Source organism: Stieleria marina, from assembly GCA_007741555.1.
Taxonomy (GTDB): domain Bacteria; phylum Planctomycetota; class Planctomycetia; order Pirellulales; family Pirellulaceae; genus K23-9.
Genome location: CP036526.1, coordinates 4,613,716 through 5,536,461 on the forward strand (window position 1 = coordinate 4,613,716; position 922,746 = coordinate 5,536,461).

At 54.7% G+C, this 922,746-nt stretch carries 647 protein-coding genes, 8 tRNA genes, 1 other RNA gene and 2 pseudogenes (1 of these 658 only partly in view); 333 read left to right on the forward strand and 325 right to left on the reverse strand.

The window, feature by feature from the left end; genetic code table 11:
• The 3 genes from K239x_RS16385 to K239x_RS16395 form a co-directional block, all read right to left on the reverse strand.
• A protein-coding gene (locus tag K239x_RS16385) for an efflux RND transporter permease subunit (RefSeq protein ID WP_419189042.1) crosses the window boundary here: on the reverse strand, positions 1-161 show its beginning. Its footprint begins 2,188 nt before the window's first position; the window shows 161 of its 2,349 coding nt (coding positions 1-161); the start codon lies at positions 159-161; its stop codon lies off the left edge, out of view.
• Between the two features lie 132 nt (positions 162-293).
• The gene (locus K239x_RS16390; RefSeq protein ID WP_145419314.1) at positions 294-902 is read right to left on the reverse strand and encodes a lysophospholipid acyltransferase family protein; all 609 of its coding nucleotides are present in this window, start codon (positions 900-902) and stop codon (positions 294-296) included.
• A gap of 115 nt (positions 903-1,017) precedes the next feature.
• Positions 1,018-1,893, reverse strand: coding sequence for a polysaccharide deacetylase family protein (locus K239x_RS16395; protein ID WP_419189043.1), 876 nt, complete (start codon positions 1,891-1,893; stop codon positions 1,018-1,020).
• A 230-nt stretch (positions 1,894-2,123) separates the two neighbouring features.
• On the opposite strand from K239x_RS16395, the gene K239x_RS16400 reads away from it, so the two are divergent.
• A complete protein-coding gene (locus K239x_RS16400) occupies positions 2,124-3,611 on the forward strand; it encodes a sulfatase (protein ID WP_145419315.1) in 1,488 nt (495 codons plus the stop codon).
• 22 nt (positions 3,612-3,633) lie between these two features.
• On the opposite strand, the gene K239x_RS16405 is transcribed toward K239x_RS16400, so the two are convergent.
• From K239x_RS16405 to K239x_RS16435, 7 genes are all read right to left on the reverse strand, one after another.
• A complete protein-coding gene (locus tag K239x_RS16405) occupies positions 3,634-4,308 on the reverse strand; it encodes a hypothetical protein (protein WP_145419316.1) in 675 nt (224 codons plus the stop codon).
• Positions 4,309-4,432: 124 nt separating this feature from the next.
• Entirely contained in the window at positions 4,433-5,077 is a 645-nt protein-coding gene (locus K239x_RS16410; RefSeq protein WP_419189044.1) for a DUF4254 domain-containing protein, read from the reverse strand.
• A 51-nt stretch (positions 5,078-5,128) separates the two neighbouring features.
• Positions 5,129-8,224 carry a valine--tRNA ligase gene (locus K239x_RS16415; protein WP_145419317.1) on the reverse strand — a complete coding sequence of 1,032 codons (3,096 nt, stop codon included), beginning with the start codon at positions 8,222-8,224 and terminating at the stop codon, positions 5,129-5,131.
• Between the two features lie 207 nt (positions 8,225-8,431).
• Positions 8,432-10,051 (reverse strand): citramalate synthase, encoded by a 1,620-nt coding sequence (cimA, locus tag K239x_RS16420; protein ID WP_145419318.1) that lies wholly within the window; start codon positions 10,049-10,051, stop codon positions 8,432-8,434.
• Between the two features lie 402 nt (positions 10,052-10,453).
• Positions 10,454-10,825, reverse strand: coding sequence for a hypothetical protein (locus K239x_RS16425; RefSeq protein WP_145419319.1), 372 nt, complete (start codon positions 10,823-10,825; stop codon positions 10,454-10,456).
• 344 nt (positions 10,826-11,169) lie between these two features.
• Complete coding sequence (locus K239x_RS16430; protein WP_419189045.1) at positions 11,170-12,447, reverse strand: aminotransferase class I/II-fold pyridoxal phosphate-dependent enzyme; 1,278 nt, start codon at positions 12,445-12,447, stop codon at positions 11,170-11,172.
• Between the two features lie 231 nt (positions 12,448-12,678).
• Positions 12,679-14,520 carry a peptidylprolyl isomerase gene (locus K239x_RS16435; protein ID WP_419189046.1) on the reverse strand — a complete coding sequence of 614 codons (1,842 nt, stop codon included), beginning with the start codon at positions 14,518-14,520 and terminating at the stop codon, positions 12,679-12,681.
• Between the two features lie 477 nt (positions 14,521-14,997).
• Between K239x_RS16435 and K239x_RS16440 the strand changes: the two genes are divergently transcribed.
• On the forward strand, positions 14,998-15,423 hold the full coding sequence (locus tag K239x_RS16440) for a carbon storage regulator (protein ID WP_145419320.1): 426 nt from the start codon (positions 14,998-15,000) through the stop codon (positions 15,421-15,423).
• A gap of 103 nt (positions 15,424-15,526) precedes the next feature.
• On the opposite strand, the gene K239x_RS16445 is transcribed toward K239x_RS16440, so the two are convergent.
• Positions 15,527-17,512: an esterase/lipase family protein gene (locus tag K239x_RS16445; RefSeq protein WP_419189047.1), complete on the reverse strand. Its 1,986-nt coding sequence runs from the start codon at positions 17,510-17,512 to the stop codon at positions 15,527-15,529.
• A gap of 150 nt (positions 17,513-17,662) precedes the next feature.
• The gene (locus tag K239x_RS28745; RefSeq protein WP_419189048.1) at positions 17,663-17,809 is read right to left on the reverse strand and encodes a hypothetical protein; all 147 of its coding nucleotides are present in this window, start codon (positions 17,807-17,809) and stop codon (positions 17,663-17,665) included.
• A gap of 373 nt (positions 17,810-18,182) precedes the next feature.
• Between K239x_RS28745 and K239x_RS16450 the strand changes: the two genes are divergently transcribed.
• A complete protein-coding gene (locus K239x_RS16450) occupies positions 18,183-19,883 on the forward strand; it encodes a S41 family peptidase (RefSeq protein ID WP_419189049.1) in 1,701 nt (566 codons plus the stop codon).
• Between the two features lie 132 nt (positions 19,884-20,015).
• Here K239x_RS16450 and K239x_RS16455 read toward each other — a convergent pair whose 3' ends face one another.
• The 3 genes from K239x_RS16455 to K239x_RS16465 are packed head-to-tail and all read right to left on the reverse strand — an operon-like array spanning position 20,016 to position 23,865.
• Positions 20,016-21,137: an ABC transporter ATP-binding protein gene (locus K239x_RS16455; RefSeq protein ID WP_145419323.1), complete on the reverse strand. Its 1,122-nt coding sequence runs from the start codon at positions 21,135-21,137 to the stop codon at positions 20,016-20,018.
• A complete protein-coding gene (locus tag K239x_RS16460; protein ID WP_145419324.1) occupies positions 21,134-23,344 on the reverse strand; it encodes a hypothetical protein in 2,211 nt (736 codons plus the stop codon). The genes K239x_RS16455 and K239x_RS16460 overlap by 4 nt, the downstream gene beginning before the upstream one ends.
• A gap of 56 nt (positions 23,345-23,400) precedes the next feature.
• Entirely contained in the window at positions 23,401-23,865 is a 465-nt protein-coding gene (locus K239x_RS16465) for a hypothetical protein (RefSeq protein ID WP_419189050.1), read from the reverse strand.
• A gap of 407 nt (positions 23,866-24,272) precedes the next feature.
• On the opposite strand from K239x_RS16465, the gene K239x_RS16470 reads away from it, so the two are divergent.
• Positions 24,273-25,436, forward strand: a complete 1,164-nt coding sequence (locus K239x_RS16470) for a hypothetical protein (RefSeq protein ID WP_145419326.1) — start codon at positions 24,273-24,275, stop codon at positions 25,434-25,436.
• Positions 25,437-25,587: 151 nt separating this feature from the next.
• The gene (locus K239x_RS16475; protein WP_145419327.1) at positions 25,588-26,358 is read left to right on the forward strand and encodes a hypothetical protein; all 771 of its coding nucleotides are present in this window, start codon (positions 25,588-25,590) and stop codon (positions 26,356-26,358) included.
• A gap of 68 nt (positions 26,359-26,426) precedes the next feature.
• Here K239x_RS16475 and K239x_RS16480 read toward each other — a convergent pair whose 3' ends face one another.
• Together K239x_RS16480 and K239x_RS16485 are read right to left on the reverse strand one after the other, a co-directional pair.
• On the reverse strand, positions 26,427-27,164 hold the full coding sequence (locus tag K239x_RS16480; RefSeq protein ID WP_145419328.1) for an LON peptidase substrate-binding domain-containing protein: 738 nt from the start codon (positions 27,162-27,164) through the stop codon (positions 26,427-26,429).
• 116 nt (positions 27,165-27,280) lie between these two features.
• Positions 27,281-28,000 (reverse strand): Bax inhibitor-1/YccA family protein, encoded by a 720-nt coding sequence (locus tag K239x_RS16485; protein ID WP_145419329.1) that lies wholly within the window; start codon positions 27,998-28,000, stop codon positions 27,281-27,283.
• Between the two features lie 411 nt (positions 28,001-28,411).
• Here K239x_RS16485 and dcd point away from each other — a divergent pair, with 411 nt between their 5' ends.
• Entirely contained in the window at positions 28,412-28,990 is a 579-nt protein-coding gene (gene dcd, locus K239x_RS16490; protein ID WP_145419330.1) for a dCTP deaminase, read from the forward strand.
• Positions 28,991-29,029: 39 nt separating this feature from the next.
• On the opposite strand, the gene K239x_RS16495 is transcribed toward dcd, so the two are convergent.
• Positions 29,030-29,995, reverse strand: coding sequence for an RluA family pseudouridine synthase (locus K239x_RS16495; protein WP_419190094.1), 966 nt, complete (start codon positions 29,993-29,995; stop codon positions 29,030-29,032).
• 300 nt (positions 29,996-30,295) lie between these two features.
• Positions 30,296-31,228 carry a tetratricopeptide repeat protein gene (locus K239x_RS16500; RefSeq protein ID WP_145419331.1) on the reverse strand — a complete coding sequence of 311 codons (933 nt, stop codon included), beginning with the start codon at positions 31,226-31,228 and terminating at the stop codon, positions 30,296-30,298.
• A 627-nt stretch (positions 31,229-31,855) separates the two neighbouring features.
• On the opposite strand from K239x_RS16500, the gene K239x_RS16505 reads away from it, so the two are divergent.
• From K239x_RS16505 to K239x_RS16530, 6 genes are all read left to right on the forward strand, one after another.
• Positions 31,856-34,678 (forward strand): DNA translocase FtsK, encoded by a 2,823-nt coding sequence (locus tag K239x_RS16505; protein WP_145419332.1) that lies wholly within the window; start codon positions 31,856-31,858, stop codon positions 34,676-34,678.
• Between the two features lie 170 nt (positions 34,679-34,848).
• Entirely contained in the window at positions 34,849-35,562 is a 714-nt protein-coding gene (locus K239x_RS16510) for a methyltransferase domain-containing protein (RefSeq protein WP_145419333.1), read from the forward strand.
• Positions 35,559-36,713 (forward strand): NAD(P)/FAD-dependent oxidoreductase, encoded by a 1,155-nt coding sequence (locus K239x_RS16515; protein WP_419189051.1) that lies wholly within the window; start codon positions 35,559-35,561, stop codon positions 36,711-36,713. The genes K239x_RS16510 and K239x_RS16515 overlap by 4 nt, the downstream gene beginning before the upstream one ends.
• A 110-nt stretch (positions 36,714-36,823) precedes the next feature.
• Positions 36,824-37,921 (forward strand): type III polyketide synthase, encoded by a 1,098-nt coding sequence (locus K239x_RS16520; RefSeq protein WP_145419335.1) that lies wholly within the window; start codon positions 36,824-36,826, stop codon positions 37,919-37,921.
• Between the two features lie 184 nt (positions 37,922-38,105).
• Positions 38,106-40,634 (forward strand): sulfatase-like hydrolase/transferase, encoded by a 2,529-nt coding sequence (locus K239x_RS16525; RefSeq protein ID WP_145419336.1) that lies wholly within the window; start codon positions 38,106-38,108, stop codon positions 40,632-40,634.
• Positions 40,631-42,061: a polysaccharide lyase 6 family protein gene (locus K239x_RS16530; protein WP_145419337.1), complete on the forward strand. Its 1,431-nt coding sequence runs from the start codon at positions 40,631-40,633 to the stop codon at positions 42,059-42,061. The genes K239x_RS16525 and K239x_RS16530 overlap by 4 nt, the downstream gene beginning before the upstream one ends.
• A gap of 30 nt (positions 42,062-42,091) precedes the next feature.
• On the opposite strand, the gene K239x_RS16535 is transcribed toward K239x_RS16530, so the two are convergent.
• The 3 genes from K239x_RS16535 to K239x_RS16545 form a co-directional block, all read right to left on the reverse strand.
• Positions 42,092-42,604, reverse strand: coding sequence for a hypothetical protein (locus tag K239x_RS16535; RefSeq protein WP_145419338.1), 513 nt, complete (start codon positions 42,602-42,604; stop codon positions 42,092-42,094).
• A gap of 110 nt (positions 42,605-42,714) precedes the next feature.
• Positions 42,715-43,689 (reverse strand): hypothetical protein, encoded by a 975-nt coding sequence (locus K239x_RS16540; RefSeq protein WP_145419339.1) that lies wholly within the window; start codon positions 43,687-43,689, stop codon positions 42,715-42,717.
• 93 nt (positions 43,690-43,782) lie between these two features.
• Complete coding sequence (locus tag K239x_RS16545; protein WP_145419340.1) at positions 43,783-44,664, reverse strand: SDR family NAD(P)-dependent oxidoreductase; 882 nt, start codon at positions 44,662-44,664, stop codon at positions 43,783-43,785.
• 436 nt (positions 44,665-45,100) lie between these two features.
• Here K239x_RS16545 and lepA point away from each other — a divergent pair, with 436 nt between their 5' ends.
• Positions 45,101-46,897 (forward strand): translation elongation factor 4, encoded by a 1,797-nt coding sequence (gene lepA, locus K239x_RS16550; protein ID WP_145419341.1) that lies wholly within the window; start codon positions 45,101-45,103, stop codon positions 46,895-46,897.
• Positions 46,898-47,132: 235 nt separating this feature from the next.
• On the opposite strand, the gene K239x_RS16555 is transcribed toward lepA, so the two are convergent.
• Positions 47,133-47,519 carry a globin domain-containing protein gene (locus tag K239x_RS16555; RefSeq protein WP_419189052.1) on the reverse strand — a complete coding sequence of 129 codons (387 nt, stop codon included), beginning with the start codon at positions 47,517-47,519 and terminating at the stop codon, positions 47,133-47,135.
• A 7-nt stretch (positions 47,520-47,526) separates the two neighbouring features.
• On the reverse strand, positions 47,527-47,964 hold the full coding sequence (locus K239x_RS16560) for a hypothetical protein (RefSeq protein ID WP_145419342.1): 438 nt from the start codon (positions 47,962-47,964) through the stop codon (positions 47,527-47,529).
• A gap of 139 nt (positions 47,965-48,103) precedes the next feature.
• Here K239x_RS16560 and K239x_RS16565 point away from each other — a divergent pair, with 139 nt between their 5' ends.
• A complete protein-coding gene (locus tag K239x_RS16565) occupies positions 48,104-49,000 on the forward strand; it encodes a rhomboid family intramembrane serine protease (protein ID WP_145419343.1) in 897 nt (298 codons plus the stop codon).
• Positions 49,001-49,228: 228 nt separating this feature from the next.
• On the opposite strand, the gene K239x_RS16570 is transcribed toward K239x_RS16565, so the two are convergent.
• A complete protein-coding gene (locus tag K239x_RS16570) occupies positions 49,229-54,103 on the reverse strand; it encodes a DUF4332 domain-containing protein (protein ID WP_419189053.1) in 4,875 nt (1,624 codons plus the stop codon).
• 445 nt (positions 54,104-54,548) lie between these two features.
• Here K239x_RS16570 and K239x_RS16575 point away from each other — a divergent pair, with 445 nt between their 5' ends.
• The 8 genes from K239x_RS16575 to purB all read left to right on the forward strand — a co-directional run bounded on the left by K239x_RS16575 (position 54,549) and on the right by purB (position 63,198).
• A complete protein-coding gene (locus K239x_RS16575; RefSeq protein ID WP_145419345.1) occupies positions 54,549-55,445 on the forward strand; it encodes a hypothetical protein in 897 nt (298 codons plus the stop codon).
• An 87-nt stretch (positions 55,446-55,532) separates the two neighbouring features.
• Positions 55,533-56,516, forward strand: coding sequence for an NAD-dependent epimerase/dehydratase family protein (locus K239x_RS16580; protein WP_145419346.1), 984 nt, complete (start codon positions 55,533-55,535; stop codon positions 56,514-56,516).
• Positions 56,517-56,788: 272 nt separating this feature from the next.
• Positions 56,789-58,048, forward strand: a complete 1,260-nt coding sequence (locus K239x_RS16585; protein WP_145419347.1) for a beta-ketoacyl-[acyl-carrier-protein] synthase family protein — start codon at positions 56,789-56,791, stop codon at positions 58,046-58,048.
• Positions 58,049-58,089: 41 nt separating this feature from the next.
• Positions 58,090-58,350, forward strand: coding sequence for an acyl carrier protein (locus tag K239x_RS16590; protein WP_145419348.1), 261 nt, complete (start codon positions 58,090-58,092; stop codon positions 58,348-58,350).
• 87 nt (positions 58,351-58,437) lie between these two features.
• Positions 58,438-59,841, forward strand: coding sequence for a phytoene desaturase family protein (locus tag K239x_RS16595; RefSeq protein ID WP_145419349.1), 1,404 nt, complete (start codon positions 58,438-58,440; stop codon positions 59,839-59,841).
• Positions 59,842-60,108: 267 nt separating this feature from the next.
• Complete coding sequence (locus tag K239x_RS16600; RefSeq protein WP_419189054.1) at positions 60,109-60,594, forward strand: RNA polymerase sigma factor; 486 nt, start codon at positions 60,109-60,111, stop codon at positions 60,592-60,594.
• Entirely contained in the window at positions 60,587-61,498 is a 912-nt protein-coding gene (locus K239x_RS16605; RefSeq protein WP_145419351.1) for a hypothetical protein, read from the forward strand. Before K239x_RS16600 ends, K239x_RS16605 begins: the two co-directional genes overlap by 8 nt.
• A 338-nt stretch (positions 61,499-61,836) precedes the next feature.
• Positions 61,837-63,198, forward strand: a complete 1,362-nt coding sequence (gene purB / locus K239x_RS16610) for an adenylosuccinate lyase (RefSeq protein WP_145419352.1) — start codon at positions 61,837-61,839, stop codon at positions 63,196-63,198.
• Positions 63,199-63,312: 114 nt separating this feature from the next.
• Here the strand turns inward: purB and K239x_RS16615 are convergent, their stop codons facing one another.
• Positions 63,313-63,537: an FmdB family zinc ribbon protein gene (locus K239x_RS16615; protein ID WP_145419353.1), complete on the reverse strand. Its 225-nt coding sequence runs from the start codon at positions 63,535-63,537 to the stop codon at positions 63,313-63,315.
• Between the two features lie 78 nt (positions 63,538-63,615).
• Between K239x_RS16615 and K239x_RS16620 the strand changes: the two genes are divergently transcribed.
• On the forward strand, positions 63,616-64,278 hold the full coding sequence (locus tag K239x_RS16620; protein WP_145419354.1) for an NAD(P)H-hydrate epimerase: 663 nt from the start codon (positions 63,616-63,618) through the stop codon (positions 64,276-64,278).
• Between the two features lie 16 nt (positions 64,279-64,294).
• Here the strand turns inward: K239x_RS16620 and K239x_RS16625 are convergent, their stop codons facing one another.
• The 4 genes from K239x_RS16625 to K239x_RS16640 all read right to left on the reverse strand — a co-directional run bounded on the left by K239x_RS16625 (position 64,295) and on the right by K239x_RS16640 (position 74,562).
• On the reverse strand, positions 64,295-66,517 hold the full coding sequence (locus tag K239x_RS16625; RefSeq protein ID WP_145419355.1) for a right-handed parallel beta-helix repeat-containing protein: 2,223 nt from the start codon (positions 66,515-66,517) through the stop codon (positions 64,295-64,297).
• Between the two features lie 247 nt (positions 66,518-66,764).
• Complete coding sequence (locus K239x_RS16630; protein WP_419189055.1) at positions 66,765-69,692, reverse strand: sulfatase-like hydrolase/transferase; 2,928 nt, start codon at positions 69,690-69,692, stop codon at positions 66,765-66,767.
• A gap of 402 nt (positions 69,693-70,094) precedes the next feature.
• Positions 70,095-73,805 (reverse strand): S8 family serine peptidase, encoded by a 3,711-nt coding sequence (locus K239x_RS16635; protein WP_145419357.1) that lies wholly within the window; start codon positions 73,803-73,805, stop codon positions 70,095-70,097.
• 184 nt (positions 73,806-73,989) lie between these two features.
• A complete protein-coding gene (locus K239x_RS16640) occupies positions 73,990-74,562 on the reverse strand; it encodes a DinB family protein (protein WP_419189056.1) in 573 nt (190 codons plus the stop codon).
• Between the two features lie 106 nt (positions 74,563-74,668).
• Here K239x_RS16640 and K239x_RS16645 point away from each other — a divergent pair, with 106 nt between their 5' ends.
• From K239x_RS16645 to K239x_RS16655, 3 genes are all read left to right on the forward strand, one after another.
• Positions 74,669-75,079, forward strand: coding sequence for a winged helix-turn-helix transcriptional regulator (locus tag K239x_RS16645; RefSeq protein ID WP_145419359.1), 411 nt, complete (start codon positions 74,669-74,671; stop codon positions 75,077-75,079).
• Between the two features lie 82 nt (positions 75,080-75,161).
• Positions 75,162-75,671, forward strand: a complete 510-nt coding sequence (locus K239x_RS16650) for an LURP-one-related/scramblase family protein (RefSeq protein ID WP_145419360.1) — start codon at positions 75,162-75,164, stop codon at positions 75,669-75,671.
• Positions 75,672-76,176: 505 nt separating this feature from the next.
• Entirely contained in the window at positions 76,177-78,429 is a 2,253-nt protein-coding gene (locus K239x_RS16655; protein ID WP_145419361.1) for a protein kinase domain-containing protein, read from the forward strand.
• Between the two features lie 122 nt (positions 78,430-78,551).
• Here the strand turns inward: K239x_RS16655 and K239x_RS16660 are convergent, their stop codons facing one another.
• Positions 78,552-79,130 carry an anthranilate synthase component II gene (locus K239x_RS16660; RefSeq protein ID WP_145419362.1) on the reverse strand — a complete coding sequence of 193 codons (579 nt, stop codon included), beginning with the start codon at positions 79,128-79,130 and terminating at the stop codon, positions 78,552-78,554.
• A gap of 426 nt (positions 79,131-79,556) precedes the next feature.
• On the opposite strand from K239x_RS16660, the gene K239x_RS16665 reads away from it, so the two are divergent.
• Positions 79,557-80,135, forward strand: coding sequence for a DUF2617 family protein (locus K239x_RS16665; protein ID WP_145419363.1), 579 nt, complete (start codon positions 79,557-79,559; stop codon positions 80,133-80,135).
• The gene (locus K239x_RS16670; protein ID WP_145419364.1) at positions 80,132-80,905 is read left to right on the forward strand and encodes a HisA/HisF-related TIM barrel protein; all 774 of its coding nucleotides are present in this window, start codon (positions 80,132-80,134) and stop codon (positions 80,903-80,905) included. The genes K239x_RS16665 and K239x_RS16670 overlap by 4 nt, the downstream gene beginning before the upstream one ends.
• Positions 80,906-80,959: 54 nt before the next feature.
• Here K239x_RS16670 and K239x_RS16675 read toward each other — a convergent pair whose 3' ends face one another.
• Entirely contained in the window at positions 80,960-82,057 is a 1,098-nt protein-coding gene (locus tag K239x_RS16675) for a GNAT family N-acetyltransferase (protein WP_419189057.1), read from the reverse strand.
• 733 nt (positions 82,058-82,790) lie between these two features.
• Between K239x_RS16675 and K239x_RS16680 the strand changes: the two genes are divergently transcribed.
• Positions 82,791-83,297 carry an iron-sulfur cluster assembly scaffold protein gene (locus K239x_RS16680; RefSeq protein ID WP_145419366.1) on the forward strand — a complete coding sequence of 169 codons (507 nt, stop codon included), beginning with the start codon at positions 82,791-82,793 and terminating at the stop codon, positions 83,295-83,297.
• 50 nt (positions 83,298-83,347) lie between these two features.
• Positions 83,348-85,045, forward strand: a complete 1,698-nt coding sequence (locus K239x_RS16685; RefSeq protein ID WP_419189058.1) for a SufS family cysteine desulfurase — start codon at positions 83,348-83,350, stop codon at positions 85,043-85,045.
• Positions 85,046-85,135: 90 nt separating this feature from the next.
• Here the strand turns inward: K239x_RS16685 and K239x_RS16690 are convergent, their stop codons facing one another.
• The gene (locus K239x_RS16690; RefSeq protein ID WP_145419368.1) at positions 85,136-87,676 is read right to left on the reverse strand and encodes a hybrid sensor histidine kinase/response regulator; all 2,541 of its coding nucleotides are present in this window, start codon (positions 87,674-87,676) and stop codon (positions 85,136-85,138) included.
• 314 nt (positions 87,677-87,990) lie between these two features.
• Here K239x_RS16690 and ssrA point away from each other — a divergent pair.
• Positions 87,991-88,378, forward strand: a transfer-messenger RNA (tmRNA) gene (gene ssrA / locus K239x_RS16695).
• A gap of 489 nt (positions 88,379-88,867) precedes the next feature.
• Positions 88,868-89,836 (forward strand): DUF4886 domain-containing protein, encoded by a 969-nt coding sequence (locus K239x_RS16700; protein WP_145419369.1) that lies wholly within the window; start codon positions 88,868-88,870, stop codon positions 89,834-89,836.
• 221 nt (positions 89,837-90,057) lie between these two features.
• Here K239x_RS16700 and K239x_RS16705 read toward each other — a convergent pair whose 3' ends face one another.
• The 3 genes from K239x_RS16705 to K239x_RS16715 all read right to left on the reverse strand — a co-directional run bounded on the left by K239x_RS16705 (position 90,058) and on the right by K239x_RS16715 (position 92,702).
• Entirely contained in the window at positions 90,058-90,231 is a 174-nt protein-coding gene (locus tag K239x_RS16705; RefSeq protein ID WP_419189059.1) for a biotin/lipoyl-containing protein, read from the reverse strand.
• A 146-nt stretch (positions 90,232-90,377) separates the two neighbouring features.
• Positions 90,378-91,640: a sulfatase-like hydrolase/transferase gene (locus K239x_RS16710; protein ID WP_419189060.1), complete on the reverse strand. Its 1,263-nt coding sequence runs from the start codon at positions 91,638-91,640 to the stop codon at positions 90,378-90,380.
• Positions 91,641-92,075: 435 nt separating this feature from the next.
• Entirely contained in the window at positions 92,076-92,702 is a 627-nt protein-coding gene (locus K239x_RS16715; RefSeq protein WP_145419372.1) for a chemotaxis protein CheB, read from the reverse strand.
• 734 nt (positions 92,703-93,436) lie between these two features.
• On the opposite strand from K239x_RS16715, the gene K239x_RS16720 reads away from it, so the two are divergent.
• From K239x_RS16720 to K239x_RS28750, 5 genes and pseudogenes are all read left to right on the forward strand, one after another.
• Complete coding sequence (locus K239x_RS16720; RefSeq protein ID WP_145419373.1) at positions 93,437-95,623, forward strand: sulfatase-like hydrolase/transferase; 2,187 nt, start codon at positions 93,437-93,439, stop codon at positions 95,621-95,623.
• 273 nt (positions 95,624-95,896) lie between these two features.
• Positions 95,897-96,430: a hypothetical protein gene (locus tag K239x_RS16725; protein ID WP_145419374.1), complete on the forward strand. Its 534-nt coding sequence runs from the start codon at positions 95,897-95,899 to the stop codon at positions 96,428-96,430.
• Positions 96,431-96,877: 447 nt separating this feature from the next.
• Complete coding sequence (locus K239x_RS16730) at positions 96,878-97,783, forward strand: leucine-rich repeat domain-containing protein (protein WP_145419375.1); 906 nt, start codon at positions 96,878-96,880, stop codon at positions 97,781-97,783.
• Between the two features lie 471 nt (positions 97,784-98,254).
• Positions 98,255-98,530, forward strand: coding sequence for a hypothetical protein (locus K239x_RS16735; protein ID WP_145419376.1), 276 nt, complete (start codon positions 98,255-98,257; stop codon positions 98,528-98,530).
• Between the two features lie 66 nt (positions 98,531-98,596).
• Positions 98,597-99,756 (forward strand): annotated as a pseudogene (locus K239x_RS28750) (M60 family metallopeptidase).
• 127 nt (positions 99,757-99,883) lie between these two features.
• Here the strand turns inward: K239x_RS28750 and K239x_RS28755 are convergent.
• Entirely contained in the window at positions 99,884-100,021 is a 138-nt protein-coding gene (locus tag K239x_RS28755; RefSeq protein WP_419189061.1) for a hypothetical protein, read from the reverse strand.
• 546 nt (positions 100,022-100,567) lie between these two features.
• Between K239x_RS28755 and K239x_RS16750 the strand changes: the two genes are divergently transcribed.
• A complete protein-coding gene (locus K239x_RS16750) occupies positions 100,568-101,179 on the forward strand; it encodes a calcium-binding protein (protein WP_145419379.1) in 612 nt (203 codons plus the stop codon).
• 462 nt (positions 101,180-101,641) lie between these two features.
• Here K239x_RS16750 and K239x_RS16755 read toward each other — a convergent pair whose 3' ends face one another.
• Together K239x_RS16755 and K239x_RS16760 are read right to left on the reverse strand one after the other, a co-directional pair.
• Positions 101,642-102,322, reverse strand: a complete 681-nt coding sequence (locus K239x_RS16755; RefSeq protein WP_145419380.1) for a DUF2293 domain-containing protein — start codon at positions 102,320-102,322, stop codon at positions 101,642-101,644.
• 415 nt (positions 102,323-102,737) lie between these two features.
• Positions 102,738-103,301, reverse strand: coding sequence for a nuclear transport factor 2 family protein (locus K239x_RS16760; protein ID WP_145419381.1), 564 nt, complete (start codon positions 103,299-103,301; stop codon positions 102,738-102,740).
• 502 nt (positions 103,302-103,803) lie between these two features.
• On the opposite strand from K239x_RS16760, the gene K239x_RS16765 reads away from it, so the two are divergent.
• A complete protein-coding gene (locus K239x_RS16765) occupies positions 103,804-104,637 on the forward strand; it encodes a DUF4159 domain-containing protein (RefSeq protein WP_145419382.1) in 834 nt (277 codons plus the stop codon).
• Between the two features lie 200 nt (positions 104,638-104,837).
• Here the strand turns inward: K239x_RS16765 and K239x_RS16770 are convergent, their stop codons facing one another.
• From K239x_RS16770 to K239x_RS16780, 3 genes are all read right to left on the reverse strand, one after another.
• A complete protein-coding gene (locus tag K239x_RS16770) occupies positions 104,838-105,488 on the reverse strand; it encodes a PepSY-associated TM helix domain-containing protein (RefSeq protein WP_145419383.1) in 651 nt (216 codons plus the stop codon).
• A 4-nt stretch (positions 105,489-105,492) separates the two neighbouring features.
• Positions 105,493-106,056 carry a DUF2271 domain-containing protein gene (locus K239x_RS16775; RefSeq protein ID WP_145419384.1) on the reverse strand — a complete coding sequence of 188 codons (564 nt, stop codon included), beginning with the start codon at positions 106,054-106,056 and terminating at the stop codon, positions 105,493-105,495.
• Positions 106,057-106,357: 301 nt separating this feature from the next.
• Complete coding sequence (locus K239x_RS16780; RefSeq protein WP_145419385.1) at positions 106,358-109,564, reverse strand: carbohydrate-binding domain-containing protein; 3,207 nt, start codon at positions 109,562-109,564, stop codon at positions 106,358-106,360.
• A gap of 410 nt (positions 109,565-109,974) precedes the next feature.
• Between K239x_RS16780 and K239x_RS16785 the strand changes: the two genes are divergently transcribed.
• Entirely contained in the window at positions 109,975-110,721 is a 747-nt protein-coding gene (locus tag K239x_RS16785; RefSeq protein ID WP_419189062.1) for an alpha/beta hydrolase, read from the forward strand.
• Positions 110,722-111,470: 749 nt separating this feature from the next.
• Positions 111,471-112,892: an NAD-dependent malic enzyme gene (locus K239x_RS16790; RefSeq protein WP_145419387.1), complete on the forward strand. Its 1,422-nt coding sequence runs from the start codon at positions 111,471-111,473 to the stop codon at positions 112,890-112,892.
• 141 nt (positions 112,893-113,033) lie between these two features.
• Here the strand turns inward: K239x_RS16790 and K239x_RS16795 are convergent, their stop codons facing one another.
• Positions 113,034-115,232: a hypothetical protein gene (locus tag K239x_RS16795; RefSeq protein WP_145419388.1), complete on the reverse strand. Its 2,199-nt coding sequence runs from the start codon at positions 115,230-115,232 to the stop codon at positions 113,034-113,036.
• Between the two features lie 366 nt (positions 115,233-115,598).
• Here K239x_RS16795 and K239x_RS16800 point away from each other — a divergent pair, with 366 nt between their 5' ends.
• A complete protein-coding gene (locus K239x_RS16800) occupies positions 115,599-116,987 on the forward strand; it encodes a pectate lyase family protein (RefSeq protein ID WP_145419389.1) in 1,389 nt (462 codons plus the stop codon).
• Here the strand turns inward: K239x_RS16800 and K239x_RS16805 are convergent.
• Positions 116,973-117,248 (reverse strand): hypothetical protein, encoded by a 276-nt coding sequence (locus tag K239x_RS16805; RefSeq protein WP_419189063.1) that lies wholly within the window; start codon positions 117,246-117,248, stop codon positions 116,973-116,975. The two genes, K239x_RS16800 and K239x_RS16805, sit on opposite strands and share 15 nt — an antisense overlap.
• 151 nt (positions 117,249-117,399) lie before the next feature.
• Between K239x_RS16805 and K239x_RS28760 the strand changes: the two genes are divergently transcribed.
• Complete coding sequence (locus K239x_RS28760) at positions 117,400-117,768, forward strand: ABC transporter substrate-binding protein (protein WP_419189064.1); 369 nt, start codon at positions 117,400-117,402, stop codon at positions 117,766-117,768.
• A 227-nt stretch (positions 117,769-117,995) separates the two neighbouring features.
• Here the strand turns inward: K239x_RS28760 and K239x_RS16815 are convergent, their stop codons facing one another.
• Positions 117,996-119,444, reverse strand: a complete 1,449-nt coding sequence (locus K239x_RS16815) for an NAD(P)/FAD-dependent oxidoreductase (RefSeq protein WP_419189065.1) — start codon at positions 119,442-119,444, stop codon at positions 117,996-117,998.
• Between the two features lie 448 nt (positions 119,445-119,892).
• On the opposite strand from K239x_RS16815, the gene K239x_RS16820 reads away from it, so the two are divergent.
• The 3 genes from K239x_RS16820 (at position 119,893) to K239x_RS16830 (ending at position 126,382) form a co-directional block, all read left to right on the forward strand.
• Positions 119,893-122,316 (forward strand): ATP-dependent helicase, encoded by a 2,424-nt coding sequence (locus tag K239x_RS16820; RefSeq protein ID WP_145419391.1) that lies wholly within the window; start codon positions 119,893-119,895, stop codon positions 122,314-122,316.
• Between the two features lie 151 nt (positions 122,317-122,467).
• Positions 122,468-125,623 (forward strand): carboxypeptidase-like regulatory domain-containing protein, encoded by a 3,156-nt coding sequence (locus K239x_RS16825; RefSeq protein WP_145419392.1) that lies wholly within the window; start codon positions 122,468-122,470, stop codon positions 125,621-125,623.
• 126 nt (positions 125,624-125,749) lie between these two features.
• Positions 125,750-126,382, forward strand: a complete 633-nt coding sequence (locus K239x_RS16830; RefSeq protein WP_145419393.1) for a sigma-70 family RNA polymerase sigma factor — start codon at positions 125,750-125,752, stop codon at positions 126,380-126,382.
• Positions 126,383-126,396: 14 nt separating this feature from the next.
• On the opposite strand, the gene K239x_RS16835 is transcribed toward K239x_RS16830, so the two are convergent.
• Together K239x_RS16835 and K239x_RS16840 are read right to left on the reverse strand one after the other, a co-directional pair.
• Complete coding sequence (locus K239x_RS16835; protein WP_145419394.1) at positions 126,397-127,683, reverse strand: DUF1501 domain-containing protein; 1,287 nt, start codon at positions 127,681-127,683, stop codon at positions 126,397-126,399.
• A 22-nt stretch (positions 127,684-127,705) separates the two neighbouring features.
• The gene (locus K239x_RS16840; protein WP_419189066.1) at positions 127,706-131,338 is read right to left on the reverse strand and encodes a DUF1553 domain-containing protein; all 3,633 of its coding nucleotides are present in this window, start codon (positions 131,336-131,338) and stop codon (positions 127,706-127,708) included.
• Positions 131,339-131,760: 422 nt separating this feature from the next.
• Between K239x_RS16840 and K239x_RS16845 the strand changes: the two genes are divergently transcribed.
• From K239x_RS16845 to hflX, 3 genes are all read left to right on the forward strand, one after another.
• On the forward strand, positions 131,761-132,768 hold the full coding sequence (locus K239x_RS16845) for an NADPH:quinone reductase (protein ID WP_145419396.1): 1,008 nt from the start codon (positions 131,761-131,763) through the stop codon (positions 132,766-132,768).
• A 40-nt stretch (positions 132,769-132,808) separates the two neighbouring features.
• On the forward strand, positions 132,809-133,600 hold the full coding sequence (locus K239x_RS16850; protein ID WP_145419397.1) for a hypothetical protein: 792 nt from the start codon (positions 132,809-132,811) through the stop codon (positions 133,598-133,600).
• A gap of 299 nt (positions 133,601-133,899) precedes the next feature.
• Positions 133,900-135,270, forward strand: a complete 1,371-nt coding sequence (gene hflX, locus K239x_RS16855; protein ID WP_419190095.1) for a GTPase HflX — start codon at positions 133,900-133,902, stop codon at positions 135,268-135,270.
• A gap of 43 nt (positions 135,271-135,313) precedes the next feature.
• Here the strand turns inward: hflX and K239x_RS16860 are convergent, their stop codons facing one another.
• From K239x_RS16860 to K239x_RS16920, 13 genes are all read right to left on the reverse strand, one after another.
• Complete coding sequence (locus K239x_RS16860; protein WP_145419398.1) at positions 135,314-136,069, reverse strand: response regulator; 756 nt, start codon at positions 136,067-136,069, stop codon at positions 135,314-135,316.
• Positions 136,070-136,241: 172 nt separating this feature from the next.
• Positions 136,242-140,258 carry a chemotaxis protein CheB gene (locus K239x_RS16865; RefSeq protein ID WP_145419399.1) on the reverse strand — a complete coding sequence of 1,339 codons (4,017 nt, stop codon included), beginning with the start codon at positions 140,256-140,258 and terminating at the stop codon, positions 136,242-136,244.
• A 24-nt stretch (positions 140,259-140,282) separates the two neighbouring features.
• A complete protein-coding gene (locus K239x_RS16870; RefSeq protein WP_145419400.1) occupies positions 140,283-142,922 on the reverse strand; it encodes a chemotaxis protein CheB in 2,640 nt (879 codons plus the stop codon).
• Positions 142,923-143,028: 106 nt separating this feature from the next.
• Positions 143,029-146,268: a CheR family methyltransferase gene (locus K239x_RS16875; protein ID WP_419189067.1), complete on the reverse strand. Its 3,240-nt coding sequence runs from the start codon at positions 146,266-146,268 to the stop codon at positions 143,029-143,031.
• An 882-nt stretch (positions 146,269-147,150) separates the two neighbouring features.
• Complete coding sequence (locus K239x_RS16880; protein ID WP_419189068.1) at positions 147,151-147,921, reverse strand: response regulator; 771 nt, start codon at positions 147,919-147,921, stop codon at positions 147,151-147,153.
• 499 nt (positions 147,922-148,420) lie between these two features.
• A complete protein-coding gene (locus tag K239x_RS16885) occupies positions 148,421-148,897 on the reverse strand; it encodes a YkgJ family cysteine cluster protein (RefSeq protein ID WP_145419402.1) in 477 nt (158 codons plus the stop codon).
• Between the two features lie 38 nt (positions 148,898-148,935).
• Positions 148,936-150,105, reverse strand: a complete 1,170-nt coding sequence (locus K239x_RS16890) for an aminotransferase class V-fold PLP-dependent enzyme (RefSeq protein ID WP_145419403.1) — start codon at positions 150,103-150,105, stop codon at positions 148,936-148,938.
• Complete coding sequence (locus K239x_RS16895) at positions 150,102-150,578, reverse strand: molybdenum cofactor biosynthesis protein MoaE (RefSeq protein ID WP_419189069.1); 477 nt, start codon at positions 150,576-150,578, stop codon at positions 150,102-150,104. The genes K239x_RS16890 and K239x_RS16895 overlap by 4 nt, the downstream gene beginning before the upstream one ends.
• A 3-nt stretch (positions 150,579-150,581) precedes the next feature.
• Positions 150,582-150,827, reverse strand: coding sequence for a MoaD/ThiS family protein (locus K239x_RS28765; protein ID WP_419189070.1), 246 nt, complete (start codon positions 150,825-150,827; stop codon positions 150,582-150,584).
• Between the two features lie 23 nt (positions 150,828-150,850).
• The gene (locus K239x_RS16905; RefSeq protein ID WP_145419405.1) at positions 150,851-153,823 is read right to left on the reverse strand and encodes an anaerobic glycerol-3-phosphate dehydrogenase subunit C; all 2,973 of its coding nucleotides are present in this window, start codon (positions 153,821-153,823) and stop codon (positions 150,851-150,853) included.
• A gap of 82 nt (positions 153,824-153,905) precedes the next feature.
• Positions 153,906-154,565 (reverse strand): GTP cyclohydrolase I FolE, encoded by a 660-nt coding sequence (gene folE / locus K239x_RS16910; protein ID WP_419189071.1) that lies wholly within the window; start codon positions 154,563-154,565, stop codon positions 153,906-153,908.
• 310 nt (positions 154,566-154,875) lie between these two features.
• Positions 154,876-155,436, reverse strand: coding sequence for an RNA 2'-phosphotransferase (locus tag K239x_RS16915; RefSeq protein WP_145419407.1), 561 nt, complete (start codon positions 155,434-155,436; stop codon positions 154,876-154,878).
• A gap of 21 nt (positions 155,437-155,457) precedes the next feature.
• Positions 155,458-156,228, reverse strand: coding sequence for an MBL fold metallo-hydrolase (locus K239x_RS16920; protein ID WP_419189072.1), 771 nt, complete (start codon positions 156,226-156,228; stop codon positions 155,458-155,460).
• Between the two features lie 108 nt (positions 156,229-156,336).
• On the opposite strand from K239x_RS16920, the gene K239x_RS16925 reads away from it, so the two are divergent.
• Complete coding sequence (locus tag K239x_RS16925) at positions 156,337-157,212, forward strand: hypothetical protein (RefSeq protein ID WP_145419409.1); 876 nt, start codon at positions 156,337-156,339, stop codon at positions 157,210-157,212.
• A gap of 100 nt (positions 157,213-157,312) precedes the next feature.
• A complete protein-coding gene (locus K239x_RS16930; RefSeq protein WP_145419410.1) occupies positions 157,313-157,552 on the forward strand; it encodes a hypothetical protein in 240 nt (79 codons plus the stop codon).
• 71 nt (positions 157,553-157,623) lie between these two features.
• On the opposite strand, the gene ndk is transcribed toward K239x_RS16930, so the two are convergent.
• Both ndk and K239x_RS16940 read right to left on the reverse strand, forming a co-directional pair.
• On the reverse strand, positions 157,624-158,082 hold the full coding sequence (gene ndk, locus K239x_RS16935) for a nucleoside-diphosphate kinase (protein ID WP_145422409.1): 459 nt from the start codon (positions 158,080-158,082) through the stop codon (positions 157,624-157,626).
• A gap of 325 nt (positions 158,083-158,407) precedes the next feature.
• Entirely contained in the window at positions 158,408-159,931 is a 1,524-nt protein-coding gene (locus tag K239x_RS16940; RefSeq protein WP_145419411.1) for a hypothetical protein, read from the reverse strand.
• Between the two features lie 457 nt (positions 159,932-160,388).
• Here K239x_RS16940 and K239x_RS16945 point away from each other — a divergent pair, with 457 nt between their 5' ends.
• The 4 genes from K239x_RS16945 to nagB all read left to right on the forward strand — a co-directional run bounded on the left by K239x_RS16945 (position 160,389) and on the right by nagB (position 166,141).
• Positions 160,389-160,853: a hypothetical protein gene (locus K239x_RS16945; RefSeq protein ID WP_145419412.1), complete on the forward strand. Its 465-nt coding sequence runs from the start codon at positions 160,389-160,391 to the stop codon at positions 160,851-160,853.
• A gap of 359 nt (positions 160,854-161,212) precedes the next feature.
• A complete protein-coding gene (locus K239x_RS16950; RefSeq protein ID WP_145419413.1) occupies positions 161,213-163,060 on the forward strand; it encodes a tetratricopeptide repeat protein in 1,848 nt (615 codons plus the stop codon).
• Between the two features lie 130 nt (positions 163,061-163,190).
• Entirely contained in the window at positions 163,191-164,192 is a 1,002-nt protein-coding gene (locus tag K239x_RS16955) for an ROK family protein (RefSeq protein WP_419189073.1), read from the forward strand.
• Between the two features lie 20 nt (positions 164,193-164,212).
• The gene (nagB, locus tag K239x_RS16960) at positions 164,213-166,141 is read left to right on the forward strand and encodes a glucosamine-6-phosphate deaminase (protein WP_145419415.1); all 1,929 of its coding nucleotides are present in this window, start codon (positions 164,213-164,215) and stop codon (positions 166,139-166,141) included.
• 126 nt (positions 166,142-166,267) lie between these two features.
• Here the strand turns inward: nagB and K239x_RS16965 are convergent, their stop codons facing one another.
• A complete protein-coding gene (locus K239x_RS16965) occupies positions 166,268-166,897 on the reverse strand; it encodes a response regulator (protein WP_145419416.1) in 630 nt (209 codons plus the stop codon).
• A gap of 568 nt (positions 166,898-167,465) precedes the next feature.
• A complete protein-coding gene (locus K239x_RS16970; protein ID WP_145419417.1) occupies positions 167,466-167,681 on the reverse strand; it encodes a hypothetical protein in 216 nt (71 codons plus the stop codon).
• 302 nt (positions 167,682-167,983) lie between these two features.
• On the opposite strand from K239x_RS16970, the gene K239x_RS16975 reads away from it, so the two are divergent.
• The 3 genes from K239x_RS16975 (at position 167,984) to K239x_RS16985 (ending at position 173,024) form a co-directional block, all read left to right on the forward strand.
• Positions 167,984-168,496 carry an RNA polymerase sigma factor gene (locus K239x_RS16975; RefSeq protein WP_145419418.1) on the forward strand — a complete coding sequence of 171 codons (513 nt, stop codon included), beginning with the start codon at positions 167,984-167,986 and terminating at the stop codon, positions 168,494-168,496.
• A gap of 64 nt (positions 168,497-168,560) precedes the next feature.
• Positions 168,561-171,269, forward strand: a complete 2,709-nt coding sequence (locus tag K239x_RS16980) for a VWA domain-containing protein (RefSeq protein ID WP_419189074.1) — start codon at positions 168,561-168,563, stop codon at positions 171,267-171,269.
• 516 nt (positions 171,270-171,785) lie between these two features.
• A complete protein-coding gene (locus tag K239x_RS16985) occupies positions 171,786-173,024 on the forward strand; it encodes a hypothetical protein (protein WP_145419419.1) in 1,239 nt (412 codons plus the stop codon).
• Between the two features lie 92 nt (positions 173,025-173,116).
• Here the strand turns inward: K239x_RS16985 and K239x_RS16990 are convergent, their stop codons facing one another.
• From K239x_RS16990 to K239x_RS17000, 3 genes are all read right to left on the reverse strand, one after another.
• The gene (locus tag K239x_RS16990) at positions 173,117-173,302 is read right to left on the reverse strand and encodes a hypothetical protein (protein WP_145419420.1); all 186 of its coding nucleotides are present in this window, start codon (positions 173,300-173,302) and stop codon (positions 173,117-173,119) included.
• A 231-nt stretch (positions 173,303-173,533) separates the two neighbouring features.
• Positions 173,534-174,016, reverse strand: a complete 483-nt coding sequence (locus K239x_RS16995) for a DUF2203 domain-containing protein (RefSeq protein ID WP_145419421.1) — start codon at positions 174,014-174,016, stop codon at positions 173,534-173,536.
• A gap of 432 nt (positions 174,017-174,448) precedes the next feature.
• Positions 174,449-174,652, reverse strand: coding sequence for a hypothetical protein (locus tag K239x_RS17000; RefSeq protein WP_145419422.1), 204 nt, complete (start codon positions 174,650-174,652; stop codon positions 174,449-174,451).
• Positions 174,653-175,490: 838 nt separating this feature from the next.
• On the opposite strand from K239x_RS17000, the gene K239x_RS17005 reads away from it, so the two are divergent.
• The 4 genes from K239x_RS17005 (at position 175,491) to K239x_RS17020 (ending at position 181,349) form a co-directional block, all read left to right on the forward strand.
• On the forward strand, positions 175,491-175,907 hold the full coding sequence (locus K239x_RS17005; RefSeq protein ID WP_145419423.1) for a bifunctional nuclease family protein: 417 nt from the start codon (positions 175,491-175,493) through the stop codon (positions 175,905-175,907).
• A 191-nt stretch (positions 175,908-176,098) separates the two neighbouring features.
• Complete coding sequence (gene panC / locus K239x_RS17010; protein ID WP_145419424.1) at positions 176,099-176,974, forward strand: pantoate--beta-alanine ligase; 876 nt, start codon at positions 176,099-176,101, stop codon at positions 176,972-176,974.
• 221 nt (positions 176,975-177,195) lie between these two features.
• The gene (locus K239x_RS17015) at positions 177,196-180,276 is read left to right on the forward strand and encodes a hybrid sensor histidine kinase/response regulator (protein WP_145419425.1); all 3,081 of its coding nucleotides are present in this window, start codon (positions 177,196-177,198) and stop codon (positions 180,274-180,276) included.
• A gap of 101 nt (positions 180,277-180,377) precedes the next feature.
• Positions 180,378-181,349 carry a UDP-glucuronic acid decarboxylase family protein gene (locus K239x_RS17020; protein ID WP_145419426.1) on the forward strand — a complete coding sequence of 324 codons (972 nt, stop codon included), beginning with the start codon at positions 180,378-180,380 and terminating at the stop codon, positions 181,347-181,349.
• Between the two features lie 6 nt (positions 181,350-181,355).
• Here K239x_RS17020 and K239x_RS17025 read toward each other — a convergent pair whose 3' ends face one another.
• From K239x_RS17025 to K239x_RS17040, 4 genes are all read right to left on the reverse strand, one after another.
• The gene (locus tag K239x_RS17025; protein WP_145419427.1) at positions 181,356-182,651 is read right to left on the reverse strand and encodes an outer membrane protein; all 1,296 of its coding nucleotides are present in this window, start codon (positions 182,649-182,651) and stop codon (positions 181,356-181,358) included.
• A 384-nt stretch (positions 182,652-183,035) separates the two neighbouring features.
• Positions 183,036-184,802 (reverse strand): cytochrome c peroxidase, encoded by a 1,767-nt coding sequence (locus K239x_RS17030; RefSeq protein WP_145419428.1) that lies wholly within the window; start codon positions 184,800-184,802, stop codon positions 183,036-183,038.
• A 262-nt stretch (positions 184,803-185,064) separates the two neighbouring features.
• Positions 185,065-186,102, reverse strand: coding sequence for an A/G-specific adenine glycosylase (locus K239x_RS17035; protein ID WP_419189075.1), 1,038 nt, complete (start codon positions 186,100-186,102; stop codon positions 185,065-185,067).
• Positions 186,103-186,242: 140 nt separating this feature from the next.
• Entirely contained in the window at positions 186,243-187,514 is a 1,272-nt protein-coding gene (locus K239x_RS17040; protein WP_419189076.1) for a PDZ domain-containing protein, read from the reverse strand.
• Positions 187,515-187,796: 282 nt separating this feature from the next.
• Here K239x_RS17040 and K239x_RS17045 point away from each other — a divergent pair, with 282 nt between their 5' ends.
• Positions 187,797-188,486 (forward strand): HEAT repeat domain-containing protein, encoded by a 690-nt coding sequence (locus K239x_RS17045; RefSeq protein ID WP_145419430.1) that lies wholly within the window; start codon positions 187,797-187,799, stop codon positions 188,484-188,486.
• Between the two features lie 127 nt (positions 188,487-188,613).
• Here the strand turns inward: K239x_RS17045 and K239x_RS17050 are convergent, their stop codons facing one another.
• Entirely contained in the window at positions 188,614-189,648 is a 1,035-nt protein-coding gene (locus tag K239x_RS17050) for a hypothetical protein (RefSeq protein WP_145419431.1), read from the reverse strand.
• A 376-nt stretch (positions 189,649-190,024) separates the two neighbouring features.
• Here K239x_RS17050 and K239x_RS17055 point away from each other — a divergent pair, with 376 nt between their 5' ends.
• From K239x_RS17055 to K239x_RS17065, 3 genes are all read left to right on the forward strand, one after another.
• Entirely contained in the window at positions 190,025-193,891 is a 3,867-nt protein-coding gene (locus tag K239x_RS17055) for a secretin N-terminal domain-containing protein (protein ID WP_145419432.1), read from the forward strand.
• Between the two features lie 74 nt (positions 193,892-193,965).
• Positions 193,966-194,790 carry a hypothetical protein gene (locus tag K239x_RS17060; RefSeq protein ID WP_419189077.1) on the forward strand — a complete coding sequence of 275 codons (825 nt, stop codon included), beginning with the start codon at positions 193,966-193,968 and terminating at the stop codon, positions 194,788-194,790.
• 239 nt (positions 194,791-195,029) lie between these two features.
• Positions 195,030-195,971: an ion transporter gene (locus tag K239x_RS17065; protein WP_145419434.1), complete on the forward strand. Its 942-nt coding sequence runs from the start codon at positions 195,030-195,032 to the stop codon at positions 195,969-195,971.
• 71 nt (positions 195,972-196,042) lie between these two features.
• Here the strand turns inward: K239x_RS17065 and K239x_RS28775 are convergent, their stop codons facing one another.
• Positions 196,043-196,213: a hypothetical protein gene (locus K239x_RS28775; RefSeq protein ID WP_419189078.1), complete on the reverse strand. Its 171-nt coding sequence runs from the start codon at positions 196,211-196,213 to the stop codon at positions 196,043-196,045.
• A gap of 115 nt (positions 196,214-196,328) precedes the next feature.
• Between K239x_RS28775 and K239x_RS17070 the strand changes: the two genes are divergently transcribed.
• Complete coding sequence (locus K239x_RS17070) at positions 196,329-199,193, forward strand: COG1361 family protein (RefSeq protein ID WP_145419435.1); 2,865 nt, start codon at positions 196,329-196,331, stop codon at positions 199,191-199,193.
• 85 nt (positions 199,194-199,278) lie between these two features.
• Here the strand turns inward: K239x_RS17070 and K239x_RS17075 are convergent, their stop codons facing one another.
• Together K239x_RS17075 and K239x_RS17080 are read right to left on the reverse strand one after the other, a co-directional pair.
• Positions 199,279-200,640, reverse strand: coding sequence for a DUF1552 domain-containing protein (locus K239x_RS17075; protein ID WP_145419436.1), 1,362 nt, complete (start codon positions 200,638-200,640; stop codon positions 199,279-199,281).
• The gene (locus K239x_RS17080; protein WP_145419437.1) at positions 200,637-202,727 is read right to left on the reverse strand and encodes a DUF1592 domain-containing protein; all 2,091 of its coding nucleotides are present in this window, start codon (positions 202,725-202,727) and stop codon (positions 200,637-200,639) included. The genes K239x_RS17075 and K239x_RS17080 overlap by 4 nt, the downstream gene beginning before the upstream one ends.
• Before the next feature lie 228 nt (positions 202,728-202,955).
• Here K239x_RS17080 and K239x_RS17085 point away from each other — a divergent pair, with 228 nt between their 5' ends.
• The gene (locus K239x_RS17085) at positions 202,956-203,660 is read left to right on the forward strand and encodes an SDR family NAD(P)-dependent oxidoreductase (protein WP_419189079.1); all 705 of its coding nucleotides are present in this window, start codon (positions 202,956-202,958) and stop codon (positions 203,658-203,660) included.
• 105 nt (positions 203,661-203,765) lie between these two features.
• Here K239x_RS17085 and K239x_RS17090 read toward each other — a convergent pair whose 3' ends face one another.
• Both K239x_RS17090 and K239x_RS17095 read right to left on the reverse strand, forming a co-directional pair.
• Positions 203,766-205,253 (reverse strand): sulfatase family protein, encoded by a 1,488-nt coding sequence (locus K239x_RS17090; protein WP_145419438.1) that lies wholly within the window; start codon positions 205,251-205,253, stop codon positions 203,766-203,768.
• Positions 205,254-205,347: 94 nt separating this feature from the next.
• The gene (locus tag K239x_RS17095) at positions 205,348-205,980 is read right to left on the reverse strand and encodes a 3-keto-alpha-glucoside-1,2-lyase-like domain-containing protein (protein WP_145419439.1); all 633 of its coding nucleotides are present in this window, start codon (positions 205,978-205,980) and stop codon (positions 205,348-205,350) included.
• A 191-nt stretch (positions 205,981-206,171) separates the two neighbouring features.
• On the opposite strand from K239x_RS17095, the gene K239x_RS17100 reads away from it, so the two are divergent.
• Positions 206,172-206,378 carry a hypothetical protein gene (locus tag K239x_RS17100; protein WP_145419440.1) on the forward strand — a complete coding sequence of 69 codons (207 nt, stop codon included), beginning with the start codon at positions 206,172-206,174 and terminating at the stop codon, positions 206,376-206,378.
• 28 nt (positions 206,379-206,406) lie between these two features.
• Here the strand turns inward: K239x_RS17100 and K239x_RS17105 are convergent, their stop codons facing one another.
• Both K239x_RS17105 and deoC read right to left on the reverse strand, forming a co-directional pair.
• On the reverse strand, positions 206,407-207,762 hold the full coding sequence (locus K239x_RS17105; protein ID WP_145419441.1) for a hypothetical protein: 1,356 nt from the start codon (positions 207,760-207,762) through the stop codon (positions 206,407-206,409).
• Between the two features lie 77 nt (positions 207,763-207,839).
• Entirely contained in the window at positions 207,840-208,565 is a 726-nt protein-coding gene (gene deoC / locus K239x_RS17110) for a deoxyribose-phosphate aldolase (RefSeq protein ID WP_145419442.1), read from the reverse strand.
• Between the two features lie 37 nt (positions 208,566-208,602).
• Here deoC and K239x_RS17115 point away from each other — a divergent pair, with 37 nt between their 5' ends.
• From K239x_RS17115 to K239x_RS17130, 4 genes are all read left to right on the forward strand, one after another.
• Complete coding sequence (locus K239x_RS17115; RefSeq protein ID WP_419189080.1) at positions 208,603-210,318, forward strand: CehA/McbA family metallohydrolase domain-containing protein; 1,716 nt, start codon at positions 208,603-208,605, stop codon at positions 210,316-210,318.
• A gap of 58 nt (positions 210,319-210,376) precedes the next feature.
• Positions 210,377-211,261: an alpha/beta fold hydrolase gene (locus K239x_RS17120; protein WP_145419443.1), complete on the forward strand. Its 885-nt coding sequence runs from the start codon at positions 210,377-210,379 to the stop codon at positions 211,259-211,261.
• Between the two features lie 39 nt (positions 211,262-211,300).
• The gene (locus K239x_RS17125; protein WP_145419444.1) at positions 211,301-212,161 is read left to right on the forward strand and encodes a triphosphoribosyl-dephospho-CoA synthase; all 861 of its coding nucleotides are present in this window, start codon (positions 211,301-211,303) and stop codon (positions 212,159-212,161) included.
• A gap of 69 nt (positions 212,162-212,230) precedes the next feature.
• Complete coding sequence (locus K239x_RS17130) at positions 212,231-212,725, forward strand: 6-pyruvoyl trahydropterin synthase family protein (RefSeq protein ID WP_145419445.1); 495 nt, start codon at positions 212,231-212,233, stop codon at positions 212,723-212,725.
• Positions 212,726-212,924: 199 nt separating this feature from the next.
• On the opposite strand, the gene K239x_RS17135 is transcribed toward K239x_RS17130, so the two are convergent.
• Positions 212,925-213,341 (reverse strand): hypothetical protein, encoded by a 417-nt coding sequence (locus K239x_RS17135; RefSeq protein ID WP_145419446.1) that lies wholly within the window; start codon positions 213,339-213,341, stop codon positions 212,925-212,927.
• A gap of 230 nt (positions 213,342-213,571) precedes the next feature.
• On the opposite strand from K239x_RS17135, the gene K239x_RS17140 reads away from it, so the two are divergent.
• Positions 213,572-214,195, forward strand: a complete 624-nt coding sequence (locus K239x_RS17140) for a transglutaminase-like domain-containing protein (protein ID WP_145419447.1) — start codon at positions 213,572-213,574, stop codon at positions 214,193-214,195.
• A gap of 23 nt (positions 214,196-214,218) precedes the next feature.
• Here K239x_RS17140 and K239x_RS17145 read toward each other — a convergent pair whose 3' ends face one another.
• The 5 genes from K239x_RS17145 to K239x_RS17165 all read right to left on the reverse strand — a co-directional run bounded on the left by K239x_RS17145 (position 214,219) and on the right by K239x_RS17165 (position 219,158).
• Positions 214,219-215,637, reverse strand: a complete 1,419-nt coding sequence (locus K239x_RS17145; protein WP_145419448.1) for a protein kinase domain-containing protein — start codon at positions 215,635-215,637, stop codon at positions 214,219-214,221.
• A gap of 430 nt (positions 215,638-216,067) precedes the next feature.
• Complete coding sequence (locus K239x_RS17150) at positions 216,068-216,538, reverse strand: quercetin 2,3-dioxygenase (RefSeq protein WP_419189081.1); 471 nt, start codon at positions 216,536-216,538, stop codon at positions 216,068-216,070.
• Between the two features lie 109 nt (positions 216,539-216,647).
• Entirely contained in the window at positions 216,648-217,076 is a 429-nt protein-coding gene (locus tag K239x_RS17155; protein ID WP_419189082.1) for a 6-pyruvoyl trahydropterin synthase family protein, read from the reverse strand.
• Positions 217,077-217,188: 112 nt separating this feature from the next.
• Positions 217,189-218,514, reverse strand: coding sequence for an outer membrane protein assembly factor BamB family protein (locus tag K239x_RS17160; protein WP_145419450.1), 1,326 nt, complete (start codon positions 218,512-218,514; stop codon positions 217,189-217,191).
• A 104-nt stretch (positions 218,515-218,618) separates the two neighbouring features.
• Positions 218,619-219,158, reverse strand: a complete 540-nt coding sequence (locus K239x_RS17165; RefSeq protein ID WP_145419451.1) for an NUDIX hydrolase — start codon at positions 219,156-219,158, stop codon at positions 218,619-218,621.
• Between K239x_RS17165 and truB the strand changes: the two genes are divergently transcribed.
• Positions 219,157-220,179, forward strand: coding sequence for a tRNA pseudouridine(55) synthase TruB (gene truB, locus K239x_RS17170; protein ID WP_419189083.1), 1,023 nt, complete (start codon positions 219,157-219,159; stop codon positions 220,177-220,179). The genes K239x_RS17165 and truB overlap by 2 nt on opposite strands.
• A 14-nt stretch (positions 220,180-220,193) precedes the next feature.
• Here the strand turns inward: truB and K239x_RS17175 are convergent, their stop codons facing one another.
• A complete protein-coding gene (locus K239x_RS17175; RefSeq protein ID WP_145419453.1) occupies positions 220,194-220,802 on the reverse strand; it encodes a MarC family protein in 609 nt (202 codons plus the stop codon).
• Positions 220,803-221,086: 284 nt separating this feature from the next.
• On the opposite strand from K239x_RS17175, the gene K239x_RS17180 reads away from it, so the two are divergent.
• A complete protein-coding gene (locus K239x_RS17180; RefSeq protein WP_419189084.1) occupies positions 221,087-222,070 on the forward strand; it encodes a CBS domain-containing protein in 984 nt (327 codons plus the stop codon).
• Positions 222,071-222,111: 41 nt separating this feature from the next.
• The gene (locus tag K239x_RS17185) at positions 222,112-223,575 is read left to right on the forward strand and encodes a sensor domain-containing diguanylate cyclase (RefSeq protein WP_419189085.1); all 1,464 of its coding nucleotides are present in this window, start codon (positions 222,112-222,114) and stop codon (positions 223,573-223,575) included.
• Between the two features lie 48 nt (positions 223,576-223,623).
• On the opposite strand, the gene K239x_RS17190 is transcribed toward K239x_RS17185, so the two are convergent.
• Positions 223,624-225,411, reverse strand: a complete 1,788-nt coding sequence (locus K239x_RS17190; RefSeq protein WP_145419456.1) for an ATP-binding protein — start codon at positions 225,409-225,411, stop codon at positions 223,624-223,626.
• 438 nt (positions 225,412-225,849) lie between these two features.
• Here K239x_RS17190 and K239x_RS17195 point away from each other — a divergent pair, with 438 nt between their 5' ends.
• On the forward strand, positions 225,850-226,875 hold the full coding sequence (locus K239x_RS17195; protein ID WP_145419457.1) for an AAA family ATPase: 1,026 nt from the start codon (positions 225,850-225,852) through the stop codon (positions 226,873-226,875).
• A 62-nt stretch (positions 226,876-226,937) separates the two neighbouring features.
• Here the strand turns inward: K239x_RS17195 and K239x_RS17200 are convergent, their stop codons facing one another.
• The 4 genes from K239x_RS17200 to K239x_RS17215 form a co-directional block, all read right to left on the reverse strand.
• Positions 226,938-229,115 carry a hypothetical protein gene (locus K239x_RS17200; RefSeq protein WP_145419458.1) on the reverse strand — a complete coding sequence of 726 codons (2,178 nt, stop codon included), beginning with the start codon at positions 229,113-229,115 and terminating at the stop codon, positions 226,938-226,940.
• The gene (gene guaB / locus K239x_RS17205) at positions 229,048-230,532 is read right to left on the reverse strand and encodes an IMP dehydrogenase (protein WP_145419459.1); all 1,485 of its coding nucleotides are present in this window, start codon (positions 230,530-230,532) and stop codon (positions 229,048-229,050) included. The genes K239x_RS17200 and guaB overlap by 68 nt, the downstream gene beginning before the upstream one ends.
• Positions 230,533-230,762: 230 nt before the next feature.
• Complete coding sequence (locus K239x_RS17210) at positions 230,763-231,848, reverse strand: RluA family pseudouridine synthase (RefSeq protein WP_145419460.1); 1,086 nt, start codon at positions 231,846-231,848, stop codon at positions 230,763-230,765.
• Positions 231,849-231,859: 11 nt separating this feature from the next.
• The gene (locus tag K239x_RS17215) at positions 231,860-232,354 is read right to left on the reverse strand and encodes a fasciclin domain-containing protein (RefSeq protein ID WP_145419461.1); all 495 of its coding nucleotides are present in this window, start codon (positions 232,352-232,354) and stop codon (positions 231,860-231,862) included.
• A 267-nt stretch (positions 232,355-232,621) separates the two neighbouring features.
• Here K239x_RS17215 and K239x_RS17220 point away from each other — a divergent pair, with 267 nt between their 5' ends.
• Positions 232,622-233,479, forward strand: coding sequence for a cysteine peptidase family C39 domain-containing protein (locus K239x_RS17220; RefSeq protein WP_145419462.1), 858 nt, complete (start codon positions 232,622-232,624; stop codon positions 233,477-233,479).
• A gap of 25 nt (positions 233,480-233,504) precedes the next feature.
• On the opposite strand, the gene K239x_RS17225 is transcribed toward K239x_RS17220, so the two are convergent.
• Complete coding sequence (locus K239x_RS17225; protein WP_145419463.1) at positions 233,505-233,960, reverse strand: hypothetical protein; 456 nt, start codon at positions 233,958-233,960, stop codon at positions 233,505-233,507.
• A 213-nt stretch (positions 233,961-234,173) separates the two neighbouring features.
• On the opposite strand from K239x_RS17225, the gene K239x_RS17230 reads away from it, so the two are divergent.
• Positions 234,174-235,184, forward strand: coding sequence for a hypothetical protein (locus K239x_RS17230; protein WP_419189086.1), 1,011 nt, complete (start codon positions 234,174-234,176; stop codon positions 235,182-235,184).
• Positions 235,185-235,365: 181 nt separating this feature from the next.
• Here K239x_RS17230 and K239x_RS17235 read toward each other — a convergent pair whose 3' ends face one another.
• The 5 genes from K239x_RS17235 to K239x_RS17255 all read right to left on the reverse strand — a co-directional run bounded on the left by K239x_RS17235 (position 235,366) and on the right by K239x_RS17255 (position 243,162).
• Entirely contained in the window at positions 235,366-236,154 is a 789-nt protein-coding gene (locus K239x_RS17235; protein ID WP_145419464.1) for a TIGR00282 family metallophosphoesterase, read from the reverse strand.
• Between the two features lie 133 nt (positions 236,155-236,287).
• Entirely contained in the window at positions 236,288-237,520 is a 1,233-nt protein-coding gene (locus tag K239x_RS17240) for a carboxypeptidase regulatory-like domain-containing protein (RefSeq protein WP_145419465.1), read from the reverse strand.
• Between the two features lie 23 nt (positions 237,521-237,543).
• Positions 237,544-241,248, reverse strand: coding sequence for a M56 family metallopeptidase (locus K239x_RS17245; protein ID WP_145419466.1), 3,705 nt, complete (start codon positions 241,246-241,248; stop codon positions 237,544-237,546).
• On the reverse strand, positions 241,245-241,634 hold the full coding sequence (locus K239x_RS17250; RefSeq protein ID WP_145419467.1) for a BlaI/MecI/CopY family transcriptional regulator: 390 nt from the start codon (positions 241,632-241,634) through the stop codon (positions 241,245-241,247). The genes K239x_RS17245 and K239x_RS17250 overlap by 4 nt, the downstream gene beginning before the upstream one ends.
• Before the next feature lie 226 nt (positions 241,635-241,860).
• Complete coding sequence (locus K239x_RS17255; RefSeq protein ID WP_145419468.1) at positions 241,861-243,162, reverse strand: S1C family serine protease; 1,302 nt, start codon at positions 243,160-243,162, stop codon at positions 241,861-241,863.
• A gap of 216 nt (positions 243,163-243,378) precedes the next feature.
• Here K239x_RS17255 and K239x_RS17260 point away from each other — a divergent pair, with 216 nt between their 5' ends.
• Both K239x_RS17260 and K239x_RS17265 read left to right on the forward strand, forming a co-directional pair.
• Positions 243,379-244,752 carry a thymidine phosphorylase gene (locus K239x_RS17260; protein ID WP_145419469.1) on the forward strand — a complete coding sequence of 458 codons (1,374 nt, stop codon included), beginning with the start codon at positions 243,379-243,381 and terminating at the stop codon, positions 244,750-244,752.
• Positions 244,753-244,864: 112 nt separating this feature from the next.
• Positions 244,865-245,281 carry a cytidine deaminase gene (locus K239x_RS17265; RefSeq protein WP_145419470.1) on the forward strand — a complete coding sequence of 139 codons (417 nt, stop codon included), beginning with the start codon at positions 244,865-244,867 and terminating at the stop codon, positions 245,279-245,281.
• Positions 245,282-245,333: 52 nt separating this feature from the next.
• Here K239x_RS17265 and K239x_RS17270 read toward each other — a convergent pair whose 3' ends face one another.
• From K239x_RS17270 to K239x_RS17285, 4 genes are read right to left on the reverse strand one after another with little or no spacing between them, the layout of a single operon-like run.
• A complete protein-coding gene (locus K239x_RS17270; RefSeq protein ID WP_145419471.1) occupies positions 245,334-247,616 on the reverse strand; it encodes a site-2 protease family protein in 2,283 nt (760 codons plus the stop codon).
• Positions 247,583-249,025 carry an efflux RND transporter periplasmic adaptor subunit gene (locus K239x_RS17275; RefSeq protein ID WP_145419472.1) on the reverse strand — a complete coding sequence of 481 codons (1,443 nt, stop codon included), beginning with the start codon at positions 249,023-249,025 and terminating at the stop codon, positions 247,583-247,585. The genes K239x_RS17270 and K239x_RS17275 overlap by 34 nt, the downstream gene beginning before the upstream one ends.
• 2 nt (positions 249,026-249,027) lie before the next feature.
• The gene (locus K239x_RS17280) at positions 249,028-249,987 is read right to left on the reverse strand and encodes an efflux RND transporter periplasmic adaptor subunit (protein ID WP_145419473.1); all 960 of its coding nucleotides are present in this window, start codon (positions 249,985-249,987) and stop codon (positions 249,028-249,030) included.
• 2 nt (positions 249,988-249,989) lie between these two features.
• Positions 249,990-252,560 (reverse strand): TolC family protein, encoded by a 2,571-nt coding sequence (locus K239x_RS17285; RefSeq protein WP_145419474.1) that lies wholly within the window; start codon positions 252,558-252,560, stop codon positions 249,990-249,992.
• Positions 252,561-253,085: 525 nt separating this feature from the next.
• On the opposite strand from K239x_RS17285, the gene K239x_RS17290 reads away from it, so the two are divergent.
• Positions 253,086-280,733 (forward strand): VCBS domain-containing protein, encoded by a 27,648-nt coding sequence (locus tag K239x_RS17290; RefSeq protein ID WP_145419475.1) that lies wholly within the window; start codon positions 253,086-253,088, stop codon positions 280,731-280,733.
• A 340-nt stretch (positions 280,734-281,073) separates the two neighbouring features.
• Positions 281,074-283,518, forward strand: coding sequence for a diguanylate cyclase (locus tag K239x_RS17295; RefSeq protein WP_419189087.1), 2,445 nt, complete (start codon positions 281,074-281,076; stop codon positions 283,516-283,518).
• Positions 283,519-283,611: 93 nt separating this feature from the next.
• Here the strand turns inward: K239x_RS17295 and K239x_RS17300 are convergent, their stop codons facing one another.
• On the reverse strand, positions 283,612-284,673 hold the full coding sequence (locus K239x_RS17300) for a transaldolase family protein (RefSeq protein WP_145419476.1): 1,062 nt from the start codon (positions 284,671-284,673) through the stop codon (positions 283,612-283,614).
• 435 nt (positions 284,674-285,108) lie between these two features.
• On the opposite strand from K239x_RS17300, the gene K239x_RS17305 reads away from it, so the two are divergent.
• The 4 genes from K239x_RS17305 to K239x_RS17320 all read left to right on the forward strand — a co-directional run bounded on the left by K239x_RS17305 (position 285,109) and on the right by K239x_RS17320 (position 293,061).
• Entirely contained in the window at positions 285,109-288,864 is a 3,756-nt protein-coding gene (locus K239x_RS17305) for an efflux RND transporter permease subunit (protein ID WP_145419477.1), read from the forward strand.
• A 78-nt stretch (positions 288,865-288,942) separates the two neighbouring features.
• Positions 288,943-289,359 (forward strand): hypothetical protein, encoded by a 417-nt coding sequence (locus K239x_RS17310; RefSeq protein WP_145419478.1) that lies wholly within the window; start codon positions 288,943-288,945, stop codon positions 289,357-289,359.
• A gap of 222 nt (positions 289,360-289,581) precedes the next feature.
• Positions 289,582-290,712 (forward strand): DUF1559 family PulG-like putative transporter, encoded by a 1,131-nt coding sequence (locus K239x_RS17315; RefSeq protein WP_419189088.1) that lies wholly within the window; start codon positions 289,582-289,584, stop codon positions 290,710-290,712.
• Between the two features lie 345 nt (positions 290,713-291,057).
• Entirely contained in the window at positions 291,058-293,061 is a 2,004-nt protein-coding gene (locus tag K239x_RS17320) for an alpha/beta hydrolase family protein (protein ID WP_145419480.1), read from the forward strand.
• Between the two features lie 195 nt (positions 293,062-293,256).
• Here K239x_RS17320 and sdhB read toward each other — a convergent pair whose 3' ends face one another.
• From sdhB to K239x_RS17335, 3 genes are all read right to left on the reverse strand, one after another.
• Positions 293,257-294,108 carry a succinate dehydrogenase iron-sulfur subunit gene (gene sdhB, locus K239x_RS17325; RefSeq protein WP_145419481.1) on the reverse strand — a complete coding sequence of 284 codons (852 nt, stop codon included), beginning with the start codon at positions 294,106-294,108 and terminating at the stop codon, positions 293,257-293,259.
• A gap of 137 nt (positions 294,109-294,245) precedes the next feature.
• Positions 294,246-296,219: a succinate dehydrogenase flavoprotein subunit gene (sdhA, locus tag K239x_RS17330; RefSeq protein WP_145419482.1), complete on the reverse strand. Its 1,974-nt coding sequence runs from the start codon at positions 296,217-296,219 to the stop codon at positions 294,246-294,248.
• A gap of 80 nt (positions 296,220-296,299) precedes the next feature.
• Positions 296,300-297,217: a succinate dehydrogenase cytochrome b558 subunit gene (locus K239x_RS17335; RefSeq protein WP_145419483.1), complete on the reverse strand. Its 918-nt coding sequence runs from the start codon at positions 297,215-297,217 to the stop codon at positions 296,300-296,302.
• A 306-nt stretch (positions 297,218-297,523) separates the two neighbouring features.
• Between K239x_RS17335 and K239x_RS17340 the strand changes: the two genes are divergently transcribed.
• Both K239x_RS17340 and K239x_RS17345 read left to right on the forward strand, forming a co-directional pair.
• Entirely contained in the window at positions 297,524-298,963 is a 1,440-nt protein-coding gene (locus K239x_RS17340) for a GntP family permease (protein ID WP_145419484.1), read from the forward strand.
• Between the two features lie 353 nt (positions 298,964-299,316).
• Entirely contained in the window at positions 299,317-302,415 is a 3,099-nt protein-coding gene (locus tag K239x_RS17345) for a right-handed parallel beta-helix repeat-containing protein (RefSeq protein ID WP_419189089.1), read from the forward strand.
• Between the two features lie 126 nt (positions 302,416-302,541).
• On the opposite strand, the gene K239x_RS17350 is transcribed toward K239x_RS17345, so the two are convergent.
• Positions 302,542-303,675 (reverse strand): M24 family metallopeptidase, encoded by a 1,134-nt coding sequence (locus tag K239x_RS17350; protein WP_145419486.1) that lies wholly within the window; start codon positions 303,673-303,675, stop codon positions 302,542-302,544.
• A 43-nt stretch (positions 303,676-303,718) separates the two neighbouring features.
• A complete protein-coding gene (locus tag K239x_RS17355) occupies positions 303,719-304,141 on the reverse strand; it encodes a secondary thiamine-phosphate synthase enzyme YjbQ (RefSeq protein WP_145419487.1) in 423 nt (140 codons plus the stop codon).
• A 507-nt stretch (positions 304,142-304,648) separates the two neighbouring features.
• On the opposite strand from K239x_RS17355, the gene K239x_RS17360 reads away from it, so the two are divergent.
• A complete protein-coding gene (locus K239x_RS17360) occupies positions 304,649-304,873 on the forward strand; it encodes a hypothetical protein (RefSeq protein WP_145419488.1) in 225 nt (74 codons plus the stop codon).
• A gap of 386 nt (positions 304,874-305,259) precedes the next feature.
• Positions 305,260-306,648: a reverse transcriptase family protein gene (locus K239x_RS17365; protein ID WP_145419489.1), complete on the forward strand. Its 1,389-nt coding sequence runs from the start codon at positions 305,260-305,262 to the stop codon at positions 306,646-306,648.
• A gap of 41 nt (positions 306,649-306,689) precedes the next feature.
• Here K239x_RS17365 and K239x_RS17370 read toward each other — a convergent pair whose 3' ends face one another.
• Both K239x_RS17370 and K239x_RS17375 read right to left on the reverse strand, forming a co-directional pair.
• Positions 306,690-307,589: an aldo/keto reductase gene (locus tag K239x_RS17370; RefSeq protein WP_145419490.1), complete on the reverse strand. Its 900-nt coding sequence runs from the start codon at positions 307,587-307,589 to the stop codon at positions 306,690-306,692.
• Between the two features lie 11 nt (positions 307,590-307,600).
• Positions 307,601-308,797 carry a hypothetical protein gene (locus K239x_RS17375; RefSeq protein WP_419189090.1) on the reverse strand — a complete coding sequence of 399 codons (1,197 nt, stop codon included), beginning with the start codon at positions 308,795-308,797 and terminating at the stop codon, positions 307,601-307,603.
• Between the two features lie 87 nt (positions 308,798-308,884).
• On the opposite strand from K239x_RS17375, the gene K239x_RS17380 reads away from it, so the two are divergent.
• The 8 genes from K239x_RS17380 (at position 308,885) to K239x_RS17415 (ending at position 323,733) form a co-directional block, all read left to right on the forward strand.
• Complete coding sequence (locus K239x_RS17380) at positions 308,885-312,676, forward strand: PVC-type heme-binding CxxCH protein (protein WP_145419492.1); 3,792 nt, start codon at positions 308,885-308,887, stop codon at positions 312,674-312,676.
• Between the two features lie 86 nt (positions 312,677-312,762).
• Entirely contained in the window at positions 312,763-318,861 is a 6,099-nt protein-coding gene (locus K239x_RS17385) for a serine/threonine-protein kinase (RefSeq protein WP_145419493.1), read from the forward strand.
• Positions 318,851-320,212, forward strand: a complete 1,362-nt coding sequence (locus K239x_RS17390; RefSeq protein ID WP_145419494.1) for a hypothetical protein — start codon at positions 318,851-318,853, stop codon at positions 320,210-320,212. The genes K239x_RS17385 and K239x_RS17390 overlap by 11 nt, the downstream gene beginning before the upstream one ends.
• A 229-nt stretch (positions 320,213-320,441) precedes the next feature.
• On the forward strand, positions 320,442-321,305 hold the full coding sequence (gene accD, locus K239x_RS17395) for an acetyl-CoA carboxylase, carboxyltransferase subunit beta (protein WP_145419495.1): 864 nt from the start codon (positions 320,442-320,444) through the stop codon (positions 321,303-321,305).
• A gap of 56 nt (positions 321,306-321,361) precedes the next feature.
• Complete coding sequence (locus K239x_RS17400; RefSeq protein WP_145419496.1) at positions 321,362-322,258, forward strand: serine/threonine protein kinase; 897 nt, start codon at positions 321,362-321,364, stop codon at positions 322,256-322,258.
• A 50-nt stretch (positions 322,259-322,308) separates the two neighbouring features.
• Positions 322,309-322,497 (forward strand): hypothetical protein, encoded by a 189-nt coding sequence (locus K239x_RS17405; protein WP_145419497.1) that lies wholly within the window; start codon positions 322,309-322,311, stop codon positions 322,495-322,497.
• 224 nt (positions 322,498-322,721) lie between these two features.
• Entirely contained in the window at positions 322,722-323,558 is an 837-nt protein-coding gene (locus tag K239x_RS17410) for a hypothetical protein (RefSeq protein WP_145419498.1), read from the forward strand.
• Positions 323,536-323,733 carry a hypothetical protein gene (locus K239x_RS17415; protein ID WP_145419499.1) on the forward strand — a complete coding sequence of 66 codons (198 nt, stop codon included), beginning with the start codon at positions 323,536-323,538 and terminating at the stop codon, positions 323,731-323,733. The genes K239x_RS17410 and K239x_RS17415 overlap by 23 nt, the downstream gene beginning before the upstream one ends.
• A gap of 20 nt (positions 323,734-323,753) precedes the next feature.
• Here the strand turns inward: K239x_RS17415 and K239x_RS17420 are convergent, their stop codons facing one another.
• A complete protein-coding gene (locus K239x_RS17420; protein WP_419189091.1) occupies positions 323,754-324,581 on the reverse strand; it encodes a polysaccharide biosynthesis/export family protein in 828 nt (275 codons plus the stop codon).
• A gap of 344 nt (positions 324,582-324,925) precedes the next feature.
• Between K239x_RS17420 and K239x_RS17425 the strand changes: the two genes are divergently transcribed.
• Positions 324,926-326,995 carry an AAA family ATPase gene (locus tag K239x_RS17425; protein ID WP_419189092.1) on the forward strand — a complete coding sequence of 690 codons (2,070 nt, stop codon included), beginning with the start codon at positions 324,926-324,928 and terminating at the stop codon, positions 326,993-326,995.
• A 3-nt stretch (positions 326,996-326,998) separates the two neighbouring features.
• Positions 326,999-328,477, forward strand: coding sequence for a hypothetical protein (locus K239x_RS17430; RefSeq protein ID WP_145419502.1), 1,479 nt, complete (start codon positions 326,999-327,001; stop codon positions 328,475-328,477).
• A gap of 10 nt (positions 328,478-328,487) precedes the next feature.
• On the opposite strand, the gene K239x_RS17435 is transcribed toward K239x_RS17430, so the two are convergent.
• Positions 328,488-329,669 carry a hypothetical protein gene (locus tag K239x_RS17435; RefSeq protein ID WP_145419503.1) on the reverse strand — a complete coding sequence of 394 codons (1,182 nt, stop codon included), beginning with the start codon at positions 329,667-329,669 and terminating at the stop codon, positions 328,488-328,490.
• A gap of 336 nt (positions 329,670-330,005) precedes the next feature.
• On the opposite strand from K239x_RS17435, the gene K239x_RS17440 reads away from it, so the two are divergent.
• Positions 330,006-330,674, forward strand: coding sequence for a HEAT repeat domain-containing protein (locus K239x_RS17440; protein WP_145419504.1), 669 nt, complete (start codon positions 330,006-330,008; stop codon positions 330,672-330,674).
• Positions 330,675-330,710: 36 nt separating this feature from the next.
• Entirely contained in the window at positions 330,711-330,968 is a 258-nt protein-coding gene (locus K239x_RS17445) for a hypothetical protein (protein WP_145419505.1), read from the forward strand.
• A 58-nt stretch (positions 330,969-331,026) separates the two neighbouring features.
• Here K239x_RS17445 and K239x_RS17450 read toward each other — a convergent pair whose 3' ends face one another.
• The gene (locus K239x_RS17450) at positions 331,027-332,679 is read right to left on the reverse strand and encodes a DUF1559 domain-containing protein (RefSeq protein ID WP_145419506.1); all 1,653 of its coding nucleotides are present in this window, start codon (positions 332,677-332,679) and stop codon (positions 331,027-331,029) included.
• A gap of 260 nt (positions 332,680-332,939) precedes the next feature.
• Here K239x_RS17450 and K239x_RS17455 point away from each other — a divergent pair, with 260 nt between their 5' ends.
• The 4 genes from K239x_RS17455 (at position 332,940) to K239x_RS17470 (ending at position 337,325) form a co-directional block, all read left to right on the forward strand.
• The gene (locus K239x_RS17455) at positions 332,940-334,424 is read left to right on the forward strand and encodes a PQQ-binding-like beta-propeller repeat protein (RefSeq protein WP_145419507.1); all 1,485 of its coding nucleotides are present in this window, start codon (positions 332,940-332,942) and stop codon (positions 334,422-334,424) included.
• Positions 334,425-334,755: 331 nt separating this feature from the next.
• Positions 334,756-335,877 carry a serine/threonine protein kinase gene (locus tag K239x_RS17460; RefSeq protein WP_145419508.1) on the forward strand — a complete coding sequence of 374 codons (1,122 nt, stop codon included), beginning with the start codon at positions 334,756-334,758 and terminating at the stop codon, positions 335,875-335,877.
• Positions 335,870-336,670 (forward strand): inositol monophosphatase family protein, encoded by an 801-nt coding sequence (locus K239x_RS17465; RefSeq protein ID WP_145419509.1) that lies wholly within the window; start codon positions 335,870-335,872, stop codon positions 336,668-336,670. Before K239x_RS17460 ends, K239x_RS17465 begins: the two co-directional genes overlap by 8 nt.
• 10 nt (positions 336,671-336,680) lie before the next feature.
• Positions 336,681-337,325, forward strand: coding sequence for a flavin reductase family protein (locus K239x_RS17470; protein ID WP_145419510.1), 645 nt, complete (start codon positions 336,681-336,683; stop codon positions 337,323-337,325).
• A 67-nt stretch (positions 337,326-337,392) separates the two neighbouring features.
• On the opposite strand, the gene K239x_RS17475 is transcribed toward K239x_RS17470, so the two are convergent.
• A complete protein-coding gene (locus K239x_RS17475; RefSeq protein ID WP_145419511.1) occupies positions 337,393-338,274 on the reverse strand; it encodes a DUF1571 domain-containing protein in 882 nt (293 codons plus the stop codon).
• Positions 338,275-338,924: 650 nt separating this feature from the next.
• On the opposite strand from K239x_RS17475, the gene hemQ reads away from it, so the two are divergent.
• A complete protein-coding gene (gene hemQ, locus K239x_RS17480; protein ID WP_419189093.1) occupies positions 338,925-339,764 on the forward strand; it encodes a hydrogen peroxide-dependent heme synthase in 840 nt (279 codons plus the stop codon).
• A 6-nt stretch (positions 339,765-339,770) separates the two neighbouring features.
• Here hemQ and K239x_RS17485 read toward each other — a convergent pair whose 3' ends face one another.
• A complete protein-coding gene (locus K239x_RS17485; RefSeq protein ID WP_145419512.1) occupies positions 339,771-340,700 on the reverse strand; it encodes a phosphoribosylaminoimidazolesuccinocarboxamide synthase in 930 nt (309 codons plus the stop codon).
• Positions 340,701-341,023: 323 nt separating this feature from the next.
• Between K239x_RS17485 and K239x_RS17490 the strand changes: the two genes are divergently transcribed.
• Both K239x_RS17490 and K239x_RS17495 read left to right on the forward strand, forming a co-directional pair.
• A complete protein-coding gene (locus K239x_RS17490; protein ID WP_145419513.1) occupies positions 341,024-342,520 on the forward strand; it encodes a glycoside hydrolase family 10 in 1,497 nt (498 codons plus the stop codon).
• A gap of 283 nt (positions 342,521-342,803) precedes the next feature.
• Complete coding sequence (locus tag K239x_RS17495; RefSeq protein WP_145422418.1) at positions 342,804-346,247, forward strand: PVC-type heme-binding CxxCH protein; 3,444 nt, start codon at positions 342,804-342,806, stop codon at positions 346,245-346,247.
• 129 nt (positions 346,248-346,376) lie between these two features.
• Here K239x_RS17495 and K239x_RS17500 read toward each other — a convergent pair whose 3' ends face one another.
• The 3 genes from K239x_RS17500 to ade all read right to left on the reverse strand — a co-directional run bounded on the left by K239x_RS17500 (position 346,377) and on the right by ade (position 350,221).
• Entirely contained in the window at positions 346,377-347,444 is a 1,068-nt protein-coding gene (locus tag K239x_RS17500; RefSeq protein WP_145419514.1) for a glycoside hydrolase family 16 protein, read from the reverse strand.
• A gap of 152 nt (positions 347,445-347,596) precedes the next feature.
• On the reverse strand, positions 347,597-348,274 hold the full coding sequence (locus K239x_RS17505) for a PEP-CTERM sorting domain-containing protein (RefSeq protein ID WP_145419515.1): 678 nt from the start codon (positions 348,272-348,274) through the stop codon (positions 347,597-347,599).
• Positions 348,275-348,568: 294 nt separating this feature from the next.
• Positions 348,569-350,221 carry an adenine deaminase gene (gene ade / locus K239x_RS17510; protein ID WP_419189094.1) on the reverse strand — a complete coding sequence of 551 codons (1,653 nt, stop codon included), beginning with the start codon at positions 350,219-350,221 and terminating at the stop codon, positions 348,569-348,571.
• A gap of 72 nt (positions 350,222-350,293) precedes the next feature.
• On the opposite strand from ade, the gene K239x_RS17515 reads away from it, so the two are divergent.
• Together K239x_RS17515 and K239x_RS17520 are read left to right on the forward strand one after the other, a co-directional pair.
• Positions 350,294-351,520: an amidohydrolase family protein gene (locus K239x_RS17515; RefSeq protein WP_419189095.1), complete on the forward strand. Its 1,227-nt coding sequence runs from the start codon at positions 350,294-350,296 to the stop codon at positions 351,518-351,520.
• Positions 351,521-351,843: 323 nt separating this feature from the next.
• Positions 351,844-352,446, forward strand: a complete 603-nt coding sequence (locus K239x_RS17520) for a LamG domain-containing protein (RefSeq protein ID WP_145422419.1) — start codon at positions 351,844-351,846, stop codon at positions 352,444-352,446.
• A 3-nt stretch (positions 352,447-352,449) separates the two neighbouring features.
• On the opposite strand, the gene ilvE is transcribed toward K239x_RS17520, so the two are convergent.
• The 4 genes from ilvE to bioA all read right to left on the reverse strand — a co-directional run bounded on the left by ilvE (position 352,450) and on the right by bioA (position 356,955).
• The gene (gene ilvE, locus K239x_RS17525) at positions 352,450-353,484 is read right to left on the reverse strand and encodes a branched-chain-amino-acid transaminase (protein WP_145419518.1); all 1,035 of its coding nucleotides are present in this window, start codon (positions 353,482-353,484) and stop codon (positions 352,450-352,452) included.
• Positions 353,485-353,677: 193 nt separating this feature from the next.
• Positions 353,678-354,844, reverse strand: coding sequence for a 5-(carboxyamino)imidazole ribonucleotide synthase (locus tag K239x_RS17530; RefSeq protein WP_145419519.1), 1,167 nt, complete (start codon positions 354,842-354,844; stop codon positions 353,678-353,680).
• 48 nt (positions 354,845-354,892) lie between these two features.
• Positions 354,893-355,408 carry a 5-(carboxyamino)imidazole ribonucleotide mutase gene (gene purE, locus K239x_RS17535; protein WP_419189096.1) on the reverse strand — a complete coding sequence of 172 codons (516 nt, stop codon included), beginning with the start codon at positions 355,406-355,408 and terminating at the stop codon, positions 354,893-354,895.
• Positions 355,409-355,563: 155 nt separating this feature from the next.
• A complete protein-coding gene (bioA, locus tag K239x_RS17540) occupies positions 355,564-356,955 on the reverse strand; it encodes an adenosylmethionine--8-amino-7-oxononanoate transaminase (RefSeq protein WP_145419520.1) in 1,392 nt (463 codons plus the stop codon).
• A gap of 164 nt (positions 356,956-357,119) precedes the next feature.
• On the opposite strand from bioA, the gene ruvB reads away from it, so the two are divergent.
• The 3 genes from ruvB to K239x_RS17555 all read left to right on the forward strand — a co-directional run bounded on the left by ruvB (position 357,120) and on the right by K239x_RS17555 (position 360,267).
• The gene (gene ruvB, locus K239x_RS17545; RefSeq protein WP_419190097.1) at positions 357,120-358,094 is read left to right on the forward strand and encodes a Holliday junction branch migration DNA helicase RuvB; all 975 of its coding nucleotides are present in this window, start codon (positions 357,120-357,122) and stop codon (positions 358,092-358,094) included.
• 207 nt (positions 358,095-358,301) lie between these two features.
• A complete protein-coding gene (gene queA, locus K239x_RS17550) occupies positions 358,302-359,384 on the forward strand; it encodes a tRNA preQ1(34) S-adenosylmethionine ribosyltransferase-isomerase QueA (protein WP_145419522.1) in 1,083 nt (360 codons plus the stop codon).
• Between the two features lie 181 nt (positions 359,385-359,565).
• Entirely contained in the window at positions 359,566-360,267 is a 702-nt protein-coding gene (locus tag K239x_RS17555) for a hypothetical protein (protein ID WP_145419523.1), read from the forward strand.
• Positions 360,268-360,653: 386 nt separating this feature from the next.
• On the opposite strand, the gene K239x_RS17560 is transcribed toward K239x_RS17555, so the two are convergent.
• Positions 360,654-363,185: an alpha/beta hydrolase-fold protein gene (locus tag K239x_RS17560; protein WP_419189097.1), complete on the reverse strand. Its 2,532-nt coding sequence runs from the start codon at positions 363,183-363,185 to the stop codon at positions 360,654-360,656.
• 272 nt (positions 363,186-363,457) lie between these two features.
• Between K239x_RS17560 and K239x_RS17565 the strand changes: the two genes are divergently transcribed.
• Positions 363,458-364,585, forward strand: coding sequence for a DUF5658 family protein (locus tag K239x_RS17565; RefSeq protein WP_145419525.1), 1,128 nt, complete (start codon positions 363,458-363,460; stop codon positions 364,583-364,585).
• Between the two features lie 89 nt (positions 364,586-364,674).
• On the opposite strand, the gene K239x_RS17570 is transcribed toward K239x_RS17565, so the two are convergent.
• Both K239x_RS17570 and K239x_RS17575 read right to left on the reverse strand, forming a co-directional pair.
• Entirely contained in the window at positions 364,675-366,387 is a 1,713-nt protein-coding gene (locus tag K239x_RS17570; protein ID WP_473163540.1) for an arylsulfatase, read from the reverse strand.
• Between the two features lie 205 nt (positions 366,388-366,592).
• Entirely contained in the window at positions 366,593-367,399 is an 807-nt protein-coding gene (locus K239x_RS17575; protein WP_145419526.1) for a hypothetical protein, read from the reverse strand.
• 142 nt (positions 367,400-367,541) lie between these two features.
• On the opposite strand from K239x_RS17575, the gene K239x_RS17580 reads away from it, so the two are divergent.
• From K239x_RS17580 to K239x_RS17590, 3 genes are all read left to right on the forward strand, one after another.
• A complete protein-coding gene (locus K239x_RS17580; protein WP_145419527.1) occupies positions 367,542-368,483 on the forward strand; it encodes an outer membrane protein assembly factor BamB family protein in 942 nt (313 codons plus the stop codon).
• A 90-nt stretch (positions 368,484-368,573) separates the two neighbouring features.
• On the forward strand, positions 368,574-368,777 hold the full coding sequence (locus K239x_RS17585) for a dodecin family protein (RefSeq protein WP_145419528.1): 204 nt from the start codon (positions 368,574-368,576) through the stop codon (positions 368,775-368,777).
• A 53-nt stretch (positions 368,778-368,830) separates the two neighbouring features.
• Positions 368,831-372,727 (forward strand): DUF6797 domain-containing protein, encoded by a 3,897-nt coding sequence (locus K239x_RS17590; RefSeq protein ID WP_419189098.1) that lies wholly within the window; start codon positions 368,831-368,833, stop codon positions 372,725-372,727.
• Positions 372,728-372,778: 51 nt separating this feature from the next.
• On the opposite strand, the gene K239x_RS17595 is transcribed toward K239x_RS17590, so the two are convergent.
• Entirely contained in the window at positions 372,779-373,738 is a 960-nt protein-coding gene (locus tag K239x_RS17595; protein ID WP_145419530.1) for an AEC family transporter, read from the reverse strand.
• Positions 373,739-374,174: 436 nt separating this feature from the next.
• On the opposite strand from K239x_RS17595, the gene tatA reads away from it, so the two are divergent.
• Both tatA and K239x_RS17605 read left to right on the forward strand, forming a co-directional pair.
• Positions 374,175-374,384, forward strand: coding sequence for a twin-arginine translocase TatA/TatE family subunit (gene tatA, locus K239x_RS17600; protein WP_145419531.1), 210 nt, complete (start codon positions 374,175-374,177; stop codon positions 374,382-374,384).
• A 2-nt stretch (positions 374,385-374,386) separates the two neighbouring features.
• Complete coding sequence (locus K239x_RS17605) at positions 374,387-374,659, forward strand: Sec-independent protein translocase subunit TatA/TatB (RefSeq protein ID WP_145419532.1); 273 nt, start codon at positions 374,387-374,389, stop codon at positions 374,657-374,659.
• Between the two features lie 236 nt (positions 374,660-374,895).
• Here K239x_RS17605 and K239x_RS17610 read toward each other — a convergent pair whose 3' ends face one another.
• From K239x_RS17610 to K239x_RS17620, 3 genes are all read right to left on the reverse strand, one after another.
• Complete coding sequence (locus K239x_RS17610; protein ID WP_145419533.1) at positions 374,896-376,092, reverse strand: Gfo/Idh/MocA family protein; 1,197 nt, start codon at positions 376,090-376,092, stop codon at positions 374,896-374,898.
• A gap of 198 nt (positions 376,093-376,290) precedes the next feature.
• Positions 376,291-377,421 (reverse strand): cellulase family glycosylhydrolase, encoded by a 1,131-nt coding sequence (locus K239x_RS17615; RefSeq protein ID WP_145419534.1) that lies wholly within the window; start codon positions 377,419-377,421, stop codon positions 376,291-376,293.
• Positions 377,418-378,440 carry an exo-alpha-sialidase gene (locus K239x_RS17620; RefSeq protein ID WP_419189099.1) on the reverse strand — a complete coding sequence of 341 codons (1,023 nt, stop codon included), beginning with the start codon at positions 378,438-378,440 and terminating at the stop codon, positions 377,418-377,420. Before K239x_RS17620 ends, K239x_RS17615 begins: the two co-directional genes overlap by 4 nt.
• 248 nt (positions 378,441-378,688) lie before the next feature.
• On the opposite strand from K239x_RS17620, the gene K239x_RS17625 reads away from it, so the two are divergent.
• The gene (locus K239x_RS17625) at positions 378,689-380,191 is read left to right on the forward strand and encodes a sulfatase family protein (protein WP_419189100.1); all 1,503 of its coding nucleotides are present in this window, start codon (positions 378,689-378,691) and stop codon (positions 380,189-380,191) included.
• 55 nt (positions 380,192-380,246) lie between these two features.
• Entirely contained in the window at positions 380,247-381,743 is a 1,497-nt protein-coding gene (locus tag K239x_RS17630; RefSeq protein WP_145422424.1) for a sulfatase, read from the forward strand.
• Between the two features lie 106 nt (positions 381,744-381,849).
• On the opposite strand, the gene K239x_RS17635 is transcribed toward K239x_RS17630, so the two are convergent.
• The 3 genes from K239x_RS17635 to K239x_RS17645 all read right to left on the reverse strand — a co-directional run bounded on the left by K239x_RS17635 (position 381,850) and on the right by K239x_RS17645 (position 386,611).
• Positions 381,850-383,322, reverse strand: a complete 1,473-nt coding sequence (locus K239x_RS17635) for a sulfatase family protein (RefSeq protein ID WP_419189101.1) — start codon at positions 383,320-383,322, stop codon at positions 381,850-381,852.
• A 192-nt stretch (positions 383,323-383,514) separates the two neighbouring features.
• On the reverse strand, positions 383,515-384,549 hold the full coding sequence (locus tag K239x_RS17640; RefSeq protein ID WP_145419535.1) for a hypothetical protein: 1,035 nt from the start codon (positions 384,547-384,549) through the stop codon (positions 383,515-383,517).
• 334 nt (positions 384,550-384,883) lie between these two features.
• Positions 384,884-386,611: a DUF1559 domain-containing protein gene (locus K239x_RS17645; RefSeq protein WP_145419536.1), complete on the reverse strand. Its 1,728-nt coding sequence runs from the start codon at positions 386,609-386,611 to the stop codon at positions 384,884-384,886.
• A gap of 322 nt (positions 386,612-386,933) precedes the next feature.
• Here K239x_RS17645 and K239x_RS17650 point away from each other — a divergent pair, with 322 nt between their 5' ends.
• Positions 386,934-387,848: a beta-propeller domain-containing protein gene (locus tag K239x_RS17650; protein ID WP_145419537.1), complete on the forward strand. Its 915-nt coding sequence runs from the start codon at positions 386,934-386,936 to the stop codon at positions 387,846-387,848.
• Positions 387,849-387,979: 131 nt separating this feature from the next.
• A complete protein-coding gene (locus K239x_RS17655; RefSeq protein ID WP_145419538.1) occupies positions 387,980-388,633 on the forward strand; it encodes a DUF533 domain-containing protein in 654 nt (217 codons plus the stop codon).
• A gap of 78 nt (positions 388,634-388,711) precedes the next feature.
• On the opposite strand, the gene K239x_RS17660 is transcribed toward K239x_RS17655, so the two are convergent.
• The 3 genes from K239x_RS17660 to K239x_RS17670 all read right to left on the reverse strand — a co-directional run bounded on the left by K239x_RS17660 (position 388,712) and on the right by K239x_RS17670 (position 393,585).
• Complete coding sequence (locus tag K239x_RS17660; RefSeq protein WP_419189102.1) at positions 388,712-390,016, reverse strand: polysaccharide biosynthesis/export family protein; 1,305 nt, start codon at positions 390,014-390,016, stop codon at positions 388,712-388,714.
• A 62-nt stretch (positions 390,017-390,078) separates the two neighbouring features.
• Positions 390,079-392,172, reverse strand: coding sequence for a hypothetical protein (locus K239x_RS17665; protein ID WP_145419539.1), 2,094 nt, complete (start codon positions 392,170-392,172; stop codon positions 390,079-390,081).
• A 288-nt stretch (positions 392,173-392,460) separates the two neighbouring features.
• The gene (locus tag K239x_RS17670) at positions 392,461-393,585 is read right to left on the reverse strand and encodes an EAL domain-containing protein (protein ID WP_145419540.1); all 1,125 of its coding nucleotides are present in this window, start codon (positions 393,583-393,585) and stop codon (positions 392,461-392,463) included.
• 305 nt (positions 393,586-393,890) lie between these two features.
• Between K239x_RS17670 and K239x_RS17675 the strand changes: the two genes are divergently transcribed.
• Entirely contained in the window at positions 393,891-395,216 is a 1,326-nt protein-coding gene (locus tag K239x_RS17675; protein WP_145419541.1) for a P-loop NTPase family protein, read from the forward strand.
• A gap of 23 nt (positions 395,217-395,239) precedes the next feature.
• Positions 395,240-398,500, forward strand: coding sequence for a protein kinase domain-containing protein (locus K239x_RS17680; protein WP_419189103.1), 3,261 nt, complete (start codon positions 395,240-395,242; stop codon positions 398,498-398,500).
• 53 nt (positions 398,501-398,553) lie between these two features.
• Here K239x_RS17680 and K239x_RS17685 read toward each other — a convergent pair whose 3' ends face one another.
• Positions 398,554-398,811, reverse strand: coding sequence for a DUF4404 family protein (locus K239x_RS17685; protein WP_145419543.1), 258 nt, complete (start codon positions 398,809-398,811; stop codon positions 398,554-398,556).
• A gap of 209 nt (positions 398,812-399,020) precedes the next feature.
• Here K239x_RS17685 and K239x_RS17690 point away from each other — a divergent pair, with 209 nt between their 5' ends.
• The 4 genes from K239x_RS17690 (at position 399,021) to K239x_RS17705 (ending at position 404,454) form a co-directional block, all read left to right on the forward strand.
• Positions 399,021-399,821 (forward strand): ABC transporter ATP-binding protein, encoded by an 801-nt coding sequence (locus K239x_RS17690; protein WP_473163541.1) that lies wholly within the window; start codon positions 399,021-399,023, stop codon positions 399,819-399,821.
• On the forward strand, positions 399,818-402,175 hold the full coding sequence (locus K239x_RS17695) for an ABC transporter permease (protein WP_145419544.1): 2,358 nt from the start codon (positions 399,818-399,820) through the stop codon (positions 402,173-402,175). Before K239x_RS17690 ends, K239x_RS17695 begins: the two co-directional genes overlap by 4 nt.
• Entirely contained in the window at positions 402,172-403,377 is a 1,206-nt protein-coding gene (locus K239x_RS17700) for an efflux RND transporter periplasmic adaptor subunit (protein WP_145419545.1), read from the forward strand. Before K239x_RS17695 ends, K239x_RS17700 begins: the two co-directional genes overlap by 4 nt.
• A gap of 144 nt (positions 403,378-403,521) precedes the next feature.
• The gene (locus K239x_RS17705) at positions 403,522-404,454 is read left to right on the forward strand and encodes a universal stress protein (RefSeq protein WP_145419546.1); all 933 of its coding nucleotides are present in this window, start codon (positions 403,522-403,524) and stop codon (positions 404,452-404,454) included.
• 1,040 nt (positions 404,455-405,494) lie between these two features.
• Here the strand turns inward: K239x_RS17705 and K239x_RS17710 are convergent.
• On the reverse strand, positions 405,495-407,534 hold the full coding sequence (locus K239x_RS17710) for an alpha/beta hydrolase fold domain-containing protein (protein ID WP_145419547.1): 2,040 nt from the start codon (positions 407,532-407,534) through the stop codon (positions 405,495-405,497).
• A 388-nt stretch (positions 407,535-407,922) separates the two neighbouring features.
• Between K239x_RS17710 and K239x_RS17715 the strand changes: the two genes are divergently transcribed.
• The 3 genes from K239x_RS17715 to K239x_RS17725 all read left to right on the forward strand — a co-directional run bounded on the left by K239x_RS17715 (position 407,923) and on the right by K239x_RS17725 (position 412,421).
• Positions 407,923-408,300: a TMEM14 family protein gene (locus tag K239x_RS17715; protein WP_145419548.1), complete on the forward strand. Its 378-nt coding sequence runs from the start codon at positions 407,923-407,925 to the stop codon at positions 408,298-408,300.
• A gap of 255 nt (positions 408,301-408,555) precedes the next feature.
• Positions 408,556-409,809, forward strand: coding sequence for a DUF1552 domain-containing protein (locus K239x_RS17720; protein ID WP_145419549.1), 1,254 nt, complete (start codon positions 408,556-408,558; stop codon positions 409,807-409,809).
• Positions 409,806-412,421, forward strand: a complete 2,616-nt coding sequence (locus K239x_RS17725; protein WP_145419550.1) for a DUF1592 domain-containing protein — start codon at positions 409,806-409,808, stop codon at positions 412,419-412,421. The genes K239x_RS17720 and K239x_RS17725 overlap by 4 nt, the downstream gene beginning before the upstream one ends.
• A gap of 22 nt (positions 412,422-412,443) precedes the next feature.
• Here the strand turns inward: K239x_RS17725 and K239x_RS17730 are convergent, their stop codons facing one another.
• From K239x_RS17730 to K239x_RS17750, 5 genes are all read right to left on the reverse strand, one after another.
• Positions 412,444-413,427, reverse strand: a complete 984-nt coding sequence (locus K239x_RS17730) for a hypothetical protein (RefSeq protein WP_419189104.1) — start codon at positions 413,425-413,427, stop codon at positions 412,444-412,446.
• Positions 413,428-413,503: 76 nt separating this feature from the next.
• Complete coding sequence (locus tag K239x_RS17735) at positions 413,504-415,312, reverse strand: sulfatase family protein (RefSeq protein WP_145419551.1); 1,809 nt, start codon at positions 415,310-415,312, stop codon at positions 413,504-413,506.
• 105 nt (positions 415,313-415,417) lie between these two features.
• Entirely contained in the window at positions 415,418-416,953 is a 1,536-nt protein-coding gene (locus tag K239x_RS17740; RefSeq protein ID WP_145419552.1) for a sulfatase family protein, read from the reverse strand.
• Between the two features lie 10 nt (positions 416,954-416,963).
• Positions 416,964-418,223, reverse strand: a complete 1,260-nt coding sequence (locus K239x_RS17745) for a beta-galactosidase (RefSeq protein ID WP_145419553.1) — start codon at positions 418,221-418,223, stop codon at positions 416,964-416,966.
• 139 nt (positions 418,224-418,362) lie between these two features.
• Positions 418,363-419,790: an SGNH/GDSL hydrolase family protein gene (locus K239x_RS17750; protein ID WP_145419554.1), complete on the reverse strand. Its 1,428-nt coding sequence runs from the start codon at positions 419,788-419,790 to the stop codon at positions 418,363-418,365.
• Positions 419,791-420,151: 361 nt separating this feature from the next.
• On the opposite strand from K239x_RS17750, the gene K239x_RS17755 reads away from it, so the two are divergent.
• From K239x_RS17755 to K239x_RS17765, 3 genes are all read left to right on the forward strand, one after another.
• Positions 420,152-421,792 (forward strand): TolC family protein, encoded by a 1,641-nt coding sequence (locus tag K239x_RS17755; protein ID WP_145419555.1) that lies wholly within the window; start codon positions 420,152-420,154, stop codon positions 421,790-421,792.
• Entirely contained in the window at positions 421,785-423,011 is a 1,227-nt protein-coding gene (locus tag K239x_RS17760; protein WP_145419556.1) for an efflux RND transporter periplasmic adaptor subunit, read from the forward strand. The genes K239x_RS17755 and K239x_RS17760 overlap by 8 nt, the downstream gene beginning before the upstream one ends.
• Positions 423,012-423,082: 71 nt before the next feature.
• The gene (locus K239x_RS17765) at positions 423,083-426,142 is read left to right on the forward strand and encodes an efflux RND transporter permease subunit (protein WP_145422429.1); all 3,060 of its coding nucleotides are present in this window, start codon (positions 423,083-423,085) and stop codon (positions 426,140-426,142) included.
• 112 nt (positions 426,143-426,254) lie between these two features.
• On the opposite strand, the gene K239x_RS17770 is transcribed toward K239x_RS17765, so the two are convergent.
• The 4 genes from K239x_RS17770 to K239x_RS17785 form a co-directional block, all read right to left on the reverse strand.
• Positions 426,255-427,955: an acyltransferase family protein gene (locus K239x_RS17770; RefSeq protein WP_145419557.1), complete on the reverse strand. Its 1,701-nt coding sequence runs from the start codon at positions 427,953-427,955 to the stop codon at positions 426,255-426,257.
• Between the two features lie 86 nt (positions 427,956-428,041).
• The gene (locus K239x_RS17775) at positions 428,042-429,835 is read right to left on the reverse strand and encodes a serine/threonine-protein kinase (RefSeq protein WP_419189105.1); all 1,794 of its coding nucleotides are present in this window, start codon (positions 429,833-429,835) and stop codon (positions 428,042-428,044) included.
• Positions 429,783-430,433: an ECF-type sigma factor gene (locus K239x_RS17780; RefSeq protein WP_145419558.1), complete on the reverse strand. Its 651-nt coding sequence runs from the start codon at positions 430,431-430,433 to the stop codon at positions 429,783-429,785. Before K239x_RS17780 ends, K239x_RS17775 begins: the two co-directional genes overlap by 53 nt.
• 243 nt (positions 430,434-430,676) lie before the next feature.
• Positions 430,677-431,474, reverse strand: a complete 798-nt coding sequence (locus K239x_RS17785) for a hypothetical protein (RefSeq protein ID WP_419189106.1) — start codon at positions 431,472-431,474, stop codon at positions 430,677-430,679.
• Between the two features lie 315 nt (positions 431,475-431,789).
• Here K239x_RS17785 and K239x_RS17790 point away from each other — a divergent pair, with 315 nt between their 5' ends.
• Together K239x_RS17790 and can are read left to right on the forward strand one after the other, a co-directional pair.
• The gene (locus K239x_RS17790; RefSeq protein WP_145419559.1) at positions 431,790-433,751 is read left to right on the forward strand and encodes a sulfatase-like hydrolase/transferase; all 1,962 of its coding nucleotides are present in this window, start codon (positions 431,790-431,792) and stop codon (positions 433,749-433,751) included.
• A gap of 324 nt (positions 433,752-434,075) precedes the next feature.
• A complete protein-coding gene (gene can, locus K239x_RS17795; protein WP_145419560.1) occupies positions 434,076-434,720 on the forward strand; it encodes a carbonate dehydratase in 645 nt (214 codons plus the stop codon).
• 90 nt (positions 434,721-434,810) lie between these two features.
• Here can and K239x_RS17800 read toward each other — a convergent pair whose 3' ends face one another.
• Complete coding sequence (locus tag K239x_RS17800) at positions 434,811-436,637, reverse strand: NPCBM/NEW2 domain-containing protein (RefSeq protein WP_145419561.1); 1,827 nt, start codon at positions 436,635-436,637, stop codon at positions 434,811-434,813.
• Positions 436,638-436,885: 248 nt separating this feature from the next.
• Between K239x_RS17800 and K239x_RS17805 the strand changes: the two genes are divergently transcribed.
• On the forward strand, positions 436,886-437,941 hold the full coding sequence (locus K239x_RS17805; protein ID WP_145419562.1) for a tetratricopeptide repeat protein: 1,056 nt from the start codon (positions 436,886-436,888) through the stop codon (positions 437,939-437,941).
• Between the two features lie 17 nt (positions 437,942-437,958).
• On the opposite strand, the gene K239x_RS17810 is transcribed toward K239x_RS17805, so the two are convergent.
• Complete coding sequence (locus K239x_RS17810; RefSeq protein WP_419189107.1) at positions 437,959-439,149, reverse strand: flavin monoamine oxidase family protein; 1,191 nt, start codon at positions 439,147-439,149, stop codon at positions 437,959-437,961.
• Between the two features lie 181 nt (positions 439,150-439,330).
• Here K239x_RS17810 and K239x_RS17815 point away from each other — a divergent pair, with 181 nt between their 5' ends.
• Positions 439,331-440,764: an arylsulfatase gene (locus K239x_RS17815; protein WP_419189108.1), complete on the forward strand. Its 1,434-nt coding sequence runs from the start codon at positions 439,331-439,333 to the stop codon at positions 440,762-440,764.
• Between the two features lie 39 nt (positions 440,765-440,803).
• Positions 440,804-442,444, forward strand: coding sequence for an SBBP repeat-containing protein (locus tag K239x_RS17820; protein ID WP_145419565.1), 1,641 nt, complete (start codon positions 440,804-440,806; stop codon positions 442,442-442,444).
• A gap of 59 nt (positions 442,445-442,503) precedes the next feature.
• On the opposite strand, the gene K239x_RS17825 is transcribed toward K239x_RS17820, so the two are convergent.
• The 4 genes from K239x_RS17825 to K239x_RS17840 are packed head-to-tail and all read right to left on the reverse strand — an operon-like array spanning position 442,504 to position 447,547.
• On the reverse strand, positions 442,504-443,640 hold the full coding sequence (locus tag K239x_RS17825) for a glycosyltransferase family 2 protein (RefSeq protein ID WP_419189109.1): 1,137 nt from the start codon (positions 443,638-443,640) through the stop codon (positions 442,504-442,506).
• Positions 443,637-444,482 carry a lysophospholipid acyltransferase family protein gene (locus K239x_RS17830; protein WP_145419566.1) on the reverse strand — a complete coding sequence of 282 codons (846 nt, stop codon included), beginning with the start codon at positions 444,480-444,482 and terminating at the stop codon, positions 443,637-443,639. The genes K239x_RS17825 and K239x_RS17830 overlap by 4 nt, the downstream gene beginning before the upstream one ends.
• Before the next feature lie 7 nt (positions 444,483-444,489).
• Positions 444,490-446,067 carry a phytoene desaturase family protein gene (locus tag K239x_RS17835; protein WP_145419567.1) on the reverse strand — a complete coding sequence of 526 codons (1,578 nt, stop codon included), beginning with the start codon at positions 446,065-446,067 and terminating at the stop codon, positions 444,490-444,492.
• A gap of 52 nt (positions 446,068-446,119) precedes the next feature.
• Complete coding sequence (locus K239x_RS17840; RefSeq protein WP_419189110.1) at positions 446,120-447,547, reverse strand: aldehyde dehydrogenase family protein; 1,428 nt, start codon at positions 447,545-447,547, stop codon at positions 446,120-446,122.
• Positions 447,548-447,647: 100 nt separating this feature from the next.
• On the opposite strand from K239x_RS17840, the gene K239x_RS17845 reads away from it, so the two are divergent.
• The 4 genes from K239x_RS17845 to K239x_RS17860 all read left to right on the forward strand — a co-directional run bounded on the left by K239x_RS17845 (position 447,648) and on the right by K239x_RS17860 (position 452,614).
• On the forward strand, positions 447,648-448,256 hold the full coding sequence (locus K239x_RS17845; RefSeq protein WP_145419568.1) for a nitroreductase family protein: 609 nt from the start codon (positions 447,648-447,650) through the stop codon (positions 448,254-448,256).
• Between the two features lie 402 nt (positions 448,257-448,658).
• Positions 448,659-449,975: a PP2C family protein-serine/threonine phosphatase gene (locus K239x_RS17850; protein ID WP_419189111.1), complete on the forward strand. Its 1,317-nt coding sequence runs from the start codon at positions 448,659-448,661 to the stop codon at positions 449,973-449,975.
• 158 nt (positions 449,976-450,133) lie between these two features.
• A complete protein-coding gene (locus K239x_RS17855; RefSeq protein ID WP_145419569.1) occupies positions 450,134-451,327 on the forward strand; it encodes an LptF/LptG family permease in 1,194 nt (397 codons plus the stop codon).
• Positions 451,328-451,381: 54 nt separating this feature from the next.
• Positions 451,382-452,614 carry a tRNA-queuosine alpha-mannosyltransferase domain-containing protein gene (locus tag K239x_RS17860; RefSeq protein WP_145419570.1) on the forward strand — a complete coding sequence of 411 codons (1,233 nt, stop codon included), beginning with the start codon at positions 451,382-451,384 and terminating at the stop codon, positions 452,612-452,614.
• Here K239x_RS17860 and K239x_RS17865 read toward each other — a convergent pair whose 3' ends face one another.
• Positions 452,615-453,112 (reverse strand): low molecular weight protein-tyrosine-phosphatase, encoded by a 498-nt coding sequence (locus K239x_RS17865; protein WP_419189112.1) that lies wholly within the window; start codon positions 453,110-453,112, stop codon positions 452,615-452,617.
• 746 nt (positions 453,113-453,858) lie between these two features.
• On the opposite strand from K239x_RS17865, the gene K239x_RS17870 reads away from it, so the two are divergent.
• Positions 453,859-454,023 (forward strand): hypothetical protein, encoded by a 165-nt coding sequence (locus tag K239x_RS17870; protein ID WP_419189113.1) that lies wholly within the window; start codon positions 453,859-453,861, stop codon positions 454,021-454,023.
• Positions 454,024-454,284: 261 nt separating this feature from the next.
• Here K239x_RS17870 and K239x_RS17875 read toward each other — a convergent pair whose 3' ends face one another.
• Positions 454,285-455,388 carry a 3-oxoacyl-ACP synthase III gene (locus K239x_RS17875; protein WP_145419572.1) on the reverse strand — a complete coding sequence of 368 codons (1,104 nt, stop codon included), beginning with the start codon at positions 455,386-455,388 and terminating at the stop codon, positions 454,285-454,287.
• Between the two features lie 435 nt (positions 455,389-455,823).
• Between K239x_RS17875 and K239x_RS17880 the strand changes: the two genes are divergently transcribed.
• Positions 455,824-456,573: a gamma-glutamyl-gamma-aminobutyrate hydrolase family protein gene (locus K239x_RS17880; RefSeq protein ID WP_145419573.1), complete on the forward strand. Its 750-nt coding sequence runs from the start codon at positions 455,824-455,826 to the stop codon at positions 456,571-456,573.
• A gap of 418 nt (positions 456,574-456,991) precedes the next feature.
• Here K239x_RS17880 and K239x_RS17885 read toward each other — a convergent pair whose 3' ends face one another.
• Positions 456,992-457,474, reverse strand: a complete 483-nt coding sequence (locus tag K239x_RS17885) for a hypothetical protein (RefSeq protein ID WP_145419574.1) — start codon at positions 457,472-457,474, stop codon at positions 456,992-456,994.
• A gap of 230 nt (positions 457,475-457,704) precedes the next feature.
• Between K239x_RS17885 and K239x_RS17890 the strand changes: the two genes are divergently transcribed.
• Both K239x_RS17890 and K239x_RS17895 read left to right on the forward strand, forming a co-directional pair.
• Complete coding sequence (locus K239x_RS17890; protein WP_419189114.1) at positions 457,705-460,950, forward strand: DUF6797 domain-containing protein; 3,246 nt, start codon at positions 457,705-457,707, stop codon at positions 460,948-460,950.
• A complete protein-coding gene (locus K239x_RS17895) occupies positions 460,947-462,656 on the forward strand; it encodes a hypothetical protein (protein WP_145419576.1) in 1,710 nt (569 codons plus the stop codon). The genes K239x_RS17890 and K239x_RS17895 overlap by 4 nt, the downstream gene beginning before the upstream one ends.
• A 44-nt stretch (positions 462,657-462,700) precedes the next feature.
• Here K239x_RS17895 and rpmA read toward each other — a convergent pair whose 3' ends face one another.
• The 3 genes from rpmA to K239x_RS17910 form a co-directional block, all read right to left on the reverse strand.
• Positions 462,701-462,955, reverse strand: coding sequence for a 50S ribosomal protein L27 (gene rpmA / locus K239x_RS17900; RefSeq protein WP_145419577.1), 255 nt, complete (start codon positions 462,953-462,955; stop codon positions 462,701-462,703).
• Positions 462,956-463,075: 120 nt separating this feature from the next.
• Complete coding sequence (locus K239x_RS17905) at positions 463,076-467,617, reverse strand: hypothetical protein (protein WP_145419578.1); 4,542 nt, start codon at positions 467,615-467,617, stop codon at positions 463,076-463,078.
• 18 nt (positions 467,618-467,635) lie between these two features.
• The gene (locus K239x_RS17910) at positions 467,636-473,317 is read right to left on the reverse strand and encodes a tetratricopeptide repeat protein (protein WP_145419579.1); all 5,682 of its coding nucleotides are present in this window, start codon (positions 473,315-473,317) and stop codon (positions 467,636-467,638) included.
• A gap of 726 nt (positions 473,318-474,043) precedes the next feature.
• Here K239x_RS17910 and corA point away from each other — a divergent pair.
• From corA to K239x_RS17935, 5 genes are all read left to right on the forward strand, one after another.
• Positions 474,044-475,129 (forward strand): magnesium/cobalt transporter CorA, encoded by a 1,086-nt coding sequence (gene corA, locus K239x_RS17915; protein ID WP_145419580.1) that lies wholly within the window; start codon positions 474,044-474,046, stop codon positions 475,127-475,129.
• A 79-nt stretch (positions 475,130-475,208) separates the two neighbouring features.
• Positions 475,209-475,574: a TerB family tellurite resistance protein gene (locus tag K239x_RS17920; RefSeq protein WP_145419581.1), complete on the forward strand. Its 366-nt coding sequence runs from the start codon at positions 475,209-475,211 to the stop codon at positions 475,572-475,574.
• Between the two features lie 93 nt (positions 475,575-475,667).
• On the forward strand, positions 475,668-476,303 hold the full coding sequence (locus tag K239x_RS17925; RefSeq protein ID WP_419189115.1) for a phosphopantothenoylcysteine decarboxylase domain-containing protein: 636 nt from the start codon (positions 475,668-475,670) through the stop codon (positions 476,301-476,303).
• Positions 476,304-476,357: 54 nt separating this feature from the next.
• On the forward strand, positions 476,358-477,266 hold the full coding sequence (locus K239x_RS17930; RefSeq protein WP_145419582.1) for a dihydroorotate dehydrogenase: 909 nt from the start codon (positions 476,358-476,360) through the stop codon (positions 477,264-477,266).
• A 491-nt stretch (positions 477,267-477,757) separates the two neighbouring features.
• Positions 477,758-478,138: a hypothetical protein gene (locus K239x_RS17935; RefSeq protein WP_145419583.1), complete on the forward strand. Its 381-nt coding sequence runs from the start codon at positions 477,758-477,760 to the stop codon at positions 478,136-478,138.
• Positions 478,139-478,172: 34 nt separating this feature from the next.
• Here the strand turns inward: K239x_RS17935 and pepN are convergent, their stop codons facing one another.
• Positions 478,173-480,800, reverse strand: a complete 2,628-nt coding sequence (gene pepN / locus K239x_RS17940) for an aminopeptidase N (RefSeq protein ID WP_145419584.1) — start codon at positions 480,798-480,800, stop codon at positions 478,173-478,175.
• Between the two features lie 110 nt (positions 480,801-480,910).
• Complete coding sequence (locus tag K239x_RS17945; RefSeq protein WP_145419585.1) at positions 480,911-481,963, reverse strand: alkaline phosphatase D family protein; 1,053 nt, start codon at positions 481,961-481,963, stop codon at positions 480,911-480,913.
• A gap of 20 nt (positions 481,964-481,983) precedes the next feature.
• Between K239x_RS17945 and K239x_RS17950 the strand changes: the two genes are divergently transcribed.
• Complete coding sequence (locus tag K239x_RS17950; protein ID WP_145419586.1) at positions 481,984-483,234, forward strand: 3-hydroxyacyl-CoA dehydrogenase family protein; 1,251 nt, start codon at positions 481,984-481,986, stop codon at positions 483,232-483,234.
• Positions 483,235-483,313: 79 nt separating this feature from the next.
• Positions 483,314-484,153 (forward strand): phytanoyl-CoA dioxygenase family protein, encoded by an 840-nt coding sequence (locus K239x_RS17955; protein ID WP_145419587.1) that lies wholly within the window; start codon positions 483,314-483,316, stop codon positions 484,151-484,153.
• A gap of 30 nt (positions 484,154-484,183) precedes the next feature.
• On the opposite strand, the gene K239x_RS17960 is transcribed toward K239x_RS17955, so the two are convergent.
• The 7 genes from K239x_RS17960 to K239x_RS17990 all read right to left on the reverse strand — a co-directional run bounded on the left by K239x_RS17960 (position 484,184) and on the right by K239x_RS17990 (position 495,469).
• Positions 484,184-484,735: a hypothetical protein gene (locus tag K239x_RS17960; RefSeq protein ID WP_419189116.1), complete on the reverse strand. Its 552-nt coding sequence runs from the start codon at positions 484,733-484,735 to the stop codon at positions 484,184-484,186.
• A gap of 338 nt (positions 484,736-485,073) precedes the next feature.
• A complete protein-coding gene (locus K239x_RS17965; RefSeq protein WP_419189117.1) occupies positions 485,074-487,314 on the reverse strand; it encodes an efflux RND transporter periplasmic adaptor subunit in 2,241 nt (746 codons plus the stop codon).
• Positions 487,314-489,398: an efflux RND transporter periplasmic adaptor subunit gene (locus K239x_RS17970; protein WP_145419590.1), complete on the reverse strand. Its 2,085-nt coding sequence runs from the start codon at positions 489,396-489,398 to the stop codon at positions 487,314-487,316. Before K239x_RS17970 ends, K239x_RS17965 begins: the two co-directional genes overlap by 1 nt.
• Positions 489,399-489,956: 558 nt before the next feature.
• Positions 489,957-491,573: a chaperonin GroEL gene (groL, locus tag K239x_RS17975; RefSeq protein ID WP_145419591.1), complete on the reverse strand. Its 1,617-nt coding sequence runs from the start codon at positions 491,571-491,573 to the stop codon at positions 489,957-489,959.
• 87 nt (positions 491,574-491,660) lie between these two features.
• On the reverse strand, positions 491,661-491,978 hold the full coding sequence (locus K239x_RS17980) for a co-chaperone GroES (protein ID WP_145419592.1): 318 nt from the start codon (positions 491,976-491,978) through the stop codon (positions 491,661-491,663).
• A gap of 318 nt (positions 491,979-492,296) precedes the next feature.
• Positions 492,297-493,424 (reverse strand): patatin-like phospholipase family protein, encoded by a 1,128-nt coding sequence (locus K239x_RS17985; RefSeq protein ID WP_145419593.1) that lies wholly within the window; start codon positions 493,422-493,424, stop codon positions 492,297-492,299.
• A 437-nt stretch (positions 493,425-493,861) separates the two neighbouring features.
• Entirely contained in the window at positions 493,862-495,469 is a 1,608-nt protein-coding gene (locus K239x_RS17990) for a CRTAC1 family protein (RefSeq protein ID WP_419189118.1), read from the reverse strand.
• A 267-nt stretch (positions 495,470-495,736) separates the two neighbouring features.
• Between K239x_RS17990 and K239x_RS28780 the strand changes: the two genes are divergently transcribed.
• On the forward strand, positions 495,737-496,039 hold the full coding sequence (locus K239x_RS28780; protein ID WP_419189119.1) for a hypothetical protein: 303 nt from the start codon (positions 495,737-495,739) through the stop codon (positions 496,037-496,039).
• 876 nt (positions 496,040-496,915) lie between these two features.
• On the opposite strand, the gene K239x_RS17995 is transcribed toward K239x_RS28780, so the two are convergent.
• The 4 genes from K239x_RS17995 to K239x_RS18010 form a co-directional block, all read right to left on the reverse strand.
• On the reverse strand, positions 496,916-497,413 hold the full coding sequence (locus K239x_RS17995; protein WP_473163593.1) for a transposase: 498 nt from the start codon (positions 497,411-497,413) through the stop codon (positions 496,916-496,918).
• Between the two features lie 288 nt (positions 497,414-497,701).
• On the reverse strand, positions 497,702-498,040 hold the full coding sequence (locus tag K239x_RS18000; protein WP_145419595.1) for a recombinase family protein: 339 nt from the start codon (positions 498,038-498,040) through the stop codon (positions 497,702-497,704).
• 182 nt (positions 498,041-498,222) lie between these two features.
• On the reverse strand, positions 498,223-499,662 hold the full coding sequence (gene dnaB, locus K239x_RS18005) for a replicative DNA helicase (protein ID WP_145419596.1): 1,440 nt from the start codon (positions 499,660-499,662) through the stop codon (positions 498,223-498,225).
• Between the two features lie 305 nt (positions 499,663-499,967).
• On the reverse strand, positions 499,968-501,836 hold the full coding sequence (locus K239x_RS18010) for a DnaA/Hda family protein (protein WP_145419597.1): 1,869 nt from the start codon (positions 501,834-501,836) through the stop codon (positions 499,968-499,970).
• 1,016 nt (positions 501,837-502,852) lie between these two features.
• Here K239x_RS18010 and K239x_RS18015 point away from each other — a divergent pair.
• The 3 genes from K239x_RS18015 (at position 502,853) to K239x_RS28785 (ending at position 505,388) form a co-directional block, all read left to right on the forward strand.
• Positions 502,853-504,724 (forward strand): PDZ domain-containing protein, encoded by a 1,872-nt coding sequence (locus K239x_RS18015; protein ID WP_419189120.1) that lies wholly within the window; start codon positions 502,853-502,855, stop codon positions 504,722-504,724.
• A gap of 257 nt (positions 504,725-504,981) precedes the next feature.
• Entirely contained in the window at positions 504,982-505,197 is a 216-nt protein-coding gene (locus tag K239x_RS18020) for a hypothetical protein (protein WP_145419599.1), read from the forward strand.
• A 62-nt stretch (positions 505,198-505,259) separates the two neighbouring features.
• A complete protein-coding gene (locus K239x_RS28785) occupies positions 505,260-505,388 on the forward strand; it encodes a PIN domain-containing protein (RefSeq protein ID WP_419190099.1) in 129 nt (42 codons plus the stop codon).
• Positions 505,389-505,724: 336 nt separating this feature from the next.
• Here the strand turns inward: K239x_RS28785 and K239x_RS18030 are convergent, their stop codons facing one another.
• Both K239x_RS18030 and K239x_RS18035 read right to left on the reverse strand, forming a co-directional pair.
• On the reverse strand, positions 505,725-512,798 hold the full coding sequence (locus K239x_RS18030) for a hypothetical protein (protein ID WP_145419600.1): 7,074 nt from the start codon (positions 512,796-512,798) through the stop codon (positions 505,725-505,727).
• A gap of 41 nt (positions 512,799-512,839) precedes the next feature.
• A complete protein-coding gene (locus K239x_RS18035) occupies positions 512,840-516,430 on the reverse strand; it encodes a hypothetical protein (protein WP_145419601.1) in 3,591 nt (1,196 codons plus the stop codon).
• 173 nt (positions 516,431-516,603) lie between these two features.
• Between K239x_RS18035 and K239x_RS28790 the strand changes: the two genes are divergently transcribed.
• From K239x_RS28790 to K239x_RS18055, 5 genes are all read left to right on the forward strand, one after another.
• Positions 516,604-516,726 carry a hypothetical protein gene (locus tag K239x_RS28790; RefSeq protein ID WP_419189121.1) on the forward strand — a complete coding sequence of 41 codons (123 nt, stop codon included), beginning with the start codon at positions 516,604-516,606 and terminating at the stop codon, positions 516,724-516,726.
• An 18-nt stretch (positions 516,727-516,744) separates the two neighbouring features.
• The gene (gene ygfZ, locus K239x_RS18040; protein WP_145419602.1) at positions 516,745-517,689 is read left to right on the forward strand and encodes a CAF17-like 4Fe-4S cluster assembly/insertion protein YgfZ; all 945 of its coding nucleotides are present in this window, start codon (positions 516,745-516,747) and stop codon (positions 517,687-517,689) included.
• A 164-nt stretch (positions 517,690-517,853) separates the two neighbouring features.
• On the forward strand, positions 517,854-518,480 hold the full coding sequence (locus K239x_RS18045; RefSeq protein ID WP_145419603.1) for an ECF-type sigma factor: 627 nt from the start codon (positions 517,854-517,856) through the stop codon (positions 518,478-518,480).
• A gap of 31 nt (positions 518,481-518,511) precedes the next feature.
• On the forward strand, positions 518,512-521,487 hold the full coding sequence (locus K239x_RS18050) for a protein kinase domain-containing protein (protein ID WP_145419604.1): 2,976 nt from the start codon (positions 518,512-518,514) through the stop codon (positions 521,485-521,487).
• Between the two features lie 108 nt (positions 521,488-521,595).
• Complete coding sequence (locus tag K239x_RS18055) at positions 521,596-523,938, forward strand: S9 family peptidase (RefSeq protein WP_145419605.1); 2,343 nt, start codon at positions 521,596-521,598, stop codon at positions 523,936-523,938.
• 22 nt (positions 523,939-523,960) lie between these two features.
• Here the strand turns inward: K239x_RS18055 and K239x_RS18060 are convergent, their stop codons facing one another.
• The 9 genes from K239x_RS18060 to K239x_RS18095 form a co-directional block, all read right to left on the reverse strand.
• Positions 523,961-524,932, reverse strand: a complete 972-nt coding sequence (locus K239x_RS18060; RefSeq protein ID WP_145422436.1) for a zinc-dependent peptidase — start codon at positions 524,930-524,932, stop codon at positions 523,961-523,963.
• A 69-nt stretch (positions 524,933-525,001) separates the two neighbouring features.
• Positions 525,002-525,095: transfer RNA gene (locus K239x_RS28795), tRNA-Sec, on the reverse strand.
• A gap of 56 nt (positions 525,096-525,151) precedes the next feature.
• Positions 525,152-525,235 (reverse strand) — tRNA-Leu (locus tag K239x_RS18065).
• Between the two features lie 84 nt (positions 525,236-525,319).
• A complete protein-coding gene (locus K239x_RS18070; RefSeq protein WP_145419606.1) occupies positions 525,320-525,994 on the reverse strand; it encodes a helix-turn-helix transcriptional regulator in 675 nt (224 codons plus the stop codon).
• A gap of 518 nt (positions 525,995-526,512) precedes the next feature.
• Positions 526,513-527,061 carry a 50S ribosomal protein L9 gene (rplI, locus tag K239x_RS18075; RefSeq protein WP_145419607.1) on the reverse strand — a complete coding sequence of 183 codons (549 nt, stop codon included), beginning with the start codon at positions 527,059-527,061 and terminating at the stop codon, positions 526,513-526,515.
• Positions 527,062-527,150: 89 nt separating this feature from the next.
• Entirely contained in the window at positions 527,151-527,657 is a 507-nt protein-coding gene (ssb, locus tag K239x_RS18080) for a single-stranded DNA-binding protein (RefSeq protein ID WP_145419608.1), read from the reverse strand.
• A 199-nt stretch (positions 527,658-527,856) separates the two neighbouring features.
• Positions 527,857-528,258 (reverse strand): 30S ribosomal protein S6, encoded by a 402-nt coding sequence (gene rpsF, locus K239x_RS18085; protein ID WP_419190100.1) that lies wholly within the window; start codon positions 528,256-528,258, stop codon positions 527,857-527,859.
• Between the two features lie 61 nt (positions 528,259-528,319).
• Positions 528,320-528,985 carry an aminoacyl-tRNA hydrolase gene (gene pth, locus K239x_RS18090; RefSeq protein WP_145419610.1) on the reverse strand — a complete coding sequence of 222 codons (666 nt, stop codon included), beginning with the start codon at positions 528,983-528,985 and terminating at the stop codon, positions 528,320-528,322.
• Positions 528,986-529,082: 97 nt separating this feature from the next.
• A complete protein-coding gene (locus K239x_RS18095) occupies positions 529,083-529,712 on the reverse strand; it encodes a 50S ribosomal protein L25 (protein ID WP_145419611.1) in 630 nt (209 codons plus the stop codon).
• A 545-nt stretch (positions 529,713-530,257) separates the two neighbouring features.
• Here K239x_RS18095 and K239x_RS18100 point away from each other — a divergent pair.
• Together K239x_RS18100 and K239x_RS18105 are read left to right on the forward strand one after the other, a co-directional pair.
• Positions 530,258-532,525, forward strand: coding sequence for a DUF1588 domain-containing protein (locus K239x_RS18100; RefSeq protein WP_419189122.1), 2,268 nt, complete (start codon positions 530,258-530,260; stop codon positions 532,523-532,525).
• Between the two features lie 23 nt (positions 532,526-532,548).
• Positions 532,549-533,898, forward strand: coding sequence for a DUF1552 domain-containing protein (locus tag K239x_RS18105; protein ID WP_145419613.1), 1,350 nt, complete (start codon positions 532,549-532,551; stop codon positions 533,896-533,898).
• A gap of 47 nt (positions 533,899-533,945) precedes the next feature.
• Here the strand turns inward: K239x_RS18105 and K239x_RS18110 are convergent, their stop codons facing one another.
• A complete protein-coding gene (locus K239x_RS18110) occupies positions 533,946-534,131 on the reverse strand; it encodes a hypothetical protein (protein ID WP_145419614.1) in 186 nt (61 codons plus the stop codon).
• Complete coding sequence (locus K239x_RS18115; protein ID WP_145419615.1) at positions 534,128-535,111, reverse strand: D-2-hydroxyacid dehydrogenase; 984 nt, start codon at positions 535,109-535,111, stop codon at positions 534,128-534,130. The genes K239x_RS18110 and K239x_RS18115 overlap by 4 nt, the downstream gene beginning before the upstream one ends.
• A 68-nt stretch (positions 535,112-535,179) precedes the next feature.
• Here K239x_RS18115 and K239x_RS18120 point away from each other — a divergent pair, with 68 nt between their 5' ends.
• Complete coding sequence (locus K239x_RS18120) at positions 535,180-536,088, forward strand: GIY-YIG nuclease family protein (protein WP_145419616.1); 909 nt, start codon at positions 535,180-535,182, stop codon at positions 536,086-536,088.
• A 6-nt stretch (positions 536,089-536,094) separates the two neighbouring features.
• Here the strand turns inward: K239x_RS18120 and K239x_RS18125 are convergent, their stop codons facing one another.
• The 3 genes from K239x_RS18125 to K239x_RS18135 are packed head-to-tail and all read right to left on the reverse strand — an operon-like array spanning position 536,095 to position 538,814.
• The gene (locus tag K239x_RS18125; protein ID WP_145419617.1) at positions 536,095-536,802 is read right to left on the reverse strand and encodes a polysaccharide biosynthesis/export family protein; all 708 of its coding nucleotides are present in this window, start codon (positions 536,800-536,802) and stop codon (positions 536,095-536,097) included.
• Between the two features lie 39 nt (positions 536,803-536,841).
• Positions 536,842-538,227 carry a serine/threonine-protein kinase gene (locus K239x_RS18130; RefSeq protein ID WP_145419618.1) on the reverse strand — a complete coding sequence of 462 codons (1,386 nt, stop codon included), beginning with the start codon at positions 538,225-538,227 and terminating at the stop codon, positions 536,842-536,844.
• Entirely contained in the window at positions 538,227-538,814 is a 588-nt protein-coding gene (locus K239x_RS18135; RefSeq protein WP_145419619.1) for a sigma-70 family RNA polymerase sigma factor, read from the reverse strand. The genes K239x_RS18130 and K239x_RS18135 overlap by 1 nt, the downstream gene beginning before the upstream one ends.
• A gap of 453 nt (positions 538,815-539,267) precedes the next feature.
• Between K239x_RS18135 and K239x_RS18140 the strand changes: the two genes are divergently transcribed.
• From K239x_RS18140 to K239x_RS18150, 3 genes are all read left to right on the forward strand, one after another.
• Positions 539,268-540,617, forward strand: a complete 1,350-nt coding sequence (locus K239x_RS18140) for an HlyD family secretion protein (RefSeq protein WP_145419620.1) — start codon at positions 539,268-539,270, stop codon at positions 540,615-540,617.
• A gap of 86 nt (positions 540,618-540,703) precedes the next feature.
• A complete protein-coding gene (locus tag K239x_RS18145; RefSeq protein WP_145419621.1) occupies positions 540,704-541,831 on the forward strand; it encodes a TackOD1 domain-containing metal-binding protein in 1,128 nt (375 codons plus the stop codon).
• Positions 541,776-543,068: a glycosyltransferase family 2 protein gene (locus K239x_RS18150; protein ID WP_145419622.1), complete on the forward strand. Its 1,293-nt coding sequence runs from the start codon at positions 541,776-541,778 to the stop codon at positions 543,066-543,068. The genes K239x_RS18145 and K239x_RS18150 overlap by 56 nt, the downstream gene beginning before the upstream one ends.
• On the opposite strand, the gene K239x_RS18155 is transcribed toward K239x_RS18150, so the two are convergent.
• From K239x_RS18155 to K239x_RS18165, 3 genes are all read right to left on the reverse strand, one after another.
• Positions 543,052-545,208 (reverse strand): hypothetical protein, encoded by a 2,157-nt coding sequence (locus K239x_RS18155; protein ID WP_419189123.1) that lies wholly within the window; start codon positions 545,206-545,208, stop codon positions 543,052-543,054. The two genes, K239x_RS18150 and K239x_RS18155, sit on opposite strands and share 17 nt — an antisense overlap.
• Positions 545,209-545,265: 57 nt before the next feature.
• Positions 545,266-546,099, reverse strand: a complete 834-nt coding sequence (locus K239x_RS18160) for a hypothetical protein (protein WP_145419624.1) — start codon at positions 546,097-546,099, stop codon at positions 545,266-545,268.
• A gap of 513 nt (positions 546,100-546,612) precedes the next feature.
• Entirely contained in the window at positions 546,613-546,930 is a 318-nt protein-coding gene (locus tag K239x_RS18165) for a hypothetical protein (RefSeq protein ID WP_419189124.1), read from the reverse strand.
• 481 nt (positions 546,931-547,411) lie between these two features.
• Between K239x_RS18165 and K239x_RS18170 the strand changes: the two genes are divergently transcribed.
• Positions 547,412-548,401, forward strand: a complete 990-nt coding sequence (locus tag K239x_RS18170; protein ID WP_145419626.1) for a sensor histidine kinase — start codon at positions 547,412-547,414, stop codon at positions 548,399-548,401.
• A gap of 90 nt (positions 548,402-548,491) precedes the next feature.
• Entirely contained in the window at positions 548,492-549,310 is an 819-nt protein-coding gene (locus tag K239x_RS18175; RefSeq protein WP_145419627.1) for a response regulator transcription factor, read from the forward strand.
• 170 nt (positions 549,311-549,480) lie between these two features.
• On the opposite strand, the gene K239x_RS18180 is transcribed toward K239x_RS18175, so the two are convergent.
• Positions 549,481-550,884, reverse strand: coding sequence for a DUF1598 domain-containing protein (locus K239x_RS18180; protein WP_419189125.1), 1,404 nt, complete (start codon positions 550,882-550,884; stop codon positions 549,481-549,483).
• Between the two features lie 137 nt (positions 550,885-551,021).
• On the opposite strand from K239x_RS18180, the gene K239x_RS18185 reads away from it, so the two are divergent.
• Complete coding sequence (locus tag K239x_RS18185; RefSeq protein WP_419189126.1) at positions 551,022-553,217, forward strand: sigma 54-interacting transcriptional regulator; 2,196 nt, start codon at positions 551,022-551,024, stop codon at positions 553,215-553,217.
• A 123-nt stretch (positions 553,218-553,340) separates the two neighbouring features.
• On the forward strand, positions 553,341-553,715 hold the full coding sequence (locus K239x_RS18190) for a DUF2237 family protein (RefSeq protein WP_145419629.1): 375 nt from the start codon (positions 553,341-553,343) through the stop codon (positions 553,713-553,715).
• A 113-nt stretch (positions 553,716-553,828) separates the two neighbouring features.
• On the opposite strand, the gene mnmL is transcribed toward K239x_RS18190, so the two are convergent.
• Positions 553,829-554,851, reverse strand: coding sequence for a tRNA modification radical SAM protein MnmL/YtqA (gene mnmL, locus K239x_RS18195; protein WP_145422438.1), 1,023 nt, complete (start codon positions 554,849-554,851; stop codon positions 553,829-553,831).
• Positions 554,852-555,035: 184 nt separating this feature from the next.
• On the opposite strand from mnmL, the gene K239x_RS18200 reads away from it, so the two are divergent.
• The gene (locus K239x_RS18200) at positions 555,036-555,494 is read left to right on the forward strand and encodes an FHA domain-containing protein (RefSeq protein WP_145419630.1); all 459 of its coding nucleotides are present in this window, start codon (positions 555,036-555,038) and stop codon (positions 555,492-555,494) included.
• Between the two features lie 114 nt (positions 555,495-555,608).
• Positions 555,609-555,917 (forward strand): Dabb family protein, encoded by a 309-nt coding sequence (locus K239x_RS18205; protein WP_145419631.1) that lies wholly within the window; start codon positions 555,609-555,611, stop codon positions 555,915-555,917.
• A gap of 18 nt (positions 555,918-555,935) precedes the next feature.
• On the opposite strand, the gene K239x_RS18210 is transcribed toward K239x_RS18205, so the two are convergent.
• On the reverse strand, positions 555,936-556,280 hold the full coding sequence (locus tag K239x_RS18210) for a DUF952 domain-containing protein (RefSeq protein ID WP_145419632.1): 345 nt from the start codon (positions 556,278-556,280) through the stop codon (positions 555,936-555,938).
• Positions 556,281-556,497: 217 nt separating this feature from the next.
• Between K239x_RS18210 and K239x_RS18215 the strand changes: the two genes are divergently transcribed.
• The 4 genes from K239x_RS18215 (at position 556,498) to K239x_RS18230 (ending at position 560,976) form a co-directional block, all read left to right on the forward strand.
• On the forward strand, positions 556,498-557,031 hold the full coding sequence (locus tag K239x_RS18215) for an RNA polymerase sigma factor (RefSeq protein WP_419189127.1): 534 nt from the start codon (positions 556,498-556,500) through the stop codon (positions 557,029-557,031).
• Positions 557,032-557,061: 30 nt separating this feature from the next.
• A complete protein-coding gene (locus K239x_RS18220; protein WP_145419634.1) occupies positions 557,062-557,721 on the forward strand; it encodes a hypothetical protein in 660 nt (219 codons plus the stop codon).
• A 133-nt stretch (positions 557,722-557,854) separates the two neighbouring features.
• The gene (locus tag K239x_RS18225) at positions 557,855-559,402 is read left to right on the forward strand and encodes a hypothetical protein (RefSeq protein WP_145419635.1); all 1,548 of its coding nucleotides are present in this window, start codon (positions 557,855-557,857) and stop codon (positions 559,400-559,402) included.
• Positions 559,399-560,976 (forward strand): DUF1559 family PulG-like putative transporter, encoded by a 1,578-nt coding sequence (locus K239x_RS18230; RefSeq protein ID WP_145419636.1) that lies wholly within the window; start codon positions 559,399-559,401, stop codon positions 560,974-560,976. The genes K239x_RS18225 and K239x_RS18230 overlap by 4 nt, the downstream gene beginning before the upstream one ends.
• 31 nt (positions 560,977-561,007) lie before the next feature.
• Here K239x_RS18230 and K239x_RS18235 read toward each other — a convergent pair whose 3' ends face one another.
• Entirely contained in the window at positions 561,008-563,626 is a 2,619-nt protein-coding gene (locus tag K239x_RS18235) for a DPP IV N-terminal domain-containing protein (RefSeq protein WP_419189128.1), read from the reverse strand.
• 127 nt (positions 563,627-563,753) lie between these two features.
• On the opposite strand from K239x_RS18235, the gene K239x_RS18240 reads away from it, so the two are divergent.
• Positions 563,754-564,290 (forward strand): hypothetical protein, encoded by a 537-nt coding sequence (locus K239x_RS18240; protein ID WP_145419637.1) that lies wholly within the window; start codon positions 563,754-563,756, stop codon positions 564,288-564,290.
• 120 nt (positions 564,291-564,410) lie between these two features.
• On the opposite strand, the gene K239x_RS18245 is transcribed toward K239x_RS18240, so the two are convergent.
• The 5 genes from K239x_RS18245 to K239x_RS18265 all read right to left on the reverse strand — a co-directional run bounded on the left by K239x_RS18245 (position 564,411) and on the right by K239x_RS18265 (position 569,785).
• Positions 564,411-564,926 carry a hypothetical protein gene (locus K239x_RS18245; protein WP_419189129.1) on the reverse strand — a complete coding sequence of 172 codons (516 nt, stop codon included), beginning with the start codon at positions 564,924-564,926 and terminating at the stop codon, positions 564,411-564,413.
• 206 nt (positions 564,927-565,132) lie between these two features.
• Positions 565,133-566,131: a sigma-54 interaction domain-containing protein gene (locus tag K239x_RS18250; protein WP_419189130.1), complete on the reverse strand. Its 999-nt coding sequence runs from the start codon at positions 566,129-566,131 to the stop codon at positions 565,133-565,135.
• A gap of 111 nt (positions 566,132-566,242) precedes the next feature.
• Positions 566,243-566,632 carry a hypothetical protein gene (locus K239x_RS18255; protein ID WP_145419639.1) on the reverse strand — a complete coding sequence of 130 codons (390 nt, stop codon included), beginning with the start codon at positions 566,630-566,632 and terminating at the stop codon, positions 566,243-566,245.
• Positions 566,622-567,599 (reverse strand): hypothetical protein, encoded by a 978-nt coding sequence (locus tag K239x_RS18260; protein ID WP_145419640.1) that lies wholly within the window; start codon positions 567,597-567,599, stop codon positions 566,622-566,624. The genes K239x_RS18255 and K239x_RS18260 overlap by 11 nt, the downstream gene beginning before the upstream one ends.
• Entirely contained in the window at positions 567,599-569,785 is a 2,187-nt protein-coding gene (locus tag K239x_RS18265) for a tetratricopeptide repeat protein (RefSeq protein WP_145419641.1), read from the reverse strand. Before K239x_RS18265 ends, K239x_RS18260 begins: the two co-directional genes overlap by 1 nt.
• 232 nt (positions 569,786-570,017) lie before the next feature.
• On the opposite strand from K239x_RS18265, the gene K239x_RS18270 reads away from it, so the two are divergent.
• The 4 genes from K239x_RS18270 to K239x_RS18285 all read left to right on the forward strand — a co-directional run bounded on the left by K239x_RS18270 (position 570,018) and on the right by K239x_RS18285 (position 574,383).
• Positions 570,018-570,290, forward strand: coding sequence for a flagellar biosynthesis anti-sigma factor FlgM (locus K239x_RS18270; RefSeq protein ID WP_145419642.1), 273 nt, complete (start codon positions 570,018-570,020; stop codon positions 570,288-570,290).
• Positions 570,291-570,381: 91 nt separating this feature from the next.
• Positions 570,382-571,800: a flagellin N-terminal helical domain-containing protein gene (locus K239x_RS18275; protein ID WP_145419643.1), complete on the forward strand. Its 1,419-nt coding sequence runs from the start codon at positions 570,382-570,384 to the stop codon at positions 571,798-571,800.
• 114 nt (positions 571,801-571,914) lie between these two features.
• A complete protein-coding gene (gene fliD, locus K239x_RS18280) occupies positions 571,915-573,903 on the forward strand; it encodes a flagellar filament capping protein FliD (protein WP_145419644.1) in 1,989 nt (662 codons plus the stop codon).
• A 72-nt stretch (positions 573,904-573,975) separates the two neighbouring features.
• Complete coding sequence (locus K239x_RS18285) at positions 573,976-574,383, forward strand: hypothetical protein (RefSeq protein WP_145419645.1); 408 nt, start codon at positions 573,976-573,978, stop codon at positions 574,381-574,383.
• Between the two features lie 63 nt (positions 574,384-574,446).
• On the opposite strand, the gene bioB is transcribed toward K239x_RS18285, so the two are convergent.
• A complete protein-coding gene (gene bioB / locus K239x_RS18290) occupies positions 574,447-575,487 on the reverse strand; it encodes a biotin synthase BioB (RefSeq protein ID WP_145419646.1) in 1,041 nt (346 codons plus the stop codon).
• 208 nt (positions 575,488-575,695) lie between these two features.
• On the opposite strand from bioB, the gene K239x_RS18295 reads away from it, so the two are divergent.
• On the forward strand, positions 575,696-576,265 hold the full coding sequence (locus K239x_RS18295; RefSeq protein ID WP_145419647.1) for a hypothetical protein: 570 nt from the start codon (positions 575,696-575,698) through the stop codon (positions 576,263-576,265).
• Positions 576,266-576,388: 123 nt separating this feature from the next.
• On the opposite strand, the gene K239x_RS18300 is transcribed toward K239x_RS18295, so the two are convergent.
• Positions 576,389-576,667: a BON domain-containing protein gene (locus tag K239x_RS18300; protein WP_145419648.1), complete on the reverse strand. Its 279-nt coding sequence runs from the start codon at positions 576,665-576,667 to the stop codon at positions 576,389-576,391.
• A gap of 194 nt (positions 576,668-576,861) precedes the next feature.
• Here K239x_RS18300 and K239x_RS18305 point away from each other — a divergent pair, with 194 nt between their 5' ends.
• The 3 genes from K239x_RS18305 to K239x_RS18315 all read left to right on the forward strand — a co-directional run bounded on the left by K239x_RS18305 (position 576,862) and on the right by K239x_RS18315 (position 581,083).
• Positions 576,862-577,968 carry a sensor histidine kinase gene (locus K239x_RS18305; RefSeq protein ID WP_145419649.1) on the forward strand — a complete coding sequence of 369 codons (1,107 nt, stop codon included), beginning with the start codon at positions 576,862-576,864 and terminating at the stop codon, positions 577,966-577,968.
• Between the two features lie 326 nt (positions 577,969-578,294).
• Positions 578,295-579,758, forward strand: a complete 1,464-nt coding sequence (locus K239x_RS18310) for a sigma-54-dependent transcriptional regulator (protein WP_145419650.1) — start codon at positions 578,295-578,297, stop codon at positions 579,756-579,758.
• 281 nt (positions 579,759-580,039) lie between these two features.
• Complete coding sequence (locus K239x_RS18315) at positions 580,040-581,083, forward strand: dihydroorotate dehydrogenase-like protein (RefSeq protein ID WP_145419651.1); 1,044 nt, start codon at positions 580,040-580,042, stop codon at positions 581,081-581,083.
• Positions 581,084-581,206: 123 nt separating this feature from the next.
• On the opposite strand, the gene K239x_RS18320 is transcribed toward K239x_RS18315, so the two are convergent.
• Entirely contained in the window at positions 581,207-581,785 is a 579-nt protein-coding gene (locus tag K239x_RS18320; RefSeq protein WP_419189131.1) for a hypothetical protein, read from the reverse strand.
• A gap of 241 nt (positions 581,786-582,026) precedes the next feature.
• Here K239x_RS18320 and K239x_RS18325 point away from each other — a divergent pair, with 241 nt between their 5' ends.
• Genes K239x_RS18325 through K239x_RS18340 form a run of 4 tightly spaced genes read left to right on the forward strand, consistent with a single transcriptional unit; the run spans position 582,027 to position 586,053 of the window.
• Positions 582,027-582,923, forward strand: coding sequence for a universal stress protein (locus K239x_RS18325; RefSeq protein WP_145419653.1), 897 nt, complete (start codon positions 582,027-582,029; stop codon positions 582,921-582,923).
• 32 nt (positions 582,924-582,955) lie between these two features.
• A complete protein-coding gene (locus K239x_RS18330; protein WP_145419654.1) occupies positions 582,956-583,930 on the forward strand; it encodes a universal stress protein in 975 nt (324 codons plus the stop codon).
• Positions 583,931-583,938: 8 nt separating this feature from the next.
• Positions 583,939-584,466: a hypothetical protein gene (locus K239x_RS18335; RefSeq protein ID WP_419189132.1), complete on the forward strand. Its 528-nt coding sequence runs from the start codon at positions 583,939-583,941 to the stop codon at positions 584,464-584,466.
• 9 nt (positions 584,467-584,475) lie between these two features.
• A complete protein-coding gene (locus tag K239x_RS18340) occupies positions 584,476-586,053 on the forward strand; it encodes a bifunctional aminoglycoside phosphotransferase/ATP-binding protein (protein ID WP_145419655.1) in 1,578 nt (525 codons plus the stop codon).
• Between the two features lie 42 nt (positions 586,054-586,095).
• Here K239x_RS18340 and K239x_RS18345 read toward each other — a convergent pair whose 3' ends face one another.
• Both K239x_RS18345 and K239x_RS28800 read right to left on the reverse strand, forming a co-directional pair.
• The gene (locus tag K239x_RS18345; protein ID WP_145419656.1) at positions 586,096-587,148 is read right to left on the reverse strand and encodes a class I fructose-bisphosphate aldolase; all 1,053 of its coding nucleotides are present in this window, start codon (positions 587,146-587,148) and stop codon (positions 586,096-586,098) included.
• Positions 587,149-587,313: 165 nt separating this feature from the next.
• Positions 587,314-587,442: a hypothetical protein gene (locus tag K239x_RS28800; RefSeq protein WP_419189133.1), complete on the reverse strand. Its 129-nt coding sequence runs from the start codon at positions 587,440-587,442 to the stop codon at positions 587,314-587,316.
• A 27-nt stretch (positions 587,443-587,469) separates the two neighbouring features.
• Here K239x_RS28800 and K239x_RS18350 point away from each other — a divergent pair, with 27 nt between their 5' ends.
• On the forward strand, positions 587,470-587,958 hold the full coding sequence (locus K239x_RS18350) for a hypothetical protein (RefSeq protein WP_419189134.1): 489 nt from the start codon (positions 587,470-587,472) through the stop codon (positions 587,956-587,958).
• A 99-nt stretch (positions 587,959-588,057) separates the two neighbouring features.
• On the opposite strand, the gene K239x_RS18355 is transcribed toward K239x_RS18350, so the two are convergent.
• The 4 genes from K239x_RS18355 to K239x_RS18370 all read right to left on the reverse strand — a co-directional run bounded on the left by K239x_RS18355 (position 588,058) and on the right by K239x_RS18370 (position 591,290).
• A complete protein-coding gene (locus K239x_RS18355) occupies positions 588,058-588,495 on the reverse strand; it encodes a methyltransferase family protein (protein ID WP_145419657.1) in 438 nt (145 codons plus the stop codon).
• A gap of 209 nt (positions 588,496-588,704) precedes the next feature.
• Entirely contained in the window at positions 588,705-589,670 is a 966-nt protein-coding gene (locus K239x_RS18360) for a universal stress protein (protein ID WP_145419658.1), read from the reverse strand.
• A gap of 226 nt (positions 589,671-589,896) precedes the next feature.
• On the reverse strand, positions 589,897-590,655 hold the full coding sequence (locus K239x_RS18365; RefSeq protein ID WP_145419659.1) for a VIT1/CCC1 transporter family protein: 759 nt from the start codon (positions 590,653-590,655) through the stop codon (positions 589,897-589,899).
• Between the two features lie 68 nt (positions 590,656-590,723).
• A complete protein-coding gene (locus K239x_RS18370) occupies positions 590,724-591,290 on the reverse strand; it encodes a hypothetical protein (RefSeq protein WP_145419660.1) in 567 nt (188 codons plus the stop codon).
• A gap of 365 nt (positions 591,291-591,655) precedes the next feature.
• Here K239x_RS18370 and K239x_RS18375 point away from each other — a divergent pair, with 365 nt between their 5' ends.
• The gene (locus K239x_RS18375; RefSeq protein WP_145419661.1) at positions 591,656-593,113 is read left to right on the forward strand and encodes a calcium-binding protein; all 1,458 of its coding nucleotides are present in this window, start codon (positions 591,656-591,658) and stop codon (positions 593,111-593,113) included.
• 138 nt (positions 593,114-593,251) lie between these two features.
• Here the strand turns inward: K239x_RS18375 and K239x_RS18380 are convergent, their stop codons facing one another.
• A complete protein-coding gene (locus K239x_RS18380) occupies positions 593,252-594,268 on the reverse strand; it encodes a WD40 repeat domain-containing protein (protein ID WP_419189135.1) in 1,017 nt (338 codons plus the stop codon).
• Between the two features lie 53 nt (positions 594,269-594,321).
• A complete protein-coding gene (locus K239x_RS18385; protein ID WP_145419663.1) occupies positions 594,322-595,098 on the reverse strand; it encodes a YdjY domain-containing protein in 777 nt (258 codons plus the stop codon).
• A 447-nt stretch (positions 595,099-595,545) separates the two neighbouring features.
• Between K239x_RS18385 and K239x_RS18390 the strand changes: the two genes are divergently transcribed.
• Together K239x_RS18390 and K239x_RS18395 are read left to right on the forward strand one after the other, a co-directional pair.
• Positions 595,546-596,757, forward strand: coding sequence for an FAD-dependent oxidoreductase (locus K239x_RS18390; RefSeq protein WP_145419664.1), 1,212 nt, complete (start codon positions 595,546-595,548; stop codon positions 596,755-596,757).
• A 406-nt stretch (positions 596,758-597,163) separates the two neighbouring features.
• Positions 597,164-598,441, forward strand: coding sequence for a glycosyltransferase family 4 protein (locus K239x_RS18395; RefSeq protein ID WP_419189136.1), 1,278 nt, complete (start codon positions 597,164-597,166; stop codon positions 598,439-598,441).
• 119 nt (positions 598,442-598,560) lie between these two features.
• On the opposite strand, the gene K239x_RS18400 is transcribed toward K239x_RS18395, so the two are convergent.
• The 3 genes from K239x_RS18400 to K239x_RS18405 form a co-directional block, all read right to left on the reverse strand.
• Positions 598,561-599,226, reverse strand: coding sequence for a hypothetical protein (locus K239x_RS18400; protein WP_145419665.1), 666 nt, complete (start codon positions 599,224-599,226; stop codon positions 598,561-598,563).
• Between the two features lie 733 nt (positions 599,227-599,959).
• Entirely contained in the window at positions 599,960-600,130 is a 171-nt protein-coding gene (locus K239x_RS28805) for a hypothetical protein (RefSeq protein WP_419189137.1), read from the reverse strand.
• Between the two features lie 99 nt (positions 600,131-600,229).
• On the reverse strand, positions 600,230-600,673 hold the full coding sequence (locus K239x_RS18405) for a PIN domain-containing protein (RefSeq protein ID WP_145419666.1): 444 nt from the start codon (positions 600,671-600,673) through the stop codon (positions 600,230-600,232).
• Positions 600,674-601,431: 758 nt separating this feature from the next.
• On the opposite strand from K239x_RS18405, the gene K239x_RS18410 reads away from it, so the two are divergent.
• Together K239x_RS18410 and K239x_RS18415 are read left to right on the forward strand one after the other, a co-directional pair.
• A complete protein-coding gene (locus K239x_RS18410) occupies positions 601,432-601,866 on the forward strand; it encodes a hypothetical protein (RefSeq protein ID WP_145419667.1) in 435 nt (144 codons plus the stop codon).
• Positions 601,867-602,778: 912 nt separating this feature from the next.
• A complete protein-coding gene (locus tag K239x_RS18415) occupies positions 602,779-603,750 on the forward strand; it encodes a DUF1353 domain-containing protein (RefSeq protein WP_145419668.1) in 972 nt (323 codons plus the stop codon).
• Positions 603,751-603,786: 36 nt separating this feature from the next.
• Here the strand turns inward: K239x_RS18415 and K239x_RS18420 are convergent, their stop codons facing one another.
• Both K239x_RS18420 and K239x_RS18425 read right to left on the reverse strand, forming a co-directional pair.
• The gene (locus tag K239x_RS18420; RefSeq protein WP_145419669.1) at positions 603,787-604,443 is read right to left on the reverse strand and encodes a class I SAM-dependent methyltransferase; all 657 of its coding nucleotides are present in this window, start codon (positions 604,441-604,443) and stop codon (positions 603,787-603,789) included.
• 373 nt (positions 604,444-604,816) lie between these two features.
• On the reverse strand, positions 604,817-606,181 hold the full coding sequence (locus tag K239x_RS18425) for an RNA polymerase sigma factor RpoD/SigA (RefSeq protein ID WP_145419670.1): 1,365 nt from the start codon (positions 606,179-606,181) through the stop codon (positions 604,817-604,819).
• A gap of 741 nt (positions 606,182-606,922) precedes the next feature.
• Here K239x_RS18425 and K239x_RS18430 point away from each other — a divergent pair.
• From K239x_RS18430 to K239x_RS29055, 4 genes are all read left to right on the forward strand, one after another.
• Positions 606,923-608,452, forward strand: a complete 1,530-nt coding sequence (locus K239x_RS18430) for a Do family serine endopeptidase (RefSeq protein WP_145419671.1) — start codon at positions 606,923-606,925, stop codon at positions 608,450-608,452.
• Between the two features lie 202 nt (positions 608,453-608,654).
• Positions 608,655-610,010 carry a sensor histidine kinase gene (locus K239x_RS18435; RefSeq protein ID WP_145419672.1) on the forward strand — a complete coding sequence of 452 codons (1,356 nt, stop codon included), beginning with the start codon at positions 608,655-608,657 and terminating at the stop codon, positions 610,008-610,010.
• Between the two features lie 92 nt (positions 610,011-610,102).
• The gene (locus K239x_RS18440) at positions 610,103-611,473 is read left to right on the forward strand and encodes a sigma-54-dependent transcriptional regulator (RefSeq protein ID WP_145419673.1); all 1,371 of its coding nucleotides are present in this window, start codon (positions 610,103-610,105) and stop codon (positions 611,471-611,473) included.
• A gap of 363 nt (positions 611,474-611,836) precedes the next feature.
• Positions 611,837-612,001 carry a hypothetical protein gene (locus K239x_RS29055; protein ID WP_473163542.1) on the forward strand — a complete coding sequence of 55 codons (165 nt, stop codon included), beginning with the start codon at positions 611,837-611,839 and terminating at the stop codon, positions 611,999-612,001.
• Positions 612,002-612,219: 218 nt separating this feature from the next.
• On the opposite strand, the gene K239x_RS18450 is transcribed toward K239x_RS29055, so the two are convergent.
• Both K239x_RS18450 and sbnA read right to left on the reverse strand, forming a co-directional pair.
• Positions 612,220-613,911, reverse strand: a complete 1,692-nt coding sequence (locus tag K239x_RS18450; RefSeq protein ID WP_145419674.1) for an FAD/NAD(P)-binding protein — start codon at positions 613,909-613,911, stop codon at positions 612,220-612,222.
• A complete protein-coding gene (gene sbnA / locus K239x_RS18455; protein WP_145419675.1) occupies positions 613,908-614,978 on the reverse strand; it encodes a 2,3-diaminopropionate biosynthesis protein SbnA in 1,071 nt (356 codons plus the stop codon). Before sbnA ends, K239x_RS18450 begins: the two co-directional genes overlap by 4 nt.
• Positions 614,979-615,266: 288 nt before the next feature.
• On the opposite strand from sbnA, the gene K239x_RS18460 reads away from it, so the two are divergent.
• The 4 genes from K239x_RS18460 (at position 615,267) to K239x_RS18475 (ending at position 620,379) form a co-directional block, all read left to right on the forward strand.
• Positions 615,267-616,907 carry an ABC1 kinase family protein gene (locus K239x_RS18460; protein ID WP_145419676.1) on the forward strand — a complete coding sequence of 547 codons (1,641 nt, stop codon included), beginning with the start codon at positions 615,267-615,269 and terminating at the stop codon, positions 616,905-616,907.
• Positions 616,907-618,136: an AI-2E family transporter gene (locus K239x_RS18465; protein ID WP_145419677.1), complete on the forward strand. Its 1,230-nt coding sequence runs from the start codon at positions 616,907-616,909 to the stop codon at positions 618,134-618,136. Before K239x_RS18460 ends, K239x_RS18465 begins: the two co-directional genes overlap by 1 nt.
• A 22-nt stretch (positions 618,137-618,158) precedes the next feature.
• A complete protein-coding gene (locus K239x_RS18470) occupies positions 618,159-619,640 on the forward strand; it encodes a catalase (RefSeq protein ID WP_145419678.1) in 1,482 nt (493 codons plus the stop codon).
• Positions 619,641-619,938: 298 nt separating this feature from the next.
• Entirely contained in the window at positions 619,939-620,379 is a 441-nt protein-coding gene (locus tag K239x_RS18475) for a hypothetical protein (protein WP_145419679.1), read from the forward strand.
• A gap of 131 nt (positions 620,380-620,510) precedes the next feature.
• Here K239x_RS18475 and K239x_RS18480 read toward each other — a convergent pair whose 3' ends face one another.
• On the reverse strand, positions 620,511-620,840 hold the full coding sequence (locus tag K239x_RS18480; RefSeq protein WP_145419680.1) for a hypothetical protein: 330 nt from the start codon (positions 620,838-620,840) through the stop codon (positions 620,511-620,513).
• A gap of 12 nt (positions 620,841-620,852) precedes the next feature.
• Complete coding sequence (locus K239x_RS28810) at positions 620,853-621,020, reverse strand: hypothetical protein (RefSeq protein ID WP_419189138.1); 168 nt, start codon at positions 621,018-621,020, stop codon at positions 620,853-620,855.
• 422 nt (positions 621,021-621,442) lie between these two features.
• Between K239x_RS28810 and K239x_RS18485 the strand changes: the two genes are divergently transcribed.
• Positions 621,443-622,645 carry an endonuclease/exonuclease/phosphatase family protein gene (locus K239x_RS18485; RefSeq protein WP_145419681.1) on the forward strand — a complete coding sequence of 401 codons (1,203 nt, stop codon included), beginning with the start codon at positions 621,443-621,445 and terminating at the stop codon, positions 622,643-622,645.
• A 16-nt stretch (positions 622,646-622,661) separates the two neighbouring features.
• Here the strand turns inward: K239x_RS18485 and K239x_RS18490 are convergent, their stop codons facing one another.
• Entirely contained in the window at positions 622,662-624,614 is a 1,953-nt protein-coding gene (locus K239x_RS18490; protein ID WP_145419682.1) for an ATP-binding protein, read from the reverse strand.
• Between the two features lie 583 nt (positions 624,615-625,197).
• On the opposite strand from K239x_RS18490, the gene K239x_RS18495 reads away from it, so the two are divergent.
• The 3 genes from K239x_RS18495 to K239x_RS18505 all read left to right on the forward strand — a co-directional run bounded on the left by K239x_RS18495 (position 625,198) and on the right by K239x_RS18505 (position 631,843).
• Positions 625,198-630,429: a PAS domain S-box protein gene (locus tag K239x_RS18495; RefSeq protein ID WP_145419683.1), complete on the forward strand. Its 5,232-nt coding sequence runs from the start codon at positions 625,198-625,200 to the stop codon at positions 630,427-630,429.
• Positions 630,430-630,709: 280 nt separating this feature from the next.
• The gene (locus K239x_RS18500; protein WP_145419684.1) at positions 630,710-631,201 is read left to right on the forward strand and encodes a response regulator; all 492 of its coding nucleotides are present in this window, start codon (positions 630,710-630,712) and stop codon (positions 631,199-631,201) included.
• Positions 631,202-631,249: 48 nt separating this feature from the next.
• Positions 631,250-631,843 carry an esterase/lipase family protein gene (locus K239x_RS18505; RefSeq protein ID WP_419189139.1) on the forward strand — a complete coding sequence of 198 codons (594 nt, stop codon included), beginning with the start codon at positions 631,250-631,252 and terminating at the stop codon, positions 631,841-631,843.
• Between the two features lie 65 nt (positions 631,844-631,908).
• Here K239x_RS18505 and K239x_RS18510 read toward each other — a convergent pair whose 3' ends face one another.
• From K239x_RS18510 to K239x_RS18520, 3 genes are all read right to left on the reverse strand, one after another.
• The gene (locus K239x_RS18510) at positions 631,909-633,090 is read right to left on the reverse strand and encodes an App1 family protein (RefSeq protein WP_145419686.1); all 1,182 of its coding nucleotides are present in this window, start codon (positions 633,088-633,090) and stop codon (positions 631,909-631,911) included.
• Positions 633,091-633,299: 209 nt separating this feature from the next.
• A complete protein-coding gene (locus tag K239x_RS18515) occupies positions 633,300-633,770 on the reverse strand; it encodes a PA2169 family four-helix-bundle protein (protein WP_145419687.1) in 471 nt (156 codons plus the stop codon).
• Positions 633,771-633,852: 82 nt separating this feature from the next.
• Positions 633,853-634,020 carry a DUF1328 family protein gene (locus K239x_RS18520; protein WP_145419688.1) on the reverse strand — a complete coding sequence of 56 codons (168 nt, stop codon included), beginning with the start codon at positions 634,018-634,020 and terminating at the stop codon, positions 633,853-633,855.
• Between the two features lie 320 nt (positions 634,021-634,340).
• Here K239x_RS18520 and K239x_RS18525 point away from each other — a divergent pair, with 320 nt between their 5' ends.
• From K239x_RS18525 to K239x_RS18545, 5 genes are all read left to right on the forward strand, one after another.
• Positions 634,341-634,559, forward strand: coding sequence for a hypervirulence associated TUDOR domain-containing protein (locus K239x_RS18525; RefSeq protein WP_145419689.1), 219 nt, complete (start codon positions 634,341-634,343; stop codon positions 634,557-634,559).
• Between the two features lie 62 nt (positions 634,560-634,621).
• Positions 634,622-635,428 (forward strand): SDR family oxidoreductase, encoded by an 807-nt coding sequence (locus K239x_RS18530; RefSeq protein WP_145419690.1) that lies wholly within the window; start codon positions 634,622-634,624, stop codon positions 635,426-635,428.
• 206 nt (positions 635,429-635,634) lie between these two features.
• The gene (locus K239x_RS18535; protein WP_145419691.1) at positions 635,635-635,886 is read left to right on the forward strand and encodes a GlsB/YeaQ/YmgE family stress response membrane protein; all 252 of its coding nucleotides are present in this window, start codon (positions 635,635-635,637) and stop codon (positions 635,884-635,886) included.
• 147 nt (positions 635,887-636,033) lie between these two features.
• Positions 636,034-636,516, forward strand: coding sequence for a pyridoxamine 5'-phosphate oxidase family protein (locus K239x_RS18540; RefSeq protein ID WP_145419692.1), 483 nt, complete (start codon positions 636,034-636,036; stop codon positions 636,514-636,516).
• A 49-nt stretch (positions 636,517-636,565) separates the two neighbouring features.
• Complete coding sequence (locus tag K239x_RS18545) at positions 636,566-636,898, forward strand: cupin domain-containing protein (RefSeq protein WP_145419693.1); 333 nt, start codon at positions 636,566-636,568, stop codon at positions 636,896-636,898.
• A gap of 198 nt (positions 636,899-637,096) precedes the next feature.
• Here K239x_RS18545 and K239x_RS28815 read toward each other — a convergent pair whose 3' ends face one another.
• From K239x_RS28815 to K239x_RS18560, 3 genes are all read right to left on the reverse strand, one after another.
• Entirely contained in the window at positions 637,097-637,417 is a 321-nt protein-coding gene (locus K239x_RS28815) for a chemotaxis protein CheB (RefSeq protein ID WP_419189140.1), read from the reverse strand.
• Positions 637,418-637,709: 292 nt separating this feature from the next.
• The gene (locus tag K239x_RS18555; RefSeq protein ID WP_145419695.1) at positions 637,710-639,170 is read right to left on the reverse strand and encodes a mechanosensitive ion channel domain-containing protein; all 1,461 of its coding nucleotides are present in this window, start codon (positions 639,168-639,170) and stop codon (positions 637,710-637,712) included.
• 108 nt (positions 639,171-639,278) lie between these two features.
• Complete coding sequence (locus K239x_RS18560) at positions 639,279-639,806, reverse strand: TIGR03067 domain-containing protein (RefSeq protein ID WP_419189141.1); 528 nt, start codon at positions 639,804-639,806, stop codon at positions 639,279-639,281.
• A 291-nt stretch (positions 639,807-640,097) separates the two neighbouring features.
• Here K239x_RS18560 and K239x_RS18565 point away from each other — a divergent pair, with 291 nt between their 5' ends.
• The 8 genes from K239x_RS18565 (at position 640,098) to K239x_RS18600 (ending at position 644,392) form a co-directional block, all read left to right on the forward strand.
• Positions 640,098-640,532 (forward strand): CsbD family protein, encoded by a 435-nt coding sequence (locus tag K239x_RS18565; RefSeq protein WP_145419697.1) that lies wholly within the window; start codon positions 640,098-640,100, stop codon positions 640,530-640,532.
• A 2-nt stretch (positions 640,533-640,534) separates the two neighbouring features.
• The gene (locus K239x_RS18570) at positions 640,535-640,927 is read left to right on the forward strand and encodes a hypothetical protein (RefSeq protein WP_145419698.1); all 393 of its coding nucleotides are present in this window, start codon (positions 640,535-640,537) and stop codon (positions 640,925-640,927) included.
• Positions 640,927-641,169, forward strand: coding sequence for a hypothetical protein (locus K239x_RS18575; RefSeq protein WP_145419699.1), 243 nt, complete (start codon positions 640,927-640,929; stop codon positions 641,167-641,169). Before K239x_RS18570 ends, K239x_RS18575 begins: the two co-directional genes overlap by 1 nt.
• A gap of 11 nt (positions 641,170-641,180) precedes the next feature.
• Complete coding sequence (locus tag K239x_RS18580) at positions 641,181-641,702, forward strand: phage holin family protein (RefSeq protein WP_145419700.1); 522 nt, start codon at positions 641,181-641,183, stop codon at positions 641,700-641,702.
• Positions 641,703-641,707: 5 nt separating this feature from the next.
• Entirely contained in the window at positions 641,708-641,956 is a 249-nt protein-coding gene (locus K239x_RS18585) for a hypothetical protein (RefSeq protein ID WP_145419701.1), read from the forward strand.
• Between the two features lie 64 nt (positions 641,957-642,020).
• Positions 642,021-642,365, forward strand: a complete 345-nt coding sequence (locus tag K239x_RS18590) for a DUF4235 domain-containing protein (RefSeq protein ID WP_145419702.1) — start codon at positions 642,021-642,023, stop codon at positions 642,363-642,365.
• Between the two features lie 214 nt (positions 642,366-642,579).
• Positions 642,580-644,046, forward strand: coding sequence for a sigma-54-dependent transcriptional regulator (locus tag K239x_RS18595; protein WP_145419703.1), 1,467 nt, complete (start codon positions 642,580-642,582; stop codon positions 644,044-644,046).
• A gap of 4 nt (positions 644,047-644,050) precedes the next feature.
• Positions 644,051-644,392 carry a hypothetical protein gene (locus K239x_RS18600; protein WP_145419704.1) on the forward strand — a complete coding sequence of 114 codons (342 nt, stop codon included), beginning with the start codon at positions 644,051-644,053 and terminating at the stop codon, positions 644,390-644,392.
• Positions 644,393-644,405: 13 nt separating this feature from the next.
• On the opposite strand, the gene K239x_RS18605 is transcribed toward K239x_RS18600, so the two are convergent.
• On the reverse strand, positions 644,406-645,005 hold the full coding sequence (locus tag K239x_RS18605; RefSeq protein WP_145419705.1) for an ANTAR domain-containing response regulator: 600 nt from the start codon (positions 645,003-645,005) through the stop codon (positions 644,406-644,408).
• Positions 645,002-645,460, reverse strand: a complete 459-nt coding sequence (locus K239x_RS18610) for an ANTAR domain-containing response regulator (protein WP_145419706.1) — start codon at positions 645,458-645,460, stop codon at positions 645,002-645,004. Before K239x_RS18610 ends, K239x_RS18605 begins: the two co-directional genes overlap by 4 nt.
• A 450-nt stretch (positions 645,461-645,910) precedes the next feature.
• Here K239x_RS18610 and K239x_RS18615 point away from each other — a divergent pair, with 450 nt between their 5' ends.
• Together K239x_RS18615 and K239x_RS18620 are read left to right on the forward strand one after the other, a co-directional pair.
• On the forward strand, positions 645,911-646,141 hold the full coding sequence (locus K239x_RS18615; protein WP_145419707.1) for a carbon storage regulator: 231 nt from the start codon (positions 645,911-645,913) through the stop codon (positions 646,139-646,141).
• Between the two features lie 76 nt (positions 646,142-646,217).
• Positions 646,218-647,783, forward strand: coding sequence for a glycoside hydrolase family protein (locus K239x_RS18620; RefSeq protein ID WP_145419708.1), 1,566 nt, complete (start codon positions 646,218-646,220; stop codon positions 647,781-647,783).
• 43 nt (positions 647,784-647,826) lie between these two features.
• Here the strand turns inward: K239x_RS18620 and K239x_RS18625 are convergent, their stop codons facing one another.
• Positions 647,827-648,270 carry a response regulator gene (locus K239x_RS18625; RefSeq protein ID WP_145419709.1) on the reverse strand — a complete coding sequence of 148 codons (444 nt, stop codon included), beginning with the start codon at positions 648,268-648,270 and terminating at the stop codon, positions 647,827-647,829.
• A gap of 553 nt (positions 648,271-648,823) precedes the next feature.
• Here K239x_RS18625 and K239x_RS18630 point away from each other — a divergent pair.
• The 4 genes from K239x_RS18630 to K239x_RS18645 all read left to right on the forward strand — a co-directional run bounded on the left by K239x_RS18630 (position 648,824) and on the right by K239x_RS18645 (position 652,126).
• Positions 648,824-649,987: a DUF1559 family PulG-like putative transporter gene (locus K239x_RS18630; protein WP_145419710.1), complete on the forward strand. Its 1,164-nt coding sequence runs from the start codon at positions 648,824-648,826 to the stop codon at positions 649,985-649,987.
• Positions 649,987-650,649 carry a PepSY-associated TM helix domain-containing protein gene (locus K239x_RS18635; RefSeq protein ID WP_145419711.1) on the forward strand — a complete coding sequence of 221 codons (663 nt, stop codon included), beginning with the start codon at positions 649,987-649,989 and terminating at the stop codon, positions 650,647-650,649. Before K239x_RS18630 ends, K239x_RS18635 begins: the two co-directional genes overlap by 1 nt.
• A 198-nt stretch (positions 650,650-650,847) precedes the next feature.
• Entirely contained in the window at positions 650,848-651,228 is a 381-nt protein-coding gene (locus tag K239x_RS18640) for a DUF2271 domain-containing protein (protein ID WP_473163594.1), read from the forward strand.
• Between the two features lie 94 nt (positions 651,229-651,322).
• Positions 651,323-652,126, forward strand: coding sequence for a DUF4198 domain-containing protein (locus K239x_RS18645; protein ID WP_145419712.1), 804 nt, complete (start codon positions 651,323-651,325; stop codon positions 652,124-652,126).
• Between the two features lie 203 nt (positions 652,127-652,329).
• Here K239x_RS18645 and K239x_RS18650 read toward each other — a convergent pair whose 3' ends face one another.
• A complete protein-coding gene (locus tag K239x_RS18650) occupies positions 652,330-652,614 on the reverse strand; it encodes a (2Fe-2S) ferredoxin domain-containing protein (protein ID WP_419189142.1) in 285 nt (94 codons plus the stop codon).
• Positions 652,615-652,804: 190 nt separating this feature from the next.
• On the opposite strand from K239x_RS18650, the gene K239x_RS18655 reads away from it, so the two are divergent.
• Positions 652,805-653,122, forward strand: coding sequence for a hypothetical protein (locus K239x_RS18655; protein ID WP_145419714.1), 318 nt, complete (start codon positions 652,805-652,807; stop codon positions 653,120-653,122).
• 247 nt (positions 653,123-653,369) lie between these two features.
• Here the strand turns inward: K239x_RS18655 and K239x_RS18660 are convergent, their stop codons facing one another.
• The 6 genes from K239x_RS18660 to K239x_RS18685 all read right to left on the reverse strand — a co-directional run bounded on the left by K239x_RS18660 (position 653,370) and on the right by K239x_RS18685 (position 658,740).
• Positions 653,370-653,825 (reverse strand): ferritin-like domain-containing protein, encoded by a 456-nt coding sequence (locus K239x_RS18660; protein ID WP_145419715.1) that lies wholly within the window; start codon positions 653,823-653,825, stop codon positions 653,370-653,372.
• Positions 653,826-654,107: 282 nt separating this feature from the next.
• The gene (locus K239x_RS18665) at positions 654,108-654,431 is read right to left on the reverse strand and encodes a hypothetical protein (protein WP_145419716.1); all 324 of its coding nucleotides are present in this window, start codon (positions 654,429-654,431) and stop codon (positions 654,108-654,110) included.
• Positions 654,428-655,252: a 4Fe-4S dicluster domain-containing protein gene (locus K239x_RS18670; RefSeq protein WP_419189143.1), complete on the reverse strand. Its 825-nt coding sequence runs from the start codon at positions 655,250-655,252 to the stop codon at positions 654,428-654,430. The genes K239x_RS18665 and K239x_RS18670 overlap by 4 nt, the downstream gene beginning before the upstream one ends.
• A 13-nt stretch (positions 655,253-655,265) precedes the next feature.
• Positions 655,266-656,057, reverse strand: coding sequence for a diheme cytochrome c precursor (locus K239x_RS18675; RefSeq protein ID WP_145419717.1), 792 nt, complete (start codon positions 656,055-656,057; stop codon positions 655,266-655,268).
• Positions 656,054-658,474: a molybdopterin-dependent oxidoreductase gene (locus K239x_RS18680; protein WP_145419718.1), complete on the reverse strand. Its 2,421-nt coding sequence runs from the start codon at positions 658,472-658,474 to the stop codon at positions 656,054-656,056. The genes K239x_RS18675 and K239x_RS18680 overlap by 4 nt, the downstream gene beginning before the upstream one ends.
• Positions 658,471-658,740 (reverse strand): chaperone NapD, encoded by a 270-nt coding sequence (locus tag K239x_RS18685; protein WP_145419719.1) that lies wholly within the window; start codon positions 658,738-658,740, stop codon positions 658,471-658,473. Before K239x_RS18685 ends, K239x_RS18680 begins: the two co-directional genes overlap by 4 nt.
• 114 nt (positions 658,741-658,854) lie before the next feature.
• Between K239x_RS18685 and K239x_RS18690 the strand changes: the two genes are divergently transcribed.
• From K239x_RS18690 to dsrP, 3 genes are all read left to right on the forward strand, one after another.
• Positions 658,855-659,610, forward strand: a complete 756-nt coding sequence (locus tag K239x_RS18690; RefSeq protein WP_145419720.1) for a cytochrome c3 family protein — start codon at positions 658,855-658,857, stop codon at positions 659,608-659,610.
• Positions 659,597-660,538 carry a 4Fe-4S dicluster domain-containing protein gene (locus K239x_RS18695; RefSeq protein WP_145419721.1) on the forward strand — a complete coding sequence of 314 codons (942 nt, stop codon included), beginning with the start codon at positions 659,597-659,599 and terminating at the stop codon, positions 660,536-660,538. Before K239x_RS18690 ends, K239x_RS18695 begins: the two co-directional genes overlap by 14 nt.
• Before the next feature lie 89 nt (positions 660,539-660,627).
• Positions 660,628-661,866: a sulfate reduction electron transfer complex DsrMKJOP subunit DsrP gene (gene dsrP, locus K239x_RS18700; protein WP_145419722.1), complete on the forward strand. Its 1,239-nt coding sequence runs from the start codon at positions 660,628-660,630 to the stop codon at positions 661,864-661,866.
• 46 nt (positions 661,867-661,912) lie between these two features.
• Here dsrP and K239x_RS18705 read toward each other — a convergent pair whose 3' ends face one another.
• Positions 661,913-662,431, reverse strand: a complete 519-nt coding sequence (locus K239x_RS18705) for a DDE-type integrase/transposase/recombinase (protein ID WP_145419723.1) — start codon at positions 662,429-662,431, stop codon at positions 661,913-661,915.
• On the opposite strand from K239x_RS18705, the pseudogene K239x_RS18710 reads away from it, so the two are divergent.
• The 3 genes and pseudogenes from K239x_RS18710 to K239x_RS18720 all read left to right on the forward strand — a co-directional run.
• Positions 662,355-662,606, forward strand: a pseudogene (locus K239x_RS18710) (integrase core domain-containing protein); the annotation flags it as partial. The gene K239x_RS18705 and the pseudogene K239x_RS18710 sit on opposite strands and share 77 nt — an antisense overlap.
• A gap of 913 nt (positions 662,607-663,519) precedes the next feature.
• On the forward strand, positions 663,520-664,158 hold the full coding sequence (locus tag K239x_RS18715; RefSeq protein WP_145419724.1) for a hypothetical protein: 639 nt from the start codon (positions 663,520-663,522) through the stop codon (positions 664,156-664,158).
• A complete protein-coding gene (locus K239x_RS18720; protein ID WP_145419725.1) occupies positions 664,155-664,898 on the forward strand; it encodes a hypothetical protein in 744 nt (247 codons plus the stop codon). Before K239x_RS18715 ends, K239x_RS18720 begins: the two co-directional genes overlap by 4 nt.
• Positions 664,899-665,101: 203 nt before the next feature.
• Here the strand turns inward: K239x_RS18720 and K239x_RS18725 are convergent, their stop codons facing one another.
• From K239x_RS18725 to K239x_RS18780, 11 genes are all read right to left on the reverse strand, one after another.
• Entirely contained in the window at positions 665,102-666,598 is a 1,497-nt protein-coding gene (locus K239x_RS18725; RefSeq protein ID WP_145419726.1) for a sensor histidine kinase, read from the reverse strand.
• A complete protein-coding gene (locus K239x_RS18730; protein ID WP_419189144.1) occupies positions 666,576-667,184 on the reverse strand; it encodes a response regulator transcription factor in 609 nt (202 codons plus the stop codon). Before K239x_RS18730 ends, K239x_RS18725 begins: the two co-directional genes overlap by 23 nt.
• A gap of 63 nt (positions 667,185-667,247) precedes the next feature.
• Positions 667,248-668,714, reverse strand: coding sequence for a YHYH protein (locus tag K239x_RS18735; RefSeq protein WP_419189145.1), 1,467 nt, complete (start codon positions 668,712-668,714; stop codon positions 667,248-667,250).
• A complete protein-coding gene (locus tag K239x_RS18740) occupies positions 668,663-670,063 on the reverse strand; it encodes a PQQ-binding-like beta-propeller repeat protein (protein ID WP_145419728.1) in 1,401 nt (466 codons plus the stop codon). The genes K239x_RS18735 and K239x_RS18740 overlap by 52 nt, the downstream gene beginning before the upstream one ends.
• A 48-nt stretch (positions 670,064-670,111) precedes the next feature.
• Positions 670,112-670,828 carry a hypothetical protein gene (locus K239x_RS18745; protein ID WP_145419729.1) on the reverse strand — a complete coding sequence of 239 codons (717 nt, stop codon included), beginning with the start codon at positions 670,826-670,828 and terminating at the stop codon, positions 670,112-670,114.
• A 605-nt stretch (positions 670,829-671,433) separates the two neighbouring features.
• Positions 671,434-675,225 carry a tetratricopeptide repeat protein gene (locus K239x_RS18755; protein ID WP_419189146.1) on the reverse strand — a complete coding sequence of 1,264 codons (3,792 nt, stop codon included), beginning with the start codon at positions 675,223-675,225 and terminating at the stop codon, positions 671,434-671,436.
• Positions 675,226-675,737: 512 nt separating this feature from the next.
• Positions 675,738-676,298 (reverse strand): ECF-type sigma factor, encoded by a 561-nt coding sequence (locus tag K239x_RS18760; protein ID WP_145419731.1) that lies wholly within the window; start codon positions 676,296-676,298, stop codon positions 675,738-675,740.
• A gap of 721 nt (positions 676,299-677,019) precedes the next feature.
• Positions 677,020-680,250 carry an efflux RND transporter permease subunit gene (locus K239x_RS18765; RefSeq protein ID WP_145419732.1) on the reverse strand — a complete coding sequence of 1,077 codons (3,231 nt, stop codon included), beginning with the start codon at positions 680,248-680,250 and terminating at the stop codon, positions 677,020-677,022.
• Positions 680,247-681,662 carry an efflux RND transporter periplasmic adaptor subunit gene (locus K239x_RS18770; protein WP_145419733.1) on the reverse strand — a complete coding sequence of 472 codons (1,416 nt, stop codon included), beginning with the start codon at positions 681,660-681,662 and terminating at the stop codon, positions 680,247-680,249. The genes K239x_RS18765 and K239x_RS18770 overlap by 4 nt, the downstream gene beginning before the upstream one ends.
• 151 nt (positions 681,663-681,813) lie before the next feature.
• Positions 681,814-684,618 carry a sulfatase-like hydrolase/transferase gene (locus K239x_RS18775; RefSeq protein ID WP_145419734.1) on the reverse strand — a complete coding sequence of 935 codons (2,805 nt, stop codon included), beginning with the start codon at positions 684,616-684,618 and terminating at the stop codon, positions 681,814-681,816.
• A gap of 104 nt (positions 684,619-684,722) precedes the next feature.
• Entirely contained in the window at positions 684,723-686,078 is a 1,356-nt protein-coding gene (locus K239x_RS18780) for an Lcl C-terminal domain-containing protein (protein WP_145419735.1), read from the reverse strand.
• 109 nt (positions 686,079-686,187) lie between these two features.
• Here K239x_RS18780 and K239x_RS18785 point away from each other — a divergent pair, with 109 nt between their 5' ends.
• From K239x_RS18785 to K239x_RS18795, 3 genes are all read left to right on the forward strand, one after another.
• Positions 686,188-686,799: a sigma-70 family RNA polymerase sigma factor gene (locus K239x_RS18785; protein WP_145419736.1), complete on the forward strand. Its 612-nt coding sequence runs from the start codon at positions 686,188-686,190 to the stop codon at positions 686,797-686,799.
• Positions 686,800-686,965: 166 nt separating this feature from the next.
• Positions 686,966-689,080, forward strand: coding sequence for a hypothetical protein (locus K239x_RS28820; protein WP_419189147.1), 2,115 nt, complete (start codon positions 686,966-686,968; stop codon positions 689,078-689,080).
• Positions 689,081-689,278: 198 nt separating this feature from the next.
• Entirely contained in the window at positions 689,279-691,816 is a 2,538-nt protein-coding gene (locus tag K239x_RS18795; protein ID WP_145419737.1) for a serine/threonine-protein kinase, read from the forward strand.
• Positions 691,817-692,048: 232 nt separating this feature from the next.
• On the opposite strand, the gene K239x_RS18800 is transcribed toward K239x_RS18795, so the two are convergent.
• Positions 692,049-692,567 carry a hypothetical protein gene (locus tag K239x_RS18800; protein WP_145419738.1) on the reverse strand — a complete coding sequence of 173 codons (519 nt, stop codon included), beginning with the start codon at positions 692,565-692,567 and terminating at the stop codon, positions 692,049-692,051.
• Between the two features lie 474 nt (positions 692,568-693,041).
• On the opposite strand from K239x_RS18800, the gene K239x_RS18805 reads away from it, so the two are divergent.
• From K239x_RS18805 to K239x_RS18825, 4 genes are read left to right on the forward strand one after another with little or no spacing between them, the layout of a single operon-like run.
• Entirely contained in the window at positions 693,042-693,482 is a 441-nt protein-coding gene (locus K239x_RS18805; protein WP_145419739.1) for a MarR family winged helix-turn-helix transcriptional regulator, read from the forward strand.
• Between the two features lie 42 nt (positions 693,483-693,524).
• Positions 693,525-700,016: a PVC-type heme-binding CxxCH protein gene (locus K239x_RS18810; RefSeq protein ID WP_419189148.1), complete on the forward strand. Its 6,492-nt coding sequence runs from the start codon at positions 693,525-693,527 to the stop codon at positions 700,014-700,016.
• A 30-nt stretch (positions 700,017-700,046) separates the two neighbouring features.
• Entirely contained in the window at positions 700,047-700,385 is a 339-nt protein-coding gene (locus tag K239x_RS28825) for an endo-1,4-beta-xylanase (protein WP_419189149.1), read from the forward strand.
• 11 nt (positions 700,386-700,396) lie between these two features.
• Positions 700,397-701,602, forward strand: coding sequence for an alpha/beta hydrolase (locus K239x_RS18825; RefSeq protein ID WP_145419740.1), 1,206 nt, complete (start codon positions 700,397-700,399; stop codon positions 701,600-701,602).
• Positions 701,603-701,924: 322 nt separating this feature from the next.
• Here K239x_RS18825 and K239x_RS18830 read toward each other — a convergent pair whose 3' ends face one another.
• Positions 701,925-702,662, reverse strand: a complete 738-nt coding sequence (locus tag K239x_RS18830) for a hypothetical protein (RefSeq protein WP_145419741.1) — start codon at positions 702,660-702,662, stop codon at positions 701,925-701,927.
• A gap of 171 nt (positions 702,663-702,833) precedes the next feature.
• A tRNA-Leu gene (locus K239x_RS18835) sits at positions 702,834-702,917 on the reverse strand.
• Between the two features lie 423 nt (positions 702,918-703,340).
• Between K239x_RS18835 and K239x_RS18840 the strand changes: the two genes are divergently transcribed.
• The 14 genes from K239x_RS18840 to rplK all read left to right on the forward strand — a co-directional run bounded on the left by K239x_RS18840 (position 703,341) and on the right by rplK (position 714,865).
• The gene (locus K239x_RS18840) at positions 703,341-703,760 is read left to right on the forward strand and encodes a GntR family transcriptional regulator (protein WP_145419742.1); all 420 of its coding nucleotides are present in this window, start codon (positions 703,341-703,343) and stop codon (positions 703,758-703,760) included.
• A 113-nt stretch (positions 703,761-703,873) separates the two neighbouring features.
• Positions 703,874-705,001 (forward strand): ABC transporter ATP-binding protein, encoded by a 1,128-nt coding sequence (locus K239x_RS18845; protein ID WP_145419743.1) that lies wholly within the window; start codon positions 703,874-703,876, stop codon positions 704,999-705,001.
• Positions 705,001-707,625, forward strand: coding sequence for a hypothetical protein (locus tag K239x_RS18850; RefSeq protein WP_145419744.1), 2,625 nt, complete (start codon positions 705,001-705,003; stop codon positions 707,623-707,625). The genes K239x_RS18845 and K239x_RS18850 overlap by 1 nt, the downstream gene beginning before the upstream one ends.
• On the forward strand, positions 707,615-708,949 hold the full coding sequence (locus K239x_RS18855; RefSeq protein WP_145419745.1) for a hypothetical protein: 1,335 nt from the start codon (positions 707,615-707,617) through the stop codon (positions 708,947-708,949). The genes K239x_RS18850 and K239x_RS18855 overlap by 11 nt, the downstream gene beginning before the upstream one ends.
• A gap of 211 nt (positions 708,950-709,160) precedes the next feature.
• A complete protein-coding gene (locus K239x_RS18860) occupies positions 709,161-710,024 on the forward strand; it encodes an MBL fold metallo-hydrolase (RefSeq protein ID WP_145419746.1) in 864 nt (287 codons plus the stop codon).
• Positions 710,025-710,330: 306 nt separating this feature from the next.
• A tRNA-Thr gene (locus K239x_RS18865) sits at positions 710,331-710,403 on the forward strand.
• A 94-nt stretch (positions 710,404-710,497) separates the two neighbouring features.
• A tRNA-Tyr gene (locus K239x_RS18870) sits at positions 710,498-710,579 on the forward strand.
• Positions 710,580-710,661: 82 nt separating this feature from the next.
• Positions 710,662-710,732 (forward strand) — tRNA-Gly (locus K239x_RS18875).
• A gap of 2 nt (positions 710,733-710,734) precedes the next feature.
• A tRNA-Thr gene (locus K239x_RS18880) sits at positions 710,735-710,806 on the forward strand.
• A 560-nt stretch (positions 710,807-711,366) separates the two neighbouring features.
• Positions 711,367-712,563, forward strand: a complete 1,197-nt coding sequence (gene tuf / locus K239x_RS18885; protein WP_145419747.1) for an elongation factor Tu — start codon at positions 711,367-711,369, stop codon at positions 712,561-712,563.
• A 212-nt stretch (positions 712,564-712,775) separates the two neighbouring features.
• Positions 712,776-712,848 (forward strand) — tRNA-Trp (locus tag K239x_RS18890).
• Between the two features lie 170 nt (positions 712,849-713,018).
• Complete coding sequence (gene secE / locus K239x_RS18895; protein WP_145419748.1) at positions 713,019-713,462, forward strand: preprotein translocase subunit SecE; 444 nt, start codon at positions 713,019-713,021, stop codon at positions 713,460-713,462.
• A 94-nt stretch (positions 713,463-713,556) separates the two neighbouring features.
• Positions 713,557-714,324: a transcription termination/antitermination protein NusG gene (nusG, locus tag K239x_RS18900; protein ID WP_419189150.1), complete on the forward strand. Its 768-nt coding sequence runs from the start codon at positions 713,557-713,559 to the stop codon at positions 714,322-714,324.
• Positions 714,325-714,439: 115 nt separating this feature from the next.
• Positions 714,440-714,865: a 50S ribosomal protein L11 gene (gene rplK / locus K239x_RS18905; RefSeq protein WP_145419749.1), complete on the forward strand. Its 426-nt coding sequence runs from the start codon at positions 714,440-714,442 to the stop codon at positions 714,863-714,865.
• A gap of 353 nt (positions 714,866-715,218) precedes the next feature.
• On the opposite strand, the gene K239x_RS18910 is transcribed toward rplK, so the two are convergent.
• The 6 genes from K239x_RS18910 to K239x_RS18935 all read right to left on the reverse strand — a co-directional run bounded on the left by K239x_RS18910 (position 715,219) and on the right by K239x_RS18935 (position 735,523).
• Positions 715,219-719,064: a serine/threonine-protein kinase gene (locus K239x_RS18910; protein WP_145419750.1), complete on the reverse strand. Its 3,846-nt coding sequence runs from the start codon at positions 719,062-719,064 to the stop codon at positions 715,219-715,221.
• A gap of 132 nt (positions 719,065-719,196) precedes the next feature.
• Complete coding sequence (locus tag K239x_RS18915; RefSeq protein WP_145419751.1) at positions 719,197-720,867, reverse strand: solute:sodium symporter family transporter; 1,671 nt, start codon at positions 720,865-720,867, stop codon at positions 719,197-719,199.
• A 45-nt stretch (positions 720,868-720,912) separates the two neighbouring features.
• Positions 720,913-722,016: a Gfo/Idh/MocA family protein gene (locus K239x_RS18920; protein WP_145419752.1), complete on the reverse strand. Its 1,104-nt coding sequence runs from the start codon at positions 722,014-722,016 to the stop codon at positions 720,913-720,915.
• Between the two features lie 267 nt (positions 722,017-722,283).
• The gene (locus K239x_RS18925; RefSeq protein WP_145419753.1) at positions 722,284-723,558 is read right to left on the reverse strand and encodes an HD domain-containing phosphohydrolase; all 1,275 of its coding nucleotides are present in this window, start codon (positions 723,556-723,558) and stop codon (positions 722,284-722,286) included.
• A 236-nt stretch (positions 723,559-723,794) separates the two neighbouring features.
• Positions 723,795-726,668 carry a response regulator gene (locus K239x_RS18930; RefSeq protein WP_145419754.1) on the reverse strand — a complete coding sequence of 958 codons (2,874 nt, stop codon included), beginning with the start codon at positions 726,666-726,668 and terminating at the stop codon, positions 723,795-723,797.
• A 44-nt stretch (positions 726,669-726,712) separates the two neighbouring features.
• On the reverse strand, positions 726,713-735,523 hold the full coding sequence (locus tag K239x_RS18935) for a DUF2341 domain-containing protein (protein WP_419189151.1): 8,811 nt from the start codon (positions 735,521-735,523) through the stop codon (positions 726,713-726,715).
• A gap of 271 nt (positions 735,524-735,794) precedes the next feature.
• On the opposite strand from K239x_RS18935, the gene K239x_RS28830 reads away from it, so the two are divergent.
• The 6 genes from K239x_RS28830 (at position 735,795) to K239x_RS18965 (ending at position 747,241) form a co-directional block, all read left to right on the forward strand.
• Positions 735,795-738,911, forward strand: coding sequence for a TolC family protein (locus K239x_RS28830; RefSeq protein ID WP_419189152.1), 3,117 nt, complete (start codon positions 735,795-735,797; stop codon positions 738,909-738,911).
• Complete coding sequence (locus tag K239x_RS18945; protein WP_145419756.1) at positions 738,908-740,956, forward strand: preprotein translocase subunit SecA; 2,049 nt, start codon at positions 738,908-738,910, stop codon at positions 740,954-740,956. The genes K239x_RS28830 and K239x_RS18945 overlap by 4 nt, the downstream gene beginning before the upstream one ends.
• A gap of 63 nt (positions 740,957-741,019) precedes the next feature.
• Positions 741,020-741,883 (forward strand): efflux RND transporter periplasmic adaptor subunit, encoded by an 864-nt coding sequence (locus tag K239x_RS18950; protein ID WP_145419757.1) that lies wholly within the window; start codon positions 741,020-741,022, stop codon positions 741,881-741,883.
• 13 nt (positions 741,884-741,896) lie between these two features.
• On the forward strand, positions 741,897-743,366 hold the full coding sequence (locus K239x_RS18955) for an efflux RND transporter periplasmic adaptor subunit (protein ID WP_145419758.1): 1,470 nt from the start codon (positions 741,897-741,899) through the stop codon (positions 743,364-743,366).
• Positions 743,367-743,369: 3 nt separating this feature from the next.
• Positions 743,370-745,559, forward strand: coding sequence for a site-2 protease family protein (locus K239x_RS18960; protein ID WP_145419759.1), 2,190 nt, complete (start codon positions 743,370-743,372; stop codon positions 745,557-745,559).
• Between the two features lie 221 nt (positions 745,560-745,780).
• Positions 745,781-747,241 (forward strand): rhomboid family intramembrane serine protease, encoded by a 1,461-nt coding sequence (locus K239x_RS18965; protein WP_419189153.1) that lies wholly within the window; start codon positions 745,781-745,783, stop codon positions 747,239-747,241.
• Positions 747,242-747,311: 70 nt separating this feature from the next.
• Here K239x_RS18965 and K239x_RS18970 read toward each other — a convergent pair whose 3' ends face one another.
• Positions 747,312-748,547 carry a DUF1559 domain-containing protein gene (locus K239x_RS18970; RefSeq protein ID WP_145422448.1) on the reverse strand — a complete coding sequence of 412 codons (1,236 nt, stop codon included), beginning with the start codon at positions 748,545-748,547 and terminating at the stop codon, positions 747,312-747,314.
• A 33-nt stretch (positions 748,548-748,580) separates the two neighbouring features.
• Positions 748,581-748,751 (reverse strand): hypothetical protein, encoded by a 171-nt coding sequence (locus tag K239x_RS28835; RefSeq protein ID WP_419189154.1) that lies wholly within the window; start codon positions 748,749-748,751, stop codon positions 748,581-748,583.
• 375 nt (positions 748,752-749,126) lie between these two features.
• Here K239x_RS28835 and K239x_RS18975 point away from each other — a divergent pair, with 375 nt between their 5' ends.
• Positions 749,127-750,392, forward strand: coding sequence for a nickel-dependent putative hexonate epimerase (locus tag K239x_RS18975; RefSeq protein ID WP_145419760.1), 1,266 nt, complete (start codon positions 749,127-749,129; stop codon positions 750,390-750,392).
• 322 nt (positions 750,393-750,714) lie between these two features.
• Positions 750,715-751,191, forward strand: coding sequence for a ribosomal protein S18-alanine N-acetyltransferase (gene rimI / locus K239x_RS18980; RefSeq protein WP_145422449.1), 477 nt, complete (start codon positions 750,715-750,717; stop codon positions 751,189-751,191).
• A gap of 141 nt (positions 751,192-751,332) precedes the next feature.
• Here the strand turns inward: rimI and K239x_RS18985 are convergent, their stop codons facing one another.
• From K239x_RS18985 to K239x_RS18995, 3 genes are all read right to left on the reverse strand, one after another.
• Positions 751,333-752,523, reverse strand: coding sequence for a TMEM43 family protein (locus tag K239x_RS18985; protein ID WP_145419761.1), 1,191 nt, complete (start codon positions 752,521-752,523; stop codon positions 751,333-751,335).
• A 126-nt stretch (positions 752,524-752,649) separates the two neighbouring features.
• Positions 752,650-753,777 carry an exo-alpha-sialidase gene (locus tag K239x_RS18990; protein WP_419189155.1) on the reverse strand — a complete coding sequence of 376 codons (1,128 nt, stop codon included), beginning with the start codon at positions 753,775-753,777 and terminating at the stop codon, positions 752,650-752,652.
• A gap of 66 nt (positions 753,778-753,843) precedes the next feature.
• Positions 753,844-755,328, reverse strand: coding sequence for a Gfo/Idh/MocA family protein (locus K239x_RS18995; protein ID WP_145419762.1), 1,485 nt, complete (start codon positions 755,326-755,328; stop codon positions 753,844-753,846).
• Between the two features lie 896 nt (positions 755,329-756,224).
• On the opposite strand from K239x_RS18995, the gene K239x_RS19000 reads away from it, so the two are divergent.
• A complete protein-coding gene (locus K239x_RS19000; protein WP_145419763.1) occupies positions 756,225-756,812 on the forward strand; it encodes an RrF2 family transcriptional regulator in 588 nt (195 codons plus the stop codon).
• 316 nt (positions 756,813-757,128) lie between these two features.
• On the forward strand, positions 757,129-757,611 hold the full coding sequence (locus K239x_RS19005; protein ID WP_145419764.1) for a hypothetical protein: 483 nt from the start codon (positions 757,129-757,131) through the stop codon (positions 757,609-757,611).
• 102 nt (positions 757,612-757,713) lie between these two features.
• Here the strand turns inward: K239x_RS19005 and K239x_RS19010 are convergent, their stop codons facing one another.
• From K239x_RS19010 to K239x_RS19020, 3 genes are all read right to left on the reverse strand, one after another.
• Complete coding sequence (locus K239x_RS19010) at positions 757,714-759,216, reverse strand: DUF1501 domain-containing protein (RefSeq protein WP_145419765.1); 1,503 nt, start codon at positions 759,214-759,216, stop codon at positions 757,714-757,716.
• A gap of 54 nt (positions 759,217-759,270) precedes the next feature.
• On the reverse strand, positions 759,271-762,153 hold the full coding sequence (locus K239x_RS19015; protein WP_419189156.1) for a PSD1 and planctomycete cytochrome C domain-containing protein: 2,883 nt from the start codon (positions 762,151-762,153) through the stop codon (positions 759,271-759,273).
• 97 nt (positions 762,154-762,250) lie between these two features.
• The gene (locus tag K239x_RS19020) at positions 762,251-763,264 is read right to left on the reverse strand and encodes a DUF6807 family protein (RefSeq protein ID WP_145419766.1); all 1,014 of its coding nucleotides are present in this window, start codon (positions 763,262-763,264) and stop codon (positions 762,251-762,253) included.
• Positions 763,265-763,371: 107 nt separating this feature from the next.
• On the opposite strand from K239x_RS19020, the gene K239x_RS19025 reads away from it, so the two are divergent.
• Complete coding sequence (locus tag K239x_RS19025; protein ID WP_145419767.1) at positions 763,372-764,607, forward strand: PQQ-binding-like beta-propeller repeat protein; 1,236 nt, start codon at positions 763,372-763,374, stop codon at positions 764,605-764,607.
• Positions 764,608-764,702: 95 nt separating this feature from the next.
• The gene (locus tag K239x_RS19030) at positions 764,703-765,746 is read left to right on the forward strand and encodes a ferrochelatase (protein WP_145419768.1); all 1,044 of its coding nucleotides are present in this window, start codon (positions 764,703-764,705) and stop codon (positions 765,744-765,746) included.
• Positions 765,747-765,892: 146 nt separating this feature from the next.
• On the opposite strand, the gene K239x_RS19035 is transcribed toward K239x_RS19030, so the two are convergent.
• The 4 genes from K239x_RS19035 to K239x_RS19050 form a co-directional block, all read right to left on the reverse strand.
• Positions 765,893-767,005 carry a tetratricopeptide repeat protein gene (locus K239x_RS19035; RefSeq protein ID WP_145419769.1) on the reverse strand — a complete coding sequence of 371 codons (1,113 nt, stop codon included), beginning with the start codon at positions 767,003-767,005 and terminating at the stop codon, positions 765,893-765,895.
• A 269-nt stretch (positions 767,006-767,274) separates the two neighbouring features.
• Positions 767,275-767,838 carry a hypothetical protein gene (locus K239x_RS19040; protein ID WP_419189157.1) on the reverse strand — a complete coding sequence of 188 codons (564 nt, stop codon included), beginning with the start codon at positions 767,836-767,838 and terminating at the stop codon, positions 767,275-767,277.
• A gap of 383 nt (positions 767,839-768,221) precedes the next feature.
• Positions 768,222-769,184, reverse strand: coding sequence for a 16S rRNA (adenine(1518)-N(6)/adenine(1519)-N(6))-dimethyltransferase RsmA (gene rsmA / locus K239x_RS19045; protein WP_145422452.1), 963 nt, complete (start codon positions 769,182-769,184; stop codon positions 768,222-768,224).
• 77 nt (positions 769,185-769,261) lie between these two features.
• Entirely contained in the window at positions 769,262-769,861 is a 600-nt protein-coding gene (locus K239x_RS19050) for a riboflavin synthase (protein ID WP_145419771.1), read from the reverse strand.
• A 219-nt stretch (positions 769,862-770,080) separates the two neighbouring features.
• Here K239x_RS19050 and eno point away from each other — a divergent pair, with 219 nt between their 5' ends.
• Both eno and K239x_RS19060 read left to right on the forward strand, forming a co-directional pair.
• On the forward strand, positions 770,081-771,364 hold the full coding sequence (gene eno / locus K239x_RS19055) for a phosphopyruvate hydratase (RefSeq protein WP_145419772.1): 1,284 nt from the start codon (positions 770,081-770,083) through the stop codon (positions 771,362-771,364).
• Between the two features lie 206 nt (positions 771,365-771,570).
• On the forward strand, positions 771,571-772,140 hold the full coding sequence (locus K239x_RS19060) for a hypothetical protein (RefSeq protein WP_145419773.1): 570 nt from the start codon (positions 771,571-771,573) through the stop codon (positions 772,138-772,140).
• 33 nt (positions 772,141-772,173) lie between these two features.
• Here the strand turns inward: K239x_RS19060 and K239x_RS19065 are convergent, their stop codons facing one another.
• Entirely contained in the window at positions 772,174-773,385 is a 1,212-nt protein-coding gene (locus K239x_RS19065; protein ID WP_419189158.1) for a hypothetical protein, read from the reverse strand.
• A 183-nt stretch (positions 773,386-773,568) separates the two neighbouring features.
• Between K239x_RS19065 and tmk the strand changes: the two genes are divergently transcribed.
• Positions 773,569-774,183 carry a dTMP kinase gene (tmk, locus tag K239x_RS19070; RefSeq protein WP_145419775.1) on the forward strand — a complete coding sequence of 205 codons (615 nt, stop codon included), beginning with the start codon at positions 773,569-773,571 and terminating at the stop codon, positions 774,181-774,183.
• A gap of 46 nt (positions 774,184-774,229) precedes the next feature.
• Here the strand turns inward: tmk and K239x_RS19075 are convergent, their stop codons facing one another.
• Positions 774,230-776,128: a sulfatase-like hydrolase/transferase gene (locus K239x_RS19075; protein ID WP_145419776.1), complete on the reverse strand. Its 1,899-nt coding sequence runs from the start codon at positions 776,126-776,128 to the stop codon at positions 774,230-774,232.
• 263 nt (positions 776,129-776,391) lie between these two features.
• Positions 776,392-779,283, reverse strand: coding sequence for a M16 family metallopeptidase (locus tag K239x_RS19080; protein ID WP_145419777.1), 2,892 nt, complete (start codon positions 779,281-779,283; stop codon positions 776,392-776,394).
• A gap of 130 nt (positions 779,284-779,413) precedes the next feature.
• Here K239x_RS19080 and K239x_RS19085 point away from each other — a divergent pair, with 130 nt between their 5' ends.
• On the forward strand, positions 779,414-779,722 hold the full coding sequence (locus tag K239x_RS19085) for a Rieske (2Fe-2S) protein (RefSeq protein WP_145419778.1): 309 nt from the start codon (positions 779,414-779,416) through the stop codon (positions 779,720-779,722).
• A gap of 121 nt (positions 779,723-779,843) precedes the next feature.
• Here the strand turns inward: K239x_RS19085 and K239x_RS19090 are convergent, their stop codons facing one another.
• From K239x_RS19090 to K239x_RS19125, 9 genes are all read right to left on the reverse strand, one after another.
• A complete protein-coding gene (locus K239x_RS19090; protein ID WP_145419779.1) occupies positions 779,844-780,569 on the reverse strand; it encodes a 3-keto-disaccharide hydrolase in 726 nt (241 codons plus the stop codon).
• A 132-nt stretch (positions 780,570-780,701) separates the two neighbouring features.
• Positions 780,702-781,790 (reverse strand): DUF1559 family PulG-like putative transporter, encoded by a 1,089-nt coding sequence (locus K239x_RS19095; protein ID WP_145419780.1) that lies wholly within the window; start codon positions 781,788-781,790, stop codon positions 780,702-780,704.
• Positions 781,787-782,191, reverse strand: coding sequence for a hypothetical protein (locus K239x_RS19100; RefSeq protein WP_145419781.1), 405 nt, complete (start codon positions 782,189-782,191; stop codon positions 781,787-781,789). The genes K239x_RS19095 and K239x_RS19100 overlap by 4 nt, the downstream gene beginning before the upstream one ends.
• Positions 782,188-782,676: a hypothetical protein gene (locus K239x_RS19105; RefSeq protein ID WP_419189159.1), complete on the reverse strand. Its 489-nt coding sequence runs from the start codon at positions 782,674-782,676 to the stop codon at positions 782,188-782,190. The genes K239x_RS19100 and K239x_RS19105 overlap by 4 nt, the downstream gene beginning before the upstream one ends.
• A complete protein-coding gene (locus K239x_RS28840) occupies positions 782,669-783,178 on the reverse strand; it encodes a hypothetical protein (protein ID WP_419189160.1) in 510 nt (169 codons plus the stop codon). The genes K239x_RS19105 and K239x_RS28840 overlap by 8 nt, the downstream gene beginning before the upstream one ends.
• Before the next feature lie 91 nt (positions 783,179-783,269).
• Positions 783,270-784,418, reverse strand: a complete 1,149-nt coding sequence (locus K239x_RS19110; RefSeq protein ID WP_145419783.1) for a type II secretion system F family protein — start codon at positions 784,416-784,418, stop codon at positions 783,270-783,272.
• Positions 784,415-785,191, reverse strand: coding sequence for a hypothetical protein (locus K239x_RS19115; RefSeq protein WP_145419784.1), 777 nt, complete (start codon positions 785,189-785,191; stop codon positions 784,415-784,417). Before K239x_RS19115 ends, K239x_RS19110 begins: the two co-directional genes overlap by 4 nt.
• An 11-nt stretch (positions 785,192-785,202) precedes the next feature.
• Entirely contained in the window at positions 785,203-786,144 is a 942-nt protein-coding gene (locus tag K239x_RS19120) for a type II secretion system F family protein (RefSeq protein WP_419189161.1), read from the reverse strand.
• A gap of 85 nt (positions 786,145-786,229) precedes the next feature.
• Positions 786,230-787,546: a GspE/PulE family protein gene (locus tag K239x_RS19125; protein ID WP_419189162.1), complete on the reverse strand. Its 1,317-nt coding sequence runs from the start codon at positions 787,544-787,546 to the stop codon at positions 786,230-786,232.
• 205 nt (positions 787,547-787,751) lie between these two features.
• On the opposite strand from K239x_RS19125, the gene K239x_RS19130 reads away from it, so the two are divergent.
• Together K239x_RS19130 and K239x_RS19135 are read left to right on the forward strand one after the other, a co-directional pair.
• The gene (locus K239x_RS19130) at positions 787,752-788,837 is read left to right on the forward strand and encodes an endonuclease/exonuclease/phosphatase family protein (RefSeq protein ID WP_145419787.1); all 1,086 of its coding nucleotides are present in this window, start codon (positions 787,752-787,754) and stop codon (positions 788,835-788,837) included.
• Positions 788,834-789,100: an RNA-binding S4 domain-containing protein gene (locus K239x_RS19135; protein WP_145419788.1), complete on the forward strand. Its 267-nt coding sequence runs from the start codon at positions 788,834-788,836 to the stop codon at positions 789,098-789,100. The genes K239x_RS19130 and K239x_RS19135 overlap by 4 nt, the downstream gene beginning before the upstream one ends.
• 105 nt (positions 789,101-789,205) lie before the next feature.
• Here K239x_RS19135 and K239x_RS19140 read toward each other — a convergent pair whose 3' ends face one another.
• From K239x_RS19140 to K239x_RS19150, 3 genes are all read right to left on the reverse strand, one after another.
• Complete coding sequence (locus K239x_RS19140) at positions 789,206-789,898, reverse strand: hypothetical protein (protein WP_145419789.1); 693 nt, start codon at positions 789,896-789,898, stop codon at positions 789,206-789,208.
• A gap of 194 nt (positions 789,899-790,092) precedes the next feature.
• Entirely contained in the window at positions 790,093-790,602 is a 510-nt protein-coding gene (locus tag K239x_RS19145) for a hypothetical protein (protein WP_145419790.1), read from the reverse strand.
• Between the two features lie 185 nt (positions 790,603-790,787).
• Positions 790,788-792,416, reverse strand: coding sequence for a S1C family serine protease (locus K239x_RS19150; RefSeq protein WP_145419791.1), 1,629 nt, complete (start codon positions 792,414-792,416; stop codon positions 790,788-790,790).
• Between the two features lie 264 nt (positions 792,417-792,680).
• Here K239x_RS19150 and K239x_RS19155 point away from each other — a divergent pair, with 264 nt between their 5' ends.
• The 4 genes from K239x_RS19155 (at position 792,681) to K239x_RS19170 (ending at position 796,292) form a co-directional block, all read left to right on the forward strand.
• Complete coding sequence (locus tag K239x_RS19155) at positions 792,681-793,571, forward strand: hypothetical protein (RefSeq protein WP_145419792.1); 891 nt, start codon at positions 792,681-792,683, stop codon at positions 793,569-793,571.
• A gap of 73 nt (positions 793,572-793,644) precedes the next feature.
• Positions 793,645-793,992, forward strand: a complete 348-nt coding sequence (locus tag K239x_RS19160) for a hypothetical protein (RefSeq protein WP_145419793.1) — start codon at positions 793,645-793,647, stop codon at positions 793,990-793,992.
• 10 nt (positions 793,993-794,002) lie between these two features.
• Positions 794,003-794,617 carry a class I SAM-dependent methyltransferase gene (locus K239x_RS19165; protein ID WP_145419794.1) on the forward strand — a complete coding sequence of 205 codons (615 nt, stop codon included), beginning with the start codon at positions 794,003-794,005 and terminating at the stop codon, positions 794,615-794,617.
• Between the two features lie 382 nt (positions 794,618-794,999).
• Positions 795,000-796,292 carry a DUF1559 domain-containing protein gene (locus K239x_RS19170; RefSeq protein WP_145419795.1) on the forward strand — a complete coding sequence of 431 codons (1,293 nt, stop codon included), beginning with the start codon at positions 795,000-795,002 and terminating at the stop codon, positions 796,290-796,292.
• Positions 796,293-796,385: 93 nt separating this feature from the next.
• Here the strand turns inward: K239x_RS19170 and K239x_RS19175 are convergent, their stop codons facing one another.
• From K239x_RS19175 to hisI, 3 genes are all read right to left on the reverse strand, one after another.
• The gene (locus K239x_RS19175) at positions 796,386-796,565 is read right to left on the reverse strand and encodes a hypothetical protein (protein WP_145419796.1); all 180 of its coding nucleotides are present in this window, start codon (positions 796,563-796,565) and stop codon (positions 796,386-796,388) included.
• Positions 796,566-796,751: 186 nt separating this feature from the next.
• Positions 796,752-797,216: a RidA family protein gene (locus tag K239x_RS19180; protein WP_145419797.1), complete on the reverse strand. Its 465-nt coding sequence runs from the start codon at positions 797,214-797,216 to the stop codon at positions 796,752-796,754.
• A 121-nt stretch (positions 797,217-797,337) separates the two neighbouring features.
• The gene (gene hisI / locus K239x_RS19185) at positions 797,338-797,742 is read right to left on the reverse strand and encodes a phosphoribosyl-AMP cyclohydrolase (RefSeq protein WP_145419798.1); all 405 of its coding nucleotides are present in this window, start codon (positions 797,740-797,742) and stop codon (positions 797,338-797,340) included.
• 237 nt (positions 797,743-797,979) lie between these two features.
• Here hisI and K239x_RS19190 point away from each other — a divergent pair, with 237 nt between their 5' ends.
• A complete protein-coding gene (locus K239x_RS19190; RefSeq protein WP_419189163.1) occupies positions 797,980-798,639 on the forward strand; it encodes a glycosyltransferase family 2 protein in 660 nt (219 codons plus the stop codon).
• Here K239x_RS19190 and K239x_RS19195 read toward each other — a convergent pair.
• Positions 798,633-799,730: an extracellular solute-binding protein gene (locus tag K239x_RS19195; RefSeq protein WP_419189164.1), complete on the reverse strand. Its 1,098-nt coding sequence runs from the start codon at positions 799,728-799,730 to the stop codon at positions 798,633-798,635. The genes K239x_RS19190 and K239x_RS19195 overlap by 7 nt on opposite strands.
• Between K239x_RS19195 and K239x_RS19200 the strand changes: the two genes are divergently transcribed.
• The gene (locus K239x_RS19200; RefSeq protein WP_419189165.1) at positions 799,715-801,010 is read left to right on the forward strand and encodes a hypothetical protein; all 1,296 of its coding nucleotides are present in this window, start codon (positions 799,715-799,717) and stop codon (positions 801,008-801,010) included. The two genes, K239x_RS19195 and K239x_RS19200, sit on opposite strands and share 16 nt — an antisense overlap.
• A gap of 7 nt (positions 801,011-801,017) precedes the next feature.
• On the opposite strand, the gene K239x_RS19205 is transcribed toward K239x_RS19200, so the two are convergent.
• From K239x_RS19205 to K239x_RS19235, 7 genes are all read right to left on the reverse strand, one after another.
• Entirely contained in the window at positions 801,018-803,216 is a 2,199-nt protein-coding gene (locus K239x_RS19205) for an APC family permease (RefSeq protein WP_419189166.1), read from the reverse strand.
• A 99-nt stretch (positions 803,217-803,315) separates the two neighbouring features.
• Entirely contained in the window at positions 803,316-804,128 is an 813-nt protein-coding gene (locus K239x_RS19210; RefSeq protein ID WP_145419802.1) for a TatD family hydrolase, read from the reverse strand.
• A gap of 57 nt (positions 804,129-804,185) precedes the next feature.
• Positions 804,186-804,449: a hypothetical protein gene (locus K239x_RS19215; RefSeq protein WP_145419803.1), complete on the reverse strand. Its 264-nt coding sequence runs from the start codon at positions 804,447-804,449 to the stop codon at positions 804,186-804,188.
• A 201-nt stretch (positions 804,450-804,650) separates the two neighbouring features.
• Complete coding sequence (locus K239x_RS19220) at positions 804,651-805,763, reverse strand: GTP-binding protein (RefSeq protein ID WP_145419804.1); 1,113 nt, start codon at positions 805,761-805,763, stop codon at positions 804,651-804,653.
• A gap of 46 nt (positions 805,764-805,809) precedes the next feature.
• Entirely contained in the window at positions 805,810-806,103 is a 294-nt protein-coding gene (locus K239x_RS19225) for a DUF167 domain-containing protein (protein ID WP_145419805.1), read from the reverse strand.
• Positions 806,100-806,807, reverse strand: a complete 708-nt coding sequence (locus K239x_RS19230; protein ID WP_145419806.1) for a YggS family pyridoxal phosphate-dependent enzyme — start codon at positions 806,805-806,807, stop codon at positions 806,100-806,102. Before K239x_RS19230 ends, K239x_RS19225 begins: the two co-directional genes overlap by 4 nt.
• A 76-nt stretch (positions 806,808-806,883) precedes the next feature.
• Positions 806,884-808,935 (reverse strand): hypothetical protein, encoded by a 2,052-nt coding sequence (locus K239x_RS19235; RefSeq protein ID WP_145419807.1) that lies wholly within the window; start codon positions 808,933-808,935, stop codon positions 806,884-806,886.
• A gap of 255 nt (positions 808,936-809,190) precedes the next feature.
• Here K239x_RS19235 and K239x_RS19240 point away from each other — a divergent pair, with 255 nt between their 5' ends.
• From K239x_RS19240 to K239x_RS19260, 5 genes are all read left to right on the forward strand, one after another.
• Positions 809,191-810,309 (forward strand): YdjY domain-containing protein, encoded by a 1,119-nt coding sequence (locus K239x_RS19240; RefSeq protein ID WP_145419808.1) that lies wholly within the window; start codon positions 809,191-809,193, stop codon positions 810,307-810,309.
• Positions 810,310-810,964: 655 nt separating this feature from the next.
• The gene (locus tag K239x_RS19245; RefSeq protein ID WP_145419809.1) at positions 810,965-812,137 is read left to right on the forward strand and encodes a sensor histidine kinase; all 1,173 of its coding nucleotides are present in this window, start codon (positions 810,965-810,967) and stop codon (positions 812,135-812,137) included.
• Between the two features lie 113 nt (positions 812,138-812,250).
• Positions 812,251-813,384: a response regulator gene (locus K239x_RS19250; RefSeq protein WP_145419810.1), complete on the forward strand. Its 1,134-nt coding sequence runs from the start codon at positions 812,251-812,253 to the stop codon at positions 813,382-813,384.
• A 112-nt stretch (positions 813,385-813,496) separates the two neighbouring features.
• The gene (locus tag K239x_RS19255; protein WP_419189167.1) at positions 813,497-813,880 is read left to right on the forward strand and encodes a response regulator; all 384 of its coding nucleotides are present in this window, start codon (positions 813,497-813,499) and stop codon (positions 813,878-813,880) included.
• The gene (locus K239x_RS19260) at positions 813,877-815,427 is read left to right on the forward strand and encodes an HD-GYP domain-containing protein (protein WP_145419812.1); all 1,551 of its coding nucleotides are present in this window, start codon (positions 813,877-813,879) and stop codon (positions 815,425-815,427) included. Before K239x_RS19255 ends, K239x_RS19260 begins: the two co-directional genes overlap by 4 nt.
• A 48-nt stretch (positions 815,428-815,475) precedes the next feature.
• Here K239x_RS19260 and K239x_RS19265 read toward each other — a convergent pair whose 3' ends face one another.
• Positions 815,476-816,909, reverse strand: a complete 1,434-nt coding sequence (locus K239x_RS19265; RefSeq protein WP_145419813.1) for a sulfatase family protein — start codon at positions 816,907-816,909, stop codon at positions 815,476-815,478.
• A gap of 239 nt (positions 816,910-817,148) precedes the next feature.
• Positions 817,149-817,847, reverse strand: coding sequence for an apolipoprotein acyltransferase (locus K239x_RS19270; RefSeq protein WP_145419814.1), 699 nt, complete (start codon positions 817,845-817,847; stop codon positions 817,149-817,151).
• An 898-nt stretch (positions 817,848-818,745) separates the two neighbouring features.
• Between K239x_RS19270 and K239x_RS19275 the strand changes: the two genes are divergently transcribed.
• The 4 genes from K239x_RS19275 to K239x_RS19290 all read left to right on the forward strand — a co-directional run bounded on the left by K239x_RS19275 (position 818,746) and on the right by K239x_RS19290 (position 823,583).
• A complete protein-coding gene (locus K239x_RS19275) occupies positions 818,746-819,945 on the forward strand; it encodes a glycosyltransferase family protein (RefSeq protein WP_145419815.1) in 1,200 nt (399 codons plus the stop codon).
• A gap of 102 nt (positions 819,946-820,047) precedes the next feature.
• Positions 820,048-820,887, forward strand: a complete 840-nt coding sequence (locus K239x_RS19280; RefSeq protein WP_145419816.1) for a polyphosphate kinase 2 family protein — start codon at positions 820,048-820,050, stop codon at positions 820,885-820,887.
• 116 nt (positions 820,888-821,003) lie between these two features.
• Positions 821,004-821,567, forward strand: a complete 564-nt coding sequence (locus tag K239x_RS19285; protein WP_419189168.1) for a hypothetical protein — start codon at positions 821,004-821,006, stop codon at positions 821,565-821,567.
• A 123-nt stretch (positions 821,568-821,690) separates the two neighbouring features.
• Complete coding sequence (locus K239x_RS19290; RefSeq protein ID WP_145419818.1) at positions 821,691-823,583, forward strand: adenylate/guanylate cyclase domain-containing protein; 1,893 nt, start codon at positions 821,691-821,693, stop codon at positions 823,581-823,583.
• Positions 823,584-823,615: 32 nt separating this feature from the next.
• Here the strand turns inward: K239x_RS19290 and K239x_RS19295 are convergent, their stop codons facing one another.
• Entirely contained in the window at positions 823,616-824,155 is a 540-nt protein-coding gene (locus K239x_RS19295; RefSeq protein ID WP_145419819.1) for a hypothetical protein, read from the reverse strand.
• 219 nt (positions 824,156-824,374) lie between these two features.
• Here K239x_RS19295 and K239x_RS19300 point away from each other — a divergent pair, with 219 nt between their 5' ends.
• From K239x_RS19300 to K239x_RS19325, 6 genes are all read left to right on the forward strand, one after another.
• Entirely contained in the window at positions 824,375-825,565 is a 1,191-nt protein-coding gene (locus K239x_RS19300) for a hypothetical protein (protein WP_419189169.1), read from the forward strand.
• A 224-nt stretch (positions 825,566-825,789) separates the two neighbouring features.
• Entirely contained in the window at positions 825,790-827,112 is a 1,323-nt protein-coding gene (locus K239x_RS19305; protein WP_145419820.1) for a beta-ketoacyl-[acyl-carrier-protein] synthase family protein, read from the forward strand.
• Between the two features lie 387 nt (positions 827,113-827,499).
• Positions 827,500-828,561 (forward strand): sensor histidine kinase, encoded by a 1,062-nt coding sequence (locus tag K239x_RS19310; RefSeq protein ID WP_145419821.1) that lies wholly within the window; start codon positions 827,500-827,502, stop codon positions 828,559-828,561.
• Positions 828,543-829,019: a response regulator gene (locus K239x_RS19315; RefSeq protein ID WP_145419822.1), complete on the forward strand. Its 477-nt coding sequence runs from the start codon at positions 828,543-828,545 to the stop codon at positions 829,017-829,019. Before K239x_RS19310 ends, K239x_RS19315 begins: the two co-directional genes overlap by 19 nt.
• Positions 829,016-830,287 (forward strand): ATP-binding response regulator, encoded by a 1,272-nt coding sequence (locus K239x_RS19320; RefSeq protein ID WP_145419823.1) that lies wholly within the window; start codon positions 829,016-829,018, stop codon positions 830,285-830,287. Before K239x_RS19315 ends, K239x_RS19320 begins: the two co-directional genes overlap by 4 nt.
• A 16-nt stretch (positions 830,288-830,303) precedes the next feature.
• On the forward strand, positions 830,304-831,422 hold the full coding sequence (locus K239x_RS19325) for a hybrid sensor histidine kinase/response regulator (RefSeq protein ID WP_145419824.1): 1,119 nt from the start codon (positions 830,304-830,306) through the stop codon (positions 831,420-831,422).
• A 64-nt stretch (positions 831,423-831,486) separates the two neighbouring features.
• On the opposite strand, the gene K239x_RS19330 is transcribed toward K239x_RS19325, so the two are convergent.
• The 3 genes from K239x_RS19330 to K239x_RS19340 form a co-directional block, all read right to left on the reverse strand.
• Positions 831,487-832,371: a polysaccharide lyase gene (locus K239x_RS19330; protein WP_145419825.1), complete on the reverse strand. Its 885-nt coding sequence runs from the start codon at positions 832,369-832,371 to the stop codon at positions 831,487-831,489.
• Positions 832,372-832,534: 163 nt separating this feature from the next.
• On the reverse strand, positions 832,535-833,788 hold the full coding sequence (gene hemL / locus K239x_RS19335) for a glutamate-1-semialdehyde 2,1-aminomutase (protein ID WP_145422454.1): 1,254 nt from the start codon (positions 833,786-833,788) through the stop codon (positions 832,535-832,537).
• A gap of 256 nt (positions 833,789-834,044) precedes the next feature.
• Complete coding sequence (locus K239x_RS19340; protein WP_145419826.1) at positions 834,045-839,645, reverse strand: cadherin domain-containing protein; 5,601 nt, start codon at positions 839,643-839,645, stop codon at positions 834,045-834,047.
• A 467-nt stretch (positions 839,646-840,112) separates the two neighbouring features.
• Between K239x_RS19340 and K239x_RS19345 the strand changes: the two genes are divergently transcribed.
• The 4 genes from K239x_RS19345 to K239x_RS19360 all read left to right on the forward strand — a co-directional run bounded on the left by K239x_RS19345 (position 840,113) and on the right by K239x_RS19360 (position 843,541).
• Positions 840,113-841,132: an exonuclease domain-containing protein gene (locus K239x_RS19345; protein WP_145419827.1), complete on the forward strand. Its 1,020-nt coding sequence runs from the start codon at positions 840,113-840,115 to the stop codon at positions 841,130-841,132.
• Between the two features lie 90 nt (positions 841,133-841,222).
• On the forward strand, positions 841,223-842,257 hold the full coding sequence (locus K239x_RS19350) for an esterase/lipase family protein (RefSeq protein WP_145419828.1): 1,035 nt from the start codon (positions 841,223-841,225) through the stop codon (positions 842,255-842,257).
• A gap of 32 nt (positions 842,258-842,289) precedes the next feature.
• Entirely contained in the window at positions 842,290-843,045 is a 756-nt protein-coding gene (locus K239x_RS19355) for a sulfite exporter TauE/SafE family protein (protein WP_419189170.1), read from the forward strand.
• A gap of 295 nt (positions 843,046-843,340) precedes the next feature.
• The gene (locus K239x_RS19360) at positions 843,341-843,541 is read left to right on the forward strand and encodes a cold-shock protein (protein WP_145419829.1); all 201 of its coding nucleotides are present in this window, start codon (positions 843,341-843,343) and stop codon (positions 843,539-843,541) included.
• A gap of 724 nt (positions 843,542-844,265) precedes the next feature.
• Here the strand turns inward: K239x_RS19360 and K239x_RS19365 are convergent.
• From K239x_RS19365 to K239x_RS19390, 6 genes are all read right to left on the reverse strand, one after another.
• Positions 844,266-846,563 (reverse strand): polyribonucleotide nucleotidyltransferase, encoded by a 2,298-nt coding sequence (locus K239x_RS19365; protein WP_145422456.1) that lies wholly within the window; start codon positions 846,561-846,563, stop codon positions 844,266-844,268.
• 347 nt (positions 846,564-846,910) lie between these two features.
• Positions 846,911-847,180: a 30S ribosomal protein S15 gene (gene rpsO, locus K239x_RS19370; protein ID WP_145419830.1), complete on the reverse strand. Its 270-nt coding sequence runs from the start codon at positions 847,178-847,180 to the stop codon at positions 846,911-846,913.
• A 212-nt stretch (positions 847,181-847,392) separates the two neighbouring features.
• Positions 847,393-848,061 carry an adenylyl-sulfate kinase gene (cysC, locus tag K239x_RS19375; RefSeq protein ID WP_145419831.1) on the reverse strand — a complete coding sequence of 223 codons (669 nt, stop codon included), beginning with the start codon at positions 848,059-848,061 and terminating at the stop codon, positions 847,393-847,395.
• Positions 848,058-848,777 (reverse strand): hypothetical protein, encoded by a 720-nt coding sequence (locus K239x_RS19380; RefSeq protein ID WP_145419832.1) that lies wholly within the window; start codon positions 848,775-848,777, stop codon positions 848,058-848,060. The genes cysC and K239x_RS19380 overlap by 4 nt, the downstream gene beginning before the upstream one ends.
• 227 nt (positions 848,778-849,004) lie before the next feature.
• Positions 849,005-850,267, reverse strand: coding sequence for an autotransporter outer membrane beta-barrel domain-containing protein (locus tag K239x_RS19385; protein WP_419189171.1), 1,263 nt, complete (start codon positions 850,265-850,267; stop codon positions 849,005-849,007).
• 569 nt (positions 850,268-850,836) lie between these two features.
• Positions 850,837-851,949: a Gfo/Idh/MocA family protein gene (locus K239x_RS19390; RefSeq protein WP_145419834.1), complete on the reverse strand. Its 1,113-nt coding sequence runs from the start codon at positions 851,947-851,949 to the stop codon at positions 850,837-850,839.
• 102 nt (positions 851,950-852,051) lie between these two features.
• Between K239x_RS19390 and K239x_RS19395 the strand changes: the two genes are divergently transcribed.
• The 4 genes from K239x_RS19395 to K239x_RS19410 all read left to right on the forward strand — a co-directional run bounded on the left by K239x_RS19395 (position 852,052) and on the right by K239x_RS19410 (position 860,203).
• A complete protein-coding gene (locus K239x_RS19395) occupies positions 852,052-856,749 on the forward strand; it encodes a PVC-type heme-binding CxxCH protein (protein WP_145419835.1) in 4,698 nt (1,565 codons plus the stop codon).
• Between the two features lie 58 nt (positions 856,750-856,807).
• Entirely contained in the window at positions 856,808-857,479 is a 672-nt protein-coding gene (locus K239x_RS19400) for a type II restriction-modification system restriction endonuclease (protein ID WP_145419836.1), read from the forward strand.
• 15 nt (positions 857,480-857,494) lie between these two features.
• Positions 857,495-859,003, forward strand: a complete 1,509-nt coding sequence (locus K239x_RS19405; protein WP_145419837.1) for a DNA methyltransferase family protein — start codon at positions 857,495-857,497, stop codon at positions 859,001-859,003.
• A 99-nt stretch (positions 859,004-859,102) separates the two neighbouring features.
• Entirely contained in the window at positions 859,103-860,203 is a 1,101-nt protein-coding gene (locus K239x_RS19410) for a hypothetical protein (protein ID WP_145419838.1), read from the forward strand.
• 21 nt (positions 860,204-860,224) lie between these two features.
• Here K239x_RS19410 and K239x_RS19415 read toward each other — a convergent pair whose 3' ends face one another.
• On the reverse strand, positions 860,225-861,922 hold the full coding sequence (locus K239x_RS19415; RefSeq protein WP_145419839.1) for a vWA domain-containing protein: 1,698 nt from the start codon (positions 861,920-861,922) through the stop codon (positions 860,225-860,227).
• A gap of 143 nt (positions 861,923-862,065) precedes the next feature.
• Positions 862,066-862,677, reverse strand: a complete 612-nt coding sequence (locus K239x_RS28845; RefSeq protein ID WP_419189172.1) for a BON domain-containing protein — start codon at positions 862,675-862,677, stop codon at positions 862,066-862,068.
• 283 nt (positions 862,678-862,960) lie between these two features.
• On the opposite strand from K239x_RS28845, the gene K239x_RS19425 reads away from it, so the two are divergent.
• On the forward strand, positions 862,961-864,871 hold the full coding sequence (locus K239x_RS19425; RefSeq protein ID WP_145419840.1) for a DUF3352 domain-containing protein: 1,911 nt from the start codon (positions 862,961-862,963) through the stop codon (positions 864,869-864,871).
• Between the two features lie 77 nt (positions 864,872-864,948).
• On the opposite strand, the gene K239x_RS19430 is transcribed toward K239x_RS19425, so the two are convergent.
• The 6 genes from K239x_RS19430 to K239x_RS19455 all read right to left on the reverse strand — a co-directional run bounded on the left by K239x_RS19430 (position 864,949) and on the right by K239x_RS19455 (position 871,013).
• On the reverse strand, positions 864,949-866,061 hold the full coding sequence (locus K239x_RS19430) for a CPBP family intramembrane glutamic endopeptidase (RefSeq protein WP_419189173.1): 1,113 nt from the start codon (positions 866,059-866,061) through the stop codon (positions 864,949-864,951).
• Between the two features lie 171 nt (positions 866,062-866,232).
• On the reverse strand, positions 866,233-866,820 hold the full coding sequence (pgsA, locus tag K239x_RS19435) for a CDP-diacylglycerol--glycerol-3-phosphate 3-phosphatidyltransferase (RefSeq protein ID WP_145419842.1): 588 nt from the start codon (positions 866,818-866,820) through the stop codon (positions 866,233-866,235).
• 136 nt (positions 866,821-866,956) lie between these two features.
• A complete protein-coding gene (gene rimO, locus K239x_RS19440; RefSeq protein WP_145419843.1) occupies positions 866,957-868,375 on the reverse strand; it encodes a 30S ribosomal protein S12 methylthiotransferase RimO in 1,419 nt (472 codons plus the stop codon).
• 270 nt (positions 868,376-868,645) lie between these two features.
• A complete protein-coding gene (locus tag K239x_RS19445) occupies positions 868,646-869,113 on the reverse strand; it encodes a type IV pilin protein (RefSeq protein ID WP_145419844.1) in 468 nt (155 codons plus the stop codon).
• Between the two features lie 273 nt (positions 869,114-869,386).
• Entirely contained in the window at positions 869,387-869,806 is a 420-nt protein-coding gene (locus K239x_RS19450; protein ID WP_145419845.1) for an OsmC family protein, read from the reverse strand.
• 121 nt (positions 869,807-869,927) lie between these two features.
• Complete coding sequence (locus tag K239x_RS19455) at positions 869,928-871,013, reverse strand: lysylphosphatidylglycerol synthase transmembrane domain-containing protein (protein ID WP_145419846.1); 1,086 nt, start codon at positions 871,011-871,013, stop codon at positions 869,928-869,930.
• 327 nt (positions 871,014-871,340) lie between these two features.
• On the opposite strand from K239x_RS19455, the gene K239x_RS19460 reads away from it, so the two are divergent.
• The 5 genes from K239x_RS19460 to K239x_RS19480 all read left to right on the forward strand — a co-directional run bounded on the left by K239x_RS19460 (position 871,341) and on the right by K239x_RS19480 (position 877,475).
• Complete coding sequence (locus tag K239x_RS19460) at positions 871,341-871,544, forward strand: small basic protein (RefSeq protein WP_145419847.1); 204 nt, start codon at positions 871,341-871,343, stop codon at positions 871,542-871,544.
• 408 nt (positions 871,545-871,952) lie between these two features.
• A complete protein-coding gene (locus tag K239x_RS19465; protein ID WP_145419848.1) occupies positions 871,953-872,966 on the forward strand; it encodes an acyl-CoA desaturase in 1,014 nt (337 codons plus the stop codon).
• Positions 872,967-873,050: 84 nt separating this feature from the next.
• Positions 873,051-874,079, forward strand: coding sequence for a hypothetical protein (locus tag K239x_RS19470; protein ID WP_145419849.1), 1,029 nt, complete (start codon positions 873,051-873,053; stop codon positions 874,077-874,079).
• Between the two features lie 200 nt (positions 874,080-874,279).
• Complete coding sequence (locus K239x_RS19475) at positions 874,280-875,518, forward strand: NAD(P)/FAD-dependent oxidoreductase (RefSeq protein ID WP_145419850.1); 1,239 nt, start codon at positions 874,280-874,282, stop codon at positions 875,516-875,518.
• 259 nt (positions 875,519-875,777) lie between these two features.
• Entirely contained in the window at positions 875,778-877,475 is a 1,698-nt protein-coding gene (locus K239x_RS19480) for a PQQ-binding-like beta-propeller repeat protein (protein ID WP_145419851.1), read from the forward strand.
• Here the strand turns inward: K239x_RS19480 and K239x_RS19485 are convergent.
• Positions 877,472-880,522 carry a hypothetical protein gene (locus K239x_RS19485; RefSeq protein WP_145419852.1) on the reverse strand — a complete coding sequence of 1,017 codons (3,051 nt, stop codon included), beginning with the start codon at positions 880,520-880,522 and terminating at the stop codon, positions 877,472-877,474. The two genes, K239x_RS19480 and K239x_RS19485, sit on opposite strands and share 4 nt — an antisense overlap.
• A 304-nt stretch (positions 880,523-880,826) precedes the next feature.
• On the opposite strand from K239x_RS19485, the gene K239x_RS19490 reads away from it, so the two are divergent.
• The 4 genes from K239x_RS19490 to K239x_RS19505 all read left to right on the forward strand — a co-directional run bounded on the left by K239x_RS19490 (position 880,827) and on the right by K239x_RS19505 (position 886,225).
• A complete protein-coding gene (locus tag K239x_RS19490) occupies positions 880,827-881,777 on the forward strand; it encodes a GDP-L-fucose synthase family protein (RefSeq protein WP_145419853.1) in 951 nt (316 codons plus the stop codon).
• A gap of 82 nt (positions 881,778-881,859) precedes the next feature.
• Positions 881,860-882,876, forward strand: coding sequence for a GDP-mannose 4,6-dehydratase (gene gmd / locus K239x_RS19495; RefSeq protein WP_145419854.1), 1,017 nt, complete (start codon positions 881,860-881,862; stop codon positions 882,874-882,876).
• Positions 882,877-883,023: 147 nt separating this feature from the next.
• Positions 883,024-883,350: a co-chaperone GroES gene (locus tag K239x_RS19500; protein ID WP_145419855.1), complete on the forward strand. Its 327-nt coding sequence runs from the start codon at positions 883,024-883,026 to the stop codon at positions 883,348-883,350.
• 391 nt (positions 883,351-883,741) lie between these two features.
• The gene (locus tag K239x_RS19505) at positions 883,742-886,225 is read left to right on the forward strand and encodes a PKD domain-containing protein (protein WP_145419856.1); all 2,484 of its coding nucleotides are present in this window, start codon (positions 883,742-883,744) and stop codon (positions 886,223-886,225) included.
• 34 nt (positions 886,226-886,259) lie between these two features.
• Here the strand turns inward: K239x_RS19505 and K239x_RS19510 are convergent, their stop codons facing one another.
• Entirely contained in the window at positions 886,260-886,526 is a 267-nt protein-coding gene (locus K239x_RS19510) for a DUF1289 domain-containing protein (protein WP_145419857.1), read from the reverse strand.
• 107 nt (positions 886,527-886,633) lie between these two features.
• Between K239x_RS19510 and K239x_RS19515 the strand changes: the two genes are divergently transcribed.
• The 4 genes from K239x_RS19515 (at position 886,634) to K239x_RS19530 (ending at position 890,062) form a co-directional block, all read left to right on the forward strand.
• Positions 886,634-887,938 (forward strand): PQQ-like beta-propeller repeat protein, encoded by a 1,305-nt coding sequence (locus K239x_RS19515; RefSeq protein WP_145419858.1) that lies wholly within the window; start codon positions 886,634-886,636, stop codon positions 887,936-887,938.
• Positions 887,939-887,994: 56 nt separating this feature from the next.
• Positions 887,995-888,471, forward strand: a complete 477-nt coding sequence (locus tag K239x_RS19520) for a YaiI/YqxD family protein (RefSeq protein WP_145419859.1) — start codon at positions 887,995-887,997, stop codon at positions 888,469-888,471.
• A complete protein-coding gene (locus tag K239x_RS19525; RefSeq protein ID WP_145419860.1) occupies positions 888,468-888,812 on the forward strand; it encodes a translation initiation factor in 345 nt (114 codons plus the stop codon). Before K239x_RS19520 ends, K239x_RS19525 begins: the two co-directional genes overlap by 4 nt.
• 233 nt (positions 888,813-889,045) lie before the next feature.
• On the forward strand, positions 889,046-890,062 hold the full coding sequence (locus K239x_RS19530) for an ion transporter (RefSeq protein WP_145419861.1): 1,017 nt from the start codon (positions 889,046-889,048) through the stop codon (positions 890,060-890,062).
• 27 nt (positions 890,063-890,089) lie between these two features.
• Here the strand turns inward: K239x_RS19530 and K239x_RS19535 are convergent, their stop codons facing one another.
• Complete coding sequence (locus tag K239x_RS19535; RefSeq protein ID WP_145419862.1) at positions 890,090-890,575, reverse strand: response regulator; 486 nt, start codon at positions 890,573-890,575, stop codon at positions 890,090-890,092.
• A gap of 243 nt (positions 890,576-890,818) precedes the next feature.
• On the opposite strand from K239x_RS19535, the gene K239x_RS19540 reads away from it, so the two are divergent.
• From K239x_RS19540 to K239x_RS19550, 3 genes are all read left to right on the forward strand, one after another.
• Positions 890,819-891,484 carry a response regulator transcription factor gene (locus tag K239x_RS19540; RefSeq protein ID WP_145419863.1) on the forward strand — a complete coding sequence of 222 codons (666 nt, stop codon included), beginning with the start codon at positions 890,819-890,821 and terminating at the stop codon, positions 891,482-891,484.
• 360 nt (positions 891,485-891,844) lie between these two features.
• Entirely contained in the window at positions 891,845-893,425 is a 1,581-nt protein-coding gene (locus K239x_RS19545; RefSeq protein WP_145419864.1) for an ATP-binding response regulator, read from the forward strand.
• The gene (locus K239x_RS19550; RefSeq protein WP_419189174.1) at positions 893,418-893,822 is read left to right on the forward strand and encodes a response regulator transcription factor; all 405 of its coding nucleotides are present in this window, start codon (positions 893,418-893,420) and stop codon (positions 893,820-893,822) included. The genes K239x_RS19545 and K239x_RS19550 overlap by 8 nt, the downstream gene beginning before the upstream one ends.
• Here the strand turns inward: K239x_RS19550 and K239x_RS19555 are convergent, their stop codons facing one another.
• The 4 genes from K239x_RS19555 to K239x_RS19570 are packed head-to-tail and all read right to left on the reverse strand — an operon-like array spanning position 893,823 to position 903,615.
• Entirely contained in the window at positions 893,823-894,854 is a 1,032-nt protein-coding gene (locus tag K239x_RS19555) for a hypothetical protein (RefSeq protein WP_145419866.1), read from the reverse strand.
• The gene (locus K239x_RS19560; protein WP_145419867.1) at positions 894,844-897,420 is read right to left on the reverse strand and encodes a hypothetical protein; all 2,577 of its coding nucleotides are present in this window, start codon (positions 897,418-897,420) and stop codon (positions 894,844-894,846) included. Before K239x_RS19560 ends, K239x_RS19555 begins: the two co-directional genes overlap by 11 nt.
• Entirely contained in the window at positions 897,417-900,812 is a 3,396-nt protein-coding gene (locus K239x_RS19565; protein WP_145419868.1) for a poly-gamma-glutamate biosynthesis protein PgsC/CapC, read from the reverse strand. Before K239x_RS19565 ends, K239x_RS19560 begins: the two co-directional genes overlap by 4 nt.
• A gap of 43 nt (positions 900,813-900,855) precedes the next feature.
• On the reverse strand, positions 900,856-903,615 hold the full coding sequence (locus K239x_RS19570) for a CHASE2 domain-containing protein (RefSeq protein ID WP_419189175.1): 2,760 nt from the start codon (positions 903,613-903,615) through the stop codon (positions 900,856-900,858).
• Between the two features lie 472 nt (positions 903,616-904,087).
• Here K239x_RS19570 and K239x_RS19575 point away from each other — a divergent pair, with 472 nt between their 5' ends.
• Positions 904,088-904,477 carry a hypothetical protein gene (locus K239x_RS19575; RefSeq protein ID WP_145419870.1) on the forward strand — a complete coding sequence of 130 codons (390 nt, stop codon included), beginning with the start codon at positions 904,088-904,090 and terminating at the stop codon, positions 904,475-904,477.
• A gap of 170 nt (positions 904,478-904,647) precedes the next feature.
• Here K239x_RS19575 and K239x_RS19580 read toward each other — a convergent pair whose 3' ends face one another.
• The gene (locus tag K239x_RS19580) at positions 904,648-905,457 is read right to left on the reverse strand and encodes a CBS domain-containing protein (RefSeq protein ID WP_145419871.1); all 810 of its coding nucleotides are present in this window, start codon (positions 905,455-905,457) and stop codon (positions 904,648-904,650) included.
• Between the two features lie 298 nt (positions 905,458-905,755).
• Between K239x_RS19580 and tdh the strand changes: the two genes are divergently transcribed.
• The 3 genes from tdh (at position 905,756) to K239x_RS19595 (ending at position 909,708) form a co-directional block, all read left to right on the forward strand.
• Positions 905,756-906,784: an L-threonine 3-dehydrogenase gene (tdh, locus tag K239x_RS19585; protein WP_145419872.1), complete on the forward strand. Its 1,029-nt coding sequence runs from the start codon at positions 905,756-905,758 to the stop codon at positions 906,782-906,784.
• A 75-nt stretch (positions 906,785-906,859) separates the two neighbouring features.
• Positions 906,860-908,044, forward strand: a complete 1,185-nt coding sequence (locus K239x_RS19590) for a glycine C-acetyltransferase (RefSeq protein ID WP_145419873.1) — start codon at positions 906,860-906,862, stop codon at positions 908,042-908,044.
• 242 nt (positions 908,045-908,286) lie between these two features.
• A complete protein-coding gene (locus tag K239x_RS19595; protein ID WP_145419874.1) occupies positions 908,287-909,708 on the forward strand; it encodes an O-antigen ligase family protein in 1,422 nt (473 codons plus the stop codon).
• 266 nt (positions 909,709-909,974) lie between these two features.
• Here K239x_RS19595 and K239x_RS19600 read toward each other — a convergent pair whose 3' ends face one another.
• Positions 909,975-910,901, reverse strand: coding sequence for a putative 2-dehydropantoate 2-reductase (locus tag K239x_RS19600; protein ID WP_145419875.1), 927 nt, complete (start codon positions 910,899-910,901; stop codon positions 909,975-909,977).
• A 315-nt stretch (positions 910,902-911,216) separates the two neighbouring features.
• Between K239x_RS19600 and K239x_RS19605 the strand changes: the two genes are divergently transcribed.
• From K239x_RS19605 to K239x_RS19615, 3 genes are read left to right on the forward strand one after another with little or no spacing between them, the layout of a single operon-like run.
• Entirely contained in the window at positions 911,217-912,461 is a 1,245-nt protein-coding gene (locus tag K239x_RS19605; RefSeq protein WP_419189176.1) for a DUF1552 domain-containing protein, read from the forward strand.
• A complete protein-coding gene (locus K239x_RS19610) occupies positions 912,458-914,863 on the forward strand; it encodes an SUMF1/EgtB/PvdO family nonheme iron enzyme (RefSeq protein WP_419189177.1) in 2,406 nt (801 codons plus the stop codon). Before K239x_RS19605 ends, K239x_RS19610 begins: the two co-directional genes overlap by 4 nt.
• Entirely contained in the window at positions 914,863-918,003 is a 3,141-nt protein-coding gene (locus K239x_RS19615) for a DUF1592 domain-containing protein (protein WP_145419878.1), read from the forward strand. Before K239x_RS19610 ends, K239x_RS19615 begins: the two co-directional genes overlap by 1 nt.
• Positions 918,004-918,041: 38 nt before the next feature.
• Here the strand turns inward: K239x_RS19615 and K239x_RS19620 are convergent, their stop codons facing one another.
• Positions 918,042-920,000: a YjhG/YagF family D-xylonate dehydratase gene (locus tag K239x_RS19620; RefSeq protein WP_145419879.1), complete on the reverse strand. Its 1,959-nt coding sequence runs from the start codon at positions 919,998-920,000 to the stop codon at positions 918,042-918,044.
• 233 nt (positions 920,001-920,233) lie between these two features.
• Here K239x_RS19620 and K239x_RS19625 point away from each other — a divergent pair, with 233 nt between their 5' ends.
• A complete protein-coding gene (locus K239x_RS19625; protein ID WP_145419880.1) occupies positions 920,234-921,112 on the forward strand; it encodes an RAD55 family ATPase in 879 nt (292 codons plus the stop codon).
• A gap of 9 nt (positions 921,113-921,121) precedes the next feature.
• On the opposite strand, the gene K239x_RS19630 is transcribed toward K239x_RS19625, so the two are convergent.
• Positions 921,122-922,549, reverse strand: coding sequence for a sulfatase-like hydrolase/transferase (locus K239x_RS19630; protein WP_419189178.1), 1,428 nt, complete (start codon positions 922,547-922,549; stop codon positions 921,122-921,124).
• Positions 922,550-922,746 lie beyond the last annotated feature (197 nt).

Genomic DNA, 922,746 nt, shown 5'->3' on the forward strand with positions numbered 1-922,746 from the left:
TGCCGATTCGGTTGGCTTACTTCGGCCGTTGGCTCAGGCAGCAGCAGATAGGGATCGTAGTGACCGATCCCTGTTACAACGGTGACGACGACAATCAAAAAGCAAGTTACCCACCGATGATCGACGATCCAATCTGCCAAGAAGCCGAACTGATTACGCACAACGATAGATTCCAGTGGAAAAGTGATTTAGCGTATCGGGACTGCGATCGCCAGCGACCGGTTGGCCAATTCCAATGCGGCGGGCCCATTGTCTTTTTTCAATGCACGGGAGATGGGGAAACCGCCGTGAGTTTAAACTTCCTTGAGTGCTCGAACGGCGTTGCGTGCTCGTTCCAAAAAATCCTTCTTCGGTTCGCCGGCTTCCAAAAAGATGGGTGCACCAATCGTAATACAGCTTAGCAGTGGCACAGGAAGGATTTCGCCGCGCGGCAAGATGCGGTTCACGTTGTCGATGTACACAGGCACCAACTCCAGGTCAGGCCGTTTCTTTCCCATGTAATACAGCCCGCTCTTGAACTTGCCCATTTCTTCTTCGCCCGACGAACGACCGCCCTCAGGAAAAACGATCAGCGAGTACACGTCGCCCATCTGTTCCAGCATGATGTCAATCGGACTGCGATGGACTTTGATCTCCTTGCGGTCAATCAACAGCGCATTGAAACTCTTTGCCATGTGCGGTTTCAGCCAGCCCTTGGTCCAGTAATCTTTGGCGGCAACGGGTCGCGTGATATTGCGCAGCGCGCGCGGCAAGGCAGACCACAAGACGACGGCGTCCAAATGGCTGGTGTGGTTGGCAAAGTAGATGCGTTGGCAGGTTTCTGGCTGGCAATCGACCCAACGCACAGTGAACCCGCTAAACAACTTTGCCAAGATAACGATGAACTGGCTAGTAACTGTCATGCAGACATTCTACGCGGCAGCTGAGTTCCTGCGAAGAAGGCAGCGGGATAACACAGGGCCAACGTCATGCCCGGTATGCAGCCATGCCGGCAACCGAACCTAGTAACGCCGAATTCTAAACCGTCATCGACGCCATGGTTTCGGCGAACGAAGTCGCAGGAGGCAAGAAATAGCGGACCGTCGGTTCGCCGTCGACTTTTCGCGGATCAAAACTGGTCCAGTTCAAGAAGCGATTGAATTCGCCATCGCCGTGAAACCGTCGGATATGAAAAGCATCGCGACCGGGCAGGTTGTAGGCGCCATAAGCGCTGCAAAACCCGCTCAACCCAGCTTCGTAGACGGTTTCGATCGCCGCTTGAGTCAACTGCGCGGGCATTCCAAATGGAAACGCAAAGTAGCGAACCTTGCGGCCGATGATCTGCTCCAGTTCGATCTTGGCATCGATGATTTCACTATGGATCTCGGCGGCCGAGTGAACATTGGCAAAATCGACGTGGCTACGAGTGTGCAATCCGATTTCGATTCCCAGGTCGGAGAACTCACGAATCTGTGACACCGTGTTGACCGCCAGAGACACGCCGCTTTCGCAATCATGCGGAAAACTTTCTTGCTGACGAATGCAGTTGACCGTCACGAAATAAACGGTTGGCATTTTCTTTTCGACCAACAACGGCAATGCGAATTCGCAATTCTCTGCATAGCCGTCATCGAAGGTAAACGTGATCGTCGGGCGTTGTGATTCGTTGACTCGGACCCGACGTTGAACTTCATCCAGCCCGACCGGGTCAAAATGTTCCAAGCAATAGTCGACTTGCTTGGCAAACGTATCGCGAGAAATCGTCCAGTCGTTGGGCGAATTGTTTGCGACGCGGTGATAGAACGGGACGTACATCGGAGCTTTGCCTTTACGACAGAGCTCTTCCATTCGCGCACGACGGAGCGACGATGTGGCCGCGACGCGTGCGCGGAGTGCGATATCCCTCAATCCCATCAAGTCGTGTATCCGCCAAACAGTAGGTACAATTGTGTCTCCTTCTTGATTTATCACACTCTTAAGCGACAGGCCCCCACGCTCTGCCACACCTACTGGGGTATCCAGAGAGCCTTTGTTGCTGGGGCAGGTCGTGACGGTATTAGCGACGCACGCAGGCGCCCGGATTGAGTAAACTGACGCTTGATAAGCCAACGTTTTTCCCGGTCGCATCGAGGCATGCTAACACGATGATCAAAACCTGTACCTTCTTTTGCGCGTTCACGTTACTGATTGGAGCCTCGATCGCTCGGTCAGCCGATCGCCCCAATGTCTTGATGATCGCCATCGACGATTTGAACGATTGGGTCGAACCACTCGGTGGACACCCCGATGTGCAAACGCCGCACATGAAAAAACTAGCGCAGCGAGGGCTAACGTTTACCAACGCGCATTGCCAAGCACCGCTTTGCAATCCTAGCCGCACTTCGCTGATGACCGGCCGTCGACCAACTTCGACCGGCGTCTACGGATTGTCGCCTTGGATTCGCACGGTCCCGGAGCTGAAGAACCTAGTGACAATGCCGCAGTACTTTCAAAAAGCAGGCTATCGCACGCTGATTGGTGGCAAGATCTACCACGGTGGGAACGGTCGTCGGAAAAACAGCCAAGCCGAATGCGATGTCTGGGGGCCCAACGCACAAGTAGGCGCAAAGCCGGACAAGAAAATCATCCCTCCCACCCCCGGCGGAAATCATCCGCTGATGGACTGGGGCACGTTTGATCATCGTGACGAAGACAAAGGAGACTGGAAAGTCGCGTCTTGGGCCGTCGATGAAATTGGCAAGATGTCCGACGAAAAGCCGTTCTTTTTGTCCGTCGGCTTCTTTCTTCCTCACGTGCCCTGCTACGCCACTCAGAAATGGTTTGACCTGTATCCCAACGAAACACTGACGATGCCGCCCATCGTCAAAGGCGATCGCGATGACACGCCCGAGTCGTCTTGGTACATCCACTGGGATCTTCCTGAGCCTCGCCAAAGTTGGCTAGAAGCAAACGATCAAAGCAAACCTCTGGTCCGCGCGTATCTGGCGTCCATCAGTTTTGTCGATAGCCAAGTAGGACGTGTGATCGACGCGCTGGAAGCATCGCCGTACGCGGACAATACGATCGTGGTGCTATGGAGCGATCACGGATACCACCTGGGTGAAAAACTGATCTCGGGCAAAAACACCCTGTGGACTCATTCGACTCGTGTCCCCCTGATCTTTGCTGGCCCAGGAATCCCCAGTAGTAAAAAATGCAACCAGCCTGCCGAACTGCTGGACCTGTATCCGACGTTGTCCGAACTGGTTGGATTGGCGGCACCCGACGACGGCGAAGGGCTCAGTCTACTGCCGCAGATCAATGCCCCGACGACCCCTCGCGATCGTCCCGCCATCTGTACTCACAACGCTGGCAACCACAGCGTCTGCGACACTCGCTGGAGGTACATCGTGTACGCCGATGGTGCCGAAGAACTTTACGACCGCGATGCTGATCCAAATGAACTTCAAAACTTAGTGGCACCAGGAAAGAACCGGGATGCATTTGAAGAAACCATTGCGAATCTAAAAAAGTGGCTGCCCAAGAATGAAGCACCGTTGGCGCCCGGCAGTGCGCATCGCATTTTGGAAAAACGCGACGACGGTTTCTATTGGCAAGAAAAGAAGATCGATCCCGCCGCTGCAGTGAAGTAGCGGTTCACCGGGGAGCCAAATCTTACCAACCGCGGCTAAGCATCTTTTGCTGAACCGCGTAGCGCAATTGGCCCTGGGCACTTGCAAGTGCCCGCCGGTAGTTTGCTCGGGCCATCTTCAGGTTGCCTTCCTCTTCCGCTCGCTGTCCGCGGTTGAAATACTCCAAGGCCTTCTTTTGCGTCCGCTCAACATTCCCCTGCAGCCGACGCTGCACGTCTGCGTTTTGAGCGGCTTGATAAGATTGCAAAAAAGGATCCGGTCCGGGCACCGGAGTCGGCAGCAAGACATGGCCACCGACCACCGGAGTAATGCCGGTCACAAACGGTCGCATCGTCTGATCGACAATCGAACCAGGCACACCGTTCATCGTGGTCAATGACGGCACCGTCGTGACGTTGCTGCGATTGCTTCCTTGGCTGAAATTGAACCCGATGTTGCCCGACACTCCGCCGGATCGAAATGCGGCACCGGTACGCAGGCCCGCATTGGGGTCGGGGTTTCCAAACGGAACCGCTGCATTGTTGCCGCCAAAGTTGGCAAAGAACCCTGGCCCCTGCAGGTTCCAGTTGACACCATTCTGTTCGTTGAATGACGAACCCAGGTTTTGAAATGGGACCGACTGAGTGATCATCGGCTGCGCGAACGCGGACGATGTTGCGACGACGACACTGGAACAAAAAAAGATGAGAGATCGCATCACAGAGGGTTCCTCAAACGCAGTACCACATTGCTTGCCCAAGCGACAAGCCACACGAATTGTAGCGGATTGGGCCGGCGAAAAGCGAAAGAAGACTTCGGCGTCCGTTAGACAAGAGCCCCTATCAGCAATCGCCCGACGAATCGTAGATGGCGGGATTAAGCGACGGATCGTTGTACATTTTCATTTGCCGGTACGTCCGATGCTGCTTTCGCCCTGCAAAAAGATCGTCCAACAATTCTTGCAGTGACGTGGACAGATCGGATTGCTGCTGCTGGCAAATCGCAATTCGGTCGACAATGGTCGATCGCAAGTCATCTTTCAACCCATCGCGATCCGCTTGCTCCAAATAGTGGAACAGACGCAGTGCCATGATCGAAAGTCGGTCAATCACGCTTCCAGGTGTTTCCGTGTTTAACCGCACTTCCACGCTTCGTTTGACATGCTGCAACTGATCGGCCAACGCGTCGTCAATTGCTTCGATCAAATCGTTTCGTTGCTGATTGAGCTTGTCGATGGCTCGTTTGACGTCGGCGATCTGCGAATCCGTCGCCGTAGGACTTCTCGCAATGTCTTCCTGATGCCAGAGTCGAAAGTTTGCTGCGTGCTGCTGGCAGATCACCCCCATCAACCCTTGGTAAGCATTGTCGATGTCGACGTGATGCCAGCTTGCAACCGAGGCAGTCTGCATCTGCACGATTTGGTCAGCACAAAGCTGATCGTCAGAAGGCTGATCAGCAGGAGGCTGGGACGGTTCAAATTGCGACATGCATCTTCATCGCGTTTCAGGGGGCAACACTGAGCAAACGAACTTGCTGGATTACGACTTCGTTTTTGATTCAAGACGCTCCAGGTCGCCGCCCACCGATTGGAGCTGACGCACCAATTCATCGAGCGATTCGCGTTCGCGTGCGACCACATCTTCTGGCGCTCGCGCCACAAAACTTTCGTTCGACAATTTCTGTTGCTTGCCAGTGATTTGCTTCTCGAGCTGTCCTTGCAACTTTTGCAAACGCGCCAGTTCCGCTTCCACATCGATGAACTTTTCCAAGTCCACATGAACATCGATATCCAACGACGTCAATGCCAGCGGAGCGTCGGTTTCAAATGGCTTGGCATCGGGACCGATCGCGGTAATGTCGGCGCCAGCGAGCTGTCCAAAGTAAGTCGTCATCGGTTGTAGCAGTGCGAGCGACGCCTCGCTGCATCGAATCGCCACCGGCACGGTTTCGCGCGGCGGAATACTTTGGCTAGCACGAATTTTACGGATCGCACCGACCACTTCCTGGAATTCGCTGAATTGGTGCTCGATGGCTTCGTCATTGTGCTGGGCGTTGGCGATCGGCCACGCGGCTTTCATCACAAACGGGCCCGGATCCGTCGGAGCCGGAACTCCGCGACTGGCGGCCGCATCATTCAAGAATGCCCAAATCGATTCGGTCACAAACGGCATTGTCGGATGCAGCAAACGCAGCAGTTGGTCCAACCCATGTGCCATGACGGCTTGAGTGGTACCACGCAACTTTTCGTCGTTCAGGCGAGGCTTCGCGATTTCGACATAGAAGCTACAAAATTCGTCCCAGGCGAAATCGTAAAGAATCCGAGAACATTCGGCGTACTTGTACGATTCGATTCCTTCCGTCACTTCGCGAGTCACCGTCGACAATCGGCTCAGGAGCCAGCGATCTTCCAGTGGCAACGTATCAACGTCGACACTTTGCGGCTGGTAGTCTTCCAGATTCATCAGCACGAAACGCGCCGCGTTCCAGAGCTTGTTGACAAAGTTTCTGGCGGTCTCGAAACGTTCGCTAACGACGGCCCCGCGAGGGTGCGCCTTGTCGGCTTCGGATTCCGCCCACTGAGTCGAAAAGACTGCTTTGCAAGCGGGACACTGCACGGTCGGAACCGATCGATTCTTTTTGGTTTGATCAATCAGTTTCTCGCAAGCAGGGCACTCGTACTGAACCGGCATGCGAACGTCTTGAGTGTCCGTCGCAATTCTCGCGAGACCGAAACGCAACGCGTCTGGTCCGAATTTGTCGATGACATCGATCGGGTCGACTCCGTTCCCCTTGCTCTTGCTCATCGTTTCCCCCAACCCGTCTAAGATTTTGGGGTGGATGAAGACTTCGCGGAACGGGATCTTGCCCAAGTTATTCCAGCTCATCAGCACCATACGTGCGACCCACAGCGTGATGATGTCACGCGAAGTGATCAGCGTCGCAGTGGGATAGAAGTATTCCAGTTCTGCACTCGCGTCCGGCCAACCAAGCGTGCTGTGTGGCCAGAGCGCGGACGAAAACCAGGTATCCAACACGTCAGGATCACGCTGGAATCCGAGTTCCTCGAAATCCTTCTCCAATGGATCGTCTTCGGTGCGTAGACAAACAAAGATACCGAACAAACCGTCGTCAGACTCGTCCACTCGGTAGCTGGCCATGTCGTTGGCTTGGCCGATGATAGCGACGACTTTCGATTCCAGTTCGTCTTTGGTGGCTGCGTCCAAACGGCTCACCGACCAGATCGGAATTTGATGTCCCCACCAAAGCTGTCGACTGACCGGCCAATCACGTTTTTCGCCCAACCAATCCAGATAACCTTTGCGGTAGCGTTCGGGAAAGATTTTGACTTCCTCGTCCGCGACCAGATCAATGGCTGACTGCGCCAACGTATCCATTTTGACAAACCACTGGTCCGCCAAATACGGTTCGATCGGAAACTTGCTGCGATCACTGATCGGCAAATCGACTTCGCGATCTTCGACGTCTCCGAGCAACTCCAGTTCGTCCAAGTCGGCAACGACTTTCTTGCGAGCCTCTTTCATCGTCATCCCGGCGTACGCGCCGCCTTCGGCATTGATCGTGCCGTTGGGATTCATGATGTTGATCATCGGCAGATCTGCCCGCATGCCGACTTCGTAATCGTTTGGATCGTGCGCGGGTGTGATCTTGACACATCCGCTGCCCAGCTCAGGCTTTGCCCAGCGATCGGCGACCAATGGAATCTCGCGATTCATCAGCGGCAACATCAATTTGCGCCCATCCGCAGCCATGTCTCGCAATTGAATCAACTGCGGCAACATTGTCTTTCGCCGCTCGGCCAATTGTTCAAGCTGCGTTTTGATCTCGGCGGACTCCTTTTCGTTCGCTTCTGCCAGCTTGGCTTGGAGTTCCTTTTCGACCTTATCGAGTGCCGATTCGGGATTGGGGTGCACTGCAACGGCGGTATCGCCCAACATTGTTTCGGGCCGCGTCGTTGCAATCTCAACGCGGTTCGGCTCGCCCGGTTTGGGATCGATGACAGGATAATAGAAGTGCCAAAAGTGTCCCTTCTTTTTCACATTGTTGACTTCGTCGTTGCTGACGGCCGTCTCCAAATGCGAATCCCAGTTGACCAATCGCTTGCCGCGGTAGATCAACTGTTTTGTAAAGAGATCAAAGAAGGTGACGCGAACGGCTTTGGCGCACTGATCGTCCAGCGTGAATCGCGTTCGCTGCCAATCGCAACTAGCGCCCATCCGTTTGAGCTGGTTCAGAATTCGTTTTTCGTATTGATCCTTCCAAGCCCAAATGCGCTGGACCAACGCTTCGCGCCCCAGGTCGTGCCGAGTCTTGTTTTCTTGTTCAACCAACCGGCGTTCCACGACCGCTTGCGTCGCGATCCCCGCATGGTCGGTGCCGGGCATCCACAGGGTCTCGAATCCCTGCATCCGTTTCATGCGGATGACGATGTCCTGCAGCGTGTTGTTTAGCCCGTGCCCCAAGTGCAACGCACCAGTGACGTTGGGCGGCGGGATCACGATCATGAACGGCTCGCGGTCCGGGTTGACCGTGGCGTGAGCGCACTGAGCATCGTCCCAGATCTTCAGGATTTTGGCCGCTGCATCAGCGTGGTCGAATCGATTCGGTATCGTCATGTCGGAAGAGGGTTGGGGTGTTTTGAATGAGCCCTAGATTGCTCACATAAAATAGCTATCACGCGGGATTTGAAGAAGCCCGATCGTTTCCCCCCGCCGGCAGTCCTCACAGCCGTTAGTTGACTCGGCTGTCAGTCAGCGCAGCGGGGGTAGTGAACAAGTAGGACGCCGCGATCAAACGCAAAGTCGCTGCTGCCATGGAACCGTCTAAGCCGTCGCGTTTTCGACCGGCACATTTCCTTCGGCCGGCTGGTTTTCTTTGTGCAACTTGTATTCGACGGAATCGACCAAGGCACGCCAGCTGGCTTCGATGATATTTTCGCTGACACCGATCGTGCCCCAAGTTTCATCCTGGTCACCACTTTCGATGTTCACGCGAATCGACGCCGCCGTGCCAGCACCGGAATCAACGACGCGGACTTTGTAGTCAATCAGTCGCATGTCGCTCAAACAGGGGTAGGTCCCTAGCAGTGTCTTGCGAAGCGCCGAATCCAATGCGTTGACAGGACCGTTTCCTTCGGCTGCATCAAACCAGAGCGTTTCACCGACCTTTAGCTTGATGATGGCTTCTGCAAAAACGGTGGTCTCTTCGCTGTTTCGATCCCCCGCGACGATGCGATACTTGATCGGATGGAAATGCGGTGTGAAGGTTCCCGCGATTCTTTTGATCAACAGATTGAACGACGCGGTGGCGTTCTCGAACTGGTAACCCTTGTTTTCCAAGCGAACGACCTCGGCCAAAATCTTGTCCATCAGTTCGCGATCATCTTGCAAATTGTGCTCGGCCGCGACCGCCACGATATTGCTGCGACCGGACAATTCACTGACCAAGATCCGACGCTCATTGCCGACCATTTCGGGGTCGATGTGTTCGTAAGTTTTGGCCGCTTTGTTGATCGCGTGAACGTGCATGCCGCCTTTGTGCGCAAACGCACTTTGCCCGACAAACGCTTGCCCGTTTCGCCATTGCAGATTGGCCGTTTCGTAGACAAAGCGACTCAGTTCAGTCAGATGCTTAAGCGAATTTCCGCCCAACACCGTGTAGCCCTTTTTCTTGAGCGCCAAGTTGGCGATCACGGAGATCAGATCGACGTTGCCACAGCGTTCGCCGATTCCGTTGATGGTGCCTTGGACCTGAGTCGCACCAGCATCGACGGCTGCTAGCGAATTCGCGACAGCCAACTCACTATCGTTGTGACAGTGAATCCCTATTTCCACGTTGTGATCAGCCAGCGACTGAATCGTGTGCTCCGTGATCGCAGCGATTTCTTCGGGCAGAGAACCGCCGTTGGTATCGCACAACGACATCCACGTCGCACCAGCCGATGCGGCTGCCTTGAGCGTCTCGATAGCGTATTCAGGATTGGCTTTGAATCCGTCAAAGAAATGCTCTGCGTCGTAAATGACTTCGCTGTGCTTGGCCAGAAACTCAGCACTTTCGCCGATCATTTGAACGTTCTCGTCCAGCGTGACTCGCAAGACTTCTGTCGCGTGGTAATCCCAAGTTTTGCCGACCAACGTGATCACAGGAGTCTGCGCGGCAACCAGAGCTTGCATGCCGGGATCGTCGGCCGCTTTCATGCTTTTGCGACGCGTCATTCCGAACGCGCAGACTTTGGTTTTGCCTAGGTCACGTTTACGGATCTCTTGAAAGAACGCCACGTCTTTTTCATTGGACAGTGGGTAACCACCCTCGATGAAATCCACTCCGACTTCCGCCAACCGAATAGCAATGTTCAGTTTGTCATTGAGAGAAAAACTGACGCCTTCGCCCTGCGAACCGTCACGCAGAGTCGTATCGTAGATCAAGATCGGTTTGGAATTCATAGTTCGGAATTCAGTTGGAGCCGTCAAACCGCACCGAAGCAAATTGGTTGGTTTGACGTGATGTGAAGATACAAAAAAACCCCCGACGGCAAAAAATCGCCTCGGGGGTGAACATTACGGGTCGCATGTCTTTTCTAGAACCAAATCAGCCGGTTTGCCAACCGACCAACTGCAGGATTCACCCCGCGTCAAATCCGGCAAATGAGGCCGGCGACGCGGTTGGTAATCGATACGAAAATTGGCGAATGAGACATCATTTTTGTGCAAAGAGTGCGACCGTCAGTGGCATTAAGGATACGCACTGCGTCGAAGTTGTCAATTCCAGACCGAAACCACGTCACCGCAGCAGCAAGCGTTGGCCGGCCCGTGGTTTTTCGTGATTTTCGAGCATCGCGAATTCGCCTACTCTTGGACGCGAGCACGCGACTGTAGAAACGAGACCACGTAGCTGGCGACAAAGACCAGGCACAACCCGGCGAGCGACAATCCCAGCCGAATGACGTACCGCCGGATATCAGCGTCATCGACCACCGACATTCCCGCACGCACCACCAGCCCTGCGCCCACCATAAACCCCACGGTTCCGACCGCGACGGCGTTGAACATGGCGTATTTGCGTCGATGCGGGTTCAAACCAACGATCCCACAAAACAGGATCGGAATCCCAAACATCATGGGCACAAATAGCGATGGCATTTTATGCGTCGTACACAGCAACGCGACCAACGTGAGGCCGCAAAGCAACAAGCCAAAAATGATTCCGACTCGAGCCATGAAAGTTGTATTCCGCCAGAAAGATGCGTTTGAAAGCCCGCGTTAAATCAATGCTGACGGAGCATTGTAATCGCCTTTTCAAAATTCAACAGCGGACTTTGGGTTGATCCAACTTGGCATTTCGACACAAGACCTGAAAAACCGGTCAGGCGAAGGGCGGACGTTCACAGCACCGTGCGGTTGGCCTTGTTCGCTGATGCGAACTGGCAGTTGATGGACGGCGGGTCTGTGCCGTTTAGGCCACTGGAGAAATGCATCTCTCGCGAAATGACCGACTCGCGAAATAACTTACTCGCAATATGCCCGTGGCTAGCGCCAGCGGCTGATGGGACCGCTGTCCTGTTTTAGCTTGCCGACGTTGCTGCGGATTGGTTGAGGCATTTTCCGATCTGGCGAACCGCTTGGCGAAGACGATGTTCGTTTTCGACCAACGACATTCGCAGGAAGCCTTCGCCGGCGGCTCCGAAACCACTGCCTGGGCTGACCGCGACGTTGCCTTCTTCTAACAGACGCATCGCAAAATCCATCGTGCTCATTTCATTACAAAACGGCTCGGGAACTTTGGCCCAAACAAACATGCCTGCTTTGGGCGGATCAACCGTCCAACCCAGACGTCGCAATCCGCGGACCAACACATCGCGGCGACCTTGATAGATCATCGACTGTTTTTCAACCGTTGCTTCGGTTTCGCGCAGTGCGACGATAGCTGCAATCTGAATCGCTTGGAACATGCCGTAGTCGTAATAGCCTTTGATTGTTCCCAGCCCACGAATCATTTCGGCGTTGCCGGCGCAAAAACCAACTCGCCATCCAGCCATGTTGTAGCCCTTGCTCATTGTCGTGAACTCGACGCCGACATCTTTAGCGCCCGGAGCCGACAAAAAGCTTGGTGGTTGGTAGCCATCAAACGCCACGTCGGCATAGGCAAAGTCATGGATGACCAAGAATCCATACTTCTTCGCAAGCCGGACGACTTCGACAAAAAACGAAGGTTCGATGACTGCCGACGAAGGATTGTGCGGATAGTTGACGATCAAAATTTTGGGCGACGGCGTCAGGTTTTCGCACGTGTAAGCCACGTTGCTCAGAAATTTGTCCGGATCCGCGACGTCCAACGCCACGACATTGCCTGACGCCAGAATGACACCGTACATATGAACAGGAAAATACGGCGAAGGAATCATGGCGGTGTCGCCAGGTCCCATCAACGCCAGACACATGTGCGAAAAACCTTCCTTGCTGCCTAAGCAAGAAATGATCTCGGCATCCGGGTCCACTCGGACGCCATACTTGCGGTGATACTTACTAGCGACTTCACGCCGCAGATTGACGATGCCGTTGGATTTGCTGTAGCCGTGGTTGCCTTCGTCTTTGGCCGCATCGATCAATTTCTGCACGACGACGGGATCGGGCGGATCCGATGGATTGCCCATGCCCAGATCGATCACGTCATCACCGTCACGACGCTTTTGATACAACGAATTGTTGATTCGCCCGAACATGTACGGCGGCAGTCGCTCGACTCTCGATGCAAATTTCACCTCGAATGGCTCCGGAGTTGGATCCGTCGTCGGTGGGGAAATGGAAGGGCCGTCGATGTCGAAAGGTTCGTTTGTATTCATGATGAATTCGGTAGAGGAATTCGCTGAGGTCAAAGTTCGCGTGTTTTGCGTCACAGACGTCCTATTGTCGGATACCTGTGGAAAAAGCCCAGGGGTGATGCGCGTTGGGACCGGCTCGAATTTGTAGCTAGCTCGTCAGCTAAGTAAAAAAGCCGACCACTGAAGGAAAAAGCCCAGTCAGAAGCCTGACTGGGCTGGAGATTTTTGTCGATCGCAGTTGTAACGCGAAGGTTACTTTCGCTGCTGCCGGGAATCGCCAGCCTGGGCTACCCGCGGAGTCGCTTCGGGCTGCAGGTTCTTGGCCGCTTCGAGAAAGTTGTCGATTTCGGCTCGTGCCTTCAACGAATCGAATTTCTCAGCCATCGCTAGCGAGAGTTTCTTTTCGCGAAGGTCGCGGACCAATTCGCTTTGGACAGCCGCCATGTCTTTGACCACCGGTTCGGTGCGTCCCTGACATCGCATCACAATGTACTTGTCGCCCGTCGCGACGATCCCGCTCAGATCGCCAGCGTTCAAACCAAACACCTCGCGTTCGATCGCAGGCTGGCCGCCAAATTTGCGGACCGGCGGAACCTTCCCACGGTTGCTCGATGAAACGGGTTCGATACTGTACTGCTCCGCCAGCTGGCCAAAGAACTCTTCGGTCGGATTATCGCGAGCCATTTCCCAAACCTTTTGAGCCGTTCGCTGATCTGCCAAAACGCAAGCCAGAATCTCAACACGCGGTCCGTACGAAGATTCGTATCCACGCTGCAGATCGTCCTTTGAAATTGTGATCTCATCTTCGACCAACTTCTTCAGTGCGACGCTGGGCCAGACTGAATCAGTTTCGTAAATTTCGGCGGTCGTGTTGCCGTCGCTCGTTACGTTCTGCATCCAAGAGACGAGGTCAGCTGAACCGTCACCGTTGACGATGCCCATGCTTTTGGCAGCACGCGAGATTTCGGCCGTGATGTCTTCGCGAGTGACTTTGATGTTCGACTTACGCATCGCTTGAGTCAGCAGTTTGCGATTGATCTCGCCTTGCAGCACATCGACACCATGTCGTTTCACGCATTCAGCACCGACGGCGCTCAGCGTGACTTGTTGACCGTTGATGACGGCTGCAACGCCGGGATACTGAGCCTGCAGCTTTTCGTCGCCAAGTACTTTTGTGACTTTGGCATCTTTTTGCAGCTGAGCAAACAATCGCGACGCGGCTCCTCGCATCTTCTGATCACGGATGCGATCTTTGATTTGTTCTTTAATCGCCGGTAGCGCGGTCGGCGGTGGCGTGCTAGCGGGGATTCGTCGGACGGCTTGCAAAACCAGGAATTGGTCGCCCATCGTGATGACCGGCGAGACTTCTTTGTCTTGCAATTCAAACACAGCATTTTCCAAAGCCGGGTCACCGGTGTGGCGACGAATCGGCGCCATCAATCCGCCAACGCTGGCGGTAGCTTCGTCCTTGCTGTACTTCTTTGCCAAACCCGAAAATTCATCCGGGTTGGCTGCAGCTTGCGCACGCAATGATTCAGCAGTGTCCTTGTTGGGTACCACAATGACGCGGCACTTGACGGCTTCGCCAAACTGAGACAAGTACGCTTGGTTAAACTCTGCCTGAGTCGGTTCGACTTGGCCAGCGACTAGTTTGCGAAGTGCCAGCATGGGCCAAACGATTTCGCGGCTGTACTGAGCCGGAGTGATGTCGCGCTCCTCTTCCAACAACTGCATGTAGCTTTGGACATTGAGTCCGAACTTGGCAGCCAGACGTTCGATCTCGCCGCGGACTTCGTCGTTGGTCACTTCGATGCCATTTTTTTGGCATGCTTGCAGGATCAAATGACGGTTGATCATGTTGTCCAGCACGTCGACGCCATAACGCATCAAGCTGGCGTCCGAAAGTGCTTTGCGTGTGATCGGTTCCGCATTAACGACGGCGACCACACTATTGGATTGATCTTGTGCAGTAGCGTGACTGCACAACCAGCTACTGCCGATCAGCGAGAACACGGTAGCGATGACTAGTGGCAGGACTACAAATCGCTTGAGCAGCGCTAAGGTTGGCATCAAGCGGGCGGGTTGTAGTGGCATCTCGGTCACTCCTTTGAACCGGGCACGAAACGTCTTGCGATTCTGCGTGGAAGATCAACATCCCTGACTTCCACATCGCCGTGATGGGCGGACCGTAGGAAAATGCCAAGTTTGACTCAAGTCGAATCGATGCTTGGCCGACACGTTTGATCAACTTTTGTTCGATCACCGGTCTGCTTCACCCGTCAGGCTCGCCGCGACAGCAAGATTGCAAGCAAAAACATTTCGCGACATCGCTCCCGGTAGCTGCTTCAATGCTTTGTAAGAACTTCCATTCAAACCGAATCACGTCATCCGCCGAAACCCCCGACGCGACGTCTAAGTCCCTTACTGCAAACCACTTACCGGCTTTCGCGACAAAATCCTTTGCCGATTGGCACGCTGGATGCTTTACAGGTTCTCTCGTTGCCAAGTCACTTGCCTGACTCCGGCGACGACCTTTTCAAACACTCCAAACTTTAGGCGAAGGAAACTGCCATGTTAGTTCTTACACGAAAACTTGACGAGCAAATCATGATCGGCAACGACATCAAAGTCACGCTGATCCGAGTGCGTGGAAACACAGTCCGTATCGGCATCGAAGCTCCCAAGGACATCCGCATCGTCCGCGGCGAACTGGAGCCGCTGGCTGAGGCAAACGACGAAGGCGAAGCTCTGCACGAACGCGAAATGGCGTTTGCCCATCCGCAACTGAGCAAACCGGCTGCCAAGCAACGGCCCGCCAACAAACGGACCAACAGCAAACCGAAAACGAAAACGCAGGCTCCCTCACGCATGCCCGAAACCGTCAGCCGCATCGCTGCGGAAGCGAACGCGGAAGTGTTTGTCGGCACGGTCAAAGCGTCCGGCGGTCAAGCTCAGATCAAACGAGCTCCCTTGGCAAACTTCGTGTCCGCTAGCTAGTTCACTGGCAGCTAGTTCACCACTGGCTCATTGGCAGCTGGCTACTGCTGGCTCGTCAAATCGCTCGCCAATCGACTCATCGACCGAGCAGTCGTCATGCGATTTACCGCGTGAGCGTGACAGGAACCAAGCCTTCCGACGAGGGACCTTCGGAAGCTCCTTGCCCCCAATCATCAAGCCTGGTCGCAATACGATCTTGCGAATCGTACGCCTGCATGTGCTCCAGCAAAATTCGCCGCACTTCATAGATCGCTTTGCCCGTCATGTGGACGGAAGTGTGTTCAGAATCGACGATCAGTTCGCTTTCGACATCATCCATCTTGGCACTCGCGTACGCCACGATCCCGTCTCCGGGGCCGATCCGTCGCTGCAAGAAACTAGGGTCTTCGATCACACCGATGATGTTATGAAATTTGACGTCACGCGAATATTTTGCGCGTTGCATCACGGGAAAGATCGGTGATTCGGGCGCGAGCGAATCGATTGCATTGGCAGTCGTTAGCAGCGAAGTATCTTTGAATAATCGCGGGTTGGCACGTGCCAAGCGATCGCCCGTGGACGTCGCCATCGTGGGCAATTTGATGATCTTTCGCGCCAGCCAACGAGTGTAGTCGTTGGCAAAATCACTGCCACGATGCGGCGTACCGATCGTGATGACTCGCTTGACGCTCTGATTGGGTTTAAAGAACAACGTGCTGACCAGTTTGTTGCGTTCAAACTCGGGGCCGCTCAGACGTTCGACCGGTTGATCGCTAACGATTTTCCAGAAATCGTCGCCGCTATCGATGGTTTGCATTCGGCTGACTAATCCGCCCATGCTGTGCCCAACCAAAACCATGTTGTCTACCGCGCGATGCCGGTGTCCCGGGTCGACGACGTTTCGCATGGCCAACAAATCGCCGCGAAGCTGGTTGGCACTGATCCAAAACGGCTGGCCAGAAGGATAGATGTAAAACCAAAACTGATACCGTTCGCGAATTTCTGGAAAGCTGCGCAGATCATTGAACATGTCCATCCATGTCCGTGGACTGGACCACAAACCGTGGACCATCAACACGGGAATCCGGTTGGGATCGTAGGGTTCCAACATAAAGAGACCGCGATCGTTCTGCGTTTCGGCAGGATTCAATAGACCTTCGGTTTCGATGTCTCGTTCGCGAAAACGCGGGCTATCCAGCAGATAGGCCAAAGGCGTCGTCAAATCAGTTTCAAGCGGCACCCAGTGATCCGAAAGTTGAACTTGGTTCGATGTCAGCGGGTCAAAAAACTCCAGCACACACTGAGTCGAATTATCGACGCGTTTGTCTTTGGCATGTTCGCAGCGGATCATTGCCGTCACCGCATAACTCAGATCCGGCGGATAGTACTTTTCGCGAGTGTCTTCGTCGTCCAATTGCCGACGGACAGCGATGAGCGGCACGCCCAGACCGTAGGTGGTGTGTTTGTTGCGAAGCGTTTCGATCTCGTAGTCACTGACGAATTCGTAGCGATCAAACTCTTCCGGATCCCATTTGCCACGCATTTTGGTGTTGATCACAAATTCGCGATCGTTGGCTTGGATGCGATAAGTTTTGCCGGGCACCAACTTGTTGTCTTTGCAAAGCAATCGCAGGGCGTCTTCGAGTGATTCGTTGTACAAATCACAAACCGCTCGAAACTGAGGGTCATATCGGTTGCGGACCGGATCCAATTCGTCACTGAACAAGTAGTCATAGCTGCTGGTCAGTGCGAGCCCGTACTGATTCAGGGCATCGGCCGCGCGTCCGTCTTGTTCGGCCTTTTTGCCTTCGACGTAAGACAGTTCGATCAGAGCGTACATCAGCTCCGGATCGGGATTCTCGTCGACGACGTTGCGCATCTTGTCGACGCAGGTCCGGCAATCATCATCGTACTGCGCTTTCAGACCGTACCGACGCAGGGTCGACCAAGTCCGTTCACTAATCTGCGGACCGCTGCGGTTGATCAACTGCAGCGTTTGCGTCAGCGGATTGTCGCGCACACTGCGAGTAGAAAGATAGCGAACCGAGCGACAGCCTGTGAAACCTACCAGGAAACACGACAGCACACCTGCAACGATGATGGCATGCATCCGCGGCGCTTGGCGTTTGAGCCCAAGCAATGCGGTGAAAGCGTCGTTACGATTTGCGGCAGGTATCATGTCCCAGCGGCGTTTCCTGCTTTCCACAACGGCAACCAGAGCGCGCGTACGTGCGCGCAGTTTCTGCGGATCGTGCCGACGCTACGACGTGTCGGTGGTTGATGTCAACGTGTGTGTGCAAAAGTCGGCGATCAGTTCGTTGCCCGCCACATGGACAGCGCCTATCGTGACATTGAAGCCAAGACGAATTGCCGCTTCGATCGACTTTTGGAAGTCATCGCAAGCCATGCAATTTCTATCGCGCCGGGATGCGCAGCGGCGGGAAACCGCGTGAAACACAATGACGCTTGATTGTTTTTGAAAAGACTTTCTCGTCATTATCCGAACGACCCAGCTGATCGCCTTGTCGGCGTTTGGGTCGCAACGGTCACGCGATCTTTCCCTGCTTAACGCCGCAACGGTTTTTTGACCAGGCACCTTTTGTGACCTATATTCCGTTGGCCGCCTGTTCTGGGTGTCATTTTGCGGCCACGCTTCTTTGTCGCCTCCCTCGGCATCGAAGTCCTCCCCTCGGCACTCAGTGGACGTTCGCATGCTTCTCAATGCACGGGTAAATTTGCGCGCAACTTGTGGAACGGCATCACGCTCTTTGCGAGCCGCGATGATCGCATCCAGCTTGTTCGCTGCTCAGCTGACATTTTCGACGGCGACGCTTTCGGCTCAAGAAAGCGGTGCGTATCAGGGCACCACACAAGTCCTGAAACCGCTCGTGCCTGTCAAAGCCGACAAGCTTGCGACCGCTGATGCCCTTGCCGAAGCTGAAAACGCCGCCCTGGAAACTGGTTTTGCACTCGAAAGCCAATCGAACTGGGCCGAGGCCATCCAGCACTACGAAAAGCACTCGCGAGCCAATCCCGAAAGCAAGACTCTTTACCAGCGTCTGATCATCTGCCGGCTTCACTATGATGTGAACCGCCGGTTCGTCGACAGCAGCTACAACGACTCGCTGAAAAAGCTCAGCCTGACACAGTCGCTGGATTTGTATTCCGAAATCCTGGCCAACCTGGAGACACACTATGTTGAACAGGTCGAATGGTCGCGGATCTTGCTGCACGGCACAGCGGCTTTGGAAGTTGCGTTGACCGAAGACAAATTCATCCAATCCACTTTGTCAGGCGCTGACCCGGCCGCGATCGAACGATTTCGCCAAGGCGTCCACCGTCGACTTTCCAACCGCAGTTCGCAAACGCGATTTGATGTTCGCGCCAGTGTGGCACACGTCGCCGACTTGGCTCAAAAAGAACTCGGGCTGTCGCCAACCGCGACCGTACTGGAGTACGTCAGCGGAGCCGTTTCGACCCTGGACACGTACACTCGTTTGCTTTCGGGCGACCAGTTGAAAGAGATGTTCTCCAACATCGAAGGCAATTTCGTCGGCTTGGGCGTGGAATTGAAATCCGACGACAACAGCTTGCAGATTCTATCCGTCATCCCCGGCGGACCGGCCGAAGAATCGGGCGTCAAAGCGGGTGACCGAATTGTGCGTGTTGAATCGTCGCGAACGACCGTTGTCGATCCGGACTACGCAGCCGACTTGCTGCGGGGACCTGAGCACACTTATGTTTCGATCGGAGTCGTATCACCCAACGGACAAGAACGGGACATGCGGATCCAACGACGCCGTGTCGATGTTCCTTGTGTCGAAAACGTTCGCTTCGTCGAACCGAATCAAAAAATCGGCTACCTGCGACTGACGAATTTCCAGAAAACGACAACCCGTGATATCGAACGAGCTCTGTGGGACTTGCAGCGACAAGGCATGCGATCGCTGGTGCTAGACGTTCGCGGCAACCCCGGCGGACTACTGTCGGCAGCCGTCGAAGTCGCTGATCGATTCTTGGACAAAGGCCGCATCGTGACGACGCGAGGCCGCAATGCTCGTGAGAACTTTGACTATGTCGCCCACCGGCCCAACACTTGGAACATCCCTCTGGCGGTCTTGATCGACAGTGACAGTGCGAGTGCCAGCGAGATTTTTGCTGGTGCGATTTCCGACACTGGCCGCGGAATCATCGTCGGCGAAACCAGCTACGGCAAAGGCAGCGTTCAGGGGATCTTTCGGATGCAGGCAGCCAACTTTGGACTGTGCCTGACCACTGCAAAGTTCTACTCGCCCAGCGGTCGCGAAATCAGCCGAAACGGTGTCGAGCCGAAGTTCCCCGTCGATTCGCCTGACTCGCCGTACATTGCTCTTCGACCAGACAACACCGGTCACGTCGTCGAAGATCACGAGGACAATGTATTGCAAAAAGCAATCGAACAATTGGTGCAGCGAAGCCAAACGATCAGCCAACGACCGTAATCGATTGCCGCACTGATGTTCTATCGGCTCACGGGTCAGGTAAGTGCCCCCGTGAGCTATCAGTAACCGTTCGCCCCAGACGCGTTGGGCAAAGAATCAATCCGGGCGACCTGCGTACTGCACTGAGCTTACTTACTGCACAAGTCCTTCGGTGACTTGCAGGAAAACGTCTTCCAGGCTCTTTTGATGAGCCGTGATTTCGGCGACCGCATAACCTTGCCCGACCAACCACGTCACCAGATCGGCTTGGCCCGTCTCATCTCCGTCAAATTCAAACCGGATCAAATCACCGTCCACCAACGGTGGCGCACATCCGATCTTGACGGCCAATTCGTTGGACGCCTTCGCTGCGTCATTCAGAATACGAATTGTCAGCTCACGCTGGTTCTGTCGCTGTTGTTGAATTTCATTGACGGTGCCGGTCGCCAGTAGTTGGCCTTGTTCGATGATGCCGACCGAATCGCATATTTCGGCCAGCTCCGTCAAAATATGGCTGCTGATCAAGACCGTTTTGCCCTGCTGTGCTAGTTCGCGAATCATTTTGCGAAGCTGAATTCTGGCTCGCGGATCCAGGCCGGCCGCGGGTTCATCCAAAATGATGACCGAAGGGTTGTGCACTAACGCTCGCCCCAAACACAAACGCTGCTTCATGCCTTTGCTAAGGCCACGGATGGGTTTGTCGGCCATTTTCTCGGTGCCGGTGAAACCCAACACCCACTTCAAACGTTCGTTTCGTTCGCTGCCTGTCAGACCGTAGGCGCGAGCAAAGAAGTCCAGGTATTCGACACAATTCACATCGCGGTACGTTCCAAACGAATCAGGCATAAACCCTAATCGTCGACGCACCAATTCTGGATCATTGACGACAGACAAACCATCAATGAACGCGTCGCCGTAAGATGGCAAATCCAAAGTCGCCAGGATTCGCATCGACGTGGTTTTGCCAGCCCCGTTGGGCCCGATGTAACCAAAGACGTGGCCGCGTTGAACACCGAACGAGATATCGCTGACCGCACGCGTCTTGCCAAAAAAGCGATGCAACCGACGCAGTTCAATGCAATCGTTGTTCCCCGTGTGAACTCCAGGCAACCGCGTTGCCGACTGGGCAATCACTGCTGGACTGGCTGCTGGGCTGGCTACTGGGCTGGCTACTGGGCTGGCCGCATCAGTGCCTAAAATCTGTGCCGCATTCTGGCTCAGGCCTTCATTTGGCAGTTCGCTGGATTCCTGATTCGGTTCGTTTTCAAAGTTCATGGCAATGTCCCAAACACGAACCGAACGCTGGCGACCGACTGCGCCTCGGGCACCCAGATGGCGTCCGCACTGATGTCAGCCAACGCGATGAAATAGCCTTTGGGCAATTCGCCCGACACCTGCAAATTCTGCTGCAACCAAAACTCAAACACTCCATCGGTCACGATACGGCTCGGATCACCGGTGCGGCGGTTGGTAATCGAAATCAGGTCCCGTGTTCGGCTGCTGTAACTGCGACGGTTCACTTCGCGGGTCGATGAGATCGGCCGATGGTCGTTGTAAAGACCGCCCAACATTTCCGAAGCGATGTTTTGGGTCGCACGATCACAAGTCACATCCGTCTGATTGGCCGACATTTCCTGGATCGACCAGTAGACACCTTTGCGATCACGCATCACCACGTTGCGAAGATCAAAATCAAATTCGTTGGATGCCGTCGGCGTTTTGTCCGCGGACTTGCGTGGAATCATACGCAGTCGGCCGAGATTCAGTCGCGGATGATGAACGACAAATTGCTTTTGCGCCCGCGACGGCAAAAACTTTTTATCAAACTGTTGCCCGCCGCCGGTCACCACAACGCGTCCCATCGAAGCATCATTTCGTCGATTCAAAGTCTCCCAACTTTGGTCATCTAAGTCCGGGTAGACCATGACTTCGTCATCCGCTGCAAACGCAATCCCGTCGACAGGGCGAACACCCGAAAAATACGTCCCGCGAATTCGCTCTCCGGCATCTCCCGACGCACCATCAACCCAGGTGACTTGCCGGACTCGCGTCTGCGTGCCAAATCCATCTGCCAGCACCCCGTAGATCAACATCATTGCCGTCGTGACCAACGCCAACACCGGTGCGATCGCAAACATCAAGTAGCCGCGACCTGATTTTGTGGTTTGTCGATAAGCGACCGGCCCCACCAGAACTACAAACAGCGTTAGCAGCCCCATGAACGTGTAAACGGGCGGCTGGGCAACACCGGGGATCAACCAGCGACGAACTCGCTGATCGCCCAACAGCGGATCGACCCCGCGTCGCAACATCGGCGACTGTCGGAAACCAAACGTACGGGCAACCACTGAAAGATCGTGTTCACTCAGATCGCTTGCTTGGTCGATTCCGATCAACTGTCCCGCCGCGACATTTGTCAGCCAAATCCGCTGGGTCTGACTTGGGTCAGGTCGCTTGAGCAGCATCTTATCAATGCGTTGTTGCAATTCGGCCGGTTTGGTCGACATCATTCCGGGCGGCAAAGAAGCCGCCACGCCATCGTAGGCTCGAAAGAAACCATTGGCCGACTGTCGCTTTTGCTCAAGCTTGATTTCGCGGATCGCGTCTTCCAATTGACGCAGCGCATCGCGGTAGTTCGCATGCACGGTATCCGAAGCGTTTTTGACTAGCCATGCATTCGCCGCACTAACCGTCGGCGTGACATCCAAGTCCTCTGCAAGTGAGGCGATCGATTCGGCATCAAAGACGATGATCGTGCCTCCGCAAAGCAACCATTTTCGCAAAGCCGAATATTGCCGCGAGCGGACTGCCTTGAACGTGCGAAGCTGACTCTGCTGAAACACGACCGCATCAAACGCTTGATAACCTCGCCAATCGGTCGGCAGTTCATCGGGCGACACTACCTTGCGGGTCACTTCCGATGGATTCTGTTGCGGAGCTCGCCCCGTCACCGCGGAGTTTCTTATCGGGTAAAGCTGATCCACAAACGAATCGACCTGAGAACGTTTGTCGGCTTCGCAAACGATTAGCCAATCAATCACGTTCTCGTTTTCCAACGCTTTTAAATTGGAACGAAACGAGCGACGTAGCAGTTCACCGATTTCGGCGGAGTAGTCTTCACGTTCGACATTGGAATCGAACAATCGAATCTTGTAACCGTTGCCGGTCGACCATTTGGGTAGCAATCGCGAAACCGTTGCGACTTTTGTTCCCTGGTCGATTGAGATGGGGATATCCAGCGTCATCCCACTTTGCGGCGGCGAGTGTCCCCCTTCGACAGGCTCCAATCGCAACACCAATCGCCGATCAGCCGCAAAAGTGCTGATCGCTTTGACGCGGATGTCGACCGCCATGTACCCCGGTGACTTGGGCTGATTCCATGTAAACAGGACCGTGTAGCCTTTGGTCTTGGCCGGATCGGTCGGCAACACCAGTGACTGCGTGTCCGGGGTCGTCAACACTGCCAAGCATTCGGGCGCCACGAAGAAAAATATCGCAGCGAACGACGCTAGTCTCAACCATCCAAGCCCGCGAGGGTTCATAAAGGCCTCTCACGGGGGGACATGATTTGCGGCGGCAGCTGCCCATCGGCAAACGGATTGTCGCTGCGCAAATCGGGGTCGCGATGCGGAACCAGCAAAATACAACCGCCCGACGCGAGCAGAAAGGCGATGACCGGGAACAACGAAAATCCGGCAAAGCGAACGCCTGCCAGCTCCGCGATCGCCAGCGCGATGGCCAGCAAAATGTCTGCCATGCCGACGATCCGCCGAAAAACCGCCGCTCGCCAAGCCAGCAGAAACAGCACCAAAAAAACGACAAAGCAAGCGACCAAAAACACGGCCGCGGTCAACAACGCTCCGGCGAACTGCCCGCCGTTACCAGCCATCCGAGCGATCGCGGCCAAAACGGCGCACACCGACGTGATGACAAACATCATCCGAAAGGACACGCGGGGCAGCAATCGGCTGCGCAACAGGGGTTCGACCGACGGTGAGTTCACAATGGATCGCGGGTTGTGAATTTTTTTAACAGATCATGGGGCTTCCTGACAAACGCTTGCCAGCGTGTGTGTGCAAGACGCCAAATTTCAGGAATCGCAATTCTAACGTGTATTGCGATTCATGGTTGACACTTTGTTCATCTTCGCCCGAACGTGGACAAACTTTCCACACGTCAAACTTCGCCTAGGCAGAGCGTCCCGACACGGAAATCGCCGGACATTCAGCGATTACACCCCCAGCATCTTCACCTTTGGCTCGCCTGACTTTACCGTACTAGTGATCACTGCTGAGCGACGTTTTTACTTCGTTGGCACAGGAGCGATTCGGACTTTGACCGGTGTTGGTCGAGTCCTCCTATCAATTGCCTGCGACTTCCACGACGGCCCTCCAAACGCGACGGATGCACATGACACCTGACGAATCTTACCAAGCACCTTTTGATACAGACGAAACGGCGACCGACACGGCTCCACAAAGCAGTGAGAGCGTCACCAGCGAAACAACTGACGTCGACCCATCCGATCACGAACCGCTTGACCCGGAAGCAGCGGAAGCCAAGGAAGCTTGGGAATCGGACGCTCCCGAAGCCGACACCTCAAGCACAGAAAGCACCGTGGCAGAAAACACCACCGCAGAGGCTTTGGATACCGAAGCCCAAGAAACCGAAAGCTCGGATACCCAGGCTGCTGCCAGCGAAACCAGCACCGACAGTGCCTCAGTGATCGATAGTGATTCTGCGGCTGACAGTGTTTCTGTGGCTGACAGTGTTTCCGTGGCTGACAGTGACATCGACGACAACCCGGAACTTTCGGAACTGGCCAGCCCGTTTGTCGGTCAATGGAACAATTTGATCAGCACGACCAACTGGGAAAAGGGACGCATCATCGGCCAGTGGCGCGAAGCACTGATCGAATCCGGTGTCGACGCGACTCAGTATTCCGACGAAGCTTGGGCACGACGTGTCGGCGGCGTGACCGCGCCGCACGTGGGACGTCTTCGCCGCGTCTACGATCGCTTTGGTTCGACGTACGCGACGTACGATGACGTTTTCTGGAGCCACTTTCTGGCAGCGATTGATTGGGATGACGCACCGTTGTGGCTCGAAGGAGCATCCAAGGAACGGTGGAGTGTCAGCATCATGCGTGAAAAACGCTGGCAGGCGACGGGCGCGGTCGAATCGAAACGTCCGACTAACAGTGAGATCATCGAAGTCGAACTCGACGAAGACGTTACGCTGCCGGCCCAGGGTGGCGGACGCGAAAAAGAGTACGACGGCGATTCCGGTGGCGTCGCCAGCGGACCGGTTTACGAAGCACCGGATTTTGGTGACGAAGAAGAATTGGCACCGATGAATCAGAACGGCGAAGGTGCCGATGGCGAAGCGGTCGAACCGCCCAAGCCAACGGTGCAGCCCTTTGTAGGGCTCCCCAAGTTGCCTGACGATCTTGCCGACGCTGTCGAATCGCTCAAGTTATCCCTCCTTCGTCACAAGACAGCCGGCTGGAATGATGTCAGCGAAGAGGATGTGCAGAAGTACCTCGATGCGATTGGCGTCATGCTGCGAGCGTAAAATACGCACGCGCGGATTTGCATCAAGCTACCTTTTAGGCAAACTTTGTCGTTCATAACGACGATTCAAAGTGACATCCAAGTTGACGAACTGAAATCCAGCGAGCGAACGCCTGTTCGCTCGGATTTGGTTTAATTCCGGAGGCCACTTGATGAAACGTTGGATCATCGCAGTCGCGTTTGTCGCCTTCTGCCACTATCCGCTGTTCGCACAATCTGCATCCCGACTTGCTAGCCCCTCAGCGATTCCGCTGAGCTTGCCGCTGGGTCTGCCGCCCAGCTTGCCTCAATTTGCACTGGCACAAATAATCGGCGATGAGACGGTGCACGTCGACTTTGTCCGCGCGGAGGCTAATTCCGCCTCACGCGCAGCTGTCCCCGTCCGTCTCGCGGACCACTTTGACACGCCTGCCAGCAAAGCGTCAGCACATGGCCGTTCCACCACGACGGAACTGCAATCTTACGAAGCGCAGGTGCCGTATGTTGTCAAGAAAAAACAGCAGTACACGGTGCAGGTTCCTTACCAGCAAGAGATCACCGACGACGATGGCCGTCAACGCAGCGTCACTCGAACTCGTTCGGAAATCCGCCATCGCATCGTATCGACGACGCTGATGAGAACAGAAAAACGAACGCGCACCGCCGTGGTACACAGCGATGGATCGACCACTCGATCCGCTAGCGAATCGCAAACCTCAAAGTCGTTTGCCAAAACACAATGGAAACCCGCACCGCATAGTATGGCATTGAACTTGGCCGATATCGTGTTTTCGTCACCGCGAGGCGAAGCGGTGCCTGCCAACGTAGCGGCCAAACAATTGCTGGTTCGCCAGCCCGTCGTTTTCCTAGACAATGACGATCGATTGTCGCCGTACTTTCAACAGCTAGTGTGCCCCGAGACGCTAGTGGTGCGGCGGAAATAGATCGTGAGAGATCGCCGGATGCCGCGGGAACGCAAACCGCTGTTTTGGCCGCTATTTTGGCCGAACGTTCAATTCAAGCTAAATGGCGGCGGGAATCGCTTCTCACCTTCGCTGACGTTCTCCAACGATTGCTCTTCGGCCGACACGCTGTGCAGCTTGATGTCGCCCGACTTGAGCAGTTTGATCAGCGTCTGAGCACGTTGGTCCACGTCGGGCTGGGCTAATAGATCCAACTTTTGCTCGATTCCAAATGGCAACGTGTAGCCGATGATGTCGGTGATCGGACCGAGCCCCATTTGTCCCGCCATCAATTCGCACAAATTCTGTTGAACTGTGTTGGACTGCGGGATGATGCCGCCAAAGGTTTCTAAGAGCGAAGATTTCAGAGCCACTCGAAACTCCGATCCCGACGGCGGGTATACGTCGTCTTGAACATCGACTTCGGCCATCCGGAACGGTCGGCCGGTATCCAACTCGCGAATAATTTTTGCTCGTCGCGATCCAACCAGCAAAATATTGTGACGTTGTTCGTCAGTTTCGACGTGCGAAATGATTTTGCCAATGCAGACCGTCGATGCGATCGGAGGCTGATTGTCCACGATCGATGTGGGACCGCCAGTCAGCGTGGTCATCGCGATCAATTGGTCACCGGCCAACGAATCGGCAAGCATCTCGCAGTACCGTGGTTCAAAAATATGCAACGGTTGCATCGCATGCGGAAACAGCACCGTTTCGGGCAACGGGAAAAGTCGCACACGACCATCAAAGTCGTCCGGCAGTCGAGTGGCTGCGTCAATATCGGCCATGAAAAGTGCGCCTGCGAGGAACCGTCTTCACCACTCCGCCAACCAGGTCATTGGCCGTTCGGAGCGACGCGGCCATTTGATTAGGGTTGCTTGATGGGGTAGCTGTCGCCATCTGATCAGTCGTCTGATGCAAACATCATTGCGATCCGCAGCACGTACCAGAAAAGCAATACGAGCGACGCGAACAAGGCGAGCGACGCGGCTACGTGTTGGTCGGTGTTGTAGTGGTGAATGACGTTGGAAGTGTCGTAGAGGATGTAGCCGCATGCCAAGGCGATCATGGCTCCACAGAAAAACAGCCCCAGCGAAAATCCGCAGATCATTCCTGCGACAATGGCTGCCAGGGCAGCAAATCCGGCGATGGCTAAGTACTTGCCCCACGATGACAGATCAACATTGGTCATCATCACAAACGCGGTCAGACAACCAAAACACATCACCGAAATGATGCCAGCCATCAGCGGCAGATTCGGGTCCATCAGCATGGACACATACAGCAGCGGCAGCAAAATCACGGACTCGGCCACCACATAAAGCCCCAGTCCAGCGTACTGGCCGCCTTTGGAAACGCTGCTGGTCGCCCAGGATCGAGCCATCCAGCTGACGCCCATGTAGGCACCCAGGACTAGCAGCCACCCCATCCCGCTCATTTTCTGAACCAGGCCCCGCATCATGTCTTCGGGAACGACCGTAAAAATCACGGTCTCCAGAGCAACCAGAGCCAATACGGCACCGGCGACGTGCAAATACGTGCGGCGAATGAAAGCCGCCCTCGCGGATTCTTCCGCAAAGGCGACCGGGACTGCTGCCGAAGCGTAAGGGTTGACGTTGCTCATGCTATTTCTCTTCGTTGCCCAGATATTCGGTTCGCAATCGCGAAACGGCAGATGGTTTGGATTAAGGTACGCAGGTGGCCAGTTGAACGTTCGCGTCGGTAAATCTTCCGTGACGTGACTATTTTTCGCAAAAGTGCAATTCGTCATGTCCCGGTCGACGTTTTAAATATAGCAAGCCGTCCACTAAAAGTGTCAGAGCAAATGATTGACAGCCCTACGGCCTGTGCCGGACAATCAGTGGCGACCAAGTCGGTCAGAATCGGAGCCGTGAAGGCCCGAGGGTGATTTCCTCTGCAGTCTCTGTCCGCGGGGGGAGAGAATCGAAGAGGAAATCACTCCCGGGCTTTCCCAGCTCGACCAGTTTTGACCGAACATTCCATCACGCTTGCTGCTACAGGATGATTTCAAGCAATGCTTCTCTCGGGTGAAGAAATCAAGCGGCGTCTGGGTGGTGACCTTGGCATCGAACCATTCGACGAAAGTCGTCTGAATCCCAACAGCTACAACCTTTCGTTGCACAACGAGCTGTTGGTCTACGAAGAAGTCGTCTTGGACGCGGCGGTTCCCAACCGGTACCGCCGGCTGGAGATCCCCGTTGAAGGCCTCACGCTGCAGCCCAATTTTTTGTACTTGGGTCGCACGGTCGAAACGACCGAGACGCACCACTTGGTGCCAATGATCCAAGGCCGCAGTTCGCTCGGACGACTGGGACTTTTTATCAATCCAGGCGGCAGTATCGGTGATGTCGGCTACTGCGGGACATGGACGCTGGAAATGCACTGCGTCCAACCGGTGCGAATTTATCCTGGAATGCAGATCTGTCAGATCTATTATTCGCCGCTGATTGGCGAAGGGACAGAGTATTGCAGCGAAAAGTACCAGCACAGCGCCGATATCAAACCTAGCAAGATGTACCAAGAGCTAGGCGGCGACACGGGCGATACGCAAATGGAGCTCAAATTTGAAGAGCTCGCTCGAGCGGCGAAATAAGCTTGCAGCTGCGGAGTCAGTGCAAGTGATCGGCGTTGCCTAGTTCAACAAATCGATCACGCGCTGAATGTCAGCCGGCAACGGAGCTTCAAACGTCATGTCTTTGCCGCTTTGCGGATGACGGATCGTTAGCACCCGCGCGTGCAACGCTTGCCGCGACAACACCACTGCACCAGGGTTGTCTTTGATCCCAGGCTGCAACTGTTCTGCCGTGATCTGAGCGTGCCCGGCATACATTCGGTCGCAAATGATCGGCGCACCGATGTGACTCAAGTGGACGCGAATCTGATGCGTTCGCCCCGTCTTGGGCCGGACTCTGACCTGAGTGTATCGGCCGTGTCGCGAGATCACTTCGTAAAACGTCGATGCGGCTTTGCTGGTCGCGTGGCCTTCGCGAATCGCCTGCTTGTCGCGCTGATAAGGATGCCGGCCGATCGACGCTTCGACCACATCGCGGTCCCGGTCAATTGGTCCGTTCGTGATCGCGAAATACTCTTTGGCAACCGTCCGAGCGGCAAACTGTTCGCACAGACTCAAATGAACGGCGTTGGTTTTGGCGACCACAATCGCGCCGCTAGTGTCACGGTCGAGCCGATGGACAATGCCTGGCCGGGTCGGTCCGCCGACGTCCGAAAGCGACTGGAATCGAAACGCCAGCGCGCTGGTCAGCGTTCCTTGCCAATTCCCTCGCGCTGGATGCACGACCATCCCTGGCGGTTTATTGACGACGACCAATCCGTCATCTTCGTACAACACATCCAGTGGAATGTTCTCGGGAATCGTGTCGTCACTGACTGGCTCGGGCATCCGGAACCGAATCGATTGGCCCGCTTTTAACTTAAAGCTAGGACGAATAATCTTTCCGTCGACATGCGCTCCGTCAGCCTGGACCGCGTGGCGAATCTGGGTGCGACTAAAACCATCGCACGCCGAAGTCAAAAAGAGATCGATTCGCTGACCGCGAGCCGAATCGGGAACCACAAAATCGCGATACACCGTTGGAATATCACGTTCGACCTGCTCATCAGCCGATTCACGATCGGCAGCCGAAGGCTCACTGGGTTCGTCAGAAATTGAATTGCGATTGATTGACGTAAACCAAGCGTCGGCTTGGCGAAATGAAAACAGCCCCCGCCGGCCAAATAAAAACAGCACCGGCGGCAGAGCATTGGCTCGACCGGGGAGTATAGCCGCAATGCACTCGCACCGGTTACCAGCAGCAACCGGGCTCGACGGCCAGCGGCTGATTAGAGCGTTTCAGCCGATAGGTAATTTGAATCATTGCGGCGTGAGGCCGGCAAACGACTACTCGTCGTCAGCAGCTTCGGTCTCTTCAGCAGTTGGCTTCTCGGTCGCTTCTTTGGCAGGCTCTGCCTTCTCTGCTGCGGGTTTGTCCTCGACTGCAGGCTTTTCCTCAGCAGCAGGCTTGTCTTCAGCTGCAGGCTTGTCCTCTGCTGCAGAATTCTCTTCAGCTGCGGGCTTGTCTTCAGCGGCCGCGGCGGGTGGCATTTCCAGACCCGACTTGCCCTCTAGCTCCATGACATCTCCGTCGCCTTCTTTGTCATCACCGGTACCAAGCGTCGGCAATTTCAAATCCGGAATGCTCGGCAGTGAACTTCCCGAGGGAAGCTCGGGTGGCAACGATGGGTCGGCCGGAGTGAAGTCTTGCTCCTTGAACCAAGCGACGAAGTCTTTGGTGTCTGGGCTGGACAATTCTTCGATTCGCGAATTGGCTTTGGCAACCATCTGATCGGATTCTGCCATTTTAACGACATCACGATAGGATTCGATTGCTTTATCCAACTCGCCCAGCGATTCGGCCGTCATGGCCAATCCCAAGTAGGCTCGCGAGCGAAGCAATTCATCGTCGCTGCTGTTCAACGCATCGTTGAATGTATCGCGTGCTTGAGCGAGCATTGTTTCGCCATCGTCACGATTTTGATACAGCGATGCGATGCCGGATTCTAAATCATCGTTGGCGGAATACAGCAACGACCAAGCAGCCGCGGGAGTATCCGGATATTTGTCTGCTACTTCGGGATCCATCATCAGCAGTTGCAATGTTGCGTCACTGCGGTCGCCCGAGACTTTGCTGTTGTATAGTCCCCAACCGATGGCGGCCGCGATGAGAGCGAACACGACCACTGCGATCAATTTGGTGTACGGCTCAACGGACGTGTTCAGCTTGCCCAGCCAACTCGCTAGTTCGTTTTCTTGAAACTCTGTTTGCTTATTCATCGCAGAACTGATCGGAATGTTGGGAGCTAGAGTGATTGGCTGAATGGATCGCTGGCGTCCGCTGCACTCGCAGTCCGGTTCGCACCACAAGGCGCTCCGAATCGAGTCCAGGGGACGTCAATCGTAGACGTTGTCGCGTACGCCCGGGGCGGTACAGGACGTCTACCAAGCACGGGAGTATAGAAATCACGTGTTCTAAGCGTCAATAGATGCGTGGCGCCGGAATGTCTCCCGCATCCGCCCTTAACACCAAGCTCGACTCCGCCGCGACCGATTGGTTGCGGCGCGCAGGCCGGGTTCAGCAAACGAGCCCAAAATCGAACCCGACTTGGCAGGAAAACCTCGCCCCGAATCTCGATCGACGCCTGCTTTACGGGTCGTTTGGGTGATAACGACCCAAACGACACGGCAGTCCACTCGTGCTGCCCCGGTCGCAACGGTCGCGATCGATTGCGTCATTTTCGACCTTCCAAGCGTCGATACCGATTGATGACTCGTGCCTCGGGCGGATTTTTGCCTGCGCGATTTGGCTAGGCGTCCCTTTGACGGCCTGTCTTTTCAAAATTTCGAGTCACGGCACACCAAAGGCCCCCAGAGTGCCGGAACCTCCCCTGTTAATGGCTTGTCATGTCCAGCGAAATCGCCGACTTTGAAACGATCGAACGCCAACCGGACTTCGTCCGCGACGTGTCGGCGATCATTCTGGTCGCGATCACGTTGATGACGACGGTCTCGGTCGTGACTCGCAATCCGGCCGATCCGGTCGAAAGCCCGGTCTGGCCGATCAGTGCGTTTTACACTCCTGACCAAGTCGTCTATCCCGCCAGCGAAACGATCACCAATGGCTGCGGCTACTGGGGAGCCCTGCTTTCGTCGGCCTTGTTCGATGCGTTTGGAATGTCGACCGCACTGCTGATCGCCGCTGGTGGCGGAATCGCGACGGCATTGCTGATCCGCGGACAGATCAATGCTCCTGTCCTGCGGTCATTGGGCGGCACGATTGTCGTCTTGGCATTTTCAACTGCATCCGGCATGTTCCCCGCTGCCATCGAAGGGATGCCCGTGGTCGGCGCCGGCGGATACTTGGGCGCAATGTCGTCGACGTTCTTGCTGGACCATTTTGCGCCCGTCGGCGCGTGGATCTTGACCGCCATGACCATGACGGTGGGCCTGCTTTTGACGACCGACTACGCGATGCTGTACGCCGGACGCAAACTGTTTGCCGGCAGCGCTCGTGTCACCCGAGGAAGCCTGCAACGGGCCGGGCTGTCGCTTCCGGGTGCATCACGTCGCCGACGCCAGCCCTTTACTGATTTGGAAGAACCAATCCAAATCGACGGCGACGCGATCGAAACAGACGACGCAGCGCAAGATGAGAACGAACTGGACGAAGAATTTGTGCCCAGCGAGCCCAAAATCAGTTTCCGCAAACCAAAACGTTCCAAGCTAGTTAGCTTGGCCGCTGCCGGTGCTGCGGGCGTTGCTGCTGCGACGGGTCTGGCCAGCGGAACGGCGGAGGACGAAGAAGACGGCGAGTATGAGACCGAAGAAGAATACGAAGACGGCGAAGAAGATGAAGAGCCGGATGCCGTCGTTCGCGAGATCGAAGTCGACGACGAAGTGATTTCCGTACGCGGCGACGAAGCCCACGACGAAACGCCCCAGCCCAAGATCCGATTGCCTCGTAAGAACCGCAAAAAAGAACAGCAACTGGACGAACGACAGCAACTGTTTGCCAGCTTGAAAGACAGCGCGCCGATGGGTGTCGAAGATTACCATTTGCCCAACATCGAATTGCTGGAAGCCAGCGACGACATCAGCTACGACGATCAGCTGGTCGAAGTCCGTCGCAAGGCGCGGATTCTGGAAGCGACGTTCAAGGATTTTGGTTTCAACATTCGCGTCGTCGAAATCGAAACCGGCCCCGTGATCGCACAGTACGAGATCGAACTGGAAGCCGGCCTGCGGCTCAGTAAGATCACGGGACTGTCCGAAGACATTGCGATCGCCTTGCGTGTCCCGAGTGTCCGCATCGTAGCGCCAATTCCCGGCAAGAACACCGTCGGAATCGAAATCCCCAACGAGACTCGTCAGGTCGTACGACTGCGTGATGTGATCGAAGAATCGGATACTAAAACGGCCAAGATGAACATTCCTGTGTTCCTGGGCAAAGACGTTTCGGGCAACCCGATGGTCGTCGACTTGGCGAAGATGCCGCACCTCCTGATCGCGGGTCGAACCGGTACGGGTAAGAGTGTCTGTCTCAACGCGATCATCAGTTCGATCTTGATGTGCTGCCGTCCCGACGAAGTTCGCATGTTGATGATTGACCCCAAAATGGTCGAACTGAGCGGCTATGGGCGACTGCCGCACTTGATGCACCCCGTCATCGTGGACATGAAAAAGGCCGAAGCGATTCTTGCGTGGGCTGTCGAAAAGATGGAAGAACGCTATTCGCTGCTGGCCAAAGTCGGCGTGCGTCACATCAATAGTTTCAACGCACTCGGTCGCGAAGAAATCCTAAAACGGATGGAGATCGAACCCGAAGACGATCCCAAGGATGTGCCGGACAAGCTTCCGTTCATCGTGATCATCGCCGACGAAATGGCGGACTTGATGATGACGGCTGGCAAAGATGTGGAGCAGCACATCATTCGTATCGCACAAAAAAGTCGTGCGGTCGGCATTCACTTGATCTTGGCGACGCAAAAACCAACGGTCGATGTCATCACCGGTCTGATCAAGAGTAACTTGCCCGCGCGTTTGAGTTTCCAAGTCGCAAGTAAGACGGACAGCCGCGTTGTGTTGGATGAAAACGGTGCCGACAAACTCCTCGGCAACGGTGACATGTTGTTTCTGTGGCCAGGAACCAGCACGCTGATTCGTGGGCAGGGAACGTATTTGTCTGACGATGAAATCGACACCGTGTGCGCTCACTGCAGTCTTAGCGAACAGAATTTCGTCGGTGAATTGATGAACTTGAAGGTCGCCGAAGAAGGCGGAGATGAACCTTCGATGGAAAACATCAAGAGCCGAGACGAACTGTACGACAGCGCGATCGAAGTCGTTATTCGTGAAGGCCGCGGATCCTGCTCCCTGCTGCAGCGTTGCCTTGGGATTGGTTATGGTCGCGCGGCAAAGCTGATCGACTTCATGGCCGAAGACAAAATCGTCGGCGACTACAACGGCAGCAAAGCCCGTGAAGTGCTGATGACGATGCCCCAGTGGCAAGCACTGCAGGGGCTGGATGTCGAGGACGACGAAGAGGAAGACGAGGAAGAGCAAGACGCCGTCGCCGAAGCGGAGGAGGAAGAGTACGAAGACGACGAGTCGTACGAAGAGGTCGAAGAAGAAGAGGAGGAAGCCGGCGAAGAAGAGTATGAGGACGAAGAAGAAGAGGAAGAGTATGAAGAATACGAGGAAGAAGAGTACGAAGACGAAACGGCCTGATTCTTTGCCAATGGCTCGACAGGCGGGCTGCCCAAAGTCTTGACCAGCCCGCATACTACTTTCGTCTCGGTAGTCCAAAATCGGATCTCCGCAGCAATCTTCTCGAACGACCTCCCCCCGGCAAGCGGCCTTCAATCAGCACCGGTCAACTTGGACCAGACGCCACTTCAATGCCATTCCTTTCTCCGCTTCCGCAAAACCGATCCGCTGAATTGATGGATCAGCCGGATTTGCCCGAAGCCGATCATCGGCTGGCGTTGCGTGGGCTGGCAAGAATCAATCGATTCACTGGCGTCGCCAAGAAGATGTTTGCTTGGATCCGAACGTTGGCCAACGAGCAACCCAATCGCACGCTGCGACTGTTGGATGTGGCGTCAGGCAGCGGCGACTTGCCGATCGAATGGGCGGTGTTGGCGGCCCGCGAAGGCCTGTCGATCGACATCACCACGTTGGACATCAGTGCCGTCGCCGCGCAGACGCAGCAGCGAAACGCCGAACAAGCCGGCGTCAACATCACGCCCCTGCGAGCCGACTGCCTGAATTCAGCTTTGCCCAGCGGATACGACCTGTTGACCAATTCGTTGTTCATGCATCACTTGGATCGCCCGGATGTGATTAAGCTGATTGGATCGATGCACGCCGCGGCCAATCAGCAAGTGTTGATCTGCGACTTGGATCGATCGCGAACTAATTTGGCACTGGTATCCGTCGGAGCCCATTTGCTGTCGCGTTCGCCGGTCGTCCACACGGATGCAAAACTGAGCGTTCACGGGGCCTACACGGCCGACGAGTTCCGCGACTGTTGCAGGCAAGCGATTCCGATACCGGTTTCGGTGCGAAAAGTGTTTCCCTGCCGATTTATTTCCACATGGAGAACTTCGTGACCCAAGTTCACGATTCAAAAGTTCTGGTGATCGGTGCCGGCGTGGCAGGCGCCAGTTGTGCATTGATGCTGGCGCGTGTGGGTGTCGCTGTCGATCTGGTGGAACAACGACAATTTCCGCGTGCCAAAGTATGCGGTTGCTGCATCGGCCCGGCCGGACTTGAAATGCTTGATCGTCTTTCGCTTCGACAAGCAGCGATCGCCGAGTCCCAGAAAACAACTCGTTGGCTTGGTTCGTTTAACGGCCGACAAGTTGACATGCCGATTCCGGACGGCATCGCGATCTCACGCAAAACACTGGACCCGATGATTGTCTCCGCCGCAGAAACGGCGGGCGCGAATGTGACAATGCAGTGCACCGCTGAATTGCAGTTCAGCAAATTGCAGTCCGACGATCTTCCTTCCGCCGACGACAAATTGGTGGATGTCACTTTGAAGACAAACGCATCGAATGAAAATCGAACATACAGCGCCGTCGTCGTCGCTGCAGGCCTGTCTGCAAACCGGTTAGACAAATGGTTGCCGTGGCAGCAAGTTCCCCACGGTCCGTTTGGAGTTTCGCTGACGGTCGCGAATCAGCCCGACACGACCGTCCTGCCCGGAGTGATTTACATGGCCTGCGACGACGATGGGTACGTCGGCCTGGTTCGGCTGAACGAATCGGAACTGGACGTGGCTGCTGCGCTGTGCAGTGGATCCGCCGCCAGCAAACGCGGAACGCCGCTGCAGCGAATCCAACGCATTGTCGACCGAAGCTGTTTCGAGGGCATCGATTTGCAAACCTCATCACCAATGATGACTACACCGATGCTGCGAAGAAAACGATTGGCAGGCAAAGGCCGCATCATCGCGATTGGTGACGCGGCGGGCTATGTCGAACCGTTTACCGGCGAAGGAATGACGTGGGCCATGCAAAGCGGTGTCGACGCAGCAAAGCTGATTGCCCACGTGATTGACCAGCGGGACGAATGGTGTTCATTGGGCGCGAAGTGGACGGTCGCAATCGACCAGCAACTCCAACACAAAAAACGATTGTGCCGTTTGGTCACCAACGCCTGCCGCAGCCACCTGATGCGCGAAGCCGCCGGCATCACACTCGCTCGCTTTCCTTCGCTCGCCACCCCACTGCTTTCCAGCATCAACCGAATTTAGTTTTCGATTCTATTACTTGCCGATTCACTTGGCTCCCACAGCGATCATCGCCGAATCAGTTGCTTTCCGTTTTCTAAAGAACCTTCTCACACCCCAAGAATCCTTTTCGGATGACCGTCTTTATCAACGGAATTGGCACCCACACGCCGCGCGGTTCGATTCTTCAATCCGACGCTGGAAAACTAGCCGAGCGGTACTGCTGCCCGACGCCGGAGCAATCGCGACTGCTGCCCGTTTTATATCGACGCACACGAGTGCGCCGCCGACATAGTGTTTTACTGGATGGCGACTTTTCATGGGACAATGTGCCAAGTCTCTATCACCAAAGCGTGGACGAAAACGACCGCGGACCGACCACGCAAACGCGCATGGCTATTTACCGGGACACCGCCGCTATCCTGGGAGCCACCGCCTGTGTTCAAGCGATCGAGCAAAGTTCGTTTGCGGCGGACACGATCACCCACTTGATCACGACGTCGTGCACCGGTTTCTACGCCCCCGGATTTGACATCGAATTGGTCGCCCAGCTCGGGCTGTCGCCAGACGTGTCGCGGAACCACCTTGGTTTTATGGGTTGCCACGCTGCGATGAACGCGATGCGAATGGCTCAGGGATACGTACTTGCCGATCCGTCGTGCCGGGTGCTGATATGCGCTGTCGAAACTTGCACCCTGCATCATCAATACGGATGGGATCCGCAGAGCATCGTCGCCAACGCTTTGTTTGCCGACGGCGCTGCAGCCTTGATTGTTTCCGCCGAACCGCCCACCGATCCAGCGGACGGATTGCATCATGTCGCGTCGCGTTCTTTTATCGTCCCGGATACCACTGACGCGATGTCCTGGCAGATTGGTGACCACGGATACCGCATGACGCTGGAGTCGACCGTGCCGGAGACGATCCGAAAACAGCTGGGACCTTGGATGTCGGAATTTCTGGACCAGCACGGGCTCAGCCAATCGGACATCGGCGGCTGGCTGGTGCATCCCGGCGGCCCACGAATTCTGGATGCAACGTCCGAAGCACTCGGCTTGCCCGACGATGCCTTGGCCGAATCAATGTCGGTGCTGGAAAACTACGGCAACATGTCTTCGCCCACCGTGCTGTTCGTACTGCAACAAGCACTCAAAGCAAAGCGACCGGGCCCTTACGTGATGCTAGGGTTCGGCCCGGGCTTAACGATCGAAGCGGCCTTGTTGAATCAGTAGTCTGGTCGCACGCAGAAGACACGCCTAAGAATCGCTTGCGGTACTCCATCCGACTGAACGCAGGGCATTTGCACCAGTTAAATCTCCCGTCCGGCTCTCACCGCGATTTGACTTGTCGGTTGCGAGAGATGACACTTTTTGGCGAAAGCCCCTTCAAAGCTCCCTGCCAACGCCAGGCATCTGAATGATCGCTATCCAACGAGCATCCGCCAAACCTATGCGATTGAAATACTTCGGGACAAACGTTACCCAACAAGACATTTGGACGAGCGCGATTTCATTTATCCTGCTGGCGACGATGATGCAGCAGACAGGCTCGGCAGCCCAACCCGGCGCCTCCGCTGCCGAAACCAACAGCCGACCCAACGTGCTGCTGATCCTTGCCGACGACCTGGGATATTCGGATTTGGGATGCTACGGAAGCGAGATCGCCACGCCTCATCTGGATGCAGTCGCAGCCAAAGGCCTGCGTTTCACCCAGTTCTACAACACCGCCCGATGCTGGCCGACTCGCGGATCCCTGATGACGGGTTACTACGCCCAGCAAATCCGCCGCGACAGTCTTCCTGGCGTTCCAAGTGGCAATGGCGGCAAGCGTCCTGACTGGGCCGTGCTGTTGCCTACGATGCTTCGGCCCGCCGGATACCGCAGCTACCACACCGGCAAATGGCACATCGATTCGACGCCGATCGCGAGTGGGTTTGATCGTTCGTATTACTTGAAAGACCAAGGTCGTTTCTTTAATCCGACCAAACACTGGAAAGACGATGTTCCGCTGCCACCGGTCGCCAAGGGAACGGAGTTTTACGCGACCACGGCACTGGCAGACCACGCTATCGAAGTCCTGCAAGAACACCAACGCGATCACGATGACAAGCCTTTCTTTCAGTACCTTGCTTTCGCCGCACCGCATTTTCCGCTGCACGCACTGCCCCAAGACATCGCGGTCTACCAAGACACCTATGTAGCCGGCTGGGACGTTGCGCGAGCCAATCGCTGGCAGCGCATCAAGCAGCTTGGTCTGGTCGGCGATTCCACTCAAGGTCAGCTGTCGCGAATCGAAACGGATCTGGGGCCGCCGTATCATTTCCCCGATGTGCTGCCAATCGTGGGCGAAGGCGAAGTCGACAAACCGCTCGCGTGGAAAGCTCTCAGCCCGCAGCAGCAGACTTTTCAGGCTGCCAAGATGTCCATTCACGCGGCGATGATTCATCGCATGGATATCGAAATCGGACGCGTGTTTGACCAGATCAAGGCCATGGACCGATGGGATGACACCATCGTCGTCTTTTTGTCCGACAATGGCGCCAGCGCCGAAATGATGGTTCGCGATGACGGCCATGACCCCGGTCTGCCCGCAGGTTCGGCCGGTACGTACCTTTGCCTGGGGCCGGGTTGGTCAACAGTCGCCAACACTCCGTTTCGCCGTCACAAAACCTGGACTCACGAAGGCGGAATTTCGACGCCGCTGATCATGTCGTGGCCCAATGGCATTAGTGCTGCCGGTCAATTGCGACATACGCCAGGGCACGTGATCGACCTTGTTCCGACGCTGCTGGATTTGACCGGAGGCAAGCACGCCGACGACGCTCCGACGCTGCCAGGCAAGAGTCTGACAAACATACTGAGTGATGACGTATTGAGTGATGACACGGGAAACCGGGCAGAATCGCTTTGGTGGTTTCACGATGGGCATCGTGCGATTCGCATCGGTGACTGGAAAGCCGTCTCGCCAATCGGCGAACCGTGGGAACTGTACAACGTCGCGGTCGATCGCGACGAATCCACGGACCTTGCGATTCCTGCCGCCGACAAACTGCATGATCTGATCGCGGCCTGGCAATCCAAGACCGATGAGTTTACCGAATTGGCGACTCGTGACTTGGATGCGAAATCACTGCAGAAAGCGAAACGCTTCCAAGGTCGCTCGGGCAAGATGGGAAAGGCGCAAGCCGACGCCAAACCAAAACGCAAACAAAACCTTCTGCAAGCCGACACGTTCTTGCTGAACGATCGCCACGCGTTTGTCATGCAACCCAAGTCAGACGGCTCAGCAAAATCCCAGACGCCCAAGCCCTGGATTTTTTACGGCCCAACCTTGAATCGCTACCCTGACAACGCCGAACGCTGGATGCACCAAAAGTTCCTGGATGCCGGCGTCGCGATCGCGGGCATCGATGTGGGCGAAGCCTACGGGAGCCCTCACGCACTGCCGTTTTTTGATGCTCTATACGACGAAATGGTTCGCCGCGGCTATTCAAAAACACCTGCACTACTGGGGCGTAGTCGCGGCGGACTCTGGGTCAGCAGCTGGGCGATTTCGCATCCCGATCGGGTCGCTGGCATCGGTGGAATCTACCCCGTCTACGACTACACGACTTACCCAGGTGTCGCGAGAGCAGCGGTGGCCTACGGCGAAACCGCAGCAGATCTCCAGTCGAAGCAGGCGACTCTCAATCCGATCAAACGAATCGGTGTCTTGGTCGACGCCAAAATCCCCGTCTGCATTATCCACGGAACGGATGACAAGGTGGTCCCGATCGAAGCGAATTCGATGGCACTACAATCAGCCTACGCGGCAGCCGGACAGGCGGACCTGGTTCAATTGATCCAATCCCAAGGCCAGGGACATAGCTTTTGGGAAGGCTTTTTCCATTGCCAAGAACTGGTGGACTTTTTAATCCAACGTGCAAAAAACCAGGAGCAGCCATGAGACATTCGACACGCCCCATCGCGTTCTTTGTCGCCGCGGTCTTCCTGGTCACCTGCCAGGAATCCAACGCGGCCGACTACGCCATCCAACCGAATTCGGACATCAAAAAGCTAGTCAAGAAGGTCGTCGCGGGTGACAGAATCGTTTTGGACGCGGGAGTTTGGAACGACTGCCAATTGACGTTCGACCGACTCGCGGGCGAAGCTCAAAATCCAATCACCATCTGTGCCTCGCAGCCTGGCAAAGTCGTATTCATGGGCAAAAGTCAGCTGCGTTTCTCCGGCCAATACGTTGTGTTGAGTGGGCTAGTCTTTCGCGACACGGATTTCAGCGACGTGTTGACAGCCAGAACTCATAGCCAACGGCATGCGCATCACTGCCGAATCACAGACTGCGATTTTGTCCAAACAGGATCGGCCCCCGCCGGCTCCGAATCACGATGGCTATCGCTGTACGGCACACACAATCGCGTGGATCACTGCCGGTTTGCAGGAAAACGCAGTCGCGGCACGACGTTGGTTGTTTGGGTCGATGACAGCGCCAATCATCATCAGATCGACCACAACTATTTTGGGCATCGTCCCAAACTGGGCCGAAACGGCGGCGAAACCATTCGCATCGGCACCAGCGAAGTTGCTGAGAAAGAATCCAGCACCACCGTCATTGACAACTATTTCTACCGCTGCAACGGCGAATCAGAAGTCGTGTCGAACAAATCGTGTGGCAACCTCTACCGGCACAACGTGTTTGACGAATGCAGCGGAGCACTGACCCTTCGCCACGGCCATCGCTGCACGGTGGACGCAAATGTGTTTCGTGGCAACAAACAATCCGGCACAGGCGGTGTTCGCATCATTGGAAGTTCCCATGTGGTGACAAACAACTATTTCGCAAACTTACGGGGTGACGAAATGCGAGCCGCGCTGAGCATGATGAACGCGCCGCCAAATGACAAAGTCAACGGCTACTCGGCTGTGCGCAACGCGCTGGTGGCTCACAACACGTTCGTCGATTGCAAAGTGTCGATGGAGATTGGCGTCGAAGCCAGCGAAAAGCAAAACGTAGCCCCCGCCGATTGTCGAATCGAATCCAACTTATTCCACAGCGGCAAATGGAAACCGTTTCGCATCCATGCCCAGCCATCAGGTTTTCAGTGGTCCAATAATTTCGCGCGAACAGATGATCGAAGCGTCGAAGGATTCGACGCCCTTACGCTGGTTGACTTTGACTTGGACACTGCCATGTCATCGCCGCAGCCGCCTGTGCCCAGTGATCGGTTACGCGTGCCGAATCTGGCTGAATGCCCGACCGATATCAACTCGCAACAACGAAGCGATCAAACGATAGTTGGTTGCGTCGACTCGTCGTCAAAGCCGCGTGACTGGGTTGACGCTCAACACGCGGGTCCGACTTGGATTGCACGCTAAGACGCGGAGAATCCGCTGATAAGGCGAAAGCTATCCGTCGCCTTTAATTCCCAAGGATCTGATCTCGCGTCGGGTTCGACGGCTGATCGATTCCAGCAGGCCCTGGTTGGTATGGTAGGTGGGCAGTGGATAGGTCTTTGTTTTTCCACTACGCAAAGTGATCTCTAGGTAGTGGATCAAAATTGGTCGCGTTTTGGTCCCCGAGTGTGTCCGCCTTGCTTTTGTCCACTCTTGGTAATCACTCAGCGATTCGATATCAGAATACAAAAACTTTCTCGTCCCCAACCATTTGCGAATGATCAGTTCGTCTTGAGTTAACGAAAACGAAGGCCAGCATGCAATTTGGTACAGACGCATCGCCAAAAGCAGCACCATCACCCCCATGATCAATAAAAACCAATCGTCGGCGTCTCGGAAATTCCGAGTCAATGCCGCCAACGTGGCCATCGCGCCAAAGCCACCGATGACAAACAGGATGAAGTACAGACCGAATTTGGATGGGATCTCTTGATAAAAGTCTTCGCGGTCACTGGCATTCTTCAAATGACGGCATCCTCCTGGTTGAATATTGCTGATTCGAACGCAGTGCGATGCCACAGAAATCTTCCTGAGCGACGGCGAGCGACTTTAGCGAGACAGCGGCTGAAACGTCGCTACTTCTTCTGCCTCGATCGCAACCACCGACCATACTCGTTGACCGTCACCAATCGATCTCCGTTGTAGTCCGCGCTCATGGGAGACATCAACATCTTTGCACCTTCTTGTTCACTCAGATTGCCATCCTTGTTCAAATCGTATCGCGAGATGATTCGCTCCGCGTACTTCAGCATCTTTTCGTCGACGTCGGCCTTCGCGTTTTCATCAGCAATTGCTTTTGCCTGATCTGGCTGCATCCGTTTGAAACACGCATCGGCCGCCAACAGCGCTGCACTGGCTTCGTCTGGCTGCTCGCTTCCTGCGGCGTCGATCACCAACGGTAAAAGCGTCTGCTCCAGGTCGCCCAAATACCCCAGCAGTTTGTAACCGAAAACTGGCAAATCGCGTGTCTTTAACCGAGCCCTCAACACCTCAGTCAACTCAGAGGGATGCATTGCCAAGTAACGTTCAGCCTTCTCCGCAATGATCTCTTCCGCTCGCGAATTGACTCGCCCCTTCTTTAGGGCGGCGGCCTGCTGACGCGCCGTGACAAAGCACTCATACGTCAATTTGATCTGAACTTTTAGTTCCAGAGTGCTGTGTGGCAAAAGCGACAACCCATTGGTCGCTTGCAGCATATTCAGTTTGCCCGGCTCACAAACCTCTCGCAAAATGCGGTACACGACCGCATCAAAGCGTTCATCGCGATACCCGCGCTCACGAACAATTCGGATCGCTTCGGACTGCGCGGTGCTAGAAAAATTCGCCGCCTGCATGCAGGTTACATCGCGAAACTTGTCCTCCAGTTCGCTGACGCCCACCTCAGTCGCCGACACCTCGGCCTTTTGCTTGTCGGCGGAAATTTTCTGAGCGGACAGGGTTCCAGTACCTAAAACGCCAGTGGCAAGAATTCCCGTGGCAAACACCCGTAAAAGAAAAAGCGTCTTGGCCCCACTTACTTTCGGTCGCTTTACTTGTGTCAATCGGTTCATCTCGGATCCTTTTGGCAGTGAACACTTCAGTGTGTCTACTTTAACACGCCAGCCACCACACAAGTTTCGGTTTGCCTCTCTCTCTCAATCGTCCTACGCTCGCTTTCCCCACTGACGAACTCGCGGCAAATTGCGATACAGAACCCATGTATACACACGCCGCGGTAAAAGACGTCTCAACCAGGCAAATGCGATCGCATCAAGGCTGCCGTAAACTCTTAACGGCGGTGCTTTGGATCTCGCTACACGAGCCACTTTGGCAGCCACCGAATCGGATGTCGCCAGTGCCCGGCCCATCGATTTGGCAATGAACTTTTCCATGTGCTGATAGTGTTCATGATAAGGATGTTCAGCATCGGCCGTCGCTCGTGCGCTCATCGCGGTGTACGGGACTTTCTCGAACGCATCGGATCGCATGAACCCAGGCTGGATCAAAGTAACGTTCACGTTCCAAGGTTTCAGCTCGTAGAACAACGCTTCGCTGGCACCCTCGAGTGCAAACTTTGATGCTGAGTAAACCGACATTGTCGGCATGGCCATCATCCCGCCGACCGACGAGATATTGATGATCTTGCCACGCCGTTTCTTTCGCATACCAGGCAACACACATCGGGCCAGTTCAATCGGCGAACGAAAATTGATGTTCATCTGATGCAAACGTTCTGATTCGGTCACCTGCTCGACGCACGAACGGTACGCAACACCGGCGTTGTTGATCAAGATATCGACTCCGCCTAGTTTCTCATTGATCTCGCGAACCAGCGTGCAACGCTGATTGGCGTCGGTCACATCCAAGGGTCGAATCCAGACGCCATCTCGCGCGGCCATTCCTGCTCGTTCGAGCCGACTCAGCGAACTGGCTCGAGCAGTCAGCACCAAGTGGTATCCCTGCCGTTGCTGATCCAGCAATAGGCGCCGCGCAATCGCAAGCCCCAGACCAACCGAAGCGCCCGTGATCAGAACGACTTGTTTCAACGCGGGCCACTAAATGGTAGAGAGAAGACGGTGGAGACGATTTCGCAAACAAAAACGCGGTAGCGAATGGCGATTGACCAGCCATCGATCCGGTGCACTTCGCGTACCGTTGCTTGCCCAAGCCACCGCCAGATCCATCGCCAACTCCATCAGTGGTTGGTGCCTGATGAATCGTCAGCCCCTAAATTGCCGAACAATTTGGCACTTCCGCCCCCCACGAAACAGACTGCATTGCCGAAACGAATCTGGCGAATCACATCGCGACTGCCCCGTAACCTGCCCTCAATCAATGCAGCGACGTGCCTTTGGTTTGTGCATCGAATTTCGATCGGAACACCAGTTGTCGCCGTTGGCTATTCGATTTTGGCTTGATTCACTACGATGCACGGTCCCGCAAAACCGCATCCTACGTGCCAATTCAAAGCACCCCGCTCGCATGAAACATATTCGCAACTTCTGTATCATCGCCCACATCGATCATGGCAAATCGACTTTGGCCGACCGCCTGATTCAGTCGTGTGGTGGCGTCACACAACGCGAATTCCACGACCAGATGCTCGATTCGATGGACATCGAACGCGAACGCGGCATCACGATCAAAAGCAATACGGTAACACTGACTTACACTGCCAAAGACGGCGTCGAATACCAACTGAACTTGATCGACACTCCCGGCCACGTCGACTTTTCGCATGAAGTGCGGCGATCGCTGATGGCGTGCGAAGGCGCGTTGATGGTGGTCGATGCATCGCAGGGCGTGGAAGCTCAAACGGTCGCGAACCTTTTCTTGGCCATGGAATACGATCTAGAACTGTTGCCGGTCATCAACAAGATTGACTTGCCGGCGGCCGACGTGGACCGTGTTCGCGAAGAAATCGACGCCGACTTAGGTTTGGATCCATTCCAAGCAATCCCTGTTTCCGCCAAGACCGGCGAGGGCATTGAGGATGTGTTGGAAGGAATCGTCAAGCACTTGCCGCCGCCCGAAGGAGATCCCGCCGCGCCGCTAAAGGCACTGGTGTTTGATGCGTTCTTTGACAAGTACCGCGGTGTGATCTTGCAAGTCCGCGTGATGGAAGGAACGATGAAACCGCGCGACACGATCCACTTCATGCACGCCGGCCGCGATTACAAAATCGACGAACTCGGCTACAACCAGTTCAAACTGATCCCCAAAGAAAAACTCTGCGCCGGCGAAGTGGGCTACATCGTTGCGGGCGTCAAAAGCGTTCAAGATATCGAAATCGGCGACACGCTGACACTGCTGGACCGCCAAGCCGACGAACCGATCCCAGGCTACCAACCGGCCAAGCAAGTGGTGTTTTCGTCGGTCTACCCCATGAGCACCGACGAGTACCAGGACCTGACCAAGGCGCTGGAAAAGCTATCGATCAACGATGCGGCACTGACCTACGAAAAAGACAGCTCCGCTGCACTGGGGTTTGGTTTCCGCTGTGGCTTTTTGGGCCTATTGCACTTGGACGTCATCCAAGAGCGGCTACAACGCGAATTTGATCTTGGCTTGGTGATTTCGGCACCGTCGGTCAAATACAAATTGGATCTGCACGATGGCACCACGATCGAAGTCGATAATCCAAGCTACTGGCCGGACCCGACTAACATCGCATCGTCCAGCGAACCGTACATCAAAGCCCAGATCCTGACGCCCGAAGAATTCGTCGGACCGGTCATGGAACTCTGCCGCGAGCACCGCAGCGAAAGCCAAACGATGAACTATCTGTCCGCCGGACGGGTGGAAGTGGTCAGCGAGATGCCGCTGGGCGAAGTGCTGTTTGATTTTTACGGCAAGCTGAAGATGATCACGCGTGGTTACGGATCGTTTGATTACGAACCGATCGAGTACCGCAAAACGGACGTGGTGAAGGTCGACATCTTGGTCAACAAAGAACCCGTCGATGCACTGTCGTACTTGGTCCACCGCGACAAGGCCCGCGCAAGAGCACTTCACTACTGCGAACAACTGGCCGAAGCGATCCCACGGCACCAATTCAAGATCCCGATCCAAGGTGCAATCGGTGGAACGATCATCGCGCGAGCCACGATCGCGCCGTTCCGCAAAGACGTGACGGCCAAGCTTTACGGCGGTGACGTGACGCGAAAGAAAAAGTTGCTTGAAAAGCAGAAGAAGGGCAAAGCCAAGATGAAACAATTTGGCAGTGTCAATATTCCGCAAAAAGCGTTCGTGTCCGTGCTGAGAGCCGACAAGGATTAGGCCGCGTCAACGACAGCAGCGAGACGCAAACCGCATCACGCCGGCAGCTTCACGTACACCGTGGCCCGTCAGATCGCGGCCAGTGAACAATGGGCAGCGGCCAGTCGGCAGCGGCCAGTCGGCAATGGAAGCGGCCAGTCGGCAGTGGCAGTGGACGAAATCCCCGGCCGATGGCGTTCCACGACTCCAGTCCTACGGTCTTACCTACCAGCGACACTCGACTCTACTCGAACGTCTATTCGTCGACGTTTCGCATGAAGTCGGCGACGTTTGTGAAGAACGCTATTAGGTGCTGCTGTGCCAGCGGATCGAGTGGCACGTCCTCCATCGCCTCGTTCATCAATTTCAACCAACGATCTCGCTCGGCCTGCCCGATTTTGAAAGGGGCGTGCCGCATCCTTAACCTGGGATGGCCGCGTTTTTGGAGGTAGCGATCGGATCCGCCGAACCGAAAAATCAAGAACTCGCGCAAACGCTCTTCGCTGCCGGCCCAATCGTCTTGCGGATACATCGCCCCGATCAGGTCATCGGTTTTGACCTTTTGATAGAACGCAGCCACCATCTTGGTGAAGCCTTCTTCGCCGATCAACTGTCCGATTTCGTGTTCATCCATATTGGACATTTCTGAGCTATTTCAATTCGTTTGCGAGTGATTCGGTCCGCCGCGTCAAATCCAGAATCTGTTCTCGAATCGCTGCATAAGCCGCCTCGCGGTCCGATTCGGTCAATCCAGTGCTAGTAGCCAACTCGTGCAATCGATGTTCGAGGTCGGCTTCCTGCTGCTCCAAATGCTGGCAGTCTTCCAAACATTCGTGATCCGATTGGGATGCGCGGTCCTTTTCGATCCCGATCGCCGATTTCAACTTGGCCAGTGCCGCATCGTATTTGCCATCGTCGAACTTGTCTTTCTCATTCCGAAGCAAATCAAAAACACTGGCACTTAGATCGCGAACTTGGGCGACGACTTGCCGAGACGATTCCTTTTCCTCGGCCGTCCCGAACAAAAAGTTGTAGCCCACCAGCAAGATGGCCAGCAGTATGACGAATTTAAAGAGTGTCTTGATCATTTTGATTTCAATCCTAACTGGAGCACGCACGCGATCGCCGCTGCTTTGCAATGATCGCCGATGTGACCAGAAGTTCAATAGGCGGGCTCCCATCACAGTGCGTATTGCCAATCCCGTGCTGACATCCGACGATAGCATCATGAATCTGGATGACAGCCACCACGAAATCGTTTTTCGATCGCACCACCGCGGTGCCTGCATGGAATTGCGTTTGGTATTGGAATCGGCCGAGATCACCAACCAAGTGTCGCATCAAGCCGGCGAGTGGTTCTTGATCGTTGCCGAATCCGATGCGACCGCCGCCTTTGCCGAACTTGCCGCGTACCGCAAAGACAATCCGCTGAAGCAACCCATACGCACCGAACGGGTGCGAGTCTACGGAGGTGCGATCGCGGGTGCGTTTATCTACGCTGCGTTGCTGATCGCCTTTGGCCGCGTCACGTTGCCGGAATCATCACAGGAAACGTGGAATGCGATCGGGCGAATGAACTCGGGGCAAGTCATGGACGGCCAAGTGTGGCGCATCGTCACTGCGTTGACACTGCACGCCGACGCGGAGCACTTGATGTCCAACGTCGCGTTTGGATCGGTGTTTGGATTGATGGCGGGCCGCATTTTAGGCGGCGGCGTCGGCTGGCTGACAATCTTGCTGGCCGGAGCGATCGGCAATGGCTTGAACGCTTTGATGCGTGAACCAGATCATTCATCGATCGGGGCATCAACGGCGGTGTTCGCTGCCATCGGCGTCATGGTCGCCCATGCACTGCATCCTCGGTTTGCCACGGCGGACCGATTGCTAAAACGATGGAGTCCGCTGATCGGAGGCGTGCTGCTGCTGGCCATGATTGGAGTCGGTGGCGAACGCACGGACGTGGGCGCGCACGTAACCGGATTTGTCGGCGGCGTCATGCTGGGATGGCTGGCCGCTCGATTGCCGCATCATTGGCTAACAAACAATCGCGTCCAAGTTCTTGCAGGCGTCGCCGCGATTGCGATTGTTGCAGTCGCGTGGGCAATCGCCATCGGCACCGTTTAGTTGGCCGACGTCCTTGCGAAGGTGAATGTCGCAAGTTTCGAGCGTCGCAAGTTTCGATCAACCAAGTGCGAGATCGCTGCCGGAACAATCACTGTCGAAACTCCGGCCGCTGGAAGTTGTCCCGCCTACAGTTTGGCGGGACAACGTTTGGCCAGAACGCTGTCAAAACGATGACAGAAGTATGCCGACTGGTCGCCGACGATTCTCACGCTAGCTTCGACTTGGCGACTAGGCTGCCACCAATTCGCGGTTCAAAGCAGCGTACTTGATCCAGTCGTTCATCTCTTCCAAGTCGGGCATTTTTCCGCCACGGAGAATTCGCTTTCCTTCGCTGCTTTTTGCAATCGGCAGGATCACGCCAAGCAGTTCGTCCGCGTCGTACGCAGCGACTTCCTCGGGCGTCGTTACCTCGGCTGCCACCAACAACTGTGCATCATGGCCGCGAAGCATGGGAATGCGACACACCAAAGTCGACTGTTGCTGCCAAGTCAAAACCGTGCTAGCGTCAATTCGTCGATGATCCAGATCGCTGGCGATTGTTTCCGGATCGGCCGAAAGCAAATCATCGACCGTGTGAATCCCAACGGCTTCCAACCGAGCAGCCATGCGAGCTCCAATCGACGGTGCATCGACGACCGGGCTGCTGCGATCCAAGTAGAACCGCAGCTCTTGATCGCTGTCACGTTCGACACGCGATTCGTGTTCGCGACGTTCACGCGGCTCACGATCTTCGCGAGGCTCACGATCGCTGCGATCGTACTGACGTGGCTCACGCTGCGAACGAGTGTATTCACGTGGTTCGCGTTCGGTTCGTGTGTATTCGCGTGGCTGACGATCCGTCGATTCACGCTGCATGCGGACGACGTCACGCTCGCTGCGATTTCGGTTGCGAACTCGACGACCGGTTCGGCCCGAGGATCGGTTGGCACGGCCTGAACCTGAACCACTACCGTTGCTAGCCCCGGAACCGCTTCCTAAACCGCTTCCCGAACCACTACCAACGCCACTGCCAGATCGATTGCTGCGGCCCCGGCCTGAGCCGTTGCCTGATCCGTTGCCTGATCCGTTTCCGGTGCCATTATCATTGCCATATCCAACGCCACTGCCGTTTCGACCAGTGCCATTTGCATAGCCATTGGTTCCGGCCCCTAGCACGCGGCCGCCATCATCACTGGCATTAATCCCGTATCGATTTCGTCCGGCGACGTACGCTCGATCGTAGTCATCGCGCGAATTCTGATTTTGGTCAACGCTGCGTCCCAGAGTGACGCGCCCTTCATCGCGATCATGTCCCAGGGTGCGGACGGATCGACGGCGGTTTACTCGGCGGCGACGACGCCCGTCGGCCGATCGACCATTTTCGCCGACGACTTCGTACTCGTAGCGATCACTGTCAAACTGAAAATTGGCATCCACATCGCGAACAACGCGTCCGTCAACCGTACGAATCTTGTTGGACCGCGGGCTTCCAAAGCCAACGTGACCATCGTCCGAAGCGTTCGCTGCGGCAATCCAGCTAGTGATTCGCGACAATTCTTGACTGCTGCCGCTTAATAGGATTCGCTGTCCCATTCCCGTTGCCAGGAACGATTCGACACGCTGCAGCAGATCAACCGGATGGATCGCTGCCAGTTGTGCTGGGTCACTGATTCCGCATCCGACCAACACGCGAGAATCGAATCCGCGAAGCTGGGGAACGCGGCAGACCAAACGACATTCCGATTGCCATTGCCGAATCGTGCTGGCGTCGACATTGGCCAACCCCAACGAATCAGCCAATCGATTGGGATCTTGGCTCATCAAGTGATTGATGTGCGTGACGTCCAAGCCACGTAGACGAGCCGCTGCGACTGCATCGACCGACGGAGCTTGATCAATGGGGCTGTCGACGGACAGAAAAAACGGTGTCTTTACTTTACGAATCGGTGCGATCTGATTGCCCGCAGCCATTTGTCCGGCAACGACTTGGCCGGCAGCAACTTGTCCGGCAGCCGATGAATAAAACGCTGGATGCGCTGCGGCACCATAGCCCGCATCGGCGATCGGATAGCCTGCATACTGACGATTTAGATCGTGCAATGGAGCGGAAACGACCGCGCCACTGGCCACGTGTTCGCTGCCAGCCGTCGTGTACGAATCGGCAAAGTAATAGCCGTCGCGAAACGCAATGCCGTCGGTCGCAAATTCGGTCGGTGGCAACTGGTGATTTCGGAACTCACGCGGATTGTCGTACACGCCGTACGCTTCACGCCACGCGGTATCAAAATCACGATTGATGTCGACAGGCGTTGAATGGGCTACCGGTCGAAACGATCGTCGGTCAGCTGCTTGCGGCGCATTGCTCGCTGAATAGCTCGGGAAACCGCTGCGAGTGTAGTCCATCGCTCCGTACGCCGGTGGCGTGTAGGAAGCGGTGTTTGGATTGACGGTGCCATCTGGCCGTGCATGATTCCCCGCGACACCATGGCCGACGGAGCGATAATCGGCAGCCGTTTTGTTGCCGTACGTGTGGGCGTGTGGCCCCACGTACTTTTCGCTTTGGTACTGTGGTCGCCAAAGAGGACGATGTGGATGAACGGTTCGCTCGGCATGCAGATTGAATGCGCGGCCGCCGACTTGTTGAACTTGTCGTGACAATTCGTGACTGCTGGTCAGCAAAACGACTTGTCGGCCCGACCGAGCGTAATCGTGCAGTGCCGCGGCAATCGGATGACTTGCTTGTCCGTTGAAACTGTAGTCGCGGTAAACAGCAAGATGCGGATCAAATCCAGCCTCGTAGGTCACCGCGTGAGGCTGAACGAACTGTAGCAATTCACGTTGTGTTTCAAACACAAGCGGGATACTGCGTCCGGTGCGAGCCAGCAGATCGCCAGCGGCCATTCGGACGGCCATGGATGCCAACGCACGATCCGCGGCGGAAACTTGACTTTCGTCGACACCATTAATGCGAACGGATCCGGATGCATCTTGACCGGTGGCCACTAGATGGGCGTTGGGATGGTGACCAACATAGTGCCCATCCACCGCCCGCGTTGGACGAAACGATGCTGCCGACCAATCGACTCGGCTCAATCGGCCCGCCGACAAACGAACCAGCCAACGACTGGCTGCTTCGGAAAGTGGCGATTGACTGTGTGTGTGTCGAACTGCACCAAGCTGACGCATCAAATCAGTCCGTCGCAATCGCAACCACTGGACGCGCGACTGGGAAGCCAACTGATCGTCGATTCGACGTAGTTCGGCGACAATGGCATCGCGATCGATCCAGTTGTGCTCGGATGTGGCCGACGAACGACTGGCATCGTGTGTTTCGTACCATTGATTCAGAACGGGCAGTTCACGCATCTCACGGCGGATCTGAGCGGCTTCGGAAAGACAACGCCCCAGGTCAGCTTCGATGCTGCGTAATTCGGCGATGCGATCGTTGCGTTCACGTTCGCTGCGTGCGCGATTCCACTGCGACCAATCAAACGATTCACGACGCGGCGAATCGACGGGTACGCCCGGTACGCTGCGGCCGCGCGAATCTCGAAGCGGATCGCTTCGGAGCAGGCTCTCGCGGTGGTCGACCAATTGTGCGATCGCGGTCGTCAACCAGCGTTCGCTGCGCGTCAACTCTTCGACTTCATCCAACCGAGAGTTCGTCACGTAGTTACGTTGGACGTCGCCAGCGTAACGAGCTGTGCGGGACTGAACGGCGTCCAGGTCGGCACGAATGGCGGCCAAAGTTTCGGCCAAAGTTGAATTTGCCAGCGGCGTTTCGGGATGTGTCGACGCAGAACGTGTCGTGCGATAATCGCTGTTGGCACGGTACCAATTCGACGCCAAGTTGTCGCCTTTGACGTAACGGTCCAGCAACCAATCGATCTGACGCGTTGCCGAATCGATTCGCAATTCGATGTCTTCCAGTGGAACACCGACTCGCGACGTGTCTCCGTAAACTTGCTCCCAACTGCCGACGCGGTCATAGCGATCCACGGAGCGAACAAATTCGTCCATGTAGCTGTGCCGAATCGAATCGCCCGCACCTTGCCGCGTGGACAAGTGTTGGCGTGCACCGACGATCGCGTCACGAAGCCCTCGAACTTCGATCAACGTGCGGCGCCAGTGGATCATCTGCGCGTCCAGATCTTCCAAGCGACTGCGAAGGTCGTCGTCGATCGTCGCGGCGTGTGTTTCGTAGTTGTAGCTGGAATAGGCCGTGGAGTAGGACGCAGCATGGCGTGCGACGTCGTGATCCAAATCAGCGATCCAACGCTGCAGTTCGCTGCGACGCGCACGCAGGTTGCGCGTTTGGTTGTAAATCGATTCCAATCGTGATTCGTGAGCCCGATGATCGCGGGTACCGTAGCTAGCCACGACAGGACGTGCGTAAGGACGACGGGCTCCCGACGCCAATCTTGCGTTAAGCTCATTGCGGCGGCTGACCAAGTTTTCGTAGTCAAACGTCGTGTGCTGCAAACGTGCCAATTCCGCTTCGACGTCCGCCAGTTCGCTTCGCAAGTGACGGCGTTGATCGTTTTCACGGACATCCGCGTGGGTTCCATGCAGCTGGTCGCCAGCGTAGACACCACGATCGTGGTATGCGGCATCGGTAGCGATCGGCAACGATTGATAAGTCCGCGGATCATCCAACCCGCTTCGCACACAAGCCGAAACAACTCGGGCGACACTGGTCACGGCGGAATCCGTGATCACGCCGTCGACGATGGATTCGGGAAGCGACAACGACGCTGCGCTGTGCATCGCATCGTTGCTGCGGCCGACATTGGCGATCCACGAATGACGCAGGGCACCGTAGCTGTGCACCGATTCGCCGCGAGATTCAAAGTCGATGGTCCGGCGTCCGGTATTGGTACCGTCAAGTTCGCGGCGGCAGTGAACTTTGCCATACTGATCCGCCCAAACAACGCGGCCAGCCGAGGAGCTCATCATTCCCAGCGGATACTCGCGTGAGATCAGCGAGTCGCGGATAAATCGTGAGATAGCGGTTTTGCCAGAACCTTCGGGACCGCAGATCACATTCAAGTGTTCTGCGAAAGGTCCTAGTTCGACACGATTGAGAGGTCCGTGTGCATCAATGTCAATCCGGTCCAACAACATGGTCTGGCTCCTCCATAAGCCACGTGAATCAATGTTGCGATCAGTCATCAGGTTTCGGCGATCCTGCCAAAATCTTTCGTCAACAACTGACCACCTTTTGCGGGTAGGTTGCGAACTTTAGTCGAGTTGCAGTTTCACGGAAAGAGCGAAACGTGATCAGACGTCCCTTGGTAGAGAATTTTGATCACTCCTTCGTCGACGCTATCACTTGCAATCTACGGTCGTTGAAAGTCACAGTCGCCAAATGACAGTCGCTGCCCCCCGGAAACCCGCGTTACGGCGGATCGCAGAGTGATCCGATGAAAGCAAATCCAACGTGATACGACAAAAACCCCGTCGTCTGGAACAGATCCGCCGACAACGAACTTGACGTCGCCGCGCCATCGTTCGTACTTTCGCGGCAATTCCGGTTCATCCCACCGTTCCACGCGTCACCCATTCTGCCGTGCACGCCATTCGCAACGCCCGCTGTTTTTTCCCTGCACTCGCTTTGCTAGCGTTGTGTGTTTGCGGCTGCGCGACTTGGACCGACCGCACGACCGGCATTTTGGAAGCGGCAACAACGGGCAAAACCGGACACGGCGAATCACCACTTTCGAAGCTGAAAGAAAACAGCAAAAACATTGTTCTGAACGTGGAATTCGTGCCCATCAAAGTCGACGAAACATCACTGGATGAAATTCAATCGATTTGGCAGTGGACCGATGAAACCGTCGTCGATCCAGGCTTGCGCCGCGAACTATCGCTCAATGGAATCCGCGCAGGGCGAGTCATTCGCCGCGATCGACTGATCCAGCGACTCGATCAAATGCGTTCGACCGACGGCGTGCTCGATCAGTTTTTGTCGCAAGCCGACATCGCCAGCGAAGTTTCTCATGGCGGCCAACGAATTCCGATGCGGGTTGGTCGACGTTACGAATTGCCGGTACGTCAACCGATCGAAGGCACCCACGTTTCGATGGTGCGTCTTGACGGGGAGCTTTTCGGACGCACCCTCCAAGATCCGCAATTTTTGTTCGCCGTCAAAGCCACGACCGGAAACACGACTCGCGAAATCAATCTGCAGCTGCGTCCGGAAATTCAACACGGTTCGATGCGTCAACGGTGGATCAGCAGCGATACCGCTTTGCGAATCAATACGCGGCGAGAAACCTGGTCACTCGAGTCACTGGACTTAAATCTGACGGGCGTCGAAGGCGACACGTTCTTTATCGGCGGCACGACACCTCGCGTCGGCCTGGGAAAACAAATGCTTAGCGGTCACCGCAGCGACAACAGCCAACATCAAGTCGTTATGCTGATCACGTTTGACCAAATCCCAACGGCCGCTGAACAGCTCTAGTTGCCAGTTGTCCGCTTGGCTTTTCCGGCAGGAACTTACCAGGGCGACTTCCAGCCGCCAGATCCGCAACTCTCTTATCACCCCAACATGCGAATACTCGTTACCGGCTGCGGTGGATTCTTAGGCTCCGAAATCACTCGACAATTGCTCGATCGTGGCGACGAAGTCATTGGCGTTTCACGCGGCGCTTACCCGCAACTGATCAACGCAGGCATGACCGCCCGGCGCGGTGATCTTTCGGACTCCGATTTTACATCGCAAGCGATCGCGGGGGTCGACGCCGTCGTCCACACCGCCGCCGTTGCCGGAGTCTGGGGGCCTTGGGAACATTTTTATCGCAACAATGTAGTGGCAACGCAAAACGTGGTCGCTGCCTGCCAGACAAACGGCATTGGCGATCTGATTTTCACCAGTAGTCCCAGCGTCACTTTCGGCGGCGACCACCAACGCGGCGTAGACGAATCGGAGCCCTATCCGGCCCAATGGTTGTGCCACTACCCCCACACAAAAGCCCTAGCCGAACAACATGTTCTATCCGCAGACGACCGCGGCCGGCTCAACACCTGCGCCCTGCGTCCTCATTTGATCTGGGGAAACGGCGACCCACACCTGATCCCACGCGTGCTGGATCGAGCCCGCCGCGGACGACTGCGGATTGTCGGCAACGGCCAAACTCGGGTCGACACGGTCCACGTGATCAATGCCGCCGCCGCACACTTGGATGCGATCGACGCATTGCAGAACCGGCCCGAAGCAGCCGGCGGACGCGCGTATTTCATCGCCCAAGACGAACCGGTCAACTGCTGGCATTGGATCGGACAACTTTGCGAAATCGGCGGCGTTGCTGCTCCGACCAAACGAGTCGGATTCCGCGCCGCGTACACCATCGGTGCTGCTTTGGAAGCAACGTATCGAGCGATCGGCAAGAAAGGCGAACCACCCATGACGCGATTCGTTGCCGCCCAACTGGCCCACGACCATTACTTTGACATCACGGCCGCCAAAGACCGATTGGGTTACCGAGTTCGCGTCACAATGGACGACGGTTTGCAGCGGTTGCGCAATTCTTGACGCTCGAATTTTGGCATCCAATCCATAATGCCTAGCGGACTCAGAATCTCCCTACGACTTCGCGATGGCATCCCACCACGCCCGGACGAGCCAGGCAACGGACACCGACAGCTTCAAAAAGTCCGTAAACAACGGTCAAACGAACTCAGGCCGTTGTCAGTTTTCGCGTGAATTGTTAGCTTTTGAGTCTCGAGAACGGTCGTCCTGACGGCTGCTTCCGGCGCACGCGCTGCGTCCCCACCCAAGTTTCAGCCCAACCCGCGTTAAACTCCGTGATTGCACCTCATCGCGCTTCGCAAATGCCCGACGATCAACGCATCGTCATCACCGGAATCGGCCTGACAGCCCCTAACGGAAACGATTGGGCAACGTACCGGGAATCCCTGCTGGCAAAAAAGAGTGGCGTGCAGCCTTACGAAATCCGTTACTTCGGTAAAACACTCGCCGGCGTCTGTGACTTCGAAGCGACTCGCTACCAGAAGAAAAAAGAGATTCGCCGCGGCACCCGCGCGGGCAGCGTCGGCGTTTATGCTGCCAACGAAGCCATCAAGCACAGCGGAATCGACTGGGAAAATACCGACCGCAGCCGAGTCGGGATCTATGTCGGCGTGACCGAGCATGGCAATGTCGAAACCGAAAACGAAATTTTCATCATCAAAGGCTTCGACTACGACACCAGCTGCTGGTCACACCACCACAACCCTCGCACGGTGGCCAACAACCCGGCCGGCGAAATCGCCTTGAACATGGGCATCACGGGGCCACACTACACCATCGGCGCCGCGTGTGCGGCTGGAAACGCCGGCATCATCCAGGGCGCCCAGATGCTACGGCTGCACGAATGTGACTTGGCCATCGCGGGCGGCACCAGCGAAAGCATCCACACGTTCGGGATTTTTGCCAGCTTCAATAGCCAAAACGCTCTGGCCACGCACGACGACCCCACCCAAGCATCGCGGCCGTTCGACAAAGAGCGAAACGGAATCGTGGTTGCCGAAGGCGGCTGCCTTTACACGCTCGAGCGACTCAGCGACGCCAAAGCACGCAGCGCGAACATCATCGGCGAACTGGTCGGCTACGCGATGAACACGGACGCAACCGATTTTGTCCTGCCCAACCCCGAACGCCAAGCTCAGTGTGTGAATGCGGCACTGCAACGTGCGGGACTTAATGCAGAAGACATCGACATTGTCAGCACGCACGCCACGGGCACCTCCAGCGGCGACACACAGGAGTGCAAAGCCCTTCGCGAAGTCTTTGGCAATTGTAAGACGGTTCGCATCAACAACACAAAAAGCTACATTGGCCATGCGATGGGAGCTGCCGGCGCGTTGGAATTGGCCGGCAACCTTTCGTCTTTCCAAGACGGTGTCGTGCATCCAACCATTAATGTGGACGACCTGGATCCGGATTGCGATTTACCAGGATTGGTTCTCAATGAACCTCAAGAAACCAAACAGGTCGATTACGTGCTAAACAATTCCTTTGGCATGCTCGGCATCAACTCGGTCGTCATCATCGGCCGCGTCTAAACACCACTCATCACCCCACCAACCCCTGCGATAGAAGATCGATGACACCTGCAGAAATTCGCGTAGAAATCCTGGATATCCTGGACGACATTTCACCAGACGAAGATCTGGATAACCTCAAGGACGATGTCGCGTTTCGCGAGCAGCTGGAACTCGACAGCATGGATTTTCTGGACATCGTGATGGAACTTCGCAAGCGTCACCGCGTGCAGATTCCTGAGGAAGATTACGGCCACCTGGCTTCGATGGCATCGACGGTCAGCTATCTCGAACCCAAAATGGTCGACATTGTGAAGTCGTAGTTTCGACTTCCGATCCACTCCTACGGGAGAGCCATTCGCGTACCCTCTCTCGCCTGCCTTTACCGTTCGCCGTCACTGATCACTCCGATGTCCAAATACGACACGATCATTATCGGCGCGGGAATGAGCGGGCTCGCCGCCGGAATTCGCTTGGCACACTTTGACCAGCGTGTCTGCATCCTCGAAAAACACTACACCATCGGCGGACTCAATTCGTTCTACCGAATGGGTGGACGTGACTACGACGTCGGATTGCACGCGATGACCAACTACGCGGTCAAAGGCAGCGACAAACGAGGCCCGTTGGCCAAACTGATCCGCCAACTTCGCTTTCGCTGGGAAGATTTCAAACTGGCCGAACAGGTCGGCTCGTCGATCCGTTTTCCCGATGTTTCGCTGGACTTCAACAACGACATCGCGATGTTGGAAGCCGAAATCGCAAGAGATTTCCCCAGTCAGATCGACGGTTTCCAATCGTTGTGCGGTGCCCTGCTGGACTACAGCGACATGGACGGCGGCGCCCCCGACTTCATGCGGTCGGCTCGCGAAGTCATGGCCCGGCACATCTCTGAACCTTTGTTGATCGAAATGCTGCTCTGCCCCCTGATGTGGTATGGCAACGCTCGTGAAAACGACATGGACTACGGGCAATTCTGCATCATGTTCCGTGCCTGCTACCTGGAAGGCTTCGGGCGGCCCTACAAAGGCGTGCGGATGATCCTGAAAAATCTAGTGCGAAAATTCCGCGGACTCGGTGGCGAACTCAAACTCCGTAGCGGCGTCTCGCGAATCGAAGTCGACAACGGAAAAGCCGTCGGCGTGGTCTTGGACGACGGCACCGAACTGCAAGCCGACCGAATTTTGTCATCCGCCGGCAGTGTCGAAACGATGCGAATGTGCGACGACGTCACCGAAGTCGATGTGGCGAAAGCGGGCCAACTATCGTTCATCGAATCGATCTCCATCTTGGATCGAATGCCGCAAGACTTTGGATTCGACCGCACGATTGTTTTCTACAACGACAGCGAAAACTTTCACTGGGAACGTCCCGACACCCAGCTTTGCGATTCGCGAACCGGCGTGATCTGTTCGCCCAACAACTACCTGTACGATGCCGACGAAGGCGAATTGCCCGATGGCGTGATCCGCATCACGACCTTGGCAAACCATGATCGCTGGTGCGAATTGCCCGACGAAAAATACGCCGCCCAAAAGATGCAGCAGTACGACGAAGCCGTCGAATCATCGGTACGCTTCATGCCCGATTTTCGACGTTACGTCGTCGACACCGATGTATTCACGCCAAAAACCATTCGTCGTTTTACTTGGCATGACAACGGAGCCGTCTACGGAGCTCCAGACAAACAACTCGACGGCACCACGCACCTGCCCAATGTCTTTCTCTGTGGCACCGACCAAGGTTTTGTCGGCATCGTAGGCGCGATCGTCAGTGGCATCAGCATGGCCAACCGCCACTGCCTACAGGCATAAAACGCTCGCCCAAACCATTTCAGCCGCTGGCGCTAGCCACGGGCCCGGCACAAACACACCCCGGCGCTACCGGCAACAACCTCGGCCCCCCATCAATCGTAAGATGACGGCACCTCCCCAAGCCGCGCCCCCTCAGCGCCAAAGTTCCGAATCCCGGCATCTCCCCAAAAAGTTTGCAATTTCCTTGCGTAAATTCGGCTAGCACGAACGTCTAGTTGTTTGAAGGCAAGTGATTCTTCGCGACAAACTCAAAATGAAAAGCAACCGTTGAATTGGCTTGAAGAGCTTTATCGACTTCATCGCGAAAGCCTCTTTCGGCTGGCATGGCTGATTTTACGCGACCAAGGACTGGCCGAAGACGCCCTGCAGGCTGCCTTTCTGAAACTCAGTCGCATCGCTCTACCGCCGAACAACTCTCTCAGCTACGCAAGGCAAACGGTGCGGCATTGTGCGATCGATCTGCGCCGCACGCGAAACGTTCAACGAACCGAGCCACTTCAGCACGATCCCGAGCAACCCCGCCTCCCCAATGACAACCTTGACATCGAAGCACTACTGCTTGCTTTGACCGACCCTCAACGCGAAGTCGTCGAATTTCGGCTGCGTCTTGGAATGTCATTCAAGGAAATCGCTTCGCTGCTGAACGAACCGCTCTCGACGGTCAGTTCACGGTACCAACGAGCAATCGATTCAATCAAACAGAATCTAGCGGCAGTCGGCGCAACCACCATAGACGAGGCCCGTGATGGATGACCTAGAAAAAAAGATCGCCACTCTGCCGTTTCCTGAGATCAGCAAGAGTGCTTGTCAGCGAATCGAAACCCTACTGCCCGTCGACTCCTCGAATTCACTCACGCCAGGAAGTCGGATGTTCAAGAGAATCACGCGTCCTTTAATCGCCGTTGCCGGGCTGCTTTTGATCGGATTCGCAGCGGACTTCTTAATTTCTTCGGCAACGCAAACCGACCGGCTGTTTGCAGATGTGCAAAAAGCCATGAAGAAAGTCCACACAATGGAGTACACGTTCAAGTCCGTGTGGCACAAGGGGCTCGATTCGATTCCCGTTCGACAACCAGACTACAGCTACCGACAAGTCACTGATATTCCACAGCACGCTCAAACGGTAACGAGATCGCTTCGCGCAATACTTGCTGCAGAAAAATCCCCGAAGACCCGTCGTGAGCTACAAAACCAGATCGAAATCACTAAGCACCACAGCGACAAAGCCAACGGGCGTCTGCAGTGGGCATTCCTGGGGCGATTAAGCAAGGGGCGCAAACGCTATGAGCAGTTCTTTCCCTTCGATCAAGTATCACTCGACACTTTCAACTCGTCCGATGAAATCAAACGCATGACAACTGTCCCGCCCGACGCCACCAAGCCACTGGGGGAATCAACCATCGATCAACACAGAGCGATTGGATTTCGACTGATAGAGTCCATGAATGACGGCATCGTCTATCGCGACTATTGGGTAGACGCCCAGACGCTGCTACCCATTCGTATCGAACATAGCTGGCGAAAGTCGGAGACAACCGAACCGACGGAAATAAGCGTGTACAACAATTTCGTCTTCAACGTTCCAATCAAAGAGACTTTGTTTGACAAGTCTTCACTCGGCCGCGGCGATACGAGTTCTTTGCCCTCACTTGATTGACCACACGCCGATCACGGCGTGCCAAGTCAGTGGCAAGCCGCCATCCGCCTAGCCAGCTTCCAGCACATCGCCGCCAGCTTATCACACCAGCACTTTACACCAGCACAGACCAGCGCACATCCGTTTCTGGGAATGGGCGGTCCGGATTGACGTCGATTGCTCCGCAGTCCAACGCAAGCCACGCATTGAATCGGCTGTACCAACACGACAATCGACGGGCATCTTGCAACCGTAGTTTGCCCAGTGAAAAGCCGTGCCCTCTGTGATATCGTTGATCAAATCGATACTCTTTCGGTTGTCGCCTTTTGATTACTGACCGTGTTTTTTGAGCCTCCGCCATGCAACTTTCTGAATTGACTGCCGTTTCCCCCATCGACGGACGCTATGCATCAAAAACAGAATTCCTGCGCGAGATCTTCAGCGAATACGGACTGATCCAACGTCGCGTCGAAGTCGAAGTGCGATGGTTGGAAACCCTGGCGGCGCACCCCGGCATTCCCGAAGTAAATCCGCTCAGCACCGCGGCAATTGAGTGCCTGAACCAGCTGGTCGACGACTTTACGGTGGATCATGCCGTCAGAGTCAAAGAGATCGAGCGGACGACCAATCACGACGTCAAAGCAGTCGAGTATCTGATCAAAGAACACGCTGCGGGTAACGACGAACTGGAAGCCGCCAAGGAGTTTGTTCATTTCGCTTGCACATCCGAAGACATCAACAACCTCTCACACGCGATGATGCTCCGCGATGGCCGCGCGGTTCTGGCCGAACAGATGGACATCGTCGTTGCGGCCATTGACGACTTGGCCAAACGACATGCCGATGTTCCCATGCTTGCGCGAACGCACGGCCAAACGGCTTCCCCGACCACGGTTGGCAAAGAAATGGCCAACGTCGTCGCCCGCCTTCGTCGCGAACTGAAATACGTGCGAAACGTCGATTTGCTCGGCAAAATCAACGGCGCGGTTGGCAATTACAACGCCCATCTTTCCGCCTATCCCGACGTCGACTGGCCGGCCAATGCCAAAGACTTTGTCGAAACCCTGCGTTTGACCTGGAATCCCCGCACCACCCAGATCGAACCACACGACTACATCGCCGAACTGTTCGACGCGATCAAACGATTCAACGTTGTCCTAATCGACTTCGATCGTGATCTCTGGGGTTACATTTCGCTGGGCTATTTCAAACAGAAAACCATCGCGGGCGAAGTCGGATCGTCGACGATGCCCCACAAAGTCAATCCAATCGACTTCGAAAACTCCGAAGGTAATCTCGGCTTGGCCAACGCAGTCTTTGGTCACATGGCCGAAAAGCTACCGATCTCGCGTTGGCAACGCGACCTGACCGACTCCACGGTTCTTCGCAACATGGGCGTCGGTTTCGCCTACAGCGCGATCGCGTACGCATCGGTACTCAAAGGCATCAGCAAACTGGAGATCAACGAAACGCGCTTGTCCGAAGATTTGGACAATAGCTGGGAAGTACTCGCCGAGCCGATTCAAACAATCATGCGTCGCTACGGAGTCGATGAACCTTACGAAAAACTAAAAGCCCTGACACGCGGCCAAAAAATCACGGCAGAAGTGTTAGCCGAGTTCGTCGAAACACTTGATATCCCCGAACACGCCAAACAAACGATGCGAGATCTAACGCCAGCCAACTACATCGGCAACGCGATCCATCAAGCCAGTTCATAAGAAAAGCCCACCACCATTCAGCGGCTGGCGCTAGCCAAAGGCACACATCCATTACCGGACCCCGTCAGCCGCTAGCGCTAGCCACGGGCACTCACCCCCACACCCGCCACTAACCTACTGGCACCCGCCACCACAACACCGCGGCGCCCCACACGCTTCACCGCCCGAAGCCATCGGCAAAGTCCCGCCGAATTTCATCGCAGGGCTAGCAGTTGCGCTCATCAATCGCGTCAATTTCTTGCCGCCGCAATCGGGGCACTCAGCTTGCTCGTCACGTGAACGGACAAGAACTTCGACCGTCGAGTCACATTTTTTGCACTCATACTCGTAAAGCGGCATCGCGTAAAATCACCCAAGTGGAAAAGAAACAATCTCGGTCCGTATTATGGCACGAATACCTCGCAAGGGAATACGATCATGGAAATCCGACCGCTCAGCCGCGATGAAGTCCGTCAAATCGACAACGTCGCTATCGAACAATATGGCATCACCGGGTTGATGTTGATGGAAAACGCCGGCTCCGGCGCAGCAAGACTGGTCAACGAAATCGCCCCTGCGGGGAAAGTTGCCATTTTGTGTGGCAAAGGCAACAATGCAGGGGACGGCTATGTCATCGCAAGACACATGGAGCTACTCGATCGCGAGGTCAAACTGATCTCGATCGTCGATACTGAGTCACTGACCGGCGACGCTAAGGCAAACTTTCAGATCGCCGATCGCAGCAAGCTACCAATCATCGCTGCGGCCGACCGAGTTCGCTTGGCACAAGAACTAACCAGCGCCGACATCATCGTCGATTGCCTGCTGGGCACCGGAGCGACCGGCTCGCTGAGAGGATTGTTTGCTGATGCCGTCGCGATCGCCAATCAAACCGACGCGATCCGCATTGCCATCGACGTCCCCACCGGAATCGACTGCGACACTGGCCAAATCATGGGCGAAGCATTCTGCGCCCACGAAACCATCACCTTTGTGGCCCATAAACTTGCGATGCAGATTCCCGAATGCCACCAAACGTTCGGCCGCATTCATGTCGTGGGAATCGGTGCTTCAAAAACAATCCTGCAGCGGTTTGCCTAGTCGGTTCGCCGCCGAACTAATTGCCGATCGAAAACTCCGAAGTATTCCGATCTGCGTCCGTCGCAGTCGCGACCACGACGCTTTCTCCCAGACGCGCTACACCATTGAAAATGGTGGTGGACGCTTCTCCCGCCGTGAAATCACTCTCCAGGAACACGGCCCGTTTCACATAGCGTTTTTCGCTGCCATCATCAAAGTAAACTTCAACCCAGATCGGATAAGCCACGGCAGTTGGGTCCGCGTCGACACAATAGGAAACCTCCAAATCACCGTTTCCCAGCCCCATCACTTCCGTAATTTCAGGTGAATTTTGCAGCTCATTGGCTCCCGTGTCACCGTCGCCCACGTCGTTTGCGTTGACCCCCGCAGCTCCCAGATCAATGTCCAATCCTCCATTACCGGCGACATTGGAGCGAAAGACCGAGTTGCGTTTCGATGCATCGCCACGGACTGCGATGCCTGGACCAATCTGCCCGCGAATCGTCGACGAAAGTACCCGGTTCAGCGTCGCATCGCCGGTGATCAACACTCCGTACACCTGCCTGGGAGTCAGCAAATCGCCCGCCTCATCGACGCCGATGCGGTTGTGGCTCAACAGATTTTGCCTCGCCGCTGCCCCCGAGATGACGACGCCCTGACGATTGCCGGTGATAAAGTTCCCCAGTCCATCCGCCGGACCACCAACATCATTGTACCTCCCTGTCAGATGTACCCCGTAATCACGGTTCCCTTGAATGACAAGATTGCCAAGACGGTTACGTGCGACACCGATCAAATTGGACTCGACCAAATTATCTGCTCCGTAAATTTTCAAACCGGACTCCTGACTATTGCAAACCCAATTGCCTTGGATCGTCGCGCCCACGCACTGGTCAGTTAGAAAGATCCCTGTGCCGCGATTGCCCGCAGCTTTGTCAGGCACACCGCTAAAACCAATGTCATTTCCGCGGATCGCAACACCGCCGGGCAGTCCACCCGTGACGCGAACCCCATCGCCTGCGTTGCCACAAATTTCATTTCCAAAGACGGCACGATAGCCTTGCCCCTCAGGAACTAGGGACTGCCCAACCTCCGCGACCGTGGATGTCACCGCGGAGAAAGCCTCGTCAATCAAGACACCGTCTCCTCCATTGCCCAAATCAAGCATGACGCCCAACTCAGGATCGTAGTGCGAACCGATCGAGTTTTCGAACACATACGTAAACCGACTTTCACTGCCAGTCACGTAGATTCCAGCGCCTTCATTCCCACCAATTTTACAGGCCTCGACTTCGACGCCGCTGGTATTTTGCAAATGAATTCCGTGCCCCGTATTGGGCATCTTGGTAAGCCCCAGCCCGTCCAACCCAATGATGTTGTCGCGAATGACAGTCTCTCGGGGCGCAAAGCGAAACCCGTCTTGAGCAACCCGAATCCCATCGCCGCCGTTGTTGCAAACTAGGTTGAAAACGCAGTTTGTTTGCCGGCAAATTCCGCGCAGATGAATTCCGGTTCCGGCGTTCCCCAAGTCCAAATTGTTTGCCGGATCCGTGCCGATCGTATTGCCGTAAACCGTCAACGTGCGACTAGCAAAATCGTAATCCAAATCGCAAGCGATTCCGTCTCCCGCATTCTGCCCGACCACACAACGTTCGATTCGATTCGATGTTCCCGCATGACGAACATGGATTCCGTGTTCACCGTTGCCGATCCCTGCATCAAAAGCTCCGTTCACACCTACGTAGCACCCGCGCACTTTCGCTGACGATCCATAACTGATCACAATGCCACTCCCCGAAAAACGATAGACAGCCAAATCATGGATTTCACCGCGAGAGAGAACCAGGCCATCCATTCCACCGAGCATCAAATCGACACCGTCGATTTCGACGACCGGCACACCCTGAAATCCCGGCTGCGTTGCTCCGTGAACCGAAATTTCGGACCGGAAGATCGGCGGGAGCGCTGACTGAGGACGAATTCGATACGGCGCAGAACCGGGAAGGTCGAATTCGATACGAACCTCTTCACCCAGATACAGCTGGTACTGAAAGTTGCCCTGCTCAATCGCAGCACGCAAAGTCACCTCGCTCTGCCCATTCGGCAGAAGCTGGCCAGTGCCTGCGACGCCATCATTCAAGTCATGGTCGCCCAAGTCGCCGGTTGAATTGACCGTAAAAACATGCTGAGCAACCGCGTCCTTGGATACACCAATCGTGAATCCAAGAAAGACCAGAAAGGTAATAGAAAGGGACTTCAAGATGCACCTCGGGATGAGAATGAATTGGCTTGCCCCAAATAAACCCCGCACCGCCACAAAATCCCCGCACCGCCACGCACTATCGTCAAGAATCGAAATGCCCGCGAATCCCCCAAGTTACCAGTCGCCGGACGCGATTGGCAATCCCCGCAGCACAACCAACGCCAGCTCATAGCATAACTTCAGCCCACAAAAACCAGTCTGCAGCGAGTCCAATCAGACTACTCACTCTGACCGCACAAAAAACCTATTGACGATCGAATCGCCCTAACAAATCGTTCGGCTCAGTATCGCGAACTATTAACTGACGATTGGCGTCGGAAATAGTTGTGTGCTGGCCATCAAACGAACAATGCCTCGTCACCACATCGGTGTCATTCAAACGGTGAAGCGTCGATCCAGCAGCAAAGACGATGCGGTCATCGAAACGATTAAAGTCCATGATTTCGTTGTGGCCAAAGAATCTGGAAAACCAAAACCGGTCTCGCCCGATTCCACCTGTCATCCGGTCCGCACCTGGTCCTCCCAATAAATTGTCGTCGCCGGAATGTCCTACCAATACGTCGTTTCCAGCGCCGCCCTCTATCCAATCGTTACCACGCCCACCAGAGCACTCGTCTTGCCCCCCCTGACCAAACAAAATGTCATCCGAGGCGTTCCCATGCAGTACATCGTTGCCAGTGCCACCACGAATTACGTCGCTGCCATCGCCGCCGAAACAGATATCGTTACCGCCTTGGCATCGGATCATGTCATCTCCATCTCGGCCCAGAATTAAATCATCGCCTGCCCCGCTGGTCACTTCATCGTCCTCGCTTCCAGCATCGATCCAGTCTTCTCCGCCTCGCGTGAGTACCTTGTCTGATCCTGGCCCCGCGATGACTCGGTTGTCGCCAAGACCACCGTTCACATCATCGTCGCCTTCACCACTCCAAATCTGATCATTTCCGATTCCGCCGCGGATCGTATCATCGCCGCCTAGGCTCTGCACATAGTTTCGTCCGCCGCCTAGTCGAATAAGGTCATTTCCGGATTGCGTGAACACCACATCGTTCCCGTCGCCGCACGACACGTCATCACCGTCCCCTTCGGCGATCAAGAACAGATCGCCCGAAGTGATATTCCTTAATGCAGCATCGACCTGGGGCAAGTCCAAGAATACTTCCTGAGTAGGACCATCCACCTTAAGTTCTTGTCCGAAAGCAAAGTACTTGCCGCTATGCCGAACAAACGGCAAATCATCGATCGTCAACTCAGTGAGCGCGCCGTTACGAACGTATTGGCCGGTTGGTAGAAATGCGTCGGTCGCTGTCAGCACATAGATGTCACCGCTTAGAACAAAGTCACCTTGCATATCCGGCACTTCGCCGGATTGGATTTGCGAATCAGAGAGACCACCAAAGATCACATCCCGTTTTTCTGCGCCAACGATGACGTCCAGTCCATGACCGCCAATGATTAAGTTTCGAAAACCTCCGGTAGTCCAAATCACGTCATTGCCCGATCCGCCATCCAAAATGTCTCGAGCATTTCCGCTAAACAAGACATCGTTGCCTGCCATGCCGCTAATGTTTGCCCTCGCTGACGTGATGAACACTCGATTGGATTCTTCGTTTCCTTCGACATCAAAAACCCTGTTGTTGGAATACAACGTTGTGCGGACATATTCGACGCCGTTGGGAATCTTGACATCAAAATCTGCGTACACCGCGGTGTCGTAACCCCCGCCTTCATTCTCGGAAATGCTCCCGCCATCTGCAACGAAATACACATCGTCGCCGGCACCCCCTGCGGCGACTTGATTTCCGATTACAAAAATCGTGTCGTCTGCCTCCGTGCCTCCAATCGTCGACGCTCCCGGCAACACAACACCTCCTTGCTGAACGATCACGCTGCCAATCTGAGCAACCAACTGTTCAGCGACCGCCTGATGTGAGCCCAGAGGAATCAGATTGGTTACCTCACGAGGGTCCGCAATCACGTCGTAAAGCTCCGTACTGCCATCGTTGTACAGTTTCAAACGATACTGTTTTGAGCGGACCGATAAGCTACCAATCATCGAAGTGATCGCAACTCTCGCCTTATGATCATCAGGGTTCAAAGCGATCTCAACTAGATCTTGACCATCAAACAAAGGCGAAGGTGTCGCGTTGCCGACACTGCAAATCGTGGGTGCAATATCCAGCAACGAAACAGGTACATCGCACTGCGTGCCTGGGGCCAATCGTGGATCGGCGACGTAAAGCGGCACTTTCGCAGAGTCCTCCCAAAGTGTGAACTTGTTCCAAGTTGACTTTTCACCCAGCTGATAGCCATTGTCCGACGTAATGATGATCAGTGCGTCTGACAGATGATCGTTTGCTTCGATCGCATCCAACAATTTACCAAGCAATGAATCGGCATAGCTGAGACATGCGAGATAGCCTTGGGTGAATTCGGCCGCTTGACCCAATGAAACCAATCGTTTGTGATAATTCGACTGCAACCGAAATGTCTTGTAAAATTCTGACACATCGTCCAAGTCCGCCTCATCCGATGCAAGCGAAGTGATCGTGTTGATGGACTCGATCGGATAAAGATCAAAAAACGCTTGCGGTGCTATAAACGGGCGGTGGGGACGGATAATCCCGACTGAGAGAAACATCGGATCATCGTGTCGAAACTGATCCGTGTTCTTATCACGAGTCCTTTCGTACTGGCTGATTTTTTCAATCGCCCAGTCGACGTGAACACCGTCGGCTTGGCGTTCTTCGCTGACACTGGCGATCTCCCCTGGTGGCAGTGCCAGTCGCAACTGCGTTGGGTGTTGAAAATTTTGATCGAACAGCTGATCGTAGTACGCTTGTTCGTTTGGTCTGGTTTGGTTGTGAAAGACTTTGCCACTACTCAAGGAACGGTATCCCGCTTCTTTCATGTTGGAGACGAACGATGCTTCAGGCGGGAGCACTTCGTTCCACTGGACAGGTTCGGGAACATGAATCGTTGTCCGAAAAGGTGACTGGCCAGTCAAAAACGAACTACGTGATGCATTGCAGACCGCAATAGACGCGAATGCATTTTCGAAACGCACTGCTTTTGCAGCCAACCGATCGAAATTGGGAGAATGAATCTCAGGGCCATGTGAGTTGCGTTCATCTACCAAATCAAAAAGATCATCGAAAACGATCAATATCACTGGTCGATTCTCGAGATCAACCTCCACCCCGTTCGCAACTGCACACAAGCAGCTTGCAATCAAAACGCACACTAAGGTCAACGATCGAAAACGCCAGAACAAATTCACTATTAGCCTCAGCAGCATTTGGACACATCAAACTAGACGCGTAAGCAAACGCTGGCGTCAACGCATTATCCTAGCGAACGGTGCGTTCGATGCCAAAAGCCTTGAAAACTTTCATCCAGCAACGCGAGCCCCCCCGTCTCCGGTTCTATCTTCCTCCAACCGCGTTTGCGTAGCACTGACTGAGCAAACTGCCTGGCTCGGAGTTGCTTTACGAGAGTGCCGCTTCTGTGTTCGCAATCGACCTTCGTCACCAATCGTTCTGCGAACATCTTTACTTCAGCTTGCACCTTCAGCTTAGAACAACAGACTCTCTTCGAGACGTGTCTCTTCGTCAATCGCTGATCGGAATACTTCGTCGACGCTTTCCGTTGGCACGTCGCTCATCCGAGATTGATTGGTGTCGTCGCTCAGCCAGTTCAGGATGGCCAAGGCATCGGCGGGGGAAACTTGACCGTCACCATTGACGTCGGTATTGACGTCATTGGGTAAACCTATCGTTTCGCCGTTGGCTTGGTTGCTCAAATCGTTCAAGACCAACAACGCATCAAGTGGTGTTACCGTCCCACTACCGTCGACATCGACTTCAAAACGGATTGGCACAGCGGCCAACGCGACTGGCGAAAACGACTCGCCCACATTGCTGATTGCGGCAGCGGCATTGGACGAATTACCGGATGCATTAGACGAATTGCCTGCTGCACCGGCAGATACAATGGGGAAGATGTCTTTGGGAATGCCCGAAGACGACCCGTTCAGATTCCGCGCCACCCCAGTTCCCGCGGGCGTCAAATCGCTGATGTGAAGCTCGCGTTGACCAAGCGAAGTGATGGCCGAGAAAACCACTTGGTCGCCCACTGCCCTCAGTTCGACCGGACTTGCGCTGGTAGCGCCGGATAGATTTCTGACAATTCCAGTATTTGCCGCGGTGCCATCAGATTTGTAAAGTTCACGCTGGCTGCTGTTGATGCGAGCCGAGAACACAATCTGGTCACCTACCAACGTCAATTCGGACGGACTGGAGCTCAGCGTTCCTGCAAGATTCTCAACCAAAACCGTGCCAGCGAGCGTCCCGTTGGATTTGTAAAGTTCACGCTGCCCAATCCCCAACGCTGCAACAAAGAACAGCTCATTGCCGCGCGCAGTCAGCCATTGAGGGCTGGACGAACGAGTGCCGCCCAAATTCCGCACCATGCGAGTATTCGCGGCAGTGCCCTGACTGATATGCAGCTCTCGTTCGCCGCTTCCTAGGATGGCTGTAAAATACAATCGATTTCCGACGGCGGTCAAATCTTGAGGTGAACTGCTGTGAGTACCGTACAGATTTTCGACTTGACGTGTACTCGCACTGCTGCCGGTCGACGTGAACAACTCACGCTCGCCCGATGGCAATTGGGCAGTGAAGTACAAGCGGTTTGCCACGGCCGTGAGTTCTTCGGGACGCGATGACAGGGAACCAAACAAGTCTCGCACTAAAACGGTTCCACTGGCCGTTCCATCGGTGACATGCAATTCACGATTGCCTTGTTCAGTCGTGGCGACAAAGAAAAGCTTATCGCCGACGACCGTCAAATCAGTTGGGTTTGAACTCCGGCTACCCGACAAATTTCGCACCAAGGTCGTCGATGCGGCGGAACCACGTGTGCGATAAAGTTCGCGCTGACCATTGCTTAACGCAGCCGAAAAGATCACATCATTGCCGAACAACGTCAGGTCTCGCGGTGCCGAACTGAGCGCCCCCGCCAGATTCCGAACCATAAACGTACTGGCCGATGTCCCACGCGAACGATGCAGTTCGCGTTGGCCGGTCTCTGTTACCGCACTGAACACCAAGGTGCCGTTGATCATTGCCAAATCAGAAACCGCCGCCGTGTTGGATCCGTTCAAATTGCGAACCATTTTGGTCCCGGCTGTCGTCCCGTCCGAAATGTGCAACTCGCGTTGATTGCCACCGACCAGTGCGGTGAAATAATAGTCGGTGTCCGTCGTATCTTGAGCAACTGCCGCAATAGCGGCTTCGGCGTCAACGAATCCGGCTCCGGTGTCAAAGTCAAAGCCAGGAGTCAACATGTCCAGCGCGGTTTGGGACAGAACGGTATTGATCTGCGCCGGCGTCAAGGATCCGGGACCACCGGCGGCTTCCATCATCAGGGCCGCGACGGCCGCGATGTGAGGAGCGGCAGCCGACGTGCCGGAGAAATTCGGATTGCCATCGCCGTCTGTATCTCGACCAACCGTAAAGAAAGTAGTGTTGGTATTGTCCGGCCCAGTCAGGACAGGCTGCTGACGAACCACCGGCTGCGGCAACCTGTTGCCGGCGGTATCGAATAGGATCGGTACACCTCCAGCCGACGTGGACGGTTGCGGCTGAGCGGGCGAGGTTCCAAACTCGGGCGTTTTCCGGTAGTCAGCCGCTGCGATACCCGCGCTACCAGCCGCCTGATGATGACCGTACAGCGTGCCGCTAAACGTATTCCACTCAAACGCGTCAAAGGTCTGCGGGCTGCCTGTACCGTAGTACTTGATGCGCCCCGGCTGTGGCCCACCGACCGATATATTCTGAGCCATTGCCAGTTCATAAATCTGGGATTGCGCGGTGGGATTGGCGATACGAATAATTTCAACAGCATCGCCGCCAATGTTCGAATCCGCGCTTGCAGCGACAATCGTCCCCGATGAATCGAACACGAAGATGTCCATGTCATTAGCTGAACCGGCGCCACCCGATGACGCGAACGGCTGGTCCCATTGAAACGACAGCGTCGCAGTCTGTCCCGCCGCGACGGCGATGGTTTGAAAATTGTCCAGACCTGGTCCAGGATCAAAATCATGCACGATGTACGTTTTGCCTCCGAGAACGGCTTGCGCACCATTGGATCGGAAATCGCTCTCGTAAGATTCGCGACCTTGGTTACCCGCCGATGAAAAGAACGGAATCCCTTGGTTGACGACTTGCTCTGCCGCCTGTGCGATAACACCATCTTGAAAAAACGGCTGCGAAAAATACGTGATATCATCCACGATGATGTCCGAACCAGCGTTTGCAAGTTCCAAAATCCCCGCGGCGAAATCAACGGGCCCTTCAAATGCGGTTCGAAACGCCAGCGACGCTTCCGGTGCCACATCGTGGATCAATTCCAACATCGCGCGCCCTTCATCGATGCCATCGCGTGACAGATCTTGCAGAATCTGGATCGGCGCGGTGCGTCCAAACGGATTGCCTGGTCCAGGCAAATCACCGCTCGCGATTCCACCCGCGGCACCTCCCCCAGCAGCAATGGTGTCATAGCTGTCCGACAACACGCCGATCTTGATGCCACCGCCATCCAAACCATAAGTCGTTTTGGCGATGTCGGTTCGCATCGCTTTATCGGCTTCGTTGTCGACCGATCCCACATTGGTTTGCGGTAGATGGATCGGGCGAACAAAATTAACCGACGGCAGACTTGCCAGTTCGTCCAGCAAACCTGCATCAATCGATCCGCTGATCATCTTGCCAAACGATGCGCGTTCTTCAAATCCTGCGAACTCGATCGACTCCAAATCAGATCGCACATTGTCAATCGAAACACTCGCAACAATTTCGACAGCCACCTGATTGTTTGGAGCCATCAAAATTCCCGCACTTGCTGCGGCCAGCGCGACCGCATCCTGATCGCTGTTGGTCGAACGCGAAGACGCCTGCTCAGCCGCTGTAAAAACATCAAACAGACGCTGGCCGATTTTTTGAGCGACCGGTTCATACTTCGTGGGGAGGTCGACTTGAAATGCAGGGATCGTTGCGGAACGCCCCGCCTGAGAATTTGCCGACACATTTGGCTCGGCAGCCGTGGCCGAGTTAGTCACCGTCGGAGGCTGCAGAAACTGTGAACCTGCAAAGAAGCTGACGTCAAACGCATCGGCTGCCAACAACTCCCTTTTTTCGAGTCGCTCAGTAGCCAATCTCCGGATTCGCTGTCCACGGCGTGATTGATTCGAGGCGACCGGCTTTCTTCGTCGGATAGTCATCGTGATGCAGCTCTAAAGTGGACAAACAGGGCGGGCACAGATTTTCTTCCCGCCGAGTGCAAAATTCAACGACAAGTTGCTCCACATCGCTCAAATTCTGTCAATCAATGACCTGCATCCATCTTTCGGCACTGAACAGATGCCTCGTAGCCGTTCATATGCAAGGCAGTCTCCCATTCATCGCTCAAAGCGACCGTAATCCTTCGCCAATGCGGTGCAGCTGCTTCAGATGCAGCCGCATGTGAAATGCAGCGAGCACCAACCAACGCGAACCATCAAGCGGTCCAAACCAAGGATGCTTGAACCGTACGTTCGTTTTCAAGTTGTCGATCGACGAAAGCGTTTCGACAAAAAGAGTGCACGACTGATCAAACGCCGTGACGACTTCCCTCCCAACCTTCGGGCTCGGTTTCACATCGGCCGTTCCGACTTCACGAGGCAGTTCGCCGCCGTCGGCGAGTCGCGAACAAACATTCGCAATCGCATCGTTCACGATTCGCAAATGCTCGACCGTCATGTAGATCGACCAGTCACGGCTCGAATCCTCCAAGCCTCTCAGGCGATCAATCAACACTTGTTTGCTCGCCTGCGACGGGTCATACGCAGCGCAGATCGCAGTGACTGCTTCCCAATCCTGCTGAAACTGGACCAGAGCTTCTTCCGGGCTGGTCCTCCAACATTTCAGTCGAAAAATGGCCCGAGCCAATACTAATTCGGGCTTCGGCAGACCTGCGCCCGGCCGTGCTAAGTTGGTCATCCTAAATCTCCTTGACGGGTTACTTGCATTTTGCAAGCGTTTTTGCGAGATCGCATTGAATACCATTCACTTGCAATTTGCAAGCCTCTTTGGTTATCTTTCCCCAATGGCAAAAAAGAAGAAAGCGGCGCGTCCCGCATCAAAGCGTGCAACGAAACCGGCATCCAAACCGTGCCCAACACGGCGTTCCCCCTGTCCGATCGCCTGCACCCTGGACGTCATCGGCGACCGGTGGACGCTGCTCGTCGTCCGCGACCTTTTCCTTGGACGCACACGATTCAAAGAGTTCACAGCGTCGCCGGAGAGTATTCCTACCAACATTCTCTCCGAACGACTTCAGCGGCTTCTGCAATCGGGTGTGATCAAACAAGTCCCCGCGTCGGACGGCAGCAAGCGACTTGCGTACGAATTGACCGACAAAGGAGACGCACTGCGGCCGTTGATCAAGGCAGTCACCAAGTGGGGACTGCAGTGGGAAGAAGGCACCAGGATCGGCATGACTCCCTTAGAAAAGTAAATCAGATCTTCAGAAAGCGCGCCCAAAAACCTGGCCGTTGCAGCCTTGATGATTCACTACCAACAACCCCCAAGGAGACGGCATGGTTTTTCGCATCAAGGAAAAGTTCTGGTCTTGGGGAAACGATTTTGCAATCACGGATTCAGTCGGCAACGAAGTCTACTATGTTGATGGCAAAGCGTTTTCGTGGGGAGACAAATTGTCGTTCCAAAATGCTGACCGTGAGGAGCTCGCGCTGATCAGCCAAAAAATGATGTCTTGGAAACCTCGCTACCAGATCATCATGGATGGAAACGTGTTTGCCGAAGTCATCAAAGAATGGAGCTGGTGGCATAAAACATTCACATTGGACGTTCCCGGCCCCAATGACTACACGATCGAAGGCACTTTCTGGTCGCATGAATTCGACTTTGTCCGGCAGAACAAATCCGTCGCCCGCATTAGCAAAAAGCACTGGTCGTGGACCGACAGCTACGGTGTCGATGTCGCAGACGACGAAGACAGCGTTTCGATTCTGTGCGCATGCATCGTCATCGACCAAGTCCTGCACAACGAATCCAACAGTCATCTTTCAAATAACCTGACGGACTAATCGCAGCGTTTGGAAAAGCCCTCGCGATTGCTCCACCCCACCGTCAGCAAGTGCCTAACCGTACAGCACCGATTGAATTCGCAGTCGACACACGACTTCATAGAACCGCGCGTCGGTTCGCCCGCGCACGACCAAGCTGTCATTTCCCAATGTTAGTTTTTATTAAGCAAACATCGCGCAACGAGAGTGTTAGATTGAAACATCGGCACGGTTTATCACTTCTAAAACGATTCAAACTGGACTCAGAACTTCCGCTCGGCAGAGTGTCACACAAAGAGTGTCACACAAAGAGTGTTATCGCACTCATTGATCGCTGGAGTTGTCGTTGAAGACGACACGTTGACTGACTAGAATCTGACTGCGTCAATAGACGCAGCGTCAGCGGCTCAAGCCTGACGGCCGGGAAAATGGAAGTGGGCTCCCCGGGTCGTTAGCCGCTCCAGCGCTGATCAGGAGGCTCCGTTGCTTTGCCATCGCACCATCAGATCGATCGATTGCCCCAGCCTTGATTCGCCCGAAATCATCAGAAACCGATCCGACCGACGAGCCAACGACTGTCGAAGAGGCATCGGATCGACTCGCAGACGCCTGGAGCTGTGATTCGCTCCAAATCACAGCGGCCCCGGACTTTGTCGGCAAACAGATAGGCCGCTATTCGATCAAGCGAATTGTCGGCAGCGGCGGACACGGCGTCGTTTACCTGGCCCATGACCAAACGCTTGACCGAGACGTTGCGTTAAAGATTCCCCGTCCAGAAGTTTTGCTCAACGATGACCGCAGACGTCGTTTCGATGACGAGGCGCGAACGGCGGCAAGACTGGACCATCCGGCAATCGTAAAGGTCTACGAAGCTGAACTCACCGGCGCAATCCCTTACATCGCATCCGCCTTCTGCACCGGTACAAGTCTAGCGAGATGGATCGGAGAACAAGGTAAACAATGCGATTGCCTAGACAGCGCCTTTTTCATGAATCAACTCGCACTGGCAGTCCAGTATGCACATGAACAAGGCGTCGTCCATCGAGACTTAAAACCTGGCAACGTCCTCTTAGCAACGAACGAAGAGGGCGACTTTGCGAAAGATTCACTTCGCTCTTTTGAACCAAGGCTAACTGATTTTGGACTCGCGCGGCTGGCCGAAAATTGCGTCGAGGACACTCGATCAAGCTTGGTCGTCGGAACCCCGCTGTACATGTCCCCCGAACAGGCCAGCGATCAAAGGACTGATGTTGGTCCTGCCTCGGATATTTTTTCTTTGGGCGCCATTCTCTATCACTTGTTAACAGGAGCTCCGCCGTTTGAAGCTGAAACCTATTTCGCGGTTCTGACACGAGTTCGTGAAGGAAAAGCCACTCCTATCGCAGACATTCGACCGGACGTAGATCGTGACCTAGCAACCATCTGCATGAAGTGCTTGCAAAACGATCCAAGGGATCGCTACGCGTCCTGCAAAGACCTAGCCGATGACTTGCATCGCTATGCCAACGGCGAAAGCATTCTTGCGCGACCATTAAACGCTTGGCAGTCCGTTTTACGCTGGAGCCGGCAAAAGGCTCGTATTGGCGAAGCCACCGGGGCGATGATCTTGATCTCAATCACGCGTGCCGTGTTTGGCTTGATCAGCCTAGGGATGATCCACTTCGCAAGTGGCTTCAGTTTGACAGACACTGAGTTAAGCGAAGTGTTGCTCGCTCACGCAATGATTACAGCCCCCACTGAAGCGTGGCTCATCTGGGTGTCTCGGATGAACTACAAACGCAAACTCCCAAACTATCTGTACTGGATCACATGGGTCTTTATTCTTGCGTGGGGTTTAACGGTGCTTTTGATCGGCGCGGGAGTGATCCAAGCACCGCTCTGGTACCAACGTTCTCCTGGCGCTCGCGCCATGGTGTTCTCAATCATTGGAATGCTATTCGCAGCTCAGGCAGTTTGCTGGTATGTCGCCGACTGGAATCGTACGCAGGAATTTGCCAATCAACGCAGACATCAGGTCGGGGCTTCTTGGGGCAAGCTATCCAGCTTAGCTGCTGCCGTCGTCATCTTTTCGGCAACATTGATCTACAAGTACGCTGCTCCGACAGCGAAACACTTCGACGGGCCAACCAACGCGATCTCGCTGGACGGCAAAAACGATTGCCTGACCATCCAGTCAGTAGGTTTCGGCGAATCAGAGCCGTTCACATTGGAAGCTTGGGTGCGTGCAGATGACTCGCGAAAAGCAATCGTTGTTCAGCACGGCCCAGTGGCAATTGGCACGGTCGCGACGTCAAACGGCAATCGCTTTCATATGGAGCTGGCCCAACCAAACGATGAGATTCTGCTGTTGGATACCGTTGCGAACTTCAAAAACGGCCAATGGGTTCATCTGGCGATTACATACGACCAATCGTCGCTGGTTTGTTTCATAAATGGCGAACCTCAAACGATTGATATCAGCATTTACGAAGACACTGAATCGGGATCCGTCCGTCACGAAGATTCGTTGCCAACTCCGCTGAAGCTCCGCGATATCTGGCCGGGTGCGATGACATTCATCGGAAGCAATCACGATTCAACGCAGCCCACAGGTTATTTCTTTGCCGGCCAAATCGGTGAAGTGCGGCTTTCACGCAGTGTGTTTTATCGAGAACCGTTTGTTCCCTCTCCGACACTGTCAAAAAACAAAGACACCGCGTTTTTGTTTCACCTGAACAATCAAAACGATTCGCATTTCATCGACGAAACGGGGCAGTTTATCGCAGAAGTAGAGCGATAGGCGCACCCTTTAGAAGTCGGCTGTTTCATTGACAGGTGTGGGTGGCCGATGTTTCTATCAAGCGCTTCGCAAATCGAAATGACGAAACGTCATGATGACGATGCGCAAGCCATTATCCGCGGCTACCACTTCAAGAATCGCGTTAATAATTCCACCCCCGGCTGCGTTAAAAAGCTTTCCGGGTGAAACTGCCAACCTTCGACTTTAAACGACTTGTGTCGAACGCCCATGATCTGACGCACTCCGCCGGTGTCGGTCCAAGCTGTAACGACCAAATCGTCCGGCACCGAATCAGGCTGAATCACCAACGAGTGGTAACGTGTCGCGATGAATGGATTGGGCAGACCGGCGAAAAGCCCCTGGTCATCGTGAGTGATTTCGTCGGTCTTGCCGTGCATCAATTCAGGCGCGCGAACAATCTTACCGCCCATCGCTTGCCCAATCGATTGATGCCCAAGACACACTCCTAAAACGGGAATCCGACCACCGAAGTGCTTGACACAGTCGATGCTGACACCGGCTTCGGTTGGAGTACACGGGCCTGGCGAAACAAGAATGCGTGACGGAGACAATTCGTCAATTTGGTCAATCGACAACTCGTCGTTGCGAAAGACTCGCACATCGACGTCGGGATCGATCTCGCCCAGCCGTTGGACCAGGTTGTAGGTAAAGGAATCGTAGTTGTCGATCACGACGACCATGGGACAATTCGCGTTGCTTGTGTCAATGGTAAATTAAGGCGAGAACAAAAAACATATTCTTTGTTTCCTCCCGCGTAAACGCTCTTTGGTTGCTGCTGGGCGCCTGCGTATAATGCGGTCGTGCAAGGCACAGGCGACGTTGCTTTGAAAGCACGCGTGACCTCTGTTTCGCATGTTTGTTTTGCAATCGTAGGATGCAATGCAATCTAATACACGATGCTGCAAAAACGAATCAGGGACACAAAAGGAATGCAGGTTCCTACAAAAGAATGTACCTTGATGGGGTTGGTTCTGGCAGGACGCTAGATTCACATCAGACGCCTGACTTTTTGTCAGCCGTTTGTCGCGAAAGACCGACCTGCTTTTCATCGAGCAGACGACGGATGGCTCGTTTGATTTTATTTTTTTCTCCAGTCGGATATTGCTGTGCTTTCGGTTCGCCCCAAAGTCGCCGAGTTAGCGTTTCACGTTTTCTCTCGAACACTTCACCCGGAGTTGTACACGGTTCACAAAACACGGCGAATTGAGCGAACCGATTACCAGGCCAGGATCGACATCACCAATTGTGGCCACGTGATCACATGGAATGGCAGAGCCAACCCAACATCCGACGGTGAAAAACCTGCGTCGGTGACCGTTTGCGAAGTCGCGACCAGCGCCCACCAACCGTTGCCCAAAAAACGCTGCTTGCTCAGCCATTGCCTGAAAGGCAGCCGCACGGAAAAATCGCAATGCTACGGCGGCATCGAATACCGAACGCATTTCCAGTTGGAATCGGTTCAGCCCGATATGTTCTGGATGGTTCAGCAGCAACTGGGCAAGCAGCCTACCGAAGGCTTGCTACATAACTTTGATGCCAGTGGTCGCATGGCTCTAGGTGCACTTAGCTTTGTCAGCATCGAACTTCGTCAACGATCGATGCGGATCCAAGCGATCCACACGTTTCCCGACGACTATGCGATCGTCAAAGTCGAATCGCTGTTCTCACTGCCCACTAAAGCGTGACACAGGCAACCGACCACCAATTAAATCGATTCGCCCCCGTCATCGATCGCTTGGTGGGTGTCATCGACTTCAAAGGCGACCGAGCAGTCCACGCGGTCGCCGGCCAACGAGACCAATACCGAGGTGTCGTGCTGGGCAACCAAGTTCCCTGCGACGATCCAGTGGATCTCGCCAACTACTATTTCGGACTTGGTATTCGGCGACTCTATATCGCCGACTTAGATGGCATCGTTCATGGCAACGTGCAAGCCAAGACGCTCCATCGCTTACTATCCAGCGGGCCTGACTGGGACGCCGTCTTACTGGATTTTGGCTTTCAGGCTGACCGGCACCGATCGGTTGCCGAACATCTCCAGGCAGGCAATCCGAATTTGCACTGCGTCGTGGCGACCGAAGCGGCACCCGACACGTCGGAACTGAACGCACTGACGCAGATTTTCGGTCGCAAACGAACCGTGCTTGGAATGGACTACCGCGGCGGTGAATTTGTCAGTCGCAGCCGAGCCAGTTCTACGCAGTGGATTTCGACTGCCAAACAGGAAGGCGTCGGATCTGTCATCTCGCTGGACGTGGCAACCGTCGGAACCGAAGACGCCAGCCGTTCGCTCGCGTGCTGCCGCCAGACCAACTCTGCGTTGCCCGATTGCACGGCATACGGCGGCGGTGGAATTGCGTCGTGCAACGACGTCCAAGCGTTTCTGGATGCGGGCTGCGACTACTGTTTGGCTGCCACCTGCCTGCTTTCGATTGAGAAACAGCCCGAAAATTAGCCTCCGTTTCATCAGGACCACCACTGCGTGCGGCACCTAAGGCACAACGCACGACTAACGCAATTTAGAAATTCCAGCGTTTGGCTGAATGGTGCGCCAGATGCGTTTTAGAGATTCTTTCATCGGGGCTTTTTTGATCGCCGTGATGGCTGCGGTTTCAACACTTCGCCAGCGGCGGTACAGCGACGATCGCGAAACGCATCCAAATGCGACTTCGCCCGTTTGATCAGTTTGCTTCAACTTGTACGGCTGCTCGCCATACCCCATGTCGATGCAGTGGATTCCGTAGTCGGATGCCTGCGCGGTGATCCCTGTGAACAAAGCCGTGCCCGGTGAATAGCGTCCGTAAGCCGGGTCGTAGGCCGGAAACCAATAGTGAAGCAGACCATTTTCTAAGATGCCGTAGTGAGCAGCAACAATGCTGTCACCGGCTCGCAACACCGACAACATTCCGCGGGCGTCACCGGGGACGTCTGATTGCCCGTCGCCGTTGAATAGTTCCATCAACAACCCGCGTGTCCAATCGGGCGTGAACAAATCCAAGATATCGGTACGTTGGTATTGCTCGCGTTTCCAGCGAATCGTGTGCTCCAACAACGATGGATCGCGACAATCAATCTCCAATTCGACGGGACCGATCTCGCGGCCCATCTTGCGTGTCTTTTGTGGCTGTCGCCCAACCGTCTTATGTTCTCTGCCCAATTTTTTCAAGAACGCCCGCGAGTCGTTCCCAAGTTCAGCACGAAACGATTGAATCGTGCCGATGTAGTTTTGACGGCCGAGCTCAGACAAGTCGGCTCCCATCATCGCGTGAAAATCAAAGGCTTTGACTCCGATCTGCTCCAGCAACCAAATCCAATCAACGTGCTTGTCAGATCGCGCGATGATGTTGTGGGCGTCATTGAAACAGCGACCAGCTGGAAATGCTACATTTCCGATTCGATGGAACGGCAGAAAGCCAATCGTTCGGTTCGCTGCTTGAATGACAGCAACATCGACATCTTGGCGAACTCGGTGAACGGCTGCGTTGAAGCGAGCCGAAAAGAACGGTGTCGCAAACTCCGGCCGCGTCGCTCGGATCTGTTCCCACAGCACCAGGTCGTCATGGGTAAGGTCATCAAACGCGACAACTTTCACTCGATCGGGGCTCACAGGACGCTCGGAAATTCTGTCAATCTGCGTGTCTCGATTCCCCGCCGTCATTGCGACCTCGGGCGGATTGGCGTCACAGGGATCTTGTAAATTGGACGCTTGCACGTTCACTGGCAAAAAATCAGAGGAAGCATTTGCATGGGGCCGACAATTGCAAACCAGCGGCATCATGCCGCTTTTGACCAACCGTCTTCAAAGCCTCAATCCTGTCAGGGACTAATCGCACCATGGACGCGATCGAAAAAGTCCGTTCGCGGTGACTCAAATCCCTTCTTATAGCCTACTTAATGCGGCAAAAACATGCTGCCGCTAAACCCTTGTTCCGGCGTTTTTACGCGGCGATGCCGGCACAACAACGGCGAGCTACCTAACCAGTACAATCCCAACGCCAATTCGAGCCATACCGCACATAGCGATGTTCCCAAAATGTCGGCCCTTAAGGACTGGGTTTGGGGCAGCATCCCACCCTGTGCCCTCCAGGGTGCTTTCTCAATTCCGTAGACTGGTGAGCCGTGTCAGCATGTGCCCCGGGCAAATTCTTCCTTCCATTCCAGCTACTCGCCGTAAATGAGCGTCGTGCGTAAACTGCTTGATCCGGCCCGACGCCAATTGATCCGGCCCGACGCCAAGTTCCATGCCACCGAATACTGAGGCTGAAACATTGTGGCGAACCCCGATCAGTTCGAACCGCCCCCCCTGCTGAGCTTGTCTTTCTCCCACAGTTACCTGCCCGATGCCACACCGACCAAGCTCCGACAAAGGCCCCCCAGGCGACGAAACGGAATCCCACGAAGTGACACTTCAATCCCAATACGATGAACATGTCCTGGACCACTACCAGGATCCCTATCATCGGGAAGACATCGAACAGCCGACCCATGCCGCGGAAGGCGAAAACCAACTGTGTGGCGATTCGCTTCGCATCGAATTGCAGTTGGGTCCAGACGCCGATGTGGTGGAAGCGGGATTCGATGGAGACGGCTGTGTGATCAGCCAAGCTTCGGCGTCGATGCTGATGGAGCGAATCGAAGGTATGTCGGCCAGCGAGATCGCTGATTTCACGGCCGGTGACATGCTGGCCCTATTCGGTCCATCATTGATGCCGAACCGCCAACGATGCTGCCTGCTGCCTTGGCGAGTGCTTCAGACAGCCAGACAGACGCCGCTAGGCGAAGGCGAGCCCGATGACGAAGCCGACGGACAGAACTTCGGTGGCCCCAGTTTGAGTGAAGAGTGCTGAGCTTCGAGACAGTTTTTTTAATTTAGTGGATGGTGCAAAGGATAATTTTTGTGAGCGTTGTTGAGGATCTTATCGAAGAGTTTGCTGAACTGGACGAGCGTGAAGCAAACCAATTGCTGGACGAACTGGGGCGAGAATTGCCCAAGCTTGACGATGCGCTCTACAGCAAAGAGAACTTGGTTGCTGGTTGCCAAAGTCGCGTTTGGATCGTGCAATCGTTTGACGAAAATGCTCCGCATCCCTTGCAGATTCAAGCAGACAGCGACGCCATCGTGGTGAAAGGCTTGGTCTATCTGTTGCTGCAGATCTACCGTGGCAAAACGGCTGATGAAATTTTGGCCGTCGACTATGTGGAGATTTTCGACCGACTGCAGCTGTCGCGTTTGATCACTCCGCAGCGCAAGAACGGTTTGTTCTCGATGGTCAATACAATCCGCGATCACGCGGCCAAACAACTGGGACAAACATCCGCACCGGTGATTTCGCCCACCGTCGACTTAGACGCGGGACGTCCGGCCATTCGTCTCAGCATTGATGGTGTTGCGTCCCATTTCCCGATTCTAAACCGGCCACTGCCAAACGGGAAACGGACTATTTTTCTAGACAGCGGCGCCTCAGCTCAAAAGCCAAAAGTGGTCATCGACAAAGAACGCGAGGTGCAAGAAGAGTACTACGCCAATGCGTTTCGAGGGCGATACTACTTTGGACAGCGAATCGATGACGCTATTGAATCGACACGGCAAGCTACCGCGAATCTGGTGGGAGCAGGCCGACCCGATGAAATTGTATTTACTGCCGGTACCACGATGTCCATCAACATGGTCGCATCGGCGTACGGCGACAAGAATGTGCGACCTGGTGACGAAATCGTCATCACTGAGCTAGAACACCACGCTAATTTTGTTCCCTGGCAAGCGCTCGCTAAACGTCGTGGTGCCAAACTGCGAATCTTACCGATAACCAATGATGGACTGCTCAGCAATGAAGCAATCGAATCGACAATCAACGAAAAGACGGCGATCGTTGCAGTAACCAGCATGTCCAACGTGCTGGGGACGTTGCCGCCCATCGAAAAGATCACACACTTGGCGCACCAGTGCGGCGCAGTGGTGTTGGTTGATGCGGCGCAAAGTATTCCGCATCAACGTATCGATGTAGTAAAGTCAGAGATTGATTTCCTGACATTCTCCGGTCACAAACTGTATGGCCCAACCGGCGTGGGCGTGTTGTACGGACGCTACGATTTATTGACCGAGATGGATCCGTTCATGTACGGCGGACACATGATTTCGCAAGTCGGTCGCGAAGAATCGAATTGGGCATTGCCACCGGCAAAGTTTGAAGCAGGCACGATGCCGATCGTACAAATCGTCTCACTGGGAGCAGCGATCGAATTTGTAAACGCGGTCGGGCTTGATGTCATCGGCAAACACGAACACAGCTTGCTGCAACTCGCACATCAACGTTTAACAGAAATTGATGGGCTAACCATCTACGGCCCCCAGCCCGACAATAAGGGTTCCATCGTTAGCTTTTCGATCCAAGGCGTTTCATCGGAAGACTTGGCGATCCGACTGGACGAAGCCGGCATCTTTACTCGGCACGGCCACCACTGTGCGATGGTTTTACACGAACGTTTGGGGGTTCCCGCGACCACACGCGCGTCAATCGGAATGTACAACACCACCGAGGACATCGACGAACTGGCTCGCACGGTCAAGAGTGCCGTCAAGCAACTTCGCGTTTAGTGGCCTACCTCCCACCACCAATGGATCGCAAATTTCCGCCGCGACAGATTACAGTCGCGCGTTGAACGATCTGCAGGCCTCTTTCTGGTATCAAGCCTTCGACGCCAGCCGACTTGCGTGCCGTTGAAAAACCGTTTTCAGCTCATCCAACCCGAGTGGTTTTCGGACCAAAGTAGTAGTCGCATCTAAACGATTCACCGCCTCCAATTCGCTGGTCGCGGCAAAGCCCGTCATGAAGCAAACTGGAGTATCGTCGCCCGAAGCACGCATGCGACGATACGTTTCTAAACCGCTTAGGCCTGGCATTTGCTGATCCAAAAAAACCAGACCAAAACGCTGCGACTTGACGCTCACCAGCGCTTCTTCCCCCGATTCGACGCCGATCGTTCGGATGCCCTGGCTTTCCAACAAAAGTTGAACCGACGTCCGAATATCGTCGCGGTCATCAACAATCAGTACGGGACGGCCGACCCTGCCAATACTGCAAGGAGTGTCTTTTTCAGTCCCAGATGACGTTCTAGACGCAAGCGGAAAAACGACCTCGAAACGCGTTCCCTGCTTCGGTTTTGATTCGGCCGAAATCGCAGCGCCGAGGTTTTCGATAATTCCGATCACCGTGGCGAGCCCCAGCCCGCGTCCAGATTGCTTAGTTGAAAAGAACGGATCAAACAGATGCTTTTTCGCGTCTTCACTCAGTCCGCATCCGTTGTCGGTCACCGAAAGACAAACATACTGGCCTTCGCCGAGAGCTTTCCCAAACATGTACTGCGCCGCCGATTCGCGGTCCAGTGTTTTCTTTCCGATCGCAACACTAATTTGGCCGACATCATCGATCGCCTCGGACGCATTGGTAAGCAAATTCAAGACGACTTGCGAAACAGCGCCGTCGTCACCCAGCACACTGGGCACATCACGGTCGCTGGATACATCCAACAGAATCCGAGGTGATATTGAGGGATGAATTAACGACACCATTCGTTCGGCCAGCTCGACTAAATTGATAGGGCGTTGGATTGCTTCGACCTGTCCTGCATACGTCAGCATTTGCCGGCAGAGCGATGCGGCAACCTCCGACGCTTGCAAGATTCGGGACGTTGCGCCGGATACCTTGGCGGGATCCGTCCGCTGAATTTCACAGAGCTGGGCATTTGAAATAATCGCGGTCAGTAGATTGTTAAAATCGTGAGCAATACCACCGGCCAGTCGTCCTAAACTTGCAAAACGTAGGCGATTCTGTGACTGCAAATCCAAAAGTCGCTGGGTGTTTTCCTGACGACGTTCCTGAATCACCAACGCAACAAGGCGCGAAAGTCGCTTCAGATCATCCAGCCCATGCGATACGCGATCATTCGGCCACTCTGACACCAGGCAGATGGCACCGATCACTTGGTTATCACGGGTCATGATCGGCATGGCTCCTACACTTTTGACGCCGCAGTTGGAAAACGCTCGCGTAGCGTCGGTGTTATCGTGCTCGCCAAGGACATTCGGGACAAAAGTAAACATCTTTTTCCCGATGCAATCGACAAACAAATGGGGAAAGTCAGTCGCCGATTTTTCACGCGCCGCGGCAGCACAATCCGCCAATTTCTCATTTCCCGCAGCGGACGCAATGATCCGGTGCTGTTGGTCAAAGAGCACGGCAATGCAACCGTGGTTCAACACGGCATGATCCACTCCTCGAGCGAGCGAATGAAGAACCTGATTTTCTTCAGCACCCTCCATGGATGCCTCCAAAATCGACTTCTCGACTTCATGCAACCTCTGTTGCTGGCTGGCCTGGGTTACGTCGCGAATGGTTCCTGCAAACACGACCGGCTTGCCTTCAGAATCGTATCTGGTAGCACTTCCCACCTCGTGAACCAGGATCGATCGCCCGTCAGATCGGCAAACCCGAAACTCGCGATCGATGTGGCCGTCGATCGCTAGCGTGGACAGGAGACGACGATCGTCTGCGTGGACGAACTGAAGCACTTCCGACGTCGACAATTTTTTGCAAAGCGGATCAACCCCAACCAGAGTCCCGTACTCACGGTCGACGACGTATTCGTCACACCGGATATCTAATTCCCAAGCAGCCAGCTTGGTTCCCATCAGTGCGTTCCCACGCAAGTTGAGCAAGTCCGCCAACGTCCTCTGATCGCGGTACCACTTAATGTCCGTAAACGTGCAAATTGAAACCAAGCGATCTTGCAGCGTCGTCATGTGGCTGGTGACACAAAGATCAACCGACTTGCCCGAGGGCAATGGCTGCTCAAACTCCGCTTGAAAGTAGGTCTCCCCCAGGAACAGAGCTTCCAAGAAGTCAACAAACGGAGACGGCGTCGTGACGTAAGCATGTGGCAAGATATCACGAAGAGCCTGCTCCGAGTCCACCTCGAAAATCTCGACCGACAGCGGATTCAGCCAAAGCGTTTCGATCCGATCAAGCACCTTGTCCAAAACACTCGAGTCATCCTTCCAAGCCGTCAGAAAGGAATTGACGCCAGCTTTGCGCAAACTGGCAAAATACTGCTCTACATTCTCCATGTCATCGATAATGACTGCTGAATTGATCGAATTGAGCAGCGCCGATACAGAGTCAAACGTCGGTAGGGGCGCATCATCGATTTCATATTTACCTTGTTTCAAAAATCACCCGACCCATCAGAGAAAATTCATCGCAAATGACGCTCGCAACCGCCTGGACACTGATTTCCGCACGTTACCGAATAGGTTAACAGGCTTCCAGTTGGCTGGTATTCCCACCCGACAGAAATACCAGCCAAAATCTTGGTGTCGATGTGATCTTGGTTTCGATGTGAAACGTGCAAGCCATTCGAACTGTCCATGCCAATGCTTGGGCGTCTGACGGACGATTGGACCCTCTGCTTGACTTTCACGATCACGAGACCGATATTTAGTGACAGATGGATGTTTTGCTTTCCTTCGCAGAGTTTTCCCGAGGGGGTGATCTGGATTCGACCGGATGTCAAGAAGCAAGCGTTGCGTGTCGTGGTTGATCAGTTGGCCACGTAAAAAGCTGATCACAAACTTTTAGTTGCAAATGAAAATTTGTCACTGGCTGCCTAATTAAAGGTGCCCGGACTGAGGGGGATCGTTAGAGTCGCCCGACTGTCCGTCACAATTCTAAATCGCTTGCCGTCCTACTCGAGACGCGGTGAGTTAAACAAGATTCGAGTTAGTGAGTGGCGGAGCCTGTCGTACAGCGCCGTCGCGAGCGAATAGGTGTCCTGGGGTAACTCAGAGACGCCACAAATAGTTCGACTACACACGTAGAAGCAATTGTGGATGCATCGCGGGACGCGGGTTCAATTCCCGCCGCCTCCATCCAAAGCCGAGTTGTGAGAAATCGCAACTCGGCTTTTTTTGTTGGCTTGGCATCAATTGCTATCGAGTTCCAAATACCCAACATTGTCCATGCGTGCCTTGTCGGGTACCGCTGAAAGTTGATCGGGATTCATTCTGCGATGATCACGGCCGAGAACGACTCTGCGTCTCTAGAGAGAGTGCTGAGCAAATGCCTAAGAAGACAAAACGTTGGTAACAACAGGGACGAGAATCAATTCAGACACGAACCTCGTCGCCTGTGCCTCTCCTCGTTCTTCACAGATCACACGGTGATTCGGATCGGCTATTATGTCTGGATGCCTCCATCGTCGTCACCACCTTTTGCGTCGCACCGGGAGTCGTTTACAGCAAGCACCTCGACGCCATTGACCGGCCTGTCCCGTCGACGAATAAAGGACCAACTTCATTGCGAAGTGGTTTGCTTCCTGATCTGACTTTGCAACACACGCTATATCCAAATAGAAAAACACTATGAGTCACCGTTACCGCGCAAGCCTGCATAGCGCCAGCACTAGCGTCATTGCTGCGTCATGCGTTCTGTTTCTCGGCTCCGTGGCAGAGGCAGCTCCGACGGAAAGAACCGTTCGCGTGCTGACAATCGGCAATAGTTTTGCGAACAACGCCCTGACGTTTCTTCCCCAGATCGTGGAAGCGGCCGGTCACAAAGTCATTGTTGGACGCGCCAATTTGGGTGGTTGTACGTTTGAACGTCACTGGAAACACGTCGCTCAGCACGAGGCGAACCCCGATAGCAAGGAAGGTTCTCCGTACGAGGGAGGACGTCACTCACTCGAGGCGATGCTGACGTCCGAGCAGTGGGACTTCATCACCCTTCAACAAGTCAGCTACAAAAGTCATGACCTGAAGACTTACCAACCTTACGCCGACAACCTAGTCCGCTATGTAAAAAAGCTTGCCCCCGAAGCAAAGATTCTCGTTCACCAGATCTGGGCCTATCGCATGGATGATGCCCGATTTCGACCTTCCAACAAAGGCAAAGAACCTCACACGCATGCCGTGATGTACCAGCAAGTTCGAGAAGCCTATCACCAATTTGCCGACAGTCACGGCCTGGAAGTGATTCCAAGTGGCGATGCAATGTTCCTGGCCGACACGGATCAACGATGGGGATTTCGCCCGGACATCAATTTCGATTTCGACAATGCAACCTATCCCAATCTCCCCGTTCAAACCCATTCACTGCACACCGGGTGGGCATGGAAGAAGACCAAGGATGGATCCCATCGCCTGAACCTAGATGGGCACCACGCCAATCGCTCCGGCCAGTACCTGCTTGGCTGTGTCTGGTTCGAAACGTTTTTTGATGAAAGCGTGGTTGAGAACCCATTCGTCCCCAAAGGAATCGACCCTATCTACGGGAAGTTCCTTCGTCAAACCGCCCATGCTGTTACCACAGCAAAACTCCAAGGTGTGCAGTGACGTCAACCCAGTTCCTACGGGCCGCAAGCTCGGGATGACTGGCCGATGAACCAGCTCCACGCGTCCGCTAACAATCTAAGTCAACAAGGGCGATCGACGAAGAAATTAGCAGGCTTAGTCTTCCCTTACTCAACCGCCTTCCCAACCGACCATCAGACTTGGCCTCTTTGCCCAGTCGGTATTACGAATAGAAACGCACAACCGCTTGCAATATTTCCTGATCACACAACCACAGTCAATCCATTGCCCGTCCCGACTTGAGCCTCGGGCTTGAGCAGAATTTCGGAAAACGTGCTGTGCTGTTCGGCATGCAAAATGGCTTCCATCTTCATCGCTTCGAGCGGGAGCCACGGTTGGCCGTTCTTAATTCCGTTGCCTAGTTTTGCGCCGACCACCAGTACCACGCTGAGCAGGGTGCTGCCGACGTAGATTGGTTGGCTGTGTCTGTTTGGACAGCTTTGACCACGCCCGATTCCAACCTGTTGCCAGTGATGGCTACTTCACGCGGCCAACCATTGAGCTCGAATTGCTAGAAAGGATTTCACTTGCCCTCGATGATTCGAATATGATTCTTTGAGTGCGTTTTGAACCACTGCTCGGCTTCACCCCAACGCGGTTCTTGCATGCCTTCCTTCCACGTCACCATGCGGTTTTTCATGGAATTCAAACGATCGGGATGAGCGTCCGCCAGGTTCTTCGATTCCGCCAAATCGTCGTCCAAGTTGTAGAGCGCGTAGCCGTAGCCTTGCACATAAATCAACTTCCACGGACCATCACGCATCGCCGAAAACCAGAGTTTGTGCCAATACAATTCTTCGTGGGGTGATTCGCTCCGCTTGCCTTCCAAAAAAGGCAACAAATCAACTCCGTCCAGCTTCGCTGCCTCAACATCCCCGCCAGCAGCTGCAAGCGATGTGGCAAAGATATCCAGTGATGACACCATCGGATTAAAAAGGCGTCCGTTGGCGAAACGGTTCGTCCAACGCATCAAGAAAGGAACTCGTATGCCCCCTTCGAACTTAATTCCCTTGTGTCCCGCCAGTGGCAAATTGATCGATCCATTGTTGGTTGCACCACCGTTGTCGCTCAGGAACCAGACGATCGTGTCGTCGGCTTGGCCGGAGGAATCGAGTTGGTCGAGTACTCGACCGATGGCGCGATCCATCGCCCAGATCATCGCGGCGTAAGTTCGTCGCTTCTTGTTTTCGATGTGCGAGAACTTTGCCAAATCGGTTTCGGTTGCATGCATCGGCCCATGGGGTGCGGTGAACGACAAGAATAAAAAGAACGGATCAGCTGAGTCGTCCTTCAAAAATTCGACAGCCTTGTCCCCCAGTACATCGGTCAAGTATCCGTCAAAGACAACGTGCTGCCCGTTGTGTTCAATGCGGCGATTGCTGTTCGGCTTGTCGTCTTTCTTGGCGTTGTAGAAATAGCTACGCGATCCTTCACGAAGTCCGTAGAAATAATCAAACCCACGCCCGGTCGGGTAATACTGCTCTTCATCGCCCAAGTGCCATTTGCCGATCACTCCGGTGCGATAACCCTGTTTTCTTAGCGAATCGGCCATCGTGACTTGCTCGACATCCATGCCTTTGTCCGCCGGTGGCGTATTCGCTTCGTGTCCGAATCTCTGTTGATATTTTCCCGTCATCAATCCCGCGCGGGATGGACTGCACACCGACGCGGTCACGTGGCCATCCGTGAATCGAACGCTGCGAGTTGCCAAGCGATCCAAGTTTGGCGAAAGAATATCTTTGGAACCTTGGAAACCCAAATCGGCCCAACCAAGATCATCGGCCATGATGATCAACACATTGGGACGGTCTGCTCCGCAAGAGAGGGTTCCGATGAATATGAAACAAACAAGTGACACCAATAAACGCATGAAACCGAACCGTGTAGAAAGAAGAACCAGGCATCAAGCAAACATTGTAACGAGCGCAAAGTCCCGCGGACGGCGGGGAATCCAAAGTCGCTTGCCTTGTTACAACGCTCTGCGAAACGACGAAATCCGGGCCGCTCCGCGGGCGAAGACTGTTGCAATGCCGACGGTCGAAATTCGCAGCGTCAGAATAGCGCACAACTTTTGTCGGCAGAACGGCCAGATCGGCAGGCCGCAGGAGTAGTCGGAGGGTACCAATCTCTGAACTCGACACCTGGCACCTTCTTCTTCACCAAACCAAGATCAACCAGCACGCCGGACATTTCCCGCTAGTACCATCGGATTGGGCGACGATTAATCTCGACACCGCCGGCCAATTGAAATCTCCATCAGTTTGCTGGAGATGGCTTGAGTGGTTCCCACGAAGGCAATCGGCACAGCATCGAGGGCGTTGTCAGGCATGGAGCGGAAGTCGGCATCACCAGGGTCTTGGACCATGCAAAAGCCACCCGCTTTGTGAATCGCTCTCAATCCTTCTTTGCCGTCCTCCAGCATGCCCGAAAGAATAATGCCCACTGCGTTCTTGCCTGCGCTTTCCGCAACTGATTTGAACAAGTCGTCGATGCGGTGAATCCGCGCGTGCCGCGAACGATCATCTTCGACGTCAAACTCTTCGCCTTCGACTTCGACCCGCTCGTTAGGTGCTCCAACATAGATGGTCGTACATTCCATGCATTCTTCATCGACCGGTTCGTCGACTTCGACACGAGCGAGATGACCGAGAATAGTGGCGAGCGTGTTCGGCTTGTCTGGCTGTCGGTGAGTTGCGATCAACAGTGTGCCGGCGAACTGAGTCGGAAGTTGTTCGACGATCAAGCAGATTTCCTGAAATCCGCCTGCAGAAGCGCCAATCGCGACGACTAAACCGTTATCTGGATCTTGTTTGCTTTCTAAATCACTGGACTGATCATGGTCGTTCATTTCAACAATATAACATCGTTATCGGAGGTCGGCGCGATGAAGGGTCAATTGTGATGCAGTGAGGTCAACAAACGTTTGCGTCCAGCACAAGTCCGCGGCTGATGGTTTCATAAACCGAAAGCGTACGCCACCTTTCTGGCACCGGCGATCCAACGGCGCCGGCGGCGCGACGATTAAGGGACAAGACGCATTTTTGGACTTCCTTACCAGAACCGAAGTTTCGGTCGACCGCGAGGTCTCATGGTCGACTCGAGTTTGACGCGTCTGCCGATCGAATCGCCCTAGCCATCATTTGCCAAAGGCCACCTTGCTGCGTGATTCGCCGGACGACATTTGCGAACACACCGTCCTGGCCGTCAGCAGATCCGGGCACCTTGGGATTGGCAAAGGCAAGCGGATGTATTTCAGCAGTCGACGCAGCTGCCGTTTTGCCGGCTACGAACGAGACCGACACGACTTTGGCGGTCCTGTAGCAATTTACTAGGCGGAATACACGAACAGCGCGATAGAAAACGGTAAACTCAAGCGGTGTAACTCAAGCAGGGTTCAGCCCCGCCAGCTCTACGATTTGAATAGCGATCCGGAAACAGACCCGCAGTCAATCCAACGAGCATCCCGAAATTGTGGGCAAAATGCAGGCCTTACTGAACGCCTTTCGATCTACACCTTCGCCAGCTCCAAACAAGAGACTAGAGAAAGTATGCCACTTGTTGAATTTTTACAACCGAATGAAAATGTTTGCACCGAAAAGTATCGCTTTCTTTGTCGCCTCTTCGCTTGCACTAATGGTTGGAATCACCGCTGTTCCACTGAATGCGGGACCGCCGAAACCAAATGTGGTTTTGATCCTTACCGATGACCTTGGCTGGCAGGATGTGAAGTGCTACGACGTCGATGACCCCTCGCCGATGGAGACGCCGAACATTGACGCGCTGGCAGAACGTGGCGTGATGTTTTGGCAGGCGTATTCGCCCGCCCCAACTTGTGCGCCAAGCCGATGCGCAATCATGAGCGGCAATCATCCCGCACGAGCACAGAAAACGCATGTCGTCGGCGGTGCGCCTCCCTCTGCCAGAAATTCGCATGCTCGAATGATGGATCCGTGGTACAGCGGGCGGATCCCCAAAGACGAGATGACTTTGGCGAAAGCATTGAAGCAAAACGGCTATGTCACCGGACATGCCGGAAAGTGGCACATGGCGATTGATCATAACGCCTTCCCCCAACCCAAAGATGTCGGCTTCGATTCCACGCAATCCAATCGGGGAGCTCATTCAAGGATGAAAGATCGCTTGTCTGGATTTGCGACCAATTCAGCCGACGATCCGTTTCGTTTGGATGCCGACGGGTTTCCGCATCATCAAAAAAGCGAAGACGCGTTCACGTTTCTGCGCCAGAATAAAGACAAGCCATTCTTTTTGTATTATGCCACTTGGCTTGTACATTCGCCGATTCATACGCGATCCAAAGCGCTTCTCGACAAGTACGTGAAAAGACTGGGCGTCGACCCACGCCATCCCAACACAAAGGAAACGCCTGGGCAGTTAAACCCGTTCTACTGTGCCATGGTGGAAATGCTCGATCACTACGTCGGCGGAGTCTTTGATTACTTGGACCAGACCGAAGACCCGCGTTGGCCCGGTCACATGTTGAGCGAGAACACTTACGTGATCTTCACATCAGACAACGGCGGCATGGAAGGCGGTCCCCAAGAACGGTACACCGACAACAACCCGTTGGATCGAGGGAAGATATCGGCCAAAGAAGGCGGCACTCGAGTGCCACTGATCATTGCCGGCCCTGGAATCGCAAAAGGCCAACAGACCGACGTGATGGCAAATGGACTGGATTTCTATCCGACGATTCTCAGTCTGACCGGTTCGGCAACGCCGCGTGATAAGCATCTTGATGGATGCGATTTGGCACCGTTGTTATTGGGCGACCCGACAGACCCCACCCTGGTCAAAGATCCCGGCGGAGCGGTTCGCGACACGATGACTTGGCATTTCCCGCATGGAGTGGCATTGGAAAGCACGATTCGCAAAGGCGACTACAAACTGATCCGCAACTACGACCACGTGGCAAACGCGGGAACGCCTGAACTGGAACTGTTTCAACTCTACGAGACAAAGGGAGACCAACAGTCTCGCGTTGACATCGAAGAGGCCAAGAACCTCGCATCCAAAATGCCGGAAAGAACGGAGTCAATGAACCGTGAGCTGACGCGGCGGCTGACCGAAATGAACGCCAGCTACCCCAGCTACAATCCGGATTGCAAAGAGGAGCTTCCTGGGAAGCATGCGGTTTGCACGGTGCTCTCACACCAAAAGACTGGCAACAAAGTCGCTTTCACTTATCGCGAGAACGGTGCCAAGGTGCTCCGGGCTGATTTGTTGTACACGCTTAACGGCGGGGATCGCTACGAGGAATGGTTTCGCAAACCCGCGGCGTTAACTCCAGGCATGAAGGCCTCCGCCGATCTCCCCGATGGCACCACGCATTACCTGATCAACCTGATCGACGAGAACAATTTCCTTCGCAGTTACCCCACCATAAACGGAAAAGAAAAAGGCTCGGCTAGTGCCTTGTCGGTCACCGGCGACGCAGAAATGAAATCCAAGACGACGACCATGCCTCCAACCAAGAGACGGGTTTCCCCTTCTGACAAAGATACGAACCAAGACGGCACGATCTCCCGAACCGAATACGTTTCCCACTTCATGGCAGGCTTTAAACGCAAGGACAAAAACAAAGATGGAATGCTAGGCCCCACTGAACATGCCCACCCATCGTTTGCTACAGCGGATCGAGACAAAAACGACCAGCTCACCCGCAAAGAATTCCAATCGATTTTTGAACGCCAGTTCACACGCCAAGACAAAGACGAAAGCGGATTCCTTTCCCAGGATGAACTCAACTAGCGTTTCCCGATGGCGCCGACCACCTCGAAACTCAAGTACTACTCATTGCTTAGCTTGCCTACAGTGAGCGTGTCATGGCAGCAAAAACGATTACGCCTGTCTGGCCTCAGTGCACAACAAAACCCAACTGCCCCCGACGAAGTTTTTTCAGTCCAGACAATGCGTCTGGACATGTAACAAGATACGATGAAACGCGTCCAACAGTGTCGCCATCGACCGAGTATTCTCTTAATCCTTCCCCTCCACCAACCAGACCTTTCCCAAAGATCATTCATGCTTATTCGCGCAATCCTGATCACCACATTCGCTTTTATGGCAACGAGTGCCGGCATTCAAAATGCGATCGCTCAAGATGCTACTGTGAAATCCCTAGAGAAAACGAAACCGGCGCCCCGTCCAAAGTCCATGGACGCGATCAAAGAAGCCGTCAAGGATTTGACAGACGAGCAAAAGGAGAAACTCGAAGCCCTTCGAAAGAAAGCGGTCGCTCAGCAAACGGCTTTACGAAAATCCGCAAGCATCAGCTGGAGATTGTCAGAGCAACGCCGCGAAGCCTATGAGAAATTGAAAGCCAAGGGACTCAAGGGAAAAAAACTCTCTGCTCAAGCCAACAAGGAGGTCGGCTACACCAAAGAGCAAACCGTGGCCCAGACCAAGGTCGGTAAAGTCTGGAACGACTATCGATACGCGATCGTCAACGTGTTGTCTGCCGAGCAAAAACGCCAACTTCCAACGTGGTTGACCGACGGACATGCCGCCCGTGCGAAAGCAGAGAAAGTGAAAGCTGCCGCGAAGAAAAAGTCGTAGACTGGGTTGCCGATCCAATTTTAGGCACGGGCTCTACGCGAGATCGACCAGGTATCGATGTACCAGGCAATCCCGATCGATTCCGTTGCAGCACGACCGGTCAACTCGATTTTAGTAAAACGCACTTCGCAACTGCTGGAAATCGCATTTCCTGATTTAGATTGGCTTCACAACTGTGGCAGCGTACTGTTGGTCGATCGAGGCAATGAACACCCTGAGTGGGCATTGATTACAGGCCGCATTGCGGCCAAGCAAACGGTTGCGTGGCAAGCGCTCCTGCGGCTAGTGGGTGCCCGAAATTCCAGGACCGGAAAACAACGGGTTCATTGGTGCGCCCCTGTGTTTTGATATTGTAGCTACCTTCCTCCGATTAATGATCGCGAGAAGATAGCGTTGCACCAAACTTCGATGCCAGATCCCCCATTTCCGCGTTTCGAGACTAAGTCGATGAACCCCCGTGCAAAGTCGTGCTTCGTGATTCCAATTCTGGCAGCTTGCTTTCTCGTTTGGGTTCCTGCCGCGGCTGAGGTTCCCGGCTTGAAGCGACTGGAGGAGCTCGGCGCGACCGTGAAGCAGTCAGGGGGTGTGCTGATTGATTTGCGAATTGACTGCACCGACCTGACAGACGCCGACTACAAGTTGATTGGTGGTTTGACGACCTTGAAATCGATCTCCATCAGTGGCAAGCCGATGATGGACCGGCACCTTGCTTTGCTTTCGGGGCTTTCGCAGTTGGAAACGTTTCAGATCAATGGAACTCAGCTGACAGACGACGGCTATCGGCATTTTGCCGCTTTTGAAAAGCTGCGTCGGTTGTCATTGTTTCATCCATCTCGAGACGTCAAAGAATTCACAGGCAAGGGGTTGGCTCACCTGAAACCGCTTGCCAACTTGCGTCGGTTGACATTTGCCGGCGCCACAGCCGGTGACGAAGCATTCAAAGCAGTCGGAAAATTGACGCAACTGGAGGAGTTCAGCCAATGGCACAATTGGGAGTCGCCCGACGCGATCAAACAGTTGGTCGATTTGCGATTGAAAAAACTGAAAATGGGGCAGCGACTTCCAAGCCGGAGTTCGGAGCGGCTAGTAAGTTTGAACGATAACACGCTTGATACGATCGCCAAGATGAAATCTCTGGAGTCCGTCGATTTGCAGGAAGCGAGATTAACCTACACAGGTCTTCAACAATTGAAAAAGTTGAAACACCTGACGACTGTCAAACTCAAATGGGTCGATGTCTCGGACGCCGACATCGCGAAACTGCGACACGAACTCTCCGACGTGTCGATCGAGTGGGAGCCGCTTTCCGACCAGGACGAACAGAGTCTACTGGTCAAGAAATTAAAGCTCTGAATCGCGGCAGCACACGACTTGGCCTTCATCACCAACGGCTCGTTCAATGGTTTTGCGGGAGATCGTAGCGACGTGCGCATGTTGAAAAAGCGAGGCAACGCCTAGAAAAAAGACAGCGTCCACAATTCGGAAAGAGACGCCAACGAGAGGCAAAACAAAGTGAGTGATCTCGAGCCAGTAATCTTGCGTGCAAATCTTTTCGCGATAGAGTTTTTTACGCGATAGAGGAAACGGACCTCCCCTCATTCCCATTTGATGTCCTGTTGCCACCGATTCGCATCGATGAACTGCGTCACAACGTGCAGATGGTGACTGTCGTAGAATGGCGCGACACCCTGTCCGTCCGCCCGAATCAGTCACAGATAAAATGAAACCTCTCTTTGCCACCTTCTTAGCTACCTGCTTGACTTGCCTGCCCGCGGTTGCTCAGAACAAATAACGGCAGCTGCAGCGGAAAGCCCAGCCTCGCTGGTGAATCGTTGCGCGGAACTGAGTGCGGCTGAGAAAATAGCGTTGTCGGATGCGATTCAGGGAAAAGCGTGGAGGCGGCTCAATCCTGAACGACGACTCGAATTGCAAAAAGCGGCAGTCAGTTATTCGGAACAAGTTTTGGGACTTGGCGCAAATGGCGATCTCAAAGTCGTGAAGAATGAAGTTGGCAAACAGCTTTTGAAAATCGCGGGGGACTACCTGCACAATCTTCCGCCCGGAGAGGTGCCCGCCCACGCAGCGGCACAGGATCTTTAAGGCGCGATCCCCGCGTCTGCGGAGCGGCGCACCGGCGTGGCGGAGATCAACCCGCGACGAGTGCGAATGCACTCGACGGGATACTATGCGGCTCCCGGCGAGGTTGTAGTGGTCGAAGTGCCCGAGACATGGACGGACCGAGGGTTAAAGATCTGGATATCCCGACATCGTGACACCATTCCAATGAAAAGAACAGTGTCACGCACTCCGCGCAGTCCTGCCCGCGACTTTTCTGTGAACACGTCTCGCACCGAAGTGGCTGCGACATACGGCGGAGCTGTTTACATCGACACCGGCAACGAACCAATCGACGCCGATCCTTTCCGTGTTAAGTTTAACAATGCGCTGCCTGCCCCCATTTGCGTGCACGGCAACACAACACTGGATGAATGGCAAAACACACAGCGCAAACACCCGGCTCCCTACGCCGAATATCTCGGCCGAAACGTGGCGATTTCGTCTTCTGCGGATTGGATTCGGGATCTTGAAGACACGGATTCGCTGACGGACTACTGGGATGGAGTCGTTGAACTGCATGACCAACTGGGCGGGTACACGGAGATGCGAAAAATGCCGGAGCGCATCAATGTGGACTGTCAGGTATCCGTCGGGCTTTTCATGCTGGATATCCAACCCAAGGTCCTCAGAGCCAGTGCCGTGGAGTGGTTGATCTGCCCCAGCTGACTCCGACAGGCAATTGGGGATGGTTTCACGAACTGGGCCACGAAGCGCAACGTCGGCCCGACAAATCGTGGAGCTGGAACAATCCCTACACCTTCGACGGATCAATCGAGGTCACCGTGAATCTGTATTCCGCGCACGCTTTCGATCAACTCGGAATGCGGGACAGAAAAGGCTGGACCTGGACAGCCAGTTCCGAGGCCGTCGAGGAAAAAGCCACCACGTTTCTCGACAAGGGGAAGACTTACGCAGAAGGAAATGCTGGCGAAAAACTGGCGATGCATCTCCAGGTTCGTCATGCCTTTGGATGGGACGTCTATCGAGAAGTCCTGCCGGGCTACAGTAAGCAGCAAGACGACGACCCAAGCCAGCTTCCCAAGAGCGAACAAGCCGAGCGCGACGCTTGGCTGGTCCGTATGTCAAAAGCCACCGGACACAACTTGAGTTCATTCTACGGCGAGGCCTGGTGCATTCCGCTCAGCCCAGAAGCCATCAAAGAGGTCGAAGATCTTCCTAAGTGGAGCAGCGTGGAATCGAAAGACTGACACGGTGCTGACAGGGGAAGATCAGCTTTGCAGAAGGAGCTGCAGGAAAATTCAAGCGCGAAGCAACCATTGGCTTGGTGCTCCAGAACGCTTGCTCGCGAAAATGCTGCGGCAATTTCGCGGCATCTTAATCTACGATTGGCAGGTCGGCGTACAGGCCTGTGATTCGCCGAGGGATGATGGACTCTTCTGGGCTTTGACACTCCGACGCAAGTTCGCTCAACAGCTCTTCGCGTCGACTGATTTCTCGTTTCGTACGTACCATTAGGTTGCTCCTTCAGATTCAAATAGAATCCATCGCAACCAGTTACACAAATCTTCATACAGGCCCGTCAGAACCCAGAATAGTCACAGAGAATTGCATTCGACTTGGCCGATGAATGCGATAACATTTGCCTCAACATTCTCCCCCAGGGCGCAAACTGCATTTCGCTCAATGCAATCAAGTCGAGTCAGGCCGGTTCCCTCTGGCCGCCATTGCGGGGCGAATCGTCTTGTACATGACAACCGCTGGTCACAACCGATTTATTTCGTCGTGAGCACATTCCGCCCGGTGGGAACCGGCACCACGACTGACCTGATCACCGAATCTGTACCCAGCCAAGCGTTGCAAAGAAGGAATTCATCCGGCCGAATGCGTGGGGAAAGAAATCCGATCAACACGAGTTTGTCTTTGGGAGCATTTGGACCAAGACCGGATATTGTCGTTCGCTGACGAAGATTTGGTTTTTCTCTGTCACATTTTTCTGACGAGTTCGCTTACAGAGGTATGAGCCTAACCACCCCCTTCAAAAGTCGAAAGCTAAGTCAAATGTTCAAGAAACTCACCGCTACCGTGGCACTCGCAGCCATCTTCGTCTGCTCGGCAAATACCTATGCGGTCGACTTTGAATTTGTCGGCAAAAGGCAGGACGTCTTGAAGATTCACAGCAGCGAAGTCGGGACAGAACGCTTTGAACTCTCAATCTCAGGCGGAGTTCTTACCATCGATCATTCGTTCAATAAACAGTCGACGCAGACGCATCTGTCTGCCAACCTGCTTGTCTCTATCGTTTTTGAGGGCGACGACGATCGAGACGAGTTCTTTAACTGGACCGAAAAGCGATTGGTCGCGTTTGGAAATGCTGGGAACGACGAGATCTGGGGCGGTAGCGCCGGCGACTCGATTTCAGGTGGCCCTGGCAAAGACTATCTTTTTGGCCGTGGCGGAGATGATGACCTGTTCCCCGGACTGGACTGGAATGAGGGGACGATCGACGGTGGTGACGGATACGACTATGCCGAAGTCAATACAGTTGAGCTGCATGTCATGTTCTATGTCTATCGATACATCCCGAATTATGATCGAGCTCCCCGCGATATCGAAGTGCTCGATCAAAAAGACGTTCCGATGTCAATCGACGAATTCCTTGCTATTCAATAAACGGGAATTTGGGAATCCGGATATGCATTGAAACGGTACGATTTCCCGACGCCTCCATCTAAACGCAATAGCCCTGTCACTTGACTGGGCTCTTGTTTTGCGTTCCATGGCTTTGCAGATTCGAGACAAAGCCTTAGGAGAAAGAAACTTGGTCCGGTACTGCTTCCGAAAACAGCCAGCATCACCGAAGGAGAACCTGACTGGGATTCAGCAACGTGCCCCAGAGGACGCCTAAACGAAATCGGTTAGCAAGAAAACGGTGCCTGAACAGAGAATCGATTCTCGTAGATCCTAACAAACAGCCATCAAAATTCCGACAAGGCTTCGGTGATATCAGCAACGTTCCCGTCGTTGTCCATGGTTTGCGTGATGTGCAGGAATGCGTTCGACAATGGCGTTCACTCGGGGTAGCGATGCGACTCGCCCGATGAGACCATGAATCGATCGGAGTTGAACCGGACATCATTGCTTGACAATCGCTTTGGCTAGCGGGCAGGTCGCGCAATCGACTTCGGTTCCACGTCGATACTTTTCCAGCAATCGACGCGATTCCTCCGCCAGCATTCGGCGAACCTCGCGGCGCTTTCCTTTAACTCTTGCGATCGTCATATGATCGTAGGCGGTGGTTTGATGACGCATCCAGGCGATTACTGCGGACTCGGCGCGACGCTCGAGGGGAATTCGCTGCGTTCGCGCGACGGTTCCGCTTCCGACGGGCGTTGCGTGATCAGTGACGGCGGTTGCCAAGTGCTTTGCTAAGTCGTCATAGCATGAATCAAAACGCAGAAACGCGACGACCGCTCCATGAAAGTCTTCGACGTAGGCGGCTTGCTTCTTTTGCCGACGATCCGCGTCGGCAGCTTTTCGTTTGGCGTATTGTGGCTTGTCGCGGTCGGCGGCGACGGAAGACTTGGCAATCTGTATTTGATCGGCAGGTGCCCAAACACCTTTGGAAAAACTTCGGCGCCCCTTTTTCTCTTTGACCGTCCACGTTGGCCCAAGTGATTTCAGTCGGCGCGTCAAACCCGCGTCACCGGGTGGCAACAATTCCCAGCTGGCGGGAACAGTTCGAATCTGTCCGTCAGACATTTTCACCGAACGATCATCGGGACCGGGGGAAACGTCCAATTTTTCATGCGCCATCTTTGTTTACCTAACTAATCCCATGCCGCTGACTTTCAAACACCATCCCGCCAGAGTTACGTACCAAAGAAACTCTCGGCAATTTCCCACCCGGGCTTCAGTCCGATAAAGGAAATCCTTTTCCTGCCCCCTTTTGGCGGCGCGATCCCAAGAACCTGGAAAGGTTTCGTCGCGGACAGGCGTGGTTCTCCGTTTTCGGCACAGCGCATTGCATGCTGTCTGTCACCAGATGTTTGCAGGACTGCCCCTGCAGTCCCATGATTCTCATTCGTGCATTTCCCTATCGTTGGGAAACCAAGAAAGGTATCAGACACACGTCAAGTACGATTGGCAATAGAGCACCTGTCTGCTTCATGCATTGCTCGGCAGTGCGAAAATGATTCGGAATCGATCGTCGCCGACAAAAGAAGAGGGGTTAGGGCGTCGCTTCAAACGGAACCCACTGAATGTCTGTCGGGTGTTCGTCTGATTCCAAACGCGTCGAGTGCATCAGTTGGATTTTCCAGCGGTCGTCCTCTTTGACCATCACGGCGCTTTCGAGCCAAACCAGGGTCCGCAGCTTACTTTCACGACGAATCTCGGCCTTGTTCCAATAGCTCACCCAAGCCACGCCGCCGTTCTGCCGAGCTCGAATCTGCTTGAAGAAGTTCTTCCGCTGGTACGGTTTGCCCTTGGGTTGGACCGCATCGATGAGTTTCTGCATCGTCCAGTCTTCGCCATGCTCGAGTAATTGGAAGTCCTCGGTGGCAGTCTCCTGCATCGCCTTGCCATCGTGCCGCGACATCGCGTCAAACATTTCTTTCACCGGCGCAAATGCGGGATGGTCCGCAGCTTCCGCCATCCCCCTAGCAAATAGAACTCCCCCAAGGCAAAACCCAACACACAAACTCTGCCGCAACAAAACACTGACATTCACAACTTCCACTCCAGCTACGTAAACGAATCCGGGACGATCTCCCCATTCTACCTGGAGACTCAATCTTGTTTCGATCCGTTGTAGCCAAAGATTCTTTTGGGCACTGACGCGTTTGTTGCCGCTCCCAAATCGATGTCGTTTGCACCTGTCGCAGCAAGCCACCGACAAAGCTTTGAATCGTCGAACGGTCCAACTCCAGCGGTTTCGCACGCGTTGTTCACTGCCGGGTGTATTTCTGATTTCGTTACCGGATTACGATGCCCCGCTGCCCACCAAACTGTTGGCTGCCGACATGGATTCCATCAATCTCTTCGTTCTGGTTCAGACTCTCCGCTCCCCATCAAGCTTCATAGAATAGGAGGAAGCAGTGGGACCGAAGAAAGTTTGCAAGTGAGATTTCGGCACTGTCATCTACCGTGCGATTGACGACGAGGCTCTCGGATGGCGGTTGAACACTGTGCAAACTGCTAAACTGAGCCAAACTGAACGCCGTGATTGCTGCCACGCCTGCTAAGATGAGTGGCCGTTTCACATTGCCGTCGCAAATTGACAGGAGGCCGTTGCCTTGAAGTTCAGATGGGTATCCCGATTAGTGGTTGCGACGCTACTGGTTTCGAGCGTCAGCTTTGCGCAGCGGGGTCGCTGGCGCGGAGGCGACCGGCTTCCGCCAGATCGAAGCGAATATCCAACTTGGGAAGTCGCCCCTGCCTTTCCCAACGACGTGTTTACGTTTGTGCGAGTGCAGTATGACTCTGTCCGCGGCTACGGTCGTGGTCGAGGGGGAAGTTCTTGGGACAATGACTACCCCCACAGCGAATGGAACTTCTCGATTCGTCTGCACCAACTGACATCCATGAAGGTAGACCCCAATGGCAAGGTGCTTCGGCTAACCGCCCCCGAACTATTGGACTATCCCTTCATCTACATGAACGGCGTCGGCAGCATGGAGCTGCACGAAGCAGAAGTCGTTGCGTTGCGACGTTACTTGGCCAACGGCGGTTTCTTGATGCTGGACGACTTCTGGGGCGACCGCGAATGGCAAGTCGTCACCGAGCAGTTGGCGCGGGCCGTTCCGAATTGGAAGCCACAGGAGCTGCCGCTTCGCCACGAAATTTTCCACACCGTCTACGATCTAAAAAAGAAGCCGCAGGTGCTTGGCATTCGTCATTGGCGAGTGGGACAGACTTTCGAGGACCACGGCCCCGGTAGCGACACAGGGCCAAACTTTCAGGGAATCTTTGACGACAAAGGTCGCCTTGCAGTACTGCTTTGTCACAACAACGATCTTGGTGACGGATGGGAACGCGAGGGAGAAAACATCGACTTCTTCAACGAATACGCGGTCAAATACTCCTACCCCATGGGGATCAACATCATCACCTACGTGATGACGCACTGAGTATCCTACGATTTGCACCACCGTGTTTTTTCAAACTCAACACCGGATTGACCGCAGGCATTGATCTCCAGGGCTACCAAGCTGTTGAATATGGAACGCTCCTACTGACAATGCCGTCGCGGGGACATGCCCAACGCGAAACTACAGCTGTTTTGCGTGGCATATGGTCCTGCAAAGCTTGGTTGCTTTCTACGTGAACTCTATGGTACAGCCAGCCAAATCAGAACCGCGATCAACACGGTGCCGGCAATCATCGTCACGATTCCTTTGTTGCGTCGCAGTCGCAGCCAAAACACTAGCATCATGCCGGACACGGAGATCAAGCACAGAACAACCGCAGATACATCGATCACCAATGACCAAATCGGCCCAGTGTCGCGTCCCTTGTGTAGATCATTGATGACTGCAATGAATCCTTGTTTAATCTCGGTGATCTCGTAGTCGCCACTTTCATTGTCGACAAAAACATCGGCGGAATAGCCGGGCCCAGCAAACGCTACGACGCTTTGAAATTCGTCGATCGAAAACTCTTTCACCTCACCGCTCAGGTGATGCTTGGCCCGCAGATATTCTGCAACATTGAGGCGTGCGGTGGTTGAATCAGGGTCGCGTAACTGCGAGATCAGTGACTCGTCGAGACGCCCCTTGATCGTGAACGCACTTTCGCTGTCGCCGAAAAACCAGCCAGCGTGATTCAACGTGATTCCAGTCACACTAAAAAACAAGGTGGCGGCCAGCCCGAAGAGCGAAACATAGATATGCAGCCAACGGACAAAAGCAGCAAACTTATTCTTGCGTTTCTTGGATGGCTTTGCGTTGGCCCTGTTTGGTTTCAAGTCAGACTCGGGCACGGCACTACTTCGACGCTCCGGTTTGGTAGTCCAACCGGACCGATTTGATCTCGTTGTTTCCCGAAAGCGATTTCTTGAACGGCTTGCCCAGTTCGATCGATTCCTTAATCAACTGATACGTACCGTGCTCGCGTGCCGATTCGACGTAGAACATGTACTCGCCTGGTGGCAAAACCTTTCCATCGTTGTCCGTGCCATCCCACGCGAACTTGTACTTACCGGGCGACCGTGTTGCCCCCGACATTCCGTCGATCAAACTTTCGTCTTCTACCAATAGACGCATTCGATCGGATTTGTACCACTGACGCAAATCAGGATGCCAGCGTGGTCCAGGATTGTTCTTCATCAGCCACAACGCAATCGTTTTGACTGGAAACCTATCTTTGTCTTCCACCCATACGGCCACGTAGGGCTTGCGGTAACGTCGCGATGCATCGGGCCGATTGATTTCGACTTCGACCACCATCCGGCCCGACGTCTTAGTTGCCTTCGCAGCCCTGGTTTCAGCGATACTGGGGGTTGGCAAAACGAGCAACAAAAAGCCCACGACGGCGAATACAGAGCGCATGATGATCAATCAACACAGTTCGAGCGAACAAGAAAGAGAAGAGTACTTGGCTTTGTAACACCAGAGTTGGGCAAGAGTTTCGCTTGGAAATTCGTTGTTAGCAATGACGAGCAGATTCGCAGTAACGTTTCAAAACCTCCGATCCAATTGCAGCGTCGCCAACGATATGGCGTGGCGAATAGAAACATCGTCCACGAGCAACTAAGGGATCAAGTCGCCTTGATCTAAACAAACAAAGCGTCTGAATTCACTCCCTAGATTCGCGTTGATTCCAGCGGCCGTCTCCCCAACTTTCGTTTCATCATCCCAGCAGATGGGGTGTGTCGACGATGTTGGCCATAGAAACGCCTAGCATGGCTGCTTCGGACGGCGTGCCGTCTGCATCCAGCGCGAACAGCATCCAGGTTCCGGGGACCATCATGTTGGCGTTCAGGGTGGTGACTTCGATTGTGTTGCTATCGATACGAGTGAAAGCAAGTTCGACGAACCGATTGTCGCTGTTGACGGCATGAGTCAGTGCACCACTGCGGACTGCCGTGATTCGATCAATCGCATTGGCATCTTCCACATCAATCGTAAACGTGTCGCTATTGCTAACGTTGGAAGGAGCGTCGGTGATTACTGGGCGATCCGCCAAGGTGCCATCGGCATTGTACAGATAGCCGGGCGCATAAAACTCAGCGTTCAAGTTTTTTAGGGGCCCCGGAGCACCACCACCCGCTGCCCAGATTGTTCCATTGGGCAACAGCAGATGCGTTGAGTGATAGAGCCGCCCGAGTTCGATGTCTTCGACCACTTCGACTTCGTTCGTCGCCGGATCCCAGATCTCGGTGGCGTAAACCGCCGTGCTCAGCACATTGAACTGCGTGCTCCCGCCGGTGATGATGACGCGGCCGTCCGGCAGCATGCTCATGCCGCCATCGCGTCGTGCTGATTGCACATCCGCAACCGCAGTGAACGTCGGGTTTGCGTCACTGAGGTCTCCGACGTAGATCTTTGCGTTCGTACCGACGAACGCAATTTTGTCGACGTCGTACATCACGCCAGGCGATGCGTTGGAGTGAGGCACGCCAGCGGTTCCGATCTGCTGGGAAGTTCCCGAGCCAGCGGTGTTGATCCGATACATTGATCCGCTGTTGGACATTACTACGACGCTGCCGTCACTGGTCACCCACATCTTGGGATAGTAGTAATTGATGTTCATGTTGACGCCGGTCAGCGTTCGCCAGCCAGTCGTCGCGTTGAATACTTCGGGGATGTCTTCACCGCCGCCAGTTCCGCCCAGAACAAGGATTTCGCCATTGGGCAGTCCGATACTGCTGCCATACCAGCGGTCGTATTCCATCTCGCCTTGGGTTGCATCGCGGATCGTCATGTCCGTGTAGTCAAACACCAGCACATCGTTGACCGCACCGTTGACCGGTCCGCCTTCGCCACGCGCGTCGCCGCCGAAGATCATGACGTTGCCGGTGACCGGATCGATCGACATGTTCGAGCAGAAAATGTCGGTGTCAGTCGTATTGGGTAGAACCACTTCTTCACCAGTTTCTGGATCGTAGATGCTGTAGATGAACTGACCACTTTGCATTCCCAAAGCAGTTGTGCCAAAGCTAAAAACTTTCCCGTCGGGCAAAACGATCGCGTGAATCGGAATTAGGCCCAACGGTTCCACGTCGCTCCATTCGCCGTCGCCTTCGGCATCGATGTCGGCTAAGTAGCTTGAATTGGCAAACTGAAAGTATCCGTTGCTGTGAAGGACTTCGGACTCACGGAAACCAGGTGAGACACCGTCGGCAGCTGTCCAAGTACCCGTCGAGAAAACAGCGGGGCTTTCGGTTTGATAAGCCTTTGAGTCAACGGAGATGTAGTCGACTTCCAGATTGGTATCGATGCCCTGCGCCGGATCGTAAATATCGCCGATGAATTCGACTCGAATGTCTTCCGCCTCGACCGTGTTGGCATGCGTGTAGACAAAGGTTTGGAAAGAGCCAATGTTTCTTGTGTTGAACGTCCGAACAACGTCCCCATCAATCACCAAGTTGAATTGTTCGAATCCTTGCTGTCCGCGAGCACGCACCAGGATCTGGGAGCCGTCATTTTGGCTGCCGAATTGGAAATAGCCCCGGGTGTGCAACGTCTCGCCGCGTCCGAATCCTGGCACGATGCCATCTTCAGCAGTCCACGTGCCGGTTGAGTAGACCGTCGAACCTTCCGTTTGAAAGGTTTGACCATCGATGGTGATGTAATCAACGGTTAAGTTTTCATCAATGCCGTTGGCGGGATCCCAACGGTTGCTGGTCAATTCGATTCGCACGTCATCTGGGACCACGCTTTCGTTGTGCGTATAAGTAAACGATTGAAACTGCGCCGTCGCTTGATACGAGGCCGCAAATTCACCGTTGATCAGCAAAGTAAACTGCTCGGTCCCCTCGTCACCGCGAACGAACAATTCAATCTCAGACGCTGGACCACTATTGACAGTGGGAAACTGAAAGTAGCCGTCGGAGTGCAGCGTTTCGCTTTCGCGAAAACCGGCAACGATTCCATCTTCAGATTTCCAGGTTCCGGTCGAAAAGACGTTCGGTGATTCAGTCTGAATCACAGTCCCTTCGACGACAATGCTGTCGACGATCAGATTGCGATCGATGCCCGCCGCTTCATCGTACAGGTCGTTCGTGAAGACAACGCGTATCTCGCTCGAACGAGCGTCGGCGGTTGTCTGATAGGTGAAGTCTTGCAATTCGGTGCCGATGCCTTCAAAGGTCGCAACGGTAGCCCCATCAATTTGCAATGCCATATCTTCATCGCCAGTTGTTCCCTGAGCGCGAATCGTGATGGGCATCACAGCAGTGTAGTTCTGCCGTGTACGGGCATCGAAGGCCAGTCCGGATTCGATCGTGCCGACACTCCGTTCCAAAATCCAGTTTCCATCCAGAGATGCAGCACCGGTATTGTCAGTCGATGCGGCAACGTCGGCGCCAGTCAATTTGGCGATCTGGTCGATCAAGTTCAGACCGCTAGCGTCGGCACCTGTTTCACATCCGTAGATCAGGATGTCTGCCGAATCAGTCAGTGAATGCGACCAGCCCCGCAAACTGTCCTGTCGCTGTTGGATCGTGTCGGCGTCCACCAACTGATTGCCTAGTTGAACTTGACCGGCTTGGCCATGGGCAACAATGTGCACACTTTGAACATGAGTGCGTCGCGCAAGAACTTCAGTGATTTGATTCAAACCGTCTTGATTGGGTTGCAGCAAAACCAATTCGTGATTCGCCGACAAACCGTCCACCAACGAGCTGATGTCATCGATGCTGGAATCAACGAAAACAATCTGAGCCGTTTTGGAATCGGACACACTCACCGCCGAGACTTCGGGCGTTTGGCTGACCGCCACGCCACAATCAGCCGCCAACATCAAGCGTTGCTCCAAAGCGGAAACACTCCAGCTTGGGAATTGGCGTGCGCGACCAGATGATTTGCTGGAAAACGTGCGTGGCGATCGAATCATTGGTTGTCAGACTTGTCGGCGAAAAATTTGGCAAGGTCTACGAGGCCACCGATGGAAGAGAGATTCGGCGGCATTCGCCCACCCCGGCCCGAGCCACCTTGATTTCGCAAAACCTTGCGATGCAGTAAACTAGGGGAGATAAGCTGTTTGCCATGATACACAGGTTGTTTTGGCATGAGAATCTAACCGCCAAAAAAGTCTGAAACCTTAGCATCGGCGCTAGAGGTGGTGACCCGAAAGTAATTAATGCGTGACCAATTGATCTGAACTCAAGAAGATCACAAAGAGTTCCGCGCCTCTGGTGGATGCACTATTTTGTCAGCGAAATGCTGGTAAGAAAGGAGCCAACTAGCTCTGATCAATCCCCTCCCATCGAAGGTTTTCGCCAAGTGAAGCATTCCTCGATTGCAATGCTATTTGTCTTTCTTGCTTTCAGTTCAGACGCTAGTGCAAAAACCGCGAACGATGTCGAACCTCCCGCGGTTGTGATCATTCACGGAGCCTGGGGTGGTTCTCATCACTGGAAGCAAACGGCCGATCGGATCGCAGCAGAATACGAAGGCACTGTCCAACGTGCTTCTCTGACTGGCCTTGGCCCTCGCGTGCATCTGGCAACGAAAGAGACCGACCTGTCCACACACATTCAGGACGTCGTCAACCTGATCGAGTTCAACGATCTTCCGTCCGTGATATTGATCGCCCACAGTTACGGTGGCGTAGTTGCTTCCGGAGTCGCCGATGCCATCCCCGATCGCATCAAGCGAGTTGTTTATCTGGACGCGCACTTGTTAGACGATGGAGAATCCTACTTCAGTCATCATCCGGAAATGCAGTCGCAATTGACGAAGCGAGCGAACGAAGACGGTGATGGCTGGCTGATCCCGGTTGACTGGAAGAACAACGTCCGTGACGTGCCGCACCCATTGGCCACACTGACTCAGCCAATCAAACTCAAAGATCAATCGGCAAAAACGATTCGCTCGACTTACTGGTTGTTCACTGATGGTGGAAAAGCGGAAACCGATTCGCGTTACATGTACTTCCAACGAGCGCAGCAGCGCGGATGGCCAGTGCGAACTTTCACCTGGGGCCATAATCCTCAGCGTTCAATTCCGAATGAAGTTGCAGCGGAATTGCTGAATTCGATCACAGAGTGATTTGAAAGTGGAACAGTGCCGAATCTTTTGTTGAACGGCAGACATGGGTGACAAAGAGCGGTCAAATAGCCGGGAAAGTACCACCCGTAGGGCCAACGAGCTGAGACTCTTTTAGTCCGCCATGAAGGTATGTATCACTTAAAACACGCTGAACCATAGCTTTGTGTTCTAGCTGCAAATCGCTGTATCAAGTCCATTGACTCAGCAAAGAAGTCCTTTCAACGCAACATCGAAAACGGCAACGCGTTTTCAGATCTGAGAGCAGAGAATGCGCGGAACTGAATTCCCAAAAGGACCAATGGGAACACAACTGATTTGTGACGCTGGCTTCTCCTATGGCTTTGGGAAAGCTCAGCCCCACACTGTCGCTGGCGTGAACCGTCGAGCTCTAAACCGTTGAGCAATGGAACTGCCGAGCGTTGTTCACAAAGAAACAGGCACACGAAATTTGGTTCGCTCTCCGTTGCAGCGGCCTCCGGCGTTTCTCCTGGTAACCAGCGATTCAATTGCTGACCCCAGCTTTTCAATGGGAGGAAGGTTTACTTGGATGCGAACAAGCGGAAAAGTTTGCTTTGGCTTAGGCGCATCCAGTCCCCCTTGCTTGGTTGGTTGGTCGCTGAAACCGTCGCTGGGCAGCCTTGCGCGAGGGCTGTGTTTGCTGATCGCGACCAGCCGATAAGATCCCGAGGCGGTTTCGTCCGCACTTTTTTTTACTGCGTCGTTACTGCCTCGCTTCAGCGGATCTTTTGATGAGCCACCACAGTCCTGGTTACAGCATTGTTGTTCGACTTCGATATCCGGACTTGCCCAGCTATCTTGGACGCATCACATCGGTTATCGGAAAAGTCAACGGACTGATTGGCGCGATCGATGTGGTGGACGCCAGCGAAAAACAAATCGTCCGTGACTTCACCATTAATGCGACCGATGTCGAGCACGGTGAAGCGATCGTCGAAAAGCTACGCGAAGATTCGGAGATCGAAATCATCCACGTGTCCGATCGGGTGTTCCTGATGCACTTGGGCGGAAAACTGGAAGTCAATTCGCGTGTCCCGATTAAGAACCGCGACGATCTATCGATGGCCTACACACCCGGCGTTGCCCGCATCTGCAAAGCGATCGCCGATGATCCCGATGCGGCATTCGCGCTGACAATTCGCCGCAATACGGTGGCAGTTGTCACTGACGGGTCAGCTGTTTTGGGATTGGGAAACATTGGCCCCAAAGCCGCAATGCCGGTCATGGAAGGCAAGGCCGTGCTATTCAAAGAGTTTGGCGATGTCGACGCGTTTCCCATTTGCTTGGACACACAAGACGTGGACGAAATCGTTTTGATCGTCAAAGCCATCGCACCAACCTTTGGCGGCATCAACCTGGAAGACATCTCGGCGCCGCGCTGTGCGGAAATCGAGCGACGACTGATCGAAGACCTGGACATTCCTGTCTTCCACGATGACCAGCATGGCACAGCGATTGTGGTGCTTGCGGCACTGGTCAATGCTTTGAAGGTCGTCAAAAAATCGATTGACTCAATTCGCATTGTGATCAACGGAGCCGGCGCGGCAGGTGCCGCGATTGCAAAACTGTTGATTTCTGCAGGGGCAAAGAGCATCATCGTCTGTGACCGGACCGGTGCCATCCACGTCGGACGCGAAGCACTGAATTCGGAAAAACAATGGTTGGCCGAAAACACCAACGCGGTCAAGGACTCCGGCAGCCTTTCGGACGTCATTGCAGCGGCAGATGTCTTCATCGGCGTGTCCGCCAAGGGTGCCCTGTCGGTCGAAAATGTCAAGAAGATGAACACCGATGCCATCGTGTTCGCCTTGGCCAATCCTGACCCCGAAATCACGCCTCGCGAAGCCGGCGAACACGTACGCGTGATGGCGACCGGTCGCAGCGACTACCCCAACCAAATCAACAACGTCCTTTGTTTTCCAGGACTATTCCGCGGCCTCCTAAACGTGCGTGCGCGAGAAATCACCGAAGACATGAAGCTGGCGACGGCGTATGCAATCGCGAACATCATCACCGAAAATGAACTTCACCCCGAGTACGTTATCCCAAGCGTTTTTGACCGCCGCGTCTGCACCGCGGTTACCGACGCGGTTGCAAAATCAGCGATCCAGTCCGGTCAGTGCCGCCGAGACATTCCTCGCAAAACAACTTAGGTCGTTCGCTTTAGCTTCGTTGTCGATCGTCTTTGGCTCACGCGTTTTGAAATTACGTTCTTACGTTCCGTGGACTTTCAAAATTTCAACCGAAGGTCTTAGTTCAGTTGCGTTGATCGAAGCAGCGTTATCCCCATCGCATCAGTAAGCGAGATATACAGGAAATTCGCTGAGCGTGATTTCATCGGAATCACTGCTTTCAATCGAATGACCGAATGCATCGACGATTGATTTCGGAGCTTGGCCAGCGATCACGTCGCTGACCTTTAACTTTGATTCGGCGCCGATGGTCCACGCGGCCACAACCGACTGGTCGCCTTCGATCCAGCGCAGTATCCAAGTATCGCTGCGGTCATGCTGGATGCGTTCGCCACGGCCTTGAAATCCCGCGAGCTGCCGAATCATCGTCGCCATCGTGAACCAGGATGGCCTGAGTGTCCCGTCATCGCGAACCAGTCCGGCGCCAGCGTGCATGGTCGGTTTTGATCCGCTTTCGCGATAGATAAAAACCTTATCGATTCCGCGTGCCAACGTAATCATTGTCACGCGAGGCAACTTGGCTGCCTGTTTTCGTTCGGAAAGGCCAATTGGTCCGCCAACGTCGTTGCCTGTTTCTGTCATCCAAATCTTGGCGGATGGCTTGTGCTGGTCACGCCAACGAATCAATTCGTCCAACTGATCAAGATAGCTCGCGTCAGGCTGATCGGACTTTTCCTTGCGAATATTCGGGTCCTCCTTGGCGACTTCCGGCTCCTGCACTCCGGAATAGAAATGAACATTGATCACGTCGATCAAGTCCAGCGGACACTTGCCATCCGCATACCGAAAGCGGGTCATTTGTTGAATCGTCTCAGGTTCGATGCCCGCCCATCCACAAGACGTCACCGTCAGATTCGGATCCGCTTTTCTTGCCCCGTCAACGCCGGCCCGCATGACTTCAAAATACTGTTCGATCGATCCGACAAACGGAGCCCAGGACGGCCCGACCAAATTCGGCTCGTTCCACAGCTCGATGGCATCGATCAAATCCGCGCCGCTCAAACGATCATCTGTCTTCAGGGAATCGTCGGGGCGTTTCTGCGTGCCAAAACGAGCGACGAATTGGTACACCGCATCGCCGTAGTCCGACATTTGCTTGGGCGGATAGCCTGCCCGGTTCTTCGTTACTTTCGTCCCAGCAGAAGTGGCCCATTCGGGCGTCTGAAAAACGTAAGGCATGACTTTCATCTTGCGACTGCGATAAGCACGGTAGATCGCGTCTTGATCGACGTGCCATGGCGCGATCTTGCCGCTGAAACTGTAGTGGTCGCGTGCATCGGACGACATGCTCCATTTTCCGTTCTCGAATCGGACCCAGCCAAAACCGCATTGCGACATCAGATCGGCGAGCTGAACGTCAGAAGAGTTGATGCCAAAACGTCGAGTCGCATTTTTGTTGGGAACATCAGTCGGTTTGACAAAGATCTCGGACCAACCAGATTGAGACGGATCTGTGCTGAGAGTCCACGTCAGCAGATACGCCCCCGGAGAAAGCGGCTGCTTCAACGCGATCGGCAACGACCGAATTTGCCCAGGCTTCAACGCGATTTCAAGTTGGCCGGAATCGATTCGCTTGCCAGCGACCGGCATTTTTACAACATCGTTCTGCGGACCGTCGAAGATTTCGATCGATTTGGGAAGCCGCACGATATTCATTGGGCCGTCAGCGTTGTAGAAACGCAGACGTAGAAATCTTGCCTTGACGGGTGCTGGAAGCGGAAACACCTGCTGCCCCCATTTTTTGTGCATGCTGAATGCCTGCAACGATTCGATGGGCCAATACGACTCGCCATCAATGCTCGATTCCACATCGACTTGCCAGATCCAGTTCGCGTCGGCGGCTTGCCAACGCATCACGTTGATATCACGCGTCTGCGTCAATTCGATCAGCACAACCGCTTCGCGATGGCCCTTTGTCCAAGGCGACTCAAATGCCGTGAATGGATTGCCGTCGGTCAGCAAGGCGTCGCCATAGTCTTTGTCGTCAATGCGAACGGTCGACTTAGCTCCAATCGCGTGATCGTACCCTAGCGTTGGGTGCGGTTTTGTCATTTCAACCAAGGATGAATTTAGCTGCAAGGTGTAAGACACTGCCGCGGACATGGCTTGATCCGATACATTCTCGAATCGCAACGTTGCTGACGGATCGTCATTCGCCTCCAGGACGTTGGGAGTTTCTAACGACACTCGAACTGACTGCCCCACCGCTGATTCGCCCACCGCGAACGGCATCATCATCAATACGAGCGCGAAGCAACATAGTCGGCAACTGCGATCACAGTTGGTCACAAATTGAAACATAGGTTCTTAAAGGCGAGATATTGAGGGGGATCCGGTGAGACTGCACATCATAGCTTGGCAGCGCGTCGGAGTTTCCAAGCTTCGATTTCACGCACGCCCAATTCGGACAGTGCGTAAATGAGTTGATACGCGAAAAACCATCAACAGCAACTGCTCTCTGTTTTGCTTCGAACGGCTATTCACCAACGATTCCCCTTTGCTTACTGGCCCGTCGAATCCACCCAAGCGTGCTTTGGTATATTCATTGCGTTGCACGCGCCCCAATCGAATCCCACGTCGACCAGTTAAGAAAGCGACCACAAGATTCGTCGTCAACCGCTCCGGTTACGACTGCTCACTCACCCATCAATTTGCAGACCTCGCTCGATGAAAGACCTGTTCACTTCGCTATTCGCGGTCATCGTGCTTGGTGGTTCGATCGGTGCCGCGGCGGACGCCGAACTAAATACCATGCCACGTCATGTCGCGAAGGCATTTCCGGGTGCTCAGGGTTTCGGCACCCAGACGGTCGGCGGACGTGGGGGCACCGTGATTGCAGTCGAAAACTTAAACGATTCCGGCCCCGGTTCACTTCGCGCTGCCATCGAAACCAAGGGGCCGCGTTTTGTCGTCTTCTCAGTAGCCGGAACCATCGAACTCCAGACCTCCCTGAAGATCAAAAGTCCTCGCATCACCATCGCGGGGCACTCGGCACCGGGCGGTGGTATCGCTCTGAAAAACAGCGATACCAATACTGGCCCATCGCTTATCGTTAGCGCCAGCGAAGTGATCATTCGACACTTACGCGTACGACCAGGCTTGTCTGCCCCCAGCACTTCGATCGATGCAATTTCGATCTTGGGCGGAAAGAACATCGTCATTGCAAACAACTCATTCAGTTGGGCCGTCGACGAAAACGTCAATCTTTGGTTTGACGCCAGCGACGTCACGATCCAAAACAACATTATCTCCGAGGGAATCTGGGAGGGAAACCACACCCAGCGCGGTCGACACAGTAAAGGTCTGTTGAGCGGTGCAAAGAACGTCAACGTTTCGGTGCATCACAATCTGTTTGCACACAATGACGATCGCAATCCTCGACTGAATGGTTTGGGGAAGAACGAAATCGTCAACAATGTCATCTACAACTACTACCAAGTCGGAGCGTGTTTTACGATTGCCGAAGGGTTCCAAGCGAACTTGATCGGCAACGTCTTCATTCCTGGCACACAACATCGCGCGCACCGCTATCCGATCGTTGTTGGCGGCGAGCTTGTCGACAACGTTCTTTATGTCAAAGACAACTTAAGTCCCCGTCGCGCAAGCGGGACCGAAGACGACTGGGCCAACGTTGGTTTCAACGGTGTGATTGACGACGAAGAGTACAACGGAAGCCTGCTTGACCAAGCCGTTCGATCGAACACTCCGTTTGACATGAGTGCAAATCCGGTAACCCCAGAACCGGCCAAAACGCTAGCCGCAAATTTGTTGCCGACCGTCGGAGCAACGCTTCCCAAACGCGACAGAGTCGATGTCCGAATCGTCGACGATGTCCGAAACCGAACCGGTGCCATGATCAACGATCCAGCAGAAGTCGGCGGGTGGCCGTCGCTTGAGCCCGGCAACGTGAGCGACCGCGACAAGGACGGGATGCCTGACGCGTGGGAGGTCCAGCATGGACTCAATCCCAACGACTCCGCTGACGCCATGCAGGACAGGGATGGCGACGGGTACGTAAACCTGGAGCAGTACCTTGAAGGCTTACAACCCAAATAGTGGATCGCCCCAAACCTCGGGAGTGTGTTTCATCGCCATCTGGGCGAGCTTGTGCGCGTCGTCGCGATCGGTCTTTCGCTTGATGTTTTTCCAGGACCACGCCTCGTCATTGGTACTGCAAACGATCGTCTTGATTCCTCGGGCCCGGCACACATCGCTGATCCAACCCGACGGCCCACAGGCTTGCATCACAATCAAATCCGCCGGATGCGTCTCGACGCAGATGCTCCACGTGCGACCGTTTCTTCGCGATCGTCTCAAAGGAATGACGGCGATTCGGGCATCGCAGAGACAGCAAACGCATTTTCAAGGCAGCAGGCGCTGTTGAACTTGCCCAGGTCCATCGAAAGGATCATCATGGCAGCGTTCCGTGCATTTGAGGTGTCAGTGTTTTGAAGAACAAACTGAAATTGTGACGAACCGTCAAACGCAAGGCGAACAGTTACCAGCCAAACTGAATCAACGTGTCAGGGCGATCGCATCGCGCTGCGAAAAATTCACCGCGTCACGTCGCCCAAGCGTGGTACTGCTGGAATGGATTGACCCTCCGTTTTCGGCTGGCCATTGGAATCCGGAACTCGTTCGCTTGGCTGGCGGCGACGATGCGATAGGCGTCGCAGGGCAACACTCCGTCGGTGTGACTTGGGATCAGATCGTGGCCGCCGATCCGGATGTGATCGTGCTGGCTTGCTGTGGATTTGACGTGGATCGAATTCAGCAAGACATTCCGATTCTGGAATCGTCTGCAAATTGGAACAGCCTGTCCGCAGTAATAAACTAGCGAGTTTTTATCTTTGACGGTTCCGCTAATTTCAATCGACCTGGTCCGCGCTTAGTCGAAAGTCTGGAGATCCTAACCCACGCGTTGCATCCCGACATTCACCCACTGCCGGACGACTTGCCGTGGGGTCGACTTGATCGAAGTCGCCCCAGCAGTGCTGAACCAGAGTAGTGCTGAATCAGAGTAGATTGCCAACGTTTAGCCAGCTGAAACGTCGACGCAATCATTTACTTGGTCGCCGTGTAGCGATAACGATTGTTGACCGACGGATCGAACAAGCCCGCATGGTTGTAGGGTGCCATCAATTCGCGAATGGGATCTGCAATTTCACTGGTCCGCGCATTACTAGCGATCAAGCCGACACACTTCTGAATGCTGTCGCGAAACGAAGCATCGTCGGAATTGAACAGCTGCGACGGCGTATCACCGCGTTGATACTGTTCTTCACACGCGATCGCAGCGACGAAGTACACCAAGCAAGCTTGCGTGAATCGCGGGAAGTCGTTGATTGCCCCGTAGGCCGCGCCGACAAGCTTGTCCAAAAAGAGCGATTCTTGACGAACATGATGCGCATATTTTTCCGCGGCAATCGCCTGTGCACCGTTGCTCTCTCCTTCGTCCGTTTGCGAAAGCAACAGATCAGCGAGCCGATCGATTCCTGCTAAAGCGTGCGCAATTCCAGTGCTGTGAAGCGGATCAATCGCGACCGCAGCAGTGGGCAGCATCCAACAATTCGGTGCCGCGATCGGGTCATAGAATCGCTGCAATCGTGGCGTCGTGATCGGCCCCCGAGCGGAATCAGGTTCGACTTGCTCGGCATCCGCAAACATCTGATCGATCAAGGGGTATTCGCCTTGGGGTGGCAACATGGGCTGTCCGCTGCCGCACGTCGTCGTCCCAACACTGGTGATGCCGTTGTTAAACCGCAGCATCCAAATCCAGCCACTTTGAATCAAATGGTGCTGGGCGGCATCGTCGCCGTCAAACGGATCGTTGCTGCGGCCGAATCGCTTGGACCACGAACCGACTCCCGTGAAATGGGCAAACGTACTGCGAGTATGCGTGTGAATTTTGTCGATCAGGTTTGTCGCTCCCAATAGCCGAGCCATTACGCTGGACGGGCCCGACGCATCGATTGCGATCCGCGATTGAATCGTTCCCTGGTCATTCAACATGATCGTGATCCAGTCATCCGGTTCGATCGACGTCACGCGATGATTCGACAGCGGCGTGACTCCTGCGGCGGCCGCCTGATCGAATAAGAATTCGTCCACTTCGCTGCGAAACCAATGCGTATCGGACACTTGATCATTTTCGCTGGCAGCCACCAACAAACTATTGCGCGTACTCAAGTCGTACGGTTGCATCGGCGTGTGTGCGTAGTAGCTAGTTCCCCGCTTGAGCCCGCAAGCAAGTTCGCTGTGGTTTTCTTGCCATGAACCGTACGTTGACAATTGCGCGAACGGGTCGATGCCATGCTTGTCAGCAAGACGCTGGAGCAATTTGTCGGCAATTGGAATCGACGATTCCCCGATAGCAAAACGCGGGTGTTCGACCGCATCGATCAGCGCAACGCTGCGTCCGTGTTGAGCCATGATGTGAGCAAGAATCGATCCGGAAAATCCAGCTCCGATAATCGCGATGTCGTAACGGCTTTGGGAGGAAGCGTTTGGCATCGAACCAGGCTCAGGGGTGTTCAGAAAAACAAAGGGACTCCAACGCGAACACTTACGATACGTGCAGAACACCGAACAAGAAACGGGCATTCCAATCGGATTACCAAGTACGGCGGTTGGCTGATCTGCCTAGCCTGCCACAATCACTGCCGCAAACAATCGGTAGCGAGCAAAAACCGGCAAGCCGCATCGCTGCCCAACCAAACCATCGTTGCAGCGAGCCAAACGCTGTGTCGTCGAAATTGACACGGTAGGTCACCTGCACTCAATCTCCCGCAATCAATCGCTCGCATTCAATTGCCCGTACTCAAAATTTCGCTTGGTCCCCCATTCTGAATGACACGGTTGGTCCTCCGGACGGGCGGTACCGGTGATTCGCAGGCTACCCATCGAATGTTAGACTGGGCGCCAGTTTTCGACCGTCGCACCGCTGCTTGTGAATTGAATCATGGATGCAATTTTAAAAGACCTGACCGATGCCCAAGCATCGGCGGTGACGCATATCGACGGGCCGCTTCTGATTCTGGCGGGTCCCGGTAGTGGAAAGACCCGCGTGGTGACTCATCGCATCGCCAATCTCCTGAAACACGGGGTGCAACCGTGGCAGATCGCAGCTCTGACGTTTACCAACAAAGCCGCCGACGAAATGCGTTCGCGAGTGCAGAAACTTGCGCCGCAGCAAGATGTCTGGATGGGGACGTTTCACCGGTTCTGCGCCCAGCGACTGCGCCGTTACGCTCCGATGGTGGGATTGTCCGAAAACTATTCCATCTACGACACTTCGGATTCGAAGCAAGCGATGAAGCGGGCGATTGCAGCGGCCGGCATCAGCACCTCGCATGCGTCGCCCGAACAAATCGCGTCGACCATCAGCAGTGCTAAGAATCGCTTGGTAACGCCCGAGATGATGGAGGGCCAAGCGCTTCGTCACGGCGACGCGATTGCTGCCAAAGTCTATCCGGTTTATCAAAAGCAGTTGCTCACTGCAAACGCCGTCGACTTTGACGATCTTCTGCTGCACATCGCGATCTTGCTGCGAGAGAACCCCGAAGTACGAGCCGAACTGGATGCCAAACTGAAGTACATCATGGTCGACGAGTACCAAGACACGAACTTGGCTCAGTATGCGATCGTCCGGGCGCTCTCGATCGATCATCCTAACTTGTCGGTGACCGGAGATCCCGATCAATCCATTTACGGTTGGCGCGGCGCCGACTTGAACAACATCTTGGATTTTGAAAAAGACTATCCCGATGTAACTACCGTGCGATTGGAACAAAACTATCGCAGCACGCCCAACATCCTGCGTGTGGCCGATCAATTGATTCGGCACAATCGTCGTCGCAAACAAAAGGGGCTGTTCACCGACAACGAAGAAGGCGAACAGGTCGTGCTGCGTTTCTTTGAAGACGGTTACAAAGAGGCCGATAGCATCGCTAGTGAGATCGCCAATGCGATGGCGACCGAAGGAATGCGGCCGCGTGATTTTGCAATCTTTGTGCGGATGAATGCTTTGACGCGTTCTCTGGAGCACGCCCTGCGCAACAGCGCGATCCCGTACCAGATCGTCAACGGACTGGCTTTCTACCAACGTAAAGAGATCAAAGACCTGCTGGCGTATTTAAATCTGATCAACAATCCCAGCCACGATGTCGCGTTGCAACGAGTCATCAACACACCGACTCGCGGAATTGGCGCAACCACGATCACACGACTGCGTGATTATGCGGATTCCAATGGCATCCCGTTGTTAGAAGCGGCACGTCGCGCCGACGAAATCGATACGCTGGCAAAACGCGCCAAAGCAATGATTTGGAAGTTCGTACAGATCTACGATCGACTGGTTAAAAAATCGACGGCACCGCTAGAAGATTTACTCCGATTTTTGATCGAAGAGACTCACTACGAAGACTATCTGGAAAAGACCGCTGTCGAACAGCAAGACAGCAATCCCATGGCCAACGTCGACGAGCTTGTCACGGCCGCCGTCGAATTTGATCGCCAGCATCCCGATGACGGTTCACTGGAAGCCTTCTTGGAACAGGTCGCGTTGGTTTCCGACATGGATGCGTTCGAGGATTCCACCGACCGCGTGACCTTGATGACATTGCACGCAGCGAAAGGCCTGGAATTTCCCAGGGTCTACGTCATCGGCGTCGAAGACGATCTTTTGCCTCACGCCAGGTCCAAAGAGACCGAGGCTCAATTCGAGGAAGAACGTCGCCTGTTGTTTGTCGGTATCACTCGCGCGATGCAGTGGCTGCAGCTTAGCTGTTGCAAACGTCGGACGGTTCGCGGCGACATGCGACCAGTGATTCCGAGTCCATTTTTGAACGAATTGCCGATGGACGAACTGCGCCGAGTCGAGAGCGCGGTCGAACGAGACTTCTTTGACGAAGAAGACGACCTAGATCAAAGCTATCCCGATTCCTGGGACTTGCCCGATGTGACGGATGATTCCCCCGCGAATGATTCGGCGAATGATTCCAACACATCGGATGATTCGATCGCCTCGGACGACAGCGATTTTGTCCACGATCCAGGCCCCTCCATCGACGATGAAGTTTGTCAGTTGCCCGATGACGACCTGCGCGACGCAAAGCAGGCACAAAAACGGGCAGCAAAATCCGCAAAAGCGAAAGCCGCTGCTGCGATCAAAAGCGAATTGAAAACCGGCGCGGCAATGCTGACCAGCGGAAGCACTCCGCTAACTGCTTACCGCGAGGGAGCTGTGGTGCGACACGCCGACTACGGAGAAGGACTGATCATTTCCGTGACCGGTCGCGGTCCTAAACGCATGGCGAAAGTTGCATTCAGCGATGGCGAACACAGTTTTCGAGTCGCGTTTGCGCCGCTGGAAGTCGTCGGCTAGGTGCCCACGTCGCATGATCCCAAACATGCCGTCGTAGTTTCCCCCATAGGTGCAATTGTTCAGCTGTAGAGTAACTTGCAATCGGAGTCCCAGGTTGCCTTACAATCAGGCAACACAGACTTCTTTCACCACCTGATTGGGGACATCGAAAATGTCGGTTCTTCGCCTGTTCTTTGCGACGACACTCCTATCAATTGGCTTCAACGGGATCCCACACTCCGGACTCGGTCAAGAAAAAAAGCCTGAGCGTGCCATTACGCGTATCCCACTTTCCGGGACGCTGACGGACGAGAACGGCGATCCGGTCGTGGACGCAAAGATCACGATTCGCGGAGAGGAGAGCTACCAAAGAGCAATTACGGACCCGAACGGCCGTTACGAATTTGTCGAGATTGACAAGCCCGGCGAGTTTCGCATCAGCATTGAATCGACAGGGCATGTCGGCGTCACTGACTACGCGTCGATGCCCAAAGTCATGTTGATGGCGAACAAAGCGATCACCAAGGATTTTGTCCTCAAGCGTGCCGGCCAGCTGCACGTCACCGTCAAAGACACGGACGGCAAGCCAATCAAGGGTGTGCGACTCTATTGCCGGTCGGTTGTTGACGCTCGTCGCATTCGCGTCAACAAATCAACCAACGCGGCTGGAGTAGCGACAGTCAGCGGGCTCGAGCCTCTTCAGACGAACTACATCATCGGTGCGATGGGCAAGTCACATTCGATCGAGCAAGCACTTGTAAAGGTCACCGATCCCGACGAAGTCGCGAAGCTGGAGATCATCCTCCATTCAGGAAGGACGATTAAGGGAAAGCTGCTGTGCAGCGATGGCAAACCTGCTGCCGGCTGGGCACTGAGAGCCCTGCCGTCCTGGTGGAAATTCAACTCGTATCCGCGGGGCGTGCCAATTGCGGAAGACGGTTCCTTCGAGCTGATTCACATCACGAACCAGCCGTACAACTTGAGTGTGTCGATCCCCAAGGGAGGCACCATCAGCATGTCCCGAAACATCATGGCCGATGCAAATCTGACGGACATACAGCAGCCGCTTCAGCTAACCGTCGATCATCCGTCGCCTTCTTCCATGAATTACTTGAAGGGAAAAATTCGCTGGATCGGAAAACCGCTCGAGCGCGGAATCAGATTATCTGGCTACAGTGCTCAGACTCAGCACCATATCCACGAATCGATCGATTCTAAAACCACGGAATTCAAAGTCGGACCAGTGCCTCCGGGCGTGTATCGCATTCGTCCCGAAAATCCAGAACTGGAGGTAATGAACTTACGAAAGATCAAGAACCTGGATGATTTGGACAGCGTCAAGATCCCCAATGATGAACCGCTCCAAATCGTCTTGCGAGTTCGCGGAAAACCGCACGTTCAAGGTATCGTGACAGACGCTGAAACAAAAAAACCGATCAAAACATTTCAGTACAGAATCACAAAGCTGCGGACACTGGAGGGTCCCAACTACGTTCAGGATGACGATTGGAAAGTCGGGTCCAGCGACGCAGGAGACTTTCAAAGTGAGGTCGTTGGCCCGGGCATCTACACCGTCTCGGTCGTCGCGGACGGGTACGCTGTCGCCAAGAGTGAGCAAGTCGACACGATCAAAGAGATTGATCGTGAATTGAAAATCGAGTTGCAACGCGGCATTGCGTTCAAAGGAATGGTGGTCGACGAGGCTGGTGAACCAATCGAAAACGCGATAGTTCGCGCACTGTCTTTAGCGTCCGGAGCAATGCCACGTGTAGCGTCTCGGTTCGTGACCGACATGCACGCCCAGCACACCAAAGCTGGGAAGTTTTCATTCGACAATTTGCTAGACACAGAGACGTTTCGCGTCGATCACCCAGACTATGCCTTTCGCGAAATCAGTGGCGTTCAGATTGTTAAAGACGCACCTGAATCGAAAATCACACTGTCCAAAGGAGCGACCGTTTATGGCCGCGTCTACGATCAGAATGGAGATCCCCAAATAGGCGAAACGCTGCATTTCCAGGACGCAAGTGGCTACGGTGGCGGCGATCGCGAAGCGGGCCGGTTTGGAATTGCAACGACTGACAGGAACGGCGAGTACAAGATTCAGCATTTGCCGGCGACAACGATCTATGTCAGCCGTGCCGAAGAATGGAGTGCCATGGGCGTCGTACGTCACGTGATCATTACCGAAGCAAACAAAGAGCACCGCCTGGATTTTGGCGGGAAAGCAAACCTGTCAGGTCGCTTGATCGCGAACGATGAACCCCAAGAAAATGTCAAACTGCAATTGGGAGGCCCGGATTCGACGTTTGGCGGCATGAAAATGTTTGCGCGAACCGGCGACGACGGTCACTTCACGTTCCACGGAGCTCCTCCGGGTGATTGGTATCTCTACCGCGAAATCGTTGGTTCACGTGGCGATTGGTCACTCTTAGACAGAGTTGCAGTTCCGGCCAATGGCAGCGTGGAACTGGGCGATCGAAGCATTCGCATAGCACGTATGACCATTCTGCCAAAACTGGAAACAGGCGAGATTCCCGACGAACTTGTTCTGCGATTGCAACAATACAACGAAGAATTATTCTTTGGTCGTGACGCGGCCAAGTTTATTCCGCGAGCGACCCAAGACGCCCCATTTGCATTCGACATGGTGTCGTCGGGCACGTACGACCTGATTTGCTACGGCTTAGGTGATTTTGGGATGCGGCAAAAGATTGTCATCAGCGACGACGAAATCGATCAGCCCATTGCATTGGAGATTCCCGCAGCAACGGCATCCCTGACGACGACTGCAAAAGGAAGCAACGGAGAATCGCTACGAACAACCATGTCTCTGCGAAGCCAAGACGGTCGAATCCACGCGATGCTCTCGCCCAATACCGTCGACGTGAAAAACCCCTACCCGACGCTCCAATTGCCGCCCGGAAAATACACTGTCACCAACGGCCCATCTTTTAACCGACGCGAGTCCGCCATTGCCGACGTCGAGTTGGTCGCTGGCGAAGAGCAACAGCTGGAGATTTCATTCGGAAAACTAAAACAATCAACCCTTCGCCGCGCCACCGTGCGCGTCTGCGACAAACAGGGTGTTCTGATTCCTTGCCGAATCGAAGTCTTGGGAGCAGGTAGCGAAGACGTGCTCGTGCGGACGCGGCTTCCCACCATGACGCTCTCGGGTCCCGCGGGAGACTACCGCATTCGCATTAAACTTTCAGGCTTCGAGCCAATCGAAGTGCCACTGCGACTGAAATCGCTGGTATTGCAGAAATCAAACGATAACAAAATCGAACTGAAGCTAAAGCGGATTGACCAGCAGATCGGCGACTAAAAGTCGTTGTCGTCTGTAGGAGTGGTCGTCTCTGAGCGTTGCCTTCTGTGGGATAGGCTCATCCACCAGCATCGCTGATAATCGACCACTGTCCGTAATGCCGTTTTCACAAAGCAGTGAATCAAGATGACCGAGAACGCCAACCGCAAAGACGATGTAAGCAACGACCCAATTGACGTCAGTCAGCCGTTACCACCCAGCGAACTAATTGATGTCAGCGATCCCGCGATCGTCGCCAAATACGAACCTTACCTGCGAATGTTGGCACGTAGCCAGGCACGCAAAGCCTACCAAGCCAAGATTGGTGCATCGGACATGGTCCAACAAGCGATGTTGCAGGCCGTGCAGGGGCTGGACGGTTTTCGCGGCCAAACGGAGGCCGAATTTAGAGGCTGGCTGCGACAAATCCTGGCTCGACACATTTGCCACCTGGACCGTGACCTTCATCGCGACAAACGGGACATTCGACGCGAGCAATCGATGGAGCAAAAGCTGGCGCAGTCATCGATGCGACTGGAGGGACTGCTGGCCGGCGAAGGTCCCACAGCAAGCCAGAACGTGGCGTTTGGCGAAAACGTCTTGAAAGTTGCCGATGCAGTGCATCGGTTGCCGGATTCACAAAGCGAAGCAATCCGCAGGCACTACCTGGACGGCATGAAGTTAGCCGAAGTTGCCGAGGCGATGGGCAAGACTACCGGAGCTATAGCAGGGTTGCTGCACCGCGGCATGAAAACACTTCGCGACCAACTGGACGAATAGCGTCGCCCACGACCCTACGACAACAACGCTTTGATCGGGGTTCCGTCATCAGTGATTGGAACGGGGCGATCACCGTCGTAGAGATTTTTGGTCGGATCAATTCCCATCGTCGCCATGATCGTGGCAAATAAGTCTGGCACCGACACCGGTTTGTCGACGGCCTCCATCGCCAGTTCATCGCTGGTTCCGTAGGCACCACAGTGCCGTAAACCGCCGCCCGCCAACACGACGGTGAAATTCTTGCTGTGATGACCGCGACCACCACCGGCATCGAACTGCGCCGGCCGACCAAATTCGCTGTTGATGACAATGAGCGTCTTGTCCAACATTTTTCGCTCTTCCAAGTCAGCCATCAGCGTCGACATTGACCGGTCCAACTCTTGGATCAGCAGGTGCTGATTCAGCTGCCCATCATTGTGCGTGTCCCATCCCGTGCCATTGCGGAAATTCATGTTGTGCGAAAGTTCAACAAAACGAACTCCCGATTCAAACAACCGCCGAGTCAACAGACACCGTTGCCCAAACCCGTCGCCGTATTGGTTTCGCAAATCGTCAGGCTCGTTCTTCAAATCAAACGCACTCATGAACTCCGGTCCGCTCAGCCGCAAACTCTCTGCAACCGCCGAATCGTATTCGTTGATCATGTGATCGTCTTTGAAACGTTGTCCCGTCGCGGCACGTACCGTCGACAACAACTCCTGGCGTCGTGACTGACGTTGATCAGTGATTCCAGCTGGCCTCGCAAGCCCCGCGGGACCTGTCGAGACATCCGTCAAATACACATAGCCAGAGGATTGTCCAAGAAACCCTGGGCCGCGTGTCAGATTGGGATACCCGACCAACATGTACGCCGGCGCACCGTCGTTTGCAGCACCTCGCTGATTGGCAATGATCGATCCGATCGACGGATACTGAACCGTTCCCGTCGTCGGGCGACCGGTATGCATTCGATTGGTTGCCGCGGCGTGTTCGTCGACGACATCATGGTGCACGGTACGGACGGCCGTCACTCGGTCCATGATCTTTGCCGTTTCCGTAAGATGTTCGCAGACCTGAACCCCGGGAACCGCCGTGTCGATGGACCGGTAGTACGCGCCCGCTTTTCTGGCTTTGGCATCGCCCATCTTCTTGGGGTCGAACGTATCGATTTGCGCCATTCCGCCGCCGAGCCAGATCATCACACAGTGCTCAGCTTTTCCAAGCGGTGTTTGTCCGACTTCTAATTCGGTGGGATCGTTAGCCAACAGCGGAGACGCCAAAGCGGCCGATGCGCTGGCCGCCAAAAAGTTTCGTCGTTTCATAATCGTTTTCGTAGCACAGTTTTTAGGGAATGACGATCATCTCGGGACTATTGATCAACGCCCAAACCGCATCTTCGGCACGGGCACGCCAATCGGGATCAAGTCGCTTGGTAAGGGGATCCCCTTTGCGAGCCAATTCCGTCATCTGGACTTTGATCACGTTGGCATCACCATTAAGGTGATTGGACCACGACACGTAGCGAAACCGCTTGGGCGTGGGCGCTAACAGGTCCGCCATACTCAGTTCTTTTACGCGTTGGTCGAACCCGTCGCGAAGCAACCCAGTGAACTTCTCTCGCTCCGCATCCGTTGGGTAACGAGTCAGCAACTGCAGAAAGAGATCGTCGACTAGCGACGTGACGTCCTGTGGTTGGGTCATCAACGAAGTCAGACCGCTACGGTCGCTAAGTCCAGTCAGCCAAACGCCTAGGGTTCCATTGGCCAGAGCCCCCGGCTGGACAAGGTTCGGTGCTTCTTCGCGATCACTGGTCGGCTCGGGCCGAGAATTCCGCCAACCAAATGCTCGCAGCACATCGGCGATCGCTTGGATCCGTGGCAAAGCCAGGCTCGGACGATCGCGTTCATTGGCAAGCGTGGTGAACTCCCATGAACGTTGCGGGAAACCAAAATTCAAAAAGCTCTTTGCCGGCAACGTGCCTTCGACATCCATGGTCAGCTGTTCGGTTTGCATCGATTGACCGACCACGTGAAACGCTGAATCAACAATTTGCTCGGCACTCATCCGTCGCCGGTAGGGCCCGGCAAAGAAACGTCCCTCATCAACCGATGCCGATGCGGAGCGCTGATACGCTTGGCTCTTGAAAATGGATTTTGCCAGTTTCTTCAGGTCGTAGTCACTTTCGATCAGCGTGTCGGCCAAGTGAGCCAACAATCGCGGGTCGCTGGGCGGGTTGCCTTCCCAATCGTCGACCGGTGCGACGATGGCTGCTCCCATCAGTCGCTTCCAAACCCGATTCGCGATCACTTCGGCGAACCGTCGTGATGCCGTCACTTGCAACGCCAATCGATCCCGCGAATCAGAATCCGCCGGCAACAAACTTGCTTCGATCTCGGGAGCAAATTCCGCAAACGGCCATTCGCCGTGGATCGTCTCGCCTGGTTTCAATGTGACTTGGATCAATGACTTTCGTTCTTGTTTTTCAAAGAACGCTGCCGGCACGGTACTGGTCGCGGGCAGCTTGATCGGCTTGCGTTCCAACATCGCAGCCAGGTTAAATAGATCGCCTTGTTTCCACGAGTGATACGGAGCGTCATGGCAGCGTGCACATTTCATCTCGACCCCCATAAACGCGGTCGCGATCACGTGAGCCTTGGCAGCCATCGGCACATCATTTTGCGACGCAATCGCAAAACCGCCAGCACCGCCCGACCACTTGCTGCCTCGCATCTGAATCAGCTCAGTTGCGAATCGATCGATCGGCTTGTTGTCGACCAGCGCCTCGTGAATCCAATATCGAAACGGCCCGGTGTTGTTGAGCGTCGGTTTCAACAGATTCGGATTCTCGGCCAACACGTCCTGCCAATACCCCACCCAGTTGTCTGCCCAACGAACGTCGTCCAGCATTCGGTCGATCAGCTCGTTTCGTCGATCGGCCGATGAACCGGCCGAATTGGCTAGATACGCTTTGGCTTCGCTCAGCGTCGGCGGCACACCGACGGTGTCTACAAACAGCCGGCGCAGGAACGTCGCTTCATCGACCACCGGCGTTTCGACGATCGCTGGTTCAACCGCGACCGACATTGCCGCCCCGTCGCGAATCCATTTTTTGATGACAGCAAGTTCTTGTTTGCTTAACCCATCACCTTTGGGTGGCATGCGGTAGTCGTCGGCACCGGCTGACACCAGTTCCCACAAGTAACTGGCATCCAAGTCTCCGGGAGCGATAGCGGATTCTCCAGATTCGCCACCAACCAACAAGTTCTCGCGATCAAAAACCGACAACTCTCCCTGTCGCTTATCACCGTGGCAGCGCGAGCAATGCGAGCTCAAAATCGGCTGCACGGATTTGGCATAAAAATCGTTTGCGTCCGGCCTGGCACCGTTCGCTTCGGCGACGCTGGATCGACGGGCGTTTTCTTGTTCAATTCGATCACGGATCAAGGAATCGATGGTGTGTCCCTTCGTTGATCCCGAGATCAGATTCGACTTGGCGAATTGATGTCGTTTCTGCCACTGCGGTTCGCTCTTCGCAACTCGTTGCTGACGGTTTTCCTGATCGATACGGGCGAGTGAACCGCTCTGTTGTTTGGAAAACCTCGCCCATCCATCATCGGTCAGCGGATAGTCGCCTTGATGCGATATCAATGAGAACATCTCTCCCTCGCGTGCGATCGCCACGCAGGTTTCGCCGAATTCCAGACGATAGGTTTTACCGCCAACGATCACGTCGAACCGTAATTCGTGGACGCCACCGTCACTGTGAAAGGCGACTATCTTTTCGTGATCGTTCATCGCATGAGGACGCATTCCAGGCACGGAAACGGCTGGCAAAGGATCCACGACATGGTGAGCTCCCGAACGATTGACTTGCGCCGGCGTCGTTGCGACTCGATCACCATCGACAAAGAGCTCGCTGTATCCGCGAGACCGAACCAGCAACTGGTAGTCACCCGGTTCCAAGTTGATCTCGGTCCAGGCACGAGCCAACATTGTTTTTTTGTCGTCAGTCGTCCAATCATCGCGAACACCCCAGGCATCGTAACGAAACGGCAGACGCGTCATTGCCAATGTGTCTTGAAGCCACAACGTTTTGCGTGGTTCAAGCATAACGGGGACTCGCCCGTGACCATTGAACGGCCCAAGAAGTTCGACCGCGACTTTTGATTGCAGATTCACATCGCTGGGAAGATCGGAGCGATCGATTTTGGGCGGCGAGAAACGGAACCGTTTGCCAAGCACATCGTCCGAAACGCGATCACGATAGATCGCGAGATTGTCAATCTGTCCGTCGAACGAATTTCCTTTGCTCCCGCCCATCGCAGAACCGATCCAAACGGGCGACTGCGTTTTCATTGGCGGGCGAGTTGTTTTTCCGCCCAGATCCCAAGAGCCGCTGGTCCGCTGTCCGTCGATAAAACCGACGATACTGTCTGGGTTACCAAACTGGTACGCGACCGCCACATGATGCCAGCCGACTCCGATGCCGAAACCATTTTTGCTGGTCCAACGGTGAAACTGACCTTTGGCATCCTCGCTGTCTTGTGAATGAAACAAAAAGTTCAAACTGGCTTGCCCGTTTCGTTTCCGCAGTCGGAAGGCCCAGTTTTGATCACGGCCTTTGGATCCGCTCAACTTCGTGCGCCCCTTGCCAGCGATGTAAGCATTGTCGGCAAGCGAGTTGACTTTGACCCAAGCCTCGGCGGTGATCCAATCGCCATCACCAAAATCAAACTTTTCATCGGAGTCGTCTGACAACACCACATATGCCGGCGATTTCAGTGACAGAGCGTGGTTGTCCGAATCAAAATCGGGATACAGCGGCAAAGCGGGGCCTTGCGAATCCACGGTGACTTGCCCGGAAAGATCGCCAACTGGCAGTTTGTCAAATTCCCAACGCGCGATCGGTTGGACGTCATTGGCAGATCCGGTGTCGGCGTCGGCTGCGGTTGTCAGCGAAACAAAAAAACAACCCATCAGAGCTGTCAGCGCGGAACATCGCGACAGGCTTTGGCGGGGACACAAAAATAGCATGTTGGATACCGGCAGGTGGGAAGAAGCGGTATGGAGGTGGGCGTCTGATCCAGCACTCAAATCAGCGAGCGGATCAAAAGGGGGAGTAATAGTATAGCAGGCCCATAGCACGACAACTCGATAGAATGGGTGTTCACCAGGGCAAGCCACTTTCGGCGCCGGGGTCAACTGTCAGCGGAACGGCGCGAGCCGTCCGGTGTAGGCCATTGAACGAGAGCCATTTAGTGCGCCAAAGACCCGATGGTTTGCGGTATTCCGCTAAAAACAAATCTCGTAGCTTAAAAAAAGTGATTCCCCCTGGGGTTTTCACCTCAAGGCCAGCGTGATCCCTTTGCCTGATCCACCCCCTTTCTCTAATCCAAACGATGGTCGTGACCGAAAATTTAGCCGCATTCATTACTCAGACCGGATCCGCCGACGTCATCCAAATTGGCAACTTGCCTGTTCCCGAAGTGGGACCGCGACAAGTTTTGATTCGCAATCACGCAGTGGCCGTCAATCCGGTCGACACCTACATTCGCAGCGGGCTGGTGGCATTTGACCTGCCCAATCCCTTCGTCGTCGGCTGCGACAGTGCGGGCGAGATCGAAGCGGTGGGATCCGAAGTGAGTCGTTTTAAAATCGGTGATCGCGTCTGGTGCACCAACCAAGGACTACTCGGCAGGCAAGGAACGTTTGCGACACGCATCGCCGTCGACGAAGGCTGGTGCTTTGCATTGCCCGACAACGTCCAGCCGACCGACGCAGCCGCTTTGTCGCTGGTTGCGGTGACGGCGCACTTGGGACTCTTTCGCGAAGCAAAATTGCAAGCCGGAGAAACGATTTTGGTGATCGGTGGAACCGGAGGCGTCGGATCGACCGTCGTGCAGATTGCCAAAGCTGCTGGGGCCAGAGTGATTGCGACCGGCCGCAGCGATGCAAAATGTCAGCGGGCCCTGCAACTGGGAGCCGACGAAGCGATCAACTATCAAAACGAATCGATCACCGAAGCCACCAAACGACTCGCTCCGGACGGCGTCAATGTGTTTTGGGAGACACGCCGCGAGCCAGATTTTGACACGGCGGTCGATGTGCTTGCCCAACGCGGGCGAATGGTGCTGATGGCCGGCCGAGATGCGCGGCCCGTTTTCCCAGTCGGTCCGTTCTATGTCAAAGAATTGTCATTGCATGGCTTTGCGATGTTTAAAGCAGCGCCCCAAGAGATGCTGGCTTGTGCCCAGGACATCAACCAATGGATGGCGAGCGGAAAATTGAAAGCGAATATCGCCGCCACGTTGCCACTGAGCGAAACCGCGGAAGCCCATCGCATGCAAGAATCGGCGACGACTGGTTGCGACGGCAGCTTGAGCGGCAAGATTGTGCTAACCGTGTAGCGTCCCACGCCCCCAAATCAAATTTCCAAAGCCAAGCCAAATGAAAAACGCCCGCTCCTGTTTTGCCATTGTCGTCGCGTTTGTCTTGCTTGCCTGCTTGGTTTTGCCGATCACGTTTTATCTGATCAACCGGCCGCGAATTCCAAACGCACCGTTGCCGTCACCCAATGCTTACGACACAGTCGATCAAGCATCGCAGGCGACCACCGCGATTCCGCTGGACTTTGCCGAGACAAATGACACTGATGCCCTCATTGCTTTTGTCAATCGTAATCAAACAGCATTGAAACTGATCGATCAATCGCTGGACCAACCTTGCGTCGTGAGGGTGGATTACGAATCCGGATTGGACGAGATCCTCGAGCGAGCCGCCTACAATCGGCCTGCAACGCGACTGCTGATCGCCAAAGCCCGACTCGGAGCATTGACTGGTGACGATTCCGCTGCCGCAATGGACTATGCGAAAGTCGTGCTTCTCAATAGCAAGCTGACCAACGGCGGAGTCCTGGTCCACGTCGGCGGTGCGTTGGCCTGCGAAGCGTATGGATTGGAAGGGCTGGTCGAAACCACTCCGCGATTGACTTCTGATGAACGCAAACCAATCCAAGCCATGTTTAATCGGGCGAAACGCAAAGCAATCGATTTGGATGCGCTAGTCGCTCGCGAAAGCACCTTACTGAAAGTGCACCACGGCACGATCCGCGGAACCATCATTTCGTCATCGCTGAACACCACGTCGCCCTTTGTTCAACAAACCAAACAGGCAGACGATCAAAATCAACAGCTCTATCTGGACGTCCAATCCGCCTTGGACTTGCCGCCTTCGTCCTAATGCGGTTTTGGCCTGACCACCCCACACGTCTGACTTCCAAAGAAACACCGCCGATTTGCTCCAGTTCGTTCGCACTTGATGCATGGCTAGAGTTCCCCGTTGGTGAACCTTCGCATCGCAGGAACTGTCCCACTGGCTGCCAAGGCACGAAATTTCTCATTACTTGCGACGAAATCAGACGGCGCAGGGGTTTTTGATGCCTCACTGCGTTTTTGCGATACGGGACTATGAACTATAATTTGATGCAGGAAGTTTCTGCGGTAGTAGCACGCAATCATTTACGGAGAACCCCCAAACACGTGCGTGAACAACATCAAGTAGTCGATGACGGACCCGAACGCAGTATCTTGGCACGGCTGATCTTGCCCGGGCATCAGGTTGAAGAGGACCCGCTCGAAGAACTGCATGGACTGGCGACGACGGCAGGCACCCAAGTCGTTGGCGAATTGATCCAACGACGCGCCACCGCCAGCCACGGCACTTACCTGGGCAAAGGTAAAGTCGAAGAGCTACGGCTGATGGTCGAAAAACACAAAGCCGATGTGGTGGTGTTTGACAATGAACTGAGCGCCGGCCAGATTCGCAACCTGGAACAATCCATTGGCGTAAAAGTCGTCGATCGCACCGAGCTCATTTTGGACATCTTTGCCGCCGGTGCTAGTTCATACGAATCGCGACTGGCCATCGAACTGGCCCAACTGGAGTATTCGCTCCCCAGGCTCAAACGCATGTGGACTCACCTTTCGCGTCAAGCGATGGGCGTGGGAATGCGAGGACCGGGCGAGAAACAGATCGAAGTTGACCGCCGCTTGGCCCAACGCCGCATCCACGAATTGAAACAAGATCTGGCCAAAGTCGAACGCCGCCGCGCACGACAAGTCGCCGCACGCAAAGAAGCTCCCACGGTTTCGCTGGTCGGCTACACCAACGCTGGCAAAAGCACGCTAATGAACGCGATGACCGACGCCAACGTCGAAGCTGCGGACAAGTTATTTGCGACACTCGACACGCGAACTCGGCGATGGCAGTTGCCCAATTGGGGCATGGTTCTGCTCAGCGACACGGTTGGATTCATCCGCGACCTGCCTCACTCGTTGGTGGCAAGTTTTCGATCAACGTTGGAAGAAACTCGGCAAGCCGATTTGTTGCTGCACGTCGCAGATGCCAGCAGCCCCAATGTGTTCGAACAGATCAGCGCGGTCTACACGGTCTTGCAAGAATTGGAGATCGAGGAGAAAGACACGCTGTTGGTGTTGAACAAGATCGATGCCATTCGTTCACCGGCCGTGCTGAACCGAGTTTTGGATCGTTACCCCAACGCGATTCCGGTGAGTGCGAAAAGCCGCAAAGGAATTTCGCTGCTGGTCGAATCCGTCGGGGAAGCACTTGGACGAGAATTCTTGGACTTGGTCGTCGAGCTTGATCCAAGCGACGGAAAAATGATGGCTTACCTGGCAGCCAAAGGCGAAGTGCTGTCGACCGACTATGACGAACATTCGGTCCACATTCACGTACGAATGCCTGCCGGAGCCATGGGGCCGTTGCAGAAATCCGCTAAATCAATTCGTCCCGCTGGCGTAGACCGATTCGACGACGCGTCTGAATCAGCCGAATCCGATTCGCCTCAATCAGCTTCGCCCGCCGTCGATGCTCCTACTGAGGTCGCTTAGACGACGTGATCGCCGCGTCGGCAACGCGGCGATTGCGACCGCGTTACGAAACCGGACAATCGATGGCTTCTAGCAGCAAGCTGGGATCCACTGGTTTGGCGAACCAGCGATCGACGCCTTCACTATTGATCGAAATCCCAAAGGCTTCGGGCGAAGTTCCGCTGACGGCGAACACGCGGGTATCGTCCAGCTTGCCTTCGGCGCGAAGCTGCGTGATCGCAGTAGGCCCATCACACTCTGGCATCTTCATATCGATCAGCAGATAACCGGGAGCCGGATTTTCGTGAAAGTAGTTGATCGCCTGATTTCCATCCTCCAGCGTGACGACCGGCACACTCTGCAGTCGTAACAACGACGCGAGCATTTCACGTTCGTTCAACTGGTCTTCTACCAGAACAACCGTTTCGGATGCTGGTTTGGGTGGGGTCGTTGCGGGAGAATTCAAAGCCTCCGTCTTATCCAGACGCTCAAGTGCGGCTTGAATGTCATCGAACGTTTCAGACGCTTCGTCCATTAACGATGCGGCGACCAATTCTTTGTAGAGATACAGACCGACACTGATCTGATGCAGTTCGTTGCGGATGCCATGCCGAACGTCTTTGGGCAAGTAACTCAGCTGGCGATCACAAAGCGTCGAAGCTTGTTCCGGTGCAAAAAGCTCGTCACGCAACACACGGATATCACGAGGAGCGTCAACGCCCACTTTTACTTGCCCGGATTGGACGCGAATGAAGTGCAACGTGATTCCCACCTGGGGAAAGACAATCTTGTCCTTGGACCGGCGTGTCAAAACAAGCATAGCTGAGCTCGAACCTAATGGAGTATTGACAATCGGCGCTGGAATTCGCACCAAGCGGACGAACAACTATCACCAAGATCAGACGGCAATTTACAAATAAAGTCAATGATGTGATGACGCAAAAAGTTAGTCGTCATCGGGCCCGCGTCACTTCTTGCGGATGCCCGCAAGTTCATACAGACTCGCCCACCCCGTCGCGTTGAGCACAAAGCATGCCCAGGTTCTCGACCAATTCGTTGGGGTCGACCGGCTTGACCATGTGAGCATTGAATCCGGATGCAAGCGCTTTTTCACGATCTTCGGCTCGACCGTAACCGGTAACGGCAACCAAAAGAATGTCTTTGCCGACCTCGCTCTTACGAACCAACTTTGCGACTTCGTAGCCATCGATGTCCGGCAACCCGATGTCGACCACTGCGATCTCCGGTTTGAATTCACGCAATTTTTCCAACCCTTCTTTGGCGTCCGCCGCATCGGCTATTTCCAGTCCTTTCAGCTGCAACGAACGCGCCAGCATGCGTCGAATTCCGGCATTGTCCTCGATCAACAACAACCTTCTGCCATCAAGCAAATGGGGCTGAGGGACTTTTGCAACCGCCGGGGTATCGCTACTCAACGGAAGGCGCAGTTTGAACGTGCTGCCACAATCCTGGCCTTCGCTCGATAGCGAGACCGATCCATTGTGCGCCTCGGCGATCATTTTGACCAACGGCAGCCCAAGCCCCATTCCGCCTTGCGAACGATCCAACGCCTGCTCAGATTGCACAAACAAATCAAATATCGACTGTGACAATTCAGTGGAGACGCCAATCCCATCGTCGACGACGGTTAACAAAGCGTGATCGCCATCCTTAGCCAGCGTGTAATGCACCTTGCCACCGACGGGAGTGTACTTCGACGCGTTGACCAACAGGTTGACCTGAGCCTGCTGCAGTCGACCAATATCACCATCCACATACATGGGCTCATCGGGCGCGTCGACATACAGTTGCTGGGATTTTTCGTCCAATCGATGCTGAACGCATTCGGTCGCTTCCATCATGGATTTACGTAAATCCATGACCTCACAATGAAGCGTCATTTTGTCGTTTGTGATTCTGGCAACATCCAGCAAATCGTCCAACAACCCGGTAAGGTGACGCAATTGAGTCTCAGCCACTTCGCGTGCCTCGCTGGCAGTTTCGTTGTCGATACCGGTTTCACGAAGCAAGCTGTCTGCATTCAAGATCGCTGCCAGCGGGTTTCGCAATTCGTGCGACAGCATCGCCAAGAACTCGTCACGACGCTGCACAGCTTTCTGCACCTCTTCTTGTGCTCTTTTTTGTGTCGAAATATCGCGAATCACAATCGATGCCCCGTTGGATTCGCCAGCTAATGTCACAATTGGTGAAACCGTAATCGCAACGTCAATCGCTTTGGAATTGCGGTGCGAATGTTTCATGTACAAGTGACAAAGCGGGCTTTCGGAAGTCGACTGGCGAATCGTCTCCTCCAGAACTTCGTTGCGATCGTCCGGGTGCAGAAGCGTGTTGATGCTTTTGCCTAGCACTTGATCGGCATCGTAACCGTAGATCGCGCGGGCTCCGCGGTTCCAAGTTCGGATGATGGCATCATTGTCGACGCGGAAAATTGCATCGTCCGATACATCCACGATCTCGGAGAGTTCAGCCAGTTTTTGCTCTGTCGCTTTGATGGGCGAAATATCGATCAGAGTCAGCAATACGCCATCCACGCGGCCGCGTGAAGTGTAGGGTAGCAAACGCATCAGGAACCATCCGTCGCTCGTGTTTTGGACTTCCTTTTCGAGCACCTCTTCCGAATCTAAAACCGACTGGATGTCACTGACCAAATCGTCGTGCATCAAATCGTGATTAAAGGAATCAATCTTTCGACCGACGTCTTGCGGAATCAACCGAAATGTCCGCGCGATACCCAAAGTAAACTTTCGGAGCTTGAGGTGCCGATCCAAAAAGATCGTGTCGACGCGGATACTGTCCAACAGGTTTTCCATGTCGTCAGTCAACTCGGTCAGCTCCGTGATCTTCCGCTGGTGCTCCGAATTGACGGTGTAGAGTTCCTCATTGACGCTATGCAGTTCCTCGTTGGTGCTCTGCAATTCTTCGTTGGAGGCAATTAACTCCTCATTCGTGCTTTGCATCTCCTCGTTGGCGGACTTTAGTTCCCCGATCGATGCATGCAGACTTTGCCGCGTATCACGCAGTTCTTCTTCCAACGTCGACACTCGTTCGACACTCGCCATATCGCTATCGAGCACGGTCACCTCGGGATCCGGCAACGTGATATCGGAATCGTCGAAGGAAATCAAAAAATTCATTCTCCCTGATTTCCGCCCCGCAATCGGATGAATCGTGACGCGATAAACTTTCGCTTCACCGGCAATTTCACATTGCAGACCTGCGTAAACAATCTGCTCCTTTTCGTCTTTGCATCGCTTCATGCCATTGGCCACTGCGATTCGAAAAGAATCGGGCAGCATTTGCAAAACATCTTTCGTCGGACGACCTTCCCGAATGGACAGGAACTTGCTTGCCCCGGCGAAAACATGAACAATCTCTGACAATTCATTCACCAACAAACTGGGCCCAATGAATTGGTCAATCAATTGGGCATAGGTATCAACCAACACATTGCTGTCATCGCGTTCAAACTCTACTCGCGGACGAGCCAAGTTCCGCGGCGTGCTCATTTGTATATTTAGATGAGACGGTTTTGCATTTCCTATTTTTCGATAGAAACGCCATTTTTCGTTGGTCACCTGAAACTCATTTGCCAAGTCTCCAATCGTTTCGCTGGGACCTAGAAACAACACGCCGGCGTCGTTCAACGCAAAATTGAACAGCGATAGAATTTTCTTCTGTGCGGGTGGTTTTAAGTAAATCAACAAGTTACGACAGCAGACCAAATCCAACGCGGTAAAGGGCGCGTCGAGCAAAACGTTGTGCTCGGCAAAGACAACCATCTTTCGGATGTGGCGACAAACATGAAAGCCGTCACCACTTTCGCGAAAATAATGTTTCACTCGATCCGCCGTGACGTTCGCGATGCTAGACGGCGGGTATTCGCCGCGGCTAGCGACATCGATCGAACGCTTGTGCGCATCGGTCGCAAAAATCTTTACTTCTAATTCCAGTCCGAATTCTTGCATACACTCGTCGACCAACATGGCAAGAGAATACGCCTCTTCACCCGTCGCGGTAGGCGCGACCCAAGCACGAAAAACACCCGATTCCGCTTTTGCCATCAGCAGATCCGGCAACACCGATTGACGCAAAACTTCGAACGCACTTGCATCGCGAAAGAACTCTGTCACACCAATCAGCAGGTCCGAAAAAAGTCGGTTCAGTTCATCTGGATTCTGATCTAAACCATTGAGATAGTCTTTGATGTTGGCATGGTTGTCTCCCGACAGCATTAGCCGACGTTCGATCCGTCGCTTGATCATCGAACCTTTGTACTGCGAAAAATCGATGGCAAATCGTTTTCGCAACTGCGACAGAATCTGGCCGACGTGATCATCGAATTCTTCAACGACCACGTTCTGAGAATCAGTCGTCCGCAGATAGTTATTCAAACGTTCTAAGACGTCCGGAATTTCATCGACGGCAACGACCGCATCGGCAATCCCGGAGTCCGTGGCGGCTCGCGGCATCCCGTTGAACTTAGCGGAATTCTCGCTCTGTACGATGACGTAGCCACCGGCTTCATGGACGTCCATCACGCCGGTCGAACCATCGCTGCCAGTCCCAGAGAGCACCACGGCGACAGCCCGGTGCCGAAAGTCTTGCGCAAGCGACCGAAAGAACTGATCGATCGTCGAAGTCCCGGAACTCTTCGCGGGACGATCTTTCAGTCGGAGCGTACTGCCCGACAGAATGATTTCCTTTCCGGCCGGAAGCACATAAATATGATTCGGCTTGATCACGTCCCCATCAACGGCGCTGGATACCGGAATTTCCGTTCGCCGAGCGATAATCTGAGGCATCAAGCTTTCGAAGTTGGGAGCGAGATGCTGCACCACGACGATCGCTAGATTAGGACGCGGCGGCAGCACCGAGAAAAACGCTTCGAGCGCCTCGACGCCTCCCGCGGACGCTCCCATGCCGACCACCAGAAACTCGTCCTGAGTAAGTAGCTTGGTCTTTGAACTGCTAGTGCTAGAGCCATCCATAATTGATTTCAGTTAGAGTTTTTCTCAAGCGGATGCAGAAGGTTTCGATTGAACATTTTCACCGCTGACCTTGCCATCGTTCTTCGCTGCTTCGGCTTTCATCTGCGTATCAGTCACATCGATAATACTGATGATCACGCCGCTGACCTTGTCGCGTTTGCGAAATGGCGACACTTCAATCGAAATCAGATGGTCATCCTGATGACGAGTGTTCACGTGATACAGCACACCGCTACTCATCACTTCGCGCACGTGTCCAAAGAAGTTATCCATTTTGACCCGCGGCGCAAAATTGGAAAGCTGCCGGCCCACGTCATGTTCAAGTAGATTGAAGTAGCGATCTGACGCCCTGGTAAATTTGCGAATTCGCAAATTGTCGTCCAACAGGATCAATCCAACTCGTGTGCTATTGAACAGGTTATCGAAATCTTCGGTCACCTCCTGCAACTCTAACACTTTGCGTTGGTGTTCAATGTTAACGGTGTGCAATTCTTCGTTAACGCTTTGCAACTCTTCGTTGGTTGCTTGCAATTCCTCGTTCGACGCAATCATTTCCTCATTTGTCGATTGCATCTCCTCATTGTTTGCTTCCAATTCATGGATTGACGCGCCCAATGTTTCGCGTGTCATCGCAAGTTCGCGCCGCAGGGTCGCGATCAATTTTCTGTCGTCATCGACTTCGGACGGCTGCTCCCTGCTGCCATCGCCTGCTGAGTCGCCAGCCGGCGTGTCAGTCTTGTCCGACAAATTCTCGAACTGCAGTAGAACCACAGGTCCCAATGCCGACGTCGTGTGGTATCCGGTAGCGGTAATGGTCGTCAGCCGCTGCTTTCCAAGTACATTCAGCATCAGATCATTCGCGACAAACGGGACCTGCATCGTATCGCGTGCTTGGGCAATCACGGTATAGATCGCGGCTTGCTCGGCACCATGAAAAGCGTCGACCAGATTCACACCTTCGCGACGATGACTTAACGGCAAATAATCGCCTGCTTGGCCGTAAATTTCCAAGATTGCGTGACTGCCGTCCACCATGATCGTGCATTGCATCATGCCACTAAGCACTTCGCTTGAAATGCTTGGCCCAACCATCCCCTTGGACTCAGCTTTCACCAAATCATAGGTCGCCGACGATGGCGTCGGCGGCGGCGATGAGGTAGTCGCCGACGCACGCGATATCGATGAACTGGGACGGTGCGTAAGTCGCACGCGGGCATTCTTTCGGAACAGCCGCCAGCCTTTGTGCAGAACGTCAAAACCGTCCGATAGTCTTCCCAATGTCTCGCTGGGCCCCAGCATCATCAATCCGTTCGACTTGAGCGCGAACCGAAAGCTGGAAATCGCCGCAAACTGAGCTTCATCTTGAAGATAAATCAACAAGTTTCGGCATGTCACCAAATCCATATTGGTAAATGGTGGATCATGCACCACGTTTTGACGGGCAAACACCAAATGATTTCTCAGTTCAGGCCGCACTCTGAAACTGCTGCCGCCGACTTTTTCAAAAAACTGCTGCTTTTGCTCACCCGAGAGGGCGTCCAAAACGCCTTCTTCGTACAGACCGCGCGCAGCGTGGTCCAAACTGAGATCATGGACATCCGTCGCAAACACTTTAAAACGCGCCGGTAGCCTTCTTTCGTTGTACAACTCCGTCAGAACAATGGCGATCGAGTAGGCTTCTTCGCCCGACGCACAACCGGCACACCAAATCCGCAAGGACTCTCCGTCTTCATTTGCTCCGATCAGGTTCCCTAATTCTTCTTTGAGCAATTCGTAGGCATCACGATCGCGAAAGAAAGAGGTCACACCAATCAAGAGATCGTGGTACAGATTCGACAGTTCTTGCTGATCTGCCTGAAGCACTTCGACATACTCTCGCAGCCCCCGGTACCGGCTCAATGCGAGTCGTCGGTCGATTCGTCGCGAAACGGTAGTCGGTTTGTAATGCGAAAAGTCAATCTCGTAGGCTTCCGCCAGCAAGGAAAAAATCACTTGCACCAGATTGTCATCGACCAGCTCGACCTCCCTCGCTTTAACCGGAGCTTCGACCGGCACCGATCCGTGTTCACGTATCAAATGTGCGATCGCGGGCGGGCTTAGGATGTAGTCCACCATGCCAGTGGCGATGGCGTTTTTTGGCATTCCATCGAACTGGGCTGTATCGACTGACTGCACGATGGTCAGGCCCATGTGATCGCGAACCGCCTTGATGCCTTCGGCTCCATCACTCCCGGTGCCTGACAAGACGACAGCGACCACGTCGGCCCCATATTCATTCGCCACCGATCGAAACATCGCATTAATCGGCAGTCGCAACGCCGACGGATCAAACGGCCGCAACACAAATTCGTGATCTACGACTTCGACGTCCATCCGGGCAGGATTCAGATAAACCGTATTTGGCTGCAGCTCCATGCCGTCATCGGCAACTTTGATCTCCATTTCCGTGTGGCGTGCCAGCAGTTCGTCCATCACGCTGTCAAAATCCGGCGACAGGTGTTGGACAACGACAAAGGTCATGCCGGCATCGGTCGGCAGCAGTCCAAAGAGTTCCTGCAACGGACTCAGCCCACCTGCAGACGCACCAACGACCACGATGACTCGGCGCTCGCGATCGGCTTTGGCGTCTTCGTATCCGGAGGGATTGTCGGTGACTGATTTCATTTCACTGGAACTTACTGACCTTGAGTGGCTACGTTCTTAACTTCAATCTCATCAGACTTTGATCCACGGAGGGATCGAATTGGTCGCGACCTATGGCAGCAATTCCTTAATCTTCGCGGTGCACCGGTAGCGTAAATGAAACCGTCGTCCCGACACCGACATCCGATGTCAGCCAAATTCGGCCGCCATGGCGAGTGACGATACGTCGCGCGATCGCTAACCCGATCCCGCGCCCTGCGACGTTTGGCTTAAAACCTAGACGCCGAAAAATCGTAAACACACTATCTCGGTGGTCATCGTCGATCCCGATGCCATTGTCAGCGACGGAGAACTCCCAGAATTCACCCTGGCGACTGCAGACGACTTTGATATGAGGTCGTCGCGAACTGCAATATTGAATCGCATTGTCGACCAAGTTGAACAACAGCCGATGCAGTTGCTTTTTGTCGCCAAAAACATTGGGCAATTCGCTATGTTCGATGACGGCACGATGCCGCTGGATCGCGTCGCGCTGTTTATCCAAAACGTCATTTACGATCGTCGACATATCCACGACGTCGTATTCGATTGTCTCGGTGTTGACTCGGGAATACTCAAGTAAACACTCGATCAACCGGCGGACCGACAGCGAACTGCTTTGCAGGACATCGAGCGATTTCTGAATCAATTCGGAATTGTGGCCACCTAGTTCCTCGGAAATGATTTCGCAGTAGTCGTAGATGTGACGTAGCGGCGTCTGTAAATCGTGCGACACCGCGTAGGCAAACGATGGCAATTCTTCTGTGATCGTCGTCAGAGAAACCATCGCCTCGGCTTCGCGAAGCGCCGTGATATCCGTCAGCGTCAACACGATTCCATCGACACGACCATCGTCACATCGATACGGTTGGATCCGCTGAAGGAAGACTCGCCCCCCTTTCGCTTTGACTTCCACCGAAACCGGGTTTTCCGATGCAAGGACGCTTGCGACCTCTGTCAACAAATTGGGGTTATCCAATTTGTAAGCGATGTGGTCGATCGGTCGCCCGATATCTTGCTGCATCACATTAAAGGCGGACGAAATCGCTGGCGTGAACATGCGGATGTGAAAGTTCCGATCCAAAAAGATCGTTCCGATCTGCGTGCTCTTAAGCAGATTGTCCATGTCACTGGTCAATTGCGTCAGTTCTTCGATCTTCTGCTTGTGTTCTGCGTTGACCGTGTATAGCTCTTCGTTGACGCTATGCAATTCTTCGTTGGTCGACTGCAATTCTTCGTTGGACGCAACCAGTTCTTCGTTCGTCGACTGCAGCTCTTCGTTGCTAGACTCCAACTCTTCGACAGTCGTCTGCAACGTTTCGCGGGTGTACGCCAATTCGCGTTCCAAGTGCGAAATTTGGTCCGACGAGTCATCCGAAACGACAAACACGGTTCCTTCATCCGCCGCCGACGGGAGGATCTCGGTCTCCTCCATGCAGATCAGAAACACTTCTTCGCGAGACTTTTTGTACGGCTCGACGACCACCGTGTACATGCGATCTTCTTCGCCCTCGACGCGTGCTCGAACTCCTTTGTAAACGATCCGATCCAATTCTTGGGTGGCCTTGTGAAGTGCCGCGCTTACAGCCACTCGCAAATCACCCTGAATCAATTTCAGCACATCCAGCGTCGGTTTGCCTTCGGGCTGGACCAGCAACTTTCGAGCATCCCCAAATGAGTGCAGCAATTCAAAGAAGCGATTGACCAACAAGCTGGGTGGAACGTACTTGCGAAGCAAATCTTCGTGGACATTCGAAACCACCAAACCGCCCGCTGTCGCAGGAGCGGTGGCAACGAACGGAGGCGATTTGTCGTGAACAATTTTCGACAGCACCGGCGTCAGCGGCATGCGTGACGCATCGGGCAATCGAATGTCGCGGCGTTTTTGATAGATCCTCCAGTGACGATCGATGGGCTCAAATTCGCTCTCCAGATCCGAAAGCGTCTCGCTTGGCCCCAGCATCAATGTGCCGCCGGTTCGCAAGCCAAAGTGGAACAGCGACAGAATTCGTTTTTGAATCTTCTGCTCCAAGTAGATCAGCACGTTTCGGCAACTGATCATGTCGATCTTGGTAAACGGAGGATCTTTGGTCAAATCGTTGGCGGCAAAAATGACGTTCAATCGCAAGTCGCGTTTGATGTGCGCAAGACCATTGCCAACATTGAAATACCGTGATCGAAATTCTTCCGGAACGTGCATCAACGCGGCTTCGGGATACACAGCCGTGCTGGCGGTTTCCAACGATTGCGTGTGCACGTCCGTGGCAAACACCTTGAAACCCTGGCTGCTTTTCGCATTCAACAGCGCGTCGTGAAAAAGCATGGCCAACGAAAACGCTTCTTCGCCCGTCGCACAACCAGCCACCCAAACCCGTAACTCGCGTTCGCCTTTGGAGTCCGCGACGATCTTGGGAACAATTTCGTCTCGCAGTACCTGGAACGCATCTGGATCACGAAAAAACTGTGTCACTTCGACCAGCAAGTCACGATACAACGATTCCATTTCCTCCCGGTCCGTTTCGATCAACCGGGCATATTCGCCGACATCCTTCAACTGCAACATGGTCATCCGACGTTCGATGCGTCGGTTGATCGTGGCCGCTTTGTAAAGTGAAAAATCGATTCCGAACTCATGCCGAAACAGACGAAAAATCGCGCTGATCGCATTCTCGCTGGTCGTCGGGTCGATCTCTTCTTCGGTCGACAGCGTATCGCGATCCGGGTTGGTCACGTACTCCAAGATTTTTGATGGCATCGATTCCGGAGCACAAATCAGGTGAGCGCGCCCGGTCGCGACCGCGGCTCGTGGCATTCCATCAAATCCTGACGTGTCGGTGCTCTGGGCAATGACCAGTCCGCCCGCATCACTGACGTCAATCAGCCCGCGTGATCCGTCGCTGCCCGTTCCGGAAAGGACAATGCAAACCGATTTTTCAGCCGCCTCCATCCCCAACGAGCGAAAGAAAATATCGATCGGCAAATTAAGTCCGCGATGCGTGTCTTGGTCGCTCAACAACAGCTTGCCGTTTGACAAAGCCATGTTCTGTTCCGGCGGAATCAGATAGATCGAATTCCGCTCGACTTGCAATCGGTCGGTGACCTTGTGAATCGCCATCGTCGTGTGACGCGCCAGTAGCTCGTCCATCAACGATTTGAAGTCTGGCGACAGATGCTGGACGATTACAAACGCCAATCCGCTATCGGGCGGCATATGATCAAAGAACGTTTCAATCGCCTGAAGCCCACCCGCCGAAGCACCAATTCCAACGATATAACTTGGCGTCAAGTCATCGTCTGACTTTTCTGAAGATTCGGGTGTTTGATTCACGATAAATTGATCAACGAAGGACAGTTCGCTGACGCTTTTAAAAAAGGGACAAGATAAGTCGCGAGCAAACGATTAATCGCGTCGGCCTGCTAGCCGCCAGTTGCCAATCGAAAATTCATTATTAACATCTTACCAAGCCGCCAACACCCATCATCGGTGCAGAGTTTCTGCCGAAAGTGTTGCACCGTTTTCTTAGCGGGCGACTTGGAAATCGTACGTTTTGGTAGTCTGCAATTTGACCGGACGGTTTCGCTGCGTGATTTAGTTGGCGTAGTGATAAGACTGACGATGTCTTTGGTGTGACACCACAACGACCTCGCGGTGAAACCGTATTCTGCATCGTCGATCAAACCGATCCATTCCAACCAAATGCAGCACCACACAGGTGCTGACCGAGTGACCGGAGATGTCTAAAGACAGAAGAATTATTCAGTCGCTTTTCGCCCCCGGAATCACCCGCACAAAGCAGACCACTTTGCTGTCAAAGCTTAGCAAATTGCGAAAGGAAATGCGAGAAGGCGAAACGTCATCCGACGGCGATTGCACCATGCCAATTCAGATCGCTTCGCATGGCGAACTTGATTTCGATCGCGCTGCTTTTTGCTTGTCTTGGCTGGGAATAGAATATCCAACCTGCCACTCAAAATGGCTCCCTAAAACCGGCCTAAACGCACAGCCCGCACGCAAAAGCAGTGCTTCGCGACACGCTAAGAAAACACGATGCGATGACGCGGGCGCCGGCAAACCGAACCGATCGGCTTCGGTTTCTTCAATGTCACGGTTGCTAGGGTAAAACCCTCACCAACGGAAAAGCGACCGTCTCGCTTGCCGCCGTTGACGGATCGCGGATTCGCTCTGCTGTGTTTTCAATTCGATAAAAAGCTACGCAGCAACCGTTCGGCAATTGCTTTGGATGGCTGTGGCCAATTCTTCCGGGTTCAGCGGCTTTTGAAACCATGCGTTGACGCCATTTGGTCCGACTTCGACATCCGATTCTGCTTCACCGATCCCGCTGACCGCAAACACCGTCAAGTCATCCAACCGATTGGTTTCGCGGATTTGGCCGATCGTCCAACGTCCGTCAAACTCAGGCATTGTCATGTCTAACAAAACGACATCTGGATCGCAGAAAGACATTTTCGAGAGCGCCTCTTGGCCGTTGCTAGCCGTCGTCACTTCAAAGCCCCGGATCTTCAAATAGCTAGCCAGCAGCCGAGCCTCGTTGTCATTGTCGTCGACCAACAAGGCACGCAGTTGAGCGTCGCTGCTCGGGCCACCTTCAAGTTTTTTGGTGTGCGAATCGATTTCCTTCAGTCGTCCAATCAGTTCGCCCACAACCGCTTCCTGAGCGGGACAACCATTTTCCTGAGTCAGGGCCTGCAGCTGGTTGAGGGTTCCCGCTGCGTCCATGAACTGAGCTCGCAGTTGCGCCGACATTTCCGCCAATGTGGGTGTCGGTGGCACGAGCGTTTGAAAACGTCGATAACTGGCAGCTGGATTCTGCTGCGAAATTTCGCCGCGAAGAACTTGGATATCGCGTGGTGCGTTGATTCCGATTCGCACTGTCTTGGAGGAACATCGAAGAACCTCAACACAAATTCCTAAAGCAGGAAATTCGACTGTTTCACTGGCGCGGCGTGATAGAACTAACATGTTTCTCGGTCTCCATACTGAGTAAATCCGGCCCAATGCTTTTCCGAAGCATCTTGGCCTATTGAACTGGACAGACGAACCTTCCCCTTGGGCCATTTTTTCCAAAGAGGGCGGTTCGCAGCTAAGAACGCGCGACGTCCAGCCGAACAATGCACTTTGCATTGCTAAAGATTCATTCCTACACGAGAATCACTGCGAGCCTTTACATTGAGCCAAAATTGGTCTTGCGACAATACAGATTCACTGCACGCAGAAATTGTTTCGAATAATTTTTCCCATACGCCACACTAGACCTGCGGGTTACCGCACCTGAGTGCGTGGTGCATGCAGTCAGTCATCGATCCAGAGTGCCTAACCGCTAAATGCAGCAGCACGCGATCCCGAAAAAGCTTCAGCGAGTGCCTCAGCGCCCCCTCGCCAGAAACAGAGCCAAACAAAAACCGCACCCCCCCGCCAGCGTTTCCCAACCAGCGACTTACAGCCGCCCTGAGCCAGTCCTTTAAACACTTTTCTTGAGTCGCTGTGACTCGATTTCCTCAAACGTATAGACGCGTCCTTTGCCGGCACCGGGACATACCTCGCAGGTTTCTTTCCAGGTTTTCTTTTTCAGGACGGTCGAGTCCCAAAACGGCCAAGTGCGGCATTGAATCGGCCGAGCTTGATAGACGCTGCATTTGCGAGTCTCGCGATCGAGCAAGATACAGTCCCCATCGTCGTACTCCATCAAGCTCCTGTCGCGGCCGACTTGGCGAATGTACTTGCTCTCGAAAACCGGTTGCTCCAAACCCATTTCATTCGCCATCGCTTGGATCTCTTCTTCGTTGACCCAAACGTAGCCTGGTTCGCCACTGCAACACTGACCGCACTGCGTGCATTCAAACGCTAACCCATCACGGTACCAAGGTCCCTCGTCTGACTTGGTCGCCTTGTCCGACTTCTTTTTAGACGATTGCTTTTTCTTTTCGGGCTTTGACATTTTGGTTTGTAAACGGAGACGATGAAAGGCGACGAGTTTTAGGTACCCGCGATTTCGCGAATCGCTTTTGTGGCAGCTTCGATTTCGCCATCGGGCGTGTGCGACGACGCGCTAATGCGAAGTGTACCACCAGTTGGATTGCCCAAGAAATCCTGGATCTTGGCCGCGCAATGAAAACCGGCTCGCGTTTCGATTCCAAACTCGGCATCCAATATCGCTGCGACATCGCTCGCCGGCAGACCATCGATCGACAAGCTTGCCACCGGCAATGGCCCGGCGATGGAATGGACGGTCACCATGCCGGCAGACGAGATGCCGTCAGATGAAATGCCTTCGTGCAGCAACTGAGAAAGAGCCGACAAACGCGATCGCTGTTGCTGCTGATCGGATTCCAACGTCGACTGCGCCGCGACGGCCAGTCCAGCGATCGCAGGCACATTCAGATTGCCGGCTTCGAGTTTGTCGGGATACCGGGATGGCATTTCCAGCGATTCACTGTGGCTGCCGGTGCCGCCAAAGATGGTCGGACGAATCGCAGCGTGCAAATCGCTAGCCAAATACAGCAGCCCCGTGCCGAGTGGTCCACCGATCGCCTTATGTCCGGGACTGGCCAGTGCGTCACACTGGACGTCCATCACATCGATCGGCAAGTGCCCCAGCGTCTGCGCCGCATCGACGACAAACAGGGTTGACGTCTCGGCAAGCGTTTGGCCGATCGTTTCGATGGGTTGCACGGCGCCGGTCACGTTACTGGCGTGCGACAAAATCACCATTCGCGTCTGCTTGCGAACCAAATCCAACACGGCGCCGGCCGATACTTGACCGTGCGCGTCGCACTCTGCGATCGACAATTCGACGCCAGCGGTTTCGCACAGGTGCTGTAGCGGACGCAGCACGCTGTTGTGATCCGTGGCCGTCGTCACGACATGGTCGCCGGGGGAAACCAATCCAAAGATCACTGCATTCAGGGCGGCGGTTCCACTGGTGTGCAAGGAAACACAATCGCTGGACGGAACATTCAACAATTTGGCCAACGAACGCCGCGCCGACTGAATGTGCGTGCTAGCCTGCATCGACGAACGATAAGCGCCGCGGCCTGCCGACGCTCCCACGTTTCGCGCGTAGGCATCCACGGCATCCAAGACGCTTGCCTGTTTGGGCCACGACGTTGCCGCATGATCGAGATAAATTCTTGGACGATCACTCATGATGTGGGGCCATCACTTTCGATCGGATGCACCCACTGGGTTGAACCATCACTGTAGGTTTCGCGTTTCCAGATCGGTACGTCTTGTTTCAGCGTATTCATAATCCATTCGTTGGCACGAAAGGTAGCCACGCGGTGCGCGCTGCTGCATCCCAACACCACACTGGCCTGGCCGACCGGCACGTCTCCCAAACGATGCACAATGACGATGTGTTTGAGCTGGAAATCAGCCAGAGCCTTGGCAGCGAGTTTTTCGAGTTCGGATATCGCCATCGGACGATGCGCTTCGTAGGAAAGCGACTGTGTGATCTTGGTCGTGTCGCCTCGAGTCGTCTTGCGACGCGTCACACCAAAGAACCATCCGTGTGCGCCGACGTCTGGATCGCCGACATCGGTCAACAATGATTCGATATTGATCGGGCCATCCGTGATACGGACGATCATTTTACTTGATTCGGTTTCTGCAACACTCATCGATTATCCTCCGCTGACGGGCGGGATCAAAGCGATTTCGTGGCCGGCTGACACAATCGTGTCGCGCCCCACGTATTCGTTATCGATTGCCAAACGGCACGATGGCATCAAGTCGACAATGCTGGGGAGAACGCCGGCCAACGCATCCGCGACTTCACCTGCCGATGCGTCATCGGGCACTTCCACCGAGATCGAATCGCACCCGGCAGCCTCTTTGGCTGCGGCGAACAACAGAACTTTGACTTGCATAATAGACACGCAGCGAAAACGAATCAGGAAATCCCTAGTTCTTCCTGAACCTTTGGTAGACGACCATAAGCATACGCTAACACTTTCAGTGGGTGCAGGGTCTTGAATCCAGTGCCGTGTTCGATCTGCATCTTGCATGCACTGCACTCGGTTGTCGCCATCGAAACGCGGGCCGACCGCATGGCCGAAATCATCGGCCAACCGATTCGCAGACTGTTGCGATAGTTCTTTTGCTGCAATCCCCACGTCCCCGCCATGCCGGTGCAACCACCTTCGACACGCTCGATCTGCAATTCGGGAACCAAATCCATCAGCCGTGGTCCAGCCTGTTTGGGATCCAAAACTCGCAAATGACACGGTTGGTGATACGCCAATTGCAACGGCACCGGATTGAATTCGGTATTGAGCCGTTCGCCTTCGTGAAGCGACAGCAGATACTCGCACGCCTCCATCGAATTCCGAGCCACCAAGTGCGCGTCTTCGTCGTCCAACAAATTCGGGTACTCGTGGCGCAAACAAAGGGCTGCCGCCGGTTCGGTGGCAACCACGGTGTAGCCCTGACGAACCGCATCAGCCAATAGACGCACATTCTTTCTGGCGATACGGCGTGCCCCCTTCAAGTCGCCCGACGCGATGCGTGGCATGCCGCTGGAATACTGCGCCGTTGGCACATAAAGTCCGATACTGTTTTGCTGCAAAATTTCCGCCAACGCTCGGCCGATATCCGGGGCGTGATAATTGGCGTAGTGGTCCACAAAGTAAACGACTTTTAATCCTCCCTGCGGATTCAGTTTGGTCCATCGTCGCCGCGCGGCGTAACGCATGAACGACGTCCCCGCGATCGGAGGCAATTCACGAGCCTGAGACAGGCCAAAAAGTCGTTCGCCAAACCAGCGGGCGACCGGACTCCGCATCAGCACGTTTGCGAACCAAGGAACTCGCGACGCGATCGCCGCAAGCGTATCGATCCGGCAAAGCAAGATGTCCGAAAGCGGCAAGCCGTTGGTCGCGACGTACTGGGCTTTCAGCTCGCCTGCGATTTTTGGGATGTCCACCGACGCAGGACACTCGACGCGGCATTGGTGACAGTTAAAACACAAGTCCGCGATGGCTTTGGCACGATCGCCGGCCAAGTCGTCCACGGTCAACGCACCGCTAAGTACGCCGCGCAGGAGATTGGCTTTCGCGCGCGGAGAAGCTTCTTCTGCCGGATGAGCCCGAAAAACAGGACACTGACGTTCTCGCGGATCCGACGCACGGCAACGTCCGCAACCGTTGCACGCACGCGTGACTTCGCTGACCGTTGCGTTGGGCGGCCAGTGCTGCAAAACTTGCAACTGGGGAACAGACTGCCCGGCATCGTGCGCTCGTTGAACAATCTGTTTGTCAGCCGCCAATAAAACGCGGTTGTCCGAAACAATCTCGATCGTCTGGTTTGCAGGTCGCAGATTTTCGTTGGGCTTTTGCAAAACCGCGCCGAACAATTTCCCGGGATTCATGCGATGATGCGGGTCAAACAATCGTTTTGCTTGGCCCATCGCTTGCCAGATTTCGCCAAACTGTTCTCGCAGCAAATAACTGCGACTGAGTCCCGCCGCGCGTAACGCACCAATCTGGCCACCGTGCTGCATGACGACTTCGGCAATCTGCTGCGACAAGTCCAACAAACGCCCACGATCCGCGGTGTCGCCTAAATTCAAGAACGGCAAGACTTGCAAATGCCCGTGTCCGGCGTGAGCGAAAAACGTCGCTGTCGATTGGTTTTTCTGCAACGTTTCCTGGATCGCCACCAACGCGGTCGGCAATTGCTCAGGTGGCAGCCACAAGTCTTCTGTAAATGGCAACGGCGAATCGGTACCGGGAATGCGAGCCAACCGCAGCATCACTCGGCGGCTAATCGACCAGTACAGGTCTCGCTGGTTTTGGTCGACGGTAGTGACCGATGCAAACGCTCCCATCGGTCCATCGGTGACGTGATCCTTGACGACCTTCAATCGGTCATTTAATTCGTCAACCGATTCTCCCTGCAGTTCCAACAACAGCATCGCTTCGGCTTCACGCGGAAGCACGTCGGCGAGTTCGCTTTCAGTTTCTCGAGCAATCTGAAGCAACCGGCGGTCCATCAGATCGCAAGCGACTAGCCCATGGCGATTGAGTTCGACGGAGGTTCGAGCGGCCGAATCCAAACGTCTGAAAAACGCCAAGACCACGCCACGATGCGTCGGGATGGATTCGGTACGTAGCGTCGCGCTGAGAACAATGCCCAGCGTTCCTTGCGTGCCCACCATGAACTTTGCCAAATCGACTTGGCCGCGTGCGTCGACCACGTCATCCAACCGAATGCCGCCGCGAGACGCGGGCAGATTGGGCTGCTTGTCGAGTTCACTTTGAAAGCGTTTCTTGATCTCGACGATTCCAAGTGCCAACTTTCCCTCGGCCGTGTCATCACTGGGGCGGTGACGCGATAGCTCCAGCAACTGGCCATCGATCGTGACGACTCGCATCGACACGATGGTGTCGCGAGCCGAACCGCTTCGCAGGTAGTGGCTGCCCGACGCGTTGGTCGCCAAAACACTGCCCATCGTGGTGATGCTGCGGGTCACTGGATCAGGTCCATACCAGCGACCACGTGGGCGAAGCATTCGATTGACTTCCGCCAAAATCGCGCCGCTTTGCACGGTGATCTCTGAGGCATCGTGGTTCAGTTCGATCCGCCGCATGTAACGCGAAAAATCCAGAATGATGCCACGGCCAAGCGATTCGCCTGCGATTCCGCTACCGCTGCCGCGCGGGTGCAACGACAAATCATGCTCGCCGGCATACTTCACCGTCGCGACCACATCCGCTGCGGTCCGCGGTCGAACGATGCCAACCGGCGAAAGCTGGTAGATGCTGGCGTCTGATGCGAACAGCTGAATCGATTCGCGATCGCAAAGAACATCGCCGCCGACGATGCCTCGCAAATCGTCCTGTATCCGTTGCCGTTCTATGTCCATGCGATCTTACTCGATCGCAGCGGATCGGAGAGGTCAAGAATCTGGGAGCCAAGAAAAAGCCAAGGCAGCCTGCGACCAGAGTTTACCACGCCATCATGCGAGCGTCGCGGTTGATTAGCCCCAGGACCTCGGCGCGCGATTTGGGATCATCGCGAAATGAACCGCGCATCGCACTGGTCAAACAAAGGCTGCCAGGCTTTCGTACTCCTCGCATCGTCATGCAGCTGTGTGTCGCTTCGCAAACCACCGCCACGCCGCGAGCCGACAAGCGGTCTTCGACCAAATCGGCAACGGTCTGCGTCAGCCGCTCTTGAACCTGAGGCTGGCGGGCGACTTCTTCGACGACACGAGCCAATTTGCTAAGCCCGACGACTTTGCCGCTGGGCAAGTACGCGATGTGAGCCTTGCCGGTGAACGGCAACAAGTGGTGCTCGCACATGCTGCAAAAACTAATGTCACGTACCAAAACGATTTCGTCGTAATCTTCCGTGAACACTTTGCTTAAGTGGCGACCCGCATCGCTTTTCAGCCCCGCAAACATCTCCGCGTACATTCTCGCCACGCGCGCAGGGGTTTCCAGCAAACCCTCCCTATCGGGGTCTTCACCGACCGCATCCAGGATCTCGCGAACGGCGGCTTCGATGCGACCCAAATCCACTGACGGATTGTGGGGCGCATTGCGATCAACGTGGATTGATGGTTCCGTTGAATCTGAACCGTTCTTTGAATCTTTTGCTCCCACGAGCCGATATTCCCAAAAAAGTAAGCGATGCGGCGAAAACACTGCCGCGAAGAGATTGTAACGCTGCTGGGGATCAAGCCCACCGGGCTTCTGATGGTGACAGGACGACGGGCGAGTGCTTGACCCTCTCTAAATTTCGATTTCGCTGTTGGTGCGTTCACAACGACATTATCGAGACAAATGCTTTGCCGAGAAAACCAGAGCGAACCCCCAGACGGTGAAAACTCCCGTCCACCATTTGGACAAATTACTAGCAGCGTCGAGATATTAGTTACCTGGCAAGCCGCACGGCCCAGACGCGATTTCTGGTTCAGGCCCCGCCGTCAGCGGGAAACGTAATGAACCGCGCGGGGACGGCATCTGTCAGCCAGACCCCGTTGGCCGATCGGAAGAATTGGATTCCCGATTGATTCATGCTTTCGGCATCGATGATCAAAATAACCGGCCTGCCGCGGCGGGACCCGACCTTTTCCGCGGTCAGCTGATCGGGCGAAAGGTGCACGTGATTGCGAGTCCGCTTGCGCAAACCCTGGCTGCGGATACTTTCCAGAAACTTCGCCACCGTGCCGTGAAAGAGAATCGCCGGCGGTTCCACGGGCTCCAGATTCAAATCAACTTCGGCCACCGAATGACCTTGGCTCGCGCGAATACGCTGTCCGTCCGCGCTGATCGCGAAACGCTTTTTGTCGCTGGTCGCGACCACTTCATCGATCAACTGCCGCGTCAGGGTTTCACCACGTGAATTAGCATTGTCAACCAGTTCTTCGATCACCAACCAGCCTTCGCTATCGAGCTGCAAGCCAATCGCTTCGGGGCGATGCCGTAACACGAGACTAAGAAACTTGCTTGTCTTGGTGAGTGACTTGTTCATGCTAACCGGTGTTCCGCGTGATTACTCCAGACGCATCATTTCGCTGGCGGCCTGGCGATCGGCACATTTGAGCGGAAAATTGTGTCCGAGAATTTCGTGATGCGTCCGCAGAGCTTTTCGCGGATCGTTGTTTTCATCACTCAAGTGAGCCAACAAAGCCCACTTCAATTTGGAAGGCAGCGCGGATTGCAAAAGGTACGCGGCGTCTTCGTTGGACAAGTGACCGTGCGGTCCGCGAATACGCTCTTTTAAAAACGCTGGATAGGGACCGTTTTCAAGCATGTCGATGTCATAGTTGCTTTCGATCAACACGGCATCAAGCGAAGCGATCGTGCGAGGCAGTTCTTTGAACACATGGCCAAGGTCGGTCAAGATCCCAAAGCGATGCTTGGAATCGTCGACTACAAACACCACGCCGTCGGCAGCATCGTGCGGCGTCGAAAGAGTTTCGACGCTCAAGTGGCCAAACCACAGCGTTTCGCCCGCGTTGAAGTGATGCACATCGTTGACCTTGCCGACTTTCATCCGAGTCGAAACGTAGTCAAACGTGGGGCGTGTCACAAAGAGCGGCAGCCCGAATTTGCGATGGAACACTCCCATGCAAGCTGTGTGGTCGCGGTGATCGTGCGAGATAATCAGGGCGTCGACGTCGCGAATGTCTTTGCCGTGCTCGGCCAAACGCTGTTCCGCCTGACGTCCGCTGATGCCAGCGTCAAACAACAGACGAACTCCGCCGGATTCGACGTAAACGCAGTTTCCGCTGCTTCCCGATTGCAATGCGATGACATCCATGGTGCGAGAGTCTATCGGCGCCGCTAAAATCTGCCCAGCACCGCGCCGAAAAAACAGCTTCATCGGATCCCCCCAAGTCGCACGCGGGCCGAAAGAACCGGAAACTCAATGGGTCCCTTTCAACCTCCGCAAGAAATCTCGCGCGACGAACTCTTATCCTCCGAGATGATCGCGTCGGCAAAACGGGGTGCTTCGCCAGGCACCTTGGCCAAAATGATCTTTTGGCGAAGACTCGGTTTGCTGTTAGCCGTGTTCTTTGTCATCTGGGGACCGATCAATTTAGGGGTCGCTTACTTAGAACAAAACGTCATCGACGAAGATGATTTTCAAACGTCGTGGCGAATCGAACGGCAAGCCAACCTGTGGTTGGGGATCATTTGCACCGGCGCCGCCGTGTCCGTCGTCGCTGCGACTTATGAAGGCAGAAGCCGCAGTTTTGCCGGTGCGATGGCGGACGGACTACGGCGTTGGCCCCAGCTGTGGACGACGTACTTTGTTTATGGAGTGGCGGTGGTCTTGGGATTTGTCGTGTTGATTTTTCCCGGTATCTACATCGCCGTGCGTGGTTTTTACGCCCTGACCATCGCGGCAGCCGAAGGAGTCCACGGCCCCACGGCGATCAATCGCAGTTTTGAGATCACGCGAGGCCGATTTTCCGAAACACTGGGCCGAGCCTTGATCGTTCTCGGCGTCTACGTGCTCGCTAGCATTTTGCTCGGAACGATTCTGTTGCCGCTGCTATTCGTCTTAGAATACGACAAGCTGCAGGAGTTCAACGGCGAGCTCTACTTTTATCCCCAGTGGATGTGGATCGTCGAAGGATTGCTGGCAAGCATTTTGCTGCTCGCCCAAGCTTTCGCCGCAGTTTACGTGTATTGCTGGTACCGGCACGCGGACGGAAGCGACATTGCAAGCAAAGAAATGTCGTCTTCAGCGCCTGCCGCTGGACGATTCGTGCCGCAAACTTCTGAAAACTGGTCGTGAAGAGTGAAGATGTAACGGTTGTCCGGTCGATACGGATTGTGAAGGTCGCTACAGCAACGCACTAGGCGAACGAGCGAACTCCCTTTCAAGGCAAAACGAGATGATCCGCAACTCGACGAATCGACGATTGAAGACCACGACAGCTGCTTGCTTGGCGGCTGCAGTCTGTGTTTGCATGTCCACTGGATGCCAAAGCACAATCAACGGTCAAACCCTACCAAGTCCGTACTACTTGCAGGACGACGTTCAGTATTTCCCATCAGGACCTGAATTCAAACTGCCTCGTGAAGCCGCAGCTCTGCGTGCTGCTCGCGCACAAGAAAAGCTTGACCGCCGCTAAGCCGATCAAGCTTTTGTGTCCTTCGGTTCGCCGGCGATCTTTGCAAAGCCAAAGACCCCGTCTGCTGCGCTCTATTCGTCGCCAGCTCGCAGCGAACCGGTCAGTACTGGGTCGTAGTCACAGAACTCAGCGGCATCAAAGTACAGATCTAATTCGCGTTGGGCCGCTTCGGGACCATCGCTGGCGTGAACCAAATTCATCTGCTGACTACCGCTGTAGTCGCCCCGGATCGTGCCCGGCGCTGCTTTCAATCCGCTGGTAGCCCCCAACATATTGCGTACCACTGCGATCGCTTGCAGTCCATCGATCGCCATGGCCACGATCGGTGCCGAAGTGATGAATTCTTCCAAGCCCGGGTAGAACGGTCGTTCGACGTGTTCGGCATAGTGTTTCTTGGAAAGCTCCGGCGTAACACGCAACATCTTCATCGCGACGATGTTCAAGCCCTTGGACTCGAATCGCGAAATCACATCGCCAATCAATCGCCGCTGGATCGTGTCGGGCTTTAGTAGAACGAGCGTTCTTTGCATTGAATCCGATGCCATGCTTTTTACTGAAACTCCTGGCTCTAACTCCAAACGCGGTCGCGTTGAGTGAGCCGAATCGCGGAATGTGATTGGTTCGTCGACGATACGGGTAGCCGACACAAAACGAAAAGATGCCCGGACAGTTCATGTCTGGAGGCGGAATCGTAAATTAGCAGACTGCGACTAGCAAGACGCAGGCGGCCAGGAACCATGCTTTCGTGCGCGATTGCCGCGCCGCCGCGTTTGCATGGGACGAGAAACGCTGACTGTTGTTAGACGACATTCAATTGACGACAAACAACGCGTTGATCGCGACGCGCCCAGTCGTCTACTCGGGCTGAGTGATGAACATCGACCGTGGCGGCGTGTTTCGGGGAGCCTGCAAATCGAACGCCTGCTCCGGAGAAAGGCTGGCCTGCTGCTGAGGAAGACCGGTCTGCTGCTGTGGAAGACCGGCCTGACCGTAGGCGGCCGGCTGGTTTGGCGGCGAAATGCTCCGGTAAGCCGCAGCAGAAGACGCGGGCCTGGTGCTGGGCAGCCTGTTGTTGGGCAAACTAGCACTCTCAAACAACAACGAATCGTCGTCAAGCAACAAGTCGTCATCGTCGCCTGGCGTGGCCGCCGGAATTCCCCCCGGAAGTGAAACGGGGGATGCCCCATCGGGCGAAGCATACGGGTTGCTGCTAATCGGCTTTTCCGTCCAACCGTTGGGCAGCCCATCAGCGGGCGAATGACTAGCGTCCAATGGTCCAAGCTCCGTCGGCATCCTAAGCAGATCCGTGTCCGCGTCGGTGTTTGGATCTGGATTGGGCGATGGGATTGCTTCGGGCAACAAACTGGAACCCGTTTCGTCGGCCTCCTGCGAAGTAGATTTTGGCGGCGGCAATACCTGCATCGATTCTAGTGCCGATCCATCCGAATCAGCTTCGTCGACCGTCGATCCCAACGGTGGCAAAGCGAGTGATGCGTCGGTCGGCGATGTCTCCTCACCACCAAGCGAATCGGCTTCGTCCACCGTCGAACCCAGTTCCGGAAGCCTCAGCGGTCCATCCGCAGGCACTGCCGAACGCGCGTCCGAAGGCGATGCGACGTTGTCGCCATTGGATTCGGCTTCGGTCGGCTGGGTTGGCCGCTTGGGCTGAGCATACTGAGGCACTGACGGTTGCGGAGCCGGTGGTTGAGGAGCCACTTGCTGCTCAGTAGCCGGCGACATCGCACTATTTGGATTCCAGTTTGATGGCTGAGGCACCGATCGATAGGCTTCTGATTGAGAACCGGTGTACTGGGATCCGGGTCCGTACTGGGATCCGGCTCCGTACTGGGATCCAGCTTCATTTTGGGGCGCCGGCTGCGGATACCATTGCTGGCCATTAGCAGCACCTACAAACCCTGAATCGCAACCCACGCCATCACAATCCGCGGTGCTGCAGTTAGGCGAATCGCACGCCGATCGCGAATGCGAATCGGTGCGCGAAACATAAGTCTGTGACGGTTCGTAGTCCGCCATCGCGCTGCCAAAATCGTCGCAACCGATGCCGGCACATCCACCAGCATTGCCACGAAACTGTGCATCAAACTGGTCGTAGTAGCCACCGCTGCTGCAGCCGCCCGCTAGACCACATCCGCCGTCAAACTGTTTCGGGAAACTTCGCGGCGGCAGATCCGCTCCGGGACGCAGACCAGACGCGTTACAAGCGTGGTATCCATCGCCCCAGCCACAGCCAAGCGTTCGCCCCAAACGTTGCAGCGGTTCCAGCCCACCTGCGTGGACGTTGGCGGCAAAGGCCGTCGCAGTCAATGTGGCGATCAAACCGGCCAGCAGACGTCGTTTCGTTGGGATTTGGTAGGGCATGTTTAAACCGGTCGACTACTTAGTTAAAAAAATCGATGCACCAATGCTCTGCTGCCCAACACTGACAATCACGCTCAAGGCAATGTGCACTCGCCGTGGTTCACGCTTCTTTGGGCACGCAATTTCGCTATGTGCGGATTAATCGGCACGATTGACCGATGCGCACGGTTCCGCAGTGCCGGTTCAATCGAATTGTGCGAACTGTCGAGGTGGTTGTGCCGGTTATTCCGGTCGGCGAAACCCGGGACGCCCAGAAAGTGCCCTGCCCGTGGCCGCCGCCGCAATCCTGCGATAAACGCATGCTAGGTTTCACGCGTCCTGACTTGATTTGCCTAAACGCAAAGCTTGACTCAATTAGCATCATTTCTCTGGAAACCAACATTTCTCGGGCTTTGAAACTGCCACGCGGAAATGCCCTCCAGCTTGGCGGCAAACCCACATCAATCGGTTGTGAAACATGTCAAAACGAACACGAATCCTTGTCGACCCAACCGTCCAATGGTCGATCGCACGCCGCATCTTGATGCACTGGACGCTCTTGCTGGTTTGCCTCGTGTCCATCAGCATGATGGTTCGATTGATGATGAGCGTCGGCGAAAAGCCGTTCGGCGAAGCATTTATCAACGCCCTTTCGGCTCAAGCACCGCTGATGGCCGTAATGGTCATCTTGATGCCCGTTTTCTTGCGTGACACATTGAAGCTGAGCAATCGCTTCGCAGGTCCGATGTATCGCCTTCGCACCGTTCTGGAAGAAATGGCCAACGGCGGCGAAGGATCAAAGATCAAATTTCGCGTAGGCGATTTCTGGCAATCCACTGCAGGCGATTTCAACACGGTGCTGGACGAAGTCAATCGTCTCAAAAGTCGCAACGCCGAATTGGAAACCGAAGTCGCCGAACTCAGATCGACCGCGAGTGTGTAATTAACCCGCTGTGTGATTAGCCCGCTGCGTAACTAGGACACCAACAGGCCATCCAGCTTGCCCGGTCGGCAATGTCGTCTGCGTCACCGGCTGAAGTGCTCCGGCAACTGATTCCAAGCGAACGTGACATTCGTTCGCCAAAGCACATTGGTTCGCCAAAGCGACGACGCAACACCGCTTCTACGCGGTGGCATCGACTCCCGCTGGGTCGCCGATCGGGAGATATACCAAAAAACGGCCCATTTCAGCGGCTTGCTCGTCTACGCATCGGCTCGCCCAGCCGTCATAATAGAGGCCGGATCGTGTCACTTAGTGAGACACCGATTCGTTCCTTAACAAACTATGACGAGTAATCTGATATGTCGCGTCACGCTGATACTGTTTTGAAATCGACCCTGCTCGGTCGCGTTACCTGTCTGATCGCTGCTGGCTTAGTGAGTGTTTCGATCGGTGCATCGCCGCTCGTGGCGCAAGAAACGATCGTGGACGAACCTGCGACCGACAATGCGACTGAGGCGCCAGCCGAAAAAGCGCCGCCGCCGATCGCGTCGGGTGAAAAAACCAAAATGGATCCCGGCCAAGCGGATCTGGACGAAGCCGTCATCGCACGGATTGATGCCAAGTCTCGCAAGCAGATCGAATCGGTCGCGACGCTGCTGGAGTCGGCGTTGGCAAAAGGCCTGAGCGAAGAAAACACCGCGTTCGCCAAAAAGATGCTCGGCTCTGTCTTACTTCAACGCAGCCAAAGTATCGCTGGCGAAATGATGCGATCCCGCGGACGGGCCGCCGCCAAACTTCGCGACGAAGCATTGATTTCGCTCGAAGACGCCGTTAAGAACGACGACACGTTGATCGAAGCGTATTTGTTGATCGCCCGGTTCAACATGTTGCCCGGTGGCAATCGCGACGAAGTGCTCAAGGCCGCCACCAAAGCCATCGGCCTGCTGGAAGATCGCCCGACCGAACAGAGTGCGGCATACCTGCTGCGTGCCAGCACTTATGACGACGATCAAAACGACTTGCGCATGGAAGACTTGAATGCGGCAATCAAAACCAATGCCGATAACCTAGAAGCACTGCAACTGCGAGCCGCCCTTCGGCTCAGCGAACAAGACGTCGATGGTGCGATCGAAGATTTGGAAAAAGTACTGGCCAAAGATCCGACGAATCAACAAGTCGCCCAGACAGCGGTGCAACAGTTGGTCGAAAAAAATCGCGTCGAAGAAGCTTTGGATCTGATCACCAAAACGTTGGAGGCCAAGCCCAACGAAGGTCTGCTGCGAATGCGAGGAATCCTTTACCGGATGAAAGGCAAGGACGCAGAAGCCGAAGCTGACTTTAACAAAGCGCTTGCGATGCAGCCGCGCGACCCAATGTCGCTACTGCAACGAGCCGAGATTGCTCTTTCCCGCAAAGACATCAAATCAGCCAAAGCCGATCTTAAAACCGCAACCAAAATGGCTCCTGGACTGGAGCAAGTCGACCAAGCCATCTACGTGCGTTGCTTGATCGCGATCGAAGAAGGCAGGATGGCCGATGCGATTCGTGACATGAAAATTCTGGTTTCAAAAGACCCAGCCAATTCGATGCGTCAAATGCAGTTGGCCAACTTGTACATGGCCGACGAACGCACTCGAAAAGCAATCGAAACGTTCACGCTGGTCATCGATCGCGAACCCAACAACGCCGCCGCCCTGCGATTGCGGGGAGACGCCTTGCTTGCGATCGGCGATCACAAAGAAGCCATTGCGGATTTTGAGCGTGCCTTGAAGATCAACGAAAAATCGGGAGACGTCACCGACCGCGAATTGTCCGGTGTACTGAACAACCTGGCTTGGGTGCTGGCGACTTCGCCCAATGACGACGCCCGCAATGGTAAACGTGCCGTTGAATTGGCCGAACGAGCGGTCGAACGTGCCAAGCAAGCCAAAGAAGATGCCGGCCCCGATGCAGACATCAAAATCTATTCGTACGCTCACGTGCTCAGTACTCTCGCAGCTGCTTACGCCGAAGCCGGCGACATGGAGAAAGCCATTGAGTGGAGTACCAAGTCGGTCGAAATGGGCGAGGAAGAAGACCACGAACAGGTCGAACAACTCCGCAAAGAACTTGAAAGCTACCAAGCCGGCAAACCGTGGCGAGAAAAACAGGAAACCGAAGAGAACGACGTGCCGATCATCTCGGCCGACGATCTGATTGACACCTGATCCCTCCACGATCGGACTCAAACGTCCGACGATGACGAAAAGTAAGTGAATGCCGGTCGCAATTCAGAAGTTGCCTCTCGCGGCGACTATACTTCTACGATCCTGCAACAACTCAGACGCGACGCTCGATTTGTCCCATACAGCCTCCAGCACAGACGACTTGTATTTGGGCATCGACGTCGGTGGGACGGATGTAAAGATCGGCCTGGTCAATGCAGGCGGAACGTTGATCGATTCGCACCGGACACCGACGCCGGAACTGGGTTCCCCCGAACGCGTCTTTGCGTTTGCCATCGACTACGCCGACAAACAACTGAGCAAGCTGGGTTTACAATCTGAACAGCTAAAAGCCGTAGGTCTGGCTGTCCCCGGCGTTCTGGACACAGAGCAGTACGTACTCCGCGAAGTCGTGAATTTGCCCGGCTGGCTGGGCGTCAAATTGCTCGACACACTCTGCGCCGCATCGCAGCTACCATCCGCCGTGGTCAACGATGCCAATTCAGCAGCCTATGCCGAACACTCGCTGCGCAAGCTCGATCGACAATCACTTGCCCTGGTAACTCTGGGCACCGGCATTGGTTCGGGCGTCGTGATCGCCGGCAACCCTCACGGCGGTGACCACGGATGTGCTGGCGAACTGGGCCACATCGCCGTCGACTTTGGCCCTGACGCGATCAAATGCACGTGCGGCAGCAGCGGCCACTTAGAATCTTACGCTGGTGCACGTGGCGTTGTCGCACGACTACGCAAAGCAATCGAATTGATCGACCAAGAATCGTTGCCGAAAAGCCTAATGGGCAAGACCATCACACCACGCGACATCGCTAGTGCTGCCGAATCCGGCCACGCAATCAGCCGCAATGTCATTATCGACACGGGCCGTTTCGTCGGCCGAGCCATCGGGATGATTGGGCAAGTCGCTGATCCGGCCGTCGTGCTGCTCGGTGGTGCGATGACGTTTGGCGGCGACGACACCGAAGTTGGACGCCAGTTTATTCAAGCGGTTCGCGACAGCGTGACCGCCACCACACTGGTACAAGTTGGCGGAAACATCAAAATCGAATTCGCAACTCTTGGAAACAACGCTGGCATGCTAGGTGCAGCGATGGTCGCGAAGCAGACTGTCTCTTAACGTCAAAACACACATCCGCAATGCAAACCGAACATCCTAACGAGAGACTTCCAACCCGAATCTTCTCGCGCGCGTCGCAGGCCAGTGCTGTGGCCGCTCGTGAGATCGCGGATTTGATCCGCTGGAAAGCTGGCGAAGGAAAACGATGCGTGATCGGGTTGGCAACGGGTTCGTCCCCCGTTGGCATCTACGACGAATTGGTACGCATGCACCGCGAAGAGGGACTTTCGTTTCAGAACGTGGTGACGTTTTCCTTAGACGAATATTTTCCGATGCAGCCTGACGAACTGCAAAGCTATGTGCGGTTCGTGCACGAACATTTGATCGACCATGTCGACATCGACCCTGCCAACGTTCACATCCCCGATGGATCGTTGCCCAAAGCCGAAGTGCAACGCTATTGCCAACAATACGAACAACAGATCATCGACGCGGGCGGCATCGACATCCAGATTCTTGGCATCAGCAAAACCGGGCACATCGGTTGCAATGAACCGGGATCCGAACGAACCAGTCGCACGCGGATGATCACACTCGACCGTGTCACACGGATCGATGCCGCCAGCGATTTTTTCGGTGCCGAAAACGTCCCGCGCCATGCCATCACCATGGGCGTCGCGACGATCTTGGAAGCGCGACGCATTTTGCTGCTAGCGTTTGGCGAAGGCAAAGCGACGATCATCGCCAGCACGGTCGAAAAACCCGCAATGCCATCAGTGCCTGCATCGTTCTTGCAACATCATCCCAACGTCGAAGTTCTGTTGGATGAAGCGGCCGCGACGGGACTGACGCGAGTTCATTCGCCGTGGCTTTCCGGAGAAATCACTTGGGACGAAGAAGCCACGCGGCGAGCCGTGATCGCTTTAGCAATGGAAGTCGGCAAGCCGCTGCTGAAATTGACCGAAGCGGACTACAACGAATTGGGCCTGCAAGATCTGCTGGCTAGTCACGGCAGCGCGTACGACATCAACCTGCAAGTGTTCCGGCACTTGCAGTCAACGATTATCGGTTGGCCGGGCGGAAAGCCCGAGCACAAGAAAAAGGTAGGTGATCGCCCGGGACACCGCGATGACATTTTCCCCAAACGCATTCTGTGTTTTTCCCCGCATCCTGACGACGACGTCATTTCGATGGGCGGCACACTGATCCGCTTGGTCGACCAGGGGCACGACGTTCACATCGCCTATCAAACGTCCGGCAACATCGCCGTCTTTGATGATGATGCATTGCGATTTGCCGAATTCGCTGCCGATTTCTGCCGCGAATTTGACCTTCACGCCGACGGTCTCGATCGAATCGAAGAGCACGTCGACGAGTTCCTCCGAAACAAACGCAGCGGCCAAATCGATAGCGAAGAAATTCAGCGAATCAAAGGCCTGATCCGCCGCGGTGAAGCACGCGAAGGAGCACGGTGCTGCGGAGTGCCCGACGACAATCTGCATTTCTTGAATCTGCCTTTCTACCAAACCGGCCGCGTTACCAAATCGCCGTTGGGTGAAGACGACATTCAAATCACGATCGATCTTCTTCGCGAAATTCGCCCTCATCAGATTTATGCCGCCGGCGATCTTTCCGATCCGCACGGCACGCATCGAACCTGCTTGAGCGCGATCCTGCAGGCCTGCGTCCGCTGCCAAGACGACGACTGGTACAAAGATTCGTTGGTTTGGTTGTACCGCGGAGCCTGGCAAGAATGGGCGCCCGAACAGATCGAAATGGCAGTCCCGCTTAGCCCCAAAGAAGTCGAACGGAAACGGACGGCGATTTTCAAACACGAATCGCAAAAAGACCGTGCGTTGTTTCCGGGCACCGACATACGCGAATTCTGGCAACGCGCCGAAGCTCGCAACGCCGACACGGCACGACGCTACGACGCGTTGGGGTTAGCTGAATACGAAGCGATTGAAGGGTTTGTCAGCTGGGATGGCAAGTCAGGCTTAGAACTTTAGCCTCCACCGAACAAGCCCGCCGCTGACTGTCCTACATCGTCCGCCGCCGGACAGCGTCTACATCGTCCGCCGGACAGCGTCTACATCGTCCGCCGGACAGCGTCTACATCGTCCGCCGGACAGCGTCTACATCGTCCGCCGGACAGCGAAGTGCATCAGTTCGGTGGCGTTGGAAATCTGCAGCTTCGATTTGATTCGCTCGCGAAACGAATCGATCGTCTTGGGGCTGACGTGCATTTCTTTGGCAATGCTCTTGGTGTCCTTCCCCGTCCCGATCATTTCTAGAACTTGCAACTCTCGATCGCTCAAACGTTCGACACCGTCTGCTTCGTTGGGACTGCCAATGTTTTGAAGCATCCGTGATGTCATCTTGGGACTCAGATAGATCTGATCATTGACAATCAGACGCACCGCATCGATCAAGGTTTCTACCGGTTCGGATTTGCCGATAAATCCGTGCGCGCCAGCTTTCAGACATCGGTTGGCATAGACCGTTTCGTCTTGCATCGACGAAACCAAAATCTTGGTATTGATGTGCTTCTTCTTGACGTCACGCACCAAATCCAGCCCTTGCCCATCGGTCAACACCAAATCAACCACTGCGACATCGGGCACCTCGAACTGCAGTTTATCCATCGTTTCAGCAACCGAGGTAGCAGTCCAGGCGACATTCAAATCGCTTTCTTCCCGGATCGCTTCCGCCAAACCACGCCGAATAAGCGGGTGGTCGTCCACCACAGCCACACTAACACCCATCAACCTCTCCTAGATAAGCCTTGTACCACTGATCGACAGCGATTTTCCGTACTGAATAGCAACATTGATTGTAGGGGATTTTCCCGCACAAAAAACAGTTGGACTCCCACATCGACTCATAGGCAAAATTGACGATCTTTCCCACATCGATGTATGGCTTGCCCGGTAATGCCCCACCGAGCAAGCCACGATTTCCCTCGACAGATATGCCCATCTGCCGAGGGTTTTTTTATGCTTTCACTCAACCTCCGCTCAAGACGGGGCGCGGCCGACAACGTAAAGAGGGGATGTGCCGCTTGGTCAAGTACGGCCCTACACAGCACAGCTGTACCAGATGTCTACGGGGCAATGATGTCGACAACACAATATCGAAGGCGGACGGAAGGCTTGCTCAAACCTCGCAGGGGAAGACGTCGCCTAGGTCGTCAGAGTGGCTGAGCAGCCAGCCCAGTAAGCCAGCCAGCTCAACAGACCCCCAACTTAAAACCTTGGACTCGATCGCAAGAGTCGCAAACGCGGCCAAATTGGCGTCCTGGAGCAACAGAGGCAAACGGCCGCGAAGCCATCGCTATGATGATTTATCGGCTAATTTTACCAGCCGCTCGATCGATTGCTTGATGTCCGCAATGGTCTCATTGCGGATTCGTCCAGGCAATCGCTCTTTTTCGAGCAGCATGACGCCCAGACGAATCGCATGCACTTCGTTTCGTAAATCGTGCAAATCTTCGCGACTTAGACAAACACCGCCGGCAGCATCGGTTTGTGACATATCGATATGATCCATCGTAAATCGTTCCTATCAGCCTGAACAAATCGCTGGTAGCTAAGCTGCCAAGTTTAGTGAACATACGACCATATATCCAAGTGCTTTTTTCTGAAACCGACTGATTTTCAGTCAGCCACAAACCTACCCACACCCGGACCAACCCTCAACGGGGGGGATAGAAGGGAGGCGCAGCAATCACGTTTGCGGCCATTTCGCCGATTTTCAACCGTGAAACTTATTTTCACGTTCGGCCTAAGGCGCGTCCGGCTCAGTCGTTCTTACACCGCAGGGACGAATACCTCTTCTCGCAAACGAATTGAATGGACAACCCAAACCACATCGATCCGTGGCTCAGCGATGTCTTTCGGGAGTTTGAACTTCCGTTGATGGGCTACGCCACGCAGTTGCTGGGCAACCCGGATCGGGCCAGTGATGTGGTTCAAGACACGTTTGTTCGATTGTGTCGGCAAGAGCGAAGCGATGTCCAGCACTGCGTGCGACCGTGGCTGTACCGCGTCTGTCGCAATCGAGCTCTCGATGTCCTGAAAAAGGAAAAGCGAATGAAAACGCTTGATGAACAGACCGCGGCCACCGAGGTCAGCCGCGAAGTGGACCCGCAACAAGCGGCTCAAAGCCGTGATTCGTCAGCCAAGGCAAAAGGCTTGATCGAACAACTACCTGCACGACAGCAGGAGATCATCCGCCTGAAGATCCAAGGTGGTTTGAGCTACCGCGAGATCAGCGACCTGACCGGACTGAGTGTTAGCAACGTCGGCTACTTGCTCAGCACTGCTTTAGCGTCCGTCCGCACGCGGCTGGCGGCAACCAACTGAAACGCTGCCTGAGATCCCCAACAAAACAAGCGTGAATCACGCACCCAACGAAGGATACGATTCGATGAATAATTCATCCGACAATCTTACAAACGACGAACAGCTTCACGCTCGCGCCACCACCTACGTTTTCGGCGAATTGTCCGCAGAAGAAAACGTTGCGTTTGAAGCAAAACTGTCCCAGTCGGCGACACTCCGATCACTGGTCACTTCGATCCGCGAGACGGTCGACGCATTGGAAACAGAGTTTGCCAACGAAGTGATACCGCTAAGTGACTCCAATCGCCAACAAGTCGCAACGGCAATCGCTGCTAACCAATCGCCGAACATCCAGGCAGCGAATGAAACGAAAGTTGACGTCAGCCAGCCGGCTCGCCGCATCAGATGGATGACGGTTTTGGTGATCGCAGCCAGCGTTCTATTGGCGGTCGGACTAATCTGGCCCAAGGCAAATCACTTAGCAACGCAGGTGATGACCAGTACGATCGAACAGCACAAAACGCCGCCTAACTCATCACCGCCCAACGAGCTTTCACTCGAAGTGTACGACCAAGTGCTTGCCGAAACCGGCCAGCCAGTTGCCGCAGCTGCCGACATTACAGCCGGCACATCGCCCGAAGCTCAAGTCGAGTTTGTCCCGGAACTAGGGCAAGTCATTCTGCGTGGCAAAAAACAAGATGTGGAACGTGTCGAAGCGATGATCGCGGACAAAGAACGGACGACACGATTTTACGATCGATCCGGAGCCGGTGCCAAACGAGAAGCCTCTTCTGCGGCCAAGCCATTCTTTAAAGACTCCGGAACAGACACGCTTGACGCGTCGATCGCCGGCCCGCCCTACGCTGCGAGAATCTCATCCGCTGAGAAATCGAAATCGTTATCCAAGAACCTCAATTCGGCAAAAACGATCCCGGCTCCCAGTAGTACCCAACGCTCAAAGCCACAGCAAATCGCACGCGGAACAATCCTGGCGAACAGTGGCAGCGGCGGAATGGGAGGAGGCGGTTCTAGCGAACGACGCGGCGTAGCAGGCCCTGCCTCAGGTGGCACCGCAGCGCCCCGTTTCGAATTAAACGCATCGCCCGGAAAAATTCGTCGCCTAAACAGCCAGCGCATTAGCGGCAGGGCGTCGGAGAGCAAAGATTTTGGGATGGAGATGGAGATGGGAATGGATATGGGAATGGATATGCTGATGAGCGACGACTTCAGCATTGCAGCAGATGCCCCAATGGCTCCCGCTAACGCCACTGTTGCTAACCGAGAACATTTGTTGCGAAGGCGTTCTAATTTGGACGCCAAAGCCAAACTCAATCTCCCGGGCTTTACCGAAGAATCTTTGGTCCAAGATCGATTCGCAGCGATCAACGACACCCCTTTTCGGTCTGTCGCCAGCGCTCCGCTTTCGACGTTCTCGATCGATGTCGACACGGCTGCTTATTCCAAAGTCCGCATGTATTTGATGCAGCATCAACAACTGCCTTCGCCCGATGCTGTGCGGATTGAAGAGCTAGTCAACTACTTCAAGTACAACTACGCCGAACCCACCGGCGCGCATCCGTTTGCCGCCGCCATGGAAATCGCCAGTTGCCCTTGGAACGCGAATCATCGCCTGGCTCGCGTTGGCATCAAGGGCAAATCGATTGACGACAAACGCCCGCCCAGTAACTTGGTTTTCTTACTCGATGTATCCGGATCGATGAACCAACCCAACAAGCTGCCATTGGTGCTGCAGGGCATGAAAATGCTAGTCAGCCGGCTGGGCGAAAACGACTCCGTCGCCATCGTTGTGTACGCCGGAGCAGCTGGATTGGTCCTGGATTCGACCACGGGCGATCACACCAAAACAATCATCGATTCACTCGAACAACTGCATGCTGGCGGTTCAACTGCCGGAGCTCAAGGCATTCAGCTTGCCTACCAAGTCGCTCGCGATCACTTCATCCCCGGCGGGACCAACCGCGTGATCCTTTGCACCGACGGCGATTTTAATGTCGGCGTGACCGGCACGGACGCGTTGGTCAAACTGGCTGCGGAGAACGCCAAAGGAAACATCTTTTTGACCATGCTGGGTTTTGGCAGCGGAAACCATAACGACGCGATGATGGAAGAGGTCAGCAACAAAACCAACGGCAACTACGCGTTTATCGATACCCAAGCCGAAGCAGCCAAGGTTTTGGTGGATCAGATGCAGGGCACGCTGGTGACGATCGCCAAGGATGTGAAAGTCCAAATCGAATTCAATCCCACCCAAGTCGCGTCTTACCGTTTGATCGGTTACGAAAACCGCATCTTAGCGGCCGATGATTTTGCCAACGACAAAAAGGACGCGGGCGAAATCGGCGCGGGGCATACCGTAACGGCCTTGTACGAATTGGTTCCTGTCGGTGACGACAAAACGGATTCCAATGGCGATCAAGCCACCCACCCCAAGGGTCTTCGTTATCAAAAGAAGCTTGCCCCGACCGAACAGGCCCACAGTGGTGAGCTCTTGATTTTGAAACTTCGCTACAAACAGCCCACCGGCACCAAGAGCACGTTGTTGGAGTTTCCTGTCAAAGACAGCGGCAAAGGATTTGACGAAGCGGACCAAGATTTTCAGTTTGCATCGTCGGTCGCCGCGTTCGGAATGTTGTTGCGAAACTCGCCGCACAGCGGCGACGCCAATTTTGATTCGGTCGAAGAGCTGGCAACCGCGGGAGCCAAGAATGATCAGACCGGTTACCGAACCGAGTTTGTCGAACTGGTCCGGCAAGCAAAACGCCTGGCGAAGTAACCGTTGACTGCGGCCCGAGCCAGACAACCACGTTTGACACCCACGTCCGGCAATAGAGCCAGACTACGACGTCCATCGCACGCCATAAAACGCAGCTGCACGCTGCGACGCGTGTTTTGTCGGGTGGATCACTGAATAAACAACGATTCACGGTGACCTGCTGACAGCCGCGAAACGCTTGCTTTCTGAGTCCGCAACGACGTGATCTTTTGCCAGCAAACACTGGTAATCTTTGACGATATTGCAGATTCTCGGCTTTTTGCCGCTTTGAAGGGCAAACAAGCTAAGCCCCAGCCGTCGTTCCGTCCGATACTACCGTCACAACCCGAATTATTGGTCATCCGACGCGAAGATTTTCAAGCAGACTTGCTTCTGAATCCCGAGTCAATTTCCAGCAACGACGGCACTCGAACATCTGTTTGCTGGGGGACCTAGTGAGCGGCGAACTCGGGCGAGTGAACGCGGCAGTCGTGACGAGTGTCACGGCAACAACTGCATCCAAAGAAACGCAACTCCATGCAAGATGGTGGAAACATGTCGGTACGGAAGCTGACTGCAGGTCTTTTGACTGCCTTAGCATTGCTAGGTGGTTTTGGGACGGTCCAGGCAAATGACTTATTAACAATCGCCGATCCGTTCGAGTTCGATCCTGATTTTCGTTGGTTTGAACCAACGTATCAGTTGGACCTCGAAGATATGAAACCCAAACAGCGTGCTCACTACGGCTGGTTTGGGACATACGATCGTATGGCGTTATTCACGTCCAGACCAGAACTGGACGACCCAGACACGGCCGAAAACAAACTCGACGGTGGCTGGGGCCATCGCTACGAAGTTGGTTTCATGAGCGACTCTGGCGACAAGGGTTGGACGTTCAACTGGACTCGTCACAGCGTCGGCAAGTACATCACCAATGCTCGCGAACGCGTCAATCGTTTGGACTTGGACGAACTCGCCGGCACTCCGGCCAACCCCGATCCGATCTTCGGGTTCACGACTCCACAAGGCGATGGAAACACACGAGGCTATAACACTCGTACGTATTTCATCCAGGACAGTGAAAACGTACTGAACTACAACGCATACGAGCTCAATCGCACTTGGCGAATGGAAGCCTACCACTACGGTGGCATCCTCGAACCGATGTTGGGCTTGCGATACATGAAAGTCAGTGACATCAACACGGTTCAGAACTACCGATCATCAATCGATCCGATCGCTCCATTCTTGGACTTCGGCGATGCTGCTGAGGAGTTGGTGACTGACAACACAACCACTGACAACGATATCCTGGCCGGACAGTTTGGCTTTCGATACACCAAGCATGCCTTGGGTAGCAGCGGTGGTCCGAACCGATTCACCTTTATCGGCGACTTCCGTGTCTTTACCGGAGCTAGCTTGCAGTGCTCCACCAGTTATCAAGACACCGAGATCACGATCTACGACGGTGCAACTGCTGGCGACGAAGTGACCAATGTTCTGAATCGTCAAGCCACTCCAACGTATGCTCGCAACGAAGAGTTTACGATCGGGTTTGATGCTCGAGCACAACTGTCTTATCAGTTGACCAAAGCGATCAGTCTTCGTGGCGGTGTGCAGGTCATCGACATTGCCACGGGTGTCTGGCGTGGTGGTCCCGAGCTGGGCACGCATGTTGTCGACGGCCGAACCGAACGCAATCGGCTCGAAGGTGGCGACCGCGATCAAGATGTCGTGATGGCAGGATTCACATTCGGCTTGTCGCTCAACCACTAGAGAGCATCGCCCGAGGGAACCAATTATCAAACGAAAAACGGTCGCTGGAAACAGCGACCGTTTTTGTTGTTTTATTCAAAGAGATTTTTAATCTAGCTCTTCGCTTCGGAAATATCGCGAAGCTCGTCCAGTTCAACGCTCAATCGATGGCGTAATGGGCTTTCGGGGCGGAGCTCATCGTCAAGCAGCTCTTCTGCTTTCTCGAATGTCTCCGCGTTAGCGTTCGGATCACTCATCAAATTTCGGAACATCTTTTCGACAGTAGCTTCAGTGAGCAAGGCAATCTCCTTTGCGAGAGCAAGTATGAATTCGTGTGGTCGGATGCACCAGCCGCGCTGCATCATTATTCGCCAAACCCACAGCGAAATTTCATACCTCTATTCTAAAGCCACCCTATGCCGTCGCAAGGCCTTACCGAGCGCTAAATCAAAAGCTTCCCCGTTAAGTCAGCCAAGATTCTGCTTGGCATTCGCCCGCAGCGCGACACAACAGCCACTTGGTGAGCCGTGCTAATTCAGCGATTCGACGCCAAACTTGGTTGGGTCGATCTTCTGACGTGCTCGAGGTTCCGACTTCGACTCGCTCTGCATTTCGTGCCAATGGGACACAGATTCTTCGCCGGGGCTCCAACAAAGATGCACGGGCCGGCGATTCATGATGGCTGGAAAATCCACACTGCCATCAATCGGGTGGTGGATTGACACACCAAGCGAAGTTAATTCGGCCACGCAACGTGCCAACGTCAATTCATCATCGGCCAACGACGCTCGCATATCCGTCAATTCATCACGGTAGTGAACGTCGTCGCTGATCGAATCAATCGAATCGACTCCAGCCAACTGATCCCGCTGCGCTTCGATCGACTCGTTCAACCGAGTAATGTCGACGACAATTCGACGAATCAAAGGCAGCATGCGTGTTGCTGCGCTAGGTGTAAATAATTTGACCGGTTCGATCGAAGCATCGTTCCCGTTATCAATCGCGTGCACCATCTAAAAATCTCTCCCACATTTTGTTGCTGCTCAGCTAACCAAGATACCGCATCGAGCACCTGTCCGCCGCATTGACTCAGATCGTGTCCATTCTAGCCCCGTGGCTAGCCGAACCAACCTCTTTATTCTACGGGCATCCACGCGATACGGTTCCCGGCCGGTCGCCAATGTCGCTGATAAGACGCATGCCATCGACGCAAAATTCCCTCGCAAATCCGATCGATTGCGGCTTAAGACCGCGAAATCGTCCCTCCAAACAGCCATCGACGATGGAAAAACCTTCGACCGAAATCCACAAATAGCACCTCCCAGCAAAGCGGTTGCACCAGAATCGCTTCAGCACGCCGATCAACGACTTTCCAAAACCACATAAAAAAACAGCCGACGCAATGTCGACTGTTAGGTGAAACTCGGGACTCGGAGCGTCAAACGCTATTCGCCGTCATGAGAAGTATTACTACGCAGCAAATAGTTCGCGGTGTCCGTCTGAGCGTCGCGACACACTTCGCTGAGCAACGCTTCCAATGACGGCGCTTGAATTGGTGTCGCCACAGCCGATCTGTTGGCGGTGGAATCGATTGGCTGTTTCTTCGCATCGTCGACGGTTGGCTGCGTCAATTCGATCGTCTTTTGCATCTTCAAAATCCTTGCCTGTATCTAACGCTAACTTTCTTGTTGCAGACCAAAGCCCACAGTCGTTTTACAAAAACAGGGGTCGCGAACGAGGAACCGTGTAAACCGTTCTGGCATAATTCGGCCGCGACCCCAAAAATCACTCTGGGGTGAAAAAACCCGGCCCCATCGGAAAAAAAATAAACGTTCCCGAATACCCCCAATTGGCCGTTAGATACAGAAGCGAGGAGAACGAGTGCGAACCGCACTGCTTTTCAAGAAAAGTTTTCGAGTTGGCACGAAACTCCCATGAGGCGGCTTAACGGGAATTCATTCCACCTAACGCTGCATCGAAATCGACCACGACCGTCCATTTTGCAACGCGCATCGAATTGATCCGTAAGGATGGAATCCACCCGCACCGATTCTTTCAACGGTACGGTTCTCTTTCAACGGTACGGTTCGCCCCAGCGAAGCTAACGGTACAAACACACAGTAGTGCCGCATCGCCGACGGGCGGATTTGATCCAAGCGAAAGTGCGTCACCGCACGCCGGTCGACTCGGTCATTTCGAACGCCGCGAAAACGTACCAGCAACAAAGCTGGCAAACCTGCGTGCGAATCCGACGCGATGTTTCTCGCCCAGTCTTCGTAGCGGCAATCACAACTCCTTTTCGCCGGTCCCAAGTTGCGGTCAATGTTGGCGTCGCCATTATCGCAAACAGAATCTCTTTGGGTCTTCTGCGTCGTGGTGCTATAACGCCGACTCTCGCAGGGCTATAATTTGTGAGTAATCTTCATGGATGTCAGGGCGTCATCCGTCGCGTTTTCTTTTCTTCTGCTCAACAGTGAAGCCCGGCTCATGCCTGTTCAAATGCAACTCGCTCGAATCATCATTTCCGAGTTGACCGACAACCAAGTCATCTACCTGCAAGAAGTCGACGGGGAACGCGAGTTTCCAATTTTGATCGGCATCTTTGAAGCGACCAATATCGATCGCCGTGTCAAAGAAGACTACAAACCCCCGCGTCCGTTGACACACGACTTGGTGGTACGCATTGCCGAAGCACTCGGGGCGACGGTCGAAAGCGTGATCATCAGTGACCTGAGCGAGCACACTTATTTTGCTCACCTCTGTCTTCGCACATCCGATGGCGAATTGATCGAAATCGACTCGCGCCCCAGCGATGCCATCGCAGTCGCCGTCACTTTCTCGCCGCCACTGCCGATCTATGTCAACGAACATGTCCTGGATGAAGCGACGTCCAAGTTGATTTGACCTGCCGAAACTCAGTGACATTTGTAAATGTCCCGATACAGCGACTTCTCCCCAGCACGTCGACAACCAAACGTCGGCGCGACAACGTTGTAGATCGATTGTCTCGTATCGATTGCACTCTCTCGATTGCCTTCTATCGATTTCCCGGCGATTCGTCTCCAAACGCCCTTCTCCATTAGATCTCACCAACGATGCAAACGATCACGGATCCGGATGTCGCTCGCGATTGGGTTTTTCAGCAGCGAGCAGCCGGCAAAACGGTTGGGCTGGTTCCGACGATGGGCGCATTGCATGACGGTCACCTTTCACTGGTGCAAACCAGTCGCAAGCAATGCGATGCCACGATAGCGACGATTTTCATCAATCCGACGCAGTTCGCGCCGACGGAAGACTTGGACAAGTATCCCCGCACGTTGAAAGAAGACTGCGAACGGTTGGCCGGCGAATCTGTCGATGCGGTGTTCGTGCCGGAAACCAAAGCGATGTACACGGATCACTTCAGTACGTACGTCGATCCGCCCCAAGTCGCGCATTCGCTGGAAGGTGTCTGCCGACCGGAGCATTTCCGCGGCGTTGCAACGATCGTTTTGAAACTCTTTCAGATCGCTCCCGCTACGCATGCGTTCTTTGGCCAAAAAGACTATCAGCAGCTGCAAGTCATCCGTGCGATGGTGCGAGACTTGAACGTGGGAATTCAAATCGTTGCCGGCGAAACGATTCGCGAACCGGACGGTTTGGCGATGAGTAGCCGCAATCGCTACTTAAGTGTTGATGATCGCCGCCGCGCATTGCTGATCTCTCGGTCGCTTCAGTTGGCAACCGACCTCTATCACACAGGCGAAAAGCGAGCCGCTGTTCTGCAGGACGCCATGCAGCAACACCTGCTGGGACGGCCAGCCGACCGAAGCGAAGCGACTCCTCTGAGCGTCGACAAGATTGACTACGCCGTGGTCGTCGATGCCGAAACGCTTCAGGAGATCGACACCATCAACCAAACTGCCGTGGCGTTGATCGCCACAATGGTTGGGAACACAAGATTGATCGACAATCGATTGATCGTCGTCTAATCGGCTCATCCTTCCAGACGGCCAATTCTGCAGACGAACGCGACCAACGCGCTGCCGACGCACACCTAGAAAGTGCAGCGGTGCAAAATGCACAGGCCGGGCGACTTGCGCAGCACCTGTGTGTCGACGGTGTCTTCAGAGCCGATTTCCGCTATTATTGTCGGCAAACGAAGTCTTGCGCAATTCTTCTGAGTAACGGATTATTACAGAGCGAGAGCACCTTGCGAATTTTTCGATCGGAACCTGAATCCAACGACCTGGTCTGCCAGCCAAGGATCCTTGTCCGCACCTTTGCCCGCACCTTTTTCAAGAGCGGATTCCTCCTCTCCGTGGCGATGATCGTCGCTCCGTCGTCCCGCGCCATCGCACAGTTTTTTCCGCTGCCCGGTTCCTACACCCAAGACGCCGCGACAGAGATTCAAGAGGGCGAATCCATCGAATCGTCCAAGCTGGCCGAAACGGACGACGACGGTCAAGACGCCACAGCGACCGGCGACAAAGCAACGAAGGATTCAGCAACATCAAAAACCGATGTGATCCATAACTTGGATCAGCTAAATGACAACATCGGCATAGGGCATCTCAAGTCTGTCCGTTTCGACGTGGAAGCGATCATGGTCTACGCCAATTTTGATCGTCGATTCATTCGTCTGCAACGAGACACGGCCACGCTGTCGGGTGATTTCCGAAAGGCTATCGTTTCGGAGTGTCCCAAGTTTGGCGATCGTGTCCGAGTCCGAGGGCAGACGATCCCCGGATCACAGCAAACCACCATCGATTTGGTGAAGATCGTTGCAAGGGGCCAAGGGATTGAGCCGCTAGTTCTGGACAGCACCCGACCAGCAAACACCAAACTTCAGCGAGGCCAATACTGCCGTGTGCAAGGCGAACTGGTCGAAGTCGCGATCGAAGACGATGGGTACAAACTGGTCCTCCAGAACAACGGGACTCGGCACCGGTGTCGACTTCGCAGCTACCAATCGCAAATCGACTTCCCCGCAAAGATCGGACAACGAATTGATTTCAGTGGTGTGGCCGCTGGCTATTACGGTGACGACAAAAAACATATTCACCGTAGTTTTCTCGCGATGGATGATTCTCAGATACAGATAGACTCAGCCACCAAGCCAACCGAAGGACTCCACCGCTTCGAGGGCACCGTTGTCGGCAAAGACTCTAACAATTACATCGGAGTCTCCAATGGAGAATCGACCGATTGGATCTGGACGCATTTTTCGGCAAAGGTTTCGCCTGGTTCGCGGGTCGAAATCCTTCGCGATCTGCAACCCGAATCTCCGCAAGGCAAATCGTTTCTCGGTCGCGCGATCAAAGTGCTGCCAGGCAAGGCGACGCTGGATGCTCACTACGTGACTGCGACGGCGCTTGCAAATCTGCCTCATCAGCCAACATTGGTGACCACCAAAGCACGAATCGAATCGGTCTTTAGACGTCCCGAGATTATCGAACTTGGTTTGACCGACGATGGGGTTCCATTTACCGCCAAAATCAATTGCCCTGGACTGGATTATCCCAAGTCCGTTTTTGAAATCGGCAACTTGATTCAATTGACTGGCATTCCTCGCCGACTCGAGCCAACGCATCAAGGTCCCAATTCATTTCGGTTGATCGTCTCGGACGCAGCCGATATCAATGTCGTTGCAAGATCGATCCCCGTCTATGCCAAACAGATTGGCTATGCCGCCATCGCCCTCGCGGCGCTGGCAGGCACGCTGGCAGTCTGGTTTTTCAGATGGCGACGAAGAATGCACCGCCAATCTCGCAAATCTGATTTGCTGACGTCACGCTTACGCGAATCGTGCGAAGTCTTCTGTGAAGCCATCTTTATTTTTGACCGCGACGAATTGCTGGTCCAAACGACAGGCAACGCGGCTTCGTTCTTCGCGTCCGCTGGCAATCCGCCGCTGGACGCCAGCACAGCAGCAGCACAACTTGCCCAAACTTTCCGAAGCCCCGATGATGTCCTGAGTTATTGGCGTCGTTCGTTTGATGACAAATCCTTTCGAGCATCCGACGAGTTTCCGGTCGACGAAAGCACACAGGTCTACGCGATTCGCACTGCACCACTCCAGGACGACAACGGTGACTACGACGGACGCGTTTTTGCGATGACCGACGTTTCCGAAAAACGCCAAATGGAACAAGCCGTTTCACAGTCACAAAAACACATTGCCGTCGGTCGGCTCGCAGGCGGAATCGCTCATGATTTTAATAACTTGCTAATGGCCATTTCCGCCAATGTCGCACTGGCAAACGAATATGCCGATGTGAGCAGCAAAGTCAAACACCACAACACGATCGCACAAGACGCCACCAACCGAGCATCCAAATTGACTCAACAATTGCTTAGCTTTTCACGCCGAAGTGAACTGTCAACCAAAGTTTGTCATATCAATGATTGTGTCAATCAAGTTGGTTCACTAATGCGTCATATGCTGGATAAGAACATCGATCTGTGCCTGAACATGTCGTCCGAAGTCTGGCCCGTCAAAATCGATCGCATTCAAATTGAACATGTGCTGCTGAACCTTTGCATCAACGCACGTGATTCATTCGTCACTTCGGACAGTAAGCAAGCCCGAGGTCACATTTCGATACAGACGCGAAATTCAGTGCACCCAGAAGTTGGCAGTTGCGTACAAGTTTGTGTCGAAGACGACGGGCAAGGCATGAGCGAAGAAACAGTAGCATCCGCATTCGAACCTTTCTTTACGACCAAGGAAGTCGGCCAAGGAACTGGACTTGGACTGGCCATGTCGCTGGGGATCGTCCAGCAGCATGGTGGCGTGATTCATTGTGACTCTAAACTGGGCGTCGGCAGTCGATTCGTGATCTACCTGCCAAAATCGGACGAACCTTTTGCATCACGCGTAGATGGATCGACGATCACAGTCAATCGCATCAAATCATCTGACAAATCGAAACGCGTTTTGCTGGTCGACGATGAACCGATGATCCGCGACGCCGGATCCGCGCTGTTGTCGGCACTGGGCCACCAGACGCTTTGTGCTTCCGACGGACAGCACGCGCTGACGCTGCTTGAACAGGATTCCGATTTCGATGTGGTGCTGCTGGACCTGACCATGCCCGTCTTATCAGGACGAGAAACACTGAAGCAGATCAAGCTGCGGTTTCCGGGCCTGCGAGTCGTCATTTCCAGCGGCTACAGCGTTGACCTCAATTCACTTGGAGACGATGCTGAATCCGCGCCCGACGCTGTTTTGTCAAAACCATTCAGCATCGAAGAGATCCGCCGCATCCTGACCCTGCCAGCCGCGACGTAGTTCACCATCGACTGATCGATTCTCGCAAATATCACGTCGGGACGCATGTTCCACCAGCCACGTCGGCGTATGATTATCACTTCCTCGCTTGCTAAAGCACCATGATTCAACGCATTCTTGTTACCGGCGGCGCCGGATTTCTTGGCTCGCATCTCTGCGAACGACTAGTCGCCGATGGTCACGACGTGATTTGCCTGGACAATTTTTTCACCAGCCAAAAAACCAATGTCGTCCACCTGTTGGACAAACCCAATTTTGAATTGATTCGGCACGACATCACATTGCCGATCCATCTGGAAGTCGACCAAATCTACAACATGGCTTGTCCCGCAGCCCCCGGACATTACCAGTTCAACCCGATCAAAACGATCAAGACCAGCACGATGGGCAGCATCAACATGCTGGGACTGGCAAAACGCTGTGGCGCCACGATTCTGCAGGCTAGCACCAGCGAAGTGTATGGCGATCCAGAAGTTCACCCGCAGGTGGAATCGTATCGTGGCAGCGTCAACCCGATTGGAATTCGCGCTTGCTACGACGAAGGGAAACGAGTCGCCGAGACGTTGTTTATGGATTATCACCGCAGCAACAAAGTCGACGTGCGAATCGTGCGAATCTTTAACACATACGGACCACGCATGCACCCGTTCGACGGGCGAGTCGTGTCCAATTTTATTCGCCAAGCGTTGTCAAACGAAGACATCACGATCTTTGGCGATGGACAACAAACGCGATCGTTCTGCTACCGCGACGATTTGGTGGATGTCATCATTCGGATGATGAACAACGATTCCGGATTCATCGGCCCCGTAAATATCGGCAACCCCGATGAATTTACGATTCGCCAATTGGCCGAACTGGTCATTGAACTATCCGGTTCGACCGGCAAACTAGTGCAGCGACCGCTGCCGTCCGACGATCCGACTCGCCGACGCCCGGACATTTCCCTTGCCAAAGAAAAGCTAGACTGGTCGCCCAACATTGCTTTGCGAGAAGGTCTGACCAAAACGATCGAGTGGTTTCAGTCGATCAACACTGACGACTACCGTCCTCCCACACCCAACTACAGCTAAGTGGGACTAGCGGTAGAAACGAAAACCGAACGCGAGTTCGTGTAACGCTCCGTTACCAAACTCCAAGGCATCGCCGCGGGCGCTGTATCCCGTGCTTGCATCGCCTGCGTTTAGAAACTGATACTCGCAATCAAATTTGATTCGATCCGTCAGATCGATTGCAAAACCAGCTCCAACGAGCCAAGCGAACTTAGTTGTGCTCGATCGCGGATAATCGCTATCGAATCGACCTGGCCCTGCAAGCCCCAGTGCACTGATCGACTGCGGACTGTTGATGTCCGCCAACACAGACGACTTGGCCACGTTGTGACTGATGCCGACGCCCGTCTTCAGATAGGGCGTCCAAAACGTTGAATTTTGAAAATCATAAAACCCGTTCAACATAAACGTCGTCGACCGGCGGTATCCATCTACTTTCAAACGATCACCGCTTCGCGGCCCGCTTCCTGATTTGGTTTCGTCAATCGTATTGCGGTGAATGCCAAGTTCCAGCTCCATCCGATAATTGCCGTTGCCCATTCCAATCGCGTAGCGTCCCAGACTTCCTTCTTGCAAATCGTAGGTCGGTGCACCGCCGATCGCATCGGCGGTCGAGCCGATAAAGTTTGCGCGGTCGCCAGTCATGGCGATGCCAAAGTCGACGCTAAAGTAACCGCAGCCGCTGACTAAAAAACTGTCCAGCGCGAATCCGTTGTTGACACAAAAATCATTAAACCACGGGATCAATCCCGGGCGAATCGTATTGCTGCAGGGATCGCACGGGGAAGTTTCGCCGATCATGTTGCGCATCGACTGCTTGGCGTTGGCCAAACATCCGCCGCCCAAGAGACCGCCCGAATCGCAGCCGCCCGTCGAACAGGCTGGCGAGTACAGAGGAGTTGCTATCATCGGTGCTGATTCGCAGCCGCATACCGGTCCGCAATCGCAAGCAGGCGCGGGCGAAAGACCACATCCGATTTCTTCGACACCGCATCCGATGCCGTAGCTATTCATTCCAGCGCCCGTGTCCATTGTCATCGGCAATGGCGCGAGCATCTCTGGCATCGTCTCCACAACCTGTCCCTGCATATGCCCGTGCATCGGTCCCTGCGAAAGAGACGGCCCGATCAGGTTCAGCTGAGAGTCGTTTGATGGGTACGAATCATATTGTCCGCTTGGCACTCCATACCCGTCCCCGGGATAGGGTTCGTAAATAGGTGTCTCTAGGACAGATTGATCCTGGGCAATCGTGTACGAAGTGAATTGCGTCACCGCAATTGCTATCGCCATGATCGTCGCCGTTGCTCGAATGAACCGAAACATTCCCTCGCCTCAATTTGTCCAATACCGCAGATTCGTTGGCACAAACCAACACCTGTCAATTTGTATCGACTGTTCCGATTACGACGGTCAGCGAAAAAATAACGATGGCGCAAATATTCGCGGCAAGGCGTAGGTGGTCCCCCCAAAAACCTTGGCAGCTAGGCTGGCCACCGCAGTTGGCCTCGCGGCAACGCTCTACACGGCGATTTGTCGCACAAACGCAAAAAAACCCGCCCCCGGACAAAACCGGAGCGCGGGCGGATGCAGATAAGATTGCGAATAAGAGCTTTGGCATTCATACCTGACGCGGGGTCACGATCAAGCCAGCGATGAGTCACATCCCACTGTTTTATTACAATCAAAACAATGGTTGCAACGGCGCGGTTACTGCGGAGCAGCTCCCAGCGTCAATTTGGTGGTCACCATTTTCCCGTCGCGTCGCACTTGAATCAGCACTTCATCACCTGCCTTCAAGCCCGTCATCACCGACCGCAAGTCATTGAAATTGGCGATCGTCACAGTGCCCACCTGAACAATGTCATCGCCGACCTTCAAATCGGCCGCTTCGGCAGCTCCTCCGGCATAGACACCTGTGACTCGGGCTGCCGTTTCGGTAACGCGGCCATCACATTTCACTCCCAGAAAACCGGGTGCAGCGGTCTTGGCTGCAGGAGCAGCAGCGGGCACTGGTTGCTTGACAGGTTCGGCGTCTGCGACCTTTGGTGATTCATCCTTCATCACTGGCTTGGCAGGTTTGTCAGCTTCAGGTTTCTTCGCGGCAGTTTCTTTGGCTGGCTTTGCGTCGGCCATCTCTTTCTTCGCTGCCTTGTTGTCCGCTTGCTTCTTGTCCGCTTGCTTTTTAGCAGCAGGCTTTTTACCAGCAGCCTTCGGTTCGCCATTGGGCTTCTTTTTCTTCGTTGCAGCGACAGGCAATCGCGAATCTTCTACCTTGGGAAAATCGCTCGTCAGGCCTTCGACCATGAACGCAACCAAGTCTTTCTTTTCTTGATCGTTCAGCTCCAAAGCTTTCATTTTGTCGCTGAGCCATTTGTTTTTGTGGCCGCCTTTGTTGTACCACTCAACGACTTCTTCCAGTGTTTTCTGGCTGCCGTCGTGCATGTACGGCGGCGACAACGCGATGTTACGAAGCGTCGGTGTTTTGAACGCTCCCTTGTCCTTCTCTTCTTTGGTCACCGTGTGACGGCCCCAATCAGGTTCGTCCGCGTCCATGCCGACACCCAAGTTGTGATACTGCTCGTCGGCGAAATTCGCTCCCGCGTGACATTCAGCACACTTTGCTTTTGACGCAAACAATTTCATGCCACGCTGAGCCGATTCGCTCATCGAATGCTCTTGAGCATCCGCTTTCATGTCTTCGTAACGTTCCAGCAGATCGTCATCCAGATCATCCAAGTCATCCGCAAACAATTTCTCGAACCGTTCGATCGGAGCGTAATAGTCGTACGGAGCCGGAGCAGTCACGATCGCTCGCTCAAACGTCGCGATGGCTTTTCCTACATTATCGATATTGATACCACCTTTGCCAAACACTTTTTGAAACTGAAGGCGGTAGCCGGGGATCTCTTTGATCGACGCAATGCAGGCTTCGTGAGTGTTGCCCATTTCAATCGCGTTTGCGATCGGCCCCACAGCCTGGTCTTCCAGCGAATCGGCACGTCCGTCCCAAAACTGCGACTTGCTGACGATGCGGTTGTACGCGATCGGTGAATTCCGATTGCCTTCCTGACCGCCGACGCCCACTCCAAACTGAGTGTCAAACCCGTAGCCTTTGTCGGGGTGGTGGCACGACGCACACGAAATCGTGCTATCCGATGAAAGACGCGGATCAAAAAACAACTGTCGCCCCAATTCGATCTTCGCTCGCGTCATTGGGTTGTCTTCGGGGATAAAAATATTGGCTTTCGCCGCATCCAAACCCTTGGGCAATTTCACGTCCAAGGTTTCATGATTTGCGTCTGATTCAAGCCACTTTTTGATTTGCCCCACACGCAGGGGACCTTTCCCGGGGATGCCGCTGGTCAGCGATTCGTCTTCGCCCAACACCACCGTGTCGGCCGAAACATTCACAGTCGAAAAACAAGCCACAACAAAGGTGACAGCAGCAAAAATGCTCAAAGCACGCCGAAACATTTTTCTCTTCTCTCAATTCAGGAGGGAGGTAGATTACAAGAACGCCAGTATAGCGTTACGCCTAGAGATTGTGTTTGACAGTTCGCTTGGACTTTGGAACTAGCCTTCCCCCCCTTTTCTTGCAACCGACTAACATCCAGCTCTGGTGGCATGTCTGCGCGATTGAGCACACTCCCGCTGGGCTCATCGACTTCACCTTTCGCGTCACAGCATCCAATCCCCAACCGAAATTTCGATGCAGCGATCACGTCGTTAGCCAAACTTAGAATTCCAAGTGAGCCTGCTTGTCGGAGTGCAAAAACTTGCAAACTTGTCGGCCCGTCACACTCATGGGCAGATCCGCCATCTCACTAAGCGAGACGAATTGCCAAGGTTGGGGCAGCTTTTTTCGCGATGCCGCGACGGTGGCGGTGTGGACGTGAAGCGAGATTCGGTACTTGGTGACAGCGTGGCGAATCGTTTTCAGCCGCAGACCAGTTTTGATCGGACGCCCCAATGTCTCGGCCAGCCAATCGCCGACCCCATGCACACTCTCGAAAACTTGATCTGTTGGTCGCGGAAAATCCCACAGCCCGGACCACCGAGCGCCTTCGGGTAACGGTTGCATCAAAAACTGCGGCTCGGCATTCTTCGTCGTGGTCGGTTTGGTAACGACCAAAGCAAATTCGGTGCGGTCTTCGTACTTGATCTTCGTGACCTTGCCTGGAATCACTACCTGCAGATCATCGCGGTGGGCGCTGCAAAGACTTTGCACCGGGCAACGATCACAGGCAGGCGTCCGCGGTGTGCAAATGAGCGCGCCCAGCTCCATGGCGGCCTGATTGAATCGCCCGGGATCCAATTGCGGCAACATCTTTTCGGACAATTGCCACAGCAGTGTATTGGCCTGTTTGTCCGTCGGCGGCTGGCGCAGCGAGATCCAGCGGCTAAACACCCTCAGTGTGTTGCCTTCCAAAATCGGAAGACGCTGACCTTGCGAAATCGATAAGATCGCGCCAGCGGTGTAACGCCCGATGCCGGGCAGTGCCAAAACGTCTTCATACGCCAACGGAAATTCGCCCCCGTGTTCGGTCACAATCAACTTGGCCGCCGCGTGCAGCGAACGGGCACGCCGATAGTACCCCAGTCCTTCCCAGTGACGCATCAAATCGGCTTCATCAGCCGCCGCCAATTTTTCGACCGTCGGGAACGACTGGATAAAGCGATCAAAGTACGGCAGCACCGTCGCGACCTGCGTCTGCTGCAACATGATCTCGCTGACCCATACATAGTAGGGTTGCGGATCGGATCGCCACGGCATGGTGCGCGCGTTCTGTGCGAACCAATCTAACAATCGGCGCCGGATCTTGGACCGCCAAGCAGACTGCTGCCAGCGATCGTCATATTGCAGCGGCGAAGAATCTTTCGCCGGCGAAGTTTTGGCCATAAACGTCGGGTGAATTACTCGAGTTGTTGGCCAAGAATGACGTCGGTTTCGACAGGGTTGCCGTAACGTTCGATTACAAAATGCAATTGGTCGCCGGCAGAATGTTTACCGACCACACGTTGCAGGTCTGCAAACAGTCCGATTTCTTCCCCGTCAATTTCCGTTACCACGTCATTGGGTCGCAGCCCTGCTTTGTAAGCGGCCGTTCCGGGACGAACGGTCGTGATTTGGCATCGCGTTGCACCGTACGTGTCGCACGTGACTCCCAAAAAACCACCTTTGCGATTCAAAATCGACAACCCAGGCAACTCCAGTTTCATTCGTTCGGCTCGCCGCTCGCTGACGTCTGTGCCCAACAAACTGAGCGATTGACGCAGCGGCAGCTTGGCGATCGAATCGGCCATTTCCGAAGTCAGTTTCACGTACCGAATCTCCAGCGAATTGATGCGTGACATCTTTGACAACGCAGCGATCCCCTTGGGTCCCAACGAACCGTCGACAAGCGCGATCGTATGGGCTTGCGGCATTTCGACCATTCGCGCGACGGCCTCATCGCTGACAGCATCACCGTGCACGGAAACGTAGCGAATACCTCTTACCCAGCGTAGCCATTGCAGCGTTTTCATCTCTCCATTGAAACGGTCGTCGATTCGCAAGCAGAATTTTTGGCTGGTCAATTGGCCGACCGCAAAGTCGTCGTAGCCAATGAACACGCCTGCGTCGGACAACAACTCCAACGCCTGGACCTCTCTGGCATCTCGAATTTCTTTGATAGCAGTTCGCGAGATCGCTTGCCGGCTGCCCGTCGATTTGCTCCCCAGTTTCAGTAGAGCTCCCCAAGCACCACCGTCGTCGGAGGCCGGTTGCTTCAAAGCCAAATCACTTAGCACGCGTACAACTCGGGTCGTTGTTTCCAAATCCCCTTTGCCGATCGCATCCGCCAAAATCGGAACCGCGTCATCGCCTGCTTCCATCAATCGTTTGCTGGCAGCCTCGCGTCGAAGGTATTCGTCGTGTTGAAGTTGTCCGATCCAATATTCCAGCGGCCGCTGCGATCCAGCAGTCGTTGTGCGAGCCGCCGCAGTGTTTTGTGCAGAGTCTTGCGTGTTGTCTTGGTCTTGTACAGTGTCCTGCGCGTTGGCTGGAGACGCGGCCCCTAATAGAGCAAGGCAGCAGATGATCCAGCACCCTAGCCCAGCCAACCGTATCGTTTCGACAATACGTCGAATCGATTTGTCGGCAAAGCAAGTTTGGCCGGTCGGATCGGGAGAGGGAAACGTCGTCATCAGTAGCAGGCAACCTAGGGCGAGCATATCGCAGCAGGGCAAAGCGCGGCCGGGCAAATCACAGCCGAACAATTCGCGGCAAGCAAACGAGAAATGCCGTTGGGGAATAACACAACAGGAATGGTCCACTCAATTGTACGCGGATCGCTCGGCCCTCAACAGGTTGGATTGCGGCAGATGCGTTCCAAGTCCCCGGCTGGAGCATTTCCTGTCCGAAGCGAGTGTTCTTGGTAGAATCAGATTCGACGTGGTCCGCGACGATACTCTTTTGCCAGTCATTCGATGAAGCTACCGCTATCGCATTTTTTTGAACCGACGCCGACGTTTCTTTATCGCGGCAAACGCTACAGCGTGCAGGGATCGGGCCGTTTCCTGATCGCCACCCTGATGGAAGTGGACGCCGCCCTGCGGCAAGGCAGATCGTTGCTGTCGCTGCGTAAGTCCATCACTCAAGCAGGCAATTCAGTGCCGCCCGTCTTGGCCTGTTACCTGATGCACCACTCTTCGGACCCCATCTGGCTGCGAATGCTGATCCGAATGCTTGGCAAGAGCCGCGAACACTCTGCGACTTGGACGATTTTCATCTTGCGAAATCACCAAGACCCCAAAATTCGATTGGCCGTGGTTCGTTCACTTCGGCAACTGGCCGCGTGGAAACAACTTTCCCAGATCGCATCGAAGGGCCAATACGAGAACTCGAGGTTCGCCGCGGCGCAGGTCGGACGGGAAGACTTTGATCGACGGCTAAAAGCGTTCACGATGTCGCTTTGCCAAGTGCAACCTGGACAAACCAAGCAGGCCGAACTCTTTGTCGCCTCCGAAGCGATCACTACTGGAGGCAAGTCGCCGCGAAATCAGCAAACGATTCGCGCCGTACTGCGAAAGATTCGTCGCATGATTCGGCGTAGCCAACTCAGACGCCGACGGTGTCGTCAGATGGACTGGTGTAGCAAAAACAAACAGGTCGCTTGACCTGCCGGGGATAATCCACCAAGTGTTCCATGATGCGTCTTACCAAGGTGACGGTTAGCAAACCGCATTGGATTCGCACCCGTCGATTGCCTGTGGTTTACGCGACATAGAGTTTCCGCCCCGAACGCTACTGCATGTCGGGTCGACGCCAAGGAAGATTGTCGCCGCTTGACTGAAAACCGCTGCCGATCGGTTCGGTCGATGGCGGCTTGTCTTCAAAGTTCGAAACCCCGCTGAACGAAGGAGCCAGTGGTGATGGTTTCAACTCGAATTCGCGAGTTTGAATCTGCGAAGGCATCAACTGATTGACACGCGGCACGCTGGCAATCGTTTCGCTAGGTCGCCCGTTGAAAGTAGGTTGCCCGCTAATAAATTGCGTGCCGAAGCTTGAATTGGTTTCGGTTGATGGCCGGAACGCACCTGCCTGTTGGAAGCCACCGCCTCCCTGATTAACTCCGGTTTGCTGAAAAGCATTGGCGACAGGTGAGTTGAAATTCGCTTGCGACTGCGAATTGAATCCCGCCGGCGCGACGTTGTTGAACTGTGCCGCTGTGTTTTGAAAACCGTTGCCTTGCCAGTTTTGATTGCTCTGGTTGGCAAACTGGCCAACGGGCGCTTGATACGATCCAGCTGCCGGACTGTAACCTGGCGGCGCCGGTGCTTGCGTCAAATCGATGACTCGCATGCCGCCTGATTGAGGCCGCTGTGCGTTGGCTTGCAGAGGCTGATTGACTCCAAACGATCCGGACGATGCCATTTGCATGGGGCCGCTAGCCGCAGAACCACTTTCCACCCAACCGCTGGGTTGGATGTTCGACGGTGCTGACTGACGATTTGCCAGACCAGAGCCGATGGACGGTCCAAGTGGATTCGGCCCCAGCGAAGGTTGGCCGCTGTAGGATTGGGTGCTTCCCAACTGATTGCTCGACATGGTGCCGCCCATGTGGTTGTTGGGGACAGAGAATCCGCCTGTTGGTGGTGGTGGCACCCGCAGCGATCCGCCCATCGGTCCGAGTCCCGAAGTCGTTCGAACGGGCGAAAGCGTGCCCGCTGATTGCACAGGAGTCAGGGGCGACTGCCCTGTCAAACTGGTTTGTTGACAGCCGCACAGGAACGGAGCCAGTAACAGAACTGCCAGGACTCCAACAACATTTTGACGCATCTTCGGTAACCCCAGTGGGGAAGAAAAAGTGGAACGTCAGCAGCTTTAACAAATTTGCCGATTTTCTGGAAAGACCAAGATCGGCGATTCCGCGCGGCGTTGCTATCAAGTCTGCGACCAGCCAACGCGTGCGAAACCGGACCATGATGCAGCAAAAACGTGCAATTGTAGGGCCTCAACCAGTCATTTTGACTGTAGGGGCTATAGGGCATGAGACGAAGAAAAGGATTGAACGGAGGAAGCGCCAGGAGTTCCGTTCCACTTTACAGCCCGCAGACACAAACGAGTTGGACGTCCCGTGCGCCAGTACCTTGCCTGCCTTTTAGGTTTGGGTGTGACAATCACATCCGCTCAACCATTACGTGCCCAGTTTGAAATGCCCGCTGACCCAGCGACTCACACACAAGTGAGTCATGTTGTGTCCGCCGCAGCCAAACAAACCGATGCACCCCAAGTCAAAAAGCTTAGGGCCCCTGCTTCCCAGGTGACCGAGATCGCGACGGCCTTAAGCCTTCGCTATAGCGGTTTGGCCGACGTGCAGATTTCGCCGGATGTTCGCAATCAAACTTTGATTGTGATGGCACCGCAAAGCGTGCAACCCAAAATCGCTCAGCAAGTCGTCGACATGTTGACCGCCAGTGGTGTACGTAAATCCGCAATGCAAATGCAAGGCGGAATCCAAGTCGATCTGGCACACATCGGCTGGCGTCAATTCGAGCAGGCTTTGCAAGCCGCTGACGGCGGAGGGACACCTGTCACGACCAGCCGCAACGGTCAGAGCGCAACCTATCAGTTGATGTCCGAAACCCTTCAGGGCACGACCATCCACGTCAGTCGCGAAACCAATTCGATCCGCATCGAAACGCCCGCGGCATCGGCACAAGCTTGGCAAAAGCTGGTCGGCTACTTAGACCAATCGCCTACCCGAAGTGACGAACTGGTGCAGGTCGTCCGCATGGTCAACGCCGAACAGGCTCCCGTCCAACGTGCCGTGTACTTGCTGCACAACTTGAACGACGGATCTTCACCGCAAGCAAAGGCGCCATCGCGTCGCGGCAATCCAATGTTTCGTACCGCGGCGTTCCAACAGGACTCAGGTCCTGGTGGCGACGCTGGACCTGCGCCGGCTGACGGCGAAGACGGTGGATCCGGAGTCATCGGCGACGCACAGATTCAGTTTGTGCCCGAACTGGGACAGATCATTGTTCGTGGTACCAAGCGTGACGTTGATCGCATTAAAGCGGTGATCGACGATATCGAAAAGGCAAGCGTTTTGACGCAGCCCAAAGTCGACATCGTCAAACTGTCGCATGCCGATGCCAACGCGGTCGCTACCTTGCTGAGCCAGCTTTACGAAGATGTCCTTTCCACGCGCCAGGGCGAAGTCAGTATTACTTCACTGGACAGCCCCAACGCGTTGCTATTGATCGGTCGCGAAGAAGCCATTGCCGCGTTGAAGGACTTGATCGCAAAAATCGACAAACCGGTAGAAGCAGAAAGTCGTTTGCGAGTCTTTCGACTACAAAACGCGTCCGCCGCAGACGCCGAAGCGACCATCAACGGTTTCTTTGTCGATCAACCCACTGCCGGTGGTGGTGGCGATCAACGCCCTGGAATCGGCCCACGTGTACGAGTGCTCGCTGACTACCGGACCAATTCGTTGGTCATCAGTGCGGCTCCTCGCGACATGACGGAAGTCACGCGTCTGATCAACGATCTGGATGTTCAAGACATCGAAGCGACCAACCAGATCAAAGTCTTTCCTCTCAACAATGCTGCCGCCGAAGATCTTGCCGAAACACTGCAAGAAGCCATCAACGGTGACGGCGAAGGCGGAAACGATAACCTGACACCCGCATCGACTTCGCTATCGATCGTTGCTCTGGATACTGACGGAAACCGCATCGTCAGCTCCGGCATTTTGGCCGGTGCAACCGTCACGGCCGACACCGGTGCCAACGCCATCGTCGTTCGAGCTCCGGCACCTAGCATGTCGCTGATTGCCGAACTGATCCGCCAACTGGACAAAGCCCCCGGCATCGATTCGCTGGTGAAAGTCTTCACAATCGAAAACGGCGACGCTCAACAATTGACCACCGCCCTGTCGACCCTCTTTGGCGACGAAGCCGCTACCTCGGGTACAACCATCGGCGCGGGCAACACCGCTGGACTGCCGCCGACCACCGCTTCGGCGGAAAGCACCCTGGTACCTTTGCGATTCAGTCCCGACATCCGAACGAACAGCATCATTGCCAGCGGCAGTGCAGCTGACTTGGAAGTCGTCGAGAGTATCCTGTTGCGTTTGGATAGCGAAGGTTTTGCAGAGCGTATCACCGAAGTCATCTGGCTGCGTCACAACGATGCAACCGTGATCTCCGATGCGGTCACCAACTATGTCACTTCGCGTCGTCAAAGCCAATCCAATATCACGCAGTATCAAGCAGGCCTCGGCCCCTATGATCTGGTAGATCGTGATCTGATCGTGGTACCGGAAGTCAACAGCAACAGCCTGTTACTAAGCGTCTCGCCGCGAATGTACGAAGACGTGCGACGTCTAATCGATCGCCTTGATCGTCGGCGTCCGATGGTGCTGATCAAAGTCATGCTGGCGGAAGTTACACTGGACGACACTTTCGAAATCGGTGGTGAACTTGGCTTGCAAGACTCACTGGTTTTTGATCGCGGCCTAGGCGTCGCGAATGCCCCCGGTTCAGTTGCTGCTGGCACACCAGGATTCAATTTCAACAACGCTGGCGTCAACAACGTCAACACAACGTCACGAGGCACTTTGGCCGCCGGTGGAATGTCGGCATTTGGCCTTGGCACGACCAACTCCGCTATCGGCTATGGCGGTTTCGTGCTCAATGCTGCCAGTGAATCAGTCAGCTTGCTGATGCGTACTCTGCACGAAGCGAATCGACTGCAAATCCTTAGCCGTCCGCAAGTCATGACGATGGACAATACGCCGTCGCTAATTCGTGTGGGTCGCAAAGTGGCTCGAGTAACCGACATCGTTAACAACGGAAACGCTGGAACTCAGGTCGTCACCGAAGACATCGATGTTGGCTTGATCCTTCAAGTCACACCGCGTGTGGGTGCCGACGGATTGATCACGATGAATGTCGACATCACTCGATCAGCACGTGACACTGCCAACGGAACATTTGTGCCAACCGGAGACGGCGGAACCGTGTTCATCGACGACATCATCGATACAACAGCTCAGTCGACATTGACGGCGTACACAGGTCAGACCGTCGTGTTCGGTGGCTTGATTCAAAAATCACGCGGCAATATTTCGCGCCGCGTACCTGTCATGGCAGACATTCCCCTGCTGGGCAACTTGTTCAAATATGACACTGAAACCGAAACTCGAAACGAACTGCTGGTTGTCATGACACCCATGTTGATCAACGGTGATCAAGATTTGGATTACGTCAAGAAAGTTGAGTCAAGCCGCATGAGCTGGTGTTTGGCCGACGTGGTCGAAGCTCACGGTGACGTGGGACTCAGCGGCGGATACGGTCTTTGGGGACCAGCAGTTGGCAATACGATCTACCCCGACATTCACCCAACCGTTGCCAATGAAGTCGTGGTCAGCGACCAACCGCTTCACGGCGGAGCCAATGGCAGTCAGATCATCAACGATCCGACCGGCCAATTCGGTTCAGGAACTGCCACGGGTGAAGTCATCCCGAGTTACGACGCCATGCCGCAAAGCAACTCGGTCGTCAATCCTGGCATGGACGCCGGCTTGATTGACCAAGCTCCGGTTTCGGTCGAACAGTTTCGGTCGGCACCTGCAGTCAGTTCGCCTGAATCATTGCCGACGCCAGGCCCCGCGACCGCGCCCAATTTCACTGACGGTGCATCGATGAGTCCTGCCAATTCCCGAACGGCAAACGCTCAGCCCGTCGACAGTGGACAATCGCCTCTGATGCAAGTGAGCTTTGCCGGTTCGCCGCAAGACAAGACGTCGACCAAACCGTCGTCGCACAATGCAAACGCGTTGTGGTGGGACAATGGTGCCACCGACACGACGGCGTTGGCTTCGGCCAGCGAACCAGCTACTCAGGCTGCCCCCACTGCATGGAACGGCCAAGCTGTTGAGAACACCACCGAGCAGTCAAAAAAGTTTTTCCCGACACCTAAATGGCAATCGTCCAAGACGGAAGCTCCCGCAAGCGAATCGTCTGCGTCGACATTGTTGCCAGCCATTTCTCCTCGTTCATGGATCCGATGATGCGAGTCTCACGACGACACTTTGCGGCCTCCGTCGCAACCTTGGTCATGATGGGTAGCGCAGGCTGCGCTACCATGTCAACCACTGACCAACCACGCTCCAAGTCTGCCAGCCTGGTCGACCGCATTCCTTGGATCGGTGACAAAGAAGAAGCTGACGACAATGTACCGTATCCCAATCCCGCCAAAATCGCGGCGACTTGGACCCCGGACACCTTGGTTCAATCCGGACGTGTGCCCACGCGCGGGTTCGGTGGACGCATTTTCTTTTACGACGAGAAATCGCGTCCTGTACCTGTCGAAGGCACATTGATCGTTCACGGCTTTGATGAAGAGATCAAAGATCCCGAAAAAAATGTGAAGCGTTTCGAATTTACGCCGGAGCAATTCACACGTCACTTTAGCAAAACCGACCTGGGTGCTTCGTACAGCGTCTGGATTCCTTGGGATGCAATCGGCGGCGAAAAGAAACGGATCTCGTTGGTCGCTTCGTTCAAAACAGCCGAAGGCAAAGCCGTCCAGGGTGTTCCTGCGATGGTCATGCTGCCGGGAAAAGAACGAACCGAATCGCCCGAAGATCAGCTGGCCAAAATGTCGCCTCAATATCGACAGTACCAACAGGCACTGGCGATGGACGATTCGACCAAGCAATCAGGACTAACGACAACCACGATTTCGCGGCGACGCAGAGGAATCGAGCGAGTCAAACCGTCCTCGAATCAATTGCCGTCGGGAATGCCTGGGGTTCCGGAAAACACGATGATCGCTGGGAACACGAAAACTCCATCCGTGGAAGTTTCGATGAATCCTCGCCCTGGCTCGTCCGGAATTCTGCCTGCTAGTGCAGAGCTTCCCAAGGGTGGGCGTTTGCCGACCGTGCGTCATTCGTTTCAGAAGTAAGCGGATTTTGGAAGCCTAGCGGTTAACACGACAATGTTGATGCGACACGCACCAGCATTGTCGATGCGACGCGAGGCGGACGGCACATCGCCATCGCCTGCTACCGTCAAACGTAGCAGGCAATCGCCGCTGTGCCGGCTGTCTGTTCGCCGCGATCGACCGAGAGAATGTGCTTCCGTGCGCCTCTGCCCAGACAGCTGGGCACACACAGCTGGCAAAATCGTTTACCATCCGACGCCATGAACTCGAGCAACCCACCGGCATCCGAACGACGACGACGGACCCAGCGTCCCGACGGGCCTTCCCGACGCGCGACTCTGTACGACATCATCTTCGAAGCCGACACGCCAGCGGGTTGGTGGTTCGACATTGGTCTGCTGGTGGCGATCTTGCTAAGCGTCGCAATCGTCGCGATCGAGACCGTTCCAGAATTTGGTTACGACACCCCCTACGAAGCGTACTTTTGGGGCATCGAGCTCTTTCTGACGTTTCTGTTTACGGTCGAATACATCCTCCGGCTGGCGTGTGTCCGCAGCCCGATGCGATATGCATTCAGTTTTTGGGGCATCATCGACCTGCTTAGCATTTTGCCAACGTTTGCCACGGTATTTGTCGGCAGTGGAAAAATGCACTCGTTTGCGATGCTGCGGTCAGTTCGACTGCTGCGAGTCTTTCGGGTACTGAAGCTTTGGCGGATGATGAATGACGCGGACGAATTGTCCGACGCGATTTGGAAAGCCAGAAACAAGATCGTTGTGTTCTTGGCCGTCATCATGGTCGCGATTACGATCAGCGGAACACTGATGTACTACATCGAAAACGTGCTTCCCAATATCGTCCATGACGTCCGGTTCGGAGGCTTGAAACCCGACGATCAACCCGAGCGACCGGAAAGTCGATTCACGTCGATCCCGCAATCGATGTACTGGGCCACAGTCACGATGACCACGGTGGGTTACGGTGACATCACTCCGCAAACGGGAACGGGAAAGCTGCTTTCGACCATCCTGATCTTGCTGGGCTACAGTTTGATCATCGTCCCCAGCGGTTTTGTCACGGCCGAACTGACCTCACGCGGAGCCAGCGAACACGAAGCGCCTTGCCACCGCTGCGAAGCCGGCTCTCAACGCGTCGACGCGGTGTACTGTTATCGATGCGGCCATCGGCTGGAACACGAATAAGTGCGTCCAGCGTGCTCGCACAAAGCCGTCACGCTGAGATCTGTGGTTTTGACCGACGCCGTGAAACTCGGTCACCACGCTGCCGACTGATCTGCGCCGCTGGCACCAATGCGTCTCTCTCCCGACGCGGTCGCTTTCTCTGCTGTGTTTGCCGGATCAAACACGCCCGTGCCGGTGCAATCGACACAGACGGCACGAACACCGTAGGTGCGTTGGATTTGTGCATCAAAACAAGTTGCCATTTGGCATCATCTTCCTCAACTGCGTGCTAGGGTTCCTCGGGCAAACTCTGTGTTCACCCGAAATTTTTGCGCTGCGACATTCTCAGCGAGCGCGACTTAGCATCACGACGGAACGATGATCCAAACTGTCAGCCGCACAAACGATTCACTCGCAAAAAACGCAGCCCAACCGCTGCGCCGAGTGTCTTGGTGGTGCATGGTGGCAGCGTTGTTTTTGACCGTCAGCAGCGGCTGCACACGACTGCGATTGCCAGCGATCGACCCGACAGGTCAACGAATTTTTTCGCCATTGCCAACCACCACTGGCATCGCGCTGCCAGGATCAGGGGGCGAAGGCGGACTACTAAGCCGAATCAAAAACGGCATCCACGGCCCAGGCACCATCGGCTCGGGATTTCAGTGGCCAACACCGGCGTTCTCTGATCCAGCCGCACCACCGGAATGCTTGACGCCGACAACGCCGCTGGTCGCCGCGCCCGCCGTCATCGATAATTCAAACGAACCGTGTGTTCCTAGCGTCCCGTGTACCGAAGACTGCAAGAACGGACCGCCAGCTGTCTTGCTAGGCCGCGAATGCAACATGCGCGATCTGTTGACGTTGCCCGATCGTGGAAAACGAGGCTGCATCTTGTTGACGCCGCAGCGTATCGTCGCCCCCGTTGGCGGCGAAGTCGTGTTGCTCTCGGGTTTGTGCGGGGACGATGGCTACTTGCAAGTCGGCGAGCCACTGGAATGGATGCTGACCCCCGATAGTGTCGGCACGTTTTTGCAAGTCGGCGATGACGATCCCGGACTGCTGCACCGACTGGCGCGAATGAAAAAAGCGATCAAGCACGATCCGTCGTACGCACACGGAGTCACCAGCACCAAGCGAACGCTGATCACTCGCGGTAACTTGGACCCGCGTGACGACGTGCAGTTGGAAAAAGGTCAGACCTGGATCACATTGAGCAGCCCCAGCGAAGGCACCAGCCGGGTCACGGTTCTGGCCCCCGAAAGTGATTGCTGGGACAACCGCAAAGCAACGGCCACGATCTACTGGATCGATGCTCGCTGGGTGTACCCGAGTTCGCAGATCGCAGCTGCCGGCACTCCGGTTCAGCTCAGCACACGAGTCACCCGGTCCGAAGGCGCCTTGCCGGCGCGCGGCTGGAAAGTTCGCTACACGATCATGGAACCCGGCTTGGCAACGTTTGATGGTACTAACGGATCCTCGGTCGTCGAAGCAGAAGTGACCGAAGCCGGCAACGCAGTGGCGACTTTGATTCCCACTCCCGGCCAAAGTGGTACCGCGGCTGTCGGCATCGAAATCATTCGTCCCGGCGGCGTATCGGACAACATTCCCGACTTGACGCTCAGCCGCGGCCAAACGTTTGTGACTTGGAACGCGCCGCAATTGACCATCAAGGCAGGTGCTCCCGAGATCGCATCGTTCAACCAACCCGTCAAAGTGTTTGCCAACGTCGCCAACCCGGGAAACCAGGCGGTCGAAAACGTCACCGTGACCATGCGAATCCCCGAAGGCGTGATAGCCCGCAGCGAAGACGGTTTTGCACAAAACGTTCCTTCAGCGATTACCTGGAACATCGGCACGCTTCCGCCACAGCAACAATTGGACTTGGTCGTTGATTTGACGGCCCAGGCTCCCATCGTGCTGTCCTTTGAAGCCCGCGGTGATGGTCTGGTAGCCGAAGATCAAGTGCAGATCGATGTCTACCGCCCTTCGTTGATTCTGGAAATCCAACCCGACAAAGAACGCTACGAAACGGGTGAAAAAGTGACGTTCAACGTAAACATCAAAAACACCGGCGATCGTCCGATCAATGACCTTGAACTCGAAGCACGCGGCGACGGGGAATTGGTCCACGAAGAATTAGGTAAAGCCGCCGTCCGCAAACCGAAACTGGACGGACCACTTCAACCCGGCCAAACTTGGCCCGTCGCCGTGGTATTTGTGCCCACCGATTCCGGACGCCGCTGTGTCAACGTGATCGCGACCGGGAGCGGTGGACAACGCGCTCAATCCGAACGCTGCGTGACCGTGATCAACCCGGTCCCGGCCACGCCAGCCCTGACCGCCAAACTGGATCGTCGCCCGGCCATCGAAGTCAGCGAGACGCCTACGTTTATTCGCGGACGTGTCACCAATACGGGACAAGTCCCGCTGACCAACGTGCGTGTGACCATGACTCATGATCCCCAACTGCAATTGCTGGGGGCCACCAACGAAGGCTTGGACCGTAGCCGGCTTGGCCAATACTTGGTTGCCTGGAATCTGCCACGCTTGGAACCCGGTGATAGCCGACTGCTGGAAATGAAAGTTCGCGCCTTGGACACCAACGCACGATCGCAAGTCATCATGACGACGCGAACAGCTGAAGGGGCAGCAACCGAAGACTCAATCAACTTCCAGATCGTTCCCGGTTTGACTCCTCGCTTTGGCCCCGGTCAAGGTGGAACATCCGGAGATGACCTTCGTGCTCCTGACTTGCCGCCCGTCACAGCTTCGCCGTCGATCCCGGATGGCCCCGCGCCGATCCCTGGCCCCGGAACCAGCGGAAACTTGCCTGCCGGCCCCACTGGACCATCCACTAATACGCAGCGATCCAACCAACTACGACTTTCGCTGGCAACACGCGACAATCCAGTCGCCGTCAATCAACCGATCCGATACACGCTTCGCGTCGAAAACGATACCGATGCCATTGATAGCCAAGTCGCACTGCGATTCGAACTACCGCCGGGTGTGAAAATGGAGCGCGTCGTCCAGCGTCGCAGTCCCGAATTGGGCGAATATCGCAATCTTGCGGGCATCGTCGAACTCGCCGACATCCGGACAATGCGACCTGGCGAGATCATTGATTACGAATTGGTGCTCAGCAGCAATCAGCCGCAAAACTTCGAATTAGTCGTCGAAGGGGCAAGTCGTCTGACACGCAACATCGCGAGAACAAGTGCACAGACCACGGTTGTGCCGTAGCCTGATTGGGAGCGAGCGACTTGTTCGTCCTAATGCGAATACTAAGCGTGCCTATCTGCGACACTGTCGTCCGGAAAACTCGCGATCAAAATCGCTGCGCTAAAATCTGGTCAATCGTGCCAGTGCTGTCAGCAAAACGGTCCAACTCCAGGCCCACCATCTTCGCTTGGGTCAGCCACAGATTCGCTAACGGCGTTCCTTCGGGCATATTGATGTGCTGCCCTGACCGAACACGCTGACCACCGCCAGCGACAATGATCGGCAAGTCGTTGTACTGGTGCGTCGATCCATCTCCCAGACCTGACCCGTACGTGAACAACGTGTTATCCAACATCGTCGTGCCATCGGCTTCTTCGATCGCGTCCATCTTTTCCAGCAAGTAAACGTACTGCTGCATGTGGAAATGATCGACCCTCAGCAAATCGTCGATCATCTTGGTCTGGTTGTGTGACATTTGATGGTGACTGCGAGGTTTGTCAAACAGTCCTTCAAACTTGTACGGCGTGTCCCATCGCTCGGGCCCCACCATAAACGTCGTCACATTGGTCAGCCCCGTTTGCAAAGCGACCACCATCAGATCACCCATCAGACGAATGTATTCGCCGCGAGGCAGATACGCTTCGGGTGGTTCATCAAACGTGACCTTGGCCAGTTCGGACCGCATGCTTTCCAACCGATCCATTTGCTTTTCGATGGCCCGAATCGAATCAAAGTACTCAGCGAATTTCTGCCGATCGCGGTAGCCCAGATCACGGCGCATTGCCGCGGCGTCTTCCAAAACCAAATCGGTAATGTCCCGGTACCGGTCGGTTTCCTGCGTCGAAAACAACCGATGATACATTTTGCGAGGATCGCGAATCGACGGAGCCAAGTGCCCGGTGCCATACCAAGAGATATTGTCAAAGTAGATCGACTCTTTATTGTCGCGGTGGCTGTTGCAACTGAATTCCAATGTCGCATACGGAGTATTGTTTCCGATTTGATCCGCAACCAAATGATCCAGCGTCCGATCCAGTGGCCAAGCCGTTCCCTGGATCGTGTACGGCACCGCACTGCTTAGGTAACACGAGGCACACTGCGCGTGCACATCAGTTCCCTGTTGAAACGTGCGATCCATTCCCGTGATCAAATTCACCTTGGACTTCAACCCGTCCAGCGGCTTCATCGTCGGCGTTAGATCTTCGAGCGGCTTTGCACTGTAAAACGGGTTTTGTTTTCCCAGCGACTTCATCACGTTACCAAGATTTCCCTTGGGAATAACGTCTTCAGCCTCCCCCGGAAAGAAACCTCGCCGTACGACCCCGATCGGCACGTAGAAATGCGCCATTCGCATTGCCGCCTCATTTCCAGTGGCCGCCGTAGCGGTGCTTTCCATCCACGGAAGTGCCAGTGCAGCGCCACCAAATCCACGTAGAAAGTTTCGTCTCGTCGTCGTTTTTACACTCATTGCTCGACTTCAATTGTTTTGCTTTGAAACGGTTCGCTCAAAACGACCTGTTTGATCAGTGTTTGAATTCGGTAGTCATCCGCAGCAGTTGCGTCAGCGATTTTGTCCAGTGCACTCTGATCCGCTGCGCCCAGCTCCCGTGCCAGCGCAAACGACAACAGGTGCCCCGCCAGTCCCCGCGTGAAACGGTCTCTCTCCACCAGAATCGCGTCTTTGAACTCTGCGACATCGGCAAAGTCATGCTTGCGTAGCAAGGTGCCCTGCATGTCTACCTTGCGGTCGTTGTCATACTTGTCTCGCCATTTTCCGATCGCATCATAGTTTTCCAACGCAAACCCGAGTGGATCAATTTGCTCGTGGCATCCCTTGCAGTCAGCCCGCTCGCGGTGCAACGCCAATCGTTCACGCAGCGTCAAGTGATCTTCACCTTCGGCCGGCTTTTCGTCCAACGCTGGCACGTCCGCGGGGGGCGGCTCGGGTGGATTGTTAAAGACAACGGTCGCCAACCAAGCGCCGCGTGTAATCGGCTGCGTGCGTTCGGGGCCCGATGTCATTGTCATGACGGCTGCGTTGGTGATCACGCCTCCGGTACGTCGATCCTTCAAATCAACTCGATTGAATTTGAGCGCCATCACCTGACCACCGGGTTTTCGCTTTCCAGACGGCGACGCACTGGAGAGGTCCCCGTAGGCATTCTCCAGCCGGGCCGAACGGTAGGAAAAATCCGAATCGATCAACTGTGTGACCGGAAGATTCTCAATCAGAATCGTCTCGAACAACAGCAAAGGTTCCAGCATCATGTGCATGCTGTCACGGTACTTGGAAAAATAGAATTCGGGGTACGTTTTCGGATCCGGGACCGACGAAATCAGCCGCTCCAGCTGCAACCATTGCGACGGAAAACTATCGCAAAAACGCTTCAGTTTTCGGTCCGTCAGCATGCGATCCAGCTGAGCGTCAAGAACGTCCGGCTTGTGAAGTTGATCGGCAGCGGCCAACTCCATCAGTTCATCGTCGGGCAAACTCCCCCACAAAAAGAATGACAATCGCGATGCGAGTTCGCGATCTTTGATCCGCACCGTCGGCTGCTTACTGCCCAAGCCATCCACAGCAGGCGATTGCCCCTGATCAAACAAATACAAAAACCGTGGCGATGCGATTGTCGCGGCGGCAGCCATTTTCATCGCATCGGTGAACGTCACGCCCGCGTGCAATTGGCGGTCAACAAACGCGGCATACCTTACTAATGTTTTGTCGTCGATAGGCTGACGAAACGCTCGAGTGAGAAAGGGCCGAAGCCGATCACGAGCTGCGACGGCAAGATTCGTTCTGGCTGGCGGCGGCGCAAAGAACGTTTTCCAAACCCCGACTCGTCGCACCGTAAAGTCCGGACTCTGCGTAATCGATTGCCCAAGTTTCAAAAACGATTCCATCAACAACGGCGAAAGCGACAAGTGATCGCCGCGATTGTCAAATCCATGCTCAGCACGCAAGTCCTGCGGAAATGCTGCAACGCCTGCCAAACGAGGCTCGATTAATTGCGACTTGCCAAGCGGCCGATTGCCGACACTGACGACGTCCGCCATCTGGCCAGTGGACGGCCTGAAATACCCATTGTGCTCCCGCATCATCCGCTCGGGCAGCGTGAACACGATGCAATGAAGATCAAACAGATCCATCACGGCATTATTGTATTGAAAACGATTCATCCTTCGGATCGGCGTGTGTGGATAGACCGCTTGCCCGCCGTGCGATTGTCGCAAAATTGACTTGAGCCGTTTGATCAAATCTTCGCGTACTTGATCGTCCATGGCCGGTTCGTCTTCAGGCGGCATTTCGCGAAAGTCCAGAGCATCGACCACCGAACTGATCAACTCCGACTGGCTCGCCAGATGCTCCTTTCGCAACGCCAACAGATCGACGTCGCCTTCGCCATCCGCTGCATGACACTTGCCACAATGCAGCTTCAATAGCGGCGCAACGACGGTGTCAAATTCACTCTCGGCTGCTGCCAAAGACGCGAAATTGAAACACGAAAATGCGGCAACAAACACTGCGAGGAAAAATTGCCGTAAGACGTTCCACATAAAAACAATCAAATCTAAAGCGACGAAGAAAAACAGGCTCCAGTGCTACCTTCGTCATTCTAACCACAGACCCAAGCCGGGATGACGCCAATGCCTGGGTTTGTCGATCATTGACAGCCGTAAGATTGACACCAGCAAACAATGATAAGGAGAACAATGAAATGGGGAACAATAGTCCCCACAGCTCAACGCTCCCCGTTCCCACGTCAACCAACAAGGCAAACTACCGTGAATGATCTGAATTATGTCGTCGTCGGGGGCAGCAAAGGTATCGGGCTGGGCATTGTTCAGCGACTGCTGGATTCGGGCAACCATGTGACCGTGCTAAGTCGTGCCAAGGGTGACGCACTGGATTCGCATTCGGACGTGACACATCACTCAGTCGACGTCGAAACCGACGAAATCACCGCGGCGATGCTGCCCGATCAGATCGCTGGCATTGCGTATTGCCCCGGAACACTGAACTTGAAATCGTTTCGTGCAACGAAACCGGAAACGTTTCGCAGCGATTTTGAAATCAACGTCGTCGGCTGCGTCAAAGTCATCCAGGCCGCGTTGCCTGCTCTCAAAGTGTCTGGCCATGCCAGCATCGTGACGTTTAGCACCGTCGCGGTGACGCAGGGAATGATGTCGCACGCCTCCATCGCCGCATCAAAGGGAGCGATCGAAGGACTCTCGCGGTCACTGGCGGCCGAACTGGCACCTAAGATTCGGGTGAACTGCATCGCCCCCGCCCTGACGGATACACCGCTGGCCAGTCGGTTCTTTTCCAGCGAAGAGAAAGTCGCCGCAATGGCCGACAAGTACGCACTCAAGCGCACCGGAACGGTCGACGACATCGCCGACGCCGCAGCCTTCTTACTCAGCCAAAAATCCAGCTGGATCACAGGGCAAGTCATCGGAGTGGATGGCGGAATGTCGTCACTGCGATAACCAATAGCCAACTACCGCGGCGACCAAGCGGCAAACGCAACTCGTTCGCAACCGCCAGTTCGCGTGATTGCTGGTCTGCCGATTGCCATTCTTGCGATCATCGGGTCACTTGTAGTCCGCAGCCGTCAAGCTTTCCAAAACCGACTGCTGCCAGGCGTGTAATTGGAGCTTCATTTCATCTGCGACTGCGGGCAGCTTCTTCACCAAGTCGTCCGATTCGCTGGGATCAGCGCGGACGTCAAACAGTTCGTACTTGGCTTTGCCGTTGCTCTTCAGATTCGCAATCAGTTTGTACTGATCACCGAGCCAAGCTAGTTCGCCGTTGAAATCCGATTCTTTGATTTCAGGGTGATGGTAGTTGCGAAAATTGCGAGTGTGGAGGTCCCCCATCATCTTCACCAACGGCGTCGTTCCTTGCTGGAGCACTGGGTCAAACACGGGTTCGTTCTTCGCATCGCCTTTGTGTGCGAAATTCCAAAAACCAATCGGATTTTTACGCCGACTCATCGATCCAACCATCACCGGCACCAAGCTGACTCCGTCTAGCGGACGATCGGGAAGCGGCGATTGGGTGACTTGGCAAAGTGTCGGCAAGATATCGCTTGTCACTGCGTTGCACTGACTGATTGCCGGAGTCTTGATTCGATTGGGCCATTCGATCACACCCGGCACTCGGATTCCGCCGCCGTAGACGTTTCCTTTCCTACCGCGAAACGGCGAAGTCACGATGCCGTCACTGGATGTCCCGTTGTCGCCGCAGTACCACAGCAATGTGTCGTCACGAAGCTGATGATCGCTCAGCCAATCCCGCAGCGTTCCAATCGAACGATCCATCGCGGTAATTTCCGCGTACCGTTCGCGAAGCACGTCACCGAGGGGCCGCTTTGTCGGCCGACCGGTTTCGTTGGAAGTGAGTTTGACGCTCTTGCCGGCGTACTTAGCCGGGATATCGTCGTAGAGCGATAAATCCTTTTCCAGTCCACTGTAAGGTTCATGCGGCGAACCAAACCAAACCACGGCAAAGAATGGCGTGTCTTGCTTGCGGGTCTGATCCAGAAACTGAATCGTTTCGGCAATGATCACTTCGGAGCTTTCACCAGGAAATTTCTTCGGCGGACCGCCATTGCGGGACAAGACAGGATCGAGCTCAAAGAAATTGTCATGCGAGAGCCATTCGTCAAATCCCATCGCACCGGGATTGGTGGGCGATGTTTTTTTCACTGGCCCCAGATGCCACTTGCCAAAATGTCCGCAGCGATACCCAGCGTCGTGCATCAAATGTGCGACGGTGATTTCTTGCGGCCGAATCGAAAAACCAGGCGTAAACGTGCCGTACCGATTGGGATGCCGACCCGTCATCACGCTGCCCCGTGTCGGCGAACACGTTGGATGAGCCGAATAGAATCGATCCAAACGCAAACCGGTGGCCGCCATCTGATCCAGAATCGGCGTTTGCAAATGAGGGTGACCGTTGTAGCCGGTTTCGTCCCAGCCATGATCGTCCCCCATCAACAAAATGATGTTGGGACGATCCGCCTGAACTGACATCGCGCTGAAGACCAACGCAAAACCAACAACAGCAAACAATTTCATGACCAGCAACCTACGGCTTTAGAAAAACATCGCGGCCAATCAACCGTGTTGATTGGCCCTCAGGCACGTGTCAGCGTACCTGACCAACGGCCAACTACTTGATTTCGCTGATAGTCAGGTCGTCCAACGACAGCGAGTTTCCACGCATCACAAAGCGATAATTCGGTTTGTCCGTGTCCAGTGTTTCATGATTGGCTTTTGCCACGGCACCGTTGTCAGTCTGCGCGACGACTTTGTCCCCCATCATCTCAATCTGCATCGTGTGCCATTGGCCAGGAGCGAACTTGGCCTTCGCAGTTGCCATCACCTTGGCTTTGGAGGTGGGATCTTTCTTGTCCTTGTCCAAATTGATCGTCATTTTCGTAGGAGCCACCACGACACGAAACAAATGCCCTCGTTTGTGATTCAGACTGAAATTAAACCCCTTGGTATCGTCATCCAATTTGAAGGAAAAACGAACTACCGAATTGCGATTGGGTTTGCCGTAGTTCAGAACCGCCGCGTGTTTGTCCGATGCAAGTTCTTTGCCCAGCAAAACTCCATCAACCACATTCCATTCGCCTTTCGCGGCTTTGAAAGTTTTCGACAAGGGCGAATCAAACGTTTCCGATGCGACCGGCGATCCGGCATCGCCGAGAAGCGGTTTCAGTTCGACATTCTTTTCAGCCAGGGCGGTGCCCGCAATCAACATCGATAGAAGCGAAATGGCGCGGAGTACGTTTTTCATGGTTGGTCCTTTAGAAGGCGGGAGCAGATTGCAGAGGTCACAGGATAGTGGATGCCGGAATGCCGCGTCCTAATTCCCCCTTGGCAGTCCGGAGAGCTTTTCAGAATTTTTTGCGCCCTGACGCTCGGCGAATTGTGACTAGAGAGAGAGTTCCGAACCGATCTTTCACAAAATGCAAAGGAAAACGCCCTATGGCCAACCAACCAGCGGATCTGTGTGCTCGTTGTCGTCAACCATTGCCCGCGGACAGCGGCTATTGCATGGACTGCGGATTCAACAACACGGACTTGGTGGCCAAAAGCTATGGTGTCCACCAACAAGCCGATCGCCGCATCGAACGTGCGAAAATGCTCAGCAAACTTTTTCGGTTTATCCGCTGGTCAAATTGGCTTCGTTAGCCGTGGGCACCAAGCCTACGCTCGCGACTTACTCACCGACGCCCACGACGACTTTTAAACGCCCGGTCTCATCGACGCCCTTCACGGAAATCGTTGTCGACAACGATCGACCGGGATCGCTCAATCGGAGGAACAGCGTGCCATACGGAGGCACATTCTGAAACGTTGCTTCGCCTTTCGCGTTTGCCTTTGATCGCAAACGATAGCCGATCACATTCTTGGCCTGCGTATCTTTCGGTTCGGCAATAAAATTGGTGCATAGCGAACCGACCGAAGAATTGGTCGCTCCTAACGTTTGAGTCATCAAGTCGATCCAGTATTGATTTTGCGAGAGCCGAACGTCGACGCCAGCAAGTGGCCCCCCGTCCGTGTCGACGAATTGCAAAGTGACCTCTCTGGTTGGCTCCATCTGAATCTGCAACTTGCTGTCACTGGTGTGTTCCGACGCGACTTGAGCCAAGTCAACGATCGTTCCAGTGACGCGTCCCCTGAAAACATTTTCGCTTTTGATCACGCCTCCTCGGCAAAATGCGATTACCTGCATTTCTCCGGTGCTCGGTAGGGAAGGAAACGAAAACTCGCCTTGTTGATTTACGTTTGCCGTCTCAAACCAGCGCAACTCCTCGCCTTCACTTGAACCCTGAATCGGCTTCGGCTTGCAACACACCACAACGCGGCCATCAACAATGGGTCGCGGAATGTTCTCTGAAAACACACCGTTAACTTCGACACCGGGCCTCAGTTGCAAGTTGCGGATCTTTGTACTCTTGCCCGGCGTGACGTTGAATGACATCGGCATGCTGAAAAGGTGCTTTCCGCCGTTGACCGGTTTGACAAAGAGAGCTTGCTGGCGACCAGGTACCAGGCCGGCCAACAACAGCGATTCGCCATCACCATCGATCCATCGCAGTGTGCATCTCTTGCTTGACAAAACTCCCATTTCTTTGACCGCTTGCCTGTCATCGTCAATCGCACTGAGCTCAATCCGCGACTCCTCCTTGAGTACGATTTTGGCCTTTTGCTCGATGATATTGATTCCCCGTGTTTCGGTCGACAAACCCGGTTTCTGAAATTCCACGACAATCCGCTTTGTCTTTGATTCGTCATCACCGAAAGACATCTTGTCAATGTACTTCAGCATAACGAGCCCTCCCGAATCAGTGCGTTGCGGCTTCGACTCCCAGCCCACTGCAATGTTATTGTCTAGAACCAATGCGGTGGTCTTGACCGATACACCCGCGATCGGTTGATCCAATTCATCGACGATCGAAAACTGAAATACAGATCCGTCCGGCACTTGCTCCTGGGCAGCAACGCTTGAGACTTCAAACACAAGGATCAGAATGATTGGTACAAAAACAAGTCGTGCTAATGATTTCATCATTTTGGATTCGCCGAATCACTCGAAACTCAACAGGGAAAACGTCGCGACCTTTCGTAGCCCGATCTTTCGTAGCCCGCTCAATAGCCTGTCGATGAGGTGTCATCGAGTCCGCCGATTGGAGGCATTTCGAGTTGTTTACGTGCGGGATCCAGAATCGCTGCCGTTGCACTGGCACCAACTCGAGTCACGCCTAGCTCTTTTACCTCGATCAGTTTTTCCAAATCGCGGACGCCGCCCGCTGCTTTGACTTGCATCGGCGCGGGCGAGTGCTGCAGCATCAGTTTCAAGTCTTCGATGGTGGCTCCGCCGGTTCCAAAACCCGTCGACGTTTTCACCCAGTCCGCACCGACTTCGCACGCGATCTGACAAAGTCGTATTTTGTGAGCATCCTGCAGGTAACAATTCTCGAAAATGACCTTCACTTTGCGATCCGCCGCGTGCGCAACATCGACGATCGCTTGGATTTCCGATCGAACCAAATCCCACCGTTCGCTCAAGACGGCCGAAATATTGACGACCATATCTAGCTCGATGGCTCCATCAGCGACGGCCGTTTTCGCCTCGGCAACCTTGGTGCTTGTTGCCTGTCCACCGTGCGGGAACCCAATCACCGTGCTGGGCAGAACCGTTGTGCCTTGCAATACTTCTGCACATCGACTGACGTAATAGGGCATGATGCAAATGCTAGCCACGTCGTAGGCCGCTGCAGTTCGGCAGCCCAATTCCAACGCGTCTTGGTCCAACGTCGGCGACAACAAAGCATGGTCGATCATCTTGGACAGTTCGAGGTAGCTATATTTCATGTTTGAGATGAGCCAAGGGGAGGCGAAAGGAGAAACCATGACCGCAATCTTTACACTTCATCGCGATCGACGCAAGCAAATCGGATGCGAAGCGATTGCTTTGCCTCTGTTCCGCCGGACGACCGCACACGTTTGGCTTTTCGCTTTGACCGTCTTGATCGTACCGCCATGGGTTGGGCCAACGCCCGTCAACGCCGCCGGTGGTTCGCTGACACTGATCTGCCAAGAAGAATCGGATCAATCGCCAACCATCACTCGGGCGCAAATCTGGCGAGGCAATCCCGCGGGAAAAATGATTCCGATTCGGCGAACCGTTTCCGCGGGTATCGGTGTGGTGCTGGATCGATCGACCGAATTGACATTGGCCGACGGACCGTATGCGTTTCGGATGATCCGAGGCCCCGAGTACCGTGTCATCACGGGCACCTTTACGCTGGAACGTAGCAGCTTGGATGACCACACGGTCCAGCTTCCGCGAATGGTCAGCATGATCGAAAATGGATGGACCAGCGGCGACTGCCTGGTGGTTGCGGCTCCGCAAAGTTTGCCGCTGCGAATGGCGTCCGAAGACCTCCATTTGGCCACCACGCTGGGAGACATGGCGGCTGCCCCGATCCCCCATCGCGACAAGGATGATCCGATCGGGTGCGAACCGATTTGGATTTCCACCGACGCGGTGCACCATGATGGACTGGTCATCTATGGTGACCAACGTCGTGCTGGTAAATCCGCAGCTGACGACGCCGAAAGCGACAAAACCAGCGAAGACGACACTACTGCACAGCAAGCTTCTGATCGGCAAGCTTCTGATCGGCAAGCTTCGCCCGACGACTTACTTCCGATCGCCAACGTCGTCGCCGCCAAGAACGCCAGCACCGAAACTCGTGTCGCAATCGAAAACCCATTTGCTTGGCCGCTTCCGGTTTGGTTGGCAAGCGAACGTGTGGATGGGATTTTTGTAATCGGTGATTGGCTGCGTTTGGACCGCAAAGTGTTGTCGGTCAAAACCGGACGCAAACCGCCCGGCGGCGGATTGGGTGGCGGGCAAGCGGTCGGACGTTGGGCCGAAGAAATCTATCGTCACTGCCTGGACGCGGGACTTCGCCTACCACCGCTGGCCGGCGGCGGGACAGATTCTGCAAAAACACCGGTCGGTTACAACCGGCTCTACGTGGCTCAAATGAGCAGCGACGCTTATAACGATGCACAGATCCAGCGGGTTGAATCCCCTAAAGACTGGTGGGCCGCGGCTTGGCAAGGACAGAGTGTCGCCACAAACGGTCCGCTGCTACGACCCATGCTGGGAGGCAAGATCCCCGGACACGTGTTCAAGGGCCGAACCGGCGAGGTGTTGCAGATTCAACCCGAGTTGTCGCTGTCGGTTCGCGATCCGGTCGAGTATCTGGAGGTCATTCACAACAACAAAGTCCACTACAGCGCGCGACTGGACGAATTTGCCAAAGCAGGAGGACGCATTCCCCCCTTGAATGCGAAAGAAAGCGGCTGGGTGATCATGCGAGTCATCACGCTGTACGAAGACCACTATCGAGCGGCGATCAGTGCTCCTTGGTACATCGATTTTGATGACCAGCGTCGTGTCAGCAAAACGTCCGTGGATTTTTTTCAGCAGTGGCTCGCCGATTACGAAACCCAATTGAAAAAGCATTCGGCCGATTCGCTGCAGGCGCACGCACCGTACATTCGCGCCGCTCGTCAATTTTGGCAGCAAAAATCGGCTGTTGCGGTCGATTGAAACGCATGGCTTGGTCCACACCTTCCCCAAAAGCGATCAAAACTACAAAATCGGTTCTATGAAATCGATCGCCGCCGACCTGTTGCCTTACCCATCCGCCGAAATTCGCGTCGGTGATTTTACGCAGCGTTACCTTGATGAAGGTGACGGCGACGAAACACTGCTTTGCGTTCACGGAAACCCAACCTGGAGTTTCTACTATCGCGGTATCATCGAACGCTTCCGCGATACTCATCGTGTCGTCGCCGTGGACCACCTGGGTTGCGGACGCAGCGACAAACCGCGGCGCGACCAGTTCGGCTACACCATGGCCGATCACCGCGACAACTTGGTCGCTTTGATTGATCAGCTGGACCTGAAAAATATCACCTTGATCGCACACGATTGGGGTGGGGCGATCGGATTGTCATCGCTGGTGGCCCGGCGTGAACGGTTCAATCGCATCGTGCTGCTCAACACGGGTGCGTTCCCACCACCGTACGTCCCCAAACGCATTGGCGTTCTGCGAACACCACTGCTGGGTTCGGCCGCAATTCGTGGTCTGAATCTGTTCGCAGGACCTGCCGTCAAAATGGCCATGTCGCGGAACCAAATGTCCCCGGACGTCGCGCGCGGCTTGCTGGCCCCGTACAACAACTGGGCAAACCGCGTGGCAGTGGATTCGTTTGTCCGTGATATTCCACTTTCGCAAAACCATCCCACGTACGCGACGCTGCGACAGCTGGAAATGGATCTGCCCAAGCTGGCCGACCTACCATCACTGTTGGTGTGGGGCATGAAAGACTGGTGTTTCAACGATCGCTGCCTGCAACATTTCCAAACGGTTTGGCCCGACGCGAAGACTGTCGAAATCGCCGACGCGGGTCACTACGTCATCGAAGACGCACCAACCGAAACTATCGATGCGATCGCCGATTTCGTTTCGTCAGCTTCGCCGTCGTAGCAACGACCGTTCACAAGCCTACATCGAGGACAATCGATCATGACCGATGCGCTGGACGATATTTTGGGCCGAAGCTCTTCGCCTAGCATCGCAGTTTTGACCGCTTGCACGTTGGAAGCAAGCGCCCCGAAAGCCGGCAATGTTCATCCGGGTGCTTCGTTTGACGATCTATCGTTCACGGATTTTGTAGCCGCCGCGCGAATCACGGGCGACGCGTTCGCAGACTTGGAATCGCCCGTCTGCCAGCGAACACTGCGGGCTGCCAGCGAAATCGCCGAAACGCTGCACACCAACGTCAACTTGGGCATCCTGTTGCTGCTAGCTCCCCTGGTCGCAGCCGACGAACAACAGGAAATGAAAACGCTGTCCGATTGGCAACCAGTTGTCGCGGAGCAACTTAAGACTTTTACGCCCGATGACTCTCAAGCCCTGCTGCAAACCATCTCCGTGTCAACGGCCGGGGGCCTGGGAACCGTCGACGAAATGGACGTTAACGCGATCGCTACGCAAAACTACGACATTGTTGCGGCGATGAGATTAGCACAGTCGCGGGATCGCATCGCGTTGCAATACGCCAGCGATTTTGCGGACTTTTTCGACAATGTCGTGCCGGTCGTCGAATCATCGCTGACGTACTGCAAAGACAAATTGGATGGTATTGCCGAATCGCATCTTCGACTGCTGGCATTCAGTCCCGACACGCTGATCAGCCGCAAGTGTGGCGAGGAAGTTGCCAACGAAGTACAAAGACGTGCCGCTGAAGTTGATCGCCACGACCCCGCCAGCATCGCACGATTTGACGACTATCTTCGCAGCGATTCCAATCGACTTAACCCCGGAACAACGGCCGATTTGATCGCAGCCGCGCTGTACGTCCTGCTTCGAACCGGTTCAAACTAACTTCTCGGTGACGGATTGGTTGATTCCAAGACAGCCAGAACCCAGCACTCACTACTGACCAACACCTCTATGCCTGAACCCACTTTCCGCGTTGATGTCACCAAAGAACAATTTGTTTTTTCGGCGGCTCATTTCATTACGTTCGCGGGCGACATTTGCGAACGCATCCACGGCCACAACTATGGTGTGCGAGCGAGCGTCGAAGGACCGCTGGACGACAACCGTTATGTGGTCGATTTCATTGCCCTTCGCGATGCTGTCCTAAAAGAGACCCTGCAGATGGATCACCACGTCATCCTGCCAAGGGATCACGCGGAAATCAAAATCACCCAAGACGAAAAAGAAACGACAGCCACATTTCGCGATCGTCGCTGGGTCTTTCCCAACGAAGACTGCGTGATCCTGCCGGTCGTCAATACGACAGCTGAAGAGATCGCTCGTGTTATCGCCGAAAGGGTGATGGCGCAAACAAAGGAACAGTTTGGCAACGCACTCACCTGGATCGAAATTGGCGTCGACGAGAACAACGGCCAATGGGGCGTCGCCCGATTGCCTTGGGCGTAGTCCATCGAGCGATTTGCAGATCGCGCTGGCTGACGGTTCATCGCCGATCGTCGTCAACCGCGGCAATGGTTTGAAGACGGCGTCGAAAGAGCATGTCGTTCTAGCTCACCAACACGGCCATGAAGTCGAATGACGCGAACCGGAAAGCCCCGGTAAAGCGAGTGAGCCAAATTGACCTAACGATTAGGCACCACACAAACTACCGTTCGTGAGGCAAAATCCGATGAGTGTCATACCATCGCTCGGTGTGTCGCTCGGTCTCCTCTCGAATCTTGACGTCTTCATTTTCATCGTCAATCCCCAATGCGGATTCCGCGATTTTAAACACACCACGAAGCAAAAGACGCGTGATTGATTTCATTCCCTTGCCGACGGATCGCTGAAACGAAACAGCCTTTTTACTTAGGTCCAAACCAGCATCGGCTAGGGTTGATTCCTGATTCGGTTGAGCCGGCGCGACTGTCGGTGACGGTGCGGGAAGCGATGGTTCGTAGGAAACCGTTTGCAATAAAGAGTTCAGATCGGTCGACTCATCTTTCTGCGCAGCCTTACATCCCGGCGTACCGAACAAACAAGCTGCAGCGGTGAACGCCACACAGCAATGGGAGAAACTCATGTCAGCAGACCAAGCGAGGACCATGAACCAGCCTCGCCGTTAGCAAAAGCAAGGCCACCGAAGCGATAGCAGTTTCGACAGAACAGTGACAAAGCCGGCTCAAATACGCAAGAACATGATTGTTCGCTTCAGGCCAGTCAAAATCGGCAGCCCTTAGCAGTACACTTGATTGATTCCTCGCTGAGACTCAACGACAGAAGCTGGACAAACATTTGGATTCACCACCAAACATGCATGAATTTTTGATTGCGACCGAAATAGTTGATTTCGGCGACAATGCCATTCGGAACTTAGCACAAGAACTGCGACAAGCGGCCAGCGATGACGTATCGATTGCCGCAGCGACCTTTCGTTGGGTTCGCGACAACGTGCAACACAGCTTGGACCACCAGCGAACAGAAGTCACGTGCCGCGCATCGGATGTGCTTCACGCTGGAACCGGCTACTGCTATGCCAAAAGTCATCTGCTAGCGGCGCTGTTGCGTGCCAACAAAATCCCTGCTGGCTTTTGTTATCAACGTCTAACGGTCAGCGACGATCAACCGCCTTACTGCTTACACGGCTTGAACGCCGTCTACTTGGCAGATTTCGGCTGGTATCGCATCGACGCACGAGGCAACAAACCGGGCGTCGACGCGCAGTTTGTCCCGCCGATCGAACAGCTTGCATTTAGCACTGAAGACGCTGGCGAAATGGATTTCCTGGAAATCTGGCCGCAACCGCTACCGATCGTCCTGCGCGCGCTTCAGACGGCATCGTCGGTACAAGAGTTGGCGAACTGCTTGCCTGATGCTGTGCCGCACGAAATGGAAACCATGCGAAAATCAGCCACCGCTAGTGTGCTTGGCGACTAGTTGGCCAAAACAATCGGAGCAGTCTATTCGCGGTGCGACGCGCGGCTCTGCGCGATGAAAAGGAGACGTTCTAATTGCTGTGCGTTCAAGGCATTCTTGTAAACGTACTCTTCGGCTCCCGCTTCGATGCACGCTTGCCCGGCCTTGGCATCGTCGTTTCCCGTCAGGACCACAATCGGTGCGTCTCCGGCATGCTCTTTCATATTGACGACGGTCGCGATACCAAAACTGTCGGACAACTGCAGATCCAACAAAATCACATCAAACGGGTCGTTTGCCTTGCAAATCTCGGTCGCCCGTTTCATCGTGCTGGCTTTCTTAATGACGATCGAACGATTCAAGCGGCTCAGCATTTCAATCGTCAAATAAAGATCGTCTTGATTGTCCTCGACAATCAACACATCGATCGTCTCCTTCGGTGAAGTCGTTTGGCTGGTTACGTGAGCTTCATCGATCGCACTGATCAACTGACGCATGGTTTGCCAGCGCGCTTCGACGTCATATTCGACCATCATGCGCCAGATCTTTGTCAGCTTCGAAGGCATCAGTCCCTCGGGCATCTCTTCTAGATCTGTGCCTTTGACGAGACTGGATAGTTTTTCTACAAACGTCGAACCGGGCACTCGAGCGCGTCCCGTCAACAGATAGAACCAAGTCGCGCCTAACGAATAAATGTCAGACTGTACGGTCGCATCGGAAAATGCCTTGGCCTGTTCGGGCGACATGAACTCCGGCGTGCCCGCAACCACCGAATCACGCGTCTGAAAGCTACCATCACTATCCGCGTCGCCCAACAGAGTGGTCGACGAAGCCAGTCCTAGATCCGCGACCTTGATAACGTCATTGTCATCCCAAAGCAGATTTCCTGGTTTGACATCACGGTGAACCAAGCCACGATCATGCGCATGTTCCAGCCCCAGTGCTGCTTGACGGATGATGTCGATCGACTGCTTCCAATCGATCGGTCCGTCGCGTTTGACGTGATGCTGCAGATCCGGCCCACGCAAATGCTCCATCGCGATAAAAGCGAAGCGATCTTCGTGCCCGGTATCATAAGCGACCACAATATTAGGATGAGCCAAACGCTCCACGATTTCCATCTCTCGACGAAACCGCGGGGACAGGCGTGATTTTCGCAGTACTTTTAACGCGACAGGATCCCCGGATTCGGTCCTTGCCAAATAGACATGGCCTGCCCCACCGGTCCCAATCAATCGCTCGACTTGGTAGTTGGCCAACGTCATGCCCATGGAGATGTCGTAGCTGATGTTCTCCGACTGCACGACCGCCAGCGACGCCTTCAATTCGACATGGATGAGATCCAACTGGGACTCGGAGAATTGATCGGAGTCACGAAGCCGCTGCATCACATCGGCGACGGGAAAAGGAACATCCCGCCAAAACCCAGAAGCACGCGTTTCGGTCAGTTGAGAATCGTCCAACCTGACAGACGGGTGCGAGTGGCTCTCGTGGTTCTCGGAACTCTCTAGCGCGTCGGAATCCACAGGCCCCCGCTCTCATGCATGTGCGAATCGAGTAATTAAACCATTCACCGCGATGCTATCACTACAAGCTTGCTGAAGTGATCCGCAATCGAATCAATCTCATCGCCCAGACAGTTCCGTGAATAGTGCAACTTAGTATAGCTACCATCGCCCCGCCACAAAGAGGTAGCCAGTGAAAGGGCAAGTCGCTTTTTGAAACGGGGTCAACTGCGAGCGGCACGGCGCGAGCCTGTTAGCGGAACGGCGCGCGTCGTCCGGTGCGACGAAGACCGGATGGCTTACGCCATTCCGCAAAAAACAATCTCTTCAAAAAAGATTCGTTCCACAGGGAGCGAACAATCGCGAACGACACCCCGGCCAGCAATCGCTACGCAGGTGGCAGGAATGTCACGCCATGATCAGCACCGATTTGGGCCATTCTGGCCATGTCGGGCGGCTGATCGGTTGGCAGCGACGCGAAATCTGAGACAAAATCTTCAAACCCGCCAGGCTGGCAAACAATCAACAGCCGCCCCGGCTGATCCGCAACATTGCGAAACTGATGCGGCACGTTGGGCGGTGCACTCAGAAACGCACCAACCGAGGCACGCGTTGTTTCACCATCGACTTCAAATTCGAACTCTCCTTCGAGCACATAGAATGTCTCGGATTCCCGCGAATGCATGTGCCGTGGCGGCCCAGCACCAGCGGGCACCGTGGTCTCCAGGATTGTCATCGCGCCGCCCGTATCCTTTGCCGTCGCTTTGATCGTGATTTGATCGCCGCCCAGAACGTCGTATTGCATTCCCGAACCTGGTGCCACAAATCGCGGTGCAACAAATCGTTGTTCGGTACTCATTGAATCTCCCTCGTTGGTGAAAACACTGTTCGGTCGAAGCACCGTTGAGTCAAAAGACTCCATTCAAGTCGATCGCTTTGGTCACTAACACGACAGGTTTCCCATCGTATCAGTCAGTGGTTACTTCACTGCTCGTTTCGTCGCTCTCCCACAAGCGTACTTTAAACGCAGTCGCACCGGTGCCGTCCAGAATCGTTGGGCAGACGACTTTCAGAAAGTGCGAGGCCATATTTTCGGCTGTCGGATTGCAATCTAGTTCGTAGATACGGTGCGGCTTGGACGATCGAATCGCCGCCAAACCATTATCGTCCTGATCCCACAAAATGAACGTGTGGTCCCAGTTTTCGTCCAACCAACCGTTCACACGATTCTTCAACTGCTTGAAATCCAAGATACGCCCGATCGAATCCTGCTGCTCGCCCGTGACGTAGACTTCGATGACGTAATTGTGCCCATGGAGATTCTGGCATTTGCCTTCGTGCCCCACCAATCGGTGACCGGCACAGAATGTAAACCGCCGCATAATACTGAGTGACATAAAGACTTTTTTCGCGTGAGAAAGCTAATTCAATTTTTCGGCGCAGTGTAGCGAACTGGAAAGTTCGCTCGCTGCCACTCGCAAGTTTTCAGCCGCTGAGGGGCAACATCGGCTACTTCGATTCGATCCGATACAGAGCCTCGGAAGTCCGCAGGATCAGAGCATTGTCAACGACAGCGGGCGACGCCATGATCTGGCCGGGCAATTTATTCTCCGCTGCCACGACCGCTTGCTTGCCTGGTTTCAATACGGTGACGACTCCTTCGTGCGACCCCAAGTAGATGTAGCCTCCAACGAAAAGGGGCGATGCCGAAAATTTACCGCCGATCCGTTTCTTCCAAATCTGATCGCCCGATTCCGCGTCAAAACAACTGGCGATTCCGTCATCGGCAATCACGTAGATCAATCCGTCATGCAGCAACGGCGAAGGCTTGGACGGAATGCTCTTGCTGCTTTCCCATTTGAAATGCGTGTCCGTGACGTCACCGGCCCCGTCGACGCTGACGGCCCATAATTTTCCGCTGCCAAATCCCGTTGCAAAGTAAACCACACCGTCGTTGTAGACCGGACGCGGCACCACCGAAAAACCTTTGCCGTGGCGGACTTTCCAAATCTCCGCTCCCGTCTTTGGTTCGTAGGCGACCATCCACTGCGAAGCCATGCAGATCAATTGATCGCGGCCTTGCTGGTCCGTGATCGCAATCGGGGTGCTGTACGCCTTCTTTTGTTCGCCGTCGGGAGCATCCATCTCGGGGCGATCCGTTTTCCACAGAGTTTCGCCGGTCGCTTTGTTCAACGAAACGACGTACTGCGAATTGATCCCGTCTTGAATCAGCACCAGCGAATCGCCGTGAATAAGTGGCGAGCTTCCCGGTCCGACGGAATGCGACAGTGGGAATTTGCGTTGCCACTTGATGGTGCCGGTTTCCCGAGACAAACAAAACGTGCCGTAGGTCCCAAAGTGACAGTAGATGTTGTCTCCATCGATCACTGGTGTCGGCGACGCGTAACTGTTGAGCGAATGGATCGAATCGGGCTCTTCGACCGACGTCAAATCAATGGTGCGTGTGACCGCTCCGCTTTCCAAATCAACGGACAAAACCTTGAGATCAATCTGCTTGGCAACTTGTAGCTGCTTGAACTTCTTGGGCTCGATTCCTTTTTTGGTCAGTATCTCAATGCGTTCTTCTTCCGTCGGAAAAACTTCGATGGCCGTCGTCAACCAGACGACACCGTCGGCCACGACGGGCGACGACCAAGCTTTTCCGGGCAGCGGAGTTTTCCAAGACACATTGTCGGAATCACTAAAGCGAATTGGCACGTTTTGTCCATCGACTTTGCCATCACCATTGGGACCACGAAACTGTGGCCACGAATCAGCAGCAGCAATCACTGCGAACAAAAGACAAAGAAACAATCCGGAGGTCAGTCGGTGCATGGAGATGCCAAAGTTAAACGGAACGTAAAAGGTGGGGGTCTGCCGAGCGGGCCAGCATTATAGCTCCGCCAAGCCATCGATTCACTTTGTGGAAAAAACCCGTGTTAAGTTTCAATCATCTCAGCGACAACGGGTGAATAGAGGAAAGCGTACAGCCCCACCAACGATTTGGCATCGCGAATTTTACCCGAAGCAATCAGCTCCAAGGCTTCCTCACGAGTGACAATCTGGTTGACAATCTGTTCAGTGGCTTCGCGTGCTGCGTCGCCAGCAGTTAGGTCAGTGGCGAGGAACAAGTGCATCAGTTCGTCGCAAATCCCCGGTGCAGAATAGAATTGATGGAGCGGAGTCAAGCTCCCAGCAGAGTAGCCGGTTTCTTCGATCAATTCGCGTCCGGCCGTCAATTCGGCTGATTCATTCTCTTCTCGGGTTCCTGCTGGCAACTCCAGCAACGTTTCGCCCACGGTCGGCCGGCTATTGCGAATCATGACAATGGTGTTCGCATCGATGACTGGCAACAAAACGACGGCGCCGCGATGCCGAATCACTTCCCGAGCGTAAGTCTTTCCGTCTCTGCCCTGCAGTTGCATTTGATGGACGTCAAAACGCGCCCCTTTTAGCAAAATGGTTTCTTCGCTGGCCATGCTTCTCGCTCCTCGGCTAAATTTGATGTATCACTTGGCGATCGTTTCAGCCATCGATCCGTTTTTACCGATGGCGTATCACTTTTGCGATCCTCTTTTTCGCGTCACCACTGTGTTTGGTTTTATCAATTGCAACAAGCCCGCTGGAATGACGTCGCGTGATGTCGTCAATATCGTGCAGCGACGCTTGAAGCCCGATAAAATCAAGGTCGGTCACTGCGGCACGCTGGATCCGCTGGCCGAAGGCGTGCTTTTGCTGGGAATCGGATCGGCTGTCCGGCTGACCCCTTACGTGCAAGACCAGCCCAAACGGTACATCGGAAAGTTTCGCCTGGGCGCGTCCAGCGATACCGGCGACTTGGAAAACGGCTTCGTTTCACACGGTGATCTGCCGCAGCCAAATCGCCAACAATTGCACGACGCTTGCACCGGCCTGACCGGCCTGATCAAACAGATTCCCCCGGCCTACTCCGCGATTTGGGTCGACGGACAACGCGCCTATGACCGCGTACGCCGCGGCGAGCAAGTCGACATGCCGTCGCGGACCGTTTCGATCCACGAGCTCAGTTTGGTCGACTATGATTTTCCGATGATGACGCTCGATACGTTGTGCGGATCGGGCACCTACATTCGAACACTGGGAATCGATGTCGCCCGGGCCGCCCAATCGATGGCCGTGATGACCCATTTGGTGCGCACAGAAATCGGCTCCTTTCACGTTGACAAATCCGTCACTATCGATCAACTTCGCGACGCTCCGCTGGAACCGCTCTTGATGCCCGCAGCGTTGGCCGTCACTCACTTGCCGCGCATCGACGTCGATGATCACGACACCTACCGATTGCAAAACGGACTTTGCCTTCACGAAGAATTGGGAATCTCGGTGACAGACGATGCTCAAGTCGCAGCGTTCACACCCAGCGGGCAACTCTGTGCAATCCTGCGACGCAAACCACGCGGATGGTGCCCGTATCGCGGCTTTCCAATCGACGAAGTGCCACGCCCGCGTTCGGACGATTGATCGCCCCAAGGCAGCTACAGCGCGAAGTAGATTTTGATTCCCGAGAGCGTGTTTTCGGCTGCGACGGCCGATAGAATCACCCCCATCACTCGGCTGATCACACTTGCACCGCTGGTGCCGATGACTTTGACAATCACGCCGGCCGCTAGCATCAGCAGGTAGACGATCAGTAATACGACAGTGATGACAGCCACGGTCTGTAGTTGTTGCCACGCCGTGAAGCGGCTGTTTTCGGTTAGCAGCACGGCGGCAAGCATCGCTCCCGGACTGGCGATCGACGGAACCGCAAGCGGAAAAATGGCGGTGTCACGGTGGTCCAGCACCAACCGGACTTCCTCGTCCGGTTTGCTCTCGCCAAAGATCATCGAAAGCGCAAAGAGAAACAGCACGATCCCGCCTGCGATCTGAAACGCCGGGAGCGGAACCGACATCGCCGACAATATTACTTCGCCGACAAGCACAAAGAAAAGCAGAATCCCCGCGGCAACCGCCGAAGCCATCAGTGCAATGCGATGCCGGGCTTTTGCATCGTATTGCTTCGTCACGGCGACAAACACCGGCACCGTTCCAATGGGATCAATCACAGCGAAGAAGACAATGAAGGTTGCAACAAAATCGATCATGAATCTTTGTTTGGGAATTCGATAGCATTCGGCCGAAAGTCTGGCTCTGCACCGAATCGACGGCGAGAAGTCTCGATCGACCTCACTTTGTGGCATGCCATCACTTTGTCGAATGTAACCGAGCGTAGCAAGTACACATCAACCGCGCCGCGTCGGTGAGGGTTACCCCTCATTCGCCCGCGTCTTTTTGCCAACTGCCGTCGTGTTGCTGTCGCTGGCCTAAGGTTGGGAAACCGTTGTCTGAGTACCAGAATGTTTCCACTGATATGCGCAAGCCTTTCATCATGCCATACACGCAAGATCGAATGACGAATCGTCGCGGAGTTGCCGCCGTCGAATCGGCAGCTGTGTTAGCGCTCATTATCCTGGGCGCACTTTTCGCGTTGTACGCTCTGAGCACGTCGACGCGGCAGAGTTTCCAAAGCGTCAGCATGCAAATCGACGCGAACCAACCAGCGAACGCGACGGGCGGTGGTCATCCTGGATCCACCGATACCGCAGTAGCCAACAGCGGTGTGTCGGCGACAGACGTCGCACCACCCGCTCATGACAAAGCCGAAGTCGCCATCGCGGTCTGTGTCTTTTGTTTGGTGGTCATTGGCGGGCTGTACTTACGACTATGGCAAAAACGTAGCGGGGACCTGAAACGCAAAGAAGAAGAAGTCGACGAGATTCACTTGCGATCGCACGCTCTGCGTCAAATTTTGGCGAAACGCAATTCGATCTTTAACCGCATCGATGACAACTGGGAATCGATCCTTAGCGGACACGCCATCGTCGAAACTTACATGTCCAGCAATGTCGTCACCGTCGATCCCGAAATGCCAAAAGCGGATGCTCTTTTCAAGATGCAGGAAGCCGGTTTTCGCCGCTTCATGGTCAAGCGAACAGACGGATCCATGGCCGGCGTCGTCAGTCGGCAAGACATCCTTTCCAAACCGGGCGACCGTGTTTGCGACGTCATGACCGACAATCCTCGCATGGCGACTCCCGAAACAGAAATCCACACCGCGTTGTCCGTCCTCCTTGAGAATCGAATTTCATGCTTACCCGTCGTGAAAGACAAGATGCTAGTTGGCCTACTATCAGTGTCCGACCTGTTGATGGTCCTGCAGTGCCTGCTGCGAGACCTGAGCACTCGCCAAATCGACCCCACTTTCGTCGAAGCACAAGCTCATCACGATCGTTGCGAACTGATGCCAGAAATCGATCCTCAAGAACGCCGATTGCAACAGTACCTGAGTCCAGCCAAGCCGATTCACTCATAAATCAATTCGTAGACCCACGCGTCGAAATACTGACATCCATCATGCACGACTGCCTGAACAAAGTCCTGAATAACGCTGCTGTGCCGTCTCCTCCGACGGTTGCCGCTGAAATTCTGGATCTGGTTGCGCAAAGCGAATCGACGATCGACCAAATCACACAGGTTATCAGTTCCGACCCCAACCTCTCGGGTCGCTTGATCGCTTACTGCAACTCTCCCATCGTCGGATGCAAACGCACCATCGGCAGCTTGCCGCAAGCAGTGGTTGTGCTGGGGCTGCGCAAGTTGCGATTGATCGCGCTTTCGTTTTCACTTCTGGAAACCAAAGACGAAAACGGATTCGACTACGAACAATTTTGGCGTCGGTCCTTGGCGACCGCCATCGCGTCGCAATTAGTCGGCGAACGTTCCAACGGAAGTTCTCAAGAATCATTTCTGCAGGGATTGGTACTGAATGTTGGACAAATCGGATTGGCCAATACCTTCTCAAAGCTCTATTCAGATTTAGATACCGACGAAAACGGAACGGTCTGCACGGTCGATGAATCGGAAATGTTTGGGATTCATCGCTATGGCGTCGGCGCAGAAATGCTTCAGAAGTGGCATTTTCCCGAGCACATGGTCGATGCCGTGGGTCAATACGACCCGCTAATCCTGAACCACCGCACAAAACCGTTTCAGCTGGCCGAACGCTTGGCTCTGCTGCTGACGTCGGACAATATCGCGGTGCATCAGATCGACGAAACCAAACGAGTCGCCGAAGCATGGCTTGGGATCGATTCAATCGCTTTCGCAGAAATTTTCGAGCAAATGTTGGAGCACTGGAAGAGCTTCGAAAAGCTTTTCCAATTCGATTCAATTCCGTTCGATTCGCTAGGCGAAATGGAATCAATTGCCAAGCAGCGACTGATCGACATGGCGATGGGCATGGACAGCGAAGTCGAAGTACTCCGTCAAGAATACCAAGACCTGAAACGCAGTTCACTGGTCGATGTTTTGACCCGACTAAAAAACCGCGAAGCCTATGAATTCGAGGTTCCCGGAGTCGTCGACTATCACCGCCGACAGAAAAAATCGTTCGGGATTCTGGTGATCGACATTGATCACTTCAAATCGATCAACGACACCTATGGTCACGCCGGTGGCGACGCGGTTCTGAAAGCGGTGGGCGAATGCCTGATTCAGAATTGCCGAAAATACGACACGGTCTATCGTTACGGCGGCGAAGAGTTTGTGGCGATGATTGTCGACTGCGTCCAGTTTTCGACTGAGCGAATCGCTGATCGTTTTCGAGCGGCGATCGAAGCGTTACGCATTCCGTTTGAATCGGAGATGCTAAAGATCACCGCCAGTATCGGAATCTGCTGGACCGAACACGGCGAAACTGAATCGTTGGACAAACTATTCCAAATCGCTGACTCCAACCTCTATCACGCTAAACACTCCGGTCGCAATTGCTGCGTCGTGCGTCCCGAGTCACCGGGAGTGAGCATACCGGTCAGCTAAATACGCGGCGACCTTCAAGCAGCAGGCAAACCCATGCGGACCACTGAACTAGATGTTCGTCTTGGATTGCCGACGTAGATCCCAATCGGTGCCATCACAGGGCAATCGCAACCGAAAGCATGCGCCGCCGCCTTTCGCATCCAAGATCTGAATGTCGCCACCATGTTCGCGCAAGATCTTGTTGCTCACCGGCAATCCCAGTCCGGTGCCGCGTGCCCCTTTGCGTGATTCGAACAGCGAAAAGATCTTGTTGCGGTCTTCCTCTGCCACGCCGCGACCGTTGTCCAGCACATCAATCAACCAGCCGGCAACGGAATCAAAACTGGTTCTGACCATCACCTTGGGCACCATTGCTTTGGCGGGCGGTGGCGGTTCGGCGCCCAAACTGGATTGCAACAGCGAATCGGAATAGTCGACCGGTTCGTCTTCGTCCGCCGCCGCTTCGGCCGCGGCGTCGATTGCATTGGTCACTAAGTTCAAGATCGCGCGGTGCATCGCATCGGGATCAAAATACGCTTCGGGCAGTTCGCCGTCGAGTTGCATTTTCAGTTGAACCCCCAGGTCGCTTGCGTGCGTCTGCATCAGTTCCACCACGTCGCGAACTTGTTCATTCAGATCAGCTTCGACCCGCTCGGGTTCGCGCTCTTTGGAAAACGTCAGCATGTCCATGACCAAGTTGGAGATTCGATCTTGGTTTTTGTCCACGATCCTCCAACCACGCCGAACCGCGTCGGTGTCTTCTCGCTCTAGCCCAGTTTCGATTAAGTAGCCACCGCCACGAATACCTTGCAAAATGTTTTTGACGTGGTGAGACAAAGTCGCAATGGTTTGCCCCATCGCAGCTAGCCGCTCGCTTTGCACCAAAGCCGAGTAGTAAAACGTGTCTTCGATTGCCAAGGCCGCTTGATGACCGATCGCAGTGATCAAACGGAGATGGTCATCGGTAAATCGCTGCACACTACCGGCCGCAATCATTTTTCCCGGCGGTGTAAACGTGTCGATGTAAAGAGCCCCGACAATGTCATAGCGTCCTTGCAGAGGCACACACAACGCTTCGCGGACTCCTCCGTGCACAATCGACGCCGCCGAATCAAACCGGTCGTCGTCTTTGGCATTGCTGGTACGCACGCCTTCTTTTCGCTTCAGCACATAATCCAAAATCGTATAGCTAATCGACATGCGTGCTGACTTGGTCGCGTTGCTGTCGTCACGGTCACAGCGTGCCGCCGGCCGAAGCTGGTTGCTTTCATTGTCACGCAACATAATGCAGCCGCGATCGGCATCCACCCAGTCAAAAACCAACCGCAAAATTCGATTCAACACTTGGTCCAAATCATCGGTGCGTCCGACCGCGATGGCCGTCAGATACATCACTTCCAATGAACGATCCGTGTCCGTATCACGTTTGCCCGATTCGATCGCTGCGTTTAATTCCGCAGGTTTTGGCACCACCTGCGACAGCGACGACACGATTCGGCTGCCGTCGTCTTCGCGTGTTTGACGAACAATGTCGACACGGTGAGCCGCATCGATGCCGACCGGCTGCGAGATCCCGGTGTAGATCAGGAGCGTCTGGCCGATTTCGATTCGATCACCGCTGACCAAATTGTGCCGATTGATCCGCTGCCCATTGACGCGTGTTCCGTTGCTGCTGCCCAGATCGACCATTTCACAGGTCTCATCGGGGGCAATTCGAATCTCCGCGTGACTGCGGGAAGCTTCCGTGTCGAACAACTGCACATGGCTGGACGCGTCGCGGCCGATCCGTGCGATCGACGCGGTAATCTGGAAATGCTTTCCTTGGTCGCGTCCGCGTACAACGTAAAGCGATGCCATGACAAGCCACAGAGGTTCCGCGAAGCAAACTATTTGCGATGAGCAGGAAAAGGAAGCCGAACAAGACGCTCCGAGTTCGGGATCATCATTCCGGTACCCAAAACGCCTCCTTAAAACTAACCAAGCGGTTCAGCCAGGACCACCCTACCTGGTTGGTTATCAACGTTAAAACTCGGTCAATTTTTGGTGACTCAAAAGACCGCCAATCGTATTCACGGTCGTTGCCTGAGGCCAATTCCACGTCAGCCAGGGAGCAATTCCGCGTCAGCCAGGGAGGACGACGGCCCAACCCACACACGAACTCCAATCACGGAAGACCAATTAAATTCCCTCGCGATCAAAAACTGCCCGCGATCACTCCGCAGCAGCGATGACTACGATTATGATAGACCGAGTGTAAAACCATCCTCCTGAAGATTCCTAACTCGAGATCTCGCCTTGGTTCAGTTGCCCCCACCGTCGCAAGATGACGCCGCAAGTGCCGCTCGACTTGTCAAATCATGCCAAGCCATTCGCGAACAAGTCGGCCGCATCGTTGTTGGGCAAGAAGCCGTCGTCGAACAACTGTTGATCGCGATCCTTGCTCGCGGTCACTGCCTGTTGGAAGGTGTTCCGGGGTTAGCCAAAACGCTGATGATTCGCACGTTAGCTGAATCGATGCATTTGGATTTTCGTCGCATTCAGTTTACCCCCGACTTGATGCCCGGTGACATCACAGGCACCGACATCATTCAAGAAGACCCCGAAACGGGACGGCGCCAACTGGTGTTTGAACGGGGACCTGTTTTTACCCAGATGTTGCTGGCTGACGAAATCAACCGAACGCCTCCCAAGACACAGGCGGCGCTGCTGGAAGCGATGCAGGAACACGAGGTCACCGCAGCGGGAAAGACCTACCGCCTGGAGGAGCCGTTCTTTGTTTTGGCGACTCAAAACCCGATCGAACAAGAGGGCACGTACCCGCTGCCCGAAGCGCAGCGTGACCGATTCTTGTTTCATGTGGTGGTCGACTATCCGTCGCGCGACCAAGAAAGCGAGATCGTCGATCGAACCACATCGACGTTTGATGCCACGGTCGAAGCCGTCGTGAGCGGCGCCGAAATCATCGAATTTCAAAACACCGTCCGACGCGTTCCTCTGCCACCGCATGTCAAAGACTGGGTGCTCGATGCGGTGCGTGCTGTTCGCCCACGCGACGAATTTAGCAGACCGTGGGTACGCGAACTGATCGAATGGGGCCCGGGCCCGCGAGCCAGTCAGCAGCTGGTGCTAGCGTCCAAAGCACGTGCTTTGCTTCACGGACGACCGCACGTCACGCTCGATGACGTGCAGACATTGGCGTATCCGGTCTTGCGTCACCGGATCGTGCCAACGTTTGCCGCCGAAGCGGACGGAGTTTCCGTCGACGATCTGATTGGCCGCATGATCAGCGAACAAACTGCCGCGCCAGCTGGCGCGTTGTAGTGACAATGCTGAGGGACCGTTTCCGTCAGCTGTCGTGCTGAACTTTTGCAGCACAACGACTGCTACGGAATGAACACGAATCCGGTGGTGACCGCAGCGACCTGTGCCGCGGCACCTCGCAAACTAAGTGGCACCGGTGGCACGATCCACGGAGCACAGTTGCCCGGTCGATAGTAGCCCAGTGCGTACTGACATTCGCTTGGCGGATGGATGCCCATCTTGTAAGGCATCACGGCAATGTTGGCAAAGAAGTGAGCCGACGAAACAACCGGCTGCAGAATCGGTCCCGCTGTGTGCCCGTATCGCTCTAAGTTGACTTCCTCGAAGTACAACGGCTTGTGACACAAGTTCGATGCCTTCCAAGTCATCACGTGTGGCTGCCAATTGCGAGGTGTGTAAGCGACCTGCTCCAGACGGCACTCTTTGGGCAGTCCCCAGTTTTGCGAGATGTAGGCCAAGTCGCCTTCGCTGAGTTGATCGACTTGAATCTCCTGGCGAGTGCCTTGTTCGTTTTCGATGATCGCTTTCTCGTAAGCCAAGTCACGCAAGCGTCCAAATCCCAGCACGTTGCCGTCCATCGAAGTCCATTGGCGAACGGTTTGAGCTTCATCAAACTTACGCTTCAATTTTTCGTACTCTTTGATCTTGAAAACGTCAGGACGGAACGGAGCACTGATATCCAGTGAAAGCGTGCGGATGTCTTCGCGCGAAATACGACGTCGAAACTCATCACAGCTCAGTCCTTCGGCAACGTTCGCTTGGCCGTCCGCTGCCTCGTCTTCTTCCTCTGATTTGGCTCGAGCGTCCTTGTCGGCAGCTCGATCTTCGTCCTGCATTTGTTTCATTCGCAGCTGCAAACGATCACGGTCGTCCTGGTCCGAACCACTGCGTTCTCGCTTGGGAAACGGATTTTCAAACATGTCGTCGCGATCCGACGGCGAATCCATGGCGTCGTTGCCGATCTTATTGGGTTCGGGCAACGTGTCCAGCGATTCGACTTTCGGCGGGGCGGATCGCCCTGGTGTTTCGGACTGCAGCAGTTCACGCAGCTGAGGCGATGCAGTATCAGCCGCAGGGGCTTTTTCGCCCTTGGCAGCCTGCATGTCCTGCACTTCGACGTCCTCGAACAGATCCGATGGGTCGCTGCTTTTGGCCGCAGCATCCGCTGGAACGTCTTCAAACAGGCTGTCGAATCCAGATGCCGGTGCTTTGACGGCTGGCGCTGGACTGGTTGGAAAAGAATCGGCCGGTGCTGGCAGACCACGGTCGGCATTTGCGCCGGGCAATGGCAGATCAAACGCATCACTCGGTGCCGCACCACCACGAAGTGCGTTGGTCGGTCCGTCGGCGGCTGATGCTTCGCCACCAGGCGTCGGCAATTCGAATTGATTGGCCAAGCGTTGAAACTTTGGCTCGCTCTGGCGGACTGCATTCACTCCGCCGGGAAGCTGAGTGTGTTGTGGCGAGTCGTTTTGAAAATCGTTGAACTGCTGGTTGGTCGATGCACGCCGGCTACCACTTTGCTCGTTCGCTTCCGAACGATCGATCCGCGCTGATGCGGTCGCGTGCTGGGATTTTCCAAACGGATTGCCAAAGAAATCTTGCTTGGCGTCGACCAGTTGCGCTTCGATTTGTTTAGCCGGACGATCAACGGGCTGATGAGTCAGTGCCTCGTTTAGAATCGCTCGTGCTTCGGGCGACCAGGCAGCTTGCTGAACTGCTGAGGGTTGCGACTGGTTTGCGGCAGTTCGCGTCTGGTTTGCCGCGGGAGCCGTTTCGCGATATGCCTGACGATGATACTGAGCCGTGCGAACGTCACGCATCGGATTGGGGACGTTGGATTGCTTGACGTCGTCTGCAAACACATCGTCCGACGGCAGATGGTGAGCTTGCGGTCGCAAATCAGAACTGGTGCGCCATCGCAACGTTTCGTTTACAACCGATCGTTGCCGCGCAGGAAGATTTGCTTGGCGAATTTTTTCGCGATTGGCCGTGACTTCGCCCACCGGACGCATGTTGCCAGACCCAAACTCGGCCGCAGAAAAATTCGCTGGCTGCTGTGCAACCAGCGAATTGCTGCTGAGTGCTAAACCGGCCGTGGCCAGTGCGAAAAGCCCTGCTCGCACACTTGCGCGAAAATTCGCGCCAGCCGCAATGCGGCCGCTTGATGCGTTACAGAGTTTCGCCGGGCTGAACGTCCGGGCTGTAATTGGGTGCTTCTTGAGTGATCGCAATGTCATGCGGGTGGTTCTCCCTCACCGTCGCTGCTGAAACACGGATGAACTTGGCATCGCGTCGCAGCTCTTCAATAGTACGTGTCCCTACGTAACCCATGCCTGCTCGCAATCCGCCTACCAGTTGGTAAACGTAATCGCCCAGCGGGCCTTTGAACGGCACTCGACCTTCGACTCCTTCGGGAACAAGTTTTCCCGCCGGTGATCCTTTTTGTCGGTACCGATCACTGCTTCCATCAACCATCGCTCCCATCGAACCCATTCCGCGGTAAGCCTTGAATCGTCGTCCTTGCCACAGGATCAACTTTCCAGGACTTTCGGTCAGGCCCGCAAACAAGCTGCCAATCATGACAGTACTTGCTCCGGCTGCGATCGCCTTCGTCACGTCACCGCTAAAGCGAACTCCGCCGTCAGCGATAACAGGTATCCCTCGTTCTGCAGCCACAGCGACCGCACTGCGGATCGCTGAGATCTGCGGAACACCGACGCCACTGATGACTCGAGTGGTGCAAATCGAACCTGGCCCAATGCCAACTTTGACTGCGTCCGCTCCTGCGTCGATCAGATCTCGGGTCCCCTCGCTCGTGGCGACGTTTCCCGCGATCACGTCAATGTCCCAACCTCTTTGTGTCTTAATCTCTCGGACGGTATCCATCACGTTCTTGCTGTGACCGTGAGCCGAATCGACAACCAGCAGGTCCACTCCCTGAGCAATCAAGCTTTCGGCTCGCTCAAAGTCGCCGACTCCGATCGCCGCTCCCACTCGCAGTCTTCCTTGCGGATCTTTGCAAGCATGTGGGAACCGTTTCATCATGTCGATGTCACGGATCGTTATAAGTCCCGTCAGTTTTCTTTCTTCGTCAATCAGCAGAAGCTTCTCTACCCTTTTTCCCGTTAAAATCTTCTCAGCTTCCTCAAGCGTTAAATTCCCCTCACCCGTCACCAAATTATCTTTGGTCATGACTTCGGAGATTGGGCGCTCTGGGTTTTCCAGGAAGCGTAGGTCGCGACGCGTCAAAATGCCAGCAAGCGTCCGATCGGCATGAATGATGGGCACCCCCGACACATTTGCCTGGTCCATCAACTCCGCCGCGCGGCCGACTTTCTCTTCCGGCGAAAGAGTCACCGGGTCCACGATGATGCCGTTGGCTGAGCGTTTGACCTTCAAAACTTCTTCGGTCTGTCGCTCGGGCGATAGGTTCTTGTGGATAATTCCCAAGCCGCCCTGTTTGGCCAGCCCGATCGCCATCTTCGCCTCGGTGACGGTATCCATCGGAGACGAAATCAGAGGGATCTGAACTTTGATCCGCTGGGTCAGCTGCGAACTAACGTCCACTTCGCTAGGCACGACCTCGCTATAGCGCGGCACCAGGAGAACATCATCAAAGGTAACGCCAGCTTCGCCAATTTTGTCATCGTCCATCCGAAGCGTTTTCCCTGCAGCAGCGAGTCGAAGTGTAAACCCGCGATTATGCCGCAATGACCGCTCGCGTAGAAGGTGGGGCGGAAACCCAATTCGTTGCAGGAACTGGTAATCGACTCAGGCAAAACACAGCAAAAAACGCATTCCGACGCCCGGGGGTTCATGATGCTGGTGCGAACAGGCGCGATCAGGCCGCCCAAGGGAATCCAGTACGCCCACCCGAGGCGTCTTCACCAATTCAGCGTCTGGGGCGTTCGCTGCGATCGAAATTCAATGGCCGCTCCGGTCCTGGGATGATTGAGCTGCAAACCGGCGGCGTGCAAGCACATCGGGGGATCCTGCAGGCGGCGAGTCTGTGTGACTCCCAGTTGGTGATCGGGCAAATACGTCGGGTCACCACAAATCGGATATCCGCTGTGCCACAAATGGATGCGAATCTGGTTGGTCCGTCCCGTCAGCGGTTTGGCAACCACGTCGCAGGTGCCTGCGGGATGTCTTGTCGAAATCGAAAATTCCGTCTTCGATGGCAATCCGGTCTGAACATCCACGACTCTGCGACCGGCTCTTCCGGGCTCGCGAGCAATTGGAGCTTCGCAAACAAACGTGTCGTCCGCCGGATGCCCCCAGCAGCGAGCCAAGTAGGTTTTGGCAACTTGGCCGGCATCGAACTGCGACTGAACGATTCTTGCCGCGTCTTTGTTTCGCAAAAACAAAACCACGCCCGTCGTATTGGCGTCCAACCGATGCCCTGTCAACAAACGTTCGCCATCGTAGACGGATGACAAAATCGACGTCAGCGAATTTTTGTTGAATCGCCCGCTTGGGTGCATTGGCAAAGGAGCAGGTTTATCGACGACAACCAGATCCGAATCTTCGTAGATGACGCGGATGTTCGCATCGACGTCGGGTTCGATCGTATCGGGAAAAAGATGATCGTACTGCTGGCCTCCTCGGACTCGCCGATTCGGTTCGACCGGCGTCTCTCCCTGCAAGATGTGACCTTGGGCGAACCAATCCAACCAAGTTTGCCGATCGATCTGAGGGTGCGACGTTACAACCACGTCAAGAAGCGTTTGCCCATCGAACCGCTGCGAAACATTGATGGGTCGGATGTTGTGATAAGCAATGGAGCCAGGCAAAACCTTGGTCGCCAGCGCAATCGCGTCGTTTCGTTGCTCCAAGATGGTCGTGTTCATCGACGAAATGTAACACAGCCGCGTCGCAGCCAAATACGCCATCACAAAAAAGAGCCGCATCGGTTGGACCGATGCGGCTCGCTGATGCAATTGTGCAAACACACAGGTGTCAGCAATCAACTGTTTGAAAATTACTTAGGCAACAACACTTTGTTGATGACGTGCACAACACCGTTGCTGCACATGACGTCCGCCTTGACCACTTTGGCATTGTTAATCATGACCGCGCCATCCTTGACTTTTACAGTGACCATTCCACCCTGAACGGTTTTGGCTTCGTCAATTTTCATTACTTCGGCGGCAGTGACTTTACCGGCGACCACGTGATACTTCAGAATCGCTTGCAGCTTTTCTTTGTTCTCAGGCTTAAGCAGGCTTTCCAGCGTTCCTTCGGGCAGCGCGTCAAACGCTTCGTCCGTGGGTGCGAACACGGTAAACGGACCTTCGCCTTTGAGCACGTCGACCAGTTCGCCAGCCTTCACTGCGGCGACCAACGTGTTAAATTTTGCGGCAACGGCTGTGTCGACAATGTCTTTCGCTTTGGTGGCTTTTTCTTCAGCAAAGCTGGTCGACACAGCAAACAGAGTGGCAGCAACACATGCGAGTGACAAAAATTTGCGTGACATCTTGTAAATCCTGTTCGGAGTAAATTTGGATGGGTCAGCAAGCGACGACTTGCTTCTGAAAAGACGTTAGGCATGCGTCAACCGTCGGCAGCGTTTTTTTTTCTAAACCGATTTTGACAATGGGAAGCTGGCCGGCTGACCTGTAGGCTGCCACGTCGACAAAGGCGTCTTTCGCCGTGTATTTGCAAACGTGATATCGACGTCGTTTGTATTCCATCAAATTCAAAACAATCTTTTCCCAACTCGACTGACTGGAACCACGCAGACATGAGCGACCTATGGATTGCGATTGCCGTCATGATTGCGATCGCGGCCGGCCTGGGATGGCTGACAACATCGATCGCGCCGCGGCGACGCCAACCTCAAATGCTCTGGATCGCGTTGTCACTGACATTCACGTTTGTCCTGTTGGCTTACACCGCTGGACAACTTTACTGGGCGCGATGGATTTTCGATTCAGCCGTCATTGTCTGGTCCAATCTTTCGCCATTGTTTGCGGCGATCGCTGCGGGCATCTGCTGGCGTTTGGAAGACACACCCCGCTGGCGACGGCTGTTCATGGCGTTGTCACTGGCCAGCCTTTCGGTTGCATCCGCTTTCTGGCCATTTCTAAATCTAGGCCTTCGGCCGCAGCCAAACGGTGGTGACACATGGAACGGTCCAGTCGCAATGCAGACGTCGTGGGCAACCTGCAGCCCCGCCGCCGCGGCCACGTTTTTGACTGCAGCGGAAATGCCGATCGCCGAACGCGACATGATTCCACGTTGCCTGACAGATGCCTCAGGGACGCCTACGTTGGGGCTGTACCGCGGTGTCAAGCTGGTCGCTCAACAGAATGGCCGAGACGTCAAAGTCGGCGACTTTGAACTTGATCAACTCTTGTCGGGTCAGGTCAAATTTCCTGTGCTCCTGATGGTTCGACTTCCGCTCTCCGGAGTCGATGACCCTCGCTACGCAGCGGAGTGGGGCTGGATTCCTGGAATGGGACACAGCGTGGTCGCATTGGGCCAAACCGAAAACGGTGGGCTGGCGATTGCTGATCCGGCCAAGGGAATGGAAGCGTGGTCAAAGGCCGACATGAAGGTACTCTGGCACGGCGACGCAATTCAGTTGACCGATCGCTAGACAAGCGCTGCCCTGCTACCAGACGTTACTGAGCGCGGTTGACCTTGGTACTGATTTTCAGAATCACCCCGATCGCCAGCACTTGGAACAGCGCGATTGAGATTGGCGACAAGCCTCGGATCCGAGACAACAGTTGCCGCGACCACGGTGGATTGCGCAAGGCCGTTTCGTGGATCCACTGGTTAATCGATTTGGATGGCTGGTCTGCCGCTTGCAGCCCCCACTGCGATGAATGTTCCCAACCGAACTTGGTTTTTCGCCATCCGTCCGGCACCACGGCCGCACTGTGCGGCGACGCCATGACGCGCGACGTTTGAGAATTTGCCAGATGCTGCCGCGTATCGCACCCTGCCGTGGCGACCACCAGCAGCAAAAGGGCAGTTGCGATCCACCCAACCGGAGCGGTCGGACGAAACGTGAATCGATTGGCAGAAAACGCTGGCACTTGGTTTGACAGACCGTAGATCATGAGGGAACGCATAGTGTTGCAAAAATGCAACGGCATCAGCCTCGCTAGCATCTTTGATTTTCCAAGCCGTTTGCGGCTGACCGGCCCCCAGAGTGGGATTTTGGCTGCAGTCGAGTTCTGATTCTGCCGATTCGTTGGATTAGAAGGGGGGCGAGTCCGCTTCGACATACGTGCGCGCTCGCCGGAACATCTCAAGTTTTCTTAGGCGATTGCTGGATCGATATCATGCGAGTTTCGCTAGTTCGTTTTTTCTTTGCTTCGTTGGTCGCAGCATCGGTGGTTTTTGTAGCCAACGACGCAGACGCACAGCGCCCGGTGGTCCCGGGTACTGGTACCGAATTGGTGGGCGTCGCTGACGATTTTGAGGATCCCAATTGGGGCTATGTCCCTCGCGATCCTAAAAGCACCGAAGACATCGACGAAAACCAACGCGCTCCGATGGGCCGTAGCACCAATGGTCGTTGGTACGAAGGCATCAAACGCGGTCATCCCGATGTCGTCCAACGCATCGCTACGCCCGCTGGCGGAATCGCCGGCAGTAAAGGCGCGCTGATGATGCGGTCGATGTACACGGGACTGCCCAATCGCCCCAGCAACAAAATGCACCAGGATGACTTTGTCGCCAACGTGCAGTACCGCTTGGGCCGCCGGCTCAATGTTTCGGAAGTTCCCAGCGTCACGACGCGCGTCTTTTTGCCGCCCGTCGCGGAGTGGGAAAGCCGCAGTGGACCTCATTTCGGTTTTCGTCTCGCTCTCGAAACGACCGCGATGACCGAACAGGAAATCGGCCGCGGAATCTTCAAACGCAAGAAGATGGAGATGGGCAACGAAATCTATTGGCCCGGATTGTTCATCGAATTTGAAAACAAAGATCAAACCGGCAAGCCCGACGACTACGCGTACTTGCGAGTGCGAAGTAACCGACGCGGCGGAGATTTCCGTGGGCCACAAATCACGACGACGGGATGGTGGACCCTTGGAATGAGCGTGACTCCCGACGGCATGGTTCACTACTACGCTTCGCCCGGCGTAGACGATCTGACCGAAGCGGACTACATCACCAGCCAGTTCCCGTACGACTATCGCTGCGAACGGTTCCGAACGTTTTTCTACAACGTCTGCAGTGCCGACGACGGACGCCGTTGGAGCACCTCGTGGATCGTCGATGATCCCAAAGTGTACGCACTCCGTCCGACCGGACAAATCGCGACTCGCAATCGCAACCAAGTCCGCTAGAAAATCAGCACTGCCGAACTTTCGGATTTGAAGTGCCCGCTAAACAGTAATGACGACCTGCCAGTGGTCATTGCTGATGAAAAGTGCCGCGAAACTCGTCAAGAGTCTCGGGCGTCCTGCGAATCGCTAAACGTCTTGACGACGTTCACAACCAACCCGAAACGCAAATCGGGAAAGTGCACTAGCTCGATTCTGCAACTCGGTGTTCAAAGCGTTCGATCGACACCGCTCGTCCTTGATCATTCGATTCGACGATCGCGCCGCAAAGTCGGACGTCTTTGGTCGCGACATGGAAATGACACGGCTCAAACGTGCGTGTCGTTTGCGTCACTCGTCGAATGTCACGACCGATGATACTTTCGTACGGACCGCTCATTCCGACATCACACTGAAATGCAGTGCCGCCCGGAAAGATCGTTGCGTCGGCCGTTGGTACATGAGTGTGCGTTCCCAGCACCGCCGTGACTTTGCCATCCAGATAACGACCAATCGCTTGTTTGTCGCTGGTCGCTTCGGCGTGCACATCGACCAGGACCTGCGTGGTTTGGTCACCGATTTCTTCCAGCACACGATCGATCGCGTCGAACGGACAATCGACGGGCCGCATGAACACGCGTCCCATCAGCGACACGATCGCCAGCGGCTCCAGGCCTTCACGGTTGATCAGCGTCCAAGTCCGACCGGCAGCTGCGTCCGGAAAATTCGCAGGTTTGACGATCCGATCGCTCTTCTGAAGCGTCTCGATGATGTCTTTGCGACGAAAAATGTGATCGCCCAGGGTGACTCCATCGACACCAGCGTCCAAGAGCCGTCGGAACTGACGCGGCATCAGCCCGGATCCGTCCGAAGCATTTTCGGCATTGACGATCAAAAAATCGATCCGCTCCTGCTTGCGAATCGACTCGGCTAGTTGCAAAACGGCGGTATAGCCAGGTTTGCCAACAATATCGCCAAGAAACAGAATTCGCATGGTCGCGTGGTCGGTGGAACAAAATCGTCAAATACTAGGACGAAAGAATAGCACAGTCGCAAGCGATCGTGATGGCCACCAATTGGCGGCAAACGCAACTGCATCCACAGATGGGCTGCCGTCCCTGAAAAACTTACCTCGGCCGGCCACCCTGGTCCCGCGTGAGCGTGAATCGCAAATGGGTCGGCCCCTGGATCTTCACCGGATACCGGCCTGTCGTTGTCGGGTGCACCACGGGGTCGACACTGGCAGGCTTCCACCCAGGCACTCGGACGCGAATGCGAAACGACTCTCTGCCTACGTCATCGAGCGATACGGTTACGTTCGGCTGCGACTCTAGATCAAGCCGTGAACCTCGATAGACGTTCGGCCGGCTGACGTAAACGTAACTTTCCGCGGCTATCGCCGAACCATCGTCTGTCTTGACGCTCACCTTGAGCGTTGTCGGTTTTTCTGCATTGATGTCGCCTAAATCCGACTGCTGAGAATCGTTTACCCCATCAACTTGGTGAACTGTCAAAACACCCTTCGCATTTTTTCCTGTCAACGAATACAGCATGTAACTCTGATTGGGCGGCAGATAGTCAAAAGAGAACTGCCCCTTCTGATCCGTGCTGACGGAAACAGGCGTCGCAGCGGTCGGCGCAGGACCACTGCGAACCGGTGTCAAACCGACAGCGACCGACGCTAGCGGTTTGTCCTGATATATCAGGCGTCCACGCACACTCGCGCCGGCGGTGAGTACCATTTGGTGTTCTTTGTCATTGGTGACATCCCAGCGAGCGGATTGGGATGCCGACCGCGGCGCCGAAGCACGAATGTTGACGGAAGTAACATCGTTGCCCGGAAGAACTTCAAACCGACCGCTGGCATCCGTCACCAGGTCGACGCCCACCATCGAAATCAGCATGCGATTGGGTTCGCCGCTTCGACGCATGTACGTCGCGTTTACTTTTGCACCGGGGACCGGCTGGTGGTCCAGCCCAAGAATCGTCCCCGAGATTCGCTGGGTCTCTGGAGCGATCACGACCGGCTCCATCGCGATGACCAATTGGGTTGGCTTCGTCGCATCGACGTCACCGACCGTGACGGGTTGGTACCGCAAATGACTTGCGCTCAGTTTCAGACGCCGGTCACTTGGCAAATCGGATAACACGAAATTGCCGCCGTCATCGGTCACGGCGTGTTGGCCGCACTCGGGGTAGCTGCTAGCCGCTTGGGTTCGCGGACCATCGATCGGCATAGACTCGCTTACGACCACCGCAACGCCCGCAAGCGGAACACCGGATTTGTCAGTCACACGTCCGGTGACATCCGCCGTCGCCGATAGCAGCAGCAAAATCATCCAAGGAGAAAGGGACATCATCGCATTGGTTCCAAAAATGAGTTCTAGCGGGCCGCATCGAAGGCTTGAATCCGAACCGGCCGGAGCGTCGGAATTTGGTCCACCGAAACGTGGTCCAGTGTGATGCGTACATGCATGTTCCCCGTTCGACTGCTGACATAAGACGTACTTGCAGAACGTCTGGTGACCGGATCACGTGGGGATCGCACTTGCAGACGATAGGTCCCGTTGGGCACGTTTCGCAGATGAAAGCGTCCCTCCTTGTCAGTGATCATGCGACTGTTCTTTTTGTGATCAATCCACAAATAGGGCGATGTGACGTTTGTGTGTTCAATCTCGACGGTGGCACCTTCAATAGAAATTCCTCGCACGTCAAATACTCGGCCCGCGATCGCTTCCGTACCGCGACGCAGTTCGTAAGTGGGCACCACCAGCGTTTGGGCAACGGCCGATTGAAACCCGACGCCTCGAGTAAGCTCCATGTCGACGCTGGGAACTTTCTGCAAACTCACGCTGAAAACCTTGCCTCGGCTGACAGGAAGCCGATACGTCCCCGTTTGGTCGGTGGTTGCCCACCGATGGTTGTTGACTGTTGATCCCGTAAACGTTCTGCCATTGACCGTCCGCATCATTGGCGTCATTTCGCCGACACTGAGCCTCGCATTTTCGATCGGTTGACCATCGATCAAAACACGCCCCGTCATCAATGTGGCAACATCAACTGTGATCTTCGTCTGACCACCGACAATGTCCGCCCACGCAACCTTGGCATCGAATGCCTGAGCGTCCGTCAACAATCGCAGTTGCAAATACGCGTGCTCGGTTTGCACACCGGTCGGCAGAACGCTGACTTGCCCCTTCGCGTCGGTGGTCGATTGGTTCGATCGATCAATCACCCGACTGCTCGATAGTTTGTCGTCAGCGATTCCGATGGTTTTCAACGAATAGTCTCGCAAAATAGCACTGGCTCCCACCGCCGGCTGACCACTGGGCAGAACGACTGACAACGAAACCGGCCGCATGCGCGGAACGACGATCGGCGCGAGCAACTCCGGCGCTGCATTCAAGGCATCGTCGCCCTCTTTTCCAGTGAGATCGATTTTCAGATTTGGAAATCGGGGAACAAATTCGGGCTCAACCTGAAACGAAGACTCCGAAAACGTCGGCAACTGCCAACCCGGCTGATTGGTGCTGACGCAAAGTACATGCGGCACGGCTGCCAACATCAATTCATAGACTCCCTCGTCATCCGTCAACGCAGGGAAACCAGCGTTCGCAGTCGTCGTTCGGACACTTGCATGCGTCAGCGGTGCGCCCGAATCGTCGACGACTTTGCCACGAACGGCAATTCCCTTGCGAAGCCTAATCGCAGCCTGCTCGCCATCAAGAACACGTGCGCTGGGAAAATCGATTGCCGACGAAACGAGTCCCGAAGATTTCGGGGCGTTCACTCGAATTTGGTTCGGCCGTGACCTGCTAGATGATTGGCGCACCGTTTCACGATGCATTCGCAATCGAAAGACACCCAAGTCATCGGCTTGCGTCTCGCCAAACGAGTAGCCATAGCTGACGACGGCTCGGGGGACCGGTTTTCCGTCGGTATCCGTGACCGTGCCGGACAGGATCACTCCTGGGTCTGCCGCGATTTCGGCAGGACTCGTCAGCACAGATGCTGGATGAAAGTGCCGTTGCGCATGTTCATTGATACTCGCATCGTCACTGGTTGTGATGTAACCAGTGCCCGTCTCCCAGTCTTCGTGCGTGCAACAAACAGCGATAAAGTTACCCACCGGAACATCCGTCAATTCAAAGTAGCCGTCGGCTTTTGTCCGAACACATGGCATCAATTCGCTGCGATGAAACGCGATGGTGTGATTTCGATAGTCTTCGTGATCTGCTTTACCGATCAAAACCAAGGAAACGATTCCATTTTCGATGGGCGATCGATCCGGAGTCGTGAATCGCCCGCTTACCGACTCAGTCGGAGTGAGTTTGATTTGCACGCCGGGCACTTTACGAACCACGTCGTCCGAACCGCCAAAATAGTGCCAACCGATGCCAAGTGACGGATGCGCCGCCACGACGTGTCCCGTCCACCGGTCCTTGCGCCGAAGTGGACGGTTCGGCGTTCCGACGTCCGTGAACTGAAAGCGTCCTTCGTCATCAGTCACCGTTCGCGCCAGCACGTCGTTGAAACGGATTCGGGACTGATAATTCGCGTACCGCGATGTCATGCCTTCCGGCCTACGGCCCGACTCTGTTTCGCGGAAAACGACAACCGCGCCTGCAACGGGTTCGCCGCTAGCACTGACGACATGCCCTTCGACCTGAAACACGCAAGCTGGATCGACGGCGGTTTCGCGAACCTGACATGTCTTGATTCGGTGGAAAAGTCCGTTGTCTTCCTTCGCAAAATGCTCATCGATACGCCACACCGCCTGGACCGGCTCTTCGCCCGATTCTTTTACCTCATCACGTGCAGACGACTCTAAGTCGACAGTTGCTGCCACCTCCTGAGCCTTTGACGGCTCCAATCGGAAGGTCGTCGAAACCGCAAGCAGAACCAAAATCAAAAGCGACACTCGATTCAAAAGTTGAGCACTCCCTGATGTGATATCCCCCGGTTTCAGAATACGCTCGATCCGATCTTCAAGCCCTCCAAATGCCGACATTGCCAAAGCAGGCTCCAGAGTTCGGACTGACTCGCGTGGTGCATCGATTGCTCGGCTGACGATATTCAGCAAACATTCCGCATAGACTTCGGGTGCGTTTGAATCACTTTTCGCCGCAAGCCAAACAGCTTCTTGATCGGTTGCCCATTCTCGCGAGACGGACAACTGACGGTGCAAGTACCAGCCTGCCGGATGAAACCAATAGATCGTTCGCTGCAGGATGGCAATGAACTGCCAGAGACAGTCTCGGCGACGCACGTGCGTCATCTCATGCAAAAACGCAGCATGCCGCTCACCAATAGACCACTGATCAAAATCGATCGGCACCAAAATCGTCGGACGGGAAGCACCAAACACCAGCGGCAGCATTATCTCATCACTCATTCGAATCATGACCGAACGCTGCCCCATTTGCTTGGCAACGCTTCTTGCGATCTCCGCCGATTCGCGTCCAACCCTTTGTCCCTTTCTGGCAACGCAGTTCAAGCGAATGGCCCCCACCCACAATCGCAACGTTATGACACAGACGCCGAAGCAATAGATTGAAAGCAGTATCAACGGCGTCGTAATCAATGAGCCCCAGGTGTCAACGCTCGGGACTGCTGAAGTGGCCGACAAGTCGGCAGCTCCCGAAGGCGACGAAGTTGCCAGCTGACTACTAAGTGCACTTGCCACCGAATCGTCAAAGTGGCCAGCAACTTGCGCAGGCTGATTTTGCCGACTCAGTGCCAATGCAGATGATCCGATGTTGGCCGTAACTTGGTGGCTCGTGGTTTGTTTGCCCGTAAGTTGCCGGACAGAACCGCCCAGCGGCTCGCGCAGTTGTCGCAATGGAACGGGCAAAGCCCAGCCGCCAATCGACAAGTGGATGGGCAGAATCGCGAGGGAAAGTAAAATCGCAGTGCACCAGATTCGGTGAATCCAGGCCGAATCGATTTGACCGATTCGCCAGACCAACAATCGTGCAACCAACGCAAGTAGAGCGACCTGAAAGATGATCGTCACGACTGGCCCCCAAGGCGTGGCCGTCAAAGTATCTATCAAGCGAGTGAACAGAGCATTTGCAGGAGCACTCATTTGTTAGCACCTTTTGACTGATGTTGGTTCAACAAACGTCGTAATCGCTTGACCTCCGCTTCGCTAAGCTTCGTTCTTGGATCCGCCAGATGGGCCGCCAAGGCTTCTTCGACGCTGCCGCCAAAGAAGACGTCAAGCACTTTTCGCAGCGCGGTCATCGCGGCGCTGCGCCTAGGCACGGCGGCTTGAAACAAAAACTGTTTACCCTCACGCCGGTGCGTGACGGCACCTTTTGCTTCTAACGAACGCAGCTGAGTGCGAACCGTTGCATTGGCCAAGTCATCCGGCATCGCGGCAACGATTTCGTTGGCCGTGGATTCACCGATCCGATAAATCACGTCCAGAATCTGCCGCTCACGCCGAGTCAATTCGGGACGCGAAGCCACGCTGCCACCTCCGGAAAGAGTTCATCCACGAAACAAAGTGTTAAGAATCTAACAATACCGCGAATCAACGCAAAGACAATTGTTAGATTTTTAACAAATAAGTTTCCGGCGACTTTCTCTGGTCGAGCGGTCGGACCTGCCAGCGGCGAATAAGAATGCTGGCCGAAGTTGTCGATCTTCAGGCGATCACTGGCAAAACAGAAAGATCCGTTAATTCAAAAACCCGCTACTCGGAGTCGGCCTTTTCCGGCTTCGCCTCTGTCTGAGCGTCCTGTTTGACTTCTTTCGCATCGTCCTCTCTCGTCTCAGCAGCCATCGCTTCCTCGGTTGCCTTTCGAGGCGTTGGATCATCGACGGTGGCCAGTTCGACTTGCAGAGTCAGCTCGTCTCCGTTGCGATCGATTTTGACAGCTTGCATCGATCCAACCGGTTTGCGTTCGATCACTTCCTGGAGCGTTTCGGGACTTTTGACTCGTTCGCCCGCGAATTCAACAATCACGTCCAGCTGCTTAAAACCAGCGACGTCGGCAACCGAATCTTCGATGACTTGGTAAATCAGCACGCCCTGAAACGCTTTCTTCTTGAACATTTTGGCGTACTTCGGTTTCAGTTCCAACAACGTCGCGCCGATCGCAGCGCGTCGGACTTTTTCGTGTTGATCCAGTTCGTCCGCAATCCACTTGGCGTGATTGATCGGGATCGCAAAACCAATTCCCTGGTAGCCACCGTTGCGAGTCGCAATCGCGGTGCTGATACCAATCACGTTGCCGTCCAAATCGATCAGCGGTCCGCCGGAATTTCCCGGGTTGATCGCTGCGTCGGTTTGCAACATTCGGCCGCGGCGAATTCGCTCGATGGGCCGGTTCTTGGCGCTGATGATTCCGGCACTAACCGTCGCTTCCAAACGAAAAGGGCTGCCGATCGCCAACACCCAATCGCCGACTTCCAGATCGTCCGAATTCCCCACGTCGGCACCAGTAAAAGGCGTGTCGCGTTGGATTCGCAACATGGCGACATCGCTATCGGGATCACCGCGAACAACCGAAGCTTCGATTTCGCTTTCGTCGGACAACTGCACGACCACTCGTTTTGCGCCCGAGATGACGTGATTGTTGGTAATCACCAACCCCTCATTTCCGACGATCACTCCCGATCCAATCCCGGTCATGGTCTTTTCGTCTGGCTTTTTGGTGTCTTCGGTTTCGACAGGTGCCGGAAACGTATTGATCTTTTCTTGCCCGTACGAAAATACCGTCACCACCGACGGAGTTGCTTTTCGGGCGGCGGCACGAAACGCGCGCGACAACGCTCTCGGTCCCGCTTGCACTTCGGCAACAATTTCCTCAGCAGGCACTGCGTCGGCTTGAACGGGTTCTGCCGCCACTGGCTTGGTTGGCGACGCATCGGGTTCATCTGAAATGGCCGATGGCGAATTTCCCAGACTAATCAAGCAACAAACGGCCCCAAATGCCAGTGCCAACGTGTTTGACTTGGAAAGATGAATCACAGAAAGAAAGCGTCGTGTCATGGCAGTTCATTCAAATATGGATTCGCGATGAATTGGATTCGCGTCAACGCGGGATCTGCAATATAACGGTCACAGCTCACTTGGGGAGACAGCGTGCTGCAATGCGAAACGAGTTGACAGACAACCTAGTTTACGGCCCCCAACGAAGGCCCCGCCCAAAACGTCGTCAAAGACATCTCCAGAAGCTAACGTCCTCACGGATTCCCAACCAACCCCATGCTGACTGCAACCGTCCTGTCAAAGAAACGCTGGGGTCAGGAACTCAGTGCTGACGAAATCCGTTTCTTGATCGATGGATTTTGCGACGGTAGCGTTGCCGATTACCAAATGGCCGCGTTCGCGATGGCCGTTTGCATCAACGGAATGACTCAATCCGAAACCGCGACGTTGACGCACGCGATGCGGGATAGTGGAATCCAATTGCCGCGGTCGACCGATGGCCCAGACGCTGACAAACAGGCACCCGATAAACAGGCGACCAACCGACAGACGCGCCCACGCATCGATAAACACAGTACCGGCGGCTTGGGCGACAAAGTCTCTTTGATTTTGGCACCGCTACTAGCAGAAGTCGGCGGCATGGTCCCCATGATCAGTGGACGCGGCCTCGGGCTAACCGGCGGCACGTTGGACAAACTGGAATCGATCCCCGGATTTCAAACGCAGCTTTCGATACAGCGATCGACCGAAGTGCTACAGAAAGTGGGGGCGTTTATTGTCGGAGCGAGCCAGGAAATCGCGCCCGCGGATCGAAAACTCTATTCACTGCGTGACGTCACGGCGACGGTCGATTCGATCCCGTTGATTACCGCCAGCATTTTGAGCAAGAAGCTGGCTGCGAATTTGGACGCCCTGGTCATGGATGTCAAAGTCGGCCGAGCGGCGGCGATGAAAAGTTTGCCAGATGCGATGAAACTTTCCCAGTCGATAATCGAAGTCGGGCAACAAGCAGGACTGCCGACTTCGGTGATCATTTCCGACATGGACCAACCGCTCGGCAAAGCAGTCGGCAATGCTCTGGAAGTCATCGAATCGATCGAAGTGCTAACTGGCGGTGGGCCGGCGGAAGTACGGACTTTGACAATCGAATTGGCTGCTGATTTGCTTATGAGCGTCGGTTTAGCAAACCATCGGCCCGCGGCGATCGAACGATTGGAGTCGGCAATCGATAGTGGACGAGCGATGCAGCGGTTCGACCAGATGGTGCATGCCCAAGGTGGCGACTTATCCGCGCTGCCACCAGTTGCTCCGGCATGGGAAGTCCGTAGCGATCACGACGGACATTTGTCGGACCTGGATTGCCAAGCGATCGGGGAGATGGTCGTCGAAATCGGCGGTGGGCGGCGCAAAATTGACGACACCATCGACCCGACCGTCGGGATCATGGTGCACGCTAGAATCGGTGACACCCTCACACGTGGTCAGCCCGTTTTTTCGGTCCACTGCCCCCGCAATCTTGCGGAAAGTGCGACCCAGCGATTGAAGTCGGCGTTTCAGGTTGCCGACACCGCTGTTCCCGCGCGACGACTGATCATGCGTCGCCTGAGCAAAAAAGATTTTCCTGCGGAAGCGGATTGCCGACTCGACTAACGCGTATAGGGTTGAGATTGGTCTATTGTATGCTCGTTTCCATCCCTTCGCTGTCACCGTAAAACCTGCGTTTTGAACCGTTTTTACGGCAGCTTTCCAGTCTGTTATCCACATGCCTGAACTGAAAGCCAACGAGATCGAACATCTGGTGCGTGCCGCGATCGAAGCACGCGATCAGGCTTATGCTCCGCACAGCCATTTTTACGTGGGAGCGGCTTTGTTGATCGCGAGCGGCGAAATTGTGGCGGGATGCAATGTCGAAAATGCCAGCTACTCGCTCAGCCTTTGTGCCGAACGAGGCGCAGTCGTGACAGCGGTCGCTCAAGGTCATCGAAAGTGGCGTGGTATCGCCATCGCTAGCGTGGGCGGAGTTTCGCCCTGCGGTGCTTGTCGTCAGTTCTTGGCAGAATTCGGGCTGGACCTGCCCGTAATCATGGTGGATGTCATCGACGGTTCACGCCGTGTTCGCCAATTGGCTCAGCTGCTACCCGATGCATTCGATGGGTCCAGTCTGCCGATTCACGACTGAGGCGATCGGTGAAGTCGCACATCCAACTCTCCGTGCCTCTTCCGAATTCGCCTTACTGCGGCGTCGCCGATGCAACCATGTCGTCGTAGATTCGTGTTAGCAAAGATCGATCGTCCGAGATCGTCATCGTGCCAACTTGCCCACTGTGGACCATCAGACTGGTGACGGCATCCAGCGGAGTTTCGCTTTGCGCGTGCGGCTGAATCATTTGCATCTCACGGTCCGGATTAGTCGACGGTTCGACCGCGACGGGACCGCCCACACTGGCAGCAAGCGCCGGATGCGGTAACGCTTCGATGGCACGCGGCAAGAGCATTGCCGGAGAGGCATAAAATGTCTGCCCACCTCGCAACCGCACCGACGAAAGCGAACTTGATTTCACCGCGGCCTGGTACGTCGCCATGTCCTCGCGACCGACAACCGCCAACAGTTCTTTTTCACGCGGATCCGACACACGCACCAATTCTTGCCCGCGCTTTGCATAGTTGCCCAGTAGACGGCGCGGGTCAGTCGATGTGATCACTCCATCGCGAATTGCCGTGACCCGCAACCCAGCGATCTGTTCATTCAGTTCGACCAGTTGTCGCTGCAGACTTTCTGCGTTTTCCATTTCGGCCGCGGTGCGTGACAGCTCCCCACGCCGACGAAACTGAACGGCGCGTTGTTGCGCCAACAGAATGTCGTCCGCTTTTTGATCACGTTGTACGATCAACTCGGGCTGACTGAGTTCCACCAACAACATGCCGCTTTTGACACGATCGCCACGTTGGACATGCACCGCGGTCACGAATGCGTCCGCCGATGCGCGGGCAACCTGTTCGTCTTGAAAACGAACCACGACACTGACGCGGCGATCAAACGGTGACGACGAAAAACTAACGTGCTGAAGCACCGTCACGATGATCAACGAATAGCCAATCAATCGTCGACGGTACAGGTTCAGACCGAAACCCTGGCCAGGCTGCAACGTCCAGATTTTGTAGATCCAACGTCCCAGTGGCAAAATGGCCCACAGCAGTAGTGCAAAGCAAGCCAGCACAATTCCTAAACCACGAGCCCACATCGCCACGGCGACGACCAAGCCGGACATCCAAAAGAACTGAAACACAACCGAACAAATCGCATGGAACGTCGCTGCCGGTCGGCGCCATCCGAACATTCGCGGCGTACCAACGGGCAATCCAAACAACACCCATTCGATTCGTTGCCCCAGCTGCGCACGACCATGCATCCGCAAGTTCGGAATCTCCAACAGATCCGAAAGCACGTAGTAACCGTCCAGACGCAGTAGCGGATTCGCATTGACCAACAAAGTTGCCGGCCCAGCGACCAAGAAGATCTGAGCCGCAAAGTGCCGGGGGGTTCCAATCGGCAACAGCCACCACGCCCAAGCTGCGATAGAGGCAACCGCTAATTCCAAATACACGCCAGCTAACGCAATCTGCACGCGTTGAAGACGCTTGGGCAATTTCCAGGCATCGGTGACGTCGACGTAGGCCAACGGCGCGAGCAAGAAAAACATCACACCGGTCTTTCCGATGCGGACTCCATTTCGATACGCACAAACCGCGTGTCCGATTTCGTGGAGCACTTTGGCAAGACACCAGAACAACAGCAAGAACACCCAAATGCCGGGATCGAAGAGCCGGCGAATTTCGATCGCAAATTCGTCGTGGTGTTTCAGCACGACCAGCATGCCACTGCCGACCAACACGATCCACACCAACCGGCCCACTCGCGAAAATGCCGGACCAACAACCCGATCGCACTTTTGCGCAATGACGTGGCCATCCATCAACGGGAATCGCTGACTGACGGTCAACGAAAGCAGCTGCATCGCTTTCTGAAGACGCGAAGGTTTGTTGGGTGGCGCAGCTGGATCTATCGCCCCGTTTCCGTTAACATCGCTATCAGCCGATCCCGAATCGGTCTCATCTGGCTTGGGTTCAGTCGCAGCTTGGTGCGCGGAAGCAATCTTCTGCTTGACCAATTCGGATGCGAATCGCGCGACGTCCTCGACGCTCCACTGCACGCCGTCATTGGAAATCTGTTCATGGATTTCGCCCAAACTGCGACGGCCGTCAAAATGAACAGCAACGTGATACTCTTCGACGCCCAGCCGAAAGTATTGGCCCAGTTTGCCGTGGTGCGCCACATACGACGTGCGTCCGCCGTAGTCGCGTGTCGAAAACGTGACGTCCGAGTCCACCGCAATCAATAGATTGGGATCCGGCGGCGGTCCTTGGCTTCCGCTAGGCGGTAAACCACTGCCGCCCGAATCGGAGGGTTGGTCAAACACGTTTAGTACCCCGCCCACCAAAGCATGCGTTCCCACGTACCGCGGATCCAAGACCACGATGTTGGACGCAGTGGCCCATAGGTCGTGGCATCCCCCTTCATTCCCGGTCGAAGTTTACCGTCGGAATTGTCCACTTCAATTTTGGCGACAAACACACTGCGGTCGTCGCGAACTTCGGCGGCCGGATAGACAGCCTGAATCTTTTGCCGAATCGACGCTCCTCCGACCGAAGCAAACCGAACGCGTGTATCTGATTCCGCCTGGACGTAGCCAATCTCGAACTCCGGAATCTCAATTTCCACTAGCACACGATCCAGCGGCGCGACTTCCAAGATCGTTTGCCCGGTTTCAAGCGGCGAACCAATGAATCGTTCCAAGTCGCCACTGACAACCACGCCATCGATCGGGCTGGTCACTTCAAGTCGCTCCAAACGATCGCTCAATAACTGATGACGTCGCTCCGATCGACGCTTGCTTAGCGCGGCCTGTTGCGATTCGGCAACGCGACCGTTGACCAATGCCACACGGTGCTCTTTGTCAAAACGCTGGATCTCCGTTTCGATCGATTCCAACTCCAAACGAAGCGGTCGTCCATCCAACAGTACCAAGAGTTGTCCGGCTTGGACAACATCGCCGGGCTGAATCTTGGTTTCCAACAAAGTCGCTTCAAACGGAGCGGCCACTAACCGTTGTTGAACGGGTTGCACAATCGCTGTGCAAGGAATGCGGTAATCGATCGGCCACAAAGCGATCACAGCAAAGACCATGCCTGCAGCGACTAACCAAGCCGACGAAGCCAGACGCAATCGCTCGGGCGCTCGCAACCACGATTTGGTGGGACGATCCCAGACAACGTACCGCAACGTCGCCGCGGTCGCTTGCAGCCAAAACGGCGTCCTGTCAAATCCTGTGATCCAGACGGAGCAATGACCTTCGCCATCGGGCTGCGGAATCGAAACCGTAAACGTATCTCGTTCCTGTTCGTTGGTCGCCTTGCTTAGACCGGACACTCGTGTCGACCAGCGTTCCTGCGCAGCGACGAACAGCGTGCTTTCGGGGCCAAGCCACCCCAGTTTTTGATCGTACAGTCGGCGAAGTTGTTTGCCCCCCAATCCACAACGAACCGTGCTGCCTTCCAAGTCCGCGGCGATTTGGTTGACCATCAGCGAGATCGCTTCCGCACGGTCTTTTGCCGTCGAAACCGTTTCGATCAACTTCATGATCCGGTCGACATCAGCCCGAGGCACCATCGGACGATTCTTGCTCGTCTTTCTCTGCTCGTCAACGATGAACGCGGCAAGACTCTCTGGCGTGGCGTTTGTCGGATCCACATGGCGCGCAGCTTCTGCCGACTCGCGATGGGATGATCCCAATAGCGAAACGTTCAGCCCCGCCGCCTTGATATTGGCGCCCGAGTCGTCGGTAGGTGAAGCCCCCGTCGTCATCGTTATTTGACGCCTCCTTGGTTGGATTGCACGCCCGCGATCTGATTCGATTTTTTCATGTGCACAGTGCAGCGATCTCCCGCACGCAGTTTGCCGTCTGTGTTGGGCAGCAGCACTCGCACTTCGACCGTGCCACTCTCTCCGTCAATCGCCGGCGAAATCGCGCGGACTTTGCACTCGATGCTCGTACGACTGCTGCGAAGGTAAACTCGCGCCGAGTCATCGACATTCACGGATCCCAGCTCATCAACGGGCACGTTGAATACGGCGTACAACGGGCTGGTCACTAACAACCGGATCAATGCGGGATCACTTGGAGTCACATACTCGCCAGGTTGATGAAAGACTTTTGCGACGACGCCATCCATCGGTGCGACCACTTGGCGACGCTCCAATTGGACCCGATTGCGTTTCAATTCCAATTTGCGCAGGGCATTTTGTTCCAAAGCCGTTTTGTGCTTCGCCTGTGCGATCTCCAAATCCGCTTCGGCGCGCGCCAACTCAGTCGGCGGTGCCATTTGATCGGCTGCCAGTTGGCGGACCTGCTGAACCCGCGCCAAGTTTGTCGCCACTTCGGCTTTGGCGGCTTCGATCTCCCCGGTCATCGTGCATTGAAACTCCGATATTCTCACCGAAGCCTGCTGGATTCCATCTTCCAATCGTGCCACGACCTGGCCTTTGCGGACCTGATCGCCCTCCTCGACCAACACTTCCTCGACACGGCCAATTTCGTTGGCCGCAACCAGAATGTCGTACTTCGGTTTGGTGAATCCGTCATACACCAGCGACTGCTGTGCCTGGACACTGTTCCCCGTCGCCAGTAAACCACCGAATGCCGCCAGCAATGACGCAGCAAGACACGCGCGGAGCCTGGAGCCCCCAGAAGGACCGAGACCTGCCTTGTGGCATGATTGCTGGGTACACAGTCGATTGAATGCTGGGAAGTTTGCTAGGCGTTTCATAATTATCGATTCACGGGCGTAGAGGGTTGGAAACGATTGCCGCTTTGATTTGCAATGTTGACCGGCTGTTGATTCGCTTTGCGAGCCCACGGCGATGACCTGCGTGCATAGCTGGGGATGCCCTGCTCCGACTGATTGGACGCTGAATCGGTCGCGGTCGTTTTGGTAGCGTCGACGGCGGATTGGCTGGGCGGTTGCAAAGAACCAGGCATGCCGTCGCTGGATTGATTTAATGGCGTTTCGGTGGTCAAGTGACCTTGCGTCGTTGGTTGCCCTTTTTTCTCAGCCCCAGGAGTCATTTTGCTGACAGATTCACCGAGGACATGCTCGGCACTGAACTCTTCGCCGTGCCGTACAAAATCGACGTCGGAGCAACCTTCGCGAGTCGCTTGAATTCCCTCGGCACGAAGCAGAGTTCCCATCGCACGTTGCATGCTGATCAGTGCGATCACGTACTGCGTTTGGGCACTCACATACTCTTGTTCCGCATCGGTTCGTCGCTGCTGTGCATCCAACAGATTGCCCAGCACCACGCCGACACGCGAACCGTCACTCCCCATCATTTCCCATCTCCGCGTTAACACGGTCTCTTCCTCGATTGCGGTGACCAACAGATTGCGTTTGGTCTGATGTTGCTTGGACGTCCGCTGCAGATCGATCAATGCCGATTCTGACTCCCACTGTGTTTTCTGAATGACTTCACGAAGAGCTTCGGCGCGCTGACGGTACTGATGCTGTGCTTCGCGGACGCGCGATCGCGCGGCGCGTCGACCGTAGGGCATTTCGTACTGCAACCCGGCGGAAAAACCTGGACCGATACCTGAGAACTGATCAAAGAACGAACGGTCGATTCGATTGTCACCGTTTAATGATGACAGTGACGCATTGATAACGGCGTTGAGCTGCGGAACCAATTCCGTGCGTGTCACACGGACTGCCAACGCGGCTGCTTCCAGTTCTGCCGTCGCCGAGCGAATCTCCGGCCGATTCTCCAACGTCTTGACCAATACATCGCGGACATCCCAGTCCTGGTCAGGAAAGACCGGCGTTTCCTGAGGAATCAGTTCCAATGCGGACCCCGCACCACATAGGGCGTCCGATCCGATCAACGTCGCCAAGCGCACTTGTCGCTTGCGGACTTCCGCGTCCAAGACAACCAACTGGTCGGTTCGTCTTGCGGTGCGTTGCTTGGCTTTTGCCAGCTCGATTCGGCTGGAATCAAAGCCGTTGCGTGCGAGCACCATTTCTTCGATCTGCACGCCTCGTGCCAACAACTGACGCTGTTGCAGCAGATGACAGCGGACCTCGTACAGATTCCAGTACGCGTTCATGACGTCGGCGATGCGAGTTTCGACATCGCGTCGCATTTCTTGCCAAGTCACGCGGCTGCTGATTCGAGCCTGAGTAAGCAGGCGTTCGTTGTAGACCTGTCCGGCACGATCCAATAATGGCTGCGTCAGACTGAGACTCAATCGAGCATCGCCCTGGTCTTCGGGAATAAAAAACGTACTGTTGCTGCTCTTAATGCCCACTTCCTGAGTCAACCCTAGCTCCGTGCCGCGACGCCCGTTCTTGGTGATGCCACCGCGCACGCTCAGCGATTCCTCTTGCAAACGGCTCGGCCCGCCGGTGGTCAATGTGTTTCCAACGGGATCATTGGTACGACCACCGGTGCCACTAAACAGAACCGTCGAATCAAATGCGGCATCTTGCTGGACGATGCGTTCCAAAGCCGAACCGGTCCGCTGCGCGACGCCTTTGATGGATGGGCTGTGGCGAAGCGTATCGACCAGGACCGTTTCCATGTCAAACGTCACCCACTTGCTCCGATTCAGCACCGTTTGCGAAACCGGTTCATGCCACCAAAACAACAACGATGGGTTTTCAGAAAAAGGAGCGATCGTGTCACTCAGTTTTTCCGTCTCGCTGGCGATTTGCCCGGGGGATGTTGCTGCAGTTACCGTTGCAGGTGCCTTTCCAGGCAACACCAATGTCAACGGCGACTCGGCGGATCGATTCGCAGCTAGCTTTTGGGCGACTTGGTAATGCGAAGCTTGTCGCTTTGCAGCATCAAGTGTTGCTGGTCGGGATTGAGGTGGTGCGGCATGGGTTGGTGGGGCGTTCGTTGGCGAATTTTTAGGTGGCGAATTTTCAGGTGGCGAATTTTCAGGTGGCGGGGCAATGGCCAAGGTCTGCAGAGCCGATTGAGTCACCGCGGACGGCGATTCGCCGAGGGAAGACCATTGCGACGGCAGCTTCTGCGCTGTTTGCACCGGCATGCCATTGACCGGGACTGCCTGGAGCAGCACGGTCTGTGTCTGCCCGGCGTCGGGTTTGATTTTCGTTTGGAACCAGTCGTTGGGGACCTCCGCTGGCGGCGGCGTCGCTTCCCAACTGATCTGTTCGTCGTCGTTTGGCTGCCGAACGAAGTTGTCTGTGGCAGCAGTGTTCTGTGCGGCCAACTGTTGCCCCCAACCACCGGCCCCTAGCGCACACACACAGCCTGCCCAGATCAGAGATCTGATCCAGCGGCAAGCAGCGCGGCTATTGGGACGAGTGGTTTGGAAACGCATAGTGTGTGGGTAAACAATGAGCGCAGTCGCCGTACCTGTAGCACGGCGGACTGTTTAGAGATCGGTTAATCCGCTGGTAGCGGTTGGTCCTACCATGCGGAAATTGTCGAGCCGGGTTTTCCCTCACCTGACTAAACCAAAGGACACGAATAGCGACCGTGACCGGCAAAGTCTGTCTGGATTGACAGGGTACGTGCCCAGGCACTGATCGCGGCGCGACATTTTTGCAACCGATCGAAAATCGCTTTTGCCTATTCGTTGCTGATGTGCGGCTATCCGCAGTTCAAATGTGCGCCATCTGTACAAGTGGCACGTGGTGACACCGATGCATTGGCCTTGCCAAACCAAGTTGGCAATCCGATTCAATGCCGCACAATCCAAACAGTCTTCGCATTTGATAGAGGTCCCTCGGTCATCCAGGTTTATTTAAACAGACAGGTTGCCTGCCATTGAAAGCAAATCCCGAAGTTAAACAGGGGCTACCTCTGCGCCCGAAGTTTTGCCTAATCGAACAAGACAACCAAAATGCCACGCAACTTTGACTTCTATCGCCTTGAAGACCGCGTCCTCCTGAGTGGCGAAAGTCTCGACGGATCCAATGCGGATACCGGCGCCGAAGATGCGTTGGTCGAATCGCTGATGGCCCAGTTCGATGGAGCCCAGTTCGATGGAGCCCTGTTTGAAGGTGCCCAGCTAGCAGAAGCAGACGGTCACGTAGTCGCGAATCAAACCGACCAGCAAGCGACACAATCGGCACTGGACGAAAAATCAGATGAACTGAACCAATCCGCATCTGTCTTCGGCGACGGATTGATCGACGCAAGCACTCTTGATCCTACTCGGCCAATCCAAATCGTCTTCGTTGACGCCGGAGTGGAGGATGCCGAGCCCCTACTGGATGGACTGATCAGTGGTAGCGGGATTGAAAACGACACGCAGTGGTATGTGGTGCGACTGTCGGCTGATGCCGACGGTGTTTCTCAAATCAGCGACACATTGCAAAACATCAGCGGGATCGATGCCATCCACCTTGTCAGCCACGGCGACGGCGAAGGCATCCAGCTGGGCAACCTGAAGCTGGATCTCGATTCCGCCGCCGGACGCGCCGGCGAGATCGCCGGTTGGGGCGCATCGCTGGACACCGATGCTGATCTGCTGATCTACGGTTGCGATTTGGCCAGCACCAATGTAGGACGCGAACTAATCGATTCGATCGCTGCTCTCTGCGACTGCGATGTCGCCGCCAGTGATGACGTGACGGGACATGAAGAGCTCGGTGGTGACTGGATTCTGGAGTATGTCGTCGGCGATGTGTCTACCGACGTGGCGTTTGGGTACGTCGCTCAGGCTTCGTGGCGCAACACGCTGGACATCACCAGCAATTTGGTTCTGCACCTGGCGCTGGACGATGGTTCCGGAAGTACAGCTGACGACGCAACAGCCAACAACAACGATGGCAACGTGGTTGGTAGTCCAGTCTGGACCTCAGGCGAGATCGGCGGTGCACTCGAACTCGACTACACCGATGGCGAGGACTATATCGAAATCCCTAACTCCCCGACTCTCGAGAATGTGCAGGAAGGCGACTACACACTGGCGGCATGGTTCCGTCCGGATTCGATTCCCCCGGGGACGGGATCGGACAACGATGCGAGCTATGGAATCATTGTTAAGCAGGGCTGGCACGCCGGGATCTCCTTTACTGAGTCAGGCCGGTTTGCCTTTGACCATACTTTTTCGGATACCTCGAGCTTTGGATTTGAAAGCACAAACACTTTCACGACAGGACAGTTCTATCACGTCGCTGCGGTCCTAAACCGTACGGCGGGCACTGCGTCCCTTTATGTGAATGGTCAGCTTGAAGGGTCAACCAGCTTCACGCCAGGGGAGGCTGCATACGACTACGGTACGGATCCCTGGAGAATTGGGATTGCGATCCCAGGGGGCGGCACTTGGGGTTGGCCGGCAGACGGAGCCATCGATGAAGCACGGATTTATGATCGTGCATTGAGCGCATCCGACATCGCCGAACTGGACGCGTATGCGCCAGTGACTTACCCGGCTGCTTTTGGTACCGACAACCAGTACGAGTGGATCACCAATGTGACGTATGCGGGAATTAACAATTCCACCGGTGCAGAAGCGACCGGTTACTACGGCGACTACACCAGCGAAATTGCTACGGTCACGCAAGGTGATTCCAACGACCTAACGATCTCGATTCAATATGACACTAGCAATACCGGAGACCCGGAGCATGTGAAAGCCTGGATCGACTGGAACCAGGATGGTGATTTCGATGACACCGATGAAGAGGTGTTCTATTCGACCATCAACATTTCTGATCCCGAGACAGTCACGATCACCGTCAACACACCAGCGACGGCATTGGCGGGCACGACCGTGATGCGGGTCGCAATGAACTGGGATAGCGCCCCGACCAGCGTAGGCGCTCAGGCTTTCGGCGAAGTCGAAGACTACAGTGTTACCGTTCAGGGGGCGCAAACATTCACCGTCACCAACACCAACGACAGCGGTGCCGGTTCGCTGCGTCAGGCGATCATCGGCGCCAATACCAACGCTGGTTTCGCGGACACGATTGTTTTCGATATCAGTGGCACGGGTGCACACACGATCAATCTGCTTTCAGTCCTGCCGAACATCACTGGCGAAGTCACGATCGACGCCACTAGCGACGACAGCTTTGGAGCAAATGGGAATCAGCCAGCGATCATTATCGACGGAAACGGTCTGACGGGTGACGGTCTCGTCTTTGAGAGTACTTCCGACAACAGTACGGTCAGTGGCTTGGTCATTCGTGATTTCGACGGCAACGCGATTAACCTATGGGGTGACGCAGATAGCATCACCATCCAAGGCAACTACCTTGGAAGCCTGGAAACTGATGGCAGCTATGCGGGTGCGGATGATGAAAACACTGGCCATGGTATCGCGATTGCAAGTGCCAACAACACGATTGGCGGAACCAGTTCAACAACTCGCAACATCATCTCGGGAAATCAGTCAAACGGAATTTACATTCACAACTATGGTGGCTTTGGTGCATCCGGCAATCACGTGCTCGGAAACTATATCGGTACCGATGCGACGGGCACGGTTGCGATTGGCAATGGTAGTACGGGAATTGGGATTTTTGGCGGGGCAGACAACAATACGATTGGTACTGATCTGGACGGCACGAATGACGCCTTGGAAGGCAACCTTCTATCCGGAAATGCGAGCTCAGGAATTCAGGTTTGGGATGCCGATTCCAATGCGATTCGTGGCAATCTTATCGGAGTTGATGTGACGGGGACGTCACTCCTGGGTGACATGAATATGGGAATTCAACTGGCCGGTGACGCGTCGTTCAGCGTGATCGGCGGCACCAGCGTTTTGGCCGCTAACGTGATTGGCGGCACCAACTGGAGCGGGATCAATCTCACGACTTCCGGCACCAGCAACAACGTCATTCTAGGCAACTTCATTGGGACCGACTCGACCGAGACATACGACCTTGGCAACTTGGGAATCGGTATCTTCATAGAGGGCGAGGCCTCCAACAACACGATCGGCGGAATAAGCGCCGGCGAGGGCAATGTCATCGCCTACAGTGGTGACGATGGAGTCGCAGTTGATGACTCGGGAACCAACACCACGGTCGGCAACCTGATTCGCGGCAACTCGATTTACAGCAACGACGACCTGGGCATCGACTTAGGGATCAACGGACGATCAGCGAACGATACGGATGACACCGACAGCGGAGCAAACAACCTCCAAAACTGGCCACTCCTAAAATCGGTCTCGATAAACGACGCAGGATTGCTTTCGTTCACCGCTGACACCTCATCCTTCGAGTCCGGTTCTTATTTCATCGACCTCTACGCAAGCACGGATCGAGACGGCGGACAAGTCGAAGGAGCTCGTTTCCTTGGCAGCCCAGGCTTCATCCCTTGGGGGAATGCCAACTACAGCGGATTCCTGGGTGGCGTCACTCTCGATCCTGGTGAGTACATCACGGCAGTGGTGACGGACACGAACGGGAATTCGTCCGAGTTCTCCAACTATGCCGTGGCGACCGATGGGGATACAGATGGGACTGCTCCAAGTGACGTCAACGCCATCGCTACAACGGGTGGTGGACTAAGCATCAATCAAGACGGTGGCAACGACATTGTTCTGATCGCCGACGATGGCGGCAGCTTGCTTGGTGGCTTGACCGCATTGACGTACGAAACCCAGTATTCGACAACGGATTCGTCCAATCAAACTCTGGTCTCCTACGCAACGTCATCGAATGACAACGAATTCAAGCTGGTTACCCAGTCCACTGGCAACCTAACGATTCAAGTTGGTTCGCAAGGCACCACCAACAGCGACTTCGACTTCCGCACACTCGCGGATGGGGCCGAGCACACAGTTTCCTTCACATGGCAAAGCTCTGATGGTGAATGGTTCTTGTACATCGACGGTGTCGAAGAAGCTACTGGAACGCTCGCGATGGGACAGACCATCGCCGCTGGTGGAACATTGGTGATCGGAAACGAACAGGACTCGCCCGGCGGTGACTTTGATCCCAATCCATATTTGTCCGCGATGATTCATGACGCTCGAATCTTCAGCAACGTGCGATCCGCTGGGGAAATCGCGGGCAGCTACCGCAGCACCTTGGCTCACGACGAAGCGAACATGATCGCCAATTGGCGTTTCAATGATCTCTCGTCCGATGGCGTGGTGACCGAATCGGTTGCAGGCAACAACCTCACGATCACTCACATTGGCGGAACCGGCTTCTCAACCAGCGAAGCGTCGGTGACGTTCTCCTTGGATGAAAATCCTTTGAATAGAACGATCGTTGGTGCGGTTGCCGGAATCGACGCCGAACGGGAAGCCAAAATCGCTTCTCTCTTGGCTGCCGACCCGGACTTGCGATACAGCGTTGAGACTGGAAAGTTCTACAAGGTCGTTTCAGGCGCATTTGATCAAACTGTCGCCCAAACAAATGCTGAATCGACTGACCTTAGCGGGGTGACTGGGCAACTTGCCGCTATTCGTTCAGCAGCGGAAAACGCGTTCATCACGAATTTGGCCAACTCAGAAACCGGGGGTGGCAGCGTATGGCTTGGTGGTACTGACGCGACCGTTGAAGGCGAGTGGCGTTGGATCGAAAATGGCAACGAGGCCGACAAGTTCTGGGACGGTGCAGTTGATGGCTATCGAACGGGCGAATACAGCAACTGGGTTTCCGGTAGCCAGCCCAACGACGCGGGAGGCGCGGAGGACGCCATTCGGCTCGATTCTTCATCCGGACAATGGTATGACGCTCCGACAACAGCGTCACCTCACAGCTACATCATCGAATGGAACGCTGATGAAGTTCTCGATGAGACCGATGCGATATCCTACGCCCTTTCCGCTCAATCGCACGCTGGAGCCTTCACGATCGACGCCGACAGCGGTGAAATTACGGTCGCCGACGGATCACTAATCGACTTCGAGGATCCGACGCCGTACACGATCACGGTTGAAGTCAGCGACACCAACTCACCAACCCCCAATACTTATACCGAACAGTTTTCGATCTCCATCAACAATCTGGTCGAGGACAACAACGCGCCAAGTGATCTGTCCACTGGCATCGAACTGAATACCGACGGTGGGAACGATGCGTATTTGCAGCTTGCCGACGGAAGTCCGATCTTAGGCGGCTTGGATGAGCTGACGTTTGAAGCATCCTTCCAGGTCGATAGTGCTCCAACCGGACACATCGCCTTGATCGACTACTGGGAGGGTGGGATTTCCAACGAGTTCACTGCGGGGATCAACGCAGACGGAACGCTGTTCATCTCAATCGCCGATTCGCCGCTTGAATCGACCACGCAGTCCTTCGCGGAACTTCTTGATGGTGACCAACATCATATTGCGGTGTCGTGGGACCAAACCAATGGTGACGTAAGGTTCTTTGTCGATGGACAGTTCGTCGAAGCAATCGCTGGTCAGGGAACTGGCCATACCCTCTACGACAGCCCAACGGTTGGTTTGATCATCGGACAAGATTCCGACGATGCGGGTGACTTGTACTCGGCCAATGCATTTCAGGGCACGCTGTATGACGTTCGCATTTGGGACCAAGTCCGCAGCGAAGCCGAAATCTCGCTGACCTATCAAAACAAGTTCGACAGCGGCAACTTGCCGACCGGACTGGTCGCCAACTGGCAAATGGATGGCTTCAACGGATCCAACGAAGTCGTCGATGTGGTCAGCGGAAACAACCTCAGCGTTGGACATGCGGTCGGAGCTGGCCTGACTGCCAGCACACCGGTTGATGACTTACACATCAGCGAAAACGCAACCGATGGAACGACCGTTGGCTACGTCGTGCCGACCGATTCGGATGTCAGTAACGATGTGGTGGAAGACGGCTTGTTCAATCACGCAGGCGCAACCGGCTACGTCAATGTTGCCAACGGCACGACTATTGGCGGAGTGGATGGAAGCTGGACAGTTGTTTCTGGCGACGTCGACCTCGAAGGTAGTTGGGACAGCTCTCCGCTGGGTGGTACGCCCCTTGGTTTGGATGGCACGGTCCCCGGAGCGATTGAGCAGACGTTCGACACGGAAACTGGCAAGCAATATCAAGTTGTCTTCGCTCTGACGGGAAACTTCTTCGGCTCAGAATCGCACTTTGGATTGCGTGTTGGCGCTGCAGGCCAAGCCAATGACTTCACGATTGAGGAACCTGATGCGTGGAGTTCGAGCAACTTGGGCTGGGAGCATCGTTCGTTCACGTTTACTGCGAGCGACATCACGACCGATCTGCAATTCGCATCGCTTAGCGAATCCGGCGGATATGGCGCCGTGATCGGCGATGTCCAAGTCATCGAAATTCCGCAAGCGGTCACCACGATCCTGAACAACGATCCGACGCTGTCCTATGAGGGGGCGACGGGCAAGTTTTATCGCTTCGTCAATTCGCCAACGAACTTCGACGCCGCATTGGCCGCAGCGACCGGATCAGCGTTGAACGGAGTCGATGGTCAGCTGGTCACTATCCGTTCGCAATATGAAAACGATCTGATCCGACAGTTCGCACTGGATGTCAAAGAAGACATCTGGCTGGGAACCTTCGACACCAACAACGACGGAAACTGGAACTGGCTTGACGGCGACGTCGAATCAGACGAACAATTTTGGACCGGGGGTGATGCCGGGTCAGCCGCTGCTGGATTTTACGCAGCAGATTTCGGCCAATCTGAAGTCGCTGGTGAGGACTATGCTCGGCTAACACAATCCGGGACGTGGGCTGACAGTGGCGAAAGCGGAAGCCGAGCCTACGTCATCGAATGGGACGCCAGTGAAGTGCTTTCCAACTTCACGTTCAGCCTGACCGATCCATCGAACAACTTTGAGATCGACAGCAGCACCGGCGAGATTACGGTCGCAGGGACAAACACGCTCGACTACGAAACCGCGACGTCCCACGACGTCGATATTACCGTTGTCGATGCGGCGGGCAACAGCTACACCGAACTGTCGATGACGATCACGGTCGACAATGAGTTAGACGCCAACCAAACCGTTCCGGCGGTTCAGACGATCGACGAAGACATGCCACTGGCCTTCGTCGCTGGTACCGCGACTGAAGTCAGTGTCAGCGATTCGCTTGGGGGCACCGACTCACGCATGCGAGTCACATTATCGGTCAACGATGGCGTGTTAAATCTGTCTCAAACAGCGGGACTGACGTTCATCGAGGGCGTCGACGGCAGCGGCAGCCTTATCATTGACGGTACCGAGTCCGACATTAACGCGGCACTGGACGGCTTGACCTTCACGCCCGATGCCGATTTCAACGGCAGCGTGACGCTGAACATGAACACGGCGCTGGCGGCTGATTTAGCCGGCCACTACACGTTTGAAAGCGACCCTTCCGATCAGAGTGCCGGTACGGGTTACGACGGAACGCTCAACGGCAATGCCTCGATCCAGCCCGACGCCGAAAGAGGCCAAGTGCTTAAACTTGATGGCGCCGGCGACTTTGTGCAAATCACCGGCCTGATGGGCAGCCCCGCGGACGTGACGCTTTCGGCTTGGATCAATGCCGACAGCGTCGACACCTTTGGTGCGAGCGTTATCTCCATGGGCACCAGCCCCGCACTCTATCTGGATACCGATGGGACGTTGATCGGATACTACGAATCGGGTGGAACCAACAACGTTGTACAGTCAACCGAATCGTTGGTCGGCACCGGCTGGAGGCACGTGGCGGTCAGCATTGACGCGGCGAATTCCATGACAATCTACATCGACGGAGAGGCTATCCAAACAACGAGTCCCGTTGGAGCCATCGAATACGACAATAGCCCAAATACTTACATCGGCCGAGCGGGTGATGGGTTGGGCGATTTCGACTTCGATGGAAAGATCGACGAAGCACGTATCTATTCCAGATCGTTGTCGGCTGGCGAGATTGCAGCCCTGGCAGCCGATAACACCAGCAACTCGGCCTCAGTCAATGTCACGGTTGATCCGGTCAATGACGCGCCGACGTTTGACGCGGCGGGGGTTGGGGGCTTTGGCTCCGAGAACCTGATTTTTTCCGACGGATCGGCTGCGACCTCGGTCGTCACGGGTGACATCGATGGCGATGGCGATCTGGACACCATCGCAGCGAGCCAGAACACCGACGAAATAGTTTGGCTTGAAAACGACGGGGCTGGAAACTTCACAACCCATTCGGTCACAACGGCAATCGATGGCCCAATGTCGGTTTCTGTTGCAGATGTAGACGGCGACGGTGATCTTGACGTCCTGTCCGCCTCAAACACCGACAGCACCCTCGCATGGTATGCCAACGACGGCGCAGGAAATTTCACCAAGTCGATTATCACTGCTTCCGTCAGTGGCCTGACTGGAGTGGATGCAGTCGATTTGGATGGAGATGGTGACATGGATGTGCTGTCGTCGTCCACCGATGCGACCATCCGATGGTATGAGAACGACGGAAATGAGAATTTTACATCGCACATCATCACGAATTCCGCAACTGCGGCCCGAATGGTGACGTTTGCTGACGTGAACCGCGACGGCCATATGGACGTGTTATCGGCATCCTATGGCGATGACACAATCGCCTGGTACGAAAATGATGGTAGCCAAGGATTCACTGAACGAGTGGTGACCAATACTGCAGATGGTGCCCGATTTGTTCAGGCGGTCGACCTCGATGGAGATGGCGATATTGACTTGGTCGGATCTTCCACCTTGAACAGCGAAGTGTTCTGGTTCGATAACGATGGAACCCAGAATTTCACCAAGCAGTCTATCTCGACAAACTACTCGGACGTATGGCAACTGAGTGTCGCGGATCTCGACAACGATGGCGATCTGGATATCGCATTAGCTGACTTCGGAGGAACCAGCGATGTCGTGTTCCTCGAGAACGATGGCAATGAAAGCTTTGGCGTTTCAACCATTGCGACAGGGGCAGGGACCCTGATGTCGGTTGCCCTGGGCGACGTCGACGCTGATGGAGACTTGGAGGTATTCACTGCGGCCTGGGGCAACGGGGATATCGCTTGGTATGAGAACTTGACCACGCAGACGTCACTCGACGGCAACCCGACCTATATCGAAGGCAACTCGCACGTTGTGTTGGACGGGAATGTCCAAATCTTCGACGAAGAACTGAATGCAGCGGATGATTTTGGTGGATCGACGCTCATACTCCAACGAGCCGACGGGCAGAATTCAGACGACAGTTTCAATCGCGATCTATCTAGCAACTTGACCTTTAGCGGATCGAACTTTTTCCTGTCGGGCGTGCAGAAAGGCGACTACGTAGCGTTCAACGGACGGCTGACGTTGACGTTTGATGTAGGTGTCACGAACGCCGAAGTCAATGAAGTCGCACAGGCAATCGCTTATCGCAATAACAATGACTCACCACCGGCAAGCGTTGACATCGAGTGGACTTTCAATGACGGCAATACCGGTGCACAGGGCAGCGGCGATGATCTGGAAGTAGTCGGCACGACGACGGTCAACATTGTCGATGTACCCAACGGAGCCGCTTTGACGGTTCCAATCGCACAGTCGGTCGATGAAGACGCGCCACTGACATTCTCCAGCGGTAACGGAAACGCGATCGTCGTCGATAGCGGCAGCTCGAACGATCCGATCGTGACTGCGACGCTTTCGGTGACCAACGGCACGCTGACGGTTTTCACGGCAACTGGCATCACCTTCCTTGATGGAACCAGTGACGGCGACGCGACGATCACGATTTCCGGCACCGAATCGGATATCAATACGGCGTTGAACGGACTGCAATACCAGGGCGATCAAGATTACAACGGCACCGATACGCTAACGGTGACCACGGGATCGGCTGTGACCGCCGAAGCAAACTTGCACGCCCGCTGGGAATTCCTGAACGGTTCACTGGAAGATGAGACATCCAACAATCATGACGGAACCGCGGTCGGTGATCCGACTCTAACTTCGGATGCCGAGCGTGGCGACGTGCTGACGTTCGATGGAAACGATCGCGTTACGATTTCGGGCGGAACCAGCGGACTCGGTGACACCGTCACGATCGCTGCGTGGGTCAATTTGGACGCCGGACAGCAGGACAATGTGTTCCTGTCGATCGGTGATGACTTTTACGTCATTCTTGATGAGTCCAGTGGTGTCAGAAACATGTCGATGAACGCCAACGGCTACACGACCGGCAGCAATGCATCCGCTCACAATATTGCTGGCGATGGTTGGAACCACGTCGCTGCGACGCTGGACAACACCAACAAAATCGTTGTGCTGTACCTCAACGGTGAAGAGATACGGCGTGGAACATTCTCGTTCAGCGACATCACTTGGGGCACGACCGGATCGGCTGACATTTCAATCGGCTCACGAACAGACGGATCAAACGCCTTCACAGGCAGCCTTGATGATGTCCGCGTCTACGACCGCGTGTTGACCGAAGCAGAAATCAGCGCCGTCCTCGGCGACCAAGGCTACGCCACCGATGATGTTGCGATCAGTGTCGCTGCCGTCAATGATGCACCGTCTTTCGACAACACAGGAAATCTCTCGCTCGATGCGATTACCGAAGACGCGATCAATAACAGCGGCAACACGGTCGCCGAGATTTTGTTAAGCGATGGAGGTGGGGATCGGATTACCGACGCCGATTCCGGTGCCGTCGAAGGCATCGCGATTTTCTCGGCCGGCAGTACGTACGGGACTTGGCAATACGACAATGGTTCAGGTTGGACCGATGTCGGAAGCGTTTCAGTGACCGAATCGTTGTTGCTGGCCGCGGATGACAGCCTGCGATTCGTTCCCAATGGCGAAAATGGCGAGACCGCTAACATCGCCTTCGCCGCATGGGACCAAACCTCAGGATCGTCTGGCAACAAATCGGACATGTCGACGTTCGGCGGTACGACGGCCTACAGCGACGCCACCGATTCGGCATCCATTACAGTCACCGACGTCAACGACGCAGCGACGATCGATTCCGGCTTTGATGATTTCGTTGCTGACTTTGGTGGATCAACTTCGACCACTATTATTGGTAAGGCAACGATCTCATCTGACAACCTGATCGCGATCGATGCAGACCAGACGTACGATCTTTCCGTCACCGCATATTCGGGTGACGGCGCGGGCGGCAACTACGACGCGGGCGAAACTCATTACCTGGGTTTCTTCAGCTACGACATTGACGGCAACCAAATCAATTCACGACACACCGGGCAGTATGCCGGCGCCGTTGATACAACGCTGGCCGTCGACCTAGTTGCGGGGGCGACCCAAATTGTCTTGAGCGATGCAACCGGCTGGTACGAGGGTTCAGCGGACATAAATCGCTCTTTGGCGTGGTACGGCTACACCAACAGCCTCGGTGAGACCTATGACGACTACACCTATACGCGCAACTTCGTTGAAGACTTGTGGGATGAAGATGGAATTGATCACGCCACCAACACGATTACCCTGAAATCCGCCTGGGCCGGGCCGACCATTTTGGCTGGGGATGCAGTTCGCAACATGTCGCCCACAGGTGGAACTTATCAGTATCCGTTGCTGGGCAATTCTACACTCACCGAAACCGCGACAGAGTTTACCACGACGATTGGTGGCGGGTTTGACTCGGGTGCCACCAGCCAGACTCTGTTCCGTCACGGAACGGCCTACGTTGAAGCTCTCGTCCTGGCAAACTTTACCGGCACCAGTAATCAACTGAATGTCAGTGACTTCACGATCCAGACGCAACAAGGCACGACGCTCTTCACCGAAGACGGCGGGGCAATTGCGATTTCGGACGCTGAGTTTGCGATCACCGATCCAGATGACACGTTCGCAGAGTCCGTCACGATCACGCTGACCGACGGCAAGATTGGCGACATTCTGAACGTCAATGCAACGGCCATCAATGCACTGGGCATTTCCGTCAGCGGCATTCCGGCCGGAAATCTGGTTGCCGATGGCAGTATCACTTTGACACTGACCAGCGACACCGCGAACTCGGTTACCTTCCAGGACTACAAAGACGCCGTCGAACTGATCACGTTTGACAACAACAGCGACGACCCCGACACCACCGATCGCACGCTGACGTTTGTCGTCAACGATGGCGATGTCGATTCGGCAACCGAAAATCTGGTCATCAAAGTTCACGCGGTTGACGATGCACCGGTAGTGTCGACGACACCAGTGGATCCAACATTCACGGAAGGTGGAAGCGAGGTTAGCGTTTTTGCTGGAACGACCATCGATCCCGTTGAGGTGGGTGACAGTATTGGATCGCTTGAGATCTCCATTGCCGGAGTGTCCGATGGTGCCCACGAGCAGTACCGAATCAATACTGAATTCATTTCCTTGGTTGACGGAAATGAAGGAACCACGACCGGAGGAGACTTTGACTACAGCGTGTCGGTCAACGCAGGAGTTGCGACGCTAACAATCTCCAGAGATTACAGCTTTGGGGCTGGCACAGCAGCGTCGGTCATCGACAACAGTCGCTACCAAAACACCAGCGAGGCATCCACCGGGACGACTCGCACGGTCACACTGGAATCGGTCACAGAGTTTGAGCAAGACGGCGTAAATGACTCGACTACCGTGGGAACTCAGTCGATCATCACGATTGCAGATGTCAATGATGCACCGGTGATGGCGGGGAGCAACGCCGGTTTTGCCACGATCACTGAGGATGACGTCAATAACACAGGACAGACGGTCCTAAGCCTGATCGGCACGATGGGCGTTGACCCGATTACCGACCCGGATGGGCCAAGCGAACCAGAAGGCATCGCAGTTTTCATCAACAATGAAGGCACCGGGACGTGGCAATATCAGCTGGATGGTTCGTCGACGTGGGTTGATGTGGGAACAGTCAGTGGATCGTCGGCGCTGTTGCTGGGCACTGACGACTCGATTCGATTCCTTCCCGACGGGAACCAGGGCTCAACCGCGAACTTTGGTTTTCGAGCATGGGATCAATCGACGGGAACCGCCGGCAACAAAGTCGACATGGGCTCGGTAGGTGGATCAACGGCATTCAGCACGAACACACATTCGGCGCTCATTTCGGTCACGGATGTCAACGACGCCCCCGTTTACGACAACAGCGGTGATTCGCGGCTGACGACGATCGACGAAGATAACACGACGAACAACGGCAACTCGATCACCGAAGTGATTGCCTCGGCAGGTGGAGATCAAATCACCGATGTCGATGGGACGAGCGAGCCAGAAGGTTTTGCGATTGTCGGTCGAACTTACGGCAACGGAGCGTGGGAATATTCAACCAATAGCGGAACGACGTGGACCGACATCAGTGTGGTCAGCGAATCAAGCGCGTTGTTACTTCGGGGCACCGACCGGGTTCGCTTTGTTCCGAACGAGGAAAACGCAGCGGCTCCGTGGCTGGAGGTCAAAGCCTGGGACGAATCGTCGGGCGCGTTCGGCGCGAAGGTCGATACCACGACCGACGGCGGCACAACGGCTTTCAGCGATGAAGTCGAACGAGTCAACTTGACTGTCACCGCGGTCAATGATGCAGCAACGGTAGCGACCAATACAGGCGTAACTGTAGCCGAAGGTGGATCGACCGTTATCACCAATGCGATGCTAAACGAAGGTGACCCGGACGATTCGGGAGCTGGCGTGATCTACCGACTGCGAGGTGATTTCAATCAGGGTGCAGTCGTTGTTAATGGTGTGGCACTTGAGAAAGAAGACACCTTCACTCAAGCAGACATCGATGCCGGGTTAGTCGTCCTGCACAGCTCTGGCGCGCAAGACGGCGTAGAAACTCTTCGCTTGGCAATCAATGATGGTGGGGAAGATGGCACGGGAGAATCGAACATCAATTTCGTCGTCACATTTACCGACACGAATGATTCGCCAGTCGCAGCCGATGACCCCGCTGGCACTGCCGCGAATCTTGCCGGTGACCCTGACACCATTGGTTTCTGGAAACTAAGTGAGTCTGCCGGGACAACTGCCGGCGATGAATCCGGTAGCAACAACGGCACATACAACAACGTCACTTTGGGGGCGACCGGCGTCACCGGATCAGACACGGCGGCTGATTTCAATGGCAGCGATAGCTACGTTGATCTTGGCAATCTAGATGTTGCCGGCAGTGGGATCACGATGGCGGCGTGGATCAACGTGGACAATTTTGGCGGCGGCGATGGACGAATCTTCGGCAAGTCCGATGGCGCTTTCAGCGATGACCACACGTTTATGCTCAGCACCTATGACTCCGGAGCCGACAATTTCCTTCGCCTGCGACTGTCGGCCGGTGGATACACCGAAACCCTAATTGCCAGCTCCGCGACCAGCATGGCCACCGGCCAGTGGTATCACGTTGCTGCGACTTATGATGCCGTAACCGGCGACATGGCGATCTATCTAAACGGCCAGCAAGTCGAATTTGCCAATCACAGCGTTGGCGGAGCGGTCGACCAAGACCCATCTCGCAACGTTTGGATTGGCGGAAATCCAGCGGGCGGCAATTATCTGGATGGCCGAATCGACGAAGCTTTGTTGATGCAGCGGGCGATGACCGGCAGTGAGATCGCGGCGTTGGCCGAATTATCCGCGCCCGACTATGGCGTTACTGAAAGTTCGACGCTGATAGTCGACGCCGCCAATGGACTGCTACAGAACGACAGCGATGCCGATGGAAACGCGCTGACCGTGACGGAAATTAACGGTGTCGGCGCCAACGTCGGCAGCCAATTTGCAATCGGCCAAGGCGGCTTGCTGACCGTCAATGCCGACGGCAGCTTCGACTTTGACACCAATGGTCAGTACGAAGATGTTGCCGATGGGGCAAACGTCAGTGAAACGTTTACTTACACGGTAAGCGACGGGAACGGCGGGACTGACACGGCCACCGCAACGATAACAATCAATGGTGAAAACGACGCTCCGACCACCGATACAAATACGGGTGCGACGGCTTCGGAAGGTGGCGGCATTGTTATCGACAGTGCAATGCTATCGTCCAGCGACATCGACAACTCGACGCTTGTTTACAACATCACTTCGATTCCGGGCAACGGTTTCGTCGCCTTGTCGTCTGCAAGCTCAACGCCAATCACTTCATTCACGCAAGCACAAGTCGACGCCAGCGATGTCATCTATTTCCACGATAGCACAGACACCACTAGCGATTCGTTCGACTTCACTGTCAGTGACGGCAGCGTATCGGACGGCGGCACGTTCAGCTTAACGATTGCCCCAGTCAACGATGCGGCGATCGCAGTCGATGACACCAACGTCATTTCCACCAATGAAGACACCGCGCAAACGTTCAACGTCCTTGGCAATGATACGGACAGCGAAAACGACACTCGCATCGTCACTCACGTCGATGGACAAGCGATCGCTGTCACCGAAACGGTCAATGTCACCAACGGCACAGTGACGCTGAATGCCGACATGACGCTGACGTTCACACCTGACGCCGACTACAACGGCGCGATCTCATTCGAGTATTCGATCAGCGATCGACCAACTTCAAGCGGCGCGGCTGGACAGTCATTATTGATAGAATCAACTTCCGATTTCGGAGCTCAACTGTTCTCCGTTGACTTGGATAGCGGCGAAAAGACCTACATCGGCGATTCACCCTTTGGCAGTTCCACAGCCATGGCGTTCGATACCGCCACGGATACCGCGTACTTTATCCGCAGCAATGGTGACGTTTACGCTTGGTTACGAACGGAACCTTTGTCCTCCGCAACCTTGATAGGCGACATCGAAGCTGGATCTTGGAGCGATGTAATCCCGGCAAGCTACAGCCAACAAACCGCTGCCTTCTACAACGGCTCGCTCTACTTGGTTCCTACGTCTAGTTCGGGCGATGACGCGCTCTACCGTATCGATTTCACCAACTCGACAACGATCAGCGATGTTGTCAAAGTCGCCGACCTGACCAGCGACGCGAATCCATGGAACAACAACTGCGACATCGCAATCGATGCTGCGACAGGAGTGCTATACGGCAGAGGCGACCTTAACGACACCGGAAACAGTCAGCGAACATCAATCCTGTACTCGTACGACCTAAACAACGATACCTATGCGGTCATCGCGACTACAACCTATGCGCATGACTTCGTTGACTCATCGAACAACGCCACAACCTATGGTGATTTCCGCGACGCCAGTACAGGTCTGACCGTCGGCGACGACGGAAAACTTTACGGCAGCAGTAGCCGAGGACTTGTAGTCGAAATCAACACGTCCGACGGCACGACAACAACTGCTTCGACCTTTGTGTCACAAGATAGCGACGGAGTCGCCGGGGGCGACCTTGCCAACGTCACGTCAACCGGAGCGATCACGACCGGAACAGTGACAGGCAACGTTAGCGCCGTCAACGACGCGCCGGTTCTGGATACAACCGACGATCTGAGATTGCCGACCATCACCGAAGACGATGTGAACAATGGCGGCCAAACCGTCGCGCAAATACTGGCCAGCGGTGGAGGCACTCCGATTTCGGATGCCGATTCTGGCGCACTTGAGGGCATTGCGATCACCACCCGCAACAACAGTCGTGGGATCTGGGAATACTCCACCGACGGTGGCACGAATTGGGGCAGTGTTGGAACGGTAACCGAAGGCTCCGCGTTATTACTGCGTTCCACGGACCTGATTCGCTTTGCACCCGATGGGCAAAACGGCAATCCGACGGATCGAACGTTTGAATTTAAGGCCTGGGACCAAACCAGCGGAGCCTACGGAACCAAGGTCGATACAACCACCGACGGCGGCACCACAGCGTTCAGCACCGCAATCGAAACGGTCTCTCTCACAACAACAGATGTCAACGACGCTCCCGTGCTGGACAATACCGCTGATCTGACACTGACCACTCAGGCTGAGGACGCCGGTGCTCCATCGGGTGCTGTTGGTACGGTCATCACCGACTTGGTGCAAACCGGCGGCAACGTGACCGACGTCGATGCGAGCTCACAGACCGGTGTCGCGATCACGGCGACCGACACGATCAATGGAACTTGGTGGTACACCACCGACAGCGGATCCAATTGGAACGCACTTGGCAGCGTCAGCGATTCTTCCGCCCGCGTGCTGAACGCCAACAGCACCACGCGGATCTACTTCCAAAGCGATGCTGATTTCAACGGAACGGTGAGCGATGCAATCACATTCCGTGCATGGGATCGCAGTTTTGGCGCAAACGGTTCGCTTCAGGATACCAGCACGAATGGCGGCACAACGGCATTCTCAACAGACACCGAGACGGCCGATCTGACGATCACCGCTGTCAATGATGCGCCGACCTTAACCGATGGATCTACCGTCAACCTATCGGGAACCAATGAAGATACAGTTTCGCTGGGTTCGTCGGTCGCCTCTATCTTCGCCAGTGCCGGCGGAAACGATGTGGACGCGGGTTCGATCTCGGCCATCGCGATCACTTCCGTTACAGGCAACGGCACTTGGCAGTACAGCACCGACGGCACCAATTGGACCAACTTTGGATCCGTTGCAGCGGACAGCGCCTTATTGCTAACTTCGACGTCGCAGGTTCGTTATAACCCAGACGGAATTAATGGTGAAACCGCGACCTTTGAGTTCCTTGGTTGGGACCAAACTGTGTCGACTGGATCCACGTTTGGTGCACCGAGTCTAGTAGACCCGTCGGGCAATCAAGGCGGAACGAATGAGTTTTCGACCGAATCTGCGACCGGGTCGATGGTCATCACTCCGGTCAATGATGCCGTGATTGCCGTCGCCGACACCGGCGATGCCACCGAATCGGGAGGCGTCGCCAACGCAACGCCAGGCCATGACGCCACCGGCAACGTGCTGTCCAACGACACCGAAATTGATCCCGGCGACACGCTGAATGTGACTGGTGTGGCTGCCGGAACCGTCGCCTCGGCCAACTCGGATGTCGCAACTAGCGTCACGGGCACCTACGGTGCGATCACTGTCAACGCCAATGGCGACTACGTTTACGCAGTCGACGAAAACAACGCCATCGTCCAAGCCCTGCGTACATCCGGTGATACAGTCACTGATACGTTTACCTACACCGTGACCGACAGCGGCGGCGCGAGTTCGTCCACGCAGATCGTCATCACGATTGACGGCCAGAACGACGCTCCCACCGCAGTAGCCGACACTGCAACCGCCGTGGAAGCGGGAGGACAGAACAACAGCGATCCGGGTACCGATCCAACCGGCAATGTGCTGTCCAACGATACCGATGTTGACGCCGGTGATACAAAAACCGTGATCGGAAATGTCGTGGGTGCGACGACCGGCGCGGTGGGTGCTTCGGTCAGCGGGTCCTACGGTTCGATCACAATCAACTCTGACGGTTCGTATAGCTACATCGTCGACAACGACAACGCCACCGTACAAGCACTGCGCACATCGGCCGACACGATTGATGACGTGTTCACCTATACAATCCAAGACGCCGATGGCGCGACTTCGTCGACACAAATCACGGTGACCATCGAGGGTCAAAATGACGACACCGGTGCGATCGACGACAACTTGACCGCCGTGGAATCCGGCGGTGTTTCCAACGCGACCGCCGGCAGCAATGGTGTTGGAAACGTCCTGGCAAATGACACCGACGTCGATGGATCCGACACACAAACGATCATTGGAGTCCAATCCGGCTCACAGTCGGTTGCATCGGGCAATGTCGGATCAGGCGTTGCAGGAAGCTATGGATCGTTGACGATTGATGCAGCCGGTAACGCGACTTTTGTGATAGACGAGAACCATTCCGCTGTCCAAGCACTGCGCATCTCCGGTGATACGCTGACGGAAGTTTTCACCTACACGATGCAGGACACCAGCGGCGCCGATTCCACCGCCGAAGTCACCATCACCATTACCGGACAAAACGATGCACCGACAGCCGTTGCCAACACAGCAACCGCCAGCGAATCATCGGGAATCAACAACAGCATCTCCGGCACCAACCCAACCGGGAATGTTCTGACCAACGACACCGATGTCGATGCAGGTGACACAAAAACGGTCGTCGGTGTCGACACAGGCGTCCAGGGTTCCACCAGCGGCAGTGTTGGAACGACCGTCACGGGAACTTATGGCGAGATCGTAATCAACGCCAATGGATCGTACACGTACACCGTCGACAACGCGAACACGGACGTCGAAGGCATGCTGGACGGCCAATCGCTGACCGAAACGTTCTCCTACACGATGGAGGACACCGACGGCTTGGAATCAACCACGCAGATTGTCATCACGATCCAAGGGCGTACCGACCTGCCGTTTGCTGAAGCCGACTACGACACGGCAGTCGAATCGGGCGGAGTCAGCAACGCCACGCCAGGAAGCGATCCGTCTGGGAATGTGTTGGCTAACGATTCGACCAACAATGGCAAAGAAGTCACAGGCGTCGACGCTGGCGTCACCGTTCTTGCAACCGGCGACGTCGGCACCAGCGTCGATGGCAACTACGGCAGCGTTGTAATTGATGCGAATGGCGATTTCACTTACACGCTCGACAACACCAACCCCGCCGTCGAAGCATTGCGGACCTCCGGTGATCACGTCACCGATATTTTCACCTACACGATGGAGGATGATTTTGGCAACACTTCCACGACCCAGTTGACCATCACCGTCGATGGACAAAACGATGCCATCATCGCCATCGCTGACGTAGGCACCGCCGTTGAATCCAGCGGACTGAACAACGGAACCGCGGGCAGTGACGCGACCGGCAATGTCGTCACCAACGACACGGACGTTGATGCGGGCGACACCAAGACCGTTATCGGCGTTCAGTTGGGCACCCAATCATCCACTTCCGGCAGTGTCGGCGCATCGGTCACCGGCAACTACGGCAGCATCGTTATCAACAACGATGGCAGCTACACGTATACGATTGACGAAGCGAATGCAGTCGTGCAAGGCTTGCGGACCACATCCGACACGTTGACCGAAACCTATTCCTACACGGTCACCGATACCGCGGGAGCATCCAGCACCAACCAGATCGTCATCACCATCCAAGGTGGCAATGACACGCCAACTGCCGTTGTCGATGCCGCTACCGCGTATGAAGCCGGTGGGGTTAACAACGGCAGCGCGGGCACCGATCCGACTGGGAACGTACTGACAAACGACACCGACGTTGATTCCGGCGATACCAAAACGATCATCGGTGTCGAAGCGGGCACCCAAGCCAACGCGAGCGGAAGCGTTAACGCGCCGGTCACTGGGACCTACGGAACCATCGCGATCGCGTCGGACGGTAGCTACACGTATTCCGTAGACAACGACAATGCCACGGTGCAAGGTCTGCGAACGAGCGGCCAATCCGTCACCGACACATTTACATACACATTCCAAGACACAGACGGAGCGACATCGACCACGCAAATCGACGTAACCGTTCGCGGTGCCAATGATGCCATCGTCGCGGTCGCCGACACGATGACCGCCACCGAAGCGGGCGGAACAGCTAACGGAACCGCCGGGACCAATCCAACCATCAACGTTCTGGACAACGATACCGACGTCGATGCCGGCGACACCCAATCCGTCTCTGGCGTCGCAGCGGGGAACCTAAGTTCGGCTACAGGCAGTGTGGGGTCTAGCGTCGCCGGTCTGTACGGGTCTATCCAAGTCGCATCAAACGGTTCGGCCACTTATGTCGTCGACAATAGTAACTCCGCCGTCCAGGCCCTACTAAATTCCGGCGAAACTTTGACCGACGTGTTTACTTACACCGTGCGAGACACGTCCGGATCGGAAACGTCGACCCAAGTCACCGTGACGATCGAAGGAGCCAATGACGCGCCCGTCGCGATCGCCGACTCAGGCACTGCCGACGAATCCGGCGGCAACGCAAACGCGACGTCCGGCACCAACGCTACCGGCGATGTACTGGCTAACGATGACTCAGTGGATATCGGTGACACCAAAACCGTGACCGGAGTCGCCACCGGAACGCAAACCAACACTTCCGGAAGTGTCGGAATCGGCGTGATTGGCGCCTATGGAACGCTGACGATCAATTCCGATGGCGGCTACACCTATGTCATCGACGAAACAAACACAGACGTTGAAGCTCTGCGGGCAACCAGCGACACGCTTAGCGAAGTATTCTCCTACACCGTCCAAGACGGTTCTGGCCTATCGTCGACCGCACAGATAACGTTGACGATTCGTGGAGCCAATGACGATCCAGTCGCGAATTTTGACACGGCCACCGCAGTCGAATCCAGCGGCGTCGCCAATGCAACTGCAGGCACCGATCCGACGGGCAATGTGCTGACCAACGACACCGATGTCGACGCGGGCGATTCACAAACCGTCACCGGCAACATTGTTGGCGCGACTACAGGAGCCGTTGGGACTTCGGTCGCCGGTTCTTATGGTTCCATCACGATCAATTCCGACGGCTCCTACTCCTACATCGTCGACAACAACAACGCATCGGTCGAATCGCTCCGAACGTCATCCGACACGCTCGACGACGTTTTCACCTACACCATCACAGACGCTGCGGGAGCGACCTCGTCATCGCAAATCACCGTTACCATCGAAGGTCGCAACGATGCCCCCGTCGCACAAGCCGGAGCATTGGCCGCGACTGAAGACGGCAGTGCTGTCGCAGGAACACTTACCAATTCCGACGCCGACTCCGGTGAGACGCACACCTACACGCTGATCACCAATACGGTCGAAGGTTCCGCAAGCGTCAATACCAACGGCTCGTTCACATTCGACCCCGGAGCTGATTTCCAAGACTTGGCTGTGGCCGAAACTCGCCAAGTCACGTTCACGTATGAAGTAGTCGACCTTGCGGGCGCATCCAGCCAAGCTAACGTCACGATCACGGTTACAGGAACCAACGACGATCCGGTTTTTAGTATCGAAACTGGCGATTCGGCGGCAGAAACTCTCACCGAAACCAACGCGGCATTGACCGGCGGAGGCCAGTTGACGCTGACTGACGTGGACTTGACCGACACCGTCACCAGTTCCGCTACCAGCGTCGCAGCCAGTGGAACCACCACCGGACTGGGATCGAATAACGCGACCTTGCTGGCCATGCTTACTTCGACTTCCAATGTGATCAATGGCAGCGAAACCAGTGGCACGGTCGATTGGAATTTCAATTCATCCTCGGAGTCGTTTGACTACCTGGCGTCCGGGGAATCGTTGACGCTGACCTATACAATCACAGCGACGGACAGCCAAGGTGCAACCAGCACTCAAGATGTCGTCCTGACCATCAACGGCACCAACGATGCTCCGGTGATCACTGACGGACCCGACAGCGTTGGCTTGGCAGCAAATGGCAGTGGCTTGTCCACCAGTGGCGATGTCACGGTCACCGATCTGGATCGCAGTGACATGGTAACGGCGGATGTGACTTCCGTGGCAGTCACGGGAACGGGCGCAACGAGCGTTCCGCCAGCGCTGGACAACGCCACGTTGGAAAGCTATCTGAGCGTTTCGCCGACGAACATTCTTGACGGAACCGAAACCACCAACACTCTCACTTGGGACTTCAATTCCGGCAGCGAAAACTTTGACTTCTTGTCGGCTGGAGAAACTCTCATTCTGACGTACGTCATCGAAGCGACTGACGACGACGCGAGCCCCGCGAGCGATTCGGAGACGGTGACCATCACCATTACGGGCGGCAACAATGCGCCGAATGTTTTCGTGGACGCCGGTGACAGCGCCGCCGAAACGCTGACAGAAACCGACACAACCTTAGCAACCTCGGGAACTCTATCGGTGACCGACGCGAACGTGTCCGATGTCGTGACGTCAAGCGTGACCGGAGTCGTCGCAGGCGGCACCACAACCGGCCTGGGCAGCGACAATGCAGTTCTTGTGGCGATGCTATCGTCCACGGCCAATGTGTTGAACAACTCCGAAACCGAAGACAACCTGACTTGGAGTTTCAACTCCGCCAGTGAATCGTTTGACTACCTCGCCGCCGGCGAAACCCTGACTCTGACTTACACGATCGAAGTCACCGACAGCCAAGGAGCAACAGACACGCAAGACGTTGTCATCACAATCAACGGCACCAATGACGCGCCTGTTATCACCGATGGCCCCGATACTTCTTCGCTAACCGAAACCGATTCCGGGCTCACCGACAGCGGGACACTAACCGTGACCGACCTGGATCGTAGCGACAATGTCACCAGCGATGTTGATTCGGTGACAGTAGCGGGAACGGGCTCGGCCAGCGTTCCTGGCACGCTTACCAACGCCACCATCGAATCGTTCTTGACCGTTTCGCCAACAGCGATTCTGGACAACACCGCAACCTCCGCGACACTGACATGGGATTTTGACAGTGGCAGCGAAGCGTTTGATTTCCTGGCTGATGGCGAGACGTTGATCCTGACGTATAACGTCAGCGTGACCGACGACGACGGCACGCCGCTTTCGGACACCGAAATGGTGACCGTCACGATTTCCGGCACCAATGATACGCCGAGCATCACCGTCGTCGACGCCACGGGCGCAGTCACCGAAGACGCCACGACACCGAATTTGACCGACAGCGGAAGCGTGACCTTTGCAGAGTCAGATGAAACCGATCTGATCAGTTCGTCGGTCGCACTGACCGCAACCACAACGACCGGTCCGGCGATTCCATCTGGATTGTCGACGGCACTCTCTTCGGCGCTAAGTTTGACTCAAACCGGCACCAACGACGGGACCATCGACTGGGACTTCTCCGTCGCGAACACCTTGACGCAGTATCTGGCTGAAAGTGAAACCGTCACAGCGACGTACACGATCACGGTCGCCGACGACAGCGGAACGGGAACCGACACCACAACCCAGGATGTCACCGTCGTTATCATTGGAACCAACGACGTTCCAACCATCACCGTTGTCGACGTGGCCGGTGCCGTCACCGAAGATGCATCAACACCGAACCTGACCGACTCGGGAAGCGTAAATTTCGCCGAAGTGGACGAAACGGACGTTCTAAATTCAACGGTAGTCCTCAGCGGTACCGCGACGACTGGACCAGCGATTCCCGCTGGATTGTCGACAGCGTTGACTTCAGCCCTCAGCCTGAATCAGATTGGAACCAACGACGGCGTCGTCAGATGGGATTTCAGTGTCGCCAACAACGAAGTTCAATATCTTTCGGAAGGAGAAACCGTCACCGCGACCTACGTAATTACAGTCAGCGACGACAGTGGAACCGGAAACAACGCGGCTTCCGAAAACGTGACCGTGGTGATTACGGGAACCAACGATACGCCAACCATCACAGTGGTGGACGTGACCGGCGCGGTGACCGAAGACGCTTCAACGCCGAATCTAACGGACAGCGGATCGGTTAGTTTTGACGAAGTCGATGACACGGACTTGCTTTCCTCTTCCGTCGCGATCAGCAATGCGACCACCACAGGCCCGGCAATTCCCGCAGGACTTGCGACCGCTTTGAACTCGGCTCTGACCCTGACTCAAACGGGCACCAACGACGGGAGTATCGACTGGGACTTTAGTGTTGCCAACAGCTTGACGCAGTATTTGGCCGAAGGTGAAACCATCACTGTGACCTATACGATCACCGTCACTGATGACAGCGTCACGGGTAACGACACCGTGACGCAAGACGTGACCATCACGATCACCGGAACCAATGACGCTCCGATCATCGCTGGCGGCCCGGATACGTCATCGTTGACTGAAGCAAACACGGGCCTGACGGACACAGGGACGCTGACGATATCTGACGTCGACACCACGGACACGGTCGTCGCAGCAGTCGACTCGGTTTCTGCTAGCGGGACAGGGAGCGTTCCACCTACGCTGGACAATGCGACGCTCCAGAGTTTCTTGTCGGTCACTCCGACCGCGATCCTTGATAGCACCGAAACCAGCGACACGCTGACCTGGAATTTCAACAGCGGAAGCGAAGCGTTTGATTTCCTCGCGACCGGCGAGACCTTGGTGCTAACCTACACCGTCAGCGCAACCGACGACGACAGCACGCCGCTTAGCGACACAGAAACGGTCACTGTTACGATCACCGGAACCAACGACGGACCGCAAGCGACCAACCTCAATGCTGCGGAAACCTTCACCGAAGACATCGCGCTGGACCTCACCGACATCGTCGTGAGCGATTCGGACGACGGCAACTTGGAGGTGACATTGACATTGTCGGACGTAGCGGCCGGGACGCTCAGTACGGGCACGACCGGTTCGGTCACATCAACCTTCACTGGTGGCGTGTGGTCGGCAAGCGGTGCGAAGGCAGATGTCAATGCACTGCTGTCGGCTTTGACCTTCAATCCGGCAACTAATTACGACACCGATTTTACGATTGCAACCAGTGTCGACGACGGCGAATCGGCTCCCGTCACGGGCGTGAAATCCTTCACCGCAATTCCCGTCAATGACGCACCCACGATTGCGGTCAACACCGGCATGACCGTCAACGAAGGCCAAGCAGGCGCGGTGATCACAACGGCGATGCTAAACGAAGGTGACGTGGATGATTCCGCGACCGGACTGACATATGCGGTCACCAACGTGACCGACAATGGCACACTTTCACTGGCTGGATTCGGCACACTGGGATTGAACGACACGTTTACCCAAGACGACATCGACAACAATCGCGTCACCTACACCCACGACGACAGTGAAACGACCAGCGATGCGTTCAGTTTCTCGCTGGCCGATGGCGGCGAAGACAGTGCGGCACCAGTCGCCGGCACGTTCAACATTTCGGTCACACTGGTCAACGACAACTCGGCCGTTGCGGTCGTCGACAACAACCCGGCCACGGAGATCGTGCTGGAAAATGCGGCTCCGGGAACCACGATCGGCGTCACGGCGTTTTCCAGCGATGCCGACACTGGCGACACGATTACGTATAGCCTGGACGACAACGATGGTGGTCGCTTTACAATCGACCCTTCCACCGGCGTCGTCACCGTTGCCGGCGCGATTGACCGCGAAGTCGATGGTGCGACACGAAACATTACCGTTCGGGCCACTTCAACGGACACCTCGTTCCAAACACGTTCGTTCGCGATTGCGATTACCGACGTAGACGAATTTGACACTTCCGCGACGGTGGACAGCGATGGTTCTGTTAATCAATTCGCCGAAAATGCCGTCACGGGAACGACCGTCGGCGTCACAGCATCGGCCGTCGACGCGGACGCGACAAACAATACGGTCACGTATTCCCTGGACGACAACGACGGCGGCCGATTCCAAATCGACCCCAACACTGGCGTTGTCACCGTCGGAGTAGCGTCGGACCGCGAAGCGGACGGAGCGATTCGCACGATCACGGTGCGATCCACTTCTAGCGACAGTTCGTTTTCCACAGAGAATTTTGACATTGCGATTATCGATGTCGATGAATTCGACATTTCAGGACTTAGCGACGCGGATGCAGCCACCAATGAAGTCGCCGAGAACTCGCCCATCGGAACGACCGTTGGTGTGACTGGATTTGCAGTCGACCCTGACGCGACGAACAGCCAGATCGCTTACACACTGGATGACGACGCGAGCGGCCGTTTCACGATCGACGTGAACACGGGAGTCGTGACGGTTGCCGGGGGCATCAACCACGAAGCCTTCCCGAGCCAATCGATCACCGTTCGTGCTACGTCGGCTGACGGATCCTCCAGTATAGCGACATTCACGATCGCTGTCTTGGATGTCAACGAAGCTCCCATCGCGGTTGACGACCAGTTTGTCACCACGGCATCTGCCACCGCAACCATTGACGCCGCTGACATCGTTAGCAACGACTCGGACATCGACGGCAATGCACTCACCGTTTCGGTGGTTGCAGGTCCCAGCAACGGCACCCTGAATGTCGATGCATCAGGAAACTTGGTCTACACGCCCAACGCAGGTTTCTTTGGTTCAGACAGCATTTTGTACCAAGCCTACGACGGAAGCTTGCTCAGCAATGTGGCGGAGATTCAGATCGAAGTCCAAGCGGTAACGCCGATCGAACCCGAAGAGCCAGAGGAGCCCGAAGAGCCGGAGGAGGAAGAGGAACAAGAAGAGGAAACGGAGGAAGAAACCGAAGAAACCAACGAAGAGGACGACGACTCCAGTTTGAATTCGTCGGACAACAACGGTGGCACCCAAACTGGCGGAACGCCGGCAACGGCCGCAGACGCTAACTCACCGAACTCGTCGAATTCCAATTCCACCTCGTCCGCCGTCAATCAATCCGAAACGTCGCAAGAGGCTCTGCTGGAAGAAGCCAGCCGATTGGTCCACGATGAAGCGTTTACGTTTTTACAGGCCAGATTCATATCGCTGGATGCAGCAAACGTGTCGACGACCGTAGAGCGACTGCTTCAGCTGGATCTTCAACAGGCAATCGTTTGGCATGAATGGGAAAACACCGTCGAAGAACTTGAGTATAAACCGTTTCAGTTAATGGTTGGATCGGCGGCTTCAGCGGCGGGATTGATTTCCGTCGGTTACCTCTTTTGGGGCCTCCGATTTGGAGCGTTCATGGCGGCGTTCAGTTCCGCTATTCCAACTTGGCGGTTGATCGATCCAACGACCCTGCTGACTGCCTACCGCGACGTCAAGTACGTCAAAGACGATTCGATCGAGCAAATTCTCTAGCTTGGTTGTTCAGGTTCCATCCCTAGCGATTGCTGGGAACCTAACGGTTGTCGGACAAGTTCAGCGTCGTTGCCACATTGGTAACGACGCAACCCTCCCAATCCACCGCGACGTCTTACTCGGCAAAAAAATTGCGTCGCCGTCTCTCGATGAAGGAATCCCCGCATCGAGAACTTCCAATCGGCACAATCGTCATTGACGCCTCACCGCATAAGGCTTTTGCAACCCGACGTGCAAGTCCCGCAGTAATTGTCTGCCGCGGTGTACTGATGGGTAAAACTTCTGCAGAGACCTCTCTCGTTGAGGCTCGCGCCAATTTTTACACCCGCGGACATTTCCCTTGGGAAAGATCTACTTCACATCGATTCGGCTTGCCTTCGCGCTAGTGTGCGTCGGTGCGAGCTTGATCTTGGGGGGACACTGGCTGGGACTGATTCCAGACAGTGCACCGGTGAAGCTGCGTGCGCGAAACGACATGACCGAAACGATCGCGATCAATGCGGCCGCTCATGTTCGCAAAAACCAATGGTCTGACCTAAAAACCACTCTCCAGACGCACGTTGACCGGAGCGACCAACTGATTTCGATCGGTGTGCGCAGCGACATGGGAACGTTGCGGATCGCCACCGGTCACCACGAAGATACTTGGCGACAGAGGGACGAAGAAAACAGTCGTGTCCAGGCATACAACGTTCCGATCACACTGAATCGCCGGCCTTGGGGTCAAGTCGAAGTCTGCTTTGCCAACGATCAGCCCACAGCAATGGGCAAAGCGATGGGCAACCCGGTCACTCGTTTGCTGGTGTATTTCTTTGTGGCCGGTTTGGTGGCGTACACGATTTTTGTCACGCGAATCATGCGCGTGTTTAATAGCACGCAAGTGGTTCCCGATCGAGTCCGTCAAGCACTTGATACGCTGGCCGAAGGGCTGTTGATTTTGGATGAGCAGGAAAAAATCGTCCTCGCCAACCAAGCGTTCGCTGAAAGCGTCGGGATGCAGTCCAGCGAACTGATCGGCGCGACCGCCAGCCACTTGCCATGGGAGCACATCGATGGCACGCCTGATTCAAGTTACCCTTGGACAATGGCGATCGACCAATTCGCTGTCAAAACCGACCATCTCTTGCGATTCAATCTGCCCGACGGGCAGCAGTGCATTTTCTCGGTCAACGCTGCTCCGCTGGGCAATGACGCGTCGCACAAAGGGACGCTGGCGACGTTCCGTGACGTCACTCATATCGAAAAGCACCGCGTCGAATTGGAATCGATGCTGTCGATGCTGCGAAGTAGCCGCGATGAAGTCGAACGCAAAAATGCAGAACTGGAAATCTTGGCCACTCAAGATGCACTGACGGGATGTTTGAACCGTCGCGCGTTCTTTGCTCGATTCGATCGACTGTGGGAAGCAGCAAAAAAAGCAAACGCGCCGCTGTCTTGCATCATGATCGACAATGACCACTTCAAAAACGTGAACGACACCTACGGGCACCAAGTCGGGGACGAAGTCTTGCGCCGAGTCGCACGAACCATTCGCGATCAACACGGCGAAAGGGGATTGGTCTGTCGCTACGGAGGAGAAGAATTCTGTGTCGTGCTGCCGGGATGCACCCTGGAACAAGCGCTGGACCTTGCCAACGAGACTCGCGAAGCGATCGCTGCGATTACGTTCGACGACCCCGCAGAATTGACACTCACCGCAAGCATGGGTGTGTCAGAAATGTGCTTCGAACCGGTCGACCCGCAGGAGATGATCAACCAAGCCGACATCTGTCTGTACACGGCCAAGCACCGAGGCCGAAACTGCGTGGTTCAGTTTGATCCCAATACGCCCGAAGGCGAAGCACTCGCCGAAACGACCAGCGAAGAAAACGCCAGCGAATTGTCATTGGACCGAATCGACATACCGTATCGCGCCGTGACCGCTTTGGTCGCCGCCCTTTCGTATCGCGATGCCAACACAGCCGAACATAGCCGCCGAGTCGCCGAACTGTGCAACCGCGTGGCTGATGACATTCTGGACCAACAGCAAATCTTTGTACTCGAAGTCGCCGCTCTTCTGCATGACATCGGCAAAGTCGGCGTTCCCGATCACGTACTGTTGAAACCAGGACCACTGACGCCCGAAGAATGGGAGATCATGTCGCGGCACGATCGTATCGGCGTCGAAATCGTGGCCAGCGCGTTCGACTGCAACGAATTGACCAACATCATGGGATCGCACCACGCGTTCTTTGGCGGTGTCGGTCGCCACGAAGATTTGCCGCAAGGACTGGATATTCCGATCGGCGGACGAATTTTGACGATCTGCGATAGCTACGACGCCATGGTGTCCGATCGTGTGTACCGCAAAGGATGTTCGCACCGTGACGCGATCGCCGAACTGCGCCGCTGTGCGGGAACACAATTTGATCCCGAAATGGTCGAACACTTCGCTCTGAAAATCACGCACAAACCAGTCTCGAGCACCGACAGCTGTTCGATCCGAAACAGCGAAGCCGCGATCCAAATCGGTTACCAAGTCGAACGACTGGCCGAAGCCGTCGATTCGCAGGATGCGTCGAGCATGAAAATGCTTGCCGCACGACTGAGCATGTACGCTCGCAACTGCAACCTGGAACCGATCGCATTGCAAGCGGACAAAATCGAGCATCAGATCGATGCCGACAACATTCAGTGGATCAATCTGCTGCGTGACACCTACGAACTTCTGGACATCTGCCGCTCTGCACAGAGCGAGATCCTGAACGAGACGCTCGAAGGCGCTCACAACGCCATGCAGAAGTAGTGCGGCCGCAATATTCCGGCAGCAACTTTCCGGCAGCAATCGTCCTCCAGGCAGTGTTGAACACGGCTGGGAATGCGATTGCTAACTGTCGCCTTAGCTAGTCGCTGAAAGTTGCTTTCGTTTTTCGGCGATCAATGCCAACAACTCGCGCTGCGGTTTGACAAACTTGGCAACCCCTTCGCTCATTAGCGTTTTGTGCAAATCAGCTGAATCGACTTTCGTGTCGATCTCTGCGATCACCGATGCGTCAGGGAGTTGATCCACCTGGCGGCTGAACGTCACGTCGGCCTTGGCGATGGCTTCGTTGGTAGCAGGTGGGTTGGTTTGGATGTCGCTGCCAGCGAGTGCTTCGACGTACTTCCAAGGTTTGTCCGCAGGGTCTTTTGTTCCCGTGCTGGCAAAGATCAGTTCTTGCTCCAACTTGAGTCCTTTGTCGGCCCAGAATTTTTGGTTGTCGGCCCATACGCGTTTGGCGTTGATTGTTCCGACCCACCCCTGTGCGTCGTCGGAAAGCTCCGGTGCGGCATCCTTGGTGTAGACGTCGATTCGCGAGATAAAAATGCTGTACACGCTTTTAAACGAATCCAACCCATCGGTACGTTTCTGTGCTCCACGCCAGATCGCTTCACGTGCAGCGGTGTACTGATCGGCGGTGAAGATCAATGTGACGTTGAGAGTAATGCCGGCGGCTGCCATTTCTTCCAGCGCGCCCAGACCGGCTTCGCTTGCAGGCACTTTGATCATGCGGTTGGGGTGACCAGCGGACCATTTTTTTCCAAGAGCGACATACTGCTTGATTCGGTCATCGATGCTGATGCCCAGATCGGGATCTTCCAGCAACGGATCCAATTCAAAGCTGACCCAACCCGCGTTCCCGGCCGTCGATTCGTACACCGATGTGAATTTGGATTCGGCTTCGCTGACCAATTTGTCGGTCAACGCCCATGCGACTGCTTCGTCGTCATGCCCTTCGGCCAGCAACGATTCAATTTCGCTGTCCAGGCCGCCGCCTTTGACGATTCCCGAGATAATGGCTGGATTGCTAGTCGCCCCTACGGCTCCATAGGCAATATTCTGATCCACTTCGGACGGTTCGACGGAGTCCAAATAGAGTTTGGTGCCGCAGTCGATAAGTGATTGAAGTGAGTCGGACATGGCAAGGTTTTCCCCGGCAAGGCGTTGAGCTGAAAAGTACGCCGATAGTATGCAGACGTCAGACGCTGCGCTACAGCCCCGACCGGTCGTTTTTGCCCCTGGTCGGCGAAATGGGGCCAGTATAATGGGTCCGATAACTGGCCTTCGCCGCTCATAGCCCCAGCCCTGTTTCCATCCATCGTCCCGTTCCTGACCTGACAACGGGTCGCAGGCACCTCGTGTTCCACCCTCGGCGCTGGCAAAAATTACGTCATCTGCACAGCCAGAACCGTATATTCAGCACGTCTTGCCAACTACGATGCCCGAGCTGCATTGAGCTAGCATGATTTACGTTTGGGCTGTAATTTACCCAACTGCCCTATTTGCCAAACATTTGCCGTCGCGACGACTCCGCCGATGCTTGGCCGCTCCCAGCCCTCTGCCTTCCCGTACTTCATGAATCAGCCTCTGCTCCAGCGACGCAGTCCTCTTGGGCTGACCTACGCGTTGTTGATTCTTACCGCTTTCTTTTTTCTGATTCCGTCGGCCTTTCGTGCCGCGCGATTGAGTTTGGGACAGAAAGAAAACGACGTCAAAGATTGGCTGCCTAGTGATTTTCCCGAAACGGCGGAGCTGAATTGGTTTGCCGATCACTTCGCCGGCGAAAGTTTCGTTCTGGCGACTTGGCCGGGCTGCACCAGTGGCGACAAACGGCTGGTGATGTTGGAACAGAAACTGCGCCGCGAGACGACCGGTTTCGACGCATCGGTTGGCATGCCACCCGAAGAAGCCAAACAGTATCAACGCGCCAAAAAAACCGGCGCGGAGCTGGGTTTGCTGCAGACCAGCCGCGAACACGACAATTGGGCCGGTCTGAACGAAAAATGGTTGGCCACCCCCGACGGCACCTGGTACTACCTGACCCGCGAAGGCCGATTGTATCGTTGGGAAGAAGGCGTCAACGGGCCGGCGAAGTTGATCCGATCGATCAAACGCAAATTAGGTCGGCACGAAGTCCAAGGCACTTTCGTCACCGCTTTTGGCGACCAGAAAAGCGATGGCACCAATCCGTTCTACAACGACCCATCGCTGATTTGCGCTTCGTTGTTTCAGAGTGTGCAAACCGGCGATTCAATCGCAGCGGATCTGTCAAAACCCGACGGCGCTCTGTGGCCCGTCGATTTGACCGAAGAAGACCGTCGCCCGATGGTCGCCAAACGACGCGCGATGGAACGACTGACAGGCACACTGTTCGCGCCGGTGGTCGATTCCAAATTTGACTGGTCGCCCGATGCTTTTCGCAAAATCATCTCCAAATCACAAACTGGCAATCTTCCCGAACCTTTCGATCTGCTAGTCAACCAAACATTGCAGCGGATCGCCGACGACAAACTCGATGGCGACGCGGCAACGATTGCGACAGCGGATTCGGAAATTCAAAGCGAGGCGTTTTACGCCGTATTTGATGCCTTGAAATTAACACCACCGCCACGTCAAACGTGCGTGATGGTGACGTTGACGGATCTGGCAAAAGAAAACTTGGCGTTCGCGATCGGCCGCGGCGTCATGGGTGGGCCTCGCGGACGACTTTTGCAGTTAGCCGAAGAAGCCGGCGTCCAACCTGCCTCGCCACCGTCAGTAGCACCGCCCCCGTTTAATCGCGCTGAAGTCGAATCGCTCAGCGGCGCGCCACCTTTGCGAATGGGCGGACCTCCGGTCGACAACGTCGCGATCGACGAAGAAGGGACGATCACGCTGGTACGACTGGTTGGCTACAGCATTCTGGTCGGCATCATTTTGTCGTACATCTGTTTCGGTAGTTTCAAAATCACGCTGATGGTCTTTATCGTCGGCGGCACCGCGGCGATGCTGAGCATGTCGTTCGTCTGGTGGACGGGCGGACGCGTCGACGCGATCTTGATGAGCATGCCGTCGCTGGTCTATGTGCTGGGATTGTCCGGCGCAATCCACGTGATCAATTATTACCGGGACGAAGTCCGCGCACGCGGTAAATCGGGTGCGGCTGGCCGAGCACTGCGACATGCCGCCATGCCATGCACGCTGGCATCGATCACCACTGCGATCGGATTGATTTCGCTGCATTCAAGTAACCTGGCGCCGATCAGCAACTTTGGTTTGTACTCGGCGATTGGTGTGATCGCGACGCTGGCAATTTTGTTTTCGTACCTGCCGGCCTCGCTGGAAGTTTTTGCTCCGAATTTCTTACAAGAAACCAAATCGGTCAAGAAAGATGCTGACAGCACTCACGCGGAACCCGAAGAAGGCTGGCTTTCGGACGCTTGGGCCGCCGTGGGACGATGGATCACCGGTCACCACGCCTTGGTCGCGACCGTCAGTTTGGTAGCTTTAGCAATCGCTTCGTTGGGACTGTTCAAGATCCAAACGTCGGTGCAATTGCTGAAACTGTTTGATCCCGAATCGCGCATCATTCGCGACTACGCTTGGATGGAAGACAACTTTGGCAAACTGGTGCCAATGGAACTGATCGTTCGCGTCCCGCCATCCATGCAAGCCGACACGCAGGGCCAAGTCGACAAGACAGCCGACGCATCGGTTGGCAGCAAAGATGTCAAAGCGCTGTCCATGCTGGAACGCGCTCAGACGGTTTCGCGAATCACCACTGTGGTGCGCAAAACGCTGGGCGAACAAGGACTAGGCGTCGTCGGTCAAGCCATGAGCGCCGATACGTTTTTGCCACCGCTACCGGCACCGACCAACGGTTGGTGGCCCACGATCTCCAAATTCAACAGCGAACTGCTGGGTGGTCGCGACGAATTGCTCAACAGCGACTACGTTCGCATCGAACACGATGGCCCGTTTCGCGACAGCGAACTTTGGCGAATCAGCCTACGTGTCGGCGCGCTGTCGGACACCGACTACGGCTACTTCATCTCGACGCTGCGAACCGTCGTGGAACCTGTCTTGCGAGCACATGACACTCGCGACGAATTGATCGCCAAGCTTGCCATCCAAGGCGAAAAACGGCTTTCCGGTAAAGACAAAGTCTTTGTGATCGGCCGTCGACAACCAGAATCGCTGGCCACAGCAAAGTTGTTTCACCCTGAACTGCTGACTGAACACGAACCGGGCGACCAGTCGACCGACGTGGGCGCGATCGACACGCAAGCGATCTATCTGGCCACGCTGAACGAACTACTGGCCGGAGTCGAAGTCCCCAAACCAAAATGGGTGGACCTCAATTCGCTCGAAAAACCAGCCGAAGTCGGCGGCAAGATTTGGAATTTGATTCTGTCCAAAGCGGACGCCGTGATCTGGGTCGGAGATGAAGACTTGGAAGCCAGCGACATCGCCGGAGCCAAACACTTCATCAACGCGCAAGAGATTTTCCAAAAAGACGTGCATCCGCAGCTGGCTGCTAACAACGTGCCCGACGTCAGCGGCAGCGGTGAAATCCAAGCGATCTACACCGGTGTCATTCCGGTCGTCTACAAAGCTCAGCGAACGTTGCTGTCCAGTTTGGTCCGTTCCATCGCGATGGCGTTTGTCTTGATCGCCCTGGTCATGGTCGTGCTGCTCAATCCGGGACGTTTCCCAATGTCTTGGCTGCGACCGACCAACGCCCTAACGGGGTTGGCGGCTGGGAGCGTATCGATGATCCCCAACGTGTTCCCCGTCTTGTTGATTTTCGGCGTGATGGGCCACCGTGGAAACCTAGTCGACATCGGCACCATGATGACCGCTTCGGTCGCGATGGGCGTGGCGGTCGACGACACCATCCACTTCCTGTCCTGGTTCCGGTCTTACTTGGACAAAGGAATGGACCGAGTCGAAGCTGTAATCCAAACCTACCGCCGCGTCGGTCCAGCGATGACGCAAACGACGATCGTGGGTGGCTTGGGCTTGTTCGTGTTCGCATTGTCGACGTTTACACCGACCCAACGATTCGGAACCCTGATGCTGGTGTTGTTGGGAGCTGCATTGGTGGGTGACCTGATCCTGCTGCCGGCATTGCTGGCCGGGCCACTTGGAAAATGTTTCAAGCCTCGCGAGAGTTCGACGCGGACCAAGTCCCCGGTCGGCCCCAGCCCCTCCGGTGATTCTCCCTCGCCCGACGAAACCAAGAACGAATCGACTGACGAAAGCCAGCTGGACGAATCGTCGCCGCTATTGAAAGTGCATTTCCCCAAACACACTCGCGCCGATCGCCCGCATCGCGTCAAGCGAAACTAGTCCATCTGAATAGTTCCGTTTCGCGGGCTCGATTCAGGCCAGCTTCGTGATTGCTTGTACTTCGAAATTTCGCCGAACGTGACGAACCCTTACGCACCGCCGTCGGCCGAGAGCCAGTTGCCGGCCGCAGCCCGCCGGTCAACGATCCCGCAGACCGTGCGGATATTGGTGACCATCGTCGGCACCAGTTTTGTTGGATTCACATTTTTGCTACTGAATTCCACACCATTGGATAAAAAGGCTGGGCTTCTATTCCTGTTCAATGTGCCTTTCGTTTTGGCTTGGATCGTTTTGGTGCTGCGATCGCATCGGCGAAGCAGGGTTGCTGGGATCGCATGCGGGATCGTGCAAGTAATTATCTCCGCGCTAATGCTGCTGCAAGGCATCGGCGACAAAGAGTTCGTCCTGGGCATCAATCTATTCATTGCCGTCGTGCCACTGATCCTATCCGTATTTAGCCGGCCATCTTCGGAAACGGGATCGACGTTACCTTGATGGCTGTAGGTCTCGTTGACGGCAACCTCCGTTGGCCGGCCTATTTTTGCAATGCCGACAAAGCGGACCGCCACGTCACACGCGGATCCCGCCAGAATCTGATTCGCCCCCTTTCTGCGATCAATGCCCGTCCTAAGTTGGCCCCCATCAAAAGTTGAACACAGTGCCAGGATCAAGGAGAATGCATCCGACGCTTCTCTTCTCACGACAGGTCGCCCAGCAATGCGAAAACGAAATGGAATCACATTCGTCGAAGCAGTAATCTTGCTGTTCTGCATTGTGATGTTGCTAGATCTGTTGTTGCCGGCGATCGGACCGCCAATACACCACGCACGGAAAATGCAATGCGTAAACAATCTGCGTTCACTCGCACAGGCGACTATCGGCTACACGCTGAACAAGAAAGTGCTCCCCGGCCATACGATGGATTTCGGCACATTTAGTTCCGGCGTCGACCCGGGACTCAAAAACGCTGGCGGAAGCCGCATCACTAGTCATCGCAAAATTGGCACCTGGGCCGTCGCACTATTGCCGTACCTTGACCAACAGGCAACTTGGGAGCGTTGGACGGATTCCCGGTACCCGATCGCGTTCAGCGGCGACGAGGAGTTCCCGGTGTCCCAAGGCACTGCCGGAGTCGGTTACTGCGGGCTCTCAGTTCCCAACGTGACAGTTTTTCAGTGCACAGAAGATGCAACCCTGGACAGCCATTCGCTTGGTCGCAACAGCTACGTTGCCAACGCAGGCATGCATCCGGACTCTTCAATCGGAAGTGTCAGCCTGGCCCAGTCGATGTCCGTCGCCAACGGTTTGTTTAACAACAAATTCGCCGGCATCGGTAGAAACGGCAAGCCGATCGCCATTGGCCCCGACGTTCACTTGGAAGACATGATGGACGGATTGGGTAGCACATTGCTGTTAAGCGAGAATGCGAACGCGATGCCTTGGCACCGAGCAGGTTTCTTTGACGCCTCCGACTTGGTAGTTCCCAACAACGCCTCCGAAATTCGATATCCTACATTCAGTCGTTACACGCACGGCCTGGTGTGGCACTATGAAGACGACAGCGCAAACACCAAAGCACCGCCGGTGAATCCGGTTCATTTGGTCAACGGCGTGCCAACCAGCTCCGAATTGGAGACCCTGAAAATGTCGCCGATCAACTGCGCCAATCTGGCGCGCCCCTCGTCATTTCATCAAGGCATCGTTCACGCCGTTTTCGCAGACGGTGCCGTACGAACGATCACTGACTCAATTGACTACCGCGTCTACCAAGCCATGCTGACACCTTGCGGCAGCAAGAGCGACGTCCCGGATCCGACATTTGTCTTGACCGACGAAATCGCAGAGTAGATTCGCCCACCAAGCAGGTCAGCACGTGCTTGATGATCGCGAAGAGCTCTAGCCCCCGACAAGTCTTGCAGCTTGGATCGCTGAAAAACCCATTTGGTAACCCCGGCAGTAATCGAATCGTCGCGTTAAATGTTGAATCAATCGCAATCAACGAAAACAACCGAATTTCCAGACGCATTGCGAAGTATCCGTTCGATCAGCACTCACCGCAGTGCTGGACATTTGTGATCGCACTCGGTTGTGATCGCACTCGGTTGGGTGAAAATTGACAGCGCAGCGACTGCGGACAGTATCATAATCGACTCCCCCCTCCCTCCTTCTGACCCACCAGATCTTTGCAACACCATGATGACCATCCGATCTTTTTTGCAGAGACGTTGCGTACCCACCGCCGCCTGGCTAACGAGTGCTTGCCTGCTGCTCGCCCCAATCGAACTCTCCGCTCAATCCGATACGGTTGGCGACACGACCCAAGGAGACGCCTTGGTCGCGGAGTATTTCCAACTCGAAACGGCGGCTCTGTCGACTGACGTGGTCACACCCGGAATGACACGTGACGAACTGGAAAAGCAACAAGCCATTGATCGATCACGGTTGGCGGACATGTTGGGCTTGGATCCGATGCCCGAACGAACACCGCTGAATGTCACAACGGTCGACTCGGAAACACGCGATGGATTTCGGCTGGAACGATTGCATTTCCAACCTTCGCCGGGCCTGTACGTTGCTGCCAATTTGTACTTGCCATTGGAAGTCGACGAACCGCTGCCAACCATTCTTTATGTTTGCGGTCATTCGCGGCAAATCAAGGACGGCGTTAGCTTTGGCAATAAAGCCGGCTACCATCACCACGGCGTTTGGTTTGCCCGAAACGGCTACGTTTGCTTGATCATTGACACTATCCAGTGGGGCGAATTTCTGGGTGATCATCACGGCACCTATCGTCTTGGCCGCTGGTGGTGGAACAATCGCGGGTACACGCCCGCGGGAGTCGAAGCATGGACCGGGATGCGAGCGTTGGACTACTTGGAAACGCGCAAGGAAGTCGACGCGGATCGATTTGGTATCACAGGCAGATCCGGCGGCGGAGTCTATTCGTGGTGGACGACGGCGCTGGACCAACGAATCAAAGTGGCGGTGCCGGTCGCGGGCATCACGACGCTGCACGACCATGTCGTCAACGGCTGCGTCGAAGGCCACTGTGATTGCATGTTTATGGTCAACACTTATCGCTGGGACTACCCACGCGTTGCGGCGTTGGTAGCACCGCGTCCGCTGCTGATTTCCAACAGCGACAAAGACGGCATCTTTCCCTTGGAAGGCGTCGTGGAAACGCACCGCCAGGTCCGCGACGTTTACCGACTGTACGGGGCCCCCGACAAATTGGGCCTTCAGATTACCGAAGGACCACACAAAGACACACAGGAGCTTCGCGTCCACGCGTTCCGATGGTTCAATCGGTTCTTGAAAAACGAAGACGCACTGATCACGATGCCGGCCGCTAAATCACTGGACTCCAGCGAGCTTCGCGTATTCAATCCACTTCCCGCCGATGAGCGGGTAACGACTGCTGACGAGTGGTTCGTTTCCAAGGCGAGTCAAACGTCCCAGTCGCCCAAAAAACGAATGCAATTGCTGCAAGAGAAAACGTTTGCGGGTTGGCCTTCCGATTCCGATCGGGTTAGTGCCAAACCGGCGAAGATTGTGACACGCTCGCGGGACACGGTGAAATGCGAGATGTACGAATTCACCAGCCAAATCCCCTACCGATTTCAAATGTTCGTCCTCACTGACGCATCGAATTCCCAACCCATTGAAAACGTCGTCATCGAAGCCTTGGATCAGGAACGCTTCGAGCAGGTCGGAAAAGGAATCGGCTTCTTGTTTCAGAAAGAAGGCGGCGAACGCCAAGGAAAAGCCGAGTTCGATTCACTGAAAGCACATCTTTCAAAGTCTCCGCATTCTGTCTTCGTGTTCTTCGCGCCACGCGGAATCGGTGCCACCGAATGGTCACGCAACGAAAGAACGCGAACGCACATTCGACGGCGTTTCATGCTGCTGGGGCAAACGGCCGATTCGATGCGAATCTGGGATGTTCGACAAGCGATCGCAGCAGTCCGCCAGATACCAAATCTTGCTGACGGCGATTTGCGGCTTGTGGGACACAGAAACGCGGCCGCATGGGCCGTCTACGCGAGCCTGTTCGATGAACCCGTCAACGAATTGGAACTGATCGACTTAGCCCCGACCAACCGAGAAGGGCTTTCGCTGCTAAACGTCAGCCGAATCGCCGAGATCGACGATGTCGTGAAGATGGCTGGCGAGCGTGCAAAGCTGATCAAGAACTAGGCCGTGCATAGGGCGTGCACAGTTCGTTGGGAACTAGGGCAACGGCCGTCGGTCGTGGCGATCGGCCAGAGCGTGTTCAGCGAGAGTGTGCTTGGGAGTGCCCGTGGCTAGCGCCAGCGGCTGAAGAAGAACTGGCCGACATCTAACCAGTTCTAGCTTGTGGCTTGCACCAATACGCGACAACCTTGCGCCGGATTACTTATCAAAGAACTTCTTGATCTTGTACATCGTCGCGGCGCGGCCAGCGCGGCCAATTGATGTCGTCAGCGGGATTTCCTTCGGACAAACCGCGACACAGTTCTGAGCGTTTCCACAAGCTTGGATGCCACCAGGACCGGTCAGAGCTTCCAATCGCTCGCCAGCCAATGCTTTGCCGGTCGGATGATTATTGAACAACATCGCTTGCGAGATCGCGTGTGGTCCGACGAATGATTCGTCGTAAGCGGCTTCCTTGCGTGCCTCGAACGCTTCGTCCGTCTCGCCCGCTTCTTTCTTCAGTTCGATCTTCTTGTACTGCGGACAGGCATCGACGCAGCAGCCACAACTCATGCATTGGCTGAGCGGATAGTTTTGTTCCTGTGTGTCACGAAGCTGACGCTCGCCAGGGCCCAAGTTGTAGTAACTGTCGACGGGAACCCACGCTTTGACTCGCTCAAGAGCGCGGAACAATCGCTGGCGATCGACCATCAAGTCACGAATCACTGGAAACTTGCTCATTGGTTCCAAAACCAATTCGTCTTCGTTGTCTTCCAACAAACGATCAACCAATGCACTGCAGCTTTGGCGGACGCGGCCGTTGATCTGCATCGTGCACGAACCACAAACTTCTTCCAAACAGCCACAATCCCAAGTCACCGGAGCGACCTTCTTGCCATCGCTATTGGTAGCCTGCGAAGCGATCCGTTGCAGAACGCTGATCACGTTCAACTCCGGTTCGTACGTGATCTGGTGAAGTTCCCAGTATGGTTTTTCACCCGGACCGTCTTGGCGACGAATGCGAACTTTGATGAACTCGGGTCGTTTCTGCGAGGCGTCGAAGGCGATCATCCGTCGATCCTAAATGGTTGTGGTATCAAAATCTGTGTCAATCATGCGGTCGCGATCAGTCGCAACGCATACGCATCTGGGAATCACGAATCACCCAGCATTGTGTCGTCCAATGCCTTGCGGCGAAGCGGACCGTATCAAACCGTTGCAGGGGCATCTTCTTCACGGGTTCGTTCCGCAAAGACATCTTCGATGATGTCGGCTCCGACCAAACCATACAGGCGTGGGCGAGGCTTGATCGATCCGGTGTCGACGTCTTCGTAAGTCAAGTCCGGCGACTGTGAACCGTCGTTCCAATCGGCGACCGTGCTCTTGAGGTATTTTTCGTTGTTCTTGTCAAATTCGTCCAACCACACTTCGGCTTGCCGACGGCGTTCGCCGGGGTCTTCGGCGGTCAACGAAGGTTTCTGGAAGTCTGGTTTAAAGTGTGCCCCACGGCATTCGTCACGCTGCAACGCACCTTTCAAGATGCACTTGGCGATCGGGAACATATCTTGCAGCGATTTGGCGAAGATCACGTTCTGGTTGGACCAGTTGCCGGTATCCGCCAGGCTGACGTTCATGGATCGCTTGTGCAAATCGTCGACTTTGCCGATCGCTTCGGACAGCTGATCGTTGCGTCGCACCACGGTCGCGACACGAGTCATGATGTCGCCGAGTTCTTGGTGAATCAGATATGGATTCTCGTCGCCGCCCGAGTTGTTGGACAGCAGATGGTCGTGACGCTCTTGTTGTTTCTTTTGCGCCGCCGATTTCATCGCTTCGGTGACATCGCCCGCACCGCTGACCTGATTGGCCATGTACGCGACGATCGACGGGCCGGTGAACAGCCCGGTGAAGATGCACGACAACAGCGAATTGGCACCCAGTCGGTTTGCACCGTGGTAGTGGTAATCGCATTCGCCGATCGCGTAGAGACCTTCGATGTTGGTCATGTGGTTCTGAGGAGCTCCCATTTCCAGACCGCCATCGGCGCTCTTTTGGTAGTCGGCCCACAAACCGCCCATGCTGTAGTGAACCGCTGGGAAAATCCGCATGGGTTCGATGCGAGGATCGACGCCTTGGAATTTTTCGTAAATCTCCAAGATGCCGCCCAATTTGCGGTCCAGCTCGGCCTTGGGAATGTGCGTCAGATCCAAGTAAACGCTCATGCGTTCTTCGTCGATACTCAATCCATCGTTGACACAGATGTCAAAGATTTCGCGAGTCGCGATGTCACGCGGCACCAGGTTTCCGTATTCGGGATACCGTTCTTCCAGGAAGTAATAACGTTCGCCTGCTGGAATGTCTTTTGGCATTCGAGCATCGTGTGGTTTTCGTGGCACCCAAACTCGGCCACCTTCGCCACGAGCCGATTCGCTCATCAATCGCAGTTTGTCACTGCCCGGAATGGCCGTCGGGTGAACTTGGATAAATTCGCCGTTCGCGTATTTAGCTCCGGCCTGAAAACAGCGGCTCGCTGCACTACCGGTACAAAACACGCTCATCGTGCTGCGACCGTAAACCAACCCGCAGCCTCCCGTGCCGACGACAACCGCGTCTGCGGCAAATGATTTGATCTCCATCGACACCATGTCTTGCGCCACGATACCGCGGCAGCGACCGGTTTCGTCTTGGATCGGTCCCAAGAAATCCCAAAATTCAAACTTGCGAATGTTGCCCGCGGCTTCTTGACGGCGAACTTGTTCGTCCAGTGCATAGAGTAGCTGCTGGCCAGTCGTGGCACCGGCAAATGCCGTTCGTTTGTACAGCGTGCCACCGAATCGACGTCGGTCAATGAAACCTTCGCCCGTGCGGTTGAACGGCACGCCCAACCGGTCCATCAGTTCGATGATCTTGGGTGCCCAGAACGCCATCTCTTTGACGGGCGGCTGGTGGTTCAGAAAGTCGCCGCCGTAGACGGTATCGTCAAAGTGTTTCCACTCGTCATCGCCCAACTGCCGTGTCTGATCGTTGCAACTGTTGATACCGCCTTGGGCACAAACACTGTGCGAACGCTTGACCGGCGTCAGGCTGAACAAGTCGACCTTCACACCCAGTTCGGACAATTTCATCGCAGACGCGAGTCCCGCAAGTCCGCCACCGACGACAATGACACGTTGTTCTGGCATAACTCAAACCGCTTGTGAACGTAAATCGAATGTTCTGTAAAACTCTGCCGCAACGACCTCAATGGCCGCCATCGGCGTGCTTAGAGACCGGAGCCATCGGGGGACGACAATTCCAAGTTCTCTGCTTCTTTCTCTCCGCCATCATCGTCGGACTTCGCCGAATCGTCTGCTTTCGCGTCGCTGCTATTGGATTCGCCTTCGGATTCAATCACCCATTGTTTTTCGGGCATGTCCGCGATGAAACCGGCTTCCAAAGCCACTTTGTGCATGCGGTCTTCGACCTTCTTCATCTCGGCAATGTCTTTGTCGCCCGGCGCCACCGCAGCCCACCAAGCCGTCAGGCTAATAACCGCAAGAATCGCACCGAATGCCACGCATATTTTTGAAGCTCGTCCCTGGCCAGCAGGAGAAATCCATAGCCCCCAGGTGATTCCGGCAGTCCACAGACCATTCGCCAAGTGATACACGCAGCTCAAAACACCGATCAGATAAAACGTGGGCCAGATGTATCCATTCATCGCCATCGCCAGTGTGCTGCCTGCATTGTAAGGACGGAAGTTAGCGAAACCGAGTGCGCGGACGCCATCGATCCAAAACTCTGCGTGAAACCAACCGTGCAAATGCAAGATATGAAAGAACAGGAACACCAACGCGACCACGCCTGTCACACGCTGCAGCATGTAGCGGCGGTTGCTGGTGAATTTGTACTGTTGCGAATTATCGCGACCCGTCTTGGAAATCCAAATTCCGATCGCGGCATGAAACACCAAGGGCGCAAAAATCAGCGCCCATTCGATCACGGGCAACAGTTCGCCCGGGGAATGGATCAAGTACACGGCCCGCTGAAACGTTTCGGTGCCGGTTAAGAAACTGGCGTTGGTCGTCAGGTGAACGACCATGTAAAGGCCCAACGGGACGATGCCCAAGAGCGAATGCACGCGTCGAATCAAGAATTCGTTACGCAGAAAAAACGATGTCTCGGGGGTGTTGTCAGTCACGGTTTTCGCTGTGCTCGTTGGGACGCGTTGCAAGACGGCCATGGACGACGTCGATTCGCCGGGGGATCGACCATTGCGTCTGGAGCATTATTTCGCCAGGGCAAACTGGTAGGTCCCACGTCGGCGGATCAGTGCCGTCCGGGGATCACCGCGCCGCGGTCAATCGTTGGTGGTGAACCTCGCTGGTGAACCACGCCGCTGGTGAACTCTGTTAATGTACGACTCGCCGACGTGATCGCATAGGTCGGCTGGTCAGATCGAAATGACAGTTTTCCTTATTTGCCAAACCTTGGGAGAGAATGGTCTATGGACGTGTGGTGGATCGTCGCGCTCTCGGTCGCACTGGTTTTGGTGTCGATCTTGGTTTTCCGGCTGCATGCTTTTTTGACGTTGCTGCTGGCTGGGTTGTTGGTCGCCGCATTAACCAGCACCGCATCGCTGCAAGATTTCGCTAACGCCGAAGTCAGTCGCGACAATCTGTCATCCACGCAAGCCGAAAAATTTGTCACATCCAGCGCGCCCGCTCGTCTCACTACGGCTTTTGGAGAAACCGTTGGCAAAATAGGCATTCTGATCGCAATGGCCAGCATCATCGGTCAGTGCCTGTTGGAATCCGGAGCAGCCAGACAGATTGTTGACCGAATGTTGAAAGTGGTCGGCCCGCGGCGAGCCCCCGAAGCGCTGGCGGCCAGCGCATTCGTGCTTTCGATTCCCGTTTTCTTTGACACGGTTTTTTACCTGATGATCCCGCTCGCTCGTTCGCTACGCGAACGCGTGGGCAAGGATTACGTGCTGTTCATCCTGGCGATCTTTGCCGGCGGATCACTGGCGCATTCGTTGATCCCGCCCACGCCTGGACCGTTGTTGGTTGCCAAAGAATTTAACGTCGACTTGGGAGTCATGCTGCTGGCCGGTTTTGCCATTGGCGGCTGCGGAAGCATCGTCGCACTGTTAACCGCCCGACTGATCAACCGTTTTGTCGACGTCCCATTGCGATCGGGCGCTGACAGTGAGTCGGCGGAACCGGAATCCATGATCGACGATTCTACACCGCGTCCGTCGCTGATCGAATCGCTGATCCCGATCCTGATTCCTGTCGTACTGATCACGGTGGCGTCCATGTTGTCCTACGCGATCAAATCGGGATCGATCGAAGCCAACACCTTGACACGAGCTTTTGGGTTGTTGGGCGACAAGAATATCGCGATCTCATTGGGAGTCGTGTTTGCACTGACTTTGACACGGTACTGCCAAACTGAAAAACGCAAATCACTCGTCACGCGCTCGCTGGCTTCGGCGGGCAACATTATTTTGATCACTGCCGCGGGAGGCGCGTTCGGAGCCATGCTGCGACAAGCCGGTATCGCGGGGGCGGTCACCGAAATGGTCAAAGACGTGCCCGCGATTTGGCTGCTGCCGGTCGCCTTTGCCGTCACCGCAGCGATCCGAACGGTCCAAGGAAGCGCAACCGTCGCGATGATCACGTCGGCAGGCGTCTTGATTGGACTTGCCGACGCACAAGGCTTGCCGTTTCACCGCGTGTATCTGTGCATGGCGATCGGAGCCGGCAGCAAACCGATCTCCTGGATGACCGACAGCGGATTTTGGATCATGACCCGAATGAGCGGCATGACGGAAACCGAAGGCCTGAAAACCATTCCATTGATGAGCACCGTCATGGGCATCGCCGCGCTGATCTTCACCATGATTTTCGCAACGCTGGTACCAGGCGTGGCTCCGCAATAGACCTTTCGGCGTCTGAATTGCGGCCACGGATGTGAGCGGCCAGAAAAATCGACTCTGGTAGCTTCGGTGTGCTTCCTATCGCTCCCTGCGAAACACGTGTTTCGCGGCGAAGAAACAGTTTTCGCAGAGCCACCGGTTGCGGTGAACCGATCCACACCACAGCAAACCTTGCGTGTTGCGGTGGGTCGAACCATGATCGACGGCAGTATTCTTAGTGAATTTAGCTGCTGCTGGCCTCCCTTGCGTCTGACGTCGTCATGTTTTTCTCGCTGCCGAACCGCCCAACTCCCTCGCCCCGCCGCAACAGGCGGCCACGACGAAGCCGAGTTGAACGGCTGGAAAAACGCAATTTGTTGGCGGGCGAAATCATCGAACTCACTCTCGATGCATCGCAAGAGGGAGTTTCGCTGCGCGACGACCCCACGTCGCCAGACTTTAGCGTCTTCGTAGGCGATCGCTTCTCGCTTGACTTTGGACACCGAGACCTTCGCGAAGAAGGCGGAGGTCTCTTTACGGCATACATCGACACCATCATCAGCGACGCATCGGCGATTCGCCCGGTGCTCTACGATTCTCAGGTGGTCAGTTTTAAGAATTTGGTGGTAGACGATCCTGGCCAAATCGTTATCGGCGCCCCTGGTTACGCTCCCGTTTCATTCTCACTGACTCGCAGTGCGAACGAGTTGAAGAACCTCATCGAACAGGATTTTGGGTACGGCGAAGGAAACGTCGAGGTGATCTTCCGTACCGACTTCGGCTTTCGCGCCGACATTGAGATTAATTTCACCGGCGAACAATATGAATTCGTCGACGTCCCCGACCTGACGTTTGATGTTTCAGCGGTGAACGTCGACGACCCGGCAACGACCTTGGTCGACTCGCTCCCACCCTATCTTGACGGTGACAAAACGCGGATCAACCCGGAGTCATTTGTCCGCTACGCAACTTTTCATCGCCCGTTTTATTCTATACGATCTTTTCGAAAGGGTTCTTTCTCCACGACCGCCGAAGAGTCGATTGATTACTTCGGAGGTGTTGGATTCAATTACATCGATCCTGCCGCTGAGACCAACGCTCTCTTTAGCGCTCAGTTTGTTGCGATTGCTCCTGCCACCGACGTGACATTCCTGCTGGACGATGCGTACGACAATTACCGTGAGTCGTTTTCGGCATTTGGGTATGAAGGCCCCGTGCCAGCGGAACTGATTTTGATTGGCGACGATGCATTCTTGCGGGGTGACTTCATCGTTCGCCCCGAACTCCATCGTTCATTTACGGTCAACACCACCGCAGACACCCCCGATGCCAACTTGGGCGACGGCGTTGCTGAGGATTCGTTTGGTTTCACAAGCCTGCGGGCTGCGATTCAAGAAGCTAACGCGTCACTTAACCCCGAGTTTGGCATCGATCAAATTGATTTCGATCTCCCCATCGCTAGCCCGCCGGTCATCGAAGTTTCATCGGCATTGCCTGCGATCACCGAATCCGTGGTGATCGATGGGACGACTCAATCAGGCTTTGACGGTTCGCCAGTGGTGCAGCTCGTCGCCACCAGCCGCATCGATGCCGGACTGGAATTGGCCAGTGATCGCATCACCGTCAAAGGATTGTCCGTGTCGGGTTTCCAATCAGGCATTCATATCTCTGCCGGGGACCGCAGCGAGGTATCAGGCAACTATCTGGGACTATCGCCCGACGCGGCCGCTGCCCCGAATCGCTACGGGCTCAGAATTGATGGTGGCTCCAAATCGACGGTCTCCGGCAATGTCATCAGCGGCAATGATCGATCGGGAATGATTATCTCAGGCGCCGACACCAGCGAGAACCAGATACTAAACAACTTGATCGGCCTCTCACCGGACGGCGAAACGGACCTTGGAAACGCCGGGGCCGGCGTCGCACTTTACGGTTCTTCCGACAACACACTCTCCGGCAACGTAATCAGCGGCAATGGCGGATCGGGCGTGATCCTGTCCGGCAGCCAAACGAATTTCAATGTGCTGCGCGATAACCTGATCGGCACATCGGCCACGGGCGACACTGCAATTGGAAACGGCGGCAGTGGCGTCGCTGTCTATAGCGGATTCAACATTATCGGCGACGACGACGGCGGCAATGTCATTTCAGGTAATGACGGATCAGGGATTCTGCTGCAAACCGAGGCCAACGATACACAAATCGCAGCGAACAAAATCGGCACTGACATCTCAGGTGCGTTAGCAATTGGAAATGGCGGGCATGGAATTAATGTCTACAGCGTCAGCAATGTGATCGGCGGAAACGCCGCGGACGCATCCCACGGTAATGTGATTTCAGGCAATGCCCTGCACGGCATCAATCTGGGATCCGATTCAGCGGATTTCAATCGCATCAACCGGAACCTTGTCGGCACGGACATTGCCGGCGACTACGCCATCGCCAATGGAGGACATGGCATCCAAATCAATGGCGGCGATTTCAATTCGATCGGCGTGAACGCGGCAAACGTTGTCAGCGGAAACAATCGCAGCGGAATCGCGATCAAATCCAACGCGGACAACAATCTGATCTCGTCAAACGGGATTGGCATGTCTAGCGACTCCACCAAACCAGTCGCGAATCAAGGAGCCGGTGTCATTATCGCCAGCCAATCATCCGGCAACTCAGTCCAGTACAACACGATCGCCGGCAACCAAGGCCCCGGGGTCATCGTGTCCGGGACGGATAGTTCCGGAAATGGAATTAGTTACAACCAAATTGGGGTCACTCGCGAAGGCCTAGTCGTCCCGAACGGTGCCTATGCCGCTTCGATAAGATCCAACAACAATTACATCACCCAAAACACAGTCGGTGGCTCGCGCATCGGATTTGATGTCGCGGGTGACAATGCGTTTGAGAATACGTTTGCCGCGAATAGTGTTGGCACCGACGTCTATCAAACGGCGGACTTTGGAATGCAAATCGGTGCACGCTTTCGTGACGGAGCTGGCGACAACAGTATCGGAGGTGTCATTGCCAACAACGAAATCGGCGTGCAAATCACAGCCGACGCTGGCTTGGGCAACGAAATAGACGCGAACGCGACCTTCTTTAATAACTCCGTGGCAAGCGTTCAGGACCTTGGACCGAGTGCGGCATTCGCGACTCAACAGGCTTCGATGGATGTCAGCGGCGACGGGTTGGTCACGCCAGCGGATGCACTGCAGGTGCTGGACATGCTCGCCAATCAAAATGCAAATGGCGAATCCGCTGCCCGGCAAACACTTCGCGCCGATGTGAACGGCGATGTGAACGGCGATGGCACGATGACTCCCGCCGACGTCCTGGAGGTGCTGAACTGGCTAAGCGATTCCTACGCTCGTCGAAATCCATCTCCAGCCCCCGGCTCACAATCGCTCACGGCCAATCAGATTGATTCGGCATTTGCTGACGATGCAGAAGACGACTTCGCAGTCGAAGCCATGCTGTTCTAGACCGCCGCCAAAGTGGTAGGCACATTCCGCAGCCCGCTTGCACTTTGCCACTCGCTTATTGCCGCCCGCTTATTGCTACCCGCACCTTGCAAACGAATCGGTGCGCGTACCAGCGTCGACCGGATGTTAGGTTGTCCAGTCGAGTCCGTCGTGCAGTTGATTGATATTTCTTGCTTCGCCGTCCGTGACGACCAACATGTCTTCGATGCGGACGCCGCCGACCTTGCGACCGTACAGGCCTGGTTCGACGGTGAAGACTTCGCCTGCCAAGACCTTGCCTCCGCCGTGGTCCAGCAAGATGGGTTCGTGCAAGTCCAGTCCGATTCCATGACCGGTACCGTGCTGAATGCTGGGCTGATCGGTTAGCTCGCCGCGCGACACCGGATAGCCAGCTTCGATCAGAACATCTTCGCCGGCTTTGTGAATGTCACCGGCCAAGTTGCCCGCAGTCAGCGCGGCGGTCGAAGCAGCCTTTGCGGCCACGACGGCGGCGTGCATGGCTTTGACGACGTCCGACGGTTCGCCGTGAACGACCGTTCGCGTGCAGTCACCCCAGTAGCGAGTCGATTCGTCACGCGGAAACAAATCGACAATGACAGGCACGCTGGTTTTCAAAACACCCTCGCCGCTGTGATGGCAATCGGCAACATGCGGCGCGGTCGCAACGATCGCGCCGTGCCCCGTCGTACAACCGCGATTCAAAAATTCGATCGCGGCCATCGCTTTGATGCGTTCGCTGGTCAGTGGCTGGCCGCCGATTTGAAGTTGGCCCGAACCAGTAACATTGGCACCAGCGATCGTCTCGCACATCAGTTTCATGACGTCTTCGGTGATCGCCTGTGCTTTCGCCAAGTACTCGATCTCTTGTTCGCTCTTAGTACGACGATCCAGCACGCCAAGCTCATCGTCGTACTGCACCGTGATGCCGGCCTGCTGCAGGTGCCACGCGAAAATGTAGGGCAAAGTACGATCGGCAACGACCAAGGAGACGTCTCGGCTGCGAAACAATTCTGCGGCGGCTTGAGCCGTCGCGGTTTCGCGATCCGCACTCAGGCCACTCATAGGCTCGTGCCGGGCGGGACAAGTGACCGAATCGGCTTGGCTTTTCGACCGAACGCGATCCATTTCCAAATCGCGGACCAAAGCAATCTTTTCGTCGTCAATTTCTAACCAAGCAGCCGGATCGCCCAGCGGAACGCCCAGCCGCCGAAACAGGGACGCATTGGAGATGGCGAAGCCGGCAAGGATTTTGTGAGCCATGATCGTTTTTTAATAGTTGGACGTGATTGGAAGAACAGCCGCTCTAGATCGACTTGCCGTTGAGCGTGATGACGACGTTGCGGCTGCCGCCGCGATCGCGATGTTCGCACAGATAGATTCCCTGCCAAGTCCCCAATTGCAACCGTCCGTCGCCCACCGGGATCGTGACACTGGCCCCCATCATCGACGCTTTGACGTGAGCCGGCATGTCATCGGGACCTTCCAGTGTGTGAATATAGGCAAGGTCCTCCGGAACCGCGTGGTTCATCGCCGTCTCGAAATCGACTCGCACGTCCGGGTCGGCGTTTTCGTTGATTGTCAGCGAAGCGCTCGTGTGCTGGATAAAGACGTGCAGTATTCCGACTCGCACCTGAGCCAATTCCGGCAGCTCACCGACGATGTCTTGGGTGATCAAATGAAATCCGCGGCGGACCGCTGAGAGTCGCAGCTGACGTTGAATCCACATAGGAAATGTCTCGATGTCTACTAAAAGGGGACTAGCGAAAATATTTTCGCACATTTTGTTTGACTGGAAATCCTAGCCCATTTGCGGCGATAGCAATCGGCAACCACTTATTCAGAACTTCGCATCTGCCGTGGGGGAAGGACGCGCCCCATCCCACCCGTCGAGCACTGCGTGTGGATCGACCATCCAAATCGGCGGGTGAAGGTGAGTGATTCTTCCCTTGAGAAATTTTGTCGGAATCGAGTCTTTTTCCGTGCGCGTTTGGCACCAATTTGGGACTGATCGTCAACGCTTCTCTACGCGGGGCGACTGCGGCTGTCCGTACCCTGGATCGTCAAATTGTGAACACAATTTTCTTGACTCTCTTATCAAAACGCTAATAATCCATCCGTGACGAGTTCGGCGGACGAGTGGATGGTTCCGCAACAAATAAAAGACTTCGGCATGGCGAGAGGAATTCGCTAGCCAAATCGACAAGTGCTTTGCAGGCACGAAATGGAAAACTAGATGAGTCAGTGCAAAAACGTTTTTGAAGCCATTCTGCGTTATGGCCACGATGAAGACTTTGTACCAAATGTAGAAAACGGCTTTTCGGCGACCGACGCTCCCGCTGGTAGCTCCGAGAAAATCGAAGTTCTTCGCAAACGCGTCGAGCTGGGACAGCCTTTGTGGCACAACACCGACCGTGTCGACTACAGCGGTCTGACCGGTGCGATTCGTCCTCGCGAGTAATTCGCTAACGAATCCAATTTGATCCAAAACGCCCCGCACCAAAAACTGCGGGGCGTTTTTTTATGCGCCCATATCGATCCAACTCGCCTCTTTGGTTCGTTTCCAACAGCCCACCGATTTGACTTCTGCCGTCGGTTGCTCAATATTCCACTGTGTTCGGGATCGCGCCGGTGGACCAAGTTGATTGGTAGCCGGATCGATTGATACGACTGCCATTTGCCGCGAGGTTACCTCGTGGTAGTTGCCTTACTTAGCAAGTTGACCACGCGAGCTTGGCTGCGTCTGCCGACGCAGGGAAGCTCGCGCAGGACGTGGACGAGTTGGCGCGGCGCGGTTCCGATTTCAATCTCTGTATCGATCACCGCGCGTCCAATGGATCTCTCGCAATGACAGCGCGTCGCGAAACCAGGATCGATATCGGCCGCGCGCGCCTGGTTCGAATTCTGATCGCCCGCCTCAATCACCGCTGGCTAGAAACGCCTGCCCAAGTCCTACGACTGACCCAAGGTTTGTTCGGATCACAACATTCACTTGAAAAACAGCTTGCAACCCAACTGTCGCAGGCACACCGCGAAAATCGCTTGTCGACGCAGCAACCGCTGAGCCGATGGTTGCTACGAAACGAACTTCTGATCCGTTACTTTCGCAAAAAGCAAACCATTTCGATCTGCAAATCGATCGTCGATTCCATCGAGAAGTCTGAGCACGCCTATCGTTGGCGGGTGCCAGCGGTAGACGACGAAGTTCAGCTGGCCAAATTTTTGTTGCTCGGTTCGTCGCAAGTTCTTCAGTGGTTGACGTTGCCACATCGGCGGCGGCGTACCGACGTCAACCACTATCGCCGACGAGCGATCCCCAAACGAGACGGAACGTTGCGTTGGATTGAATCACCGTCTCCCATTTTGAAACGCACGCAGCGTATCATCGCGGCCGACCTCTTGCCCCACGTGCCGCTCCATGATGCAGCGATGGGTTTTCGCCGCGGCCACAGTATCCACGATTCTGCCGCGCGCCACGTTGGCAAAGCATCCGTGTTGCGTTTGGACTTGCAGGACTTTTTTGGCAGCATTCATTTCGGGCGTGTGCGATCGCTGTTCGCCTATGCCGGCTACAGCTCCAAGGTCGCATCGACACTGGCAATGCTTTGCACAGCGCCGTCAGAGACGGCACCCTTAGACACCTCGCCACCATGCATTACGCCTCTCAGTAACTCGGCCCGAACCAGCACTAGATCGGCTTTACCAGAGCTGCCATCGCGCCTCCCCCAAGGCACTCCGACTTCACCTGCGATTGCCAATGCGATTGCCTTTCGCATGGACCGCCGATTGGATGGGCTAGCGACCGCGGCCGGCGCAAACTACACCCGCTACGCCGACGACCTGGTGTTCAGCTTTGATTCGCCCAGCGTTGCGTTTGCCAAGCGATTCGCAACCAGCGTGGCCGTGATCGCGATGGAAGAAGGCTTCAAGATGAACTTTCGCAAAACACGTCTGATGCGGCGCGGCAATCGTCAAAGAGTTTTGGGGATGACCGTTAACGAAAAGCTAAACGTCTCCCGCCAAGCCTACGAAACCCTAAAAGCAATCCTTCATAACTGCGCGAAACGGGGTCCCAGAAGCCAAAACCGCACGGAGCATCCAAATTTTCGCGAGCATCTGCGAGGGCGCATCGCGCATGTCGCGAGCATTCATACTGGTCGCGGCAACAAACTGACTGCCGTTTTTGAGACCATCGACTGGGACGACGACGCGCCGGATTACCGCCAGCCCGACTAATCACAACCGGACAAGATCATCGCCGCGAACTGCACGGAAACTCAACCGACACCCTTTACGCGACGATCTATTTCGGCGACAAAATCATCGGGCAAGGGGCCAGCAATCGTAGCCCGAACATTCTCAGCCAGGTGCTCCAGGTTGCAAGTTCCGACGATCGTCGTGTGGCAATACGGTTGTGAAAGGGTGTGACGCAGGATCAGCTCAGATCGCGACATATCGCCGGGCAAGATTTCGTCCAGCTTTGCCTGCGTCCAGACATCACGCAGCGCCGGTCGATCGATTTCGGCATCGGGACCACCGTGCGCGATGCCGCCGCGGACAATCACCCCCGCACCTTGCTCGCCCGCCGTCGTGATCCACTTGCCGTGTTCGTTTGCCAAACACGAGTAAGGGACCTGATAGGTATCAAACACATCCAACTCGATCAGCCCCGCCAAGTGAGGCAACTTGCTGGAGACGCCCAAGAAACGAATCAGCCCTTTGTCACGAAAACCACGCAGCAGGTCAATCAACCCGGCCTGCTGCAAAGTAACGGCATCGCCACCATGGAACTGCAACAGATCAATCGAATCGGTTTGCAAACGTGTCAGGCTGGTTTCCAAATTTCGCTCGATCACGTCGGCATCCCACACATGGTCGATCTCCAAGTGGTCGTCGTGCTGCGTGTAAACACAGCCGCACTTGGTCGCCAAGTAATACTCGTCGCGTCGCGAACTAATTGCGTCACCAATACGCTGCTCGGCGATCCCATAATCAGGCGACGTGTCGATAAAATTGATGCCGGCATCCAAAACGGCATTCAGAACCTGTGCAGACGCTTCGTCATCGACAACTCGAACGCCCCACGTCTTGGGGCCTCGCAGTCCCATGCTGCCGTAGCCGAGTTGAGTGACGGACAGGCCGGTGCGTCCGAGCGTTCGTTTAGGAATTTGATTCATTGTGACAATGACTACCGATAGAGTTGGTCGATTTTAAAACGCGATATCCCGCAAACCTGCCGCAGTGTCTTCGCCATGAATTCGAGCGGTTTGAGCGCAAGAAACGTCAGGTCGGCAAACCAAACGTTCGACCGACAGACAGACGCCAATTTGGGACCACCGAAGTTGTACGCACGTCGAAGGATCGAGTGAGCACCCGGTGCAGCGGCAACGAGCGCAAATTCAATGAACTTTAGTTCTCGCATCTGTTGATTGACCAGGCCGCTAGGACTTTGCTGCGAACCGACCCATTTGCGATGACCGTATGCAGCGGCGCTACTGACGTAACAGTTGGGCTGGGCCGTAGGCAGCTTCGCATATTCGATCAACATCAAATCGACCGCCAGTTTCCAGCTCGCAATCCATGCCAGCAACCACGCGACAACAATCATGATGCCAGTTCCACTGCGAAACGACATTGACCGATCGGATTTTGCATCGGCGATTCGTGCTGCCGTTACACTGGCCCGAATGTAAGTCAGGCACGTCAAGGTGGGGCTAGCCGCGACGATCCAAAAACCGATCCCCAGCGGGATGTCTTGCAGATCTCCCCAGCCAGTCAGCAATTCCATCGACGCACAAGCCGCAATCACGATGGCGACCACCGACGTCAGCACCAGCAAGTGCATGATCGTGAAACGCTTGGCCCACTGCCCACTTTTGAAAATGCAGTAAACGATCAAGGCCAGAATCGGAGCCACACTAGCGGCTGCGATGACCGTAAAAACAGCCGACGCAAAAATGACGGCGATCAGAAACGATACCGCCATTACGACGCCGCCGTACAACCCCATGCGAATCCAACGTCGATTGGCCGAAAGCGGACGAACTACCGACGCCGTCAACGCCGCCATGCTGAATCCCACCAGTGGTAACACCGGGGCAAAACACGGCCAGGAAAGCACCAGCGGCAGAAAATGTTCCAATCGGCCCGATTGCCACGCCGTATCCACGCTTGCGTTCAAGCCCATCCAAGAACTGACAAAGCAGCTGACTGGAAAAACGACCCCGGTTAAGAAAAACTTGATGCGGAGCTGCCGGCTGGGTTGCTGCAATTCATCCAGCAACCGATCCAGCTCGGGGTGCGGCTTCGGCGTGCTCTGCAAACCAGGCGAGTTTTGCAAACCAAGTTCGGAGGATGGATCATCCAGGATTTCGTCGGCAGCCAAGTTACTGTTCCCACAAATAGGCATGCAAAAGGTGGTTACAATGCTCAGCAGCCATCTGACGAAAAACCTTCCGACACCGAATCAAGCATGCTTCATCTTTCAAGCAACCGTTTTATCTTATCGACTCTCGTAGCGTTACTGGGTTCCGCCGCAATCTGCCAATCGTGCCTGGGGCAGATCGCCGTCAATCGCAAAGACGCTCGAAATCAGCAGACCGCCAAACCGGCGCCCGTCGAAGATCCCGCACTTCAGCAGTATGGCATCTACGAAGCGACGGCGCCACGCCCCGATACCATCGTGCCGATCGCGACGCGGCTTCCGCTCGACCTCCAGCCCGGCACTCGCATCGCTTTCATTGGCAACATGCTGCTGGAACGCGAGCAGTACTTTGGGCATCTGGAAACCTTGCTGCACCAGCGTTATCCCAATCACAAACTTGTGGTCCGCAATTTGGCTTGGCCCGCTGACACCCCCAGCCTGCAACCTCGCCCCGACAATTTTGCCGACGTTCAGCAGCACCTCAAGCACGAAAACATCGACGTCATCTTGGCTGCGTTTGGGTTTAACGAATCGTTCGATGGCCCCCCAGGCATCGCGGTGTTCAAAACCGAACTTGCCGCCTTTATCAATGATTTGAAAACGAAATCGTTCAACGGACGGTCGGCACCGCAGATCGTTTTGATTTCGCCCATCGCTAGCGAAAACATTGACGGTGTGCCTGCAGCCGATCGGAACAACCAAAATCTTGTCCTCTACACGGGTGCAATGCAGCAAGTCGCCCAACAAGCAGAGGTGGGTTTCGTCAATGCGATGAGTCAGACGATGGAGCTGATGGAAAGTCCCGCGACCGACCTCACCATCAACGGAGTCCATCTGAACGAAACGGGCTATGACGCATTTGCAAAACTGGTTTTTCGCGGCGTCACGGGAGAGACGGGCAACGAAGTCGATCAGACGATTCGTCAAACGGTCATCGACAAAAACCGCCAGTACCAACGCCGCTATCGTCCGCTGAACACGTTTTATTACACCGGCGGTCGCAGCAAGACCTACGGCTACCTTGATTTTCTGCCCGCGATGCGAAACTTCGACATTCTGACTGCCAACCGAGAGCAGAGAATCTGGGACCAAGCAGAGCAGAAAGAAGTGGCACCAGAAATTGACGATTCCAATTTGCCGCCGCTTCCCGAAACCAAACAAAGCCGCGGTGCAAACCGATGGATGACTGCCAAAGCCGAAATGGCAGAATTCAAAGTCGATCCGCGATTCGAGGTGACGTTGTTTGCCGGTGAAGAAGAGTTTCCGGACATCGCCGCACCGATTCAAATTCGCTGGGACAACCAAGGCCGGCTGTGGGTCGCGTGTTCGACGACTTACCCGCATGTGTATCCGGGCAACGAACCCAACGACAAACTGGTGATCTTGGAAGACACGGACGGAGACGGTAAAGCAGATTCGTCCCACGTCTGGGCAGATGATTTGCACATCCCATTGTCCTTCGAATTCGGCGACGGCGGCGTTTACATCTCGGATGAACCGCACCTGACGTTCCTGAAGGACAGCGATGGAAACGATAAAGCCGATTTCCGGCAAAAACTATTCAGTGGCTTTGGCACCGAAGATTCACACCACTCGTTGCACGATTTCGTCTGGTCCCCGGGCGGCGACCTGATCTTTCGCGAATCGATTTTCCATCACTCGCAAGTCGAAACCGCTTACGGCCCTGTCCGACAACAAAACAGCGGTTGGTTTCGACTGCATCCTGATAGCCAACGACTGACCAGCTTTGGGACATACCACAGCACCAACCCTTGGGGTGCAACGTTTGATGATTGGGGACAGCATGTCGCCAGCCACCCAATCTACGCAGCCGCCTTCCATTCGCTCGACCCGCCCTACCCGACACAGCACCCGGTCCCCAGTGGATTGAATGCGTATTCGGGAACCTGCGGTCAAGAGTTCGTCGATTTCGGAACGTTTCCCGATGAACTGCAGGGAGGATATCTAAAAGCACGCTACAAACCGACCAACCGAATCGAGATCCACAAATGGGTCGAAGGCGAATTTGGCTACGACGAAGAATACCAGGGCGACGTTCTATTTTCGTCGAACCTGAGCTTCATCCCAGTCGACATCCGGTTCGGGCCTCGCGGTGCGATGTACGTTTGCGATTGGTACAACCCGGTCAAAGGACACGCACAGTATTCGCTGCGTGACGAACGGCGTGACCGACACAGTGGACGCATCTGGAGGATCACCACCAAAGGCAAACCGTTACAAGATCCACCGAAGATTGCTACGGCAACCATTGGCGAACTTCTGGAATCCTTGAAGCGTCCCGAATCCCGAATTCGTTACTGGATCCGCCGCGAACTACGCGAACGTGATCCCCAGCAAGTCCACGCTGCCCTGGATCGTTGGGTCGCATCGATCGACAAAGCCGACCCGCGACAGCTGCACCATAAAATGGAAGCGATTTGGATGTATCGCGGCATTGGGAAAACCAACCAGCCGTTGCTTCGCGAATTGCTGACTTGCGACGACCATCATGCCCGGGCCGCCGCCACCGAACAACTACGTTACTGGCACGGTGAGTTTGAAGACGCCATCGACCTAGCTCGCAAATCTGCCAATGACGAAAACGCAATCGTGCGAATGCAAGCTGCGATCTTGACCAGCTACATCGGTACGAAAGAAGCATTCGATGTTTTGATGGACGTGCTGAAGCATCCCGCCGAAGGCCATTTGTCGTACGCGATTACGTGTGCACTGGGTTCACACACAATGCGACGCCACTGGGAAAACGACGACACGCACCATGTCGCAAAACTTCTCCGTGCAGCAAAGCAAAAGACCGCCCTCAAAGAACCGTCGCCATCGGCGCCCGACGCCCAATTTGACCAGCAAGACGACTTGGCAAAATTCACGATCTCTTGTTTGCCTGAAGTCATGAAGTACGACCGCGAACAGATCGCCGTCAAAACGGGACAGAGCGTCAAGATCGTGTTTACCAATCCCGATGCAACTGACCACAACATGGTCTTTGTGCGTCCCGGCGCCCTGGAGGAAGTCGGGATGGCTGCCAACGAAATGGCTCGTGACCCCAAGAACGCCAATTCGGATTTCATCCCACGATCAAAACGCAAATTGATCATGCACGCATCCAAGATGATCGGCCCCACGCGCAAATCCAAAGTGCATGTGTTCCGTTTCAAAGCTCCCAAAGAGCCTGGCATCTATCCCTATGTTTGCACGTTTCCTGGACACTGGATTGTGATGAAAGGCATCATGGTGGTGGCCGATGATTTGAGTGAAGTCGATGCGATGGTCGCCAAAAGCCAACCTCGTGTGATCAAACAATGGACGCTAACGGACTTTGCCGGGTTCAAAGCCGATGCCCCTAATAACGACAATGTGATGCGTGGGATGACCGCGTTTGCAAAAGCACGATGCGACCAGTGCCACGCTCTGGATGGCCACGGTGTCGACTTGGGCCCCAAACTAACGGAAGTGACCAAGAAACATCGCGACGAAAAACTGATTCAGCAACTGCTTGAACCTTCGGCAGAGATCAATGAAAAATTCGTAACGCATAAGTTCCTGCTGGCCGACGGAAGCGTGGTGACGGGCGTGATCGCCAAGGAATCCAAGAGACACGTCGACGTCATGGCTAACTTGTTGACGCCCAAGAAACTAACGCGAGTCGATAAGGCAGCGATCGAAGAACAGGTCCAGAGCAAGATTTCCGCGATGCCAACCGGATTGCTGGATGTTCTGACCCGCGAAGAGATCAGCGATTTGGTGACGTACCTGCAATCTGACGGGTTCCAGCTCCCCGACCATCTCAAAAACAAAATGAAGATGAACCACAGCCGGTAGATCATTTCCACCCCCGGACGTTCGCGATTTCGATCCGCGGCGTCTTCGCGACAACGACTGCCGCGCAAGATCAGACTCTCCACGCCATGCCTGACGAAGAAACGTTTGACGCTGTACCGCCCAAACAGCCAGACGCATCCGCGCGTGACGGGCTTGATGACACGCAATCTGCCGCGTTTGTTGATCTACCAACCGATGTAGATTTTGAAGTGTCGCAGATTCACGCGGATGGTCTGCCGCATGAGTTGCAGAATCCGGCAACTCGAAAAGACCGACTGCTCGGCAGCCAACTTGGTCCCTATCACATCGTTGACAAACTTGCCGAAGGAGGCATGGGAGCCGTTTATCTGGCTCAGCAGAACGAGCCGATTCGGCGCCGCGTTGCGTTGAAAGTAATCAAGGGAGGAGCCGATTCGCAGCAGATCGTGGCTCGATTCGAAGCCGAACGTCAAGCGCTGGCGATGATGGATCATCCCAACATTGCTCGTATCATCGATGGTGGCACGACCAACGACGGATCACCGTACTTTGTAATGGAGTTGGTCGAGGGAGTGCCGTTGACGCGGCACTGCAACGACCGGCAACTGTCCATCCGCGAGCGATTGGAGTTGTTTGTACCCGTCTGTCGCGCGGTGCATCACGCACATGGCCGTGGGATTCTGCACCGCGACCTGAAACCATCCAACGTGCTTGTCGCCGTGACCGAGGACAGTTCGTCTGCGAAGGTGATTGATTTCGGATTGGCCAAAGCGACCGATCACCAAACCAAGTTGACGGACCATTCGATGTTTACGCAGATGGGCCAGTTGGTGGGCACGCTGCAGTACATGTCGCCCGAGCAAGCGGAGATGAATCCCGCTGAAGTTGACAATCGCACGGACATTTATTCGCTGGGCGTGATGTTGTACGAATTGCTGACCGGATCGACACCGCTGGATAGCAAGTCGGTCGGTAGTCAGCCGCTACTGAAAGTGCTGCAAAGCATTCGCGAAAACGATCCGCCGCGTCCCAGTGCGCGGCTGAGCCAAGCGGGGATTCCGTTGGACAAAGTCTCTCACGACCGAAAAATTCCGTCGAGTCAATTGAGGCAGGTTTTGCGGGGCGAGCTGGATTGGATTGTTATGAAAGCGATCGAAAAAGATCGCACACGACGCTACGATTCCGCCGGCGAGCTCGCGAAAGATATCCAGCGGTTTTTAAACGATGAAGTGGTTCAGGCGCGTCCGCCATCGTTGGTGTATCGATCCAGAAAGTTGCTCAAGCGTAACCGCAATCAAGCCATTGCGGCGGCTTCGGTTGTGGGCGTTTTGCTGTTGGCGCTCGTCGTGACACCCGTGTTTGTGAGTCTTCGTCGCGAGGCCGTCATCGCCAAGGCGGAACAAAAGCTGGATTCGGCTTTGGCCGAATTTCAACTCGACAGCGATGACTGGCAACAATCCAAGGACGTGATTGAGCAATTACGCGCCTATGATCCTAGTCGCGCCGACTTAGCCAACGTGAAACTGAGCCAAAGGACACTGGAGAAGATCGAGCAAGCGATTGAGCGTCCGCGGTTGCAACCGTCCGATCGCAAAAAGATCGGTGACGCGATCGATCGACTTCGCACAAGCGGCATCGGCAACGACCAGCGTTTGACCGAATTGCAGTCGCAGCTGGATGAACTGGCAAAGGACTGGGAGCTCGCGTTTTCGGCATCAGAAAAATCGCCTGCCGATTTTGTGGCGATGTTCCCAACCGCGACGCTGACACCCGGCGAAGGAAAGCTCTCTTTGGCGACCAGTTCGCCGGCTCCGGTGGATCCCGCCATAATCAACCTTTCTGCCAAGGATTGGTTCGAACCGTTGACGCTCAGCCGTTATCAATGCACCGGCGACACGCGTGTATCTGCGACGTTTACCGATTGGCAGCCGAGCTATGAGATCGGCATTACGCTTCACGGCGACATTTCGGGTGGCTACGACTTTGTGTTACGCCCGGCGGGACAAAAGGAAGGTGTTCTCGCGGGGCAAGGAACAGCACGAGCAACACTTGGCGATGCAATTCGGCGTGGTTTTTCGTGGGTGCTGGAGATTCGTCGCGGCGAGACGACGGTGCTAAACGATGTCATCCCAAGCGACCAATTCCGTATTGGCGATTCAATTCGGTTGACTGCGATGCGTGAGGGCAATGCACTGTCTGTCCGCGTCAACGACTCGGCAGAGCACCGAATATTGGAGCCATTCGCATACCGCTCCAGTGATTTCGGTCGACTGGGGCTTCGAGGCACGGCGGGAGTTTCGATCACGGAGATTGTTTGCGAATCAAGAAAACGCACTGGCGATCACTCGCCACTCCTGTCCGGTGATGCCCATTTTTCCAGAGGCGATTTGCAAGCAGCGTTGCAACAGTATCAACGCCAAGAAGAAGCGCAGAAGCAACTGCCTGATTCCGAAGCTGACTCGATGGTCTTGGCGGAATCGCAGTACAAAATCGCGGTCTGTTTGGATCAGCTCGGTCGAAGTGAGGAAGCAAGACTGGTCTTTCAAAAGCTGACACAATTTGATGACCAAACGTGGTCGTCATTGGCCGGCATACGACTGTTAGATCTTGCGATTGCGGAACAGCGAACTGCCGACGCGGATGCGATTTTTTCATTTCTGCGAACCACGGGTCGTCTGAGCAAAGCGGCGCAGCTTGTTTCGCCCGATGTAAAAACGCGGATCATCGCGTCGGGGAACAATGACCTGACACTCGGGGCGTTACTAAAACCCGATGCCAAACGACTCAGCCGCATCCAACGTTCTGCAGAGATTGATCGCATCCTGAGTTTCGATGGCGTAGGCACAATGTCCGTGCAGGTCGAATTGTGCCGAGCCTTGCGAGCCGAAGGACGGATCGACGAGTCCGCCGCTATTCTGGCAAGGCTCTGGGAGAATACGCGCAGCTGGGATGTGCTGCGCCGCTATCTACGTGCGCTCCGGGTTACCGGACGCAGTCGCGAAGCTCTGGCGATTGTGAACGGCATTTTGAAGGAGGGATACGATGCCAGCAGCAAAGTCCTGATCTTTCGGGCACTGATCCATATCAGCCTTGGCGACATGATTGCCGCAGAGCACGACATCGCCGCGGCAAAGCGAACGTTTCGAAAAGTCGCGAACGATATTTTCTTTGAATCAACCGTCACCCAAATCGATGGATTCTTGAAGTACCGCCGCGGAGACCACGCCGAAGCAGCGAAAGATTGGCGGCGCAGCTATCAGCTGTTTACCAATTTCCGTCAGACTGGAAATACAGCTAGCGATACTGCCAAAGACGCTGCGGCGATCAATGCACTGATGATGGGTGGACTGACGCAGCAGTCAAATAGCGAGGACATCCAGAGCATTTTCAATCGTGCGGCCGACGAATTTGGCACTAGTGGACTGTTGACGTTGCTGCCGGAAGAAACACTGACGCGCGTGCTGAACCAAATGTGGCGATCAGAGAAGGGGATGAAGTGGGCGGAACGGTTAGCGTTTGACCAAGTAAACCTGCAGGATCGAATCACCGTCATCGGGACACTGGCCGCTTACGAACTGATGATCCAGGGTGCGTTTAATTCTGTCGCGAGCGAGCAAGATCGGAACGAGGCGTGGGCGATCGCCGATCGAATAGTTCAGGGGGTATTGATCGACAATTCGCTCTCGATGGCTCAAGCCATGCAACTTGGACTGACGTGGAAAGGGACGACCAACTTTCTGGGCTGGAGTGGTGTCAATCAAACGCTAGACGATTCTTTGCGAGCGAGACTGGCCTACGTCATGGGGCATCGCATGATCGGCAAAGGCGACTTGGCAAGTGCGAAGACATTTTTCGACGAATCTCAGTCGCTCGAAGGTGCAGATCCCCAGACACGCCAGCTTGCCGCCAAGTCGCTGGAGCTCTTGGAAGCGAAGAAGGGCATCATCAAGTTCAATTGGAACGGAGATGATGCGATTGAAGTCGCGATTCTTGACAAAAATGAACAGGCAATCGAAACGGTCAACTTAAAGAGCGACGCGGTCGTGGAGGTTCCCCCGGGCGAGTACTCGATCAAAGTTGACCAAGATGCATCGGTTGCTTTGTTGCCTAAGTCGCCGTTGGTGGTTCGGTTGGGTTCGACGATTGATGTGCCGCTACAGCACGGATGGACTCCGTCGAATAACCCATCCACCATCTCGGGCGTCCTTAGTCATCCGGCAACACGGACCGACGCCACGCAGTGGCAGGTTGTGCGCAGTCGGCTCCAGGGCAACATTCGCGGGATCGCGTTTCACCCCGACGGCAAACGAATCACCTTGGCTGGATCCGATGGCATGGTGCGAACGTCTGACATCGAAACCTTCCAGACGCAAGCCATCATCTCACACGACCCTTCGGAAGTCCTTTCGGTCGATTGGTCACCCGACGGAAAAACGCTCGCTTTTGGTGACTACAAAGGCAATGTCTACTTCAGCGATTCTGAACAGTCGGTTCCCAAGCGGTGCGACCTGCTGGGTGGATTCCGCGTCAATCGGATACGCTGGAATCCTGCTGGGACGCTGTTGGCGGTTTGCGACAAATACAATCTGGTGACGCTGCTCAATCGGGATGGTTCCGTCAACACAGTCCTGCGACAGCACACCGGCGAAGTCAGGCATCTGGATTGGTCGCCGTCAGGAAATCGGCTGGTCACGGCTGGCATTGACCAGACAATTGTCTGGGACACCCAAGCGTGGAAACCGTTGTATGTGTGTGATGACATTGTTGATGCACGCACGGCACAGTGGTCACGCGACGAAAGGACGTTTGCGGTGGCGACCGGAAACCGAGTCATGCTTCGTGACGCCGGCACGGGCGATTTGGTTCGTCAAATCACCATGCCGGAGGGTAAGGAGCCTCGCGCTGTGACGTGGACAAGCGATCCGTCAATCCTGGTGATGGTTGGCTATTTCCACGGTCACGTGTTTTGGAACACTGACAAAGAGGGTGACGAAGCGCAGTGGTCAAACGAAAAATGGGGTTATGGACCACTGCGATGGCACCCCAAGGAGGAAATTTATGTCACAGGCAATCTCAACGGGCCAGTCTTTGTCCGTGGCGATGATTTCGACGGAAATGATTTCGAACGACTCAATGTGACAACGTGGAACGCGACGGAAACGATGGGCATTGAGGTATCAAAGTCGGGTCGTCACCTGATCGTCGTCAGCCGTTGGGGAAACACGCAACGTCTGGATTTGGCTACCGGTGAAGTGGAAAACTTCAAAACCGATTCATTGCCACAATCAGTTGCGAATCATCCGCATCAACCGATTGTCGCCCTGGGCCGCATGGATGGTCGTGTTGTGTTTTGCAACGAAAGTTTAGAGATCATCGCAGACGCTGCGCTGGCCCAAACGCCGGTTGAACGGTTGCAGTGGACGCTCGATGGAAAAACGTTGATTGGTTTTTCAAAAGATAGATCGATCTGGCAAATCAACGTTTCGATCAACACAGACAAGCCCGAGATTGAAATCGCAAGCAGTTCGCCCATGCAGCTAGCCACGCCGACCACCAAGGAACGTCATTTTGCACTGCATCCGTCTGGAAAGGAAATCGCGGTTGCGGATTTTGAAGGGCAACTGTCGGTGATTGCGGTAAAAGATGGAACAACGATTCGCAAGTTAAAAGAACGCAACGGACTGCAGACGTTAGCCTTTCGCGCCGACGGTAAAGTCTTGGCTGGGTTTTCAACCGCAAACAGTGAATTTTGGAACCGTGACGAAGACTGGCGATTTCAAAGCCTGCCAACTCCGGGCGGTCCATTCTACGTTCCGCGACCGATACTCCCCACCCGTCCCCAGTCGTTTGTAGTGGGTTGCACCGATGGTCAACTTTTGAACGTCATTGTGGATCAAGATGTTCGCAAACACGTGGTCAGCGGTATTCGACGCGACTCCGAGATGCTGCATGCAATTGCTCCGTCCCCCAAGGGATCGCTCTGGGTGCTTTGCCGCGAGGGAATCATTCGCGAAGTCGACCCCAGCACTGGCCGCGTGTTGTCAGCGGTAGTAGTCAATCGTGACGGGACGTTGGCCTACTTTTCTGCCGGCGGTCAATTGCTGACCGATAAGGATTCTGTCAAAGAATTGACCTGCATCGTCGAGCAAAGCGGAGGAGTACGCAGTGCAATACCGGCCAGAGAGTTCTATTCGAATGACCAATAAATCACACGCGAAATATCTCGTGCGACCGATTCTGATCGGGGCGTGGCTTGCCGCAACGCTTTTGCTTGCCGGAATCGGAACTTGCGATGAACCTGCTTATCCAATTGTGACGCCAAAGGACCGATCCGAGTATCTAAAGCAGACGCCCTGGATCGAGGTAATCGAACGTGAAGTCCCGCCGCTCGCAAATGATCTCGGCGATCGCATGCCGATGATCATGTGGCATGGTGTTGGGTTTGGGCCGCTTTCGCCCCAGCAAATCAAGGTGCTCCGCGACCGAGGGCTGACGCAGCATTTGCAAATGGACGCGTCGATGATTCCCGCGGCTCTGAATTTGCAAGCAGCAGGAATGCCCGTCATTTTGATGCAGGGAAGGACCGACAATTGGCCCTATTCATTGGCCGAAAACGCGGACGACTGGGCGCACCAATTCGACGTGACCTACCAGCCGAAATGGTTTGGTGACGACGATGCCTTTGCTTGGCATGGTGCTTGCCCGCACAAGACTGATGGCTGGAAAATCTTGGCACGACAAACGCGTGACACGATGAAACAGTTTCGTGACGCCGGCGTCAAAGTCACCGGCGTTTGGATGGACCTGGAAGGCGATCCGTATCCGTGGGCACATCTGTTCGACCAACTGAAGCATTGCCGTCGTTGCCGCGCGGAGCTACCGGCCGATATCGTCAACAACCAAGCCGCCTGGCGCGACGATGCTTGGCGGCGTTACGTCAATTTGTACGACCAGCATTTTGCCAAATCGATTCGGGATGTCTTTCCTGAATGCTTGGTGACAAACTGGCATGTCGTTGTTTCGACGACCAACAATCCCATTCGGTACTTTGTTCGTGATGTGAACCTGCCGGAGCTGTCGCTGAACTTTTTCAACACCACCAATCCCATTGCGTACGGCTGCGACGTGGGTTGGTTGGAACGCCCTTGGCCCGAACAGGGTTTGGGTGACTCAGACACTCAAGATGTTCAGGCACTGACGCAGAAAATGATTGACGACTTTTACTATCACGAAATCGTTCAGCAAGTCCAAGCCGACCACAAGAATCGAACCGCAGCGGGAACGCCGCATCTGACGGCCATCCCTTGGATCGCACGCCACTGCCGAATTGACACTCAGCAGCGGGCGGCGCCGTTGATGACGCGCGAGCGGTACCGTAGTGCGCTGGCGGAACTGTGGCGACACGACCTGACAACGATGCAGGTTTTTAATGCAATGCATGACGGATACGAACAATACGCGGTCACGGAGTTGCAGGATGCTGTTTTGGCGTTGGACGCGACTTTGGCCGACCGGCCTGAAACCGGGGCTGCTGGCGAAAAGCAGACGGTAAAATAGGGGCAACCGGTGACGTGCGCCGAATTCGGCAAACTTAGCTTTTCCGGCTTCTGCTCAGCCGCTGGCCAGTTCAGCGGCAGGCAAGTATCGTTTTGGTGGCGCCGAACAGCCAAAAATTGGCTAAACTGTTGCCACAACCGGATTTGGAAATCCGTTGCCTACTCCAAGAGCGAATTCGTTTACCCGAATTCATTGTCAATATACTTTTCGCGATCGTCCCCACGAGCGTATGTCCACTGTCGATACCAACGCATCCCGTGCTCAAGCCGAAGCTGCAACCAACGTGCCACCCAAAAAACGCGGCGTACCCGAAGGCCTGTGGCTGAAATGTCCCGGTTGCGGGGCGTCGGTCTATAAAAAAGAAGTTGAACAACAGCTCAATGTGTGCCCCAAGTGCGAGCACCATTTTTATGTTTCGGCCGTTCAGCGGATCGAGCAAGTGCTAGATGCTGGCACGTTTGAGCTGATGAACGACCACATTCGACCGACGGATCCGCTCGTGTTTACGGACCGACGCAATTATGCGGATCGTCTGATCGGCGAACAAAACCGAACGGGATTGTCCGATGCTGTGATGACGGGCACGGGCATGGTTCGCGCTCGGCGGGTCGCGTTTGCGGTCACCGACAGCGCTTTTATCATGGGAAGCATGGGGTCGGTCGTCGGCGAACGACTGACTCGATTGATCGAAAAAGCGACGGAGCAGAATCTGCCGTTGATCATCGTCAGTGCCAGCGGCGGCGGAGCCCGAATGCACGAAGGAATCCTGTCACTGATGCAGATGGCAAAAGTCTCGGCCGCTTTGGCTAGGTATGACGAAGCCGGCGGTTTGTTCATTAGCGTGCTGACAAATCCCACCATGGGCGGCGTTGCTGCCAGCTTTGCGTCGCTGGGCGATTTGGTTTTTGCCGAACCCAAAGCGTTGATTGGGTTCGCTGGGCCGCGAACGATCAAAGCCACGATCGGAATCGAATTGCCCGAAGGTTTCCAAACCAGCGAATTCCTGCTGGAACACGGCTACATCGATCGCATCGTGACTCGCAAAAACTTAAAAACTGAAATCGCTCGTGCCATTGACTACTGTGGCAAATAGTCGGTGATGATGTTCGCGTCTTCTTTTCTGCGTTTCCATTCGTTCAAAGAAATCCAATGAGTCTTTGGGACAGCCTGAAATCCTCGTTCGGCAGCAGCGGCGGTGGTGGCGGTAAGATCGACGTGCAAGCTCGATTCGAACGTCAGCGGACCGCCGCGACGGGAACGATGGCGCACTTCTTTGTCGCCAAAGACCGCAAGCGTGACAATCAACTGGTCGGTGTCAAACTGCTGGACATCGAAAAGGTGGAAATGTTTGAAGGCCGATTCAAAGGGCTGAACAAGCCGTCCGAAGGCCAGATCGCGATGATGATGAAGCATCCGCTGATCGCCGAAACGTACGAAATCGGGACGACCGAAAAAGGCCAACCGATCTTGGTCATGGAATACGTTTCCGGACCCAGCATGCAGAACATCGTGGTCAACAAACAGGAGCACCACGTCCAAGGCAAACGGCTGATGCTGATCCGCCAAATGGCCGAAGCGCTGGCGTATGTCCACGCCAAAGGATTTATCCACCGCGACATTTGCCCGCGAAATTTCATCTGCATGCCCGAAACCAAGGGCGTCAAACTGATTGATTTTGGATTAACGGTTCCCGCGACCGCACCGTTTATGGCTCCGGGAAATCGAACCGGAACACCGCTCTACATGGCGCCCGAGATTGTCCGACGCCGGGCGACGGACTTGCGAGTCGACATGTTTTCGTTTGGAGTGACTTGTTTTTGCCTGATCGCGTTTGAGCATCCGTGGCAAGCAGAATTGGTCAATGGTCGCGCCGCATTGAACCACGATACGCAGGCGCCAAAGAATTTGATTGACCTTTGCCCCAACGTGGACCCCCGATTGGCTCGCGCTGTGATGCACGCCTTGGACCCCAAAGTCGACTCCCGAACCAAAACCGTGGACCAGTTTCTACAGTCGATCCGCTCGGTCGAAAGCTGCTTCGTCTAGCAACGGCTGCGATCCGCCAAATCACATGCTCAAGGCTGTGATCTTCTGATTTGACGGTTTTTGCCGGAAATGCTGTTCCTGCCTGTTCGGATGGCGGCGACTTTAACGCCTTGATCTACGTGGTCGACCACCTGCTTTTCGCTCCCGCGAAGGGCCGAGTCAAGGAAATCATCGTGGGGACCGATGAAGAACTTTGGAGCGGGCTGATTTACACGGCAAAGCTGTCGGCTTTACACTGATTCCTCACAATCCGAACTCCGGTTGGGCAAGATAGGGGATTGGTAGTTTTAATAGTGATTTCGTTGACATCCGTTTTTGGACGTAACTATACTGCCGAGGTGGCCTTTTTCAGGTCATTTTCGTTGTTCTCGTCTCAGATGCGGGTCGGCTCCGGAGCTTTGTGTTTCGTGTGCAAGTTGACTTTGCACGCTTTTCCATTCGATCGCCACAGGTATTTCGTCCAATGACTCTGCTTGGAAAGTCATTCTCGGTCATCATCATGCTGCTCAGCCTGGTGTTCATGGTGCTTGCACTGGCCGTCAACGCATCACACCGAAACTGGCGTGATGTCGTTTTGGGCCCCGACGGCTACAAAGTTCAGATCGAAACGATCACCCGCGAAAACGAACAATTGGCCGACGCCAAAACGCGAGTGCAAGCTTCTCTGGACCGCGAACAAGCTGCTCGCCGGACCGCTCTGGCCGCCATGCAGACGCAGCAAGACCAACTAGAAGGTGAGTTGGAAGCCGCTCTGAACCAGAACCAACAACTCGAAGCCAAGAACACCGAGTTGTCTCAGTTGGACCGAGCACGGGCCGAAGAGCTCCAAAAGCTGACAGCCGAAACGGGCATGCTGCGAAAACAAATTCGCGAAGAACAAGCCAAACGCGACGGACTGTTTGCCGAGATGTTGGTGCTAACCAACAACATGAACGAACTGCGAGGCATTCGCCAAGAACTAGAGCTTCGCAACAAAGCCTTGTCCAAACAAGTCACACGATACAAAGAAGTCGTCGATGCCAAAGGCGTCGATATCAACGAACCACTTCATGGTGCACCGCCAAAACGAAACGGCAACATTTTGGTCGTCAATCGACCCAAACTGTTAGTCGAACTTTCGATTGGCGAAGACGATGGGCTGCGTAGCGGCCACGAATTAGAAGTTAGCCGCAAAGGCCGCTATGTCGGTCGCGTGCGAGTACGAACCGTAGCACCGAATCGAAGTGTCGCAGAAATCCTGCGTGACTACGCCGGCGGAATTATTTTGGAGGGCGATCGTGTCGACACAACTCTCGAGTGAAAATCGGAAACAACCCGCCAGCGTCTACACCGTCATGCTCGTGCTGAGCATGCTGTTTCTGTTGGTTGCCGTAATCGCAATGTTCATCGAACTCAATCGATGGTATCCCGATTACTACCGTACCAATACTGCTAGGCCACAAGCGATGGTCATTTCGGCGGACACCTTCGCGTAGAGCGAACGTGTCTACTGCGATCAGTTCGCTTGCCAACGGTAACCGTTCCACTGGTACGGCACCCCGTAGACATTCCCTTGCAAATGACTGGCTGGGAACGAAGGCATCAGTGCGGGCGATTGCAACTGGATCACGTCGCCATTGCGTAATTTTGCATGCGGTGATGTTGCGCGACCGTGGGAGTGAATCACTCGCATTCTTGCGCGCGAATCGTACGTTCCTGCCGCTGCGATAGCAGCAATCGCGCGGGGCCGATCCGCTGGTACTTGAACCGTCGCCACTCTTCGCGTGGCCAGTGCCGGGTTGTCGTGCAAAACCTTGACAGTCAACGTCCGTTTTCGCATCAACGACAGCGTGACTTGCCGGTCCTTCTTCAAAATTCGTTGATCAACGTACGCGCGTGAAATCTTGTCGCGAGCTTGTGTCACGGTTAGCCCGCGAACGGAGATGGGATCTAACAGCGGCATCGGCAGAGTCCCGTCGTTGAGCACGACCATTGGATTGCCCACAGCAGGAAACGTACCGTCACCTTGCGAGGGCATGTGTACGGGCGCGTCGCTGTATTTGCCCGTCACCCCCATCACAATCACGGCCAGAACATCGCCCGCATCAAGCCGGTAGGCCGCTCGCGAACTGGAACGTGAAGTGGCTCTGGTTCTAGACGTGGATCTTGATGTGGTTCTATAGCCTGGCGTGCTGACACCGGACGTCGACAATGTTCGTCGCTGCGTCGGCACCTGGGGCATTCGTTGGTACGTCGAACGATAAGACCGATACTGCTGTTGAGGGGCCATCGTTTGCGAACTGCCTAGCCCGGGCACCATCAGACACGAAACAACAACGACCATTACGGCCCGCCGTCCTTTCTGACAAAACTGCAACATACAAGTGCCCTGGTGTGCCAAGTGTAAGAAGAGGGATTCTTAATCATACAGCGCAGTTCAGTCGGAGCTTCCCCAAATACCATGCCGGACCAAAGTTGCGGCTTGGCGATCCCGTTGCTCTTAGCCTGCCTCTCGGCGAGCGACTTCGCCGTTCACAAACGCAAAAGCTTTTTTAGCAGTGAATTGTTTCGGCAAGGCGCTGCATCATTGACCGCGTCATGATTGCATCTGCTCCTGAACTGGCAGACAATTGGTGCCATACTTCTTGTCGGCCCCCGCTTTGCACCTTCTTTTCTGGACTTTCTTCTTTGGCAGCAAAAGAATCCAATTGGCCTCCCGTACCGCGCAGCGAAATTCTGCCGCGGACGCGCGCTGCTCTTCGCGAACGTTTCGTGTACTGCGATGAGATTGCCGACGTTTTATCGGCCGCGTTCTACGAACCTTGCAACCTGCTGTTGTGGGGGCCCGGCGGACACGGCAAATCCGACATGGTCATGAACGCGGTCAAGGGACTGGGCGTCTCCGAAGACGAGGTTTTCGTGCAGTCATTTGGCGAAGGCATGAGCGAAGATCGACTTTGGGGCGGCCCGGATATGGCATCACTTGATACGTGCTTGCGGTATGACACCCAACGCTCGTTCCTTTCGCCGCAGTACAAAGTCGTGGTGTTCGAGGAACTGTTCGATGCGCCAGCCCAGGCGCTGCTGCCGTTAAAAGACGTGCTGACGCGCCGTGTTTTCATGAATGGCCCCGACGCAGTCGCAATGAACGCTCGAGTCGTGATCGCATGCACCAACAAGGATCCTCGGGAATTCGCCGATGGCAACGACGCCGTCCAAGCATTGATGGAACGATTCTTATTGCAGAAAGAAGTACGCTGGCCGGCGTACGAAAAGAAGCACTACCGCGAACTGTTTGCCAAAGTTCACCGCGATTCCAGCATGGGTGGAAAAGAGCTTCACACGCAGTTGTCGAAAGTCATCGCAGGATTGAACGAAACAAAAAGCTTTGTCATGTCGCCTCGCATGGCACTACAGGCTCTAAAGGTCGTCACGAACTGTGCTCGCATGCGCCCCGACAAAAAGATCACCGCCGAGGCATTCCAGAGCATTCGCTTTGTCCAGGGCATGCAGTCGTACACGGCCGAACTGGAACGCAAGATTGAAAAACAATTACCCAAGAACGCCGATTTCGAGATCCAGTTGACAGACCAGGATCTGCGGGACGATTCACCGGGACTGCGAACACCACGCGAAAAAATCCCTGCCGTCGTTCACTCGACGCTCAAGAAACGATTCATTCATTCGCAAGAGATCATCCAAGTTCTGACTCACGCGTTTTTGCAGCCCTGCAATGTCCTGCTATGGGGTCCCGGCGGACACGGCAAATCCGACATGGTAATGACGGTCCTCAAAGCGCTCGGCTACAAAGATCGCGAGATTTTCCTGCAGTCGTTCGGCGAAGGAATGAGCGAAGATCGACTCTGGGGCGGACCGAACATTGCCAAACTGGACGAGTGCTTGGAATACGACACGGACCGTTCGTTTTTGCCCTACGAAGTCGTCGTCCTGGAGGAGATCCTTGACGCTTCGTCACAAGCTCTCTTGCCGCTCAAAGACGTTCTGACACGCCGCTTGTTCATGAACGCTGATCAAGCCGTGCCGATGAAATCCAAAACCATCATCGCGTGCACCAACAAAGATCCGCGACAGTTCGCCAAGGACAGTGACGCGGTCAAAGCACTTCTGGAGCGGTTCCCATTGCAACTGGAGGTTCGCTGGCCGTCTTACGAACAGAAAGACTACGAGGCGTTGTTTGCCAAAGCCCATCCTGAGTCAAAGTCGGATCGCCGCAAACTGCATCGTATTTACGCGCACGTGATCGCAAACCTCAATGACGATCGCGAGACGGGATTTCATGTCTCGCCCAGGATTGCTCTGGGGGGACTGAAACTAGCAGCCAACAGCGTCGGTCGCCATGGTCGCAAAAAGATGATCGTCGAGGATATTTTGACGATCCGAAACGTGCAGGGCATGGAGTCGTACAAGCACGACATGGAGGCGTTGATCCGCAAGGCGCTGCTGGAAGGTGGCGTCGAAGTGCTGTTGAGCGATATCGACGAACGCGCTGAATGCATGCACGGTCGAATGGCCGAGATCAACGAGATTTTTGAAAGTGCCAAGGATTTAGACGAAGAAGCGCGCGGCGACGTCAACGACGAAGCGATCAATGCCATGCTGGACCTGATGAGCGGCATGGACCAGTTAAAACGCGAGTTGATCTTCATCCAGGTCGCCGACCCCAAACTGCAAGTCTGGAAAGAAATCACCGAAAAAAAGGTCGACGAACTGAGTGCCGAAATCGAAGCGGGGACATAGCCGATGTCTGCCGTTTCCATTGAACGAGCCTATCGGAATTTCATCAAATTTCACACGCACGTCACCTACCCCGAAACCAGCGAACGTCGCCAGCAAATCAACACGCTGGAAGTAATCAAGAAGCTCGACGCGATCGGGATGAACCACGTCGATGTGCCCATGATCTGGGATGGCGTTCACTTGGTGGACGAAGGAAAGGTGGCGGGAAAGACCGAGATAGAGCGACGTGTTCGTTTCACCTACCGAATGCGGATGTGGAAACTGACGCAGTTTGTCGACGAAGTGCTGCATCTTGCCGACCGAGACATCGGCACTTACTTGGACCTGGCCAATTGCCTGCGCGAAGTCGATTTTGATTTGATCAAAGGACGCACGGATATCGACCGCGCCATTGCGAACATCGCAGTCATCGCCACGGCCAAGCGTTCGTTGGCTGTTGGAATTCCGCCCGAGGTGATCACCTATCAAATCAACTGGGCACTCAATGAAGTGGCACATCTGGATGTCGACGAGATTGAATTGCTGGAGTGCTTGCCCGACGAAGCCCAGCTAAAGCCCGATGGCAAAGTCGATCACAATCAAATGGCCCAGGACCGCGGCATATCATCGATCCGATTGGTTGACAACATTGACACTCGCGGCCGAATCGCATCCCTTTTTTGCGATTGCTTTGGCGGGAAGAGGAAGGAATCGGAGAAGAAAGAAATGCAACCGCTATCGATTCGTCGATTGGATGTTGCCTCGCGTTTTTTGGCCGAACCAAGCATGGAAGCGTTGCTACGAATTTCGCGAATCGCAAACGAGTACGTCGCTTTCCAGCCTCGTTTTGAAAAAAAGATGATTTCCGCACCTGATGGTGATCAAACACGGATGCGGATGATGGAGTCGTATAGCGAACTCCCAAGACTGGCTCCCGCAGCATGGGCCCTTAAAGTTGCGTCGCCAAGGTATTTTCGCTACCGATTGGCGACCAAGAGTTTTATGGTCCGCGAAAAGATCAAGCGAAGCGACAAGAAGCAGTTTTTTTACGCGATGTTGGATCGGTCCAAATCAATGCAGCAGGGCGAGCGCATTTACAAGTTGATGGCGATCCTGATGAATCGATTGCGTGCGGTCGGCCGACGCGAGGCGATCTTGGGATACAGTTTTTTTGATTCCGTCGTCCACGAAGAGATCATGGTCAACGATATCGCGGGTGCCAAAGACGAAATCCGAAAGCTGCATCACGAGTTTTTTGTAGGCGATGACACGGACATTAACTTGGCACTTCGCGAAGGCATTGTTCGCATTCAAAAGGTCGTCGGGGAAATCGAAGCCGAACGGCCTGAGCTGATCATCGTGACGGACGGTGATCACGGCATCAACGTCACAGCCAAAGAACTTAAAGGCATCGTGCTGCACGTCTTTGTAGTCGAACAAGAAAACGAAGACTTAATGGAACTGGCGAGAAAGACAGGCGGTGTCGCACTGCAGCAACTGTAGATCACGTCGCCTACTTGATTGGTATCAGTTGGAATGAATTGTCAGACCAGGCGACTTTCAAACCAGACTCTTTTGCCACGATCTCGATCACTTGACGCAAGGTTTTGTCTTTGATGTCCACTGAGATAATCTTGTCGCGTGCGGCTTGAGCCGATGGCGCGAAGATGCATTTCATCTTGGCCACGCCTGCGAGTTGATTCAGAATGCTTCCCGCTTTGGACTTGTCGATTTTCAAGCTTTCGATGTGTCGCTCATCAAGGCTCCGCTTGGGCGTATTACTGGAGGCGTTGCCCAAAACGGCCGTCGTCAAAATTCGATGCTGCTTGGCCGTCAATTCGATCGATGCAATGGAACTGCGCGAGTTCAGTGCGGGTGGATCCGAGAGTGTACCGATCGCCGATTTGAGTCCGTCGTTCTGCGTATAACGCCGCGTTACTTTTTCATTGGCCGAAAGCGGCAGAGTTTTGGCAGTGTCGACTTGATTGGGCGATGAGAGCCGGCGCCCGAATTGAGCGAGAATCAGGTTCACGGCAACCGGCTTTTGCACATGATTCAGCGTGACGGCAGGCCAAAGGTCATGAGGCAAAGCCAGCGTTTTTTCCACCGATGCCCCGTTTGTTTTCGCCAGAGCTTGCCGCGGAGTCGTCAATTGCTCCCACGAAACATCGCTTCGCGGAATCGAATTGGCAGTCGGCATCACTGCCGCTGCTGTGGCGTCCACCCAATCCGCACGCCCAATCAGCACGACGTTTGCCACGGGCATCGCAACGCAGTTTTGTTGCTCAGCGACATTTGCCAAGGCAGCAAAAACGTTCGGCCCCAGCTGTCCGGGGTCCACGATTTGCGAAGGGTCCACAAATCGGTCGACCCAAATATTGACTTCGGCTTGGTTGGCCACTTGCACCAGCGTCGCTCGAAACGGCTTGCCCTGGATCACCAACGACATCGGCGCAGTGAGCTGCTGGTAGAACCGTCCACCGGCCAAGAAATCGTCCGCACGACAACGACCGGGCATTGCGAAAATGACTGCCGTGATCAGAAATGCCGAACGCACCAACATCGACCTGAGCTTCGCAGGAACCGGGACCGCACACCTCAGTGAACAGTTGCTAGTGACTCGGTAAATCGCAACAAAGGGCTGCGTCTTTTCATCGCGTTGGTTTGGGGGGAATAGGAGGATCTTGTCGGGCATTTGCGATCATCGACGAGGAAATAGGCTAACTCGAGAAAGCCGAACTATCCCATTTTGGGACGTGTCCCTGAAAGCCGAAGAACGACGAATTCGCTCCTGTTCCAAGCGGTTGGTTGCCCCTGAGACACTCTCTAATTAGACTCGCATCGACCGAAGAAAACGAGGCAAAAAACGGCAGTTTGTCGGAGCAGCAACGTTGGCTTCGACAACGGTATCCATCATGCGTAGCTCGGACACTTTGGATCACCGCCCAACACACGCAGTTGCCCGTCGTCGGCCGGCGCATAGGATGCCCGCGACGCGAACGGAAACTTTACCAACACGACGGAACATCCTGTGACTTCACCTCTGGTACGCACGACTCGCCTTACAACGGCCTACCGCCGCTATCTTGATTCTGCCAACGCACCGCGTTTCGCGACCGAGGTTGACGAGTTTTACTCGCGTCCCACTTTGATGACATTGCTATCACGTGGCGATGTCGAAATGCGACGTGCCGCTGCGATGGCACTGGGCATGCTAGGTGACCGCGGCTCCGTTGAAACATTGGGCCGTGCACTTTGCGATGAAGACCGCGGAGTGCGATTAGCTGCCGACGATTCGTTCCGCGCCTTGCTGGTTCGCGAAGCTGCGCCGCTGCACCACCAACAATTGCTTAAGGTCATGCACCTGAATGATGGTGGCGAATACGCTGCGGCACTTGCTCCCACAATGATCTTGGTCGATCAAGCTCCGTTTTATGCCGAAGCCTATCACCAGTTGGCAATTTGTTGGCATGGATTGGAGAATCACTCGCAAGCCGAATCCGCTTACAGTTCTTGCCTGTGGCATTGCCGCTTTCACTATCCCGCTTGGCAGGGACTTTCGCGATGCCTAGTCATGCTGGAAGATTACCCCGGTGCGGTCAACGCTCTGGAGCGATGCCTGCAAATCTGTCCTGATATCGAAGGTGCGAGGATGCAGATTCGGGCGATTAAACGACGGATGCGTCAGTCCGACGTCTAGTAAAATTCGATCGACACGCAAATCTAGAATACTGCCTTGAGTTACGACGAACAGCTTGTCGGATCAGTCGCCATCATCATCGCGTGCATCGCCGCACTGATCTCAGCCGGACCATGGGAAGCTCCCTATCAGCTACGCACGATCGGCATAATCACCGACCGTTGGGGAAAACCGGCAGCGCGTAGCATTTGGCTTGCCATCGCGCTAGCATCGTTGGCCGCCGGAATCGCAATCTTCAGCGGGACGCGGCCATCGTATGTAGAACCGCCTCAGCAGACATCGCTTGATCGCTAGTCGACGCTTGGTCTCTGACCACGTCGCTCGCTGATTCTCTGGACGGCTTTTTGTCTGGCTAGCGATTGACGACTTCTCCACCGGCTCGCGTCAGCAAACCCTGCAGCAATTGCAGATCGATCGAGTGCGTTATAAAGACGACTGCTCCATCGCCCATCAAAACGTGGCATCCGCCTTGATGAATGTGGCCCATCTGAGGAATCGGATTTTCAAAATCCAATTCCAACGGCGTGGGATCTGACCACGTGATCGCTTCGCTGGCTTTGACTTCCATGCACAAAATCGTGTTGGACAACCCGTCGGTGATATCGCGAAATCGCGTGTCGCCTTCTAGCTTCACTCCGATTTCCTCTCCCGTCATCATTCGAAAGACCGTCTTGCCTGGCGGAAGTGGCAAACTGGGATCGCTAAACACGTCGCTAATTCGGTCGACCAGCTTGATGTTGTGCTCGCTGTCCCAAGGTTCATCCAGATGAAACTCTTGGTAGAGCTGCTGTTGTTCGACAAAGGGCAAGATCGCTACACGCCAGCTCAGCAACGCCTTGCCGTTGTCGTCACGAATCGGCCCCGGCAGCTTATTGTAGGCGGAGTGATAATTGTGAATCGCCAATCCGATTTGCTTCAAGTGATTTGACGCCGTCATTCGCCGGGCCGCTTCGCGAGCCGCTTGGACGGCGGGCAGCAGCAGTCCCACCAGCACGCCTGTCGTGGCGATCGGAATCTCCGCCGTCACGCGAATCACGACTCGATCATTTTCCTGTTCAGGGCGAATCTTGCCAACAATGAAGTTGGCGATCCTCACCAGGTACGCTCGCTGTGCATCGGGCATGCGGCCCTGACCACGAATGCCTTGCATGGCAGATTGCAACAGCTGCGCACGACCGTATTTGATGGACCGCACCAAAATCTGTCGAACTTCATCCGCGGCTTCGGCATCCTTGCAAATCAATTCGACACTAATACTCTGTGCGGCGCCTTTCATGGCATTGTCTGTCATGACGGCGTCAACCAAATCGAGGATGTTGATCAGATCGCTAAGCTCGGCAGGAATATCGTCGCCCGCGTCATCCATGACTTGCTGGATCATCGGACGCAACGTTTCCAATGACATTAACATTTGTGACGCCTTATCGCCCATCGCGTTGTCACGAATCAAATCGTTGACCGCCCCAGTCCCATCGGCTGCCAACATCGGCTGCAACATCAGTTCGCTTGCCACCAAAATTTTGCGAGGCGTGACCGCGTGCAGCAAAAGCGTCGCGTTGGACTGATCCAAAACAAACACGGTCTTGCCGTCGATAGTCTGAGTCGCCGGCGTGGCCAACAGTTCTTGCGAAATTTTGGTCGGGTCGTAATCTTCGGACAACGTGACGACGAACCCTATCGCCGTAGTGCCGCGGTCTGCCAACAACGATGAAACGGTCTTGATTTCGATGATCGACATCGGGTCCAAACCCAGCATGGATTGGCTCCAGGCCTGCGCGACTTCGATCGGCAACCAATCAAAGCCCGGCGTTTTCAAAAACTGCGGAGCATTCATACGCGACACCATCATCGCGTCGACAGGGACAAACTCCGTCTCCGTACTGACAAATGGCGCATCGGTGGGTTGCAATCCTGCAGGCAGTTCTTGTGAACACACTGCGTCAATGCTGGTGCAAGCAGACAAGACGGCCAGCGTGAGCGAAAAGTAAAACCGAACGGTGTACATATTGGGAATCTCGCGCGGAGTCAGAGTACCAAGGAAAGCCAGTGAATGCCAAATCAATGAAAACGATCAGACCAACGATATCGAATCGTGCAAAAGGAATCGAAACGAAGTCATCATCGTAACGAATTCCTAGGCCCAAATTGTTGGCGACGTGCTGGCAATTTTGTCAGACACTGAATTTGGCCGAGGCAGTACAATGCGGGCCAATGGATGGCGAACCGGATCGCTGAATTGACAACCGAACCCCAACGAGAGATCTGATGAGATTTGTGACCGCTGTGCTATGGATGCTGGGAACAATCGCCCTTGGAATGTCGCTTGGGGGGACGCTGCCGAACGTCGCCGCCGATTGGCCTCAGTGGCGAGGCCCGCAGCGCACCGGGTACGTCGACGCGGGGCCTTTGCGAACCGAACTGCCAACCGAAGGACTTGAACCGGTTTGGAAATTTGATTCGCTCGCCGGCGGCACGTCGGGCGGATGGAGTTCTCCCGTCGTGGTAGGTGATCGCGTTTTTGTTTACGCCCACACGAAAGTCAAGAATTCAGATGCCGACCTGGGCGAAGCAAAGTTTCCTTGGCTCTCTCCAGATAAACGCACGATGTCCGACGCCGAGTATCAAGAGTACGAAACAAAACGGCGTGACGAAAACGAACGCCGCGCCAAGGCATATTCATTTAGCCAACGACTGCTTTGCTTAAGCCTGTCAAGCGGCGAGGTCGTCTGGGACAAGATCGAAGAAACGGTTTACACTCGATTTACCCAGTCGAGCACTCCGTGTGTGGCGGGTGGCAAAGTGTTTTTGCTGACGCCAGCACGAACGGCAAAGTGCTATGACGCTTCGACCGGCGAAGTCCTCTGGAGCCAACCTTTACCGGGCAAATTCCGCGACGAGTTCTTTGCCAGTTCCTTTGTAGTCGACGGCGACACTGCGATCGTTTGTTGCGGACCGGTCTTTGCGCTCAGTACCGATGACGGCCACGTTTTGTGGACGGGTGACACGGACGCCGAATATCAATCGCACAGTAGCCCACTGATTTGGAAAGCCAAACAGGGCAGTGTCGTGATCGCCAACACGTCCGGTGGACGCACTCAAGCTTACCGCGCGAAGGATGGGTCCAAGCTTTGGGAAATCAAAACCGGTGTTGGAAGTTCGACGCCAATCTTGGCGGGCGATCGTCTGCTGACCTACGGCTCGTCGCGCAAAAGCGGGCTGACAGCTTATACTTTGGACGCCAGCCAAATCGAAAAGACACCATCTCAGGTTTGGCAGTTTCAACGGGCCGCTGATTCGGGAACGACGCCGGTGGTTCGCGGCGACGAAGTGTTTGTGCAAGGCGAAAAACGCGTCGCCAAGATTAACTTGAACGATGGCAAGGCGGTCTGGCAAACAACGCTCAGAATCTCGACTCCCAAGTACACCTCACTGATCGGAGCCGGCGAACAATTGTTCTTTGGCTGGGAAGGCATTCTGGCCATCGATGCCAACGGAGACAAATTCAGCCAGCTCTACGATGCCGAAATTGATTCACGAGGGCGACTGATCCGTGGCGAAGATCTCCGAAAGCTATTGGAATTGGACAAGGTCGCCAGCGAAGAAGATGGTTTGTCCAAATCAGAGGCGCTCTGGCAACGCGAAGCCGTCAAATCGGGTCCTTTGGGATGCTGTACGCCGGCTTTCAGCAACGGCCACCTGGTCGTGCGGCTCCGGGACAGCCTTGTTTGCTACGATTTACGGAGGCAGTAGACCACGCTGCAGCTTGTTAACGGCACACTGGACCGCGATGTTAAATTACCGCCGCCCTCCGAGGAAAGTCGATGGTTCTTTTTGCATCGATTGGCAACAATGGGGACTGAACGGTTGTATTAGCCAACGTTGTTTCCCCCCAATGTTTCGATTTGATGGGGTACAAAATTGACTGCTCCTGCGATGATAAATAGTCGCGATGACGCCGAGCATGGACCAGGCGTGTCATGACACTTGAGTAAGATCGATAAGCTGCAACGATAAACGTATCGCTTCGCTAGAGCTACAACTTCCTTTTCTCACATCACGGATGATACAAGAGACAAACCTAATGCAAGCCACCACGCATTTTGAACCTCATCCAACTCTGACTCACCACGGTTCGGAGGCGCGATCCAACGACGCCGAACTGCTGAAACGCTACGATGAACTGACGCGCAGCAAGAAGGTATCGTGGACCGGGCATCATCATCTGATCCGCATGCTCGGGCGAGGCGGACAGGGCGAAGTTTACTTAACGGAATACCGCGGCACGGATGGCTTTACCGTCCCCGTGGCGATGAAGGTTTTCTCGCCGGAGCGTTTTGCCGACCGGCGCGCCTACGACGAAGCAATGGCTCGTGTCGCGTCGATTGCGTCCAGTGTCGCGCTAATTCAGCACGACAATCTCTTGGATGTCCAAAACTTCTTCGAACGTGATCGCATCCGCATCATGATGATGGAGTGGATCGATGGGTACGACTTGCGTCAGTTGGTGGCTCCACCGTGCCTGAATCTGTTGCAAGAGCATCTACCGGATTACCGCTGGGAATACATCAACCAGGTGATCATCACCGAAGGAATCGAAAACTCTCGCTTCAAAGCGGGCGTCGCCGTGGCGATCGTTCGCGAGTGCTTGGCCGCGTTGGCTGCCCTTCACCGGGAAGACATTGTCCACGGTGATGTCAAACCAGCCAACATCATGTTGAAGCGATCCGGTCACGCCAAATTGATCGACATGGGTTCGGCGTTCAATTACAAAAACCCGCCGCGTGATCGCGAATGCACTCCGATCTACGCGCCACCGGAAGTCCTGGAATCCAATACTTCCTCTCCGCAAAGTGACCTGGCAAGTCTGGGCTATGTTTTGATCGAACTGCTAAGCGGTCAAAATGTGTTTTCGAGCTGCGAAAACATGACGGACTTGCTGCGTGCTAAACGTGAGCTTCCCAAAAAACTGCATCAGGTTTTGCCCGAAGAATTAATCGACAACGATTTGTTGATGAATTTGATCTTGGGTTTAATCGCTCCGGATCCAAATAAACGCTTTCCCACCGCGGAAGCTGCTGAACACGAGCACGGGGCCGCAGAATTTCATCGCCAATTGATCATCACTGATATGGCGACCGAATACGACAATGACATTCGACTTTGGCTGGAAGAGCTTCGAGGATTCGAGTCAGAGAATGAATGAGTCACATCTCCAAACCGCCATCCAGGCTGCCAGAGCCGGTGCGGTCGAGCTGATGTCGCGACGCAGTAGTTTTGTCGTCAGCGAAAAAGCCCCCAAGGATTTGGTCACCGACGCCGATCTTGCATCGCAGAAGGCGATCCGTGACCTGCTGGAAGACGCCTACCCCGACTACGCATTTGTCGGCGAAGAAGAAGGCGAAAACGATCCTCCCGATGCCGTCCGCCGCGGTGACACGGACGCTCCGCCTTGCTGGGTCGTCGATCCATTGGACGGGACGGTCAACTACGTCCATCGACTGCAGAGCTTTGCCGTTTCGATCGGACTGTACGCCGCAGGCAAAATGCGACTCGGTGTGGTCTACGATCCCGTGGCCGAAGAAATGTTTGCGGCAGTTGACGGGCAAGGCGCAACCGTCAATGGACGGCCGATGAAAGCCAGCGACTGCGACGATCTCTCTCAAGCCCTGGTCGCCTGCAGCTTTCCAGCCGGCGTCAAAAAGGATGCTCCAGAAGTCACGCGGTTTGTCCATGTCCTAGAACGCTGCCGATCGCTTCGGCGACTCGGTTCGTGCGCACTCAACATGTGCTACGTCGCCGATGGGCGATTGGACGCTTACTGGGCTACCAATGTCAGTGCCTGGGATTCCGCCGCTGGTACTGTGATTGCCAGAGAAGCAGGAGCCACGCTGACGGCATACGACGGATCCAAAATGGATGATTGGAAGCCACGTTTTTGCGTCGCCGGCACAGCGTCGGTCCATGGTTCGATCGTTGACCTGCTTTCGATCGCTTGAATGACGTGACATGAAGATTGATCCGGAAGAACTCTCCACACGCGAACTTTACCAGTGGATGACGCAGCTGATCACACCGCGACCAATCGCGTGGGTGTCGACCGTTTCGCCAGACGGAATCGCGAATCTGGCGCCTTTCAGCTTTTTCAACGGCGTCGGTGCCAACCCGCCGACGATCATGTTCTGTCCCGCCAACCAACGCGACGGAACACCCAAAGACACTCTGGCAAACATTCAGCGAACCGGACAGTTTGCTGTGAACCTGGTTTCGTTTGCCGATGCCGACGCGATGAATGCAACGTCAGCGCCCTATCGTTTTGGCCAAGACGAATTTGAGATCGAATCGATCGCCAAAGCGGACTGCGACCAGATCAAAGTACCGCGCGTGGCCGATGCCATCGCTTCGATGGAGTGTTCCTTGCACACAGCCATGCAGATTGGAACCGGTCCAGGCGGCGCGAACTTAGTGATTGGACGCGTCTTGCAGATTCATGTCCGCCAAGACCTGATCTTGCCGTCGCAAGAGCTGGATGCCAGTCGACTGGACACGATCGGGCGAATGGGGCGAGACGATTACATTCGCACGGGCAGCGAAGAGGACGTTGAAAACGCCAGTCTGTTCGACTTGCCTCGCCCAAAAAAGCGATCGCTTTAACAAGCGATCGCTCTGAAAACAAGTTGCTACGGCTGCAGGAAGTCTTCCCAGCGAGCAACAAACGATCTTAGAAGTTGTACTTAGGATTTTCCGGATCGAAATCGGAATCCTTCAGACCTACATTAATTTTCAAATTCATGTAGTTGTATTCTTCAATGATCTCAGGTTTGGCGTTGGCGACGCGAGGCCAATCGTACGCGATGTAGCGAATCGGCACATTGTAGGCGTCGTCGATGAAGATCTGAGCTTTGTGAAATTCGGAACCGGGACGCTTCGTCGGCTGCGTCAGCTGAAACACCGTACAGACGCGGTCTTTCACGCGAGCGTTTTGACGCAAGTCGCATTGAGCGTCGGGATATGTCTTCGCTTTTTCACCACGCTGGATCAACTTTTCGATCAGATTCTCGACACCGATTTCAGTCATCGGATAGCGTTGTCCACGCATGGCCAACATGCTGTCTGGCTTGACGCGAACAGTCGGAAGATAACGTCCCTTGAATCCGCCTTCGTGAGCGATGATGTTGCCGTTGTTCGCTCCTTCGACGTAGATGACTTCGCGACCCTTGATCGTCGATGGCTTCAGGAAGTTCAGGTACACGCTGAGCGGCTGAACAATTTTGCCGTTTTCGATTTTGCGATTGCGAATCTTGGCCGCGATGTATTGATGCGCGCCAAGCTGCCCACCGACTCGTTCGCGAATCACCATCATCGTGGTGTAGTCGTCCACTTGTGCCTGGCAATTTTGAAGGCCTCGACGGGCAATGTCCAAAGCGTGATCAAGCGGCTTTGCCTTCAACAGATCCGCAGGAACAGCAGGCGACGCCGTAGCGACACGGTGGACAGGTTCGCTCAATCCAGCAGGCTTGGCTGCCATCGCTAACGATGAAACAGAGGCAGTAGCGGTCAGGGATCCGATAAGAGCGACGAAGCGGCGACGGGCAAGATTCATTTGACTTCCTTGTGGGCAACCGACGGCACCCTTGCCGTCCGTGTTTTTGATATCGCCGTTCGAGGGCTAGCAAAATGAATGAAAGGCAGCATGGCGTGGGGACCGCGGCAATCGTTGCATCCCGCAACGGGGCAAAGCATGCCATTGTCACAATCCGTGGGAACGGTCGTTGCGCGGTCCGCCCAGTGCCGATGCCGTCGACAGCCAAGTGACCCTCGCAACACCTCCGTTGAACTCATCGAAAATACTCACAGCGATTTGATCGTCGCCATATCAATTCTCGCCCGGCAAATCACGCCCGTTTTAGGGACGCAAGTCATCCGGCAGCAAATCACGGACGCGCCGCGGCCAGTGATTCGGCGAATCCGCATCGCTGCGTACCCATCGCTGTCAGGTCGCCGCGTACCTTTCGCTGCCAGATCGCGTCTTGCCGGGATACACCGCTACAACCTGCACATTCAGATCTTTGGTAGCTGTTGCCGACAAAGCAGATTCGATCGCGACCGTGATTTAGCAGGCGAATCCATGCCAGCCGTTCCCTTCGCTAAAGTAGCCGGAACATTTACGATAGCGTTCCCGAGTCGGTTTTCGCGGAACCTTGTTTTGGCATCTCCGCGGTCTCGCCCCTCCTCCCTCACACAGATTTCACCATGAACCAACGTCCCGGTCGCCCAACAGAGCCTTTGCCAGAACCATCGACCGTGCCCATCACAGGATGGCACTGTGGCCACTACTTCTATCGTTTCCGCCGCGAATCTCTCGGACACCGACTTGGCAAAGCCGCCCAGCAGCAATTTCATGACGCTCTGCACCCCAGTGAAGGCAACGCGCCCGAGCGTTTGGCTGCGTACTGGACCAGCGGGCATCGTGCGGACTTTTGCATCATGGTGATGGACCCGGATCCGGCCAAAGTCGACGCAGTTCATCAAGCGATCATGGCACCGGGCATCGGACAGTACATCGAACCGACTTGGTCGTTTGTGTCGATGAGCGAAGTCAGCGAATATGTGCCGACGCTGGACGGATTTCGCCAACGGCTGATCGACGGAGGAGCCGATCCGGACTCCGACGAATTGTCTGCCAAGGTGTCCGCGTACGAACGCCGATTGCCCATGATGAATCAACAGCGTTTGCAGCCGGAGTTTCCGGAGTGGCCGGCGGCCTGTTTTTATCCCATGAACAAAAGCCGTGTCGTTGGCGCGAATTGGTTTACCGAACGATTTAGCCGGCGCAATTCGATGATGGCCGAACACGCGCAGAGCGGAATGGCGTTTGCCGGAAAAGTATCGCAGCTGATTTCCGTCGGCGTCGGCTTGGACGACTGGGAATGGATGGTCACGCTCTGGTCGCGTAACCCCGAGTACCTAAAAGAGATCGTCTACAAAATGCGGTTCGATATCGCCAGTGCCAAGTACGCCGAATTTGGACCGTTCTACGTCGGATACAACGCGAATGCCCAAGAGATCTTGGAACACTGTCGACTGGCCTGACCCGGCTTAACCAGCAAACGCTTTGCCCGTAATTTGCTCGTATGCTTCGGCATACTTGGCCGCTGTTTGATCGATCACATCGGCAGGCAATTTGGGCGGATCGCTTTGTTTGTCCCAGCCGCATTGCGAAAGCCACTCACGCACGAATTGTTTATCAAACGAAGGCTGTGCCTGACCTGGCTGATAAGAATCGGCGGCCCAGAATCGAGAACTGTCGGGCGTAAGCACTTCGTCGACCAAGATCACTTGGTCATCGACGATACCGAATTCGAATTTTGTGTCCGCAATCAAAATCCCTTGCGTCTGGGCATATTGAAGTGCCGTTCGGTAGATCTGCAAACTCATTTCACGCAGTTGCAACGCCAACTCACTGCCGAGGTCCGCAATCATGCGGCCGATCGAAACGTTCTCGTCGTGGCCTTCGACCGCTTTGGTCGCTGGGGTAAAGATCGGTTCCGGTAGTTTGTCGCATTGCACCAGACCGTCGGGCAATTTGTTGCCGCAGATCTGACCGGTCGATTGGTACTCTTTCAGTCCGCTGCCTTCGAGGTATCCGCGAACGACACATTCGAACGGCACGACCTTGGCTTTTTCGACCACCATGCTGCGTCCCACCAAAGGAGACGTGTCAAATTCGCTAGAAAGTTCAGCGGGGATTTCGGTCGATCGCAAATGATGGCGGACCTTCAATTTGTCAAACCAAAACTCGCTCATCGCCGTCAGCAGTTTGCCCTTGGCGGGAATTCCGCTGGGCAAAATATAATCAAACGCGCTGATCCGATCGGTACTGACGATCAACAGTTGATCGCCCATGTCATAGACATCACGGACTTTGCCGCACTGCCGTGGCAGTGGCAGTGGAAGCGAAGTGCTTAGCAAAGCCCCTGCTTCGTCGAATTGATAATAAGAATCGTCGTCGCAATTTGAGTCATTCATGTCCGCTAATTTTGCAAACTCGAGCGTCGGCGGCAACCGAGCGAAGTCAATAATTTCGCGGTCGGATCCTCAATTATCCAGGTTTCCGATGCTTCCGTCAGTCCCGGCCAACCCCAGGGTGACAATCGTGACGGACCAGTGCGTCTGGCGATAAACTGACCGGCAGAATCGCTGTGTTCGATTGATGGGCAGGTCTGGTCGCCTACCAAGCCCAAACCGACTACTATATTGCCTTTGTTGACGGTTTCGGCACTCGCACTCGCGGGTTTGCGAACCGTTCGCGTCCTTGTTTCTTTTTGTTTTCGGTAGGCCAGATCGACGCCATGGGGCAATTCCACTTCGATGTCCCGTCGCAGGCCAAGAGCTTCATCGACCAATCGCTCTGGAAAGACGCCTATATCACGGGCATCGAAGGCATTCCTTGGCAATCCAACAGCCAGTATGACGGATCGCGGCTGACGATCACGCGAAGCATCGAATCATCCGGCAAACTTTCGATCGCGTGCCCCATCGATGGCTTGGGCTACCGAACACTTGCGACCTGCAGCCTACGTCCGACCGCCGCTCCGCACTGTCTGCCGCTGGAACTGGCACGCGGCAGCTGCTACCGCGTTCGGATCCAATCCGACATCTGGCAGCGAGCCGGGTTGACGCTGAGTCAAAAATTCCAAGACCTGACCGAACAGGGCACGCAGCGTTTCTTGGATGCCACGCTGGCACGCGACGACCACGACGAATCGGCAGTCGCTGCGCTCGAATCGATCGCTCTGCTGGAAGAAGCCGTCTTGGATTTGGGCGAATCCTACGCCGTGCAATCCATTTCGTTTCGTAAACAACGCGAGCCGCAAATCGGCACCTTGTTGGCAGGCACCGTGATCCCGCCATCGCCCAGCCAATCCGCCAACGCCAACTTGTTTCGTGAGGCATTCAACGCCGCCGCCGTCCGTCTGAGTTGGGCGGACATCGAAACCGATGCCGGACGCTACGACTATGACGATAGCGAACAAACTATCCGCTGGTGTACGACCAATGGTGTCCGTGTCATCGGTGGACCGCTCCTGGATTTTCGCGAAAAGCTGATGCCGCATTGGTTGTATCTGCTGGAAGACAACTTTGACGAATTCCTCAACGCGGTCATCAATTTCGTCGAAAAGACAGTCATCAAATTTCGCGGATCGGTACAGCTATGGAACTGTGCTGCCGGGTTGAATACGCCTGGTCCGTTGAACTTGGACGACGAACAGATCATGCGATTGGCGTTGGGCATTTTGCAAACCGTCCGACGCGCGGATCCGAACGCCCCCGCGATCATCACGTTTGACCAACCCTACGGCGAATACTTGTCAAAGTGCCGTGACGGAATTTCTCCGATGCATTTCGCCGATGCACTTGCCCGCAGTGGTCTGGGCATGGCTGGCCTGGGATTGGATGTCCGCATGAACTACACCAGCGGAGCAACCTTGCCACGATCAGCAGTTGACTTTGGATTGATGATCGATCGTTGGGCAACGTTGGGCATGCCACTGATGGTGCAACTCGCGATCCCCGGTGGTGCTGACAAAGACCTGACCGCTATCGCTCCTTCGGACGTCCTCGGCGCCGGCTTGGCAAGTTCCGTTCCCGCCTCCGACCAGCTTCGAATGGCGGCTCCGCTAATCCGAACCCTCTTGGCCAAACACACCGTGCATGGCATCGTCTGGGATGGCTGGTCGGACGCAGAAGCTCACGTCTTAAGCCACTCTGGCCTGATCGATTCCAACGGCCAATCGCGACCGCTACTGGAATACCTGAAACGCGTCCGCAAAGAGTTCTTGGCCTAAAACGCCTGCCCGATCCGGCGTGTCGCCGCCCTCGCTTTGGCTGAGATAGGCGGAGACTCGTAACTTTTCTCTCGCTTCGCCCAGCCCCCTCCAGCTTCGCATGCGACTCACTGCCGCGTCTGCAAATTGCAGCTTCGCACGGTGATTCGGCTACAATCGTAATCTCTTATCAATCGGAACCGCCCCGTTCGCTGACCGATTCTTCATTGTCGCAAAATGAAATGCACTGAATATGATTCGTCGTTGTTCTGTTCTGCCGATCTCGAATGTCACCGCACTGGTGATGCTCGTTTGTTTGGCAGCCTCTTTCACGCTCAAGTCTTCCTGCGCTGCCGATCCGTTTGAATTCAAGACCAATGATGTCGTAGCGATTTACGGCAATGGCCTTGCCGATCGCATGCAGCATGATCCGTGGGTCGAAACCGTGCTGCAAAGCCAGCTCAAAGGCATGAACGTGAGCTTCCGAAACATGAGTTTCTCGGGAGACATGGTCAACAAACGGCCGCGCAACAAAGGGTTCACCAACGACGCCGAATACCTCCAACACGTCGGCCCCGACGTCGTGTTCACGTTTTATGGCTACAACGAATCGTTTGCCGGTCCCGGCGGTGCGGACGCCTACCAAGCCGAACTGACCAAACTGGTTCAGCGATACACGGCACTCCGACAAGAGAAAGAAAAGGAAGTTCGATTCGTTTTGTTCAGCCCTATCGCCTACCAAAACTTAGGCGACCGAAATCTGCCGGACGGCACCGAACTGAATGCTAACTTGTCGACGTTTACCGAAGCGACTCGCAAAGCAGCCGAAGAAACCGGCGCTGACTTTGTCGATCTCTTCTCGCCGACACTCGCCTTATTCCAATCAAGCAGCCAGCCGCTGACCATCAATGGCATCCACCTAAACGAAGACGGCTATCAAAAACTCGCCGGGATCATTTCGCAATCGTTGCTCGGAAAGAAACCGACAACCGTTGATCAACTGGATGATCTGTATGCCACCGTCAAAGACAAAAACTGGCATTGGCACAATCGGTATCACGCGACCGACGGCAACGACATCTGGGGCAGCCGATCAACGCTGACCTTTGTCGATGGCCAGAGCAACGCCGAAGTGCTTAAACACGAACTGGTCATGCTGGACGTAATGACGGCCAATCGAGACAAAGCCATCTGGGCGGCCGCGCAAGGCAAAAAGTATCGCGTCAACGACAGCAACGTGCCGCCGCCCATCGAAGTGATCTCCAACGTAGGCGGAGGCAGCAAAAGCTCCAATGCGGAAAAAGAAGGGAGCGTTGAATATCTGAGCCCCGAAGAATCGCTTGCCAAGATTCGCGTGCCAGAGGGCTACGAGCTGAATCTGTTTGCGTCAGAAGTTCAGTTCCCCGATTTAGCCAATCCCGTTCAGATGCAAGTCGACGCCAAAGGCCGGCTTTGGGCTGCCAGCTGGAACACCTATCCCAAATGGGAACCTGGCAAAGACATGAACGACAGTCTGATCATCTTTGAAGACACTGACAAAGACGGAAAAGCAGACACTCGCAAAATTTTCGCCCATGTTCACAACCCGCTAGGATTTGAATTTTGGGGCGGCGGCGTCATCGTCACTTCAGGGCCAGATCTGCTGTTTTTGAAGGACACCGACGGCGACGACAAAGCGGACGTGCGGTATCCAATCTTGCAAGGTTTGGGCACCGCGGACACGCACCACGCCGCCAACAACTTGGTCATGGGCCCCGATGGTGGCATCTACTGGCAAAGCGGAATCTTCCTGGTTCACAATCACGAAACTCCGTGGAAATCCAACTTAACCATCGGCGACTCGGGAATGTACCGGTTTGATCCGCGCACGTTTGCGATCACACCCCACGCTGCCAACAGCCCCAACCCTCACGGCACCAGCTTTGACCGCTGGGGATATTGCTACGCCAACAATGGCACGGGCGGTCATTCGTATCAGGTGCGTCCCGAGGGAAAGGGATTTAAAATGCACATGTTGCTGACGAAAGAATTTCGTCCGGTCGCCGCCAACGCAATCTTGTCGTCCGAACACTTTCCCGACGAACTGCAGGACGACTTTTTGATCTGCAACACCATCGGCTTTTTGGGCGTCAAGCAGTATTCGCTTGACCGCGATGGTGACGGCAAAACTCGCAAACTAGGACAAGTTTGGGGAACGCCCGCGTTGGAACTACTCAATAGCATGGATCGCAATTTCCGTCCGACCGATGCCGTGATCGGTGAAGACGGCGCGCTGTACGTCTCCGATTGGCACAACGCCATCATCGGCCACATGCAGCACAACATTCGCGACCCCAACCGCGATCACAAGCACGGCCGTATTTTCCGACTGACAGCCAAAGACCGTCCGCTCCAAGCGCCGGTCAAAATTCATGGCCAGAGCATCCCTGCTTTGCTGGACAATCTGAAACACAAGGTCGACGGTGTTCGCCATCGCACACGTGTCGAACTGAGTTCGCGAGATTCCGATGAAGTCGTCGCAGCAACGCAGAAGTGGATGAAGGATTTCGACGCCAATGACGAAACCGAAGCTCACCATCTTCTCGAAGCCCTCTGGGTTCACCAACAACACGGTGAGCGAAACGACGAACTGCTCAATTCTCTGATCAACTGCAATGTCGATCACGCCTCAGTTGCTGCCCAAACGGTGAGACACTTCTGGGATAATGTCGACACGAAAGGAGCCAGCGGTTTCGCTGCTGCTGCCGAAAAAGAGTTCGTAAAATTCAATCCGCCTCGGCATTTGGGACGTGCCCAAAAGAAGGCGTATCGACTGGGAGCTCAGGTCTACCAGCGCGAATCACATTGCTCCACGTGCCACCTCCCCAACGGCAAAGGCAGTGTGAATGTCTATCCCCCGTTGGCCGACAGCCCTTGGGTCACCGGCAGCGAAGAGCGTTTGATCAAAATGGCCCTGCATGGTGTTTGGGGCAAGATGACGGTCAATGGAAAAACGTACGACCCGTCACGCGGCGTGCCTCCGATGACCGCTTTCCGTTCGTTGCTCAACGACGAAGAATTGGCAGCCGTGCTGACGTTTGTACGGAACACATGGGGCAACAAGGCCTCGCCGATCAGCCCCAAAACGGTCAAAGCAGTGCGTGAGCAAACGATTGAGCGAACGACGTTTTGGAAACCAGAAGAACTGCTGGCTGAGCATCCACTGGAGGCTTCTCTGTTAAGTGATACGCCAGCGGTGGAAGAATTCTCCAACGATGCCCTGGAGTCTGAACTGCTGGCCGTTTCATCAAGCGAATTGGCCAAGATCGCCATGGCAAAAGGCAACGCCAAACGAGGGAAACAGGTCTTTTACCAGTCGGCAGCGGCGTGTTTCGCCTGCCACGATCCTCCCAAAGGCGTCGAGCGTTTGGGTCCCAATCTGGCCAAGATGAAAACCAAGCTTACTGCAGCACAGCTGGTCGATTCAGTTTTGCGTCCGTCGGATCTGATCGACAAGGACTACGCGCAAGTCAGCGTCCTGGACGTGAATGGCAAAGTTCAAACCGGCGTTCGCATTTCCGAAAACGATGACGAGATCGTGCTAAGAAATCTAGCCGAACCCAAGCCCATCAAAATCAAGCAAGACGACATCGAAGAAATCCTCGATTCAAAAGTCTCGCTGATGCCAGCTAACTTGGTGCGACAGCTCAAGAGTCGCAAAGAGTTTAACGACCTGATGAAATACATCATCGACACCAGAACGCCGTAGTCCGGTGTCAAGGGTGATCCGCAACGCGAAAGCGGCAGGGTGCTTCGCTCACCCAGCGTTGCTTACCAGCGCTGCTATAACAATCCCGCGGGCCTCACGGCCCGCGGCTCGCCATGTCGCTTCGCGTTCTTAATTCTGTTTTTGATAGACGCGGACGTAGTCGACCATCGCTCGTGACATTTCACGCGTCTCTTTGGTGTCCGATACAAACGGTCCTTCTGTGCGACCGTCACCTTGGTTGGGATCCCACGAATTGGGTTTAAACTCCAACGTCAGCAGCATCATCATGTCGACTGGGTCGGTCGGGATGTTGTCAGTAAACGTGTAGTACAGTTTTCCATCGACGTAACACTTCATGGAATCAGTCGACCATTCCAAACCGTAGACGTGATACTTGTCGTCGTTAACGTCGACGTACTCTTGCGGGCGTGGACGCGAAGCTGCATTAAATTGTTCGGATTTCGAAGCGTCTTTCTTGCCCCAGTGATTGGCAACGTTAAAACAGTGGCTCATGTAGTCCGGTTTGCCTTTAACAATCTCGACGATATCAACTTCCGACCCGTTGGCGGGATCGTCGTTGTAGGCGCGTGTCTCGGTGAACAACCAAAATGCGAACCAGGTCGAATAGCCAACCACTTGGTCGCTACGAACGCTCGCGCTGATGTAGATCGGTCCGTCTGTCGGACTAACGAACTTTCCAGCCCACTTGGCGTTGTTGGGTTCCGTGCTGTCCCATTTCTCCGGATAGCCGGACAACAAGTACGCCGCGTTCACGCGAGGCCCGTGCTCGTTCTCCTTCGTCTTGTCACAAACAATTCGCATGACAAGCTGGCCCGCTCCGTTGAGCACATGATTGCCTGACTTGGTGCTGTACATCCAAGCGGACTCTTCGGTCGGGCCCGACCAGCGGAGCCCCTTGGCTTCATTCGCCTTAAATGCTTCGGGATCATAACCAAGCATCGGATACCATTTTTCTGGCACTCCTTTGCCCGCGAATTCATCCGCCCACGAAAGCCGCCACTTCCCGGGTGGAACCCAAGCAGGTGCGTCAGCACCGGATTCATTAAGAGCCGTACCGGACGGAGTGACAGAGACGGCCGCGGTTTCATTGGCATCTTGCGCGCAGTTGACTGACGGTTTCAGTACAACGAACGACAAAGCCGCAAGGGACAGCACTGCGAGTTTTCTAAGAGCCATGATCGCTTGATTGGGAGAGGCGAAGAAGATTGAGACAACGCCTGGATGGGAGACCGATCACTGGATCGCTGTCAAAGCAAAAAGGCACCACCGCGTATGCAGTGATGCCTTCTAGGTATATGAACGAACGTCAAACCGTTTGCTCTAGTCAATTACTTTCGGCGACGACGCACGACGAAACCAAGTCCAGCAAAACCGAGCAGAGCAAAGGAAGAAGGCTCCGGCACCGCAGTAATCGTAAAATTGTCAACGTAAATCGTAGCACTTGAATAACCAGAACTGTTGTTGATTCCAAGGAAGATCTTCCCACCACTGGCGGTTCCTTGGTAGTGCAAGTTGCCATCAGAATTGTTCGCCTCTGGACTTCCGTTGGCCGCATTAACAATTTGATAGGTGATCGTTTCAAACGACTGAGAACCAGCGCTCGGAACACTCAAAAATTCGTTCTCTCTCGAAAACGTTCCTGGCTCGGCTGCTCCGTTCGAATCCGACTGAAGGATTGCAGCGGACTGGTAAAACCCTGGACCTCCGACCTGATCGTCGGCAACTACAAAGACGTCGAAAGAAATCGTGCCGCCACTAGATTGAGCTTGGGCCAATTCCATTCCAATCGCTGAAGCAGCTGCAAAATTCAGCTGCGCTGCCGCTGCGTCGTCACCGCCGTCAGTCGTTATTCTAAGACTGCCACCGTTAAAAGCATCTTGAGTGACAGAGCTTCCACTATTCAAAACAAAACCCTCAGTGTCCGCGTCAAAATCCAAGACGACGGCAGCTTGTGCGCTGAAACACAAAGTAAAGATCAGGGAAACGGTTACGAGACTGCGAAACATCTTTAGTACCTAAATGCGTATGTACACGTACGTCGGATGTTCAGGTTACTTCGATCGACCTATATGTCAATCGTAACTTAATGAAAAGAAATTCCATGGCGGGGCGTGCCTGCCATCCTACAGAGCCGATCGATCGAATTGACTAAAACAGAAACAATCAAACTTGCGATTTCTCCCTGGTTCTTATGGCTCTAAGAGGCTTCTCCATTCCACGCTTGGCAATCAACACTTAGCGGTGCGTCTTTTCGATGGGAGCGAGGTCACTAGAGCTCAAGTCGCTGCTAACCAAAAGACTCACACAAAATTAAAATAATCACCGTCAAACAGTCCCCTGTCGCTTAGCTTCAGAGAGGGGATTACCAACAGCGACATGAACGACAATGTCATGAATGGTGATGTCAGCACGCTACCGCAGACTTCTTTTGCGAAGCGATCGATGCTGTCGTACTCCTCTGCGACCGTGAATGCATCTTGCGAGCTGATGATACCTGCGACGGATAGCGGGAGCGCTGCAAATTGGTCGACTGCGACCGCCGAGATCCCGCCTTGTTGGTCGATGATTTTGTTCACCGCTGCAGTCAAACTTTCGTCATCGACTCCTACCGCTACAATGTTGTGCGAATCGTGAGCGACGCATGAAGCGATCGCCCCTTGCTTCATACCGAATCCGTGAATCCAAGCCACCGCTGGACGGGATGCCTGGTAACGATTGACCACCGTCAGTTTCAACACGTCCCGTTCGTGGTCAGCTACGATTTCGTCGCCGACGATTCGCAGCGGCACGCTCACTCGCTCGGTCACCAATGAACCGTCGATCGCACGAATGACATCGACCATCGTACTGCGATGCTCCTGCGCGCTATCCATTTCACCGACGGCAGCAATTGAACGAAAACTGATCGCCGTTTGTCGCTTGCAATTGAAACGATTGATTGGCTCAACTGGCACCGAAGCGATCAATGCCTGGCCATCTTGAGCGACAGCGGTTCCGTTGATGACGGTCGATCGCACGCTCCAATTGTGCAGATCATCGACAACGACAAAATCGGCCACATCGCCTTCACGAAGTTGCCCTACGTCCAGTTGATAATGCTGGATCGGATTTAGGCAAGCGATTTGCAGTACGTCGAACAAGTCGTATCCCAACGCAATGGATCGCGCGACGATCTGGTTGATGTGCCCGACGGCTAAGTCGTTAGGATGCTTGTCGTCGGAGCAGAACATGACTTGGCTGGGTGACTGCCGGATCAATGGATGGAGGGCATCGAAGTTCTTCGCCGCACTCCCCTCGCGAATCAAGATCTTCATGCCTTGATCAAGTTTATACGTAGCCTCATTCAGCGTCGTGCATTCATGGTCGGTCGAGATCCCCGCGGCGATGTACGCGTCGGCCGCTTCACCAGTCAGTCCAGGAGCATGACCATCGACCGGCTTTCCAGCCGCTTTGGCCGCAGCGATTTTGGCCATGACTTGTGGATCGCCCGAAAGAACACCGGGAAAGTTCATCATTTCGGCTAAATAGTGAATGTCGTCACGAGCGAGCAACTGGCTGATGGATTCTACATCGATCTCCGCCCCGGCCGTTTCAAAACACGTCGCTGGAACACAACTTGGTGCCCCGAAGTAACATTTCAACGGAACTTGGTTGGCATTGTCGATCATAAAATCGATGCCCTGGACTCCCATTACATTGGCAATCTCGTGCGGGTCGGTGACCACTGCCACGGTGCCATGCCGAGTCGCCAACCGTGCGAATTCGCTTGGCACCAGCATCGAACTTTCGATGTGAATGTGAGCGTCGATGAAACCGGGCAAGACATACGGCAGCTTTTCGTCGACCGTCTTTCCGAGCGTTTCAATCGATTTGATGCGTCCGTCGGATACACTGATCCGTGCGGGAGAAATTCTTCGGCTAACAATGTCGATTTGGTTGGCAATCAATTGCACTTCTTCAGTCCTTTCCTTGCTGGTCATCCCAAGTATACCGATACGCCCCCCGACGCAATGCGAGACACTTTGATGCAAATCCTTGGCGGACAACTTCTCCTCAACGACGATGGCGACCGTGCACGCATCGCCCCGGGTTTTGTTCGCATCGAAGGCCAGCAGATTACCGAGGTCGTGGAAGGTGAAATCCCGTCGTCACTGGATTTTGGCGGACCAAATGCACTCATTGCTCCCGGCTTCATTGACACGCATTTGCATTTGCCACAATTCGACATGATCGGCGCTCATGGCATGCCACTGCTGCAATGGCTGAGCGATGTCACTTTTCCAGCCGAGCAGAAATGGTCAAACGTGGATTTCGCACGATCGATGACCCGTCAAGCTCTACAGCAATGCGCAAACGTTGGCACTACCGGCATCTGCGCCTACGCGACGGTCCATCACCCGAGCACACTGGCGGCGTTGGATGAAGCAACCATGTTCGGTATGCGAGGCGTCATTGGCCAAGTGCTGATGAATCGCAATGCCCCCGAAAACCTGTGTCGTGAAAGCAAGCAGTTGATCGACGAAGCAGCCGCGACGATCCAAGCCTATCCGCCGCACGGGCGAATGGCCGCAGCAATCACACCTCGTTTTGCCGTGTCGTGTTCCAGCGACTTACTGTCGGCAGCGGGCACACTGGCTTCCCAAACCAGAGCGATGATCCAAACCCATATTGCCGAAACCAAAGCCGAATGCGAGCTGGTCAACGATCTGTTCGATGGGGTCGACTATGTCAACGTCTACCAGCAATCCTACTTACTGACCGAAAGAACGGTGCTTGGTCACGGGATTCACCTAAGCCCACAGGATCGCATCAATCTCCGTGACAGCGGTTCGGTGGTGGCCCACTGCCCGACCGCAAATTCGTTTTTACGATCGGGAGCGATGGATCGCAGATCTTTAGTTGATGATGGCGTCAGGATCGCGTTGGGAAGCGATATCGGTGCGGGCTACGAACGCAGCATGGTCCGCGTGGGCCGAGCCATGATCGAAACGGCATCCTCTCGAGGTAACGTGTTCCCATCTGCCGCTCAGGCTTGGCATCAAATCACGGCTGGAAATGCGGATGCGATGGGCTGGTCGGATTCGGGGCGTCTGGCCGTGGGCAGGCCGGCGGACCTTGTTGTCATTGCCCCTGACATTCCCTGGACGAGCGGCGATGTTGATCCGCTGGCCATGCTGATGTTCGCATGGGACGACCGCTGGATCAAACAAACGTTTCTGCACGGCCGCAAAGCAACCGAAACGCAATCATAAAGAGCCGCAGTCTCTCGTTCGCCATCGCACATCAGCCGCTGGCGCTAGCCACGGGCATTTATCCAATCCCCACGCATTGCTCGACCGGAAAGCACTAACGCCGAACTTGTTAGATCCAAATTCATTGCAGACATTCGCAATGCCGCAAAAAGGCCCGTGGCTAGCGCCAGCGGCTGACGATGCTTACGGCACCAATGGACTCGCAAGCGGCTATAATTTGGCTCGAGTCTGCAGAAAACACTCACCACCCCAACCACAATCAATCCCAAATGCAACGTTCCACTCTATTGCCACTCGCCACTGTTTTCGTGCTCGCGTCGGCGATGCCTTTGGTAGCCGATCAACCCGGCAAAGCGATTTTCCAAGATGATTTTGAAAACGGCACGGACCGTTGGGAAATGCTTGACCCGATGACTTGGAAACTAGCCGAACGCGACGGCAACAAAACGATTGAGATTACCGAGCGATCCAGCAAGTACAAACCGCCGGTTCGTAGCCCGGGCCACGTCGCCTTGATCAAAGATATTGCCGCGAGCAGTTTTGAAATTACATTTCGCGTTCGGAGCACCAAAGACACGGGCAACCACCGTGACTGTTGCGTGTTTTTTAACTACATCGACGACCAGCACTTTTACTATGTGCACTTGGGCGCCAAGCCGGATCCGCACAGCGGGCAGATCATGATCGTCAACGAAGCTCCGCGGAAAGCCATGACCACGAACGAGCGGCTAACACCTTGGGACGACGAATGGCATGACGTCAAAGTCAGCCGCGATGTCGATTCCGGCGAGATTCGCGTCTACTTTGACGACATGCAGAAACCACACATGCTGGTCACAGACAAAACCTTCAACAAAGGCCGAATTGGAATTGGTTCGTTCGACGATCTGAATGAATTTGATGATGTCGTGGTTAGGACGCTCTGAGCGCTAGGTCAGTTTCTTGATCCAACCGTGGCCGTTCGCCTCGGTGCCTCGCTGAACGCTAACCAGTGCCTTACGCAGTCGCTGCGTATTGGGGCCGGTTTCGCCGCCGGACAACGTGTATTCTTTTTCGTTATGGATCATCGTGCCAACGCCGGCCAATACGGCGGCGGTCCCCGACAACGCTGCTTCGCCGTGCTGCGTCCATTTCAATAGATCATCGACGCAGAAATCTTTTTCTTGGATCTCGTAACCAAGATCTCGTCCGATCTGCAGCACAGAGTCTCGTGTAACGCCGTGCAAAAAACTGTCGCAAAGCGGTTTGGTGATGATCGTTTTATCGTCGATCAGCACAAAGTTCGACGCGCCGGTTTCCTGCACATCCGAATCAGGGCAAAACAATATCTGGTCCGTCCCCCATTTGTCGCGGGCGTCCAGCGTGATCCCTAGCGCCGACGCGTAGTTGGCTCCCGTTTTGACTTTGCCGAATTGGCTGGTCGTGCGAGCCGATTCCTGAATCAACAATCGCAGCGCACGATCTCCTGCTGCAAAATAGTCACCGACGGGCGATGCCATTACGTACAGAACAGCGGACTCGCTTGGCCTGGCTGCTGCGCCGATGTTGGTGTCTGTCCCAAGCAAAATTGGACGCAGATACAGCGTGCCTGGTGCGGGCGGAATGTCGGCCATCGCGTCCATGACTGTCGCGACCAACATCTCCATCAATTCGTCGCGATCGGGGATGGGAAGCCGCAGCACGGCCGCACTTTGTTGCATACGTTGGATGTGCCGGTCCGGACGAAACAACGCGATCGAATCGTCGTCCCAACGGTACGCCTTGAGACCTTCAAAACAGGAACTGCCATAATGCAAACAGTGCGCGCCGGGGTGGAGCCGAAAATCATTCATCGGAATCAATCCACCCGATTTCCAGCCGCCATCTTCAAAACGAGAGATCGCGATTCTGTCCGCCAAGACGCTGCCAAAGGGACTTAACTGCGGAAGATCCTCGGCTGTGTAACGCCAACTTTTTGAATTCATCACGGACTCGAATGGGAACTGGCTAGCTTGTCTTGCTCTACTGGCTAAAAAGACAGCTTCACTGCACGTTAGTTCGCACAAAAAATGCATCCATCCCAAACGCCGCCGCAAAGCCGCCGATGAATATAGCCGAGCAGCCAGCCCTGGCGTAGTCCCGCATCACTTGAATCCAAGCTCACACGGCTCCAAGCGTCTAACTTTTCGCCAGAGCATTGCGTGCCATTTCGACGCGGCGTTTGGCTTCGCCCACTGTGTCAGCGGTGGCTGTCAGGTGTCCCATCTTGCGACCTTTCTTTGCCGTTTGCTTGCCATACAAGTGCAAATGCACACCGGGGACCGACAACGCGGCATTCCAATCGGGCGACACACCGTCGTCGCCCCACAAGTCGCCCAGCAGATTTGCCATCGCAGCGCCACCACCAATCAAATCCGTGCTGCCCAGATTCAAACCGCAAACCGCACGCACTTGTTGTTGAAACTGACTGACCTCCATCGCTTCGATGGACAGATGCCCCGAATTATGAGGCCGGGGAGCGACTTCATTGACCATCAAAACACCGTCATCCAGCACAAACATTTCGACACATATCAGCCCCACGACGTCCAAGGTTTGGGCGACCGACACGGCCACTTCCAACGCTCGCTTTTCCAACTCCGGTGACACGTTAGCGGGAACAGTGGTGACATCTAAAATGTGATTGCAGTGATCGTTTTCGAAGACCGGAAAACACTTCGTCCGTCCGTCCACCGTACGAGCCACCACGACGGACACTTCGCGGTCAAATTCGATGCACTTTTCGACGATCCAAGAATCAGCCGATTCCCAAGGCACCGACGCGGCATCGGACTGCGTCGATACACGCTGCTGTCCTTTGCCGTCGTAACCACTGCGAGCCGTTTTGACGATCACCGGCCAGCCCAGGGTTTGCGAAGCGGCGATCAGCGAATCCGCATCACTGACTTCTGCAAACGGAGTGACGGGGACGGAAGCGTCGCGAAGCGTAGTTTTTTCGATCAACCGATCTTGCGCCGTCGCCAAGACGTTGGCACTGGGGTAAGTCGGTGCAAACTCGCTGCACTTGGCAATCATCTCCGCCGAAAGATTCTCGAACTCAAGTGTGATAACGTCGCATTGTTTTGCGAATCGCGTCACAGCGTCCGCGTTATCCAAACGACCAAAGACGCAGCGATGTGCCACCTGTGCAGCAGGTTCATTTTCGGCCGCACAGAACACCACGACTTCGTACCCCATCGAAGCGGCCGCGATTGCGAACATCCGTCCTAGCTGTCCGCCACCGACCATTCCGATCGTTGCGGGCGGGAGAATGACGTGATCGGCTGAAACTTTCGGATTAGACATGTTGAGTTGATTCGTTAGTTGGAGAGGCGATGGCGCCGCGTTTGCGTTTTATTCCAAGTCGGCGGAATCAAGCACATCTTGCGTTTGCTTCTGGACAAACGCATCAAGCCGCTGGGCAAGTTGATCATCGGCAAGCGACAGGATCCGTGCAGCGAAGATGCCCGCGTTTTTGGCGCCTGATTTGCCAATTGACATGGTCGCCACCGGGATACCACCGGGCATCTGGGCGATCGACAACAGAGAATCCAACCCCTGCAGTGCTCGGCTCTGAACAGGCACGCCGATCACAGGCAGGTTGGTCTCCGACGCGACCATGCCCGGCAAATGAGCCGCGCCGCCGGCACCGGCAATCACTACTTTCAAGCCACGGCCGGCCGCTGATCCTGCGTAATCGACCATCCGCTGCGGCGTCCGGTGTGCGGACACGACGTGTTTTTCGAACGGAATGTCCAACGCCTGCAGTATCTCGCAAGCCGCTTGCATCGTTTCCCAATCACTACGCGAACCCATGATGACTCCCACCAGAGCATCAGTCGTTTCAAAGGCAGATTGCGACATAGACATTACGGAAATCAAGGAAGGAATTGGCTCGCATTTTTTAAGCCAGGAGCAGTGAATTGGCCAGACGGTGTGGCGTCGGCCCGCTGAAACTCAATCAAACTTGCAACCAGCACGCGTGCAGTAGGCGGCTCGATGCGCGATTGCGTACGCTGCGAAAATCAAGTCTTCGATGCGACCGACGGCTTGCCCAAAACCGCTTCGATCGATTGGGCAACCACATCTGCCAAATCATCCAGCTCTTGATCGCTGGCGACCAATGGCGGCATCACGATGACAACATCACTGAGCGGGCGGATCCAAACACCGCGATCAATCGCCGCTTGGCAAACTTGGTGACCGATGGCATCGGCAGAATCGAACGGCTGTTTTGTGTCTCGATCGGCCACCAATTCGATTCCGATCATCAGGCCGCGTCCGCGAATACTTCCTACGTTTGCATGGTCGGCAACCTGATCAGCGATGCGACTTCGCAAACGTGTCGCTTTAGCATCGGCTGCGTCAACCAAACCATCTTGCTCAATCAAATCGATGGACGCCAAAGCCGCCGCAGCTGCCAGCGGGTTTCCGCCGAACGTGTGCCCATGAAAAAACTGCTTCAACTCTGACAACTCGCCCAAGAAAGCTTCGTATAGATGCGGCCGCGCCAACGTAGCCGCCATCGGCAAGTATCCGCCGGTGAGGCCTTTGCCCAGACACAGGATGTCCGGCGTGACGGATTCGTGTTCGCACGCAAACAGTTTGCCAGTGCGTCCAAACCCCGTTGCCACTTCGTCGCAGATCAGCAGCACATTGTACTGATCGCAAAGCTGGCGAATCTTTTGCAACAGCCCCACGGGATGGGTGATCATGCCAGCAGCACCTTGCACCAGCGGCTCCATTACTAGTGCGGCGAGCGACTGGTGGTGCTCCTGCAGCAGCGTTTCAATTTCGCCGGCGTAGAAATCACAAGCCTGTTCAGCATCGATGGTGTCGGGCAGGCGATAGGTGCAAGGACGCGGACCGCGAATGGGCGAAAAAAGGATCGGGGCAAAGAGCTGATGAAAGTACTTGATGCCTCCCAGCGAAACGGCCCCGGTCGTGTCACCATGGTACGCTTGGCTGAGCGCTAAGAAACTGTTTTTTTGCGGCTGGGGGTCATCGCACTGCTGCCAATACTGAAACGCCATCTTCAGTGCCGCTTCGACCGCCGACGAACCATCGCAGCTGAAAAACACGTGCGACAAGTCACCGGGACTGATGTCGACCAACCGTTCGGCCAGACGATCTGTTGTCGCCGCCGACATGCCCAGCGAAGTAACGTGGGCGACACGATGAAGTTGATCGACGATGGCTTCGTTGATCACGGGGTGATTGTGTCCGTGCACATTGCACCACAGACTGGAAACTCCATCGAACAGTTTGCGACCATCGGTCGTGTGCAACCAGCAACCTTCGGCACGCTCGATCGCCAACGGCTGGTAGCTGGCCATCTGCGTGAAACCATGCCAGTGAGCCTCTGCGGCGACGGTAGGCGAGTCGATCGCCTGCGAAAAACGGGGTTCTTGGGTCATTGGCAGAGTCGTCAAATCGTTATTTTGCGGTTCGCTTGGCGGGGAAAACACGTTAAGTTAAAAGGCTTCTCATTTGAACCTGCCGCAATCAAATTCGGAGTGGCCCACGGATGGCACGCGAAGCAGTTTACCAACAAACCGATCCCGAGACCGCCACCGAAGCGATGATGCCTCAAGAACAAGATGGTTCTTTGCGCCCGCGTCGAATGGACGAAATGGTCGGCCAGCGCGATGTCATCGAACGGCTCAAAATCGCGATTGATGCTGCGCAAGGTCGTGGCGAACCGCTCGGCCACATCTTGTTCGATGGCCCACCGGGACTTGGCAAGACGACGTTCGCGACCGTGATCCCCACGGAAATGGGTTCGCACGTCCACATGGCCAACGGTGCTGGACTGAAAGCTCCCAAGGACTTGTTGCCGTACCTGACCAATTTGGCCGAAGGCGACGTGCTGTTCATCGACGAAATCCACCGCGTCCCCAAAGCCGTCGAAGAGTACTTGTACACGGCGATGGAAGATTACCGAATCGACATCGTGCTTGGTGACGGCGTCAGCGCTCGAACGTTGAACTACGAACTGCGCCCGTTCACTTTGATCGGCGCGACGACTCGCGCCGGAATGCTAAGCGCTCCTCTGAGAGATCGGTTTCAAATCCGTGAGCACTTGGGTTGGTATACCGAAGCGGAGTTGTGCGAAATCGTTCGACGCAACAGCATCAAACTGAAAGTTCCGATCGACGACCCCGCCGCCAATGTCATCGCGGGACGCAGCCGACGGACGCCACGACTTGCCAACAACCGACTGCTCTGGGTGCGTGACTACGTGCAAGCCAAAGCCGACGGCACCGTCAATGCCAAGACAGCCACCGCAGCATTGGACATGATCGGCATCGACCCATTGGGCTTGGACAAACAAGATCGCGGCTACTTGGATACGCTGATCCGCATCTTCGTCGGCGGGCCAACTGGTCTGGAAGCCATCGCGCATACGATGAACGTCAGCAGTGATACGCTGGAAGACGAAGTGGAACCATTCTTGTTACGCAGCGAGCTAATCGTGCGAACACGTCGAGGCCGAATCGCAACCGTGAAAGCCTACAACCACATGAAGCTTCCACCGCCCGAAGCCAGCGCCTAATTCGTTAGCCGCTCGAATTATTGGTTAGCCGCTCCCGCTAGCCACGGGCATCTATCCAGAGTTCGCTTTCATTCTCTCTCCACTCCCCCTGCTTCTCGCTGCTGCCTCGACGCAGTCGCTATCCAACCAGCCCGCATCTGCGTAGGGCCCGTGGCTAGTGCCAGCAGCTAACAAAATCCACCGACGCAATCTTCAAGACATACCCGCATGAGCGAAATCGAACTCTACGACTACGACCTGCCTCGCGAACTGATCGCCCAACAACCAATGGCCACTCGCAGCGATGCGCGGCTGATGCTTGTTGATCGCTCCACGGGAGCAATCGACCACCGCTATGTTCGCGATTTGCCCGAATTGCTTGATCCGGCAGACGTTCTGGTAATGAACAACTCTGCCGTGGTGCCCGCCCGACTGATCGGCTACCGCACCAAAACCAAAGGTCGCTGGCAAGGCCTGTTCCTAAAAGCCGACGAATCCACCGGCATTTGGGAAGTCCTGACCAAGACACGCGGCACATTGACGCCCGGCGAATCGATCACGATCCAGGATCGCAATGGCGTCGAAGGAATGCACTTGATCGTGGTTGCCCGGACCGATGATGGCCACTTGCTTGTGACTCCAACGATGCCATCGAAATTCGATGACACCGATTCCTTCCAAGCTGCCGCTGATTGGCTGGAACGGTTCGGACGCATTCCGATCCCGCCCTACATTCGCAACGGCCACATGGTCGATGCCGACGTCGAAAACTACCAAACCGTTTTTGCCGACCCGCGTGGCAGCGTCGCTGCGCCCACCGCTGGCTTGCACTTTACAGACAAACTGCTGCAAGAAATCCGCGCCAAAGAAACCGCTACTGCCGAAGTCACTTTGCACGTCGGCATTGGTACGTTTAGGCCGATTGCGACGGAGTCGCTTAGCGAACATCAGATGCACACCGAATGGGGACAAGTCGACGCGGCAACGTGCAAAACGATCAACGAGCGCCGTCAAAACGGAGGCCGCTGCGTCTGTGTCGGCACCACCAGCGTCCGAGTCTTAGAAAGTGCCGCCGCCAACAATGCCGGCGACCTAAAACCCTGGACGGGTGAAACCGACATCTTCATCAAACCGCCCCACCAATTCGCCGTGGTCGACGCATTGATGACCAATTTTCATCTGCCGCGTAGTTCACTGCTTGTCTTGGTCAGCGCTCTGGCAACGCGTGAGCTAGCCATGGCAGCCTACAAAGCCGCCGTGGCCGAGGAGTACCGGTTCTACAGCTACGGCGACGCGATGTTGATCGTTTAGCTCCACAATTGCCACCGGGAGCCCCGCCAGTGATTTCACGCAAAGCAGGGTCTCAATATTTGTGAAAGCAGATACAAGACAGCGAAAGAGCGTCGAAACTGTCGGCCCAGTTGACAGGGCAAGGCGACACACCGGCTGACCAACCGACTTTTCGGCCCCCTCTACGAATGCGAATCGATTTATGAATCTCAAAGTCGTACCGACACTGATTGCCGTTCTTTCTGCGGTATTCATCCCCGCCATCGCCTTGGCCGACGAAGTCGTTCCCAGGTCGATCGCGATCAAAGGCGAGCAACTATTTGCTGACGATTTCCAGCGAGACGATTTGGGTCAGTGGAAAGTAATCATCCCCGGCTTTCGAGTGACAGACGGTGTTTTGGTGGCCACGCAAGACAAAGAGGACCACGGTTCGGTAGGCCGGGTCTACTTGCCGATGAAAGACGTTGTGATCAGCTTCCGTTTCAAACTGGCTGGTTCTCCGCGATTCAACCTTGTCCTAGACGACAAAAACTTCAAGGGCTCTCACGCCGGACACATCTGCCGCGTCGCCTATGCCGCTCGCCAAATTCGCTTGGGAGATGACAAAGAAGGCATCATGCGAAACGACATCTTCAAGATGCGCAGAGATCCTGCTCAAAAAGAAGCTGCCGACAAGTTAATCGCTGACAGAGGGTCGATCGCGAAAGTCAATTTGCAACAGAATCGCTGGTACACCACCACGGTCGAAATCAAAGACGATCAAATGCGAGTCAGCCTGGATGGCAAGCCGATCGGCTATCTGAAATCACCGGGCCTGGCTCATGCGACCAAAGAAAGCTTGCACTTCACCGTCAACGGAAACGCAACGCATTTCGACGATGTGAAAGTATGGAAAGCGAAGTAGCCAACTAATTACCCGACAATATTCTTGTCGGCCCGGTTTTCATTTCGCGAGCCCCGCGATGTGCCGCCGAGCCACTCCGCTGATTGCCGTTGGCTGCGTTGTCACGTTCGCATCTAAATCGTCCGCGCACGATTCCGAAGTCAAACATCCGGTCAAAACAAGAACTTTTGTACTGGATGCGACTGACGACAACGCCACCGAATTCATCATCGGTACGCGGGAACAGGAAAGAGCACGCTCTGTGACGCGTCATGCGAACGCTCCGGCGACGAAGCGTTCACAATTCCAGCACGAACTTGGTAATCCGATTCGCAAAGCAGTCCACCTGCCTGCGGCTCGGGTGGCGATTGGCAAAAATGCTCCTACGTCGGTCGCAGCATTGCGATCTAGCGTTTGGGTTTCTGAACCGTCAACTTTCGACGATAGATTCTCTTTCCGTGTGCGATAAACAGCGTGCTGTGATCACGCCCAGCCAACATGCAAGTTGTCAGCGGTTGGTCAGCATTGACTTTGGGAAGCACGCCACACGGTCGCCCCGTTGGATCAAAAATCTGAACTCCCAAATCACTCGTGATGTAGTAGCGTCCGACTTTGTCGACCGCCATCCCGTCGCCACGTGAGGACTTGACATAAGGCGGCGGCTGATTGAAATCAAACTTGCCTTTGTCGTCGATTCGCAAACGCATGGGCATGGTCGGCATTTTGGCGTCCAGCGTCGCTCCATGATTGACACGAAACGTCCAAGTGTGTGAACCCCCGTGATCAGAAACCGCCAGTGTGCCTCCGTCATTGGACAGCGCAATTCCGTTTGGCTTTGCGATGCCAGTATCAACCGCAGTGACTTTTCCGGTAGCCGGATCGATTCGCGTGACTTGCTTGGCACCGGTTTCGGTGATCAAGATCATCCCGTCAGCCGTGACCGCTAAATCATTTGGCTTGACCCCCGTTGTGATTGGCTTGACGTCACCGGTCGCAATGTCAATCGAAATGACGCGATTCTGCTTTCCTTGGCATGCGTACAGCAATTTGCCGTCCGGGCTCAGCTCCAATCCACTGACGGATTGCTTTGCGATTTCTCGCTGGCTCCCGTCCTGGACACTCAGACAAATGATCGAAGACGATCGCATGTCACAAAAATACAAATTGCCTTCTTTGTCCGCACAAAGCCCATCGGCAAAACCCAAGTTGTCCGCGGCAATCTCCCAACTCTCCCCCGGGATCAACAAGTTCAACAACGTCAGGTCACCGCCCAAGTCACCGCTGGTATCGATTACCGGCGTGGGAGTTTCTTTTCTCCAAAGCCACTTCATTGCGTCGGGAAATTTGGAACTGCCAAAGTCCGCATTGTGCGCGTAGCCTTCCTCCCAATCGAATCGTGTGTCGTAGCCCATGTATTTCAGCGACGAAGCCATGCGCTGATTCGCCCAAGCCCAGCTGCCAAACGCATTGTCCACGTCACCGCTTGTATCGGCCATGTAAACACGGATTGGTTTGGGTTCGGTTTTACGCACTAGCGACGGGTAGGCATCGCCGCCTCGGATGTTCGTGAAGCTGCCGACGTTTGAATAGACTTTTCGAAACTGATCGGTCCGTTCCCACGCAGTCGTAAACGCACAAATAGCACCCGAACTGGAACCGCCGATGGCCCGCATCGATGGATCGTCCGAGATTGAATAACGCTTCTTCACTTCTGGCAAAATTTCTTCCAACAAGAATCGACTGTAGCGATCTCCCAGGCTGTCGTATTCAAAACTCCGATTGGATTGGCGTCCCTTCCTTTGCGGTTTCGACAGGTCATTGCCGGGATTCAAAAACACGGCAATCGTCGGCGGCATGTCACCGCGAGCGATCAAGTTGTCGAACACCGTTGGTACGCGCCAGCGACCGTTGAGGTTTCTCATTCGCTCGCCATCCTGAAACACCATCAACGCAGCCGGTTCGTCCGCTCTGTACTGGGCAGGAACATAGACTGCCCATTGACGAGTCGTACCTGGAAAGATCTTTGACGACCACGGTTCCATTTCTTCGACCGTGCCTTGGGGGACGTCGTCGCGAACGATCGCGTCAGGATGCGGCTCCCACTTGGGCTTTGTGTTGACGACAGGAAGATTCGTCGATTCTGCGTTGTCATCCCAAATCCATTTCAGCGCGGTTGGCAATTCTTCACCGCCCCATTTGCTGCTGTGCCCACCGTCGGTCATCGTCAATTTGTAGGTGTAACCGGCGTACTGCAATGCTGCCGCTAAATCTTGGTTGCCCAGCGGCCAGTTGCCGTGCAGATTATTCAAGTCGTCGCGGCCGTCTTGCAGATAGACCTTGATCGCCTTCGGATCGTCTTTGGTCTTTCGTACCAGCCCGGGATAAGCCCAGCCGCCGCGGATGTTTGTAAAGCTACCGATGTGACTGACGACCTTGCCGAACTGTTCTGGTTTTTCCCAAGCCACCGTGAACGCACAAATGCCGCTGGATGAAATACCACACACCGCTCGGTCAGCCGGATCCGACGATACGTTGATTCCTTTGAGCGCGACTGGCAGAAGTTCGTCAATCAGAAAGTTCGCATACCTGTCCCCCAGCGAATCGAATTCAAACGAACGGTTGCTGCGAGTCGTTGCCCCGTCAATCTTCGCCGCGATGGTACCTGGATTGACAAACACCGCGACGGTAACCGGAATCGCTTCTTGATCAATCAAGTTGTCCAGCACCACAGGAACACGAAACGCTCCGTTCTTTTTTAAGTAGCCACGCCCATCCATAAATACCATCAGATTGGCAGGCGTATCCGTTTTGTATTGATCGGGAATGTAAACGCTGTACTCGCGCCGCGTTCCCGGATAGACGCTGCTTTGATCGAACACGCCCGAAGTGATATTGCCTTGGGGAACTCCTTTACGCACCTCACCAACTGAGTTTTGCACGGAGCCTTCCTGGCAAATCCCTTGTTCGCAAAAGAGAAACAAAATTCCAACAGACGTAAGCAAGAGTTTTTCTAGATTCATATTTCCTAATCACTTCAAAAGACTGAGGTTGATTGCAAGCTTTCCGGTGGGCGTCGGCAAATAGGGCCAACGCACGATTGCGATGCAATCTTATATCATCGGCATTCTTGATTGGGGCCGAAACCTCTGACGAAGTCCGGCGTTCAAACGATGGGGCATCGTTCATTTACATTGACGCAGGAATCTACCGGATGGATCTTAAATCCGTACCGTCAACGCTGATCTACTGGATGGGAATTAGCGTTTGCATCGCGTTCACAGCGAGTGCTGCTTGGGCACAACCTGCAACGCCAATGGGAACATCCGAAGGATATCTGTTTATTGACGGGCACTACATTTTGCCTCCGTATTCAATTCAGATCACCAAAGATTCACTGACTGTGAATGACCGAACGTTTACACCCGAATTCTTCGGAGCAGCCGTCGATGAAGAGGAATTGCGTGGAGCAATACGAGCGGAAAACGGCGATCGCAACAAGCGATTGGAAATGCGAGACCGCATCAGAAAAGGGGAGGGATTGCGCCGTGGCGATGGCGGCAACTGGGGCAACGGCTCGTTTCGCGGTGCCAGAGAACGCCGCGGCACATCACCCTACGGCCGAGCTTCTCAACTGATTGGCGAATGCCAGATTGGAGCGATCGTCGTCGTGTTTGAAAACACCCTTCCAGCAGTCTTCTATCCGAACTACGGAGGCGACCTGCTTCTGGAGACGCTATCTGGCATTGCTGACCAAGAAGAGCAAGCACTTAAGAAGATCGCCCCAAAAGATCACGCGACGGCGCAGCGCTTGCTCAGCGAATTTTCACGCAGCGAAGAGTTTATTACCCGCGTCAAAGCACAACACGAACAACAAGCCGCCCTGGGAGACGCCGCCGATCGTACGACGGCGGCGAATCTACTGGTGGCTCGCATCTCCTATCCCATGACAGTCCTGGCAATGGTGTTCGTCGTCCTCGGGTTTGGACACTTGCTATCGAATCGGCCGATGCAAAGCGAAGAGTCGGCACTTTCAACAGCCAACCGAACCGTGATGATCAAATCGCTCTCGATCATCGCGCTGTTATCGATCGTCGATTTGGTATGGACCATCGCCGGCGCAAACTCCGGCACCATGCGAGAACTCAATCCTCTGGGCAGCCACTTCATCCATGATCCAACCAGCCTGATTTTCTTCAAACTGATTGTCACCGGCACTGCACTGGGCATCCTGTACGCACTGCGACAAAAACCAATTGCCCACGTCGCGTCATGGTGGTGCTGCCTTCTGCTAACGCTGCTGACCGCGCGTTGGGTCGTCTTTCAATCGATGTTTGTTTGACCCACCACCGTTTTGTTCGCACGAACGGTTTTTCACCAGCAGGAACAGTCGATCCTGGCTGGTGAGCGAATAGTTGCGAAGAGAGCAGTCTAGCGTGACTTCTTGGCTTTCCGCTTCCGCTGATTCAGATGCTGATACATGTTGAATCGCTCGGGAAATTTCACGCCATGCTTCGTGGCCCAGGTTTCCCACATCGCGATCATCTCTTTTCGTTTGTCAGCTTTGACGAGCGCCACATCATTCATTTCCGTACGATCAGCATCGATGTCGTACAACTCCCAGGGCTTTTCGTACTCGCGTACTAATTTCCACTTGCCCCAGCGAACCGCCGCGTTGCCTTCGTGCTCCCAGTAGATCGGTTCGGTGTGGACTGCCGTTTCCGATCCCTTCAACAACGAGACGATTGATTTGCCCTGACACGCTGGCATGTCCGCAGGATAGCTGGCGCCCGACAGTTCGATGCACGTTGCCATAAAGTCAGGCAAATAACTGGCGTGGCGAACCAACTTTCCAACTTGGTCTTTCGCAATTCCGTTGGGCCAGTGCGCGATCATCGGCGTCGCCGCGCCTCCTTCGTGCACAAAGTGTTTGTACAAACGAAACGGCGTGTTGCACGCATTGGCCCACGCCAATCCCAATCGCACGCCATCCGTGGTTTCCAGCGGAGGATCCTTGATCATCGACTCGTCGCCACGCCCCAGCACGCCGCCTTCTTGGCAAGCACCATTGTCGGACAGAAAGAAGATCACCGTGTTGTCGCGCTGCCCGATTTTGTCCAGATGCGAAACCAGCTTGCCAATGTTCTGGTCGATCGAATCGATGCACCCAGCGTAGGCCGCCATGATGGAATCCATTTTCTGACGCTGAACGTCATCAAGGGAATCCCACTTTGGTCCGACGTGTGGCGCTGGCACGACGTCACCTTCCCACAAACCTAGCTCTTTTTGTTTTGCCAATCGATTCTGCATCACCGCATCCCAACCGTCGGTGTACTTGCCCTTGTATTTCAAGTAGTCATCCCACTTGGCATTCAGCGGCCAGTGCGGTGCGTTGTATGCCAAATATAAAAAGAAAGGTTCATCGTCTTGCTCGGTAACTTCGGAAATGTACTCACAAGCAACGTCCGTAAAGTCATCGGTCGCATAGAAATCGGCGGGCGGATCAACCGGTGAATTGTCCAACGTCAGTCCACGGTCACCGCCTGGTTTCGAATAATTAAACGCACCACTTAGAGCTCCATAGAACCGATCGAACCCACGCTGGCGTGGCCAAACCGATCTGTCGTCGCTACCGAGGTGCCACTTCCCCGTCATCAACGTGTGATATCCGGCGGACTTGACCACTTGAGCGATCGTGGTGCAGCGGTCATTCAAGTACCCCTGATACGGTCCGGTAAAACCAAGCGGCTGATTCGGCGGCGCCGTCATGTGCCCGATTCCCGCTTGATGCGGATGCAAACCTGTCATCAGGCTGGCGCGGGTAGGGCAACAACGACCTGAGTTGTAGAACTGCGTGAATCGCAATCCCCCCTCGGCAAGCTTGTCCAAGTTCGGTGTTTCAATCTCGCTGCCGTAACAACCAATGTCCGAATACCCCAGATCGTCGACTAACACGATCACGATGTTGGGTCTTGCCGCCGTTTCATCAGCCATCGCCGACGGACGTGTTCCTTGCGTGACAAGGAAGGACGCCAACGCGACACAAAACACCGCACGCCAAACGCCAACGGCTGGACGCATCTTGCCGGATTGCATCGGTTCAATGGGGGACACTGCCGCGCTCGCCAGCTGACTGATTCTCATGCTCTTCTTCTCGATAGGTATGTAATAAGGGATTAATGGAGACGAGGCGGTGCGAGTCTAAAAACGATTTCACCCAAAACCAACTGCCCCTAACCGCAACGCCACCACCACGATTGTATTTGCCAAGAGCACGCAGGTGACGTGATTCGCTCGCCCGCCGACCCAAGCGACAGCTTCTGTCTTCTGCGGATCGACGGTGCAGATCTTATTGCTTGTTCTCTTCGTTCTGGATTCGCTGCGCCTCTCGGGCCGCTTTCTTCGCGACCTTTTCCGCTTCGATCATCTTCTGCAACATGGGCATCACGACACTGCGATAGATCCCTGCCGCCATCGGGTACTTCTTCATTTTTGAAAACAAATCATGCATCGTCGCACCGTCCGCCGCGTTCATCTCGACATTGGAAGTCCGCCCCGCTGCATCGACCATGGTCGCGTCATAGATCCACTGACCACTTGGGCCTTTACGGCGAACTACATCCGACAGCTGTGCGGTATTGAAATCGAAACGCCCCTCGGGCACCTCCGTTTTCGCCTGATACTGGTCGGTATCCAGGCCAAGCGTCGAACCAATTTTTTCAGTGATCTGCTCCACCGACTTTTCATTCGCAAACGATTTCAAGCGTTTCAGATTCTTATCCAACTCCGACAGTTTGACTTCGACGGGAAGTTTCTTGACAGCTTCGATCTGCGAATCAATCGACTTGCGAATTTGTTCGGCGGGAACATCATCCCCCAGCTTGGGCGTCATCAGCTCTGGCGGAGGCATCGGCGCAGCGCGATCGTCCGCCGGGGACGCAGAGGATTTCGATCCCGACGAAACAGCAGGCGCCGAACTGCGGCTAGGTAAATACCAAAACAGCAGCGCCACCAGCAGCAATGCGTGAGCAACGAGTGAAACGATAAAGGCTCGCTTCATTCGAGAGGGTTGTTTCTTTTCGTTTTCAATCGCAATCACAGTGGGTTGCGAATTGGCGGCATCCGCATCCAAAGCCGACTCGGGTTTCTTATTCATGCTGTTTCAGATTGTATCACGGATTTCTGTCCGCAATGGGCCAACGCAGGTCGCATATCAAACCACCGACGGCCTACAATTGCCGCTACCACATTCCTTCAATCGCTATTCCAATCGACAGAACGACGAATCCGGACACGACATGAAAAAACAACTTAGCAGCATTTTGACTTTCGCCATCGTCGTTGGCCTCTTCACTGCTCCCGCTCTCGCTGATCACCGATTCATCGCCAACCAGAATCGCAAGCTCTGCCGGTTTGATGCCGATGGCAAACTGGAGTGGTCGATGGAAATTGGCGGCTCGCCACACGATCTGCATCAGTTGCCCAGCGGCAATATTCTTACGCACCAGAACACCGAATTGATCGAAATCGATCCCAAGTCCAAGCAGATCGTTTGGAAGTTTGACGCCAAGAAGCTGTGCAAAAAGAAGAAGGTCGAAGTTCACGCTCTGCAGCCAATCGAAAACGATCGCATCATGGTGGCGGTCAGCGGGGAAGGCAAGATTTTTGAAATCGATCGCGATGGCACCGTCCAATTCGAATTGCAATTGAAAATCGACCATCCGCATCCCCACCGTGACACGCGACTGGTGCGACGCTTGGACGACGGGCAGTATTTGGTCGCTCAGGAAGGCGACGGATTTGTCCGGCAATACGGTCGCGATGGAAAAGTCACTTGGGAATACGACGTCCCCATGTTTGGTCGTGACGCAACGAAAGGGCATGGCCCTGAAGCGTTTGGTGATGCCGTTTTCAGCGCGATCCGATTGCCAAACGGAAACACGCTGATCGGAACTGGTAACGGGCATAGCATTTTGGAAGTCACTCCAGAGAAGGAAGTTGTCTGGAAAGTGACACAAAATGATCTACCAGGGATCACGCTGGCTTGGGTGACGACTTTAGAGATCCACGAAAACGGCAACATCATCCTTGGCAATTGTCATGCAGGCCCCGATCACCCGCAACTAATCGAAATCGACCGCGAAAAAAACGTCATCTGGAAATTCAAGGATTTCGAGAACCTTGGCAACGCGGTCTCCAACTCGCAGATTATCGACGCCAAAGGAAAAGTCCTTCGTTAAAGAGCCCTGCACCAAAACTCGCTGCGCTTCCCGATTCGCGTTTGACGATTTCATTCGTCAACTTTCAACCTCCTGCCCAGAGCATTTACTATGTCAGTCGCAAAAGTCACTGAGATCACGTCGTCTTCAAAAAAGAGTTTTGACGACGCCATGGAAAAAGGCATCAAGCGAGCGTGCAAGACACTCAAGAATGTTACCGGGGCCTGGATTCAGGATCAGAAAGTTGACATCAAGGACGGCAAGATCACGGAGTATCGCGTCAACTTGAAACTCACCTTTGTCTTAAAAGATTAACGCCACGAAAGGCTTCGTTACCATTGCGATCATTTCATAGAACTTTTGGTCTTTTGCTGCTCGCCTTTGGACCGACGTCGGCTAGTGCGCAACAGTTAGAAAAACAGTTGCTCGCCGAGCCAGCGACTCAGCTTGCCACCGCTGCACTAACCAGCGGCAATGCGGCGCGCGGCGCGATTGTGTTTCATCAACAATCGATTGCTTGCGGCACGTGCCACACGACGGGAACCGGACAAAGTGCGATCGGCCCGGACTTGACTCAGTACGACGCAGAAAAACTACCGTCTGACGTCGAACTGGTCGATTCAGTACTACGGCCATCTCAAGCGATTCGTGACGGCTACCAATCGGTCATGCTGGTGTTGGACACTGGACGCGTCGAAGTCGGTCAGTTCATTTCGGAGAACGCGCAAACGATTTCGTTGCGAACCGCGCGTCCGGGCGCTAAACCGCTGCAGATCCCCAAGGCGAAAGTCGAAGCTCGCAAACAGAACAGCCAATCCCTCATGCCTGCGGGACAAGTGAATCAGCTTTCTGGGCGACAGCAGTTTTTGGATCTTGTCCGATATCTCATTGCAATTCGCGACGGCGGAGCGGAAACGGCCAGAAAACTGCAACCACCGCCTCATCTGCTGGTTGCGCCTCCCGTCCCTGAGTACGAAAACAACATCGACCACGCCGCGATGATTGCGTCTCTTGACGATGAATCTTTTCAACGCGGCGAAGCGATCTACAGTCGCCTGTGCGTTAACTGCCATGGGACGAAGGATCAGCCCGGATCGCTGCCCACGTCGTTGCGTTTTGCCAGCGGCAATTTCAAAAACGGCAACGACCCTTTCGCCATGTATCAAACACTGACCCGTGGGTTTGGCATAATGCTTCCGCAGACCTGGATGGTGCCCCAACAAAAATACGATGTGGTCCACTACATTCGCCAAGCGTATTTGAAACCGCACAATCCAGACGAACATTTCGACGTCAACGATTCCTATTTGACGAGTTTGCCCAAAGGCACATCGATCGGCCCCGCTCCGGTCGAAGTGCAGCCTTGGGTCAACATGGACTACGGTCCTTCGATGATCAACACTTTTGAAACAGGAGATGACGCATTAAATTTTGCGCACAAGGGAATTGCGGTGCGTTTGGATGCCGGGCCTGGCGGAGTTTCGCGGGGGCATGCCTGGACGATTTTTGATCACGACACGATGCGGATGAGTACGGCCTGGGTAAAACCAGATTCATCATCGCTGGATTCGTTTATCAACTGGCAGGGGATTCATTTTAACGGGCGTCACAACATTCATCCGCGTGTCAGTGGCGATGTTCACTTGCAGAACCACAATGGCCCAGGCTGGTCCAATCCGTCTAATGGATCGTTGGACGACCCCCGATTAGTCGGACGCGATGGGCGAAAGTATGGTCCACTGCCCAACGAATGGGCGAAACTAAACGGAATTTATTCCCACGGCTCACAGACCATCATCGACTACCAAATCGGTGACACAACGATTCTGGAATCACCGCAGCTGATCGCAGATGTGTCGTCAACAAAGGATCAGCGCTACGTGTTTGGCCGCCAAATGAATGTTGGCCGTCGCGACCGCGAAATGACGTTGCGGGTCGCCAGCCTCGGCGCAAACGCAAAACTTCGGCGCACCAACCAGTCCGTCGCCATTGATTATTCCGCAGGGAAAACTTCCACCAACGATTCACAAACCTTCGATGGCGGATCGTTCTTGCAAACAGCTGGCAGTGATCGCTTTGAGATGAGGACGCAAGACTTCACGCTCCTTGCTCGAATTCGTACAACCAGCGACGGTGCGATTTTCACGCAGACGTTGGACCAAACAAAATGGGTCCCAGGCGGAAAAAGTCTCTTCATACGTGATGGACTTTTGAACTACGACATTGGCTGGGTCGGCGCGGTTCGTTCTCTGAAACGAGTCACTGACGGCAGGTGGCATGACATCGCGATGACGTGGAAAAATTCCGGCGAAGTAAAGTTCTTTGTCGACGGAAAACCAAGCGGCGGTGGAAAACTGAAACCAAAACGTGATTTGGCCAAGCCGGTGATCCGCATTGGCCACACGGCAAGTAATTTTCCGGCGAAACCATTTTTCAAAGGCGACCTCCAGAATGTTCAATTTGTACCGCGTGCCTTGAACCAAAAGCAAATTGGCAATGTCGAGGCTTCGGAACCTGTCCAGGATGCAATCTCGAACTGGCCGCTGGATGCCCCGAAAAGACTGCTCGACACCCAAGGTTTGCATCCACTCGTTGGCGTCGTCAACGGAGCGGCGAAAACGACTGCGTTGCAGATTCAACAGGCAGGACTTTCCATTCCCATCCAAGGAGCATCTTGGTCGATTCGCGACCAAAACCAACTTTGTTTGACCCTCCCTCCAGGCGACGCTCCCATTGATGTTGTGTTGTGGACGCGTTCTGCCAATGGTGACCAGCCCGATGCGGCGTCACCCACGGTACTGATTGACGATCCCAAACCAAATCTGCGACCACTGACCAAGGGAGGACCGCAACGATGGCCCGAGAAGTTGACGACAAAGGTTCAGCTTGGCGATAGCAGCGGCGCCTTTGCTGCCGATGTCCTGCAGGTACCCACGTCGAACCCTTGGCTCGCACGCCTGCGATTGACTGGATTCGATTTTTTCGACGACGGTGATTCGATGGCGATTTGCACGTGGGACGGCGACGTTTGGCAGGTGACCGGGCTATCGCAGATCGATCACGCGACTGCCTATACGGAGGTCGAATTGACTTGGCAACGCATCGGATCCGGTTTGTTTCAGCCGCTGGGTTTGCGAATCGTCGGTGGCCGAATTTACGTTTCGTGCCGCGATCAGATTTGCATTTTGAATGATCAGAACGGCGACGGCGAAACTGATTTCTACGAGTGTTTCAACCGAGACCACCAAGTCACTGAGCACTTTCACGAGTTCGCGATGGGATTGCAGACCGACGACGAAGGTAATTTCTATTACGCCAAGTCCGCTCGTCACGCGCTCAAAGCCGTGGTGCCTCATCACGGCACACTTCTAAAGGTCAGCAAAGATGGTAGTGAAACTGAGATTCTGGCCAAAGGTTTTCGAGCAGCGAACGGTGTCTGCTTGAATCCGGACGGAACCTTTATCGTCACCGATCAAGAAGGCCACTGGAATCCCAAGAACCGTATCAACTGGGTTCGCAAAGGCGGATTCTACGGAAATATGTTTGGCTATCACGACGTCACCAATTCGTCGGATTCCGCCATGGAACAACCCCTGTGCTGGATCACCAATGCGTTTGATCGATCGCCCGCGGAACTGTTGTGGGTCGACAGCGAAAAATGGGGACCGCTGAACCATCGATTGCTGAATCTGTCTTACGGCTACGGCAAGGTTTACTTGGTCCCGCACGAAGACATCGACGGACAAAAACAAGGCGGGATGATCGAACTACCGATCGATCAGTTTCCAACCGGAGTCATGCGTGGCCGTTTCCGCCCGGACGATCAACAACTTTATCTGTGCGGCATGTTTGCTTGGGGTAGCAGCCAACAACAGCAAGATGGCGGTCTGTATCGTTTGCGATGCACTGGCAAACCGATCCAACTACCGGTCGAGTTGTCCGCCACCAACCGCGGAGTGACGCTCGGTTTTTCTGGCGAAATTGATCGCACGAGCGCGGCAGACCCAAAGAACTACAGCGTCCGGGTTTGGTCTCTCCGCCGGACGGCTAACTATGGGTCAAAGCACTATGACGAGCGGGAGTTGAATGTCGCCGAAGCCGACTTGTCAGCCGACGGGAAGACGGTTTCCCTGACGATTCCCGAGATCTCGCCGACGTGGTGCATGGAGATTCGCTACCGACTGTTGTCGATCGATGGCAAAGAAATCGACGGCACGCTGCACAATTCGATTCATCGGTTGAAAGCTGATCCGGTCGAAAACTAAAACCGTTGCTCCCCGCGACCGCTGGTTCCCGTGACCGTTGGCGTCCATCCGCTAAACGCCCAACCACCACTGCCCGATTCCCAGCCAAAACGGAATCAGGATCAGTGCCGCCAACGATGTCGACAGCACGACACTTAGTGCGGTGGAAACGTCTTTGTCGTACAAGCGTATTAGCACGACCGGAAAAATCGCCGAAGGCATTGACGCCTGCAGCATCATGACTTGTCGCAGGTCTTCGGATCGGATCAGTGCGGTCGCCGCCCCCAGCATTAACAGGGGCATGATGCACTGGCGAAATCCGATTGCCGCGATCACCACACGCCACGAATGACCAAGCTTTGATTCGCCCAAAAAGTCCACGATGATGGCACCGCTGAGCACTAGGCCCATCGGAATGGCACAGGCTGCCAAAAGCGAAAACGCGCTCATCACAAAAGGTGGCACTACGCCGACACCGACGACGTGCTTAATCACGATCGCCAGCACCACGGCGATCAGCGGCGGATTCGTCAACGCTTGTCGCCAGCCGTTGGCAGAACTGCCGCACAACACGGCCAGCCCGACGCTCCACAGTGCCAAGTCCACGCCGACATTGTGCAGGATCAAGTCGACCACCGCATTTTCATAAAACTTCTCGGCCAGCGGCAGAGGGATGTAGCCGTAGTTGCAAATGCCAGCACACAAACCAAACGCACGTTGCTTGGCATCGGTATCGAGTCCGATGGCTGGCCCGACCAACCTTGCGAACCACAGGGCGAGCATAAAACCAACTGTCGTCGTGACGAAACCAACCACCGGCGGCATCCACGCAACCGCCAGCGTATCGGTGGAAGTGCCGTAGAGGATTCGATCCAAAAAGAACGATGGGATCAGAAGATTGGTCGTCAACCGCGCGAGCGAGCGATCGGCTTCGCGCGTCAGCCATCCTGCTCGACGGCAACCACCGCCGATGACCATGACCAGAATCACGCCAAAAACACTCGAAATGATTGGCCAAAGATTGGGAGGCATGGAGCGGTGGGCAATGATTGACTAAGAAACGCGTAGGCAGGGCGACAGTCTGTCTTGCCGCGGACACCTAAGCTTTCGCAAGACCGTGGCGGCAAAACCGAACAGAAAATAGGCTTTTTCATAATTGTCGGCTATGCGAAGCCGCGGCCGATCACACGAATCGTGAGGATTTGTCCGTCGCAAGGGATCTATTGCGCGAATTCGGCGCCCTTCGATGCGACGGGGACCTTTGATTTACGGTCGCCAGCCAATAAAATGGACGCGTAGAGTGAGTTCGATGGATCCTTTCCATCGTTCTGTCATTAAGTAAACGTCACCCCCGACACATCGGTCCAGGAGGTGATCAGTACGTTTTACGTCTGATCGACCTACCCGCTTTCGCCGTAAGTGCACGTGAGGGTCCTCAAATTTTGAGCCTCTTTTGCGGAGCGAAGCTATGAGTATGAGTGCATTGATGTTAGCGTTTGGTTTTCCCGGCATGCCGGAGATGCTGATCGTCTTGTTCTTGGCATTGTTGTTGTTTGGCGGTGCCAAGCTTCCCAGCCTGATGCGAAATCTTGGCCGTAGTGCTAACGAGTTCAAAGCGGGCATGAGCGAATCGCTCGACGACGAAGATTCCGCTGGTCCTCCCAGCGAGAACACATAAAAATGTTCGGATTCGGACCATTTGAAGCCATGGTGATCGGGATCATCGCCGTCGTTCTCTTCGGCGGAAATCTTCCCGAAGTCGCCCGAAAGTTAGGTGGCAGTTATCGCGAGTTTCGTCGAGGGTTAAACGAAGTCCAACAACAGTTCCGCGTGGCCGAGTACGAAGCCAAGCAGGCGCTGACGATGGACGACGCTCCCAAGAATAGTCCCGCCGATGACGACGAAGACGAACCGGCCGAGCCATCGGCTCCCAAGTTCACTCCACCAAGCTAGCGCATCGTCCAAATTAGCTTTGCGTTGGCCGACTGAGCCGTTTGGACTTAAGCCCGTTTAGCATGCGAGTACCGTAGCTACCGGGCTGTTGATCATTTCCCTCACACGGCTGATGCAGCGACCAACCCCGCGTTTGGCCGCTGGCGTCAAATGCAGTCGAAGCCAAACGCTGCGGCAAGTGCATCTGTGCTGTCATCCCGTGTACTGCCTATCGGTACTTGGCACGCAGCGCACGATCATGCCGTGTACTGGGGAATCTTGAGCAGCTCGCCGCCCTTGAGTGCCGACTGATGGGCGACCACACCCGCTACCGTCATGTCTAACGCCTGTTTGATACCAACCAACGGCTGACGGTTTTCGAGGATCGACATTACAAATTCGTTTCCTAGATAGCCATGTGACCCGCCATGCCCACCGGGTTTGACACCGGGCGGCAACGATGGGCGCTGCAGATTGGGAAGCGACTTTTCCAAGCCCTGGTATTTCATGCCGATCATCGAACCGCGCTCACCGCGAACGCGACCGATTTCGCCGCCGTAACCCGCGGTATCCCAGCTGACGCCCATCCGAGCCGTACCGCCTTCGCTGGTGCGCAAGAGTGCGATTTCGGTTCCAAACGGATTGTCGTATCGATTCTTTCCTGGTTGATAAGGCTCCAGCTTACTTGGCATCGCCATGCAAGAGACCTCGGTAAAGCTCTCGCCAGTGACGCCGACGTAGTAGCCATTGGAATGCGTCGGATACCACTGAGGTGGCAGACCGACGCGCCAGTTTTTGTAAGACGCGATTTGCGACAGCGAGTAGTGATAGTACTCGCCTTCGCTGTAAACCAATTTCCCAAATCCGCCCGCGCGGTATATCTGCCGCATCGCGTACACGTCGCTGTGGTAGCACGAAGTTTCAAAAAGCATGTAAATCAGACCGGAATCATTGACGGCTTCAAACAGTCGCCCCGCTTCTTCCAACGATCCAAACACCGCGGGAACAGCGCACGCAGCATGTTTGCCGTGCCGGAGGACTTCGATGACGTGGCGACAGTGGCTGGGTGCGTCCGTTGCCACAAAGATGGCTTCGATCGAATCGTCTTTGACCATCTCTTCCAGCGAAGGATAGGTCTTTTCGCACTTGCACGCTTTTGCCAATGCATCGCAACGATCCGGAAACAAGTCGCTGACTGCAACGACTTCGACATTGGGATGGTGCTGGAGAGAAAACTGTGCGCCAAATCGGCAAACTCCGTAGCCCACAATCCCCATCCGAATTTTGCGATTCGAAGTCGGCGTCCATGGCTTGGCGGCAGTTTCGACCTTGCCTTCTTCAAACCCCTGAATGTTCGGTTTGTCGTCGGCCCATCCTGAGGAAGCTGACGCCAGAGCACCACCACCAATGGCCACACTCTTGATAAATGAACGGCGTGACGAGGATTCTGACACGGTGGAATCTCCTGATCGAGGCGGGAACCATGTCGCGACGCGTGTGAATCAAGTCACCAGCGCGGTTTCATGGTCGATAGAAAGGTTGGGCCAGCATTGTAGACGACTGCGAACGGGCACGTTGCAATCGATGGCTCGCATGGAGTGATGCACTCAGCAATGCACTCCAATACCAAATCGCCTCCTGCATTCACACGTTTACTTCTGTTCAGTCGTCGTCCGCTCAATCGACATCGCACGAAATCTATCCAGCCATTTCGCCGTGATCGCGTCGGCAATCGTGCGATCCTTCTTCGCGTGCAAATCCGCAGCGGTAGCTCCCCAGTAAAAGCTGACCCAACCATCGACGAACTCCGCTGACTGATCGACAAACTCTGCAAGTTCATCTTGGCTACACGCGAGCGGAAACATTTCTTCGACGATCAACGGTTTACCGATCTGATAAGCCCGCAGTGCCGTAATTGCATTTTGCACTTCGCCTTTCTTGGGATAAAAATGAACGGCAACAAAATCCAATCGTTCGCCCACCGCTGCCGAGTGAAACAGTGGTTTTCCGCCGCCAAAAACGTAAACCCAGGGAATCACTCCTACCGTGACGAGATGGCGTTGATCGTGTTTGCGAATGGCGTCCACCATTTGGTCGACCCAAGCTTTGGCAACTTCGGCACGTTCGCGGCCGCGAAGATCCAAGGCAATGCGTTGAACAAAAAACTTCCCGTCCAATTTGCCGCCAAGCCACTCCGTCGTTGGCTTCTTTCCGGGCAAGATCGGCTCATTCATTAGGTCGTAACAAAAAACCGCCGGACTATGGCGACACGTTTTCGCGACACTCTCCCAAAACACTGCTTGAGCTTTCCACCGATCTTGCTCGCTTAGCTGGTCCAACCAATCCGGGATATTCTGCTTGTGGTAGCACGCCAGACCGGTGATATCCAAATACAGTCCCGTCGTCTCAGCGAGCTGAACAAGTTTGGACAACTGCGCGAGCGCCGCTTGATTCGGTTCCTGAGGGCTATGTAGAAACTTGCCGAGCTGCAGATGGATCCGGACACAGTTCGCACCAAGCTGTTTGATTTCGCCAAAGTCTTCGACAACCTTCGGCCATTCGTCGATCCAATACTCATCCAGCAGCCGACCGGTTTGGTCGTGATCGTAGTTCACCCCCCAAACGACAAAACGATCGCCGCTTGATTCGAGTTCAAAATGGCTACGATCAGCGCTGACTTTGATCAACGGCATGACATCGGCAGTTGCGACTCGCGATAGCAGAGCCATCAGCAGACAGAGGCCAACTCGCCAGCTGACCAACGGGCCGGTGTGATGAATCATTTCTTGTCACCATGATCGGAATCGAATCGAACTTTCGCCAAGTAGATACTCGTTTTTCCCTCATGCGAGGAGTAATAGCTGACCCACAGCATGTCGTCGTGCCAAACCATTCCTGCGTAACTCGTATCGCCGCCCGAAGGCAACTTGAGTGCTTCGGTGAGCGTCCCCTGCTCAAGATCCAGCCAGCACAATGACGTGCGGACCGGTTTGTCGTAGAGCCGAACCGCCGCCATGATGCGATCATCGGGCAGCTGAATCATATCCGGCCCACCGATTCGGATGTTGAGCTTGGTCCAGTGCCACTGTTTGTAGGGAGGCCGCGACTTTCCGAGGTAACCTTGTTTGGGTTCGCCGTCTTGCCGCAACAAACAGTACGCGGTGTCGTCATCCAGAAATGCCATCGACGTCTCGTTGGGATAGGTGCCTTCGACATTCACTTTGGCGATCAGTCTCTCGAACGACTTTCCGTCGGCACTGCCGTAGAATTTCAGGCCTCGTCCTTTGCCGGTGTCATAACCAAAGCCATAGACCTTGTTGCGATGCCAAGTCGTTCGCCAAAGCCAATTGTCGACATCCCCCACTTTGCGTTTGTCGCTCCAGTCGGTTCCGTTCTCAGAGAACCAAACCAACGATTGGTGTTGTCGTCCAGCGGGCGAATCGATCGCTTCAGCCCCCAAAAGCATCAGTCGCCCCTCGGGGGTGACCGTGATTTTGGCATCACGCAAATCCGAGTCCTTCGATGTGATCAGCGCCGCCGAACTCCACCGGTCACCATGGGTCGACGTCAGCACGCGTAACGCACCGTCTTTGGAAACATGCTTGGAACCTTCGCGAAAAACGCAGTACCAGCGATCATCGAAGCGGACGAGATCAGTAAACGCGTTGTGCGGTGCTTCGTTCCAAATGCACTGGTGACTGACGAGCACAGGCTTTGACGCCGTGTTGTCCGCGTGCACAACGGCCGGCAGTGAAAGTAACGTGACAATCCAGACCAAGTTTTTCATTTTGTAGTTCAGCATCTTCAGATTTGCGTTTCTTGTTTTAGCGAGTAACGACGGCATAGCAGGGCGATTAAGAGTATCTTCTGTGTGCAGTGCGGTGGGTCTGCGAAGCCTTTTTTCGTTAAAAACACGACCAAGCAGCATGCGATCACCACATGGTCAAACGTTCCCGCAAACATCCGAGTTGGGCGGTGCGTTTGGTCCGTTTGCAACTTGTTCAGCTGTATGCCCCCGCATGACCGCGCATCACCCTACGCCACCACAGCATGAAAGTTGAGAAGCAGATGTCACGGTTCAGTGCCACAAATTTTGGGAAAGCTCGTCCGTTTGCACCGTTGCATATCGCCGCGGCAATCTTGGTCAGCATCTGCGTCGGTAGCAATTCAGCTTTGGCAACCGAACGACCAAACATCGTGATCATCTTGGTGGACGACATGGGATACGGCGACCCAGGTTGTTTTAATCCTGAATCCAAGATCGCAACGCCCAACATTGATTCGCTGGCTGCTGCCGGCATGAAATTCACGGACGCGCATGCGCCGGGCCCCCTTTGCCACATGTCGCGGTACGGATTGATGACGGGACGCTATCCGTTTCGCACCAATTGCGGACGATGGAACAAAGAACCGGTCATCGACGCGGGGCAAATGACGATCGCATCGCTGCTGAAAAGCCAAGGCTACCGAACCTCGATGGTGGGCAAGTGGCACCTTGGGTTTGACGAATCAGGCGGATACGAGAAACCGCTGACCGGGGGCCCAGTTGATCGAGGCTTTGACAGCTTCTTTGGCATCCGCGCCTCAACCGACATCCCGCCGTACTTTTACATTCGCAATCGCAAAGCGGTCGCACCGCCGACCGACGCCATCGAAGCGAACAGCACGCAAGGCTGGTCACCGATCCAAGGTGAGTTTTGGCGAGCCGGAGGAATCGCGCCCGACTTGCAATTGGCTGACGTGTTGCCACGCTTCACGGACGAAGCGATCAATGTGATCAATCAACATCACAAGCAACCCACAGGTGAGCCGCTGATGATGTACCTGGCGTATCCGGCTCCCCATACACCTTGGCTGCCATCGGAACCATTCAACGGTAAAAGCGGCGCCGGGATGTACGGTGATTTTTTAATGATGGTCGATTCGATGATCGGTCGCGTGCTCAAAGCCATGGACGAAACCGGCATGAGAGACAATACGTTGGTGCTGTTTTCGTCGGACAACGGGCCCGTATGGTACGAAAATGACGTCCAGCGATTGGGCCATGATTCGTCCGGCGGATTGCGAGGCATGAAAGCCGATGCATGGGAATGCGGACATCGGATGCCGATGATCGCAAGTTGGCCGGGCAAAGTAAAAGCAAACACGACGACGGACCAGATGGTTTGCTTTACCGATTTCTTAGCGACGTTTGCCGACATGACCGGCGCGGACCTGGCACTTGACGACGGGCCAGACAGTTTCAGTTTCTGGCCTGTTCTCACCGGCCAGCAGCCCGAAGACGCCCCGATTCGCCAACACATGGTGATCCGGTCCGGAGGACCATTGATGACGATTCGGCAAGGAGCCTGGAAATTGATCGACGGTCTTGGGTCCAGCGGATTTTCACATCCCAAACGAATCAAGGCGGGGCCCAGCGATCCAGCCGGTCAACTCTACAACCTGGCAAATGATCTGGGCGAAACAAAAAATGTCTATCATGATCACCCCGATCTGGTTCGACAGTTGCAACAAAAGCTAAGCGAAATCCGTGACAACGGGCGGAGCCGCTAATCGAATCAGAAGATCGCAAATGAAGCTTGCCACTCTTACGACAAATACCTATCACATGCTGAATTTCCGAAACACGCTTTCGACGCTTGGACCTCGCGTCTTGATATCGCTGGCCCTGGTGTCATTGACCTTGGTATCAGGTACTACGACCGTCGATGCCGCCCAGCCGAACATCGTCTTTATCCTGGTCGATGACTTGGGCTACATGGACATCGGAGCGAACAACCCCGACACGTTTTACGAAACGCCGCACATCGACCGATTGGCAGCGTCGGGAATGCGTTTCACCAATGGCTATGCCGCCAATCCGGTCTGCTCCCCGACTCGCTACAGCATCATGACGGGACGTTGGCCAAGCCGCGTGAAGGCGACCAACTTCTTTGCCGGTCGTCGTCCTGGAAAATTTCTTCCGGGCAAACTGGTCGACCGGATGGCATTGGAAGAAATCACGCTGGCCGAAGCCTTGAAAACCAAAGACTACCGAACCTTTTTCGCAGGCAAATGGCACCTGGGGCCAACGGAGGAATTCTGGCCGACCAAGCAGGGATTCGACGTCAACAAAGCGGGGCACAATGCCGGTGGCCCGTACAAAGGCGGCAAGTACTTTTCGCCGTACGGGAATCCCCGTTTAGGCGATGGCCCCAAGGGCGAGCATTTGACGGCACGACTTGCCGACGAAACCGTCAACTTCATTCGGGAAAGCAAAGATCAACCTTTCATGGCGTACCTGGCTTTCTACAGTGTGCATACGCCGCTGATGGCGCCGAAGAAACTGGTACAAAAGTACCGCGACAAGCTAACAAAAATGGACCTGTCCGACGAAGGCACGTTTGCTGACGAGGAACAGGTTTGGCAGAATTCAAAAAAACCTCGCCGTGTTCGCGTCGTTCAGTCTCACGCGATCTACGCTGCCATGGTCGAATCGGTGGACAACGCAGTCGGCAAAGTCATCAACGCACTGGAAGAACAAGGCATTGCTGACAACACGATCGTTTGTTTGACCAGCGACAACGGCGGGCTGTCGACTTCGGAAGGCTCGCCGACCAGCAATTTGCCTTTACGCGGAGGCAAAGGTTGGATTTACGAAGGCGGAATTCGCGAAGCGTTTTTGATCCGCGCTCCTGGCGTGACTCAAGCGTCCACTACGTGCGAAGTTCCCGTCATGAGCATCGATTTCTTTCCGACGCTGCTGGAATTGTCCAACATCAAACATGACGCCGTGGATGGCAAAAGCTTGGTGCCACTTTTGAAACAAGAATCCAAATGGGAGCGCGAAGAACTGTATTGGCATTATCCGCATTACAGCAACCAAGGCGGTTTCCCCGGAGCAGCCATTCGCCAAGGAGATTGGAAACTGATCGAGCGATTCGAGGATGGACGAACGCAACTCTACAACTTGGCAAGTGACATCGGCGAAAGTGTCGATCTTGCTCAAAAAGATCCGGAACGAGTCGACGAACTCAAATCAAAGCTGCACGCTTGGTACAAAGAAGTCGACGCCGAGTTTTTGCAGGCCAAACCGGATGGGCCAAGTCCATGGCGTGCCGAATAAACCTTGGCCTGCATCACCAGCTACGGCTCTGCCAATGATTTTGGCGTTGCAAACCGCGATGCAAATCGCGGTACGCTGGTGCAGGAATCGAACCACGCTGGCGGCGTCACTTGCTTGCTTTGTTTTTCTTAAGCTTGCGTTTCGCGGGCTTCCGAGAACCGTTACCTTTCGTGCGCCAAGCTTCGACAGCTTCCTTTCGCGTCATCGACCGATACTTACTTTGCCGCGAAAGTGCATCGAGCTCGGTTTCTAGGCCGATGTCTCCTTGCTGATCCATCCAACGATCGAGTTCGACTTTCAGGCGTACGAGAGTTTCCTTGTGAGCGGGGTCACTGGCCAGATTGTTCATTTCCATCGGATCGGCTTCGCAATCGAACAGCTCAAACTCAGGGCGATAGTGGTAGCGATCGACAAGCATTTTGGCGTTCTTGTCGCCTCCCGATGCTTTGGCCACCATGGACTGAAAGTAGTCCGCTTTTGTGCAAGCGTTTGTAAATTTACTTTCGTGATTAAGATTCCACACCAAGCGGTAGCGCGCGTCACGCACGGTACGGATTGCATACGCATCACTTCCATTGATGATCCCACGCGTTGTCATTTCGCCAAACGCAAACGACTTGTGTGTCGTGGTCTTTCCCATTAGCACATCGACAAAGCTTTTCCCATCCAAGAGATCACTTGGTTTGCCGCCAGCCGCTTGGACAAACGTCGGCGTGATATCCGTGTACTCCACGATCGCGTCGGTCGTCGCCCCCGCTGCCACTTTACCGGGCCAGCGAACGATCATGGCGGATTGAAGTCCATGGCCGTAACAAGTCCATTTTGCGAACGGAAACGAATTGCCTTGTTCCGACACAACCATTACCAGCGTGTTGTCTTTCAGATTGTGCTGATCCAGCAAGTGCAGAATCTGACCGACTTGATCATCGTAATAGGTGATCTCTGCCAAGTAGCGACTGAAGTTGTCGCGAACGACCGGAGTATCGACGATGTAGGGCGGCAATTTAATTTCGGCAGGCGGGTACTTTGATGCATCGCCTTTGTCCCAAGGCGTATGCGGTTCGTTGGAACACGCGAACAAACAAAACGGAGTTTCCGACTGCTTGCTTTGCTCCATCAAGTCGCTCACCGCATCCAGATCGGGATTCTTCTTATCCACCGAATACTCAAACGGAAACGCCTCCTTGGGCCCGATGTGCGTTTTGCCCGACAACGCGACGCGATACCCGAGCGGTTGAAGGTAGTGGACAATGCTCTGGATGCCATTTTTGGCAAACGTGTGATTCGGATAGGCACCGGATTTCACAGGATAGAGACCTGTGTAGATATTGTGCCGAGTCGGCGAACACATCGGTGCCGCTTGAAAGCACTTCATAAACTGCATGCCTTCGGTGGCCAGCTTGTCGATGTTGGGCGTATGAGCCTGACCACCGTAACAACCAAAATCATCAAAGGTGCAGTCATCAGCGATGATAAACACTAAGTTGGGCTTCTCTGCCGCTACTAGAGTCGTAGCCATCGCCAATAGACAGACAGCGAATGACGATGCCAGAGGACGAAGTCGTTGACGTTGGTTCATAAATAGCTTCCCGGAAAAACGGAATAGGACGCCGGCATTGTATCGCACCCCAGATCGGCCGCTTGGAAGCTGAACCAAAACTATCCTCGCCAGTTGCTCCGAAGCAATGATCGCTTGTTCGAATAGAAAAAAAGCTTGCCCAACGTCCGTCTAACGCTGAGCAAGCTTTTTGTGAATCGAATCCGCTATCTCTTAGCGATTGATACCGAACCGGAACGTTGGGCCATAGAGCGAAAATTCGTTGCCGATGATGCCCGCAATTGCAGCAGCATCCCAGTTCTGAGTTTCAAAGGCGAACTCCGATACAAACAAAGCTCCACTGGCAAGTTCGCGGCTGCGACTGACACCAACTTTGGCTTCCCAAATCTTCATGGTGCTTTCTTCGGCTACGACGGAAACGAGACCTGGAATCGCAAGTTCATTGTCCGTAAGCAACAGGCTAGCGCGTCCGCTGACTGATAGATCCCAGGCGGTCTGCCCAAGGCTGCGGGTGTAACGACCACCGACTGTTAGCCCGGCACCATCGGAGTCGAATTCCAAGCTGCCAAGTCCGGGCAGTTCATAGCTTTGATTGACATCGGCGTATCGAAATCCGGTCGAAAGCAGCAAATCACTGCCACAGAACTTCAAACGGCTGGTGACTTCCAAATCCAGCGTGTGTAGTTCCAGGCCAGTTTCGACGCCCAGATCCGAAGGGTCCGACGTGTCGTCAAAATTGAAGTACGTCGCGCGAAAACCCAAACCGTCCGCGCGTTCCCGTCCAAAATACACTCGCGGTGCCAAGTCAAAGTCCATCGTCGACGTGACGCTGCCTGCGATCGCCAAAGGAGGAATCGCTCCGCTGATTGCACCCACGTTCGGTTTCAAAATCGCAAAATCGAATCCGGCGTAGTTAACAGGACAGCCAATGCAGTTGGTCGACACGCGAGTCGATGGAACCACGTTTGGCTGGCACGAATGTCGCCCCGACGCATTCGATTCAAGCGATGCGATTCGCGATTCCAAGGTCGCAATGTTTTGGTCAGCGTACGGTTCGTTTTGAAAAGCCGTCGCACTGACCAATTGGACTTCGGCAGGCGAAGCATCCGAAACGGCTTGGCTGAAAACATGCGTATCAGCAGCTTCGCCAACCAACAATTCTTGGAATGCCGTGTCAGCGCTGGACGTTTGTGCGACAAATGCCAACGCAAGTAGAGCCAACAAACGCTTTGTGAATGTAAATTTCATCTCGATCACTTCCATGTGAATGTCTAAATCGTTTCCGCCTGCTACCGGACATCCTTATCGCGGTTCAACTGGTGGCAACAACCTTGCCAGTTGCGGGGGTGCTACCTGACTATTCGACACATTTGTGATCCATTAATCGGTACTTGAACGAATGACGGCGCATGACGGAGAACCCTCGGGGACCATCCAAACGCAACAATCTGCACAACCGTTAACGCATCGAAACTGCTGATGAAGAGTACACCGGTGAAATTCCGCTCTGCGCAGCAAGGCTCCGACCGGGTTCATCGCGGTTTTTTGAGGTCACAAAGATGCGTTTGACTCGGCCGCCGAATCAATCGCGTCCGGCTCGAGAGATCTTGGCTGACCACTCCGCGGCGGAAGCGTTTTCGGAAATATTTTGGACGGATCCGTCACCGTACAGCACGCTGGCTTGATTGTTTAAAAAGCCAATCGACTTGGAGGGATTGTCCGCATCGATCTTCAGATCTTCCGGCTTGGTCCACTGCACGGCCGCATCGGCGTTGGTTTCGACCACCATGATGGTGTTTGAAAGTCCGTCCAACACGTCACGAAAACGAGTTGGTTTTTCGGAATGAAACATCGTTCCTTCGCCCATTGGCACTTGGTAAACCGTTTGTCCGGGCGGCGTGTTCATCGAAGCATGCTTGTAGGTGTCAGGCATCTTAGGAATCAACTTGAGGTTATGTTCGCTGTCCCACGGTTCGTCCAGATGAAATTCTTCGTACAGAGCTTGTTGTTCAATGAACGGCAAGATGTGAACTCGCCAGCTAAGCAGTGCCTTGCCATCAGCATCGCGGCTGACGGCATCGGGAAGTTTGCGATACGCCGAGTGATAGTTGTGCATCGCTAAACCAATTTGCTTCAAATTGTTCCTCGCGCGTTGACCACGTGCAGCAAATCTTGCTTGGGATACCGCTGGCATCAGCAGTGCGACCAACATGCCCTGAGCCGCCAAACCTTGACTCGGTGACGCTGACAAAACCAACCGTCGACCGGTTCGCTTGGGCCGCAGCATCGTCGTAATACGATCGGCCATGCGGTCCGCGTACGCTCGCGTCGCATCCGGCACGACTCCTTGGTCGCGGATGTTTTGCTGGATTTGCGACATCGCAATATCACGGCCCATTTGCGTGGCATCCGCCAACAACGTTTCCAGTTTGTCTGCCGCAGCGTCGTCCACTGCCAAAAAAGCCAACTGAGCACCTTGCTGGTCATCATCCAGATTGATGCGGATCAAAATCGCGTCCAGCAAATTCGGCAACTCGGTAAACGGTGCAAGCTGAGGCGGTAACTGATTGGCAAACGCCTGCAGCATTCCGTTGATCATCGGACGCACGGGCTCGATGGCCAGCAGAATCGCGAGATGTCCGTCGTGGCTGACGTTGCTGGCCAACTGCGCCAACTGACCAGGTTGTCCGCCACCGGCAGCATCGACCAAGGTTTCCAAGTAATTTGTCGACGCCACGATGATCGTTTTTGGATCCGGCTGATGGACGACCACGCCCGGTGGTCCATTGATTGGCAAACAACTCAGCCCATCGACTTCGGTCACCGCATCCGCTCTTACCAATTGCGGATTCAGATCACCGATGGCAAACGGTTGGTTTAGTTTGACAATGACGGCGGCCATGGGACCGCTAGGGCCAGGAGTTGCCGAGATGACTCGAACACTGTCGCAAATCCTGGGCGAAAACCCGATGTTATCCAAGCACCATGCCTCGGCGATCTCCAGCGGATAAAGCGCGGTCGCCTCACAGCTCATCAGCTTTGCCGGTTGAAGTACCCCCGCCGCAATTCCATCGACGGGAATGTACTGGTCACCGATTTTCTTCCGTGCGGCACCGTCCTGGGCAACGCTGCTTTGGGCGACGCTGGCCGAAAGCAATGCAGCGATCAACAGAATCAAGTAGGCGGTTTTCCACTGCGGTCGTACGACAGCATCACTCAGAGCAGTGTCCTTTGAACTGGCGAGTCGCGAAAGAGTGGTGCAGCGCGAAAGAAGAGATCGACGATGATCAGGCAGAGTACAACACAACATCAACTGGAATCCTTAAGAACAACGTGTGTCGGCATCAGGTGAGAAAAGACAAATCATGGAGCACCGAACCACAGCAATTTTCGTAATACCGCTGTCTTCACGAAATGGCAGGCAGAAAAAATTGTAACTGCCTGGGCGAGACCGTGCTGGCGTCCGGCCAGGTAGATTTCCAAGCTTGGCGATTTCTTCATTCGCCTCTGCTTTCCCGCCCGAGCCACGCGGAACGACGCAAAGTGATAAACTGCTGTGTTACCCGCACGACCGCAGCACGCTTGGTCGATGCCTTCGCTGACTCTGATCTCCCTTGAACAACGTCATCAACATGAATCTTAAACTCTCTACCGCCGCTTTCTTCACGGTGCTCTCGCTCGGGTCGATCGTGGCAGCGGACGATGCGATCCGCCATTCGTTTTTTGTCGCTGGCCCCACTTTTACGGGCATCATCGACGAAGAGGGCAATGAAAAATGGGACAGCGGACGGGCAAGTGCTCGCGACGGCTGGATATTGGAGAACGGCAACGCACTGATCGCTTGGAAAGAGATTGTGCAAGAACTGACTCCTGCCAAAGAAGTCGTCTTCGAATACAAGCTTGGCAAACCCAATAAAGAGATCGGCACCGTTCAGCGACTGCCAAACGGCAATACTCTGATCACCGAACTTGGCAAGAAACCGCGTCTCTTGGAAGTCGATCAAAGCGGCCAGACCAAAGTTGAGTTTCCGCTGAAGCCAGAAACCAAGAATGCACACATGCAGACGCGGATGGCTCGTAAGCTTGCCAACGGGAATTATTTGGTCCCGCACCTATTGGCGTTCAAAGTCAAAGAGTACACCCCGGCCGGCAAAGTCGTGAAAGTATTTGCCACGGACGGAGAATCGCTCGGTGGCCGCGCTGCAGAAAATTGGCCATTCACGGCGATCCGTCTGCCAAACGGCAATTCGCTGTTTTGTTTGACCCACGGAAACAAAGCGGTCGAGATGGCCCCCGACGGAAACGTGGTTTGGGAAATTCGCGACAGTGATCTGGAGACCAAACCATTTGACGATGCGTGCGGCGGACAGCGTTTGCCCAATGGGAACACAGTCATCACGGCCTACCACGCCAAAGTTGGTGTCAAACTATTTGAAGTGACGCCTGAGAAAGAAATCGTCTGGACCTACGAAGGCCCGCATCGTGCCCACCACTTTCAAATTCTGACGACCAACGGAAAGCCAATTGAGGGTCCAGCCCTACGTTAGGTAGCGATTGGATTTGGTCGTGGACGCACGTGTCGTCGATGCGTTAAGATCATTTGTTCAGCTGTGTTTTTTGACGTCGCGAATTGGTTGTATTTTCGCCGCCCGGTTTCTTATTTTTGAAAGTCAGTTCGATGGATGCAATGGATGTTTTGGGTGCTTTGTTAGGAAAGAAAGCTGGCTCGGGAAGCGCCGGTGGAAACATTTTGAAAGACATGCTCGGCGGCGGCCGCCGACCTTCGCCACCGGCTCAGACTCGCCGCGCCCCTCAACCGCAAAGCCGCAGCCGTCCCAAAACAATCGGTGACGCAGCCAAAAGCTTGGAAGACCTACTGAACGTCTCCAACAACCATCACTCTCAGCGGCGTCAGGCACCCGCTCCGCAGCGACAAGCTCCTCCGCCTCAGCGCACGCCCGAACAAGAATCGCTCAACGAGCAGTCGATGGTCCTGATTCGTGCGATGGTCAATGCCGCAAAATCCGACGGGCAGATCACCCAAGACGAACAGGACGCGATCCTGAAGCGAATGGACCATGTCTCGCAGGAAGAAATCGATTTTCTGCGCAAAGAGTTCGCAGCGAAAACCGACGTGCGTGATTTTGCTTGGTCGGTACCGCTTGGCATGGAAGAACAAGCGTACGCGATGTCCGTGATCGCGATCGATCTGGACGAACAAAAAGAGGCTCAGTATTTGGGTGACCTAGCTCATGGCCTGCGACTTGCGCCAAGTCGCTGCAACGAGATTCACCGCAAGTACGGTGCACCGGAGATTTTCCAAGAGAACTAGTCGCGAAGGATTCCTTCGCAACTTCCATGTCGTTCATCGGGCGTGTCAGGTCTCTCTGGCACGCCCGTTTGCGTTAGGCTATAGGCTAGCGTCGATTTGGAAAATGCCCTGCGGAATCACGCCATAGATTCCGTTGACAAAGACCTGCTGCACGAAGTTATCAAACCGCTGAATAGGCTTGTCGGGAACAATCAGCACGTCGCCGTCACGCATCCAGATTTCATCCGCTGGCGTCGGACGTTTTCCGTAGATCGCTCCCTGAAGATCAAGGATGGTCGAAATCAAACGCCAGTCTTCGGCGCGACGCATGACGACTACTTGTCGCAGATTGCCACCGGGTAAATGCCCGCCCGCCGCGGCGATCGCACCGAGCACCGTCGTTGGCCCATCAAGTTGAATCCGACTTGGATCGCCAACTTGTCCTAGCACGTGCACGAAGTGAGGAGCCTGGGCAACCAAGATCGGTTCGACTTCCAATCCGACCACGACTTCGGCGTAACGCAAATTGATTTCGCGTTTCAATTCCATCAGTGACAAGCCCTGGATGCACATGCCGCCAATGCCTGGCAGGCGAATGTTGCCATCGGGCATGACCGTGACGTCAACGGCTTGCTGCTGCAGACCGCTTTGACCGCCAACCGCATTGCGAATGTCTTCGGCCAGCGTATTGGTTTTGACCGGAGTCACATCGATCGCTGGTTCTTCATAAAATTCTTTGTATCGATCTTCAAGCACTTTGCGAAGCTGCGCGACGGTCAAACCGCCCGCGTGAACTTGGCCAAGCAGACGAACGGAAATGGTTCCATCAGGTTGAATTTCCAGCCCACGGTCCAACGTCCCACGGAGCAGATCCGCATCGGCAATGGATTCGATCATCAGCTGGTCGCCCGGCGTCAGTCGGTATTCACCTGTGTTTTGCCGGCGAGTAATCAAGTAGACGATTTGCAACTGGTCAGACGGACGCAATCGATACGTGCTCAAATGAGCGAATCGAGCCGGTCCGGCATATCCCCCCGGGCCATACTCGCTAAACGGCATCGGCCGAATGTCGCGCCAACGAGCCTCTTCGCCACAGCAGGTCGCACAATCCACGCCCATGATGCAATTTTTGCACGGCCCCTGGCACGGATACCCACCTGGAATCACTTGGCATCCGCAGTGTTGCTCCCCACTGGGGATCGCACCAGCCATCGCCAGCGAACCACCGGTTTGCTGATGACTGACCTGCCGATTCGTTTGTGCTGATGCAACGTTAGCAAAGCAGCACACGGTCGCTATCGCACCGGCGATCGCGAGCGAAGCTTTGCCAATTCTCAGCATCCCTGTGAATCGAGCAAGTGAATTTCGACTGATCGTGGTTTGTTTTTTTGGACGGTACATCATCAGGATCAAAAGTTGAAATGGTTTATGATTGTCATCACGCACACAACGCCGCTGCTGGTTGGCTACCAGAGCTTGGGCACGCTGTTCATCATCTTTCGAAGTTTCGACTCAGGCCGTTTCGTTTTGTAATACGACGGATCATCGGGAAGTGCCTCGATGTCGTCTTCAAAAAGCGTCGGCACAGTTTCTCCGCGCGATGGCTGGCCCTGACTACTGGGCTGGGACGCGATTTTTTCGTCAGACGGACTGCTGGGCATCGCCGCGGTTTGCTGAACCGGCCGCTTAGGTAGCGAACTTGCTGTCAGCTGCATGGAGCGTGGCGTGGCGATGTCAACCGGTGCGATCGTCGTCTGTGGTTTGGCCGTTTCGGCAAACTGCCGAGGTGTTAGTTGCACGACTGTCGGCACGGGTCCACGATTCTGGTCGTAACCGGCAGGAAGTCGACTTTGCATTTGAGCCACCATGCGGATGGCGGACGCTCGATCATCTGCGCGATTGGACACGACGTCCAACGCCTGCACAACCTCTTTGCTTGGCTGCGAAACAACCGCTTGCTCCAAAGCCCATTTGGCTTCACGGTCCAGCCCCACGGCAGCCAGATGCATCCCCAAACGAGCTGCCAAGGATCCATTTCCGGGTTGGCCTTGGAGAGCGGCACGACGCAAGCACAATGCCGTTTGGCTGGGCAAGTGCTTTGCTTCATTGCGCCCCAAGTGAATGGCGGCCAAAAGATCCAAGGCTTGGGCTGCTTCTACGCGATATTTCGCAAGACCTGAAAGTCGGATGCGTGCTTCGTTGAGGTATCGATCCGTCGCATCCATCGGCGGCACATTGGCAAGCGACTGATTCTTTAGCACGCCAGTCGTGTGCGAAAGCACAATTCGACGCACGGCGTCATTGTCAAGCTGTCCATACTTGCCCGCGAAATCACGTGATTCGCGAATTGCATTTCGTGCCAACTGCAAATCATCAAGCGCCGACGATTCCGAACGATTGCCACCGAACGATGCGTTTCGATTCGCAATATCAATCGCAGCGGCCGAATAGCGAAGCGATGTCCATGCCGATGCTTCGGCCGATGCCCAAGCGTGACGGGAATACTCCGTCATGGCTTGATCAAGGAAACGCTTCGCGTCTTGTTGGCTGGACGTGCTGGTGGTCGATGGCAACCAGTTTCGCGCGGCCGTTGCCGTGATCTCTTGGCTAGGCTCGAGCAAAGAACGCTTCATCGACCGTGGGGCCTGAGCGATTCGTGATTCGCGGTGACGTGGCCGTGCGATTTCATCGATCGCCATTCCCCGAACAATCACTGGGGCAGCGGCGACTTTGGCAGGCAGAGTTGTCGCTGCGGTTGAATTGGACACGACCGAGCGATGCTTTACTTCGACCGGTCGAATCGGCCGTTTTGGATCAATTGTGCCGCCACCACTGATCTGCGGAGGACTGAGCACGACACCCGACGGGAGGTTGGAAGCGGCTCCTCCCGCATCACTCGGTTCTGTCGAATCGGGGCGGTCGGGATGGACTGGGCCAAGTTCGGGCAATACGTAGTCGCTTGCAACGAACTCGGGCGTCGGCTTAGACTTCTTCTTGCTCGAAGCAGCAAGCTTTTCGGCCGGGTCCGACTTCGTGGCTGGCACTATGACTTGCGGCAACAGCTGCGGCGCTTTTCGTTTTCCAGAAGCCGCGATTCTAGCGGGTTTGGATTGGGTTCCGATCGACGGCAAGCGTGTCGGTCGCGGGATGTCGGCGGCCGCGGCTTTGGACTGTGCTGGCAGGGCCGTTGGCAAATCGGATACTTGTACTGGCGTGTTGACCGTTGCCAGCAGATCGTTCTGCTGGATGTCTCCGGCAGCGGAGCTGGAAAGCGGGTTCGTCGGAATGCTTTCTTTCGTCGTCGTGAAGATATTGCGGGACGTTCGATTGTCGGCTGACGCATTTCGCTGCGGAAGCGTTTGCGCATTGGTCACATTAGCCTGCGGTGACGAAACACTGTTTCGATTGATGAACGGGTTCGTCTGCGTGTCGCTATAAAGCGTTGCGCTGCTGGCGACGACGACGCATGAAGCGGTCAAGCAGGACAACGTGGCCAAAATTGCCCGTCGTCGCATCCGTTTGGCTTGCGAAGATGTCTTTTGATCAGCTCGTATCATCATTGGCTTCCGTGCGCATCGATGCTTTGCATGCACTTCATTGTGAATGCTTAATCTCATGACGTAGTTGGCGCGTACGATCCGTACAGACCCATCATGTGGTATTGATCGGATTGATCGGTCCAGCGGGAACGGTCAAACTCAATCAGCAGCACCGTTGCGACTAGCGGTTGCCCGACGATCCGGCACAACCGTTAAAGATTGCCAGTTGGACATGCGGCGATGCACGCTAACGGCATCGATAAGTGCGTTTGTTAACTGATCTGCGATTTGTGTTTCACGCGTTGGGTTCTACAGCGAAAACTGAGCGGGCGATGGGCGGCCAAAGAAATAGCCTTGTGCCAGATCGAAGCCGATTTCTTTGCACGTTTCGGCTTCTTCGACAGTCTCAACGCCTTCAGCAAGCGCAAAGACGCCTAAGTCACGCACCATTTGCACCAGCGTGCTAATCATTCGCCGGCGTTGTTCGTCAGCGGAATCGATACCGCGAATCAACGAGATGTCAAATTTGACGTAGTCCGGCTTCGATTCGATCAACTCGGCCAGTCGTGCTTGGCCAGAACCAAAATCATCAAACGCTAGGCGGATATCAAGTTCCTTCAGAGCCGACGCCAATTCACGCATATTGTGCCGGTCGGTCACGGCAGCTTCGTGGATTTCCAAGACCAACTGAACGTTGCCCGAAATCGCTTTGACGTTGGTCAATGATTCGATCAATCCTTTGCAGTCTTCCATTTCCTTGGGGTGCGTATTGACGAACAACATCGGCGAATCAGGCAAGTCTCGGCCCACCCGAATCCCTTCCCAGCGAAGCATGCGGCTCAATTCGACTTCCAGATTCAGCTGTTCGGCTGCGTGAAACATGGCTCCGACCGATTCCAACCCAAACACGCTGCCGCGTCCCAGGATCTCGAATCCAATCGACTGAGCGTCAATGGTTTTGACAATGGGCTGAAAGTGTGGACGAACCAATCGCTCGCTCATCAGGCGATCAAACTGAACCAAAGCCAGAGCTTCATCGCAAACGCTCTTTTCGATCGTGCCCGTGACGTGGCCCGTGGGCGATTGACGTCGAACGCGAAACGGCGCTTCGGCAAAGTGAATCAGGTCTTCTTCATTGATCGCAACGCGGCCGGTGATTCGAGTTCCGTTGACATACGTGCCGTTGGTGCTATTTAGATCGGTCAAAAAGAGATAGCCGTCTTCGACAGACATCGCGGCATGCTGACCACTGACGGTTTTGAAACGCAACTTAAGCGCAGAGCCATGATTTCGGCCGACTACGAAAGGGCAATTGTCGATCGGCAAGTGACGGATCGTATCGTCCGGCTCAGTGGCCCCCGACAAAAACCAAACGTCTTTGTCAGTGTTGAGACTGTCAAGATTAGCAGGTGATGCGTTGTCAGATATTTGCATGGGATCTTGCTATCGGCGTCCTAATTGACGCATGAATAAGGAAGCTAGTGGGGGCGGCTCGGAGTCAATCACGGTTGTGTTTAGGTGGGATCTGTTTGTGCGTGCATTTTTCGAGCGCATTTGGATCCAGTCTCGCAAGCTTACGTCGCGTTTACGAAAAAGAACGCCCAGGTACGAAATTTTCGAGAATGGCATTCCTGACAGAGTTTCCTAATCGAGGCTTATTTTTGAGCTAACTTTGTTCGTACCGATCCCACTGGAGTGCTGTATGCGCTCTTGCAACCAACATCTTTACCACAACCGTTATGACCACTCTCACGCACGAAACGCATTCCGTTGATGCCGGCCTACTTGGCAGTCTGCTAACGGACGATTCGTTTTGGCCTGCCGAAACTGGCAGCATCGAAGAAACAGGATTGACGGAAGCGTATATCGAAAGCTTGATGCTCAAGACCATCTTGCTTGGCGGCACGCTGAGTGGTCGCAATACATCCGAGCGAATGGGACTTCCCTATCGCGTCGTCGAACCGCTGCTGGACGTGGCACGAACACGCAAACTGATTGCTCACGTGCGTCCCGCTCCCTTCAACGATTACTACTATTCGCTGACCGAAGCCGGCCAGCGACACGCACAGACCCACATGCAGCAGTGCAGCTACGTTGGTCCAGCGCCCGTTCCCCTATCGGATTACGTGTTGAGCGTCGAAGCACAGTCGGCGGGATTCGAGCCCATCGATCAAGATCAACTTCGCCAAGCTCTGACATCGATCACTTACCAGGAAGAACTGCTTGATCAGCTTGGACCAGCCGTCAACAGCAACCAGGGAATGTTCTTGTACGGCCCTCCGGGGAATGGCAAAACAACGATCGCCAGGTGCCTGACCCAGTGCTTGGGACAAGAGATTTGGATTCCGCACGCGATCTTAGATGACGGCAACTTGATCAAACTTCAAGACGATGCCTTTCACCGGCCCGCGCCGGTTCCCGAAACAGGCGACCAAATCCTGAAGGCTCAAGAATGGGATCGTCGTTGGCTTCGAATCCAGCGACCAACGGTCGTTGTCGGCGGCGAATTGGTCATGGAAAATCTGGAAGTCCGCCACGATCAACGATCCAACATCTGCGAAGCACCTTTGCAAATGAAAAGCAATTGCGGTGCTTTGTTGATCGATGACTTTGGCCGTCAGCGTATCGCTCCCGAAGAACTGCTCAATCGTTGGATTGTGCCTCTCGAAAACCAGTGCGACTACCTAACGCTGCCAACCGGCAAAAAGATCTGCATTCCCTTTGAACAGCTCATCTTGTTTTCGACGAACATCGATCCCAAAACGTTGGTGGACGAAGCGTTTTTGCGCCGTGTGCCTTACAAGATCTATGTCAACGATCCGTTGCCAAGTGAATATCGACAGTTGATGCGTCATGTGGCAAAGCAAGCCGGTTTTCCGGACACGCCCGAAGCCGCTGAACACATGCTGGCCTACTACGAAAAAACCGGTCGCAATCTGCGCCGCTGCCATCCACGCGACCTTTTGGCACAAGTTGTCAACTACTGCAAATATCGCAAGCTTCCGCTTTCGATTCGCCCCGAGTTTCTTGACCGCGCTTGCGACAGCTACTTTAGCCAACTGTAGAAGGACCTATGGGGGAACCAACCATGAAAACGACAACTGGCAATAAGATCGCAGCAGGTCACGAACCGATCACAGGTTATGTTCTGGAAGAACTAATCGGACGTGGCGGTTACGGTGAAGTCTGGCGCGCGTCCGCACCCGGTGGCATGAAAAAGGCCATCAAGTTCGTCTATGGAAACATCGGCGAGAAGCGAACTGAGCAAGAGCTTAAGTCGCTCGAACGAATCAAGGGTGTGCAGCACCCCTTCATCTTGGGACTCGAACGTTTTGAGACAGTCGACAATCAATTGGTCGTCGTCACGGAACTTGCCGACGGATCGCTAGAAGACGTCGTACGTCAGAATCGCGACCGTGGTTCCTGTGGAATTTCGCGCGACTTGCTGATCGCTTACATGCGTGACGTAGCCGATGCGCTGGACTATCTCCACCAACTGTACAAACTTCAGCACCTGGACATCAAACCTGCCAATCTATTGATGGTGGGTGGCCGCGTGAAAGTCGCTGACTTTGGATTGCTGAAAGACCTTCGCGACGTCGAATGCAGTGTCGTCGGTGGATTGACCCCCATCTATGCACCGCCAGAAGTATTTGACGGCAAGCCCAGCGTCAATAGTGACCAGTACAGCATGGCGGTCATGTACCAGGAATTGCTGACAGGAACGCGTCCCTTTACAGGACGCACGATCGCACAATTGGCGACGCAGCACGTCCACAACGCACCCAACCTGACTTCGTTGCCCCCCAGCGATCGACCGGTGGTGGCACGCGCTTTAGAAAAATCGTTTGATCGGCGTTATGGATCATGCAGCGAATTTGTCGACGCGTTGGCCCGCCCCCGCGGTTCGACTCAAACGGGTGCCTTGCCTGACACAGCGATTGACAGCGGTGACACCAAAACGGTGGGCGCGTCTTTTGTTGCCGGCATTGGTGAAGCCAACGTCCAGGACCTTCCAGCCCTCGACCCAAATGCTACCAAGTGCGACGATGCTTCGCGGTCAGGATCAAAGGCCGTCCGGCAGTGCTTGGTCATCGCTCTGGGAGGCACGGGGTCGCAGTGCGTAGACGATCTTTTCTGTCGACTTGAAGACGCTGACTCAGTTGACACGGCCGCTTTTCACACGGTGTTCATTGACACTCACGAAGACGCCGCAAGATCGCTGCGACGTTTTGAGGAAACTGAAAAACGCCCGACGATTCGATCTCTTGCCACGACCCTTCGTACAGCCAACGAGTATCGCGAAGGGGGAATGTCCAGCATGCGAAGCATGTCGCGTCGCTGGATCTACAACATTCCGCGCAGCGGTTGCACCGAAGGCATGCGACCATTGGGCCGGTTGGCGATGATGGATCACTGGAACAAGATCCGCGAAGCGATTCAGGACGCAATCAACAATTTGAAGAAATCCAGCGGTGAAGAAATCCCGGGCGTATACGTCGTGGGATCGATCGCTGGCGGCACCGGCGGCGGAATGTATTTGGACATTGTCCACGTGCTTCGACGAATGCTGGACGACGCCGGATTAGAACAGACTGCAATCCTGTCGCTGCTTGCAACGTCATCGATGGAAGTAGATCCGTCGCACCCATTGTCATTGCACGATTCGCTGGCAACGCTTCGCGAAATGAACCATTTCCGCAAACCTGGCAACAGCTATCCCGGTGATACGCATGTGGATTTGCCGACGCTGCCAGCTGCTCGGTCGCCACTTCGAAATGTGTACTTGATTTCGGCAAGAGAATCGACCACCGCTCCGGAACCGCACAAGACCATTTCCGACTACCTTTGGTTCGACGCCACCATTGGTCACGACCTATTGGAATCAGCTCGACTGGAGCCCAGTAAAGACCCCAGTTCGATCGATTGCAAACCCGCGTTGCGATCCGTTGGCATCATTACGTTGGCCCGAAATGAGACATTCGCGGAAACGGTTCTGGCGCCCGCTGCGACTCGCACGTTACTTGCACGCTGGCTAGGTAATCCGTCTGACGCAAAATCAAACGCCAAAGCCTTGGTCGAAAAGATCGAGGAACGATGCAGCATCGACCACCATTCGTTCTTTGCCGCCGCACTGGATTCCTACGGACTTGACCGAGTGTCTCGCCAACAGCGGCTGCTGAACCACTTGACCCAACTACCACTCAACGAGCTGTCGAACTCATCGTTGGTGACCAATTCACTTAAGGCCGAATTCGCATCCAATGTCCAGTTGGAGCATGCCGAATCGGACATACAGTCGATCGTTGGAACGATTTCGCGTGAGCTAAAAAATCACTTGCGCGTCGGACGCCTCGATGTCATCTCTGCAATCGAAACGATTCGCCTGCTGACTCGAAATATTCGCCAGTGGGAAAGCAAGCTGCAGCATCAGTCCAAAATCAGCAAGAACGATTCGGACGCAGACATCGTTCTCTCGTCCGAGTTGCTGGGAATCCCTGCCGCTTCGATCCCGAAAGTCAAATTGGCTTGCCATGTCGGTGAAGTACTCTTGGATTCTCACGCCAAACGTCTGGCAGCTGCTCGCGCAAGTTCGCTGTGCGACCATCTCTCGGTCGTCGAATCACGGCTTTCCGATGCAGCGACTTTACTGGCACAGGCGATCCGATCCACCGGCGTCAATCAAACTGAAAATTCCAATCCATGGGATACGTTTAGCACACCGGTCGCACGGCAAGTTGCTCCGTACTTGATTGACTTGCATACTAGCTGTGCCAAACCATGGTTGGTCAATCTGATTTCGACCACAGAACACATCAAGAGTCCCGCCACTTTGGTCGCAACGATCAACCAGATCGCCGGGCCTTTGATCCGCGATCGCATGGCTGCTGGCAGTAATCTGGATCTTGCGCAGTCTTCCGGACCGATGAGCGAGTCGATTGACTTGAGCCAATCTTGGTCAAACGATTCGGCTTTTGTGGACAAGCAGTATCCGGTGCCACACGGAAACGAACACTTGAGCGATGACGAGGCGGCGCGTTTGAGTTTAAAGCAAGCTGTCGAAGATGCGCGTCCGACACTGCTCGGTTGCGGCGGACAACAGCGTCTTGTTTTGGTGGCCGGTAGTCAACGCGAACTCGATTCGTTTCGATTGGAGATCGAAGCGTTTCATGATGGTCAACTAACCTGCCTCGTGATCGACTCAGCACCACCGATGTTGATTCACGAAGCGCAGCAGATCGAGATTGACGATGTCATTTCAAGGCTCTCGACGCTAACCGGCGGTAACTCGCAAGTTAGCGATCGTCTGCTGACTCGCTGCGACATCGATTGGTCGCATCGCAACTAGCACCTGCGATGGCGACGCGACTTACGCGGATTGCATCTCCATCATCGCAAACGCTAGATCCCCATTTGCGACAGCGTATCGGCAACCTGGCCTGCAGTCCGTGAGAGCCAAGGATGAGACTTGGTAAACTGCTCGGTGGTTTCGTAAAAGCGTTTTGCCAAGTCCGATGATTTCACATCGTCTTTGTCCAGACTGTCTTGAATCTCACGCACGGCAGCTTCCAGCTGCTCGCGATCCGCATCATCCAGTTGTTCCACGACAGCCAACTGTTCATGAAGTTGCTGCAGTGTTTTCTTGAGAGACTCTTGCATGACTTCGCCTTAACTGTTGCGAGGGTGATGGTTGATCGACTGACTTAAATGCACTTCTTGTTCCGCGACACACGGAATCGATTTCCGTTTTGTTACAAGCACTCGGCGTGCCTTGCCGCACGTAGACCGGCCCGGGGTGTGCAGAATCGCACAGTCGCGACGTGGGTGTGTTTCCCTTTACAGTGCTTTGACCACGGCACAGCGCGTGCATGAGTAGCTTTCGTCTGAATCTTCCCGATCATGTGCAAGTTATGAAAGCCGCCGATAAATCTGCCGGTCAATCATCCGACAACTCTCCAACCTCTCGGACTGCTGTCTTCACCGCTCACGGCCTTACCAAAGTTTACCGTATGGGCGAAGTCGATGTACATGCGTTGCGTGGCGTGGATGTAGAAATGTACGCCGGTGAATTTGTGGTGATTCTGGGTGCATCGGGCAGTGGCAAGTCGACTTTACTGAACATTCTGGGTGGACTGGACGTGCCAACCTCCGGCCGCGTTTCTTTTCGCGATCAATCGCTGACCGATGCTGACGAAGACGACTTAACCGAATACCGCCGCGAACACATCGGGTTTGTCTTTCAGTTTTATAACTTGATCGCCAGCCTAACGGCCAAGGAGAACGTGGCCTTAGTAGCTGACATTGCCAAAGATCCACTTGAGCCAGAAGAAGCACTGCGGAAGGTCGGCCTCTACGATCGACGCGACCACTACCCGTCGCAACTCTCCGGCGGCGAACAGCAACGTGTCGCTATTGCTCGGGCGATCGGTAAACGCCCCGATGTCTTGCTCTGTGACGAACCCACCGGTGCCCTCGACGTCAAAACGGGAGTCATCGTCCTCGAAGCCATCGCACGCATCAACCAAGATCTCGGCACGTTGACTGCCGTGATCACGCACAACGCAGCGATCGCCGAAATGGCGGATCGAGTAATTTCATTATCCGATGGGCGGGTCGCAGAAATTCACGTTAACCAAAATCGCAAAGAAGCGAAGGAGTTGGTCTGGTGAACCGACTGATGATCGCTGATCTTCAACGCATGTGGCGGCAAGGTATTGCCATCAGTTTACTGCTGGGTTGCGGCATCGCTTTGTTTGTGATGACCAACAGTTCGATGCTGTCGCTGGCAAAGACACGCCAGCAGTATTATCAAGATTATCGTTTTGGAGAGCTGTTCACCGCCCTGGTACGCGCCCCCAATTCGCTCGCCGACAAAGTGGCTGCAGTACCTGGCGTGCAAGAAGTCCAAACGCGGATTGTTCGCGATGTCCTGTTGGACATTCCCGAAATGGTCGAACCTGCTTCGTGCCGATTGGTTTCGATCGATACCGCCGCGGTGAACCCGATGAACGGCATCCATCTGCTGCTTGGGCGTTTCCCCAGTGACGATCAACGCAGCGAAGTCATCGTTAGCGAACTGTTTGCCCACGGCCACGGTTTTCAACCTGGCGATTCATTGACGTGCATCATGGGCGGACGCAAACAAAAGCTGCAGATCGTTGGCATTGGGATGTCGCCCGAATACGTGTACGTCGTGCAGCCGGGTATGTTGATCACGGACGACCGGCGATTTGGTGTCGTTTGGATGCCACGACGACAGATGGCTGCGGCGTTCAATATGGAAGGTGCCTTCAACAACCTATCGATTGATTTACTTCCCAAAGCGAATGTCGACGAAGTGATCTTTCAAGTCGACCGACTGACAAAGCGTTACGGCGGCACGGGGGCTTACGATCGCGAGGATCAGATCTCGCACCGACGCGTTGCCGATGAGATGTCGCAAATGAAAACCTTCGCTTTTGTCACGCCGTCGATCTTTCTGGCTGTATCAGCGTTTTTGTTCAACATTGTTTTCACTCGATTGATCACACAGCAAACCGAACAGATTGCCACCCTGCGTGCGTTCGGTTATCGGCCACGCGAAATCGGCTGGCACTACGTCCAAATGGTCATCCTGCTGGTGGTGGTCGCCACGATATTCGGCTGGGTCGTTGGTCTGCGATTGTCATGGTGGATGACATCGGAGTACATCAAGTTTTTTCGTTTCCCAACCGTTGACCACCAGTTTGCCGTTACCCACGCCGTCGGCGCAGTCGCGATCGGCGCGGGCGCTGCTTTGATAGGAACGTACGCGGCCATCCGCAAAGCGATTCGCCTGCAACCGGCCGAAGCAATGCGGCCAGCGGCCCCCAAAGACTATCGCGGACTAATTGCTGAACGCACTGGTTTGTCCAAACTGATGACGCCGGTAGGCCGGATGGTGGTACGCCGGCTCGAAACCAATCGCTTGGCGACAACGCTGTCGGTCTTGGGAATGAGCTTGGCCGTCGCAGTACTGGTCCTGGGGTCGTACATGCGGAACACGATTGATTTTGTGATCGAATTTCAGTTCGAAAAATCACAGCGCCAAGACGTCATGCTTACGTTTGTCGACACGCTATCGGCCGCCTCGCTCCATGATGTTGCTCATTTGCCGGGCGTTTTTGCGGTCGAACCGTATCGCACGGTTCCGGTTCGCCTGCGAAACAAGACGCGTACACGACGAGTCGGGCTGATGGGTCTCGACACAAACCCTGATTTGTACCGAATTTTGAACGACCAGCAACAACCGGTTTCGTTTCCGGTTCATGATGGACTGACTGTTTCGCAAAAGATGGCCGAGCTGCTGGACGCAAAACTTGGCGACGAAATCTGGATTGATATCCTGGATCGTCGCCAGCCTTCTTACCGTTTTCAGATTGCCGAAGTGTTCGGAAACTTCACCGATCCATCGGCTTATGTCAATCGCCAGCAACTGCATGCGTTGTTGGGCGAAGGCGAACAGTTCTCAGGAGCATTCTTGTCCGTCGACTCCGATGCGATCCAGGACCTGTATGCCGAAGTCAAGCAAATGCCGACCGTCGCGGGTGTCGTTGACAAAAATGCCGCCGAAGCGAGTTTTCGCGACACGGTAGCGAGCAGCACGTCGCTGATGCGAATCGTCAATGCCGTGTTTTCGGGGTTGATCGCATTGGGTGTCATCTACAATTGCGCGATCATCATCTTGGCTGAACGGGCTCGTGATTTAGCCACCCTGCGAGTGATGGGATTCCGGCGACGCGAAGTTTCTTACGTGCTTCTAAGTGAACTGGCCGTGATCACGCTGGTATCCATTCCGATCGGCATCCCCATTGGATACGGTCTTTCCTATGTCGCCACGTTGGCATTGGACACCGAAACGCATCGGTTCCCTTTGGTTATCGAAAGATCAACGTACTCGTATGCTGCAATCGTGATTGTCGCAGCCGCCAGTCTCTCCGCACTGTATGTCCGCCGGATGTTGAATTCGTTGGATTTGGTCGCTGTATTGAAAGTGAAAGAATGATGTCTCGAATCGGTCGAAAACTATTTTGGATTCTAATCGCCAGCGGAATGGTCGCCCTGGTCGCTTACGGATTGATTCCGCAGCCGATCGAAGTGGATACAGTTCAGCCTACGACCGGATCGCTCGCGATCACCATCGACGACGATGGCGAAACTCGGATCAGAGAAAGATACATTCTGTCGGCTCCGGTAACGGGCAAGATGCTGCGAGTCGAATTGGACGCGGGCGACTTGGTTGTCGCTGGCGAAACCAAGATCGCAAAGATTCAGCCCTCTGACCCGTCTTTGCTGGATGCACGCAGCCGCGCCGAAGCTCAAGCCCGTGTGCGAGTTGCAATTGCAGCTCACGACCAAGCGACGACTGCCGTCGCCCGTGCAAAAGAGGCTCTGGAGTTGGCAGAAAAAGACTTCGAACGCGCCAAAAAACTGCGCAAGAACAATGCGATCGCGCAAGCGGATTATGACGCAGCCGACAATCGAATGCGGCTGGCCATCGCGGATATCCGATCCGCGGAATCAGCACAACGTGTTGCTCAGTACGAAATTGACCAAGCCGAAGCGACCGTAAAATACATGAAGGCGAGCTACGATCCGGACGACGATCATTTCTTCAACATCGTATCGCCGATCACCGGCAAGGTTCTGGAGATCTTTCGTGAAGACTCGGGCGTCATCGCCTCAGGCACTTCGGTCGCAAGCATCGGTGATCCGTCCGACTTGGAAATCGTTATCGACGTTCTCTCCAGCGACGCCGTCAAAGTCCGACTGGGAAATCCGGTGCGCATCCAGCATTGGGGTGGGGAGAAACCACTCGACGCAGTCGTTCGCTTGGTCGAACCGTCGGCGTTTTTGAAAGTGTCAGCGTTGGGCGTGGAAGAAAAACGCGTCAATGTCATCGCCGACTTCACCGATCCTTTTCAAGACAGAGAAACGCTGGGCGATGGATTTCGGATCGAAGCGAAAATTGTCGTCGATGATACGCCCGCCGATTCGATGAACGTGCCCGCAGGGGTCTTGTTTCGCCAGGGCAAAGCATGGAAAGCGTACCGAGTGATCAACGGGACGGCCGAACCGGTCACGGTGGAAGTCGGAAAGTCCAATGGCATTTCCACCGAGATCCTGTCTGGGGTCCAGCCGTCAGACCAACTGATCCTGCACCCGACGGAATCAATCGAATCGGGCGTCAAGGTAATCGCCCAGTAAATCCTGTGCTCCAACGCACACGCTGACGCTCGCCCGTGCTGCTCCGCGCACTTTGAAGTGGGAAAGTGCGGGTTCGGGGATTGGTACGAAAACTGCAAATGTTCCTGTTGTAACTTTTTGCCCTACACGCAAAGGACCTTAGTGATGAAAGTTCTATTGGCGACAGATGGTTCGGCAGCCGCAACAGAAGCTGTCAAGTTTGTACGATCGTTGGCGGACTACAACTCCGTCGATGCAGTTGTCGTGACGGTGTCGTACGATCCAGAACACTACTCGAAAAGCTATTTCGGACAGCCTTGGCTTGCCGATTGGACCGAACAAGAAAATGATCGCACTCAGGCGATCTTGGATCAAGCGAAACAGACGCTCGACGAAACTTGTCAAAGCGTCAAGACGATCCACGGGACCGGCGCGACGTTGCCGTTTTTGTTAAACCAAGCCAAGGTTGACAAGGTTGATTTGATCGTCATGGGCGCCAAGGGGCACTCAGCGATCGGCCGTATTTTGCTGGGCAGCATTTCGGACAGCATTGCTTCGCGGGCAGAATGTTCCGTGGTGATCATTCGCCCCAGCGACAACGGCACGGTACGGCCAGAACGCGTGGTGCTTGGCTACGACCGATCGATCGCGTCGCGTGAAGCAGTTGCTGAATTGATGGAATGGAACCTGAGACGCGACACCAAAGTCGATGTCGTCAGTGTGGTTCAAAATCCCTATGTCTACGCCGGGGATGGCTACATCGCCGAACCCATCACTGTGCGGCCCGAGCAGATTGCCGAAGTCAACGAATCGGCTCAGCGGATGGCAAGCCAAGTGGCGGAACACTTTCCCCACACGGAAGCTCATTCGCCAACTGCCGATCACGTGGGGGACGCCATTGTGAAAGTAGCCGAGAAAAACAAGGCGGACATGATTGTCGTCGGAGACGCCGGCCACAGTTTGCTGGGCGAACTATTGCTAGGCAGCACGTCGAAGTACGTTCTCCGTCATGCTCCCTGTAGCGTCTGGATTTCCCGACATCACTACAAGTTGGATCCGTCCAACAAAGAAGTCGATGATGTTGCCGCTGCAAGCTGATCTGTGAACCGTTTTCAGACGACCAAATCAACGGCGTGGTCGATGGTCGGCATCTACTCCGATCATCGACCGCATGACTTAGGTCGTAATCTGCAACGCGTTGGCAGTCGTCTTGAAGATAAAACCGCCTCGGACGGCAAACCCCGTTTGTCCCTGCGCTGATGACCAACGAATCAGCCGACGGCATGAAACTCTACAAAACCCGACCGTTAACCGGCGCCCAAACGGAACTGCAACTGGCACTGCCTGGCCGCTTTGACGCTTTTGCTATGCCTGCGCCTTTGCCGTGAAACTGGATTGTTTGGCTTTTTCAGTTGACTCTTTTTATGGACGTGCGAATCATCTTTGCGGACTGAATGGAATCCCTTTGGAGGCACGGAAGTATGTTGGCTCGATTGCTTTATGGTGGTGGACTTGCTTTAGTAGCCGCCCAACTGCTTGCGGATCCAAACGTTTGTGGCCCCGATTGCACCGCTGCAAACGTTGCCGCTACCGGAGGTCAATCCTTCCCCGTCTCAGCGACGATTCCGCCTGCAACAAATGCAGCCTTTTACGGCTATCGGCCGTCAACTCCCCCTGCAAGTTCGTACAACCGAACGCACCGAATCATGCCGTTTCCACAGCAAGGTTCGGTACCGCAAAATGTTCGCTCCCGCCAGCGCATGCCCGCATCGACGACGTCCAACTACGCGGCGATGCCGCACTCTGAAAGACGCGCAAACTACAGAGACAACAGCTTTTACCCCCAGAGCTACCGCGGCACAGAATTTCGGAACGCCGATTTACAGACGGTGCCTCAACCGACACTGCCGCCTGCTCGCACAACACACCATGGCCATTTGCCTAGCACTGCCCCGTATCCATCACCGACACAGACTTTGCCATCGGCACACGCACCTCGACAAACAGTCTCCCATCGACCTTGCACGTACCGTCGGTAAACGAGCTGGACTGTTCGCGATCGACACTCACAGGCGAGCTATCATCTAGGCTTTCGATTGGTCCGTCCGAACCGCCAGCAAGGTTCTGCGTTTTGCCTGCTACTGGTTGACGGCAATGCTTAGGATCCTGACCGCGTGCCCCGCACTCGATGGGTGCTTCGCCTTTGCCACGCGAATCCGTATTTGGTGCTTTCCGCGCGGCAAGCCTGCATCCAGTATCACGGTGCGTGGGTAGTGCAGCCCTTTGCTGAATCGATGAAACAAATCTTGCTGTCGCATCTCACCGCCGTCGATCGAATACTCCACCGTCCCGGCATCCGGACCGGCAAGAACATAAAGCCCGATTCCGGTGCCAGCGAAATCCAACGTCCATTCAGCGCCGACGTCCTTACCGCATAGCAAGTCCAACTCGCTAAATCGCTGCCGCGTTGATCCTGGCAAACTTGCCCAATCGGGGCGATGCAAAACCCAGCCTTTGCCCAGGTTCGCCGCCGACGGAGGCAGCATTTTTCCGCGAGCATAGCTGTTCTTGTCCATCTGCTTTGCTGATCGATGCGATTCGCTGCGAGGTTGATCCGGTATTGAATCCGACCAAGCAGTGTCAAGCAGATCAGCGATCATGTCGGCCGCAATTCGGTTGCCCGGTTCATGCGGGTGCGTGCCACCGTACTGCTGCCAAGTCAACTTTCCTGCACTAATCTGCTCGGCCACTTCACGGGCCAGATCGATTGATGAAACACCGTAGTGCGATGCCACACGTTCGTGGGCACCACTGCTGATTGGCGTGACGCCGTTTTGCAGTTTCTGCCGCATGGGCGGATTCACAAAGTGAGTGACCACCATGTCCAATTTTGGCAGCGCGGTCCGAGCATGTCGCAGAATGCCTTCCATTCCCCGAATGCACTCACGTTCCGCATGCGAAGCGTCTTGATCGTCGTTCACTGCAAACTCCACAAACAGCAGATCGGGCTTGGACGCTAAGACATCTTCGCTCAGTCGAAATGCTCCCGTGGTCGAACACGTGGAGCTGACCCCCGCGTTGATAAACGTAAACTGCGTTTCAGGAAATCGAGCTTGCAAGTCCGCTTGGACCATGACGCGGTAGCCGTCCATTTCCGTGATCGAACCACCTAGAAATGCCACCGTTCCCTTTTGCTGGTTTACAAACGCATGGCGGGAGTGATCGAAGTGGCTTCGGAAGTGCACGTTTTTGGATTGCGGCAAAGCGATCGCAGGAGGGCCTTTTAGGTAGCCGATCGACTGAAGAAACGTGTGCATTTGCGAGACGGTCACCGGATAGTATTCACCAGGCTCCCCGCCGCGACCATAGTTAAAGAAACCGTGGGTGGCGTCGCGATAGCTTTTCAGTTCGCAACGGTTCCCGGCCTGGGTCGCCAGTTCCCTGTATCGCTGTGCGGTCACAAAAGGAACGGTCGTGTCAGCTTCGCCATGAAAGATCACCGTCGGTGGCAGACCTGGGTGGATGTGATGAATGGGTGAGATTCGTTTCGCGGGCACGCCGGTGCGAGTAGCGATGTCGTCGAACTTGTCCGTCCCATCATCGTTTGTCCCCAAGCTTATATTTTCCAGCGGCGCCAAAACCAGGGCTGGATTAAAAAGCACCATTGCGTCGGGGATGCTGCTGATCGCGCCTGAATCAGATTCGCTCAGCGGAGCAACCACGCCCAAGCAGGCTGCTAAGTGACCTCCGGCCGATCCTCCTCCTGCGGCAACGCGATCGGGGTCTACGCCCAGTCGCTTTGCATTTTGACGGACCCAACGAATCGCAGACTCGGCGTCTTCGAGTGCCTTGTCGGCCAGCGTTTCGTGACGCGAACGGACGCGGTAGTCGGCGGTCATCGCAACCATTCCCTGAGACGCCAGATAACGGCAATGCTGTTCGAACTGAGCCGGATTGCCAGCTTTCCAGCCACCGCCAAAGAAGAACACGATCGCCGGCCGCGAATCACTGGCCTGATGTTCGGGCGGATCAAAGATCCAAACTTTCATTTCGACATCCCCGATCGTCTTGTACGTTTCTTCGCGTGCGCCATCGAAGCGGGGCGGATAGTCCTTTCGCTGACCGAAAGCGGGTATGCAAAGCAAACTCAATACAAACAGCGCATAAACTCGAAACATGGTTGGATCACCGGCGGTGTGATTTTCGGGGCAGGATCAAAAGAGGGGAATCAATATAGCTGGTAAACGCAACAGCGACGCCAGTTTGCACACTGCAGCTCAAGGCGAATCACTTTTTTGAAGACAGAAGGTCTTGGTTTGTCTTTAGCGGATTGTCGCGAGCCATCCGGTCTTTGACGCACCGGACGGCTCGCGCCCTTCCACTAACAATTGCCCCAGTTTCAACAAGTGACTTGCCCAGACACATCTGCGTAACGAGGCAGCCAATATTGTGCGCATAAAGTGGCCGGCCCCCGAACGGGCAATTCCGGTTTGGGGGAAGCTCTGCACCCAGGGTCGAAACTGCTACATTGAGCGATTGCAGTTTCACTACAGGCAGTTCACGTCGATGGATCGTTGTACAAATCCACTTCCTGTGTTCTGCCAAACCTTTGCGATTCAAAAAGAAAAAACACACATGGACTTGCCGGCAATCATCACAGGAATATTTGGAGCTTTTGTTGTTTTTGGAGGGATCATGGGCTACGTCAAAGCCGCCAGCAAAGCGTCGTTGATCGCAGGAGGAATCACCGGCGGACTGCTCATTCTCTCTGCGTTCCTGATCACAACCGATTTCCTAGCGGGGAAAATTCTCGCGATCATTGTTTCTCTCGTATTGCTGAGCCAGTTCGCTCCCTCACTGCTCAAGAAGTTTAAGGTCATGCCGAACCTGCTAATTGTCGTTCTGGGTGTACTCACCATCGCAATCATCGCAATCAGTTTCTAGCACGGCTGGACCGCTTCCCACCGGCCAATCGCCTGATCCACGGCTCCACGGTCCAGCTGTCGATCACTGGGAATTTTTCCTGGCCGATCAACATCGCGGTCTGTCTTTTCCGCTTGCCGTGGGAACCAGAAAGAACGCCAACCAGATCTTTGCGTGTCATTGCCGCGATGATGCGGATTCAACTGCGTCATTGCGGGTGCTGGCGGATCCTGCTTGTTATCATGGTCGTTGACTTCCCCAACACACGGCGATTCAATGATCCAGCGACGAACCGTTTTGCGTGGCCTTGGCCTTTCCGTTGCCCTTCCGCTGCTTGAACGTGACGCAATCGCGGCCACGGTCACTGCTCCGATGCGGATGGTCTGCGTCGCCAACCCGCTTGGCTTCATCCCGGATGTGTTCTTTCCCAAGCAGGCAGGCAGCGACTATCAAACGACGCCGCTGCTTGAACCACTTCCGCGCGACAAGTTCACGGTGTTTAGCAATTTGGATCACGGCGTCTCGGGTGGACACAGTGGCGTGCACGCGTTTTTGAGTGGCATCCGTGACAACGAAGCCAGCCAGTTTGCGGCAAAGAACATCACGGTCGATCAACGTGCTGCCGAACAGGTTGGATCGACCACTCGCTTTCCATCGATTGTTGCCAGTGTCGGCGAAGGCAGCGGGACGCTTGCTCCGCAGAATTCGTGGACACGCAACGGAGTGAACATTCCACCGATCTCGGATCAACGCGATTTGTTTCGCGCCCTGTTCGTCGATCGCGACCATTCAGCCAAGAGCCAACAACGCGAATCGCTTCGCCGCAACAAAAGCATTTTGGACTCGGTGCGGCAGCAAGCCAGAATCCTGGCCAAGGAACTGGGGGCTCGCGACCGTGCCAAGTTGGACGAGTACTTTACAAGTGTTCGTGAAGTCGAAAAGCGACTGCAGATGGCCGAAGCATGGGTCGACAAACCCAAACCTACGGTCGATTTGAAAACGCCCAGTGGCAAAGAGACTTTCACTCAGAAGCTGCCATTGTTCTACGACCTAATCACACTGGCATTGCAGACTGACTCCACTCGAGTCGCGACGTTAAGCATTCCAGGCACACTGCCAGTTGGCGATTTGGGTTTGTCCGGGGGATATCACTCGTTTTCGCATCACGGCAAGGATCCGGAACTACGTCGCGGTCTGATGGCGATTGAAACGATGCAGATCGCCAATCTCGCTCGCTTCATTCGTCGGCTCGATGCGATCGAGCAGCCCGACGGTCGAACTCTGCTGGATTGCACGATGGTGTTGTCAGGAAGTGGAATGGGCAACGGGAGTTCCCACAGCAACCGCGACCTTCCGATTGTCTTGGCAGGCGGCGGATTCAAACACGGGCATCACCTGATCATGCCCAAGAAAAGCCATTTGCGTGTACCGCTATCGAATCTGTTCACCACGATGCTGCAGCGATTTGGGGTCGAAACCGATCGATTCAACAAGTCGACCGGGACCCTAAGCAGACTGGAGCTGGCATGATGTCTTTAGCCAAACGCTGGTGGGAGGTCGGCTGTATAGCGATCTTGGCGGCGACGGTTTCGCAATCCGCAGAGATTGTTTCCACGGAAATCCAATCGCCGGAGATATCCCCCGCTCTCTTTCTGAAGACCCACTGCGTCCGCTGCCATGGCGCGAAAAATCAAGAGGCTGATCGTCGCTTCGATGGTCTGGGTGACGAACCGACCAGCGTTCAACAGCTTGAAAGTTTCAAGGACGCACTGGACCAAATCAACTTGGGCGAGATGCCTCCGGAAGATGAACCGCAGCCCACCGATGCCGATCGCATCGACGTGGCAAACAAGATGCAAACCATTTTGAACTCCGCCAGCAAGAAACTTGCTGGGCAGTCCGATGCAACCGTGCTGCGCCGTTTGAACCGATTCGAGTACGACCGCAGTGTCCGGCAATTGCTGTCGCTGGACGCGTTGCTGATCGAACCGACCGACAATTTTCCTCCCGACGAAACTCACGAGAACTTTCGCAACAACGGCGAGTCCCTGGTGCTCAGCGATTTCCTGCTGTCGCGTTACCTTCAGGCTTCGGAAAAATATCTACGAGCGGCCGTCGCACCATGGACCGAACCGACGGTTCAAAGCTGGACTTTCAACGCCCCCTTTTATCGCACCGGCAATCGTCACGACGGCAAGGATGTTCCTGGCAAGTATCAACACATCCGTAAGAACTACCACGACGAAGGTGGATTTATGTGGCTGTCGAAATTCACCAAGGGCGTTCCGATCAGTGGACGCTACAAAATCCGTGTGAAGGCCGACGGTATTAACCGCGACTATCCGTACCCGGAAAGCCGGCTAAGAATTCCCAAGAACGATCCCATCCGAATGCAGGTTGTCGCGGGAAATGCGGCGGTAGGCAATTTGGAAACCACCAACGCATCGGACAAAGTGATCGCGGAATTCGAGCTCGCTGACCACGATCCCAACGGCGCCCCGCAGTGGTACGAAGCGACTGTTTGGCTGGACCAAGGTTTTCAGCCACGCATTGCGTATCCCAACGGGCCGCTGGGGGTGAAGCGTTTTCGTCAAAGGCTGGTTCGCGAATTTCCCGATCGATTCAAAGGCTACATCGACAACTGGGTACCGCCGTACAACAACATGCACCCCACCTACGATCGCGAGGGCAGCAAGGAACTGATCGCGGCATATCGCAAGAAACAAAAGGCACTGAAGGATGCCGGCAAGTCGTACCAGATCTATGGCACCAGCCAATCGATCAACATGCGCGACGCGTGGAGTCAGTTTTATGCTGAGTACGATGGGCCACGAGTCCGCGTGCATGAAATCCAGATCGAGGGACCGATTTTTGACAGTTGGCCGCCAGCGCATCACCGTCGACTATTTGGCACAGTACGTCCCAGTGACAAAAACGCTGAAAGGTTGATCAGCCGTTTTGCTCAGCGCGCATTTCGCCGACCAGTCAGCGATGCAACATTGGATTCGCTGCTTGATTTGTATGGAAGCGAACGCGAAAACGGCAACGAACCACTGGACGCAATGCTGGCTGCGTACCAATCCGTGTTGTGCTCGCCCAATTTTATCTTCTTGCATCAGGGCAACGACGATTTAGACGCCTACGACATCGCAAGTCGCTTGAGCTATTTCCTGTGGTCCGCGCCTCCTGACGATGCACTTCTGGCCATTGCCCAAGATGGTTCGCTGCTGAATTCAGACACGCTCGTCGAACAGACTCGCAGGATGCTGGCCGACCCGAGAAGCGAAGCGTTGGTCAGGCAATTTCCCGACGCCTGGCTGGGCCTTTCCAAACTGGGCACGATGCTACCCAGCCAATCGGCTCACCCGGAGTACTTCGTCGAAAACCTCGAAAATGCGATGCGAAGCGAGGTCGACTTGTTCGTTTCCGACGCGATCACGAACAACCGGCCGATTACCAATTTTCTGGATTCGGATTACACATTCGTAAACGGCCCGTTGGCTCGGCTCTACGGCATGGAAGGCATTCGCGGCAGTCAATTTCAGCGAGTGGCGATTTCGGACCGACGTCGCGGCGGGCTACTGGGAATGGCGGGGATACTGACCGCCACGGCCAACGGGATCGAAACATCGCCCGTTGTTCGCGGCGTCTGGGTGCTGGAATCAATCCTAGGCACACCGCCATCTCCTCCGCCACCTGACGTCGAACCGCTGGAGCCGGATATTCGCGGGGCCGTTTCGATTCGCGATCAATTGCAAAAGCACCGGACCGTTGCGACTTGCAACGCTTGTCACCAGAAAATCGATCCCCTGGGATTTGCGCTGGAATCGTTTGATGAAATCGGACGGCATCGCGATCGCTATCACCAGAGCAGGACTCGGGTGAAAGTGGACACGAACGGGTCGCTGCCCAGCGGCGAATCATTTAAAGACATCCGCGACCTGAAACCTCTGTTGATGAAACAGTCGGACAAGTTTGCAAAGAACCTGGCAAAGCAAATGATGTCTTACGCCACTGGCCGCGCCCCGAGTGTCCAAGACCAGTTAGAAGCCGAAAGAATCGCGACCAGCCAACCAGCTAACGAACTTGGCTTACGATCACTGATTGAACAAATCGTGTTGTCGGACAGGTTTCGGCAGTAGCGATTCATATCCATGTCGCGACTTAGTTTTGCGGATCGCTTAAGTGCGACTGTTCGTCCGAGTACTTTGCCCACAATTCATCCAGTCGTTGGGCAAGCTCCGATTCATTGCCGACGATCAGCCAGTACCGATAGCGGAACGTTGACCGACGCCCCAGCAAGATGCGAACGACGGGCGCGACGTGCATGCAGGGTCCAGCAGTGGGTTGATCACTGTTTCCGCCGGCGTGGGGCCCAAAATTCCAGTGCGCACCGGAGATAGGTGAGAAAACGGCTACGCCCTGGCCGGCCCCTTCAAACATCGCCATTGATTTGCGAGGCGGATTCGTTCGTCCCCATGGCGGCCCGGGCGGCTGATGTTCGTTTCGCCATTTGCCTTCACCGAGGTAGCTTTTGACATGGCGGAAATTACGTGTGAAGTAGCAGGCCGGAACTTCTTGAGGACTCATCTTTGCTTGACCCCAGAGATCATCTTCCTTTCGTTTCACTTCGATCTCACATTGCACACGGACGACCCCCGGCAAGTCCGGTTCCAACGTCGTCCATTGTCGCATCACAGCCCCTGCTTCTTCGTCGGGCATGTCCCAAAGCTTGGGAATCGTCTCAGAATACAGAGCATTGTTCTCCTTTTTAAACACAGGCACTCGCGACCAAGTACCTTTGCCCCCTGCGCTGCCAACGCCACCACCTTGAATTGGATTCCAAGACCAGGGACTCCACCCCTTGCTTTGGCCTTCGGATCTTCGGTCGCGCAAACGTCCCGCGTAATAGGATTGTTGAATTAACCGCCCGGGATCCGCAAGATTGACGATGTTGTTGGCGTAGTCGACGGAAGATAACCACGTGATCGCGCCGCCTTTTTCACGATCGATGCCAACTTTTACCGAATCGTTACTGATCGTGAGGAGATCCTCCGCAGCGAGCGGACCGACACACAAACAAGCACTTACCAGGCAACCGAAAAGGCAGATAATTTGCCCACAGATCGACTTCCAATTCTCTAACATTCTCGAATCTCACTCAAAGCATATTTGACAAACATCTAACCGGTCTCGTAAGCCTGCAAAGACGCAGGTCCTTGCCCTACCGAGCCAATGTGACCGGTGTCCCGTGAGCTGGAATCAGCTCGACGCTCTTGATCGATGTGACGCCGCCCGGGACTTGAATGCGTACGTGGATGATCTTTCTTGAGCTCGGCAATTTCGTTTCAGTCGTTTGCCATTCCGCTGACTTTTTCACGGCTACGTTCAGCCGTTTCGCGGCGACGAAATCTTTATCGCCGGATGATCGCCAAGAAAATCCCAGCGTGCCCGCCGTGTCTGTCTTCGCAACGACTCGCACCGACACGGGCCCCGTCAGATTCAGTCCGTTGCGAGTGATGAACGGCAGTTGTTTCTTGCCAGCTTGACGCGAGACAATCCGCAATCCTTCCTGCGTCTGTTTCATCTGCCCGTTTCGGATCAACCAACGATGCGTCGCAGCGGCCGTTGAATTTGCTGCCGGCTTGGACACTGGCTTATCGACCGGAGAACTCACTGGTTTTCCATCAAGATAGAAATCAAAGTAGCTTGCCGCCGCACCGGACATGCTGCCGTTGGCCAGACCGGGCGGATCAAGTGTGCTGGCCCAAAGCGTCAGGTTGTCACGCAATCGGTTGGCGATCTCCGGCTTTTCGCTGGCCAAGTTGTGTTTTTCTTCGATGTCGTTTTTTAGGTCGAACAGATACTCGCGATCACCTCCGCGGAGAAGTTTCCAATCACCGTCGCGAATCGCCGCCTGCGCCAACCAACGCCAAGCGAGTGTCTGGTGAGGCGCGTTATTTGTCTCGCCTGTCAGGAACGGAAGCAGATTGACGCCGTCTAAGTCGCCAGGATTGGTTTCGATCTGGGCCAGTTCCGTCGCAGTTGCAGCGACATCCAGCGTGCTGACTGGATGGTCATAAACCTGACCGGCAGGAATCGTGCCAGGCCAAGAGATCACGAACGGAACATGCATGCCGCCTTCGGACAGCATGCCTTTTTCGCCGTTGAGCGGATCGTTGAGCGAACCGTCCCAACCGGGGCCTCCGCCGGGTGCATCACGCTTGTGAATTTTCAGCGGCGCACCATTGTCGCCGATGTAAAAGATCAATGTTTTTTTCGTCAGATTCAGTTGGGCCAGCGTCTCGGTAATCAATCCAACGCCATCATCGACCGCCGACAGCATCGCCAGAGCTTGGCGTCGACGCTCGGGCATTTTCCCAGGGAATCGATCCAGGTAACGTTGCGGCGCGTCTAGCGGCACATGCGGAGCACGGTACGCGACGTAAAGAAAAAACGGATCGTCTTTGTAACGCCGAATCAATGCAGCAGCCGCTTGGCTGCAACCGTCGACGTGATACATCGCAGGTCGCAAATTCGACAGATCGCGGTCGCTGCCGTCAGTATCGATATTGGCTGCAAACGGACGGCCTGAGTTCTGATTGAACACGTGCTTGAATCCGTGCTCCGTAATTTTTGCACCGGGGCCAAGATGCCATTTGCCGAACTGTGCCGTCATGTAGCCGGCTTTCTGAAGACGGGCTGCAAATGTCGTTTCGCGATCAAATCCATCCAACTTCACGCCGTTGGCTTCGACGCCAAACTTGGCCTGGAATTTTCCAATCATCAATCCGGCTCTGGAAGGCACACACTGAGGCGCGGTGCTGTAGCCATGACGCGCAAGCACGCCATTTCTTGCCAAGGCATCGACATGGGGCGTCTTGATATCGTCAAGCACACCCTGGCACGAAAGATCGGCATGGCCGTGATCGTCGGTGTAGAACAGGATTATGTTAGGTCGTGAATCGGCTGCACGAACGATCGTGGTCGAGTGCAAGATGAACAAGCAAACAACGGTGAAAAGCAGCTTCATGTTTTTTCCTGAAATGCAATCGGCGTGCGACTGCGTGATGCATCGTGTGATGGGTGATCTTACGTTGGGTATATCGTGTTTTGCATGACAGGGCGGCGTCTGTCATCATTTCGCCCTTGCGGGTTGCTTCTTCTTTGACTTTGCAGTGTTACGTTTAGTGCGGGGTTGCTTCTTTGCACTGGCAGGTCGCGACGGTGAAATCGCACCCTCGGGGCGCACTAAGTTGGCGGCTTGGCGTGTGTTCGCTTCGATTTCTGCTATGTGAGTGTCGTAAGCGGACTGCAAGCGGCGGACAATTTCGGGATGCGACTGGGCGACGTTTTTCGTTTCACCGATATCGGTGACCGTGTCGTACAGCTGAACCGGGAAGTTGGAAACGATTTGCTGAGGTCGTCCGCGTCGGGGAGCGCCTTTGCCTTCGGCCCACGGATAGAATTTCCATTTTCCACTACGAACCGTGCCCGGGCCGTGCATCAACACATAAGCATCGTGCGGACTTCGAGCTTCTTTTTGACCAGTCATTAAAGGCCAGATGTCCTTGCCGTCGATCTTGTGCGCTGGCAGTTTGCCGCCGCAGATCTTTGCCAAGGTTGGCATCAGGTCGATCGACGCGGCGACTTCGCGACAAACCGAACCGGCTGGAATAGTGCCGGGCCACCACATCACGGTCGGTTCGCGAATCCCGCCATCGTAGACACTGCCTTTTTTTGCTCGTAGCGGCAGCGATGATCCGACCGCCGCGCCATTGTCGCTCGTGAAAACAACCAGTGTGTTGTCTGCAATCCCCGCTTCATTGATGGCTTGGATGATCTCACCGACCGACCAATCAACTTCTTCGATCGCGTTGGTGATTAGTTCTTTGTCTGGATTGTCAAATGCCTTGGACACCGCGAGTGGACGGTGCACCATCGTGTGCGGCAGGTACAAAAAGAACGGCTGCGATTTGTCTTCCTGAATAAATTGAATCGATTTTTGGGTGTATCGCTGCGTAAGCGTCGTTTGATCAGCGGGGTACTCAATGACTTCGCCGTTGCGAAAAATCGGCACTTCGTTCTTTGATTTGTGTCCCGATTTCACTTCTGCCAGCGACAGGCCACCGCGCAGTCGGATGTCGGCGGCCAGTTTGTTGGCGGGGTCGATCCACATGTCATTGCTATACGGCACGCCCCAGTAGGTATCGAATCCTTGATCCGTCGGAAGACACGGCGGCAAATGTCCCAGGTGCCACTTGCCAACGCACGCGGTTCGATATCCGGCGTCTCGAAGCATGTCCGCCATAGTGACCTCGTCAGGATGAAGTCCTTTGGCGCTGTCAGGAAAAAGCACCGGCTTCATGCCCAATCGCTGGTAATGACAACCGGTCAGCAGTGAAGTCCGCGAGCCTGAACAAACCGCGCAGCCAACGTAAAAATCCGTGAACTTCATCCCATCGGCAGCCATTTTGTCCAAGTTCGGTGTCGAGGGCACCGTGGCTCCGTTGAAACCGACATCGCCATATCCCATGTCGTCGATGAAGATGACAACAACATTGGGTTGCACTGCGTCGCCGGGCTGACTTGCGTCGGCGGCAAAGGATTCGGCCGCGACCAAAACACAAAGGACGGTAACCAGCAACGAACGATATGAAAACGCGTGTCTCATCAGAGTGCCTTTATTTCAAATCAGCTTGGAACTGAATGGTTTGGGTCGGCAGGATGGAATCACATTCGATGGTGATGTTTGAAAGATCGGCCTGGCTTACGTTTTTGATCGTGCAAGTCAGCGTTTCTCCGGGCAGCAGGCCACGTAGCGACGTCTGGGATCGAATTTTTCCCGCTGCAAAGTACGCATCCCGGTAAATCGGAGCCACGCCGTCGTTGGTGACAGTTAGCGTGACATTGCCACCGCTAGCGACAGCCGAATCCAATCGAAAACGATAGCCGGTCGCTCTGCCAGCCGAAGCAATCCGTTCGATCGGTTGGTAGCGAGGTTGGTCGTTGCCGATCATATAAGTGATATGAAACTGCTTTGCAGCTTTTTCAAACGACACGCCATTGGGTCCGTTGGGCGATAGCGAATTCTTTTGATCCCGTTTGTTGTAATAGCTGAACTCGCCACCACCGGGTCGCCGTTTCCAACGGTCCGGCCCCAGGGTTTTCCAGTTCAGAGCGTTTTCTTTGGGGTGCGGTTTGCACAAAAACGAATCGTCAAATACGCCAAACTCCAACGCGAGTAATTCATCGTTGTCTTCCAGCGGCGTGTAGTCGTAGTCGGCAGCATCAATGCTGATAGACCAAGGCAGACTTTTGAACTGGCCGTTCAGATGACGCAGGAAACGCTCTTGGTATTCCTTGGACGGAAACGTTTTGCCGATTTCCCGGGGGCCATCGTAAATGTGGAACTCGGCCCACAGCCCGAAACCGGTTTGCAGAAATGCGATTCGCGGATCATTGTCATATCGCTTGGCAAAACGAGTGTAAAACTCAAGGGCAAACGACTGCAACGCCGCGTTGCTCCAGTCGCAAAAATGCGTCTTCTGCTTTTCGCTCTTCCCCACTGTCTCTTGGTATTCGGGACGATTGCGAATGAACGCGGGCACTGTCGTTGCTTTGCCGACATAGCAGAAGTAAAACCGAAGCACCGCCTGATGATTGCGTTTAGCAATTTCGTCAAGGATCTGATCGATCTTGGTGTAGTCGTACGTGCCGTCGGGCTGCACGACTTCGTCGTAACCACAGTATCGATACTCGAGCGTGATGGCGTCGGAGTGCTGTGCAGCGATTGAATTGTCGGACCACAATACAATGCCCGTCATCGGCTGAACGCGAGTAATCTGTGACTGAAACGCAATGTCGCGACGCTCTTCTGAGGCTGCAAGCCCCGCGAACGTCGATGCGATGAGAGCGAGCCACACAGTTTGTTTAAAATGCATTGAATCAAATATTGAAAAAGGGCGTGTCACAGCGAGAAGAGGTTCCTAGATTCGCTTGCCATCGGAAAAGGACCGCGGGCCGTCACTAAAGAGCGGAGCGGCGATCCGGAGCACCGCTCACGAGGTTGCAATCGAAAAGCTACCGGGGAAATTTAGCGGGCGCGTACACCCGCAACGACTTGATTCCCTGAACTGCCCCGGTGAACTTGACCACATGTTTGCCTTCTTCGATTCGTTGGGCAACCGTGACGCTTTTTTCGATCCCGGGTTTAGCATCGGGCGGTACGATCGAATTGCTGGCCTGCGATTTCACCGTCCAGTCGATCTCAAAGTTGGCAGGCAGTTCTTTCAATCGTCTCAGCGCTACGATGGAAAACGGAACGTCCCAATCACCCGGTTCAATCACGACGCGTTTGGATTGCGATACGAACCTCTCGTCCGTGCGACCGCTCCCGTCGGGTCCCGTGACAGATCCAACAATGTCAAATGTGTAATGCTCGAGTTGCTTGGGATCTTGCGTTGCCGATAGCGTCCAATTTTCTTGGACGAGTGGTCGTTCGTGCGACATTTTCAGCACGGCTGGCCAAGGACCGGGAGGGATCGGAGTATTTCGCCATCTGACGCGGTTGCGACCGTGGTAAAGCATAGTAGGATCGTCCAGCGGTTTCTTTCCGTCGATCAAGACGTCGCAGTTTTTCGTAGCGTCGTCGTGGAAGATCACGTCAATACGGTTTCCTTCGAAGGCGAACGTGAGTTCATCGTTGGAAACGTCGCCGAAGTCGCTGGCCGAAAACGTTTCGACATACCCACAGTTCATCGGATCCATGGAAATGTCGGCCCGTGGAACTAAATAGGCTTTGACCAATTCGGTCATCAAGTACGTTCCCTGTTCGTTAGGGTGCACGTCGTCTTTGACCAAGTCGCCTGGCGGGATGCTGTGTTCCTGCAAATATGCTTTCCACAACTCGCGGCGACCGTCAAACCCGCAACCGTATTTTTTCGCGATCATAGGTAAAAACTGAGTATTGCGTTCCGCTGCCCACCGCAGTCTGCGTTCTTCGATCTTTTCGGGGCTTGATTCGTCGATGACTTTTTCGGAGCGACGAATGTGATCGGCCTGAATGAGAATTTCGCTGGTTGTTTCATCGCGCAATTTACGAATCATCCGCTCGTAGTCTTCGTTGTTGCCGTAGTCGTGAAAAATGACCAAGTCGGCGTAGCTCGGGTACAGGTCGGCTTCGGAGGTTTTGACTAGCCGCTCAGTCGCAAACCCCGAGAGTGGACGCTGTTCGTAAATCAGATTGGCGTGGGGATACGTCTTGCGAAGATGTTCTTGGAGTTGGCCGCCCCATTTCCCCGCCGTGATCGATTGGCCGTAAAGCAATATCCGAACCGTGTGGGATCGCTCGGGTGTGCTGGACGCCAGCAAAGTCATGGTCCGCTGGACGCCAAATCCCACTTGTTCAGCCGATCCAACATTACTGGGGCGAGGGTACTCCTGAGCGAGCAAGAAACTGGACAGCGTGACCGAGAGCAAGAAGGTGGCGATTGAGATCGGGTTACGCATGGAGGATTGGCTTTGATTCAGCGGGCAATATTATTTGATCATATCATTTGATCATTTGATCATTTGCCCTTGGTCGTGTGCCCTAGAGCTTGTGCCCAGGGTGGTTCGGTCTGGGGCATTCGGTTTGGCCAGCGTCGCGTCGGTGCGTATCGATCTTATTGCCGGCCCGTTTTCCCGTATTGTACTCAACGGAGCGAATCCCATGCTTCGCGGCAGTTATCGGCACGAGGGTCGGATCCCAGCAGCGATATGACTGCAAAGACACCGACGGTTACGCCCGCTCGAAGATCGCGTGTACACAACGGCAGCATCCCATCACTGATCTTGTGCCGGGCAGAGTCGGAATCGTATTTTGCGAGCAATGAAACGACGGCCCCTCTTTCGAACCGTGACGACACGCCTGTTGGCGGCATGGCTGCTGCTTGCACTCGTCGGCTGCGCCGGTCGCGAAACCATTGGGAATCTCGCGACGCCAGCCGCATCGGGTTTCTCAGAAAGTGGCGACGAAGAGCCACCCAATCGCTGGTGGGAGACGTTTGATGACGCCGACCTGAATGCGCAAATCAACGTCGCGCTCGACGGCAACTACACGCTGGCGGTGGCCATGGAGCGGTTACGAGCAGCCAAAGCGTTGACGCGGCGGGAAGCATCGGACCTGCTTCCTGACTTGGATGGTTTTACCGAAACATTCAACAGCTTCGGCCCCGGTGACGACGCGAAGTCATTCGAATGGGGACTGGAAGCTTCGTATCAAGTCGACCTCTGGGGCCAGATCGAATCTCGTGTCGACGCTGAGCGCATTCGAGCCTCTGCGACGCAAGCGGACTATCACGCGGTCGCATTGACCTTGTCAGCCGAGATCGCCCGCAATTGGTTTTCGTTGATCGAATCTTATGCTCAATTGGAACTGTTAGACGATCAAATCGAGACGAACCAAACGGGACAAAAGCTACAAGAAGCACGATTCGCGTTGGGGCTGATTCGCAGCGCCGATGTTCTCCGCCAAAGACAACTGGTCGAATCCACTTTGGAACAAGTTGCGGTGGTCCAGTCCAGAATCGAATTGCTGGAACACGAACTGGCGGTTCTACAAGGTCGCATGCCGCAGGACGCAAACTACGACACTGGTTCGCAACTGCCGGATTTGCATGCAATGCCGGCGACTGGTTTACCATCGGAATTGCTGCAGCGTCGGCCCGACGTGCGCCGCGAGTACTTGGCATTTGTGGCGGCGGATCGGGACGTTGCGTCGGCGATCAGCGCACAGTATCCCCGCATCAGTTTGTCAGCGTCATTGTCCAACGTCACGGAACACCCTGAAGATTTGTTCAGAGATTGGTTTGTGTCGATCGGAAGTCAGTTGGTCGCACCACTGTTTGACGGCGGTCAGCGTCGTGCCGAAGTGGAGCGAACTGCGGCGGTGGTTCGCCAACGTTTCAATGAATACGGCGAAACCATGTTGATTGCGTTTCGCGAAGTCGAAGACGCGTTGGCTCGCGAACGAAATCAACGAGTGCGGCTGGAACATCTGCAGGCGCAAGTCGAACTGGCTCAGCAGTCCTCGGACCAATTGCGTGAACAATATTTGATCGGCGACACTGACTACCTGTCTGTGCTCACCGCAATCACGGCACAGCAGCGATTGCAACGCGAGACCCTGTCGGCTCAACTGGAACTGATTCTGATCCGCATCTCGTTGCACCTGTCGCTCGCTGGCGATTTCGATTCGTGCCCGACGGATTTCGGAACTCAGGATTCGGGTGATCCGAATTTCGGCCTTACTGAATCCGATTCGACCGATGAGATGCCTCTCGCGCCCCACCCAGATGCTCAAGACACCGATGCTCAAGACACCGATGCTCAAGACACAAGCTATCGAGACGCGGCCATGATTGATCTCGACAACGCCCAAGCAGACGCCGAAGCAGATGCTGACGTCGCGATCTTGGATCGTGATTTAGAGATCGACAGCGGCAATGCAGAGAACAACACCAATGAGTGAAGTGGCACCACGCACCGAAAGGTGGTGGATTCGATTTCTAACCAGCGCAGTTGTTTGCCTCGCGATCCTTGGCGGCGCGGTTGCTGCGATCGTGGTCATCAATCGAACCGAACCGACCGCCAAACAGATTAATGCCACGCGAAAATCCGCGGCACTGGTTCAAACGCAAACCGCCAAACGAGGCACTTTTTCACCTCGACTAGTTGTACTTGGGTCGATCGAACCGGCGCGCGAGATCGTGCTCGGCCCTCGAGTTCGCGGCCAAGTCATCGATCTGTCACCAAGTTTTTCCCCCGGCGGAATGGTCCGCCAAGGTGACCTGTTGCTTCGAATCGATCCGGCGGATTTCCAAAACGCACTTTCGATCACCAAAAGCGAACTGGAGCAAGCCGAAGCCAAATTGGCGATCGAAGAAGGCCGGCAGAGTCTTGCCAAGAAAGAGCTTGAACTGCTGCAAGGCACAATCGAAGGTACCAATCGCGCTTTGGTATTGCGAGAACCACAAATCGCATCGATCCGAGCGGAAGTCAACGCGGCCAAGGCGGCCGTCGAACGAGCGGCGCTGGATTTGGATCGTGCCAATATTTATGCGCCTTTCAACGCACAAGTTCTCAGTCGGTCGGTCAATGTCGGATCCCAAGTTACGACGGGCGATGAACTTGCCCGACTAGCCGGCGTCAACGAGTACTGGGTATTTGCAGCGGTACCGGTTCGTAGCCTACGCTGGGTCAACTTTCCCACCGGCGATCAACCTGGTTCGCTAGTGACCCTGCGAAACCCTGATGCATGGGCCCCCGGTGTCGAACGGCACGCGCGTGTTTCGCGGATGATCGGCTCCGTGGACCAACAAACTCGATTGGCTCGCGTTTTGATCACGGTCTCCGATCCGTTGGGGCAAACGTCCAATGCCCCGCCGTTGATTTTGGATTCGTTGATCGAAACGGAAATCGAAGGCCGGCCAATCGAAAACGTGGTTCGACTGGAACGCGAGTTTGTTCGCGACCGTGATACCGTTTGGGTGATGCTTGACGACAAACTTCAGATTCGCGACACCACGGTGGTCTTTCGTGACGCCGCCTACGCCTACATCAGCGAGGGTTTGAACGACGGGGACCAAATCGTCGTGTCCACGCTGGCCACCGTCGCGGAAGGAGTTGGCCTCCGCAAAATCGATGACGTCGGCGAAGCCGCTGCGGATTTCAGCGAGGCGACTCAGTGAATCAGTCACCCGTCGAACTGCCTGGAGAATTGCCGGCAAAGGAACGTCCGCGCGGAGGCCCCATTGCTTGGATGGCCCGCAATTCAATCGCGGCAAATTTGCTGATGATCATTTTGCTCGGTGGCGGCTTATGGTCCGCCGCGGTGATGCAAAAAGAAGTTTTCCCTGAATTCCAGCTCGATGTCGTCGAAGTCTATGTCGGCTATCCCGGGGCGGCTCCGTCAGAAGTCGAGCAGGGAATTTTGCGGCCGATCGAGGAAGCCGTTCGCAGCGTCGAAGGAATTCGCGAAATCAGCAGCGAAGCACGCGAAGGTCGCGGCGAAGTTTTGATCGAGCTGGTCGCAGGCCAGCAGCGGATGAAAGCGTTCCAAGACATTGATCAAGCCATCAGCCGTATCCGCACATTTCCCGATCAGATCGAACAACCCGAAGTTCGCCTTCAGTCACGACAGCGCGAGGTCGTTCAAGTTTCGTTGTACGGACCGATCTACGTGTGGGATCTTCGTAAGTTGGCCGAACAGCTTCGCGACCAGTTGCAATCGCACGAACAAATCACCCAAGTCGAACTTCGCCGGGTGCCCGAGTACGTCACCCATGTCGAAATTCCTCGCCAGCGACTTCGTCAATACGGACTGACACTGCCGGATGTTGCCAATATCATCCGGTCGGCCAGCCGTGACGTCGCAGCTGGATCCGTTCAGACCAGTGCCGGCGAAATCTTGCTGCGCGTCAAAGCACGAAAACAATGGGCCGAAGAGTTTGCCCAAATCGAAATCGTCGCTGGCCGCGAAGGTCCATCCGTCACGCTAGGCGACATCGCCACGCTCCGCGATGGTTTTGAAGACGTCGGTTTTCATTCGCAGTTTAGCCAGACGCCATCGATGAACCTGGATGTCTTTCGCGTCGGATCTCAATCGCCAATCGAAATTGCGGCCGCCGTCCAAGCGACGATGGAAGAATTTGAGAGCGTGATGCCACCGGGTGTCAAATGGAGAATCGACCGCAACAACGCCGAAGAATTTCGCCGACGACTTTATCTCGTTCTCGAAAACGCGGCGATGGCGGTCGGCATTGTCTTGTTGATCCTGGCGTTGTTCTTGGAATTTCGCTTGGCGTTCTGGGTGATGATGGGCATGGCCGTGTCGTTCATCGGCGGTTTGTTGTTTTTGCCCGCCGCCGGTGTCAGCATCAACATGATTTCGTTGTTTGGGTTCCTGGTCGTGCTGGGCATCGTCGTCGACGATGCGGTGGTGGTCGGAGAGAACGTTTATGAAAAACGACAAACCGAGGACGACGACGAAACCGCCGCGATCGAAGGAACCAGCGAAGTTGCCGGGCCGGTCACGTTTAGTATTTTGACCAATATTGTCGCGTTCGTTCCGCTGATGTTTATCCCGGGAGAGACAGGCAAGTTTTGGGCTCCGCTGCCGGTCGTCGTCATCATTGTGCTCAGCCTGTCGCTGATCGAATCCCTGTTCATCCTGCCCGCACACTTGGCTCATGCTCGTGCTGCAGGCAAACGCAAAAGCGGACTACGGGCTCGACTTCACAACGGACAACAACGATTCAGTCAAGCGTTCAATCGCTTCGTCGAAATCACTTTCCGGCCAGTGCTGATTGTCTGTTTACGTTTTCGCTACATCACGGCTTCGGCCGCACTCGGTCTGTTCTTGGTCGTGGCGGGGTACGCAACGAGCGCGCACATGGGCATGATTTTGATGCCAGAAGTTTCCGCCGACGAAATCGAAGCTGGTGTGCGGATGCCGGTGGGAACCACGCCGGATCAGGCCGCTCGCATCGCCAACGCGGTAACCGAAGCGAGCGTCAGGATGTTTGAAGAACACAACCTGCACGAAGTCGCCGAGGGCATTAAGACCAACGTGCGCGGACAGAACTTCATCGATGTCGAAATCGTGATGCGGCCACCCGATGAACGGGACATGACAGCCGACCAGATCATCGAACTCTGGCGTGATTCGATCGGCGATTTGCCGGGAGTTAACCAAGTCACTTTCGAAGCCGAAAGCGGGCCCGGTGGTCATCGCCAAGATATCAGCGTCGATTTAAGCCACAGTGACATCAGTGTTCTGGAAAAAGCCTCGGCGGCGTTCATCGAACGTGTCAAGCTTTTCTCCAACGCCCGCGATGTCAGTGACAGCTACAACAAAGGAAAGTCGCAATACGATTTTCGACTTCGTCCTGAAGGCCGCGCGTTGGGGCTGACCGACGAAGAACTTGGCGATCAGTTGCGAGGCGCCTTTTTTGGTTCGCTGGCACTGCGGTTGCTCCGCGGCACCAACGAGATCGAAGTCCGCGTGAAGTTGCCTGAGGACGAACGCGAAGACATCTATCACTTAGAGGACTTGGTGATCCGCACCCCCAGCGGGACCGAAGTTCCGTTACTGGATGTCGCGGACGTCGAAAAGAACGTCGCGTTCTCGTCCATCGACCGCCGTGACGGACGTCGCGTGATCAATGTTTCGATGGACGTGGAACCCAAGCGAGCCGTGACGCAGGTGATCGAGGTATTGCGAAACGAAGAGTTACCGCGTTTGCGTGAAGACTACCCCGGCATCACATGGAGTTTCGAGGGCAGCGATGCCGAGATGCGCCGGGCGACAGCTTCGCTCTGGGGATCTTTTGGACTGGCTTTGGCAGTGATCTATTCGCTCCTGGCGATCGCCTTTCGCGGATACATCCAGCCGCTGATCGTGTTGGTCGCGATCCCATTTGGAATCGTCGGCGCGGTGCTGGGCCACATGATGCTCGGCTACGATCTGTCCTTGGTCAGTTTGATGGGCGTGATTGCTCTGTCCGGTGTCGTGATCAACGATTCGCTGATTATGATCGACTACGCCAACCGGCGTCGCAGTGAATGTTCGGCGTTCGAGGCAATCTCCCAGGCTGGCATTCGACGATTCAGACCGATCTTGCTGACTACCCTAACGACTTTTGGTGGGCTGATGCCGCTAATTTTTGAAGACTCGCTGCAAGCTCAGTACATTATTCCGATGGCGATTTCTCTTGGCTTTGGCATTCTGTTCGCAACCGGAATCATCTTGGTGCTGGTGCCGTGCTTGTACCTGATTCTGGAAGACATTCGATTGTTGTTTACGAGCAACGATCAGTGAACGTTGTTGGTCGACAACGAGAAACGTCAACATAAGCTCGGGTGCGGGCGACATCTGACTGATGCCCGAGTCCTCTGACTCATTGTGCCGAACCGGGGCTGCTAGTACTGCACTAGGCCCCTCGGACTCTTGGTCCGTTTAGCATACGTCCGATCGCCGTGTATCGGACTCCATAGGCATACGTGACTAGCAACAGCGATGAGATCACGATGGTGACGCCCACGAATTTCACAATTCCTGGCAGTGGTACGTCACGAACCAGCCACTGTGCTAGGATCACCAGGGGCAGGTGGACCAGATACAGCCAGTACGAAGAATCCGACAGATAACGCATCTTCTTGTTTTCGCCCGACAGTAGGCGACGACACAGACCGATCGATCCGAACGTCATTAGCCACACGAAAGTGGCTTGCAGAAAACTTCCGGCCAGCCCGCGAGTGGAATCGCTTTCAATCTGCGGGACAATGCCAAACGCTTCCGAGTTCAAGTCGAGTGCGAGCGGAAAGACGACGACGATTGCCAGTGGCAGACTGACGAACCACCATCGCCCAAGCTGGCCTCGATGGTCGTTCATGTCCCAGTACACCGCACCGAAAAAGAAAAAGATCGCGTAGTACGCCAGCACGTGGGGAATGGGAAACAGACCGATGGAAGAATCCGGTCCGAACCCGCCTGTTTGCATCAACGACTGCGGCAGCATGGTCAGCGGAATCAACCACAACAAGCTAGCGGGCGAACAAACGATCCAACGCGGCAGCTGATTGATCCGCAGCGCTTTGGCCAATAGCGTGTAGGGGACAAACGCGGCGACCAACCAACAGAGGAATGCCAGAAACCAAAGATGCATGAAGACCGGCACCTGGAACAGCAGCGGTTCGAGTGCCTGCAGACCGGATGCCGGGGCAGTGCCCGCATCGGAACCCAGGTAGTCGCTCTCCCCCATCAATTCGGCAATCTCTTTTCGCGCCGCCAACAACGTTTCTTGATCAAGAGGAACGCCCAGTGAACTGGCGATGTAGTTTGTCGTGCCAAAGTCAAATGTCAGCAGGTCTTTTGGAGTCAGCCCGCTTCCGTCATACGCGTTCAGATCGGCTCCGGACTGGATCAACAAACCTGCCAAACGTGGACGCCCCATGAATACCGCAATGTGCAACGGAGAAGCCCTGTCGCGATTCGCTTGATTCACATTGGCTTGTGCATCAACCAGCATTTCCGCAATCTCGGTCTGTCCAATGAACACAGCCGTGCACAGCGGCGAAGAACCCGAATTCGTTTCCCACGCGTCAATATCGACTTCGGGATTCTGAAGCTCACTACGAACGGCTTCGATGTCTCCGGAAACGACGGCGGCAAAGAGCGCGGACTCTTGCGAATCGACCGTGGCTGGTCGAGAAACATACGCGCTGACCACCCACATCGCCGGGACAATTGTTACGCAGCCGATCACTAATGGCAACAAGATCCGACGGATCCGCTGTTTGATCAAGCTTGCCAGCCCACGTTTGCGCCACAGCATCGCGGTGAAGAATCCACTAAGCATGAAAAACAACGGCATGCGAAAGCCGTGAATAAATGCAAACAGAACTTCATACATTTCACTCTGTTGCGAATCTTGCACGGGCCAAGGAAACGGCGCAAACGACAGGGCTGCATGCAGCACGATACCCAACAACATGGCGATCGCTCGAAGTGCGTCCAAGTCGTGTCGACGATCAAACGGTGCCGACGGGCGCGTCGACTGAATCGCCGAATCCGTGTCCGCAGTGGCTTGTTGCTGCGATCGCGAATCGAAGTCAAGGGTCGAAGAATTCATGAGATGCTCGTTGAGAATAGAAAGACGTGCGCAGACCGGTGGGCCAGCAAAGGAGGTGCGGAGGGGCAAAAGTGATCGCGAATGAGCTAGCGAATGCGAGCGTTTTCGATCTCGTCAAGTGCGAGATACGCAGCAGAAATACTTTCTCCGGAGAGTTTCCTTCTCCACAATTCAGATGACGGGCTTTTGGGTTTCACAGCACGCCAGTAGAGCCAGAGTGAGACAACCAATCCGATGATCCCAATGACTAAAGAGACAATCAGCGACTGCGGATAGAGAACAGCATCAAAACCAATCGCAACCGTCACGGGAATCCACATCAGCCACCAAACGATCCCAATGATCACTCCGGATCGCAGATAGCCCGAACGTAGGCTGGCAAGTTTTTCGCGGATCTCGTCGACTGGCTTGGAGTAGTCGATTCGTTTGATCCGCGTGCAGACCAGCGCGGCTTGAGAGATTACGATCACGCCATAAACATGCACGATGACACCACAGACAAGCCGATGGGGAATCTGGATGTTGCGAGCCCAGCACTGTGCGCCCAGGAGAATCAGACTAAGGCCAATAAACAATTGCACCAGCTGGCCGCGGAAAAGTGGCCGTAGAGATCCTTCGACACGATCCATCAACTGGCGACGCGTCAGCAACAACCGTCCTGCCAACTCCTGTTGTTCGACGGATGGCTCTGTCGCCGGATACTCCGCAGTGATCGCTGACGCGGCAGTGGATGAATCGGCGAGCACGTCGGCGCCCAATGTCTTTGCGTAGGCCGGATTTTCAGATGACGCGATCGACTGCACATCCGACTTGATCTGGCTTGCCCGCTGATATCGTCGCTGCGGTTCCTTCTCCAAGGTGCGGAGGACAACGTCATCCAGACGGACATCAATTTGCACTTTCGCAGACGGCGCGGCAAAGCGTCCGATGGGCAGTTCGCCGGTCAGCATTTCGTAAATGACGACTCCCAGCGAATAGATATCGGCACGATGATCGACGTTGTGCATGCCTTCGAGCTGCTCGGGTGCCATGTAACGTGGCGTCCCCATGATTTGATGCGTTCCCGTCAACGATTGCTGCGGGCTTTCGCTGTCCAAGATCCGCGATAGTCCGAAGTCGGCGACCTTTATCGTGCCGTCGACGGACATCAAAATGTTTTCGGGTTTGATGTCACGATGCACGACCCCTTTGTCATGCGCGTATTGCAGCGCGTCACACAAATGCGGAACGATCGCAAGTGCGTGCTGGGGATCCAGCTCACGACTCTTGACGACGTCTCGCAAAGTCGACCCTTCGACGTACTCCATCAGAAAATAATAGGTGTCCGCAACATTACCGAATTCGTAAAGCGCGACGATGTTGGGATGATTTAGCTTCGCCAGCGTACGGGCTTCACGTGTGAACCGAAGGGCAAACTTGACGTCATGTCCGAACTCCTCCGGCAAAATTTTGAGTGCGACGATTCGATCGAGTCCTTCTTGTCGCGCCTTGTACACGGCCCCCATGCCCCCGGCACCGATCAATTCAATGATCTGAAGCGATGGCAATAGTTCGCCCAACCGTTCCACGCTGGGCGGTACAAACGCTCCGGTCGGTTTGCCGCCTTCATCGTAGGCGTCGTGGACAGCTTCGGCATCATCGGGAAATCGCTCCAGGTATTCCCGCTTCGTCGGCGTTTCGCCCCGACGTTGCCGATAGTCGACGTCCAAGACAATCAGCTCCGCCAGCAGCGCAACACGTTCCGTTGCATTGGCGTTTTCATCCAACGAGGATTCGATGGACGGTGCTTCGTTGGACTGCCATTTTTGCTCAAATTCGGTGCACAGATCATCGATCCGTTCCAGAGCTTCGATCGATAGTTTCTTTTGGCGAATGCTCATCGTTTTCAAACAATTCCTGCTGACATTTTTCACGAATCAGGTGCAAACGACGTTCAATCGTCCGCTCTGAGCAGCCAAAACGCTCGGAAAGTTCCGCATTTGAATACCCTTCTAACTTAGCACCCGCTAATTCTGCGAGCTGCCCGACACCCAAATGCGAAAAAACGGCTTCAATGGACTCCTGCATCATTAAAACCATCTCGGGTGACGGTTCGTCGCCGATCGCTTCGATGACGTTGTGATCGCCGACCGCTTGGTTCAAAGAGTGAACCTGAACATTCCCACCGCGCCGCTGCCGCTTATCGTGCCGTCGCTTGTCGACGACTTTGCGGGCTGACATCCGTAGCAACAATCGCCACAAATCGTCTCGATCGGACAAGTCCGGGAACCGCCCATTCTCCGCTGCGTTGTAAAAGCTGTCGAAAACGCTCAGCACGATATCTTCTTCGTCCGAAATGGCCCGATTCTGACCATACAACCGAGCTCGAACAGACCGCACCAGGCGATCGAAGTAGTGCTGCCAGATGCGATTCGCAGCCGCCGAATCACCGCCCTTGACCAAATCGATCCAGTGGCTGACGTTCGTGTTCTTGGACATACGGAGAGATCAAATGATACAAAATGGACGGACTTCAGAGCTCAAGCCCTCAAATCGTACCACTTCTTCCAAGCACACCGGACTCCGATCGCGGGAAACGTTGAGATCCGTCTTGGCTTCGTCAACAAAGGAAACTTTAGCCAGGCTAGTAGGGACGCCAAGGTTCTGTGACGTGTCCTGTGCACTTACCATCCATTGTCACGAAGCACGTCGATGTGATCAGCGCACAAGCCCGTCGCTGGATTACGACGTGATCAGCAATTTGCGGGCGAATCCTCCGTCGGTCGTCGCGGCTTCTTCACACAAAAGACGGATGATTCCGTGCTGGGCTGCGTTGGCCTGCAACGACCAAAACGCGGCTCCTTTGGTGGCGACGTGCAGCTGCCGCTGTTCGTCCATCGCCTGCAAGACCTTGGTACAGCACTGATTTTGATCCTTGACTCCCAGCCACAAAAACAAATCCGTGTCACCAGGCGTCATCACTTCCCAGCCCAATTCGTCCGACAGTTTGCCGATCCCGATGCCGACGTGCTGCAACTCCGCTTGCTCTGATTCGCTAAAACGCAAATCCGCCGAATCGTCGGCCAACTTTTGCTTCAAAAACTGTCGCGTTTCATCGTCACGATCAAGCACCGAAACGACCAGTTTGATCGCGTCGGTTTTTCCAGTCACCAGAAATTCGGCCCAACACAAATCCATTTCGCCAGGCGACTGAATGGATTCCGGCAGATAACTTGCACCGCGAATTTCTTCGGGCGGATTCAGTACCAAATCAATTGCTTGACGCTCCGCGCCGACCGCGTCGCTCTGATGAGTTTGCAACAGGTCACGAGCCGCGGGATAGACTTCGGCAATGCGTACAAACATCAGCATGATCGCCGGGTTCTGAGCGGTCAGAGCATGGCGGACGGCGTACCGCAGCGCGATCAACACCGATTCGGCATCGAACCGCCGATAGATCCCCGATGTGACTTCGGCAAACTGCCTGGCATCGGGATCCGTTTCAGGGCAAGAACTGTCTGAAGCTTGGTTTTCCGTCATATCATTTTACATGCTGTTTTCGGCGTTCAGCGTGAACACTTCAAGCGACGATGAGTGATTCGGCTTGTTCGCGCGGTTGATTGTGTGGCGGTCGATCTTAATGTTCACAACGTTTTCGTTGCAGCCTGGGCAAAATCGAACACGGCCGAAAGAAAGCACCGCCCGAACGAAAGCACCGCCCGAACGAAAGCACCGCCCGAAAGAAAGCACCGGCCGAGGCTCAGCAAGCCACGTGGGCTTCGATTAGAATCCTCGCAGATAGACAAATTCCCCTCTGCCAAGCCGCCTCCCTACCATTCGTTCACGGATTCAACGATGAAACAGTTTCTGCGTCCTGCGCAACTGACGCCTGTGACCTTCGCGTCAGTGCTTCTTTGGTCCGTCCTGATTGTTTCGCAAATTGGGTCCGCGTCGACTTGCTGTGCTGCGGATAAACCAAATTTCATTGTATTCCTGGCAGACGATCTCGGGTGGGGAGATTTAGGCTGCTACGGACACCCAAAGATCAAGACGCCGAATTTGGATAAGTTCGCGTCCGAAGGCGTTCGCTTCACCCAGGCCTACGCTGCTTGTGGTGTGTGCTCGCCGAGCAGATCGTCTGTCTTGACGGGACGCACTCCTTATCGAAATGGAGTTTGGCGTTGGCTACCGGTTGGCAACGAAGCTCATCTGCGCGCAAGCGAAATTACGATTCCCGAATCACTGCGGCCGCTAGGCTATCAGACGATGCACAGCGGCAAGTGGCATCTCAACGGGTACTTCAATCGCCCCGAACAGCCGCAGCCAAACGACCACGGATACGACTGGTGGTTTGCGACTCAAAACAATGCGTCGCCCTCGCACAAGGATCCGATCAACTTCGTTCGCAACGGCAAAGAAGTCGGTCCGCTGACTGGTTTTTCCGCTCCGTTGGTTTCACAGGAAGCGTCGGCTTGGTTAAAAAAGGAACGCGACCCGAGTCAACCCTTTTTCATCACCGTTTGGACTCACGAGCCACATTTGCCGATCGAAAGCGATCCGGAATTTCAGCAGCTTTACAAAGAGATCGAAAACCCCGGCGTGCGCCAGCATCACGGTAACATCACTCAGTTGGATCACGCATTTGGCAACTTGATGACGACCGTTGACGAACTGGGACTGCGAGACAATACGTTCGTGATTTTCACCAGCGACAATGGCCCCGAAGGCTCTGGCAAAGGCAACCTCAAGAACCCACAGTCACAGCAGAATCGTACGTGGGGATCCACCGGAGGGTTGCGAGGTCGGAAACGCGACAGCCACGAAGGCGGAATTCGCGTCCCTGGAATCGTCCGCTGGCCTGGCAGAATCAAGCCGGGCACTCAGAGCGATGTACCGATCATCGGGTCGGACATTTTTACAACTGTCCTGGAGATTGCCGGCGCGCCGTTGCCGACGGATCGCACCATTGATGGTGTTAACTTGATACCAGCGTGCGAACGCATCGATCTAGAACGCCCTGTGCCACTTTTTTGGCGGACTCACATCGCTCCACCGGCCAGTCATGCGGCGATGAGGATTGGCGATTGGAAAATCATTGCCGATCAGCAGCTAACGAAATTTCAGCTGTACCAGATCGCCAAGGATCCGACAGAAGAGAATGATTTGGCCAGCAAGATGCCTGAAAAATTAGCCGAAATGAAAATTCGATTCATGGAAGTCTGGAAAGGCGTCGAAGCGGAAGGCCCCAGAGAATGGTGGGCCAATCAGCCGCAGGGCGGCAAGCGAAAGAAAGGGCCGAAACTGCCCGACGGCACCGATGACACGGGCGAGTTTGACGTGGTCAAGGGAGCAACCGTTTCGGTAAGCGACTTGGGCTATTTGCTGGAAGCGGGAGCTGGCGAGGGCTTTGCGTTGCAGAAGCTAGACGTTCCCATTCAAGAATCCGCCACGTTCAAGATCCAGTACCGAACAGCCGTCAGTAGCGTGACGCGAAACGCCTGTTTTTGCTTCGGATCGACTGCGCAGAATGATCGCCTTTACAAAGCAGGGACGTTGATCGGAATGGGCCGACACGGAGCGTTTGACGGCAGTTGGGCAAACGTCGGGATCGGCGCTGGCAAGAAAAGCGATTTTGATCCCAACGCTTTGTTTACCGCGACAGTGACAATCGATCTTGATCACGGCAAACTAGTCCTGAACGTCGACGGACAACGAATCGAACACCAACTGCCCGGGAATTTGGAAAGCGTCGACTACGTCGGCATCTATGCCAAAAACACGAAGTCAGAGTTTTCCAAGATCACGCGAGTCGAATGATCCCCCCGAACGATCGAACTGTCCATCGCGAAAGCGTGGATTCAATCCTGCGTGGTCGTTTGGATGACGGTCGTTCTGGCGCGGGATTGGACAATCAAGAACCGAGAACCGGATCTAAACGGTTTGCATTTCTTTCGCGGCGTTCACTTGCTGCATCGATTGGCGAATCATCCCATTGGTGTAGAATGACTGCACGTCGGCAACGATCTAACGTGTCGGCACACATGGAATCTGCAACCAGTGAACGGTCGCGACAGAAAGTCGATTTCGCTCGGTTGTAGTTCGTCTGTAACAGCTTCGCACTCTTTTCAACGGCGTCAAGCAATGCGTTTACTACCCGATCTAATCGAAAACAATCGCAAGTGGGCAGAAGGGGTCGAAGAAGTCGATCCTGAGTTCTTCAAGAAACTGGCCGAGGGTCAGGCGCCCGAGTTTCTGTGGATTGGATGCGCAGATAGTCGTGTTCCAGCGAATCAAATCATCGGGCTCATGCCGGGCGAAGTATTCGTGCACCGAAACATTGCCAACGTCGTCATCCACAGCGATTTCAATTGCCAAAGTGTGATTGAATATGCCGTGCGAGTCCTGAAGGTCAAACACATCATCGTCTGCGGGCACTACGGTTGTGGCGGCGTAAAAGCGGCCAGCCAGAATCACCACGTGGGTCTGATCGACAATTGGTTGCGTCACATCCGTGATGTGCGACAGAAACACGAAGCCGTCCTCCGAGTGATCGGCGACGACGCGAGTCGACTGGACCGGCTTTGCGAATTGAATGTCGTCGAACAAGCTCACAACGTTTGTCATTCGACGGTCGTGCAGGAAGCCTGGAGCAATGGACAGTCGCTAGCGGTTCACGGCTGGATTTACAGCGTCAGCGATGGGCTGCTGCGAGACTTGAACGTCACGATCAGCCAACCCACGGAAATCACCGATGCGTATCGCGTTGCGCTCGATCGCAATGTCTAGCGGATGTTGACGAACGCGATCGCGACTTGCGACGCATTCATCGAGCGAACCGCGGTGCATCGGCTGCTTCATTGGCGGTGCATCCGCAAGCTATTTTGTGATGCTAGTGCGATGCAACGAGAGATCCAGCCAAAGGCCCCAGTCAGCACCGGGGCCGTCGGAGGTGGGGTTGGTCTGCAATTTTAGCTGCGCAATGTCGTCGACCGTGATTTGAAAAGTCTCAGTCTGCCCCGCCGAAATGACCTTGGATCTCCAAAGCGATTTTTCATCACCAACGATCTCGAATTGAACCGTTCCATTGTGCCCTGCTGCGAGCCCGACGGTCCCTTTCAAAGTTTTCCATTGGTTGCCTAGGTCGTAAAGGTGCGTGGATGGTGCATGAGCATAAATGCCGGTTGCGAAAATTTCGCCGGCCGATTCCAAGAGCAGCGATGCATCAGGAACTCGGTTGTAGGCGGGCCGCCCCCACCCAACGCTAGCGGATTTTGGCGCAAATTGAGTCAGAAACGCGGTGTCCGATTCACCATCGAACTCCGAGGGTGCCAGCGTAGGCAAATTGGTTTCGATCAGATTCTTTGCAATCACTGCAGCTTTGCCCGGGCCCAGGTCGGCTGCCAGTTTCCTTGCCAGGACAACCTTGCCGCCTGACAACGCTTCAACTAGTGGCTGCAACGAAGCACGTATCGCGAATGTGGAAACATCAGGCGTGCCATCGTCAGCGACATCATACGCGTAGCGAAATCGGGTTCGCGACATTTGCTGCGCGGCTGACCCATTGGCGTGCAACGGAAACAGTCGCAATTCGCCTGCTTTTCCTGCGACCAACGCGTCGGAACTGAGACGAAAGCGACCGTCGGCGTCGGGCACCGCGGTCGCGGTCGTCGCGTCATAGTCACTGCCGCCGACGGGATCAAAGTAGGCGACGACGGCGTAAATCGGTGGGCTGCCTTGAACCGTCCCGGAAATCTGAATCGCTTTGCCGGCAGTGACGATTGACAGATCGCTGATCGTCGCCTTGGCGGCATCACGCATTCCTTTCACCGAACCAGAGAATTGTGGGTGCGATGCCAGTCGCAATGCGTGCGCGAGTGTCAGAAAACTCCCGCGACCTTCGCCGCGAAGTTCGTCCCCGTAAGTTCGGTTGCCCGATCCCATGAGAGCGGTACCGCGTATCTGTTCGTCGGGTCGCTGTCGGCAATGTGGCAGCCCCAGAGCGTGACCAAGTTCGTGAGTCACGCCACCAATAAAGATCGAATTGTGTTTTCCAAGAGAGATTCTGCCGTATTGCTGATCGCGAATGATTGGCTCCGTCCGCTTTAGGTTTTCAGAATCCAATTCAGGCGAATCAAGCTGCCATGCCGTCCCGCTCCGAAAGGAACCACTGGCGTAGTACGGCGATTGATGAGCAAACTGCAATTTCTCTGGATCCCAAGTCGCCAAATTGCACATGATCACGATGGTTTCGTTTTTGGCATCGATACCAGCCTGCTGCAAAACGGGCAGACATTCACGGCGGATTTCGTTGCCCGACGGCATTCCATAGTGTTCCGTCGCGTGCGCCCCACGAACACGATGAATCACCAACTGATTGGCTTCGTCCAACTGCAAGCCAATCGTGTGTTCGGCAAATCCAAAGCGTTTCATTTCACGTCGATAAAAACTCTGAATGTGCTTCATGATCCGCGTCAGCCGAGCTTGATCGTCTTTGGGAAATTCACGATCCGATGGCGTCCAGCAAACCATATGCAGGTACCGTTTTTCTAGCTCCGGTTGTTCGCCTTGATATTGCTCCAGCAACGATCGGGCAACTGCTGCTTTTTGCAACTCGACATCCGCTTCGTCCGCAGAAGCCGGATGCGATGCAGCGACAAGTAGCGAAAGGCAAAGCAGATTCGAGAACAGGACAAACTTTTTCATAGGAAATTTCGTGGACAAAGTCGGCGACAAAGTGGCGGGCCGAGGAGAACGCGGAAAACTGACCGACCGGGCGATTGTACTGGAGTGAACCCGCGCCGTAGACGCAGCGATCCATTTTCGACACCGCAGCTGGTTTTGCGTCACCGAACGAAGCTGGTAGATTGAGCACGGCAAATGCAAACCTCGGTGATTTAGGGTCGGTGAGTCAGCGACCGGTCAAACAGAAATTTCAGGAATCCAACAAGTCAGTGCCTATTCAACTTCAATGCACCTCGGTCGTCATCCGCAATGAAGCACTGGATCGGTGCTTGGATGGTGGTGCTGCCAATTTTGGTTCCATCGCGCCCAATGCGATGAGCTACGGCGATGATCGTCTTTCGCAAGCCAGTTTTATGTCGTCCGAAGACGCCGAGCAGTTTGCCAAGGACCTGGAACTGCGAGGAATTCATCGCAAGCCAGAGAACCCGGAATTTGTGATTGTCGCAGAGCAGGATCGTTCGATAACGCCCGAGTGTGACTGGCTGGTACTCTTTGATTTTGAGGATCGATTTATCGCGACGATAGCCGGATCGGAATCTCTGACGGTGATCGCGCCAGCGGACGACCAGCTCAAGGACAAAGATTCGATTCGGCACCATACGGCCGAAGAGATCGAGCGTGATTTTGAATTTGTCAGTCGCGAAGACGGCATTGATTGTTACCGTGAGAAATCCACCGGGCAGCTGGTCTACCATGCTCGGAAAACCGAGACGGACGACGAACTCTTTCGTGCAGCGTTTGATGTCGTTTGGAAACACCACCGCGATCCGGGGCAACGCCCCGTCGACGAAGATTTGCAAACGGAGGTACGCGAGGCGATCGAGACGCTGCAAGGTGTTTTGAGTCGAAACCCCGAAGCCTACAACGTTGCCTTGGGTCTGGGGATGGCTTGGTTTTCGATCGGGGCAACTGATCGTGCGAGAACCTCCCTTGCGCGCGCCGGCGAATTGGCTCCCGAGAATACAATGGTTCTGAAAGAATGGGCCGGCGTGTGTTTGGCTGACAAAGACCACACGGCCGCGGTGGAAATTGGACGACGGGCTGTTGCGGCGGAACCAGATTCGGCTGAATTGCTGGGCAATCTGGCGGTCGCGCAATTACTCGCCGTTTCCATCGACGACGCGAAGGGCACGATTCAGCATGCACTGACGTTGGATCCCAACGATCAAGTCAACCAACGCATTGAACAGATCGTCCAGGACGTTGATAGTGGGAAGCGACCACAACCGGCGACGTTAGCTGAGATGATGGCACCGCCAAAGTGAAAACGGAACGACGTCTTCTACGCGTCGCCTTGGTTTAATGGGTCGATCCAATCCCAGCTCATCGACGCTCGATGGGGATCCGTTTCGCAGTTCGCCCGCGACTCGGGAGCTGTTCGATTCAGCAGGGAACCGATGCGACAGGCGTATTTGATTCCTTGCTGCACCGCGCCTTCGACGAGCCCACCATTTTCGAGTGCCGTTTCGGAAACAATGAAATCGATCGATTCACCCCACGGCGGCGTAGTTGGGATCTGCACGCCGAACTGGGGATGGTGATCAGGAGCGCGCTGGTCATCCACGGTCGCCGTGTACGGTTCACAACTCCAATCCATCAAATGCATATTGGTCGGATGGGCTGCATCATCGCCGAACAGTTCAACGAGCTGGAGCTTTACCGCAGCGATCAGTTTTTCGCGAGTCATCGCTTGTCGTTTTTCGGCGTCCAGTCCAACGAAACCCATCAATGCGAACGGAGCTTGCTGATGTGTGGTCGCGTCGTGGATTTCCGCCAACGGTCCGCGGCGGCTGAAGACATCACCGGAAAGATTCTGTTGTCGCCAAAAGGGCCGATCGTAAAACGCGAATACTTTGGCTTGGCCTGCCATCCACGTCGGCGTTGACTTCATTTTTTGGACCGAGTTGGCTTCGAACGGCGGAGTGAATTGGATTTGTGCTGCCAAACGCAAAGGCAGTGCCAGTGCGACGTGGCTTGAGAAAAACGAATGACCGTTGGAGCAATGCGTAGACACGCCAGCCGAAGTCGACTGCAGCGACTGCACGACGTGGTTGCAATGAATGCACTGTTCGGGCAGCTCGGACCGCAAGGCATCACAAATCGCCGATATCCCACCTTCCACTCGGAGCGCATCGGCCATCGGCTTCAGAACGGAGTCTCGCCGAATGGAACCGTCGGCCATCTGATGCAACAGATCTCCTTCGCACACCTGCTGGTAGGTGGTCAGACCAAATTCGTCCAAGAGTCCTGCGACGTAAGATTGGCCGTTCCAAATCCAGGAGGGCCCACAATCAAACCGTGCGTCCCCTACGGCGTACCCAACAACGCGTCCGCCCACCCGATCACGAGCTTCCAGCAAGCACACGTCGACGCCCAAACGATGCAGTTGCCAAGCTGCGGCAAGGCCGCTCAGTCCGGCGCCGATGACAGTTACTGTTTGCGTCATGTGTTTCTTTTCAAGTTTGATTCGCAACTTTCACTGTCAATGGTAACATGCAATCTGAACGCTGGCCCAAACGTGAAACGCAGGATTCAAACGCTTCAAAAATGGCCGAAGACTTGAACCATGTTTCATACAACGCCCTCTGAATCACAGTTCAAAAAACGCCCCTACGTCCAACCGATTTGGACTGATGAAGTTTGCGAGTATTCAAATGACAAGAAAACTACTGACGCTGTTTTTCTTTACACTCTGCTGCTCCGCGATGGCTGCGGAACCGCAAAAGCCCAATATCATCTACTTGATGCTGGACGAGTGGGGATACTTTGAATCGGGGCACATGGGTAACCGTGATTTGGTCACGCCCAACATCGATCAATTTGCCAAAGAAGGAATGCGTTTTACCAATGCGTTGGCCGGTGCACCGGTTTGCGGACCGACTCGCTGTGTTTTGATGACCGGGCTTCATTCCGGGCATACGTCGATGCGAATCAACGATGGTTTTTCGCCCATCCGTGAAGACGAACCGACGCTGGCCAGCATGTTGAAGAGCCAAGGTTACGCAACAGGTGGGTTCGGCAAATGGGGCATCGGCGGGCGAGGCACATCAGGAGTGCCGGAGAAACACGGCTTCGACGATTTTTTTGGTTACTACGACCAAGTCCACGCGCACACCTTTTATCCCAAGTACTTGGTTCGCAATAGCGAAGAAGTGCCGCTGCGGGGCAATGCCGGAGAGAGTTTCTACGAAGGTGAAACGCACGCGCAAATTGAGATATTTAGAGAGTCGATGAAGTTCATTCGCAAGAACAAAGACAAACCGTTCTTTTGCTATTTGCCGTGGACGCCACCGCACGGACTGTGGGGAATTGACCAGGACGATCCGTCTTGGTTGCTTTTCAAAGACAAGCCTTGGACCGCAGGACAGCAAACCGAAAACGATGCCAAAGTCTACGCAGCGTTCCTGCATATGATCGATCGTCAGCTTGGGCAGATGATCGCACAGCTCAAGGAATTGGGCCTGGACGACAACACTGTGTTCATCGTTTGCGGCGACAACGGCGGGCAAGATTATTTCAAATCAGACGAGCGTCCAGACGGTTTCTTTGCCCCCAATTTGAATCCAACGACGGGCGAACGGTTTCGAGCTGGAAAGGGCTCGCTCTACGAAGGCGGACTCAAAGTGCCTTACCTAGTGCGTTGGCCCAACCGGATCGCAGCGGGCTCGGTTTCGGATCACGTCCTTTGTTTTCAAGATGTGATGCGGACGCTGGCGGATCTGACGCAAGCGGAATGTCCGCCGACGGACGGCCTGTCGTTTGCACCGACTTTGTTGGGCCAATCGGGGCAGCCGACGCATTCGCATCTGTACTGGGAATACATGGGCCAAACTGCCGTGCGAATGGACAACTGGAAAGCCTACAAGGGGAAAAAAGGGGACTGGGAGCTCTATGACTTGTCCAAGGATGTTCAAGAAAAGACCAACAGGGCTGCGGATCATCCCGACATTTTGAAACAGCTGGTCGCGTACGCTTCCGAAGCACATGAACCATTGCGACCGGGCATAGTTTTCAACCGCGAGTTAGCCGCGAAAGACCACCGGCAGGCACCTCACCGGAGCATTCGAAAGAAGAACAGCAAGAAATAGGCTTCCCATCTGATCCGCTTTTTACGAAGGCCACTAAAGATGATCCGATACGCTCTGCCGTTGCCAACCGATTGCAAGAGCAGTCGTTCCCAAACGAGAATCAGACGTGTCTTTGTCGCGCGACCAGGAACACGCTGGGGACCTCTTGTGTGTGCTGTCTTGTTCTGGGCTGGTGTACTTCCGCCAGCAGCCGCCGACGACGTGGACTACGAAGTTGCATTTTCGACTTTCCTAGGCGGGTCCCAGTGGGAGCATGCACGGGACGTATTCGTTGACGCAAATGGGAACATCTATCTGGTTGGCGGCACCAAATCGGATAATTTCCCCACCACGTCCGGAGCGTTTCAACGTCAGCAGGACAGAACAGGCCAGCAGGTGGGAAGCGGCGGATACTGTGATGCGTTTGTGTGTAAGTTTGATTCCCTTGGTCAGCTGCAGTGGTCAACGTTGTTGGGCGGACCGAATTACGACCGGGCATACGCGGTGGAAGTTGACGCGGCGGGTTATGTTTACGTCAGTGGGCGTAGCGGCCCTGGCTTTCCCACAACGGCGGGATCATTTCAGACAAAGTTCCGAGGGACCGACAACGGCATCTACGGAATGCAAAACGGTTTTGTTGCCAAGCTGAATCCGGATGGATCTAGCGTGCAGTGGGCAGCCCACGTCGGCGTTGGGCAGTTGTGCCGCGAACTGTCCATTAACGCCGATGGGGAAGTTTTTGTTGCGTTGCACTACACCGGCAAAGGCGATCTGCCACCAAGTCAATGGTTTGCCAACGCCTTCCAACCTCGACCAGCTGGCGGCGTTGAAATTGGCGCGATGAAAATCACTGCCGACGGAACGAGCGTCCAATGGGCTACGTGGCTGGGCGGATCGGCGGATGAAGTTCCCAACTGCGGCATTCGGCTAGGTGCAGACCAAAGTGTTTTTCTAAACTTCACGACCAGTTCTGACGATGTCCCGACGACAGCCAACGCCCACGACAACTCCTACAACGGAAAGCAAGATGCATTCATCGCTCGATTGTCGCCCGACGGTGCCAAGCTGATGATGGGGACCTACTTTGGTGGTGTCGAAAACGAAGGCGGCAACAGTACTCATAGCATGGCAGTCGACATCCACAACAACGCCTACTTGGTAACGCAGACCAAGGGCAAGGACATGCCGGTGACGACCGGAGCGATGCAATCATCCCTTTCCGGATCCGCTGGCGATATCGTCGCGGCCAAGTTTTCCCCCACCGGCGAACTACTGCATTGCACTTACATCGGAGGCAGCGATCAAGATGGCGCTGACGGAGTCTATGCCAATGAACTGGGAGAAGTATTCTTTACCGGGACCACTGCGTCAGCCGATTTCCCGACGACTGAGACTGCATTTCAGAAAAGCAAATCAGGCAAGAACGATGCCGTCGTTGTGGTGCTCGCGGCTGATTTTAGCGAGCTGAAATTTGGCAGCTTCATGGGCGGCGAGAGTTACGATGACGGTCGCGCTGGCTTCCTAGGCGGCAAGGGAGATTTGTACGTGACCGGTTCGACCAACGGATCTGGCTGGCCCGTGGTAAACGCGTACCAACCGAAGTTTGCAGGCGGGGGCGGCGGAAAAGAACTTTGCTACGAAGGCGGATGTTTTGCCGGCGACGTCGTGCTGACAAAACTTGCCAAGAAACCGTCACGCTGACACCAAGCCACTGAACAATCGCGAAGCCAACGATCAGTTCGCAGCGGATTCGTTTGCCATTATCGTCCTCGCCAAGCGACTTGCTTTCCACGCAAATGATTGGCCAAGGCGATCCATTGCAGCAGGACAAACAGCGGCATGGCGATGCAGTGAGTCGCAGCGCCCAACCAAGATTGACGAAATTGGACTGCCGCCAGAAACCGTGGCACGTGGGCGACTAGCAACGCGACAAGCGAAACGGCAATTGCAAGCTGATTACCGATCGCGATCGCCCAAACAGCCGCTGCGAGCGGTGCGAAACTGGATCCCAAAAGCAAGACAGTAAACGGCACGATCCTGGCCGGGTGGGCGATTCCTTCGACCGCGTTTTTCAAGACTCCATTGATGACTTCGCTCGTGCTGGTGTACATGCGACAGTCGGCCAAGTCAGTTCCATCGACGACATCGGTTGATAAATTGGCACGCCTAAAAATCTTAGGAAGTTTCAAGCCGTCGTGACGCGAAGCTGCGATGGCGCGGTGGGTTCCGGCGATTTGGTAGTCGGCCTGCGTGGTTAGGAAACACTGACCGCATCCAGCTGAATATGCAGGGTGAGTGCTGGACTGCATTCTTGCAAATGGCAGGTAGCCCAACAAAATGAAGTGCATCAACGGAATCATCGCCTGCTCGGCAAACGTCCCCGTGACTTGGTGTGGAAACTGGCTGATCAGAGAAACCCCGCGACGCTGTTTTTCGTCGATCATGATTTGCAAAGCCTGCGGGCGCAGGCGAACATCAGCATCCAAAAAAACGATGCAATCATGCGAAGCAGCGGCTGCCAACTGATAGCACGCAAATTGCTTGCCGTTCCACGATGCCGGCAGCTCTTCGCCGGCTACGTAACGAACACGATCATCCTGAGCATCCAAGTCTTGCACGATCGCGGCAGTCTGGTCGCTCGAATGATCATCCAGCACAATGACTTCGACGTCGACTTGCTCGCTATTCAAAGCGGACCGAATGCACGCAGCGATCCCTTCAGCTTCGTCGCGAGCCGGGATCAACACCGAAACAGAACCTCGGCTGGCGGTCTGACCGACGGTCGTTTCCCGATCTGCGTCGCAGCAATCAATGCGAAATAGCGGCAGATTGCGTACAAACATGACGGCGGGGACCGTCGCCAGGACGAGCGAACAGACAGCGAAAAACAAAATCAAGGTTGGGTGCGCTCCGTCGAATCCGAAAACTGGTCTCCATGCGAAACACGAACCGATCGCCCGCTAGCAAGTGATCTCAATCGGCGCATCGTATCGTAAAAAACGCCGGCACCCTTTTTGCCGTGGAGCAAGTTCTCGAAGGGTTCCGACGAACGAGCGATCGCCATCTGACTGAGCCGGATCTGGGATTCACGCAATCGGCTGCACAAGAGTTCGTTCCAATGTGACTTGGCGTCTTGAGAACTCGACTGCTGCGGGACATCGGCGATACGAATCGGATCACCTTGCTGGACCAAGCACACCGGCAATCGTTCTTCCCAAAACACGTACTCCATCGCCAGCGGCAGCACGCATCCGCTTTGCATTTTTGAACAAACGTGTGCTAGCCCCGGCATCATCGGGGCTTGATGATCGCGTGGGTCAGCGAATCTTCCTTCAGGAGTCAGCCATAGCGCCGTATTGGGTGCGGTCAAAATTCGCTTGCTGACTTTCAGAAATTGGGATGCGCCGGCCATCACTTCGGATTGAACACCAAAGAACCCAAGCTTTGCGAAAACACGGTACTGCGCCAGCGCGTCAGCATCGATCGGCGCATAAAACTGGCGGTTGGGAAACAACTGCCGATTCAGAAAATGAGCCAACAAGGGATCCCACCAACTGGGATGGTTGACGTAAACAATCAGCGGTTCCTGGTCGCTGATGGTCGATTCGGACCGCTGCTCGCGCGTGATCGCCACGGCATGAAAATGACGTCGAAGATAGCCACTTAAAAACCGATGAAATCCATTCTGCAACCAGGATGTCACCGGCGGCGGCGATTGATCGGAGGAGCGTTCGTTCATATCGCGATCACCGGCTCATCGCAGCAGGCGATTTGAGTTTTCCGCTTTTGACGTCGGCATCCAGCGAATCGGCAGCGATCCATCCGCTCATCAACACCATCGGCATTCCCGGCCCTGGATGCGCTGCACCACCAGCAAGGTAGAGTCCGTCGACGTCTTTGCGACGATTGGCCGGCTTGAACGCGCCGGTGAATTTTCCGTGACTGGCCAACCCGTAGATCGCACCATTGAGCACACGGTAACGGTTATGAATTCCTTGCGGCGTCAACGCGGCTTCGTAGACAATGCTGTCGCGGATCCCCTGCATGCCGGCCGTTCGCTCCAGTTTGTCCAGGATCACGTTGCGATAGTCAGGCAGCATGGATTCCCAGTCGTGATCAGGACGCAGATACGGCGTGTGGACCAAAACGTACAGCGCTTCGCCACCCGGCGGTGCGACCTCTGGTTCGCTGATCGATGGCGCACACAAGTAAGCACTTGGGTTGGGCGCTGGTTCTCCCCGTTCATAGATGTACTGAAACTCTTCTTCCGGATCCTTTGAAAAGACAAAATTGTGGTGTAGCAATTGATCGAATTTGCGGTCCAACCCCAAGTACAAAACGACACCGCTGCACGCCGGTTCGTGCTTGTTCTTTTGCGAAAAGCTTTTCGACTGCTTGGTCCCACTTAGCAATTCGGTATAGGTTCGGACCGCATCACAGTTGCTAACCACTGCGTCGCAAGCAATCGTTTCCCCGCTTGCTGTTTGCACTCCGGTCGTGCGGCCGTTGGCGGTATCGATTCGCATCACGTCGGTGCCGGTGCGAATTTGGACTCCCAATTCGGTTGCTAGTATTTCCAACGCCAATGGGACAGAGCGAGTGCCCCCCTTGGGATACCAAATGCCTTCTTCGGTTTGCATGTGCGCGATACCACACAACACGGCGGGCGAAGCGTACGGTGACGAACCCACGTATTGAGTGAAGTGGTCCATCATCTGCGCGACGCGTTTTTCGGGAACATGTGATCGCACGACCGACGCCACGCTGCGCCCCATTCGTAGCGAAAGCACGTCTTTCAAAACCGCAGCCGAAAACGCTCCGCCGACTTCCATGGTGTCGGCCAACCCGCCAACGCTGCGCCAAAAGAAAAAGCGATCCGAAACGCCGTGAAGCTGCTCGCTCATACGAATAAATTTTTCGTACCCTTCGCCAACCGACTGATCGTTGGTGAAGGCCAGCAAGTTGCGTTTCATTGCGTCGACATCGGCAACCAAATCCAGCACCGAATTGTCTGCGCCGCTCGCATCGTCGCCTTCAAAGAAACACCTCCACTGCGGATCCAAATCGATCAGTTCCAAGTAATCGCTCATCTCGCGATCGGCTTCGGCGAACACGCGTTTCAGAATGCTGGGGATCGTTAGAATCGTCGGCCCCATGTCAAACCGGTATCCATCGGATTGCAGCGGGGCCGCTTTTCCGCCAACCCAGTCGTTCTTTTCCAGCAGCGTGACGCGGTGACCGCGAGCAGCCAGGACACAGGCCGACGACAAACCAGCTAGCCCGCTGCCGACGACAATGACGTGAAGAGAAGAAGAGTTGGGCATGATCGGCTACTTTTGAAAATCGGCGTTTGAACGTCCGTATGTGACGTGATGGCTATTTTTTGACGCTACGCATGATGTCTCGCAACCCACGCAATCGTGCGCCCCATTTAGGAGCGTGCAGCATCGTCAAGATTCCTGAAACAAGTTTCTGTTGTGATTCTGTTGGACGATCAAGGTGAGGAGTGAAGGAGCCACGTCGCTGGCTAATCACAAGAGGCGTTGTCATCGCCAGCAATCCTTCCTGACCGCGAGTCGATCCCAAACCACTTTGCCCGCGTCCACCGAACGGTAACCGCGGATCCGCCGTGGGCGCAATCAAATCGTTAACTGTCACGTTGCCGACCTCCAATTGCAGGGCCAACTGCATTGCAATCGCCGGTGGTCCGAACACCGATGCCGCCAAGCGAAGGTCGCAGCGATTGACTGCCGCGACGGCTTGTTCAATGTAGTCGATGCGAACGATGCTGATCACGGGTGCAAAAATGTCAGCGTTGGCGATGTCATCCGTCGACGCAACTCCATCAAGAACGACAGGTCGCATGACTCCCGACTGACGAAGCAGCGCCGCATCAAACGTGCCGTCACCGATCAAGTTGCATGCCCCACCAGCGAGCGCGCGTTCGATACTCTGAGCCGCACTTTCGCGTGCCGAAGGATGCACGACGACGGATTCACGATCCGCCAAGCGGTCGCAGATCGCTTCAATAACCGGGGCGGCCATCGACTGCAGAACAAACAGTCGGCGGGGGCCAATGCAGGTCGCGCCTCCGTTGAAATTCAATCCAAAGTCGATCGACTGGGCGACTAGCTGTAGATCTGCGTCGGGCAATACGATGACTGCGTCGCAGCCGCTGAGTTCCATGATTGACGGCGTAAGCGTTTGCGCAAGTTGGGCCATGACCTTTCGGCCCGTCTGAACGCCACCGGTTAGCACCACCAAATCAACGCCGCTTTCGATGGCTTCCGTCGCGGCAGAAACACTGGAATCCAAAACCGTCAGTTGTTCACGCGAAACACCGGCGCGAAAGAAACACTCTGCCAGTCGCGTCGTCGAAGCTTCGCAACCTGGCGCGGGCTTTAACAAAACACGGTTCCCGGCGACCAAGGCCTGTGCTGTTTGAACTCCGACCAAAAACAGCGGATAATTCCAAGGCCCAAGTATCAAGACGGTACCGTGTGGACGGCGATAAACACGACTGCGCACGCCCCACAGCCAGCTCGGTCGTCCCAGAATCCCGCATGCTCGTGACCTAAGAATCTTGGCGGCGTTCTTATGTAGAAAGTCAAGCGCGGCACAAAGTGGCAACAGTTCGGCGCTAATTGTCTCCAGATCATGCACGCGTTGATCGCTGCGGCACAGATCGACCAGAGTGGAAGAATCCAGCTGAATTTCGTTGGCTGCCCGCCCCATGATTCGGCCGCGGTTTCGGACGGAAAGGCGTGCCCATGAATCGGTCGTTTCCAAAGGCTCTGCAGTCAACTATACAACTCTTGATCGGTTGGTCTCTGGTCGAAGCGTTTCGAAGAACGTTTCCAAACTTCACTTCTCGTTCAAACTTACTACTGCAAGGTTGTCTGTCATGTCGCGAAATCCTGTCTCTCTGCCGGTGATCGATTCGATTGCGGAACGTTGGAGCCCGTATCGTTTTGATCCCAAAGTGATCGAAACCGAAAAGCTACTCGCTTGTTTTGAAGCCGCGCGATGGGCGGCGAGCAGTTTCAATGATCAGCCTTGGTCTTGGATTGTTGCTACGCGACAAGATACCGAAGCTTTCCAAACCATGCTGGGCTGCTTGATGGAATCCAACCAGCCCTGGGCATCGGAGGCCGGTGCCTTGATCTTGACGACGACACGAAGCAAGTTTGCGTATAACGACAAACCCAATCGAGTGGCACTGCACGACCTGGGACAAGCTGCCGCACACCTGGCTCTGCAGGCCAACGCGGTTGGTCTGCAGGTGCACCAAATGGCGGGGGTCAATCTGAGCCGAGTGAAGCAGCAGTATCAGATCCCAGACGATATCGAACCGCAAACCGCGATCGCCATCGGATACGCCGCCGAACAACCTCCGAGTACCGAATTGGCTCAGGAATTAGAAAAGCGTCAGTCGGGACCGCGTAAACGCAAAGAACTGGCCGACCAAGTGTTCAGCGGGCAGTGGGGACGATCGGCAGGCTTTGTCGATTAGCGAGTGTCTGTCGCGTCGCGGATAATGTAAAACCGGGCTTTTTCTCTGCGGCCGAGTAACAAATCTGGCTCCGCGATCCCAAACAAATACAATAAGTGATGCGGCAACAGCTTTCTGGGTGATTGAGAAAAGATCCCGTGTTGAAAAAGTTCAACCGGTCGGTTTTCATTGCGGTGCGGTTCAATTAATTCAGACGGCAATCTACCCCGTTTGGTGAGCCTCTGAATCGGATGGAATGCGAACACGCCGTGGCCGCATCTCGCTATGATACTGCTCTGCACAGATACTGCTCTGCACAAAACAACGGCGAAACTGACATCTCGCTTTAAAAAACTGCCTGCTGGAACTTGAAGTAGTTCCAACAGCGTATTAATCGCTTACTTCAAGAGAGAGTCCCGTTTGGTGTCGGACGACTTTAGCTCTGGATTGCATTTTTCGGATCGAACCGATGTTGGCATGCGCCGTGCCAACAATCAGGATTCGTACGCTTCGATTCCGGCCAAAAATCGCGAGCGGTTCTGGCAGCGAGGGCACCTGTTTGTCGTTGCCGATGGCATGGGAGCCCACGCCGCGGGCGAACTGGCTAGCAAGATTGCGACCGAACAGATCGCTCAGCACTACTTGCATGTGACCAGCCAGGAACCGATCGAAGCACTGCGGTCGGCCTTGGTCGAAGCCAACGCGGAGATCTATCAGCGCGGACAGCAGAATCCTGAATTTCACAACATGGGCACGACTGCCAGTTCGCTGGCAATTTTGCCACAGGGCGCGATCGTCGCTCATGTGGGCGATTCGCGAATCTACCGCTTGCGTGATGGCGTATTCGAACAGCTGACATTTGACCATTCGCTGGTTTGGGAAATGGAAGCCAGCGGGCAGGTCAATCCGAATAGCGAATTGGGACAATCAATTCCCAAGAACGTGATCACACGTTCGCTGGGGCCCAATTCCGAAGTCGTCGTCGATGTCGAAGGGCCCTTCAAAGCGGAAATCGGCGATCGATTCTTGCTTTGCTCCGATGGGCTTTCGGGTGAAGTCGAAGATGCCGAAATGGGTACTTTGGTCGATTGCCTGCCAGAAGATTTGGCAACGCGTGTGCTGATCGACTTGGCTAATCTGCGCGGGGGCCCAGATAATTCGACCGTCATCATCGTTCGCGTCGAAGATGGCCCCGAAGTCAATCCGGGCAACAAGCAAACGTCACCCAAGACAAATTCCAAGCGAGCGTTTCCGGTTTTTTCCGCGCTCGCTGCGCTGACCGGAGCATTGCTTGCAATCACCGTCCTGCTCGCCGTGCTCGGTTTCACCGGCGTATCCGCCGCGTGGGGGCCCATGGTGATGACGCTGGTCCTTGGATTGGTGTCGGCGGGTTTCTGTGGCGCTCTGTACCAAAAGGAAAGTGCGCTGGGTGCCAACCGACCTTTGCCGAAAATCTCCGGTGGCAAAGCGCCGTACCGACGATACAGCGCCGCTCCCACAAAAGAGCTCTACGAAAAGCTGGGTGGAACGGTCGAAGAATTGCGGCAGGCCGCGAATCGCAACAACTGGATGATGGAGTGGGACAAGGTCAACGATTTGCAGGCAAATGGTTCCGCGGCACTAAAGTCCAAAAAGCCCAAGGAAGCGATCCGCTTTCAAGCCGAAGCTATCATTGAAACCATGCAGCAGCTTCGCGAGCAGCACAATCGAGCGGCCAACGAAACGGCGATCGATTACTAGCAAAAACGGGCGTTTCAGATTGTTTAAGTGATTTGTAGCTCTTTCAGTGCCTACGGTTGGTTTGCTACAGAGACATCAGTCGATAAGACCGATAGATGCCTCGCTCGACTTTGCGTTGAGCTATCCACCCGTTTCCCACCCGTGTTTGCTGTCGCTGTATGCCCAGCCGTCTGACGCGCTACATGCTGGCGGAGATCCTTAAGATCTTCGTCGTTGCGCTGATTGCCCTCACAATGATGATCTTGCTGATCGGAGTTGGACGGACGCTACTGCGCGAAGGGCTGGGGCCGCTGGCGATTCTAAAACTGCTGCCTTTCTTGTTGCCGATCGCTCTGCAACATGCGTTTCCGGCGACGGCCCTGTTTGCCGTGTCCTGCGTTTTTGGACGCATGGCCGCGGACGGCGAAGTTTCCACGGTCAAAGCGACTGGCGTGTCACCGCTACGACTGCTGCAGACTCCGTTTATATTTGCGTTGCTACTAAGCCCTGGTGCCGTGTGGCTCTCGGACATCGCCGTTTCTTGGGGGCAGCCTGGCGTCAACCGCGTGGTGATGCTGTCGATCGAAGACATCGTCTACCGAAAACTGGGTGCCGATTGTTCGTACACGGATCACGGTTTTTCGATTCATGTCCGCGAAGTCAACGGACGCGATCTGATGAGCCCGATGGTGACGGTTCACAACGGTGGCGACAAAGGCCCCGTAAAACTATCCGCCAAAAAAGGCAGCCTGTCGCTGGATCCTCAGTCGCACATGCTGCTGCTGAAGTTGACCGATAGCGAAATCTCAGGCGGAACTTCGCTGCAGGGTTACTTGCCCGGCGAAGATGTGTTTCAGATTCCATTGTCCAAAACGATGGAACAAAAATCGACCGAAACACAGCGACCACGCGAACTACCGCTGCGAATGATCCGCCGCGAACGACTGAAACAAGACGAACGCACGCACGCGGCGGTCGGTGAACTGGCCGCACAAACTGGATTCGCAATCCTGACAGCGCGTCACGACGAAATCGCTGGAGCCGAAGGACGCTCGGTCATGGTTTCGCTGGAAGCGAGCAAGAAGCGACTGCTTCGACTTCAGATCGAACCCTGGCGTCGGTGGGCAGAAGGATTCAGCTGTTTCTTCTTTGTGCTGATCGGTGCCCCACTGGCCGTGATCGTCAAATCAAGCGACTACTGGACGACGTTTGGAATGTGCTTTTTGCCGATCCTGTTGCTCTACTACCCGCTTTTCATTTTTGGTTTGGAGCAAGCTAAGGACGGAGTGATCCCGCCTTACGGCGTTTGGATCGGCAACATCGCGCTCGGTGGTATCGGCATGATGCTAATCGCACGCGTCCGACGGTATTAGAATCCCCGATCAGCCAACTCGGCGAACAGGGTACTCCGCAGGCCCATTGCCGAAATGAGTGACACCGCCGTGCCCCAAACGCTCAACCTGCTCGCGATCGAACCCTATTACGGTGGTAGCCACCGGGCGTTTCTCAATTCCGTCGAAACGCATTCGCGACATCGCTGGACGCTGCTGACGGGTGCTCCCCGGCATTGGAAATGGAGGATGCGTTCGTCCGCCCTGGAGCTCGCGATAAGTGCTTCCGGTATCGATCCGCAAACACCTGACCTGCACTCGTCAAATCAAGCGGCCACTTTTGATGCAATTGTCTGTAGCGACATGCTGGACTTGCCGGCATGGCTAGGGCTGCTCTCGCGACATGCCACGCCGCAGGCAAAGTCGCTGCTGAAGCTGCCGATCGCGACGTACTTTCACGAGAGCCAGTGGGACTATCCCGTCGCACCCACTGCCCGCGTGGATCATCACTACGGATACACGAATTTGTTGACCGCGGTCGCGTCGGATGCCTGCTGGTTCAACTCGTCCTTTCACCGCGAATCGTTTTTGCGATCGTGCCGGAGATTCATTCGCAAAATGCCCGATGCGCGCAACGCACATCAATTGGACAGATTGTCCGACAAGTCGAAGGTGCTACCGCCTGGTTTCCAATCGATGCCCCCCGATCAGTCGGCGCGCACCAATCAGACCACGTCCCCTGAAATCACAACTCTGCCGACTTCGCCCCCAACTGTGCCGGTGCGTTCACCGAGCACAGCCATACGTATCGGCTGGGTTTCGCGATGGGAACATGACAAACGCCCGGATCGATTTGCGGACTTGCTGCATCGGCTCGCCGATCGCGAGCTTGATTTTCAGCTGGTACTACTGGGCGATCGGCAGGGTGACGAACCAGCGCTGAAAGAGATTCAGGACCGTTATGCCGCGCGCATCCTAACGAACGAATTTGCTCCTTCACGCAATGCGTATCTGCAAGCTCTGCAGACAATCGACGTCGTCGTTTCGACGGCCGACCATGAGTTCTTTGGCATCGGGGTCTGCGAAGCCATCGATGCGGGGGCAGCCCCGGTGCTGCCCGATCGTTTGAGCTATCCGGAGCTAGTGCCCAACAATCGGCGTTACGCAGCGGTCGATGAAGCCGTCGACCTTGTCTTGACACTGTGCGATGTTGAACAACGACAACGAGCGGTTGCAACGGCGCGGGATTCGATTCAACGGTTCGAATCTCGCACTTGCATCGCCAACCTGGACAATGCGATCGACGACTTGGTTAACCGCCAGGGTTAATCAATTTTCGTCGTCAAACTCGCCTGCGAAAATGTCTTCCCCGACAATGGTTTGCAAAATGATCGGACAGCCTTCTTCCAACATGTCCAACACTTCGTCAAAACCTTCTTCTTCACCGTAGTAAGGGTCCGGCACGTCGTTTGGCCAATTGTCATCCAGGTAATCGCTAAAGATCCGGATGTGAGTGTTTGGCGTGTCTGCCAACAGCTGCAAGGCTTCGTAGTTCTGCTGGTCCATTGCCAACACCAAGTCGTAGACGCCTGGCTGAAGCTCCGTTGGCGTGACATGACGGCCGATACTGTGCAGTTCGTAGCCACGTGCTTCGGCCGCTGCTCGCATTCGCGCGTCGGCACGTTCGCCCACGTGATAGTCGTGCGTACCAGCCGAATCGACTTCGACATTGGCTCCAAACTCTTCGGCAAATCGATGCATCACGGCTTCCGCCGCAGGCGACCGACAGATATTGCCCATGCAAACAAATAGAACGCGTTTTGTCATCAGATCGTAAGTGGAAAAAGTGGGCGTAGAGGGGGCGGCAAACGGAATCGCGGATGGTTGCTCGAACCCAATCTCGCAGAGTTGATTTTCAATTTTGAACGCCAGCAGCGATGGCTCGTCAAAATTGCACGCTGGGACCGCGAATGAACTGTAACACGTTGTACGCCATCCATCGAATTTCGTCACTCAGGCCACGGCCAGCATCAACCGTCGATCATAAAATCGCGTCGAACGAGGGCACGATTCTGGACCGGGTCGGACAAGGGCCCCCGGGGCGTGAGCGAGAAAATCGTTGTCTGAAACGACTGGCATTGACCTCCGACGGCTCGGCCAAATTCCCATCGAAAACCTATGGCAAAGCGAGACGGCTGACTTGCCGATCTCAGACGTCCGATTTGCCTCAGTAATGGCAGGACAGTCATTGACCGAAAGTGACCGACAAACTAATCTAGTTAGCCTCACAGAGGGAACAACCGACCACCTGCCCAGGTGTTCACGGCGTTTTTCAACCGTTTCAGACGGATATCGCAGAATAGAGCGAGAATCCGCTTATTGCTGCCAATTGAACCTCGAACGAAGTTGACAAATCGCCAAGAAATTCCTTGTCGAAGCCAGATACAAGGGGTAACATCTCTCCCTCTAGGAGTCTTATGGGCCATTAGGAGGACCTCATGCCATCAAATGCAACTATCAGGTTTAGCCAGTCTTGTCCGACGTGCGGTCGGAGGATTCAGGTGCGCGCCTCGATGCTGGGCAGTACTGTCGCCTGCCAACACTGCCAAGCAGAGTTCATCGCCAATGGCATGGAAGGCGAGAAAAGCCAAGTCGACGAAAACTGCCGTCTGATGGCTCGCGTCGAAAAGGCTCTGCAGAAAAGCTCCGCCCAAAGTGCCAGCACTACGATCGCGTGACCAGCGACGAAGGAACCAGCCAGCGGGACTCCGAGGCATCGGCACGGCGTCAGCTTGCTGCTGACCCAAGTTGCTGCTCACTCAAGCCAGTTCATCCGGCAGGAGATTCCGCTCATTCGGCAGGAGATTCCGCCGACAAAGCTCCCCCCGGAGTATTGCCCAAGACTGCGGGCGATAGCGGCGCGATGACTGCACTGACGAGAGCAAAACGTTCTTTAGTCGATTCGCTTTTTTGGAGCCGCTCACCTTTCTGCGGCAACTCTAACCAGCCACATTAGTTGCTGCCAGGTTTGACACCAGGTTTCCGGCGACTTGCGTTTCATTCCATTTGGCCGAAAGCATCACGCTGTTGATGCCCGACCCGATGCCCAGCATTGCGACGCGATCATCGGATTTTATTTCGTTGCGCACAGCGGCGGCAGCCAGCGTCAGCGGCAATGCGACGGAACCTGTGTTGCCCAGGAATTCAAACGTCGTGCTATCGCGCTGCTCGCTCAGCCCCATCGCTTCTAACATCGCGCTGCGGTGGCGTGACCCGACTTGGTGACAAACGGTGCGATCAATTTCGTCACGAGTCCAGTCGCTTTGCGAAATCAGTTTTTCAAACGCACTGGCACCCGTCGCGATCCCCTCGGCCATCAGTTTTTCCGAATCCGTATCCATCAGCGGTTGCATCGACGCCCCGGCCGAATCCTGATCGCTCCGACACAGGTCGTGGTGTTCCGTTCTGGCTTCGGCGATCGCGCAGTGCAACGACGATCCATTGGGTGCTAAATCTCGCCGCGTCAAAAGCCACGCACAGCTTCCCGATCCGATCGTCAACGATGCAAAAGCAGGCTTCACGGATTTTCGCGTCAGCGACAGATCTTGGTTCAACGAATCGATCGTGCCTTGCAGCAGCGGCCGGCTGTTTTCGGTGCCGACAACCAACCCCGCCTCAATCGCTCCGGCTTGGATCATCGTTGCAATCTGTACCGCACCGTTGACCAACCCCAGACACGCATTGGAAACGTCGTATACCCAACAGTCGCGCGAAAGCCCCAGCCCATCGTGAACACGTGAAGCCGTCGCAGGTTCTAGGAAATCACGGCAAACACTCGCGTGAATCAAACATCCAATCCGGCTGCGGTCAAAATCCAAGCTCTTGATCGCGCTGATCCCGCTGCGAATACTTGGCGTGCTGGGCATGGTTCCAACGGGCCAGACGCGTCGCTCGTTAATACCGCTCATCAAAGCCAACCGACCTTCGGGCAGTTTTAAACGCTCGTAAATCGGGGTCAACTTTTGTTCAATCGTTTCACTCGACCAGATTTCGTCTGGGATTTCTGCACCGATCGCTGCCAGAGAGACATTGTCGAATTTCACGTGGCGTCCTTAAGTCGTTTGCATTGTTTGGTTTGCGTGAATTCTATCGTGAAAGCAACGACGCGACCAGCAGCGCAAACCCCTGCATTGCTAGCACCTATTCGCATTGCTATCACTACCCGCGGTGCTAGCAAGGCAACGCCCGATCAATATGTGGATTAGTTTTTTTTAACTCTATCTTGATCTGTACCCTTCTACACATCGTGAGCGACACAGCGTCGTGTTGCTCCACCCAGCAACGTCTCCGATGTTTGCCGAGACAGGAGTCTCCAAAACATCCTTAGTGATTAATTGCCACTTGAATGATTCAAAGGCGTTGCTTCCCTAGCGACAGCTTCGAATTTTTCGAGCCTTCTCTTAATCGCTGGCGAAACTGGTTGGTGCGGGATGATTTCGCACCCCCTAATTACTCGCGAATTCGAAGAGGATTTTTCGATGACGTGCAAGCCACTTATTGGACTCAACGCCGACTACCGTGCTGCTGCTCGCAGTACCCCCGCGTTCAGTTACATCGCTGCCGGTTATTTTCAATCGATTCTCTCCGCTGGCGGCATCCCCGTCATCGTCCCACCGATGGACGACCCCGATTCTATCCACACGATTCTTGATCAACTCAACGGGTTCTTGTTGATCGGTGGCGCCGACTTGGATCCACGCAACGATGGATTCATGCTTCACCCAAGCGTGCGACCGCTTGACCCGATTCGCGAAACCAGCGACCGCCTACTGATGGCCGACATCGCTGAACGCCGCATGCCCCTGCTGGGAATCGGCACCGGCATGCAACTGCTAAACGTCCAACAAGGTGGCAACCTGTTCCTGGACATCAAAGAAGACCTGCCATCGGCAGTGCCACACTTGGATCCTCAAGATCCTAGTCATCGCCACACGCTCAATGTCGAAAGCGATTCGCTGATTGGTCGCGTTTATGGCGACGGCGAAATTCGCGTCAGTAGCCGTCACCACATGGCGATTGACGAAGTCGCGCCTGGTTTCCGAGTCACCGCTCGTTGCCCCGATGGCGTCGTCGAGGCAATCGAAAGCGAAATGATGGACTGGTTTGCTCTGGGAACCCAGTTCCACCCCGAGTGCAACGCAGCATCCGCATTAGACGTTCGTATCTTCGAAGAATTCGTCGACGGCGTGCGAGAGCATGCGGCTCAGGATCTGCGTTTGGTCGCGTAGAACGTTTCACGCCTATCGAACGAGACGCTGCATACAGAACTTATGCAGGTCTCGGCTAGAATCAGCAATCCGGCCAGTCGCTCCAACAAAACTGAGCAACATGGCCGGAGAGATGGCCGTCTATTTACTTCATTGAAATATCTCCCTCGTCGCTCAATAGAAAATATCGCTGTAGCCGATCCGCTGGTTTCGATCAATTGATTCACGCCAACTCGGGTGGACAGGATGTCCGCCGAGATCAAGCAAGGACGCGCAAAGGTCGTTTCGGCTACAGCATTTTTCTCTTCTTTCGAGCGTCCATTCGCCCAACGACGTCGTGCTTCACAGCTGCAGCACGGCGGAGCCAATCGGCGAAGCTGCTACGCGCACGTGCCCGCTGGAAATGCAGCAAATAAAGACGCCGTACGATCGGGCCTGCTTAGTTGCCGGCTGATGAGATGATCGCAAAGCATGTCGCAAGCAACAGCACGGCCGCTACTTCTAGTGCCAACACGACGACGTGAAAAACGAGCACGACGCGAAATCCGATTCGCAGTCCGGTCGGTAGAAATCGCCCGTACTTGCTAGACAGACGCAGCGCCGGAATCACCCAAGCAATTTGCAGGAGACAAATGGCGCCAGCGCCAACGAGGCCTCCAAAATAGATCGAAGCGAACAAGAGGACCGCCAAGACGACACCTGCGAGAGCAAAGAATCGAGCTTGCCGAGTAAATGCAGGCAGATCAATGCTGTCCGGCTGATCGAATGGCGCCGGCTGACCGATCGCAACTGCCTGCGCGATTTCATCTTGGATCGGCACCGCATAAGGATTCAGATCCTCACTGGCTTGCTCGGGCACCCGACCACTCATTGTATCGCGATCGTGCGGATCGTCAGTCGGCTGATCGTCGTTGGCATTCATTGCAGTGGTTCCCGATGATTTTGACATCGATAGCTTAGCAAACACGGCAACGCTGAGCGACAAAGGAGTTGCCCCAGAGTGATCGCCGCGATGCATTACGCCGCTTGTTGAACCAGAACCCGTGCCGGCAGCAATTCGCTTGCCAGTTGTAGCTAAGATGGAGGGCCACTGACTGCAAGTTTCCCCGATACGGTTCAGCGTTCATGCGACTTTCGTTCCCCATCGCGTTTGTGAGTTCTCTAGCATTCACGGCCATTTGTGCGCAAAAAGGCCTCGCGGTCGAAACGCTTCGGCATCCCTTGTCGCTTGAACAGCAATTAAAAAACGTTCCGGTCGCGTATCTGGCCGAGCAAACACAACTGCGCGGCGACGCGCAGCGAGGGGCACTGGTGTTTTACAAATCGGCTGCCGCTTGCGTGAATTGCCACAGCAGTGGCGAAGGCAGCTCTCCGCTGGGCCCCAATCTTGCCGAAGTTGGCAAGGACACCGACGGCAAAGCGGTATCGGACCAACATTTGATCGAATCGCTGCTGTATCCCTCGCGCTCGATTCGCAAAGGTTTCGAGACAGTCAATATCGTCACGTCCGACGGTGACGTCGTCAGCGGAATGCAAATCAACGAAACGAGCGAATCCTGGGAGCTGCGAGATGCAGCAGATTTGACCAAGACGATTGTGGTCAACAAAGACGATGTCGAAACGGTGAAGCGTTCGGACAAGTCGATGATGCCCGAGGGATTGATGGCAACGATCGCCAGCCAGAGAGACTTCTTGGACTTGGCCGCCTACGTGTTCGCGGTCGCAAGGGGCGGCGTCGAAGCTGCCGAAAGTCTTCGCCCTACGCCCGAGCAAATCGCCGTCAAAGATGACTCCATTAACCTGGACCACGCAGGGATCATCCAGGGACTACGAGCCAAAGACTACACGGCGGGCGAAAAAATCTATCACGGATACTGCTTCAACTGTCACGGCAACGACGGAAACACACCTTCGCTACCGACCGCGCGTGCATTTGGCAAGGACAAGCTGAAGTTTGGCGCTGATCCTTACAAAATGTTCATGACATTGACGAACGGCAGCGGATTGATGGCACCGATGTCTCACCTGACGCCAAAAGAACGCTACCAAGTCGTGCATTACATCCGCGAAGCTTTTATGAAGGACAGCAATCCCGAGTATTTCAAGACGACCAAGAAGTACCTAGCCGATCTGCCTGTGGGGACGCGCGACGGAACCGACGTGAAGCCGATCGATCGAGACTTTGGCCCGGCGTTGGCTTCGCAGCTACAACGCAAATTCAGCAGTGTGCTGACGATTCCGCTGGGCGACCTGACGGTGTCATACGATTTGCACACAATGAACCAGGCAGGCGTCTGGATGGGCGGCGTCTTGGATTTAAGCCAAACGCAGCATGCTCGCGACCGCGGCGAAGGTACTGCGGATCCCGCTGGCGACCTCATCGAATCACTCTCGAAGTGGCAATGGGGACACGACGGAACTCTGGACTATCCCCGCGACGGTCTCCGCCCGCGTGGCCCGCTGCCAAGCAATTGGCTCAACTATCGCGGCCATTACTTACACGGCAAACAAGTCGTTCTAAGTTTCGCCATCGACGGGCGGGAAATCCTGGAGTATGCCCAACCCGGACCAACGACACAGTCGCTGACTCGCACTCTTCGCATTGGCGCCGGACCAGAACTGATCGTCGAAATGTCAACGGCTAAGAAAGGCGCCTCGCCAAAAACGACCGAGTCCACCATCGCAGTCGAAACACCTGCCGACAGTTGGTTTGCCGCAGAAATTGACGGCGAGCGACAAGGAATGCAATTCGGCATGGACGAACAGAATCGCGTCGTCCTGCGAATCGCGGCGTCCGATCAAAGCCGATTGGTTTCGATCACGACGGGAGTAGCTCACTCGCAGGACATACTGCGAACCGTGTTGACGACAGACGCCGCCGCAGTGATCGACCCGGCGACCCTTCGCGCTGGCGGCCCCAAACTGTGGCCCGACGAATTGACCACCGTGGGAACTCTCGGGCTGGAACAAGGAGCCTACGCTCTCGATACGCTGACGATTCCCGATTCGACGCCATGGATCACCTGGTTCCGAACTTCGGCGTTGGATTTCTTTGCCGATGGACGCATGGCGCTGGCCACGTATGGCGGCGATGTTTGGATCGTCTCAGGCATCGACGACGACCTACGCGAACTGAAATGGAAGCGGTTTGCCGGTGGCCTGTATGAACCGATGGGTTTGCGGGTCGTTGACGAGCAGATCTACGTGACTTGCAAGGACCGACTGACGCGACTGCACGACGCCGACGAAAATGGCGAAGCGGATTTCTACGAAAGCTTCAATGCAGACGAAGACGTCTCGGTAAATTTCCACGCTTTCAATTTTGATCTGCAAACCGATGCAGAAGGGAATTTCTACTACGCCAAGAGCGGGCATGGCACCGACAGCGACATCCCCGGACACGTCGTCAAGATCTCGGCCGATGGATCGCAGCGGAGCGTTTACTGCACGGGTTTTCGCACGCCCAACGGCATGGGATCGCTTCCTGACGGACGACTCACCGCCAGCGACAACCAAGGCCAGTGGACACCAGCCGGAAAAATCAACCTACTGCGCAGCGGAGGCTACTACGGCTGGGTGGGCAACTATTCAATCCCTGGGATGTGGGAACCCGGAGGCGGTAAAATTGACATCGACAAAGTCGTGCCACGCCAGGAATTTGATCCGCCGTTGGTGTGGATGCCGCAAGATTTTGACAATTCGAGCGGCGGTCAGATCGACGCCAGTGACCCACGCTTTGGACCGCTGCACGGACGATTGCTGCACACCAGTTTCGGCAAAGGCTGGATGAGCTACCTGATGATGCAAGATTTTGGCGACGTCGCGCAGGCGGCAATCATCAAGCTGCCGTTCGATTTCCAAACCGGCATCATGCGTGGACGGACGAACCCGCACGATGGGCAAATCTACGCCACCGGATTGCAAGGTTGGAACGGCGGCGGACGAGTCGGTTTGTTGGGCCAAGGCGTACAGCGACTCAGGTACACGGGGAAACCACTCTTAATGGTCAGCGATTGCCAAGTCGAACCGGAAGGGCTGCGGCTGACCTTCAATTTCCAACAAGACTCGTCGGTCGCCGCAAACCTGGACTCGTACCAAGTGAAGCACTGGAATTACAAACGCGAGAAAAGCTATGGCTCCGATCAGTACTCGCCATCAACCGGCAAAAAGGGCGCCGAAAACATGAACGTGGTGGCCGCGGAGTTGAGCGATGACGGCCGCAGCGTGCTTTTGAAAGTGCCCGATTTGCAGCCAGTGGATCAAGTTCACATCATCGTGAACACCAAGTCCGCCGACGGGCCTGATTTTGCTGAAGAGATCTTCTGGACGATCAACCAAGTTCCGGCAAACCAAGTTCCGGCAAACCAAGTTCCGGCAAACCCTGCTTCGGACAAATGAACCGCAATCGACTGAGCCAACTGTTCCTCTTTTTAACTCTGCTGTTTATTGGGCAGTGGTTCGCAAATTCATGGCCGGTTAGCTGGCGAGAAGTTGTCACGTCGAACGACGGTCGCATCTTTACCGTTTCCAGCTACCCGTCGTTTCGTGGTGCAGAACTGTGGGAATGGCAGCCAGACCTGTCATCCAAACGTCCTCTAAGATCGTTCTGGCACTCCTACGGCCAAGTCCTTCTTTCCGAAGACGCATCGGTCATGATTTGCGACACGGGGAGCAAAGTGCTTGCGATCAATACAGCCAACGGAGAAACGCTGTGGATGAACGAGGATCCTCTTTGGCGGCGCATTCATTTGCTTGATGGCGGACGCCACGGGTTGTATGCGTCGGGCAACGACCGGCAAATCGACACGATTTCGGTGTTTGATATCCGGACGGGCGATATCAAAGAAGAGCTCAGCATCCTCGATCTCATTGGCGGTCGCGGCCTAAAACGCCTGCAGCTGTGCGATTCGGGGTTCATTCTGAAACTCCCACAAGCGCCCAACGAAAAGTTTGCTTGGGACGGAACAAAAATGGTCTTAGCAGCCGAACCGCCCACTGCAAGCGAACTGACGACTGCGCAGCGCCGGTACGACACGGAATTCATGCGACGCTTAGAGTCGGCGATGGATTCGGATACCGACGATCTGCCCGGCGGTCGAAACGTGCGCGTGCTGTCAGCGACTGATTCGCGGGCAAGCCGCATCGAGATTATCGACAACGACAAACAAACGTTGCTCGCCGCCAAGCAAATCGGTCACCCCCTATTCGTTCACCTACTCGCTGGCATCGTCTTTGTCGGCATTGGAATCGCCTGGGTCATCCTTCTGCTTGTCGATACGACACAAAGCAAACAGCCAGATCGGTACCGTTGTCTGATCGATCTCTTTTTCCTAGCTTCGGGGCTAGCGCTTGCAACCATTCCTGGCCTAGGAAACTTTGTCCCTGAGGCTGCTACAGAAGGCCAGTTCTGGCGAATCACCGCTTTCCCGCTGGCGGTCGTCACTTGGATCTTGGTTTCGATAACGTTGAACCTGAAGAACTCTTCGTACATCTGGGCCGTGGTGATAAGCAGCTGCGCAGTGCCTGTGATATTGCCAGCAGTGTTGTTGGTCGTAGCAATGCGATGGCTCCGATTCCAACCGATGCTTTTGAAATCCGAACAACCGCTGATCGCTGACGAACCAACACATGCCAACCAGAATCAAGGCCGTCGATTTCGCTTTGGCATTCACGAAGTAATGCTACTTACAACGGGAGTGGCGATCTTCGTTGGTATCGGTAGTCAAGCGATGGACTTTGTTCCGGGCGGAATCGGCTACTCGCTGTTGATTGCGCTGGCAGTTTTACTGAGCCAGAACACGACCATCGCCAAGACGACTTTAATGATCGCTACCGTAGCGGTTTTCGCATCGGTGCTTTCTCAACCACAGCATTCCACCGAGAGGTGGTCGATCAATCATGCGTTAATGCTGATTATCACATTTTCGTTTGCCGCGATTTGCGGCTCTGGCATTCATCGAAAACGAAACCCAAGTGATCAGCCCTTCAATCTGCCGACCAAGCCATCGGTCGACCGAAGCCGTGCCAGATCAACGGAACAAGGGACCGCCGACGTAAAAGAAGCGGCAAAATTTATCTGGGCGCATAAGAAAACCGCACGCTGAGATTCAGCATGCGGCCGTGTGCAATTGCCGTGGGTGCCAGCAGGCTAGCTAGCAGCTTCGGTGACTACATTGATACGTCGGCCTTTACGGTCGAACATCACGTTGCCGTCTACCAGAGCGTAAAGCGTGTAGTCGTTGCCTTGGCCAACGCCACGACCCGCGTGCCATTTGTTGCCAACTTGGCGAATCAAAATATTGCCAGCGATAACCGATTCGCCGCCAAATTTCTTGACGCCGCGTCGCTGTGCATTGGAGTCACGGCCGTTGCGGCTGGACCCTTGACCTTTCTTATGTGCCATCAGAATTACCTTCAAAAAGCGTGTTTCAAGTCGCGTAATCTACGGACCCGCCGCGGATGTATCAAGGCGTCTCGACACGGAAATCCCGAGAAAAGGCCTTCATTGACGGCAATAACGGGACTATTTTCCGGAGAAAGCCGTCGTCAGCCAGCCGCCTTTCTGGCGTTTGTTGATATTTCGCAGTTCCACGACCGCTCGCTGGCGGCTGATTCGGCTGTCCGCCAGGTCCTTATAAATGCGGTCGGCGGTATCACGACGGCGCAGAGAATCGTTTAGATCGACCAATTGTTCGGACCGATCCAGCATCCAGCTTTGCCATTGCGCTACATTCTCGCTCGACGAAGGCTTGTCGTCCACGTCGGCGACCATTGCTCCGTCGTCATTCTCCTCACCAATGGCTTCAGCGATTCGCTTTTCCAAGACGGCCAGATCCGCTTGCAGATCGCTGCGTCGCAGTGCAGGACTTTTCAGAGCTTCCCGGACGCATTCGCGAAGTCGCTGTTGGCACAATTGGCCGATCGCTGGCATCGACATGAGTGTCTGTAGTCCACGCTGAGCGATCTGCGATTGGGGGCTCAGGATCGCCTGACAAGCCTCGCTGCAAACATCCCACGCTTGGAACCGATAGACAAAATCCAAGCCCGTGCCTTTGATATTCTGCAGCCCGATCGTCCGATTCAGAAAACCTGGCGGAGTCTCATCGACGACGCGCGCCACGACGTCTTCGCCCGTCGCGTCGTAGTTGTCGATCACCACCAATTTGCGATCGTACCAGCGGCGAAGCATTTTGACGTATTCGGATTCGATTTGTTCGGACTGTTGCGGCGTCGTCGCTTCGACCGACTGCTTCAAGGCCTGAAATTCGGCCAGCCCCGTTTTCAGATCTTCGGCGTGCCGCTGGATCGACTGGACCAGCGATGTTTTGACGCCAGCGTGATCCAGTTCCTTGGCGATCGATTCGGGTTGTTCCCACATCGCGACCAACGACTGCGTATCCATGTTCATCGCATCGTCTACGACGGCATCGATCATCGCCGTCAGCTTGGCTTGTACATGCTGGGGTTCGATAGGTTGACGGTAATCCCAGGCAGCTTGCCGCAGAGCTTTCAATGCAAAGGTCGTGTCCCAAGCTTGTCCCTGGTCGCGCAGCGAAAGACTCTTGCCGTGTTCGTCCCACGCTTCGTCGATCATCCCCAGCAACCCTTTCAAGTTGTTGCCGATCAGAAAGAAGCGATCCGCCGTCATGTCTTCGATAATGATTTTGGCAAACACTTTGGAACGCGGCACGCGGTCAGCGCGATTATTGACGACACCGCTGACCCAGGTCGTCGGTTCGTCCCACGGATCTTGCGTGTCAAATCCAAGACGACGAATGTTACCCATGCACCCGAAACGTTCGTTTGCAGACATCCCATTGGTGAATTCGATTCGGCGTGTCCGCACGGTAGCGACGGGATGCGTTTTCAGAACGCCCAAGTCGGGAACCAAATAGTCGCCCATGGCTTTGAGCGAAAAGTCGTAGTCGACGCCCAGCTCTTCGCCCATCGCTGCAACCAGAGCCACGTTGTCGGGGTGTTCTTTGTAAGGAAAGCGGTCAAGTACATCGTCGGTAATCAGTCCCGATTCCAGCCACCCGACACCACGCAGAGTCGACTTGGCGTGGCGACAGCTTTCGGAAATGTACGGCCGCATTTGTTCTTCGGTTGTCAGAACATGCGATTGAAGCGGCACAAACCCGGAGATCGTCGTCGCGACATCGTGACCGGCTGGCCCCTGCAAATCTTCGTGATCGGGATAGGTGTTGGTGATGGTGGCGAGATCGTCGCAGGTCCACTGCCGCGAAAGGACGTCGACGTACGAAGGCGTCAGCGCCATGCATTCCCAAAGAAAGACCGAAGGGTTCATCCGCGAAGCCATCAGGATCAGGTTGTGCTGCTCCCAAATCGTGGCCTTATCGAACGGCCTAAACAACGGAATCTCCAGCGGTTCGCCGTTGGGATCGGCGTGAATAAACATCGCTTCGCAGCCGGTAGTCTTCGACACCAAGCCATGCCCCATCGCACCAACCAACGCTGCCTTCAGCCGCTCCGTTCCCGATTTTCCTCGCGTGCCCCAACCACCGATCGACAACGGGATATTTCGGCGTGCCTTTCGAAAACGGTAATTCGACAGTCCGTGCTTGGCCAAGATCACGATCAGCAACACGGACGTGAACACCAACAGATGTTCGATCGTGTTTTCAAATGCCGACGAAAAATAGTCCGCGAATCGAAGGAAGTGTTGCTTGATGGTTTCGATCGTCGAAAGCCCCAGCAAAGGCCCAAGGCACGTTGTCGTGGTAAAAAACTTAGTGACACTTTCGTCTTCCGCTGAAACATCCGCTTGCTTTGCTGAAACATCCCCCTGCGTCGTAGCGTCACGAGCCTGGCCGGTTTGCTCATCGCAATCGTATTCGCGAAACTCGATCGCAAACCCCAGATCACGCATCGATTGGATGTAGGTCGACGCGGCGTAAGTTTCGTCGTCCCAGTTGCGTTTGTCGGCATACTGCGCGAACCGCAGATTCAATTTGACGGCGGCCTTGATGCGTCGATGAATGCCTTTTGGACCAGTGACTTTGGTGACCCCCTGCGACGTATAAAACTCGGTCGACCGCGGGGTTACCCAACTGCGATTGAGTATGGACACAAAATCGTCCATCAGTGGCATAAACGGACGCCACGTGCCATCGTCACCGATGGTGACCGGTTCGCCAGGCACTTTTGTTTCGCTCAGCTCGCCACCAATCTGCGAGGGTGCCCGCATCGGTGCCGAATTGATTCGGCCAACGGTGTGCCGCAAAGCTTGGCGTTTGTCGGTGGCAGTATGCGTGCATTCAAAAACTAAACGCCACAACCTAAAACCAAAAACGGGACCGCGTGTCACATCGACGCCCCACCGACCCCATTGAATGTCGTAACCGAAATCGGATTGCGAAAGGACAGCGAACATTCGCCCCAATCGGTCTCGGTCCAGATCGCCGAAGAGCCTCTTGCTCAACCGTTTGGTCTGCCCGATGCCGATCTTGGCCAAGTGCGGACGAATGGCGAAAAAGACTTCGCGTACTGGCCGTTCAGTTAACATCCAGCATTTTTCGCGTGCCTGCGCTGCCCAGCGACGTACCGCGGGGTTTTCGTGAGAACGCTGAAGTCTTATCAACCGCGGGCGGATTCGCTGATGATAAAACGCGTGCGCGGTTTCGCGGCGAACTTCGTTTTCGCTGATTGCAGCATCGCCGACAATGTCGTCCGGCCGCAGACTAACTTGCTCCATCACTTTTGCTACCACATGCATCGTGGTCCGCAGCACAAAAGGATCTTGGTCCGACTGCAGTGCCTGTACGATCGTTTGCAAAAAATCAATCGTTTTGCTTAGCGTACACGGTACTTCGGCGCCGACCAGCAAAGCCGCAGCACGCACTTGCACCGTATCGTCCTCGGTTGCCAACATGCACCACTGTCGATGCGTCGCGTCGTCCGTGGACAGAAACGCTGCTTTAGCCATCGCCTGTCGCACAAACGGACTTGGTTCATCTTCGCGGCGAGGCAGTTCCACGCAGCGATCATCAGCCGTCAGCAAGTGCTCGGTGAGCATTCGATAGATGTGTCGACGCACAAAAATATCGTCACCTTGTCGCGGGTTGGCCAATCGCTGGCGCAACAGCGGCATCGATCGTGACAGGGACAAAGTCGCCAGCAACGACAGAGCTTCGCACTGAACCCAGACATCCGCGCGAGCTTCGACCACCGTGCGATGCAACAGCAACAGCGTTCGCTTATTCAGAAGCGATTCGGCGAGCGCCGATGGCATTCGCGAAAGTGCCGCGCTGAGACATTTTAGCGCAGCAACCTTGATCCGCTCGTCGCCGTCGTAGTCAAGCGCGGCCTGAATACGGCGCTCGATTTTCAGACGGTTCCAGATTCCAGCGATCCGTTCATCACGCGAGAGCCCTTTATCGCTAGGTGCCCTTTCGCGAACCAGCGAAAAGCAACGGTCGACGATAGTGCTGATTCGCTCAAGCACAAACGCAAGTAACAGCTCGGCCGTGCCGACTTGTTTGGCATAGCGGTCCGTCACGGCCTCTTCGTCAAACCAACGGGCAAACGCTTGCTGGTCCCCTTTCAGCTGTGCAGTGGACGCCCCCAGCTCTTCGGCGTATCGCAGAATTACTTCTTCGCGCTGCCGTGGACTGACAATCTTTGCGACCGTATTGCGAAACGCCTGGTTACCTTGACGCAGTTGCCTGAGATCGAGCAGTTTGCGTTCGGCACACTGAAACAGAAAGTCCGTCAAGAAGCGAATCGCTTGACTCTCCGGCGTACGTCGATCATCGATCGCGACTCGTTCCTTTAGCCATTTTTCACGCGCGTGCTGCGGAACATGCTTCAGCTGCGACTGGATTTCGCTGTCAAAATCAGCCAACCACTTCGACAGTGATGCCGTTAATTCGCCCAAGAGTTTGGAATTGAGGCGTTGCTGATATTCGTTGAGCCCACTGCGAAGCAAACTGGTTGCAAGTTTTTCGATCGTCGAAAAATCTGGCTTGCCTTTGACGACGACAATCCCGCCGCCGGTTGTCGCGTCGGGCTCGGTCGCAGGAGATTTCGTTAGCAAAGTCGACATCGATAGAACTTTTGCGTGCTATCGATTCGCGCTGTAGTGCTTTGCAGCACGCTCCTGACGAATCGAACGAAACAGAGTCGCTCCGGGACGCAAGTCGCGGTAACCCCGGGAATGGTTGTGAAAAATGGCAAAGTTGATTCCGAAATTTGACCGACCGCTGGTCAGGTCGTTTCGCATCGAAAACGCCACTTCGGATCGCTGCGTTTTGCTGTTCCAAGTCTCCAAAGTCAGATCCAAGTACAGCACGTTTTGCAGCGAAGCTTCTTTACGATCGTTATCGGATAGGTAGCCCGTCATTCGATAAGCCATTTGAAACTGTAGGGGTCCCAACAATTGATCCGTCCCAAACTGAACGCCCACGTTGTCCGGAGTCCATTCTTGATCGTTGGTCATCAACGAAGGGCTGACCCAATAGCGACGATCCAAACAAGCCTGATAAACCAAACGATCCGAAAATCGCATTCCTTGGCGATGATCGGATTTGTACTGCGTGAAGACGTCTTGGTCCAATTCGCCCGAAGCATAGCCGTTTCGATGATCGCTGAGACTCCTCGCGAACAACGACACGCCCGGCATGTGGTGCCAAGTGGTCGACAGTTCGTGACGACGACTGATGCGGGCGCTGATGCCTGCTGACCAAGGAGTCGAACTAACCGAATCAAGAATGGGTTCGCCGTCGAATTGCCCATACGCGTACGCCTTGTAACTGAATTGCAAATCCCCCCATCCATTGGCACACGCGTCGGTAGCGCACTTGCCAAAGGGGTACGTCCTGGAACCTTCATGAATCATCCCCAGCGTGGGACCACCATCTTGACGCAGTCGAGCGATCAAGTGGTTGGCGGAGTAACGATCGTGCCACTGGTCATAGTGGTAGCGCGACAATTGCATTTCAAAGAACCGTTCAGTGTTGGCGACTCGATTGAATTCTTCGACCGCATCCCGTTGACGGTAACCTGCCGTCGCGGCAAGCGTGCCCAGTCGCTGGCTTCCCAGCGACTGAAGCCCCAGGTCAGCGGCATTTTGCATTTGCAACGTGAGCGGCAGCAAGTCCGGGGACCGCATCGCCAATTGATCCAGCGTCTCAACTTCGTTGGCGTAGTCGACACTGTCGTACGCGGCCTGAACAACCTGATCGGCCCAACGGTCTGGCGGTGGAATTGGCGTGGGCGCGACTTGCAAGCTTGGCGTCGACTCGCCGCCAGGTTTCAGTTGATAGATCCGCAGCAGCGCCGATTCGACTCCGGCAGACGGTTCCAACGCAAACGATTTCTCACCTTCGACCGCCAAGAACTGATGGGATCGACGACCGTTTTCGTTGCGATCGATGCGCAGCAAGGCGGGACCCGCGATCCGAAACGTAAGCGGTTCGTCGGCAGTCGCGACCTGGTACGTGCGCGTTCTTTCCGCCATCCGCACTTTTTCGTGATTGATCGGAACCACCGTACCGTCCGGCAGCACCTCATTCAGATCGACGTGCAGAAAGTGATTCATCAATGGATCGGCTTGACTGACCTGCAGTGAATGCGGGCCAGACCCGATCGTGACGCGGGCGATCGTTCGTTTTGCAGGATCATCCAGGGTCACCGTTTGCGTCCGCAAGCGACTTTCCAGAACCACGGAGGTGTTTCCGGTCGGCAAAAAACTCAGACGTGGTCGACGCAACGCGACTTCGATCTCGGTCGACTCCGGCTGATTCAGCAGCAGCGTCAATTGCTGCGAACCGGTCAAAACATGAGTCCCGATATCGTCGCCAAACAACGCTGCGATGGCGCGTGCCCGCGGACTCGACGGCGTCCAACCACTAGTCGGCAACGCATGCACACCGGCTCGCGAATCGAATTGTCGAAACGCATCCCACTTGGTGCCTTTCATCATCCGATCCAACAGGTCACGTATGTCATTGCGATCGGGATAGGTTCGCGAAAGTTTGTGCATCGCAACGATGGCACCTAGAGCGAATCCATCGCGATCAGCTTCTTGCGAATCGGCAAATAGCTGGATCGCGGATTGGATCTCGGCGTCCTGCCCGACAATTTCAATGGGCTGTTCGGTTGCGACGACGCGGTTTTCCCATTGCTTGGTATCGTTGTAGGAAAGTCGCCCGAAGTAGTATTCCGCGGCATGTAATTCGTGGCATCCACAAAGCATCGCATCGAAGCACAGCGGGATCGATCGACACTGTCGATTGCGACAAATCATTCGTACGCAATCCGTGCACGTGTCTTTGTCCAACGGCCCCGCGGATAGATCGCACGTGTGGCGATGGCGACCAAAGCTGCCTTTAACCACCGTAGCAAGCGTTGTGTCGTTGATCCAAGGCAATGTCGGCAAGGCGATTTCGGGACGCAGCGTTTCGACTGAGATCAGGAACGGCGATTCTTCGCATTCGACGTGGAATTGGTTTAGACCGGGTGGCAATTCGATTTCGACTGTTTCGACGGAACCGGGGGACAAACCGCTGGATTCGGACATACGCGAAGTCGACGAAGGCCGATTTTGCAAAATGGGAATGCGCCGCGTTTCGCCAGAACCACTCATCAGAATCCAATCATCGATCGGTTCCACATTCCTTTTAGGCTCGCCACGACTGAGCCCATCCGAGTTCAAAGGGTGCACCGGCCGAATCTGCAGCCGTACTTGGGCGGGTCCATGCAAATTGACGGTTGCCTTCTGCCCTTGATCCACAAAGGACGTGGGGACATGAAAGCCACGTTGATCCAAGTAGACCTGTCGCATCTGCACTGGCGAACGAATCGCAGCGGATTCACTAACCCAAACGCGATTTCCAGGATGATTCTGCTGCCAAGCTTCCCATTCGCCAATCGCAGCGAGACGTTCGGACGCTTGCGTGCTAGCCATGGCGCCAAAGATACGGTCACCGGCTTGCCAGTGTTGCAACCAGCGCGCGCCTTCGCCCCCGCCGTTTTGCAGCAACCGATGGGCATGTTCGTAGCGGCCAAGTTTTAGCTCCTTCAAACCCATCCACAAATTTTTGGCTTGCGGATCGTGAAGTCGCGCGACCGTTTCGTCAAACAACTTCCACCATTGAACTTGGTAACTGCAACGCAGCAGGATGTCTTCGTTATGCTCGTCTGCTTTCATGGACGAGAGCACCAGCAGCGCGAAACGATGACGTCCGTTGTCCATCAACTGCCGTGCCAATTTCAGCGTAAATAAGTTGTCTTGGCGTTGAATGGCGGCAAACGACAAGATTGATTCTCGCAATCGCTGATCGTCGCCAGCAGCTTGCAACAAGCGATCGACGGCCTGAGCTTGCAAGACGAGATCGTCGCTGTAGCGTAGCCATCCACGCCATTCTTTCTCTGCCAAAAAATGCTCTCCAGCAGATTGCAACGCGTCCGCTCGCGACAGAATTGCTTCGCGACGTCGACCACCGACGCTGTGCCGGACGATCTTGGTCCAGTTCGCGATCGCTTCGGGCCATTGCCCCTGAATAGCAAAATCAGCGGCTTCGCTAGACAGCTGATCCAGCAATACATCGTTCCAAAGTTCTTTTGGCGGGTCGATTTCCCAAGACGGCTGAATCGTGCGCGAGAACGCGTCAAAGTTTGTCCTTAGCAGGCGTTCGATGGGACGCGAGTCATTGTTGATTTCTTGTTGGGCGAACCTGCCGATAGGAGAATCGTCCCCGGCTGCCGTCAAAATGGAATTGAGTGCCCGAAAGGCTGTCTCTGGCAGGGTGCTTTGACGGCCATCCAAATACTGCAACCCAATGTAGACCGGCGGCGACGGGCAGTTCGCCAACCAAACGCGAACCGTTTGCACGTGAGCCGGTTTGACCAGTTCAGCCGTTGCGGCCCGCGTCATGGGGGCGGATTCATTCCACATTGCAAACGGACCGCCTGCAGTGCCGCTGTCATAGCGACTGTGAACCGTTGACAAACACGACAGAGCCGCTGCAGCCGCACCGGGCGCCATGCAAGTTTCTTTCAACGGAACGCGTGGACTGACCGCCAATTCGATCGGCGGCGAATCATCGAACTGAACCATCAAGCAAGCGTTCTGGCTTAGATGAGACTGATCCACGACCACTCGCAGGACCGACGCCCCCAGCAATTCCGGAATTCGATATTGCAATCGTTCGTCGCTTCCCAGGGGTAACCGGCAAACCGTCGTGGTAGGCAAGCTTGCCACGGCCGTCGGCAGATGCTGTTCGCCGATGATTGTTTCGGTCGCGGTTTGCTTTGGGCCGCGGATACGTCGATTGACAAACGCGATTCGCCGCTGGTCGTTTTGATCGCCCGAAATTTCTGGTAGTAGATCGCGAAACGACGTGTGTTCACGCATTCGGCTTGCCATTTCCGCAACGCTGATCTCGTCGCCAAAATCCGCATCGCCGTAGTGACGTGTCGCGATCGCTCGCATCCACATGTACGCTCGCAATCCGCCATGTTGGATTCGATTGTCGCGAGCCAAGTGCGTGATGCGCTGTTGATTCAAGTACGGATCCCAGATCGGCCCGCTGCCAGATGATAGATCCGACGTCAGCATCTGATCGACCTGCAACCCATGGTCCGACGTGTCCCGAATAGGCCCATCAATTCCGTTCCATGTATCGTTCCACTGACCAGGCGCATGATTCAGAAAAGTGTCGTGCGTGACTTGGGCCGAAACCTGAGCTGACTGGTAGCTCTCCGAAGCGTCCCAGATCGAAACAGCTTTTCGGACGTTCTCCCAGGTAGGAAAATCGAAGTTGCGATTCAAGTCCGGCCGACAAAGTTCAAGGCCAATAGCGTTGACACTGATGTAAGCTGCGTGGGTTGATTTGATTTCGACCTTGCGATCACCGCAATCGATATCCACATATGCAAATTCGCGGCGACCGACCAGGCCTTCGCACCCATCGACAAAGACACGGTGATCCCGATTCGGCTCGGTCGTAAATGTCAACACACGATGCAGAACACCGTCGATGTAGACTTGTATCCAATAAGGTTGACGGTGGGGCACATCCAGTCCGTATTTCAATCGCGATTCAATTCGTAGTCGTTTTGGACCACTGACTTTCAAATGCCGCGACTGGCCTTCAGGAACCATCGAATACATTCGGGCAGGTGAACCGCGGTCATCTTTGATTTCGACCATGTCACCGCATCGCAGAATGGGGCAACGGTAGTAGTCCAGCAACTTCGGTGTTTGACGGCGTGACGTAAATACAGCGACACAAACGGACCCAGACGTTCCGCGAGGCCGGCAGACTTTGGCCAACGAAACTCCCGAGTGATCTGGCGCGGCAACCAAAGAACAACCGTCTGCCGAACGGGCCGCATTGTGCTTGCGATACATCCCTGATCCGTCGGACGTCCAGATCTGGACACGATCACGAAGCGGCCCGGATTGGCAAGAGACGACCCGAACCAATTCATGGGAGGGAACAAAAAACTCGATGCACTGACCAGGCGACAGCTCGATGCAGCTCATTCGCGAAACCAGTCGGTGCTGCGGTTTGACGCCGCTTAGATAGCCAGACTTGGCGGTGACATTGTCCCAAACCAGTGATGCCGTCGCGGACGAGCGTCGTTGCCGCGTTTCGTCTAGCTCAGCGGCAACCGATTGGCGTGATGGGCCGACAGAGACTGCTGTGAAAAACAGTGCAGCGACCAAAAAACACGCGCGCACAACGGTAGCCCACGAAAGGCAAAATCCGTTCTGCAGATTCCAGAGCAATCCAGGCATCCAATAAAGCGCGAACAGCAGTCACCCCACCATGCGTTGGAACACAAGCGAAGCCGATCGCCTGACTCAAAATGATTCCACGGCGTTTTTTGACAGCATCGAGGCCTCGTGCAGGCAAAACGGTCGCGCAGAGTCTGGGTGTACAAATCAATTTATCGGAGCCATGAGGGCTGGGTAGTTAGCGAAAGCTTTGACGATTTTGCCGATTATGCCAATTGCTTTCACAACGATGACGTGGCTGCCCAAACTGGCGGCCAGTTTCACGGCCAAATGTTTATCGCCGAGGGCTTCATCGCTGAGGCCTTCTCTGTGCGCAATGCTACTTGCGTTGCTCGGCCCCAGACGACTCGCTGCGATCGATTCAGCAGATGATTGATTCAACGCACGACTGATTCAGCTATCAAACGAAGCGATGCGTCAAGCATCAGTGCACACCCAATCGTCTGCTTAAGCGTCCTTGCCTGGAAGAGCGTTGACCGATGTGCGAAAGGCCTTTTTGCCGCAATCGCGAGACGCTGTACTTCTTGCCGCTCGCCTTCGTAAAGGACACGACTTAGCGGTTCGACAGAGAAATCCCGTTAACCTTTCCGTCACGGACGTGTTTTGGTCTCTTTCTGATACGAAATGCGACAGGAGTCGACAGGAGTGACGTTTGGTGGAGCCCGCTTGATGCTACCTTGAGCGTCCCTGATTTTGTCACCCAGCTCTTATCTTCGAGACGACCAGTTGAGCAATCGCAGTTTCAAGAAGCGGCACGCCAAGGTCGGCGCTCGCCCCGGCACTTTGGTGATTCCCGCAGAAGCCCCTGAACCTCGCATCGAGAAGATTTGCTTCAACGCGGAATCGCATCAACGCGAGACGCTGGAGTCGGTCGATGCGTTGCAGGAAGCCTTTGATCGCCAAGAAGTCACGTGGATCGATGTGCAAGGATTCGGTGACCACGCCGTCATGCTCAAGATGGGCGAACTTTTCAAACTGCACCCGCTATTGCTGGAGGATGTCGTCAACGTCCCGCAGCGGCCCAAAGCAGAACGCTACGACGATCAACTTTTGCTGGTCGTCCGGATGGTGTCCAGCAGCAAAGACGACGTCACTGGTGAGCCGATGATCCAAATGGAACAGGTCAGCTTGGTCGTCGCTGAACACTACGTGCTGACGTTTCAAGAAAAGCATGGCGACATTTTGGATCCCGTCCGCAAACGCATAGCGTCCAATAAGGGGATCATCCGCCAGCGCGGAGCCGATTACTTGGCGTACGTCATCGCGGACACAATCGTGGACGGTTACTACCCGGTGCTAGAACAGCTGGGTGACCGCCTGGAGTCGCTGGAAGTGGATGTGATCGAACATCCATCGCCGAGCGTTTTGTCGGAACTGAACCGGATGAAGAATCAACTGATCAATTTGCGTAGGGCGATCTGGCCGCAAAGGGAAGCGATTAACGAACTGATTCGCGGTGATTCTCCCCTGATATCTGACGAAGTAACGATCTACCTGCGCGACACCTATGACCACTGCATTCAGACGTCCGAAGTAGCCGAAATGTATCGCGAGATGGTGACCGGACTGATGAATACGTACCTTTCCGCGGTCGCCAACCGGACCAACGAGGTCATGAAGGTTTTGACCATCATGGCCAGTATCTTTATCCCGTTGACATTCATGGCCGGGATCTACGGCATGAATTTTGAACACATGCCCGAGCTGAAATACCAGTACTCTTACGCGGTTTTGTGGGCTGCCATGCTGGCGACGGCGGCCGGCATGGTCGTGTATTTCTATCGCAAAGGTTGGATTGGCGGCGATGACTAGACTTTGCCCGTCTATCAGCCGGTGGATCGTCGCACGAGGCTTTTCGGCATCCGAATCGACCGTTAACATACTGATCACTATGAGCGATCAAAAACTGAACCAGCAGCAGCGCCTGCTCCGAAATCTTGTTGTCATGGCGATGGCCGATGGCTCCATTGGCGAACGCGAAGTCAACATGGTGGCCGACCGTTGTGACGAACTGGGGCTGAGCGCGACGGATTTGCAAGAAGCCATTGAGTACGGGCTGAGCGACGATGCTGCGCTGGAGTTGCCGTCGGAGAAAGCCGGCCGCGAAGAATTGATGCAAGAGTTGATTCGGATGATGGCAGCTGATGGCCGGCTAGACGAAGGCGAGAAACGCTTATTCGCGCTCGCAGCGGTCAAAATGGACCTGTCGTCTGCGGATCTGGATCGCTTGATCGAAGCGACTTTGCACCAGTCGTAGCCGCTCACCGTGTAAACGAGCAGCCGCTTTGCAAATCCGGTTGTCAGCTGCTCCTTTCTTTCGACGACGAAACCCGGTGAAGGTGAATCCCTCTTGGCACGCATTCTGATCACCTCCGGTCCAACCCGTCAGTACCTGGATCCGGTGCGCTATTTGACAAACGCTTCAAGCGGACGCATGGGAGCGGCATTGGCCGACGCAGCGTTACGCTTGGGACACGAAGTCGTGATCGTCAGCGGTCCAGTCGCGGTGGACTATCCCGCCGGAGCACAGTTGATTTCGATCGAAACGACGGACGAAATGCTGGACTGTGCTCGCAAGACCTTTGCGACTTGCGAAGGACTGATCGGCGCGGCCGCCCCGTGTGACTACATGCCGCGTTTTATTGAACCGAACAAGATTTCAAAAACAGGACAGCCACTTGTCTTGGAGCTGATCGAAACCCCGGACGTCGTAGCGACCTTGGGGCAGGCAAAGCGATCCGACCAGTGGGTGGTGGGATTCGCACTGGAGACCGAAGATCGTCATTTTCGTGCAACCGTCAAGCTTCAAAAGAAACATTGCGATTTGATCGTAAGCAATGGACCGCAGGCAATTAATTCGGCGGACAACGAAGTCGAATTGCTGGATCCTGTCGGCGAAGTGATCGCAGCGGTCACAGGCGACAAGCACCATGTGGCCGACGAACTTCTGAGCCATATTCACGACCGACTGATTTGCCCAATCTAAAGCACTCGAAGTCCTTTCAAATCGACCTCTCCAGACGTACAAGCTATTTCTCCCATGAACTTATCAGTCACTCTCGGACGACTCGAGCTAAAAAACCCCATCATGGTCGCGTCGGGGACGTTCGGATACGCGCGTGAGATGCAAGGCATCGTGGATGTGTCGCGGATCGGTGGCGTCTTGCCCAAGACGATTACCGCCGAACCACGCGTGGGCAACGCCCCCTGGCGAACGGTCGAGGTATCCGCGGGGCTGCTCAACGCAATCGGACTGGACAACGATGGCGTGGACGCGTTCTTAGAAAGTCACTTGCCTTACCTGCGTGAGATCGGAACATCCATCGTCGTCAGTGTCGCGGGACGGACACAGGATGATTTTGTGTCGCTGGCCAGCAAAGTCGGCCAACAGGACGGAGTTGCCGCGATCGAACTGAATCTGTCATGCCCCAATGTCAGCGGTGGTGTCGATTTTGGAACCAACGCGGATTCGTGTCGTGACGTGGTAGCCGCGGTTCGCGCGGCTTGTCCCGTTCCAATCTTGGCAAAGTTGACACCCAACGTCACCAGCATTGCCGACATCGCACAAGGTGCTGCCGACGGCGGCGCCGATGCGGTTTGTCTGATCAATACCGTATTGGCGATGGCGATCGACTGGCGAAAGCAAAAGCCGATGCTGGGCAACGGCATGGGCGGCATGAGCGGACCGGCGATCAAACCAATCGCTCTGCGATGTGTGCACCAGGTCGCGTCAGCGGTTTCGATTCCCATCATTGGCATTGGTGGCATCGAAAACATCGACGACGTCATGCAGTTTTTGGTGGCCGGAGCATCGGCAGTGCAGATCGGTACGGCCAACTACTACGACCCAACCTTGTCCACTCGCCTGATCGACCAACTGCCGGCGGCACTCGCTGAGCTCAATGCATCGTCGGTAGCAGATGTGGTGGGCACCCTGAAACGGTCGTAGTTGTTCCGTCAACATGACGCGTGCAGCCAGAGATCGATTGGGCACGGACGGCCCGAAAGAGCGCGTCGCCTGGTGATGGCTTGCGCCGTCCGTTAGCGGATTGCATTGACATTTGTGTTGCACATTACTTTGCGCAGCATTCTGTCCAGTGCTCCATTCTGTTCAGTACTCTGCTTCGATCACGACTGCACGGCTTCTTTTCCGTTCAACTGTTCGCCTGAGCAGTTCAACGGCGAAGACCAAACGATACCTGGATTGTCAATTCAGATTGATCGTTTTCTTCTCAATTGCAGGATCCCGCAAACGCGTATTGCGGCGCACGCTAGATGCGAAAGAGCTATTTCTGAATGAAAGTGCCGACCTGATCGAACAAGTCGAGATAGGTTTCTAATGGCACGCGGGGGCGAACCAAGAGACAGCATTGAGCATTGACTCAGTGACATTTCTTCTCATCTGCTATTCGTGCTCGTTCTTGAAGGTGGTGAAATCGCATGCGCATTCATCCTACCCTGGCTGCTTCGACTGCCGGGTCCACTTTGTTTCTGAAGGCGTCTCGACGCAAATATCGCGGCGCTGAACGGCGGCGTGACCGGCGTGTGCCAAAGTCAGTGGGGATCGTGGTGCAACCACTCTCGCCGCTGCAATCCGAACTGGGCCGAGAATTCTTTGCCATCACGCGTGACGTCAGTCGCGGCGGACTGGCTTTCCTAAGTCCTCGAAAAGCGGACTACGAAATGGCGGTTCTGTCGCTTGAAGACGACATGACTCGCTTGGTCGTGTCGCGGATTTGCAACTGCAATTTGATCCACGCCAACGAACTGGAAGAAGTCTATCTGACGTCCGTCGAATTCCTGTACGAGCGTTTTGCGTAGAATCGACGAACCGCTAGGCCACCGGCCCACGCGGTCAAAACTTCAACGCTCGCTGAACGATTTCGTGAACGTCCTTGCACAAATTGGGTTCCGAAGCGATTCGTTTCAGCTGCCGAAGCATCAATTCTTGCCGGCCCGTATCAAAACGTCGGTAGCTATTGAACGCACTGACAAGCCGCGATGCAAGTTGCGGGTTGCCGGATTGGATCAACAGGACGTAGTCACCCAGCAGTTCGTAACCTTTGCCATCCGCCTGATGAAAGACAGACTGGTTGACCGAAAAAACACCCAGCAGCGATCGAACGCGATTGGGATTGTCGATCGTAAAACCAGAGTGCCCCGATAGTCGTCGGACTTCGCTCAATGCGCCCGCACGTGACGAAGATGCCTGAACGGCAAACCATTTGTCCAGCACCAGTGGATCGCCGTGGTACCGACGATGGAATTCGTCCAGCGCGGCGATGCGTTGTTCTGCATTGGAGTTGGCCAAAATCGCGAGCGCTGCCTGCTGATCGGTCATGTTGTCAGCGCCGCTAAATTGATCCGCGGCAATCTGATCGGTCTCGGGAGTATCGAGCGACACGAGATAGGCCAGCACAACGTTCTTTAATCGTCGGCGATTGATCGATTGCTGATCATTGCTGTAGGGGCCGTCGGCCGCGAGCGATTGGTGCAAAGCCGTCAACTGATCTCGGTGCGACCCGGCAACACTGCGGCGAAAGAACTCTCGCGCCGTGTGGATTGCGTCGGGATCGATCACATCCATTTCCTGCCCCAACACAGATTCGCGGGGCAACGTGATGGCAAGTGCCTTGAAGGCTTCATCAACCGAGTCGTCGGTCAGTATTTTGGCAAAGGCATCGCTAAAGAGCTTGGGTTCGTCCAAAGGCTGGCCATCGGCAGCCTGCTGTGCCATTTTCAACAGCATGCCGGTCGCCAAGGTTTGCCCCGCATCCCAACGATTGAATGCATCGGTATCGTGCGCCATCAAAAACGCCAGTTCATCGTCGCTACGCTGCATCCGCAACCGGACTGGAGCAGAGAAATCGCGTAGTACCGAGGCAATCGGCTGGCGATCAAGCCCTTCAAATTGGAAGTCGGCGGATTCGGTTTCCAGCAAGAGGACGTCGTTGTACTGCGAAAGCTCGGCTCCCGATTCGGCATCCAACAGCCCCACCCGAATCGGCAAAGGCACCGGCTTGCGATCCTTGGTACCTGGCAGATCACCGGCTAGGTCGGGATAGCTTTGCCGCATCGAAAGTGTCAATCGTCCAGCGGATTCGTCCCAGGCGGACGTGACGAACAGCTCCGGGGTGCCGGCTTGCGAGTACCATCGATCAAAAAGATCAAAGTTGGTGTCATTGGCATCCGCCATCGCTTGTCGAAAATCGTCGCACGTCACAGCACAGCCATCGTGACGCCGAAAGTACAAATCCATGCCGCGCCGAAAACCATCCTGCCCCAACAGTGTGTGGTACATGCGAATGATCTGCGCGCCTTTGCGATAGACGGTCGAAGTATAAAAGTTGTCCATCGAAATGTACGACTCGGGGCGAATCGGGTGCGCCATCGGACCGCTGTCTTCAGCAAATTGGCCGGCCCGAAGTCCCGCGACGTCATCGATCCGCTTTACAGCCGCAGAAGTTTGATCAGCGGTGAACTGTTCATCACGAAAAACCGTCAGACCTTCTTTGAGTGTCAGCTGAAACCAGTCGCGGCACGTCACGCGATTGCCAGTCCAGTTGTGAAAGTACTCGTGCGCAATGACGGCTTCGATCAACAAATAGTCGTCGTCGGTCGCGGTTTCGGGCGATGCCAACACGTACTTGGAGTTGAAAACATTGAGGCCTTTATTCTCCATCGCTCCCATGTTGAAATCGTTGACCGCAACAATCATGTAGACGTCCAGGTCGTACTCCAGCCCAAAGACATCTTCGTCCCATTTCATCGACTTTTGGAGCGAAACGAGCGCGTGCTGGCACTTGTCGATGTTTTGCGGTTCGACCCAGATTTCCAGCGCCACGTCGCGACCGCTGGCTGTCGTAAACGAACCGCGATGGCATTTCAAATTGCCCGCTACCAGTGCAAAGAGATAACAGGGTTTGACATGCGGGTCCTCCCAAACCACTTCGTGCCGTCCGTCGCCCAAGTCTTGCGATGCGATCCGGTTTCCGTTGGAAAGCATCACCGGGCAAGTCGACTTGTCGCCGCGGATGGTGACTTGGTACCGCGCCATGACGTCGGGACGATCCAAGAAATATGTGATGCGGCGAAAGCCAACGGCTTCACACTGCGTGCAAAAGTTGCCCGAGGTCTGGTAAAGCCCCGAGAGCGCCTTGTTGGTGACCGGTGAGATCGCGACTTTGGTCTGCACCTCGCATCGGGCCGGTAGATCATTCAGCACTAGCAAGTCGCTCGATGCTGTGTATTCGTCGTCATTCAGCGCAACACCATCGACGCTAACGGACAGCAGCTTCAGTTGTTCTCCGACCAACTCCAACGTCCTGGATGGCTGGTCTGTATTTCGCCGCACCGTGATTTTGGTAGTGACAATGGCATTGTGCGGATCCAGATCAAACTCCAATTCCACATGGTCGATCCAGAACGTCGGCGGTCGATAGTCGCTGCGGTAAACGACTTGCATGGTTTCGGTGTCGCTCAACGGATTTCTCTTGCGGAGTGAGTGAGTGGATGGCCGTCACCATTTAAACGCGCGGTGACGAAAACAGAAAGTAGCCGAGTGTTTGCAAACGGAAGCCTTCGTGGTGACGGCTACTGAAGTTCGCTTAAACGAAGATCTTTTTCGATTCGCGGCGTGCCTTCAATGTCGCGAATGCTGATCTGAATCGCAGGGTCACTTTCGTCCCAGGCGATCGTCAACACACCGAAATTTTCGCGGTGGTACGTGGTTTCGCTGACTCGAAATGCGTTCTCAGTCGGCGTACCGCGTTTGTGCAATTGGTTCAGACTGCTGCAGGTAACGTCGTAAATGGGGTACGGCACGTCCTGTGTAATCGCGGAAAATTCGGACCAATGCCGGTCACCACTCATCAACACCACACCTTTGGCCTCCGTCGATCGGATCAAGTCGATCAGCCGCTGACGCTCGCCAGGCAGGTTTGCCCAACACTCTTGCCCGGCTGATGAAGCCGCGAATTGAATGCTAGAAACGATCAAGCGTACCTCCGCCGGCTGCCGTAGTTGCTCTGCCAACCATTTCCATTGATCGGCGCCCAGCATCGTTTTTCGATCATCATCGTCAGGCACATAGCGTCCGCCGACACGCGGTTTGCCTGCTTTTAGCTTGGACCGAAAGTAGCGAGTGTCCAGCATGATGACCTGCGTACGTTTCCCCGCAGGCCCAAAAACAGACACGTCGTACACTCCGGGTCGTTGGCGGATGGGTGACTGAGCGGGCAAGTCCCAGAACCGCACAAACTCTTTCTGCGAATCAGACCGCTCTGCAAAATCAGCTCCCCCGTCGTTGATTCCGAAATCATGATCATCCCAAGTCGCTCGAACAGGGCATGACTGACGCAAGCGACGAAAGTCAGGATTCGCGGCCAGTTTTTCGTACTTTGTTCGCAGGACAGACATGTCATTGGTGTCAGCGTAAATATTGTCACCTGTGAACAGCAGCAAATCGGGACGCGCAGCATGCATCGTAAAAAAAATCGGCGTGGGCTGATCTTGCTTGATACACGATCCGAAAACGACGCGAGAAATCGGTCGCTGCTTGCCTTGCTGTTCTTCGCCCGCTACCTGTGACGTGTGGCAGAGTGCCACCGCAAGAACGGCCCATAGCTTGATTGTTTTGTATTGCATCTCACGAGTATACTGCGCCGATGAATGCCCTGGATCCGCAACGACTCCCCAACACTTTCTTGGTCGGTACTGGCGTAGTTGGTCGCGCGATCATCAAAGCGCACGTTGCGTCGAATATTGCCGTTGGCATTACGGACCAGAACGCGGCGTCGCTTCAACAGTCCGTTGACGAAATCGCGACGGATTGGCCGCAGACGCCGATCACCTGGACCACGATCGACGATGGCAATCTCACCGTCGCCGTAATAGGCAATGAAGCCGTAAAAGGCGACCAAAAAACCCAATCATCGGCCCACCCTAGAATCGTTGTCGAATCGATCGCCGAACGTTTGGATATCAAGCAAGCTTTCTTTCGCGATGCCGAACGCATTTTCGGGGACAGCGCGATCCTGTGCAGCAACACATCGACACTGCAAATCGCATCGATCGCGACGGGACTTCGTCACCCGCAACGCGTCTGCGGAATGCACTTTTTCATGCCCGTCGACCAACGTCCCGCCGTCGAAATTGTGCGGTCGTTGGACACGGATGGCAAAACAGTTGCGGCTTGCCAGAAACACGTTCAGCGTTTGAACAAGTCACCATTAGTCGTCGCCGACACCCCCGGATTCGTCGTCAATCGGCTGCTTTCACCTTACTTGAATCAAGCACTGCTGCTACTGACACGAGGCATCTCGGCGGAACGGATCGAACAAGCAGCGTTGCGATACGGCATGCCACTTTCGCCTCTAGAATTGATTGACTACATCGGCACGCGGACAATGCTTAATGCTGGCCGCTGTTTTTGGCAGGCTTTCCCATCCCGGTTGGATCCATCGCTGGTGGTGCCACGGTTGATCAAAAAGAAGCGACTGGGCCGGCACGACGGAGCGGGCCTTTACGACTACCACGACGGCGTCCGGAGCGAATCGCTTGGCGATGTCGCCCAACAAATCGTGGCGGAGTATTCGGTCGATCCAATTGAAGCGACCGATAGTGAGTTAGTAGAATTGCTGGCCGTTCCGATGTGGATCGAAGCGGCCCTTGCGTACCGGGATCAAGCTTCATCATCGACAGCAGATTTCAATGTCGCAATGCAGGGCGGACTAGGGTTTCGCCAAGACCAACTCTGGTTGGACTTTTTTGATTTATTCGGTGGCTCGGCGATCCGCAAAGCGATCAGCAAATGGTCCGATCAATTCGCTTCGATGCAAGCTCCGGAACCACTGATGACGCGGCTAGAAAAGCAGCGACCGTCCGAGGCACTGTCGCACGGAGTGTCGACTGAGTAGTGCGCAAAAGAGTGCATGATGCAGCAATCGCGCAAGCTGGATTGCACCGTACACGGCCAAATTTCCTAGGAGAACCGCGATGCCGTTGCTTAGTTCAGAGCAGATGGATGACTACCAGCGTGACGGTTTTGTGCTGATCCGCGAGCTGTTTACCAATGAAGAGATTGGCTTGCTTGGCGAGACGGCAACCAATGACAGGCGGCTGGATCAAGCAGCGTCGTCGCGCGACGATGGCACGGGGCACAGCGTGCGACTATCGCTTTGGAATCATCCTGGCGACGGCATTTATGGAATGGTCGCACGCTGTCGACGCATGGTCGATCGAGTCGAAGAGTTGCTCTGCGACGAGGCTTATCATTACCACAGCAAAATGATTTTGAAGGATGCCAAGGTCGGTGGCGCGTGGGCATGGCATCAGGATTACGGCTACTGGTATCAAAACGGGCTGCTCTTTCCCGATCTATGTAGCGTGATGATCGCCGTGGACGAAGCCACCCGGCAGAACGGTTGCCTGCAAGTGCTGCGCGGCTCCCATAAAATGGGGCGAGTCAATCACGTGCTGACTGGCGATCAGGCTGGCGCGGATCGCGCAGTCGTCGATGCGGCGGCCAAGGTCTGCGAACGGGTGTACTGTGAATTGAAACCCGGGGACGCGTTGTTCTTTCACCCCAATCTTTTGCATTGCAGCGCAGCGAATGAATCGGAACACTCGCGATGGGCGTTGATCTGCTGCTACAACGCAAAAAGGAATCAACCCTTCAAAGAGTCGCACCATCCGGCTTACACCAAACTGCACAAAGTCGATGATGCGATGGTGTTGCAAGTCGGGCGAGACGAATCGAACCGCGCTCGTGTCGAGTACGAAGATTTAGATTCGGGTGATCGGAGTGCGAAGAGCTTAAAAGACTCCGGCCGCTAGGCGATGTTGGCGAATCGAAAGCCCCCAAGGCTAGGCACTTGAGTGAGACGTCGATCGAAGGTAACGACGTTGGGTGCGTCGACGATTGCGTTCGACTTCTGTTTTGACCAGCAACTGCAAAGCGTTGTTGAAAACCTTGGACGTTAGCCGCACCGACAGCATCAACATGGCAAAGCAGACCAGCATCAGAACTGGCACTGCTTTCCACAAGAATTTCATGATCATCACGGCAGAGTCCTTCGTACCACCTTGGGCGACGTGCTGCTGCGTGAATTCTTTCTCGACGTTGTTGGGGCCGGAACGCAGGTTTTCTTCCCACTGCCCCCAGCTCCAATCCGCTTGCGCAAAGGCAGAGCCGATGATCTCCAGTTTGACGTAGCGATCCAAAACGATCAGCCCGAAGCCTACAGTGAAAGCCAACATCGAAGCGACAAACAAAATTTGCGCGTACAGACCAGCCAACGACTTGAGCTCTCTCCAGGCGTATCGCATTCGGTAGCGGCCTTTTGAATTCTTGCAGTTCTCCTGGATCAGGGCCCGTATGTCGGCAGGGATCGCGATCACCGCAATCAGAGCCATCAAGGCAATGCAGCCGATATAGAGCACCAAAATCAATTGCCGTTACCCCGCTAGAGTCGCCTGAATCGCAGAAAACAATCGGCAAACTATAGCAGGCTCGCCCGAACATATCCAACAGAGGGGCTCATCATGTCAGGGCCAATCACCTTTTGATGACAGGAAGTCTGTCTTTTAGCGGAATGTCGCCAGCCATTCCGCCGTCGAAGCACTGGACGGCTCGCGCCGTTCCGCTAACAGTTGTCCCAGTTTCAAAGAGTCATTTCCCCAACCCTTTGGCAACGAAAGCAAGACAGACCGTGGTTGGCTGGCTGGCTCAAAATCCGGGAGACGATAGATTTGGCTTAGCGGAACCGGAAGATGCTGTTTAGCAGTCGTTTTGCTCGCCCGATCAGCGAAATCGACTGGGCTTGGATTCGCGTGCTGGCGACGGCACCGGTCATCAGATGGCGATCGCCAGACGCTAGCTGAACCCGAATCACATACGAAGTGGAGGGCGGCCCTGTGTTCTGAGCAGCACTGGGGTCGTCACGGCGCTGTGCATTTTGGTCCGACTGATACTGCGATCGCGAAATGTCTGTGACTTCGCCAGTCAGTGTGACAGAAGGCATCGCTTCGAGCACCAATTTCACGGGATTCCCCACCGCAATCCGCTGAACCTGCTCTTGCTCCAGCGTGATCTCTGCGTCCCAGTCGTCGCTGGTCGCGACACTCATCAGTTCCGATCCGGATTCCAGATAACAGCGATGGTTTTCGGCATCGGTCGGGTACCCAGACCAGCTAACCAACTGGTGTTCGATCGCGCGAGCGTCGGCCCGTTGCTTGGGTCGACGCGGCGCGGCAATCAGCTTGCCGGATGCCGGCGCTCGTAATGTCAAAGCCTCGTAACGTGATTTGCGCGTCTGCAATTGTTTTGAAAACTCTTCTAGCAACGATTCCGCGCCAGGCAGTTCGTTGGCGGCTTCGGGATGATCGAATTGGCTGCGGCGAATCGAATCAACGACTTGTTCCTGCGTTTTATAACGACCTTTGGCTTGTAAGTATTGCAGTTCGGTATCGCGGTTAATCAGCGTCGCGATTTCATCTCCTTCGTCGACTCGCTGACCAAGTTGCACGTGCAATGATGCCAACTGGCCTGCCGTCGCGATGTAAACCGGGCTCTCGCTGCGCGGAACAATTCGCGCAGGTGCGTTGACGCCAGATGGAATCGGCCAGCAAGCCGCGGCTAGCAGAACGGCGGCAAGACTAAGAGTGACTGCGACGCGATTCATGCGAATCAACCTCCGTCGAGCCGGGTTGCGCAAGAACCGCACCGGTGCTCGAAACAATGTGACAAGTAATCCGACCGTTGCAAACACGCACAACAGTCGACCGATCGATTCCAGTCCGTAGGGACGCAGAATCAGGGAAACAAACCAGAGAATCAGGAGCGTCAGCCCCCAGCGATAGACAAACGAAGTGACGGCGTAAATCGAAAGCCAGAACGTTGATCCCGACGGGTTGGGATCCGAATCGCGTTCGTCGATGCCAAACAAGATTCTTGACGAAAACGAAGTGAGTAAACGCCGCGACCGTTCGCCCAAGTTGGGTACATCGCACAGATCCGACAGCACGTAATAGCCGTCGTAACGCAATAGCGGGTTGGCATTGAACATCAACGTGCTGACGCTACAAACCAGCATGACGTTCATGGCAATCGAGTGCGTCAGTCCGGGCGCTGTCGATGCCCAAACAAACGTTGCGACGGCGGCCAGCAGCACCTCGATTGCAATTCCCGCTGCTCCCACGGCAGCACGCTGGTAGCGGTTGGGCAGCATCCACGAATCGGATGTGTCGCAGTACAGTGCTGGCGTAAACACCAGCAGCATTGGGCCAATCTGATGGCATTCACCGCCAAAGTGTTTGCAAATGATCGCGTGGCCCAGTTCGTGCAAGACTTTGGTCCCACCGATCACTATCGCCAACAGCATCAGCGATTCAAAGCGTAGCCATTGGCTGATCTGCGGAAATTCGTTGGCGAAACGATCCCACTGGCCGACAAAGACGATTGCCGCGGCAAAACAGAGACACAGTCCAAACGCGACACCAATCCGGGTCAAAAAAGGCCGAACGACGGGGTACAAGCGTCGCAGCAGCGGTTCGGGGTCGACCCCCGGAAAACGGATGAAGAGCACGCCGCTGATGTACTGCATCCATTTTTCGTGCCGTTCTTTGATGCGACGTTCTTGCAGACGATCGCCTTGCATCATCGCATCGGAAATGGTCAGCCCACTCTGATGAAACCGAAACAAGAGCTGATTGATCTGAGCCTGGGTGACACGCGTCGGCGCGTACTTGTCCTCGTACGCCAAACGGATTTCCTCCAGCGAACGACTGCCGTCCAGCAGCCCCAGCACAAAGTACTCATCGGGTCGCATGCGGTGATATTTCAGCGCGATGGGATCCTTGACCACAACCGCCGATTCTCGCTTGTGACGCGTTTCGACTGACACTAGGTCGGCGCGACAACGCACGGCTAGCGCACCATGAGGCGTCGGCCCCAGTCGGGCCGGTCGTTCGGGAAGGGGTTTGGTGGGGAGGTTCACTAGCGAAAGTAGAAAAGGACGTTGCGGTCGACAAAGTCAAAGGCGTCGCTAAACCAACTGCGAAGAATCGAACGCTTTCCGCAGCTGATTCTCGCCGTCACATCCGCGCCGACGCGTACGTTTGCTGGATCGAAAATCTCTCGATTGCTTTCGCCCTGAGGCAGAGCAATCGTGGTCGGTCCTGCCAGCGAAGGAGCTTGTGCTTGACGCGAATCGTCGGTGTCGTGCGATTGCGTTTTGTTCCCCGTGGATCCCTTCCCCTGCGAATTGTTTCCCGCGTTTACATCTCCGGTGCGTGAATGTCCGGTGCGGACATCTGCCACGGCATCGATCACGTGTTGGCCCGTTTCGTCCAAGCGTGCCGCCGTCGCGATGCTGACCAGCCGAGCGTCAAAGGAACCGTTCGGGTCCGTCGCAATGGCAAAGTGAATCGGCAGCGCGTCGCTGTGCTCAAGAGCTTCCAAAACCGGACCGGCATTGTCGTCGGGAACATTCAACCGCAAGGACCATTTGCCAGTGTGATCGACGATTCGCATCAACAAATTGCCGCGGCTAATGGGTCGGTCGCTGAGTCGCTGATTGAGTTGCCAGCCGACCACTGTCCCGTCGATGGGACTGCGTACGATCAGCTCGTCTTGTTGCAATTTGACCAAATCTTGCTGCGATTTTAGATTTTGGATTTCACTGCGAAGCTGCCGTTCTTCTAACGCCAAACGACCAGCCTGAGCCGGGTCCGTATCGGCACTCAGTCGCATCGCCAAAATCGACGTCAGACGTTTGCCCGCTGTTTGCAACTCGCCGGCAAGCGACTCTGCGCGGCTTTCCAAGTCCGCGTTTTCGAGCGTCAACAACGGGTCACCTTGGGCGACAACCTGTCCGTCGGTCGCATGGATTTCTTTGACGACGCCGTCGATCGATGCGAAGACTTGCCGTTGGATCGTCGGTTCGGCGCTGCCGGTTGCGATCACGTGGTGATCCACTTTGACAAACAGCGAAAGCAAGAACAAGCAAAGAATCGCGCCGCCAGCGAGCGTCACTAGCGGCATTTTTCCGGAATGAACAACGCTGCCCACTGATTTCCAAAGCTTCAGACCAAAGACATTGCGATGCTCCATCGAATTTCGCAGCGAATACATGGCTTCGCTGGCAACCAATGCGGTCGTTTGCCCCATGGTTTTGGATGGTTCGCCAGAGAAGTACTCCAGCATCATCATTGCGATGATGTCGCCATTACCTTCCAGCGTGCACGCCATGGTGCTGTCGATCCCGTCGGAAGGATCCGATTGGTCGGGAGCGTGCAGCGGCAAGATGACGGTGGTGCTGACTCCGGTTTGATCCAGATAGGTGTCGAGTGGTTCTTGGATTTGCGGTGGCAACGGATCGTCTGATGGCAGTTGCATCGGACGCGACATGACACTGGCACGCTGCGCCAAGTCTTCGGCCGCTTTGACACTGTTACTGCGTGCGTCCACCACAGCGACGCCGCTGATTGCGGTGACGCGGTAACGGCTACCACGCTTGAGCAGCACCGTTGTGCGATCGCAACCGAGCAGTCGGCGCGATTCATTGGCAATTCGATACGCCGTGCCATCCAAATCCAAATCAGCGTGAAATTGCGACAGAGCATGACGCGAACGCAACGCAGCCGATGTCGCATCGATGGACTGGGAATCCAGCGTCAAAGATTGCGTGGCACCGTCACCAGCCAACTGGTCGATCACTCGGCGGACCGAAACGGTGTACTCGCTCAGTAATCTGAGAGCATGCAATTGATCCGAAGGCGATGGCTGCGCGTCCGCATCGTAGATCAACAAGACCGAACTGCGGCGAGGTGCGTCGGACAGCTGAACACGCAGGGCACGGGTCCGGTCGATGCCCGAATCGGCTGGAATTTCTAAATCCACGTCGCAAGCAATCGGCACGACTGCCGCACTAGCGAGGAGCTGACGGATTGATTCCCGGCTGATTTTTTCTGCCAGATCATCGCTGTTGACCAGCATCATCGGACCGGACCAAACAGACGATTCGACAGCGACAATCGCAACGTCAAAGTCCTTGGAAATCTCCGCCGCAAGCCGCTGCAAGAACTCAGCGCGTGTGGAAGTTTCTGATGCGCACAGGGAGACCCTTTGATCTATACCAGCAGAGCCGGCAGTTGTTTTCTCGCCCGCGCCGGACGCGTTCTCAGGTGTGTGTGTCGAAGACGAATTCACCAGACCTGTGGCCCGAATTGGTTGTTAAGAATAGGTTCGCCTTGATGTTAATCGCCCTCGGTCAATGTGGAGATCCGAAACGACGCATCGGTGTTCCGAAACCCCCACCCCCAACCATCTGGTCGGTCTGGGGCGAATTTGCGGATTAGCGATGTTTGAATCTTAGAAGGCTTGAAAAGCGATAACAAGGACTTTTGAACGCTTTTCGGCCCTCTCGGCGCCCTCTCGGCGCTTGCCCTGTGCTTACCCGGTGCCCTCTCTGCGGCTTCGGAGCATGCCTTGGTCACGACGGATGGCCGCCGCAATTGGCAACTCAAGTCAGGATGTCCCGGGTTTTGCTGTGTTTACCCGCAACCAATAAAAAAACGGCCCAGCGATTTCTCGCTAGGCCGTCTTTTGAATCTTCATCGATCAGGCCGAGTTGTCGGCCTAATACATGTCGTGGTCGCCGCCGTGACCTTTCTTGCCATCTTTTGGCCGGTCAGCGACAAGAGCGTCGCTGGTCAGCAACAACGTCGAAACGCTGGCTGCATTGCCAAGAGCTGTGCGGGTCACTTTAGTTGGGTCGATGACGCCAGCTTTGACCAGGTCTTCGTACTCGTCAGTCAAAGCGTTGTAGCCGCCGTTGCCTTTCATTGCGAGAACTTTCTCGCAGACGATGCCGCCATCTTGGCCAGCGTTTTCGCTGATCATGTGAAGCGGAGCACGGCAAGCACGCAGAACGATGTTGTAGCCGACCAATTGATCTTCGCTCAGCTCGCTGCTTGGCTTGACGCTACCAGCACAACGCAGCAGAGCCACGCCGCCGCCAGGAAGGATGCCTTCTTCGACAGCAGCACGAGTCGCGTGCAGTGCGTCTTCGACACGAGCCTTCTTTTCTTTCATTTCGCTTTCGGTCGCAGCACCGACATTGACCTTGGCAACACCACCGGCCAACTTTGCCAAACGCTCTTCTAGCTTTTCGCTGTCGTAGTCGCTGGAGCTATTTGCGATCTCGCGACGGATTTGGTCGATGCGAGCCTTGATGTCAGCACTCTTGCCGCCACCTTCGATGATCGTCGTGTTGTCTTTGTCGACGATGACTTTCTTGGCGCGACCGAGTTGTGGCAAGTCGACGCTCTCTAGCTTGATGCCGAGTGCTTCGAAGATTGCTTGGCCACCGGTCAAGATTGCGATGTCTTCCATCATGGCTTTGCGGCGATCGCCGTAGCCAGGAGCTTTCACGGCAACAACGTTGAATGTGCCACGCAAGCGGTTGATGACCAAAGTAGCTAGTGCTTCACCATCGACGTCTTCGGCGATGATCAACAATGGCTTGCCTTGCTGAACAACTTTTTCCAGCATTGGCACCATGTCTTTGATTTGGCTGATCTTCTTCTCGAAGACCAAGACGTAAGCGTCTTCCAGCACGGCTTCCATGCTGGCCGAATCGGTCACGAAGTAAGGCGACAGGTAGCCGCGATCAAACTGCATGCCCTCGACCCACTCTTGTTCGGTCTGAAGACTTTTGCCTTCGTCGACCGTGATGACGCCGTCTTTGCCGACTTTGCTCATCGCGTCAGCCAACAAGTCACCGATTTCGCGGTCGTTGTTGCTGGCGATTGTTGCGACGTTGGCCATCGCTTCTTGGTCTTTGACCTTGGTGGCCATGCCATGAAGTTTTTCGGTGATGTCAGCGACAGCCGCTTCGATACCGGCTTTCATTTGAATTGGGTTGACGCCTGCAACGACAGCTTTCAGGCCTTCGTTGAAGATCGCTTCGGCCATGACCGTTGCAGTCGTGGTACCGTCACCGGCCACGTCGCTGGTCTTGCTGGCGACTTCGCGAACCATGCGAGCGCCCATGTTCTCGAAGACGTCTTCCAAGTCGATTTCTTTCGCAACCGTCACGCCGTCTTTCGTGACGGTAGGGCTGCCGAAGCTTTTCTGAAGAATGACGTTGCGACCTTTAGGGCCAAGCGTGACCTTGACGGTGCGGGCCAATTTGCTGACACCACGGCGAATTGCTTCGCGGGCTTCTTGGTCAAAAGCAATGATCTTTGACATAAGTGATTCTATTTTGGGTTCGTGTGAATTTGTTTCGGAGAGCGAGAGACGCAGCCGGTCTGACAGACTGACTAACTGGCGAGCGGTTTACTCGAGAACAGCCAGAACGTCTTCTTCACGCATCAGGAGGTATTCGACGTTGTCGATTTCGACCGTTTCGCCGGCGTAACCGCTGAACAAGACGTTATCGCCTTCTTTCAGCTGGCTTTGGCTGCGTGAGCCGTCATCGAGGATTTTGCCGCTGCCGATGGCAACGACGGTTCCGCGAGCTGGCTTTTCTTGAGCCGAATCAGGCAGAACGATGCCGCCTGCGGTCGTGGTCTCGCTCTCTTCGCGTTGAACCACGATTCGCTCGCCCATGGGTTGCAAACGAACTTTTGACTTCTTCTTCGTGGCAGTTGCCATCGCCGTGACACCTTTTCGATACAGGAAAGAAATGATTGGGGTTTGTTCGATATGACTGCCAGTTGGGCGACTTGCTCGAATCAGTCGAGTGCGCACCGATGGCAGTAAACTAGTTAGGGCCGCCTACACAGCAATCAGCGTGCCGTAAAGCAAAAGTTTTCCCTAAGTCGTTTGACGGCGGTATCTTCCGCGATCCAGGCCGTTTCAAACAGGGGGCAGGCCGAACAAAATGGGCAGAACAAAATGGCAGGCCCCGCAGCAACGCGGCTTTCCCAAATCCCCATCGCCGTTTGCCGCGTTCTACGCCGTTTACGCAATCTACGCCGCTCGGAAGAGCACTTCGTCGCTGGGCAGCCTCTCCAGGGCGTCGCGGCAATACGTCGAAAGCGTTGCATCAGCGACCTGATAGCCGTGGCGAAATAGCAGGCTGAATTCGCCGTGCGTCATACGCCGCAGTGTCGTTTCCATCTGCGCGGCTTGCTGGACGTCGGTTTCGGTCATCGGAGCTTCGCCAGCGGCATAACGGCGGCGATGATCGTGCTTGCTTTTCATTCCCAACCGCAGATAGGCGCCCGTGCCAGGGTTTTGCTTGAAATGGTCGACCAACATTCTCGCTCGCAGACTGCGGACTTGATCGGTCGCGACGTCTACCAGTCGCATCGAAGCTTTCAGGTATCCGGGCGTCCATTTTGTACCACGTGTTTGCTTGGCCAAGGGCCGCGATGCATCGCAGACGATCAGGAAATCCGCATCGTCACAAAGCCCGATGCTTGGCTTGAAAAGTGACTCGACGCCCAGGTTGTCGTAGACGCCGCCGTCCCAAAGGTGCAGCCGTTTGTATTTCGGATCGATTTCGGCCCATCCACCGTCGCGAAACTCGCTCCATTGAAAGCGGCGTGATTTGACGATCAGCGGTCCTATCAAACCCGGCACTGCCGCCGACGCGGCCAGCGCATGCGACAAACAAAAATCGGGATCAATGACGTATTTGGTTTGGTAGTCGCCCATCGAATCGCGATAGAAGCGCCAGTTCTTTCCCGTTTCGTAACAGGTTGCGTTGATAATCAGACGCGGCGAAATCGGCAGGTCCGCCAGCTTACCGCTTATGTTCCATTGATTTTCCAGTTCGTCCCCTAAAACGGCCGCGCGTCCTGAAGCAAGTCGCCAGGGAAACATCAGGGATTTCAGTGTGTACATCGATTGCAAATTTCGCTTCGTCAACACCTCGTGGATTCGCGGGACAATTTCGTGCAGATACTGCGAACTGCTGGGCCAACGATTTCCGGCGTATGACACAACCAGCCCGGACGCCAGACTGCCGCCCGAAACACTGGAGACAACTTTCACATTGCCCATCAAGTCTTGCCGAGCTAGTCGCGCGAGCACGCCCAAGTGAAAGACGGTGGCGCGGACGCCGCCGCCCGAGAAGGCGAGCGCGATTTTCATGGGCTTGGTCAAAGTGCGAGCGGAATAGCGATTTTTCGTCGCGTGTACTTCACCAAAGCCGAGGCCAATTGCGAAAGACCGATTTATTCAGCATGAAATAGCAGCATTGGCTGAGCGACAGGAGCTGCAACGCAATCTCAATTGCCGACTCTAGCTCACTTGCTGTGGCATGAAAGCAAGCACTGCCCAGACGGCGATACTCAACATTCCGCGTAGCGACGATCCGTCTCGGACAGGCGGTTCGGTTGGGCTGGAGGCCCGACGATACCGAGTTCAATAGGGTCACTACGGAGAATAGGATTGACGTGGACAGCACCAAAGCGGCGCGACATTTGACCTACCGCTTTGGCGATTCAACACAAGGTCTACTTATCGGACGTTGAGGCACTAATCTTCATGCCACAACAGCGTGAAACTTCGCTCAACGCCACGGGGCATCAAGACCTGGGAATCTTAGGGGTTCGGACAGCTTGTTCTGATTCTCTGATCACGATTATTTGATTGATTGCGATGTTTGAAAACCGTTGTGTCTTGCCGGTCTTCGCCCAATGGACTTCTATTGTTTTGATCTCAGCGGCGGCACCCACACCGATTTCTTGTCGCAGCGGGTTTCCACCGAAGCTACTGCCATAGCCGACTGTGCGGTATATCTTGCGTTCGTTTTCGGCGTCAGCAACTGTAAGGCAAATCCTTGCTCCCACACCAAATCGATTGCTCTCTTCGCCCTCAAGAATAATCTTGATCCAGTTCGACTCGAAGCCTGGATTCTCGAACAGCGCGTTTTGGAAACCATCGGCAGCAAACCAGCCGCCAAGTTCGGCGAGCACATCCTGGTCGCCGTCGTTATCAAAGTCCGCGAACGCTATCCCGTGCCCTTTCTGAAGATGACCAAATCCTCCAGCGGTTGATACGTCTTCAAATCGTTTGCCACCGACATTTCGGAACATCAGATTGGGCATAATGCCCTCGACCGCTGGATAGCCGGTGCCCAGATAGAAGTCCAAGAAGCCATCATTGTCCAAGTCGCCAAAATTGCATCCCATTGGCTGCGTTGTCACCGCCAAACCAAGTGAGTCGGTGACGTTCTTGAAGCCTCCCTTGCCGTCGCCGCGGTAGTGTGCATCGACACTTCGCTTCGGACCTCGCCCGAGGTAGTCCGCTGCGATGTGTTCCACGCCTTGTTCAAAGCTGGATGCATACAGGTCTAAGTGTCCATCGTTGTCATAGTCCCAGAACCAAGTCGGAAAACCCTGAGTTGGTTCATCAACACCATTCGCGCCTGATTGGTCGACGAAAATTCCGCCACCTTGGTTGATGTACAGACGGTTTGGTTCGCCCAAATTTGACACATAGATATCTGGAAGATCATCGCCGTTGACATCCCCCCAGGCGACTCCCTTTGACATTGACGGGTCATTCACCCCTGCCTCCCGTGCGATGTCACGGAACTTGCCGCTGCTATTCTGGAACAATTGGTTCGGGGCGCCCTCATTGCCGACGTACAAATCCAGGTCGCCATCGTTGTCATAGTCCGCCCAGGCGGATGACTGCGTTGGAAGGAACGGTTCCCCCAAACCGACTTCGAATGTCACATCGTGAAACCTGCCGTTGCCATCATTCTGAAGCAGTGAATTCGGAAACGTGCCGTTGGGACCGAGCCATCCACCGCGCATGACAAAGAGGTCTAAATCACCATCGTTGTCATAGTCCGCCTGATTTATGTTTAGGCCACCTGTAATTCCAAGCAGATTCGCCTCTGCTGTTTTCCGTTCAAACGTTCCATCACCTTTGTTGCGAAAAAACTCCAATTGACCATCCGTGTCCCAATTCGACACGGCAATATCTATCCAATGATCACCATCAAAATCATCTGCGACCGCACCGCCCGCCAATGAAAATGTATCGACATTTAAATCAGTGGCGACGTTTAAAAACTTCGGAAAATCCGTTCTGGATTGAAACCGTGCATCGGGAAGCCGGAACTTCTCTGGAACAGCTTCGGTCGGTCTCCCAACGGTCATCGCCGCAACGTTAAGTAACCACACTGCACGCAGATTCGTTGGGTCCAAATCCAGGCACCGCTTAAAGTACTTAATTGCCAATTCTGAACCAGACTTATTGGTGTGGATCCCTTTCCCGGAGATCGGAAATAAGCACCCTTCACCGTTGGAGCAGTGGACGCAGTTTTCGTTCTCGCCTTTCCGAACTGCCGCAACTCCCGTCAAGAACAAGAGTGTTCCCTCTTGTTGAGGTGAAAAGAAGTCAGGATGTGTCTCTCGTATTTCAGGCAGCATTTCAACAGCCTTCGTCAAGTGTTCCAACGCCTCGTCGCAGCGTCCCATTTTCGTGTGATGTCGGCCAATCCCAACTTCGGCGTCAAAGACGCCTCGCAGTTCACGCCGCCCGATAGAAGCTTCTATCTGCTGTTGGAAGACGGCCAATGGCGCATCGCTCAGAACCGGACTGCGTTGTTTCATGTAGCGATTGACCTGCTGCAACAAACCAACCATCGCTTTGTGCCCGTCTATTGGAGACGCAGCTACCAACTCACCATTGGTTTTAAAGCTCTGCCGTTTCGTTTCGTTTCGTTTCGTTTCGTTTCGTTTCGTTTCTAGAGTTGGTGGCTCGGATGAACAGCCAGAAAACAGAATGCCTACGACCACCAGGGCGAGCGTCGACAGACAGGCAAGTCCATCACGGTGACGTTCTATACAATGATGATTACTCATTTGGATCTCAATGAATGAAAACTCGTTGACGATATTGGATCGCACCGTCGCCTACTTCTCATTTGGCTCGAAGATCAACGGAGACGGCAAACCATCCTCCCGAAAGGCCGTACCGTTGATCATAACGCCTGTGGGCTCCAAAGGAGCGTGGACGACTGTATTCCAGCTTAGGCGAAATTCGGACGGCTGGAAACGCAGGCCAAGCAATTGTCGTCTGGTTATCAACAGCAAGCCCGGATCATTTGCCGTCGGCCGCTACCAAATACTCATATGCTGTCGAAAGCACAAAAGGGGTCAAGCACAAAAGGGGTCAGGCCTCTTTCTCCCGAGGTAATCGCAGCTTTGGACGGCCGCGAGGTCTCATGGTCGACTCTAGGTTGAGGCGTCTGGCGATCGACTCGACCCAGCCTTCATCCCCCAGCGGTCGACCACGCTGCGCACTGCGGCGGACGGCTTCGAGTTCCTTGGAGCACAAAAGGGGTCAGGCCTCTTTTCTGGCTTTCTCCCGAGGTAATCGTAGCTTCGGACGGCCGCGAGGCCTCATGGTCGACTCTAGGTTGAGGCGTCTGGCGATCGACTCGACCCAGCCTTCATCCCCCAGCGGTCGACCACGCTGCGGGAGCACAAAAGGGGTCAGGCCTCTTTTCTGGCTTTCTCCCGAGGTAATACTATCTTCGGACGGCCGCGAGGCCTCATGGTCGACTCTAGGTTGAGGCGTCTGGCGATCGACTCGACCCAGCCTTCATTCCCCAGCGGTCGACCTCACTGTGCACTACGGCGGACGGCTTCGAGTTCCTTGTCGCCTAGGGCCTGATTCACCTTTGCTTTCCAGTTGGATTGTCGCGAGATCGGCCATGAGGATAGAAGACTGAGTTGTGGGGGCCTCGCTTGCAGCCACCGCCACAAAGAGCACCACAGCCAATCCTCCGCGTGCTTGACCAAGCCAGCTCGCAAAGCGTTGCGTTCAACGTACCGGCATACTGTCAGGAAATGCTCGTCGTCCTGGATCGGAAAGCTTTTGTAACGCTGCTGGTACACGTGCCCCATGCCGCCGGTGTGATAGTGAGCGTGGTATCGCATCGTGTGAGTACCTCCGACCCAGGCCATGAACCGACTCATTTCGCCATCGGCCAGGGGCCGAAGCACCAAGTGGTAATGGTTGGGCATCAACACGTAGCTGAACAACTCGACATCGTGGATCTCAAGAGCCTCGCCAAGGATGCGTTCAAACGCCGCGAAGTCCTCGTGTTTGTGGAAGATAGTTGCGCGAAGATTTCCACGGTATCAGGGCATGGTAAAGACCACCCGCTTCATCAGCGCGAGGAGCACGGGGCATCGCATTTCTCCAGTAAGGACAAGAAGCCGAAATGCAGCAATTACCTTACTAGCTGTCAGAAAAGAGGCCTGCCCCCTTTTTTGCGTGTGACCCCTTTCCTGCGTCCTTCTATTACTCTCTTCCTTCTTTCTCGCTGTGGCTCGTGGGGAAGCACCACTCAGATACACTGTCGCCGTGACCCGTGGGCAGTGTTTAGTTTGTCAGTTTGCGGGTTAGAACCAGCCAGTGTTGGTGACGGATTTAGGTGGTTTTGTTCGGGGTGGCGGCTTGAGGTCCCGGTTTGCGGGTTTGGCCGGTTTGCGGGTTTGGCCGGTTTTGGATTTTGGTGGTGAGGTCGCTTTGGTTGATCCCATCGGCCTGCCGTCGACATAGACGCCCCGCTTCATTGCGGCAGCGATACCAATGGCCTGACGCTCTTTGATCGCGTCCAGTTCCATTTCAGCAAGGCCCATCAACAAACCCGCGAACACTCGGCCCTGTGTGCCGCTGATGTCCGTCGCTTGCGTGACGCTAACGGGCCGTAGCCCCTGCTCGCACCAATCAGCGAGCAAATTGACTCATCGCGGTGGTTGCGGGCAAGACCATCGAGCCGCCACACCACCACCGTCTTAACCTCGCCCATGAAGATAGCGTTGGATCATTGTCCAAGCGGCTTGTGTACAGCTCTTTGATTCTCCTCGCAGCGTGATGCTCGCTAGCCTGCTACACCTTAAGAACGAAAACGCTACTAAAACTAAAATCCGCCGGGGCTGCTGAATTCGGCGTAGTCGTCGAATTCGTTGTGACGATCCGGTGCTCGCGTACTGAACTTGGTGAAATCCGCTTCCCAGGTCAGCATGACGTCACCAACCGGGCCGTTACGCTGTTTGGAGATGATGATCTCGGCTTGCCCAGCAAACTGTGCTCGTTCTTCACCGCGGTGGTAGTACTCCTCTCGGTGAACAAACATCACCACGTCCGCATCCTGCTCGATCGCTCCGGATTCTCGCAGGTGACTCAGTTTGGGTCGGTGATCCTTGCTGTCTTCAGCCTGACGATTGAGCTGTGACAGACACAGCATGGGGACCTCCAGTTCTCGCGCCAGTCCCTTCAATCGACGTGCGATCTTGGCAACTTGTTCCTGACGTGGATCACGCGAATTGTCGGGTTCGATCAACTGCAAGTAATCGATCACGATCAGTCCCAAATCGCCTTCTCGCCGTTTGATCCGACGGGCTGCCGCAGCGATCTCGCTCACCGTCCGGCTGGGGGAATCGTCCACGAACAGCGGCGCTTCGCTGATTTCGTTGGCTTTGTTGATCAGCCGGGTATGGTCGTCACTACTAATCGTCCCGTTACGCAGTCGGTGACCGTTGACTCGGGCCAGCGAACACAACATCCGGTCGGCCAATTCGATGCCGGACATTTCCAACGACACGAACAGCGTCGGAGCGCGTTCTTCGATGGCGGCGTGTTCGGCCATGTTCATTGCCAAAGCGGTTTTGCCCATCGACGGCCGAGCAGCCAAAATGATCAACTCGCCGTTGTGCATTCCGCCGGTCATTTCGTCAAAGTCCTTCAGGCCCGTCTCCACACCGCCATCGGTCACTTCACCTCGCATTCGCGCATCCATCCGATCCATCGCTTGGTGCAACACATCGCTGATGCTGTGCACGCTTTGCGTGGAACGACCATCCATGATCGCAAACACTTTTTGTTCCGCTTGCGCACATAACTCGCGAGCTTCACTGGTCTGGTCGTACGCATCACGAAGAATCTCGGTGCTAGATTCGATCAGCCGGCGATAGACGCCTTTTTCGATGATGATGCCGGAGTAGTAGACCGCGTGAGCCGCATTGGCGACCGCACCGGAAAGCTTGGCCAGGTAAGCCGCACCGCCGATCTTGTCATACTCGCTCGACGTTCGCAGGCGGGACCCGAGCAGTGTGATGTCGATCTTTTGCCCTGTATCGTGCATCTCTTTAAGGTGCGAAAAGATGATGCGATTTGCATCGTCATAAAAGTCGTCCGGACGCAACTGCGAGATATCGTCGGAGACTTCGGGCATCAACAGGACGCTGCCGATCAATCCCATTTCGGCTTCCAAGTCAAACGGCGGTTGCCGCGACAGCACCTCCGCGGCGGAGGGTTGTTTCTTTTTGCGTTTCTTGAAGGAGTCGTCGTCAGCGATCAAGGTAATCGGTCCGTCGTTGAAAGCTCGGAAAGTTGAAAGAGCGGGCAAGCGTTAATCTGCCGCCGCGAGCGTAGGCATGCAACCGCTAATGGAAATTACTTGGGCGACCACAAGCAGGGAAACAAGCCACACGGCGTAAAACAGGCCAATTCGGAGGACTGAAAGGCCCCATCTCACCATCCAACGCAACCGCTGCCGACTGCCAAATCGGCTGCCAAATGGCTGCCCGTTACCCAGGTCATCAGCATTTGGCTACAGGCAGCTGGCTACCGGCAGCTAGGGCGTCTGTCGCTGCCGCGTCCAACTCAGCCACTTCGCAACAGGCTCTCGATCCGGTCCAAGGCGTCGCGAGCCGTCAGCGATGCTGATCCGCGACCGACTGATTTTCCTGATGCTAGCCAAGTTTCCACGCGGCGACGAGCCAAGATGGCCGCACTGTGGCTGCGACCACCGTAATATCGGCCGATTTCGGCAAACGCGGCGGGCGTCAATTCACGCGACAAATACATCGCCAACATGCGCGGCTCCGTCGTCGTGCGTGCTTGCGATTTGGATTTTAGCGCGTCGTTGTCTAATTGGAAAGTCTGCGCGACAGCACGTTCGATTTTTGCCATCGTCACAAACGGTTTGTCGCTGCGAAGCTGGTCGCCACCGAATTCTTGAATCTCCGCAGTGGTTGGCATTCGGTCATACATGCGTTGAAGCACGCTGATCAAATTGACGAAACCTCCGATCCGGCGACCGTCGCCGGGCAACGTTTGACTGATTTCGCGAATCGTTTCTTCCGGCCAAGGGAACAAGCATTTTTCGTCGATACTTTGCCTCAGCAACGTCTCGCGAGTCGCCGTGTCCAATGTCTGCATCGTGCAAACCAGTCCTGACGACAAACGTCCCGACAATTCCTGAGTCAGGCCCGAGATTTCGTTTGGCGAGTGGGTCGCTGCAAAGATCAACGTCTTGCCACGGTCCATCAAACTTTCGACCGTGTAAAGCATCTCCCGCAGCGTGGCCTTCTTCGCCCCCAGAAACTGCACATCGTCCAAAATGAACGCATCGATGTCACGGTAAAGCGAACGAAACGATGTCAGCGTGCCACTGGAAACGCAGCGAATAAAATCGTTGGTAAACTTCTCTGCCGACAAGTGCATCACCCGTCGCATCCGATGATGGCGACGCAGAAAATGCGAAATCGCAAACATCAGGTGAGTTTTGCCAACGCCCGGAGGCCCCGAAACAAACAGCGGTGATCCTGCTTGCGGATTTTCGCAGACCAATTGAGCGGCCGTGCGAGCGAGCTGATTGCACTTTCCACCGACAAACGTCTCCAGCGTCATTCGCTGCTGCGCCGAATTGGCTGCCGATTGTTTCTCGGCGTTGCCTTCGTCTTTGCCGCTGACTTTGGAATGCGAAGCGTCTGTTTTTGCATTCGCGGTTGCTGCCGACTGCTTTAGTTCGTTAGCGGGCAGGTTCGGAAGCGTCGGCTGTGTCAATGAAACGGCGTTCAGATTTGGCTTGCGCCGTCGCGATCGCGTGCTTTTGTTTTTTGCTTTGCCACTTTGGTAGTTCTGCGACTGGCTCTGTTGAACCAGCGAAGCGATCGATTCACCACCGCGTGGGCTCGACTTTCGTCGACGAGTTTCCGATGGCGTCGCGGCGCGAGTCCGTCTTTGGTTTGAAATGTTTGTCGCGTGACCGCCGGGCTGGCCGGCGTCGGCAGGACCATCACCGTCCGAAGCGGAATGGTTTTGGCGGCTAGTAATTCGCCCCGTTTCTGATTCGGCATTATCAGGCAATGCCTCAGTCGACAAATCGTCGATCGGCAGTTGCACCTGTTGTGGCGGATCGGCAAGCCGCAGCTGCACTTCCATCGCTCGGCCGAACGCTTGCATCGCGGCACCGCGAAGTTCTCGCGTGTAATTTCGACTCAATCGATCCAAAGCAAACTGCCCGCGAACTTTCGCGACGATCGCCGACTGAGTGACTCGCGTCGGAGCGGCTTCCGCGTTTGGGCCGCCGATCACCTTGGGGGCATCGACCGTGTTTTCGCAAAGCTCAAAGAATACGCCATCGGCAAACCAGGCCTGATAGACCTCTTGTCCTACTCGCTGCTTCAACGCCTCCTTGAAAAGTTCGATGACAGCCTTGTCATCGTTGCAGCCGTGCGAAGCAGACATACTCTAAGCGCAATCCTCCATCATGGATATTCGCGTGAACATTGAACCGATGGCGTCCAGCCAAACCGCTGCGAAGATCTCGCGGGCGGTCGGTCGCGACAAGGCAATCGATCACAATTTACAAAAGGGCGGTTGAAAACAGCTTGCGGACAAATGAAAGGCAGCCGAAGCGTTGGCTCTGAAAAGTTGACCAACCTAGCTCCGCTGGGCGGCAACATTGCCTTTCCCGCGAGTGTCTCGTTCGTGAGCCGTTGAAAGTGTCGCGTCGAGATTCTTTCGATCTGACTGCTTCGTCGGCTGACGAGGCCAGATTCTAAGGTTGCTAGCAACCAAGTCAAACGCTTGTGCACCAAAATCGAAAAGTCGATCCGAAGTGCTCATCGGGTCGTGCGGCTAAGGCAACAAAATACGGCTCGCCAAGCAACGTCGCCGCTGAAAAATGACCAAGGTCGCCGGCGCTCGCCCGATTGCGAGCCGAAACACTGCCGTGGAAAACCTGTTCGCGTATGCTTCACACCGCACCGCCGCCGCGCATCGCGACCTGCTAAACAATGCTGCCGCAAAGGTTTAGCGAATCAGCGGCCGAACAACGGAAAATAGGTAAGAGCGACAGATCACCACCCAGAACGCTCTCAAGGCAGAATTCGCAGTCTTTTGCCGACGAAGAGACGACTGTTCGAGCAGAACAGGCGTTTTTTTCTCGCACGCCGGTTTTTCTCATTCGACGCGACGTCCTATCATAGAAGGATCCCTGGGCTCCTCTCTCGCTGGGCAATCAAATCGAATTTCACCGCTGCCCCCAATGGCTTTCCATTGGAACAGCCAATCGATTTATTCCCGGCGTGTGACGCCGTCGCAATTTGGCACGGTCGCCAGTGACGTCGCCCCAGAAAGATAGTTGCCTCCCCACCAGTGAAGACGCTCAACCCATCGAGCGTCTGGAGATTTGATCGATGACGCATCCCCAACGCACAGCCCAACCTTCCATGGCCCAAATCTTCATGGCCCAAATCTTCATGGCCCGACTTTCCCTTGCTCGCCCCTTCTTTGCTCAAGCTCGGGCAACCCGCTTCTACTCAGCCCCCTTCTACTCAGCTCGCTCTATCGTATTGGTCGCATTGGCAGGAGCCTTTGTCTCGCTAGGAGATTCCCCCGACGCCAACGGCCAGTTATTTCGTCGATTGCGTCAGCGCGTGCAAGCGGCGGCTCCACAGCCCCAGTACCGTCCTCAATACCGACCTCAAGTTCCCGCTCAGACGCAGCAACCAGGTGCAACGGGTTTACGCGCCGGCACGCGCTCCACCGGCGACACCACGAATCGTTCAAATTCGCCGGTAATCGTCATCGATCCGCGAACAGGAAGACGTGTCTTGGTACAGCCACGTCCAGCGGCCGCGGCAAATTCGGCATCGGACTCAGCTCGCGCCAATGCATCCGCAACGGAGACAAACAAACCGTCGTCTGATGGCAAAACAGCGCCAAGCGACGGATCAGGACCGTCGCAGACTAAGCGATTTGGCGAATCCATCTTACGATCGAATTCACCCGGCAACCAATCAGCCTCCACGTCAAACAATCAGCCTGCGAAATCGACCCTCGGCATTCGCGTCGCACCCGCCAGCGGAATCGGCGCGGGACTTAATGTGATCAGCATTCGCAGTGAATCGAAAGCCGATGACGCAGGCCTGAAGGTCGGCGACCGAATCCTGTTCTTCAATGGCCAACCGACTCCGGATGTTCAATCGCTCAGCCAGTTCATTACTCGTCTTCCTCCCGGGCAGATCGTTACTTTGCGAGTCGGACGCGGCGGGAGAATCGGTGACATTCGTGTGCCCCTGACCGCAGCTCCCATTGCCCGCACCACATCGCCATCGTCGTCCAACGCCGATCCGCGCGTCGTTCAAAACCAGACCGGCCAATCGCGATCCAATTTGCGAAACGAAACTTCCGCCGATCAATCGCCGGACAAACGAACAAGTGCTAAGCACCCCAGCGACAATGGCGTTCGTCTGGGAATCGACATCGAAGACCAACCCGGAAGCCGCGGTGTCATTGTACTTTCTGTCGATCCCAATTCCCCCGCTGCGATGGCTGGGCTACAGCGAGGCGACCGAATCGTTTCGATCGATGGTCGCATGGTCGTCGGCACCGATGCCTTTGCCCGCGAACTGTCTGGTCGATCGCCGCAATTGCCAATGGCAGTCCAACTGGTACGCCAAAATCAACTGCGAGCCTCGACTATCAGCTTCCAAACTCCCGCAAAGTCGACATCGCCTGACAACGCGGCGAGCACAAATGGTTTGGCTACAGGTCAATCACCCACGAACTCGCAGAATGCAAACACGAAAAAGTCCGGAAACTCAATCCTTCAGCCTTCCGAATCAAAACCAGACGACAGCAAGAATGCTGGCAGCGTGCTCGGCGGCGTAGGATCGATGCTCGGTGGGCTTTTCGGTGGCAACTCTGCTTCGACAGGCAATCAACCAGACGGCAATGCAGCAACTGCCCCCACCTCGGATCCGTCCTCACTGCCGGCAACCGACGCAGGAGAGAAAGCTGCCACATCAGACTCGGCAAACACAGATGTGATCGATCCCGTTAACGGCGTGGTCGACGAAATGGCGCTCGACGATGACGAGCCAATCAATCAAGCGATCTTTGCCCAACCAGTCGACACGCTTCAAATTCCTGAACGAAAATTCGATGCGCCCAACCAACGGAATCGAGCCAAGCTAGACCCACCCTCGGCTGCAAAAATCACGCCTCCTGCAAAAGCTGAGCAAAAGGCAACGCCCGCTCCCACGGATGCAACCGCGCAAAAAATCTCCGAACTGCAAGCCGAAGTCGAACGCCTAAAAAAGCTAATCGAACCAAACAAGGCAAAGTAGAGCACTAATCGTCCACGCCGCTGGAACGCGGATGTTGGAAGTTGGTGCAGATCTGAGATCAAGCCGAACGATCCTTAGTCACGAGCAAATCCATACCAAGTCACGATCCTGCGTCTAAGAGAGGTTCATAAACGAACGCATCTAGGTCGGGAGACTGAGATACTGGGCTGGAAAACTGACCTTTTTAGCAAGCATTATGGGATACAGTGAGTTCTGGGACACTGTGTACTGGAACCCGTTGACCGTCAGAGGGCAACTTGAATCGTATTGCCGAAGAACTCGATGCTAAACTGAATGCCCTTGATCCCGAAAAGGCCAAGGCTCTTGTGCTGTTGGTGCAGAATGCGATGGAGCAGGTTGACCAGTCCGGTGCTGACTGGCCCGACGGTTACTTTGATAAAATTGCTGGCTCATTCGCGGACGAGCCTTTAGAAAGAGCGACACAGGGTGAAGCGACCACACGCGAAAGTTAGCAATTCGATATCTGCTGGACACCAACGCATGGATTCATTTTCTGACGGATCCATCGACGCGAATTCACGCGAAGCTGGCAGCATTGCGACCGCCTGACATTGCGACCTGCTCGATCGTTCTCAGTGAGTTGCTTCATGGTGCAGAGAAGTATGCGTCACCGTCTAACGCTTGTGACAAACAACGTTCGTGAATTCTCACGGGTGACCGGTTTCAGGGTCGAGGACTGGCAATGAGTGCGTAGGTGGGAGGCTGGAACAGCGCGGCTGAAACCAGCACCACGCAATCTCGCACACACGGTTCAACGCACGAACGGCTGACCGCTGCGGGCTAAGCGGACACAACAGGCACCAAAGGCAACGTGACAACGACAATACTGCCGACGTCAATCCATTCGACGCACTAGCACTCCGAGAAGCGCGCGACGACGGCACGACCGTGACCTTAAAGTTTGGTCGTGTTGACTGACTTAAGTGCGAATGCCACAGAATGCTGTGCGCATGTTGCTAAGACCAACAGGCAGGCCTGGCTAGATTTTTTTTGCCGTTGGCACGATCGCTAACGTGATCGCGACGAAAAGGAGCGCTAATGCGACGGGCAGCGGAGCCACCAACAGACAAAGCAAACCCGTGACGGCTAACCAAAAGGACGGGTGATGGCAAATGCCTCGAATCTCTCGCTGGAAGGGACGCAGCATGAACAAAAAGCCTCCCGCCATCAGCAGCGTAAGTAAGTTGGCTAGTGTCCTGCGTAGTTCATGCATGCCTGCGGAAGTTGCTTCGATTGGAGCGGGCTGAACACGCGGGGTGATCTGCCCAATTTCGCTCAGCTCGTATCCATCGAAGTGATGGGCATCGAATGTCGGTTTGGTTGTTGGCACTTCTGCCATTTGCTCGGCAGTCAGAAAACGCTGCGTGAAAGCTCGGATCTTTTCGGCAAGGACCGTCCAGTTCGCGTCCGCAGCCGAGTTGTTAGCGGACGCCTGGATACTCGGCACAACGGAGGGCAACGGTTGAGCGTCCTGGGAAAGCTCTGGTGCATCGGTGATCGGCAACGAAACATGTTTTACCTTTCCTGCACCTTGCGCGATATTGTTGTACCGCAAAATCCACGGCAGTAGCCACGTCGCGACTTCGTCGGCAGGACGTTCGGCGAGTGTATCGAGCGACAGATCTATCGCTTCGACAACCGATCGTGCAAGTTCAAGCGATCGCAATTGATCTCGTGCGTTTAACTCAGTGCTCTCAGTCTTTCCAAGCGAGTTTGTCCCTGCATCATCTGTGTTGCGATCTTCCGTAGGCGAAAAGATCGCTGTCCAGTGATCTGGCACATCGATGTCCACCAGGCTTGGCAAATAGTCGGTGCGACGCGTGTTCCCGGTAGGAACATTGATCAATATTTCGACGGGCTGCGCCAAACGACTGAGCGAAAGAGGAATGCGAATTTCGTCGGCACTGGCATCTACCGTCTCGAACGGCACTGCAAGCCCTGCCGACCAAGCCCCCAAGCATTTGGCTTGCGATGGCAGGCGGATACGGACGGCGTCCAAGCCATTGGGCACGAGGTCCCAACGGGTAATTACCAAAACGTGGTCGCCTTGCCGAAGCACCCGGGAATCGGCAGAAAGTGCCATGGGTTCTGACCTGGCGTCGGACATTGGCGCAAGTTCGATGGACCAAATGTCGTTCTGAGCGACAAAGATGGACCGGTCTTTCTCCTGGCGATCCGCCGTCACCCCGCGAACGTCCCAGAGTATTGGTTCGGTCGTCAATCGATTGGGTAGCGAAACGGTAAGCTTGCGTTGACCGGCCCCCAGCACTTCGACACGCGGAACAGCAACACGCCCTGGGTCGTCCAAACTCAATTCGCCACGAATCGTAATGGCCGAATCAATTTCTTCCGGGGAACTGCTGGCAATACGAACGACCTGTAGCGACGGATTCGTCGAAGCGTGCTGGGTCCAAACTAAGTTCGGCGACACGGCAAGTGATTTGCACCAGCGCCGCGGGATCTCCAAATCCAAAACATCGGGGACTGTCGTTCCGTCGAAACGGACGTCGACCTGCATGGTCCATCGACCATCGACATAGTCAATTTTGATGAATTGATCGCAATCAAAACTCGCCGTTTTGCGTTTTGTCTTAATTCTTCCGACCAATCGCTTTGCATCACTGTCACTTCCCGACGAACTCGTTTTCCAGCTCGCCACCAAAACTTGCCCCAAGTTGAGACACTGGTTCGTCAACGCGGCCGAAGGCTCGACAGCCACCGCACTGGGTTGCCGCACAATGTCTACTTGCACATCGGGGTCACGCGTAAGTGTGTATGTCGCCGACGAATCGAATTGGGGCCACAGGTCGATCTGGACCAGCGAGAAGAGGCGACTTTTGGGGTTTCGCATTGTTGCAGTGGCTTCGACAACGATTGGCTCCGTGCCAGTTAACTCGCCGAGTGCCAGTTCAAAAATTCGATCACTTTGCGTCGCCGCGACGGTCGCAGGATTTCCGTCGATCGTGAGTCTGGTTATCCGCACATTGCGGGGCATTCGCAACGTACGGCGTTGGGCAATGAATTCGCTCGGCTGGATCACGGCCCGAAAATCGATGCGAGATTCCGTGACGCCCACATTCAGATGATTTTCGACGGCGATGCCAGCCTGAGCTGTTTGGTTTTGCAGCGTGATCAGCGACGGCAATGATTCATAGGCGATCACCGTCTGAATCGTCTGCGAAGAACGTTCAAGCCCAAACCACTCGGCCCAAAATTGCCCTGCTGTCAGATCTTTCGTTGCTCCTTGCCCTTGGAGAGTCACACGAAGATCCGACGCATGGTCGATCGCTACCCAAGCCGGTTCAAACGGTTTTGATGCAATCTGAGAAACGTCAGGCAGCTGCAGTGTTTTTCGATCGTCGCGCGAAGTCGCGTCGTTGATCTCAGACGGACGCGACCAAAGCAGTTGTAAAGGCGCGTCCACATCGGCCACTTTAATAACGGTAACGCGTTGGCGAGACGGGTTAATGCTATCCGCTCGCAGAAGACGCCATGCTGCAGAAGTGACGACGGGTTTTTCGTCGGCGTACGTTTTCCGATTGTCCAGAACAATGAACTGAAACTCATCGCCCACCTGCAAACTTGGCGGCAACTGAACTTGGCAATCAATGTGCGTCTGCGTCTTGCCAACACTGACCAAATACTGCCTCCGAAAAACGGCCGGATCCTTCCCGTCATCTGCGTTGGAAGAACGAAACCGCAAGTCCAGCTCGTCGACGGGCCCCAAGTTCGCCTGCCAACGCCGCAACGCGAGATCGCTGTTCGCCCCGCCAGCAGACGTCATCACTCGGACATCATCGACGGTGCGGTCGTACTGAACCAGCAATTGCGACGATGCCAACTTAGGAATCGAAAGCTTCAAACGAGAAAAGTCACCTTGGGCCGAAACGGTCGGCACCATGACGACATGAATCTGAAACCGATCCCCTTTGGGCAAAGCCGCAAGGACCGCGCCGTCTTTGCCAGGGGAAAAACGCACAATGCGTTTCGTGTCTCCCTGACGCACTTCGATCCGTCGAATAACGCTGGCATTCCAAGGCAGCTGAACCTCGTTGCCATTGCCGTGCACATGGACAACAAAATCGGCTTCGACCAACAGGTTGCCACTGATCTCAGTTTGCTGGTCGAAGTTTTCCAGTTCAATGCGATAGTTCGCAGACAAAAAAGCAACTTGGCTGGGAACGTCCGTCTTTTGGACTCCAAAGAGCTCCTGATAGAGTGCTCCAGGGACATAGACCTTGTCGCCAACTGCCTGTTCGTTTTCATCGATAGGCACCAGGACGTTCAATGTGCCGGATTCACTTGACGTGCTGCCCATTCCACCGGGGCCTACTTCGGCAGCGTTAGTCGACGTCGTAGCGAACAGCATGGTTCCGCTACCAATCAATGCCAACAAAAGCCCCAGCGTCGCGCCCGATGCTGAATTGGAACTGAGTGGCACATCTTTCTGAACAGAAAAATCAACCGAGTTAACTTCCTCGGCTATCTCCGAGTTCGAATCACTGGAAATACGAGTTTGATTCCATTGAATCGATGATTCCAACATTGCCGCCGCCACCATCGGTAGCATGATCCAACCGATAATTGCGACTTGCCACGGCCACCAAAGGATCGCTGCAACAAAAACAACGGTGGTAAGCGAAGCAACAATCAACAAGCTTCGCCGGGCGATTGCCCACATGGCGCCGAACAACAAAAGCGAAAGCAACCAACCGGAAGCCAACGCATAATTACGATGGATCAGCAACTTAGACTGAGCCACTGTGACGGCAAACTCTGAGCGAGAATCATCCGACGAGGGAGCCAGAAACGAACCGAGAGCAAACGTGTCCGCCGAAGCCTTCATTCGATAGTCTGAACGGGCCGAGACTCCTTCCATTTCAATACGAGGAATTCGGCAGCGGCGTAGCCACCCTCGTTGGATACTCTCTCGGGACCAGACGGCGCGAATACTGTCGGTCTCCGAGATCGGCTGTAAAACGATTGGGCGTTCAGGGACCGAAGCAAGGTCGATTTTGTTTCCGTTGTGCGAAAGCGACTCCAGTTGCAAATCCGGTTCGTAGAGAATCCGAATCGGCCGTGTCGCGGAAACTTGAAACGAACCTCGAACAAGATCCGTGCCTCTGCTGGATGCCGTCAGATCGACTTGGTTGTGCCAAATGAGATTGACGGCTGGATCCGCTTCTAATTTTACAATCTCGATCCGAGTGGTTTTGTTTGGTTCGTATCGCAGGCGAACTGCTTTGGTCACATCCACGTCAACAAGGTCTTGATCAACACGACTATCGCGAACAGCGCTCCGGCCGAGCGGCACTCGCTGGGCGGACGAGTCGCGTTGTCGGACTGCAAGCCCATCACCAATGATCACATCGGCTTCTTGTGAGGCGGTGCCGATCGTCGTAGGAAGCGTCACCTGGAGTGTCCCCGCGACGGGATACTGACGACGGCCGAGCAAGCTTCGGTTTCGCAGACTCGATTCCCGCAGATCAATTGCATAGAGGCCTTGGTCACCCACGGTTACCGCCGTCGATGGCAAACTGATAGGTTCGCCACCATCGCTTGAATGCAAGCTCCAACGAAAATCGGGAAGCGCGAAAGAGTGTGTCGCGCAAGTGACCTGTGTTTGGATGGACAGTTCGTCGATCGACTGGTTTTTACCGTCTGCCGAAACAATGATCGACTCTTGAATCTCGTTATCCGCGCAAACGAAATGCACGGATGTTCGCACGTCGATCATATCTTCAGGACGAAAAAGCGAGAGTTTCGGCGAGGAATTGTCCCTCGGCTTGTAAAACAAAGTGTCTTCAGTAACACCGCTAAAGAACCGCAGTTCTTCATCGCTAAGCGATTCTTGCTTGACGCGATGGGCATGAAACACCGTAGAGCCAGTCCAGTTCAAATTCGCTGGCGGCACGATCGAAAGCAGAGTCTCGGTACGCACGTCGCGCAGCCGCGTGAACCACATCCCTGGCAGATCAACACGTTTCCTGGTCGCCGGAACTCGTCGATACCCTTCGCACTTAACCAAAAGTCGACCGTCCAAAATGTCTTCCGGCTCCGGCCAAAGCAGCACCGCGCGACCTCGCTGGCCGATCGCGGCAGCTTCCAGTGTTCGCCCAGAGTTGAGATAGCTGACACTGCTGAGAATCCAATTTACTTCGACGTCTAAGCGTAAAGGAGTGCGCTGAGTCTTGTCGACCAGAACAATAAATTGCGAACGGGCTTTGACAAGTCGATCGGTTTGATCGAAATCGCTACCGACTGCAAATTCCGTCAACACATTGGCTTCTTTCGCCACAGAAGAACGCACAAAGCGAATGCGCGACCAGGCAGTTTTGCCTGTTGACTGATTGACTGACGTATCGGGTGCGTTGCTGTTGGGAGCAGGTTCAACCTGCCCCGCCAAATCGCTGTCGATTGAGTTGTCCGCTGCTGCGGCTTCACCGTTTTCAGTCTTACTGGATTCAACCTCAACGCTTTTTGCGACGTTGGGAGGGCCTTCTGCTCGCAAAACTTGAGTGACCAAATCCGAGCTCGCTTTGGATTCTGTTTTGCTACGTGTCCAATTCGGCGGCAACTCCCAGGTGACCACGTTCAACGGTTCGTTTACGATCACCTGCGCATCCATTGAACTGTGCGCGACCATGACACTGGCATCGTCCCATTCGACGTGCGGCAGATCACACCATCCGTTGTGGTTCTTTAGCTCCAGCGTGCCCGACACCGAGACTCTGGTCGACGCGTTCGTTGAAACGGGCCCGCCGATGGCTGGCTGCACCGTGTACGCACCTGTCTGGGCAGCACCTGAGTCCTGGTCAAACGGAACCGTTGCATTGTTAATTCTGACCGAAGTGACTTTCCCCTGATCGACTATCATTGGCGGCAACTTGCTGCCGCCGAGTGATTCGATCGAAAACAAATGCACCCAGTCGATCCCGACCGGTGTCAGTTCATAGCGAATGGATTGAGAACGAATAAGCGTCGGCGTTGATTGTTTGTCGCTGACACGCGGCTTGACGCTGATTTTGATACTGGTCAACCCACCTGCATCGATCGTGTACCACCGGACGTCGCCTGTCCGTGTTTGGACATCAGCATCCGGCGGAGGCCCAGGCAAGGTCTGCAATACACCGTCGGCCGTTTCGGGGACGACATCCACGGGTGTGGAAAGGACGATGCGAGTCTGAGTGGTGCGCGGAATCTGCAGTTGAAACGTGCGATAGATCCCCTGAGGATCGCCGTTCTTCTCCCAAGAAAAGTCGATCGCCGCATCGTGAAACGAATCGTCAGAGGTTCGCAAAAACGCTAGAAGTTCTCCCGTCGCCGATGATTCGATGTCAACCGATACATCACCGGCTGGATTCGCATTTACACTGATGTCGGGCGCGGTTTCATTCTTGAGTGCGAAATTCACGTTGCCCAACGAACGCAGGGCCGTTCCCTGATGACGAAACCGAATATCGAGAACCGAATGGTCGCTAATCAGTTTTTCGTCGACCAGTCGCACGTCGTAAAAAGAAGATCGCAGCTGGATGTCTTCGTCGACGACGCCAGCCGATGCGTTACGCCCGATCGCTTCGGAAAGTCGCTCCAACGAAACCGGCTGATAGGTGCGTGGGATAATGTCGACGACTTGAGACTGAAACACACCGATCGCCTGCAGACTTCGTCCGTCGGGAAGTCGCGTTGGAAGCGGAAGTCGCAAGTCGCGAGCAGGGCTTGCATCACTCGATTCATCATTGACGGTCGATCCAGCAGCGTTCTTTTCAGACACAGGAACGTCGTCGTCATTCTCTTTGTCTTTCGCAAGTTCGTCCGAACGATCCGAATTGGTTGTCGGCAATTTGCCGTCGCCCGAGTTCTTCGCTGCCGATTTCCTGGCTCCCGAAACCTTCTCAGAAGGTTCGTTGTTTGCAGCGTTTTCAACGACCGCATCTTTGTCCTGGGACTTTGCCTGATCCGAAATGGCTTGGGCCGGATCTTGAGCAACCAGCATGCGTGCCGGCATGATCGTGGACAAAATCACGATTGCGACGAGCAGACGAACAGGCATCTCCCAAATGCTGTTCCAACTTGTTTGCCGAACGCTCACGGTCACTGCGCTGACTCATGGGGCGACACGGCTGCCGACACAGTCTCGTTCTCTGAATGCGAGTCCGTTTGGGCTTGGTAGGTTTGCGTTGATTGCACCGAACGATTGGTATTGCGAGAAGGCGACGGAGTGGCCGTCGTTCGGAATCGACGCGAACGCGGATTTCCTAACAAAGTACTGATCGCCACCATCACAATGACCAACACTAACGCAATCATGGTTAGCTGACCGGCCATTACGGCAGCGTCGGGCGCCAAAGCGACCAAACCGGCAAAGAAAACGGCGCCCACCACCGCCGTCAACGGCGACCGTGTGACGGGGATGTAAGTCAGCATCCATGCGATCGCCAAAACAAATCCGCCAACTGACAACCATAGCGTTGCGCGTGAGAGCGTCCGAGTGGAAAACGACCGCACGTCAGAACCAAGATAGAGGTATCGGTTACCCGGCGGCATTTCGGCGACGTCGCCAGCATTGACCCACTGCGCCAGTGTCTCATCACTGAAAATCGACTGACGCGAGAGCTGCCAGTCGCGAAACTGCCAATCCATGGCTCGCCCAACCGACGGCGATGCCCAGACAATATGTGAATCGCGCGGCGTAATGACTTGCCAATAGATCTGGCCAGCTCGCAATGGCAACTGCAAGACGGGTTCAATTTTCGCCATCAAACCGGAACGCGGTTCATTGACCCAGATCCGCAAATCTAAGCGATGGGTATCGCTGTCGCCCGGGAGCGACACTCGCAAACGATTGGCGTCACGACTGACTTGCGTCGGTTCGCCGTCAACTTGAGCGTCGTACTGAAGATCACCCAAGCCGGCTGGCAAACGCAGGTCCAACGTGTCGCCGCCTTGCGTCAGCGCCAGCAATTGTTCGTGCCGAGTGCTTGCGCCGACAGCCGTTCGCAAAACGGCTTTGCGAATCGAAAGATCATTTTGGTTGGTGGTCTGCTTTGCCAACCGTACGCGAACACGATCGGGAATCGTCTGAAATTCAAGCTGTGTGCTAGACGTTCGATCTGTGGCAAACAGGTTCGTCGCCGAATCTCCCTGCAACTCAACGACGACGTCGCCTCGCACCGTGACGTCGGGAAGGGCGGGGACGGGCAGCCAAAGATTGTGAACATCATTGGTCAGCGATGCCTGAGCAATTAGCTCTTGGCTTCTCCAGCGGATCACGACGGGTTCGATGCCAAGACGATCCGACACTAACCGAAAGCGGTCACCTCCCAACGATTCAAGCTGGGCGGTAGCGTTGTCCACCGTCACAACCCAATTGGTCGACACAGGAGGCAATGGATCGCTGGCTTCCTGATCGGCAGAGGCGTCCGCATTCGCGGCGACATCCTCAGTCGCACTATCCTCGGTCGCACTGGCTTGCGCGACACCCGCAAAATCAGCGTCTGTAGAATCAACTTCCAGATTGGCAAGTCCTGCCGGCGACGTGGCAATGGTTGACAAAGTTGACGCGGTCGCACTGGATGGACTGCCAACCGGTTTGGCTGGCGACGACGGAGTTAGCAACGGCACGCGAATCGCCAAATTGCCGTCCAAGTTCACCTGGGGATCGACCGCCCAGTCGACAATGGTCGTCAGCAGGTCGCCCGAAAGTGTGACTTTCGCGTTGGCTTGTAAGGTAATCTGAGGAGGCTGATCGACCATCGCACCGACGACTTCAGCGGCACTATCAGTCGCCAGGACGCGGAAGCGACTGGTAAGGATTTTTGATTCCTCGTCGCTGGGCTCTGCTGGAGCTCGCTCCAAACCTTGGGATCGATCCAGGTCGACGACGAAAGCAGAATGTCCGCTGCTATGAAAAGCCACGTCACTGGTGCCAATTGACAGCGCGTCGTCGTCTCGCAGAATTCGTGGCAACGCAAACTGTAGGCTCGCACTCGAATCGGCGTTGGCAAAATCACGCTGAGCAAAGATTTTGATCGGCGGCAGTTCTTCTGCTGTCGAATTCATCTCGATCGACAGCTCCTTGTTCGATTCAAACCAGGGAAGCGTGTCATCGGTGTCAGCATCAATGACAGCTCTCAATCGCCACTCGTCCAACCCAACTCGCAGCGAGCGACTGTCGGCGGCACGGCCTTTGAAGAGAATCTCCATCTCCAACGTCGCCAGCGTATCGCGAATCGTAATGACGGAACTGCTGGTGACGTGTAGCTGTCGCTTGTTTGCGGACAACCAAATCGGAAGTGAAAAATCACCTCGGTCAAAACGAAACTGGTACGCCCGAGTGGAACTGCTATCAGAAGCAACCGGCGTAAAAAAGCTTCGCACCCAAGGGCTCGATCGCCAACGCAGCCGATAGTTGCTGCTGGTTTGAATCTGGATTTCGCCCTTTTGCCGGACGGCACCGACAACCTGCGGCACTACCAACTTGAAGGGCGATTTTTCCGAAGCGTCATCATTGGCAAGTTGCATTTCAAAACGAACGGCGATGCGTTGCGAACGCTCTTGCTCGGGAATCGATACCGTAAACCGATTCGGTTTGCCTTTGACACGCGTCCACGTCAGCGGAAGATCTTTGCCGTCCAGAACTGGCGTATCCAACAGCACGGCGCCGGCGGGCAAGTCCAGATCGAACGACTCGGTCGAATTCTGTAGCTCCCGCATGTTTCGCAGGCCCAGCGTGACCGAAGCGATCGGCTGGTCCTGGGGTGATGCCCAGTTTAATAGGACGACGCTATCAGATTCCAACAATGCCGATGAAGCAGCGCCGCGGTGCACCGGAGACCACTGCAGCGTCATCGATCCGCCGCCAGTGGCCACGTCAAATCGCGTGCCGCCGGTCTTCGTTTTGCTGGCTGAATAGACCTCCGATCCGCTGCCAATCACTTCGCCCGCAGCATCTACTTCGTCGATGTCCAGGTGAATATTGGTTGGCAAATTGGGAAGCTGGAAATCCAGACGATTGGGTCCGGACGGCACCAGAGCCGACACACTCATCTGCATTTTAAGCTTCCGCCGCTTTTCGCTTCGCACCTTCAGCACCAGTCCATCATCGCCTGGTTGAACAAACTGGCTGTCGCTTTCGGACGGCGACGGGCTACTGGTGAACTGCGGAGCGTGCAGCGGGAAGAAGTTGGCCATGTGCAGCGGAATCGACACGTACTGCTGGTCCGTCGGCTCCACGGTGACTTCCAGACTAATGTCAAGCTCCGCACGTCCGTTGCTTGCGGTGCCGGTGATCTCCAAAGGTTCAAAGACAAACGCTTGACCGACCGAGTCCGCGCCTGATTCCAGTTCGCGCAGACGTTCGTACGTCATGCCGGGGATATAGATCAGGTTGCCACTCTTATCCAGAACTTTGAATGCAACGACCGGCAGACCATCGGCGCGGCTGGCTCGTGCATTGGCAGCGCTGCGGATCGCTTCGACGCTGGGGAAGTCGCCGGGGGACTGCGCCCAAGTTGTGACAGCGCATGAACCCGTCAAACCGGCCCAAAGCACCAAGACCATCACAGCGATTGCTGCGTAGCGCGGGGCACAATCGATGCCAAGCTTTGGCGCCGCGGCGGTTTCGTTGACGGATGACGCTTCGATTTGCATACGGTCGATCGATGACTGGTTGCTAGTCGACATGTTACTAATCTTCGCCCACCGATTCACAACGAGATTGTGCTCAGCAGGGGCGACCAGACTTGCCATCGAATTGCGAGGGAGAAAAGACGAGTAAAGGAGCGCAGAACTTTTGAAACGATCCGGTCAGCTCTATCACCTACAGTTTACGCAAACACCGCAATCGGAAGTGGTAAATGATGAACAACGAAGCTGCTTTTGCGGCACTTTGGATGATTTTCGCAAAGAAACCGCAAATCCAGCACAATCCGACCTTCCTCCTGACAGCCAACCAGTCAGTCATGGGTGTATTCTACTGACAATGGTATCTTGTCAGCATGAATACGCCGCTCATTTATCAACTCAACTCGCTCTCCGTTGTCGATCTGGATGGTTCCGAAGCCACCCAGATTCTTCACAACCTGACGACCAACGATATTCAGTCGCTGCCAGCGATTGACACTCCGGCGGAAACGGTCCCCACCATCGGGTGCGAATCGTTTATCACCGATGTCCGAGGCAAGACACTCGGACACGTCCAAGTGTATCGCACGGCGACGGGTTTTCGGTTGATCGGAGCGATCGGGCAATCACAAGCCATTGTGGACCACGCGGATAAATACACGATTCGCGAAGACGCTATGCCATCGATCCGCGACGATGCGTTTGCTGCCTGGGTCGTCGAGCGAAAGTCGGCGATCTCAACGAAGCAGGCTCTCCAAACAGCCAACGCGACCGCCCCTGAAACGGATGACTCACAATCCGCTGTGTCGCTCTACGACATCCAGTGGCTCGGCGATGAGTTTGTCTTGCTGCTCGCGCCGGTTTCATTGAGCCAATCCTTGCTGGATCATTTTGCCAAGAGCGACACAGACGTCGCGGATGAAGACGCGTTTCATGGGGCCAGAACCGGAACTGGTTTTCCGTGGTATGGCATCGACCTTTCGAACAAAAATCTCCCTCAGGAAGCCGACCGAGATGCCACCGCGATCAGCTTTACGAAAGGGTGCTACCTTGGCCAAGAAACTGTCGCGCGGTTGGATGCCTTGGGCCAAGTCCAAAAGAAGTTGGTCCGCTGGTCACTCGACGCGGCCAACGTCATTGCGGGAACCGAGTTGTCGCACGAAGACAAAGTCGTTGGCAGGCTCACCAGCATTGCAGCCGAAAGCCCTGGTCGCGCGAGCGCGATTGGAGTGGCTCGGCGCAGCCATTTCGATGCCGGCAGTACCGCGACAGGCAAGACCGCTGATGGTGTCCCCTTCGTTGCAACGGTGCTGGAGTGACCTGACGCTTTTGATGAACCGCATCGTGACGGCACCCCATCAGGGTACAAAACACACACGGTACACGACTGACTTACTGGCGACTTGAAACGTTGTACACCATCCGCAGAGCTAGTTGCTTGGAAAATTCCCTTTCTCTTCTCCCCTCCTATCACCACTGACGCATGCAAACCCCGAACGAAAACGAATTTGCTGATTTGATTGCGTTGGTGCGCAAGGGAGACGACGCAGCGATCACCAAGTTGTGGAACGAATACTTCCAACGACTAGTCCGATTAGCGGCGACGCGTTTGCCAAAGAATGTGCGGCGTACGGGAGATGAAGAAGATATCGCACTGAGTGCTTTTCATAGCTTTATCGCAGGCATTCGCGACGATCGATTTCCTGACCTCAGTGGCCCCAACAATTTGTGGGGTCTGTTGATCACGTTGACCAGCCGTAAGGTCAATGCACACCTGCGACATCAAATGCGCCAAAAACGCGGCGGTGGCGCCGTGCGGGGCGAATCGGTGTTCGGCGATACAGTGGGCGAGATCAATCGAGCTGGCATTGGTGCGGTTGATGGCCAAGTGCAATCGCCCGATCTTCACGCTGAACTTGCCGAAGCCTGCGATGAACTGTTAAACCAATTACCCGATGATCAACTGAGGCAAATCGCCATCATGCGAATGGACGGTTTTTTGGTCGACGAAATTGCCGAGAGATTGGAATTAAGTAAGCGTGCAGTCGAACGACGTTTGCAGTTGATTCGTAAAACTTGGTCAGAAGCGGCGGACGATGACGCTGTTTAGCGTTTCATAGTTACAGAAACACTGGAAGTTCATGAATATCGACGACCTTTCTGCAACCGACCTGGCAAAAATCGACGCGATCTGTCTTCAGTATGAGGCGGATTTACGCCACGGCCGCGCTCCGACGATCGATTCGATCGTAAAACACATCGGCGGCGAACACAGTGAATTGCTGCGCAGTGAATTGTCGGCAATCCACGATGAAATCCAAGAACAGGGCAAGCCGCAATTCGCCAGCGTTCCCTTTCAGATTCCGGCGCTTCAGCAACCCGCTCAAGGTGCCGCGGTACAGGGCACTGACACTGACCAGACAGTTCGAGCCGGATCCGACGGCAGGACGCTGGAATTTGCCAATGATGCCCCTGGCAAGGACAATAACAATGAAGTGCCCGGCAAGAAATCGGCCGCCAACATCGATCTGACGATTGCGCAGCCGAGTTTGAAATCAGAGCATTCTTCGGGCGGCTCCCCAGCAAACCGTGCGGAGAACCAGTCGCCAAATCACGCATCCAAAACTTATTCAAAAGATGACGAAATTCGGTTGCCCACTCACGGCGAACGCCTGGGCCCGTACATCGTCGGTGCCCAAATTGGACAGGGCGGGATGGGGGCGGTTTACCGTGCGATCGACACGCGTCTGGATCGCGAAGTTGCGATCAAACTGCTTTCGATCGGTGGCTCCAGGCGAAAAGAACTCAACGATCGATTCGAGCGTGAAGCCAAAGCTGTCGCTGCGATTAGCCACCCCAGCATTGTCGAACTGTTCGATGTCGGTGTGTTCAACGATCTGCCTTACGCCGTCATGGAATTGCTGCACGGCGAAACATTGGCGGAACGTCTTGAGCGCGGACGCTTGTCGGCTAATGAAGTTCGCTTCATCGGGTCGCAAATCGCAGACGCGCTGGCAACCGCTCATCACGCTGGAGTCATTCACCGTGATTTGAAGCCGCAGAATGTCATGCTTCTCGGCGCCAAGACTCGACGCGAAAACGAACCTGAATCAGACGATGCCACGAAAAGCCCTTCCGATGGCCAACCAACGTTAGCCCCCTCACGCTTCGAGATCGCCACGAACGAACAGCTTGGCAAGGGGAACAAACAGTCTTCCCGCGTCAAGGTTTTTGATTTCGGTTTGTCGCATGTTTCCGCCGACGTGATGCCCGATGATGTCATGGACACCAAAGCCGGTATGGTGATGGGCACGCCGGGTTACATGTCGCCCGAACAAGTGCGAGGTGAGTCCGTTACCGAAGCGTCTGACATCTTTGCACTTGGCTGCGTTCTGTACCGCAGTTTTTATGGCATTGATCCGATACGCGGTGCGACCGCGGCCGAACGTTTTGCAAACACCCTGACAGAACCGGACCCGCCGGACGAATCGATCGTTCGCGAAGACCAGGATTTGGCTGATCTGATCGCGCGTTGTTTGTCACAATCGCTCGACGAACGCCCCGCGTCGGCTTCGGAGATCGAATCGCTGTTGCAGCAAAGCCCGCAATACCGCGATCCGGTGATGAGCCAACTACACGCTGGCTACCAGAGTGGCGAGATTTTCCGACGTCGATTCCTTGCCTCGCTCAGTGGCGGTGTCGTCGGCGCGCTCGCCGGATTCATGGCCTTACCAAACGCGATCAGCGAACTGCATCAGATTCGATCGATCGCGGTCTTGTCGCTAGACAGCGATATGACGGGTGTGGATGGCCCCGTAGGAAGCGGACCGCTTGGCAGTCGTTCACTTGCTCCTGGCGAAAAACTCTCCGCCCTATTGGTCAACGAACTGAGTCAATTGAGCGACGTGCAGGTCCGCCCCTACCGAACACTGTCCGCCAAGAACCCCGAAGATTTTCGCCGACTTGGAAACGAACTCGAAGTCGAGGCGTTCGTCACCGGCTCGGTGACTCCGACTCTTAAGGGAGGAAAAGAGTTTCTGAATGTCGATCTTAAAATCGTGTCGGCATCCGACGGTCGTCAACTCTGGGGCCACCAGGGAATCCAAGAGGTCGGCGACAACTTACTGGAACAGAGCAAACTGGCAACGGACATTGCCGACAAGATCGGACGACGTCTGACCGCAACGCTGCAACAGTCACCGGCACCCAAGCGGTCGTCGTATCAGTGCTTGGTCGATGGAAAAGTTCGCTCGGATCCGGATAGCAAAACGGGAATGGAGCGAGCACTGATCTGCCTGAACAGGGCCCGCGATCGAGACCCTTCGTTTGTTCAGCCCGTCGCCGGAATCGCATTGGTTTCGATGACCTTGGCCTGGCAAAGCGATGCTCAATCGACCGAACGACTGGTGCAGGAAGCCATCGACGCAATCGACAAGGCGTTGGAACTGAACGGTAGTTACGTCGACGCCCGATTAGCGAACGCGATGATCCAGTGGCAAACACTAGGCAGTTTTGACAAAGCCGATGAAGAACTGACGTCGCTGGCAATGCTGCATCCCTACCACTGGCAAGTCCAGCATCAATACGGCCTTCTGCAACTTGCCTTGGGTGAACAAAACAAAGCGATGCAGTCGCTGAATCTCGCTTCACGACTGAATCCCATGTCCGCGTTGGTAAAAACCGATGTCGCCCGAGCGGCTTGGATGAGCGGCAATGCAGAACGGGCGATAACGGACGCTAATTTGCTGGCCGAAAAATTTGCCGGGCAAGAATCGGCGCAGCGTTTGTCCCGTGGATTATTGATCGATATCTACGAACATCAAAAGCAATTCGACAAAGCCGCCGAGCTGGATTCTGGTTTTCAGATGCCGCCACAACTGAACCAGCAATCGTATTTCGCGCAGCGTGCCAATCGACTTATCGCTTTACCTTACGGACCGTTTGGCGAAATCATGAATCAGACCATTTTCGATGCGAGATCACCATCAGAGATGAACGCTTCGTACTTTGACAGCCGGTCAGATTCTCGCTCGCCGGCGTTCCCACTTTTGTTGGCTGTCCACCCAACCTTTACGGTGCTTCGGCAGCTTGAAATCGCCAAAGACTGGCTGGCATAAACGCCTACAAACACTTCCGCTTTTCGGACGTACCGATTTTGCGGGGGTCGAGATACACTAGGAACGGCATCTTCTTAAGTAACCGTTCTCCTAGATCTTGGCCCAGCAATGTTGCATTTGCAGTTCCCCTCTCGGCTTGTCGGCGTTTTCGTTTTCCTCGCTTCGCTCAGCATGCAGTCTGCGACCGGGCAAGAACTCGCTCCTCAGCTGAAAACAGCACCGGCGTCCAAGACGGCGAAAAGTGCGACAGAGGACTCGGTCAAAACTGAAGCGTTGTTGTCAATTGACCGCATCTACAAGAACGGCGAATTCGGCAGCAAGTCAGTCATTGCACAGTGGTTTAGCCAAGATTCTCCCGACGCGGAAGCAAACTACACGACGCTGCAGGCATCCGAAGAATCCAAGGGGTTCCAAGACATCGTGCTCCATGATGTGGTCTCCCGTGACACCAACGTTTTGGTTGCTGCGTCGGATCTGATTCCGCCAGGCGAATCCAAACCGCTTCGCATTCAAGGACACACTTGGAGCCAAGACAAAAACAAACTGCTGGTCTACACGAATTCAAAACGAGTCTGGCGCAGCAACACACGTGGCGACTACTGGGTACTGGATCGCAGCAGTCGTCAATTGACCAAGCTGGGTGGCGAAGGCCCAGCTTCGACCATGATGTTTGCCAAGTTCTCGCCCAGTGGAAAACAAGTGGCGTTTGTACGTGAACGCAATATCTATGTGGAAGATCTTTTCGACCACAGCATTGTCCAACTGACGCACACACAGAGTGACGACGAGATCAACGGCACGACGGAGTGGGTTTACGAAGAAGAGTTTGGATTGCGTGACGCGTTTCTCTGGAGCCCGGATGGCCAATCGATCGCTTACTGGCAACTTAACACAAGTGGCGTGCAGCGCTTTCCGCTCGTCAACAACACCGATTCGCTGTATCCGACCGTGACATGGTTTGCCTATCCCAAAGTCGGGCAACGTAATCCCATGTGCCGCGTCGGAGTAGTCGATATACAGGGGCAATCGACTCGGTGGATCAACGTACCGGGTGACCTTCGCGACAATTACATTCCTCGCATGCAGTGGATTGGCGAATCAAACCAACTTCTGATCCAACAGCTCAATCGATTGCAAAATACGAATCGCCTTTTCGTTGCATCGGCCACACGCGAAGACGTCCGACCACTGATGGTGGAAAAAGACGAAGCCTGGGTCGACGTCCATGACGAGATCTTTTGGAACGACGACGCAACTCGGTTTACATGGCTGAGCGATCGTGACGGCTGGCGACATGTCTATACCGTCGATCTCCAGACGGGCGAAAGCCAGCTTGTAACACCGGGAGAATTTGACGTGGTTGAACTTCTGCACTGGGATCAGGCAAACGATCAGGTGTACTTTATTGCGTCACCGGACAACCCAACCGAGCGATACTTGTGGCGAGCTAGCCTGGATGGCAATGATGTTCAACGAGTGTCGCCGCAGGGCTTCGCGGGAGTGCATAGCTACAAGATTTCCCCCGACGCAAAGTGGGCGGTCCACACACGATCGTCAGCCGATACGCCGCCGATCACGCAACTGGTTTCACTGCCCGAGCATCAAGTAAAACGCGTCCTGGAAGACAATCACGTCTTGGTCGAAAAGCTCAACGCCTTGGCTCGGACCGAAACCGAGTACTTCAGTATCGACATCGGGGATGACATCGATCTATACGGCTGGTGCATCAAGCCGCCAAAGTTAAGCGATACCGCAAAGCATCCGCTGCTTTGCTATGTCTATGGCGAGCCGGCAGGGTCCACGGTGGTCAACCGCTGGGGCGGCAATTCGTATCTTTGGCATCTGATGCTGGCTCAGAAAGGCTACGTCGTGATGAGCTTTGACAATCGCGGCACCAAGTCGCCTCGAGGCCGCGCGTTTCGAAAAAGCATCTACAAAAAGATCGGCATCCTTCCTCCCGCCGACCAAGCAGCGGCCGTCGAAGCGGTTTTGAAGGAACGAACCTACTTGGATCGCAACAAAGTAGCGGTGTGGGGCTGGAGCGGCGGCGGATCTTCAAGCCTGCAAGCAATTTTCAAATACCCCGATCTGTACAACACTGCCATGGCGGTCGCACCGGTTCCGAATCAACGCTATTACGACACCGTGTACCAGGAACGCTACATGTCGTTGCCTGAGCTGAACGTGAAAGGGTTTACCGAAGGGTCGGCGATCAACTTTGCCAAACAGCTTCAAGGCAATCTGCTGCTAGTTCACGGAACGGCCGACGATAACTGTCATTACCAAACCACTGAGATGCTGATCGATGAACTGATTGCCCATAACAAACAGTTCACGATGTTTGCGTATCCTAATCGGACTCACGCAGTCAGCGAACGCAAAAATACAACCCGCCATCTGCGGCAGATGATGGCGGACTACTTGCTGGACAAAATGCCGCCCAACAATTAGACCGCGGCCGCAACTGGGGAGCCTAACGACAACACCGCTTGTACTTTTTGCCGCTGCCGCAGGGGCAGGGCGAATTTCGTCCAATGCGGCGGTTGCGTCTCGGCTTAACCGAACTGAGCAGCCCAACAGTATCTTGGCGATACATCTTTTTAAGCATCGCGTACATCGCCGGATTCTTTTGCTTCAACAATTCCGGCGATTCAAAGAAATACTCGGTCAGAACCGCCAAGTATTCGGCGCGGTTGGTATACGCGTAGTCGTCGATGTGATGTCCGCCAGCGGATTCGGACTCCAGTTCTTGCCCGACCCAGCTAATCCACGGATTGACCACGTCCGCCGGAATACCTGCTGGTAAACCATCGACGGCACCATCGGCTTGATCAACCAAGTGGGCAAATTCATGAATGCCGACGTTACGCTTGTCGCTATCGATCGAAAACCCAGCGATCAAATCTGGCTTGGACAGAATCATCACACCACTGAGATGGCTGACCCCGATCATGCCTAACGTGTTTCGGTCCGCGCTGCCGTCCGTCTGATACTCAGAATCAAAGCGGCCTAGGTAAATCAAAACTTCGCCCAATCGGGAGTACTCCCAATCGTCGAACCCGAAGACGGGAATGATCGCGCTGGCGGCGACCAGCACGCGAGTCTGATCGTCTACCTCCGTTCGCACGCCGGTGATAGGCGTTTCATCCAAAAAGACTTTCACCATGGAACGAAAACGCTCGCGGCGGGTTTCATCCAGCGCAGCGAAAAATTCGACCTGGGAGATCAACACACGCTCCCAGGCCTTGGGAAATGGCTGAGCCAGTACTTTATCGCGGCGGATTGTTTGCCGTCGAATCCACCAATAAATCACCGGGCACAGGACAAGCAGAAATCCGACGACTGGCCGGAAGTAGGCGAACACACCAATGATCACCGCAGCCATTATCGCGGCGGTAAGCGCGATTCGCTGATTGCGTCGTTGCGATTGCGGAGTGACCAGCATGTTCAGTTGCAACGGTCCAGCAATTGGCTTAGTTGACCAGCCGAGCAGCTCGTGCCGGTTCGATAAAAACGGAAGCGGATGGGAATCGAACCCACCAAGCATCGTTTCGGACGCTTCATCGGTTTTGAAGACCGAGGCGGTCACCAGACCAGCAAACGCTTCCTTGGCTCAATCATGGCCGGCGGCGTTTGTCGGCACTGCCGCGAGAAAAATCAAAAGTAGGGCTGACAGGAATCGAACCTGCACCTCCGTGAGGAGACTGGATCCTAAATCCAGCGCGTCTGCCAGTTCCGCCACAGCCCCGACTGTAGATATGGGAGTATCATCGTCTGATACTCCCCCCGGCTCTCTAAGATTGTACCGATCAAGGTTCCCGCGCACAGATAGCTAGACGCCGAAATCTCCGAACCCGTTTTCTTGCATCCGCACCATCAATTTGATCAGATCGATCGATGAATTCAGTTCAAGCGATTTCAGGATCGAATTGCGGTGGTTTTCGATCGTTTTCTTGGTGACGCTGTGATTCGCAGCAATATCACCGATTGGCAAACCTTGCCCCATTCCCACCGCGATGGCTCGGTCAAGATCGTCCAACTGGCTGAAAAGCCGCCAATGATCCTTCAGCTTCTGAAGCCGACCGACATCCGAATCGCCGATCACTTCCAACAACCGGGTCATTCCCAGGATTGCCATGGTCGGATGGCCCAAGCCTAAAAGAGTCCGCTTGAAAGTGCGTAGTCGCACTTCCCGGCCCGATGCGATGTGTCCAATGTGGTCGAATTGGACGGTTTCAGCGCCCGCCAAAAGCATGTTGTCGGATTGCTGAGCAATCTTGGACAATGTCTCTGACAGAAAGGAACTATGCTGCCGGCCCATCGTCAGCATCTCACCGGAGAACATCACATTGTACGGCTCGTTGGTGTGCAGCATCCTGCCATCGACATCCTTGATGAAGATCGAATCCTGCTCGGAATCGAGTCGTCCACTCAGCGACGCACCGTCTTTGATGCACTGCAGCACCAAAGTGGAGACTCGTTGAACGACGTGTACAAAATCATCCATCAAAAAAACAACTCTTGAACAAGATCCATTTCAAACAACCAACCGCGACGGCTACAAGCGTCGCATATCCAATTATCAGGTGCACAAAACGCTATCTAAAAAGACGGCGTCGATGCCTCCGGATTGATTGAAAATATCGGCTGGTTCCACTTTTTGCGAGAGGCAATCTCGCTTTGCCCAGCGAGATATCGATGGAACCACGTTTCCCAACGCCGCCTGCGAAATTGTTTTCCCTTTTGAGAATCCTGTGGTCATCGGGCAACCGCCGGCGATCAGGCTCCCCAAGAACCAAACGCCCCGAAAACGAAGAGCCATCGGATCACATTTCGCCAAATCAGTACCAGTCGAACTGCTCGGTAGCGAGAACCTCGTTCGGCACTGCACTGGTCGACCGATCAAGAGAACACGAAAACTGCCTGAGAGCGCATGAGAAACGCCGTGCCCAAACGGACGCGGCGTTTCGTGTTTTTCAATCGTTGCACTTGGCGAGGGCAGCCATCAAACGACTGCCAGTCGACCTAGCCTGCGGTAGGCGAGTTTTCGTCCGCTGTCACGGTAGGCACGACCCACACTTTCAAGCTCGCGTCCACTTCGCTGTGCAAGTGGATTTTGACGGTGTAAAGACCCAACTCCTTGAGCGGACCTTCCAATCGAATTTGATCCTGAGCCAGTGTGAAGCCTGCTCCCTTGAGTGCATCGACGATTTCGTGAGCACCCACGCTTCCGTAAAGGTGACCTTCGTCGTTTGCGTTGGCTTCGATCGTAATGGACTGCTTGCCCAATTCGTCTGCCGTGTCGCGGTAGCTTTTTAGCTTTTCCAGCTCGATCGCACGCAATTTCTCGCGGTGCTTGTCGACCATTCGCTTGTGGTGATCCGTTGCCATGGTCGCAAGACCTTGTGGCAACAGGTAATTCAGCGCGAAGCCAGATTTGACTTCCACGATGTCGCCCTGCTTACCAAGGTGCTCGACGTTGTGGATCAGCAGCAACTGAACGCCACCGTTTTCGCCACGAGGCAATCGCTTGAAGGGTCGTTTGTACTTGCGGCCCGTTTTTGTCTTTGGCATCCGATTCACTCTTCTGAAAGTCTCAAGGTTCTGTTTTTACAAGCGATCGGCGGCGATCATTTTCGACGCGATTGCAAATCTGATTCGACTTAAAATGGGATGTCTGGATCGTCGTATCCAGCTCCACCACCGGTTGGTTGTGCTTCTCGCTGACCTGGAGGATTTTCACCACCTTGATCAAACGATTCACCACTTGGTTGCCCACCACCCGACTGTTGCGTCGGCTGCGAGCCTTCGTTTCTTGGTTTACCTGATCCGCCACCCGCTCCGCTACCGCTAAGCATTTGCATTCGATCGCAAACAACGCGTAGCTTACTTCTTTTCTGTCCTTCTGTTTCCCAGGTATCCAGTTTCAAGCGACCTTCGATCAAGATCGGTGAACCTTTTCCCAGGTATTCGCTGGCGACTTCTGCGGTCCGACCCCACAAAGTAACGTCAACAAACGTTGTTTCGTCAATCCACTCGCCGGTCGCCGTTTTGCGGCGGTCGTTCACCGCCAACCCAACATCCGTGACTGCCGTACCGCCTTGAGTGTACTTCAGTTCGATGTCGCGTGTGATGTTGCCGACCAATATGACTCGGTTGTAGCTAGCCATGTTTTCTGAATGCGTCGAGGAGTTGGGTACCTGGGAGTGAAACGACGAATGAACTTATCATTTACCATCAGGTTGTTGCAAACAGATTAGCAGCAAAGCGTGACAAGTCTGGTCAATTTGTCGCCGCCAGCCGCCTGACTGCCGAAAATCAAGTGCGTCAAACCCACTAGGGGATTCGGGCACTTTCTTGCAAACTCAGTTAGGCCGGAGCTGCTTCTGTTTTTGCTTCTTCGGCTGCCGGTGCTTCAGCACCTTCTTCTTTGGCCGATTGCCCACGAGCGTTTGCCAGGATTGGTTCGACCAACCGTGGCTCCAGCTTGATCGTCAATTCGCGAACGACCGATTCAGCCAACTTGAACGCACGAGCGATCGTCGTCAGGCCGTCACCTGGGATCTCGAAGTACGTCAGCCAGTAGGTACCTTTCTGATGGCCATCGATCGGATAAGCCAACTTTTGCTCCATCCACAATCGGTTCACCAACACATTGCCACCGGCTTCGGTGATGATATCTTCGATCTGCTTGCTGACGCCACCTGGGTCGCGTGCGTAATGGTTGCTGTCCAGGATGAACAACGTTTCGTAAGTAGTTTCAGCCACGATTGCTAAGTCTCTCTGTCAATTCGGCGGTAGGTGAATTTTTTCCGGTTGAAAATCAAATCGATCAATCGCTTCGTTCGGTTGACGCAGCATCCGTCGGATCTGCTGCAGCGATTTGACTCTTACCGTTCTTCTTTTTCTTCTGCTGTTTGTTTGATCCAGACTCGGCCAGCGCGTTGTACTGGTTCATCGCCGGTCCGATACCTTTTGTCGCCCAGTCGATGGCGGCGTAGGCGGCTCGGGTAGCCGACGATTCAATTAACTCGTGATCACTTTTGGGAAACTTGCCCAAAACATAATCCGTCACGGTCCAGCCATCGGGTGGTCTCCCAATCCCAACTCTTAGCCTTGGAAAGCCTTCACCGTCCAAGTGCCGGATAATATCCTTCAATCCGTTCTGACCGCCTGCTGATCCTCTGGCACGCAATCGCAAGCGACCGGTGTCCAAGTTTAAATCATCGCAAATGATCAAAACATCTTCTGTTTGCATTTTATAAAAATCAAACGCTTTGCGGACGCTCTGTCCGCTCGCGTTCATAAATGTATGAGGGCAAAGGATCAGCAGCTTTTCGCCGCCACTGGATCCCTCCGCAAAATCGCCTTCAAACCGTTCTTTTGACGGACTTGCCGAGATCAGAGCCGCCGTTTTGGCGGCGACCATGAACCCGATATTATGCCGTGTGTCTTCGTATTTTCGACCGGGGTTTCCCAAGCCAACGATCAGTTTCATTACCGATGCCTACTTTGCGGGAACCTAATCAAGTCGCTAAGCGAACGTCGACTCGTTGTCTTTTTCGTTCAAACCGAACAAGACGCCAAGCATCCGATCACTCCTTGTCTCCGTCTCCGTCGCCACCTTTGGAGATGACTTCGGGCTCTGCTCCGATGTTTGCTTCGGCCTCATCGTCCGATTGCGATCCCTTGGGTGCTGCAACGGTGCAGACGACCAATTCGGGAGGCGAAATCAGTTCGACGCCTTCGGGCAATTCAAGATCGGCAGCCGTCAGGTTCGCACCGACGTGCAAGTCCGCGACGTGCATGACGACGTTTTCCGGAATATTGCCAGCCGAACAAGTGATGTCGATCTGGTGCTGATTCTCCAAAAAGATCCCGCCTTCGCGAGTTCCGGCGGGTTCACCGTGGATATGAATCGGCACCGTGACTTCCACTCGCTCGTTGAGATCAACGCGCTGCAAGTCCATGTGAAGCACTTCGATCCCCAACGGATCCCAGTGCAACTCACTGACAAGCGCTGTTTCTTTCACAGCACCTTTCAGTTCGACCATTTTTCCATGGTGACGCAGCAATAAGCGTACGTCGGCCTTGGGAATAGCGAGGTGTTGGTTGTCTTGTCCGTGTCCATACAACACAGCGGGGACCTGCCCACTAAGACGTAGTCGGCGCGAGGCGGTTGAACCGGTTTGCTCGCGTTTCACGACGTTTAGAACGTCAGCCATGGCTGGATAACCTTACCAGTCAGATGTGATTTTTCAGTCAATTACAGGTCGCTCGTGCTCCGTCATTGGCGACCTTTTTGACCGCAAAACACGTGGCGAAGCGGCGTAGTATGGCGGATCAAGCAACTCACGCAAGCCCAAAGGCAGCGACAGATCCAAGGGAGTACCGGTTGCAACGCTTTTGAGGGGCGACTGAGGACGACGACGTTCGCGATTCTTGGCTTTCATCTCTCGACCGATTTGACCTTAGGCGACTATGATGAGGTCATGGCATTGACATGCCCAACGCGGATGACTTCACGGGAACTTGTTAGTCGCTGAAGTGTTATTCGGGTCTATTTGGCGGATATATTGTCCAAATGCACTCAAAAATCACTTTTCGACCCCGCCAGCACTGAGTCAATATCGAGGCACCTAGCTTCGGCTCAGCTGTGATTTGGCGGTTTATAATTTCGCAGTTCTCGCCCCACCTTTGTCTCCCAATCCCCATTTCAGAATCGATAATGCGACAGCTTTCATTTGCTGTTTTCGTTTGCGCGATAGCAATGCCCACCCAGAATGTGGCCCTGGGCGACGATGATGCCGTTCGAAAAAAGGGCGAAGCGATCTACCAGGCTGCCTGCGTAGAGTGCCACGGCAAAGCTGGCGAAGGCGTTCCGGAGTTTTACCCCGATCCTTTGTTGGGCGATGCTACCATCGGCGAACTGACCGAATTGATCGCTGATACGATGCCCGAAGAAGACCCGGACACCTGTGTTGATGACGATGCGGCGGCAGTGTCGGCATACATCCACCATGCGTTTTACAGCGAAGCCGCCCAGGTCCGTAATCGGCCGCCTCGCATCCGTCTGGCACGGCTCACTGGCGAACAGTTACGGCAAAGCCTTGCCGGTCTGTACGGTTCTTTTGACAGTTCTCCCTGGGCCGAAAAATCAGGCGGAATCAAAGGGATCTATTTTCAGGGCAGTCGCTGGGACAAGAAGAAAATCAAACTCGAACGCACCGACCCGGTGATCGATTTCGATTTTGGTCACGTTGGCCCAAGCAAAGAGAAAGGCATCGACCCCAGCGAATTTTACATTCATTGGTCAGGCTCTTTGCTGGCGAACCAGACTGGACGTTACGAAATCATTGTCCGCAGCACGTGCTCGTTTGTCATGGATTTTGGCAGAGACGGACGCGAGTTTGTGAACAACCACGTCCAATCCGAAGGCCGAACCGAATTTCGTCAAACGTTGAATTTGACAGGCGGACGTGCCTACATGTTCAAGATCGACTTTTTTCAGCGCAAACGAAAAACCGAACAACCGCCCGCAACGATCTCACTTTCCTGGGTACCGCCGGGCGGAGTCGAAGAAATCGTACCGGCTAGCAATTTGCTGCCGTCTTGGATGCCAGCCACGCTTGCTTTGCAAACCAAGCTGCCGCCGGATGATCGCAGCTATGGCTACGAACGTGGCACCGCAGTCAATCGACAATGGGACGAATCAACTACGAATGCGGCCATCGAATTTTCGCAGTACGCAATCAGTGAACTTTGGCCCCACTACGAACGTCGTCATCGAAAAGATTCGGACGAGAATCGAGCACGACTGCGCGGGTTCGCTCGCGAACTGGTATCGACTGCATTTCGTGGCAAACTGTCCGACGCCCAGCAAAAAGTTTACATAGACCACCCGATCGACCAGACGCCTGACGATTCCGAAGCCATCAAGACGATCTGCTTGATGGCCCTGAAATCACCTCGCTTCCTTTATCCAACGTTGGATTTTGACCAGTCCGAATCGCAGCGCGTCGCAAACCGCTTGGCGTTGGTGATGTACGATTCATTGCCGTCGGATCGTTGGCTGCAAAAATTGATCGAACAGAACAAGCTGACCACGGAAAAACAGATTTCCGAAGCCGCTTGGAAAATGAACGGCGATTTTCGGTTGAAGGCTAAGACGCAGGCGTTCTTGCATGAGTGGTTGGAACTGACGCACTCAGTCGACGTTAGCAAAGACCAGAAAAAGTTTCCGGGCTTTGACGAACGAATCATCGCCGATTTGAGGGCGTCGCTGGATGCTTTCTTGGACGATGTCGTTTGGAGCGAAACCAGCGACTATCGCGAACTCGTCAACGCTGATTGGACAATCACCAACGAACGTCTGGCAAAGTTTTACGGGGACAAATGGATACCCGCTGACGATCACGCGGTCGGTCTAACGCGAAGCGTCGCAGACACCCAAACGCGAATGGGCGTGCTGTCGCATCCGTTGTTGATGGCGAATTTGTCGTACCACCAAACGACCTCGCCGATCCACCGCGGCGTTTTCTTGTACCGCAAAACACTTGGCCGAACGTTGCGTCCGCCCAACGCGGCGTTTTCGCCGCTGAATCCCGATTTGCATCCCAAGCTGACCACGCGCCAGAGGGTCTCTCTGCAGACTGATGAAGTCAGCTGCCAGGTATGCCATTCAAAAATCAATACACTCGGCTTTGCACTCGAGAACTTTGACCCTGTCGGTCGCTTTCGAATCACGGACAATGATCAACCAGTCGATGCCAGTGGTAGTTACGTCAATCGCCAAGGCGAAACCACGCGGTTCGATGGACCGCGTGAACTGGCCCAGTATTTGGCGACCAGCAGTGACGCACACCGCGCGTTTGTTGATAGCTGTTTTGAACACTTCGTCAAACAACCTGCTGCTGCCTACGGCGCGGACACACTTGACAGATTGACCCGGCAGTTCCAGCAAGACAATTTCAACATTCGTCAGTTGATTATTAACATCGCTGTTACCGTCGCAAAACAAACCCAGGCTTCCAAATAACACTCTTGCCCCACATTCCAGCTATGACATCTACCAACAATCGCCGCGAATTTTTTCAGCGTCTTGGCGTCAGCGCCGCAGCCGGAAGTTTCTTGCTGGGACTCCCGAGCCTCGGATGGGCCGCATCAACATCGCGCAAGCAACGACTGGTGTTTTTGTTTAGCCCCAACGGCGTGATTCCAAAGCACTTCTGGCCTGACAAGGAAGGCAAGGATTACGACATCAAACGAATCCTGAAACCGCTTGAGCCCTTCAAAAACCAGATGATGACGTTGCACGGCATCGACAACAAAATCAAGGGCGATGGCGACGGCCACATGCGTGGAATCGGCTGTCTGCTGACAGGGATCGAACTTTTCCCCGGTGACATCCAAGGTGGATCGGACACGCCGGCGGGATGGTCGATGGGCATTTCGGTCGATCAGTTTTTAAAAAACAAGCTGCAAGAAAACGAATCCACTCGAACTCGTTTCGGTTCGTTGGAATTTGGCGTGATGGTGCCGGACCGCGCCGATACTTGGACGCGGATGTCGTATGCCGGTGCGAACCAGCCGGTCGCTCCGATTAGCGACCCGTATCAGATGTTTGACAAACTTTACGGGCAAACAAAGAATCGCGAATTGCTCGCCAGCGTCCTGGACGACTTGGTCGACGATTTCAAAAAGGTCGAAAAAGCGGTCAGCGCCGAAGACCGACAGTTATTGCAAGAACACGTGTCAATGGTTCGCGAACTTGAAAAAGAACTGAAGACCGAACTCGCGGCCAGCAGCAAATCCGATTCCGGGCACGAAGGCGCTGTCGGTCATGCGGTCCCCGAATTGCCGCCGAATGTTGACACCGCAAACGACAACATTCCGCAGATCAGCCGCATGCAAATCGAAATGCTCGTAAACAGCTTTGCCGCTGATTTTGCTCGCGTCGCAACCTTCCAGATCACCAACAGTGTCGGACAACCGCGAATGCGTTGGCTCGGTATCGACGAAGGCCACCACGGTCTGTCGCACGAACCAGACAGCAATGAAAAAGCCTACGAAAAGCTGATCAAGATTAATACTTGGTACGCCGAGCAGGTCGCCATGTTGGCCAAGCGTTTGGCGGATACACCCGAACCGGGCGGCGAAGGTTCAATGCTGGACAACACGACGATCGTCTGGACGAACGAGCTTGGCAAAGGCAATTCACACACACGCAACGACATTCCGTTCGTGTTGATCGGCGGTGGGCTTGGGTTTGATTCAGGCCGTGCCTTGAAATTCGACTCGGTGCCGCACAACCGACTGCTGATGTCGATTGCTCAAGCGATGGGCCACGAAACGAAGTCGTTTGGAAACCCAGACTTCTGCGGCGACGGAATCCTGACAGGACTGGTTTAAAACGGACACGCGGCCACGAACACGCGCCGCGTCGAATTCTGGCTTCATTATTTCTGCTCGAGTGCAGGGACGTCGTCGACCGTCTGGATTCTCAGCCCCAGCCTGCGATACACACGATTGAATTGCTTGATGAATTCGATCGTGTTCTTGGCCGGCAGTCTTAGCGGCCCAACACTCTCGTCCTCGCGTTGCAGATACGCTTCGCAAGCAACGCTGTGCCGATTGCTGCTCATGACGTTTCCCCTCGCCAGACATCCGACGGATGCGGAAAGCCCAAGCGTTTGTCGACACGATTAAACGGCAACTTGCCAGCCAAGTGCCGACGCAGGTTAATCGCAACCAAATCCGTTGTGTCACTAACACGGCGTGACGATTGTGCTCCGACATGCGGCGTGATGATCACTTTGTCGTCGTCCCACAAGCGGCTTGATTCGGCCAACGGTTCGACTTCGGTTACGTCCAAGCCTGCCCCAGCGAGATGGCCCGAGGCCAACGCATCGACCAGTGCTGATTCAACCACGACGCTGCCTCGAGCAACGTTGATCAGATAGCTGCCCGGTTTCATCTTGGCGATTCGGTCTGCGTCCAGCAGGCCTTCCGTGCTCGCGTTTAGCGGCAAAGCCAGAATGACAATGTCGCTTTCACTGAGCAGACGATCCAATTCTTCCGCAGGCCAGAGGTCATCGACGCAGTCCGGCCGGTCAATCGGGTAGTAGTCGGTAGCGATGATACGCACGTCCCACGGCGCCAGCACTTTGGCAATCATGCGTCCATTACCGCCGAGTCCAACGATGCCCACCGTCTTGCCACGCAGATCATCGGTCGGCAAACGAATAAACTCTCGCTTGGATTCGGCGCGAAAAAACAAGGGTAAACGACGCAGCAAACCGTGCATCAGCGCGAACGTTTGCTCGGCGACCTGCGGAGCGAACAGCCCCGACGCACTACTGACCACAATGTCTGAATCGATCACTCCGGGAACCAGACAATGGTCCAAACCAGCCGCTGACGACTGTATCCATTTCAGCTTTTTAGCCGCCAGCACACGATCCCAGTCGACGGGGACCTTGGCGTGTCCAACGAACACATCCGCGGTGGGCAACATTTCGTCAACGCGTTCTTGGCCGGCGTTGACGACCGTCGCATCAGGCGCGGCGGCCTGAATTTGTTCGACATGGTGGCGTTCGACGGGATAACAAAGAACAATACGCATGGGGCATCTGCCACAATAGAGACACACAATCGGGGACACCTCTTCTGAACTGGGCATCCGGAGCGTCTATGACTTTACCGCGAAACAACTACGACGCGAAGTCGACCGGCCGAATGTTCTGGGGCAAGTCGTTTTCAGCGTTACTGGCGTTGGCGCTGCTGATTCCTTCGCCGTTGGCCGCAGAGGATCAAATCTCTGACGCGATGATCGGGGCCGCCTTTGCGTCGGCTTCGGATGGATACAGCACGGATGAATTATTGATTACTGACGCGCTTCGTCGCCGATTCCTAAAGAATCTGTATCCTCAGCAAACGCCGACAGCGGAGCAAGAACGATCCGCGCTCTTAAAACTGCTTCAGCTTCGCAAAGCTGGCAAACTGAAAACGTCCACCACGCGGCGTGGCAAAGCGATTGACGATTCGGTCGGTCCGATCGCCGAAATCGCCGCCCGGGTCGTTACCGATCGTCACCGCGTTGCAACCGACTGGATGTTGGCCGATCCCAAACTGCGAGCTGAACTACAAAGCGAAGCGTCCAAGATTTCGCCTTCGGTCGACGCCTACGCCGTTCGCAAATCGCTTTTACAACTACGCAAGAAGCGTGCTTTGAAACCCGAACTGGTGCTGCGGGTTGCCGATTGGAAACGCGAAATCAAAACCTTCACGCTCGCTGAACTACGCGACGAGTTGAAAGCCAACCATCTACCCAAGTTACCGGGGATCTATCTCTTCCGAAACGAACATGGATACTTGTACATCGGGGAAGCGTCCAACTTGGCAAACCGTCTGAAGCAACATCTGACAGCAAGTGATCGGGTCTCACTCGCTGACTACCTTGCCAGCGACGATTCGGACAGCGTAACGGTCGAACTTCATCAGTTCCCGCGTGATTCACCAACAGCCAAATTGTCGGTCCGCCGTGCTTACGAAAGCGAACTGATCCGCAGTCGCCATCCCAAGTTCAACTCAAGGCCCTGACACAGGCTAGTTGGATCCGTGTTTGGGAATCAACGTAATCATCGGGCGAGCTTTTTCCGGTCGCAGAATGTCTGTTTCAACGTACGCGTTCGCGACCGCCTTTTCTGCTTCGCGAATAGACAAACCGGCAACTTGAATTCGATCAATGAGCGGCAACTGAACCGTGCCGTCCGTGTGGACCACAATGGGATACCCGGTCGCCACCAAACCCGAATCAAAATTGGTCACTGGCGGCGGCGTGGGAGGTTGATTGGGTGGGTTAAACGGCAGCACTCCCGGCAAGTAAATCGCGATGACGTCGCCCGCAGCAATTCTGCCTGATTCTGTTTTGGCCTTCTCGCGCCCTTCGCTAATCGGCCAGGCGAGCTCCTTGCCGCTGAGGATTTCGGTCACTTTGTTTTGCAAGATTTGTGCCTTGTCCTGCTGACGTTCGTTCAAGCGTTGCTCAATCGCGTCCAGTTCTTTTCGTGCCGCCACGATTTCTTCGCGTTGAATTTTTTGTCGCAAGTCAAATGCTTCAGCGACAGCAGCTTCAATTGACTTCTTTGTATTGGCACGCTCGGGTGACTGATTGCTGAGCCTGGTGTACTCATCAGTCAGATCTGTAATTCGATTGCTAAGCGTCTGATATTCAGACCAATCTGCAGCGAAGGACCAGTCGCCCACGGAGAGCAAGCAGACGCCAGCGAGTAACGATAAATGCAAGATTCTCATTGCAAAACCCCGAATAAGTTAGAGATGGAAATCGCGAATTTAGAAATCCGTTTCAACACTTTGACGGATACGCAGGATGCGGCCGCGAATTCGATCAAGCCGCGTTGTAACGTCATCTTGCCGGACCGGAACAGGATGCTCGGATGGAAGTGTTTCAGAACTGCCAACGGATTCTGAGACGACCGAACCTGCTGCGTCCTGGCTTGCCTGTTGCGAAGGCGTCCAAACGCAGTAGGCCATCAGGACAACCGCGAAGGCAATCGCAAACACCAGCAAAACTCTCGCAACCAACACTGTGCGTGAATGACTACGAAGCGATCTTGGCAATGGATTCCCTGGATCTTGCACGTGCGCTAAACAGGATCGCAAGAGCTGTGCGACCTCGTCTGCCGACTGAAATCGATCGTCGCGTTGCTTGCTCATTAACCGCGAAACAAATTGCTCCCACCAGATCGGCAACGAACGATCAAAGTAACGAGGCGAGCGTGGGTCTTCTTCGACAATTTTTCTGATCACGCCGTAGCAGGACGTGGCGGAAAACGGCGTCTCCCCAACCGACATCGTCCAAAGCACACTTCCCAAGCTGAATAGATCGCTTCGTGCATCAACGTTCTGTCCCATCGCTTGTTCGGGTGACATGTATTCCGGTGTACCAGCGATAATGCCTGATGTCGTGAGTGCTGAATCGTCGGCCGACCGAGCCAAACCGAAATCGGTCAGTGTCAGCCGCTCAACTCCTTCGTCGAGCAAAATATTGCTAGGTTTGACATCGCGATGAACGACGCCTTGTGCGTGTGCTGCGGCTAGCCCGGCTGCGATCTGGAAACCCACTCGCAAGATTTCCTCCAATCGCATTGGGCCGCCTCGCTGAATCCGTGCGCCCAATGATTCGCCTCTGACATACGGCATCACCAAGTACGGAATGCCGCCGACTTGAGCCACGCCATGAATGGCAATCACGTTTTCGTGAACGATCGACGCCGCCGCGCGTCCTTCTCGCTCGAATCGCGTGCGTGCGCCTGGTAAAGCCGCCCGACTGGGACGCAATAATTTGATGGCGACGTAACGGTTCAACGAAGGGTCCAGACCTTTCAGAACGATCCCCATTCCACCACTGCCAATCACGCCAGCAATTTCGTATGGCCCGACTCGACCAATCATCCGAGGATCGTCTGTCGGTGCGAGAACAGTGTCGATTTCGCCTAAAACCGCAACGGCATCCAAGTCGGGAGCCGGACGATCCGCCAAATATTTCGATGCCGCTGCCCACCAAGGCGAATCGCACGCTCGCGAGTCCATTACTTCACGACAAAACTCGCAGTGTTCAATATGAGATTCGATCGCCAGTTCGACTTCCGCCGGAAGCGTTTCGTCAAGCAATGCAGATAATTCTTCGACAGTAGGATGGCCAGTGAGATGATCCATCACTTGTCCTCCATCAAATTGTCAAACTGACACACTTGCTGCTTCAATCGCCGCATGATTCGAGAGCGGCAGGAATAGATGGCCCCCGTTGATTGATCTAACTCGCCAGCGACGTCTGCGATGGAACGATTCTCGACAGTGGTTGCCCAAAATACGTTCCATGCTGACATTGAAAACTCTTTTTTCACAATGTCGGCCGCCCAGTGAAACACTTCACAGCGATACTCCGATTCCAATTCCTGGTCCATGGATTCAACATACCGCTCATCCTCTATCAAGGTCGCATGCTGATGCCGCTGATTTCGGCGCAAATGATCGACGATTGCGTTTTCGACCACTCGCACGAGCCAGGTTCGAAAGCGTGCGTTGCTGGAATCCGGTGCGAACTCCCATTCCTTGCGGCTCAAGTTTGTCATCACAACTTGGGCGACATCCTCTGCGTCAGCATGCTGAAGCCCACGCCGCTTGGCCGTGCGAACGACGACTGAGCGATAGATGGATTCAAAGACAGTCCAAGCTTCGTCGTCGGTCGGGTCTCGCAGCCGAAGCAGAATACTTGGGCGCGTTTCGGGTAGGTGCCAAGCCATATCGGAAAACCAGATCAGTGTCGGAGCAAATGGACGAATAAGTGCTGGAACGCGACTTCGATACTCTACACGTCAGCGCGGCCGAAAATCTGTCATGGAAAACCGAAATTGTGAACACTTGCAGCGACAGGTTCGCAGAAATCGTCATGTTTTCGCAGGCTTTGCCACCCACCCGATTGTCGTTTACGGTTAGCAATTGCGAACATGTTTTCCCGTTGCGAAAGCCTCGGTCGTAGTGATGTGCGGGTTTGTACAGATGAAATTTCGGTGGTCTGTTACGTCTGCGCAGATTGTTTCGCGCATATCGCCCCCCCTGAAAGTGGCGGCCCTCTCGTTTACCTAATTAGGACACATTAACGTTAAAAGGTGGTAGCGTTTTCTAGAGTCGAGCGCAGGGGACGGCGAGCGAATCTGTGGGGCATGCACGGAACTTTCAAATTCTGAATACCACAGATGACAACGCAAAATCACTTCCCCTACCAAACCAATTTGGACAGCAGTGGCGACACTGCTCCCCTGGGATATCCCGTCATCGCGCCAACTCGCGCGGATCTTGGACCGACTCATTCTCGACACACATGGAAATCCGTGGCGTCGATGCAGGCTAACACTGCCCCCAACGTCGCTGAGTCACCGGTCGCCGCCGCCAAAACAACACCACCGCTCCCGAAGCGGCCACGCGGCAGGTTCTTTATCGCGACCGTCCTGATTCTGTTGTTTGCAGGATCTGGTTTCGCCATCTTCGAGACCTTTGTGCGGTACGAAGGGTACGGCGAAGTCACAGGACGCAAGATTCAGGTCTCGACGCCATGGTCAGGCGTCGTATCACAACTGCAAGTTCGCGTGGGTGACCGGGTCCGCCAAGGCGACGTGTTATTTACCGTCGAAAACACCCCCATGCAGCATCGTGTGGCAGAGATCAACGACAAACTGCAACTGGAGAGGGCACGATTGACCGCCGAAATCTCCCGTCTCCGACGCGAATCAGAACGCGTTCGGGACGAAGACGAACTGGTCAAAGCTGACTACTACGAACGACAGTCGGAACTCCTTTGGGAACAATCCGTCCTGAGCGATCTGGAACAACAAGTCAAACGTGCAATCAAACTTAAACGCAACAACGCAATCTCGTCAGAGAGGTTTGACACGCTGACAAGCCAATTGGTCGGACAAGAACAGCGAGTCAAAGCGCTGAGCGGTTCGGTCGATCGATTGAAGGTCCGCACCTTAGTCACCGCTTCAACGGAAACAGCGATCGACGACCAAGTCAAACCGGTCCTGGTGAAGATCGAAAACCTTCAAGCCGAACTGGCACGGACACAACAGATCCTTAACCAAGGCGTTGTGAAGTGCCCGGCCGACGCCCGAGTGACTCGCATCAATCGATACTTGGGAGAACAAGCCACCGCATCAGACGGCGTCGTCGAACTTCTCATCGACGGTTCAACCGAAATCGTGCTGTATGTCTCTCAACGCCGAAACAATCGTTGGGCCAAAGGCGAAGAAGTGAAGGTGCTGGTGTCGCCCTACGACACTCCGCTGATGTGCCGGATTGCCCACATCGGCCCCGAAATGCGTACCGCACCACCTTCGATCATGCGTCACTATTCGGCCGACGAAGCGTTGCTGCCGATCGTCATGCGGCCAATCGATGCAGACCAAGCGGGCTTGCTAGTGATTGGCAGCAAAGTCCGACTGCCGCGAAGCATGGTTGCGGTACGGCAAAATTCGAGCGTTCCGACAGACGCTTCGACAAACAGCCGACAGCCCTATGCAATGAGCCCACTTTCTAACGAACCGTGATCGAGCAGCACTCCTGTCCGCCTGCTTACCGATCTCGACTTCCCACACACCGACACGTTTTCCTGTCACGTTTTCGAGGAATCATCATGCCAACTTCGCCCAATTTCAAGCGAGTCGCGACCAAACGAGGCCGCGGTAGTCGCGCTTCCGCACTCCCCAATAACGCCAGCCGCGCAACGGCCCTGGCCAACCATGCTCAACGCGATTCGGTTCTGCCGACGACCGCTTTTGACGCTTCGCCTTTGCCAATGACCCAAGCCTTGGCCAGCGGCAACTCAGACTTGGCCAGCGGCAACTCAGACTTGGCCAGCAGCGTCTCGGCCCCGACCATGTCGGCCCAAGTGATTCGACAAGATGAATCGGCACATCCGCTGGATGGTCCGGCACCGACGGGGCGACGAATCAATACAACGATTTCGACTCAGAGTGTTCGATGTGCGATGTCGGTGATTCCTGTACGGATCGACCAGACTCCCGGAGAAATCTGCGAAACACCAGGTTGCACAGTCGATCGTGTGAACGGAACGATTTCCATCACGATGCAGCGTGACGAACAACTGCCAACGCGGATGGTTGTCATCGCGGCCAACTTGAACGGACGCTTCCCCACGTTTGCAACCCTGCGGATCGCCGATCAGTACCGCATGGACGGGCAGTTGCGTATCGAAGGAACGATAGTCAATGAACCAGCCGATGATTTCCTTTCGGCTCAAAAACTATCGCCGCGAATCGAAGCTCAGAATTTTTCGTTCGGCTATGGCGCTCCACGCGAAGTGCTCAAACAATGGGAATCGATCGGTGTCATCCGGCGTTATCTGGTCGATCGCATTTTGACCTGCCCCGGTTGCAATTCGATTCCTACTTGGCGAAACGCGTGTCCCGGTTGCGGAAGTGCACGTTTTGAAACCCGACAATTGATCCATCACTTTGCCTGTGCCCACATCGGCGAAACGCATTCGTTTGAGACGCCCGAAGGCGGATTGAGCTGCCCAAAATGCCGAGCCAAACATTTGATCGTCGGCGCCGACTTTCAGTACACATCGGGACCATTGGAGTGTCTGGATTGTGCTGAATCTGGGTGCCAACCCGTATTAGGTTGCATGTGTCATCGGTGCATGCATCGGTTCGCCCCCTCAGAAGCAACGGAGATGGAAGTCCATGGATACCATTTTGAAAGAATGGACCTATTGGATCTCGTCGCTGCATCTCAATGAGCTGCTGCTGATCCTCAGTCCCATCTTGCTGGTTGATGGACCGCGCTACTTGCTCGGTTCGCTGCTGATCGCTCTATCCGACGGAATCAATCAGTGCTGGGACTGGGTGACACGGCGCGATCGATCGCCCACGTTTAGCCATGCGCCAAGCGTCTGCGTGATCATCGCTGGCCTGAACGAAGCCGATTCCCTACCGCGCACCTTGGAATCCTTGCTGGGCACTTATCCCGGACTGCAGACAATCGTCGTCGACGATGGGTCGACGGACGAAATGACGCAAGTCGCCAATGATGTCGCGGTGACACGCAATGATCTCAGCGTGATCACGATGCCCACCCGTGGCGGCAAATCGTCTGCTCTTAATGCTGCGTTGCCATTCACTTCAGCGGACATCGTGATTTGTGTCGACAGTGATTCTCACCTCGCTGAAAATGCGATTTGGGAAGTGGTTCAACCCTTTGCCGATGCAAGCGTGGCGGCGGTTTCTGGTTCGATCCAGATCCGCAATTCGTTTACCAATTTGGTATCGCGTTTCCAATCGCTGGAATACATGCGATGCATTTTCATTGGCCGAATGTTCACGTGTCGGTTGGGAACGCTGGGCATTGCATCAGGAGCGTTTGCCGCATTTCGGCGCGAAGTCATTGCCCAGATGGGAGCCTGGGACGTCGGACCGGGCGAAGACGCGGATTTGGTGCTTCGAATCCGCAAAGCGGGTCACAACGTCGTCTTTGCGCCCTATGCCCAGTGCTTAACAAACGCGGTCACCAAATGGTCTGCTTTAACACGGCAACGCCGACGCTGGGAATGGGCCGTGGTCACCCTAGAGATGCGAAAGCACCTCGATTTGGCGAACCCGCTACAGAAAAACTTTCGCTTCAACAATTTGCTGATGCTGATGGATCGCTGGGCCTATAGCGTCGTGCTCCAGTACAGCTTTGCAGCCTACATCATCTGGGTCACTTGGCATTTCCACGAACATACGTTGTTTCAGTTTGGCCTTTTCTACGCCGTCTACGTCTGTTTTGAAATCTTGCAGTTGCTGGTTGTCCTGCTCTATTCGATGGACCGCCGGACCGTTTTGAAACTCGCTTGGATCATGCCATTCATGCCGTTCTACTATTTGTATCTGCGGCTAATCACCCTTTGGGCTGTCACCGAAGAACTAGTCGATCGCCCCAGTTACCGCGACAGTTTTGTCCCGCAGCATGTCCGACAGGTCACTTGGCACTGGTAAGTGTTTGCCAGCCCCGGCGGGAAGTCGGGCGGGTCATCTTTTGCCCCGGCAATTCAGCTGCTCGGTCACGCATCAATTTGCACGACCGGTAGTCATGGATTGCCAAACCTGCAAACGAAAGGTGCTTTTTGAATTGATATTCGGCCAGCTGAGTCTGTGACAAAAAATACGGCCAGCTTTCGTCCGCAAAAGTCAATTTGTCAGGCATGGTTGCGTCAGCCTGGACGATCAAATGAGGAAAGGCCATCACCGAATCGTTGATCACAACCGGTTTGATGTTGGACCACTGCGGATCACGGCGAAGCAGCCCGATCAAAGAACTCTGCGTCGCGGCAGCTTTGCGTGGATTGGCACCGAACGCTGATGCCACGCGACAGATCGCTTCGATGGCTGGGTTTTCGTTTGAAGCCAAAGCGAATCGATCGACGTCGATGCCAACATGAATGTGATCGTCGTCGCTAACGACACGCAGTCGGTTGCCGGCAATGTGACTGAGAGCCGCGTAGTGTGATGCGGGACCGCGAACCGCTGCTTGAAATTCTTGCCGCGACTGCCCAACGGCGAACCAGACGCGAGTGGGTTCGGCAGAGTGTGTCTCGACCCCCAGATACAATTCGACACCGCCCGATTCGTCTGCATACTGCAGTAGTTTTGCCGCGTGAGCGATCATTCCGTCAGCCCCGAGTGCGGCATCGCGGTAGTTCATCACGCCGACATTGTCGACGATGTCCAGCAGATGATAGCTGGCGGACTTTCGTTCGCCTTCAAACGTCACCGCCCCAATCGTCTTGCCGTATGAATCCTGATCCTGAAGCCAGAACGGAATGTCGACGCCAAACTGAACTCGCGGCCAAGTACCGCTAACCCGTCGCTGACACTCTCGGTTGAGTTCCAAAAACTCTCGAAGTATCTGTTCTCTCCCCGAGGGATCATGCCAGAGCGTCAACAAGTATGGCTCGTTGTCGAAATGAATCCCATCGAACTGTTCGGCCGTCGGATGGCCATCATTGAACTGCAGTACCGCGTCGACGATCGACAACGGTAGATGATGAAACCTGGCTTGGGCAAACTGCGGATCGCCGTCCAACGCATGGATCCTAATTCCCGCGCCATGTACCAACCGAATCAACTGCCGCAAATCCTGCTCTCGTTCGATTCGGCAATGCGTTGCGCCCGCAAGGCTGCCGTCCTCTGTCGATTGCATCGCGGGGGGTGAATCGATCGTGTAGGGAAGCTGCGCCCAAACCGTTTTGATTCGCTGTTCTTGGCAGAAATCAATGAACCGTTTGGTTTCCAATTGACTGTCCAGCAGCTGTTTTGTTTGCCAGAGCCACAGCGCACGACCGGGCGAAAGCTCACTCGGTCCGGCATTGTTTTGCAAGTACCAGTCAACATTCGCGACTGTTTTTGCATGAATGCCAGAATCGTCGCGTAGAGTGTTTACGCCGGCACTCAGTGATGCTGGCGTCTCCTGGAGTGCTGGTGCTTTCTGGACCGCTACAAGCCGACGCCTATCAGGTTGGTTTCCATTGGTCTGCGTTGCACGAGTCACGCAAAATTCGATTTCGTCGATGCAGACGATTGCTTTTGACGGTGTGTCGAAGTTTAAAATCAGACCACCCAGCCGTTGCAAATTCAGTGAATGCGCTTCGCTGAGCGGAACAAAAACCTGCTGCCAATCCTGGGTGACACCGCCCATCAAGAATTCGTCGATGCCTCCGATTGCAACAGAATCGTCTTCGGCGATCCAGTCGTCATCGGCCAGACGCACTGTAAACTGTTCGCCGCCAGCAGTGCCTCGGACCCAAAACGACAGATACCGCGCCTGTGAAACGTCCAGGTACTTTGGCTCTGCCGCGGTATGGTCAAAAAAGTGAATCCAAAGTCCGCAGTACCCAAAGTCTTCACGCTCGGCCGTAATCTGCATTCCCAGACCGTTTCGCCCAACCGATGCGTTGGGGGTTCGTTTGCACGAAGCCTTTGAGGGTTCCAATTCAAACGTATTTCGATAACCGCGTAACTGGTTCTGAGTCCCATCAAAACTATCCGCCAACAACCTGGGCGAAGCTTCGGCTGCGTACGTGACGTTGCAAGACGCGATCACGAAAGCAAAAACGACAGAACAGCGAGTGAATTTCATAATCAAAACGTTTTCGGAAAGAGGCGAATTCATTGCCACCGGTCGGCGACAAAAACTCTATTTCGCCGTGAGAGTAAATTCGGGACTGCAGTGGTAGTCGCTGGTGTCCGTCAAGACGCTGCCGGTTTGCAGGGCTGCGCCGGCGGCACTCGATTTCGGTCGCACCAGCATTAACAAGAACTGCGTGCCGGGAGCCGTATGTAGATTGCCGATGCGTGCGATGCCACTGAATCGCTTTTTGTCCGTCGAACGGCGAAGCGATGACTGCACCCACCAGGGCGAATTTTCTTCGGCAACACGCACTAACAAACTCGGGCGATCATTGGCCGGAACATCCAACGCCCAAGAAACACTCTGCGCTCTCTTCGCCGTTGATCCCGGCTTGGGTGACACCAACGTTGCCGGAAAGGTGGCGGGAACAGAATCCATAATCGGCGGCGTCGCTTTCGGATTGTTGCCAGTGAAAACGGTGATGACATGTGAATAGGAGATTCCAGGTGGCAGGTTTTCCCACGAATCGCCAGCCCGTACTTTCTTAGCGGACGCGGCGTCTTTGGCATCCAGTACGGTCACTTGAAAGCAGGTGCCCGTCGGCGTCTGTTCGTTGCCGAATCTGACGCCGACTTCATAGCGATTCGGTCCGCGAAAAACGCCCTCGTCCAACACCCACCAAAGACTGCCTTCGGCTAGCGATCGCACGGCAACCATCGGCTTGAACTGGCTGGTCGTTTTAACAACCACCACTTCTCGGATCCCAACGGTACCAGCATCGAGCGGTGCTTCAATTTCTCCGAGCGACCAAGGATCGCCTGCAAGCAAGCAATTCGGGGACAAGCTCATCGCGGCAAATACAAAACCCACAACTCCGGTGTAGAGCCGAAACGCTGACATGATTGTTTCTCCAATCGAAAACGAAAATTTGAGGGAAAACATTCTCCCCTCGATTGGAAGGTATCACTTCACCCAAATTTGGCTGCGCAAAAACGCTGGCAGAGATCCGAATCACACTCGATGCGGCGAGGTGGAAGCGAACAGCGATTCTGTGTCGTCAGCAGAATCAACGCGAGTTAGCAAAGATGTGCCGGTCGTCGGCAATCTGACAACAAGGACTTGAACAACCGTCGCCTGAACGAATCGGAATGATCCAAAGAACCGCGCGTCGGTGCAATGACTTTGGCCCGCCTGGTTTGGCTTGCATCCCAAACGCTGAAAATTAAAATGCATCTCTGTTGAGATGAGCGCCGCTCAGATCTGAGAAAGGCACTGACTGGACCGACGCGGTTCGTTGCCTATCAGTCGACGACACTCGTCGCAGACATCCGACAGACAACACTGCTGGTGATGGCCCGCAGTCAGCGGGCGTTTACAAAATATCGAACCGATTGGTGCTCGTTGCCGGCGACCTTACTTGGTCAATTTCGTTAGCAACAAGAAAATCGTGAAGACCGTGGTCACAGCAATGACTCCGGCGGCCAACCAGCGATGCGCCGGGTTTTCCCAGGTCGGGCTGACAATCTCGCGTTCGTAGAGGCTGCGAAATTTTTCACGCTGCGTTTCAGAATCGTACACGCCGTCTTCGACCAACTCGCTCAATCCATATTGCAACGAATACTCGACCACTCCAAACAGCGTATGCGCTGAATCGGTTGCGTCGATCCCTCTGCCTTCGAAATACCAGAGCTGATTGCCGAAACTTGTCTCGGTCTCTTGACGATCATCCACGCATCGGATCTGAAGAACCCGGCTACGTCGAGGACAGAACCTTGCTCGTTCCATTGCACGTTCACAGTCCAGCGTAACCTGTTTGACTGTGGCTTCAGAGAAACGTCTTACTCGGGTTTCGGCGCCCACCAGATTGATCTCCTATTTGTCTATTGAAGCTTGGAATTACCTTGGCATTTTCCACCCGCCTGAATTCTATTATTGCCGCTATCGCGATCCAAGTCACCACCATAAGGGAGGCTTGCGACCCCTTTCCGCCCAGATTCTCTTTCGGCTCTTGATTGATAAAAGAACTCCAAATTCGGTTCGCCCATCACGGCGATTCAGCAAAGTCCCGCTAAGATGTTCTTTTGCATGGTGGTGCGGCGAACAAAAGCTGCGCAATCCCGCACCTTTTGGCGGGCGCCCACCGCAAAATCGGGTAAACGCCGCGGTCATGCGTTTCGTTGTCAGCCACCTCAACTACTTTGACTAAGCACGCATGCTGGAAAGACGTTCACTAAAAGCCCCTGTCGCGCTGGGGGTGGTCCTCATCGTCTTGGTGGTGGTGTTCGCCGCTATCTGGATTTTGGCCAACCTGCTGGTCGCGACTCAGACCGAAACATCGCGGACTGTGTTTTGGGTCTTTCTGGCAATCGGTTCGGTGTTGCTGGCGAGTATCTTGGCAGGCGTGATCGCCTACCTGACGCTGACCGTCAAAGCGTTTCGGTTGAACCAACGGCAGTCCAATTTCATCGACTCGGTGACTCATGAACTGAAGAGCCCAATCGCTTCGTTGAAACTGTATTTGCAGACGATGACGCACCGAGCGGTCGACATCGAACAGCAGCAAGATTTTCACCGCATCATGCTCGAGGACGTGGAGCGACTTGATTCACTTATCAACCACCTGCTAGACGTCGCCCGCATTGATCGCGGGTTGGATGTCGCGGACGTGCAATCGATTCAGCTGGACCAGTTGTTGCGGCAGTGCGGTGACGCAGCCAGCGTGCGCTACAAGCTTCCTCGCGACACGGTCAGCGTCGATTCGCCACCGGTCACCGTGGTCACGCAATTGATCCAACTGGAAATCCTGTTCCGCAACCTGATCGACAATGCTGTGAAATACGGTGGCACGCCGCCCAAAGTCATCATTCGCGTGGTCCCTGACAATAACGAACAGGTCGTAGTCAGCGTGATTGATAACGGCCCAGGCATTCCAGCGAATCAGCGGCGAAAAGTGTTTGGCCGGTTCGTGCGATTGGGCAACGAACTGGAGCGCAGTACGCCGGGTACCGGACTGGGGCTGTACCTGGTTCGCACAGTTAGCAAGGCGATTGGAGGAAGTGTTCGCGTCCGCGATCGCAGCGAAACCGAGGGGACCGACGTGACCGGCACCGAGTTCGAAGTGACCCTTAAGGGGATCGTTAGCGAAGAACCTGACAACGGAGCAACGCCGACGTACGAACCGCCACCAGATGCGACCTATTGATCCACTTGGATCAACGTAGGCATCGGCTTACGATAAAGCCTCGTCCTTAGTCATTCGATTCAACGTTTCTCTGCTCCCACGAACCACGCCATGCGTCCTCATATCCTGGTGGTCGAAGACGAACAGCACTTGGGCGTGGGGATCAAATACAACCTGGAAGCCGAAAGTTTCCGAGTAACGTTGGTCGAAGATGGCCCCACGGTTCTGAAACTGGTCGACGCGACCCCCGATGCTTACGATTTGATCGTGTTGGATCTGATGCTACCGGGAATGAGCGGTTACACGGTTTGCGAAACGATACGTGACGCAGGAATGACCATCCCCGTGCTGATGCTTTCGGCTAGGACGTTGGCAGAAGACCGCACGCGTGGGTTCGACGCGGGCGCCAACCAATACATGAGCAAACCGTTTGAACTGGACGAACTGATTAGTCGCGTTAAAAATTTGCTCCAAACGTCGTCGCGAAACGAGCAACCGGTCCTCCCGCGCCGTGAAACGCTGGAAGTTTCGGAGACCGAATTTGGCGACGTTAAAGTCAACTTTGAAACTCACGAAGTCATTGTTGGCATCAATCACGTCCGCATGAGCACCAAAGAGCTCAAACTGCTCAAGTACTTTGTCGAAAATCCCGATCGCGTGATCAATCGCAGTGAGCTTTTGGACAAAGTATGGGAAGTCTCCGGCAACCTACAAACACGCGCGGTCGATCAGTTTATCGCTAAGCTGCGGAAATACATCGAACCAGATCCTCGATCACCGATCCACTTGTTGACGATACGTGATGCGGGCTATCGCTTTATCCTGCATCCTCAGACGCCGGTCGAAAACACGGCAGATTCCGAGGACGAAAACAACGACAGCGAAGCAGCTGAAGACGCCGACGTAGCCGATAGCGAAGCCGACGACTGAGCTGCACTGCGAGTGCTTGGTGCGAACAAGATTTGCTTTCTGTGCAAATAGCTTTTTGCAAATAGCTTTCTGCAAACAGCACGCCGGCAAGCACCGGGCTCCAACGAAAAAACTCGCTCCCGTCGATCGAGAGCGAGTTTAAAAGTCGTCGTAGGACGCCGCGTCAGCGATTACTTGTTCCACCACCATGCAGCGGAATCGGTCGAAGCCAGGGCAGTCGAACGAAGTTTCGTCATCGCCGTGTCGTCGGTCTTTTGGTTTTGGACGATGTCAAATGCGTTGACGTCCACGCCACCCGATGCCGTCACGACCCAGCCACTGCGACCGCGGACAAAGCTGCATTCTGGCGAGACGGCTTTTGGCAGCGTGTAGCTGACCAATTCAATGTCGTCGTTTGGCTGGCTCAACACAGACAGATCCAAACCGGCTCGCTTGTCCAGTTCTTCTTGAACGATCAGAGTGGCGACCACCGAAAGATCCATCGCGTTTCGCAAGTCGCCAAACACGGACACTTTGCGTGAAAGCTGTTCGTAGTTTTCGGTCATTTTGTCGGCCCAGCTCTGAGCAATCTTATCGGCGCGGCCGCCTCGTTTGGCCTTGCCGTCATTATCAATCACATCTTGTTCGGTCAGCGTTTTGACACCTTGACCGGTCAGCTTCCATGACAGTTTGTCTTCGCTGCGAGACATCGCGTCGTAGTTACAGGCCATCCACCAGCGTGGGTTCTGCGAAGCGTTTTGGCGACCGTTTTTGGCCATTTGTAGGTAGCTGGGCAACTCGGTCACAGGCGACTGTGCCAGTGCCATCGCCAGGCGTTTCATTTCGTAATCCGCTGCGATCAACGTTCGAGCGTAGCGACTGTCTTGGGGAACGCCCGTCAAGCTAATCGTCTGCAGACCAAACGCTTGCTTCATCGACTCTTCGTACACTGCAGGGCTCTGGCCGGGACGAAGCTTGATGCTTCGCATCAACTTTGCCAAACGCTGGCGGCCTTCTGCGGTGGGTTCGATTGAGCACGTGATGCCTTCGGTGCGAGCCGCTTCGACGGACTGCAGAGCGACGACCAAATCTTCCAAGCGAAGCACGGCGCCGCCTGACTGGGTTCCGACAACCGATCCATCGTCCATCAGTTTCCAAGGTTCGGCTGGGCCAGCGACGATGATGTCTTTGTTTTCTTTGTCGACAAAGACGTACTGGATTCGCTGGAGTCCGGCCAAGAAAGAGATCGATTCGGGAAGCGGCGCGCCGTCTTTGCGACTCTCGCTGATGGCGGCCTGAAGTTTTCGCAGCGAAATCATTCGCAGTTCGGCGACTTCGGCCATCTCGCCTTGAGGTTGATCGACGACGCCACGCATGACATTGGCGAGGTCCATTTTTTCATCAACCGTCGCGGTTCGGACGATGCCCGAAGCATCGATCATCACACCGCCCACTGCCCGACCATTGTTATTGTTGAAACCGCCACCATGCACGGTCGCAGCCAAACACATGACGCAGACGCTTGCGCCAACAACAATTCGGGCAAGATTGCGATGAAAGCCCGCGCGGCGTGTGGAAAGATGGCTGGGTTGCATCGATGAGATCTCCAGTGGATCGGCTGCGGATCTGTCCGCCGGCGACGAGGGGGTGGTCGAATGGAAAGTGTCGTTGAACGGGAAAGGCCCGCTCAAACGCATGGCGGCGTGCCACGAGTGACCTTACGATAGAATACTTGGGTCCAAATCTAGTAGCAACACAAGTCTTGGCGGCGACAACGGTTTGGAGCCGGGAATTTACCTGTTTTGTCACCCAAGTCCGTATCGGCAGCGTTGCATTGAGTTCTGATTATTCCGATTCGCAGGCTGGCTCCCATAATGAGGCCGGATCTGCCGCAGACCAGCGGGCCTACCTCGTGCTGCAGAGTGCCGGCCGCTGGAGCGACGTTTTTCGGCTCAGCCCCCCTGCCGAAGCCGTGATTGGCAGGACTTCGGCAAACCAGATCGTGATCCGCAGTGACCAAGCCAGTCGTCGGCACGCACGCATTTTTTGGTCCGACGAAGCTTGGAACCTTGAAGACCTGGGCAGCCGCAATGGCACGTTTCTCAATGGACAGCGGATCGCCGAAGCGACCGGTTTGCGGGATACCGATCTAATCGATGTGGCCGGGTACACGATCCAGTTCACTCGCAGAATCGAAGGATCGTCGGCAAACGGATCAGCCAACGCTGGGGCGGCCAGCCAAGTGACTGACGACCAAATCACGATGGAGATGGACCCCGACGCGATTACCGATCGCCGGCGGCATAGCCATTACCTGCGCGGCGGAATTTCGTCGGCATCGTCGGGCCCCGGTCGCAATCAAACCCAGCGCGAACAATCCCAGCGCGAAGCAGCGGATGCTTCGGCTAGGCAATTGTTGCAACTAGCATTCACGCTGGCTCGATGCGACCAAGCCAGTGCCGCGGTCGACATCGCCATGGACTTGTTGGCCGACGTCGTTCAGCTCAACACCGTCGGGGCCTATGTCACCCCTGCCAAAAAGTCGACGTCCGGCGACGGCATCGCCAGTGTGGATCAACTCAGTCTGGTCGCCGCGCGTCAGTCGGGCCAACGGAGCTACCGCCGCCCGCCCGATGGATTGGTCAAAACAGTCGCGGCAAAAGACGGCCAAGCTGTCTTGGCGAGAAACGTTTTAGGCGATCGTGAATTGGCAACGGAAAACAGTCACGGCGAAATCGATGTCGAAAGTGTGATCCTTTCGCCGGTGAGAGACCGCGACGGCGTGTTGCGGGGATTGCTGCATTTGACCACGGCGGGCGGCGAACAACCGATGGCCAGCGATGACTTGGAATTTGTCGTCGCGACCTCCGAGATTTTGGCCGAATGTCTGTCCAGTCTTTCGACGCGCAAAAAACTGAGCCACTCGCTGCGGCGTAGTCGGCAAAAAATCCGCCAACTCCAAGAACAGCTTGGCGACAAAGTTCAAATCATCGGCAACAGCGAATCCGTCGAAAAAGTTATCGAGCAAGTTTCCCTGGTCGCTCCCACCAACACCACGGTTCTGGTCCGTGGCGAATCTGGGGTGGGCAAAGAACTGGTGGCCGCGGCGATTCATCATTCCAGCAGCCGACGCGACGGTCCGCTGGTGTGCATGAATTGTGCGGCATTGTCATCGTCGCTCTTGGAGAGCGAATTGTTTGGACACGAAAAAGGCGCCTTCACCGGGGCGACGGATCGCAAACAAGGTAAATTTGAAATGGCGGACGGTGGCACATTGATGTTGGACGAAATTGGCGAGATGAGCGAAGAGATTCAAGCCAAATTCTTGCGTGTTTTAGAGGGTCATGCGTTCGAGAGAGTTGGCGGCCAAAATCCGATCAAGGTGGATGTGCGAGTCATCGCTGCGACGAACCGTGATCTTCAAGCGATGGTGACCGAGGGAGAATTCCGGCAAGATTTGTTCTACCGATTGCACGTGGTCGAGATCGTTGTGCCGCCGCTGCGCAAACGTGGCAAGGATGTGCTGCATTTGGCGGGCCATTTTTTGCAGGGGTTCAATCGCGACATCGGGCGAAAAATCGAAGGATTTACCGAAGCGGCTCAAAAGCGTCTGCTGACTTATTCGTGGCCAGGAAACGTTCGCGAACTAAAAAATGTGATCGAACGCGCTGTCGTTCTCAATACAAAGCAAGTGATCGATGACGTCGACCTGTCGCTGTCGCCAGCAAAACGAGGTGGACAAATCGATCCGTCCGCCAACACGTCGGCAGGTGACGTCGAAGTCACGCTGGCCGAAATCGAACGCAACCATATTGAAACCGTGCTCCGGCACACCGGCGGGAACAAAAGCCGCGCTTCAAGCATCTTAGGAATCGAACGCAGCACTTTGGACCGAAAGCTTAAAAGGTTCGCCAAGGACGACGCGTGATTGGCAGTGGATCAGCTTTTGTGGGTCACTTGCCAGCGGGCCGATCATGGCTCAGCATGAACGAGATCGTTTGCTGTGCATCAAACCGATCGCTTTACTTTCTCTCACCACCCCGATCCGATCATGACCGAAGCTGTACCTGGAAAAAACGTTTTGGGCGGCGAACTGCAAAACTGCAGCACCGATCCGATGACTGGTTTTTATCGCGACGGATGTTGCAACACGGGCGGTTCCGACGCGGGTTTGCACGTCATTTGTTCACGCGTGACGGCAGAGTTTTTGGAGTTCAGCAAAAAGAGCGGCAATGATTTGTCGACTCCCAATCCGATGTACCGTTTCCCCGGATTGCAGCCGGGCGACCAGTGGTGCGTTTGCGCGGCCCGTTGGAAAGAAGCATACGACGCCGGACGAGCCCCCGCCGTCGTCTTGGAGGCAACGCATATCTCTGCGTTGGAGTTCGCTTCGTTGGAGCAATTGCAGGAACACGCGGTTCTGTAGAGCAACGCGAGAGACAGAGAAACCGGTACGACTACGACTCGCTTTTGCTAAGTGCCAAGCTTTGCCTTGGTGCCAACCGTCGGCCGCATTGTCAAATGCGATTCTGGCTGACGCTACGATTCCATCTTCAACACTGGCAAACGTCCGCGTCCGTCGATACTTTGGCGAATGCTCTCCGGTGTATTGTCCGCCGGACGCGGACGAGTACTTGGCGATACATCGGGCGCGACATAGTGACTGCCTTGTCGACTACCGCGGCGACGAAATTCGCCTTCGATCGCCAGCCGCAGTTTGGATTTTTCCAGACACCATTTCGGTTCAATCAAAAAATCCGGTGGCGCGTCCCCGCTGATTCGCTCCACGATGGTCTCGGGTGGAATTCGTTCTAAAAAATCCACCACGGTCTGAACATAGACGTCACGTTCCATCATCTGCACTTCGCCCGCCAGCACTTGTTCGCCCAACGGCGTACCGTGAACGGCATACAAATTGTGAAGTTTGATCGCGTCAAATCCTAACCGCCCGATTTCGCTGGCAGTTTGCATCATCATCGCGTGCGTTTCTCCGGGAATGCCCAAGATGACATGCGCACAACATTCAAACCCGCGACCACGACTGCGATCGATCGCGTTGACCATGTGGTCGTGATTGTGAGCGCGATTCATCCAGTCCAATCCAGCGTCGTGAATCGTCTGCATCCCAAATTCAACCGATACGTCATGATTCAGGGCCAGCGACTGAATCATCTCCAGTACCGACTCGGGCACGCAGTCGGGGCGAGTACCGATCGCCAAGCCAACGATTTCGGGATCACAGTTCAGAGCAATCTCGAACAACTCTTGCAGTTGATCGACAGGAGCATAGGTGTTGGTCGCTGGCTGAAAGTACGCGATAAACCCGCGCACCTTGCTATACCGATGGCGAACGGTCTTGATGCCTGACGCCAGTTGTTCGCGAACTTGTTTCAGACGAACCCGCCGCGAAGGACTGAAAGACCGATTGTCGCAAAAATTGCAGCCTCCTTTGGCGACGGCTCCGTCGACGTTGGGGCACGTAAATCCGGCGTCCACGCTGACACGTTGGACACGACCACCGAAGCGGCGCCGCAGAGACGCCCCAAACGAATTCATCGGCATCTCTTCGGATTGCCAAGCCAGACGATCGTTAGAATTGGGAGCAGACAATATAAATTTGGTCAAAAGATCTGGTTGCCAAACGGTCGCTGTCGGTCAAGATAGTAGAACGATCTCCAGCAGGGGGTCTGGCGATCAATGAATATGACTGCGAATGCGACTGATTTTCCACGACGAGGGATTACACGTGAGTGCCGAAGAACTAACAGAGTATGCCGGCAAATACGGCCAATTAACACCCGTAGGCGGTGGCGACCCGATTCCTTTGCTAAAGGATCGCTTGACGGTCGGTCGCCGCTCCGAGTGCGATATCCAGCTTAAATTTAACAACGTGTCCAGCCAACACTGTCGAATGACGCTGGAAAATGGCTACTGGTTTGTCCGCGATTTGAATAGCCGCAACGGTGTCAAAGTCGATAAGCGAAACGTGATCCGCAAACGTCTGGATCCCGATTGTTCACTCTCGATCGCTCGTCACGAATACACCGTCCAGTACGATCCACAGGCTCTGGGGGCTTATGGTCCACCGCCCGCCGACGACGATTACATGGACGAACTGATGAAAACGTCGCTAATGGATCGCGCCGGACTGAGTCATCGCGACGACAAAAAACGCTTCAAGAATCGCAAGAAAGACGACATCTAGGAGCGTCTCTCGTGAAGCGTCGACGGGCTTGAACGACAAGGACTTTGTGATAAAAGCTACGCAGCATTTTGTACGTTTTCTTCATCGCTGCCTATTTTTCCAAAGCTAACTTCCATGGCCCGACTTGCTCACCACGTTTTTTTCATCCTCAAAGATCGTAGCCAAGCGAACATTGATTCGCTGATTGCTGACTGCAAAACCTACTTGGACAAGCACGACGGCGTAGTGGACTTTTCCGTCGGATCACGTGTCAAAGATCTGAACCGCGAAGTCAACGGCGACTTTGACGTGTCGCTGCACGTGATTTTTCAAGATCGCGCGACGCATGATGTTTATCAAACCGCGCCGCGGCACTTGGAATTTATCGAGCGGCAAAAAGACAATTGGGCTTCGGTCCAAGTCTTGGACAGCAACTTGGCCTAATTGCCAAGCAAGTCATCTTCAAAAGCCATCGGGAAATTGATGTTTCCCGTTCGGCATCCGTTCCAATGCGAACACTTCTGCCACTGCCATTAGCGGCAATACGCCATAGACGTGCGGAAAGAGATCACCTCCGCGCGAAGCTTCCCAGCGAAGTGTGCTGCCCAGCGACGCAACATCAACGCTGACCAACAGCAGGTCGTCTCGGTCGGCAAAGTACTTGGCCGCTGTATCGACCGTCTGCTGTGGAGACGATAGGTGGATAAACCCATCGGCAACGTCCAGCGCCGACCCGCGGTATTCGCCAACCGATTCGGCGACGGTCCATTCTTCGCGAGAAACAATCTTGTAGATAGTGCTGGTCATCGTCGAACCGTAGGGAGAGCAATAGTCGCGTCAATCGCCGCGTGATTCGCCTTGGTCAGGCATGATCGGAACCATCATCTTGGCCAAAACCGCAAGTTTTTTCTACTCCCAGTGAGATGCCACCGCATCGGCGGCATTCTTGATACTGTGGAGACTGAAGTACAAGACTTGCCCTCAAGCCCAGCACCCGCTTTATCACAACGGTAAAAAAAGAACTGTGATCGAACCAGCCGTTCTGGCATCCCTGTTCAACGAACACGCCGATCGACTCTTGCTGGTCGCGCGGTCGATGGGGGAACCCGCCGAGGACGCTGTTCAAGAAGCGTTTGTGGCATTGGCGACGCAGGCGATAGTGCCGGCCGAACCAATGGCTTGGTTGGTCGCTGTGGTGCGAAACCACTTGCGACAATCCTATCGCAGCAACGGACGGCGCCAGCAGCGCGAATTCCGCTTGCCGGTGATGAACTGGTTTCAGTCCACTCCACAGATAGATACCAAAATCGATGGGCAAACAGTTTCGGCAGCTTTGCAAAGATGCCCGTCGCCGGATCGCGAAATCGTGGTGATGCATCTTTGGGGCGAAATGACGTTTCAGTCGATTGGTGAAATTGTCGGCATGTCTCGAGCGAAGGCACATCGTGTTTTTCAGAAACAGATCGGTCAACTACAAGAACAGTTCAACCCAGTTTCGGTCGAGCAAATCGACACCCAAGTCTCCGCGGTCCGGAATTTCCCCGCGTCGAACGACTGAGCCCCAAGGCCATCAACAATTAGGCAAATCATGAATCCGAATGAATCTCCGTCAGACGATTATCTTGACCAGTTGCGGCAACTCCCACCAGCAGAAATGCACGTCGACCAGCGTGAACTTTTTTATCGGGCTGGATACGCGGCGGCGAAGCAAGAGTTGGCGCAGCAGGCCGGCGCAATAGCAAACAGCGAAACAGTTCATTCCACGGCGAAGAAGTCGCAATGGCTGTCGATTGCACTGGCGGCTTCCTTGGCTGCATTGCTCGCGGTTCCGCTAGGAATGAAAATTGGCCAACAAGCATCCGCGCCGGTCATGGCTGAATTGTCGAGTGAAAACACGCTTTCAAGCCAGGAAACCCGCAGCGGGAACTTGGGATCCAAGCCTTCCGCCACTGCAGGCGATCACGACACGGCCGAAATCGAAACCGATTCGGTGCCATCGATTCGCGATCCTCGTGATTTGGTCACTCCACGCAAGGATCGCACCAGTCACTTGATTTTCGATTCGCAACTGCAACGACCGATGACTCTGGCTGCCTACCACGGTGCGTCGCTGGACGAATTTGACCTACAGCAATCGATCAGCATTCACTCGCTGGCGGCTTCGGTATCCAGCAGCAACGACCTTGAAGACGATTTGCCTCCGACACTCGCCGTGGGCGACACGCTCAACGCCTTATTGCCGCAGTAGTCGGCATCTTGCCGCGGCAGACGTCAACGCGCGTGTATCGATCGTCATGCGATCGTGTGGCGTGTTCGCAACGAAGTACGACTGCGCGCAATGAGCCCTTTCCAACTCCATTTCTCGTATGAAGCCATTAGTGATGAACAAGACTTGTTTCAACAGACTGCAAAGCCTCACTGTCTTGGCGGCATGTGCATGGGGTTTCTCTGCACCTGATGCAGCGTACGCCCAGGTAATGGTGTCGCCCGCGATTACTCAGAGAGACGCCGACGTACCGAATCAGGATCGCAATTCGATCGACGAATCCAGCGTGCAGACACTGACGATTTGGGCTTCTGCGGAACCACAGCCCGCCATGCGATATCGTTTCTGGCCGGCACCACATAATCGGCTTGCCAAAAATGTGATGCCGATGATTGGTCGCTCCGTTGTTTTCCAGGCTTCGTTGAAACGAAACGAGCAAGTAAAAACTCATTTCACCAAAGCCGAACAGGATTGGCCTGAGCTGTCGTTGAAAGAACTGCCAACAGCCGAAGTCCACGAATTTTTGAATCGGTATAGCCGCAACGTTTTGGCTGAACTAGAACGTGGCGAAAACTGCATGCTGACAGCCTACGACTTGGACATTGATCGACAGTCGGCCGCCGCAATCGTCAATACGCTGTTGCCTGAGTTTCAAGAAATGCGTGGCGTGGCGCGGATATTGAATTTGCGTCTCCGGCTCGCAGCGGCCGAAGGACGCTGGGACGATTTTTCGCGTGACTGCCGTCTTAGTTTTCGATTGGCAGAAGCCGCTTCGCGAAGCACCGATTTCCTGGTTGGCCGTTTGGTCGGAATCGCCATCGCCGGTTTAGCGATGCAGTCCATTGAGGAAGCCATGCAGGAACCAAATTGCCCCAACTTCTACTGGGCACTCGCTTCGATTCCCGAAGAGCGATTGTTTGAAACGCGCGAAGCAATCGAGTTTGATGGAACTCTGGTTTCTCGGTTGAATGGAAACGAACCGCTTCCCGATGAACCCATCGGTCCGGAGGCGGCGCGAATGCGGTTGAAACAGCTGACAACTTCGGCCAATGACTTGTTAACTGCGTCAGGTACGACGTCGGAGAAAGGATCACTGCAATTGATGGCGGGCCTTTACGTAGTCACCATGGTTGATACGGCTCGCGAAGCATTGCAAAAAACAGACCAGTGGCGTGATCGCGTGCAAGCACTTTCAGCGCCGGAGGCCGTGCTACGCTACACGCACTTGCGGTTCAACCAGCTGCAAGACGATTGGATGAAGTGGTCACTGCTGCCTCCCGAACAGGCTGCCAAATTCATTGATCGACAGGAAAATTCGATGAAGCGATCGTCTGCCAGCGGCAATGTGCTGGAGTCATTGGTCGCTCACCTTTCGCCGGCTGTCAAAGCCGCCTCTCGCGCCGGCCTGCGTGCACGCCAAGAGAAGTTTTTCTTGATGACGGTCGAAGCGATTCGGATTCACGCGGCTCAGAGCGGCGTGCTCCCCAACCAGTTAAGTGACTTGGATTCAGTTCCCGCAATGACAGATCCGTTGACTCTGGTCCCCTTTGAATACCTACGGACTTCTGACGTGGGTGCAACACTGAAGCGTGCTGCCCGATATCCCAGCGACAAACAAACCACTTTCCAAATCAATTTGATGAAAAAGGATCGCAACCAATGAAACGAGCTCTCCACCTACTGACGTTCGTGCTACTGACCTTCGTGTCCTTTGTAGCGACGGCGATGTTCGCACCATCGGTCCTGTCGCAAGAGAAGCCCGTCGTCGTTCGGCCCAACACAACATTGCTAAATGATGTCGATACGACGGAAATCATGAGAGCGACAGCCAAGCGTTATGTCGATCATTCCACGATCGCCGTCGCTGAAATCAACTTAGAAAGGATCGCCGCTGCGAATTTGACAAAGGCGTTCGAACTATTTCCCAAAATTCAACTCGGGAAGTCAAACGTCGTCGATGCGACTGCGTTGATGCAAGCCGCAATCAAACAGATTCGATCAGCGTCTGCTAAACGGCTGTATGTGATTACATCGCTCAGTAGCTTCCAAGAGGGTGGCCCACTGATTGTGATTCCTTGCCAGAATCCGGCCGCCGTTGATGGTGTGGTTCAAAACCTCGCCAAAGACTCAGATCAGGCCAACTGGTTGCGTACAATGGTCAGCGAGGACGCGCTGCTGTTAGGTCCACAATTGACTTTGGATCGGAGCAAAGCTGTTAAACCGGTTGAGCGAATTGTCTTGATGAGTAGGATCTCCAAACGCGACAGTTTTGACCACTCGCTCAGCATCCATCTACCGGAGGAAACTCGTGCGGAATTGGCCGCCCTTTGGCCGGACGTCGCTCCCGCATCATGGCCACTGAAGTTTTCACCACGGCAAGTGATGCAGGATGCCGAGCATGCGTCAGTTTCTTGGTCGCTGATGGAGATGCCGCGTATGAGCGCTCAAGTTCTTGGTAGCGATGAGTCAGCCGCTAAGCGACTTGAAACGCTAATCAAGGAAGCCGTTGAATTGCGACCGGAATTGAAACAATCGGTGTCCGTATCTGTCGACAAACGTCGGGTAAATCTAAACGTTTCGTCCGAGCAGTTCCCCAAACTGTTGAGTCAAGTAGTATCGCCAGTCGTCGCCAAGAACGATCGGATGTCGCGAATGAGTGATGTAAAGCAGGTGCTTTTGGCTTTTCACAACTTTCACTCTGCCTACAAGTACATCCCGGCGCGATGCTGGACCGACAAAGCCAGCAAACCGCTTCTCAGTTGGCGAGTGGCAGTGTTGCCCTTCATGAACCAACAAGCCATTTGGCAGGAAATGGATCGAACCCAGGCTTGGGACAGTGATCAAAACCGACCGTTCAGCGAAACCGTCATCCCGGCGTATTCGGGAATTCGACCGGATCCGAAACAACCGCACTCCACCCGCCTACGGGCACCGGTGTTTCCCGGTTCCGCTTGGCATGGCGAAGGCGAACCGAAGCGTTTTCGTGATGTCATCGACGGTTTGTCCAACACGATCGCCGTGATCGTTGCCCCTCCCGAAGCGGCGACGCCGTGGGCATCACCGGAGCCTTGGATCATTTCCACAGACGATCCCATGAAAGATGTTTTTGGCGATCAAGACGAGGTCATCGTTGCCCGATTCGATGGCTCCATTCAAGTCATCAAAAAAACCGACATGACCAACAAGAAACTTGCCGCGATGTTAACGATTGCCGGCAAAGAAGTTATCAAGGATTGATTCGTCGACAAAAGCTTGCCAGAGCAGTTCATCAGTTTTCTTCGTTTGCGATATGCCGCGGCTCTTTGCCAAGCAGCTTGCGAACGAAAAAGTCTGCTTGGCGGCGTTTCGCATAAGGATGTCCCGCCGCGCCGTGCCCCACACCCGGCATGATCAACTGTTCAAAATCCTTGTCGGCTTTCACCAAAGCGTCGATCACTTGCACGGTACTGACCGGATCGACGTTGTTATCGAGTTCCCCCCAAATCAACATCAAATCTCCCTGCATGCGATGTGCCTGCGTGACGTTGGATTGTTCTGCGTAATGCGGGCCGATGGGCCAGCCCATCCATTGCTCGTTCCACCAAAGCTTGTCGACGCGATTGTCATGGCAGCCACAGTCGGCAACCGCAGCGTGATAGAAATCCCCGTGTGCGATCAGGGCACGCATCGCACTTTGCCCCCCGGCTGACCCGCCCCAGATTCCAACACGGTCCAGATCCATCTCAGGATGATTGGCCGCGGCGGACTTGATCCACGCGATTCGATCGGGAAACCCGCTGTCGCCCAGATTCTTCCAGCACACATCGTGAAATGCTTTGCTGCGGTGACTGGTGCCCATGCCATCGAGCTTGACGACAATGAATCCCAATTCAGCCATCTCGTACATGCGATTGTGAAGTCCAAAACTCTTGGGCGCAAACGCGCTGTGCGGCCCCGCGTAGATGTCTTCCAGCACGGGGTATCGTTTATCGGGATCAAAGTTTGTCGGCCGCACAATTACGCCGTGAATATCCGTCTTGCCGTCGCGACCCTTGGCCACAAACCGCTCGGGATAACGCCATTGAGTCTCCAGCAGTTGCGACGCATCGGCACGTTCGAGTTCGCAAATCAGCTCGCCTGATTCCACATCGCGCAACTCGGTGACGGGAGGCAAGTCGACTCGCGAAAACGTATCGATCAAAAGCTTGCGGTTGGGCGAAAACCTCCACCGATGATTTCCGTCACCTTGGGTTAATCGCGTCAAGTTCTCGCCGTCAAAATCAACTCGAACTAGATGGACGTGATACGGGTCTTGGTCAGGATCGATCCCGGACACTTTCAAATACAGTTGCCGGTTTTCTTCATCCACTCGTTCGACTTCGCGAACTACCCAGTCGCCCGATGTGATTGCATTTTTGACTTCGCCCGTCGATTGATCGATCAAGTACAGATGATTCCATCCGGACCGTTCGCTCATCCAGATCACTTCGTCGGTCGAATCCAAACGCCGCAAAAATGTCTTGTGCGAGTAGCAAACGAATGTGTCGCTACGTTCGTCGACAACGGTTCGCGGAGTCCCTGATTCGACATCGACCGAAACAAGACGCAGGACTTGATGGCCTCGTTGGTTGTAGAGAAATGAAAACGATTTGCTGTCGCTGTTCCACGCCACGTCATTGATTTGATAGGGATTGTCGAACAGTTCGTTGTCAACTGTGATCGGTTCGTCTTTCGAAATGTCAAACAGAACAGGACGGTCGATATCGATCTCATCTCCTGGCTTCACGTAGTTGATCGTTTTTAGCTCGCCGTGAATCGAATCGTCGGGGGCAGCATCAACCATCGCGACTTGCCGCTTCTCTGTCACTTGAATCTGCATCAAAACGAAGTACCGCGAATCGGGAGACCACCAGACCTTCTCTCCAAATCGATTTGCCGGATCAAAATCGATGTCAAACCGGTGCGTCGGCTCGGTTATCGTTTTTCCACGAGGGGAAGGTGCAACGAGTGGAAGCCCGTCTTCGAACCCGACGACCCATTTTCCGTCAGGCGACTGTGTACTGAAACGTTGGCGTTTGACGCGGCGTGAGGTCCTCTTTGGCTTCGGTGTGGACTCGTCAACGACAGCCAGTTCGTTCCAAGGTTCGACAACAAACGAAGCAACGTCGCGATCTGCATCGTTCGTCAAGACCCAAGCGTGCCCCACGAAACTTCCTTGGCGCTTCGACTTGCCAGGTGCGAGCTTCCCGTATGAAACTCGCCTTCCAGTCTGATCAACCCAAAAAATCTCTAGATCCGCTTTTAACGCGTTCTGAAATTCGATGGGCGATCCTTGAGCACTCTGGTTGCTGCGGTGCACAAAATCTTGTGGTTCAACTCTCCCACTGTCGTCCTTAGTGTCCGCGGAGCTACCGGACTCTTTGAGCGTCCCGCTCGTACGGCTGAAAGCCCAATTTCGGCCAGCGAATTTAAACTGCAACTTGGAGAGGTCGTCATTGAATCGAAGGGATCGAATGTCGATCTTGTCGGCGTCGACCGCTGTCTTTGTTGCATCTGCAAGTGCATCGGCCAACGACTGATGATCAAAGGCAGGCTCTCGTTGTTTGGTGGTGGAATCCACTACGACAAATGCGTGCGAATCGGGGCCCGTTCGAACGCGGTACCACAGCTTGTCATCTTCCTTGCCAAACCAATGCGGCTGGATACTCTGGCGAGAAACACGATCGGATGTTCGGTCGCTGTAGGATTTCCAGCGACCATAGTCTTCCATGCTGCCCTGGCCGTGGCTGCCCGATGCTGACAGAGCAACAATCAGCGACACGACGAAAAGCAAGCGAACACTAAAGGCTGCTGTGTGTCGATGCGGTCGTTGCAATAAGTTATTTTGCGTTTGTTCCGTCGTGGTCATTTGAAAATACGTTCAAAGGCGTTATAAATCGCTCCGCTCATCCGCCGTTTTTGCGGTCAGCGTTCTACTGGTTGGTGCTCTTGTAGTCACCTCAAACTAACTTACTCCGTTTCACATTGCATGTGCCATGAGCGTCAGCGTTTATTATCGTTCAATCGAATCGATGCACCCGGCTCAGGCCTTTGAAGTGCGTGATGCGGCGGACCGATTCACAACGGAATTTGATTGGCTAACGTGTGATTCTCCTCGCTTTGAGCAGGAGAAGGACGGCTACTTGTCCGGCAACGTCATGCCGGTTTTTGATTGCCAAAACGAGACGGAAGAATCGGCGGATCGATTGGGCGGATTGTACGACGCCATCGAAGTCCTACGACAGCTTTCGCAATTGCACGGTGTCGACTGGGAAATCTGGCACGATTATGAACCTCAAGGCATCGGCAAGATCATCAACGGAGCAGCCAATCTTCAGCTGACCGAAGAAATCGACTCGGTAGTTCAAATTGGCAATCTGTTTGGCGAAGTTGGGTTCGACGAAGAGGAGCTAGAAGAGGAACAGGAAACGACACCACAGGGTTTCGGAGTCTGGCGAGCCACGATCCATGAAACTTCCGCCGACTACGCAAGACAAGAACCGCGTGTCCTGAAGTTCCCCGGCGTTAAGTAGCTTGCGATAGGCAGATCGCAACTCAATTGCTTCCCGGCTCAAGTAGATAGTAAAGCGGCCGAACGCTTTTTGGTCGCGGCAGGGCGTTGCTCGCGGCAGGGCGTTGCTCGCGACAAAGCGTTAGTCAAAATCAAAGTGGCTGATCCCGCGTGCGCCGGATGGCAATTGTCCGGTCACCATCACTTCGATCGGCGGGTATTTGACGGGATTGTATCGCTGACTACTTCGTTTGTCGGTAAAGACGCGAAGTGGCAAAATCAAGGGTTCATCTGCCGGCAGCGGCGACTCACGATGCAGCAAGTATTGCCCGTTGACTTCGATGCTTAATCGCGGGATCGCGACGTCCGCCAAGTTCTTAATCACGACGACATCGGTAAGCGTTGCTCCTTCACCCGTTTTGGTCGCAACAACATCGCGGTCCAACGTGACTGACACCGGGAGCGATGGCCCATTGATGCTTTCAGGAAACAAGGCATAAACGCTTAGCCCCAACGCCGCCATCGCCGACAAGCTGAGCACCAGCCCACGCCGAGAAAGCTGAAGGGTAGGTGCGATCTTAGGAGAGGCCGACGGCTGAACGTCCGTCGTTGGCGAATCGGCGGAGGCGGCAGAAACGTCGCGAGTGGGTTTGGTCATTGGATGAAGTAATGCAGGACATGAAACGATCCCGATCTATCCTAGAGGGTTCGTCAACATCCGGTAAGGAACCGAATACCGCAAACCGCTTTGCATCACCCCTGGCCCCTGCGAGCCGATCCCCCAATCGAACAGAGAACCGGAAGAAATTGTTTCGATGATAAACGCAGAGAAGTCGCAAAACATCGATCAATATGGCGGTTGCCCTACGCAGCATCCGATTCGCGGTACAGGCGAATTTTGTTCGTCAGCGTTCGCGGTGATACTCCCAACGTCTCGGCGACCATTTGGCGATTGCCATAATGTTCGATCGCGGCAGTGATAATTTGCCGCTCGATGTCCGCCAAACGCATCCGCAACCATTGCTCGGGAAGCTCAGAACCAACGTGATTGAGCCCATGGTCGTCCTGGCCGGACTCGTTGCCGCTCACTTCACCGGCCACAGTCTCTTGTGACTCACGGTCGGCAGATGATGATTCTTCGGGCTGTGGTTGATCTCCACCATCCAGCTGCAGCAACTCTTCGCCAATCATTGCCTCTTCCGCAAAAATGCACGCGCCATGAACCACGTTTCGCAATTCGCGCACATTGCCGGGCCAGTGGTAGTTTGCCATTCGCTGCAGCGCTGCTCTGGTGAACCCCTTGAGCACAACAGCACCTTCCTTCTTGAAGCGTTCCAAAAAGTGCATGGCCAGTAGCGGAATATCTTCTTTGCGTTCGCGTAGTGGCGGGATCCGCAATTGCACTACGTTGATCCGATGGAACAGATCCAAACGAAAGCGGCCCTGCTGGACTTCAACTGCCATGTCACGGTTGGACGACGCGATGATACGGACATTGTGCTGAAGCGATTGACTGCTGCCGACGCGTTCAAATTCGTTGCTTTCCAACACACGAAGCAATTTGCACTGTGTCGACGTCGGCACCTCACTGACTTCGTCCAGCAATAAGCTTCCATCACGCGCCAGCTCAAAACGTCCTTTGCGGGTTTGGACCGCATCGGTAAAAGCGCCTTTCTCGTGCCCGAACAGCTCGCTCTCGATCAAGCCTCGGGACAGGGCTGCGCAATTGACTCGCACCAGCGACGCCTGGGCACGCTGACTGGCGTCGTGCACCAACTGCGCAAACAATTCTTTGCCGGTACCGCTTTCACCCGTCAACAGCACAGGCGCATTGCTTGCGCCGACGCGACGAGCTCGCATCATCAGCTGCTTCATTTTTGCCGACTGAGTGATAATCACCGACGCTTGCCCCTGAATCGTTGATAAACCGAATGCCTCTGAACTCGCCCGAGTCCAGGTGCCATGCTGTTGGATTTAGCCGCGCCGGCCGCCGCCATACGCATTTTGCATTTGCACCGCGCGGACACTCTCTTGGATTTTTGGGAAAAGACGATTGGCCGATTCCAACGTTGTCTTCTCTAGCTGCGCCAACTTTGGCATCAATCCCTTGACAAGCTCGATAGTTTCATCGGTTGGATTCCGTAGTTCATCCGGAAGAGAATCGTTGGTTTGCCGAAAGACCTCACGCAAAGGAAGCAGCGACTTTTCGGTTTCTTTGATCGCCAACATTTGTTCGTTGATGTCGTCGATGGATTCCGCCGGCCCCTCATTGAGCGCATCGACCACTTGATCGAGCAACTTGTACTGCTGCAGTAGTTGCAGGGTCAGTTTATGCAGCTGAGTGTATTGAGCTTTATCGCACATGGGTTTCGGACCTTTTGATCAGGGTGTCCAGATCGTTCGTGATTTCGTTCAGCGTCGGCTTGGCCGTCTTTACCATTTCGGACTGCTTGAGCCACCAGCGGGCAATAGGCACCGACCTGTCGGCGATTTTTGCGTTTGATATTTCACGCAGCTGTGCTTCGGCGGCTTCGCTATTTCCTAGTCGGCGATCACACAGGGCGGTCAGCAATTCCAACCAAGTTCGATCAGCGGGCGATAGCTTGTCTGCGTCGACCGCTTTGAGCGCCTTGAACGCAGCCGAGTAGTTCTTTGTTTGATACAAGTTTTCGCCCAACGCCAAATGGTCAACTGGTGACGCAAAGATCTGCGTTGCCGAAACCACTTGCGGTTCTTCTTCCGCCGGCGGCGGTGTCTGCGGTGCCGGCTGCAAGCTGCTTTCGATAGCGGACAACGTTGGCTCAACGGCCGAACGATCGACCAGTGGACGGCTCCCAGGCAGTTGGCTTCCAGACAGCAGCGGTGGGATCAGCGTGGCCGCCTGTTGCCGAGCCGCCCCGCGATTGAAGGACTGGTCTCGTTGAGACCGCTCGGCACTCCCGCTATTCCGTCGCAAACGACGCAGTAGTTCAATTCGTTTTCGCAGATCACCGACGCTCTCTGTTGCACTAGGTGGTTTCTCTGTTGCTGTCACCGCTGGATCCGCCGAAGGAATCAACGGTGGATTAATCGATTCACCGTCCGTCCCTGCGCTGGACTGCGGAGTTGCCAACCGCTCGCGTACACGTTCCGTGGTTTCTAACAACGACTGCAGATTCGCTTCAATTCCCAGCGGCAAACCACTCTCAGCCCTTTGCTGAACAGGCACCAGATCGATGCCGTCAAGGTATTCCTGAGCCCCTGCAAAATCAGAGGTGACTACCAATGAAAACGTAGCGATAAACGACAGCGTCGCGGCAGAACATTGGCAAGACAGTGTTTTCACAATCATCACTCCGACTCCATTGCAGGCGAGGAACTTGGAGACCGAAGCGAATTACTGCCGTCTGGCAATAGCCCGGCAAAGCAGAGAGCGGCAGAATAATGCTGCCCCGATTTTTGAAACGCTTTTCCAAGCATTTGCAACGCTCGACGCTGATCGATTTCACTCAATGTCATTCTCAGTAGTTCGTTGCATAGCGATTCGACTTGATCAAGCTGGTTCAACTTGAGATGAATTTCGGCCTTCAAAAACTTGGCACGCGTCTGCATCGTCACATCATCGCTAGCGACCATGGTTTTGAGAGTCTCAACGGCTCGATCCAGATCACCCGATTGAAAAAGGATCTCAGCCAATTCAAGCGGAATCCGCGATTGCCAATATCCGGGCTGGACCTGATCGGTCGCAATGCTCAAGTGATTGATCGCTTTGCTACGGAAACCAACCGCTGCAAAGGCTCGAGACACCATCAGGTGTTCGACAAAATCTCGAGGGTCATCGGCACGTAGGCTCGCAAGCGAGAGAACCAAACGCTCTCCTTCGTTCTGTAGTCCATCCGTTGGTTTGATGACCTCGAACCGCGCGTGGGTCGACAGCACCGTCGCGAGACGTTTACTGCGCTCGTCTGTCAGCGAAGACGCATGATTAAACAGAGCCTGATTGGCCGAGTAAGCGTCTGACATCAACAAATAGGCTTTTGCTAATGCCATCAGCGAACGATTCGCGTCCACGTCTTCGGCCGCCAGTCGCAGCCCGCGCGAAGCGGCCGCCACTGCATGTTCGGGACGTCCGGAAAGGATTTCGATCTCACCAATGCGGGCATACGCTTTGCCTTGTAAACGTGGCGAAAGCGTCTGATCCAAAGCCAAGTAGAATTCGTTTAGCGCAGTCTCTTTTTCTTTTTGAGCGAGCGCAAACACTGCCGAATTGAAGTAAGCGGCCGCGTTCAGTTCTCCAGTCGGATCCAGTTCGCGAACCGAACGGTACTTGTCCGCCGCCGCTCCGACTTCATCCATCATGAAACTATTATTCGCGTCATGCAACAACGCGACGACGCGTTCGATTCCATTTGGAAACTGGAGCTGGATCTGTCTTTGCAATCGCTGCGTGCGTCCGATCACAAATTTGGCTCGTTGCTCGGGCTTCCACTCGTCCAGATGGACAATACGAACTCGACCGTTATTCTGCTGCCAAGCAAGATCGTGTGCGCTGAACGCTTGGTCCAGCAAAAGCGAGACGGGCAACGCTTCGACATCCACGCGAACGGACCGTCCCGACAATGTCGATCTCGCCTGGGCGCTGAGGTCAAACTGCATCCTGGTCGCCCGCTGCAGGTCCATCACCAATTGCGAAAGTGGATACATCGACGAATCAGCGTTGACCAAAATCAAAGACACATCGTCGATGGGACGTTGAATGATCGTCAGAATGTCCTCCGCACGGGCCGAAGTCGGTTTGTTGACCCAGTCGGTTTCTTCCAAGACTGGCTCCAAACGCATCGGGGCCCAGTAATACTCAAGCTGTTTTTTTAGATCGACATTTAGGTCGTCTTCATTGGTGATCAGTGTTTCTCCGGACTCTTTCAATGAACGTCGTTGCAAACAGTCCGCCAACTGGCGACTGATAGGCAAACGCACTTCTTGGGGATATCGATCGGTCGAATACATCAAGTACAGTTCGCTGAGCAGACTGATCGATTCGTCGATTCGATCTTGCATCTCCCACACGCGTGCCATTCCAATCATGGCCCAGACTTGTTGAATCGATTCGCGAGCCGATGCGCCGATCGCGTCACGGAAATGCTGCTCACTGCGATCTAAGAACCCAGCTTGCTCAGCCGCTAAGCCTTGACGAACCAAGATGGAAGCGTCCATTGATTTGGCAATATTCTCTGGCAATCGGTTGTACTGCTGATAGGCACCGATCGCGTTGCCGCCCAGCAGCAATCGATCACCTTGAAACAACGGATCCAGTTCCAGCGGTGACAACTCTGCTTTGTCTTTGGTCGACACTTGCGTGAGGGTGAACCCTCGCGATGAATCCTCTGAGGGTGAACCCTCATTCGTTGATTCATCGGTTTCGCTAGCCGACTGTGACGTCGCATCACTGGGCACGATGCGCGGCCAATTGTATATCAATCCACCGACTGCACCTGTCGCCAGCAGCGCTACGGTCCAGAAGGCAGGAGTGCGAAACACGGTGTTTTCCCAGTGAAAGACGAGGTCATTTGCATCACGAACGTGAGATGCGACTGACAAACGATGGTGTAACTGAGTCGCTAACCGCCCCAGTCGAAAAAGACGTTAGAAGCGCACCGTTCGCTACATCCTATTCGACGGAAAAAGCTTGGTTGCTTTAAGAATTCACTAGCAAGTTAATCTCGCTTCCTTCGACAACGTCTTTTGAACACATATCACAAGGAGGACGCAAATGAGAATCGAACCCGGTGCCGCACAAGTCAGGTCGCCTTCATCGAATCAAGTTGCAAGTACAAAACCAGCAGCGAGTCGTTCGACGGCTGGAAGCACAAATTCAATCACCTCTGTTGACACTCAATCCATCGACGCCGTTTTGCAGTTGGTGTCAGACGGAAACGCAATTCGCGAGAACGTTGTCAACAACATCAAAGCACAGATTCAGAACGGGGAATACCTTGCTAAGCAGGATGCTTACGAAACAGCAAGTTCCATTCTGAATATCTAGTAGGCTGAAGCGGACATCCCCCGCTGCAGTCAAATAGGATGCCATCACACGACATGGAAGTCGACATGAAATTTAACCAAGGTACTAAAACATGAGTCTTTCAATCGCCAATAACGTGGGTGCTCTTAACGCCCGTAACAACTTGACTCGTTCGTCGAGCGCTCTGAACAAATCGATCGAGCGTTTGTCATCGGGTTTCAAAGTGAACCGCGGAGCCGACGGCCCAGCCGCTCTTGTGATCTCCGAAAAACAGCGTGCACAGATTGCTGGTCTAAGAACCGCAATCGACAACACGGAGAAAGCTGTCTCCGTCGTGCAAACTGCTGAAGGCGCATTGAACGAGATCAACAGCATCTTGGTCAAAGTGCGTTCGCTCGCTCTGGACTCGGCAAACGCCGGCGTCAACGATGACGACGCGTTCGCAGCCAACCAAGCTGAAATCTCCAACGCTCTGGACACCATCAATCGTATTTCAACGAACACCCAGTTCGGCGAAAAACCATTGCTAGACGGATCCGCTGGAATCTCCGGCACGTCGAACGATGCCGATACCACCGTGCTGAAAACATCCAGCAAAACGAGTGCTGGTAGCTACGCAGTCGCTGTGACCACCGTGGGTGAAACCGCCAAGATCACGGGTGGCACATCGCAAACCACGAACCTTGCCAACGACGAAGTACTGACTGTCAACGGCACGGCGATCACATTGAACGCTGGTTCAACCCAAGCCAACGTGATTGCCCGAATCAACGAATTTTCCAGCCAGACTGGCGTCATCGCCGAAGCTGACCCAGACAATGCAACGCAAACACGATTGCGTTCGACTGAATTCGGAGCTGACGCATCGATCACAGTCTTTTCAGATCAAGCCGCTGCGGTTGATTCAAGCGGATTTGGCACGACAAGCGTGACAGATGCAGGTGTTAATGTTGCAGGAACAATTGACGGACAAGCTGCTACGGGTATTGGAAACACGCTGACCAGTGTTTCTGGCAACTCAACCGGTCTGGCTGTAAAACTTGCTTCGGACACTGACGCATCGGACACGGTCACCGGTGCTCAAGGTAGCGTCAACGTTGTCGACAACTCGCTTGTCTTCCAAATCGGTGCCAATCAAAACCAAACTGCTAAGATCGCGATCAACTCAGTTGCCGCTGATGGACTGGGCCTGGCCGTTTCGGGTAACAAGTTCGCCAGCTTGAATGACGTCAACATCGCAACCGCCGACGATGCTCAAGACGCCCTGGGCGTTATCGACAAAGCGATCGACGAATTGTCAAACATCCGTGGTGAGCTGGGTGCATTCCAAGCCAACACGCTGGAGTCGATCGCAAACAACATGCGAACGACTTTGGAAAACACTGTGAATGCAGAATCCGTTATTCGTGACACCGATTTCGCCGAAGAAATCTCGAACTTCACGAACAACCAGATCTTGGTTCAGGCTGGTACATCGGTACTGTCCAACGCCAACCAGACCAGCCAGGGAATCCTGTCGCTGCTTCAGTAAGTTCTTCGCTTGGTATTTCGCCGATCGCGAAACGCCAACTAAAATCTTGGAGAGGGGTCATTTCGGCCCCTCTCCTTTCTTTGTTTTAAAAAATAAGCTTCTGAGAGTTCGGCTATGTTCTCAATTGACGGCATCGTATCGGGTTTCGATACAACCAGCATCATCGAAAGTCTATTGGGTTTCCAACAAACTCAGATTGACACTTTTAATAGTCGCAAGGCTGAAATTACGACCGAACAGTCATCCTTTAAAGGAGTTGAAGCAAGCCTGTTGACACTGCAGGGTTCAATCGGCCGACTGAACCGCACAACCAATTCCGTCTTCGACGCGCGCACGGCGACGTCCAGCGACGAAGACACGATCTCTGTCGCAGCCGACGGGGGCGCAAACAGCGGCGTCTACCGTCTGACCGTCGATTCACTGGCAACCGCACACCAAATAGGATCGCAAGGATTCGCGACAACGTCGGACCAAATTGCGACGGGCGACATAACATTTCGCACCGGTGATGGAGCCGAAACCACGATCGCGGTCGACTCGGGCAACAATACATTGACCGGGCTTGTTTCGTCAATCAATGATCAAGTGTCCGACGCCAATGCCAGTATTGTGTACGACCAAAGTGCTGATTCCTATCGGCTACTGGTGACGTCGACCAAGACCGGCGTCGACAACGAAATTGTCGTCACCAATACGATGGACGGCAACACCGGCACGATCCCCGATTTCTCAGGCCCTGCCGTTCAAGAAGCTTCCGACGCCGTCATCACGCTTGGATCGGGACCGGGAGCGATCACGGCTAGTTACTCATCCAACACCGTCGATGGCCTGATCGAAAACGTAACGTTGGACTTGAAACAGGTTTCCGATGGTGACACCGTCACCATCGAGATCGAAGAGGATATCGCAGGATCAAAGGATGCCATTGAATCGTTCGTGTCGGATTTCAATTCCATCATGGACTTCATCGACGCGCAGACAAAGTACAACCCGGATACCGACCAAGCCAGTCCATTGCTGGGCAATCGATCAGTCAGCAACATCAAAAACAAACTGCTGACATCGGTTTCCGACACCATCGCCACGACAGGCGGTGTCAGTCGACTAAGCCAAATCGGCGTTGACCTGAATGCCCAAGGCAAATTGCAGATCGATGATGTCAAGCTAACCGACGCCCTGAACGGAAACCTCGAAGGCGTTGACCCCAAAGAAATCCGCAATCTGTTTGGGCTGAACGCTACATCGACCAATTCGGGTATCGAATTCCAAACCGGCGGAAATCGGACAAACGACTCGCTGACGCCTTACGAAGTCGACATTACGCAAGCCGCTGAACAGGCAACGATCACCGGCAGCGCGATTCCAGCCAGCGTCACCATTGACGATACCAACAACGAACTTCAAATCACCTTGGACGGAATCGTCAGCGAAACGCTGACATTGGCCGAAGGGACTTACACTGCGGACCAATTCGCCGCTCACGTGCAGAGCACCATCAACAATTCGGATGAACTAGGCGTTCACAAAGCATCGGTCAGCCTCAGCACCAACAATGAATTGATCATCACGTCGGAAGTCTACGGCGACGTCTCTAAGATCTCCAGCGTGTCGGGTTCTGCGTTATCCACGCTTGGGTTTAGTGGAACGGAATCGGACCAGGGTCAAGATGTTGAAGGCGTGTTCATCGTCGATGGAGTCGAGGAAGCAGCGATCGGTTCGGGCCGAATCTTGATCGGGAAAAGCGACAACGAATACACCGCAGATTTGCAATTGCGAGTCACGCTGACGGCCGACCAAGTGGTGGTAGGCGCCGACGCAGAAGTGCAAGTTTCGCGCGGCGTCACCGGTCGCCTGGACAAATACGTCGAACAAGTCTTGGATACTGACACCGGAATCCTGAAAACGGTCGACGACGAGTACCAGTCGCGACTGGACACAATTGATGATTCCATCACACGCGTCGAAGAACTAACTGCATCCAAACGCGACTACCTGCTTGCCGAATTCACCGCTCTAGAAACCATCATGAGCGAACTACAAAACACCGGCAATTTCATCTCCTCTCAACTATCAACGTTGAGCACATTCAATTCAAAAAGCTAGTGCTCCGGCGGCCATTCCGCGGAAGCAACACAACACTCTTTTACGACCTCACCAAGCTTTGGAAGGAAATCGATGAGCTTGAAAAACTACAAAAAGCAATCTCTTTCGGCCGGTTGGACGCGTGTCGAAATGCTCTTGGAAGTCTACGACCACGCAATCACGTCGGTCGACGGCTGCCAGTCTGCGTCTGAAAGCGAAGATGCCACGTCGTTTACACGGCACTACATCGCTGCCAGCAAGGCATTGCTGGCGATTCACTCGGGACTGGAGCCTCACAAAGACGAAGTTGCCTTCAATGTGGCCCGGCTTCTGCACTTTGTCGTCACATGCTTTGACGAGCGAAAATACGCCGAGGCAAGCAAAGTGCTCAACCAGCTCCGCGAAGGTTTTGCTGCCGTCGCAGAAGAGGTAAATCAGCTGGAACGGGACGGAGCCATTCCACCGGTTCGCGAACGTGACTGCTACCAATCCACTGCGTGATCGATTCCAAGATCGCCGATAGAAGATCGCGGCGATGCCACGCCAGAGCGCATCGTTCACAGATTAGCAGTTGGACTGGGTGACTTCAAAACCCATGTCACGGATCATGTCGTAGTCTTGCTGTGGCGCTTGGCCTTTGGTGGTCAAGTAGTCGCCGACAAACAAGCTGTTGGCGACATAAAGCCCCAGCGGCTGCAACGAACGCAGGTGGATTTCACGACCACCGGAAATCCGCAGTTCGCGATCAGGATTGACGAACCGGAACATCGCCAGAGCGCGAAGACAGTCTTGCGGGGATAGATCAGCATTACCTTCCAGAGGTGTGCCATCGATCGAATTGAGGAAGTTCAGCGGAATCGACTTGACTCCAAGCTCCTTCAAGTCGAATGCCATCGACACAATGTCCTCGAGACGTTCGCCCATGCCGATGATCCCGCCGCTACACATCTCCATGCCCGCATCGCGCACTCGCTTGAGCGTATCGACGCGGTCCGCATACGTGTGGGTCGTGCAAATGTCAGCGTAGTACTCTTCGCTGGTGTTCAGGTTGTGATTGACCCGATCGACACCGCAAGCCTTCAGTCGCACCGCTTGCTCTTCGGAGAGAAGCCCCAAGCAGGCGCAGATGTCCAAATTGTATTTCGACTTGATCTCAGGAACGATCTCTTCGACCGCTTTCATCTCTCGTTCGTTAGGGCCGCGAGCAGAAATGACAAGGCAGTATGTCTTGGCACCAGATTCCGATGCCACTTTGGCGGCATCCATCAGCTTGTCACGCTTGAGGATGTTGTACTTGGGAACCGGCGCCGTCGATATTTTGGATTGGCTGCAGTAGTGACAATCTTCGGGGCACAGACCGCTCTTGGCATTCATCAAGAAGTACAGTTGCACGGTTTTGCCAAAATGCTGCTGCCGGATGCGAAACCCAGCGTGCAGCAGCGGCAGCAGATCATCATCGGACGTCGACAGAAGGCTCAGTGCTTCATCTCGCGTGACTTCACCGCCTGACAAGACCCGCGACGCCAGTTGATCAAACGCAATCGGCTCCTGCTTTTCAGTCTTGCTTGGAAGCACATCGTTCTCAGCCTGAACGTTCAGCGTCATAATTCTTCTCGGAAATCGTGATTGACAGATACTAGCGAGGGACGTCAAGTCGCTAAAACGGGGACTTTCTGCGTGTAGACGGCTCTGGCCAGTCCCCCAACGCGTTAGCTTATTCTTGTCCTCCGATTCGAATATACTAACCCACAATTCTGATGAACATCCCGAGTCGTTTTGAATCAAACGGCCACTCGATCCCCTTCCCCCCACCATGACCGACTACTTTCTACGTCTTGGATCGCTGGGTGAAATCTATCCGGCTCAATCGGTAAATCGTTATGAGCGTGGGCAGCGTGTCATCGTCCGGACATCGCGCGGCGTTGAACTTGCCGAAATCGTTCGTGAAAGACAAGTGTTGCTGAACGGCCAAAACGGCTTAGCAAGTTTGAAGATTGTGCGTGCCACGACCAGCGAAGATGAGTTGCTGATCAAGCGACTGGAGCGACACAAACGCAACGCCGTGGAATCTTGCCGGACAGCATTGACCGAGGCGGGTTCGACAGCAACGATTTTGGAAATCGACCAAATTTTCGACGGCGGGACGCTCGTGATGCACTTCCTGGGACCGGTGGACCAACTGGCTGAATCGATCACCAAGTCCATCGCGGATCAGTACGAATCGATCGTTGACACGCAAGCTTTCGCAAAACTTCTAAGCGATGGCTGCGGTCCCGAATGTGGAACTGCAGAAGGCGGCGGATGCGGATCAAGCAAAGGCGGATCAGCTAAGAAAGGATCGTGTAGCGGGTGCGCCGTCGCCGCCGCATGTCAGACAAACTAGCCGCTGGATCAAATGTCTGTCCCTCTAGGACAGTCATCGAGGGAATACGAATTGGCAAGGTTGGCCTAGGTCCGTCGTTGACCGTAGCTAAGCTGCAAACGCGGCTGAGCTACCGGCGACGCGTTAGTTGGCAACTTCTAGCCGGTTGTCGATTTGCAATCCATCGGACATCGGTCGCACCGCCTCTTGTGCGACCTGCTTGAGATAAAAGGAGCTAACGCGTCCGCTCAAGATTATTTGCTGTCCATGGACGACGACCTGCACGCCAACCAGCCCTTGATTTCCAGTTTGCTTCACCAGCGATTTGATCGCAAGAGCCGTTTCGCAGGCAGCTGCGTTGCTTTCGCAGTGCTTCGTTCGGTTCCTGCTGGAGACGGGGGCGACACAGGGGGACGGCAACATGGGACGATCCTTGATTGATTGAACAACGAACGGAGATCAGCTCGATTGTTTTTAAGCGAACACCGTGCCGAAGCAATCCGTGTGATCGATTTCACAAAATAATGGCCCGGCGATTCATCATCGAACCTTCCTGGTACCCAAATTGCTAGAGAGAAGCTACGCGGTAATGAAAAGCAAATTCGTCGAGCATCACCATGCAGTCTCAGACCAATCCGATACGTCAAAACGGGCTTGCTCACCTTCTGATCGAAGCATCGCCTGTCGCCGTTGTATTGACCAGTCCAACGGGAAGCATCGAAACGATTAACCAAATCACGACCGAGTGGTTCGGGTACGACGAGAGCGAATTATTAAATCAACCCTTCGAATCGTTATTTGCGCCCAATCCAAGTCGTGACGGCACGACACAATCGGCGCGCTGGTTGTCACGAATGGGCGAAACGAACCAAACACCCGACCGAAAGTCGCTCGGCCTTCGCAAAGACGGCTCTACGTTTCCGATTCGAATGACACTTCGTCCACTTACCACGGTGGCTGGCGAGATGATCCTGGTGAATATGGTCGACGACACGATCGCGGAGATTCGGGATCCGCAGTGGATTGCCAGTGAGCGAATGGCAGCCGTGTTGGAAATGGTCTCTGGACTTGCCCACGAAAGCCGAAATGCGTTGCAGCGAGCTCAATCGTGCTTGGACCTCTTAGAATTGGAGCTCTCCGAAAAAGCCGACTTGTTGCATTTGACCGACCGAATTCGACATTCCCTGACCGACCTGCATCAAAACTACGAAGAGGTCCAGAATTATGCCGCCCCCATCACGCTCAACCGTGCCACCGTAGAACTTTCGCAACTGATCCAAGTGGCATTTGGCGAACTGTGTGAGCAGATGGATGCACCGCACCCGGCTCTTATCATCCACTGCGACAGACGCTGCGAACAAGTCTGGGTGGACGCCGATCGCATGAAGCAGGTGTTGCGGCAAATCCTCCAAAACGCCATGCATGCCAACTTGGCCAACGCACCGATTCGCGTGAACTGTTGGGTAGAGGCCGATACAATCAAAATGTCAATTCGTGATCTTGGCACGGGACTGAGCCAAGAAGCCGAGCAACGCATGTTCGAGCCATTCTTTACAACGAAACAGAAGGGCACAGGCCTGGGACTCGCGGTTTGCCGCCGAATCGTCGAAGCCCACCGTGGCACCATTACTGCTGCGAACCACCCCGAAAAAGGGGTCGAAGTTCGCATCTGCATCCCGCTTCAAGTTCAACGGCAAGGCAGCTCGCGTCCGACCCAGGAGTGAAGCCGTCGATAGAATATTGAGGCATCGCTGCCCAACGGCAGCGAAGGTCTCTGCTCACTCTATCTAGACGCACCTGTTAGTTCTGGCTGACTTGACGGCCATTTTCACCTGTCGCTTTCGCGAATTCGGTAAACTCGGTCGTCGTGCTCCGACTTGTCGGACCGCAAAAACAGTAAGCTGGTCGTCGCTCCGTTGCTGTTTAGAGCACTGACTCTGATCGCTAAGAGCATCAGCCGACTGCCAATGCTATTTTTGCGATGGAATCGTTTCTTGTGAATAACGATCGATGCATTTGCGCGGCGCCCACCGTCGACCCGAAAATACACATGAAACAAACGCCAATCAAACTCCTGCTAGTCGACGACGATGAAGATTCGCGTCGATCGTCGGCGAAATGGATGACACGCAAAGGTCACGACGTGATCGACGTCTCCAATGCGGCCGAAGCGTTGACCTTGCTGCAGCGACAAACATTCGACGTCGGCGTTTTCGACATGAACATGCCTGGAATGTCGGGGATGGAGTTGCTGCAGCGGATTTATCAAGAAAAGATTGATATCGAAGTCATCATGTTGACCGGCCAGGGAACGGTCGAAACGGCGGTGTCGGCGATGAAACTAGGAGCGCGCGATTTCATCAGCAAACCGTGCGCTCTCGGCGACTTGGAACATCACTGTTTTCTGGCCCGCGAACGCCACCAGCTTCGCAAAGAAAACAAACAGCTCAAAGCCGTCCTGTCTCGCACTCAACCGGCGGCAAAGCTGATCGGCGAATCAAAGTCGCTGCGAGGCGTCGCAAAAATGATCGACAAAGTCGCCCCGACGACCAAGCCGGTTCTTATTCAGGGCGAAAGTGGGACCGGCAAAGAAGTCGTCGCCAAAGCCATCCAACAAGCCAGCCGTGTCGCCGACAAACCCTTTGTCACCGTGAACTGCGCGGCGTTGCCCGAAAACCTAGTCGAAAGCGAACTGTTTGGGCATCAAAAAGGGGCGTTCACCGGGGCGACCGCAGAGAAACCGGGACTCTTCGAGATTGCCGATGGTGGAACCCTGTTTATCGACGAAATCGGCGAACTGCCGTTAGCATTGCAACCCAAATTGCTGCGCGTTTTAGAAGACGGTTCGCTTCGACGCGTTGGCTGTCATCGCGAACGCAAAGTCAAAGTGAGAATCATCGCCGCAACCAATCGTGATTTGCAAACAGAAGTTGACTCGGGCAACTTTCGTGAAGACCTGTTCTACCGAATCAATGTTCTGTCGATCGCGCTACCGCCGCTTCGCGAACGCGAAGGCGACGTGGACCGGCTGATCGAACATTTCCTGCCAAAGTCGTACCACATGGACCCGGCTGCTCGCGAAGTTTTGAACAGCTATCCGTGGCCAGGCAACATCCGTCAATTGATTAACGTCATCGAAAGAGCGACGATTTTGGCGGAAAACTCAGACATCACCCTGGATGATTTGCCAGCCGAAATTGCGGACTACGGGCTGACTGCAAAGCCAGCCAATCCTGACGCCGCCACCCCAGACGCCTCAAACGATGCAACTGTATCCAACGTCCCGGCGTCGCGGACGGACCAAATGCTGGGGGACAGTAATTTTAGGTTGGACCAAATTACCCGCGTGCATGTGCTGGCGGTTTTGGAGAAAGAGAAAGGCAACAAGGCGAGTGCTTCGCGCAAGCTGGGAATCCACCGCCGCAAGCTTTACCGACTGCTAGATCGATTCAACGGGAGCGAACAAACCGCGACCGATGATCAAGGGTCTCATTGCGAATCAGCCTTGGACTGATCGCGTGGCACGACGTCCAGCTAATCGCGTTGCACGACCTCCAGCAACATTGTACAGCTACATCAGCGAACCCTCATTCGTCAGCGATCAATGACTGCAATTCGTTGCTGATGCGTTAGCGCTCTCTGTCTGCTGCCACCAACCGTCAGTGCGCAGGTTTTTGGTCCGCAGGGGCACAGCGGCGCGCTCCCAGGAGCGCAAATGACAAGAAAAAACAAGGGCACAGCATTTGCCTTTGCATGCTCTATCAGTCACCACCGGTACCCCCATGGAGCAAAGTCATGTCAGGTCAATTAGCTGTCAACTATCTAGGACTGAATCTAACGTCTCCGGTGGTGGTCGGTGCCTGTCCCTTAACGCTTCAGCCAGAAACCGTACGTCAGCTCGCCAGCGCGGGAGCAGGGGCAATCGTGCTGCCGTCGATTCTGCAAGAGCAACTAGTGCATCGTCAAATACAGGTCACTAACCCATTGGCCGGAGTCGCAGAGAGTGGCTATCAACCGCAACAAGACAAGTACAACGGTGGCGTGACCAACTACTTGACGACGATCAAATCACTGAAAGAAACCTGTGCTCTCCCCATTATCGCCAGCCTGAATGGTGCATCGGCAGGTGACTGGCTGGACTATGCAAACGAGATCGAAGACGCCGGCGCCGACGCGTTGGAATTTAACCTTCAGCCCTCGATCTTCGATCCCAACGACGCATCCGACGCAATCGAAGAACGTCTGTGCGACATGATTCGGCAAGTCGTCCAGCGAGTAACGATTCCCGTCGCAGTAAAAGTCAGCCAGCGTTTCACCAACCTTGCCTCGATGACCCGGCAATTGAAGGCGTCGGGGGCTCAAGGAGTCGTCTTGTTCACGCATCTTCCGCATTGGGACATCGGTACCGACCGTAAGGTGTGGACGATTCGATGGGAGCTTTCACCACTGGATTCCTTGGGGCTGATCTTAGAAGGCATCGTCCGTCTGCGATCAGGACAATTTGTTCTTTCGATCGCAGCCAGCGGCGGTGTTGCGACTGCCGAAGACGCAGTTAAGGCGATTATCGCCGGCGCAGACGTCGTAATGGTGACGTCAGCGGTCTACCGCAAAGGCCCCGATGCGGTTCGTAAAATGGTCGACGGAATTGAACGACATCTAGAAATGAATGAATTCGAATCGTTGAGTGACTTCAAGGAGTCCTGTCCCGTTGTCGAACTTGGTTCGGAACACATGATGAGGTTGGAATATGTCGATCCACTCACCCGGAGCGACACCTACTTTGACCCGACCCCCGTGACGACCGACGAGATGGGGGACGTCTACGGACACCGAAAGTAGATCCACGCAAGGACATGCTTAAGCTGGGTCATGGTTGAACACGACCATGACTGGCTGGCTGTGACCCTATCGATCCTTCTCCAGCGATTTCTTTGCCAGAGATCGCTGGATGAATCTGCCCGATCACTTTGTCGACATCTGTTGTCGCATTGCCGTCACGACCTGATGGATGATTGCTTTCTCTTTCTTTGAAACGCTGCCAATACCAAGCGAGCCACCCGACGCCTTGGCAACAGCAGTCATCTGCTTCTCGGCAAGTTCAATCAATCGCTTTTGAGCGACGATGGACATCTTTGCAAAAATCTCGTGAGTGTAGCGTTTCCATGCATCCACTCCCAATCCGGGCGGCCGTTTCGTCAACCACTGATCCAACACGATCCACGCGGTCGTGCCTTCGGCAATCCCCAGTTGATCGGCAGCGGCCATCACCGTGTTTCGCTCGCTGTCATCCGTGTCATCTTCAGCCCACGACACCAACGCAAGTGGAAACAATCGCAACGCAACAACTCCGTCGGCGGGAATGCCCAGCCGCCCCAGTTCATCAAGCAATTTGACATCCTGGATTCCAGTGCTCCGCAGCAACTCGGCTCGCCCCTCATCGCTGCTGGCCTCCACATGAAGACGACGCAAGATCTGGTCTTCGAGCTGCGAAAAAAAATGCTGCGTCTGTGACGCTCGCTGATCACTTTTTGTATTGTCCATGTTCGTCATAGCCAATTGGTAAGCCTGCAGAGGAAAGATCGACGTCAGAACTGGAGTTGCAAACCGTGCGCCGTCGGCCCACGTCGCTCAGAAGCCGACGGCAGCCTGGCCCGAACTGTCCCACCGATGCACGCCTGTGCGATGTGGCGCAGTTTCCGAGTCAAAGCTACCGCATTTCGTTGAGTTTTTTGATTGGCATCCAGTATGCAACTGATTGTAGCGACACCAACAGGAAACCATTATGAAAAAGATTCTGCTTGCCACCGACGGTTCAGATCCGGCCCAACAAGCTGCCGAATTCCTGGCTCGACTCCCACACGACGAGCCGTTGGAATTGACCGTGGTAACCGCCATCTACATCCCTGGTTTGGAAAAAACAATTCAGGTTGGTGACTGGGTCGCAAAGTACTTGGAACAAGAGCGGCAAAATGCCGACGAAGCGTACGCCATCGTCCAAGACATCTTTTCGGGTGCCGACGTCCAACTGAATCAAATCGTCCGACAAGGTCCGCCCGGTGAGACCATTGTCTCGGTGGCAAAAGAAATCCAGCCCGAACTGCTGGTCATCGGTGCGACCGGTAACTCGGCAGTCGCTCGAGTGTTGCTAGGAAGCACCAGCGATTACGTCGCAACGCATGCTCCCTGCAGCGTTCTAGTCGCGCGGCCTTCTCAGGGTTTGAGAGGCGAAAGAGCGCTCCGTGTTTTGATTGGCTACGAGGGTACGGGACCGTCCCAGGCAGCCGTGGAGGAATTTGCCGAATTCGATTGGGGCACCGAGCCAGACATTCGATTGGTCGACGTCAAATTCCTGCCGGATTTCTACGACGTTCCCGATCAACCACCCGAGGATCTGTCTGTCGAACAAGCCGTCGAACAACTTCGATCCGTAGCCCCCAACGCGATTGGTTCCGTGGTTGTCGGGGCACACCCTGGCGAAGCTCTCGTGAATTTTGCGGAAACGCACGAAACCGATTTGATCGTCGTCGGAGAAACCCCACGAACTCGGCTGGGTCGAATTTTGATGGGAAGCATGACCCGCTTTATTCTGCGTCACGCCCCCAGCAGCGTTTGGATTACACGCAATCGAATGATCCATGGATGGGAAAAGGAAAACGCGACCACCAAGACCGCTTCCTAACTATTTTCAATCACTAGCTTACGGCAAATGTCATGAAACGATTTAAACGCATTCTCGTGTACGCCGGAACCGAGCAGCCTGAACAAGCCGTTGCGAAGGCCTCTGAACTGGCACTCGAAAACAAAGCGTCGCTGACGTTGATGGATGTGGTCAAATCGATCCCCAAGGCGCTTGGCATGATGACGGACGTCGCAAAGCCCGAAAAGTTGGAGAGATTAGTCGCGGCCGACCGTCGGCGCCGACTTTTGGAACTTGCCAGCGAAATCTCGGACACCGGCTTGGAACTCGATGTCGTCGTCGCCATCGGAGATCCAGCAACCGAAATCACACGCCAAGTACTGCACGAAGACCACGATTTGGTTGTGAAAACCGCCGACGGATTCGCCCCCAACGGACGCATGTTCGGGAGCGTGGCAAAATCGCTCATGAGAATCTGCCCCTGCCCAGTTTGGCTGTTAAAGCCCGAAATCCACGGTGCATTTGATCGCGTCCTTGCGGCAATCGACGTGGACTCCGACGACACCAAACACAACAGTCTGAATCTAAAAATCTTAGAACTCGCGTATTCAATCGCACAACGAGACAACGCGCAACTGCACGTCGTGTCCGCTTGGCAAATTTGGATGGAAGATTCGATGCGTCGTCATTCCGGCGACGACGTCATTGATTCAGTCCGCAAGAACCACGAAGCGAAAGTACACCGAGCTCTCGACGAACTGATGCAGGCACCCTATTCGCACGCCGACAACATTCAACTGCACTTGCACCATGGTGCACCGGCTGCAGTTCTTCGCAGTGTGGCCGACGAAATCGAAGCCGACTTGATGGTGATGGGAACGGTCTGCCGCACCGGTGTCGCTGGTTTTTTAATTGGCAACACCGCCGAATCAGTCATTTCCGAATTGACGTGTTCGCTGCTGACGCTCAAACCAGACAAATTTGTCTCGCCCGTCGAAATGGCCAGCCGTTTAATTTCCGAAGAAGACGAACCGCTCCCCCTCGTATGAGAAATGCCATGAAACGATTTATCGCTTGCCTGCTATCCTGCGCCGTCCTTTCGCTTTCGATCTCAATGGTGTCCCAAGCTGATCCGCCTGAAAAATCAGTCAACGAATCGCAGTCAAATAAACTGACGCCGCTGATGCGAATGAAACTGGATAAGTCCAAATCGATCCTGGAAGGCCTGACGCTGGAAGATTTTGACAAAATCAAATCAGGCGCACGCGCCCTACGATTACTCAGCACGGAATTGGGATGGAATGTCATCCAGACGCCTGAGTACGCCGCCCAGAGTCGCGACTTCCAACGTGCGACCGACTTGATTGCGGCGGCGGCTGAGGATAAAGACATTCATCGGGCAACGATGGGCTACGTCGCACTGACAGTACGCTGCGTGGAATGCCACTCGTACATGCGAAAACACCGCATTGATCTGACGCGTCTTGACGGAATCCAAAACCCAAAACAACCGCACGGCGACCGCTTGGTTGATCGTCTTCTGCCAAAAGCAGGTGCGACGCCAGCCCCTTCGGCGACACAATGAGACCATATTATGGCTTCGCAAGTTCCTGATTCCGTCAACATCAACGGCTTGATCGACGCACTTCAAAAAGTCGACGCCTATCCTGACAAGATTGAAACGGAAATCGAAGTACGGGAGACTCACATCTCGGTCGTCTTCCTTGCTGGCGAATTCGCGTACAAGGTCAAGAAGCCGATCAAGACAGAGTTCCTGGACTACAGCACATTGGAGCTTCGCAAACAACACTGCGAAGAAGAGTTACGACTGGATCGCCGCTACGCTGCCGACATGTACGTTGGCGTGGTCCCCATTGTCTTGGCTGACAACCGCCTCCGAATCGGCTCCGAGGCCGACCGGGATGGAAACGCCCAGACGGTCGATTATGCGGTCAAAATGCGGCGATTTCCTCAAGACTGCTTGCTAAGCGAACGGGTTCAAGCAGGCCACCTGACGACGGATGAAGTTCACGAATTAGCAACCACGATTGCGACGTTTCACCAAAACGCAGCCCGATGCCAACCAAGTTTAGCGTTACAGTGGCCGGAGTACTTGGTAAGCAATCTGGGCCAGATCATCAGCGGACTTCGGCACAAGGTCGACCTCGAAACGGCCGCCACTTTGCGGGCTCTGCAAACCTGGGCCGATGAATTTTTTCGGGATCACTTGCACGTCCTCGTCGACCGCGTCGATCAAGGTTTCGTGCGTGAATGTCACGGTGATCTGCATTTGCAAAACGTTGTCCTCTGGGATGGTCGCCTAGTCCCCTTTGACGGTATCGAATTCAATGAACGTTTGCGTTGGATCGATGTACTCTGTGACGCCGCGTTCCTGCAAATGGATCTTGCCTCCCAAGGACACCTCGATCTGTCTCGGTCCTACATCAACGCGTATCTGGAACAGACTGGCGATTATGAATCAATCCCCGTACTACGATGTTTTTTAATCTACCGGTCGCTTGTCCGCGCATTGGTATCGACGATACGATCCGCGCAAAGCCAACTAAGTTCCAGTCAGAGTGATGCGGCAGTCTTGGATGCTCGCCAACATATCAGCTTGGCGTTTCAGTACACGCAGAGCAGCGCACCCCAGCTGTGGATCACGCACGGCGTAAGTGGCAGTGGAAAATCGTATTTCAGCGAACGCGTCGTGCAGCAGCACCAAGCATTTCGTATTCGTAGCGATATCGAACGCAAGCGGCTCTTTGGCTTGTCACCAACGGAGCGTCCGTCAGAAGCATCGCAGGCACAGCTGTACAGCGACGATTCCAATCAAAAGACCTACGCGCGTCTGAAAGTACTCGCGGGCGGAATTTTGCGATCTGGGTACAGCGTCATTGTCGACGCAACTTTCTTGATGCATCGCGATCGCGAAAGTTTCAGAGAATTGGCGATACAGGAAGGGGTTTCATTTGCAATTCTGCACTGCCACAGCGACGACCAAACGTTACGACAAAGAGTCGCCGACCGGATGGCACATAACGACGACGCTTCCGACGCAGGACTTGAAGTCCTAGAACACCAACTCGCGACCCACCAACCACTCACCGACGCAGAACGTCGGTTTGTCGTGGACGTCCCCGACCTAGTGCATGTCGCACAAGAACTCTGAGCAATCCAATCGCGGCAAGTGAATCGCAGGGTCCCTCCGACATCATGCCAGTGTGATGGACGGGTCCAAATACACGTCTTGGATGCGATGGAGCAACTCGACTCCTTCGGCCATCGGTCGCTGAAAGGCTTTCCGTCCAGAGATAAGGCCTGTGCCGCCGGCGCGCTTGTTGATTACTGCCGTTTTTACAGCCTCGGCCAAATCGGATGCTCCCGACGAAGCGCCACCCGAATTGATTAGTCCAACGCGGCCCATGTAGCAGTTCGCAACTTGATAGCGGCACAGGTCAATGGGATGATCCGACGTCAATTTCTCGTAAACCAACGGCGAAGTTTTCCCAAATTCGATCGCATTGAAGCCGCCATTTCCGACGGGCAATTTCTGCTTGATGATGTCTGCTTGAATCGTCACGCCGAGGTGGTTTGCCTGTCCGGTCAAATCGGCTGATGCGTGATAGTCCTTGTCCTTTTTGAAAGCGGAATTTCGCAAGTAACACCACAATACCGTCGCCATCCCCAATTCGTGAGCTCGCTCAAACGCGGCGGCGACTTCGACGATCTGGCGGCGAGATTGCTCTGACCCAAAATATATCGTCGCCCCCACCGCAGCGGCCCCCATATCGAACGCACGCTGCACACTTCCAAAAAGAATCTGATCGTAGGAGTTTGGATAACTCAGCAATTCATTGTGGTTGATCTTCACCAGAAACGGGATCCGGTGTGCGTACTTTCGCGATACAGCTCCTAGCACTCCAAACGTTGACGCGACGGCATTGCATCCGCCTTCCATTGCCAAACGCACGATGTTCTCAGGATCAAAGTAGTCGGGATTGGGAGCAAACGAAGCGCCCGCTGAATGCTCAATTCCTTGATCGACAGGTAGGATCGATACGTACCCGGTTCCAGCCAAGCGACCGTGCCCAAACAGTCGTGCCAGATTGTTGATGACACGTTGATTGCGATCACTGCCGCAAACGACTCGTTCTAAGTAATCAGGGCCTGGAACATGCAAACGTTTGCGATCAATGGTTTTGCATTCGTGCTGCAACAATTCAGCTGCTGCGGTTCCAAGTAGTTCGGAGATCGTTTCGTTCATTGGTTTGCTCACACGTCGGAAAAACGTCAGAAAGACTCGCCAATGGAAACTGCAACTAACGGTCCAATTACAAATGCAGTTCAAATCACTCGCAACCGTGCGTCGATGCACGAATACGCTATCGCAGGGGTCAAATAGTCTCATCAGATGGCACATGCACAAACCCTACGTTGCATTGATTCGCAAATTTCCAGCAAACACTACCTTGATTGTGTCGGCATTTCTTTCATCCATCACGGCATGGGGTTTGCCGTACAGTTTGCCACTATCAAATGGTCGGAATTTCGCTTCCATCCCTCACTTCGTTACGGAGAACTACAAATGCGCTGGATCATCCTTACTACTGCTTTCTTTGCTGCCATCCCCGTCTTGGTCGCACAAGTGCCAGCAGTCGATCGCGTTGACAAAATCGAAGAAACCGCTGTGGACGAACGCCCGCTCGACTTTTGGATGCAAAAGAAGCTCGACTACTCGTCCGGCATTCTGAAGGGCCTTGCGCTAAGTGATTTCAAACTGATTGAAACCAGCGCTCAACAAATGCGAGTGCTAAACAAGGTCGAAGGGTTTGCGAGAAGTCGCAACAAGAACTATCGCCTTCACTTACGTTCGTTCGAGCGCGTGACCGACGAAGTCATTCGACATGCAAAGAACCAAAACGTTGACGGTGTCGCACTGGCATACAATCACCTCACAGTCAGCTGTATTCGCTGCCATCAATCGCTGCGAAAACCGGATGTAACGCTCGATTTATCGCCGAATGCCAGGCCGGTGACGGCACCCGATGCAATCGACCAGACCAAGCCTCGCTAAGTAGCCTGAGCATTCGATCGCCACATTGCCATTCCTTCTGTCGTGACTGGCGTGAGCATCACCACACAAGGAATAGCGAATGAAACCGCTGCCTTTTCATTATGATCTTGGACGCATCCGAGGGATCAGTCCGCCGACCTGCTGGGCGTACGTCCTGTATTCGGAAAAGCGCGCAAACATCGACGCTTCTTCTTCACGTTTCTTGCCAATCAAAACCAGTAGCAAACCAAACCACAGCAACACTCTCCACCAAACTAGCGGGACGATGAGCAACGCTGCGGTAAACCAAAGCAACCCTAAGTACATCGGATGACGAACGATCCCGTAGGGTCCGCAGCGAACCAACTGCGTGTGCTCCGTCGTATTTGGCTGGACGCGTAACCGCCGAATTCCGATCGTGAACCAAGACCAAAAAGCGAACGCGATTCCAGGGATCGAAAGCAATGCCACACCGGTTGGGAACGGCAACCACTCGGTTGACATGACCAACGCCGCTGACAAAACAAACTGAGCAGTGATCAGAAACCGGTGATACATCGAACTCAATTTATTCTTAAGTAGTCACGTTGAGGGCGAATCACGTTTTGAAGGCAGCAGGTCTGTTTTCAGCGGAATGGCGCAAACCATCCGGCCTTTGACGCACCGGACGGCTGGCGCCGTTCCGCTAAGCGTTGCCCCGGTTTCGCAAAGTGATTTGCCCTGCGGCAGGCAGGATCATAGCGTGATCTCATAGGCCGCTGTCGCTGTCAAACCACTAGACGAGATTTCCTGAGCTGTTCAGCGGCCTCGTGCTTTGCATTGGCACGCTCTTCCTTGTCGCGAATGATCAACACACTACAGTTTGCGTGACGCAGAACGTATCGCGATGTGCTGCCCAAAAACAGACGCGTCAGCAAACCACTGTCACTATCGCCCGTGACAATCATGTCGCACCCGTGTGTCTCAGCGTATTCGATCAGTGCCTCGCCAACATGATCGCTTTCGACCAGATGAGTTTCTGTATTCAAATCCATTGATTGAAGCTGAGTTTCCAAGTCCAAGATTTGCTGTTGAGCTTCCTGGACATACTGAGCCCACGATTCGGTGGCTTTCTGCCGAATGTCTTGTTCGTAAAAAGTGATCAATGGCAAAACACGAACCAAGTGAACTTCGACGCTTGGTCGCAGATGCATTTGCTTTAGCCAATCGACCATCCGCTGATCCTCGGGACTGCCCGACAACGCAAGCACGATTTTGTCTAGCGAGGGTGGCACGTCTGAATCTCGCTCTGGACGAACCACCAGGGTTGTCACATCACTATGAGTCGCCACGTAATCCGAAGTACTCCCCAATAGCACGCGATCAAGAGCCGTGTGCCCAACGGCTCCCAGCACAATCAAATCGCTATCCGTTTCATCAGCAAGACGAATCAATTCACTTGCCGGCGGACCGACCGGGACTTGCGTGTGGACCGCTTGCAACGAACTCCCTCGAGCGCCGTCGCGAAAATGGGTGGCCACCTTGTCAACGCGTGCCTGAGTTGCCCGTCTTTCTTCATCGATGAACGTACTCAGGTCCATGGGCAAACTACCAATCCACACATTCGCCATCGCGGGAGGAGCAATTGCCGCGACGATGGTTAAATCCAGAGGCTTGCGAAATGGCAACGCCAACAAATACTCCTCCGCGGCATGGCTGTGTGGCGAAGCGTCATTGGCCAATAAAACTCGCATGGTAGTTTTCCGTTTTTCTGGTGCTGAAAGAGCGACTAGTCGCAATGTTGTTGGTGCAAAACCAGTGCCAAGCAATCATTTGATTCTACGGAAAGCATTCCAAATCAAATCGTGCTAGTTCGCACGAGTACCAAGCCACTAAAGCACGCCAGTCCGTCACGCCAGACGGATTCGGCATCACATCCCGCAGGCCGTGCAATCATCCACGCGCCGTCCCCGCCACCTCTTAGCTGGCTAGCAGGCTGCTAAGTGCCATGCCCACGAAATATGCCAGACTTGCGGCCGCCCCACCGACCAGCAGTGTTTCCAAACCTGACCAGGACCAATGCTGTTGGACAAACTTTGACTTCGCTGCTCCGACGGCAAAAAAGGCGATCGCTGTCAACAACGCACTCCACCAGTAAGGGTCAAAATCGGCATTGACGGTGACGGTCTGCCAGACAAACGACAGCAGCGGTATCAGCCCCACGATCAAGAACGCAACCATGGTGGCCGTGGCTGCTCGTATCGGAGAACGCACCGTCAAACTGAGGCCCATCTCGTCCGTCAACATCGTATTGATCCACCTGTCTTTGTCGGCAGAAATGATCTCGACGGCGCGCTCCAACTCGGCTCCTTCAAATCCTTTTGCCGCAAAGATTTGCCGTACTTCTTCCCGCTCGCCTTCGGGATAGGCGTCAATTTCGTCTGATTCGCGGTCTCTGGCTTTGGCGTGCAACTGGCTTTCGGTACGTGTTCCCAAATAGTTGCTCGCCGCCATACTGAATCCATCGCCAATCAGATTTGCAAACCCCAGAATGATCACCACGTTCGATGACAATCCCGCCCCCGCGACGCCAGACACGACGGCAAACGTTGTTACGGTTCCGTCGATCGCGCCATAAACAAAATCCGGCAGATAGCTAACTTGTTTATCCTTCTCCAGCCGCAGTTGCACTCGTTGCGGTGAATGGTCTTCGGCAAGTGCTTTAGGGTCCAAACTCATTCGTGTTTCGTATTTCAAAAAGGAGAGGGCGTCGTGTCATCTCGATTGGCCGGCGTTTGCATATCCATCTAATAGACGGTTGCACGGATCTCATCGATGACCGCTTGTTCTGCTTTGCTGACCTTTCGGTGAATCAGACCCGAGCGCGAAGCATCCGCGATCTTCATGGCACTGTAGACAATCGAATCACCCAGAATCACGCCGAGCTGCGGATTGACGTGCGTCTTGACGGCCGTTGCATACTCCAGCCAGAGATTCCACAAAGAGTTTGGCGGTCGGTGATGGAGCCAGTTTTCGAGCAATGCAAACGCACGAGGTTGCTCCTTGATGCCGCGGTGCAGCGCTTCGCTCAAGAGCAGCTGACGTTCTTTGACCGTTACCGTGCCGTCCGCCCAAGCGACAAAAAGCAGAGGCACCAGCGAAAACGCTGCCATCGTCGAAGCGTCCAAACCGGCATCCAGCAAATGATCAAGCAGTTCGTCGTCCTTAAAAATCGTTGCCGCCGCCAGACGCTCGCGATCTTTGTCACGTTTCAGCTTGCGACGTAGATCTTCGCCTAGCTTTTCATCAACTCGGCGAAAAAACTCGTCCTCTAACGCCATGCCCCGTCGGTGCAGCGAATCTTGATCAGACATCTGTATTGCCGGTGATGAGAAGGAAGAAATGTGTCGCGATTTGTCCCTGACACAGTCCTGCAAGCAGCGTTCCGTTAACGCACCGCTGCGAACTTGAGCCCATCTGCACAATTGGCCAGCCAAGCGTGCGATATCGGCCACCGCTGCGTGCCACGACGAATCAGAGCAGATGATCGAACCGTCCGCGTGCCAGGTGTCTGTCGCCTCGTTTGCACACGAAGTCTAACGATCGCAAACGGTCACGAGTTGCCCGCAAACCGCGGCCTTTACGAACTTTTTGGTTTATTCAGTAACATCCGGCTCGACCGCTCGCTTGGTTTTTCAGTGAGTCAACCAACTGCCAATCCAACGCCGCGAGCCAAACCATGTCACAGTCAATCAAAACAACCAACGCATCAGACAAACGCACGTCCCGCCGCCGAGTGAACCGTTCCCTGCGGATCCAGAACTTGGCTGCCCGTCAACTGATGGCCGCGGACATCGAACTGATTGGCGACACATTGCAGATCAACGGCGACGACCTGGACGATCAAATCACGGTACGCTACGTCAACTTGCCGATGAAGAATGTGAATCCAAACCTCAGTCCGGTGATTCAATTTCAACAGAGCCAACGGTTGCAAGTACGGGTTTCTGATTCGACCAAGAACATGGTCCAGGTCCGGCACTTTCTGCCCTCTGAAGTCGACGACCTTGTAATCAATACCGGCAACGGTGCCAACTTCGTCGACAACCAGACTGATTTGGAATCGCGTATTGTGGGCGGCGACGGACCGGACCGCTTGTATGGTGGATCGGTCAACGACCGCATTTTCGGCGGTGACAGCCGAGACTATCTGTTCGGTCGTGACGGCGATGACCAAATCAACGGCCAAGACGGTGCGGACTACTTGTACGGCGGACGTGGCGACGATCTTCTTCGCGGCGGCAATCAGCGAGACCGACTATACGGTCACAGGGGCGACGACCGGCTCATTGGTGGCAATCATTTGGACTACCTCTACGGCGGTGATGACAACGATGCCTTGATTGGTGGCAACGGGCCCGATCAACTTCACTCGGGCACCGGCGACGATCGCTTTTTGATCGGAGTAGGTGACAACGATACCGTCTTGGATATAAACGCCGTCGATGATGTCCGAATTAATTTCCAGGACACGTTCGTCAGCACCGACGTCAATCTGGCCAGCAATATAGGCACGGTCACCGCTGCACCTGCGACCTGGAACGATACTGATCTCGAGAGCGTTGACAGATCACTGGAAATGCTGTTCGACGCAACCGACAACAATCGCCTGCTGCAAAAACATGACGGATCAGAACTGGACTTCGTCCGCTACTCCACTCTCTCCGACTCCAGCGGTGCCCTAAACACCAGCGTGCTCGGCTGGAACGGCGGCGACGGCATCATCATCCTAGACAATGCCACCTGGCAAGCGAGCAGGCTCTACCAAACGGTGATTCATGAAGTCGGACACAACTTTGATACTACCGAAGAGAACGCATTCGTCGATGAGTTTCTGGATGTAGGAACCTGGACTTACCGCAAATGGTATCAACGCGAATCGGCACTGATCGCCAACGGCTACGTCCAAGCTGTCGACACCAACTATGATCGCTGGTTCTTCAAAGCCGACTCAGCAGACAAATTTGCCAGAGAGTATGGAACGATGAATCCAAAAGAAGATTTTGCCACCTCGATCGCAGCCAAAATCATGACCGACAATGGCTGGCGTTACAACAGCGAAAGCCCGAGCGAAGTACGCACTCGTATGTCGGCACGCTTTGACGTTCTGGACGACTTCTTTGCATCGCTAAGCTAATTTGCTTCAATTCGCGACAGAGTTCGCCAAGCAAATCAGACAATCGAGATTGCAGGCCAGATTCCGTTGTCCACGGTCTCTGGCCTGATTCTCGTTAGTGCGGTCCAGCGGAACGCGTCTGTCAATCATGGGCCGCCGTTAGCGTCGGCCGACGGTGTACAACAATCCGTCTTCACCAGCGACGACGATGCTTTGATCTTTTGTGACCGTGACGGCATACAAAGCTCGATCGGCGATCCGCTGTCGATACTCCAATTCGTAATCGTCGGTACTCCAGATTCGCAATTGAAAATCATCTCCGACCGCACACAGCCATTGCCCATCGGAACTAAAGTCGACCGCATAAACAGGCTCTTTGCGTTTCGATACAAGTGCTTTGATCTCCGCTTGATTTGCGATCGACCACACTCGCACTGTCCCGTCTTGGCTAGACGAGGCAAGCCATTTTCCGTCAGCCGAATATTTGCAGCGGTAAACGTCACTGGTGTGCCCACGCAAGACGGTGAAGTCACCCGACGCGACATTCCAAATCCGGATGGTCTTGTCGCCGCTGCTGGTCGCTAGCTGTGTGCCATCGGGCGAAAACGTGACTCCGTAGACTTGCCGGTCGTGCCCAGAAAACTCGCGAATCAACTTCATGTCCGGCACGCTGAACAATCGGCAAACACAATCCCCAGGGTCGCTTCCTGTTTTGCCGCCGACACTAGCTAACTGCTTGCCGTCAGGCGAAAAAGCAACGCTGTAAACAGCATCCTGATGCGCCGCGCTCGATGCAATCCGTTTGCCGCTAGTGGCGTTCCATAGCAACACCTGTCCGTCACCGGTCGCGCCGGCGACCAATTGCCCGTCCGCTGTGATGTCGGCCGCATAAAACGTCGAATCATGCTTGAAGTCTTGTAGTACTTTGCCTTGATTGACATCCCAGATCACGACTTGGTTGTCACCGGCGGCGGTGACCCGTCGGGAACCATCACCCGAGAAAGCCACCGTGTAGACATACTCGTCGTGCCCGGGCAACTCCGTCGGTTGGTCCGTCCAACGCTGAGACGTGATTTGCCCGGCCAACTGCCCGCTGGCTGCATTGGCTCCAGCGACAATCGCACACAGCACAACTGTCAATAGAACGGTCCGTCGCAATTCGATTGCGACGGACATCCCACGTGAGTTCACTAATCGAAACATCCAATTCGGTCGACTTGTCACTGGACCTACTGACCACTGGACGTGATCGGACGGATACGGACATAGACCTGAGTCCCTGCCGGTGGCGCCTTGGACATGTCAAACCGAACGACAGGTTTGGGATCGTAGATCGGAAAGCGGTTGTCGGCAATAATGCCGCCGGGACAATCACATGGGCAAGCAATGCAGCCGGTTCCGGATTGGTGGATCGCGCCACTGCCATGAAAAACAAAGTGAGGCGTCCACGGCTTCACGATCGTTTTTTCGTTGACGGTGACCTGTTCGGTGGCGAAGTGCTGGTAGGCTTTTTCGACCCATTTTCCGGACGCGTCTTTCCAAAAGACTGACAGGACGACCGGGTCGCCTTGCAGATAGTCGGCCTCAGTTGTTTCGTTGTCCAATCCGCTGCGTTTTCGTCCGTCCAAAATGCTGTAATGAACACGTGGTCGACACCCCAGTGTGATCAAGCCATCGAAAACTTTTTCGGTATCCACGTCAACTAGAAAAACAAAGTATCCGGCCATCTTTGCGTCGCCGCCAGCTGCCGTCGCACAGCCTGCAAACGCTTGAATACGCTGACCAAATTCATTGATGCAAGGTTTACCTTCAGGAAACTGCACTTTGGCCGACAACACTAACTCACGCTTCTTTTTGTCAATCGTCACGTTGCCGGATTCAGGCAATTTGGTTTCGTCAAACGACTCGCCACGCACAGCCAACGGCGACGCAACCAACATTGCAATCGCAAGGGCGGAGGACAAAGCTGCGGTTGGCAGCGGATTGATACGAAAATGACTTTTCATCTTAAAGTTAGCCGAGTGAGGTTTAAGTAGAGATGGTCGTTGGCGACAGAGAGATTCGGCATGCGAACGGTGCCGCCACGAAGGAAGGACCCACCAATTGGAACTTCCCGGCAACTCGTTTTCAAGGTGTGAAGTCACGCCATGCGCATCCACCACGTCGTGACCGACAAAGTGGTTTTTCTAGTCCGCCGGAAAACAGCGAGGTGACGTTCTGAGTAAGTGATCGAATCGGACCGTGAAGGCTCCTAAGTAGCCGCAGCAAATCCTTGGGCCCAAAACGGATCATGCTGCCGGAAGTCTCTCTTCACGCTCTTGTTGCCGAACCAGGCTAAGCTACAACGGAGGTAGAAGCGATTCGATTACGAGTCAACGAGCACGATTCACCATCCACACTTGCTCTGGGAGAGTCTGGCTCTCAGGTCCGAAGAGCACCGAAAAAGTTCTGCAATGTCAAACCAAACCATCGAAACGAATTGCTGCATCGTCGGTGGTGGTCCCGCTGGGATGATGCTCGGGCTGCTGCTGGCTCGCGCCGGTGTCGATGTTACCGTTTTGGAAAAACACGGCGATTTTCTGCGTGACTTTCGTGGCGACACGATCCATCCTTCGACGACCGAGATCCTGAGCGACCTGGGAATGCTGGATGACTTTCTGGCTCTCAACCCGCAACGATTGCCAACGCTGTCCGTGGAATTCAATGGGCAAGAATTCGTCGGCCCCGACTTCACGGCGCTTTCGACCAAGTGCCCATTCATCGCGATGATCCCGCAGTGGGATTTTTTAAGCTTGTTGGAATCACACGCGTCACGGCATCCTAACTTTCGATTGCGAATGAACACGGAGGTCGTCGGTTTGACGCAGTCGTCGGAGCGAGTCTCCGGCGTGGTCACCAAGACCGATCATGGTGAATTGAAAGTAAACGCTTCGTTGATCATTGCAGCTGACGGGCGGCGTTCGATCGTTCGCGAAGCTTCGCAATTGCCAATGCGCGAATTCGGTGTACCGATCGATGTGCTTTGGTTCCGGATTGGCAGGCCCGAATCAAACACGGCCCATCTACTCGGTCACATCCGGAACGACAATATGATGGTCACGATCGATCGCGGGCAGTACATCCAAGCTGGCGTTTTGATCCCCAAAGGAAACTTTGATGCGATCCGCGACCAAGGGCTAGATGCGTTTCGCGAGCGAATCGTTGGCATCGTTCCTGATTTGCGATCTCAAGTTCATTCGATTGAAAGTTGGGATCAGATCAAGCTACTCACAGTGCAGATCAATCGTCTGGACAAGTGGCATCGCCCAGGTTTGCTGTGTATCGGCGACGCTGCCCACGCGATGTCTCCCGCTGGCGGAGTTGGCATCAATTTGGCGATTCAGGATGCGGTTGCCACTGCCAATCTGTTGTCCGCAAAACTTGTCGCCGGGAATGTCCAAAACGACGACTTGCAAGCCGTCCAACGGCGCCGAATGTGGCCAACTAAAGTCACCCAGCGCATGCAGGTCGTCGCTCACCGATATCTCGTGGGTGGTCGTCCGCGATTTGGACTGGAAAAGGTTTTCCGACTCCTACTCTGGCTCGGTCGTCCCATCATCCCTGGACTTGCTGCACGCATGATCGGTATCGGCATCCGCTCGGAGCGAGTAACACGAAACGACTGAGAATGCTCTCTCTCATGCGTGGTGTCTGTTCTCTGGATCAGAAAGCACTAGGCCGAATCTCTTTTTGACGACAAAGGGTTCGTTCGCCTTTAGCGGAATGGCGCAAGCCATCTGGTCCCTGACGCACCGGACAGCTCGCACCGTCCCGCTGACAGTTGGCTCCGATTCAAAAAGTAACTTTGCCCGAGGAAAGCCCCCCCATCTTTCTGACCACCCGGACAGGTTGCTTGGCCGCTGATCGGCCGGTGCCAATCTCATACAAGCGACACAATCGATTAGGCCGCCCAGAGACAATTGTCCTGCTGCGAATTGGTGTACGCCCGTTGTCGATACATGAGGCAAGCTTTGGCATTGCGAGCGCCATACCGTTTCTCAGGGCGCACCAATGTGCAAGACAGGAACCTCTATGACACCTCAGCTATCTACCAAAATGTCCGGCAACAATACCATCGTTCTTCCCGAATCGATGCAAGATTTGGAATCAGGCATCGCTGCCCCAACCGACGATTCGTGTTTGGCGACTTCCGACGCAACTCCGGACGACGCGTTGCCAAAACAGCCGGTCAAGATCACTACCAGAGTCTTGCATGTCGTCAACGGCGAGCACTTCTCGGGTGCGGAACGGGTGCAATCGCACCTTGGTCGCTGCTTGCCGCGATTTGGCGTCGCAGCGGACTTTGCATGCGTCAAACCAGGCAGCTTTTCCGAAATGGTTCACGCCAACAAGGGACAGTGGGGACGTTGCTTCGATACGGAGATGACCAAGCGATTTGATCTTCGCCCGGTCCTACAACTGAAGAAATTAGTTCAAACCGAAAACTACGATCTTCTTCACGCGCATACTCCTCGCACCGCCATGATCACATCGGTGGCATCACGCATGCTGGGTATCCCGTGGGTCTATCACGTTCACAGTCCCACCGCTCGTGATTCGGCACGACCGCTGGCAAATCAGATTAATGCCTGGACCGAGAAACTGTCGCTGTCGAATTGCTCGCACTTGATCACGGTCTCGCATAGTCTGCGCGACGATTGCATTCACAATGGCTTTGCTGAACACAAAGTCACAGTCGTTCACAACGGAGTTCCCGAAATACGTCCGGCCCGTACCGCCACCCCACAACCCAATGGTGAATGGGTGATCGGGATGATCGCGTTGATGCGTCCGCGAAAAGGCTTGGACGTTGCGCTGGACGCGATCGCAGAACTGAAAGACCTAAATGTCAAACTGCGGATCATTGGTCCGTTTGAAACCAGCGGCTACGAATCGATCGTTAACGAACAGATCCAACGCCTAGGTATTCAGGACCGTATCGAGCGAGTCGGATTTGTCGACGATGTGCCTGCGGAGTTGTCAAAGCTGGATGCCATGGTATTGCCAAGCCTCTTCGGCGAAGGACTCCCGATGGTTGTGTTGGAATCCATGGCTGCGGCCGTTCCGGTCATCGCCACGCGTGTTGAAGGAACTCCCGAAGCGATCACCGACGGCGTCGAAGGTCTGCTGGCAGAACCGAATGATGCGGGCAGTCTCTCTTTGAGAATCCGAGAACTTGCGACAGGCAAGTACGATTGGACAACCCTGTCCGAAGCAGCGTTTCGCCGACACGCAGCGGAGTTTAGCGACACCGCGATGGCCAGCGGAACTGCCAAAGTCTACGACAAACTTCTTTCTGACAAACGCTAGTTAGCTGCCGAGCGGCGCCGGGCCATGCAGCACGTCCGAACGGACCGACAATCACCCAAGAGCCCGCACTGCCATCACCCGAGACAGTGCGAGCTAGAGAAAGCAATCGCGCTGCGGAATCAGATATTCAGATAGCGCTCACCATTCATCGGCACGTTTCGCAGCCTTTCGGATCGCGATGCGGTCGGTGGCGAGTAAGGGACGCGATTTCGTTGGACACGTGACTGCATCGGAAACGGCGATGGCAACGATGGTTGTTCCATCGGCTGCAGGTCGTTTGGAAAGGATTGATCGTTGGGCGGCAAACTCCCGCGTCCGCGTGGAATTTCGTAAGACCGCTCTGCTCCACCGCGGTTGCGGTTTCTGGTCATGCTGCCGCTGGAGTGGCCGTGCATATCGCGGCAGGCACCTCGATGTGCGTGCCCGTGGTCTTGCCGCTGCGCATCCCCATACAAACGTGGCGGTTGATCGTAAACGCCGAAGTTCGGATTCTGCATCATCCGGTGCTCGCGTGATTGCGGACTGTTGTACGCGGAGTAACCACTTTGCCTCCCGCGGTAGTTGCGCGTATCGCGAGGACTGGGCGAGGGATACGCCAGTGATTGGCGGTCAGTCTGTCGCCTGAATCCGCCGGAAACGTTAGGCGGCATACCATCGGGCTCACCAAAGCCTTCCCCCATGTGCCCACCATGATTTGCGTGGCAAGCCGGGCCGCACGCAGACTGCGCCAACACTTCGCTCGCAGTCATCAGCACGCCAGCAGCCAACAGTAGTCGAATTCGCATGTTCAATGTCCAAGGGGGAAAGAGCACTGCTTGGTCAAGCAGCCGCAAGCAATGAACTAGACGCCATGTGAAGAGCAAAAGCAGCGATCGACAAAACGTGTTCGCAACCACCGCCAACAGATTTCGTTGGTATCCGTTCAAGCGAGCGCATTGTTCGTGGACTGCAAAGGACAGTCAACGTGCAGACTGAATCTCGTCCTGCATCATCTTTCAACAAACATAGTTCCTTAATGTCGTGAAACTCAGCGCGTACGTGCAATCCAAAGTCGCGATTTCGACAAAGCCAACGTAAACAACGCAGCTTGTTTGCGGATTGCGTTGTCGATCCAGTGCATCGATGCTTCGACTATTTCACGCGAATTCGCAGCCAAATTCGCGAGAGTATAACGTTCGATTCGCCCTCGTCACACTGAGACAGTCGGTGGGCAATCGAAGCTGGGTTGCCTATCGAACGGTTACACCGAGGGTCTGGTTGACGGAGTGCGCACCGATGCCCTGTCTTCAATCAGCCGGTGCGGCCTTTCACTTGCATTTCAGAAAGAAATGCCACTGTCTCTCTCGACGATAGCGGCGTTTGATTTGTCTACGTTGCCAGCTTTCTACTTAACTGACTGATTCCGAAACACAGGGACTTGCCTAGCGTGACGTTTCTTGCTGAAGATTACTTGTTTGTATTAAACCACTGCATGGGCGCTGTGTTCATTGCGAAATTGAAACAAGCGGTTCCGATTGACTAGCGGTCAGCATCAAGACGCTCATAAGCGCGAGAGCCGATGGTGACGGAACGACTTTGTTGGTCCGTTAGCTTGATGTAGGCGTTGACTGACGATCCGCACAAAGTCGTTTCGTCGGCGGACTGGATTGTCGCCAGGGATCCGCCGTTGATTGCCAGCAGCGAAGCCATCGCAATCCAACTTCAGGGAGTTAAATATTTCATCTTCGCAATTCAGTTCGTGGCAAAGGCCCAGACGGACCGCTCGAGGAGGTGAAACATCTTGCGGTGTCAGTCCACGAACCAATGCAATTGCGTCAGCAGGAAAGAGCCCCCGCGCCCGAGTTGGATTCGCCCTAGCTTCTTGTGCATGCGATCGTCATTTGTAACCAAATAGTTAACAGCATTTCGCTCTACTGCGGCGATCAACTCGTAGTCAACCGAGTTGTTTGTCCCTGGCTGAGGAGCACCTAGCCGGTTGTACAATGTTTGCGGAACAGCAGGCGGCAACGGGAGGGTTTCGTATTTGGCAAGAAGCTGTTGGCGCCATTCACGTCGCGTCTCATCGCGATCGCCTAGCAATTCCCGAACGGACGAAGGGTGAATGTACGCAGAGAATTTCGCTGCCGACAAAAGTCCAATCAACTGAGTCATGACAGGGGTAGTCGGCACCACATCGGCAATACTGGTGGGCTCTGCTGGAATGAGAATCTTAGTATCTAGCAAAAAACGCATGACAATTCAGATCTTCAGTTGGACACTAGACCGAAATTCTAGCGTTCGTAGAGGTTCCACCAAATCACCGAAACCTGCATGAAAATCGCCCGGCAAAGGCAGATGGGTCGGGCCTAAAAATGAAATGAGTCAGATGATCAAAGGGGATCAGGCTTCTTTGTCCGGATTGGAGGCCCGTCTCCTTTTCTTGTCCGATCGTAACAGGGATCGGCTTCAGCTGCTGTTTCGAGAACCGCTCGTTCATTGGCATTGCCTTTCGGTTTCGCAACGGTCAAACACTCATGCATTTCGTTAAGCGGCCCCAATTGATATAGCCCAAATCAGTGCCTGGTGTCTTTCTTCCTTACGTTGGTTCCGACGGCTCTTGAACGTCTGATTGCCCGTTGCCCCGCTGCTGGCTCTCGGGAGAAAAGCCAGCTTGTGAATGCGTGAACAATGGCATCTCTTTTTCACGGATCTTCTTAGCAGCCGGATCCGGGAAAACCCGTACAACCGGACCTCCAGCAATGGAGGGAGGCGAGCGAAACGGACAAAACGGAGTTCCGCTTTGCAATGGCGAATTAACCTTCAACGTCAAGTTCCATTCCAAAGGTAACCCAGTGAAAGCGTACTCGATGTCGCCTGAGCACGACGAAGGCGTTCCCGTCGTTTCAGCGGGCTCCGATTCGGCGACCAGCAAAGCTGCAGGTCAGGTTATCGGCAGCTGTTGGACGCAGCGCAGCAACAGCTGATCCGACAAGCTAATCGGAATCCCCTGTGTGCTATTTGGAATCGCGACGATCGCGGGTGGCTTTTGGATTCCCGATGCAAGGCCCGGTGAAGTAGCGTCCAGTCTTGTCGTATTCAGCATCCTTGGTGGAGGCTTGATCCTGTTTGGACTCACGATTCTGCTTTTGAAAAAGCTCTCGAAACAGTACGGCACAGAAGCTACGGATGCAGGACTGAAGTACATCACCAAAAAAACGGAGACTTCGTTTCTATGGGGCGAGATCGACAAAGTCTTGGTTGGCCGATTCTGTCCGAGCCGCGTGTCAGAGCCCCAGACGTTTCTCACGATCGAGCCATCCGGCGGCAAAGCATTCAAGCTGCGAAGCAGTTTTGATGGCGATGCCGAGATCGTAATCAATCAAATCCTGACGCACTGCGACTACATCGTTCGTAACCCAGAGTCCTACAATAAAAACACGAAGTAGTCCGCTAGCGGATTTCCTGACATGAACGAAGAACTCAACTAATCGGTTTGCCCAGACCTACCTCAATACAGCTCGATCAAAGCAGCTTGTCCTGTTCGGATGCCATCGCGTTCGACCTTGCTTTCCATCGGCACGTTTCTTCTTTCGTGGTTTGTAGTCGGTGCAGCTGCGGCAGCCTTGCTAAAGGGCGTGATGAAATTGCCTGAAGCGGAAGCCCGGGTAGCGGCATGGCCATCGCGTTGGTGATCGCCCCCAACTTCGTTTTGATCGTGCGACCGCTGACGAATTTTCCCAGCAGCCCTTATTCGTTTTCGATGGCGGCATTCACTACAAGGAAAAAGTCCGCTACATGATCAGTTCCGGCCACTTGATGACGCTTTATTCAGCCATGCGACAAGTGTCGGTCCCTTGGAGGCTGTCATCTGATTTCACGACCAAGGAAGTCAAACGCTAGGGGCAGGTGTCGGTCGAAGCGTCCGTTAAGATTTCTGATGGGCGAAAGATTGTTGTGTCGACGGAACACGGTGCTGAATCGGGTGCTGCAATCACAACTCTGATCAACAAGCTAGGTCGAACGAGCGAAGAGTAGATCCTGACTGAACGACGACGATTGATCGCAGACGGATATCAATTGCCGTTGCGAGTGCGTTAACATGGCAGTTTCGACACGTCGTCTGAAATTAGTTTCGAATGCTCTGTCGACAGGCGAGCTTCACCTGAGGCTTCGCTAGCATTCCCCGCTTCGCAAACTCGAAGTGAATTTCCGGATCAGGTTCCAATTGAGCAAAACCGGATAAAAACAGACGCTCAGTCGACCACCATTAGAGAGGGTCGACCAGCTTTCTATTGCCGGGCCAGTTTCTTGCGTGCTATAGGATCCATTGATGGTCCTGTAAACAACGGAGTGAGAGCATGGCTTCCCCCACTACCAGACGATTCGTATCCGCACTGTCGACGAACGTCGTTGCGGCACTGATCTGCACGACGTTTCTAGGATGCACGCAAGAAACAATCGACGACTCTCAGGGGTTTGGGAAGTTTGACGGAGACGTCGTCGCGGTTTGGTCGCAGGACGGACGCGACATGATTTTGCGAGAACCATTTTCCTACATTGATGGCAGCAATCGCGTGTGGACGGCCCCCGCGGGCGCGACCGTCAATGGAGCCTCCATCCCGTATGCGTTTTGGTCGTTTATCGGCGGTCCCTTCGAGGGACGTTATCGCAACGCGTCGGTCGTTCACGATGTTGGCTGCGAACAAATGACAGAATCTTGGCAAGATGTTCATCGCATGTTTTACGATGCCTGCCGCTGCGGTGGCGTCGACGAAACTCAAGCCAAGATGCTCTACTACGCCGTCTATCACTTTGGCCCGCGATGGGAATCGGCTTCCGATGGCACGGGCAATACTCAGCTAATTCGACGGGATCCGGTGCCGCCCACACCAGAAGAAATCAGCGAACTGGAAACGTACGTCTCCCAAGAGAACCCGTCTGCAGAAACAATTCGCAGCCATGACCGCCGCCAGTTGCATTCACATCCAAGCCGGCCCTCCGGCGAATCGCGGAGAAGCGTGTCCGGTGATTTTGCCGACAGGTGGCAGAACCAGCAAAGAAACGAGCGACGCGGACGGCGTTCCGGGCCACGTGAACTTTCGGTCGAAACCGAAGAGCAAGTCATCGCTATCGTACAGAGTCACGTCACTTCTCAAACGGGCGAAGAACGCCCCGCCACCTACGCCGTGACGCCGCAGCGAGGTGGCTTTCGCGTTGACGTGCAATTCGTCCACGAAACCGCCGAAGGTCAAGCCGCGCCAGACACTGGCGGAAAAAGTGTGGCGTTCGTATCAGTCAACGGTCAGTTGATCGAATTTGTCAGCCAGTAACGGTCTTCGCTCTCTGTCAGCGGCGCATTCGCCTGACTACTTCGCCACTAAGATCGCGACCGGCATGGTAAACAAATCGAATCGCTCGCTCTTGTTAATTTGGAAGCCGGCTTCGGTGACCAATCGTTCGGCGTCGATGGGCTGGCAGTCGACGATGTGAGGAAAATGGGTGTGCATCCATTTGTACGTCGTCTCCAGCACGCTCTCGCCTTCCCCGTTTGGGACCGACGCCATGCTAACGATTCCCAGCCGGCCGCTTGGCTTGAGCACACGGCGGATCTCGGACAGCACGGCCGGGATGCCGGCAATTGGGAACAATTCCAATGTGAAGCTCAGTGTGACAACGTCGAATGAGTCGTCCTTCATTGGCAGCGGCGGCGTTTCGCCGACCAACAGTTCAACCCGATCGCCGCCGCTGGAATCGTCGACTCGCTTTTGAGCGACAAGCTGCATTCCGGACGAAATGTCGATGCCGGTGACGTGCCCGGAATCACCGACTGATTTAGCCAACGCCACGATCGAATGCCCGGTTCCATAGCCAATTTCCAGCACCGATTCGCCCGCTTGGACCGACAACAACTCCAGCCCTCGCTCTCGAGCCTTGTGTTCGCCCCCATCGGCGATCGCGTCATAGACGTGGCTGATTCGATCGTAAAAACGACGGGTCAGGCTTTCGTCATGCTTCGTTTCCATCGACTTCTCACTCGGCTAAGGAAATCAAATCGGTGTCTAATCTCATTATATATCACATCGACGCAGCAATTCGAGGTGAGCAAAATGCCGCTGCAATTTCACAGCAACGCGGCCTGTTATCTGACCGGCCCGCGCAATTACTTTCACGCCAACACTTTTGCGCAGCACCTATTGTATAGCACCTGCGCTGAACACCTCGCCCGGCACACGAGTATGTGAGTCGAATTCCAATCCGCTGACGCAATGTCGAAGACACCTGACTCGGTTCGCAAACACCTGCGACGCCCGATGTGAATGACACGATGTGTGCGCGGAAACGCGTGCATCGTGTCACGGCCGCGACGCTTCAATACTGGTGCGTGCTAGATGCGTGCTACACCAGACTCTGCAACGCTTCGGCGTGCTGGCTGCCTGCGATTTTGTGCATAGCCTTTTGAAGAACTTGCCGAATGCGTTCGCGGCAGACACCGTATTCATTCCCTACTTCTTCGAGCGTCTTAGGCACTCCGCCGCCGATCCCAAACCGAAGCATCAGAACCTCTCGTTCGCGGGGCTTCAATTCGGCCATTACATTGGCGATGCGACCTTTCATCTCGGAGTACTCGACCGAGTGCATCCCAGAACTGTTTTTGGTTGTCATGCGATGGACAATATTGCTGCGTTCTTCATCGTCCCCTTCGGGAGCGTCCAAGCTGATGGTCAATCGCGATGAATGCTCCAAAATTCGCAGCTTTTTTTCGCTCAACCCGAGCGACTCGGCCAACTCCCGAGTCGTCGGCTCACGCCCCAGAACCTGTCGAAGCTGTCCTACCGAACGCATAAACGCCGTCGTCTCCGTCAATGCGTGGGGCGGCAGTTTCACGGTACGACTCTGCGTCGCCGTCGCGCGACCAATCGCTTGCCGTATCCACCATGTCGCGTACGTCGAAAATTTGAAGCCACGTTCATGTTCAAACTTTTCGGCCGCTCGCATCAATCCGGCGTTTCCTTCCTGAATCAAATCCAAAAACTGCACTCCTCGGCCGCGATACTTCTTAGCGACCGAAACGACCAAGCGAAGGTTGCCTTCGGTCAATCGTTTCTTGGCGGCAACGTAACCCTCATACTCGCGACAAACCTGACTGACGCGGCGACGGTACTTTTCCGGCGTGTGAAAAGTGTCTGATACGAAAGCGTCATTTGCAGCATCGTCTGATCCACCCGCAAGATTCCTGGCTCGCAGATCAACGGTAAAAACGGAGGCTAACTGCTGCTCAATCAAATCAAACTTCACGTTGAGTTCGCTGACAAGACGAACCATACGCTCGCGGCGACGCAGCATTGACAATGCGACTTGCTTAGTCTTCCTTGGCCGCGTCGATGGACCTGTCGCAATCGCCATGGCTTGCTGTTGCGCAATTTGCAAGCCAGCAAGGGTTTGCAAATTGGTATGCAGGGCAGCCAGAGCCCGTTGCTTGGCTTGACTGTTTCCGTGCTCGAAATCCAATACTCTATCTGGACGCAGGCGATCGTCAGCAACGTTCTGCAGCGTCGCCACGACCGAACGAAAGACAAAATCGATGCGTAGCATGTTGGTAGCAACCGCCGTGCGGCTACGGTCGATCGCGCGGGCATATTCCAGTTCTTGCTGGCGAGTCAGCAAAGGAGTACGGCCCATCTGTTGCAGATAGAGGCTGACGAAATCGTTTTGGTCTTCGTGATGATTGGACCAGTTTTCGGAAAAGTTTTCGGCGACCACAGCATGCTGCCTCTTTGACGGAGTTCGACCAGTGCCCTGTCCAGAAGATGCAACAGATGTGCCAAAGCGGCGAAATCACACGCAGCGTCAGTCGATTCGCCGTCTCCGGGCAGGTAATCAACGCAGCATCCGTTAGACCCTTAGACACTGTGGAAACGCGGTTAGATGTGCAAGATCGGCCAACAGGCTTGTCGAGTCACCAACGGCTTGGCGAACGTCTGTACCGAAAGGCCCGTATCTAAGTCCCTATGCTTCTAAGTCCCGATGTTCGATTTTTCCTGTAAATGGTCGTAGATGCTCGCAACGACAAACAGCGACAGCGTCAGCAGCGTGAACGGAACTTTCTTCGGCAGGTCCATTGGACGCCTCATTCGGCAAACGATGGCAGGTGTGATCTGGGGCATTTTGCCCCGCCGGGACATTCTGGGCCGGCGGCGCGGACCTGCCAGCCACGCAAGATAGCCCACGTCCAACCATCGCGATTCGATTTTTGCGCGAGGGTTGAACGCGGTTTCGCAGGGGGAATGAAGACGGCTTTGCGATCTTCGTCGCTGTGATTCCCGTAAAAACTTTCTCGGGCACTGAGATCGTGACTCGCCTGCGAACGGGCGAGTGAAGCGGTAGGCAGACCACGGCAAACTGCAAACGACAGGTCTCTGGCACGGCACGTGCTTTACCCTCGTGCAGCAATGCGGTGAGTTGCCGCTGCAACTACTCGTGCCTATTTTGAAGGTAACACAAATGAAGATTTCAAAAACAAGTCAGCGGGCTGCTTTTTTCGCAGCGCCGTTGACTTTGGTGGCAGCCGGATTGTTAATGGCGGCTACTCCGGCAATTAATGCCGTCCCCGCAAAACCAGTTACGCCGCCTATTTCGGCAGAACAACTGAACGTTGCCAATTCGCTATCGCAGGCCTTTCGCAATGTAGCGGATCGCGTACTGCCGTCCGTTGTCGCCATCGAAAACCGTCCTGATACTTCGTGGCATTCCGCCAAACCATCTCCTGACGACGGTGCGATGAATGTCCCCAATCCATTCAAAGGTACACCCCTGGAAGACATGTTTCGTGGCGGTCAGATCCCGATGCACCCCGGCATGACTCCGCGACAATCTCCACGATCGCAGGGCGGGATCGGCTCGGGCGTGATCATCGACGCGGAAGCCGGGATCGTGCTGACCAATAACCATGTCGTCGAAGGCGGCGGGAAAGTGATTGTGAAAACTCAAGATGGCCGCGAGTTTGAAGCTATCGAAGTCTTCACGGACCCAAAGACTGACATCGCAGTTGTCAAAATCAACGGCGATTCGTCGTTAACCGCTGCCAAAATCGGTAACAGCGATGCAACGTCCGTGGGTGACTGGGTCGTTGCACTCGGCCAACCGTTTGGACTCGAAAGCACCGTGACTGCGGGCATCGTCAGTGCAAAGAACCGTGGCATTGGCATCACCGATCGCGAGAACTTTATCCAAACCGATGCCGCGATCAACCCTGGCAACAGCGGCGGACCATTGGTGAATTTGTACGGTGAAGTCATCGGCATCAATACTGCGATCTCTTCTCGTGGCGGCGGCAACAACGGCGTTGGATTCGCCGTGCCGTCCAACTTGGCTCAGTGGGTTAGCAATCAATTGGTCGCCAACGGAACCGTGCAGCGTGCATACTTAGGTGTCGCGATTCAACCGGTCGGCTACGACTTAGCCAATCAGTTGGGCGTTGCTCCCAAGGGTGGCGTCGCGGTGACGAACGTGTTCCCCGATACACCTGCTGCAAAGACAGGATTCAAATCGGGCGACGTGATCGTCAAGTTCGGTGAAACGAAAGTCTCCACGCCGCAACAATTGCAACTTGCCGTGGAGCGTTCGCCGATGGGCAAACCGGTTTCGGTCGAAGTAGTCCGCGATGGCAAAACGATCACACTAAGCTACGCGCCCGAAGCAGCACCGAGTGACTTCGCAGGCAACGGAAAGTCGAAGGCTCCGTCCGGCATGAAAATGTCATCGCTGGGAATCGAAGTGTCGACACTGACTGCAGATGTTGCCAAGCAACTTGGTGTCCAAGAAGAATCGGGCGTCGTGATCACTCAGGTCCAGGACGGAAGCCGCGCCCAAAGAGCCGGCTTGAAACCTGGGATGGTCGTTTCGCAGGTCAACCGACAGGATGTGAAATCGGCGGCAGACTTTGACAAGGTTGTTAAAGCGGACGAAGACGGAACGATTCTCATGTTGGTTCGCAGCGAGCAAGGATCGCGATTCGTCGTCATCGAAGGATGATGGGAACCCTCCCCAGCTAGGACGCAAGAACCGACTGCGGCCAGCATCCGATTGGATGCTGGCTGCTCTCTTTCTTTGTAAAATCAGACCACTGATTCCATCACGCATTTTTGCGTTCCGGATCCGCCAGAGTTCGCCCGCATGGAGTTAGTTCACCAGGTCTGGCGACCTCGGCCACGGCAGAAACCCCCGTCAATCAACTATGAAACTCGCCGCCAAACTGATTCTCATCTTTATGCTGGGCGTGCTCGGCATTGTCGCCCTGTTTTCATGGCAAACCATCCGCCGACAGCAGGATCACGACCAAGCACGACGAGCCGAACACGCCGATGACGTGGTCGGAGCGATCACGCCGGCCATCAATAATGCGTTTCGCGACGGCGGAGTCGTGACCATTGAAGAGGCGGTCGAGTTTTCGGCGCAGTACGTCCCCGGCCGTCGTTTACGCTGGGTCAATGGCATCCAGACACGGGAAGCACCGAGGCTTACGACCCGAAAAGTGTCACGCATATCGGTTTCGGACGAAGACGGTGGACACGTCGCTCACACGTTTGTGCCCGTCGTGATCGACGGATCCGATGCAGGCGGCGTCGAAGTGACCGAGTCGCTGGTGAGTCACGACAGCTTTATCCGTGGTTCGCTAGTCGCATCACTCTGTTCCCTGTTAGGTGTCGCGATGCTTTCGGGACTCGTGATTTATTTCGGAGGTGTCCAACTTGTCGGAAAGCCACTCGAAAAGCTGATCGATCAAGTGCACGAAATCGGCGACGGCAAACTTTCGCAGCCGCCCGTTTTGACCAGCAATGATGAACTCGGATCACTCGCGATGGCAATCAGTCAAATGAGTGGGCGAATTGAACAACAACAAAACACAATTCGTCACACTGACCGATTGGGCACCGTCGGCACACTGGCGGCGGGCATGGCGCACGAAATGGGAACACCGCTGAATGTGGTGGCCGGCCGAGCCAACTTGATTGCCAGCGGAAAGCTATCGCCCGAAGAAGTCGGTCAGAGCGCAAAGACAATCAAATCCGAAGCCGAGCGAATGACGATGATCATTCGGCAATTGCTGGACTTTGCCCGACAGTCGACGTCCGAACACACTACCATCGACATCAAGGATGTCGCCAGAAATACTTGTGAACTGATGGAAACCCTGGCCGAAAAATCGTCGTGCAAAATCTCTTTGCAGATGGACGACGCTCCCTGCCAAATCAAGGGCGACGCGACGCAAATCCAACAAGTGCTTACAAACTTGATTACCAACGCCATCCAAGCGATGCCCGACGGTGGAAACATCATGGTCGCGGTAGAACGCGACCAAAGTCAAGTTTGTGTTCAGGTGACTGACGAGGGAGTCGGGATTGAGCCAACCGAGGCCAAGCGAGTCTTCGAGCCGTTCTACACAACCAAGGACGTCGGCCAGGGAACTGGGTTGGGTTTGTCGATCGCCTACGGAATTGTCAAGGAACACGGTGGCGAGATCAAAATCCACAGCCGTCCCGGGCAATCAACAACTTTTAGCGTTCAGTTGCCATCATTGGCTGCGGGTTAGCTCGAAGCATCACGTGACCAGCGCAGCCAGAGTTCTGTGCTGAAACTGAAATGCCCCAAGGCAGGCGATTCCGGCTACCAAGATCATCAATCATGAACAAACCATTGTCCAACGCCAACGTCTTGATCGTCGACGACGAACCAAACATGTGCGAGTTGATCGAAACGGACTTGCGGCTACGCGGTTTGAACAGTCGCTGGTGCACGTCCGCGGCGGATGCCTTGGAATCGATACATCACGAAGACTTCGATGTCGTGCTGACCGATGTCAAAATGCCTGGGACAAGCGGACTGCAGCTTTGCCAACAGCTCACTGAATCGCGGCCCGACGTGCCCGTGATCGTGATGACTGCGTTCGGCACGCTTGATACAGCAGTCACGGCGATACGAAGCGGCGCGTACGACTTCATCACCAAACCAATCGAAATGGATTTGCTGGCGATCACGTTGGATCGCGCCATCGAACATCGCCAACTGACCGAACAGGTTCGTTTGCTAAAAGGTTCGACCGACGAATCTCATTCGTTTGGCGAAATGATCGGCAAGAGTCCCGCGATGGTGAAACTATACGATCAACTCCATCGCGTCGCTCAGTCCGATGCTGCCGTGTTGATTACGGGAGAAAGTGGCACCGGCAAGGAACTTGTCTCGCGATCCATCCACACGCACAGTCGTCGTGCAAACAAACCGTTTGTCGCCGTCAACTGTGCTGCCCTGACCGAAACGTTGCTCGAGAGCGAATTGTTCGGGCACGTCAAAGGAGCTTTCACCGACGCGAGGGGCGAGCGACGCGGATTGTTCCTGGAAGCTGACGGGGGCACGTTGTTGCTGGATGAGATGGGCGAGATGCCGATGTCGATGCAAGTCAAACTGCTGCGAGCACTTGAAGAACGCACCATCCGCCCGGTCGGCAGTGACAAAGAAACCAAGTTCGACGTCCGCGTGCTAACGGCCACCAACCGCGACTTAGAAACCGCCGTCGCAGAAGGCCGGTTTCGCGAAGACCTTTATTACCGCATCAATGTCATTGGCCTGGAGCTTCCGCCACTTCGCTCTCGGGGGACGGACACGCTACGAATCGCCGAGCACTTTTTGAAACAATTTGCCACCGCAGAAAACAAATCGGTCGATGGCATGGCGGATGGAGTCGCCGAAAAACTGCTCAGCTATTCCTGGCCCGGCAACATTCGCGAATTACGCAACGTGATGGAACGTGCCGTCGCGCTGACCCGATACGACAAGATCACCATCGAAGACCTGCCTGAAAAGATCAGCAACTTCCAAAGCGGCACCATCTTCATCGGTGGCCTGGACCCGGCCGAACTGGTGTCGATGGAAGAAATTGAACGCCGATACATCGCGCATGTGCTCGCTGCGACCCAAAACAACCAAACCCAAGCTGCAAGAATCCTGGGGCTGGATCGCAAGACAATTTATCGCAAGCTAAAGCAGGAAGAAGCGTAGCGCGTGGCGTCATCGCGTAAGGCTTTCTAGTGACGCCCGAGTGACCGAACTGAACTGTTAGCGACCAGCCACGATCACATCCATACGATCGAAGCACTGTGTCCATCGTTCAAGCGACATTCGACGGCCTATGGCGCGGCATTTGCAAAGAGTGGCACAAGCCGTCTTTTCGTTGGCAATGTCCTCGGTCCGTAAGTTGGCAGAGTCACGACAGGATTCTGCGATGATTTGCGGATGTTTAGCCGGCGCGTCCAAATCCCGTGGTGATACAGCACCATGGTTAGACCGCGGTACACACTGGTGTGCCGCGGTTGTTTTCGTTTTCAAAGCAACACCAGAGAATTGCAAAATCGGAGTCTCCCTATGACGGTTACCCCGGATGGTCGCTATTTCGTCCATCGCGGACGGCTTTGGAGGTGCAGCAATCCGAGTTTGGAACCGGACGTACGTCAGAGCCTAGTCGATGAATTGATGGCAGCGCGTCGCGCAGTCAAAGCAGCTTTGCAGGCCGGTGACGAATCCGATTGACGATCGGGTCGCGACGCAGTGCACCGTGCCAAGGTCGCTCTAGGAGAGCGAGGACCAACGTGGTGGGGAGATGACGTCGACTACAACCGAAAACTCATCAAAAACACGCCCTATGCGGAGTGGTTTGCCGCGTTGCCCATCTAGCAACCTCGCGAGGCGTTGTTGCCGAAGCGGGCGGCGTCGAAATTCCCGATTAGATCCGTTGCTGCGGTGAGCCTTTAACAGTTTGCCATCACCTGAACATGAACTGATTCGGCCCACCGTTCGATGTGCTGGTGAAGCGTACGCGTCAGAGTGTCATTTCCAACGACCCAGCCTTCGGTAGCTCGGCCAAATACCGCTAGTCCATGGACGGGTGGCTCGGCGACGGATTGCGTTGACTCAGGCGTCACAAACGTTTCTGCTCCTAGCGGTTGCCCGATTGCCATTCCATCGCCGCTGATTTTGACGGCTCCCGTCGCGGCATCCACTGCAACGACTCCCTGCTGAATCAGCGCCGCGATTGGCCCACCTGTCTTAGCTTGGTGTGGCCCAGCGATGACAGCGTTGATCACGCGATCGTAGGAATCGGGCTCGCGACAGCAGCCAAGATTCAACTTCTGTTGATCGATCAGTGTCAGCATCCGGCCAACATTAATGGCCGGCGGACCGAAAGAAATGCGTTCCATTTCTCGACCAATTTTTGCGAATCGATTCCACTGTCCTTCAGCCAGGCCGCCGTGACTAATTAGCTGCGTTAGATCGGGATAAAGTTTTCGCCACGCCTCTCCGAGTGCAAACGGAATATCCAATGGCTGCTTGCCCCCTGCGACTTGGTAGGACTGCAACATCGCCTGGCACGCGGTTGAACCATCCATCCCGTAGCGAGACCAACCGCGATACCAGACGTCAACTTCGCACCGATTGATCGGCGGCATTGACGAGCTCCGGGAATGGTTAAGAAAACTAGCGGCGGCATCAATCACCACGTTCCAAATGTCGCGGTAAAAGTGCAACTCACCATGCTGAGTCATTTTTGCAACCAACTGCGAACGATATTTGTCCCAAAAGGCTTCAAAGATCGGTTCAACAGCTGCAGTCGGCTTCGCCAATCCGGGGCGTCCACTGCGGGACTGAATATCGATCCGCAGCGGTTCCTCGCCGCTGGAGACGTAACGGGGAAGATCATCTGTTTCTGTGAACGCGCCGCCTCTACCAACCGTCAATGACATCACCGCGTCGATCGCCGTCAGGCCGGAACCACGCAGCAAAACAGTAGCCTGCGGCGGAATTGCTTCGTGGGTGAGCTGCGATTGCGTGGGCAAAACAAATTGGGAGGAATCAGTTCGCTGTAACTGCTCCGATGCACGCAAACCTTCGTGTCCAGTGGTTAAGACGACCTGATCAAAGACTTCGCAATGACCATCCTCGGTCATCACCGTCCACCGACTGGCTGACGGAACGAGGCTGCGTACCTGCTGCTGGACAACCGTGACTTGATTTTCGGCGAATCGCCCCAAGACGGTTTGAAAACAGCTTGAAAGGTATTCGCCGACTATGCTCCGCGGAATGTACTGGTCGGATTTTGCTAACTCAGAGTAGTGCTTCGCTAGCCAGCCGATCAGGGAAGTCGACCGCTGTTTCTTTTGATCGGGGTCGGTCTTCCAAAAGTCGATGTGCTGTGTCGCGAAATTCATTCGCAATTCGTGCGGCTGACGAGGATCGTAAACGCTGCCTGCTCCCGGAAATTCAGCGGGCTCGTAAACTTGGATCTCAACATTCATCAAAACTTCTGCCGGCATCTTTCGGCTAAGCGCCTCCAGGCACTGCATTCCTCGTGGACCGCAGCCGATGATGGCGATCCGAGTCTTTTCTCGGACGGCTGAAGATGCAGTTCGTTTCGTCGGCTGGTTAGTGACAACGTTGCTCATGCGACTGGCTCAACGGGACTCTGGTGGACGGAAGGGCTAACGAGTTGCTTCAATCGCTCCGATGAGCAATTCAATGTTTCCGCTACCCATTGATCATTGAAAACAGTTTGCAGGTAGCGTGTTCCCGAGTCGTGGAGCACTGCCGCGCAAGTCTTGCCCGCCAACTGTTCTTTCATACGGTCGACCGTCAAAAGCACGCCGCCAGCAGATCCGCCGACCAAAACGGCCTCGCGTTGGGCCAAGCGACGGCAACCGACCACACAGTCCAAATCAGAAACACGTGCGACACGATCAAACGCCTGCCCTTTTGCCAGAGCGGGTTCTTTACCGGCGCCCAAGCCTGGGATCATTCGAGGTCCTGATGATCCACCGAACAGGACACTGCCGACCGAGTCGACCGCAACGACTTCGACGTGTCGCCCACGCTGACGCAGATAGTCGCGGCACCCTTGCGCGGTGCCGGTACTACTGGTCGCGACAAACAAAACGTCAAGCTCATCGCCCAACGCGTCGTCGATCTCGCGAACCGTTCCCTCACAGTGGGAACGAGGATTGTCGGGATTGGCGTACTGATTCGGCCAATAGCTATCCGGCGTCTCCTCAAGTAACTGGCACACCTTCGCGATACGTGCCGCCAAAAAATCACCATTCAGAGGCAGGGTCACCAATTCAATCCGTCCACCCAGAGCTTTGATAATCTCCAAGTTCTGCGACTGAGCTCGCGGGTCTACGACGCAGACAAAGCTCAAACCATGATAACGGCAGGCCTGCGCCAAACCGATCCCCATGTTGCCAGACGATGATTCGATGATTGTCGAACCAGCGTGAATATCGCCTCGACGCAGTGCCTGTTCGATCATCAACCGCGCTGGTCGGTCTTTGGCACTTCCCCCGGGATTGGCATACTCCAATTTTGCAAACAGACGAATGTCCGAGCGGCCCAGGAAACGGTCGAATCGTACCAAAGGCGTGTTGCCAATTGCATCCAAGACGCCTGTTCGTGTTGGCCAACGCAGCGTGTCGATGCCCGGTGGGTCGATGCCCGTTGGCAGGTCTAGTTCAATCATGGATGCGTCCGTGAGCGAAAGGGCTGAGTGGCTAACTCGCAATGCATGCGGCGTGCCAAAGCAAAGCAAGCGAGACCGCTTCTGACATTGGAGGGTCATCGTCCACCGTGACCTTTCAGCGACCAACGAAACGGAGTTCTTGCGGCTCCGGAGCGATTGGCACACCACTTGCCTTTAGCGTGTTCCCTCAAGTCGACACCGCGTCTGACCGTCCGTTCGCACCCCAGCGACGATGCGTAACACAGCCGTGCGGCGGGATGTCCGCACCGAACATAAAGAGCAAGGAAAATGCTGAAAACACTTACCGCTGACACTGCCCACTACGGCAAACTTTCCGCTCTGCTGTGGAAGCACGGACGTCACGATTTGGCCAAACAACTTGGCTGGACTAGCGATTCTGGCTCGCCGTCAGAGAAAAGCAGCACTGCCGAGGAATGCGCCCAAGACATTGAACGACTCGGTGCCGCCTACATTAAACTGGCGCAGATCGCGAGCACTCGGCAGGACATTCTTCCTCCAGAATACATTGAAGCGTTTGGTCGACTTCAGGACGACGTCGAATCGGTCGCGATCGAAGAAATCGAAGCGGCAATTACGGGCGGGCTTGGTGCAAAACCATCGACGCTGTTCGCCGAATTTGATCGACGTCCATTGGCTACAGCATCGATTGGGCAAGTTCACCGAGCGAAGTTGCATGATGGTCGCGAGGTGGTCGTCAAAGTACGTCGGCCTGACATCGTTGATGAAGCCAACGAGCAACTAGGAAGTCTGAAGCGTCTGGCTGCTAAGATCGACGAGTCGACGGACATCGGTAAGGAGTTTCGCTTTTGCACACTCGTCGGCGCGGTTGAGTACGCGCTGATCAACGAACTGGACTACCGGTTCGAGGCAAATCATCTGCAGCACTTGGCCGAGAACCTGAAAGAATTCGCACACATTCGCGTCCCGCAACCAATTCCACAGATGGTCTGCGAGAACGTGTTAGTGATGGAGTACTTGAGCGGGCCTGCGATCAAAGATGTCAGCGGCGTCGTTTTGAACGAACTGGATACGGCCGCGATCGCAGATACGATCGTTCGCGCTTATCTGAAGCAGATTTTGATTGACGGACTTTTCCACGCGGATCCTCATCCTGGCAATTTGGTTCTTCACGACAAGACGAAGATTGGTCTGTTGGACGGCGGAATGGTCGTTAATCTGCCACCGATGCTGCGACGCGAAATCGCCGCGTTATTACTGGCATTTAGCGAAGGAGAAGGCGAACGTGCCGCCACGATCGCTGCCAGGATTGCTAAAACGGACGCCGACTATGACTCCAAGTCGTTTCGCACCATGGCAGCACGCATTGTCGCTTCGCCGAACGACGGCGGATTCGAATCGATGTCGCTTGGACGCACGCTCGTTGAGTTTTTGAACGTCTCAGGACGACACGGAGTCGTTCTCCCCTTCGAGGTGATTCTGCTCAGCAAAGCGTTTCTTCAATTAGAAACCACACTTGAAACTCTGAATCCCGGACAAGACGCCAAAGCACTGATTCGCGGCTACACCTATGAATTGCTCGCCGACCGTGCTTCCAAACAATTGAGCGTTGGGCAAATGGCGGCAGCGGCGCTGGACTCTGCTGAACTGGCGTCCCATCTGCCGTCACGAATGAATGAGATCACTCGATTGGTTTCCGAAAACCAGCTTCGCGTCAAGGTCGACGCGATCGACGAGGTCGCTCTCTTGGCCGGCATGCGCAAGATTGCCAACCGCATCACGTCGGGGTTGATCGTCGCTGCCATGATCGTCGCTGCGTCGCTAATCATGCGGGTCGAAACAGGTTCGACCCTGCTTGGGTACCCGACGCTGGCCATCGTCTTTTTCCTAATGTCAGCCGCGATCGGTTTAGTACTGGTTTACAAAGCGATGTTCGGAGACGAGCACTGATGAATGCCATTCACAAAATTGTCCCCGAGCCAACCGACGTGCCCGACAGCGAATCGCGATCGCCGGCGATTTCCCCGGCGGAAACGGTAGTGGCGACTGACCACGACTTGCTGACCACCCGTGTCGGCATTGCGGCGTGGGGAATCTGGGTGTGTGCAATCCTGTTGACCGCCTACACGCTGTACATCGGCCGAAACCTATTCGTGCCGGTCTTTGTCGCTCTATTTGGTTATCTGACGGTACGTCCGATCATTCGAGCGAGCACTCGTATCGGAATTCCCACCGGGGTATCCGCGGCTGCTGTCATGCTGAGTCTGTTTTTCATCGTCGGCGGGTGCATTTACGCTTTGTCCGGTCCCGCTCAGGACGTGCTTGCGGAAGTCCCTCGATCGATGACGGACGTAAAAACGAAGTTGTCGTTCTTGTTTGACCACCTGGAAACGGTTAACGAAGCGACCGAAGACATTTCAAAAACCGCTCAGGAGGAGAGTGTTTCAACGGAAGATAAACCTGTCCCGGTGCAAATCAAGCAGCCAGCGTGGACCACATCATCGCCGATCATCTCGGGAACAGGAAACCTGGTTTCTTTTATTTCGATCGCCGCCGTGCTGCTGTACTTTCTAATGGCGGCAGGCGACGCGTTGATTTGCAACATGATGTCGGCGCTGCCGACGTTCGGATCGAAACGCCGGTTCATTGAGACGCTCGAAAATGTGCAAGATGCGTTGAGCAGTTATTTGGCGTGGGTCACAGCGATCAACGCAGGACTTGGCTGCTGCATTGCGTTTGCCATGTGGATGCTTGGCATGCCGTCGCCATTGCTATGGGGTGTCGCTGCCATGCTGCTTAACTTCATCCCAATCGTCGGGGCCCTGATCGGTATCGCGATGGTTTTCTTCGTTGCGATTGTAAATTTTGACCACGCATCGTACGCGTTCATCGTTGCCGGAACGTACCTCACCCTGACAACACTCGAAGGACAGTTCATCACGCCGATGCTGCTGGGAAAGTCCATGGAACTTTCGTCTGTGCTTGTCTTTCTGTCCGTCGTTGTCTGGGGCTGGATGTGGGGAATGATGGGCGTGTTCTTAGCGGTACCGATTTTGATCACCGTCACGATGATCAGCCAGAAGACGGACGCGATGTCACCGCTATCCGCGATGCTGGGAAGACCTGCTCCCGAGGCCCCCAAACCAGAGTTAAGTGAAGAATTTCCATCTACTGTGTAGTCCGGTTTACAAAAGAAGAGTTATGAGCCAAGAAAAAAAATGTCCGTTCCAGACACAACAGTTTGGGCGACCAGTCGATAACAATCAGCACTCGCAGACAGCAGGCCCGCGCGGCCCGATGCTGATGCAGGACGTGCATTTGGTGGAAAAGATGGCTCACTTCAATCGTGAGCGTATTCCCGAGCGCGTCGTCCACGCGAAGGGGTACGGCGCGTTTGGCACCTTTACCGTGACAAATGACATCACGGAGTACTGCATGGCCGATCTGTTCAGCGAAGTCGGCAAAAGGACGGAAACGTTTGCGCGTTTTTCGACCGTGGGTGGGGAAAGCGGTTCCGCAGACACAGCTCGCGACCCGCGCGGTTTTTCGATGAAGTTTTACACGGACGAGGGTGTCTGGGATTTGGTGGGAAACAATACGCCGATCTTCTTTATCCGTGACCCTCTGAAGTTCAGTGACTTCATTCGCACGCAAAAACGTGAGCCACAATCGCACTTAAAGCCCCATTGGCGTCGGTGGGATTTCTGGGGTGAAGTCCCCGAGGCACTTCACCAAGTCATGTTCCTCTACGGCGACCGCGGCACGCCTAAGAGCGCTCGGTTCATGAACGGATACGGCAGCCACACATTTAGCGTCTACAACCGCGAAGGTATCCGGCACTGGGTTAAGTTTCACTTCAAGACAGAACAGGGCATCGAAAACTTCTCCGCCGATGAAGCGATCAAGTTGGCCGGCGAGGCTCCTGACTACTCCACCCGCGACCTGTTCGACGCGATTGACGCAGGTGATTTTCCCAAGTGGAAAATGCACATCCAAGTCATGCCCGAATCCGAAGCCGCCGGTTACAAGTGGCATCCGTTTGATCTGACCAAAGTTTGGCCGCATCAAGATTATCCGCTTATCGAGGTGGGGACATTCGAGCTGAACCGCAACCCATCGAATTACTTCCAAGATGTCGAACAAGCCGCCTTTGAACCCGGCAACTTGGTCGAAGGAATCGGGCTGTCGCCAGACCGCATGCTGCAGAATCGGGTGCTTTCGTATCCAGATGCTCACCGTTACCGACTGGGTGTCAATTACCATCAGATTCCTGTCAACCAACCGCAATGCCCGTGTGAAACCTATCACCGCGATGGCACGATGCGAGTCGACGGTAACGGCGGCGGCAGCGTGGACTACGAGCCAAATAAGATGGGCGGCCCAAAGGAAACGGGCGAGTCGATCGAACCGCCGATGCCGGTCCACGGAGACGGAGATCGCTATGACGAATTTGAATGCGATGATCAGGATTACTATGGCCAGCCAAAGATCTTCTGGAACAATGTGCTGGACGCGGATGCCCGAGAACGCCTGTGCATCGCGATTTCCAATTCGATGGCAGATAGTCCGCAAAGCATTCGCGACAAAATGTTGAAACAGTTCGCAAAAGTGCACCCCGAGTTCGCTGCTGGGGTAGAGAGCCGGCTTGATACTCCCGCCGATGAACCGCTGCCAGTTGCGTAGGCAACAACGGCAATTTGCCTTTGCAAGATAAGCAACGTTTCGCGCGTCCAGATACTCGCGTCCAGCCCCTCCCGTGCTGACGCCTGTGTGCGAACGAACGTTCGGTGCTCGACTGCCACAAAGCGTCACGCGGGTAATCCAGTGCTGACTAGTGCCGTGGCAGATGGGCAACGGATAGTCCAGGGCTGGATTAGATTCGCTGGATTGGTACGGCGATTGCTTCTTATCAACATTAACCCCCGCGGCATCGTTTATGTGGATACCGCGTGCGAGACACAACCCATCCAAAGGAATGATCATGTCGACGAAAACCGAAGATAACGCTGCCAGCACCTCATCTGCTGTCGAAAACCAGTACGCTGCTGACAACCAATCAGCTTGGGACCGCGTCTACACGGCGATCGTGGAACGCTGGCCTGAAATTGACCAGCTTGAACTACTGGAGTGCAAACAGACCGTCAATGACCTAGCCAACTTTGTCAACGAGAAGGTCAGTGCTGCTCAGGAAGAAGTTCGCTCAGTCGTCAGCGAATTTGCACCTCAAGGTGCTTCCGCGGTGTCAGCGATCACCGAAGGTGCCACCGACGTGATTGACCGAGTCCGCTACGAGATCGACGAAGCTCCGGTCAAAAGTTCGCTAGCCGGTGTGATGTTCGGCTTCGGATTGGGCGTTCTGGCAACAACGCTCTACTCCAGCGCCTGCCGGAAAGCCGAAATGCGAAATCGCAATTGGTTTTAAGCCATCGTTCGCAACCAACCGACAGGGATACAGCGACAGGACGTGCCTTTGCACAAGTGCTGCACGACACGGGAAACCGTGTCGTGAGTGGTTTGCGTGGAAACCAACGACTCCGCGACTCCGACAGCCCTCTAGCGAGTCTCAGGAGTGGATGATCTCGACGTTGGACTTGTCGAGTTGCTCATCGCGATCGCCTTGATAGCTGCTTCGCGTCCCGATCCGATATGCAAATAGCCGTGCAGTCCATGGCGACGACCTAGCAGGTATACAGCCTCCACTTTACCCGCGTTCCACGGCTGCTCGCGACCGATCAAGCGATACCAGATCCGCGCCAATCGGCTTGGCGACAAGCCCGGCAGTTCAGTCGTGTGGATGACAATCTTACGCTTCTTTTTGGCCCAAATCTTCAGCCCGTCAAGCGGCCCGCCGAAGTATTCAAGCGTCGTTGCAAACCCTGCCATTTTCAAACTCCTCTAGTGGCCTTCTACGAATGAGAGTCGATCCTGCGTGGTGACCAGTCCCTCTGCATCGTCAGCGGATTGGTCATCAGCCGCTTTCAATTTCGCTTGCTCCACTCGCTTGATACCGACGAACGGATAAGACACGCCATGATTGGTTCGGATAAGTGTTTCTGAATGCATTTGGTTGCTCCGTGCTGGCTGGATTAGAATTTTGGTGAAGACTCCGCCCCTAACCAGCATTTGCCATGCCAGAGTTCTACAAAGTAAGGTTGACTGACAAGTAACGTTCACTAGCAGCCCACTTCAGCGAGATTTGGCCTAAGGAATTCGCCGCGGCAAAAAATTCGCAGATTTGCAGCCGGCAAAACACGGACGCGCGTGCTCAGTTAGCGCCCGGCGATGATCAGTCGCCCAGCAGCGATGCTCGGTTAGCGAGCGAGCGGCGTTGGTTTACAATGCCGCAGTCCGCAGCTCTGATGCGGATTCACTCCGTTGAAGAATCGAACCCTCTGGAGCATCCGCGGAGCGATGAGAACCGAGTTTTCGCAGCTTAGTCAAGCAGCGAACGTCAATGACCTAGTTTGCGAAAACCGCTGATCTTGATGCACATCGCCCAACTCGCCGCCGCTTTGCTGTCCCTTTTGATGGGGCTGTTAGCATGCGGCTCGCTGCTGAATCTAAGCAATCATCCGCACTGGTTCGTCCGAGCGTGGGATTTTCCGCGCGTGCAGATTGTCGTGCTCGGCTGGATTTTTACAGCGCTCTATTTCGCGGTGAAATATGCGGCCGCGCGCTCAGCGACCGCACCCGATGCAAACGGCCCCGATTTGGCATTGGGAACTTGGCCGATCGTCGCGATCGTTGTATTCCTGACGGCTTGGCACGGATTCCGCATCATCCCCTACACGCCGCTGTTGCCTAAGCAATCGGCCGACACGCCCGCTTCGTTGAACGTCAGCCATTGGTCCGATGACCAAACGATACGAATGGTCATGACCAATGTTGAAATGGAGAACGATGACTACGCTCTGTGGATAACTACGATCACCGAAGAAGATCCGGACATCGTCTTGGTCGTCGAAATTGATGACGCATGGGTTCAGGCGACAAAGGAGTTTGCCAGCCGCTATCCCTACCGGATCATTCATCCACAGGACAATTGGTACGGAATGATGATTCTGTCACGGTTGCCGATCATCGATCACCAAATTCGACACTTGGTCCAAAAAGACGTGCCGTCGATTGATGCCAAACTACAAATGGACGATGGCACGATGATTCGATTTGTCGGCGTCCATCCACGGCCCCCAGAACCAATCCGCGACAACGACGCCACGGCGCGTGATGCGGAGCTCACACTATGGGGCTCCGAACTGGCCGACGCGCAAGGGCCAGTGATCATCGGCGGCGACTTAAACGACGTCGCTTGGTCGCAAACGACGCGTTTGTTTTTGCGGACCAGCGAACTGTTGGATCCGCGACGCGGCCGCGGTTTTTTCAATAGCTTTCACGCCAATCATTGGTTCCTGCGTTTTCCTCTTGATCATATCTTTCACTCGCCTCACTTCACGGTCAGCCGCGTGGAGCGACTGGGCTTTGTCGGATCCGACCACTTCCCGATCTTGATTGACCTGCGACACACACCATCAGAAAGCCATCGGCATGATGTTCTGACCAACAAGGAGTCAGACGCGGAAGAAATCGACACGCGGATTGAACGGGCTGCCGAAGACGAAAGCCTTGATGGTGAAGCCGTCAAGGAATTAAAACGACAAAGCGAGTTGGAGCCCAAGTCGGCAACCTAAGATTCGCTTCCTGAATCTACAAACGAGTCAGCTGATCGATCATTCCGATCAGCAATTTGCTGTCGAGAGGTTTGGTGGTGTAGTCTGTGCATCCCGCTGCCAGACATGCGTCACGATCGCTTTTCATTGCGTTGGCTGTCAAAGCGATGATGGGCAGTTTGTAACCCTGGCTTCGAAGTTTGCTTGTTGCATCGTAGCCATCCATCACGGGCATTTGCATATCCATCACGATCAAATCGACATCTTCGGATTCGTCCGACGTGATAAAATCCACGGCCTCCTGCCCATTGGTTGCCGTGACAACTTCGCCGCCGGCACGTTCGATAAAGTGCTGCGCCAAGTAACGAATATCGCGTCGATCGTCCACGACCAACACGCGAGCGGATAGTTCGATTTCACCTTGCGGAACGAACGAACAAATACTGAGACTCAGATCGGGTTTGACCAACCTTACGTCTTCGGACACCGCGATCGATAGCGTGAATTTGCTTCCAACACCCTGCTCGCTCTCCACATCCACCTCACCGCTGAGCGCTTTCGCTAGTCGTTGGCAGATGGCCAATCCCAGGCCGGTTCCTCCCACGGTTCGCGTCGATGTATTGTCAGCTTGGACAAATGGATCAAACAGCGACCCCAGATCCTCGGGATCGATTCCCACTCCCGTATCAACTACTTGGAACAACAGACGATTGGTATCACCTTCGTAGCGAACGGTCAGCCTCACTTCGCCATCGTCCGTAAACTTGATCGCATTTCCGACCAAATTGAGCAAGATCTGACGCATTCGGATCGCATCGGTTTGAATGATCTCGGGGATCTCGCCATCAAATTCAATTTTCAGCGGTAGCTTTTTCTCCGCGGCCCGCACATCCATCAACGAACGAACTTCGGCGACAATTTCGTCTGGCCTAGCCGGCTGCAATTCCACTTCCAGTTTTCCGGCATCGATTTTGGAAAGGTCCAGAATGTCATTTAAAATACCCAGCAGAAAGTTGCCGTTGCGGCGGATCGTTTCGACGACTTGGATATTGTCAGGGTCTTTTAAGTGATCGCGCAAAATGTCCGCGTGCCCGATGATCGCTGCCATGGGCGTGCGAATTTCGTGGGACATGTTCGCCAAAAATTCTCCCCGCGAACGATTTGCTTTTTCGGCTTCATCGCGAGCACTTTTCAGCGACTGTTCAAAAAGCTTTCGGTTGGTGATGTCCTGCATCGTACCGACGACGCGTGTCGGGGTTGCTCGTCCGCGTTCGCTCAACACACAACCCGAATTGATGACCCACCGGATCTCGCCATTAGGTCTCACGATGCGATGTTCTAGTTTGAAATTCTCGTCGGCGTCTTTTTGGATCAACCGCTGAAACAGTTCGCGGTAGTGGCTGCGGTCATCCTGGTGCACTTGTTCGAACATTGCCGAACGCGTGAGCGGCACGTTAGGTTCTAAACCAAAAATACGGTAGATCTGATCGGACCACACCGGTTGCTCGCTTCCCGCGCCGATGTCGTACGTACCAAAACCCGTCGTCTCGGCGGCGATTCGCAATCGGTCTTCTCCCGACCGAAGTCTATGTTCCGACTCTTTTTGTTCGGTGATATCGATCGCCGCCACCATTCCCCGAGCGGGTACACGCTTGCCATCGATATCGTCAAAGAAAATCCGCTTGCGGATATCGACCCACCGGATTTGTCCATCGTCGTGAACGACGCGGTGTTGCATTTGGAATTCACCTTTTCCGTCCGGTTTCAGCGACTCCTCTACGCGGCGTTCGATTTCCGCCAGATCTTCGGGGTGAAATCGTCGATGGACATCGTCCCGGCACAGTGTTTGTCCACTTGCCAATCCAAATAGCTCTGCGGCTTTGTCGTCCGCCACTGCAATGTCGTTCAGGTAGTCCAATTCGATGATACCGATCTGCGCGACGGCAACTGCCAACCTGAGGCGTTCTTCGGCGGTGCTATGGGGTTTCACTGGGATTCAATGGCGATGTGTAGAGAGATAATTCGGTGCGTAGAAACTAACGGATTTTTGAAGGAAAGAGCCGCGAATTCAAACCAGATTCCTGCGATGCGGTGGATCAATTGCAAAATCACAGCCGCGAAGCGACATATGGTTTAGCCAGAGCCTAGGTGCCGGCAGGTTCTCCCTCGCTGACTCCTTACCTTTTAAGGCTGATCGAAAGAGACTTGGTTTCTGAACCATGATTCTAGGCAAGCTTTCGATTCAACCAAAGGCATGTCGATTTTCTGTGGCGTGTTTCGGGTCGCTCGTTTCGGGGCGAGGCGGCCGACCAATCAATTTCGACAAGGCGGGTGCATCATCGGCCGAACAGAACCCTACAAAAACCGTGCCAGATCTTGCACTGCAAATTGACAGCTCGATACAATTCGGTGATCTTACTGTTGATCGCGGAGCTTCTCTGAAGCTTATGCGACACCGAGCCTGGGTACCCATGGCGGCTACTGAATGTTCGTGCTGACACCGACCACCTTTCCGACGACTTTAATGCGGTAGGTAGGTTTTCCGTAATCTTTGCCGGATATGAAGCCGCCTTATGCATGAAACCGAAAAACAGCGACTGAGCCCAATTGTCGGGATCGGCGCGTCTGCGGGCGGCCTGAGCGCCTTGGAGACACTCTTTGAACAGCTGCCCACCGATACGGGCGCCGCGTTTGTCGTTGTCCAGCATCTTTCGCCGGACTACCAAAGCCACATGACGGAGCTGCTGGCGCGGCGCACATCGATGCCGACGGTTCAGCTGACCGAAGCGGAGACGCCCAAGCGTGACACCGTGTATTTGCTCCCGCCTGGCAAGCACGTCGTGGTTAATGATGGCCAGTTGCAGCTGCACGACCGTGAAGACGAAGGCGAGCTGAATCTTCCGATCGACAAATTTTTTCGTTCACTTGCCAGTGAATGCGAACGGGCCGGTTCGCCGCAGCGGCGTGTCGCCGCAATGATCTTGTCTGGCACCGGCAGCGACGGGAGCGAAGGCATCGTCGAAATCCATCGTGTCGGAGGACTGGTGCTCAGCCAGGATGAAGACAGTGCACAGTTTAACAGCATGCCGCTCAATGCGATCAAGACCGGCTGCGTGCATGTCGTCGCACCTGTCGCCGAAGTTGCCGAATCAGTGGTCAGCTATATCGGCGGAACGTCGATTGATGACGTGGTCAAGCAGATGGCACCTGAGATTCGTCGCAATGACTTAGCGGCCGTCTTTCAGCGTTTGGAAAAAGCTTGTGGCGTCGATTTTGGTCAGTACAAAAACGGCACGTTCACCCGTCGGCTGGCAAGGCGCATGATGCTGTCGAAGATCGACCAGCTTGATCAGTACATCGATTTACTTGATTCCGACGACGAAGAACTGTCGCGTTTGGCAGATGATTTGATGATCGGTGTAACGCGTTTCTTTCGCGACCCCGATGGCTACCAGCGACTGTCCAAACGCTGCATCCGAACAGCACTGGCCAGCAAGACGACCGAAGACGCATTTCGATGCTGGATCGCAGGCTGTGCGACCGGCCAAGAAGCGTACAGCATCGCGATGCTGGTCCACGAAGAACGAGCCAATACGGGCGTTGATTTCAATATCAAACTTTTCGCGACCGACGTTCACCCCGATGCGATCCGGTTTGCCCAACGCGGGGTGTACCCAGAAGATTCTTTGACCGAGATCCCCAAAGAACTTCGCGACAAGTATCTGTCCAAGCATCCTGATGGGTTCGAGATCTGCTCGGAAGTCCGCAATTCGATTGTGTTTGCCAGGCACGATGTCTTGCAGGACGCGCCGTTCACGAACATGGACTTGATCACCTGTCGCAACATGCTGATCTACTTGGTCGACGAAGCTCAAAGCCGCGTCTTGGGAATGTTTGCGCACGCGCTGAGATCGCGCGGCGTTCTCTGGCTAGGCCCCAGCGAAACGCCGGGTGATTTGTTGAATGATTTTGCGACGCTGGACAAACAATGGCGCATCTTTCAAAAGGAACGCGAAACGCGACTTCCACTGGATTTAAAGCTACGCCAGCGCCCAGTAACCAACGCGACCATGTCAATCCGGCCGCGATCCACCAAAGCACCTTCGGCCGCGCTGATCGCTTCGTATGATCAGATGATGAAGCAGTACGCACCTCCCAGCGTGCTGGTGGATGAATCAATGCATCCGCTGCAAATCTTTGGTGACACCAGCCGTTTTATCGCGATTGCCGCAGGCCGGATCACGGGCGTGTTGGAAGAAATCCTTGTCGAACCGTTACGGATGCCCATCGCCGTCGCCCTTCAGCGGATGCAACTCAACGGACGCAGCGAGGATTCCGAATCGGTCATCTTCGAAGGGCAAAATTTAGACATTGGCTTCAGAGAGTTCCACCACACAACGCTATCGGAAAAGCATTTCCTGATCACGTTCGGCGATTTAGTTTCTTTAAATCGTTTTCCGTCTGCCATTACCAATGGTGACCTCGTTATCGACGCGCAGGCAGAAGCCAGTAATTCATCGGCGCAGGATTTGGTGCCGTCATCAGCCGAAGAAACGAGCGACGCAACCACGGCGCATGCGTTTTCGATGGCGACCGAACGAATGCGGCTGATGGAAATGGAGCTGGATTTCACTCGCGAAAATCTTCAGGCTACGATCGAGGAAGTGGAGACGACGAACGAAGAGCTCCAGTCAAGCAACGAAGAACTGACTAGTAGCAACGAGGAGTTACAAAGCACCAACGAAGAATTGCATAGCGTTAATGAAGAGCTGCATACCACCAACGCCGAGAGCAGTCGGCGCATGCAGTTGTTGACCGAAACGACGAGGGACATTGAAAATGTCATGCGTGAAAGTGACATCGGAATCGTCCTGGTCGACAACGACATGGAGATTCGCAGAGTCACTCCGGCTGCAGCTGACATCTTATTGATCCGCCGCAAAGACGCCGAAGGCGAATCGCTGATCAGCTATCGGCACGCTTTGGATAGCGTTGACCTAGTCGAACTTGTCACGGAGGCTCATAAAACAAATAGTGTCCTGGAACGCGAAACCAGTGATCGACGGGGCGACCCGATCCTGCTTCGCATCTCGCCGTACCGGGATCGCTCGGGCGTGACGTTGACGATGACCAATCTGCGCAGCGTCAAAGACACAGCCGACAAACTTCGCAAACTAACGTCGATCGTCCAAGACAGCACCGATGCGATCATCGGCGTCAGCCTTGATTGTCGAATCACCAGTTGGAATCGCGGCGCAACGCGGCTGTTTGGGATTGATCTGGAGGTCGACAGGAACGTCGAACTAGCCGATGTCTTGCCTGAGGCGGCTTACAAAGTGTGCGAAAACTTGGTGAGAGAACTGGCTCGCAAGGGTGAAGTCGCCGCCAAAGAACTGCCGCTAGAGATTCGCAATCGACAGCTGACGTTGTTGATTCGCGCGACACCGGTTTTGGATGAATTTGAACGCGTCGCTGCCGGTGCGATCACGTTGTACGACGTCACGGCCATCCGAAACGCCGAAGAACAATTGCGATTGCGGACTCGAGCAATCGATGCTGCCAAGAGCGGTTTCCTGATCGTCGACGCAATGCAAAAAGACATGCCGATCGTCTACGCGAATAAGGGTTTCTTGGAACTGACCGGATTTGATCCCAAGGACATTACGGGACGCAACTGCCGATTCCTGCAAGGCCCCAAAACGGATCCCGACGATATCGTAAAAATTCGTCAGGCCCTTGCAAAGAAAGAATCCTGCCGTGTAACGATCTTGAACTATCGCCGCGACGGGTCCACGTTTTACAACGACCTGATTGTCACGCCGGTCACCGACGGCAACGATTGCGTCACGCACTTTGTCGGGATACAAACCGACGTGACGGAGATTGTCGAAGCCAACCAAGCACTGCATCGTAGCGAACTGGAATACCGCAGCACATTTGAAAACGCCGCGGTCGGAATGGCTCACATTGGACTGGAGGGCCGGTGGCTGCGAGCAAACGAAAAACTCTTGAACATTCTTGGGTATCAGTGGGAAGAACTGCAAGAGAAAACGTTTCAAGAACTGACACATCCTGACGACCTCGACAACGACGAGCTTCAGTTCACGCAGATGAAGCGTGGTCAGATCGAAGGCTATTCGATGGAGAAACGGTACCTTCACCGCGAAGGCCACATTGTCTGGGCAAACTTGACGACCTCCCTGCGTCGCAACGCGGATGGCTCACCTGACTGTTGCATCTCGCTAGTCGAAGATATCACTAAGCGTAAACAGACCGAGCAAAAACTCTCCGCCTCTCGAGCCATTATCACGGAAGTCATTCAGCAATCCGAAGACCCTTTCATTAGCTTGGACGACAAAGGGGTGATCCAGGTTGCCAACGCGTCGTCGCAACGTCTGTCAGCTGATGTCAGCGAAGCAATTGGCACTGACTACCGTTCCTTTTTTGGTGATAGCCAGCAGATGCCATTGATCTCGACACTCGATCGAGTTCTTGAATCCGGTCGCGCCGAGACGACGGAGTACTACTCTCAGAAACTAGGCCGTTGGTATGACGTCCGCGTATTCCCGGTCGATGGCGGCGCGGCCATCTACATGACCGATGTAACAGGTCGCAAGGAAACTGAAGCTTACTTGGAGGCGGCCAGGATTGCCGCGGAAGATGCCAGTCGAGCCAAGAGCAATTTCCTGACCAACATGAGTCACGAAATTCGTTCGCCGATGTCAGCCATCTTGGGTTTTGCAGATCTGACGCTGCGTGATATCCGCGAAGGCAAGGAGGTGGACCCGGGCAATTTGGAAACCGTCATCCGAAATGGAAAGTTCCTGCTCCGCATCATCAACGACATTCTTGACCTTTCCAAAGTGGAGGCCGGCAAACTGGAAGTCCGACGAACTCGCTTTGAATTGCTTTCGATGCTGTCGGACATTAGCGAATTGATGCGGCATCGCAGCAAAGCATCGGACGTTTGGTTGAACTTTGAATTTGATGGCAGTATCGTTCAGCGGCTGCAAAGCGATCGGTCGCGAGTCGAACAGATCTTGGTCAACCTAATCGGCAACGCATTGAAATTCACGCCTACGGGAAGTGTTCGGGTTGTAGTCGGGTTGAACCGAGAAGGAAAGAACCGTATCGAGTTTCGTGTCATCGATACGGGAATCGGCATTTCGCCTTCGAACTTGGACCGACTGTTCCAAACCTTCACCCAGGTTCACGATCGCAAAATGGTCGGCGTCGAAGGAACGGGCCTAGGATTGGTGATTAGCAAACGGCTGTCCAAATTGCTTGGCGGCGATATCACTGTGCGAAGCGTCGAGGGTGAAGGAAGCGAATTCACGCTTTGGCTCCCAATCAAGCCGTCCGACAAACTTGTCAAAGCGAGCGCAAGTGACCTGCGTCCCAAAGATACCGGAATCGAGAAGCTAGAGATGATCGATGCGAGAATTTTGGTCGCCGATGACGCTCGTGATGTTCGGTTAGTCACCACCCGATTCTTGACGCGTGCTGGAGCCGAAGTCGTCGAAGCGACCAACGGCGCTGAGGCGGTCAAAGCTGTTCGCGAAGCGGGTAGCCAGGGAAGGCAATTCGCATGCGTTTTGATGGACATGCAAATGCCAGAACTGGACGGTCGTGAAGCGACGCGGCAACTTCGTGGCGAAGCTTACACGATGCCGATCATCGCGCTGACGGCAGGTGCTACCACGGAAGAAATCAACGGAGCATTGAGTGTCGGCTGCACAGAATTTGTCGCCAAACCCGTCGATGCAAACGATTTAGTACGGCGCGTCGCCAAGCTTCTGAAGTGAAAACAACTCACGATCTGACACGTCGACAAGCCCCCCCCCAAGCGATGCGACGTCACAGGCGTAGAAGTTGCTGCTCTTCTGCCTGACGAGAAACCCGAATCGAGCGGACGCGGCCTGCTGTGCGGCGAATCGAGTCGCAAATTCCAAAGGTTGTTTTCCCGCAATTTGGTCCAGTCAAAACTCAGTAACAATCATTTCAAGAACGCATTTCGCATCATCTCGGCACGCTTTTAGCTTTGATATGAAGTAGACGTACGCGAGCCAACCGAGGAGAGCATTGATGACAGCTTTGATCGAAAATGAAACTAAACCACGGTGCGTTGTCGCCGACGATGTTCGGGCAATTCGCGAGAAATTCGCGACCTGGCTTTCGGAACTCGGCCTTGCGGTCATCCATGCCAGCTGCGGTGCGACCGCACTGAATGCGATTCGCAGCGAGCGTCCCCGACTGGTAGTGACCGATATTGACATGCCGCACACCAGCGGGCTCCACCTGCTGCAGAGCGTGCGTCGCGATTCCGATTCGGTTGTATCGGCAGTGCCTGTCATCATTGCAAGCAGCTTAGAAGATTCCGAGGCCGCCAGATTGATCGAGCGCCTTGATGGCAGTGTTTACTTGAAGAAGCCGGTCGACAAGAATCGTTTCGTAAACAGCGTAGCGGCCGTGATGGAGGGAAGCCTTGTCACCAGTGATCAGTCAACGAACGAGCACCAGTTTTCCAGTCGCTTTCGACGCATTATTCGCCAGCTGCACGAGTCTCAGGATCTGTAGTCAGCTATTTGTTGTCAAACGCGATCGCCACACTCCCATCCAACTGCTTTGACCTCTCGCGATTCTGACCTCACCGTTTATCTCATACCCGGCTTTATGTCTCCGGCGTGGATGGTGTATCCGTTGCAGCGATATCTGCGAAAACGCTTTTCGTCGGTTGTTTGCTGGGATTACCCACGCGTTTTCACGGATCTGGACAGGACTCTCGATCAACTCGCTCTTCGGTTTGACCAGCATACCGACGGGAGCGTTGCGGTGGTTGCGCACAGCTTTGGCGACTGGGTCGTTCGATCTGCCCTGCACCGAATGAAAAGCCGGGCAGTCAACTCACTTGTCTCGGTCTGTCCGGTGGTAACGTCTGTCGCTGCTGCGGAAATACTCAGTCAAGTCTCTAGCGATTTGGTCCCAGAACTTACGGTGATGGCAAACGTAGAGCAAAGTGAAGTGCCGCTCCCCAACCAGATGAACATCAAACGCAGCCTAGTTTGGGCGCGTGGTGAAACGTTAGTCCGTCGCCCCAAAGACCTGGCGATGTATGACCGCGAACGACGGGTATTTGCCTTCCACAACACAATTCTCTTTCAATTCAACGGTTGGAAGGCGATCCAAGAAGAACTGATCGCATTGGCTGAACAGCGATAGCCGCGCTGCCTGATAGGGTAAGACAACGATAAGCGCGCCGAGACGACTGGCCTGAATCACCGTGACTAAAGAATGCCTCGTTTACGATTTTCATCTCGTCGAGTGGCTTCGGCGATCGAATTAAGGACGTCTGCTGGTAGTAAACCATGTCGCACTGCGATCTCCGCCGCCTGATTGCTGTCGCGTATCAAAAACAGAGGGACGCCGGCGGCTTCGCTTCGTTTTACGTACGCAGCGACTTTCGCATCGTGGTCACTCGTGACATCCGGATCGATATCACGGATAAAAATCATCTTAATCCGCTCCCCAAATTCTTCGGCGGCCATCGCATACAGCCGCGGATCGTCCTGGCCAGAATCCCCGAATAAGACAAACGGAAGCGTATCGAACAGGTTCATCAGATTGCGAACCTTATCCAGCTTGTGGTCATGCCCACTCTTCAAAAACTTGTTGGCGTCAAATCCAAGATCACGGAGCAACAATGGTCCCTTGGGAATCGCGTTGAGCTCCAAGAAATCTTCCAACAAGTCGTAGAGGTTCCAGGGAGAGCTTGAAACGTAAAAGATCGGATTCGTGTGCGGCTGCTGAAGATCACCGCCGTGTTGCATCAATCGATAGAGCTCCGCAACACCGTCCAGGGGCGCACGTGTACGAGCATTCCCAAACAGAGTGAGCTTCGCCATTGTCGTTACATCGGTGGCGCCCGTATGCAAAATCGTGTCATCGACGTCGCTGATGATTCCATATGCCGCGTGTGGAGGCGTGTACATCACTTCGCCAAAGGCAGCAGATTGTTCTGCGTCAGCCGAACCTTGCTGAATACGTAATTCCGCCGCCGACCAGAGCAGCTCCTCAGAGCGTTTGCTCTTTCGAGGCAGGTCGATGTGAAAATAGCCTTCCACATCGCTTACGGATGTTCCGACGGTCCCCTGCGCGTTGGCCACTACGGTCACTCCAGGGACTTCGTCACTCGCGAATCGTCGAGCCGTGTCGATCAGATTCTGCAGCCAGTCGTCTTTGCTAAAGTCCGGATCGAGGGGTGGATTCGTCAGCACGCGGCCATGCACCCGAATCCTGTCTTTGGTCGCATAACCCATGTAAGGCTGAATTTTTGGAACCCCTGCCCGCCCCAGACGCTTCCGCATTCTTCGGATCCCAGCATCTGCCAGATCATCAGCTGATGAAGCCGCCCACGTCACCCAAGCCTTAAGCTCCGATCGCCATTTGCCGTCATCGACATCCGTCATGTTTAGAATCGCAAAGTAAGTGTGTGAAGTGAGGTTTACAGCATCGATGACGAGTGAACGCAGAGCCGACCAGAACGAAGCCTCCACTCATTCATCGACTCCTGAATATCATCGACGACCAGTGGCAGCTCAACATCATAAAAAAAGCCGAAGCGACTGGCGTTCGCTCCGGCTGCTTAACGTGACACGATCGAACGTCTCACGAAAAACTATTTTTTGGCGTACGAATCTCGTAGGTCGCGAATTTTGTCATGGCCCGCTTTGACATGTCTGTACTGCTCCGTCAAAACATCATTCATTGCGCTACCAGCGGTTTCCTTGAGCACATCTTCGTAGGCTGCTTTGATGTGATCTTCACCGCGTTCGGCTTCAATCAGGATCACGTATGGATCACCGCCGTTCAGCTTTGCCCGGATATTGATCCAGCTTCGGTGCGTTTTCGCGGCAACGCTCCCGTCGTCTTCGGCATCTTTACCATTAAATTCGACGAACTTCTGAAGCTCGGTCGCCATGGCTGACCGCTGATCGCCGATCTCTTTGAAGAGCGATGTGAGCGCTGAGTCGTCGATTTCCTCAGCCGATTCGTGAAATCCGTTGTAAGAATCAATGTTCGCACGAATTAACTTTTGAAGTTTTTCGACAGTTTGATCGGTCAGTGTTGCTTTTGTTTCGAGTGCCATGATGGCGTTCCTTTTGTTTAAACAGAATTGAAGTCGTGATATCGATTTGTCGACGTCTGCGGTGCGTCACACCCGACGTCGTTTAGCCGATGGTTCCGCGTCGCCCAGTGATCAAGCTAACGACGAACAGCACAAGAAAGACAAAGAATAATATCTTTGCAATTCCAGCCGCACCCGCTGCGATGCCGCCGAACCCGACGACGCCAGCAATGATTGCGATCACTAAAAACATGAGGGCCCAGGAAAGCATGGTTCTTCTCTTGATATTGGGGAGGTTGTTTGAAACTCGGTTGAGTAACGGACAACAGACGCAACTTGCGGGCCAAACCAAATTCAACAGCGTTTTCTCTCGCTGTAGCGCACTTTCTGGTCGGTGATCAATCACCCCGCGCTCGTATCGATCATGCGATTCGCCACGCTCCCGCTACATTCGCCATCGAGCCGTCCACCACGTCACTTTCAGGGTCGCGTTTGGTATTCACTACGTATTGGCGTGTTGTTTGCGTACGTAAAAGCCCGTCGAAAACACTTCATTCATTACTTGTAGAGAATCCGGATCGGAAATTGATCATGGGACAAAATTTTCAAGTCAAGCAGCACGTTGAGTGGAACTACGGAAGCGGCACTGCCAAGGGCCAAATCAAGGAGGCATACAAAGAAAAGGTGACCAGGACAATCAAAGGCAATGAGGTCACTCGGAACGCCAGCGAAGAGGAGCCCGCCTATTTGGTCGAGCAAGAAGATGGCGATCAAGTGCTTAAAAGTGAAAGCGAACTGAGCGACGCCTAACAAAGCGTGACAAAAGCACGGCACGCTACTCCATTCCCACGCAACTCACACGGAGAACACAGATGAACCGCAAAGCAATTATCACCGGTGGCAGCACCGGCATCGGCCGCGCCACCGCTGTCGCGATGGCCAAGTCAGGCTTTGACGTCGCAATTACTTACGCAAGCAGCAAAGACAAAGCACAGGAGACAGCAGCCCTTGTGCAAGCAGAGGGGCGACGCTGCGTCGTTAAGCAGCTTGACCTTTCATCGCCCGAAACGGCGGAAAAATGTGTTGACTCGATGGTCAGCGAACTCGGCGGGTTGGATGTATTTGTCAGCAACGCAGGCATAATGGTAGGACAAAAGATGCCGGACCTGGACCTTGAAACGGCAAGCAAGATCTTCAACGTCAACGCGTTTGGTGCAATGCTGGCGATCCAACGCGGCGTGCACCACATGCTTCCTGGTGGAATGAACGGCGAGCCTCGCGAAAAGCCAGGGCGGGTCATTGTCGTCACCAGCGTGCACGAAGAAATCGCCAGTCCGGTCGATACTCTGTACACCATGACAAAACACGCTCTGGGTGGTTTGGTGAAATGTTTGGCGCTGGACCTGACACCGCTCAATATCACAGTCAACGCGGTCGCTCCTGGCGAAATCGCGACACCGATGAACGATATGAATCCAGACGAATTCGACGATACAGACCGGCCAGCGATGCCCGCGCGACGATCGGGTCATCCAGACGAGATCGCTGCCGTGATTGATTTTCTCGCTAGTGACAGAGCAGGTTTCGTGTCAGGTGTAAGGTGGCCAGTCGATGGTGGTTTCGAAGCCGCAACTCCCTTAGCCGCGACACCGTATCGCGAAGAATACTTGGCTGGCTAATTAGTGCGTCCGGTGCACAACTGCCAATTAGACGGCTGACGAACGTCGTGCACGGAGGTCGCCAACCAACCGCGCCGAGTGATTTTCGGTCAGAACACTGGGACGAACGCTTTTTTGCCGTGAACGTCGTCCTGCCAAACAATTGTGGCACGCAAACTGCACCTGCTGTCGAGCAAAGCAGAGACACAATCCCCCAACGGAGACAAATGATGATTAGCTGGATTCTATTCGGGTTGGTGATCGGCGCGATTGCGAGATACATCTACCCCGGCCGACAGGGTCTCGGAATTCTGAAGACCATGTTGCTAGGAATTGCCGGCTCATTCGTGGGCGGTTTTCTTGGTTGGTTGATCGTTGGCGGATCGATTTTGCAATCCAGCGGTTGGTTGGGTTCCATCTTAGGAGCGATCATCGTGCTCGCGTTTGCATCTCGCCAAAGTCGCATCACTGCTTCTTAGCATCCGCTTTTCGCATCCAACGAGTTGCGGTTGAGCGATCTCATCTATGACCGACATGTGCTCGCAGACTAGTGGATGCCTTCCGCGAAGATTCGACATTTCATTGCCCGTCCGTAACGCTTAACACTTCACAGGAAACAAACAGAGATGAATACGCAAGAAAAACTGATTGACATTATTCAAGATTTTGACACCGCCATGCTGGTCACGCGCAGCGACGGTGGCGTCATGGACGCACGGCCAATGGCGATCGCTCAAGCGACTGACGATGGCGCGATCTGGTTTGTCACGGATCGGAATTCCGGAAAAATCGCGGACCTAATGCTCGACAGCGATGTTGCCGTCACCATGCAGGGTAAGCGTCAATTCGTGACGGTAAGCGGCGAATGCCGAGTCATGGATGATCGTGCGAAGATTGAAGAGCTTTGGAAGGAAGCGTGGAAATGTTGGTTTCCTGAGGGCAAGTCGGATCCCTCGATTGTTTTGCTGAAAATCGAACCGACTCGCGGCGAATATTGGGACAACAGCGGGGTGGCTGGCCTGAAGTACCTGATCAAAGCTGGCAAGGCGTATCTTCAGGGCGAACGCGCCGAAACCGACGCTTCAGTCAACGCGTCGGTGTCGATGTAGCCGCTGCACCTGTGTTGTTCGATCAATCTCCTCGCTAGGAAAAGCACAAATGAATGCTCCCCAAATTATTAACGACGACGCCGCATCGGTTGGCGAGATGGGCCAACAGTACCTCGCGTGCGGCAAGAAAGTCGCGATGCGTCTTTGGCAAGAACCCGCCGGTGACCAATGCGAATCCCGTTCTCGCGACTACGAGATCGTCGGCTATGTTGTGTCAGGTGAAGTCGAAATTCGATTTGGTAAAGAAGTGGCTACTTTAAAATCGGGGGATTCATGGCTAATTCCTCCTGGCACAAGTCACCGCTTCAAAATCCTGCAGGACCTTGTAGCGGTCGAAGCCACCAGCCCACCAGCAAGGCTGGGCGGCAAGGACGAAGAGTAGTCCCGATCACCTTACCGTGGTGCTGGCACGAACGACGTGTGTGCTCGTCCCTGGCCAGCAATACTCCCGCCATTGCACTCGAACCACTCCTGACTTCTTGAACGTTCGAGTGCCAGTTCCATCAAGCGGCCGAAAATCTCTTGCGTGGTAACGACCAAGTCATGCCGAATGCGTTCATTAGCGTCACCCGCCCGCATTCTAAATCGCTTCTAATCCATCGACGCCGTCAGACAGCATCCCCGACAAAGTCAAGCCTAGCGCATCTTTGCCGGCGGAGTCTGCTACCGGAGAAAACAATTCATCGATGCGGTGCAGAGGCGCATCGCTAGACGTGTCGATCGAGACTTCAAATTGGACGTCGTCGACTTCGACTGTCTCGCTGCGTTTCTCTAAGTAAATCATCGCGCACACGAGCGATTGCTCGTCGACGGGTTCGACGAAGTTGCCCCTAGTACAATGAGCAAGAATTTCCGTCAGAGTAATCTTACGGCCAGGCTGACGATGCGTTGCGACGATCATCGTGCACGAAACTAAGCGGGCAACTGTTCCCCTAGTAAGTCTATTTCTTTTAATCCACCAGCCAACGCGCCCACCACAATCAGCAATAAAGGACAGCGCTCTTTTTCTGCGTCCTCGTTCGTGATTGGCATTCGATCCTGATCCCTCAGATGACACACCGTGTCGACGCAGCCTATCACAATTCCTTCGCAATAACGCTTTAAACATGGACAGCTGATGTTGGCAGCGCCACATTGCCCCCATGATCACTTCAGAAAAACCGGTGACTGGACACACACTCGCAACGCAGGCCTCAGCCAATAAGATTCGCTTCATTCTGCACGATCGCATCGCCCGCAGTTGCACGCATCACATCGTCTTGCTCGGAACTCAAGTCGCCTTCGCCCGCGGTCGCTTCGGCTTCTGGCGACTGAGAAACATCCGCCGACTGGAGTTCAGCAGCACTGCCAGCAGAATCGCGATCGATTGGCTGACTGCCGCTGGTTGATGCCAAGGCCTCTTGCGATTCGAGCATGCGAACGGGCACTCCTTGGGGAAACACTAACTCGCGAGCTTCGTCCGGCATCGTGATCTTCGCGGCAGTCAGCTTTTGTTTTACTTGCCGAATCACGCTGCTACTGACCTTCAAGGCCGAATGTTTGTCCTGATTGAACCAGTACAACACCCGGAGATTGACGGTCGCAGCACCTAATGATTCGACAATCACAATCGGGGCGGGATCACTAACGACGGCCGCATGGTCATCAAGTACATCCATGATGATCTCCTGTGCCTCAGTCGCCGAATCATCAAAGCCAATTCCGACACTAAAGTCCCTACGACTCAGCGGCGTTGCGGTAAAGTTCGTGATTTGGCCTTTATAAACCGTGCTATTTGGCATTTGGATTTGATTGCCCTCCAGCGTGTTCAAAATGGTTCCTCGCGTCGTGACCTTCCGCACAAAACCTGTCGCCCCCTCTACTTCGATCAGATCACCGACCCGGAACGGATGATTCAGTGAAATCAAAATGCTGGCCAAGTAGTTCTCCGCGATATCGCGAAAGGCAAAGCCCAACGCAAGCCCGACCAACCCGGTGCCTCCAAGCAACGTGACCGCCAACCGAGTTAGACCTGACACGCGAAGCGCGATGTACATGCCGACAATGAAAACGAATACGCCGATCGCATTGCCCGCCACCTGACGCAGCAGCTTGCTATCGATCCGACTTTGCATCAGCCAACGCGTCGATCTGGCGGACAGAACAGCGGTGTAATACGACATGACACCGACGAGCAACGCGACGAGGATTAAGGGTAATACTCCGGTAAATTCCCGCCCGAGTTGCTTGAGCGATGCGATTGCAGGAGCAAAGTTCCAGAGTGGTTTTTCGGCGACGCTGATCCGATTGACGACTGCGACCACATCCGCCGTGTTCATCGCCGTCTCTTCCGCCCACCGTTGATGCTTTTGTGAATCGGCTTCGCCTGAAAGGAACGCGACGCCACGGTCAACTTCCGCCAGCGGGCTAATGAACCAACCAGTCGCCTCCATGATTTCCTGCAACCGATTCGCGATCTTGTCGTCACTGTTAACCGGGTCCACCTGGACTTCTTTCGCAACATTGACGGCAACACTTTCGTCGGCCGTGTCCGCCGTCACTTCCGCAGCCACCTCCTCTGCCGTCGGTGACTCATCCTGACCAAAAGCAGGCGGCGTCGCGACGATGAAAATCAACCAGAGAGCGGCAACAGGAAAGTGGAACTGCAATAGCATGAGATCAACTGGTGGAAGAAGTGGTCGAAAAGGCGCCATCGCGATGCAAACCAAAACAGTCTGGCGGGCGGCGGCGAAAGGAAAGTGAAAACGGAATGCTACGTCTAATCAAACGGCATGGTGGCATGAGGCCACGGCCGTATTATGTTCATGCACGATGTCGTGACGATCGAATCGGTCTTCTTTTTCCAGCTCAAACAACATCACCTTGCCGCCGACTGGTGATTTGAACTTCGTTGGTCGCGGTGTACCCGGCAGCCCGTACGCCAGACTGAATTCGTCGTCACCTTCAAACTTCAGAATGCCAAACGCCTTTGCGTCGGGGAATTGCTTCATCTGAGTTACCATGTTGATCAGCACCGGTTCTTTCGTTACGTCCAACGTGAAGGAGGCCCGGTACGTCTCTTTTTGATCTCTGTCATAGGTCACGATTGTTTTGCCTTTTACCACCGGCGTCGTGCCTTTGAGGGCATCCTCCAACAGTTCCTTGCCTTGATTCACGCCTTCTTCGATCTCCCAAACCCCTTGTAGAAGTTTAAGAACGGCGTTCGATTCGGTGGGCTCTTTTGAAACGGCGACCGTTGCGACAGCGGCCAGAACAATAAACATGACGGTAGTGATCGCTTGGTTATTCACGGGGGTACTCCTTTGCAAATGCATTTGAGATTGCTTTCGTGATCGAGTCGCACTGAGCATGCTTCCGACCACGCCTCTGGGCACAACCCTGACGCAAACTGCGTGCCAGATGCAGGGCATGGCAACTGGTCGATCACCGCCCGGCATGGAGTGTTTGCGATCACATTCATCCCCCGCGGTGCCGTTTTTGCACTCATTTGGCGTTTGGCGCGCCGATTGCGTTTTAGGCCCTGCCGAACTTCAAGCATGTCCGAACGCGTGCTGTTAACGTCCACCACAGGAGAAGGAGTTATGTCGAACAGAGAACAAATCAAAGGTCACTGGAACGAAGTAAAGGGCCGTTTGAAGGAGCACTGGGGTCAATTAACCGACGACGATCTGCGTCGCGTGGAAGGTTCCACCGAGCAGCTAGTCGGCGTAGTGCAACAGAAGACCGGTGCAACGAAGACCGAGGTCGAGAAATTCATCGACGGGATTCTGGGAGGCAGCAACTTGAGTGAGCAAGCCGCTGAAACGGTGCATGCTTACGCCGAAGCCGCCCAATCTGTCGCCAATGACGCCGCGGAGTACGCTCGTCAAAACTACAAGCGACTAGCTTCGCAATCCGAAGACTACACACGAAAGGTTTCCGAAACTGTTCGCGCACGTCCGGCAGAATCGATGGCAATTGTCTTTGGCTTGGGATTGGCCGCCGGCGCGTTGTTCTTTCTAGGGCGGAAGCAGTAGTCATGGCGACGACACTTGCAACCGAAAAACAGTCCGAAGCGATCAAACAACGGATGCGTGAAATCCGAACGGAGCTTCCTTACAGCGCTGATCAAGCACGAATCCGTGTCAAGCAGCTGACTGACTGGAAGTACCACCTTTCGAGACACCCGATCCCGATTGTTGCCGCAACGGTTTTTGCTGGCTACTTGCTCGCTCCTTCAATACGTGGGAGCGATCAAAGCCCCCAGCGGGCACATCATGCCGAGCAGCCAGCGGTACGGCGACGAGTCAAGCCTGCAAAGAAAGGCATTCTTGGCGGCATCGTGGGCACACTTGCCACGTTAGCGATGAAGCACGCCGCGACGATCGCTGCGGACCAAGTGAGTAACGCAATCTCAAGACGAGAAAACTAATGATCGCTCCTTACAATCCAACCGAAAACGCTAGGCCGACGGTAGCCAACAATGAACGCCTCACGCGTGAAGAGGTCGTCCGAACACACTCGACGAATCACGCGCCTTCGTTGTCGCTGAGTGAACGAATCCACGCTGCCAGTCAACAGATCGTCGCCCAACATCCCCTCGCCGTGCTGGCAGTCTCTGGCACCATTGGGATCGTGCTGGGGTGCTTGGTCAAACGACGCGGCAGTCAGTAGGAAACTAAAACATGGAAAATACATCCAGCTTTCAGCGTGTCGCTCGCGACGTATTGGACTTGTGCGAATTACAGATCCAATTGTTATCCGTCGATTCGCAAGCAGCCAAACGCAAGCTAACCACGTCAGTCATCTGTGGCTTGGCCGCCGTAACCGTCGCCGGGTCCGCACTGACGACCGCGCTTGTTGGCGGCGGACTGCTGCTGGGTCAAATGACTCCGCTTTCCGCAGGCGGCGGGCTACTAGTTGCGTCAATGATCGTCTTTGCAGGAGTGATCGCATTGTTGCTGATCGCTCTGTCAGCAATCAAATCAGCCGCGTCCGCGATGGCAGAAACCAAGTCCGAGTTCTCGGAGAATCTACGCTGGTTGAAGGCCACCTTAATCAGCCCTGCCACTTCACCTCGAAACCAAATGCGAAGCGACGATTTTCGATCGAGCGAGTCTGCCGCCGCGAGCCATCCAGTCGCGAGCAACGAACGTTTCGTGACACCGATACCCAACGAACCTTCCACATCATTTAGTCAAAGGTAAATCAAATGTCGAATTCACAAAATCCAACTGCCACTGTCGCCCACTCAAATGTTCCTGATCAAGCTCGCGATGCTGCCCAGCGCGTCGCTGCGGGTGCGATGGAATTTGGACACGAGGCAGCGGACCACTACGTAACGGAACCTGCAAAGGATCTCTTCAGTCTTGCCAAGGCGTACGCGAAAGACAATCCAGATGTTGCGGCGTGCTGGGCTTTCGGCTTGGGCATTGTTGTCGGTTGGAAGCTGAAACCCTAAACGACCCGCGAGCATTTTTCCGGTCGCAGGCATCTACAGAGAATCAAACCATCAGAGTCAATCAATGATCGAACAACTTAGAGAAAAGGTCAGAGATATCGTCGGCCGTGGCGATGACGTCGCTGCTTCCACTGGCGGCAAGCACGTGGGTATGAATGCGGGTGTCGAGCCTGCCGAAAACCTGCTCGCATTTACTGTCGCACTCGGAATGACATTTCTGGCTCGTAGTGCCTTGCAAGCGGGTTGGCGAAAAGCACTGAAGACCGAACCACCAAAGAATCCGTCATCGCACGAAGTGATGTGGCGGGACGCGCTGCTCTGGGGGGCTGTTTCGGGTGCCGTCGTGGGCGTCGCACGGATTGCCTCCCGCAGGGCTTCGTCGAGTGCGTATCGCGGCATGCGATCTTAGCCGGCGGCGATTTCTGTCGCCGATGTTCATCACAAGCCAACGGCTCGCAATCAATGCGAGACGTGAGAAACCATCAGACACTTCACTCAGGCACGCGTACCTAATCGACAGGCCGCGCTGACTGAGATACTATTCTTTCGTGTGATTTCTTATGACATCAGGCACCTTATCCCTAGATCTTTCGACGCACCAAAAATATGAGTGGCCCCACGCCATGCCGAAGCTTCTGGTTATCGACGACGACAGGGCCATATTGGCAATCGCGGAGCGAACGCTATCGCCCATTGCCGACGTCGTCACGGCGTCCACTGCTGGTGACGGCCTGAAGAAATTACGGAGCACGCCCTTCGACGCCGTTCTATTAGACATCCAACTGCCCGATCAAAATGGGCTCGCCGCGTTCTGCGAAATTCGCGAATACGATCGTCGCATCCCAGTCATTTTTATGACCGTGGAAGCCGCCAGTGAGACTGCGATCGAAGCGATGCAATTGGGTGCCTTTGACTACATCGCAAAGCCGTTGTCGGTCGATCCACTTCGCGACCTAGTCGAAAAAGCAATTGAGCAGCGCCAAATCAGCAGCGTTCCGGTAGCGATCTCCGCGGATGAAACGGCTGCGGATAAGTCTGCCGAATTGTTCATTGGCCGATCCCCGGCGATGTTGGAAGTTTTCAAAGCGATCGGCAAAGTCGCTAAACAAAACGTCCCCATTTTGGTTCGCGGCGAGAGCGGAACGGGCAAGGAGCTGGTCGCACGAGCGCTGTTTCAGCACAGCCACCGCGCTGACGAAACCTTTCTTGCGGTGAACTGCGCGGCGCTTCCGGACAACCTACTAGAGAGTGAATTGTTCGGCCATGAAAAAGGGGCGTTCACGGGCGCCGAGTCTCGGCGCATCGGTAAGTTCGAACAGTGCAATGGCGGCACGCTCTTTTTGGACGAGATTGGTGACATGGCACCAACTGTCCAAGCAAAGGTATTGCGAGTCTTGCAAGAACAGCGTTTCGAGCGGGTCGGCGGTAACAAAGAATTGACCACGGACGTCCGTATCATCGCGGCGACTAACCGTCCGTTGGAACAGATGGTGTCTGACGGCGACTACCGCGAAGACCTGCTCTATCGACTCAATGGGGTCACCATCGACTTGCCGCCGCTTCGCGATCGGTTGAGTGATGTCGAATCATTGATCCGGTTCTTTTTGGCTCAGGCAAAATTGGAATTCAACAAACCCGACTTGGAAGGCCTTTCGCCCGACGCGGTCAAATCGCTCACCAACTACGAGTGGCCAGGTAATGTCCGGCAGCTGCGTGCCGTCGTCAGGCGTTGTGTGTTGGACACCGTCATGCCGGTGATCACGCCCGAAGTGCTGCCGACCGAGATTCACAACAGCCCCAAATCAAACGACTCGACGACCGATAGCGAGACCGTCGAAAAAAGCGAAGAATCTGGCACGCAACTTCCTCAACTTGTCCGGCGTCTTTTGCAAGAGCGTTCGACCAATGTGTACGCCGAGGCAATGGAGTACATGGAAAGTTACGTGATACTACAGGTGTTACGTTCGACTGGCGGGAACCAAAGCCAGGCGGCCGAGACCCTGGGCATCACTCGCGGCAAACTGCGGGATCGCATCAACACTTACAAGATCGAACTGAAGAGTGACGTTGTGGTGAAGGAGAATGAGTAATCCGATGAATGACCAACAGAGGACGCGTTTCGGCGAGGCACTACAGCGACTAGGCGGCGACGAAGAAACGATGGAGATGATGGCCACTATCGTCACCGAAGACGCTCCCAAAGTGCTGGAACGCTGGAGTGACGAACTGCAGGCGAAAGACTTAGACGCGTATGCCAGAACAGGCCACGCGCTAAAAGGACTGCTGAGCACGTTTGAGACGAATGAACCCGTCAGTCGCATCCAGCCTTTGATCGACGACGCCCGGAAGAATGATGTCGCGGCAGTCCGAACTTCGCACGCGTCGGTGGTGCCTGAGATTGATGAACTGCTTTCGGAAATCTCGGCGATTTTGTAACCGATGCGTTTCGCTAGGGCTGCAAGACATCACCCGCAGCACAGATGGTTTCGGCTAGTTCAACCAGTTTCTTCCGGGACTTCGCTGCACACGATTGCAGGTAACGATGAGCCTCTTCTTCGGAAAGATTTCGGACCTTCATCACGATTCCCTTGGCGCGTTCGATGATTTTGCGATCCTCTAGCTGATTTTTTAGTCGGTCGATCTTCTTGTCCAGTTTCTGAAAATGATCGAACCGGCCTTCTGCTAAAAAGATCGCCGGCTGAATTGTTTCGGCCGTAATCGGTTCGACTAGATAAGCCATCACGTGATCTTCTAGCGCACGTTCGACTTTGCTCAAATCGCCTGACTTTGCCACCACGATCCCAGCCGTCGGCTTTGATTCGCCAATCAGAATCATGGCTTCGATACCATCCATGTCACTCAGTCGAGGCGCGGCGATGATCAATTCGGGGGGATCTGTGATCGATGCGGCAATCAACTCCGCTCCCGATTCGGTCACCAAGCGAACGTCATGCCCCAGAGTCTGCAAAATGGTCAGAATGATCGCACGCGATCCGGGATCACCGTGTGCGAAATGAATCGTGCGCGTCTTGCTGATCGGGTCGCTCATTTTCCATGCTCTGTCGATTGGTGACTGTCATCCAACTCGCCTTGCAATTCATCGATCCGAGCTTCCATCTGGCGAGTTTGCTGGAATCGACGCCGAGCCAGGTAGATCGATGTCCGCAAGTCGCTTTCGTTAACCGGTTCGACGAGCACTCCCATTACCTGGTCGTTCATCAACCGTCGTGATCGATCAATATCAGAACTCTCCAGCAGAGCGATCACAGCACAGGTATTCTGCTGACTGAGTTGGTTCAACACGTCAAAGGCGTCGTCGCTTTCAAACCCAGTCCCAACAATCGCAACCGACGGCGGACTCTCTTGACAACGACTGATCAGCATCGACGGCGTGCCAGTCGACAGCCCGACTTCGTGCGAGAGTAGTTCCAGGTTCGCGGCAACGACTTTTCGTTTCGCGTCGTCGCCATGGGCGAGATAGATCATCATTTGATTTTTGGACATGAGAACCAGAAGTTCGACGAGGCGAAGGAAGGCACATCCTATCGAACAAGCCGCGCGGTTTTCAGGAAATACGCGGTCGAGCAGAAGGAAAGTCTGCAAAGGTGCAGTTCGTGTGCCAAGTCATCGAGATCGCAGCCGGGGTCAACCACCCGGCGTCAAACGCATCGATCACGGGCCAGCAAGTGCAAGCAGTACAGCGTTCCGAAATCGCCGGCTCCCGATGATCCATATTTGAACACACAACGACTCCGCGCGAACCGAACTGGTCGCAAATGTGCCAGATCTACAATCAGGCGTCGCATCGCAGTTTTAGCAAGTGGCTCTCGATTCCCCTCAAAAGTCAACGCGAACGCAGCGACTTGAGTCATATCGAAAGGTTTTTGCATGTTTGGTATGCCGATTGCTTCGTGGGGTCCGCAAGCTCGTCACCTCATTTCAAGGAAGAAGAAAATGCTAGTTTTAAGTCGCAAACAAGCTGAGTCGATTGTCATCGGAAATGATATTCGCATCACGATCGAACGGATTAAAGGCAACCGAGTCGTTGTTGGAATCGCCGCCTCCGACGACGTTCCGATCCTACGCGGTGAGCTGATAGCCGACATCCAACGTCGCAAGAGCGAGTCCAGCGAACACGGCAACTCCTCCGCTAGCTCCCCCAATATCGCTGCCTACCCTGCTTGATTAAAGTTTGTCGCTGCGGAAGATTGCAACACGGTGTCGCAAATCTTGTTTGCCACGACCTTGTGCAGGGGCGACCATGTATTCGGAATCATCCGATTCGCGAAAGACGCTTGGTGATGTCGATGTCATCTACCACCAGGGAATCTACCACCTTTTTCATTTGGTGCTCCCGAACCACGACTACATCGCTCATGCAGTCAGCGACAATTGCCTGACTTGGCGGCGTGTCGAAAACGCACTGTTCATCGGTCACCCTGGTTCGTGGGACGATTCGATGCTGTGGACCATCCACGTCACTCCGGATCCCCATCGCTCGGGATCGTGGCGCATGTTCTACACCGGCCTGTCCCGCCGTGACCACGGACGCAAACAGCGAATCGGCCTGGCAAAAAGCGACAACCTTTATTGCTGGGACAAGTCTCCCGTCGCGTGGAGCGACCGACGCTCTGATCTGCCTTATGCGTTGCCCGGTCGCGCGGATCAACCGCCATTTCAATATGATGCCGAAAGCTGTTTTCCACTGGATCCGCCTGGTGAGTTTTACGAAACCGACACCGATATCGCTCGCGAGTGGGTGTCTTGGCGCGACCCGTACTATTACCGCGAAGGTGACCGAGGCTGGTTGCTTGCCGCCGGTCGCGTCAAAAATGGCCCGGTCGTCCGCCGCGGCTGTGTGGCGGCGATGGAGGAAACCGGACCGGATCATTTCGAAGCCCGTCCGCCGCTCCATCATCCTGGGCTTTACGATGATGTCGAAGTCCCCAATTTGTTCAAAATCGACAACGATTACTATCTAGTCGGCAGCATGCGGGAAGACGCCAAAATCCGCTATTGGCACACCGACAAGATTGGCAATCCGTGGCGAAGCCCTTCCGACAATGTGCTTCTAGCAACGGGCAACTACGCAGGCCGCGTCAGTGAAGATGACAATGGTTTTCTGTTGTGGAGTTTCTTTACGCCCAGCGGAAACGACCGAGTTTCCAACAACCTGATGCCACCCCCCAAACGTCTGGCTCGAAATCAAGCAGGCAACCTGGAAGTGCACTCCTTCGAAGGCTTCGACGCCCAGATCGATCGCGCCACCGACACGAGCGCCATCAGGGGCTTGCGATCCGGGCAGGCAACAACCGAAATAAGCCATCCGAGCACTGGTCATCTTCAGATCGGCTGCGACGGCGGCTATCAAATTTTTGCTCTCGAACACGAAGACATCAGCTGCTTCCGTGCGACCACCAGACTGAAGTTGCTTGATGGAGGAAAGTGCGGCCTCGTGTTGCGACTCGATCGCCAAACCCACGACGGCTACTATCTTTCACTGGATCTGCTCAAAGGCGTCGCGCAAATGCGTGCGTGGGGAAGCGGGCCGATGGGCAGCGGCGAAAACATGATGCAGTTTCGATCGCTCCAAGCCGGCTACTGGAATCAACAGTCGAGCGGTGAAGCAGAACTTAGTTTGCTGGCGTACGGAAGCTACTTGGAGTTATCGATCGATCGAAACGTGGTGCTCTCACTCGCCGACCAAACTTTTAGCAGCGGCGCCTTCGGATTTTATGTCGAAAGCGCAACGTTGCGAGTCGAGGACCTAGCAGTCAACCACCTGCAGCCCCCCGCACAGTCGGATGAGCATCTGGCAAACGGATAACCCAACGGTGCGACTGCTCGAGATCAAGCGGACTGATTTTGACCTATTCGCAAAGCTTATCCCCGAGATGATTGCGGTGGGATCCGATCAACTCCAGCATCACCGTCAGTCGGCAGGCATCGACGGGCTTTGGCAAAAAGAAGGTTCGGCTCATCGCGCCGATGCGTTTCGAAAAATTGGACGTTTCCACACTACTGATGACAATGGCAGGAATCCCTGCGATCGCCGGGTCCTTGGATCGGCGAACCGCTTCCAACAGTTCAAGCCCCGACCACCGCGGCATCTCGTAGTCGGTCACTAACGCATCGAAGCCGCCGTCACTCAATTTCCCCCACGCTTCGAGCCCGTCAGCGGCAACCACGACCTGGCTGCCCTGCACACGCAAAACGGTTCGCAGCAAAATGCGATTCGCGCGGTCATCGTCAACGACAAGCACTCGAGCCGGGAACGGTGCCGGCCGGTTTTTCGTGTCGTTGGCTGGATGCATGCTCAATTTCTCCACTGACGATGGGTGATCGAACAATTACCTACGCAATCAGTGCGCCAATGACACCAACGGAGAACCCAGCTGCCATTTTCAGCTGCAAATTTCGCGGAGACCGAAGCGTTCTACTGGTCGTTAGCTATCTGACAGCACCTGCAAAATCCTTGGCGAGAACGGAATGCAGCCGAGCAGAGTTTTCGGTTCCGGCCTGCAGGGCGAACCGCCGTCCAGCGAGCTGAAATCGACCATGGTGGTGCCGATCAAACCGGCGTCGCTTGCGACGATCACGTGGTCTGTGCTCAACACGGGGCATGCTCGCCGCGGTGAATGGTGGCCGAAAACCCCCGTAGCGAATAACTAGCTTTCACCTCTTGAACCCCGCGTTTCACTCGGCTAGCTTTTTGAGAACGATTATCAGTAACCCTTGTTTTCGACGAAGCAGCAAGCCAATCGCCTTCTTCGGCGCTCTAGCCAGCCACGCTCAATCTCCCCACGGCAACCACCCTGCCTTGGCTGATCCACTATCCGTGCGCCCCTCATAGCTAGAGCCCAAAAAATGCCCGTTTCGTGTATTCCTGCGCTAATTCGTCGCCATCTGTCGACTTATTCTCGCGCCCCCATCAAATCTGCTGCCCAAACAACTGCTGCCCGAACAAACGCCGGCCCACTGACCGCCTCCCATTTGATTGCGGACCAGCCACGGCGGACCAAACAAGACCGCCCCGGCTTTACCCTGGTCGAACTGCTTGTCGTGATTGCGATCATCGGGATTTTGGTAGGCCTACTGCTGCCCGCCGTTCAATCTGCCCGCGAGGCTGCCCGGCGTATGTCCTGCAGCAACAATATGCGTCAGATCGGTTTGGCTCTTCACAACTACGCGTCGGCTTACAAAGAACAGTTTCCCAACGCGGGATACGACGGCATCGGCTACCTGAATGATTACTCGCCGCAAGCGAAGCTGTTGCCATTTCTGGAACAGCAAAATCTGAGCAACTTGATTGATTTCGATATTCAGATGGGGCACCCGGCCAAAGCCGATCTGCCGACCGCACTTCACGAAGCCGCCGCGACGATCGTGCCCACGTTTCTGTGCCCCAGCGATCCTGAATCTGCGAATCATTCATTGACATTGCCGTCGGGTGCCGAAATTCAGATCGCCGGGACCAACTACGGAATGAATCACGGCAGTGGGATGGACGGCAGTTTTCACCCTGTCTACGCCGGCGACGGTCTTTGCTGGGCCAACGCCAGGATCCGCTTTGCATCGATCCTGGACGGGACCAGTAACACGCTTGTATTTGCCGAAACCATTCGCGGCCCCGGAAGTGAAATGGCGAATCTGCCCAACAACTTGGCGACGTCGCAATCGTATCGTTCAACGCAAATCCCAAGCGATTACTTGGCCCAAATCGACTCCGATGACTACGAATCGATTTTTGCAGCAACATCAACCTGGAATGGTGCTCGGCACGAATACTGGCTCCGCGGCACGGTCCCAAGTGGTCCACTGCTGGTCGGACGTTTGCCACCCAACTCGCGGGTGCCGGATTTCAACTATCGCTCTTCCAAAATCAATTCAGCACGAAGCCGCCACACGGGAGGCGCGATGGCCGTTTTCGCTGACGGAAGCGTGCACTTCGTCACCGATTCCATTGACCGCGAAGTTTGGCATGCCAGCTGGACTCGCCACGGAAATGAAGTGGAGACGGTGACGTCGTAATGAGTTCTGCCATTCCGTCGAACCAGTCACCGACATCGCAGAAACAGCTGAAACGCAAGCGTCGATCGATTTGGTTGCGGTTTCTGATTCACTCCCACTGGATGAGTTCCGCGATCAGTTTGGTGGGCATCGTTTTGTTTGCCATCACCGGCATCACGCTGAACCATGCCAGCCAGATCGAAACCGAACCAACCATCGTGAATCAGGTCAGCGACCTGCCCACGCGATTGCAACAAGTCGTTAGCGATTCAAGCCACGACGAATCAGCGCTAGTCCCGCCAGAGCTTTCGGCTTGGCTGGCCGACCAATTCGACGTGTCCACCGCAGACCGACCGGCCGAATGGTCCGACGACGAAGTTTACATTTCGATGCAGGGTCCGGGCAGCGACGCCTGGATCGCGATTGATCGCCACACCGGCGACGTCGAATTTGAATCCACCAGCCGCGGCTGGGTTGCTTATTTCAATGACCTCCACAAAGCACGGCACACTCCCGCGGCATGGGTCTGGTTTTTGAATGGATTCGCAGTGGCAACGCTGGTGTTTTGTCTAACCGGTTTGCTGTTGTTGTACGAACGCGCCGGCAAACGCCGATCGACTTGGCCGCTCGTCGGCTTGGGTTTGATCGCGCCCTGGATTTTGATCCTGATTTTTATCCACTGAGAACACACATGAAACAAACAACCCTATTGGCGTTGATCTTCGCCACGTTGACGATCCCCACGCCGATGTTCGGCGGAGCGATGTTCCCTGCATCGGGTACCGCCACGGCAGCCGAACCAGAACCGCGAATTCAAGTCTCGATCGCAATCCCAAGATTGAAAGTCTCTGATATACCACCGCCCCTACGTCGCGGTTTGGATTCAGGACAAAGACCGAAACGTCGTCGCGAACTTGGCCGCTTGGTATCAGCTGACCGGCGGCCGCGAAGGCGCCGGAACCAAATGGCTTCCCGACCTGCGGCAATGGTGGCGACGCAGTGGCCGCCGGCTGGAGCTTCCCGTCGACGGTGTTTCCGCTGCCACACGTCCGGCAGGCAAACACACCCTCCAGTTCGCCAGCGACGACAAGCGGATCGCGGCACTGAAACCAGGCGACTACGAATTGGTGGTCGAAGCGGCACGCGAAGTCGGTGGACGCGAACTGTTGCAGATTCCGTTTTCATGGCCCGCGACAAAAACAGTTACGCAAACCCAATCCGGCAAGACCGAACTAGGCGACGTCTCGCTGACGATCCACTGATCCAACCCTTTGCCCTGCGGTTGCTGCACTGCCCTCAATCGCTCATCCACACTCCCACCAAAATAATCCCACTCAATTTCTCTGGAGAAACCTGATGTCTCGATTTTTACTTTCTGCTCTGTTGATCGCCTGTTTCGCAACGGCCAGCTTTGCCCACAAAGTCTGGCTGCGTCCATCACAAACTCAGTTGTCCGGCGCCGAACCTTGGGTGACCGTCGACGCCGCAGTGTCGAACGATCTGTTTTATTTTAATCACTTTCCGCTCAGGCTGGACGGCCTGACCATTACGGCTCCCGATGGCAGTCCTGCCAAAAGCGAAAACCAATCGGTCGGCAAATACCGCAGCGTTTTTGACGTGCAACTGGCTCAACGAGGCACCTACCGAATTGCGTTAGTCAATCACGGTGTTTTTGCCAGCTACGAATTGGACGGGCAGCGAAAACGCTTTCGCGGCAGCGCTGCGTCACTGGAAAAAGAAATCCCCGCTGGCGCCACCAACCTGCGGGTCACCAAGAGCCTGGAACGCATCGAAACGTTTGTCACCAACGGCGCACCGTCCACTGAATCACTTAAACCAACCGGCAAAGGCGTCGAACTGATTCCCGTCACTCACCCCAACGACCTGTACGCAGGCGAGGACGCAACGTTTCGCTTGTTGGTTAACGGCGAACCGGTCAAGGGATTGGAGATCGAAATGATTCTTGGCGCGACACGTTACCGAAATGCCCAAGACGAAATGCATTTGACGACCGATGCCGACGGCCAGTTCACCGTGACACTGTCCCAACCCGGCATGTACTGGTTGGAAACGAGCACCGAAGACGATCGAACCACGGTCGCGAAAGCCAAAACCCGTCGACTGAGCTACGCAGCGACCCTGGAAGTCTTGCCGCAGTAGCCATAGTCGCGTCGACTGATCAGATGCAAAACGCTGTCTTCGCCAAACGAGGACAGCGTTTTATCCAGCACGACTCAGGTTCGAAGTCGGCGCAAACGATCCGATGGCCGATTGGCCCAGTTCGCTTCGACCAGTTCGCTTCGACCAGTACGCTTCGACCAACTCGGGACGACGCGATCGCGTTAGCTATCTGGTTGGGCGCATTAGCTTCCTGGTTGGGCAATGACGAGGTCATCGACGACGTTGCCGTCGACCAAGTGATCTTGGATGATTCGTTCGATGGCGTCGGGGGTACAGTGGCCGTACCAAATCCCATCGGGCATCACCGCCATGATCGGACCGCTGCGACAAATGCCGATGCAGTCCATCTTGATGCGAATCGCGCCGCCTTTGCCGTCCAGCTTCAGCTCCTTCAATCGGCTCTTGAGATACTTCCACGACTGAGTCATTTGTTTCGCACTGGCGCATTTCGACGTCTTGCGATCCATGCAAAAGAGAATCGTCCGCGATTGGCTCAATCCGAGCTTGTCGCACTTTTTGCGGGCCGATCGGAGGTTGGTCTCACCCAATGTCGTTTCGCCTAGAAAGTTGAGGTGGTGATGGTATTGACGATTTCTTCGCTGCAACTAGACTGTTGCTGTTGAGAACCATTGTCAATAAGCGAGACGGGTGCTTCAAGTGCGAAAAGAAACGATTCTGAATGTCTTTCCGGGTGCCGATCACAACCATCGGTTGGTCGTCGCGATTGAGCAGATCAACAACGGCCCGAGCAACTTGATGCTACGTCAGGAGACGTTTACGCCTGATGTTGGATGGTTTGTGCAGAGCCAATTGCCGATCGAACCCTGCCAAGTCACCGGCTTGAAGATGGCATTAGCGGCGAGTCCGTCAAAGCCACAGCGATCCCCTATCGCTCCCACCGCCACTCAAGCAGTGGACGCAGCACCAGCAACGATCCTGCAATTTGGCGACGCTTTGGCCAGCCAAGCGGGCTAAGAAAAGAATCTTTGGTGGGGCAGCCCTCGTTGGAACCGGCGAGGCAATGGTGCCCCTCGCTCTCAGCCGGAAGTTTCTTTATTGCGGGCTCGACGATTAGCTCAATCTGACCGCCCCATTTTCCACGCCCCCGGCCGCTTACGCGCCACGGCTCACGATGCCGACCGTTGGGACGGCCGGGATCGCTTACCGGGTTCTGTGATCGCAAGCGGGGCGGATGCCCAGACGGCTGATTACTAGACAGATGCTACGCGGTCTTTTGCGATGATTTGGCACCGGCCGCTGCGCCTTCGGAATTGCGAAGCAGTTTGGTGTACTCGTCGACGCCATCTTGCTCTTCGGTCAAAATGTCTTCCAAGAAGATGACAAGCGCTTTGTTGCCTTCTGCCATGTCGATAGCCTTGCTGTACATTTCGACGGCTTTGGCCTCGAATGCCAGGCTGAACTGCAGGACTTCTTGCAGGTCACGTGACTGCTTGACTTCGTTACGCGTTGCGACGGGAACTCCGCCCAACGCGACGATTTTGTCGCCGACACGCTGTGCATGGCCGAAGGACTCTTTCGCGTCGGCCAAAAACTTCTCGGCGTACACTTCTCGCCAGACGCCTTCGACGATGAAACCAGCTTGCGAGTACTGCGCAACGCCAGTCCATTCGTGTTTCAGGATTTCGTTGAGGTGATCGATGATGGCTTGGTCTACCATTGGATTTCTTTGTAGATGGTTCTGGGTAAGGTGTTCAATCAAGCAACGATATCGCATTGACAACCGCGCCAAAAGGTCAGACTCAGGGCAGTTGCGTGATTTGTGGCATTCAAGGGTGATGTTGAAACCGGCTCTCATTTGCAAGTCCGATCGCAACCTGGTGAATCATCGTCGTCGGATTGATGCAAGTGGGGCCAACGCAATCAGATAACGGGCACCTGTTCGCAGACCAAGATCAGTATGCGGCAGCCAGCGATTGACGACTTAGCATGCCTTTGCTTGCTAGTGACCAACCGGCAGACGGTTGCGGATGATCTTGGTTGTGGGGTCGCCGGGCATGATTGTGTCACACCACATTTCATTCTCGAAGACGTAGCGAACTTGAATGGCCTCGGCGTCACCAGCGGCGAACGCGGCAGCGGCTTGTGCCAGCGTGACGGTGGCGTCGGTCGCGGTTGATTTCATTTGAACGTGCTGGACATCGGCACCCTCGGACAGGTCGGCGAACAACTGCATGACTTGATCCTTGGCCCATTCGGCTTGCAGGATTTCGGGAAGCGGCTCGTTGTTTTCGAGGTCTTCCAAGGTCAGTTTCTTGGCTGTCATTCGCTGGGTAATCCGGGACGTGAGAAGGCGGGCATCAGCAAGATGGCGTTTTCCGGCGCGGGGCAAACGAAGCGGCACACGCCGCAGCCTGTGCAGGTATCTTGGTCGATCGTCGGTTTGCCGTCGGTGACAGCGATTACACCTTTGACGGGGCATCGTTCGCTGCAAACGGTGCACGTGGTGTGATGATGGGCGAGACACAAGTGCTCGGTGACCTTGGCGGTTCCCATGATTGGTGGGATGGAGGCAACCAGCACGCCAGGTTCACACGATACAATGCAGGGAAAGTCTTCGCACATCATACAGGCGTTTGTGTCGGCTTCGATGACCGGTGTGCCTACAACGCTGCCAAGTCGATTGGGTGCTTTGACGATGGCGTCGTAAGGACAGGCCGTCATACAGTCACCGCATTGGGTGCAGCCGGCCAAGAATTGAGACTCGTCGATCGCACCGGGCGGACGATGCACGGGAATCGATCGCGCGAACGGTTTGCCGGTCAAGTTCGTCGGCGCGACCGGGTCGATGTTGATGCCGCCGATGCTGCGTGGCGGTTTCGTCGGCGGCTGTCCAGATTGGAATTCGTCCGCCTGGAAGTCAGGCAACCTTGTCACCAAACGCGGGAAACGCGAGGGCGGGATCAGCTTCCACAGCCGCCCTTGCAGCAAAGCACGACGGCTCTTGGATGGCGGCGCTGGCTTGAAAAGAAAAACAAACGCCGAAATGGGCCAGCGGAGAGCCGCAGAGAAAACCTTGTGTACCACGGTAGCATTGTCGACCTTGCTACCATCGGTGCCTTTGCGACTCTCACGGCTCTGCGTCAATTTCTTGCCCCGCTCACTTCGCAACCACTTCTAAGGGCGGCAACATCGGAACTGAATCTGCGTCGGGCATTTGATCGAGCGACGCCGACGGGGCGTGGCATTGGGTGCAATTGGTTCGCCAAGGGTGCGTCGACTGCATTCCGGCCCATCCATTCGGTCCACCGTGACAGGCACTGCAATTCTGTCGCATCCACTGCGAATGAGGGATCGTGGGCGGCGCCCCCTGGTACGCTCGCTTGCCCTGTTTCGGTGCCGGCAAACCCACAAAGCTGGTTTGGACCGTGGCGTCCAAACTGCGAAACGGTGTCGGTGCCATCGGGGCGTGACACTGAACGCAATTGCCCAAAAATTCATGCGACATCACACTGGCTTTTAAGCCCGCCATCTTCACACCATTGCCGTGGCAAGCGTAACACGCCGCATCGGTGGTGTTCTCTACCGGATGAGCAATGACGGGCGGCGCGCCGTTGAAAGCTCGACGCGACGCACGCAGCTTGCTCGATGCCTCCTTCTCTGCTTCGCTTTGTTCAAATTTCGTGTAAAGATCGTACTGCGGTTTTGAAAGTGTTTGCGACATCGACTGCCAAGCCTTGGTAGGCCCCATCGGAGTGTCGGCGATTTGAGAGTAGGAAACCGCGGGGATCAGCTTGGGATTCTTCTGGATCGTTTCGTGGTCCAACTGTGCGACCATTGCCGTGTCAAGCATCCCGTCAGGTTGAGGGACACCCTGCCCCAGACCAACGAAAAAACCAACCACCGCGACCGCGATCACGACGGACAGAAAAATGGTAGTCAGTCGGTTCATGACTGACCTCCGACCTTTTTCACCACCCGAACAGCACACTTCTTGTAGTCGGGTTGTTTGGAAAACGGATCGTGTGCTTCGAGTGTGCAGTTGTTGATCAGTTTGGTTTCGTCAAAGAACGGAACAAAGATCGTGCCGCGTGGCGGTCGCCCACGGCCGTCGATCCAAACCGGCAAATCACATACACCCCGCCGGGATTCAATGGTGACGAGTTCGCCTTGTCGGATGTTGGCCGCCTGGGCGTCTTCCATGTGCATTTCGACATACGCCGTCGGCATCGCGCGACTTAGCTGCGAGACGCGGCGGGTCATCGTACCGGTATGCCAATGTTCAAGCACTCGTCCCGTACACAGCCACATCGGGTAGTCCTCGTCCGGCATCTCTGGCGGTGGCTGGTATTCGTGGAACCAGATTTGGGCGCGACCATCGTTGGAAGACGAGTGATAGAAATCAAACTCCTGGCCTGCTTTTACAAATGGATCGTCAAACCCAGAGAACCGGAATCGTGTTTCTCGCCAAGAACCATCGTCCTGCTCGACGACCGGCCAGCGCAACCCGCGAGCCTTTACGTATACATCGTACGGTGCAAGGTTCTTGTGCTTCATGGTTGTAAACTGGCGATACTCCTCGAACAGATGTTTGTCCACGTTGGTATCGTAGTAATGATCGAATTCCCAAATCGGAATCTCTTTACCAGCTTCGTCTTTGACCGCGAAAATAAATTCGCCGTCTCTGTCTTTCATTCCTTCGTAACCCATCTCGAACAACTTATGCGCGATCGCGATCGTCATCCAAGTGTCGTCGCGAGCTTCGCCAGGTGGATCGACCATTTTGAACCACTGCTGAGTCCTCCGTTCGCTGTTGCCGAACATGCCGTTCTTCTCGACCCACATTGCGGCAGGCAGAATCAAGTCAGCTAGCTCGGTCGTCGCAGTCGGATAGACATCGCTGACAATCAAGAACTTGTCTTTCAGATCTTTCTTGCTATTAAACAGCTCGTTCAAATTCGGCAGCGTCTGGCCAGGGTTGGTGACTTGCACCAGCATGGTCGTGATGTCACCGCCTTCCGTCGTCGGCTTGGTGAACTGCTCGAACATCTTCACCGTGTGATAGCCCGGAACTTCGCTGATGCTTCCTTCGCGAACATTCCAGAACCCTTCGCTTTGTTCGCGGTGCTCCGGCTTGGCAACAACGCGGCCGCCCGGTAACGCATGAGCCAATGTGCCGACTTCGCGAACCGTACCGCAAGCCGACGGTTGACCGGTCAGACTGGTCGGCGCGTCGCCGGGACGACCAAAGTGACCTGACAACAGGTGAACGCCGTGGACCAGCGAATTGATGGCCGTCCCCATCGTGTGCTGGTTCATGCCCATGCACCACAGCGAAGTGATACGAATGTCGTGATTGCCAAACAAATCGGCCAACATGCGAATCTTATCCGCCGGAACACCCGACAATTCTTCGACGTGCTCGGGGGTGTATTTAGCGATCCGTTTGCGGAAATCGTCTTCGCTGATTGTTTCGCCTTGCAGTGTCGGCGATTCAGCTTGGGCACCGCGAAAGCTGCAGTGCTTCTCGACAAACGATTTGTCGTAGTTGTCGTTTTCGACCAGCAGGTGCATGATACCCAATGAGATCGCAACGTCGCCGTGCGGTTTCATCTCCAAATAATCGTTGGCCGCATCGGTGGTACGTGTTCGACGCGTACCAATGTCGATCAGACGGACGTTTTCGCCACGCGAACGCCTGTCCGTTACTCGCGAAAACAGCACCGGGTGCATCTCAGCCGGATTGTTGCCCCAGGTGATTAGCACGTCACATTCGTCAAGATCTTGGTAACAACCGGCCGGTTCATCGACGCCGTAGGTCGCAAGGAACCCGGTCACAGCCGACGCCATGCACAACCGTGCGTTGGGGTCGATGTGGTTGTTGCCCAGCCCGCCCTTCATGAATTTTTGTGCCGCGTAGCCTTCGGGAATCGTCCATTGACCTGATCCGTAGAACGCAAACGTATCGGGCGAATCAAAAATGCGTTGGGAAATCGTTTCGATCGCTTCGTCCCATTCGATTTCCGTCAACTTGCCATCTTTGCGAAGCAGCGGTTTCGTCAACCGGTCTTTGCCGTACAGAATCCCGCCGACATGGTAACCCTTGACGCACAGCAATCCTTTGTTGACATCGGCCGCCTTATCGCCAGCGACTGCAACGACACGGCCGTCTTCGACACCGACTTGAACGTGGCATCCAGTTCCACAAAAACGGCACGGAGCTTTATTCCATTCCAAGCCCTCACCGGTCGGCAGGTCGCCGACGCCTTGATCCGCATGAACGACCGGCAACGACGTGCTGCCCGCAACCATGGAACCGGCGGCTGCCATCGCAGCTGTTTTCAGGAGGGCTCGTCGATCAGTATTCATCTTCGGTTCCTTGGGGATGGATCGTCTTCGTTGTCTTTATCAAACGCGACCATGGCGACGGCCAAGTCAATTACTCCAGGCAACGCTTGGACCGTGTTCCAAATTTCTTGATCGCGGTTTTGGGTTCCACTGTCCACGACAATCGCAAGCTTACTGCCGCTGGCTTGACCTAGATCAATTTCGGGAATCACGCGAAGCGATTCGATAGCATCGGCGTGGTTTTCCAACGACGACGCAAATGTGACAACGAGTCCGCTGATTGGCACTAGGTTTGCTTTGTAAATTGCGGTCAGGAAGTTGAAAGAGTGAGGTTTCGCCAACCTGCACATGAGTGTATACATTGTGCGTCGACAGTGAAACCTCATTTAGGATAGAAATTCATGCTGCGAGTTGCCAACTTGCTCTTCGCCGGCGTGGTGTGCTTGGCCGTCGCGATGATCTTTGTCGTGGTGAACCGATCAGGACAACGCGATGATTCGCGCATCACGCATGACGCTTTGGCTGAGCATGACGTCGTGGCGAAAGTTGCACCGATCGATTCTCAGGCGGATGGTACTGGCCAGGAGTTTCAGCCAGGCAGTGATGCGCCCAGGGTCTCGACGACTTCCGCCACGCAACACCCGATCATCATTCGTAAACCTTCCGGCCCACCGCGCATCGAACTGGCGGGCACCGATCCGCAAGGCCGAATCGGCAGCGTTGCTTGTTCGACCTGCCACCACGTTCGCAAGCCGAACCTTGAAAACAAATCGCCCGCGACGCTGGATGAGTTTCACCAAGGCATGACATTCAATCACGGCAGTATCGCTTGCTACGCCTGCCACAACCCCGCCGACTCCGATGCACTGCGACTGGCCGACGGCACTAAGGTCGCTTACGAAAATGTGATGACACTGTGCTCGCAGTGCCACGGCAAGCAAGCCGAATCGTTCGCCCACGGCGCCCACGGCGGCATGAATGGTCACTGGGATTTGACTCGCGGCCCACAGATGAAGAACAACTGCATCGACTGCCACGATCCCCACGCTCCCAGCTACCCCAAGATGATCGTCGGTTTCAAACCGAAGGATCGCTTCAACGGACCTTTATCCGACGACCATCACCACGAAGGAGCGGAATCGCATGACGACCACTGAACCGACCACGAATCCATCGCTCCCCGTCCTCGAAAACTTTAGCCGTCGCGCCGCCGTCAAAGCCGGTTTTGCGACCTTGGGTGCTGGTGCGTTCGCTGCCGCGATTTCGCCACTACGGCAAGCCGCCAAGAACACCTCGGCGGCTGAGTTCATGCAAACCCACTACACCGAACTTTCGCCCGAGCAAAAAGCCGATGTACTGGCGCGACTTGAAACCGAAACAAAAGAGAAATACAACGCCGAAGTCACGATCGCCGACGACCGACCGATCCCCGGCACCAAATTTGTTTACGCGATCAATCTGAGTGTTTGCAACGGTAACGGCAAGTGCGTCGAAGCTTGCCACAAGGAAAACAATCACGACCGCGACACCAACCAGTCGTACATCCGCGTCATCGAAATGCCCAAAGGCACGATGGACATGGAACAAGGTTCGACGACCTATTCCGGCGCGGTCCCCAAGGACGACAAGTTCTATCTGCCCGTGCAGTGCCAACAATGCGACGAACCACCCTGTGTCGACGTGTGCCCGGTGAAGGCAACGTGGAAGGAAGAAGATGGAATCGTCGTGGTCGATTACAACTGGTGCATCGGTTGCCGGTACTGCGAAGCGGCGTGCCCGTACCATGCGCGGCGTTTCAATTGGAAGAAGCCCGAAGTGCCAGCCAAGGAATTGAATCCCGACCAAAGCTATCTGAGCAATCGAATTCGTCCGGTCGGCGTCGTCGAAAAATGCACTTACTGCTTGCACCGCACCAGACGCGGCAAGTTGCCAGCATGCCTGGAAGCCTGCCCGACGGGCGCTCGCGTCTTCGGCAACATCCTGGACCCGAATTCCAACATCCGCTGGATTCTGGAACACAAACGCGTCTACATCCTCAAAGAAGAACTCGGTACCAAACCGGCATTCTTTTACTATTTCGACTAACCCCCTCGTAGCGGAATTCGCCATGAGTTTCGGCCTTGCAACAAGTTCATCGAAAGTCTTGACGACATTCGCTACAGAGAACTGACATTATGAGCAGCAGTCCCGCCAAAGAATCGCACATCACGAGTTACCCAAAGTTCATCGGGCGTTCGTTATGGCTTGCCACCGAAGGATCGTTCGCGTTCTACGCGTGGATGACGATGCTGACCGCGCTGTTCCTAGTCGGCGCCAATGCTTGGGCCAACCAAGTCGCCGGTGGCATGATCGGTACAAACATGACCGACCAAGTTTCGTGGGGCCTGTACATCGCTAACTTCACGTTCATGGTCGGATTGGCTGCCGGCGGTGTGATGATGGTCATCCCCGCGTACTTGTACCACGACCGCAAGATGCACGATGTTGTCATCATCGGCGAACTTCTAGCCATCGCCGCCATCGTGATGTGCTTGCTGTTCGTTGTCGCGGACCTCGGTCGCCCCGATCGCTTTTGGCACATGATACCGGGCATCGGCAAATTCAACTGGCCGATTTCGATGCTAACCTGGGATGTGATCGTGCTGAACGGTTACCTCGTCCTGAACCTGCACATCTGCGGCTACCTGCTTTACATGCGGTTCCTCGGGCGCAAGCCCAACCCAACGTGGTACATCCCGTTCGTCATGCTGTCGATCGTGTGGGCCATCTCGATTCACACCGTCACCGCGTTCCTCTATTGCGGCCTGGGAGGTCGCCCGTTTTGGAACACCGCGCTTCTGGCTCCCCGCTTCCTCGCATCCGCGTTCGTTTCCGGGCCCGCGTTTATCATCGTTGCGATGGTGTTGATCAAGAAACTGTCCGGCGTCGCTGGCCTGGATCATCCGATCGCCACACTGACCAAAATCATTCGCGTCACGATCTTGATCAACTTACTGATGGTCGCGTCAGAATTGTTCACCGAGTTCTACACCGGCGGTTCGCACGTCAGTGCAGCCAAGTACTTGTTCTTTGGGTTGCACGGCAAAACCGCACTCGTTCCTTGGACCTGGACCGCGATCGGTTTGAACCTAACCGCGGCACTGCTGTTCCTGTGGCCGGGCCTGCTCAGTTTTCGCTGGCGACCGCTGCTGGTCGCTGCGTGCTGCATGGCATTCGTCGGTGCCTGGATCGAAAAAGGCATGGGCCTGATCATCCCCGGTTTCATCCCCAGCACGCTGCACGAAATTGTCGAGTACGTCCCGAGCCAACTGGAATGGAAAGTGACCGTCGGCATTTGGGCTTTCGGCTTATTGGTCTTCACCATCGCCATCAAGACGGCGCTACCAACGCTAAAGCACCCCGCTGAACACTGACGATCAAGATGAGAAGCCGAAATCTACGGACCAGAAGACGACGTTCTCAATTGCGGAGGGAAGCTTTCATTTCCGCGGCTGAAATGTTGCCGTCACCATTGGTGTCCATCTTGGCGAACATCCGTTCGGAATTGCTGACTGCTTCGGCGCGAGTCAGGATGCTGTCGCCGTCGTGATTGATTTCCCCAGAATGCCTTTTTGAAAATCCGCCCATCGCACTTCGTGAACGGTCTCCCGCATTCTCCCAAGGGCTACCTGGTTCGATGTAGGACGTCCCCACATCGATCAGATCCAGGAATTCACGCACTTGCTTACTGATGAATTCAGGGCCGTTGTCACTGCGAATGAACTGCGGTCTGCGTCGGATCGCGAACAGGTCAACTAACAAAGTGACAGGGTCGTCACCAGTGAACTTTCGATTCACCTCCAGGGCAATGCACTCGCGTGTGAATTCGTCGATCAACGAAAGGACCTTCAGCGAGCGGCCGTTGATCATCCATAGCGACCGCGGTTGCCAATATGCCAGCGAACACTTCCGCACATCTTTAAAGACAAATAGCTTCATTCAAAGCATGAGTCGACGCGGTAACTGCTACGACAATGCACCGATGGAATCATTCTTCAAAAGCTACAAAGTGGAAGAAGCCAATGAAATCTACGAAACGCATGAGCACGCGACTCGAGGCGTGTCAGACTACATCGAAGGGTTTTACAACTCAGTACGCAAGCACTCGTCGTTGGTGTAAACAACCGATCCCAGCCTGGCTTGTGAGAGTCAGCATTGGCTCTGGGATACGCAAACGCCATCAGACGAGTTGCTCCTCTACATCATTATCATTGAGAACGATCAGACCTACCTGAATATCACGTGCGCACTGAGCTGTTGCATCTGGCACGAATTGGACGCCCCCCCGAAAGGAGACTCGTCTTCCCTGTTTCTTTCGGCGATTGCATTTCGCAAATACGAAATGCGTTTACCAAACCGGCAGTCCGTCACTTTTGTTCCGCACCTTTCTTTCGACGTTGCAAATCCCCCGATCGGCTAAGCAGATCGCCGTTTCGGTCGTTGCTTTTCGCGATTGCGAAAGCTAGAGGAGTCTTTGATAAATGATTGTGTTTAGGACGCCAAAAGCTCTCTGATTTCCTGGTTTTAATCGAACCTCTTTTCCTTGTCCGGGGTTTGTAAAAGAACCCTGCGCTCTACCTTTAGGTTGCGAAGAAGACTTCGGCGTTTGTTCGCCAAAGCCACTGCCTTAACGATTGCCCCTCGGGTCAAATTGTTACTGAAATGCTGTTCAGGATTTTGAGTTCGCTGCGTGCCGCCTTTGCATTCTTGCACCCTGCCCATGAGTCTGAGTTGATGGAATCTGCATTGCCAAATCCGCCCGTAGGTCGGTGTGCCTAATGGCAGCACGGCGACGGCTGCGCCACACGAAACGGTCTGATGGAAAAACGTCCATCGCAGACCGGCAATTTAATGCGCCACCGATCGTGGAAGCATCAAGGGCTTCCGTGTCGGTTGGTCGCGCGCTGACCCTCGTTGTGATCGGCATGTTTATTGGGGCTGTTTTTTGCAGAGTAGCCAAGCCGATCTTTGCAGCGTCCAGCGTTTCCCAGGATTCGTCCGTTGATAGGCTATTGGTAACACAACAATTGGACTCGCTCTTCAATGTCGTCGAATCGAAGTTGCACGAGGATCCTTCGCATCTAGCTTCCTACCGAAAACTGTTGGATACCTATCTGCTGTACGACCGTCAGTACGTAGAACAGACGAGCGTCGATCCGACGACGCAACTTGCCAAAGCCTATGCCACCAGACGGATGGGGCATTGCTGCCAGGCGATCGAAGAGCTCGAGGATGCATCGCGATACTATCGGCAGTCTCGAGACCTGTTTGCGTCCTGCTTGGAAGCGGATCCTAATGTCATCGATCTGTATTCACTTTGGTTGAATGCTCACACGCAAATCGTTTATGTGGATCTTGCCCGCGGAGACATGCGTTCGGCAAATAAGGAGTACCGTACTGCGATTCGTGCGATTCAAGAATCAAAGATCGCCCAGAACTTTGATTATCACAAGTCGCTGATGTTAGAGCTTAAATCGCTCGCTGAACTTGGTATCGAACTGAAGCTCTACGCTGACGCCATGCAGGCTTCCGAACGGTTCGCGATTTCGGCCAATGTACTGAGGGACCGAACCCCGCAGGACCCTATTTTGGCTCAGCATGCCAGTGATGCTGAACTCTATCGAAAAATCTTGTCATCGTTGCTGCACCCACAGGAAAGTCCATGAGTACCAAATATTGGAAACGACATTTCTTTTCGCGTAGGTACGCGGCGTTAGCAATGATTGCTGTCGTCGTGTTGGCGATGAATAGCGCCATCGCTGGTCGAAACGGTAAGTATCCGGAAATGGAATTTTTGGCTCCAATCCCCACTCCGATTGGGATCTCGGGTCGCAAATTGTTCCGGCTTCGCAACGGCGAGTGTATCGTGATACGTCCCCCAATTGAATTTGTGAGTACAGAAGAACAGCAGCGCTACAGCGGCACCGACGAAGAAACCGAATTGGTGCCGCAGGTGCTTCCGCTTGACAGTCCTTGGCGCACCGACCCAAGTCGACCAGAAGATCAGACGACGTTTAACTGTGCCACCTTCGCAATCGGCGACGTGATTGGACTATCACGTGCTGATTTCTTAGAACCGCGAGCAGTGGGTTTTACGAATGGGCAGAATCCGGCTCACATCCTGCTGCAAGAATTCTATGACCGACTGGCGACATATCCGGTAGCCGACGTCGACTGGTCCGAGCTCGATAAGCTTGAATCGTTAATTGACGATGATGTCGTTGTGTTCGCCAATCATGGCTCTGACGAAGCTTATATCCATCTGGGAAAAATTTCCAAGTCGAATGGACGCAATCGAATGATCAGCAAGATGGGCCGAGGTCCGATCGTGCGAGGGACGATCGAGCGAACGGTGCAGGTCTATGAAGGCAGGTTTGACGAAATCCAAATCTACAGGCGACGCTGAATAGTCAACTTCGTCTCGCGAGAATGAGCATACCGTGAAAATCGCGTCTGCGATGCCAAACCCTAATTCCCTGGCGAACACAGCGTGAAGTACGAATCACGCTAGTTGGATTGAAACACGATACGACGCTGACTCACTCTCGAAAGCTACTAAGCCCTGCTAAGCAATCGCGATCGACGCGCACTGAGGCTACGGTCGCGGAGTTATCTCTTCTGGTCGCATACGGGGATTCGCACCGACGTGGTTGTGCCCCGACCTAGCTCTGAAGAAATCTGAAACGTTCCACCATGCGTTTCGATAATTTGCTCAGCGATCGATAGCCCCAGACCACTTCCACCTTGCTGCCGCGTCCTCGCCTTGTCGACACGATAGAAGCGTTTTGTGACACGCACCAATTCTTCTTCACTGATACCAATTCCGGTATCGCGAACGATCAACTCCGCAGTGGTTTCGCTTGCTTCGACCACAAGCTCCACACTGCCGTCGCGATGGTTGTACTCGATGCTATTCTTGAGAAGGTTGAGTACCGCACGCTCCAGCTGCTTGCGATCTCCCAATACCACCGCGGTCCCAAAGTCGCCTTCGAGCTTGACGTCGGCGTGCTCCGCTAGCGGACGCATCAGATCAATGCACTTCGCGGCCACAAGATCCAGACGAACCGGAGTGCGTATTGCCGGCTTTTCGCCTGCGTCAAGGCGCGCCAATGTCAGCAGCGAGTCAACGAGATCAGACAGCCGGTCGCCTGCCGAGGCACAGACTGCCAGAGTTTTGGCGTACTCCGCCGATGTCCGCTCTTTCTTGAGAGCCAGTTCAATCTGCGACTGAATGACGGCCAAAGGCGTGCGCAATTCGTGTGATGCGTCGGCTGCGAATTGCCGCTGCTGGTCAAACGATTGATCGACACGGTCAAAGGCTCCGTTGAGTATCGTCGCCAGTTCGCCCAGTTCCGAATCCGTCTCCACGACATCGATTCTGGGCGACATATCAGCAACGGAGAACCGGGACGCCGCGTCAGACATCGCTGAGATGGGACGAAGAACGGCGCGGGCGAGCCACCATCCGCCGAACAGCCCAGCCGACGAAATACATGTAGCAAACGCGATGATCTGAAACGCCAGACGACGAAGCTCTCCAAGCTCGGCGGTCAGGTCCCGCCCGACAAGGATTTGTGATCCCCGGGGCCCTACGATACGTACTTCACGAAGCGCATCACGCTGCTGGACGCTGAAGCCTGACCTCGCCATCGACTCCTGGAATTTGACCACGACATTCTCAGGCACCCGCGCGGAACGCAGCAGGCGACCATCGCTTAACCAGATGGCTAGGTAAGGTGGCAGCTTTCCGTCTTCGCGGTCGACATTCTCTCTTGGAAGCGACAGTCGTTGGTGACCATGCCGTGTAAGTATCGGAACGGGCGACGATTCTCTTGGGGCAGATGTGATGAAGGGAAATCCTCGCAGACTTCCGTCCAGCACACGGGCGGCGGAAAGTAGTTCAGCATCGATCGCATTAAGTCGTGCACGACGCGCTTGCAGAAACCACAAGGTACTCAGTCCGACAACGACACAAAACAGAATCGTGGCGTGCCAAAATTGAAGCCGCCAAGCAATGGATTTTGTAAAGTTGCGCACAGGTTGATAAAGGGACCGGTTCGATTTTTTGCCACCGACAACGACGTCAGGAGGAGCGTGGCGTTTCAACTATGTATCCGTGACCACGACGTGTCGTCACAAAGTCCTTCCCCAGCTTTTTCCGAATGTTGTAAATATGAACGTCGACCAGATTTGACAGGGAATCTTCATTCTCATCAAAGACATGGTCATACACCATGCTGCGGGAAACGAGGCTGCCTTGGTTCAACGCCAGCAGCTCGATGAGCGTGTATTCCCGAGCCGTCAGGTCTACCATCTGCCCCTCTTTCAATACGGTTCGCTTTGCCGTGTCGATAGTGACCCGGCCGATGACGATCTCTGTCGTCGCCTGCCCATTCGCTCTGCGAATGAGGGCTCGTATGCGGGCCGAAAGCTCGGCCAGCGAAAAGGGTTTGCAAAGGTAGTCATCGGCCCCGAGGTCCAGCCCCTTCACCCTGTCTTCGACACCATCTCGCGCGGTCAGGATCAACACGGGCGTTTCGTGCGATTTGCGTAGTTCTTGTAGAAACTCCCAGCCGTCGATATTGGGCAGCATCAAATCCAGCACAATGGCATCGTAGTTCCACTGCTTTGCCTTGATCAGCCCAATCTTGCCATCAGATGCCTCATCAACTGCGTAGTGTTCTTCACGCAATGACGTCGACACGGCATCTCGCAGTCCGGCTTCATCTTCTACGACCAGTACTCGCATGGACCATTACCGACGTGGTGGTGGAGGCGGTCGTTTCCCGCCGGCCGGAGGTGGCCGCCGATCGTCACCGCGCCGATCATCACCGCGCCGATCGTCACGCGTTCGCCGTTGGTAGCTCTCAGTGCGCGTTCTGCCATCGGGATCTTTGAAAGTGAATTTCCAGTCGTCTGCTGTGACTGGAAAATAGGTGACCGTGCCAGTCCGCCCCTGCACGCTGTAGGTCAGTTTCGACTGTTTTTCCGTCGCTTCAAACTCGGTGATTCTAGCACCACGCAATGGTTGCAAGGCTGGCCGCAGGGGTGAATCTCGCGGTTGCGGATCGATCTGGTCTCCCCGGATGGTCACTTCTCCCCGCATCCCTCCGTTGATGTAAGGGTACTTTGTTGTTGCGTGGTAATGATACGCACCGTCTCGGTCAAACTGACCGTTGAACTGATCAAGTTTTCCGACCGGGGATCCGTCCGCTTCGGTGGGACCGTAGATAGGAAAGCCGTCTAGCGCGTAGGCGATCGGTTCGCCTTTTCCAACGATTGTTTCCAGGTGGATCGGAGCAATATGGTAGTGATAATCATCGCCTCTTCCGCAGTGACCTCCCCACTGGTCCAGTTCGCCGGCAAGAAACGCATCGTCGCCACGGTTGTTGAGGGCATTGAAGATTGGAACTCCGTTGACGGCCAGCGCAATTGCCCCGCGATAGAGTTTGTGTTTTGCCGAAACGGGATTTGCCGCCAGCTTTGGCTTCAGAGGAATCTGCCAGGCGTTCTTGCCCGTGTACGGTTGCGGCAGCGGGACTTGTTGCTGCCACGATCGAATGCCGACCATCATGTTGTGGTCCGGTAGCCCGTTGCTTTGGACGAAAAGAGTATCCGCATTCCAGCGGGTCGTGACGTTCTTGAAGTGCCGGAAGTGACCAGCCATTTCAGGCTGCTTTTTGTCAGGCTGGTTACCCACCTCCGTCTCCTCGTTGAAGCTTGTCAGAATGTACGTCGGCTGTGTATTGATCGCCTTCACCTTCCGCTGATGCGATCGACTAACCGGCTGGGCGTGATGTTCGCCATCGCTGGAATGAGTGTGCCCATCGTGTGCCATCGCCGGGAGATGCCCACAAACGAAAAGGGCGGCGATGAAACGAACCAACAATCGGTATCGCATGACTATTCCTATAAATTTCATGAAAGGCGGAGCAATGAAATGCCGGTCGTCTTGTTCGGCGGACTGAGCGTTGTCGCAAATGCCACCAGGCATGCAGCAATCGATTTCGGGCGAATCATGGTGGTCTTCTTTAAAACGGAATCGAATCGACGAAAAAGCCAAATCTGGTACCACAGCACGCGTTCGGCAGTGGTCCTGGATGCTGGCCATCTCGCGTGCAAGCCAGCACGGCAGGTTGCTGGCGGTTTCCAACGGCTCCAGGATTGATGTCAGTTCGCCCCCACACAATAAAGCGTGGTATTCGATCGCAGAAACAAGCATTCATCACTGACCGCCGGAGTCGCACCGAACCCGCTTCGATCAAAAGTAATGTTGTTCGATGCCAGCACTTTGAATTCGGGTTTCGCTTCGATAACGTGCACCATGCCCGAGTTCGTAGTGATAAAGATCTTGCCGCCCGCGACAACCGGTGAAGCAAAGTCGCCGCCTCCGCGACCACCACCTCCGCCTCCGCGACCACCACCTCCGCCTCCGCGACCACCACCGCCACCACCGCGTCCGCTGTCACGATCTCCAGACTGATCGCGTGGTTCCTCCGCCTTAGTATTGTTTGTGCCGCTAGGGAGACGCTCCTGGAACACACGTTCGCCCGTCTTGGCGTTGATACACTCGACGACAGTACCGCTGACGGAATACAAGTGGCCGTCGACCAGAACTGGAGTTGCATAACGCGTGCGAATGCTGCCTTCCCACAAAGTGTTTGACTTCGACACGTCACCTTTACCGTCAACACGCACGGCGAACCCCTCTTCACCAGACGCATAGACCACGCCATCATCGGCAATCAGGCTCACCTGGGCATTGCGAGCGTTCACACCGTTTGCATACCAACGCAGCTTTCCGGTCGAGTTACTGAGGCCCCAGATTTCCCCGATCACAGAAAGAGCGATTTCGCTGTCCTCGCCGTTCTTGACCAGAATGGGCGTCGTCCAGCATTCGCCAAGACCTTCTGCTTCGGCACGGTGGACTTCCTTGCCGGTCTTTTTGTCCAGCCAAACGATGGCAAGCGATTCATCGGCGGCGTTCACAATCACATGCTCGTCCGTCACGATCGGACTCGCGGCGGAACCAAATCCTTTGAAACTCGGTTGGTCTCCAACACTTTGATTCCAGATTTCAGTGCCATCCAGACCGTAGGCATAAACCCCTGACTTGCCAAAGAACGCATAGACATAAGTCCCATCGCTGGTCGGCGTGTTGCTCGCGTAGCCGTGCGTTGTGACTCCCGGCGGACGCCATTCGTCCTCCGGCATTTTTGCGTCGACGGTCTTTGTCCACATTGTCTTGCCCGACTTGCGATCAACGCAAACCAGATGCCGCTTCAGGTCTTCCATTTTGCCTTCGTCGTCGCCCATGCCGTAGCCAGAGTAACACGTCACAAAGACTTTGTTATCGACGACAATCGGACTCGAAATGCCTCGCCCGGGCAGCTCTCGTTTCCACTTCAAATTCTTGTTGAAGCCGAATTCCGTGGGCGCGTCCGATGGACTGATCCCCGAACCATTGGGCCCTCTGAAACGAGTCCAATCTGCATAAGCAGTCGTTGTGACAAGAAAAGCCGTGGCGGCAACCAGGACGGACAGCTGTGGTTTGATAAGGCGAGAAGGCATGTTTTTTTTGGGAACGGAGTACGGAATTTGTTGCGTGAACCATCGTCACTACTTGGACTGGAGAAGCGGGAAACTCTTCGGTGTGCTTCCGTCGGGAGGCGAATCGACGGTGTGCCGGAACAGCACCGTGTTATCGAGCTCAAGATCGTTGGCCCAGATAAACTTCGCTCCTTCAAAATCGTATTGATAGAACGGTCGCTTAGGCCGAACCGTTTGCTCGGAGAATTCCTTCGCCGCGTCCCAAGACGAATCATCGAAATCAACTTCAAACCAGCCTTCCGGAACCACGTCGTTTTCGACACGCGGGTTGCGTGTATCTCGGTCGATCGGCCCACGTGATACGGACTTGGCTCTCCAGTGCTTTCCTGACACCGTTCCGTCCGCCAGCTTTAAGATGAAACCACCATCACCGATTTGCGTATTGTTGTATTCCATGCCGGTCTTCGCGTCTGCGTTGTCCTTCGCCATCACTGCGATCGTCATCGGGTATTCAGGAAAGACATCGACTGAGATCACATTGTGAGGCATGAATCGGATCGAGTCGACCGCGACAAGCTCGCCGTTGATCCACAACGAGAACCAGTTGTCCGCGTAAACGTGTAGCTTCTTCGTGTCTTCGATTTCCGGTTTCTCGCCTCGCCGGGCAGGAGGCGGCCGTCGGTCGCTCCGTTGCTGCGCGACCGCATAACTTGTCGCCCAGGCAACCGTTGCCGTGACGACACCGAGCAGGAGAAGAACGGCGAATTTACGATGCGTTTTTTCCATGACCAGACACAGCGGAGAGGAAGTGGTGGAGACTGATTCAATACAACGTCGCGAAATCTTAAATCCCTGAACCTGAAGCTGAGATGAAGTTGCATCCTAGTTTTCGGTTAACTGGGCAAGAATTGCCAGAAACAGCCAAACGCATCCAAAATGGTGGCGAACAAAGGCGTTCGCTACCGCCGCAAGTGCCCCCATCTGCAAACGACCTCCCTGGATTGGAGCACCGCCATCGCCCAAGCCATCGTCGCCCAAGCCATCTGGCGCGAGGAATCGCAGTGAATGCAGCTTTGCGGAAATCAGGGGAACGTGAGAGAGCAGCGGCAGGGCGAGAGCCCCAATCGCTCGACAATCGAGGTGGTGGAGTGACCATCTAGCAGCATGGCAACCGCATCACGTTTGAATTCGTTTGTATATGTACGCCGTTCTGGCGTCGCTGAAGACTTGGTTTTTCGTAGCATCTGGGGTTCCTTGAATTCCGTTCAGTTTAAGAACTCGTGTGGCCCCCTAAACCCAGGCCACCTCAAACTGCTCCAGTAGGGTGGAGAGTGTCTCGCCGGGTAAATCGGAAACATTGACCCCGCTTTCACGCACACGGGGAGTTCCTCTTACTTTAGTTCCTTCGCATCGGCTGTCATCAGTTTGGCTGCTTCGGCATAGAAGCGTTGCAGGTCGGCGTCGGCCTGGGTGGCGACTGCGTTGGCGGCTTTCCAGGCGAGCGACTTGTCGTACCACTGTTTGGCTTCATCTTTTTGATCCAGCTGCCAGTGGGCCATCGCGATAAACAGCCAGTTGTAGACTTTGTCGCCGCCGAGTTTGATCGACTTCTGCAAAACGTCGATTGTCTCCTGCCACTCTTTGGCGCGGTAGAGAGCAATTCCTAGGGTATTCAAAATACCGTAGTGGTGAGGAGCCAGTTCTTCAGCTCGGCGAGCCATTGCGAGGGCCTGGGCAGCCGAAGGGTATTCTCCATCTTTATCTGGAGTCGTGGCCAGCAGCCATGCCATGCCACCAAGGCCATTCGGGTCATTGGGATTAAGTGTCAAGACCTCCTCTCGCAGCTTGAATGCCTCATCCAGGCGACCAGCGTTGGCATGAGACTTCGCCAAGTTGTTCATCGCTTCGAGCGTCTTGGAGTGCACTGGGCCGAGAACCTTACGGCGAATCGTTACCACCTCCTCTCTTAGTTGCAGCGACTCTTCCAACCGACCGGCGTTTTTGTACGAAATCGCCAGTCTGTGCATCGCCAGGAGCGTGTCAGGGTGCTCGGGGCCAAGCACTTTGCGGCACAGCGTCAGCGCTTCCTCACGCAGATCTCGCGCCCTGTCACGTTGGGCGGCGACCTCGCAGGATTCCGCCAGTCTGTTCGTCGCTGTGAGCAGTTTCTTGAACGCCTCGTCCCGGCGGTCGGCGGAGGCGTGAAGAATCGCGAGGTTGTTCATCGCAGCGAGGGTTTCAGGGTGCTCCGGGCCGAGCACCTTGCGGCGGAGCGACACCAACCTATCTAGCAGCTTGCGCGTCAAGGCCATTCGGCCATCAGCTTTGTAGGATACCGCCAGGTTATTCATCGCGCTAAGCGTGTCGGGGTGTTCAGGGCCGAGCACCTTGCGGCGGAGCGTCAGCACCTCCTCTCGCAACTTGAGCGCCTCATTCTGGCGACCGGCTTCGTCGTAGTAAGAAGCCGCCAAGTTGTGCATCGCGCTGAGCGTGTCGGGGTGCTCTGGGCCAAGAGCCTTGCGGCGGAGGGACAGCACCTCCTCTCGCAGCTTGTGCGCCTCGTCCTGGCGACCGGCGTTGTCGTAGGAAATCGCCAGGTTGTTCATGGCGTCGAGTGTGTCAGGGTGTTCCGGCCCGAGTACCTCGCGGCGGAGCGTTAGCACCTCTTCTCGTAGTTTCATCGCCTCGTCTCGGCGATTGGCTTCGTAGTAGGAATTCGCTAAGTTGCTCATCGCAGTGAGGAGATCAGGGTGCCTCGGGCCGCTCATCTTGCGACGGAGTGTAAGCCCCTTCTCTTTCAGCGTCACCGCCTCATTCCAGCGACCCGCGTCGTCGTAGGAAACCGCTAGGTTGTTCATCGCGTCAAGCGTATCGGGATACTCTGGGCCGCTCACCTTGCGGCGGAGCGTCAGCACGTCTTCTCGAAGCTTCACCGCCTTGTCCCGTCGGCCAGCGTCGTTGTACGAATTCGCAAGGTTGGCCATCGCATCGAGCGTGCCAGGGTGCTCTGGCCCGAGTACCTTGCGGCGGAGGGTCAGTACCTCCTCTCGCAGCTTGATCGCCTCGGTCCGACGCCCGGCTTGATAGTAAGAAATCGCTAAGTTGTTCATCGCGCTGAACGTGTCGCGGTGCTCTGCCCCGAGCACCTTGTGGCGGAGCCTTAGTATCTCCTCTCGCAGCTGGAGCGCCTCATTCTGGCGGCCAGTGTCGTCGTAGGAAATCGCTAGGTTGTTCATCGCACTGAGTGTTTGGAGATGCTCCGGCCCGAGCACCATGCGACGGAGCCTCAGAACCTCCTCTCGCAGGTTGAACGCCTCGTCCCGTCTGCCGTCATCGTCGTAGAAAACAGCCAAGTTGCTCATCGCAATGAGCGTGTTGGGATGCTCTGGGCCACTCACCTTGCGGCGGAGCTTCAGCACCTCCTCTTGTAGCTTAATCGCCTCGTCCCGGCGACCGACTTGGTAGTAGGATTTCGCGAGGTTGTTCATCGCGGCGAGCGTGTTGGGATGCTCCGGGCCGCCGCTGGATAGGTAGTGATCCCGCGCCTGCTCCCGCAGCGGGATCGCCTGCTTGAAGAGCCCAAGTTCATAGAAGGTAGAGCCGAGTGTTGCCTGTAGTTTGACGCGTCGCCCAGGTTGGTCGGCGAGGTCGGTTTCCAGCTTTTTCGCTGCATTGTCCAGGAGTTCCGCGACCTTAATCTCGCGGCCATCGCGGTTTGGGTCGGGACTCCGCAGGACTTCGCTCAGGAACGTCGAGATCTGTTCCGCGTCCTTTCGGGCCAGTTCCTTCGCGTCCCGTTCCGTTTTTACCTTCACCAGCGTATCGGCCGTTTCTTTCTCGGCAGTTGTGGCGCGAACGGCCTCCTCTTTGGCCAGCAGTTCCGCCACGGTCGCGCGGGCGGTTTCCTCGCGAGCCAATTGCTCGGCGGTGTTGGCTCGGAACATCTGCCACAGACTAGCTGAAATCCCAATCAACAACGTCGCCACAATGGCCGCTCCGGCAGTGTACGCCAGCCGCTGACGCCGACGAAGTTCTTCCGCCCTCACCTGCGCATCGACCTTCGCCAGTTCGCTGTCTCGCAGTTTCTGTTCGACCGACTCCAGATATGCCGTAGTCCGCCCGGCCAGCACGCTGGCATCTTTGGGCCGGTTGGCCGGCTCTAGTTCTAGACAGTGTTTTGCCAGCGTGATCAACTTCGTATCGGCGGCACACGCATTCAGTCGTGTGAACGCATCGTCCAGTTTGCCACGACTGGCCATGCGGTAAACCTGACTACCGTTTTCTCCAACGTACGGTGGCTTGCCCGTCAGGATTTCACATAGAATCGCACCCAATCCAAACACGTCGGCTCGCTGATCCAGTTGGTCGATTTCGCCCAACGCCTGTTCTGGCGGCATATAGGCGGGCGTTCCCATTACGCTACCCATTTGAGTTTCCGAACCGGTCGAACCGAACGAGCCAGGAATATCGCTGCCCACGCTGCGCATCGTTTGAATGATACTTTGACCTTGCTGAGTTTTCTTCGCCTTCTTCTCATCCGCAACGCCACCGGTCGGCAGCACCTTGGCAAGCCCCCAGTCCATCACCTGCACTTCGCCGAAGGCACCGACCATGATGTTCGCGGGTTTCAAATCGCGATGTATTACCCCGCGACTGTGCGCGTAGGCCACGGTCTGGCAGATCTGTTCAAAGATGCCGATCAACTTGCCGCGTTCATCGACCGCGTCTTCGCGATCAAACAACAACTTGGCCAGCGTATCGCCCTTGACCAGTTTCATACTGAAGAACGGTCGCTGGTCGGCGAACTGCCCCAGTTCGTAAACCGGAGCGATCCCCGGATGCTGCAACTGCCCCCCGATTTGAGCCTCTTCGACAAACCGCTGAATTACTTGCGGATCGTCCTTGTGCGAATCAAGCAAAACCTTGATTGCCAGATCACGCCCCAAATCCATGTCGCGACCTTTCAGAACCGCCCCCATGCCGCCGCGAGCGATCTCGCCATCCAAGCGATATCGACCGTCTGAATCACTGTGCGGGATTTCCGGCGAGTTGGGTTTGGAGATCGGATCGTCACCCTCGGCATGCGACTCCCGAAGCAACACACGTGGGACTTCATCGAGCGTGTTGCCAAGCATTTTCAGCACGCTGTGATTAGGGCTGCCCAGCACCACGGCATCATTCACCGAAAATGCCGTTGTTAATCCAGCATCCATCGAAGCCGCCAAGTTTTTCCCTTCGCTGCCTGACGCGATTGTGTCGTCCAGTCCGGGAGCCGGTTTTTCCAGGAAGCTGCCCGCCTGCTGATCTGATTGAAGCATCCCTTCCAACAGCTTGCGCAATTCCAGATTGTCGCCGCAGGACTTGTCGAGATAGGCGGCTCGTTCGTCAGCGGATTCGATTGCGGAAGCTGCCGCAAATAGTGAATCCAGATTCGGTGTGCTTTCCGGCATGAACGACTCCAACCTATTCCTACGCGATGCGATTTTCTATCCGTCAATACAACAGTGCGAAAACTAAGGCAGAACCCCATCACTATTTTTCAAAAACGATTCGTGGACTGCAAATCGCTGCCTATTCAGACAGCGTCAGTTTAGTTTTCATACGAGCTCGAATCGTAAGGGAGTGAATCACCTACGTCGCAACAGACTCGTGCGTCGCGCTTTCATTTTCAAGGAATCGCTGCGGAGTAGCGTTGTTACTCTCCGCCTTTGAGCTGTGAATGCAGCCAAGCCCGAGCGAATTTCCAGTACCGCTCAGCCGTCGCTGTCGAGACGCCTATGGCTTCTGAAGCCTCAGGAATCGTCAGCCCGGCAAAGTACTTCAGTTTTACCAGCTCTGCCTTGTCGGGCCATTTCTGCTCGAATCGCGTCAGGGCTTCATCCAAAGCCAACAGATCTTCGACCGGATTCTCAATTGCAGCCGTCGCCACACCCAGCTCGACTCGCCGCATGTGGCCGCCATGCTTTTGACTTTGCTCTCGCCTCGCCTTCTCAACCAAGATCCGCCGCATCGCTTCAGCTGCTGCCCCAAAGAAGTGGCCGCGTCCACTCCACTGCTGAGGCCGATCGACGTCGACCAGTCTCAAATACGCTTCGTGTACCAGCATTGTCGGCTGTAGCGTCTGGCCCGGCTGCTCCTTCGACAGCTTCGCCGCCGCCAGTTTGCGCAGCTCCTGGTACACCAACGGCAGCAATTTGTCCGAAGCGTTCTGGTCCCCACATTCGATGGCTGACAGGATTCTGGTATCATCGCTCATTCACGCATTGTAGCGGGAAAACGCAAGTTCCCCCCTTACGCTCTCTAAGTTCCGATGCGAACAACGTCGCTAAGCTCAATATGCTGCACTATGCCAATTTCGGAGGATTGTCATCTGCGGCGATGAGTCGGCTTAGCACCAGAATTTGGACCGCTGCAAATTACTTGACATGCAAATCTACTGAAGTTGAACAAAACGAGGCGAGTTTGCCGCTTTGTTTCGTGGCGTGGGTGACGCACTTCTCTGCGCCAAGAAACGGCGTCGAGAGTTGCGTGCGGTGTTCACGACCTACTCGAATTAGCGAATTGCGAAGAACGCCTCGGTGGATGTAACGTCATCGAGTTCAATCTTCGGCCAATTCGCTTCGATGTACGTCTCCAACACAGTTTCAATAGTCGAACATGCGGCAATGGCTTGGCATGTTCTCAACAAACTGCCACAGACGTTGAGGGCGAACCAGTCGTTCCTGCGGGAAGAGCGAGCGGTACTAGAATTTGCAACCTAGCTCAAGAAATCAGACGCTCGGCCACTTGACACTATCAGCGTGAGATGCCTAGGCATTCATGACCATTGCCAAGACGCGAAAACTCGCGTCGGACGATGAATCTGACGATTCAAGGCATATCGCACTTCGGGACTTCGGTATGGTTCACTGCTACATGTTGTGCGCTTCTTATGTTGTTGACTTAGTTTTCTGCAAAGATTTCCGTCGACGAATGCTCTAAGGTGTCTCGATGAGCGTTTCTGCCGTTTGCTCAAGCCGCGCGCCGGAAAACTTGGCGATGATAAAGAAACCAACAGGCGCGAGGATCAGGACTAACGCTGTGCCAAAGATTAGGCCGAAGCTGAGACTGGTGGCCATTGGGATCAGGACTTGGGCTTGGCGTGATGTCTCTAACAGGATTGGAAGCATGCCTCCGATTGTGGTTAGCGATGTGAGTAGGACTGGGCGGCAGCGGCGGCGGCCGGCGTCGATGATGGCGTCGTGAAGGGAGAGGCCGTCGGCGATGCGGCGGTTGATAAAATCGATCAATACGATGGAGTCGTTGACGACGATGCCTGAAAGTGCGACGAGGCCGTAGATGCTAAATAGCGTGAACGGTAAGCCTTGAATGACGTGGCCGAAAATCGCTCCGCACGCTCCGAAGGGAATGATGGATAGAACGAGCAACGGTTGTAGGTAGGACTTAAATTCGATCGTGAACAGTAGGTACATACCGATCATCACAGCGATGAAACCGTAGAACATGCTGTTCATCGAGTCATTGGTTTGTTCCTGCTGGCCTTCCCATAGCACTCGCAGACTTGGATAGTCTTCGGCCAGTTTTGGCATCAGTGTCTGCTGTAGGTCAGCGGTGATTTGAAAAGCGTTGCCGACATCTTCGTCTACGTCGGCGGCGATCGTGATACTACGCATTTGGTCGAGTCGGTGAATGGCGGAATAGCTGCGCTGGATATCGACTTCGGCAAGCTCGGTGAGCGGTCGTTGGTTACCGGCGGGATCGCGGACGCGGATTTCGTCGAAGTCGGCCAACGAACGCCGTTGCTCTCGTGGGTAGCGGACTCGCAGTTCGACTTCATGACGACCACGCTGTAGTCGCATGGCTTCTTCACCGTAGTACGACGCTCTGACGGTGCTGGATAACTCGGCAAGCGAAACTCCCATCGCTTTGGCTTCGTCCTTAATCGTGAGTCGGTACTCCCATTTTCCTGGACGACCGCCTGCCGTCACATCATGAACTCCGGGATACTTTTCCAGTTGATCAACGCAAGTTTGCACGGCGGCTTCGAGTTGCGGAATGTCTTCACTGCGGGCGAGCAATGAAAATTCGATCGGTAGACCAGCAAGTCCTCGGGGCCCGGACCCGAACGAGACGAGATCGGCTCCGATAAACTTGCCTGCCGATTTCCGCCAACGTTGCACCATTTCTTGACTGGTGATATCGCGATCCCCAACGTCTACGAGTTGGACCGTCAGGCTACCAACGTGACTTCCTGATGAGACATCGCCGCTGGTTGTTGCGCCGTAACCAACCGAGCGATGGATCGCGCTGACAACGCCGTCGGGAACTCGGGTCAGGCCCTCGTCGATGGTTTGTTGATTGATGGACCCGACGGCGTCTTCGAGTCGCTTAGTTGCCTTGTCGGTGATGTGTTCGGGCGTGCCATCGGGGAAGGCGATGATGACGGTGCAAAAGTTGGAATCGATTTGTGGAAGCACAATGTAAGGAACGGTACCTGATCTCACGACGCCAATCGCAGTCATCAGGAAAGCGATCGCACAGCACACAATTAGCATTGGAAACCGAAGCGAGAATCGCAGCGTTGGCAGATACAACGTTTCGATGAACCACTCCAATCCTTTGGCGACCCAGCCATTGACGACAGCGATCGCGAAACCGACAAAGCGAAACGGCCCGAACAACCAAGACAACGCCTTCATGCCCGGCCCGTCGGCGTGTGCGAGGTGTGATGGCAAGACGGTGAGCGCCTCAGTCAGTGAAAACAATAAGATCGCAATCACCGCCAGTGGCAGCACTTCGGTGAACCGGGCCAGTCGGCCGGTCATGAACATCATTGGCAGAAACGCCAGGATCGTTGTCAGCACGCTGGTCACGACGGACGGCATGACTTCGAGTGTTCCGTCGATCGCTGCATCACGCAGGCTTTTGCCCATCGTTCGATGAACGTAGATGTTTTCGCCGATCACGATTGCGTCGTCGACCATAATGCCCAATGCGATCAGGAAAGCGAACATCGAGGTCATGTTCAGCGTTTGACCGGTGTAGTACATCAACGCACAGGCACCCGCAATGGAAAGCGGAATGCCCATGGAAACCCAGATTGCCAAACGCAATTCTAAGAACAGTGTGAGCAACAGAAACACGAGTAGCAGGCCTTGCCAGCCGTTCTTGACCAGCAACATGAGCCGCGCGAGGACGTCATCGGTCCGATCACGAAAGTAAATCAGTTCGTAGCCATCTGGCGGCGAGTATTCGCTGACGAATTTTTGGACCGCTCGACCGACGTGAATAATGTCTTCGGTTTGCGTCGTGTCGATCTGGATGGCAAGTCCCGGTCGCCCATTGATGCGACTGATGGCTGAGTCGTCGGTGAATTCATCGCGGACCGAGCCGAGGTCGTCGACCGTGAGCACGACGCCGCTTTGGTCGGTGACAAGGGGGATGTTGCCAATGTCCTTACCGGTGGATTGTCGGTTGCTGCCGCGAAGCAGAATGTCCTGCGACGCGGTTTTCATAGTTCCACCAGGAACTTCGACGTTTTCTCCGCGAATAGTCTCGGCAACTTGCGAGAGGGATAGATTGTATTGCCTGAGGACCTCTTCTGAGATTTCGACATCAATCTGGTAGCGGGGCACGCCGACGACTTCCGCCTGTGAAACCTCTTCCATCAACAGGACTTCGTCACGGATTTGTTCAGCGAGGTCGCGCAGGGAAAGTGCGTTTTCGAAATCACGATTCTCCCCAGCGGATAGGGCGAAGTCCTCTGGTCCGATGACGCCGATGCTGATGGCGGTTGTGCGGGGCTGCTGCCGCTGAACGACGGGCTGTTCAGCGAGCGCGGGAAAGCTCGGGATGCCGTCGACTCGCGAACGCACTTCGCCGAGAATTTCTTGCACGTCGGGTTCATTGACGTCGGCTTCCAGTTCAATCGAGACCATCCCCGATCCTTCACGGGCAACCGACGTGATTCGCCGGACGCCCTGTACGCTGCGGACAGTCTCTTCAATTCTCTGGCAAATGCCCTCTTCGACCTCTTCAGGGCTTGCACCACGATACTCGACGCTGACTTGGATCACATCGAGATTGGAGTACGGCCAAAACTCACGCTGCATCGATGCGGCGCACCAACAGCCAAGGATCAGTATCGCGACGACCAGCGTGTTGGTCGCGGGGCCGTTATCGACCGCCCAGCGAACGACGGACCTCACGGTCGAGCACTCGCTGAAGCGGAAGCCGTGGAAACAGCAGAACTCGTCAAGACTTTCGGTGTGCTGGCTCGAAAGTCTTGACGACTTCCGCTAGGGTTTGCACCGCGACGAGGCTTGTTCGCGATCATTGAAACCGCCAGACCTGGTTTTGCATTTGGGACCGGCGAGCTGATGATCTGCTCGTTCATCTTAAGCGAGGAATTGTGTGTATTGAGATAGGCGATGCCATCTTCGATGCGAGCGATGCGAACCGGCTCGATCTGCAATTGGTCGTCTCGCATCACCCAGATGGTTTTTCCTGGACGAATCACGGATTCCGGTACGACCGCCAACGGCTGCTGTGGCTCGCAATGCAAACGCACGCGAACAAACATTCCACGCAGTAACGCGAGCGAGCCGTTAGAGGAACCGCAATTCTGCGTCGGGTTGTCGACACAGATTCGCACGGGAATGGTGCGAGTCTTCTCGTCGATTCCGAGTCCATCTTGCCGACTGAGCACGGCATTCCAGGCGTAAGTTTGCCCGGCGCGGTCGTATTCGACGGTCACTGGAACTTGTGGCAACTCGTAACCACCGCCTTGCAAGAACGACATGTCGTCGCCCCGCAAGCTCGCACGCACTTCGACCTTTGACGTGTCTTCGAGCGTCGCAACGACGGCACCTGCTGCCATCATTCCATTTTGTTCAACATGGTTTGCGATGACGACGCCAGAGAAAGGCGCCTTGATTTCAGTCCGTTCTAAATCGAGCTTCGCACGCTGTAGTTGCAAGTTTGCAAGTTCTAGCGTCGTTTGCAGTGTCTTTGATTGCGAATCAAACGTTCGCAGCTGGTTTTCTTGTGAAGTAATTTGTTGCATGGCGGACAACCATGCCAATTCAACGGAATCCGATTCGGTCGCTGAAGTTGCGTTGACGTTTTGGAGTCGCTCCAAACGCTGTACATCGCGGCGGCGAACTGTAACGATGTCTTGATTGATCGCCAAGACTCGCTGCGTGTTTTCTTTGTCCAGCTGCAGACGTTCGATTTCCAACTTCGCTCTCGCAACTTCTTGCTCCAGACGTGCAACTTCGATCTCGTAGTCGGAGGGGTCGACGCGGAGTAGCAACTCGCCTTCATCGACTACATGACCGGGGCTAAGTGACTCGGATTTGAAGACGACTTCGCCGCTGACCCTGGCCGCAAGCTGGACATCGCGATAGGGAATCGCGACGCCACTGACAACGATGTCCAGCGTTCCAGTATGAGGACGTGCTTGAACCAGCTCGACCGGAATCGACTTCCGAACAGGTGGCTTCTTACGCTCGGGTCGCTCCTGTGCGCCCATCGAGTAGACGAACCATCCCGCACAGCCGAGAACCAGCAACGGTGCGACATAGCGAAGGATCAAGACAGGAATTTGACGTTTATTCATAGCAGTAAGATCGATTGCAGACGAGCAGTGTTGAAAAGTGAGAATTGACAACTTGAAAATGAAAATTGAATTTCGGCTCAAGCTCTTTCAGATTGCATTTTTCACTTGCCAATTTAGCTTTTTCAATTTCCTATCTTCAATTCCTCGATTCTTACCTTCGTCCCGGACGATTGTTTGTGTCGATTTGTCCCCAGTATCCTCCGATGATGTGCGGGTACTGGCCGGGCGTGACGTGATAGTGAGGACCACGATCAGCGTCTTCGTGAAGATTGAAGTCGTTGAGCGGGTTCTTCGTGTCGTCTTTGGCGAGCAAGCCCTTTGATTCGTACGGACCGTAAACAGGGAATCCGTCGAATGCGAATCCGATCACTCCCGAATGGGATTGGCCTTCGTCGCACCAAGGAGTCTTCACGCACACCGGATACTTGTGATAGTGGTACTGCTGTCGAGGACTTGGGTGGCCGCAACAACGATCCAATCGCCATACCGCATCGGTTTCAAAAATGTGGTCGAAGGGATTGAAGAAGATCACGCCATTGGTTGCGACACCAATCGCTCCCATTGGCAGGGCTTGGTTGGAGTTCTTTTCGTCCATCGCGAACGCGTCGGGATCACGCTTGGGCTCTAACGGAATGTGCCAAGTATTCGCCTGCTCTTTGATGTACGACGGGTTGCCGTCCAGCATACGCCAGCGATCAGGGAAGGTCGCGGTCGGGTGGTTGGGCAGGTTGCGACTTCGCATGACAAGATGCTCGTCGGTGAACGTGACGATGACGGCGAAGGGCTTGTACTTGTCCTTCGTGACTTCGTCACCGTTGAAATCGAGGTATCCGGCACGTAGCCACGAATTCATATTGCCAGCGAACGGAGCGTGGTAGCGATCCGTCTTGTAGAGCAATTGCTGGGCGTTGGTGTAGTCGAATTGCTTGGGTGCTTCGTGCTGTCCATCTTTCGGGTTAAAGTACCAGCGACCGCCAAGGGCGACCAGCTTCGATTCATCCGGCTGTGGGAAGTCTTGGATCGTCGGTTTGGCGGCTTGGTAATTCGCGGGAGCGTCGATGGGCTTGATGTCCATCGAATTGACCCAGAATTCAGATTTGCCTTCTTGGTCTTTTCCGTTGGCAAAACCAACACTCAGTTTCACTGTATCGACTTCTGGAAACGGGGTTCGGAAGTCCATCGCGTAGGTTCGCCATGTCCCGTGGCCAAGGCTCTCGTTAGTGTCTTTGTCGAAGAAGTCTTTGCGTTCCTGTAAGACCTGTGGATAGATTCGTTCTTTGATCAAGTCCAGTGAATCGGTGCCGTTCTTTTGGAAAAACTGGACTTTCAAATACAGTTCGTCCTGATCCACGGAGAAGTTATCCTGTGCGAGGCCGGAGATGTAGAAACGATACCAACGCTGGTCGGCGGAGACTTCGGTGCTGGTCAGCGATGCTTCGCCCGCAAACGTACCGTTGCCGTCGGTATCTTCGCTGGAAAGCAAGCGTATGCCACGCCCATTTGATTCAGTACGCGGATCGCCCAGCACACCGTACTTCACGTCGCCAATGAAAGATGCCGTCGCTAACGATTCGCCTTCCTGCAAGTCGTCAGACGCAGTAGCCGTCAAGACTTTTGGCGTATCGCGATCGGCAACGAGAGTCTCGAAGACATCCGTTGCGGGGCCATCGGTTTTGACGACGACTTTGTACTGAGTCAGTTTGGACAGCAACTGCGAGGCAACTTTTTGCTCTGAATCCGCCACGTTCTTGGTTTCCGATGGATCAGTTCGCAGGTTGTAGAGTTCCGTGTTGCCGTCGGCCAACTGGATCAACTTCCAATCGTCGCGAATGATGGCGTGATCGTTCTCGGCAATCACGATGGATCGCGGAGTTGCCTTGCCACTGACCAATTGTGACCAGAGGCTTGTCCCATCAAGCGGCTTTGTCGGAGAAACGGCGACTCCGGCAGCCTCCGCGAGAGTCGGGAACAGATCGTGAATCGCACCGAGCTGTTCATTCTCGGTTCCGGCTTTCAACAAGCCAGGTGCACGGATAACGCAAGGCACGTGAATCCCGCCCTCGTAGACTTCCCGCTTGAGTCCTCGAAACGGAGCGTTGGTTCCGATTCGCACGGCGCCGTTGTCGGATGTGAATACCACGATGGTGTCGTTGCGCAAATTCTGTCGATCGATCTCGGCAAGAATGCGACCGATGCCCTGGTCCATCGAGTCAACCATCGCCGCATAAGTCGCTGCACGCTCATTCAATTGACCGCGGTACTTGGCGATCAGAGCTTCGGGTGCCTGAAACGGCGAGTGCGGCGCATTGAACGACACGACCATACAAAACGGTTTTCCTGAGTCGCCATTTTTGATTTGGCGGACTGCTTCATCGGCCAGCAGATCGGTTGAGTAGCCTTCTTCATTGACCGTCTTTCCATCGCGTTGCCAATCGACTTGCCCGCGAAGCCCGGCGTGCTTGAAATAGTCCACCGACGCATCCATGAACCCATAAAACTGATCGAAGCCACGCTGGTTGGGGTTCGCATTGTCACCGGCACTGCCAAGATGCCATTTGCCAATCAGGCTGGTTTGATAGCCGACCTTTTGGAAAGCCGTCGGAAGCATCTGTTCGCTCGTCGGCAAGCCTTCGTCGCGGGGGCGAACGGGACCTGTAATGCCGTAGCGTCCTGGAAAGCGACCGGTCAGCATAGCGGCACGAGCCGGACTGCAAGCTGGGTAGGCGTAAAAGCGATTCAGCCGGACGCCGTCGGCTGCCAAGCGGTCGATGTTTGGCGTTTTAGCAGTTCCTCCGTGAAAGCCGACGTCGCCCCACCCGAGATCATCAGCGAGCAAGATGACAATGTTCTTGTCAGCTTCAGCATGCGCAATGGAAGGAACCGCCAAAACGGAGGCCCCCAGAAGTACCAGCGAATAACAAACGAGTCGGAGAGGTTGAAAATTCGATAGGGGCATGGCCAGATTCCCGATGCGGGTGTGTGAGACAAAGCGGGGTATAGGTTTAGAAACCCCGCGAACTTGAATGATCTACAGGTAGTTTCTCAAGAAAAGCCAACACGTTATTGAAAACGACCCGGACGACCTCTCGCAGGGAGGGTGCGTTGCTCGATCGGTGGTCCGTTCTCGCGCACGGTGACTTCCCCTCCTCGCACTGGGCGGACCAGATTGTAAATTCCGATCACATCGCCTTGCGGGCCACGCCCCTGTGGGAAGCGAGACGGATCGCCTGCCTTCGGATCGCTACGTTGTGCGCCGGCACCGTGAACGTCCAGCAGACTCATGCCGCCACGTGGGTCACGCATCCATCCTCCAGACCGGCCAAACGAGACGTAAGCCGCAGTATCGCCACGCCCCATGTGCACATGGGTTGTTCCTGTCCAGTACGAACCAAAATCAGACTTCCCGGCAGGGTTTTGCTGAGGTGTGCAAGTAAAGATTTCGGAGATTGCGGCCGACTGAGTCGTGTCTGGCGATCGCGTGTAGTCGACGATGCTTTGCAATTCCTTCGCATTGGGCAGACGCCAGTCGCTGTGTTCTGCAAGTGCCAACCCCTCGGCCCAAGCAAGAGCCTGTTGCCAATTCAGTTTACCGTCGCGATGATTGCCTGCCTTCAGCGTTCCGCTGTCGCCCTGCATCCAAGTCAGCCCTGTGGCCTGATCGGTGATCGTGCCGTCGTCATTGTTACGAAAAACGTTGGTTCCATAGTCAGGATTTCCGCGAACGTAGAACACGACATAAGTCTTTTCACCACGTCGTCGGTTGGGACCGATGGGATAGCCCTTGATGCGTCCATCGGCAAAGTTCACGCCGAACATGGTTGGGCTTCCGTGCATCGTCGTGCTCACGTATTTGGTTGACGTCGCGCACTGGGAATCAATGATCCGTTCACCTTTGGACGGATCGCCATAGGTAAAATCAAAATAGTCGGTGTCAATGAACGGACGCAGGCCGTCAGCGGATCGGGCTTGCGGATCAATGTCTTCGCCGCTGAAATCGATCAACGAGTACAGTTCTTTGATGCTCGGTAAACGCCAATCGTCGAAGCCGCCAACACGGCAATCGGCAGCACCAGCGATGGCTTGGTTGAACGTGACTTTTTGCCCGGGGGTCTTCTGCCACATCAGCCCCGTGACAAGGTCAGCGATTGTGCCATCACCATTGTCTCGGTACGTCGGCTCATTGCCTTGGTAATTCGCGTCCTGCCCAAACAGCGGCTCGCTTTGTTTGGGATAAACGATTTCGCGCGAGTTGTCGTAACATCGTCGCTGAGCGGTGTCGACAATCGAGTAAGTAGAGGAGGGCACGTCCACGTGGCGTTTTTGACCAGGTGAATCTTCCGCCAGCACGACCGATTCCGGTGTAAGAAAGACTGCCCCGGAGAGGGCCAATGAACAGATTGCGAGAGTCGGTTTCATCAAGATCGGCCTTGGGTACGAATGGGCTGATACAATGGGCTGAGCAATTACCTCATGATCTGAAACCCCAGCGATTGCAGACATCTACAAGCGCAAACCAAACTTTTTTGTGAATACCAACATCGGCGCAATCGAGCAGAAACTCAAACTTGGCGATTTGTCACTATTTGCCGATGCGTTTGCGTTCCATCGCCCCCGATTGTGGCAGATCATTCATTTCCGGCTCAGCGATCAGATTCGAGCCCGTGTTGATGCCGATGATGTGTTGCAGGATGTCTATCTAGATGCAGAAAAACGGCTCGACCACTACGTCGACGGCGATTTCCCATCACTGTTTCTTTGGCTGCGACTAGTTACCGGGCAGACGCTTAGCCGAGTACATCGCCGACATCTGGCCACTGAATCACGTTCGACGCTGCGTGAATCGAGTCCGAACGACGGAAATCCATGGGGCAACACTTCGCTGTGTCTTTCGCAGCGTTTCATTGCTCATCTGACTTCACCAAGCCAAGCGGCTGTGAAGGTAGAGTTGATTGCGGAGGTACGGTCGGCACTGAGTGAGATGAGTGAGATGGATCGCGAAGTGGTTGCGCTGCGTCACTTTGAAGAACTGACCAATCAGGAAGTTGCATTGGAACTTGCTATCGCGCCGAAAGCTGCCAGCATCCGGTATGTGCGAGCGTTGGAGCGACTTCGAGGCGTGCTGGAGGTGATAAATTGAGTTTGCCACGAATGACACGAATCTTCACGTATAACGAAGCCAGCATTCCCTTCACGCAGATTCGTGTTATTCGTGACAAATAATCTTTGATTGTCGGTAGAAAGGTGTTCGGGGCGGGGTTTAGATCGGTAAGCCCTTCCGTTAACCCAATCAGTGAGCCATCTCAATGCGACGTCTTGGATTCCTTGTTCCGCTATTTTGTTTTGCGTTTGTCCTTTGTGACGCGATGGCGAGCGCTCAGCCCCCGGGCAGGCCTGGCGGTGGACGTGGCCCTGGACAACAGGGTGGCGGTGGTCCCGGCGCGCCCGGTGGCGGTCGGCCCGGAATGGGTGGCGGGCAAGGCGGCCAGCAGGCTCCTTGGGTTGCAATCTTTGACACCGACCAAAATGGCGAGATTTCAGAAATAGAAATCAAGAACGCGACTGCTTCTTTGTTGAAGCTGGATCGAAACAAGGATGGCAAACTCGGGGGCGACGAATTTCGACCCGCTGGTGGTCCCGGTGGACCGGCCGGAATGGGCGGGCAGCGTGGGGCCGCGGGCGGTCGCGGTGGCGACATGGAAGGCGGACGTCAAAGAGCCGGCGGTCGACCGGGCGGCGGAGCTTCTGGTGGCGGACCTCCGGGAGGAGGACGACCCGGTGGCGGTGGTGGTGGTGGTCGAGGCGGTGATCCTGCTCAGGCCGACGCAGCTTTTGCGAAAGACCTGATGTCGTTTGACGAAAACAAGGACGGGTCGCTCGATAAGTCCGAATTGCCGCTGCACATGCACAGAGCGTTTGCAATCGCCGATGCCAACAAAGACAGCTCGCTTGACCAAGCCGAGCGACTCGTGCTGGCGTCCCAGTTTCGACGCAATCAATTGAATCCGACCGGCGATGATCGAGTGAACGCGCCGACTCAAGGTGGACAGCGTGGTGCTGGGCAAGGTCGTCCGGGTCAGGGGCAGGGTCCTGGACAGGGCGGGGGCCAACGTGGTGATGGCGCCGGGATGAGACCTGGCCAGGGACGCGGCGGTCAGGGTGCGGCGGGCGGAAACCAGCGTGGTGGACAAGCATCGCGGGGCGGACGCCCTCGTGATCGCGAGCGTCCTCGCGACACAGAATTCAAAGAGAAATTTCCCATCGGAGCCGCACTGCCCGCGGACCTAAAGGTCTACAACGTCGATCGGGAGCTAGTGCCAGTCAATAGCATCTTCCAGTCGAAGTACACCGTCGTCGTCGGTGGTTGTTTGACATGTCCCGAATACCGAAATTCCTACCCCGAGATCGAGGCGGTCGCTCGCGACTTCAAGGATCGAGGCGTTAATTTTTACTTCCTATACCAATCCTTGACACACCCAGAGAACTGGGGATTCGTGCAGCCGTCTTCGATCGAGGACCGCTTTGCTCAAGTCGAACACGCCAAAGAACTCTTGCAAACTCAAATCCCGTGGCTGACTGATCCGATTGACAATCAGTTAAAAACCTACTTCGTCCTGACTCCTAATTCACAATTCGTGTTCGACCAATCAGGCAAAATCGTGCATCGTGATTCATGGGGACGCGGGTCAAGTCTTCGCGAGTCACTGGAGACTTTGGTCGGCAAACCGGAAACGCTGACGACCGTCGAAGACTTGAACCTTCCTCGTTTCGATCGTCGCCTCAAGTCCAGTAGTGAAAATCTGGTGGAGCGAGTTAGCGTGCAAGGAAAAGCCGTTCCGTTGCGTGTCGAGTCGGGTGGGGAAAATGGTTCAGTTGCGGCACTACGGTCCACCAATTTCAACCAGTCCAATCGTTACGCAAAACTTCGGCCCGAGGCAGACCAACAATTGATAAAGACCGGGTCCGGCAAGCTGTATCTTGGTTTTCGCCAAGACCCAGTACTGGGAGCGAGTTGGAATAACTTGGCCAGTCCACCTGAGTACAAGATCGTTGCCGAAGGTGCGACATTCTCACCCACCACAGGGCAAGCAAAGAAATTGGAAGTGGAATCAGACAATGAACCGCGCGAGTTCTTGATCGATGTGAAGGACTGGGACGCGAACAAACCGATCACGGTGAAACTTCAGTACTTCGCGTGCAACAAAGAAAAGGGTTGGTGCAAATCGGTCGGGCAGGAATTCACTGTCTGGCTGGACGAGGATGAGTCGGCTGGGATGGTCAATGGACGCAGTCATTTCCAGGGTGGTCGCGGTATCGCACGCCAGGGGGGTCAAGGCCGCGGGGGAGAGGGACAACGGCCCGGCGGAAGCCCTGGACAGAGACCCGGCGGACGCTCAGGGCAGAGACCAGCGGGTCGGTAAAGGCCATCGGAGCATGATGAACGAAGCGACGCTCGCCAGAGCATCGCCTTGGTTAACGTTGTTTTAAAGCGATTTGGTCGTAGCCTAGGCTTCCAGCCTGGGTTCGTTGTGGTCCCAGGCTGGAAGCCTAGGCTACGCTATTTCTAGCGAAGCCTCCTTAAGACAACGCCTCAATCCTTGCCTTTGCTTTGACACCTCATGCAACTCCCTGATTTAACCGACGACGATATTTATTCATCCGTCGATATTCTGGCCAGCGATTTTGTGGCACGCTATCGCAACGGTGATCGACCCACCGTCGAAGAATACGCGAGTCGCCATCCCGATTTGAGCGAGGCAATCCAGCGTGTTTTTCCATTGGTGCTGTCCGTCGAAAAGGTCAAGATCGATCAGCAATCCGAAAGCGACGGAAGTGCAACACTTGCAGGGCGAATGCTTGAAAGGCTCGATGATTTCCGGCTCGTGCGAGAGATCGGACGTGGCGGAATGGGGATCGTTTATGAAGCGGAACAAGAGTCACTTGGACGCCGTGTCGCGATTAAGGTTCTGCCAAAGCAATCTTTGCTAGACGACAACGCCTTACAGAGTTTTGAGCGAGAAGCCCGCACTGCTGCGGCGATGCATCATTCCAACATCGTGCCAATCTTCGGGACTGGCAAAAGCGAAGGAACGCATTACCTGGTAATGCAACTCGTTCGCGGTGAGTCGCTTGATCGACGTATAACGACAGAGGGACCATCATACGACTGCCGCGTGGCTGCTGAAATCGCCTCGCAAATTTCCGATGGACTCGCATACGCGCATGGAAACGGCGTGCTTCATCGCGACGTGAAACCGGCCAATATCCTTATTGACGAAGATGGCGTCGCGCAACTGACCGACTTCGGACTTGCTCGAAACACGCGAGATGATCCGACCATGACACAAGCGCTCAGTGGGAGTCCTCGCTACATGGCACCGGAGCGGTTTCAAGGACAATCCGATGAGCGATCAGACGTGTACGGTGTTGGATTGACACTTTACGAAATGCTTGCTGGAACCCCAGCTTTCAAAGACCTGACGCCGCATCAACTTCCGGAGGCCGTGAAGCTTCAACTCATCAAGCCACTGGGAAATATGCGGCGTGGCGTTCCCGCGGACTTGCAAACGATTGTCGCCAAAGCGATCAATCCTGAACCGGCGCATCGGTATCAATCCGCGGCCGATTTGCGAGATGATCTGAATCGTTTTTTGAATGGCGCGCCAATTCTTGCTCGACGTACAACCGCATTGCAGAGATTTGTGCGTTGGTGTCGTCGCAACCCGAAGCTCGCTGTCGTCACCGGCATCGCAATCGTGTCGATGCTGGTCGCAACCGTCGCGTCGTCGGTCGGGCTAGCGATGACATCTGCCGCTAACATGCGAACCAGCGCGGCACTTGCGCAATCCGAACAAACCGTCGATCTCGCACTGCATTCGCTCGACGGCGTTGTGGACGTGGTTTCCACCCCTGCCTCCGCGATGGGGGACATGGACTTGGGAGAGTTGGATTCGGCACAGTTTCTGCTAAACCCGTCACCGCACGCTGCAAAGGTCCTGGAGAACATCCAACCACTGTATCAGCGTCTTGCCAATCAATCGCCGACTCGGCCCGACATTGTTCGGCAAATGATTGAAGCGAGCCTTCGGCTTTCCCAGATTCAACAACAACTCGGACAGACCGACGATGCGATCACAACTCTCAACCAAAGCATTGAGCTTTTGGAGGCACGCGGCGACTTGGCCGGTTTGCCAACCAACGAGAAACAAATTCTCATTGCGCGGTTGCACAACGAGCTTGGCAAAGTCTACACACTGAAATTGGATTACGCGGGTTCGGACAGGGCCTACACTATGGCGATCCAGTCCGGCGAAGCCGTCACCAATCGCGACGATCGACTGAAGCTACAGCTAGCCTATGCGTATGTTTCACTTGCTGACCAGCCTCCCCAGCGCCGCCGGGACCGATCTCGAACACCGGAAGAATCGCGGGCAACCGGTGACAAGTTGGCGACAGCCAAGGCGATACTAAGCGAGCTAAATCTCTCCGCGCATGATGCAAGTGAAGTTGCAGTGCTGCGAGCGCGGATTCATCTTGCAACTTCACGTCGAGCAAAGCGTCCATCCGTTCGACAGTCAGAGTTTGCCTCCGCCACCGAAATCCTGCGTGACCGATTGACTTTAACACCAGACGATTCCCGCGTTCGATTCGCCTTGGTCGAAGTACTCGCCAGCGTGAATCTGCGACGTCAGTTCGGTTCGGAACGATTGGCCAACGAAGCGGACGAACGACTTCACGAAGCGTTCGCCAAATTGCAGCCGCTTCGTTCCATTAATCCTGAGACACAACTGTTTGCAGTCTCCGAAGTTCACATTCTGCACAAGCTATCGAGCCTCGCTCGATCGGACGGCGACTTCGCCCTTGGACAGCAACGCCTCGAAAAGGCAATTGCCATCCAGTCGTCTTTGGTCGATGCATCGCCCGACAGCATGCCCCACCGATGCTGGCGAGCGTTGCTGTACCGAAGTCTCGCCGAAGTTCACCGACAGCAAGGCGACACTGAGGCAGAACGTGAAGCAATCTCCACCGCCGTTGCCGACTTGGACGCGATCGCCCCAGAGGCAAAGGCACATCCGTTTGCAGTTCAAACTTGGACAATCATTCAAAACCTATTCACCAAAGAAAATGACGATGCATCCGAGACCGACACTTTGTAGTGGAAGGATGATTGCATCTGTTGTGACTCTGCTGACGGTTGCGTCGATCGCAAACCCTCAACGTAAGGCGGTTGAGAACAAGACGCACGCGACTCATGCGGTGGCGGTCAGGACCGCACCATTGACAAGTGGGCTTGCCGCCGGTTTTTGCAGGCAAGATGATGAAACGCGACCGGGTGATTCGGGCCGCAAATGCAACCTCATGCCTCCACGCACAGACTAGAGTCGGCGTCTAGGTGGGATAACCTTTTTCAATATCTCGCTGCTGTTCGTCAATGCCGACCACGAATTGCTTCTGAAACGGAGACGGCATTCGCGATAGGGCCGATCGTTGGCTTGTCAAACCCTGGTGCTGGAGCAAGTTGAGCCAACGCAGCCTTTCACTGCGAGACGCATGATCGTCGATTCCAACGCCGACTTGCGTCGCACCATAACTTAAGACCACCACACCCCCCGCGATCACGCATTGCAGGAACAGACCGCCGAGGACGTGCACGGCCTCTCGACGCCAACCTGTCCAGTAGAAGCAACGAAAGGCGAATATAGCGGCGGGCCACATCACCAGCATGGGACAAAATGTGAACTTCGTGCTGATGGCGATGCCCCTCGCGAAACCCGCAAAGATTAGGTCGCCCAGGTTCCGGGCGTGCGACCAACGCAATGTCGTCACGACCAACAAGACGGCAGCGACACCCGAGATCGCATCAGCCAACCGATGAATTGCCAAGTGTCCTGAACCGGCGCCAAACATCGCGATCTATTGCGACTTCAAGATTAACATTCAGCGGGGACACAACCACCTAGAGGCCGGCGCGGTCCGGCACCTATGCGCACCTTGCAACCCAGATGATTCATCGCGCGGCGTAAGGCGTGCTTCGTTTCGCCGTTCATTGCTGACCAAGAGAACGCGTACGATTTGCCGTCGACTTCAACACCGATGATTTCTGCGTTGTCGGGTAAGTTCACTTCGTCTGCTGCCACTAACTCGGGTCCGTCGACGCCTGGCAAGCCATATTTGAACCGAAGCGGCTTATGCAATTCGCTGTATTACTCATCAGCTATTCCCTTATCGACCGAATGTTGGTCGTGGATTTGCGACCTGATGGCTAAACACCAAGTTCTGGAGCTAGTTCTGAATATTACGTTGACATGTCCTCGCAACTACGATTCAATAGTACGTGTACGTACAACTTAGATTGCAGCCAGCTTGAGGAGTAGGAGTTCGATGGTGGACGGTCACGAAATCGCCATGGCGCTACGTGGTGCTTATCTTGCTATGCACCGACAGGCGGACGCCGCTCTCTCACCATTCGATCTGACGGCGAACCAATTCGTACTGCTTGCGTTACTGGACGAGCGAGACGGAGTTCCACAACGAGATTTGGTGGAGCGCGCCGCGTCCGACCCCAATACGATTCGTCCTATGCTGAAATCGTTGCAAAAAGCAGGTTACGTCGTGCGCGAAACCGATCCGAACGACGGTCGTGCCTGGCTTGTTCGTATTACAACGCAGGGACGGCGCACGTTCAGAAGAGTCCATCGAAAAACCGAGGCATTCCGCGAACACCTCGGTTCAAGCCTTGACGTCGACGAACGTGAAGCGTTTGTTCGCATGCTGGGCAAAGTCGTCGACGCGATGAATGGCACTGTGACAGAACCAGCGTAGCCAGAAATAGATTTTCCAAAACCAAAGCACCGAGAAACCGCGATGAAAAAGAAATTCACGTCGACCATGATCGGCAACGCGATTTGGATGTTCGCTGCTTTTGTCATCCTGGCAACGTGTGCGGCCTCGTTCACTCAGGCCGCCGATCTGAACCTGCTGTTCATCGGCGACAATGGTGCTCATCAACCTTCGCGTCGGTTCCAGAATCTTGCACCTGCGCTGGAGCAGCGTGGGATCGTAATGAAGTACACCGACCGGATGGACGACGTCAATCCGGAGTCGCTTGCCAGGTTCGATGGGGTTGTCCTGTACGCCAATATCGATCGCATCGACGACGCGCCGGCGAAAGCGTTACTTGAATACGTTGCCAGCGGCAAAGGTTTTGTTCCGTTGCACTGCGCCACATTCTGTTGGCGAAACAACAAAGACATCGTTGCCTTGATGGGTGGGCAGTTCCTGCGCCACGGCGGGCAGGTGTTTACAACGCAAGTCGCTGCGGCAGATCATCCGATCATGAAAGGCTACGGCAGCTTTACCAGTTGGGATGAAACGTATATCCATCACCTGCATAACGAAAAAGGTCGAACGGTACTCGAGTATCGCGTAGAAGGCGATCAAGCGGACGGCAACGAGCGTGAACCTTGGACGTGGACGCGCACGCATGGCAAAGGGCGAGTGTTTTACACGGCTTGGGGACACGATCAACGAACCTTCGATCAGCCCGGTTTCCACAATCTCGTCGAACGTGGCATTCGCTGGGCTTGCGGCGATGATCCAGGAAAGGTGCCGACGTTTCGAGAGGCTCAACGTTTTGTAACTCCAAAGATCACTGCACTTCGCACTGACGTTGCGAAGTTTGAATATGTCGATGTCGGACCAGAAATCCCGAACTACACCCCAAGTCGGCAATGGGGAACACAGGGCGATCCTAAAACCCTGATGCAAAAAACGCTTTCGCCCGCAGAGTCGATCAAGCATTTTGTCACGCCCAAAGGCTTGAGCGTCCAGCGATATGCGGACGAACATGATTTCGAGTCCAAGCCGATTTCGATGAACTGGGACGAACGCGGTCGGTTATGGATTTGCGAAACACTGGACTATCCGAATGAGCTTGGGAAGGACCGCGACCGCATTCGGATTTGCGAAGACACTGATGGAGACCACGTCGCCGATAAGTTCACCGTCTTTGCCGAAGGGCTAAGTATCCCGACCGCGATTGTGATCGTGCGTGGTGGCGCAGTGGTTCAGAACGCGACTGAAACGCTCTATTTGAAAGACACAGATGGCGACGACGTGGCTGACCAGCGTACGACTCTGATTACAGGCTGGTCCTCAGGAGACACACACGGTGGAGTCAGTAATCTTCGCTATGGGCTGGACAACTGGATCTGGGGCATGCAGGGCTACAACAACAGCGCGCCCAAGTTCGACGGCCAGCAGGCACAGCGTTTTCGGCAGGGCTTCTTTCGTTTCAAGCTCTCGCAAAGCGATCCGCCGTCAGTCACCGATCTGGAGTTCGTTCGTTCCAGCAACAACAACACTTGGGGACTGGGAATCAGCGAAGAAGGGCTGATTTTTGGTTCGACGGCGAACGGCAACCCAAGCATGTTCGTCCCCATCCCGAATCGTTACTACGAAGCCGTGCGTGGATGGTCGCCATCGACACTGGGAAGCATTGCTGACTCATCGAGATTTGATCCAATCACCGAGAACGTACGTCAGGTGGATCATCACGGAAGGTACACGGCTGGTGCCGGACACGCCTTGTACACCGCTCGCACATTCCCCAAGCAATGGTGGAACAGGACGGCATTTGTCTGCGGACCAACGGGACACCTTGTGGGAACTTTCGTACTGAGTCGCGCCGGAGCGAATTACAAGTCGACTAGTCCAATAAATCTATTGGCAAGCGATGACGAATGGAGTGCTCCTGTGATGGCCGAAGTTGGACCGGACGGAGCTGTTTGGGTGATCGACTGGTACAACTACATCGTCCAGCACAATCCAACGCCCAACGGGTTCAAGACTGGAAAGGGTGCCGCTTACGAAAGTGATTTACGCGACAAAAAGCACGGTCGCATCTATCGCGTGGTTCCGACTGAAGGTGGAACCGCGAAGCTTCACGACTTCGTAAGTCTGGCTGATGTGCCGAATGAACAACTTTTAAAGCAACTGAAGCATCCATCATTGATGTGGCGACTGCAGGCACAACGTCTGCTGATTGAACGCCGCGCGGACGACGTGTTGCAGGGTCTTTTGGCGTTGCTGTCCGATGAATCGGTGGATGAAATTGGGCTTAACGCGGGGGCGATCCACGCGTTGCACACTTTGGACGGATTGGGATACGTCAAGCTGGATCCGCAATTCAAAGCAGCGGGTTACGTCACTCGCGGGCTCCAAACGGCGCTCGCGCATGCATCCGCTGGAGTGCGTCGAAATGCGATTGCCGTGTTGCCACATGACGATACCGGACTGGCTTTGCTGCTCCAGCATCGCGAATTGTTCCGCGACAGCGATGCTCAAGTGAAGCTGCAAGCAATTTTGACATTGGCCGACATGCCTGCTTCGATGGAGGCTGGTGAGTTGGTTGCTGATCTGGCTTCCGCCGAGACCGATAAGGTTTTGGTTGACGCGTTGACATCGGCGGCCGCCAATCATGCCGTCTCTTTTCTGCAGCAGGTAACCTCGCAACAGGGCAAGCCGTCCAACGCCGTGCTTCGCATCACACGGCAGGTCACCGAACATCTGGCTCGAGCCAAACCGGACGCAGAGAGTCTTCAGCGGATCATCGCAAATCTGGCCGATGCAAACCCTGCGCTGTCGACGCCGATTCTCGACGGACTGACGGGTGGATTACCCGCAGACTATGAGAAAAAGTCGACTGAGTCCCTCGATGCAGCGTTTGTCAAAACGTTTGAGAACGGCGACAGCACCTTGAAAGGGAAACTGCTGCGGCTTGCATCGCGCACGGGCACCAATGCTCTGAACAAGTACGCCGATGAGATCGCTAAATCTTTGGTCGCGGTCATCGAAGACCAGGACGTGAGCGCAGATCAACGTGGTTCGGCAGCCCGAGATCTTGTCGGTTTCCGTTCGACCGATCAGGACGCCGTGGCGACCATCATCGACCAACTGACTCCGCAGACGCCACCAAGCGTTGTTGACAAACTGCTGGAAGCATTGCCGTTAAGCGAATCTGATGCTGCAGGCGAAGTGATGATCAAAGCTCTGCCCGCCATGACACCCAAGACGAAATCGACGGCGCTCAGTGTCGTGTTGGGCAAGCCGACCTGGGCCAAATCGCTGCTCGCTGCCGCCGAAGCAAAGCAGTTCGACTTAGCCGAATTGTCATTGGAACAAAAACAATCATTGCGATCGTTTCCTGACCGCTCCCTTCGGGCTCAGGCAGAGAAACTGTTGGCGATGGGCGGTGGCTTGCCGGATGCGGATCGCGACAAGGTATTGCAGTCACTGATGCACGTGACAGACAAAACGGGGAACGTCGATGCGGGACGCGAAGTGTTCAAAAAGATCTGTGCAGCCTGTCATCAGCACGGCGAGATGGGGAAGAAGATCGGGCCGAACCTGACGGGCATGGCCGTTCATCCGAAACACGAACTGCTCACTCACATCATCGATCCGTCACGAAACGTCGAAGGCAACTTTCGGCTTTACAATGTGTTGACGCTCGATGGCAAAGTCATCAACGGAATGCTGGCGGGAGAAACGCGAACCTCCATCACAATCGTTGATTCGCAAGCGAAAGAAATCAACGTCGCTCGCGAAGACATCGAAGAACTGATCGCCTCGCGAAAATCGGTGATGCCGGATGGTGTCGAAAAACAGATTTCTGAGAAGGAACTTACCGACCTGTTGGAATTCCTGACTGCAGGCGGCCAGTACATCCCGCTGCCGCTGGATAAGATTGCCACGGCTATCAGCACCAAGGGGTTGTTTCACGATGGCGACAATGGCCCGGATCGGATGATCTTCCCCGACTGGGAACCAAAGCTCTTCAGGGGCGTTCCGTTCTCGCTGACCGACCCGCAAGGTAAATCGAAGCCAAACATCATCCTGTTGCACGGGCCAAACGGTACGCTGCCTCCGCGAATGCCAAAGTCGGTTTCGCTGCCATGTGGTACGTCGGCAGCGGCAATTCATCTGCTGAGCGGGGTTGGCGGCTGGAACCATCCGTTCAATAGCGAAAAGACCGTGTCGCTGATCGTCCGCCTGACCTACGACGACGGAAAAACGGAAGACCATGAACTGCTTAATGCGGTTCATTTCGCGGATTACATTAGCCGAGCCGATGTGCCAATGAGTGAATTTGCATTCCGGCTTGGCCGTCAACAGATTCGATATCTTAGTGTCAAACCTAAGCGTCCAGACAAGATTCAAACCATCGAGTTCGTCAAAGGGGCTGACAACAGTGCCCCGATCGTCATGGCCGCCACCGTCGAAAGGCTTGTCGGAGGCAAGCCTGCGGCACGCAACATGCAAGATGGTTCCGTTTCTGATGAACCACGCACCAAACAACCACGCACCGAACAACCACCGCAGCGTCGTCGTCGTGGCGGGTTTGGCGGGCCGATTGAACTCGGGCCGGACGATGTCGCAGCATACGACGCACCACCAGAAGGTTTCAAATCGAAACGTGACGATATCCCACGCGGCAAGTTGGAGATGATCGAGTACGAATCGAAGACTGTTGGCACGACGCGCAAGATGAACGTTTACACGCCTCCGGGTTATTCATTGGACAAGAAGTATCCCGTTCTCTACCTGCTACACGGAATCGGTGGCGATGAAACCGAATGGCAACGCTTCGCCACGCCGGATGTCCTGTTTGACAATCTCATTGCGGATAAGAAAGCCGTCCCGATGATCGTCGTGATGCCCAACGGTCGAGCACAAAAGAACGATCGTGCTGAAGGCAACGTCATGGCAAGTGCGCCGGCATTCGCGGTCTTCGAGAAGGACTTGCTCAATGACGTGGTTCCTGCGATCGAATCGAAGTACTCGGTCGACACCCGTCGTGAAAAGCGAGCCATTGCCGGTCTCTCGATGGGCGGCGGCCAGTCGTTTAACTTTGGGCTCGGTAACCTCGACACGTTCGCCTGGGTCGGTCCATTCTCTGCCGCACCGAACACGAAGCGAGCTGAAGAGCTGATTCCCGACGTCGCTGCTGCGAAAGCCAAACTCAAGCTGCTGTGGATCTCCTGCGGAAACAAGGACGGGCTAATCCGCGTCAGCCAGAACGTCCATCAGTTCCTGAAGAAGAACGAGATCGATCACGTCTGGCACGTCGACGGACACGGCCATGACCCTCAGCATTGGAGCAGCAGTTTGTACTGGTTCGCGCAAAGCGTATTTCAGGAGGGTGCTAAGAGACAGGGGAACGCCAAGGAAGAAACAAAAGCGTCAAGCGTCAAGCGATCCGGCACTGCTCCGGCAAACATCATTGACGACTTCCAACCGGCGACAACCAACCAGTCGGGCAAGCAATTCCCGCAAGTGAATTCGCAAGGACGCGTCAAGTTCCGAATCGTCGCGCCGGATGCTAAAAGCGTTGGTGTGACATTCCGAGACAGCAGTGAATTCATCAAGGACGAGGACGGTGCGTGGGTTGGTTACACTCGACCACTAGACGAAGGATTCCACTACTACGAGTTAATCATCGACGGCGCGAAGGTTCCCGACCCCAACAGCAAATACTTTTTTGGTGCGATGCGATGGGGCAGCGGCGTGGAAGTGCCGGCCAAGGACAAGGATTTTTACGCGGTCAAGAAAGTCCCGCACGGGCAACTGCGAGAGGTCCTGTTCTACTCTGAAAGCACCAAGACGGATCGCCGTGCATTCGTCTACACTCCGCCGGGATACGATAGCGATCAGGCAAAACGCTACCCCGTCCTCTATCTGCAGCACGGTTGGGGCGAGAACGAGTACGGCTGGAGTGTCCAAGGACACGCCGGTCTGGTCATGGACAACCTGCTTGCCGAAGGGAAGGCCAAGCCGTTCATCATCGTGATGACTTATGGCATGACCAATGATGTACGGCCGGGCGGAATCGGAGGCTTCGACATCAAACATTTTGAAACGGTGCTGGTCGACGAACTGATCCCGTACGTCGATTCCAGCTTCCGTACACTGACCGACCAACCCAACCGAGCCATGGCCGGTCTTTCCATGGGCGGTATGGAAACCAAAGCAATTACGCTCCGAAATTTCGACAAGTTTTCGCACATCGGTCTGTTCAGTGGCGGTTCGATCTCCATGGACGACGTCGACAACACGGACGGCTTCAAGGAAACCGTCAAGCTGGTCTTTGTAAGCTACGGCAGCAAGGAAGTCGGCGGCGGACGGCGTCCCCGACGCGGCGGCGATCCCGAAGCGAACGCAAAAGCGCTCAAGGAAGCACGCATCAACAGCCACTACTACCTCTCACCCGAGACGGCACATGAATGGCATACTTGGCGTCGCAGTTTGCACGAGATGGCGCCCCTGTTGTTTGCATCCGACGACACAGCTGAATAATCCAGAAGCCATCTGTCCAAGAGTGTGCTCATGAGAAATCCAAAAAAACTGTTCGCGTATTGCTTGCTCGCAATGTTGGCGTTTGTACTACCTGCGTCGGCAGAAGAAATCGCCGGCCAGTGGCATGCACTATTCGACACTCCTGGCGGCGTGCAAACGTATCATTTCGATTTCCAGGAAAATGACGGCAAGCTGATTACCATCTTCAAAAAGCACGAAGAAGCGATTGAACGCGTTACGTTTTGGGGCCTGAACGATCGACGCACCTCGCGACGGGGGCAACATCCGCTGCTCTTTGATGCGAACAACAACACCAAACCCGCCTACGCCAGCATTGTCGAATTAGCAGGCGGAAAGCCAACACAATGAGGAACCAAAACATGAACCTACGCTTGCTAGTACTTGGATTCTGCGCCATTGGGAATTGGGCCATCGGTCAAGACACAATGCATCAGGTTACCGTCGATTCGATGATCAACGGCTCAATCTCCATCGAGCCTCCTTTACCCGAAGACGGTCGGGTTCTCGCGGGAACGAGGCTCAAGTTGAAGGCGACTGAATTGGATGGGTATGCCGTCGATTCGGTCTACTACTCCGTTCCGGGCCGATGGGGAGCTATGTATCACGAGTCGCTTACCGGAGAGTTCGAAGTCGTGATCGATCAAGACAAACACCTTGGCGCTTCGTTTATCAAATCGAAAGAAGTTAAACACGTCCAAGTCACACACAACGTCGTCTACGCTCAACCAGGTAAAAAGCCCTTAAAGTACGACATCTATTCCCCGACGGATGCGAAGCGTTTGCCGATCATTGTGATCATTCACGGTGGTGGGTGGTCCACCAACGACGAAGACATCATGAGAGGCTTGGCACGCGAATTGACCAAGGGAGGTAAGTTCGTGGTTGCTAGCCTGGATTATCGATGGATCGGCGATGCAGATGGCGACGACAAACCCAACTCGATGGCGGATCTCATCGAGGACGTTTTTGGTGGAATCGCTCACATTGTCGAGCACGCGGAATCTTACGGGGGCGATGCAAATCGTGTGGGAGTGACGGGCGACAGTGCCGGAGGGCACCTCAGCGCGGCGGCTTCGCTTTTGATTGACCGAATTGGCGATGGCGGATTCGGTGCCAAACCAGGAGTGTTCGACTTCAAGCCCACGTACTTACCCGAGGGCAAAACCCCGGCTGATATTCGACAACAGTTACGCACTTCGATCAGGGCGGCCGCACCTAGCTACGGAGTTTTTTCCAAAGAGGATTTAGGGCGATTCGTACAAAGTCTTGGTGAACAAGCGAGCGAGGCAGTTGCTCCCCAAGACCATATTCCTCAAGCGAGTGCACGGGAGGTTCCGCAATACCTGCTGCGTGGGACGAAGGACTTTCTGATTCGGCACGAAAGCGTTGAAGCTTTCGTTCGGGCACTTCAAGCCAAAGGCCAGCAAGTCATCTACGAACAAGTAGATGGAGCCGGTCACGCGTTCTTTGATTGGAAGCCAAACCAGGAAGTCAAAGCAACTTTCGACAAACATGGGGTTCCCCACGCCCAGAAGATGCGCGACTTCTTTGAACAGCACCTTTAATCGACTAATCTACGCAGGAAACCGGACGACGCAAAAACCGACATAACGTGCTTCAGACGTTCGTCGCGGATCTGTTCGCGATTTGTCGCCAATTGGATTGGACAAATTAGATGGATGCCGTTTTCGGGAAAAGTTTCCCAGAAAAACCTCTAGAAACGCCGCATCCTTATGCGGAAAACGGGCCGTTTCATCCGGTCAAGTGTTGACCGTTCTAGACCGTGTTGTCCTCGCTGACTTGGCGTGTTACTTCACGCACGGCCTCCAGGATGTCGTCGTCGCTCACTTCTGCCTCAAGAATTGAAACGACACGGTGGCGTGGCGTTTACGGAAAGATCGGCGTTGCCAGCTGTTCAAGCGAATCGCAGTTGATTTGTCGTTCGATTTCTTCCCAAGTCTGAAACGGCGGCTTTTCGTCAGTTTTGGGGAGACGTAGACCGCGATTGGGAAAGGCTCCGCTGACCAGTGGTTCGGTTTCGGCCCACCGCCACACGGTGCCAAGCGTAACAATTTCCTTGCGGATCGTGGTCGCGGAGACGGGCGTTCGCTTTTGCTTCGATCTGGGGAGTGTTTTATCGACGATGTACTGCGTTTTCTCAGCAGCCCGTTTGTTGATGCAACGTTGCAGGTCCTGCTTGGTCAGTTGCTGGATTTTGCATCGAGCTTTGAGAATGCGGATCAGGTGGCGTACGTGTAGCCGCATCGTCTTAGGTGTCGTGTCTTCCAGTATCCCAGGCGGCATGGCGTCGAAGAATTTCGTGAACAGCTCTTTCAGTGTGAGAGCTGGGATACTTGGCGACTCGGCTTTTGCTGGAGATTCAGCTGGGGCCGATTTTGGCTTTACGCTGACATTTGGGTCGTTCATCACGAAGTCGATCGCTGCGACACCGTCGGGGACCGATAGCCGGCCTCGGCGGAGCAAATTGATTGTCTCTTGGATCTCGTCGCGTCGAGCGGCTGCCTTCGATTCGATCTTGGTGCGAAGGGATCGCTTGTACCGCTTGCCGTCGAGGCGAAAGACGACGTGGAAGGTGCCGGTTGGTTCTTGTTGCAGTGATGCCATTGGGCTGGGCTCCGTGAATGGGATATACGGAGCCTAGGGAACATCCACTGGCTCCGACCAGCGACGCAAAGCCAATGGAAAACCAACGATGTCACTTGTTTTGTCACTTGTTGAAAGCGACACGAAAAAAGGGTTTCCGCTGTTTGAGCGAAAACCCTGCAATTTCCCGAGTGCGGATGAGAGGACTTGAACCTCCACGCCCTTGCGGGCACTAGAACCTGAATCTAGCGCGTCTGCCAATTCCGCCACATCCGCGATCGTGGACCAACTTGGTTGCTGGCCTTGGCGGGCAAAGAGTATCGAAATGGCTTATTTCTCGCAAGTGCTGGTCGTCTCGCCGATTTTTGACCGACGATGGGCCGGTTGAGAACCTTCCAATGAGGGTGATCCAACTGGGCCCAGGATTGGCGCACAGGACTGGCGCACAGGACTGGGGGAATCCTGCGAGAGCTAGGTGCTGACGGGATGTGAAGGCCGGACTGACGCGGGCTGAGCAGGTACTGGGCTTGCCTGGGGAACTGAGCTTGGGTGGGACTGGCTGGGCGCAGCGAATTTCCACTTGCCATCGAATGCGTGAATCTTTCGCCGACTTGACTCTTTTGGTTTGACAACGCCTGCCGCCTGGTGTATTACATAACCAACACACCAGTTTGCCAGTTTGTTGACGGATGGTATTGCATGTTTGTTTCCATTGATGTTCACAGCGATGTGCCGATCTATTTGCAGATCGCTCGGCAGGTCAAATTTGCCGTGGCAGAGGGGACGCTACGCAGCGGGCAACTTCTGCCGAGCGCTCGTGCACTGAGCACTCAGTGGACCATCAACCCCAACACGGTCGTAAAAGCATTTTCGATTCTGCAAACCGACGGCATCATTGAACAGCTCCGCGGTCGCGGCATGGTAGTGTCGCGGGGTGCAGCTGCGATCTGTCGCAAACACCGCGACGCCGAAATCGCTCAGCGGATCGGCGAGGCAATCGGGGAAGCTTGGCACGCGGGGCTGGAACAATCGAAAATCCAATCGATCGTCGACAAGCACTTGGCCAAGCTAGTAAAGATCGAGCCGGCCGTTCATCAAAACGCGGCTGGCAACGAATGACTGACTGCCATTTCCTGACCGCCAAATTTGCGGGCGAATGCGTTAAAGCTTGATGGAGCGACTTTGGTTTTCCGTCCTGCTGATCACACCTTTTTCTTCTTGGGAATTCTCTGATGCCTGCTGAAGCGAATCACTTGCCGATCATTGAAGCTGAAAAATTGCAAATGAAATTTCGCAGGATTGATGCCCTGCGTGGCGTGAACCTGCAAGTCAATCGCGGCAGCGTGTTTGCACTGCTGGGCGAAAACGGTGCCGGCAAATCGACGCTGATACGAATCTTGACCGGATTTCAAAAGCCGTCCGACGGGTCGGCTCGCGTCTGTGGGCTGGATCCTGCTCGGCAGCCGGATCAGGTTCGCCGGCAAATCGGCTACGTATCGGATGCCCCATCGCTGTACCCCTGGATGACGGTGGCTGAAACCGGCGGATTTGCTGCGTCCCTGTACGACGCTGCCTTTCTGGAGCGCTACCAACGATCGATCAATGCTTATGAAATTCGCGCAGACCAAAAGATCAAGCATCTAAGCAAAGGACAACGTGCCAAGGTTGCCCTGTCGCTGGCTCTTGCGCACGATCCCTCATTACTGATTCTTGACGAGCCGACGTCGGGCTTGGACCCGAAAGTCCGCAAGAGCTTTTTGGAAAGCATGATCGATCGGGCGGCAACGGGGCAGACGGTCTTTCTCTCCAGCCATCAAATTTCGGAAGTCGAACGAGTGGCCGATCAGGTTGCGATCCTACATCGCGGCAAGATTGTGTTGGTCGGTGCGTTGGATGAGATTCGCGACAGTGTTTCGCGTTTGGTGATCGACGTGGACGATCCACTTCGGGCGATTGCGCGGCTCCCGGCACCGGCGACGGTTCTGAGCGAAGACACTGCCGGTCGCCAGCGGCAATTGTTTGTTCGGCAACTGCAACCGGCCATGATCAACGCACTGCGAGAGCAAGAAGGTGTCACCGAAGTTCGGCATCACAGCGCGACGCTCGAAGAGATCTTTGTCGCCTACACGTTGCCTAGTTCGGAGAGCAACAGTGGCGATTCAAATGGCGGTTCGGATCGCCGCTCCGATAGTGACGACGACCAAGGACCTCCTTCAGATTCCGGGAACGTCGCAGGTCCCGGCAACGCGGCTGATCCCCGAAACACCTCAGATACGGGCAATTCTACGGTGCGGGAGCGGAATGACGGCTCCGTTTTGACCAGGGGAAAAGAACGAACTGGCGAAGTGGGGGCACTGTGATGAGCACTTCGTTGATTGAGAAGAAGCGTGCTGGTGGCGAATTCGATTCGCTGCGGTGGCTGGTCTGGAAAGAGAACCGGCTTGTGGCACCCCTGTTCGCAGCCATGATGGGAATTCTGTTTTTCGTATTGCTGTTACGCGGGACGGTTGGCGCTGATCACATTGGAATTTCGGGCGCCACGGAGGCCTATTTTCCACTTGTCTTTCCGACGCTGTTTGCGGCCGGACTGGGACTGACGCTGATCGGCCAAGAACGCGAACACAAAACACTCAACTGGATACAGACGCTACCGATTACGCCCTCCCGACTATGGCGAATCAAGCTGGCGGTCGCGGCCACATGGCTTGCGTTTGCCTGGGCGCTCTCGCTGGCCTGCCTGGTCATCCTGGACCGACAATGGCCCGATCAAATCAGCTGGTCACTCAGCGAGATCATGTCCGCGTCGCAACAACTTCAGGTCCTGCCGACGAGCGTTCCGTTTTGGATTGCGCAGAGCGTATTCGTTTTGATCGTCAGTTTTCTGGCGTCGTGGAAATGCGAATCGGCATTGCGTTCGATCGGTTTGATGGCGGCGATTGGCTGCCTCCCAATTGCCATGTGCTTGGCTCTGGGAAACGAACAGCGACTATCCCAGACGACAGTGCAAAACGCATTTTGGCTAACGGTGGTATTGATTCCAATTGCGGCTTGGTTTGCCAATGCAGCAGCGCGACGCGTGCTATTGCCGAGCGAGCCAACGGTACGCAGTCGGCGAGACGCATTGGCCATCGGGGACACGGCACCAGCGGTGTTGCCGAACAGCGAAATTTGGCAATCGACCATGCTGAGCGATTTGCATTCCGCGTTGGTTTGGCAGACGTTTCGATCGTCGGCCTTGACGATCGCGGTGCTGTCGCTGGCGTTGGCAGCAGGATTTGTGCTGCCGCTGTCCGCCGCGATCCTGGAGATTGACTTTCCCAAGGCAGGACTATTTTTGGCGAGCACGCTGCTGTCGCCGATTGCCGTGACCTGGCTGGGAGCGACTGTTTTTCAAGGGGATGGATCGAGCGAGCGACTGAAATTCCTAGCCGACCACGGAGCGTCGCCGACAAGAGTTTTTCTGGCGCGTCACATTCCGTTCGTTAGCGTGCTCAGTGCAATGACCGTGTGCTACACGGCGGCGGTGAGTTTGCCGTTTGCGCTGGATCCACTTTCGCAAAGTGAACGCTGGGCGATTGGCCTGCCGACTCCGCTGACACTGATCTTCATTGGCGGAGTTTCGTACTGCGTTGGCCAGTGGTTTAGCCAACTGGTTCGCGGACCGGTGATTACGTACTTGCTTTCGCCGATCGTGTCGCTGGGCATACTGGCGTGGCTATTTTATGTGCACGGCCAATTGGCTGCGCCGCGCTGGCTGGTAGCTCCGATCGGAATTGCTGTGCCTCTGCTGACGACGTGGTTGTTGATGCGACGTTTTATGGAAGATCGCCCACGACTGATCAACTTTGCGATCAGTGCGATTGCCGGTTCGATGATCTTGGTCGTGCCATTGGTGCCAGCCATGATCCAATTGCGATCGATCGATTCGATGTCGCGTGCAACGCGAACAAAGCTGATCGACGAAACCGCTGAACTGGATCAATCTCGCCGCGGCGGCGTCGCATTGGCACTGGTGCGAATGGGAGACCTTGCCACGTCAAACCAACAGTTCAAAGAGTACGTGGAACAATACAACGCGCCCTCCAACGCGAACCGTCAACTCGTTGCACTGAGCGACTTTCCGGGATTGGTGGACGACATTAGCGCCCGAGTTGCGGCCCGATCGAATATGCCGGACCGAGTGATCAAAGGCCTTGACGAATTGGAGCAACGTCCCGATGCGGCGGCGATCGCATTTAGTGGCGAGTGGCTGCCGCGCGTACTGGGAGCGATGGAGCTTGCCAAACAACGTCACACCAGCCAACGTCACACCAGCGCCAATGCTGCGGATCGATCGACAGACGATGATCCGGCTGTTGAACAAACGCCCGCTAAATCGAATGCAGAGTTGGCGGCATGGATCCGCGTTGTATCGTTCGCGGTGGCTGGTTTTCGCCGAAGCAGTGACTGGACAACGCAGGACACGGCCGACGTGCTGGAAATCTGGCTCGCGGACTTATTGAGCGAGCCAAGTGTGAGTGATCAATTCCGGTCCGCCGCGAGAGAGGCTCTGGGCAGGCTGCCGAATGTCGCTGAGCGAAACAAAGCACGCCGCCGAGCAATCCTTTTGACATGGGCTGACTACCGAACAGCGAACGCCAAGCACCGCGGGCCCCACAGTTTTGCCAATGGGCAATTTACAATCGAACACATGGGATTGTCGCCAACGCTGTCAGCTTGGGCGGGTGATCGCTTGGTAGAGATGTTGGTAAAGGCTGGGCTGCAGGCGACGGAGAACCCCAACGCCCCTGAATGGCTTGAGCAAATCCGACGACTCCAAGACGACGATGAAACGCAAGGGCTTAATGGCATCTACTCACGTGAGTTTCGATCGCAGCCCGCCATCGTGACTTTGCACACCTATGCCAGGTATCCCTCTCGTTATTGGGGAATGCCATGGGAATCCAAAATCGATCAACTTCGGGAGCAATACCGTGAGCAGTAACAGAACGCTTGTCGGCGCCGTCTATCGCTGGCTGCCGTTGATACCGATCGTGTGCCTGGCCGGCGTGATCGCCGCCGGCGCGATCGCGTGGAAACGCAATGAAGCATTGATTCCGACAAAAGAGAGGCAAGTCTTTGGAGCGCCGCTGAAGGAAGTGTCGGCCCACTTGATCAATCCAGCAAACGCTTCGACGCAGCAGACTGCAAAGTGGGAGTCGATCTTGCGCGCGGCCGAGAGGGTTGAAAAACTGAACTTCGAGATCGTGCAAGCCATCTCACCTGACATGGAATGGATCGTCCCGCCTGGCCAGGACTGGCCATCGCAGCTGATTGCTTCACAGTACTTGCAATCAGCGGGACCAATCATCGAATCGATGCAGTCACTCGTCGAATCAACGGGCGACGCTCCGATCTGGTTGCCGCTGGGCAAGGAGTCGCTGGAACTGCAAACGGTCGAGTTTCAACAAATGAGTTCGGTCGTTCGCCTATTGATGATCGAATTTGCCGATGCGTTTCACGCGGGCGATAACGAGCGAGCCATTCGGTCCCTGCAGACTGCGCAGCGTTTGTTGGTTCCCGATCGCGAACTGAGTTCACCCGTTCTGCTCGCACAATCCTCTTCGCGACACGGCAGTTTTGGCGTGATGCAGTATGTTGCGTTGATGTCGCTGCAGCATGACCAATGGTCCGATGCCGAGCTCGATGAGATCGAAAAAGTGTTTCGCCGCGATGATGACCTGGAACGAATGTGGCGAGAAGTAACGGCGGGCGAAAGTGCGCTGCGGATGCTGAAGCTTCGCGGGGAAATTGGGACTCCGAAGTTGTCGGTGCTACATCAGTGGGTCCGAATGACGCCCGGTGGTGAATTGGACGCGCTGGCCAGAATTGCCGACCAGACAAATCTGGTGAGCGACATCGGATCAGTGAAACACATTAGGTCAGTGTTTTCTGAATTCGACAATCCGCTGAACAAGTCGTTTTCGATCGATCGCTGGATGGGCAATGGCATGCTGGACGACCAAGTAACTTGGGAAGCAACGCAAAACGTGAACCAGAACTTGGAATTCTGGCTGGCCCGGATGCGATCGAACTCAAATTTGTACTTAACGACCTTGGCATCGCGTCGCTATCGGCGAATCCACGGAGAGTGGCCAAGCCTGCCAGAGCAATTTTCCAGCGTCGGACTCCCTGAATCGCGACTGCGAAACGGCCCTGACAAACGCATCCGAATCCATCCCCGAGACGACAATCGCCTGGAAATCGGTAGCGAACCGGAAAACGGATCGGCCGACGAAAGCCATCTAATCGTCGTCATGACCCCTTAAAAGCCAACTTCGCCATGCCAGAGCCCAACGAAGCAATCTTGTTTCTGACTGGCCTGACGAGGGGATTATTTCGTAGCGGTAGTTGAGCGACGAGTCGCATGCTGTCAAACTATTTTGATTGGCATGCTCGTCTATGCCGAGTGTTTCGTTCGCGACGGATGCATTTGCGACCCCGGAACATTCTCGTCCCCACTTCTGCGAAAGGTCATTGATGCGACTGCACTGCTTGGGGACAGCGGGGTTTCACCCCAATACAAAACGGCATACGTCGTGTTACTTCTTGCCCGAATCTGGTGTCCTGCTGGATGCGGGAACGGGGATCTTTCGGCTGGCACCGCTGATTCAGACCGACACGATTGATGTGCTGCTGAGCCATGCCCACCTGGATCATATTTGTGGGCTGACGTTTTTGCTGGATGTGTTCTACCAACGGCCGGTCAAAAAGCTACGGATTTGGGGCGAGGCCGCGAAGCTGGATGCGGTGCGAACGCATTTATTCAGCGAGCTAATTTTCCCGGTCGAATTGGATGCTGAGTGGTTGCCGATCGACGATTTAGAGAACTTTTGCGCCGGAGATGCCAATGTTTCTTGGCGGCCACAGGAGCATCCTGGCGGCTCGGTCGGCTACCGATTGGATTGGCAAGGGAGCCAGAAATCGCTGGTCTATTTGACGGACACAACAGGTGATGCCAGCCAAGCAGGAATCGACTGGTGCGGCAAACCCGACCTACTGATGCACGAATGCTATTTTGACGATTCGATGATCCAATGGGCCGAAAAAACAGGGCACAGCTGGACCAGCCGTGTGGCAGAAATCACGGCGGCAGTCGCTCCCAAGAAACTACTGGTGACGCATGTCAATCCTCTGATCGGGACGGAGCCAGTCACGGAGCCAGTCACGGAGCCAGTCACGGAGCCAGTCACGGAGTTGGCCGACGAGAATCTGGCTGCCGGCAAGAAGGCCAAGGTCGCCAATCCGCTGCCGGGCGACTTTCAGACGCAGTGTGATTTGATTGCGGCGAAGGTGAAGGCGGATGTTTTGTTGGCGGATGACGAAATGGTGGTGGAGTTCTAGCGAATAGATTCGCCCGGAAATCGCTGCCAGAGTACGGGGATTTGAGCAGTGAACCCTTCGCATCGTGGATTCGTCTGATCAGTAAGGGCGAAATCGCGGCCAGGGAGCCAAATGCGTCTTGCCCCAATCGCCATGATCGGTAAACTCTGCCGCTGACGAGATTTAGCCTAGTCACGAGCGACCCGAGACACGGACGTTTTGGTCGGTTGCAGCAAGGGTTCGTTGGACGAAACGGAGAAATATCGTGGTTTGAATTCAAACTGCGGTTAAATTCGATCGTCGAACCGTCGATAAGATAAGTCCAGCGCTAGCGTAGCTCAGTTGGCAGAGCAGCTGATTTGTAATCAGCCGGTCGTGGGTTCGAATCCCTCCGCTAGCTTTAAAAAGGCGAGTTCGGCTCGCGAAGACAAGAGGAAACGGTCTGTGCCCTAACACGTTGGGAACAGATCGTTTAGTTTAGAGATTGGATACATGGGGGTTTGCCCGAGTGGTTAAAGGGGGCGGACTGTAAATCCGCTGGCTATGCCTACACAGGTTCGAATCCTGTAGCCCCCATTAGAGTCGCGGCTGATGCCGCGAATTTGAGATCTGAGATCTGAGATTTCAAATTCGAGATTCGCGGCTTTTGCCGTGCCATGCGGGTGTAGCTCAATGGTAGAGCAGCAGCCTTCCAAGCTGAATACGAGGGTTCGATTCCCTTCACCCGCTTCGCTGGAGTAGCTCAGGGGTAGAGCGCGTCCTTGGTAAGGACGAGGTCGGGGGTTCAAATCCCCCCTCTAGCTTTCTGCCGGGTAGTGGCGTCCCAGGAGAATTCTCCCGGAGGAGGCAGTCGACGACGCCGGCCAGTCAGAAGAAGCAGCGATTGCTGCGCGATCTGCTGACAAATTCGTTTCGCTCTCTGCGAACCTGCTACAGCACCTAAACCGTCTGGTTTATCGAGCGTGACGCACTGAGCTGGGGATGCCGCACGGCTTGAGTCAAGCAAGAGAAGCGTGAGAGGCAATTTTTCCTCGGAAATGCTTTCCGAAAGCTTAATTTTTGCCAATCAGCAATTGCAAGCCAGAGCACTTTCCGCAACAACTTACGCTCCACCGTGGGATCAGTTGCTGATTCTGCGGAGGTGGCGTTATAACAACGCCCCAGTACTTATGAATTAACTTCTGTGAGTCCCGCTGTGGGGCATCACAATTTTCCATTGTTTCGTTTGTTGAACGAGAAAATGGCAGTGCGACCAGGCACTGGTGAATCCCCGTGGGTGTGAACACGGTCGCCATTGTTATGGGCCAGACGGAGCGTATCTCTGATTGGTAAGGGTGCTGCCAGATGTAGGTGAATTAGAAAAATGGCCAAGGACAAATTCGAACGGACCAAGCCCCACGTCAACGTCGGTACTATCGGCCACATTGACCACGGCAAAACCACAACCACCGGTGCGATTCTTGCAGTACAAGCTGCCAAGGGTCTTGCTCAAGCGAAGGGTTACTCGGATATCGCCAAGGGCGGTACCGTTCGTGACGCGACGAAGACGGTTACGATCGCCGTTGCTCACGTTGAATACGAAACAGAAAAGCGTCACTACGCCCACATTGACTGCCCGGGCCACGCTGACTTTGTAAAGAACATGATTACGGGTGCGGCCCAAATGGACGGAGCGATTTTGGTCGTTTCGGCTGCTGACGGCCCAATGCCACAGACAAAAGAGCACGTTTTGCTCGCTCGTCAGGTTGGTGTGCCTTACATCGTTGTTTACTTGAACAAGTGCGACTTGGTCGACGACGAAGAGTTGTTGGAATTGGTCGAACTAGAAGCTCGCGAATTGCTGAGCAAGTACGACTTCCCTGGCGACGACGTTCCTGTCGTTCGTGGTTCGTCACTGCCTGCTTACAACAACCCATCGGATCCTGAAGCCAGCAAGGGCATCAGCGATCTAATGGACGCGTTGGACAGCCACATTCCTGAGCCTGTTCGTGAAGACGACAAGCCATTCCTGATGGCGATCGAGGACGTGTTCTCGATCGAAGGTCGTGGAACGGTTGCTACCGGTCGTATCGAGCGTGGCGTTGTGAAAGTCGGCGAAGAAGTCGAAATCATCGGTTTGACCGAAGCTCCCGTGAAGACGACCTGCACAGGCGTCGAAATGTTCCGCAAGGAAATGGGCGAAGGTCGTGCCGGAGACAACGTCGGTTGCCTGCTTCGTGGTGTTAAGCGTGAAGACATCCAGCGTGGCCAGTGCTTGGCCAAGCCAGGTTCGATTCACCCGCACACCAAGTTTGAAGCTGAAGTCTATTGCTTGAGCAAAGACGAAGGTGGCCGTCACACGCCATTCTTCAGCGGCTACCGTCCTCAGTTTTACTTCCGTACAACGGACGTAACGGGAACAGCTAACTTGGTCGACGCAGAAATGTGCATGCCAGGCGACAACGTGAAAGTCACTGTTGAGCTTCACAAGCCAATCGCAATGGACGACGGTGTTCGTTTCGCGATTCGCGAAGGTGGCCGTACGGTCGGCTCCGGTGTTGTCACCAAGATCGTCGAGTAAATCTCGACTGTTGGAGAAATTGATCCAATGACCAATCGATACGGATCGTTTTTGACGAGTCAGTATTGAAAAAGCCAACAATGGCCAGCGGGCTCCGAATAAAGGACCGTTGGTCATTGGGCATTATTGGGAGTTGCGGTTTTTGAAAAGATTTGCCGAGCGAAACATCACCGTCTGCCGTCCATCGGCAAACGGTTTTCGCTCAGCACCACAGGGGTGTAGCTCAATTGGCAGAGCACTGGTTTCCAAAACCAGCGGTTGCGGGTTCAAGTCCCTCCGCCCCTGCTACGCAGAATAGGCTTTGAGAAACAAGCTTTTCGAGAGACGCTCGCGATGACGAACATGCTCGTTGCGAACTTGACGAAACAAGAATGATTTTTGCCGTGATGACAGGACGCACGGCAAACCCACTTTAACGAACTTATCCGCAAGCGGATTCAACCAGGAGCAGACGAGTGTCACGAGACATTGCTCAAGCGAATAGCACGCCACTGACGGCTGAACTTTTCCAAGCAAGCGTTTATAAACCCAACCAGGGACGAATCGTTCGTCAAATCACAGCTTTGGCGATTTGGATCGTTGTCGCTCTGGGTTGCTGGCGACTGTATTCCAGTTTGGGTGGTTGGCTTGAAAGCGGCTCCTACCTGATCCCCGGAATCCCCGCCGTGCTGTTGGCTGTCGGAGCGTGGGTTGGCTTTCGGCTGGTCAACTGGCCTCGATTTGCGGACTTTTTGATCGCGGTCGAAGCAGAAATGAACAAGGTCACTTGGCCCAGCAAGGACGAATTGATTCGTGCGTCAATCGTGGTGATCTTTACGATTTTCTTTTTGGCGATCTCACTATTCTTCTTTGATGTTGTTTGGCAGTCGTTTTTCAACTTCATCGGCGTCACCAGCTAGCTTGATATGCTGATTCAATGCGAAAGCAATTTCGCATTGGCCAGTTCACTGATCCATTCAACGAATCAGTCACCACCACACCAATCCAAATTCAATGACTGTTGATCCTGTAGACGAAACCGAAGCATCCCAAGAATCCAGCGAAGTGGAATCCAATTCGCAGGAAGCAACAGCCCAGGAAACGGCTGATAGCGATGCGCCGCAGGATGAACAATCGCCCGAAGACGATTCGTCGGATGCGGAATTGTCCGATATCGATGCTGCGGCAGACGACGCCGCCGCGGCTGGCGAAGATGCTGGCGACCAGGTCGATGGCCCCAAGATGGATTGGTACATCTTGAAAGTGGCGTTCAATCGCGAAGATTCGATCGCAGACGCACTTCGCAAACGCGTCAAAATGGAAGGCATGGAAGAATTCTTTGGCGAAATCGTCGTGCCTACCGAAGACGTTGCGACGTTTACGCGTGATGGCAAACGACGGATCTCAAAACGTAAGCTTCTGCCTGGCTACATTATGGCCAACATGATCATCAATGATGACACATGGTTTCTGGTCCGCGAAACGGGCGGAATCAGCGATTTCACCGGGGCCGCTGGCAAACCCATGCCGATGGAACCGTCCGACATTGAACGATTCGTCAACAAGCCGGAACTGGATGATGACGAAGAAGAAGCACCGATCAAGACAGCGATCCCATTCAAAGTGGGCGACCGAGTTCGCGTGAAGGAAGGAAACTTCGAGAACCAAGAAGGCGACGTCGAAGAGGTGGACGAAGCAAGCGGTCGAATTACTGTGATCATTAACATTTTTGGTCGCAGTGTTCCAATGGAGTTGGATCACTGGCAGGTCGAGCCTCTGTAGGCCACCTCCCCAACGAACAACGTATTTCCTAAACTCACGCAACGTTCTTGATGATTCACGCCAACTGGCTGAATGAGCGACCTGCAAATCAGAAGCAAACGAAGAAGATTCAATCATGGCAAAGCAAGTAACCGGACAGGCTAAGTTTCAAGTTCCCGGCGGCCAAGCAACCCCCGCCCCACCGGTTGGTACATCGCTTGGTAAGTTCGGCGTTAACCTTGGTCAATTCGTCCAAGCATTCAATGACCGGACCAAGGAATACAACGGAACTCCGATTCCTGTCATCGTGACGGTCTACAACGACCGTAGCTTTGACTTTATCACCAAGAGCCCTCCTGCTGCTTCACTACTGAAGCAGGCTGCTGGGATTGCCAAGGGCAGCGGCGTGCCAAACAAAGACAAGGTCGCCAAAGTGACTCGCGCTCAGTGCAGCGAAATCGCCGAAAAGAAAATGGCCGACCTCAACGCTCGCAGCATCGATCAGGCAACCCGCATGATCGAAGGAACCGCACGCAGCATGGGCATCGACGTCGAAGGCTAAACGCAACGCGTTTGCCTGCGACTACCTCCTTACTCTTTGCCGCACAACCTGAGGCGAAGAGACGTGCACAATCGCCGGCTCACCCCGGCTTCTCTTGATTGGACCTCGGAGCACCAGGTCCTTTGTGCCCCCGCAATACGCCCGATGATTTCACCTCGTGGACGGGCACACTGGCGATCAATTGCTTTGACAACTTCTTTGTCGTAGGGCTTCGGCAATCCAAGCCTTGTTCCGCAACACGCGTTCGCTACGTTACATGCGCCGATCGCTGTGGCGATTACCCTTCATGAGAATTGTTATCGGGCAACTGCTGATACAGCCATCACGGCCAGCGAACCACTATCGGGCATCAACTAGCCCGTCATCTTTACGGTATAGATTCTCTCGAAGTGCTCCGGGTTGGCGATTGAACAGGAATGCATGCGATGGTGCAAAACCCCGTGCCATTCTCCGGTTTCCAAATGCTTGATCTGATCGCTTGCCGCTAGGTCGATCGGAGCCAAACCTTGCTCCCTGGCAAGCTGACGAGCCGAAACCAGATGCTGGCGACTCTGCGTCGGATTCTGTGTCAAACTGCAAACGATCCCGGCGTACAAAGACGAGATCGCATCAGTGCACGGCAATCGCTCCGAACGCAGCTTACCTAGGCACCGCTTTGCAATGCCTTCCCATTTCGCATCGCCGTTTTCTTTCAGCAGATGGATCGCAGCCAATGCTCCAAACTGACTCGCTAGGACACGTGCCAACTGCAACCTTGATAAATGTGACTTTGACAATTGAAGATCAAATGACAACCACGTTTCGTGCGCCTTTTGGTAGTCGCCTTTGTACAAGTCCATCTGAATCGCGGTTGCAAACTGAAACAACTCAGCGACGTGTCCGGCGTGCGAAAAATTTTCGTCATTCACGCGACTGACATCGCACAGCGAATCCACGTCGTCTTGCATCAGCCAGCTTGCACTGGCAAATCCGCTGGACGCCAAAAAATGGGTCAGTCGATCGTCTCTGCGTTTGGAATCTTCGACCAATGTGTCACACAGCGAAACGAATCCTTCCCACTCCCCGGTGTACCATTTGGCGGCTATCCCCAACCACTGCACCTCGCTCTCCTGCCGTCGACAAGACAGTGGGTGTGATTGGTATGCCTTCACCGCCGACAAAACGGTGGCATCGACAGCCTGCCAATCCATTGACAACACATTCACCAATGTTTTGGCAGCCCAGTAATCCCCTGCGGCACGGTAGCCATCATCAATCGCGACCGACTGAATTTCTCTCAACAGTTCCTGACCGCGATTTCGTCTTGCTCCACCATCGCAACACGCAAATGCTGCCGACGCGATCATGGAACCGACCTGCTGACTTACCGAACCATGCTGCTGAACATGCTTGGCAACCTCCAGGAATAACTCGGTCGCAAAGGGAACATTAAAAAAGATCATCGGGCGTACCAAACTGCTGGCCAAGTCCATTCGTTCGGCAACGTCACTGGCCAGCATCGCGCTGTCGGATGATCCGGTACGAATCGATTGCCTACGAAAATGATTGTGCCGAATCATCTTCAGTCCACGTGTTGCGACCGCCAGCCACTGGATCTTGGCATCGACCTTTGGCAGATTGAGTTTGACGACCAGCTGGTCGAGCAGCTTTCGCGACTGGTCGAAGCGTCCCGAGCCGATCAGCAATTTGGTGGCTTCGACTTCATGGCTTCGCTTGATTTCGTCTCCCTCGGAGAGATCAACCAATTCCAGATGGCAGTTGGCGGCAAGCGTGGGCTGGTCGCCCGCGACGAACAGCCGCGCCGCTTCGCGTAGGTGATGAGCTTTGCTTTCCGAATCAATGGAGGCCACTTTTGCGTGCCAGGTCCCAGCTTCGCTAAACGCAAACGATCGCTCGGATTCAATTGCGGCCAGCTTGGCGTACGGCACCGCTTCGGACGGCCGATTCGCATCAATCAAGTGCCCGGCAATTCTTCCCGCCTGCTTACTTTCAATGCGCAATTCGACGGCACCGGCGTCATTACCGGCGGAGCCTTCATTCCCAGCTCCGTCCACCGGAGCACTCGGGTCTGAAGATTTGGGCGTCGAATTTCCCGCATTCTCATTCTCACTTCTTAGAAAGTCGGCCCAAGCAAGGTTTGCCGTGCGACATTCCGATGGGCCCAACTTTGCGATCACGCCGTCACAGACGCGATCGTGGATCATCGAAACACAATCCCCCCCAGTCGCGTCATCCATGACCAAGCGATGGTTGACCAATTCGCTGACCGCAATCTCGATCACGTCGCCCAAATTGGTAAGTTTCTCCAACTGATCTATCGACACAGCACAGTCGGCCGTCGCGATCAACGGCAACAGCCACCTGGCTTCGTCACTGAGCCGCATGACGCGATGTTGGCACAGCCGATCCAGGTTGCCCAACCGTGCGAGCGCCGAATCGGCATCGGAGGCGCTCAGATGCAGCAATCCACCCGGCCGAAACTCATCGGCTAGCTCGCTCAAGCGGAAGGGATTTCCTGCGGCAACTTCGGCGAGTTCTGCTATTTCGGCGTCGTTGACGGTGACCGACCAGCGTTTAGCCGATTCAAGCAACATCTTGATGGCGACATGGTTCGGCAACGGATTCAACTTCATCACTCGACAAGGTTCTTGCTGCTGAATCGTCTCTTTGTTTCGCGAAATGGTGATGATGCCAAGCATTGCCCCGCCAGCGACCTGCAGTTCATCCAAGACGGAGCAAGAATCGATGTCAGCCCATTGCACGTCATCGACGATTAAAATCAGTGGCCCGACACGACGTAGCTGAACGCTCAGCTTAACGGCAGCCGACAAAGCGTCGGCACGGTCCTGTCCGCTCGCAGCAGTCTGCATTCGCATGCTCTTCTTGACAACATCTTTCAGCACAGGAAAGGCTTGATGCAGTATTTCTGCACTGACAGGATCCACATGCAATGCATGTCGATCATTGCTGATGTAACGGCTAGCGATCTGATCGGCAAACTGGTCAAAGGCCTGCATCGGCTGACTATCGCGTGGTCGACAGCGGGCGCGAAAAACTTGCCCCCAGCGAAGCGACTTTAAGTGACGCTCGACAGCGTCGATGAGCCCTGTTTTCCCGATGCCCGAATCTCCATGAATGTGAATTCGACCGCTGGAGCCTTCGTAGACTTCGCCGATCCAATCACAGATCTGTTGAAATTCCGTTTCGCGTCCAAACAGCGGTTGTCCGCCCATGTAGATCGTACTTTTACCGATTGGCATTCCCAAACGAGCCACTTGCATTGCGGTGGGCCGATCTCTCGCATCGACCTGTAACATCTCCAAGACGCCATCACGCAAGACTTCGGGAATCGAACCGCTCAACTCATCGACGGCCGACGAAATCAAAAGCGCATCCTGCGATTTGTCGTCTTTGTCGCGAGCCCATTTGTTTCGTCCCGTGATCGCGTGCAGGAATTCCAGGATGACCAATCCCAGGCTAAATATTTCACCAGCCGGCGTGTAATGCTGATCAAAATAGGCTTCCGGAGCGATGTACCGGAGCGTACCGGCGATGTAATCCCGGTAGCACTGAGAGTCCAATTCGGCGTCAAACGTTCCGACCAAACCGTAGTCGATGATCTTGCCTACGTCATTGCGATCGACCATCAAATTCGATGGCTTGATGTCGCGATGCAGCAATCCATTTGAATGCATCGCAGCCAGCCCAGCTGCGTAGTCGCGAGTCAACGAAAGCAATTTGCTCAACGCGATGTGCTGATCCAATCGCCGCAGCCGCCGACGCGACTTTGCCAACGTCATTCCGTGGATCTCTTCCATCGAAAGCGCGACGTAGTCACCAAGCCGGTGCAATTGGTCGACACGCAGAAGATTGGCATGCCGCATCCCCATCATGCGACGAAAGCCAATTCGATCGCGGCGGATGTCACTTTGATTGGGACGAATCAAGATCTTCAGTGCGCAGCTACGCCGTGACACCGTGTCCAACGCGCGAAACACGCATCCACTGGAGCCGCGTCCTAGCAGCTTTTCAAGATGGAACTCGCCGCAAAGCTGCCCAACTTCAAACGGCAGGGCTGCTTTGCCGTGGTCGTCATCCGACCAATGCGTATCGCGATCGCCTTGAACCCGAATATCGGTATCCGAGCCATCATCGTCATCTGGCAGGAGCAAGTCATCTTCGTCGTCGTCATCAATCATGGAAGCGATCGTTGGGCAAGCACAAAGAGTCCAGCGTTCGCGCCAATCAATCGCGCGCCGCGGTGGACTGAATGCCTAACATTGTAAACGTGCGGGCTGCACGTTACTTGCCGTCGCGACAAATAAATCCGTTCACTGTGCCAAGACGGCGTAAATACTTAACACGGCAAGGACCAGCAGACCGCCAACGATCGGTGCAGGCTTCCACGGCGTTAGATCAACTGCTTTGGCATCTTGTTGCACATACGGCTGATCGCGTTTCATACCAGCCAATTCGCTCAGCGCCCATTGAAAGCCCAACAGGCCAACGAAAACGGCACCCATAAAATGATAACCCGAGTGAAAATAGGTTTTCACCCAGCCGTCGACAGCCGCGACACCTGCCGATTCGCTGACGGTGCCGTCAAAAAACGTCCCCCACAGCATGACGACAAGCCCGACCAATGCGGTGATCACAGCTGATCTGCCACTTGCGGTCCGGTTCGCGAACCCGAACAAAATGATCGCAAGCAACGGAATAAAGTAGACGCCGTTGAGCGACTGAAAGTAACCGAAAATACCATCACGCCCCATGAACACGAGTGGTGCCGCAATCGCCGACAAAACTGCCACAACGGCGCTACAGATCTGGCCGCTGCGAACCACATCAAGATGACTTGCGTCGGGTTTGAGCACCTGTTTGTACACGCCCAGCGAGAAAAGCGTGGCACTTGAATTCAGGACTGAATTGAAAGTCGATAAAATCGATCCCACCACGACAGCCGCAAAGAATCCCGTCAAAGCGCTGGGCAAAACCAATCGCACCAACGAACCATAAACCAGATCATTGTTGCGTTCTCCGCTGGCATCTAGCAACGTTGTATTGAAAGCCTCATTGGACTGCGCAATGTGCAACGCCAGGATGCCCGGCAAAATCAAAATCAGTGGTGCCAGGATTTTAAAGAACGCAGCAAGCAACACGCCCTTCTGTCCTTCGGCAAGATTCTTGGCACCGAACGTCCGTTGAATGATTTGCTGATTGGTACACCAGTAGAAAAAGTTGAGCAACAAAACACCGGTAAACAACGGGGCGATGCTGTCGATGTCTTCGCCCTCCCTACCAATCGACACGAATGCGTCCGGATTCTCTTTACTTACCACTTCAAACACATCCATGATCGAACCTTCTGCGCCGGCGACATAACGCAGTGCAAAGTACGTGATCAACGAACCTCCGACCAATAGCCCGGCACCGTTGAACGTGTCGGAAATAGCGACCGCTCGCAGACCACCAAAAATGGCATAACCCGAACCAACAATCGCGACGAACGCGACGACTAGCCAAATGGTTTGGACTTGGGTAATACCAAGTGCCGTGGGCAGATCAAGCATCGCCGACAATGCGGCGGCGGCACTGTAAAGCACAAATGGCAACAAGATCAGCATGTAGGCGACGATAAAGACGCCCGTCGTCAGAGCACGCACGCCCGCCCCATAGCGTTCTTCCAAAAACTGCGGAATCGTCGTGATTCCCGACTTCAAGTAGCGAGGCAAAAAGAACAGCGCCATCACCACCAGCGAACAGCCAGCGATCACTTCCCAGGCCATCACCGAGAGGCCTTCTTTAAACGCACCGCCGTTGAGCCCGACCAATTGTTCGGTCGACAGGTTGGTCAGCAACAACGATCCGGCAATCACCAATCCTGACAAACTGCGTCCGGCCAGAAAAAAGCCATCTTCAGTATCGTTTGATTTCCCGCGCGTGATCCACCATGTCAAAACGGCGACCATGATTGTGAAAAACAAAAAAGTAAAAAGCGCCATCTTCGATCCGCCGTTCGCATGCAATGATTGAGAATTGTTTTTGTACTAGAGTGAGATCCAGGCACCGTCGGCCACGTCACTGCGACGACACGCATCCAGGATCGCCTGAGTCTTGGTAGTCAGCTCGGGATAGAGCGGATCCAGTTTGCCACTGATCGCAATCTCGCTCATCCGACGAACCATGTTGACCTCTTGCGAGTTGGGTTCACCGCCAGCGTATTCGGCGATGGCCTGTCGTGAACTTCGACGCTGAAAATTCCAGCGACAGTTGTCAATTTCCAAAACGTGCTGATGTTCGTGCCAAGCAGCCTCGGCGTCGTAAAATGGCAGAACAAAATCGTCCAGTGTGATGACGCCCTGTTGCCCCGAAACAACCGCGACTTGCGAATTGCTGGTCAAAAACGAACAGAAAAAGCTGGCCGAAAAACCATCGGCAAACTGCATCTCCGCAGAAAATTCACCGGGCACTTCACCATCGGAATCGCCTCCCTTAATCGCACTGATCGTTCGAGCTGAAATTTTCGTGGGGACTCGCAGACCTGCTGCCCAAAGCGTGAACCGAATGCAATACCATCCTAGGTCGCCCAAGCAACCATGCGGCTCCAGCACACTGTCGGTGCGGATGTTGGATTTCTGAAAATCACCGTCGCCGCAGAAAGAAAACTGAGCGTAGATGCGTTGCAATTGTCCGATCGTGGTGCCGTCCTTGATCGCATCGCAGACCCTTGCAAGACGTTTGCTGTGGTCAAACATCACGCCGTCCATGAACTGAACCCCCGAGCGAGCACACGCGTCGATCATTTCCTGCGCGTCGGCCACATTGTTGGCGACGGGTTTTTCGACTAGGACGTGTTTGCCTGCTTCGGCCGCTGCGATCACCCATTCTTTACGAATGCCGGTCGGCAACGGAATGTAGACCGCATCGATATCGTCGCGATCGATCAGCTCTTGGTAAGCCCCGCAAGCCACAGCAGGCTGTGGAAACGGCACCTCGGCTTGGCATTCGTCGATAAACGCCTGAGCTTTGGGTTGACTACGGCTTGCGACAGCCGCCAGTCGTGCATTGCCTGCCAACCGAACCGCTTTCCAGTTTTTGCGTGCGATCCCAGCTGTACTTAAAAAACCCCAACGACATTCTCGCTTGCTCATATATTTCTGCTATTCAGTTGATCTTCGCTGTCTTCTAAACCAGGACAATCTTGTTCACTGGATCAATCAGGGAAGAGGATACCAAACACGCATCGGGACGGGGCGTCACAAGCCCCCGATGTCAGCAAGAAAGTGCTCTCGATACTGTCGATCGACAGTATCACAGCCGAACGGAGAAACCAGTCTTCGGCCGATCGCAAGGAAACTCAAACGCAGACCGGGCTGACTCGCCGATGCAGATTGCGACCGCCTGCGTCATGACGACGGCTAGACTGATTCAGATTGGTCCGACTCGGTCGATCCAGCGTAGTCGTCGCGGATGCGGATGATGTCATCCAATCGAGCAAAGAAGGCGTCGAGTGGTTTGGGATCGAAGTGAGAACCGCGTCCTTCGGTTAAGATCGCCAAGCACTTCTCCAGTGGAAATGCTTTTTTGTAGGGACGCGCCGAACTGATTGCGTCAAACACATCCGCCACTGCCACGATGCGTCCTTCGATCGGAATGTCTTCGCCAGCCAGTCCGAGTGGATAGCCTGATCCGTCGAACTTTTCGTGATGACTTGACGCGATCAGGGCTGCTAGTTCAAGCACCGGAGAACTGGTCGACGACATGATTTTCATACCAACTGTGGTATGATCGGAAAGTCGTTTCGATTCTTCCGGCGACAACGGATTGATAATGTTTTGTCCGATCTCGCAATGCTTTTTGATGATTTGAAACTCATGCGACTCCAGCTTGCCCGGCTTATGCAAGATGGCATCGGGGATGCCAATTTTACCGACATCATGAAGCTGGGCGGCTTGCTGAATCAAATCAATCGCCGACTTCGGAAAGCCAAGCTCCTGCGCGATGATTGCCGAGTAGAGGCCGACTCGCATCACGTGGTGCCCAGTATCGTCGTCGCGAAATTCTCCCGCTCGTGCCAAACAGTGGATGGCTTCTTCTCGCGATCGGAGAAGTTCTTTTGTGCGTGATTCGACTTGCTGTTCAAGACGTTCAGAATACTTCGCCAAGTGGTCTTGGTAGGCCTTGGCCGACAAAACATTTCTGACTCGCAAAGCCAGTTCACTCGGGTCAACCGGCTTGGCAAGAAAATCCGAAGCCCCCAGGCGAAGTGCTTCGAGCTTGGTTTCTGGTGCGGTCGAAGCGGTCAGAATCAGTGTCGGAATCAGCCGCAGTTCGCGATCATTTCGCATGGCGGCCAGAATTTCCAATCCGGTGACATGCGGCATCTTTACATCCAACAAAACAATGTCGGGATTATGCGTCCGGACCATCGACAAAGCAGCCGTGGAATCCGTCGTGGTCACAAAATTGCGAAAGCCTTCTTCTTCTAAATACGCTTCCACCAAATCGATATTGAACCCTTCGTCATCGACCACCATCACCAACGCGTCCCGAAGATCTGACGTGGATACGTCGATCGAATTCGCGTGCACAATGGGATTGCCATCGACACTCGTCATCGGAACACCGGCGGCCGCGACCAAGCTTGCGCCTGAGAGCGGGATATCGGAAGATTGGTGCGACTGGACTGTCATCGGTCGAAGGGCTAATTGCCAATTGTGAAGTGGACTAAATCCGCGACTAGCTGGAATGCAATTTTGAAACATCGCGTCCTTGATGACGCTTGTTCCATTGTAAAAAGCGTAGCCTACGAATATCCGCGACGCGGGTAATCCGACTCACGTCGTGTGGCAATGAATTTTGTCCCTAACGCATCCCCATGGATCTTTTCGGTTGTAGGGATCAATCCGGTTGGCAGATTCATCTCGACCTACGAGTGCGATGTCGCAAGAGCAGCACACTGAATTCGCGATCGTTGTGAAACCAAAACACGGACGAGCGTCTTTGCTTGAGCCAAGTCAAACTTGCCAGCTGCGGGATCACAGATCTCGGAAAGCTCCGCCGCGGTCGTCGATATCACGCCAAATCCGCACGTTTGGCTCGAATATCTCACCCAACTGCTTATCTCGGTGATTTTTTCCAGGTCACAGGCAGCCACCGAAATTTGCAGTTGCTGCAGTTGCTGATCCAAGTGGTCGACGAAACCCTCGATCGCACGTGTGAACCTGTCGTTCCCCTTGGGTAGAGTCGAAACGATCGGCGATTCATCTTCTTCGATCGGTGGCTCCGTTACCGGCGACTCTTCGGCCGACAGAGGCTTCTCGGCAGCTTCGCTCTGTGGGGCAGTCGACGACTCACCGTCCGATACTCGCGCCGCAAGCGCCTCGACTTGCTGCATCCACTGCGATGCCTGCGCCGCGTCAAGATCTCGCGAGGCCTGTTCAAGTAACTTGGCTGGTTCGGCAAAGTCTAAGAAGCCGACATTCGGCCCCGATCCCTTTAACCAGTGCGCCAAGTCGGCCAGTTCATCAAAGCGTTCCGCTGCGATCGCGTCCTGCATTTTCACGATTTGCTCAGGCAGCCGCTGAATAAACTTCGTCACAATCGCACGCAGCTTTGCATTGTCGGTGTTCAACGTCGAAAGAATTGGCGTCGACGCATCGACCGACCCCAACAACGCCGGCTTCTCAGCTTCTCGCCTACTGGCTTGCTCTAGCACTTCGGCTGACTCCAAATCGACGTCAGCGATCTCAGCAAGAAGAGCCAAAAGTTCATTGAAATTGACGGGCTTCGTCAAGAATCCGCTACAACCAGCGTCGCGACACTGTTGGCCAGCTTGTGCCATCGCGTGAGCCGTCAGAGCAATGATCGGCTTGTCGTAGTTTTGCTCGCGCAATTTTGCCGTGGCCGTGTAGCCATCCATCACAGGCATGTTCATGTCCATCAGGATCACATCGAAATCTTGGCTGGTGGCGAGCTCCATTGCTTCGAGACCGTTTTCGGCCGTCACAAAGGTCGTTCCCATCTCATCCAAGATCAACGACATCAAATCGCGGTTCTCTTCTGCATCATCAACCAGCAGGACACGCAGACCTGGCAGACGCACCATTGGCGTGACAGCATCGCCCACCAAGGATTCCATCTCTGCTTCGGTAGGCTGAATCATCGGAACGCCGACAATTGCGCCCGTGTCGATCGTGGTAAAGAAGACGCTACCGATTCCTTCTTCACTGTAGACCTTCATTTGCCCGCCCATTGCTTCGGCAAACTGCTTGCTAATCGAAAGCCCCAGACCGGTACCGCCAAAGCGCCGCGAAACGCTCGCGTCCGCCTGCGAAAAAGGATCAAAAATCTTTGCAGCGGCTTCGGGTGTCATACCGATTCCGGTGTCGACGACTTGGAGCAACAACTGCGGACGCGTGGGATGTTCGTTCAGTTTCGTGACGATTTTGACGCCGCCTTTGTCGGTGAACTTGATGGCGTTGCCGACCAAGTTTGTCAGAATCTGTCGCAGGCGTGACGGATCACTCTGGATTGTCTGAGGAATGGGCCCGTCAAATTCGAAGTTCAGCGTGATGCCCTTCTGTTCGGCTTTGACTCGCAACACGGTTACAGCTTCGGCGATCACTTCGTGAACGGCACAAGGCATGGTTTCGATTTCCAACCGCCCCGCTTCGACCTTGGACAAATCCAAGATATCGTTGATCAGATCCAGCAAGTGCGTGCCACTGCTGTGAATCGTGTTGAGGTGTTTGCGTTGTTTTGCCTCGTCGTGTTCCATCCCCCGACGCAGAACTTCGGTGAAGCCCAAGATTGCGTTCATCGGCGTACGAATTTCGTGGCTCATGTTAGCCAGGAAAGCACTCTTGGCTTGATTGGCATGCTCAGCCGTTTCCTTTGCTTTCGCCAACGCGATTTTGTTCTCTTCCAATTGCGTGATGTCTTCAAAGATGACCATGACACCCGAACCGGAGATGGGCGTGGTACTGACGCTGAAGACTAGCAGCTTTTCTTCTGTCTCTAGACGCAACTGCCGTCCGCTGACCATCTTTCCAGTCCGAGCCGATTCGGTCCAAGGAAGTTCAGCTTCGGGGTCCTCCAAAACCCAGTTCGTTTTTGAAATGTTCATTCCTAGTGGGGACTCGGAACTCAAGCCAATCAATTCACTAAACAACCGGTTCATCAGCAAGACACGATCACGCATGTCCGTCACCAAGACTCCGACCTGCAGTTGATCAAACGTATTTTGCACCTGTTTGGGCACTGCACCATTCGGGTCCAAGCTATCGAGAGCCCGCCGTAGAAACATCGAGAACTGAATGAAACATCCAGGCACCAAGATCACCAACAGCCAAGCGGGTGCCCAATGGTTCATGCCCAGAAAACCGCCGGTCGATTGAAAGGCAACTTCCAGCGCTCCAAACTTTTCACCTTTGCGAAAAACGGGCACCGACATTTGCTCTCCCGAATTCCCGGCCTGCAGATCCCATCGGCTCGCGTGATCACCAGCATTGACCAGTAATTCGCCATCGCTTTGGCGAAAACCGATGGAGTGGATTTGGTCGTCGCGTTTGACAACCGACTGCAAAACCGCCTGCAGTCCGCTTTGATCCCCCGATGACGCCATCGCGGTTCCGCTGATCGCCAGCGTTTCGCAAAGTTTTGCGCGACCACGCAGGACTTCTCGCTGTTCATTGGGGAAAAAGCCTACGGCACTAGCTGACAACAACGTGCCGACCATCAACCCGACTAAGAGTGCGGAGATGCGGAAGCGAATCGGAATGTGGTTGTAAAATCGTTTCATCAAGTTGATCCGTGCGAATGGACGCGTTGCCGTGCGGGCTAGCGTTAAGCGTTTTGTGCGTTCTGCTCTTCGTTATCAAGCGTTTCGATGCGGTTCTGCATCACCTCTTCTAGCGATTCTTCATCGCCCGTTCCTCCCAATCCTTGCATCACCAGCAGCGGGTCCAGCGATTTCCAAGCCGGCATCTGGGCCAGCAGACCTGACGCGAGGAATCCGGTGCGAAGTGCCAGCGTGACCAATCCGACGGTAAAGCTCGACGCGGCTGCTCCTGCCGCACCGACGATGATCAAATCACCTTGAATTTGCGATTCAACAAACTCCATTTGCTCATCCAGTTCGTTCCACATCAGTCCCGGTGCGATCATCAAAGCATGATCCGCGTTAATGACCGACGCGATCGTTCGGCCCAAACTTGACTTCATAACGTCGTTGGTCACATCGCCGGATCCCTCGGACCGCTGCGATTCCGCGTGGAAGGAATCAAACTGCTGTGAAACGGCGTCCAGAATGGATCCGTCGGCGGAGTGCTGTTGCCCAAAACCGGTTTCGTCCGCGCCCAAAGTTTCGATGGGTAGCGGAGCCGGCCGACGATCACGCGTTTCTTCGTCGTCATTGCCACCATCCCCCACGAACTCGCCGCTGTTGCTCTTCAGCCCCAACTCTTGGTCACCATCTTCTTCGTCAGAATCGTCGTCGTTGTCTTTGTCCGTCCGCTCGGATTCGGTGTCAGCATCGGTGTCGACCGACGTTGGCAGCGGCGCGACAAACGTCACTTCGATCGTCACCGTCGTCAAATCACTCGCAAGGCTCCCGTCGGTCGCTTCGTACACAAAGACATCCGTCCCCACAAAACCGTCCGCGGGGGTGTACGTGAAAGTTCCGTCCGCAGCCAGCACCAATGTGCCATTGGATGTGCTGACCAATTCGACCGCCGTCATCGCATCTGACTCGGGGTCGATATCGTTCGCCAGCACACTTGTCCCGTTAAGTGTTTCACCAGCACGAATTCGATAAGAGTCACTCACCGAAACCGGAGACTCATTGACGTTGCCAACTGTGATGGTGAACGTTTCAGTGTATTGTTCGCCTAGTCCTAGCTGGTCCGTCACCGTGACCAGAAGATCAACGGTCGGTTCGGAGTCTGCGTCCAAAAACTGCCCCGCTTTGAGTTGCAGCTGGTTGCCGACCACTTCAAAACGCGAATCATCGACCTGCCAAACGTGCGTGTCTCCCGCATCTTGGTCCATCGCCGTCAGCGTTCCAATCGCAGCGCCCGCGTCGTTTTCGGTGACGGCCTGATTGCTTAGATCGATATCCGTTGGAGCATCGTTTTCATCGGTTACCGTAATCGAAATACTTTGTGAATCATCGGGATTGGCTCCCACTGCCGAATCGTCAACGTTGACCGTCACGTCCAGCGAAGGGTTGCCTTCAAAATCCAGCGTCACACCTTGCCGAAGGTGCAACTCGGTGCCGGATGCCTTGATCTCAAACATGGCCGCGTCGGCACCCGAAAGTGACAAATCGTTGGTGCCCTCGGAATCGTCGGTGACCGAAATGTCAGCGACTTTTGTGCTGCTGGTCGTGCTGGCGCCCTCACCAATAGTGGCAGTCACGTTGGATACCGCGACTGTGGGTGCATCGTTGATCTCGTCGACCGTCACCGTAAACACTTTACTGAACGCAATTCCTGCGCCGGCTTGATCTGTCGCCGTCACGTTAAGACTAACAGTAGGCTCGGTGCCTGCATCGAGTGTTTCGCCAGATTTCAATCGGAGCGTTCCACCGACGATCTCGAACCGAATATCGTCGACGGTCCAAGCGTGCGTGTCCGCAGCGTCGGGGTCAGAAGCCTCCAGCGTCCCAATCGCAGCGCCGTCATCATGTTCGCTGACACTGCTGTTAGACAGTGTGATGTCAGTCGGAGATTCATTGACGTTGTCGACCGTGATCGTGAAGGCTTCGTCGTATGCGATGCCCGTGCCGCCTTGATCCGTCGCCGTAATCGTCAAGCTAACGGTCGCTTCGCTTTCCCTGTCCAGAGTCTCTCCGGCTTTCAGTTTCAGCGTCGTGCCGACAATCTCGAAACGGGTATCGCTCACACTCCATATATGCGTGTCTCCTGAATCGGGATCAACGGCGCCTACCGTGCCGATCGTTGCGCCGTCGTCGTTTTCGTCGACGCTACTGCTGGAGAGTGTGATATCCGTCGGGGATTCGTTGATGTTGTCGACCGTGATCGTAAAGACTTCATCGTATGCAATGCCTGTGCCGCCTTGATCCGTGGCCGTAATCGTCAAGCTGACGGTTGCTTCGCTTTCCTTGTCCAGAGTCTCTCCGGTTTTCAGTTTGAGCGTCGTGCCGACGATCTCGAAACGCGAATCGCTCACGCTCCAGGCGTGCGTGTCACCGGCATCCGGTTCAACGACGCCTACCGTACCGATTGTCGCGCCGTCGTCGTTTTCGTCGACGCTACTGTTGGTGAGTGTGATATCCGTCGGGGTTTCATTGACGTTGTCGACCGTAATCGTGAAGGCTTCGTCGTATGCGATGCCCGTGCCGGCTTGATCCGTCGCCGTAATCGTCAAGCTAACGGTCGCTTCGCTTTCCCTGTCCAGAGTCTCTCCGGCTTTCAGTTTCAGCGTGGTGCCAACTACCTCAAACCGTGAATCGCTCACACTCCATGTATGCGTGTCTCCTGAATCGGGATCGACTGCGCCTACCGTGCCGATCGTTGCGCCGTCGGCGTTTTCACTCAGACTGGCATTGCTGAGTGTGATGTCGGTCGGAGCATCATTGGTTGCATTGACGGTGATTGTCACGGTTGTCAGAGCCGAATCGCTCGCTCCGTCGTTTGCCCTGTACACAAACGTGTCTTCACCAGAAAAATTATTGGTAGCGGTGTACGTGAACGAGCCGTCCGAAGCCAAATTGAACGCTTGGGAATTGCTGGGGCCAGACACTAATGTCGCAGTCAGGGTGTTTCCATCAAGATCGACATCGTTGCCAAGAACTCCGGCTTTGGATTGTTCGAAACCCACGGTCGTGAACCCACCTGCCGATGCCAAGTATTGCGCGGCCACCCAATCCGCCGAACGCGATCCTGTTGAGATACGCACTTCATCGATGGAGCCGTTGAATGTGCGGTTTGTGCCCGCTGCATAGTTGCCGATTGCCAGATCGATGCCTGCGTCGGAAACCATCGCGCCACTGGGCACCGATGACTGCGTCAAATTTTTTGCGACGCCGTTAACATAAATGGTCGGTGCAACCGTGGGATTGCTGCTGTCGTAGACGACAGTGACTTGCTGCCACTGATTCAGCGTGATCGAAAAATCTTCGACTCTCCAACGACCGGCCGAGGATCCAAACCCGTGTTCAAAGATCAACGATTCGTCGCCGTCTTCGACTTGTAGGCTCCAACCACCGGGACTTGGTGTTGTACCACTCGATTTATCCAAAATCCTGCCGAGGCCGTTTTCGCCCCAGTCCGTGGGATTGATCCAAACCGATATCGTCCCGCCACCGTCGAAGGTGTTGTCTAGCGAAGCATTCGATCCCAATGTGACAACATCGCTGACTCCGTCAAATCGCTGGGCATCTCCAAACTGCCCAGTGGTATTGGTCGATCCGGAGTTGGAACCATCGTTGCTATTGTCAGTACTATCGAGTTCATCGTCATGCAAATGATAGACCGCGTCATATCCGGCCGACCAAACACCACTGGCGTCCTGACTGTCGACCGCCGCTGCATTTCCGTAATACATCCAGACGAAGTCGGTCGATGACCCTTGGTCAATTTGCGGCACGTTGACCCACACGTAGGACGTGCCAGATTCGTTCCAAAGCTCGATGTCATGAGCAAGTAGATTCCCGTCACCATCAACAAAACGAAGATCTTCGCCACCATCTTTGGTTTTGGTGTAGTCGATGTTCGAAGCCTCCAATGACACCAGAACCGGGAATCCAGCTAGGTTTTCTGACTGCCCTTGATTGTCAAACGAAAGCGTCCGTCGATAACTCCAATCGCCATCGAACCAAGTGTCGTTGGAATCGAGAGTCGTGTCTTCATCAACTGTGTAGAGGTCGTCTACGGATACCGGCGTACTGTTCGCAGGCGCCGAGAGAGCTACTTGATGCCCCGGCTGAAACGTCAAGAAGCGGTTTTCGGTGATCGCTGCGTTGCTTACATAGTCATCGACGAAAACCGCGGTTCCCCCTGAAACGTCGTATCGCCGAATCACATCACTATTTTCGCTACCGACATACATCAAACCATCGGGACCAAAGGAGAGTCCGACCGGTCCATCAAGCCCGCCACCACTGATGTAAGCTCCCGCACCATCGACATTCGCTCCAGCGGAATCAAACCGGTAAACGCTGTCGTTGTTGTACGAAGCGACGTAGAGATATCCATTGGGACCAAACGCCATGAACTCAGGTCCGTTTAGCAATCCGGATTCGACAAAGTTCCCTGCCGGATCGACCGTGCCGGTGGAGGCATCAAAGCGTTGGATGGTTCCGCTGCCATGATTGCTGACGTACAAGAAGCCATCGGAGTGAAACAGTAAATCAATCGGCCCGCTCAAACCGGATATAAACGCGCTACCGGCAGCATCGACTCTGGCTCCCGTTGATCCGTCATATCGGTGAATCTCGCCATTCGCGTAACTGGCGACATATAAGTTTCCGTCCGGGCCAAATGCCAAACCACCGACTTGGTCGAGATCGGTATCGCTTACGAATGTCCCCAAGGCCGTGCCATCGACTGGGTCGAATTTCTCAATCGTGTTGGTTCCAAACGAACCCACGTAGAGCATGCCGTCGGGCCCGACGACTGCTTCACCGGGGTCATTCAACTGGACGCCGCCGAACACCGAACCCGATGCAACTTCATAGTTGCCTGTCGTCGGATCAATCCGATACACCGCATCATTGGGGTTGCCGGCAGAACTGGTCACAAACGATTGCGTCTGATGAAAAGTTCCCTCTTCGTTGATCGCCGAAACCAACACGTTGACGGTCTGTCCCGCGCCACCGCTGTAGATGTGTTCCGCCGAGGATACAGCACCATAAGTCGTTGTCGTGCCATCGCCCCAGTTCACAATCCAGCCACTGATCGAGTCGTCACCCGCATCGGTCGCCGAGAGATTCAATGTGTACGCACTGCCGACAGTTGCTGCACCGGAACCCGTCACCACGATATCTGGAGCGACATCGACAACGGTCAGGCTAACCGTCGTGTCGGTAGTTTGTCCGTTATCGTCGGTGACCCGCAGTCCGATGACGTGGACACCATCATCGTCGATGCCAAAGGATTGGAGCGTCGTCCAACTAACATTGGGTGCTACCCCCACTGCTTCCCCCGGCTCGCCAAAATTACCGTCGTTATCCAAGTCCCACTCATACGAGGCGATCGTCCCGTCAGAATCGCTTGACCCACTGGCATCAAGGTCCAGATCATCTCCTTCGCCGATGCTGTAGGGTCCGCCAGCAACTGCAGTGGGCGCTTGATTCACTGCCGCAGCGATCGTCAGCGTTGTCGTGCCTAGGTTGCTATCGACATATCCATCATTGGCAACGAATGTGATGGTGCGTGTCGTGCCAGTCGCAGGGAAAGCATCATTGTCGTAGGTGATCGACCGCAGCACTTGTTGGTAGTTGGCGATCGTGTCGTTTCCAGTCAGCGTCAACTCGCCGGCGCTGTAGCTGGCGGTGATGTTGGTCCCCGTTGTATCGGACGCAAGCTGTTCGTCTCCACCATCCTGGCGATCCGTGATGGTTACTACCAACGATTCCAGATGCGTGCTATCGGAATCAGAAATGGTTGCGTCGGAGTCGGCGATCAGGACGGGGGCTCCGCCGTCGGTAAAGGACACCGCAAAATCACCGCCACCAACTCCCGAACTGTCGTTGGCATCCAAATCGATGACTGGCGATTCGAAATGAAACTGGCGAGCAAACACACCACTGGGGTCCACTTGTCCGGCTTGGTTACCATCACCGCTCCAGACGACCACAAAGTTCTCCATGTCAATCATTGCGACCGACGCCATTTGCTGGTCCGAACCACTTGTTGCATTGACTTGCACCGCATCGGTCAGGGCACCTGCATCTGCGTCATAGCTTCGGACTTTGACGGAGCTACCGCTACCGTCGCCATCATCGTCACCATGATAGACAACGACGAATTTGCCATCGGAATCCATGGCGATCGAAGGCGACGTATTGTCCGAACTGAACGACTGGTCGCTGACTTCAAAGAAAGTGTGACGTTCAGTCCCATCGTGGTTGTAGGCCTTGCCCCACACTCCGGCGCCAACGCCGCCAAAGGCTCCATTGGTTCGGTACACGACCACACTCCGGCCCGTCGAATCGATCTCGACATCCGGATTGGAGGCTGCCGCAAGATTGTTGTCCACCCTGACGTCGTCATGCGTCGGGCTGCCGGTCGCATCAAAATGCCGAATGTAGATTTCGCCAAGGGATTCCCAAGCGACTACAAATTGGCCCGCTTCATTCATCGCCACAGAAGGCTCGGCTTCATCGTCCAGATCGTCGCGATTGACAAGCACTTCGACCGCATCGACTGCAATCCCGTCCCGATCAAATCGACGATAGAAAACGCCACCGTTGTCGCCCGTACCGTTGCCTGCCCAGACGATGATAAAGTCACCGGCGCTATCAACCGCAATACTGGAATTAGCCTGTTCACTGGCGGTGGTCGTGTTGACGACAAACTCGTCGTCAAGGGCAACCCCATTGGCACCGAAACGCCGCGCGTAAACATCCAGCGGCACATTAACGGCATTTGTCTGAGTCCACGTGACTACAAAACTGCCGTCGTCGGCTGAATCAACGCGAGCCCATTTCTGATGATTCACGGTCGATTGCGCGACTTGAATTTCGCCCGTCAGAGCGTTTCCAGCCGAATCAAACCGTCGTGCATAGACTCCCCAGCCGTCTGAATCTTGATTCAGACTCGACCACACGATGGTGTAGGAACCATCGGCCGCGATGGCGACTGCCTGCTGGCTGCCGCGATTAGCTGCACTCGTTTCTTGGGTGTTCGCGGTCGTTTGATTGACACGAAACTCCGGCACCGAAGTCAATGTCGCTTGAAGCTCAAACGCACCTATGTCGGGCGCTGCGTTTCGTGAAATCCCGCGAGCATCCGTGGCAGGACCGCCTGTCGTTCCGGCGTTGATCGCAGCGCTTCCGGTCAACAAAGCGTGCGTGTAGAATTGCCCCCCGTTGTCGGTCAGCAAACCTAGGTTCGCGGAAACTCCCGTCAAGTCGCTCCCAAATCCTGTCGCTTCACCGACCGTTTCGATTAAGTTAAATCCATCCGACGCAAAGTCGCCTAGCACGTCGTTATTGGCAGAGGTCGCTGTATTGCCCGCGATCAAGGTATTGGACAAATTGACGGTTCCACTGTCATTGAAAATCCCGCCAGCTTCTGCCGCATGATTCAATGTCAGAGTCGAGTTGACAATGGTGATTGCGCTGTCTGTCCAAATCGCCCCTCCATCAGAGATCGCACTGTTACCGCTGAACGTAACGTTGGTCAGAGATCCTCCATTGGAATCATGAAAGTGGATTGCTCCGCCGTCGGCGGAGGCATGGTTTGCGTCGAATAACACGCGATTCAAATTGGCCGCTCCATGCACATGAATCGCGCCGCCTTTGTCGCTCGTATTGCCTGTCAATCTCGCGTCAGTCAAATTCAACGTGCTATCGTTGTCGACGAAGATGCCGCCGCCATTGTTTTCGTGGCCGGCCTGGATCGTTAACATCGAAATATTGACGACGCTGGTGTTTTGCAAGTGAAAGATTCGCTTGCCGAGCCCGTTTCCGTTGATAATGGTTGACCCCGCCCCCAAGCCTTCGATAGTCAAGTCGTCGCTGATATCTAACGTGTCAAGCTGTAATGCAAAGGTCCCCGCACCGATCGAGTGAAGGTCGATCGTGTCTCCCGCCGAAGCCATGCCGATCGCTTCTCGGAGCGATACTAAACCGGTACCGTTGTCTTCGTCATCAAATGTCGTGACGGAAATGGTCGCCAGTTTACCCAGCCACTCTTCGGTGAACTGGCTGCTGAAAACCGTTGCGGTGTCAATTGAGCCGGTGCTGTACTCCAGTTCCCAGTTTGCTTCGTACTTTGCGTGCCCCGTGTCATCGGTGCTCGCTGCCACATCGGCTCCGGTCAAAACACTGATCGAATCAATGAAACCTTGACCGCTGGAGTCGCTTGCTAGGTCACAGCCATAAAACAGAACATCGGCGTCGGATGTGAGTGAGTTTTGCCAAGCAGCGATCTGGCCCGCGTAGCCCGGTAGATTAGATTCGCCCAGCCAAGTGTTGCCCAAACGCACCGCCCCATTTTCGGCATGCGAAACAATGTGAAGCGAATCGATGTCTTGGTGAGACTCCAAGATAGCCGAGATCTGATCCACTCCATCGACGTCAGGCCCCAAAACAAAAACAGCGCTGTCAGGCCGAGAATGACTAAGGTCGTCCAGTAGCTGCTGAAGGTCGGGGACTTTCGAATCGATGACGACCAAGTCACGTGTCGTTTGAGTTTGATCTGTCGTAGTAGTGGAACTGGACGAAGATTCTTGCGTTTCGATTTCCGCTTGCTCGACCATGACAGGGTTTTGGCTATCGCCCATCAACAAACTGGGGTCGATCGGCGTCGCGCTGAATAGGATCCGAGGCTCCAATTGCGACATTTGGGTGCCGCGAACTTCGCGCACCGTCTCCCTCCCCGAAAATTCGGGACCATTGACGCAGCTCCAGCCTTTGTCGACCACCAAACGGAGGCGCTGCCAGTAATCTTCCAAGCCGTTTCTCATTGATTGAAGCACTACGTGAATCATGATTCTGGGCCGATCACGCAACGACGCGCAACGGACCATTTGAAATCTACGAGCCAGATTGGACCTGAGCTGTCATAACACTCAGGTAATTCAGGCAAGATTCGGCTGCGGTTCCGATTAGGAGACTGAGCGAACCTTTGCCTAAGCGAATTTGCGTTCACGTCCCGTTTCGAGGCAATCAGGTAAGCCACCTGTACGGCTTTTGCCGATCGATTTTGATGTAGGTACGGAGACGACGATCCGGTTTGTGCGTGATAGCAAACCCAAACACCGTCAATCTCGCATCAATCGTGAAATCAAAAATCGCATGGCATTTGGCGACGTGAATCAACAACGTCGAATCTGTCTCGATTCGCGATCGCAGAAAGCTGCCAAGGCAGTTTTCCGCCGAATCGCGTTCGTGTCAGCGTTGCTTGCTGCGCAAACGGCTGCTGGTCAGCAGCCACCGCCTGCAAACGCCGCGACACCTCCCGCCCCCGCAATCAAGGTGTCCGCCGAACCAGTCATCCCGACCCGAGCCAATCCGTTCGCCAATGGACTGAAGTCAGCCGCGTCAAAATCGGCTGCCCCAGCTAGCACCTCAGCCACAGCCAATCCATTCATTGACTCGGCGGTGCCAAGCGCCAAACCATCGCGTCCCATCGCGACGTCACCGAACCTAGGCAGGTCTGCCCTGACGCGATCGCAAACGGCCACCGCAAACCCGTTTGCGAAATCCAAGCCAGCCATCGAACCGCTTCAAGGGCCAGTTCAAAAGGCAGTTCAAACGCCGATCCAATGGCCGCCCACCCAGCTAGCCAGCGAAACAACTGCCAGCAAACCAACGGCCAGCAATCTGCCAAAGGCTGCCGGTGCAAACTTGCCTCGCCTAGCTGCACCAATGAGCCAACCGTCCAATTCGGTGCCTGCATTGTCGCTGCCGTCGGCCGACGTCCTGGATGCTGCGATCACCAAGCATGGTGGTCCCGACAAAAAGCCTGCCTTTGCGTTTCCTGAGAAGCGTTTGCAGGTCAACACGGTCGCGACAAGAACCCGCGTCGTGGACTCAATGTCATTGGGCGATGAGTCATCTGGTGAACCAACCGAAATAGCATTGCCCCAGTTGAAGCCACCTGCGGAACAAACCGACGGCTACACGCTCGCGATGCCGGCAGCAGCAGCTCCGGTGTCACCATCGCTTAATGCAGCCAGCAAACTACCCAAGAAAGCACAAGAGTCGCTTTCGCCATCAACCAAGACGCAAGCGGATGGCCCAGAGTCCAGCTCGCTCCCCAGCTACGCCCGGCAAAATGTCAACACTCTCAGCGCTCCGACTGTTGCGGAGAACTCAGCGTTTAGCGATGTTCAAATGAGCGCGAGCGAACTAACGCCGGAATCTCCTTCGGCGTCAGCAAGCCATGACGCGTCGCATCCACAGCATTTAGTTTCACCGCCGTCACGTCCGATCCCGCACTCGGTTTCGCATGGTTCCATGGGTCGGTTTCTGGATCCATACCGAGTTCGTGCGAGCGAAACAGCCGACGACGAATCCATTGAGATCATCGATCCGCAACAAATGTTTGCCGAATCCGGCCCGCAAGGGACCATGCCAGCGGCCGAAGGATTTGACATGTGGTGGGAATCCGAAATGACGCGGCCGATTGGATTTACTCGTCAATCGCTAAGCGTCGACGTCGGCACCCTGACCCAAACTGCGCTCGTGTCGTCGCCATATGTGCGTGGATTGCTGACCAAGCCGCATATCCGTCGCTCCGACATCGTGATCGCGGACGCGGAGTTCGATCCGACCGTGTTCTTGGAAGGCAGATTCACGGACACCAACGATCCGGTCGGTAGCGATCTGACAACCGGCGACAATTCCGATCGATTCCGCGACGAAACGTTCACCGCCAACGGTGGACTGCGTAAGAAAACGCGGCAAGGTGCAGACTTGGAATTGGCTCAACGCGGCGGTTTCCAAAGCAACAATTCAACGTTCCTGAATCCCAACCCGCAAGGCACCACTCGGCTTGAGTTCAACTTCACGCAGCCATTGATGCGTGATCGCGGCTGTGCGGTGAACAACATCCGCGTGCTGCTGGCTCAACTGGACTTGCAGATCAACAATGCCGAAGTGCGCGGCGATCTGGAAGACCATCTAATCGATGTGACTCGTGCGTATTGGGATCTGTATCAATCCCGTGCCCAATGGCTGCAGCGAAAACGCCTGCTCGACGGCGCCCAACATCTGAACCAGATTCTGCAAGCACGTGACGCTGTCGATTCACACCAACGACAAATTTTGCGAGCACGCGCAGCGCTGACGACTCGCAAATCCGACCTCGTTCGTATCACGACGCGCATTCGCGACGCGCAGTCACGACTGAGACTCCTGACCGGCAGCCAGCAACTGATCGATTCGCAGCAACTGGAATTGACGCCCCAAGATAAACCTCTGGAATTTCCGGTGGCTGTATCGACCCGACAAAGTGTGATCGCAGCATTGGATAATCGTCCCGACATCGCTCAAGCAATCCGCCGCATCCAAGCGGTTTCGGCGCGTGTGGGTGTTGCAAGAAATCAAGTGCTACCGCGTTTGGATTTGATACTCGGTACCTATGTCGCCGGTCTGGACGACAACCGCAATACCTTCGGTGCCTGGGCAAATCAATTTGGCGATGGGCGACCGACCTACTGGGCTGGGTTGGCCTATGAGCTTCCGGTGGGAAATCGAGCCAGCAAGGCGCGGCTGAACCGCAATCGCTGGGAGATGAGCCAAGTGATGCATGAATTCCAGCAGGCCACGGAGGTCGCATTTACCGAAGTCGAGATCGCCGTTCGTGAAACGCAAACGGCGTACAACTTAATGGTCGCCAAGAAACAATCGATTGATGCTGCCGCCAATGAAGTCAACTACTTGCAACAGCGGTGGGAATTGCTTCCCGATCCAAACGAATCAGCTGTCCTATTGATCGAAGACTTATTGGAAGCCCAAGAACGTTTGGCCGACGAGGAGCAAGCGTTCGTCGCGGCCCAAGTGGCTTACGCGATGTCATGGATTCAATTACGAAAAGCAACCGGCGTGTTGCTACGATTCGATGCAACGGACGACACACCTGCGATCCAGACTTCACAGCAAGATTCGATCGTGCCGGCCGACGCAATGCCGCTTTCCGTTGATCCAATCGACAGGCTGGAAATGTTGGAGCCGGTCGAAGAAGAAATCCCGCATCTCTCCCAAGCGAATCGCCAACCGGCCGCTCAGCCCCAGGACGCTCAGACTCAGGACGCTCAGATCCAGGCTTCTCAGCAGCCAAGCACCCCGCAGAGTCCGCAAGGCTACTCGACGACGCGTGAGTTCTCGATCTCGGGATCGATGCGATGATCCGCGCTGCCCAGTCGATTATCCAGCGATACACGCTACCCAAACGACTCTCCGGCGAAAGCCAGGACCGAAACTCGCTAACTCGGACTGCGATGGCGTCTCGGCGTGCGCGTTTGACGTCCCGGCCGGGTTGGATCACTTCGATCATCACCGAATCTCGATCGCTAGCCGACGAACTGGTCAACGATACATCGGTAACCGGGCTCCAAGAAAACACCAACCGCCTCCGTCACTATCGGCTCAGGGGCACACCGATTGATGACCAGCCATTGCTAACGCTCGCGACGGCCGCGGTGATCGCAGCGGTACGCCGGTCCCTTTCACTGAACCTTTTTGACGTTCAAATTCACGCTGGCTTAGTCGTATCGCAGGGCGCCGTGGCAGAAATGCAAACCGGCGAAGGAAAAACGCTCTCGGGTATTTTGCCTGCCTACCTGCACTCATTGCTTGGTCGCGGCGTACACGTCGCCACCACCACCGACTATTTAGCGAAACGTGATTGCGAAAAACTTTCTGCTGTCTTTGCGTCGCTGGGCGTCACAACAGGGCTGCTCAATCCAAACGCTTCGCTATTGGAAACCCAAACTGCTTATCAAGCCGACGTGACCTACGGCCCCGGCCACGCGTTCGGATTCGATTACTTACGTGATCGGCTGGTTCAGCAACAACACGACCGGGCCCCCACCGGGTCAGCCACGCTGGCTCACTTGGCCGATCGAAGTCGCGGCAACGATCGTCGACAACAGGGAGCCCGCCAGCAAGAATCTCGCCAACGAGGTCTGCACTGCGCGATCGTCGACGAGATTGACCATGTATTGATTGACGATGCCATCTCTCCGCTGCTGCTAAGCAGCTCCAGCGACGGCGAAGCGGCCGACGCGAACATTCACTTCGCAGCGAAGGAATTGGCGACTTCACTTCAGCAAGACGTCGACTTCCAGATGTCACCAGACCGGCAAAAGATCTCCCTTACCAGCGATGGTTACGATCGAATCTACAGCGACTGTCCGATGGCCACCCACGACCACTTGGCAAGACCATGGCACGAATACGTTGTCTTGGCGCTACGTGCCAACCGACTATTCCGCCGCGACGTCGATTACATCGTCAAAGACGACACTGTTCAGATTGTCGATACGTCGACGGGACGAATTTATGCGGATCGCAGTTGGTCCGACGGATTGCAACAAGCCGTCGAAGCTGCGGAAGGCGTTCGCATCACGCCCGAAACCAAATCACTAGCCAGCATCACCCGGCAGAGGTTCTATCGGATGTACGGCACTTTGGGCGGCATGTCTGGAACGGCCGCCAATTGCAAAAATGAGTTTGCCAAGGTTTATGGCATGCCAGTGCAATCGATTCCGACACGACTGGAACCAAAACGCAAACTGCTTCCCGACGTGATCGTCAAAACGCAGGAAGAAAAGTACGCCGCCATCGCTCGCGATGTTAAAAGCATCCATCAGCAAAATCGCCCGATCCTGATCGGCACGCTGAACATCGCTCAAAGCCAGCACATTGCACAACTTCTCTGCGAATCGGGGCTCCGTTTTGAATTGCTCAACGGTACTCAGGACGCGGACGAAGCGGCCATCATTGCGGCGGCAGGAAGATGCGGGGCCATCACAGTCGCAACCAACATGGCTGGCCGGGGCACCGACATCCAGTTGGACGAACAGGCAATTCAATTAGGCGGACTGCACGTCATCTTGGTGGAACGACATCGTCTTGCACGCGTCGACCGCCAGCTGATCGGCCGATGCGCGCGGTGCGGCGATCCAGGGACCGCCACCAAATACCTTTCCGCCGATGACACATTGCCATCTGTGATCGCGCCCTGGATTGGGCGATCAATCGAGCGAAACTTAGGCAGGTCAAAACGATCCACGCTGGAGATCGAACGAGCGTTGCGAAAAGAACAGCAATCGCAACAAAAACGTGCGGCCGAAACCCGTATGCAGCTGCTCAAATCGGACGACAAGCTGCAGGACTTGTATATGCCGACAGGCCGACAAACAGATCCCTTCGGCTGTTGTCAACTTTAAAGAACGAAGCACCTGATCAGTCTTTCAATCGGCTGCCTCAGAACACGTAATGGAATCGAAACGATGAAACCATCACTCACTCTCGCATCGACGACATTGGCCCTCGCAACGGTTGTCATGTCGGGTCAATTTTCAGCGGCAGGAACGATCGAAAGTTTCGTCGAACCCTATCGTCGCGTGGCGATACCAGCTCCTGAGATCGGCGTCTTGGCAGACATTTCAGTCGTCGAAGGCGATCAGGTATCCAAGGATCAAATTGTTGCCAAGCTTGATGATTCCATCTTAAGGTCGTCCGCCAAAGTTGCTCGCGCGGCAATGGAATCCACCGGCACATTGCTGGCTGCCGAATCGGATAACGACTCACGCCTGAATCAACTTGACAGCTACAAACAACTTAAAGAACAAGGCAACGCTTCACCGCGAGAGTATCAGCGGGCCCTGAGCGAACAAGCCAAGTCTGCGGCACGATTGCAGACCGCCAAAGAAGAACTGGAGCTTCGGCGTCTGGAATTTGAACGCGTCAATGTGCAGATCGCCCGTCGTCAGATCACGTCGCCGCTGGATGGAACCGTCGTCGCAATCGACAAAGAAGCCGGCGAATTCGTATCTCCCACCGACCCTGTGGTGATGCACGTCGTACAGATCGACACACTCAAGACCGTGTTTTCGGTACCTCGATCGGCAGCCGTCGACGTCGCAGTGGGACAACAAGTCGAATTGAGCGTTGGATACGAAGCGATCACCTGCACCGGAACGATTGATTTCGTCTCCCCGATCGCGGATCCACAAAGCGGAACGGTGCGCGTCAAGCTGCGAATCGCCAATCTGGAAGGCAAACTGCAAAGTGGATCGGTATGCCGTTGGAATTTGGAGGGATACGAATCCGACCAGCGAATCAGCAACGCCCCAACTTCTAACCAACGTTAACTGGAACCGCGGCATGCTTGATCCGTCGATCCTTGTTTCTGCATCGACGATTCCAACTACCGTTGGTGTCTCGGGGAGCGGCACAGATCTTTCGCCGGATCGCAAAGCACTCGCGGCAGCCACACGCGATCTTATGATCGCCGAACGACATGCCAAGACGCTCGCGGCGACCATCGAAATCCAAGCCGACATCGACGCTTGCCACCAGTTTCAATCAGCCGCCAACACTGCCGTCCGCTGCCTTGGCGAAACGCTGCCGAATTTTCAGATACAAATTGCTTGGCGCAAAGGCAGAGAATCGGTTTGTGACAATGTCGCCGACAGCTCCCCGCCTGAGACGACGTCGAACCTTTGGGTTGCCGCCGCTCAAGAGATTTCTCACCGCGGCGAACTGACTTTGTTTCCGTCGGAAACGCCGGCCAATCGCCATTCTCTTTTGGCTGTGTCGCAGTACGCGAAATCGATTTCTGCTCAGTCGATTATCGGCGTGCCGCTGATTGATCCCAACGGGCACAACCGTGGCGCGTTGATCGCGACCACATCGACCGGCACTCCGGATCTTTCTGCGGCGGCCGCTCAACTTCAGACAATCGCTCCGGGCTTGGTCAACAAACTCGCGTTACTGCAAGCCATTCAACCGGGACGTCTCCAGACGTTGCTACAAAACACTACATCGGCAGCGGGCGCTAAGCAGCGGACCATCGCCATTGCAACCACACTGCTCACTGCTGCGGCGTTGATGATTCCCGTGCCCTACAAAGTCAGTGCCAAGTGTGAATTGCAACCGGTTCAACGACGGCTGATAGCTGCGCCGTTCGATGGACCGTTGGCGTCCGTGCACGTCCGTCCCGGCGACATCGTCCAGCAGGGAGATGCTCTGGCAACGATTGATCCGCGAGAAATCGATTTCCAACTTGCCAGCCTCAACGCGGAACTTCGAAGTGCCGTCCAGCAAAAGATGGGGTTGGTCGCAGAGCACGATTTTGGTGCGGTCGAAATCGCCAATTTAGAAGCACGCCGACTTCAATTTCAACAAGAGTTGCTTCAACATCGTCGCGACAACTTAGAAATCCGTGCGCCACTCTCAGGCATGATCGTCACCGGTGATTTAAAACCATCGATCGGTTCGCCGTTGACAAAAGGTGACGCCCTTTTTGAATTGGCGCCTTTGGAACAGATGGTGGTCGAAGTGGCGATACCTGAATGGGATTTTGCGGCCGTCAGCGTCTACATGCCGGTCGAAGTTCGCTTGAATGCGTTGCCGTCGCGCAAGCTGAGGGGAACCATCAGCCACATCCACCCCAGTTCGGTTCTGCGCGATGACAGCAGCGTGTTCCTTGCGGAAGTCTTGATTGCCAACACCGGCGGGACCTTGCGCCCCGGCATGCGTGGACGCGTCAGCGTCAAGAGCGACAAGCACCTCTTAGGCTGGAATCTCTTTCACCGCGCCTATCATCGCGCACTCATGTTGCTGGGGTGGTGACCCATGCAGTCCCGTGACAACCAGACGATTGATCCATCAGAACAAAAACTTCGGATCGCGGCCGACGTTGTTTTTTGGCCGGTCCGTGAACGTGGCCAGATTGCCTACCGGATCGAGATTCCGTCGCTGCACAAGTTCTTTCGTGTCGGATACGAAGAGTACGTGCTTATCTCATTGCTTGATGGAGAAACCACGTTGCCTCAGGCATGCGGGTTGGCGGCAGCAAGGCTTCGCGACCGCGCGCCGACATCGCAGCAAGCCAAGACGATTGTCCAATGGTTGCTGTCCAACCAGATCGTGCATCCCAGCGATTCGCCAACGCCCGTTCGCAGCCCAGAAACCAGTCGCGACGCGGGATCAAATTGGATTGGAAAGTTGAATCCATTTTGGATGAAGGTTCCGTTGACTGGCAACAAGGGAGCCAGAAACTCCAACTGGATAGAACCGATCGCTGATGCATTTCGATTTTTGTTTGGCCCCGGCGCGGTGGTGCTGGGATGCCTTTTGATCTGCGCCGCAATCTTTTCGCTCGTACTGCACTGGGATCAATTTACCAGCTCAGCAGCCTCCGTTGCCAGCCCCAACAATTGGGCCTGGTTGATTGGCACATGGTTGACGCTGAAAATCATTCACGAAACGGGACACGCCGCGGCGGCACAACGACACGGCGCATCGGTTAGCGAAGCGGGAGTCGTTTTCATACTTTTTGCCCCGCTAGCCTACGTCGACGTCAGCAACGGCTGGCGTCTGACCTCACGTTGGCGGCGTATCGGAATCTCGCTCGCGGGAATGTACGTCGAATGGATCGTCGCCGCATTGAGCGTCATTTTGCTGACTCAATCCGAATCGCCCTTGGTGCAACACATTCTGCACAACCTGATCGTGGTCGCTGGTGTTTCCACACTGTTGTTCAATGCCAATGTCTTAATGCGGTTCGACGGCTACTTTGTTCTGGCCGATATTTTGGAAATGCCGAACCTGTACACCGAAGCGATCAACGAACAGAAACGAATCGCTCGTCGACATCTGTTTGGCCTGAGCGAGCCGACCAGTCAGTACATCGGATGGCGATTGGTTGTTCTGCGTCTGTATGGTTTCGCAGCAATGTTTTGGAAAGTAACCATTTGCTTCAGCCTGGGCATCGCCGCGGCAACCATGTTCGCTGGTGCCGGGATCGTATTCGCGGTCTTCGGCATCACGCTGTGGCTCGGTCGCCCGATCAAACTGTTCGTTGGTTTCATTGGGGCCCTCTTTTCGCGAAACGCTGCCAGCTGTTTTCGCGGTTGTCTTGCCAGTTCCGCATTGGCGTTGGCGGCTTGGTTTGTCGTATTCGGCGTTCCCATGCCCACGTCCGTCCAAGTGCCTGCCGTCGTACGTTTTCGCCCCGATTCGATTGTGCGAAGCGGCGCGGAGGGATTTGTCACTGCGGTGCATGTTCGTGATTCACAACGAGTATCCCGGGGCGACCTTTTGATCGAACTGCAAAACCCTGAACTTCGCCAACGTTTGCTTGAACTACAAATCGATCGAATGAAGACTGAAACGCAGCGGCGTGGTGCCCAACAAACAGGCGACGCATCACTGGCGCAAATACTGGCCCAGCAAGCCGATTCGCTGTCTGACCAAATCGCCAACGTTCAGCACCAAGTCGACTCGCTCCGATTGGTCGCCATTCGAGATGGGCTTGTTCATGCCAGAAACATTCAACACCTGACCGGAACCATGGTCCACGAAGGTGATCCGCTGCTGACGATTGCTGAAGGCTGCGACAAAGAGGTTCTTGCTGTTGTCGCCCAACGCCAAGTCAACACGGTCCGACAATCCCTGGGCAAACAGGTTTCGATCCGGACGGCTAGCTTTCGCCGCGTCCAGGGCACGGTCGATCGAGTGGATCCGCGTGGAGCGACGCAACTGGATGCCCCGTCGCTGTCAGCAACCAATGGAGGTCCGCTCGCGGTGCGTCCGGTTTCAAACAGTGAAGAAGCTGCGGACGCGGAAACGACTCGTCTTCTGGAACCGCATTTCAATTCACGTATTTTGCTCGATGCGTCAACTGCATCGACCTTGCCCGCCGGCATGCGACTGCAAACTTTGATTGGCTACCGGAGCGACACGATCGCCGTCAGGCTGCAATCGCTGATCGCTCGCCTCTGGCATCAGTCACACGATGCAATGCTTAGCGGCGGAGAATGAACGCAGGATTCGGCCGCAATCGGGTGTGGGAGTTCGCGCCGGATTCGCATTGCGTTCACGCCCGTGAAGTCATGCGAACAGGGATTTGCTGCCGAAGCGATTTCCTGGAGTCGCAGGCAATTTTATTTCGCTGCTGGCCACGTCCCATTTTGCGAAAAAATCTTGGCGCAATCTGCGCCCTCGGTCCCAAGATTCGGTGCCCTATTGAATGAATTCCGTCGATGGCAATGCCGTCGACTGCGATGCGGCTGAGCGTCAACAACGCTCGAATCGTTGTTCCATTCAATACTGTTGGATACCGAATGCTGTTTCCCTACGGAACTGATGCGCCAATCTACCACCGTCCCATCGCGACGGTGTCAATTATCGTTATCAACATTGGGCTATTTTTGGCGACCGGCATGGGTGCAGTGTATGCGGTCGGAGCAACGCCGTACGACTGGTTGATCATCGAATTTGACCGCATCAATCCTTTTCAATGGGTGACCGGCGCCTTCATGCACGCTTCCTGGGGGCACCTGGTCGGCAACATGATCTTCCTCTGGTGTTTTGGAATCGTTGTCGAAGGCAAGTTGGGTTGGCGACAGTTTTCGCTGGTCTATCTGGTGCTCTGCTTGGGCGACGGCGCGATCTCGCAAATCCCCATGTTCGCGTTTTACGGAGGAGTAGGCGGGTGCCTCGGCGCGTCTGGTGTCATCTTTGCTCTGATCGCGATCTCGCTCTGCTGGGCCCCCGAGAACAACATGCATTGCCTTTTCTTTTGGTCGTTTTTTGTCCCCTTTCAATTTGACATTCGGATTCTGAGTTTAGGATTGTTTTACGGCGCCAAAGAAATGCTGCCACTATTTTTCACCGGCTTTCGCATGTCGACTCCCATGCTGCACTTGCTGGGGATGTCGGTCGGATTTGTGGTCGCGATTGCAATGTTGAAAAAGGGAATGGTCGATTGCGAAGGCTGGGACGTCATCTCACGTTATGGCGATCCGACGGCTCCACTTGACTCCTTGTTTTGCCGACTGACGAGACGCCTGCCCAGCAAGCAGCGAAAACCTATTCGTGGCAATGATCGCCAAGGCGCATTGCAAGAAACGGATCCTGTCCAGGCGATTCTGCAAAACCCCAGTGCGTACAATCCACGCGGCTATGTTGCTCGATCCAATCGGTCCCGCCGACAAAAATCGAGCACCGAGAAATCCATCAGCTACAATCGCAGAATGCAAAACCCCAGCAACTTCGATCAATCCTCCGCCGATTCGGTCAATCAATCCCGGATGCGTGATCGACGCCTGGCCGCAGTCACATCCTTTCAAGCGGCAATCAATCGCCAAGGGACTGCCGAAGCACGGAAGTTGTTTGCAACCATCTGCGAGCATTGGGGAACCCACGCAATCAATTCCAAGTTGATGGCTGCCTACGCAAAACTGCTAGGCAAAAGCAAACGATATCTCGAATCGCTTGTCCCGTTGAAAATCTTGGTCTCCCGCCGCGCCAAGTGCGCCAACCAAGCTTGCTTGCGAATCGCACGCATCCAGTTCCAGCTTCAAAACGACCGAGATTCCGCAGCAGCTTCGCTGAGCCAAATCTGTGAACCGATCGACGAATCGACTCGGCTTCAACAAGAGCAGCTCGCGGCGCTGATCAGAACATCGACAACAAACACAAAACCAACCGTGGCGACCTAAGGCACAAGTCACAAGTCACTTGGGACAGGCACAGGGCAAGCAATGCCTGTTGGGGTGTGTTTGCTGCACGCTACTGAAAATTGAACTCGATCGTCTCTCCTGACGCACGGGTTCCCAGTGCCCCCCACAATCCGTAATTGCTTTGAGTGCCCGGAAGCGTGACGCTGTCGACTTCGGCGGTCAGAGCCTTGCAATACACGGTGGGTGTGCGCGGATCACCGGCTTCGACCGAATCAGTCATAAACACGACGGCACCGTCGCCCATCATCAAGTGCGATCCACCAGCGTGCCGGCTACTTGGCGGCACGATCCCGCGAGTGTCCGTGTGACCAGCCAAACAGACTTCGGAATTCGGCGGCAGAATCGTGTTGAACTGAGTTTGCAACGGATGAAAGATGGCCCACCGATATCCCCGTCGCGTCACGGGAGCACCAAGAATCGTATAGCCATTGTCCCAGAATCTAGGCCGCTCTGGATCGATCTGCACCGGCGACGTAGCGTCAGCACAAGTCTTTGGATTGTCACCGACGACCAAACTGCCGCCATTGTTGGTGGACGCATGCGTTCGGATGTCGCGGTCGCCCAAATCCGTTGCGATCTCTCCCACCATGATCGTGTTGGACAGTCCGTCGACAAAGTCACGAAACTTCATTGATTTGCGGGGCACAAACGCACCACGCATTCCGCACTGAGCACGGATCATTTGCCGCGCATCGGATTCGTATTGCCAGCTTCCATATCTGAAAATCGTCACGCCGTTTTCGCTGTCGTAGAACGAGTCCCCCGTGCAAGCCGCGTAGTTTGTGCGGCCTAAGGACGGCACGCCAAACCCCGGATCACTTGGACAGCGAAAGGTGGGAATGTCAGTCGCCCAAGGCGGATAGTTTCCTTGAGTGGCACGGGGACCAAACGCGGGCCACAAGTCCCCATCCGCTTCGGTCATCGGATTGCTAATCTCTGACCACAATCCGGCCTGCTCCACAAAAGGCAACAGCCCAACCAAAAAACTCAGCTCCAATCGCGTGTAGCCGGTTCCGTCATTCATGTCAGCCGCGCCGGCCGAGTTGCTGAATTCGTTTGTCGGCCCCGTGCCGTGAATCGGCAGTTGTTTAAAAGCACTGTGATAATTGTGGATACCGATGCCGATCTGGCGAACGTTGTTACTGCAGCTCATCCGTCGTGCGGCTTCGCGTGCCGCCTGAACGGCCGGCAGTAACAGCCCCACCAAAATGCCGATGATCGCAATGACCACCAACAGTTCGACTAACGTGAACGCAGAACGTACCCTAGCTCTTGATAAATACATGGCATAAAAATTCTTACTCAAGGAGACTTAGTATTACTCTTCGACTTCGGAAAGTTCGCTATCTGCCGCTGCTTGCGCGGCCATATCATCAAAGTTGAATTCCGATGTTTCTTGGACCTGTCGGGGACCATCATCGCATCCAGCCACGCAGCAAAACGCGGACAGGACAACCATCGAAAATGCGATTTTCAATCGAGAATTCACGGCGAACACCCACTTTGGTAAAATCGGGGAGCGGAAAATCTTCAAAGTGACCAATCGTACAGGTTCAGCTCTAACGTGCACGTTGCTTTTGCAAAAATTAATGCAATTTTTTGACCGAGCGATTCCGGCTGGTTGATTCACGGAATACCAGAGGCTCCGGGCGATCTAGCAGTAGTGTGACCATGCGGGCAAGACGCAGCGAATGTGGTAGCTTTGCCGCTGAGGCAGCTGGCGCAGCGATCTGCGAACCATTGGCTATTTCGCTGCAGTCACCGAATTGTGCTGCGACAACGCCCGCAATCGGGCAATCGTCCGGGTAATCAGCCGGGCAAGCTGCCGATCTAACTGCTCACTCACTCTCACACAAAAGCTCCGATGACGACCTACTACTCCAACGGTTCCGCAACCACTTCGCTCACGTCCGATGACCTTCGCGAGGCATTGCTTGAAACGTTTGAGAAAATTGGCCGGCCCAAAAAAACGCTCATTCTGCCCCCCGATCACACTCGGCTCTTTAGCCGCGCCGGAGAACTCACCGGCCAGTGCTACGAGATTTTGGGCGATTCCATCACCGACATCATGCCCGCGTTGGGCACCCATTCGCCAATGAAGCCGGACCAACTGGATCACATGTTTCCAGGTGTTCCCCAAAGTCTTTTTCGTCCTCACCGCTGGCGTGATGATGTCGTAACACTCGGAACGGTGCCCTCGTCCTATGTCAAAGAAGTCACCGGCGGCGTCTACGATCAGCCATGGCAAGCACAAGTCAACAAGATGCTGCGCGATGGCGGTCATGATTTGATCTTTTCAATCGGGCAAGTTGTTCCGCACGAAGTCATCGGCATGGCCAACTACAACAAGAATGTGTTTGTCGGAACCGGAGGCGCCGAAGGAATCAACGAGAGCCATTACTTGAGCGCCGTGTACGGAATCGAACAGACCCTGGGCCGCGCCAACACGCCACTGCGTCAGATCCTGAACTACGCGCAGGACAAATTCTGCCAAGACATGCCTTTGCTGTACGCCTTGACCGTCATCCAACAAATGCCCGACGGAACACTTCACACACGTGGTCTTTACATTGGCGACGATCACGACACCTTCTTTGCTGCCGCCGAACTTGCCAAAGAAGTCAACATTACGCATTTGGATCGCGCACCAAAGCATGTCGTCGCTTACTTGGATCCGGCCGAATTCAAAAGCACTTGGCTGGGCAACAAATCCATTTATCGAACTCGTTTGGCAATCGCGACAGGCGGACGCTTGACCGTCCTGGGCCCCGCCGTTGAAGAATTTGGTGAAGACCCTCAGATCGACGTGTTGATCCGCAAGTACGGGTATCGCACCAAGAAAGAGATCATTCAGCTAGTCGCCGAAAACGAAGACCTGGCAGCCAACCCGTCCGCCGCAGCGCATCTGGTTCATGGTTCGCATGAAAACCGATTCGAGGTGATCTATGCGGCCGGCAAATTGTCCGCTGATGAAATTTCGTCGGTCAATTACACACCGGGAAATATCGACGACCTAATGAAGCGGTACGACGTCTCGAAACTCACCGACGGCTGGCACAAAGACGTCGATGGCAGCGAGTTTTACTTCATCCAAAACCCAGCGTTGGGTTTGTGGCAAGCACCGCTGTAAACGCAATGACGTTGGCAAGGGAATCACTGACTTGCGTTAGCAATCATTGATCCTTGTGATTTTTGATCGGTTGCTGACCGCCACCGAGAGCGATTTCTGGCGAAACCGCTCCGATCACGGTGTTTCGGTGCCTTTTTCTGCCTTGGTCCACTTTGGGTGTTCTGCTAATCTCCGCCTCGACAGGCAAATTAGCCAGTTATTCAACGAAATGGGCAGCCACGGAAGGTTGCTCATCAGGCGTCAATACGCTGGAAAGGAATCCGACGTGGAACAAGCCAAGCAAGCCGAAAGCCAGAAAGCAGCGTGCGTCCATATCCGCTGGATGATTCGCCGTGACATGCCGGCGGTTCTGGGCATTGAAAATAACTGTTTTGAATTCGCATGGACCGAAGACGATTTCATTCGTTGTCTTCGCCAGCGAAATTGCATCGGGATGGTCGCCGAAAAAGATGACCAGGTCGTTGGGTTCATGATCTATGAACTTCACAAAAACCGATTGCACATATTAAACTTTGCTGTTCACTCCGACCAGCGTCGTGGTGGCGTGGGCAATGCGATGGTCAGCAAATTGCTGGGCAAGCTGTCACACGAACGTCGCAACCGCATCATGTTGGAAGTTCGCGAAACCAACCTGGAAGCGCAGTTGTTCTTCAAGTCATTGGGTTTCCGAGCCATCTCTGTCTTGCGTGACTTCTACGATGACACCGTCGAAGATGCTTATCTGATGCAGTTCCGGTATCAACCAACAGCAGAAGAACTGTCGCAGCCACACAATCGAATTTCACGCTTGGCTGGTTGATCGATCGGGCAGAACCCAATTTCCGCTCGCCATTTAGAAGTGGACGTGCTGGATCACAACAAAACTAGAAACCCTCTCGGTTACCGTGAGGGTTTCTTCATGCGCATTTCAGGTGGAAGCGAACCACGTTATTGATTCGCACTACAGAGGCTGAACATCGCCCATTTCATCAGCGGCATACTTCTTTGCGCTGCGAGTTCGCTTGAACAAAAAGAATAACGCAACGCCTGCCAGTGCCAGCAACCCAACTCCCAGTAGTGGGCGATAAAAAATCCACGCGATGCTGATCGTGATCAGTGACCCAGCCGCCGCCAACAGGAAGGCGACAAATCCGGTTCCTGCACCAACGATGCTGCCAAACAAGGGCACGACATCGGCAAGCACTGAGAGTGGTTTCATCATCATCATGAAGCCAAAGAACATCATACCGCTGCCCAGGGCTCTCAAAATCCAAGTCATCTGAGCGTTCTTGGCTTCAGCAGTGGCGATCATTTGCTCGGGCGCGACGTTTCCCATACTCAGCATGTTCAACCGGGTGTCGTACTGCGTGACGTAGGGCTGCAATGTTTCGCCTTTCTGTTGGCTCATCACACTGACCATCGAATTTGGCACCGCGGTAAACGAGACTCGAATGTCGCCGATGCGAGGCATGTCGTCATACTGTCCACCCGGACGAAAATAAGCGACGGTTGTACCGTTCTCTTCTTTGACCCGAATGTTCTCGCGAATGTCTTCGTCAATGTTTTCCAGTTCCACGTCCAGCCGATCATCGCCACTGATTTGGCTCGTCAGCGAACTGGAAAGCAAATAGCCTCCGACGTGAACCGTGCCGGCCTCTTGCGTCATCGATGGGAACCGCATCGATTCGGGATTGGTGTGCCCGCCCTTTTGATGAAAGTCACTGGAATCGACCAGCGAACTTTCCCAGTCCTTTTCGTAGTCATACGTGGTTTCGGTTCGCGTTCCGCCGCCCAGTTTCTTCTTGGTCTTGGAAGATTTCTTCTCAACCCATTGAAACATTTCGGCGTTGCGTTTTAACCGAATGCCATTGAACTGAACACCAAACTCTTTGTCAGCGAGCGTTTCGTCGGTGTTTGCCGTTCCCGTAAAGTAAACGAACTTGCCATCATTTTCGGGCAGGATTGAATCCGATTCGACGGAGACCACCGCGCCCGCACCTTCCTTCAATCCCTTGGCAGTTTTGACGGCTCGGCCCTCATTCCAAAACAACAACGGAACCGAGACAACTGTCAGCAGCACCCCAACAATGATGCCTTTAAAGGCGCCGCCAATGCGGCCAAACCAGGACTCTTCGGTGACAACAACGCTCATTGAATCGCTTTCGATGAAACTGGGAGCAGAGAGTGGGAAATACGAATGGGCCGCTTGTTTGGCGAAGACAGCTTCCCATTCAGTAGTGATTGCTTTTCGCCGGCCAACAGGACACTCGATCTGGATCTATTTGGCAAGTAGCATCAGTATCTCGTCTCTTGGCACAAAATTTAAAACCAACGGCTGTGATCCGTCATCTTGCGACTGCTGCCAAGTCACGTAGTAGCCCTCGTCGGTGCTGAGCACGTCAACATACCGACTGCATCCGGTCCCATGCGGACTGACAAAAAGTGGCTCTGTCAGACTCAGTCGATCAAGGCGCGCAAGGTCGTTGGTATCGACGACAGCGGCACCGCCAAGTTCTTCGCAAGAATAGCCCCGCGGACGCGCGACCGCGGATTGATGTTCGTCCAGATTGCGAACGCATTCCCCGCCATCGTAAAAGAACAAACCACGTTGCTGACCAGCCAGAATCCCAACCGACGGCAATTCCACGATCGCAGTCCCGCGAGTCATGGCGACGTCCCAGGTAAACCCGCGTGGAAAAAAGTCAAACGAAGCGACCCGCTCGATCGTCCCATCTGTCGCAAGCGGCACCTTGCCCGTATTGGAACTGCTCCAGCAAAACGGATGAGTACAAAAAAGCAAGTGTGATTGATCCTGGTGATCAAACACGAACGGATCCTTGACTTGAATGAACCGTGGGTCGCGCGTCGAAAGGATTGTTTCGACGGAGCCACTGGCCAATGAAGGCACATCTGCGGCGACGATACGGTCGACGGTCCAAACGCCCGTCCCGGGCTTCAAAAATTGCTCCAGGCCCGATGGATAATCGATTCCCGTCTTTTCGGTCGACAAAAACAACTGCACGCCGCCGTCCACGATTCGCAGTGCAGTTCCTTCGATCGACAACACTTCATGACCGTCGGTATTCAAATCGGACTTGGACCAGCTCACGGCCTTCTGAAACGTTTGGCCATCATCGTCCGAGCGAAAGACCGCCATTTCCAGGCCACGTTCGCCCTTTCCCAATCCCGTTCGCGAATCACCTTGATTGCGATATCGCCCGACCAACCACAGCGTGCCCGATGGATCCTTCACCAGATTCCCGCCACCGAACCAATGCCCTGTGCCAGGACGTTGCGGAGGCACGATCACGCGCGCTTTATCTTGATTGACAAGAGTTTGAGCAATCTGCGTCAGTACTTGCCGCTGCGTCGGATCAACAAGAGCAGCTTCGTTACGATCAGTCAAAGGATTTTGGTCAGCAAAAGGTCAGCGAGGGACGAGCATCTCGCAAACGAAATGCTCAGGTTCAGATCAAACTTCCGACAAGGTAGGGATTTTGAAATCCGGATTGTTCGGATCTTTCAAAAGCACGTTAGCCAAGTCCGCCATCTCGCCCGTGTGCGTTTCGGTTTTCGGATCAAAATTCAGGGTGGGCCCAACCGTGTACTTTTCTGTATCGGCCACTCCGACTCCATTGGCCATGACGTCATGCAACTTTCCGAAATGCTTAGCGGCGTCGACATTGTCACCAAACTTCCCAGCCGATACGTCAAACGGAACTTCTTTTCCTAAGCGATAGGAGTTGTTCATCAGGTGCCCTAAGACACAGCCATAATGAGCATCCATCACGTTCCCATTGGCCATTCTGGGATCGTTGGCGCGGACGGCGGCGATAAACGCTTTCCAGTTGCCACCCGGAGTGACTTTGCCTGGCTCTAGTTCCAACGCCTCTGGTTTGTCAGCTCCTGGACGTAGGATTTTGTACTTGCCTTCGCCCGTGATCACACTGCCGTCTTCCAAGTAGTATTCGTTGTAGACCTGCCGCTGGTAGCCTTTGTAGTTCACGTTGCGAACATTGAAGAACACCATTTGGCCGTTGGGATACTCCGCCATGGAAAACATCGTATTGGGTGTTTGTCCCTGATCGTCCCACGCAAACCGACCGCCAATCGCCATGGTGCGAACGGGATGTGTTTGATCGTCGTCGATCGCCCAACGGGCGACGTCCAACTGGTGAGTCCCCTGGTTGTTGAGATCGCCGTTGCCCGTTTTCCAAAACCAGTGCCAATTGTACGGGTGATAATTGCCGTGGTACTTATCGATGACCGCGGGGCCTTTCCATTGTTTCCAGTCAAGATTGGCGGGAGCCGGTTCGAACGGTTTGGTACCGATTCCGCTCCGTGGTTTGCAGCAGTATCCGTAAGCAATTTTCAAACGCGGCAGCTTGCCCGATTTCAAAGCTTCGTGCAGCCCCGCGATTCCCGCATTACTACGTCGCTGGGTCCCGTGCTGAATGACGACGCCGTATTTTTTCTGAGCTTCGACAGCAATGCGTCCTTCGCCCACATCGTGACTCATCGGCTTTTCCACATAGACGTGCTTTCCAGCTTGAGCAGCCGTGATCGTGATCAGTGAATGCCAATGATTGGGCGTCGCAACCGAGATGGCGTCCAAATTCTTATCATCAAGGGCTTCTCGAAAATCCGAAATGCCCTTGGTTTCGTATTTGCCCTCGGCGCGTTTGTTGATGCTTTTGACTCGATCGTAAAGCACCTTTCGATCCGGATCGATCGCATAAGCGACTTCGGTATTGTCGGCGCCCATCCAGCCACCGACGTGTGATTGCCCGCGCCCGTTGAGTCCTGCGACCGCGATCCGCACTCGGTCATTGGCACCTTTGATCTGCCCGGATGCCCGCGTCCCCATGATGATCAAGGATCCCCCCGCAACCGAAGTGGTTTTCAAGAAACTGCGGCGAGTAGATTTCGACTGTTTTGGGCGGGACTTGGCTGTCATGGCGGGACATTAGAGAAAGGCGTATCGGGAGGACTAAATCAAGCGTCTATCTTAACGTCACGCATGAAGCTGTGTGTCATTGGACTGCTGGCGTTCGAGTGGATTTGTTGCACTGATTTTCGCACGCATGACGCGTCCCTGACCGCCACGCTTGAATCGCCAGCCAGGCACAGCACTTTGGTTCTTGCACCGCAGACGCATGGCCGCCGCGTTGGGCAAGCGAATTTTCCTGAACCAATCGATCGATCCAATCACTTAGAATCCGTCGACCACCAAACACCTTCTCGAAAGCGCCGTTGGTCGCCCTGATTGTCTACTAGTCGTGATCAAACCTTCGCGATCCGCACCACACTCGTCTGGACAATCGGAACGCTGGAACCGCCTGTCCACTCCGCCAGCCAAAACCATTCATCTGCCGACTGACCATTTACTAAGACTGCGATACCGCACGGGCGATCGTCCCATCGATCAATCCCAAATTATCCAGCACCCCAACGATCCATGGACTTGCCAACCAGCACAGCGCCGGGATGCATCCGCAACTCTCAATCAACTTGGTAACCCTGATGCACATCCGTCACGCCGCGGATCCACCAACTTTCGGTACTTCGGGTTCCCGCAAAGCGAAAAATAGTTGCTCCAAACCATTGAACGTTTGTTTCATCCCTCACTTGGCTGTTAATCCGAGCTTGATCCTCGATCGGTCCCGTAATTGCCGCTAGTTACGTAAACCCGACCTCTCAATCGGATTTAAACAGTGCAAAAGTTTTTCACCTGAACCGAGATTTCGGTGAGACACCCCCGCATTCGTACTCGCTAGGCTGATTTCACCTGACACATCGCTTGATGTGACTTCTCTTCTCTTCTTCTCTTCTCACCAATGACAGGGGTGTCACTTGTTTTCTCAAACCTCAGAGTACGCGCTACGCGCCGTCGTCTGGCTGGCCGAACATCGCAACGAAGGCCCGGTCGGCAACAAACGCATCGCTTCGGACACACAGGTCCCGGCAAGCTACCTCTCCAAAATCTTGCACGACTTAGCGTCGGCGGGATTTCTGTCATCACGACGCGGAGTCGGTGGCGGATTTCAGCTGATCATCTCTCCGGATGAGTTGACGATGTTGGATGTCGTCAACGCCGTCGATCCCCTCAAGCGGATCACGTTTTGTGCGCATGTCAGCAAATCGAGTGAACCGATGTGCCCGATGCATCAGCGGCTCAATCAAGCCATCGGCTTAGTGCAGCAAACACTTGGCGACGCCACGATCGCCGAAGTCATGCAGTCGCCCGAATCCGTCGATGGCGAATCCGGTTCGCAACCGGTTCGAGTGGACAGAGCTCCGACACAAACGGCCCATGCAGAAAACCCTCAGTCGGGCAGCGTGGTGCATATCCCTACGCCAACCATGGTCGATGATTCGGCTGTCCATCGCCAGGAAACGACGCCATTGCCATCCGTCCTAGCAGCCTCAGGCGCCCGATAGATCGGCTAAGACTTCAGCGTGGTTGCAGACGAGTTGCTAACTGACCAGTTCAGCAAATCGCCAGAAACCACGTCTATCCTACAGGGGTTTCCCTCCGCCCTTGCCCGCTCCGAGTTTTCGGAGTGGGATTTTTTTTGCCCTTTCGCACCCCACCCAAAGACCAGAGGACTACAATTCGTGTCCCGAAGTCGATGTGTATTTGCCGGTCGCAAATCGCCGACTGAGATTTCGCTCCCTCTACTAAAAAAGAGAACGCTGTATGAATCTGAAGAACATTGTGTCGCTTGCCTTGGCTGTCGCATTGATCTCCCCCGTCATGGCTGACGACGCGGTGAAAGAGAAGAAGAAAAACGCGAAAGGAAATCGCGGTGCTTCGATGGCCGGTCAATTGATCAAGCAGCTTAAACCAGTTGGATTGACGGACGAGCAAACCAAAAAGATCAAAGAGCTTGCCAAGGAACCGACTGAGTTAGCTAAAAAAATCCGTGAGGAAGCCGGCCTGACGCCTGAGCTGATGAAGAAACGTACTGCTGCAATGAAAGAGCTGAAAGACAGCGGCAAGAAGGGAAAAGAGATGAATGCCGCTGTCAATGAAAAGGCTGGGCTAACCGAAACTCAGATTGCTGCGTTCACCAAAATGAATGAAGCGAGAACGAAGTTTCAGCGTGCAGCAATGGCTCTACTGACTGACGAACAGAAAGCAAAAGTTCCTGAGAAAATGCAACGCATGTTAAAGGGCCCCGCCGATAGAAAAGGTAAGGGCAAAGGGAAAGGCAAAAAGAAAGACGCCACTGAGTAGGCTGCATTTGCACTTACCAATCAATCCTAGAACCTTCGATCCAACACGGTCGAAGGTTTTTTATTGCGTTCTGAACCGACTGCGGCAGAGTCACAATTCTTTCTACACCACCAGATCGTGAACGACGTGACCGTGGACGTCCGTCAAACGAAAATCACGCCCCTGATAACGGTACGTCAGTCGCTTGTGATTGATCCCCAGCAGGTGCAAGATCGTTGCGTTTAAATCGTGGATGTGCATCGTCCCGGGTGTCCAAGTTGCCTTGTCCGGTTGCGGTGCCAATGGATTGCCGTCAGCGTCCGCAATGTTGTAGCCGTAGTCATCGGTTTGTCCGTAGGTAATCCCGGGTTTGACGCCGCCACCAGCCATCCAAGTGGTAAAGCATCGCGGATGATGATCGCGGCCGTAGTTGTCTCGAGTCAAACCACCTTGGCAGTAGGCAGTCCGCCCAAATTCTCCGCCCCACACGACCAACGTGTCATCCAGCAAACCGCGCCGCTTCAGGTCTTTGATCAACGCCGCACAACCTTGGTCGATGTCTTTGCACTGCGATTCGTGTTCGGCAGGTAGTCGTCCGTGTGCGTCCCAGCCGCGGTGAAAGATCTGAATGTTTCGCACCCCACGCTCGACCAAACGACGAGCGTTTAAACAACAAGCCGCAAAGGTTCCGGGCGTTTTGGCATCATCACCGTACAGCTGCATCGTCTCGGCTGATTCTTGTGACAGATCCATCAACTCTGGCACCGACGTCTGCATCCGGTACGCCATTTCGTGCTGTTTGATGCGAGACAGAATCTCTGGGTCAGCAAAACGTTGGTGCTGTTGTTGATTGAGCGATGCCAGCGCATCGAGCTGCTGCCGTCGGTCAGCCGAACTGACTCCTGGCGGGTTGCTCAAGTACAACACCGGATCACCTTCGCTCCGCATTAACATGCCTTGGTGGTCGGACGGCATGAAACCGGTGCCCCACAATCGGTTGAACAGACTCTGCTCGGGAAATTTGGTGCGCGCGTGCATGACAACGTAGTGCGGCAGGTTATCGTTCATGCTGCCCAGCCCGTAACTCAACCAAGCGCCCAGACTGGGCCGACCGGGAATCTGGCTACCGGTTTGGATGTAAGTAATCGCCGGATCGTGATTGATAGCCTCGGTAAACGTGCTGTGAACCACGCACAGTTCATCGGCAACCGTCGCGGTGTGTGGCAGCAGTTCGCTGACGTAAACACCGTCCGCGCTGTTGTCGTGTTTGGTGAACTTGTACTTACTGGGGCAAACCGGCAGGCCATTCTTTTGGTTCGACGTCATTCCTGTGATTCGCTGACCGTCGCGAATGTGATCCGGAAGCTGCTTGTTGAACATGTCCTTCATCTTGGGCTTGTAATCCCAAAGATCCAGGTGACTGGGACCGCCCGACATAAACAGATAGATGACGTGTTTTGCCTTGGCTGCGTGGTGCAAACCCGAATGATCGCTCGTCCCATCGGTGGCCGCCTGCAAATCATTTCCAACTAGCCCCGCCATGGCGGCCGTACCAACACCCAACGCCGACCGCCCAAAAAGCTGTCGTCGTGTCATCATCAAATCGTGTTCGCGAATCGGATTCATGGTGTTTTCTCAATCTTTGTATTGGCAAACTGCTGGCGCTGACCGAACCATCTACTAGTAAACAAGAATCGCAAGATCACTTGCCAACACGGTAACTGCGACCTGAGTCCACGCGGCTAGCGTGATTGGATCAAGTTCGTCGTTCGTCTCAGCATCACCGATCGACAGCAATTTCTTTGCGTCTTGTTCGTTCTGCGAATAACGTTTTTTCATTTGGTTTAACAGGTCGACACAAGCTGTTCGTTCGGTGGCATTAGGTGATCGACTGGCGATCAGTTTGAAAAGCAATTGCAGTCGTTCAGCATCGTTGTCGTTTTCTACGATCAGCCGTTCGGCAAGTTTGCGAGCCATTTCGACACGTTGGGTTTCATTCAACATGCCAAGTGACTGAAGGGCTGTACTGGTTCGCGAACGTCGCACACAACTGGATTCACGGTCGGGTGCGTCAAACAAGGTCATCATCGGATGAGGGCTGGTCCGTTTCCAATACACATAAAGGCTTCGGCGGTACAGTTTGTCGCCCGCATCACGCACGTAACTCTTGGTGTTGCTGGCAGGATGCGCGAGTGCTTTCCACATTCCGCTGGGCTGATAAGGTTTGACACCTTCGCCGCCCATCCTGGGATCCAGCAGGCCGCTCGCCCACAGCCCCATATCGCGAAGTACTTCTGCGTCCAACCGAAATCGCGGCCCGCGTGCGATCAGCTTGTTCTCAGGATCATCGACGTCCGTGCGATGTGCCGAATGCTGACGAAACGCCCGGCTTGTTACCATCAGCCGCAACAGGTGTTTCAGATCCCATTGACTGCGTTGGAGTTCGACGGCCAACCAATCCAGTAGTTCAGGGTGCGTTGGCTGCTGACCTTGGACACCAAAGTCCTCGGGCGAACGCACGATCGCTTCGCCGAACACACGCTGCCAAATTCGATTCACTAAAACACGGGCAACCAACGGATGCTCGGCCGACGTCAGCCATTGGGCCAATCCCAGTCGGTTGCGTGGCGCATCAGCCGGAAACGCGTTCGTCACCTTCAAAACATCTCTTGGAAGCGGATCACCCTGGGGTTGGTCATACTCGCCGCGATGCAGCACAAACGTCTCGCGAGCCTGAGGTAATTCTTGGGCGATCAACGTCGTCGTAAAGCTGTCTTGGATCGCTTGAATCGATGTGGCGATTTGATTTGCCGACGCATCCGACGCCCACACTGCCGCCGGCCCCAGTGGGTCCGACACCATCAGCAGCTGATCGCTAGACGAAGCCTTTGACCAATCCTTCGAACTCGCCAACGCATCCCATGGATTGTGAATCTGCGCCGTCAACTCGGTCACCGAAGGCCCTCCGAGTATCTTGATCTGTATCCGATGCTTCCCCGCCGAGACCTGCATACGCGAAGTTTGCACGCGGCTGTCGTTCGCTTTCGCGGCGACAGCATCGGTTTGGTCGTCAACAAATACCTGGCTTCCCCTTTCGCCAGAGAATGTCAGCCAAAAGCTCTGTTCTTTCGGCGCGTTTAGATCGAAACGCACCCACACTGCTTGCCCTTTGCTGGGCAACTTTTTCTTGGCCGCGCGACCGGAGATCGAACCTGGTAGTCCGGCTCCCTTAGTCCATTTCGATTTGGATGGGTCATTGACTTGCGCTGGCGGAATTTCGGCGGCGGAAGGTAGCGGCGTCGTGTATTGCCAGTCGCTAGATTTCCACTTCGCGGTCGACTGAGCGTACTGCAGTAGTTGAGCGTCGCGAGAAGATTCGGTGCCGGTTGATACGACACGTTGTTTGTCAAAACCAGAAAGTAACTGTTGGCTTGCAACCGTGTGCTGCTGCCAAAGTTGCCAATCTTGTTGATTGGCGGGCACGCGAACGGTCGGGCCATAGGTATATGAATTGCCATCCAAGGCTGGCTCGGCGGTACTGTTGAAGAACGCCATCAACTGGTAGTACTCGTCGTGCTGGATCGGATCGTACTTGTGAGTGTGGCACCGTGCGCACGTCAGAGAGAGGCCCAGGAAAACGGTGCCGAAGTTTTCGACGCGATCAAAGTTGTTTTTCGCTTGAAACTCATTTGCAATCGCGCCGCCTTCGCCCGTGCTCGGATTGAGCCGCACAAACCCGGTCGCAATCTGTTGTTCCAGCGTCGGCTTGGGCATCAAATCACCAGCCAGTTGCCAAGTGATGAAATCGTTCAACGGCAGATTGTTGTTAAACGCCCGCACGACCCAGTCACGATACGGGTAGATGCCACGCCGATTGTCCAAGTGCAATCCATGCGTGTCGCCATAACGAACAGCGTCCAGCCAATAACGAGCTTGGTGTTCGCCGAAACGTGAGTCCTGCAAAAGCTGGTCGACTAACGTTTCGTAGGCATCCGCCGAATCGTCCGCTAGGAACGCATCGAGTTGATCAGGATCCGGCGGTAGCCCTGTCAAAACCAAGGCAGCGCGACGCGCCAACGTGGCGTTGTCCGCGACAGGAGCGAAATCAATATTCTTGGCCAACAGCTGTCGGCGAATGAATGTGTCGATCTGCTCAGGACTATCCCCGTTATGATCGGGAGCAGCCTGGGGAGCGACAAACGCCCAGTGCCGCGCGTATTTGCCACCTTGCTGGACCCATTTTTGCAACGTGTTGCGTTCGTCGGCTGTCAGTTGCTTTTCAGCATCCTCGGGCGGCATGGGATCGTCGGCATGGTTGATCCGCTCAATCAAATTGCTCTTGTCCACCGCAGCGGGGTCGATGGCGTGATAGCCGCCCAAATCCTCCGTCGCGGCTTCATAGGAATCCAGCCTCAAAAGACCTTCTTCCGAATCCGGTCCATGACAAACGAAACATTTGTCAGACAGAATCGGCAGGACTTCGCGAGAGAAATCGATTTCGCCGCCAGCAACAAACGTGGGGGCGAACATTGTGATCAGGACGATCAGGTGGGTGCGTAACATGCCTGGATTGTACCATGACGAACTCCCGCACCAAACAACTGCCCACCAAACAACCGACTCGCCCCCTTATCTCGATCGCCCCAAATCAAATTCACCTTCAGCGGTTTTCGTCAAACGTTTTTAGCATGCCGGGAATATCGAAATCTCCCGTGCTGCCGCCTGGCAGAATCACCAAACGATAGCGGAGCACCAACGGATCGTCCTGCGACAAAGCAACAGGTTTGCGACCTGGAAAAACAGGATTCTGCATGCTTCGCTTCTGTCGCAAAATCCATTGATCGGATTCGCCAGGGTTGTTTGCGTCGACCAGAATCGCATAGCTAAACTCTTTGGCGCGAAACAACATCCAGCGGTCAGCCTTGATCGCTTTCTTGGTCGGAGCGATTGCCCCGTCGGTGCCAACAAACTGCAAACTCTCTGGCATGCGAAAACGCGTGCTAAAACCACCGTAGCCTTTTTCGTCATCCGATCCACCGATGCGAACGTCTGGCTGCAACGCTTTGATCGCGATTCGAAAATCGATGGCACGGTACGGTTGCAGACTCTGGTTCTGGCTCTGGCTCTCGCTCTGGGTTTTGTTTTCGGGATGCACCGTGATGGTGACGGAATCCGAAGCGATGGGGAGTGGATTGCCAAGCGAGTCGCGGATCTGAGGCGACTTCCAAATTGCCGTGGCCTGTATTTTTGCCGTGTCATCGACAATCTCAGCAGCGACCGACTGGTTGTCCCAACTGAATTGGTCGCAGATCCATGCGTCGCCGGCCGATTGATCGCCCACCAAAACTTGGTGCCAAGCCCAGAACACGCCACGGTGGTGCCGATGATCGCTTGGGAAATCTTCACTGATTACATTTCCCTTCAGGTCACTCAGCGGATGCACGTAGTGAGCCCGTCGGTACGGCTTTTCTCCCGCGATCTGATTGTCGCCGAACTGGTACGTCAAAACGGGCTTTCCGCCTTCGCTGACACTGACCGATTGCCAATCACGAATGATCTGAAACTCCGCCGCGTCTACTGTCGGTTGTAATTGCAAGATCGCGATCACCGCCCAAGCAAAACCGGAGGCGACGGCTTTGCTGGCCAACATACGAATCGTAAATGGCTGGTTCATAGAAAAACAACGTCTCGATGTACGGCGGAAGATTGACGGCCAAATGGGGCGGGCTTGCCAGCGTGCTAACCTGACATACTGATTCTACTCCTATTTAAAGCCAGCCGATGCGTCCTGTTTTGCGAATGATGACTCCTGTGTTGGCCGCGATCCTTGCGGTGCCCTTTGCCGCCGGTGGAGACTGGAGCCAATGGCGAGGCCCGTCGAGGGACAGCCTGTTGGTGGATGCGGTTTGGCCCGACGCCCTGACCGGCAATCTGAATCTGGTGTGGGAGCGACCGCATGCTCCCAGCTACAGCGGCCCTGTCGTGCAGGATGGAGTGGTTTTCACGACCGAGACAATCGACAAATCAACTGAACGGGTGACTGCCTACAAATTGGATTCCGGCGAGGTCGTCTGGTCCAAAGAATGGCCCGGCGCGATGGCGGTCCCCTTCTTTGCTGCGTCCAACGGCGACTGGATCCGGTCGACGCCCGCTGTCACCCAGGGCGCCTTGGTAATCCTCGGAATGCGAGACGTGCTGGTTTGCCTGGATCCGAAAACGGGCGAAGAAAAATGGCGAGTCGATTTCCCGACCGCCATGGGAACCCCACTTCCTTCATTCGGCGCGGTTTGCTCGCCCATGATCGACGACGGTGCGGTCTATGTTCAGACTGGCGGAGCGTTGGTGAAAGTCTCGCTCAGCGACGGCAGCCTGGTCTGGAAAGCACTCGAAAACGCCGCAGGCATGATGAGCAGCGGGGCTTTTAGCAGTCCCACCATTGCGACACTTTGCGGTAAACGCCAATTAGTTGTGCAAACGCGGCAGGAACTGTGCGGTGTCGATTTGGATACAGGCGGCGTGCTGTGGAAACAGGCGATCGAAGCGTTTCGCGGCATGAATATTTTGACGCCGTTGGTCATCGGCGATCGCGTTTTTACATCTGCACACAGCGGCAAAGCCCAACTGTTTGATGTTTCTCGTGGCGAAGGGGATGTGTGGAGCGTAACCGAAAAGTGGTCCCAAAAATCTCAGGCCTACATGTCGTCACCGGTCCTGATCGGCGATTCGATCTATTTGCACTTAAAGAATCAGCGTTTTGCTTCGATCGCCGTCGCTGACGGAGACATCAACTGGACCAGTTCGCCATTTGGCAAATACTGGAGCATGGTAAGCAACGGCAAACAGATTCTGGCGTTGGACAACTCCGGTGAGCTGCTTCTGATTCAAGCGGATGCGAGCGAACTGAAGGTCATCGACAAACAAAAAGTCGCTGAAGATGCTTGGGCGCACATCGCTGTGCAGGACGATTTGTTGATTGTCCGCGACCTCAGGGCGATCAAGGTCTTTCGCTGGAAATAACTTTCGCGACAATTGACGGCAGCCAGGGACGCTCCCAGGCTGATTGGTGCTTTTTTTTGCCAAGACCGCATGTCTTGGCCAACCGTGAGCGAAGAATGTCTGAAGAAGAACTGCCCTACGATTCGTTTATGTTAGTTTCGTTCGGCGGACCGGAGGGGCCTGACGATGTCATGCCGTTTTTGGAAAACGTCCTGCGAGGCAAGAACGTTCCGCGAGAAAGAATGCTGGAAGTCGCCGAACATTACAGCCATTTTGGCGGCGTGAGCCCGATCAACGAACATAATCGACAGCTTCTGGCGGCGATTAGGACGGAATTCGAATCCGCCGGAGTCGACTTGCCGGTGTACTGGGGCAACCGCAACTGGAACCCGTTGTTCCCCGACACGCTGCAACAGATGAAAGACGACGGTTGCCGACGGTCACTCGCTTTTTTTACCAGCATGTTCAGTTGCTACAGCGGTTGTCGCCAATACCGCGAGAACATCATTGCGGCTCAAGAACAGGTTGGTGAAGGTGCTCCGATCGTCGAGAAAGTTCGCATGGGATTCAACCATCCGCTGTTCATCGAAACGATGGCCGAAAGCGTGCAAAATGAAATCGACACGCTTGGAGTCGTCACAAGCGACGTGACCGTTTTGTTTACGGCGCACAGCATCCCGATGTCGATGGCCGACAATTGCGACTACGAAAAACAACTTCGCGAAGCGAGCCGATTGGTGGCTGACAAGGTTGGCGCATCGGACTGGAATTTGGTTTATCAAAGTCGCAGCGGTCCGCCCCAGCAGCCTTGGTTGGAACCGGATGTTTGCGATGCGATCGCGGAAATGGATGACCAGAAAAAGATCGGCCATTTGGTCGTCGTGCCTATCGGTTTCGTTAGCGACCACATGGAAGTCATGTTTGACTTGGACGAAGAGGCCGCTGATCTCTGTCAGCAGCGCGGCATCAAGATGGGCCGAGCCAAAACGGCCGGCACTTCGCCCAAGTTTGTCCAGATGGTGCGAATGCTTGTCGAAGAACGTATCGGCAAATCGCAGCAGAAGCTTGCCGTCGGCGAGCTCGGAGCGTGGCACGATGTGTGCCCCGCAGATTGCTGCCAATACACGCCACGTCGACCGCAGGGCGTTCGCCCTACTTAGCTGCAGCAAGGCTTTCTCTTTTCTTGCTCTCTAGACGGCGGATGCATGATCGATGCATCCGCCGATTAAGCAAACGGCAACGCGAATACTGCTGCGAGCAAACGATGCTGTTGCATTCGATTGACTCTCAGCAGAACGCACTGCGTTTACTCCGTTTCGCCGAATAGGCCCGGTGGCAGCTCGAAAGCTCCGGACGTCTTTGGCGGATCCGCTGGTTTCGCGGCCGGTTTTTGGACCGCAACCGTCTTAGAACCTAAACGTGCAGTAGCAAAACTCGCGTTTACGCGTTTGCTGGGACCTGCTGTCGGTGAACTCGATTCCTTGGCCACCGCGGTTTTGACGTTAGCAGAACCGTCTTTGGCGACTGACTGGCTGGTTTGCCGAACCATCACTTGCTTCGCGCTGGCCTTGGGCAACTGCGTCTTAGCGATCGCAGTATTCGGCGGCAACGCAGAGGGGCGACTGCTGTCAATCTTGGCCAACATCTGCTGCGAGCGATTCACGGCACGAGCGATGGACGAATCGGTTTGACCTTGGTTCTTGTATTTAACCGCTTCGTTCAAATGTTTTTTCGCTTCATTCAACTGGCCGCCTTCTTGATACAGATAGGCCATGTTGTAGTGAGCGACCGCCGGTTTGTTGTTGTCCAACAGAACCTTCAGTGCTTCATCGCTTTTGCCGATGTCAAACTTGACACTGGCCAAATTGTTGGCGTAACGCGACGTTCCTGGAGCAATCTCCAACGCACGCGTCAACGACGCGACCGCAGCCGGATTGTTGCCCGATTTGCTCAGCGTCAAACCGAGATCGTTGTGCAATACCGAATCGTCGGGATCTTGCTGGATCGCTTTCTGAAAGAACTCGATCGCCTTGGGATAGTTGTTTGCAGATTGATGCAAACGAGCGATGCTAGCCAGCGCTTTGGGATCGTTTGGTGCGGCTTCCAACGCTTTGGTGTAGCTTTCCATCGCCTTTTGACGATTGCCAGTCGATTCCCACAGCCGCCCATTAGCGACAAAAACCTCGGGACCAACGTCGGTCTTGCGATCAAGTCGAAGCGGATCCACATCCGACTGGACTTCTTTCTTTGCGACCGAATTCGCTTGGCTAGAGCCACGTCCAAAAACGCCGGCCACAGCATCGCGAGATTTGCCAAATGCGTTCTTAGTCGACGTCGCAACCGCTTGAAAGGGCGAAGTGTTTTTGCCCGAATTCAAGGCGAGGCCACTAGGCGAGACGCATCCAGCGGTCAGGATCACGGACGATCCTGTGATGGTTAGCGCAAGCGCAAGCCTGCGGATTTTCTTCGAAGTTTTCACAACAAGTCCCTCGGTACTGCTACCGTTATCTGGGTAAAGGACGATTCAGAGCCGACCGAATACGGGTATTTCCGGCGGTTCCAGTTTTAGCAATCGGCCAGATCAGCACGAATCTTCAGCTTGAAATGGCCATTGCAATACCGATTCGAACGAAAAAAGTGACCCTGCCTAGCAAGGTCACTTTTCGTTATCCAATCTTCCAAGTCCGCTTACTGAGTCGCAGCGGCTGTTCCTGCGGCACTAGTGCTAGGAAGTTTTGGTGCCGGCAAATCCTGCAAGTACATGCGATTGATTTGCGTTGCGTAAGCACCCGACGAACTCGAAGGCGAGCGATCGGTCACCATCACAGGCGGAGTCGCACCATTGCGAGTGTAGCCAGCCAGAGTCTGCTGCACGCTGGTGACACGCTTTTGGGTTTCTTCGTCGGAGCGGCCACGCAGGACAAAGATTTCACGTCGATGCGCGGGAGCTTGGGTAGCGATCCAGTGGATCTTTTGATTTCCCGATGCCAATAACGCGCCGTCACCGCCGCGAAAGAGCTCATTGCCAAGTGTGTTGTTCAGACGCCAGCCATTGCGTTTCATCGCCTCAAATGGAGCGACTACCTGCATGGCGTCAATTTCGTTAAACGGGTCAGGCCAAGCATTGTTGCGTTGATAGCCCGTTCCAACTTTCCGGAAAAAGTCTCTGATGTCAGCCGTCGCGGTTCCAGCAACCACCGATACAAGGGCGGTCGCAATAAGAATGCGGCTGTAGTTTGCAATCCGTTGCATGTTAGGCAGTTCCTTCCGCCTTCGGCTGTCACTAGTCAGACGATACGGTTTTGTGAAATGTTCCAGTGCTTTTTCAATTCGCGAACAAACACATTGCGTCCGCTTGTAGCTACTGATCGGCTGTTGGAGTGTTTGATCTTTTCCTTACAACTGACACCACCACGCATTCAGAACAACCGTCAAACTCACTGACGCAGAACGGCCCCCCATTTCCCGACTCCCAACAAATTCTGCGACGAACCATGTGAGGGTCAATCCCCGCGTAGACCAATCCATGCGAGGGCCCGCGTCTCACAACCTATCCGCTTTGCCGCCGCGCAAGTCAAACCGGCCCATGCCTTAGACCAAATTTTGCGTCAGACCAGCCTATGCGACTTTGACGTTTAAGCCGCCCGTTCGGCTTGGCGAAGACTTTCGGCCAACGCCTGGATCTGTTCGACCGATAGTTCTTCGGCGCGAGCCGTTTCACCGTGACCAAGCTGGCGAAGAACATCGTCGACCGCAGATTTATCAAGACGACCTTTCATCGCACTGATCACCACACTGCGCAGGAACTTTCGCCGATGAAAGAACAACGCTCGCACGGTTTCGTGGAAATACTTGAGGTCCACGAACTTGTCGCGCTGACCAGCCAACAGATCCAATCGCAGGATCGCCGAATCGACTTTAGGCCGTGGCCAGAAAGCTTTGGGCGGCAAGATCCGCACGATTTGCGGCTCACACAAGGACTGAATCCAAACACTCAGCGCGCTGTAGTCTTTTGTTCGCGGCTTCGCGCACATGCGATCGGCCAGCTCTTTTTGAATTGTCACCACCATGCGATCAGGCGGCGGCAATTCGTGCAACAGATTACTAACAATCGGTGTGGCAACGTTGTATGGCAGATTCGATACGAGCATAAACCGCGCGCTGTCACCAATCCGACTCATCGCATCACGGATGTGCTCCATGATTTCCGGCTGCAGGGTGTTCTTGTTTTTCAGTGCGTCGCCTTGCAACAATTTAACGTTGGGCCGTCCGCCTAGTTCCTCGCTGGCCAACTGGTGCAAGTTGTGATCAATCTCGACCGATAGCACCGCACCCGCGTTGTCACTTAACCGCGTCGTCAACGATCCGACGCCGGTGCCGATTTCTAAGACGACGTCGTTAGGCCGGAGCTCCGCGGAACGCGCAATCAAGTCGATCAAATTCAAATCGACTAGAAAATTCTGGCCAAAGTGCGACACCGGCCGCAAACCCGCGGCCGCCAATCGCCTGGACAGATACGATGCCGTTTGACGCGGCGGGTTCGATGGCGAACGGTAGACGCTTTCTTGCGGCTCGTCGCTCGCTGAATCATCCCCCATCGAATCGTCACGGGTCGAATCGTCAGTTGCCTCTGCGTCGGCGGTTGATTCGTCGGGAAGGTCGCTTTCTAGATCGGTCATTCTTTGTCACTCATTTGCAGACTTCGCTGGACGTATTTCGCCAACACGTCGGTTTCCAAATTTACTTCGTCGCCCACCGCACGATCCCCCAGCGTTGTTGCGTCCAGCGTATGCGGAATCAAAGCAACACTAAATGATTCTGCATCGGCGTCCACGACTGTCAGACTGATTCCGTCGATCGCAATACTGCCTTTGCCCGCGACTTGGGATGCCAACCGTGACGGCATCGAAAAACGCAAATTCGACCAAGGCGGATCGTCGCGACGTTCGATCAATGTTCCCAGATCGTCGACATGGCCGGTGACATAGTGGCCACCGAGTCGATCGCCCACGGCGAGCGATCTTTCCAAGTTGACGCGTGAACCTACCACAAGTTTGCCCAGATTCGTACGCGAGAGCGTCTCTTCGCCAGCTTCAAAATCCAGGGCGGATTGTCTGATCGCAACCACCGTCAAACAGCAACCGTTGATACAGATGCTGTCCCCTATCGCTGCTCCTTCGGCGACCTCACCAGATTCGATGGTGAATCGTTTGCCGGGGGGTTGATCCGCAATTTGGGCAAGCGTGCCCATTGTTTCGACGAGTCCGGTGAACATAGAGCGAAGATCAGGCTCGCAGCGGCGAGCAAATTAAGGGGGATTGAACGGGCAAAAACGGCCTTCAGCGTGACTCTGGTCCTGATATTGGCCCAGCGCGGAAGGCGTCGGCTAGCGATTTAGACACGCATTGGACAGAATGTCCGGCCAACGCACAACGTACACCATCGTTTTCGTACAACATCCATCTTCCCCCAACCATTCCCTTTAGAGGTTCCGATGACGCTGATCGAAGGTATCCGAGCACGCCAGATTTTTGATAGCCGTGGTAATCCAACCGTCGAATGCGACGTGTATCTAACCGACGGTGCTTTTGGCCGCGCAATGGTCCCCAGCGGTGCCAGCACCGGTGCTCACGAAGCATGGGAACTGCGCGACGGTGACAAATCGATGTACATGGGCAAAGGTGTCCTGGGTGCAGTCGATAACATCAACAACAAAATCGCCGAAGCCCTGCTGGGCAAAGACGCGACTGATCAAGCTGGCATCGACCACGCCATGCTTTCGCTAGACGGCACTCCCAACAAGAAAAACTTGGGCGCCAACGCGATTCTGGGTGTTTCGCTGGCAACGGCTCACGCAGCCGCTCAGTCGACCAACCAACCGCTCTACCGCTACCTCGGCGGCGCAGGTGCTCGCACGTTGCCCGCGCCGATGATGAATATCATCAACGGTGGCGAGCACGCAGACAACTCAGTCGACGTGCAAGAGTTCATGGTCATGCCGCTGGGCTTCGAACGATTCAGTGACGCACTTCGCTGTGGCACCGAAATTTTTCATCACCTGAAAAAAGTTCTTTCCAGCAAAGGCTACAACACCGCTGTCGGTGACGAAGGCGGATTCGCACCCGACCTGAAAAGCAATCAAGAAGCTCTTGATGTGATCATGGAAGCGATCGACAAAGCCGGCTACAAAGCGGGCGAACAAGTCTGGATCGCATTGGACGCAGCCGCGACCGAGTTTTATGACTCGAGCAGCAAGAAATACAAAATCGACGGCAAGGAATTGTCCGGAGATGAAATGGTCGACTTCCTAGCCGATTGGTGTAGCAAGTACCCGATCTGCAGCATCGAAGACGGCTTGGACGAAGACGACTGGGATACTTGGAAAAAGCTGACGGACAAGATCGGCGACAAGGTGCAACTGGTCGGCGACGACTTGTTCGTCACCAACGTCGAACGGCTCCAGCGCGGTATCGACGAAGGAATCGCGAACAGTATCCTGATCAAAGTCAATCAAATCGGTTCGCTAACCGAAACGATCGATTCGATCCACTTGGCCGGTCGCAACAACTACACCGCGGTGACCAGTCACCGAAGTGGTGAAACCGAAGACGCAACGATTGCTGATTTGGCTGTTGCACTGAACACAGGACAAATCAAAACCGGTTCGGCAAGTCGCTCGGATCGCATGGCCAAGTACAACCAACTGCTTCGCATCGAAGAAATGTTGGGTGACGGCGGCGTTTATGGTGGACCAATGTTCGCCGCAAAACTGTCCTAGAAACGCAGAAATCCATTTCAAGGCAGCCGCAGAGCTGCATGTAATGCATTGGCGAACCAACCGATCGCTCGAGGAGTAGTACTCTTCGAACGGTTTTTTTATAGCTGCACGCATTCAATCTGTCGCAGCCGCAGAAAAGGGTTGAATGTGCACCCAACCGACGCGACTTAGCTTCCACTCCCTCGATGAACTCCTGGAGCTACCTGATGACCATACTGGCCGAACATCCGCTCCTTTTGTCTTTGATGGTCGGCATGTTGGCAGGCGGGACACTCTACGCCTGGCTGCAAAGCGGCAAAAAGTCGCTCGCGATCGCCGGATTCGCATTCCTAGCACTGATACCCATCATCTGGTTGATTGCGACGGAATTGGAAACGGACCGTGAACACATTGAGCGACTGGTCTACGAAACCGCTCAGGCAGTCCAAGACAACGACCACGTTCGCGCCGTGCTGGTGATCGGTGACGAAGACACCAAACGCAAAGCCCTGGCCGAATTGCCCAAATACGAATTCGACCGTGTCAAAGCCAGCAGCATCACGATCGATTTCGTCCCCGGCAGCAATCCACCCCTAGCCGATGTCGACCTGATTGCCAGCGTCGTAGCCAGCGACAAGGCGGGTCGGTTCCAGAACATGCGTGTGCCGCGAAAAATCCTGCTGACCTTTGAAAAGACCGGCGACCAGTGGAAAGTCATCGACTACAACCACATGCAAATTGGTGGACAGGCCGATGCGTTTTCACCGCCAACCATTTCGGGTCAACGCAGCAACTAATTTTGGGCCAAAGCTACCCAATTGCAGCATCGCTTAAGGCACCACATTGGCAACTCCCAACGACCGGCCAAAAGCAGCAGCGAACTGGTTTGCGGTAACGCCGTAATTGGTGATGAGCGAGTCCTCCCAATCATGACCTGCTTTGACGTCTTGAAAAAACTGCCCAAAAGCGTTGGTGTTCTGATTCAACAAATGTGTAACAAGAAACTGAGCAGTGCCATTTCGGTCGTTGTTGAATTCCTTCGCTGAGAGAATCCCCAGAAGGCTCCTACTCTGCTGCAACGTTCTCGTTGAGCTTGCTACACGCGACTTTTGGATATTGCGATTAGGAAACATTTTCGCCGTCACCCATTCTCTTGTCCCAACTTTCAACCACTCGGGCATTGCTAAATCTGAACCGTATTTCACGACATAGCCTCCGGCGACACCCCAACAGATTTTCCGGGCCAATTCGATATTCATTTGCTTTCCATGGCAAACCACCATGAACTTGTCGCCTGTGTTGTGATAGATGATCGATGCCTTGCCAAAATTTGGGTTGTTCATCGCATCGGTCTCGTACGTCGCCATTAGCAATTGATCGGAAAACAGCGCGATCATCACTTTGCCTTGCCATATATTCGCAGAAACCGGGACGCCGTTCAGTTGATTCAAGCGAACGCAAAGATCATCCACGTACTGGCCCACGCGAGCAGCAATCGGCGCCGGAAAATCCGTCAGTAGCAACGAGAATTTCGACTCGTACGTTCGCAAATGTGGATTAGCCAACGTCTCCATGGCTTCGCTGTAGAAAGCCTTTTGCTTCAGCACGTCTTCTTGCGTTTCCGCAGCAGTCGCGATACTTCGGAAAGAAGCATTTCGCTCCTCCAACCGCGATTTTGATTTATTGATCGATACCAATTCATCAATCAGAAAGAACCCATTACTGGGTCCGTGGAAACGAAGCCGGTATGGCACTCCACTGATGACGAGACGATAGATCTCGTCTGCTCGTTTTTTGGGTTTCCGATTCCCGTCTTGGTACTGCACAAACTGGATGGAATCTGACTTGCGATCTCGCACAAAAGAAACCAATTCACTGTCCTTGACCGTAACCCCACTAAGAAACTGAAGGGTCATTGGCAGCCCCTGCAACGACGACGGGTCGCCAACAACTCCATCAAACGTCAATGGCTTTACTCCCTGCCCCATACATTGGCAGCACAGCACCAATAAGACCACTAAACATCCAGCTCTAATACCCATAACGATCTTCTTTGCCCGCGGGAGAATCGAAACGTTGCAGTTTAGTGGCTGCTCATTCACGCCGCAAACAACTGGTCGTGTTTGAATTGAGATCAGATTTGGTAGACTGCCCTTTGCCCTCGTGGACGAACAATCGTCCTGATAGGCGACACTCTTCCTTTCGGAATTTTCTACCAGAACCTTATGCCAACTTTCATCACGCTTGACGGAATCGATGGTGTTGGCAAATCGACTCAGATCGAACAACTCTGCTCGCATCTGACCCAGCATGGACACGACGTGCTTTCGGTACGTGATCCTGGCAGCACCGACATCGGGGCAAAACTTCGCACGATCCTGTTGGATAGCGATGTCAAAATCCACCGCCGCACCGAAGCGATGCTGTTCATGGCTAGCCGCTGCGAAATGATCGAAACCATCATCCGCCCCGCATTGGCAGCGGGCAAGACAGTGATTTCGGATCGTTTTCTACTGGCCAACGTGGTCTATCAAAGCATCGGAGGTGATGTTCAGCCCAGCCAACTCTGGGAGCTAGGCAACCTTGCCAACGCTGGATTGAAACCCGACTTGACGCTATTGCTAGACATGCCAGCCCACGAATCGATCCAACGAATCCAAGGCCCAGCAGATCGCATGGAAGCCCGAGGAGTCGATTACCTGGAATCGGTTCGGCAAGCGTTCCTGGAACAACTGCCCCACGCCAGCCACCAAACCGCCATCATTGATGCTTCGCAGGAACCAGCACAGGTCACCAAGGCGATGTTGACGGCCGTCGATCGCGTTTTGAACCCGTCTTAAAATCCCGCCCAGATCGTCGATTTAATAAAAGCGTTTGGCGAACTGCTTACGCCGCTTTCTTTCTAGGCTTCTTCCGTTTTCCCTTTTGCTTGGGCGGATAAGGAACACCGTTGATGTAGTTCAAACGATCGTCAATATCTGCTCCGCTGCTAGCAGGATTAAAATCGCTTCGCTTGACGCGATAGCGATCGCCGAAAAAGTCATGGAACCAGACGACACTATTGAGTGCCTCGGTCGCAACAATCTCGCTGGACGTCGAATTGACAATCGCGATTAATTTTTCTTGCGGATTCAGTTCACCAATCGACCCCAGAAACTCGGCCGCACGAACCTGGACAATTTCCGACGGATCATCCAAGAGCGGTCGCACGGACGCCGCCAGCGGTTTGGCTGCATCACCAATCGAAGTGCAGACCATCGCCGCCCAGTATCGTTTCATTTCGTTGTCCGAGCGAAGACCTTGCGCGATCATTGACTCTGACTTTTCAAACGGCACCAACGCTAGATTGGCCAAGGAAATCAACTCGGCGATTTCGGCCTGATGCGACTGACCAAACGCGACGGGATCATCCATCGCATTGCTCACCAAGTAGCTCTCTGGATACATGCTTAGATCAGGCATCGCTTGCATTCTTTCATACAAACGCTGGCGCAGTTCAAGCAACGTCTGCTGATGCTTCGGATCACCGGCCAAGTTGTTCACCTGATGCGGATCTTGCTCGCAATCAAACAGCATTTCGGCCGGTTTGCGTTCAAAGAACTGCTTCGTCGGCCCAGACAGTTTGCCTTGATCGTACAGGTCGCGCCACTCCCTGAAGGCCAGCATTTTGTAGCGATAGATGTTCATCAAACCGTCGGGCAGATACGGCTGAAAATTGCGAACGTACTGATACTTTCCTTTACGCACCGACCGCACCAAATCGTACTTTTCGTCAAAACGATCCGCGTAGCCAAACGTTTCGTCACGCTGATTGACTTCGGCCAAAGAAACTCCGCTCCCCAAAAAAGGCTTTCCATCGATTTGATCTGGAATGGCGACGCCAGCCAACTGCAAGACAGTCGGTCCGAAATCGACAAACTCAACAAACCCTTTGACGCGATCACCATTGGCCCCATCCACCAGATGCTTGAAGTTCTGCGGCACGCGAACGACCAACGGAACATGCAGCCCCGATTCGTAGATGTAGCCCTTGCCCCGAGGCAGAACGCCACCATGGTCGCCGAAATAGAAAACAAACGTGTCTTCCAGTACTCCGTCTTCCCGCAACTGATCGATCGTTTTACCGACGATGCCATCAATCGTTTTCATACAATCGAGATAACGAGCATGTGTGTAACGGAACGTCGGCGTATCAGGAAAGTAGTCAGCCAATGTGATCGAATCTGAATCGGTGCCATTCGTAACGCTCTGCATTTCTGCTTGCGAAAAATGGAGCCTGCCCTCGTGGGATTCGGCATGCGACTGCATGTGAAAGAAAGGCTGATCACTGGATTTGCGATTTCGCCAATTTGATTTGGCCGAAGATTCGTCCCATACGCCGTCGCTTTCGATGGCGTTGTAATCTTTCTTGCTTTGGTTTGTCGTGTAGTAGCCAGCGTCCCGCAAATAGGCGGTCCACATTTTCAAACCAGCCGGCATCGGCGCCAGCTGATAGCGACGATGAAACTGTGTGCCGATCCGCGGACCGTAGCATGCCGTGGCAAGCGTTGAACGAGCCACACTGCATACGGGAGCATTGGAAAACGCGTGATCAAACGTCAGCCCCTGAGCCGCCATCGCTTCGATATAAGGCGTCTTGGCCCCACCATCAAAGAAGTGATCCAAATAGTGGACCGAATTGTCTTCCGAGACGATCCAGACCACATTGGGTCGGTCAGCGGCCCCCAGTGAAGCGGCACATGACGCCGTAAGAAACAGGCAAAAGGCTGCAGCAAATTTTTGCATCGTGTATCCAATCAGTCGCGGTGATCGAACGAGCCGACTGTCCAGTCTTGCTTAGCGACGGGCTCGTTCTAGAACCTGACAGGATACACTGTCGCCCAGCGTGACGCGAAGCACTGGATCAAATCTGCAAGAGCAAACGAACTGCCCGGTCGGGCAAATCGGATTGGCGTGCCAAACCGATTTAACCAGCTCAGATCCAGCCAGCCCAGATTCAGCCAGCTCAGATTCAGCCAGCTCAGATCCCAGATGCGGCAAACACCGATCTACTTTCCGCTCGGCTCGGTCGCAAGCTCAGCGTCGCTTTCGACCTGTTCGCCATTGCCGGCGTCTTCTTTAGCCTCTCGCTCTTTTGCTTCGGCGGCTACAAAATCGCCAGCCGCAACGAGCACCATTTTCTCCGGATGGATATAGCTGCGAATCGCTTGATTGACGCTATCGACGGTCGCATCGGCAATCTGCTGCTCGTGATCAGCAATCTGCTTCATCGTGCGACCATTGAAAATAGAGCCCACCAGCTTGCCAGCCAACGCGGCATCATCCGTTCGACGGACCCTGGCAGCCTGTAAGTAACCAGCTTTTGCTTTGACAAGCTCGTCTTCGGTGATCCCTTCGGCGCGAATTTTTTCGATTTCCTCGTGAATGACTTCAACCAAACGCTTTTTGTTGCCAGGATTGGTAATCGCGTACACCGAAAACTCAACTCGCTTGTCTTTCGCTTTTGCCGACAAACCGCTGCCGATACCGTAAGACAAACCTTCTTGCTGACGCACTCGGTCCGCCAAACGACTGCTCAGGGAACCTCCGCCAAGCACAAAGTTACCCAGCACCAACGATGCGTAGACCGGGTCTTCATCGCTTAACGCATAATGCTGCTTAGCAAATACGACTGCGTTGGCCTTGTCAGGAGTTTGGATATCGGTCTGTGAACCGGGCACTTCGGGATGAGGATTGCGGTCGACCCGAACGTACGGCTGGTCTGTCGACCAATTTTCAAGTTGAGTTTTCCAGAGCGATTTCACTTCCGCGGGATCAAAGTCACCGACGACCGAGAGTTCGCCCGCTTGGCTGCCCAGAAATTCGCGATGCAGTTGTTTGATTTGATCGACCGTCACGCCCTCATACATCTCGATTTCTTCGTCGATGGTGGGGGCATACAAAACGTGAGTCTTATCGTACGGAGCGAGTTTTTTGTTGACCGTTCGGGGTGCAAGAGCTTGCGGATCATTGCTCCCTTTTTGCAGGCCAGTGATGACTTGCCGGCGAATCACTTCCAGCTCATCGGCATCCAAACGCGGATTACGTAAGATGCTGCCAGCCAAATCAATCACTTCTGCCAAATACTCACGTTTGGTTTTGACCGACATTTGCACCAAGCCGACCGTACTATTGATCGACAACTGGGCTCGCAAACGAGTCAGTTCGTCTTGCAGTTGCTGGTTGTCTAACTTGTCGGTGCCCTTGGACATCAACCAGCCCAGGAGTTCGACCGCGCCAACTTTCCCTTGCAGCGATTGTTCGGATCCGAAACGCAACGTCAACATCACACTGACGCTACCGCCGCGAGTCTTCTTGGGGAGCAGGGCATACTTGATACCGTCAACCAAGTTCCCACGCTCGGTTCGCTGCTCGATCACCAACGGCGACGGATCAAACTGTTCGCCGGCCTCTACAGCTTCGCGACCTTTGTAGTCGGCCAACAATTCCGTCAAGTTAGGAGCTTCAGGAATTTCGCTCCGTTCTGATTTCTCCGATGGGATAAACAGCCCAACGGTGCGGTTATTACGCACGAAGTACTTTTGCGCGACTTTCTGCAACTGCTCCGCCGTCAACGCTTCCACGCGATCACGGAACAAGAAGTACAAGCGCCAATCGCCTTGGGCAGCCCAATCGCTCAGCGAAACTGCGATGCGGTCACTATTGTTGGCTTCCAACTCGCGCTGCTTCAGCAAATTCTGTTTCGCCCGTTCGACTTCTTCCTCGGTGACCGGATTGTCGGCGAACGACATTTCCATCAGGTCAAGCAACGTCTGACGGACTTGTTCGATTGAACCGTCTTTGTTGGTTTCGGCGATCGTCATGAACAGCCCCGGTTCAGCAAACGCGTACGCCAATGCGTAAACATTCGACGCCATTTCGGTTTCGACCATCTGGCGATACAGTCGCCCACTCGGTTCGTCTCCCAGCACGTAAACCAGTGCTTTGGCCGCTGCAAAATCGGGATGGCTGCTAGCCGGAATATGGTACGCAGCTCCCGCTAGCTGAACGTCGCCGACGCGTCGCAGCACGACGGTGCGTTCACCGTCCTGGGCAGGTTCGACGGTGTAAGTCGGGTCGATGGGCGTCTCAGGAGATTTCAGTTTGCCAAACGTTGCTTGGATTTTTTCCAACGCGGTATCAGGTTCAAACTTTCCCGCGACGATGACCATCACGTTATCGGGACGGTAGTACTTGCGATAAAACTGACGAAGCTTCACAACGGGCACGCGTTCAATATCGCTGCGATTGCCGATCGTGCTTTGGCCATAATTGTGCCATTCGTAGGCGGCCGCTTGCATGCGTTGCATCATGATCCGAAGCGGAGAGTTTTCGCCGCTTTCGAATTCATTTCGCACCACGGTCATTTCGCTTTCCAAATCCTCCCCTTTGATAAAGCTGTTGACCAGACGGTCCGATTCCAGCTTTAACGCGAATTCCAAATTGTCATCGCTGGCCGGCAAAGTTTCGTAGTAGTTGGTCCGGTCCATCCAAGTGGTTCCGTTGAACCTGGCACCACGCTCGGTCAAAACCTTGGGGACTTCGGGGTGATCCGGAGTCCCTTTGAAAAGCATGTGCTCCAACAGGTGCGCCATGCCGGCCTCTCCGTACCCTTCGTGACGCGATCCGACGAACACCGTCATGTTCACCGTCACGACTTCTTTACTGGGATCGGGGAACAGAAGGACTCTCACCCCGTTTTCCATCTTGTATTCGGTGATGCCTTCGATCTCGGTGACTTTCATGATGCCTGTTTTGGATTTTGGGTCGTCAGCAATTGCTACGCTCGTGGGCACTCCATTCGCCAAGGCGAAAAGGACCAAAAGAGTCAGCACAGACACGGTGCGGCCATGCAGAGCGTGGCCAAACTGAACACGAACGGTCGTTACAAGTTTGTGCATGAGGGGTTGATCAACGGATGAAGTCACGGGGATACTCCTGTCACTTGGTGTTTGCGGCGAAAAGACGCTTGGCTGAGAGCCGACATCCGGATTGTAGCGTGCCGTAAACGATTTGTGAGGGACACAGACGATGGCCAATCAATGGCATGAAGTGGCAGCATCAGAAGACTTGCCCGTTGAATCCGCAAAAGAGGTCGTGATCGACGGCCGCATCATCGCAGTCTTTCGGACTGAGAAAGGACTATTTGCGATCGACGGCATGTGCGCTCACCAAGGTGGCCCGATCGCTGAAGGCATTGTTCAGCACGACTGCGTGACGTGCCCATGGCACGGATGGCAATATGAATTGGCCTCAGGAATTCAAACCATCAACCGCCAACCTTTGCAAGAAACGCTTGAGGTTCGCGAAAAAGATAACAAAATCGAAATCCGGCTCTAAAGCTGACCAAGCAGAATCGCTCTAGGGCCCAACGGCATGTAGCCAGAAAGCTCAAGCCGCAGCTTGAGCTGAATCAAAAGGTGCAGCGGCATGTGGCCAGCGACCGCGTCGGTAGACCAAACTACTTTGCTTGTTTGATCTTGATGTTCTTAAACTGCACTTTCATGGGCGGCCCCTGGTGCAACTGAAGTGCGATCAGACCTTTATTGCGACGGTTCTCTTTGTCGTTGTCCGTGCAATCGATCATCAACGTTCCGTTGATAAAGTGCTGAAAGTGGTAACCTTTGGCGACGACTTTAAACGTATTCCACTCTGGGTAATCGTTGATCTTCTTGCCAAGTTCTTCGGGATCACCGAGGCTTTCGACCTTGCGTGCCAAAGCACCTTTCTTCTTTGGCGCGGGCCCTTCGCCTAGGACAGCCCTCTCTCCACGCTTGGCAAGAATGCCACGAAATTTTTCGCCGTACAACGTTCCTGCCCATTGCTTGGCTGCATCCATATCCGCTTGATAGCCACCGATACGCCACTCGTCAGCAGCACCCTCGAGTCGGAAGGAACGGTACTGAACACCACTATTGTGGCCTTCGATTCGAAAATCGAACATCAGTTCAAAATCGCCCTCGAATTCGTCTTTGTAGACACAAAACGTATTTCCTTCGGTCACACTGTCGGGCGTCGTGATTCCGGTAATGGCACCGTCAGTAATCGTCCAAAACTTTGGATTGCCGCTCCAACCTTCCATCGTCTTGCCGTCAAACAAAGGCTGAAATCCGTCGCCTTCTTTCGCGGTCGCGGTGACGGCAAACGAACAGGTGGCGGCCAACAACAAAACGATCAATCTACGCATAACGCTCGATCCTATTTTTTCAAAACTTTTGGGTAAGGTAACAACGCAGACATCATAGCTGAAAACGATGTCTCAGCGAGAACTCTTCTTGACGATGCCAGCGGGCAAGGTCGACCGGAGGTTCGCCCGGTATCAATTGGTGGCTTTGTCAGCGGAATTCACTTCCAGCTTGACTTCATCGCCCTCTGCAGCACCATCACCGGCACCATCACCGGCATTCTTGCCTTTGCCGGCTGCATACTCCGCGTCCGAACCGCCCACACCCGGCGTTTTGTCAGCTGGCTGGGACGATTGCTTGGCTGCTGGATTGCCGTTGCCGGCAGCAGGGTCTGCCACTTCGATACCGACTTTCCAATCGATCGGAATCCCTCCGCCACTGCGAGAGACCAATTGCGACAGCAAACGTGTGTCCATCGACGAACTGCGAAAACGATACTCGCCGCTTCCCATCAACGTGTAGGCTCCCGCCAAATGGTCGCTGGAAAGCCCGCCAACGTACAAGTTGTCGATTTTGACTGTGGTTGGACGACGAATCCGTGCCAGTTCGGAATTGATGACGTGTCCCCCTGTCCGCAGACTCGATCGCGTACCACTTATCCAACCAAGATCTTCTTCAGGAGCCGATATTTTCTCGCCCACAAACAGCGTGTAAGAAAGGCCGTCGGAAATGTCCGATTCGGTAAATGTCTTATTCAGAACAAAGACACCATCGTTGTCTTCGTCGATTGGGTTTTCGGTTGACGAAGATAAACCCGCGTAACACGTCGTGTAATCCAGGACCGTCGTCGCCGAAGGGCAACGCAAATTGGGAATCGCTAATCCTCGTGCTTCGGTGTTCTTGGCGTCGTATACGCCTACCGAACGATCGATCGCGTTGTAGACGACTTCCGCATCCATGTTGGGCAACAGCGACGCGATCCAGTTGTGGTGATATCCCTTGGCTTCACTTTTGATCGGCCCGTTGGGATTGATCGTACCGGCAGGATAGTGGCCAAAATTTGTCGAATAGCTGGACAAAGCCAACGACATTTGAACCAAATTCTGTTCGCAGTGACTGCGGCGTGACATCTCGCGCATGTTCTGAATCGCGGGGACAAGCAAGCCGACCAGAATTCCGATAATCGCAATTACGACCAGCAATTCGACCAGGGTAAAACCACGACTAGGTCGCGTCGGCTGAATCGTTTTCATTGTCATTCGTTTGTCTTGATTGGTTTTCATAGCTCGTCCTCGGACTCGGATTCTGAATCGTCGCTCTGAAGCTTCATTGACCGAGTGATCGATTGCTGCAACTTGTCACGGCGAAGCCATTTTGCTGTCAACTGAGTTTTGTCAGCGTTGGCGGTGATCACTATTTTTTGGTCGCTATCGATCGGCAACACGATTTCATTAGTCCGATCAAATTGCAAATTTTTCGCGGCCGTGATCGCACGCAGCAACGTATCGGATTTCATCTGCGAAGCTGAGTTCCGTTGCGATGCCACTTCGCCGCGCAGCATTGCTGCGCTAGCTCCTAAAACAACTAGCAGCAGGGCGACAACCAAAATAACGTACACCGCACCGCTGCGACGATAGGTTGTTCGATTGATTAGGCATCCCTTTGAAGGGTGACGATCGGTCATGGTTTCACGGCCTCGATCTTCCAGACGTGTCGCTGCTCAGGGGATGTCAGCCGCAGCGATACGATGCCTTCATCGTCCGCGAACACGGGATCGCACTCTGGCGGCAATGAATAGCGTTCGACGGACTCTGTAGTATCCATTTTGGTTACCGCCCTTTCGACTGCAACGGGTGTTCCGGCAACGGGGCCACCGGAAACAAGCGTTCTTTGCACTGTGTAGCGGATCACGGATTGATCCAGCTGAATCGACACGCTCTTTGCATCGCTCGAGAGCTGAACCTTGTCACCTTCGGCAACGTCCTGCCGCAATTGCCGTGACAACCGCAGGACCATGCTGCGACTGGCTTTGTCGGCGTTGGTGTCGATACCAATCTGCGTGACTTTGGACAACAAGGTCGATGCCGCCAACCCCATCATCATCAACACAGAAAGCGTCGCCATGCATTCGACCAATGTAAAACCGTCGCGCGGGCGAGATCTACTCATCGGCTTTCTCCTCGTCTGGTTTGCTGCCTGCGGCCTGTGAATCTTTGGCCTGCGAATCCTCGGACTGAACATCTTCGGACTGCGCATCTTCAGTGACCGATGCCGATTCGTCGGCGTTTTCAACGATCCAGTCGTAAAGCTTGATCGTTGACATCCCGCTCGGCACGAGTTCGTCGGACGGCTGTGCATTTTTGGCATCCGACGACGAAATATCAATCACGATGTGCATCACTTGCTGGCCACGGACCGAAAGCAACTTTGTCGTGATCTTTACTACATTGGAAGTTCGCTCCGAGTCTCTGGCTTGAAGCTCCTTGGCAACGGCTGAGATCTCATCAAAAGGAGTGGCGTGCAAGCGAGCCAGTAAATTTTCGCCAACGATCTGCCCCGAAAGCTTTTCGTTCGCTTGGACGCTTAGCTTGGCGGTCGTCTGCGCCAACCGACTGAGCGCGAACACGGCCGTCGAAAACAACGCCGCTGCCACAACGACTTCAACGATCATACTTCCGCGCCGAAACCGCTCCCGCCGGTTCAAAGGCAGGGCAGTCGGCAAAGGCATTGCTTGCCAGCCGACAACATCCGGTGATTTTCTTTTAAGACAACGCACGGATCAAACTCACCAAAATGCTAAAGAACCCTACGGAGTAAGACAGAACTGCCATCCCCAGCAGCACAACCAGCAGTGGAAACACAAGGCCCATCAACCATCGCAAATTTGCACGCGCATCACGCACTCGCTGGTCCGCCACCCACCGTAACAATTCTGCACCACGCTGCGCTGTACTACCACGAAGCCAGTCACATTCGCGCGAACTGAGCCAGCCAGATCGCCGCAGCGAATCCGCCGGCGGCACTCCCTGGCGAATCAAACTGTTTGCGTGCAGCAACGAACGTCGCTCGCCGTTTTTGATCGAAACCTGGGCTCCCAATTGCAGTGACTGATCCACGGTCATTCCAGAATCAATCGCGTCGGCTAAACCGCGCAAGATGTTTGTTTTGTCTTCGACCATTTGCGGCGACACCGGCATCCAACGCGGGACCGGGATTCCAAACAGACTTCCTGTCGTCAAAATGGGGACCAAGGCCAGCAGCGTCAAAATGACCAGCGTCAGCAACGCCTGCGTCGGCGACCTTCCCGCTTTCCACCAAGCGTTGGGCGGGGCGATTCCGAATTCATCCATCATTTTATCCATCGTCGGCATGATAAACGTGGACATGAATCCCAGCACGACGCATGTAATCAAAGCGGTCGCGATCAAGTACATGATGGGCGCGTAGGCCTGCATCAAAGAAGCGTCTTCGGGGACCGTTCCTTGTAGGTAAGCGTGGCGACGCGCAGACGACTGCGGCTCAGAGTCGTTCGACTTGTCACGACGACCGCGTTTCATCGCAACTGCGGTCGTCAACTGCAGAGGAACGCGAGACCGCGAAGCCGCTTCGATTGGATCTTCGCCTGCCAACAGTCGCCGAGTGTATTCGTAGCACGACCTGCTCAGGGGGCCGCGTCTTGCAAACGCACGAGCGATCTTTGCAATCGCACCTTCCTGATGTGCGACAGCCTGCGCGGCCGAGTTAAAAGTTCGCGCGGCTTGACGATACCGACGGGAAAAAAAATCGTTGATGGCAACGACCAATAGTACCGTGATCAAGAAACCAATTAACGATGGCACCACAAATCCGAAAAATCCCATCAGGAACATCACGGCGACAATGCTGATCGCGATACGGGCGGCAGTATTCATGAAAGCCCCTGAATCGTTTGAAGAGCGTGTCGCCACATCGACCCTAGCGTCGCCGAAATCGACAGCCAAATGATCAGTCCCGCCAAGAGTGTCGACAAGACCGGACCAGTGCTCAGCAGCAGAGCCAGCCGACTGCGGGCAACTTCGATAAAGTGGTCTGCAACGATGCGCCAACTGACGCTCGGGTCACTCTCTTCGGACTGCACCAACAGTTCGACGATCGCTGGATCGCCATCAGTGTCGGACTGATCTTGAAGGTGCGTCGCTCCCTGTTCGACCTTTTTTGCGGCGTTCGTCAGCCACAATCGATTGCTTCGTGTTCGAGTCACTTCGGCGGCCGTGCGAAACGCTTCGGGATACGTGCAACCAACCGATAGCAGGCGAGACACCGCGTCGCCTGTCCCGGCCCAATCGATCGCACTATTGGTCATCGAAAGCCCGGGGAATGAATCATTGAAAAAAGCTGTCACGCCGCCGACGAGCAATACGCAAGTCAGCCCCATCAGGACTGGCGAAAGAACCACCGCTACAAACGGAATCTTATCCGCGAAGATATCCCCTGCGTTCTGCGAAAAGTTCCAAGCAACCAGCGCGCTCACTGCCGTCGCGACCGTCACCATTAGCCAGCCTCCCACCACGCACCACCAAGCACGCCGCCGAAGCGATGTGCGTGCTTGTTTGCCATCGAGCCAATCGATCGCACTGACGGCATGTTCATCGCCCGCTGACAGGATCCGTTTGACAACAGGATCAGCCAGGCTTGCTTTGGGCATTGCAACGGGATCTACCACGATGCCACCTGCTGATAAATGGGACGAATGACCCACCAAGCATAAGCCAGCGTCAGTCCACCACCGACGACGGTCATCGACAAACGTGGGAACAGTGTGCTCCACAAATAGTTGTTTCGTCGAACGGTCTCGCTGTGCAGAGCGCTGGCATAACGCAACTGAGCGACCATGGCATTTTGCTGGCTGGCTCCGTCGATTTCCGGCATCTCAATCGTCGACCCCGCAGACCAATGGCGAACAATTGGCGAATCCAATGAAAGGTTCGGCTGGTTCGCAACATTCGGCAAACCCGCCATTGACGCCGCTTGGCGAATCGCGTCCTGTTCGACGACGCCATGTTCCAACTGATCGGCCAAAGCTTGACAAAACAACAACCGACGCGCGGGCGTGGAAAGACGATTTCGACGGCACGCCCACAACACTATCAAGAACACCACCACGATGCCGACACACAACGGGATCGCCCACGAGTGTTCCAAGTAGCGACTGGTTCTCAGCACCCAATCACTCCAAGCAAAGTCGCGGCCCTGGTTGGCGCGTACCATTGGAGCCATCACCCAAACAGCCACCGCGTACGCCAGTCCAACCAGAAACAACGGATACAACCAAGTCAGTCTGGTTTGACGCGAATGTTCGTGCCTTGACCTTAACTGCATCGCGATCTGTGACAACAACGACGGATCATTGCTGGCTTCGCAAGTTTCGACCGCGGCGGCCGCCTGCGCGACAAGCGGCGCGTTGGAAAACCGAAACGCATCGGCAGTGGAAACACCACGATCCAACGATTCAGCAATCTTGCCGGCGACCCGGGCAGTTCGCCCCAAACGCCGCTCACTTAGACGCCGCATCGCGTCCACCACAGGCGCGTCAATCCGCATCGCAGAAGCGACTTCGTCTAGCAGGGAGGCCAACTGCAGATCGCTTAGTTGCGCCATGGAGAGATGAGACCCGAAAAAGTGGTGCGGCGACTGACCACGCCAGAAGCCTCTACAGGATAGAACCTCGCCGCTGTCAATGCAATCAACCTGGCTCGCGCCCAAGCACCCGATAGACTTCTTGCTGATCTGTGACCGACGCATCCACCAAGCTTGATGCACGCTGGCGCAAATCAGTGCCTCCGGCTTGGACCGCCGCGATTCGCATCGCCGACAACGAATCTCCCTTGGACAGCGAAGCGATCAACGCATCCCCGACGCGGTCGTGCCCGTCCAACCGCACACACTGAGCAATCGGAATGCGACCTTTGTAACGAGTGCCCAGACAATCCGGGCAGGCTTTGTCTCCCGACACACTGGCTTTGTCTCCCGACAGGCTGGCTTTGTCTCCCGACAGGTTGGCTTTGTCTCCCGACAGGTTGGCATCTTCGCTAAACGCGGTAGCCGCAACGCTGCCTGCTACCTTAGCCACTTGCGGACGGGAACCAACGACCACTCCGCGACAAGTCGTGCACAACTTTCGCAGCAACCGTTGACTGACAATGGTTCGAATTCCCGATTGCACGATTGGTACCGGCACACCGAATTGAACCAACCGACGAAGCGACGCGGCAACATCGCTGGCATGCAACGAAGAAAACACCAGGTGCCCCGTCAGCGACGCCTGAAAAGCAGCCTCGGCGGTCTCCGGATCCCGAATCTCACTTACCAACAACACTTCGCTGTCTTGTCGAACGGCACTGCGCAGCGCCGCTGCCAGCGTCATGCCGCCACTGGGATCCAATTCGCTCTGACTGATTGCCGGCAGAATACTCTCAACGGGATCCTCGATCGTCATCACACTTCGGCGAGGACTCGCGGCCGCGATACGTCGCAGCAACGCATACAACGTCGTCGTCTTTCCGCTACCCGCAGGCCCCGACAGAAAAATGGCTCCGTCAGTTTCGTCACACGTGCGCACCAATTCGTCTGCCACATCCTGCGAAAGCCCGAGCGAGTCGATCGAACTGAACGTTGACTTGTGTTTCAGAAAACGCACTACTCCGCGCGGACCGTGTACGGTTGGAAAAACCCCGAGTCGCATCGACAAATCATCTGCTTGCCGATGTTCCCACTTCACGCGTCCTTCCATTGGCTGGCTGCTTCGGTAAGTCGGCAGCCCAGCCAGGACCATTAAACGTGTCACCGGATTGTTTGCCCCGCCGCCCACCAAGTGATGCGACAAGGACAACACTCCGTCAATGCGAAACAAAATTTCCCAACCGTCGTGCCGGGGGTGAAGGTGCAGATCGCTTGCGCCCGAATCAACCGCAGCGGCAAGCAATAGGTCGACCGCGTCGACCGCGAATTTTTCGTCAGCGGGATCGAGCCGATAAAGTTGATCCAGTCCGATGGTTTTCAATGAAGTGTCCGTAACTGATACTAAAGGGTTCCCGTCGATTTCAGTCGACCGATCACCCCGCTCTATCGATCGCGATGCGTATCACTCTGGTGAGGTGATGGCCAAGCAGGGAAGCGAGTAGACTGTTAACAAGCCGATGATGGGCAACCGGTTTGGCGTCCAAGCAACCGCGAAGCCAAGATTCTAACCTCCAGGAACCTGCTGCGTGTCTACGAACTTTCGATTGACCTCTCGTCTTCCAGCGTTTGCCATGGCTGCCTGCGCGGCTTGGATCGGCAGCTTCGCCGCCCGCATCGCGTCCGCTCAGGACGCGACCACCGTCCAGGGCAGTCACACTGACCAAGTCGAACCGTTGACGATTATGACCTGGAATGTCGAGTGGTTTTTTGACGACAACGACGGCGACAACTTCAGCAAGTTGGCCAAAGAAAAAACAGCACCCTCACGCGGCGACTGGGACTGGCACCGCGACGCGGTGGCCCATAGCATCGCCCAGTCCAAACCATCGATTTTGGCGCTCCAGGAAGTCGAAAACCGACGCGTGCTGTGGTACCTGTCGCGTGCTCTGGATCGATCGCACAAACTGAAATACAGCGAACTGTGCGACGAAAGCGGCGATCACTTCACCGAACAGGACGTTGGATTCATGTACCGTTCGCCGATCGATGTGCTGCAAACCCGTCACCACCGCCTGACACGAGCGATGAAGAAAACGGAAAAGTACTTTGATCTTTCAAAGCACATCGTAGGCCTCTTCGAAGTTCCCAACGGGACTGATACTCCCGAACACGTCACAGTGCTGAATTTGCACCTGCGATCGCGGGCCGAAGGGGAATCGATCCGAAAGCGACAAGCTCGGTTGGCCCACCTGTGGATGCGTGACATGATCGCTACCGGTGCCAACGTGATCATCTTGGGCGACACCAACACCGAAGAGAAGGGCGACACGACACTCGCCGAAAGCGACCTGGGCATTTTGTCCGGTGCCGAAACGGAATCGACAGCCGATGATTTGGTCGATATCACGCTGAACCTGGCTCGCGAAGATCGCCGCACTCACTTGCTACCCGATCGTCAGTTTGATCGCATCCTAGTCAGCCAATCACTGATCGACGATGATCCCTCTCGGCCAGATCTAGTGTTCTCGAAGATTGACGTCCTGCGCGACCTAGCCATCCAAGGCGAACTCGATACCGAGGCCGAACACTGGGAAGAGTATTGGCAGCGCGACCCGAAACGACGTGATCTGAGCGATCATCTACCTGTCCAAGCAACGTTTGAAATCAAATGACCGAATCCGAAAATCCCGCGTCAGACGAAAACCCTACGCCTGTCGATTTGTCCGCCAGCAAGCCATCAATCATTCGCTTGGACGATTTCCTGAAACGACATGGACTAGTCGGTACCGGCGGTGAAGCCAAAATCCGCATCCAAACCGGCGAAGTCACGGTCAATGGCGAAGTCGAAACACGTCGCCGCAAACAACTTTCACCGGGCGACGTCGTCGAAGCGGTCGGCGAGACCATTACGGTGACGCCCGACTGCTTCGAATAGGAGATCTGCAAAAAGCGTCGGCAGTCAGACGAAACGCAATCGCATTGCGAAGTTGTTTGCTCACCAGACAAAGTGGCCCCGACTCTTCTCTAGCTGTAGCTTTCTTTAGCTGACGTCTTCTTCGGCTGGCGGCTCTTTTGCATCGGTTGCTCCGCCGATAATCTGCTCGGGCGTGAGATTGGCTTCGGCGAAAGCCATGATCTTCGCCATCGGCTCGCGCTGAAACTTGAAGTCGTCCATGACGAAAACCTTCTTGCGGTCGCCTTTTTCGAGGAAGTGGATTTTCGCAATCCCTTTGTCTTCCCACTTCCGCTTGTCGATCTTGACAATGTTGGCAATCTGCAACTCTTTGCCTCGACTGTTGCGGATCGTGCTTTCGTCACCCTCCACCCAAGTGCCTTGACCACGCCACCATTTAATCAATGAAGGCACGCCAACCAGCCCGCAAAGGACCATCATAAAATACTGCTTGCCGATATCTTCGCCGATCTCTTTGGCGGTTTTTTCGGGAGGCTCCGGCGGCCAACCGTTTTCTTTTGCAACCGCCTCCCAAGTCGCAAGCCATTTGGTTTGGCTACGCGGGAAACCAAGATCCAGCATGTCATCTTGCGGTGGCTCGGGATTGGCTCCGTCGAACTTCGCCTTCACCGCTTCGTACGCCAAAGCGACTTCGCCTTTCGCTGGGTAGGCAACCCAAGCGTCGTAGCAACACCAAAGCGAATACGCCATGCAAACAAGTGCGACCCAAAGGAAGCGGCGAAAATAGCGTGGGTCGTAAGAAGCGCGAATCATGGGCATGCGAGTGCGTTAAGCGATGGAGGCCAGCCTAAAAATCTGGTGAGCCAAAGATAGAAATCCTTGGCCCCAGTATGCTTGGAGATCGCGCGAACACCAAGAAGACGCCACCGATAAATCCACACTCGTTGTCTGGCAGATCTGCCTGGCCGATGAATAGGGCCCAGCGAGAAGGGGCCGATAAAAAGGCCCAACGATTAGCGTGGTTGCTGCGGACGCTGCTGGGTTTCCCAGGGCGCGGGTGGTCGCTGAGCTTGTTGAGTCCGAGGATCGTAGTAGCCGGCATCGGGCGACTGCGGCTGATAGCTTGGCTGCTGCGGATAAGACTGCTGAGGTTGCGAGGCCCACGAAGCCGGAACAGCTTGGCCGGGTTGATACTGACCGGGCTGATTTTGATAACCTTGTTGATTACCGTACTGTTGCTGCCCGCCGTACTGCTGCTGACCGGCGTACTGCTGCTGACCGGCGTACTGTTCACTTGGCTGCGGATACTGATCGTAGCTTTGCCCACCGGGAGCTTGGCCATTGACGGGGCGCCCATCGCGATCCAAATAGTCGCGACCTTTGTTGATTGCAGTTTTCGCATCGCTGCGAATTTCATCGCGGTTGATTTTGATCGTCGTTTCACCGCCTTCACGATTGACCGTGAACCAGCCTGCCATGAAAGCACACGTCAAAACCAAGCCAATTACAAAGATTGTACGCATCGCTGTGGTGTCCGAATTTCTGAGCGTTGATGTGCGGTCCCTGCGGCATTCCGTTTTAAGCTCGCAGCAACCGTCACCCTAGAAAAAACACCGCGGTTTGGGGAAGACCAAGTTTTGCATCCCAACAACGTGTTGCTAGCAACCCAGCGACGTGTTGCTAACAAGTTGCCCGCTCCTCCCGGAGTCTATCGATCCCACACGTCACGCAAGTTCTTTGAAGCCGCTTTGACAATTCCGTTGTCTTCCATGATTTGATCGTGTGCTTTTTCGATCGCCTTGCGATCCAACACAATCGTCGAGGAGCGGTTGTCGTCGAACTCGATGACCAGCAATTCGTCTTCCAGCGCGGCCAGAACTTCGGCAGCCTGCTTGATCGTTTTGATCGGCTGGCCATTGATTGAACGAACGACTGCCGGCAGTCCCAGCGAAGTGTCACGCGTCATCCGATTCCTGATCAGCTTTGTCACGATCACAAGCTCTTCGGCGTCGTCTTTCACACACTCATAACGCCGCATAAACAAAGGATTCTCGCGTTCTTGCATTGACGCCACCAACGCTGCGATGCCGGCCCCCGTGCGACCTCCACGCTTAATTGCCAAATCAAACGAACTTAGCAATTCAACCGTAGCGACACCAAAGACGATTGGACCGTAAACAAAGTAGGTTGGTTGCTGTTCGATCATGTAATCCAACAGAAGATGACTATCCCGAAAGACCGGCACTTCGATCTCCATTGGCTTTCCATCACGAAGAATCTTCAGGGGCACCTTGCCGTTGGACGCTGCTTGGTCGACCGCGTAGGTATACGTCACCTGCGTGTTGGAATCCAAATTCACTTTACCCAGATTGTTCACCTCGAACTCACCCACGTGTGTGATCACGTCGTTCGATTGCAACGGATAGTCATCAACCGGGATAGGCATCCGTGCGAAACGAATCCCCGTAGCGCCGCTTGGCATCTTCAACCACTTGCGCATCTCCTTCGACGCTAGCGTGCTTGTGGAAATCCAAAGCTGTGGTTTGCCGTCGTAGGTTCCGTCTTGCATGTCATCCAAGATGACGTTGAGCTCTTCGCAAGGAATCGCGTAGCCAATGTCGTTGGACGACGAGAGCCCACTAAATGCGATTCCAAGAACTTTGCCATCGGCGATCATAGGGCCACCGCTATTGCCGCTGTTCAACGGCGCGTCAATCTGGGTTCGCAGTCCTCGGGCGTTGTACTTGTAACGCACATGCTCCATCCGAGAAATCACGCCTTCGGTGATCGAAAGCGCGTCGCCCCCTTTGGGATAGCCGTAGACCTGGATCTGAGTGCCTCCCTTGGGCGTCTTCTTCGCGACCGGCAAAGGCTTGATGCGATCGGGCAACGGTTCTTCCAATTCGATCAGAGCGATGTCCAGTCCAGGAGCGATCGCTTTGACGCGTCCCGAAAGCCTTTCGGACTGCCCGTTCAAACTGACCGAAACGTCGGTGGTCATGGCGACGACGTGATAGTTCGTCAAGACTTCGGTCGGCGAAAGCACAAACCCGGAACCCGTCACGGTGCTGCTAGTCAGTCGCTTCCAAGGCGACGACAACGAATGACTGCGTCGAATCGAATAAATTTTGACAACCGCACTGCGAACCGACCCTACTTCCGAATCGTCCGCAGTGTCCTCTTTGGCATCCAACTCCCCGTCGGGATTTTGGTTGGCAGAAACGTCCTCCTGGACTGCAACCTCTGCCGTTTCGACCGCCGTATCCCCTAACTGGGCTTGGGTTGAGAGAACACCAAAACTAAGCAACGCACCGGCGGCAAAAACAACTCGCAGCATGACGATTCCTTGGGCAAACGGCTTGGAGGCAAATTTCCAATCCGCGACAGTCTAACGCAGAATCATGGCTGCCATGGCCTTGGTTGCTCGCCGATCCATCCTGCAAGGGCTTTCCGATGCGAGCCCCACGGTCGTATTATAGAAAGCAGTTATTCGAGGTCGCGTCGGCTTGGATCCCAGCCTCCCAGTTACTGAGGCGTGGCTCTTTTGTTGCAGCCGGACGCGCGGCGATAAATTCTTGAGCAAATTGGCAAGGCGAGTTTTATGAGTGATTCGGAGAATCAACAATCCAGCGGCTTTCAGTCGTCCGGTTCCGGTCGAGGCAAGAAGCCCTTCGGTCGGCGTTCGGCGGGCGGCATCGCGATCGTCGTACTGCTGGCTGCGTACGGTTTTGCCCAACCAAAATTAAACGAACGTTTCGGCTGGAATCTTCCCGGCCTGAAACAAGACCGCGGCGGACAAGTCGTGGTTGAAAAATCCGATCATCGCAATGCATCGGACAAAAGTTCAGAAAACACGAAATCGACTGACCTGAAATATCAACCCAAGTCTTCCCAGTCGACTTCGGGCAGTTCTTCGGTAGACAAACAATCCGGCAACAGTGCTTCGTCACGTCCTGGCGATTCAGCCAAGGCTAGCGGCCCGCTGGCCAGCCGAATGAGCCCCAAGAAATCATCGGCCGATACGTCCAAGAACAACTCGACTCGTGGCAGCCCGCCCGCTAAGCAATCCGCCAAACCGTCCAACACTCCGTCGGCCGACAATGATCTGCTGTACGGATTACTCCGAGACACCGGCAACAAACGTTACGTTTCACCGAGTGGTCTGATGTACACGCCGGGTAGTGCCGAAGGTCATCGACTGGAACACCTCCGCCGGCACATCGTCGATAACAAGTCACGTCCGGTGCATGGTGTGTTTGACGGCGAGATGGAAGACGCATTGAAAGTCATCGACATGGCCTACGAACGCGCCAAAAAGAATCAAAAGACGACCAAGAGTGTCGACAAAGGCATGACGGTCTACACGGTCGACATGGGCAAACGCATTGGATTTGTCGGCGGACAAAAAGGCCAACGCAATCGAAACCAAATGGCGCGACGCGTCAAACTGGTTCTCAGCGGCAATCGCGTGATCACAGCCTTTCCGCTGTAGCTTCCTCGCAAACATCAAACGCTCGTCACGCCACCCATCACAAAAATCTTTTCAAACTTAGAGTCTGCTGATCGTGAGCCCAAAACATTCCATCGATTTTTGCCCCATCTGCGGCGGCGGCCTTTGTGGAGTCCGCATTTGTGGAATTCAACCGCAAAGCGAAAACGTAGCCGTCCAAAACCAATACGACACCGCTCACGGATTGATCGTCTGTGACGAATGCGAAGCTATCTGGTTGGAGCCGGACGTATCGACCGACCACGTTTATCCGGATTGCGAAAATGCCGCGTGCCCGATTTGCAACGCTTCCCTGTGGGGCGAAAACTCTCGCTGGGCCAACGCTGACGATATCGAAGCGTTGGGTTGGACGGCGGCTATCAACCACGACTTAGATATCAATCCCGATCAAGAAATTGCTTGAATTTATCGCTGTGATTGAACCTATCGACATCCCGTCGTCGATCGACCGGGAACCCATTCCCGATGATGTGGCGTCGCAATTAGCGATCGCACGGCAGCGGATCGAAACGTTTCAAGACCGCTGGGATCGGCCGCAAATCGAACAGTTCGTGGCGGCCGATTACGAAATGGTCTACCAAGTACTCTGCTGGACGCTGAAATCTCAACCGATGATCGGACGACGCTTCCTGGAATGGGGCTGCGGCTTTGCCGTTGTCAGCGCGATAGCGTCGTACTTGCAATTCGACTCCATTGGCATCGAAGCCGAGCCCGAATTGCTGCACGAAGGTCGCAAGACGATCGAGCAATGGGACCAGCCTGTCGAACTGGTGCAAGGAAATTTCTTGCCACTAGGAAGCGACTCACTCGCCGACGACCCCACGCTACCAAGCCTCGGTCACCAAGTGCCCTGTGGGTACAGCGCGATCGATAGCGAACTAAGCGACTTCGCACTGGTGTACTCTTATCCATGGCCTGGCGAGGGTGACTTTCATGCCGATGTATTCAGTCGGTTTGCAAGTCCCGGTGGACTGCTTCTGCAGTTTTGCGGCCCCAACGAAATGTGTCTTTGGCGAAAGACTCGCTAGTTCGTAAAGCGTTCTCATCTTTCCCATGACGCAAAAGCGAAAGCCCTTTCGTCAATGCGAACAGCCGATCGATCGCAGCCATCGGAGCGCGTTTTGTTCGCCAAAATACTAGTCGTCGCTCTGACGCAAAGTCGCCAACCAATGAGCGCAAGGCGCGTTAAACGTCGTTTCGCTGGCTCGCGTTTCGTTGCGTCTGCACTTTGGTTTTGCAGAGACTCTACGAACCAAACTTTTGCGACTACTTTGCGCGGAACTTAAATCCGACCGCGCGGTTATCACCCTATGGACCATTCATGCTTTCACGGTCTCCCCATTATCGTTTATCGCTGACGCGATCGTCTGGCCGTCGGTGCCTGCCTTACTTTTTTGGAGCCATCTTTCTATGACAAAAATCCGAGTTCGTGCGCGAGGTTTTACACTGGTAGAACTTCTCGTGGTGATTGCCATCATTGGCATCTTGGTCGGGCTGCTTTTGCCCGCAGTACAGGCGGCCCGGGAAGCGGCCCGCCGGATGAGTTGCAGTAACAACTTCAAGAACATCGGCTTGGCGATTCACAACTACCACAGCGCCTACAAGCAAACACCTATTCACGGTGCCGGCACGCACTCACCAGGTGGTAGTGCAGTTCCTTTTGGCAACGCTGGCACAACGACGAACTGGTGGACCAACTACGGAGCCGCCAATGCATGGCGACTAAGTGCTCTGGTTGGCATGACACCGTTCATTGAACAACAGGGGCTGTGGTCGGAAATTTCAAATCCAAGCCGCGTTAATGCCTTGGACCCGGTGACGCCACTTGGCACACCTTGGCCAGCAATGGGCCCGACGGTCCAGTTTCTGCAGTATCGCCCTTGGGTAACGGAGATCCCAACTTTCCGCTGCCCCAGTGATCCAGGTGTAGGTCTGCCTGCTCAAGGTCGGTCGAACTATGCACTTTGCATGGGCGATTCGATGGTTTGGTCGGTACGTGGACCGATGGCGTTTCGCGGAGCGGCTCACGCCAACGCCGGAGCAATGTACGAAAACAGCGGATGGTCGCAGGACTCTCGCGCGTCAGACCGAGGCATGTTTGTGCCGCATAAATCGGGCAAATTCCGCGACGTCCTCGACGGCCTTTCGAACACCGTCATGATGGCGGAAATGATTACCGACCTAGGAGACAGCGATTCACGAGGGACGCAAACCAATAACGGGAGCCAAAACCCGCCGCGAGACGTCATGCAGAACCCTAAATGGTGTGTCGACGTCCAGAACCAGCTCGATCCTGAACGACCACAGTTTTGGAAATCCGGCATCGCAACGGGCGGTGCCAACAATGGCCGTGGTTTTAAATGGGCCGATTTCCGCCCCAACTTTACGGGTGTTCACACCATCCATCCGCCCAACGCCGCGATCTGCGGTGGCAACAACACTGGCCAGACTGGAATGTTTCCACCGTCCAGTCGTCACCAGGGTGGTGCTCACGTCCTGATGGGTGATGGCGCCGTCGTGTTTTTGACGGATTCGATCGAAGCCGGCGATTCAAGTGCGAACATGGTTTGGCGGACCAGTGGTGGCGCCAAACCAGGCTCCGTGTCACTGAGCCAACCGGGTGCACGAAGCCCGTACGGTCTTTGGGGCGCACTGGGCACCAAGGCCAGCAGCGAAACGATCCAAGAACAGCTCAATCAGTAACTACTGCTTAAGCGATTTTGGTCCATAAAAAAATCTCGGCTTTCTAAATGGAAGCCGAGATATTTTTTTGCAATAACTCGTTGAGCAGTTGATCTACTCAGCTTGCCCGGCAAGATCTTTGTCCATCGAAGCTTGTTCGGCGGCTTCCGCGGCTTGGTACTTTTCGATCTCCGAAAGCTCCGCACCACCGACGACGTCACCGTCACTGTCGGCACAACCAACAAAGGAAAGTGTCAGTAAGCTAACACAACAAATCGCCAACAACTTTTTCATCTCAATTTCCTCGGTCAAGGTGATTGCGGATGGTCGACTGATCATCCGACGCAAGTGAAACAAACAACAGAGCCGAATCTAAAAAGCGAACGTTTGTAACTCGTTTACGATAGTAAATCGGCTGCCCGTTCGCACTACATCAACCGTACGAATTTCAAAACTATTCTTTCGCTTGTAACGCAAGCGTTACGCGTCGACTTCAAAGATCGCTTCGATCTCAACAGCAATGCCGCCAGGAAGCGCGTTGGTTCCCAAAGCACTGCGAGCAGCCACACCATTGTCTTCGCCAAACACATCGCGAAACAGTTCACTACATCCGTTGATTACCGCAGGCTGCTGATCAAAACCATCGGTGCTACGAACCAAGCCAAGCAATTTGACCAAGCGTTTTACTTTGTCCAAACTTCCCAAGTGCGCTTCCAGTGTCGCCAGCATGCCAAGCCCTGTCAGGCGAGCTGCGTCGTAACCGGCTTCCACATCCATGTCCAAACCCAACCGACCTGTGACCAGCGATTTGTCGGACTTCAGCGGACCGTGTCCGGACAGATATGCCATACCGCCTGCGACAACAATCGGCTTGTACACCCCAACCGGCTTGGGTGCCGGTGGAAGTTGCAGTTTCAGTTCGGCCAGGCGTGATTGAGCACCCATCAAAAGTTCTCCGGAGCAGGATTGTTAGTGGTTCGTTCTTCAGATACCGGCCAGGATGAACGGGAGACATTCACGCTGCAAGGGGCCGATTATGCGATGTGGCAACAGACCACGACAGGCTCTACTTTGGACCGTAGACCGATTCGGGATCAACCAGCCGTTCGTCAACAATTTTTACCACGCTGCTTGATTCAACACGGCGGTAAAAGCAGCTTTCATATCCGGCATGACAGGCGGCTCCTTCTTGCTCGACACACAACAAAATCGTGTCGGCATCGCAATCAACACGAATCTCGACGACTCGCTGTTGATGCCCGCTGGTTTCTCCTTTGCGCCACAATTGGCCGCGGCTGCGACTGAAGTAAACCGCGCGACCGCTAGCGAGCGTTTCATTCCATGCTTCTTCGTTCATCCATGCCATCATCAATACCCGATTACTTGATGCATCTTGCGCAATCGCAGGCAACAGGCCGTCAATGCCTTTGGAAAAATCGGGGATCGGCTTGCTGCTTTCGTCTGTTTCCATGCTCTCGTTCGTTTTCAATCTGCTAGCGTTTTTGTGGCAGGCGACTCGGATCGCAAAGGCAACCGCGTGATCCATCGATGCCTGATTATATGCCTAACCGGCAGGGAAGGAATGACATTCGCCCGGTCTCGGGTTTTTGCTCATGCAGAAATCGCTTGATGAAGCCGACGTCGCTGCGACGCCGATACTCACCTAAGGCCAACGATGCGCGATCTGCCACCACGTTGCAAGCCGAGGATGCCACGCTGCAAGCCAAGAAAGATCGACGCTTCGGTCCCCGATGCTCATGGAAAAACAGATGAAATGAACGCCAACGAATTTGTCTCCATCGTCTTACCGGCTCGAAATGTCCGGTACTTGATTGCCCAACGGATCGAGCGGGTGCTCGATGCGATGAGACGGATTTCGCGTTCCCGTTTCGAAGTCGTTGTTGTGGACGATGGCAGCCAGGACCAGACAGTCGAAACGGTCCAAGAAATCGAAAGCCAGAACTCGGCTGTCCGTTTGATTCGGCACAGCCGTCCGCGTGGTATCGAAGCCGCAGGACAAACCGGTCTGGAGCGAGCCTGTGGAGAGCTGGTGTTTATCCAGGAATCCAATCGAGCGATTCGCATCGACGACTTTCATCGCTTGATCCAGCTAAGCGCCGATCAATCGATCCTGGCGGCGCGAGCTCAGAGCACGCAACAACCTCTTCCACCACCACTGCTGCGAACGTTCAAAGCGTGGGGCACCGATGCTGAACAGCAATTCAGACGCAACGATGGGACAGAATACTCCTCGGGTCTTCAGATGATCCGACGCCCGCACCTGAAGAAACTGCGAAGTCCGCTGGGCGCCAAGTTTCAACTGCTCAAAGAAACCGCCATCGATACGGTCGACAAGACGTCTCACTGAAACATCTCATCCAACTGCTTGGCCCATGGCTCCCAATCCTCGGCAGCTTTCTCAAAATCGACTCGCATCCACCTGACGGGTGACTCGGGCAAAACACGCGGCGGAAATTTGCTCTGCCGGCTCAGTGGCAACTGGCTACTATTCCCCATCGCTAATCGATCCTCTGTTTCGGGTCGGACCAGAAAGTCGGCCAGTTTGTTGGCGGCAATCGGGTGCGGCGCGTTCTTCAGCACCGCAACCGTGTTGGGAATTTGCAAAGTTCCTGGCTGCCCGGACGCTTGATCGGGAAACACGATCGCCACATCACGCCCCAGGTCTTTTTCGATCACTGCGTCGTCCGTGTCCGTCAGCCCCCACGCTACTGTCCCGGCCGACACGGCCAACGCCACTTGCTTGTTGCCTGACAGCACAACCGCGTTGTCTTTGATTGCCTGCAATTGCTTCAACGTTGCGGCTTCGCCGTTCTTTGCACGCAGCACCGCAAAGTGAGTCGCAGTCGTACCAAAGAGCGGCCGAGCGATCGCACACTTTCCGCTCCATTTTGGATCCGCCAAATCGTCCACCGACTGCGGGTAATCCTCTTCATTGGCAATCAGCTTTGTATTGACCATCAAGACGCGCGCTCGTGCAGCAAACCCGCACCAAGTGCCATCAGACGAAATCATCCCCTTGGGCCACGCGCCGTCAACGTTCCAATCGCGTTTCTCCAGCAGGCCCATTTTCTGAAGTCGCACGGTGTGCAAGATTTCGTTATTCCAAAACAGATCGCACGTGGGATTCTCTCTCTCAGCAATGATTCGATTGACCAACCCAACCGTTTTGGTCGATTCGATGTCATACTTGGCGATAACCTTGGTGCCGCCCGTCGTGGTTGGATCGCGGTCGGCGCCCGGCTTACTCTGCTCTGTTGGCTGTTCCTGTCCAGCTCTCTGGAACGCCGCCAAAATCGGTGCCGCAAAATCTCGATCCAACGCACTGTAGACCACCACATCGCTTTCACTGCGCGTGACGCATCCCGAAACACCCAGTCCACATGTGCTGAGCAGAATGGCACCAATCAGGTTAAACTGAGCACATGAATGGAATTGCACTGAAACTCGTTGCGGCATCGGTCTGGATTTCCTTGGCTATCGGCGTGTCAACGGAATGCTGGTCGGAAGACTTTATCCAACTGAACGGTAAACATATCACGTTGACGACAGATATCGATGATCTGGCCAACAACGCCGATCTGATTGCTGCTTTTGATGCTGCCGTCGGCCAGTGGGAATCATTTTGGCAGTTGCCAAGCGGTTCGCTGCAGGATTTCAAAGTCGACGCCTGCGTGATGGCAGACAAGCAACGATTTCAATTGGATGGGCGAATCCCGCTGTCGGTCCCCGATTTTCCGTTCGGGTTTGCACTGCAAGATCGCGTCTGGGTGGTGGCACAGAAAAGCCAGTACTACACCCGGCACTTGTTGCTGCACGAAGGCGTCCACTCGCTCGCCTACCATCAATTTGGTGGGACGGGACCGAGCTGGTTCATGGAAGGCACCGCTGAAATGCTAGCCGTCCACCGCCATTTCGGCAGCGATACAAAAATCAACCAGTTGCCCAAAGACCGTGCATCGGTTCCTTACTGGGGACGATTCAAAGTCATGGACCAAAGTCGCGACGCAAACACAATCCCATCGCTCGGCTCCGTCCTGGGCTACCCTCGAGACCTTCAGTCGGATGTCGAGTCCTATGGCTGGAGCTGGGCGGCAACGATGTTGCTTTACCAATACCCCGACACTCGCGACGCCTTTTTTGCATCGGCCAAGACACCGGCCCCAAACGATGCAGTTTTCAATAACGATTTGAAACGCCGCCTACAAAACACCTGGCCTGTCGTAACTGCACGATGGCGGTTGATGTGCCACGACATTGATTACGGATTTGACTGGTCCCGAGAACAAGTGTCGCTGTCGATGAACGACCAAGTCTGGGATGGCAAGCCATTGAAACTTGATATCAAAGCCAATCAGGGATGGCAATCAATCGGTGTTCGCCTCTCACCGGGAATGAAATTGTCCGTGACTCCGGCAGGCAACTGTACGTTGGCCGACCAACCCAAACCGTGGCTCAGTTACCCCAGCGGAATCACGCTCCGCTATCACCGCGGCCGACCACTGGGCCAGCTACTGGCCTGCTTGCTACCAGACACGCCGGATCAGGATCAGGCAACGAAGACTAATTTGCGTCCACTACAAGTCGCAGCGATCACACGCCCGTCGCAGATACCCATCAAAGAAAACTGCTGGCTGCTTTTTCGAATCAATGATGTGACCGGGGAATTGTCGGACAACCAGGGTGGCTATCAGCTGACGATCGACTCCGCTTCCAAGTAACCCGCAGCTAGGATTCCAGCCGCATGCCGCCAGCGCTCTGAATCAAGGCGACACGCTCCAACGCGCCGACGAAACCTTCGATTCGATGAAAGAAGACTTCTTCTTGGTTTTCATCAGGTGGCTGCATCCCCAGAAAAACAAACGCAGCGTCGCGACTGTGCGACTGAATGGCCGCCGTCGGGTTATTGGAGACCACGACTTTTGTTTTGCCGTTGATCCGTGCTTCTCGTAGCAGACTCTCCAAATGGCTTTGAACCTCTTCGATTGCGGCTTCGTTTTCGACAACCCGCAGCAGCCGCAATCGGCTCCCTTGCCAATCCGGATGCTCCAGCATTAGATGCGCCAACAAAACCATCAGTTCTCCGTTCGCCCGACCACGCCACCAAATATCGATGGTTCCACTGGGCGCTGCCCAAGGATCAGCGGGGTCGTCTGTGCGACGCAGCACAACCACACTGTGCCCGATGCCCGCCAAATTTCGCAGCAAGCCACCAAAGATCTTCATCCGTTCGACTTGCAGCGGACACCCCAGCAAAATGGTATTGGGCCTGAGCCGTCCGAGTCCCTGGCACTGAACCAGCGCTTCGATTCCCGCGGTGTAGTCCGACGCGACGACCACAGCCGGAAACGCATTTAGATTGCGTTCCTTGATCATGCCGTGCAGGATTTTTTCCTGGGATCCACGGCGCTGCACGTGATCGTCTAAATCCCCTTGAATGACCTGGCCCAACGTTAATACCCCGGACTGCGCGGTCAGCCAACTACCCAAAGTGACAAGGTGCGGCCGCGAAAATCCGCCGCCGCTAAGAGCCAGCACAAACGGCCGCCAGTTCTTGGGGTGATAGAGTTCGTCTTCCAAGCGAAGCAGATTTCGTCGCGTTCGTTCGAACAACAATCCGCTGGTCAGGTACCCCCAGTTTGCGCCCAACTCGACTCGTGAAAGATACCAATGCAAAGCCGCCACTAGCGTGGTCGCGACCAGCGCCCACTTCCAGTCGATCAACAACATGACGACACCACATCCGATGGCGCCCAGCAACGAGGTCGACCAATGACAGTATTTGAACTGAGGTCGATAGCTCGGGTTCTTTGTGATCGCTTCGTAAAACGTGGCTAGGTTTAGTAGCCCGTAGGTCACCAAGAAAGCCATCGTTATCAACGGCGCAATGGTGTTCAGATCCGCCAGCATGATGCCGGCTTGGGCGATCAAGAATGTCGCTACGATCGCACGTCGTGGTTCGCCGTCTCGATCAGAACCGACACCAAACGGAGTCAACGATACGAACAGGCGGTCACGGGCAAGCGATTGTAAAATCCGTGGCGCCCCCATCATGCTGCCCAAGGCCGACGAAATCGTCGCGGCAAAAACTCCCGCAGCGATCAGCGCGGGCAACAGTGCAATGTCCGAGATGACCAAGTTGTTTTGCACCAAGTCAATTCGTTCACTTGCACCACCCAGGAAAACAGCCTGCGAGGCGTAGACCATTCCAGTGATCAGCACTGCGGCGATCGTTCCTTTGGGAATCGACTCAGCGGGATCCTTCAGGTCGCCCGACATATTGGCACCGGCCATGATGCCCGTCACGGCAGGAAAAAACAGCGCGAACATCGTCCAGAAAGATTCGCCGTCGGTAAACGACATGCTGCTATTAGCATGCAAGCGTTCGATGTCAAAATCGGCAAACGCTCCGGCATAAAACGAAAGCAGCGACAAGACCACCGTCGCCAAAATCGCAAACTGCAACTTCAACGTCCAGCCAGCACCAATCGCAACGCAAACGCAAACTCCAATATTGGTCAGCGAGGCGACCAAAGTTGGCGACGTTCCCGCAGGAAGGTATCCCATCAATGCTTCGCTGAAACCGATCACATACATCGCGACCGAGAGCGCTTGAGCTCCAAAGAAAAGCAGCCCGATTGCACCGCCAAACTCGGGCCCCAGACTACGGCTGATCAAAAAGTAAGCACCGCCTCCTTCGACCTTTGTATTGGTCGCGATCGCCGACAGAGACAATGTGGTCAGCAAAGTGATGACTTTACTGGCCAGCACGATCAACAACGCTGCCAAAACTCCGGCTTGGCCCACCACGTAGCCGAACCGTAAAAACATGATCACGCCCAGGATCGTCAACACACAGGGCGTGAAGACACCTCCGAAGGTTCCAAAACTATTTTTTTCGCCGAGAGGTCGGCTACCTTGACTCATCGATCACGCCATCAGGGTCGAACGGAACTTAACCTAGCGCGAAGTCTACCAGAGATCACGATGGCGGCAGAGAGTAAACGAATCGCGGCAATGCGACGTTTAGCTGCGAAGCGTGAACGTGAAGTTCTTGCTCTGGGAAAAGAATTCCATCGGATTGTCATACACGACTTTGCGAATCAACGTTTCGCTCAATCCACGCCGACGCATTTCAAAGATCAAATCCGGCACCGCCGTCGGCTTGCTTGGCCCCCAGTCTCCCGCAGAGTTCGCTAGCAACCGCTCACCCCCAGTTTTTTCGATCATGTCGACCGCGCGTTCCGGCGTACACTTCGTGATCGGATACAAGGTCATGCCTGCCCAAAAACCACGGTCAAGCACTTCGGTGATCGTGTGTTCCTCGACATGATCGACCAAAACACGTGAACGGTCGATGCGTGAATCATCCGACAGCATGTCCAGGATCATCCGAGTGCCTTGATACTTGTCTTCCAAATGCGGCGTGTGAATCAAGATCTGCTGCTGAAACTTGATTGCTAACTCCATGTGCTCCAAAAACACCGTCGCTTCGTTCTTGGTGTTTTTGTTTAAACCGATTTCACCAATGCCCAGGACATTCGGTTTGTCGATGAATTCAGGAATCATCGCAATGACGTCGCGTGAGAGCGAAACATTCTCAGCTTCTTTGGCGTTGATGCACAGCCACGTGAAGTGCTGAATGCCGTACTGCGCCGCACGCTTGGGTTCGGTGTCCGTCAGCTGATGAAAGTAGTCGCGAAAACCGTCCACACTGCCACGGTCATAGCCCGCCCAAAAGGCCGGCTCGCTCATCGCCACACACCCCATCCGCGCAAGTGTTGCGTAGTCGTCGGTGGTCCGGGAAACCATGTGAATGTGCGGGTCGATATAGTCCATCAGAGCTTAACTTGGTCTTAGAAGAAGTTGCAAAAGGAGAAGGGCGAACGCAAACTTTCAAATCTGCATCTCTTTCCGCCAAGAACTCTCATAGTCGCGAGAAAACAGTTTCTGCAAACGCTCGGCACGATCCGCCCCGTCACTACGCAAAATGTTGATCGCTTCGCCGAGCCGTTCTCGATGATCGCGTGACTGTCCGGAAAGCGGTCCTTCGTCCGACGCAGCACGATCGATGCGGTCAAAATCCGCCGCAACTTCTAACAGCTTTGCCCGAACGTCCAAGAATTTTTCATCCAGGATAGAATTCGCGGTCCGATTCATGGTTCTTTTACTCCAACGGGGAACGATCACTCTCAGTATAAACGATCGCCCTCGTATTAGGAGTGCAGGCACCTATAGAGGTAAGTGCGGACATAAATGCAGCGCAGGCACTGTGCGATTATGACGGCGCGTTCTCGCTGAAATACCCCCGAGCAAGTATCTCAGATTCTCTTTGCTCGTCCGCGCCGGCACCATTTCAGTCTACGCCGTCACCCGGTGAGTTGGCGTTGGCCGCCCTGGACGCAGCGAGTGGGCCGATAGCGAACTTACTTTCGCATTGTGGTTGGCTGCAATTTGTCGCACGGTGCTTTCACAAACCGCTTGCAGGTCACTAGGATCGATTGCGACTCGCGCGTTGACGATGATTTGAATTTCACCTGTGACAGTTCGCCCACTGTGGAGCCCGATGTCGACGCCCGAATCGTTGCTGACCACATTAGCCACTGCCTGCGAATCGCCCCCCAAGACAGAAACTTTTAAATGTGCGATCGCCCCCTGATGCTGAGCGACAATTTGCTCCGCCGTTGATTCAACCACATCATGTGCCAAACGATCTAGATCAATCGACTGTTCGCTATTGATTGTTGCGGTCAAGTTGACCCAGCCAAGTTCGGCTTCGCCTGCAGCATACGTGTCGTAATCGATGTCCAACAAACGACTACCTGCCACCATCGGTGATTCGATATACCCGATCACTTCATCGACCCCTTCACCTACTTTGGGGCTGACGGCAATGACCGGAACACTCGGAGCAACCCGACCAAGCTGCTCCTTTAGCTTGGCGATCTCTTCACTCGACAGTTGGTCGCTGCGTCCGACCATCAAATAGTCGGCTTCCTCGAGTTGTTTGCGAAAGATGTATTCGGCTTGGGGCGAAAAACCACTGAGCGGCTTGTCATCGTCTTGAGCCAGAATCTTGCGACCGTGTGACGGTTTTAATAAGACTCCAAAAGGAGCCATTTCAAATCGATCGCCCAAGAGTTGTTGAAGCGGCAAAACAACTGTCGCAACCAAGTCGGTGCAGCTCCCGACCGGTTCTGCCAACAGCACATCGGGCGCTGTTTGCTGGCTAAGCGAATGGGCCGTCGAAACCAATTCGTCAAAGCTACAGCAAAAGCACGCGCCGGCGACTTCGCCAACGGCAAACCCTTGCGAACGCAGATTGTGCGTATCAACCAGATCGGCGGCCTGATCATTCGTGATTATTCCGACGGTTTTGCCCGCCGCCAGATAACGCTTGGCGATCTGTCCGATCAGAGTTGTTTTTCCGGCGCCCAAAAATCCGCCGATCAGTACGAATCGCGTTTTTGTCACAGCTCTGCTTCTTTCGGTGAGAAGGGGTGGATCAACGCGATTGATGCTACGGCATCTCTGCAAGCTTTGCTATCCGCTGGACCAATTCATCCGTCGGATTTCCAATCAAAAAAACTTTTCGGCGGCTAGTCAAACCATTCGACAATTCAATTTGCCGTCGTCGGATGTGTAACGCATCCGCCAGCAACTTTACGATCGCCTTGTTCGCCTTGCCCTGATCCGCTGGCGACGTCACGTAGACACGCAGCGCGTCGCCGTGCGTCCCTGCCACCAAGTTGCGTTTCGCGCCGGGCGTCGCGTGAACCGCCAATCGCAAATGATCGTCGAAACGAGTGATCATAAAACGCCGTCAAACAACCGGGATCCGATTCGGACCAGAGTTGCCCCCTCGGCGATGGCCTCCTTGAAATCTCCACTCATCCCCATCGACAAATTCGCGAGCGGGTTGCCTGTCGAAGCCGCCAACTTATCTCGCAACATACGCACATCTGCAAACTGCTTGCGAGCGGCGCCTTGGTCAGTTCCCATGCCGGCCATCGCCATCAATCCACCAATGCGTACCAATGGGCCGCGATCCTCTTGCAAAAGCTCAAGCAACGCGTCGGGCGACAAACCCGTCTTGGCATCGTCGCCGCTGATATTAACCTCCAGCAAAACATCGACCGCTTGATCAATTTCGCCAGCCTCTTTGGCGACCGCTTCTAACAATCGTCGACTGTCGACCGAATGAATCATCGGAGCGTACCGCATCAGTCGCCGCAGTTTGTTTCGCTGCAGATGACCGATCATATGCCACTGAACCGGCTGGTCCTTGAGTTCTTCGGATTCGGCTTTTTGCCAAAGAACCTGCGGTCGATTTTCGCCCAGTGATCCACACCCCGCGTCGACCAAGTCGGCAGTGGTAGCCGCATCGACATACTTGGTCACGCCAACGATGGTCACGTCGCTTGGCTGACGACCGCTGGCTTGGGCAGCCACCGCCACTTCGTCGACGACCGATAAATAGTTTTGGCGAATGCGTTCTTTGCGATCCGATTCATTCATAGCGACATCAAAGCTCAATGGGATTCGACTTCGTCGCAACAGAAATGCGCCGCTATACGTTGCGTCGCGATCGTCTCTACTGCATGTCCGTGTCGTCGACGCTCACGATCTCTTCGATCGAACCGTCATTCAGATAAAAGCGTCCCGCAAAAAAGCCCGTGACCAAATGCTTGCCGAGCACACTTCGGCAACGCGTCCCTTGCAGGCTACGGTACAGCATCCATTGTTCCGAACCGGATTGAATTCGGAAACCCACCGCTTCATCAGAACCAACGATTCGCAGATCATCGGCAACGGTTAATTGGCGCCAAGTGCGTTTGCGTTTGAATCGTGACGACTGAAAGTCCAGCCAGAGCGGAACGTACAGCCGGCCCTTTCCGCTGGCGGACAGCAGGAAGTTCTGATCGTCAGTCATTCGCAGTGCGGCCGCCGTCGCTCCCACACGCCATTCGTTGGCCGACAACGGCACCACAAGCGTTTGGTTTCGCTTGTGCGCCAAAATCACTTCGCGTGTCTCCGGCTCCTCCTTGGCTTTCGTGTCTTCCGCAACGGGCAGTCGACTGCTGTAACGCACCGTCCGGTCATGGGTTTTGTCCGCGGGATCACGCGGCAGCACCGAGTCCGAAAGCAGGACCGTTCGGTCATCACGTACCGTCATAAACTGTCGCTGCAGAATTACGCCCCCCGACCAGGACTGTTCAAGCTCCAAGTAGTGAACGTCATCATCGGTGTATTCACAAGTCGAAACCCAAGGTCCTGTAGGCCGTTGTTCGTTGCCATTGATTTCGATCGACGATTCCCAAGGCCCCGCGATCACCGCCCGTTTTTTTCCAAACGCTTCGATTTGCATGGTTTGGCCAGAGTAGTCGATGTGCACGCGACCCACACTGACGTCCCATTCGCACATCATCACAGCCAGTTTGGACTGATCGCAATGATGGACGGTTTCCGGGAGAGATAACTCCCACACTAACCGTCCGCCCGTTTGCGATTTTCCTCGAGCGGCATTCATAGCCGGTCGAAGTGCATCGGGATCACAGGAACACGCCGTGTCCAGCAAGCCGCCTTTCGCTGTGTCGTCGTCCATCGTCAGTCCGGTTGGCCCAAACGCAATGCCGCCGCGATATGTCGTCAACGCGGCAACCCAAGTGCCCAAGTCCGCCAAGACGTTCTTTTGCTGCTTGGTGAACTTGCGACTCATTGTCGACTGCATAACCGAACGACAACGCAATAGCGAAGCCAGCCCGATCCGCGAATGCTTTACACCTTGGATCGATGCGGCGATCGAATCTTCTTCGTGTTCGCACCAACGCAAAACCGTATCGATCGACGATTTCTTCAGTCGACGACAGGAAGGCAGATCGACTAGTCGCCACGCCAATGTCAGGCCCAACTCTCCCCCCAACAACAAACGCGTCAGCGAAGCGGGACCGCCTTTTTGCATCGCCGATTCGCGCAACCGCTGAAGTTCTCCCAGCAGGTCCCACCAAGAACGATAATCCAGATGATCAATCAAGCTTGGCATCGCGGCTGCCCACATCACTGCACGCACACATTGAATGGGAGCAGCATCCGACGTCGAGATTTGACTGATGATCGACTCCAACTCTCTGGACCAGTCGATCGTCGCAATCTCTTTCTTCTTCACTTTTTTTCCGCAAGCCAACCGGCTTAGGATCAGATCCATCGGTTGCAAAGCAGTTTGGCTGGACGCTTCGATGCCCCATCGGTAAACACCGCCGCGTTTGGCTGCCGAACCAAAAACAGATTTAGCAGATTGTTTTTCCGCGCGAAGCCGGATTTTCTTTCGTAGCGATTTCCATTGGTCCTTGGCCTCGGCTGACAAGACGATACTGGTGGGCTTGATCGCGCCGGTGGCTTCGTCGTCAGCATCAGTGGAAACAAGCGGGCCGCGACCTGATCTTCCCGGCTTGGGTTTCGCAGTATCTGTCGGCTTCACAATGTCTTCGAACTGCGTAATGCCTTCGGGTTGCGCAGTGCCCGAGTGGCTGCCTGCACCTTCCCCCAACGATTCGCTACCCGAGGCTAAATCGCCGCGATTCTCGCCCTCGCCATTTTCATCGCCCGAGCGTTCGTCATTGGCGTCGTTTTGCAGGTCTACCGGCATAGAGAATTGGACAATTTTTCAGCGGATGAACAATATTGCGTCGCGAAGTGATCCGAGCGGACAGCGGCACTAAAATGATGTCTGATCTCACCCTGGACAGGAAAACCCGGGCGGAAATCTCGTACAGTTGTTACCTACGAATGCCTCGCTAATCTACTCACTGGCCAGAGGGATGCCAGCGTTTCGCAAATTCTTAACAATCCGAAAGCGGCAACGGCTCGTCCTGACTCACCACGGCTCAATTGGAACAGAATAATGCACCTCAATCGATGGATTTCGCCGTTCAAACCTTGGCCGGTAAACGGCCATTCCGCCAAAGCCTGCCTCGCTCTGCTAGCGATCCTGGGACTCCTGTACATCGGCGCCGGAATACCAGTCTCCGCCCAAGAAGCGACCGCGAATCCACCCGGCACCCCCGCTACCCAGCCAAATGCTGCCAAGCCAACCGCCACCAAGCCGGCACTCCCCCAGCCAGGGCCAGCCAAATCCAAGCTAGGCGCCGCTTTGGCGGACGATGCCGCAAAACGTGAACGGGGCGAGATGGACCAAACGACGGTTGTTGATGAATACTTCGACGACTACATCGGACACAACGATGTGGCTCGAGCGTCTTTCCTCGCTCCACCGGGGGCAACCTCGCTTAGCAAAACTAACAACCTTTGGGTCGACCAAAAAAGGCATCGCGTCTACGCCGATGGATATGTCGCCATGCGAGAGGGTGGGTTGGAGATGTTCGCGTGTTCCGAAGGCACCAAGGAACACGAATCGGTTGTGGCGACGCTGGCCAAAGCCAAGGAGGTTCATGCAGCTCTTTTAGCGATCGGAGCAAAACCTGGTTCACCGGTCAGATTCCGTCCTGATTTTGTACCGCCCAAAGGACAGAAGATTCGTGTCTGGGTTTGTTGGCGAGACAAAGCGGGGAAATTCCACATCTCCGATGCAAGACGTTGGGTACTAAAGAATGGAACCACTGATGAGCAGATGAATGCTGACTGGGTATTTGGCGGAAGCGGCTTTTGGAAAGATCCCGCCGACGGGCGCGAGTATTACCGCGCCGATGGAGGCGACATGATCTGTGTGTCCAACTTCACTACCGCGATGATGGATGTAAATACGTCCAGCAGCGCCGAAGCAGACAACTTAATGTACATCCCGTTCACCGATCGAATTCCACCACGCGGCACACCCGTCCGACTGATTTTGACTCCGCTGCAATCTGTTACCAAGGATTCGCAAAAACCAGCCAAGGGCGATCCGTCAGACGCACAGAAAGTAGACTCGGCACAACCGCCTAAAGAGATGGTGTTGCCGGAAAACCCTCAGGGCAAGCTACTGAAGGCCAAGAAGGAAGCGGCCGAAAAAGCGGAACAGTAGTATCTGCTCGCGATGGTTGAACCTTGGTGGCTGGTTCTCGGGCATCGGAGCCTGCCCTGCAGCAGTTTGGCTCCGTCCCAACCCTGGGCTTCGCCAACGACCATGTCATCGAAGTCTTGCAGCAACGTTTTCTAACCGCAGCGTTTTCTAACTGCAGCGTTTTCATACCGCGACTATCGGCACATTCGATCAAAACGGCCTCTCCCGTAAAAACGATCTCGATGGATCACCACGGCACCAACACAGTCTCGCCACGACGCTCAGTAATTCTCGCCGTGCCCCCGACTAGATAATGTGCGCCGGTCCACGCATTAATAATCCCAACCGTCTTAACTAGATCGAAATCACCCCTGCAGCGGATTAACAGGTGTCAACTAACTCTCGCCTCGATCAATGACGGTTGTAGTGAACCTAATGAAAGTTTGACCATTGAAGTTTAGACGGCACAAACCGATTCGCATTTGCGAAAATCTTTCCCGTGTCGTAATTCGCCTGCCCAATCAACCGGCACACCCCCCGCATCCGGCAACGCTTGCCCACGGGTTAACGTACCAGCGAGTCAAAAAAGTCGCCGCATCTTAACCGCGCTGTAGTGTTTGATGGCGAAGCGGACCTTTATCTGCCGCCGCGCATTAATTTCACGCGGAGCGCGAAAATGGACTCTATCAAAACACCTTTATCAAAACTCTTCAGTGCCGAAGTTCTGATCTTCGCTCTGGCCGTATCGTTCATGGCTGCGATGCATACGTTCGCGTTTGGCGATCGCATGATGTTGATCATGTACTACCTGGCCGCTGTCGGTTCAGCGTACGCGCTCTTTAACCGACAAGCGATCGGCCTTGCGTCGGCCGTCGTTGCGATTTTAGCCGCGACGATGTTTGCGGAACTGTACTATTCAGCCGAACCAGATACGTGGAACCCGGTCTTCGACTGGGCTCGCGACATGATTGGACTCGGTTCGTTGATGTATCTGACGGTCCGACTGATGATCGCTTGTTACAAAATGCAGCGCGAAGAAAAACGACGTCTTCTGCAAAGCAAGATCGAAGTCCAACTGGTTGCAATGCGTGCCGAAGCCCTCCGCCAAACCTCACACGAAGTTCGCACGCCCCTTTCAACAATTACCGCTATCAGCGAAACACTATTGGACGGCAGCACGGGTGAACTGACGGGAGACCAACGCGAATTTGTCGAAGACATCGACGAAGCCGCTCAACACCTCCTTGCTCTGGTCAACGACATTCTGGACTACGCCAAAGCCGAAGCTGGCATGATTCGTCTCGCACCCCAGCCGGTCGCTTTGACCGAATTGGTCGACCAATGCGTCACGATGGTGACACCACGTGCCAAAGCCGCAGGCGTCAGCGTTACCGCTCAAGTGGATCCTAAACTGAGCGAAGTCACCGCCGACCCACTTCGTCTGCGTCAGATTTTGCTGAATCTTTTGTCCAACGCGATCAAATACAACAGCGAAGGCGGCAACGTCATTGTTCGTATCCGCCCCGATGGCGAAAGCGATTTCCGCATCAGTGTTCGCGACACCGGTCGTGGCATTGCTCCCGAGCACTTGGAACATCTGTTCGAGCCGTACTATCAGGCTGCCATCGCAGACCAAGGCATTGGTACTGGCTTGGGACTTGCGATCATCAAACACTTGACAGAACTTCACGGCGGCACCATCGACGTCGAAAGCGTCGTGGGAACGGGCACTATGTTCGCCGTCAAACTGCCTGTCGAAACCGTGGCTTGCGAAGATCCCGAGCCCAATGCACAGCCAACGATGATCACCAAAGTCGAAGTGCCAACGATCGAATTGATGGGCGTTTAGACAACAGCGACTTTTACTTTTTACTGACTCCGACACAGCCGTCTGCAAACTCAGACTTCAACACGGCCTGCGTCAACTTCAACCCTCACCCCGGTTGCGGAAAGAACTAGGAAATGGACTCAAATCAACTAGACACTGGACTGTCAACATCGATCGCGGAAACGTTTACTCAAGCGGCCGCGGATTCCGCACAACGGATGCGCATTTTGATCGCTGACGGAAACGCAACGATCCGAAAACTGCTGCGCCACGGCATTTCTGACGCCGACTACGAGATCATCGAAGCCACCGATGGGAACCAGGCGTTGGAACTTGCGATGATGCGTCCCGAACCACATGCGATTTTGATCGATGCGCAGATCAACGGCACCAACGGACTGCAAGTATGCCGAACCTTGAAAAGCGACATGCAGTATCGCACCATTCCCGTCATCATCATGACGACCGCCGGCACAAACGAAGAAATCAATGAAGCCGTCGACGCTGGTGCCGACGAATTCCTTAGCAAACCGATCAACCGCGCAGAGCTGAACGTACGCCTGCGGTCGATCACGCGCATGCACAAAGGCAATGCGGAGATGATCGGCGCCGAAAGCGTTGCTCTTAGCTTGGCTCGCGCCGTTGCCAGTAAAGATGGCTACAGCAGCGGCCACGTTGAGCAAGTCGCAAACTACGCGGTCGATTTTGGCAAAGCACTGGGACTGGACTCTGGCGAACTGAAAATGCTTCGATTCGGCGCCATCTTGCACAACGTCGGCAAGATCGCAATTCCCGATTCGATCCTTGAAAAGACAGGCCCACTGACACCACGCGAACGCGCCCTGTTTCACCAGCACCCGCGAGTTGGTTGCGATATTTGCGCACCATTGGCTCCCCTGCGTCCCGTGTTGCCAATCATTCGCCACCACAAAGAACACTTCGACGGAACGGGTTATCCCGACGGTCTTCGAGGCGACAAAATCCCGTTGAAAGCTCAGATTGTTGGCATCGTCGACGTCTACAGCGCTTTGACCAGCGACCGTCCGTTTCGACGCGCTAAGTCGCAAACCGAAGCGGTTGAGATCATCACGGACCGAGCACGGCAAGGAATCCACTCGCCAGAGCTCGTCGACCGATTCACCGCTTGGGTGAGCGAGCAAAACGCAAAGCACCAAGCCAGCCGGACAGAATCACAAACAGATTCAGTGATTGCTCCTGCCGTCGCGTCCGCCGTCGCGGCAGTACCGGCAGCTGCCGCTCCCAACTGATCGCCGAACGCGTCGATCCTGGCTGCATTGAACCAGCCGGGCTTTGCGCCCTGGCAATCCCCCAACATTCCGTGCATCGCTGGTGCACTCTGTACCAAAGGAAGCTACGACAGTGGAAATCAAGAAAATCTTGATCGCGGAAGACAATCCCGGCTTGGCTCGCGTGTTGGCATTCAAGTTCAAATCGTGCGGGTACACTCCCGTCTCCTGCGCCGATGGCCAGCTGGCTTGGGATGCCTTTCAAGCTGATCAATTCGCTGCGGTCGTCAGCGACCAAGAGATGCCCAACATGACCGGCGTCGAACTCTGCCAACATGTTCGCAGCGTCAATCCCGACATCCCGCTGTTCCTGGTCACTGGCCGACAGCTGGAACTTGCCAACACCGATGCCGTGGCGTCGCTGGACTTGAGTCAGATATTTGCCAAACCGTTTAGCCCTGGCAATGTCGTCAAGGCCGTCGAAGCGGCCATCGTCAAGTGTGGAGCTTCGGCATGAGTAACCTCCCTGGAAAAGACTTTCGTTTAGAAACCACTGCCTCTGCCAGTGGCGCCGACCTGGATTCACGCTTGGCAGAAATCCTGTCTGCCGAATTGGAGGTTCACGTCCAAGTTGTCAACGCGAACGACGATTCTGACTGCGAAGCGATCAAAGCGGCCATCAAAACCCCGTCGGTCGCGCATGTCGCTTCTACCGACGACATTGCCACGATCGCGCTCCGACTCCCGGCCGGTGGTGTGGCGGTGTGGAAAGCAGACGTCGCAGGATCCAAACGCAGTGCTCGCCATGGTTGCACGATTCTGCAACTAGAAGTCGCGCGGCACGAAGTCCATCAGTTGACAGCCGAAGTCGATTCGTTGACCGCGCAAGTCGTCAACGATTTCGAGGAACTCTCACTGATCCGCTCACTCGCGTCGTCCATGGAACTGCCGACCAGCGGAAATCAACTCACGGAATTTGTACTCAGTTCGCTCGGCCCGCTCGCCGAAGGCGTTGGTGCGATCTCCATTGCCGGAGTCTTTACCGACAACCAAGAACACCGAACTCTGGAACCCATCTGGTCAGGGGAGAAGCTTCTTTCTCGAGATCAGCTGAATGCCTTGATCGACCAGTTCAGCGATGAAGCGTCCCAGCAAACCGTCGTTCGTAACAACCTGCTAACCGGCGACGAATTCAAAGCAGCGAACCTGAATGAATTTGTGATGGTTCAGTGCCGCAGCGAAGGCCGTCTGCACGGCTGGATCATCGCGTGCAACCGTATCGACATCGACGAAGATGTGCCTTGGGCGCAGCTTGGTTTCACTACGGTACAAGCTTCGCTGATGGACACTGCGACCAACCAGCTGGCAGCTCAACTGCACAACATGCGGTTGCTGAAACAAAAAGAAGATCTCTTTACCGAAGTGGTCCGCGCTTTGGTTAATGCGGTTGAAGCACGCGACCCTTACACCTGCGGTCACAGTGAACGGGTCGCCAGTTTCGGCCGTTGCTTGGCAAAGCTCTCGGGTCAGTCGCCAAGCGATGTTGACCGAACGTACCTAACCGGCCTGCTGCACGATGTCGGCAAAATCGCCATTCCAGATGGGGTGCTGCAAAAGCCCGGGCGTCTGGATGACAATGAACGTGCCATCATCGAAACACACACCGACGCCGGCTGGCGAATCCTGCATGAACTTGAGGCGTTGCAAGACGTACTGCCAGGCGTGCTGTATCACCACGAACACTTTGACGGCGAAGGCTACCCGGACGGATTAATTGGCGACAACATCCCGATCGATGGTCGTATCCTGGCTGTCTGCGATGCCTTCGACGCGATGACCAGCGATCGTCCTTACCGAAAGGGCATGTCTACCGAGAAAGCCGCTGAGATTCTAAAAGGCGGTGCAGGAAAATTCTGGGATCCCAACTTGATCAACCTGTTCCTATCCAACCTGAATCAGTTTGACGAAATCCGTATCAATCACGAACCTCGCGAACAAGCCGTTCGTCCGGCACCCATCGATGGTGTCCCCTTCGTGGGGCACACCACGGACTCGTTGGTCTAGCGACTGCGAAGGCAATCGCTGGATACTAAGCAGCCAGCTTAGTCGCTTCTAGTTTCCTAGTGTTGGAACAACCGCCGGCGCCAGAGCACTAAGATCCAACTTGTCATTCATTTTGATTTGCAACTGCTGCAGATCCGCAAACAGCTCCGACTTGACTGCCTCCATCGACTGATCCGCGGCTAAGTCTTGCATCTCCAGCGGGTCTTTCTGAACGTCATAGAGACGAAGCACCTTGGCTTCGGGATAAGCGATCAACTTGTACTGATCTGTGCGAATGCTGCGTTGCTTTTGTAGATAAGCGCCATAAATCTGCTTGTAGGGACTTTCGCCCCCCGCCAACACTGGCAGCAGAGAGTTGAATTCCACGTGATCTGGCTTCTCAACTCCAGCCAACTCCAGCGATGTCGGCATAACGTCCTGCAGATAGATCGGTTCGTCGATTTTCTTTCCGCCCTGCACCTTGGGACCGACCACCAGAAACGGCACACGTACGCTGTGGTCGTATAGATTTTGCTTGCCCAACAATCCATGTTGGCCGACCGCCAAACCATGATCGGCGGTAAAGAAAATCCAAGTGTTGTCGGCTTTGCCGGTCGCTTGAATCGAATCCAGGATGCGGCCAATCATTTCGTCCATGTGAGTGATGATTGCGTAGTATTCTTGGCGATGAACCTTGACCGAGTGAGGCGTACGCGGAAACGGAGCGAGCTTTTCATCTCGCAGTTGTTTGCCCGCTCCCATCGGTTCGGCATAGGGGTAAATCGACAAAAAGTTGGCCGGCAAAGCAATGCTCTCAAGCGGGTACTTGGCAACGTATTCCGCCGGTGACTGCCGGGGGTCGTGCGGCGCATTGAACGCGAGATACATAAAAAACGGCTCGTCGCGATCTTTGGCGTCGCTCAAGTAGTCCGCACTATGATTGGCGACCACTTCGCTCCAGTGTGTGCCGCCTTTCCAAAACCCTTCAAACTTTGGGTCCGATGGCGACCACTTGTCTTTGCCCGGTGCCAGCGGTCGGTTGTAACCGGCAGGCGTTTGGTTTGGCATTCCAGGTCGGATATCGCGAGCCACATCGAACGATTTGTTTGCATCCGCTTTGCAGTGCCACTTGCCGGTCATGTAGGTCCGGTAGCCAGCCTTCTTCATGTGCTCGCTCCACCAACGCCCTTCGGCTTGCTCGACTCGGGAAGTGTTATGGATTGCGTTAGCGTTCCAAACAAAGCGTCCTGAGTTCAGCATCGTACGACTGGCCACACACACGGCGCCGCTCCACGAGCCCATGTTGTAGGCATGCGTAAACGTCGTCCCGCGCCGCGCCAGTTTGTCTAAGTTCGGTGTTTCGATTTCGTGATTACCTAGTGCGTTGATCGTGTCAAAACACTGATCGTCGGCAAAGATAAAAACGATATTCGGTTTCTCAGCGGCAACCGAAGGCAATCCGGCAGCGACGAGCAAACAACAGCAAACGAACAAACGCAACATTCAGTGGCCTCATTGAATAGATGTAATCGAGACGCCAGTGTAATCGATGTTGCAGTCGCTGATGGAGAGATGTGCCGACAGGGAGGATCAGGGCGAATTACTTTTCGAGCAGAGAAGGTTTACTCTTAACGGAATGGCACAAGCGACCCGGTTTATGACGCACCGGAGGGATCGCACCGTTCCGCTAACAGCTGCCCGCAGTTTCCAAAACTGGCCTGCCCTGCTCCTAACGCTGGCGGCTACGAGACTTGGCGAGGAATGTACATGTCGATGCTCTTGTCATTGAAGATCCGGTATTTGACCCGGTGCCGCCAGAGTTCAAAGTACGCCGAGAACGGATCTTTCACGGATGTCACGCCAGCATACAGAGGCCACATCAAGTAGTCGCGAACCATCGGATCGCAGGTATTGAAATAGTAGGCCGGGCGAAGCATTTCGGCATGTGGATCAGCATTGGCGATTTTCTCACACATCGCCGGCGCGGCGGTTTGCATTGCGACCAAGAACGCTGATTTCTCATGCTCCACTTTCGGATTCTTCGGTGGAATGCCCTCCAAGACACGAATCGACGGCAGCGGCGATAAAACGTCCACAAGCTGTTCGTCCCCCACTTCGGCTGCCAGTTCTTTCATGCCAGTCAACCAAGCCGTCCCCAGTTCGCCAACTCTTTCGGCGCCGATCAGCGGCCCACGCCGAACGATGAAATACGCGTCACGCCCACCTTGCGGGCGACGATCGTCACCTGCGATCGCATACAGATCGTCTAAACGACGGTGAAGTTCGCGGCCGCAATCCAGTGAATCAAACAGCCCCTCCAGTGCTCGGCCATCAGGACGAAACATCTGAAAAAATCCGATCAACGCATCGGGATCGTTTTCTGCTGGGGCTTCCAGGTTTGCCAGTTCATGGAACCGACGTATCAACAATTCGGTAGGCATTCAATTCAGTATCGTCAAAGGAAGCCATCAATGGCAGGAGAAACATCTCTGGCTGCATCGAAGCGTCCGACATCGGAGCAACAATTCATTTTCACTGCCTGGCAAGCCTAGCAGCAACGACAAACTGTTGCATTCGTAAAAGGACGTCGACGAATCCTCCGTGATACCCCTGCCAACCGTGCACCTGACGACGCAGCAAAAATCGACGCACTTCAAAACTACCACTGGCAGTCGCATCCACAACGAAATGGAAAACGGCCATTCCAAATCGATCGAACACGAGATCGCATCAATCGCGAGGAAGATCGCCGCTTGGAAGAATACCAGATCCGCTATCCGAATAGATACGCAGAGTTTTCCGATCCATTTGACCGGCTGACGAAAGCAGCAAATACCGCCACGGTGTCGATGACACTCGCAACGCTGCAACATTGCTAAAGCTGCAACACTGCTCGAGCCGCAGCATCGCCCAATGCGACGACCGGTGCCGTTGCCTACGGTTTGGCGTGTGTCCTCGAAAAGCTCAATGGCTTGTCGCAGCACACTGTTGCCGGGTTGGATCGCATCTGATTGACGCCCGTCGACAACGCGGACTTTGTCGCGATGATCGATGCAAAGTAGCGACGTGGCCCCCCAGGATTAGATGACATTGCGAAAAACTAAGGCCAGGATCGGCGCTCACTTTGGCTAGTTGGTGGTCGATTCCCCCCCTCTGTGCCCACAACTTTCACTCGGCGTTCGTCGCGTTATCATCAGATCCCGTTATGTAATCTTTTGCTTTAACAAGGCTGGTTTCATCAACACGGCTACGTATCGCAGACACCACGTCCCGACATTGATCGGGGCAAGATGATCTGGTGTTTGTGGAACACAATCTGCACGTTAACGGAAAAACGAAATGCCTGATTTTTACCAACACGACTTAATCACGACGATCCATGACCTCCGAACCGGCGAACTCGATCGCTTGGAAGAAATGCTTCGTTCGGCCACGCGTGAGAGTAAAATCGGATTGGTCCTGCCGGTGACAGCGTCGGACATGCGAGCCGAACCGTTTGACAAGATTGTCAAGGAACTGCAGCAAGCTGACTATATCGACACCATCGCTGTGACACTGGGCGTTGCACCGGAGCACTCCGATTACGAAGAGACTTGTCGCAAAGTCGCGCCCTTGGGTGACCGCGCCAAAGTACTTTGGACAGATGGCCCTGAAATCCAGTCGCTGTACGGCGAATTGATTGATGCCGGAATGCCACTCTCGACTCCGGGCAAAGGCCGCAGCGTATGGACGGCATTTGGCTACCTGCTGGCAAATCCTCAGATTGACACGTTTGTTTTGCACGACTGCGACATCGTCGACTACGATCGCCTGCTCTTGTCACGACTCTGTTTACCAATGGTCCACCCCGCGTTGGACTTTGAATTTTGCAAAGCCTACTACGCTCGTGTTACGGACCGCATGCATGGCCGAGTGGTTCGTCTCTTGGTGGCGCCTCTGCTGCGTGCGTTGCAACAGACGTTTACCGAAAGCCAATTCGTCAAGTTTCTTGCCAACTTTCGCTATCCGCTCTCGGGTGAATTTTCTTTGACTAGAAACCTTGCCCGTAGTAACCGAATCCCCAGTGACTGGGGACTAGAAGTCGGCACGCTTGCCGAAGTGTACCGCAACACTTCGCTCAAACGAGTTTGCCAGGTCGATTTGTGCCGACTCTACGAACACAAGCATCAAGAACTTTCGCTGGAGAATCGCCAAGCTGGGTTGATGAAAATGGCGATCGATATTTTGACGACGATCTACCGCACGCTGGCTAGCCAAGGCGTGGTGATGAGTAGTTCAACATTCATCACGCTGCGTGGAAGTTTTTTGCGGTCTGCCCAGGATTGCATTCGGCAGTATGCGGCGGACGCAAAAGTAAACGCATTGGACTACGATCGGCATAGCGAAGAATTGACTGTCGATGCGTTCGCTGAATGCGTCACAACCGCGGCGGAAGTTTTCCGGGCGGACCCCAACGGTGCCGCCGCCATCCCAAATTGGACCCGCGTCCTGGCGGCATTCCCAGATTTTGCCAGACGGCTTCATGCTGTCGCTGGCTGATCGGCCGCATCGCCCCACTTGGCATCCACTACCCGCCGATCAAGCGGGTCACCTATAATCGCAGAGCACCCAAGCAAGTCTCTCTTTTAGGTACCAGCGTCCATGAATTTCGTCAAAGAACACCGCGTCAAACCTGGCGAAAAATTGAAGCTAAAATCCTTGGACACCAAAACCAAGGGCCCGTTCGAGGACAAAGAGGCTGCGAAGCAACACACGGCCAAAATGGTGCGGCAGATCCAAGACCTGCAGTACAAGATGTTTGTCGAAGACAAACAGTCGCTACTTGTCGTGCTGCAAGCCCCAGATGCTGCGGGCAAAGATGGTCTGATCCGCAAAGTGCTTGGCCAGATGAATCCGCAGGGCTGTCGAACTTACCCGTTCAAGGTTCCCAGCAAAAAGGAACTCGGACACGACTTCTTGTGGCGCATTCATAAATGCACGCCCGAAAAAGGCATGGTGTCGATTTTCAATCGATCACACTACGAAGATGTACTGGTAGTGCGGGTGGAAGACATCGTTCCTAAATCCGTCTGGAGCAAACGATTTGAAGTGATCAATCACTTTGAACAAGGCTTGGCATTGGCGGGCACAACAATCCTCAAGATCTACTTGCACATCAGCCCGGAAGAACAGTTGGAACGTTTTAAAAAACGCTACGACAACCCAGAGAAACACTGGAAACTAAATCCGGGTGATTACACCGCGCGATCAAAATGGGACGCCTACCGCGAAGCGTATCAAGAAGCATTCGAGCGATGCAGCACCGACGCTGCACCATGGTTCGTCATTCCAGCGGATCACAAATGGTACCGTGACGCATCGGTTGCCAGTATCGTCGCCCAAACGCTTTCCGAAATGAATCCCCAGATGCCCAAGCCAGACGTCGACCTGGCAGAGATCAAAGCACTCTACGAAGCCGAACTGGCCAAGCAACAAACTTAGCCACTACGAACAGCCTTGGCCGTCACGCGAATTCCTTCTCAAAAAACTGCAGCTCTATGTCCGTCCGACGTGTCAATTGCCCAGGGTGCAACGCCGCCTTAAACGTTCCCGCAACGATGGCCAACGTAAAGTGCTCGCAGTGCGGAACCGTCTGGGACGTCAACAATCCGCCCAAGTCCAAACCCGCCGCCCAACCGGCCACTGATTCAACGCCCACACCCAAAACAAAAAGTGCAGCAAGTAAGCGGCGTCAGACCGCTATGATTGCTTTGGCTGGTTCTTTGTTTAGCCTGTTAGCGCTCGCCGGGCTGGGCATCATCCTCTTCACCGGTGGCGATGAACCCCAGCAAGAACAGGCGCCCCCAGTTGTTGCCGAAGCTCCCGTCGAAAAAGGGACGTATCGAATTGTCAAACTGCCGGAATCGACGCGCAAAAAGATTTACCACGACTATCGGCTTGCATCGGGATCATCTGTCGAAAAGAAAGTCATGGTGACCAAGGACTCCGTCGCAGCCAAGACGCTTGGAAAAACCATGAATCTGATCATGGATCGCGAAGTGACTCATATGGCCCTGTTGAATAACATTTCCGAAGAAGACGTCATGCAGATCGTCGCCGAAGGAAACGCCGAAGGCTGGCCGCCAAAGAAAAAGGCCAAACCGCAACAAACATCCAAGTAGCGTCAGAGATCCAATGGCCTCGATTTCTTATGCAGCGTAGCTTTCTGATCGACAGCATTGGATGGCATAACGGGATAAACTAGACTTGGCGAAGTTTACTCTTCCCTGCTCGAGTGTATTTTCATGGCCCAGTGTCGCGTCAGCATTTTTCGTGATCGGCAACTAGCCACCGAATTAACCGTCGACAGCAATCTTGTCATTGGCAGACGCGACCCTCGACCGGGCGTGGATGATCCGCCTCCCTTTGCGGTCCATCAATCCGAACAAGGCGTCTCACGTCTTATCGTCGCGGATTTTCCACAACAGCGAGTCCCGCGAGAATGGTTTTCGCTCGAGCCGCAACTTGATGGACAGTTCGTAATTGAAAACCTGCATCACCGAAATGCGGTGCAGTTGATCCACGACGAGGCACCGATCGGGCCCGGGCAGATGGAAACGTTTGCACGTGAGATCACGGTGTACGTTACACGAAACATTGCCTTGCGAATTCAGCCGGGCGAAGAGATGGAAACGGATTCCCTGGCCTATCGCAGCCTCAGTAGCGTTCCGATCACCCCCGGACACGAAGCCACCGACCTGCGCCCCAAGACGCTCAACCAGTTGGACAACGCCGCCGACATGGTTCAGCTGCTGCAACTGGCTCTCCAAGTCGTCCAATCTGCGAACGGCACCAGCGCGTTTTATCGCCATGCGTTGGTCGCCACCACAAAGATCGTGGATCTGGATCGCACCGTTTTGCTGGTTCGCGACGACACCCCCGAAACCGATCGGATCTCTGTCGACGGCAAATTCAACAACGGCTGGGCGGTGGCCGAACGGTATAACAAGGGCGACGACGAAAACCCCGCCGTGCGATCGAAGAATCTTAGTGCGGCGGAAGTCAGTTCAGGGTTACTGCAGCGGATGACTCAGCTTGGACGGACTGTCGTGCACGATACATCCAACGCAGGCATCGGAACGGATTCACTTGCGGGGATCGAATGCGCTGTCGTCGCGCCCATTCTAAATTCGAAGCGAGAAATTATCGGTGCGTTGTATGGCGATCGTCGTCAAGCGAGTTTCGTTGACACGGGTGTATCGATTAGCGACCTGGAAGCGACTCTGGTCGAAATTCTGGCAGGGGCAATCGCCGGAGGCATCGCACTGCACGCCGAAGAGCAGAACCGGAGCAAACTGGCCGGGTTCTTTTCGCCCAAAGTCGCTGACCTGCTGGTTTCCAACCCAGAGTTGATGGACGGCCAGGACGCAGAAGTCACGATTCTGTTCTGTGACGTCCGAGGATTTAGCGCCGCGACCGAAAAACTAGGGCCTAAAAAGTCGATCGAGTGGATCAACGATGTCATGAGCGAGTTGAGCCAATGCGTGATCCAGCGTGATGGTGTTTTGGTCGATTACGTCGGCGACGAATTGCTGGCGATGTGGGGAGCACCGAGCAACCAACCCAATCACGCTGCTTTGGCCGTCGATGCCGCCATGTCGATGCTGAACACCATCGAGATTCTTCGCGAGCGGTGGGCCGATGCGTTGCCGAATCGATTCGGAGCAGGAATCGGGATCAATACCGGCCAAGCCCGCGTCGGAAATATCGGATCACGTCAAAAATTCAAATACGGCCCGCTCGGACACGCCGTCAACGTCGGCGCAAGGCTGCAAACAGCAACCAAACAACTTGGCGTTAACTGCCTAGTCAGCGGAACCACGATCAGCCAACTGCCGCATCAAGACCACACGCGACGCATCGCAAAACTGAATGTCGTAGGTATCAATGAAGTCATCGAAGTTTTTGAGATCGCAGCCACGACCGACGAACTGTGGCAAAAGCTAAAGCACGACTACGAATCAGCGTCCCAAGAATTCGAGAACGGGAATTTCACCAACGCCGCTCGCATCTTGGGTGCCGTGCTGCCGCTGTTTCCCAACGACCGACCAAGCCTCAAGCTGCTGTCGAAGGTGGTAACGGAATTGGACGAACCCACTGACGGATTCAATGGCGTCTGGCGACTGACTCAAAAGTAAGCCGGGTCAACGCAAAAACGCTTCGGCATGCGTCACGCTGCGGGCCACAAAGCAGCAAAGATTCCACCTGCGATCAGACAGTAGGCGATTGACTCGATCACGTGGCCGACAACTCGCATGCGAAACCAAATGGCATGCTGGATAATCGCAGCGCAGAACGTGAACAACGCCACCGTGGCAACAAAGCGAAACACGGTGACAAAATCCGTGGTCGACTCCAGAGCGAAACTGGCTAGATACGCAAAGGTACAATTGCACGCAAAGAAGTACAGAACGGTAAGCCCCAAGTTCTTACCCATGTTTGCGGCTGGCAAGACTGACAAAATCCCTCTTGGCCCGGATTTGTATTTTGCTTGATACGCTTCCTCCTGCATCTCTTTGTTATTGGCGCATCCCGGGAACATGTAGTTGCCCTCGGGAATTTTCAGAGCGCGAACTTGGTCGATAAACTCGTCCTCGCCGTCGATCCTCACCCAGTCTTTGGCGTGAAGTTGGAGCACCATCCACGACAAAAAACTGAAAAAGAAGCAAGCAATCGTGGATAGAACGACAGGGAGCCAGAGTGTCAACATCGCGGTCAATTCCAATTTTGGGGTCGGGCCAACAGGGTTCAGATTGCAAAGTCTAATGAAAATCGCGTGACGTGTTGTCCGTTGGCAAATTGCGACATCAAGCACGCAAATTGCCAAGCATGCCACGGACACCTATTTTTCGCACTTGCCGCCAAAGTGACCAAGCCGCTATAGGCAAGCGACAGATCTCACGCCCAATTTGACTTAGGAATGAAATCGATGCGACTCAAGTCTTCGGTTTTCGTATATAGCTCGCCCACAATCGTACTCGCCGTTTTGTGCGTCGCCATCATCTGGCAGCCCAACATGGCGTCAGCTCAAGGTGTACAAACGCCGCCGAGCTTGCAGAATAATGCATCAGCACCGCAAACTGCCGCGGCCGACCCGCGCGGTTCAATCGGTGGCGGTCAGCTTCCACGCACAGCCAACCAAGAACATCGTGTTTACGATCTGCGGCCTTACACCGGCTATCTGACCAAGCACGATCATCCCGAACAAGCGATTGTCGATTGGGTGCTTCGCGAAACCGGCACCGACGTGTGGTTCACCGCCCCGTTCGGTTTTTTAAGCGCGGACCGGGACCAGCTTTCGGTTTATCACACACGTGAAATGCACGAAATGATTGCCGGAGTCGTGGATCGATTCGTCGCTGGCGAGAAAGATCCTCAAGTAATGAACTTGCGAGTGATGACGGTCGGTAACCCCAACTGGCGCAGCCGTGCTCACTTGATGATGCAGCACGTTCCCGTCGATTCGGCTGGTGTGCAGGCATGGTTGCTAAGCAAAGAGAATGCAGCCTTGGTGCTCAACATGTTGCGACAACGCACAGACACCCGCGAAGTTCAATCATTGGACATGATCACGTACAATGGGCAAACCGAAAAACTAGCTCGAACACGCGGACGCAATTACGTTCGCAATATCAAACCGTCTCCCGCTGGCTGGCCTCCCTATGAACCAGAAACCGGTGAAGTCGAAGAAGGCTACAAGCTATCGATCAGTCCCCTGCTTAGCACGGATGGCCAAACGATTGACTGCGTAATCAACGCCAGCATCGATCAGGTAGATAAACTAAAAAAAGTTCAACTGGATCTCCCGCTTCCCAACGCCCAAGTCCATCGCGCACAGATCGATGTTCCACAAGTGGTCAGCTGGCGTTTGCACGAACGATTTCGCTGGCCATCGGACATGGTCCTACTGCTGTCCTGTGGAGTGGTTGCCAGCCCAGAGCGAAAACAGGCTGCCGTGCCTTTGCTGAACATGGAAATGTTCACGGGAACGACTGCTGGCCGAGCCGACGCGTTGATGTTTATTGAATTCCGCGGGCGAGCGTCCGAGAACTTGACGACGACGCCATTGGCACCGCAAATTGCGACCGGCGTCGGTGGATCCAACCGTGGACGCTATTAAGCAATGGCTTCGCCGTTTCATCGGTGTGCTCAATGCAATCGCCTCGCGTTTCAGATCCCTGTCCTGTGGCTTAAAAAACGCATTTCCCACGAATTACTGGGTCTACGACGTTTTCGTCATTCAGCCTAGAATACTCCGCTTCACGATAGAGACAGAAACGCTCGGCTAGGCGGTCGCGCGTGCTCTGCTCTGACTCGATTGGCCCGAGGCATCGGGCGGCCCAAATGGATAATAGTTCAGATCTCAACTCGAAAGCTCGTGTAGTGATTACAGGAGTTGGTGTCGTCAGCCCGTTTGGCAACGACGCAAATGAACTGGTCGATGCGCTAAGAACCCGCAAAAGCGCTGTCGGAAAACTGCAAACACTTCCGCAAGACGTTTTGTGTACCAACCATGGCGCCGAAGCGTTGTCCTTCACGGGACACATCGACAACTACGGTCCCATGGACAAAAAGCTTCAGCGAACGATCCGCAAAGGCAGCAAGCTGATGTGTCGCGAGATCGAAATGGGCGTTGCGTGTGCACAACTTGCACTCAACGATGCTGAACTGACGCTAGAGAACCGAGACAAATTTCGCACCGGCGTGATCTACGGCACGGACTACATCATGTCGCGGCCGGAAGAATTCGAACGGGCATTCATCAAAGTGATGGAAGAAGACGGTCAGTTTCATTTCGACAAATGGGGCCAGATCGGCAAACCCGAAGTAAGTCCGCTGTGGCTGTTGAAGTATTTGCCCAACATGCCTGCCAGCCATGTGGCGATTTACAACGACCTACAGGGCCCCAATAACTCATTGACGTTGCGAGAAGCCTCCGGCGGCGCAGCGATTGCCGAAGTCGTGTCGATGATTCGACGTGGAATCGCGGACATTATGATCGCCGGGTCGACGGGAACCCGAATTCATCCACTTCGTTCACTGCATGCGACAAAACAAGAATCGATTGCTGCTGATCGTGATGATCCTGCCACGATGAGTCGTCCCTTCAACGCCGATCGTGATGGCAGCGTTATCGGCGAAGGCGCCGCAGCCATTGTTTGCGAATCGCTTGCCCATGCTCAAGATCGAGGAGCGAACATTCTTGGCGAGATCGTTGGCTACGGAACCTCATCGGTCGGTGTCAACGCTTCCAGCCATTCGCTGAAACAAGCAGCCACAAATGTGCTGCGAAGTGTCTTACGCGGCGGCGATCCCAAAGCAGTCGGACACATTCATGCTCATGGACTTGGCACGGTCGACATGGACCAGCAAGAATCCGAAGCAATCGTGGAAGTCTTCGGCAACGCCAGCGAGCAACCGTTGGTAACGACTGCCAAAGGCCATTTCGGAAATCTGGGAGCCGGATCAGGAATGGTCGAGATCGTTGCGAGCCTGAAATCGCTAGGCGGCGAATTGTTCCCGATCTTGAACTGCGACAGCCCCGATCCAAAGTGCAATTTGAACCTGTGCACCGAATCGGCCCCCGCGGGCGACGAATTCGTCAGCATCAACGTGACGCCGCAAGGACAAGCATCAGGCGTGCGCGTCCAAAAATTCGTGGCGTAGGCTGACCTTCGCTTCTTCGCTAATCGTTGTGGCGGCGCGACGTTCTTCCACGCCAATACACTCGGAACAACGATCTCCGTTGCACGCTTTCTCGCGCGCACGAACGTTCGGCTTTGTGATTGGCGTTCGATGTCTTTCTCCCACCCACCGGGATCACCGTTACGTTCGGCAGCTTCGATGGCGCCGAGGGTAAACCGACAAACGATGCGAGCTTGAATCAGCTGCAGGCCCCTCACGCATAAGCCATATACGTTAGTTGGGGCAACATATCGGATTCGCTTTCGCGGCAGCCCCATAACGATACGTCAATCGATCGGGGGGCTCTCGGTGAAGGAAACAGCAGACTCAACTCGCATATGGAATGCAATTTCCAGTTCATTTCGCACAATGCGCCCATCGCTATCCAAAGCCATGCTGGCCGTGATCCTGTTGGTCATTCCCGGACTATCGATCACGCTGTCGATTGGGCCATCGCCGTGGATGTTAGCTTGCTTCCTGGGCCTACTCGCCTTGATTACTTGGCGTGTGGTTCTTCAACTTGAACACTTGGGCAAGTCGATCCTTGCGACCCAAGAAAACCGTGACCCCAACAAAGCTCTCAGGCGACAAAACGAACAGCTCGAAATCAAGAACTTTCAACTGCGCAGCTCGCACGAAAAACTCTTGCGTGCGACCGAAGAGCTACGTCGCAGCAACGAAGAACTTGATCAGTTCGCCTATGCAGCTTCGCATGATCTCAAAGCCCCGCTTCGTGCCATTGATCATCTCGCAAGCTTTGTCATCGAAGAAGCCGGAGACGCAGTATCCCAGAACGTTTTGAACGATCTGGAAACACTCCGGGGACGTGTCTGCCGAATGGACAAAATGCTCGACGGCATGCTGATGTACTCCAGACTGCGAACAGAGACTTTTTCGTTGGAGACATTTGATCTGACCGAAGCGACTCAATCTGCCATCGACGTGCTGGACATTCCTAGCGGCTTCCATGTCACCGTAGATGCCGAAACGACTCTGCTGACCACACACCGTTCTCCCTTGGAACAGGTACTCCGCAACCTAATCGGCAATGCGATCAAGCACCATCACAAGTCAGCGGGAAACGTCCACGTTACGGCGTCGATACGAAACTGTAATTTGGAAGTCGCGGTCAGCGATGACGGCCCAGGCATTGCTCCAGAGTATCACGACGTTGTTTTTCAAATGTTCCAAACACTTCGTCGCCGTGATGAAGTCGAATCAAGCGGTTTGGGACTTTCGATGGTTCAGCGCATCATCGAAGAACACGACGGCGAAATCGGCATCGAATCCACGCTCGGCCATGGAGCAACCCTTCAGTTCACTTGGCCTTGCGCGGTGCTAGATCGGCCATCGCAACCGACCCCCAAACGAACGCAGAACAACTACAGCATTTGCAATACGGAGGGACGATCGTGGTTAGTGAACAAGTAAAGATCCTCCTGATCGATGACGATGACGTCGATGCAATGGTCATACGACGGGCGTTGAAGCGGAATGACATTCGCAACGAGGTAATCGTCGCGCACGATGGTATCGAAGCGTTTGATCTGCTGCGTGGCGACCATGGCTGCCGCCCAATATCCGGCCCGGTGATGATCTTGCTGGATTTGAACATGCCGCGAATGGGCGGACTGCAATTTTTGAGCGAGTTGCGGCAAGACCGCGACTTACGCACTTCGATCGTGTTTGTTTTGACAACCTCCGACGATCAGCGCGACCGAGATGCGGCCTATGACATGCAAGTCGCCGGATATCTGGTCAAGTCCCGCGCCGGTCAAGAACTACAATCACAAATATCTCTGGTAGAAAACTACCTCGAATCGGTTCGCTTCCCCGTGTGCGCCGCGTCGTACATAAGCAACAGTTCACTGGCCGGTGATGCCCAATGAGCAACAAACGAATCATCGAAATCTTGCTCTTGGAAGACGACGACATTGATGCGCGGTTGGTAGAACGCGCACTTGCGCGTTCACCCTGCGTCTATCAGTTCAAATCGGAGTTTGCGATTCATCGAGTCGTCAACTTAGACGACGCAATTCGGCAGATCCAGCTTCGACTACCGGACGTCATTTTGACGGACCTTAACTTGCCCGACAGCCGTGGAACCGAAACCATTGCTTCGCTGGTCGACGTGGCTATGGACACGTCAGTGATTGCGTTGACGGGCATGGACGATGACCGCGTCGCAATCGAAGCGATGAAATTTGGTGCTTCGGACTACCTGCAAAAATCTCTCATCGATTCTCACTCCCTTGCGCGAGCCATTCGTTATGCCATCGAACGCAGTCGCGTCATGGCCAGCTTGCGATCCACGCAAGCCGAACACGTGATCGCATTGTCCGAAAAACATGCCGCCGAAGCGATTGCGAGTGTCGCCGAAGAGCTGAGGGCAGCCAGAGACGAAGCGGAAGCGGCAAACCGAGCGAAGAGCGAATTCCTGGCAAACATGTCGCACGAATTACGGACACCGCTACATGGTATATTGAGCTTTGCTAGGTTCGGAGTCCGAAGACACCAAAGCGTACCGGTGGAAAAATTGAATCGGTACTTTGAACAAATCGAATCCAGTGGCGAAGTTCTTCTTCATCTTTTAGACAACCTTTTGGATCTTTCCAAACTGGAAGCCGGATGCTCAGCACTGGATTTCTCTGAAATCGACTTGGGAGAACGCGTTCGACGCGAAGCATCGCGGTTCGATGCCGTTGCAAGCGAAAAATCCGTCTCACTGGATATCCACTTGCCGACAGATATTCCCCTGATTTGGGCAGATGGACAGCGGATCGACCAAGTCATCAGGAACCTGATTTCAAATGCGGTGAAATTCACCAAGTTCGATTCGACGATCACGATCCAGGTGGAGCAGCAAGGCACAAGCGTGCTGCTGATGGTCGATGACGATGGACCGGGGATTCCAGTCGATGAAAACGTGTCGATCTTTGACAAGTTTATCCAATCGTCGGCGACCAAAACCTGTGCGGGAGGAACCGGACTAGGGTTGGCCATCAGTCATGAAATTGTTCACTCACACTATGGCACTTTGACTGCCAATAACCGAATCCACGGTGGCGCGTCCTTTGTCGTGTGTCTGCCAATCGAACAACCATCGCCCGAACCGGCGACTCTATCGCCACCCCTTGCCAAGACAACCACATCTTAGAAATAGATCACACACCATGCGACAACGAAAACAACGAGTGCTGGTCGTCGACGACAACGCCGTCAACCGAGAGATCTGCCACGAAATATTGTCCGGCGACTATGACGTCCGCATGTCCGTCGACGGAGAGACCGCGTTGATTGACGCCGAACAGTTTCGACCGGACATCGTCTTACTCGATGTGATGATGCCTGGAATCGATGGCGTCGAAGTCTGTAAGCGATTGCGGCAATCTGTTTGTCCCTGGGTCAAAATCATCATAATTTCGGCCAAGACAGCCGTCGCTCACCGGTTGGAAGGATTTGATGCGGGTGCCGATGATTACATGACCAAACCGTTCGACGAGGACGAACTGTTGGCAAAAGTTCGCGTCCATCTTCGTCTTAAAAACGTCGAAGAAATCGATGCTGCCAAAGACCAACTGCTCAACATACTACAGCACAGTAATCGCACTCCACTGACATCAATTTTGTTGGTCTCGCAGGTCCTGGGGCAAGCCGACCAACCACCGAGCGCCGAAAAGTGTCGTTCCATGGCGCTACAGATCGAAAACTCTGCGGTGCGTTTGCTGAGTTGGCTCCAAGCTGGCGAATCTTACGTCGAACTGAAATCTGGTAAGACGGATGTTCAAATCGCAACGGTCGATCTTTCAGAACTCGTCAATGAATGTGTCGAGCGTGCCGCCGGTTCGATCAACGTCGAAGACAGCGGTGCTCCCGTGTTGGAAGCCGCGATCATGCCGCAGGTCAGCGCCAACGTGGACGACATGCTGCTCTGCCAAATGTTTGATGTCCTGATCAATCACGCAATCGCTGTCAGCCAGCCGGGTAGATCCGTCAGAGTGCAGTTGGACAAAACCACTGCATCCGGTATCGAATTCCGAACAACGTACCACAGCTCAATCAGCCCGACGTCTGCGGAAAACCTGTTCGAGCCGTTCGCCAATCCAGACGATTGTTTTCAAAACAAAACGACCGGTTTGGAATTAGCAATCGCCAAAGAGCTGGCCGAGTTGCACGACGCGTTGATTGATGCGACGACCACGAAAGACGGTTCGACGGAGCTTCGCGTCTGCATTCCCATTGCCGCTGACTCCCCCAGTGGCAATGCCGTTGAACACGCAGGCAGCGTCTGAGACGTTCTTTCATCGCGTCAATCAAGAAACTCTCAGCCGCGACTCCACCGTCACGAGCTTCGATTTAACGCAGCTCGATATTGAAATCGTCAAAGAAGATCACTTCGTCTTTGGATGGCGCCCAGTCGTCGCTTCCACCACCAAAAAACGTGCTGAAATACATCACGTCGATCTTCAGTCGATCGGTGTATCGAAATTCAATGTCGCGTTGATCTAACACGCGTTGACCGTCAATCCAAACCTTGATCCGACCGTTGGAACGCCCGACCGTGTTCAGTTTGACCAACTGGGTGATCAAGTACCAACGGCCCGATTCAACTTCGATCGGCACACCATCATCGTGCCAATAGTAGTCGTCTTCGTCGCGACCAGTTTGATCGTATCCGGAAGTAGGATGCTTGACGTACTGAACCAAGTTGGCGGTCGTCTGAGGCACCACGCCGGGTAGGCCTTCGTAGTCGGTCCGCCACATCACTCGAGCCGACCAACCATTGTAGCCAGTTGCACGAGTGTTGCCCGTCGGCGCCGTCCCGCCAGCAAGCCCGGGCAGTTTTCCGCCTCGAACAAAATCAAAGCCTTCACCAAATTTGACACGGTAGCGCAAACGGACTTGCGTCGCGAGCGACGGCAAATCAAGTTTCCACTGCGCGCCGCCGTCTTTGGGGCCAACCGCGCCGGCAGGATACAGCACCGATAAACTGGCTGTCGTGTTGCCGCGAAAATTCGGCACCAGCTGAATCGCGACTCGGTCCTCCCGAATACCGTCTTCCCAAACGGGAGAGTACCAGTCCAGTTTCCAGTCCGCTTTGGTGTAGAGCTGATTCTGCGAATAATGACCAAACGCATTTTCGTAGACAACTTGCGCGTCGCAATTTGACGCCCCGAAGGCCAAGCAACTAAGAGCAAAACTGAGGACGGCAACCAAAGGGCAGCGAAAGAAACAGAGCATGGCAACGAAACCTAACGGCAAAAACACAGCGGGCGGCAAACGGCCCCACGTGGCAATATAGCCAAAATAGGCAGCGTGGGAACGCCATGCATCCTTGCTCCGCCCAACTGGAGCAAGTAAACGTACGTACCCCGCCGCGTAACAGCGTTTTTCCGTCTCTTTGTTAAGCCTTGGCAGCTCTTTCCAAATCTGGCAGCACCTTCCTGGCGGCTTCGACTGTTTGGTCGATCAGAGCCTCCGTGTGAGCGTTTCCGAAAAACAGTGCCTCAAATTGACTACACGGCAAATAGATTCCTTCGCCGATCATGGCCCAGAAATACTCGGCGTAGGCGTCACGATTGCACCGATCGGCTTGGTCCCAGTTGGTCACCAGATCAGGGTTGAAGAACAAAGTCATCATGCTGCCGACTCGTTGCACGACATGATCAATGCCTGCGTCGGACGCAGCTTGATCGATCCCCGTCGCCAAACGCTCGCCCATTGCCTCCAGATACTCGTACGGTGGCTGGTCTTTCAAAAGCTGCAATGTGGCACTCCCCGCCGCGACCGCAACAGGGTTGCCGCTCAACGTTCCTGCTTGAAACACTTTTCCGGCTGGCAACACATTGTCCATGATATCGGCGCGGCCGCCGTAAGCCCCCAGCGGCATTCCGCCTCCGACGATTTTGCCCAACGTCGTCATGTCGGGCGTCACGCCAAAAAGTTCCTGTGCTCCGCCAAAGGCCAAACGAAAACCAGTCATCACTTCGTCAAAAATCAGAATCGCGCCATCTTTGGTGGTGACAGTCCGCAGTGCGTTTAAGAACTCCTGACTTGGTGGGACACAACCCATGTTGCCGACGACCGGTTCCAAGATCACCGCCGCAATTTCACCAGCGTGTTGGTCAAATGCAGCTGCCAATTGATTGACGTCGTTGTACGCCAACACAATCGTGTCGCCGCCTGCGCCCGGTGTAACACCTGGCGAATCGGGGACTCCCAGAGTAGCCGCTGCGCTTCCCGCTGCCACCAACAAGCTATCGACATGTCCGTGGTAGTTACCCGAAAACTTAATGATCTTGTTCCGTCCGGTAGCGCCTCGTGCGACGCGAATGGCGCTCATCGTCGCTTCGGTTCCACTATTCACCAAACGAACTTTTTCGACGCTGGGAACCGCTTCGATGACCTGTTCAGCCAGTTTCGATTCTGCTTCGGTCGGAGCGCCGTAGCTAGTACCGCGATGAACAGCCTTTGTGACCGCTTCGATGACGGCAGGGTGCTGGTGCCCCAGAATCATTGGGCCCCACGATCCGATGTAATCGACAAACTGCCGACCGTCGATATCGAACAGGTACGGTCCTTTAGCATGATCGATAAACAGCGGCGATCCTCCGACGGCACCAAATGCGCGTGCCGGACTATTGACTCCGCCCGGCATCAATTTTCGGGCCCGATCGAAAGCAGCAACACTTTTGTCGCCGATGGCGTGATGAATCGACACGTTACACTAATCTCTCTGCTGAGGAACAAACTGCGTACCCGCAACGTGCGACCTACCCAGTTCCCATCAAAGATACGAACGACAGAGCGAAATCACCACCCGTCTGTCAGTGTCACACCGAAACGCCGGCAATCGCGAACACGCCCGTCTGACCTGCTGCCGAGCGTTTCACTTGCGGCGCGATAACCAGAACCTAGAAGAGCGAAACTTCCCCGATATCCGCGAACACTTCGTCAACGAAATCTTCGCGGTCCGAATCCAAAAACGACAAGGAATCGTTCACTGAGATCTGTTCGCCTTGTCCACGACGGGCATTTTGTGCCGATAGACCTTCGATCACCAGGAAGATGTCCAAAGGCGTCACGACTCCGTTACCGCTGACGTCAACAAACCCGGCAAACGGCCGATCCGAACTGACAGTCGATTCACCGTACTCAGCCAAGAAGTTGATCACTGCCAGAATATCACTCGGTGCGATCGATAGGTTATTGTCCACATCCAAACGGTCACGCTGATTGGTCAGTGGCCGATCACCTGGATTGACGCGAATCGTAAACACCAGATCGTTGACATCACTGGACCCCAGTTCAAAGGCGCGGACCGTGAACTGATGATCGCCGACAAAGCTTGGATCAGGAAGCACCGATAACGTTCGAGATGCTGGGTCATACTTGATCCACTTTGGCAGTGTGGCGGACGAATCGAATACGCTGATCTGAAAATCGCCACCTTCGGGATCGCTGACAAAGCTGTCATCAAAGACTTTCCGGTATACCGCTCCGCTGTCCACCGAAACAGTACCAAGCGTGTCACTAAAGATCGGCGGCTCGTTCACGTTGTTCAATCGAACCAAAACCGTGCCGATCGCTGACTTGCCACCTGAATCAGTGACTTGAACTTCTAACGTCAAAGTCGGATCGGCGACATCAGCATCCAGAACCGATCCCGGCGCGAGTGTCAGTACATGAGTGGTCGGGTCCAGCAAAAACTTGTCCGCTCCTGTTCCACCCACGATGGTCGCTGTAAACGACTCCCCGGGGTCGACGTCCGCGAATCGCAACCTGGCCAATGGGTTCTCTACGCCAGGCTGAGCCGATTCGGACACATTGATCCTGGTCGTCAAAACGGATGGCGCATCATTCTCGTTGCGAACCGCAATAACACGTTCATAACGCGCCGATTCGCTACCACCGGTCTGGTCGTCGACTTGGAACACAACTCTCAGTGTCGACTGGGTCTCAAAATCAAACGCAGCACCATCGGCGACAACCAATTCAAACTTCTTCTGCAACGGATCAGCTGACGCGACGGCACGTAGTTCAAAAGCTCCGCCATCCAATTCGTCAAGCAACGTGACGGTGTAATTTGCGATCGCGTTTTCAGCGTCGACCATATTGATGGTGGTCGCAACGTCACCAGCGACGGCATTTTCACCTACCGACGCCGTATTGATCTGAAGCGCCGCCGGTTCGTTGACATCGGTTATCAACAACCGCAAAACACCGTTGGCGGTCATTGCCGGAGCACCGTTATCGACTACGGTCACGTTTAGCAAGAACTCTGATTGACTTTCAAAGTCAAGTTCGACGTCGTTGCGTACGGCAATTCTGCCACCAGGACGAAGTTCAAACACAGCGTCACCGCTGCCACCGTCAATTTGGAACAAGTGTTCTTGGTTCGCATCCTCGTCGGACAAACCAATGATGCCGACGATTCCGGTGCTGTTTTCGACAATCGACAAATCCGGCAGCGACAGCTGCGGTGCATCGTTTGCATCCAATATCTTGACGACCTGAGTTTGCGAGGTCGATTGTGGAGTTGCGCCGTTGTCGGTCACCGTGACGTCCAGCGTCAGCTCCTGTGTCTGTTCATAGTTCACACCGTCGGGATTCGAGAGTGTTAGGATTCCGGTGTCGGGATCGATCGTAAATATCGACGCGCCAGTTCCGCCGTCAATGGAATAGCTCAACAACCGATCGTTTGGCTGGGTATCCGGATCGGTCGCTCTGATTCGGCCCACATCAGTGCCCGACGCTGCCGCTTCAGAAACATTCACCGCAGTCGGTTCAATGACGGGCGGCTCATTGATGTCCAGCACGTCAACATTGACCGTCGCATTGGTGACCGCACCTACTCGGTCGGAAACCGCGACCGTGAATGAAAATTGAGATTGGTTCTCGAAGTCTAAAACGGTGCCGGGCCCGACCGTCAACACACCTGATGCACTGTCAATTTGGAATCCAAACGCCTGCCCGCTCGCCAACGAATAACTAACTTGCCCGTCGCTATCGGAACCGACAACCTGACCGACTGATACGCCAGTGGGCGTGTTCTCTAAAACGGCGATGTCAATGTCGCTTGTTACCGGAACCGAATTGGGCGACAGGATGTAGTTTTCGTGCCTGACGACCCGCAGCGGAACTTTTTGCGCACCACTCAGTTCACGATTGCTTGTGGAATTGAGAAAATTGATTTCGTAGTTGCCAGGAAACAAATTGGTAAGTTCATATTCACCAAACAAGTTGGTCGACGTGATTGCTTCGGATTGCGTGTAACGAAAATCATCCAAGCGACCAAAAGCAGAACCACTAAAAGTGGCTCCGTTGATGACGACCGCCTCGGTCACCGAGTAGGCTTCGGCGTATGCAATCGAATCATCGGAGAATTCTAGGCTCAACACTTCACTTGCGGTGCCGCTGAGAATTTGACTGGTGACCGATCCTAGCAAGACGCCGTCCGCGTTATAAGCATCCAACCGAGTCAGAGACTGTAAAGTGTTATTACGCGGCGCGATCCCCACAATCGAAACCGATCGGGCGGGCCGATAAAAACTGGCTCGAAAATGCCTCGCATCCTGATTAAAGAAATTGACGCCCTCGTGCGAAAACAACTTATTGCCCAGAGGATTGAGCGGGGATTCGGCGACGGGACGAATTTTAAATCCAGTGCTTCCTGTCGGAGGATTAAAACCAGGCTGGATCGTACTAACGGTCACCCCCGGGGTGACATGCGTCAGATCCGCATTGACTTGATAGTCGTCTGGCTCCAGCCGGTAGCTAATTACATCTCGCAGTCCGTTGCCATTGGTATCTGCCAAAACGGTCACGTTCGCAGCGGGATCGACGACGGCATCTCCGTCGACCAATGGCGCAAGCCTTACCGTGCCACGAACGCCGCCAATAAAGTTGCTTTCGCCAAAGTGATCCAACAGACGCGCTTTGAACGGCTCAGGGATGGGCACCCCAAAGAGTCCATCGTCCAAACCAAGCTGGAACGGATCTCCCGCGGCCGCGACATCAATGGCCGTGCCAATAATCCAATCAGCTTCGGTTCGTCCGATACTATCTCCTAACCGGCCGGCATAGTCGGTTGCTTCTCGAATAACTTGCGGCACGCCCTCGCGACGTGTCAATTCACCGACGTTGCCGGTGCCTTGGTCCACAAAAACGATGTCGGCGTAGGTCTGGTCGCCGCGACCGACAAAGGGGTGAAGGGCAATCGAATCGTGGACCATCCAATCGTCCATGACGCCGCCGGGGTCGGCAAATCCATCGTCGTCGGTATCCACGTCGGCTCCCACGACCGGCGGAATATCGGACTGAACCAGGAAATAGCCGGTGCTGCCGATGGCTTTTGAAATCGTTCCGCTGTTGGGATCGTCATCGGTGTAGATATCGCCGGGAAGTCCACTAAATCCAGTGGCGTTGGATTGCAGGACCGTCGATTGTGGGTGAACACTGTACGGGCTGCCCTGAGGCAACATCACCAGAAATCCATTGGCACCAAAAGTCAAATTGCTCAAGTCAAAGACACCTTGAACATGGCCGGTTTCAAACTGATCCCCAGCGATCGACTGGTTTTCCTTGACCAAAACAAAATAGGTGTTTGCCGGAATCGTGGAATTTGGCTCGCCGCGAAGCTCAATTGCCTGATGCGTGTCGCGGCTTTCGAACTCGGGGGCGATCACCAGTTCGTTGATGAACATCCCTGTTCCCAAAGCGGGACGATTGACGACACCGGCCAAACCAAAATCAAGCCCCGTGATATCATCCGAAGTACTCACCGCTACTCGAAAAGCGGTACTGCGATCTGACAAACCCAGCGTTTGCGTCGCTAAGCCGCTGGAGGTTTGCAGATGGGTCTGAATTTGTCCGGTGTCCGGATCGACTTGCAGGACGGTTTGCCCCGTCGCATCGTCGGCATCGAACATTAAAAATCGCGAGCCATCAAACGCCAACGAAGAACTGTTCAAGCCTCGCTCCGAGGTCGCCAGCGTGGTGCCGCGTCCCTGTGTATCGAATTGAAAGAACCGGTCGTTCGCGTCGTCAAATCCAACGATCCGTTGGGCGACCGGATCAAACGTCAAATCGCTTGCGTTTGCTCCAAGCAACGGGGCGGCCGTCGCAAACGAATCCCCCGCAACGATGGCCGAATAAGGCGCCCCTAGTGGACTATTGCCAAGCGGCGTGGCGATCCCGGTCACGGGATCGATCGAAGCAACCGGCGTCGTAGTGCTAAACAAAGTTGCGTACAGCACTCCGTTGGCTGCTACCGAGAGCGACGAAAAAATGGGAGACGAGGCTGGAAGAGCCTGATTGGGCGCCTGGGTGGCGACACCGGTTGCAGGATCGAATGTGTAGAGATGCGTCGAATCAACCAAGTAGTGTGTGCCGTCTGCGGCAATGTCAAATCCTGCGACTCCTGAGATGGGAGATCCATTGTGCGTAATCGCCACCGAGCCCGTTACATTTCCATTGGCGGCGTCAATTTGGTGCAGAGTTGACGGCACACTGCTGACACCAAAGAGTTGATCATTGGCTCCAAAGCTAATCGCAGCGATCGATTGCGAGAGAATTGCTACCTGCTGGCCCGAAGAGCCTGCCGATGTAACAGCGAATTCGATCAGTGAGTTTCCTTGCAATCCAAAGATCGCTCCGTCACTGCGTTGGTCCAACGTGGAAGAAAACAAACCACCGTTGCGCGGAATCGCAGCGGCGGTTTGGCTGGCAAGATTGAAATCGTAAAAATTGCTGCCGAAGTTAGTCGTTCGCACATCACTTACTACCAACTCCGGTTCCGCCACCAGTCCGGACGCTTGATCGACCGTCATCAACTGCAACGAACCATCGACTTTGGCAGTCGCATAAATCGTGTCCGACTGGGCGTCATATGCCAGTCCGCCTTGCAGGTCGACGCTCGCGACCGCAAGCTGCAGTGCATCACCAGAACTTTTGTCGACGCGGTAGATCGTGTCGGTTTGCGAATCAAGTCCGATCAATTCGCCAGCGTTGTTTTCAACCAACCCATCGATGGACTGATCCGACGGCAGTCCCACCAACGTTACTCCGCCATCCGGCCCCATCTGAAACAAACGTGTCTGGGAACCATCACCCGATGGATCAATGGCGGTCCCGTTGAAAGCCAAGGGACTGGTCTGAGCCTGTCCAGGCATAAAGTCGACGCGAACAACATGGCTTCCCGCCGCCAGTCGATCCAATGTGTACTGCCCCAAACTATCGGTGCGAGTAAATCGTTCGTTAGCGTTAAACTGTCGATCATCATTGCTGTCGATATACACGCGAGCATCAATCACCGCGACTTCGCTGGCATCATGGACTCCATCACTGTTGGCATCCGCCCAAACCTCACCTGCCAATGAAGCAAGTAGCTGGCGCGATTCCAATTGCTCAAAGCTTCGCCGTAGGCTGCGGCGACGCTTCAACTCGCGTTGGCTACCACGTCTCTTGCCCAAACGATTTCGTTTCACACCGCGAACAGAGTTGGATAAAGTCATAGTGATGCAGTTTCGTAGAACGTCATAAGGAAGAGAAAAACGGTCGACTGGGCAAGCAGCAAAGGTGTTGATACTGACAACAATTCTACAAGACGTTTGCGTAACCCCCCGAAAACCAGCCGTACACAATAAATCTGTCGCGTATCGTAAACAAGAAGATTTGCCAGATACTCCGCTGCGATTGGCATTCGGGCCTCACCGGTTAGGTGAAACCAAAACGCAAGAAGTCGCCCAAAGCCCGTCGCTAAGCCAATAACGGGGCACCCAACCTACGGATCGGCGGCCGCCACAATGCCGGCGCTGGACTTGCAACCTGACGGAATGCCCACGATAAATGTCACCAAATGGCTGGACGAAGCCGTTACTTGGCCGAAATGATGACAATCACACGGCCATCGCACGGTTGATACACGTTGCTGGATCGAGCCGAGATCGGGGGCTGGCGCCGCAAGGAGATTCGGAAGAAAATGGAATTTGCCGCTAACTTCACCGCCATCGATTTTGAAACGGCCAGTCGCCGATCCGACAGTGCTTGCCAATTGGCTGCCGTAAGAGTCCGTGACGGGAAAATCGTCAATCAAGCGATGTGGCTGATTCGTCCCGAACCGTTCTTCTTTGCACAGTCCAACATTCGCATTCACGGTATTACGCCCGGCCAAGTCGAAGAAGAAAAAACGTTCGGCCAGCTTTGGCCAGAAATCATGCAAACGTTTGGCGACGATTGTTTGGTCGCTCACAACGCCAGCTTTGACATGGGCGTGCTCTTGGCCTGCCTGACCAAACATGGGCAATCGATTCCGAATCTGCAGTACACGTGCACCCGCGCAATCGCGCGACGTGTCTGGCCCAAGCGGCCACGCTTTGGATTGAAACCACTTTCGGATTGGCTGGGTGTTCGGTTTCAACATCACGACGCGTTGGAAGATTCGATTGCTTGCGCAAAAATCTTGCTCGCAGCGGGGATCGATCGACGCGTCGACTCTCTGGAATCACTCGAGGCCAAACTAACGCTTTCGCGCGGAACGGCAGGCGACTGGGGAAAGCAGGGACCAACACGAATCAAGAAACGTCGCCAGACAGCCAAAGCTAGCGGTGCCAAAACGACCACGGCGAATTCCAGCTTCGTTCGCGAAGTGCCGCTGGCCTATCAGCCATCGACAGTGGACCTCCAACGTTTATTGGTGCGAGCCGATTTCATTCGACCGCTTGCCGGACAGACGATCGTTTTCTCCGGAAAGATGACCAAGCTTTCCCTGACCGACGCCCAACAGTTGGCCGCACGCAGCGGCGGCGATTGCCAAAGTCAAATCACTTCGCTAACCAGTATCCTGGTCCTTGGCGACGAAGATGAAAACACAAAGAACGATCGAATCGAAATCGGGCGACAGCAGCAGGCTGCCAAACAACAGGGCACCGACGGCCCCAAGGTCCGCATTTTGAGCGAACTGGAATTTGTCGAACTGGTTGCGGCGATGCCTAGCGAATGACAAATTTCTTGCGTACAGAAGGTCAAATCGCGGGCTCTGGGTAGATAAGCGGTCCTTTTCACTAACTCGTGCTCCCGAAAACCTCCCTCAATGCGTATCCTGTTGATTGCTGCTCTGATCAGCTCCGTCGTCTTCGAATCCCACCAAATCGCCGGACAAACCAGCAGCCCGGATTCGCCCCCATCGGCGTCCAGCGATGACCGCCAGAGCCAGCTCGCAACTCCCCCAACCACTGAGGATCAGGTGGTCGACAACAAAACAAAATTGCGATTTAACCTGCCAACCAAAACAACGGGCGGCACACAGATCTGGACCGACCACGCTTACCGAGCCGGTTATCGGATTCAAGAGCATTCGCTGACCAAACACTTTCGGCTGCTGGACAAAAACAACATTCGTCGTGCGTGGGGAACCGAAGCTCAGTGCCAAGCTGCACTGGACAAAATGGCCCCGGCTCCAGCATCAACCGCAACCGCCCCGCACGTTGCTGTCTTGCTGCACGGCTTGATGCGATCCAGCAATTCGATGAAGCCGCTGGAGTTGGCACTGCGAGAAAAAGAGTTGGACGATGTCATTCGTTTTCAATATGCCAGCACACGCAAGTCGATCGACGATCACGCTGCGGCTCTGCGAAAAGTTTTGGAAGCCCAGCCGGCCGACGCTCAATTTAGTTTTGCTGGGCACAGCATGGGCAACATTGTGGTGCGGCGGTTGGTGGGCGATTTGCAATCGTCGGGTGACCCTGGCAACATTTTGCCGCGTTGTCGATCCATGGTCATGCTGGGGCCGCCCAATCAAGGCGCATCGATTTCCAGGCGTCTGGCGCCAACCGGACTGTACGGGATTGTCACTGGAAAAGGTGGCATGGAACTAGGCCCAAAGTGGGAAGAGTTTGTCTCGAAACTTGCGACTCCGCCGTTTCCGTTTGCAATCGTCGCGGGAGATGTTTCCGCCAACTTGGTGAACAATCCGCTAGTCGATGGCGACGGCGATTTTGTCGTCAGCCTTGATGAAGCGAAATTGCCGGGCAGCGAAGAGTTTTATACCCTGCCTGTGCTACATAGCTTTTTGATGAATGATCCACGTGCGGTGCAGTACGCTGTCGAGTTCATTACGTCGCACTGAACCACACCGCACTGAATCAATTCGAGATCGCTTTGGACGTTGCTAACTACCTGATGCTCGTCGTCGCAGGATTTGCCGCAGGGATTATCAACACGATCGCCGGTGGTGGTTCGTTTCTGACCTTGCCAGCGCTGATGCTATTTGGCCTGGACCCCAAAATCGCCAACGGCACGAACCGTGTCGCCGTACTATTTTCGAGCGGTTCGGCGGTCGCGACGTTCCACAAACACGGCCACTTGGATCGCAAGTTAGCCAACCGGCTAACGATCCCGACGCTCCTGGGAGTCCCATTGGGTGCTTTGTTAGCCGTTTACCTTCCAGCTGAGGCGTTCGAGCCGGTATTTGGCGTGATCTTTCTTGTCATGGCGGGCTTGTTGATCAAGAACCCCAAGCGAATCACTGAGTCACACGTTGCAGCGGAAAGCTCCAAACGCTGGATTGCCCCCGTTTTCTTTGGCATCGGGATCTACGTTGGCTTCATCCAGGCTGGAATGGGAATCCTGGTTCTGTTGGCTATGGGACTGCTAAACACGGGAGATCTAGTCGCGTCCAACGCAGTAAAAAACTGGATCGGCTTTCTGGTCACGCTCGCCGCCATTGTGATGTTCGCAATCTACGATTTGATCGACTGGGTGCCGGGACTGGTGATGGCAACCGGCAACGTGCTGGGTGGCGTTGCAGGCGCCAAACTAGCCATCAAAAAAGGCAATCGCTTGATATTCGGTTTCCTGGTCGTGGTCATGGTCGCCACTGGTACGAAGCTGATTGCCAGTAGTTTCTTAAATTAACGCCCCCAATCCGAGTAATGACAGCAAGCTGAAATGCTAGAGAACAGGACCGATTTGGCTGACGAAACTTGCACGCCAGTCGTCGCTTTCACCGCAATTTCCGGTGCGTTTCTCAATCGAGCTACGTTAAACGTCGTTTGACCAGCTTTGTGTCACACCGAAAAAAAAGGCATCCCGAGACAGCCTATCTCCGCGGACGGCCAATTTTTGGTACCCTAGTGCCTGTAGCGCCATTGGCTTGGACAATTCCGTCTCAAGCAACGCTGCACAGAAACAAATTTAGATTGAATGAACGATGGCTGAAGGTACGATTAAGCGGCTCACGGACAAGGGTTTTGGATTCATTGACGTTGGAGCCGAAAAAGACTTGTTCTTCCACTCGTCAAGTGTTGAAGGCGCAAGCTTCGACGACCTACGCGAAGGACAACAAGTCACTTTTAACGAAGTGAGTGGTCAAAAAGGCCCCTGTGCGGAAAACGTTCAGGTAGCTCGCTAGCCTGCATCGCAGGATCTAGTAACGAAACATAAAGGTGCCCAGTGCTAACGTGCTGGGCACCTTTTTTTATTGCAGGATCGCAAACGAGACAACCTGATCGCTCAGGCAAATTCGCCATGCATCGTTTTGTGTTTCTACTACCGACCATCTGCTGTGTGACCATCGCGATCGCTCGTCTATTCCCCCCCTGGCAATGGATTCTTGGAGGGATTGAAATCAGGTCGAAGCATCGAAATCTTCAAAATGAACATGATGCCGCGGGAAGATGACAAGGCGAGACGTCCATTGGACGAACGGCTTTCACTCACTTTGCTTGATCTGCCACACCACCGCTGGCTTTTAAATACGAAAGTCCCGGGCGGTTTTTTCTAACCGGAACGATCAGCCAGATTTCGGCCGACTAACGATCATGATGCTCGCTCGATAATCGCAGCCAAACCTGCGCGAACTCGCATCATCTAGGCAGCTAACTCGTATTCAAATCTTGGAAACGGATTCGAGCCGAAAGACCTTCTTCCAAATGCTGACTGCCAGGAACTGCGATGTCTCTTTTTGGCTGCCAGCCACGGTGTGATTCGCAAGCAACTCTGAACATCGCGTTGTCCGATTGGACCTCTCGATTGAAATGCCCCAATTGACACCAAACAACTGATCACGAAAAAACCCAGGTCGCCAAACTTGCGTTTGGCGACCTGGGTTTCGTTATTTAAATTTCGACTTGCGATCAATCGCGGCTTGAGCGTCCGCCGCCACTGCTGCGTCCACCACTGCCGCCACTTCGGCCACGGCCTCCGCCGCCACCACTACCACCACTTCCACCGCGACGTCGACGTGGACGATCTTCGCCGTCTCCGCCACCGCTGCTGCGTTCAGGGCGGTCGCCGCCACCATTTTCGGCTTCGGCTGCTGCGATGGGATCTTCTTCGCCCAGCTCTTCCAGTGCCTTGCGGCGGCTGAGCTTGACGCGATCGTGCTCGTCGACATCGATCACAAGCACCTTCATTGAGTCGCCAACGTTGACAACTTTATCGATGCTGCTGATGTAGCCGCTGCTCAATTCGCTGATGTGACAAAGTCCGTCGCGACCAGGCAGGATTTCGACAAACGCGCCGAAGTCCTTGATGCTGCTGACAGTTCCGTCGTAGATCTTGCCGATCTGAACAGTCGCTGTGCAAGCTTCGACCAGACGCATTGCTGCTTCGGCCGATTCCTTGCTGCTACTGGCGACCAAGACAGTACCTTCGTCGTCGACTTCGATCACGCAGCCAGTCGATTCCTGAATACCGCGGATGTTCTTTCCGCCAGGGCCGATCAAAGCACCGATCTTGTCGGCAGCGATCTTGGTACGCAACAAGCGAGGTGCTGTGGGAGCTGTTTCGCGTCGTGGACGTGGGATCGTGGTCAACATCTTGCGAAGAATTTCGATACGAGCTTCACGCGATTGCTTCAGCGTTGCACGAATGATCTCTTCGCTAATGCCGGTGACTTTCAGGTCCAACTGGATGCCGGTGATGCCCTTTTGGCTACCAGCGATCTTGAAGTCCATGTCGCCGAAGTGATCTTCGGTTCCCAGGATATCAGTCAACAACACGTAGTCGTCTTCGCTTTTACGAACCAAGCCGACCGAGATACCAGCGACAGGGTTGCTGATGGGAACGCCCGAAGCCATCAAGGCCAAAGTCGCACCACACACCGAAGCCATCGAACTACTACCGTTCGATTCGGTGATATCACTGATCACGCGGATCGTGTACGGAAAATCTTCCGCGGCTGGCAACACAGGAGCGACCGAGCGTTCGGCCAAACAACCGTGACCGATTTCGCGGCGACCAGGTCCACGGATCGGACGACATTCGCCAACCGAGAAGGACGGGAAGTTGTAGTCCAGCATGAATTTTTTGCTGTACTCGTCCATCAGTCCGTCAACACGTTGCTCATCGCGAGCGGTTCCCAGTGCGATCGTGATCAGCGACTGAGTCTCACCACGTTGGAAAAGGGCTGAACCGTGAACACGTGGCAGCAAGTCGGTTTCGCAGTAGATCGGGCGAAGCGAAGTGTTGTCACGACCGTCGGGACGAGTGCCAGCGGAGATCAGGTCACGCATGACCTTTTCTTCTAGGTCGTGCCAAACCGATTTGAATCGCTTGGAGCAAACGGCATCGTCCGCTTTGGGATCAGGAATGATCGCAGCAAGTGCTTTTTCTTTGACGGCACGCGTTGCATCGGCACGATCGGCTTTGCCGGGCGTTTGCATTGCATTGCGGAATTCGTCGTAGAATCCGTCGTTCAGACGACCGAACAAACCATCGTCTTCGGGCGGTGTGTACGGCGTTTTGACAGGATTTACTTTGGCGTAAAGCTCTTCCTGCAGTTCGATAACTTCGCGAATGACGCCGTGAGCGTACTGAATCGCTTCCATCATTTCGTCTTCGGGCATCTCGTGCGCGAAGCCTTCGATCATCGCAACTTGCTCACGCGAGCCGCTGACGATCATGTCCAATTCGCTCTCTTCCAACTGATCATGAGTTGGGAAAGCAACCAATTCGCCGTCAACCTTGCCGACACGAACCGAACCGATTGGGCCTTGGAAAGGCAACGCGCTAATGTGAAGTGCAAGGCACCCTCCGTTCATCGCCAGCACGTCACCGTCGTTTTGCAGATCGCTAGCGATGACAAACGCTTGAACCTGAACTTCGTCTTTGTAACCTTCTGGCCACAACGGACGAATTGGGCGGTCCATCAATCGAGCACTCAATGTTTCCTTGGTGCTGGGTCGGCCTTCTCTTTTCAGGAAACCACCAGGGAATTTACCAGCCGCAGCCAACCGCTCGCGATAGTCACACATCAGCGGAAAGAAGTCCAAGCCTGGGCGAGGATCGCTTGATGCCGCAGCACACAAGACGACGGTTTCACCGTACTGAACCAATACTGAACCGGCAGCCTGCTTGGCGATTTGTCCGGTTTCGAAAGACAGTGTTTGTCCTCCGATTTTCTTTTCGACGCGAATTTTCTTTTCTGTCACTTTTGACACCTTCGTTTTTCTAATTCAACCTACATAAACAATAAAAGTACGGTGGCCGCGCGAGACAACAACGAAAGATGCGCGCACCGTAACGCCCCTACCTGGGGCACTCACAAACAAAACGGCAACACCAACAAAGAAAGCGAGCAAGGGGCGACTTGGACGCTCGGCAAAACGTGTACTAACAACCGTGTTTGGCCAGAGCGCTGCACAAATCGCAGCACGCTTTAGACAGGCGGCACTACCGCAGTAGCCGCACTGGATGCTTCAGAGAGAAAAGTGGCCTCGCCGCTCACAAGCAGGCTGAGGCAAGTTTGCCATCATCGCAAGTGTGCGGCGGACGTGGGCTACTTTCGAATGCCCAGTTTTCCAATGATATCGAGATATCGCTGCGGGTCTTCGCCCCGCACGTAATCCAGCAAACGCCGGCGTCGGCTGACCAAGCCCAACAAGCCACGCCGTGAAGCGTAATCTTTGCGGTGAGTCCGCATGTGTTCGGTCAGTCCGTTGATTCGTTCCGTCAAAATCGAGATTTGAACTTCGGGAGAACCAGTGTCGCCACCAGTATGACCGTGCTCTTTGATCAATTCAGACTTACGTTCTTTCGAGATCGTCATTCGTCGTTTCTAGTCTTTTCTTCTGATTTTCGGTGTTGGATTGAGCCGCGTAGTGTACCGCCGGAGAAAAATCCTGCAACGGCAAAAAAGAGACTCTCTGGTTCCGCATTTCAGCCGCTGGCGCTAGCCACGGGCCCATGCCAGTCAGCCAAGAACCGAAGGGGCCCGTAGCAAGCGCCAGCGGCTGAGAAAACGGCGCGATAGAGCAACGTTTACCCCAAAATCCCGCGTGTTTTCAGTACTTCCAGCACTTCAGCGGCCTGTTGATCCGGCGTTCGGTCGTCGCCGCCCGCCAAGTGAATCTCGGGTTTCTCGGGTGCCTCGTACGGATCGCTGATCCCGGTGAAATGCTTGATTTCGCCGGCACGAGCCTTTTTGTACAGTCCTTTGGGGTCACGAGCTTCGCAAATCTCCAGGGGAGTATCGACAAAAACCTCGATGAAATCACCCGCCTTGCCGGACGCCTCGACAATCTGTCGCACTCGATCGCGGTCCTGACGATACGGACTGACGAACGCCGTCAGGGTGATCAGCCCCGCCGAAGCCATCAACGCTCCAACCGCCCCGATTCGGCGAATGTTCTCTTCGCGATCGATCGCACCAAACCCCAGCCCAAACCGATTTGCGAATTCCGCGCCGTGCTCCGGCTCCAGTTTCGCCGGCGGCGCACACAGGCCATGCCGAATGTTGTCGCCGTCAAGCAACATCGTCGCGTGGCTCAGGTCATTGAGCTGCCGATCCAGTTCATTGGCGACGGTGCTTTTGCCGCAGCCACTGAGTCCTGTAAACCACACCACGACGCCTCGCTGCCCCAAGCGGGCTTCGCGCGACACCCGGTCAACCGTCGTCTCGTGCCAAACAATGTCTTCTTCATTCGTCATTTGTTTTCCCTTATAGCCCCAGACTCTAGCTGATCCAACTTCGCATTCAAATACTGCCGAAGATCCACGGGCACTTTCTCAAATCCTGCCACCGAACGCGACTGTCCGAGTGAACGACGCATCGCGTTGTGCATCAGATACCGACCGGCGGTCAACGTCATGTGGATTTTGTCACGATAAAGTTCGCTGATCGAATCGATCGGTGCGACTCCTTTTTCGATGTCGTCCGCGATGGCGTGCAAGAGATTCATCGCACCGGTCATGCGAAATTCACGCAGCGGATGCTTCTCCCGCAGGCGCTGGAACAATTCGTCAAAATACGCATCACCGTGGAAAAGCGATTGCGAAATATCCGTCGATGTGCGTTCTTCTCCCAAAGTCGCCTGGCGTGGCCAACCGGTGTGAATAACAACGATCGCTTTGGACTGAAGTGTGATCCATCCGCTGATCACTTCGACGTCTTGTTCAACCGTCGTTCCATAGTGCGGCTGGAACGAAACGAAATCGAACTGCTGTTCCTTTAGCGTCTGCGGCCAAAGGGTCGACGAAGCGACACACGGTTTTTCAGGATGATCGCGAACGAACAGCAGACTTTTCCCGCAATCCACATGCCACTTCACATCACCGTCCAGCTTCGACGGCACGGTATCCCAAGTCAGCGAATTGCCGATCAAGTAGACGCTTGGCGGCGTTTCCTGCGGCACAACTGAAGTCACTTCTTCCGCAAAAGTGGCGCACGCTATCGTGCACCCAATCAACACTACTGAATAGGCTCGCATCATGCCGCTGGTCTCATGTCAGCTGCATCCGGATGGCCGACTCGCTCCGCACGCACAGAGCATTCCAGCCAGCATCCGTTTGCAATTAAAACGAATTGCCGACCACTATAGACTGCCAGTCAGTCAGTCAGTCAGTTTCGATACACGTGGGTGATCCCACTGGCTTACCAGGCAAACTGAACTCCGCCGTTGCCGGTGTGAAACGTTTGGCGGTCGTTTACCTGCAAGTCATAACCGGCGTACAGATTGGAGTAGGAGTTGACGCTGTAGCTGGCTCCGCCGCCAACCAGTGCCCAGTCACGCCCAAGACTCACGCCGTTGGTCGCGAATCCGGTTCCACCAGACATGCCCGTTACGTTGGTCGTCGTGTCCAAAAACTCGTGCATCCAGTGCAGCGAAGCGTACGGCGTGATTTGCCCCGTGCGAACTTTGCGTGCTGCTCCTTGCGCGGTTCCGCCTAGGATGCTTCGCAGGGAGTGTTCGTTGACGCTATCGATCGTTGGCGTCACCGTGCCCACTTCAGTGTGGCCCTCCTGATGCAGGTAGACGTATTGCAAAGCCAAGCTGGGATTCCAGCGTGACCGCCCCCAGCGCCCCTGCCGGCCCAACTCCAGGTAGGTTGCAGCTTGAGCACCATCAAAGTCCGCGCTGGCCCCCGTCGAAGTTCGCGTGCGATACGAGTCAAAGGCTCCGGAACCTGCCGCCATCAGATAGGCATTGTCCGCAAATTGTCGATTCAGAAACGCTCCGAATTGGCCGCTTTCGATATCCGCCGTGTCGCCATCGTCCCCATCGACGCTTTGGTTGCTGTAACCGCCGAACATTCCGACCAACGTGTTGCGATCGAGATTGCGGTACACGCCAAATTGAGTTCCGCCGCTACGGTAGCTCAAGCCTGCAAAGGCGCCGTCGGACTGAACATCGCCACCGATGCCGTAGCCGCTAACCCAACCGTTCCATTCGTTTTGGATCGAGCTGCAACAGCAACTCTGTCGTGTTGAGGTGAGCGTGTTCGCTTCAGCTCCATCCGTTTCGTATCCAACCAAGGCGATCGGGTTGACCGATTCCATTTGCCGTAGCGCCATCGGCTGTAGCGGCGACGCGAATTGCTGTGCGCGTGAGACCTGTTTCAACTGGCGACTGAGGACTTGGAAAGCCGAACTGGTGTTCTGAAAACCCAGTTGGGCAGCCGTGCCATTTACCCGCCCCGTCGCCTCGTCCATCAGCAACTCAAAGATCAAGTTTTGGATGCGGTAGCCTTCAAGTGACGGGGTCGCCCCCGTGGTTGTGAAGCGATAGTCTTCGTTAGCTTTCAACACTAGCGGCGTGGCAAACTGTTGATTCGCGCCACTCACTGTGGAGTTGCCAGATGAATTCACACCGAGTCCAGCGATTGAAAAGGTAGCGTTTCCAAACGAAGTGTTCATGTCATAGCCTGTCCACTTTGCGTCTCGGTCAAGCCGGATCGTAAGCGCGTAGTCATACTCATCAGTGTTGTATAAACCGCTCGAGGTTACAATGAATTGATGCCATGAACCATCTGAGAAGTTCACGTTGATGTCACCGACCTGCTTGCTGAAAGCTGTAGTCCCGTTTTCTGATCCATCAAAAACAAGCGTCCCTTGGCCTTGAGCAAATGTGCCGACCAGGCATAGAAAACAGAGTAAAGTCCACCTGGAAAGACTCTCAACCGAGAAGATGGTTGGTAAATTTGTTTTCCGAATCTGCGCAACAATGCGATCGCTCTTCTTCATCCCAATAACATCCTTGTTAGATGGGTTGTCCGTCATGCCAACACTTGCAGCAATCAGCGCTGCAAGACGGGTCATCGGGATGTTACTGATCCTACCAAGGTGACTCTCTAGACTTTTGGGGGTGATCCGCCGAACGATGCCGCTGGATTGCGCGATTAGAACGGTCATTACCAACGTAGCGACCAAACAGCTCACCGCTTGTACAGCAACGCTCTTCCCAAGCGGTCCTAACGCGTCCAACCTTAGAACGACAGAAGACCTCGTACCGCACCAACCGGAACAACTTGGTTGGTATTCGCACTCTCCAGCGCTGCGAAACACAACTCCAAGCCCTTGGTGTTATTCGCGGCGCTGTTCCACGGAGTGCGATTGTCTTGGATGGCACAAAGCAGTTCGGCCATCGTTCCCTGGAATCCGTTTTCGGTCCAGCATCCCGAAAGCGGCGCGACATAGCATCCGTTTTCCAAAAACACCTGCATCTCCGACTGCTCGTTCAGTCCGCGACCCCGGCAACGCAGCGTCCCCTTGGTTCCGACAATGGTGGTGACGTCTTCTTCACCTAGCCGCGTGTGTGCATTGAATGACATGCGCACTTGCGCCGACGGATACTGGATGATTGCCGACGCGATCGCTGGTGGTTCAAAAGTCTGCTGTTCAAAACGTGTGGCTGTCGCAAAAACGCTCTCGGCTTTTTGGTCACCCATCAAGCAACCGGCGATGTCGAACCAATGAATCCCAAAATCGAACAGCACCAAGTGATGAATTTTCTCAAACGCTTCGTTCCCTGTGATCCAAGTCTGATCCCACTGCAGCGAAAAATCGATCGACGTCACTTCGCCAATCAATCCTGACGCCACGGCTTGCTGCATGTAGCTGAAGTGCGGTGCCCAGCGACCATTTTGATTCACAGCCAGACGGACGTTTTGCCGTGCCGCCTGGGCAATCAGTTCGTCGCCAACGTCCAAATCTAATACGAATGGCTTTTGGCTTAAGACATGTTTGCCAGCGGCGATAGCTGCTTTGACAATCGGCACGCGATCAACTGGATGTGGCGTAACGTCGACAACTTCGATTTCGTCCCTGCCAATTAGCTCGCGATAGTCATTCACGGCGTCGGCTTGCGGAAAAAACTCGTCGCGGCGAGCCTGGGCCTTTTCAATGTTTCTATCGGCGATCACCGCGACATCGAAACCGCACTCGCGATAGGCTTTCAGGTGAAACTCGCTCACTCCCCCAGCACCGATCAAACCGATTTTCGGCCGGTACGTCGTAGGCATCTTGGGCAAATAGTCGATCGACGGCGGCGCGATCGCGACCGTTTCTTTTACTGAACTCAATCCGTAGTCGTCTGACATTTGCCTGCTTCGTGTCCCGGTCGCACATGGAACCGCTTAGAATAGTCGTTTCAGCAACGGCCCGTCGGCCTCCCATGCGACTACTTTGACCGGAATAGCCAGATGCAGCGGCACGTCCTTTCGTTTCTTGGCAGCCTCCTCATTGCGGGCGTGACTTTCGCGCAGCCGCCAGCACGAAAGACACGCCCGGCGCCGGTGCCAACGAATCCGCTGACGTATCTCGATCAGTATTCGGATTCCTATTATCCGCACACGACTTTCCCCAAACTCACCACGCCGCAGTGGATCGGCGAACCGGGTGTCGATGCCGTCGTCACGCTCGGCATCGACGACATGCGGGACACAGCGAAGTACGAGGCCTACATCCGGCCAATCCTTGAACGACTGAAGCAAATCGATGGTCGCGCCGCGCTGAGCATCATGCCCTGCAAGGTCGCCCCCGACGATCCACAACTGCAAAGCTGGCTTGATGAAGGCGTCTCGATCGAAACGCATACGACCGATCACCCGTGCCCGTGTCTACAGGGCGGCGATTTTGCCAAGGCAAAAGCAACTTACGACTCGTGCGTCGACACGATGTTTTCCATTCCGGGCAACCATCCTGTCGCGTTTCGATTCCCTTGCATGGATTCTCTCAACACTCCCAGCCCGCGCGCGTTTGCCGAGATCATCAATCAAAAAACGCCCGCAGGAAATTTCCTGCAAGCCAGCACGTCAGTTGTCTGTGTGCTGAATTCGTCCGATCCCCAACTGCCAAAATCGCTGACGCTGAACACGGACGGAGGCGAACGATTCGAACGTTACATTCCCTTTCCGTCGTTCGTCAACAAAATCCAAAACTATCCCTACCCGTATCCTATCGGCAAACTCTGCTGGGAGTTTCCTTGCACGATCCCTGACGACTGGCAAGGACAGAATATTCAGCAACCGACCAACCCTCGTACGGTCGACGACATGTTGGCGGCGATCGAAGCAACAGTGATCAAAAAAGGCATCGCCAATATTGTGTTTCATCCGTACGAATGGATTCGCAACGACCAGATGGCTTCGTTGGTCGACCGAGTGGATCGCAAGTTCGGCAAGCGAGTCAAATTCCTGACGTTCAAAGAATGCGTGCAGCGACTGACTGACAACTTGTTGCTCGGCCAGAGCATTCGTGCAACCGACGGCGGAGACAATGGCGTTCGTTTGCTGGACTTGAATGACGATGGATTCTTGGACGTTTTGATCGGCAACGAAAAATTGCAGATCGCACGCGTCTGGCAACCGAAAACCAAAACCTGGAAAGACCTTCCCCACGACATCCTGATCACTTCCGCCCCCAATGGCCCACAAGTCGCCCAGCAAGACACTGCCGGGACGAACCCCGATCCTACGCCTGCCAATCGCATCGACCACGGTGTTCGCTTTGGGAAAGATGGAGCCGGTAACACGATCGCTTTTGTCAACAACGATGACGCTCAAGCGACATACGTTTTCACGGAATCCAAAGTCAAACAGACTCCGCTGCCAGCCGCCTTGGCCAAGATCAAAACCACCGTCAACGGTATCGACCAAGGAGTGCGACTACGAGACATCAACGGTGATGGCATCTCGGAAATCTTGGTTGGTAATCCGTCAATGAAGTCCATTCTTCACCGCACCGACAAAGGCGACTGGCAAAAACTGACGGACTTGCCGTTCGCCATTGTCACCGAAGACGGAGGTGACAACGCGGTGCGATTCGTTGATTTCGATGGCGACCGATACGACGACATCATTGTTTCCAACGGCCACGAATCTGCTATCTGCCTCTACGATCCATCGCAGGACGCATTTGCAAATCCGGCCGAAAGTTCGGTCGACATTCCATTGATTGTCAGAGACGGAACAAACAACGGCGTCTGGTTTGCCGAAGGCCATCTTTGGGTTCAAAACGAAGACACGCATCGGATGCCCGACGGCGTCGACCGTCGTTCCTACGCCGAACTACTTGGCAAAACGCAGCCCAATCCGCGTTCTCCGGAACTGTCGCTTGATTCGATTCGGCTTCGGCCTGGATTTACGATCCAGCAAGTCGCGGCTGAACCGCTGGTCATGGATCCCGTCGCAATCGATTTCGGCCCCGACGGAAAACTATGGGTCGTCGAAATGGCGGACTACCCGCTTGGCATGGACGACAAAGGCAAGCCCGGCGGACGAGTCCGTTACTTGACGGACAATGATGGCGATGGAATTTACGACCAGTCAACTTTGTTCCTGGACAACATCCCATTTCCGACCGGCGTGATCGCCTGGAAAGATGGCGTGATCGTTTCCGCCGCGCCAACTATTTTCTTCGCCGCTGATCGTGATGGAGACGGAAAGGCCGAAGTCCGCGAAGAACTCTACCGCGGTTTCACGCAAGGAAACCAACAACATTTAGTCAACGGATTCGAACGAGGCCTGGACAATTGGCTGTACTTGGCCAACGGAGATAGCGGCGGCGTCGTGAAGTCGGTCAAAACGAACAAGGAGATCGACATTCGCGGACAAGACCTCCGCATCCGTCCCGGCGATGGTTCGCTGGACGCCCAAGCCGGACGCACGCAGTTTGGTCGGCACCGTGATGACCATGGCAACTGGTTTGGCTGCAGCAATCCGTTGCCGCTGCGGCATTATGTTTTGGCAGACCACTATATGCGTCGCAATATTCACGTTGCCCCACCGTCGGCCAGCAACGACATCGCACGGGTCGACAACACGCAAGTTTTTCCTATCTCGCGGATCTTGAGTCACTGGTCTGGCTACAAACCGCCAGCGCCCGGCACAGGCCACAAATTCACGTCGGCATGCAGCACGTCCATCTATCGCGACGTTTTGCTGGGCGAAGACTTTGCCGACAACACGTTTACCTGCGAACCGGTGCACAATGTGGTCCATCGCCGCAAGTTGATTCGTGACGGAGTCACCTTTCGCAGCGAGCGACCGGCCGACGAAAGCGATCGCGAATTCCTGGCATCGACTGACAGTTGGTTTCGGCCTGCGACCGTCACGACAGGCCCAGACGGCGCGATTTGGGTCGTAGACATGTACCGTCTGGTACTGGAACACCCTGAGTGGATTGACGACAAACGCGAAAAAGAACTTTTCCTTCGATCCGGCCACGACCGTGGACGGATCTACCGCGTCTTTCCATCAGACGCCGCACCACGACAGATCCCCAAACTAAGCGAATCGACGACCGACGAATTGATCCAACAGCTTGCGTCTCCCAACGGACGCACACGTGACCTTGCACAGACGTTGTTGATCGATCAACACGATCCGGCAGCCACACCCAAGCTACGAAACATGGCCGCCAAATCACCCAGCGGCTTGGGCAGACTGCACGCTCTTTGCACACTTGATGGGCTCGGCCTGATCCAAACAGACGATCTTGAAACAGCGTTAAACGACGCTCACGCCACCGTTCGCCGGCACGCAATCCGACTTTGTGAACCGTTCGTTTCGAACGACAACCAAACGGCGACAGAGATGTTGATCGCGATGGAAGAATGCATTGCCGACGAACCACAAGTCCGCCTTCAACTGGCGTATTCCTTGGGCGTCTGCAAGTCGTTGCTAGCGACACGCATGCTTGAAAAACTCGCCGCGGCCGACCTGGACGACACCTACTTGCGAGGTGCGGTAATGAGTTCCCTGCACGACGAGAACTTCGCGGACTTCTTCGAAGCAGTGTTCCGACACCAGGGCCTAGCAGATCAGTACGGCTCGACATTGATCGACATGGCCGCGCGTCTGGGGCGAGTTGAGTTGGTCAAAAAAAGTTTCGTCGAACTCATGGACAAATTCGACGCCAAGAATCCAAGCGAGGTCGATTTCTTGAAGCTCGCCGCGTTCTTTCGACTCAATCAACAGAATGGGGAATTGCTCGGTATATCTGCAAAATCCGAACGAAAGAAGATCGTTTACGATTCGTGGTGGTTAGTGAGGTCGCCAAGGTTTACCGCCGCTCATCGTGCTGCCGTAATTGATCTGGCTGCTCCGTTTTTTCTCGACGCCCCCTCCTTCACTGATGATCTGCATGCGTGTTTGTCTGCCAAAGAACCGACTCAAGTTCAACTTGCAGCCGCCAAAGTGATTGTTGCGAAGACTCCACACACAATCTTTCAACATTTCCCGGAGTTCAGCCCTTTGATCCGCGGTGAAGTAATCGAGTTACTTCTTGCACGCGAAAAGACAGCCTTGTTGTTGGCCCAACGCATCGAAGAGGGGGAGGTCTACCGATCCGAAATCAGCCTGCAAGCACGCAAACGATTGACTGAACATCCAAGCGAAAAGGTGCGCAAAATCGCTCAAACACTGTGGCATGATTCACCGACGACCGGCGTCAAATCCATTCTCGCTCGCTATGCCGATTCGTCTGCGAAAAGGGGGGACGTCACTGAAGGCCTGAAAATATTCAACACGCAATGTGCCGCATGTCACAAAGTACGCGGAACGGGTTTCGCTGTCGGCCCCGATCTATCGGCGATAAAGAACCGTTCCCCCGAAGCCATGTTGACTGCGATCCTTGATCCCGGTGCAGCAGTCGAAGACAAATTCCGCAGCTACAATCTGCTAACGGACGACGGAACTGTCCACACAGGATTTGTCGCCAGGGAGACAGGCACATCGCTCACATTGCGAATGCAGCAGGGAAAAGAAGTCACGTTGTTGCGAGACGAAATTGAGCAGATGACGGCCACGGGTAAGTCGTTGATGCCCGAGGGATTGGAAAAGGTCATTTCGCCAGAAGACATGAACCATCTGCTGGCGTTTCTTGCCGAGATTCGATAGCGGTAGTATTCGTTTTAGTCATTGCCTGTAACCGCTCCACGGACTCAAAAGCGTTGCCATGCCCAAACCACCGCTAACCTTGCAGTCGTTGGCCACCGAAGCAAAGCGGTTCGCTCAACAACATGCCGAAATTTCCGAAGCAAGCTTGTACGGTGTGACGGATGGAAAGGCGATCGGGACTTATATCGAGCGGCGTCTGCATGCTTTTCTGTCGCAAAACTACAACCACCAACCAGGCTCGTCGGCACGGGGACGGGATCTCCCGGAAGTCAACGCCGACATCAAATTCACGCATGTTCGGCAACCGCAGTCATCGTGCCCGTTCAAGTCCGCGGCTCAAAAGATTTACGGGCTGGGATATTCGCTGCTTGTTTTCGTCTACGACAAACAAGACGACGACGATGCCAACTTGGGCACGCTCCAAATATTGCACGGCGTGCTGGTCGACAAATCACGGACAGCCGATTTCCAAACCACGACCGGCCTGCGAGACTTAGTGGCTCACAATGCGACGATCGACGACATCTTGGCCTTCTTTGCTGCGAGACGATTGCCGGTTGACGACATCAGCGGCCGTGCCCTGGCGCAGAGAGTTTTGGACAACCCGCCCGAGCTTGGCTATTTGACGATTTCCAATGCCCTCCAGTGGCGACTGCAATACGGACGCGTCGTGGACCAAGCAGGCAAAGTCGACGGATTGTCAGATTTGGTGGACGCCCGAGCAAAGTAGCCTTGTAGCAAACGCATGAAGCATTCATCCGACAAAATCGCGTTTGGCGACTTCCAAACGCCGCACGAACTGGCGCAAAAATGCTGCCAAGTCGCTGCGCAGCAATTTGGCCTCGTCGATGTCGTCATTGAACCCACCTGTGGGCACGGGACCTTTGTCACCGCGGCGGCAAGCACGTTTCCTGGTAGCCAAATCGTTGGATACGAAATCAACGACCTGTACCGTCAGCGGGCACGACGGGCGGTCAACAAAGAGACGACAGCCAAAGCCACGACGTCGATTCGAAAACAAGATTTCTTTGCAGCCGACTGGCAACGCAACCGCGACCAACACGACGGCAGCGTTCTCTTTTTGGGCAATCCGCCTTGGGTGACGAATTCGCAACTGGGTGTCTTGGAAAACAAAAATCTGCCCACAAAAAGCAACGTCGAATCGATTCGCGGCATCGATGCAATGACGGGCCGATCCAATTTTGACATTTCCGAATCGATCCTGCAAACGCTGCTGACGGTCATGCGCCCCGGCCAAGACCATTTGGCGATGTTGGTGAAAACGGCGACAGCGCGAAAAGTCCTGCGAATGCAGTGGCAAAGCGGCGCCGCGTTTTCGCACGCCAGTTTGCGATCGATCGACGCCAAAAAACACTTCGACGTGAATGTCGACGCCTGCTTGTTGATGCTTTCCCCCGGCAAGCCACAAAGATCCAAGGTACACGTCTGTCATCAGTCAACAAGCGTCGACAAAAAGCCCACCGCGATCGCAATGGGATGGCATGACGGTCAACTGGTTGCAAACCCAAACGACGCCCGAGCCACGGATTTCTTGTTTCGCGCCAATGCGATGGCGTGGCGGAGTGGTGTGAAGCACGATGTCAGCCGAGTGTTGGAATTGCGAGAAATCGATGGGCAGCTTTTTCGACAAGACGGCGAACCGGTTGAAATCGAACGCGACCAGGTTTATCCGCTGGCGAAGGGCGCCGACGTGGCCAACAATCGAACCAAATGCCCCGAGCGGCGATTGCTGGTGACTCAACATTGCATGAGCGAATCCACCGCCCAGCTCCAGGGTCGCCTGCCGGCCACCGATCGCTACTTGCAGCAAAACCGCGAGGCATTCGATAATCGCAAATCATCGATTTATCGCAACCGCGATCCGTTCGCTCTGTTTGGAATTGGTGAATACACATTCGCCCCGTGGAAAGTCGCGATCTGCGGTCTGTACAAACGTCTTCAGTTCACACTCCTTGGTCCGATAAAAGGCCGAGCCGTGGTCGTCGACGACACCAGCTACACGCTAGGTTTCCAGACAAAACGCCAAGCCAAGCTGGTGCACGAATTGCTGACATCCGCCGAAGCGACCAGTTTCTTTCAGGCAAGAATCTTCTGGGATGCGAAACGCCCGATCAATGCACAAACGTTGAGGAGTTTGGACCTGGAGTCGCTTGCAAAACACTTAGGTCGCACACGGCAGTGGGAAGAAGTTTTCCCGCGGCCAACCGAGCAGGGTTTGGCTTTGGTAGACTAACCGACAGTGCAAGTGAGATCGTTGCAAACTGAAACAGCACGGTCGCGAGCGCCATTTGCGGTTCGCTTTTTGTTCTCCGGTTTCCAAAGGAATCCACCCATGCGATTGTTCATGCTCTGCCCCCTCGTCGCGGCGGTTGTCGCAAGTACTGTTTGCCCTACCAGCCGATCGTCGGCAGCGGAAGTTTACGGACTTGATCCAGGTCCGGTTGAATTGCAGTCGGTCGGCCCAATGATTTTTGGACCGTCCAATGTGCTGTTCATCGGCGACCCCAAAGCTGCCAAAGTCTACGCTCTCAATACCGAAGACTCCGGCAAGTCATCGGGAGAATACGACATCGCCGACATCACGTCCAAGGTGGCGACCGCTCTGAATGTCGACCAAGCCGCCATCGTCGACTTGGCCGTCAATCCTGAAACCCGCAACGCCTACGTCGGCATCAATGCTGGCGGTAAAGGCCACTTGGCTCGCATCGCGCCCGACGGCACCGTGACGCGATTGAACTTGGACAAAATTGGCCACGCGATCGCCAACTTGCCGAATCCCCCCGAAGACAAAGTGGTCAAACGAGGGCGACGTTCATCCAACCCGCGTGACAACTGCATCACCGACATTGCCTACAACGACGGAAAAGTCATCGTCGCTGGTTTGTCGGCCGACGAAGCCCCCAGCGCGGTTCGTGAATTCGAGTTTCCGTTTCGTGAAGAAGCCGAAGGGATTCAGGTCGAAATTTATCACGCGGCTCATGGACGCGACGAATCCAATGCAGCGATCCAAGCGTTTGTGCCGTTCAACATCGGTGGCGAACCAAACTTGCTGGCCGGATTCACTTGCACGCCCCTTGTGAAAATCCCCATCGCCAAAATCGGCAGCAGCGAAAAAGTAAAGGGCACGACGCTGGCTGAACTTGGCAACCGCAATCGTCCCTTGGACATGATCGTCTACTCGAAAGACGGCGAAGATTTCCTACTGATGGCCAACAGCGCTCGCGGCGTGATGAAAATCAGTACGGGCGACTTGGAACGCGACTCAGGCTTGACCGAAAAAGTCTCCGGCGGTGGATCGGCCGGACAAGACTACGAAACCATTGCGTCGCTGAAAGACGTCGTTCAATTGGACAAAATCGATGATGGGCACGCTTTGGTGATGATCCAAAGCGACAACGGCCCCGCTTCCCTTAAAACAATCGATCTGCCGTAGTCGAGCGGTTTATGGATCGGGTCATTTCGCCGCCAGCATGCTGGCGGCGGTGACCATTTCCAAGAACTCTTTTCGGAACCCGTGCTTGTCGACGCCCAAGGCCGACTCGGCGATTTCAGAGACCGAGTCGTACGACCAATCGCCGCTGTGCGGACTCTCTCGCAACAGCATTCCGAATCCAGCCACGGCGGCGGCAAACTGAAATTCCTGGTCACTCTGATCAAACGCTGCCCCACTGTCGGTGACAACGTGCTGGACCAGCTGGCTCTCGCTGTGCTCAGGCAGTTTGTATCGCAGTTTCAGCGTCAACAGTTCATCGGTCTGCGCGGCATCGGATTGCGACGGAGCTTTCTGGTACTTCAGTTGATCCACCGATGCGATCTCAGGTTGGATTTCGGTTCCCGTTGGAATGATTTCGTACAACGCCGTGACGCTATGCCCAGCGCCAATTTCGCCAGCGTCTTTCTTGTCATCGTTGAAATCCTCCGTCGCCAGCAATCGATTTTCGTAGCCGATCAACCGATAAGCCGCGACTTTGGCAGGATTGAATTCGACTTGAATTTTGATGTCCTTTGCGATCGTTACCAAAGTGCCTGCGATTTGTTCCTGCAGAACTTTCCTGGCTTCGTTGTACGTATCAATAAAGGCGTAGTTGCCGTTTCCTTGTCCGCTGATCTGCTCCAGCATCGCGTCGTTTAGGTTGCCCATCCCAAAACCTAGCACCGTCAGATCGATTCCGGACTTCGATTCGTCTTGGATCATTGAGATCAATTCATCGTCGCTAGTCTGCCCGACATTGAAATCGCCGTCGGTGCAAATCAGCACACGGTTCGTGCCTCCGTCGATCATGTGGCTTCGAGCGACTTGATAGGCCATCTTGAGACCTTGGCTGCCGTTAGTGCTCCCCCGCGCGGCAAGTTTTCCAAACGCATTTAGAATCTCTGTCGATTGCGTCGCGGGCGTGCTTTCCAAAATCACTCCTGCCGCACCAGCGTACGCGACGATCGCGACTCGATCTTTCGACCCGAGTTGCTGTAGCAGCAGACTGAGCGAGCGTTTCAAGAGCGGCAATTTATTGGGCTGCTTCATTGACCCCGACGTATCGATCAAGAACACCAAATTGCTGGGCGGACGATGCTGGTTTTCCATCACGCGGCCTTTCAACGCCACTCTGGCCAACCTGTGCTTGGGATTCCACGGTGCCTGAGCAACTGCGATGTGGGTCGCGAATGGCTCAGTGTCGCCGTGAGCCGGCGGCGCGTAGTCGTAGGAAAAGTAATTCAGCAGTTCTTCGATGCGGACTGCGTCAGGCCGCGGCAACCGACCATAACTGAGCAAGTGCTGGCGAACTTTGCTGTACGACGCCGTATCGACGTCGATCGAAAACGTGCTGAGCGGATGATCCCAAACCATTTTGAATGGGTTTTCGACGATCTGATCATGCTGATCCTTATCCGCTTCGGTATCGTCCGCTTCGGAGTCTCTAGCAGCATCCGATTCGGTATCCAAGGCTGGACCGATCTGACCTTCGCGTAGACGCTGTTCGGCCGACGGGGCCCGCAACCGAATTGCTCCGGCTTGGCCTTCACTTGATGCTGAATAGGCTCGCGAAGTCTCACCGACTTTGGCAGGATCGCTTGTTCCACATCCGGTAATCAAAACGCCACAGAACAGGCTGATCGCAAGCGATTGCGTCGCCGCGCTAAAACAGATTCTCATGTTCGCCTACCTCGGGAAACTTACAAGAAGACTTGACCAAGCTGAACAAAACAGCTTGGTCGGCATGTCTACCGGTAAGACGAAAGCCGAGGCGGGACGGATTTTGCGAACTGCAAAAATACCGAAAAGAAAACGGGCGATCGCTACTGCGAAACCTGCACGTTGTTTTGAATCTGGCTGACGCCTGGCTCCAAACGCATCAGCAATTCGGCCATGCGGCGGTCGCGATCACTTGATGCCGTGCCATTGATCACAGCCGTGCGTCCGACCATGTTGATCTGAACATTCTGCAATCCGCGTTGCTGTGGCAGCTGGACGAAACGCTGGTTCGCGTTGGCTTGAACTTGCTGGGTAGGTCGTGCCGTGAAGGTAACTGCCGAACGTAAACGCGTCCGAATCAACGGCTTTGCCGATTGAGAACCTTGACCGAACCCGCCGCCACCAAACAAGCCTCCCAGACCACCAAAGCCTCCAAAACCACCTCCGCCGCCACCAAATGCCGACGTTCCACCGCCGCCCTGAGTCGCTCCTGGCCCGAATCCAGTGGTAGCAGCCGATGTGACGGAATCACCACGCTGGATCTGGTCAAACGCACTCGTGTCCGGGGCGGCACCGATGGTGGCCGTACCAGTCCCGGTGTCACCAGTGGTTTGGTCGCCAGTTGCGCCTTGCTGAGCTTGTGCGGTCAGCGTCCATCCGAGCAACGAAACAGTGACCAGCAAGGCGCGAAAGATTGGGTGATAGTTTTTCATCATTCGTGGCTCTTGCGATTTGATCTACGGTTAAGTGGCAACGTTTTTGCCGGCTTTTTTGAAATGAGCGCGCCAGTTTTTTCCGACAAGCGTGCCTCCTTGAGAAGACGGCATCGAACAAAACGAGAACGCCGTCGACTATTCTAACCAAGTAAATCGGGCAACGTTTCGGGAATGTTAAGGGCAAAGAGCATTCCCTTTGCCAAGATTCGCTAAAGAATGTCGAATACACCGGTTGATCCGTTTTCCATCCCAGCAATCCCATCAAACCAGCCCCCAAAGCTAAATGAAGCCACATTTCCCATCGGTGCGATCCAGCCATGCGTTCACCGCAGCCTTGGCTCTGGCGACCCTAACGACCGTAGGCGGCACCAGCGTTCTGGGACAGGAAAAGGAAGTCAAAGTCGTTCCTGGCGCGCCGCGTTTGCTACCCGAAGACGCTTTTCTGTACGCGAGGTTGGACAACGCAGAAGAGCTGCGATCGGATCTGGCAAATTCATCGATGGGAAAAATGCTGAACGATCCCAAACTGAAACCGCTGGCATCGGACGTCTACAGCACCTTTCGCGACCTCTTTGAACAGATCAGCGACAAAGTCGGCGTCACGCTCGACGAACTTTTAGCGATCCCGCACGGGCAAGTAGCTGCGGCATTGATTCCCGGCCAGATCCCCGAAGACAACGACAACATCCAACAGGCCGACGAATCGGACGATTCCGAACAAGCAATCCAACGTCGCCTCCGACGAAAACGCCGCGAACAAAATTCGTTCGCTGGTGTGTTTATCGTCAATGCGGGCGACAACGTCGACAAACTGCAATCGATCGTCGACAAGCTGGAACGACAGATGGTCGACAACGATGGCTATGTTCGCCGAGTCAAAGAGGTTCAAAAAACCGACGTCGTTCGATTGTTGCCACCACGTACCGGTCGTCCCGAAGTGGAGTACTTTGAGCGAGACGGCACGATCGTTTTTGGAATTGGGCATCGCACCGCGCAAGACGTGCTTGACCATTGGGAAGGCGAAAGCGAATTGCCCTCGCTCGCTGATAGCGCCAACTTCACCTCGGTCATGTCACGCTGCATCGGCGCTGAATCCACTCGACCGCAGCTGACGTTTTATGTTGACCCGTATCACATCGCACAAAAAATCGTCAAACGAAGTGGATCGATGGGCGCCGCGATGGTCTGGCCCATGGTAGAGAGCCTGGGATTCGAGCGCTTCCGCGGTATCGGCGGCAGTTCGTTCCGCGGCGGCGAAGTTTTCGAGGACATTTCGCATCTGCATGTTTTGATCGATCCACCCCGCGATGGGTTGCTGGGTGTATTGAGACCAGACACGGGCGATTCGACGCCGCCAAAATGGATTCCATCGGACGTGACCACCTACACGTCCCTGTACTGGGACATCGATCAGACCTACGAAAACGTCGGCAAGATCATGGACAACTTTCAAGGCGCCGATTCACTGAAACGCTTTGTCGAAGCCCCCACTCAGAAACGGACCGGTGTGGATGTGCAAAAGGAATTGGTTCAAAACTTAACGGGCCGCATCATTCGGACAACTTGGATCGAACCACCAGCACGCATCAACAGCCAAGCGTCCGCCCACGGCCTGGAGCTGGTCGACGCGACGGCTGCGAAAGCCACGATTGCCAAGATGCGAGAAAAGTTTCCCAATGTGATGACCGCCGAAACGATCGGTGGCAGCGTGGTGTATTTCTTTCGCCAAGGTCGTAACCGAGTCCCCGAGGGTTTCCGCAAACCTGAACCCTGCATCATGATTCTTGGAAAGTGGTTGATCCAATCGGACAGTCGAAAACTGATCGAACGAATCACCCGAGCCAACAGCGGCGCCATTTCGGGCTTGGTGACGGTTCCCGACTACGAACTGGTGTCGGCCGAACTAGGTGGCAAACTGGATGGCGAAAAACCATTCATGGTGTCGTTCATGCGTGGGGCGGACTTTCTGCGTCAGTTTTATCAAATCGCAGGCGACGATGGCACGAAAAAGTTCTTGCGTGGTCAAGCCGAAAAGAATCCCAATGTGGGTCGTTTCGCCGACGTGTTGCAACGAAACGATTTTCCGCCGTTCGAGGAGTTCGAGAAGTACTTCGCTCCCAGCGGTGTCTTCGCCTACGATTCACCCGACGGCATTCACTTTGGTTCGTTCACGCTGGTGGCCGACGAAGAGTAGACCTGTCCTGAATCGGCCTGTAGTCGCGGCAAAGCTTTCGCGGAATCATTTCCTGGTTCTGCGAAAGTGTGGCGAACTTACAGTCCTGTTGGCTCAATCCCGGCGGCCATCCGGCTAAATTCGACGGCCAAAGTCGTTCCATTGAGAATCATGTGAACGATCAGCGGCGGAATCATGCTGCCGCTTTGGCGATACAAATAGCCTAGCCCCAGCGAGAGAAAGAACAGCGGAATCGGAGCGGCGCCCTGCCCTAAGTGCATCAGGGCAAAGAACACGCTGGTGACTACGATCGGCCAGTAGGACTGCGGTCGCCACAAACTATCTGTCTCGTATGGCGTCGCAGTCGCATCGCTCGTCGCTGTTGGTGGCTGATACGCGTCAGCCACCCAGCTGTCCGGGCGGTCCTCTGGTGACAGCTGCAGGACCGCCTGACGATCCAATTCATCACCGGGCGCGCCGACGGCTTGGCTGTCAGCAATTTTACTGCCAGCGTGCTGATTGTCAGCGATGCGTTGAAGCCCGCCCTGCAACAGCACGCGAAACATAAACTCTTCTACCGCCGGCACGATCATTGCCGTGCTGACAAACAACATCAGCCACGTCCCAAACACTTTGTTTGCCGCGAGCGTGTCGAGGACAGGATGTTCGTACGGAATCATCATCGACGCGAACATGCTGATCAGCAGCACCGGAGGAATGAACCAGAACGCGCCTTTCAGGCCAAGTTGGACGTCGGCGGAATGCATTTTCAAACCGACGTGCGACAGAGTGCATCCGGAAATCGTGATCAGCCAAATCAGGGTAATCCCCATGGCGATTGCGCCAGCAAACGTATTGATCGCCAGCAGCGGCAACAAATCGGGTGCGTCTTCGGCGGTCGCTTGATCCCCGGGTGCTGCCGTAAGTGGTTCCGCGACTGAATCGACCTCAACGGCAACGGGAGGCTTGACCCAACCGACTTTGTTTGCGGCGTAGCTCAATCCGGCGAACGACAAAATCATCAACCCAAACATCAAGATGAATTCGCCGACGCTCCATCGCGGACTTTCACGCGGCTTCATCGCAACGAGCGGCGGCAACGACGCACCGGACTTAAGTCTGTGAATCAGACGACGCGTCCAAAAGACCAGGCTCCCCAGGACCGCAAAAAGAACAAAGGCGTTGATCCCATAAAAAATTGCTGCGGCCATCAGTCGGCTTTCCTCGGATAAATGATTGGCAGCCGTGGCTGGCGAGTTAGCTTGGAAGAAAATCGATGTGCCGCAAGATTGTATCGCCGATGCCTGGCAAATCTCTTTCGCCAATTGCCCCACTACCATCGCCAACAATCAGCAGCCAGCGGCCTGTGTGACGCCTGGATGTTAAGGCGTCGGATCGGGTACATCCCGAAGGACACGTGCGGCGCGGATGACGTAGTCGTAACCGGAATAGACCGTCAGTACGATCGCGGCCCACAACAGGACATGCGCTGTCGTGGCGAGCCATTCAGGCTGCCCGCCATACATCAGCGACAACAAGACCGCGACGATGGCAACGCACTGCAGCACCATCTTCCACTTGCCAAGCTGGCTGGCCGAAAAATCACCGCCTGATCCCTCCACCATTCCTCGCAGACTGGTCACCAGCAATTCACGAGCGACGACGGCGGTTGCCATCCACGAAGCCACTCCTGACGGGGCGACTTCGACCAGGGCAATGAACGAGCCGCAGACAATGATTTTGTCCACAAACGGGTCAAAGATTCGGCCCAGTTTGGTGACTTGTCCGTATTTGCGAGCCCAATAGCCGTCCATCCAGTCGGTGGACGCGGCAATCACAAACACGATCATCGCTGCCGTGAAATATCGCATCGGAATCAACGCCATCACGGCGATCGCCAGTGCAAACCGCGCAGTGGTCAATGCGTTGGGGACGTTGTAGACGGATGTTGACGGGGTGGTGGCACTCATTGCATACGTCATGGGGATCGCGACAGGGGCAGGTCTTGATTGATTTCGTTTCTCAGTGACAACGAAACAGAGCCTGCACAGTGCGAAATCTTCGGTTTACGCGACTATTTGATTCGGAGGAAAGATCGATGAACGCCTATTCTAGCGGAGCCGCGACCAAGTCGTAGCCGTCTGCGGCGACGATTTCGCATCGCACCATTGATCCGACGCCAACGTCACTACCGGGTTCGATCCCCGAAACGTAAATGACTCCGTCGATATCGGGTGCTTCCGCTCGCGAGCGACCGATCCACACCCCTTCTTGATCCGGTAACGCAGCGTCGATGATCACGTCTTCGGTCGAACCGACTCGCTTGTCGGCCCACTCAAAAGCGATTTTCTGTTGCAGTGCCATCAGCGATTCGTACCGCTGCTGGGCAATTTCGGCTGGGACGCGATTGGGCAGTTTTGCCGCCGGTGTGTCTTCTTCGACCGAGTATGTGAAGACGCCCAAATGTTCGAATCGTTGTTTTTCTGCAAAGTCCATCAGCTGCGCAAAATCATCATCGGTTTCGCCTGGGAACCCGGTGATCATTGTCGTCCGCATCACAAGGTTATCGATCCGGCTACGTAGATTGCCCATGATTTCTTCTTGCAACGAACGCGTCGTCTTGCGAGACATTCGCCGAAGCATTTGGTCGCTGGCATGCTGCAACGGCATGTCAATGTACGGCAAGATACGCTTCGCTCCCGCCAGCGTGTCAATCAATTGATCATCGATGTACATCGGATAAAAATACATCAGCCGAATCCAATCAACGGATTCGATCTTGTCCAGTTCGACCAGCAAATCTGCCAGTCGCGGTTTGCCATAAATGTCTTTTCCGTAGTACGTCGTGTCTTGCGCGACAATGACGATTTCGCGGACGCCGCTGTCGCCCAACCGCTTCGCTTCGTCAATGACCTGCTCCATCGGCTTGCTGTAGTGCTTGCCACGCATTTTTGGGATCGCGCAAAACGTGCACAGCCGATCGCAGCCTTCGCTGATTTTCAGATACGCAAAGTGCCGAGGCGTGACGGCGGTGCGAACGGCATCGGAGAGTGGTTTGACCGCCGCGGGACGGAAAACTTTCTGTTGTTCTTCGACGCCACTTTGGAGACGGTCGATGACCGAAACAATTTCGTTGCGACCAAACACACCGATCATCGCGTCGATTTCCGGGCGAGCTTCCAGCAACTTTCCTTGCTGACGTTCGGCCAAACATCCCGTGACGACCACGTTGCGAATCTTGCCTTGCTTTTTCAAAGCCAGCATCTCATCGATTGCCCCGAGAGATTCCTCACGAGCCGAATCGATAAAACCACAAGTGTTGACGACGACAAAATCGGCCGAGTCGACCGAGTCCACCATCTGGTAACCGTCTTCATCGAGTCGACCGAGCATCTGTTCGGTGTCGACCAAATTCTTGGGGCATCCGAGGCTGACAACGGCATAACGTCCGCGGGCGTTGCTGTCAGGATCCGCCGGAGTGGCTGGCTTGGCGGTAGGCGTGTCGGAGACGACGGGCAGTTGCATGGAAGATATCGGGTCAATATTTGGCGTCATTCCGGCGTCAGTGGCGACGCCAGAACGAACCATTTAAGCGACGAAAGCCATATTTGGCAAACGAGAATCCAAAACAACCGCGGCAATGACGGCTTGGGGCCGTTAGCCCACCGGCAGTCTCGTCCGCTAACTGGAACTTCGCCGCAAAACCGGACGGGCACGTCACGGACGTCGAGCAACTGGCATTTCACGTCAATAACCGCCCCGTCCCGCAGGGCGACATGACCGGGCCGTGATGCCCTAGCGACTCATCGGATGGATCTCGGGATACGCCTCGATCGTGCTGGCAATCGGGTCATAGCCCTCTTGGGTGAACGTGACTTCGTAGGCGCCGTAGCCGCCCGAAGCTCCGGTTCGACGCAACGTCATCGACCAAGAATCTTCGATGGATCCGGTCGATCCAGGTTCGATCGGCAAAACCACGAAATACTTGGGATCGGCTTGCTTGAAGTCCAAGTCTGCAATCGTCGAAGCGTATTCGCCATTTCGCATCGAATGCCGTTCTTGCGAATCCCGCACCGATGTCATGTATTTAAACGCTTCGGATGCTTTGGACCGTTCCACCGACTTCAGAAGTCGTGGCACGCCAAAAGCTGCCAACACACCAATGATGATGACCACGATCGAAAGCTCGACCAAAGAAAAAGCTCGACGAATCGAACGAGTTCTGGATGTCGAGCCCTGACGTCGTGGTAAATGCGTAAGCATCGGATTGGTGTTGTAAGAGAAGAGCCGCCTGCCGTAACGCCCCAGTTAGGCAGGCAAACAAACTTACGTCACTCACAGCGATGATGTCGTGTAAAAACGATGACTTTGCTGATGCCGGTGCTTTATCGATGCCGATGCAAGAAAGCCAAATAACACTTGCAAGGCCTGCATCGATTGCAGAGGTCACAGAGGTCGCTAATTTGCCACAAGCGACTTTGCGACAACCGCTGCGGGAATTCTTGCTATTCGAATGCGGTTTTCGCGAATCGGCAGCTACGACTGGTAGACGAAATCAATCGGTGCATCGATGTCGGCATGCAAACTCTGATGCACGGGGCACTTTCGCGCGGCAGCTTCCAACCGCTTACGCATCTCAGCGTCGTCGACACGTCCAACTGGGACCGTCACGATCGTTTTCAGACTGCCGATGCGCCGGACCGGAGCGGAAATCATTCCCTTGGTGACGTGCACCGTCGTGCCCTTCAGATCCAGTTCGTGGCGTTCGCCAACGAGCCCCAAAATGGTCAGTACACAGGTTCCCAGCGCCGTCGCAACCAAGTCAGTCGGTGAAAATGATTCGCCTTTCCCACCATTGTCCCGAGGAGCGTCGGTCGAAAGCATCGCACCACTTGGGCCATGTTTTGCAACGACACCCAAACTCCCAACGTATTCGCCCGTAATTTCAACAGCCATTCAACTTGCCTTTTGATGGAAATAGTTAACAACGCAGCCGCGCGGTGCTCTCTGCCGTCTGCGCAGGACACTTTGCAGGGTATGCAGCGACTGTTGTAACAAGCCAATGCATCGGCAACGATCACGCCTCTTCTTCGGCCTCTTCTAAACTCTCACGGACTTCTTCGTTTGCAGTCCAGTAGAAAATCGTTCCGATCACGCCCATGACGACTTTCACCAACTCGAATACCAACGCGACCAGCGTGCCTGACGCGACCGTTGGCTCCGCTGGCACCACTTCGTAGAGCTTGTCGATCGTCGCTTCCAAGACTCCAACGCCCGCCGGTGTTAACGGCAGCGCGGACATCAACATCCCGATGGGCACGATTACAAAATGCTCGGCCAGCGTCGGGGGCTCGGCGTACAGACCTTTGGCGACGAAGAACATGCTGATCACCAACATCGACTGCACGCCCAGGCTCATCACGATCGACATCGCGAACGCAAACTTGTGGTGATGAAACATTCGCAGTGGCGGGCCGATTTTGTCGACCAATCCACCGACCAATGGCAACGTGCTCCCCCAGCGAATCAACTGATCGACGATTCGACCACCGAACACCAAAATTACCAACACAACCGTCCCCAAGCCGACCAGCACCGCGGTACCGGTTTTGACTTGGTCCATGTATTCCGCGTCGGTCGGTGCTTTAAGAAACAGCAGAGCCACGGCGACCAAAAGCAGCAACGCGTACAGCCCGGCGCCGCGATCGACTAGGACGGACGCGACTGCTTCGATGCGTTTGCCAGGTCGGCGCCGAGCCAAAAAGATCGCTTTGAAAAGGTCGCCGCCAACGCTTCCGGCCGAGACAAAACTGAGCAAAAAGCAAATCGCCCCCAACCGCTGAGCCTCCAGCATCGTCAGGTCAATTCCCTGGCATCGCACCAACAGACACCAGCGAGCAAACGACAGCGCCATCGCACCAATCGAAACCAGCAAAGCCGCTGCGAGCAGGCCGTAGTTTTTGTCGTGCTCCGCCAGCGCCGCCCACTGGGCTTCGTCGACGTTGGAGACCAGAAAAGCGATGATCCCGACGGGGATCGCAAATTTGACCAACGTCAGCAAGACTCTCTTGCTGCGGCCGGTCTGTTTTGACGAATCCCCGGCGAGCTTTTCAGGCGAATCGCTGGGTGGCGGCTGGTCGTTTTTGGGTGAAGAGCCGGACAATTCGACCTCAAAGCGGCCCGGGAGGACGGCAATCGGGGGGACAAGACGATGGCAGAATGCGGCCCGCAGAATACTTGTCCCCGGCGGCTCGTAGAAGGACGAACGGGAACTCCACGCGGCCTCTTCTGACGAAAAACAGCCCCCGGCGTTGGATTTTGGCGATTGTTTGGTGTTGGGAGGCCGTCGGGTGGCGCCGTTGATTTCCCGCAGATTTGCTGCAACAGAACTTGCAAATCACCTTGTCAAAACGCAAGCAAACCTCTATTTTGCGAGGCTTGATTTAAAACAATTCCTGCAACCAGAACAGTTCTGATAGAGTTTTTTGCCATGACAATGGACCAAAGCCTCAAGGTGAAAGCCGGCGCCATCCGCTCGCGTAACGTGCTGACACGCGCTGAACGTGTCGCTCGACTTAAAGAGTTGGACAAGTTCGACGAGGACAATTCGATCGTCGGAATGCCCAAAGTGCGCGTCCAAAAGGTCTCGCTAAAAAAGAAGAAGAAGGTCAAAAAGGCCGACGACGAGAAGTAGGTTCCATCAGCCTTGTGAATGCTCGCGTCGCTCTCGCGGTTATCACAGCGGCTGTCAAATTCAACGCAGACGGTTTCGACCGAAGCAGTGTGATAGGCAGCTCGCCCATCACCTAGCTGTCGCTACATCGCGGGCTCACGCTCGGTGCAAAGCCGGCTGGGCTCAAATCCGATGAGGCGGAACCTGGAACCAGTTGAATAGAAAATTTTCCGTCGACCACGATCTGCTTCGCTTGCACATTGATCTGTGCGAACGAGCACACCATCTAGCCGGTCACGTTGTGATGTTTTCGGAACATCGAACGTTCGATCGGCTTTTTTTTGCAGATTGGCCTGCCTGTGAATACGGCAGTTACGATCCAATAGCGACTCCAGAAGACTTAAGCGAAGTTCCCGAAGGATTTATCCGATGGCAGATTCTGTTTGCGAAGAAACCAGCAACGAGTCACAACCGGCTGAGAACGCTGTGTCCGACGAGCAACTTTCGACGGAACTGCCAACCGAAGGAATCGACCCACAAAGGTTGCCACGGCCCGAGGAAACACAACCGCTTCGCGTGATGTGGGAATATGTCGCCGTACTGTCGTCGGTCCACGTCGTTGCGCTACTGGCATTTTTGCCGTGGACGTTCTCGTGGCTGTTCACTTGGTCCGGAGTGGCTTTCGCGATCTTGGGACACTTCGTTTTTGGAATGATGGGCGTCACCATTGGCTACCATCGCCTCCTAACACACCGTGGGTTCACCGCACCAAAATGGCTGGAACACACGCTGGCGACTTTGGGCATGTGCAATCTGCAAGACAGCCCCGCTCGTTGGGTTGCCATCCATCGCATGCACCACCAACACAGCGATCATCAACCGGATCCGCATTCGCCACTGGTTAGCTTTCTGTGGGGACACATGGGCTGGGTGGTTTGCCGGCACAAGGATTTGGATCGCACCAGCCACTACGAACGATACGTGCGAGACCTGCTTCGTGATCCGTTCTATCTAAAGCTAGAGCGACGCGGCGGCTGGTTCTTTGTTTTCTTGGGCCACTCAATTTTGATCACCACCGTTGGCGCCATCGTGGGCTACTTCGCCGCCGGCGAACCGCTTCGATACGCCGCTAGCTGGACCGTCTGGGCTGTCGCGGTTCGCACCGTGTTCGTCCTGCACGGCACCTGGGCCGTCAACTCACTCTCCCACGTGTTCGGCTACCGCAATTACAAAACACGTGACGAAAGCACCAACAATTGGCTTGTCGCACTGTGGAGTCACGGCGAAGGTTGGCACAACAATCATCACGCCGAACCGCGTGCGGCTGCTCACGGCCACAAGTGGTGGGAATTTGATATGTCGTGGCGGATCATTCAATTCATGGAAATGATTGGATTGGCCAAGAACGTGGTACGCCCCAAGGCTTTCAAAGCTCCTGAGTAAAAACGCTTCCGGCTACCGCAGGCAGCCATCCAGCTGATCAATCTCGCTTCTTGATACCACCCGTTGTCGCTTGAGAGACACCGCATGAAACGACTGACAGCCTGGATGCATCGAACGCTAGGACTGACGCTCTTTCTGTCGCTGCTCGCATTACCGCAGCGCCCTGTCAACGCGGACGAACCAGCCAACTCGGTTGCGCCGGCTTCATCGAACAAAACAGACGAACAGCGGTCACTCAATGTCCTGTTCATCGGCAATAGCTACACCGCTCGGCACAACTTGGCCGATGTTGTCAAAGCGATGGCTCAGGCAGGCCAGCCAGGACTGACCTTCAACTACTCCGCTGTCATCTACGGTGGACGCACGCTGGCTGATCATTGGCGGCTGGGAACTCAGAACATGGTGACGGCGCATTCTTTGACTCGAGAAACCGAATCCGCAACCATCAAGAACTTGGAGCTCGCGGTCGCGGCCGACAGCAGCGACAAATACGCCAAAGCTGCGTTGAAGAAGCACCTCGCGTTTCAAACAGAATTCGAAGCGAACCGTACGAACTGGGACATCGTCGTCCTGCAATCCTATCGCGACGATCAGGGGGGAGCGGATTCCAAGTACGCGCAATTCGTCCCCAAGTTTGCGAAACTCGCCAAGGATCAGGGTGCTCGGGTCGTGCTGTATGTCACGACACCGACGACGCAAAACGCGGCTCCTTTGACGGACAAACCGGACCGCCACGGTGTCACTGAACTGTGTCACGAAATCGCTTCACTGGCCAAATCCGTCGACGCCGCGGTCGCGCCGATGCCGCTAGTCGGTTTGAATTGCCAAACACAGCGGCCAGATCTGACACTTCGCTACGTCAACGATGCTCATCTGAATAAAACGATGGCCTACCTGACCGCGTGTACCCTGTACGCAGCGATCTTCGACGCCAGCCCGGTCGGATTGCCGATCGATTCGATCACCGACATTCGGTATTTCCAAGACGACAAGAACAACAAGCGTTTGGATCGCGACGGCCAGCCGATCACAAAGACCTTTTCAGATTCGGACCGCGTTGATCTGCAACGGATCGCCTGGGAAAGCCACCAAGAGTTTCAGCGGATCCGGTGATCAACCTGACACGCCTGGTTGAAAACTTGACGCGTGTCGTCGAACGCCTCGGATGCGGCTCCCCCAGTTGAGAACCTACGGGTTTTGCCGGTTCTTGCACCACTTCGTGATACGGCTCTACCCAGGGCTTCCCGGCTCGATATCCTGTTATCAGGTGCTTTTGCGTGATAATTGATTCGGAGAAACGTGACGTGCAAAATATGAAGTCAGAATACGACTGTGTGGTAATCGGCGCTGGACCAGGCGGCGGTGCTGCCGCCGCGACGGTCGCCCAAGCCGGCTTGTCGACGTTGCTAGTCGAACGCGAAAGCGTGCCGCGGTTTCATGTCGGCGAATCGCTCATGCCCGAAACCTACTGGCCTCTGCAGCGACTTGGGCTGACTGATCGCATTCGCAATGCTGGATGGCAGACCAAGAAGAGCGTCCAATTTGTCAGCCACCGAGGAACCGAATCGGCGCCGTTCTTTTTCTCGCAGCACGATGAACGCGAATGCGCCAATACGTGGCAAGTCGAACGTAGCGAGTTTGACAAAATGCTGTTCGATCGCGCAGCAGAGTGCGGCGCGGATTGTGTCGACCGCACACGCCTGCTTGACGTGCGGTTTGACGCAAACAACAAAGCGACCGGAGTAGTCGTACGCGGCGAAGACGACCAGCAACACGAAATCGATTGCAAAGTCGTGGTCGACGCGAGCGGACAACAGTCCTTTATCTCGAACAAACTGGGACTGAAGGAAATCAACCCCGACTTGAAAAAGGCGGCGATCTGGGGCTACTACCGCGACGCCGTTCGTGGCGAAGGTGACAATGATGGCGCGACCATCATCATGAACACTGCCAGCCGCAAATCTTGGTTTTGGTTCATTCCGATGTCGCGTGGGATCACCAGCATTGGCTGCGTCGCGGACAATGATTTTTTACTGAAAGGTCGCGGCACACCCCAAGAAACCTACGACGAAGAATTGGCGCAGTGCCCAGGACTGACACCGCGGTTGATGAATGCGACTCGCTTGGGCGATCTGAAAACGGCCAAAGAGTTTTCGTACCGATCCACGCAGCCATCGGGTGACGGCTGGGTGCTGGTGGGTGACGCCTATGGCTTTATCGACCCGGTCTACTCATCGGGCGTGTACTTCGCGCTGGAGATGGGTGTGCGAGCTGGCGATGCAATCGTCGAAGGTTTTGAAAAGAGTGATCTCAGCGGTCAGCAGCTTGGATCCTGGGCAGAATCCTTTAACACCGGAGCGCAGTGGGTCCGCAAATTGGTGGGAGCGTTTTACACCAATGGATTCAGCATTGGTCGATTCATGAAAGAGCACCCCGAACACCGCGGATGCCTGACCGACATCTTGATTGGTCGCATTTTCACCGACGACGCCAAGCAAATGTTCGTGGACATGGATGCGAGTATCGCGCGTGCCAAAATGGAAGCGATGTAAGCGTCCGCCTCGTTTGCTTTCCGCGGCTTTCGCAGCCGATTTTGCCGCATTCGATCAATGCGGCTGGTGCTCGAAATGTACGTTTCAAACGTGGTGTGAAAATCGATTCGGAGCATGCCGCCCAACCTTCAAATTCTACCTGACACAGGTTTGGCAACTCCCAACGTCTTCACCAGCTTCGTCCGCAGTTCTGATATAAAAGGTATTCCGTCTAGACAGCAACGTTTCATCGAGCGAAAACAGAACGAGGCAGGTTGATTTGAATCGTTTCCGCTGGTGTCTGTTGCTTGCCGCGATCCCAATTGTGCTGTTGGCACAACTAGCACTCAGCTATCGGTCGTTGTCCGTTCAAGGCTTTGTTGATCGACCTGATGGCAGCGGCGCAGCGATTCTCCAGCATAATCCCGCCCAAGGGGTCGAAGTAATCGCGTGGGATCCCGGGATTACCAACCTGCGTACTATTTTCAACCATCGGGACCGCGGACTCGTCAAGCGAACTCTGATTGCGTCGAATCCCTCTGGCGAGCAAATTGTCGTGACACGGCGCCAACATTTGGTTTGCATCGAACCCCAGACGGGCAAAGTGCTGTGGACGACCGAGCAAGCTAAAACAGCGCTGGCCCCAAGCCGCATCGATTTCATCAACGGCGGGCGTCACCTGGTTGTCACCCAAGACTTCTCGCGATCGGAAAGTAGTTCGATAGCGATTCTGGACGCTGAGAGCGGAAAGGCCGTTCAGAGAACCGCCATTTACAACGTCGCGAGGTATCTGGCCAGCAAGAACCGGGTGGCAATTCAGTTTAGCCGACAGCACGAGCGGTTCAGCGAATGGGATCTGATTGAATTGGCGGGGGATCAAATGAAGCTGATCAAGTCACCTGCGTTTGCCCCGCGTGAGATGTTGCCAAACTCATTGACGGTCGATTTAGATGTGTCCGTCGGCGGCAGTTATTCCGAACGCCTGGACTACATCGACCGCATGAAAAGTCAGCATCAATCCAAAGTGCGACTGCGGCCCGCAACGTTGTTTCAACCGGCCAGGATCGAAATCGTTTCCAATCAAAAAAACAAAACCGTTCGCCTGCAGTCGCTTGGTTTTGGCGAGTCCATCACTGCGCTGGGCCTCGCATCCCTTGCGGCCGCGATTTGGTCCTTGCTCTTCGTGAAAAATGGAGCCAAAAGCAAACAGCACTCGCGTCTGATCGGCCATGCGATCGTCGTATTGATTTTGATGGCCGTGGTGACTTGGCCGATGACTGTCCCGGGATGGACCGAAAGCCAAAACGCGCGGCAACCCGCTTTCATCTTGCGGGCGGCTCCCATTTTTTTCCAGAGCGTGCTGCCGTCACTCTTATCAGCGACCGCGTTGTCATTCGGATTGGCTGGAATCTTATCGCAGCGAAGACCGTTCTATCTGTGGAGCATTTTCTTCGCAGCGTGCGCGATGCCGTTCCTGCTGCCCGTGATTGGCATCTGCGTGGCAGTGTTAAGCATGGGCTACCGCTTTCGTCGACCCAACAGATCGCTTGGCAATCGAAAAGTTGATCGCATCGATTCTGACGCTTTATCGCAACCTAGCTGCAACGCCCCAAATTCATCACCGGCAATCGATCGGCAAAACTTTCGATTCGGCATTTTGGAAATGATGTTGATCACCGCAGGTGTTGCGATCTTCATCGCCATCGGGCACCCAGGTCGATTCCTGATTGCTCACGGTTGCCTTTTGGCGGGCCTGTTAGCCCTCTCCGTTTTGCTGACCAGCCGATCGACTAGGTCAATGACTTTTTGCGTAAGCGTCATGTTTGTGGCATTTTTGGGCGGTGGACACCATCTTTGGAATGGATCGGCAACCACCGTCTTTGTGTTCGCGATTCCCATGCTGACATCACTTGCGGCACTGCAAGGCTATCGCCTGAGAGCAACCCGTCACCCAAACAAGATCGTTCCCGCGAGCTAGCGTTTGCTGCTTTCTCCGGACGTACCGACAGCAATGCGCCCAGCACGTTTACGGCTAAGTGCCATAGCGAACCAGCCATCACGCAGTTCCAGCTGGCTGATTTCGGCATCTGCCAATGACTCGCTCCTCGCGAACGCTTCGCTCGTCAGCGGGATGCTGTGGTTGGGCGAAAAGACCTTGTTGAACACGGCTCGAATCGGCAGACGCTGACGCATCGCCATTCCCGGCCCACTGATACTCAAGTGCCCATCACGGACCAGCGAAACACGCAGTCCATCGATCTGAGCACGGTAACCGGCACGCACGATGAATCGTCGCAGCGACGCTCCCTTTTGACGACTGAGTTCAACGACTCGCATCGTGATCCACAAGAGTCCGTCCTCCAATTCGACAGTAATCGGGCGTGTCTTTGCGAATTGAATCATGACGTCGTTGGGGATGTCCTCTGGTAGCGCGAACTGTTCACGCCCGAGTACTTTCATCGTGTTGTCAAACGCCGCTTGAATCGTGATGGGTTCGCCCAAAGGCACCACCTGTTCCAGCGTGTTGTTCATGGCTGATTGATTGATCTGCACGCTGATGAGCGAATCATTGGGAGCGCGCGGACGCGGCGTCGACGCGCCGATTTGCCAGTCACCGGCCAAGCGGTATCGAGCAATCAAACGCTGGTCTGTGGTTTGCATGTCCATCACTTGAGGCTGCAATTTCAACGAATTGAGCGGCCCCATTACCACGTCGTTCAAACGTGCCGACGCTTTCGCGACCTTTGCTTCCAATCGCTCGTCGATTCCATCACCAATTTGTTTTGTCATACGACGATTGGCAATTCCCGACGTCAGCCCTGATCGTTGTTTGTATTTCGCGGCAATAATTGATCTCGCCAAGTCGCCCAACAATGGCCAGTTGTCGTACTGCGAGTTGACATCACGCAACCTTGTTCGGCCGCTGACGTCGATCTGCGATTGCCCCAATTGAGCGCCTTCAGGGGTAATCTCGATCGGAGTTGAACCAATAAAACTGGAGTCCCCTCGAGTCCTGATGGCGGCTTGACCTCGTTGACCGACACTGTGTGTCCTGACATTGCCGATCGCTTGCAACGTAAATGCCCAACTGTCACGTGAAGGTCGCAGCTCCAAGTCGAGCTCACTGTTCACATGGCTGATTCCTTTGACTCGGCTGCCCATGATGTTCGTGCGAACAGGCACGGTGGTGGGCGCCACATCAGGGATCAATCGCGTCAGCATCTCTTGACTAACCGCCGTGCGAATATTTGCGTTGCGGTAGCAAGCGTCGATCGACTTGGCGACACGAAGTGTTCCTTCATGATTAGAAGAACGCAGCGATTGCGCAGTGCCTGCGATATCGATGGCCGCCAAATCAACGGCATCGGACTCTTGACGTTCAATTTGATTTAGCAGAGCCGCGTAATCGACGGGAGTCCGTGTCCAGGGTTGCAGTGCCGACACCAAATATTGAACCGAATCACGCTGAAGCCACTGACTCTGCTGAGTGCCCAATCCATGCCAGCGAGTTCGAGACAAAACGCGCTGCGCTGTGAGTTGACGTTGATTGACCTTTTGTCCGGTCGCCGAATCTACGATTTCATCAAGTAGGAGATAGCTGCTCCAGCCTGCCGCGTCGCCGGTTTCGGTCATCTCCGACTTCAGTTCCTGAACCAGCGATTCAACGGCTGCTCCATTGTCAGCCTCCGTTGGCGTGGTAGTCAGCGGCTGTTTGTTTGAAACGACAGCCCAGATGGGCTCCCAAACACTCGTTCGGCGATAAATCGCGTGAGACGCTTGCAACCAATCGATTTGCATCTCTCGGTTGTTCAATCGCTCCGCTTGGTGAAACCCCTGCAAGGCCAGCGACTTCAACTCCTCAATAAGACGGCCGGCTTCTGGTTCGCCAAGACGTGGCAACCTTCGCAGGTCGGACATTGTCGATTGCACTCGCGCGGCCCAAAGATTTGTGGCCTCTGATACTTCGGAAGATTCATCGCCGCTTGCTTTCGTCAGTCGTTGCAGCTGATCCTCCAAACGCGGCGTCAGTGGCCACGTGCTTGGATTGCCAGAGACTCCGAACTGGTTGTTCGACACTGGTTCACGTAAAAGCGCCCGATCTGCATCGACAGAGCGACCTGAGATTTCTGGTTGTGGTTTCTGGCTTCGCGTCGTGTTACGCGGAATCACTTTTGCCAAGTTGGCGATCGACTGAGGCATCACCGACGCGTCAGGCTTGATGCTTTGCAAAGGCTGACGCTCAACATTCAGATTCGGCTGATCATTGGTTGATTTGAAAACGCGTTCTTCTTTGGGAACTGCTGCTGCAATCGAATTGGGCTCCGTCGCCGTTTTCGACTTGTACAATGGTTCGGTTGATCGCGGCGAATTGGCTTGAACCAGCGGTTCCGATTGGAATGGATTCTGGCGCAGCAAGTTTGTGCCAATCGGCTGAACGACCGCTTCGGGTTCAGACGAAGGTCGCTCGGGCCCCACAAAGTCGCCCGCGAGCCGATCGCCGGAAAGCTCACTAAGCGTCGATTTGTCATTTTGAGCCGGCTGAAGCAACAACGAGGAACCGGCTTCGCTGTCCGACGCGGCAACTTTGTCCGAAAGACTCTCTTTGTCCGAACGAGTCGCTGCGTACAGATCGACGGCATCCCTCAGAGCTGCTTGCGGAGAATGCTTCGTCGGACGTGAAAGGACCTCGGCAACTCGCTCCGGCAATCGCATGGCTTGGCCGCCGCGTTCGATTCGGTCAGCGATCGCAGTGTTAGCTAGCGGCGACGGCAGCCGGCTGTAGAGGATTTCCGAAGCAACCTGATGGCCCGGGCCAGACGACACCGGAGCAGCCGACGCCTCTAAGGGCGCGAGCGGCTTGGTTTCGGCTTCGACCGAGTAAGCAAATTTTTGCCATTCGGCTCTGGCGTCATCGAAGACGGAACTCCAAGAGCCTCCGTCCATCGGTGAGATGAGCGAGATCAAGATTATCAGAGCCGAAGTAAATGCGGGCCAAAAGAGGAGGGCGCGCCGAACGTCGTTCATACCAGTTTGCTTCCATGCGAAGAGGTGATGGGGCAGCCTTCGCGCGGTTAGCGCACAAAGGCTACTCTCAGAATCGGCGTCTCAGCTAAAATCATCCAGTGGTGGTTCCCGCAACCCAGGGAAAGTTGCTGAAGCCAGCGGTTGCTTTCAAAGCGAGCATTCATTCGATCCGACCTCCCTGAGAACCGCCATAAATGCAGGCTTCACGGGAGATAAGATTGTTTTCTGGCTGATGACTCTGTTGGCAAGCAAAGCCCCAGAATCACGCGCAGACTCCGTGTTCCCTACAGTTTACAATCCGAGAATGAAATCCCCATCCGGAACAATCTTTGTCGCAGGCCATCGTGGAATGGTCGGCTCCGCCGTACTTCGCCGACTCGAAGGCGAGGAAGTCGATGTATTGACAGCATCACGAGACAAGCTTGATTTAGCCGTTCCCGCCCAGGTGCAAAATTTCTTTGAAAACAATTCGATTGATAGCGTGGTTTTTGCTGCCGCCAAAGTGGGTGGCATCGGAGCCAACAATAACTATCCGGTTGAATTTTTGTCAGACAATGTCTTGATGGCAGTCAACGCTATCAAAGCTGCTTACGCCAACGGAGTGAAGCGTTTTCTCTTCTTGGGTAGCACGTGCATTTACCCACGTGACTGCCAGCAACCGATTCGTGAAGAGTCATTGCTCACCGGTGCGTTAGAAAAAACGAACGAAGCCTATGCGTTGGCAAAAATCGCTGGCCTGAAACTATGCGAGTACTATCGCCGTCAGTACGGCGCCATGTTCCACAGTGCAATGCCGACAAACCTGTATGGCCCAGGCGACAATTATCATCCTGAAAACAGCCACGTGCTGCCCGCGCTGATCGCTCGTTTTCATGAAGCGAAAACCACCGACGCCGAACAAGTGCAGATTTGGGGAACCGGATCTCCACGCCGCGAATTCTTGCACGTCGACGATTTGGCGGACGCTTTGGTTCACTTGATCGGAATTGACGATCCGCCGGATTGGGTCAATGTTGGCACCGGCGTCGACCTCTCCATTTTGGAACTGGCCCAGTTGGTTGCCAAGACGGTTGGGTATCAAGGCAACATCGTGACCGCCCCCGATCGTCCGGACGGGACTCCCGTCAAGTGTTGTGATGTTTCGCGTATTCACAATTTGGGCTGGAAACACGCGATCGATTTATCCGACGGCTTAGCCAACACTTACGAATCGTTTCTTCGCGAAACGGATGCCCAGCTTTTGCGTTCCGTCTGATAGCGACGAGACCAAGAAACGCACGCGATCGCTTTCCAATAACTTACTTCGACCCAACTAATCAACCTTTCTGAAATTCACGATGTCCAAATCAGCACTCATCACCGGAATCACCGGTCAAGACGGAAGCTACCTCGCCGAACTTCTCTTGGACAAAGGTTACGACGTTCACGGGCTGGTACGACGCAGCAGCACATTTGCTACGGAGCGAATCGAGCACATCTACAAAGACCTTCACGAAGAAACGAAGCTGCGATTGCACTACGGTGACTTAACCGACGGGCAAGCTTTGACGAACTTGGTTTTGGATATTCAGCCCGACGAGATCTACAACCTGGGAGCTCAGAGTCATGTGCGAGTTTCTTACGACCAGCCGGTCTACACGTTGCAAACGGTTGGCGTTGGTGCTCTGAATGTTTTAGAAGCGGCTCGGTTGCTCAATAAATCTCATTCCGTCCGCGTTTACCAAGCCAGCAGCAGTGAAATGTTTGGCGACGTGCTGGAAACGCCGCAAAAAGAAACCACGCCATTCAATCCGCAATCGCCGTACGCTTGCGCAAAGGTGTATGCGTATCATCAAACGGTCAACTATCGTCGTGGGTACGACATGTTCGCCAGCAACGGCATTCTGTTCAATCACGAATCCGAACGACGTGGTGAGACGTTTGTGACTCGCAAAATCACTCGCGCGGCCGGTCGCATCAAAATGGGCCTCCAAGACAAACTCTACTTGGGCAACCTCGACGCCAAACGTGACTGGGGTTATGCCAAAGATTATGTCGAAGGAATGTGGCGAATCTTGCAGCATGATGAAGCCGACGATTTTGTTCTGGCGACAGGCCGCACGGAATCAGTTCGCGATTTCTGCAAATTGACGTTCGAGCAGTTGGACCTCGACTACGAAGAGTACGTCGAAATCGATCCGCGCTACTTCCGTCCCGCCGAAGTCGACTTGCTACTGGGGGATGCATCCAAAGCAAAAGAAAAGCTTGGCTGGGAGGCAACGACCGATTTGGAAGAACTGGCCCGGATTATGGTCCAGCATGACCTGGAACTGGCTCAGCGAGAGGCGCATGCCAAGAGCTTTGTGCCCAACTGATCGCGTCCAGAGGCCGACGAAACCTTGGCTAGAAGCCGCTGTTTGGTCTTGCCCCGCCTCGACGATTCGCAGCAACTGAGCGACAATTGCTCGCTTTGTCGCCAGTTGTCACCGCAGTCGAGGACCGCAGCACGATTGCGGAACCCCATGGGTAAGAAAAAGCCAGCATCTTTCGAGTACGTTGAACCCATCGGTGATCGCGTTCTCGTGCGCAAAGACGAACCCAAGCGGGAAACCCGTGGCGGCATTGCGCTTCCGGACGCCGCAGAGATTCCGACAATCACCGGCCGTATCGTGACCATCAGTGCGGTCGTCGAAAACGACGAAGAGCTTCCGCTTCGGCAATACGACAAAATTCTCTTCCACCCAAAGAACGCTGTTCCAGTCGACTTGGAACACGACAATCAACTGTTCGTCGTTCCGGTCGATGACGTAGTAGCCGTTTTTCGTCGTGACAAACCCGATCAGGAATAGTCGCGATCGGGAAAACACGCTCTCGCGATACATTTAGAGCTTTTGGCTTCGCCGGAAGATTTTTTGGACAAACCAGAAACGGTTACCATAGGTACACCTGTTTAAAAGATCCCCTATCTGAGACACTCCCAGTGGTGGGGATCGACGGGCGATGTACTGTGACTAGACGGCGATTCTTCTCGCATCCTGGCGTGTTAGCCCCCACATCGGCTCGATGGGCCTGATGCAGCACCTTGATGCTGCCTCTAGCAACTCTAAGTACAAAGCACTGAGTACAAGGCTTCGTTAAATGCGAAAATGGTCCGCGCTTCCATCGTTTTTCACTCGAAGCCGCACTCAAGTAGCCAAACGACCTGGTCGCAAGCGATCCCGCGCCAAGCAGATCAGCAGCATGGCAAAACGCAGCCTTCTGCATGAGTCCTTGGAAACTCGCCACTTGCTGGCCGGCGAAGGCGTCGGAATCGATATTGCTCGTGATTTCAATTCCACGGGACTAGTCGGCTCACTCTCTTCGACAATCAGCTGGGGCGATGGAACGCAGTCCGCTGGCACCGTCACGGGCGTGACCGACAACAATGGACCACTGAGCATCAAATTCGAGTACATGGGAACGTTCTTCAACGATCCTGCTCGCAAGACTCTGCTGGAGAACGCCGCTGCCTCGGTCGTCGAACGTTTTAGCGACGACCTAGATGCCATCACGCCCAATTCATACCTCAAGTGGAAAGCCAGAACTTTCAATCCACTGACAGGAGCGGAGCTGCTGGTGGACGACTTAGCCGTTGCCGCCAACCAACTGGTCATCTACGTCGGAGCACGGCAACTAGGAGGCAATAGAATTGGCGAGGCCGGTCCAGGTGCCGCAGTCACAAACTTCCCCGCGCCTGCCAACGCGACGCAACAAAACGAGCAAGCCGAATTCATCGAAACAATCGTCGCGCGTGGCGAGGAAGGCGCGGAGCTCAAAACGGCTTCGGGTGCCAATCGTACCCAAGCGACTGACATTGGAACTTGGGGAGGCTTCATCTCTTTCGACATCGATACCAACTGGCACTTCGGTGCTTCGACCGATGGCCTGGATGATGACGAGGTCGATTTTTCGACAACCGTCGTCCACGAAATGATGCACGTGATGGGATTCGGCAACGCGCAGCAATATCCTGGCATCACTTCTTCGTACCAAACAGCGACCAGCGGAAATTCGTTTATCGGCGTACAGGCCAAAGCTGAAAATGGTGGCGTCAATGTTCCGCTGAATGGGTTTGACCATTTTGCCGATTCGGTCATCAGCAACAATCAACAGTCGGTCGTCAGCGAGCGAGTTGACTCGGGGACCCGCAAAGTGCTGACGCCTCTGGATATAGCCGCTCTGGATGACATCGGCTGGACACCTCGCGCATCAACATTTGCAAACGTTACCGCTAGCCATATCTACGCCGACAATCCCAGCGATGGCACCACGTACCCCGTCGAAATCGTTTTGCGCGGAAGCCAATTCGGCGAACTCACGAGCACATTGACCAACACAGTCACCAACACGCCGCCGTCGTTGTCGTTGCCCCCCAATCAATCGGTCGAAATCGATCGCGGTTTCACCATCACCAACCTGGGCGAAATTTTGGATCCGGGTTTTACGAGCGCTGCGGCTGGATCGACCGAAACATTTACGTACTCGATTAATTGGGGTGACGGAGACACTGATTCGGGTGACGCGACCATTGACCGAGTCGGAAATGGAACCTTATCCACGCTGGCATCCTTCGATGGATCACACACGTACGACGCTATCGGCACCTACACCGTCAGCGTGACCGCGACCGACGATGACAACGGTTCCGACACGGAAACGTTTTCGATCACCGTAACGGCCAAGCCCGCCCTGAGTCTGCAGCTTTCAAAGACCATCTTCACGGAAGACGAGGGACAAGACGCCGCTATTTTGACCGTCAGTCGGAGTGGCCCGGCAAGCAATTTGGCACAGACCGTGACCTTGACGTCAAGCGATACGAGTGAAGTGATTGTCCCAGCGACGGTCACAATTCCAGCGAATGCCAGCAGCATAACGACGCCCATCCGAATAGCGGACGACACGCTGCTGGACGGAACTCAAACTGCGACGATTAGCGCCGCGGGAGCAGGAATGGATTCGGGCGACATTAACCTGGAAGTTCAAGACGCAGAGTTTTTGACAGCCATATTCGCGGGTGGCAACATTACAGAAGCCGACACGACGTCCGTCGTGCTGCGCATCACTCGCAGCAACACGGACGCGGACGACGCGCTGTTGGTTAACATTACCGGAGGTGATTCGCAACAGCTGACAGTGGAAAGCCAGTTCACGATTCCTGCGGGCGATCGTACTGGCTCGGTTGTGCTAACACCGGTTCAAGACGATCAGGCTGAGCTGACAAAGACATTGGACTTTGTGATCTCGGCCACGAGCTATGCATCCGCAAACGCATCGGTCGACATTCTGGATGATGAACCGCCATTGTTCCAAAATCCCGAAAACCGATTTGATGCCAACGGGCAAGACGGACTCACTCCCGCTGACATCTTGGCGGTCATCAATCAGCTGGCCGAAGAAGGCAGCGGAGTTCTTTTGGATCCCGAAGTACGCCCCTTGGACGGAGTCTTCTATGATGTCGACGGGAACTACGTACTGACGCCCAACGACATTTTGGAAGTCATCAATGAGCTCGCAGAACAAGCAGCTCCCAGCAGCGATGTCGGTGGCGAACGAATCCTGGATGAAAACGTAGACGATCCTGCTGAGCGACTATCCTTGATCGATGGCAAGGGCTCCACCGACGTCGATGATGACGACGAAACCCGTTTGCGAAGCCTGCTCGATACAGAAAGCTTCGTTCTTTAGATCTTCAGGCGAGTCTCGGGATTTTCCAAACTTCTCAATCGCACGTTTCGGTATCGGCATTTCGCTGACCATCGTTGCCTGGACTGGAATTTCCAGGCCGGCTGGCTTGCTGCCTCTGGTTGCATCGCTCAAGAACATCACGCCGCGTCCTGGCCGATGATGTCCCCCAGGTCGCGATTTCATCAAGCGAACGGTGGCAGCCAACGCAAATGCCGCTCAAATCGACGACGCAGTGCTTGATGCACGGCGATGCCACGTCGTCGTCATCGAGAGGTTCCAGGGGCGAATTCAAATCAGGCATCCGTCTGTTCAGCTAAAGGCAAATATACGCAGGCCAGTCTCGTTCGACGTCCTTTCGTTATGATAGGTTCATCGACAACTCCCTCCCTGCAATCGACTACCAATCTCATGCTGCTTTCTATCACGGATCACCGACCGACTGTCCTCCGCGTCATCTCACTTGCTCTGCTGGCAACAGTCCTCCTGGTGGCTGGCCCGCAGTACAGCCGGGCAGCTGATGCCTGGCCCATTTTCCGCGGTCCGGGCGGAAACGGCGTCGCTCCCCTTGCGGCTCAAACGCCGATTGATTGGTCGCCCACGACCAACATCAAATTCCGCACCCCGATTCCTGGGCAAGGCTGGTCATCACCAGTCGTAGCGGGCGACCGAATTTTCGTCTCTGCAGCGATCCCGCGAGGCGACGAACCCGTTTCAAAGAAAACCGACTTTGACCTATCGCTCATCATCCTAGACAAACAGTCTGGACAGATTCAAAAAAACACTGCCCTGCTTTTGCATAAAGGCTCCGGAAGCCCCAGGATCCACAAGAAGAATTCGCATGCTAGCCCAACGCCGATCGTTTCCGACGAACGAATCTATGTTCACTTTGGACATCAAGGCACTGTCTGTGTTGATTTAGATGGCAAAGTTATTTGGAAGAACCGCGACCTGTCTTTCATCCCCGTCCATGGCAATGGCGGCACTCCCGTCTTAGTTGCCGGCAAACTAATTTTCACATGCGACGGCAAGAACGACCCCAAAATTGTGGCGTTGGATTCGACAACCGGCAAAGTTGCTTGGGAAGTAGAACGTCCCGTTGATGCCCCCAAAAAGTTTTCGTTTTGCACGCCAACGGTTATCGATGTCAACGGACATTCCCAAGTCATCGCGCCGGGCAGCAACTGCGTTCTGGCCATCAACCCTGCTGACGGAAACGTCATCTGGAACATGTCCTACACCGGGTACTCGGTCATTCCCAAGCCCGTCTTTCACAACGGACTGGTCTACTTATCAACCAGCTACGATTCTCCCAGCCTGCTGGCGATCGATCCAACTGGCCACGGTGATGTAACAGACACCCATCTAAAATGGTCCGTCGAAAAGAATGCACCACATACCCCGTCGCTGATTGCCGACAAAGGTTTGATCTACAGCATCAGCGACGGCGGCATCGCGTTGTGCGTCGACGCGGAAACGGGAGACGTTGTCTACAAGAAACGTGTCGGCGGAGGATTCTCTTCGTCGCCGGTTTTGGTGGACGACAAAATCTACTACACCGACGAAGCCGGCGTGACGACGGTGATCGCAACCGGCAAAGAGTACAAAGTGCTCGCCGAAAACGATCTTGGCGAACGGACACTGGCATCCATGGCAGTCGATGGCAACGCGTTGATCATGCGAACTGCTGAAGCGATCTATCGCATCGAAAAATAGATTAAATATCAACGGCCGAGTGTTCATTTCGCGATTCGCAAACCTGAAGAACAACTGTGAAAATCTGGATTGATGCCGACGCGGCCCCCACCGATGTAAAAGAGGTCGTCTTTCGCGCCTCGGTACGTCTGGAGATACCCGTTGTGCTGGTTGCCAATCGACCGATCGCTTCCCCGGCCAATGCTGCTCTGGTGAAATGTGTCGTTGTACGCGACGGTGCGAACGTGGCTGACACGTACATCGTCAATCACTCGCAACCGGGCGATCTGGCGATTACCGCGGACATTCCCTTGGCTTCCGATTTAGTCGCAAAATCCATCGCAGTGATCGATCCGCGGGGCGAAGAATACACGGCACACAACATTAGCTCTCGACTGGCAATGCGTGACTTCATGGATGAACTCCGTGGGTTCAGCGAATCGGCCCAGGGCGGAACCGCGCCTTACAATAAAAAAGACAAACGAGCGTTTGCGTCGGTTTTTGACCGCACGCTTTCCAAACTGCTTAAAGCAGAATTAAAGAACAAATCATGACACGACTATTTGCTGGCACTCAGTTCGACATCCCTCCTTCATGCGATCGTTGCGACCAACTTATCGACGACTGCAAGTGTCCTCCCGAATCGATCCCTATCGAGCGACAATCGCCCAGTTCGCAAACCGCAAAAGTGCGGTTGGACAAACGCAAGCACCAACGTTTGATCACGGTGGTCAGCGGACTGTCTGAACCGGCAACTGATCTTGCTGACCTTTTGTCTCAATTAAAGTCCGCTTGCGGTGCTGGCGGCACAATCCGAGACGACGACTTAGAAATCCAGGGCGACCACTTGGACAGGGTTAAAACCACGATGACGAAGCTTGGCTATTGCGTCTAATAGCGAGTTGCCGTCGATGCAACTACTGCTGTGCCGTGACGCAAGTCGTGATCAAACACCGTCGGCAAAGGAAAAAACACCGACTGAACAAACCAGCCGTGTTTCGACCTGCCTCGATTCGACTAGATTTATCGCCCTGACCTCGCGTTCCTTTGGCCTAGAAGGTCGCTGAGCGGTAACATCCAATGCCGCGGGTAAGGTGCTTCTGACCATTAAACGGAGAAAAAGCCTCGGTGAACGCTGATCGCAAACGTTCTGATGACATTTTTCAGTGGGTCGCAGGTCGATCCGCAAAACCAATGTTCTACGTTTCGCTCACGTATCTCATCAGCCTTGCTTGTCTCGTCGTGCTGTGGGTCGACATGCCCAGTTTGCAAGAAAAAGTGACGGCCGCCGTCGCTAGAAACGAACTGTCTGGCCCCGGTTCCATCAGCCGCTTCGCGATGCTGGAGTCAATCATTTTGTGGGTCATGGCTGGCGGCTGGATCATTGTCACCGCAGAATCGATCATGCACTGGCTCAGTCGGCCTTGGGACGCAGAACACCGCAAGTATCATTTTTTTGCAGTCGCGTTTTGCATCTGCCCGGCTCTACGGATGTGCGCCAGAAGTCCCGAGATGGGACATCGACTTTGGCTGCCGGGACTGGGTTGGCGACGGGCCGACAAACGGCTGCGACGTCGACTGGAACGACAGTTCAGTGTTCCGATGATTATCATCGCGCTGATGATCATGCCGATTCTGATCGTCGAATTTTTCATGAAAGCACAAGTCGCCAACCATACTTGGCTGCGTGCCTGTCTTCACATCGGGACCGGCATCATTTGGTTTGCCTTCGCGATCGAATTCATTTTGATGGTGTCGGTCGCCGATCGAAAATTGGCGTACTGCAAAAAACACTGGATCGATCTGGCAATCATCCTCCTACCGCTCTTCTCGTTTCTTCGCTCGCTGCGTGCATTGCGGGCAACCCGGCTCGCCAAATTGATGCGGATTCCTCAAGTAGGAAAAGTCGCGCGAGTCTATCGACTCCGAGGAACTGCGATCAAAGCAGCCGAGGCCCTGATCCTGTTGGGTGCGTTTCACCGATGGACGCGACGCGATCCCGAAAAGGCGATCGCCAATCTTCAACGCAAATTGGTCGACGTCGAATCGGAAGCCAAGCGTCTGCGTCGTCAAATTGCAAAGCTCAAGAAAATGGAGCCCAAGCCGTCGGTTCCTAAGCAGATCGCCGATCCAAACGGAACTTAACGCCGCAAACCTCATGCACGGCACCGCTTATTCGTCGTCGTTGCCGTCTGGTTGCGTGGAGGCAAACCCGATCTGCGGCAGAGTAATGTGCCTACCAATCTCGCTGATCAACGTGGCATACGAGATCGGTTTTTGAACAAACCCGTCAACACCCATGCTGAACAAACGCTGTTCCTGACGCCCACCGCCAAGACATGACAGCACAACAATCGGGATATCGACCGTGTTCTTGTTGCGTTTCAACGTCGTAACAAGGTCTTCGCCACTCCCATTTGGCATCAACCAATCCGTTAAGATTAAATCGGGTTTGTTAGTCAGTGCGTTCCAGATCCCTTGTTGCCCGCTGAATGCACAAGTCAAATCGATCTCAAGGTTGCTCAGCGCCATTTCCAACGCCTGCGCGATATCGGGATCGTCATCAATGCACAAAAGCTGTGGTTTACGCGTCTCGGCCGACTCGTTCGTCTTGGTTTGCGAGTGGTCGAGCGGACTCAGTGTTTTGGTAATCACCATCGGAAGTTCTCTTCGGTGGACGCGTCAGCCAAAAGGCAAAACGCAATGGTCGTATTGGAAAGCATCCATCATGTCGTAAAACCCTCCGCGAACGGAACGATCTGTCGATGAAGCGATGAAAGTTAATCATCTCTACGGCGCATTCGGCTGTCGCGATACCATAATGCGTCCGACTTAAAGGAATCTTTACTTCGCGATCTCCACTCCGACGCCCCAGTAAATGCATTACGCTTGCAGGACTGCATGAACAACCACACGACGGCCAAACCCGACATTTCTCCGGACGTGTTGGTCTACATCATCGAAGACGATGATGATTTTCGCGAAGCACTACGCCTGGTTGTGACAGGTGCCGGCTATGCCGTTGCGGATTTTGGTAACGCAGTCGAATTCAAGCAACGGTACGATCCAGGTCAAGCAGGATGCCTGATTCTGGACTTCCAAACGCCAGGCTTCGACGCGATCGGCTTGTACGAATCGATCATCAGTCGTGGCGGTGCCCAACCCTTTATCGTTATCTCTGCGCACGGGACCGTCCCCAACGTCGCCGAGTCGATGCGAATGGGCGCAGTTGATTTCCTGCAAAAACCGATCGATCATGCCCTACTGATCCAACGCGTTGCCGAGAGCATCGAACTGGATCGCACGCGCCGCGCTAATCGTGTCGAAAAAGCAGAATTGCTGCAGTGTTTGGATGCGCTGACCAAGCGCGAGCGAGAAGTGCTGGATCAAGTCGTGCTCGGTTTAGCCAGTAAACAAATCGCCCGAAAGATGGACATTGGCACAAGCACCGTCGATGTGCACCGAAGTAATTTGATGAAAAAAATGGGCATCGAATCGATCATCCAGCTGGTACAACTGCTCACGACCCACGCACTGATGCCAAGCAAGAACGACGAAACCAGCTAATTCGCCATGAATCCGTTGCCCTGTTTGTGAGCAGCAAAACTGCCATGCTTCAGTTGACTTGTTTTCGCCAGAAGTCCGCTTTCCCTCAACCGCCGGCCGCGTCGTGTTTTGTGGTTTAAGCTTGTCTAGTCAACGTTGACGATATCGTTCTGAGCAACAATTTCGTCGCGTCTGATGCATGGGGCTTTTCTAACGACAATTTCGATTGTTAAGAGCAAGCATGTTTACGGCTTGCGGGTGGCATGACGCAGGGTTCAGACTTCGGGCGATACAAACACAATCGCTTCTTGGAACAGACTTTGGCGGACATCTGAAATTTGATGGCTCTACGTACGTCTGTCCAAAGTTGGAGCGAGTCAAATGCCATTCGAAGGCCAAACGTCAATCCTGCTGATCGAAGACGACTCACTGGACGCCGAAATTGTGCAACGCGCCTTTCGCGATGCTGAAACAAAAATCGTCTTGAACTGGGCGACCACGCTCCAAGGCGGCATCGAGCAACTTCTTTCCAACAACTTCGATGTGATTCTTTCGGATCTAGGACTGCCCGACAGCAACGAGGATGATACCATTCCTCGACTCCGTCGGCATGCGGCCTACACGCCCATCGTTGTGCTAACCGGATCGACCGGCGCGAAGCTGTCGGAAAAGCTGCTTGCAGACGGTGCCGATGAATACTTGGTCAAAGATGAAATCACGCCAGCAGGTCTAAAACGAGCGATCGAGAACTCGGTTCGACGTCACGAAAAGAATTCTCAGGTCCACATCCTGCTAGCCGAAGTCAAAGCACAGAGCCAAGCGTTGAAGGAGAAGAACGCCAAGCTTGCCAAGCTGTACGACCAGGCACACGAATTCGTCGACAATGTCTCCCACGAATTCCGAACACCGCTGACCGTGGTTAAGGAATACATCTCGCTGGTTCGCGAAGGACTTGCTGGACCGGTGAATCCAAAACAACAGAAGATGCTCAGCGTTGCCGAAGATCGGGCTGACGATCTGAACACGATGGTGGACGACATGCTGGACATCAGCAAACTGGAAGCCGGTATGCTGGGCGCCTGGCGTAAGAACTGCGTGATGGACGACATCGCTCATCGCGTGCGCAATTCATTAACTCGCAAATCACGAATCAAAGATGTTTCGCTTTGCTGGGAGCTTCCCAATGGGCTTCCCGAAGTCTACTGCGACGCTGAAAAAGTGGGACGCGTGATCACAAACCTGGCCACCAATGCCATCAAGTTTTGCGGCAATCCGGGCATCGTAAAAATCGGCGCACGAGCCGACTTCAAAAAGAAGGAAATGATCGTTTGGATCCACGACAATGGCCCCGGCATCCCTCCTGATAAAGTCACCGAGATTTTCTCTCGCTTCAAGCAGCTTGGACAAAGTGTTCGGTCCAGCACCAAGGGGTTTGGCCTTGGACTGAATATCGCCAAGGCACTTGTCTCGCTGAACTTTGGCGAGATGGATGTCACCAGCGAAGTGGGCTCGGGGAGCGTATTTACATTCACGATCCCGTTCGCTGATCCAGTCGAAGTCATGCATCGCTATATCGATAACATTGACCAGATCAACCGCGATGCAGGGCAAGCGGATGGCAAAGTGTCGCTTGTTTACGCGAGTATTCCGGACCAAACCGGAGATTCAGTTGCCAACGAACTGGACGCGTTCTTGAACTACTGCCTACGACGAAACGACGTTCTATTCCGACTGTCCCCCAGTCGGTGGGCAATTGCTTTGCCTGAAACTCACGATTTGGTCGGGCTTTTCATAAAGCGTGTTCAGACGGAACGTGTCAGTGTCAATCGGAACCGGCCGCATGGCCCGTTGCCAAAGATCGACCTTCGCATCGACGGAACCTGGGAGACCACGGATCAGCGAAACGACCTGATCGATGCACTACAGATTTACATCGAAAGGAATTCTGTTGCCCATGCCTAAACGCATTCTCTTGATCGACGACGATCACGACATTCTCAAGGCAACTGCAATGCGGCTCGGCAGTGTAGGCTACGACACCGTCTCTAATTCGAACGGTGCAATGGGCCTGAAAATTGCAAAGTCATGCATCCCCGATGCCATCGTTTTGGATCTCAGGATGCCAGGCATGACGGGGCTGGATGTTCTTCGCGAACTGAAATCGTCTAGCGAAGCCGCTGCCATTCCGATCGTGGTTGTTTCAGCAAGCTTGATTGACCAACAGGCAGCACTCGACGGCGGTGCAAACTACTTTGTAAAAAAACCGTACAACGGCGCACAGCTCATTGAAGTAATCGACGCGGCGATTCACGAAAGCGATAGCGGAGCCAACTCTGTAATCCCGTCATTTGTGTTGTGATCAGCGAATTGACTGCATCGATCGAAAACTATTGATGAAGTCGCTTCGCAAACGGGGACTATCGATTAACGATTGGCGAAACGCCTTTTCCATTTCGACATGTAAGAATCCATGCGATCCAAGGCTACGCAAATGTCTGGCCTGGCTATTCAAAGTGCCCCCCAGAACATCGATTTCACTGGGAAACAACAACACGTGTCCGGCACCCAATTCCGTCTTTAAATTGGCCGTGGCGCGGACTATGTGGCGACGGGGAAATTTGGTTCCATCACTGACAATCAGCTTCACCGACGAAGCACGAGAGTCCAAGTCGTTCTTCCGAGCATCGAAACCGTGGAGCTGCAGTATTTTTGCCTGTCGATTGCAGTTCACGATGGCAGCGGAAAATGCATTGATAAAGTTTTCCTCGCAATGTGCCAAGTCGACCTGACGTCGATGAACCGTGTTCCAAGCGGCCGCAGAAACTGAATGCTCTTCAAACAGCGTTCGTGCGATTATGCCAGAGCCTTGGTCATAAAAACGATGGGGCGCCTGCAAGACCAAGTCTGACGTGAATCCCAGCCGTACTGCGTAGATTCCCCGCCCGGTCCGCCGACTTGGCAACTCAGAAATCACCAACACGTCGTCGTTACATTGATGCAATTGCCAACCGGCACTTTTCCAAGACGAAAACAGCATGGAATCGATCACGTTCGACCGCAGCGTGCGTGCAAACAAACGCTCGAAAGTGCCCAGCTCGGAAACAGTGGGAGCTCGAAACTTGGCATCGCCGATGGAGTGTTTCAACAACTGCCGTAAATCTCCGACCGGAATGGAACGGTGCTGTTCGCCAGCCTGCGATTGTCGCAGCGGCAGGTGCTCCGCGTGCTCCATGCGGCTCGCGTCTTCCGGTTCTGGCTGCATTTCTAAACGTGCGGCCACAGGCGTAACCGGGACGATTTGATCCTGCGGCAGTGGCTGGCTTTGGAATTGCAGCACAAGCACGACGATTCCGCCAAGCAAGCATCCATAGACAAGATTTTTAGTTCCCATCACCAACTCCTGCCGAGGCATCGATTCGCACAGTTCGACCAGGGCGTTGGCCAGCCACCACTTGGTAAAGCAGGGCGTAGCCTTCTTGTCCCTCGTCCATTCGCTTGACCCGAATTTGATACGTGCCTGGTGGCAGATCGCTGTCCAATCGGATGAAACAACGATACCCCACGTCGACTTGATCAGCGTGTCCAAGTAACACGGAATCGTGACCTTGCTGAGCCCGCAGATCGTACTCTTTTCGACGCACAGTCCACGTCGGTAACATGACATCACTTGCCGCAGAAGGCCCAACGCGGTCAATGTCGACTTGGATGCGACAGCGTTCTTCGTCCGTTGACGATCGGAACAGCTGTAGGGTTACCAGCTCATCTTCGTGAGAAGACTTTGTGTATTGAAAATCCAACAGGCTTCGGCTCAGACGTTGGGCAGTGCGACGGACAAACGTCCTGACCTTTGCAACTGATTTGCCGACCAGGAACAGGCGACAAGAATGTTCTGTTTCGACTTTGATGGTCCCGCTTCGTCCAAGATCGACTGTGTCCAACAAAATTTCTCCTCTGGCCGAACGCAAAGTCTGTTCGTTTACGATACGCCCATTGATTTCGACAGACACACGTCCCGGTGCTTCTTCGCTTACAAATGCAATTTTAGTATCGATCAATTCCGGAAAGGCAACATCGGCATGATCAGCGAAGTGATGAATTGCGCCGGACTTGATTTCGTAATAAACCGATCCGACGGCTGATTCTCGGACGACGTCCGCATCAAGCGCCCCCGACCCTCGTGGGACAAGCATCGGGCGGGCAATCCAATTTCCATTGGGAACGAATCCTTCCCATTCGTATCGTCCCGCCAATATTTCTTCGTTTGGTTGGGCCGGTCGAGTTTGTGCCTGCACAATAAACGAACGATTCTCTTGGATCATCGATTCGTGATCGCTCGGATTCATCCCGTACCAAGTCTGCCGAGTCGACTCCGTCCGATTAAAAGCGTGATAGTCTTCTGGAATCTGCACCGTACTTCGTAAATTGGCGGGGCGAACGTAGGCACTTACCAACAGCCGACAATCTGGCGAACTAATACGAACGGCCGTCACGTCCGCAGGCACCGCCATGAACCACTCGTTGGGATCCGAAATCAACTCTCGTTGACCTGCAACTGTAAATCGATCGTAGGCTGATGGAGTCGGCACGATAGTGAAGTGGCCCTGATTAGCAACCGATCCGTCTTCTCGTAAAAACTGCCAATTGGCCGTGCAACGGGACGCTTCGATCGCTGAACCAACCTTTCCACCAATCGTTTCACCTAAGTTAGAGAAGAGACGAGCATACGGGTATCGCACGACGACCCGCATTGGAGTGGGCTGATCATCTAGGTGAGTCACGCCGTACTGAATACTTCGCGTGTCCGACAGAAACGTCCTGACGAAGTTCATCTCGGGTGTAATTTCAACCTCAACACCAGTCGAGTCAGATTGCGGCAGGTCATCCGACGGCACAAACGCGCGGACGACGACCGGAGCATCCGTGCTCACCTGAATCAATCCGCCATCCACGTCCACAAACAACTCGCTTGTCTTTGCTGCATCCGTGCCAAGTCTGACGTGATGGAAGCTCTCGTTGCGGTCGGCCACATCCGCGCCTGTCCACAATACAGTCGCCGAAGCAGTGCGTTGTTCATGCGGTGTGCCCACCCAACGAAGTTCCAAACGCACCTTCTTGGAGACTTCCGGCACAGGAATCGTCCCAAGCCATTGCGAGTCGATGAACAGACCTGCCGGTAACTGATCACCACGAACTTGCTGGTCGTCGATGTCCCCAATAAAAAACAGATAGCGTTTTTCGAAATCGCTGATCACCGGCGCCGATTTCCATTGCCAACGCAACAGATTGTTTCGCTCGCCGATCGTCAGCAAGTCATGGTCATAGACGCAAAATCGGCTCAGACCCTCGCGACGACTGGTCGACATTCGATTCCATGTCGTTCGCTGATCGTAGTCTTCCCGCTCGCTTCGCACCAAAACTCTCGCGACGACTTCTTGAATCTTAGGATCGGCTTGGGCCACACGCACTCGCATCAGCGCGACGCGTTCTGCGTCTTGGTTGATTGGCAATTGCATCGCGCGCGTCTGAGTCGCTACACGAGAGCTTTTACCGAAGAAAATCGGATAGATCGGCTCCCCTGACGTGACATCGATCAACTGGTGAACTTGCGAACGAAAGTGATAGGTGGACTGTTTAAGAACCTTCCGCGTCGAATCGAGCAATTCATAGTCAACGGAGTATCGCCACCCCGTACGAGGGTTGTCCAAATCATGATCGGGTGCATCGTTGGAATCCAACGCAACGTTGGTCAGCAGACGCAACCCGTTGGCTTCGCTTTGGATCTGGAACTCCACCCACTGGTCGGTCGATAGGATAATTGACGATTCACGATTTGCATCTTCCCGATTGATCTCGACTGATGCAAACGAATAGTCCTGAATCGTCTGATTCGCCTTGCCACTGACAAAAATCACCAGCATCATCACGATCGCAATGCAGCAAACATCTCGATATCTCATAACGCACCTCGCAGTACCAAATCGACGGAGGCTTTTGGTTCGATAACCGCGGGTCTGGCTCGCAATCTTTCTCCGCCCGCCTTGCCTACTTCAACAGGAAACAACCAGAGCGTCCGTGACTTTGCAAATGAAAGCACGTCGCTATGACGGTAGGTGTCAATTTGGTGCTGATGATCGCCAAAGGCTCCCGTCAAATTCAAGATGCAAGGAAAATCGCTTTCGCAATGACGCATCACTAAAAATGCTTGTCCAGAAACACCGTCGACGACTCTTAAGAATCGCCACTGCGGATGGTGTTTCGCCAGCTTGAACAATTGGACCACATCATTTGTTTTCGCGTAGGTGACTAGTTTGGAACGCAGTGTGTCGGGCAAGTGAGCTCCGGAAATCGGATCACCATCATTGAAACCAAGCCCCTGCAGATAGCTGACCAATTTTTCCTGCACGCTGGGGATCCCGCTCGCTTCAAACTGAGCCGTCAGCGCGTAGTTGTCGGTTTGCTCACGAAACTTACTTCGCAGCGACGGTGACAGCCAAAGGCTAAGCACTTCTTTATTCTGCGACACCTGAACCGAAGTCGCTTGCATCAGAATCCCCAGTTCGTAGCCAGCAGTCTCCTTTCCACCATCAACAAAGGCGATGCTCAACCGGTCATCGCGGAGTTGCCTGAGTAGCTGATCTTTCAAAGGGCTCAGTTCGGCCAAGCTCCTGGCACCGTCATCCGTAGCGACAACCACATCCGCTTGCACGGGTGCTTGAATCGCCCGAGCCTGCGAGATCAAAAACGGACGATCACCGACTTGACGTAGGAGAACATGTCGAACCAAGTTGAACAGATTCACGCGGTTGGCGGCTTTGGAAATATCAGCGCTGCCATCCAGATTGGCTCTTGGATGGGCACCGGCGACCAACATCGCTGCGCCGCGAGGGCGTTCGAATAGATTCACACCAAAATCAAACGACCGACGTTCAAACAAGGGACGTGGCACTTCAACGGCAAACGCATCGGACAACCCGGGACGAAAGACAAACGTGCCCCAGCCCTTTGCATCGACTGTCGGAAGTTCCGAAACCGCTACGAAGGTCGCTTCGTTCTCTTCATCGACGATCAAAGTCACTACATAATTTTGGCTCGCAGCAGCATCGTTGATCGAAACCAATTCATCAGCAACCGCTTCTGTTAACCAAGGCAAGCGTGGTGATTCTGTCGCACCGACATCCGATCGTGGTAGCGTGCCTGCTTCGGCAGGCAACTTCCCAAGCAACGCAATCAATGGCGAGAACACTTCTTGATCCATAAACAACATTTCTTCGACCCGCGCGGGAATGTAGGCGTCTGTGCCCTGCAGAACTAACCGCTTCTTGATCCCGACCAACCAGTCGTTCAGCGACAGTTCAACAGTTTGGAAATTTGCCAGAGCCCCATCGCGTTTCGGTTCGTTCACTCCAAGCTGTGCGATCAGTCGGCGACGATCATTTCGATTCAGTATCAATTCGACATGGTCGCCGCGACTCCAGTCACGCAACAAGTTGTCCGTTGGACTCGCGTTCCAACGCACGTCCAGGGTTCCCGTCAGATCCTTCAACTTTGCCAGTGACATATCACCGGGAATTGCGCCACGTACGTAAACACGAGAATCGGTTGACAGGAGTTGTTCGGATAGAATTTCACTTGGTCGCGATTCCGCATTCTCCGCGGCACGTAACTGCCTAAATATTGACGTCGTGTAGCCTCGAACTTGTACAGTCGCGCCCTCCTGAAACGATTGCCGAAACACGTTGAACATCGTCGCTGGTTCCGCAATCACATCGGCTTCCCCGCCAAAATTCACATGACGTGAAGTCCCCGCGACGGCCAAGGTTCGGCTCGGAAAATTCTGAAACAGGCTCACTCCCGATTCCAACGTCCCCCATTCGCCCAGCGGCGTTGGCACCTGGAAACGGTTGCCCTCGGTTGAACCGAGATCGACAACGTACACTCCCCAGCCATTTGCGGGCGACTTTTCACGAAGATACAAGTAGCGATTCTGGATCAACGAACCGTAGTAGTTGATTTGCTGAAGCATGGGTGCCAATGAATCGAGGACTCCAGGGCGAAGCGGAGTCTGCAACTGAGCCATTTTGTCCAAGACGCGTCTGAATTTGGCGAGTTCGCTTTGTGTAGGTGCGACATAACTATCGCGTCGTCGCTTTTGGTAGAGCAGCGTTTTCTCCGACCGAATGACTTGATGCAGAGGAAGGTCAATGCGATCAATTTGAATTTGTGTTGATTCGGCAGATACACTTTGCGGAACAGTCGAAAACGAAAATGCAATTCGCGGGCCACAGAAAAATGCAAATCCAATGAAGCTACCAATAACGGCGCCCAACATGGAAACTTTGGCGGTACCAAATAACATGGCAACCGCTTTTTGTTTGTCATTGATTTTGATCGCCATCAGTGTCGACAGCAAATATCCAAAGCCGAAGGCGTCTGTCGGATTGAAGGTCGGATAGAACCGAGCTAACAGATGGCACATCAAGAGCCGGTAGACGAAGCAAATGGTAAAGAAGAACAGAATCTTTCGACTGCCCTGAATCGTCATTTTGCGAAACACACTTAGTCGCATCAGATAGGTGCCGACGACGCATAACAGAATGCATTCGACTCCCGAAATCAGGATTTTGCTAGGGTCATGCCACAGCAGTCCCAGCAGTGCCGGAATCAAAATCCCATTGAAATCCCAGGCGTATCGAAGGTTCATCCACGACGCAACATAAGCCGTCGTCAAAACAATGATGTACGCCTTGGGACTGGCCATCAACGAAGTCGTCAGATCGTCATACAGCAGATGAAAGGTACCAATATTGAAATTGGTGTACGGAACCAAAACCCATTGAATCACGATGTAGGTAATCACCACGCACGTCGCCAACGGCGGTAGCCCACGCATCATGCCAGGCTTCCAAAAATAGTTGGCAATCAGCGCGACGACGATCAGCCCGAAACTGTGCAAATTGTTGCGATAATCAAAATTGATTCCGTAGTCTTCCACCGCGATTCTGCCGACCGCCGGGAGCACAAAGCCGTCCAACACGGCACGAACGATGACGCTAACCAGCAGGATCACAAAAAACCGGTCGCGTCCAAACAAACTGCTCCAATAGGCTGCCCGCCGTGGGCCTTCGGATAAGAGCACCACTAAGAAATAGGTCAAAGCGGCTTCCAACACAATCACGCCACCGGTGATGGGGCGGGTAATCAGCAACGGCACGAGGTAGCCGGGGATCACCAATCCCGAAAGCGTCCAACCCAATCGCAAATTGAAAAACACCGACACGAATACCCCCACCCACACCGTCGTTGTAACGGTGATCGCTGTTGCGTCGAATGGGAAAAGGGGCAAGTTCATGCTAGGTGGAATCAATCACTGTCTACGAGTTGCTACTGGAACGTTAGTGGGAATGAACCGCTTTAGGCTCAGCGGAAAAATCTGACGATGGATTGGAAACAGCCTGATCGGAGGCCATCAATTCCAGCGAAATCGAAACTCGATAGAACGCATCACAATCGATCGAAAGCTTGGCACCCCATGCTGCTAGCCAACGATTCGATTCCCGAAGCCGATCCAGATGACGCTGCGTCAACAAAGCGTCTTCGCATGGAGCCAGCATCGCTCGCTCGCTTTCGGAGGTTCCGAATAAGCAGCGTTCGAGCTGGGTTGTTTCCAGCAGCGTTGACTGAGTGCTGAACCGATAGATCACGCTGTCCGCTGCCCGATCACATTCGATGATCAACTGAGTTTCTTCGTCACAGTCGCTGACCAGACATTCGACGATGGTGGAAAACACCTGTTCCAACAGAAATGGATTGGCGCTGGCAACGACTTGTTCGTCCGTGATTTTTTCGCTGACAGTGACGCCTGATTGCCGCATGTCGTCTTCGCCGGATCGTAGTGCCGCCGAAAGGACAGGCTTGGTATCGAGCAGAAAATGATCCGTGGGCGTATCGGTTAGATTATTACCTGTTGCAGCGCGGCATTCGTTGACGCTTCGCAGTACATCGCGTGCCATCGCCACGTAAGGGTCCGTCTGGGATCCACCGTCGCGTTTGACAATTTCCAAATCACCTGCGATCTGCAGCAAGAGTTCCATCTGTCGGTCGATCCGATCCGATTGCGCAGCCATGAACTGCCGCTGCCAATGATTGATCGCGTCAAAAATCTCTCCCGAAACAATTTCGATCGCAACGAAACGGGAATCGATGCCACGTTGATGATCTTGGTTACTAGCCGACAAAGGTCGTACGAAAAGAACACTTGACGAATCCGCGGCCGATTTTGAAGCCAGCACGATCTGTTCGGATCGATCTTCGATGATGCAACGCCGGAAAAGCTGACGGCATTCGTCTTCATCGCGATGCGTCAAACGTGCAAGGACTTCGACGCAGGAAGTGTCTTGGGCAGACACATCGCCACGTTGCATCAAAGCGACCATTTTTTCGTTCACTTTGACTAATTGTCCGAATACATCACCGATGGCAATCGCCGTTTCGGCTCCGTCAACCGCGCGGCCTAACATCTTCTGAAAACCACGGTGCTGCACTTCGTCTTTGATCAGCGCCGCTGCCATTGCTTGTTCGGGAAGCGTCCTGGAGGGCTGGTTGGACCTATCGGTGATTTCGCCCGCTTCGTCGCAGTCCTGGTCGCCGGCTAAGAATATTGCCATGTCTCCGGCATACCGCGCCAAGCAGCTTTCGAAATCACTCCAACGTTCCAAATCGGCATCGTCCATTTCGACCACCATGAAACCGATGACTTCGGAGAGCATCACCAGGGGAACCATGAACTCCCCAACGCCGCCGTTTTCTGGTTCAACCAGAAAACGGCGATCTTCGATTTGAGTGGGATAATTCTGATCGATGGCTTCGCGAAAAGGATAACGATGAACATCGCGCCGCTGTTCGCGAATCGCGTCCACGCCGCACCCACAAGTCTGTGAGACCTCCAAGTGTGTTGACCCAGGATCCAAACGCATCAGCACAGCACGTCGCGGGGCGAAAACTTCGACTAACGAATCAGCCATGGCTTTCCAACGGTCGTTGTCGATCCTCTGGAGTGTGATCCGTTCGTTCGTGCTGCGTAGCAAGCGCCAGTTGTCCACCAAGTCCTTCAACGCTCGAAAACGCAAATACAGTACGGACACAAACGACAACGCCACGGCAGCCAGCATCGCAGTTACGGGCATTCGTACCGACCATAGTGACAGACAAGTCCAACCCAGCAGGCATACCATCAGCTGAAACGCCAACCACGAACGGATCATCCATCGATTCGCTAGGTTGCGAAAGCAGTGCACGCAAACCATCGGCACGCAAAATATCACGCCCAGAATCCCAAGTTCACTGAGACTGACCAGATAGTTATCGTGCAAGAGTGTTTGCAAAAAGTTGGCGTGCAACTCCAGACGCGACATGCGATCGGCGCCCAGCGTCGTCGGTGTGACGAACCCCTGTTCATTGGTGGATTGCGGACCAATCATGACGATTCGGCCAGCAACCATCTCGGGGATGACCGCATCGTATAGCACGTCGTCGCTGCTGACATTCGCCAGTCCCGAAGCGCCGCCAAAAAATCGGACGCCTACCGGTCGACCGGGAATCAACCCAGCGTTTCGTTCGCCCAACACCTGTCTGGCAATCTGAGCTTCGATCGACCACTCCGTTTTGATTCCGCGGGATCCTTTGACGACACTTTGATGTTTGAACAAATGATTGCGGTAGACAGACTGCCCCTTTAAACACAAATCGAGGTAGCCACACGTGATCGACTCAGTTGCAGCGTTGTTTTGAGAGGAAGGATTCGATGCTCGCTGATAACCGACCACGATGTCTTCGGCGAAAGGCAACTGGTCCAATCGCTTTGCTTGACTGTGACTGACGGGGTGGACGATCGCAATTTTGGCTGGTCCGTCCTGCCCAATTCGACTGACGAGATTCAGCAATTGGTCGTCATTATCCAGCACCGACGGCGGAACGTAGACCAAGAGAGAGTCGTCTGGCGCATAGCTACGCGCCGCGAACGCGTTGGCAAGATCGCTTAAGCAATCGTCTGCATAACGCAGCAGTCCAAGCGAGTTCACCGTCCATACGGTCAACACGATTACGAGAGTCATAACGACTCCGTAGCGATCCGGTCGACGGTGAATGGGATTCATAACTTGTCTATGCAACGCGCAGCGAAAATTCAGGCCTGCAAAAAAGTAGCTCCCCGGGTAAACCACGCCGTCGATTCCCGGATCTACGAGGCACATGGTGCACAGGTGTTGCAAATTACCAACGAACGCGCCGGTCGTAGTGGTTGCGACATCCAGGTCACGATTGGGCGTAGGTCCGATCGGCGCGATTGCAACGATCTTGGCGGTGTATCCAACACCCTGCTCGGCCGCTCAGCACCAACGGTTTTCCCAAAGGACCTCTTTTCGGTGCTGGCAGCTAAGTAGAACGTTGATTGCCGCCCATTTATCAGATTTGGGCCAAGGCACGCGTCCTGCCACAGCCATCGCACGCAGCGAAACACGGTGTTTTTATGCCACGGACCAGACTTGTCCGCCCGTCTGCGATCTTGTTTGTGTCAGCGAGTGATTGGTTGCTCGCTCAAAACATTTACTTTCACGGAGGAGCCTCGTCATGGCCAAGTTTTACGTTCAGTGCGGACCCGTTCAAATCGTTTTGCAAGCCGACACCGTCGAAAAAGCAGCTCTGGCGGCTATCGACCACGCGTTGCAATCACACATTTGGATTTACGACGACCAAGACTTGACCGAGTCGGACTGCCAAGATCACTTGATGCTGGAAGCACTTCTGCATCTGGAACCCAGCATCCGTGTGAGCGAGCAAGGGTTTGATCGAAAAGACGCTTTGCACACGGGCACTCCGGAAATGATTCAGCACTGGCACCAACTGATGGTCGGCATGCGTCGACTGTTCGTGATCGCAGGATTAGAATCGCGAACGATGGCCGATGTCGCTAGCGACCAAGCACCAACCCCTGCCGTTGGTCCACAGCTGCCACGATAACCCTTTGTCGTCTCTAACCAGGATTTGGCAAACGGCATTAGCCAACGGCACTAAGATCAGCCAACGGGCGCTATGAATCGATCACTTCACCGTTGGCCGGATTGATGACGTCAATTCGATCGTCACGATCATGCCATGGTCCCGCAAGAAAAAAGTGCACCGGACAACTGCTACCCTTTTTTCAGCAATTTCAGCATGACATCTTTTACCGTGGTCATCCCGATGACGGTGTCGAATTCGTCCACGATCAATGCAATCGGCTCGCCAGCCTTTTGCAATCGCAACAGCGTTTCGCTCACCGGTGTCGACTCCAAAATCAGTTCGATTGGACGCAGAACATCCTTGATATCGAATGTATTTTCGTCAGCCAACACGATGTCTTCGATATGCACCAATCCCGCAACCTTATCCAGCGAACAATCACAAACGACGTAGCGGGTGTGACGCGTCTTGCGAGCTTCCTGCAGAAGTTCGGCTAGGGAGTCACCGACGTCCAGGAACTGAATTTCCTTTCGCGGACGCATGACATTTCGGACAGTCACGTCTTCGAATGGAAACGGGCTGATAGGCTGAAAATCGATATGCTCCGCTGCCGTTTCCTGACTGCCATCGGCCGCGTCCTCAGTATCACCGCCGAGTTTTCCCAACGGCACGTTGCAGTTGTAGCAATTGACGACGTAACTGGGATACGTCGCTCCACACTCTCGGCAATGACGTGTCGTGCCGTCGTCTTTGGTGGCTGCATCAGCAAAGTCGCCCAAGATTTTCATCACACTGGTATCGCTCACGTTGGAGCGTTTTTTAAGCTTCGATCCATCGGGCGCGATCACTTCGACCGCCGTGCCATCAGGACGCTTGAACGTAAACTCTGTCTTGCAGTGTGGACAACAGACTTCACGATTGAGCCATCCAATGTCACCACGCACTCGATGACCATTGGGGCACTCGCTGGTGATGTACTCGATTGGGGTGGGGGACATCAAGTAGTTTCCTTTGGCCGCCGCATAATTTCATTACAAGAATCTTAGGATTGTATCCGATCCAGAGCGTTTGCAGACAGTCGGCGACGACTTGTCAGACACGGTGCAAAGAAATCCGAAAGTAGCCGAGGAAAATCAATCAATCCACAGCATGACCGCGTGGGCAACAACGACGCCCCTGTCATGACGTCCTATAGCCGACTGGGTGTGCCTGCGGGATGATAAGTGTCGATTCCGAAGCACCGTTTCGATTGATTGTTTGTCTATCCCAGTAGCTCAGAGCAAGCCGACCTTCGCCATGAAAGCACTCGTCAAACGCGACAGCCAACCAGGACTGTGGATGGAAGACGTTCCGCAACCGGAGATCGGCATCAATGATGTCTTGATCCAAGTTGATCGCACAGGGATTTGCGGAACTGATGTTCACATCTACAAGTGGGACGCATGGGCACAGAGCACCGTTCCGGTACCGATGGTGGTGGGGCACGAATTCGTTGGCGAAATCGTCGAAGTCGGTTCGAACGTCGCGGACTTCCAAGTGGGCGACTTAGTGAGCGGAGAAGGACACGTTGTTTGCGGACGCTGCCGAAACTGCATGGCCGGCCGACGCCATTACTGTGCCGACACCAAGGGGATCGGCGTGAACCGTCCGGGAGCATTTGCCGAATACATCGCATTGCCGATGACGAATGTGTGGCGACATGATCCGTCGATCGACCGTGATATTGCATCGATTTTTGATCCGCTGGGCAACGCGGTGCACACGGCGCTGAACTTTTCGATTCTGGGGGAAGACGTGTTAATCACGGGCGCGGGCCCGATCGGCTGCATGGCTTCGGCGGTTGCCGAGCACGCGGGAGCACGCAACGTTGTCATCACCGATGTCAATCCGTGGCGGCTAAAGCTTGCCGAAAAGATGGGAGCCACGCGAACGGTCGACGTCCGAACTGAATCGCTTCAGCAAACAGTCAAAGAATTGGGAATGCGAGAAGGGTTTGATGTAGGCATGGAAATGTCCGGCAACGGCAGCGCGTTTCGCGAAATGATTTCACAAATGTGCCACGGAGGGAAAATCGCGATGCTTGGCATTCCTTCGGAAGACATCGCCATCGATTGGAACACGGTCGTATTCAACATGCTGTCGATCAAAGGCATCTACGGACGCGAAATGTACGACACGTGGTACAAAATGACGGTGCTGCTGGAGAGTGGCTTGGACATTTCGCCGATCATCACGCACCGATTTAGCTGCGACGATTTCCAACAAGGGTTCGACGTCATGATGTCGGGAGAATCCGGCAAAGTGATCCTGAACTGGAAAACCTAGCGCCAACTCATTCACTCCTTCGCTGACCCCCCGAATCTAGCTTGCGTTTATCCAGGAACCCGGAGCCTCCCATCTATGTACGGCGACTTTCAAAACCATCTTCAGAGCGAACTGCAAACCATTCGTGACTTGGGACTGTACAAGTCCGAACGCACGATCACTTCGCCACAGGATGTTCATATCCGTGTCGGCGACGACACCAAAGTACTGAACCTTTGCGCGAACAATTACTTGGGATTGGCCGAGCATCCCGAAGTCAACCAAGCCGCCAAGGATGGTTTAGAGCGGTGGGGCTACGGATTGTCGTCGGTGCGATTTATCTGCGGAACGCAGGCCATTCATCAAGAACTGGAATCCAAGCTCAGTGATTTCTTGGGCACCGAAGACACGATTCTTTACACGTCCTGTTTCGATGCCAACGGCGGCTTGTTTGAAACGCTGTTGACCAAAGAAGACGCGATCATCTCCGACGAACTGAACCACGCATCGATCATCGATGGCATTCGACTTTGCAAAGCGCAGCGTTTTCGCTACCGAAACAATGACTTGGCGGATTTGGAGGCAAAACTCAAAGAAGCCTCCGCAGCTCGCTTTCGGCTGATCGCGACCGACGGCGTGTTTTCCATGGACGGCACGATCGCCAACCTACCAGGAATCTGCGATCTGGCCGACAAATACGACGCGTTGGTGATGGTCGACGATTCGCACTCAGTCGGTTTCATGGGACCACGAGGGCGGGGCACGCACGAGCATCACGATGTGATCGATCGCGTTGACGTTATCACGGGTACGTTGGGCAAAGCACTGGGAGGAGCCAGCGGCGGATACACGAGCGGTAAACGTGAGATCGTCGAACTGCTGCGTCAGCGATCGCGGCCCTACCTCTTCTCCAACTCGGTCGCGCCGCCGATCGTCGCGGCTTCGATCCGAGCGATCGACTTGCTGTCCGACTCAACTCAGCTTCGCGACCAGCTGGAAGCAAACACCAAGTACTTTCGTACCGAACTATCCAAACTCGGCTTTACGCTATTACCCGGCGAACACCCGATCGTGCCCATCATGCTGGGCGACGCTGCGCTGGCAGCAACGATGGCCGACAAGATGCTTGAAAAAGGCATTTACGTGATCGGCTTTTCTTACCCGGTCGTGCCACAAGGCAAAGCCAGAATTCGCACGCAGATCTCCGCCGCGCACAGCCAAGAAGACCTCGCCTTTGCTGTCGCCAAATTCGCCGAAGCAAAAAACGAACTAGGCATTTGATCACTGGCTGACGAAGCCGAGCGATGGCAACTCTCTTCGCAGAACGACTGCGACTCAGCGCGTGCGACGGCACGGCATCTAGTTGAAACCTATGTTTCAGTATCAGTCGGTGCGCGCCGACTGTGTGACTGGTCCTGCGGACTTTACCGTCGGCCAATCGTTGTAACCGTCACCACCTGAAACGACTTCGCTGCGGTCTCCGCCTGGATGACCGGACCGGCGAACGCGACGAGAAGAAAAAGATGGAATTCCTGATCGTACTGTTTTCGCTCGCTGGGATCATTTGGATGATCCCGCTTGCCCATGGCGGACGCCTTTTTCGTTTTGCAACCATCGTGTTGCTGGCTGGCACGGTCGTTGGCCCCGACTTTTTCTCGGTGGATGGGCCAATTCAAATCAGCTTGGACCGAGTGCTCTGGGGCGCCATGCTGCTGCTGGCCGTCATTCATTGGCGACTGGGCAATAATCAGTTTTCAAAAATCACGCGTGTTGACGTCCTGATTGTCTGCATCCTGCTGTTGTTTTTCGTGAGCGGAATGAGCCAAGGCAGTGGTCCCTACGCGAGTCGATCTTTTTCGCGCTGGCTGTTCTACTTGGTGATGCCGGCTGGCATCTACCTGGTCTCGCGATTGGTGCAAATTCGCGAATCCGACATCCGCTGGTTCTGCAATGTCATGATTGGACTGACCGTCTACTTGGCAATCACGGCGTTGTGCGAAATCAAAGGAATCAACGCCGCAGTATTTCCCAAATACATTTTGGATTCCGAACGATGGGAGTTCTTTGGCCGCGGACGAGGCCCGTTGATGAACCCAGTGGCCAATGGATTCTTGATGACGATTGGATTCGTTTCCTGCGTTGTCAATTTCTTTTCGTGTTCGCGTCCTATGAAATTCGTTTACTCCGGTGCTGCGGGGATCATCGCACTGGGTTCGTACGCTACGTTGACTCGTAGTGTTTGGGTCGGACTGATGCTGGCTGTTGCGATTATCGGATTTGTCTATCTGCCGCGTTGGGTACGCATCTTGGGGCTTGCGACCGCCGTCATGTTTGCCGGTGCGTTGGCATTGGGTCTAAAGGACCAACTGCTGGAAATGAAACGCGACAAGAATCTATCTGCCGTCGAAGCGGCCAAGTCAATCGAACTGCGCCCGCTACTGGCGATCGTGGCGTGGGAAATGTTTAAAGACAAGCCCATCGCTGGCCATGGTTTTGGCCGGTATTTTGAAAACAACAAACCGTACTGCGATGATCGTTCGTACGACAAGCCGCTGACCAGCGTCAAAACCTACTACCAACACAACACGTTCTTGGCCGTCCTAGTCGACACTGGGATGACCGGATTTTCATTGTTTATCGGAATGCTGGTCACCATCACACTGATTGGCTGGAAACTGGTGCGTCAACGTATCAGCACGCCTCAAGCCAGAAACGTTGGCCTGCTGATCCTGGGTGCTCTGGCGACCTATTTCTGCAACAGCATGTTCCACGACATGCTGATCATTCCGATGGTCCACATGTTCTTGTTCTTCATGGCTGGCGTCGCTGTCACGATCAACCAACGTGGGTTTGCCGCCGAACCAGTCGCCGCGACAAGTGAAATAAACTCGCTGGGCTACCCCGAAGTCAGCGGCCAACGAAATCCAAACATGATCCCTGGATAGCCGTTTTGGCGTCTACGGGTTGCTGATCGAATGACCGAACTATCAGCCGCAGCAGTGCTGAATGGAACAGGGTGCGTCTGCTGCCACCTGTTCAACGAAAGGTATCGGGGAAGAAAACGCCCTCACCCGATTTAGCGTTCTACCGTCCTACGCTTGGAGGGTACGCGAAAGAAGCTGGCGACTGTAGCGGCTGATCTTGCATTCGCGATGAAACGCGACGGGCGCCCATGCGGCTGAAACGACCTTCGCACATTTGCCTGGACAAGCTATTTGCCTGCTGCTTTGTCCATGAATTGGAGCGATTGATACAGCATCTCGACACGGGGCATTTCGTGTCCGCTTGCTTTGGCCGCAGCAAGCGGATTGCCCAAGATTGCCTGCAGTTCCATCGGGCGACCGTTGAGATAATCGATTCGCATGCTGCTGTCATACGGAACCATCTTAACGGTATTGCCCATCGTTTTCGCGATCGCGGACTCGGGCACATCCACTCCGCAAGCCGCAGCGCCTTGATGAACTTCGCGGATGATTGCGTCGGCCAGTGCGAAAGAACTGGGGGTGTCCACGATCTCCTTGGTCGATGCATTGAGCGCTACCGAGAGCCCATTAAACGGGATGTTCCACATCAATTTTCGCCAACGGACGGCGCCAAGGTCAGCCGAAACTTGCGCATCAATGTTGGCGGAATTAAGTTCGTCACAAATCGTTTGGGCACGTGGTGTGATTTCTTGACGACTGTATTCTCCAAACACGATGCGCCCAAAATCCATGTGGTGGATGTGCCCGGGACCGACCTTGTTGCTACACAAAAAACAGCAGCCCCCCAACACGCGATCTTCTCCAACGATCGCTGCCGATTCGACTTCGACGCCCAGCCCATTTTGCAACACCAATACGACGCCTCCTTCGCGGGTGGTCGCGGGCAACAAGTCTGGCAACAGATGATTGCGAACCGTCTTGAGAGCCACGATGGTCACATCGCACGCCGGCATGGCGGCGGCGTTGTCGTAGGCATTGACCTGGGGAAGATGAAAGTCGCCCCAGGTACTTTGCACTTTCAGCCCCTGCTCACTGACGTGCTGATAATCGCTATTGAGCAGGAAGTGGACATCAAACCCTGCCTTGGCCAACATCCCGCCATACAAACCTCCCAAGGCTCCGCTACCGATGATCGCGTAGGAATTTCGTTTCATGGGCCTATCGTGCAAAAGGGGATCTCAGTGGTCTACAAACGCTTTTGATACCCCAAACCCCACGTAGCGAACAGGTATCCGATAGGAAAACGCCGTGGTCTCGGTGTTGGGAGATCGCCTGAATTCGCCTCGCGTTTTCGTCTAAACTAGAGCGTGTTCGGCCGATCGCTAACGATTTGCCTTCAGCGTTTCCGACACGTCGCCCTTCCCGCCTCGCTTATCCCGAATCGGCCATTCTGCATGCCCTCTCCGCTGTCACGACGAACCGTTCTGCGAAGTGTGGCCGGGTCGCTAACTTTACCGGCCCTTTCCGCGATGATGCCGCGCAAGTCATGGGCGGCCGGCGCGTTCCCCGACGTGCCGGCCCGGATGATGGTCGCGCACTTCGGAACGGGAATGAATTTGCATCAGTTCTTTCCGACCACGACAGGCAACGATTGCGAGTTGCCACAAATCGTTCGACCGCTGGAAGACTACCGTCGACGCATGACGATCATCTCCGGATTGCAACTTCAGCACGGCGGCGGACATACCGGCGACTACTCGTTTTTGACAGGAACCGAAGGCTGGACCACTTCGGGTATCAAAGGGGGCATCTCGGCTGATCAAGTCGTTGCGAAATCGATCGGACAAAAGACACGTTTTCCTTCTTTGCAATTTTCGATCCGGCGCGGCACGAATTTTGGACAACAAGGTTTGGCGACGCTGTCGTGGAGCGAAAGCGGGATTCCTCTGGCCGCTGAAAATGATCCGTACGTTTTGTTCAACCGATTGTTTGGCGTGGAAGACGCGAGCCAAGCAGCGAATCGGGATGACAATTTCCGGCGGCGCGGGAGCATACTGGATTACGTTCGTGATGAAGCCAATCAGATTCAGCGCAAGGTTGGCAAAAACGACCAAGCCAAATTGGACGAATACTTCTCGGCCGTGCGCGAGGTCGAAAGCCAACTTCAACGCGACATCGATTGGTCCAACCAACCCAAACCAGAACCACGCCTAAATGACTTGGGAAACTACAGCCAATCGCTCACTCCCGATTCAAAAGAATTTGACTATGGCGTGTATCAAAAACTGATGTACGACTTAGTTGCTTTGGCGTTTCAAACCGATTCGACTCGAGTGATCACCTACAACGTTCGTCGTGAACTGGCCGGTGGAACTTATGCTGTTCACAACGTCAGCAAAGGATTCCACGCACTGACGCACCACAACAACGATCCCAAGAACTTGTCAGAACTGGCCCAGGTCGACGAAATCAACATGCGTTTTTGGAAACAGTTCCTTGATCGGCTTCAGTCAATCGAGCAACCCGACGGCACAAGCCTGCTGGATCACACCGCGCTGGCCTATTCATCCAGTGCGGGAATGGATCACTCACGCGACCGTTTGCCCACAGCGATCTTTGGCGGCGAATCGCTGGGCATTCAACACCAAACGCATCTTGAACTAGACGACAAAACACCGCTTGCTCGCGTATGGCATACGATGGCGGACCGAGTCGGAGTCAAGGTCGATCGACTTCAGGACAGCACCAGCCCAATCGACGAGCTGATTGGATGAGTCGAACCTTTGCATTTTGCATCGTGACAGTATTGGCGACCACGGTGTTCTGCCCATCTACCGAATGCGCGGAAGTTCTTGACCAGCAAGTCGACTTGCCGACAACGACCAATCGCATCGGTATGGAGTTGAAATTACTCCCTGCCGACCGGTTCGAACGAGGGGCCGCTTCGATCGAATCATTTGGACGCGACCATGCCGCCTACAACGTCAAAGACGCTGTTCCCCAGCACCAAGTCATTCTGACAAAGCCGTTTTACTTGTCGACGACCGAAGTGACACGAGGCCAATTCGCTCGCTTTGTCGAGGACACCAGCTTCGAGACGACCAGCCAAATGCGCAGCAGCACTTCTGAGAAAGATGCGAGAGGCACCCCCTCTGGAATCGTTGGCTGGGACCCCGCGCCGGATCCTAATGCCCCCGATCACGAGCAATCATTTCGTCAAAAAAGGGATCTGAATTGGACCAACCCCGGTTTTGAGCAAACCGACGACCATCCAGTCGTCGGTGTCAGTTTTTCCGACGCCAAAGCGTTTTGCAGGTGGCTTTCAAAGAAGGAGAACCAGTCGTATCGATTGCCTACCGAAGCAGAGTGGGAGTACGCGGCTCGCGCGGGAACGCAGACTTTGTTTTCATTCGGCAACGAATTTCGCGGTGTGATCCAAAACCATGCCAACGTGGCTAATTCGGAACTCGAAAAAGTTGCTCCCGGACGTGTGATGCGGCAGTGGATCATCGACCTGGATGCCGACCAGGACGACGGTCACGTGTTTACATCGCCGGTGGGTCATTACATGGCAAACCCTTTCGGTTTGCACGACATGCACGGCAATGTTTGGGAGTGGTGCGAAGACAAGTATCTCGACACGTTTTACGATCAGTTCAAAACCACCGGGCATCAAGCTGTTCGCAACCGCGCGATCGATCCTGTCAATCTGCAAAATTGGACGCAGCAGGGTGACTGGCGAGTGATTCGCGGAGGCTCTTGGTTTACGTCGCCGATTCAAGTTCGGAGTGCTTGCCGCGGTTATTTTGACGCCAGCGACGCTGCCGCTTACGTCGGATTCCGTGTCGCCATGGATGCTCCCGCGTCGGCAGTCGCCGCGGCACGGCAGTCCTTCCAAAGCAGCGAAGCCGCCCGCGCAGCTTTGCCTGAATTGACCAGAGAGCTCCGTGAACGGCGAAAAGGCAAACTGACAATCGTCGTGGACGACCGGCATTTGACGAATGACTTTTTCAGCGCGATCGGCGACCTCGACGAACCGATCGACATTGAAGTCAACGCGCGCGGCAATCTGACCGGGCAGCACATCCAGAAGCTGACTCGAGCAAAACATTTGACAGGCTTGATCCTCAGCGGCACAGGCAACGGAATCACCGACGCCGACTTGGCTCCGTTGGCCGACAAACCAGAGATCCAGCTGTTGCAGATTACTGGAACCGTTGGGCTGAGCGACAAGATGATGACCTGCCTGTCTGGCATGAACCAACTGCGTTCGATCAACTTGCATGGTGACGGAATTACCGACGCGGGACTCAAGCATCTCCCCGAACTTGCTGAGATCGAATCGTTGCACGTCCCTGGGACGCAAGCGACTGGAGCGGTGCTGAAGAAGGTCGCCAGCCAAAGGCTGACGGACTTTCAGTGTCGCCATTTCACCGACGACGACTTTCTGCTTTTGCGTTCATCGGCAAAGACTCTCAAGTCACTGCACTTGTCCGGGCCAATCACCGATGCAGGGCTGCAACAGATCGTCCATTTTAAACAACTCCGATTGTTGTCGCTTTCGGACTGCCCGCATTTGACAGACGACGGGCTGGCGATCATTGGCAAATTGCCGCGAATTGAAACACTTCGCCTGCAAGGCACCAACGCTGGTGACCTGACGATCAATGCGGTTGCATCGAACAACTGGCTCAGTGAAATTCGCATCGGAAGCGAGAGTCTGACCAACCATGGCATCATGCAGCTAAGCGAGATGACGGGACTTCGCCGCGTTGAAATCGACGGCCCTGACTCGTCGATCACCGACGCCGGATTTGCTTATTTCTGGCGTCTCCAAAATCTGTACGCATTCGTTCTCGTGGCCCCGGGAATCACCGGAGAAGCCATCGAACCGCTCACCGAATGCCCTGACCTAAATCAAGTCACGCTCGCCGGCAAAAGTGTCAGTGATGCGGGACTAGGTTGGCTCGCGAAATTGGACCAAGTGCGATCGATAAACGTGGGCGACCGGAGCGATGCGTTAATGCCGAAGGTCACGGCCTTAGGCATCCAGCAACTGGCGGCATTGCCAAAAGGGGTTCGCGTCCGACTGCATCGTGCGAACCTAGTTCTGACGGACAGTGAATTAAAATCGTTTCGCAGCACAGCGACTCACTTGGAAGTATCGGGATTTTGATGAGCAATTTGAAACGGATGGTTGTGATCACGTTGGCTTGCGTCATCTATCAATGCGTGACCGCCGACGCTGCGACTCCCGTTGTCGATGCGCCAGCGTTTCGATCGACCGTGCAACCTTTTTTCAAGAAACATTGCAACGCTTGCCACGACGCGGATGTGGCCGAAGGCGATTTGCGGCTGGATAACTTGGCGGCTGATTTCAGCGCACGCGAATCTTCGGGACATTGGGTGGAGGTGCTGGACCGCATCAATCTGGACGAGATGCCGCCCGAAGGTGAACCACGTCCAACGGAGAACGAACTGGCTGACGTGACCGAATGGATTTCCAACAACCTGTCGCAAATGCGTCGAAGTATCCAAAGTACGGGTGGACGCGTTGTCATGCGTCGGCTGAGTCGATCGGAGTATGCCAACACGGTTCGCGATTTGCTGAATGTAGAATTCGTTGACGGCGAAGGACCGCTAGAGGACCTGCCGCCCGACGGCAGCATCCAAGGTTTTGATCGCTTAAGCCGAGCGTTACTGGTGGATCCTTCGCTGATGCAGGCCTATATCGATGTTGGCGGCGCGGTCGCCGATCGCGCGATCGTCTTTCGGCCGCCTGCGATTCCCACCAAAACACTGCACTTTGATTTTGTTGACACGCGCGATTCTGCGATGAGCTACTTGCTCCAACGTCGGGCCATCTTGATCGACGATCCGTTTCTGACTGTCATGCAAAGCGGCGCCCGAACCTTTGGAAAGCTCCGCCACCCGTCCACCAATACCGAGATCCCCGTCACCGGTCGTTATCGAATCCGGGTCCGCGCGGCGGCTGATCCTGGGAAGACCAACGCACCGGTATTTATGGATTTGACTTTCGGATCGTTGGGCCGACTGGCTCGCTTCCGAGTCGATGCAGATCGAAACGATCCGCAAATCTACGAACACGAGCAAACATTTGACGCCGCCATCCCCGGAGAGTTTGGAGTTTCGATTGTCAATGGAACGCGTTTCAACGAAACAACTCAGGTAGTAGCCAAGGCTTTTCGCGATGCGAACCAGTTGTTTGATGATGGCAAACCGATGGAATCGCTTCGTGCGAAAGCAAGGATGCGAGCCGAAGGGGTATACGGGACCAACATGCGCAGCGGCTATCGGCCCAATGTGATCGACACGAAACCGTTACCGAAATTGCATTTGCAGTGGATCGAAGTCACGGGCCCGCTGCAACCAGATTTCCCGCCCCCAAGCATGCAGGCTATTTTTCCCGACGGAATCCCTGCGGTCTCGCAGCGAACGTTGGAAACCGCGACCAAGGCGTTCGCGCGATTGCTGCCTCGTGCTTTTCGACGGCCAACCACCAAAGCCGAACTGGATGCCATCATCGGTCTCGTCAAGATGGATCTGGTATCGGGAGCATCGTTTCAGCAAGCGATGCAGACGGGCATCACGGCAATGCTGTGTTCGCCCAATTTCCTTTACCTTCGCGAAGACGCATCGAGCCGCCCGCGAAAATTGACTGACATGGAAACGGCAACGCGTTTGAGCTACCTGCTTTGGTCGTCCAAACCTGACGATGAACTTTTTCGTGCTGCCGCCTCCGGAAGGCTGACGCAAACGCCCGCAGAAATTGACCGACAAATTGATCGCATGCTGGCGGACGTGCGCAGCGAGGGTTTCGTCGACGGATTTGCACGGCAATGGTTGAAAGTCGACGAGTTCAATCGTTTTCAGCCGGACGACAAGATCTTTCCCAAGTTCTATGAAACGGAGTTCGCTGGGCTGGACCAAGACATTGTGCAAGAACCTTTGGCGTTCTTCCGCGAAGTCTTGCACAACGACGAGAGTCTGCGATCTTTTTTGAGCAGTGGATGGCTGATGCTGAATGAACGCTTAGCGACCTACTACGACATCAACAAAGTTGCGGGAAATCATTTTCGACGTGTCCCGCTAGTCAAAGCCGATGCCTGGATGGAACAGGCAAAGTTGCGGTTAAGAAACGAGCCTGGGATCGGGCCGATTCACATGGTCGGTCCGTTCACAGGAACCAGCCCGCACAGCGTTTTTGACAAGCGGTATCCCCCCGAAGAGAAAGTCTCGCTGGACGATTCGATTGACCAACTCCCGTGGAAAGGACTTCGATGGACCCAGCACAGCGATTGGCATGATGGTAAAATCCACCAGGTCTTTGCCAAGGAAAACTCGGCCTACTATCTGTACCGAAAGATCGAGTCCAAGATCGCACAGGATTTGACACTTGCGCTGGGCAGCGACGATGCGATCAAAGTGTGGGTCAACGGAGATCGTGTGCTGTCCAACTACGCCATTCGCGCGATTGAACCCAACCAAGAACGCGTGACGGTTTCGCTTCGCGTAGGCAAGAACGATGTCCTGATCAAGATCGTAAACGGCGACTCTGACGGCGGGTTTTACTTTCAGGCCGAGACGATCGCGCCGGAAATCATGGCGGCGTTGAATGTCGCCGGCCCCCAGCGTTCGCAAGATCAGCGGCAGTTATTGGAAGACACGTATTTAGCCGAATCGGCTTCGGCAGCGAGAGGGGGATTGCTGGGGATGGCGGGCGTTCACCTTTGGGGCGCTGACGGCAGTCGCACCAAACCAGTCGAACGCGGTAAATACCTGCTGACCGTTTTATTCAACGATCCGCCGCCGCCCCCACCTCCCAACGCTGGCGAAGTCGAACCGAATTTAAACGGCAAACAACTCTCCGTGCGAGAGCGACTGGAACTTCATCGCGAACAAACCACTTGCAACCACTGCCATCGACGCATCGACCCGTACGGTTTGGCACTGGAAAATTTCAATGCCATCGGTCAATGGCGAGTTCAAACGGACGGCGAAAAACCCGTCAATCAGTACTGGGGCGAACGGGCAGCGATCGACCCCAGCGGAGTGCTTCCCAACGGAACCGAATTTCGAAACTTCCTAGAATTCAAACGTGCGATCCTAAAGCAGGAACGACGCTTTTATCGTGGGTTTACCGAAAAGCTAATGATGTATGCGTTGGGCCGGACGATCGAACCCACAGATCGTCCCACCATCGACCGCATCCTGAGCGCCGCAAGCAAAGAGGGCATGACGATTCGTGCACTTCTGACACACATCGCCAAAAGCGAACCGTTTTTGACAAAGTGACCGCGGGCGTGCTTCGCCTCTGAGGCCGTTTTTCAGAGCTAGCCTTTTCGGGCCTTCATTCCGGCTTCCAGCGTCTTGACGATTTCGTCCACGTCAAAGGTGCATCCGCCCCAGGTACCGCCACTTGCTTGCTGCAGCGCGGCCCACAATTTTGTGTCGTCGGGCAGCTCCGCTTCAACACAAAGATCCGGGTGCGGTGTTCGACTGACCAGCAGCGATTCGGCCGCTTCCCCGTCACCGGATTCGATCAAATCAACGCGTCCAACCAGGGTGCTGCGATTGATTTCGATCTCAATCACGTCGCCATCACGCACTTTTGCGATCGGGCCTCCCGCGAGTGCTTCTGGTCCGACGTGGCCGATGCAGGCTCCCGTACTGACGCCTGAAAAACGTGCGTCCGTCACTAAGGCGACTTCTTTGCCAAACGAAAGGTATTTCAGTGCCGACGTGATTTGATAAGTCTCTTCCATCCCACATCCCAGCGGACCACGGCCAATCAACACAATCACGTCGCCGGCTTTGATCGCGGGTTCACTTTGGCCTTTGATCGCTGCGATCGCGGAACGTTCGGTGTTGAAAACTCTAGCCGGGCCTCGTTTACGATAAACGCCGTCTTCATCGATGACGGACGGATCGATCGATGTCGCCTTGATTACGCTTCCTTCGGGGCACAGGTTACCGACCGGGAAACACACGGTGCTAGTTAGCCCCATCTTTCTTGCAGTCGCTGGCGGAATGATGACGGTATCAGGATCAACTCCATCGGCGGACTGCAATCGCTGGCGACAGACGCGACGTCGATCACTATCGATCCACTGATCCAAGAGCTGATCCCACGTCATTCCGGAAACGGTTTTTGCGTCTGCTTTTAGCAACCCCAGTTCGCGCAGATGCCACGCGACTTCGGGCACGCCGCCGGCCAAAAACATTCGGACCGTCGGATGCCCCATCGGGCCGTTGGGCAGACAGTCGACAAACCTGGGTACAAGTTTATTGATCTCACGAAATGCATCCGCATCAGGTCGCTCTAATCCTGCTGCTGCGGCGATCGCAGGAATGTGAAGCAACAAGTTTGTGCTGCCTCCGACGGCGGCGTGAATTAACATCGCATTGAAAATGGCGTCGTCGGTCAAAATGTCTGACATCGAAACACCACTGGCGTGCATTTCTCGCGACGCGTCGGCCGAATCGCGAGCAAGCTGTGTCCACAGCGGTTGACCGCTTGGCGCTAGCGCGGCGTGAGGCACCGTCATCCCTAAAGCTTCTGCGACGACCTGCGCCGTCGCAGCGGTTCCCAAGAATTGACAACCGCCGCCGGGAGTACCGCATGCACGGCAACCTTCCAGCGAAGCTTCTTCCAACGTCATTTCACCGCGGCTGTATCGGGCGCCGATCGTTTGCACTTTCCCGGCGTCTTCGCCGACTGTTGGCGGCAACGTCACTCCGCCAGGAACCAATACGTTTGCCAAGTCACCGCACCCCGCCAAAGCCATCATCATCGCGGGCAACCCTTTGTCGCACGTTGCAATGCCAACGACGCCTTTTCGACGCGGAAGCGAGCGAATCAGTCGTCGCATCACGATCGCCGCATCATTGCGGTACGGCAGCGAATCAAACATGCCGCGCGTGCCTTGACTGCGGCCATCGCAGGGATCACTGACAAACGCAGCAAACGGCACACCTTCGTGCGAAGTGATTTGTTCAGCAGCGGCCTGCACCAGCAACCCAACTTCCCAGTGACCGGTGTGATAGCCCAAAGCTTGCGGCGTCCCGTCGGGATTTCGCACACCGCCTTGTGTACTGAGAATCAAATACTGGTCACCCAAAACACGTCGCGGGTCGAACCCCATTCCCACGCTCTGGGTCAGCCCAAACAGATCGCCGCTGCTCCACGTGCGTAGAATTTCGTCGCTCAGCGGCAAGGATCCCGTCGGGCCGTCCGCTTTGGTCAACAATGATTCAGGGTCGGCAGGTGCGGCGAAATAATTGGTGGCCATGGTGCGATTCACAAACAAACGAAGCGGTCAAACAGGGGCAAAACAACGTACCCACGTTAGCGACCCGCGACCAAAACGGGTAGCCGCTTGCAACCAGTGCCAACGCCCTGCGGTGAATCCGAGCCAACCAGATAAGTGCTCTGACCCGGGATTGCTCGTCGGGAGAAACGCACGATGCGTCACCCACGTTCACCTCCCCTCTGCGCCGCAATCGGCATCGTTACAATGCCGCCATGAAACGACAATCAACCGGAATCCCCGAACTGGACGAACTACTTGGCGGTGGCCTGATCCCAGGAACACTGACAGTGGTGATGGGTGCATCAGGCATTGGCAAAACACAGCTTGGTGTGACCTTTGCTGACCAAGGAGCGGACGACGAAGACGAACGCGGCATCATTTTTGACCTGACCGCGCGAGGCGATTCGCAGAACCAAGCGGACTATGCACAGCGACTTTGCCAATGGCAACTCAGCGAACAACCTACCGCTGACCGGGCCGATACTTCGCGAATCTGGGATCGACAGGAGACGCGTCGCGACTTCATGCACATTTTTGCACGAAGCGGTCGACGCGTTACGTCATCGGACATGACCGACGATCAATGGCGCGAATGGAAATACGAACAATCCAAGAAACTCGATCAAGCGATCGCGTTCTTTTATGGCAACTTTGCTCACGGAGTGCGTCGCTGCGTGATCGATGGCATCGAACCGGCCGCCAAAGCAGCCGAATCCATCCAGCTGGAAATGTTCGACTACATCTATCATCAAATCTTGCACAAGGAACACGACTGGGTCGCACGTGATTTGTTCCGCATCAATTTCCGTGAACAAGCGGACGTCATCAATGAACACGCTTACGACCACAGCGATCTTGGGTGCATGATGCTGTACACCAGCCACGAAGTCATGCTGGATGACCTGCTCAGTCGCCCGATCGAAAGCGGAGACACCTTGTCCAACGCCAACACGATCATTTTGATGGGCAAAACTCGCGATGGAAACAAGATGGGCCGGGCACTGCACGTCGCCAAACACCGCGGCAGCGCATGCGACGAATCAATCGTGCCGTTTCGGATCGAAGAATCAGGATTGCGACTGGAATGCTAGTTCGTTGAGCTAGTAGTCGGCGCCGTTAAGACTGTTGGTGACCGAAGTCAGCCACTTGGCTAATTTTGGTTGCAATCGATCAACCACTTCGGCTCGCTTTGCTTTTAAATCCGTGGACTCCGTGCGATCGTTTTTCAAGTCGTACAATTCCCACGTCAACTTGCCCTTGGCATTTTCGATTCGGTGCAGTTTCCAATCGCCGTCGACCCATGCGGCGTGACCAGGAAAGCTGGTCGTCGAATATGGTGGGTCCGGCAACTTGGCGGCGATCACACTGGACTGATGCGGTGGCAGGTCGTTGCCGTTTTGCTGGGCAGCGTACAGTTCGTTCATCCAAGTGTCAGACGGAGTGCCGACGCCATTGGCAAGCGTGTCCCAAAACCCCATGGATCTCGAACGCTTGAACGACTCCCCGTGAATCAATGGTGACAAACTGATGCCGTCGACCACTGGTTGGTTGTCGATCGCGACTCCTGCGATATCCAGCAAGGTCGGGTAGATGTCGCAGGTATTGCAGCGAATGTCACTCGTTCGGTTCTCTTTAATCACTGCTGGCCATTCCAAGATCGCGGGCACCAATAGACCGCCTTCATACACTTTGCCTTTGTTACCCCGCAGGCCGCCAGACGATCCGATTTTCGGCAGCGCGCCATTGTCACTGCAGTACCACAGGATGGTGTTGTCGCGGATCCCGCGGTCGCCAAGTCCATCACGTAGTTTGCCGAACGCGCGATCCATGCCGGTAATTTCGCCGAAAAAGTGCTGTTCTTTTTCGGGCCGGTCCTCATAAAGTGCCCGGTCTTGTTCGGCAGCGCGGTGGGGACTGTGCGGCGACCCAAACCAAACGACCGCCAAGAAAGGCTTGTCGGCGGCCTTGGACTGGTCAATCCAACTCAGTGCCGCATCAACGGCCACCTCCGAACTTTCGCCTTTGGTTTTCACGGCAGTTCCCCTGCGAGAAAGAATGGAACCGTTGTCGTAATAGTTTGGAGCACTCAGCCATTCGTCAAAACCATTGACGCCCGGATTGGCGGGGCTATCTGTTCGTACGCTGCCGAGGTGCCATTTCCCAAAGTGCCCTGTGGTGTAGCCCGCGGTTTTCAGAGCTTCGGCAACCGTGATTTCCTGAGGACGCATCGGGTAGCCCCATTTGAACACGCCCATTCGGTTGGGATGCCGACCGGTCATCACGCTCGCTCGTGTTGGCGAACAAACTGGAGCAGCCGCGTAGAAGCGGTCAAAGCGAATCCCTGTCGCCGCAGCTTTGTCAAAGTTCGGCGTTTTAACGTGCGAGTGACCGTTGTAGCCCATCTCTCCCCAACCTTGGTCGTCAGCCATCACCAACACAATGTTTGGAAGCTTGCCGGGTGCGGCTGCAACAATTTGCGATGCTGAACCAATGGCCAACATCAACAAAATCAACATTCGTGACGACATGACATTTCCTCGAGGTGCAAAAGAGATCCGGAACACGTATCGTAAACGAATTCCCCCAGCGCGTGTCTGCTTGAACGCGGACTCTGCCTGTTCGCCGACGCGGAGCGTGCAGGTTCTCCAGTGCCCAAACGCCTCAAGCACTTCGCCGCGGGGAGCGTCCAACCTTGCAGCCATTTTGCTTCAGCCAACTCGTCGCC

Coding starts and splice junctions, on each gene's coding strand:
- K239x_RS16390 (WP_145419314.1), bottom strand. CDS start 902: ATGACAGTTACTAGCCAGTTCATCGTTATCTTGGCAAAGTTGTTTAGC.
- K239x_RS16395 (WP_419189043.1), bottom strand. CDS start 1,893: ATGGGATTGAGGGATATCGCACTCCGCGCACGCGTCGCGGCCACATCG.
- K239x_RS16400 (WP_145419315.1), top strand. CDS start 2,124: ATGATCAAAACCTGTACCTTCTTTTGCGCGTTCACGTTACTGATTGGA.
- K239x_RS16405 (WP_145419316.1), bottom strand. CDS start 4,308: ATGCGATCTCTCATCTTTTTTTGTTCCAGTGTCGTCGTCGCAACATCG.
- K239x_RS16410 (WP_419189044.1), bottom strand. CDS start 5,077: ATGTCGCAATTTGAACCGTCCCAGCCTCCTGCTGATCAGCCTTCTGAC.
- K239x_RS16415 (WP_145419317.1), bottom strand. CDS start 8,224: ATGACGATACCGAATCGATTCGACCACGCTGATGCAGCGGCCAAAATC.
- cimA (WP_145419318.1), bottom strand. CDS start 10,051: ATGAATTCCAAACCGATCTTGATCTACGATACGACTCTGCGTGACGGT.
- K239x_RS16425 (WP_145419319.1), bottom strand. CDS start 10,825: ATGGCTCGAGTCGGAATCATTTTTGGCTTGTTGCTTTGCGGCCTCACG.
- K239x_RS16430 (WP_419189045.1), bottom strand. CDS start 12,447: ATGAATACAAACGAACCTTTCGACATCGACGGCCCTTCCATTTCCCCA.
- K239x_RS16435 (WP_419189046.1), bottom strand. CDS start 14,520: ATGCCACTACAACCCGCCCGCTTGATGCCAACCTTAGCGCTGCTCAAG.
- K239x_RS16440 (WP_145419320.1), top strand. CDS start 14,998: ATGTTAGTTCTTACACGAAAACTTGACGAGCAAATCATGATCGGCAAC.
- K239x_RS16445 (WP_419189047.1), bottom strand. CDS start 17,512: ATGCATGCCATCATCGTTGCAGGTGTGCTGTCGTGTTTCCTGGTAGGT.
- K239x_RS28745 (WP_419189048.1), bottom strand. CDS start 17,809: ATGGCTTGCGATGACTTCCAAAAGTCGATCGAAGCGGCAATTCGTCTT.
- K239x_RS16450 (WP_419189049.1), top strand. CDS start 18,183: ATGATCGCATCCAGCTTGTTCGCTGCTCAGCTGACATTTTCGACGGCG.
- K239x_RS16455 (WP_145419323.1), bottom strand. CDS start 21,137: ATGAACTTTGAAAACGAACCGAATCAGGAATCCAGCGAACTGCCAAAT.
- K239x_RS16470 (WP_145419326.1), top strand. CDS start 24,273: ATGACACCTGACGAATCTTACCAAGCACCTTTTGATACAGACGAAACG.
- K239x_RS16475 (WP_145419327.1), top strand. CDS start 25,588: ATGAAACGTTGGATCATCGCAGTCGCGTTTGTCGCCTTCTGCCACTAT.
- K239x_RS16480 (WP_145419328.1), bottom strand. CDS start 27,164: ATGGCCGATATTGACGCAGCCACTCGACTGCCGGACGACTTTGATGGT.
- K239x_RS16485 (WP_145419329.1), bottom strand. CDS start 28,000: ATGAGCAACGTCAACCCTTACGCTTCGGCAGCAGTCCCGGTCGCCTTT.
- dcd (WP_145419330.1), top strand. CDS start 28,412: ATGCTTCTCTCGGGTGAAGAAATCAAGCGGCGTCTGGGTGGTGACCTT.
- K239x_RS16500 (WP_145419331.1), bottom strand. CDS start 31,228: ATGAATAAGCAAACAGAGTTTCAAGAAAACGAACTAGCGAGTTGGCTG.
- K239x_RS16505 (WP_145419332.1), top strand. CDS start 31,856: ATGTCCAGCGAAATCGCCGACTTTGAAACGATCGAACGCCAACCGGAC.
- K239x_RS16510 (WP_145419333.1), top strand. CDS start 34,849: ATGCCATTCCTTTCTCCGCTTCCGCAAAACCGATCCGCTGAATTGATG.
- K239x_RS16520 (WP_145419335.1), top strand. CDS start 36,824: ATGACCGTCTTTATCAACGGAATTGGCACCCACACGCCGCGCGGTTCG.
- K239x_RS16525 (WP_145419336.1), top strand. CDS start 38,106: ATGATCGCTATCCAACGAGCATCCGCCAAACCTATGCGATTGAAATAC.
- K239x_RS16530 (WP_145419337.1), top strand. CDS start 40,631: ATGAGACATTCGACACGCCCCATCGCGTTCTTTGTCGCCGCGGTCTTC.
- K239x_RS16540 (WP_145419339.1), bottom strand. CDS start 43,689: ATGAACCGATTGACACAAGTAAAGCGACCGAAAGTAAGTGGGGCCAAG.
- lepA (WP_145419341.1), top strand. CDS start 45,101: ATGAAACATATTCGCAACTTCTGTATCATCGCCCACATCGATCATGGC.
- K239x_RS16555 (WP_419189052.1), bottom strand. CDS start 47,519: ATGTCCAATATGGATGAACACGAAATCGGACAGTTGATCGGCGAAGAA.
- K239x_RS16560 (WP_145419342.1), bottom strand. CDS start 47,964: ATGATCAAGACACTCTTTAAATTCGTCATACTGCTGGCCATCTTGCTG.
- K239x_RS16565 (WP_145419343.1), top strand. CDS start 48,104: ATGAATCTGGATGACAGCCACCACGAAATCGTTTTTCGATCGCACCAC.
- K239x_RS16570 (WP_419189053.1), bottom strand. CDS start 54,103: ATGTTGTTGGACCGGATTGACATTGATGCACACGGACCTCTCAATCGT.
- K239x_RS16580 (WP_145419346.1), top strand. CDS start 55,533: ATGCGAATACTCGTTACCGGCTGCGGTGGATTCTTAGGCTCCGAAATC.
- K239x_RS16590 (WP_145419348.1), top strand. CDS start 58,090: ATGACACCTGCAGAAATTCGCGTAGAAATCCTGGATATCCTGGACGAC.
- K239x_RS16595 (WP_145419349.1), top strand. CDS start 58,438: ATGTCCAAATACGACACGATCATTATCGGCGCGGGAATGAGCGGGCTC.
- K239x_RS16605 (WP_145419351.1), top strand. CDS start 60,587: ATGGATGACCTAGAAAAAAAGATCGCCACTCTGCCGTTTCCTGAGATC.
- purB (WP_145419352.1), top strand. CDS start 61,837: ATGCAACTTTCTGAATTGACTGCCGTTTCCCCCATCGACGGACGCTAT.
- K239x_RS16615 (WP_145419353.1), bottom strand. CDS start 63,537: ATGCCGCTTTACGAGTATGAGTGCAAAAAATGTGACTCGACGGTCGAA.
- K239x_RS16620 (WP_145419354.1), top strand. CDS start 63,616: ATGGAAATCCGACCGCTCAGCCGCGATGAAGTCCGTCAAATCGACAAC.
- K239x_RS16635 (WP_145419357.1), bottom strand. CDS start 73,805: ATGACTATCCGACGAAGAAAGCCGGTCGCCTCGAATCAATCACGCCGT.
- K239x_RS16640 (WP_419189056.1), bottom strand. CDS start 74,562: ATGACCAACTTAGCACGGCCGGGCGCAGGTCTGCCGAAGCCCGAATTA.
- K239x_RS16645 (WP_145419359.1), top strand. CDS start 74,669: ATGGCAAAAAAGAAGAAAGCGGCGCGTCCCGCATCAAAGCGTGCAACG.
- K239x_RS16650 (WP_145419360.1), top strand. CDS start 75,162: ATGGTTTTTCGCATCAAGGAAAAGTTCTGGTCTTGGGGAAACGATTTT.
- K239x_RS16660 (WP_145419362.1), bottom strand. CDS start 79,130: ATGGTCGTCGTGATCGACAACTACGATTCCTTTACCTACAACCTGGTC.
- K239x_RS16680 (WP_145419366.1), top strand. CDS start 82,791: ATGCCACACCGACCAAGCTCCGACAAAGGCCCCCCAGGCGACGAAACG.
- K239x_RS16700 (WP_145419369.1), top strand. CDS start 88,868: ATGAGTCACCGTTACCGCGCAAGCCTGCATAGCGCCAGCACTAGCGTC.
- K239x_RS16710 (WP_419189060.1), bottom strand. CDS start 91,640: ATGGCCGATGATCTTGGTTGGGCCGATTTGGGTTTCCAAGGTTCCAAA.
- K239x_RS16715 (WP_145419372.1), bottom strand. CDS start 92,702: ATGAACGACCATGATCAGTCCAGTGATTTAGAAAGCAAACAAGATCCA.
- K239x_RS16720 (WP_145419373.1), top strand. CDS start 93,437: ATGTTTGCACCGAAAAGTATCGCTTTCTTTGTCGCCTCTTCGCTTGCA.
- K239x_RS16725 (WP_145419374.1), top strand. CDS start 95,897: ATGCTTATTCGCGCAATCCTGATCACCACATTCGCTTTTATGGCAACG.
- K239x_RS16730 (WP_145419375.1), top strand. CDS start 96,878: ATGAACCCCCGTGCAAAGTCGTGCTTCGTGATTCCAATTCTGGCAGCT.
- K239x_RS28755 (WP_419189061.1), bottom strand. CDS start 100,021: ATGGTACGTACGAAACGAGAAATCAGTCGACGCGAAGAGCTGTTGAGC.
- K239x_RS16750 (WP_145419379.1), top strand. CDS start 100,568: ATGTTCAAGAAACTCACCGCTACCGTGGCACTCGCAGCCATCTTCGTC.
- K239x_RS16755 (WP_145419380.1), bottom strand. CDS start 102,322: ATGGCGCATGAAAAATTGGACGTTTCCCCCGGTCCCGATGATCGTTCG.
- K239x_RS16775 (WP_145419384.1), bottom strand. CDS start 106,056: ATGCGCTCTGTATTCGCCGTCGTGGGCTTTTTGTTGCTCGTTTTGCCA.
- K239x_RS16780 (WP_145419385.1), bottom strand. CDS start 109,564: ATGATTCGATCGCCACGCACGTTTTCCAGCAAATCATCTGGTCGCGCA.
- K239x_RS16785 (WP_419189062.1), top strand. CDS start 109,975: ATGCTATTTGTCTTTCTTGCTTTCAGTTCAGACGCTAGTGCAAAAACC.
- K239x_RS16790 (WP_145419387.1), top strand. CDS start 111,471: ATGAGCCACCACAGTCCTGGTTACAGCATTGTTGTTCGACTTCGATAT.
- K239x_RS16795 (WP_145419388.1), bottom strand. CDS start 115,232: ATGTTTCAATTTGTGACCAACTGTGATCGCAGTTGCCGACTATGTTGC.
- K239x_RS16800 (WP_145419389.1), top strand. CDS start 115,599: ATGAAAGACCTGTTCACTTCGCTATTCGCGGTCATCGTGCTTGGTGGT.
- K239x_RS16815 (WP_419189065.1), bottom strand. CDS start 119,444: ATGCCAAACGCTTCCTCCCAAAGCCGTTACGACATCGCGATTATCGGA.
- K239x_RS16820 (WP_145419391.1), top strand. CDS start 119,893: ATGGATGCAATTTTAAAAGACCTGACCGATGCCCAAGCATCGGCGGTG.
- K239x_RS16825 (WP_145419392.1), top strand. CDS start 122,468: ATGTCGGTTCTTCGCCTGTTCTTTGCGACGACACTCCTATCAATTGGC.
- K239x_RS16830 (WP_145419393.1), top strand. CDS start 125,750: ATGACCGAGAACGCCAACCGCAAAGACGATGTAAGCAACGACCCAATT.
- K239x_RS16835 (WP_145419394.1), bottom strand. CDS start 127,683: ATGAAACGACGAAACTTTTTGGCGGCCAGCGCATCGGCCGCTTTGGCG.
- K239x_RS16840 (WP_419189066.1), bottom strand. CDS start 131,338: ATGGGTTGTTTTTTTGTTTCGCTGACAACCGCAGCCGACGCCGACACC.
- K239x_RS16845 (WP_145419396.1), top strand. CDS start 131,761: ATGGTCGTGACCGAAAATTTAGCCGCATTCATTACTCAGACCGGATCC.
- K239x_RS16850 (WP_145419397.1), top strand. CDS start 132,809: ATGAAAAACGCCCGCTCCTGTTTTGCCATTGTCGTCGCGTTTGTCTTG.
- K239x_RS16860 (WP_145419398.1), bottom strand. CDS start 136,069: ATGCTTGTTTTGACACGCCGGTCCAAGGACAAGATTGTCTTTCCCCAG.
- K239x_RS16865 (WP_145419399.1), bottom strand. CDS start 140,258: ATGGATGGCTCTAGCACTAGCAGTTCAAAGACCAAGCTACTTACTCAG.
- K239x_RS16870 (WP_145419400.1), bottom strand. CDS start 142,922: ATGAAATCAGTCACCGACAATCCCTCCGGATACGAAGACGCCAAAGCC.
- K239x_RS16880 (WP_419189068.1), bottom strand. CDS start 147,921: ATGTTAGTTCTATCACGCCGCGCCAGTGAAACAGTCGAATTTCCTGCT.
- K239x_RS16885 (WP_145419402.1), bottom strand. CDS start 148,897: ATGTCAAAGCCCGAAAAGAAAAAGCAATCGTCTAAAAAGAAGTCGGAC.
- K239x_RS16890 (WP_145419403.1), bottom strand. CDS start 150,105: ATGAGTGATCGTCCAAGAATTTATCTCGATCATGCGGCAACGTCGTGG.
- K239x_RS16895 (WP_419189069.1), bottom strand. CDS start 150,578: ATGAGTGTTGCAGAAACCGAATCAAGTAAAATGATCGTCCGTATCACG.
- K239x_RS28765 (WP_419189070.1), bottom strand. CDS start 150,827: ATGCAAGTCAAAGTTCTGTTGTTCGCCGCAGCCAAAGAGGCTGCCGGG.
- K239x_RS16905 (WP_145419405.1), bottom strand. CDS start 153,823: ATGGACATAGAACGGCAACGGATACAGGACGATTTGCGAGGCATCGTC.
- K239x_RS16915 (WP_145419407.1), bottom strand. CDS start 155,436: ATGAACAAGTCACTCACCAAGACAAGCAAGTTTCTTAGTCTCGTGTTA.
- K239x_RS16920 (WP_419189072.1), bottom strand. CDS start 156,228: ATGGATGTCATCGCATTGCAATCGGGAAGCAGCGGAAACTGCGTTTAC.
- K239x_RS16925 (WP_145419409.1), top strand. CDS start 156,337: ATGGGTCCCTTTCAACCTCCGCAAGAAATCTCGCGCGACGAACTCTTA.
- K239x_RS16930 (WP_145419410.1), top strand. CDS start 157,313: ATGATCCGCAACTCGACGAATCGACGATTGAAGACCACGACAGCTGCT.
- ndk (WP_145422409.1), bottom strand. CDS start 158,082: ATGCAAAGAACGCTCGTTCTACTAAAGCCCGACACGATCCAGCGGCGA.
- K239x_RS16940 (WP_145419411.1), bottom strand. CDS start 159,931: ATGCCCTACCAAATCCCAACGAAACGACGTCTGCTGGCCGGTTTGATC.
- K239x_RS16945 (WP_145419412.1), top strand. CDS start 160,389: ATGTCAAAACGAACACGAATCCTTGTCGACCCAACCGTCCAATGGTCG.
- K239x_RS16950 (WP_145419413.1), top strand. CDS start 161,213: ATGTCGCGTCACGCTGATACTGTTTTGAAATCGACCCTGCTCGGTCGC.
- nagB (WP_145419415.1), top strand. CDS start 164,213: ATGCAAACCGAACATCCTAACGAGAGACTTCCAACCCGAATCTTCTCG.
- K239x_RS16965 (WP_145419416.1), bottom strand. CDS start 166,897: ATGGGTGTTAGTGTGGCTGTGGTGGACGACCACCCGCTTATTCGGCGT.
- K239x_RS16970 (WP_145419417.1), bottom strand. CDS start 167,681: ATGGATCATATCGATATGTCACAAACCGATGCTGCCGGCGGTGTTTGT.
- K239x_RS16975 (WP_145419418.1), top strand. CDS start 167,984: ATGGACAACCCAAACCACATCGATCCGTGGCTCAGCGATGTCTTTCGG.
- K239x_RS16980 (WP_419189074.1), top strand. CDS start 168,561: ATGAATAATTCATCCGACAATCTTACAAACGACGAACAGCTTCACGCT.
- K239x_RS16985 (WP_145419419.1), top strand. CDS start 171,786: ATGCAAGATGGTGGAAACATGTCGGTACGGAAGCTGACTGCAGGTCTT.
- K239x_RS16995 (WP_145419421.1), bottom strand. CDS start 174,016: ATGGTGCACGCGATTGATAACGGGAACGATGCTTCGATCGAACCGGTC.
- K239x_RS17000 (WP_145419422.1), bottom strand. CDS start 174,652: ATGCAAAAGACGATCGAATTGACGCAGCCAACCGTCGACGATGCGAAG.
- K239x_RS17005 (WP_145419423.1), top strand. CDS start 175,491: ATGCCTGTTCAAATGCAACTCGCTCGAATCATCATTTCCGAGTTGACC.
- panC (WP_145419424.1), top strand. CDS start 176,099: ATGCAAACGATCACGGATCCGGATGTCGCTCGCGATTGGGTTTTTCAG.
- K239x_RS17020 (WP_145419426.1), top strand. CDS start 180,378: ATGATTCAACGCATTCTTGTTACCGGCGGCGCCGGATTTCTTGGCTCG.
- K239x_RS17025 (WP_145419427.1), bottom strand. CDS start 182,651: ATGTTTCGGTTCATTCGAGCAACGGCGACGATCATGGCGATAGCAATT.
- K239x_RS17030 (WP_145419428.1), bottom strand. CDS start 184,802: ATGTTTCGGCGTGCTTTGAGCATTTTTGCTGCTGTCACCTTTGTTGTG.
- K239x_RS17035 (WP_419189075.1), bottom strand. CDS start 186,102: ATGCCGTGGCGATCCGATCCGCAACCCTACTATGTATGGGTCAGCGAG.
- K239x_RS17040 (WP_419189076.1), bottom strand. CDS start 187,514: ATGACGACGTTTCCCTCTCCCGATCCGACCGGCCAAACTTGCTTTGCC.
- K239x_RS17045 (WP_145419430.1), top strand. CDS start 187,797: ATGAAGCTACCGCTATCGCATTTTTTTGAACCGACGCCGACGTTTCTT.
- K239x_RS17050 (WP_145419431.1), bottom strand. CDS start 189,648: ATGCGTCAAAATGTTGTTGGAGTCCTGGCAGTTCTGTTACTGGCTCCG.
- K239x_RS17055 (WP_145419432.1), top strand. CDS start 190,025: ATGCCCGCTGACCCAGCGACTCACACACAAGTGAGTCATGTTGTGTCC.
- K239x_RS17060 (WP_419189077.1), top strand. CDS start 193,966: ATGTCAACCACTGACCAACCACGCTCCAAGTCTGCCAGCCTGGTCGAC.
- K239x_RS17065 (WP_145419434.1), top strand. CDS start 195,030: ATGAACTCGAGCAACCCACCGGCATCCGAACGACGACGACGGACCCAG.
- K239x_RS28775 (WP_419189078.1), bottom strand. CDS start 196,213: ATGGCAACTTGTTTTGATGCACAAATCCAACGCACCTACGGTGTTCGT.
- K239x_RS17070 (WP_145419435.1), top strand. CDS start 196,329: ATGATCCAAACTGTCAGCCGCACAAACGATTCACTCGCAAAAAACGCA.
- K239x_RS17075 (WP_145419436.1), bottom strand. CDS start 200,640: ATGAGTGTAAAAACGACGACGAGACGAAACTTTCTACGTGGATTTGGT.
- K239x_RS17080 (WP_145419437.1), bottom strand. CDS start 202,727: ATGTGGAACGTCTTACGGCAATTTTTCCTCGCAGTGTTTGTTGCCGCA.
- K239x_RS17090 (WP_145419438.1), bottom strand. CDS start 205,253: ATGAAATTGTTTGCTGTTGTTGGTTTTGCGTTGGTCTTCAGCGCGATG.
- K239x_RS17095 (WP_145419439.1), bottom strand. CDS start 205,980: ATGAAAAACGTACTCCGCGCCATTTCGCTTCTATCGATGTTGATTGCG.
- K239x_RS17100 (WP_145419440.1), top strand. CDS start 206,172: ATGGCCAACCAACCAGCGGATCTGTGTGCTCGTTGTCGTCAACCATTG.
- K239x_RS17105 (WP_145419441.1), bottom strand. CDS start 207,762: ATGATGAAATCATTAGCACGACTTGTTTTTGTACCAATCATTCTGATC.
- deoC (WP_145419442.1), bottom strand. CDS start 208,565: ATGAAATATAGCTACCTCGAACTGTCCAAGATGATCGACCATGCTTTG.
- K239x_RS17115 (WP_419189080.1), top strand. CDS start 208,603: ATGACCGCAATCTTTACACTTCATCGCGATCGACGCAAGCAAATCGGA.
- K239x_RS17120 (WP_145419443.1), top strand. CDS start 210,377: ATGAAATCGATCGCCGCCGACCTGTTGCCTTACCCATCCGCCGAAATT.
- K239x_RS17125 (WP_145419444.1), top strand. CDS start 211,301: ATGACCGATGCGCTGGACGATATTTTGGGCCGAAGCTCTTCGCCTAGC.
- K239x_RS17130 (WP_145419445.1), top strand. CDS start 212,231: ATGCCTGAACCCACTTTCCGCGTTGATGTCACCAAAGAACAATTTGTT.
- K239x_RS17135 (WP_145419446.1), bottom strand. CDS start 213,341: ATGAGTTTCTCCCATTGCTGTGTGGCGTTCACCGCTGCAGCTTGTTTG.
- K239x_RS17140 (WP_145419447.1), top strand. CDS start 213,572: ATGCATGAATTTTTGATTGCGACCGAAATAGTTGATTTCGGCGACAAT.
- K239x_RS17150 (WP_419189081.1), bottom strand. CDS start 216,538: ATGAGTACCGAACAACGATTTGTTGCACCGCGATTTGTGGCACCAGGT.
- K239x_RS17155 (WP_419189082.1), bottom strand. CDS start 217,076: ATGTCACTCAGTATTATGCGGCGGTTTACATTCTGTGCCGGTCACCGA.
- K239x_RS17160 (WP_145419450.1), bottom strand. CDS start 218,514: ATGCACCGACTGACCTCCGGATTGTTTCTTTGTCTTTTGTTCGCAGTG.
- truB (WP_419189083.1), top strand. CDS start 219,157: ATGCTTCTCGCTCCTCGGCTAAATTTGATGTATCACTTGGCGATCGTT.
- K239x_RS17165 (WP_145419451.1), bottom strand. CDS start 219,158: ATGGCCAGCGAAGAAACCATTTTGCTAAAAGGGGCGCGTTTTGACGTC.
- K239x_RS17175 (WP_145419453.1), bottom strand. CDS start 220,802: ATGATCGATTTTGTTGCAACCTTCATTGTCTTCTTCGCTGTGATTGAT.
- K239x_RS17180 (WP_419189084.1), top strand. CDS start 221,087: ATGCCATACACGCAAGATCGAATGACGAATCGTCGCGGAGTTGCCGCC.
- K239x_RS17185 (WP_419189085.1), top strand. CDS start 222,112: ATGCACGACTGCCTGAACAAAGTCCTGAATAACGCTGCTGTGCCGTCT.
- K239x_RS17190 (WP_145419456.1), bottom strand. CDS start 225,411: ATGGCATCGCTTTACGTTGTACGCGGACGCGACCAAGGAAAGCATTTC.
- K239x_RS17200 (WP_145419458.1), bottom strand. CDS start 229,115: ATGACATTGCGATCACTCAAGAAGCACCCAATTACAGCCCGGACGTTC.
- guaB (WP_145419459.1), bottom strand. CDS start 230,532: ATGGACGATGACAAAATTGGCGAAGCTGGCGTTACCTTTGATGATGTT.
- K239x_RS17215 (WP_145419461.1), bottom strand. CDS start 232,354: ATGTCACGCAAATTTTTGTCACTCGCATGTGTTGCTGCCACTCTGTTT.
- K239x_RS17220 (WP_145419462.1), top strand. CDS start 232,622: ATGAGCGACCTATGGATTGCGATTGCCGTCATGATTGCGATCGCGGCC.
- K239x_RS17225 (WP_145419463.1), bottom strand. CDS start 233,960: ATGCGTTCCCTCATGATCTACGGTCTGTCAAACCAAGTGCCAGCGTTT.
- K239x_RS17230 (WP_419189086.1), top strand. CDS start 234,174: ATGCGAGTTTCGCTAGTTCGTTTTTTCTTTGCTTCGTTGGTCGCAGCA.
- K239x_RS17235 (WP_145419464.1), bottom strand. CDS start 236,154: ATGCGAATTCTGTTTCTTGGCGATATTGTTGGCAAACCTGGCTATACC.
- K239x_RS17240 (WP_145419465.1), bottom strand. CDS start 237,520: ATGATGTCCCTTTCTCCTTGGATGATTTTGCTGCTGCTATCGGCGACG.
- K239x_RS17245 (WP_145419466.1), bottom strand. CDS start 241,248: ATGAGTGCTCCTGCAAATGCTCTGTTCACTCGCTTGATAGATACTTTG.
- K239x_RS17255 (WP_145419468.1), bottom strand. CDS start 243,162: ATGACACGACGCTTTCTTTCTGTGATTCATCTTTCCAAGTCAAACACG.
- K239x_RS17260 (WP_145419469.1), top strand. CDS start 243,379: ATGCTGACTGCAACCGTCCTGTCAAAGAAACGCTGGGGTCAGGAACTC.
- K239x_RS17265 (WP_145419470.1), top strand. CDS start 244,865: ATGCCTGAACTGAAAGCCAACGAGATCGAACATCTGGTGCGTGCCGCG.
- K239x_RS17275 (WP_145419472.1), bottom strand. CDS start 249,025: ATGACGACGGGGGCTTCACCTACCGACGACTCGGGCGCCAATATCAAG.
- K239x_RS17280 (WP_145419473.1), bottom strand. CDS start 249,987: ATGAAACGCCTAGCAAACTTCCCAGCATTCAATCGACTGTGTACCCAG.
- K239x_RS17285 (WP_145419474.1), bottom strand. CDS start 252,560: ATGCGTTTCCAAACCACTCGTCCCAATAGCCGCGCTGCTTGCCGCTGG.
- K239x_RS17290 (WP_145419475.1), top strand. CDS start 253,086: ATGCCACGCAACTTTGACTTCTATCGCCTTGAAGACCGCGTCCTCCTG.
- K239x_RS17300 (WP_145419476.1), bottom strand. CDS start 284,673: ATGTCCGACTCACTTCAATCACTTATCGACTGCGGCACCAAACTCTAT.
- K239x_RS17305 (WP_145419477.1), top strand. CDS start 285,109: ATGAATCAGCCTCTGCTCCAGCGACGCAGTCCTCTTGGGCTGACCTAC.
- K239x_RS17315 (WP_419189088.1), top strand. CDS start 289,582: ATGCGAAAACGAAATGGAATCACATTCGTCGAAGCAGTAATCTTGCTG.
- K239x_RS17320 (WP_145419480.1), top strand. CDS start 291,058: ATGATGACCATCCGATCTTTTTTGCAGAGACGTTGCGTACCCACCGCC.
- sdhB (WP_145419481.1), bottom strand. CDS start 294,108: ATGATCGCCTTCGACGCCTCGCAGAAACGACCCGAGTTCATCAAAGTT.
- sdhA (WP_145419482.1), bottom strand. CDS start 296,219: ATGCCAGAACAACGTGTCATTGTCGTCGGTGGCGGACTTGCGGGACTC.
- K239x_RS17340 (WP_145419484.1), top strand. CDS start 297,524: ATGGACGTGTGGTGGATCGTCGCGCTCTCGGTCGCACTGGTTTTGGTG.
- K239x_RS17350 (WP_145419486.1), bottom strand. CDS start 303,675: ATGGCTCACAAAATCCTTGCCGGCTTCGCCATCTCCAATGCGTCCCTG.
- K239x_RS17355 (WP_145419487.1), bottom strand. CDS start 304,141: ATGTGGATTCAACGTCAGCTGCGACTCTCAGCGGTCCGCCGCGGATTT.
- K239x_RS17360 (WP_145419488.1), top strand. CDS start 304,649: ATGAGTCAGTGCAAAAACGTTTTTGAAGCCATTCTGCGTTATGGCCAC.
- K239x_RS17365 (WP_145419489.1), top strand. CDS start 305,260: ATGACAGCGCGTCGCGAAACCAGGATCGATATCGGCCGCGCGCGCCTG.
- K239x_RS17370 (WP_145419490.1), bottom strand. CDS start 307,589: ATGAATCAAATTCCTAAACGAACGCTCGGACGCACCGGCCTGTCCGTC.
- K239x_RS17380 (WP_145419492.1), top strand. CDS start 308,885: ATGCTTCATCTTTCAAGCAACCGTTTTATCTTATCGACTCTCGTAGCG.
- K239x_RS17385 (WP_145419493.1), top strand. CDS start 312,763: ATGCCTGACGAAGAAACGTTTGACGCTGTACCGCCCAAACAGCCAGAC.
- K239x_RS17390 (WP_145419494.1), top strand. CDS start 318,851: ATGACCAATAAATCACACGCGAAATATCTCGTGCGACCGATTCTGATC.
- accD (WP_145419495.1), top strand. CDS start 320,442: ATGTCCACTGTCGATACCAACGCATCCCGTGCTCAAGCCGAAGCTGCA.
- K239x_RS17400 (WP_145419496.1), top strand. CDS start 321,362: ATGAGTCTTTGGGACAGCCTGAAATCCTCGTTCGGCAGCAGCGGCGGT.
- K239x_RS17410 (WP_145419498.1), top strand. CDS start 322,722: ATGACTCTGCTTGGAAAGTCATTCTCGGTCATCATCATGCTGCTCAGC.
- K239x_RS17420 (WP_419189091.1), bottom strand. CDS start 324,581: ATGGTCGTTGTTGTTTCGTGTCTGATGGTGCCCGGGCTAGGCAGTTCG.
- K239x_RS17430 (WP_145419502.1), top strand. CDS start 326,999: ATGTCTGCCGTTTCCATTGAACGAGCCTATCGGAATTTCATCAAATTT.
- K239x_RS17435 (WP_145419503.1), bottom strand. CDS start 329,669: ATGCCCGACAAGATCCTCCTATTCCCCCCAAACCAACGCGATGAAAAG.
- K239x_RS17450 (WP_145419506.1), bottom strand. CDS start 332,679: ATGTACACCGTTCGGTTTTACTTTTCGCTCACGCTGGCCGTCTTGTCT.
- K239x_RS17455 (WP_145419507.1), top strand. CDS start 332,940: ATGAGATTTGTGACCGCTGTGCTATGGATGCTGGGAACAATCGCCCTT.
- K239x_RS17460 (WP_145419508.1), top strand. CDS start 334,756: ATGCAAGCCACCACGCATTTTGAACCTCATCCAACTCTGACTCACCAC.
- K239x_RS17465 (WP_145419509.1), top strand. CDS start 335,870: ATGAATGAGTCACATCTCCAAACCGCCATCCAGGCTGCCAGAGCCGGT.
- K239x_RS17470 (WP_145419510.1), top strand. CDS start 336,681: ATGAAGATTGATCCGGAAGAACTCTCCACACGCGAACTTTACCAGTGG.
- K239x_RS17475 (WP_145419511.1), bottom strand. CDS start 338,274: ATGAATCTTGCCCGTCGCCGCTTCGTCGCTCTTATCGGATCCCTGACC.
- hemQ (WP_419189093.1), top strand. CDS start 338,925: ATGAACCAACGTCCCGGTCGCCCAACAGAGCCTTTGCCAGAACCATCG.
- K239x_RS17485 (WP_145419512.1), bottom strand. CDS start 340,700: ATGAATGACTCAAATTGCGACGACGATTCTTATTATCAATTCGACGAA.
- K239x_RS17490 (WP_145419513.1), top strand. CDS start 341,024: ATGGGGCAATTCCACTTCGATGTCCCGTCGCAGGCCAAGAGCTTCATC.
- K239x_RS17495 (WP_145422418.1), top strand. CDS start 342,804: ATGCTCGTTTGTTTGGCAGCCTCTTTCACGCTCAAGTCTTCCTGCGCT.
- K239x_RS17500 (WP_145419514.1), bottom strand. CDS start 347,444: ATGGCTCTTAGAAAACTCGCAGTGCTGTCCCTTGCGGCTTTGTCGTTC.
- K239x_RS17505 (WP_145419515.1), bottom strand. CDS start 348,274: ATGTTTCGCAGTCTCGTAACCGTTTCCCTGATCTTTACTTTGTGTTTC.
- K239x_RS17515 (WP_419189095.1), top strand. CDS start 350,294: ATGCAAATCCTTGGCGGACAACTTCTCCTCAACGACGATGGCGACCGT.
- K239x_RS17520 (WP_145422419.1), top strand. CDS start 351,844: ATGCCTTTGGTAGCCGATCAACCCGGCAAAGCGATTTTCCAAGATGAT.
- ilvE (WP_145419518.1), bottom strand. CDS start 353,484: ATGAATTCAAAAAGTTGGCGTTACACAGCCGAGGATCTTCCGCAGTTA.
- K239x_RS17530 (WP_145419519.1), bottom strand. CDS start 354,844: ATGTCTAATCCGAAAGTTTCAGCCGATCACGTCATTCTCCCGCCCGCA.
- purE (WP_419189096.1), bottom strand. CDS start 355,408: ATGTCTATGTCGCAATCTGCCTTTGAAACGACTGATGCTCTGGTGGGA.
- bioA (WP_145419520.1), bottom strand. CDS start 356,955: ATGACCCAAGAACCCCGTTTTTCGCAGGCGATCGACTCGCCTACCGTC.
- ruvB (WP_419190097.1), top strand. CDS start 357,120: ATGATGCCTCAAGAACAAGATGGTTCTTTGCGCCCGCGTCGAATGGAC.
- queA (WP_145419522.1), top strand. CDS start 358,302: ATGAGCGAAATCGAACTCTACGACTACGACCTGCCTCGCGAACTGATC.
- K239x_RS17555 (WP_145419523.1), top strand. CDS start 359,566: ATGAATCTCAAAGTCGTACCGACACTGATTGCCGTTCTTTCTGCGGTA.
- K239x_RS17565 (WP_145419525.1), top strand. CDS start 363,458: ATGGATCTTAAATCCGTACCGTCAACGCTGATCTACTGGATGGGAATT.
- K239x_RS17570 (WP_473163540.1), bottom strand. CDS start 366,387: ATGAGAATCAGTCAGCTGGCGAGCGCGGCAGTGTCCCCCATTGAACCG.
- K239x_RS17575 (WP_145419526.1), bottom strand. CDS start 367,399: ATGAATAAGAAACCCGAGTCGGCTTTGGATGCGGATGCCGCCAATTCG.
- K239x_RS17580 (WP_145419527.1), top strand. CDS start 367,542: ATGAAAAAACAACTTAGCAGCATTTTGACTTTCGCCATCGTCGTTGGC.
- K239x_RS17585 (WP_145419528.1), top strand. CDS start 368,574: ATGTCAGTCGCAAAAGTCACTGAGATCACGTCGTCTTCAAAAAAGAGT.
- K239x_RS17595 (WP_145419530.1), bottom strand. CDS start 373,738: ATGCCTCCCAATCTTTGGCCAATCATTTCGAGTGTTTTTGGCGTGATT.
- tatA (WP_145419531.1), top strand. CDS start 374,175: ATGAGTATGAGTGCATTGATGTTAGCGTTTGGTTTTCCCGGCATGCCG.
- K239x_RS17605 (WP_145419532.1), top strand. CDS start 374,387: ATGTTCGGATTCGGACCATTTGAAGCCATGGTGATCGGGATCATCGCC.
- K239x_RS17615 (WP_145419534.1), bottom strand. CDS start 377,421: ATGATTCATCACACCGGCCCGTTGGTCAGCTGGCGAGTTGGCCTCTGT.
- K239x_RS17620 (WP_419189099.1), bottom strand. CDS start 378,440: ATGCTGAACTACAAAATGAAAAACTTGGTCTGGATTGTCACGTTACTT.
- K239x_RS17625 (WP_419189100.1), top strand. CDS start 378,689: ATGAAAGTTGAGAAGCAGATGTCACGGTTCAGTGCCACAAATTTTGGG.
- K239x_RS17630 (WP_145422424.1), top strand. CDS start 380,247: ATGCTGAATTTCCGAAACACGCTTTCGACGCTTGGACCTCGCGTCTTG.
- K239x_RS17635 (WP_419189101.1), bottom strand. CDS start 383,322: ATGAACCAACGTCAACGACTTCGTCCTCTGGCATCGTCATTCGCTGTC.
- K239x_RS17640 (WP_145419535.1), bottom strand. CDS start 384,549: ATGAAATTTACATTCACAAAGCGTTTGTTGGCTCTACTTGCGTTGGCA.
- K239x_RS17645 (WP_145419536.1), bottom strand. CDS start 386,611: ATGTTGTGTTGTACTCTGCCTGATCATCGTCGATCTCTTCTTTCGCGC.
- K239x_RS17650 (WP_145419537.1), top strand. CDS start 386,934: ATGAATCTTAAACTCTCTACCGCCGCTTTCTTCACGGTGCTCTCGCTC.
- K239x_RS17655 (WP_145419538.1), top strand. CDS start 387,980: ATGGATGCAATGGATGTTTTGGGTGCTTTGTTAGGAAAGAAAGCTGGC.
- K239x_RS17660 (WP_419189102.1), bottom strand. CDS start 390,016: ATGATGTACCGTCCAAAAAAACAAACCACGATCAGTCGAAATTCACTT.
- K239x_RS17665 (WP_145419539.1), bottom strand. CDS start 392,172: ATGATGATACGAGCTGATCAAAAGACATCTTCGCAAGCCAAACGGATG.
- K239x_RS17670 (WP_145419540.1), bottom strand. CDS start 393,585: ATGCAAATATCTGACAACGCATCACCTGCTAATCTTGACAGTCTCAAC.
- K239x_RS17675 (WP_145419541.1), top strand. CDS start 393,891: ATGACCACTCTCACGCACGAAACGCATTCCGTTGATGCCGGCCTACTT.
- K239x_RS17680 (WP_419189103.1), top strand. CDS start 395,240: ATGAAAACGACAACTGGCAATAAGATCGCAGCAGGTCACGAACCGATC.
- K239x_RS17685 (WP_145419543.1), bottom strand. CDS start 398,811: ATGCAAGAGTCTCTCAAGAAAACACTGCAGCAACTTCATGAACAGTTG.
- K239x_RS17690 (WP_473163541.1), top strand. CDS start 399,021: ATGAGTAGCTTTCGTCTGAATCTTCCCGATCATGTGCAAGTTATGAAA.
- K239x_RS17700 (WP_145419545.1), top strand. CDS start 402,172: ATGATGTCTCGAATCGGTCGAAAACTATTTTGGATTCTAATCGCCAGC.
- K239x_RS17705 (WP_145419546.1), top strand. CDS start 403,522: ATGAAAGTTCTATTGGCGACAGATGGTTCGGCAGCCGCAACAGAAGCT.
- K239x_RS17710 (WP_145419547.1), bottom strand. CDS start 407,534: ATGTTTCGAGTTTATGCGCTGTTTGTATTGAGTTTGCTTTGCATACCC.
- K239x_RS17715 (WP_145419548.1), top strand. CDS start 407,923: ATGGATCGTTGTACAAATCCACTTCCTGTGTTCTGCCAAACCTTTGCG.
- K239x_RS17720 (WP_145419549.1), top strand. CDS start 408,556: ATGATCCAGCGACGAACCGTTTTGCGTGGCCTTGGCCTTTCCGTTGCC.
- K239x_RS17725 (WP_145419550.1), top strand. CDS start 409,806: ATGATGTCTTTAGCCAAACGCTGGTGGGAGGTCGGCTGTATAGCGATC.
- K239x_RS17730 (WP_419189104.1), bottom strand. CDS start 413,427: ATGTTAGAGAATTGGAAGTCGATCTGTGGGCAAATTATCTGCCTTTTC.
- K239x_RS17735 (WP_145419551.1), bottom strand. CDS start 415,312: ATGAAGCTGCTTTTCACCGTTGTTTGCTTGTTCATCTTGCACTCGACC.
- K239x_RS17740 (WP_145419552.1), bottom strand. CDS start 416,953: ATGAGACACGCGTTTTCATATCGTTCGTTGCTGGTTACCGTCCTTTGT.
- K239x_RS17745 (WP_145419553.1), bottom strand. CDS start 418,223: ATGCATTTTAAACAAACTGTGTGGCTCGCTCTCATCGCATCGACGTTC.
- K239x_RS17750 (WP_145419554.1), bottom strand. CDS start 419,790: ATGCGTAACCCGATCTCAATCGCCACCTTCTTGCTCTCGGTCACGCTG.
- K239x_RS17755 (WP_145419555.1), top strand. CDS start 420,152: ATGAAACGACGGCCCCTCTTTCGAACCGTGACGACACGCCTGTTGGCG.
- K239x_RS17760 (WP_145419556.1), top strand. CDS start 421,785: ATGAGTGAAGTGGCACCACGCACCGAAAGGTGGTGGATTCGATTTCTA.
- K239x_RS17765 (WP_145422429.1), top strand. CDS start 423,083: ATGGCCCGCAATTCAATCGCGGCAAATTTGCTGATGATCATTTTGCTC.
- K239x_RS17770 (WP_145419557.1), bottom strand. CDS start 427,955: ATGAATTCTTCGACCCTTGACTTCGATTCGCGATCGCAGCAACAAGCC.
- K239x_RS17775 (WP_419189105.1), bottom strand. CDS start 429,835: ATGAGCATTCGCCAAAAGAAACTATCGATCGAAGCTCTGGAACGGATC.
- K239x_RS17780 (WP_145419558.1), bottom strand. CDS start 430,433: ATGTCCAAGAACACGAACGTCAGCCACTGGATCGATTTGGTCAAGGGC.
- K239x_RS17785 (WP_419189106.1), bottom strand. CDS start 431,474: ATGACGGAAAACCAAGCTTCAGACAGTTCTTGCCCTGAAACGGATCCC.
- K239x_RS17790 (WP_145419559.1), top strand. CDS start 431,790: ATGAAACAGTTTCTGCGTCCTGCGCAACTGACGCCTGTGACCTTCGCG.
- can (WP_145419560.1), top strand. CDS start 434,076: ATGCGTTTACTACCCGATCTAATCGAAAACAATCGCAAGTGGGCAGAA.
- K239x_RS17800 (WP_145419561.1), bottom strand. CDS start 436,637: ATGAAAAAGTTTGTCCTGTTCTCGAATCTGCTTTGCCTTTCGCTACTT.
- K239x_RS17815 (WP_419189108.1), top strand. CDS start 439,331: ATGACAAGAAAACTACTGACGCTGTTTTTCTTTACACTCTGCTGCTCC.
- K239x_RS17820 (WP_145419565.1), top strand. CDS start 440,804: ATGATCCGATACGCTCTGCCGTTGCCAACCGATTGCAAGAGCAGTCGT.
- K239x_RS17830 (WP_145419566.1), bottom strand. CDS start 444,482: ATGAACGAACGCTCCTCCGATCAATCGCCGCCGCCGGTGACATCCTGG.
- K239x_RS17835 (WP_145419567.1), bottom strand. CDS start 446,067: ATGCCCAACTCTTCTTCTCTTCACGTCATTGTCGTCGGCAGCGGGCTA.
- K239x_RS17845 (WP_145419568.1), top strand. CDS start 447,648: ATGTCGCGAAATCCTGTCTCTCTGCCGGTGATCGATTCGATTGCGGAA.
- K239x_RS17855 (WP_145419569.1), top strand. CDS start 450,134: ATGCCCAGCCGTCTGACGCGCTACATGCTGGCGGAGATCCTTAAGATC.
- K239x_RS17860 (WP_145419570.1), top strand. CDS start 451,382: ATGAGTGACACCGCCGTGCCCCAAACGCTCAACCTGCTCGCGATCGAA.
- K239x_RS17865 (WP_419189112.1), bottom strand. CDS start 453,112: ATGACAAAACGCGTTCTATTTGTTTGCATGGGCAATATCTGTCGGTCG.
- K239x_RS17870 (WP_419189113.1), top strand. CDS start 453,859: ATGCTGGGCAGTACTGTCGCCTGCCAACACTGCCAAGCAGAGTTCATC.
- K239x_RS17880 (WP_145419573.1), top strand. CDS start 455,824: ATGACGTGCAAGCCACTTATTGGACTCAACGCCGACTACCGTGCTGCT.
- K239x_RS17885 (WP_145419574.1), bottom strand. CDS start 457,474: ATGAATGCCAACGACGATCAGCCGACTGACGATCCGCACGATCGCGAT.
- K239x_RS17895 (WP_145419576.1), top strand. CDS start 460,947: ATGAACCGCAATCGACTGAGCCAACTGTTCCTCTTTTTAACTCTGCTG.
- rpmA (WP_145419577.1), bottom strand. CDS start 462,955: ATGGCACATAAGAAAGGTCAAGGGTCCAGCCGCAACGGCCGTGACTCC.
- K239x_RS17905 (WP_145419578.1), bottom strand. CDS start 467,617: ATGTCGACTTTGCTAACGAAATCTCCTGCGACCGAGCCCGACGCGACA.
- K239x_RS17910 (WP_145419579.1), bottom strand. CDS start 473,317: ATGCCTGGATTGCTCTGGAATCTGCAGAACGGATTTTGCCTTTCGTGG.
- K239x_RS17920 (WP_145419581.1), top strand. CDS start 475,209: ATGAGCGATCAAAAACTGAACCAGCAGCAGCGCCTGCTCCGAAATCTT.
- K239x_RS17930 (WP_145419582.1), top strand. CDS start 476,358: ATGAACTTATCAGTCACTCTCGGACGACTCGAGCTAAAAAACCCCATC.
- K239x_RS17935 (WP_145419583.1), top strand. CDS start 477,758: ATGCGCATTCATCCTACCCTGGCTGCTTCGACTGCCGGGTCCACTTTG.
- K239x_RS17945 (WP_145419585.1), bottom strand. CDS start 481,963: ATGCAATACAAAACAATCAAGCTATGGGCCGTTCTTGCGGTGGCACTC.
- K239x_RS17950 (WP_145419586.1), top strand. CDS start 481,984: ATGAATGCCCTGGATCCGCAACGACTCCCCAACACTTTCTTGGTCGGT.
- K239x_RS17955 (WP_145419587.1), top strand. CDS start 483,314: ATGCCGTTGCTTAGTTCAGAGCAGATGGATGACTACCAGCGTGACGGT.
- groL (WP_145419591.1), bottom strand. CDS start 491,573: ATGTCAAAGATCATTGCTTTTGACCAAGAAGCCCGCGAAGCAATTCGC.
- K239x_RS17980 (WP_145419592.1), bottom strand. CDS start 491,978: ATGGCAACTGCCACGAAGAAGAAGTCAAAAGTTCGTTTGCAACCCATG.
- K239x_RS17985 (WP_145419593.1), bottom strand. CDS start 493,424: ATGAAAATCGCGCTCGCCTTCTCGGGCGGCGGCGTCCGCGCCACCGTC.
- K239x_RS18010 (WP_145419597.1), bottom strand. CDS start 501,836: ATGTCTGCTTCGCACGGCTGCAACGATGACAAGGCTGTCATCGAACTT.
- K239x_RS18015 (WP_419189120.1), top strand. CDS start 502,853: ATGGCCCGACTTTCCCTTGCTCGCCCCTTCTTTGCTCAAGCTCGGGCA.
- K239x_RS18030 (WP_145419600.1), bottom strand. CDS start 512,798: ATGCCTGTTCGTCTGCTCGTCGCAATCGTGATTTTGTCCACGATCATG.
- K239x_RS18035 (WP_145419601.1), bottom strand. CDS start 516,430: ATGTCGACTAGCAACCAGTCATCGATCGACCGTATGCAAATCGAAGCG.
- K239x_RS28790 (WP_419189121.1), top strand. CDS start 516,604: ATGATGAACAACGAAGCTGCTTTTGCGGCACTTTGGATGATTTTCGCA.
- ygfZ (WP_145419602.1), top strand. CDS start 516,745: ATGAATACGCCGCTCATTTATCAACTCAACTCGCTCTCCGTTGTCGAT.
- K239x_RS18045 (WP_145419603.1), top strand. CDS start 517,854: ATGCAAACCCCGAACGAAAACGAATTTGCTGATTTGATTGCGTTGGTG.
- K239x_RS18050 (WP_145419604.1), top strand. CDS start 518,512: ATGAATATCGACGACCTTTCTGCAACCGACCTGGCAAAAATCGACGCG.
- K239x_RS18055 (WP_145419605.1), top strand. CDS start 521,596: ATGTTGCATTTGCAGTTCCCCTCTCGGCTTGTCGGCGTTTTCGTTTTC.
- K239x_RS18060 (WP_145422436.1), bottom strand. CDS start 524,932: ATGCTGGTCACTCCGCAATCGCAACGACGCAATCAGCGAATCGCGCTT.
- K239x_RS18070 (WP_145419606.1), bottom strand. CDS start 525,994: ATGGATGATTTTGTACACGTCGTTCAACGAGTCTCCACTTTGGTGCTG.
- rplI (WP_145419607.1), bottom strand. CDS start 527,061: ATGCCAAAGACAAAAACGGGCCGCAAGTACAAACGACCCTTCAAGCGA.
- ssb (WP_145419608.1), bottom strand. CDS start 527,657: ATGGCTAGCTACAACCGAGTCATATTGGTCGGCAACATCACACGCGAC.
- pth (WP_145419610.1), bottom strand. CDS start 528,985: ATGAAACTGATCGTTGGCTTGGGAAACCCCGGTCGAAAATACGAAGAC.
- K239x_RS18095 (WP_145419611.1), bottom strand. CDS start 529,712: ATGGCTGACGTTCTAAACGTCGTGAAACGCGAGCAAACCGGTTCAACC.
- K239x_RS18100 (WP_419189122.1), top strand. CDS start 530,258: ATGCCCACCCAGAATGTGGCCCTGGGCGACGATGATGCCGTTCGAAAA.
- K239x_RS18105 (WP_145419613.1), top strand. CDS start 532,549: ATGACATCTACCAACAATCGCCGCGAATTTTTTCAGCGTCTTGGCGTC.
- K239x_RS18110 (WP_145419614.1), bottom strand. CDS start 534,131: ATGAGCAGCAATCGGCACAGCGTTGCTTGCGAAGCGTATCTGCAACGC.
- K239x_RS18115 (WP_145419615.1), bottom strand. CDS start 535,111: ATGCGTATTGTTCTTTGTTATCCCGTCGAACGCCACCATGTCGAACAA.
- K239x_RS18120 (WP_145419616.1), top strand. CDS start 535,180: ATGACTTTACCGCGAAACAACTACGACGCGAAGTCGACCGGCCGAATG.
- K239x_RS18125 (WP_145419617.1), bottom strand. CDS start 536,802: ATGAGAATCTTGCATTTATCGTTACTCGCTGGCGTCTGCTTGCTCTCC.
- K239x_RS18130 (WP_145419618.1), bottom strand. CDS start 538,227: ATGGATCATCTCACTGGCCATCCTACTGTCGAAGAATTATCTGCATTG.
- K239x_RS18135 (WP_145419619.1), bottom strand. CDS start 538,814: ATGGCTTGGCACCTACCCGAAACGCGCCCAAGTATTCTGCTTCGGCTG.
- K239x_RS18140 (WP_145419620.1), top strand. CDS start 539,268: ATGACAACGCAAAATCACTTCCCCTACCAAACCAATTTGGACAGCAGT.
- K239x_RS18145 (WP_145419621.1), top strand. CDS start 540,704: ATGCCAACTTCGCCCAATTTCAAGCGAGTCGCGACCAAACGAGGCCGC.
- K239x_RS18150 (WP_145419622.1), top strand. CDS start 541,776: ATGGATACCATTTTGAAAGAATGGACCTATTGGATCTCGTCGCTGCAT.
- K239x_RS18155 (WP_419189123.1), bottom strand. CDS start 545,208: ATGAAATTCACTCGCTGTTCTGTCGTTTTTGCTTTCGTGATCGCGTCT.
- K239x_RS18160 (WP_145419624.1), bottom strand. CDS start 546,099: ATGTCAGCGTTTCGGCTCTACACCGGAGTTGTGGGTTTTGTATTTGCC.
- K239x_RS18170 (WP_145419626.1), top strand. CDS start 547,412: ATGCTGGAAAGACGTTCACTAAAAGCCCCTGTCGCGCTGGGGGTGGTC.
- K239x_RS18175 (WP_145419627.1), top strand. CDS start 548,492: ATGCGTCCTCATATCCTGGTGGTCGAAGACGAACAGCACTTGGGCGTG.
- K239x_RS18180 (WP_419189125.1), bottom strand. CDS start 550,884: ATGCAACCCAGCCATCTTTCCACACGCCGCGCGGGCTTTCATCGCAAT.
- K239x_RS18190 (WP_145419629.1), top strand. CDS start 553,341: ATGACCGAAGCTGTACCTGGAAAAAACGTTTTGGGCGGCGAACTGCAA.
- mnmL (WP_145422438.1), bottom strand. CDS start 554,851: ATGCCGATGAATTCGTTTGGGGCGTCTCTGCGGCGCCGCTTCGGTGGT.
- K239x_RS18205 (WP_145419631.1), top strand. CDS start 555,609: ATGGCCCGACTTGCTCACCACGTTTTTTTCATCCTCAAAGATCGTAGC.
- K239x_RS18210 (WP_145419632.1), bottom strand. CDS start 556,280: ATGACCAGCACTATCTACAAGATTGTTTCTCGCGAAGAATGGACCGTC.
- K239x_RS18220 (WP_145419634.1), top strand. CDS start 557,062: ATGAATCCGAATGAATCTCCGTCAGACGATTATCTTGACCAGTTGCGG.
- K239x_RS18225 (WP_145419635.1), top strand. CDS start 557,855: ATGAACAAGACTTGTTTCAACAGACTGCAAAGCCTCACTGTCTTGGCG.
- K239x_RS18230 (WP_145419636.1), top strand. CDS start 559,399: ATGAAACGAGCTCTCCACCTACTGACGTTCGTGCTACTGACCTTCGTG.
- K239x_RS18235 (WP_419189128.1), bottom strand. CDS start 563,626: ATGACCACGACGGAACAAACGCAAAATAACTTATTGCAACGACCGCAT.
- K239x_RS18240 (WP_145419637.1), top strand. CDS start 563,754: ATGAGCGTCAGCGTTTATTATCGTTCAATCGAATCGATGCACCCGGCT.
- K239x_RS18245 (WP_419189129.1), bottom strand. CDS start 564,926: ATGACCAAACCCACTCGCGACGTTTCTGCCGCCTCCGCCGATTCGCCA.
- K239x_RS18250 (WP_419189130.1), bottom strand. CDS start 566,131: ATGATGCGAGCTCGTCGCGTCGGCGCAAGCAATGCGCCTGTGCTGTTG.
- K239x_RS18255 (WP_145419639.1), bottom strand. CDS start 566,632: ATGTGCGATAAAGCTCAATACACTCAGCTGCATAAACTGACCCTGCAA.
- K239x_RS18260 (WP_145419640.1), bottom strand. CDS start 567,599: ATGATTGTGAAAACACTGTCTTGCCAATGTTCTGCCGCGACGCTGTCG.
- K239x_RS18270 (WP_145419642.1), top strand. CDS start 570,018: ATGAGAATCGAACCCGGTGCCGCACAAGTCAGGTCGCCTTCATCGAAT.
- K239x_RS18275 (WP_145419643.1), top strand. CDS start 570,382: ATGAGTCTTTCAATCGCCAATAACGTGGGTGCTCTTAACGCCCGTAAC.
- fliD (WP_145419644.1), top strand. CDS start 571,915: ATGTTCTCAATTGACGGCATCGTATCGGGTTTCGATACAACCAGCATC.
- K239x_RS18285 (WP_145419645.1), top strand. CDS start 573,976: ATGAGCTTGAAAAACTACAAAAAGCAATCTCTTTCGGCCGGTTGGACG.
- bioB (WP_145419646.1), bottom strand. CDS start 575,487: ATGACGCTGAACGTTCAGGCTGAGAACGATGTGCTTCCAAGCAAGACT.
- K239x_RS18295 (WP_145419647.1), top strand. CDS start 575,696: ATGACCGACTACTTTCTACGTCTTGGATCGCTGGGTGAAATCTATCCG.
- K239x_RS18300 (WP_145419648.1), bottom strand. CDS start 576,667: ATGTTGCCGTCCCCCTGTGTCGCCCCCGTCTCCAGCAGGAACCGAACG.
- K239x_RS18305 (WP_145419649.1), top strand. CDS start 576,862: ATGCAGTCTCAGACCAATCCGATACGTCAAAACGGGCTTGCTCACCTT.
- K239x_RS18310 (WP_145419650.1), top strand. CDS start 578,295: ATGAAACAAACGCCAATCAAACTCCTGCTAGTCGACGACGATGAAGAT.
- K239x_RS18315 (WP_145419651.1), top strand. CDS start 580,040: ATGTCAGGTCAATTAGCTGTCAACTATCTAGGACTGAATCTAACGTCT.
- K239x_RS18320 (WP_419189131.1), bottom strand. CDS start 581,785: ATGGACAATACAAAAAGTGATCAGCGAGCGTCACAGACGCAGCATTTT.
- K239x_RS18325 (WP_145419653.1), top strand. CDS start 582,027: ATGAAAAAGATTCTGCTTGCCACCGACGGTTCAGATCCGGCCCAACAA.
- K239x_RS18330 (WP_145419654.1), top strand. CDS start 582,956: ATGAAACGATTTAAACGCATTCTCGTGTACGCCGGAACCGAGCAGCCT.
- K239x_RS18335 (WP_419189132.1), top strand. CDS start 583,939: ATGAAACGATTTATCGCTTGCCTGCTATCCTGCGCCGTCCTTTCGCTT.
- K239x_RS18340 (WP_145419655.1), top strand. CDS start 584,476: ATGGCTTCGCAAGTTCCTGATTCCGTCAACATCAACGGCTTGATCGAC.
- K239x_RS18345 (WP_145419656.1), bottom strand. CDS start 587,148: ATGAACGAAACGATCTCCGAACTACTTGGAACCGCAGCAGCTGAATTG.
- K239x_RS28800 (WP_419189133.1), bottom strand. CDS start 587,442: ATGGAAGCGAAATTCCGACCATTTGATAGTGGCAAACTGTACGGCAAA.
- K239x_RS18350 (WP_419189134.1), top strand. CDS start 587,470: ATGCGCTGGATCATCCTTACTACTGCTTTCTTTGCTGCCATCCCCGTC.
- K239x_RS18355 (WP_145419657.1), bottom strand. CDS start 588,495: ATGTATCACCGGTTTCTGATCACTGCTCAGTTTGTTTTGTCAGCGGCG.
- K239x_RS18360 (WP_145419658.1), bottom strand. CDS start 589,670: ATGCGAGTTTTATTGGCCAATGACGCTTCGCCACACAGCCATGCCGCG.
- K239x_RS18365 (WP_145419659.1), bottom strand. CDS start 590,655: ATGAGTTTGGACCCTAAAGCACTTGCCGAAGACCATTCACCGCAACGA.
- K239x_RS18370 (WP_145419660.1), bottom strand. CDS start 591,290: ATGTCTGATCAAGATTCGCTGCACCGACGGGGCATGGCGTTAGAGGAC.
- K239x_RS18375 (WP_145419661.1), top strand. CDS start 591,656: ATGTCACAGTCAATCAAAACAACCAACGCATCAGACAAACGCACGTCC.
- K239x_RS18380 (WP_419189135.1), bottom strand. CDS start 594,268: ATGTCCGTCGCAATCGAATTGCGACGGACCGTTCTATTGACAGTTGTG.
- K239x_RS18385 (WP_145419663.1), bottom strand. CDS start 595,098: ATGAAAAGTCATTTTCGTATCAATCCGCTGCCAACCGCAGCTTTGTCC.
- K239x_RS18390 (WP_145419664.1), top strand. CDS start 595,546: ATGTCAAACCAAACCATCGAAACGAATTGCTGCATCGTCGGTGGTGGT.
- K239x_RS18395 (WP_419189136.1), top strand. CDS start 597,164: ATGACACCTCAGCTATCTACCAAAATGTCCGGCAACAATACCATCGTT.
- K239x_RS18400 (WP_145419665.1), bottom strand. CDS start 599,226: ATGCGAATTCGACTACTGTTGGCTGCTGGCGTGCTGATGACTGCGAGC.
- K239x_RS28805 (WP_419189137.1), bottom strand. CDS start 600,130: ATGGCTTCGCTGCTGGCAATCAACGGCGGATCCCTGGCGACAATCCAG.
- K239x_RS18405 (WP_145419666.1), bottom strand. CDS start 600,673: ATGCGTTTTTTGCTAGATACTAAGATTCTCATTCCAGCAGAGCCCACC.
- K239x_RS18415 (WP_145419668.1), top strand. CDS start 602,779: ATGGCTTCCCCCACTACCAGACGATTCGTATCCGCACTGTCGACGAAC.
- K239x_RS18420 (WP_145419669.1), bottom strand. CDS start 604,443: ATGGAAACGAAGCATGACGAAAGCCTGACCCGTCGTTTTTACGATCGA.
- K239x_RS18430 (WP_145419671.1), top strand. CDS start 606,923: ATGAAGATTTCAAAAACAAGTCAGCGGGCTGCTTTTTTCGCAGCGCCG.
- K239x_RS18435 (WP_145419672.1), top strand. CDS start 608,655: ATGAAACTCGCCGCCAAACTGATTCTCATCTTTATGCTGGGCGTGCTC.
- K239x_RS18440 (WP_145419673.1), top strand. CDS start 610,103: ATGAACAAACCATTGTCCAACGCCAACGTCTTGATCGTCGACGACGAA.
- K239x_RS29055 (WP_473163542.1), top strand. CDS start 611,837: ATGACGGTTACCCCGGATGGTCGCTATTTCGTCCATCGCGGACGGCTT.
- K239x_RS18450 (WP_145419674.1), bottom strand. CDS start 613,911: ATGAGCAACGTTGTCACTAACCAGCCGACGAAACGAACTGCATCTTCA.
- sbnA (WP_145419675.1), bottom strand. CDS start 614,978: ATGATTGAACTAGACCTGCCAACGGGCATCGACCCACCGGGCATCGAC.
- K239x_RS18460 (WP_145419676.1), top strand. CDS start 615,267: ATGCTGAAAACACTTACCGCTGACACTGCCCACTACGGCAAACTTTCC.
- K239x_RS18465 (WP_145419677.1), top strand. CDS start 616,907: ATGAATGCCATTCACAAAATTGTCCCCGAGCCAACCGACGTGCCCGAC.
- K239x_RS18470 (WP_145419678.1), top strand. CDS start 618,159: ATGAGCCAAGAAAAAAAATGTCCGTTCCAGACACAACAGTTTGGGCGA.
- K239x_RS18475 (WP_145419679.1), top strand. CDS start 619,939: ATGTCGACGAAAACCGAAGATAACGCTGCCAGCACCTCATCTGCTGTC.
- K239x_RS18480 (WP_145419680.1), bottom strand. CDS start 620,840: ATGGCAGGGTTTGCAACGACGCTTGAATACTTCGGCGGGCCGCTTGAC.
- K239x_RS28810 (WP_419189138.1), bottom strand. CDS start 621,020: ATGCATTCAGAAACACTTATCCGAACCAATCATGGCGTGTCTTATCCG.
- K239x_RS18485 (WP_145419681.1), top strand. CDS start 621,443: ATGCACATCGCCCAACTCGCCGCCGCTTTGCTGTCCCTTTTGATGGGG.
- K239x_RS18495 (WP_145419683.1), top strand. CDS start 625,198: ATGCATGAAACCGAAAAACAGCGACTGAGCCCAATTGTCGGGATCGGC.
- K239x_RS18500 (WP_145419684.1), top strand. CDS start 630,710: ATGACAGCTTTGATCGAAAATGAAACTAAACCACGGTGCGTTGTCGCC.
- K239x_RS18510 (WP_145419686.1), bottom strand. CDS start 633,090: ATGACGGATGTCGATGACGGCAAATGGCGATCGGAGCTTAAGGCTTGG.
- K239x_RS18515 (WP_145419687.1), bottom strand. CDS start 633,770: ATGGCACTCGAAACAAAAGCAACACTGACCGATCAAACTGTCGAAAAA.
- K239x_RS18520 (WP_145419688.1), bottom strand. CDS start 634,020: ATGCTTTCCTGGGCCCTCATGTTTTTAGTGATCGCAATCATTGCTGGC.
- K239x_RS18525 (WP_145419689.1), top strand. CDS start 634,341: ATGGGACAAAATTTTCAAGTCAAGCAGCACGTTGAGTGGAACTACGGA.
- K239x_RS18530 (WP_145419690.1), top strand. CDS start 634,622: ATGAACCGCAAAGCAATTATCACCGGTGGCAGCACCGGCATCGGCCGC.
- K239x_RS18535 (WP_145419691.1), top strand. CDS start 635,635: ATGATGATTAGCTGGATTCTATTCGGGTTGGTGATCGGCGCGATTGCG.
- K239x_RS18540 (WP_145419692.1), top strand. CDS start 636,034: ATGAATACGCAAGAAAAACTGATTGACATTATTCAAGATTTTGACACC.
- K239x_RS18545 (WP_145419693.1), top strand. CDS start 636,566: ATGAATGCTCCCCAAATTATTAACGACGACGCCGCATCGGTTGGCGAG.
- K239x_RS28815 (WP_419189140.1), bottom strand. CDS start 637,417: ATGATCGTCGCAACGCATCGTCAGCCTGGCCGTAAGATTACTCTGACG.
- K239x_RS18555 (WP_145419695.1), bottom strand. CDS start 639,170: ATGCTATTGCAGTTCCACTTTCCTGTTGCCGCTCTCTGGTTGATTTTC.
- K239x_RS18565 (WP_145419697.1), top strand. CDS start 640,098: ATGTCGAACAGAGAACAAATCAAAGGTCACTGGAACGAAGTAAAGGGC.
- K239x_RS18570 (WP_145419698.1), top strand. CDS start 640,535: ATGGCGACGACACTTGCAACCGAAAAACAGTCCGAAGCGATCAAACAA.
- K239x_RS18575 (WP_145419699.1), top strand. CDS start 640,927: ATGATCGCTCCTTACAATCCAACCGAAAACGCTAGGCCGACGGTAGCC.
- K239x_RS18580 (WP_145419700.1), top strand. CDS start 641,181: ATGGAAAATACATCCAGCTTTCAGCGTGTCGCTCGCGACGTATTGGAC.
- K239x_RS18585 (WP_145419701.1), top strand. CDS start 641,708: ATGTCGAATTCACAAAATCCAACTGCCACTGTCGCCCACTCAAATGTT.
- K239x_RS18590 (WP_145419702.1), top strand. CDS start 642,021: ATGATCGAACAACTTAGAGAAAAGGTCAGAGATATCGTCGGCCGTGGC.
- K239x_RS18595 (WP_145419703.1), top strand. CDS start 642,580: ATGCCGAAGCTTCTGGTTATCGACGACGACAGGGCCATATTGGCAATC.
- K239x_RS18600 (WP_145419704.1), top strand. CDS start 644,051: ATGAATGACCAACAGAGGACGCGTTTCGGCGAGGCACTACAGCGACTA.
- K239x_RS18605 (WP_145419705.1), bottom strand. CDS start 645,005: ATGAGCGACCCGATCAGCAAGACGCGCACGATTCATTTCGCACACGGT.
- K239x_RS18610 (WP_145419706.1), bottom strand. CDS start 645,460: ATGTCCAAAAATCAAATGATGATCTATCTCGCCCATGGCGACGACGCG.
- K239x_RS18615 (WP_145419707.1), top strand. CDS start 645,911: ATGCTAGTTTTAAGTCGCAAACAAGCTGAGTCGATTGTCATCGGAAAT.
- K239x_RS18620 (WP_145419708.1), top strand. CDS start 646,218: ATGTATTCGGAATCATCCGATTCGCGAAAGACGCTTGGTGATGTCGAT.
- K239x_RS18625 (WP_145419709.1), bottom strand. CDS start 648,270: ATGCATCCAGCCAACGACACGAAAAACCGGCCGGCACCGTTCCCGGCT.
- K239x_RS18630 (WP_145419710.1), top strand. CDS start 648,824: ATGCCCGTTTCGTGTATTCCTGCGCTAATTCGTCGCCATCTGTCGACT.
- K239x_RS18635 (WP_145419711.1), top strand. CDS start 649,987: ATGAGTTCTGCCATTCCGTCGAACCAGTCACCGACATCGCAGAAACAG.
- K239x_RS18645 (WP_145419712.1), top strand. CDS start 651,323: ATGTCTCGATTTTTACTTTCTGCTCTGTTGATCGCCTGTTTCGCAACG.
- K239x_RS18650 (WP_419189142.1), bottom strand. CDS start 652,614: ATGGATCGCAAGACGTCGAAATGCGCCAGTGCGAAACAAATGACTCAG.
- K239x_RS18660 (WP_145419715.1), bottom strand. CDS start 653,825: ATGGTAGACCAAGCCATCATCGATCACCTCAACGAAATCCTGAAACAC.
- K239x_RS18665 (WP_145419716.1), bottom strand. CDS start 654,431: ATGACAGCCAAGAAACTGACCTTGGAAGACCTCGAAAACAACGAGCCG.
- K239x_RS18675 (WP_145419717.1), bottom strand. CDS start 656,057: ATGAACCGACTGACTACCATTTTTCTGTCCGTCGTGATCGCGGTCGCG.
- K239x_RS18680 (WP_145419718.1), bottom strand. CDS start 658,474: ATGAATACTGATCGACGAGCCCTCCTGAAAACAGCTGCGATGGCAGCC.
- K239x_RS18690 (WP_145419720.1), top strand. CDS start 658,855: ATGCTGCGAGTTGCCAACTTGCTCTTCGCCGGCGTGGTGTGCTTGGCC.
- K239x_RS18695 (WP_145419721.1), top strand. CDS start 659,597: ATGACGACCACTGAACCGACCACGAATCCATCGCTCCCCGTCCTCGAA.
- dsrP (WP_145419722.1), top strand. CDS start 660,628: ATGAGCAGCAGTCCCGCCAAAGAATCGCACATCACGAGTTACCCAAAG.
- K239x_RS18705 (WP_145419723.1), bottom strand. CDS start 662,431: ATGAAGCTATTTGTCTTTAAAGATGTGCGGAAGTGTTCGCTGGCATAT.
- K239x_RS18720 (WP_145419725.1), top strand. CDS start 664,155: ATGAGTACCAAATATTGGAAACGACATTTCTTTTCGCGTAGGTACGCG.
- K239x_RS18735 (WP_419189145.1), bottom strand. CDS start 668,714: ATGCTTGTTTCTGCGATCGAATACCACGCTTTATTGTGTGGGGGCGAA.
- K239x_RS18740 (WP_145419728.1), bottom strand. CDS start 670,063: ATGCCTTCTCGCCTTATCAAACCACAGCTGTCCGTCCTGGTTGCCGCC.
- K239x_RS18745 (WP_145419729.1), bottom strand. CDS start 670,828: ATGGAAAAAACGCATCGTAAATTCGCCGTTCTTCTCCTGCTCGGTGTC.
- K239x_RS18760 (WP_145419731.1), bottom strand. CDS start 676,298: ATGAGCGATGATACCAGAATCCTGTCAGCCATCGAATGTGGGGACCAG.
- K239x_RS18770 (WP_145419733.1), bottom strand. CDS start 681,662: ATGAATAAACGTCAAATTCCTGTCTTGATCCTTCGCTATGTCGCACCG.
- K239x_RS18775 (WP_145419734.1), bottom strand. CDS start 684,618: ATGCCCCTATCGAATTTTCAACCTCTCCGACTCGTTTGTTATTCGCTG.
- K239x_RS18780 (WP_145419735.1), bottom strand. CDS start 686,078: ATGAAACCGACTCTCGCAATCTGTTCATTGGCCCTCTCCGGGGCAGTC.
- K239x_RS28820 (WP_419189147.1), top strand. CDS start 686,966: ATGCGACGTCTTGGATTCCTTGTTCCGCTATTTTGTTTTGCGTTTGTC.
- K239x_RS18795 (WP_145419737.1), top strand. CDS start 689,279: ATGCAACTCCCTGATTTAACCGACGACGATATTTATTCATCCGTCGAT.
- K239x_RS18800 (WP_145419738.1), bottom strand. CDS start 692,567: ATGTTTGGCGCCGGTTCAGGACACTTGGCAATTCATCGGTTGGCTGAT.
- K239x_RS18805 (WP_145419739.1), top strand. CDS start 693,042: ATGGTGGACGGTCACGAAATCGCCATGGCGCTACGTGGTGCTTATCTT.
- K239x_RS18810 (WP_419189148.1), top strand. CDS start 693,525: ATGAAAAAGAAATTCACGTCGACCATGATCGGCAACGCGATTTGGATG.
- K239x_RS28825 (WP_419189149.1), top strand. CDS start 700,047: ATGAGAAATCCAAAAAAACTGTTCGCGTATTGCTTGCTCGCAATGTTG.
- K239x_RS18825 (WP_145419740.1), top strand. CDS start 700,397: ATGAACCTACGCTTGCTAGTACTTGGATTCTGCGCCATTGGGAATTGG.
- K239x_RS18830 (WP_145419741.1), bottom strand. CDS start 702,662: ATGGCATCACTGCAACAAGAACCAACCGGCACCTTCCACGTCGTCTTT.
- K239x_RS18840 (WP_145419742.1), top strand. CDS start 703,341: ATGTTTGTTTCCATTGATGTTCACAGCGATGTGCCGATCTATTTGCAG.
- K239x_RS18845 (WP_145419743.1), top strand. CDS start 703,874: ATGCCTGCTGAAGCGAATCACTTGCCGATCATTGAAGCTGAAAAATTG.
- K239x_RS18850 (WP_145419744.1), top strand. CDS start 705,001: ATGAGCACTTCGTTGATTGAGAAGAAGCGTGCTGGTGGCGAATTCGAT.
- K239x_RS18860 (WP_145419746.1), top strand. CDS start 709,161: ATGCGACTGCACTGCTTGGGGACAGCGGGGTTTCACCCCAATACAAAA.
- tuf (WP_145419747.1), top strand. CDS start 711,367: ATGGCCAAGGACAAATTCGAACGGACCAAGCCCCACGTCAACGTCGGT.
- nusG (WP_419189150.1), top strand. CDS start 713,557: ATGACTGTTGATCCTGTAGACGAAACCGAAGCATCCCAAGAATCCAGC.
- rplK (WP_145419749.1), top strand. CDS start 714,440: ATGGCAAAGCAAGTAACCGGACAGGCTAAGTTTCAAGTTCCCGGCGGC.
- K239x_RS18910 (WP_145419750.1), bottom strand. CDS start 719,064: ATGATTGATGACGACGACGAAGATGACTTGCTCCTGCCAGATGACGAT.
- K239x_RS18915 (WP_145419751.1), bottom strand. CDS start 720,867: ATGGCGCTTTTTACTTTTTTGTTTTTCACAATCATGGTCGCCGTTTTG.
- K239x_RS18920 (WP_145419752.1), bottom strand. CDS start 722,016: ATGAGCAAGCGAGAATGTCGTTGGGGTTTTTTAAGTACAGCTGGGATC.
- K239x_RS18925 (WP_145419753.1), bottom strand. CDS start 723,558: ATGACAGTCCAGTCGCACCAATCTTCCGATATCCCGCTCTCAGGCGCA.
- K239x_RS18930 (WP_145419754.1), bottom strand. CDS start 726,668: ATGAAACGATTTTACAACCACATTCCGATTCGCTTCCGCATCTCCGCA.
- K239x_RS18935 (WP_419189151.1), bottom strand. CDS start 735,523: ATGAGAAACGGCTTGGAAGATTACTGGCAGCGCCTCCGTTTGGTGGTC.
- K239x_RS18945 (WP_145419756.1), top strand. CDS start 738,908: ATGATCCGCGCTGCCCAGTCGATTATCCAGCGATACACGCTACCCAAA.
- K239x_RS18950 (WP_145419757.1), top strand. CDS start 741,020: ATGAAACCATCACTCACTCTCGCATCGACGACATTGGCCCTCGCAACG.
- K239x_RS18955 (WP_145419758.1), top strand. CDS start 741,897: ATGCTTGATCCGTCGATCCTTGTTTCTGCATCGACGATTCCAACTACC.
- K239x_RS18960 (WP_145419759.1), top strand. CDS start 743,370: ATGCAGTCCCGTGACAACCAGACGATTGATCCATCAGAACAAAAACTT.
- K239x_RS18965 (WP_419189153.1), top strand. CDS start 745,781: ATGGCAATGCCGTCGACTGCGATGCGGCTGAGCGTCAACAACGCTCGA.
- K239x_RS18970 (WP_145422448.1), bottom strand. CDS start 748,547: ATGTATTTATCAAGAGCTAGGGTACGTTCTGCGTTCACGTTAGTCGAA.
- K239x_RS18975 (WP_145419760.1), top strand. CDS start 749,127: ATGACGACCTACTACTCCAACGGTTCCGCAACCACTTCGCTCACGTCC.
- rimI (WP_145422449.1), top strand. CDS start 750,715: ATGATTCGCCGTGACATGCCGGCGGTTCTGGGCATTGAAAATAACTGT.
- K239x_RS18985 (WP_145419761.1), bottom strand. CDS start 752,523: ATGAGCGTTGTTGTCACCGAAGAGTCCTGGTTTGGCCGCATTGGCGGC.
- K239x_RS18995 (WP_145419762.1), bottom strand. CDS start 755,328: ATGACAGCCAAGTCCCGCCCAAAACAGTCGAAATCTACTCGCCGCAGT.
- K239x_RS19005 (WP_145419764.1), top strand. CDS start 757,129: ATGGCTGACGACGCGGTGAAAGAGAAGAAGAAAAACGCGAAAGGAAAT.
- K239x_RS19010 (WP_145419765.1), bottom strand. CDS start 759,216: ATGAATCCGATTCGCGAACACGATTTGATGATGACACGACGACAGCTT.
- K239x_RS19015 (WP_419189156.1), bottom strand. CDS start 762,153: ATGTTACGCACCCACCTGATCGTCCTGATCACAATGTTCGCCCCCACG.
- K239x_RS19020 (WP_145419766.1), bottom strand. CDS start 763,264: ATGAACCAGCCATTTACGATTCGTATGTTGGCCAGCAAAGCCGTCGCC.
- K239x_RS19025 (WP_145419767.1), top strand. CDS start 763,372: ATGCGTCCTGTTTTGCGAATGATGACTCCTGTGTTGGCCGCGATCCTT.
- K239x_RS19030 (WP_145419768.1), top strand. CDS start 764,703: ATGTCTGAAGAAGAACTGCCCTACGATTCGTTTATGTTAGTTTCGTTC.
- K239x_RS19040 (WP_419189157.1), bottom strand. CDS start 767,838: ATGCAACGGATTGCAAACTACAGCCGCATTCTTATTGCGACCGCCCTT.
- rsmA (WP_145422452.1), bottom strand. CDS start 769,184: ATGGGGGATGATTCAGCGAGCGACGAGCCGCAAGAAAGCGTCTACCGT.
- K239x_RS19050 (WP_145419771.1), bottom strand. CDS start 769,861: ATGTTCACCGGACTCGTCGAAACAATGGGCACGCTTGCCCAAATTGCG.
- eno (WP_145419772.1), top strand. CDS start 770,081: ATGACGCTGATCGAAGGTATCCGAGCACGCCAGATTTTTGATAGCCGT.
- K239x_RS19060 (WP_145419773.1), top strand. CDS start 771,571: ATGACCATACTGGCCGAACATCCGCTCCTTTTGTCTTTGATGGTCGGC.
- K239x_RS19065 (WP_419189158.1), bottom strand. CDS start 773,385: ATGGGTATTAGAGCTGGATGTTTAGTGGTCTTATTGGTGCTGTGCTGC.
- tmk (WP_145419775.1), top strand. CDS start 773,569: ATGCCAACTTTCATCACGCTTGACGGAATCGATGGTGTTGGCAAATCG.
- K239x_RS19075 (WP_145419776.1), bottom strand. CDS start 776,128: ATGCAAAAATTTGCTGCAGCCTTTTGCCTGTTTCTTACGGCGTCATGT.
- K239x_RS19080 (WP_145419777.1), bottom strand. CDS start 779,283: ATGCACAAACTTGTAACGACCGTTCGTGTTCAGTTTGGCCACGCTCTG.
- K239x_RS19085 (WP_145419778.1), top strand. CDS start 779,414: ATGGCCAATCAATGGCATGAAGTGGCAGCATCAGAAGACTTGCCCGTT.
- K239x_RS19090 (WP_145419779.1), bottom strand. CDS start 780,569: ATGCGTAGATTGATCGTTTTGTTGTTGGCCGCCACCTGTTCGTTTGCC.
- K239x_RS19095 (WP_145419780.1), bottom strand. CDS start 781,790: ATGAAAACCAATCAAGACAAACGAATGACAATGAAAACGATTCAGCCG.
- K239x_RS19100 (WP_145419781.1), bottom strand. CDS start 782,191: ATGACCGATCGTCACCCTTCAAAGGGATGCCTAATCAATCGAACAACC.
- K239x_RS19105 (WP_419189159.1), bottom strand. CDS start 782,676: ATGAGTAGATCTCGCCCGCGCGACGGTTTTACATTGGTCGAATGCATG.
- K239x_RS28840 (WP_419189160.1), bottom strand. CDS start 783,178: ATGATCGTTGAAGTCGTTGTGGCAGCGGCGTTGTTTTCGACGGCCGTG.
- K239x_RS19110 (WP_145419783.1), bottom strand. CDS start 784,418: ATGAATACTGCCGCCCGTATCGCGATCAGCATTGTCGCCGTGATGTTC.
- K239x_RS19115 (WP_145419784.1), bottom strand. CDS start 785,191: ATGCCCAAAGCAAGCCTGGCTGATCCTGTTGTCAAACGGATCCTGTCA.
- K239x_RS19120 (WP_419189161.1), bottom strand. CDS start 786,144: ATGGCGCAACTAAGCGATCTGCAGTTGGCCTCCCTGCTAGACGAAGTC.
- K239x_RS19135 (WP_145419788.1), top strand. CDS start 788,834: ATGACCGAATCCGAAAATCCCGCGTCAGACGAAAACCCTACGCCTGTC.
- K239x_RS19140 (WP_145419789.1), bottom strand. CDS start 789,898: ATGCCCATGATTCGCGCTTCTTACGACCCACGCTATTTTCGCCGCTTC.
- K239x_RS19145 (WP_145419790.1), bottom strand. CDS start 790,602: ATGCGTACAATCTTTGTAATTGGCTTGGTTTTGACGTGTGCTTTCATG.
- K239x_RS19150 (WP_145419791.1), bottom strand. CDS start 792,416: ATGCTGCGAGTTGTTTTTGCCGCCGGTGCGTTGCTTAGTTTTGGTGTT.
- K239x_RS19155 (WP_145419792.1), top strand. CDS start 792,681: ATGAGTGATTCGGAGAATCAACAATCCAGCGGCTTTCAGTCGTCCGGT.
- K239x_RS19170 (WP_145419795.1), top strand. CDS start 795,000: ATGACAAAAATCCGAGTTCGTGCGCGAGGTTTTACACTGGTAGAACTT.
- K239x_RS19175 (WP_145419796.1), bottom strand. CDS start 796,565: ATGAAAAAGTTGTTGGCGATTTGTTGTGTTAGCTTACTGACACTTTCC.
- K239x_RS19180 (WP_145419797.1), bottom strand. CDS start 797,216: ATGGGTGCTCAATCACGCCTGGCCGAACTGAAACTGCAACTTCCACCG.
- hisI (WP_145419798.1), bottom strand. CDS start 797,742: ATGGAAACAGACGAAAGCAGCAAGCCGATCCCCGATTTTTCCAAAGGC.
- K239x_RS19190 (WP_419189163.1), top strand. CDS start 797,980: ATGCCACGCTGCAAGCCAAGAAAGATCGACGCTTCGGTCCCCGATGCT.
- K239x_RS19200 (WP_419189165.1), top strand. CDS start 799,715: ATGAATGGAATTGCACTGAAACTCGTTGCGGCATCGGTCTGGATTTCC.
- K239x_RS19205 (WP_419189166.1), bottom strand. CDS start 803,216: ATGAGTCAAGGTAGCCGACCTCTCGGCGAAAAAAATAGTTTTGGAACC.
- K239x_RS19210 (WP_145419802.1), bottom strand. CDS start 804,128: ATGGACTATATCGACCCGCACATTCACATGGTTTCCCGGACCACCGAC.
- K239x_RS19215 (WP_145419803.1), bottom strand. CDS start 804,449: ATGAATCGGACCGCGAATTCTATCCTGGATGAAAAATTCTTGGACGTT.
- K239x_RS19225 (WP_145419805.1), bottom strand. CDS start 806,103: ATGATCACTCGTTTCGACGATCATTTGCGATTGGCGGTTCACGCGACG.
- K239x_RS19230 (WP_145419806.1), bottom strand. CDS start 806,807: ATGAATGAATCGGATCGCAAAGAACGCATTCGCCAAAACTATTTATCG.
- K239x_RS19235 (WP_145419807.1), bottom strand. CDS start 808,935: ATGCCGGTAGACCTGCAAAACGACGCCAATGACGAACGCTCGGGCGAT.
- K239x_RS19240 (WP_145419808.1), top strand. CDS start 809,191: ATGCACCTCAATCGATGGATTTCGCCGTTCAAACCTTGGCCGGTAAAC.
- K239x_RS19245 (WP_145419809.1), top strand. CDS start 810,965: ATGGACTCTATCAAAACACCTTTATCAAAACTCTTCAGTGCCGAAGTT.
- K239x_RS19250 (WP_145419810.1), top strand. CDS start 812,251: ATGGACTCAAATCAACTAGACACTGGACTGTCAACATCGATCGCGGAA.
- K239x_RS19260 (WP_145419812.1), top strand. CDS start 813,877: ATGAGTAACCTCCCTGGAAAAGACTTTCGTTTAGAAACCACTGCCTCT.
- K239x_RS19265 (WP_145419813.1), bottom strand. CDS start 816,909: ATGTTGCGTTTGTTCGTTTGCTGTTGTTTGCTCGTCGCTGCCGGATTG.
- K239x_RS19270 (WP_145419814.1), bottom strand. CDS start 817,847: ATGCCTACCGAATTGTTGATACGTCGGTTCCATGAACTGGCAAACCTG.
- K239x_RS19275 (WP_145419815.1), top strand. CDS start 818,746: ATGCCTGATTTTTACCAACACGACTTAATCACGACGATCCATGACCTC.
- K239x_RS19280 (WP_145419816.1), top strand. CDS start 820,048: ATGAATTTCGTCAAAGAACACCGCGTCAAACCTGGCGAAAAATTGAAG.
- K239x_RS19285 (WP_419189168.1), top strand. CDS start 821,004: ATGGCCAACGTAAAGTGCTCGCAGTGCGGAACCGTCTGGGACGTCAAC.
- K239x_RS19290 (WP_145419818.1), top strand. CDS start 821,691: ATGGCCCAGTGTCGCGTCAGCATTTTTCGTGATCGGCAACTAGCCACC.
- K239x_RS19295 (WP_145419819.1), bottom strand. CDS start 824,155: ATGTTGACACTCTGGCTCCCTGTCGTTCTATCCACGATTGCTTGCTTC.
- K239x_RS19300 (WP_419189169.1), top strand. CDS start 824,375: ATGCGACTCAAGTCTTCGGTTTTCGTATATAGCTCGCCCACAATCGTA.
- K239x_RS19305 (WP_145419820.1), top strand. CDS start 825,790: ATGGATAATAGTTCAGATCTCAACTCGAAAGCTCGTGTAGTGATTACA.
- K239x_RS19310 (WP_145419821.1), top strand. CDS start 827,500: ATGCGCCCATCGCTATCCAAAGCCATGCTGGCCGTGATCCTGTTGGTC.
- K239x_RS19320 (WP_145419823.1), top strand. CDS start 829,016: ATGAGCAACAAACGAATCATCGAAATCTTGCTCTTGGAAGACGACGAC.
- K239x_RS19325 (WP_145419824.1), top strand. CDS start 830,304: ATGCGACAACGAAAACAACGAGTGCTGGTCGTCGACGACAACGCCGTC.
- K239x_RS19330 (WP_145419825.1), bottom strand. CDS start 832,371: ATGCTCTGTTTCTTTCGCTGCCCTTTGGTTGCCGTCCTCAGTTTTGCT.
- hemL (WP_145422454.1), bottom strand. CDS start 833,788: ATGCCGGGCGGAGTCAATAGTCCGGCACGCGCATTTGGTGCCGTCGGA.
- K239x_RS19340 (WP_145419826.1), bottom strand. CDS start 839,645: ATGACTTTATCCAACTCTGTTCGCGGTGTGAAACGAAATCGTTTGGGC.
- K239x_RS19345 (WP_145419827.1), top strand. CDS start 840,113: ATGGAATTTGCCGCTAACTTCACCGCCATCGATTTTGAAACGGCCAGT.
- K239x_RS19350 (WP_145419828.1), top strand. CDS start 841,223: ATGCGTATCCTGTTGATTGCTGCTCTGATCAGCTCCGTCGTCTTCGAA.
- K239x_RS19360 (WP_145419829.1), top strand. CDS start 843,341: ATGGCTGAAGGTACGATTAAGCGGCTCACGGACAAGGGTTTTGGATTC.
- rpsO (WP_145419830.1), bottom strand. CDS start 847,180: ATGACGATCTCGAAAGAACGTAAGTCTGAATTGATCAAAGAGCACGGT.
- cysC (WP_145419831.1), bottom strand. CDS start 848,061: ATGACGAATGAAGAAGACATTGTTTGGCACGAGACGACGGTTGACCGG.
- K239x_RS19385 (WP_419189171.1), bottom strand. CDS start 850,267: ATGAACACTTCGTTTGGAAACGCTACCTTTTCAATCGCTGGACTCGGT.
- K239x_RS19390 (WP_145419834.1), bottom strand. CDS start 851,949: ATGTCAGACGACTACGGATTGAGTTCAGTAAAAGAAACGGTCGCGATC.
- K239x_RS19395 (WP_145419835.1), top strand. CDS start 852,052: ATGCAGCGGCACGTCCTTTCGTTTCTTGGCAGCCTCCTCATTGCGGGC.
- K239x_RS19400 (WP_145419836.1), top strand. CDS start 856,808: ATGCCCAAACCACCGCTAACCTTGCAGTCGTTGGCCACCGAAGCAAAG.
- K239x_RS19405 (WP_145419837.1), top strand. CDS start 857,495: ATGAAGCATTCATCCGACAAAATCGCGTTTGGCGACTTCCAAACGCCG.
- K239x_RS19410 (WP_145419838.1), top strand. CDS start 859,103: ATGCGATTGTTCATGCTCTGCCCCCTCGTCGCGGCGGTTGTCGCAAGT.
- K239x_RS19415 (WP_145419839.1), bottom strand. CDS start 861,922: ATGAGAATCTGTTTTAGCGCGGCGACGCAATCGCTTGCGATCAGCCTG.
- K239x_RS28845 (WP_419189172.1), bottom strand. CDS start 862,677: ATGATGAAAAACTATCACCCAATCTTTCGCGCCTTGCTGGTCACTGTT.
- K239x_RS19425 (WP_145419840.1), top strand. CDS start 862,961: ATGAAGCCACATTTCCCATCGGTGCGATCCAGCCATGCGTTCACCGCA.
- K239x_RS19430 (WP_419189173.1), bottom strand. CDS start 866,061: ATGGCCGCAGCAATTTTTTATGGGATCAACGCCTTTGTTCTTTTTGCG.
- pgsA (WP_145419842.1), bottom strand. CDS start 866,820: ATGAGTGCCACCACCCCGTCAACATCCGTCTACAACGTCCCCAACGCA.
- rimO (WP_145419843.1), bottom strand. CDS start 868,375: ATGCAACTGCCCGTCGTCTCCGACACGCCTACCGCCAAGCCAGCCACT.
- K239x_RS19445 (WP_145419844.1), bottom strand. CDS start 869,113: ATGCTTACGCATTTACCACGACGTCAGGGCTCGACATCCAGAACTCGT.
- K239x_RS19450 (WP_145419845.1), bottom strand. CDS start 869,806: ATGGCTGTTGAAATTACGGGCGAATACGTTGGGAGTTTGGGTGTCGTT.
- K239x_RS19460 (WP_145419847.1), top strand. CDS start 871,341: ATGACAATGGACCAAAGCCTCAAGGTGAAAGCCGGCGCCATCCGCTCG.
- K239x_RS19465 (WP_145419848.1), top strand. CDS start 871,953: ATGGCAGATTCTGTTTGCGAAGAAACCAGCAACGAGTCACAACCGGCT.
- K239x_RS19470 (WP_145419849.1), top strand. CDS start 873,051: ATGAAACGACTGACAGCCTGGATGCATCGAACGCTAGGACTGACGCTC.
- K239x_RS19475 (WP_145419850.1), top strand. CDS start 874,280: ATGAAGTCAGAATACGACTGTGTGGTAATCGGCGCTGGACCAGGCGGC.
- K239x_RS19485 (WP_145419852.1), bottom strand. CDS start 880,522: ATGAACGACGTTCGGCGCGCCCTCCTCTTTTGGCCCGCATTTACTTCG.
- K239x_RS19490 (WP_145419853.1), top strand. CDS start 880,827: ATGAAATCCCCATCCGGAACAATCTTTGTCGCAGGCCATCGTGGAATG.
- gmd (WP_145419854.1), top strand. CDS start 881,860: ATGTCCAAATCAGCACTCATCACCGGAATCACCGGTCAAGACGGAAGC.
- K239x_RS19500 (WP_145419855.1), top strand. CDS start 883,024: ATGGGTAAGAAAAAGCCAGCATCTTTCGAGTACGTTGAACCCATCGGT.
- K239x_RS19505 (WP_145419856.1), top strand. CDS start 883,742: ATGGCAAAACGCAGCCTTCTGCATGAGTCCTTGGAAACTCGCCACTTG.
- K239x_RS19510 (WP_145419857.1), bottom strand. CDS start 886,526: ATGCCTGATTTGAATTCGCCCCTGGAACCTCTCGATGACGACGACGTG.
- K239x_RS19515 (WP_145419858.1), top strand. CDS start 886,634: ATGCTGCTTTCTATCACGGATCACCGACCGACTGTCCTCCGCGTCATC.
- K239x_RS19525 (WP_145419860.1), top strand. CDS start 888,468: ATGACACGACTATTTGCTGGCACTCAGTTCGACATCCCTCCTTCATGC.
- K239x_RS19535 (WP_145419862.1), bottom strand. CDS start 890,575: ATGGTGATTACCAAAACACTGAGTCCGCTCGACCACTCGCAAACCAAG.
- K239x_RS19540 (WP_145419863.1), top strand. CDS start 890,819: ATGAACAACCACACGACGGCCAAACCCGACATTTCTCCGGACGTGTTG.
- K239x_RS19545 (WP_145419864.1), top strand. CDS start 891,845: ATGCCATTCGAAGGCCAAACGTCAATCCTGCTGATCGAAGACGACTCA.
- K239x_RS19550 (WP_419189174.1), top strand. CDS start 893,418: ATGCCTAAACGCATTCTCTTGATCGACGACGATCACGACATTCTCAAG.
- K239x_RS19555 (WP_145419866.1), bottom strand. CDS start 894,854: ATGGGAACTAAAAATCTTGTCTATGGATGCTTGCTTGGCGGAATCGTC.
- K239x_RS19560 (WP_145419867.1), bottom strand. CDS start 897,420: ATGAGATATCGAGATGTTTGCTGCATTGCGATCGTGATGATGCTGGTG.
- K239x_RS19565 (WP_145419868.1), bottom strand. CDS start 900,812: ATGAACTTGCCCCTTTTCCCATTCGACGCAACAGCGATCACCGTTACA.
- K239x_RS19570 (WP_419189175.1), bottom strand. CDS start 903,615: ATGAATCCCATTCACCGTCGACCGGATCGCTACGGAGTCGTTATGACT.
- K239x_RS19575 (WP_145419870.1), top strand. CDS start 904,088: ATGGCCAAGTTTTACGTTCAGTGCGGACCCGTTCAAATCGTTTTGCAA.
- K239x_RS19580 (WP_145419871.1), bottom strand. CDS start 905,457: ATGTCCCCCACCCCAATCGAGTACATCACCAGCGAGTGCCCCAATGGT.
- tdh (WP_145419872.1), top strand. CDS start 905,756: ATGAAAGCACTCGTCAAACGCGACAGCCAACCAGGACTGTGGATGGAA.
- K239x_RS19590 (WP_145419873.1), top strand. CDS start 906,860: ATGTACGGCGACTTTCAAAACCATCTTCAGAGCGAACTGCAAACCATT.
- K239x_RS19595 (WP_145419874.1), top strand. CDS start 908,287: ATGGAATTCCTGATCGTACTGTTTTCGCTCGCTGGGATCATTTGGATG.
- K239x_RS19600 (WP_145419875.1), bottom strand. CDS start 910,901: ATGAAACGAAATTCCTACGCGATCATCGGTAGCGGAGCCTTGGGAGGT.
- K239x_RS19605 (WP_419189176.1), top strand. CDS start 911,217: ATGATGCCGCGCAAGTCATGGGCGGCCGGCGCGTTCCCCGACGTGCCG.
- K239x_RS19610 (WP_419189177.1), top strand. CDS start 912,458: ATGAGTCGAACCTTTGCATTTTGCATCGTGACAGTATTGGCGACCACG.
- K239x_RS19615 (WP_145419878.1), top strand. CDS start 914,863: ATGAGCAATTTGAAACGGATGGTTGTGATCACGTTGGCTTGCGTCATC.
- K239x_RS19620 (WP_145419879.1), bottom strand. CDS start 920,000: ATGGCCACCAATTATTTCGCCGCACCTGCCGACCCTGAATCATTGTTG.
- K239x_RS19625 (WP_145419880.1), top strand. CDS start 920,234: ATGAAACGACAATCAACCGGAATCCCCGAACTGGACGAACTACTTGGC.
- K239x_RS19630 (WP_419189178.1), bottom strand. CDS start 922,549: ATGTCGTCACGAATGTTGATTTTGTTGATGTTGGCCATTGGTTCAGCA.